Origin of the sequence: Paenibacillus sp. ov031 (genome assembly GCF_900143165.1) — a bacterium.
Taxonomy (GTDB): Bacteria; Bacillota; Bacilli; order Paenibacillales; family Paenibacillaceae; genus Paenibacillus; species Paenibacillus marchantiae.
On the sequence record NZ_FRDO01000001.1, the window covers coordinates 118,023 to 1,040,768 of the forward strand.

Sequence of the window (922,746 nt, forward strand, 5' to 3'; positions counted from 1 at the left end):
TTAAGCCAAATCAGTCATTGACTCGTGCGGAGATGGCCACTCTCGTAGCCCTTCTCGGTCCGGATTCCGAGAATTCAGGCGATGGATTTTCTGATATCAGCAGCCACTGGGCCAAGGAAGCCATTTTGAAAGCGCAAAGCGCAGGCATTCTGAGAGGCTATAAAGATGGAACTTTTCGACCGAATGCTTTACTGACAAGAGCGGAAGCCGTTGTAGCAATCAACAGAGCTTTGGGCAGAGCACCGCTCACGAACGTTTCGCAGCCACAGTGGAAGGATGTTCCTTCCACACACTGGGCCTTTGGCGATGTTGAAGCAGCATCCGCCGATCAGGTTGTAAAAGCCCGATCAGAGGTGGAAGAACCAAAGAAGAAATGATGTAAACTAGGATTGGGGGGCCATCTCGGCCCCTTTTTTCTGAATGATAAGGAGTTATCATCTCAAACCAAAGAACTTCGGAAATGTTAAAAAAAGCAATGATAATCGTCTTTTTATCGTTGCCTTTTATTCATTCCCGAATGAAACACGATTGAAGAATGAGATAAAACAATTGACTAACCCGGAAAATATTATTATCTTTGATAACGCTACCAATACCTCAAGGAGGGGGAGGAGGGTTACCCATTAAATATTCCAATGTTTTTCGTAAATTTTTAATTTCCTACGTGATCATTTTGGTTATACCCAGCATTGGCGGTTATATGTCTTATCTAACTTCCATCTCCGTAACACAGTCCATTTCCATTGAGAATAGTGTTACCCAACTCCAGAAAAGCCAGGAAATATTGGAGGGCCGCATGGCGGAAGTGGAGGGCTTCACCCGACAGCTTGCAGTTAATCAGGAACTGAACGTTCTTATGAATGAAAGGGACAACGAAACCAACGTATATGGAATATGGAGAACGATGGAGAATGTGTTGACCTTTGGACAGACCAATGATTTTCTGCAAAATTATTATATTTATCTTGCGAATTACAATCTAATTTTGACCCCGGGCTCTTCTTACAGACCGAATCACTATTACACTGATTTTCGTTATAACGATCTTTCGTTGGAAGAATGGATGAAGGACGTGTTGGGGAAGACCCACCGGAGTGAGATTAAACCGCTTAGTTCCTATGTCAGTAGGGGGAAGCAGACTTCGGTAATCACATATATGCAGTCATTGCCTCTGGACAGCTTCAATGATTCTTCACCGGCTGTCGCCGTTGTAATCATTGACGAGAAAATGATTCTTAGTCTGTTGTCCAGCCTGAATGACCGATACGGTGGCTGGGTTCATATCAGTGATGCGGAGGGCAATACCATTGCACTGCAAGGGAGCTCCGAGCCCGAGATGGTGAAAATGGCCTCTGACTCTCATTTTGATCCAAGCAGAGTCAGCCAGTTCTATGGGGATGATCTTGTGATTACTACAAGATCTGATAAGAACGGATGGGTATACCAGGCGGGTATTCCCCGTCATGTCCTGATGGAGAATGCAAACAGGATCAAGGGGATGACGATGCTGATTACGGGCGGCACACTGCTCATCGGACTGATTGTTGGACTTGTGCTGGCTTATCGCAACAGCGTTCCAATCAATCGACTGTTAAGTGTAATGAAAGAGCAGTTTGGGAAGGATGAATCGGCTCCCAAAAATGAATTTGACTTTTTGAGTGGAAATATCGCTGCTATGCTCACCAAGAACAAGCTGCTTGAATCCGAATTAAATCGCCAGCTCCCACTGGTCAGGGATGCCTTCCTGAAGCGGCTGATCTCCGGCGAATTCAAATCGCGGGATGAGATTCTTTCCGCTGCCGAACAGGCAGATATTAATTTGTATCAAGGCACGGGATATGCTGGAATTGTCCAGATTAAGGGTTATGCCAGTATGGACAGCGTCGAGATCCTGAATGAACTGAATGCCTCCCGATTACTGTTGAAGCAGGCTTTGGCTGAACTGGACGTGGATGTCCTGATGACCGATATGGGTTCGGATAAAGTGGTCATCCTGTTCTTTTCCAAGGAAACCGACTCCGAATTGGATCGTGAAAAGGAAGATATCACGCATATCATGGAGAATCTGGCACAGTATGTGTTCAATGAATACAGGATCACCATCCAGTCAGGATTCGGAAATCTCTTCACATCGTTGACAGAGGTCAGCCTTTCCTTTGATCAGGCCAATCAGGCGCTGGAGTATGCAGTCTACATGAACAAAAAAGGTATGATGTGGAACAACGAAGCCCAAACCGAAAATACAACGTATTATTACCCGCTGGATTCGGAGCAGCGACTGATTGGCACCATTCGTGCAGGAGAACTTGAAGAGGCCAAACGGATTGTCGATGCAATCATTGTGCAGAACATGGAGCAGCGGGAACTGTCCATGGAAATGAAGCATCAACTTGTTGGAGAAATGAAGGGGACTTTTCTCAAGTTGCTGGATCAAAAGGCGTTTACGGAATATGCCTCCATCGAGAATGTGAAACGGCGGGTCATTGATATTGGTTCCTCGGAGCCGCTCGAAACGATCAAAGCTGAGTTTTATGAGATCATGGAAGAGCTCTGCTCCGTTATTGCAAACAAGAAGAAGGATGCTCATATTCAAATCATCAAACAGATTAAGGAATATACTGCGAAAATGTATTCAGATACAGAGCTGACTCTGTATCGGGTGGCAGAGCATGTGGAGCGGCCTGAGAAATACATTTCTCAATTGTTCAAAGAGTTTACGGGGGTTAATTTCTCCGATCACCTGATCAAAGTCCGAATGGATCAGGCTGTGATTTTGTTGAAAGAGAGCAATTATACTGTTGACGAGATTGCGTCACGGGTAGGTTACAATAGTTCTCACTCCTTTAGGAGGGCCTTCAAACGATTGAATGGCGTTTCGCCCAGTGTGTATAGACAATCGGTTGACGATTAAATGAAAGGAAGACCCATAGACTGTGTTGTCCGTGTTCCGGACAATGCGGTCTTTTTTTGCGAATACGCCTCCGTAATGGAAAAATGGCTGTCGTACTGCGGATGTGTGCCCCCAAAAACAGGATAACTGTACGTGTAACGGCGCAGGTGTACCTGTTTATAGGACATCAAAATCGACTATGATCAGAATCAAGAAAGCGCTATCATAATTTACGCATCGCAGACAGCTAGTAAGGGGGGATTGTTCTGGAGAAGGAAATCGTATTAAATCACAAGACATCAACACAGCCGAAGGCACCTGGTTTTCTGACCAATGCCCGCAAAAGAATGATGAAGCACTGGCAGTTACACCTACTGGTGATTCCGCCCTTGCTATTTTTTCTCATCTTCAAGTATTATCCGATGATCAATGCGGTTCTTGCCTTTAAGGACTATAACGTCATCAAGGGGATATGGGGAAGTGATTGGGTTGGTTTTCAAAACTTTCGTCTGTTCTTTGAGAACCCATTATTTTGGACCCTGGTGAAGAACACCATTTTACTTAGCGGTTATTTAGTGTTGGCCGGATTTCCAATTCCGATTGTGCTCGCACTCATGATTAATGAGGTACGCGGAGCCAAGTTCAAGAAATTCGTCCAACTCGTATCTTTTGCACCCTATTTCATCTCAACAGTCGTGATGGTGTCCATGATTATGCTGTTCCTGGCACCACGGCTTGGATTTGTGAACATCGCCATGAACTTCTTTGGGCTGGATTCCGTGAATTTTCTGGGTGAGCCGGGCATGTTCCGTTCGATCTATGTCTGGTCCGACATTTGGCAGACTGCGGGCTACAGTGCGGTTATTTATTTGGCAGCACTTGCCGGAATCGATCCCACATTGTACGAAGCGGCTAAAGTCGATGGGGCCTCGCGTTTTCAAAAAATCCGTCACGTGGATCTGCCCGGGCTGGTGCCAACCATTGTCATTATTTTGATCCTGAATGTCGGAAATGTCATGGCGATTGGCTTTGAGAAAGTCTACCTGTTACAGAATCCGCTCAATCTGGCTAATTCTGAAATCATTGCAACTTATGTCTACCGAGTCGGCCTGTTGAATGCCAACTATAGCTTCGCAACTGCGGTGGGGCTGTTCAACTCACTGATCAATCTGGTCTTACTGGTTACGGTGAATGGTTTGGCGAAGAGAGTTACTAAGAATAGCATTTGGTAGGAAAGGAGTTCACCTATGGCTGCAAACGTTCAAACCAAGATTAAAGAGTCCGCTGTGGACAAAACGTTTCTGATTACAATTTACATTTTGCTCAGTATCGTGGCGCTGGTGGTCATTTACCCATTGATATTTATCGTCAGCAGCTCAATCAGCAGCCCGGCAGCAGTAACTTCCGGTCGAGTATGGCTGTGGCCCGTAGATATCTCCTTCAACGGTTACAAGGCATTATTTAATACACCTGAGATTCTCATCGGCTACGGTAACTCCATTTTCTATACGGTCGCAGGTACCCTGATCAGTGTAGCGTTGACCATCATGATTGCTTATCCGTTGTCACGCAAAACCTTTTTCGGCAGGAACACCTTGATGATGATCATTACCTTTACCATGATTTTCAGTGGTGGGCTGATTCCAACTTATATGGTTGTGAAGCAGCTTCATCTGATTGATACTCGCTGGGCGTTACTGATCCCAAATGCAATCTGGGTATGGCAGGTTATTATTGCTCGCTCGTTCTTTCAATCTTCTATTCCGGGGGAGCTTCTGGAAGCCAGTGAAATTGACGGCTGTAGTGATATGCGGTTCATCTGGAGTGTTGTACTCCCGTTATCGAAGCCGATCATCGCCGTGCTGGTTCTCATGTATGCTGTGGGGCAGTGGAATGCGTACTTTGATGCCCTGATCTACCTCAAATCGGCAGACCTGTTCCCGCTGCAACTCATCTTGCGAAGTATCATCATTCAAAATAATGGTTCGGGTGCCATGGACGTCGCGAAAATGGTGGAAAGACAGCAGCTTACCGAACTGTTAAAATATTCGTTAATTGTGGTCGCCACTTTGCCTGTACTTGTCATCTATCCATTTGTACAGCGTCATTTTGTACAGGGGATGCTGGTCGGTTCTGTTAAAGGTTGATCCTTAGATTCGGTGTATGGAGAAAGAAGATATAGACAGTTCATACGCAAGGTACCATCGTCTCAACTGGTAAACTACAAAAAGGGAGTGATCAGATTTGAAGAAAAGTATGGTAACGTTATTGATGCTGGTAGTGGCATTCACAGTTGTCATGAGCGGATGTTCCAATGGTAGCTCATCTACAGCACAACCGGGGAGCTCGGAAGAGGGCGGCAAGGTGAATATCAGCGTGTTCGCGGTTCAGGACTCTAGCATTGATATTCCGACCAATAAATTCACTGCATTTGTGGAAGACAAATTCAATATCAAATTCAATTGGGAGATCAACCCATCGGATGGAGCCAAGGAAAAGCGGCAAATCTCGCTGGCAAGCGGCGACTATCCTGATGCCTATCTGCTAACCCACTATATAGACCAATTCTCTCAGGCAGATCTGCTGAAGTATGGCAAGCAGGGGGTGCTCGTTCCTTTGAACGATCTCATTGATCAATACGCTCCCAACATCAAAGCAGCTATGGAGAAGAACCCTAATTTGAAAACGCTTAATACAGCACCTGATGGCAATATCTATGGACTTGTTGCATATACGGAATGTTTCCACTGCTCCTACCCGAGTAAGATGTGGATTAATACCGAGTGGCTGAAAAAGCTGAATCTGGAAATGCCAAAGACGACCGAAGAATTCAAAAACGTGCTGCAAGCTTTCAAGACGCAGGACCCGAACGGAAACGGCAAAGCAGATGAGGTACCTCTGAGTGGTTCCATAGAGGAGTTCGGCGTACGAATTATTCCGTTCCTGATGAATGCATTTGTCTATGATGATGACCGAAACTACCTGCAAATGGAAAATGGAAAAGTTCAATCTGCGGCAATTACACCTGAATGGAAAGAAGGATTGACTTACATTAAGTCCCTCTTTGATGCAGGTCTGATTGACCCTGGCGCATTCACACAAAACGCAGAAGCGTTCAAGAAAATCGGTGAAAATGCTGACGCTGAAATTTTGGGTGCTGGTGCAGCTATGCATCCCGCAATTTTCGTGAACATTGACGAAGGCAATACTCGCTCGGCGCACTATAACCCGCTGGCGCCGATTTCTGGACCACAGGGTGTGTCCTATGCGACGCATGATGCGGGCGGTGTATCTCCAGGAGCGAAATTTGTAATCACAAACAAGGCAAGTGAAGAAGCGCAAATTGCCCTGATCAAAATGGTTGACTACATGTTCACACCAGAAGGTCAAACGAACGGTGCAAGCGGTATGAAGGGGATTGACTGGACTGACCCGGTGGAAGGTGATGTGGCACTGGGTAAAGACGTTAAACCTGTAGTGAAACAAATCCCTATGGCTGAGGGTGAGGCACCACGTAATGCGGGCTGGAGTGGTATGGCTCACTTCTATATGCCAAAAGAATATCGTGATACCTTCGTTCAAGGCACAGATATTTATGCATCCAATGGTTATGAGCGCAGATTATATGACGCATCGCTGTTGTACGAAGGGCATGAGCCGAAAGAGCTGTTCCCGATCTGGTCCGTCTGGATTGATCCAAACGAAATTGACGAAGCCAGTTTGCTGCAAACCAACATCAGAAACTACATTGAGCAAAATGAATTGCAATTCATCACAGGCAACAAGGACTTGAATAAGGACTGGGATGCTTATGTGAAAGGTTTACAGAACCTGAAGCTCGATCGTTATCTAGAAATTTTGCAAAAAGCATATGATACAAGCAAGTAATTAAGAGGGATATCGGAATCAGGTGCCTATGATGTACCGGCACCTGATTTTCCTTGTATTTAGGCAGAAGCGAAGTATGATGATGGAGTATATGTGATGATAGAGAAGAAGCAATGGATGTGTTACATACCAAGAAGGGTGGGATCATCATTTCTGTGACAGAACAAGAAGATATCACGAATTTCACGACGATAAGTTTGACGGATTATGGCGCTGTGCCTGACTCTGAGTTGGACACCCAGCCAGCCATGGCTCGTGCCATTCAGGCGGCGGCCGAAATTTCTGGTCCGGTGGTGCTGGACTGTGCGAGAGGCAGATATCATTTCTACCCGGAGGAGGCGATTCGGGCGCCTTATTATATCTCCAATACGACGAGTGAAGAAGAGAATCCAGACGTAACCAAGACCATTGCCATTTTGCTGAAAGGGATGAACGATGTAACCCTGGAGGGCAACGGCTCCCTGTTTATTTTCCACGGCAAACAGACCCTGTTTTTGCTGGACAAATGCACCAATGTAGAGATTCGCAACCTGCGTACAGACTATTACCAGCCGACGGTGACGGAGATGACGATTATCGCAAGCGGAAAGCATTATTTCGATGCGCGGGTTCACCCCGATTCCCGTTATCAGATTCGGGACAACAAGCTAACCTGGCTCGGTGAAGGCTGGAGTTTTGCGGAAGGTCCCATGCAAACCTATGATCCATTGCGGAATACAACCTGGCGAATCGACAATTGGCTGGAATTGGCCCAATCTGTGGAAGAGCTTGAGCCCATGACCATCCGTTTGCATTTTGATTTTCAACCTGATGTGGTCCCTGGTCATGTGCTACAAAACCGCGATGGCATTCGTGATCAAGTTGGAGCTTTTATGACCGAATGCTCGGATATAACGTGGAGAGACGTGAGTCTGCATTTTCTGCACGGACTCGGGGTCGTCGGACAGTTCAGCACAAATCTGACCTTCTCAAGGATGAACCTGGCGCCCCGTACCGAAACGGAACGTACGGTTGCCGGCTTTGCGGATTTTCTGCACATCTCCAGCTGCAGAGGCAAGGTTGCCGTAAGGGACAGCTATTTTTCCGGTTCGCATGATGATCCTGTCAATGTCCACGGTACCTATTTACGAATTGTAGATCAGCCAGCAGTGGATTGCGTGAAGGTTCAATTTATGCATCCCCAGACGTATGGGTTTCCAGCATTTTATCCTGGTGATGAAATCGAATTTGTCCGTTCCGGTTCGTTGACGACCTACGCCTCCAATAATGTGGTTGCGGTTGAGCGTTTAAGTGCTCGTGAGCTTTTACTGACTCTTGCTCATCCGGTACCGGACGGTATTGGCAGCCATGATGTCATTGAGAATGTAACCTGGACACCAGAAGTGGAAATTACAAATAATCATTTTGCCCGAGTACCAACACGAGGCATCCTCGTAACGACTCGTCGGAAAGTGCTGATTACCGGGAATACGTTTGAACGCATGTCCATGAATGCCATTTTGATTGCGGTGGATGCCGAGTCCTGGTATGAGTCCGGAAGGGTAGAGGATGTGACGATCTCCGATAACCATTTTATTGAATGTGGCGGCAGTGAGCATCCCGTGATATTCATATCCCCGGAGAATGTGGTGGTTGATGAGAGCGCTCCGGTCCACCGACAGGTCGTTATCCTGAATAACCGTTTCGAAACTTGTAGTGATGTCCCGATTCTAAGCGCCAAATCCACTCGTGGGTTGGTTTTCAAGTCGAATAAAATATGTTCCTCCAGCGAGACAGGAAAGTTATCCGGCGTTGAAGAAGCAGTCTATGCAATAGCCTGCAGCGAGGTTGACATTGCGGATAATACGTTCACTAATGTTCCTGAAGGAATTGACTAGCAATTGAGAAATCATGAGGGAGAGTGCACATGAAACTTCAATATGACAAACCTGCACATGTATGGACGGAAGGGCTTCCCATTGGTAATGGCCGTCTGGGCGGTATGATCTTTGGTGGAGTGGAGCAGGAGAAAATCAGCTTAAATGAGGATACTTTATGGTCCGGTTATCCGAAGAACGGCAACAATCCTGGCGCAAAGGACGCTCTGCCAAAGGTCCGCAAGCTGTTACAGGAGGAACGTTATACAGAAGCGGACACGCTGACCAGAGAAATGATGGGACCTTACACTCAATCGTACCTGCCTTTCGGGGATTTACTCCTACGTTTTGAGCACGGGAACATCTATCATTCCTATAAGCGGACGCTGGATGTAGAACATGCAGTGCACAGCCTTGAATATCAGATTGGCCATGTTATATATACCCGTGAAATGTTTGCGTCGCATCCTGATCAGGTACTTGTACTGCGGCTGGCTGCGAGTGTGGAAGGTGCGTTGAATGTACATGCGTCACTGGATAGCCCGCTTCGGCATGTGACTAGTGTTAGGGAAGGCCGCTTTGTTATGGAAGGAACGGCCCCTGAACATGTCGATCCCAGCTATGTTGCAAGCGACGATCCGATCCGATACGGTGACCCCGGAAATAACAAGGGCATGGTCTTTGAAGGACAGCTAGCGGTAAAGACAGAGGATGGACAGGTAACGGTAGATGGCAGTGGAATTCATGTATTGGGTGCGACAACGGCAACCTTTTATTTCAGTGCGGCTACAAGTTTTAATGGTATGGATGCCATTCCGGGAGTCGATGGAAAAGATGCTTCCTTCACTGCAAGTTCATTTCTGAATGAGGCGGTAGCCAAGCCGTATGACAGCCTGCTTGACTCCCATATTGCGGATTACCGTTTACTGTTCGATCGTGTGAAGCTTCAGCTGGGGAATTCACCTGCTCCGGAGCAGATGTCCACTGAACAGCGGATTACGACCTATGGGGCGGAGGATCCGGGGCTTGTGGAGCTTCTCTTTCATTATGGGCGCTACTTGCTGATCGCAAGCTCCCGTCCGGGAACGCAGGCTGCGAATCTTCAGGGCATATGGAATGCAGTAACTCGTCCTCCATGGAGCAGCAATTACACGCTGAATATTAATACTGAAATGAACTATTGGCCGGCTGAAATATGCAATTTGGCTGAATGCCATGAGCCATTGCTGGACTTGATCAGCAATTTGGCGAAGAAGGGCGTTGAGACCGCACAGGTCAACTATGGTACCCGAGGCTGGACCACGCATCATAACACGGATATTTGGGGACAGACGGCACCGGTGGGCAATTATGGTGACGGTGATCCAAGCTGGGCTTTCTGGCCGATGGGAGGTATTTGGCTGACCCAGCATTTATGGGAGCATTATGCCTTCAGCGGAGATGAGACGTATTTGCGGAATTCCGCGTATCCAGTGATGAAGGAAGCTGCGCTGTTCGCACTGGACTGGCTCATTGACGATGGTAGCGGTCACCTTGTGACTTCGCCTTCAACTTCGCCGGAGCATAAATTCCGGACAGCGGAAGGTGTAGCAGCGGTCAGTCCGGGTTCAACCATGGATATCTCATTAATCTGGGAGTTGTTCACCAACTGTATTGAAGCCTCGGAAATACTTGGAACGGACCTGGATTTCAGAAAAGAACTGGTGAGCATTCGCGAACGCCTTCTGCCGCTGCAAGTCGGGAAATATGGCCAATTGCAGGAGTGGGCGAAGGACTATGAGGATGAGGACATTTACCACCGGCATACCTCGCATCTGGTAGGCGTGTATCCGGGTCGACAGCTTTCGGACGAAGAGACACCAGAGTTGTTTGTCGCCGCCAGAACCTCCCTTGAGCGGCGGGGAGACGAAAGCACGGGTTGGAGCCTGGGATGGCGTGTTGCACTTTGGAGCCGTTTCAGGGAAGGAAATCGTTCCCTGCATCTGCTCTCCAACATGCTGCGTCTGGTCAGAGATGGAGCGTCGGAACAATACAACCATGGCGGTGTATATCCGAATCTTCTGGGCGCACATCCTCCGTTTCAGATCGACGGCAACTTCGCGGCCTCTGCCGGGATAGCCGAGATGCTGCTGCAATCTCACCGTCCTTATATGGAACTGCTACCTGCACTGCCGGATGCTTGGCAACAGGGCAACGTTTCCGGCCTGCGTGCCCGAGGTGGATTTGAGGTCAGTATCCGGTGGGACAACGGACAACTCGTAGAAGCGCACATCACTTCACACCTGGGTCGGGAGTGTGTGCTTAGAGGTGAAGGCCCAATTGTGGTAACGCTTGACGGCAGCGTGGTTGAGACGGAGAACACCGATTTAAATATCATAAGTTTCCCTACATCTGCAGGACGTACCTACAAGATTAAGTTGAGTTAAATCGCGTTATGGATCGGAAGATCGTTGCATAGAAAATGCTCTATTCGGTCTTTATAATGAGGGCAGACTTGGGCAGGAGAGACATAATCAGCTCCGCTCAGGGCACAGCATGCAACAATAAGGAGGCATATGATGCTAACTAGCGATACAGCCGTACAAGTGCAGCAACAGAATGTTAATCTTGTAAGCGTTACAAATGGCCACGTGAGCCTGGAGATCAATCTTGAAAATGGTGAAGTGTCCTTCATCGGCAACCATTCTTCCCATGTGAAGGGCATTCGTAGTGCTTTTCGCTGGCAGGGCCGGGAATACAGCACGGATCATTATCAGAACCATGAGCTGACGGCACAGGAAGATATTGTTCGAGAAGGATTTGGAAAAGGCATCCGCTTGGTCGTTCTGCATAAAGCCTCGTTGCTGCCGCAACTGGAGCAGCATTTCTATATGTATGAATCCTCACCGTATGTACTGGTGCAGACCGCTATAGTCGGCGATGAAGAGCTTAAGGCGAATCGCATGGCTGTCATCCAATCCAAAACCATATCACTCGGCGGAGAATCCGGCCAGAATGAACCAAGCATTCTGCGTGTTCCGTTTGACAACGATAAATGGGTCAGATATACGGTGGTTAAGCCGCCGCTTGATATGGAGAGTTATGAGGCGACAGCCTTGTTCGCGCCCGACAGCCGCCGGGGAATTGTGATGGGTTCCCTTACGCATAAGGTATGGAAAACAGGGATTCGTATGCAAAGCGAAAAAAGCGGACAAATTGAGGGACTTGATCTGTACGGCGGTGCGGTGGGTGAACTGACTCGCGATTCCCAGCCTCATGGTTATGTGAAGGGAAAAAGAGTTGAATCTCCATTGGTATTCGTCGGGTTCTATGAAGACTACCGTGAAGGTCTTGAAGCCTACGGTAGGGCTAATAGCTGGATTGAGGCTCAATTACCTTGGGAGGGCGGTGTCCCCATCGGATGGAACAGCTGGTCTGCGGCTATGAGTGATCTGGACTATGATCTATATACAGCGACCAGCGATTTTCTGAAAAATGAAGTGCAGCCGCTTGGATTCGAGAATGAGGATACGTTATATATCAACTTTGATGCTTTCTGGGACAATTTTACGCCGGAAGAGATGAAGAGCGCACTGGACCGAGTACGGCAAAACGGACATAGAGCGGGAACGTACTGGACCCCATTTGCCTTCTGGGGAGGACCTGATCAGTTCGGTCAAGCGGTCGAAGGAACGAACGGCAAGTACACCTATGCAGATATCCTGCTGCGTGACAGTGAGGGCGAAATTCTGCCAGATGTAGACGGTGGTCTGGCGATAGACCCGACACATCCTGGCAACCTGCAAAGAATCGACTGGTTCACGGATAAATTCATCTCGGAAGGTTTCGAATATATCAAACTGGATTTCTTGGCACATGGCTCGTTGGAGGGACAGCACCACAATCCGAATATTACAACAGGGATCGCGGCTTATCATTATGGCATGTCTTATTTGCAGCATAAGCTCTCGCCAGAAGTAATCGGACGGCCATTTTTCATTAACTTGTCCATCGCTCCATTATTTCCATATGCTTTTGCCCACAGCCGCCGTATTTCCTGTGATGTCTTCGGTACACTTGCGGATACGGAATATCTGCTGAACTCGCTGACACACGGTTGGTGGATGAGCAATACGCTCTATCGCTACAATGATCCGGATCATTCGGTGTTATACAAGAGCTTCAACCAGGAAGCTACCGGCTGGTCTGAAGGACGTAGCCGCCTGACTGCTTCAGTCATTGCCGGTACGGTGCTTCTACTCGGGGATGACTTCCGCAAAGAGGATGCTGCCGAACGAGCAAAAGAATGGCTTGGTAACAAGGAGATTTTGAACGTTGCTCGTATGGGCAAAACCTTCCGACCAGTTGAAGGTGATTTTGGGAAGCTGTCTTCTGACGTGTTTGTCCTTGAATCGTCGGAAGAGAAAAGTTTCTATCTCGCCGTCTTCAACTTTGATGCTGCACAGGCCGCGGTGAAATCCGTCTCGCTGGAGCGGGCCGGACTAAACACCAATGCCGTTTACAGTTTGCAAGATCTGTGGGAAGGCTCACAAGGGGAAACGTCTGGAGAGCTTACGGTCTCACTGGAACCGGCGGAATCCAAAATCTTCAGATTGACCGTGAAGGGAAACTGACCTGGGAGAAATGATAACCCAGAGAAGTAAACGGTTTTAGAATATAAAAACAAAGTCAAACGCGCGCTTTTGTATCTCACAGATCGCGCGTTTGTCTGTTTTGGGTCATGAGTTTATCTGTATAGATAATCATTATTGGACTGGAGGACATGATATGAACGATTTTACTTTATGGTATTCAACCCCTGCAGCGGATTGGTCTCAAGGCCTGCCGCTGGGCAATGGAAGAATAGGGGCGGTTGTTATGGCGTCTTCGCATCGAGAAGTATGGAGTATGAGCGAGGTCACCTACTGGTCGGGTCGAATTGATCCGGAGCACCCTTCCGAAGGAGGCAAGGCTGCACTTCAAGAGATGCGAGATCATTTTTTCTCTGGGGATTATGATGGAGGAGACCGTCTTGCCAAGCAGCATTTACAGCCAAAGAAACGTAATTTCGGCACCCATCTTGGATTATGTGATGTTGTTATTGATTTTGGGAAGAAGAATTCGGGTTCTGATGAAACTGGAAGCTTCCAACGCGAGCTGGATCTGACTCATGCGCTGGCCGGGGCGTTCTGGAAAGATGATGACATCACGATTCTTCGTGAAGTTTTCGCTTCTCACGCCGATGATATAGTGGCCTCAAGAATTTGGAGCAATGTTCAGGGTTGCGTATCCTTTACACTTGGCTTACAGGCAGGCACGGACTCATTCAAGGTAGTAGCCTTAGATGACAACACGCTTGAATTCCAAGGGCAGGCAACGGAAAATGTACATAGTGATGGGACTTGCGGCGTATGGGCCAAGGGTTTGGTCAAGTTGGTTGTATCCGGGGGTACCATCGTAAGTAGAGATGGTCGATTGAACGTGACCGGAGCGGATGAGGCATGGATTTATTTTAGTGTAAGCACGGATTATCGCCGTACAGATCAGGATTGGAAAACAGAGAACGAGTATACGCTGATGAAGGCTTTAAACAAGGGGTATGCCTTGCTTAGGGAGGATCATATCCGCGATTACGGCAAGCAATATGACAAGGTTGATATTCAGTTGGGGCTCAAGGGGAAATCCGGTCTGGCTACAGATCAACGTATTCGTTTGTTGGAACAGGGTAATGGGGATGAAGATCCGCAGCTGTACGCATTGTTTTTTCAATATGGACGGTATCTGACCATTGCGGGGTCTCGCGAGAACTCTCCGCTGCCACTCCATCTCCAAGGAATCTGGAATGATGGTGAAGCGTGCCGAATGGGCTGGAGCTGTGATTATCACCTTGATATGAATACCCAGATGAATTATTACCCCACAGAGATTACGAATCTAGGAGAGAGCCATCTTCCGTTATTTAGGTATGTTGAGGATCTGGCACAGGCGGGCAGGGAAACGGCTCGTAATGTATATGGATGCGATGGGTGGGTCGCTCATGTCTTCTCCAATATATGGGGCTTTACGTTGCCTGGATGGGAGACCTCATGGGGGCTGAACGTTACAGGCGGATTATGGCTGGCTACACACCTGATTGAGCATTATGAGTATAGTCAGGATCGTGTTTTCCTAGAGAATGTGGCCTATCCTGTACTTAAGGAATCCGCGGCTTTCTATCTGGACTACATGTGTGAGCATCCTCGGAACGGTTGGCTGGTGACGGGTCCTTCCAATTCGCCGGAAAATCATTTCTATTCTGATAATTCGAGAGAGGGGGCACAGCAGCTGTCCATGGGAACGACAATGGACCAGATGCTGGTGCGCAGGCTCTTCGAATTTTGTCTTAATTCAGTTGAACTTTTGAACAAAGACGAGGAACTTGGACGCAAGCTGGAAGAAGCAATCAGCAAGCTACCACCTCTACAGATCGGGAAGAAAGGTCAGTTACAGGAGTGGCTGGAGGATTATGAGGAGGTGCAGCCGGAGCATCGGCATTTGTCTCATATGTATGCGCTGTATCCGGACAATCAGATTACACCTGACCATACACCGGAACTCAGTACTGCAGCACGAGTAACGCTGGAGAACCGCATGGTCCAGGAAGAGCTGGAGGATGTTGAATTTACAGCTGCTTTGTTTGGACTGGGTTTTGCGAGATTGCACGATGGGGAGACGGCATATAAACACCTCTCACATTTGATCGGCGGCCTGTGCTTCGATAATCTGTTCACCTATTCCAAATCCGGAATTGCTGGAGCAGAGAGCAATATTTTCGTCGTTGATGGAAATTTCGGCGGTACAGCTGTCGTAGCGGAGATGCTGCTGCAAAGTTATGCGGGCGAGATCCACCTTCTCCCAGCGCTTCCACAGGCATGGAGCACCGGCTCGATAACTGGGCTGAGAGCAAAAGGAAATGCCGAGGTTGACATCGTCTGGGAGAATGGAAAGCTGACCTCTACGAACATTCACACTTTCTCGCCGGGAACGTTCACCATTTGTTGGGGCAACCATAGAACGATCCTTCATGCCGAAGCAGGCGAAAGTTACTATTTCAATAGCGAGCTGGAGTTGGTAAAATAACGATCTATACTTGAAAATAACTTTCATTTATATGGACCATGGTCCAACGGGGGGAAAAACATATAATAGAGACAGAAAGAGACAAAGGGAGGGGACGTTGATGTACAGTATTTTTTTGGTAGACGATGAAGAACTGGGACTTGAGATGATGAGGGATTACATTCGTTGGGAAGAGATGGGTATCTATATCATGGGAACGGCGAGTAACGGCAGGGAGGCCTTGGAGAAGATTGAGGCCACCCAGCCTGATATCGTTCTTACCGATGTTCAGATGCCGATAATGAACGGTATTGATCTGGCGAGAAATATACATGAGAGCTACGACTCGATCCAGGTGATGTTTCTGACCGGGCACGATGAATTTCAATATGTAAAATCGGCTATCAACGTAGGGGCCGTGGGATATATGCTAAAACCTTTGGATTTAAACGAAATTGAAAGCGTTATCAGTAAAGTTAAACAGCGTTGTGAAGAAGTTGCAATGAAGAACCGTTCCATGGAGGCAGCCAAAGCCAATATCCTGAAGGAGTTATCTTACGAAAAAAATGAGGATCGTGCTCTTGATCTCGCTTTTAGTTTCAGCCGTCTAACCCGACAACCGGAGACCACCCGATATGCAATGGCCTTGTTCAGTATCGATCCCAAGGAGGCTGAAGAGGAACAGCAAAGTCTGGAGGAATGTACAGGACGGCTGGTGTCTTTTCTCGACCATTTCTTCAAGGCGAAGAACCTGAAAGCGATCTTTGTGGATTACAAGGAAGGAGAGACGGGTGTATTTATGGAAGCGGCCCAGCAGCCGGGACATTATGCGTGGGAAGACTTGGCTGAGGCTATTCGTAGTGCCCTCGATTTTACGGTGACGGCAGCTGTAGGAGGACAAGAGACAGAGTTATCCCATATTCACTGTCTGTACGAACAGACACGCATCGTTTTGAATGAGCGTTTCTATGAAGGTACAGGCACCATTATTCATGCGGAGTCGCTTTCAAACCAGTTTTATACGGAGCATATGCCCCCTTTTGAACAAAAGGAATGGTTTGAGGCCATTAACCGACTGGATTTTGAATGGGCGGCACAGAAGCTGCACGGGTATATTGAGGGATTGGCAACACTGCGAGTTAAGAAGAAATTCATCTGCGACTGGTCGATAGATCTCGTTAATGAGCTGCTGGAGCAGCTTCATAAACCTGTTCCGAAGCGGGCTGAGCTGTATCATTCCATCTATAATGCACTGACTCTGCATGAGATCGAGGATCTGATTCTCGGTACTGCGGAAGATGCCGTGAGTATGCTGGGTGAGCGGTTTATGGACAAAAATGCAAAATTGATTCACAAGGTCCGTACTCTCATCGATCAGAATTACAATCAGCCGATTACCATCAACAGCCTGTCTGATCAGGTCTATTTGTCACCAAACTATTTGAGATCCATTTTTAAGGACAAAACAGGGATGACAATTCACGATTATCTGACACGCATCAGACTGGATAAAGCCAGGGAACTGCTGGCAGATGGCTCGCTCAAGATTCACGATATCGCGCAGAACGTGGGCTATGAAAGTTCATCTTATTTTATATCTCTTTTCCTGAAGACAGAGGGCGTAACACCCAACGAATACAGGAAAAGTATATGAAGATACAGGCTGTCTGGTAACGATCACGATCCTCCCGTTTTCCTTGAACATGATTTGGATAGGCTCCCTCTTACTAACCCATGATATGGCGAATGAAAGAGGCTTTCCTGTATGAATAGTAACATTGTGGTATGGAACATCCCCCTCCTCCTTTTTACAATTAGGCATATAGGAAAGGAAGGAGGAGAGAGGGGATTTAACAGCTCTTTATGAAAGCGATTACAGATGATGGCTGTGAACCGCCGCAGGATAGGCATATGGAGACCTAACTCAATCATAAGAAAATGGAGGCATGTTATGTTGGGACGGATTATGAAAAAAGGATTTGTGTTCTTTATCATTTTTTGCTTGGTAGTTGGCGGGGGCCAGTTCGTCCGAACAGCTCACGCCGATGATATGAATACCTATGAAGCCGAGGCCGAGGGAAATATTTTGCTTGGTAACGCGAAAATCTCTGATAGCCCGACGGCTTCAGGCGGCAAAAAGGTCGGAGGCATGTACCAAGGCAGTTCCTTGCAATTTAACAATGTTACTGTAAGTGAGACAGGAAATTATAAGATTTCCGTTGACTACATTTCAGGTGATTCGCGGCCGTTCAATATTAGTGCGAATGGCGGGGAGAAGCAATTTGAAGAACCGCCCAAGACAGTCGACTGGGATACGGTGGGAACGTATGATGTGACTCTTCCGTTGAACGCGGGTACCAACACAATCCTGATTGATGACAACAACTGGTATTCTCCCGACATCGACAAGATTGTGATCCGCGGTTTGGACAGTGACCACCCGGGAGAAGGTGGCGGAGACGACTGGAAGAAAAATCTGCATGGTGCAATCATTGAGGCAGAAGCAGCCGACAATATTTTGAAAGGCAATGCCAAGGTGGTGGACAGCAGTATCAGTTCAGGCGGAAAAAAAGTAACGGATCTGAACAAAAACAGTTCACTGCAATTTACGAATGTTACTGTACCGGCAGATGGTACATATTTGATCCGAATATCTTATATTTCTGGTGACCAGCGACCTGTCTATATGCAGGTGAACAATGAGACGGATGAGATGATTGATCTGCCCAAAACGGCAAGCTGGAATACGGTAGGCACGTATGATGCAGAAGCTTCCCTCGATAAGGGAGTTAATACCATTACGTTCTCGGATCATGATGGGTACTCCCCCGATTTTGACCGAATCGAAGTAATCCCGTATACGCTTAGCTATGAAGCCGAAGATTCGGGCAATACACTGACTGGTGAAGCGCGTGTAACAGAGAGTCCGAATGCTTCCGGAGGCAAAAAGGTCGGCTACCTGAATGGCGGGAGCTCCTTGACGTTCAATAAAATTATAGCCCCAATGACAGGTGATTACCGCGTTAAGGTAGATTATTTTTCCGGTGATCCGCGGAGTTTCTATGTCCATGCGAATGATGGGGAAGAGCAGTTCCACGACCTGCCTAAAACCCCGGATTGGGATACGGTAGGTACGTATGATCTTACCCTCCCATTAACTGAGGGCGAGAATACGATTACCTTTTCAGATAACAATGGCTATTCTCCCGATCTGGACCGGATTATCGTAGAGCCTGCGATAGAGACAGAACCCGAAAATCCAGGTGAAGGAGATGACGATCTGGGAACACCGGGTGACTCGCAACAATACGGGGATATCACGGTGACTGATTACACGTATGGCCTTCTGGTATCGAACGGACAATACGAAGTGTCTTATAATACCCAGACTGGATTCGTCGGCTATAGCTGGGCAGAAGGGCAGAAGATGCGGGGGATTTTCAGCAGCATTAAACTTGGTGACGGCCTTGTGGAAACCAAAGGTTATGAGAGTCATAAGAGCGGTGGAACACCTGTGGAGATTCAGGATGGATTCGGCAAAGGCATTGAGTTGAACTTTGTTCATACGTCAATTGGCAATCCAACCCTGAAGCAGGTCTATCGGTTTTATAAAGATAAATCGTATTTCCTCAACCGTCTGGATGCCTTCAGTGATACAGAGATCCAAAGTAATTACATGTCACCAATTACCGTAAAAAATTCGGGTGGTGTGGATATCGGCGTAAGCTCGGATAATCGTGTGCTTACAGTACCTTTTGACAATGACGCCTGGATTCGCTATAAATCTCAAACGATGAACCGGGCGGATACCAGTTACGAAATGACAACGGTATTCAATAACTCAACACGTAACGGTCTTGTGATTGGTTCAGTAACCCATGACACCTGGAAGACCGGTATTGACTGGAAAGGCTCAGCTAATCGTCTGAATGAATTTGCTGTGTATGGTGGTGCAGCGAGTGACGTTACTCGCGACACCCAACCACATGGCAGCCTGACCGGTACTGAGCTGTCCTCACCATTGATTATGGTAGGTGGTTTCAGTGATTACCGCACAGGACTTGAAGAATACGGAAAAGCCAATGCGATTATTACACCTCCGCTGGCGTTGAATCCGGAGCTGCCACAAGGTGTTCCAGTAGGTTGGAATAGCTGGGGAGCTTATGATAGCGGGCTTTCGTATCAGAACGTAGTGGATGTGTCCAATTATTTCAAGAATAACCTTAAGAAATTCAACAATAACGGAAATGTATTCATTAATATGGATTCCTACTGGGATAATCTAAGTGATGCAGAGCTTGCCCAAGCCGTATCTGTAATTAAGGACAATGGTCAGCATGCAGGAATCTATTGGGGACCATTTGTATATTGGGGCAACGATATGAGCCAAACGGTAGATGGTACCAACGGGCAATATACGTATGGTGATATTGTGCTCAAGGATGCTCAGGGGAAACCTCTGCCTACGCTGGATGGAGCATATGCACTGGATGTGACACATCCGGGGAGTCAAATGCGTATGAATTATTTTCTGGATAAGTTTAAATCACTTGGATTCACATTCATCAAACTGGATTTCCTGACCCATGGATCACTGGAAGGCCAACACTATGACACTACCGTGACGACAGGAATCCAGGCATACAATGAAGGGATGCGTTATGTCGAAGAGCGATTGGATGGGAAAATGTTTATTAGTGCGTCCATTGCACCGATTTTTCCAAGTCAATACGCGCATAGCAGACGGATCTCTTGTGACACCTATGGCAAAATCAATGAGACGGAGTACATGCTCAATTCATTGACATATGGTTTCTGGCAAAATGGAACGATCTATTCTTATACAGACCCAGATCATTTGGCATTAAGCAGTGCTTCAAGCCTGGAGGAAGCCCGTAGTCGGGTAAATTCCGGTGTGATTGCCGGCACGGTGATGATGGATTCCGATGATGTGAACGATCCCAAGGCACAGGAATACATGACAGCATTGTACAATAACACGGATGTTCTTCAGGTGGCGCTGAAAGGAAAAGCATTCAAGCCGCTTGAAGGGAATACGAATGCAAATGCTGCGGATACGTTTGTTCTGAAAGACGGCAATAATTATTACCTTGCCGTATTTAATTACAGCGCCAATAGTTCAGCGAACAAAACGATTAATTTGGGTCGTGCCGGATTGAATGAATCCAAATCCTACACGTTACAAGATTTGTGGACAGGTGAATCTTCGTCAGCCACGGGTTCATGGTCCATCTCGCTTGGACCGGCTGAATCGAAGTTGGTTAAATTGACCGAAAAACCAGTCAATCCGGAAAATCCAGGCAACCCAGGCAACCCAAGCAACCCAGGGAATCCTGGCAACAATGGAAATAACAACAATACTAGTGGAAACTCCGGCAATAGCACTGTTCAGGAGAAGGATACAGCAAAACTGGTCATCACAGCCGATATGCTGAAAGTGGACAGTGGGGCAGGGAAAGCCGTTGTGGACATCAAGGCTGGTACTCAGGAGCTACAATTGTCATCTGCTGTTTTACACCAGCTCGGCGACCGTGCACTGGAAGTGAAATCAGGCAAATTAACCCTGCAAGTACCTGCGAGTTTGTTCCAGCAGCTGTTGAGCAAGCTACCAGCGGGGCAACAGGAAGATAGTACCATTTCCTTGAAAATGGTTCCGCTTGGCAGCAAGGCCAAGGAGGTCATTGCTGCAGTGGAATCATCTTCCCGGGCAACGGTTTCCCTTAAGGGAGAAATCTATGAATTCAGCCTTTCGGTAACAACTAAATCTGGTACAACCGAAACACTCTCTGCGTTCAATCATCCGGTTACGCTGAGTCTGGAAGCGGCTGAAGGCTTCGACCCTTCACAGGGGGGGATTTATTATATTAACGAAAATGGGAAATTGGAATTTCTCAAATCGGATTACGTGAATGGCGTATTAACGACTAAAGTGAGCCACTTCAGCAAGTATGCCGTTCTGGAACTGAATCGGACGTTTGCCGATGTTCCGGCCAATCATTGGGCTAGCTCTGTAATCAAGGAGTTAGCAGTGAAGGGGTATGTTGAAGGCACAAACGAAGATCAATTTGAGCCAGGTCGGGCAGTCACTCGCGCTGAATTCACCGCCATGCTCGTTCATTCTCTGGGACTGACCGTAGCAGGGGAATTACAATTTACAGATGTAGCGACAGATGCCTGGTACGCGGAACCCATCGCGATTGCGACCCAAGCTGGTATTGTCAACGGCCGAAGCGCAACCAGTTTCCAGCCGGACGCACGGATTACCCGAGAGGAAATCACGGTGATGCTGATGAAAGCATACGAACTGAATGATGGGAAAGTGCCTGTTGGTTCTACAGACATCTTGTTTACAGATATGGCTCAGGTTTCTTCATGGGCAACTGCTTCGGTAAAGGATGCAGCCCAACTAGGACTAGTTCAAGGCCAAAGACAGGGGCAGTTTGTGCCTAAAGGGATAGCTTCCCGTGCAGAGGCGGCTCAGGTCATCTATAACCTGATTTTGAAGTAAGATTTAAGGCTGCGAATTGCATCGCAGCCTTATTTTCATAATTTGAAATGAGAGATGATTTCCCCTATGGATTGTAAGAATGCGATATGGCTAATTTAACTCCTGCTTCCTACAATAATAGGTATGTTCACAACACACAGCACGAGGGAAACAGGAACTCGAAAGGATGATAAACTTGACGATTCAATATAATGAACAACTACGTATATTTGCAATACAGACGCAAAATTCGTCCTACATTTTCGGAATTAATGAGAGGGAACACCTCCAGCATCTGTATTGGGGTAACCCCGTGGACATCGAGGACAGCGCTCCGTTGCTCCTTCTACAATCCCATAGCTCTTTTGACGCGGAAGTGGAAGGAGAGGTGGAGGAGTACAGCTTCTGGGGAGGAGCATCTTATACAGAGCCATCTCTGAAGCTGCGTATGTCTGATGGTGTCCGCGATCTTCAGGTAAAGTATGACCGTCACGAAATCATTGAACAAGATGGCAGACAGACGTTGATTATCACGTTGAAGGATCAGGTCTATACACTTGAAACGCAGCTGATATATCGGGTCATCCCGGAATTCGACCTGGTGGAGCGTTACGCCAATATCGTAAATACGGGACAGGAGGATATCGTGCTGGAAAGTATGCATTCCGCAGCCTGGACATTGCCATATCTCCAGGATTACCGCCTGACGCATGTTACAGGGAAATGGTCGGGTGAATTCCAACTGCGCAATACCGTTTTGACAGAGGGAAAAAAGATACTTGAATCGCGGAGAGGTTTCACGGACGGTCATGCCAACCCATGGTTTGCGATTGATGATGGTCTTTCGACAGAAAGCGGCGGCGGGGTATGGTTTGGTGCTCTGGCCTGGAGCGGCAACTGGAAGATTGTTGCGGAGAAGACCCCATTCACGCATGTGCGGGTAACAGGTGGCATCAATGATTTTGACAATGAATGGTTGCTGGGTGCGGGCGAAACGTTTGAGACGCCTGTCTTTGTCGGCGGATTCAGCCCAGAAGGCTTTGGCGGAATGAGCCACCGCTTGCATAAATATCAATACAATTACATACTGCCTCGCAGTGAAATCGGGAAAGTGCTGTACAACTCCTGGGAAGCTACCTACTTCGATGTTAACGCACAGGACCAAATGGCGCTTGCCGAGCGGGCAGCCAAGATGGGCGTGGAGCTGTTCGTCGTGGATGACGGCTGGTTTGGACAGCGGCATTCCGACCGAGCGGGGTTGGGCGACTGGAACGTGAATATGGAGAAGTTCCCGAACGGACTTGTTGAGCTGATTGACCGGGTTCACGGACTTGGGATGGAGTTCGGCATATGGGTAGAGCCGGAGTCGGTCAACCCAGATAGTGATCTCTATAGAGCACATCCAGACTGGGTATATCATTTTGAGACCCGGGGACGTACGGAGCTTCGCAATCAGCTGCTGCTGAATATTTCCAAGCCGGAGGTTAAGCAATACATTATCGATTTTATGACCGAACTGCTTGGCAACCATGAGATTAAGTTCATTAAATGGGACATGAACCGGACCATCACAGAACCTGGCATGAAGGGGCACCCTATTAACCGCCAGAAAGAAGTATGGGTAAGGCATGTTCAGAGTCTCTATGATATCTGGGCACAGCTGAGAGCCAAGTTCCCGGATGTGGAGTTTGAGACTTGCGCAGGAGGTGGCTCGCGAATTGATTTGGGTATCTTCCGTTATGCCGACCAGTCCTGGCCGAGTGACAATACGGATGCGTTCGACCGTCTGAGCATTCAGGAAGGCTTCTCCTATACGTACGCACCACGTATGATGACCTGTTGGGTAACTGAGTCACCTACAGGAATGAACGGTCGAAACGTCTCCCTGAAGTATCGTTTCCACAGTGCAATGATGGGCACGCTTGGTATTGGCTCCAATCTGAACGAGTGGAGTGATGAATGGATCGAGCAGTCCGGGGAATTCATCGGTCAGTACAAAGCCATTCGCCACCTCGTACAATTCGGCAGACAATTCCGTCTGACTGAGCTTCGCCATAAGGGGGTTACGGCTGTCCAGTACAGCGATGCTGCCGCAAGTGAACATGTTCTGTTCGCTTTTCTTCACTCGCAGAAGCTGGGTGAACCGTTGCCTAGACTCCGTTTGGCAGGACTTCATGCTAACAAGACCTATCTCATTGAAGAGCTGGGATTATCGGTCAGTGGCCGTGCGCTGATGAACATCGGGGTGGAGCTGCCTCTACGTGGCGATTTCGATAGCTTGGTGTATCGTATCCGTGAGCAGGTATAAAAGGATGCTGTAGAATGGTTTAAAAGGAGTGCTTTGCAAGCCAATAGTGGCTGCATTGCACTCCTTTTTTATTGGATCTCTTTTTGTGGCAGACGGATTTGGACCGTGGTTCCCATGCCTAGTTTGCTATACACTTTTACACCGTAATATTCACCAAATTTCAGCTTAATTCTCCGATCCACATTTGAAATGCCATAGCCGCGTCCTTCTTTCTCTTCAAACAAAGACTGAAGCGTCTCACGCCGCATGCCCATTCCATCGTCTATAACAGATAAGATGATACTATTGTTCTCGATGACGCCCTTGATATGGATATTTAGGGGCCGATCCTGGTTCCAAAGTGCATGAATCACTGCATTCTCCACAAAAGGCTGTAACGCAAGCTTTACGGTCGAGTAGGGCAAGATCGATTGATCTATCGTGTAGGTGATATTCAGCTTGCCTTTAAATCGTATAAGCTGAATGGCATTATAGCTCTGCGTCAATTTCAATTCCTCATTGATGGTCAGGATGCTCTTTCCTTTATTCAGGGATATCCGATAAAACTTGGCTAGATGAAGGACCATATCCTGGATCTGCGGATCCTGATGCTTTACGGCCAGAGAGGAGATCGAGCCGAGTGTGTTATACAGAAAGTGAGGATTGATCTGAGCTTGAAGCAGGTCAAGCTCGGCTTCCTTACTCTGTAGCTCCTTCTGGTAGACCTCCGTAACCAGACTTTTCAGCCGGGTTGTCATCTGTTCGAATGCAAAGTGAAGCTGTCCTATCTCATCATTGCCCATTTGTTCCTCATGGGTAGGATTGAAATCCCCCCGTTCAATGCGCCGAATCATCCGAATTAACGTCCTGATACGTTTGCTGAACAGCGATGCAGTAATATAAATGAGCAACAGCGCCACGCCGATGAAGCCCAGTGAAATTTTGATAATAAGCTGAGAGAGAGATTTGGCATCTTTGATAATACTGTCGTAAGGGAAGATGGACACCGTTTTCCAGCCATTTTTAAGCGTGTTATAGACCGCTAGAGCCTTCACGTCTTGATAAGTTGTATCAAATCTGCCTGAAGGCGTCTCGTCAAAATTTTGATGAAGCAATTCGGGCAAGCTTGTATTGATTAACTGTTTGTCCGCTGAAGAAAGAATAATGCCCTTGTCATTTATAATAAAGATATCTTTGCCGCCTGCTTCTTTTTCCATGAGAGAGTAGATGACAGACTCGGAAATTTGAAAGACCAGCATTCCGTAGGGATACTGATTACTGTTGTTGTTCAGCAGCCGGGCAAGCGTAAACATGGCGGGACTATTCTCTGTCTGCGGCGATGAGAGATGAATAATGTTCCCATAGGATTGTTTCAATTTGTGGAACAGTTCCGTGTTCTGAACTTCGGGTGTAATCGGCCGGATATAATAATTGTCTTTGGGCAGAGATGGATTGTCTGAATAAATGAATGCGCTATCAAAATCGGGGTAGGCAGCCATCACGGTGTCGATTCGATTGCCAATATAATTATAGACATCCAAATAAGACGGATCATCCTGATACTCGTTCGTAAGGTAATTGGCAAGGCGGTTATCCAAATAAATGGAGGCGGAAATATGTTCGTAGCTATCCAGTTTATTCTCCAGATTTTTAGTGATCTGAGCTGTGGAGTTCGTCATGTTGATGTAGATCTGCTCGGTAAGTTTCGTTTTGGTAAGTTCATAGGAAAAATAAACCAATAACATCATTGGAATGATGGTGACGAGTACAAATACCATAAATAGTTTGGAACGAAAGCTCAGGTTAACAAAAGGCATGTATATGTATTTTCGATAGAATTGGCGCATTTGGAAGCCCTCTCTTGACTGATTATTCGTTGCACAATTCATCATAGCAGAGTGAATATGGAAAACCAATCCTCTCTTTTTACAAAAACATCTTTAAAAAGCGGTATCTTTCGGAGAATTCGACTATGGCAAGCGATCTGCGTCAAATTTATGATAAATAGGAGGGAAGTTGAATCAAGATATGGCCGGCCATGCTGCTGTATAGAAAAAGGGAGGGTACTTAATGCATAAGGTAAGCGCTATCAAAACAGTCAGGAGCAATAATCTGATAAGCAGACTAAAAGAGCAAAAATGGTTATTCGTGCTTATGCTTCCTGCCTTCATTGCGACATTGCTATTTTCCTATGGTCCGATGTTCGGACTGTATATGGCGTTTACGAATTATCAGCCGGGTGGGGGATCTTTTTTATACCAGTTCTTCCATGCCGAATTTGTAGGTTTCCAGTGGTTTGAGTATTTCTTTACAACAGGGGATTTCTATCGGGTTATGCGTAATACGCTTGCGACAAGCTTGCTGACGCTGTTCTTCGGATTTCCTGCGCCAATCATTCTCGCGCTTGTACTTAATGAAGCGAGACAGGGATTTTTCAAACGTTTTGTACAGACGGTTTCTTATCTGCCGCATTTTATCTCATGGGTTATTGCAGCCAACATTGTAATTACGCTGCTTGCTTCGGATGGAATGCTTAACAATATTCTGGTTCTGCTGGGCATTGTCAAAGAACCAGTCGCATTTTTGCAGAACGGGCCTCTATTCTGGTGGATTATCGCATTGTCGAACATGTGGAAAGAGATGGGGTTCAGCGCCATTATGTATCTCGCCGCAATCGCATCCATTAATCCGGAGCTCTACGAAGCGGCCAGGGTGGACGGAGCCAGCCGATTTAAGCAAATGTGGCATATAACGCTGCCATCCATGCGCCCTACAATTGTCATATTGGCTATTCTCGCGGTTGGAGGCATTTTGAATGCAGGATTTGAACAGCAATACCTGCTGCAAAATAATACCGTGCTTGAATACTCCGAAGTTATTGATATTTATGCTTACAAATACGGACTACAGAACAGCATGTTCTCTTACGGTGCTGCCGTGGGGATGTTCAAATCCGTTGTTGCCTTTATTCTTGTCCTCATCGTGAACCGGATTTCCAGAAAAGTGAACGACCAGGCGTTGTTCTAACTACAAAAGACAGAGGGGAGCGCTTGTGATGATTCTGAACAGATTCGGGGATCGTATTTTCAAAATTATTGTGTATTTCATTCTTATTCTCGTATTACTGGTTACATTTCTTCCGTTTTGGAATATACTCGTTCTTTCATTGAACAGCGCGGAGGATACGGTACGGGGCGGCGTTTACTTGTGGCCCAGGGACTTGACCTTGGACAGCTATCAGCAGATTTTGAAAGATAGTGAGATTTTAAACGGGCTGTGGGTAACCGTCAAACGGACGCTGATTGGCGCACCGCTATCGGTTCTCGTCATTACGATGCTTGCGTATCCGCTAAGTCGGCGGAATCTGGTTGGTCGCAAAGGCTGGAACCTGTACTTTATCTTTACCATGTATTTCAGTGGTGGACTCATTCCTTTCTACATGGTGCTTAAGGCACTGAACATGATCGATACATTTTCGGTGTTCATTTTGCCAAGTTTGATGAATGTCTTCTATATGATTATTGTCCGTACCTTTATGGAGCAGCTGCCCCATGAGATTGAAGAATCGGCCAGGGTAGATGGGGCTAACGATCTGACGATTTTCTTCCGGATTGTGATGCCGCTGACAACACCTGTACTTGCCACAATAGGACTTTTTCAAGCGATTGGGCATTGGAATGCCTGGTTTGATTCCTATGCGTTCACCTACAGCTCGGACCTGAAGACCCTGCAGGCCGTGCTCGTTAAAATCTTGAATCAATTTCAGACTGGCGGCATGATTTCACAATCGCAGATGCTGGCCAACTCTGCTAAACGAAATGCTGTTTCGAGTGATACCATTCGAATGGCTGCTACCATGGTGGCCACCTTACCAATCGTTATGGTGTACCCGTTCCTGCAAAAATACTTTGTTAAAGGCATGACTTTGGGAGCTGTTAAGAGTTAATCTATTCCGTGATCCGGTTGCAGGGAAGGCTTGTCCGGTGGCTTCTCCCTGAAAGGGGGTGGGCAAAGATCGTTTTGGAAATGCTCAATCTAGCACTACAGGAATTTATTCATTGGGAGGAATTAGGGTGTCAATGATAAAGACAAAAAAATGGATGAACATGGGAATTACGGCTGCATTAGTCGTTGGTTTACTTGCGGGCTGCTCCTCCAATGATGGGGAGAATAATACAGCGGGTAAAGATGGGGAACAAGGGCCGATTACGCTGACGTGGTTTGATGGCAATACCAAAGGAGAACCATTTACCGATGCAATTGCCCAGGAAATTACCAAAAAGACGGGCATAGAGATCTCCATCCAACAACCAACAGGTAATCCAACGGAAAAACTAAGCTTGATGCTCGCCAGTGGTGACTATCCGGATGTGGTGGTCATGAGTCGGGGAGACGCTTCACTTGATAAGTACATTTCAAGCGGTGCATTCATTCCACTGGATGAGTTAATTGAAAAGTATGGTTCTGACTTGAAAGAGATGTATGGCGAAACCTTGACCAAAACACGTTATACAGACGGCAAGAACTACTATCTGGCAAACTGGTATGGACTCGACAGTGATCCGGTCTTCGGTATGCTGATGAGACAAAACCTGCTGGAAGAGTTTCTTCCAGACAAAGCAGATGGTTCAAAGCCACTTACAACGGATGAGTTTGAAGCACTCCTGAAAAATTTTAAAGAAAAATACAACACGATTGATGGCAAAGAGTCCATTCCCATGACGATGAACGGTGAGAACATGGGCGCGAATTTGGGAACATTCAAAGGCATGTGGGGCTTAAAAGCCTACTATGACAACAATGGACGTCTGCAATATGATGTTAAAGACCCCAAATATCGCGAGATGCTGTTATATATCAATCGCTTATATAGAGAAGGTCTGATTGAGAAGGAATTTGCGATCAGCAAAACACAGACTTGGATTCAAAAGCTGACGACTGGCGCAGTATTCTCTACACCAGGTGCCTATTGGGACCCAGGTAACGGCAATGGCGCCTTGAAGAAAGATGGCGGGGAAAAAAATCAGTTGTTCGCATACAAGGTTGTTGCTCCAGGTGTAGACCCGGCTCAAACAACATTTGGCCCAAGAAGCTCGCTTGGATGGGATGCCATTGCGATTACCAAAAACAACAAACACCCGGAAGAAACCATAAAGCTGTTTAATTATCTGGCGAGTGATGAAGGACAGCATTTGCTGCTGTGGGGCAAGGAAGGCGAGCAATACACTATGGTGGATGGCAAGCGACAACCGGACCCTGCATTCCTGAAAAGCTTCAAGGATAACTGGGATGATACGGTGAAGAAAAGTGGCGTTCGTAAATGGTTATGGTTTGTCAAAAATGGCCTGGATCCAAATGGACAGCCGTACGACATGGCCGTTAAATTCCAACGCAGTGAAGTGGATGAACTGGCCCTCAAGAGTCTTGGTGATTCCGTATGGGATACAGCACAGTATGATAACCTGAATCCGGATGGGGGAACACCTCAAGCACTGACGGCCCAGAAGGTGAAGGATATTATGGATCAGAGCATCACGAGAGCCATTATTGCTCCAAGTGAAGCTGAAGCCAACTCCGTATTTGACAAGATGCTGGAGGATATGAAGAAGGCTGGCGATGAGAAAGTGGAAGATATCATTAACGAGAAATATGCTCAGCGTATGGAACTGTGGTCTTCCAAGTAATTGAAGAGTAAATTTGGTACTAAGAAGCGTCCCGGGATGGTCAGGGACGCTTCTTATTTATGGTCACATTTTACAAGATACGCTAAAACGTCGCTTTAACAATGGAGATGATATCTCCTGCTACGGTTGAGATCTTGCCAACCTGACCAGAAAACATATATTGTTCACCAGAAGAAACTGTGCACAATGCCCCTTCTGCCCATGAGATATAGAAGGTTAGGGAAGTACCAGCTTCGCTCTCAATCTCGATCCAATCCGTCTCCCCATCCACAAAAGCCGCGCTGACAAGGAAGCCTCCCACAGCACGGAGAGTATGGAACTCTGCTTTTTGTCCATTCGGCCAGTTGGGAAAGAAGCGCAGGGTGCCATTATAACTTTGAAGAAGGCATTCATTGATAACGGCAGGCAGGGAGAAATTTTCGAACCAGATGCCCATGCGTGACATGAAATCGAAGTTCTCCGTGTCAGCATAGCGACCACCGCTCATCAGGACCCGATCTGTACAAGTACCGTTTGATAGCAGACAATACTGGATTTGACGCTTGAAGCGTTCCAGATCCAACACGCCAAGCCGGGCTCCGGCAAGATGAAAGAATACCAGTTCATTCCCGCCTTCGTTGCGGTGGTTAAGGTAGGAGTTTACTGCGGTCTGATATTCCTCCTCTGACGAATGAAGCCCGTGATCTTCACCTGGAAATACAGTCGTAATAGGAATCGGGACGTTATACACCACGTCAGGATCTTCCCCCTCCACCGACACAAAGACTGGACCGTTGCGTGATTCGGCTGTGGGATAAGAAGGGAACTGGTTTAAAATCTCCTCTACATTCTCTAGCAGTTCCTGCTCGGATTCTATCCTTTCAAGAACACCGCAGGCCTGGGTGAACGCATTGAACAGAAATCGTGTCAGAGTCAGGTCGATCAGGCAGTCTTTGTTTTTGGCAAAGCCGGGTGAAATCTCATATAGCTCCGGCACCACCGTCGGAAAAATGTGATAATTACCATCTCCCCAACGTTCACCCTGTGCTTCCGGACGATTCATGTAATCGACCATGAACAGCACGGCTTCTTTCATGGGTTGAAATGCACGATCACGCAGGAACGTCACGTCCATGGAATATAGATAGTGCCACCATAGACTTTGTACGGTCCAAGGCGTCTCACAGATTTCCCATCCCCAGTGCGGGACAGGGTAGGGCATCATGGACATCTCAACAGGATAGGCTGAGTGGGGGAAATAAGCTCCGCTTAGTCCGTAATAATCACGTGCCCATGCTCGGCTGATGGGAAGTACATGATCAACCATATCCACGTAGGGCAGATGTTTGTCCAGATGATTGCTGGAGAATGAGAGCCAAAATGGCTGCTGTGTGTTGTAATTCATGTGGTAATCCCCATGCCAGTCTGCACCGATGGTACGGTAGCTCCAGTTGGCGAATAGGCCTGGACAGGTAACGCCCTCTCTCACGGCACAATTAAAAAAGTAAAGATTGTGGTACCAGATACGCTCCAGAAATTCATCTTCCAGAGAGACGGAGGAGCGGCTCCAATAATCACGCCACATTACATTCGATTCTTCCTTAGCTTGACTAAAGGAAGATAGTTCTGGCGGGTCGGCCTCAATATTGAGTTCACTGTAAAGGCCTTCCCACAGCTCTGCGCAGGCCAAAAAGCCTTGTACAGATTCTCCCAGAGTAGAGCCGTTGACTGCGGGCGTCTGATGATGCAAAGCATGTTCCTTCATTGCTGTTAATCCAGACGAGCTAATAGCGAGCCGGAAAGCTCTATCTTTTTCATGTGTGATATAGGGCGTAGCGGGATGCTCAACATGCGGCAAAATTTGCGTAAATGACTGTCTACCCGTAATTTCGCTGGTTACGACTGCTGCTTGAGGAAATTCAGGCGGTGTTTCGGGATCAGGAATGAGCTTGATCTCCTCGAATAAGGGAACCAGAGCACCCGTCGCGGCATCGCTTACTTTCATCCAGACCCGGTCGTGCGCTCCTTCCACAAAGAGTTCGAATACAGCAGGTTTGCCATCGATCAGGAAATCAATCGTGCAAAGGCCGTTGGCAATGTCCATGGCATGGCCGATGACTTCGGCCTTTCGCCGATCATACCGCAGCAGAAGTGACCCGCAGGGCATGGGCTTGGGATATGCCTTACTGTAATTTTGCCCGGCCATCTCACAATACTGTTTGTACCACGGATGATCCGTTAATTGCGGTAAATCTGCTGGCAGAGCAGCAAATCTTTCATATACCTCTTGGAAAGTCATGAGCTCTTCACCGTGTTCTTCGGCGAGACGAATATCCCATACATTGTTGTGTCCAAAATGGAGCATCACAGCGTCAGGACGGGTTGTTACGACAATACCCAGTCCCCCATTGCCCAGTAGTGCGCCTTCAAAAAAATCCGGCGCAGGACCAGTGAAGGAAATGGGATGCTGCTTGGCCCGTTCATAGCCTCTGTTCTTTTTTATCTCGTTTTTTCTCTTCGTTAGACTATCCTTCTTCTGCACAATTCGTCCTCCTCATGAAGTCATGCGATGTACAGTTATTACTGTATCTGAACAGCAGTTAGCTGTATTTAGCAAGACGTCCATGATTTGCACGATCGTCAGATCAATTGGTGCTCTGCTGATATGTACCTCTAGTCCCCAATTGTACCTTTCGATGATGGAGATGAAAGGTTAACATCGAGAAAAACGGAGTCGGAAAGGAAACTTCCAATGAATTTTGCTTCCTTGCATCCCTATGTATATTTGGCGACCCGATACCCTTTTGCGAAGGGACAGTCGAGTTCTCCACGAATTTGTTATACCAGTTCCATTTACTTGATCAGCGAAGGGTATGGGATATTAAGTATAAATGGTCTGAGCAGCAAGCTCGGTCCTGGTTCGCTGGTCTATATTCCAGCAGGGCAATTACATGAATGGGTGGCTGATGGGGATAACCCTATGGTACATCTGTGTTGTTATTTTGATTGGCACTATGTGGAGCGAAAAGCGGTATTTGATAAGGCCTGTCCGATCTGTTATCCGCCGCAGGTGTTGCAACAAGCTTTTGTTGGCCCAGCCTTTCCATATGAACTTAGGGAGATTTCAAAGGTGGAGTCGCTGCGAATCTGGCAGGATCTGTTCCAAGACTTTTATAAAAGTGGTTCATACACCAATGAGCAGACTTTTATGCGGAGCTTGACGATTCAGCGTCATTTTCAGACGTTTATCGACTATTTTCTGAACTGCTGCATGGAGAAGGGGAATTTAATCCCTGATCGCCGGATAGCCCATATTCTTAAAATTTTGGAGAAGGACTTACTTCACGGAGCACCCAAGCCGCTGGATATCTATCACAAAAGTCTCAAAATGAGCCGTGGTCATTTTTTCGAGCTGTTCAGGAAATCTACAGGATACTCCCCCATCCAGTATATGAATCACTTTCGTATTGGACGGGCGAAGTATGATTTGCTTCACACGACATTAAATATCACTCAAATTGCTGAAAAATATCATTTTAGCTCGGTTCATTACTTCTCTCGCCTTTTTCATCAACTGACAGGTCAGGCTCCTCGCCAATATCGCTTATATCATTCCAACACAGCGGCCTTCAGCGCTCCATTGGAATGAACAGGCTTTTTTTGTCTACATATTCCCCCTTCATTGTTCAAATAATGATGGGACAGAACAAAGGAGGGAACGATGGATGAATAAGGCCGGACGAAAAGGGTGGTCCTGCACCTGGAAATTTAAAATGTCAGTGGTACTCACAGGTACGATATTCATGGTTTATGGTTTTGGCTTTTCTGCCAGCAGTGCGGAATCACAAATTCGTTCAGGGCAGCCAGAGCAAATGTTAATGGAGCAAACCTTAATACAAGTACCTGGTTCAACTTCAGGTCAGATATCACCAACTCCGGCAGACAAATCGCAGCGTAAACGAATGGCGATCATCATTGATGATGCGGGGAATGACATGAAAGGTACTTCTGAAATTTTGGCGACCCCGGTTAAGTTAACGTTGGCCGTGATGCCATTCTTGCCAACGACGAAGAAAGATGCGATTGCCGCACATGAAAAAGGAATGGATGTGATTGTTCACATGCCAATGGAGCCCAAAAAGGGAAGACCAGAATGGCTTGGGCCAGGTGCGATCACATCCAATCTGACGGATGAGGAAGTGCGTGATCGAGTCGAGAAAGCCATAGATGAAGTTCCTTATGCCGTCGGCATGAACAACCATATGGGTTCCAAAATTACGTCTGATAAACGGATCATGTCCATTGTATTGGATGTATGTCAAGAGCGCGGGCTATTTTTTGTGGATAGTCGTACCAATTTTCGATCTGTGGTAGGGGAATTGGCCATCACCAAAAACATGCCACCCGTCGGCAACGATATTTTTCTAGATGACCACAATTCCAAACAACAAATACGCAAGCAAATGGATTTGGCAGCCCAACGTGCTCTCGACAAAGATGTGTGTGTAGTGATCGGTCACGTTGGTCATACCGGATTAAATACCTCTGCTGTCGTCCATGAATCCGTATCTCGGCTCAAAGGTCAGATTGAGTTCGTCGGTATTAGCGATCTGGTCCGAGATGTGTGGCATTGGCAAGCTGAGCCTAAACTGCCGACAGATAATAAATAATGCCATTAGCAATGGACTGTGCAATCCGTTTCTGTTCGCCCGGGTCGCTGATCATTGCGCGATCGTGTGCATTGCTCAGAAATCCGGTTTCAACAATTACAGCGGGTTGCTTCACATGATTTAACAGGTAAAAGGGCTTGCCCCATACCACATCGCGCTCCGTCTTGTACAATTGATTTAGCTGATTCTGAATGGAACTTGCGAGCATGTAGCTTCGTCCTTCGTTCTGATGTAAAACAACTGGGCCACGAGCAGCTGATCTTGGACTCCAGTTGGCATGGATACTGACGACGATGTCGGTGCTGACCTCTTCGCTAAGGCTTTTGCGTTGAGCCAAATCTCTGCGATGGCGTGAGCGACTGTTTAACCAGCGATTCTCGTCACTCAGCGCATAGTCGCCAAGTCGGTTGATGATGACTGCATAACCCTTGCTGCGAAGCAGAAGATACACTTTTTGGCTAATGGCTAGGTTGATGTCTTTTTCCAGTACGCCATGGTCTGTTGTTCCACCGTCAATGCCGCCATGACCAACGTCTAGAAGGATGACAGGTGCTGCAAACGCATGATGAGTGGAGTGATAGGCATCCCCATCGGTTACCGGCAGCATGGATGGGCTTATGGGTGATTGTTGTGAATGCAATGTAGGCAGATCGGTTAAGGCAAATTTTGCCGCGCTGGCATGGGAGGTCAGAGGGATGGAACTGATGCTGATTAGCAATGCCATCGATGCGGCCAGCAGCTTATACATGAGAATACACGCTCCTTCTTGAAATAGGTATCTTATGCCATAAGTGAGTGGATGGATACCTTTGGCATTAGACTGTGCATTCTTCTGTTTTTCATACTCTTGCAGCAAAAAAAATGTTTATTGATGATCGCTTCTGCACACAATAGAGATAACACAAGCCCCGGCTTTGCCGGAGCTAAGGAGGCAGAGGTTATGGCCAAAAGTGATGAGCTGGTGAAATACATTACAGAGCGAGTCGTTCATTATATCGACACTCCGAAGGATGAGCGTAAAGGACGCACCAAAGCCAAAGAGCCGTGGACAATGAAGTGGTTTGGAATGATTCCTTTTGCTGTATCTCTATGGGTTGGAAAAAAGGAAAAAGCAATGAATTCGCAGGGGAAAATGCAGAAACGAAGCTCTTCAGGTAAAGGGTGAATCAAGAACCAACATAGGTAGTAGCTTCTTCCAAAGAAAAAGACGCATTCCTATGAAGAACCAGAGGAAGGCGTCTTATTTGTTGTATAGATCGGTCAAGGTTTCACAGCATAGAAATGCCCGTCCCGCAGCAAAGTCTGAAGAGGTACAAATCGTCTTACCGAAGTATTCCCGCCAATAGCTACATATTGTTTTTGAACGGTTCCACGGTCGTCACGCCAGATTTGATAACCACTGACAGGCAAAGCCCCGCCATAAAAGACATTTTTCTCATCTGCAGAGAAAATGATCTTCTTATGCTCTTTCCATTGCTGATTCAATGTCTTTACGCCATTGATCGAAAGTGCTTTTGAAGTGATCCATAACAGATTGTCCGCGGGATCAAAGAGAGGTTGCAGATCCATGGAGTCAACGGACAACGACAACGAGGAGACTTGTGGCGAATCCTCGGGGGTCATCACGACAGCTTGTACAGATATTGACCTTATGAACTTCATTCGACTCGTAGCCTGCCGTGAGTCCGTATCCAGTGCATCCAAAATACCCGTTGGTAAGGTGTCGCCGTTGGTTGCGTCAATATAGATTGCATCATCGTTAGGTCTCTCCACTTTCCAATAAGCGAGCAGGGGAGGCGCATAACGTAATTGAAGCCCTCCTCCGTCATTAATCATCTTCTTCAAGTCCAGTTGCTGTCGATCCAGAGCTTGATCCAACAAGGAAATGTTGTACGGTCGTTGTTCTCCCTGACCGTACTCGGTAAGTTGAAATTGTCCTTGGTCATTAGCGGAAATGATCATATAACCAACAGGTGACTCTCCAACATTAGCGTATACCAACCAGCTGCGTGTGCCTGGACCGAGGGGATAAAAGTCCAATTGAGCATGATTCCAATGGTTCCCCTCATGTTCAGTACTTAGAATGATGGCTTGCTCGCGAGCAAATTGTTGTACTGCATCAGGAGCCAGTGTGTCGGAATGAAGTTCCGCCGTACTTGTGGCCAATGTAGTGGGTAGTACGGACCTAGTTGCATTTTGGATTCCAGCACCTTCAGCTTGCAGTAAGGGGAGCAGGGTGATTATACATAGAAAACACATTACAATGCCGGTTATACGGCGAATCACGTTCCATCCCTTGTGGAAGGGTCGTTTCATGCTAACACCTACTTTTCTGGGGTACATATCCTGACAAAACGGACTCCATTTTCGCTACGTGCTCGTTTCTAATTCCATTTTAGAGGACAGGTTATGCAAAGGTTGCTGCAACCTGTCGGGCTGCCACTCATGAATAAACACTACTTTTGCCGTCATTTGCGGGAAAAGTAGTGTCTTCGTCGTCTATCTCAAATGAAACATGCCGCTGCTAATCGCGGTCACCTTCACTTTGGGCTCATATTGCCAGATCATTTCGGTACGCCGTGTTTCATATTGCAGCTTCATAGCTTCCCGGTCCATGACCGCTTGGCGGGCTTTCTCCTGTCCCGGGTCCGTTTCTGGTTCTGCCTGAACAGCAGCTTCAGCAGCGAGTTCGACATCTGCTCCAATCATCACGCCAGTTGGTTCGACGGGCTGTAGATGTGCTTTCTGGATACGAGTAGGGCCGGAGCGAGAAGTCTGAATTTGGGTAAATGGCCCGGTCCCTGCATGTTCCTGATCCGTTGAACTACCGTCTGTGCTGGAGGCAGAGGTTGTATCAACGTCGACCTCAGGGGTGTCCTCTCTAAGAACTGCTTCATAGTACGTATCCACAACAGCAAGCTCCAGATCAAGCCGTTCTTTGGCTTTCTCTGCCCAGCTATAGTCGAGTTCCAGCAAGCGATTTGTCAAATGCGATTCCAGAGCTGCCCCGGCATCGGCTAGCGATACTTTGGCGGTCTGTACGTGCATGTTCTCCGCCAGCCTTGGGCTAAGGTCACGCCTGTTCAGTTTCGAGCCGAACTTCTCGACAATTTCCCCTGTTCTGAGGGAAATGCCGATAAAATGAAGTTCCTCTTTTTTCAGATCACAGGCGAATTCCACTTTAAAACACACACCAAGCCATGGCTCATATACTGCTGGCGCGGTAGCTCGCAATTGCCTTTTTGCAGCCTGTTCGAACAGGTTCACGAATGCGCCGCCTTCACGTGCTGCATTGAAGATCTGCTGCAACCTGCGACTGCCATATACAACATCTTCTTTCAAAATCCGTCCGGGTCCCAGCTGAGGCAGAGAAGGGACAATACCGAAGTACCGACCTAGAATGGTATCTTTGGGAGCCTCGGGGGTACCGGTACCTGGTGAGGTTGGAGGAGCTAACTGTGCAGCTTTTGCTTCTTCAGCTTCCAACGCTTGCTGATGGGCATCCGGATCAAAGACGAATGTAAAGGACATCGTCTCCGCAGGTGCACCGGTTCGCTCCACAAATCCCCAATAATACGGACGGTTGGTTAATGCCTTGTCGGCTTCAGGTGAAAGTTTTACCGTAACATGGGCAGGAGAACGCTCCATAATCTGACAATCAAGTGTTTCCAGGTAAGTGAGCACATACGCTTGCACTTCATGGGGTGACATGGTCATGATCAGAGGCCTCCTTTACGAATATCAAGCCCGGATACGGCTGGTGCTTCATCTGCGACTTCGCGCTGAATGGAGTTCAACGATTGTCCAAGCGAGTCCATTTTACGGCGGATATCCTCTTCGTTTTGTGATTCAAGCATGATTTTGTACAAACTCTTTTCGATCGATTCCTTCTTCTCCAGCCGCTCCAGAATGACATCCAATCCACCAATAACCATCTCGAACATATTGATCTTCTCATGAAGCAGATTCAGAATATGCTCCTCGATTGTACCTGTCGTCGAAAGGTTGTAGATGTTCACATCATTCTGCTGTCCCAATCGGTGTACGCGACCGATCCGCTGCTCAACTCGCATGGGATTCCAGGGCAGGTCGAAGTTGATCATGTGATGGCAAAATTGCAGGTTGATACCCTCACCGCCCGCCTCGGTTGCAATCATCGCTTGTACGCGACCACGGAAGAGGTCCATCATCCAGTCTTTTTTACCACGGTTCATGCCGCCCCGGTAGGGAACAGCGGTTAGGCCGTTGTTGCGAAAATAATTGAGCAAATACTCCTGCGTGGCACGGTATTCGGTGAAAATAATAACCTTCTCATTCATGTCACGAACGAGTTCCATCGTTTTTTCGGCTTTCGTATTTTCCTTGATCGCTTTAATATGGGCAACGAGCTCCCAAATCTTATCCCTCAGTGGGGAGTCCAGTGGAAGCTTCTTCGACAGATTGACCAACGTCACAAACACGGCATCCCGACTGCTGCATACTTCTCGCTGCAACGTCACTAGCGAAAGCATGCTGCTCAGATTGCCGCCGGCTTCCTGGTACTGATCCTTCACAAAGGAAGTCACCCCATCGTAAAGGGCTTGTTCTTCAGGCGAAAGCTGCAAATTCACATTGGACACGTTCCGTTTGGTAAATTGAACAGGTCCTTCACCGCGACGGTTACGGATCATGACTTTGGACAACTCATCCTTGAGCTGCTCCTGATTTTTCGGAATACGTTTGTCGACGACAAAGTTGGCTGCAAAATCACCCTGACGGCCAAGCTGTCCCGGCTTGAGCAGATTAATGAGGTTGAACAGCTCGCTCATGTCATTCTGTACCGGTGTAGCCGTAAGCAGCAGGCAATACTTTTTCCGCAATTTCAGCATGAATTGATAGTTCGTTGTTTTTTTATTTTTGAGCTTATGAGCCTCGTCGATAATAATCATGTCGTAATCTGTATTCAGCAGCATATCTTTATGCGGGTCACGCTTTGCTGTATCCATAGAGGCAACCACGATTTCATTTTGCCAGGAATAGGCTTTTTTCTGTGCAATCGCTGGGATGCCAAATTTGGAATTCAGCTCCCGGACCCATTGTAGTACAAGTGACGCAGGCACGAGAATGAGCACTTTGGATACAAGTCCACGGACCATATATTCTTTCAAAATCAGGCCAGCTTCAATCGTTTTGCCAAGTCCAACCTCATCGGCGAGAATGGCACGGCCTGACATTTCAAACAGTACTCTGCGTGCAGTATCCATCTGGTGTGGAAGAGGGGTGAGTCCCTGTAAATGCTTCAGACATTGGATTTCATCAAAGTTGGGAATCAGATTCGTCTCTTCGGCTTGAATGCCAAGTTGAAAGAGTCTGTAATCGCCCCAAGGGCCGCCTTTATCGAGTCTGGACTCCAGTTGGGTGATCCAGCTGCGATCGAATTCAAGCGGAACGGGTAGTTCTGCTGCAGGTTGATTAAGTTGATGCGGGTTTTTCCGGTTCATGGTGCTTCCTCCCCTGCCATTCGTGATGACGTTTTATTCGTAGGTAATAGTATTGACGAATGAGAGGCAGTTCATAACCAACCTTGGAATAAGGGGTGATTTCAATCAGAAAGTTTGGAAGGGTTGTAAAATGATAGGTATTCACGTATGTTGATGAATAGTCACTTTACTTAAGTAGAGTGACTATTATATCTCAAACTATATCCTGAATATGAAGGAGGAGAATCTGTTTATGCTTTCATTGATTTTTGATATGGATGGTACGTTATTTCAGACAGATCGAATATTGGAAACTTCTCTACATGACACTTTTAATCATCTGAGATCAAAGGGATTGTGGGAGCAGAATACGCCAATAGAAAAGTACCGTGAGATTATGGGAGTTCCTCTGCCCGTCGTCTGGGAGAATTTATTGCCCGGATACTCGGACCAGATTAGACAACAAGCAAATGAATGGTTTCATGAAAAGTTAATTGCCAATATCGAGGCAGGCCATGGAGCACTATATCCGTACGTAGAAGAGTTCTTTCAATACTGCAAAGAGAAGAGTATACCGATATACATAGCGAGTAATGGACAAATCGAATACTTGAATGCCATCGTAACCTATTATCATTTGGATGAGTGGGTAACGGAAACCTTCAGCATACAGCAGATTTCATCACAAAATAAATCTGATCTCGTACGCTCCATCGTGGAGAAATATAAGATCACTCATGGGATGGTTATCGGGGATCGATTGTCTGACATTAAGGCGGCGAAGGATAATGATTTAATTTCCATTGGATGTAATTTTGACTTTGCTCAAGCCGATGAACTAGCTCAGGCGGATCGGGTTATTGATAGCATTGAGGGGTTGAAGACTTTAATCGGTGTACTGTAAAATGGATGCAACAAAAAAGCGGCCCATGTGGCCGCTTTATTAATTATTTAAAGAGATTAACTCCAATATTTCTTGATAATTTCATCGCGTCCGGAATAAATCCGGGATTCTTTATAATATTTCGGATCTTTGCGATGGAAATTTTGATGATATTCTTCTGCCGGATAAAATACGGAGGCTTCCTCAATGGCAGTAACGACAGGTTTATCGAATCGGCCTGTGTTGGCAAGTTCCTCTCGGGATTTCAGGGCCAATTGGCGTTGCTCTTCATTGTGATACAGGATGGCAGCCCGATATTGGCTTTTGCGATCATTACCCTGACCCGTGGCATCTGTGGGATCGATCTGCGGCCAGTACAGCTCAAGCAATTTCTCATATGGGAAAATGGCTGGATCAAACGAGATTTGCACAACTTCCAAATGCCCCGTTTCCCCGGTCAATACTTGCTCATATGTAGGGTTTTCTACGGTTCCACCCATGTATCCGGATATAATCCCGTGAATGCCGGGCTGCTCTTCAAAGGGACTTACCATACACCAGAAACATCCCCCGGCAAACGTTGCTTTTTCAATCACTGCTATTCCCCATTTCTCAGTTGTGTTTAATCAAGATTACTATGAATACTAGTCATAACGCAATCCATTTGATAGTTCACCCAGCCTCTTCTTTTCAAAAAGTGATTTGTGATAAGGAAGTAATTCTTTCTCATCCTTTACTTATATTGTATAATAATGGATGAGAAAAACGGCCTAGTGCTGCTTTGGGGCCAATTAAAAACGAAGAGGTGATCAGATGCGGAAACCGATAGATGAACCTATGTTTTATTCATATCCAGGCATGGTGGCGGTAGTGACGTCTCGTCATAAGGACATGCAGAATGTGATGGCCTCAGGCTGGCATACCTATATTGGGTCGTCTCCCGGAATTTACGGGATATCGCTGAGGAAGGAAACGTACTCTTATGAATTGATTGAGCAGAGTGGAGTATTCGGGGTACACTTCCTTCCGGGTCATCATTCGGAGTGGATTCAGGCTGCGGGAACCTTCAGTGGAAGAGACACAGACAAATTCTCGAAATTCGGGATTACATACGAAGAAGGAATTAAAGTGAAAGTACCCATTCTGACTGAATCTTATTTTGCTTACGAGTGCAAGGTAATCGATATCACAACATATGGGGATCATGAATGGATTGCAGGTGAAGTATTACAGCGGTATCAAGACCCGGAATACTTCTTGGAAAATGGAATGGTTAATCTGGACAAATTGCAGATTCCAATGTACGTAGGACGATCCTCTTATCGGATTCTTGATGGGAGTGCGGAGGAGAAGGTTCATCCGTTTTACCTCTAGGGTCCTAGGCACCAAGATGCAATTATGAGCAAAACTTTCAATCCGGCAAGAGATAGGTTTATAATGGTTATTGGCTGCTGAGCAAGTCGGCAGCCTTTTCCTATTGGCATAAGTGTACACTCCAGACCCTCAGAAGGATCTGCTCAGATATGAAATAAAAGGTAAGGTAATATTAGCCATTCTATGAAAAATGCTGTATTTAACAATAAAATTAGAGTATGATTTTACAGCTATATATGCTTGGCAGGAAAGGTTACATCGTTTCACTGGATTGTAACTATTACTGTAATTTGTGAATAATCTTTCGGGCGTATAATGCTAAACGGGACATAACGACAAAGATATAAAGAAATCGTAATCATAAAACATCATGGTTAAGTAACACGTCTTCTTTATGTTGTAAATGAATGATGGAAGGTGCAATACGTATGTTAATGACAACCAGAACCACAAGGAGTTCTCGAACGCCCCAGACATGGATGATGTCGACTCACATTGTCAAGGAGGGGCTCGCATGTCACAATCGTTGAAAAGCAAGCGGCATATGAACGGACTGGATGGTTTGCGAGCCATCGCTGTGCTTGCAGTAATAGGGTATCATCTGAATTTAGGTTTTATTCCGGGCGGTTTGCTCGGTGTAGGCATTTTCTTTGTTCTATCAGGGTATTTGATTACAGATATTCTTTTGACACAATGGCAGGAGCATGGCCGGATTTCGCTCGGTGATTTCTGGGTGCGAAGAGTAAGGCGCTTGTTACCTGGCATGATCACGATGACTGCAGTGGTGATGATTTGGCTGCTTTGCACAGATCCATCTCGACTGGCTGCGTTGCGTGGTGACATTGTCTCGGGAGTATTATACATAAGCAATTGGTGGTATATCTTTCATAACGTTTCCTATTTCGAAAGTTTCGGCCCTCCATCACCCTTTGGACATTTCTGGTCGCTGGCTGTGGAAGAACAGTTTTACATTGTTTGGCCCCTTCTACTGGTCGCAGCAATCGTTTTGTTCAAAAGAAAGGGATGGCTGGTCGTCTTTATTGTCGTGGCAGCTGAATTGTCTGCTGGTGCGATGGCCATTATGTATAATCCGGATCTAGACCCGAGCCGTGTTTATTACGGAACAGACACAAGAGCATTCGCCTTACTGGCTGGTGCTGCACTGGCCGTGGTTTGGCCGAGTCGCAAACTATCGTCATCCCTTGCCCGCATCAATCGCCTTGTCCTGGACGTGTTAGGTTTAGCTGCGCTGGCTTGGTTAATCTACATGATGCTGAATAGCAGTGAGTACGACCCTTCATTGTATCGAGGAGGAATGGTGCTTCAGGCCATTGCGACGACATTGCTCGTAGCTGTACTGGCTCATCCTTCATCCTTCCTGGCACGGCTCATTGGCGCCAAGCCATTGCGCTGGATCGGGGAACGATCCTATGGATTATATTTGTGGCACTATCCTGTCATTATTCTAACGAGTCCAACGGTAGACACGGGTGGAGCACATCCTGTGCGAATGGTTTTGCAGGTTGCAGCAACGGTTGCACTGGCCTCCTTGTCACTTAAATATATTGAAAATCCAATTCGTCATAACGGATTTCGTGATTCCTGGTCCCGGTTATGGGGAAGAGGGCGCAATGCAACAGGTATTCGCAACGTATGGTGGAAGCGCGCTGGATTGCTGATGAGTATTCTGTTGATGTGCTTTACGGTGTCACAGATGATGATTACGTCAGCAGCGAATTCTGATTCCCATTCGGTATCGATGTCGGCCACGCTGAATGGAGATCATTCCGTAACGGAGGAAAAGGGGCAGGACGTTCTTCCAGCAACAGTGAGCACCTCCGGGGCCAACAACCAACCTGCGCCACAGAAAAACGATAAACCAGCGGCGAACGCTGGAGATCCACCAGGCAAAGGAGAACAGCAAACGACGAAGCCAGGTAATGCTCCGAAATCTGAGGAACCAACTTCAGGTGAGCAGAAAGGATCAACTCCTGGCGACTCGAACCATGCTGTTGGTAAACCCAAAGGAAGCACCGACAATCCTGGAAATCCAGAAGACAGCGGTAATGAACAACCCGAGGATCCTGTCAATACATCAGATTCGTCCAAAGAGCAAGAGGAAACAGCCCCTCCAGCCAAAGATGGCAAGATTCATTATACGGTCATTGGAGATTCAGTTATTTTGGACGCCAAGCCTTATCTTGAACAAACCATTTCGGGCGTGCACGTGGACGGTCATATCGGCCGTCAGATGTGGGAGGCTGCCGATGTACTGGATGGCCTGAAGAGAAATAACCAAATGGGCAGTCAGGTCGTACTGGAGCTTGGAACAAACGGTTCCTTCAATTCCAAAAGTCTGAATTCTGTGCTGGATTATTTGAAAGATGAAGAACATGTTTATCTGGTTACTGTGCGAGTCCCTCGCCCATGGGAACGAACCGTGAATAAAGCACTGAACGAAGCGGCGTCCGATTATAGCAATGTATCTCTCATTGACTGGCACACTGCAAGTGAAGGACATGACGAATATTTCGAAAAAGATGGCGTACATCTGACGAAGGAAGGTTCGGAAGCTTTTGCGGCACTTGTGAAAGAGAGTATGAAATAAATCAGAACTTATCTATTCATTTATTTATAAATTCATGAATGTTTACGGACCCAAATTAGAGATATTCAGGTTAACTCCACAAAGAACAAAACAGCCGATGCTTCCCCAACAGGGAGTCATCGGCTGTTTGTTGATTTACGCGGTGCGTGAATAACACGCCCCATTATTGAAAAGATTCGTACCGCTGCTGGAACGAAGACTCCATCTCCAGTTGCCTAGCCAACTGCTGCTTCACTTTTTCTCCACGTCGGGCCTGCAGCTCTTGCAGCCGTTCTGTAGAAGTGAATTGATCGGCTGCCATATCAATGAGCAGCTCAGCGAGCACGTCCGCATCTTCCAATGCGGCATTCAATCCAAAAGCGCCCGTTGGAGTCATTGTGTGAGCAGCATCACCAAGCAAGACCACATTGTCCTGCGCCCACGAATCGACGAAACTGCTCTCAACGGATAACAAAACAAAATCACTCCATGTCTGGATATGTTGAGCTACCGAATCAGCGAGACAGGGGAAGGCCGCCACGAGTTTCTGTACAAAGGGAGCAAAAGGCTGTTCACGCAGCTTGGAGAAGGACCCTTGCGGGATGTTCCATCCGATCTGTACGTATCCTCCAAATTGTGAGAATAGCGCCAACTGCTGACCATCCATACTGGCCATTCGAACAGCAGGTTCCCAGCCTGCTGGAGCAGGAATGCGAGCCCATAACAGATCGTATCCATGTTTGCGGATATCCGGGGTCAGACCAGCGTGTCTGCGTACAGCTGAATATCTGCCATCTGCACCAACAATAACCGCTGCTTCAATGGAAGCAGGCCGTCCTTCTTGCCGAATGTTGATTCCAACCGTGTGGTCAGCCTTATTCCGTAATAATCCAGTCATAACCGTATTATAAAGGACTTGTTCGTTTTCCTGGTTCTGTGATTGTGACACGATGACTTCCAGCAGATGATCCTGAGGCACATGAATGCCCACATGGGATTCTTGCTCTTCAGGGAAAATGGTGTGGATGATCTGACCGTTCTCCCAATATTGAATTTGCTCCAGAGGCAGCACGCCACGCTGGGTGACAGAAGGGTATAACCCATGTTTATTCAATACATGTTCACCATCTGCATTAAGCACTTCGCCACGAAACGACTTAAGAAGGTGCGGCTGGCGCTCGATCAGAATGGTGGATATTCCCTGCCGTTTCAGCAGGAATGAGAGTAGCGCCCCTCCAGGGCCAGCTCCCACAATACAAACGTCAGTTTTTAAATACGTATTTTGATTCATGTGTAAAATTCCCTTGCAATATAATGGATGAATAACCTATTACTTTATAATAACAGATTTATAAAAATCATTAAGTAACTAAAAGTAACTTTAAAGATATACGTTATTATAAACAAATTCAATCCAATAATGCAATAGAATCCTTCTATTTCTCTACAGGAAGGAGGATTCAAGCCTGCGGTACTGCTTTTCAGCTTATGAGCGCAGGCTTGATAAGAACAGCAAATTCTTTTAAGGGAAATACTCTGATATCTATGTGATCAGTCGGTTGGTTATGCGAGCCACGCGTTCTCCCAGAGCTTTACCCAGTGCTATGCCCTGTTCGCTGAGCAGATCATCACTGTCCACCGGACAAGTCACCCCAACACCATAATAGGAGCCATATAATGCATTATCTGCAAAGTTTCCAGGTAGTCCGGTAATGATCATGCCCTGATGTAGCATGGGTGTCAGCAGATGAATCAACGTTGACTCCAGTCCACCATGCTCGGTTGCGATGGTACAGAACACCGCACCTACTTTGTCTACAAGCTTGCCCTCTGCCCAGAGGTAGCCCAGCTTGTCGATCCAATTTTTCAACCCGGAGCTGATGGAGCCAAAATGTCCGGGGCAGCCCCAGATAATGGCGTCCATTTCCACCAGCTTGTAAATGTCGGCTTCTTCTGTGGAATGCAAATGAACGGTTGCACCATGCACGCTGGCTGCGCCAGCAGCAATCGACTCGGCAAGCGCTCGTGTATGACCGCCTTCACTATCGAAAACAATATAAATGTTCATTGCTTGATTCCTCCTTGTGTGGTTATCTGTTCATGCTATAAGGTAGCTTGTCACATGAAACGGCAAAATAAGCATGAACTTTACAGACAAGTAAAGGGTTTTGGGAAACAAGCGCATTTTTCACAAACAAAATAGTACAAATATGTTACAATATAAGGTAGGTTATGATCAAAGGTAGGAGGAACGTTTATGAGCCCGGATACGGAGCGAAACTCTCAATTGGCAAATGTCGATCAATTGTTGGAGGCCTTCTTCAGATATAAAAATAAAGTATTGGATCAGCAGCAAAGAAATGAAACAAACTGCAAATTGAATCCGACGAAAAGTCATATATTGGGCATGATTTTGCGTGAAGAACGCTGTATGGCTGTGGATGTGGCCAGACAACTTAGTCTATCTTCTGGAGCAACCACAATTGTGCTGAATCAACTGGAGAGCGAAGGTCTGATCCAGCGGGTGCGCAGTGAAGAGGACCGAAGAATTGTATGGTTGTCTTTAACTGAAGATGGGAAGCAGCTTGCAAGAACGTTGATTAATAATCGCGGTCGGATGACGTGGGAACTTTTGCAGGCGCTTACGGAAGAGGAACAACTGCAGATGTTTGGCATGCTGAAGAAAATTGAGCTGAAACTGCTGGAAAAAATGAAAACGTTGGAACAAACGCATCGCTAAATATATGGTGTGTAAAACGCCAGCCTTCAAGAATTTGAGCCCGCTTTGGGACTTGAATCTTGAAGGCTGGCGTTTTAATTTTTTCAATTAAAGATGGAAACGTTGAATGTGATCAGTCAGACCTTCCTGGATCAGAATTTCCTTCTGTTTTTTACCGAGCAGGTCAAAATGGGGGAAAGGCTGACGCCGATGGATGTAACGTGGGTCGAGTCCATGCTCTCTACACCAGTCCTCAAGCCGTTTCAGATCCGAACAGCCCACTTTGGTCACACTGGTAATGCCCGGAAAACGGTTGTCGATCCAGAAATGAGTGAGATAGGCAAGGTCGCCACGAGATACACGTTCTTTCCACTCGGCCAGCTCCTGTCGTTTAATTCCAAATGCCATAGACACCAAGTTCCTTTCCAAACGGGTATTGTCCTGAGCATATTGTAACATCTTATAAACAGAACCAATCAGAAATCTGCAATCGGACTGTTGTCCATTCGCTTTGGACGGGTATTAATATGACAACATTTTTATAATAAACTTTGGTTTATGTTAAAATAAGGTACACAAAATGGTTTTCACCACTTCATTATACGGAAAGGGATTGTCATCATGGAACTATTTATCGCCGTGCTTGTTTTGCTGGTACTGATCGGTTTATCGAATATTTTGAACCGATTTGTACCCTTTATCCCCATTCCGTTGATTCAGATTGTTCTCGGTGTAGCCATTGCACTATTACCTGCGGGTGTGCATCTGCCACTGAATCCGGAATTGTTTTTCGTACTCTTTATCGCTCCGTTGCTGTACAACGACGGGAAGCGAACACCGAGGCACGAGCTGTGGAATCTAAGAGCGCCCATCCTTTTGCTGGCCCTGGGCCTTGTATTTGTAACGGTTGTCGTGGCAGGATATGCCATTCACTGGCTCATTCCAACCATTCCGCTTCCTGCGGCTTTTGCACTTGCGGCAATTCTGTCCCCGACAGACGCTGTGGCTGTAGGCGCTATGGCAGGTCGTGTGCATTTACCCAAGAGCATACATAGGCTTCTTGAGGGAGAAGCATTAATGAATGATGCATCCGGTCTGGTTGCATTCAAATTTGCGATTGCCGCCACGGTTACAGGGGTATTTTCCCTGGCTCAGGCGTCATTTAGTTTTATACTTATCGCGATTGGCGGGTTGCTGATTGGTGCCTTATTATCATTCCTGTTGATCCGATTGGGTGTCTGGATTCGGCGTCTGGGGATGGAAGATGTAACGATTCATATGTTATTGCAAATTCTAACGCCCTTCGTCATTTATCTGGTCAGTGAAGAGGTCGGTGTTTCAGGCATTCTTGCGGTCGTCGCTGGCGGGATCATTCATGCTATTGAGCGTGATCGGACCGAGTCTGTACAACTGAAGATGCAGGTGGTATCTGCCAGTACCTGGTCTGTCATTTTATTTATTTTGAACGGATTGGTCTTTGTCATTCTGGGGGTACAGATCCCGGATGTGCTGAGTACCATCTTCGAGAATGTCTCGTTTGATAACCTTCAAGTACTCGGATATGTGGGCCTCATTTCAGTGCTATTGTTGGTACTTCGTTTTGTCTGGATCTATCTGTTCTGGAAAGGAAATGAAAATTCCGGTGAGGCGTTGTCGAGCGGGAAGCCTCGGCTGAAAGAAGTTACGATCATTACTCTTTCGGGTGTGAGAGGGGCTGTAACGCTGGCGGGGGCATTCTCCATTCCTTATGTTCTCCAAGACGGGTCTCCTTTTCCTGAAAGGGATCTGATCATTTTCCTGGCCGCAGGTGTGATACTGTTCACTCTGATTGCTGCAAGTGTGTTCCTTCCTATTCTTGCGAAGAACGAAGATAAAGCAGAAGAAGGTACACCGCAAACGACGGAACGAAAAGCACAGGATATTATGCTTAATGCTGCCATTCGTGCAGTGAAGTCGGAAATGAACGACCAGAATAAAGCTGCTGCGCTTGCGGTTGTTTCCGATCTGTCGAAGTATATCAGGCAGGCGGCTGGCGAGCTTACTGCCGGTAAGCGCAAGGACATTTTAAAACAGGAAACAGCCATTAATCTCATCGGTACACGGGCTGAACGCAAAGAAATTGAGAATATGATGGATGAAAATGTAATTGCTTCGGAAGCCGCCTTTAGATGTAACAGTTGGTTGGATCGAAAGGAAATGATGCTTGCAAACCGCACGAATACACAGATGATGTTCTCACTCAGTGAAATTGGACGATTGTTTGGACATGTGTTTACGAATCGTTCACGGAAGCCGGATCAGCCATTTATGATTGAAAATGCAGATCTGTTCCGTCAAGTGAAGATGCGTACCTCTGAAGCAGCGATCAAGGCGATTCGTGCTCATATGAACGATAGTAACCGGATTGTGGCTCTGTCGGTCATCTCTAGATATGAGCGGGTAATTGCCAAATTACGCACCTGGAATCAGGGCAAAACGGAAGATCCATTTGATCAGGAAAAGCTGGAATTGCAAATGGTGGCGATGCAGGAGCAGCGCAATACCATACAGCAGCTATACGAAAATGGCGAAATTAACCGCGATGTGGCTGCAAAACTCCGCCGTTTCATCAATGATGTGGAAGCTACAGCGCTGAAAAACACCTAATCCGATAAACCCGATATTTTAAATATGCTTAACCCTCTGATATAATATATGTGAGTTACCAACGCTCAGAAAAGGAGATGGATGAGACATGGCAGAACAACGTACTCGCTTGGGCAAAACCGATCTGATTGTTAACCCGATTGGATTGGGGGCTAATGCAGTAGGAGGACATAACATCTATCCGAATATGCTGAATGATGAGACAGGTAAGGATGTCGTTCGTACAGCTTTGAAACAGGGCATTAACTTTTTGGATACTGCTTTCATCTATGGACCTGAGCATTCAGAACGCTTAATTGGTGAAGTGCTGAAAGAAACGGGTCAGCGTCAAGATACTATTATAGCAACAAAAGCTGCACATAAATTCGTGGATGGCAACGTAGTCTTTGATAACTCGCCTGCTTTCCTCAAAACCTCTGTAGATGAGGCATTGAAACGCTTGCAGACAGATTATATTGACTTGTTCTATATTCATTTCCCGGATGAACTTACACCGAAGGATGAGGCTGTAGGTGCGCTGAAACGTTTGAAGGACGAAGGTAAAATCCGTGCCATCGGAGTTTCCAATTTCTCCATTGATCAGCTGCGTGAGGCAAATCGGAATGGAGATGTGGATGTGCTGCAGTCTGAATACAATTTGTTCAAAAGAGAAGCGGAGAAGGAATTGCTGCCCTATACGGCAGAGCATGACATTTCTTTTGTACCTTACTTCCCTCTGGCAGCAGGTCTGCTGGGTGGCAAATATAATCGTGATACAACCTTCCAGGATGGACGGGCAAAGAACCCGTTATTCACAGGGGAAGCCTTTATTCAGAATCTGGACAAGGTGGAACAACTACGCAGCATTGCACAGTCCAAGGATGCTGAGGTCGCCCATCTCGTTCTGGCCTGGTACCTGACTCAGCCGTCCATTGATGCGCTCATTCCTGGTGCCAAGAAACCAGAGCAGGTCATCAACAATCTGAAAACACTGGATGTTGAGCTCACAGCTGAGGAAATTGCAGTCATTGATCAAATATTTCGTTAAATAGTTCTGGTGAATCGGGAAATGCTAACAGGGAGTTTACGTTTGAAGATAAAGAGAGGACATAAACATGAACCTGAAGGCAGCCCGATGCATCGGATTGTGTACGCTGGTTTTTTTGCTTGGCAGCAGTTCTGCCTACGCCAAACCTGTGCAGAAGAACCGACAGTATTATGAGGAACGGGGAGAGATTGTGTGGGAGGTTCCCACACATGACAAACTCATCGCACTGACCTTTGATGATGGGCCAGATCCGGTCCAGACCCCGCAAATTCTGGCTTTACTCGAGCAGTATCAGGCCAAAGGCACTTTTTTTGTGCTTGGCAAATGGGCGGAAAAGTTTCCTGACCTGATCAAACAGGAGCAGCGGGAAGGACATGAAATCGCCAATCATACGTATGCACATACGTACGCGGTCAGGTCAACAAGGGCGGATAAGTACAGCCATGAAATGAACATAGCGGAGAAATCCATTGTTGGAGCAGGGGCGCAGCGTCCGACGTTGTTTAGACCCCCGGGAGGCTATTACAATGACATGGTCATTCAGGTCGCCAAGCAGCAAGGCTATACGATTGTGCTATGGTCCTGGCATCAGGACACACGTGATTGGGCTTCACCAGGCGTATCAGCCATTGTGAACAAAGTGCTGAAGAACGCACGTAACGGGGACATTGTTCTGTTTCATGACAAGGTGGAGGGCAAGTCCCAGACGGTTGCTGCGCTAAAAACGATTCTGCCTAAGCTGCAGGAGCAAGGTTATCGTTTTGTAACCGTATCGGAACTGCTTGCTGTTAAGGCGAGAGAGGCTGCCAAGGATGACAATTCATCCTTACCCCAGCATCCATAGCGCAAGCCAAAAACCGCAGGTCTCTGGATTAAAGAGACTTGCGGTTTTTTATTGTTTCAATTGATCTAAGTGAAGCTTGCGGATCTGATCTGTGATACAGGGTTGTATAGGGGATATAGGGTGGTCCAACGCCATTTTAGCGTTCAGTTTTGACTTTACGAGGACGGGAGCGAGCCCGCCGCAGGAATAACGACAGAAACAGACCAATGATCGAAATCCAGGTCGCTACAATGAAAGCATCATTAATGCCTTCAATGGTTGACGTCTGAACAGCGATACCATAGAGCTGCTGTAATGCTAGACTGGTGCCTTGTTCAGGCGGCATTCCTGCCGCAGTAGCCATTTGCGTGCCAAGCATACCGACTTGTTCTGTCAGTGCTACATTGGTTGTAGTCACGGTGTTGCTGTAATCCGCCAAATGAATACCTGCACGTGTCGCCATCACAGTAATGAGCAGGGCGGTCCCGATTGAACCTGCGACCTGTCTGACCGTATTGGACATGGCCGTACCATGACTGGTGAGATGAGGCGGCAATTGATTTAACCCCTCTGTCTGTACAGACATCATCAGCATGGACATGCCGAAGCTCCGGAACGTGTATAGCATCATGATGTGACCATAAGGCGTCTCCCCCGTCAACTTACTAAACTCAAAGGTGGTGATGGCAGTAATGATCAAACCGACAATGGCTAGGGGGCGAGAGCCAATCCGGTCAAACAGCGCTCCTGAGATGGGAGACATGACGCCCATTAGCAATGCACCAGGCAGTAACAACAACCCGGATTGCAGGGGAGAGAATCCCCTTATATTTTGCAGATAGATCGGTAGCAGCAGCATCCCGCCAAAGAGTGCCATGTTAATCGTTGCACTGACCAGCGTCGAGATGGTGAAGATGTCGTATTTGAATACACGAAATTCCAGCAGGGGGTTCTTCATAGCCGTTTCTCGGAGAACAAAGAAGACGATGAAGAGCACGCCGATAATGAGTGTCAACAGCACTGTCGCGCTGGTCCAGCCTTTATCTCCGGCAGAGCTGAATCCATATAACAGAAAGCCGAAACCGATGGTGGAGAATAATGCGCCAAAACCATCAAATTTCGGCGAAGTAAGCTTGGACACATTTCTCAGCCAAATGAAGGCAAACAAAATATCAAGCAAGGCAAGCGGAATGACCATATAGAACAGAATGCGCCATGTATAATGTTCCACGATCCATCCAGATAATGTCGGGCCAATAGCCGGAGCAAACATCATGGCAATACCCATCGTGCCCATGGCAGTTCCCCGTTTCTCAGGAGGGAAAACAGTCAGAAACACGTTCATAACCAAAGGCATAATAATACCAGCCCCACTGGCTTGTACGATACGACCGATGAGCATGACCGTAAATCCAGGACTGATGGCACAGATCAGCGAACCTAACGTAAACAACAGCATCGCAGTCACGAATAATTTGCGGGTTCCGAACGATTCAATCAAGTAGGCGGTAATCGGAATGAGTACCCCGTTCACCAGCAAATAGGCTGTGGACAGCCACTGCACGGTCGTTGCTGATACGTTAAAGTCATTCATCAGATGGGGGATGGCTACATTGAGCAAAGTCTGGTTCAGAATGGCGATAAAGGCGCCGAGCAGCAGGACAGCGATGGTTTTCCCAAGAGGTACTTGATTATCCATCAGCAGCCTTAGATATGAACGCGCACGGTAGCGCTCATGCCGGGAACCACACCCAGTCCTTTATATCCTTCGATCGTAATGATGATCGGGATGACTTGTGTTACTTTGGTGTAATTCGCATTGGTATTGGACGACGGCAGTAGTGAAAAGGAGGACGCAGTGGCAAGTCCGATCTGGTCTACTTTGCCAGTCAATGTGGTGTCTGGAAAAGCATCGACATATACATCGACGATCTGACCCGCTTTAATTTTATCAATCGCGGTCTCGTCTACATTGGCCGTCACGTACAGGTTATTGAAATCATAGGCCCGTGCGAGGGGCGTACCTGCAGATACTAGTGAATTTTCGACGGCGGTCTGTTGTACAATGGTGCCATCAACAGGCATCGTCACGGATGTTGATTTTCCCGCAGCGGTGACGGTGGCAACGGTATCGCCTGCATTAAATGTTGTACCTACCTTGCCTTTCCAGGATCGAAGCTCACCGCCTACTGCGGAAGCCACGGAGATAGGCTGCCCGGTAACAAGCGCATTATCGGTTTTAACGTAGCTGGTGGATTGGTTGTAATAGTAGATCCCGGCAGCCCCGGCTCCCAAAATCACCAGTATAACAATGATATTGATCAAAATGGCACGTGAATTCATGCTGATCATTCCTCCTCAATTCGGTTTTCTGTAAACCTTCTCTTTGATTGGTGCTGAAAGTCTTCTGCTGACAATCCTGTTTGGAGCATTCCCGCTACTTTGTCGCTCTATACGAAACAAGGTGAAATATTATTCGCAGAATAGGGCACCAATATATTGATTAAGGCTGCCTACAGGCGGATGATAAGGAGGATGCTCATATGTTGATCATTTTGGTGGTAATTGTTGTTATTGGGGTTGTGTTTCTGATGATTTATAACTCCAGATCGTCCCGCAAGGCTGCAGAAGCAAGAGCTTCCAAAATAACAGAGATGGATGAAGGGCCTGTCCTGCTGCATGAAGAAGATCGATCCCGGAAGGAAGACAGAATTTACGAACAGGCAGAGCATAAAGAAGTTTTGGAACATGAGGATCGTAGGCAAACAGAAATTCATCAGATGGATTCTACATCGGAAGTGACCCCTTCACCACAGAAAAGAGAGACGCAGACTACAGATGGTGATCAAGCTTATCGCCAAGCATTGCTTCATTTCCGTAAACCTGCCGAAGTGGAAGACGAAACGGTGCTGACGGAGACAAAAGAACCTGAAAAGAGTGCAGATGAAGTCTATCGATCGGCTCTGAAAGTGATGAAAAGCAAATCTTCTGATCCCTCTTCAAAGCGGAAATAACAGTTCAGTTATGTTTTTGAACATTGGTCATGGCTTTCGTTTTCAATCCAAAACGTCTACAATAGATGAAGCTTTCTAAATTATGGCTACATGACATGGAATACGTTGAAGAGGAGAGGGAAACCCATGAATGGACAACAACGAGTAAATATCAAACCGGGTCTTGAAGTGGATATCGTGCTCAAGCAAGATCAGCCGACAGGCAAACTGACACGCGGTATCGTGAAGGATTTGTTGACCAAATCGCCCACACACCCGCATGGGATCAAAGTGCGTTTGACCAGTGGACAGGTGGGTCGAGTGAAACAAGTCGTTACAGGAGCGTCAGAATGAGCCGCTACCCGAGGGTGTGACATGATTACAACTACGGATGTAATGGCACATTTGGCCTCGGGGAACGAGCGTCAGCAGGATGCGTATAAGGTGTTGCAATCCAGTGGATTGTTAAGCATATTGGCAGCTTATCAGCCTTATCCGGCTGGAACAGTGCCGATTGATATTGATATTCCTGGAAGTGATCTTGATCTATTATGTGAGGCAGCGGATCTCGAGGCGTTCCAAACATTGGTGCACCAACATCTGGGCGGAATGCAGGGTTTTCGATGCGACAGGGGGGATGGCCATGCTGGCCAGCGTCCTTATGTGACCTGTAGTGTGGAAATTGGAAACTGGCCTGTAGAGATTTTCGCTCAGTCCCTATCTGTACGCAGGCAGAATGCTTATATTCACATGCTGGTAGAGTGGGGATTGTTGCAACTCTGGGGTGCAGCAGGACATCGGGAAATTCGCAAACTGAAGCTGGAAGGCTTGAAGACGGAGCCTGCATTCGCTACTGTATTAGGACTTCAGGGAGACCCGTATGAGGAAATGCTTCATCTGGCCGCAATGAGTAAGGATGAGCTTTGGCAATGGGCCCGCTTGCGTACGTCTTTTCAGTTCGAATAGCACGGTTAAGTAATCAGATTAGAAAGATAGCAACGATAGTAGTAACTGTTAATCCCAGCAGTACCGGTTTCAGATTGCGTCGTGCCAGTTCAAATGGACTGACTCCACAGATGGCAGCAGCTGGAATTAAGGCCCATGGAATTAAGGTCCCACCGCCTACCCATATGGCGGCGACCTGACCCAGTGCCGTCAATACAGGTGCGGAATCTGCCGAGCCTGCAAACATGGACGCAATGGAGCCGACCAGGGATATTCCAGAGAACCCCGAACCATCCATTCCCGTGACCGCTCCGGTCACAGTCATCGTTATAGCACCTACCGTATTATTCAATGGCACTAGCCCTGCAAGAGCAACCCCTAAATCATTCACAATCCCGTGTGATCCAGCAGGCAGCGGGTTGTTGAACAGTTCTGTGATCGCAGCATCCCCAAGATAAAAGAAAGCGGCAATCGGGATAACAGGACCAAACACCTTGAATCCGAACTGAAATCCTTCAATTAAATAGTTTGTTGTTTCTTCCGGACCTGTATGACGATGCGCGGCAAGTGATACGGCAATCAGAATGAGCACGGCCGTTCCACCAATTAGTGCTGTGGCATCACCGCCTTGTAATTTAAGTAAAAACATCAGAATGACGTCGACTAAGAATAACAATGGGATGATCAGAGCGAATGCCTTTTGCAAACGTGGGGGCATTGCTTGACGTTGAACGGCTGGCTCCTCGGAAATCGGCGCAGAGTCTGACGAAGGTGGATGAACGGTTACTGCTTCACCAGAGATCGGATCACTGAGTTTAACGGGGGAACCTGACTTCATCTCCTTGCGCAGCATCCAGAATGCCGTTACGGTAGACACCGTCCCCATCACTATGACAAGTGGGATACTTGCAGTCATAACAGCGGTAACGGGAAGGCCAGCTGCATCAGCTGTCAGTTTGGGTGCCCCTTGGATAATGTAATCCCCTGATAAGGCAATGCCGTGACCGAACAGATTCATGGCAATGGCAGCGCCGATGGGAGGAAGTCCGACTCGTACTGCTACCGGAAGAAGTACAGCTCCAACCAGGGCAACGGCAGGAGAGGGCCAGAAAAACAGTGATACGATCATCATAATGAATCCAATTCCCCAATAGGCGACCTGTGGAGAACGGATGAACCGGGTGAGTGGTGTCACCATGACTTCATTGATCCCCGTCCGGATTAATACCCGGCTCATGGCGACAATGATCGAGATGATAAAAATGGTGCTGAGCAGCTCCTTGGCTGCGTAGATAAAACTGCTGAAGATTCCGGAAACCGATCCGCTTAATGTTTCAGTCGCCAGGAGTCCAATGGTCATGATACCTGCGACACAAATGATGGTTGTGTCTCTACGCCGAACCATGACGGCGATAATCAAGACGATAAAAGCCAGATATACATAATGCAATGGGACGAGTTGTATATTCATCGGACATGCCTCCTTACATCCTTGATGTCAATCCAAGGAGTGATATATCGTATGCATGTCATCACCGGGCGTTCGTGGAGTGTGGAGCAGGATTTTTTTTACAGATGGAGAACTAATTAGAGCATGGACCCTCGAACACGTACTGTAAGCCAAGAGCAAGTCACCAGAATTGACACTGACAGGTCACGGAACCACATAGACAGATGCAAGCAAGTATGACTACAATAAACATGCCATTATAAGGAAGAAGATGGAAGAAATACAGTGGTAGAGCATCAAAAAAACAGGAGAAATCGCTTGATCTTGATAGCGGTTACAACAATGTGTAAAAGAACTGAAATCTAGATTAAACAAAAGGGCGGGAATTCATGAATTTCATCCGTTCACTGCGCTTTAAGTTTATTGTGGGTCTGACATTGATCATGCTGCCACTATTCATGCTGCTATATTACAACAACGTATATGCCATGAAAGTTGTACGTGATCAAGTGTCTCTCACCAATATGAATCATCTTGCAAAGAGTGTGGAGCAGAACGAGCGTGTGCTGCAGGAGACCAATCGGTATTTATACAGTCTGGGCGAGCGAGACCCGGACATTATTTCCCTGTTTTTTCTCAAATACGGCAGCGGTGATTATATTATTGCGAAACAGCGCATTATGAACAAATTCATGACCGATATCGGATTTTATAATCTGATCGATTCATTTTTTCTGTACGATGCCGTGAATGACGATCTGTTACTCGCTACCTCGGGCAATTATGATGTCAAAATGTCGATTGTGCAGGAGAGCATGCCGGTCCAGATGCAGCAGCTGGAGGGGGAAATCCAGAAGCCAGAGTGGAGCATCGTTCGGGGAGGCACATGGAATGCCTTGGTCAAAACGGTGCGGATCAATGCCCAGTTCTATGCGGGAGCGCTGGTGGACATGAATGCACTGAATCACCCCGAGCAATTCACGGAGTCCGGTGACCGGGGAGGTGCAGTCATCGTGGGAGCAGATGGCGGGGCGCTGTCCGATTCAGCCCTGAACTCGGCACAAATCAAACTGGCCGCAGCCCATATCACGGGATTGAATAATCCGTACCAGGTGATCTCTGAAGTGACGTCTATAGGCAGTGCACGTCAGTACCTGATGCTTGGCATTCCCTCAGCCATGTCTGAGATGAACTATGTTGTCCTGCTGCCAGAGGAGGATATGATGCGAAACCTGCCATTTTTTCAGCAGATCATTCGCCTGCTTCCGATTGGTGCAGCAGTCATCCTGATAACAGCTATGATTTTTCTCAGGCAGCTCCTGTTCCGTCCAATGAATGTGCTCATACGTGGGATGAGGAGGGTCAGCCGAGGAGAACTTGATGTGAGGCTTGAGACGCCGTCTTCATCTGAACTGGAGTTTGTCACACACAGCTTCAATCAGATGACAAGTGAGATCCAGCATCTGAAGATAGATGTGTATGAGGAACAATTGCGCACAAGAGAAGCAGAGTTTAAACAATTGCAGATGCAGATTAATCCTCACTTTTACCTGAATTCATTGAATATCATTCATAGCCTGGCTTCGTTGCAAAAGCATGAGCTGGTGCAGCAGATGGCGGGGCATCTGGCAGATTATTTCAGGTTCAGCCTGCGTGCAGGCAAACGTGTTATTCGATTGGATGAAGAATTGGAACATATCAGTCATTATTTGGAGATTCAGAAGCTGAGGTTTCCCAACAAGCTGGATTTCGTTCTGGATGTCGGACCGGATCTGGGGCATTATGTGCTGCCGCCTTTAACGATTCAGCCTTTTGTGGAGAACGCCATTATTCATGGCTTCCAGCGGCGCAAAGAGCCTTTTGTTATTTGCATAAGAGCATGGAAGTCGAAAACGTTATCTGATCCTGAACCGTCTTCGGTTCTTCAACTTTCAATTACAGATAACGGTGTTGGATTTGAGCAAGACATACTGGAGCGCCTGCAACAGGGGCAATACGCCGAAGATCCGGGTGGACAGCACATTGGCATCTGGAACGTTATTCATCGGCTGCTTGTAAAGTACGGCGAACATGCCGGATTGCAGTTCAGCAATCAGACTGAAGGAGGGGCAGCAGTCCATATTCATATGCCCGCTCAGACGGAAGAAGAAGAAGGGAGAGCCTATGCGGAACCTGTTGATCGTGGATGATGAAGTATACGCCTTGCAAGCGATGGTGGAAGGGGTGAACTGGAGCCTGGCCGGAATCGACCAGGTATTCAGTGCTGGTGATGCGGAAGAAGCGAGAATGCTGATGAAATCCCATCCCATTGATATTATGATCTGTGATATTGAGATGCCGGGTGAAACGGGACTGGATCTGCAAAGCTGGGTGTTAAAGCATGATCCCGGCATGCAGACGATTTTTCTTACAGGTCATGCCCTGTTCGATTATGCCCAGACGGCAATCAAGCTGAACAGCTTCGATTATGTGCTGAAGCCTGCTCCCGCAGACCAGCTGATCAAGGTTGTGAGCCAGGCAATGGACAAAATCAAGGATGACGAGCAGCGTTCCCGCACCAATGAAGTATATGAGACGGTGTACAAACGCTGGCAAACGCATAAACCACTGTTGACCGAGCGTTTCTGGAAAGACGCCATCTCACAGCGCGTAACCTTAACCCAGCAAAAGCTGCAGGAGCTGGCCGAGGTCTATGGAGCCGAGATTGATCCGCACGTGCGCGTGTTGCCGATTGTCATTTCCGTCGAAGAATGGGTGCGAGACTTCGATCTGCGTGACGAGGAGGTGCTGGAATATGCGCTCCGCAATGCTGCCAAGGAAATGCTGCTTGGTGACAAACCTGGGGAAGTGTTTCAGGATCACAGTGGGCTAAATATTGTGCTTGCATACGAACAGGACGGTATCATACCTACGGCGAGTGAAATGGCACAAGGATGTCAGAGCTATATTCAGGAGTGTGGTACCTATTTTTATTGTCGATTGTCCTGTTACGTCGGAGTCCCGGTTGCTGTTACAGATTTACAGGGGATGCTGAATGAGCTGATGGACATGGAGCGTCGCAATATCAACGAGCTTGAAGGGGTCTTCATCTATGACGAGGTAGGCCGAGATACGGAGGATCGTTTTCTGCCAATACCGTGGTTCTCCGAGCTGTCCATCCTGTTCGAAACGGGAAAGTTTGACGACCTGCGCGAGCGTGTGGACGAAATCTTTGAATTACTGGCTTCACAGGAGCGTTTGTCACCGGAAATTCTGCGCTTGTATTATCATGCGATGCTGCATGTAATCTACCCGTTGCTGCATCAGAAAAATGTATCTGTACGCAGCCTGTATCCCGGAGAACGGGAGCCGGAAGAAAACGTTGTGACACGTTCTTTGCCCCAACTGAAGCAGTGGACATCAGACCTGATCAGTCGTGCCATACCGGTATTGTACCCGGACGATCACAGTCCAATGACGATTGTGGACCAGTTATGCATTTACATTGAAAATCATATTGGTGAAGAGTTGATGCGAGAAGAACTTGCATCCTTTGCCGGATTTAATCCAGCCTATCTATCCCGCCTTTTTCGTAAAGAAAAGGGCATGTCGCTTTCCGAATTCATTCTCCAGCGCAGAGTAGCCAAAGCGAAGACATTATTGTCCCAGTCTACTGTGAAAGTGACGGATATCGCAGGCAAGGTCGGTTACTACAATTACTCTCATTTTACGAAAATGTTCAAAAAGTGCACGGGCATTACCCCACAGGAGTTTCGCAAACAGTCCCGAACGGTACAGATTTGACGCAGCATGCTGCGTCTTTTGTTTTTTTGTGCCCTAAAGTCATAATTTGATCAGTGAACAGGTCACCACAGCAGATAGTGGACCTGAACGCCCCGCCGTATACTTGAACCACAGGAGACACAGCGGTGTTTCATCCTGAGGATGAAATTCAAGAGGAGTGAGGGAGAACAAGTTATGAAGACACAACCCCAGGTGGGTAAGGCAGCACGTCTATCGGATGGAAGGGACATACCGGTTCGAAAACGAAAGTCTGTCCTGTACAATCTAGGTAAATTCAAGGTTTTGTATCTCATGTTTGTGCCAGGCATTCTGTTTCTGCTGGTGAACAACTATATGCCGATGTTCGGCGTTCTGATTGCATTCAAAAATGTAAACTATGCCGACGGTATTTGGGGCAGTCCGTGGAGCGGCTGGGATAATTTCAAGTATTTATTCTCCACCAGCGATGCTTGGGAGATCACACGTAATACGCTCGCATATAACACGGTATTTATTGCTCTGAATTTATTTGTAGGTGTAGGGCTTGCGATTTTGTTGAATGAAGTGAAGAACAAGGCGATGTCCAAATTGTATCAGTCACTCATGCTGCTTCCGTATTTTCTGTCGATGATTGTAGTCAGCTATCTGGTGCTCGCGTTTCTCGGCAAGGATTCGGGTTTCATGAACTCAACGATTCTTCAGCTCTTTGGCGGACAACCAATTGACTGGTATTCGGAGCCCAAGTACTGGCCGTACATTTTGCCACTGGTGAACACATGGAAGAATATCGGTTATTATGCCGTCATTTATCTGGCAGCAGTGGTAGGCATCGATGAGGAATATTATGAAGCAGCCGTGCTGGATGGCGCGAGCAAGTGGCATCAGATTCGCTTCATTACCGTTCCGTTTCTCGTACCGCTGATCGTGATTATGACATTGCTGCAGATCGGTCGTATTTTCTACGCGGATTTCAGTCTGTTCTACCAGGTTCCGCTGGAATCGGGCGCATTGTTCCCGGTTACGAACGTTCTGGATACGTATGTGTACCGAACCTTCCTTATTGGAGGCGATATCGGGATGTCCTCGGCAGCCGGGCTGTATCAGGCTGTTGTCGGATTTGTACTTGTTCTCGTATCCAATACCATCGTTAGGAGAATGGACAAAGATAATGCATTATTTTGAGAGGAGGCAAGCCAGCTGTGAAATCACGTGATCCATTAGCCGTGTCGCGGCGTTCCGCGTCTATCATACACGCTATGTTTATATTCTATGCCATTGCCTGCATCGTGCCGATCCTGCTTGTCTTCGCGATCTCATTCTCGGACGAGACGACGGTCATTGCAAACGGGTATAAGCTGATTCCGGAGAAGTTTAGCCTGACTGCCTATGAGTTTCTGTTCAAGGACATGGATCAGATCATCCATTCCTATGGCATTTCAATTATCGTAACCGTGATAGGTACAATAACGAGTGTTGCACTGACTGCATTGTACGCATATCCGCTTTCCCGAAGAGATTTGCCGTATCGTGGGTGGTTCGCCTTTTTCATCTTTTTCACCATGCTGTTCAATGGCGGTCTGGTCCCTTGGTATCTCGTCTATGTAAACGTACTGGATTTGAAAAACTCGATTCTGGCACTGATCATGCCGCTGCTGTTGTCGCCGTTCTTCGTGCTGGTCATGCGTACGTTCTTCGCTAATTCCATTCCGGTATCGATTCTTGAATCGGCACGGATTGATGGAGCGGGTGAATTGAGAACGTTTACACGTATTGTGCTTCCGCTCTCCCTTCCGGTGATGGCGACCGTTGCACTGTTCAGCACATTGAATTACTGGAACGACTGGTATCTCAGCATGATTTTTATATCTGATAACCGGACGATCAGTCTTCAGTACCTTATGTACCGGACGCTGCTCGATATTCAATATTTAACATCCAACTCCAATGTCTCTTCACAGATTTCGTCACAGGGCGGATTGCTAAATCTGCCGAATAAAACACTGCAGATGGCGATGGCTGTTGTCGGTATTGGTCCAATCGTACTGGCATATCCATTCTTCCAGCGGTATTTCATCAAAGGCCTAACCGTAGGCGCAGTGAAGGGATAACTCCGGCCGGTTAGCGGAGAGGGCAACGGATAATTGAAGATGGACCTGAGAGGGCATATACAAAAAGCAGCGAGTACAGACACGCCGGAGGGCCGGCAAGCGAACGGACTTTTGCAGATTGGGGAACATTGCGAATTGGGGCAATCGGTTGCAGGGTCCAACATATGACGGGAGGGGTTCACTTGGTTAGAACGTTTAAGGTATGGCCGCGTTTCGCGGCAGCAGTTATGGCGCTGAGCCTGGTGCTGGCAGGTTGCTCATCAGACAAAGGCGGAACAACACCGGAAGCACAGGGTGGCGGTGCAGCGGAGACTGGGGGCAAGCCCTATGAAGTGACGTTGTATTATCCAGGGACACCACAGAAAGATGTAGCTCTGGTGGAAGCCGAGATCAACAAAAAGATGGAGCCCAAGATCGGTGCAACACTCAAGATTAATGCGATCGACTGGGGGCAGTGGGATAACAAGCTGAATCTTATGATCTCTTCCGGCGAAAAATCAGACATTATTTTCACAGCTGCTTGGCAAAATTATACGGTCAATGTGGCAAAAGGAGCTTTCTTGCCGCTCAATGATCTGCTTGACAAGTATGGGCAGGATATCAAGAAAAATCTCGATCCAGCCTTTCTGGAAGGTTCTCAGGTGGATGGCGTAAACTATGGCGTTCCTACCAACAAGGAGTTAGCTGCGACGCGTGGTGTACTCGTACGCAAAGATCTGGCTGACAAATACAAGCTCGATCTGACCGCAGTAAAAACATGGGCTGACCTGGAGCCGCTGCTCAAAACAATCAAGGAAAACGAACCAGGCATCACTCCATTCTATATGTCCAATACCAATGGTAACGGGCTGTTAGAAAATCTGGACTGGGATTATCTTGGTGATGCATCCGTTCCAGGCGTCATCTCCAAAACAGCGGGTACAACGACGGTACTGAATGAAGTGGAGACCCCTGAATTCAAGGAAGCGGCTGAGCTTGCACGCAAGTGGTATCAGGCTGGATACATTAACAGTGATGCAGCAACTTCCAATGTATTCCCGAAAGATCAGGCGAAGGCAGGCAAGGCCTTCCTGTGGACCGATGGCATGAAGCCGGGCAAGGATAAGGAAGAAGAAGGGTATGTCGGATATCCATTGACCCAGATCGAGATGACACAGCCTACGATTACAACCGGAGATGCTTCCGGTGCGATGCTGGCGATCTCCCGTTCCTCTGAGCAGCCGGAGAAGGCGATGCAAGTCATTAACCTGCTGCATTCCGACAAAGAAATCAACAACCTGCTCAACTTCGGAATTGAAGGCACACATTATGTGAAGAAAGACGGCCAGGACAACATTATTACCTTGCCGGAAGGTGTAGATGCGAACAGTCGCACATATAATCCTGGTGCACAATGGCAGCTAGGTAACCAGTTCCTGAACTATCTCTGGGATAATGAAGATCCGCAGAAATGGGAAAAGTTCAAGGAGTTTAATGCCAAAGGCGTTAAGTCACCTGCACTGGGCTTTACGTTCAATAGCCAATCCGTCAAAAACGAAATTGCTGCGGTCAACAACGTGAACAAACAGTTCAAACCGGGTATGACCTCGGGTGCAGTAGATCCGAATGAGATGATCCCGAAATATCTGGAGAAGTTGAAAGCCGCAGGTATTGATAAAATCATTGCAGCCAAACAAGAACAGCTCGACGCATTCCTGTCGAAAAAGTAGAATTGAGTTGCAAAACCAAAGACGTTTTCGGTTAAAAACCGGAGCGTCTTTTTTTATTTGGATCGTAAACCATAATAAGGAAATATATGATATAATCAGGTGGTTGATTAGGGGGTGTTCGTGTGTCGAGAACCAGACTTGTGTTCTCTGCGATGTTATTGCTGTTTGGCATCATTTTTACGTTTAAGCATCACCTCGGTTTCTCTGTGGGGGACACGATGTTGTCTGCTATAGGCATGTCGCCTTATACCACATCCTATGTAAGTGGTGTGCATATCACGTTATTTTTTGGAATGGGTATATTAGCGTGCAGCTACTATCTTACACGCAAAGAAATCATGCCATTATATCCGGTTCTGGCCAAACGGCTCTGGCTGATCGTTCTCGCTATTGTTCTCAGTTATTCCTACATGACGGATAAATTGATGTATGTAGCCAAATGGGGGGCATCCGGTATCAATGGTGTTTCCTATGTCCAAAACGATAGCTCCTGTACCTATGATGTACTGGAAAATGGCATTACACGAGTAAACTGTGACCTGACACTCAAAAATTACACCAGAGAGCCTGTAGCAGCTGTGCTTTTGCCTGACTTGGCCCGCAGTTACAAACACCAGGATGATCCGCTCTATGAATCCCTGCAATCTGTCCAGCTGAAGCCTGTGCATATAGAGATTGAGCCGCATGGAACATTTAAAGGTCAACTGGCGTTTTCCGGTTTGGCTGCCTCCCCACTGCGAGTCAAAGGAAAGCTAACCGATATTGTAATGGATGTCGCCGTAGATGGAGAGAACACTGTGTTTGACTACGATATTCCATAATGATTTTGCGTTAGCAAGATAGAATGAATACATAAGAAGAGCATTGCGAATTAGAAGAAATTAATCAATATATAGTGTTTAGAAAGGAGCTGGCGGTTGTCAGCTCTTTTTTTGCGTGGAAGTTGCAATTAGTGCAGAAAAGTTGGTTTTGTCACCTTTATGTATGTATATGGTAACGCTTACGATATATAGACAGTCTCTTTAAAGAGATTAAGTCAGGAATAACAGATGTGCTGTGGAGCGGATTCGCCTAGAAAAAATAGTTTATGTTTAACGCTTTCATCGTTAAAATTAGATTCACTGACTAATGAAGGCAAGGTGAGGTAAGCAGATGTCATACCGGACGAATCTATTTTCCAAAATGGTCATTTTAATTCTAATTATGCTGGTTCCAGTCGTGCTGCTGTACTGGTATTCCAACCATAAAACGACAGCAGTTCTGCGGGATGAACTCAATCGCTCCAACAGTAACCAACTGGAATTTTTTCAAAATCAAGTGAACACACACATCGAGTTGTTATCCTCGTGGCCGAATCTGCTCATCCATGATCCTGATATTGCGAGCTTCCGGCGGATCTACGCCGACAGTAAATATTTCGATCTGGATACGATCAATTTGGTTAAACGTATTCAGAACAAGCTGAGCATCCAGGAGAGTTCATCCAACTGGACAACGAAACTGTACCTCTATTCGCCGACGCTGGGCAGAGTCATCTCTGAAAGAGATGCTGGCTATTATGATCAGCAGACGCTGAGAGGCAACATATCTTCCGGATGGAATGTTCGAAAGACTCAGGAAGGGGAAGATGATAAATTCATCTTCAGCTGGATCACCGTATCTCCGTACGGCATTAGCGATCCCGCAGCCAATGCGCAAACCGTGATTAAGCTAGAATTCGACAGTGACAACATTCGAGATATGTTGGACAAATTCAAGGACGATGGTCGCCATGATCCATTTTATTACCGGGAAGAGACGGGGGTCATCTATAACCGCACCTCGGATCGTGCCCTGACAGGTCAGCTGATGGACAAGCTGGCCATTGATAAGCTTAAGGATGTGGATAACCGGACGGTAGTCATTAACGGCGAGCCTTATATGGTTAATACGGTAAAGTCCAGCACGACCGGCTGGTATCTGGTCGATTACATGCCACTATCGGCTATTCTGAAGCCGATTCATCAATCTAATATACTGTTCTACTCAGCGATGATCTGTCTGCTATTGATGAGCTTTGCCGTAGCCTATCTGTTATATGTACAGGTCCAAGTTCCTGTCAAACAGTTGATTCGTGGATTCCAACGATTGAAGCAGGAGGATTATTCAGTCCGAATTACACCCAAAGGACGCAATGAATTCAGCTTTTTGTCCGAACGATTTAACTCCATGGTGGCGCAGATTCAGCAGTTGTTTGAACACGTGTACCTGGAACAGATTCATGTGCGTGAAGCCCGTCTGAAACAGCTGCAATCGCAGATTAATCCACACTTTTTCTATAATTGTTTCTCATTCATTACGAGCATGGCCAAGCTGAAGCGTGTCGATGCCGTCGTTGCCATGTCGCATAATCTGTCCCGATACTATCGGTATACGACGAGGCAGGAGCGTGATGTGGTACCGCTCACAGAGGAAATTGAGTTCGTCACCTGTTATCTGGAGATTCAGCAGATGCGTATGGACCGAATACGTTTCAAAATTGACTTATCGGAAGACCTCTTAAGGCAAGAGGTGCCTCCTCTAATCGTACAGCCACTGGTGGAAAATGCGGTCATTCATGGAATTGAAGCCGATGCCGAAGCTGGGGAAATACGGGTGTCCGGAGAACAGAGAAATGGCATGATGATTCTTACCGTAGATGACGACGGGCAAGGTATGGATGACTTGGCCCGGCAGATGCTGCTCCACAAACTCACAGGCGGTATGGACCAAGAGATGGGATGTGGGTTGTGGAACGTTAACCAGCGTCTTCAGCTCAGGTATGGGGAGCAGGCGGGAATTAGCGTCACGGAATCACCGCTTGGTGGGCTGCGTGTTACCTTGTCCTGGCCTACTGACGAAAAACATCTTATTGAATAGAAGGATAGAAATAGAGACGCCATATGACCACAGAATTAGAACTATAGAAAGAATGCACTGCATAACGAAGCAGATAGGGAGTGACTGTCTTGATTGATATTTTACTGGTGGATGATGAAACGTATGTAACTGAAAGTCTAGAATTGACCATTCCTTGGGGCGAGCTCGGGGTTACGACGGTTTTGCGTGCAGCATCTGGCAAGGAGGCGCTGCAGATCTTGGAAGAGAATGCAGTGGACCTTGTGGTGACCGATATTCGAATGCCGGGCATGTCCGGGCTGGAACTGGTGGAGGAGGTAAGCAGTCGATGGGCGCATATCCGCTGTATTCTGCTGACCGGGCATAGTGATTTTCAATATGCCAAAAAAGCAATTCAGCTGCAAGCTGCCGATTATATTCTCAAGCCAGTGAACGATGAGGAATTCATGGCTTCGGTCTCCGCTGCCATCACGTCCCTTCGGGATGATTGGGATGAATTTGATAAATACCATCGGTTGTTATATAGCCGGAAGTCAGATTATAAAATTTTGCGGGAGAATCTGATGCACGATTTGTTATTGGGCCGCGAGATTACAGCACGGGCACTGGGTGAACAGCTTGAGAAGTATGAGATTGTGCTTCAGCCGGATCAACCGGCAGTTATGATGCTAATTCGCCTTACAGGCCGGTTCTCGGCAATGGACCAGCAATCACTGGATTTGATGGAGTTTGCGGTTGGCAATATTGCCGAAGAGGTGTTTGGTCCCCAATTCAACGTATGGTTTGGACGAGGTCCTCATGAGAGTTTGGTCATGATGATACAGAATCAGGACTGGACAGAGCCTGCTCAGACCAATGTGGAAGAACTGAAACAGCCAGTTGGAACTTTCCGCGAGCATGTCATTCGATATCTGCAAGGCGATCTATCCATGGTGGTTACTGCACCGTTTCAATTTGCCGATCTGACAACCGCTTATCGTAAAGGTTTGGGATCACTCGTACTATCGGGTCCAGAGGAAAATACAATCATTTACATGGATAAAGAGCTGTCCAAACGACCGGAGAACGATGCGGCTCAAGCGCTTGAAGAGCTCTATAAGCCACCCGTTCTGCCTCAATTGCTTGAAACCAAACAGTGGGAGGCTGCGGCACGTAAACTGAATGCTGTCTTTGATGCAGCGGACCGTGTATGTCTCTCCAGAGAGCATGTATATGAGATGTATTTGTCAGTAACGAATGCTTTTATGTACATTGCGCACAAGCAGGGGCATCTCGTACATGAGATTGATCATGCGGGATTTGATCTGCTATTGGCACATCAGTTGATTCAATCACCTGACAAGCTTCGCCGCTGGGCGACTGAGATGCTTGCCAAGTTGCAGGAGGAGCTGTCGGATCAGGAAGGCGTGCAGAGTCGCAGACACGTCATCAAGCAGGTTCAGGAGATGGTAACCAGAGACGCAGGACAGGATCTATCCGTGAAGATGATCGCAGACAAGGTGTATTTGCATCCCGTTTATTTGTCCAAGATCTACAAAGCCGAGACAGGTGAGGGGCTGGGCGATTATATGATTCGCATGCGGATGGAGCGTGCATTGTATTTGCTCAAAAACACCAACAAAAAGATATACGAGATTACCAGTGAACTTGGGTACCAAAATCCGCAATATTTCAGCAAAATGTTCAAAAAACATTACGGCATGACACCGAATGAATATCGGGATCAGGCATAATTTCAACATCATTCCAATATATAGGTTGCCAAAGGTGCAGAAATCTTGTTTTCGTGACATAGGCTGAAAGACCCGGCAGGCCTATAATGAAAGGGTAACCAAAATGATTGAAGGGGGAACAACATTGAGAGCGAAATCCACGAAAAAGAGATTACTGTCGCTTCTCGCAACGGCGGTGTGTCTGACCGGCGTCCTTGCAGGCTGTACAGGAGGAAATAGCGGAGGAGATAGCGAGGCATCAAGTACGCCAGCTATTGAAAACGAATACAAAGAAAAATATGATCCTGCAGTAACGATTACAACGGCATGGGGAATTGATCCTGAGCTAAAATTCAAAAATGGCGAATCGATGGAAAATAACGTAGCAACCAAGTGGGCCAAAGATCAATTTGGCATCGACATCAAATCCTTGTGGTCTGTAACGGATACGAACAACGCATTTGCGACAAAACTTCGTCTTGCTATGTCATCCGGTCAGGAGATGCCTGAAGTGGTAATGGTAGGGGACAACCTGCTTGCACAGGATCTGATTGATTCTGGCATGTACCAGGAAGCGGGTCCGCTGTTCGACAAATACGCTTCCGACACATGGAAAAAAGCGATGGAGCAGGATCCCAATGTATGGAACCAGTATAGCCGTGACGGCAAAAGAATGGGTATTCCCGTACTGGACTATGCGTACAACAATGATTACCTGCTGTGGATTCGCCAGGACTGGCTGGACAAGCTGAATCTGGAGGCGCCAAAAACAATCGATGAACTGGAAAAAGTCATGGATGCGTTCAAAAATCAAAATCCGGATGGCTTAGCTCCAGATAAGGTCATTCCGCTCAGCATTGGTTTCAAAACATCCATGAACACATGGATGGGAGATCCATCCTGGATCTTTGGTGCATACGGAACATTGCCGTTCCAATGGAATGTAGCTGAAGACGGCAAGCTGGAGTATGGTTCCATCAATCCTGGCATGAAGCAAGGTCTGACCAAATTGAGCGAATGGCTCAAAAAAGGTTACATCCCGCAGGAAGCAGCATTGTGGGATGAAAACAAAACAGCCGAGCCAGCAGTGGCAGGTACAGCCGGTATTATCCCAGGTCCATACTGGATGAGTGGATGGCCGCTTCTGGATACAGTGAAAAATGTGCCAAGTGCCGTTTGGAAACCGATTGAAATCCCGACCGGTCCAGAAGGCAAAGCTATGCGTCATGGTACACAGTTTGTTAACGGCGTCATTCTGATCAAGAAAGACATGGAGCACCCTGAAGCGTTCTTCACGTATGAGAACTACCTGTTCGACAATTATGCAGACCCGGCACCGGGTAGCCAGTATGATAACGGTCTATTTGCAAAGTATGACTATCAATTGGATGCCAATGGCAAACAATTGCCGATTGACCAAATTGAAGGCGGATATGTGAACGTTGTACGTTATTTGCTCGTTCGTGACGGCGCCCGTATTCCCGATGCTCAGATGAAAGCCCTGCTCAATCTGGCAGATGGCAAAGAGCCTGAGACGAAGCTTGAGAAGGATGTTGCTGTCAACTACGGTAAAGAGACCCCTGCCGCAGCGAAAGTGTTGCTCAGTCAGGAAGAAATCTCCTACAAAAACATGTTCACAGGTCCTACAACAGCGACAATGAAATCCAAGCTGGACTACCTGAACAAAATTGAGAATCAAGCCTTCAACGAAATTATTTATGGCAAAAATCCGGTAGATGCGTTCGATACATTTGTACAAACGTGGAAATCGGGTGGCGGCGACCAAATCACACAAGAGGTCAACGAATGGTATGACAGTGTGAAAAAATAAGGATACAGCAGCGTGCAGACCAACCAGGTCTGTGCGCTTTTTTGTCGTTATGAGAGCCTGATTTGCTTCGGGGAGTTGCGGGTCAGCAGTGGATGAATGACTGGAATGACAGCGAGTCCAAACTGGTTGCTTTTGTGCCATTTATATTGCTTTTATGTGCTGTTTGACCTATGCAAACGGTTGATATAATCGCAGTATAAGCCGCTCAGGGAGCACTTGAGTAGGAAGAATTACAGGGGGAGCAATCATGAGAACTTTAAAACGAACTTGGCCATTTCACGTAATGCTGCTGCCAGCCATCATCTTTTTGATCATATTCAGCTATGTGCCTATGGGCGGAATCGTTATGGCATTTCAGAACTACAAACCATGGCTCGGCATCAGCGGCTCGGAGTGGGTCGGGCTAGATAATTTTAGATATTTGTTTGAACGCGAAGACAGCCTGCAAGTCATATGGAATACTCTGATCATTGCTGTACTCAAACTCATTTTTAACTTGTTTGTCCCGTTTGTGTTCGCGATTTTGTTGAATGAAGTTCGCAAGATGGCGATCCAGCGAACGATCCAAACCTTGGTGTATCTGCCTCACTTCTTGTCTTGGGTTATCCTGGGCGGAATTCTGATTGATCTGTTATCCACCGGAGGACTGGTGAACCGGGTACTCGGAACATTCGGACTTGGGCCATATTTCTTCCTTGGAGATAACAGCTGGTTCCGACCGACGATCATTCTAACGGATGTGTGGAAAGAATTCGGCTATAACATGATTGTCTTCTTGGCTGCCCTTGCCGGCATTAACCCAGCGCTGTATGAAGCAGCAGAGATTGACGGAGCGGGTCGCTGGAAACAGACACTGCATATTACCATCCCGTCTCTTGTACCGATGCTGATGGTGGTTGGAACACTGGCACTGGGTAACGTGCTTAACGCTGGGTTCGATCAGATTTTCAATCTGTACAACCCGCTCGTATATCAAACGGGCGACATTATTGATACATTCGTTTATCGCTCGGCGCTGGAAAACGGAGAGATGGGCTTCGCGACCGCAATTGGATTATTTAAATCGGTCATCAGCATGGTCTTGATCCTTGTATCATACAGCTTAGCCAAAAAATACGCCGGATACCGCATATTCTAATCGAATGAACAGAGAAAGAAGGGACCACGATGTATCATAAATCAACGCCTTATCGCGTGTTCAATGTCATCAATATTTGTTTTCTCATTTTGGTTGCCATTATGTGTATTGTACCGATGATTCACGTTCTGGCTGTATCCTTCAGTAACAAGGCTGCCGCAGATGCCAATCTCGTTAACCTCTGGCCGGTAGGGTTCTCACTTGAAGCATACAAAAAAACGATGAATAACCCCATTTTCCTAAACTCTCTCTGGATTTCCTTGCTTCGGACAGTCATTGGTACGGGAATTACGTTGCTGATCACCTTTTTGGCAGCGTACCCGTTGTCGAAAGAAAATAATGAATTTAAAGGAAGAACCGTCTATTCATGGATTTTTGTTTTTAGTATGATCTTCAATGGGGGACTCGTTCCCTTCTATATGGTCATCCAGAAGATCGGCCTGATGGATTCCTTCTGGGTGCTGGTGCTTCCGGGAGCGGTTAACACCTTCCTCGTTATTCTGATGCTAAACTTCTTCCGGGGTATTCCGAAAGAGCTTGAGGAAGCGGCGCTGATGGATGGAGCCAATCACTTCAGAACGTTGTTCAGTATCTTCCTGCCGATTTCCATGCCATCTATCGCAACGATTGCATTGTTCAGCATGGTGTTCCACTGGAACTCATGGTTTGACGGATTGCTCTACATGAACAATGCCAAGGATTATCCGCTGGCCACTTTCATGCAGACCGTAATTATCAAACGTGATATGAGTACGATGGCCATGAACCCGAAAGAGATGGAAACCATTTCTCAAACCACAGTAAGAGCGGCACAAATTTTTATTGGAAGTGCGCCAATCCTCATTGTGTATCCATTCCTGCAGCGCTTCTTTGTCAAAGGTATGACCTTGGGTTCAGTTAAAGGCTAAACCTGCATCTAAATTAAACGGAGGTTGATGAAGTGAGCAATTTAAAGGAAGAGGCATTCGTTCTCGGAATGGATGTGTCATTTATGGATGAAATTGAGCAGCATGGTGGGACCTATCGTGATGAGCATGGGCAGCAGGCGGACTTGCTGACCCTTCTCAAGCTGGGTGATGCCAATGCAATCCGGTTGCGAATCTGGAATGATCCTGTAGGCGGATTCTGTAATCTGGAGCGGACGGTAGCGGTAGCCAAACGGATCAAGGAACAAGGATTACAATTTTTGCTGGATTTTCATTATTCGGATCGCTGGGCTGATCCAGCCAATCAATGGAAGCCGAAGGCATGGGAGAAGCTGTCCTATGAGGAACTACAACGTGAGGTATGTACCTATACGGCGGATGTGCTGAGAACACTCAAGGAGCATGATGCATTGCCGGACATGGTGCAGGTGGGGAACGAAATAACACCTGGCATGTTATGGGATGAAGGACATGTTGGTGGGGAAGAGCATGATACCGATGAACAGTGGGAGCGTTTTGCTGGACTTGTGAAGTATGGCATCGCTGCTGTTAAATCGGTTGATTCGGAAATCAAAATTATGATTCATATAGACCGCGGTGGTGATAATGCGGAGAGTCGCAAGTTTTATGATCGGTTTGAGGCGCTAGGTGTGGAGTTCGATATCATTGGGCTCTCATATTACCCTTGGTGGCATGGAACACTGGATGCACTGCGGGATAATCTGCATGACTTGGCTGAACGCTACGGCAAACCAATCAATGTTGTTGAAACCGCTTATCCTTGGACATTGGAGCAGCCTGAAGGTCACGAGTGGATTCTGAATCAGGAAGAACTGTTACTGCCCGGGTATCCGGCAAGTGTGGAAGGACAGACACGTTATCTGAAGGATTTGCTGCAGATTATTCGTGAGGTTCCCGGCGGTCTAGGAGCGGGATTCTATTACTGGGAGCCTGCCTGGATTCCTAGCAAGGAAGAGTGGTCTGTTGGACATCCGAATAACTGGGGCAACCTGACGATGTTTGACTTCAAGGGTCAGAAGTTGCAATCGTTTTCAGCGCTGAAGGCTGGAGAGGGAAATGACACTACATTGGATGAGCAGCCGAGTGCTGCATTGATCAAATAGATAATTAAAATGAAATGAATAAGGAGTTGTCAGCATGACATACAAATATCCACCTGTGAGTTCCAAAGTACCTCATATGTTACATGGTGCAGATTATAACCCGGAGCAATGGCTACGCTATCCTGAAGTCCTTGAGGAAGATATCCGATTGATGAAGCTTGCCAAATGTAATGTGATGTCCATTGGCATCTTCTCATGGGTATCCCTTGAACCGGAGGAAGGCGTGTACACGTTTGAATGGCTGGATCAAGTGCTGGATCGTTTTGCGGCCAATGGAATTTATGCATTTCTGGCTACCCCAAGCGGTGCAAGACCTGCCTGGATGTCCGCCAAGTATCCAGAAGTGTTGCGTGTTGGGGCCAATCGGGTTCGCAACCTGCATGGCTTCCGTCACAACCACTGTTACACATCTCCGGTATACCGAGAGAAGGTTACTGCAATCAATACAAAACTTGCAGAACGTTACTCGGATCATCCGGCAGTAATTGGCTGGCACATTTCCAATGAATTTGGCGGGGATTGCCACTGTGATTATTGTCAGGATGCTTTTCGCGGCTGGGTGAAAAACAAATACGGCACACTGGACGAGTTGAATCACTCTTGGTGGACGACATTCTGGAGCCATACCGTGACAGACTGGAAACAAGTGGAGTCTCCTGCCCCGCATGGAGAGACACAGGTCCATGCGATGAATCTGGACTGGCGCAGGTTTGTCACCGATCAGACCGCTGATTTTATCGTGCACGAAACGAAACCGCTGAAGGCCAAAAATCCCGATCTGCCGGTAACGACCAACCTGATGGAGTTTTATGAAGGATTGAACTACTGGAAATTCGCTGACATTCTGGATTTTCTGTCATGGGACAGTTATCCGACATGGCATGATGCGGACGAAGAAGATACGCTGGCATCCAGAGTGGCGATGATGCATGATATCGTTCGTTCCATCAAGGGCGGGCAGCCGTTTTTATTGATGGAGAGCACACCAAGCTCAACCAACTGGCAAGAGACCAGCAAATTGAAACGTCCGGGTATGCATTTGCTGGCATCTCTGCAAGCTGTAGCACACGGCTCGGACAGTGTACAGTACTTCCAGTGGAGGAAGAGTCGGGGTTCCAGTGAAAAGCTTCATGGAGCGGTTGTAGATCATGTTGGGCATGAACATACCCGCGTGTTCCAGGATGTAACTGACGTAGGAGCAGCACTAGAAGGAATGCAGGCGGTGGTTGGAACGTCCGTTCCGGCTGAGGTTGCCATCATCTTCGACTGGGAAAACCGCTGGGCAGTAAAGGATTCCCAAGGGCCGCGTAACATCGGAGTGAAGTACGAGCAGACGGTCGAATGGCATTATGATGCATTTTGGAAAAAAGGTGTGCCTGTGGACGTCATCGACATGGATACTGATCTCTCCAAGTACAAACTGCTCATCGCACCTATGCTCTATCTGGTACGTGAAGGAGTGGGCGAACGCATTGAGCGATTCGTGGAAAATGGTGGTACATTTGTAGCCACGTATTGGTCAGGTATCGTAAATGAGAATGATCTGTGCTTCCTGGGAGGATTCCCTGGACCGCTTCGCAAGACGCTGGGGATCTGGTCAGAAGAGATCGACGGCTTGCATGACCGTGATCTGAATGGGATTGTGCCTGTGAAGGACAACGAGCTTCAACTGAATGCCGAATATGATGCTTTCGAATTATGTGACCTGATTCATCTGGAAGGTGCAGAAGCTCTGGCGACATATCGCTCCGACTTCTATGCCGGACGGCCTGCTTTGACCGTTAATCGTCTTGGCTCAGGTAAAGCCTATTATATGGCTACACGTTTCAAAGCTCCATTTTACGATGATTTCTATGGCAGTCTAATCGCTGATCTGGGTATAGAGCGTGCTCTTGAAACTCAGCTTCCTGCTGGAGTTACGGCACACATTCGTACAGATGGCACAGCGGATTATGTATTTGTGCAGAACTACACACCGGAGACGAAGCAAGTACAACTGGACAACCAGTCCTATCGTGATCTGCTGAGTGATGATGCTGTAGAGGGCAGCCTGGATTTGGAACCATATGATATCCGAGTATTGCGCAGAGCGGCTGAGCGTAAATAATATATTTGTTACTCATTTGGCTGGAAAATGTAGGGATAACAGCGATCGAAAGGTTGTTCTATCATCGGAGTGGCAAGTGTAAATATTCTTTAGTTTAACTTATATAGTGTGCAGAAGGGCCACCCTTAACGTCTCGATCAGACGGATAGGGTAGTCCTTTTTGTCGTATTTAGATCACAATGAGTACTTTTTCTGGGCAAGATAAAGGATAAACGTGTCCGCGCAGCGAAGACAAACAGGTAACATTGCAACTCATGACTTTCAGTCTGGGAGGAATTGGAATGAATCAAAGGAATTTAGACGGTAACAGCTTTATTATTCGGCTGGAAATGACAACAAAAGACATCAAGTTTGGTGAAGTGGCCTCGGCCATCTCGGAAGCTGGCGGAGACATTATCGCCATCGACGTAATTTCGACCAATCAGGATGTAAGTGTGCGCGACTTAACTGTCGCTGTAACGGATGCACAAGATAACAGCAAAATTATAGAAGGGGTGCGCCAGCTTAAAGGAGCATCCATCATAAACGTATCGGACCGGACGTTCCTGCTGCACTTGGGCGGCAAGATCGAAGTTACTCCGAAGGTCCCGATTCATAACCGTGAAGACCTGTCACGTGTATATACACCGGATGTGGCCCGGGTATGTTCGGCTATATCAGAAGAGCCCGGAAAGGCATTTTCGCTGACAATCAAGCGGAATACGGTTGCCGTAGTATCCGATGGTAGTGCCGTGCTTGGCCTTGGCAACATTGGACCACGTGCCGCGATGCCAGTCATGGAAGGTAAAGCGATGTTGTTCAAACAGTTTGCAGGAGTGGACGCTTTCCCGATCTGCCTGGATACACAGGATACCGAGGAAATCATTCGAACTGTGAAAGCGATCTCACCAGCGTTTGGCGGGATTAACCTAGAGGATATTTCTTCACCACGTTGCTTCGAAATTGAGCGTCGCCTGAATGAGGAACTGGACATCCCGGTATTTCATGATGACCAGCACGGTACAGCAGTTGTGTTGTATGCAGGTCTGATCAATGCGCTCAAGCTGGTTGGTAAATCCATCACGGATGTGAAAATTGTCGTCTGTGGTATCGGTGCAGCAGGTGTGGCATGCAGTAATATTCTGCTGTCCGCGGGTGCGAGTCGGGTTGTCGGGGTGGATCGTGATGGTGCGCTGGTACGGACGAATACCTATGAAAATGAAGTATGGAGCGACTATGCGGCTCGTACCAATCCGGAACTGGAGACAGGTTCACTTCGTGACGTGATTCGCGGAGCAGATGTCTTCATCGGTCTGTCGCGCGGTAACCTGTTAACCCGTGAAGATGTGCAAACCATGGCCGCTGATCCAATTGTTTTCGCCATGGCGAATCCTGTACCGGAAATTATGCCGTCTGTGGTGGAAGACATCGTGGCTGTCATGGCGACAGGCCGCTCAGATTATCCGAATCAGATCAATAACGTATTGTGTTTCCCAGGTATGTTCAGAGCCGTTCTGGATTGCCGTGCCAGTGAGATTAATGAAGAGATGAAGCTCGCAGCAGCTCAGGCGATTGCTTCAGCCATTTCCGATGAAGAGCGCACCCGCTATTATATTATTCCGAGTGTGTTTAACGATAAAATCGTCAAATCGATGCGCAATCGCGTGATTGAAGCAGCGGTCAAAACGGGTGTGGCAAGACGTATCCCGCGTGAACAAACTCGCGAAGGCGGGGACGTGTAAGATGCAAGAGAATTCCCCTCAACATCTGAACCTACACACGCAACAATTAGGGCATGGGGATCAGGTTGATGGAACGTTAACAGGAGAGGCTATTCTTCGGGCGGCTCGTGCTTTTGTACAGGGAGATGCGGCCGCACATACGGATGGTCATGACTGGCCGCATATCGAGCGGGTGACCGCACTTGCGGTCGAGCTTGCACACCGTATGGGTGCCGATCCCTTTATCTGTGAACTCGCTGCATTGCTTCATGATGTGCCGGATGAGAAGCTTAACGAAAGTCTTGAAGCCGGAATGGCGAAGCTGAATGCATGGCTGGATACCCAGCCGCTTGAAGCGGGTACACGGGAAGCTGTGGTACGCATCATTAGTTCCATTTCCTATGCAGGAGGGCAGCGACCTGCCGTCTCATCCCTGGAAGCCCAGGTGGTGCAGGATGCGGATCGCCTGGATGCGCTGGGCGCTATTGGTATTGCGCGTACGTTTGCTTTTGCCGGCGCGAGAGGTCGTGAGATGTATGATCCCGCCCTTCCGCCACGAGAGCAGATGACGCGGGAGGAATACCGGAATGGACGCAGTACAACGATCAATCACTTTTACGAAAAGCTGTTTAAGCTAAAAGATCTGATGAATACGTCCTATGGCAAGGAACTGGCAGAGCAGCGTCATGACTTTATGGTGCAGTTTGTGGAGCAGTTCAAGCGTGAATGGGAAGGAAGGTTTTCATAACTTTCTCCGTTTGAGTTAAACATACAATACCCCCTACTTCCGAGAGTGGAGTGTGGGGTATTGTTTTGTGTACATAGAAGTAGTAGGGAATGGAATTTAACTCATCAACAGGATACAGGGCATGGTAACCCAAAGGCTTCCATGATACAATAAATCGTTCTCCTGAATTGATTTCGGGCAAAAAAAGAAATATGGGGTAATAATGATAATGATCATCCAACGAATGAAATCAGTTTCGAAAAAGAGGAGGGGTCACCATGTCATTTGGTGCACGTGTACTTAAGACAGGGATTGCGGTCACGCTGGCCCTGTACCTTAGCAGCATGTTCCTGAACCCGCAATCTCCCGTTCCCGCCGCAATTGCGGCCATCTTTGCGATGCAGCCATCCATTTATCGTTCCTGGAAGTATTTCCTGGATCAGCTGCAGACCACCACACTTGGGGCAATTGTGGCCCTGCTGGGAGGCATGGTGCTGTCCAATGAGCCCATCGCCGTCGGGTTAATTATTGTGCTGGTTATTATGATTTGTCTTAAATTGAATATGGGCGAAACGGTTGGCCTGACGCTGGTAACCGTTGTATCAATTATGGAAGCGTCGGGTGACTGGCATTTTGCATTGAACCGTTTCCTGCTGACACTTGTCGGCATTGTATCTGCTTTTCTTATTAATATTACCGTATTTCCACCCAAGCCGAAGATTCAGTTCGTGAAACAGATTCAGAGTGTGTTCAGTGGCATGTCACTGCTGCTGCGGACATCGATCTCGGATGAGATTAAGGAAGTGGTGTTCCGGGATGAGAAAAATAATCTGGGCGGTTCCATTAAATCTTTGTCAGATAAATATAATTTGTTTGAAGAAGAACAGAAGAAGATGAAACGTTCCACATTCAGCGAGACCCGGCAGATGGTCGTATACAAACAGATGCTGCTGAGTCTGCAAAAAGGATTCGATGTGCTGGATTCGGTAGAACGCCATTATTTCCAGGCATCGCGAACACCGGAAATGGATCAGTTCTTTGATACACATCTGGAGCTTGTTATCAAATTCCATGAACATGCGCTGCTCAAATTCGAGGATAAGCTGAAACCGAACGGGGAAGAGGCGGCACAGTTCATTTTGGATAATGATCGCTTCATGGAGCAGGCCATTTCCCAGTTTGATATTGATCAGGAAGGGATGCTGAGACTGTCCATCGTAGCTGCCGCGATCTATGACTATGGCTATCAACTAGAACGATTGAACCGGCTTGCCGAACATGTGCATAGTGCCAGTGAAGACAAGGAGTCACAGGATAAAATTCTGAATTGGCTTAAATGGCCGTAAACATGGTAGTACAGTTTGCGGTGATGTGGTTTCATCATATACAATGGAACCACAACCAGCCCGGACAGCGTGTCCGGGTTGTTTTGTCATACATAGCGCAAACCTTGCGCAACCAACTCAATCGAACCGAGGTAGATACGTATGAATTTAACACAGCTTGACCCTAAATGGACGCAGTGGTTCAATGGACAGGATCTGGAGCAGAAGCAGCACGAAGCGATGCAATTACTGACTGTGTCCGAAGATGGCTGGCCACATCAGGCGATGATCAGTATGGGGGAAGTTATTGCCGTCACGCCCAACCTGCTGAGACTGGCTTTATGGCCGGGAACACAGACAAGTATGAATATGAGTCGAACAGGCAAGGCTACCTTGATTGCTGTTCATCAGAAATGCTTGTTATCTATTCGTCTAGATGTGACTTCACTGCCACAACTCATGGAAGCTGTGCATCCGAGAGATCGTTTCGAGGCTAAGGTGTTAAACGTTCGTGTAGATCATGCACCTTATGCGGAGATTACTTCAGGGATAACATTTCAGTTAAAAGATGAGTCTGGGGCCATCACACGCTGGAGAGAGACCATTGAAGAATTACGACAATAGTATAGGAGCGTTCTATATTCAACCAATTTGAGGGTAATAATAGAATGAAGACAACAAAAAACGCCTCCGCTTGCATCGGGACGTTGTCACTGGTACAATAAAAAATGGTTTTCAGAAAATTAGAACTAATTAACATAAAATAAAAATGTTTACTTTCTAATTAATTATACCATAGCCTTTTCGGGCTTGTCAAATGGGCTTTTGAGGACACAATCCGGGGAAAGAGGGGCGTATTAATATATGAGTACAGACCAGCAATGGAGCGAGGAGCAACAGCGGGTCAACATTGTAACAGAACAGATCGATCGGAAAATCGACATCCTAGAAAAAGAGGTAGGTTCCTTCAGGGACGAAGTTGTGGGGATGAGAAAAGATTTCTGGGACGAAGTCACCATGAACTTCAGCGAAGCGGATGACGTGGGTGAGACCTCCACCAGTATGAGGCAGCAATCACAGGTTCTATCGGATCGGGAGCGCAGTCATCTGAATACGGCAGCAGCGCTGGACAAAATGAAACGGCTGCATCATTCACCGTATTTTGGACGCATTGATTTTAAGGAAAGTGGCTATTCAAATGCAGAGCGAATCTATCTGGGGATCGCATCATTGCTGGATGAGAAGGAGGAGTCCTTCCTTGTCTATGACTGGCGTGCACCCATATCGAACCTGTATTACGATGGTGCGCCAGGTCCGGTCACGTATCATACACCGAGTGGTGAGATCCGTGGCGATATTGAGATGAAGCGGCAGTTTGTTATTCGGGACGGGCGTATCCGTTTTATGTTCGACACCGGAGTTACGATTGGGGACGAACTGTTACAGGCCGTTCTCAGTCGAACCTCGGATGCACAGATGAAAAGCATTGTGGCGACCATCCAGAAGGAGCAGAATCGGATTATCCGTAATGACCGGACTCGCATGCTGATCGTTCAGGGAGCTGCTGGCAGTGGTAAAACATCCGCTGCACTCCAGCGTGTGGCGTATCTTCTCTATAAATACCGCGAGCATCTGCAAGCAGATCAGATGGTCCTTTTTTCGCCAAACCCAATGTTCAACAGTTATGTTTCTACCGTACTACCTGAGCTTGGGGAGGAAAATATGCTGCAAACGACCTTCCAGGAGTATCTGGAACGCCGTCTGGGCCGTGAATATCAGCTGGAAGACCCATTCATTCAGCTTGAATATGTACTGACCGGAACAGAAGATCCTCAGTATGAAGCACGCATGTCCGGCATTCGATTCAAGTCATCCGAATCTTTCCTGAAGGTGATAACACGTTATAAGGACAGCATGATGTCGGAAGGCATGAAGTTCAAGCCGGTTCGTTTCCAGGGACGGGCTGTGGTTACAGCTGAGGCCATGGCGGAGAAATTCTATAGCTTCGAGCCATCCGTCAAACTGGTGAATCGATTGGAAATCCTGCGGGACTGGATGCTGAAAGAGTTATCGGCCTTTGGCAAAGGTGAATTGGAAGCCCCTTGGGTAGATCAACAAATGGATCTGATGGAGCCGGAAGATCTGCAACGGGCCTATCAGCGCCTCAAGCGAAAGCAAAAAGGGAAGTCGGACACGTTCGATGATTTCCAGCAGGAACGGGAGATCCTTGCCCGGATGGTGGTCAGTGATCGGCTCAAGCCTTTACGCAAATGGATCAAATCGCTACGTTTTGTCGATGTCCGTCAACTGTACGCGCACTTATTCAACGACCGGGCCCAGATGGTTCGCCTGTTGGGAGAGGAAGAACTGCCTTCACATTGGGAAGAGATTAGTGAGATGACACTTCGCAGACTGAAAGTACAGGAGCTGGCCTATGAGGATATCACACCTTATTTGTATCTGCGTGAGTTGCTGCTTGGTTTCCATATTAACTCCAATATCCGCCATGTGATCATAGACGAGGCGCAGGATTACTCTGCCTTCCAGCTGGCCTTTATGAAAAGATTGTTCCCGAGATCGAAAATCACCGCACTTGGAGATTTTAATCAAGCTATCTATGCTCACTCTTCGGTATTGAGTGGTACGGGACCGCTGACTAACCTGTATGGACCGGAAAATACGGAAGTGATCGAGCTGACGAGAAGTTATCGTTCAACACAGGAGATCGTGGAGTTTACACGCGGCATGGTTCCCGGTGGAGAAGAGATCGTTCCATTTAACCGAGGCGGGGAGAAGCCGAAAGTGATCGTTTCTTCCAATGAACAGGAGCATCTGGATGTTATTACAGCCGATCTCAAGCATCTGATTCAGGAAGGGTATGAATCAGTTGCGGTCATCTGCAAAACCGCGGAAGAGAGCAAGGACATTCATGAGGCGTTAAGCAAAGTACTGCCTGCGGCACCGAAACTGATCAAGAAAACAACACTTGCCTTTGAACGGGGTGTTCATGTCATCCCAGCGTATCTGGCCAAAGGTGTGGAGTTTGATGCCGTTCTGATCTATGACGGATCTGCATCGCAATATGCGCAGGAACATGAACGTAAGCTGTTCTATACGGCATGTACCCGTGCAATGCATTTACTGCATGTCTATTGCATGGGTAAACCGAGCCCATTTATTACATCCCAGTCCGAGGAATTGTATGATATGGGCAAGGTATCTGCGGCTCAGGCCGATTGACTTCGTCTTTCAGGTTCATGAAGAAGGCTTCCGTTCGATGGGACGGGAGTCTTTCTGTGTATTGCGGAATATGATGTGGGGAATAAGAAGCTCCATGGGGATGGTCTTTGGTGTGAGAAGTATGGAGTAGAACACTGGACATAATTGGACATAGTAATTTCATCTCTTCTGACATGAGATCAGGCGGATTAGGTTTCATGGATAAAAAATGATCCATCCTTTGTGTTCATGTACAATAGGTGTGAATTTTCTTTACACATGACGGCGAGACTCATATAATCGTAACAATCTATTTTTTTTTGGATCGTTTATTTAATGAAGGAGGCAGCAACATGAACACACCATCTTTTGAACGCCCATTAATGGCGGATTGCGTACCGGATCTGGTGGCAACAGCACGGGGAGACTTGCCTGCTACCTTGGTCATTCGGGGCGGAACGCTGGTTAATGTGGTTTCGGGTGAAATTTTGCCGGGCATGTCTGTAGCGGTACAGGGAGCCCGGATTGCATATGTTGGTAAAGATGTAAGCCATACAATTGGAGAGAATACACGCATCATTGAGGCTGAAGGCAAATACATTGCTCCCGGATTGCTGGATGGGCACTGTCACATTGAAAGTACACAAATGAAAGTAACGGAGTTTGCGAGAGCCGTTCTACCTTCCGGTACAACGGGAGGGTTCTTTGACCCGCATGAGATCTCCAATGTGCTTGGACTCAAAGGTCTGCGATTGATGCTGGATGAAGCACGGACGACGCCAATGGCTGCTTATATGCAGGTGGCTTCCTGTGTTCCTTCCACACATCCTGGACTGGAGACAACAGGCGCTTATATTGGACCGGAAGAAGTGGCGGAAGCCCTCTCCTGGGGTCCGGATATGATTGGTCTCGGTGAAGTGATGAACTTCCCTGGGGTCGTGTACGGGGACGAGACGATGATCGGTGAGATTCAGGCGACGCTCCGAGCGGGCAAGGTGGCAGACGGTCACTTCACCTGGGCAGCGGATGACTGGCGTCTGCCAGCCTACGCAGCAAGCGGCGTTACGGGGGATCATGAATGTGTTACGAAGGAAGATGTAGTGGAACGCCTGCGGCTTGGCATGTACGCCAAAATGCGTCAGGGCTCTGCTTGGCATGACGTTGCGGAAACGATCAAAGCCTGTACAGAGCTTGGCCTGGATACACGTCGCATGATGCTGGTGACTGATGACCGGAGTTCGGAATCGCTGCTCAAAGAAGGCCATATGGACTTTGTTGTGCGTTTGGCCATTTCTCAAGGAGTGAAGCCGGTTACCGCTTTCCAGATGGCAACGATTAATACGGCTGAACGTTTCGGTGTAGCACGCGATATTGGTGCGGTTATTCCGGGGAATATCGCCGACATTATTTTGCTGGATGGACGCTTGGCTGATGTCCGTGTAGGCATGACGATTGCCGCAGGGCATATCGTGGCAGAGAACGGCAAAATGACAGCGGTCTGGGACAGCTTCACATATCCGGAAGAGGCGCTGAACACCGTGAAACTGGAAGCCAACATCCGGCCGAAGGATATGGAGCTGTCTGCGCCGATTACCGAAGGTACGATTGGAGCGAAAGTCATTCATGTGACGGAGAATCATGTGGATACCAAGGAGAAGCATGTTAATGTCACGGTAGAACATGGCAATGTCGTCGTTTCAACATCAGGTGAAATCTGCAAAATTGCAGTGCTGGAGCGTCACAAACAAACGGGCAATCGCGCCGTTGCTCTTGTTGGGGGCATAGGCTTCACAGGTCCTGCGGCCATTGCGATGACCGTTGCGCATGACAGCCACAATCTGCTCATTATCGGGAATGATGACGCATTGATGGCTGAAGCGGGCAACCGGGTCATTGGAATGCAGGGCGGCGTAGCTGTCGTGACTGCCTCTGGTGTGACTGAATTCCCGCTGCGCATTGCAGGCTTGATGTCCACGGAATCTTTTGAAGTGGTAGCAGCTCAATCTGCGGCTGTCAGTGAAGCGTTACAGTCTGCGGGCTGTACGTTAAATAATGCGTTTATGACGCTATCTCTGCTGGCACTTGTTGTTATTCCGGAATTGCGCTTGTCTGATAAAGGACTGGTACGCATTTCGGCAGAAGGCATTGAGCTGGTATCCCTGTTTGATGAGATGGTGGAGAATACACCGGCTGCTCCAGCTGGTAATTAATGAATAATAGCGTATCCATTCTTCCTTGAAATGGGAAGAGAAGTGTAGGTCGCCTTTGGGCGGCCTTTTTTTATTTTCAGAGGAAAACGCTTACTAGGTCTTGAGTCGTCTGTTGTACATATGCAAAAATTAACCCATGTTGGGGTGGAATTAGGCTTAAATTAAAAAGTTTTTCATAAATGAGACTTTAGAACTATAAATACAGAAGTGTGAATACCCGAAATAATGTTATATGATTCTTTCGTCGTGAGTCTAAGAGATGATGTTGCATATAAAAGCAATGTAAATAGTCGTACATCGAAATCGTATCCAATGAATGAATATAAAACGACAGAATTTCATCGAGATTTGCACGATAGAGCTGCATAACATCAAAGGGAGTGTACAAATATGAAAAGCAAAAGAAGATACCAATTCATCTTGTTAATCAGTTGTTTCATGCTGTTTGTAGGGAATACTTATGTTTGCAAGGCCACTGCACTTGGCTCAGTCGACAGTTATGAAACCATCCATGGAACGGTACAGGGAACCGTAAGAGCAACCTGGGTATGGGACACGACGCAGATTCAAAGTAACCCTCAGCTAGTGCTGAAGTTTGCCACAACGAACAAAATCAATACGATCTACCTACAAATGAATCGGGATGTAAAGCTTCCGTACTATACGGATTTTATTCGTAGGGCCAGAGAGAAAAATATTGCCGTAGACGTTATGGATGGAAGACCTGCTTGGGGACTGACGGAGAGCCGGGATCAAATTGCAGATTTTCTGGACTGGGTTGAAGCGTATCAAAATCAAGTAGAGCCCAATGAGAAGTTTGCCGGCATCCATTTGGACATTGAACCTCATGTACATCCAGAGTGGAAAACCAATCAAGCCAGTGTGATTACGCAGTGGCAGGGGAACGTTCAATACATTGTCGATCGGGCCGCACGGATGAAGATGCCTGTTGCCGCTGACCTGCCTTTCTGGCTGGATGGTTATAAAATTCCGGGTTCCACGATGAATGTAAGCAGCTGGATGATCCGCAAGTTTGACTCGATTACCATTATGGCTTACCGGGATACCGCTGCGGCCATCTATAATGTAGCGAAGGATGAGCTTGAGGAAGCGTCACTTTTGGGTAAAACGGTATCGATCGCCGTGGAGACCAAGCAAAGCAAGGAAGGCGATTTTATTACCTTTTATGAAGAGGGTACAGCGTATATGGAGGCACAGCTTAAGCTGGTCGAGAAAATGGCAAGTGTGCACTCGTCCTTTAACGGATTCTCTGTGCATGAGTACAGCTCATGGGAGACTTTGAAAAAGTAAAATGGAGTTCCATTCATCAGAATGATAAAGAAGGTGCTTACGACCGAACAGGTTGTAGCACCTTCTTTGCATCTTCTATCTGAAATATAAGTGGAGAGCATTGAACAATCGTCAATTCAATGTGCTGAGTACCGCACCGGATAGGAGTTTAAGCTTAGACCAGTGCAGGTTCCATCGCCACTTTCTCATAAAACATTTTGCGATATTGGGACGGGGTAATATTCTTGTGTTTCTTGAATGTTGTAATGAAGTAGCTCAAATGCTCGAACCCAACGTCCATGGCAATATCCACAATTTTGTGATCGGTATTCTCAAGCTGAACACAGGCCTGCTGGATGCGATAATAGTTGATATAGTCGACCGGACTTTTCTGCACCATCTGTTTGAAAAAGCGGCAAAAATGTCCTTCGCTCATGTTGGCCTCATCTGCCAGTTCTTTTAACTTGAGTGGTTCGGGGTAACGATTGTGAATATAGCTTAGAACTGATTTCAGGCGCTCCACTTTATCGTGGCTGCCTGACGGAACGGTCCCTTTGAGTGCAGCAGGTCTCATATGTTCAAACATTTGTGCAAATATTAAATAGAGGTAAGCTTTGGTTGTCATCTCGCAGGTTGGTGTGCCAGTGGCATGATCGGCGAAAATTCGTTTCAAATGAAAAATGATTTCTTGCCCCCACGCTTCATCGGTTTGGATATGGTAAGGGGGAAGAACTGTTTTATGCACTAGCGGGCCAATGAACTTCTCCTGTACGGCATCAAACGTCCGACTGCCTAACAGCTCCGGATTAAATACAATGGATGAAAAAACACAGGGGACATCGCCTTTAAGGTAGCCTGCGTGAATTTCCCCCCGATTAATAAAGATGGCTTCTCCCGCCTGAACCTCTACCGTATTCATATCAATTTGAAAAACAGCACTGCCCTGAGTCACCATGGTGAACTCCATCTCGTCATGCCAATGGCAATCGAGAATGCTGTCGCCATTCAATTGTTGAATATCCGGGTACACACTGACTGGATACATGGCATTGCCGTGAATCCGGTCTTCCCGTAATCGTTCACGTTCCATATGAGAATCTCCTTTTGCATCATTATTAATGTAAACGTTCCCATAGATTGGTGGTGTTTATAAAGAATCGGATATGAAATATCAGAATCGTGATATATTTGGTCAAAATATGAGAAGAAATTCGTTATTAATGTCAATATTATTATAGTATAACCGAAGGGGGAAAGAAAACATGAAATTTACTGATGGATTCTGGATGACTCGTGAAGGGTACCACGTTCAAAACCCGACTGACATTCGTGATATTGTGCAAAAAGAGGATTCTTTAACCGTACATGCGGCTACTAAATATATTCGTACCAAAGGCGACACGTTGAACGGTACATTACTTAAAGCAACATACAGCTCCCCTATGCCTAACGTTATTCGCGTAACCTTGAATCACCATAAGGGCAGAGTGAAAAAAGGGCCTGAATTTGAGCTTAACCATCAAGATGTGAAAGTAGACATCTCGAAAAATGAACAAGGCGCTGTTTTGAAAAGCGGCAATCTGGAAGTTCAAATCGACAAAACGAACGGTTGGGACGTCAGCTTCCTGTATGGAGGAAAACGGATTACAGGTAGCGGTCAAAGAGCGGCTGGTTATATTACAGGTCCAAGTAAGGAAGCGTACTTCCGCGAGCAGCTTGATCTCGGCATTGGTGAATACGTTTACGGACTTGGTGAGCGCTTTACGCCGTTTGTTAAGAATGGCCAAGTGGTGGACACTTGGAATGAGGACGGCGGTACAAGCAGTGAGCAGTCCTATAAGAATATTCCTTTCTACTTGTCCAACAAAGGATATGGCGTATTTGTAAACCATCCTGAACGCGTATCGTATGAGATTGCATCTGAGAATGTATCTAAAGTGCAGTTCAGCGTAGAAGGCGAGACTTTGGAATACTTCATTATCGGTGGGGACAATCCAAAGGATGTACTTGATAATTATACGAAATTAACAGGTAAACCAGCGCTTCCACCGGCATGGACGTTTGGTCTGTGGCTGACAACATCATTCACAACGGATTATGATGAAGCAACGGTTAACCATTTCGTAGATGGCATGGCTGAACGTGATCTTCCGCTTTCTGTATTCCATTTTGACTGCTTCTGGATGAAGGAATACCAATGGTCTGATTTCGTATGGGATGAAGCGATGTTCCCAGATCCGGAAGGTATGCTTGCACGTCTGAAAGAAAAAGGACTCAAAATCTGCGCGTGGATCAATCCATACATTGCAGAAAAATCCTACTTGTTCGATGAAGGTATGGAGAACGGTTATCTGGTAAAAACAGCGGATGGCAGCGTATGGCAATGGGATTTGTGGCAAGCAGGTATGGCACTGGTTGATTTCACGAACCCAGATGCTGTTAATTGGTATAAGAGCAAGCTGGAAGTCCTGCTTGATCAAGGTGTTGATTCATTCAAAACAGACTTCGGTGAAAGAATTCCGACAGATGTCGTGTACTTCGATGGCTCTGATCCGGTTAAAATGCACAACTATTATACACAGCTCTATAACAAAGCTGTATTTGAATTGCTGGAAGATAAGATTGGCAAAAACGAGGCTGCCCTGTTTGCACGCTCTGCAACAGCAGGTGGTCAACAGTTCCCGGTTCACTGGGGCGGAGATTGCTCTTCTACTTATGAATCCATGGCTGAATCACTTCGAGGCGGCCTCTCACTTGGACTTTCCGGTTTCGGATTCTGGAGCCATGATATTAGCGGCTTTGAAAGTACAGCGACCCCTGACGTATACAAACGCTGGGTACAATTCGGACTTTTATCTTCTCACAGCCGCCTACACGGAAGCACTTCGTATCGTGTGCCTTGGCTGTTTGACGAGGAATCCGTGGACGTTGTTCGTGACTTTACCAAACTCAAAATCAGCCTGATGCCGTATCTTTACAATTCTGCGGTCGAGTCGACTGTAAAAGGTATTCCAATGATGCGCGCTATGCTGCTTGATTTCCCAGAGGATCCAACAACATATAGCCTGGATACACAATACATGTTTGGTGATTCGATTCTGGTGGCTCCAATCTTCAACAAGGAGGGTGATGTTCGTTATTACCTGCCTGAAGGTACATGGACCAACTATCTGACAGGTGCCAAAGTTGAAGGTGGACGTTGGATTAGCGAAAACCATGACTTCAAAACACTGCCAATGATGGTTAAGCCAAACAGCCTGATTGCTGTTGGTGCTGTGGATAGCAAACCGGATTATGACTTTGCGGACAATGTGTCCCTTCACTTGTTCGAACTGGCTGACAGCAACTCCGCTCAAGCGGTGGTTGTAAACCAAAGTGGTGAGCAGGAGCTGGTTGTTAACGTATCACGTAACGGTTCTGTTCTGGAAGTTCGTGCTGAAGGTGCAGGCAAAACATGGAATCTCGTGCTGCGTGGCATTGAGAGTGTATCCGGCGTAGAGGGTGGTTCCCAAATGTCTGGTGCAAATGGTGTTGTCGTTACGGCAGCAGCAGGTGCTAGCTCGCTTACAATTCAACTGTAATGTTTATTGGATGAACAGAAGGACGGTACCGCAAGGTGCCGTCTGTTTGTCTACTGTCGTGCCATGGAAGTATGGTTCTAACAAAGAAATGGTAGTATCATTTAGTTGCTAGCGACAGATAAAGATAGGGGATTATATCAAATGAGTACAACGAATTCAGGTTTACACCAAACCATTACAGCAGAGATGCTGCATCAGTTGGTAGAAAACACTTTTGGAACCGCTACCATTGTGAAGAGTTTTGCACTTTTACAGGGTGGACTTTTTAATACAACGTATCGAATTCAGCTTGAACATGCGTCGTACACGGATGTGATCTTACGTTTGGCTCCAGAGCGTGTAGAATTGCCATTGGGCTCTGCTGGAGATCCGTTATTTTCATTTGAACGGACGATGATGTCTGCTGAACCTGTCGTTTATGAATATTACCGTAAAGCAGGCATTCCCGCTCCAAACATTATTGCCTGTAATGACAGTGGATCGATCATTCCGAGAACCTACATGTTTATGGAGTTTATCCCCAGTAATCAATTGGATCATCCATCGATCTCGGAGTCAGATAAAGAGCGATTATATCATCAGCTCGGCGCTTATACCGCTGTCATGCATCAGATTGAGGGTGCATCGTTTGGTTGGCCGCAAGGGAATGGGACGATTAAAGGCTCGGATCATTGGTCCGAGGTGCTACACTCTTTTGCAGAAGAGACGGCACTCAAAGCTTCACAAGCCGGGTATATGCCAGGTGTGGGAGAAGAAATCGCAGATATGTTCATAACCAATAAGGATTTATTTGATCAGGTGACTGTTCCGGTTCTTGTTCATAATGATCTGTGGGAAGCCAACGTGCTTGTTCATGAGGAGAACGGGCAGCTAAACATAGCCGCCATCATTGATGGGGATCGTTCCATGTTTGCGGACAGGGCGTTTGAGGCGATTTTATCGACAGAATCATCAGCTGGTTTTCATGAAGGTTATGGCCGGCCACAGGATATGTCCGATAAGGGACAGGCACGCCTTCTTGCCTATCGCATACTTTCCTCTTACTTTAACGCATATGTGCATGAACATCAGGTGGATCAGCCGGAGGCAGGAGAGAAGTATCGTGAGCGTACACTGGATCTATTGAAAGAATGGAAGGGACTCAAACTTAACGAATAAGAAGGAGGGTTTAGTATGAAAGAGTATATGCAATATCCGATGTGGGACGCAGCATTACCATTGGAAGAACGATTGAATGACTTGATTGCGCGTCTGACAACGGAGGAGAAAATCCGATTAATTCCTACACGCGAAGCCGCAGTACCCCGATTGGGAATACCCGGTTACAATGTGGGAGGCGAAGCGGCTCACGGGGTTGCCTGGATAGGTGAGGCTACCGTTTTTCCGCAGCCGCTCGGTCTGTCGAGCACCTGGAATACCAAGCTCATGCGCGAAATTGGTTCCGTCATCGGAGATGAAGCCAGAGCATACCACCATCGTGCACCGGAGCGTCACGGCTTGACCTTATGGGCGCCAACTGTCGATCTGGAACGTGATCCCCGTTGGGGGAGAACGGAAGAAGGATATGGTGAGGACCCCGTACTGACAGGTGAAATGTCGGCAGCTCTTGTGAAGGGTATGCAGGGTAATCATTCTTTCTATCTTAAAATGGTAGCGACGTTGAAGCACTTTTTTGCCAACAATAACGAGAAGGATCGGTTGAATTGTTCATCCAGCATCGATCCGCGGAACTTGCGTGAATATTATTTAAAAGCATTCGAGACGCCTTTCGTAGAAGGCGGGGCCTTTTCCATGATGACAGCCTACAATTCGATCAACGGCACACCCGCTATTGAAAGTCCATATGTGAATGATGTGGTCAAGGGTGAGTGGGCTATGCCTGGATTTATCGTGTGTGACGGGGGAGATTTGTCCCAGACGGTCAATTATCACGGTTATCATGCTACGCATGCGGAATCGGCAGCAGGGGCTATAAAGGCAGGTGTGGACTGTCTGACGGACGAGGTTGACTTGGTAGTATCTGCCTTGGAAGAGGCGCTTGAGCGTAACTTGCTGGAGGTCGAGGATCTTGACCGGGCCATTCGTAATATTTTTGGCGTGCGGATGCGGCTTGGACAACTGGATCAGACGGGACTTAACCCGTATGCTTCAATATCGGAATCTGTATTGTGTGCGCCTGAACATGCCAAATTAAGTTATAGAGCAGCAGCCGAGTCTATCGTTTTACTCAAAAATGACGGACTGCTTCCTCTCCAATCGGAAAGATTACAGAAGGTTAGCGTAATCGGTCCCCTCGCGGATGTGGTCTATACCGATTGGTATAGCGGCACACTGCCTTATCGTGTTACCGTTTTGGAAGGACTACGCAAGCAGCTTGCTGGAGCTGAAATATCTTTTGCAGATGGGAATGATCGCATCAGCCTGAAGACAGCCGATGGAAAGGTGATCACGCTCGGTGCTGAAGGAAAGCTTGTAGCCGTGCCGGAAGGTAGTGCGGAGGCCGCTGAGTTCATCCATCAGGACTGGGGCTGGGGAAGTCATACGCTTCGCAGTGTGAAAAATAATCGCTATGTTTCGTTAACCGAACAGGGCATCTATCAGGCGAATGCGCCGGAGATTGGTGGCTGGTTCGTCAAGGAAGTGGTACAGATTGATTCACAAGCGGATGGAACCAGCACGTTGCGTACGTGGAACGGACTGCCACTGAGGCTGGATGAACATCAGGGGCAACTGGTGCTGTCCCCAACGCCGGAACAAAAAGACGAGGACTTGAGTTCATCTGGTAATCCGGATGCCGTAGAAGGGAAGCAGAAACCTCCTGTGTTCAAGCTGGACATTGTTGCTAACGGAATAGAGCAGGCGAAAAAAGCTGCTCAGAATAGTGACGTTTCTATCGTTGTTGTAGGTAATAGTCCATATATTAACGGCAAAGAGGAGATCGATCGCCCAAGTCTGCTGCTTCCGCCTGAGCAGGCCCGACTGGTAAGAGAAGTCTGCCAAGTGAACCCGAATACGGTCGTTGTCATTGTTGGCAGTTATCCATTTGCACTGCAAGAGTTAAAAGACGTGGCTCCGGCAATCGTATACCTGACGCATGCAGGCCAAGAATTGGGGAATGCGGTTACGGATGTTCTGCTCGGTAATTATGCTCCTGCTGGTAGACTGAATATGACATGGTATGAGGATGAATCACAGCTGCCTGACATCATGGATTACGACATTATTCATAACGGTACAACCTATATGTATCATGAAGGTCCAGTCCTGTATCCCTTTGGTCATGGATTAACCTATTCGGAATTTGAGTATAAGGCGATTCGAGTGGAGCGGGCACAGGGATCTTCTGGAGATGATGTGCTGAAGATTGAAGTGCAGGTCGAGAACAAAGGGGCACGTGCCAGCGATGAAGTGGTGCAGGTGTACGGGCACGCCCAAACTTCACGGGTGAAGCGACCACAACGTCAGTTGATCGCTTTCCGACGCATTCATCTTGCTTCTGGCGCCGTGGAAACTCTATCTTTCGAAATTCCTGTTCAAAAACTGGCCTTCTGGGATGTAACTCGAGACAAATATTGTCTTGAATCCGCCGCCTGGTCGATCATGGCTGGACGTTCCTCAGCAGATATTCGTCAGACCGCAGAAATTCTCATCGAGGGTGAAACTATTCCTGCACGCGCGCTGAATCTGCCTACATTTGCGGAAAATTACGATGCATATGCAGGCGTTCTGTTGGATGAGTGTCTGGAAGGGCGTTCAGCCGTCCGAGCCATTGCTTCAGGCGAACCGCTGTATCATGAAGGTCGTTCTTCCTGGATTTCATTCCACGACAATGTTTTCCGGCAAGCTAGTGCGTTTGAGGGTCGGGTGGCAGCCTTCGGAGAGGGTGGCGAATTGGAGATTCGGGCGGAAGGTCCGGAAGGCCCACTGCTCGGCACTTGTGTCGTTCCTGGTCCCGCTGGAACAGTCAACGGGAAGAATCTTCAGTGGAGCACAGTTCGCTGTTCCCTGAAGGGAGAGCGTGAGATTGACCAGCTCTGCATTGTTTTCAGGGGCGGTGCAGCCCTTCAGCAATTTGTGTTGAAATAAGTTGATTTGTTGATCTTCATAATGCATGGCCAAAAGGCTGTCCTGGCACTGAATTTAGTGCGACAGCCTTTTTGCGCTGTTATCCCCAGTGACCTTTTTTACATAGGCCGTATATTCAACTGCAGAACAACCCACAATAACGTTGTTGTTTTCTGATTCTGTAAAGGTGGTTGAGGTATGAAAGATAAAAAGTGGGACCTCGTCGCACTCGCTTCCATCCCGGTTATTATGACACTGGGTAACTCTATGCTGATCCCCATCCTTCCGCAGATTGAGCGTGAATTGAAAGTGTCCTCATTCAAGGTCAGCATGTTAATTACGGTTTATGCGGTCGTCGCAATCCTGCTCATTCCACTTGCAGGATATCTGTCGGATCGATTCGGCAGGAAAGCCGTTATTATCCCCAGTCTCATCATTGCAGCCGCAGGAGGCGCGGTAGCAGGAGGAGCAGCCTGGATGCTAGATGGAAATGTGGCATACTGGAGTATTCTCGGTGGCAGACTTTTGCAAGGGATAGGAGCAGCAGGGGCTTTCCCGATTGTCATTCCATTGGTGGGTGATATGTTCGATGATGAAAACGAGGTAAGTAAAAGCCTTGGCATTATTGAAACCTCGAATACCTTCGGCAAGGTACTAAGTCCGATTTTGGGTGCAGCTTTGGCTGTATGGATTTGGTATTTGCCTTTTATGGCTATTCCGGTACTTTGTGTGCTTTCATTGGTTCTGGTTATTTTTCTGGTGAAAACACCCAAGAGGAAGGAAGAACCAAAGAGCTTTCCCGAATTTGTTGCTTCCATCCGCAGTGTGCTGAAAGAAAAGGGCCGCTGGCTGTATGCGATTTTTGCGATTGGCGGTATTTGCATGTTTGTTCTCTTTGGTGTGCTCTTTTATCTATCGGAGACGTTGGAATCGGAGTTCAAATTAAAGGGTGTACTTAAAGGACTTGTACTTGCTATACCACTGGCAGCCTTGTGTCTGGCGTCTTTCTTTGCTGGAAAATGGATAGGAAAGAACAAGACACGGATGAAATGGCTTGGTTTTATCGGACTTGCTGTTTTAACTGTATCTCTTGGCGTGATCGGGCTTTTTGACAACATTTATGTAGTTGTTGGTTTGTTCACCCTTGGTGGAGCGGGAATAGGCGCTACGCTGCCATGTCTGGATGCTATGGTTACTGAAGGGGTGGACAAGGAACAACGCGGCACCATCACGGCGTTATTCAGCAGCATGCGTTTTATCGGTGTGTCTCTCGGTCCTCCTGTCGTGTCATTGTTGATCTCTTCCCACCATTTCCTTCTGTTTGGTATTCTCGCCGCGTCGGGGGCGGTGGGAGGGCTACTCACGTTATTGGCAGTCAAGCCAGATAAGGGAAATCAGCCCACATCAGGCAGTGGTCAAAATCAACGTGAACGTGATTATGATGAAGTGAAACAGCCCAGTGGTTATCTGCCGGGGCGGAGAAAGAAAAGTCCACTCTGAATTAAAATATAAAAACGCGTTTACTCTGAGGGATGTATCTTTCCTCACAGAGTAAACGCGTTTTAATGAATCGAAGGATAACAGTGTAGTTACATCAATTATCTTTTTGCTGAGTAGTTGTGTTCTTCTCGGTTGCAGTCTCGGTAAGCTCATGCCGATCGGAATCCTGGGCAGCGATATGTGTATGCGTCAATAACGGATGCACAGGCACCGCAAACCCTCCATTTCGTTTCCCTTGAATCAGGTATATCAGGAGGAATAGAATCATGAACACAATGGAATAACGGTACATATCGGTATAACTGGTTATGGAAGCAATAGCGCCCAGCAGAAGTGCTCCCAGAGCAATCCCCAGATCCAGCGTATTCAGAAACATGCCGTTAGCCATACCGCGCTGTGAAGGGGAGACAATCTGAATCATCCAGGTCTGCATGGAAGACTGTATTGAACCATATCCAATTCCATATAAAAATGCAGCGACAAACAAGATGGACATCGACGAAGCGTAAGAGAGCGTGATCAGTCCAGCAGCGATGAATATCGCTCCGGGAATCAGTAAGGCTTTTGGACCTTTACTGTCATAGATCCGACCTGCAAACGGTCTAACCAGCAGTACAGCGAGAGCATTAAACAAAAAGAACAGTGCAGGGTTAGCCAGGTTGGCTTCCTTTCCGTACAAAACGATGAATCCGACCAGTCCGCCATACGTGATGGACAGTAAACAATTCAGTACACTTGGCAGAATCAGTTTGCGATTGAAAGGCGTCTTTACTTTGGTGCCTGATATCGCAGCTGTTCCAACAGGAGGTGTTGGTATCACCTCATCATTGACCCTACGAGCTTTCTTGCGTGTCAGTGAATAGCTGAGCGGATAGATGACCACAATAACACCTGCCGTACATAACATGAGTGTCATGAACCCGGCACCCTGAAGCAACGTGACCCCAATAATGGGACCCATGGACATGGCCAGACTTGTAGACAGGCCGAAATAGCCCATACCTTCACCCATCCGTTTCACAGGCACAATATCCGACGCCATAGTCGGGAAAGCCGTGCTACTCATACCGAATCCGATACCGAACACCATGCGCAGCAATAACAGGACCGCAATCCCAGCAGCAAAATAATATCCAAGTGTAGCGAGTAAGGCAACTGTCAGGCCAATATAGATCATGGCATTACGAAGACCCTTCTCCAATGCTTTGGCTGAATAGAGCCGGGCAGCAATGGCGCTAAGGGCAAAAAGACAGGTGAAGAGGCTGACTTCAAAGGCATTGGCGTGAAAACGGTCCTGCACATAAGAAGGCAGTGGGGATACAATCATGTGGAGTTGTAGAAAGAGTAGAAAGTTACATAACATGAGCAGGATAAAATCGGTGGTCCATAGTTTGACTTGCGATGATTGTGATTTCATTAGTTGTTCATTCCCCCTGGTGTAAAATTCGTTACAGGTTGCTGTTCATGAGGGAAAGAGTATGTCTAAATGCTTCCATCTGGTCTTCGGGTATACCTTCAATCAGATTTTTATTCATTTCTCTTTCGAGCGGAACAAGCTGGTCAAGCAATATCTTTCCTTCATCGGTCAAGTAGAGCAAGTAGGCTCTGCGATCCTGTTCGCTGGTCCGGCGTTCGACCCAGCCTTTCTTTTCCAACAGATCAATAATGCGGGCAGTTGTGGGCTGGTCCTTATAAACGCGATTGGCGACTTCCTTCTGGTTCACGCCTTCGCCTCTGCCGATATTGAACAGAACGGAAAACTGCTCTGTCGTAATATCATAGGGTTTGAATCGTATGGCTAGTACAGCCGACGCCTTGCGATGTGTCATGCCCAGCATGAATCCAATGGATTGATCGAGTGAATAATCGTTCCCCATATAATCCTCTCTTTCTTAAAATAAAAATAGTCTCAATTCATTTACTTGTTATAACAACTATATGCTAAACAATTAATTTTGTCAAAACGGATTTATGAATATCGGCGTCATGATAACACCCTTTCATATGAGATTGGCAGTGGAATAATGTTTTATGTGAACATTGAAATATGCAAACGTTGGTAAATATTGATAAAATAGAAGTGCCGCTGTATCGCGGTAATTGGGCCACATGATGGTGAGGTTACGAAGACGAATCCGCTCCAGCTGATTCTGGAGCTGACTGAGGAGAGCTGAGTATGCTGAAGAACATTCCCGCAATAATACCTCCGGAACTGCTGAAGATCATGTCTGAAATGGGTCATGGAGACGAACTAGTACTGGCTGATGGCAACTTCCCCGCAGCCAGTCATGCCCAGCGGTTGATTCGCTGTGATGCGCTGGGTACCGTGGAGTTACTGGATGCCATTTTAAGTTTGTATCCACTCGATACGTACGCTGAGCGGCCAGCAGCCGTTATGCAGGTCGTCAAGGGGGATCAGGTGGTGCCTATCATCTGGGAAGACTATCGCAGGCTGATCCTTGACCATGAGGGCATCACGGATGCCTTTGATCATGAAGAGCGTTTTGCTTTTTATGAGCGGGCTTCTCGCGCCTATGTCATTGTTGCAACCGGTGAACGTGCGCAGTATGCCAATTTGATTTTGAAAAAAGGTGTCATTTTTCCAGATACAGAGCCTTACCCACAAGCGAAAAAAGTTGAACTGAACTGAATCCAAGCTCAAGGCGACGGGGCGGCAGAAGCCTCGCTCGCCTTTTTGCTTTTCCCAAATCGCAGCCAATAAACAACAACATATAATATAGGCATACTCTCGATAAGCACGGCATATGTAGCAATGGCGTAAGAACGAATGGCTAATTCATAGGAAGCCGCGTCTTTTGCATATTGAAGCACATAAGAAGCCGCAGTTCCGGCTAGCAAGTAAACTACCGTTTTTTCCTGCCGAACTCCGGTAAGTTTAGCAAGACAAACGGAGGCGACGTATAACAGAAACGAGCTGCGAGTAAACATGGTCGTAGACCAGATGGCAATTAGGAAAGGGTCCAGGTTATCCAGAAAATCGCCGTAACGGGCAAAACGTATCATCTCCAGCAAAGGGTAGCGAAGACTGCTGGCTTCGTAAGGTCCAAAATTCATTAACGTAAACATCCAGAACACGATAATGAATAATGCAAGCGTAGAACCTGCAAATAACATACTTCGTAGAAGCGGCCGCCTGAAAGCAATGGCAGGGGCGAGGAACAGGAACATCATCCATTCGGAAAACCAGGGCATGGTTGAAATCGAGCCTGTTAAAATTTCTTTCAGATCATGATGCGTTACCATGGCAAGCAGTACATCAGGATTCCCCCCACCCATTACAGCAGGCATGAGAAAAGTAGAGGTGAAGATTTGCACCAGGAATATCCCTTCTGATAAATAGACAATGGTAATCAAACCTGAGCGCGCTGAAAGGCTGATACATAAAATAGTTACGGTTGCTGTCAGCCATATGGGTGTCTCGGGTAAATACATGGATTGCAGAAAAACGATGAAATTCTCTACGTCAACGGATATCAAATACAGGCACAGTAATACAATGAGGCCGAGGAACAGCTTGTGAACGGCCTTGCCCACAATTTCTTCACCGAAATCAATCCAGGGTCGATCAGGGTAAACCGCTCCCAATCTGTATGTGAAAAAGAGAAGAATCAGACTGATCGCAAACCCGCCAAGGATGGATATCCACCCTTGATAACCGCTCATTTTGAACAAGCGCTGCAGAAGAAAAGCGATGGGTTCGGAATACAGGTAGACAAACATAAAACGGTACGCTTGTCCGGCAGACAATTTGATCATGGCGTGCTCCTTTCTTAGCCAAACAAGCGGTCTGCCCAGCCAAAGACCAGCCTGATGACATCATTGGGATTAGGCCATCCCGGTACAGAGACAGCCAACGTATTCCACAGCAGAAATATCCCCAGCAGAATGAAATAGGCCCGTTTCATTCCTTTTTTGCTGGACTTGATCATGGGCCACTCCAGTATGTACAGTACGGCAAACAAAACAACAGCAATCATTGGTTTACCTCCTAAAGTGGCCTGAAGCTTTCCTCTGTTCCTATCAGTAGCTGGATTCCGAACCTACGAACTGGATGTTGATTTGGGCATGCACGTTAAACTGCAATTCGTTTTTGACATAATCATTCCAAACGGGACGCAACTTTTCCCAGATCTGAGGATATGCCCATTCCAGGCGATAACCGAGCATTAGAATATCGGCGTTCTTGCGTTGGCCACTCCTTATTGCGTCGGTTAGATAGGCACTCACTTTTTCATTGGCCTTTTGCTCGATCTGATTCACGCCCACAATATCTTTGACCTTGAGAATCGGAATCACGGAATTCAGTTCTGCCTGCCCCCGCAAAGTGATGTCGAAGAAAGGCTGTCCGTTGACAAGCCTGACCTTAATTTTGGAATTCATATTATAGATCGTCATGCTCGCTTTTTCTTTATCGGTTTCCACGGAAAGGGCCACGGAATCCAATTTGCGATTGGCCCAGGCTATGGTCCTTGCTTCATTCGCCGAGATTGAATCGACCATCTTCATCTGTTTGAAAAGAGCACCACCTATTTGACTGGTCCATTGCTTTCGTTTATTATCCTCACTTGCCATCGAAGTTCCTTTCGATTCCAGAAAGGGGGCGGCAAAGCCCTGATTCATTTTGTCAGCCATAAGTACACTGAGCATTTGCGTCTTTAACATGTTTTCTTGGGTTGCAAATTCTCTTAACACATCACTAGGTGTTTCCTCGAAAACGGGAGTCAGATCAGCCACGTCTCTGGCTCTGCCCTTCGCAACCATGACGTAACTGCTAAGATGGAACAAAGGTTCACGTGAGATCCATTCCATCGCATCTTGAATGCCCTCTCTGGCGTATGCCTCACCGAATACCACTACCCGTGTGTGCCCCCAGGAAATCTTTCGTGTGAGATCGGTTTGGATTTTCTCTATGGCGTCAGCGATGGTGGATGCGGTAGCCGAAACGAGAGCATATGGATTTTTTCCGGGTCCGCCCGTACCTTCCGGAGAGAGACGGTTGGGAAGTGGCATACTTAATGAAATATCGATTTCACCCGGTTTTTCACCCTTATCCACATACATGGTTGTAATAAACGTACGTTCATTTATTTCAACTTTGGACCAGCAGCCACTGCAAAGTAACACGCATACCAAAACGACACTCAGTTTGGGCATAATCATCCACGTTTTCATGTTTTTTGCCTTTTCTTATTCGCATCTTCGTAAGCTGCTGGTCGCTTCTTCATTAGGAACCAAGGCACACGAACGATAGTATCCTTGATATCACGCAGCACGAGGGGGGCAAATGGCTGCATGTATGGCACGCCAAATGAACGCAGACTAACCATATACCAATAGATCAGATAGATCGAGATCACGATGCCGAACAGACCCAGCGTTCCACCCATAAACAGCACCGGAAATCGAAGCAGCCGGAAGGCCAGTCCGAGCTCGAAATGCGGGATGATAAAGGCGGCAATACCTGTGATAGATACGACAATAACCAGTGGTGCTGAGACAATTCCAGCCTGTACAGCCGCCTGACCAATAACAATCCCACCGATAATAGACACCGTTTGGCCCAGTGGCTTCGGAATACGAATCCCCGCTTCGCGCAAACCTTCAAAGGTCACTTCCATAATGAGCGCTTCAATCAAGGCAGGGAAAGGAATGTTTTCTCTAGCAGAAGCGATCGTAATCAGCAGGTTGGTCGGAATGATTTCCGGGTGAAATGTAGTTACGGCGACATAAAAGGATGGAAGCAGGAAGGCTATAAAGGCAAACAACAGACGAATAAGTCTAATAAAGGAGGCAGAATAAAATCGTTGATAATAGTCTTCCGAAGACTGCATTAAAGAGAAAAAAGTAACCGGAATGAGCAGGGAGAACGGTGTTCCATCCTGCATGACCCCAATCCGTCCTTCAACCAGTGCAGCAGCCACCGTATCCGGTCTTTCCGTATATTGATATTGTGGAAACGGAGAAAGAGGATGGTCCTCCAGAAATTCAGATAGATAACTTACACCCAGGCTGCTATCCATATCGATATTACCAAGACTTTCCAATACATTTTCCAGAATGTCTGGCTTGCATAACCCTTGGATATATACAACGAACACCTCGGTTTTGGTGTATTTTCCAATGGTGAATTTGATCATCTTCAAATCAGGGTGTTTGATTTTGTGCCGAAGCAGAGACATGTTCACATGAATATCTTCAATGAAGGCTTCCTGAGGGCCAACAATTACAACTTCATTGGTTGATTCCGCTACGGAACGCCTTTGATAATTTTGAAGTGCAAAATGAATCATTCCCGAAATACCCTCGATATATAAGGCTGCATTACCTGACACGATATCATCCACAATTGCTTCTGGTGAATTCGAGTGGTGGCTGTTAAGGGTGAAAAATGATCCGGTCAGGACTCGGGTAATGAATTGATGATCTATTTCATTTCTCGAGGCTTCCTCAAGCAGTGGTTTGACGATGGCTTCCCGCATAGTAGGGGTATCTACAATGGACTGAATATAGATGAGTTCACAATGGAAAGGTCCAATTTGAAAAGGCTGATAGATTATGTCGGCAACACCCAACAGATTAGCTCTAACCTGTTCATAGATATTGTCTTTTTCCATTTCAGTTTCGCCTCCCTATGCTGTAATGCCGAGCCTGTAATCTGACTATAGTGTGCGACGCTTCCAATGAAATATACTTTTAAGTTTGGATTATCGAAATATATTACAAACTTTGATGCAGATGATGAATGGGGAGATCGTCAGATCTGCCTTAAAATAAGAGGATGGAATGAAGTAAGTAGACGATTTTTATGAGGAGTTGAGGGAAGATGGCGTATCGGATCAGACTTGCTGAGCTTAGCGATGTTAACGGAGTGGCACAGTTGTTCAATGACTATAGAGTGTTTTACGATCAGCCTACGGATCTGGAGGGAGCAAGTGAATACATAAAAGAACGAATGGAACGGAATGAATCCGTTATTTTGGTTGCCGAATCGGAATTGGAGACAGAAAAGGAAGAGGAGTGCAGTCTGACGAATAAACCCTTAGCGGGTGAGTTTGGTGGGTTTATACAGCTCTATCCTAGCTTTAGTTCAGTGTCCATGAGGCCAATCTGGGTACTAAATGATCTGTACGTACATGCGGATCATCGCCAGAGAGGAATTGCACGTAAGTTGCTGGAAGCTGCACGACTATGGGGAATTGAGAGTGGGGCTGTACGAATAGTGCTCTCTACGGCGATCAGTAACAAGAAGGCTCAGGTATTATATGAGTCGGAAGGCTATACGCTGGACACCAAGTTCATGTATTATGAACTTCATATATAAGATAGACTTTGAGAAACCTGAAGTTGAGGATAAGCAGGAGGGATTAGCACAAGATGATGCAATGGATAGCCATGATTACGATGTTGATCGATCATATAGGAGCCGTCTTTTATCCACAGGTCGGTGAGCTGCGAATCATTGGTCGAATTGCTTTTCCAATCTATGCTTTTGCCGTTTATATCGGTTATAAACATACTCGCAACGTACAAAAATACATATGGCGGTTGTTCTGGATTGCAGTGATTTCTCAATTGCCGTTTATGGTGGCTTTTAATCATTTTTCGCTGAATGTGGTATGGACATTATGGTCTGCTCTGCTTGTATTGCTTGTGCTCGATAAACTTCCGGTCCGTTTGCTGGGAATTCCGATTGTGATCGTGGCTGGTTTGGTCATGGAGATGACCCATATGGATTATGGTATGTATGGCTTACTGCTTGTATTGCTATTCCGTTACTTCCAGGGCCCAGTACTAGTAATGGCTCATTTGCTCTTAAATGTGCTGTATATTTATCTGCACAGCAGCTCTATTCAGATGTACAGCGTGATTGCTACGGCAGGAATTGCAATGGCCCAGTATTATAACGCAGGCTTCCGTCTGAAAGGTCCGCGTTGGATTTGGCGTTATTTTTATCCTGCACATTTGGCTGTCATTGCTTTGATCCGCTTGATTTGAGAATTCTTCACGAAGAAAAGAAGCCACCTTATCCGTCATCACTGACGTTGAGGTGGCTTCTTTATATTCATTAATGGATGCAATATAGGCATTCACTTTCATTCACTTTATTGGAGTTATTCCATTGTTGGCGAAGTACCAAACTGCGGTCGGACGGCCTTAGGGAAATAACCAATCTCGATGGCATGTTCCATCATTTTTGAGATGAAACGATCATCAGTTTTGGCGCATATAATGCCGGCTGGTTCTACATAGGCGGTTGTTACAGGAGAAGCATATACGTATGCAGAATCCTTGGCACCGTCTCCTTCAAGCTGGGCGATAGCCAGTTGAAGTGCCTCAGGGTCCTTGCTGACACTGCCATCGAACAACCAGTTGGTGTATTCTGCAAAAGGCAGAGTCTCTACTTCATAGCCGGCCCGATTCACAGAACGAATCAGATCATCGTAGCTGATAGGTTCCGGATTACAGATATGGAATACACGTCCTGCTGTGTCCTGGCGTAATGCCAGATGCACAATGGCCTGACTTGCATAATCAATAGGTGTAAAATCAACCATCCAGTCGGCTGCCGGTGCCTTGCCCAGCAATAACATCGCTTTAATCATGCGATAAAAGGCGTTGCTATCAATATTAGACTGGAAACGTCCCGTCTCGGAATGACATGTCAGGTTACCTGCACGATAGATGCTAACAGGTACACCTTCTTCAGCAGCAATCATAAGCACTTTCTCGGCTTCAAGCTTGCTGTCCGAGTACAGGTTGTCCACGTGCAGGTCCGCTGGGAAGCGATCATATTGCAATGATGACTCCCACTGTCCACTGAGTGCAAGATCTTCCGGTATCCCCATCGTGGATACATGGTGGAAGGAGGCACCTGGTTTGCTGCGAACGAGTTTGAGCAATGCAGTGGTTCCATCCACATTGGTTTTGGCGAATTGTGCTGCATCCCCGAAATGTCGTACATCCGCGGCGCAGTGTATCACACGGTCAATTCGTTCTTGCACGTAAGTTGTCTGCTCGACTGAAAGACCAAGATTCAGTTGCTCCAGATCGCCTTCAATAATCTCGACGCGGGATGCGAGGAGAGGTAGAAGCTCCGGTCCAAAGTAACCTTTCATGACGCTGCTTAGTCGTTCCATCGCAGAGCTTCCGTCTGCGGGACGGCGCACAAGAGTATAGATGCGTGTATTCGAAGTTAGAATCAACTGTTGCAGCACATGGGATCCAAGATATCCGGTAGCCCCGGTAAGGAGTACATGCTCGGGATTCAGAATTTCAGGATATCCAATCTGGGATCTCAGCTCTACAGGATGTTCTGACAATTGGGTGATCATGCCCTCATTCACTGAGGAATGGGCAGTTTCTTCTGTAGTTTGAGCCAGCTTCTCCACACGTTGTGCCAAGGCACGAACCGTCTTCTCGGCAAAAAAGTCGGCAATTTTCAGCTGCGGATAATGCGGCTTCAGAATAACCAGCACATGGATAACCCGAAGAGAATCACCGCCAATGGCGAAGAAGCTATCCTCCACACCAAAGTCATCGTGCTGAAGAATTTCTTTCCATGCTTCCAGAATAATTACTTCGGTTTCCGTCTCTGGCAGTACCCGATCAGGTCGATCTTCATGACGCTCTACGTGAGGCAGAGCTACCATCGCTTTACGATTGATTTTCCCTGTCGGTGCGATTGGCATTTCATCGAGCTGACAGATCCATTTGGGTACAAAATAGGAAGGAAGCTTCACCGTTAGCTCCGCTTTAATATCCGCAACGGAAAGTGTACTGCCGTCCTTGGATGTAAAGTATCCTACGAGCATGTTTTGACCATCCGATTCCTTCTTGGGAATCACGGCCACATCCTGAACCTGATCCAGACGGGCAAAATGATCCTCGATCTCTCCAATCTCAATCCGGTGACCCCGGATTTTTAACTGGGAGTCGCTGCGTCCGACATATTCCAGCAGTCCGGTATCGAGCATTTTGGCAATATCGCCAGACTTATAGATTTTCTCATCGATGGCAAATGGATTATCAATGAATGCCTGCGCTGTACGCTCTGGCTGGTTCAGATAACCTTTGGCCAGGGCGGGTGTTGCTATATATACCTCGCCGGGAACGCCTACCGGGCATAATTGCTGTTCTTCATTGACGATATACACTTTATAGTTATGAATCGGTCTGCCGATTGGAATGTTAACGACACTTTCCGGAACTTGCTCACTAATTCGGTGAGTCGCTGTCGCTACTGTACATTCCGTAGGTCCGTATACATTGACGATATCAATCTGGTTGCCGAATTTGCGCTGGAAGGCACGAACCTGTTCACCGTACAGTGCTTCTCCAGCCACGGTAATGATTTTGACTTTGGCCAGCTTGTGGAAGCCTTCATCAGACAGGAAGGAAGCAAGCTGGTTGAAAAAGATGGTTGGCAGTATCGTAATAATTGTTGTGCCTGTGCGCTCAATTGCACTCGCAAATTCTTCAACGGATACACGTTCTTCCGCCGACAACAAGTACAGTTCTGCTCCGTAGAACAAGGCGCCAATCGTATCCCACACTGATGCATCGAAGCTGTATGTAGCAAACTGGGTTAATACGTCACCTGGTTGAATATCGCAATCTCGCTGCACCACACTACCAAGATTGGCTACACCCCGATGGGCAATAAGCGCACCTTTGGGCTTGCCGGTAGATCCCGAGGTATAAATGATGTACGCCAGGTCGTCTGGCTCAATATCGAGATTGGGGTTACTTGCAGCGAATCCGGCAAGGCGTCCATCTACGGCCAGGATTTGGCGAACGCTAGTAATTCCTGAGAATAACCGTGAAGCTTCAGGTAAAGAGGACTCTTTGGTCAGGACAAAGGATGAAGCTGTATCTTCGACAATATAACTGTTGCGTTCTTGTGGGTGCTCAGGATCGACAGGAACGTATACTCCGCCAGCTTTGAGAATACCGAGCAAAGAAATAATTGTTTCCAAACTCCGCTCCATAAAGATGCTGACGAATTCTCCTTTTTGCAATCCGTTGGATAACAGCACACGGGCAACCTGATTGGCACGTTCATTCAATTCTCTATAGGTGTAACTGCCAGTTGGTGAAGTAATTGCTGGAGATTCAGGATATTCGGCTGCTGTTGCTTCGAACCAGCCATGAATCGTCTGATGTTCTGGTTCGTGAACGGCGGTATCATTCATTTCTCGGTATAGTAACCGGTCTGAAGCGGATAAAATGTCCACTGTGCCGATGGCCTTGTCTTGGTCACGCAACATAGCCAGTAAAAGAGTCTGATAATACTCTGCATATCTTGTGACCGTAGATTCATTAAGAAGTGAACTGTCATAGAACAGATCCAGCGTGAGCATATCCTGATCATCACGGATATTCCAATTTAACAATTGAGGAGCTTTAGGGAGCTGTACGCTGTTATACATGAACAGCGTTTCCGGATTACCTCCCGCTTGCAGCGTGTAATGCAGCTGGAGTTGATCTGAAATCTGATGAATCAGTTCGATAAAGGTTAACTTTCCTTGAATCTGCAATAACACATGGGAGGCTAGCTGATCGGGAGCCAGCGTGCCGATGGCAAGTTCCTGCTCAGCTGATAAACGGAACAACAAGGCTGCGTAGGCAGACAATAATGCTGGATAAACGCCCTCTGAACCGAATTTTTGTTTCAGTTCCCGACCCAGGGACGATTCCAATGAAATATGAGCAGACTCATAAGTGAATGCTTGTTGACGGCGCCCAAAATCCAGTGGAATCTGAAGAACCGCTAGGCCAGATTCCACTGTTTGGGTAGATGATGATTGATTTTCGACCACTTCAGTTGTTCCTCCTTGGTTCAAACCGTTCAAGTTGTGGGTTGAATTATTGTTTACTTACATTAAAATGCGAAATCAGTTCTTGCAGTTCCTCAGACATGTTGTTCAAACGGGTAGAGGAATCAACAAGTGTAATCAGAGATGCTTTTTGTTCATCTACGGATGAAGAGATCCGTTCACTGTTGTCAGCTGTCTTACTCACACTCGCAGACAAATCATCCGCAGTTGCGGTCATTTCTTCTGTACCTGCAGAGATTTCTTCTGTAGCACTCGATACTTCCTGAATCTGATTCGATACTTTCTTGGCTGCTTCCAGAATCTCTTCGAACAATTGACCGGTTTGATCAGCTACGCTGAGTCCGGTATCCACTTCAGACGTTCCTTGTTCCATCGCACGAACGGCTTGTCTGATTTCAGCCTGGATCTCTTGGATCAGTACAGCAACCTGGCTCGTGGATTGTTCGGACTGCTCAGCAAGCTTACGGACTTCACCTGCTACAACTGCGAATCCTCGACCTTCTTCACCAACACGTGCTGCTTCAATAGATGCGTTGAGTGCAAGCAAGTTCGTCTGGCTGGAAATGCCTGAGATGATATTCAGAATATCGCCAATTTCCTGAGAGCGGCTCTCCAGAACCTGAATGGCCGAAGCGGTGTTTTTAACAGATTCCGTAATCAGATTCATCTGTTCGGATACCTGACGAACCACACTGTTTCCTTGTTGGGATCGACGTTCCATCTCATAGGCCTCGTCAGCTACACTCGCTGAACTGCTGGCAATAGTTTGAATGACGATAGCCATCTCGGACATCGCACGGGCACTATCCCGGGTTGCCTGTTCCTGTGCACGAATGTTGGATGTAATCTGAGTAACGTTGCTATTAATAGAATCAGCATTCTCGCTGTTTCTCTCCGAGACTTCATACAGTTCCTTAGCAGACTCGTTAACTTCTTGCGAAGTGATTTGCACTTTGACGATGGTATCGTTGATCTTGCGAACCATTGTATTGAACTTTTCGTTCACAATGCCCAGATCGTCTTTGCCTGTCGGAATTTTGACATTCAAATTACCCCGGCTTACGTCATCAATCCCTTTGATCAGGTGACGAATAGGGGAAAGCGTGTTTTTGACAACAAGATATTGGATAATCAGGAACAACAGCAGGAACGCTACCAGGATGATAATTCCGTTCTTGAGCAATTTGTTCAGTCCGGCAGGTACTGCTGATGCGTCTGCATCGACTGCAAAGTAAGAGTAAATCTTGCCGTTGCTATCCTTGATCGGGTAAGCAATGGTTGTCCAGGTTCCGAAATCATCGGAATAAAATGTGGTGAACGTTGGGCGATCGGTATTCACCATTTCTTTCAGTGCATTTGCCACAACGACTGGCTGTTCATACATGTCGCCGATATTTACATTTTCACTCTGGAAGGCTTCCTTCAGATTGGTTGGCATGGCAACAAGGGAAGTTAACCGTTGGTTATCTCCACCCAGCTCGACGCCAAAGATGTAGGCTTGTGCAATGTTAGGATAATATTGCTGCATTTCATCGAAATAGGCACGCAATTTGGTTTGGGTTTTTCCATCATAATTGGCTTCTGCAATAGCAGCCTGCACTTCGGTGGAATCAATGCCTTCTGCCCATTTTTTAGTAATTTGTTCTACCTGACCATGTAGTTGGTCTACGAGGATTGTTTTTTGAAAGTAATAGCTGCTGGCAATAAGTGCCACGCCGATGATAATAATGTTAGTAAATGAAAGCAACAGATTTTTGGAGAAAAAAGACATGCTTTTCCAACTTAATGATTTCACTAAAGTCCACTCCTGATCTTCTTTGAATTGATAATATGTTGGTGCCTTCATGTTGCAAATTAAGTCATTCCAGTATCCCCTCCAAAGGCATAATGTGCGACCATGGTCTTGGGTTCCTGGTCGCTATGTAGAGATATTTTTACCTAGATACCCATAGGTGTCTAATTATTAAAACACATCTATACTTAATATGTCGTATAAAATGTCGTCAAATTGAATAGTTTTGTTAAAACTTTTTTAATATTTTACGTACTTATGGACATATGAAAGTAAGAAGTAGGTATTTAGAACTGTTTATTTAAAATAATTCCCATTTTTTAGTTTCATTCTGTATTCTATAACATGGTGGGTTAAAAAACATCCTAAAACATTGAAAAAATAGTGAAAACGACAGAAAACGGACTTTCTTTTGCCACACAAATCAGATATCAGGGAGGAGAATCTAACCAAGAATGTACATAAGCAACATTATTGATACATGTGAAGCAGAGAAACAGGCCAAGTTTCCCAGTTGAACACGTCATGCACAGATATACATCGGAAGCGGTTTTATCTATAATAACTACAGTATGCATTTCTCAAATCATGAGCAGGCGGGGGTTTATAGATGAATCTTAAACAGATAGCAGCTGAGCGCGCGGCAGAGTATGTTCAAGATGGAATGAAGGTTGGATTGGGTACAGGGTCAACGGCGTATTACGCTATTTGTCGAATTGGTGAGCGAGTACGTGAAGGGTTGAACATTCAGGCTGTAGCTACTTCGGAAGCATCGGACAAGCTTGCCAAAGAGTGGGGAATTCCGATCGTTCCATTTGATCAAATTGGACGTCTGGATCTGACCATTGATGGTGCAGATGAAGTAGATCCTGAGTTTAACCTGATCAAAGGTGGCGGCGGTGCGCTTTTACGTGAGAAAATTGTAGCTGCAAACAGCGACAAACTGATTATTGTGGCCGATGGCAGCAAAGCCGTACAAAAGCTGGGAAAATTCCCGTTGCCAGTTGAAGTGGTTCCGTTTGCTTCAGAGTGGACCTTCCAGGCGCTGGAGAAACTCGGGTGTCATCCAGAATGGCGTATGGATGGGGATCAACGTTACCTTACGGATAATGGCAACCTCATTGCAGATTGCCGCATGGAAGCCATAGAGCATGCTGCAGAGCTTAACATTCAGTTAAATATGCTCCCAGGTGTTGTCGATAATGGACTGTTTATTAAAATGGCGGACACCGTCATTCTTGCGAAGGATGATGGCAGCATCGATGAGCGTCATCGTTCATGAACGGAAAGTGAGGTCATTGCATAGATGAGGGAAAACCCGTTAGTGGATGGTGAGATTGTTCTTCGATGTGTGGAGAAAGAGGATCTGACTGAACTCTATGAATTGATCTACAGTGAAGACGTACCGGAATGGAAACAATGGGATGCGCCATATTATGCCCTTGAACATGAGAGCTACGAAGACTTCGAACGGAGCATGTTAAGAAGACTTGGAGCAACTCAGAACAATTCTGATCCGGACTCCATTCGAATTATTGAGCTGAATGGCCGAATCGTCGGTACAATCAGCTATTATTGGGAACATCGTCCATCCATGTGGCTGGAAATGGGAATAGTGTTATATCGATCAGCCCAATGGGGGCGCGGGATCGGCACGCGAGTACTTCAGATGTGGTCCAGTCACTTATTCGAGCAATTGCCCGTGGCCCGGGTTGGATTGACAACCTGGTCAGGCAATGAAAGAATGATGCGTTCAGCTTCGAAGGCGGGACTGCAGGTGGAAGGACGTATGCGCAAATGCCGCATCGTGGATGGCAAACATTATGATTCAATTCGTATGGGAATGCTGCGCGAAGAGTGGGAGCAGATGAAATCTGCAGGCGCAGGTCGAAATGTAAACAACTGATGGAGGATTAAGAAATGCCGAACAACGAGGACAATCGGGAACTGTCTTTACAATTATTTGTGGTTCTCGCTCGCGCATACAATTCCGTTACATCCAGGTCCAACCGGGATATCCAGAGTCATGGACTGAATACAACAGAATTTGGCGTGCTTGATTTGTTATACCATAAAGGGCCGCAGGCGTTGCAAAAGATCGGTGAGAAAGTGTTAATGTCCAGTGGCAATATCACGTATGTTGTGGACAAGCTTCAGAACAAAAATCTGCTGATTCGTCGAGCATCCAAGGAAGATCGGCGTGTCATATACGCTGAATTGACGGAGGAAGGAAGACATTTGTTTACACAAATCTTTCCTCAGCACCACCAGGTGATCATTGATGCGGTGGATGGACTGGAACCTTCGGAAAAGGCAGATGCGATTCGTTTGTTAAAAAAGCTTGGACTCGCTGCAGAGGGGAAAACTGACTTGCGTTAATAACGCAGGTCAGTTTTTTTATATGAATGTATGCCATTCGTCGTTCATGTATAATGAATAGAGGGATTGTATTTGAACGGGGAAGATCGAAGCTGCTGAAGCTTTTGCAAACGATTGGATGAGTGAAGCCTTCGTATAAGCAGTATGGCATAATTCGCGATTAGGAGAGTGATCATGTGATGTCTAATGAACATGGCAAGATGAAATCATCGCACAGAACGATTGAATCGTTATCCAATCAGATGATTCACGGTAAGGAGAACCAGAAGCAGATTCGTACATCCCTTCCGATATCAATCTTGCTAGCAGACGATAACGTCATCAATCGGCAGGTTGTGCAGATGCAGCTCAAAAAGCTGGGCATGACCGAAGTGCATACCGTCTCCAATGGGGAAGAGGCTAGTGAAGCTTTTCTCAGCAATAAATATAGTATGATCCTGATGGATAACATGATGCCTGTAATGGATGGACTGGAGGCGACACGCCATATCAGAGCTTTAGAACAGGATAAGATGTGGCATCCCACTCCGATTATTGCGATGACAGGAAATGTGATGGATGGAGAGAAAGAGAAATGTTTTGAAGCCGGGATGGATGATTTTATTGGTAAACCCTTCACCCTTGAAGCTCTAAACAACGTGATCCAGAAGTGGCAACCATCATCCATGTCTGAAGAAATTACGAAACGATAAATAATATACATACATGTTTCACGTGGAAGATCGACTGAAAGAGAGGGAAATGTTCATGTTATTATACAGCCTTGCCGTTCTGGTCCTAATCGTTCTTGCCTTACTATGGTTAGGTGGACTTTACTTCTTCAAAACCGCCATTCGGCGTGCTCCAAAATCATTTTTGGTTGATAATCCGAATCTGATGCCCGAACCGGATAACGAAATAATCAGCAGTGCTTCTGACTTGACGTGGCTTGATACGCAGCCAACCGAAGATATATATATTGAATCACATGATGGATTAAAGCTGCATGGAACATGGCTTCCTTCCCACTACGGATCGCAGCGACCAACGGTTATCCTGGCCCATGGCTATTCGGGAAAAGGCAGAGAAATGGCGGGTTTTGCCCGCTTTTATGCTGAAAAACGGGGCTACAATGTGTTGATGCCGGATGATCGGGGTCATGGCCAAAGTGAGGGCAATATCATCGGATTCGGCTGGCTGGATCGTAAAGATTATGTTCAATGGGTCCATTGGGTTCTGAGCAAGGTTGGTACGGAGACGGAGATCATTTTGCATGGAATTTCGATGGGAGGCGCTACAGTATTGATGACAGGTGGTGAAGCTCTCCCTGATCAGGTAAAGGCCATCGTATCGGATTGTGCTTATACCTCCGTGAAGGAGGAGCTGACCTTCCAGCTCAAGCAGCTATACAAGCTGCCCGCATTTCCGTTTATTCCCGTTACAAGTTTCATTTCCAAATGGAAGGCGGGCTACTTCTTTGGGGAGGCATCGGCACTAAATCAACTCGCCAAAGTTCAAGTTCCGGTTCTTTTTATTCATGGTGAGGCAGATACGTTTGTACCGACGGAAATGGTCTATAGACTATTTGAAGCATGTCCGACAGAAAAGGAACTGTTGACTATTCCCCGTGCGGGTCATGGAACAGCATTTCAAGTGGATCGTACCCGATACGAGCAGGTACTTGAATCCTTTTTGACAAAGAACCAGCAGCATTCTCCTGATTCCAATTAAGCATCCTGGGTATTAAGTAGAAGATGTACTTAAGGGGAGGTGCGAGATGCCCTATACACCTAGAGTTTGTTCGTATTGTCAGCCTGAACAACCGTACATGATTGAAAATGATGAATTTATATTGGATCGATATTCAATTGTGTTGCTTGTTCTGATGACACTGTTTCTTCCTCCCGTAGCCATGACCATCGGCGGCGTGATGTTATTTAATGACAATACGTATAAGCAGGATACGGGTAAATTGTTCGTCACCGGGGCATTTGTAGTGATGGTTATTCTCATCATTATTCTGTTTGCAGGTTCGGGGACATTGACGATTAACATCTAAGCTATGGAGGTGCTTGTATGGCAAATGAACAATTTGAGGCTGCACGGAAAGCAGAGGCAGGTTACCATTCTAACTTCTATCAGAATAATGAATTATTCGCGTCCGGTACCTGGATGGCGAGACCCATGCCGATGGTTATGGATATGCTTGAGCGTTTGCTTACCCATAAGACAGAGCTGCGTGTTCTCGATTTGGGATGTGGTGTAGGCAGACATACGATACCCATTGCGCAGCGTCTTGGGCAAACAAATAGTGAAGTTATCGGGGTGGATTTGCTGGATGAGGCTGTAGATGGACTTCGTAAATATGCGAAAGAATATCAGGTTGATCATATCGTGCAAGTAGAGAAGGCGGATGTTGAGCATTACGCTGTCAAGCCGGATCATTTTGATTATATTGCTGCTTGCTCTTGCCTGGAACATGTTTCAAATAAACAAGCCTTAGTGGAGGCTATTGAACGTTTGCAAGTGGGAACTCGTACAGGCGGCATTCATTGTATCACGATGAGTACGAGTGTAGAGGAAAAGGAAATCAACACAGGCCGGGAGATTAAGCCGTTGATTGAATTGAATCTGCCCACAGCTGAGGCTATAGCATTGCTGGAGAAGGTTTATGCTAATTGGAACATTCTGCTTCAGGAACATGTAACACAGACGATCGAAGAGGAAAAATATGATGAACCGACACAGTTCCGTTGTGAACTGCTTCGTTTCGCTGCACAGAAGCAATAGTAGCCTGCCGGGATCGCGTAGTAAGGTCCCGGTAGTTCGTATTACTCGGCAGCTTAATAGAACATCACGAGAAGCATCATGGGATAGGGGACATCATCACACCAGAACATGGGGGATCAGAATGAGTACATATGTGATTGGCATGGATGGCGGGGGAAGTCATACACGTGTGGCATTGGCCGATGAGAACGGAAAGGTTTTGTCTTATGTGCAAATAGGCGGTTGCAACCGCTATCATGATGCCAATGCAGAGCAGAACGTATTGGAGGGCATCGCTGAAGCTATTCGCAGAGCTGGGCTAGAAGTGGATCAGATTGCTTCCATTCAGGCGGGGATGGCAGGCCTGGATCAGCCAGAAGATACAGTCTGGGCTGAAGCTTTACTCGCTCAAACCGGGATATTAGGCAGAATCAGCGCAGTAAATGACACGCATATTGCACATACGGCAGCCTTTGGCGGTGAGCCAGGCATCGTAGCTATTGGGGGCACAGGCTCTCTGATTCTCGGTAAAACGGAACAAGGGATCTGGCTCCGCAATGACCAGTTCGGCCACTATGCACCAACAGCAGCTCGTTTTTTGGCTTATGACGCGGTGCATTCCATCCTTGCGGGACGTTATGGTCCGCAGGACCAACCCTGGATCGAACAGATATTAGCCTATTGGAATGTAACTTCAATTCCGGAGCTTGCTGCACTGGGCGTATCAGGTTTTGCTGAAAATAGACAGGCCATCAATCGGATATTTGGTCAAATGGCTCCTTTAGTTACCGAAGCAGCAACCGAAAATATTCCCCTTGCGGTCAGAGTATGTGATTCAGCAGCGGATACGGCCGTTGTGGGTATTCTTATGCTTGCATCGTGTTTTAAAGATCAGCAGGTGCGCATGACGCTTACAGGAAGTTGTCTGAGTACACCTTATATGGTGGAGGCCGTTCGAAAGGGGCTGGATGCAGCCTATAAACCGGGTCGACAACAGATTCATTACATTACCAGCCATGTGCCGGCAGTCGGTGGTGCGCTGCTGGATGCATATCATTTGGTAGGAATTCAGGTGCCTGAAGGTATCACGTCTGATCTCCAATCGGAGCTGAAACGGCATACGACTTGAACTTTTAAAGGCTAACGACTACAATACGATAACGGAATCAAGCAAGTTATAGGAGGAATCAGGGTGTTAATTCAATTGAAATCACGCATACAGGAGCCGGAAGTGCAGGAGCTGTTGTCCTACTCGGTCTTTCCCGACCCGGATCACCTGAATCGTGCGTTACAACAGTATGTTAATAAGGACGAGCTGCATTTGGACGGTTATGAAGACGAAGGCCAGCTGATCGGTCTGATTGGATATGAAAGTACAGGAACGAGTGAGATCACTATTCATCACATCGCTGTCCTGCCTGAGAACCGTTTTAAAAATTATGGTCGTGGCATGATTTCACAGGTGCTGGCCAAATATAACCCCGACAGACTGATCGCTGAGACCGATGTGGAAGCGGTAGAGTTTTATCGAAATACGGGATTCGTAGTGTACAGCCTGGGTGAGCTGTATCCGGGTGTGGAGCGATTCCGCTGTGTATTAGAGAAGGACGAGGAGCAAGACGAAGACTAGTAACTGTCTACTACTGTGTAACGTAAAGAGAGCATAATCATAACAGGATGTTGGATTTGGCGAAGCAGCTGAGTCGGACGTCCTGTTTTTTTGTCGTTTGTTTGAAAAAATAGGAAAAACGTATTGCTTTGCAATATAGTTTCATTATAGAATAGTTTCATTGAAGAATAGTTCTATGAGTGAACTATATTTTTAGGGAAGGAGAATGAAGAATGAACACACCGGATGCTAGAAGTTTGGTTAACCGCTATTTGGATGCTTCTTTCCTGGTAACCAAACGGTTTGATACCCAGATACGTGAACGCCTGGGCCAAACCATTACCACAGATCAGTTCTGTGCACTTCGTATGATTGAGGAGAAACCGTTATGTACGCCTTCTGATCTGGCAGAGCTTTTGTGTGTAGGCAAGAGCAGTATCACTGCTCTGGTCAACAAGCTGGTGGATCGGGATCTGGTCCATCGGGCCGGGGATGAGCGTGACCGCAGAGTTGTTTATTTGACCCTGACGGACAATGGACGTGAAGTATACAGGGAAACGGAACAGGAAATACAGCAGCTTCTGGAGCCGTATTTGGTCCATTTCAAACCGGAAGAGGTTCAGAATTTCATTGAATCTTTTGAGAAGCTCGCAGCTTTGCTAACGCATGAAGGAGGACAGGAGAACGAATGAGAACGATTTTGAAAGCGCGATGGTGGTTGATGGGGCTATGGGTCGTTGTGGCCGCCGTATTAATGTTCACCGCCCCTAACATGAGTGAATTGATTCGGGAAAAGGGACAGTTTTCGGTTCCTGAAGGACACTCTTCCACCCAGGCAGCGGCGATTCTGGAAGAAGCCGCTGCACAAAAGGGTGAGCAGCAGGGCAGCCAGTTGGCTCTTGTATTTTATAATCCGGATGGTTTGGGTGCCGAGGGTAAAGAAGAGGCAGAACAGGCCGTTAAGAAACTGGAGGCCGAAAAAGAGAAACTGGGCATTCTGTCCATACTGGAACCGTTCTCTCAACCAGAATTATCAGACAAAATGATCTCTGCCGATGGCAAGACGATCTTAACGTCGCTTTCTATTGATCAGGGAGATCGTACAGTCAATGAAATGCGCGAAGATCTCAATGAAGCTTTGTCATCGGTCAATGTGGAGCATTACATAACCGGTAAAGGTTTAATTGATGAGGATACGGTGGAAAGCTCCCAAGAAGGACTCAAAAAATCGGAGTACATTACCGTAGTATTTATTTTGCTCATCCTATTCCTTGTATTCCGCTCTTTTGTCGCTCCATTTGTTCCACTGCTTACGGTAGGGATCAGCTACATTGTTTCACAGCAGATTGTCGCGTTCCTTGTGGACGGTCTAGACTTCCCTATTTCGACATTTACGCAGATCTTTATGGTGGCAGTCATGTTCGGGATCGGTACGGACTATTGCATCCTGTTGATTAGCCGGTTCAAGGAAGAATTGGCTCATCATGAAAATACGTGGGATGCCATTATTGCTACGTACCGTACAGCAGGCAAAACGGTATTCTTCTCCGCACTCGCCGTGCTGGTTGGATTCATTGCCATTGGTTTTGCTCAGTTTATGTTGTATCGTTCCGCGGTAGCGGTTGCTGTCGGTATTGCCGTGATGATGCTGGCATTAGTCACGATTGTTCCATTTTTCATGGCAGTGCTGGGCAAAAGACTGTTCTGGCCTTCCAAGGGTTCACTGGAACATGCCGAGAGCAAGATTTATGGTGCAGCCGGTCGTTTCTCCCTAAAACGTCCATGGGCAGCCCTGCTCATCGTTGCAGCGGTATGTGTGCCATTGCTGGCAACTTACGACGGCAAACTGTCGTTTAACAGTCTTGATGAGATTGGTGAGAAATATGATTCGGTCAAAGCATTCAATATCATTTCGGACAGCTTCGGTCCGGGTGAATCCTTGCCGGGTCAGGTCGTTATTCAAAATGATGAAGCTATGGATAACGCCAAGTATATGGCGCTCGCCGAAAAGATTAGCCGGGAAGTGGAGAAGGTGCCAGGGATCTCTGGTGTCCGCAGCATGACACGTCCAACCGGTGATGAGATCAAAGATTTTGAAGTGACACAACAAGTAGGGACATTGTCTGATGGTTTGGGCGAAGGTAAAACGGGTCTGGATAAAATCCGTGATGGTCTGAGCGAAGCCAGCACTCAGTTAAGCAAAAATGAACCCCAACTTAAAGAAGCAGCGGATGGGGCTGGAGAACTGACCAAAGGTACTTCACAGTTGCAGTCTGGTATTACACAGCTGTCGGAAGGACTTCAGCAGATTGAAAAAGGCATTCGTGACGGCTCCTCAGGCGCCGGTGATCTAAAAGCAGGTTTGCAGAAAGCCAAAACGAGTGCAGATCAACTTGCACAGGCCAACAATCAGCTGCTTCAAGCCTATCGTCAGGCAGGAGCAGGTGTCGCAGCGCTGGGTGATGGTGTAGGTGAACTGCAACAACAACTCAAAGGTGTATCTACAGCGTTGACCAGCTTGAATGAATCGTTCACAGCGCTTGAAGAGCGCTATCCTGATTTGCTGCAAGACGCCGATTATCAGCGGGTCAAAGGCACCCTTGGTGAAACAGGTACCGGCACAGCACAGCTCGCTCAAGGTTTGGGTCAAATTCAAACCAAGCTAGGCGAAGCCGCGGCTGGAATCAATCAGGCTAACAAAGGCTATGCCTCCGCAGCTTCCGGACAGAAGGCACTTGCCGATGGTCTGGGTCAGATTGTGACGGGAATCAGTCAGTTACAATCCGGTCTCAAACAGGCCGCTGACGGTCAAGGTAAAGTGATTAGTGAAATTCCTTCCATCCAGAACGGACTTGGTCAGCTTCAGGGTGGTCAGGAGAAAATTCAGCAAGGCTTCTCGGATCTGAGTGGTCAACTGACTCAATTGACAGATGGTCTTAATCAGAGTGTAGATGGAATCGAACAGGTTTCAGGTGGACTCGATTCAGCACAGGACTACCTGACACAATTGCAAAACTCACCTGATTCCGATCTGGCAGGCTGGTATGTTCCTGAAGAAGCACTGAATAGTAAGGACTTCACACAGGTATTCGATACGTATCTGTCCAAAGATCGGAAAACGATGACGATTGACGTTATTTTTGCCGAGAATCCATATGGAACTGAAGCGATTGATCGTGTTCCGGATATCGAAGCTGCTGTACATCGTGCTGTACAGGGAAGTGCGCTTGAAAAAGCAGATATTGCCATTGGCGGGGTAACCAGTACATTTGCAGATCTGCAGGAAGTCTCCAACAATGACTACACACGCACAGTTATGCTGATGCTTGCAGGAACGTTTATCATTCTGGTCCTGCTGCTCCGTTCGGTTATTATGCCGCTGTATCTGATTGTCTCGTTGTTGCTGGCTTATTTCACATCCATGGCCCTGACTGAAGCGATCTTTGTGAATATACTTGGGTTCGCGGGCATCAGTTGGGTTACGCCGTTCTTCGGCTTTGTCATGCTTATTGCACTGGGAGTGGATTACAGCATCTTCCTGATGGACCGGTTCAATGAGAACAAAGGTATGAGAGTACAGGATGCCATGTTGTATGCCATGAAAAACATGGGTACGGTCATCCTGTCTGCAGCCGTCATTCTGAGTGGTACCTTTGCCGCAATGTATCCATCGGGAGTTCTTTCGATGATGCAGATTGCGACGGTTGTACTCAGCGGACTGATCTTGTATTCTCTGTTGTTCCTGCCATTCTTCGTTCCTGTAATGGTGAAAATGTTTGGCCGTGCCAACTGGTGGCCATTCCCGAATAAGGAACAGGCAGATTCCGTTGATTCGGATCGTAACATAGGCATGTAATTAAATGATATATGAACAGCCCCGCTGGATTCCCGGCGGGGCTTTCTGTATGGTTTTGAACAATCCTTTATGAAACGGACAAATAAATGTGTATGCCTACGGACACCATCCCGCGCCTTGTCTCCGTTCCTCTCATACGATATATAGGAATTGTATATGGAGTAGTTTATAACACAGCAGAGAGGGGCGGCGGGATGGTATATCGATATGTGGCTATAGGAGATTCATTAACGGTAGGTACAGGAGCGCTGCTGGGCACCGGCTTTGTTCCTTTATATCGGAGAATGGCAGAAACGAATGTGCGTACGTTTGTATCCATGGATAATTTGGGAGTGAATGGACTTACGTCAGGGGAAATGCTGCAGATGATATCCAACAATCCAAGAGTGCGGCAATCGCTGCGTGAGGCGGATATTATTACGTTGTCGATTGGTGGGAACGATCTGATTCGTACATTCAAAGCGAGCGGCGGGATCCCGAATGCAAGTAAGATGACACAGGTGCTTGGGGATACTCGCAGTAACGTGTCCCAGATTATGAGGCATATCCGGCAGTTGAAAGGAAACAGTGTATATATGGTCCGTACGATTGGGTTGTACAACCCGTATCCGCAAGCGGCTGAAGCTGCATATTGGGTGCGGCAATATAATTCCTTTCTGAATAGTGCAGGATCGGGGAACTATGCCTGTGCTCAGGTCTATGACCGGTTTGAAGGGCGTGAACGTGAACTGTTATTTTGGGACAGGGTTCATCCAAATGCAAAAGGATATCGCGTGATTGCAGAACAGTTGAATCGTACAGGATACTATCCATTTGCCTGATCAGCTGGCAGTGAAGCTTAGAATGACTATTACCTCGAAGCTGACTAGACCGAAAGAAATACTTCCGTTAAGATGAGGACATATAGAGGTTGTATTACGTGAGATAAAGGAGTTATTTTTGGTGCACATCATCGATTCAGGTTCCCTAAACGATTCAGAACAGCAGCTCATATCCACCGTTTTATCCTCATATGGCTTCACGTCCAACTGGAAAGCTCAGCGTGGAAAGGGAGGCATGAACAACTCTACCTTCATGGTAGAGATGGGCCAAGAATGTTACGTGCTGAGGCAGTATGAAACGCATAATGATCGAATGAAAATTGCTTTTGAACACGAGGTGCTGTCTGCCTTGTCACGTTCAGAGTTTGAGCTTGATGTGCCTGCGCCCGTTAACCTTCCTGATGAGAAGCATGCAACATTTCTTGCTGTGCAGGATCATTCCTCGGGCCGGAGCAAAATCGTGACGTTGTTCCATTATCGTGAGGGTCATAATCCCGTGTGGAATACACCCGACCAGCTCAGTGGGCTGGGCAGGGCGGGTGGCATGCTGTCTTCCGTTATGGCGCGCCTTCCCATATCCCTGGCTCCCGTTTATCCGCCCTATTATCAGATTCAGGAGGCTTACCCGCTCTGTTCACCGGAGAAATTGTTACAACTATGCACCTCACCCCCGGATACGCTGATGGCATGTGCGGATGACTTGCAGAAGCTGAAGGTTGTATTGCCAAACTTATTCAATACGCTGCGAGGTATGGAGCTTTTACCACATCAATTGGTCCATGGGGATTTGAATGCATCCAATGTATTGGCAGACTCTCAGGATATCATATGTGCTATTTTGGATTTTGAATTTGCCACATGGGATCTGCGGGTAATGGAGCTTGCTGTGCCCATGTCTGACCTTCTGACGATGGACAAGGAGCAGGCATGGATGTGGGAGGCTTTGGAGGGACTGATCCAGGGGTTCAGGCAACAGGTCAGCCTGGAACCAGAGGAGCTGAGCGTGATTCCGGCGCTTATTTTGCTTCGAAGTCTGGATGTCGTGATGCATTTTATCAGTCGATTGTTCGAAGGTACAGATGAGCCTGATGTGGCTGTGCAGCAAATCAGGAAGCTGAGAGAACGGGTAGACTGGATGAAAGGTAATGAGGAACGACTGCGTGAGCTGCTGACCTAGCTCTGCAACATGGGATGTATGACAAAAGTGCACTGATTTCTGCCTTGAGGCAATTATCAGTGCACTTTTTATTTGGTGAAATTTTTTATCACGAATGAATGGAATGGATGCGTACATTTCAAATTCACGACGTCGAATCCATTGCTCAATCTAACGTAATCAAACAGCTTTACAGTCCACGCTTGCGGAACCAGCTGCGAACAGCCCAGCGACGTTCCTGGCGCTTCTTATATTTTGGCAGGGAGCGATACACGTTCAGTGATTGCTCGTAGGCTTGCTTTGCATCTGCAGTACGTCCAAGGGAGCGGTACACCGAGCCGAGCAGATAATATGCTTCACTGGATGAAGAATGAATCTCCTGGAATTGCTGAACGTATGCCAGCGCTTTGTCCCGGTGAGTATCCTTGAACGCACCTGCAAGTGTTAGATAAGGACGTCCATATTTCACTCTTGGATTAATAGCCAGTGCCTGCAAAATATGACGTTCGCCTTCTTCCGTTTGGCCCAGATGAAGTTCAGTTGTGCCCAACGCCTCCCAATATTCGGCTGATTGCTCGTAAGGACGTTCCAGTTCCAGCAGCAAGGCATGAGCTTCGCTATAACGTTTACGTTCAATCAACAGACGGGCCAGATCCAGCTTGGAAGAGACTTCATTCGGACTCATGGCAAGCTGCTGCCGGAGCCGTGAGATGTTACGCATACGTTTAAGTGGCTTCATGAAGCTTGGCATCACTCCGACATAGCGACGATCCAGGAAATACAGAATGATGAGGAAAATAATAACCGCCAAGAACGGATTGCCTACAATCCGCCACAGCAGGCCAAAGATTAGAAATTTAATCAGCACGACAAAGTCAACTCCAATTATGATGTAATCGCATTTCGAACACTTAAAATATATTTGGATTGGTCCAGCGGGTTAACTCCTCTGCGTTTCCGCGTATGGGTCTGATCCGAAGGACAATCCTGGTACCCGGCAAAAGAAGTCGTGAGCACCCCGCGTCCGCTCGTCTCTGAGCGGAGCTTCACCGGATAATCCATGGAGCTTGCCAGAGGCATACGTCCTTCAACGATGCATCGACCGCCTCCGATGATCGGCGCTTCAAAGGTTGCTCGCATATGTACCAGATCACTGAGCGCTTTACCGCCGTACTCCTCGGGGACCGTTAACCGGAAATTCAGAATGGGTTCCAGCAGGGTCGTGCCTATGCTTGCCAACCCGTCCATAATCCCCATCGGCGTGGCTACCACAAAATCCAGTGGGTGGGTATGCCAGACATGATGCTCACCTTCGATTAGCGTAATGCGCAGGTCGGTAACCTCCCACCCCAATAACCCCTGAGATAGCGCTTCGGGAATGCGGCGCTCCACTTCATTCTGATAACGAAGCAGAAGATGATCCGTCCGGACGGTGGATGAGTAGATCAGACCGCTACCACGTGGCAAAGGCTCAATGCTGAATCGAAGAATGGCCCAGCAAGGCTTGGGCATCGTATACGCGATGAATCCTTCCCCTGAAGAACGAGGAGTCTCCTTATAGATGACGGACGGCGGGTCAAATACGACATCCAGTCCGAAACGACTCATCAGCAGGCTGGACAGAATTTCAAGCTGAATGGTTCCCATGACTTTAAGATGCAGTTCCCGTTCTTCAGGCAACCATTGCAAATCGAGCAGGGGATCTTCATCCGTCAGCTCTTGCAGTGCCGCTACAAGGTCAGGATAACGAGCCGTGTCTTTACCATGTACCTGCACGGTCAACAAGGGAACAGCCAGCTGGGGTACAGGAGGCACACCTTCGGGGCTGCCAATAATATCACCAACATGGGTTTCGCTTAGTCCGTACAGTGTGGCGATCTGTCCAGCATGAACAGCACCCGTATCCGCCCATTTCCGACCATCCATTCGGCGAATCTGTGTCACTTTCTCTTCCAGCCCCCGAGTGGAGTTATAGATCGTATCCCGATTATACACACTGCCACCATACATGCGAACATAGGCTGTACGGCCCATCGTTTTATCCCGTTCAATTTTGAATACAACCCCGGATACTGAAGGTTCTTGAGGCTGCGCAGGTGCAGGAAGAAATTCGATGATGGCATCCAGCAGCTCCGTTATGCCGATTCCTTTGCCCGAAGCACCATAACAAATGGGGAACACTTCGCCCTGATGCACCTTTTTGCAAAATGCTTCATCTAGCTGGTCAGCTGGCAGCGTTTCACCATTAATGTAGGCTTCCATCAGATCTTCGTCGAGTTCGGCCAATAATTCAAAAAGGCCGGGGATAGAAGAAGAACCCTTCACTTGCGCATGGCTCTCATTCCATAAAGGAACACCTCTTCATTCATCCGAAAGGTTTGGATTTCGCATACGAAGGGAGAGAGACTGGAGCGGATCTGATCGATAACCGTCTCAGCAGAAGCGCCAACCCGATCCATTTTGTTAATATAAATCAGGGTAGGAATTCCAAGCGAGCGGAGAGCATGCCAGATGGTCTCGCTTTGGGATTGGACCCCTTCCACGGCGGACACAATCAGTACGGCTCCGTCCATAACGCGCAGGGATCGCTCTACCTCAGAGCTGAAATCGATATGACCCGGCGTATCAATCAGATCAATAATCGTATCTTTCCAGATCAAAGAGGTCATAGCCGCCTGTACGGAAATGCCTCGTTCCTTTTCAATATCCAGAGAGTCTGTGGCTGTTGTTCCATCATCTACGCGACCTGGACTACGTACGACACCGCTTTGAAATAACATATGTTCTGTCGTTGTTGTTTTCCCTGCATCGACGTGTGCGAAGATGCCGATATTTCTGCGATTCAATTCGTTTAACATGGGATGTAAGGCTCCTCTGGCAGCAGAAACGCATCGTTTCCGACATTGTAATTCAGTATTATAACATACCACACGAATAGTATGGAAGAATATGTTACACACAGACAAATCTCTACATTTCAGGATGTTGTGACAATCACGTTTGATGCTGATTCTTCATGGTTTTACGGTAGGCAGCGGGTGTGGTACCCGTCAGTTTCTTGAATTGTCGATAAAAATGGGGCAGGCTCTCAAAGCCGCAGGCATCGGCAACAACGGTCATTGTCTCATCACTTCGAAGCAGGTGCTCTTTCGCCATAATGACCCGGCGGGCCAACGCATAGTCAGTTAGTGTCATACCAGTATACCTTTTGAACGCACGGCTGAAGTGCGCCGGGGATACGGCTGCCTGCCGTGCCAGTTCCGGTAAAGAAAGGCCACTGCGCAGCTCTTCATCCATATGAGTCAGCGTAGAGGAGAGCCAGCTTGGTCCAGGAACACTTCTGGCAGGACTTGCAGGACCAACTGCCTCCAATCGCTCCAGATAAATAAGTAAGAGTTGCAACCGCAGCAGAGCGGCGTGGGCACTCAGGTGATGTTCTAACTGGAATTCTGCATGAATGTCGTCAATTAATGCAGCAACCTGGGCTTGCTCCTTGGCATCCAGATGTCTCTTGTACACCCTGCGTTTGCGGCAGCGTTCAAATAGAGAGAGCATGGCTGACGCATTGCCTCCCGCTGTGGAAGCCAGTAATCCTGGACTGAAGAATAAGGCCGACGAAGTCACCAGATTCCCGGCATCAGGCAATGCGCGATGTACCGTGCTGCCAGGAATGATGAACAAATCACCCTCCTGCATGTCTTCAAGACCGGTATCAATGAAAATGGTGCCTTGACCCCGATATACATAAATAATTTCATGCCAGTCATGAAGATGATCCGGCAACTCGTTCTGGGGGGACTTGGTATCTGCATACACCAGACGAAAGGGAATCCCCGATTCCGCCTGAATGGTTGTACGAACGGGCGAACGTTCCATTCGATCTCCTTTCAAAACAGTGCTTACAAAAAAAAAGTGGTTATTTCTGATCATGAAAGAGTATATTTACCGCAATATAAGCAATTAAATTTCCTTTTATTGATGATACAATGAATTTAAAGCGTTTTCAATGGAAGTTAAGCGGCTGTGTGCCGTGCAGCGGGACATCTGATGTTGACAAATAAAACGATGAGGTGAGTGTTCATGTCGGCGAGCACGAAAAGACCAAGGCTAAAGCTGAATCTGCTTGGAAGTGATAGCCAGCGCAAGTGCAAAGAAGTGATGGAACGTCCCGTAAAGGTACTACAGATTGGGGAAGGCAACTTTCTGCGTGGGTTTGCAGATTGGATGCTTCATGAGAGTGCCAGACAAGGCAAATTCCATGGAAGTGTTGCGGTGACCCAGCCTCGGCCTGGGGGAAAGGCAAAGCTGGAACAAATTCGTGATCAGGACGGATTGTATACGATGATTACCCGGGGGCTGTCACAGGGAAAAGCAGTGGAACGGACGGAAATGATCTCGATTTTTTCACAGTGTATTAATCCATACGAAGAATGGCAGGATTTTCTGAAACTAGCGGAATTGCCCTCCCTGGAGTTTGTCATCTCCAATACAACCGAATCGGGATTGAAATATACGCATTCAGAGTACACGCAGGGTGAACCGATACTATCATTTCCGGGTAAGCTGACGGTCTTCTTGCATCAACGTTATCTGCGGTTTGATGGGGACCCATCCCGAGGGTTGATTCACCTGCCGTGTGAGTTGCTTGAGGGCAACGGGGATGTACTGCGCAGTTGTGTGCTGCAGCATAGTGAAGATTTCGGTTATTCTGAAGGCTTCCGTTCATGGATTGAGAACCATAACTTGTTCCTGAACAATCTGGTTGACCGGATTGTCACGGGTGCACCGACTTCGGAAGAAGCCGATTCCCTGACCAATCGCTGGGGATACGAGGATCAACTGGTCAATACGGCAGAGCCATATTATTTCTGGGCCATTCAGGCAGATGAAGCACTGGATAAGAAACTCCCCCTGAAACAGGCGGGACTCAACGTACATTGGGTGAAGGATTTGAAACCTTTTCAGCTGCGCAAGGTTCGTATTTTGAATGGTGCTCATACCCTCATGTCTTCGCTCGGCATTCTGCAAGGCAAGGAACATGTGAGAGAAACGATGGAAGACCCAGAGTTTGGCTCTTGGGTCAGAGAAGCGGTACATCAGGAGATCGTGCCTGCACTGGATATGCCGGATCATTATCTGGATCAGTACGCAGGGGAAGTGTTTGAACGTTTCCTCAATCCGTATATTAATCACAAGCTGCAGGATATTGCATTAAATACAGTAGGAAAGTTCAAGGTCCGTGTGCTGCCTACACTTTTGGCCTATGAGCAAAATCAGGGAACCTGGCCGGCTCGGCTCGTGAAAGGATTTGCGGGATTATTGTGTCTGTATCGTCCAGTGAACACGCCGGACGGTTATATGGCACAACGATTGAACGGTGAGTCTGTCCTGCTTCGGGATGATGCGGATGTACTGGCTGCACTCGCCATACATTGGGATCGTTATGATCCTCTGAAGAGGGATACGCAGCAATTAGACCAGAGTGTCGCTGCTGTATTATCTGATGTATCGATCTGGGGAGAGAATCTGGATGATCGACAGGGGCTTCGCGAAGCACTCGTTCACGAAATTGGTTTGCTGGAAGGTGAGAGTTAATGAACACAACACGTACAGTCAATGACTGGATTGCGATTCAACCGCAGGATGATGTCATTATAGCTCTTCGGGATTATGTAAAAGGGGAAAGTATTATACTGCCAGACAGCACTACTTTTACATTAAGGGAAGATGTGCCCAAAGGTCATAAAATTGCTGTGCATACCCTCGCACCGGGCGAGGATGTGATGAAATATGGTTTTTCCATTGGGATAGCCAAGGAACAGATCGAACAAGGGAGCTGGATTCACAGTCACAATCTGAAAACAGGACTTCACGGTTTACTTGAATACCAGTATCAGCCGGGACCATCTGTCCAGACGGACATGCCTCCGGAACATCTACGTTCATTTGATGGGTATCTGCGTCCTAACGGTGAAGCAGGTATCCGTAATGAAATCTGGATTGTAAATACGGTCGGCTGCATTAATAAAGTATGTGAGGCATTGGCTCGTATGGGCCTGTCGCAGTTCGGCAGCAGGGTGGATGGTGTATATCATTTCCCACACCCATTCGGATGCTCGCAGCTTGGAGATGACCTGAAATATACGCAGCAGGTATTGGCTTCCCTGGTGGAACACCCGAATGCTGGCGGCGTGCTGGTCATTGGTCTGGGTTGCGAAAATAATCAGGTAGACCAGTTCCGCGAATGTATCGCACCGGAATATCAGGGGAAAGTCCGTTTTCTCAAAGCGCAGGAAACAGATGACGAACTTGAGGAAGGACTGCGTCTGATGGAAGAACTCGTGGAGCTCGTCGAACATGAACAGCGTCAGCCGCTACCTTTGAGCAAGCTCAAAATTGGATTGAAGTGCGGCGGTTCGGACGGTCTGTCCGGGATTACGGCGAACCCGCTCGTTGGCTCCGTTGCGGATATGCTGGTTGCTGCCGGAGGTACGGCTATTTTGACCGAAGTTCCCGAGATGTTTGGTGCAGAGACCATTCTGATGAATCGGGCGGCCAATGAGCAGGTGTTTGATAATTTGGTAGACTTGGTGAACGGCTTCAAGCAATACTTTGTGAACCACGGTCAGAATATATATGAAAATCCTTCACCAGGGAATAAAGCAGGCGGGATTACCACGCTGGAAGAAAAGTCTTTGGGATGTACGCAAAAGGGAGGACGTTCTTCCGTAGTTGATGTACTTCGTTACGGCAAACGTGTCACTCAAACCGGCCTGAACATCGTGGAGGCTCCGGGGAATGATCTCGTGTCTGTTACAGCACTGTCAGCTGCGGGTGCGCACATTGTTCTTTTCACGACAGGTCGCGGAACGCCGTTTGGAGGCCCGGTACCTACTGTCAAGATTGCAACCCAATCTGACCTCGCAAATCGGAAAAAGCACTGGATCGATTTTAACGCAGGTCAACTGCTGGAAGGTAAGACGATGGAAGACGTGAAAGTGCAGCTGTTCAGTCAACTGATCGATATTGCTTCAGGACGTGCGCATACGCTTAGCGAGCAGCATGGATTTCGGGAAATTGCGATATTCAAGGATGGAGTTATCCTGTAATTGTACTCGTTCGTTGCTTTATATCTGTTGCATGTATAGTAAAGGTATATACAGCAAATCCCGGTGGCCCTCTTCGGCTTCCGGGATTTGTCGTTTATAAGTATTTCAATCAATGTATCGCAAAAGATTTTTTGATTTTGGTCAGTGCGGCAGCAGAAGTGTGTTTCTCCAATTGCTGTACCAGGAGTTCGCTCGCATCTGCAACGCTGCCCTCAAACGGTTCAATACCTTGACGCTTCATCCAGCAGCCTGAGGTCTCATAAGCAGAGCTGTTCCAAGCGACCTTGCCTTCAGCGAGGCCTTCTTTTTCTTTGGTGCCGCAGATGACAATGGCGCTAATGCCTTGAAGGTCCAGCAGCCCCTGGTCAAATGCTTTTTTGTCCTCTTTGGCTCCAAAATCTGCTTGTGAACGCAGCGTCCGTCCATCAATCCCCTCATGCTTCTCGATTATCTCATACAGTTTGAATGCTTCTCGAGAGAGCAAACCCGCGTCATATTGTTCCTCCATGACTCTGGAGTCCGCTAGCAGACGGTGTACCCATGGGAAATATTCGCGTGAGACAAGAATGGCTTTCTTTTTGAGAAATTTGCCATAAGCAGCGATCCCTTCCTCAGCCAGACGTGAACGCCACAACCAGGGATCAAGCGCGTTATCTTTGTGCCAGTTTTCTTGAGGCGTTATGGAGGACAGTGAAGGGTATTCAGGAAATAAAGGGGCGAGTGGGAGCAGTCCCACAGCCTCTATTCGCTGCACAGCTTCTTCGTAAGTTACGATCGATTCATGCTCATTCATCATGATTTTGGCAAGCTCCTTTTTAGCGTGTGCTACAACGATTATTGTTGGAGGTAAGATACATCTGGTATACTTCCTCGGCATGTTTGCGAATCTCGCAGCGAAGGTTCTCGGGTTCAAGTACTTCTGCTTCACTTCCAAGTCGATAAAAGAATCGTACGGCCCAAGCCCACTCACCGGGAGGGCAGAGAAAGGACAGTTCCCATACATCCGGAGCAATCTCGGTCATCCGTTCGCCAATATGCTTGTCCTGTTCTGCCTCGATCATTCCGCTGTAACTCAGACGTGCGGTAACACGTGTCGGAGAAGGTTCGGGAGATTTCGGTTTGCTGCGCTGTCGCTTTGCCTGTTCTGCCAGCTGTTGTGATTCAAGCATCTCAACCGGTGTAATGTCCAGAATGCGGTCTGCCCTGAACAGGCGCTGTTCACCGTGCTCCTCTGAATACGCTTCACAATACCAGAAACCGGCTGAAGCATACACTCGAATGGGGCAGATCGTTAGCCAGCGTTGACGGGAAGCAGAGCGGTACAACATACGCAGCCACCCTTGTTCCGGGATACAAGCCATAAGCGGTTCCAGATGATGAAGGATGTAGTTTCGTTCGGGAACATCATGCTTCAGTTGTTTGAGCATGGGATCCATCCTTGCTTTGACATCATCCGGAATAATGCTTTTGATTTTGTCCATTAATGTCCAGCGTTTCTCTTGAAAAGGGGTATCTGCATAATGGCTTAGGCCTTCGAGAGCAAAGATGAGAGTAGCTGCTTCAACCGGGTCTAATTGCAGTGGGGGCAGTACATACCCCTCCATAAGTCTGAAGCCGCCTCCGGGACCGGAGATAGCAATGATCGGGACATTCATCTCTGAGAGAGATTGGATATCCCGCAGGATGGTACGGCGGGAAACTTCAAACTTTTCTGCAAGTGAATGTGCCGTTTCGTGACCGTGCTGCAATGCCATAACGATGGCGGCAAGCCGATTTGTTCTATTCATGTCAGCCACTCCGTTTCGAGGGTTGCGCCGCCGGAAAGGATGCTGGAGTGTTCCTCCCATTGTAGCAGTGTATAAGTGACATCATGATTGTCACCAATATTTCGCAGCATTATATTATTTATTCTATACAGTGCAGCGCCTACTTTCGGAGGGCCGCTTCCTTTTCCCGGCGGGGCGTCGTTAAATTGTGTGTCTCGTCCAATTCGCTTCGCTTCTCGGTATTTCCTTCTAACCGATAGCCTCACAAATAATGACAAAAAACCGTATCCGGTCTAAACGGATACGGGAAGTAGCAGATTGAAACAAGTTCAATCATATAATACTTTAAATTTTAACAATTGACACGCTTTTAAGCCACAAATAACGATCAGTGCGATCTCCATGTAACATGTTGTATCATCGATTTTCGAATATTATTTCATTTCAAGCAGTTGTACACCGCGTCCTTCAATCTCGATCGTACCTGAAAGGGACCGATCTGTGAGCAAATCATGAGCCTCTGCTTTACCCAAATCATAGGATTGAGCGGTAGCATTGTGATTCATGACAAACAGGTACTGTTGTCCATCCTTGGTACGAGCAGTCACTTCGACACCTTCCGGAGTATCCAGAAGAGAAGCAATATTTTTGGTTGCAGCCAGTTGTCCCAGCAAGCCGTCCAGGAATCGATCTTCCGGGTCGGAAGCTACGTACCAGGCTTCACCTTGACCAAATGTGTTACGGGTTACCACAGGCATGCCTTTGTAGAAGTCGTCTCCATACTCGGCAATGATCTCTGCACCTTCACTGTGCAGCAAGTCACACAACATGCCGCAACCATAGTCTCCTTGAAGATCGCCATAAGCCTCTTTCATGACCATACGGTTTCTTTGCTCAGGCAGCAGTGCATCAATTTCTTCAACCCAGATACCGAGCAGTTTGCGAAGTTCACCCGGATAACCCCCGGTTGTTACGATATCACTCTCATTGACGATACCACTGAAGAAGGTTGTCAGGAATGTACCACCTGCTTCAACGAACTTCTCCAGTTTGGACGCAAAGCCTGGTTTAACCATATAGAGCACCGGAGCGAGCACGATGTCGTATTTGCTGATATCGGTATCCACACTAACGATGTCCACCTGAATGTTGCGGCGGAAGAAGGCAGCGTAGTATTTGTGAATTTGATCTACATAGTTCAGTGCAACCGTAGGTCCGCTGGATTTCTCGATTGCCCACCAGTTATCCCAGTCAAACACAATCGCGACTTTGGCATCCACAGTAGCATCCAGCGTTTTGTCTCCCAGCAACTGTAACTCCTTGCCCAGCTCCGCGACTTCACGGAATACACGGGTATGCTCATGTCCTACATGTTCAATGACTGCACCGTGATATTTCTCGCAGGCGCCCACAGAGCGGCGGAGCTGGAAGAACATGATCGTATCCGCACCATGGGCAACGGACTGGTAGCTCCACAGACGCATGACGCCGGGGCGTTTCAATGAGTTATAAGGCTGCCAGTTCTGCTGGCTTGGTGTCTGCTCCATGAGCATGAACGGCTGTCCGTCCTTCAATCCACGCATCAGATCATGAGCCATAGCTGTGAAACTTACCGGAGTCGCAAGACCCGGATAGCTGTCCCAGGAGACGATATCCATATATTTGGCCCATTTGAAATAGTCCAGCTGTTTGAAGAATCCCATCAGATTGGTCGTAACGACCGAATCCGGGATATGTTTTTTGATCGCATCATATTCCAGACGGTAACAATCGAGCATACTGTCGGAGTTGAAGCGGGAGTAATCAAGTGAGATGCCCTGGAAGGTGGAATTGTTGTTTCCCCAGTGCTCGCTCAGGTTACTTGGCAGTACAATCTCATCCCAATCGTAGAATGTATGCCCCCAGAAATTGGAGTTCCATGCTTTGTTGAGCTGCTCCAGGGTCTGATAACGTTCTTTGAGATACACGCGGAACGCTTTCTCGCAGTTATCACAATAACAGTCGCCGCCATATTCGTTGGAGATATGCCATACAAGCACACCAGGGTGATCCTTATAACGTTCCGCCAGCTTGTCTGCAATTTTCTCGGAGTATTTGCGGTAGGTTGGGCTATTCGGACAGGAGTTATGCCGTCCACCGAATTTGCGTTTACGTCCATCTGCATCCACACGCAGTACATCCGGGTATTTCTTCGCCATCCATGCTGGATGAGCAGCAGTGCTTGTCGCTAGGCAAATGTAAACGCCGCTTTCATAGAGACTGTTAATTAACTGGTCGAGTCCTTCAAAATTATAAGTGACTTCATCAGGCTGAATCAGTGCCCATGAAAATACGTTGATGGTCGCAATATCAATACCTGCCAATTGGAACATGCGCAGATCTTCAAGATGAGTCTCATGATCCCATTGTTCAGGGTTATAGTCGCCGCCGTAGAACATTTTGGGTAACTTGCTGCTAATCAAATGTGTTCACCTCTTGTATAAGAATAAATCTATACTATATGATGGATATGACTTTTAAAATATAAGAAAAGTAATGAGACATATAAGAATACGGAACTGTAATTTTGCTTTTTGTTCAAAGGAGAGAATCCCTATGCTCATCACACCCGATCATCGGCGCTATTTTATGACCCCACGGGATCAGCCGCTTCCGCTCTACATCGAGAGTATAGGATATAACGGCAATCAGGAGAATGTGTACAGACCTGCTGGATATCCTTGTTATCACTGGCTCCAGACGGTAAAGGGAGCTGGAGAGTTCAGATTTGCAGGTTCAACTGTACAGCTAGGGGAGACATCCGGCATTTTGCTGCCGCCGAATGAGCCTCACGAGTATGTGCGCTCGCAAGGAGAATGGGAGACCCTCTACATTACATTTGGAGGCTCCCAGTGCCCGGCCATTACAGAGTCGCTTGGTTTGGGGGAGGCAGCCCTTCACCAGTGGGACTCAGAGAGCCCGCTTGAATATTATGGCAGGGAAGTGCTGGGTTCCATCAGCAGTGACCAGGATTTGTCCGGTTTGGAAGCGTCAGCGGACATGTACCGATTTCTGATTTTGCTCAAAAAACATGGCATGACGGGCAGTCGTTCTTCGATCTCCCATGCCGTGGAACGGCTGGCTCCGTTAATTTCATTTATGAATGAACACTATGCCGATCCCGAAATCGGTCTTGAACAGATGGCCGCCATACCAGGCATTACGCCTAGGCATTTGAATACCCTTTTCAAACAATCCTTTGGCATGACCGCCTACAGTTATTTCATTCTCCTTCGTATTCGCAAATCGAAAGAATGGATGACAGGGGACAGCAAACTGACCGTCAAGGAAACGGCAGCGAAGGTTGGTTTTCGGGATGCGAGTCATTTTGTGGCTACGTTTCGGCGGATTGAGGGCGTAACTCCTGAGCAGTATCGAACGTTATATTAATCATTCTGAGGTTTAAATGTGCTATAAAACACTGTTCAAGTATGAGGATTCCGTGTAACCTGTTACAAATTGAACAAAAAGTGATGCCAGGAAGGTATTGATGCGCAAGGGTGCTTCCCGTTATGATGATATCGATTCCTTAGATTGGAAAATGACTATACGGATCAACGTATCCGTTCAACTTAGAGAGGATGATAGAAGTGATAACAACTATACCATTGTGGGACCATGCAGCACCTTATGCGGCCAAGGGTCATGAGGATGAAATGCCCCATCTGATTCCATTTATTCAGCCGGGTTCCGAGAGCGCTGTCATTATATGTCCGGGTGGGGGTTATGGATTTTTGGCCGATCATGAAGGAGCCCCAATCGCTGAATTGCTGAACCGTGCTGGAATTAGCGCATTTGTGCTGAAGTACCGTGTGGCGCCCCACCAGCATCCGGCACCCATGACAGATGGTCAGCGTGCGATTCGTTATGTACGGGCTCATGCCGAGCAATATGGCATTCAACCTTCCAAAATTGCCGTACTTGGTTTCTCGGCGGGCGGTCATCTTACAGCCACGTTGGGAACCTTGTATGACGAGGGTCAACCAGATCACGAGGACCCTATTGAAAGGGAGAGTTCACGCCCGGATCGGGTTATTCTTTGTTATCCGGTAATAACGATGGACTCCTATGGACATGCCGGTTCTCGTGAAAATCTGCTTGGGTCAGATGTGTCTGCTGAACAGATCAAGGCTTTCAGTGCAGAGCAGCAGGTGAAAGCAGATGCTCCTGAAGCATTCATCTGGCATACGAGTGATGATCAAGCGGTCCCTGTAGAAAACAGTTTGCGTTACGCGCTTGCTCTGGGTGCACACGGCATTCCTTATGACTTGCATGTATTCGAAAAAGGTTCACATGGTCTGGGATTGGCAGAGGATGATCATGCCGTTCGGGCTTGGTCTGATCTGTGCCTGACCTGGCTTAAGAATCAAGGGTGGTAACCCGGCACTTGGCTGATCTATGTCTTTCCTGAATATGAAATGTGAATACGAGTGATCTCACATATTTTAACGCTTATGAGAGCGAAGGAGAAAACGACAATGAAATTGCAAAAGAATGATAAGCTGCTTTTTATCGGAGATTCAATCACAGATTGTGGCCGTGAACATCCTGTTGGTGAAGGGAGTTCTGGACTGGGGCACGGCTATGTGGCGCAAGTGTATGCCTTGCTGCGTTCCATCTATCCGGAATTGATGCTGCGGATTCAGAATGTGGGTAATAGTGGGAATACAATCCGGGATTTGAAGCAGCGCTGGGACCGTGATGTGCTTGATCTCAAACCGGATTGGCTAACGATTATGATCGGGATCAATGATGTATGGCGTCAATTTGACAATCCGTTATCCACAGAATCGCAAGTTTTTCTGGAAGAGTATGAATCCACACTACGAGATCTGGTTGCTTCTGTTCGTCCTGGGTTGAAAGGACTTGTTCTGATGTCTCCTTATTATTTGGAAGCCAATCCGGAAGATCCGATGCGGGCTACGATGGATATATACGGTGAGGCTGTTCGTAGAGTAGCCGCTGAAAATGACGCCATTTTCGTGGATACACAGGCTGCATTTACTCCATTCTGGGATCATTTCTATACGTCTGTGCTGACTTACGATCGGGTTCATCCCGATGCAACAGGCCATATGGTGCTTTCCAAAGCGTTCTTGGATGCCATTGGTTTCGAATGGTCAGGCGGCGTCAAATCTTAAAAAGGACGTGATGGCATGAGCGATTTGAACATTGCAGTACATACCCCGGCACTGTTGGGCGAAGGTCCTAGCTGGGATGCTGAACACAATCGATTATTATGGGTGGATATTGAAAGCTACAAGATCCATGTATACGTTCCAGCTACAGGAGAAGATCGGACTTATGATGTTGGCGAGCATGTAGGTGCGGTTGTGCCATACCATGATGATGAGGTTGTCGTTGCTTTGCGCAGTGGCTTCCACAGCTATAACTTGCTCACGGGAGAGTTACAGCCGATTGAAGATCCGGAGAAAGGCAAGGACAACAACCGTTTCAATGACGGGAAGTGTGACGCTCTTGGACGCTTCTGGGCAGGGACGATGAGCATGAACAATGAAAGCAAGGCAGGGGCATTTTATTGCCTGGAGGAAGGACAGCCTGTTCGAACGTTGTTCAGGGATGTATCCACATCCAATGGTTTGGGCTGGAGCCCGGATCAACAGAAGATGTATTACATTGATACGCCGACACGATCCATTGACCGTTTTGATTTTGATCTGGCTGCTGGAGAGATAACGAACCGGACAAGTGTAATTGCTATACCGGAGGAATTTGGCTATCCGGATGGAATGACTGTAGACAGTGAGGGAATGCTGTGGGTTGCCCACTGGGGCGGAGGAAGAGTTACTCGCTGGAATCCGCATACAGCAGAGCTGATGCAACAGATTGAGGTACCTGCAGATCAGGTGACATCCTGCTGTTTCGGAGGGCCGGAGTTGGAGGACTTATATATTACGACTGCCCGAATCGGTATTCGAGAAGAGCGGCTGACGGAGACGCCGAATGCTGGATCTCTATTTGTAATTAAACCGGGTGTGAAAGGGCAGAAAACCTACGCTTTTGGCGGGGGAGCACAGTCGGATACCGAATAAATGAAGGACATAGTGTTACTAGAATTTTGTTCTTCGTCTATAAAATATTTATCAATGGAGAAGGGTGCTGTTTAAACAGCATCCTTTTTTTATGTTTTCAAAAGCGATATGCAGAAAAAAATACAAAAAATAGAATTTGGGCAGAAGGGGTTTTTTAATTGCCATCGAATGTTATTTATTGCAAGGTTAATCCAATGAATGGTAATCAAAATTGATTTATGAAAGCGTTTTATAAAAATAGAGAGGAGGTGGGGCTGGTTGCCTGTTCCAATGCATTAAATGTCTGACACTGCACTCATCAACATGATGACACAGCGGGGTTTACCGGATGCGATGAACATATTGAAGAGGAGGCTAAGTAATTATGAAAACGTTTTTGGGAAAGCTGCGGGTGATGAGTTTGACGATTGCTGTTGCAGCAGTTTCGTTGGGAGTACTCGTTGGAACAACAGATGCGGCACCGAATGATTCATACCAGTGGAAAAATGTCGTGACCGGGGCTGGTGGGGGTTTTGTGCCGGGGATTATTTTCAATGAGTCAGAGAAAGATTTGATCTATGCCCGGACGGATATTGGGGGAGCCTATCGCTGGAATCCTGCGAATGAGAGTTGGATTCCACTCACCGATTTTGTTGGCTGGGATGATTGGAACAAAAACGGTGTCGATGCGCTGGCAACAGACCCGGTTGATCCGAATCGAGTGTATATGGCTGTCGGCACGTACACGAATTCATGGGACAAAAACAACGGCTCCATCCTGCGCTCTACGGACCGCGGTGATACTTGGCAGACCACCACTCTTCCGTTCAAAGTCGGCGGTAACATGCCGGGACGTTCCATGGGGGAACGCCTGACCGTTGATCCGAATAAAAATAGCATTTTGTATTTTGGTGCACGTAGTGGCAACGGACTCTGGAAAAGTACGGATTACGGCGTAACCTGGAACAAAGTAACGAGCTTCCCGAATCCCGGTACGTATGTAGAAGACCCGTCTTATGAATATACCAGTGACATCGTGGGTCTTTCTTGGATCACGTTTGACAAATCAACAGGTTCTGCTGGACAGGCAACACAGACCATCTATGTCGGGGTAGCCGACAAAAATCAAAGCATATACCGCAGTACAAATGGAGGCGCAACGTGGACTGCTGTTGCTGGACAGCCTACAGGGTATTTACCTCATCACGGAGAACTGGATGCCAATGGAAATCTCTATATTTCATACAGCGATGGTGCAGGCCCTTATGATGGGGAAAAGGGAGACCTCTGGAAACTAAATACGACTACAGGGGTATGGACCAACATTAGTCCAGTGCCGAGCAGCAGCTCGGACAATTATTTTGGATACGGCGGACTGGCTGTAGATGCTCAGCATCCTGGTACACTGATGGTGGCGACCCTCAACTCTTGGTGGCCTGACGCGAATCTGTTCCGCAGTACGGACAGTGGAGCTACTTGGACCCGCATTTGGGAATTTGAAGGATATCCAAACCGTAAAATGCGCTATACACAGGATATTTCGGCCGCTCCTTGGTTGACCTTTGGGACGAATCCTGCACCGCCTGAAGTTTCTCCAAAGCTGGGCTGGATGATTGGCGATCTGGAGATTGACCCGTTTGACTCTGACCGCATGATGTATGGAACAGGTGCGACCATCTACGGCACGAAAAATCTGACAGACTGGGATGACGGCAACAAAATCAATATTTCAGTGATGGCCAAAGGGGTCGAGGAGATCGCGGTTCTGGATCTGATCAGCCCGCCAAGCGGTGCACATTTGTTAAGTGGGGTAGGGGATGTCTCGGGATTCCGTCATAACAATCTGGATCAGTCACCAGCTACGATGTTTACCAGCCCCAACTACTCTTCTACGGAAAGTCTGGATTTTGCAGAGTTAAGTCCGAATACCATGGTTCGCGTTGGTAAAGCAGACTATACTGCTGATCCGAATGCAAAATCCATTGGTTTATCCAGCGATGGTGGGACCACGTGGTATAAGGCAAACGCAGAGCCTGCCGGTACAACCGGAGGAGGAACCGTAGCTATCTCGGCAAATGGTAATCGACTTGTATGGAGCACGTCGGACAAGGGTGTGCATTATTCCACTGGCGGCAACTCATGGACAGCGAGTTCAGGTATTCCCGCACAGGCAAAAGTGATCTCCGACCGGGTGAATCCGAACAAATTCTATGGATTTGCTGCCGGTAAAGTCTATGTGAGCACCAATGGTGGTGCCTCCTTCACTGCATCTGCGGCAACTGGGCTTCCGGTAGAAGGTAATGCAGATCTGGATGCTGTTCCAGGAACGGAAGGCGAACTTTGGTTTGCAGGCGGCAGTGAAGAGGAAGGGCCATATGGTCTGTGGCATTCCACCGATTCAGGAGCGACCTTTACCAAGATTGCAAATGTGGAGGAAGCGGACAGCATCGGTTTTGGTAAAGCGGCACCTGGGCAGAACGTGGTCGCGCTGTACACGATTGCTAAGATTGATGGAACACGTGGATTTTTCCGTTCCGATGACGGCGGGGCGAATTGGGTACGGATTAACGATAATCAGCATCAATATGCACGTGTGACCACGATTACAGGTGATCCACGTTTGTATGGAAGAGTGTATCTGGGTACGAATGGACGAGGCATTTTATATGCTGACCGTATTGGTGGGAACAATGGCGGTGGAGAAGGTGGAGGCGAGACTCCGGTGAACAGTTCGGCCATCACACCAGTGAATGCGGAATTTGATAAAAATACAGGCAATCAGGTAGATATTCCTGTAACGTTGACACTGAACGGAAACACTTTTAGTGCAATACGTAATGGCAATACAACGCTGGTTTCAGGTACGGATTACACATTATCGGGCAATCAGGTCGTGTTGAGTAAAACCTATCTGGCTTCTTTGTCCAAGGGAAGCGCGGCGTTAACCTTTCATTTCAATGCAGGCAATGATGCGATCCTAAATCTGACGATCAAAGACACGACGGCTGTACCCGCAGGAGCCATTCGAATTGAGATGTTTAATGGAACGACTTCAGCAACGGGGAACTCCATTAATCCTAAGATCAAATTAACGAATACAGGTACTTCGGCCATTAATCTTTCCGACGTCAAAATTCGTTACTATTATACGATCAATGGCGCTCAAGCCCAAAACTTTTTCTGTGACTGGGCAACAGCTGGAAACGACAATGTTACAGGGGCGTTTAGCGCGCTGTCGACCCCAGTGACCGGAGCAGATTCCGTGCTGGAGATTGGCTTCAAAACTTCTGCGGGTTCATTGGCAGCGGGGCAAAGTACTGAAATTCAGGCACGGTTCTCCAAAACAGACTGGACCAACTACACTCAGACGGATGATTATTCGTTTGCTCCAAGTCAAACAGCCTATACTGACTGGAACAAAGTAACGGGATATATTGCCGGAAGTCTTCAATGGGGTATCGAACCTTAGACCTGAACTTGAAATGAAAGTATGACTTAATTTAAACGTATATCGATAAGAAGTCCTGGCTCGCCGAAAATGATTCATGGCGGGCCGGGGCTTCTTATTTTGTCGAAATATAGTGTACACTAAAGTGAGTTTCCGTTAGCATTTTGCATTATTCGAATCAACTCACTCCCGGGTACAAGATAAAGACGAATAGATGCATTTCGATCTATATCTTGCTGATTAAAAGTCGCTCTATGGATTTATGCAAAATGCCTACCATTGCTTAAACGTTCATTTTGAGATATAAAAAGAAGTACAAAACTTTTAAATTAATGTAACCGCTAACACGGGGAAGCCATTCTATCCGATATATGATGGTATATCTTGAACAGACATAGAAGAAAGATTAGACAAGGGGGTCAAGGGTCATGAACCGGTTGTGTAAGGTGCTGATTGTTGACGATGAGTTTCTTGTAAGGCAAGGCATTAAGCACCATATGAACTGGGAAGCTGAAGGTTTTCAGATTGTAGGTGAAGCTTCCAACGGGGAAGAAGGGCTTGAACAGGTACACTCATTACAGCCGGATATTGTCATTACGGACATCGTAATGCCTGTGATGGATGGGGAAACATTTGTCCGGACGTTAAAAGCCAGTCATCCGCAGATTGAGGTTATCGTACTTAGCAGCTTCAGTGAATTTGAATATGTACGTTCAACGCTCCAAAATGGAGCAGCAGACTATATATTGAAACCGAAACTGGATACTAATGAATTATTACAAGTACTTCAGCGTACGGCTGGCAAAATTCCCGAATTGCAGTTTGAGCCTTCTCATGATGGGTGGAGGCTCGGACAACTGATGGAGAAAATGCTGTCCGGTTTTACGTTGGATGAGGATAATGAGTTGCTTATGATTAGGGAGACGTTTCCTCACCGATGCTTCCGCTTACTCGTATATAAGCCGCAGGATACACAAGTACGTGTGCACAAGCTGGATAACGAGCAATTGGAGTCCAAGTTACGGGATCTGCTCCCCGACGTGGAGTGCGCAATCGTTCCGGCCGAAGGTACCTCGCCAGTGGTGCTCCTTAATGTTGAGTCTGCGAAGGATGAATGGATGGTGCAGCGAATTAAGGAGTTGGCGAGCGAGAATAAGGACGGGCAGGACGGACCTTGCTGGGTGCTGAGCGACAGCTTCTCTTCATTTGAAGAGATGGGGGACGTATATCGAACACGTCTGATCAAGCTAATGGAGTATCGCTTTTATTATGAGGACCGATCTATTCTGGTGTATGGCGAACTTCCGCCTCTTCACCCTGCAGGATATCAGTTCAATGTGAACATGTTTTTGCAGCATGTGAAGCGAAATCGAACAGAAGCCGCAAGAGAATATTTGCAGGAGCATGCCCTTACGTTGGGGCGGGATTATATTGCGGATGTGTTTGAAATTAAGTCCTTTCTGGGCAATCTGATCTTTAACGTGACCATTACCTTGGCTGATATGGATGTGCAGTCCGCTGCACTGGAAGAGAGCAAGTATGCCTATTTCAAACATGTGGATGGCGCCTCTAGTCTAACAGAAGCGATGAATGTGCTGGATCAGTTCATGGCTGAGGTACAGGAGTGCACGACTGGAGAGGGCGCAAGACGAAGTGATCCGAATATGAAAATGCTGCTGGAATATATGCATCAGCACTTTGATCAGCCACTCGGACTTGCCGAAGTAGCCAAGCATTTTCATTTTAATCCATCGTACTTGTCCAGTTATTTCTCTTCACACAAAAAAGAAGGCTTTAACGAATATTTGAATAAAATTCGGATAGAAAAGGCAGAGGAACTGCTCCGCTCAGACGATGTTACCATTTCCGAAATTAGCAGCATGGTAGGGTATTCCGACCACAGTTACTTTTGCAAAGTGTTCAAAAAATTTACCGGACTGTCACCGAGCCGATACCGGCGAAAATTCTGGGCATAACGTCAGAAGGAAGAACTAAATGAAGAAATGGATGAATGCATTCTCAAGGCTTGGACTTTTCCCAAAACTGTTCCTCGTTATGTTCGTTAGCATCATTCTTGTCTCCGTGCTCATTCTATGGACATCGATTCATATGTCGACCAAGCTGTTTACCGAGACGTTCAGTATTACGAACTCCAAGGTACTTAGCCAGATCAAAACGAACTTTGAATCCTTCAACGATGCGATTGCTGCTGTATCCAATAATGTTAGCCAAAGCGGGGCAATTCGTGGTTATCTGTCTGAGGGGGAGGGTGACTCCCTCACGATGGCAAAATCCTACTATAATATGAGAGAAACGATGGACCGGATTCAATCAATTACGGAGTCCTATGAAGTTGGTATAACGATTAGCGGTATTAATGGGCGTACGTATTCCACCGATCGATCTCATCTTCGTTTATCAGCAGATGAATTGAAAGAGCAGCCGATTACGCTGGAAGCAGCGGCCAGTCCGAACCGGATCATTTTTGACGACTATCAGACGAATGATGAGACTGCCCAGCAGATGATCTCAGCGACCAAGGCATTGACGGATCGTGCTGAAAACCGACTCTATGGTACGTTGTATGTCACCATGAGAGAGAACGCATTTCGTCAGTTCTATAGCAGTTTCACGAGCAGGGGCAACGATGTGGTTATCCTGAATGATGCGGGTGAGATTGTATCATCCAATCGTGAAGAGTGGATCGGCACCACTCAACTCGAATTGCTGACCTATGCCAGAGAAATGAATAACGAAAGTGTAAAAGGTGTAAATGCGCGGGTCATGGATCAGGACAGTGTGGTATTGTCCGAGTACTTACCATTTTATCGGTTTTATATCGTAAATGTGGTCGATAAGGATCTCGCGATGGGGCAGCTGATTGACATGAAGACGATTGCTCTGATCTGTGCAGCCATTGTAGCCGGAGCGCTCATACTCGTGTTCCTTATTACGAATCAGATCACCAAGTCGCTGCGCCGACTTGTGAAGCAGATGTCCAATATAACCAAAAGTGATCTGGACAACTATATTCCAGTCAGTGGAAGTTATGAGAGTCGACAGTTAGGTCACGCCTATAACTACATGCTGGACGAACTTCATGACTATGTGGATCAGCTGGTACTTACACAGCGGGAGCAACGAAATGCAGAGCTGGCGGCGCTGCAAAGCCAGATTAATCCTCATTTCCTGTACAATACCCTGGCTTCCGTGAAAGTCCTGGTTCAGCAAGGCAACAAGGATAGGGCTGCCGAAACCATTAATGCGCTGATCTCCTTATTGCAGAATACGATTAGTAACGTGAGTGAGACGATAACGGTGGAGCAAGAAGTCGAAAACCTGAAAAACTATGTATTCATTAATCATGTCCGATACGGAGGGCGCATTAAAGCAGCCTTCTACGTAGCTCCGGATTGTACACATTATCATGTACCCAAACTGGTGATTCAGCCCTTTATCGAGAATGCCTTCTTCCATGGATTCATTTCCAAGGAAACAGGCACCATCCATGTGATGGTCTCCAGAGCCGGAGAGTCATTGATTTGCGAGATTATGGATAACGGGGACGGGATAGAAGGATTCTCCATGGGTGAGTCGCTGCCCAATCCGAAGAATAATCGGCAATTGTTTAGTGGTATTGGTATCCGGAATGTACATGATCGCATAGAGCTATTGTACGGGGCACCTTATGGTGTAACCATAATGAGCAAACCGGGAGAGGGAACAAGGGTTACTGTTACACTTCCGTTGATTACGAGCTAATAATAGCTTTTGAGTGAATACAAGGTCGTTATTTTTATGAAAAGGTGGCTTTATAGAAGGTCTTCCTGGGTTGTCGATGACAACACGGGAGGGCCTTTTTGGTGCTCAGAGCGTAAGGATTCAGCCCAGACTTGTAAAATATTCAGATTAAAAAAGTACAAAATCAAAAGAAATTACAAAAAAACAAATTAAATGCAAGCGGTTTCTGTAAAGGTTTTCATTGAGGCAATAAGATGACAAATCAACACAAAATTATTACTAACGAATGAAGATTTGGGAATGATAAGATGAATTCATCGAGAGCAAACGCTTTCAGAAAACGCAAACAAATTACACACAAAGAGGTCGAAGGGGAGTTGAATCGTTTGAAAAAAATGTGGGTACTGATGCTCGTTACTGTCCTGCTGTTGTCTGCATGTTCTTCCGGTGGTGGAGGGAACAAGGCAAGTGAGGGTGAAAAAACCTCTAATGAAATTACGATCTGGGCTTGGGACAAAGCGTTTAACGTCGCTGCATTAGAAACAGCAAAAGAAGCCTATCAAAAACAAAATCCTGATCTGAAAATCAACATCATTGAATATGCTCAAGCTGACATTATCCAAAAGCTGAATACAGGTTTGAACTCGGGAACAAGCAGCGGCCTTCCGAACATTGTTCTGATTGAAGATTACCGTGCACAAAGTTTCCTGAACGCTTACCCTGATGCATTTAAAGATATGTCCTCTACAATCAAAGCTTCCGATTTCGCAGAGTACAAACTGGGACCAACCGCTTTTGATGGCAAACAGTTTGGTGTTCCGTTTGACTCTGGTGTAACAGGTCTCTACTACAGAACAGATTTGCTGGAGCAAGCAGGCTACAAAGCAGCTGACCTTCAGGACATCACATGGGATGATTACATCAAAATCGGTAAAGATGTGAAAGCCAAAACTGGCAAAGATCTGATCACACTTGATCCTAACGATTTGGGTCTGATCCGTATGATGATTCAATCCGCAGGTTCATGGTATTCCAAAGAAGATGGTAAAACACCTGATCTGGCTGGCAATGCAGCACTGAAAGAAGCATTTGTAACGTACAAAGCAATGATGGATGCAAATATCGTTAAGTTGAACTCCGACTGGAGCCAATTCGTGGCAGCATTCAACAATGGTGATGTTGCTACCATTCCTACAGGAAACTGGATTACACCATCCGTGCGTCAAGAAGCATCGCAATCCGGCAAATGGGCGGTAGCACCACTTCCTAAAATGGCTGGACAATCGAATTCTGTACACGCATCGAACTTGGGTGGCAGCTCTTGGTACGTCATGAATAATGTTGCTGGTGCAGACCAAGCTGCTGACTTCATGGGTAAAACATTCGGTTCTGATAAACAATTGTATCAAGATTTGCTGAACAACATTGGTGCGATCGGCACGTACAAACCGGCGGCAGAAGGCGAAGCATTTGATAAAGCCGACGAGTTCTTCGGTGGACAAAAAGTGTTTGCTGACTTTGCAAAATGGACGCAAGAAATCCCTAGCGTAAACTACGGTATCAACACATATGCCATCGAGGACATTCTGGTTGTTGAAATGCAAAACTTCCTGAACGGCAAAGCGATTGATGACGTTCTGGCTGATGCACAGAAACAAGCTGAAGCACAATTAAACTAAGATGATCCACGGTAACTTATAGAACCCAAGGAAGCATCGGAGCCGTTCCACTGTCTGGCACAAGCAATAGCCGACCCGGACATGGTGGAGGCTCCCTGGGTTCTATCCATGTTACACGGAGAGAGAGGAGCCGCACTGTGAAAGCCAAAGCCATGAATACAGGAGACAGTCTGCAAAAGAAAAATAATTTGACTGGATGGGCTTTTATATCGCTCGCTGTTATCGGGATCGTTGCATTTTACTTTTATCCGATGCTGCAAGCGCTGCTCTTATCGTTCAAGTCGGGTGTAGGAGCCAATCTTGAATTTACGGGCCTAGCTAACTATAAAAGATTATTCATTGATACAACGTTCCGTACTGCCGTATCCAATACATTTCTGTACTTGATTATTCAAGTGCCTGTCATGATTATTCTCGGTTTGTTTATTTCCGTTTTATTGAATGACAGTACGTTGCGCTTCCGTAGCTTCTTCCGTACTGCTATCTTCCTACCTTGCGTAACCTCATTGGTTGCCTACTCTGTCGTATTCAAATATCTGTTCTCTTCTGACGGAATGGTTAACCAATTCCTGATGAATCTGCACGTGATTGCTGAACCGATTCAATGGATCACTGACCCGTTCTGGGCTAAAATTACGATTATAATCGCCGTTACTTGGCGTTGGACCGGATATAACATGATTTTCTATCTGTCATCTCTTCAGAACATTGATCAGTCGATCTATGAAGCTGCACGGATTGATGGCGCGAATGCTTTCACGCAATTTTTCAAAATTACCGTTCCATTGCTCAAACCGATTATCCTGTTCACCTCCATTACATCGACGATTGGTACATTACAAATTTTCGATGAGATTATGAACATCACCAAAGGTGGTCCGGGTAATGCGACGATGTCCATCTCCCAGTACATCTATAACCTTTCGTTTAAATATTCACCGGACTTCGGATATGCGGCAACCGTTTCGTATTCCATCGTGCTGATGATTATCGTATTGTCCATTATCCAGTTCAAAGTGGCAGGTGAGAGAAATGGCTAAAGCAAAACGTATATTCACATATGTCTTCTTGTCCATCGTTGCATTTGTGTCCATCTTCCCATTCTTCTGGATGCTTGTCAGTTCGACCAATGCTTCTGTTGATGTCACCAAAGGCAGACTGCTTCCTGGATCGGCTTTCCTTGATAACTTCAACAAATTGCTGGATTCAACCAATCTGGTACAGGCTCTTGGAAATTCGGCGATTGTTTCCGTTATTTCCACGATTCTTGCTTTGCTGATTGGTTCCTTGGCCGGTTATGGATTCGAAGTATATCGGACGAAATCACGTGATATCGTATTTAACATTCTGTTGCTGTCGATGATGATTCCGTTCGCAGCGCTGATGGTTCCTTTATACCGGATGTTTGCTACGATCTCTGGTTTTGCACCGTTCATCGGTATCAACACCATGGCCGCAGTTATTCTGCCGACCATCACAACGGCGTTCCTAATCTTCTTCTTCCGTCAGAACACCAAAATGTTCCCGAAAGAGATGCTTGAAGCTGGCCGGATTGATGGTTTGAGCGAAATTGGGATCTTCCTGAAGATCTACATGCCAACGATGAAAACAACATATGCAGCCGCTGCGATCATCACATTCATGAGCAGCTGGAATAACTACCTGTGGCCTCTCGTGGTGCTGCAAACGCCAGACCAACAGACGATTCCGTTGTTAATCTCGAACCTCGGTTCCAGCTATTCACCGGATTATGGTGTCATCATGACCGCCATCGTCATCGCGACATTACCGACAGCCATTGTATTCTTCATTATGCAAAAACACTTTGTCGCAGGTATGGTTGGTTCCGTTAAGTAATGCATCATCATTAAACCGTCTGAATGGACGTCAATGTAGAAGAGGAGAGAAGAGGACGCCAGACATGGCGTGCCTCTGTCTTTCTGTTTGTTTATGTTTGTTTCGTAAAAGGAAAATAAGAATCTGTACTGAATAAGTAATAAATATATTTGTTTCAAGAGGGAGAGAGAGCCGAATGAAAGCAACACATGCAGATATTAACTGGCTGGGCGATGTAAGCGTTTTTGAAGTAAACCGCCTTAACGCTTACTCGGATCATCGCTATTACCGTACTATGGAAGAAGCGAAAGCATCCGGTGAAATGGCTATGCGCTACAACCTTAACGGAACGTGGAAATTTAATTATGCAATCCGTCCGGATTGCCGCCCCGAAGCTTTTTATAAGCAGGAGTTCTCCAATGCTGGTTGGGATGATATTGAAGTACCGGGGCATATTCAGCTCCAAGGCTACGGTCAGATCCAATACGTAAATACTCAATACCCTTGGGATGGCTTAAACGATCTGCGTCCACCTGCATTGCCGCAGGACCAAAACCCGGTAGGCAGTTATATTCGCACATTCCATTTGCCAACAGGCTGGCAGAACAGTCCGGTATATATTTCGTTTCAGGGTGTAGAATCTGCATTCTATGTATGGCTTAACGGACAGTTTGTCGGGTATGGGGAAGACAGCTTTACACCATCCGATTTTGATCTGACACCATTCCTCCAGGACGGAGAGAATAAACTGGCTGTGGAAGTGTATCAACGCAGCACAGGCAGTTGGTTGGAGGATCAGGATTTCTGGCGGTTCTCAGGCATTTTCAGAGATGTGTATCTGTATACTGTGCCGGCTGCGCATATTCGCGATGTGCGGGTTGTAACGGATTTGGACAAGTCTTATACCCATGGTACGTTAAACGTGGATCTGAAGCTTGAAGGAAAAGCTGCTGCTGGAGCCAAAGTGAACGCTGAACTAAGGGATGCTGAAGGCAACACGGTGAAAACATTTGGCGGGATTGAAGTTACCAATGGTCTGGTGAGTCTTCGTGAGGAGATTGGCCAAGTAAACCTGTGGAGCGCGGAGATTCCTTACCTGTATCGTCTGTACATTCAAGTATATGATGCAGCGGGCGAACTGGTGGAAGTTCTACCTCAGGCCGTTGGCTTCCGAACATTTGAAATGATCGATAAAGTGATGCACATCAATGGTAAACGTATTGTCTTCAAAGGGGTAAACCGTCACGAATTCAATCCGCGTCGCGGACGCGCTGTAACCAAGGAAGATATGCTGTGGGATGTTCAGACGATCAAACAAAACAATATGAACGCTGTTCGTACATCTCACTATCCAAACCAAAGCCTATGGTATGAACTGTGTGATGAATATGGATTGTATGTGATTGATGAAATGAACCTGGAGACACACGGATCATGGCAAAAACTGGGTGCAGTTGAGCCTTCGTGGGTTATTCCTGGCGACCGTCCAGAGTGGCATGATATCGTTATGGATCGTGCGGTGTCGATGGTAGAGCGGGATAAAAATCATCCGTCCATTCTGATCTGGTCTTGTGGTAACGAGTCTCATGGTGGTGAAGTGATTTATAAAGTTTCGCAATATTTCAAATCGGCTGATCCTACACGTCTTGTTCATTATGAAGGTGTGTTCCACGATCGTCGCTTCAACGACACGAGCGATATGGAATCACGTATGTATGCCAAACCGGCCGACATTGAGGAATTCTTGAACGCGAATCCGGAAAAGCCATATATCAGCTGTGAGTATATGCATGCCATGGGTAACTCCATTGGCGGTATGCATAAGTATACGGAACTCGAAGACAAGTATCCGATGTATCAGGGCGGATTCATTTGGGATTACATTGATCAAGCCATATACAAAAAAGATCGTTACGGCAAAGAGTTCCTTGCTTATGGCGGAGATTTCGGTGATCGTCCTTCGGACTATTCGTTCTGTGGAGACGGCATTGTGTACGCAGACCGCAGAGTGTCTGCCAAGATGCAGGAAGTCAAATTCCTGTACCAGAACATCAAGCTGTTCCCGGATCGGGAAGGCGTGAAAATCGTTAACGATAATTTGTTTGCAGACACATCTGAATTCGAACTGGTATACAGTCTGGATCGGGAAGGTCACGAAGTGCTGCATGGAACGTTTGAGGTAAACGTGGGTCCACAAAGCGAGACCGTTGTGAAACTTCCACTTGATGTGGAATCTCTTGCTGGCGGGGAATACGCAGTGAATACCGCGTTTGTATTAAAAGCAGCAACATTGTGGGCAGAAAAAGGCGAGGAAGTTGCCTTTGGACAGTTTGTATTTGCTCAGGAAAAGTCGGAAATTGTGGAGTCCGATCTGAACCTGACAAATGAAATTCAGGTCGTTGAAGGGGACGTTAATATCGGGGTAAGGGTAGGTCAGACCCATGTCCTGTTCTCCAAGGCTTTCGGAACATTGGTATCCCTGAAGCTGTCAGGTCAAGAGACGATTGCACAGCCTCCAATGCCATTGTTCTGGCGTGCGACCACCGATAATGATAAGGGTACTGCTATGGGCTTCGAGCTTGGGGCTTGGTATGCTGCAAGTCTGCTGCCTAGATGTGTGAACTGGAAAGCGGAACAAAACACGGATCAATATCGGATCGAATTCACGTACAAACTTAATATTTCGGCAGATGTACAAGTGAAAGTGGCTTATACCGTCCGTGCAGATGGTAGTGTGCATGTGCATAATACGTATAAAGGAACGGCAGGTCTGCCAGATCTTCCGATTCATGCGCTCTCCTTCAAAACTTCGCCGGACTTTGAAAATGTGGAATGGCTGGCGATGGGACCTGAAGAAAACTATGCGGACCGTGCATTTGGCGCTCGTCTGGGTATCCATGACAGCAAAGTAGCGGATACCGTTGCTCCATATCTTGTACCGCAGGAGTCGGGCAACCGTACGGGTGTACGTTGGGCTAAATTGACCGACAACGCGGGACGTGGCTTTAAAATTGAATCTGCTGCAGCTCCAGTTGAGCTGAATGTATCTCCTTATACGGCATTTGAGCTGGAGAATGCCCAACATGCGTATGAGCTGCCTCCGGTGCATTATACGGTTGTAACGGTAGCCGGCAAACAAATGGGCGTAGGTGGTGACGATAGCTGGGGAGCACCGGTTCATCCGGAATACCGCATCATCTCGGACGGCGAACTGCAATTTGAATTTGTCATTCGTGCGCTGTAATAGCGCTATATAAGATGTAGCTAAAGGACAGAGGTCTCCAAAACTGGGGGCCTCTGTTTGCTGTTATCAGATGATGAGCTATGAAACCGCTACCGTACCTGTCTCGTACTGTACTGGACATGGATAAAGGAGGGGTTTATTTTGAGCAGAAAAGCAAAGACGGGTGTATGGGTAACGGTACTCGTTATACTAGGCATCATTGTGGGATGCTTCATCTGGTATTTCAATACGGCTTCAGGTGAACGTGCGCTGAAAACGATGCGATCCAACAACTCCGGGGGTCTGGAACGTGTGGTTAACGTATACAGTAATTCGGGAGAATTGATTCATACGTATGAGGGTAAGATTGATTTGCAAGATACGGAGTATGGAAATAAGGTACTTTTTGATCTGGATGGCAAACGGATTGTGATCTATAACGCGACAGTGATTAGTGAAGAGAAGTAAATGAGGGGCGGTGCAAGAGTTCAGGCAGGAGCATTCCGATGACACTCTTTCGCTCATATGGTAAAATTAAGGAAATGAAGTGGAGAGGTGATGAGAGGCATGTTCATGGAGATGTTGTTGGCCCTGATTGCCATACTCGGAATGGTCGCATTCTATTGCTTAATCGCTTATTTCCTAATTCGTCTTATTTCCAGAAAAGCATTCAAGCGTACGTTAACCAAGTATGAAACAATTGAAATATTGGTATGGGCAGCAATGGTGTTTTTTGCTATTGTGATGATTAAGAATCAGTCATGGAATATGTTGCTGCCTGTAGTTCTCCTTATGGTTTCAATGATTAACCTGCACCGTTCAAATCGGAAATACAGAGAGATGAGCAAAGAGATGAACAAAGAGGGACTTTAATATGATACTGGATAAGTCGACAGACACCTCAGGGTTAACACAGGTTGCCGCACTTTCGGATGAATTGCAGCCTGTGTTTGATAAAGCAGAAAGTAAATATCAAGCGTGTGGCATTGAGCTGTTCTTTGTTTTCAGATGTCTGCCTGAAGAATATGAAAGAAAATCGACGGTCAGATATGCAAAGAGAGACAATACGATTTACTTTGATATGACAGTCAGTGAGGATCAGTATAAAACGTTTAGCAAAAGCAGACAGCGATATGAGCTGAGTCATTATTTCTATGCTTTTCTGAACGACAAACTAAAGAAATATAAGATCAAACACTTGGACCATACGGAATTTATCAATGACATGGAAGAATGGCTGAAAGATATTGGATGGTTACAATCGCAATTCGAGGCCAGTATGGATGAATATAGGCAATAGGTTGTCTGAGGGCAACATTTTTATAATTGGTCAATGCGGTTATGGTACATAATATTGGATAACAAAAGAAGCTCTCTTTCGAGAGCTTCTTTTTCGTTAGTCTATTATTTTCGGTGTCTGCTCTCATTTTTTGGTGTTTGTTTCTTGTTAGAAATATTTAAAAAGGTCATATACTAACTATAAAACATAGTTGAAAGAAATTATTACTAATGCTAATCCAAGGAACGGAGCGAAATGAATACTTTTTTATTCTACTCCCTTAGTTCAGTGGCAGATTACCAAAGGAAAGTTTGGAATCGGCGGTTCGATTCCGTCAGGGAGCTTACAACGTGTTAAGTCATAAAATTCAAATAAGGAGTGGTTGAAATGTCAAAGCACGACGCAAGCGCAATAGGGCTGGGCAATCCAATGCTGGTTGAGGTTGTTGGTAGCGATGAACCGGGTGGGGGTAGCGGAGAAACAGTCACCATCCTGGAAGCAGGAGCGGCAGCGGGGAACGAATCCTACCCATCTACAGGAGTCGCGGAGAGAAAGATCGATATCACCATTTACTTTGGTGGATCAGCAGCAGGCACGACAAGCACGTTTTCCACGTTCTTAATCGATATTAATAACCGTCAAACGGTGTTGCCTGGTATCCGCTCCAATGTGAGCATCGCACAAGTGACAACAGCCAATGTGGGCGACGTTGTTGATTACAGTATTCCACAAGGTTGTAGATTGCGGATTGACTACACAGCTCCAACGGGAGGAACATTGTCTATCAAAGGAGTTGTCCTAGTCGTGCCGGACGCTAACAAAGTAGCAAGTGCGGCATTAGGTGAGGCCGGAAACGTCCGTCGAGCAGTGGAAACGATCAACGTTGATCTGACGAACGACACCAGACTTGACCGGACTGGTGTTACTGGCATATCCACAATGCTGCAAGATTACGTTAATCGTTCAATCAAGGATTACACCATGAAAAATGGGAATAACGTCAGTGTTCCGGTAACTATTGAAATCAAAATGCCTCCTGGACGATTCAAGATTGACAATACGATTGTGTTTGATGGCAGCCAGCCGAACAACCCAAACATGAGTGATGTTATTACATTTTCATTGCGTGGTGCTGGTGGTAAAAGCGGAACAAACTTCACCAGTGCGCCGGGGTTGCTTCAAATGTTTGATTTCAAGTATGGACGGATCAATCTCCATGATATGCGATTCTACGGGGATGGCACAGGCAAGGCGACACTATTCGCTGAAACCGGACGCACATCCAGGGATTCAAGTTCCGGCAATACTCAGGGCGATGTGTTCATCCAACAAAGCGTCGTAAGTAACTGTGAGTGGTATTACTTCAATCGGGTGTGGAAAGCCTCTCATTTGATCGATACAGCCTTTTATGATTGCGGAATAATGAACATGGTTGGAACAAACCCAATCGCCTTTGAAATTCCTTTGAGAACAGCGGATAACGTGAACAACCTCATGTTCTACCGTGTTCACTTCGAAGGCTGCAATGGTGGTACGTTCTTCAAGGCTATAGGAGGTGACCCTGGTCTTTCACTTACGCACAGCAACATTTCATTTTTCGGTTGCCATTTCGAGACTCGATTTTACAACACGACCATATTGGAGATAACTCACGCCTACGCAATCGGGTTTTACAACACACAGTTTACACAGAATAACACCCAGGGCACTGAACTGACTGCGGCCGATGTTGTGCCGATGTTTAAACTGCAAGACATCACAGGTCTGGTGTTTGATAACTGTTTGATAGCACGCCAGGTATTTACTCTTCCTGCTAATGCGGCTAATAAAATGTTCGACCTAGGCGGAAGAGTTAAAGGGTTACGCATCCAAGGTGGGTTTATGGATAGCGGCAACAACAACGTAAACCAATCGACTAGCCACCTGATGCAGTCTAATGCAACGAAGCCTTATCGTGATACTGGTGATCCATGGGCGTTGTTCGTCGATGTTCCGTTTGTTGACCCCTCGGTGCCGCCGCTAAACAGCGACAAACACACTTGGGTCAACTCAGCAGCAAGGAATGAGAAGTGGGGTTCGAGATTCAGCACAGGTAAGGACCTGGAATTTGGCTTCACGAACAATACAGCCCTTAACTACGGCTGGACTACAACAGCCCTACAGATCACAGAGCAAGGAGCGTTAAGAGCTACGGCCTACGCTGGTCCTAAAAAGACAATTGCAGCTAATGCTACAGCTAAATTTGCGGTTGCGAACAAATACAACTTGAATCGGCGCGGGTTTTATCTAGTTTACGCCGACCACAACATAGCCACGTACTGTATGTTCTTTTCCGATGGAGCTAATGTATTCCCAGTGACAGGATCAACAAATGTTACCGTAGCCGCTGCTGAATCATCGGACGCGAGCAAGCTTAACGTTTACCTGGATAGCAATAAGGACATTTCAGTCAAGAACCTATTCGCTTATTCAGTAAACGTTGTTGTTACTCATTTAGGTACATAGGTAAATATATGCCCGAAAAGCTGTAAGAGGTGGCGGCGAAGTAGGGCGTATCCTTAAAAAAAATCGTGGTGTAGGCATGAAAAAGAGTATTGTACATTTGTTTGTTTGCCCGGCAGTGATAATACTCGTAGGATGTACCGCCACGTTTTAATAGGTACGCTCTTTATGCGTGTATAGTTTTTTTTCGTCCGTCAATGTCAGACCGGTGGATATGAACCGATTCCCCCAAAGAAAGCAACAATTGGAGGGAAGAGCAAACTGCTGATATAGCAGACTGCTTTGATGAAAAATAAGTAGATTACCAAAGGCAGGGTGTGTTTACTAACCACCCCCTATGCTGAAGGTGTGATTCATAGTATGAATGGCATAATGTTCTGTTTGTAGAGAAGTCTTCAGGTGATTGGTGTGCGGTACTTGACGATTTAACGAAGGCTTTGAACTTGGGTCAAACAGAAGCAATTAGAAATGCTTCCAGATGATCTAATTTCGAATCACGTGGTTCTAACTGGGGAGTACTCTCGAAAAATGCTGATTTTCAATGAATACGTCATTTACGAAACAGTTTTTGAAAGCCGTAAGAAAGAAGCCAAGGAATTTAAACGATGGACAAAAGAACTGTTACGTAATCTTCATAAAGATTCAGGACGGATTCGAAGTCTTCCGGAAGCTTAATTAAGAAGAAATTGCACCCAATACGAATTGCTTCATTATTTTCAATCAAAACACAGTAAAATATTGATATATCAATGTTTTGGATAACAAAAATAGGCCCTCTTTCGAGGGCCTATTTTTCATGGGAGAGGAGTTAATTTGGTTCATGAGTTCACATATATAATCGTGAAACGCTTGGTAGATTAAGCTTTTCATAAAATATGGAGTAGAGTAGAAATGCTGATTTTGGGTACTTTTTGCGAATTTGGCACCCAATTTGCACCCAATATCAGTATGGGGGCAGAAGGGCACTATTGCGACTTTCTAGTGGGCTTGAACATGTCCTCAAATACATCAGCAGCAGCCTTGTCCACTGATTTGAAGATATGTCCTTATATCTCCAGCATCTTGGTGTTTGTGTGGCCTACACGCTTGGCTATGGCCTCTGAGTGAACCTTCTTGAAGATCATCCAAGATACCGATGTATGTCGCAGGTCGTGTAATCTGATCGGTTTCAGATTGTGTTTGCGGTAGAAGTCTATCCAACGTTTAGTCAGGCGCTGAGGATCGGACGGGTGACCACTTAATTGGCAGAACAGAAACTCCATACCTTTTGGGGCCGTCCACTTGTCACCAAGCTTTAATTTCGCTTTCTTCCATTCCGTCCTGTATAGCTTCAATTCTTCAATAGTGGCTGCTGAAAGAGCGATTTTACGATTGGATTGCTTGTTTTTTGGCCCTTTAATAACCGGCACGCCTTTCTTGAGCATGGGAATAGTTTGCTTAATATCAATATATCCTTCATCCAGGTTTATGTTCTTCCACTCAAGCCCGGCAAGCTCCCCGCGCCTCATACCTGTGGTCACTGCCAACATTATTAATATTCGGACCTCTAACGCTTCTTCTTCCAGTGCGATAAACAAGTCTTCTATCTCTTTTTCTTCGTAATACTCCATTTCCTTGACGTCATCTTCCTTAGGCTTCTTAACGCCACTCATGGGGTTATCTTTCAAGACGCGCCATTCTACTGCCTTGGCAAAGATACTGCGCAGAACTCGATAATTATACACGATGGTAGCCGATCCAAGCGGTTTTCCGTTCTTCCTTATGCTGGCCTCCGGGGTTCGAAGGTAATCCAGATAATCAGTAATTTGCAGTGTCTTAATCTTCTCCATGTGTTTCTGACCAAAATAGGGAATGATCCGGCGTTCAACATGAAATTTATAATTGCCCTGGGTCTTTTCTTCAAGCTCGACCTCAACGAATTTCTTAATCCATATTTCAACAAAAGCTTTGAACGTCAATTTTTCTGGCCGGATGTATAGCCCGGCTTCGACTTCCATTTTGAATTTCACAAGTTCTTCATCAAGATGGTTTTGTAATCTGCGTGGAGCACGAAGTAAATCCGGATCTTCAACCCGAATTGTCTTTCTTTCAAAATCACGTTCTCCTTGCCCGTCAGTGCCGAGCTCAACCGTGAGTCGCCAAGAGTTCTTGCCGCGTTTTTCAATGCTACCTTTTGCCATGGATTTAAACCTCCCTATATCCGTTTTAAGGCATTTATTGTGCGAGGGGTGTAATCTATTTCGCTTATGTAGATAGAATAAGTTTTGTGTGTTCCAAGATACGGAATCAAGCTCAAACGATCTGTGAAGCGAAAGCATTAACGATTTCTTAGGTAAATCTTTCGTAAAAGAGGGTGTAACCTTTAATTTGTCGAATATTGCTCTCAGAAGGAGGTGTAACATGAATTGGAATCGATCAGGTTATCAGAACAAGTTCAGTAAACAGCAGATGATGATTATGGACAAAGGAAAACAGGTCCAAAAAATACATGAAAAATCATCTGAAGAAAAAGAGATGTCAAGAGTACAAGAAGCTATCATTCATTTACTTCAAACAGAGGGATCAGCAATGACTCAGGTAGAAATTGCAGCGAAGTTAGATGAAAAAGATCTAACTGTACTTAAAGCGTTGAATAATATCGATAAGAAAGCAGTTAAACTTGTCGTAACACCAATTGATGAATCGGGTAACAGCTCACGATGGGAATATGTTAAAACAAGTCGCCAGTAGGCGGCTTGTTTATTTCAGCGTGCTATGCACAATATACAATGTTATACATAAATCATGAATGCTAGCGGTGGAGAATCATACACCACTAAATAACGCCATGAAAATAACTTAGTGGTGGAGAGTTATACCCCATTAGTGGTGGACGATTATACCCCCAAGAAAGAAAAAAGAAATAAAAGAATAAAAGATATAAAGATATAAAGATATATATAAGAGAATCATCAACTGCATATCCAATCCATGTATAAACACTCGTATAAAAAGCGGGTGTTTTTGTAGTTCACAGATAGAGTAGAAATAGAGGCAACATCACAAAGGAGATAAACAGGAATCAGATGTCGCTTATGTATTGAGCAGAGTGTACAGGTAATATTAAACATGTCCCTCACGATTCTTGTGATTGATATACTTTTCAAGAACCTCATCCAGGTTATGAGCTACAGCACCGTGCCTGTCCAATACCTTTTGTATTACACATTTAGCAATTTGCCTGAGGATACGATCTGATTGTTCTGGCGTACCTTCACAGATGTACTCAATTGAGAATGACTTTTTTCAACGGTAGAGTCCGGAGAGATCCGGAAAGCGGCGGTTTGATTCCGTCAGGGAGCATGACATGTGAAGATAAGAAGTTCGTTTATCTGGAGATGAGGATCGCTAAGAGTGTTAAGATGTGGAATTTGACATATGCTGGGCTATTAAGCTAGCCAGCTTTTGTGGAGTTTAAACTATGAATCCTCTTATATCATTCTAGTTTCGCAGGTTCGTGAATCATTACCTTTCTCCTTTTGTTAATTTTACCCTGTACAAGATCGACAGAAATAGGTACTATATGGAATGTTGATAGGAAAATATAACTACATCAGGGGGATATTCCAATGAAAAATAAGTTAAAAGGCCTAGTTCTTGGCGTGGCTATCGGAACAATGCTTACAGGTGCGACTGCTTATGCTGGGACTAGCGCTAAACTAAACGTGGTTTTAGAAAATGTTAAGCTCATGTTTGACGGGGTTCAGAAGGAAACGACTCGGTCGATTATATATAATGGACAGATGTATGTTCCGGCCAAAACAATGGCTGAGGGTATGGGGGAGCAATTCTCTTACGATGGTAAAACTAAAACAGCTTGGGTTGGTAAGAAACATGGTTCATTTAAGTATTTAAGTGATATGAGCTATGCGAGAGTTGATGCTAGAAATGAATGGTATGTGACTTTTAACAAAGATTACAATGGTGGAGCGATTGCCATAGGAGATGGCGAGCAATTCAAATATAAGAAAGGAATTTCCGGTAAATTACTTAGTAATACCGATTACGCGAATCCGTCTTCTGTAACCTACAATTTAAACGGAAAATTTAAAAAACTTTCTGGATTTGCTGGCATTGATGACGCAACGAGAAATTATAATGGCACAATGGATGTCGTTGTTATAGGTGATGGAACAGAATTGGCAAGATTTGAGGGGATTAAAGGCGGGGACAATCCGAGAAACGTAGACGTTGATATTACTGGTGTAGTTCAGCTGAAGATACTTTTTGAAGCAACTTCCGATTCAACTGAGGAAGTTTGGGGCGTATTAGCAGAAGCAAAAGTAATTCAATAAGTGTATTTTAAGACACTATGACAAAGTCGCTCAAATGAGCGGCTTTTTCTTTTGGTCAGCACAAGAAGGGAGTGATGCCATATTCATTTGACGTAAGAAAGAACAGCACGAATTACTCCAATAAAAAACATTAGTTAGGAGTGAGTAGAAAACATGTACACGCAGCCTCATCCAGAAAGTGATGCCACAAAAGTTTATGTGGTGAATGCGAATGACATTAGTCATGGAGAAGGTGGAGGTAGTGGAGGAACTGCCGACCCTGAGATCATTACAATCCTGGGTGCCGGTGCAGCAGCAAATACAGCTAACTATCCTGCATCAGGGTCCGTTAAGAAGTCTACAGACATTACCGTCACATATGGTAGCTCTACTGCAGCGACAACCGGGACGTTTACGACATTCCTGGTCGACATCAATGATCGGGAAAGTGTGTTGCCTGGAATTCGCAGCAATATCAGTATCGCTCAAGTTACGAGTGCAAATGTTGGGGACGTAGTTGATTACACTATTCCAGCAGGGTGCAAGTTACGGATCAAGTACAGCGCTCCTGCTGGTGGAGGAACACTCTCCATTAAGGGAGTTGTGTAACCGTGGCAGATAAATCTTCAAAAATCGCAGGTGCTGCGCTTGGAACGGCTGAGAGCGCCCTTTCCAGATATAACGGAAATAGCATGGCCTGTATCGGTGATTCGCTCTTTGGGCTTGGTTTTGACGCAGCATCTTCTGGTATTGGCGCCTCGGTCTGGCCTCATCAATTCATGATGATGTCCGGTGGTCGGATTAAATTTGCTTACAATGCTGGAGTATCTGGCGAAAGGACTGATCAGATCCTTGCCAGATTTCAAACGGCTGTCATTGACCGCAAACCTTCCTTTGTTTTCATCTGCGGCGGAACGAATGACTACATCCAGGGTTACGCGGTTGCTGATACGCTCAACAACATTGAGAAGATGGTTAAAATGGGCTTGGAATCTCGAATTACTCCGGTTCTCAGCACGGTACCGCCGAAACAGGACGGCGATCACTTGAAGATCCAACAGCACAACGTTGGACTCAGAAAGATGGCCCAAAAGTATGGGCTTCACCTGATCGACATCTATACCATCTTGGTCGATCCAGCTACAGGCGATATTCGGACACAGTACAAGTCAGATGATCGGCATTACAACATTGCAGGCGCTAAGGCTATAGGCCAAATTGTAGCTAATGAGTTTTTGCCCAAATTGCCTGCATATGTATTGGACTTGCCTGGAATGAATAATGGTCCGCGTAACCTTCTCAAGAATAGTTTATTCGTCACTGCTGGAACAGGTGGACTTGCAGGGAGTTGGTCACTTAATGGCACAGCAGTTGATGTAACATCAAGTCTTGTGGCAGCCACGGATCCAATCAGAGGAAATTGGTTGGTTATGGACAAGACAGCAGCAACCGCGTCAGCAGGTTCGAAGAACTACTATCAGCAGATAACAACAGGTTTCAAGTTTGGTGACCGCATCCTCTTCATGGGTCGATTCAAATCAGAGTTTGAAGCGAGCACATCCAAATTAACTGTTCAACTGCAGTGGACAGGTGCTTCAGGTTTTATTCGGGCACTCAATGCATGGGCTACTGACAATGACGGAGTGTTTAATATTGAGGCTACTGTGCCAGCTGGAACGACTGCATTAACAGTAACTATGGCTTTGAACGACGGTTTGGGTAAGGTGAGTTTTGCTCAGTTGGCTGTGTATAACCTGACAAACGATCCGTATTAATTAGGGTAATCTATTGCCTGAAAAGCCGCAGGAGGTGACGGCGAAGTAGGGCACATTACTCTTTTGTTATGTGCAGGATACATATGGTTCTTGTCGAACTTAAATGGATAACCGGCATTGCTTGGGTATCTGAGTAATTAAACATTTTGCTCTTTAATTGGCATACTCCGAAAGTTCAGGGGACGGCGGTTCGATTCCGTCGGAGAGCTTACATCAAGTTAATACTCCAAGAAAATAAAATAACTAAAAGGAGTTGTTGACATGCCAATTAATAAAGGGAACGTTGGAGACGCGAATGATGAAATCAGTGTAACCGCTGAATCGGTGGACTTGCTATCTGATTTAGATTTTTTCAATGTAAAATTATTTGGGGCTATCGGTGACGGTCAATCACATCCGTTATCAAGCATTTACACATCACTTGAACAGGCCAAAATTAAATATCCTGATGCAAAATCTTTATGTGACGAAATTGATGCTAGTGCCATACAAGCTGCGTTTAATGCGGCATCGGAGCAGACAATTGGACTCAACACAGGCGGTACGGTTTATTTCCCAAAAGGGCGCTACGTTTGCAACATACCTATATACACCCGAGATGCTTCGGTAGATGGTGACCCACAAGCTGCCACCCTAGTATTTTCTGAGCTTGGGGCAGGTGTGGCGGCAATAACAGTAGACCGCACCTCAGGTAAAAGACAGGTATGGAGAAACATATATGTTGTTGGGCCCGGAACTTGGAGCAGTGCTAATCGTGGGGTTCGTACCGCATGGTGTACAGGTATCAAAGTTGTAAACACAGCTATGCCTCTATTTGAGAACATAGCAATACGTCATTTCGGTTGGGGTATGGATTGGGCTAGTGATGCAGGACACATTAAGCTATTCCATACAAACATTGAGTACTGTTGGTATGGAATTTATGTGTCACATAACTCTGGTGACTATTGGGTGGATATGTCCACGGTAAATCAGAACGTCTTCGCTAATTTTGCCACCCATGCCAATTCTGGTATTGAAGCCCTGTCAATGCGAAGTAGTCATTGTGGGTACTCACCTTACAGCTTCTACTGCGAACCTGAACCTGCTACAACTAACAGTGTAAATACTTTCTTGAAGGACTTAGTACTGGATCATGTGCGATTTGAGCAAGTAGGTAATGGCGTCATCTACAGCGACCCTTCCATGAGTTCCAACCCGCGTTGTGAGGGTATACGCATACTGGATATGGGTTTCAGTTGGGATGCTGATAAAGGGAAATGGTTAGAGCTAGAAAACTGGCCTCGCGACTACGCTATCGATATAGGGTTTGCAACTACTTCCCCGATCTATATCCATAATGATAGCTACCCCTTCACGAAAGGGAAAGTGAACATGATGCGTATCAGAGATCAGCACGGCTCTGCCCCTGTTACAATTGTAGGTTCAAAAAACACAGCAGAAGACGTTGAAGTTGTGAGCGGAATAAAACGGGTGACAGTAGGTAGTGACTTCGTAATGCAGCAAGCGGCGAAGTATGCACCCCAACAACACTTACTAACCAGAAGTGACCGTCCTAATGACACGTTTGAACTCAATATGACACAAGACGGGGCAACCGGAGCGGGGTTCCAACTAGCCCATCTTAAAAGTGGTGTGCGTACGGAAATCATGTATGCCACAGACGCTAACACGTTACGGTTCCGCAGACCTATGATACTGGATGAACTGCTAAACCCTGCCCGTTCAGCCACAACCTTACTGAACGCCCGTGAAGGCTCAGTGTATATCGACACGAGTAACGCAGGGTATGAGTGTGTAAGAACTTACCTAGGAGGACGATGGAACAGACGTGGCGTGGGTACAGCAATGCCTACTACAGGAAGCTGGCAGCGTTCAGATTACATCGAAAACGCTGCGGTGGCAATTGCATCCGGGACGGTCATTAAAGGTTGGTTGAGAATTACATCAGGAACGAATAACGTACTTGGTACTGACTGGGTGGAAGACAAGATAACAGTATAATTACAGGGGTGAGCCTATGCCCGAAAAGCTGTATTAGTATGGCGAAGTAGGGCGTACTCTTCATGCATAATATACATCGATATACATAAATCATGAATGCTAGTGGGGGACAATCATACCCCTCTAAATAACACATCAAAAATAACTTTGTGGGGGGAGAGTTGTACCCCTCTAGTGGGGGACGATTGTACCCCCAAGAAAGAAAAAAGAAATAAAAGAATAAAAGATATAAAGATATATATATAAGAGAAATTCAATTGCATATCAAAACCATGCATAAACACTCGTATAAAAGAACGGGTGTAATTTGTTGTTCATTAAAACGAACGGAGGATGAGATATGAACCAATGGTGGAAACGGAAGGATCATAGGAAGAAGCCAATGCCTCAATCGATTTTCTGTATTGATGATGAAACAAATAAAGTATCCATCCTTGAAGATCCATCAGCCAAGCTATATGAAGATCAGAGACTATTCGATAACCGTATTGAATTGCTCGATCTGCTTATGAAAGGCAAAGGAAATGGACTGGCGAGTGAACGTGCTGATTACAACAAGAAGGTCAATGAGTTGATTACAGAGTTAATGCAGCAGGTCAAGGTGTATGAACCACCTGACAACGGCAAGGATATCTTGGAACAACAGGAGACGAACTACAGGGCACCGTAGAGACGTTTAAGTTTTAAGATGAATAAATACACGAATAATATATTTGAACGGGATTAGAGAGGCGCTGAGACGTTCACGGGTCCCTCTGGAGGATAAATTAGGGTACGGGTGCGAATGACCCCGAAATACCTCCAGTTTTATTTTTTAGTTTTCACTTCCGCTTCTGACTCTCTCAGACAGTCTCAGAGGCTTATAGAGTGAGTTTCTACTAATAATGCACCAAATACCTATACCTGACATAAAAACGTCTTAAAACGGAAGCGAGGGGCCGATACTGGCAAAAGGAAAATCAGAACCCGATGAGACTGTCAAAATTCCTGGTATTGTGTTTTGCATAAGGAAGGTCGTTAACCCTGAGGGATCGAAACTAATGTATTGAAGGAGGGAAATACCTTGCTAAGGATAGTAGATTACATAGCTAAAAGAAAAAAAAGAAGATGGCCTTAATGAATTTGATTATCAGGCAAAGGCAGTGAACACGAGCATTTGTGTGAACTATGTATTTGAGTATTTCAACAATTATCTTACTGAGAGCGTAACAGATGAAAAAACATATCTCCAGTCGGAGAAACTTGGGAAGTATCGGAGTCAGTTAGAGATGTTTGATTCTGAAACAGCAGAATGGCTTGTACAAATGTATGATGACCATGGAAAAATGTTGAATCACGCTATTAATAATTTTCTGAAAAAACAGGAGCTGTTTCTGATCTATAATTCTGATGCAGAATTCCGGAGTGTTTCCTACGAATGTTACACTTTTTTGAGTAAAAAGCATCCTTATTTAAGGGATCATACTGAGATGCTGTTCATTTATATCAAAGAGCATCATGGGATTAGAAGTCAGGAAAGAAATGGAGTTAAAATTCCATATATTAATGGAGTTAAAATTCCATATATTAATGAAGAAATAAATAATTGGCTAGAAGAGACATGGAGAAAGCATCAAGTGAACTTGTGGAAGTTTACTTACGATTGGATGATTAAATTTTATGAAGAAGAGAAGTTGTGGCCAGCAACACATCGAAAAAAAGTAATGATTCTTGGAGAAATTATGAGTATGACTACAAGCAGAAGAGTAATCTTTTCAATTTAAATGAGTTGTATAGAAGATTGCCTAAGAAGTCCTTCATTCGAGGCAAAAAGCAGGAGTTGGAGATTTTGATGATGTACAACTGGCTTTTTGATGTTGTTGGAGATGAAGAGTTTTGGGATGAATACATTTCGAAAGTGATTGAGAATTCATAATGTCATTTATAGAAGAGTGATAACTATGAAAGTGAGTCCAGAATTAATAAAGCAACTAAACGAACTATTGAATGCCTACACACAGGACGTGAAGAATGCGGGTTTAAAGCCGTCCGCAGAGAGAACATATCTACTTCACGCCGAGAATTTCGTGCGCTGGTGTAACGGGGATTTTGTTCCTGGGGCCAGATTAAAAGAAGCTCGTAAATGAAATAGAGTAAAACTAAAGCGCCCAGACAGGGCGCTTTTTTAAGTCTATATGTATTATTTTATCATTCTTGCCGCCAAGGGACCCACGAAAAATCGTGGTTCTCTGGAGGTGTGTTAACACCCAGTCAGCAACAGAGATTATTTGTTTTTCTTACGACGCTTTAATGTGAAGAATGGGATGTTGAAAAATTTAATTTCAATTACATCAGAAAAATCATATTTTCTCAAGTTTGCCGACCTCCTCTCCTATTCGATGAGATCGCAGTTACTATTATAATTGAGATACCAGTAATAGGAAAGTGGAATTTAAATGAGAAAGGAATGAGTAAGTCGATGACCGTTAAAAAGTCACCAAAACTGATTAAGTATTTTGAGCATGGAGAACTGACTCAAACAACTGCACACTATGTCAGGCTTTGAATGATCTATCAGCAGAAGGCTGGGAGTTCTTTGTAAAGGTGAGCAAGGTTATATTTTGAGGAAACGAACTGAAAAGCAAGAACCATAACCACTTGAATAGATGAAGTATGGTTATATTAACAAGAGTTAGACATAAAGGGTGCTCACTTAATGAGAGCCCTTATTTCTATCCGAGAAGCTTTTCATTAAAAGTAACCAAAACTCCAACGCTATTGATTTACTTCAGGAATCCTTGGGTTATCTACTTCACATATAAGTGGTAAAAACAAAATACTCACATTATTAGTATGACACAATTTTATATCATCTAGATTGGATGATGGGCATCTTCTTTTTTTCTTTCGATCCCGACCTTACTTGTAGTAACCCCGCCGACTTGCACTCACTTTGATTATGTAAGAATTTCACATCTGTCAGATTGACAGGTATAACCTAATCCTACAAAGAAAATAACAATTATAAGAAAAGCAAAGTGCTGATACAGCATCTTACATTTGATGTGGATAATTAAATTGCCGTGGGATGTGGGTTGAATACACATCCTCTATACTGCTGGTGGGGGCGTTATCGGTCTTAATACATAATCTGTCTGCTGTAAAAGCAGTTTGCATATTCAATGAAGGTAATTAACTACGGACATGAAATTAGATTCGTCGAGAAGCACCCCGGTTATTGGTGGGCGGTGGCTTCAGATATAGCAAATGTACTGAACTACTCACAAGTAACAAACATGCTCCGCAAATTAAAATCGGCACAGAAGGGTCTTCACTTAATGAATACCCTTGGCGGCTACCAAGAAATTTCGGTCATTTCTGAAACAGGGATTTACAAAGTAATAATGCGCTCCCGACGTAAAGAAGCTGAGGAATTTGAGGATTGGGTTCTTGAAACATTACGGACGCTTCGCCAATCAACTGGTCTCGAAGGTTCCCAAGTGTTCCGTATGCTTGATAAGAATAAAACGCACCCAATTCGCACCCAATAACGAATATGGTAATGAAATTCAATCGTTAGGAATGGATAAAAACCTTGATAAATAAGGGTTTAGACAACAAAAAGAAGCCCTCTTTCGAGAGCTTCTTTTTCATGGGAGAGGAGAAACCGGACGAAGAGCTTATGGGGAAACGTAAGTCTTCTCCGCGGTTGTCTACGACACTTGTGATGTCGATAATTACAGGATGGCCGGAAAGTTTCCTTTTTATACATATCCGTCAACAATTGCGTCAACAATTTTCTAGAGAGAAAGCAGACGCACTATTTTTCAAACTGAACCCGATTGTGGTACGATAGCTTTATCAATAAACTTACATAGAGAGAAAAGGTGACTCATCAGTGAGAGTGGTATCTGGGAGTGCGAAAGGCAGACCGCTGAAGGCTGTTCCTGGCACAGGGACGCGGCCGACCACCGACAAGGTGAAGGAAGCGTTGTTTAGTATGATTGGCCCTTATTTTGAGGGCGGTACAGCATTGGATCTGTTTGCAGGCAGTGGAGGTCTCGGTATTGAGGCGCTGAGCCGCGGCATGGACAAGGCTGTTTTTGTTGACTTGGAATCGAAAAGTATTGAAGTGATCCGTGCAAATCTGAAAGCAACCAAGCTGGAAGATCAGGCGGCCATATACCGGAATGATGCCAGTCGTGCATTGAAGGCGCTCGCCAAGCGAAACACACAATTTGATCTCGTATTTCTTGATCCACCCTACCGTATGAAAAATGGGGACGAGTTAATGCTTACGATGCACGAACTGGATCTGCTTGAACCGGAAGCGACCATTGTGCTTGAATATGAATCCAAATATAGTTACCCTGAGCAATTCGGCCCGTTTGAACAAACGCGCAAGGCATTGTATGGGGAGACAGCTGTATCCATCTATTATTATGCACCTACTGCAACAACAGAAGATGGAGAACCTAGCGCAGCAGAAGAGGAGGCTCCTCATGAGTGAAATGATACATCGTCAGGAACGAATTGCCGTATATCCAGGCAGTTTTGATCCCGTAACTATGGGCCATCTGGACATTATTGCCCGGGCGTCGAAGCAGTTCGATCGCGTCATCGTGGCTGTATTGAATAATATGAGCAAAAATCCATTATTTACGGTGGAAGAACGCAAGAGTCTTATTACGGAAGTCACGAGTCATCTGCCTAATGTGGAGGTGGACAGCTTCCGTGATCTGACGGCAAATTATGTACGGCAAAAAGATGCTCAGGTCATTGTCCGTGGTATCCGCTCGGTGACGGATTTTGAATATGAGCTTCAGCTGGCTTCGACGAACAGCAAGTTAAATCCGGATGCGGAAACCATTTTTATGATGACCAATCCGAAATATTCTTATCTGAGCTCCAGCATCGTCAAGGAAATTGCCCACTACCACGGAGATGTCACCGATCTGGTCTCACCTGAAGTGGAAGCTGCGCTGCGTCAGAAAATTAGCGAGAAAACCGGCGGTTAAACCAGAAGGTCAGCCCGGATAGGCAGATCATGACGGTGAGCAGCAATGCCAGACCGATACAGGCAACAGGGAAACCATTCCAGACGGCATCGATGATGTCGGAGGTGTTCATGCCTACCAGGGACTGCTTGGTTAGGAAAGGTGCCAAACCATTGCCCGGATTGTTCTGAAACGTAGCCCAGACTTCGGAACTGTAACGGCTGAATGGCAGCCACAGCAGCAAGCTGATGAAAAATGCAACCAATGCATGAAGCAGGCGGATTCCGGCAAAATACAACATGGACGTTGTGGCAAGTCCCGCAGCTTTCAGCACGGCGGAGACTTGCAGATGAGAGCACAGACCACCCCAGCCGAGAACAGCTGCAAGCAAAGACATTAGCAGAACGGGTGTCAGTGGGCTCTGACTCAGATGATAAGTTCCGAGATGCAGTTCCAGCAGTGAGGGCCAAAAAGCAACTGAAGTACCGGGGGTGATATAGAGAGTGAGCAGCCGAACAAACACGGCAAACACAATCATATATCCTCCGGTCATCATTAAAGTTTGTACAGCTTGGGAGACCGTGTCTCCAAGCAATTTGCCGAACCCGCGTCCGTCACGTTTCTGGGCTTCGCGGGCTGCAAGCATCATTTGTGACCATAGGCTCCGTCGTTTATACGAAGAAGGGTTTGCAGTTGGGAATTCTTCCCCTTTTGATTCCTTGGGTAGGAGTCGTACTCCGATCATGGCTGCAATCCATCCACTAACCCAGTGAACGATCAGAAGGAAATATCCAGAAGCAGGCTGATGAAGAAAAGCTGCACCGATGACAAGTATAATCATCAATGGATTGGCAAAATGAGATGCTGATGCGACAATACCCGCCTGTTTGGCGGTAATTTGTTGATCCTGCACTAGGCGGGAGGCGGTATCTGCTCCTGCCGGAAAGCCGCCACACATGCCGACAACAATGGCCAGTCCGGCTTTGCCCGGCAGACGGAACCACCGCTGCATTAATGGCCCTAATAAGACGCCAAGTGCGTGGGTAAGGCCGAATGCAGTCAGCATTTGGGATAACATCAGAAATGGAAGCATGGCAGGAAAGATGATTTTCCACCAAATGTCTAAACCTTGAATAGAGGCATCGAATGCATCTTTCGGAGATACAACTACTGCAATTACCAGCAATAAAGCGCCTGTACTCATAAGTACCGTTCGTAACGGTCCAGAGACCGTAACTTCGCTCTGCATTGTCATTGTTTCACCTCATATGGATCGTGCCGCATACACTCGGCCAGGATTAGTTGTGGACGGCCGAATGACGTCCGTGGACGCTTCGGCCTTGACCGGATAAGCTACTGTAAACAGCGGCCTATCCGGCCTGTACCATTGTATGCAAAAGCATGAGAGTGTTAGACTTATAATTATTGAAAGATACGCAAAGAACGGGGGCTCATGCAATGAATCGGATTCGGAAATCTGGCGGATTCAGAGCTTCGATCTTTGTGATCGTGGTGGCTCTGGTCGTCTATGTTGCGGTATATATGCCAACGCCATATATCATTTATATGCCTGGCAGTGCCGACGAAGTAAAACCCATGGTTACCGTGAAAGAGGGGGATAAGGAAGAACGCGGTGTGTTTATGATGACGACAGTGTCAGCAACATACGCCAATGTGTTTTTGCTAGGAACCTCCTTGTTTAATCGAAATGCTCAAGTGGATAAAAAAGAAGATCGGCTGCGCGGCAAAAGCGAAGCGGAATATTCTGCCGAACAGGTCTGGTTCATGAGTGATTCACAATCCTCGGCCATGGAGGCGGCTTATGAGCAGGCGGGAGTGAAATACTCCATTGTTCCTGAGCATATTTTTGTATTTGGGCTGTCCGAAGATCCAAAACCTAAGGGAGATATTGAGCCCGGAGATATTATTTTGGGTGTAAACGGAACGGCAACTCCGGACAATACAGTGCTGTCTGAGCAGTTAAAGAACAAAAAGGTCGGAGAAACGGTTGAGATGCAATTGGAGCGAGGCGGAGAGACCATCAGCCGCGACGTTCAACTGATTGAAGTGAAAGACAGCAAAACCGGTGAAGTTCGCCCGGCATTGGGTGTCATGATCGGTGCGGTTCAGAAAGTGAAAGCAGAAGATCCGGATAAACAGATTTCCTTCACGGATACTCAGGTAGGTGGTCCATCTGCCGGACTGATGTTCACCCTGGAGATTTACAATCAGTTGACCCCTGGAGATTTGACGAAAGGTCACCGGATTGCTGGCACTGGAACTATTAACAAAGAAGGTGTGGTTGGCGCAATTGGTGGCGTTGTGCACAAAATTGTTGCGGCAGACCGGAAAGAAGCGGAGTTTTTCTTTGTGCCGAAGGATAATTATAAAGAAGCTGAAACTAAGGCTGAACAAATTGGCACCAAAATGAAACTCATTCCTGTTAGCACAGTGGATGATGCGCTGGCTTATCTGAAAACCTTGTCTGTCAAATCCTAAAACAATTATTCGCAACGAATAATGCTTGAACCAATATGAGAATGATGTGAAATCCCCCTATTGCAACGATGCCGAATCGGTGTGCGATAGGGGGATTTTGTTTGAGTAGTCGATATTAAACAACGCAAAAACTTGTGAGTCGATCCATTGAACTTGGGGCTTCGAAATCGTTTATGTTGAACCAGCTATGGATATGACTGAACGTAGAGTTAAAGTCTCACAGGTGGTTCATAGTAGTCGCTGTACATCATGCGTGTATTGATGTGTTCACAGGCGAGTGAATATGCTGCCTGAGCTTGTACATCCAGTTCCAACTGGTTATGGACAAAGGTTGATGGTTTCAGCAGAACGGGCAGAGAAGCCGTCTTTTTCATCTGTTTCAAAAGGCCCTGTCCTTGTGCATTAAACCCGAGCACTCGAAGATACGCTGGCCCTTCAGCCAGCTTCTCGGGCGAACATTCGGCCTTGGTATGATTCAGCAGGATATGGGTCAGCATGCGCTGTAGCTTTGTGCGTGTGTACCGTTTCGTTTTAAGTGCGTTCAGCAACGCCTCGACTGAAGGCTCCGGGAGCTGAGCAAGTGAACGGCTCAGCCTGTGTTCGAGTCCTTCCGTGACCTCGGCGATCTGCTCCAGCTCGGAGGCACGGCGTGTGGCCGCGATGTGCAGCAGCGGCTGTGCAAAGCGCTCCCAGTGCACGGGAGCGCGCCCTTCCTGCCATTCGCGCCGCAGAATGGCAAGGGTTGCCGCCGGCACGTATGGCGCGGCGGCTTCGGGCCCGTCCGCCATCAGCAGGCGGCGGACGGCGGTTGCACTGGCGATCGCCCCCGGTCCGGGCGTCGCCTCATGATACGCGGCACCGGTACGCGCCGCCGTAAAGGGCTTGATCGCGCTGCCCAGCCGCTGCAGCGCGATCAGGTAATGCAGCCCAAGCGAATTGTTGGGCTGCCCCAGCAGTGCAGCGGCGTCTTCCGCATCGACGCCGCCAGGCGCCAGTGCCGCCGCCGCACCTGCGTATGCGGCGGGATAGCTGGCGCCTTCCCGCAGGCGGCGCGCGATATCCTCGCGCAGCCCTGCGGGCTCCACAGCCAGCACGCGCGCAATGCGCTGCAGGCTGTCCAGGTCGCCGGACTCGCTGCCAAAGCAGAGCGAGTCCACCACGCCTGTGCGGTGCAGAAGTGACACCGCACCAAAGGCGAACCACTCGGCCGGTTGTACAGCATAGGCAACCGGCAGTTCAACCACCAGATCGGCGCCAGCATGCAGCGCCATCTCAGTGCGTGCCCTTTTGCCCACGATGGCGGGTTCGCCGCGCTGGAGGAAAGGGCCGCTCATCACAGCCACAACAACGTCTGCTCCACTGAGCCGCCTTGCTTCACTCAGATGGTAGACATGTCCGTTATGTAAAGGGTTATATTCAACAATGACGCCAACGGCTTTCATATGAGAACGCGCTCCTTTCGGTAAATATTCAAATGGGGATCAATCTTTCTCTTCCTAGCCCGATAATATGTGAGCTCATCTTGTTCCATAATAGGACATGGATATACCTTTGTTCAAATCATATCGCATTGTGTACAACGAAAAAGAAAAGAATCCTTCAGGTCGATATAGCCCCAACCCGCCTTCAAAATGCATGACTTGTAGTTTAACTTACAGTAAGCCTATAATGTATCAGAGATCGAATGCGGATTAGGATCGTCAATTTCAAAAAGGGTGTAAAGTTAAAAGTGTTGACAAACGTCTTGAAAAATCGGTATAATGATTTTTGTTTGTTAAGTCAATTTCATAATACTTTTAACGATGAATCGTCAGATTACATACAGTCAGGAATTTGATGTGTTGCAAGAGTCAGGTTTGACCTGTATAACTGTCGTTAGGCGTTTAACTTTAATTATGAGATTGGTTTCGTTTGGAGTGATGGGAAATGTTAATGCCATTTCGCAAAGTGGCTACCAGTGATGGTCCCCTGCAGTTTAATGAACAGTGGGATATCAAGGAACTGGTTTCTAACCGACAAGATATCACAGCCGTTACCTCGCTGACTGCAGATTTATCTGCAGAGTTCAGAGAGGGAGACGTTGTGGATGTTCATGGCAAGCTGACAGTAGGAGTGGACATGTTGTGCTCCCGGTGTCTTAAGCCGATTAATGAACATTTTCATATTGATTTTCATGAGCAATTCAAGAAAGGAAAGCAGCCAGAGGAATTGCACGAAGACGACGATACTTTCTATGTGGATGGAGATAGCGTTGATCTGAAGGGTTATGCTGAGGAAGCTTTTCTGCTGAATCTTCCGTTTATACCGCTGTGTAGCGATACATGCAAAGGGTTATGCCCCAAGTGTGGCCATGAGCTGAACGAAGGTGACTGCGGTTGTGATAACCAAGTTATCGATCCGCGGCTTGCAGGGCTCAAGGATTTTTTTAAATGAGCATGATTGAAAATCGAACATTGTAACAACTACCTGCAAAGGTTTATTTTGATAAGGAGGTGGGAATAATGGCAGTACCTCAACGGAGAACATCCAAGACGCGTCGCGACAAACGTCGCACTCACTTTAAATTGGCAGTACCGGGTATGGTGAAATGTGAACAATGTGGCGAGCTGAAGCTTAGTCACCACGTATGCAAAGTGTGCGGAACGTACAAAGCAAGAGAGATCATCTCTCAATAATAGCTAGACATCAAGTAGCACTTCATTTCGATGAGGTGCTACTTTTTTTAGACTATAGCATCGCAAAAATAACTACCTTTACCTGTATTCTATCTTCGTGAATATAGTTCAATATACGTTTTTGATATTTTAGTAAGGCTCGTTACTGGTTGTGTTCGGGGCTGTGAAGCCAGGCTACGCAAGGCAGGATTGTTTTTGTTCACCCAGCCTTTCTTTTTGACACGGGATGAGATATACTATAGTTTAGTACCAGGTTCTAAGATTTGACGTTACATAAACATGAACCATGATTCGTGTGAGAACGACCCTGCTGAACAGGGATGCAACTATAGAAGCAACGTGAAAGAGTATTGAACTGACCGGATTGGGCGGTTCCTTAAACGATACAGCGGGGGGTGTCAGGCATCGAACGTGTACCGAAGAGACAGAGGCAGCAGCAGTTAACCAAAATGATCGAAGACAACCCGTTTGTGACGGATCAGGAACTTACACGCCAATTGAAGGTGAGTATTCAGACGATTCGTCTCGACAGACTGGAGCTTGGGATTCCCGAGCTTCGGGAGCGGATGAAACTGATGGCGGAGCGTTCCTATGATCAGGTGCGCTCGTTGCCCCTGCATGAGATTATCGGTGATATTGTGGACTTGCAACTGGACAAGAGTGGGATTTCCTTGTTTGAGATTAAGGAAGAACATGTATTTTCGAGAACGGGCATTGCTCGAGGACACTATGTTTTTGCACAGGCCAACTCGTTGGCTGTAGCCGTTATTAATGACGAGATTGCTTTGACGGCGTCCGCAGACATTCGTTTTGTTCGTTCGGTTCATTTGGCCGAGAAATGTATTGCGAAGGCCTACGTGAGATCGATTCTGGGTCAAAAGGGCAAAGCCAAAGTAGAAGTGTTCACTTATGTGGGTGAAGAAATGGTGTTTCAAGGCAACTTTGTAATCTACCATTCAGGTGGAGAAGACAGCGTAGAAGGAGGTCATTTGGGATGAAAATCGTCATTGATGCCATGGGAGGCGATAACGCACCTGCGTCAACAGTAGAAGGTGCGATCGCCGCGGCTACGGAATGGGCGGATACACAGATCGTCCTGGTCGGCGATGAAGCCAAGCTGGAACCTCTTCTGAGTCAGTCAGGTGCCAAACCTGCTAATCTGACGATTCGGCATGCTTCCGAAGTGATCGGTTCGGATGATGAACCAGTAAAGGCAGTCCGTCGTAAGAAGGATGCCTCCATGGTGGTTGCAGGTCGTATGCTTAAGGAAGGCGAAGCAGACGCCATGATCTCTGCGGGCAATACCGGAGCGCTGATGACAGCCGGCTTGCTTGTGGTAGGTCGTATGGAAGGTATTGAGCGCCCGGCGCTTGCACCCATGATTCCAACGATCGATGATGTGGGTGTACTTGCACTTGATCTTGGTGCGAATATGGATGCCAAACCGGAACACCTCGCACAGTATGGTCTGATGGGGAGCTTGTATCGGCAAAAAGTGCAGGGAATCGCGTCACCAAGAGTGGGCCTGCTCAATGTGGGAACGGAGCCCGGTAAGGGGAATGAGTTGACCAAACAAGCCTATCCTTTGCTGGAGCAACTTCCGATTCGTTTTGTTGGTAACGTAGAGGCCCGTGATGTGCTTACAGGTGCGTGTGATGTGCTTGTATGTGATGGATTTGCCGGAAATATATTGCTGAAATCGCTCGAAGGCACAGCAGGTGCCATTTTCGCTCTGCTTAAGGAACAATTCTCATCATCGCTCAAAAGCAAACTGGCTGCTGCTGTGCTCATGCCTGAGCTGCGCGGTTTGAAACGGAAACTGGATTATACCGAGCATGGTGGTGCACCACTCCTCGGCTTGAGCAGACTTGTGGTGAAAAGTCATGGATCGGCTGATGGCAATGCCATCAAAAATGCTGTGCGCCAAGCACGGATTGCAGTACAGAACCAGCTGGTGGAGAGCATATCTAAGGAAATTAGCGGGAAGTGAGTGAAGACATGAATAATTTGCGCCCGGTAGGGGTTATCGGTACTGGTAAATATGTACCTGAGAAAATTTTGACAAACAGCGATTTGGAGAAAATGGTAGATACGAATGATGAGTGGATCGTCAGTCGTACAGGAATCAAGGAGCGTCACATCGCTGCACCGGATCAGGCGACTTCAGATCTGGCATACGAGGCAGCTATCAAAGCACTTGAGTCTGCTGGCATGACTGGCAGCGATCTTGATCTGATTATTGTGGCAACTATTACACCGGATTCTTCATTCCCTTCTACTGCTTGTATTTTGCAAGATAAGCTTGGTGCCAAGGGCGCTGCGGCATTTGACTTGTCTGCTGCCTGCTCCGGATTTGTATACGGTCTGGCAACAGCAACGAGCTTTATCCAAAGCGGCATGTACAACAATGCACTTGTTATTGGTGCAGATTGCTTGTCTCGCATTACTGACTATACCGACCGTAATACCTGTGTGCTGTTTGGCGATGGCGCCGGTGCGGTTATCGTTGGTGAAGTGCCGGAAGGCCGTGGATTTAAATCATTCGATCTCGGAGCTGAAGGTGCGGGCGGAAGCCTGCTTCAAATGGAGGGCGGAGGTTCCCGTCTGCCTGCATCCGTAGAAACGGTTGAGAACAAAAAACATTATATTTACATGAATGGCCGTGAAGTGTTTAAATTTGCAGTACGGGTGATGGGTACAGCGACGATCGAAGTTCTGCGCAAGGCTGGCCTGGAACGTACGGACGTGGATCTGTTTGTTCCTCACCAAGCCAATATCCGGATTATCCAATCTGCAATGCAGCGACTTGAGCTTCCTGAAGAGAAAGTTGTAGTCAACGTGGATAAATACGCCAACACATCTGCAGCCTCCATTCCGCTTGCTCTGGTAGAAGCTGCTGAAGAAGGCCGCATGAAAGCCGGAGATACTGTGCTCATGGTTGGTTTCGGTGGCGGATTGACGTGGGGCGCATCAGTACTCGTTTGGTAAACTAGACAGCTGGGAGAGATGAATTGGATGGGTAAAATAGCATTTGTATTTCCCGGACAGGGATCGCAGGCTGTGGGCATGGCCAAGGACGCGTATGAGTCTGTGCCTGCGGCAACAGAGATTTTTCGCACAGCCGATGAAACGCTAGGTTTCGCGCTGAGCAATCTTGTTTTTGAGGGACCAGAGACCGAGTTGAAACAGACATCGAATACACAACCGGCTCTGCTGACAGCAAGTATTGCATTGCTTGAGGCTTTTAAAGAAAAAGGAATTCAGCCTGATTATACGGCCGGACACAGTCTGGGTGAATACAGTGCACTGGTCGCGGCGGGCGTTCTTTCGTTCGCGGACGCGGTAAGCATTGTGCGGGCACGCGGTCAATATATGGAACAGGCTGTTCCTGGTGGACAGGGTGCAATGGCTGCGGTATTGGGTGCGGATCGGGAAGCGCTGGGGGTGCTTTGCCGGGACGTATCCGAAAGTGGTCATGTGGTTGAACTTGCCAACATCAACTGTCCGGGACAAATCGTGATTTCCGGTGTGAAGGAAGGGGTATCTGCTGTCGCTGAACGGGTCAAAGAAGCGGGCGGCAAACGTGCCATCACACTTGAAGTAAGCGGTCCGTTCCATTCTTCCTTAATGAAGGATGCAGCAGAGAAGCTGGCTGAGAAACTGAAAACTGTTTCGTTCTCACCTGGGGATGTCCCTGTAGTTGCAAATGTGACTGCAAGACCTGTGGAGGACGGTAAGGTTCAGGATTTATTGACAGCTCAGGTCTATTCTCCGGTTTTATGGGAAGACAGTGTGACATGGCTTATTGAGCAAGGTGTAGATACCTTTATCGAGATTGGTTCTGGCAGTGTGTTAACAGGTTTGATTAAAAAAACAGATAAAACCGTTAAACTGTACAATGTAAACAGTCTTGAGACGCTCGAAGCAACGGCAGCTGCACTAATTTGATTAACCATGATTAGATTTGGGGAAAGGAGGAATGATTATGTCTAAACCATTACAAGGCAAAAATGCGCTCGTTACCGGTGCATCCCGTGGTATTGGGCGCAGTATTGCACTCGCTTTGGCCGAGGCTGGCGCCAACGTGGCCGTGAATTATGCGGGCAGTCAAGCGGCAGCTGAGGAAGTAGCGGAAGCGATTCGTGCCAAAGGTGTCCAGGCAATTACGATTCAAGCGAATGTGGGCCAGATGGACGAAGCCGAACAAATGGTCAAAGCTACCATTGAGGCATGGGGCAACGTTGATATTCTTGTCAACAATGCTGGAATTACCCGTGATAATCTGATCATGCGTATGAAGGAAGAGGAATTTGATCAGGTGATCGAAACCAACCTCAAAGGGGTGTTTAACTGCCTTAAGGCGGTTACACGTCCAATGATGAAGCAACGGTCTGGTAGAATTATCAATATCTCCTCTGTTGTGGGTGTGCTCGGAAATGCTGGACAAGCAAACTATGTTGCTGCCAAGGCAGGGGTCATCGGTTTGACGAAGGCATCTGCTCGTGAGCTTGCCTCCCGCGGCATCACAGTTAACTGCGTTGCACCAGGATTTATTGAGACCGATATGACGAAGGAATTGTCCCAGGAGATCGTGGACAACATGTTGAACGGTATTCCGTTGTCCCGTCTGGGCCAACCGGATGAAATCGCCGGTGTTGTCACGTTCCTGGCTTCAGAAGCTTCATCTTATATGACAGGGCAGACACTGCATGTTGATGGTGGCATGTACATGTAATTCTTCCCGGACTTGAACAATAGTCGGGGAACAGGCGCTGGACGATCCGAAATGCCGGAAAAAGGCCGGGTTCCCCGGCCGGGAGCCGCATATGTCTTCTATGGCATTTTGCCTGCGATTCTCGTATAATACCAAGGAGGAGGTGAACCGGATGTCCGATGTATTGGAGCGTGTAAAACGCATCGTCGTCGACCGCTTGGGCGCAGACGAAGCTGAAGTTACACTTGAAGCATCTTTCAAAGAAGATTTGGGTGCTGATTCTTTGGATGTAGTGGAATTGGTCATGGAATTGGAAGATGAATTCGATTTGGAAATCTCTGATGAAGATGCAGAAAAAATCACGACCGTAGGTGAAGTTGTAAACTACATACAATCTCATACCTAAAGTCAATTCAGTCCCGCACCTGTTTTCGAACAGGCGGGACTTCTCATCATTCATTGGTTTTTCTCATTCCGCAAGCGGCGCTGGTCAAACGGATCTCCGGGTCCTGCTTGGCTAGACGTCTGCTTGCGGATATTCCCACAAAATAATTGCGTAATGCAGTCGATATAGAGGTGAGTCGGTTTGAAACAAAGAGTTGTAATTACCGGAATGGGCGTAATGACATCGCTCGGAAAAGATTTGGAAACGTTCTGGGGCAGTTTAATGGCAGGTAAGTCCGGAATCTCTCAGATTGAGGCGTTTGATGTAAGTGAATATACCACTCAAATTGCAGCCGAGATCAAGGATTTCAACCCGGAAGAATACATGGATCGCAAAGATGCACGTAAAATGGACCGTTTTGTTCAGTTCGCTGTAGCAGCTGGTTTCAAAGCCGTTGAAGACAGTGGTCTGAAAATTGACGAGAACATTGATGCAGAGCGTTTTGGTGTGTCGATCGGATCGGGTATCGGTGGATTGGGTACTTGGGAGGACCAACATAATGCATTGCTGCAAAAAGGTCCTAAACGCGTAAGCCCATTTTTCATTCCGATGATGATCTCCAACATGGCTTCTGGCCAGATGTCGATTTCTCTCGGGGCGAAAGGTCCTAACATCAACGTGGTAACGGCATGTGCTACAGGAACACACTCCATTGGAGATTCCTTCAAGCTGATTGCAAACGGTGATGCGGATGCAATGATTTGTGGCGGTGCGGAAGCAACCATTAGACCAACTGGTCTGGCTGGGTTCTGTGCAATGCGTGCCATGTCTACACGTAATGATGATCCGGCTAAGTCGAGCCGTCCTTTTGATACAGAACGTGACGGGTTTGTTATGGGCGAGGGCGCGGGAGTTCTGATCCTTGAATCCCTTGAACATGCTCAAAAACGTGGTGCTCGTATTTATGGCGAAGTAATTGGTTACGGTCTCACTGGCGATGCACATCACATGACGGAGCCTGATCCGGATGGAGCAGCTCGTTGCATGAAGATGGCTCTGCGTAATGCGGGTATCGAACCAGAAGAAGTGGACTATATCAATGCACACGGTACATCAACACCTGTAGGTGACAGATCCGAAACGCTTGCGATCAAAAAAGCGTTTGGCGATCATGCGTACAAGCTTGCTGTAAGTTCAACCAAATCGATGACAGGTCATATGCTTGGTGCTGCTGGTGGCGTGGAAGCCGTAATCTGCGGATTGTCGCTGACACATCAGACGCTTGCTCCAACAATCAACCTGGAAAATCAGGACCCGGATTGTGATCTGGATTATGTTCCAAACGTTCCACGTCAAACTAAAGTCAACATTGCCATGTCCAATTCATTTGGGTTCGGCGGTCACAATGCCACCATTATTCTCAAAAAATTTGAAGCATAAGGGGCTAGTTCGTTTGAGTGAAGATCTGAAGCAGTTACAACACAAACTTCAAATCAAATTTGACAACAGGCAGCTTTTAAAACAAGCGTTTACCCATGCTTCTTATGTAAACGAACACCGGTTCAGTCAGCATCAGGATAACGAGCGTCTGGAGTTTCTGGGCGATGCGGTACTGGAACTGACTGTGTCGGAATACTTGTATCACTTGTTTCCTAACCGGCCGGAAGGTGAATTAACTAAGCTGCGGGCATCCATTGTCTGCGAGCCTTCCCTCGTCAAATTTGCTGAAGCGTTGGGTTTTGGGCAGTATGTACTTCTTGGTAAAGGTGAGGAACTGACGGGAGGACGAACTAGACCGGCTTTGTTAGCGGATGTGTTTGAATCTTTCATCGGTGCATTATATCTGGATCAGGGATTGGCGCCTGTCCGGACATTTCTGGATCAGCATGTATTTCCGTTGATCGTTCTGGGCAGCAAATTGCAAATGAGCGATTACAAAACGGAATTGCAGGAACTCACTCAGCATCACAATATGGGAGCTCTGGAATACCGTATTGTTGAGGAACGGGGCCCTGCCCATGAACGGGAGTTTGTCTCCGAGGTCCATATGGGTCAAGAACGGCTTGGCAGAGGTACAGGACGTTCCAAAAAGGAAGCCGAACAACAGGCTGCATCCGCAGCACTGGATCGACTGAAGCTTCCGGAAGCCTGAGCTTTACCGTAAGCGCATAGACAAACGAAGAGCAAAGAGCAGCCCGCGGGTCCGCCTGGCGGAATTTATCGGCCGGACTGCTTTTTGCTCTTTTTTTTGTAAGGAGGATCAGGATTTTCTTTTCCTGTTCGATAACTAGGCGCTGAATGCAACATTTGAAATTTGCAAGAGGAGGTGACGGGAAACCCTATGTTTTTGAAACGGATTGAACTGGGTGGATTCAAGTCATTCGCCGACAAAACGGAAATGGAATTCGTTCGTGGCATAACCGCTGTTGTGGGCCCGAACGGAAGTGGAAAAAGTAACATTTCAGACGGCATACGCTGGGTTCTTGGGGAACAAAGCGCCAAATCACTGCGTGGTGGCAAAATGGAAGATATCATTTTTGCCGGCAGTGATGCACGGAAGGCTGTTAACTATGGTGAAGTTTCGTTGACGCTGGATAACGAAGATCACGCGCTTGCTTTGGATTTTGGCGAAGTAACGGTAACGCGTCGTGTACATCGCAGCGGAGACAGTGAATATTTTATCAACAAGCAGTCGTGTCGGTTGAAGGATATTACCGAATTGTTTATGGATACCGGGATCGGAAAGGAAGCTTACTCGATTATTGGACAGGGGCGAATCGAAGAGATTCTGAGTACCCGTTCAGAGGATCGCAGGGGGATCTTTGAAGAGGCATCAGGTATTGTTAAATATAAATCTCGCAAACGGGATGCTACTCGCAAACTGGATGAGACGGAACAGAATTTATTGCGCATTCATGACCTGGTCACCGAGCTAGAAGACCAGATTGGTCCGTTAAAGGAACAATCGGAGAAAGCAATCCATTATAAGGAATTGCGTGGACAGCTGAAATCGCAGGAAATCTCTATGTATGTTTATCAGATTGAACAAATTCACGCTTCCTGGAGCAAAGCAAACCAACGACTAGAATCGTTGAAACAGGAAGAAGTAGGATTGGCGGCTATCGTCTCCACTCATGATGCCAAGCTGGAAAGTGACCGAAATGCACTGCGTACGCTGGAGACGGAGACGGAACAGCTGCAATCGGCCTTATTGCAATTCAGTGAAGCAACGGAGAAGAGCGAAGGGCTAGGAGAACTACTCAAGGAGCGTTCGCGTCATCTGCAGACGAACCAGGAACAGCTTAAAGTGACGCTTGCAGCGAGTGAAGAGAGACATCGGGAGCGTGAAGCCGAGTTACTTGCATTACGCGAAAAGTTTGCCAAGCTTGAACTGGAATTGAGTGACGTAAGAAACCGCCTATCCGAAGAAGAGGCCAAACTTATCGGTGTTACTGGCGGCATTAGCCAACAGCAGGAGGAAAGCCTTAAGGGCAACTTGCTGGAACTGATGAATCAGATGGCTCAGACACGAAATGAAATTCGTTACGCGGACCAACAGAAAGAAACGCTGGAACGGCGAATGAATCGCGCGACTGAGGAATCCGGCAAGTGGGAAGGCCAGAAGGAAACGCTGGAAGCCCGCAAAACGGAGATTGAGAAAAAAGTTGTTCGTTTGGGCAAGGAAATCAGTGATCTGCGCGGTGGATATATTACGGAAAGTGAACGTCTCCAATCGTTGCAGAAGCTGCTCGAAGAAAGTCGGGGAACTGTCCGTAAATGGGAGCAGAAGCGTGAAGCCCAGGTCTCCCGTCGCGATACAATGAAAGAGATGCAGGATGATTTTGACGGTTTCATGTTGGGTGTCAAAGAAGTTCTTAAGGCATCACGCAAAGGTACACTGAACGGGGTTCATGGAGCCGTTGCAGAGCTCGTTAAAGTGCCTGAGAAGATCGAACTTGCGGTTGAGACAGCGATGGGCGCTTCCCTGCAGCATGTCGTCATGGAGAATGAATCGGTTTCCAGACAGGCGATCGCTTTTCTGAAACAACGTCAATTGGGCAGAGCTACGTTCCTCCCGCTGGATGTTATTCGTGCACGTACCATTGGTGCGGGTGAACGTTCGATGATCGAAGGCATGGATGGTTTTGTGGGAATTGGTGCGGATCTCGTACAATACGAAGAACGTTATGCTGCGATCATTGGAAGCTTACTCGGAAATGTCATTATTGCGGAGAAGTTGGAGGATGCCAATAAGATCGCGGCTCGCTGCCAATATCGTTTCCGGGTCGTAACCCTGGAAGGCGATGTGGTTAACGCGGGTGGTTCGATGACTGGTGGTAGCCAGCACAAGAAAAATGTAAGTCTGCTCAGTCGCAAACGGCAGCTGGACCAGCTGGACCAGGATATTTTGGATACCGAAAATCAGATCGTAAAACTTCATCGCAGTGTGGATGATGTAAAAACTCAACTGGAGCAGTGCCAGGACAAGCTGGACGAGCTGCGTCAGTCTGGAGACGACACCCGGAATGCAGAACAGCAGGCTTCAATGGAAATGAAGCAGGTTGAGCATGAGCTGCGTCACGTGCTGGAACAGGTTGCCGTAGCTGGGCAGGAGAAGAGTGGCTTTACCGAAGAAATCAAAGAGATGGATACAGCTCGCGATGTTGCCGTGAAGAAGCTGGAGCAGCTTGAGGAAGAAGAGAAGGCGACCCATAGGGCCATTCATGCCGCAGAATTTGCGCGTAAAGCGAATGAATCGGCGAAGGAGGAATTGCAGACCCAACTCACTGATCTGAAAGTCCGAGAGGGGAAACTGGATCAGGAACGATTCTCCAACGAGGAGCAATTGCGTCGTCTGGAGCGCGAAGTGGATTCACTGGTGAAGGATCTTCGTCAAAATCGTACGTTGCTGGCCTCCATGGAAGCCGATCTGAAGAAAACAGAGACTGAGAGTGTTAAACAGATTGAAGATCTTAACCAATACAAGCTGAAAAAAGCGGAATCTGCACAGGAGCTGGACTTCAAGCGTGCTGCCCGAAGCGAGCTGTCGAAGAAGCTTGAGCTTGCCGAGAGTGAAACGAAGGAACAGCGCACACAGCTGAAAGCTGTGGAGGAACAGATGCGACAAACGGAAATTTCCGTGAACAGACTTGATGTTGAGTTGGAAAATATTCTGCGCAAACTGATGGATGAGTATGAGCTCGGCTATGAACTCGCCAAAGAGCGTTATCCAGTACCAGAAGATGTGGAGAGCACACAAGCTGAGGTTCAGAAACTGAAGCGCAGCATTGCAGCTCTTGGCGACGTCAATCTGGGAGCCATCGAGGAATTCCAGCGGGTTAACGAACGGTATGAGTTCCTCAGCACGCAGAAGAATGACCTGGTTGAAGCCAAAACAACGTTGTATCAGGTTATTCGAGAGATGGAAGACGAGATGGCCAAACGATTCAAGGCAACATTTGATGCGATTCGCCGAGAGTTTGGCGCAGTCTTCACCAAGCTGTTTGGCGGAGGGCGCGCGGATCTTGTATTGATGGACCCTGAGCGTTTGCTCGATACGGGCATTGATATCGTCGCACAGCCGCCAGGCAAAAAGCTGCAAAACCTGCAGCTATTATCCGGTGGGGAACGAGCGTTGACCGCGATGGCACTCTTATTCGCTATTCTGCATGTTAAGCCGGTACCGTTCTGCGTACTGGATGAAGTAGAAGCGGCGCTGGATGAAGCTAACGTGGTGCGTTTTGCCCAGTATTTGCGTGAGTTCTCGGAACAAACACAATTCATCGTTGTTACACACCGCAAAGGCACAATGGAAGAAGCGGATGTACTGTATGGTGTCACGATGGAAGAGGGCGGAGTATCCAAGCTCGTTTCGGTTAAACTGGAAGATGAGGAAGCTGTCATTGCCTAATCTTTGAGTTGGTTGTCACGCATGAACTCATCTAATATCATTTAAACTAAGAAATGTACACGATGGAGGGGCTTTATGAGTTTTTTTAAAAAGCTGAGAGACAGCATTGCAAGCAAAACGGAGTCGGTTACCAAACAGTTCAAGGACGGATTGGAAAAGACGCGTAAAGGCCTTGTAGAGAAAGTATCGGATCTCGTTATCCGTCGCAAAAAAATCGACGAGGAATTCTATGAAGAATTGGAAGAGATTCTGATTGGAGCCGACGTAGGTGTCAATACGGTCATGAAACTGATTGAAGATCTGCGTGATGAGGTCAAAAAACGTAAAATTGAGGATGCGGCTGAACTACAGCCTGTATTGTCCGAAAAACTGACGGGTTTGCTTCGTGGCGAGCAGAATAATGAACTGAAAATGAATCCGGATGGCATTACGGTCATTTTGTTTGTTGGTGTTAATGGTGTTGGTAAAACAACAACGATTGGTAAGCTGGCCCATCGCTTCAAACAGCAGGGTAAAAAGGTCATTATGGCAGCAGGTGATACGTTCCGTGCCGGAGCGATCGAACAACTCGAAGTATGGGGACAACGTGCTGGTGTGGAAGTCATCAAGCAACAATCAGGTTCTGACCCTGCAGCTGTAATGTATGATGCTGTACAGGCTGCAAAGCAGCGGGGTGCTGATGTATTGCTCTGTGATACAGCAGGCCGTCTGCAAAATAAATCCAATCTGATGGACGAACTCAACAAAATCTATCGTGTCATTCAACGTGAAATTCCGGAAGCGCCTCATGAAGTATTAATGGTGCTGGATGCAACTACAGGTCAGAATGCACTGAATCAGGCCAAACTCTTTGGAGAGAAGAGCGGGGTAACTGGACTTGTACTGACGAAGCTGGATGGTACCGCCAAAGGTGGTATTGTTGTTGCAATTCGTCAGGAGTTGGATCTGCCTGTGAAGCTGGTCGGACTGGGTGAGAAAATTGATGATCTGCAGCCATTCGACTCGGAGCAATTCGTACATGCGTTGTTTGCCGGATTGATTCAAGAACAGCCAGCTGAAAGTGCTGAAGAAGAGGAAGCTAATTCCTAGAATCATTAATAAATAGGATAGCGTTAACCGTATTGCCAGTGATATACGTGATAAGTGTCACGTGTAATGTCACTGGCAATACGTGTATAATGGGAATAAAGCAGGCAATGCTAAAGGGTTAGAAAGGACGGTTGAAAATGGCCAATACTCATACCTATTCTCGCCGTGAAGAAGTCGCCAATGCGGTGACACATGGAATCGGCGCTGCACTCAGTGTAGCTGCACTGGTGATATTGATTGTATTTGCAAGTATGAAAGGCACGGCTTGGCATGTGGTCAGTTTCACTATCTACGGGATCACCATGCTGCTGCTATATACGAGCTCTACACTCGTGCATGCATGGAAAGATGGAAAAGTGAAAGACTTATTTGAGATTTTCGACCATTCTTCCATATATTTGTTTATTGCGGGATCGTACACTCCACTTTTGTTTATTGCTGTTCGCGGCACACTTGGATGGACCCTGTTCGGTATAATCTGGGGAGTCGCATTATTCGGCGTAATCTTTAAGGCGTTTTTTACGAAAAGGTTTCTGTTCATGTCCACGATTTTCTATATTGCGATGGGCTGGCTCATCGTTATTGCCTGGCAACCGCTTATGACTGCCATCCCTACAGGGGGAATTGTGCTGCTGGTTGCTGGAGGTCTGATGTATACACTGGGGACGCTTTTTTATGTTTGGCGTGGATTTCCGTACCACCATGCGATTTGGCATCTCTTTGTGCTCGCAGGCAGTATTCTTCATTTCTTTATGGTACTTCTGTACCTGACACCACTTCGGTAGGCCACGGTAGATAGCGTAAAACGAATCGGCTCCATCTGTGGAGACCCATTCGTTTTTTTTTGTTCTATATAATGACACAGCAGGCTGAATTCTACTGTAGATGAATGGCTAAGATCAACCTTGTAGGCACGAAAAATGAGTGTAAAATGAACGTTTTTATTGTGACAAGTATTTTTGCTTGACAACCTGATTTGTTTTAGGTATTATTAGGAACGTTGCAAGAGTGTAAAGTGTTTTTCCTTGACGAAGGGAGTGCCCCGTTATGAGTCAAGAAAACCGGCTTGAGAAGACAAACCGGATTAACTTGCTGTTTGCTTTCTATGAACGGTTGCTTACCGAGAAACAGCAGACTTTTCTAAAGTATTACTTTCATGATGATTTCTCGCTGGGCGAGATTGCAGCCGAGTTCGAGATCAGCCGCCAGGCGGTATACGAGCATATCAAGCGTGCCGAACAAGTGCTGGAAAATTACGAAAGCAAGCTTGGCTTGCTGGAGAAGCACGAACGGCGCAACCGTAATCTTGAAGATTTGCAAAATGCATTGGAGCGCGCAGGCGTTTCCATTGATAACAACAAACAAATAAACGATATTATTCATCAACTCAGAGAGTAGTTCGTAAGAGTTGAATGAAACGTATCGGTCCTGAAAACAGTATTACAGCTTAAGGAGGTGGGATCATGGCATTTGAAGGATTAACGACCCGATTGCAGAATGTGTTCAGCAAGCTGCGTGGCAAAGGCAAGGTGTCTGATGAAGATGTTGCCGAAGCTATGCGCGAGGTACGTCTGGCATTGCTCGAAGCGGATGTAAACTTCAAAGTGGTCAAGGAATTCATCGCCAAGGTGAAAGAGAAGGCTGTTGGCAAAGAAGTGATGGAGAGCTTCACGCCAGGAATGGTCATTATCGACATCGTAAACAAGGAACTGACGGATTTGATGGGTGGAAGCCAATCGAAGCTGGCTAAAGCGAACAAACCGCCTACGGTACTGATGATGGTTGGTTTGCAGGGTGCAGGTAAAACGACCACATCCGGTAAACTGGCTAAAATGCTGCAAAAGCAGAATAGTAGACCGTTGCTTGTTGCAGGAGATATTTATCGTCCAGCAGCGATCAAGCAGTTGCAAGTGCTCGGCGAGCAGATCAAAGCGCCGGTATTCACACTGGGAGATCAGACAAGCCCTGTAGAAATTGCACGTCAGGGTCTGCAGCATGCCAAGGACAACGGCAATGACTATGTCATTATCGATACGGCTGGACGCCTGCATGTTGATGAAGAACTGATGGAAGAGCTTCGTCAGATTCACAGCGTAGTAAATCCCGATGAAGTATTACTTGTCGTAGACAGCATGACAGGTCAGGATGCAGTTAATGTGGCAGAACATTTTAACCAGCAGCTTAATCTGACGGGTGTCGTTTTGACCAAGCTTGACGGAGATACTCGTGGTGGTGCCGCGCTTTCCGTTAAAGCAGTCACCGGTTGCCCAATCAAGTTTGCTTCCCTTGGTGAGAAACTTGATGCACTGGAACCTTTCCATCCGGAGCGCATGGCTTCACGTATTCTTGGTATGGGTGATATGCTCTCTCTGATTGAGAAAGCACAGTCCAACATTGATACCGATAAAGCCAAGGAAATGGAACGGAAGATGCGTAATGCAGAATTCACGTTTGAAGATTTCCTGGAGCAAATGGATCAAGTGAAAAAACTGGGGCCAATCGATCAGATCATGGATATGATTCCTGGTATGGGCAAGATGAAACAAGCCAAGGACCTGAAGGTTGATGATAAACAGATGGGCCGGATCGAAGCGATCGTGTACTCCATGACGACCGAGGAGAAACGTAACCCTGATATGATCAACCATAGCCGCCGGAAGCGGATTGCTACAGGTAGTGGAACATCCCTGGCCGAAGTAAACCGTCTGATCAAGCAGTTTGATGAGATGCGCCGCATGATGAAACAGTTCTCGGATATGATGGGACCTAAAGGCGGCAAGAACAAAGCGATGAAGCAGCTCAAAGGTTTGGGCAAAGGAATGAAGTTTCCTTTCCGTTGATTCTGGGAGCAGCTGAACGATATACAGATTTCATTGAAGGAGGTGAATTTTCAAATGGCAGTTCGTATTCGTCTGAAACGTATGGGTGCTCACAAAGCTCCTTTCTACCGCGTAGTGGTATCGGATTCCCGTTCCCCACGTGACGGTCGTTTTATCGAGGAGATCGGTTACTACAACCCGGTTGAACAACCGGCTGTTGTTAAGATCGATGAAGATAAAGCATTGCAATGGCTTCAAAACGGTGCACAAGCATCTGACACTGTCCGCAACTTGCTGAGCAAAGCGGGCGTGATGAAGAAGTTCCACGAGTCTAAATTGACTAAATAAGGTGCTGATTCGGAGGGTCCTCTATGGAAGAATTAGTAAGCATAATTGCTAAGGCTTTGGTCGATCATCCGGAAGATGTGGCGGTTCGGACGGTTGAGAAAGACCGGCTTGTCGTTTATGAGTTAACCGTTCATCCTGACGATGTTGGGAAAGTGATTGGTAAACAGGGGCGAATCGCAAAGTCTCTTCGTACAGTCGTCACATCAGCAGCAGTTAAGATGGATAAACGGGTAACCGTTGATATCATATCTTAAAGATATACGAAAGGGGGTTAGGATGCATGTCCTAGCCCCTTTTCGTGCATGCTGAAACTTAAATAATAGGATTGAAAAAGCTCGTCAAGTATGATTATCTGCGGAAGTAGTGAAGGGTACGGAATCGATTCTGAAGAAGCGTTAGGATAACAGCGATACGAAGAACGATCCGTAACCAGAACGGCTGCGGGAGATCATCACATATACGTACCAATATGAATGGATTGTAGGAGGAAAGTATGGCAGAGTTTATGAATGTAGGTAAAATCGTCAATACGCATGGAATTCGTGGCGAGGTGAGAATCATGCCTTTAACTGATTTTCCGGAAGTGCGTTTTGCGAAAAATGCAGAGTTGTTTTTCTTTACACCAGATAATCATCCAGTTATGGTTAACGTGGAATCTGCACGTTTGCATAAGAATATGTATATTCTTCGTCTGAAAGAGTATGGCAACATTAATGAAGTAGAGAAGTTTAAAGGCGGCATGGCCAAAGTGTTAAAAGAGAATCTGGCAGAGCTGGAGGAAGGTGAATACTACTTCCATCAAATCGTTGGGTGTTCTGTCATCACCGAAGAGGGCGAAACACTTGGAACCATCTCTGAGATTTTGACTCCTGGAGCGAATGATGTATGGGTTGTCAAAACGCCTGCAGGTAAAGAAATTCTGCTTCCGGTTATTGATGATGTTGTTCTTGATGTGGATGTTACAGAGAAGCAAGTCAAGGTTCACCTGATGGAAGGGCTGCTATAACATGAAAGTGGATGTATTAACCCTATTCCCGGAAATGTTTGACGGTGTATTCGGAACCAGCATTCTGGGCAAAGCCCAAACCAAAGGGCTTGTATCTCTGGGAGCAACAAACTTTCGGAATTTTGCGACCAATAAACATAATACAGTTGACGATGCACCTTACGGCGGTGGTGGAGGTATGGTATTAAAGCCAGATCCGATCTTTGCTGCTGTTGAGGATGTATTAGAACAACGGGGCGAAGCTGCGGCAACGATGAAACCGCCACGTATTATTCTGATGTGTCCGCAAGGTGAGACGTTCACACAGAAAAAAGCAGAGGAACTTGTACAAGAAGATCATCTGATTTTTATTTGCGGACATTATGAAGGCTATGATGAGCGTATCCGTGAGTTTCTCGTGACGGATGAATTGTCGATTGGTGATTACGTGCTGACGGGTGGCGAGCTGCCTGCGATGGTGGCGATTGATAGTATTGTGCGCCTTATTCCGGGTGTACTGGGTAATGAGACAAGTGCTGTAACGGATTCATTCAGTACCGGATTGCTCGAATACCCGCACTACACACGTCCTCCGGAATTTAGAGGTATGAAGGTGCCCGATATGTTGTTATCTGGACATCATCTGAATATTGAGGCATGGCGCAGGGAGCAATCCTTGCTTCGTACGCTGGAACGCAGACCGGATATGTTGGAGACGGCGGACTTGACGGACAAAGAACGAGTTTGGTTAAACAAGCTTCGTTCCGATCGTGAAAAGAATGCAGAGTAATTTGATATTATCTCGTTTGAGCTCGTAAAATAATCTCATTCGAAATCTTGAAAGACCAACCTTGTGATATGAAGGTTGGTCTTTTTCTGTATTGAACACTTTTGCCGCTTTGAACATTTTTGCATGTTCCGAAATAGGGTTGTATAAACTGAAAAATTTCTTTATGGTGATCTCAGCTAGAAGCGTATGAAGACGACATGCTGAGGAGGAAGATTATGAATCATCAGCCTTATGAAGTTGGCAGAGTGGATATTAGCGAAGCTGGAGAGCGTTGCAAGATGCTTCTGGGAGATCTAAATGGAGATGGCAGGCTTGAGATGCTGTTGGTGCAGGCAGATGGGGGCATAGACGACCGTTACGTTCCGCATCAGGTATGCTGTTTGTCGGCATATGATCTGGATGGAACATTAATGTGGCAGGTCGGAACACCGGACCCGGATGCAGGTGGTCCAGGATCAGACTATCCCGCTCAGATTGTAGATTGGGATGGGGACGGAAATAATGAAGTGCTGTGTGTAATGAACAAACAATTTCTTATTCTGGACGGAAGAACCGGAGAGATAAAGAAACGTCATGATTTGCCTGGAGAGCAAGCGCATGACTGTCTTATTCTTGCAAACCTGACTGGTGACCAACACACGATGGATATCCTGCTGAAGGATCGGTATAAGACGTTATGGGCATTAGATCACGATTTCAATTTGTTGTGGAAGCATGAAGGCAATATAGGTCATTTTCCGTGGGTCTACGATATCGATGGGGATGGCAAGGATGAAGTGATGGCCGGGTATGACATGCTGGATCATGATGGAACATTATTATGGTCCTGTCAGAATCTTGATGATCACGCAGACTGTATATGGTTTGGCGATGTGGACGAGGACGGGGAGGTTGAAATTGTTATCGGTGGCAGTGTCACGGTGATGATGGATCGGTACGGTAATGAAAAATGGCGTTATGAGGATTCGATTGAATCACAGCATATTGCATTGGGGAAATTTTATAGAGAAAGACAAGGATTACAGATTGCTGGCCTGGATCGGATTATTCGTGGAGATGAGAATGGCAAGGATGGAATGTTTATGCTGGATAGCGACGGAAAGGAACTTTGGAAAGAAGATCGTAAAACGCGTGGATGGTTAACCATTATTGAGCCTGTACGTAACTGGGATGACAGCGGGCTTGACTATATTATGGCTTATCGCCGAGGTGGGGGTGTCCTGCCATCTTTGATCAATGGTAATATGCAAACGGTTGCAACGTTCGGAAAAGATGGCTATGCCTTACATGCCGACTTGTGTCAGAGCGGAAGGGAGCAGGTCATCATCTATGATGCACATGAAGCCGTAATCTATTCCAGCTCAATGAGGGATGTAACCACTCCAACCTCTTTGGACATAAAAAGAGCCCAGCTTCAGCCGAAAAGGCTGTATAGCTCGACTCTTTATCCAGGCGGGGAAGTTTCAATCTAGCTTAATGACTGATCTCTACGACAGGAAGGATTTCCTGTTGGTCTGATTCAGGATGGAGCAATGCAGCCAAATCGGTTCCTGTCGTAACCGTTAATCGTGGGAGCTTCATAGGATTATCCCCAGGTCGAACAAAGCCTGAACGTACGGAAAAGGCCATACGATACCCATTTTGCTGCAGTTGATAGATCATCTGCGTGCTGGTATAACCGAAAGGGTAGGCAAGATACGGCGTATCAATACCAGTTTCTTTCATTAGCTTGACGTCATTATTCAGCAGTTTTGTGTCGAGTCCGACGGGCACGTTGTCGCCGCAACGCATATATCCCTTGTGATGCAGATTATAGGTATGGCTGTTGAACTCAAAGACGTCTTTAGCGGCCTGCATCTCCTGTTTGGAGATAAACGTTTTTTTGGCTGGATCAAAAGCCGAAGGCTGATCCTGAATTTTGCTGCCGATTACAAACAGGGAAGCATGGAAATTATATTTTTTGAGCACAGGGTAGGCTAAAGTATAATTGTTCTGATACCCATCATCAAAGGTGATGACAATAGATTTTTGGGGCAGGGAGATCTGTCCGTTCACGTATTGTTCAAGCTGCTCCAGTGTAATTGTGTTGTAGCCTTCTTCATGCAAATATTTCATGTTTTCTTCGAAGTCTTCCAGATTAATGATCGATTTGTTGTTTGTTTCATGATTATTAATTTTGGGCTGTATGTAATGATACATCAGTACAGGTACTTCAGTAGCTGAACCTTGTGCGATGTGAAAGGTAGCCAGATCAAGTGCAGGTTTGCTGGAATAATCGGAGTGAGACATTAGAAATGCCTTACGTTTGACCATATCCCAGGACGTGCATGCTTTGTGAGACATTGCATTGGTAGGATGAGTTACCGCATACGCATACATTGTAATGGTACAAGTGAGTAATGCGAGTGCAGCAAGAGCAATTTTTTTGAAGTATTTCATAATTCGTTTGGTTCTCCTTTTGCCATTTCATTTCTGCGTGGAATTACATTTAGATGCATCAGCACGTAATCCAACAAGCTATATCATAGACGATCTTTCTTGACAGAAAGTTACAGTATTTTTTCCGTCTAATGCTTGACTTATTCAAGAATACTAATTATTACAATCCATAGGGCGAAGCTTTGATGTGCATAAAGGAATTGTGTAGAAAAGCGCATGGACAGGTGTATTTTAATGGAATTGTAATGAGACTATAATAAAATTCAGGACGTATTTAAGATGAACGTATAACGGATAACGTCTAATTGGAGTAAAGGAAATTAATAAGGATTAAAGGGCATTGAAGAACCAGAGAGTTCTGTCAGCAATTTGTTTATTTTTCCTTGTGTTTTGTTATGGTGCGTGATACAATAAGTCTGTTATGTGGAATACGGCGGTCCTCTATGGATAATGAAGGAGACAAGGTGTTCTCTGGAAGAAGTATGAACGCCTGTACGGAAGGAGGGAGTCATAGATGAATATCGTTCAAGCGATTACACAAGAACAACTTCGTAAGGATATTCCGAGTTTTCGTCCTGGTGACACTTTGAAAGTGCACGTTAAGGTAATCGAGGGAACTCGTGAGCGTATCCAATTGTTCGAAGGTGTTGTGATTAAACGCCGTGGTGGTGGAATCAGTGAGACTTTTACAGTTCGTAAAATTTCTTACGGTGTAGGTGTGGAAAGAGCTTTCCCGCTTCATTCCCCTAAAATCGATAGAATCGAAGTGGCTCGCCGTGGTAAAGTGCGTCGTGCGAAGCTTTATTATCTTCGTGAACTACGCGGTAAAGCAGCGAGAATTAAAGAAATTCGTTAATATAACGGATACCGGGGAGGGCTTGGAGACAAGCCCTTTTCGTTTTTGTCCGGGAAAAGTTGAACCGGAGGTGCACTTCCGAGTAAAATGGTATGGCGGCACACGCGCGAATAGTCCGGGAGGCTTGTGAAATCAGTTATTGAGGGACATTTGAATTGTGGATTAAATGTACTGGTAATGCTTGCGTGTAAGATTACATAACTGATGATGTGTAAAAACTGCTATAACATGTACTGTGAAGAGAGGAAGATCATTAATGGAACAGGAAGTTCAACAGGACCAGGGCAATACTGCCGAAGAGAAAGGCAGTCGATCCAAAAAAGCCAAAAATGAAATTTTCGAATGGCTCAAAGCCATCGTGATCGCACTAGTACTTGTCATTTTGATTCGGTGGTTACTGTTCAAACCGTTTGTTGTGGACGGGCCTTCCATGCAGCCGAATTTTCATACAGGTGAACGTGTGATCGTCAATGAAATTTTATATGATATCAGAGAACCACAGCGCGGAGAAGTAATCGTATTCCACGTTCCAACCGAAGGCCGTGATTTCATTAAACGTGTCATTGCTGTCGCTGGTGATACCGTTGAGGTTCAGGACGATACAGTTCTCGTCAATGGTAAAAAAGTCGATGAGACTTACATTCAGGGAGCAATTGATGCTGCTGAAGCGAACGGTGGAACCTATAACGTGAAGGACTTCCCTAATGAGCAATTCCCGGATGGGAAAGTACCTGAAGGTCATGTTTTTGTAATGGGGGACAACCGTCCGAACAGTACAGATAGCCGTATGATCGGTTATGTGTCACTGACGGATATTGTAGGTCGTGCAGATGTGATTTTCTGGCCGATCGGCGATATCAAATGGATTAACCATTAATATGAATGCAGGATATATAAGCAAAATATAAAGTGTACACCAAAACGTAGAGGGCAGAACTAATCTGGGGATAATAGAAATCTAAGATTGTTTTGCCAGCGAAATGATGCGGTGTGCATGTCGTAGAAAAAGCTTGTATATCAACAAATAATGAGGTGAAGACAAGGTGACGATTCAATGGTTTCCAGGTCATATGACCCGAGCCAGACGCCAGATTCAGGATAAGTTAAAGCTGATTGACGTGGTCATCGAACTGCTGGATGCCCGTCTGCCTGTCTCCAGCCGCAACCCGATGATTGACGAGATTTTACAGGGCAAACCCCGGATGATTTTGTTGAATAAGTCCGACTTGGCGGATGCGAAAGTGACGCAAGAATGGATTGAATATTTCAAAAAAGAGGGAATCACTGCTTTCCCTGTAGATGCTTCAACAGGTACCAACGTGAAAGACATCCCAACGCAAGCGAAGCTTCTCCTTAAAGAAAAAATTGATCGTCAAATAGCTAAAGGGATTAACCCGAGAGCGGTTCGTGGACTGATTGTTGGTATTCCAAACGTGGGTAAATCCACGCTAATTAACCGACTAGCTGGACGGAACATTGCGGCAACGGGAGATCGTCCTGGTGTGACGAAGGGACAACAGTGGATCAAAGTTGGTAAAGAAATGGAACTGCTGGATACCCCGGGTATTCTTTGGCCGAAATTTGAAGATCAAAACGTGGGTTATCGTCTTGCAGTAACAGGTGCAATTAAGGAAGAGATTCTGAATGCAGAAGACATCGCCTTTTTTGGCATCAGTTATCTAATGCGTTATTACTGGGATTCTCTTGAAGAACGCTATGGACTTCAGGAGTTCTCCAAGGATGCGGATGATTCGGACAGCGTTGTTGCGATTATGGAACAGGTTGGTCGTATACGTGGTTGTGTGGTAAGTGGTGGGCGTATCGATTTGGAAAAGGCATCGCGAGCATTTCTGCGTGAATTGCGTGCGGGCAAAATGGGACGTTTCTCTATGGAAGCTCCTTATTAAATAAGAGACAACTGCCGAAAGAAGCGGCCGTTACCGGATTACCGGGAGCGGTCGCTTTTTGCCATACTGGAATTTAAAATAAAGGAACTTTGATTGATCTGGAAGGTGATTCTAGAAAATTGCACTTTATGGGATTGTATTGAACGTATATCTGGCTCTCTTAAAACATGCTATGATGAGGGATGAAGATTTAGCCTGCTCAATGCTGAATATCTTCAATTTAAGCCATCAGATACCGATAAAATAATAACTCACCATCGTATTATCATATGCTTTACAGAAGCTTATTTCTTATTTAATAGGATCTGATACAACAAAAATCGGGAATCTACGTCTATATAATAAAATGATATAAAAGTGATGTGTTGAAGCAAGAGTGGGCAGAGGAGATGATACCGTAATGAATGAAATGAATGAGTTAATTGAATTGACGCAACTGGATGCCCTGGTTGAACCGAAAAAGAATAAAAAAGAAATGGTGGAGCCCAAAGATCTGCTGATCTATGAGCGTGAATATTGGGAAAGTGGATTTGAACGTATTGCCGGAATTGATGAAGTGGGACGCGGTTGTTTATTTGGAGATGTAGTAGCGGCAGCCGTTATTTTACCTCGTGATCTGATTTTGGAAGGGGTTAATGATTCCAAGAAATTAACGGAGAAAAAGCGCGATGCATTATATGACATTATAATGGAAAAGGCGGTGTCAGTGGGAATCGGTTATGCAGATGCGGAAACGATTGATCAATTGAATATTAAACAGGCTGCAAGGCTTGCCATGAAACGTGCGGTAGAAGCACTTGAGGGCGTGCCTGACTACCTGTTGGTAGATGCCGAAAAGGTAGATGTGAATATACCGCAGTTGTCCATTATAAAAGGCGATGCAAACAGTCAATCCATTGCGGCAGCATCCATTATTGCGAAGGTTACCCGGGATAGGTTTTGCAAGGAGGATTGGGATACGTTATATCCGGAATATGGTTTATCGATACATAAGGGATATGCAACGAAATTTCATCGTGAACAAATTATGGCTCGTGGTGCTACACCCATGCATCGTCGCAGTTTTCTCGGCAATCTGCTCGGAGAACAGCACACTTTATTTTAATTAAACCATTCACGGAGGGAGGGGTAAGGGTATGAATATAAGTTCCGTGATTCGTGGGCTGCTGGGAGATAGTAAACCGGGAAATGCCAAGCCACTGGAGTTAAAGGAAGGTCAGGTTGTAAGGGGTTCTGTGGTTAGTGTATCCGATGATGGAGCAGATGCGGTTCTTCAGATTCAGGGTGTACAGGTGCGTGCAAAATTAGAAACTCCGCTTCGGCCAGGTGAAACAACACTGCTTCAGGTCCAGCCTCCAGGTGAAAATGGCGTAACGGTAATGAAACCGCTGACGGGTACATTGGCAGAACTGCCACAGGCATCTTTGAACAATTTGCTTCAGGAGGTAGGTTTGCCGGATACCAAGGGGAATCGGGAACTGCTGTTAGCTATGCAGCGAAGCGGATTACCTTTGACCAAGGATAATGTAGCCATGGTTCAAAATATGATGACAACCAAACCTGCACAGGTGCCTGTTGAAGAATGGGTGCAGGCAACAGGTATTGCTTTTCAGCGTGGTCTTCCGGTTACAGCGGAAACGGTAAAGGGTCTACATCAAGCTGTTTTTGGCCCGCCACTACATCAGTTGTTGAAGGGCTTGGCTGAACAGCTGGAGTCCATGCTGACACAAACCGCGGGTAAAACGCTGCCGACTGGTGAACAGGCAGCTACGGTTAAGAATAACATTATGGCTGGAGCGCCTGTACCGTTAAACGGAGAGCTGGCGGGAGAAACGGTAGCTGCGTCAGGCAGTAACCGTCAGGTAGGAGGGGCAACCGGATTGTCCGCGCAACTTGTGCCTGGTGCAGTCGCTGGTGATGCTCAAATGGCAGATGGATCTGTGGATACTGCTGGTGGCGCGGTTAAAGGCAATGGACAGACTGGTGCAGGAAATGCAGAGAATGCTGGGCTTAAAGCAGGGGCCAGCCATGTTGGAACTGCTGGCATGGTGGGTACAGGTATTCCGGCAGGAACTGGAATACCTGGTGAGAGCCCGCGTGCAGCTGACGCGGGCGTTGCTGGGAGCCGCCCGGGCGCGACGGGGGCGGCTGTGGAGGTTGCTGCTGGCCGAGTGATAGCGGGCCAGCCTGAGGGTGGCGCGGCCGGGCGAACCGACGGCCGCGCTGAAACGCCTGCTGCTGCGGGGCATACCGCTTCCGCAGCAGGGCAGGCGGCGCCAGCAGCTCCATCGGCAGCGCAGCTGGCGCCCAAGCTGCTGGCGCTGCTGGACGCGCTGCGCAGCGCGTCCACAGCCGCACCGGCACAGCCGGGTGCGGCGACGCAGGCCGCCCCTGCATCGCAGGGCGGCCAGGCGGCTGCGGCTGCCGGAGGCGTGCCGCAGCCTTTGCCAGCCGGCGCGGATGCGCTGCCGGCTGGCGGTAGTGCCGCAGCACCTGCGGGAGCTGCGGCGGCGCCCGTCACCCACGAGGGGGACCCGTGGGTGGGGCGCGTGTTGAAGCTGCTCGGTGCGGAGCACGAGCAGCAGGCAGTGCACGGCGCGGCTGCGCAGGCGCGCGTGGGGGATGTGGCGAGTCCGGGAACCGCGGACACGCTAAAGGGCTTGCTGCTGCAGCTTGCCAGCAGCGAGGGTGCACCTGCGACGCTCAAAGATGCCGCCGGACAGGCTGTGCAATTTCTAACAGGTCAGCAGTTATTGCTAACAACAGATCGCAGTGCTACCTTTGCCCAGATGCACTGGTTTATCCCCATTACCGGTCCTGACGGAGAAGAGACGGCTTCCGTTCAGATTCAATCACGCCGTGGGCAACGCGGTGAATTGGATGCATCCAACTGCCGCCTTTGGTTTGATCTAGACATGAAAAGTCTTGGTCCAACGCTGGTGGATGTGCATGTTGTTAATAATATCGTCAGTTTGCGTGTACTTAATAACGGCGAAGGAATGGGATCGCTCCTTGAAAGTGGACGCGATGAGATCCATAAGGCGCTGGACAAGCTGGGTTATCAGTTGCTGACTTTCAAGGCGGAACCCTGGCCTGTTGGCCAGGAACCGGGTGCCGAACGGAAAATGAATGCCTCGGACTACAGTCCTGAACGATACAAAGGGGTGGACATGCGGGTATGAAAGAGGATTCGCAACCGGACCTGATGTCCAAAAAGGCCGTTGCTTTAAAATATGTACCTGGTGAGAGCGAAGCACCAGTGGTCGTAGCCAAAGGCCGTGGCAAAGTGGCAGAAGCCATTCTGGATAAAGCCAAGGAAAATGGTGTGCCTGTTCAGGAGGATGCTGCACTTGTCGAAGTGCTTTCCAAACTGGATTTGGATGAACAGATCCCGTCGGAACTGTATCAACTGGTGGCCGAAGTGTTGACCTACATTTATCGTGCTGACCGTCTGGCTTCTGGACGAGAGGAAGAGGAATCATGGTAGAGCACAGATCAGAACAGGGTCCAGCTTCAAAACTGACACGTCAGCAAAAAGGGCGATTGGGTGAAGAAGCTGCTTGCGACTGGCTTCGTGAGCATGATTATCGCATTTTGAAGCGCAATTGGCGCTGCCGAAGCGGAGAGATTGATATCGTTGCTTCTCATGAAGGAATGATTATTTTTATTGAAGTCCGCAGTAGAAGTGGAACTGGACTGTATGGAACACCCCAGGAGTCCGTAGATATTCGTAAAATGCAGCAGGTACGTGCAACTGCATCTGTATATTTGCAAATGACGGGAGAGACAAATCATCAAATCCGTTTCGATGTGATCGCTGTCATACTGGATAAAACAGGCGAAACCGTCTCGGTTGAACATATTATTAATGCATTTTGAGTTGCTGCTATATGCACGATTATTTTGATGTGTAACCCACAAGAAAGACACTTGAAAAAGTGATTCTCTTGTGGGTTGTTTTTATTTTGAGCAGGAAACGGTTAAAAGAAATTAAGAACATAACTACTGTATATATCACAATGTTGATACAATTCGTATCAATGTATAAGTAATCGGACCTATCCCCATTGTTATTATTCCAATTTCCGGTCGTTAATGGACTACATCTACTTAATAATTTGCTAAATAAGATTTCAAACGATGTATTTTTAATTCAGTCTACTCTACTGAGTTATCTGTTATAAAGCACTCGGTTCGCTGTGTTTTCTAAGTTGTTGCTAAACGACTAAAAAGATTGGAGTACTTAAAATAAATAGATACAAAATGTATCATTTATAATAAAATGAGAAAAGAAAATATAAAAAAGAGGTGTGAACTATGAAAGAAATTAAATCTGCTGCCGGAAAGAAAGAGAAACAGGTGTGGGAGACCCCACGAATGGAAGTGCTAGATATTAGTGAAACCATGAACGGTGGCGAGGGGATTTGGCAATATGTATGGGGCGGAGAATTTTGGAAGCTCGAAATGCTAGTCAGTTAGATAGATATAAGAATTTCATATTGTCAATCATATTTACTACTATATTTGGATGAGGTGAACGATTGTCATGAGTAGTCAATGGAAATGGATGGTTCGTTTAAGTGTGTTTTTATTATTTTCTGGGGTGCTTGGTCTGCTGCATTCTGAAACGACATATGCAGCTTCCAAAGACGCTTCTGTTAGGGAAATGGGGAATCGTCCCGCTCAAACTGCGTATATTATTGGGAATATTACTGATAACGATGGTTTTCCAGTAAAAGATGTGAACGTACATATTACGCAGGAAACGGGTGGGGCACAAAAACAAATAGTGAAAACCGATTCTAGGGGAGATTTTCGGTTTGAAACAGCGATAAGTGAAAGCACATATTTTTCCATTAAAGCGCTAGCCAAGGGATACTTGGATTCAGGAAAGAATTTTAGTTATATTATCTTGAATCCGGGGGGGACAGAAGTAGTGAATTTAGTAATCTTCGAGCCAGCCACCATTGTAGGCAAAGTTACTGATCAATCAGGAAAACCTGTTGTAGGTGCTGTCATTAAAGCAACAACAGTCAGCCAATCTGTAAAGACAGACAGGGAGGGCAACTATGCGATTTCAGGAATAGATAATTATGCCTACAATGAAATTACGATACAGGTTGATGCAAAAGGCTATGTGTTTTACACAAGATATTTATCTGTAGGTACTGGGAGTACAATGACATTGAACATAGTACTGCAAGATGCGGCGGACGTTAGTGGATTGGTGCAAGATGAACAGGGGAGGCCGGTTGCAGGGGCAACCGTATCTCTTGATAATTTCAAGACGAAAACAGACAAACAAGGCAAGTATTCCATAAATCGACTGCGTCCGGAATCAAGCACAATCTCTGTTGAGGCGGATGGTTATATCAAGCAAACGATTAGGGTAACTTTGGTCAAAGGACCTAACAATACTTTTGATTTTATTCTCAAGAGTAATGTGGACAAAACCCCGCCTGTAACCAAATATGCTTTAGTTCCTTTAACAGAGGTATCCAACGGAAAACAATATATTAATGGATTTAATTTTAAGTTAAAGGCAACGGACGAAGTTGACGGATCTGGCTTGAAAATGACCCAGTACAGAATCAACGGTGGGGAATGGATCACGTTTACCGGACCAATAAAAATCTATGCTCCTGATGTCAAAACAGTGGAGTATTTCAGTACAGATGTCGCCGGCAACCAGGAAAAAATAAACAAAATGGATTTTGTGAATGGGAAATTTGAAGGAGCAGGATCATACTCGTTCTGAAGGAACAGGATCATACCCGTATTGATTAAAAGTTATCTATAATGAAGAAAGGCGACGTTGACTCTAAGAATCCCTCCGCGGGGGAAGAGTCGAAGTCGCCTTTTGCATCCGAAATAACCAGAACGAAATAATGTTATCCGGATTCCTTTGAATCCAATGAACCGATCAGTGTATAATCAAGAGGGTAATCCAGTTTTGCTGCACCGTTTGATTTTTCATAAATGAGTTGATTCGCATCGCAGGCTCGAACTGCGGTCACGGATAATTTTTTATAACCTGGGAGGCATGGTCATGAGTAAATCTACCCAAACGGGTAACGCCGTAAGAGAAGCCATTCAAAATCGTCGTACAGTCAAAAAGTTTAAAAAAGAAGCTGTTCCCACACAGCAGATTATTGATTTGTTGGACACAGCCGTATGGGCACCCAATCATAAATTGCGTGAGCCGTGGCGGTTTTTATTGTTTAGCGGAAATGGACTGAATAAGCTGGCAGAAGCGATTGATGCAGAGATGGGAGAGGATAACAAGTTCTCTGCCAATATCAAGCAGGTCCCTGCCGTCATGCTTGTCGTTATGGAAGAAGATCCGCGCCAGAATATCTGGGATGAAGATTTTGCAGCAGTAAGTGCATTGGTGCAAAACTTCCTACTCGCGGCATGGAGTGAAGACATTGGTACGTTCTGGGTAACCAAGCCTTTCCTCTATGGACCCAAATTCCGTAAGACACTTGGGATTCAGGCTGGGGAAAAAATTATCGGCATGGTTTACATGGGGTATCCAGAGGTTATTCCTTCTGCCAAAGAACGTACACCAGCAAAAGACAAGCTGACTATATTTGAATAATTGATATCTTGTTCGCTATTTATTCAAAAGAAGATGCTTTATGAAAAACCCCTGCACGTATGCCTCTCATACAGAGGAAATATATGCAGGGGTATTTGACTTGTTAATTTATATAACCTTAAGTTTGAAATCTATAGATGTCTGGCTTGAACGTATCATGATGCAAGATAATGAGGGCAATATATTTTTCCTTAAAGCTTCATTTATTACCTGAATGACCCTCGCTCAAAATAAATTCAAATCCAGTTGACGATACTGTATCGCCTCAGCCACATGAGCTGTCAAAATGACGCCTTCATGGTCCAAGTCTGCGATCGTCTGGGCCATCTTAATAATTCGATCATGTGCACGCATGCTCAGGTTCAGTGCTTGCAGTGTTTGCTGGAGCAGTTGGTCTGCTTCTTCAGGCAGACGGATCGTTCGACGCAGAAGGGTTCCTGATAGCTGGCTGTTCCAGCGAACAGAACTATTCGCATATCGTGCGGCCTGAATATGATGAGCATGAATGACTTTGGCCTGCATTTCCGCAGATGAAGGAGACGCGCCAGCCTTACGCCACTCCCCAGGGGGAGGAACTTCGACCTGAAGGTCGATGCGATCTAGTAGTGGTCCCGAGATTTTGGCACGGTAGGCGGCAACACGGGCAGGACTGCATATACATCTTTGATCCTCCGATTGGGCAGAGAGATAACCGCAAGGACAAGGATTCATAGAACAGGCGAGCATAAATTGTGCTGGAAATGTGAACGCGGCTCTCGCCCGACTAATGGTGACTTTACGATCCTCCAATGGTTGTCTTAACACTTCTAGGACTTGCCGCTGAAACTCAGGCAGCTCATCCAGAAACAATATACCCCGGTGGGCAAGACTTACTTCACCCGGTTTGGGGATGCCGCCGCCTCCAATTAGACCTGAAGTGGAGATCGTATGGTGTGGAGAGCGAAAGGGTCTATCTGCGATGAGACCATTCGAGGTATCTTTAAGCTTGCCTGCGGCACTTAGCACTTTGGTTACTTCCAGCGCTTCGTCTTCGGACAATGGTGGGAGAATCGTAGGCAGTCGTTTAATTAACATCGTTTTCCCTGTTCCTGGTGGTCCGACGAGCAAAATATTGTGCATGCCTGCGGCGGCAATCATGAGTGCACGCTTTACGTGATGTTGTCCCAGAACATCACTATAATCATCGTCCAACGATGGAGATCGCATTGGACGCTCATGGCGCTCCATATCACGGACATTGGGATGCAGAGCAGACAGATGAGCGTAATCTTTTAAAACAACAGGTCCGGTATTCTGCAGCAGTCCTTCCTTGTTCTTTGAATTTGTTTCCTGTTCAGGTACGATATCTTGCAAGTGACGAATACCATATATCTGGATACCCCGAATTAGCGAGGCCTCTTCCAGATTATCGGCGGGCAGAAGAACGGAGGTAAAGCCTAGCCGTTTTGCCAAATCTACCATGGACAAAATGCCAGGCACAGATCTCACTGAACCGTCCAATGCCAACTCACCCACCACCAATGTCCGTTCCTGTGCAGGAAGTACTAGCTGACCACTTGTCGTAAGTAAACCAATAGCAATGGCAAGATCAAAAGAAGATCCTTCCTTGCGCAGATCAGCGGGGGCCAGATTAATCGTAATCCGTTGCAACGGATACTGGTAACCACAGTTTTTTATAGCGGCACGAACACGTTCAACCGCTTCACGAATAGCCGAATCCGGCAATCCGATAATAGACGTCTGGGGTAGCCCATTCGACAAATCTGTTTCCACTTCAATTAAAACGCCGTCAATTCCATATAAACAGGCACTATGCAGTTTTCCGTACATAATAAAAGAAACACCTCACTTCGTCCTTGGCGCGCATAATACAGGCCAGTCTACGAATTAAGGTGCTTCCTCAGCTTCTAACAAGCATTTTATATAAAAGAAATCAGGGCGTCAACCCGTCATTGTCATAGCTGCTGTATATCTATCCCTGACTCCTGAATTGTTTACAGTTTCCGCATGAAGTTTCTAGCAGAAGTATAGAATGTTCAGTTCTGAATCAATGTCGCGCTTTAGTGAAAAAGGATGTAGATGCTGGTTGAGCTATATTAACATATCAATAGTTTTTTTGTTACGTTGTCATATGATTTCGATCGTATATGCTCCAAATTATATTTTATACAATTCAATTTAACACTATTAAATTGAAAAGTAAAATCATTTGTGCTCAATTATTCTGTTTTTTTTCTAATTTATGATAAGATAGATGAAGGGCTCCTTATAATTCGCCGAATTATAGCGGATATAACAGTTTTAAGCCTCTATTATTAAGGTATATAGAATGCACAATAGGTAGGTGAGACAGTTATATGCAGAATGAAAGTTTGAAGCTGGATAACCAATTATGCTTTGCCATATACGCTTGTTCACGTGAAATTACGAAGATGTACCAGCCCTACCTTGAGGTGCTTGGTGTAACTTATTCTCAATACTTGGTCTTGATGGTATTGTGGGAACGTGAAGAATGTACGGTTAAGGAAATCGGAGAGGCACTTTACCTCGATTCAGGGACTTTGACGCCTCTTCTGAAACGTTTGCAGTCAGCAGGACTTATTCATCGTGAACGTTCAGCTCAGGACGAACGGAAAGTATTGATTACCCTTACAGACGCTGGGCGGGAACTTCGCCATAAAGCTTTGTCTATACCTGAAGCGATTCAGGAAGATGCATGTCTGAACAGTTCAGAGTTTGAATCTCTACTGGGACAGTTCAAAGGCCTTCTGGAGAAAGTCCATCAGACCAATACCAAAGTAGCCAGAAAATAAAATGCATCATTAGTAATACTATTAAAAAAACCTTGGCTTATTAGCTAAGGTTTTTTCCATTAATATCCAAGCATTCACAATATGGGATCATACCCATATCAAAATACTGTCTATTAACCATTACTTTTTTAAGGAAAGCGTTTTAAAAACATGTTACAATGAATTGGGTTTAAGTGAAAATAGTCAACATTTGTCTTTTGTTAGTCTACCAACCCGCCTTGTTGCAGTCATGTTGATAGGAGGATTCGAGAATGAATATCCATGAATATCAAGGAAAAGAAGTACTGAAACAGTATGGAGTCACCGTTCCAAACGGAAAGGTTGCTTATACAGTCGATGAAGCGGTTTCGGCCGCAGAGGCACTGGGCAGTCCAGTGACTGTAGTCAAAGCGCAAATTCATGCAGGTGGCCGGGGGAAAGCCGGCGGTGTGAAAGTAGCGAAAAGTATCGACGAAGTTCGTGCTTACGCATCCGAAATTTTGGGAAAAGTATTGGTAACACACCAGACTGGACCTGAAGGTAAAGAAGTGAAGCGTCTTCTGATTGAAGAAGGATGCGATATCCGCAAAGAGTATTATGTGGGTGTTGTTGTGGACCGTGCCACAGGCCGCGTCGTAATGATGGCTTCCGAAGAAGGCGGTACAGAGATCGAAGAAGTAGCTGAAGCTACACCTGAGAAAATTTTCAAAGAAATTATTGACCCTGCAATTGGATTGCAAGTGTTCCAAGCACGTAAACTGGCGTACAGCATTCGTATTCCGAATGAGTTGGTGAACAAAGCGGTTAAGTTTATGCTTGCATTGTACAAAGCATTTTTCGAAAAAGATTGCTCCATTGCCGAGATCAATCCACTCGTTGTTACCGGAGATGGAAACGTTATCGCGCTGGATGCAAAATTGAATTTTGATTCCAACGCCTTGTTCCGTCACAAAGACATTTTGGAATTGCGTGATCTGGATGAAGAAGACGAAAAAGAAATCGAAGCTTCCAAATACGACCTGAGCTACATAGCACTTGATGGCAACATCGGCTGTATGGTCAATGGTGCGGGACTTGCGATGGCGACGATGGATATCATCAAATACTATGGCGGCGACCCGGCTAACTTCCTCGATGTTGGGGGCGGTGCTACAACAGAGAAAGTGACCGAAGCTTTCAAAATCATTTTGTCTGACGCCAAAGTGGCGGGTATCTTCGTTAACATTTTTGGCGGAATTATGCGTTGTGATGTCATTGCCAATGGTGTTGTTGAAGCCGCGAAGCAGCTTGGCCTGACTAAACCGCTGGTTGTTCGTCTTGAAGGAACTAACGTGGAGCTTGGTAAACGTATTTTGGGTGAATCCGGCCTGAATATCGTTCCTGCTGATTCCATGGCCGATGGTGCACAGAAAATTGTTGCCCTCGTAAAATAAGTTCATTCCTGGGCAAATTGCTGCCTTAGTTCCGGAGCTGTCCGGCACTTGAAAAATAACCGTAAGGATGTGAAGCAACGTGAGTATTTTGATTGATAAAAATACAAAAGTCATTACGCAAGGCATTACGGGTTCAACGGGAATGTTCCACACGAAGGGCGCATTGGACTACGGAACCCAGATGGTAGGTGGCGTTACACCGGGTAAAGGCGGAACCAATGTTGATATCACGCTGGAAGATGGCAAAGTAGTCAGTCTGCCGGTGTTTAATACAGTACAGGAAGCGAAGGAAGCTACTGGCGCAACAGCGAGCGTCATCTACGTTCCTCCGGCATTTGCAGCGGATTCCATCATGGAAGCTGTTGACGCAGAGCTGGATCTCGTGATCTGTATTACAGAAGGTATCCCGGTACTTGATATGGTCAAGGTTGACCGTTTCATGGAAGGAAAAGATACCGTTCTGATCGGACCAAACTGTCCGGGCGTTATTACACCAGGTGAATGCAAAATCGGCATCATGCCAGGTTATATTCATATGCCTGGTCACGTTGGCGTGGTTTCCCGTAGTGGAACACTCACCTATGAAGCCGTTCATCAATTGTCTGCGCGTGGAATTGGACAATCTTCTGCTGTGGGAATCGGTGGTGACCCGGTTAAAGGCTCCGAGTTCATTGATATCCTGAAACGGTTCAATGAAGATCCGCAGACACGTGCTGTTATTATGATTGGTGAAATCGGTGGTACGGCTGAAGAAGATGCTGCGGAGTGGGTACGCGATAACATGACCAAACCGGTAGTCGGCTTCATCGGTGGTGTTACGGCGCCTCCAGGCAAACGTATGGGTCATGCGGGTGCTATTATCTCTGGCGGTAAAGGTACAGCCAAAGAAAAAATTGCGAAACTGGAATCTTGCGGAATCAAAGTTGCTCCGACGCCAGCTGAAATGGGCTCGACTCTTGTGAGCGTACTTGAAGAACGCGGAATTCTGGATTTGTGCACGACACATTAATTCTTTTTCGTTATAATAGAAGAAACGGTGCAGGGAAATTATTTTTCTGGTGAGCCGACTATTGATAATGCGGAAAAGGTAAGCAACCTTTTGTCCTGAACAGGGCGAAGGGTTGCTTTTTTGCGTTTTTTTACGGGGTATAAAAGGGAGCTGTTGTCTGCCTGTAAGAGTAAACGCTTGCAATCCGTTGTCACTTAACACACAATATGAGGGAAGATTTTCTTCCCGCTATGGGAGGTTTCTGATTATGGAAGAGAGATGGATTTTGGTTGGACTGCATGAAACGGATGGTATTGGTAAGAAAACAATCTCGAAACTGCTATCAGGACAACATCAATTGACGGATTTTCTAGATTATAAAGAAGGAGATTGGATTGCCGCGGGTTTACGCAAGGATCAGGCTGTGCGTCTAACCAAGCAATTCAATATCGACTGGATTGAGCAGAGACAAGAGGGTGTTTATAAACAGGGAATTGAGATCGTTACCTATCTGGATCAAGACTACCCCATATTAATGAAGGAAACCGTTCAGCCACCCTGGGTAATGTACGGTCGAGGAGATATGAATCTGTTGCACGCTCAATCCATTGCAATGGTAGGAACACGTATGCCTACAGTATACGGACGTAAAATTGGTGAAAAACTGGCAGAGCAACTATGCAAGGCAGGGCTGACCATTGTAAGCGGGCTTGCCAGAGGAATAGATAGTGTGTGCCACGATGCAACTCTTCGTGCAAACGGCAAAACCATTGCGGTATTTGGGACAGGCATTGATAACATCTATCCACCGGAAAATACAAGTCTTGCCGAACGAATTGCCGAAACAGGGCTGCTTTTATCAGAATATCCTCCGGGTACACGTGCGCGTCAGGGATTATTCCCGGAACGTAATCGGATCATTGCAGGGTTAACTCTCGGTACGCTAGTCGTTGAGGCTGATATCCGAAGTGGATCACTCATTACAGCTGATGCTGCACTCGAAGCGGGAAGAGACGTGTTTGCAGTCCCAGGTCCCATTACATCTCCCAAAAGCCGAGGCTCGCACAATCTGATTCGTCAGGGGGCAAAATTGGTGACCTGTGCCACAGATTTATTGGAAGAGTTTCGATTGGACTTGCCAAAAGCGGAGCAACTTCCTTACAATAGAGGACGTTCGGCGGAAAGCAGTGAAACTTCCAATCAAGGAATATTCCCTGTCGTAAAACTATCTTCAGATGAACAACGTGTTATTTATCTGCTAGAGCAGGAAGAGCAATCACTGGATCAACTTGTGGAACAGCTCAACTGGGATTTTGGACATTTGCATTCAGTTCTGTTATCTTTAATCATAAAAAAGCAGATTAGCCAATTACCTGGAACCAAATACGCGAGGGTATGACGATGCTGCGATCAAGGCAGCATGTGAAAATAGATTATTAGCGGAAGTTAGTCCTGCTGCTAATGAAGTATGAATCATAAAAACAAGCAGCAGTTTCATGACTGAGAGGAGGATGAACCTATGGCGGATGCACTCGTAATCGTGGAGTCGCCCTCAAAGGCGAAGACGATCGGCAAATATTTAGGCAGCAAGTTCATCGTAAAAGCTTCGATGGGGCATGTACGCGATTTGCCAAAGAGTCAGATCGGCGTTGAGGTAGAGAATGATTTTAATCCGAAATATATTACGATCCGCGGTAAAGGTTCAATTTTGAAAGAACTGAAGGATGCACGAAAGAAAGTGAAAAAAGTGTATCTCGCAGCTGACCCGGATCGCGAAGGTGAGGCTATTGCTTGGCATTTGGCCCATGCACTTGAACTGGATGAAACTGCGGATTGCCGAGTAGTATTTAATGAAATTACGAAACAGGCTGTCAAAGATGCGTTCAAAACGCCGCGTAAGATCAATATGGATCTGGTTAACGCGCAGCAGGCCAGACGTATTCTGGATCGGCTTGTAGGATATAAAATTAGTCCGTTATTATGGAAGAAAGTCAAAAAAGGATTGTCCGCTGGTCGCGTTCAGTCCGTGGCCGTCAAAATCATTTTGGATCGTGAAAATGAAATCAATGATTTTGAACCGGAAGAGTACTGGAGCATTACTGCCAAACTGACTGCGGACGGAAATCCGTTTGAAGCCAAGTTCCATCAGTTGAACGGTACCAAAACCGAACTTGGCAGTGAGGCAGAAGTACAGGCCATTTTAAAACAGATCGAGGGCGCTTCTTTTACAGTCAAAGAAGTTAAAGAGAAGGAACGCAGCCGTAACCCTTCTGCTCCGTTTACAACGAGTTCCTTGCAGCAGGAAGCCGCACGTAAATTGAATTTCAGAGCTTCCAAAACGATGTCTGTCGCCCAACAGCTGTATGAAGGCGTAGACCTCGGAAAAGAAGGCACAGTCGGTCTCATTACGTATATGCGTACGGACTCTACCCGAATTGCAGCATCGGCTCAGGAAGAAGCCAAGGAATACATTATTGGCAAGTATGGTGAGCCATTTGCACCAGAGACGCCTAGAAACTATTCCAAAAAAGCAGCCAATGCTCAAGACGCGCATGAAGCGATTCGTCCAACGTCGATTTTGCGTGATCCGGATTCCATTAAATCGTTTATGAGTCGTGATCAATTCCGGTTGTACAAACTGGTTTGGGAACGTTTTATAGCGAGCCAGATGTCATCTGCCGTTCTGGATACACTCTCCGTGGACATTGCTGCAGGAGATACGATTTTCCGGGCAGCGGGTTCGAAGGTTCGTTTCCAGGGATTCATGAAGGTGTATGTAGAAGGTAACGATGACGGTACAACGGAAGAAGATCGTCTGCTGCCTCCGCTGAAAAATGGAGATGTGCTGGAGAATCGGGAGATCGAGCCGAAACAGCACTTTACACAGCCGCCACCACGTTATACGGAAGCAAGGTTGGTTAAAACACTTGAGGAGCTGGGCATAGGGCGTCCGAGTACATATGCGCCAACGCTGGAGACCATTCAGAAGCGCGGATATGTTGCTATTGAAGAGAAGAAATTCATGCCAACGGAACTGGGCGAACTGGTCATCGAACAGATGGAGGAGTTCTTCCCGGAGATCCTGAATGTGGAGTTTACCGCCAACATGGAAGGTGATCTTGACCATGTGGAAGAAGGGTCGGAGGATTGGGTCAAAGTACTCGCAGAATTCTACGAATCTTTTGAGAAACGGCTTGAGTTTGCAGAAGAAGAAATGAAAGAAATCGAGATTGAAGATGAAGTATCGGATGAAATATGTGAGAAGTGCGGCAAACCGCTCGTTTATAAGCTGGGTCGTTTCGGCAAGTTTCTCGCATGTTCCGGGTTTCCGGATTGCCGGAATACCAAACCGATCATCAAGGATATAGGTGTGACTTGTCCGAAGTGTAAGGAAGGGCATGTTGTTGAGCGCCGCAGTAAAAAGGGACGGATTTTCTATGGTTGCGACAAGTATCCTGAATGTGATTTTGTATCATGGGATAGACCGTCAGCGAAACCATGTCCAAGTTGTGGATCACTAATGATTGAGAAACGGAACAAACAGGGAACACGATTACAGTGTACTTCATGTGATCATCAAGAGCCGGTAGAGGAACCGGAAGAAGATTGAGCGGATTAGCATAATGGGGGTAAATGATTTTGACGAATGAACAACAAGTAACCGTTATCGGTGCCGGGTTGGCAGGAACAGAAGCAGCTTGGCAGATCGCAAGTCGCGGTGTGCGCGTAAAACTATACGAGATGAGACCGGTTGTGAAAACACCGGCTCACCATACAGATAAATTTGCAGAACTGGTATGCAGCAACTCGCTTCGTGCGAATGGGTTGACTAACGCAGTTGGTGTATTGAAGGAAGAAATGAGAATGCTTAATTCTCTGGTATTGGGTGCAGCAGACCGTCATGCTGTTCCAGCAGGTGGAGCACTTGCTGTGGACCGGGACGGATTCTCAGGCGAGATCACATCTACACTTCATCAGCATCCACTCATCGAAGTAGTTAATGAAGAGCTGACTTCTTTGCCGGAAGACGGAATCGTTGTTGTTGCAACGGGGCCTTTGACTTCACCAGCATTGTCAGAGCAAATCAAGGCTCTTATGGGTGGAGAATACTTCTACTTCTATGATGCGGCTGCGCCAATTATCGAAAAAGATTCCATTGATATGAATAAAGTTTATCTGGCTTCACGTTATGACAAAGGCGAAGCAGCGTACTTGAACTGTCCGATGACAGAAGAGGAATTCGATGTATTCTATGAAGCGTTAATCACAGCGGAAGTTGCTCAACTGAAAGAGTTTGAGAAAGAAATTTACTTCGAAGGCTGTATGCCAATTGAAGTCATGATGAAACGTGGTAAACAAACGGCTTTGTTTGGTCCGATGAAACCTGTAGGACTCGTCAATCCGCATACTGGAGAACTGCCTCATGCTGTTGTTCAGCTTAGACAGGACAATGCAGCAGGAACGCTGTACAATCTGGTCGGATTCCAGACGCATCTGAAGTGGGGAGAACAAAAGCGTGTCTTTTCTTTGATCCCTGGACTTGAAAATGCGGAATTCGTCCGTTATGGCGTTATGCATCGTAATACATTTATCAATTCTCCCAAACTGCTTCGTCCAACGTATCAGTTCAAAGAGCGTCCGAACCTGTTCTTTGCAGGTCAAATGACGGGAGTAGAAGGTTATGTAGAATCTGCGGCATCCGGTTTGATCGCGGGTATGAATGCAGCCAAAGCAGCGCTTGGACAGGAACTGGTGGTATTGCCGGTGGAGACCACGCTGGGCAGTATGGCACAATATATTACAACAGCTGATTTCAAACACTTCCAGCCAATGAACGCAAACTTCGGATTGCTGCCGAAGCTGGAAACTAAAATACGCAACAAAAAGGAAAAAAATGAAGCACTTGCGCAGCGTGCACTGGACGGCATTGCCCGTTTTGCAGCAGCAGAAGGTCTAACCGTTCCGGAACGCGTGTAAATTAATCGTGGGAGGAGGCTGATATCATGGATATGTCATTTCATGCTACAACGATCTGTGCAGTTCGTCATAATGGCAAAGCAGCCATTGCCGGTGATGGTCAGGTGACCATGGGGCAAAGTGTTGTGATGAAAAATACAGCCAAAAAGGTTAGACGTTTGTATCGTGGACAGGTTGTCGCCGGTTTTGCCGGTTCCGTGGCGGATGCCATTACCTTGTTTGAGAAATTCGAAGGCAAGCTGGAGGAACATCATGGTAATCTGCAGCGTGCAGCGGTAGAACTTGCCAAGGATTGGCGCCAGGATCGGATTTTGCGCAAACTGGAAGCACTCCTTATTGTTATGGATAAGACAGGTATGCTGCTGATTTCTGGTGGTGGCGAAATAATCGAGCCGGATGATGATGTTATCGCTATTGGCTCGGGAGGAAACTTCGCGTTATCTGCTGCACGTGCGTTAAAACGTCATGCAGTGGATTTGGAAGCAAAAGACATTGCTCGTGAATCACTCCAGATTGCTTCAGAGTTATGCGTATATACCAACAATAATATAATTGTTGAAGAGTTGTAAGAAAAGCAATCTCCCGTGATGGGGCATGATGATTAAATCGGCTCCAGTTACTTCGTGGAGATTCTTTGTCCTTGTAGGTAAAATTTATAACGTTCTATCTCATAAACAAGGTTCACATACTGGTAGGAGGGAAGCTATATGGATACTCAAGCGTTAACGCCAAGACAAATCGTTGCAGAGCTTGATAAGTACATTGTAGGTCAAAAACAGGCTAAAAAATCGGTAGCGGTCGCCCTTCGCAATCGTTATCGCCGTAGCCTTTTGCCCGAAAATACCCAAGATGATATTGTACCTAAAAATATTCTGATGATTGGACCTACTGGTGTTGGTAAAACTGAGATTGCACGCCGACTGGCTAAGTTGGTAGGAGCTCCATTCGTAAAAGTGGAAGCTACGAAGTTCACGGAAGTGGGCTATGTTGGCCGTGATGTGGAATCTATGATTCGTGATTTAATTGAAACATCGCTGCGGATGGTCAAGCTGGAACGTACAGAAAAGGTCAAGGACAAAGCGGAAGAGGCTGCCAATGAGCGGATCGTACATATTTTGGCCCCTTCACAATCCAAATCCAAAAATCAGCGGAATCCGTTCGAAATGATTTTTGGGAATAATGGCAACAACACGCCAGAAACCGATGAGCAGGAACCGGATACGGGAGTAGCTGAACGGCGACGTAAAATCAAATTTGATTTGTTATCTGGCAAGCTGGAAGATGACGTTATCGAGATTGATGTGGAAGATACCACGCCAAACATGATGGACATGTTCGCTGGTCAAGGAAATGATCAGATGGGGATGAACATGCAGGAGATGTTTGGTAGTTTATTGCCACGTCGTACCAAAAAACGTAAACTGGCGATTAAGGAAGCTCGCAAAGTATTGATTCAGGAAGAAGCGGGCAAGTTGATTGATATGGATGATGTTACTCAGGAGTCCATCCGCCGGGCGGAACAGACAGGTATCATATTCATTGACGAAATTGATAAAGTGGCCAGTCAAGGGCGCGGTAGCGGTCCCGATGTATCCCGTGAAGGTGTACAGCGTGACATTCTGCCAATCGTGGAAGGATCTACGGTAATGACGAAGTATGGCCCTGTCAAAACGGATTACATCCTGTTTATGGCAGCCGGTGCATTTCACGTAGCCAAACCCTCGGATCTCATTCCAGAGCTCCAGGGGCGTTTCCCTATCCGTGTAGAACTGAACAGCCTGACGCTTGATGAATTTGTATCAATCCTTACGGAACCTAAAAATGCGTTAACCAAGCAGTATGTGGATTTGCTGCGTACAGAGAATATTGAGATTGAATTCTCGGATGATGCCATTCGTGAGATTGCCAAGCTGGCTGAGAACGTGAATCAGAATACGGAAAATATCGGTGCACGGCGTTTGCATACTATTCTGGAGAAACTTCTTGAGGATCTGTCTTTTGAAGCGCCAGAACTTACGCTGGAGCGTATGGTAATCACTCCGGAATATGTACGTGAGAAATTGAATGACATTGCACTTGATCGTGATTTAAGTCAATATATCTTGTAACACAGGTGTAGAGCTCTGTTCATGGTGTGATTGTAGGTTGGATGACGGTATACAATGGATGAATAAAGATCAAACAACTACACGGAAATAGGATATTTGGTCCTGGTTCTGACTGTAGAAGACTTTATTCGATCCAGATGTATGCCGTTTATTTTTGTTTTATCCTAATATAATGCCGTATCGCAACCGATAAAAAAGATGGAGTTGTATAAGATGAAAGATAATCTAGGACTTGTGCCGCAGAGATAATGTAATTAAACCCTAAAGACGTGCTTACAACACATATTTGATAATTCTATAAATTCCAATAAAAGGATTTTGTTTTTCCAAGTCTGGTTATCGGTTTAATCAGAAGCTTGAGAAATATTTGCATAAATGCGCAAAAAGTGAATGAGATGGTATTGCGGATGTGACAAAATATTCTTGTGAAATTTAAATAAGCTTGCTCTGTTTAAATGTTAAAAAAGTGTTTTAGATATTAAGCTGAAACAAATAATTCGAAACGGATATTTTGTCAATTAGCAATTTCATAGAATAGAAAAGTTTCTAAGGGAAATTATAAAAAAGCTTATTATATCGGTAAATTTTTCTAATAGGAAATCGTTTGAAGCTTTACGATGGATTCCTTGTTTGTATTATTATGATGTACTGAATCGTATAGAAGCATAGTATAAATTTTAAGAATGTTTAAGAGCTCATATCGAGCACTTAAGCTTATTTTTGTTTTGGGCCCCAACATTTACGAAAAAATTCATAATTTGCAGAAAATACACAAAAAGCTCTGTCTTTCAGAAAAGATAGGGCTTTTTTCTTATTGTAATATATCCCAATCTCGAAGAAACTTATGTTATACGACAACATCAGAGTTAATTCTACTTAAGTCCTAGAAAACCGTGTAAAAGCGAATGTTTTTTGTCGAAAAAACATAAGCATCCTGACGGAAAAAGATTGAATCTATTTCCATAATTTCTAAAGAGAGGAGGGCGATTATGAATCTTTTGAATGATATTAGTTTTCAAAGGTTACAAGGTGCACTCGATGCCTCCAACATTAGACAACGAACAATTGCTGACAATATTGCGAATGCGGACACCCCGTATTTCAAGCGTTCGGACGTTGCTTTTGAAGAAATGCTGCAGGAACAAATGAATGGAGACATGCCTGTTCTTAAAGGAAAAGTAACGGATTCAAGGCATTTTGTCATAGGTCCTTCCTCTTCCATACCTACACCAGTAGTTAATATGGACCAGTCAACATCCATGAATAACAACCAGAACAACGTCGATGTAGACAAAGAAATGAGTCTTCTGGCGGAGAACCAGCTGCGTTACAACGCTTATATTCAGCAAGTGAATGAACAGATCAAAATGATGCGTGTTGGAGTCGAAGGGAGATAACTTAGGTGAACATCAGTAACAGTTTCAGTATTAGTGCATCGGCTCTAACGGCTCAGCGTTTGCGGATGGACGTTATATCTTCCAACATTGCCAACGCGGAGACGACGCGCGCGAGTGTAACCAACGGCGAGGCAGTTCCTTACAAGCGCAAGATGGTTGTGCTTGAACCTAACAAAACTTCTTTCAACAGCTTGCTTCAAAATCAGATGAAAAGCGGTGGGTCTGGAGAGGGAGTTAGAGTGTCGGAGATTCGTGAAGATCAGTCCCCTCTGAAACCGGTCTACGACCCTACACATCCGGATGCCAACGCTGAGGGGTATGTGTATATGCCTAATGTGGATATCGCGAAAGAAATGGTGGACATGATTTCGGCTTCACGCTCATATGAAGCAAACGTCACAGCTTTGAACTCAACCAAAGCAATGATATCCAAAGCATTGGAGATTGGAAGAGCCTAGTTAACGGCTTAAAGGTGGAAATATCCATAAAACCAAAGAACAGAAATGAAAGGGAGGGACATTAATGATTCAGAACAACATGTTTAGCACACAGGGGATTCAACCGCTTCAGATGCAAAGTACGGCACAAAGTAAACCATCTACACCAGCCGAAACCATTCAGAGCTTCGGTACATACCTACAGGATGCGCTAGGGTCTGTAGCTGCACAGGAGACCCAAGCACATGAAATGTCAAACCAATTCCTGGTTGGAAAAGTGAACGTTGATCAGGTGATGATCGCTTCTGAACAGGCCCTGTTGAGTCTTCAACTTACGACTCAAGTCCGAAACAAAGTAGTCGAAGCATATCAGGAGATTATGCGTACGCAATTGTAAATTGACTTAAATGCGCTTCGACAACAGCGCTGATTACTACAACAAGCAGCTGCGATGCTGCTCCTGACCGTTAAACTTTAGAACCTATAGAGATTGCGGAGGGACAGACCAAGCAAAGTTTCGGATGGGGTGACAGAGTGAATGAGAGAATTGCCCAATACAGGGATAAGGCATCCCAGTATTGGAATAGTTTTAGCAAAAAGCAAAAAGTATTATTTATTTCCACATTCCTGTTTTTAATTTTGGCTGCAGTTGTACTAACCATGCAATTGTCAAAGACGGAATATGAAGTTGCTTTCACGGATTTGAATGCAAGTGACTCTGCAGGCGTCATTAGTTATCTTGATTCCTCCAGTATTCCATACAAATTAAGTGCAGACGGTAAGACCATATCTGTACCGAGCACGGATGTTGCTATTGCAAAAGTAAATATCGGATCACAAGGAATTATTCAGAATGGTTCATTAGGATATAAGTCTTTTGAGGAGTCATCATCTCCAATTGGGATGACGGATAAAGAGTTCGATGTGAAGTATAACAACGCATTGAACGGAGAAGTGGAGCAGTTGCTTCAACGGATGCAAGGCATACAGGATGCTAAAGTACTGGTCAATATGCCAAAAGATAATATCTTTGCTGGCCTAGAAGAGCAGGATAAAGCATCAGCATCAGTGGCCCTGCAGTTTAAACCGGGTTATCACCCCAATCAGGCTGCGGTAGATGGATATTTTAATTTGGTCAAAACAGCCATTCCCAATCTACCTATTGAAAACATAACGATTACGAACACGGATGAAGCGGAACTGATTCCTACGGCCCGAGGTGGTAGCGGGGGATTATCTTCTGAAGTCCAAGAAAACATGGCGTTACAGAAGAAATTCGAAAATGATGTTCGCAATAATGTGAAACAATTTCTTTCGCAGATTGTGGGTGACGAGAACGTCAATGTTCTGGTTGCTTCCAAGCTTAATTTTGACAAGGAAACGCGGAAAGAAAACCTGGTCACACCGGTCGATGTAGATAATATGAAAGGCATCGAGATTAGTGTGCAAGAGATTCAAAAGAGTTACACTGGGGCAAGCAATCCGACAGGCGGTGTTGCTGGCACAGGTCAAGAGGAAGTTCCGGGTTATCCATCATCGGATGCATCAGGCAACTCAACCTCGGAGGAAACATCCAGCACCAAAAACTACGATGTCAACCGAATTGTTAAAGATATCGTTTCTAGTCCATACACTGTAAAAGATTTAACCATTAACGTTGCGGTTGAACCACCGGCAGGACAAACAGAATTACAAGCTCCGGTTCAGGATGCAATTGAAAATATTTTGGTTAACATTGTTCGTGCATCATTGGCGGACTCAGGCACTGTAATAAGTGACGCAGACTTGGCCAAAAAAGTTTCGGTAATGTCTCAAGGTTTCCAGACTGCTGCGGCAACAAATACAGGCTTCAAGCTTTCCACCGGAATGATGTGGGGCATAGGAGCACTGGTGGCAGCATTGATTGCAACGGTTGTTATTTTGTTAGTGCGCCGTCGTCGCAAACAAAACGAAATAGAAGAAGAGGACATTCCTCTTCCAGTAGCAACAGAGTTTCCGTCCATTACGTTGGACAGTGTAACGAACGAAAGTCAAGTGCGCAAACAATTGGAGAGTTTGGCCAAGAAAAAGCCAGACGAATTCGTCAATCTGCTGCGTACGTGGCTGGCTGACGAATAGAGGTGAACGCATTGGCGAAGGCAAGCAGTCAAGGTCTGACTGGAAGACAAAAAGCAGCAATTTTGTTGATTACATTAGGTCCGGAAGTATCCGCTCAAATCTTCAAACATTTGCGGGACGAGGAAATCGAACAACTGACGTTGGAAATTGCCAATGTTCGCAAAGTGGATGCTTCTGAAAAAGATATGATTATGTCTGAGTTTCACCAGATCTGTTTGGCACAGGAATATATCTCTCAGGGCGGTATTACGTACGCGAGAGAAATTCTGGAGAAAGCACTCGGGTCGCAAAAAGCACTTGAAGTTATTAACCGTTTGACAGCTACGCTGCAGGTTAGACCCTTTGACTTTGCGCGTAAGGCGGATCCGAATCAAATATTGAACTTCATTCAGAACGAAAGCCCGCAAACGATTGCTCTGGTATTATCGTATCTGCAATTTGAGCAGGCAGCAGCAATCTTGTCCTCGTTACCACAAGAGAAGCAGGCCGATGTAGCACGCAGAGTTGCTGTTATGGACAGTACGTCTCCAGAAGTCATTTCTCAAGTGGAACGGGTGCTCGAGCAGAAATTATCTTCTACTGTTACGCAGGATTATACAAATGCGGGTGGTATCGAATCCATCGTTCAGATCTTGAACGGCGTCGACCGTGGTACGGAGCGTACTATTCTCGACTCGTTGGAAATTCAAGATCCGGAACTTGCAGAAGAAATCAAAAAACGCATGTTTGTATTCGAAGATATCGTCAATGTGGACGATCGTTCGATCCAGCGTATTATCCGGGATATCGACAACGCAGATTTGCAGTTGGCACTCAAAGTGGCGAGCGAAGAAGTACGGGATGCTATATTCCGAAATATGTCGAAACGGATGTCCGAGACATTCAAGGAAGAAATGGAATTCATGGGACCCGTTCGGTTGCGTGATGTTGAGGAAGCTCAGACCCGTATCGTAGGAACGATCCGTAGATTGGAAGAAGCTGGTGAGATCATTATCGCTCGCGGTGGAGGAGATGATATCATTGTCTAATTTGATTAAATCTTTCCAGTATGTACCGGTTGATGACCGCAAACGACTCGAAAATCATCATCATTATGGTGGACCGGAGTCTGATGCGGAGTTAGATGGTGAACGAGCTGAAGGTTCTGAAGCTGAGATGCTTCAGGCACGCGTGGACGAAGAAACACAACGTCTTACCGCGGAGATGCTGGAGGATGCCAAGGAGTTTGCAGAAAAGCAGGTACGTGATGCTTCGGAGGAAGCGGAGCGATTGCTTCAAGAAGCCCGTGAACAGATAGATAGCTGGTGGCAGGAGCAGCGTCAGCAGGATGAACATCTGACTGAAGCTCTTCGTTCACAAGGTTTCCAGCAGGGTTTTGAAGAAGGCAAAGTACAGGCTGAACTGGATCTCAAGGTGAAGATCGAAGAGATGATGAAGGAAGCACGCGGGGTGCTTGAAGAAGCTTACGTTGCCAAAGATCAGATTATTCAGGAAGCAGAGCCTTTCCTTGTGGATCTCGCCTGTGGTATCGCTGAGAAGGTGATTGACAAACAACTTTCGGTTGAACCAGAACACACGCTTGAACTAATTCGTCAGAGTTTGTCTCGCAAACGTGAACAGGGAATGATCACCTTATGTGTGGCACCTGATCAATTTGCTTTTGTGCAGGCTGCACGTGAAGAGTTGGCTATGGCAATTGACTCTCAGGCAGAATTGCAGATTTTGCCTGATGCTACGGTAAAAGATAAGGGATGTGTTATACGGTCGTCGTTTGGAAGCGTAGATGCCAGAATTGATACCCAGCTCGCTGAAATTAAAAAAGAACTGATCCGCATAGCACTTGAGGATGAGGGGCGAAAAAATCAACATGAAGATTCTTAGCTCACAGCGATACATGGAACATCTTAAGCAATTTGATCCCGTTCGCATTAACGGTAAGGTCACTCAGGTCATTGGTCTTATGGTTGAGTCGGAAGGTCCGGATGCCAGCATTGGTGATGTATGTTACATCTACCCTGGAAAATCTGCCAAGCCACTTCAGGCAGAGGTTGTCGGGTTTCGGGATAACAAAGTTTTGCTCATGCCACTTGGTGAACTTCAATCCATTGGTCCTGGGTGTGATGTGGTCGGAACGGGTAAACCACTTGGGGTACAGGTTGGATCAGAATTGCTTGGTAAAGTGTTAGATGGATTGGGACAACCTTTGGACGGTTCCTTGTTACCCTCCAGAATGCCGATGTACTCCACATCCAATAGGCCAGTGAATCCGATGGACCGACCACGGGTACTCGAAACGATGAGTGTAGGTGTGAGAGCCATTGACGGTCTGTTGACGGTTGGCAAAGGACAAAGGGTCGGTATTTTTGCCGGATCAGGTGTTGGTAAAAGTACGCTTATGGGTATGATCGCCCGCAATACAGCAGCAGACGTCAATGTAATTGCTTTGGTAGGCGAGCGGGGCCGTGAGGTTCGTGACTTTATTGAACGGGATCTGGGTCCGGAAGGACTGGAACGATCTGTCGTTATTGTCGCTACCTCTGATCAACCTGCTCTGATTCGAATCAAGGGCGCGGTCATCGCAACTACGATTGCGGAGTATTTCAGAGACAGAGGCATGAATGTCATGTTGATGATGGACTCCGTTACACGTTATGCCATGGCACAGAGGGAAGTGGGACTTGCCGTGGGAGAACCTCCTGCAATGAGAGGATACACTCCTTCTGTTTTTGCGAGTTTACCCAAGTTGCTTGAGCGAGCGGGGACTGGACCCACAGGTTCGATTACTGCTTTTTACACCGTCCTTGTCGACGGGGATGATATGAACGAACCGATTGCAGATGCGGTAAGAGGTATTTTGGATGGTCATATTGTACTGAATCGGTCCATCGCAAACAAAGGTCATTTCCCTGCCATTGATGTGCTTGCGAGCATTAGTCGGGTTATGAAGGATATTGCTCCTGAAGAGCAGCTGGAAGCCGTTAATAATATGAAGAGACTGATGGCTGTGTACAAGGAATCAGAGGATTTAATTAACATTGGGGCTTATCAAAGAGGTTCAAATGCTGCCATTGATGAATCGATAGACCAGATTGATAGCATCTGGAATTTTACAAGGCAGAAAGTCGATGAAAAAGTAACGCTGAGTGAAGTGCAGGAACGTTTGATTCTTGAATTTGCAAGGAGATGAATGGGTAAACGATGAAATTTCGATATCATTTCCAGAAGGTTGTTGACCTGAAAAGCAATGAAAAAACGCAAGCGGAGTGGATGTTATCCACAGCGATCGGGAAACTTCAGACTGAGGAAGAGCATCTTTTACAACTATTGAATGATAAAAAGGAATTGATTGATGTCATTCAATCTGCTACGGAAAGTACGGCTTCCGTATCCAGCTTGCAGGAGATGCAGCGGTATGTCCATCACCTTGACGAGTGCATTTCACGCAAAAGTAGTGATGTCAGACATGCTGAGGTCAATGTGCAACGGAATCAAACGTTTCTGAATGGCAAAATGATGGACGAAAAAGTATGGCTTGGGGCGAGAGACAAGGCCAAAATCAAATTTCAGCAGGAGATGCTCCTCCGGGAACAGAACGATCTGGACGAGATGGCTACTGTACGCTTCGCTGCCAAAGCCGGACGCGCGAATTGATGTGGCCGGACGCGAAGTTGTCTCGTGAAGGAGGAAAGAACAATGGCTGTTAAAGACACAGATATGGAAAAAGAGTCGAGCGGCGGTTGGGAAAAGTTTCTGATGATTTCAATCCCAATTGTGTTCACTGTGGTTTTGTTGGGTGTTTTGCTCACTCTATTTAATGTAGATATTCGCAACAACCTGCTTGGAGTAGCTAACAAAATTCCTATCGTAAAGGACTGGGTGCCTGATCCTGTGCTAGATCCGGAGAAAAAGAAACTGGAGAAGAGCGAGCAGCAGGTCGAGAGTGCAGAAGCGACAATAGATAAGCTGAAGGCACAAGTAAGCGAGAAAGAAACAGAGCTTAAAGCAGCGAAGGATGCCACGACCACAGAGGCGAAAAAAGCAAGTGATTTGCAAAAGAAATTGGATGATGCGGAAAAAGCGGTTGAAACCGCTGTACGGAATCCAGAGACCGAGTCTGATTATCAGAAACAAATTAAAGATTTGGCTAAGATGTATGCGGACATGAGTCCCAGTAAGGCCGCGCCGATTTTGCAAAATATGACGAACGAAGAGATGGTGCTGCTTCTGAGTGCGATGCAATCGGCTGCACGAACTAAGGTGCTGGAAAAGATGGACCCAAAAACAGCGGCTGATGTCACGATGATGATGAAGGATGCAAAACCATCCGGTGATCTGGCCCTGGACGCACTGCAATCCCGCTTGAAGAAAGAGACTGCAACTACATCTACGGCATCTACGACTAACTCCAAAAATTTGGATAAAAATCAGCTTAGTCAAACGTTTGCTTCCATGTCGGCCTCTAGCGGAGCCAAGCTGTTACTCGAAACTTATAAGCTGAGTCCGGACAAAACCTTGACCATTTTGAATTCTGTAGATGATGCTACACGGTCTCAATTGCTTGAAAATATGTCGACTGAAAATTCAGTTGAAACTGCAAAAATATTAAATAAATTAATGGGTAACAAGTAAGATTAGTAGCGTCTGTTTTATTAAGGAGAGGAGGTGAAAATAAATGTCGATTGTATATCAAATGACATCCACATCATCCGCCAAGACAATAGGAGCAGCTCAGACAGCTGGAACTGGTTCCAAAGGTGCAACTGCTGGTAGCGGTGATTTTCTACAAACTCTTGCCCAATCATTGAATGGTGGTGCAACGGGGGAGAACAGCTCGGCTGCAGCAGGGAGCTTAACAGCTAATCCGCTTATGTTTACCTTTGCAGCTAGTGAAGATGGAGAACAAACATCTATCACCGATATCTTGAGTTCGTTATTCGCAGATTTGGATTCACTAGATGAAGCTTTGGAAAATGATCCGTCACTACTAGGGGATTTACAAAGTCTGATTCAGCAGATGTATGCTCAATTAGATGCTAATCCTGGTACTCAAGCCGAAGGTTCTGATGAGCCTACAAGTGAAGCGGGTAATGCAGCATCAGCAATTGATCTGGCGGAACATCCAGCAGCAGTGCGCTTTGTATTACAGGATGTGCTTACACAGTTAATTGCGGGTATGAATGAGCCTGATAGTACTGTTGTCAAGAACGCTCCAGAATTCAAGCACCTGCTTCAATCTCTTCAAAGTCAGTTGCAAGATGCTGGCGTTGACACCAGTCTTAACAAAGGGTGGAATGAACTTAAATCCATTCTGGATACATTAGCGGTGACTAAGGACCAGGCTGTGCAAGTGGCTCCAACGCATCCCGTTCAAACATCCAAGCAAGACTCAGTGGTACCACAAGTTCTTGTTGCGGCCGCTTCAAATACTGGACCTAAAGTTTCAGTTGAAACGGATTCAGCACCTACAGCGAATGAAGTAGGAGAAGTGGACCATTCAAGTATCATTACGGCAGGAGAGTTGTCCTTACGTTCATCAGGTACATCAGCGGGTAAACCGGCTGAACCTGTCATGCAAGCATCCCAGTTTGCAAAAGAGATGACACAATTTGTTGTGAACAAGCTGGATATCGTGCAGCAAAAGGGTTTTTCAGAGGCAACTATCTCACTACGTCCGGAGCATCTAGGTAAGCTGGATGTACAAATTACTTTGCAAAACGGACAATTGGTTGCACGGTTTATGACTGAGCATACGATGGCGAAAGACATGCTGGAACAGCAAATGATGCAACTGCGTAGCTCGCTTCAAGCTCAAGGCATTCAAGTGGAACGACTTGAAGTTACTCAGAACAGCTCACTTGGTTCACAAATGTACCAGGATGGGGGACGCCAGCCAGGAAGCAATTCTCAGCAGCAACGTCGCTCACGCGAACGTGAAGAACAATCGGATGATGCTGTAACTACAGCAACTCTCCAGGAAGAATTGCGCAACTGGCGTAGTGAACATGAGGAAGCCAACGACCTGCGGAGAGACACGTTTACAGCAGAAGCTTAAATAGAAATGAGGTGAAAATATGGCTAATGAAGCGATTTCTACCAATAATACCTGGCCTAACTATTCGGCAGCGAATAAAGCTACAACAAGCGCTGCAACAAAAGAGCTGGGCAAGGATCAGTTTCTTAAAATATTGATCACTCAGCTACAAAATCAGGATCCGATGCAGCCAATGGAAGATAAGGAATTTATCGCTCAGATGGCTCAGTTCAGTTCGGTAGAACAACTGGTGAATATCTCGTCTCAGCTCAAGACTTTGAATCAGTCTCTTGGGACAGTGTCTGGCATGATTGGCCGCGAGATCAGTTGGCTTTCTTCTAATAAAGAGGATAACGGAACACTCCGTCAAGGTATTGTGGATTCTATTATCGTACGAGATGGTGTTCAGTACGCAAAAGTGGGCAAAGACGAAATTAAGCTGGATGAAATTATTCAGGTAACCAATCCAACACAGGCTGAGGAAAATGAAAATCCTGTTCAGAACGCTGAAGATTCAGCTGAAACGAACGAAACCAATGAACAAGAACCATCAGCACAGCCTGAAGATAACGGAAACACGTTATGAGTGATCGGATAACAGTAGGCCAACTGTATACAGGTCCAATTACACCGAATTTGCATAATCGCTCCAAAGCAGGAGAAACGTCTAATGTACCTGAACGCCCTTTTGCACAGGTATTGGAAGACAACCTCCTGAAATTGAGTAATCATGCTGCCAAAAGGTTGGAACAGCGGGGTATTGAACTCAAGACTGAGCAGATGCAGCAGATTGGAACTGCCCTGGATAAGGCTGCTGCCAAAGGAGCCAAGGAATCCTTGATTTTGATGAAAGATATGGCTTTTATCGTTAATGTCAAAAATCGTACTGTCGTTACAGCCATGGATAGTGAAAGCATGAAGGATAATGTATTCACCCAGATTGACAGTGCTGTAATCATTTCTTGACCGGCTGGCCCTTCTCGGGAGCCGGAATGCCGCTGACCGACTGACGCGGTAACCAAATTAAGGCTGGGAGGATTTTTAAAAATGTTGAAATCAATGTACTCAGGCGTTTCCGGGATGCGGGGTTTTCAAACGAAACTTGATGTTATCGGTAATAATATTGCGAACGTGAACACGGTTGGTTTTAAAGGTAGCCGTGTTATGTTCAAAGATATTATGAGCCAAACAACGGCGGGGGTAACAGCGCCTGGAGATGATAACGGTGGTGTAAATGCAAAGCAGATTGGTTTGGGTGTATCGGTAGGATCGATTGATACGCTGCATCTTGCGGGCAGCCCAATGACAACTAATAATCCAACCGACCTGCGTCTCAATGGTGATGGTTTCTTCCTGGTGACCCTAGGCGGAGAACAAGAAGTTCCTTTTTTGACCCGTGCAGGAGATTTCCATGTGGATGCTAACCGTAACCTCGTGACATCCGATGGTCTGTTCGTTGTTGATAGTGGTGGAGAACCTATCACATTGGATGAAGCGGTAGTTTCTTTCACTATTGGTCAAGATGGAATTATCAACCAGACGATGGATGATGGAACAACTGAAGCTGGAGCACAACTGGGCATAGGGAAAGTAACAAATCCAGAAGGTCTAGAAAAAATCGGTGGTAACTTGTATCGTATTACTGCAAATGCCAATGCTGACGGGGAATTCGAAATTGTCACTGCCAATAGTACTGAATTTGGTACAGGCTCCGTTATTGCAGGACAACTTGAAATGTCCAACGTGGATCTAACAGGTGAATTCACAGAGATGATCGTGGCTCAACGTGGATTCCAGGCGAACTCACGTATTATTACAACGTCCGATGAAGTACTTCAGGAAGTTGTTAACCTGAAACGTTAATAACTGATTAGCAATTTTTAATGCGTGGGGGAGCTTGCTCCTCCACTCTGATCGAGGGGGCTTAGCATGATTTCGGTTACGCGGTTAAATGGTTCTCCCATGTGGTTAAATGCGCTGATGGTTGAAATTGTCGAAGAGACACCAGACACGTATATTACTCTGGTAACCGGAAAGAGACTTATTGTGCTTGAGAAGGCCGATGAGGTTATTTCCAAAATTAAAGATTACAACCGTGAAATCGGGGTTCAGGCAGCCACTATTAAAGTGCAGCAAACGGAGGAGTCCTGATGAAAAAGATGTTGCCATGGCTTGCAACAAGCTTGCTAGCTATAACACTCATTGTGGTGGTTGTGTTTGTATTTATGCAAGGACAGAACGGGAATAAGAATGATACACATACGGCAGCCGCTGCTGCAGAGAAGAAGATGACTGCGGATGAGATTGTTGCAGTTTCCTCAGAGCTTGGAGAAATTAAAACCAATTTGGCTGATATAGACCATATTGTAGTTGTAAGTTTTTCTTTCAAATTGTCCGACAAAAAGGCTAAAGAAGATTTTGAGAAAATCAAGGAAATCACGGTGAAGCCTATCATCATCCAGACTTTTGCGGATACCAAGTCGGATGAGCTGGCTACAGCAAAAGGTCGCATTCAATTTAATAAAAAATTGACCGAACTTATTAATGAAGCTTTGCCGGAAGGTAAGCTGACCAGTACTAGTTTTTCTTCTTTTTTGACAGCACCAATATAATGAACAGGACACGCTGTAAATCTGTAAGGGGGTGAGAACATGGTGGATGTATTATCACAAAATGAGATTGACGCCCTATTAGCTGCCCTTTCCTCTGGTGAGATGGATGCCGAGGAATTGAAAAAGGAAGAAACTCAAAAGAAAATTAGATCGTACGATTTTAAGCGGGCAGTTCGTTTTTCTAAAGATCATATTCGAAGCTTGACCCGTATTCACGAAAACTTTGCACGCTTTCTCACCACTTATTTTTCAGCCCAACTGCGGACGTTCGTTCAGATCAATGTCGTTCAGGTTGAACAGTTGCCTTATGACGAGTTTATCCGTTCTATTCCGAAGATGACGATATTGAACATATTTGAGGCGGAGCCATTACAGGGACGGATGGTGATGGAGGTTCATCCCAACGTGGGTTATGCAATGCTGGATCGTCTGCTTGGCGGAACAGGAAATGCACCGACAAAGATCGCATCGATGACGGAAATTGAGACGACGATTATGGAGCGGATTTTCAGCCGTGCGTTTGAGAGTTTGCAGGAAGCATGGAAGACGGTGCTGGATATTTCTCCAAGGATGGAAGCGCTGGAGACCAATCCGCAATTTATGCAGATTGTATCTCCCAATGAGACCATTGCTTTGATCTCACTGAGTACCAAAATCGGTGACACCACAGGCATGATCAATTTGTGTATCCCGCATGTCGTTCTTGAACCTATTATGTCCCGGTTGTCGACTCATCAGTGGTTTGTTTCGGAGAAAAAGACGAGAGCTCCGGAAGAATATGATGCTCTCAAAGAGCGTGTGAACAAAGCCAAATTACCCGTTGTTGCGGAGTTGGGAGAATCCAGAATTTCGATTGCTGAATTTTTGGGTCTGTCGGTTGGCGATGTCATTACGTTGAACAAACCAGTTGATGAGGGATTGTCCATTAAAGTTGGAGACAGGCTGAAGTACATGGGTAGCCCGGGAACGATCAAGGATCGTGTGGCTGTGCAAATAGACAAGATTGTCACCGAAGGAGTTGAAGAATTTGACGAGTAAGGATTATTTATCCCAAGAAGAAATCGATGCTTTGCTCAGACAATCGGAATCGATGAACAGTTCGGAACCGGCTGAGAAAACAGTTGATGATTTTTTGACCGAGCTGGAACAGGATGCCTTGGGGGAAATTGGTAACATTACTTTTGGTAGTGCGGCGACAGCTTTGTCCACGCTATTGGGCCTAAAAGTAGATATTACAACACCTAAGGTGTCCATCATCAGTCGGACACAGTTTGATGAAGCCTTTCCTAAACCTCACGTTGCAGTACATGTGAATTATGTGGATGGATTTGAAGGGATTAACTCGCTAGTCATCAAAAAACGGGATGCTCAAGTCATAGCTGATCTGATGCTTGGCGGCGAAGGAAATCCGGTTGATGAAGAACTAAATGAAATCCATATCAGTGCAGTACAGGAAGCGATGAATCAAATGATGGGTTCGTCTGCTACTTCCATGTCCACAATCTTTAACCGTTTCGTGAATATTTCTCCTCCGGGAATTGATATTCTCAATATGGAAAGTGGTGAGGGAGTCAGCAATCTTCCAGAAGATGAGACGTTGATCCAGGTATCATTTCGTCTGTTGATTGGTGACCTAATTGATTCCAATCTTATGCAGCTGCTTCCAGTGCATTTTGCCAAAGAAATGGTAGAGATGTTGATTGGAGGGGCTCAAGAGTCTACTGCTAGTGCACCAGTTGCGTCTACTCCAGAGCCAGTACCAGCAGCAGTACCGGTTGCCCCTGAGCAACCTCCGGTTCAGCAACAGGCACCGTCACAGGCACAACAGCCGCCTGTTCAAGATTATAATGGCTATGGACAGGCTCCAATGGGGATGCCGCAAGGAATGCCGCCACAGCAGCCGTATGGCATGCCTCCGCAGCAACCTTATGGTGTACCGCAGCATTACGGCGGTGTGCCGAATAGGAATGTAAACGTACAACCGGTTCAATTCGCCAATTTGCAAAATGGGGCGTTCGGCCAGGTAGACGAAAACAATTTGAATTTATTGATGGACATTCCCCTTAAAGTCACCGTAGAATTAGGAAGGACCCAGAAGCAAATTAAGGATATTTTAGAACTGTCACAAGGTTCAATTGTCGAGCTGGACAAGCTGGCCGGTGAACCTGTCGATATTTTGGTGAATAACAAGTTAATTGCCAAAGGTGAGGTTGTCGTAATCGACGAAAACTTTGGTGTTCGTGTTATAGATATCGTAAGCCAATGGGACCGAATTCAGAAATTACAATAAGCACAATTTAGGGAGGACTTGAATCAAGATGGCAAACCGAATTTTAGTCGTGGACGACGCTGCATTTATGAGAATGATGATCCGGGACATTTTGTCCAAAAACGGATACGAGGTCGTTGGCGAAGCACAGGATGGATCACAAGCAATTGAGAAGTTTAAGGAGCTTCGTCCTGATCTGATTACAATGGATATTACCATGCCTGAGATGGATGGTATTGCAGCTTTGAAAGAAATCAAAAAAATTGATGCTAACGCAAAAGTGATTATGTGCTCTGCGATGGGTCAACAAGCGATGGTTATTGATGCAATCCAAGCTGGAGCTAAAGATTTCATCGTGAAACCGTTCCAATCTGACCGCGTTATCGAAGCAATCAGCAAAACGCTGGGCGTTTAAGAGACATGATGATGGCTCAGGATAAGATTCCAGATGATGTGGGCACGGGAGTCAATTATTATTTTCAGCTTGTATGGGTGATTGTTGTCCTGGCCGTCATTCTGGTTCTTATAGTCTATCTGATTCGTTTTCTGAACAAACGGAATCAGCGATGGTTCCGGAACGGCACAATTCGTATTTTGGGTGGGGTCGGACTGGGACCAAACAAGTCGCTGCAAATTATAGAAATTGGCGGTAGTGTTTATCTACTCGGTGTGGGTGATGACATACAGCTGGTGGATAAGGTTTCGGATCTTGAAGAGGCACAGCGAATCATTGATTCATTTGAACGGGATGCTTCAGCTCAACAGGGAAGACTTTCGCCTCTCATTGCAAAGCTGGCAGCCCGCTTGCGCAAAGATGAACCGCCACGGGAAATGGAACTCGAGGATACAACCTCTTTTCACGAACTGTTTGAATCTAAACTTCGGCAGATGCCTAACCGTAAAGAGAAGATGGAGAAGGTCCTGGAAGAAGACAATACTACAGATCGGTCGAGGGATTCATGAAGAAAAAGATTTGGTTGGCGTGTTTTTTCATAGGACTCATCAGTCTGGCCTCGGTCACTGCTGCCTTTGCCGAACCGATTCCGAATATTGATATTCAAATTGGTAACGGGGATGGGGGTACACCAAGTACGAGTTCACTGTCCATTATCCTGTTGATCACAGTACTTAGTATTGCACCAGCCTTGCTGGTACTGATGACCAGTTTTACACGGATTGTTATCGTTCTCGGTTTTGTGCGGACATCCTTGGGTACGCAGCAAATGCCACCCAATCAGGTGCTGGTCGGTTTAGCACTTTTTCTGACACTTTTCATCATGTCACCGACGTTGTCGTCCATTAATCAGGTAGCGCTTCAGCCCTATCTCAAGGGAGACATCACACAAACCGAAGCGTTGGAAAAAGCTGCGGATCCCATGAAGAAGTTTATGTTCTCCCACACTAGGGAGAAAGACCTATTGCTGTTTATGAAGTACAATCAAACCGAAAAGCCAAGCACATACCAAGATATTCCGATTACTGTGATGGTACCGGCATATGCAATCAGTGAGTTGAAGACAGCATTCCAGATGGGATTCATGATCTTTATTCCATTCTTGGTTATAGACATTGTAGTTGCGAGTACACTCATGGCTATGGGGATGATGATGCTTCCACCTGTCATGATCTCATTACCTTTCAAAATACTGTTATTTGTACTTGTCGATGGCTGGTATCTGGTCGTGAAGTCACTGTTGCTGAGTTTTAACACTTGAGCCGGCATATTAAAGGAGGACGGTCATGACTTCGGAGTTTATTATCGGTCTGGCCGGGAAAGCGGTCTATACTTCACTGCTGGCCAGCGCACCCATGCTTATTCTAGCTCTGGTTGTAGGACTCATTATCAGTGTGTTTCAGGCAACCACTCAAATTCAGGAGCAAACCCTGGCCTTTGTGCCTAAAATCATTGCTGTACTTCTGGCAGTACTTTTGTTTGGTCCTTGGATATTGAATATACTGGTCGATTTCACGTATAACATTCTCGATAATTTATACAGATACATAGGGTAGGCTGTTGCAGATGGAGACATTGTTGCAAAGTTTTCCTGTCGCTCTGCTTATGTTTTGTCGAATAGCATCATTTTTTGTAACTGCGCCGGTCTTCTCGGCTCGGAATGTGCCGAATTCTCTTAAAATTGGTTTATCGGCATTCGTAACCTTTACGGTGTATATGGTATACGGCATAGACCAGGTTGTACCTACAGATCTGAGTTATATCCTGCTGGTTATCCGAGAGATATTGATTGGCTTGCTCTTAGGCTTTGTTGCTTATCTGTTAATGACGGCTATACAGACCGCAGGAACCTTTATTGATCTTCAGATTGGTTTTGGTATGGCCAACGTATATGATCCAATGACAGGCGCTTCTGCACCACTTACAGGTAACTTCAAATATGCTTTTGCGGTATTGCTCTTTCTGACAATGAACGGACATCATTATCTGCTCGATGCCATTGTATATAGTTATCGCTGGATTCCGTTGTCGAATGTATTCTTTCTACGATTGGCAGATGGAAGTATTGCTGAATTTTTGGTGCGTACCTTAGGTCAATCATTTATGTTGGCTTTTCAGATGTCTGCGCCGATTGTAGTTGCTCTGTTTTTGACAGATGTAGGATTGGGATTCTTGGCGAAGACGGCTCCTCAATTTAACGTATTTGCCGTCGGAATGCCACTGAAAGTACTCGTAGGGCTTGCTATTTTGCTTTTGCTGGTTCCCAGTTTTGCCTTTGTGTTTAGTCAATTGTTCGAAGTAATGTTCAGATCCATGGAAAACTTGCTTGGGACCATTGGACAGAGGCCGGGCTGAGTGAAACGGAGGACAAGATTCGAATGAAATATCAACTCGACCTCCAGATGTTTGCGGGGGAAAAAACAGAGAAGGCTACCCCGAAAAAAAGACAGGATACGCGAAAAAAAGGACAGGTTGTCAAAAGTATGGAGCTGTCCGGCGCATCCATTCTCCTATTCACGTTTTTGATCATGATGATGTTCAGTAACTTTTATAAAGAACGAATAGTTCGACTGTTTACGGACATCTTCATAAATCGACTCAGTATGGAGATCACCGGGGAGAATGTTGTCGCTCTGATGATGCGATATGGTATCGAGATAATGCTGTTGCTTGCTCCTGCTTTGCTAGGTGCGGTACTTGTTGCGTTAATCGTTAATTACATGCAGGTTGGTTTTCTTCTTGTAGGGGAAGGTTTGAAGCCAAAACTTGAGAAGTTGGATCCGATCAAAGGGTTCAAAAATATTTTTTCTCTCCGCTCTTTGGTGGAATTCGCTAAATCGATTCTAAAAATGTCAATTATCGGTTTTCTCGTTTACAGTACAATCACAAGTTACCAATCAGATATTGCTTCACTATCACATTTTTCACTGGATGCTATTCTTCATTTTGCTGCTTCGATTACCTTAAACTTGGGAATTAAAATTGCCGTAGCACTCCTGGTACTTGCAGTATTCGATTACATGTATCAGAAGTATGATTATGAGAAAAACATTCGGATGTCCAAGCAAGACATCAAGGACGAATACAAAAAAATGGAAGGTGACCCACTGATCAAGGGGAAAATCAGGGAGCGTCAGCGTCGTATGGCTGTTCAGCGTATGATGCAGGAAGTTCCCAAAGCGGATGTGATTATCACCAACCCAACTCACTTTGCCGTTGCGCTTAAGTATGAAGGCTCGGAGATGGAAGCGCCGCAGATTATAGCTAAAGGTCAGGATTACGTCGCCTTACGTATTAAGGAAATTGCCAAAGAGCACGGTGTCATTACAATGGAAAACAAGCCGCTGGCACGGGCATTGTTCCAGAGAGCCGAGATTGGTGACGCCATACCGGCTGATTTGTTTCAAGCGGTAGCCGAAGTGCTGGCTTATGTATATAAATTAAAGGGCAGAACGAAATAACAAGGGATCGGAGGCCGTACATTCATTGAAAACAAAAGATATAGCTGTCCTTGCGGGTATCATCGGCATCGTGTTGATGATGATTCTCCCGATCCCAACCTGGTTGTTGGATATGTTGCTTGTCATCAATATCTCAATTGCACTGATGATATTGCTTGTTGCAATGAACAGCAAAGAGGCACTGCAATTTTCCATCTTTCCTGCATTGTTGCTGATCACGACGTTGTTTCGATTAGCACTCAATATATCGACAACGAAACTGATTCTGGGAGAAGGAGACGCAGGTTCGGTAGTCGCTACCTTTGGTAGCTGGATAGCTGGTGGACAGATCGCAATTGGATTCATTGTGTTTCTGATTCTCGTCGTGGTTCAATTTATCGTTATTACGAAGGGATCAGAGCGTGTAGCTGAAGTCGCAGCACGATTCACCCTCGATGCGATGCCTGGTAAACAGATGAGTATTGACGCAGATTTGAATGCTGGTCTGATCAACGAGCAGCAAGCACGTGAACGTCGTTCCAAAATTGAACGCGAAGCTGACTTCTACGGCGCCATGGATGGAGCGAGTAAATTTGTAAAAGGAGACGCTATTGCGAGCATCATTATTCTCCTGATTAATCTCATTGGTGGATTTATCATCGGAATGACGGTTCATGGTCTCGATTTTGCAGAATCACTGTCTACCTACTCTGTGTTAACGATCGGGGATGGACTGGTAAGCCAGATTCCTGCACTCCTGATATCTACAGCAGCAGGTCTTATTGTAACTAGAGCATCATCGGAAGGGAATTTGGCCGATGACATTACGGGACAATTGTTTACATACCCGACGCTCCTTTATATTGTAGCTTTTGTAATAGCAATGCTCGGTTTTTTCACACCGATTCATATTATTACAACGTTGCCGCTTGCAGGTTTGCTGGCTTTTGCTGGATGGAGGATGCAGAATAATCTGAATCAGAAGCAAGAGGCAGAGGAGCAAATGGAAGAGGAGCAGCAGATTGAAGAAGTTAGAAGTCCGGAGAGTGTAATCAACCTTCTTCAGGTTGACCCTATTGAGTTTGAATTTGGTTACGGTTTGATTCCTCTGGCAGACAACCAGCAGGGCGGAGACTTATTGGATCGGATCATTATGATTCGTAGGCAATGTGCTCTTGAACTGGGGTTAGTCGTTCCGGTTATCCGGATTCGGGATAATATCCAATTAAGACCGAATGAATATGTCATCAAAATTAAGGGTAATGTTGTTGGCGGCGGAGAACTGTTGTTGAATCATTATCTGGCCATGAGTCCGGGTTATGAAGAAGAATCTGTTACAGGGATTGAAACGACAGAGCCAGCTTTTGGCCTTCCAGCCTTATGGATAGATGAAGTAACCAAAGACAGAGCTGAACTTGCAGGATATACAGTTGTAGATCCTCCTTCAGTAGTAGCCACACATCTGACTGAATTGATTAAGAAGCATGCGCATGAGTTACTTGGCAGACAAGAAACGAAAGCACTTGTGGATAATCTCAGAGAGAATTATGCTGCGCTGGTGGATGAACTCATCCCATCCGTCCTGTCCATCGGAGATGTACAGAAAGTACTCGCCAAGTTGTTGCGTGAGAAAGTTTCCATTCGTGATATGGTTACAATCTTCGAGACACTGGCGGACTACGGAACGTATACCAAAGACCCGGATGTGCTGACGGAATACGTGAGACAATCCCTATCTCGTCAGATTACCCAGCAATTCTCCCAAAAAGGGGAGACGCTCAGAGTAATAACTGTTGGACCTGGTCTAGAGAAGAAAATTGCTGAGAGTGTACAGCAATCGGATCAAGGCAGTTACCTTGCATTAGATCCAGCTTCAACACAAAGTGTATATCAAAAGTTGACTGAACAAGTTAATCGATTGATCCAGTCGGGCCAGCAGCCTGTTGTATTAACTTCTCCAACCATTCGTATGTATCTGCGTCAGGTGATTGAACGCACCATGCAGGATATACCAGTTCTTTCCTATAGTGAGTTGGAGCCGAATGTTGAAATCCAAAGTGTCGGGGTGGTGAACTTATGAGAGTAAAACAATACGTCGTTGAGACCATGCCCGAAGCTATGCTTCAAATTCGCAAAGACCTGGGAAGTGATGCCGTCATTCTGTCCACCAAGGAAATCAAGGTAGGCGGTGTGCTGGGGATGTTCCGTAAGAAAAGGATTGAAGTTGTAGCAGCAGTGGATAAGGAAGAAAAAAAACAGGCAACAAAGCAAGTGCAAAACCAATTTACACCGGTACCTCGCGCATTTGTACCTGAGGCATATCGACAAACGGCTCGTTCGTTTGTCGTTGCTTCTGACGAAGCGGCTGCCAGTATCGCTGAAAAAAATGTGCAAGAGAAAACTACGGATGCCACAGCTGTGTCTGAATCGAGTAAACTCGGTTCAGACATGAGCAACGGCAGATCTTCTTTGAGTATCGAGCATAAACCGCGACCGCAAGGGGCGGATTTTTCGGGTTTAACATCTGCCAGTGGGCAGCAGGAGCAGGCGAACGATCCGCAGCAGGGCCAACTGATGTCTGAATTGCAGGAGCTCAAACTGATGATGACCAAGTTGTCTAAGCAAGGAGCAACGGCAGATCCGTTACCAGAGGAGTTCCACGCTCTTCGAGAAAGGTTGATGGAGCAAGACATTTGGCCAGAAGTATGGGAATCTTGGTTTGATGTTGTTCAGACGAAGCTCTCTGAAAAAGAATTAGATGAAGCAGAAGCCGTTCAAGCAGTGCAACTGGAAATATCACATTTTTTGGAGAAACGTATCGACGTGGGTATTTTGCCAACTACACGCATTGTATATGTAGCTGGGCCAACTGGAGTTGGTAAAACAACGACCATTGCCAAACTGGCTGCTGAACAGATGTTCAACTATCAGCGAAAGGTAGGGTTCATCACTTCGGATACTTATCGTATCTCAGCGGTAGAACAACTTAGAACGTACGCATCCATTTTAAATGTCCCGCTAGAGGTCGTACAGTCCCCAGGTGATACACAACGTGCAATCTCCCGTCTTGAGGAATGTGATCTAATCTTCATGGATACAGCCGGAAGAAACTACAGAAATGAGTTGCTTGTTTCAGAACTGCAAAGCCTACTCGCGCCTGTGGAAAATAGTGAAACTTTTTTGGTTTTGAGCATGACTTCCAAAAGTGCCGATATGGTTCAAATAACGGAGCATTTCAGCAAATATGGGCTGGATAAGGTCATTTTTACGAAGATGGATGAGACCGGAAGCTGTGGCCCGATGTTTAACCTGCTGCATCGTTTTCCACTTAAACTTGCTTATGTGGCTAACGGACAAAATGTGCCGGATGATCTACTCAAGCCTGATGCGGATTCGCTGACCAAACAATTGTTAGGAGAGCTTGTACGATGAAGGACCAGGCAGCCTCACTCAGAAGTATGGTCTCCATGCCTAACGGAGTGGAGGGAAGAGGACGTGACTCACGCTCCTCCAAAATCATAACCGTTGCCAGTGGAAAGGGAGGGGTTGGTAAATCCAACTTTACACTTAACTTTGCACTGAGCTTACAGGCTATGGGGCAAAAGGTATTGGTGTTTGATGCAGATATAGGGATGGCTAATATCGATGTCCTAATGGGAACCTCTTCTCCTTATAATCTGTACCATCTGTTATACCGACAGAAATCCATACAGGAAATCATACAGCTTGGTGCAAGCGGGTTGCCTTATATCGCCGGAGGTTCGGGGATGAAAGAATTGTTCTCATTGTCAGATCGAGATCTGGAGTTTTTTGCTGGACAAGTTGAAGAGATTGCACAGGAGATGGACTATGTCATTTTTGATACAGGAGCAGGACTTTCCAGAGAAAATATGAAATTCATCGGTGCAGCCGATGAATGTCTGATCATCACCACACCTGAACCGACTTCAATAACCGATGCTTATGCTTTAGTTAAAGTTATGCATGGCCAGGAAAATGCCACACCCTTTCGGATGATCGTTAACCGGGCTGAAGACCAGCAAGAGGCGGAACGGGTGGCGGATAAAATAGCTGGAGTGGCAAAGAGATTTTTACAGATCGATATCCCGCTGCTTGGATATATTTCCGAAGATGCTCAGGTTGTAAAGGCAGTTAAAAGGCAAGTGCCATACAGTCTGGCATATCCGAATGCAAAAGCTTCCAGGGATATAGAGAAACTCGCACATCACTATTTGGCTGTACCTGCTGCTCCGGGATCCGAAACCTTGACAGGAATCAGAGGATTTATGAAAAAGTGGCTAAAGCGGACAACATGATTTCTGAATAAAGGAAACAGGGGTGGAAACAACATGGCGGTGTATCAAGTATTGGTTGTCGATGATTCCGCTTTTATGCGTAAAATTGTTTCGGATTTAATTGAAACAGATTCGGAGTTTAAGGTTACGGCAACAGCATCAAATGGTAAGGAAGCTATTCAAAAAGCAATAGATTTGAAGCCCGATGTCATCACAATGGACGTTGAGATGCCTGAAATGAATGGATTGGACGCATTAAAATCGATCATGAAGCAATCTTTCGTCCCGGTGATTATGCTCTCGGGTATCAATGAACAAGGCATGAAAGAGACCATCATGGCGCTCGAGGCCGGTGCGTTTGACTTCATTCGTAAGCCATCGATTGTGCATGATCAGGATATTGCCCAAGTAGGTAAAGCATTGGTTGAGCGGATGCGAGCAGCTATGGATGAAATCAAGCGAAAAGCCGATCGTGAAGCATCGATGAAGAAACGGGATGAAGCACAGAGCAAACTGCTGCAACAGTCCCAGCGAGTTCACGTTGATCCACCTCCTTTACAAGACCGAAAAGGTTCTTTGAAGAAAAAAATAGAACCTGCCCAGTCAGGAGCACGATTTGGCAGTGGACAAACTGATTCCTTACGAGCAAAACCGAAGCAACCTACTGTTCCACTGACGAAGCAGAATACGGGACATCTGGACAAAAAGTTGGAGCCTTTGCGAGATTCAAATCGAGCTTCGAATGCCAGTACTGACAGAATAGCTAAGGCAAACAAGCCAACGCAATCTCCCAAGGAAAACCGTTTGTCTTCTCGATTGGCAGAACAGGAGACAGCTGCAGCTTCAGCTGAACCATCCAAAGATATTGCCAAGGTAATTCCGTCTCATAAGGGAGCAGGAGTACCGGAAGGATCATTTAACAAACTTGTGGCTATTGGTTGTTCAACTGGGGGACCGAGAGCCCTCAAAACTTTGCTGGAACAACTGCCAGGTGATTTACCTGCTCCAGTCATTATTGTTCAGCATATGCCGCCCAACTTTACCCGATCCCTTGCCCAGCGATTGAATACGTTCAGTGAACTGCATGTGGTTGAAGCTGAGGAAGGCATGGTTCTACGAAAAGGAACGGCCTATATTGCTCCTGGCGGCTTTCATGTCAAAGTCAACAAAACTGCAGATGGAAGGTTCACCATAAAGCTGACAGAGGAAGAACCAGTCAATGGACACAGGCCTTCAGTCGATACAATGTTTGAGTCGCTGCTGCCGTACACGTCATTGCAAAGACATCTGGTTTTACTGACAGGGATGGGCAGTGATGGCGCTCGTATGATGAAAAAATTGTATGAAGCGGGTGTCACTTCAACCTTTGCAGAGAATGAAGAAACTTGTGTTGTGTATGGTATGCCGCGTTCTGCTGTAGAGCTGCAATGCGTGCGTCATCTTCTGCCATTGCAGGAGATTGCGCCTAAACTTGTTCAAGCTGTGAAATAAACAGAGTTAACTCATGGAGGAGGTGCCTCACAATGGACATGAATCAATATTTATCTATGTTTATTGATGAGTCTAATGATCATCTGCAGTCCCTTAACGAAAATATGCTTCAACTCGAAGGCAGTCCGGAGGATCTGGGAATTGTTCAGGTCATATTCCGCTCTGCTCATACGTTGAAGGGTATGGCTGCTACAATGGGTTTTGAGGATTTGGCATCATTGACGCACAAAATGGAAAATGTGCTGGATCTGGTGCGCAACGAAAAGTTGAAAATGCAGGATTTCATTTTTGATACCCTGTTCAAGAGTTTGGATGCTTTGGAAACAATGGTTCAGGATATTACCGAAGGCGGAGAGGGTAAAGCGGATGTTTCCTCCATCGTAGCTTCTCTCCAAGCCATTGAGAGTGGTGAATGGACGGGAGGTACTGCTCCCGTAGCCGCAGTAAACCAATCACCAAGTACAGCAACACCAAGTGCGGTTGAACTGGACGAATTCCAGTACTCCGTATTGGATCAGTCCATAGCCGAAGGCCACCGTGTGCTCTATGTTGAAGTTCTTGTCAGCGAGCAGAGCCAGCTGAAGGGCGTACGTGCTTATATGGTCTTTGATCTATTAGAACGCTCGGGTGAGGTTGTTAAATCGTTCCCAACAGTTCAGGATATTGAGCAAGAGAAGTTTGAGCGCAGTTTCTCGTTGTATTACATAACGACCAAAGAGGCGCAGGAACTTGAAAAAGGCATTATGAGCATCTCAGAAATTGAGAGTGCCAAAGTCATTCAGCTGGATCAAGAGACTCTTCAGCAGATGACCAATCAGGCAGCGGCAACAGCTGAAGTGGAAGCTGCACCTGTTCCTGCTCCAGTAGAAGCATCATCGGAACCGAGTTCTTTATCAAAAGAAGAACCAAAGAAACCAGTAGCCACCAAAACAGTTGCACCAAAACAAGCTGCTACACCTTCACGTACCATCCGTGTGGATATAGAACGTCTGGATGTACTGATGAACTTGTTCAGCGAGTTACTGATCGATCGTTCACGACTGGAGCAGTTGGCCAGCGAGACGGGTAATAATGATTTATCGGATACGGTAGCTCATCTGAGCAGAGTCAGTACAGATTTGCAAAATATTGTACTGAAATTGCGGATGGTTCCTGTGGATACGGTATTCAACCGTTTCCCGCGTATGATTCGTGACCTGGCTAAAACACTCGACAAAAAGATTGATCTGGTCATTACGGGTGCCGAAACGGAACTTGATCGGACGGTAATTGATGAGATCGGCGATCCGCTGGTGCATTTGCTGCGTAATGCAGTTGACCATGGTGTTGAATCGATCGCAGAGCGTGTGGCAGCTGGTAAACCTGAATTGGGAACAGTTAATCTTCGGGCTTTCCACAGCGGAAATCATGTATTTATTGAAATCGAAGATGATGGTAAAGGCATTTACCGCGATAACCTTTTGAGAACAGCGGTCAAACGTGGGGTTGTTACCGAAGAACAAGGTGCCAAGATGAGCGATGATGAAGTGAACCAGTTATTGTTTGCACCAGGCTTCAGTACCGCTGATAAAATCTCGGATATCTCCGGCCGTGGAGTAGGATTGGATGTTGTGAAATCCAAAATCACTTCTCTTGGTGGTAATGTAACCATTCATTCGACACCGGGTAAAGGCACCAACTTCTCTGTTCAGTTACCATTGACCCTGTCCATTATCGCTGCGATGCTTGTTCGACTTGGATCCGAGAAATACGCCGTTCCTTTGTCTTCCATTGTAGAGACAGCCATTGTACAACGCGAACAGGTTCGTAATATTCATGGCAATAAAATGATTACGTTCCGTGAGTCTCTAATTCCGTACCTGTCATTGAGCGAAGTTTTCGGAGTGCCTGATTTCAATGATGCGAACGAACAAGAAACTGAGATCGTGGTCATTCGCAAAGGTGAACGTCTTGCAGCTGTAGCCGTTGAAGAATTTATTGGGCAGAGTGAGATTGTTCTTAAATCGATGGGTACTTATCTTCCTTCCATTGAAGGGATCTCTGGTGCAACGATTCTGGGAGATGGTCAAGTAGCTCTGATTCTTGACCCTAATGCATTTATTAAATAAGCACACAAGATAAGTCTTACATTTAATAGGGAGGTTTTTTCCATGGAAGAAGAGTTGAAAGTCATTGTCTTTAAATTAGGTTCCGAAGAGTACGGTATTGAAGTAGACAAGGTTCAGACGATTGAGCGTATGATGCCTATTACCCGTGTACCTAAGACCTTCTCTTTTGTAAAAGGAGTTATTAACTTACGTGGTGTTGTTATTCCCGTCATTGATCTACGTGGTCGATTCTCTTTGCCAGAAACAGAATACACCGATCAAACTCGTATTGTCATTGTAGGTGTGGACGATATGCAAGTTGGCTTTATCGTTGACTCTGCCAATGATGTTATTGACATCAAGCGTGACGCTATTGATAGTCCGCCTGAAGTGGTTGGTGGAGTTAAAGCAAGATACCTGCGCGGTGTAGCCAAGCTGGAGGATGCGCGCTTGTTGATTATGCTTAACCTAAACGAAGTATTAAATAAAAGCGAGGTTGTACAGCTGGAAAGTATTGAGGGCTAACACCGTGGAACTGTTCAACCGATTTGAGGGATTCCAAATGGATGTGCTCAAAGAGGTCGGTAACATTGGAGCAGGCAACGCCGCAACGGCGTTGTCTCAGCTTCTCAATAGACCGATTGACATGGGTGTGCCTACAGTACAGATGCTTCCTTTTGAAGAAGTTGCTGAAAAAGTGGGCGGAGATGAACGTATAGTTGTTACTGTATTTCTTCGTGTTGAAGGCGAAGCACCAGGCAATCTGTTCTTTATGATGGCACCTGAGGCTGCCAAAATGCTGCTGAACCGGCTTGCTGGTTTTGATTTGAAGGAAGGTCTTGCATTCACGGAAATGGAACAGTCGGCTCTATCCGAAATCGGGAATATATTGGCCGGTTCATACCTTTCTTCTTTGGCAGATTTCACGAAACTATCTATGTATCCGACCGTTCCCGGACTTGCTATTGATATGGCAGGTGCCATTTTGAGTTATGGTCTGTTGCAGTTTGGTGAAATGGGCGACGATGCATTATTGATTGACACTTCTTTCTTTGAAGGTGAAGATCAGGTAGAGGGTCAATTTTTCCTGATTCCCGATCCGCCTTCATTTGCTAAGATATTTGAATCTCTAGGGGTGCCACTGGATCATGATTGAGGACAAAAGCGTCGTTAAAGTCGGTATGGCGGATTTGAACATTGCTCATCTACCCGGCGTAATCCGTACGACTGGCTTGGGCTCTTGTGTGGGATTAACGATGTATGATCCGCATTTGAAGCTTGCCGGAATGGCGCATGTCATGCTCCCCACTTCAGAGATAGCTCGTGAAGGAACGTTGAACAAAGCCAAATATGCGGATACGGCATTGCCGGAATTGTTACAAAGAATGATACAACTCGGTGCATCTCGTTCACGTATTGTGTCCAAAATGGCTGGAGGGTCTCAGATGTTTGCCTTCGCAGGGGCAGGAGATACAATGCGTATCGGACCGAGGAATGCGGATTCTTGTCGGGAATGGTTAGAAAAGCTTGGGATTCCACTTCTTGCCGAAGATACCGGTGGGAATTACGGACGAACGATTGAAATGGACTGTGAAACTGGACTTTTGACTATTCGAAGTGTCCAAATGGGTGTAAAGGAACTATAAGACATGATAGGAAACTACCGTATTAATCTTGGAGCAGGCATAGTCGGATTTATTCTGACCTTTTTTGTAGCATACAGCAGCAATGTGTTGATGACCAGCTTAATACGCGGGTTGATCGGCTTTGTAGCCTGGTTTGTCCTTGCTTATGGTTTACGCTGGGGACTGGGATTGCTGCTGAACCCTTCATCAGAGGGGAATGGGTATGGTTATGATTCACCGGGCGCTCAAGAACTAAGAGGTTCACAGGTGGACATTAAACTCGAAGACGATGGACAAGAGCTGAACGACTTGCTCAAACATGGACAGAACGCCTCCTCTGGGGAGAACCTTCCACCATCTGAGACGAAAGCTCCAACGGGATTTGCCCCTTTGGATCCGCCTAAACTTGTCCGGACCAAAGATCCGGAGGAGTTGGCGCAGGCCGTTCGTCACCTGACAGACAAATAAGGAGGGTGAAAGCAATTGAACGAGCGTAAAGCTTCACATTTGAACCATGCTGACTTGTGGGAAAAGTGGAAAGAACAAGGCGATCTTGAAGCCAAGAAAAGTTTGATCGAAAAATATCTTCATATTGTAAACTATGTATCCGGGCGTTTGGCTGTCGGTCTGCCCAAAAATGTCCCGAAAGATGATCTGGAGAGCAATGGAGTTATGGGATTGATTGATGCGTTGGAGAAATTTGACTATGAACGTGGTCTTCAATTTGAGACGTACGCATCCTGGCGGGTGCGCGGTGCAATCCTTGATGGTTTGCGTCAGGGAGATTGGGTTCCTCGTTCCGTGCGGGAGAAAGCGAAGCGGATTGAAGATGCTTACCAGCAACTAGAGCAGACATATTTGCGCTCTGTTAGTGACGAAGAAATGAGTCAATATCTCGACGTGTCTACGAAAGACTTTCAACATATGCTTCAGGAAGTGGCTGTTATGTCGCTTTGCTCTCTGGAAGACCCGATTCGTGAAGAAGAGTCTGAGACTCGACTTTCATTAATGGTCGATGAAAAAGCCAAAAACCCGGATTATAAAGTAAATGAATTCTACTTAAAAGAAGCTTTAGTGCAAGGGCTTGAAAAATTGACTGTCAAAGAGAGAACGGTTGTTTCACTTTTATATTATGAAGATCTCTCTCTTAGTGAAATTGCTGAGGTTATGTCTCTTTCTCCGTCACGTATCTCGCAGCTGCACTCAAAGGCCATCTTACGGTTACGTGGAACATTGGATAAACAGAAAGACTTGCTTATGCGTAAAGATTAATATAGTAATATATGAATAGAGAGCTTTAACATTGGATATTGGGGAGTGGAAAGTCTAAAGGGGGAAGAAATGCATTGACACAGCAGACTGTTTTGGAACAGTGTTTGAGCATTGTTTTATCAGATGATAAAAGTACGGCCTACCTTGAATTTTCCAAACAGGAAGAAGGTTTTACCTGTACACCGGATGAACTCGAAAAATTTATAGCGAGTCAGGGTATTAAGTATGGTGTGCTGCGCGAAGCGTTGCTTGTTTTTGTGAGTCATCCTGAGACTTATGTGAAGGATCAATACAAGATTGCCGAAGGTATTAAACCAGTACCGGGAACGAATGGCTTTATTAAAGTGCTAGTGGGCATGGACGATTCCAATGAACGGCGACCTTTGGAAGCAGAGAACGGAACAGTCGATTACAAAGAAGTGACTCGCTTAAACAATGTTCGAACAGGTCAAATCATTGCCGAACGAATTCCTCCTGTGGACGGCACGGTGGGAAGGGCTGTAACAGGTGAAGAAATACCTTTTCGTCCAGGGAAAGAAGCACGCTTCAAAGTGGGGAAAAATGTTGTCGTTAACCCTGATGGATCTGCGATGTATGCCGCCCTGGATGGATTGGTTACCAAAACAGACGGCAACAAATTGAATGTGTTTCCGGTATACGAGGTCAATGGCGATGTGGATTATAACACCGGTAACATCGATTTTGTGGGTACAGTTGTCATTCGCGGCAATGTGCTTACCGGATTTAAAGTAAAAGCGGCAGGGGATATACGTGTCGTCGGAGGTGTCGAGGGAGCGGAGCTGGAAGCAGGTGGCTCTGTCGAAATTACCGGCGGTATTATTGGTTATAACAAAGGGCTTATACAAGCAGGACATAATGTGAAATGTACCTTTATTCAAGAAGGCAACGTCGATGCGGCTGAAAATGTCCTGGTATCCCAAAGTATTATGCATTCCACGATTCGTGCAGGTCATGCGGTAATCTGTGAAGGCACCAAAGGACTTATCGTTGGCGGGTCGATCCAGGCTGGAGAAAACGTCTCAGCACGCGTCGTTGGCAACAGTATGTCTACTGTGACTTCCATTGAAGTAGGGGTATTGCCTAAGCTCCGTAATGAGTTGAGTGACTTGCGTAAGGAAGTCAGAGAGCAGATGGATGCTTTGGATAAAACGAAAAAAGCTTTGACATTATTGGATCAGTTAGCTGCTGCAGGCCAACTGAGCCCGGATAGAATGTCCATGCGAATCAAACTGAGTGCTACACAAAAATCTGCCCTTCGTCTTAGCGAGGAAACCAAAACACGTATCTTTGAAATTGAGAAGGTTCTTGAAGATACAAGCAGGGCTCGCGTTGATATTCATAAGATGATTTATGGAGGCTCTAGAATAGTTATCGGCAGATACACCAAATTTATTAAAGATCCGGTAAGTCGAATATCTTTTTATTATCATGATGGGGATATAACGATGGTTCCATTCGTTTAAGTACAGCATTCAAGCACATGAAGAAATCCATTCGATACCGTGAGGTGAGCGTATGAGTTTCAAAGCGGTTGAATTGCAGATTGCCGTACCTAGAACAAGTGAGGCGGGGCGTTATCAGAATGAAGCCCAGCAGAGACCGGTCATTGACCAGACCCTGCTAGCGGAACAAACGGCCAAAGAAGCAAATGAAGCAAGGCAACGAAGCGAGGCGCTGGATGAAACAGCGCACACAGATGTACACGATGGTCAATCTAGAAACAAAGAGCAGCAGAGCGGCTCCAACGAACCTGAAGCTACTTCAGCGCTGGAAACTGTCAAACCTGCCGAGCATCCATACAAAGGAAAACATATTGACCTGTCGTTGTAATGGATGACATGTGACTCACATGTAGTCTTGAGCACCGATGGCTGCATTAAAAGGAGAGAACCCAATTTGTCACCATGGATCATTATTGTCATATTAGGAGCCTGCGCAATTGCATATGCGCTTATCATGCCCAAGAAAAACAAAGTGCAGGAGCCTGGGCATCACCTGGTGCAAGAGATGGAATCTACGCTTGAACATTATATGGCTGAGATAGAAAACGACAATGATGCTCTCATTCAGCGTGTTGCTGAAATGAAGGGTGAGGCGACGGCGGCAGATCAGCGTATGCAATCACAGCTTCAGGAATTACAGCGGAGGCTGGATCAACTGGAAGAAAGTAAAACGACAGAAGCAGACGCATCCTCCAATATAATTCCGGTACATAGCACAAGCGGATTGCAAGCTCAAGCGCTTGTAGACAGTGTGCGAGCAGATTCGGCCCAACAGGTGTCAGAAGCAGAAGAGCAGACCTCTGAACAAGAATCTACGCCTCTACGTGAATCCATTAAGGACCGATATGCAGAGTTGTTTAATTTATATGCCGAAGGAAAGTCAGTGGATGCTATTGCCAAGCAGACGGGCATACAACGTGGAGAAGTACAGCTGATTTTGCAGCTGGCAGAACGGGAGGAGAGCTAGCAGATGGACAAGCGCTCCTTATGGATTGGACTTGGAAGTGGCATGATTGTTGGTGCGGTATTGCTGCAGCTGGCAACGGTTGGACAAAACGCATTGTCTGAGAGTAGTCTCGACCCCGAGCTGGCTACAGCCAACCTGACGAAGGAACAGCTGGAATCGGCCGCCAAGAGCATGGATATGAAGCTTATAGCTTCTGATGATGAGCTGTATACAGAGGCTGAGTGGGTAAATAAGAAGAAACAGGAAAGCAGTGAACTACAGGGAAAAACGGCAACGGCACCTGAAGCCACAGATTCTGCTGTGAAACCGGAGCAACCCGACAATCCAAAGCAACCTGTCAACAATGAAAGCGACAAACAGAACGAAGTCACTCAGCCAGAGACGATCGAGCCGTCAACTCCTAACAGTCCCGAAGTTGCGGCTACCGTATCTTTCAAAGTACGTTCAGGAAACAGTCTGGCCATTGTGGCGGGGAATTTGGAGAAAGCCGGTATTGTAGATAGTGCACAAGCTTTTATTAAGGCTGGCAGAGCAGAGCGAATTAATACCAAAATACAAGTCGGGACCTATGACTTGGAAAAAGGCGAAAGTTTCAAATCTATTATTGCCAAGATTACAAAAGAACCGTCAAACTGAGTGCGCTCAGGCAGGGCGGTTTTTTTGTATAAATAATGACAAGTTTTGTGTCGCCATGAAGGAACGGAAATTTGCTTTGAAAGACTGTTGCATCAGGCAATCAGTTATGCTATATTAGATAACGGTGTTAAAACACACGCATGTGCTAATTTTGTTGAGGGTGCTTTCCTGATGGAGAGTCTTGGCGAAAAATGATGCCGGCGGAGGACACAATAAAAACCATATTAGGAGGTGTGTGAAGATGGCAGTAATCTCCATGAAGCAGCTTCTCGAAGCTGGGGTACACTTCGGTCACCAAACTCGTCGTTGGAACCCAAAAATGGATCGTTATATCTTCACTGAAAGAAACGGAATTTACATCATCGATTTGCAAAAAACGGTGAAAAAAGTCGAAGAGGCTTACAATTTCGTTAAAGGAATCGCAGGAGAGAATGGTAAAATTCTTTTCGTGGGTACTAAGAAACAAGCTCAAGATTCCGTTAAAGAAGAAGCTGAACGTGCTGGTCAATTCTACATTAACCAACGCTGGCTCGGCGGTACCCTGACTAACTTCCAAACTATTCAAAAACGTATTGATCGTTTGAAACAGTTGGAAGCTTGGGAAGAAGACGGTACATTCGCTGTATTGCCTAAAAAAGAAGTAATCTTGCTTCGCAAAGAAAAAGATCGTCTGGAGAAATTCTTGGGCGGTATTAAAAATATGAAAGGCCTGCCAAGCGCCCTGTTCATCATCGATCCACGCAAAGAGCGTATCGCTGTTGCGGAAGCTCGCAAATTGGGTATCCCAATTGTAGGTATCGTTGATACTAACTGCGATCCGGACGAGATCGATTATGTTATCCCAGGTAATGACGACGCGATCCGCGCTGTTAAATTGCTGACAGGTAAAATGGCTGACGCAGTAATCGAAGCTAACCAAGGCGAAGAAACTTCCGCTTAATAGATTCGAACATATGTTATAAACTAAATGAAAAGGGTGGTTGGCAGGTGGATAACCTCTCACTGCCCTTTTTTTAGAGTGTACGTACAATACTTAATGTTGGAGGGAATTTATAATGGCAGTTAATGCGAGTGCAGTAAAAGAACTTCGCGAAAGAACGGGCGCTGGTATGCTCGATTGTAAAAAAGCACTGGAAGAAGCAAACGGTGATGTAACAAAAGCAGCTGAATTGTTGCGTGAGAAAGGTCTTTCTGCAGCAGCAAGCAAAGCAGGCCGTGCAGCAACTGAAGGCGTTGTAGAATCTTACATCCACGCTGGTGGACGCATTGGTGTCTTGGTTGAAGTTAACTGTGAAACTGACTTCGTTGGTAAAACGGATCAATTTAAGGATTTCGTTAAAGATGTAGCTATGCAAATCGCTGCAGCTAATCCTAAATTCGTTAAACGCGAAGAAGTTCCTACAGATGAGCTGGAAAAAGAAAAAGAAATCCTGAAAGCTCAAGCTCTTAATGAAGGCAAACCAGAGAAAATCATTGAAAAAATGGTTGAAGGCCGTATCGGTAAATACTACGAAGAGTACTGCCTGATGGAACAAACTTTCGTTAAAGATCCAGACAAAACGATCTCCCAATTGCTGAACGAAAAAATCAGCCAAATTGGTGAAAATATCTCCATCCGTCGTTTCGTTCGTTACGAACTGGGTGAAGGTCTTGAGAAAAAAGTAGACAACTTCGTAGAAGAAGTAATGTCCCAAGTAAACAAATAAGACGGTTTTACTAAACCGGCAAGCAGGATTGATTTTCGAAGATATAAGAATGATGAAACTTCGAAGCGTAAACTCCCTTATATCTCAGGAAAACAGTGCCTTACCGGTTAAACGTTTTTCCTAAAAGAGCGGAACACAACTGTGTTCCTTTCTTTTTAAGCAGGAGGCCATGCGCGAGGAGTTTTGTTGGTTGAACATCGAGGGTGTTCAATTCAAAGTGGAGGGTGAATAATTGGAACAGCCAGTATTTAAACGTGTTGTCTTAAAGGTCAGCGGAGAGTCTCTTTCCGGTCAAAATGGCTACGGTATTGATGCAGAGACGATCTCGTCGATTGCCCAGCAAGTAAAAGAAGTAGTTGAACTAGGTGTACAGGTTGCTATCGTATGCGGCGGCGGAAACATCTGGCGCGGAATTGCCGGTAGCGAAAACGGCATCGATAGAGCAACTGCCGATTATATGGGGATGCTGGCGACGGTTATGAACTCGCTCGCCCTGCAAGATGCACTGGAACAGATTGAAGTGCCTACACGCGTACAGACATCGATTGCCATGCAACAAATTGCAGAGCCTTATATTCGTCGTAGAGCTATTCGTCATCTGGAGAAAGGCCGGGTTGTTATTTTTGCAGCAGGTACAGGTAACCCGTTCTTTTCCACGGATACAACAGCAGCACTGCGCGCAGCGGAGATTGAAGCAGAAGTTATCTTGATGGCCAAAAATAAAGTCGATGGTGTATACTCAGCAGATCCGTTTAAGGACAGTACAGCTGTGAAATTTGATCAGTTGACTTACATGGATATTCTTAACAAAGACCTTGGTGTAATGGATTCGACGGCATCCTCGCTTTGTAAGGACAACAACATCCCGTTGATCGTATTTGCCATTACGGAACAAGGTAACATCAAGCGTGTTGTTCTGGGTGAACGTATCGGAACAATCGTTAAAGGGAGTGTAGATTAATGCCACAAGCGGTTAAACAACATGCCGAAGAGCGTATGGAAAAAGCAATTCAAGCATTGCGTCGTGACCTGGCTACTTTGCGTGCAGGCCGTGCAACTCCAGCTCTTCTGGACCGAGTTCAGGTAGAGTATTATGGGGCTATGACGCCATTGAATCAACTCGCTAATATCAGTACTCCGGATTCCCGTACACTGATGATTCAACCTTGGGACAAATCTTCCATGGGTGATATCGAGCGTGCCATCATGAAATCGGATCTGGGTCTTACTCCAGCCAATGATGGTAGCATGATCCGTTTGTCTATTCCGGCATTGACGGAAGAACGCAGAGCGGAACTTGTGAAGCTGACGAAGAAGTTCGGTGAAGAAGGTAAAGTAGCGATTCGTAACATTCGCCGTGATGCGAATGATGACATTAAGAAAATGGAGAAGTCAGACATTTCCGAGGATGAATCCCGGAGACATCAGGACGATATCCAAAAATCGACCGACAAGTTTATTGCTGAAGTCGATAAGGTACTCGCTGCCAAAGAAAAAGAAATCATGGAAGTGTAAGACAAGCGCAGCCCCTCCAATACGGTGGGGTTTTGTCTCTTTTTCCAAGCTTCAGGTGAAGAAACTTCAGGGATTTTGGAGGAACAGGAATGATCAAACGGGTTCGGTCGTGGTGGAATGGGGCTGACAAGCAGGAAACGCTGACTATATCCGAGGATAATATCCCGCAGCACGTCGCCATCATTATGGACGGCAATGGACGATGGGCGAAACGTTTGGGTCTCCCACGAATAGCTGGCCACCAGAATGGGATGAAGGCGGTCAAACGTGCGACCATCGCGGCGGATGAACTGGGCATCAAATATCTGACGATGTACGCTTTTTCGACAGAAAACTGGACGCGTCCAAAAGAAGAAGTGGATTTTCTGATGCGGCTTCCGCAAGAATTTTTGGCGATAGAGCTGGATGAGCTTATAGAAAAAAATGTACGGATCCGCATGATGGGCCAGGAGGAGCACTTGCCTTCCCATACTATTAATGCTTTGCGTGAAGCTATTCGTCTTACGGAACATAACACAGGGCTTGTTTTGAATTTTGCAATGAACTACGGAAGTCGTCGCGAAATGACGGACTGTGTCAAACAGATCGCTCTGCAGGTAAAGTCGGGGGAACTATCGGCAGACGACATTACGCCTGAACTCATTGACAGACATATGCTCACTGGAGATATGCCTGATCCGGATTTGCTGATCCGGACGAGCGGAGAGTTGAGATTAAGCAATTTCATGCTTTGGCAGCTTGCATATAGCGAATTATGGTTTACGGATATATACTGGCCCGAATTTGGCAAAAAGCATTTGCTTGAAGCAGTAGCCGAATATCAGCGCAGAACAAGGCGTTACGGCGGTTTGAAATAGATGGAGGATGAAGCCGTTGAAACAGCGATTAACGACAGGAATCATAGCAGGTGTATTGTTTTTGGGTTTTTGCATGCTGGGCGGACCCTGGTACCATGGCTTGGTACTGCTTATGGCTCTCATCGGTTATTATGAATTTGTAAAAATGACCGGGGTACAGCCTTTTTCAGGTGTAGCCCTAATCGGTTATGCAGGTATCTTTGCGATTGTGTTTCCTTGGGAAATGGTTTGGGAAGCCAGACCACTAACGTTATTCCAGATCGGATGGCTTGTGATGCTTGTATTAATGACGGCCTCTGTGGTAACTAAAAACAAGATTCCTGTAAACACTGTTGCCATGCTCTTTCTTGGAGTAATGTATATTGGGATCGGTTTTTATTACATCGCGGAATCGAGACATTTGCATCATGGGTTGTTCTGGACGTTTCTGCTTCTGGGCTCCATATGGGCAAGTGATGCAGGTGCATATTTTGTAGGGAAACTTATCGGGAAGAACAAACTTTGGCCGTCGATCAGTCCTAACAAAACGGTGGAAGGTGCACTGGGTGGTGTTGTGATCGCGGTAGTCACTTCTGTTGTTTTTGCATTGGTGTCAGACGGCTTGTTGTCTTGGCAAAGAGCGGTATGGATTGGAATTGCATGCGCGGTTGTAGGACAAATGGGAGATCTGATTCAATCTGCTTACAAACGTGTGTATAACATCAAAGATTCCGGCACTTTGCTCCCGGGGCATGGCGGTATTCTGGATCGATGCGACAGCTGGATTGTCGTTTTTCCATTCGTACATATACTAATGCTTCTGCCCTATTAAAAATGAGCACAAGCCATATGACGAACTATTCGTCATAGGCATTGGATAAATAAAGATGAGGTGCAGCATGAAAAAAATTGCGATTCTCGGGTCAACCGGTTCCATTGGAACTCAGACACTGGATGTAGTCGATATGCATCCCGAACGCTTTCAAGTAGAGGGACTGGCTGCTGGGAGCAATATAGAGGTGCTGATTGAGCAAGCAAAGCGTTATCGACCCAAAAAGGTATCAGTTGGCTCAAAAGAGTTAGCAGAGACCGTGGCACCGCACTTACCTGTCGAAACACAGCTTTTTTATGGCAAAGAAGGACTGGTTGAAGTTGCTGCCGGAACGGATGCAGATACCGTTGTTACTGCTGTAATGGGGAGTGTTGGGCTTGAGTCGACCCTGGCTGCTATTGATGCAGGCAAACAGATCGGACTGGCTAACAAAGAGACGCTAATTACAGCAGGACATATTGTTACTGCCAGAGCGGCTGCGAAAGGGGTACCGATTCTGCCTGTGGATAGTGAGCACTCGGCTATCTTCCAATGCTTGAATGGTGAACCTCGTGAACGTGTGATGGGAATTACACTTACGGCCTCTGGAGGATCATTCCGTGATTTGACTCGTGAACAGCTAAAGGAAGTTACTGTAGAAGATGCACTCAAACATCCGAATTGGTCCATGGGATCGAAGATCACGATAGACTCTGCAACGATGGTGAATAAAGGTCTGGAAGTTATTGAAGCGCATTGGCTTTTTGGACTAAGTTATGATCAGATTGATGTATTGCTTCACCCGGAGAGCATCATTCATTCCTACGTGGAGTTTAATGATACGAGCATTATTGCGCAGCTTGGCAATCCGGACATGCGCGTTCCCATTCAGTATGCACTGACCTATCCAGACCGCTTACCATCGCCTTCACAACGTCTCTCCCTAACGCAAGTGGGCAAGCTGCATTTCCGTGAGATGGATATGGAACGGTTCCCTTGTTTAAGAATGGCATACGAGTGTGGTAAAATGGGGGGGACCGCAACAACGGCGTTTAATGCAGCCAACGAGGTTGCCGTAGCGCGTTTCTTGCGTAAAGAGATTTCGTTCCTTAAAATAGAGGATATTATTGCTTCTGTGCTGGAAGCACACCGCAATGTGGACGAGCCTGATCTGGAGGAAATCGCAAGATGTGATCAGGAGAGCCGTCAACTTGCGTTCAGTCTGTAATCTCTTTTTTCAAGATAAAATGGAAGAAGTGATTCTCTTGTGCGGCATCAGAGAATAATGATAATCTAAAGGGACAGACTGCGGTTCGTGCCGTGAAGGAGGATGGATAGGGATTGGAAACCATACAAGTGGTATTTCTAACGGTGCTCATGTTCTTTGTCATCGTGACGGTTCATGAATGGGGACATTATTATTTTGCCAAACGCGCCGGTATTCTTGTACGGGAATTTGCGATCGGTTTTGGTCCCAAATTGTTCTCATATAAAAGAAACGAGACCCAGTTCACACTGCGTTTGCTGCCTTTTGGCGGATATGCACGTATGGCTGGGGAAGACCCGGAACTGGTAGAAATTCAAGAAGGTCAGACCATTGCAGTAAGGTCGGCTGATGACCAAGTCAAAATGATCTACCTCGATCAATTGGATAATCGCAAAAATGTAATTCGTGGTGAAGTGATCTCTATTGATATGGAGAATGCATTGAAATTGCAACTCGATGTGGATGGTGAAATTCAGCAGTACCGGATACATCCGCAAGCGATGTTGGTTAGTCGTGGAAAACAAACCCAGATTGCACCGAAAGATCGCCAATTTGGCAGTAAAACGGTGGGTCAGCGGGCAATGGCGATTTTTGCCGGACCACTCATGAATTTCATCCTGGCATTTGTTTTATTTGCAGTCTATGCACAAATGGCTGGGGTTCCAGTTGAGAATCCGAAAAATCTGGAAATTGGTGAAGTGCTTGAAGGTGGAGCTGCCTACCAGGCGAATTTGCAAAAGGGAGATATCATTGAGACGATCAATGGTACTGCTATTGGTACGGATTCGCAAAAAATGGTGACGATGATTGCCGATTCCAAAGACAAACCGATGGAATGGACACTGCGTCGGGGGAATGAAACGTTTAATATAACGATCACACCTCGTGCAGTAGAAGGTCAAGAAGGCGGTAAAGTCGGAATTGTGCCAACACTGCCAACCCGATCTGTTGGATTTGTAGAAACCTTTAAAGTGTCAGGGATAGCGATGGTCGATACAACCAGAGTAATCTTTGAAGGCTTCAAACATTTGATCAATCAGTTTAACATGGATGATATTGGTGGTCCTGTGCGTACTTTTGAAGTAACAGGCCAAATTGCGAAGCAGGGTATTGAACAGTTGACGAGATGGGCAGCTATTCTGAGTCTGTACCTCGGTATTTTCAACCTGTTGCCGATTCCTGCGCTAGACGGAAGCCGTCTTGTATTCCTCGGAATTGAAGGTCTGCGAGGCAGACCTGTTGACCCCAACCGGGAAGGCATGGTTCATTTTGTCGGCTTCGCGATGTTGTTTGTACTGATGCTAGCAGTAACATACAATGATATATTACGATTAATTAACGGATAATTATGGTTTGACTACGCTCTGACTATTCAGAGATAGTCGTTATGGGAGGACGCTGGAGTCTTATGTCAAAGGAAAATGATAAACAGTTCGTGACTGAAATTACACCTCAGGGCGAGGATTTCTCACGCTGGTACATTGATGTTATTAAAAAAGCTGATCTCATGGACTATTCACCCGTACGCGGTTGTATTGTTTTCAAACCAGACGGTTTCGAAATCTGGGAGCATATCAAGGATGAGATGGACCGTCGTTTCCGTGAAACGGGTCATCGTAATGCCTACTTCCCTATGTTCATTCCCGAGAGCTTTTTCCAAAAAGAAAAAGAACATGTTGAAGGCTTCAATCCCGAATTGCCTTGGGTAACGGAAGCCGGAGGAGAAAAGCTGGAAGAGCGTCTGGCGATCCGCCCAACCTCGGAAACCATCATTGGTCACATGTACTCCAAGTGGATTAAGTCGTATCGTGACTTGCCGGTGCTGATCAACCAATGGGCGAACGTGGTTCGCTGGGAGAAGAGAACACTGCCTTTCCTTCGCACAACCGAGTTCTTGTGGCAAGAGGGCCATACGGCGCATGAGACAGAAGAAGAAGCACGTGAAGAGACGATGAAAATGCTTGAAATCTACCGCGAAGTTGTGGAAGAATATCTGGCGATTCCCGTCATTACAGGTCAGAAAACAAAATCCGAGAAATTTGCAGGTGCTGTAGACACCTTCTCCATCGAAGCGATGATGAAGGATGGACGTGCGGTACAAGCCGGAACTTCTCATTATATGGGTACGAATTTTGCAAAAGCATTTGAGATCCAGTATCTTAGCCGCAACAATGTGTTGGAACTGGCTCACACCACTTCATGGGGAACAAGCACACGTCTGATCGGTGCGTTAATCATGGTTCACGGGGATGACCGTGGTCTGGTTCTTCCTCCTAAAGTTGCACCAACACAAGTGGTCATGATTCCAATTGGACCGCCAAAAACACGTGATGCCGTTGTAGGCCGTGCGGACGAGTTGTTCGCTGAACTGAAACACGCGGGAATTCGTGTGAAAATGGATGATCGCAGTGATGTTCGTCCAGGCTGGAAATTCAACGAATATGAGATGCGTGGTGTTCCGATTCGTCTCGAAATTGGTCCACGTGATATGGAGAACGGTGTGTGTGTTCTCGTTTCCCGGATTACGGGAGAGAAGAAAGTCGTTGAACAAGCAAATCTGGTGGAAGAAATCCAGACTATGCTGACTCAAGTGCAAGCCGATATGCTGCAACGTGCTCGCACGTTTATGTCGGACAACTTCTACTCTGTAGATACGCTTGATGAGATGAAGGAACTGATGGAGAACAAACGCGGGTTCACACTGGCTGGATGGTGCGGTTCAGAAGCTTGCGAAGATAAAGTAAGAGAAGTAACAGGTGCAACAAGCCGGAACATTCCGTTCCAGCCTGCGGAAGAAAAGCATACGTGCCTGGCTTGTGGTGAACAAGCGAAACACACGGTAGTGTTTGCAAGAGCGTACTAAGTCAGGAAGACTTGACTAACAGCACTTATTCACCGTAAGACGTAAGGAATGGAGAGCTTCTGTCGGATAAAATGAGTCGGTGCGGGTTCGGATCGGGGACATTTTTGAATGCAGAGGCTTTTCCTGTTTTAAGGGGGTACAAGGAGGAACACGATGAGTGGATTCGAGGAGAAGAGAAAACGATTTGAGTTGTTGATGAAACAGACGGAGCTTCCAGCTGGCCTAATAGAGCCCTACTTTTTGGATGGATGGATTGAACGGGTGGAGACAAGCCGTAGCAACCGCGACTGGACTATTGTGATTGCAAAAGATACCTTGGTTCCTGCTCCAATCTATCGAACATTTTGCCTGCACATTCAGGAGAAAATGAATCACATTTCCAAGATCACGTTTGGTTTCAAATATAGTGATCAGGTCGAGATTGGTGATATTGTCAGTGAGTATTGGAACTTGTTCCTTGAATGGGTTACAAGGGAAATTCCATCCGTTAATGGTTGGATGAACCGCACCAAGTTCGAATGTGAAGCAGATCTGCTGCAATTGACCATGAGTGATGCCATGTCGATGGAGCTTGCGAAGAAGAAACAGATCGATCAAGCTATAACTACTTTTTATGACAAGTATTTTCAACTGCCCTTGCGGGTCAAATTGCTGGTTGGTGAGGTTGAAAGCAACAAAGAGGCGATGGAACAATTCCAGCTCAAGAAGCGGGAAGAAGAGCTTAAAGTTATTGAGCAGATGATGAGTGAAGTGGACTCGGAAATGCCTGAAGAGGAAGAACAGGGCGATGTTCGTTTACAGATGGGATATGAGATCAAGGAACCACCTGTACCTATGCAGGAAATTCAGGATGAAGAGAAAAAGGTTACGTTGCAGGGAACGGTCTTCGGTCTGGATCGCAAGGAGTTGCGGAACGGGAATACGTTGTTTACTTTTTATCTGACGGATTTCACGGATTCCATGCAAATGAAGATGTTTGCCAAAACAAAAGAGGATGTCAAAATCCTGAGCCTACTGGCCAATGGAAAATGGGTGAAAGTGCGTGGCCGTGTAGAATACGACCGGTTTATGCAAATTCCGGAACTTGCCATGATTCCTTCAGACTTGGTAGAAGTAAAGGCACCACCATCCCGTAAGGATAATGCAGCTGAGAAACGGGTTGAGTTCCATTTGCACTCCACAATGAGTACAATGGATGCCGTAACTTCGATCGACAAATACGTAAAAACTGCAGCGGAATGGGGACACAAGGCTATCGCCGTAAGTGATCATGGCGGTGTGCAGGTGTATCCGGAGGCATCCAAAGCGGCCAAGAAAAACGGAATTAAAATGATCTACGGCCTTGAGGCCAATGTGGTGAACGATTCAGTTGCTGTTGTACTGGCACCACAGCCATTGGAACTCAAATCAGCGACATATATCGTCTTTGATATTGAGACCACAGGTCTGTCTGTAACCCAGAACAAGATTATCGAAATTGCGGCTGTGAAGGTAGAGGACGGTAAAGAAATTGACCGCTTTGCTACGTTTGTAAATCCGCATGAGCGCATCCCATATAACATTCAGCAGTTGACTAACATTAACGATGAAATGGTGAAGGATGCACCTGAGCTAGAACCGGTTATCCGTGATTTTGTGAAGTTTGCCGGAGATGGCGTATTGGTTGCGCATAATGCGCGATTCGATATGGGCTTTATTCAGGCTTCGCTGAAACAGCTTGGTATGCCTGAGCTTCTGAACCCTGTCCTCGATACGTTGGAATTGGCACGGTTGTTATATCCAAAAATGAAGAACCACCGTCTGAATACGCTGGCGGATAAATATAAAGTAGCACTGGAAAGTCATCACCGGGCGATTGATGATACGATTGCGCTCGCAGGTATACTGAATGGATTGGTTAATGATGCCGCCCAGATGAAAGGCCTGACCATGCTTGATCGGCTTAACGATTATGTCGGAGTTGATCTCTCTAACACCCGTCCATTCCATTGCGGCATCTATGCTTTGAATGATGTTGGTAAAAAGAATCTTTATAAACTGGTATCACTTTCTCATACGGAGCATTTCAAACGGGTGCCTTGTATTCCAAAGTCAAAGCTGATCAATTTGCGTGAAGGTCTCATTATTTTATCCGGTTGTGAAAAAGGTGAGTTTTTCGAGGCTGTGCTAAACAAATCGCTTGAAGAGGCGGAAGAGATAGCGCATTTCTATGACATTCTGGAAATCCAGCCTCTGACAATGTATATGCATTTGGTGGACAAAGGGCTGGTGGCTACACCAGAGGAATTGAAGCTCGCTGTTCGTAAAGTTGTTGACATTGGTCAAAAATTGGGGAAACCGGTAATAGCCACAGGTAACGTGCATTATCTGGAGCCGCGCGATAAGCTATATCGGGATATCACCATTCACGGAATTACAGGGTTCAGCCCACTCAAAGATCAACGTAAACCCGATGCTCACCTAAGAACGACGGATGAAATGCTGGAAGAGTTCCAGTACCTGGGCCAAGATAAAGCCTACGAAGTCGTTGTTACGAATACGGTTGAATTGGCGGATCGGTTCGAGGAAATCAAGTTGTTCCCGGACAAGCTGTTCACCCCGATTCTGGAAGGTGCGGACGATGAAATCCGTAATACCTGCTATAATACTGCCAAGTCGATTTATGGTGAGGAACTACCGGAAGTCATTGTGGCACGACTGGAGAAAGAATTGAATCCAATCATCAAATACGGTTTTTCTGCCAACTATCTGATCTCAGAACGTTTGGTTAAAAAATCGAATCAGGACGGCTACCTAGTCGGCTCCCGGGGATCGGTTGGTTCGTCTGTAGTTGCTACTTTCCTAGGCATTTCCGAGGTTAATCCGTTGCCAGCACACTATATTTGTGTGAATCCGGAGTGTAAGCACAGTGAGTGGTTCCTCGACGGCAGTGTGCCGAGTGGATTTGACCTTCCTGAGAAAGAATGCCCTGATTGTGGAGGCCGGTTAAAAGGCGAAGGGCAGGATATTCCGTTTGAGACTTTCCTTGGCTTTAAAGGGGACAAGGTTCCCGATATTGACTTGAACTTCTCGGGTGATTATCAACCGCATGCCCACAACTATACGAAGGTGCTTTTCAGCGAAAAGAGTGTGTTCCGTGCGGGCACAATTGGTACGGTAGCTGAGAAAACAGCATTTGGTTTTGCCAAGAAATATGAGGAAGAACATCATAAGAAATGGCGCGGAGCAGAACTTAACCGTTTGGCCTCCGGTTGTACCGGGGTTAAACGTAGTACAGGACAGCATCCCGGTGGTATTGTTGTTGTACCGGATTATATTGAAGTGGAAGATGTAACGCCTGTACAATTCCCGGCGGATGACGTTAATGCGGAGTGGAAAACAACACACTTTGACTATCACGCCTTTGAAGAGAATTTACTAAAACTCGATATTCTGGGGCACGATGATCCAACCATGATGCGGATGCTGCAGGATTTGACAGGTATCGATCCAACGACCATTCCGATGAATGATCCTAAGGTTATGAGCATGTTCAACTCTACCGAGGCACTCGGCGTTACGCCAGAGCAGATTCGTTCACCAGTTGCCACTTTTGGTGTACCAGAGATGGGGACGAAGTTTGTACGTCAGATGCTTATCGAATCCCAGCCTTCGTCTTTTGCCGATCTACTCCAGATCTCTGGATTGTCTCATGGTACGGGGGTATGGCTTGGTAACGCACAAGATCTAATTAAAAATGGAACTTGTAACATCAAAACGGTGATTGGTTGCCGGGATGATATCATGTTGTTCCTGATCTATAAAGCAGGCATGGACGCCAGTCTTGCCTTTAAAATTACGGAGAGTGTGCGTAAGGGACGTGGTTTGCCGCAAGAATGGATTGATGAGATGAAAAATTGCAAAGTGCCGCAATGGTACATTGATTCCTGTCTTAAAATCCAGTACATGTTTCCAAAGGCCCACGCAGCCGCTTACGTTATCTCTGCAGTACGTACAGCTTTCTTTAAGCTGTATCACCCAATTGAATACTACGCGACATACTTCACAGTTCGTGCGGATGAGTTTGATATTGAACTGGTATGTCAGGGCTATGAGCCTATCTATCGGAAGATCGTAGAGATTGAACAATTAGGTTTCCAGGCACCGCCAAAAGAAAAAAATATGCTGCCTGTCCTTGAGATGGCTTTGGAAATGGCAGCACGTGGATTCTCGCTCAAGCCGATTGATCTGTATCGTTCGGAAGCGACGAAGTTTATTGTTGACGGAAATTCACTTATTCCTCCGTTTTCGGCCCTGGGAGGAATCGGGGATAATGCTGCACGCAATATCGCTGCGGCAAGAGAGCATGGAGAATTCCTTTCGATTGAAGATTTCCAGCAGAAGTCCAAAGCAAGTAAAACAATTGTTGAATTGCTGACGAGCATGGGATGCTTCCGCGGTTTGCCGGAAAGCAATCAATTATCCTTGTTCTAAAATGACATTTTGAGTACCCATTTATGGTCTTTGATGTGATTACGTAAATTTTTCTTCATTAGTAGTTAAAATGGCTGAGTGATCGCTTACTTGTCACTATTACCAGACTATGTTATAATTTTTGAAGTGAACGAGATAGTACGAATTTCTAAAGAGTGGGGAAACCCACTCTTTAGTCTTTGGTATACAAGAATCTTGGGTAATGAAGAAATTGCCAGTCATTATTTGCTGGTGTAACCTAAGTTGGAGGTTATCGGTTTTGAGCACAACGAACATTAAATCTACCGTGGAAGAAATGATCCAACCCTACTTGAACGAACAAGGCTTCGAGCTGGTTGACATCGAATACGTCAAAGAAGGCAGCAACTGGTTTTTACGGGTGTATGTCGACAAAGAGGGTGGCATCGACATCGATGATTGTGTCTTGATCAGCGAAAAGCTAAGCGCCAAGCTGGATGAGAACGATCCGATTCCGACCATCTATTTCCTTGAAGTGTCTTCTCCCGGTGCGGAGCGTCCACTGAAAAAACCAGAGGACGTTGCCAAATCCGTAGGTAAAAATGTATTTGTTACAACCTACGAGCCGGTAAATGGAATAAAGGAATTTGAAGGCAAGCTGCTTTCCTTTGATGACGGGGAACTTGTGATCGAAGCAGGCAAGAAACAGCATGCCATTCTTTATGACAAGGTTGCGAGTGCGCGCCTGGCCATTCTGTTTTAAGTGCCTTGTTCACTTATTAATGAAAAAAGACACATCTCACGATAACGGCAAGGTGCTCATGAGTCTAGAGCCTTTCGCCGTTTTACGTATGAGATGCCATGTTTGAAAGGGGGATCAACATTCATGAGTATGGATTTTATTGAAGCAATGAATGAATTGGAGCGGGAAAAAGGGATCAGCAAGGACGTGCTGTTTGAAGCGATCGAGGCAGCACTCATCTCCAGCTACAAGCGTAATTTCAACACCGCCCAGAATGTGCGTGTTGACATGAACCGCAATACGGGTGTTATCCGGGTGTATGCCCGCAAATTGATCGTGGAAGAAGTCCTGGATTCACGTACCGAAATTTCATTGCCTGCTGCACGCGAGATCAACCCACACTTCCAGCTGGAAGATATTGCGGAGATTGAAGTTACGCCGCGTGATTTCGGACGTATCGCCGCACAAACTGCCAAACAGGTAGTGACCCAGCGGATTCGTGAAGCCGAACGCGGCCTGATCTACAACGCTTTCGTTGATAAGGAAGAAGATATCGTTACGGGAGTGGTGCAGCGTCAGGATTTGCGCAATATCTACATCGATCTGGGCAAAATCGAAGCGGCATTGCCGCTGACCGAATTGATGCCGAACGAGAAGTTTGTTCATGGTGACCGTATTAAAGCTTACATCACCAAGGTCGAGAATACGACCAAAGGGCCGCAAATCATTTTGTCCCGTACACATCCGGGCTTGTTGAAACGTCTCTTTGAACTGGAAGTACCTGAAATTTTCGATGGTGTGGTTGAGATTCGCTCCGTCGCACGTGAAGCGGGCTTCCGCTCCAAGATTGCTGTTCATTCCCGCAATGAGGAAGTTGATCCGGTTGGATCATGTGTAGGTCCTAAGGGAATCCGCGTGCAGACCATTGTGGGTGAGCTGCGCGGTGAAAAAATTGACATCGTTCGTTTCTCCGATCAGGTAGACGAATATGTGGCTAATGCACTTAGTCCTTCCAAAGTATTGGAAGTTCAAGTATTCGAGGAAGAAAAGATGGCTCGGGTTATTGTTCCTGACTATCAGCTGTCCCTCGCCATTGGGATTAAAGGCCAAAATGCCCGATTGGCAGCCAAACTGACCGGCTGGAAAATCGACATTAAGAGCGAGAGCCAGGCGGAACAGGAATTCGGCAGAGAGAAAGATTCTTCTTCGGAAATGCACCAAGATTCCGTCTCCGTCGACTAAAGTAAAGCACGGGGGGGCGCTAACGTATGAAAACTAAAAAAGTACCGCTGCGCAAATGTGTGGCGTGTCAGGAAATGATGCCCAAAAAGCAGCTGATCCGTATCGTTAAAACGCCAGAGGATGAAGTGCTGATCGATTTGACTGGCAAAAAGTCCGGACGTGGTGCTTATTTATGCGGCAAAGAGTCCTGTTTTAAGCTTGCACTCAAAAACCGGTCTTTGGATCGGGCGCTAAAGGGCAAAGTCTCACCGGAAATTTATGAGCAATTGGCAGCTGATTTCGTTGCGGTAGAGGACGAATTCATAGCAGCACAGGAGCGTGAACATGATGAATAATAAAACATTGTCTTATCTGGGACTCTCCATGCGTGCAGGCAAACTTGTGACAGGTGAAGAAATTGTACTTAAAGCGATCCGTTCTTCCGAAGCTAAAATGGTTATTGTTGCGGGTGACGCCTCGGCCAATACACAAAAGAAATTTCGCGACAAATGCGGGACATATAAAGTTCCACTGGTGATCGGATTTGACCGGGATAGTCTGGGTTCAAGTATCGGTAAAGAAACGCGGGTTGTTCTTGCAGTAACGGATCGAGGGTTTGCAAAAATGATCTCCAAGCAAGTCGGTATAATGTCGGAGGTGGAGTATATTGAGTAAACAGGAAAACAAGGATAAATTGCGAGTTTATGAATATGCGAAGTCCCTCAATATGAGTAGTAAAGAAATTATAACCATTCTTAAAAAGCTGGATATTCCCGTAAACAATCATATGAGTGTCATGGAGAATGGTTCAGTCGGTAAGGTGGAACAATTTTTTAAAGATATAAAATCCACTGCCGCTTCCAAACAAAGTAACGAAGCAAAATCCGTTGCTACTTCGTCAGTGCGCAGTGACAAAACAGTGGACAGCAACAAGCCGGCCGGCGGAGTGAACACGCCGAATAGCAGTAACCCATCCGGTAGTCCCGTACAAACAAAAATACAACAGGAAAAGCAGGTAGGTATGAACAATAGACCAAATTCCAACAATAACAATGGCTCCCAAAGACCTAGCGGCCAAGACAGCCGCAACAGAACGAACTCTTCCCAAGGCTCAAGCCAAGGAGGACAATCAAGTAATCGTCCAAGACCAGCTCAAGGTGGACAAAGCAGTACAGCATCCCGTCCGCAAAGTACAGGTCAACGTCCATCGAATAGCGGTGGCGGTCAAACAAGAAGCGCAGGACCGACTAGCAGTGGCAACACTGGCACTGGCGGCAACCGTACTGGTGGCCAAGGACAGAGCTCAGGACAAGGCCAACGCAGAGGCGGCCAAGGTAATTCCGGCAACAGCAACAATAATAGCGGCAACCGTTCGAACAGCGGTGGCGGTGGACGTCGTTATGACGATAACCGTGGCGGCAACTTCCGCGGTAATCGTGGCGGTAAGAACAATCGCAACAGAAATCAACAACAGTACCAACAACGTGAGAAAATTGATAACACACCTAAGAAAATCATCGTACGTGGTGACATGACTGTTGGTGAAACAGCGAAGTTGCTCCATAAAGATGCTTCCGAAGTTATCAAAAAACTCATTGCGATGGGTGTAATGGCAACGATTAACCAAGAGCTTGATATCGAAACAATCCTGCTGCTTGCTGGAGAGTTCGGTGTTGAGGTTGAAGTGAAAATTGTCCTTGAAGATGACCGCTTCGAAACACTTGAAGAGAATGATGATCCTGCTGATTTGCAGTCTCGTCCTCCGGTAGTTACGATCATGGGTCACGTTGACCATGGTAAAACAACATTGCTTGATGCGATTCGTTCAACGAATGTAACGGGCGGAGAAGCAGGCGGTATCACGCAGCATATCGGTGCTTATCAAGTTGAAATTAACAACAAAAAAATTACGTTCCTAGATACACCAGGTCACGAAGCGTTTACTGCTATGCGTGCACGTGGAGCACAGGTTACGGATATTACAATTATTGTTGTAGCTGCAGATGATGGTGTTATGCCACAAACCGTTGAGGCGATTAACCATGCCAAAGCTGCTGGGCTGCCAATTATCGTAGCTGTCAACAAAATTGACAAGCCGGGTGCAGATGCGGATAAAGTAAAACAAGAATTGACCAACTATGAACTCGTTCCGGAAGAGTGGGGCGGCGACACCATCTTTGTTAACGTTTCGGCGAAACAAAGAATCGGTCTAGAAGGTCTGCTTGAAATGATCCTGCTCGTTGCAGAAGTGAATGAGTACAAAGCAAACCCGGACAAACGTGCCCGTGGTACAGTGATCGAAGCCGAGCTGGATAAAGGACGTGGCCCAGTTGCCCGTATTCTCGTACAGCACGGTACACTGAAAGTCGGAGATGCTTTTGTTGCAGGTAACTGCTTCGGTCGCGTACGTGCGATGGTAAATGACAAAGGTCGCCGTTTAAAAGAAGCTGGACCTTCAACACCTGTAGAAATTACTGGTCTGACTGAAGTTCCAGGTGCGGGAGATCCGTTTATGGTGTTTGAAGATGAGCGTAAAGCGCGTTCTATCGCCGACAAACGTGCCATTACACAACGTGAATCCGATTTGGGTACAAATACACGTGTGACATTGGATGATCTGTTCCAACACATCAAAGACGGTGAAATCAAAGATCTGAACGTAATCATCAAAGGTGACGTACAAGGTTCGGTTGAAGCATTGAAAGGTTCCCTTGCGAAGATCGAAGTTGAAGGTGTACGCGTGAAAATCATTCATAGCGGCGCTGGTGCAATCACAGAGTCTGACATCATTTTGGCTGCAGCATCCAATGCCATCGTGATTGGTTTCAACGTTCGTCCTGATAATCAGGCGAAAGCGACTGCAGATCAAGAGCAAGTAGACATTCGTCTGCATCGCGTTATCTACAGCGTTATCGAAGAAATTGAACAAGCGATGAAAGGTATGCTTGATCCGATTTACAAAGAAAAAGTAATCGGTCATGCTGAAGTTCGTAGCACGTTCTCCATTAGTAAAGTCGGTACCATTGCTGGATGTATGGTTACCTCCGGTAAAATTACGCGTTCCGCGGAAGCACGTCTGATTCGTGATGGCATCGTCCTTTACGAAGGCAAGCTGGATTCCCTGAAACGTTATAAAGATGATGCCAAAGAAGTAGCCCAAGGTTACGAGTGCGGTATCACGCTGGATAAATACAATGATCTCAAAGAAGGCGACGTTATCGAAGCCTTCATTATGGAGACAGTACAACGATAAGCAAGGAAGCATGAGGTGAACAACAATGGCTAAGATTCGTACAGGTAGAGTGGGCGAGCAGATCAAGAAAGAATTAAGTCTGCTTATCCAGTCTGAACTGAAAGATCCTCGTATCGGCTTTATTACCGTAACGGGAGTCGAAGTGACAGGCGACTTGTCGCAAGCCAAAGTTTATCTGAGTGTCTTCGGTGAACAGGAACAAAAGGATAATTCGCTTAAAGCGCTGGCAAAAGCAAATGGATTTTTGCGTTCAGAACTGGGCAAGCGTATCCGTTTTCGACATGTTCCCGAGTTGATATTCAAGATTGACGAATCTATTGCATATGGCAGCCGAATTGAGAAGCTGCTTGGTGATATCGGTACCGACAAGAACGAATCCCAGTAACAGAATAAAGGAGACGGCAATGCACACTTATGAACAGGCGCTTCAGGACGGAAAGCAATTTCTGCTGGAGCATGATGATTACCTGGTCGTGTCGCATGTACAGCCGGACGGTGACGCAGTCAGCTCGACGGTAACGGTGGGCTGGCTGCTGTCATGTCTGGGCAAGACATTCACGATGATTAATGAAGGTGAAATTCCACAACGCATGAATTTTCTGTGGGAAGCTGGCAAGATCGTGAACATGACCGAACAACCACCGGCGCGGAAATATAAGGCGATTATCTGTGTGGATTGTGCAGACTTTTCCAGGGTAGGCCTGACTCGTCATTATTTCGAAGAAGATGCTGTCATTTTAAATATTGATCATCATCCGACCAATGACGCGTATGGAACAGTAAACATCATTAAGCCAGACGCAGCAGCAACGGCTGAAATTCTGTTTGATTTCCTCAATCTTTTCCCAGTGAAGTGGAATAAAGATGTGGCTACAGCAGTCTATACAGGATTGCTAACAGATACAGGTGGATTCCGCTATGCGAATACGAGTCCTAATGTGATGACCACTGCATCCAAATTGCTTGAACATGGTGTGGATGGACCTTATCTTGCACAGATTTTGCTTGAGCAGGTTACGCTCCCACAAGTCCGTATATTGAACCAGGCACTCTCAAGCCTGCAAATGACTGACGATGGCAAGATTGCCTGGGTGGTCATTACACCTGAAGACATGATTGCTTGTGGTGCAGCTAATGAAGATCTTGAAGGGGTAGTCAATTACCCACGTAACATTCAAGGTGTGGAAGTGGGCATCTTTTTTAAAGTAATCAATGATAATGCGGTGAAAGTATCTCTCCGGTCAGCTGGTAAAGTTGATGTTGCCTCGCTTGCACAGAACTTTGGTGGAGGCGGACATGTACTCGCAGCTGGATGTCGCGTAGAGGGCAAGTTGAAAGATATCGTGGAACTAGTGCTGAAGCAGGTGAATGCTCAATGGTAAAACCATTTGAAGGTGTACTTCCGGTGTATAAACCAGCGGGATTTACTTCTCATGATGTTGTGGCCAAAATGCGTCGCATTCTCAAAATGAAACGTATTGGTCATACAGGCACTTTGGACCCGCAAGTTACTGGCGTACTACCGCTTTGCCTAGGACGTGCAACACGTGTGGTGGAGTACATGCAGGAGCTTCCCAAGGAATACCTGGCAACGCTACGACTGGGTCTGTCTACTGACACGGAGGATATGACAGGTGAAGTTATTGAGCGGTCGGAGACGGCTGTTAAGGTGACACAGGAGCAGGTTGAGCAGGTGCTGGAGCAATTCCTGGGCACCATCTCACAGGTTCCACCTATGTATTCTGCAGTCAAAGTGGATGGGAAACGTCTTTACGAGTTAGCTCGTGAAGGAAAAACGGTAGAGCGCAAGAGTCGGGAAGTTACGATCTATGAGCTGGAATTGACAGGAATTGAGAATCAAGGCGACACTACGGATATATCGTTCCGTGCTTTATGTTCCAAAGGGACATACATTCGAACGTTATGCGTGGATATCGGCAAAAAATTGGGATATCCGTCCACCATGCTACACCTGGAGCGTACGATATCGGCTGGGATTTCTGCTGATCATTGCCTTCATTTTGAAGAAGTGGAACAACGCATGATCGATGGAACGTTAGCCGAGGTGTTGATTCCAGTTGATGAAGCCATCTCTTCCATTCCGGCTCATACGGTGGGTGCGGATCAGACCAAGGGAGCACTTCAGGGCCAGAAATTATCGGCGCGTTTGCTCGAACCGCCTGCAGAACAACCTGGTCTACTGCGGTTATATGATCAGGATGGGACGTTTCTGGGGATATTTGAGCGGGATGAATTGAAAGCAACGGTGAGAGCTGTTAAAGTCTTTTTGCCGGAATAAAGAGGTTCCTGGTTTGAGTGGTGGTACTCAAGCCTGGCCTATCAAGTGAAATGCAGGTGAATGATTGTGAAAACCGTAATGCTAACCTATCCGCAGACGTTACAATCGGCTGTTCAGGGCACACATCCCCAAGTGCTCGCGATCGGTCAATTTGACGGGCTGCATCTCGGACATGCAAGTGTCATTTTGTCAGCTGTCCGCATTGCACGCGAAACGGGCATGCAGGCAGCGGTGATGACCTTTCATCCTCATCCGAAGGAAGTTATGCGCAAAGGGGATTACGAGGGTTATCTAACTCCCTTGAGAGATAAAGAAGACATCCTGGCAGGGATGGGTGTAGACGTGCTCTACGTGGTCGAATTCAATGAGGAGTTCTCAAGGTTGACGCCGCAGCAATTCGCACATGATCTGCTGCTTCCGCTTCAGACTCGAACAGCGGTAGTTGGTTTTGACTTCCGCTTCGGTCACAAGGGAGCAGGGGATGAGCAGCTTCTTCGCACATTGGGAGAAGGCGAAATGACGGTGGAGACTGTGCCTCCATTCCTGTTAAATGGCGAGAAGGTAAGCAGTTCTCTCATTCGTGGCCTGTTGAAGCGTGGAGAAATGGACGAAGCCAGTCAATGGCTCGGACGACCTTACAGCATCAGGGGAATCGTAATTCATGGAGAGAAGCGTGGGCGGACCATTGGTTTCCCTACCGCTAACCTTGAACTTACGGATCATTATGTTACGCCAGCGAAAGGTGTTTACGCTGTTCGTGTGCAGTATGGGGAGCAAGAACTGCGTGGCGTCATGAACCTTGGTGTGAAACCTACCTTTCACGAAAACGGGATGAAACCTACGTTTGAGGTGCACTTGCTTGATTTTGATGGGCAGATATATGACCAGGAATTAAAGGTTGATCTCGTTCACTACATTCGTGCAGAGCGAAAATTTGACTCGATTGATGCTTTGATCAGTCAGATTCGTGAAGATGCATTAACCGCCGCCCGCCTATTATCGTAAGGCTCAGGACAAAATACATGTTTACATTTACTTTGTCTGGGCAACTATGATATAATGTACTACGTTGTCGTTTGAGACAACACATAACCTTGGCTTGGTTACTTGCTCTCACCGGCGGTGACGAGGCTAATGGCGATTATAATGAAGGAGGTGAATAGGATGGCATTGACTCAAGAACGTAAACAACAACTGATCGACGAGCACAAAACTCATGAGTCCGATACTGGATCACCTGAGGTGCAAGTTGCTATCCTTACGGAAAACATCAGAAGTTTGACAGACCACTTGCGTACACACAAGAAAGACCACCACTCACGTCGTGGACTTTTGAAAATGGTAGGTCAACGTCGTAAGCTTTTGGCTTACGTGAAAAACAAAGATGTTAAACGTTACAGCGCACTGATCGAAAAACTCGGATTGCGTCGTTAATTATCGTACATGTTTTCAAAATCAACCTGGCTGTTATCCGTCATTCCTTTGTCTAAAAGGACAAGCGGAGCTTACAGCCGGGTTGTTTTGTAGATGAACATGTTGCCATATATTTGTAGCTGATGGCTCCGCAAGGAGCTTTTGTTTTGCAAGTGAGCATGTTGCTGTGCAGTTAATGAATGCAGGACAAGCAGGAAATACTGTGAAAATGCAGAATCCATTGTGTTAGGAACGAATAAAAGGAGGGATTTCATGGAACAGCGTGTTGAAATGCAGCTTGGTGGAAGAACGCTTACGCTTGAAACAGGGCGTTTGGCCAAGCAGGCTAATGCTGCCGTTAAGGTAACGTACGGGGATACCGTTGTATTGTGTACCGTGACAGCATCAAGTGAGCCTAAAGATCTGGACTTTTTCCCATTAACGGTAAACTATGAAGAAAGATTGTATGCCGTAGGTAAAATCCCAGGTGGATTTATTAAACGTGAAGGCAGACCAAGTGAGAAAGCGATTCTTTCGAGCCGTTTGACAGACCGTCCAATTCGTCCTTTGTTCCCGGAAGGTTTCCGTAATGATGTACAAGTTCTGAATATCGTTATGAGTGTGGATCAGGACTGCGAACCGCAAATTGCTGCCATGATCGGTACATCGGCTGCACTGAGCATTTCGGATGTCCCATTTAGCGGACCGATTGGTGGTGTAAAAGTTGGACGTATTAATGGTGAGTTCATCATCAACCCAACGATTGCACAGCTAGAGGTAAGTGAGATTGAACTCGTTGTAGCAGGAACCAAAGATGCCATCATGATGGTTGAAGCGGAAGCGAACGAAGTTCCGGAAGAAGTAATGCTGGAAGCAATCATGTTCGGACATGACGAGATCAAGAACATTGTTGCAGTCATCGAACAACTCGTACAAGTGGCTGGTAAAGAAAAAATGGCTGTGAAATTGCATGCCGTTAATGCTGAAGTTAACAGCAGTGTACGTGAGTTCGCCAGTGCTCGTCTGGTTGAAGCTGTTAAAATTGCTGAAAAACATGCGCGTCAGGATGCAATCGATCTTGTGAATGACGAAACCGTTGCTCACTTCGAAGAGAAGTATATTGAGACTCCAGAACTGCTCAAAGATGTGAAAGAAGTGCTGCACGATATCGTCAAAGAAGAAGTGCGCCGCCTTATCACACATGATAAAGTTCGTCCGGATGGACGTGGACTCGCTGAGATCCGTCCAATTGAATGTGATACTTCCCTGCTGCCACGTACTCACGGTTCAGGTCTGTTCACTCGTGGTCAAACACAGGCGCTCAGCATTTGTACACTTGGTGCACTGGGTGATGTTCAAATTTTGGACGGAATCAGTCTTGAAGAAACGAAACGTTTCATGCATCACTACAACTTCCCGCCGTTCAGCGTAGGTGAAGCTCGTCCATTGCGTGCTCCAGGCCGTCGCGAAATCGGACATGGTGCTCTGGGTGAACGTGCTCTTTCCAAAGTAATTCCTTCCGAAACAGACTTCCCATATACAATTCGTCTGGTATCCGAAGTATTGGAATCCAACGGTTCAACTTCCCAGGCAAGTATCTGTGCCAGCACATTGGCTATGATGGATGCAGGTGTACCAATCAAAGCTCCAGTAGCGGGTGTAGCTATGGGTCTGATCAAAGACGGAGATCATGTATCTATCCTGAGTGATATTCAAGGTATGGAAGATCACCTTGGTGACATGGACTTCAAAGTAGCAGGAACACCTGATGGTGTGACAGCTATTCAAATGGATATCAAAATTGATGGTATTGATCGTCAAATTTTGTCCGAAGCATTGGCTCAAGCCAAAGAAGGTCGTATGCATATCTTGAGCAAAATGACCGAAGTGATGAAAACTCCACGTGAGCAGTTGTCACAATATGCACCTAAAATTACAACCATGCATATCAATCCGGACAAAATCCGTGATGTTATCGGTGCAGGTGGTAAAATTATCAATAAAATCATCGAGGAAACCGGTGTTAAAATTGATATTGAACAAGATGGACGTGTCTTTATCGCTTCTTCCAACCAAGAGATGAATGATAAAGCCAAATCGATTATCGAAGGCATCGTACGTGAAGTACTTGTCGGCGAGATTTATGTAGGTAAAGTAAAACGTGTTGAGAAGTTTGGTGCATTTGTTGAAGTGCTGCCGAACAAAGAAGGTCTGGTACACATCTCACAATTGTCCACAGAGCGTGTCGCTAAAGTGGAAGATGTTGTTGCCATTGGTGATTCCATTACGGTAAAAGTAACGGAAATTGACCCACAAGGCCGTATCAACTTGTCCCGCAAAGCCGTATTGACTGCCGAAGCTCCAGCTCAATCATAGGCTGCGTGCCATCGTTTTTTTGAAAAGATAGATTGAATGAAGAGACAGAATGTGAATTTCTGGCTCTTTTTTTAACGTTTAAATACCTTTATGAAATCGTTTGTCTACCCATAAGGCCTCTGAATCCAGCTTTGAAGATACTTTACATGAACAGCTTGTTTTATTCATATTCTTGCACTTGTCCTCATATGATGGGGACAAAGACGGCGGGAGGATGGAGCTGTGAGAAACCAATCCAAAAAGCTGGCGGCTGTTCTGGTAGGTATGGCAGCTGTCATACTGGTCGGACAAGTGGGCAGTGTACGTACATACATTACGGAAATCCGTGATGGGCCAGGCACGCAAAATGCATTTGATATGTTCAAAGAGGCAACCGGAGAAGATCAGCTGTTGTCGGCGATCCGGGATAAAGCGGCCGAAACGAAAATCGCTCCGGTAAATGCCAGAGTGGATCGGGTCTGGAAAGCGATACCCGGGTATAACGGAATAGAAATTGATGTGGAAGCCACGTATCGCAAAGCACTTGGTGGGACGCTGAATACTAAGATAGCGTATGTCTATCGGCAGACTGTACCTGAAATCCAGCTTAAAGATTTGGGTGCACACCCGATTTACCGGGGGAATGCCGAGAAACCAATGGTGTCTTTCATGATTAATGTAGCGTGGGGCAATGAATTCATTATCCCGATACTAGATACGCTTGACGCCGAAAAAGTCAAAGCTACTTTTTTTCTGGATGGAAGCTGGTTGAGCAAAAACGAAGAACTGGCTAAAGAGATCCAAAAGCGTGGACATGAGTTATCAAATCATGCATACTCACATCCGAATATGAGTCGGTTGAGTACGGAGCGAGCCAAGCTGGAAATCAGTAAAACCCAGGACCTGCTCAAAGAAAAATTGGGTGTGGAGAACCACTGGTTTGCTCCACCTTCCGGTGATTTTAATCAACAAACAGTCGACATTGCTTCCGGCATGGGACTTCAAACGGTACTTTGGACACTGGATACGGTGGATTGGCGCAAACCAAGTTCTGCTTCTGTTGTAGCCAAGATCGCCAAAAACGTAGAAGCCGGTACATTAATTCTGATGCACCCCACGGCTGCTTCTTCAGGAGCTTTAAAAGGAATGATTGATTCCATACGGGCCAAGGGTTTGACGCTTGGAACCGTTAGCGAAACGTTGTCATCCGAGCGCGTGAAGGGATCAGCGGTTGAGTGAATGATGTTTTTTTGTTACTATCAAACAGTTGGAACCAAATGTCGATTTCAATTTTGCGTTGAAATCCAGGCAATTATAGAGATGTAGGAGGGCCAACCGTGAAAAAAATTCAGCTGGGCAATGGCCTCAGAGTTGTCATGGAACAGATTCCGACCTGTCGTTCCGTGTCATTTGGAATATGGGTCAAGACAGGTTCTCGCAATGAGCAGCCTGCAAGCAACGGAGTGTCACACTTTATTGAGCACATGCTGTTCAAAGGAACGGATCGTTATGATGCCAAAGCGATTGCGGAGCAATTCGATGCCATTGGTGGTAACGTGAATGCGTTCACTTCGAAAGAATACACTTGTTATTACGCCAAAGTATTGGATGAACATCTGCCAATAGCTGTCGATGTGTTATCCGATATGTTCTTCCGCTCTAAAATGGATGATGGTGAACTGCTTAAGGAGAAAAACGTCATTCTGGAAGAAATATCGATGTATGAGGATACGCCGGATGACATGGTGCATGATCTTATGGCTTTGGCCGCCTATGGTGAGCATCCGCTCGCTTACCCAATTCTGGGTACTGAAGAGCGTCTCAAGGCGATGGACTCCAGCCATCTGCGTGCATATATGAAGGAGCACTATACGATTGAGAATACCGTTATTAGTATTGCAGGGAATATTGATGACAGTGTGATCGATTTGATGGAAAAGCATTTTGGTGCTTTTGATGTCAATGGTGTATCTGAACAAGTCACGCTGCCTGCATTCCAGAGCGGACAACTCTTTCACAAAAAGAAAACGGAACAGAATCATATCTGTATCTCGTTCCCGGGATGTAAGATCGGAGATCCGCTTCAGTTCGCGATGGTCGTGCTGAATAATGCGATTGGCGGAGGTATGAGCTCCAGACTGTTCCAGGAAATTCGGGAGAAGCGCGGCCTTGCTTATTCCGTTTATTCGTATCATAGTTCCCATGCGGATAGTGGACTCTTCACCATCTATGCAGGTACAGCGCCGAAACAGACGAAAGAAGTTCTGGATCTGACCAAAGAAGTTCTGAACGATCTGGCTGTAAATGGATTGTCAGAAGATGAGCTGCGCAAAGGAAAAGAACAGCTGAAAGGCAGTTTGATCCTCAGTTTGGAAAGCACGGGCAGCCGCATGAACCGTCTGGGCAAAAACGAGCTGATGCTGGGCAGACACCACACGCTGGACGAAATGATTGCCAAAATTGAAGAAGTAACGATGGACGATGTCGATGCTGTGCTGGACCTGATGTTTGCCGAGCCATTTGCGCTCGCTATGGTCGGTGCTTCGGATCGTACGATCGCTGGATTAAGAAGGGATGATTTTGTTGCATTACGTTCAAATTCAAAAGTTACCGGGCAATGAAGATATTAAGTTGCCTCAAAAAATGTCAGAGCTGGCTTCCGGCTTTGATGTAGTTGCGGCATTACAAGAAGAGGTTGTATTACAGCCGGGACAGCGTACGTTGATTCCTACGGGACTCGCGATGGCTATGCCAGCTGGATTGGAGGCACAGGTTCGCCCTCGTAGCGGTCTGGCTTTCAAACATGGGATTACGTGTCTGAACACACCGGGCACCATTGATGCCGATTATCGCGGGGAAGTTAAGGTCCTTCTGATCAATCTGGGTCAGGAGCCATTCACGATTGTACGTGGGGAGCGTATTGCCCAAATCGTCTTTCAAACTGTTCCAGCAGTTGAATTAACAGAGGTAGCTGAACTGTCGGAAACTGTACGTGGAGAAGGCGGATTCGGTCATACCGGGAAATAAAGGATTCGAAACCAAGCTGTAAATAAGAGCATCTTCTGTAATAAGAGCTTCACAGTTTAATTTACTGAGCATGTTCTCGAAGAGTCGTCCCCGAGGGGGCGGCTCTTTTTTCTTTTTTTGAACGATAGAGATAATTTTTTTCTTTGCATGCTTCAATTTTAATGTTTCACCCCCCTGTGGGCCACTGCATACGATAAGGCATACATGTGGTGAAAGGAGTGACGTCCCGATGCTGACCGGTGTCCGGATTATAGTCCTGGGCGGAGATGCGCGGCAGCTTGAAGTCATTCAAAAATGCGCAGAGCTGGATGCTACGGTAAGTGTGGTGGGCTTCGACAAGCTGGAGCGTTCCATTCCGGGTATCGAACACCAGGAATTGGAGGACGATGTATTTGCTTCGGCAGATGTGCTGGTGCTTCCTGTGGTCGGGTGTGATGATCAGGGGAAAGTGAGCACTTCGTTCAGTGATACACCGATTTTTCTGAAAAAGGAACATGTTGCGGCATTGCCGGAGCATTGTATTGTGTTCACAGGTATGGCGAAGCCTTTTTTACGTGATTTGTGCCGGGAAAATGGTCTACGGCTTGTTGAAGTACTCGATCGTGATGACATCGCGCTCTACAACTCCATTCCGACAGCTGAAGGCGCCATTGCCATGGCGATTCGGGAGACGGACTTCACGATCCACGGCTCGGAATGCATTGTGCTTGGATTGGGTCGAACAGGTTTCACAATGGCCAAAACGCTTCAGGGACTTGGGGCAAATGTACGGGTGGGAATCAGGCGCGAAGAGGATGCTGCTCGAGCAGCCATAATGGGCTGGAAGCCTTTCATGACAACGGATTTGGCCGCTCAAACCGGGGAAGTTGACTTGCTTTTTAATACGATACCGACTATGATAATCACAGCACAAATCCTGTCCAAAATGCCGCAAAAAGCAGTCATTATCGACCTCGCATCCGCTCCTGGCGGCTGTGATTTCAGATATGCTGAAAAACGCGGTATCAAAGCGCTACTTGCGCCTGGCCTCCCCGGCATTGTTGCTCCCAAAACGGCTGGCGGCATTATTGCCGACGTCTTAATCCGTTTGCTTTTGGAAGAACAAAACGCACGGGAGGTTGAACAATGAACTGGCAGGGAAAAACGGTAGGTTACGCAATTACAGGTTCTCATTGTACGTTTGAAGAGGTTATGCCGGTGATTAGCCGCTTCGTAGCCGAAGGTGCCAATGTTGTCCCGATTATTTCCAATTCGGTTCTGACTACGGATACACGCTTTGGGACCGCGCAAAATTGGCAAAAACAGTTGAAAGATATAACGGGGAATGATATCATTTCTACAATTGTTGAGGCAGAGCCGTTAGGTCCTTCCAAGTTGCTCGATGTGCTCGTAATTGCTCCATGCACAGGCAACACGACGAGTAAGCTGGCTAACGCGATGACGGACAGTCCGGTTTTAATGGCAGCCAAAGCTCAGATGCGAAATCAGCGTCCGCTGGTACTCGCCATTTCCACGAATGACGGCCTTGGGTTGAATGCTGCGAACATCGCCAAACTGCTGGTGGCCAAATATTTGTATTTTGTGCCATTTGGGCAGGATGATCCAGTGAAAAAACCGAACTCGTTAGTGGCCAAAATGGAGCTCATTCCGGAGGCATGCTGGAGTGCGCTTGAAGGCAAACAGTTACAGCCAATGATTGTGCAGCGCTCTGCACAGGCTTGATAGTTCTTGGGTCCGCCGTAACATTAGTTTGTTATAGACATGGTTCTGTACAGACTTAGTTACGGGGATAACGGTTATTCGCTTGAAGAAATGAAGATGGTTCGAGAGACAAAGAAAATCATGAGGGACGTTATGCTGGTATAAACAGCTACCTGTGTCCACGTTCCTTTCATTAAAAGGGAATTCCTGCTTGCAACGATAAGGTTAGGCAAGCGGGATCAGTGCACGGGGAACGTGTGCGTCATGATCTCGATAACAACCGCGGCCTTCATATGGGATTGTTTCACTAATCTTTGATGAGGAGCGGCATGAAATGCCGTATAAAATGCTGAAATTATCGCATCGGAACGCTCCCTAGGGTGATCCATTTGTTGATTGACCCGTGTCCAGTCTTCTTGCGTACACAAATGGAGGAATAAAGATGCGCATCATGGTACAGAAATTCGGAGGTACATCTCTCTCTACCGTTCAGGCGAGAGAGCATGTGCTCCGTCATGTTAAACGTGAACTTGAAGCAGGATTGAGTCTGGTCATTGTTGTGTCAGCGATGGGTCGCCGCGGTGAGCCTTATGCGACTGATACGTTACTGGACTGGGCTGCACAGAACGGAAATGCACTCTCCGCACGCGAAAAGGATTTACTGCTGTGCTGTGGTGAAATTATTTCTGCGACGACTTTGAGCAGTCTGCTCGAACATGAAGGCATTCCAACTACAGTGCTGACCGGTGCACAAGCAGGTTTTGTGACGGACGACAATTTCGGGAATGCCCGAATTTTGGATGTCCGTCCTGTTCGTGTGCTGGAGCAGCTACAGAGTGGGCGTGTTGTCATTGTTACAGGGTTCCAGGGGCAGACCGAGAATGGTGACTTTACGACCCTTGGTCGTGGAGGAAGTGATACGTCAGCCACAGCTCTTGGTGCAGCTTTACACGCTGAGATGGTGGACATATACACAGATGTAAATGGGATACTGACAGCAGATCCACGTATCGTGGAGGACGCTCGTCCGTTGACTGTTGTGAGTTATGCCGAGATATGTAATATGGCCCATCAAGGAGCCAAGGTAATTCATCCGCGTGCAGTCGAGATTGCAATGCAATCCCAGATTCCAGTGCGTGTACGGTCTACCTTTGCAGATAGTGAAGGGACGCTGGTAACGCATCCAGAAGGATTCCAGGATGTGCAGACAGGCATTGTGGACCGATATGTAACAGGGATTGCCTATGTAAGTAATGTTACGCAAATAACGGTGGAAGTGCCGGGCGGTGCAGATCGTTTGCAGCTAAAAGTGTTCAAAACGATGGCTGAAAATTCGATTAGCGTAGATTTTATTAATGTTACCCCCCTGGGAGTTGTCTATACCGTTTTCGATAGTGATTCCGAGAAAGCTATACAGGTACTGCAGGAAATTGGTCTTAAACCGCAAAGTCTTTCCGGATGTGCCAAAGTTTCCGTCATCGGCGGAGGGATCAACGGAGTGCCAGGCATTATGGCACGGATCGTGGAATCCTTGACACTGGCGGACATCCAGATCCTGCAATCTGCAGATTCCAATACAACGATTTGGGTACTTGTGAAAAAAGAAGATATGGTTCAAGCTCTGAGGGCGCTTCACGCCTCATTCGAACTTCACTTGTAGTACTTTGAAGTCAGCGGAGCCGGACCTGTTTTGAAGGAGGAATCGAATTGGACTTTGGAAGATTGATTACAGCAATGGTCACTCCGTTCAACGAACAAGGGGGGATCCATTGGGAGGAAACTGCACGTCTGATAGACTATTTGATTGAAGATCAAAAGTCAGAGACGCTTGTTATTTCAGGAACAACTGGAGAATCTCCCACGCTTAGCGACAAAGAAAAAGTAGAACTATTCGAATTCGCAGTAAAACATGCGGCTGGACGGTGCAAAATCATTGCTGGAACGGGTAGCAATAACACCGCTCATTCAATCCATCTGACACAGGACGCTGAACGTGCTGGTGTAGATGGTGTTTTGCTGGTTGTTCCTTATTACAACAAACCAAGTCAAGAGGGAATGTTTAGACACTTTGAAGCGATCGCGAACGCGACGAAACTGCCGATTATGTTGTATAACGTTCCTGGACGTACAGCAGCCAGCCTTTCGGCTGCAACAACGCTTCGTTTGGCACAGATTCCTAACATTGTAGCTACGAAGGAATGTGTATCGTTGGAGCAAGTCACGCAGATTGCTGCGAGTGCACCGGGACATTTCAGGGTGTATTCCGGTGACGATGCTTCTGGCTTGCCAGCCATTGCTGTAGGTGCTTACGGGATCGTTAGTGTTGCTAGCCATGTGGTAGGCGCTGAGATGAAACAAATGATTGATTCATACTTCGGTGGTGCACCTGTACAGGCGGCTCAGATACATCAGAAGCTGTTTCCGGTGTTCAAAGGTCTATTCGAGTGCCCGCAGCCTTTACCGAACCCTGTAGCGGTGAAATACGCTTTGACATTGCGCGGTCTGAACGTCGGATCTGTTCGCCTTCCGCTTATAGCCGCAACAGAGGATGAGCAAGGTTTTATTCGTGCCTTGTTCAACTAGCAATAATACGATATTGAACTGATTTGTTAACTTTTATAAACCCATAGAAATTGCAGAAGAACCGTTCCTCATTTAAGAGGAGGCGGTTCTTTTTTTTGACGATGATTGTTAGGTTTCTTTTCACAACTGGAGGCAAACGTAGAGGTTAACGAGAGAGTGACTTGTTTTTTTTGTTTTTAATCATGTATAATGATGTCAAGTGACTGGGTGCGGTATTTTTTTGAAATTGAAAGCGACATCGTTTCTTGGTGTAGCTTTGTGGTGAAAAAGGAAGGAACGGCTAAGAAGGATCATTTCAAAATCCATCTTGTTGGTGAAGGGGAATAACTTCGAAGAACTTCTTCCAAATATCGTGAATAAAGGTGCTCTTTTGCATTCATCCCTATTTACGGGCATGGGTGTGATGGACTGCTTTTCTTAACTTACAATAAAATAATAAGGTACGACGTCCAACTACCATAGGAGGTTTAGATTCATTTGTCTAAGAAAAATAACAACGATAAACTGATGATTTTTGCTTTGGGCGGCGTAGGCGAGATTGGTAAAAATATGTACGTCATCCAATACGCGAACGACATTGTAGTCGTAGATGCTGGTCTTAAATTCCCGGAAGAAGATATGCTTGGAATCGACATTGTCATTCCTGACATCTCTTATCTAACTGAAAACCGTGACAAAGTAAGAGGGATTATTTTGACTCACGGACATGAGGATCATATCGGTGGTCTGCCATATGTTCTGAAACATTTGAATGTTCCTGTATACGGAACAAAGCTTACTCTCGGACTTGTGGAGAACAAGCTGAAAGAAGCCAATTTGCTGGGTGAAACAAAACGCATCCTGATTGATGCGGATTCCGAGATTCAACTCGGCTCTGTATTGAAAGCAACGTTCTTTGCTACTAACCATAGTATTCCGGATTCCGTCGGCGTATGTGTCGAAACACCGGAAGGCGCTGTTGTTCATACAGGTGACTTCAAATTTGACCACACTCCAGTCAATGGTCAATATGCAGATCTCCAGCGTATGGCACAGATCGGAACCAATGGCGTACTTGCCCTCTTGTCCGATAGTACCAACGCAGAGAAACCTGGATTTACACCTTCGGAGAAAAATGTGGGTATTGTTCTGGAAGATATCTTCCGCAAAGCAAGCCAACGTGTCGTTGTAGCAACATTTGCTTCCAACGTACACCGGATTCAACAGGTTATCAATGCAGCTGAAGTAACTGGACGTAAAGTCGCAGTTATTGGACGCAGTATGGTAAATGTGGTGGGTATTGCTTCTGAACTGGGTTACCTTGAGATTCCAGACGGCATGATCATTGAGCCGGAAGAAGTAGGCAAAATGGCTGCAGACCGTGTAGTAATTCTCTGCACAGGTAGCCAAGGCGAGCCGATGTCAGCATTGACACGTATGGCTCGTTCCACTCATCGTAAAGTAGATATTTTGCCTGGTGATACAGTAATTATTGCTGCAACTCCAGTTCCAGGTAATGAGAAATATGTAGGCCGTACGATTGATGAACTGTTCCGTCTGGGTGCCAACGTGCATTACAGCGGTGCAAACAGTGGCGTTCACGTATCCGGTCACGGTAGCCAGGAAGAGCTGAAACTGATGCTTAACCTGATGAAACCGAAATATTTCCTGCCGATTCACGGTGAATTCCGTATGCAGCGCCGCCACGCGGTACTGGCTGAATCTGTAGGTATTGAACCAGACAACATTTTCATTACGGATATTGGTGAAGTTGTTGAAATTCAAGGTGGAGCAGCACGCAAGGCAGGTAAAGTTACTGCAGGTAACGTGTTGATCGACGGCTTGGGTGTAGGCGATGTAGGTAACATCGTATTGCGTGACCGTAAATTGCTGTCACAGGATGGCATTCTGGTTGTCGTGGTAACACTGAGCAAACAGGATGGCAAAATTGTTTCCGGTCCGGACATCATCTCCCGTGGATTTGTCTATGTACGCGAATCGGAAGGACTGCTTGATGAAGCGAATCGCATCGTCAGCAGCACATTGCAGAAGTTGATGAGTGAGAACGTTAACGAATGGGCTTCACTCAAAACGAATGTTAAAGATGCACTCGGACGCTTCTTGTATGAGCAAACTCGTCGTAGACCGATGATTTTGCCAATCATTATGGAAGTTTAAAATAAATCAAACAAAAACATAAATTCAGGCACACAGTCGCCCCTTCTCTACGAGTAATATTGGACGGTTCCTCGTAGAGAAGGGGCTTTTTTTGTTTTTTTCTGGCCTTACACCAGATTATGGAGAAATTGATGAGTAATCGGGTATAAGTCAGCTGGAACATTCCCCATACTAAGGAAATACATTACATGTTTCTGGAGAAGGGGAGTAATCGAATGAGCGAATATATGAAAAACAAGCAAACACCCAAATCGGAACAACCGGGCACCGAGACACCGGAAGTGCCTGCACAAGAGGAAAAGGCGATGTCACCTGTAACGGAGGCTATTCAGCAATTTGGACAGACGCAGTCACCTGCAGCTGAATCGAACATTTTCTGTATGACCATTATCGGTCAGGTGGAAGGGCATTTAATTTTACCTCCGCAAAACAAAACAACAAAGTATGAACACCTCATTCCTCAGCTGGTTGCAGCAGAGCAGAATCAGCGAATCGAAGGAATTCTGATCATTTTAAACACGGTAGGAGGAGATGTGGAGGCGGGCTTGGCTATTGCTGAAATGATTGCTTCACTCAGCAAACCTACGGTTACTGTCGTCATTGGAGGAGGGCACAGCATCGGGGTTCCAATCGCAGTTGCTTCAACCTATTCCCTGATCGCGGGTAGTGCAACAATGACCATTCATCCGATCCGTATGAACGGACTCGTGATAGGCGTGCCTCAGACGTTTGAGTACATGGAGAAGATGCAGGAACGTGTCGTAAGATTTGTTACGTCGCACTCCAATATCTCTGAAGAAATGTTTAAGGAACTGATGTTTAAGACAGGTGAACTCAACCGCGATATCGGAACAGCTGTGGGTAGCGCAGATGCGGTTAAATATGGATTGATGGATGCCGTAGGCGGGATCGGTCAGGCCATCGCTCAATTGAATCAGCTCATAGGAGACAAAAGACAGACGCTGCAGGCAGGGGGTTATACCCAATGACACTCTACACAGTGATGCCACCTGAACTGTTGTGGTCAGGGATGTGGAATGAGGGAGAAGACACCCGGGAGATCAAGATGAACGGATTATTGATGCAGGTCAGACCTGTTAATGAAAATGAAGCTGTCATTGTACGTTTACTTGAATGCCCCTTGGAAGCTTATCTGAATCCCGCCAATATGCCCGGATCGATCGTTCCACTTTCGGGTAACCCGGGACCAACATAACGTGACCAAATAAGACAAATTGAGCAGAAAAAGAACATATGTACGGATTATATTTGTATGGTATAATATTCTTCTGGGGGTGACCTGATTTTGGCCAGAAGAAAAAAGAGGAAAAAAAAGGCCGCAGCATTTAGCGGCGTTTTAAAATATGAAATTTACGGCATTGTGCTTATTACCCTTGCTGTCATTGCCTTGTCGGGTGAAGCAACCGTAGGGCGCTCGCTTTCCAAGATGTTTGGATTGATGCTTGGCAAGTTCTATTTTGCGATTCCGCTTATAGGGATTTATTATGGCTTAATGGTAATGATTCATCGAAAATGGCCAAGTGGCTGGACAACGCGCAAGACAGGGCTCGTATTGCTGGTGTTTGCTTTAACCCTGATGAGTACCGTCTCTGCTATGCACCAGAAGCTTATACCGGTTGGAGCCCTTGAGCCTGGTGCTGTACTTACACAGATACATAATGATATGCAAACCGAGTTACTCACGCCTGCTGCGCCAGGCGAACGGGATTCGATGCTCAATAAGGACATTAGCGGCGGTTATATAGGAGCGGCGCAGTTTGCCTTGTTCTTGTGGTTGTTTGGCAGCTTGGGAGCACGATTGATTATGATCGTGATGTTCGTTATCAGTTTCATGCTAATTACCAATCTTTCTTATGTCGATCTGATTCGCATTTTCAGAACCAAGATATGGGATGCAGGAAGTGCGATGTACAAAAAGCTGGAAGCTAGACCAGCAGCACGTGCCACTTCAAGCTCGGCGGGCAAGAAAAGCGGGAATGTTCGCAAAGTGGTGCCTGTTCCAGTGGACGACGAGGAAGATGATGACGATGATATGCAGGATCAGCAACTACCGAAACGAAAAGCACCAATATTTTTCCAACTCTTTGGAAAATGGGGTTCTGATCGGGAACGGACGAAGGCTGAGCGTGGAGTGGCCGAGGATGATTCTTTAGATACGGAACATATCGTCTACCGAGCCGAGCAGGAAACGCCTGCAGATTCATGGCATGACGAGCCAATCATCGCATCCGATGTTATGGCTCCCGCAGCAGTTCCTGTGCAATCAAGACCTAATTCGGCTCCAATCATCCGTGACTTCTTTGAGCATGTCAGATCCGAGGATGCGGGTAAAGATGATGATCTGGATGATGCATATCCTTTCCCAGATGATCTAACGGCTAACATGCAGGGAGAAGGGATCCCAATCAAGATCTCAGATGAACTTGTGGATAACAATGAGTGGCCTGGAGCGACGGATGCTGTTGAGGGTAGTTCAGACGTTGGGTCTACGTTGAGCAATGGGGCTCAAGGTTCGGTTGTTTCAGATACGGGGGGGCAGGAAGTGCAGCCAGTTAAGCCACCACCACCACCTCCGAAACCTTATAAACTTCCGTCATTCAGGCTTCTTTCCAAGCCGAACAATGGAGGTAAGGGTGGCGACCAAAAGGATTATATGCAGACTGCACGCAAGCTGGAAGCAACGCTGGAAAGCTTCGGTGTTCGTGCCAAAGTACTTGAAGTAGTCAGAGGACCTGCTGTTACACGGTATGAGATCCAACCGGATATTGGTGTGAAGGTTAGCAGAATTGTAAGTCTGACAGACGATATTGCTTTAGCCCTGGCGGCAAAAGATATCCGAATGGAAGCACCCATTCCTGGTAAATCCGCTATCGGTATTGAAGTACCTAATGGAGAGGTATCCGTAGTAACAATGCGGGAGGTTATGGAAACAGCCACATTCCAGGAAGCTGAATCCAAAGTGACCATTGCATTTGGACGAGATATCTCAGGACAGACGATCATCGGTAATCTGGCTCGTATGCCCCATTTGCTGGTGGCTGGTGCGACGGGTTCAGGTAAATCCGTATGTATCAATGGTATTATTACGAGCATCCTGTACAAAGCGAAGCCGGATGAAGTGAAATTTTTGATGGTCGATCCCAAAATGGTCGAGCTAAACGTATATAACGGAATTCCGCATCTGATGGCGCCAGTCGTAACGGATCCTAAAAGGGCTTCACTTGCTCTCAAAAAGATCGTTGTTGAGATGGAGAAAAGATATGAGTTGTTCTCCAAATCCGGTACACGTAACGTTGAAGGTTATAACAATCTGATGAAAGACAACCCAGCGGCGGTTTTGCCTTACATCGTTGTTATCGTGGACGAGCTGGCTGACCTCATGATGGTTGCCGCCGGTGACGTGGAAGATGCGATTGCTCGATTGGCTCAGATGGCGCGTGCAGCGGGTATCCATCTGATCATTGCCACACAGCGCCCTTCTGTGGATGTTATCACTGGTGTAATCAAAGCCAACATTCCGTCCCGGATTGCCTTTGGTGTATCCTCTCAAGTGGATTCTCGAACCATTCTGGATATGGGTGGGGCCGAGAAGTTGTTGGGTCGGGGAGATATGCTGTTCATGCCAATGGGGGCTTCGAAGCCGGTTCGTGTACAAGGAGCTTTCATGAGTGATGAGGAAGTTGAAAATATCGTGAATTACGTGCGTGGTCAAGGTGAAGCGCAGTATGACGAATCCATTGTGCCAGAGGTGGACGATTCCGTTCAGGCAGCAGATGAAGTGCAGGATGAGTTATACGAACAAGCAGTGCAGATTATTTTGGAGGCGAAGCAAGCTTCCGTTTCTCTACTGCAGCGCCGAATGCGAGTGGGTTATACCCGCGCAGCACGTTTGATTGACTCCATGGAGGCCCGAGGTGTAATTGGTCCTTACGAGGGCAGTAAACCAAGGGAAGTATTGATCTCACTGGAACAGTATCAACAGAATAAAATAAGCTCGTAATACACAGCATGTGTAAACGATCCAAGCCCTTAACCTTATTGGTTGAGGGCTTTTTGCATGCCATTTGACTGAAGATTTGCCATGATGTCCAATGGTCGGAGGATTTGGTGCATAGGAACGAAGTATGCTTGTCATAATAACCTTAGCGATTCTGTTAATCCCACAAGAGAAAGGTAGAGCACAGTCGATGCGAAAAATGAACATATGGCTTTTCACTGCTATTTTGCTGATGTCCGCATTGGGAATTCGTTATTTGCTTCCAGGGAATACAGCAACCGAAAGTCCAAACCCAAGTACCCCGCAAGTCGAAGAGAAGTCGATACCCACCTTTAGCACCAATGCTGTGAAATATGGAAGTTACGGTCAGGATGTATACGAGCTTCAAGGCCGGCTAAAATATTTGGGATTTTACAATGGTAAAATTGACAGTAATTTCGGCAGCACTACATTGAAATCGGTAAAATGGTTTCAATCGGAATTCGGCATGAAGGCAGATGGTGTAGTTGGAGCCAAAACCAAGCTGAAACTTTACAATGCTTCAAAACAATGGTCGCCAACAGAAACACCGTTGCACAAGGATCAAACTTCAGGAGATAGTGGGAAAAATAACAATACTGCGGATAAAGAGCAGGACAATATGGGCTCAGCCAATTCCATGGGATTGTCAGAGAACGAAATCAAAATTATGGCTAACGCCGTATATGGTGAATCTCGCGGAGAGCCATTTGAAGGTCAAGTTGCAGTAGCGGCAGTTATCCTGAATCGCGTGAAATCACCGAGTTTCCCGAACACACCGTCAGGAGTAATTTTCCAGCCGGGTGCGTTTACTGCCGTTGCAGACGGACAGATTTATCTTGAACCGAATGCACAAGCTAAAAAAGCAGTTGAACAGGCGATGAATGGTTGGGACCCATCCGGTGGATGCCTCTATTATTTTAATCCGAAGACAGCTACATCCAAATGGATCTGGACACGTCCTCAGGTAAAAACAATCGGGCAGCATATATTCTGTATGTGATGATCTTGGAAGCAACCAGAAGGCGTGACTTCGGTTGCTTCTTGCCTTTTGAATGGGTTAAAATGGTTGTTACGTTTAAGCTTCACTTCTTGCACGATAAATGACGCCGTAAAGGGGTTTTGACATTTGAATACATCAGGATTTGAACGAGGAAACCGGAAAGAATTCCGCATACATGTTCTTCCTACGAAACGTTTTAAGACATTTGCGATCTCACTTTACGCAGGGGTTCCCCTGCAGGAAGATACGGTTACCAAAGTAGCCTTAACACCTTTCGTACTTCGGCGTGGGACCGAATCCTATCCGGAAACAACGCAATTTCGTGAACAATTGGAACATTTGTATGGAGCGGGTTTTGGTTTTGATGTCTATAAACGTGGCGATTACCAGATCGTACAGTTCCGTATGGACACCATTAATGATTCCTTTGTTGGTGGGGACGAGCAGCTGTTGGATCGTTCTTTTGCTTTTTTGGGAGAGGTGCTTACACGCCCTGCACAGGAGGATGGACATTTCCGAACCTCTTATGTTCAAGCTGAGCGGGAGACTGTTCGCAAAATGCTGGAGTCCATCGTCAATGACAAAATGCGTTATGCTGCGGAACGTAGTATTGAGGAGATGTGTAAAAACGAACCTTACCGCTTGCACCCGCTTGGTGAGCGAAAGGATTTGCCGGGCATTGATCCAGATACATTGACAGCTTCGTATCAGGAATGGTTACAGCAGGCAAGTATGGACTTGTATGTGGTGGGCGACACCACACTGGAAGAGGTAGAGAATCTGGTACAGCGTTATTTCAATGTAGAACGTGCCACCTCTTCCGACTATCATACACAGGAAGCTATTCGTGGAGATAAAGAAGTGGAAACCGTTGTAGAACGGCTTAATGTTAATCAGGGTAAGCTCAATATGGGGCTTCGCACGTCTATCACATATGGTGACCCTCAGTATGCGGCAGCATTGATGTATAACGGCATTCTCGGAGGATATCCTCATTCCAAGCTGTTTGTTAATGTTCGTGAAAAAGAAAGTCTGGCGTACTATGCCTCATCGCGTTATGACGGACATAAGGGTATTGCAACGATCCAATCCGGGATTGAAATCCCCAATTACGAAAAAGCAGTCATGATTATCAAGCAGCAGCTGGATGAAATGAAGAACGGGAATATTACTGACCTGGAGATGTCTCAGACCAAAGCGATGATCCGTAATCTGCTCAAGGAAATGCAGGATTCTGCGTTTGAGCTAATTGCTTATGATTTCAATCGACAGTTATCCGGCAAAGAGCGGACCGCCGAGGAACTGCTGGCCCAGGTAGAACAGATCAGCAAAGAAAATGTTCGTGAGGCGGCAGAGAAATTCCGTCTGGATACGATTTATTTCTTGCGTGATGAGAAGGGGGAATAGTCGGTGGAGAGCATAACATACGATCGTTTGCAGGAAACGCTGTATTACGAAGTGATGGATAACGGGCTGCATGTTTATATTTTGCCTAAACCGGGTTTCCAAAAAACTTATGCCACGTTTGCAACCAAATACGGTTCGGTCGACAATCATTTTAAAGTTGAAGGACAGGAAGAAGTAAAGGTTCCGGACGGAATTGCTCATTTTCTGGAACACAAAATGTTTGAAGAACCGACAGGTGATATTTTTGCCACATTTGCTTCTCATGGAGCTTCTGCCAATGCTTTTACCAGTTTCGATCAGACTGTTTATTTGTTTTCGGCGACGGAATATGTCAATGAAAATATACAAACATTAGTTGATTTTGTGCAAAATCCTTACTTCACCGATCAGAATGTAGAAAAGGAAAAAGGGATCATCGCACAGGAAATTAATATGTATGCGGATAATCCAGATTGGCGCGTTTATTTTGGCCTGATCGAGGCGATGTATCAGAAACATCCCGTGCATATTGATATCGCCGGAACCGTTGAATCCATTGGCACCATAACCAAAGAAACGTTGTACACGTGTTACAACTCTTTTTATCATCCAAGCAACATGCTTCTGTTTGTCGTGGGTGGAGTAGACCCGCAGGAAGTGATTGATATGGTTCGTTCGAACCAGGCAAAGAAAAATTATAAACCTCAAGGAAAAATCGAGCGGATATTTGAACCGGAACCTGAGAAAGTGGGGGAAGCCAGACGTGAATCCAAGTTGGCCGTTTCTCTGCCCAAATGTTTGTTTGGCTTTAAGGAAACCGATGTGGGACTAACTGGAGAAGACCTGCTGCGCCGGGATATGACAACCAAACTAATGATGGATCTGTTATTTGGTTCCAGTACCTCGCTATTTCAAAAATTGTATGATGAAGACCTGATTTCGGACAGCTTTGGACATGAATATAACAGTTCGCCGCAATACGCTTTTTCTGCTATTGGCGGGGACACCAAAGACCCTGATCAACTGCTTGCGCGTATCCGTGAAGAAGTCGATGCTATTGTGGAAAAAGGCTTTGATGCAACCGATTTTGAGCGCGCACGCAAAAAGAAAATAGGTGGATATTTGCGTATGCTCAATTCACCAGAAAACATTGCAAATGAATTCACGCGGCAGCAATTCCGTGGTGGTGATTTTTTCAACATGCTCCCGTTGTATGAATCGCTTACACTGGAAGAGGTAAACCGCAGATTGAAAGAGCATATTCGTTGGGATCAACTGGCGATATCGCTTGTCGTGAGTCCTTAATATGGAGAGGGGAACAGGACAATTGAAGCCAATTGGAGAAATGACGGTACTTGTAACGGGCGCGAGCGGAGGCATTGGAGCGGCCATCGCAGAGCGTTTTGCCAAGGTGGGCATGAATGTAGTGATTCACTATATGAAATCGCATGAAGCAGCTAATGAAGCTGCGAGAAGGTGCATGGAACAAGGCAGTGGTAAAGTCATGACGGTGTCTGCTGATCTTCGCAGTCGGGAGCAAATTGAACGTATGCGTGAGAAGCTGGAATCACATGGGCTGATGCCGGATATTCTGGTGAACAATGCAGGGATATCTCATTATGGAATGCTGGCCGATGTTACGGAAGAAATCTGGGATGAAGTGATGGCGATCAACCTGAAAGGCACGTTCTTGTGTACACAGGAAATGATGCCTCACATGATCTCCCAAAGATACGGTCGAATCATTAACGTTTCGTCTATCTGGGGACTGTCGGGTGCCTCATGTGAGGTGTTGTATTCTACAACCAAAGGTGGTGTAAATGCATTCACCAAAGCTCTCGCCAAAGAGTTGGCTCCATCTGGCGTAACGGTGAATGCTGTAGCTCCAGGCGCGGTTCAAACATCCATGTTGAACCATCTGGATCAGGATGAACTAAAAATGCTGGAAGAGGAAATTCCGGCAGGAAGACTCGCCCAGCCAGATGAAATCTCCTCACTGGTCTACTTCCTTGCACTTCCCGAGTCCGGATATATTAATGGGCAGATTATAAGTCCAAATGGTGGCTGGCTCACGTAATATATGGGTGCGCGAATTCAATTTTGTTTTAACTTCGTGGTATTGCCTTGATGGAAATTAATGATTTGTAGATAATCTTCGATTAATTCAAAAATGCTCGTATATAAAATGTCCGGGAAGCACATATTACAACTGTTGATTTTAAATCTCATGCGTCAAGCAAAGGAGGATTTATCATGTCAACAGAAAAAACGGTGCTCACGAGTTTTGACACTTGGAAGAAGTTTTTGGGTGACCGCGTACAGCAAGCAGAGAAGATGGGAATGAATGAAGAAACCATCAACAAACTTGCGTATGAAATCGGTGACTTCCTGGATGAGAAAGTAGATCCGGCGAACCCTTCCAACCGGGCATTGAAAGAACTATGGGAAGTCGGCGACGAGGATGAACGTCGTACGATTGCGTGCCTGATGGTCAAATTGGCCAAACAAAACGCATAAGATTACAGATGGAGAGCTCCCGCAAGGGGGCTTTTCTCTAATGATTACACATTGATTACAGACCTGTTCTTGTAATTCATTTTCTTTTTATATATCATTAACGTGACCCATTTTTAGAAGATATCTCAGATTGTCGTCCAATGGACGCGTTCTGTTACTGTCGAATAATGTGGAATAATGCTTTACGGGGTGTTTAAATGGAATCTAAACAATGGTATATGGAGTATAAAATACATAAGAACAGACCTGGCCTTTTAGGGGATATTGCCTCTATGCTGGGGATGCTTGAAGTAAATATATTGACCATCAACGGTGTTGAAGGCAAAACCCGGGGGATGCTGCTGGAATCGGACGATGACGAGAAAATCCGTCTGCTGGGTGAAATGCTTGGCAAAGTGAACAGCATAACTGTGTCTGCTTTGCGTCAACCGAAACTGGTAGATATTCTGGCTGTGCGTCATGGTCGTTATATTGATCGTGATTCGGATGATCGCAAAACATTTCGTTTTACGCGGGACGAACTTGGGTTACTTGTGGACTTTTTGGGTGAAGTATTTAAGAGGGAAGGCAATCAAGTCATTGGTTTGCGTGGAATGCCGCGTGTAGGCAAAACGGAATCCATTATTGCGGGCAGCGTATGTGCGATGAAGCGCTGGACGTTTGTTTCCTCCACACTTCTTCGTCAGACCATAAGAAGCCAGATGTCCGAGGACGAATTGAATCCAAACAATGTGTTTATCATTGACGGAATTGTCAGTACGATTCGTTCAAGCGAACGGCATTATAATCTGTTACAGGACATCATGACGATGCCAAGCACCAAAGTTATTGAACATCCGGATATTTTTGTGCAGGAGTCTGAATATGATTTTAATGATTTTGACATTATTATTGAACTGCGCAACAATCCGAATGAAGAAATTATTTATGATACGTTTACGGCCAGCTACACCGACGAACTGTAACGCTCCGTACGGGATCATGAAATAGATAAGCAACAACCATAGAGATAAACATAAGGAGGAGATGGCATGTCTGAACTGGGTCAGCAGTTAAGAGAGGCCCGGCTGCAAAAAGGGATGAGTCTTGACGATGTACAGGAAATGACTAAAATTCGCAAGAGGTATTTGGAGGCAATAGAGGCAGGAGACTACAAAGTGCTGCCTGGTAGCTTCTATGTGCGTGCATTTATCAAAACCTATGCGGAAACGGTGGGACTAAATCCTGATGAGCTGCTGGAGGGACATAAGAAAGATGTACCTGCAGAAGAAACGGAAGCAACCATGGAGCCGGTTATTCAAAAGCGTTCAAGCCGCCCGGTAGAGCGCAGTAACCGCTGGATGTCTGTTGCGCTGATGTGGACTTTTCCGGTATTAATTCTTGTGTTGTTGTACGTGTATGTAGTGATGAACAGGGATGATTCGGATACACAAGGGCTGGATCAGACGAAGATCACAGACAGCCAGCAGCAACCTCAAGATAAACCGGATGAGCCTACAGATAATGGCCAAGCTTCTAATCCTCCAGCGAATGAATCAGGTAGCGGAGAAACGAATGAAGGCGAAGCAGGCGGTAACGGTGGCGGAACAGCAGAGGGGCAGACTGACGGACAGACGGATGGGCAAACGACGGGTGAAAATGAAGAGAACCCAACGGATAATCCGCCAGCTTCTGTATCTGTTGCTGAAGACGGAAAATCAGGCAATATTACGAACTTCAAAGTAAACGGCAGTGCAGGGCAGCCTGTGACCGTTACAATTAAAGCAACGGGGCATAGTTGGCTGGAAGTATACAAGGGCGAGAACTCTAGTGGAGAAAAGTTAGAGTACGGCAACACCGCTGAAGGAGACAGTTATACTTTTGAATTGGACAGTGCAGGAATGTACATTAAGTCCGGTTACGCTGCAGCGACCACAATTGAGGTTGCAGGGCAGGTTGTGACAGACGGGAAAGCGACAAACCGCATTCGGTTAAGACTTGGTGAGGATACGTCCTCCGCAGGTACTGAAGGCACTACGACGAATGAAACAGGAAGCACTACCGAAGGAAGCACCGGCACTAACGGCGAATAACCAAAGTTTCTGCGGGAGACACTAACCTTGTCTTAACTTGCAGTCAACTTTTGGTGAAGTGAGGTGGATGGCTGTGACAGTCAGCTGGATCGTAACAGGTTTGGGGATCATTGTCAGCCTCCTGGGTTATTACTTGACCCCAACTGCTTGGGGTTACGGTATTTTGGGTTTTGGACTTGCACATGTACTTCTGGGTGTGCTTGACATGTTCAGACAGCCTAATCGCAGCCGTTATTAGAATGGCAGCCGCACGGTAAGCATTTTTGGCAACCACCTCAAGTGGCAGCCAAAAATGCTTTTTTATTTTGAAAAACCTCATAAAATTAGACTTTTGCTTGGCGTATCCTCTATAATGTTACAGAACATATGATTAACTGAAAGGGTGACTGGTTTGAGTTCAGAAAATTCATTTGATATCGTGTCCAAAATGGACTTGCAGGAATTGACAAATGCCGTTACACAAACGGAAAAAGAAATTGGCACGCGTTATGACTTCAAGGGCAGCAAGAGCAGTCTGAAACTGGATAAGGATGCGTTAACGATCGTATCTGATGATGAGACCAAACTCAAGGCTGTTATCGATGTACTGCAATCCAAGATGGCTAAGCGGGGTTTACCTTTAAAAAACATTGATTATGCAAAAGTAGAACCAGCTTCTTCAGGTACAGTCCGCCAGCGTTTGAATTTCAAGCAGGGGATTGATCAGGATATCGCTAAAAAAATTAATATTCTGATTCGTGACTCCAAGATGAAAGTGAAGAGTCAGATTCAGGGAGATCAGCTCCGGGTAACAGGTAAAAGTAAGAATGATTTGCAGGCAGTTATGCAGTTATTGAACGGTGCCAATTTGCCTCTGGACCTGCAATATACAAATTTCAAATAATATCTCCTTTTTGTAGCTAGACGTGTTTTTTGACACTGCAATTGGCGTATATTATACTAAGTGTGCATTGCTGGCAGATAAGCATCAAAGCCCAGTCATCATCGTTTGCTGACTTTGTGAAAAGCAGTACATCTTCTGAAAGTCACCGGAACGTTTAAAACGGTTTTGCGTTTGAACGGTTGACTTTATTTTTTGCGTTTTTACATAGTGAGAGCACTTTTAGTGCTGATTGACAGTGAAACTGTAAATTTCATGTTCCGGATGATGAATACGGGATTAAGATGAATGTTTGGAGTAATGGAGGATAAGAGGGAGGGCGTCTTGTGAATTTACCCAACCGGATTACGCTTGCACGAATTTGCTTAATCCCTTTTTTGATGGTGTTCCTGCTCGTAGATTTTCCGTTCTATCCAGAGCCGTTGCAATTGGGAAGCTTATCGCTCCCGTATAATCAGTTGATTGCTGCTGTCATTTTTATCATTGCAGCAAGCACGGATGGAATTGACGGCTATCTGGCGCGGAAAAATAATATGGTCACCAACCTGGGGAAATTGCTTGATCCGCTGGCTGACAAGTTGTTGGTTACTGCGGTGCTAATTTCTCTTGTGGAAATGGGCAAGTTGGATTCCTGGATTGCTGTGGTCATTATTAGTCGTGAGTTTGCGGTTACCGGCTTGCGTCAGATTGCGTTATTGGATGGTTCGGTTGTTGCGGCAAGTGCCTGGGGCAAACTGAAAACCGTCGTGCAAATTGTGGCGATTGTACTGCTGTTGTTGAATAATTTCCCGTTCTCATTCACGGGTATTCACATGGACGTTATTGCCGTTTGGGCTGCAGCGATTATTACGATTTGGTCAGGCATTGATTACTTTATCAAAAACAAAAATTTGCTTCATTTATCGAAAGCGTAACGTTTGAGGTTAAATGGGTAAGTATGAAGAAATCATTTGTACGAAGGGCAATAGGAAATTATCCTATTGCCCTTTGATCACTCACCACGTGTACAGGAGGATGCTGAATGAAGGCAGAAATCATTGCAGTTGGCACAGAATTGTTGCTTGGACAAATTGTGAATACCAATGCTCGATATCTATCCCGTGAATTGGCTGCAATCGGGATTGATGTATATTTCCAAACGGTGGTTGGTGATAATCTAAATCGACTTAGTGACGCTATTCGCATCGCTCAGGGTCGTGCAGACGTCATTTTATTTTCTGGGGGCATCGGTCCTACACAGGATGACCTGACCAAGGATGCGATCGCGGCGGTCTTGAACCGCAAGCTGCATATAGATCGAATGGCCATGGACAAAATCGAGAGCTTCTTCCGAGATCGTAATGTAGACATGACCGAAAACAATCGTCGTCAGGCAATCGTTATAGAAGGCGGGACACCGCTGGCGAACGAAACAGGCCTTGCCGCAGGAAATGCGATTTCTGACAATGGCAAGCATTATGTAGTGATGCCTGGACCACCGAAAGAGCTAATTCCTATGTTTGAACAGGAAGTTAAGCCTTGGTTGTTCCAGCATGTACTGACAGAAGAAATGCCGATCTACTCGAAAATGCTGAAGTTTGCAGGAATTGGCGAATCGGCATTGGAAGACCGACTCCTTGATCTGATTGATACACAGACAGATCCTACCATTGCTCCTTATGCAAGTGAGGGAGAAGTTACGGTACGTGTATCTACAAAGGCTCCAAGTGAGAATGAGGCAAAGCTGAAGCTGGATGCAATGGAAGTTCAGATTCGGGAACGATTGCCAGAGCATCTCTACGCGAACGAGGATGTGCCTATAGAGTACACAATTGTAACGATGATGTCTGATATGGGTCTGACTCTTAGCGCGGCTGAGAGCTGCACAGGAGGGCTCGTCATGCAAAGTCTGACATCAGTTCCTGGCAGTGCGTCGATGCTTAAGGGCGGAATTGTATGTTACTCCAATGAAATTAAAGAGAAGCTGCTCCATGTGCCGCATTCCTATCTGGAAGGTGAAGATGCACCGGGCGCAGTGAGTCCGGAAGTGGCCAAAGTGCTGGCAGAGCAGATTCGAATGATTGGGGATGCCGACTTCGGTCTGTCAGTGACAGGTGTAGCGGGACCTGGTTATTCCGAACGCAAACCGCCAGGTCTTGTCTTCATCGCTCTGGCAGAGCGTGGTAAAGAGACAGAAATTCATGAACTGCGCATTAATGGCAATCGGGAGACGGTTCGGATTCGTTCAGCGAAAGCGATTCTTTACCGTTTGTGGCGCAAGCTTGTGGAGATGGACTAGTTAAGAGCTCGGATTGCATTTGCCAAGGCAAGCAAGTATAATAAAGGAAGACGGAAGAACCGTAAAATCAGGCTTTACAGCCTTGTTTACGGTTCTTTTTTCTGTTTAATGGAAAGTTTCCTTGAGGAAGAGGCGCCTCGGCCTTTACAAAAAAAACGAATGTATGTTCGAAAAAAAGCTTGGCAAACGTGTTAAAACAAGGTATCATTATCTTATAAACAGTAAAGGGTGTGAGCTTATTGTCAGACCGTCGTGCCGCGCTTGATATGGCGCTCCGTCAAATAGAGAAGCAATTTGGTAAAGGATCCATCATGAAACTGGGTGAGTCGACTCACATGAATGTGGAAATTATACCCAGCGGTTCCTTGGCTTTGGATATTGCATTAGGAACAGGCGGCTTGCCTAAAGGCCGTATTGTTGAAATATATGGACCTGAATCTTCTGGTAAAACAACCGTAGCATTGCATGCTATCGCTGAAGTACAAAGAGTGGGTGGACAAGCTGCATTTATCGATGCCGAGCATGCTCTTGACCCACAATACGCCAGCAAACTGGGTGTTAACATTGACGAATTGCTTCTGTCTCAGCCAGATACGGGTGAGCAAGGGCTTGAAATTGCAGAAGCTCTTGTACGTAGTGGTGCTGTGGACATTGTCGTTATTGACTCTGTGGCTGCATTGGTACCGAAAGCAGAAATCGAAGGCGAAATGGGTGATTCCCATGTCGGTTTGCAAGCGCGTCTGATGTCTCAGGCACTGCGTAAACTGTCTGGTGCAATCAGTAAATCCAAAACGATCGCGATCTTTATCAACCAACTTCGTGAAAAAGTCGGGGTTATGTTTGGTAACCCAGAAACAACACCTGGTGGTCGTGCCCTGAAATTTTATTCCACGGTACGTCTGGATGTACGCCGTATTGAGAGTATCAAATCAGGAAATGACATGATTGGTAACCGTACGCGTATTAAAGTGGTGAAAAACAAAGTAGCACCTCCGTTTAAACAAGCGGAAGTGGATATCATGTACGGTGAGGGTATTTCGAGAGAAGGCAGTATCATTGACATTGGTACTGAGCTGGACATCGTCAATAAAAGTGGTGCATGGTACTCATACGAAGGCGAGCGTTTAGGACAAGGCCGTGAGAACGCGAAGCAGTTCATGAAAGAGCATAAAGATATTGCTGAAATCATTGAACAAAAAATTCGTGTAGCCAGTAACTTGACTACTGCAGTTCCTGCGCCAACTAGCGAAGAGCAACAAAAAGAAGCAGCAGAAGAACAAGAACTATTTGAAATTAACGAGTAACCCTCCCTTGTAGGAAGGGCCCTAGAGGGCCTTGCCCTCTGAACTCCCAAAGCTTGTCTGATTGAGCTTGCTCGATCTAGCTTGGGGTATGGTGTGTGCGCTCGCGCTGTCCAACAGCCTCTGTCCGAATGGGCAGAGGCTGTTGGCACGTTTACTATTAGGGAGAGGCCGGATATTGTTTCCGGCCTTTTGTATTAGCGTCTGATGTCTCTGTGAAGTTACGCTAAACGTATTCAGTGTAGCTGTGTTATCTCCGTCGGAGATGTATTCGAGGAAGTCTTTTATTTTGCTATGTACTTGTCAGTTAGGCCGTGCAGTTCAGACACACAAAATGACATGGAAGGGGAGACCGAAATGGATCAACATGAAGATGATTTATATGAAGAAGCCGAGCTGGAGGGAATCTCCCAATTCCCGGATAACGAAGAACTTACCATTACACGAGTTGAACGAACGAAGAGCAGGGAAGCTCGTTACCGAATTACCTTTGGTTTATATTCAATTACGGTGCTTGAAGATGTAATGATTAAATATCGGATGACCCGGGGAAATACGTTTCTGAAAAAAGACTTGGAAGATATCATCGTAGCTGACGAGCGACAGCGGACGTATGTGCAGTCTTTGCGATATCTGGAGCATAAACCTCGGACACGCCACGAATTAAGTCAGAAGCTTCGTCAGAAAGAGTTTGCTGCACCGTTGATTGAAGAGGCCCTGGATCGGCTTGAGCGGGAGAATTTGGTCGATGACGAACTGTTTGCGAAGGAATGGACTCGTCAGCGTATGGAGGGCCAGCGGAAGGGAAAACTGTGGATAAGGCAAGAGCTGCGTCAGAAGGGCATTGCCAATGATCTGATTGCTGAAGCGCTGGAAGGTGTAAGTACAGATGCGGAATTTGAGACGGCTCTAACCGCCGGACGCAAAAAATGGAATCAGGTCAAAGGAGACATCCAGGAGAAGAAACGTAAAACGCTTCCCTTCTTGATGCGACGAGGTTTTTCCATGGATATGGTGCGTCGGGTCGTGAATTGTTTAATTGAAGAAGACGAGGCTCAAGACCCCGAAGAAGACGAAGCGTTGTTATGGGATTAGCAGACTGGACTCACTATACTGCATTCTCTTGACAATTTCTTTCGTCAAATACTAAAATGGACATGAGTCTGTAAGAAATGGACAACCCTTTTTCCTTCCAAAAAAGCGGTTTCTGTTTTTTAAGATTTATACCATTCATGATTATGGGTTCGTCGGAGACGGCGGATAGTGCGTGGAGACATGTACACTTGAAATGAAAATCGGCGGGGGATCGCCGTGAGTATTCGTTATTCCCAAAAATATGTAAGGCTTGAAAACAACAAATTGACCCAAGGAGTGCCTTGGAGGAACCAACGAGGAGGTGAACAGTATGGACATCGTAATCACGATCGTTCTCGTTGTGGCCGCGCTCGTTATTGGGTTCGGAGTAGGGTATTTTATTCGCAAATCTCTTGCAGAGGCTAAAATCTCCAGTGCGGAACAAGCTGCCGTGCAAATCGTGGAGAACGCGAAGAAAGAGGCAGAGGCACTGAAGAAAGAAACGGTGCTGGAAGCGAAGGACGAAATCCATCGCATTCGCGCCGAAGCTGAAAAAGACACTCGTGAACGTCGGAACGAAATTCAACGACAAGAAAGACGATTGTTGCAAAAAGAAGAGTCGCTGGATAAAAAATTGGAATCACTCGAACGTAAAGAAGAGCAAGTGGCTAACAAAGAGAAACGAATTGATGAGACACAGCAGCAGATCGAGATGATCTACAAAAACCAGGTGACGGAGCTGGAGCGCATATCCAACCTCACTATGGAAGACGCACGCAGTATCATACTGTCCAACGTAGAACAGGAAGTTCGTCATGAGACGGCTCAAATGATCAAGGACATTGAACAGCAAGCGAAGGAAGAAGCGGACAAAAAGTCCCGCGAGATTATTACACTCGCCATCCAACGTTGTGCGGCTGATCACGTAGCGGAGACAACGGTATCCGTTGTTACTTTGCCAAATGAAGAAATGAAAGGCCGGATTATCGGTCGTGAAGGACGTAACATCCGTGCGCTTGAAACCCTTACAGGGATTGACCTCATTATCGATGATACGCCAGAAGCTGTTATTCTGTCGGGCTTTGACCCGATTCGCCGTGAAATCGCCCGTACTGCCCTCGAAAAACTGGTGGCTGATGGACGTATTCACCCGGCACGGATTGAAGAGATGGTGGAGAAATCCCGCAAAGAAGTGGATGAGCGTATCCGTGAATACGGTGAGCAAGCTACCTTTGAAGTGGGCGTGCATGGTCTGCATCCGGACTTGATTAAAATTCTGGGCCGGTTGAAGTTCCGTACAAGCTACGGTCAAAACGTCTTAAAACATTCGATGGAAGTCGCTTATCTGGCTGGATTGATGGCTGGCGAACTCGGAGAAGACGTAACCTTAGCAAGACGTGCAGGTCTATTGCATGACATCGGTAAAGCGCTGGATCACGAAGTGGAAGGATCACACGTCGAAATCGGCGTGGAACTAGCGAAGAAATACAAAGAACATCCGGTTGTAATCAACAGTATCGCGTCCCATCACGGGGATTGCGAAGCGACTTCGGTTATTGCCATGTTGGTTGGCGCAGCAGATGCGCTCTCCGCAGCAAGACCAGGCGCACGCCGCGAAACGCTGGAAACGTATATCAAACGACTGGAGAAACTGGAAGAGATTTCGGAATCGTTCGAAGGTGTCGAGAAATCGTATGCCATCCAGGCCGGACGCGAAGTTCGCGTTATGGTACAGCCTGAGAAAATCGACGATGCTGAAGCCTTCCGCCTCGCGCGTGACATCACGAAGATGATCGAGAACGAACTTGATTATCCGGGTCACATCAAAGTCACCGTCATCCGGGAAACCCGTGCGGTTGAATACGCAAAATAGAGCATTACGGAAAAGTGGCCGCAGTAGTGGGCCACTTTTCCTTTTGATAGCTTGTTAAAAGGCGTTTAATAAAAAAATGGTGAGCAAGAGATAGAGGTCCTGCGAAGTTTCGGATGCTTTGAAGTAGGCTGCGCTTGGTAGGGATTAAGGAGGCAGTAAAATGAAAGTTTTGTTTATTGGTGATATTGTGGGGAACGTGGGGCGTAAGGCATTGAAGGAAAACCTTCCCTACCTCAAAACGAAGTATAAGCCACATGTAGTCATAGTAAATGGTGAAAATGCAGCGGCAGGCCGGGGCATTACCGGCGCAATTGCGAATGAATTTTTTAACTGGGGTGTGCATGGTATCACCCTTGGTAACCATACCTGGGACAATAAGGACATATTTGATTTTATAGATGATGAGCCACGTATGATTCGTCCTGCGAACTTCCCGCCGGGAACACCAGGCAGAGGATACACCGTAGTCAAAGGAGAAGGCAAGGAGCTGGCGATTGTCAACCTGCAAGGCCGGACATTCCTGCCTGCTCTGGATTGTCCATTCCGCGTTGCCGATGAAATTGTGGATGAACTGCGTCAAGACCACAAATGCATTCTGGTCGATATGCATGCTGAAGCAACGTCTGAGAAGATTGCTATGGGCTGGCATCTGGATGGACGTGCGTCGCTGGTCGTAGGTACACATACACATGTGCAGAGCAACGATGATCGTATTTTGCCAGGAGGAACAGCTTATTTAACCGATGCGGGTATGGTAGGGCCGCGTGACGGCATATTGGGCATGGAGCGTGAAGCGGTGCTTCGCAAGTTCTACACTCAGCTTCCGGTACGATTTGTTGTGGATGATGGCAAATGGCATTTCCACGGTGTATTTGTGGAGATCGATGAAGCCACAGGTGCTGCAACACGCATTGAGAAAATTCGTCTGATGGAGGACGAGTGGCGTATGGAATAGGGGTATTGTCCCAATTTGCAGGGAAACCCGTCTAAAAAGAAGGAATTTTTTTGCCTCCCGCGAATAACATCTAGTAAGTGGAAACAAACATTCAACATTCCCAGGGAGGTACTTACCATGGAAGTATTAAAAGTTTCAGCAAAGTCCAATCCCAATTCCGTAGCCGGCGCTCTTGCAGGTGTTCTTCGTGAACGTGGAAATGCTGAACTGCAGGCAATTGGAGCGGGAGCACTGAACCAAGCCATTAAAGCGGTAGCGATAGCCCGGGGATTTGTAGCACCAAGCGGAGTTGACTTGATTTGTATTCCAGCTTTTACAGACATTGTGATCGACGGCGAGGACCGAACGGCCATTAAGCTGATTGTGGAGCCCAGATAATACATGCGTTTATGCATTGAACCTGTTTACGAAGTAGACAGGTTTTTTTGCGTTTTATTCCATGACATAACCGTTTAGAAGGAGAGATTGTGATGCACAACTGCCGAGTAGCCGATTTTCATTGTGATGCTTTGAGTAAAATGCTGATGAACCCTAGCCATTCATTTGAAAATGCTTCACAGCTGGATGTGAATCTGGAACGTATGAGAGAAGGTAACATTGGTTTACAGGCCTTTGCAATATATTTGCCCGAAGTGCTTGGCAGAGGAAAGTTTGAACATGTGATGGGCCAGTTGGACACCTACCGCAAGCGAGTGGAGATAACCAAAGAACGAGCTGAAGGTACAAATACATTGTTATGGCGAGAACAGCTTACGCAGATCGGGCAGACGGACAGACCATGGGGACTTCTTACACTTGAAGGTGTCGATGGACTGGAGGGCAATCTCTTTTATCTGGAGTTATGTTATCAAATGGGTGTGCGGATCGTTGGCCTTACCTGGAACTATGCCAATTGGGCAGCTGATGGTGTATTGGAGAAACGTGGGGCGGGACTTACGGAGAAGGGCAGAGAGCTGGTTCAACTGTGTAACCAAATCGGCATGCTGCTGGATGTATCACATCTGACCGAGAAAGGCTTCTGGGAGCTTGCTGACCTTAGTGAACGTCCTTTTATCGCTTCGCATTCCAACAGTTATGCCATATGCCCGCATGTGCGTAATCTGAAGGATGATCAGATACGGGCCATTATTGCCCGGGAAGGGCGTATTGGGCTGACGTTTGTACCGTGGTTTGTGAAGCAGGAAGGCGAAGTATGTATTGAAGATCTATTGCCTCATATTGAGCAGATATGTTCTCTGGGTGGGGAGCATCATCTGATGATGGGGTCTGATTTTGACGGAATTGCTACGTATATCCATGACCTTGAACATACCGGGCAGTATCCGAAGTTGATAAATACGCTGCTCAAGCACTACGACGAATCACTCGTTCACGGTTGGATGTGGGGCAATGCGATGAGTTATTTAGGAGAAAACTTGCCAAGGGAAAATTTGTAGGTGGAACATGGTAAATCATGATACCGATGGTCGCTGAAGAAAACGAGCTGGAAGGAGTATCCGTCCATGTTCAGATGGATTTACCAAATGCAGGGGATTAATGATTGCAAAATAAGTGTATTTCATGAATTTTCAGCAGTTCGTTTTCATTTCACTTCAAAAAGGGGTATAATACCATAGGATTGTTAAGAGCCTGGCTACAGGCCATAGATAAACAAGGAGTGAAATTCACAATGAGCAAAACAGTACCTGTGGGCGTATCTGCCCGTCACATTCATGTATCTCAAGAGCACGTTGAAATTTTGTTTGGTAAAGGCTACGAATTGACCGAGTTTAAACCTCTGTCCCAACCAGGACAATATGCTGCTAACGAAACAGTAGCGGTTATTGGTTCGAAAGGACAGTTTGATAAAGTGCGTATCCTTGGACCTGTTCGTCCGGAAACACAACTGGAAATCTCGATGACAGATTCTTTCGCTATTGGTGTTAAGGCACCTGTTCGTGAATCCGGAAGCATCGAAGGTACTTCAGGTATTACGATTAAAGGACCTGCTGGCGAAGTTACGATCGATAAAGGTGTTATCGTTGCTGCTCGTCACATCCACTTCCATACTTCTGATGCTGCTAAATGGGGCATTGAGGACAAACAATTGCTGAAAGTTCGTCTGGGTGGAGATCGTGGTCTGGTACTGGAAAATGTACTGGCTCGTGTATCGGATTCCTTTGCACTGGACATGCATATTGATACGGATGAAGCTAATGCAGCTGGCGCTCGTAACGGCGATACTGCTGAAATCATCGACTAATCACATGGAACAATCTTCAGCCGTGATCTTGGCGGTTTGAATGAACGTATAAACCTGAGTAAATCCACAGCGTCGCTACATTCGACCTGAGGATAGCTCAGGTTTTTGTGTATTTTCGGGCTGTTTAGCAGACCTGCGCAGATTTCGGGATAGGCGAAGGGGTAGCGGCTTTGGATGTGGAACTACAGCCCAATTCATGTTATAATTTGCTGTAATGCTCTTTTGATGTATAAAGCGTGCAAATCACGTGAAACAAGATGAAATAACGATTTTTTATTAATAGAGGCTGTAAGGAGTGACCGAAGGAAATGGCTAAAGACTCAAAAAAGGATTACTCCCAATATTTTGATTTCTCCGATGCCAAAGTAATTTCGCAAGATGAATTCAGCAAAAAGATAAGAATCCGGGGCCGGGAGATTAACATCAAATCCGAACCTAATCATCGTCAGGAGAAACAACGGGGCAAGGAAGACGTTCAGGTGCTTTACGAAACAGCCGTACCCGATGAACTGAAAAACGTGGGGGAAGGCAAACACTATATCGTATATACGTATGGATGCCAGATGAACGAACATGATTCGGAGACCATCAAAGGATTGCTTGAATCGATGGGCTATCAGGCTACCGAGGATCGCAAAGAGGCAGATATCATTCTGTTAAACACATGTGCGATTCGAGAAAATGCGGAAGATAAAGTGTTTGGTGAGCTGGGCCATCTGAAAACCCTGAAAACCGAACGTCCAGGTTTGTTACTGGGTGTGTGTGGCTGTATGTCGCAGGAAGAAGGCGTCGTGAACCGGATCATGCAGAAGCATGGTTTTGTGGATATGATTTTTGGTACACACAACGTACATCGGCTGCCACACCTGATTCAAGAAGCGCTGTTCAGTAAAGAAATGGTTGTTGAGGTATGGTCCAAGGAAGGCGACATCATTGAGAACCTACCGAAAAAACGTGAGGGCATGCGCGGCTGGGTGAACATTATGTATGGTTGCGACAAGTTCTGTACATATTGCATCGTCCCGTTCACACGGGGGAAAGAGCGCAGTCGACGTCCAGAAGATGTTATTGCCGAAGTTCGTGAACTGGCAAGACAAGGCTTCAAGGAAATCACGCTGCTCGGCCAGAACGTTAATGCTTATGGCAAAGACTTCACGGATCTGAAGTATAGCTTCGGTGACCTGATGGATGATATCCGCAAAATCGATATTCCACGGGTTCGGTTTACAACCAGTCATCCACGTGACTTCGATGATCATCTGATTGAGGTGCTTGCGAAGGGCGGGAACCTGGTGGAACATATCCATCTGCCTGTGCAGTCTGGTAGCACGGAAGTGCTGAAACGTATGAGCCGCAAGTACAGTCGGGAACACTACCTGAAGCTTGCTGACAAAATTAAAACTGCAATTCCAGATGTCGTGTTAACCACTGATATTATCGTTGGTTTCCCGGGGGAGACGGAAGAGCAGTTCGAAGATACGCTGTCACTGGTCAAGGAAGTTGGCTACGATTTTGCCTACACATTCATCTACTCTCCGCGTGAAGGTACACCTGCTGCGGTGATGGAGGATAACGTGCCGATGGACGTGAAGAAGGAACGTTTGAAACGCTTGAACGAGACGATCAACGCATACAGCCATAGCAGCAATGAAAAGCAGCGCGGCAAGGTTGTTGAAGTGCTGGTCGAAGGTGAGAGCAAACGGAATTCCAATGTTCTGGCAGGACGTACACGCAGCAACAAGCTGGTGCACTTTGAAGGACCTAAAGAATTGATCGGTACTTTTGTACATGTAGAAATCACCGATCCAATGACTTTCTATATTCGGGGCAACCTGCTCTCAGAGCCAGTAGCCGCCAATCAGTAATACACAAACCTAATAAGATGAATGTCTTTTTGCACTTGGCGGGTTACGGTCCAGCGTAGCGAAGGTGACGGAATCGATTCTGTAGAAGCGAAGCGTTCGCCTTTGTCTCCAAATTTTATCCACAGACTATTACAATCAGAAAAATTTGGAGACAACAGCGATCGAAAGAACGATCCGTAACCGCAGCGGTCACTCAAGCAGTTAACTAAGCTTAGTGCAACATCGAGTATTTCATCTTATATCATCTCATAGAATGGAGCGATTTCGAGTGGCGCAGGAAGAAGTGCAGTACAACCCTTATGGAATGCCTACCTACGATACGCGCGATCTGGTTATACGCGACGACATTATGGGAAAAGCCAAAGAATTGGCTGATATGCTTGGAACGAGCGAGGAAGTTAAACAGTTCCAACAGGCTGAGTCCAAAATTCGCGATCATGAGCGCATCCAACAATTGATTGCAACGATTAAGAAGAAACAAAAGGAAATCGTTGCTTTTGAAAGCTTCAAAAATGCAGACATGGTCAGCAAAATTGAACAGGAAATTGAGGATCTGCAGGCAGAGTTGGACGGCATTCCACTCGTTACGGAATTCCAGCAAAGTCAAAGCGATATCAATTATTTGCTTCAGCTTGTTATTTCTGTAATTCGGGATACCGTCTCCGAGAAAGTGAACGTGGAGGCAGGTACGGATTCACCTCCGACCAGCTGCGGGTAAGTGAACGGAAGGGTGCGGACGCAGTCCGCGCCTTTTTTGATCATCTCAGACTCCACGTGGTGGGGTTATTTTGTGTGGTGGCCTGATCAAGACAACTTCACTGGATAAGACCTGTTCCGTAAGAGCAGGCTTAATATAATAACGAAGCACTTTAGATCAACTACGAAAAGAACCAATGCTGGTAAAATCATCAACAACATACATCATGGGCTTTATACTTAAAGTGCACTAAAGGGGAAATCAATATGGGTATTTTGGACAAAATGGTTGCAGAAGGAAATGGAAGATTTTGGGGCTTTCTCGGTTGTCGGTTTATTAAAGGTGACGGAGAAGAAGTACAGATCGCACTGACAGCGGGCGAACATCACACCAACTCCATGGGGATTATTCATGGTGGAGTGCTGACGTCCCTGATGGATCAGGCGATGGGCATGGTAGCTACAGCCGCAATGGCAGTAGACAGTTGTGTGACCACCAATCTGAATGTTCATTTCTTGGCACCTATGAAACAAGGGGAATTAGTCGTGACATCAACGATCCTGCATCAAGCGGGGCGTAGTGTAACGGCACAATCTGAGGTCCGGGATGCATCTGGCACGTTGGGGTGTATGGCAACAGCTACATTCCGTATAGCGCGAGTAAAAGCGCAAAACACGGAATCCCAAGGTTGACAAAAGATATTATTATGTCATAATGAAAATATCAAAATGAGAATAGTCGGTGGTGCCCATGAGCGAAAACTACGAACAATTCAATGCTGAAAGCGATGAACAGGCAGCACGTGCCTATAGTTCCAAGAAATATCGTACACCCGATGGTGTTCCCGCGGATATCGTCATGTTCACCTTGACCAAGCGGGAGCGTAAGACGGTAACCAAGACACTTCCCATCCGGGAGTTGAAGGTCATGCTGATCAAACGCAAAGGTTGGCCTTTTGCGGGAAGATGGGCGTTGCCCGGTGGATTTTGTCAGGAAAATGAATCCATCTATGGTGCTGCAAAGCGCGAGTTGATGGAAGAGACAGGTGTGGACGGCGGACATCTGGAGTATTTGAATGTATATAGTCAGCCTGGGCGTGACCCCAGAGGATGGATTATCTCACATGCGTTTTTTGCACTGGTAGAGGAATGGATGTTGGAACACCGTCAGGCTGCAGATGATGCTGAGGATGTTGGATTATTTACGATTCAGGAAGCTTTGCAAGAGCTCGAGCTTGCCTTTGATCACCGGACGATTATAGAAGATGCGTACCGGCGTATTCAACAGCAAATGCTGGAAACGACGATTGCACGACAGTTCCTGCCTCGTGATTTTACACTAAGCGAGTTATACCAAGTGATTCAGAGTGTTGTACCTGACTTTGAAGAACCGAATTTCATTCGGAAGATCACTTCTACACGCAGCCGCAAAGGCATTGTGGAAGAGGTTCGGGATGAGGAGGGCAACCTGCTAAGCTCCAATCAATATTCACAGCGTCCGGCCCAGCTATACCGTTTTACGGAGCTTGTACCTCGTCTTTCCATCTATACTTAATTCGCAAGCGAATCATGATGGATTGAATCAGGATCAACCTATTCTCAAAAAGGGAGTGTGGACGATGAAAGCACTGATTGTAATCGATTTTACACGTGATTTTGTGACAGGTTCGTTGCCTGTAGGCCAGCCTGCTGTGGAGATTGAGGAGACGATTGCAGCAATAACGGAGGCTTATTGCAATAACAAGCATGAGGTTGTTATGGCCGTGGACTTGCATGAAGAGAATGATCCTTACCATCCGGAAACTGCTCTTTTTCCTCCCCATAACATCAGGGGTACGGAGGGAAGACAGCTTTATGGTCGTCTAGCCCAGGTTATGGAAGAACGGGAATCTCAGATTCGATGGATGGATAAAACAAGATACAGCGCATTCTGCGGTACAGATCTGGAGCTGCGCCTGCGTGAACGTGGAATAACAGACATTGCACTGATCGGTGTATGTACGGATATTTGCGTACTGCACACGGCAGTGGATGCTTATAATAAAGGTTTTCACATAACGGTATATGAAGACGCCGTGGCGAGCTTCAATCAAACGGGACATGATTGGGCGCTTGGACATTTTCGTTCCAGTCTTGGGGCCCAGGTGGTCAAAGCGAGCGATAACGTTCTCGCAGGCTTGAACCTGTAACTGAACCTGTGATCATATCCATCATATTCTGTTGGTTGAACAAGTGTTATGTTGCTGGGGAATATGGTGAATAGGAATAAACCGGAGACTTATGCAATGGTACGTAACCAGAATCATGAATCATGAGCAATGAGTCTCCACATGTTGACCCGTGTCTGCAACGCTAGACCTGCCGACACAAGCGGAAGTCAGAGAGGATGAGACAAATGCAGACGACTAGCCTGGCTTTACATACGGATAAATATCAAATCAATATGATGTACGCCCACTGGGTGAATGGAACTCACAAACGGAAAGCGGTGTTTGAAGCCTATTTCCGCAAGCTTCCTTTTGGCAACGGATATGCCGTATTTGCCGGATTGGAACGCATTGTGAATTATATCAGCCAGCTTCGGTTTACGATGGAGGACATCAAATATTTATCCAAACAAGAGGAAAATTACGATCCGGTCTTTCTGGAAGAGTTGCTCCAGTTTTCATTTCAGGGGACGATTCATTCCATGAAGGAAGGGGCGCTCGTTTTCCCTGATGAACCGCTCATTCGGGTAGAAGGCTCCATTATGGAGACACAACTGGTGGAGACGGCGATACTTAACTTCATGAATTATCAGACGTTAATTGCAACGAAGGCTTCCCGGATCAAACAGGTGGCAAGTCAGGACACGTTGCTCGAATTCGGAACACGACGTGCCCAGGAAGCGGATGCGGCCATTTGGGGGGCGCGTGCCTCGTATGTGGCAGGATTCCATGCAACGTCTAATATGCTGGCTGGAGAGCGCTTTGGAATTCCGACAGCAGGGACACATGCCCATTCCTGGGTGCAGAGTTTTATGAGTGAGCAGGAGGCGTTTGACGTCTATGCCAAAGTGCTGCCAGATCAAGTGACACTGCTGGTGGATACTTTTGATACATTGAACAGTGGTGTTCCTCATGCAATCAAGACTGCCAAGAAGCTGGAGAGCCAGGGCAAAAAGATGAACGCTATTCGTCTGGATAGCGGGGACCTTGCGTATCTATCCATTCAAGCTCGGCAGATGCTGGACGATGCCGGACTGGATTACGTCAAGATTGTAGCTTCCAACGATTTGGATGAAAATACAATTTTCAACCTTAAGGCGCAAGGAGCTCGCATCGATACATGGGGAGTGGGCACACAGCTAATTACCGCTTCCGACCAACCTTCTTTGGGTGGCGTGTACAAATTGGTGGAGCGTGAAGTGGATGGTGCCATGCTGCCCACGATCAAAATTTCGGCCAATCCCGAAAAAGTCTCCACACCAGGTAAAAAAGAAGTCTTCCGGATCATTGATCCGAAACATGGCAAGGCGATTGCAGATTATATCTGCTATCCAGGAGAAGAGCAGCCGCTACAGGGCGGGCCGCTCAAGCTGTTCAACCCGCTACACCCTTATCTAAAAAAGACGGTAACCCGCTACGAAGCAGTAAATATGCTGGAACCGATCTTTGTGAATGGGCGAAAAGTGTATGAACTGCCTACCCTGGATGAGATTCGCAGTTATCACCGCGAGCAGATGGATCTCTTCTGGCCGGAATATCTGCGTAAACTCAATCCTGAGATTTACCGCGTAAATATCAGCCCTGCGGCGTGGAATATGAAGCAGAAGCTCATTGCTGAACACGTGCAATCTACCGAAGAATAAATCAAATAAAGGGGCATAACCGGAAGGAAGTAGGCCGGGTTATGCCTTTTTGGTTTCCTCTTTCCTGTTAATCTCGCATGACGAATGGATGGTGTGTGAAACATCATGGACAGACAGTCCATGAACTGCGGTATACTATACCTTCAACGGACGCAGGTTTACAGGGAAATGAAGCCATTATTTCTCGGGAAAGCGCAGGAGACGTCAAATACTGCATCTTTCCGAGCTTGCCTTTCGACAGGATCCGTTTCTGTGGCTGTTTCAACTGTGTATCTGCCGGGGATGAATGAAAGAGGAGGTGCAACCATGAAATGGATTTTGGCACTGACCTGGCTGGCTTTCATTGCGTACGCCTGGATTTGGGTACCTGGGCAGCCTCTTGGGAGTGACCCTGTGTTTAAAGAGCTGGTCACACTGCAAAGCAAAGAACCCTGGCTACTAACGGTATTTTCGTGGCTTGGGATTTATCCGGCTATTTTCGCTTGCCTGCTGTTAAGGAGGTCAGGGGAAGCGAGAGGATCTCGTGTACCGGCGTGGCCTTTTGTGTTGCTGTCTTTTGGTTTGGGAGCCTTTGCGCTGCTGCCTTATTTTGCGTGGTCCTCGCAAACACACAGAGGTTCGGGATACGAACGCCTCTCCTTTGGTAGTCAGCGTGAATCGGGTATTGGACGTGTGGCAGCTCATAAGCTGACCCATGTGGTTCTGCTGCTGCTTACATTGGGCACAGGCTTCTATGCAGTGACTCAAGGCAATCCTGATGTATACATGGAAGCGTTCAGGGAGTCTTCCTTTGTACATATTATGACAATTGATTTCGTCATCCTAACTTTGCTTTCCGTGATCGCATTGTTCAGGGATGCTTTTGACAATCGTCGTTCTCGCGGGTGGGCAGTTGCAGGGGTGATCCCATTGATAGGTCCGCTCATTTATTTGATGACCAGCCGGAGAGATTGAGTTCGACGGATGTCGCCCTTATACTTGTTTAAATTGAATGCGAACAATTCATGATATGAATAGAAAAATAAGTAAATTTATAACTGAGGAGAGGATAACGAATGAAGAATACTTTTCCTGCCTATGTCGTGCGTAAAGAAGAACAGGGTGGCGTGAAGGCTGCTATGGAGCAGCTGACGAAAGAGGACTTGCCTAATGGTGACGTAACCCTACAGGTTCAATACTCAAGCGTCAATTTTAAAGATGGTCTCGCCACAACTGAAAAGGGCGGTGTGGTTCGCGAATATCCGATCGTACCGGGGATCGATCTTGCAGGGATTGTAGAGGAATCCGTGAGCGGCCGGTTTGCACCGGGGGATCGGGTGATCAGCACAGGCTTCGAACCGGGCGTTTCTCATTTTGGAGGGTACAGTCAATATGCGCGTCTGCGCAGCGAATGGCTTGTTCCTCTGCCGCATGGACTCAGTGAGAAGGAAGCGATGGCAATTGGAACGGCAGGGTTCACTGCGGCACTTTCGGTAGATGCTTTGTTGCGGGCTGGAGTGACTCCGGAGATGGGCAATATTCTTGTGACCGGAGCAACCGGAGGAGTAGGGAGTATGGCAGTAGCTATTCTGGCGAAGCTGGGATTTGAAGTGACAGCAAGTACAGGCAAAAAAGATCAACAGGAGCAGCTGCTTCGGAATCTGGGTGCCTCACATGTCATTTCACGCGAAGAAGCGGACGCGCCAGCCAAGGGAGCAATGGGCAAACAGCTCTGGGCAGGTGTTATTGATCCTGCAGCAGGTCCTGCACTGGCCGAACGTCTGAAACAGATTCAATACGGAGGCGCTGTCGCCGTATCAGGCTTAACCGGAGGGGCTACGTTCGAGTCCACCGTATTTCCGTTTATTTTGCGGGGGATTCAATTGATTGGGATTGATTCAGTCTATTGCCCGATGGAACGGCGGGAACGGATATGGAAGCTGCTTGGCGGAGAATGGAAGCCGGATCGGGCGCTGGAGCTAGGGATTCAGGAAATCTCATGGGTACAACTGCCTCAGACACTCGAAACGATCCTCAAGGGCGGTGCTGTAGGTCGTACGGTAGTTAATACGATGTCCGATACGCCTGCCGAATAAGATCCTTTTCTCCTAGACATGCTAACTCTACCTGAGAGCGTCACCGTGCATGTGGCGGGAAAGGAAGGATGAGTATGCGTGTTAACAGAAAAGGATTGCACTATAGATCTGGACGTGTGAAGTCTGTCTTGGTCAGTATGGTCGTGGTGCTATGTACAATATCGGTAGTAGCGTGTTCAGCATCGAATGTGGAGCAGGAACGGAAAATATATACCCGACAAGCGACAGATGAAGGAAATGTTCGGGCAAAGAGTCAGGGTCACGGGTTAAATGGTCCATTAATTCAGGAGCTGGATGAAGCTTTTGCTGCAAAAGGCATAAAGTTAATGAATAATATGTCCGCTGATGATGGTGAGGACGGAATCTCTTATATGTACCTGCTGAATGGAAGTGGAAGACATATTGTAAAGGTCCATATTTTCAGTGATGCCCCTACAAGAGTAGCCCGGATGAACGAAATGTACGGTAATGATGGCGATGAGGCTGTGATGGAAAATGTACTTGGCAAAACAACGATTCGCAGCAAAGACTACGTGTCACTGGTCTATACGGCTTCAGGTGGAGAAAAGGACGATTATGAAGAAGACGTCATGCAGATATTCCAGCATGTGCTTGAGCAACTGAAGTAATCGACTCCACTAAAATAAATCTGATAAACCCGTCTGATTATTCAGACGGGTTTATATATTTCACGCATGACATGCCTCAGTTCAGGCAAAATGAGTTTTTCCATTGCCAGTTTGACAGCTCCCTTGGAGCCTGGCATGGAGAATACGGCTGTACGCCCAATCGTACCGGCTACTGCCCGGCTAAGAATGGCAGCAGAACCGATATCCTCGGTATAGCTGAGGAAGCGGAAGATTTCTCCAAACCCCGGCAGCTCCTTATCGAGTAGTGAAGACACTGCCTCGTATGTTGTATCTCGGGGTGCAATTCCGGTCCCACCGCTGAGCAGCACGGCTTCGATATCGTCACGAACGGCTGCATCCTGCAGGATGCTTCGAATGGTTTCAGTTTCATCCGGTGTAATGATATATTCGACGATCTGGTAGCCTGAATCGGTCAGCAGCTTATGCATAAGTTGTCCGCTTGTATCAGTGTCCTTGGTACGGGTATCTGAAACGGTTACAATCATACAGGATACCGTGTCAGGGGCTTCCTGACGATGTTGTTCCACTGAATTGGTCATAATACATCCTCCTCCAATCAACATGTTCTCATAGCATAGACCATTCAGTAGAATGAGGCAATGGACTTGCAAATAGAAGGCCAGGATTGCGCAAAGATTGCAGGATAGTGTACACTCGCTAGGATAGAGATAGACCAGTACCATTGGATAAATTGAGAGGTGAACAACGATGAGTGAATTAAAAACAAATGAATCATCCATACCAGTATATATATTGTCAGGCTTCTTGGGCAGTGGCAAAACGACACTGCTTGTTCAACTGATTGAACATTGGCAGCAACAAGGTCTCCGGCCCGCCGTTGTCATGAATGAACTGGGTGAAGTGAATCTGGATGGTCAGATTGTTGATGCTTCCGTGCCCATGACGGAAATGTTGGGAGGATGCATTTGCTGTACCGTGCGCGGTGACTTGGGGCTGCAACTTGCTGATCTTGTGCAGGAGGAATCGCCTGATGTCATTATCATCGAAGCAACAGGAGCAGCCAACCCGATGGAGATTCTGGATGCAGTAACGGAAACATCCCTCTATATGCGACTGGAACTGAGAAGCCTGATTACTGTAGTAGATGCCGCGCATCTGTCAGGGCTGTACCAGGAGCAGAAGGGACAAACCTTCAAGCTGATGCAGGAGCAGATTCGCTGTGCGTCTGTACTTCTCCTGAATAAAACGGACCGGGTGAATCAGCAGCAGTTGGCAGATCTGCGGGACCTGTTGGCCCGCTGGAACGGTTTTGCTCCGGTACTGCCTACGGTGAAGTGTGAAGTTGATATGGATGTGCTGCTCCGCAGTGGAGACAATGTGCATGCCTATCAACCTGTTGAGGAAACTAGTAAAAACGCGGAGAAGGAACATCACGTGCATTCCGAGGCTTGCGCAGAGCATGGGTGCAACCACGATGATGGACATGAACATCATGAGCATGTGGATCATGATCACGAAGAACATCAACATTCTCAGGGGAATGACCATGAACCTCCTCATGACCACAACCATAGTCATAATCATGCCCATCCCCATGCTTCGCATGAACATGTCATGGTATATACACACTATTTCACCCAGCCGGTGAACAGTGAGGCTTTTGAGCGCTTGATAGCTGAGTTACCACGCGACGTGTACCGGGCAAAAGGGATTTTATCTTTTAGCGATACGTCCAGCCGGTTCTGGTTCCAATATGCTTACCGGGAATCGGATTATATGAAGATCACACCTCAAGGGGATGTGCCTAACGTCGCTGTGTTTATAGGTGAGCATTTCGATCAGTCGGTTATTCGCAACCAATTGCTGGAATTAGAGGCGGCAAATCAGGTTTAATGATTCAAGGTTCCTCCAGACGGGGTATTAAGAAGCATAGCAAACTTAGTCTGGGAGGTAACTTTAAATGACACAACAACAATATCAACAATGTATCGATGCTTGCCTGGAGTGTATGAATGCTTGCAATGTATGTTACATATCGAGTCTCAAGGAATATGATCTGGCAATGCTGCGTGATTGCATTCGTTTGAATCGGGAATGTGCAGAGATCTGCAATTTTGCTGCTCAATCCATGACACGCGGAAGTGATTTCATCGCCGAAATTTGCGAACTGTGTGTGAAAGCATGTGAAGCTTGTGCTGCTGAGTGTGGCAAACATCAACATGATCATTGCCAGGCTTGCGCAGAAGCTTGCCGCAAATGTGCAGAGGCTTGCCGCATGATGGCCGCAGTAGCGTAAATATAACTCGATTGAATTTAATTTGATTGAAAATAAAAAGCCTGGATAATTTGCAAAGATGCCGGGCTAATCCCCTCACAGAAGACAACGTAATAAGACATCCGATAAGATGTACTTCAACGTTGTCTGCTGGAGGGGATTTTTTATGGATACAGCATAGTAACGTTCTTCTCCACCAGATGGGGTGAACCTCTATCGCCAGCAGGCTCTCCATTGGGGAATGCATGTAACAGGTTGCCAAAGCAGAGCTTGATCTGTATAATGATGGCAATGAATTGAAACGATGAATATCCGTGATCGGGAGAGTAGCCAGAATCCATGCATAACAGCGAGCCGGGGCAGGTGGAAGCCGGTATGACATGACCTGAGTGAAGCGCACCCGTGAGATGGTTGTCCGAAGGCATGTTTGCATCCTTGAGAGGGTGCAGAGCATGGACTAGAGGGCAATCCGGCAGGCGACCGTTAATCGCAACGAGCGGAGCACGTTGTGAATGTACTAAGATGTACATTTGCTGCAGGCTCACCTAGAGTGGTACCGCGGGAACTGTGAAGATCAGCTCTCGTCTCTGATATAGAGACGAGGGCTTTTTTTGTTTTCTATAGCATGGCTAAATACGATAATGACTAGGAGTGTTCGACATGTTGATGAATCAGGCAGCAGCACAACTTGCTCCGTTAACGGGAATGAAGCAAGACGAGGTGTTGAGATTACTGGAGGTTCCACCACAGGCGGAGATGGGTGACGCCGCGTTTCCCTGCTTTATTCTGGCCAAGTCGTTGAAAAAAGCACCCGCGGTTATCGCCGCTGATATCGCAGCCGAATTACAGACCGTTGGGCTGGATGCTTCGCCAGCAGGACCCTATGTAAACATCCGTTTCAATCGGGAAGATCTGGCGCCGAAGCTGCTGCAAGAACTGGGACATAAAACATTTGGCAAGCTGCAGCTGGGGGCAGGTGCACGCGTCGTGATCGACATGTCGTCGCCTAACATTGCCAAGCCGTTCGGAATCGGTCATCTGCGCTCCACCGTGATTGGGGCAGCATTGTATCGGTTATATAACGAGGCAGGCTATACTTCGGTGAGTGTGAATCATCTGGGGGATTGGGGAACGCAATTCGGCAAACAGATTGCAGCCTACAAACGTTGGGGTAATGATGAAGCGCTACAGGCTGCGCCAATTCGTACCTCATTGGAGCTGTATGTGCGTTTTCACGATGAGGCGGAGAATGATCCATCTTTGGAAATCGAGGCACGAGATTGGTTCCGCAAGCTGGAGCAAAGAGATGAAGAGGCGCAGCGGTTATGGACCTTTTTTGTAGAAGTGAGCATGAAAGAATTCAATCGGATGTATGAGCGTCTGAATGTACAGTTTGACCATACGCTGGGTGAGAGCTTTTATAACGACAAGATGGGTGCAATAGTTGAAGAACTGAAAGCAAAAGGATTGCTCGAAGAGAGCGAAGGCGCATTGGTGGTACGTTTGGAGGAGGAGAATATGCCACCTTGCCTGATTATCAAAACCGATGGAACAACCATCTATCCAACACGGGATTTGGCAACAGCCGTTTATCGTCATGATGTGATGAAGGCAGATAAAATGCTGTATGTAGTCGGGGGAGAGCAGAAGCTTCATTTCCGTCAGGTCTTTGCGGTATTATCCCGGATGGGGTATGCATGGTCTGAGATTTGTGAACATATTCCGTTTGGCTTGATGCGTTTCGAAGGACGGAAGATGTCTACCCGCCGGGGAAAAGTCGTCTTTTTGCAGGAGGTATTGGATGAGGCGGTTGCTCGGGCATTACAGATTATTCAGGAGAAAAATCCGAATCTGCCGAACTCGCAGGAGGTTGCGGAAGCGGTTGGTGTAGGTGCGATTGTATTCGGAGATCTGCGCAATAACCGGTTGAACGACGTCGATTTCTCGCTCGAAGATGCGGTGAGCTTTGAAGGCGAGACAGGACCTTATGTGCAATACACACATGCCCGGATTAACAGTGTGCTTGCGAAGGCAGCAGAGGCGGGGCGTGTGGAAAATGAAAATCAATTAGAGAATGTTCCTAGCAGTGTTAGTAACAATGCTGCGGCCAACACTCAGAATAAGCCGGTCATGATCGGTGACACTTCATGGGCATTGCTGAAACTGCTGGCGGATTATCCGCAGTATCTAGAAAAAGCAATTCATCGCAACGAGCCTTCGGTCATTGCCAAGTATGCGATAGATGTTGCCCAAGCGTTCAACCGCTTTTACCATGCGGAACGAATTGCGGATGCGCCGGCTGACGTCAAACCCTTCCGTGTGGCGTTAACAGAGCGTACGGCGGAGCGTCTTGCCTACAGCCTATATTTACTGGGCGTTCAGGCCCCTGAACGGATGTGATTCTATGGGATGGAGGACAAGTAGATTATTCGATAAAGCAGGAAAAGCAACAGCAGACTTAAACGGACGAATCATATCGCTACAGCAGGTGAGCAAACGACTTGGGGATGTGCAGGTATTGAATGATATCAATCTGGAAGTAGGTCAGGGTGAGTGTATCGTCCTGGTGGGCAGGAATGGCTCAGGCAAAAGCACGTTGCTGCGTGTGCTGGCGGGTATGTTACTGCCTGACTCAGGCTCGCTGCGCAAGCCTATGCATGGACGGATTATGTATGCACTGGATGGACTGCCACGCCTGCCCTTCACCCCAAGAGAGTATCTGTGGGAAATGGGACGTATTCGAGGCATGCGCCCTGAAATATTGCGACAACGGATAGGCGAATTGAGTGAGCTGTTATTCGTGGGCACGGCGCTGGATCAGAACCTGCCTCAGTTATCCAAAGGTACTTTGCAGAAGGTGAATTTGATTCAGGCTTTGCTGCCTGGACCTGATGGGTTATTGCTGCTTGATGAACCATTGTCCGGTCTGGACGTTCCGGCACAGGAAGCAATTGTAGCTTTGCTCAGACAGTGGAAACAGGAAGGAAGCCAAATCGTTACAGCTTGCCACGAGCCATTGCTGATTGAACGTCTCGCAGATCAGGTCATCGTGTTACAGAAGGGAACGATGCTGCGTCGCTGGAGTCAGGAAGATTTGCAGCAAGCTGGTGAGCCCGCTGTGAGTATCCAAAGTGTGATGGAAGGGCTGGAACAATCCGTTATCAAATCGCTGCTTGTTGATCAACCGGGAATCATTGCATGCCATCGCGGCATGGTTCGTCAGGATTATGGTCGAGAAGTATGGGATTGGAAGGTGTCACGCAGTTCGGCAGATGGGATTATTGGAATGATTCTGGCAGCTGGCGGTTCCATTGTGTCTGTACAGCCGGAAGAGAGCCGATTAAATATGGAAGGATTGATGGAGGGGCGGCACCCAGGTGAGGCTATAAGCAGGGAAGTTGCTGAGAACCTTTCTTCCTTATCTACGGCAGGAGGCGACCTCCAATGATCTACTTGACTCGTTATTTGTTAAAACATTACATACGTTCACAGAAATATGTTGCGCCGGTGATCTTTTATATCATTACGATGTTACTTATCTATTCCTACAAACCTAATCCGGTTGCGGACAGTTATAGCGTTACGGCAATGCTGCTCTTTTTTGGCGCGGCTTGGCTGGGTTTAACGGTAATGAATACGGAACCTGCGGGGCAGGATCAATTGCTTGTTCTGCATGCAGGTAGCAAACGCAAGGTTGTCTTCGCACAATTAATTTGTGCGTTGATCATGCAGTTTGGTCTGACTACAATTACCGTGTTATATCCGGTTGTTACGGGCATGTTTGGAAGGGTACCGAGTACTGGGGAGTGGATCATGGCTTGGGCCGGACATTTGGCGTTGTCGCTCCTGGGTCTGGGGCTCAGTGTGTTCTTCCAAAAATCATACATTCCCATGCTGAGCCGCAGCATGCCGCCTTTCATTGTGGTGATGTTATTATCGTTTGTCCAAGGTTCATTAAGCGGACGTTTGCCTGAATCCATACAGTGGGTTGTCAAGATTCTGCCACCGTCATTTTATTTAGTGCGTGAGATGATGTTATTTGAAGAATCGAAGTTGGGGGCTGTTGTTCTGACAACAGTGTGGGCTATACTCTATGCCATAGTTCTACTCATCATTCATATATGGTTATCGGGAAGAAGGGATATACGCAGTTAGAGGCTATTATTCCGTTTAACTTGAATGTTGGTCCATGTTTCGTTACCATAGAGGGACGTTAGAATGGAATGTATTGTACGGAGATAAAGGAGGCTCGCTTATGCAAAAGACAGACATGCAGCATGGTGACATGCTGGACAGCGAACACTCCAGAGAATTGTTTGCATACTACGGATTGGCTGTATATTATGGACAGGCGCTTGAACAGCAACTGGTCAATCTGATTTTATTAATGAAAATGTCCCAGGGCAAAGTTGTTTCCGAAGAAGATCTGGAAGATCTGTACGAACGGAAGATGAGCAGTTCACTCGGGCAACTCATTCATGAGGTGCGTCATCATTTTACTTTTTCGGAGGAAGAGACTCGTCAGTTGAATGAACTATGGAAGCAGCGTAATAGCATTGTACATCACTATTTTAAGGAACGAATTCATGAGACATTCAGTCCTGAAGGACGATCACGTATGATCAAGGAGCTGGAAGATTTCAAAGACCGTGCACAGGAACTGGAGATTAGTCTTCAGCAGTACACAGGTGCCTGGATTGCAGAGCTGGGGCTGGATGCTGAATCCGCGGCAGCGCTGCAGACACTCGAACGTATGCATGCAGAGAGCATGCACGCCCGGGCACTGGAAGAGGATGAATCATTGTGATGAAAGGCAAGTCCCGGATACGTAAAATAAAAAGCAGACACTGGCTTGTAATCTCCATTGCATCGCTAGTACTGATAGGAGTCATATGGACAATAACTACAGCATCGCTCATCTGGGCCTACACCGATGAGGAATCATCCAGACAGAGTGATGCAGCCATTATCCTTGGTGCAGCCGTAGAAGGGGACAACCCATCACCCGTATTTCGCGAACGTATTGAGCATGCCATTTTATTATATCGCCAGGGGACGATCAGCCATCTGCTCTTTACTGGTGGTTCTGGCAGTGCAGGAGAGCGTGCAGAAGCCGAAGTAGGACGAGATTATGCTGTTGCACATGGTGTAGATCCGGCAGATATTCAAATGGAGACGGAGTCGAGAATTACGGAGGAGAATCTGGTGAACTCGCTTAGCGTTGGGAAACAGGCAGGGTTTCGCACCTACACCATTGTAAGTGACCCGCTACATATGAAACGGGCGATGAAGCTCGCTAGCGGACTCGGCATGGATGCCGTCCCGTCCCCAACACGAACGACGGCTTACCAGACCTGGCGCAGCCAATTTCCTTTTCTGGCAAGAGAAACAATATTATATATGGGATATATGGTCAAAGGATGGATAGACAATCCGCAGCAGCACGGAAAGTGACTGGTCTGCGCGATTGTCTTTTTTTGCTCATGTTGATGCGGCGTTTCTATGTTCCGGGATAATTAATCGCTGCACTAACCAGTGCAGCCACCCCAAAACCGATGAACCACCAAGGCCAGCGCCGATGATTGTTTTTACGTATACCGATGAACAAACTGATGATCCCCGCAAGTAATACCACGGTAGCCAAGCTGCTGCCAACAATCCAGCCGATGCTCATATGTTTACCTCCTCTATATGGAATGTTAAGAAGAGCTCCCTATGGTGAGCTTCCCACCTCTGACCTCTGCTTGAAATGGATAAATACCGTTACGATACGTATGTTGATTATGATTGGATTGAAGCGGGAGGTCACTGCTGAATCGGCCCCCAGCTTGCTTGAAGTCTAACTTGAATCCATCGTTATCTGCTGGGATTCGCACTTCAACGTTACAACCTGTGGAGCGGCTATCCAGAGATTGAAGCATCGTTGAGGAGTGAATAGTGAGTTGGCTGCCTGCCACTTTGGATTGAATATGGGTGAACTGACCGGATAACTGAACAGGTGAAGAAGTGGATTGCAGTTGCATATGTTCGGCATGGAGGTCTGTTGCTGTCACCCGACTGCCCACGGATCGTAGACGGATATGCTGGGCATGGCCAGTTAAGATGAGCTTGCCGGATGTACAGTCACAATCCCATTGTTCCGAAGAAACGTTATCTACAAGAAAGTGAGAACCAACTCCGTTGATCGATAGCCTTTTCAAGACCGCAGGCGGCAGTACAATGTGGAGCGATGTGCGGCGAAAGTTAATGCCCAGCGGAAAAGCTTGTTTTCGTCCATCGATCAGATGTAATAAACCGTGGCTGACGTTAGCTTCAAAACATCGAGTTCTTGGAAAACGAGCGGAGCCCCATTGAGTAACACGAATAACCGCTTCTGTACCTTGGCTGATATGCACTTCGCCTTGCATCCATTCCAGAGAAAGGGCGAGAAGGGGTTCTTCGGACAACCATTCCTTGCAAATCATATGTCTATTAGGTTTCAAAATGGTTATCCCTCATTTCTGTCATCCTCTTCATCCAGAATAGGATAAGCGCCCATCGCAGCATGTTGGTCTAGAATACGTTCAATTAGCGATTCACTCACAATATCGGCACCAAGCATGTTCATCAACCGCTGTAAAAAATAAAGACGTTGCTTCGTTTCGGTCGAATTGCGGTCAAACAGTGTTGGATTAATCCATATATTGACCAGCATCATGAATACTTCTGCACAAGCTTCGGGATCTTCGGTATGGATAGATCCATCTGTAATGCCTTCACGCAAAATCGCTGCAATCACCGGGGCATCGATTCGCACGGCTTGTTGAATCCCTCGTACAATGAACACTGGATTTTTGATCTGGGCTCGAAGTACGCGATCCAAGGAATGAGCCTGTTGATCAGAGACGACATGCTCCAAAATCTGAACTAACTTGTCTCGTGCTGGGGTGGTCGTTGTATTTGTAACTAAGTGATCCAGCATTTGAGCCGTATAGTTGAACTGTTGCTCCATGACCGCCTCCAGTATTTCCTCTTTGGATCTAAAGTGATGATACACAGCTCCCTTGGACATGCCTAGGGTAACAATGATGTCCTGGATACTCGTCTTTTCAAATCCTTTATCTGTGAACAACTGCGCAGCGACGTTCAGAATCTGCTGTACCGTCTGCTCAGGGTGCTTGTTTCTGGCCATAATAACCTCCTTATATTTTAGATACCGACCGTTGGTATGTATAATACAGAGAGATGTTTCCATTGTCAATAAGAGGAAATCAGAAGGAGTGAATACACGAAGGAAGTTTATATCGATCAAATCTTGAGTTTATTGAGAAAAGGTAAGATCAAGAAAAGATAAATAAGCGCGGAGAAAAGTAAAGTGGGACCAGAGTAAAGTAGATTGAGCAACCAACCTTGTTTCGGATTTTGCGTCATGGACAAAATAAAACCGATCTGCCGCAGACCAAGAGGTCCGCGGGCATATCGGTTGGTTGTTGAAGTGTATTTACATTTATTCCTGTTTTACTTACACGCTGCCTCCAGCAAAGGAAGAAGTGGTTCGAATGGCCTCGCCCAGTGGGTTGTTTCCATTCGTATCCGGTGCTGCTTGAGCACCTTGCTGTAACTGATACATCTGATAATAGCGACCTTTAAGTTCCATCAATTCATCATGAGCACCTTGTTCAACGATCCGTCCGCGATGCAGAACCAGAATCTGGTCTGCTGAACGAATGGTGGACAGACGGTGGGCAATGATGAAAGTGGTCCGTCCTTTTTTGAGGACTTCGAGTGCATTTTGAATCAATGCTTCCGTTTCCGTATCAATGTTCGCTGTAGCTTCATCGAGAATCAGGATGGCTGGATCGAATGCCAGTGCACGAGCGAAGGAGATCAATTGCCGTTGTCCGGCAGATAATGTGCTTCCTTTTTCGATAACCGGCTCGTCGAATCCTTGCGGTAGATGGGCGAGAATTCGCTCAGCACCTACATCGCGCAGCGCCTGTTCAATCTGTGCACGAGTAATCTGCTCATCCCCGAGACTGACATTGGAAGCAACTGTACCCGTGAATAGGTACGGATCTTGCAGTACAATGCCCATATGTTCGCGAATCCACTGTTTAGGCAGATCCTTCACGTTCTGACCATCAATCGTGATCTTGCCCTTCTGTGGATCATAGAACCGGAACAGCAGGTTGATGATCGAGCTTTTACCGGAACCGGTATGGCCCACTAGGGCGACCGTTTGACCTTGTGATGCTTTGAACGAGATGTTATTCAGCACATAATCTTTTTTATAAGCAAAGGATACATCGTCAAACACGACATTTCCTTTGTATCTCGGCATTGAGCCATCGGTTACCGGTTCACCTTTCTCATCCATCAGTTCAAATACACGTCCGGCCGATACCATAGAGGAGTCCAGGTTCGCGAGTTGGTTCACCATACCTGTAATTGGCTGGAACAAACGTCCGAGAACGTCAACGAATGCATACAGCACACCCAGTGAGATGATACTCGTACCGTCCAGCACACTGGAACCGAAGTACCACAGAACAACTGCAAAAGCGATATTCCGCAGGACGTTAACCAGGTTGTGTGAGGTGAAAGCGTTCAGGTTAAGCATTTTATTCTGGTGTTTCATATAATCATCATTCAGATCCTCGAACTCCTGCTTGGTCTGTTTCTGATGACGGAATACCCGGATAATGGACATCCCTTGAATGGACTCGTTAATAATCGCATTAATCTCGCTCAGACGTGAACGAATAATCGTATTGTAACGAGTGGCGATTTTACGATAAAGCACAATCCACAGAACCAGCATCGGCACAACGAACAGCGAGATCAATCCGAGGCGGAAATCCAGCAGGAAAAGCGCAATGTACACTCCAGTAATCGTAATGATGCCTGAGAAAAAGTTCGAAAGAACCGCAACGAACAGATCCTTGACGGCTTCGGTATCGTTGGTAACCCGAGAGACCACTTTACCTGCGGGCAGGTTATCGAAAAAGTGTACCGGCAATCGCTGGATATGTGCATACACATCGTTACGAAGTCTTTGGATGACTTTGTTGGCAGATGATTGCAGCCAGTATGTTTTACCAAACTCCATAATGACTGAGATAACAAGGAAGATCATGTAATACACAATCAGTTGATAGATGCTTGGCATTTCCGGTTTGTAAAAGGCAAAGAGTTCACCAGCGGATAAAGGCACCGCCGCATATTGACCCGTCACTTCGCCTGCGCGTGTAACTGTCAGTGTTCCGTCAGCGTAGGTTCGATCTCCATCGGGGGCACTTACGGATTCATTCACAAAATAAAAACTTCTACCGGCTTGCAGTACGCGTACCTCGGTACCTTTCGTTTCATCCGGTTCAAACCGGCCTTCACGTTTGTAGTTCTTTCCATTGTAGACCGCCGCTTCGCTTGAAGCTGTAGTCTCATAGAAAGGTTGCTCAATAGCGAGCAAATGATTATCGATCATGGACTTGGCGATGAAAGGGCCGGCAAGTTCAGCCGCAACTCCAATCGTAAGCATAATTAAAGCGGCAATAAACGTACCTTTGGCTTTTAGGGCGTATTGAAGCAGCCGTTTGCCTGTATTAGACTTCAAAGCGTTGACCTCCTACGTGGACAAATTAGACTCCACCTGCTGCCGTTCATACTGTTCACGGTACCAGCCGTTCATAGCAAGCAGTTCCTGATGGGTTCCTTCTTCCGTTATTTTCCCTTGCTCCAGTACGATGATTCGGTCAGCGTGTTCAATAGCGGACAGGCGGTGAGTCGAGATCAGCGTTGTTTTGCTCGAGCGTTTATTGCGTATATTTTCAATAATTTTAGCTTCAGTTCGTGCATCGACGGCAGATAGAGCATCGTCCAAAATCAAAATGTCTGGATCGGCGATAAAGGCACGCGCCAGCGATACACGCTGTTTCTGTCCACCGGACAGCGCAATTCCTTTTTCACCAACGAGTGTGTCCAGACCATCGGATAAAGTGCCCAGATCTCCGTCAAAGGCTGCGGTGCGAATCGCTTCCATAATCACATTATCATCAGCACCCGGCTTGCCGAATTGAATGTTCTGACGGACTGATTTGGAGAACAGCACCTGTTCTTGAGGAACATATCCAATCCAGCTGTGCAGGTCATCTTTGGCGATATCCTGAATCGGATGACCGGAGATGCTTAACTTACCAGATCCAGCCGGGTATTCATGAAGCAATTGTTTGAGCAAGGTGGACTTGCCGCTACCTGTACGTCCCACGATCCCCAGTGTCTGCCCACGTCGAAGTGAAAAGCTGACATGACTGAGATTATCGATGGTAGAACTAGGATAACGGAAGGTAACATCCTGCATAGCGATCTCTTCCGGATTAGTAATATGAGCAGGTTGCTCAACATCTTTCACGGCAGGTTCTACAGATAGCGTCTCGTTAACCCGATCGAGTGAGGCACTACCACGCTGCATCAGGTTAATCAATTCGCCAATAGCGAACATTGGCCAGATCATCATCCCCAGGTACATATTGAACGATACGAGATCCCCTAGGGTAATTTCATTATGAAAAACAAGATAAATGCCGTAGGCAAGTGCAATCACATAACTGAGTCCAACACATAACCGGATGGTAGGTTCGAACAGTGCATCCATCTTGGCAACGGCCAGATTTTTGCGGTATACATCTTCGGTGACATCAGCGAACCTTTTCTCATCCAGACGTTCCTGAACATAGGCACGCACGACTCGAATGCCGGCAATAGACTCAAGCACCTGATCGTTCATATCCCCGAATGCATCCTGTGCCAATGTGTATCGTTGATGGACGGCTTTACCATAGATCATCATGGCGATGGCGATAAAAGGCAGAGGCAGAATTGCGGCTAGGGTCAGTTTCCAGCTAACCAGAAAACCCATGGCGAATAATACGGTTGCCAGAAAAGCAGTGGAGTCGGTTAACGTCAGCATACCGAAGCCTGCTGTGGTAGCAATGGAACGAAGATCATTTGTGGCACGCGCCATCAGATCGCCGGTTCTGTTTTTCTCAAAAAAGGGCGGGGTCATTCGCAGCAAATGGTCCATAAAGCGTGACCGCAGCAAGCGTTCAACCAGATTGGCACCGCCAAACAGTTTGTGCATCCATATGTACGTTGTCAGATAAATAATGATGACCGATCCTAGAATAAGTAAAATGTAACGTGTAAGTGAGGCGCCGGTGATGGAACCGCGTACAATCTCGTCAATGGCATTGCCCAGAAGACGAGGTGGCAGCAGTTCGATGATGCCCACCATAATAAGCAAGGTGACACCAATGAGGTATCGTTTGCGCTCCAGCCGGAAAAACCAGGCTAGATTTTTAAGTACAGAGAACAAGTGGTATCCCTTCCTTTCAAGTTCGTGAAATGCATGTTCCGTTCATGTTTAGCCATTTGAGCCCACAAAAAAAGACATACCGCACGCAGGCGGTATGTCTTGGGTATCATTCATACGGCAGCATGGCTCCGAGAGCAGAGCCACCACCGTAGATAAAGTTCGATTGTGAGAGTACAAAACAGCAAACCTGATTAGAGGCTTCTGTGATGCGGTCTTATGAACGGAATAACGATTTCATGGGTGCTCCGGTATTTAGTTGTATGCTGAATTGATGTAGATCGTCATTGTTAAACACCGTAACCACCCTTTCTTTTTTGGTAATAAATTGCATGTAGATCTCGTATGTTTGCATCTTAACACCGACTTTTACAATCTGTCAAACGTTTTTCCAAAACAGAAGATGCTGCGCATTATGATGGAATTATGACAAGTGAATGAACTTTTTTTGCGTATTTGGGGTGGATGAGGTTTGTAATCAGGCCATTGTAGCGATATGATGGAACATATATATAGAGAAGGAGCTGACACCAAATGAGTACCATACATGTATCTGACCGCGCTGCTCGCTGGTATAAGGAAGAACTGAATTTGAACGAAGGAGACAGCATTCGCTTCTTCGCCCGTTATAGCTCCGGCGGAGGTCTTCATCCAGGCTTCTCCCTCGGAATCGCCGTGGAGGAACCGAGACATCCTGCTGATCAAACGAAGGTATCGGGTATCCAATTTTTTATGGAAGATCATGATTACTGGTATCTGAAGGGTCATCAACTACATGTAGATGTCGTTGAAGAAGGACAGGATATCGAATATCGCTACACCGAGATTTAACGTAATATCTCTGCGTATAAAGAATGGCTCATCACCGGTCGCACCGATTTTCGAACAGGAGGAGATACGACATGAATCCGCCAGCCCGAGATTTGGCCCAGTATATCGCGAATCGCTCTCATATTGTTGTTAAGGCGGCGGTTCGGGCCGAGAATGAACAAGGTGAATTATTGCTGATCCAGCATGCTGAACACGGACATTGGCGTATTCCTGCGGGACAGATGCGCCCGGGAGAAGCCATTGAGGACACCGCGCACAGGGAACTGTGGGAAGAGACGGGGTGGACCACCAATCATATGACACTTGAAGGTTTGCATTCCGGTCCGAATCTGAGACATTTGCATGCCAGTGGGGATGAAGAATATTTTGTCATTGCCATGTTCAGGGCACAAATTGTTCAGGATTCGCTCGTAGAATCCCGAGTAAATAGCGAAGCAGGGCTGAAGTTTTTTGATCTCAAATCATTGCCCAGGCTGAATGATCTTAGCCGCTTACTGCTCAGGTTTTCCGAAATAGAATAAACACAACAAAGAAGACGCCTTTCCTGAAGGGAAGGCGTCTTCTTTGTTGTGGCAATCAGTAATCTATGGCCTAATATCCATGATTACGATGATCATTCTTGTGAAACAGCAGGCCCCGGTCCTAACTAGACTTGATCAAGCGGTTCTTCATCATCCATCGCAAAATCAAAGTCGTCAATATCAAAGACCTGCACAAGAGATGCCGATTCAATAATACGTGCGATCAATTCGACCTGATCGGTAAGTATGGGGGTATCCAAACGCTGTGAAGTGAGAAGCAGTTCAGTCTCAATGGGATCAAAATATTCACCATATTGTGCGGTATCAACCGCATTAATGATGGCGATGGAGACCTGATCACCAAACAGAATGGACGGACTCTTAGCCCAGGGAATAGCCAGGGCGCGCTCTATTTTTTTCTTATTCAACGGTTCTTCAAAATAAGAAATCATTTCGTTAATCTTGGATTTCACATGCTGGTCATCCGCCGGATTATCCATCAAAGGGTCAGGGCTGGTCTGAAATTCATATAACTCAAGGATGGTGGTGTAAGGAACAATATATTCAACAGGCGCCGGCGGCGCGAGTAATTGACCGTAAATAGCCACCATCACGGCTTCTGTTACAAACTGACGTGACATGGTTCCTGAATCCTCCTGCGGCCATTAATAGTTGCGAGGTGAATCAATTTTCTTTTTGTATGAAGGATCATCAAATTGATTTCTCTGCTATGGACTTGAGTGCTTGAATTGCATGAATAGAAGTATATCATACAACGATGGGAAAAACAGCCAGTCAGCAGAAGGATGTCAAGTCCCAACTTTTATCATGATTTTCCGAGCAGTAAGGATAAAATTCCTGCTGCAATCAGGGGACCGACCGGTACACCCTTGAACAAGGCAACCCCAAGCACCGTACCAATAAGCAGCCCGGCAACGACGGTAGGCTGTGTACTCATCAGCGTAGCTCCTCGTCCGCCCAGATGAGCGACAAGTAATCCTACACCGATGGCGAGCAGCGACTTCCAGTGCAGAAAAGACTCTCCAATCGTGTGCAAACTGATCTTGCCGCTGGCGAGAGGTGCCATAACACCAATGGTCAGGATGATGATACCGATCGTAAGTCCATACTTTTCCAGCCACGGAAAAGCCTGATTAAGGTTCAGCACCCGCAGCAACAACAGAAATACCATGGCTACGGTTACGGGTGTATTACTGCTGATAATACCTAGCGCGGCAAACACGAGCAACAGCAGTGAGGTCATATCCATCGATTTCATTCCCCTTCGGTCTGCCCGCGATGACGACCTACAATATGTTCTGCAATATATCTTCCATGCCAGCGTCCGGATTCAATAAACACTTCATTGGCATTGCGGCCTGATGCAATTACTCCACCAACGTATATGCCTGGTACGCTGCTCTCCATTGTCTGTGGGTCATATACGGGTTTATCCATATCCTCAGACATCTCCACACCTACGGAAGAAAGCAACTTGCGGTCAGGACGGAATCCGGTCAAGGCCAACACAAAGTCATTGTCGAGTTCACTTGTGGATCCATCAGAATGGAGCAAACGAATGGAATCGTCCAAAATTTCATTTACACGTGAGCCAAGGTGCAGTGAGATTTTTCCTTTTTGCACCATGCTTTCGAACAATGGACGAACCCAGGGTTTAATATGTTCCGAAACACCGCTCCCACGATAAACCATGTCAATATGTGCACCGACACGAACCAGTTCCATCGCAGCATCGACAGCTGAATTACTGCCTCCAATAATGGCGACACGTGTACGTGTGTAAGGATGAGCTTCACGGAAATAATGAGTGACTTTATCTTTGTCTTCTCCGGGAATGCCAAGATAGTTAGGGTGGTCAAAATAACCTGTAGCAACAACGACATTTCGTCCTTCATGAACGATTGTCTGCCCACGCCGATTGACCGTATGTACCTCGAACGTGCCATCGTCTTTGCGTTTGATTTCGTGGGCTTCCTCATAGTTATGAACACGCAGGCCGAAATGTTCGGCTACCTTGCGATAATAGGCGAGTGCCTCGTAACGAAATGGTTTGTCGTTCGGTGTGCTGAACGGAACATTCCCGATCTCAAGCAATTCCGCTGTACTGAAAAACTGCATATGGGTTGGATACAGATAAATAGATTGGACGATATTGTACTTCTCAACAATTACAGCGGATAGTCCCAGCCGCTCGCATTCAATGGCAGCAGATAGACCGCATGGGCCTCCGCCGATAATAATGACATCTTCCATGTTCTTAATCCTCCTTATTTCAAGCACTATAATCCTACCGTAAATATGGGTTTAATGCCAGTTCAAGAAGGATACGGAGGTAAAGAATTGATCTTGATCCTGGGGAATTGACTTAGAAGAGGAAAAAGATTAGTATCAAATTAGATGATTATCTAAACGAAAGCGAGTTGAACGAAATGCAACTGGAGAAGATTGTGGCTTACCATAAAGCCCTGGCTGATCCGACCCGACTTCGGATGCTGCTGCTGTTATCCCAGGGGGAACTGCATGGTCAAGCGCTTGCCGAGAAGCTTAACTTGTCTCAGCCAACCGTTACGCATCATGCATCCAAGCTAAGAGAAGCGGCGCTAATCAAGGAACGCAGAGAGAAAAATACGGTGTTTTTCTCACTCAACCCCTATTTTATCCGGGAGCACGCGCAGGCTTCAGTTGATTTTATTTTTAGACAAGAGGAGGTTGCCGATATGATTGATGTGAATGAGACGCTGAAGGCATCTGTGATGCGGAATTTCTTCTCGAAGGATGGACGATTGCGTCAGATCCCGGCTCAATACAAGAAAAAGCTGATTGTACTGGGTCATTTGGTAGAGCAGCTTGAATTCGGACGGAAATATACGGAGAAAGAGATCAATGCATTCATTCAAAACTATCATGAGGATTTTGCCACTATTCGTCGGGAGTTTATCATGCACCAGTTCATGTACCGGGAAGATGGGATCTATGAACTGAATCCGAAGGAAATGTGGACACGGTGGGATCAAGTAAATTAAGTGAAAAATAATTAGACTTGACAAAAGCGGTTGAAGCTGTGTAACATGATGGATAATTCTACAAGGGAGGCGATGTTAAATGACAAATCTAATGGCAGTATACGTTAATTTGAATATGAACAGCGTCTCCGGAACGGATCAATGCATGTAATTTTACGGCAGTTGGGCAGTATTGTTCGCAATATTGTCCATATGTACGTAACACAGAATACATGCACAGATGAAGCCACGGGTGACGTACCCGTGGCTTTTTTGTATGCCGAAAATGGGTTGTTTCTGGATAACGAGTATCGGATTGTCGTAATGATGCGTCCGATATGAATGCTATACAAACAATCATCCATTCGGCTAACTTCTTATTGCCGCGGGTGCATTGCTGCTCGTGGCTTATTTGGTTTTGATGCCGGAACGGAGCGTTCACTGTTGATTGTTGTCAATGTCAATGAAGGATAACACACCATTTATCGGGAGGAATTTTTATTTTGAATAACACGATGGAGAAATACGGCTGGTCTGCAAAGTGGCAGGAGTTGTGGCAGCAGACGGGTATGGAAGAACAATTAAGAAAACCAGCAAGAATTATTGCGGATCATGGGCAATTGCTTCGCCTGATTACGGCTGAGGGAGAATGCTGGGGACGGGTATCCGGTCGGATGCGTCATGATCATGAGGAGACTGGCATTGTACCAGCCGTTGGGGATTGGGTCGCTGTTACAGGGCAAGCTGGAGAAGAAGCCATCATTCACAGCATTGTGCCACGTCAGAGCAGGGTATCCAGACAAGCCGCTGGTCCAGTGACCAAAGAGCAATTGATTGCGGCGAATGTGGATACATTGCTGATTGTTGCCGCTCTTAATCATGATTTTAATCTGAGACGGCTCGAAAGATACATTATGATGGCCTGGAATGGTGGAGTCAGACCAGTCATCATTCTAAGCAAAAGTGATCTGAGCGAGAATGTGGAAGAACAAATTTCGCTGGTGGAAGGCATTGCTCCGGGGATTGAAGTGTTGGCGATATCGGCTATTCAGGACCAGGGCAAATCTTTACTTGAAAAATTTCTGTCTCCAGGCACAACTGTTGCCTTGACGGGTTCTTCCGGTAGTGGCAAGTCTACTCTGGTCAACTGGATGATGGGCGAGAGTGTACAGCTCACGCAGGCCGTTCGTGAGGACGACAGCCGTGGACGACATACGACCACTCATCGGGAAATATTTGTACTGCCGCAGGGAGCGGTATTGATTGACACGCCGGGAATGCGTGAACTCAATCTGTGGGATGAAGGTCAGGATGGTTTGTCACATGCCTTTGGTGAAATTGAGCAGCTTGCAACGGAATGCAGGTTTCAGGATTGCACGCATACCCGGGAAGCCGGTTGCGCCGTGAAGGAGGCTATTCAGGAAGGTTCATTGGATGAAAAAAGGCTGGGCAACTACTTGAAAATGCAAAAGGAACTGAAGTTTCAGCAGCGCAAGGAAGAGGCCGCATCCAAACGACGGACTGCTTCAAGCAAACCCGTCAGTTCCCGCAAACCGAAACATGTCCGCAGTACAAAAGACTGGGAAGAGGCCTGAGGCCTGGTGGGCATCCCTCTGTATCCTGCATAGGATAGGTAAGGAGGGATGTCATCATGCCAGATTACAGCATCATCGTAGACCTGTCGGATCACATGTTATATCTTTTGGATGGCCCGCAGGTGGTTAAGGGATATCCTGTCGCTATAGGCAAGATACTCACGCAGACGCCTAATGGCGTGTTTACGATTATTAACAAACAAGAGAACCCAGGGGGACCATTTGGCGTTCTTTGGATGGGGTTGTCGGCGCCGCATTATGGGATTCATGGAACCAATGATCCTTCGTCCATTGGTAAGTCCGTTTCTCATGGATGCATACGCATGTATAACTCGGATGTGTTGGATCTGTCTTCCAAAGTGTCAGTGGGCACACAAGTAACGATCCGGCCCTAGGGCCGGATTTATCCAAAGAAGGGATTCTAAAGTCACGGCGTGGCCGAGAGAAAGGGAGTAATAACATGCGAATCAGACCAGCGCGTGAAGGGGATGCGGAAGCCGTAGCCCATGTACATACAGAGAGTTGGAAGACGACATATCGAGGGATCGTGCCGGATGATTTTTTGGACAATCTGACTAGGGAATCAAGGTTGTCCCAATGGGAACGAAATATCCGTTCTGGCGAAAAGGATCAGATTCTGGTGGTAGCTGAACAGGAAGATGGGAAAATTGTCGGATTCGCCTGCGGTGGAAAGGAACGTGAAGGCAAATTGCCTTACGATGCTGAGTTGTATGCTATTTATTTACTGAAAGAAGTGCAACAAACGGGTATAGGTCAGCAACTGGCGAGACACGTCGTTCGTTATCTCCATTCCCTGGACATGAGGAACTTGTTGATCTGGGCACTGGAGCAAAATTCAGCCTGTCGTTTCTATGAAAAAATGGGTGGAATCCCTGTCCAAACACAGTATATCCGGATTGGCGGACAAGATCTGTTAGAGGTTGCTTATGGTTGGGAGGACTTGACTCTTTTTGGAGAAAAGACGGTTCCCGGTAGTTGAATAAATGCAAATTTGGCTGAATGTGTTGGGCATTGAGGAGCATTTTCCCGTCAGAGGATGAAAGGATTCAGCTATTTTTCACGTTTGCGCAATCCTTAACAAGGTTAATGAACTACTACACCGCTTTGAGGTGAGACATTCCATCTTGTTTAGGAGGCGTTATTCAGATGACTTTAATGGAGACAGAACATACAACATGGACGAAACATTTTATTAATGGCGAATGGGTAGAAGGCTCCGGCGAGAAAATAGTGGAAAATAAAAATCCGTACACGGGAGAGGTCATCGCAACCTGGCGATCCTCGAACAAGGAAGATATAGATCAGGCATATGAGGCGGCCCGAAAGAGCTTGGTGGAATGGAAGAAGTCCCTGCCGGCGGTAAAAGAGGGTGTGCTTCGCAAAGTTTCGGCTTTAATGGTAGAGCGCAAAGAGGAAATTATAAAATTGCTGATTACGGAATCCGGGAGCACACGCATCAAAGCCGAGGCGGAGTTTGCTTCTGCGAAACGGATTGTGGATGAAGCTGCTTCGTTCCCTTACCGGATGAAGGGGGAGATTCTACCTTCAAACACACCAGGGAAAGAGAATCGTGTTGTACGGGAGCCCAAGGGAGTTATCGGCGTTATCGGTCCTTGGAATTTTCCTTTGCACCTGTGTCTGCGTTCCGTAGCTCCGGCTATTGCTTTGGGCAATGGAGTCGTTATTAAGCCTGCGTCCGATACGCCGATTACAGCTGGTTGGCTTATTGCTGATCTATTTGAGCAGGCTGGATTGCCTGAAGGTGTACTGAATGTCGTTGCTGGTAGCGGGAGTGAGATTGGGGATTATTTTGTAGCACATCCGGTACCCAAAGTCATTTCCTTTACAGGCTCCACAGAGGTGGGGCAGGGCATCGGCAAACTGGCGGGTGAGCATCTGAAAGAAACTGCGCTTGAACTTGGCGGCAACAATGCGATGGTTGTCCTGGAAGATGCGGATATCGAACGTGCTGCTGAGTCTGCGGTGTTCGGGAAATTCCTGCATCAGGGGCAGATCTGTATGGCACTTAATCGTATTATTGTGCATGCTGATATTTACGATAAGTTTGTGGAGTCCTTTGTTAACAAAACGAAAAAAATTCAGGCTGGTGATCCTGCTGATGCCCAAACGCTGGTAGGTCCGCTCATTCGTGAGAAGGAAGTGGAGCGCCTGCTGAACTTGATTAAGGGAGCCGAGGCAGAAGGTGCAAGATTGCTGCTGGGGGGCACTAGCAACGGCAATGTGCTGGAGCCCACCGTGCTCGCGGATGTGAAACCAGAGCAGCATATTGTGCAACAGGAAATGTTTGGACCTGTCGCGGTATTAATGAAAGCGCAGGATGAGCAGGAGGCCGTGCGTTTGGCGAATGATACGCCTTATGGATTGAGCGGTTCCGTATTCACCGGAAATCTGGAAAGAGGGTATCAAGTTGCCCAGCAGATTGAATCGGGCATGGTGCATGTAAATGATCAATCCGTGAACGATGAGGCTCATGTGATGTTTGGTGGTGAAAAATCATCGGGTATTGGCCGTTTCGGTGGCGATTGGGCTATTGAAAAGTTCACGCGGACACGCTGGATCAGCATTCAGCATCAATATCGGGATTATCCGGGAGTGCAATAGTTCGACAGTGAACATGGATTAGAAAATACTTTATTTTATAATCAGATAGGGTTCGAGAAAGAGTGACAAAGATTGCGCAGAGTCCGCCTTAAGCTTGATGGGGCGGCCTTTTGCATGTTTTTACACATTTGAAAAATAGGTTGGGAAATGGTGTGAAAAAGCTGTTTGGTATACCTGTAATCTGGTTATTTATGGATACACGGGCAGAACAGATCCGTAAATCCAATAGGTAAAGGGGCCTGAACTTCATGTCCATTGACCGTTTCATTCTGAGAAAGCTGAATACTTGTCAGGAAGAAAATACACGTGATAATCTGGTTCGGTTGTTTGTCATTCGAATCCAAAAGGCCGAGATGGAAGAAGAACACGAAAATGCTTATGTCGTCAGCCGATTGCATTAGAAATAGATAAAAGAGATTCTGTACACAAAAAAAGGAAGCTTGTCCTTAGCGGCAAGCTTCCTTTTCCTTATGTTCGCGAATGAATGAATTCGCAGTTTCCATGTTGAATTAAACAACTGACTCATCTTAATAAAGCGATAAGGCGAGGGAGTCATTTTCGCTACGGCTGTGAAGAATGGCTTCACCACCGACAATCTCAATACTAATCAATGATTGCAGACATTTCTGTAAAGCACGTTTACCATTGCTAATTTTGTTCTCAAGTGCACTGCTAAGCAATCGTAGTGTCTTTTGTACAGGTTGTTTGTTTTCTTGATTGAAATATACAGGGATTGATTTGTTTTGAAAAGTTATTAGTGTTCTCACTAGAAATCACCTCACGAGAGTTATTTCTTACTGGTTATATTAAATTCCAATGCTTAAAATTACCTTAAAATCAGCTTATGAAAACATAAAGGTGTGCAATGTTTGAAAAGTGTTCACAATTCAATTGTGGGCGAAGCATTAAAAAGTCCCGAAAAATCAATTTACAGATTCCATTTATATGGAAGAAAGACATGTAGTTTCGCATCCTTGCAATAATTAACGTGACTACTGCCTCGAAAGTTCTGAGTCGAATGGACGATATTTTAATATATACGTGGGTCATATGTAACAAAATTACAGGTTGCACATTGCAAACAGGGTGTTTATGTAAGAAAATAGGGATGGAATAGCGTTTCATCTGCATTTTTTTGATTTAATTTGACACTAGGACAATTTACATATGAGACCATGGGAGGGATTATTTTGATTCTTACCGTGTATTCCGGCCGGGAGGAAGGCGAGTGGTTCGACATTGAGGTCCCGGATGAATGTACTATTGAACATCTGAAGACATTGCTGGGAGTCCGCATCTTCGGGCAGGCACCGGGAGAGGGCATTCAGTACATCCTTGAAGCCAAATTTCCGGAAGGATTGTGGTTCTCGCCACAGAACGCACAACAGTTAATGGAAACAGGGCTGCGTCAAGGAAGCTGTGTGCGAATCCAGCGGGCGTTCTCTACCACTTCTGAAGAAGCACCTGTGTATGGAAGACGTTCATTGTTTCAACAGGACAGCAACGAATGAACAATCTAGACGTATATATTGATTACGGCAATGAAATATAAGGAGGTCTTCTCTTCGTGAATGTGTTATATCAGCGTTCTCCAAGAATGACACCGGTTCTCAAGGAAGAAAGGCTGGAAATTCTGAGGCCTCCGGCAGAACCAAACAAACCTACGTTTTCAATGATTTCTATTATTGTACCGATCATGATGACGATGGTCAGCATCGGTTTCTACGTATATATCAATATGAGCGGCAAAATGAACAATCCCAATTATATGATGTTTCAGATGATGACGGTTATGATGATGCTTACGTCATACACGATTCCGTTTTTTGTGTATCTGAGCAACAAGAAGACCTATCGCAAAAAGCTGGAAGAGCGTACTACTATGTATCGAGCACAACTGGAGAAGCATCGTGAAGAGCTGAAGGAAGCTCAAGCGGAGCAAGTGAAGAGTCTGTACGAAATTCATGGTGATCCGAATGTATGTCTTCAGTTGGTGAAGAATCGCAACAGTTCGTTATGGGAACGTTCTCCTGAAGATGATGATTTCCTGCAGGTACGAATTGGCACAGGCGAGATTCCGTTTCGGATCAAACTTCAGGTTCCTCGTGTGGACGGTTACGAAAAGGATGAGTTAATTGAAGCGGCTCATGAATTGGCAGCTGAATTCGAGACGGTGCCCGAAGCATCGATTACACTGCCTTTATTTCAATCGAAAGTGATGGGTCTGGTCGGCAATCGTGAGGAAGTTCTTTCTTCACTTCGAGTGATTATCTCACAACTGACCGTTCGTCATTCACCGGATGAATTGAAGATTGCTGCCTTTTATGAAGAAAAGGAATCGAAGGAATGGGATTGGCTACGCTGGCTGCCCCACATTTGGGATGAAGATCAAGGACAACGCTATATGGCCGACAGGCACAGCGGTGCGCATCAATTGGCGGACAGCTTGTTTTCCGTGTTGAACCGTAGGCGCAATAATAAGGAAGATCGCTACAAGAAAACCGTGCAAACTCCATGTTATGTGGTGGTTCTCTCGGATACTCAATTAATAGAAGAAGAGCCGCTGCTTCCTCTGCTGCTGGAATCAGCTCAGGAGATCGATGTATGTACCATCATATTGGCAAACCGTAAGGAATCGCTACCCATGCATTGTCAGTTAATTATGGAGGCTTCCAAAGGCAAAGGGCTTTATATCAAAAAAACCGAGGATGCCGACGTGATCAGACAAGCGTATACACCAGATGTGATCTCCAGAGAGTCCGCAGAGGCGCTCTCGCGTTATATGTCACCGATCCGTCTGAAACGATCATCCGCTTCGGATATACCACAGGTGCTTCCGTTGTTCGACATGTTAAGTACATCACGAGTAGAGGATCTGGACGTGGTCGCACGCTGGAGCCAAACACGATACCCGGACACACTCCCAGTACCTATGGGCGTGCGAGCTGGGGGTAAGAAAATTGCGATTAACTTACATGATAAAATCGAACGTCAGGGTCATGGCCCGCATGGTCTGATCGCAGGGACAACGGGTTCAGGCAAAAGTGAAGTTATCCAGTCGATTGTGGCCTCTTTGGCTGCCGAGTTCCATCCGCATGATCTGGCTTTTATGTTAATTGACTATAAGGGCGGCGGGATGTCGAACACATTTGTGGGCTTGCCTCACGTCGTCGGCACGATCACCAATCTGGATGGGAATTTGATTGAACGAGCCAATATCTCACTGCGGGCCGAACTGGTCAGAAGGCAAAAAATATTAAATGATGCAGGAAATCTCCAGCACATTGATGAGTACTACAAAATTCTGCGTTCCAGACATGAACAGCCTCTGCCGCACTTAGTTATCATCATTGACGAGTTTGCGCAATTGAAGCGGGATCAGCCGGAGTTCATGGATGAATTAATCAGCATAGCGGCCATCGGCCGGACACTAGGTGTACATCTTATACTGGCAACTCAGAAGCCTGCAGGTGTGGTCGATGATAAAATCTGGAGCAATTCGCGTTTCCGTATCTGTCTTCGCGTTCAAAGCGAAGGGGATAGTCGGGATATGATCAAAATTCCGAATGCGGCCTGGATCACCAAGCCGGGTCGTGGATACTTCCAGGTAGGCAGTGATGAAGTGTTTGAGGAAATGCAATTCGCCTGGAGCGGTGCGCCATATAATCAGCAGGAAGATACAACGACGGTACTGCCTGTTATGGAAGTTCGTTTGAATGGGAAACGTGAGCCACTATTGACTGGAGAGCGCAGAGCTGTGCTCAAAGGGGAGGATGTGCCCAAGCAGCTTCAGGTATTCATTGATTATGTGGCGGAAGCGGCAGCAGAGGCGGGGATCACCCGATTACCGGGACCCTGGTTGCCACCCTTGCCTGAGACCCTGGAATGGGAAAGTCTCAACGACTGGCAGGAAGAAGAGAATCGTGAGGCATTGCTTGACGGGGGTGCCAGTGGCCTGAAACCTGTAGTTGGTCTGCTGGATGATCTGCCTAATCAACGACAGCAGCCGCTCGCACTTCCGGTGGATCAGGGACATCTGGTTGTATACGGTATGCCTGGTCTGGGGAAAACGACGTTTGTGCAAACCTTGCTGATGTCACTGGCCCGTTCTAAGCGGACTGAACCTTGGCATGGCTATATTATTGATATGGGCCGGATGATGAAGGATTTTGCTAGTTTGCCTCAGATCGGTGGGGTAATGATGTCTGAAGAGGAAGATCGGATCAAGCGGTTATTCCGGTACATCCTGAAACTGTCGGCACAACGCAAGGACATGATCTCGGAAGCCGGGGTTAAGACAATATCAGCCTACCGTCGCACAGCCCATGCAGCTGTGCCGCAAATTGTAGTTGTTATTGATGGTTATCTTTCTTTCCGAAATGCGTATCCCGAGGAGAATGAACTTCTGGAAACGATCCTTCGTGAAGGCGGCAGTCTGGGAATCACATTTATCCTCACGGCCAACCGTGTTACGGATGTATTTGAGAAATTCAGAAGCAATATTCCCAATGCGGTTTCGTTTGAATTATCTGATCCAAGCGACTATTATTACGCAGTGGGTCGGCCGTCCAAGGCACCTAGCCAGCTTCCACCAGGAAGAGGACTGGTCAAAGGACAGGTTCCTCCATTGATGTTCCAGGCGGCGTTGCCGTCATCCGGAGCAGATGAAGGCAAACGTTCTTCCGCTCTGCGCCGCACGATTGCAGAGATCAGAGAAAGCTGGAACGGAGAAGAAGCACCGCAGATTGCGCCGCTCCCGGAAGAGGTTAAGCTCAAAGATGTGCTTATCCGTACAGGAACCTTCGGGCAAGTTGGAGACGTATCATCCTTAACAGTACCCGTAGGTTTGCTAACCGATGATCTGGAACCCTTCCAGTTAAATTTGCGTGAAGGGCCACATTTCATGGTTACGAGTCCGATGGAAGGTGGAAAAACGACATTTTTGCTGACCTGGATGTTATCCCTTGCCTATCATGCGTCTCCTGAAGACGTGCAAATATACACGGTAGATATGCGGTATGGTTTCGGAGGACTGGGGGAAATCAGCAGTTTACCCCATGTCCGTGGACATGTATCCCGTGAAGAACAGCTTGCACCTGTGATCCAACAGTTGTACGATGAAGTTCTAAAAAGAGGCGAGTTAACCGGTGGACCGGAGATCGTTCTCGTTATCGACGATGCGGATACGTTATCCAAGCAATTAAATGATTTTAATGTGAAGGATCAATTGGGAGCGATCGTTCGTCAAGGAAGGGATCGAGGCATACATGTGATTCTGTCAGGAGTTCCGGCAGACTTCCCAACCTTTGGTTCTGACTGGGTGAACGATGTGAAGGCTTCCCAGAGCGGATTGTTGTTCGGGACTTTAGACCCTAATGATCTCTCGTTCTTCCGTATACCTTATTCGGAATCCGGAGGGAGTTCAACTGGGCTGAAGGTACTGCCTCCGGGTCAAGGTTATTATGTTAAACGTAAATATTCCAGGGTTAAAGGTGCAATTCCATGTGATGGCACCTGGAAAATGACCGATTGGATTTCTGAAATTCGTGACCGATGGCATGTTGTAGTTTGAGGGGAGGTGGCTCATAATGTTGACGGTTCATGATTCCAAGCAAAAGGTAGTCACTTTGCAAATAAAAGAGCTTTTTTTCCTGGCCGGTATTCTCGGTTCAGACCGATTGCTTGGCGTGGAAGATCCGTTCCGCGGATATATGGCGGAAGACATTGCTTTGGAGTGGGAGCGTGTAAAAACATCCCTGCTCGACAAAGGATATCTGATTCAGGATCAGGACAGCAATGAGCTGATCATGACACCGACCGTTTTCTCCAGGGTAGCCATTGCGGGACTGTCCGACAGGGCTTGCTGGATTCGCTACACGCACAGCGGCAAGTCGTATGAAAGTTATGTGCACTGCACGGATGAACGGGTCGTTGAAGTATCCCGTGTTGCAGACGAACCGGATTCGTTCCGGCTGAGTGATTTGGGGAATGTTCGTGAAGCGATTGATTTTCTGATTCAAAGAATGAATTGGAGTGGTCATTCTCCGGCGGAAAAGCCGGCTCTGATGTGCTCCAAGAAAAAATTCTATGATGTGATGAATGATCTGAAGAACAAAGAATTACAGGCAGTGGCTGATGAGTTAGTACAAGAGACGAGCGATCCCGAGGGGTCACTTGCGCTTGCGCGCTGTCTGGTGAACAAGGAATCAGAAGGGGAACTACGGTTGCTTGTATGGAACGGAGAAGGATGGAAATCACAGTCTGCGGCTTTCGCTGCAAGTACGGTATCCAACTGGCTGTTTCGCATGAGTACATCGGCTTCGGATGATTGGCTTGTTGCAGCACTGACGACGAGAGAACAGTTTCACGAGATGCTGCTGGACTGGCTTAAACAGCCTGCAGGGGAAGAGGAAAGGTGATGGTAAATGCGCATTCGTGTGGAACCGGATGTGCTTCGGGCACTGAGCAGGCAGATTCAGTATGCGGCGGAGCAAATACAGCAAAAGATGACAGTATTGGATCAGGCCATTCATTCGCTGGAGTGGGATCTTGAAGCCCGCGCCGCGATCATGAATGAATGGAATCACAGTAAGCGACTCTGTGAAGCAGCAGTACGTCGTTTTATGGACTTGAGCGTACAGCTGGGACGCAAGGCCTTGTTATTCCAGCAAGTGGACATGGAGTATCGTACAGTGTTGAGTCATGTGAACACAGCCTATGGCAATGCGGTCAATATGTTGAATGTTCTTCAGACGGAGCGTGCAGGAGAGATTATGCCTGCGCATTCGGCAACTGCTGCTGTTGTATCCGATCCATTTTCCGCGGTAGCGGCAGTGTACCGTGTACAGGATGCCGCACCGCCTGATGGCTCACCGGCGACCCTGATTCAGGCCATGCAGCCTGAACCTGTGGCGTGGAGATTCACAGATCCCTCCTTTCGTGGGAGAAGAGGAACCGAACCTGTGGTTTCCTGAGCTCACGGGTACAAGGCTGAATAAGCAAGACAGCAGAAAGTGAATTTTTTTATAAATAGGCTGTTAGGCGAAGTTTCGAATGCTAAAAATGGGGTAAATAGGATTAGGTCCTTCGGCTTTTGTCCGATCGATCCTTGTATAGTACAATTTGAACAAGTGAATTTAATTGCACAAACCAAGGAGGAATTTACAAATGGCAGGACGTATTTTAGTTACCCCAGAACAGCTTGATCAGGTTTCCAACCAATTTAAACAAAGCGGTGAGCAAAGTCAGCAAATCGTTTCTACATTGACTCAATCCATCACAAGTATGGAAGGACAATGGGAAGGTATGACGAAACAACGCTTCTTCCAGGAATTCCAGGAAGCCAGCAAACAAATGCAATCTTTCGTTCAAACGCTAAATAGCATCAGCGCGGAACTGACGGCTATTGCCAACAAATTCCGTACGGCAGACCAAGCTCGCTAATCTGCGATACATAGTTCGGGCAGGTTCCATATCCGAATTCGCCCAGAATCATATGCAGGAAGCAAGCTGAAGATTTACAACTACAGCAAAAACCGGGCGTTTTCACAACACCCGGTTTTTGTTGCACTATGACAGAATGACAGAGAGAGGGATGAGCATGTCTTTTCAACCAAATCCCGGGGATGAAGTGGTGATTAACGACATTGCCTATATCATTGGGCAGCATCCGGCTGCACCTGGTCTGGCTTACGCCCAAGCTGGAAGGCAGGGTATCGTCTATCAGTTGTTACCCCGTAACGGTTCCGTAAGTGGGGCCAAAGCACTAAAAGTATTTTTCCCTAAATTCCGTATTCCGGCTATGGTGTATCAGTCTGAGCATATGGAGTCTTATAGTGAACTGCCAGGTTTGCAGGTATGCAAGCGTGATGTGCTCACTCCGGAAAGAAACGGAGCGCTCATTGGAGAACATCCTGATCTGTTGTACGCGGTATTGATGCCGTGGGTACATGGTCTGACCTGGTTCGATGTAATCAGCGATCAGAAGCAGCTGACAGCAGAGGAAAGTCTGAAGCTGGCGAGAGCTCTAGCCGGGATCGGCTCGGCCATGGAACAGCGTGGGCTGGCTCATTGTGATTTGTCCGCACCCAATGTGATGATTCCGTTTTTTTCCGAAGTGGAGAACCTGAGAGGGGTTTCAGCAGTTGAACTGGTAGATGTTGAGCAGATGTATGGTTCCAGAATGGATCGTCCGGATGCTTTGCTTGCCGGTTCACCGGGGTATGCGGCCCATCGGACAGTGCACAGCGGTTTGTGGAGTGCGTATGCCGATCGTTTTGCCGGAGCAGTTATCATTGCTGAGATGTTAAGTTGGTCTGATGCAGCGATTGTGGAGAAAGCATGGGGAGAAAGTTATTTTGACCAGCACGAAATGCAGACAGTAAATGAACGTTATTATGCCATGAGAGAGTCGCTGCAGAAGCGCTGGGGCTCGAAGGTGTCCGATCTGTTTATTCGTGCCTGGGAGAGTCATGATCTCAGCAGTTGCCCTACGTTTGGCGAATGGTTTGTGGCGCTGGCTGCTGTGGACATCCATCTGGCAAGTGCAGCATCTGTTGTAGAATCTGAAGTCAAGGCTTCAGACCAGATAAATGCAGTCGAGACGAACCAGATCAAAGGGACAGGAGCAGCAAGCGGTATAGCGGATAAGCAGGGAAATACGGATCAGAACGTGCCCGCTGTGGAACCTTCTCCTGGTCAGGAAGCGGTAGTGAATCGTCTCTTCCTTCAGGCGAGAGCATTGGAGAATGAAGGCAAACCGGCTGCGGCGCTCGAAGTGTATCGTTCACTACATCATTTCATTCCGGATAACAGTGCGATGCAGATGGAAGTTGAGGCTGCGATTCAAGAGCTGGACGCGAAGCTAAATCCCAAGCATGATGATGCAGCTCAGCCAGCCAAGATTCCTTTTTACCGATCCAAAAAGTTTATGATTTCTTCGGCTGTGCTGATTGTTCTGTTAGCTGGAAGCGTGCCAACGGTTAAAATATTGGCTGATCAGGCCGAGGTTAAACAGAAGGAGCAGGAGGCGGCTGCCAAGCAGGCCGAACTAAAGGCTGCGGAAGAGGCCGAAGCTGCGAGGGTGACTGCTCTGAAGCAGCAGGAAGAAGAAAAGAAACAAAAAGAAGCAGATGCGGCGAAACTTGATGCAGAGGAAAAGAAAAAGCTGGCTGAAGCGGAGAAAAAGCAGGCAGAGGCCAAGAAGAAAGAAGAAGAGCGTAAAGCGCTTCAGGCCAAGTATGATAAGCAAGCGAAATATGAGGCTTATCTGGCCAAGCAGAAACAAGAGAAGCTTGAAGCAGCCAAGAAGGCTGAACAGGAAAAGTACGACAAACAGGTAAAATATGAAGCCTATCTAGTCTGGAAAAAAGAAAATGACGCTAAAATTGCGAAGCAGGAAGCCGAGCGTAAGGCAGCAGCCGAGGCTCAACGCAAACAGGAAGTAGCCCAGAAAGCTGCGCTCAAGAAAAAACGTGCCCAGAATGTCGTCACACTGATTGCCCATTACAATAAAACGTATAATGCGCAAAAAGGCAGAAAAATTGAGAATGCGGAATCATACGCGCGTGATTTCAAAAATCTGTACAACACCGACGCGACCTATTTCAAAGGTGTCGGTAAAGTGGCAGCACGAATGAATGCGATCAATAAATTCCTAAGCAATACGGATTATACATTACCCAACTTGTAAAATAATGTGAACGACGGAGGTGACACATCCCAGATGAACTACACAATTCAAGCATCCCAGCGCACACCTGCACTGATTATCTATTTAATTGATATTAGCGCCTCCATGAATATGGTTCTGGACAACCGTCGGCGGATTGATGTCGTCTATGATGCCTTATCTCTGGCTATTCGCCAAATGGTGTTTCGTTCGACCAAGGGAAACCGATTGACACCCCGTTACAGGATCGCGATTCTGGCATACAGCGATGATGTGTACGATCTGTTGAACGGGATTAAGGGCATCGACGAGATTGCTGCTGTGGGTTCGTTGCCGGACTTAACGCCGAAAAGATTCTCGGATTCAGCGAAGGCTTTCCTGCAAGCCGAGAAGATTCTACAGGCTGAAATTCCCAATATGCAAGATTGTCCTGCGCCGCTTGTATGTCATATGACTGATGGGGTAGCTACAGGTGAAGATCCGGAGCCTATTGCCAAAAGAATTATGGGTATGAGTGTGCCTGATGGCAATGTACTCGTCGAGAATATTTTTATATCCGATCATCTGCTGGAAGGCCCTATTCCGGAGCCCCGAAGATGGAAGGGAATATCCCAGGAGACGGTCCTTCAGGATGAACATGGGGAGAAGCTGCGCAATATGTCCTCGGTTCTGCCGGAAAGTTATCGTGAAATGCTGGTTGAGGCAGATTATTTGCTTTCACCTGGTGCACTGATGATGCTTCCTGGTACTTGTGCAGAACTGGTATCCATCGGGTTTCAGATGTCCGCTGCTACGCCTGTGAGATAGGAGGGGGAAATCATGAGAGCGATGCGTTTGGCAACATTGTCTGCTGGAGATAAGGGAAGCCGTGCGGACCATTATCAGAGCAACTTTCGCTATGTGAGTGTCCAGACGGGGGAACAGCCGTTGACCCGTTATCAAGGTACATTCAAGTGCAGGTACGGTTATGGAAGAGCGGCGGAGACCGTTAATCAGGGAGACACCGGACAGGATTTTGCTGCTGTTCGCATGAATGGTAATGTGTGTACTTTCGTATTATGTGATGGGGTAGGCATGAGTTACCTTGGTGATTTTGCTGCACGCTTTCTGGGAAACGCCTTGTTGGAGTGGCTGGAAACGACTCAGCATCCTTCTTTGGATGTTATGGAACGTCTGCTTCATGATTTGACCAGTCCGGCATCCGAACAGCTGGAGAAGTTGCAACCTTTGGAAAATTCGCCTGTACTGCTGCGGGAAGTGCTGATGGAGAAGCGGAGCAAGGGAAGTCAGGCCATGTATGTGTGTGGACGCATCGAGCTCACGGAAGGCAATCGAAAAAGCAAGGTGTGGCTAGCCTGGCAGGGGGACTCCCGCATCCGTCTTTGGCGTAACGGTCAGGAGGAATCGGCAGCATTTCAGGTGAACTGCCTTACGAATGAACGTTGGTCTACACTGGAGGGTCCGGTTGGTGGCAAACCGCATATCTATGAGGCTAAACTGTCTGCCAATGAAGTAGTTCGTCTTCAACTGTACACGGATGGCCTGAATGACCTAGATGCGATTCAGGCTTATATACCGGATGAGCACATCCAGGTACTGCTGGATGCCAGACATACGGGTGGGCTTGAAGATGATGCCGCTTTCATTGAGCTGGAATGGTGAGATCGGGTGAAGCATTACAGGATGATCTAATCATGCTGCTAAAAATGGTGAGCATCACCTACGAAAAAACTTGTCCGTATTGATTTAAAAGACACTCTTTTTGGGTAATCTTGTGAAGAATCTACTTACAGATATTGCATGAACGTACATTCTTACATAATTACTGAGCGAGAAGGAGTGGAATGGATAATGACACAACATAACGGCAAGTCACGGTTCGAAGGCAAAGTCGCCATTATTACTGGTGCTGGTTCGGGAATTGGCAAAGCGGCAGCGCTCAAACTGGCGAGTGAGGGAGCACATGTTGCGCTGCTTGATCTGGTTAATGATCGGATTTCGGAGACGGAAGCCGAAATTAATAAGCTGCGTGCAGGTGCGGCAAGAGCTTTCGATGTAGATATTTCCGATCCTGCACGGGTGGAAAAAGCAGTCCTGGAGACCATCGAATTGTTCGGCGGTCTGGATATCGTTTTTGCCAACGCAGGTATTAATGGCGTATCGGCACCAATTGAGGAAATTCAGGTTGAGGATTGGCAGCAGATTATTACGACGAATCTGAACGGGACTTTTTTTACGATCAAATATGCACTGCCTCATATGAAGAAACGTGGTGGCGGCAGTATCATTATCACGAGCTCCATTAACGGTAATCAGCGCTTCTCCAGCTTCGGCATGTCGGCGTACAGTACATCTAAGGCGGGGCAGGTTGCTTTTGCGAAGATGGCTGCGCTGGAATTGGCGAAGTTCAAGATTCGTGTCAATGTCATCTGTCCTGGAGCGATTGCAACGAATATTGACCAAAGTACGGTCAAAACGGATGAGTTGCAGCAAATTGTCATTCCAATGGAATTCCCGGAAGGCCAGCAACCGCTTGCGGACGGACCGGGTCAGCCAGAGCACGTCGCTGATCTGGTAGCGTTCCTGGCTTCTGCGGAGTCCAGACATATCACAGGTGCGGAAATTGTCATTGACGGTGCAGAGTCGCTGCTGAGCTAAATGAGCATTTTGTATTCATCCATAGAGCTACTTTCAATCAGCGTTGTGAGCGAGTTAAATGGAAGGATGTAAAATGTTGAAATGGATGTATGTATGAAGTCGTTCCTCTGGAACGGCTTTTTTTGTTATAATGCTAACATTCGAATAGACACGTGGAACATTAATTAGGAGAGATGAGATGAAGACGGATTTACCGATACAACAGATTATTCCTGAACTAAGGCAGTTATTTCAGGAGAAGGATACAGGTGTGTTAATTGCGGAGCCGGGTGCGGGTAAAACGACCGTAGTACCGCTGGCACTGCTGGAGGAGCCATGGGTTACTGGACGGAAAATCATTATGCTGGAGCCCCGCAGACTCGCCGCTCGCTCGGCAGCTGCACGAATGGCAGCTTCACTAGGTGAAAAAGCGGGACAGACCGTAGGATATCGGGTGCGGATGGATACGCGTGTAAGTCAGCACACTCGCATAGAAGTGGTGACGGAGGGTGTATTGACCCGGATGCTTCAACAGGACCAGGGCCTGGAAGATACGGCGATGATTATCTTCGATGAATTTCATGAGCGGCATCTGCATGGTGACCTTGGTCTGGCGCTTGCGCTTGAATCCCGGGCCATGCTGCGTCCTGATCTGAAACTGCTGGTGATGTCGGCCACGCTGGACCCTGTTCCTGTCTGTGCGCTGCTTAGCGAGGGAACCAGATGGATTGACTGTCCTGGACGAACGTTTCCGGTGGAAACCCGATATGTAGCCAAACCGGCATCCGAGCAGATCGAGACTTTTACAGCTCAGGCCGTTGTTAAGGCACTGGCAGAACAGGAAGGGGATGTGCTGGTTTTCCTACCGGGTGCAAAAGAAATCCATCGCACAGAGCGAGAGCTGTCAAACCGGATGATTCCTGCTCATGTTGAGGTACATGCTCTATATGGCAGCATGCCTGTAGAACGGCAGGATGAAGCTGTGCGACCCGCAGAAGAAGGTAAACGGAAGGTTGTGCTGTCCACGTCCATTGCCGAATCCAGTCTTACCTTGGCTGGAGTCAAAGTCGTGGTGGATGCGGGACTGAGCCGTGCCTCGGTATTCTCGCCACGAACCGGCATGAGTCGGCTCGTCACCTTGCCGGTGTCCAAGGCGTCAGCCGATCAGCGGCGGGGGCGCGCAGGGCGAATTGCTCCGGGCGTGTGTTACCGGCTATGGAGCGAAGAGGCCCATGGCGTGCTGCCTGATGCAGCAAAGCCTGAGATAGCCTCCGCGGACCTTGCGCCGCTGGCGCTGGAGCTTGCCGCCTGGGGTGTCCAGTCCCCTGCAGAGCTGCAGTGGCTAGACATCCCGCCTGCCGCAGCCTACGGCCAGGCACTGGCGCTGCTGCGCCAGCTGGGCGGCCTGGACGAGGCAGGCCGCATCACGCCCTTCGGGCGGCGGATGAACACGCTTGGCGTGCATCCGCGACTGGCCAGCATGCTGCTCCGCGCGGCGGAGCTTGGGCTGGCCAGCTACGCCAGCATGCTGGCGGCACTGCTGCAGGAGCCTGCCGGCCTCCGCAACAGTGGCAGTGCAGGCGCGGGCACCGATCTGCGCCCGCGCGTGGAAGCGCTGCTGACTGCGGACAGCAGCGGCATGCCGCAAGCGGCAGCGTCTGTCGCAGACGGTGCTGCCGTGCGCCGCATGCTCCAGGAGAGCCGCCAGCTGCGCTCGGCGCTCGGCCCGGCGGCCGATCCGGTACGGCCGGATGAGGACAGCTGCGGATGGCTGCTGTCCTTCGCTTATCCGGACCGGATCGGGCAACGCCGGGAGGACGGCCGCTATCTGCTGAGCAGCGGCCGTGGGGTACGGCTCGCAGCGACAGAATCGCTGAGCCGTTCAGCCTATCTGGTCGCAGCCGAAGCCGACGACCAGGGCGCGGATGCGCGCATCCTGCTGGCTGCGCCAGTGCAGGAGAAGAGATTGCTGGACTTTGGTCCACATCTGCTGCATGAAGAGGTTCAGGTCGCCTGGGACCGAAACACCCGCAGTGTGCGGGCACATAGAAGGCTGCGAATTGGAGCCATTACGTTGAAAGAGAGCGGCATTGCACAGCCACCCGAAGATCAGGTGCTCGAAGCATTACTCTCGGGAATACGTATCGAAGGGCTGGATTGTTTGCCTTGGACAAAATCATCACGACAGCTGGCGGACAGGATGCGCTTTTTACATCATCATTTGCCAGAATGGCCTGATCTCATCGAAGATCATCTGACCGAAGAACTGGCAGAACATCTCAGCCCTTTTCTAACAGGCATGCGATCTGCTGCGGATCTCAAGAGATTGTCGATGCAGGATGTGCTGCTCGGCGGACTGAGCTGGGAACAGCGACAGCAATTGGATCGTGAAGCGCCTACACATATTCAGGTGCCTAGTGGTTCACGTATTCCGGTGGACTACAGCCGACCTGAAGATCCTACGCTCGCGGTGAGACTGCAGGAGATGTTTGGACAGCGGGAGACCCCGCGTATTGGCGGTGGTCGAGTACCACTGACCATACACTTGCTTTCCCCGGCGCAGCGGCCTGTACAGGTCACACGAGATCTGGCGAACTTTTGGCGGGAGACTTATTTTGAGGTGAAGAAAGACTTGAAAGGTCGTTATCCCAAGCATTATTGGCCGGATGATCCCCTCGAAGCGATAGCGACTAACCGGGCTAAACCACGAGTTTAGCTAGAATGTGTTTGCCAGCCTCGGTCTGAAAGTTGGGTCTGAACGTGCTCTGAATGGGCGAGTATGCGATCGGCGGATCAGGCGTTTTGAGCACTAACGAACCACGTGCAGGTCCTAGCGCGGTGACTCGCTGCATATCAATGGTCGGCCATCCTCCTAGGCCTTCAAGGATAAGATATTGTGGTGGAAGCGTTTGAAAGACAACAAGGCGGGTAATAACATAGCGAACCACTCAATTAGATGAGGAGGGATTCACTATGCAGAAGAAAATCGTAGGTGTGTTTAATACAGAACGTGAGGCATCATCCGCAATCGAGGGACTGAAAGCGCAAGGATTTACTTCAGATGAAATCTCGGTAGTTACACAGGATCGGGATGAACTGAAGGCCATTCGCGAAGAGACGGGTACAAAAGCACCCGAAGGTGTAGCTGCAGGTGCGGCAACAGGCGGAGTGCTAGGTGGAGTAGCTGGATTGCTCGCTGGCATTGGAGCATTGGCGATTCCGGGCATCGGTCCTATTCTGGCGGCAGGCCCTATTGCCGCAGCCTTTACGGGTGCAGCTGTAGGTGCAGGAGCAGGCGGACTTGTAGGTGGACTCGTGGGTCTCGGCATTCCGGAAGAGGATGCAAGGCAGTATGAGGAATACGTGCAAAGTGGTAAAATCCTGCTACTCGTGGACTCTACGGATCGGGACACGGATGTTTATGACGTGTTCAGCAATAACAGTTATGTGAACCGGGATAGAATCGATGTCAATCGGGATGATGTTACGGTTGAGCGCACGGATCTCGATATGGAAAATCAAAGATTGGAAGCTCGGGATAAGGCCGCTCGACTTGGCAACAATACTTTTCTATAATAAATCGGTTCAGTAAAGACAGGAATCTTCAACTGGAATGACATAAGTGAGCCACCAGGTGGTCATCAGCCGGTTTCCTTTAGAGGAAGCCGGCTTTTGTCCCTGTTTTAACTTCCTGCTGTAGCAAGGTTCAGGTGTTAAACCTGCCAAGCAGGGAATAACAATACATACAGTAATACGGCCAGGGCCAGTCCAATCACCAGCAACATCAGTGTCAGGAACCGAATTAATTTCGTGGATGCCTGGAATGTTTGTGAATTAATCTGATTGCGTTTTCGGTGGTAAGCGGCTGCAGAACACAGGATGATCAGAATGCCGCTGACTAAGGAAGTAATACCAATGATGATTGCTGCGATATGGGCCATCCGATCATAGGCCGTTGAACTGAAGCCGAAGCCAGCTGCGAGAAAGCCAATGCCAACCATGGCAATGCCTGTACGAACCCAGGCCAGAAAGGTCCGCTCGTTAGCCAGATGCTGTTGTACATATTTGGAGTCAATGGTAGTTATGTCTTGGTCTGTATCTGAGATGTGAATCACCCCGTTCATCAATATATGGCTTCATTGTACGTCGTTTTCATGGCAAAACCAAGAAAGGAGGCTGTCTGTTATGCCTCGTAAAGAACGAATTACAGAAATCGAGAGTCTGAGGGGAATTGCTTTTGCGGCGGTCGTCCTTCAGCATTCCATAGCACATTATTCCCTGGTCCCAGAAGCGGGACTGGAAGATGGCGTATTGCTCGCCATCCTGCTGATGCTGTCCAAATTTGCAGTACCTCTATTTATTTTTATCACAGGCATGGTACTTTTCTATAATACAGGAGACAAGTTGCATTATGGACGTTTCATGCAAAAGCGATTAACCGATGTAATCGTCCCCTATATTATTTGGTCACTGATCTACTTCACACTCGCGCCTCGCGGCTGGAACGGATTTGGTTGGCAGGATATTCCTGACCTTGGTTTAAAATTAATCACGGGTAAGACGACCTCGCATTTTTGGTACATTATTATGCTTATTCAGTTTTATCTGTTGTTTCCCCTGTTTTTGCTGGCAATCCGTTATGTCTATAACCGATATGAGGCGAAGGGGCGCACAATAGCTCTTCTGATTTCCGGTGTGGTGTACCTTGTGCTCGCGGATCAATTGCGAAATATCGCCAGGTTCATGGAATGGTTGAATGTCCCGGTGCTGACCGATGCCTTTACAACCTATGCCGATCGAAATTTTCTGTATTTCTTTTTTTATTTTGTGCTTGGTGCGGCAGCCGGGCTATCGGTTCAACGCTGGAATGAGTGGATTCAACGTTTGCGCTGGGGATATTGGACCGTGTTTATAGTCCTTGGTCTTCGGTTTATATATAAGTTAATGCAAGAGTTCCAGAAGCCGGAGGGCATACAGATTACATTCTATACCGTCAGTCTCATCCGGCCGGATATGATCTTATTCCTCATTGCTTCCATCATGGTGATGTACCAGCTGGCTGGCAAGCTCCACAATATCAGAGTAACACGATTGCTGGCGTGGATTGGCGGGGTTTCGTACGGGGGCTACCTGATGCACATGCTGATGTTGCGCTACAGCTACATTCCGGATGAACAGTTTTATGTGGCATTGGGTTTAAACCCCGTAGTGCGCATGATCATCACCTGGCTGCTGGCGCTTACGTTATCCTGCGTACTCACATGGCTCATCTCTCGCGTAAGCTGGGGCAAGTGGATTGTGGGAACTGTACCGAAGTCCAAACCTGATTAAAAGGTGAATACATCATTATATGAAAAATTCAGAACAACAGTGAGTTGAAGGCCGATAAAGAGGACCGATAAAAATGAAGGCAGTAACCTGAAAAAAAAGTGACGCCAATACCACGACGAACACTTTTGAAATAAATTTTAAAATTTCATTACCTGAAAAATTCATAACAGAAAACTTCAAATCCCGCTCTACCTTACGTTTCTGCCTATCCATCATTTCTCCTTCTTGCCTTCCAACGCCCATGGATTAAAGGGAGAAGGACGGATAAAGATGGCAGAAGGGGAACATAAGTTTTATAATACTAGATATATAGAGCTGACAGGAGGGGAATGAACGTGGCTTTTATGATTGCGCAGCGGGCATTTATTAAGCTGTATCTGATTACGATGGTTGAACAGCATAGGGGATACGGCTATGAAATGCTGGAGGCAATGAAGCAGGAATTCAAAGCCTACGGTTATGTACCACCCCAGAGCGAGATATACCGGGCGCTGCATGAATTGGTTCAACAGGGTGTCTTTTATCGGACAAAGAAGCTGAAGGGCAGTGATCCCAAAGTCGATTTTCAGGAAATCGTTTTATATCACTTCACGGATGATGGTGCGGAGAAAGCTGAATTATATAAAAAACAGGTTAAGGCCGATCTCGATCGTTGTCTCGGCATGTTACACAAGGCAGAAGAGGACAATTACGGAGTGAAAGGAAGATAAGCATGGACAGACACTTACAGTGGGGAGTACTTGGTACATCCACAATCGCGAAAAATGCAGTCATTCCGGCGATTCAACAATCCGAACGTGGTGAGGTCTTGGCGATAGCCAGCCGCAGCAAGGAGAAGGCGGAAGCTCTTGCGAATGAACTCGACATTGCCAGAGCGTATGGCAGCTATGATGAACTCATTGCGGACCCGGATATTGAAGCTGTGTATATTCCTCTGCCGAACCATATGCATAAGGAGTGGACGATTAAGGCTGCTCAGGCTGGAAAACATGTATTATGTGAGAAACCGGCTGCTCTGAATTCAGATGAAGCGGCGGAAATGATTGAGGTATGTCAACAGCACGGCGTACTATTTGCAGAAGCCATTATGTATCGATACCATCCCAAGCATAGACGTGTGCAAGAGATAATAGCCAGTGGGGAGATTGGTACGGTCAGAGCCCTCCATGGCAACTTCACCTGTAATACCGCTGACGACAAAGACAATGTAAGGTTCAAAAGGGAGATGGGCGGAGGATCATTATTTGATCTTGGCGTATATCCAATCTCGGCAGCCCGCATGTATCTGGGGCAGGAGCCGGAAGCGGTAACGGTACACGCTCTATTTTCGGAAGAGCATGATGGCGTCGATATGATGGCTTCAGGTCTTGTGGAGTTTCCCAATTCAGTAGCATTAACGTTTGACTGCGGCATGTGGGCCTCTGGACGAGCCGAGATGGAGATTCTCGGTACCGATGGGCGGATTGAACTTCCTAAGGTGTTCGGCTGGGAGAATAGTGATATTCCACCACAGATTATCGTGCACACCGATTCCGTCAGCCGTGAGGAACGTGTATCGGTATCCAACTCCTATGTTTTGCAGGTGGAGACTTTTGCAGCCGCAGTGCTTGAAGGAAAAGCGCTACCGTTCAGTCCGCAAAATACCATTCAGAATATGCGTGTCATTGATGCATGCCTGGAATCGGCGCGAACCCGTCAACGGGTGCAGTTAGTGGATTAAAGCAGGAGCTAACATGCTAGCATGTTAGATGATAGGAAATGATCGAAATGGCAGACTCCATCCCCCGGGATGTGAGTCTTTTTTTATATTTAAATGTTATATTTATATATTTTTACAAAAATAGCAGTTGAATTTGATCTTTCCTCCAAAATGATGTGATATAAATAGTAAATAGATGGCTTGTTCACTATAATCTAGCAGAACGTACATCCAGGCAGAATTTACTTCTCATATCACTTACATAGTGGCAACGTTCATCCATTTTAGAGTCATTGGGAGGCTGGATTTATGAAAAAGTTTTTGTCTACAGCTCTGCTAGCGGTTATGTTAACGATTGTTTTCTTCACAGGTTCACAGATCGCTCCGGTTGGACAACAGAAGGCTTCAGCTGCAACGTGTACCATTATCAATACGTTTACTGGTGTGGCCAACTATCTCAGCGCCAACGGGCAACTGCCATGTAACTACATTACCAAAGCACAGGCAACGGCACTAGGCTGGGTATCTTCTCAAGGCAACCTCGCTACGGTTGCTCCGGGCAAAAGTATCGGTGGAGACGTGTTTAGCAACCGGGAAGGCTTGCTTCCAGCAGCGAGTGGCCGTACTTGGCGTGAAGCGGATATCAACTACACTTCCGGTTTCCGTAATTCGGACCGCATCCTGTATTCCAGTGACGGCTTGATTTACAAAACGACAGACCACTACGCATCCTTTACTCGCTTGAAATAAGGAAGGACAGACATGAAGAGGGTAGTACTTAACGGTGAGGACTTTTACAGCACAACAGAACTGCATGAGCTATTGAAGCAAAAGCTTGAACTGCCAGACTTTTATGGTGCAAATCTGGACGCCTTGTGGGACTGTCTTACAGGCATGATTGAGCTGCCGCTTGAATTAACCTGGACGAACTACCAGAGCAGCAAGGAACGGCTGGGTAGTGAAGCAGAGAAGGTGTACCAGTTGATGCTGGAGGCAAAAGAAGAGAGTATCGGATTTCAATTCAAGACTGAGGACTAGTACATGAACTGCGAATCATAGCAGCAAATTTTGGTGCAAAGAGAACAGACCATTCGGTCTGTTTTTTTGTGTTTATAGGGATATACACAACGTTAAAAATATTTTCACGAAAGGGTTGATTTTCGCATATCATACGTTAAAATAAAATTAACATTAAAAATATTTTCACGTTGAGAGGCGGAGTAATCATGAGCGAAGGTACAGTCGCACGCAAACAAGGGATCGGGGAATTAATTCGGATTAAACCGTATGTGCAGTTTATGGTGAGCAAGGTAGTATCTAGATTCGGCGATTCGATTGATTCCATTGCCTATAGCTGGATGGTGTACATTTTGACAGGTTCAAAGCTGCTGATGGGAACACTGCTGGCAGTTAACTTTTTGCCAAGTATCTTTCTGGGGCTGTTTGTCGGCGCACTGGTTGATCGCATGTCGCCCAAAAAGGTGATTGTGCTCACGAATACTGGTCGAGGCTTATTTGTTGGCATTACAGCACTATTGTTTGGTCTGGGTGAGCTGCAAGTCTGGCATCTGTTCGTCATCACCATTCTGAATTCCCTTCTGGAATGTTTCGCGTCACCCGCTGAGGTATCCACTGTACCGCGATTACTTCCCAAATCAATGCTGCTGTCTGGTAATGCCATGGCATCATCTGCAACCCGGGTTGCAGAACTCGCAGGACTTGCAGTGGCGGGAACGTTAATTGCAACGGCAGGGATCACGTGGGCGATATTGATCGATGCGGGCTTGTTTGCCTTAAGTGCACTCCTGATGAGCCGTGTGGGGTACCCGAAAACTTCAACATCATCTAACAATGATAATACGTCATTTGATTCATCTGATTCTCCTCCAGCAAGAAAAAGTATATTCTCTGAAATGACAGAAGCCTTTCATTTTATGCGTAAACATGTGTTGTTACTGATCGTCTCCATTCTGTTTGCCTTTGTTAACTTTTGTCTGATGCCATTCAATGTTCTTCGCACGCCATATGTCATTGAAACGTTGCACGCCGGAGCGGGAGGATTAAGTCTACTCAGTGGGCTGATTGTGGCAGGCATGGTACTGAGTGGCTTGTGGCTGTCTCATCGAGGATCGAATTACCGTAAAAGTGTGCTGGTCATTGTAGGTATTGTCATGTTGGGGCTCAGTTATGCCATGACCGCACTCCCGGCTTACATGACGTCCTACCAGCTTCCTGTTGCTGCTGTCTTTTGTCTGATGATGGGTATGGGGATTCCACTTGCTACAACACCCCTTGCGTCCTATCTCATGGAAGTTACGCCTTCCGAGATGCTTGGCAGAGTGTATGCCCTTCAAACTATGCTCGTCGTGAGTGTTGCTCCATTAGGTAGCTTGGTTTCAGGAGCCCTTGCCGATTGGGTGGCATTGCCGATTCTGTTTATCGTGTTTGGTGTTTTGCTTGCCATGTCAGCCGTTTTGGTGCTTCTGAGCAAGACTTTCCGCACCGTTCTATAAAAAGGCTTCCTCAAACGTGTTATCGCTAGCCTGTTTTGACCGTAACCCTGTCCGGACGGTATAATATACACATGATGGGCAACAGGTACCCCGGAAATGAGGATACAGGTATGCAGCGCAAAGTACTTTCAACGATTGAAGAAATCAAGGTCTACTCCGATCCGTATCGGATACAGATCTTGAATATGTTTAATAAACAGGGCAGACCCTCTACGGTTAAAGAGATCGCAGACCAGATGGGCGAAGTGCCAGCCAAGGTACATTATCATGTGAAGAAACTGGAGAAAATCGGTTTGCTTACCATCGTATCCACTCGTGAAATTAATGGAATCATCGCCAAATATTATGAGCCCTTCAAGGGAGAAATCCAGCTCCGTAACGAAGATGAAGAGAACTCACCTTTGAAGGAGGTATTTCGTTCCGAAACCTTCAAATTGTTAAATGAAATGTTTGAGCAGAGCCGTCGGAGATTTATGAATCAGGCGGAAAACGGGGACCGTATGTTTATCTCAGATATGACGTTGTATGCTAGCCGGGAAGAAGTAGAGCAGTTGTACAACAACATTACGAAGATGTGTGAACCCTATTTAACGAAAGACAGGCATGATGCGGACCAAGAGGTCTTTCATTTATTCAGTTCCCTATCCAAAGATACGGTGAATAAGCCCGTTTCGGAAACCGCTGGGAAATTGAAAAAGAAGGCTTCACCCGATAAGGGCAAGTCTGTTGCGAAAACGTCAAGACCTGCTAAAAAGCAGAAGGAATCCTCGTCTGGTGGTCAGGCGGAAGAGTAATCGAAGCATATTCATCGTCATATTGAAGTTTCATCTGTGTAAAGATGATATGCCACCAAGAAAAAAGCCGCCATTGGCGGCTTTTTCATGCGTAATTTGGCATGATGGAAAACATGTACCTATTATTGCGAAAATGACCTTAATTCGTTCATAAACTACATGTTTTCATCATAATCTTTCACGTCACGTTTGGCTGCGGTTGCGGGGGAGTTCGATGTGCCATATTCCTCGACGGCTTCCCAGGCATCAGCGTTATCGAACTTGCCAGCATTGCGCTGTCTTACTTCTCCGGCACCGCTCGGCGGCATCGTCATGACTTGCTCCTCAACGGGCCGTTCGTTGCTTAACTCGCGGTTAGGCGTATCATCGATACAGTAGGCTGTGTAAGGGATCGCTTCGAGTCGTTCAAAAGGAATATCCTTACCACACGTCACACAGGAGCCATACGTTCCCTGTTCGATTCGCTCCAACGCTTCATTCACCTGATTGAACTCGTCGGTCAACGTATCATCTATCGCTAAGTCACGGCTTCGCTCAAACGTCTCCGTGCCAGCATCTGCCGGGTGATTATCGTATGATGACAGCTCACCAGTTGAATCTTTCAGGGACTCGGCTGGAGCACCGTCTTCCATGCTGGATTCAAAATGGCGCTGTAGGTTTTCACGTTGTTCCAAAAGAGCGTTTTTCAGCTCTTGAAGTTGATCTTTGGTTAATGTACTCATAAGGACATGCTCCTTTCCCGCAATGGGGTTGTAGTCAGTCCTTACCCGAATTTCATAAGAAGCAATCAGTTTCGTGTGTAAAGAGGTTCGTTCGATTTTATATCTGACGGATAATGTGTTATAAAAAATATAGAGAGAAAATGCGGCGGTATCGAAGATCTTCTTGTGCTTACCGCGGCGCGTTTGATAATGGAGGGTTGTCAATATGGATGAGCATATGAAACGAAGATTGGACAAACAAAGACAATTGTTCAAGCAATTGGGCGTGCAGCTCGACGCTTTATCGATTCATGAAAAACAATTCAACTATAAACTTCGTGGTTATGATCCGGATGAGGTGGATGCCTATCTTGATTTGGTTATTAAAGATTACGAACGTTTCTATGCCAATATAGCGGATCTGATGGACAAGTGGCAAGAGCAGCAGTTAACGATTCGGGATCTGAAGTCGTCGGCGAAGCCAGTGGAAGATCCAACGAAGATAGATCGCAAACAACTGGATGATATTGTGAAACAATTGGAGTACAGCGTTCGGCAATTAAAAATCCGAGCACGCCCTGAACAGGACCTGTTCTCCGAGTAAGTCTACACATCCGGGATGATATAAAATTAGCATTATAATGCTGAAATAAAAGGTGGTTAATCATGAGTACTCATTTTTCGGTCAGTGTGCATTGTTTGTTGTTGTTGTCTTTCAGCGCGCCTGAACGAATCACTTCGGCACTGATTGCAGGTAGTGTGAATACCAACCCTGTCGTGGTCAGACGTATTCTCGGTGGGTTGAAAAAGGCAGGACTTGTGGACTCCTCACCAGGAACAAGAGGATTTTACCTCGCCAAACCCTCAAGCGAAATCACATTAGCCATGATCTATCAGGCTGCCAAGGATGAAGGGCCATTGTTTCCGATTCATGGTAACTGTAATCCGAATTGTGATGTTGGCCTTCGTATTGACAGCCTTCTGACCAATCTGTATCAGGTAGCCGAAGCAAAGGTGGAACAGTTCTTCGCATCCATTACTCTTGAAGATATGGAGCGTTCCTGTTCCCAGCTTGAAGTTCCATCACATGCCGAATAAAGCGTAATGTAAGGGAAAGGGAAGGTGTGCTGTACTATGAAAATTATTGTCATCTCGGACACTCATTTACCTCGAAGAGCACGTAAGTTACCCGATCCCTTGGTTGAGGCGCTATCAGATGCTGATCTGATTCTCCATGCCGGGGATTGGTCGGACTGGAGTGTACACAAGCTGCTCAGCGCTTACGCCCCCATTGAAGGTGTTGCAGGCAATACGGACCCGCCTGAAATAGGTCAAAAACTCGGGTTCTCCCGCATCGTTGAAGCGGACGGTTTGCGTCTTGGTCTTGTACATGGTCATCTGGGATCGAAGTCTACAGAGCAGAATGCGATTCACACTTTTGCAGGACAGCAGGTGGATGCTGTGATTTTTGGACATTCGCACATTCCAGTGATGCATACGGTCAATGATGTGCTGATATTTAATCCGGGCTCTCCTACGGATCGGCGCTTTCAGCCCCAATATTCTTTTGGTATCATGACTACAAATTTAGGGAAATTGCAGGCGGAACATGTTTTTTATGATGTAAAATAGAAGTTGCAAACCAGGCATCTCGAATCAGAAGGATCTTCTGTTATTCGGGGTGCTTTTTGTTATGTATGCATTCAAAAGGGAACTTGCAAGTTATCTCTGAATGGGGAATATGGTCCGCTGTTTATCTGTCATTCATCTCTTCTCGTTGCCCCCTATGGTGGCCTTCGTATGAATGATACAATGCGTTTACAACAATAAATTGAATACGTTTACATAAGGAGATGAATGTTGATGAAATTGTCTGTATTCACTGTTGCCACACCGGACTTGACCGCAGAAGAATTGGCTTCTACTGCAGCCGCAGCAGGCATTGAAGGGATCGAATGGAGATATCGTGGAATACCGGCGGATGCTTTGTCCGAAGAACCTTCTTATTGGAGACATAATCGTTGCTCGATAGATCCGGATCAATGGGAGGAACAGGTACCGGAATTTCGTGAAGCGGCAAAAAAGCATGGCAGACAGTCGATTGCATTGGTGCCATATCTGAGCTGTGGAGATCTGCTTGCCACGGAGCAAGCATTTCAAACTGCACAAGCCTTAGGAGCATCCATAATGCGTGTTGGGGTTCCCGGTTATGATCGCAAAACCAGCTATCCTGAATTATACAAACAAGCTGTGCATTATCTGAACGAGGTTCAAGAGATGGCCCAACAGTATAAGGTAAAAGCTGTAGTAGAAACCCATCATCAAACGATTGCCCCCACTGCATCACTAGCTTATCGGCTCGTGCAATCGCTGGATTCACAGCATGTAGGGGTGTTGTACGATCCAGGCAACATGGTGCATGAAGGATATGAGAACCATCGTATGGGACTGGAATTACTGGGACCTTATCTGGCACATGTGCATGTGAAGAATGCGGCTTGGTTCAAGGATGAATCAAACAAGAATTCGAATTCCAGTGTGAATGAACAAAATACAGAAATCTTGCTAACATCAAACTGGCATTGTCAGTGGGCCCCCTTGACTGAAGGCGTGGTGAACTGGTTGCAAGTATTCCGTGACCTTAAATCCGTTGGGTATGATGGATATTACGGGATTGAGGATTTTAGCGGGGTCTTGCAATCGAAGGCGATGTTACAGCATTTTGCAGATGTTTTTGCCGAAATTGAACGTCGTGTGGACGAGGAGGTACAGGTATGAGTTTGGTTCGAGTAGCCGTTATTGGAATTGGGAATATGGGTGCAGCCCATGCCAGAACGTTGGTAGCAGGAGAGGTACCTGGTGCAGAACTGGTGGCTGTGTGTGATGTGAGACAAGAAATGGAGAGCTGGGTATCCAGCAATCTTCCGGCTTCAGTCACCTATTGGCAGGATGCGGAGCAGATGATGTCATCAGGGACGATTGATGCGGTAATTATAGCAACCCCGCATTATGACCATCCCGAAAAGGCCATTCAGGCTTTTCAGAATGGTTTGCATGTCATGATTGAGAAACCTGCCGGAGTATACACCAAACAGGTACGCAAGATGAATGAAGCCGCGGCTGCCAGCGGCAAAGTGTTTTCCATGATGTATAACCAGCGAACCAACCCTTTATATATCAAACTAAAAGATCTAATTGCCTCGGGAGAACTGGGTGAGATACGTCGCACCAACTGGATTATTACGAACTGGTATCGCTCTCAGAGCTATTATGATTCAGGCGGCTGGCGGGCAACGTGGGCTGGTGAAGGGGGCGGTGTCCTGATCAACCAGGACCCTCATCAACTGGACCTGTGGCAATGGACCATCGGCATGATGCCGGTGCGTATGCGTGCCTTCTGTTCATTCGGCAAATACCGGAACATTGAAGTGGAAGATGATGTAACGGCATATGTCGAATATGAAAATGGAGCAACAGGTGTATTCGTGACCACAACGGGGGAAGCACCAGGCACCAACCGATTCGAGGTCAATGGGGATCGTGGGAAAATTGTCATTGAAGATGGTCAGTTGACCTTTTGGCGTCTTCGTGAACCCGAGCCTGAATTCAATCAGAGATTTACCGGAGGATTTGGACAGCCGGAATGCTGGAAATGCGAGGTGCCGATTACCGGTGTGGAAACCGGACATCCTGGCCTGATTCGCAACTGGATCGATGCTATCTTGAACGGGACACCGCTCATTGCTCCCGGTGAAGAGGGTATCCATGGTTTAACATTGTCTAATGCTATGCTGCTGTCAACCTGGACGGATAACTGGGTAGATCTGCCGATCGATGAGGATTTGTTCTATGAGCATTTGCAGCAGCGGATTGCCAGTTCAAATACAAAGAAAGACAAGGTAGGCAGCAGCAGTCAACCTGCTGATCTATCAAAGACATTTAAGTAAGTGGAACTTATACACCAGGCTGAACTTAAGGCGTGTACAGGATAACTGAACCGATAAACGGAAAATCCAATTGAATTGGAAAGGTGGAGAAGGTATGGCTAAAGACGGCATGTTTTATGCACCAAAGAGTCTGAAAAAAGAGATCGTATGCGGTCCAGGTGAGTTTACCATTGCTGCTGTAGCGTTGGACCATGGACATATCTACGGTATGGTTGGCGGGCTGGTGGAGGCTGGGGCAACGCTCAAATGGGTATATGATCCTGACCCAGCTAAAGTCGAGGCTTTTCGGAAACAGTTCCCGCAGGCACAGATCGCGGCATCTGAAGCGGAGGTACTTGCTGATGATGAAGTGCAGCTCGTAGCCGGAGCAGCCATTACATCGGAGCGTGCGCCACTCGGCATGAGAGTCATGGCCGCAGGCAAAGATTATTTTACGGACAAAGCTCCTTTTACTACACTGGATCAACTGGCCCTTGCGCGTGAAGAGGTTAAACGCACTGGGAAGAAGTATATGGTCTATTACAGTGAGCGTCTGCACGTGGAAAGTGCGATCTATGCCGGACAACTGATCGAACAGGGAGCGATCGGCAAGGTTGTACAGGTTATGGGGACAGGACCGCATCGATTGAATGCGGGTGGTCGGCCTGAATGGTTCTTCCAGCATGAAAAGTATGGCGGCATCCTCTGTGATATTGGAAGTCATCAGATCGAGCAGTTTCTGACCTTTGCTTCATGTACCGATGCAGAAGTGGCCTTCAGTCGGGTGAACAATTTCAATCATCCACAATTCCCAGAACTAGAGGACTTTGGCGAAGCATCACTTATCGGCAACAACGGGGCTTCCGGTTACTTCCGCGTAGACTGGTTTACACCGGATGGTCTGGGTACATGGGGCGATGGGCGAACGGTTATTTTGGGAACGGACGGATACATTGAGCTGCGTAAGTATATCGACGTGGCCAGAGAGGCTGAGGGCGATCAGGTGTACTTGGTTAACCACGAAGGGGAATACCGTTATAGCGTCAAAGGACAGGTCGGTTATCCATTCTTCGGTGAACTGATCCGGGATTGTCTGGATCGAACAGAGAATGCGATGACACAGGAGCATGCGTTTAAAGCGGCAGAACTCTGCTTAATTGCACAGCATAAGGCAATGAGTGAGAGAGTGGTATGGAGCAGTGGTGGGAAGTAAAGGGTTTTATTTAAGATAGTAATAGAATATGTAGGTGGAGAGCGGCCTGATGTAAAGGCCGCTCTTTTGTTTGTTGTAGTACCTTCGCAAATGGAACAATATGGTTTATTATGTATGTAGTTCAGAAATTGGCTTGATTGTGTGTTGTTTATGAAGTACATAAATTAGATGTTATACGGAACACTTCGAAAGCAGGAAAACATGAAAACAAATAAGGCGATGAGAAATTTATTGAATGAGCTTGCTAAATCAAAGGAATCGATCAGTTCGAATTTATTTAACCCTACTTTTCATGAATGGGACGATTGCATTTTAGTTGATGCTTCAAGTTTAAGAGAGACAGATTCTATTGAAGAAACCATTTATCAAGATCGAACAGATTTAGAAGCCTCAATTAATCATTATCATATAGAGGATTTAAGGACTGGAATAAAACTCATTTCGAATTGGAGAGAGAATATAAAGTTGAACTACCCTGAAAAAGACTTTATTTTAATTTTAAGTTCTACAATCGAAGGAGAAGATGTGGTAATTAGATTCTATCAATTTAGAGATCATGAACCTGAATGGATTAAACTAAACGATCTTGAAGGTTATAAAGAAGAAGCTATTTTAGTCATTGAGATTTTGAATGCAGTTCAATGAAGCGAAGTGCTTCGTATAACATAATATTCATGCTTTGGCTCCGATGGAGCCTTGGTCTGCTAGATGGATTTCGAGGAGGCATTTCGGCAGACAACCCCTTTGGGGTTCATGAATACAGAAACGTTAAGTGAAATTACTGAAGAGAGGGAAAGTACTTGATTTTAGAATATTTAGATAAATATGCTCAGAAGGCTTATCGAGAGGTTACTTCAATAATAACTTGTCCAACTTTTTTATTTTCTAATGACCCTAATCTTACCAGAAATGAAGCAAATTATAATTACGTGTACATCCATGGATTCAATAGACTTATAAAGAATAATAGAATATCATCAGATCAATTGATTGAAGTGTTTTCTTTTCTTGAGAAAGAAATTGAGATATACCTTATGAAGCACTACACAGGTAAAAATTTTATGTATTACCTGAAGGCGGATGCTCTAGTCCCGGCATTTACAATAACAATTGTATCGCATTATGAAGATAAGGAGGTGCAAGAAAGTGTATCTTTATTTGAATTAATTGATTGGTACAAAGAAAATGCATGTTTTGATGGATTGGAGATAATTGCGAGACAGATAAGTGATGAAAGTAAAGAAGCAGAGTCTAAAGGAGCTTTTCCGGATTCAGTAAAAACATATACAAAGACAATTAATACCTAGACAGCAATTCAAAGAGGTTCGTAACTCCACTTAACATAATATTCACACATCGGGCATACGCCCTCGGTGCGGCTGAGGGATTTCAGGGAAGCAGGAGCAGGCGGACACTTCCGACTCCGTCGGACGTCGTGAATACTGGAACGTTATATGTAATAGCTGCAAAGAAATAATAAAAAAAATTTAAATTACTTTGGAGGTAAGTCGAGATGGAAAGCAGAAAAATCGATAGTAATGAATTCCCGATATTGGAATTTGATGAATCGCGAGTTGCAATAATAGGGGCAACTAATTTTATCAAGCCAAAAGAAGAATTTGAATACTGTGTAATAACATTTTTTCGAGATGTAATTGAAAAAATGAAAACGGAGGGAAAGTTGAAAGAAGTTGCATCTCTACATTGCGAGACTGTAGATTTGCCAATATATGAAACATATTATCAAGGAAAAAAAGTACATATTACTTTGGGGTATTTAGGAGCTGCAGGTTCAGCAGGATTCTTAGAAGAACTGATAGCCTATGGTTTTCAGAAATTTATAGTTTGTGGTGGTGCAGGTGTATTACAGAAAGACATTGCTGTTGGACATGTAATAGTACCAGTTTCGGCAGTGAGAGATGAAGGAGTATCATACCATTACATTAAGCCATCAAGAGAAGTTGAATGTAATCTAGAGGTATTAAAATTCATAGAGGACGATTTTAATATACATAATATAAGGTATATTAAGGCCAAAACTTGGACGACAGATTCATTTTATAGAGAGACTAAAGAAAAGGTTGAGTTGCGGAAAGCAGAAGGGTGTGTAACTGTAGAAATGGAAGCAGCAGCATTTATGGCTGTTTCACAATTTAGAAATGTAAAATTAGGTGTTATCTTGTATGGCGGTGATGATTTAAGTGGTGTCGAATGGGATAGTCGAAGTTGGAATAGCAGATCAGAAATAAGAGAAAACCTTGTTCAAATATCAATGCGGATATGCAGTTCTTTATAACTGAAATAGCTATAATCCATTTATTAATGCATTTATTAAAAGGGAAATGCTAAATAGACAACACCGTATTCACGCTGCGGCCCCTGATGGGTCTTTGGTCTGCAAGGCGCATTTCGGAGAAGTGGATTCAGCAGACAACCCTGCGAGGCTAAGTGGCTGAGCCACCCGGTCTTAGCGGACCTTAAGCCTCTCGGGTTCGTGAATACAACAACGTTATGCACCATTACCGGTAAATATTAAAGATAATCTTTAAGGAGATAATTTATGAAAGGTAAGATACTCTTCTTATTTTTTATTACGATAATGTTTTCATCTTGTCAAAATATTAGTCAATCGACTACTTTGAATAGCGAAACTAAATCAATAATGAATTCTGAACTGCCTCCTGATGTAGAGAGTAAAGGTAATGGAACAGAATCGAAAGAAATAACTGAAGGTCGATCAGAGCCTTCTAACAATGAAGTGTTATCCATGAGAATTGGGAATTACGATTTGAAAGGAGAATTTTATGATGAAATGCTTCGAAATCCTATAGATCATGATTATGAATTAGAATTTAATGAATTTCAAAATTCCAAAGAGATTATTACAACAATGGGATGGGGAGCGTTGGAAAGCAAATATACAGAAATTTGGGATGAAGAGTTGAATCAAATATATAAAAAGCTTCTTTCTAAGTTGGATAGAGAACCAAGAGAAGCACTAATCGAATCGCAGAAAGAATGGTTACAGTATCACTTAAGGGAAACAAAATTTGTAGAGAAGACATTTATTAATAATGGTTACCTTGGATCAAAAGGATCGGTAAGCCTAGGCACGGTTATACGGGAGAGAATTAGGGAAAGAACAATGCAATTATTTGAATATCGATATTTGCTAGATAGTGAAGTTGAGTTTTTATACCAAAGTAAAAAATAGAGTTGGAATCTTGATCAAAGGTTTCTAGGTGATGCTTCGAAGACAGTAACGGCGCATAACAATGTATTCATGTTGCGGGGCTACCACCCTTGGTTATCAGATGTATAATCATGGAAGAACACTCAGACAACAAACGACCCAGCTTAAGATAAGAGCTATCTAAGGCTGGGTCGTTTCGTGAATACAAGAGGTTATGTGAAAGATATTCAGATCTAAATCAGAAGGGAAGTCAAACATAATGATCAGAGTCGATGTAGCTTATTCCTTAATTACTGACCCAACCAATTCCAAAATATTAATGGTAAGGAATGTAGATGATTCTAGTGACCGATGGTCACTTCCAGGCGGGGCTGTTGAAAGAGAAGAAGCATTAGAGCAAGCAGCAATAAGGGAAGCTAAAGAAGAAACTGGACTAGATATTAAAGTTCATGGAATAGTGGCAGTAAATGAATGTAAATTTCCGAAAAAAGAAGAACATGTAATATTTATAACATTTAAAGGTGAGGTAATCGGTGGGAATGAAGAAATAGTTAGACCTAATGAAATTTCTCAAATAGCTTGGATTGATATAGAGAGGGCTGAACAATTAATGCCTTATTATAAAGATGGATTAAGAAGACTAATAGATGGACATGAAATAACATATTTTAACGAAGGCAATAAGTAATTTTGTTAGTTGTTCGCGAGGTCCATTTCCCTAAGATAAGAGCTCTCTAAGGGGAATGGACCTCGCGAATACAGAAACGTTATTTGAAACTTTGGAATGGCGGAAAAAAGAAAAAACAATAAAGGAGATTACCTCAATGTGTACTAGTTTCGCTGTTCATTTAGACAAGACATTTATTGGTGTGAACTTCGATATTTCTCGAAGACCAATCAAAATTATTATGATTGGCGAAGATCAACTATTAGTCCTTCAGAATGATGATGGACAATTTTATCCAGCCTTCGGTTTGAATAGTAGTGGTACATTCATGAATTTATTAATGGTCGATCCAATTGAAGAAGGCAAATATAGACGTGGCAAGAATTGCGTACATATCATGAAATTGTTTGATGAAATTCTTTCAGGACGGATCGAATTATCTCAATTAAGTGAATATTTAACCAATAACGTAATTGTTAATGTCCCGAGTCATAGTGTCCACAGTTTGATAGCCGGGAGAAATCAGAAGACATATATTGTTGAACCTGGAAGAAAGAACATTGATATTAACTCTTCCGATAGGGACTTCATGGTACTAACTAATTTTCCTGTATCGGATAATTTCAATAATGAATATAAGAATGTTGAAGGACCAGGAAAGGATAGATATATAAAGGCCTATGAAGTCATTACAAATAACAAAGAAACATTTAATATTGAAACAGGCCTTAACTTGCTTAAGGGTACAGCTCAGGAAAGTGGGGATTATCCAACCCAAATTTCGCTTATATTTGTTCCAGAAGAAAGTAAAGTTCATTTTACTTTGAATGGAGATTTTACAAAGATATTTGAATTCTCATTTATCCATAAGCAAATTCAGAGTATTGAAGGTTTTACAAGCAATAATAGTCTTAAACTCACCAAAAAAGGTATATTACTTTCAGAACTTGAAGATTGGTAATGACTATACAGATATAGGAATAGGAATTCGAGAGAAATTCAAATGAAGTCTTAAGCATCACATCACACTATATTCATGCATAGGGCCCTCGTTCCGACCAGGCGATGAGATGTCGTGGATACGAGAACGTTAAGTGAAAGATCGGTATATACCATAATAGAAATAGGAGAGAATCTTATGGACCGCTTGGTAGTCATGACGGTAGGAAAAACTCATAGTGGCAAAACTACCTTTGCCAAAGAATTAGAATCGGTATTACAACAAGCTATTGTAATTGATCAAGATAATCATGCTGAATTTATTAATGAACACTACAAGAAACTTCGCCCTACAGAAGGCCCGAACACTTTAAAATTCTCTGTCACTGACGCAATTGTTAACTATGCTACGGAGCAAAGCAATTTCCACATTATCTTAAGTAACTCTAATTTGAATAAATCAGGAAGAGCAAAAGTTCTCCGATATTTTCATAATAAAGAATTTAAAAGTATTATTGTTTATTTTGATTTACCCAATGATTTACTGAAAGACCGTGTAATACGTACGCAAAGAAGCAAGGCTATATTTAGAAGTGCATCAAGCTTTTTGGAAGTATTGGAGAGACAAGAAAATTTTTCAGAAATACAACCTAGTAAAGATGAAGCAAATTATGTATTTATCATTAAGGATCCCAATAATACAGCGGAAATTATTCAACAAATAATAGCAATCACGGGTACTAGATGATTCGATGAAGGCTGATCCTTCAGATAACATTATATCCAAGCTGCGGGGTTTACGCCCCATTGTCGTCCCGATTTATAATCATGTTAGATAATCGGACGACACACAAGCCGACCTAAGATAGGAGCTATATAAGGCCGGATCGAGTCGTGAATACAATATCGTTAGGTGAAATTACTGTAAAGCAGGTCAGAGAGGAAAAACAAAGATGGAAGACCTATATCTTTTAATACATGACCCATCTAAAGATATTTCCACAAAAATTGACGAGATAGTAGACGACTTTTGGATATGGTCAGAGAAGCAAAAGCAGTACTAGAATGAGAAACCACAATGAATGTGAAACGATTATAGATAAACTAAGTGAAAGATCATAGGGCCCTTGATCTACCTGAAGTATATTTGAGAAGAGTAATCAGGCTGGTACCCATTCTCCTAAGATAAGAGCTATAAATAGGGAATGGACGTCGCGAATATTTCAATTATCGGAAAGATACGCAAATCTATAATTTAAACATTGAAGGAGAACTAAATGGCGACTATAGCACTGATAAGGCATGGTAGCACGAGTTGGAATAAAGAAGGACGAGCACAGGGTAACTCTGATATTCCGCTGGATCAGGATGGGATTAATCAAGCAGAACTTTTAGCAACGAGATTAAGATCAGAAGACTGGAATCATATTTATTCAAGTACTTTAGCAAGAGCAAAGCAAACTGCTCTTATTGTAGGGAGTGCTATCGGAGTAGATATTCACTTTGATGATCGTCTTCGGGAAAGGTCCGGAGGATTGATTGAAGGTACTACTGAAGAGGAACGAATAGAAAAGTGGGGGAACAGGTTGGATAGAATTAGATCTTGGACTTGAGCCAATTGAGATCGTCCAAAAGAGGGGTGGAGAGTTTTTAGAAGAAATAATGATGAAGCACCAAGGTGAAAAGGTGCTGGTGGTTTCTCATGGTGCCTTAATTCAATTTAACTTTATCAATTTAGTTCCTGATTTTCCTACAAAAGATTTTGGCAATACATCAATAACTATTTTAAAGAAAATAGATAATCAATGGACATGTGAACTGCATAACTGTACAAAACATCTAGAGGGTAATATCAAAGAAGGCTAATCCATCTAATAACACCATATTCAAGCTTCGGGGCATTTGCCCTCGGTCCGGCAGAAGTTAGAGGAATATTCGGGGCTAGATTTTCAGTAGCGAGGAAGTGGAATCAGCCGGACACATCCAATCGATTAAGTGCGTTGATGTGTACCCGGCAGCTTCCTACCTAAAGTCGATAGGACGTCGTGAATACCCGAACGTTATACGAAACACTTCGAAAGCGAGAAAAACATGAAAACAAATAAGGCAATGAAGAATTTATTGGATGAGTTATCTCAATCAAATAAATTCATAAATTCGGATTTATTAAATCCCAATTTTATTGAATAGGATAATTGTATCTTGATTTTAAGTTCTACAATCGAAGGAGAAGATGTGGTAATTAGATTCTATCAATCTAGGGATAATGAACCTGAATGGATTAATCTAAACGATCTTGAAGGATATAAAGAAGAAGCAATTTTAGTAATTGAGATTCTGAATCTAATTCAATGATGAGAAGTGCTTCGTATAACAAAATATTAAAGCTTCGCGCCATTCGGCCTTTGGTCCGGCAGATGCTTTTCGGGGATATGAAAGCAGTCGGACAAATCTTCACCGACTAACTGCATCGCGGCCAGCTCCTGACGGAGACTTAAGTCGGTGACGTCGCGAATACGAAACGTTATACAAAATTGGCATAAAGATAATACCGCATTGGAGGCGATATTATGGTGGTACACAAAATTGAATTATCCCAAGAAATATTAATTGGTTCATTTACTAAAGAAGTAACTCCAATCATTTCAGTGTCATCTGGTGATTCCATATGTTTTGAAACATTAGACGCAGGTTGGGGTACTGGGAGAAGTAATAGTGAGAGAAGGAAACCATTTTCAAGAAAAGAAAAAATTGATGGAGGCCACGCCTTGGTGGGACCTATTTATATTGAAGGTGCTAAGAAAGGCATGACTTTAGAGATTGAGTTTAATGATATTATACCTGGGCAATATGGTTTTACTGCTGCAGGTCAATATCCTAATTGGCAAAACCAGAAGTTACATTTGACCGAATTTAAGGAAATTAGCCTTGATTGGAAACTCGATAATAAATCCATGGTGGGAGTATGTGAAATCAACGGCAACTCCTTCTCGGTTTCATTACGACCTTTCATGGGCGTTATTGGAATGCCTCCAGATGACATAGGAATTCACTCTACTTGGCCGCCACGATATTGTGGTGGAAATATTGATTGTAAAGAGCTTGTGAAAGGCAGCAAATTGTATCTTCCTATTTCTGTCGATGGGGGTTACCTTGCTATTGGAGATGGTCATGCTTTGCAAGGGGATGGAGAAATCAGTTGCCAGGCTATTGAATGTCCGATGGAAGTTGTTGATATAACTGTAAATTTGATTGAAGGCATAGATTTGTTAACCCCCCAAGCTAATACTCCCGCAGGGTGGATTACTTTTGGGTTTCATGAAGATCTTAATGAAGCAACCGTTCAAGCTTTAGATGGAATGCTTACCTTGATGGGTGAGTTGTATGGTTTAAATCGTGTTGAAGCTATTGCTTTAGGGAGTTCTGTTGTTGATCTACGTATAACGCAAATTGTAAATGGGGTTAAAGGGGTACATGCCTGTCTCCCACATGGAATTTTGAAGTGATTCGAATGTAGCTCAGTACCTGAAATAAAGAAAACACATATGAATATCTTTCATGATTTTAATGTTTAGTGGTCTCAACTCATCATTAAGGAGAACCAAGCAAAAATGTACGATTAGTCATACGATTTTCCAATGAATAAGAATACAAAAGAAAGGATGTGGTTCGTTTGTTTGCTGTAGAATTATTCTTCAACAAAGAATTCGATGAGTACGTCAGAAAAGTATGGATGCACTTTGACAAAAAGGGAATCAGTTATTTTATGAATAGATTCGAGAACTTAAGTCCTCATATAACACTTGCCGTATATACGGATATTTCCGATTTGAAAGGATTTAAAGAACAACTGGAAATCTATTTTGATAATGTTTCTCCTCTTCGTTTACGATTTGATATCGTAGCTACCTTTCCAACCTCGGGAACGATATTTTTAGCCCCAACCATGACGGACGAACTTCAACGTGTACACAAGGATTATTATAATAAGTTAGACAAATATAATAATCAAGCGAGTATATATTATAGTCCAAATCAATGGAATCCACATTGTACCCTGGGAACACAATTAAGTAGAGAAGCGATAGCTAAGGGAATTCATGATGTAGTAAAGGAATTTGAACCTATGGATGGGATCATAGAAAGAATGAGTTTAGTGAAGATTGAGCTGTCAGAAGTAGGGAACAGGAATATAACCATATTTGAACAATCTTTTGAAAGTTAATTCAAAGAGGTCAGTTACTGCGTATAATATTATATTCACGCTGCGGGTATTCGCCCTGGTTCCGAAAGGAGTCGGAGCATACGCTGGGTAGTAAAACACAAGGGAATGGACGTCGCGAATATATCAACTTTATGTGAAATCATAGTGTGATATTTAATGAAAGCATCTAAAGGAGGCTTGTATGAAGACAATTATCTATATGGTTAGGCATGGAGAATCACCATACAACGAAGGAAATGAAAGAACAAGAGGGCTTACCCCAAAAGGAAAGATCGATATTGAAAAAGTAACGAAGTTACTTATAGGTGAAGGAATAGACATGATTATATCAAGTCCTTACACTCGAGCAATTCTGAGTGTTGAAGGATTGGCCAAGCACTTAAAGTTAGAAATTAAAGCATTCGAAGATCTTAGAGAACGACATTTTGCATCTTATAATATTGAAAATGCAGAGTTAATGTCTAGTATCAGAGAGAGTTTTAATGATTTTGATTATACCTTGCCGGGTGGAGAGTCCAATGCTGATTGTCAGAAAAGAGCACTCTCAGTTCTAAAACCCTTACTAAAAGAGAACAGAGGGAAGAAAATAGCAATCGGGACTCATGGTCTTGTGATGACTTTGATGATGAATCATTTTGATTCAGCTTTTGGTTTGGAGTTTTTGAATCAATTAAAGAAACCAGATATTTATAAAATGCAATTCGAGGACTTAGAATTAAAGAAAGTAACAAGAATGTGGAATGATTAAATTTCCTAAGGTATAGAAAGAAAACTGTGATCTTACTTGAAAGAGTATTCACGCTGCCTTGGTCTTGCTGGAAGCAATTCGGTGAAGTGTGAGCAGGAAGACAACACTGAGAGGCAAACTGAGCAAGCGCAGCCGGATTTTTTGGTTCTTAGACTTCTCGGCGTCGTGAGTACAGGAACGTTAGATGAAAGCATCCAAATAAAATAAAAACATCTAAGAAGAGTAAAAAGAAAAAATGATAAAATCTATTAGTATTGATGCATGGAATGGGACCACATTTAAGGAAGAAGTCATTGTGAATCCTACATGGATGGACACTTTAAGTTTTTTAAGAAAACTCGATGGAGATAAATTTACATTAGTATTTTTTGAGGTATCAGACACCGATTCAGCATTAGTTGGGGGCGGACCTGAATATTTCATTGTGTCTATTACAATTGATGATACTATATATACTCTTATGAACGATAAACAGGATAACTGTGAAATTCCCCTGGTTGTTGGTGGTCAGTTAGGCAATTATTGTGATAACATTTGTATAGAATTAATTCCCATGCTTGAAGTAATACGGTATTTTTATGAAACCGGAAAACTACTCGAATTACATAAATGGAAACAAGAATAAAATTACTCTGAATGTAACTCGAAGAAATGAGTGACATCATCTAATGGGCAGCAGGGTTCGTGGTCCGGAAGAGCAGATTCACCGGACACTTTCAACCTGCTAATTGGCAAAGCCACCTGTCACTAATTGCCTAAAGCCACTTAAACATTGCGACTTAAAAAAACTGCGAACGCTTACATAAAGGCTATGAAATTATGCGTTACTGCAGGGAATGATGATGCTCCTAATAGCCTTGTTTTTAAAAGTAGGTTGAGGTCTCAATTTTAGAAAAGGATGGTGTTTCTTGTGTCGAACAACAGACAACTTACAAGATCTCAGAACGCAGCGATTGAATATATAAGTAATGACGCAAGATCCCAAAAAAGAGAAGCTCAAGCATCACTCAAAGAAATTTTTCATTTTTCGAATATTCCTTGGAATACCTATGAAGAAGCAGTTCATAAGATTAAATCCCATGCAAGGGTGGCTTTGCATTTTCATCCGGATCGTCCGGTTTTAGATATGAAAAGTGTTGCTCAATCTTTATTAGAGCAGGGAATCTATAAAAGTCAGTTCGAGACATTCATATCCAATGGGAGCGTATCTGCATACGTAGGTGGTGCAAGAGATCTTTGGGAGGAAAAACTATTTGGTGGAGCATATCAGTTAGAAGGTGCAACCAACTTTGAACGGCCAAAGTATGGTGCTCTTCATTTGTTGTTACATCCGGATGGACCGTCTCCACGATTCGGCTCTTGTTATTTTCTTTTAAAACCGAATGCTTCATATCGCTGTACGTTCACTTACGGTGGCTCTCAAGATGCTCCAAAGGAAAAGGGGACATATGAGGAATTAGACGATATTTTATCTGCGCTTTTTACGGATGCTTTCTTTCGGGATTATGCTATTGGAGAAAAAGATCTTACTCCTAAAAAATTGATAGATCAGCTATTGTACAATCTGGAACGTCCGTTAGAGGATCCGTCAAAACTGGCCCCACATCGGAATCTTAACCATTTTATCGAAACTCAAATTCATGGAGATATATATCTTGAAGATGATGTGGAAATTTTAGTGGCTGACCCATCGTTCAAAGGAACGGAAATAGGGAATTATTTAGAGCAAATCTGCATCAAATATTCCATTGAACTATTTTGGCATATGGGATTTGCGATGCGTGTAGAGGAAGTGCCCTCTGATTTTAGGGGTCCAACCATGCCATCATTAGCGAAGCGAATTGCAAGGAATGGTCACATCGACGCAAGTGTGATCGGGAATGCTGTCAACGATTTGAAACGCAATCCTGATCTTTGGTCTGACAGAGGTAATTACGAAGAAGTGCTTCAGGAATTAAAATACATGTGGCATATACTCGTTCGATATGGTAAATCGATTGCTGACCAGAGTAATTAATTTTTACTGGAAATACTGGTTGAATCAGTGAAGGCGGGGTTCGGAAGTACATTTTTAGTGGAGATCATAAGAATCATAGACACTTTAAATATAACTCGTGCAAAGGAAGATGAGAAAATGGATAAAGGGAAAATTATATTTCTGAATGGGGTAACCAGTTCTGGTAAAACTTCAATCGTAGAAGCGATGCAAAATTACGATGAACCCTTTTTTTATGTTGTGGCCAATGATCTTTTTGAAAATACGATTGGTGATAAACATTTGCAAACAGACTACTGGAAGTATTTAAGTGAAGCCATCATTCTAATGTATCATACAGCAAAATTATTTTCCGATCATGGAAAGAATGTTTTAATCGATGGGGTACTTGTTGAAAGACCGGAATTAAAGCCACATTATGATAAAGTCCAAGATATATTTGATGGATATCCTTTGGATATCGTTGAGGTGTACTGCCCGTTAGATCTTTGTCGTAAGCGAAATATAGAACGTGGTGACAGAAGAGAGGATCAATCCGATGAGCAAAATAAAATAATGTCGCAACACATTCGCTATAGCTTTTCAGTCGATACGAGTTTGAATACGCCGGAAGAATGTGCAGAAATGATTATCACATCACTATTCAAGAAATAATGATTTGAAATATCAGTTTAAGGAATCAGAATCAGGTAAACAGACTTCAAACTTTCATTAAGGGGAGGAAGAAGTATAGGTTCAAGAATAATGCATCTGATTGTGGCGAATAGAATTGCAGATTCCTTATCTATTGTAGATAAAACGCCTTTTTTACTTGGAAATATTGCACCGGACGCAGTTATAACAAAAGATTCATCACATTTTTTTGCTGGTGAAATTCAGGATTATTCAAGGAACGTAGACTATAAAGGATTCTTACATAAGTATCGATCACAGGTAGAAGACCTTTATGTTTTGGGTTATTTCACACATTTAATTGCGGATGATATATGGTTAAAAGGTTTTAATTTACCTTGGTTAAGGAACAGAATGGAAGCTAATGAGGAACTATATAATCAGTATCATAACGACTTTAGATTATTGAATGGGAAGTTGCTTGAACATTATGGATATAAAGAGGAATTAAGAAACAGGCTTAATCACATTCCAACAATACCGGATTTAGAGGAAGTTAAATCTACAGATGTCAAAAAGTTTGTGCCATATATATTTGACGATTTGGATTATGACAAAGAAATTTTGATAGAAGCCCTTAATGTTTTTACTTTTGAGCAGATCATTGGTTACTTAGAGACATCAGTCGATATGGGAATATTGAATATGAAGTATATAAAAGTAAAGTACAATTTGTAAATAATTCTATGAAGTCGCATGGTAGCTGCACGGTCTAAAGATATGAGAGCAAGTCAATCCGCAATGTCATGTGGCTCTAACGGACAGATTAATGGTAAATGAAGGAGTGAACTATAATTCGCCGAATACTATTTAGGTATAAATAAGAAAAGGAGGATTATATTATGTGGTTTTGTTGTGTGTATAAAAAACCGATAAGAATCCGTAATCACCCTCAATATTAAAAATTGAGGAAGAATAAAATGAGAATAAATAACAATTATTTAAAAGAACAATTAAAGCATGTGTATTGGTTAAATGGTGGTTGTTGCGCGGGAAAGACAACGATGACAAAGAAATTTGTTGCAGAGTTAGGATTTCAAACATTGAGCGATAATGTCTTGAAGTATAGACCATTCACTAATCCGACTGAATATCCTGCTCTTCAATATCCCCATCCTGGTTTAAACTGGGAAGAGTGGTTTAATAGGCCTACTGATGTGTCTTTTCCATGGCTTTGTGAAATTGTTGTAGAAATGATGGAATTTTTCGTTATTGATTTATTAAAGATGCCAACGGATAAACCAATCATTATCGATTTAGGAATAATGCCTGAACACATTTTACCCTTTATTCCTAAAGAAAAAATGATGTGTCTTTATACATCTGATGATGAAATAGAAAAGCTATATTACTTTAGAGAAGACCATAGTATGATTTTGGATGTTATTAACCTTACATCAGATCCAGCGGAAACGATTAAACATGGCAACAAAACAATGGTGAAATTCTCCAATGAAATTAGAAATGCCTGCGTTAATAACAATATCAAAACACTTGAAAGAACACCTGACTTGGGTATAGAAGAACAATTCAGATTAGTTTGTGAGCATTTTGAATTATGATATGAGCATCCTTTGTTAATTTTATATGTAATACGGGTCAGGCTACCGATATAAGGTAGCCTGTTTAAATAACGGGACATGATAGTTTGGTCATAGTGAATTATATAAATCATGCACCTCCTGACGTCCTGTCTGTAGTCAAGGATATGAGCCGAAATCAGATAACAATATGTTTACGCAGCGGCTCCCTTACGGAACCTTGGTCTGCGGAATGAATTTGAGGGAAGTTGGCTCAGTGAAACATTCGACTTCGTCGAACAACGTTAATACAGGAGCTTTATGTGAAATGCCGGATATATATACAAGGAGCGAAAAATGAAAAAATGTATAGTGTTTATATTATTCATTTCAACCTTATTAATGGGGTGTAACAAGAACGAGCTAATATATAACGCCCCAACCAATGAACAAATCACTGATTATGTAAATAGTCATCGTTTAGATTTACAAGATAGTATATGGATTAAGGACTCAGCAATCATTTTACTCGAAAATTCATTAATTACCCTTTATACAGATCAACATGGGAAGGTATATGACCAAAAACTATCGTGGGGAATAAATTATTCAGATCCTGTGACTGTAGGAAACGGAAATCCATATATAGCAGTCATAATTAATAACAAGATGTTAAGTTCTGGAGCTGCTTGTATTTTTATTACTTATACTGATGGTAAGTCCTATTCAAGAGGGATTACGGAAAAGAAGGGTTATCTGATTCCTAATACTCAAATTAATGAAGTAGAAAACTTAGTAATATTCGACAATGAGGGTAAAGAACTTTACAAGAAGTAAACGGAGTAGCCCCCTTCAGTTACGAATTGATCTTTACCACCGAACTTGGAGAGCAAGAAATATAGTTTATGTAACGTGTATAAGGCGCATTAGTGTTTTATTCTTCACTGGAAAATTTATATTTTATGGGGGATTGAAATGGAGATTGTTTTTAGGGATAGCAACCTATGACCACTATTTTGATGAAGCATTTTTTGCTACTAAACCAGGGTTTGAAGAATTGGAAAAAGATATATTAGAATATACCACTACTACTTTCAGTAATGAAAATGGCCTTGGGATTGTGGTGAATGACAAAGATACTCACACTCTAGATTTATTACGCAGTAAGAAGTTTGTGGAGAATGATCTGACTGAAAACATACTTGAACTTACACTACAGAATGTTAGCCTTGATTATGTAAATCCTAAAGGCGTAATTTTAAAGAATATGGATGTTAATAATGATTTGTTTAAGTATCAGAAATTATTATGGAAAGGTTTTAATCACGAAGGTCCTGTGCCTGAAGATGAAATTACCATTGATAAGAAAAAAATAATGTTGTCAGCAAGAAATATGAATTCATTCCTACATATTGTTGCTGAAAATGAAGACGGGGCATACGTTGCTTATTGTGGCTTATGGTACAGTCAAAAAACGGATTATGTTTATGTTGAACCTGTATGTACAATTCCGGAGTATCGGCAGAAGGGGCTTGGAAAAGCAGTGGTATTAGAAGCCTTGAAAAGAGGTCGGTCCTTAGGTGCTGAAAAAGCATATGTTATTTCGGATAGTTCTTTTTATAAATCATTAGGCTTTCAACAGCATTCTCATTATACTTTCTATTGGCATAACATTTGAAATTTACTCAAGCCTCTCGGGTTCGTAAATGTAGGAAACGCTATTTAAAAGGGGAAGAATTGTGAGAAAGGATGAATGCATGAATATTCAGGACCTCCCAATTGAAATAACAGAACTAATCGGAAAAGTTCAGGGGGCTGCAAGATCAATTACGAAGAGGCATTAAGTAAACGAATGGAGCTGCGAACAAAATTATATTGAGGGGGTTATCATGGTGAATAAACATAGTGTTTATGAAACAAACAGCTCCTATTGGGATACGAAAGGAAATGACTTTTTAAGAGCAATCGTGCTTCCTTTTTATGGAGCATTTGTAACAGAGGAAAAATGCCAACTTTTTGGCGATGTCTCAGGAAAAAAGATGTTAGAGATCGGCTGTGGAGATGGTCAATCTTTGCAATATCAGGGAGAGCGTAAAGCAGCTGAGCTATGGGGGATGGATATATCAGAAAAGCAAATTGAAAAGGCGAAGCAACATCTGACAACGTGTGGTCTTTCAGCAAAATTGATTTGTTCTCCTATGGAAGAAGGATCTAACATCCCTGTGGATTATTTTGATTTTGTTTATTCGATTTACGCCATAGGCTGGACAACCGATCTTGAAGGAACTTTTCGTCGGATCGCTTCTTATTTGAAAAAGGACGGCATATTTATTTTCAGTTGGTCTCATCCAATTCACAAATGTGTTGTTGAAGAGAATAATAGATTGGTTTTTAACAAGTCTTATTTTGATGAATCTTGGTATTCGGTCGCTCCTGATTTTGTTCAAGGCGAGCTAACTTTGTCTGATCGTAAACTATCAACCTATATAAATGCGTTAGCGAGAGCAGGGTTTGGTATTGAACAAATGATTGAAGAAACCGATCAGGAAATAATCCAATTGCATGATGAAAATAATGATCTCGTAAAAAGAGCGAAGATGTTTCCTGTAACCTTCGTTATCAAAGCAAGAAAACTTTGAAATTACTGAATAGATCCAAAAAAATATTATCTATGGGGGTTATTCATGGTAACGTTAAAATTACATACAGAGAAACCGATTCTACAATCTGAACTAATGGGTCTTTATCAAGATGCTGGTTGGTGGCCTAACCGAGATGAGAATGGAATATTACAGCTACTTGTTAGTGGTGTTGCAGTAGGAGCTTGGAAAGATGATATATTAGTTGGTTTCTGTAGGTCTATTTCAGACGGAATATATCGGGCTTATGTAGAAGATGTTGTTGTATTAAGTATGTACAGAAATAAAGGAATAGGAGAACTAATGGTCAAAAGACTTTTAGATGAGTTAAAAGATATTGACGTTATTAGTTTGTTTTGTACAGAGGATTTGGGTGGTTTTTACGAATTGTCAGGTTTTAAACGGACAAAGCAAATTGTAATGCATTATAAGAATCAAGGAATTTAAGGTCGGCTCACGTGGTGTATACGGGAACGTTATGTGAAAGAAATGTAAAATCATAAAAAAGGAGCATTATTGAATATGAGAACGTTGTAAGAATTGTTTGAAATTGAGTAAGAAACTTTAAAACCGAAGGAGATGGTCACTATACTCCTAGTATATTGGCGGTATTTTCTTTATGTTATGGATCATAAATTAAACGTTCTAATCGAATGTTGGCAAGAAGGATTATATCTTCAAGGGGTAATCCATGACATGTCTAAATTCTCTCCTAACGAATTTTTTCCTTATGCACGTAAATTCTATTCAAATCAGAAGGACGAGGATACCGAGCTGAGATGGAAGAATGCGTGGCTGCACCATCAAAATCATAATAAACACCACTGGGAATATTGGATAGTAAATAAAAATACTAGAGAAGCCTTACCAATGCCAAAGAAATATTTGATAGAAATGGTATGTGACTGGCGGGCTTTCTCAAGAAAATGGGGGCGTAAAGTTAAAGAAACTAATTTACCAGAAAGAATGATGACATCTGAAAGTATAATATTACACCCAAAGACGAGGGAAGAACTTGAAAATTTCATGAAGAAAAAACAACAACAATAACACAGTGAAGAAGGTGCACCTTTCATTGCTTAACCTAAAAATATCAAATAATAAAGCATTCATTGAACTGAATGATTATGTCTTACAGGTAAAGAATAAAATATCTGCTACCGCTGCTGCGACATATATTATTCATAATGATCGTATCGTGAATGAATGGTACTCAGGAGTACATGACAATTCTAAACCTAGTCGATTAGTTGATGAGGAATCACAATTTAATGTTGCTTCAGTTCGAAAAACATTTTTAGGATTTGCTATTAGTCTTGCTTTACATGAAGGTAAGGTCAGAAGTATAGATGATCTTGTGGTGGACTACTTGAATGAGTTAGATAGGGAAGCACTAAGGCATATAACAATACGACATTTGTTAACCCATACTCATGGTTTAAGTGATCTGCATAATAGATTGTTTCTTCAGGGAACTGACTGGAAGTACAATAATATTGGTGTTAATCTGCTAATTGAGATTATTCGGAAATTATATAAAATCCCTTTATCACAATTACTCGCAGAGCGTTTATTCTCACCTATGGGCTTTAGCCAAACAGGATGGAGAAAGGGAAATAATGAAAAATTAGTATGGCTTAATGAGCAATATAAGGATGATCAAGGTAACCTGGCCAACTTATTTATGAGCACAAAGGAACTAGCATATTGGGGTTATATGCATTTGAATAAGGGAGCTATAAACGGGAATCAGATACTTCCTAAAGAAATATTTGAGCAGACAACCACTATAATTAGTCCTCCTGATCTGGAACAACAATTGCCGAGAAACGGTTTTTTTTGGTTTGTGCAAGATGAACCGCGGTCTTTTACAGAATTAGGTGATAAACTTCCACACGGTTCTTTCCAGTCTCTGGGCGCCACTGGATGTGCCTGTCTTGTCATTCCTAAGTGTAAAACTGTTGCAGTAAGAATGTATAATCAGACTGGACAAAATCCGTTAGGGTATGACTATCTTAAGGATATCAAAACATTTGGGGATTTGGTCTGTAAGTACATAGAAGATATATAAACCGTGAACTTGGCTTAAATGATAATGATAAATTTTTACTGGATAAGAATATATGTTCTGATATAATTGAACTAAGAATAGTAAATCTCTTCCTCTAAATTTGGTTACAAATAAAAACAGTGAGGTGAGTGAGATGGAACAAAGAAATGCGCCAGAGGTAAGAATTGAACTATGGGACGAAGGAGATTTAGATTTGCTTCGCCAATTAAATTCGCCTGAGATGACAGTACACTTCGGAGGACCAGAGACTGAGGAGAAAATCCTAGCTCGTCATAAGCGCTATTATGAAATCGCACAAAATGGAACAGGGAAAATGTTTAAGATCCTCTTGCTTCCGCATCTTGAAGTCGTGGGTAGTGTAGGGTATTGGGATCAGACCTGGAAAGAAGAATCTATTTACGAGATAGGCTGGAGTGTTTTATCGGAATATCAAGGTAGAGGAATAGCGACAGAAGCAACAGCGAAGGCCATAGCTTCTATCCGTTCTGAAAAGAAGAAACATAAATTCATTCACGCTTTTCCTAAAACCAAGAATCCCGCTTCAAATGCCATTTGTCACAAGCTGGGCTTTTCGTATATTGGCGAGTGTGATTTTGAATACCCTATTGGGACTACCATACGATGTAATGACTGGAGATTGGCAGTCGAGGAAAATTAAGATCAAGAGCATGGAGGGGGATTTTAAATCAGCTGCATGGCTTTCTCCATATTTCAGGGCAGATGAGAGACCATCTGCTTTTTTTTGCTTGATTTACTTCATATATGTAATAATATGGTTAGTACTTAGTGCATATAATTTGCTGATTAAAGGACATGATGGATGCCTAGTTTCTATGGATTATATTTATTTGAATCCTAGAGATGCTGAGTGAACTACTTAAACCATTAAGGAGAACTAAATGTCGCAGTTTCCCAAGTTAGAAACAAAAAGGCTTGTATTAAGAGAACTAACACAGAATGATTCCAGAGATATATTTCAATCTTTTTCATTGGATGAAGTTACGAAGTTTTATGATGTGGAGAGTTTTACAACCATTAAACAAGCAGAAGAATTAATTCAAAGTTGGAATGAAAGATTTGAATCAGGTCAAGCTATTCGTTGGGGAATCACTTTGAAGTCGGAAAACAAAGTAATTGGAACATGTGGCTTTCATGGATGGATGAAAAATCATTATAAAGCTGTCATTGGATATGAACTAACACCAGAATATTGGCATCAAGGTTATATGACTGAGGTGGTTGAAAAGGTAATTGAATATGGCTTCAATAAGCTTGGCTTAAACCGAATTGAAGCATTTGTAGAACCAGAGAATGTGGGATCAAGAAAGGTTCTTGAGAAAATCGGCTTCAAAGAAGAAGGCATATTGAAGGGGAATTATTATTGGAAGAATCGATTTGTTGATAATGCCATTTATGCATTTCTTAAGCAAGATTTTAAAGTTCATTAATTAATATCGAAAGAAGGATAACCAGATGATTACAATTAGATTTGTTTCAAATGAGGATATCCCACACATTCAATCCATAGCTCATGAAACATGGAATTATACTTATAAAGGCATATACTCTGAAGCTTACATTCAAAACTTTCTAAGTAGAGCATATTCAATTGAGAATTTAAGTCGAACAGTCGAGAGAGAGCTTCAAAGTGCCAAACGGAGTTTTTTAATAGCTGAATATAATGGCGAAGTCGTTGGATATGCTCAAACAAGACAAGTGAATGAAGAAGAATACGAATTGCTAAGAATCTATATACGACCTGAATATCACAAAATGGGAATAGGTAAAGAGTTCATTAAGAGATTCATTCAAGTTTTAAACCCAATAAATAAACTGTTTGCCTGGGTAGGAAAAGAGAATCATAGAGGAAGGGCATTTTATGAGAAAAGTGGATTTAAAGAAATAGAAGAAATGATTGAAACCATAGAAGGGCACAGTAAAACGCAAGTTAAATATGAATTGGAAATCTCCAAGGGAAAGGTGGTTTCATAGATGTTTTTTCTTCAAATGTCGGGATTTCCTGGTTCTGGTAAGTCAACTCTTTCAAGACGGATAGCTAAAATAACAGGTGCCATAATTATTGATCATGATATCTCAAAGTCTTCCATATTAAAATCCATTGGGGATAGTAATTTAGAATTAAAAGTTTTAGGTATGACTTCATATAATATTGATTGGGCCCTGATAGAGTTTTATCTCTCCCAAGGCTATGACGTAATATTCGATAGTCCATGCTTTTATTCTGAGATGATTGAAAGAGGTTCGTCATTAAGTAAGAAGTATAATGCTAATTATAAGTACGTTGAATGTTACCTGAATGACTATCAGGAAATAAGTAAAAGATTACAACATCGAGAACGGATGATAAGTCAGATTTCGGGCACATCTGAAGAAGAGTTTAGAAAAAATATTAATGAAAGTAAGAGACCTAATGATATTCAATGTTTGCTTGTTGATTCGTCACAACCTATAGAGATGTATTTAAATAATGTTTTAAATTATATTGATGAAGAATAAGTGATGTGTCGTGAAATCGAAGATCTAATGAGAAAAAATGCAAACGCTTTAAAACATTTTCCGAAAGTCATGATTCTAAGAATAAAGAAAGAAGGCTGAATTTGGTGGTGCATGACATCTTATTACATAAATTTAAATATAGTACACTGACTGAGCTTACCGGAGGTTACACCAACAGCAGTATTTTACTTGAGGGATCAGATCCTCTGGTCGTAGCAAAGATTTTCAATGGTCTTAATCGTGATGCGATAACAGAAATTAACTGTTTAACCCTATTGAATAATTCAGGTGTGTCGCCAAAGATTCATGACTATTTTGAAGACAACGGTTCACAGTACATTATTATGGACTATGTGCACGGAATTAACAGCCAGAGATTTCTTGATGATGGAGACATTCATAGAGCTAAGGAAATCTACGAGTTGCTTGGAAATCATCTTGCAAAAGATATTCACTCATTAAAATGGAGAGATGGTGACCCTGACCTGCCAATCATAGAACTGATAAATATTGATATTGATGATCTTAACTATGTACCGAATAATCAAAAGGGAAAAGTAAAACAGATACTTAATGTATCAGTTATAGGGGAGAAAACCTTAATCCATGGAGATTATGGACCGCATAATGCAATTTTATCTAATAAATTAATATCTATTATTGATTGGGAGTGGGCAGGCTGGGGGAATCCACTGCAAGATGTCGCATGGGTAATATGGTTTGTACATTTACATTATCCAAACTTCTCTCGGGAGTTGTCTGAGATTTTTATTAATGCGTATAGTAAATTTTCAGATCTTAAGATTACCAATGAATTAGTGAAGGTATACTCAGTTTCAAGAGTAATTAATGTTTTAGATCGGATAAAGTACACAAATGAAGAAGTGAAAAATGAATGGCTACGAAGATTGGAATGGACATTGGAAACCAATTTTGTAGGATGATTTGTGGATGAGGCACCCCTTACATAACATTTTAAAACTAATCCCCCCTGAGAGGACTAGATATATCTATGAATCCACCTAAGCATATCGTTTCAGCGGCAGCGATTGTAATGAATGAGAACAATGAAATTTTACTAGTCCGGGGACCTAGAAGAGGATGGGAAATGCCTGGAGGGCAAGTGGAAGAAGGAGAATCCTTACAGGATGCCGCAGTCAGGGAGACAAAAGAAGAATCAGGGATTGATATAGAGATTATTCGATTTTGTGGAATATTCCAGAATGTGAAGGGTTCAATCGTGAATACATTATTTTTAGCAAGACCGATTGGGGGAGAACCCATAGTAACTAGTGAAAGCCTAGAAACAGGCAGGATATTTTCCAATAGAAGAAGCATTAAATAAGTTGACTTGGAAGAACTTTAAACAACGAATTGAATATTGTTTAAGGCCAGATTTACAACCATTTTATATTGATTTCTAAAGGGATTTAATTAATTCATGCTGGGGGCGGCTAGAATTTTAGTTTATGGGATCGCCCGGAGAAAAAATGTGAGGTACTTGGTTCAGTCGCTTTATACTCTGCGATCATAAGTCACGACCGTGTGCTCTCACCTAACTTCTCGGATTCCTTATACAGAATTCTTCAATATATAATTACATAAAGAATAATGGAGAGCTAATGGATAATTATTATGAACAACTAATTGCGGGGATCCCTTGTATATGGATTAAGCCCAACTGTCAATCTAAAGGGATACTCATTTTATATCATGGATGGGTTTCAAACATTAAGGATTACATTTTCTTTGGTTCATTGATTTCTGGTTGGGGATACACGGTTATCATACCTGAAATTCCATATCACGGTACCAGAGGGGAGCTTAACTATTTTGATCCTAAAGAAATACAAAAACATTTTTGGAAGGTCGTTATTCAGACGGTTGAAGAGGCTGGAGATCTTATTTCTGAATTAACCTTACATGACAAGATAGTGGGAGTGGTCGGTAATTCTACTGGCGGTTTTGCAGCTGCAGGTGTTTATGCAAATAACATAAGTATCAAATCTGCAATAATAATGAATGGTTCATGCGCTTGGGAAAGATTTGAAGAACTTATTTGTGAAAGAGATAGAAGAACACCTTGGACTTCAATAGATAAGGATACAATCTTAAAGCTAGATCCGGCTAAATTAAGGAATATGAAGAATAAAGAGATGCTTATTTTACATGGAACAGAAGATACAACTATTCCAATTGATAGTCAGAAGTATTTTATGAAAGTCATTGAACAGAACAATAAACTAAATAATTCAGTGCAATTTTTTGAGTACTCCAAAGTAAATCATCAAATTACTTTAGGCATGTTAGAAGAATCTAAGAGATGGTTAGATGAGCGGACACATAATTAAATCCTGAAGATAGTAGTAGCTACTTATAACAAATAGTCCCATATCAGGGCATTTGCACATCCAGGTCTGGCAGGAGTTCGAGGAGTATTAGAAGAACTAATTGGCAGAGGTTGCAATCGATCTGCGTTTGTTGAACTCAAATAAGTTTCTCGGGTTCGTGAGGACAACAACGTTATAGGAAATCAGAGCAAAGATGCAATAAAAAAAACACCTTTTCGGTTGTTTGGTAGATTAGATCATCAAAATTAAACTACAGACTGGAGTGTGCTCATGGAAATTGAAGTAGAAGTAATTCAGAGTATGTTAGTGAAATTTAAGTCTGAAAGAAAATGGACACTTCAGGCCATCTCACAATTATCAGAAGAAGATATCACCTGGTCGTCAAATCAGGAAAGTAATAGTATCGCAAATCTGGTTGCCCATATTAGGGGGTGTGTCCACTCGAGAATTGAAACGATATTTTATGATATTGCTGATTCAAGAGACAGGAATAAGGAGTTTGAACATGGACTAAAAATGACGATAGAAGAAGCCTATAACATGACCAAGGAATCATTCGATATTATCATTCAATATCTTGAACACCTCAGTTCCAACCCAAATTTGTTGTTATCTCAACCTTTCATTAATCGTCCCCCTCTTACATTCAGTCAAGTAAATAATGAAACAACGGTTTTGAATCTAATGATAGCAATGGTAAGAGAAATTCATTATCACACGGGTCAAATCATATATGCAGCCAAAACAAGGAAAGGAGAGCTAGTTTGGCAATACGATTGATATCAACAGAACGCAATAGAAAACGTCTAACCCAAAAAAGGAGATGGCACCTATCTATTCTTATAGATCTCTAATGAATGAAGACTTAAAAAGTATAAGTTCTTTTCCTCAGTCAAAGGAAGAATTGTTTTATATTAGTCCTCGGTTTAAATATCCTTTAACACCAGATCAGATATTAAAGCTTCTTAAGAATCGATACGAACCAACAGTTATTGTTAATGAGGAGTCAGGTCAAGCTGTAGCTTATGCCAATTTATATGACTATAAAGATGATGTATGTTGGTTAGGCAACGTTATTGTATCGAAGGATTTTAGAGGAAAAGGTGCTGCTAATTATTAGTTGGAAACGATGATAATGAAGGCAAAATCGATTTATAAAGTTAAACACTTATTATTATCATGTCATAGCACGAATTCAAGAGGACTAGCATTTTATCACAAGCAAGGATTTGAACCCATCGATATGCGAATAACGAATTTAGATGAACAAAAAATAATAACTATACAAATGAAGTTAAAGATTTAGAATGCATTCAAGAAGAACGAAACCGCATATTATACGTGTATTGTTGGGAACTAACATAGAAGCAAAACACTAAATTAGCTTTAATAACGGAGGATGATATGAAATGGAAATCTCATTATCCAAAGCAGGTCTTAAAGAAGCTTCAATCATTCACGAAATGCAAATAAAAGCATTCATGCCCCTATTAAATAAATATAAAGACTATGAAACAAGCCCAGCAAATCAAACGGTAGAACAAATAGAAGATCGAATAAATCAAAGCTATACAGATTATTACCTAATAAGAGAAGCAAATATTCCTGTGGGGGCCATTAGAATAGTAAAAAAAGAGAATAAAATCTATCGAGTAAGCCCTATATTTATTTTACCCGACTATCAAGGGAGAGGGATTGCACAAAAAGTATTTTCAATAATTGAAGATAGGTATAGCGATGCGAGAATATGGGAGTTGGCTACAATCTCAGAAGAGCAGAGGAATTGTTACCTTTATGAGAAATTAGGATATAGACAGAAGGGGGATACGAAAAAAATTAACGACAAGATGACAATTGTGATTTATGAAAAACGCTTGACTTAGGTTATCAAAAAAAGGTCAAAACATTGAAACTGATGAGCAGTTGAGATTTATTTATTGAGAATCCATTAGATTTTTCTGATGTTGATTGTGCCGGAATTAAGTATTACTTGAATCATCAAGGATTTTGAGAGGAGCTGGGATTGATGGATTTTATATATGGAGAATATCTTATCAGTGATAACAAAGAACTTATGGACATTCATGCGGTAAAGGGTTTCTTATCTAGAAGCTATTGGGCCAATAAGAGATCCGATGAAAAAATTGAAAAGTCCATCCATTCTTCAATATGTTTTGGAATTTATAAAGAAGAAGTTCAAGTTGGTTTTGCAAGGGTTGTCACAGACGATGCGACAATGTATTGGCTTTGTGATGTATTTATTCATGAGGAATTTAGGGGCCAAGGACTTGGTAAGAAACTAATTGAAGTGATTACACAATCGGATCGCTTTAAAGATTTAATGGGGTTACTCGGAACATTAGATGCACATGAATTATATGAACAATATCAATTTAATAGAAATAGTGAACGCTTCATGATAAGACTTCCTGATTATTTGAGGATGTGATGACTATGAAGAAAGCTATTTATTTTCTTTCTTTGATCATTGGAATCGTTTTTATAGCCCTTGGGGTCCTACCAGCTATTTTTGACCATCCATACAATGATGAACCAAACTCCGGGCCGGCAAGTTTTTGGGAACTGATTCTAATCATTAGTTACGAACAATGGATATTGTTTCTGATTGTTGGTCTGATATTAAGTCTGTTCCCTGCGTTAAAGCTACGGAAGACATGAAGGGAGATTTTATCAATGTACAAACTTAAAACAAAAGAAACAGACAACAGCGTCATTGAATTTATTGAAAGTGTTGATAGTCCCAAAAAACGTGAAGACGCGTATCAGCTATTAGATATTTTCTCTGAAACAACAGGGTATAAAGCAAAGATGTGGGGACCGAGTATTATTGGATTCGGCGCCTATCATTATAAATATGAATCTGGTCATGAAGGTGATGCACCAATGGTGGGCTTTTCTCCTCGAAAAGCAAAAATCAGTTTGTATTTTGCGACAGGTGATGCCGAGCGAGAGAATCTATTAAAAGACTTTGGAAAACATACGACAGGAAAAGCATGTGTATACGTCAATAAAGTTGCAGATATCAATCTAGATGTATTACAAGCATTGATCAACCAATCCATTAGGTTTTTGAAAGAAACCTATCAGGATCATTAATTTCTGTACACTGTTATTATTGGAGGTCACGTGATGAAAGAAGAGAACATTCACATACGATGGGCGAACGAAAATGATGCAGAGGACCTTCTTAAGCTCAATGATGCTTTTAATGGCGTTGGTACAAACATGGAGGAAGTAAAAGAGAGCCTTGCTTTATCTAATGAGTTGATTGCTCTAGCTGTAATTGACGGCCAGGCAGTTGGGTTCGCTTGTGCTCAATATTTTAAATCCTTTTGTTATCGTGGACTCCAGGGAGAGATCACAGAAATGTATATTGCCGAAGTTGCCCGGAGAAGAGGATTGGCTACGTTGTTAATTGCTATTATAGAGGAGGAGCTCAAAGCACGAGGTGTTACCAGTGTAAAGATCCTGACAGGCCCAAGAAATGAAATGGCTATAAAGACATACGAAAAATCAAACTATGCGAGAACGGAAGAAGTATTGCTACAAAAGAAACTATAAGGAGCATAATCCAATGTCTGAATATTATTGGGATAATAAAATTGAATACCTAAGAAATACGAGATGGCTTTATTACAATGACGACTACCTGCAATTTTTAGTGCATTTTGTTTGGAAGATAGATAAACCTGTAAGCGTTATCGATTATGGGTGTGGGTTTGGTTATTTGGGTCTTAAACTGCTGCCTTTGTTACCAAAAGGGTCAACCTACACTGGAGTAGATAAGGGTGAAACATTAATCAATGAAGCTAAGACGATCTTCTCCCAACTTCCCTATGAAACAGAGTTTATTACTTGGGATATAGAAGACGTTGTATTGAAGAGGAAGTATGACATTGCATTGAGTCATGCTTTTTTATTACATATGGATGACTCTGTGAAAATACTCCAAAAGATGATTGAAAGTGTACTGGAGGGTGGAAGAATCATCTGTTTTGAACCTCATTGGATTGGGAGTATGGCGAACTATCATGTGGAGGGCGTTGAACAAAGTGAAATCATTAAACTAGGCGTTTTACAGAGATTATTTGAACAAGATCATATACGTACAGGTAAAGATGGAAATATTGGAATGCGATTACCTATATTAATGAGTCAATTGGGATTAACGAATGTGGAATGTAGAATGAGTGATAAGGTCAACTTTCTAGATCAAAACAGGGACTCTACCCAAAAAAACATTCTCTATCACTCAATTAAAGAAGATGGTATAGGACAGGATCCTGGCGATTCAGTAGAGGTAACCAAACGATTATCAACTCGGGGCTTAACCCAAAATGAAGCAAAGGCGCAGTATGAAGCGGAATTAACATTTTCCAAAGTATTTGTTAATGAATCTTGGTTGACTTATGCAGCCAGCATGAAGATTTCATTTGGAACGGTCCGTAGAGATGGGAGTTAAGAACTGTGGTTCACGGATTGCACTTTATTATTGCTAATCGAATTGCAGAGGACCTTTAGATTAAAGGAGCTTATTACTTTACTCGGAAGCATTGAATCTAGAACATAAAAAGGGGGGCTTTAAATGAAATTTATTGTGTCTGCAAGTGTGATTGTCCTTAATGAGAACGATGAAATCTTACTTATGAAGGGACGGAGAGGCTGGGAAATGCCTCAAGGCTGTGTGGAAGAAGGCGAGACCATCACACAAGCTGCTATTCGAGAGGTGAAGGAAGAGACTGGCATTGATATTGAACTTATTAAGTTTTGTGGCCTATATCAGAATACTACGCGGGGAGTATGTAACAATATATTCACTGGAAAACCAATTGGAGGAACTCTAACTACAAGTATTGAAAGTGATGAGGTTGGTTTCTTTACATTAGAACAAGCCAATGAAATGATAACCTGGGGGAATTTCAAGGAGAGAATTCACAAAGCATTGGATGAGAGCACTCATCCCATTTTAGTTGAGTTCTCTGAATAACATATGGATGAAGGTATCTTGAATCATAGCTAAACAATATGGATTCAAGTAAGTCAATAATCTACTCCAACGAAATATAATTCGGCAAACGAAAGGGATATTTGAATGAACCCAATTACTATAGAACCAATCGATAAAACGAATTGGGAAGAGGCGATCGCAATATCTTTACTTGAAACGCAAGTAAATCTTGTACCGACGGTCATCGAATCTTTAGCATATGCCTACGTGAAGAGGTGAGATGCAGCTTTTGATCCATATCTTTTGCGTGAAGGCGATAAAGCTTTCGGTTCTTTCTATTTATCGTACACACCAGCAAGTACGGATAATTATTGGATTGGAGGATTTCAAATAGATAAGGACTATCAAGGAAAAGGATTAGGAAGTCAATCACTTTATATGATACTGGAAAGTATTCAGGAAAAGCATCCACAATGTCAAATCATCTCACTAACCGTAGAAAAAAGTAATGCACGTGCAAGAGCCTTATATGAGAAGATAGGATTTATTAATCAGGAATTGGAAAATCAGAATGGTGAAGTGATATATAAAATGAAATTGAAATAAACAGAAATCGGTCATTTTGAAGGTGCAATGATCCATTTTCATGTAAAAGGCGGGGATAGTATGGTGTACAACGATCTCACTACAACGATGACCACAGAAAGGCTGCTGTTAAGATTATTTACGAAATCAGATGCTGAAACCGTTACCAGACTATGTAATGACTACAACATTTATAAGAGCACACTCACATTACCCTACCCATATACATTAGATTGTGCAGTGTCTTGGATAGAGCAACATAAAGAAAATTTTAATGCGGATAAATTATATGAATTTGCTATTTGTGATAGGGAAACAGGTGATTTATACGGGGCAATAGCATTATCTAATCAACAACGTTACGATAACGGGGAGTTATCTTATTGGGTAGGTCAGCCGTTTTGGGGAAAAGGTTATGCAACGGAAGCAGCTAAAGCCATGTTAGACTTCGCTTTTGATGTGAAAAAATATCATAAGGTATATGCGCGACACTTTGCTTCTAACCCGGCATCCGGACAAGTTATACAAAAGATTGGCATGATAAAAGAAGGAGTACTGGTGGATCATGTCAAGAAAGAAGACCGGTATGAGGATCTGATTTACTACGGAGTAGTGAGAAATAAAGTGGAAATATAAAATTCAAACCCAACGCGGAGGAATACATAATGATAATTAAACCGGGTAAAAAAGTTTTACTTTCATGGATGGATTGTTATGTACCGGAAAAAGATTTGTTTTTCCTATCAAAAGAACATCTTGATTATGAATTTGACTTTACCGATGTACTATTAATGCCAAAAGAGGAGTTCTATAACCACAGCACTTATAGGCAAGTGAATTATGTGAATGGTTATGAGTACTGGAATATTAAGAACGTTGATTATGTAATCATTGCGGATAAAGAATGGATAGAAACCATTCCTGAAGATAAGAAACGATTTTTATTAAATGCACAAGTGCAAAGTGTAAGAGGGCTTGTTTTCCCTGTTGCATTTGTACATGATTTGGGGGAAATACCTGCAAGCTATGTGATGGATGGACATGTTATCCTTCAGCGCTTTATGTGGGAGAAGCTGAACAAATCATGTAAAGAGCAGATACTTACGACATTGGTTTACGAATGGTGGGATAAAGGGGAATGTGAGAAGCCACCTGAGTCGCTATCTTCTTTTCTAAAACCATATGCCAATTCGTTTGCTAGTTCCCAAGGTGCAAATTGCCTCGCAGCTGTTTTGTTTGCAATCTCCAAAGGGAAAAAGGAATGGTTTATCTATGAATGGGTACATCAAAAAACATTTCTAGAGAAATTAAAACAGTATGATTACGAGGAGTTATTAACTGACGAACTACATCATGGGGACGTTGTCCTATGGACAGATGAGAATGGGATCATTCAACATGCAGCATATCATCTGGGAGAAGAACTATATTTCAATAAAGATGGGCAAACGATATTCAACCCGTGGAAGATACTCTCTAAAGAGCAGCTGTATAGGGAGTGGGAGCATCTAACCATTGTAAAGTATAGGCCATGTAATGAAGTGTTTTGATGGGAATTAAAATGGAGTTCCCGTACTTTTATTTGGAGGTAAAGACATGAATCGACTGATTCCATCCATAGATTTAATTAAAGAAATTGAACTCTCTGAAATCGATTATATGACAGATCGCATGCTTGCTATACAGAGTCGGTACAAAAATCCAGAAAGAATTGATATTCAGCAGTTTGGAAATGCCGTCTGTTTCTACAGTAAGACCATGCCATGGCCCACGTTTAATACGGTGAAGGGCTTAACAAATAATGATCTGGAACACATGGATGCAATCATTGATTTTTATAGACAGCGTGATCGAAAGGTTCAGTTCGAAGTTATTCCATCTGTGGTGGATCAGAACTTCTTGAAACGTTTAACCGACTTAGGCATGTATACATCGGGATTTCATTCATCTCTGATCATCAAACCAGAAGAAAAAAAGAATCACTCAGGTCATATCCAAATTCAAGAACTTGAAGAGGATCAATTCGAGCTATACGCGACCATTCATTGCAGGGGGGCCGGTTTGTCGGATGACGGTATCCCTTACGTCGCCCAGAATAATAAGGTTCTTTATCACCGTCCAGGTTGGAAATTTTACATCGCATATGTCAATGACATCCCTGCAGCGGTAAGTGTTCTGTTTATTAAAAATCAAAAGGCATCCTTAACCTTTGCAGCAACATTACCTGAGTTTAGAAATCAGGGTGTACATCAGCAGCTTTTGAATAGAAGAATAACGGAAGCCTTGAATAAGGAATGTAATCTGGTGGTAGGGCAATGTTCATTTTTATCTCAAAGCCATCGAAATATGGAGCATGTTGGCATGAAATTGGGATATATCCGAACAGCATGGACTGAAAGATAAGAATCAATTTGAATTAGGAGGCAGCTCATGAACAATACAAATAAAATCCTGGGTGCGGTTCTCATGATTAGCAGTATTTTTATTTCAACCTTAGATAGAATTTCCGTGAGAATATCTACAGCCATAGTGGAAGCGGGTTACGCTTCAGGTGGGAAAACACGCGAGATAATCCCAGCAAGTGATAATGGTTTCACGGGTTTTCTCGTATATTTCTTATTTTTCGTCGGATTTGTGTTATTGATTGCTGGATTCCCTGGGAATCCCAGAAAGGATAAAACAAATAGGTACACACAAAACAGATCTTAGGAGGGGTTCATTTTGCCTGAGTACGAAGAAGCCCTAAACGGAGGCAATGTGAATAAGGTTGTAAAAGTAGGTAGCACAGTTCGTCGTGACGCTATACCGAATCCGTATGTATATGAATTGCTTAAGCACCTTGAAAAGGTGGGCTATGCGCATTCCCCTAGATATTTGGGAGTAGATGAGCAGGACAGAGAAATCCTTTCTTACCTGGATGGTGTGGTTTCGGGAAATGACTATCCTGAGATTGAAAGTTATATGTGGTCTGATGAGACCTTAGACAAAGTAGCGAAACTTTTAAAAAGCTATCATGATGCTACAGTGGATTTTGTTACAATTACGGTTTCTTTAAATAATTGCCCATTGATTTCTTCAAAGGAAGAAGTAGTCTGCCATAACGATTTTGCATTGTATAACGTTGTGTTTAAAGATAGGCTTCCTGTAGGAATCATTGATTTTGACATGGCAGGGCCTGGTCCGCGTCTATGGGATATCGTTTACAGCTTGTATACCTCTGTCCCATTAGCAGCTTTTTCACCGGGTAAAGATGAAAGAGAAGTCGTTCCATACAATAAACAGGATCATGCATCTGAGCGGAAAAGACGTATAGCGTTATTTTTTAACGCTTATGGTATGGATGTGCCGACAGATCTGAAGGAATGGGTGATTTCTCGAATTCATTTCATGTGTACCACACTATCTGATCGGGCGGCGTCTGGAGAAACAGCTTTTATCAAAATGATTGAAGAGGGTCATTTGGCTCATTATGAGAAGGAAGTAAGGTTCCTTGAGAAGCATTTCGGTGATTGGAGTTAATTAAAAAAAAACGAAACGGAACGAGTGATATTATTGTGATCAGATTAATACCTACTACAAGAGAGAACTGGAAAGATGCATTAAACTTACAAGTTCAAGCCAATCAAAATCATTATGTTCCATCAGTAGCCGTGTCCCTAGCGAAGGTGCACATTCGTCCAGATGGGGATGAGTACAAGTATCTGCCATTTTGCATATATAACACGGAGGATAGCTTAGTTGGTTTTGTCATGATCACAGTCGATGAAACAACAGCTTGGTCCTATTGGTTAAATGGTTTTATGATCGATGTAAGCTATCAAGGTAAAGGATATGGAAGAGCAGCGATAGATGCAGTAATTAGCTATATAAAAGAGAACTATGTCCATAGCAAGTGTTTGAATTTAACGGTATGTGCAGAGAATGAAGTTGCCAGAAAGCTTTATGATAAAATGGGTTTTTCAGAGACCGGAGACGTATATGATAATGAAATTGTATATCGATTCGTTTTTTAAAAAGCATTTTAACTTACTCCTACTTCTGCTTAACCAGTACAACACCGATGATGATGACCACAAGCCCAATCCACGTTTTCCAAGAAGGAACTTCCTTCATGAACCAGTATCCCATCCATATGGAGATGAGCACTTCTATGCATTTGGCAATGACCAGGACATAGCCCAGTTGACTGACAGCTTTCATTCCAAACTTGACGCCGTATCCTACGCTCAGATTAGCGGCTAGAAATAAAGGCAGCATCCAAAGATGGAATTTAAATGTGGACCAGAACTGAGTGTCAATATGCTTGCTTTGATATGAAAAAATAATGTTGATACAGGCTAAGCCAGCAAACATGAGCACAAAGCTGATAAGGTACAGCATAACATCACTCCCAAGGATAAGTAGTATGATTAATGTTTCCTCGAACCAAAAAATTTATCCATGGGCATGAAATGCTGTTAGCGAAGATGTGGGTTCCAGCTAAACCGATGATAGTGAGGATGTTTCGACGGGTCAATGATTCTGAAAATCAGACTGTAAACAGGCGATATTCGTTATGTTCAGTCAAGTGATCTGGAAAACATTTCAATGATGAATTTTACATAAAAGCAATGTAGAATTCATTAAAATCCACACGTCCTTTTATATACTTAGTTTGTTTGACTCAGCGAACTAAAAGGACTAGGTGGTCGTTTAAATGTTAAAAAAACGAGACTTGCACGAATGCCACTCACTGTATGATTTGATGGTGGACACCGCTGTTTTTCCATACGTTCGTCATAAGTGCCGATCTTATGAGGAATATTTATTTGCAACCAAACAGGTGATTGATGAAGAAGAGCAAAACACATGTATTTCCAGAACGATCCTTAATGAGCTGGGACATCCCATCGGAACCATTGATTTATATCACATGGAACATAAGACAGGTTTTCTTGCGACATGGATTGGAGCCCCTTATTTCGGAAAAGGTTACAATCAACGAGCAAAGGAAGCCTTTTTCGCTGAGTTGTTTCTTCAACGTGAAATTGAAACAGTATTTCTTAAAATTCGAAAACAAAACATTCGATCCAAGAAAGCGGTTGGGAAATTGCCTTATGTCAAATTAGCCACTGATATATACCACGAAGTGTATAAGTTGATAAACAATACGGAACAAATTTATGATTTGTATTACGTGAATTGTTCTGACTTTATGGCAAGTGAAGAGATGAAGCATGTGGTTGCTACGTAATAACAAAAAACTTCTTTCGATATCTATTCAAACGAAATCCCGCCAGGTTTGTCCTGTCGGGATTATTATTATTTTCTTTGACAGTCCATAATTTTGTGGATAGGAAACAATAAGTAAGGATGCAGGAATATGGAAATTAAGGTCGAAAGAAGAGATATAAGCAAGAATTCAATAACCTTATAAACAAGTCGCAAAGTATATTATTTCTGGGGTGAAGTAATGGAGATCAAAAAAATACAGAATCTATCCAATGATGATTGGCTTCAACTTGGAAGCTTTGGATATAAATCAACTCAAAAATATGAGCTTACCAAACAGGAGACACAAGGTTCCTTTAGTATGCTTTTAACGTTAATAAATCTAGATGACATCTACGAAAAAGAAGAATTGAACAGTACAGATGATTTGGAACGATATGAAGAAATCATACAACTGGGATTTTCTTATGGAATATATATAGATGGGAAAATCATAGCGCTCGCAATTTGTGAACCACAAACTTGGAATAATACGCTGATGATATGGCATCTTCAGGTTAATGAAAAATACATAAGAAAAGGATATGGAAGATTGTTGATCAATAAAGTGAATGAGATTGCCCAGGAACAAGGCTTCAGAGCGATCACGTTAGAAACCCAGAATACGAACGTTCCAGCCATTCATTTTTACATGCAATGTGGTTATCAAATTGAAGGAATTGATGTATCACTATATTCAAATAATCATAGCCAAAACGAAGAAATAGCTTTGTATATGAGAAAGAAGATCAAACAGAGTATCTAGGTATTATCTTGAAACCGCTTAAATCTATGATGTTTGGTGAGGAGAGAGTCTGCATGATAACGCTCAGAAAAATAACACTGGATAACCGACGTTCTATATTTAACCTGGAAGTTTCAGAAGAGCAGCGACAATATGTTGCATCAAACCTTTCAAGTGTTGCATCGTGTTATATTCTTGCAACTAATGGCGGCTCACCGTTTCCACTTGCCATTTACGCAGATGAGCAGCCTGTAGGTTTTGTAATGATAACTTACGGAATCACGGGTTATGATCTTCCTGTGATTGCTGACAATAGCTATTGTATTTTGCGACTGATGATTGACAAGCAGCACCAAAGCATGGGCTATGGCCGGGAAGCATTAAAGAAAATATTGGAGTTTATTCGAACTTTCCCAGCTGGACCTGCACGTTATTGTTGGATTCCATATAGTCCTGATAACTTGGCTGCCAAAAAGGTATATGAGAGCTTTGGATTCCATGAAAATGGTGAAGTGTGCCATGACGAGCTCATAACAGTATTGGAACTTTGAATTCTATTTTTAGAGGGAGACTTTATAACAAAGATTCACGCTCAATCTAATAGCTTTTGCTTTCCTATGTCGTAAAATAGAAGTTCAATAGTTGTATTATTTTACCATACATGATAACGTGACATAAAACCAACTATTTTAGTTGGAAATGTATTTTGGAGGTATGATCATGACTAATATCGCAAAGAATCTCACAGATCTGATTGGAAATACACCGCTATTGGAGCTTTCTAATTTTGCGAGAAAGAATCAAGTTGAGGCGAAAATTATTGCTAAATTGGAATACTTTAATCCAACAGGTAGTGTAAAAGATAGAATCGGATATGGAATGATAAAAGACGCTGAACAGAAGGGGCTAATTAACCAAAATTCAGTGATAATAGAACCGACGAGCGGAAATACAGGTGTAGGGCTTGCTTTTGCAGCTGCAGCATTAGGATACAGATTAATCATAACGCTTCCTGAGAGTTTCAGTGTAGAACGTAGGAAGTTGTTGATCGCTTTGGGAGCAGAACTAGTTCTTACACCTGCCACAGAAGGAATGTCTGGAGCCATCAAAAAGGCTGAAGAAATTGCGGCTACAATCCCTAACTCATTTATACCTCAACAGTTTAAAAATCCAGCAAATCCACAAGTACATAAGGTAACAACCGCAGAAGAGATTTGGAGAGATACTGAAGGTAAAGTGGATATTTTTATTGGTGGTGTTGGTACAGGCGGAACCATATCTGGAGTTGGCGAAGCACTTAAACAAAGAAAAGAAAATGTGGAAATTATAGCTGTAGAGCCTTCGGATTCCCCGGTACTTTCTGGAGGAGCTAAAGGAGTGCATACCATTCAAGGAATTGGTGCCGGGTTTGTTCCCGACAATTTTAATAGATCTGTAGTTGATGAGATCGTACAGGTGAGAAATGAAGATGCATTTGAAACAGCTCGTTTTTTAGCTAAATCCGAAGGATTATTAGTCGGTATTTCGTCTGGTGCTGCTGCATATGCAGCAGTGCAAATGGCAAAAAGGCCAGAGAATAAAAATAAAAGTATAGTTGTACTATTCCCGGATACAGGGGAACGATATTTATCAACAGACCTTTATCCAGAAGCATAAGACGGAAATGTTAAGCTGCCCTCACCGCTTAAAAGCATCGTTGCCGTTTCTTTGAAGAATAAACTGGTGAGGGCATGGATTCACAAACGTAATACGCAACCTCGGAAATCGATAAGTTTTGGAGGCAGCGTATATTCAATTCAATCTACATGCGTTGTAGTGACGAAAAAATAGTATAAGGGTGAACGCGATGACTGTTGGAAGAAAGGTTTTTGTTTTAAAGGAAGAATCACGTATTGATCCGATAAGTAAGGAAACCAGAGAAGTGCTCATTAGTATATACTATCCTTCCAATCCAGTGGAGCATGAGTCGAAGTATATTTCGTTATTTGAACCTAATATCTCTTCCGCTGTTGGTATGCTCTCTAGTATGGGAGTGGATAAGGATTATATTTGTAATCTGGATACAAAAATACATAATGATGAGAGTGTTGATATTACGGCTAAAAACTGTCCCATTATTTTTGTAGCCCCGGCTTTTGGTGTAGTTAGAGATATGTATTCCTTTTGTGTAGAACATTTAGTGGGGTGCGGATTTGTTGTCATTACTATAGGAGCCACTCATGAATCTATATTTTCCATTTTTCCTGACAGACGTTTTGTCCAGCAATCCAATGTGATATCTGAAATAGACAGCTTAGATATTCATTCTTGGAAACAATTATTGAAGCTTAGAGTAGAAGATATGAGTTTGGTTATGAAAAACGTAGATAAGGTCTTGGATTCAGATAAGGATCTTAGGGCCATAGTCGATGTGAATGGAATGGGGATCATTGGTCATTCATTAGGTGGGGCTGCTGCTTATGAATTGCTTAAAAGAGAAAAGAGAATTAAGGCTAGCATTCTATTAGATCCTAGTTTCCATTTAATGACCACGAATAAGGAAGAGGGAGTATCTGTGCCGTTATTGGTAGCTCGGCAAGAGAAATGCTCGTTTGAAGAACTGGAAAATGAAATCTCTCCAGACCTATTACCTTTGTTACTGAGTGGGTATGAGTCTTTGTTTAACTCGAGTGATCAGAATAGTTCATTTATTAAATTAAACGGTGCTCATCATATGACTTTTAGCGATATCCCGATACATTACAACGAAGATGGGATAGAACACAAGCATTCCACTATTAATAAGTATATCTCTGCTTTCCTTGAGAAACATTTAAAGAAGGAAGAAAGTAAATTTCATGAGCTGCTGAAAAATAAGATTAATGATGGAATCGATCAAGTAAATAGTAAAGGACATGTTATTTAATGAGGGGGACTAGAAATGTTTAGATAACACACGCCTTAAATATTTTATAGGTAGTTAGCATTGATGAGGAGGAATGACGCATGGAATTAAATAATTGGTCTGAGGAACTTAATTCTTATGATTTATCAAATGAGTATTCCATTCAAAAGGCTGAGCCCGAAGAATGGGGACTGTATTGTTCAGTCTATTATAATATGGCCTATACTGGATTTTTTAGAGAGGAAGGCTACTTCAATGTTTCGCGGAATAACTCTTTTTGGATTTATAAAGGAGAGTCAAAAATCGGTGGGGTAAGGATGGCACCCAATACGTTATATCATCTATTCTTTATGCCCCCATTCAATGATTCATTTGAGGTACTGAAACTTCTTAAAACAATACTCATAAAATGGTCTGATGCAACTCAACGTATCAAGATATATGAAATTCTCCCCGATCAAGTACATTTATTTACGAGGGCTGGATTCTGGCCAGATGAGTTCAGATGTCGCTGGATGCAGCGCCCGACAGATCATTTCAATGTGCATTGGGATCATGATTTTATCGTTAAGAGCCCCGAAATTATCGAGAATGAAACAGGTGCTAAGCAATACATTAATGAAGATGAAATCGCTCAGTGTGACTTTGACAGCTTTGTAGGAGGTTTTGAAGCCTTACGCAGAAAGAAAACATCCCTTGAAGACTTTATCCCGAACGAAGAAATCTATTTTACCAATGAGAACCTAACTCAAGCTTCTACGCTTGTATATGATAAGGTTACTGGACAGCTCATAGCCAACTGTCGCCTATGTTTGCAGGATAATCAAGCAGCAGTATATAGCATCGGAGTCAACTCTGCTTACAGAGGAAAAGGACTAGCTACACGCATGCTGCAAAGAGCACTGACTTCTCTTAAAGACAAGTATTCAGTTCTAAGGTTATATGTCATGGAAGGCAATGATGCCGAATCAGTTTATTTTAATCTTGGATTTGTTCCTGGCGTTCAAGAGATACAAACGATGTATGTTCCAGTACATGAGTAGTCACAGTTAAATTAATCAACTATTAACCCGAGTGGATCTTTTGGAATGGGGCAGCATCGCTGTTTCTAATCTCTCGGGTTTCTGTTGCTTGAGGAAAGGATGGTTATTATTGGGACTATATTAATGTTGGTAGTGTCTTTGTTTTTTGGTATTTTTGTTGTGAAAATCGGAATGGATAATTCCAAGAGTAATCAGTACAACAAAGAAATATTGCAAGAATTAAGAGAAATCAAGGAGATTCTAAGGGAAGAACGATGAAGACAACCTCAAGGAGGCGTTAGGGTGCTTTATGATTTAAAAGGCGAAGCCAATATGTCACCTGTTGTTGGGTTGTTATTTGCTGCGGTTATAGAAAACAGCCAACGACTCCAACGAATCACGGAAGGTATGTCGCAAGAAGAAATAGATTATAAAGGACCTAATAACAACTTCAATAGTACCGCTCAATTAATAAAACATATCACCTACGTCGATCTGAATTGGGCTTATCGAATAAAGGGATTACCACTTCCTCAAAACTTAAAAGAGCAACATGGCCCTATGATTGATGAGAATGGCAGTCTTCCGATGGTTCAAGGAATATCTTTGAGTACACTTATGTCGACATATGAAGGTGTCATAACCATGTTGAAGGACGCGTGTACACAATTAACGGATGATGATCTAGCGAGGATTGTCACTTTTGGGCATGAAAATGAGAAGCAAGCAACCGTATGCTGGGGTATGTGGCATATCGCTGACCACAGTCGTTATCATCAAGCTCACATTAATCAACTTCGAAGATGGTATCAAGAAGCTTACTAAAGAATGATGAGAAAGCGGTATTCGTATTGCATTTGCCTTTGAACAGCTAACAGCTCATAGAAAAAGCCGAACTTATAACATTGGAAGAGCGTCTAATATATAGCATCGTTAAAATTTCGGTTATTAGGAGCTATTCAATAATGAAGAAAATAAGTACTTATATTATAGTTTTATTAACATTGAGTTTAATCATTCTTGGTTCTAAATTTGTTGAATCTCAAAATCAAAGAAAAGAGCTTCAGAATTCTATTGATAATTCATTCAGATATGAAATAAGTAATGTCCAGCACAGCTTTAGTATGGTTGTTAATGATTACACGTATAGATCAATCATATCAAGTGTGTCTAATGCAGCTGCGATATCGGAACTAACTTCTTTCGGGAAACTGAATGATGATTTAGATATTAGTTTGTACCAATTATATATCTCACTTAGAGAGGAAAGATCCAAAGACAAAGTCTTATCACGAATAGAAGAACTTAGAGAAATATTTAGTATGTTGGTCAGGGATCCGATAAACCATGAGGCAATAGACAGAATAATTCAGATCAACAATGATACATTTTTTAATACAAAAGAAGAATGAGCACCCGGTGAGATGAGGAACATTCAGTTCATGTGAAAAACAAAGGAGGTGATTCCATTGGTAAACAAATAAAATGAGAAAATCTAAATGTTGATTTAAATAAGCATGCAGATTTTCTCTCTTATGGATCAAGAATTTATCATAGAGGAGAATGAACATGCTAAATCAATTAAGTGAAACGATCTATTATCTATCTAACCAAAATGATAAAGAAAGACCAACATTGGGGTTAGTTTGCGGTGATAATTACAGCCTTGTCGTTGACGCTGGAAATTCGGTTCAACATGCCAGGGATTTCTTACATGAGATAGAGAAGTTAAATGTTCCGCCTGTTAAATATGTGGTCATTACTCATGCCCATTGGGATCATTTTTTAGGAATGAATTAATACGGAGCTACGATTATTATGAATAGTCTAACTAGCCAAAAGATGAATGATTGGCGGAACTATTCTTATAATGATCGCTCTCTACAGGAGTATGTGGATTCCAAGAAGATGACTTCACATTGTATGGAGACGATACAAAATGAAATACCGGAGAGAGACACATTTCAGTTATGTCCTCCGGATATTATTTTTGAAAAGTCACTCCATTTGGACTTGGGCAATAAAGTTTGTGTGCTTGAAACCATTCGTAGCACCCATACCGATGATTCAACCATTGTATATATTCCGGATGAAAAGGTCATTTTTCTGGGCGATAGTGCTTACAATACAACTACCAATTCGCTATATCATATTAAGCAAGACAAGTTATTGCCTATGATTGAGGACATTCAGCAATATGATGCCGTTCATTTCTTGCTTGGTCATGAGTCGATCTGTGACGTGGAGGAGATGGATACGTTTTGGAGAGAGCTCATCTCAGCCAATGATGCTGTGAAATCGACGTCATTAGAAGCAGCTATCGAGCGTTTTGAAGCAGCCAATAATCGAACAGCCAATGACAATGAGCTTTTTTTCTTACAAGGATTCGTGAATGATCAGATATTACAATCAAAAGCAACGGAATAAAAGAACATCCATGAAAACCCATTTCAATTGATCCATGTGAAGTTCTCTGATATACTTTTCGCATGATATTTGATTGGGGGTTACTCAGATGGCAATGCTGAATTGCTCGTTAGCTAGAAATAACTCATGCAAAGCCTGATCGGGGGCGATACTTTGCGTGGGGCGCGATAGCTTAGATTCTTTCGCCCATACTTAATTTTATCGTTTCTAATAACAGGCTTTGCCCTTATTGATTTTTTTCTATGAAAAATAAGGAGCTGAAAGCTATGAGTACACCATTTATTAGAAACCACCAATATAATTTGATTAAAAAACAAGCGGAATTTGTTCGCAAAACCGTGCAATCCGCCGCGGATCGCAGGGTCCTGGAGACTGTTAGATACAGTGCTGCAACAAACATCGTTGAAGCATTTACGGATCTGACAGAGAACCAGCAGCAAATGCTGGAGCAAATCTCGTCGCTGGAGACAACAGACGATTTTCAACGGTATATGAAAGCATTGGAACCATATCTGGAGTTGTATCCATCGATTACGTTGAAACAAATTCAGAAGTTATTTCCGAAGAACAAAAAGATGAAAATGCCTGATCTACCATCCATTGATTTTCGATATGTAACGTACCTGAGCTGGGTAGATATTGCGACGAACAAATTATTCGTTGTATATCCGTTCGATGGACAGTTTATCGGTATTGAGGGAAGAATAACGCCGACACACAAGAAGGGGTACTACCTATTCTGTAATCGGCATCAAGAGCTTGCATTCTTCACGGTCAAGACCAAGAACGCTTTACCGGATAATTATTCTGCGATTGGTCAATACGTATGCATGGAGAACCAAGGATGTAATCACAGCATTACCAATACAGAATCGCTGGAGAAGTTCATTCTCTCCGTTCGTAAATAAGGTTATATTAAGTAAAGGCTGCCTGCAAAGGCGGCCTTTTTTGCTTATGCTTTCATTCCTCAAGGATACTCAGAAATCATTGGAAAAAGAGGTTGATAATTGTTAACATGTAATCATACGGTGTGTAAATGGAGAAGAGGTAGGAAATTGGAAATCAAAGATCGTCCGAAGATAACAATCCCAAAAACGTTACTGGAAAAAACTTTAGATATCACAACCATCATTTTATTTATTATTGGCATTATATACTGCTTGCAACAATGGATGACCTTACCGGATCAGATACCGATTCATTTTAATATGAAGGGGGAGCCTGATGGCTGGGGAGGAAAGTGGGGAGTATGGCTGCCCTTAGTCATTGGGCTTATTTTATGGATTGGACTTTCGCAACTGGAGAAGTATCCTCATACGTATAATTACCTCAATTTGAATATGGAGAATGCGGAGAGACAATATAAAAATGCACGGCTCATGATTAATCTGATGAAGACGGAGATATCCATATTTTTTATTTATATCAGTTGGATGATTATTGAGTTTTCAAGTGCGGATAAAGTCACTCATCATAATTGGTTGCCCGTTGTCATATTCATTATCGTTTTATTTAGTTCCATAGGTTTCTTTATATACAGATCATTTAAACTCAAATAACGTTGGAGCTAGGGTCTTATTGAAGAAGTGAAGACAAATACTATGAAATCGTGAGGATCTGAAAAATGAATAACCCTGCTGTTAACGATGAATTGAAAATTGTATTTGAAGATCATGAACAGGATTACCATGCTGTATGTAGCAATCTGTATCAATACAATCTAAGAGAAACAAAGGGTTTGTTAAAAAAACCTGGAAAAAGCATCAATTTGTTTCTAAGGGATAAGACTGGCAAAGCAGTAGGTGGGATCTTCTGTGCTACGTACTGCTATACTTTATATATTGATAACTTTTGGATTGATGAAGAATACAGAGAAAATGGGTATGGGAAATCATTAATCATGCAAGCAGAAAGCATTGCTGTTAGTGAGGGTTGCAAACTTTCACATACAAGTACATTTTCTTATCAGTCTCCTGAATTTTACAAGAAGATGGGTTATGAAGTGTTTGGAATGATAGATGAATACCCGGAAGGAATTATTCAGTACTTCCTGAAGAAAAGATTATAGACTTACATAGGAATCTCAAAAATATCATATAACATATATAAAGGAGAAATGATATGACGGTCGTTGGAATATTGGGGACAATTCATAATCAAGAATTAAGAGAAAAATATAATAGTTCTCTTACCTTGTATGAGGATCTGATTACAGAATTCAACCCGGATATTATCTGTGGTGAAGTGCATCCCCAGAGTTGGATGAAGTATATCAAGGATAAACAGGATAAGGGATATTGGGGTGAGCCAGCCAGTGAGTATTGGGAGCTTATCTTTCCATTATGTGAAGAACGGAATATAGAGTTTGTGCCTATTGACTGGTTTGAGTTAGATGTCTGGAATGATTTTGATCCATTGAACAGCTTCTCAGAAGAGGAGCGTAAAGCGTTGGAGAAGATCGATGATGAATGGTTTGCTAAACAAATGAATACACATGACGTTGGAACGATTCCCTTTAATTCGGTTGCGTTTGATACTATGACCAAACAAAAATATGAATGGTTGGATCAGATTAATCCAAAAGCAAATAACTTTAGATGGATCGTACGAAATCAGATCATGATTCAACGTGTGAAGAACACGTATCATTCGAATCCGGGTAAGAAAATTTTATGTGTTGTGGGAGCAGATCATAATTATATTTTCAAAGAGGAATTGATTAATGAACCTATTGAGTTGGTATATCCATTACGGTAGTTCAATTAATAGACTATAACTTTCAGGAGGCTTATGCCATGATCAGATTGTGCAACAGTATGGACGCAGATGCAATGGTTGAGATCATTAATGATGCAGCAAAGGCATACCAGGGTGTAATTCCTGAGGATCGTTATCATGAACCCTATATGCCATTGCAAGAATTGAATCAGGAAATCCGTGATGGCGTCGTATTCTGGGGCTTTGAAGAAAATAATAGATTATGGGGCGTTATGGGAATTCAGGATAAAGGTGATGTTGCTTTAATCAGGCACGCATATGTAAGAACTCACCAACGGGGGAGCGGAATAGGCACAAAGCTGTTGGCTCATCTGGTGGCATCAACCGATAAACCGATATTAATAGGAACCTGGGATTCCGCAGAATGGGCTATAAAATTCTATTTGAAAAATGGTTTTACCCTAGTTTCATCGGATGAGAAGAAGCAGTTATTAACTAGATACTGGAACGTCCCCGAAAGACAAATCGAGACCTCTGTTGTTTTATGTGACGGGAAGTGGAATGCTTTTTGAAATGAAATAGCATTTTTCGAGGACATAAGTGTAACTAAATGATGAGAGGTGCTTGTATGCTTTATCATTTTAGCGAGTTCTCAGATATCCAAGTTTTTATTCCAAGAGAGAAACAAAACAGAGCTGAATTTCCAGCAGTGGTGTGGGCCATTGATGAAGAGCATGAATATTCATATTACTTTCCAAGAGATTGTCCAAGAATCATTTGTAAAAAGACTGACACGATAAGTGATGAGAATATTGAGAAGTTTTTCAAACATTCTAATGCGGATATCATCATTACGGTTGAAAGTTCATGGTATCCGAGGATTATGAATCAGATCATGTACAGGTACCATTTCGATGACACCAACTTTGAACGCTTTGATCCAATGGCGGGATACTACATTTCTTATCAGGTTACTAAGCCTCTACATATAGACCGCATGGAGGGTTTAATAGAGAGATTATTTGAAAAAGGAATCGAACTCAGATTTACTCCAAATCTGTATCCACTGAGAGAGGCGATACTGACATCGGATTTTAAAGAATTTGGAATACATAGATTCAATAAAGCAACGAAAGTTTAGAGCGAACTTGAGTGGCATAGGGGGGATTTCTATACAGTATCCAATAGTAGTATTAGATTTGGATGGAACATTACTCAACACAGATAAACAAATTTCGAAACGGAATTATGAGGCAATGGTGACATGCTCTAAACAAGGGATCAGATTCATCTATGCTACAGCACGTCCACCAAGAGCAGTAAGGTTGCTTTTACCTGAGGAATTGCTCCATAGCGGTTCTTTTATATATTACAATGGAGCCTATATCCACTGCAATTACACTGGTATCTAGATTAAATGTTTTGGTTACAGACGGTGGTAATCTTGTTCAAATCTCATCAATCAAAGCCTCCAAAGAAAATGCATTGAAAATTTTGTGTAAGGCAATGAAAATAAAAGTTGAAGATGTAATGGTTTTTGGTGATGATTTTAATGATATCGGGCTTTTTGAAATATGTGGCTGGTCGGTAGCCATGGGTAATGCAATTGAAGAGTTGAAGATTCTCTCGAAAGAGATCACTGATACGAATGATTCTGACGGAGTTGCGAGAGTGTTGGAACGGATGTTGAGATGAATGATTTTAAAATTTGTGATGAACGATATCAATTCGAAAAGGAGATGGATGTACTTGTAGCGCTATGGTAGTTATAGGCTTTTTTACGATACAGAATCTGCTATTTCGTATATAATAGAAATTCATATGAGTCTGTATAACTACATAACATCGCGAGGTGCACCAATCTTATGCCAACCATCTATGACTTTAGCGTAACCAAAACGAGTGGAGAACGTTTCCCACTCTATCAATACGAAGGAAAACATGTACTGATCGTAAATACAGCGAGCAAGTGCAAGTACACACATCAGTTCGACGACATGCAGAAGCTTTATGACCGATATAAAGAGCAAGGGCTTCAGATCATTGGTTTCCCGTGTAATCAGTTTGCGGAGCAAGAACCGGGAAGCAGCGAAGAGGCGGAGACCTTTTGTCAGATTAACTATGGTGTGAAATTCCCTATGTTCTCCAAGATGGATGTCAATGGAGAAGCGGCGCATCCGCTGTATGACTTTTTGAAAAAGTCGGGACCTTTTGCAGGCTTTGATGAGTCAGATGTGCAAGCGAAACTGCTAAAGCTGATGGTGGCGGACAAAGCACCGGAATGGTTGCATGGTGATGCGATCAAGTGGAACTTTACCAAGTTTCTGATTGATGCCGAAGGGCATGTGGTTAAACGTTTTGAACCTGTTGATTCGATTGACGAGATCCAGGCGAGTATTGAACAGCTACTGTAATTTATCTTTCACATTCCTAAAGGGCCATGACACGTACCGTGCAAACAAACGGATATGTGCATGGCCTTCTATATTTCAAAAGTCTATCCAGTACTATCCGACATGATGTGAAACGGGTAAAATGGTAAGAAACCTCTCCAGAACAGGAGGTACTTGAACGTGCCAAGTGTAATGCAATTTAGTGGTCCATTGGAATATAGCTATCGCTCCACCAGCACGTACGACCCTGGAGCATCGGACGGATTTCATTCGCATCCACAATATGAGGTGTACTATTTTCATGATGGCGAATGTACCTATCTGATTGGAGATCGAGTCTACAACCTTGAACCGGGTGACCTGGTCCTGATGCATGGCATGACCCTTCATCGGCCACATCCCATGCCTGGCAGACCTTATGTGCGAACGACGCTGCACTTTGATCCCTCGGCCATCCGCAGCAGTCTGCATCCGGACCGAGTGAGCGAGGTGTTAAAGCCGTTCGAAGAACTGAGAAACTGCCGGATCAATCTGACAGGCAATATCCGCTCCGAATTCGAAGCCTTGCTGTTGAGTCTGCATCAGCTTACCGTGAATCCGAGGGATTTCAAAGAGGAACGCATGAACGTTCGTTTATGTGACCTGCTGTATGTTATAGCTGGAATCTGCCGAGGCAGAGTGGAGGACCACCTTCCTTCTTCCGAGAAGGAGCGGCATGTACAGCATATCATTGGTTATGTCGAAACCCATTATATGGAGGACATTGGTCTGGATGATCTGGCAAGTGAGCTTCATCTGTCCAAGCCTTATCTGGCCGGATTGTTTAAAGAAATGACGGGTAGTACCATATTTAAATATGTGTATGACCGCCGCATTAATCAGGCCAAGCTGTTATTCCAATTCCAGCCGGATATTAGTGTGACAGAGGCCAGCAGGTTAGCCGGGTTCAAACGTTTATCCCATTTCAGTCGAATGTTCAAACAAAGTGTAGGGTGTGCACCAGATTTGTATCGTAGTCGATTACATCGTTCGTTTGATTAATGTAGCGTTACGGATCAAAAATTTTACATGCTGCACAGCCTGAGGAGGTTACTGAATGCAATCAGAACAACCATTCAAGCTTGATTACCGAATTGGATCAGCCGATGCCGATTACAAATCACAATGTCGTGCATCTGCTTTACTGGAGCATATGCAGTTGGCAGCAGACCGTGATTTAGCAGGTATGGGAGTTACCGTATCGCAGATACTGAATCAGGGATTGGGCTGGATGCTATTAACGACAGATGTCACAATCATGCGCCCAGCCCGATTGGAAGAAGAAGTATCCTTGCAGACGTGGCATAAAGAAAATAAAGGTGTGACATGGTTAAGGGATTATATCCTTACAGATCGAGAGGGAACACATCTGGCTGAGGCTCGTACAGCTTGGGCGTTGGTCGATCTGAAGAGACGCAGAGTCGTCAGACCATCAGCTTTACCTTTTGAAGTGAAATCGCATCCTGATTTATCCTTAGGTGAAGCCCCTGCTAAAGTGACGGTCCCTTTTGAACTCAGCTTGCAGGAACAATATCGTTTAACTGTACAATACAGCAGCACAGACAGTAATGGGCATATGAACAACGCCCGGTATGCAGACGTATGTTGTGATGCATTAACACTGGATGAACTGGCTGCAGGTATGATCCGTCTGCAAATTTCATATCATCGTGAGATTCGTATGCAGGAGTTAATGATTGTTGAGCGTTCAGAGGTTACAGAGGGAGCTGTGTGGGTTCGAGGAAGATTGGCTGAAGAGAATGAGAGTATTATTTTTGAAGCCAAATTAAGTCTCGCAGACTCAACCGTTTCGCCCAGCAATCAATAAAATGGAACTGAATACAAGTAGATGAAGTCAACCAGTCCGTTCTGGTTGGCTTTTTTCTATTTTTACCTCCTGATGCAGATATAGATGCACCTGTTACGTTCATCGCATATTTCGCGCCGTGTTTAGAAGGCAGGCAGAAAAGGTAAAAGAAGGGTAAATGAAAACTGAGGAGGAATCACGAATGAAAGAGCGCACACCGGATCAAAATAACAAGGATGCACATAAGGATCGTTCCCATGATAATCCGGAGCAGTATCCGACAGAGCAGGAAAGTTTGCTTGACCAGCATGAAGAAGAGCAGACCGTGGACCCCATTCCGATGGAAGATCTGAATATGGAGAAGCAGGAAGAGAAGAATAAGGATCAGACCAAAAGCAATTCGTCAACGGAAGAGAAATATCGAGCAGATTATCGTGAGTCGCAGTGATCAGAATCAATTCAATTGCTGTTAAAAATGATACTTAAATCCCCCTATTCAAAAGGAAATGACTAGATGTACCTTTAGTGAAAATAAAATAGTTTGTTGACTAATGTATGTTACTATATTATAGTTACTATGTTGGCAATTTAGGAAATACCATTTTGGGAGGCGAATATTTATGTCTAAATCTTTCTTTGAAGCGTTGAAAAACAGAAGATCTTATTATGGAATCAGCAAGGAATCCACAATCTCGGATGCTAAAATCCAGGAAATCGTGGAAGAAGCGGTAAAATACACTCCGACTTCATTCAACTCACAAACATCTCGTGCCGTAGTATTGCTCGGTGAACAACACGATAAACTGTGGAATCACACGGAAGAAATTTTGCGTGAAGTGGTTGGCAATGCAGAAGCTTTCCAATCTACAGCTGAAAAAATGGCTGGATTCCGCAGCGGATATGGTACAGTACTCTTTTTCGAAGACAACAATGTGATTGCGCAGCTACAACAAAATTTTGCAGCTTATGCGGATAACTTCCCGATCTGGGCGAACCAATCTAACGGTATGTTGCAACTGGTGATCTGGACTGCTTTGGAACAAGAAGGTCTGGGCGCCTCCCTGCAGCACTATAACCCGCTGATTGATGAGAAAGTCAAACAGGAATGGAACATTCCGGAGAACTGGAGACTGATCGCTCAAATGCCATTCGGCAAACCAACAGCAACACCAGGCGAGAAAGAATTCCAACCGATTGAACAACGTGTAAAAGTACACAAGTAAGACTTTTACCTGGATCGAACGTCGACCTTAATTGAAAAGATTGAGGTGCCTCGTTTCAGCGAATTTCCCATTATTTAACCACATACGGCCTCGCTTCAATTTGATACGATGATGTAGATCGTACTCCAATGAAGCGAGGCTTTTTGATGTGAATAATAGAATATACAAACGTACCCGCCGAAAGCTATGGAATGCTATTTTGTGCGGCGTACTGGCGATAGGATCAATCACCATCGGTGAATCCACAGCTCAGGCAGCAGCGGCTCAGCAGGTGTTCAAGGATACAACCTCCAGTTATGCCAAGGATGCCATTGCACATCTGGTAAAGGCGGGAATTGCTGCCGGAACCTCCGAGAATACGTTTGAACCCAAAAAGGCAGTCACTCGTGCTGAATTTGCAACATTTGCCGTGAGACTGCTAGGTTTGAAGCCCGTTAAAAACAATATTAATCCCTATAACGATGTCAGCATGAACGCTTGGTATTACGGCAACGTTGCAGCCATGACCAATCTTTCCATTCTTGAGGGCAAGAGTCAGGGCGTGTTCCAGCCAAACGCCTCCATTACTCGGGAAGAAGCGGCTGCACTGCTGGTGAGGATGCTGAAACAATCTTCCAAATCAACGAACCTTCTTTCATCCACATATGACGATGCAGCTGAGATATCTGAATGGGCACGTCCTTATGTGCAGACCGTATATCAGCTTGGATTGATGCGCGGCAGTGATGGCAAGTTTCGCCCGCATGACCAAGTGACTAGAGAAGAGGCAGCAGTGATGCTGGATGCCATTTTGCAAAAGAAAACCTGGTCAGACCAGCTGAAAGGTGAGGATCAGCTCGGTATTCAGCTGGGATGGCAATATAACGCCTCTACAGCTGAGTTCAAGAAACAGATCGAACAATCGGAAGCCAACACACTGGTTCCCCGTTGGTTCTTCCTGAATAGCAGCATGAAAGTCACGGATCTCACGGACACATCGTTATTATCATGGGCATCTGCTACGGACAGACAGGTATGGCCGTTGCTTGGCAATCGTTCGAACCCGGACCTTACCCACCAGATGTTATCGAGTACAGCCAACCGGGCGTCGGTGATCTCACAGGTCACCTCTTTGGTGAAAACATATAAACTGGATGGTATTAACGTGGATTTTGAGAACGTACTGCCAGCTGATCGTGAAGGAATGACCGCATTTATTACTTCCCTGGCAACGGCTCTGCATGCGCTAGGCGCTGTTGTGTCTGTAGATGTATCACCCGATCTGGGGACAGATTGGACCGATGCATTTGATTATGCGCAATTAGGCGCTGTATCGGATTACATGGTACTGATGGGATATGAGGAACATTGGAACGGCGATCCGCAAGCAGGGTCTGTGGCATCTCTTCCTTGGGTTGAAAGGGCTTTGGATACGATGCTCGCTGAGGTAGTTCGCGCCAAAACAATTCTGGCTCTACCCTTATATACACGGGATTGGTCTTCCGCTAATCCGGCAGCCAGTTCATGGGATATCACCCTGGCAGAACAGGGAACTCGTGCACGAGCTTCAGGTTCCGTGAGACGATGGGATGCAGATCTGGTCCAATATGTCATTGGCTATAACAGTAACGGTACGCCGAGATATATATGGGCAGAGGACAGTCGTTCATTGTCCGCGAAAGTAATGATGAGCGGAGAGCGTAATATTGCCGGATTGGCCTACTGGTATATGGGCGGAGAGACGGCAGATGTATGGAATGCCATTTCGAACGCTTCACGATTTGAATCATACATTTTCTAAATTCCGAAATTATAATTCTTTCTTAAACCGACCCAAACACACCGTTATTCAGACGGATGGTTTGGGTTATTTTATTTTGGTAAAAGCTAAGTTGTAACGGATTACGTTTGATTTTGGTTGAACGGTGTAAATGGATAGAAGGATAGTGAACTGTCCAATAACATATAAGAGATAGAAGCATAGGAGGGAGATGGAGCATGCGAGAGTATGATTGCATTATAGTAGGTGGAGGACTCGCAGGACTTCAGGCAGCTATTCAGATGGGGCGTTACTCTTCTCATCGGGTGTTGGTAGTGGACGCAGGAGAAGGCAGATCAACGTTATGCCGAACCTATCATAATATTCTTGGTTTCCCCGATGGAGTATCCGGTGAAGAGCTGCGCTCCAAAGGCAGAATGCAGGCTGAGCAGACTGGAGTAAATTTTGAGAAAGACCGTATCATTAAGGCAGGACGCCGGGGAGAACAGATTCAATTGTTCGGTTCTTCCGGCTCTGAATATATGGCGAAAACAGTCTTACTGGCAACTGGACTAACGGACAGGATACCGGCGATTCCGGGATTAAGGCCTACGTTGGGAAGAACAGTATATGTGTGCCCGGATTGCGATGGATATGAGATTCAGGATCAGCGCACCATATTGCTGGGTGCAGGCGAAGCCGGTGCAAACATGGCTATGGTTTTGATTCAACGTACCAATGAGTTGTTGTACATCAACCATGAGCAGTCGCCAATCTCTGCTGAGCTTCATCGAAGCATGAAAGAGGCAGGAGTTCGTTACCTTGAGGCCGCCGTTCAAGAAGTGCAACAGATGGAAGATGGCCATATTACGGGTGTGCTGACGGAAGATGGACAGATTTTTGAGTCAGAGCGTGGATTTGTTGCGTTTGGAGGCAATCGTGTACATTATGAACTGGCAGAGCAGCTTGGAGCCGTCATCGCGGATAATAAACACGTCGAAGCCAACGTGCGAAGCATGCAGGCCGCGCCTAATGTATGGATTGCCGGAGATCTGGGCTTGCACGCGGAACAAGCTACGGTTGCCATGGGCGAAGGTTCGATTGCCGCGATCTGGATTCACAAGGCATTGCAACAGATGAAAAAGGAAAACAAAGTGAAGCAGATCTAAACGCAAATTAAAATGCAGATGGTGAACAGCCCCATTCATAGAAAAAACAATTTTAAAGTCCCCCGACCGTTGTGACTAAGGTTGGAGGACTTTTTGCGTTGTACGCAAGCTGTTTACAAAAGTATGGTCTGAAATTATTTGCTGTTTGTATTGCGGGTCTCTGTTGTTTTGGCTTTGTGAGGGTGGGTGATGTTGTCTACGATTTCTCCTACGGCTTCTTCAATCATGTCCGTTGGGCCGGGGTTGTTCGGGTCGGGTTGAATAATTGTATTCACACCAGGTTGCAGATCTTTGTTTTTTCGTTCTTTTTTATGTTCATTCATGGAAAATTCCTCCTTATTCGGGTATGTTTAAGGTGTTCCTTAACATATCCAATCCTTGTGATGTATATGTAAACGATTAACCAATCAAATCAAATTGAAACGCTAGGTGTTAGGGGAGGAGGAGTTCATCTGTTCAAAAAAACGAGCATGCTCCTGTTACTTCTGATTTTATGTGTGTGGACATATTGGAGAACGGATAGCGATGATCAGAATCCGTATTTGATTACCGACTACAGCCGCCTTCATCCGGTTAAGGTTGAACGTGTGGTCGAAGGTCATGAAGAGCAGCAGCTCGTTGAACTGCTTCAAGATGCCCGAGAGCGGAACCTAACGATATCGATTGCCGGGCAGCGCCATAGTCAGGGAGGACACACCTATTATAAAGACGGCATTGTCATAGACATGACCTCGTATAACAAAGTGCTGGAAGTCAATACCGATGCCAAAAAGGTACGTGTGCAGGCTGGGGCGACCTGGGCTGACGTACAGCGAGCCATTAACCCATATGGACTGGCCGTCAAAAATATGCAGTCCCAGAATATTTTCACCGTAGGCGGATCTATCAGTGTAAATGCACATGGTCGGGAGCTTCATCAGGGTTCCTTGATTGAAAGTGTCGATTCCTTTCATCTCTTGACGGCAGATGGTCAGATTCGGCAAGTGAGTCGCACGGAGAATGCAGAGCTTTTCCCGCTTGTACTTGGGGGTTACGGACTGTTTGGCGTGATTTTGGACGTTACGTTGACGTTAACGGATGACGAAGTCTATCGTCTCACAACTGAGCAGGTGCAGGTTGAGGACTACCCGACTTATTTTCAAAAGAATGTCCTGGGAGGCGCGATGATGCGTATGCATCTGGCCCGAATTTCAGTTCAGCCCGGTGAAGGCTATTTTCGCGAGATGTACGCATTGAATTATGCCTCTGATCCAATGGCTTCACTGGATAATTATGATCGTCTGGATGAACGTGAAAGAGGCGTGCTTACCAGCAAACTTCTGTTCAACCTGAACCGTGAATTCCTATGGGGGCGGGCCTGGTTTTGGCCGCTGCAACAGCGGTATTTCGAGTCACAGGATGGCAAGAGGCTCAGCCGCAACAATGCGATGGCTTCTGCGTCTGCCTTCATGGAGTATCATCAGCCGGGTGAAAATGATCTGCTGCAGGAATATTTTATTCCGGTGGATGTCTTCCCCGCATTTGTTCAGGAGATGGGAGAGATTGTATCCCAGGAGCAATTGGATTTGCTCAACATTACAGTCAGGTTTGTGAAACATGATGAAGAAGCTGTGCTTTCCTATGCGACGCAGGATATGTTCGGCCTTGTCTGTTTATTTCACGCTTCATTGTCTGAGGTAGAACAAGAGAAGTTCAAGGGCAGTATGCAGCAGCTGATAGAAGCCGTCCTTCGATATAACGGAACATATTATCTGCCCTATGCAGGTTATGCAACTTCAGAGCAATTCGAACAGGCCTATCCACGAAAGAATGAGTTTTTTGCAGCCAAAGAAAAGGTGGATCCGAATCATTTATTTATGAACTATTTTATGGAGCAGTATGGAGGAAATCATCCATGAATATCAAGTGGCTTGTTCGATCTCAAAGTATCGTTACGCTCGCTTCGGGCATGATTTATCCGTATTATCTTTTGTTTCTCAAAAATCTGGGTAACAGCTTCTCCAAATATGGGCTTGCCTTTGCCGTATTTACAATCAGTTCGGCTGCTGCTTCGCAATGGCTCGCTCCCCGGATGGATCGACACGCCAAGCAGTGGCTCATTGTAAGTTCGGTGGGGATGGCCGCAGCCATGATTGCATTTCCGTGGGTCATTTCCTACATCTGGGTGCTGCTGCTGCAAATGATGATGGGGACATGCAATGCGATGCAGCGAATGAGTGAACGGGTGCTGCTCGCCGATTATACGGTGGCTGGGCAACGGGGCCCAGCTGTAGGTAACTATCATTTCTGGACATCTGCTGCTTCAGGATTTGCGGTTATTGTTGGCGGTGTGCTGATTGATTGGCTGACGATCGATGTATTATTTTATCTGAGTGCCATGCTGTATATGTGGGGAGCTCTGGCAGTATGGCGATTACGTAGCATTTCTGAGGAAGCAGCTGATGGCTAAAGGATAGAAATGGTCTGATTAATCTCCAGCGAGAAGTTTATATTATAGATAACCTGGTATGATTAAGAATTTTGCTTACATTCCACAAAGCGAGTATTCTCAAGGAGGTTTTTCAGATGAATGAACAAAATCATGTTATCCATAAAGATGGACAAGTTTCAACCGACAAGGTAGACAATGCGATTGATAAGATTGCGCCGGAGGAACGGGAACAGATTTTACAGAACTTTGATGCCTTTAAAGGATATCTGGGCAAACGAATTGCAATGGGAGAATCGATTGGACTGGGTGAGGAGCAGATGGCCAAAATCGCTGAGAAAGTAGCCGACTATTTGGCAGCCCGGGAAGAGCCGCGTAACCGTGAAGAGAAGTTGCTGCAAGAACTGTGGAATGTCGGGAAAGAGGAAGAGCGCCATATGCTGGCTCATATGCTAGTGCGTCTGGCACAAGGTTCAACCCCGAATCATTAAGATTGAGCTGAAATTAAAAGCTAAGCCAATAGAGACTCTGGATGCCATGGCATTCAGGGTTTCTTTTTGATGACACCTATTGTAACTATTTTTCATCTGGCTGATACTTTTGCAGTGTGTACACCCAGTATGATAGGGAGAGTAAAAGAAAGATTAAATATTCATATGAGCGTTTGAAGAGAAAGCCTTCCGGTTAAGGAATAGTAACGTTCATAATAAGGAGAGATGCTGCCTATGAAGAACGCGGCGAAACAATGGAAATTACGAATGCTGGGTGCGGCTGTTGCATTGCTTGGCATGATTGTGCTTGCTACATATTTACTTACACCAGCGAACGCTGAGGAGAGCACGGACTCTGTACAGGCTTCTGCCAAAGCGCAGGCTGCAAACTCCGAGATGTTTACAGCGTATGTGGAAGACATACAGCATGAGAATGGTAAATTGTACTTGATTGTAGACAAGATTGGCTGGTACCAAGGTGCAGAGGCTGATAAAGTTTTTGAACAACGCAATCCGGGCTCTGGTATAGATGGTGCTCCTGATGGTTATTATATTGTCAATGACAGCAAAGAGCAGGAAAAGGTAGAAGTAAGTGCTAATGCTGAAGTGTTGATGCAGTTATATGATCGCGATGGTACAGTGTCGGGCACCACTATTCAATGGAATGAGTCCGTGGCGCTCAGCAAATTCGAATCTTTGTATGACAATACCAATATTCTTGATCTGTCCGTATTCCCGTATCACCTCACTGTACAGGACGGAAAAGTGATCAAAATTGTACAGCAATACATTCCATAAAATTAGATCAAAATGCAACGGTTAAGCATTCCTCCGGTTCCATTGAACCGGCAGGGATGCTTTTTGGTTATGACAAATTCATGAAGGAGATTGTAATTCATGGTATGTACATGTATCATTATAGGAATGGTGTTTTTACATAGTTCAGGAGGCTTCTCATGCTTAAAGACATGATTGCATTAACGAAACCCGGACTTTTGCGGCTGAATGTGTTTGCGGTAGCGGTAGGGTTCTGGGTCGCTTCAAAATGGGATATCTCGTGGATATCTCTGCTCATGGTGTTGATTGGATCAACCTTGGTCATCGCTTCGGCATGTGTTATTAACAACTACTGGGATCGTGAGTTGGATCAGAAGATGGAGCGCACCAAAAAACGGATTGATTACATCAATCATCTTAAACCCAAGTTTGTATTGGGGTATGGAATTGTTCTTGGTGTGGTTGGTTTTGTGCTGCTGTACTTCCTGGTCAATCCGTTATCCGGTTGGATGGCACTGCTCGGATGGTTTGCTTATATCGTGATCTACACGATGTGGCTCAAACGCAGCTCGACCTGGAGTACATCATTGGGTGGAATTGCGGGGGCGATGCCGCCTGTAATCGGTTATTGTGCGGTAACCAATCAGATTGATGCAGGTGCCTGGTTGCTGTTTGCGCTGTTATTTCTGTGGCAGCCACCTCACTTCTGGTCACTCGGGATTCGCAGAGTGGAAGAATATCGTGCAGCCGGTTTCCCACTGTTGCCGGTAGTCAAAGGTGTGAAGCGCACAAAGGTGCAGATGATTCCTTATGTATTTCTGTTGCTTCCTGCTGTATTTCTGTTGTATTACTACAACTACGTTGGGCTTGTGTTTCTGCTTGTATCCGTCATTGGTGGTCTGATCTGGTTTGTCCATACACTAAGCGGATTGAAAACTCAGGATGATGAGAAATGGGCCAAAGTTAACTTTCTGATCTCCGTCAATTATCTCATGGTTGTATTCATTGTCATGGTAGCAAACACAACCTGGTCCTGAGCGAAACATCACTTTTGTAAAATATTCGAATATGAAGATGCCAAGTTAGCTGGCACCTTACGAAAAAGCACGCTGTAGAATAGACTTGGACAACCTGTGGTTGTTCCGGCATACTTCTCGGGGTGTTTTTTTGCTATAATTATACTTTGGAAAATGATTTTGGAAGAATGGGAAGTGGAGTAGATGAAGGATTTACAGCAGGCTATCCTCTTGAGAACGGAGGGGAAAATGCAGGAGGCGATAGAGCTGCTGCAGGAACTGGCGTTACAGGAACCAGACAATGCACAGGTTTGGTACCAGCTGGCTTGGGCTCATGATTCACTTGGACTGGAGCGGGCAGCGGTACCGCATTATGAGAAGGCTCTAAGTCTAGGGCTTTCGGTTGAGGACAGGACAGGTGCCATACTCGGACTTGGCAGCACATATCGGACTCTGGGGCAGTACGAGCAGGCGAAGGTCTGGTTTGAAAAGGGATTAAGTGAATTCCCGGAAAACCGGGAATTTGAAGTTTTTCTTGCCATGGTGCTCTACAATTTGGGCGAGCATGCGGAGGCAATGAAGCGGTTGCTGGTACAACTGGCTGATACATCAAAGGATAAGGGAATAACCGACTACAGCAGAGCCATCCGTTTCTATGCAGACCAGCTGGATCGGGTATGGGATTAGGTTGAGTCAACGGAGGACCGATTATAACGATGGAGTTATCCATTCCTGTACCGCTTCAATAAAACGACGTGAAGCGGGGGACAGATTGGTGAGAGACGGGCAAGCGATGCCAATGGTACGATAAGGATCTCCAGTGAGTGGAACAAGAGCGAGCTCGTTCGTATGGTGTTGAAGAACCATTTCAGGTAAAAGACTGATGCCAAGACCGTTTCGAACCATCGCCATGATGGCCTGATCTTCGGCGACCTCATAGACCACATTCAGCTTGGCCGCATGCTGTCGGATCAACCGTTCAATCTCGTTATCACCACCCCATTTAGGTAAAATAAAGGGCTGTTCCAGCAATACATCAAATGAGACAGACTTCTCCGTAGAGAGTGGATGTTCCAGAGGCAGGATGCACATCATCCTGTCTTTTTGTAATGGAATTGTCTCAAAAGGCGAAGAATCGCCAAGGGACAGAAAGCCAAGATCGATGGCACCTCCAGCCAGCCAGCCTTCAATTTCTGCGTAGTCGCCCTCCCACAGCTTAATCTCGATTCCGGGATGACCGAGGCGAAATTGCTTCAGGATGCCAGGCAGCCACTGCGTGGATACACTAGCGAATGTGCCAATACGAACGGTTCCAATCTCGGCGCCACGAATCAACGAAATTTCCTGGTTCATCAGTTCCGTCCAACGCAGAATTTCACGAGTATAGCCCAGAATCCGTTCCCCTTCGGCAGTTAGTCGTACACCAGAGCGGCCTCGATTCAGCAGCGAAAAACCACACTCGGTCTCCAGACTGGCGATCGCATGACTGACCGCTGATTGGGTAATATTCAATGCTTCTGCTGCTTTGGTGAGGCTGCCGTATTCCACTACGGCATTCAAAATTTCGTATTTGACCAATGACATGAAAGATTCCGTTCCTCTCTTCATTTAATACATGAATTTATTTCATATTAACTATTATAAATATTCATTTTTATAATGCAAAGAGATCGTTTATACTTGCCAAGGCGAGTTAGTTCGATAGAGCCTCGGTTAGATTACAATACATAGAATGAAGGTAGAAGCAAGATGAACGGAGTACGTGCACCACAAGGTCAGGCATCAAGAAGAGCAGATTTGCAGATGCTGCTCGCAACGGTAATATGGGGATCATCCTATCTGTTTATGAAATCAGGACTGGAATCCATGCAGGAATTGAATCTGGTCGCTTTCCGGTTTGGAATTGCCTTTATCGCGGCAGCTGTCCTTTTCCATCGGCGACTGTTCAGAATGGATCGAGGAACGCTTGCAGCAGGGGCTATTATGGGAACAGCGTTATTTGCGGCCTTTGTATTTATCACTTATGGAGTACAGCGCACTACGGCTTCCCAGGCAGGATTTTTGATCAGTTTGGCAGTGATCTTTGTGCCCATCCTGACGACAATTCTGCATCGCAGAATGCCAGACTTGCGGTTAACGATAAGTATTCTCGTGGCGGTAATTGGGCTCGCATTGTTGACACTTCAACATGAGCTTAGCCTGCACATGGGGGATATCCTATGCATTCTCGCAGCATTAATGTACGCGATCTACATTATGATTGCTGGCAAGTATACGCCGAAGCATGATCCACTAACGCTGGGAACGGTTCAACTGGGCGTTGCAGCCCTGTGGGGGCTGGCAGGTACATTTGTGCTGGAGACACCACGTTTACCTGACACACCTCAATCTTGGGCGGCCATTCTGGGTCTGGGAGTACTGTGCAGCGGCATTGGCTACATTTTGCAGACTCTTGCCCAGCGGCATGCTTCACCAACAAGAACGAGTCTGATCTTTTCGCTTGAACCACTGTTTGCAACAGCATTTGCGTTTACCTTTCAAGGGGAGTCCCTTACTCTGCAAGGGTATGCGGGTGCAGCACTTATGCTCATTGGTGTTCTGATTACAGAGATCAGAGTCCCTTATCCGTTATTCTGGCGCAGAAAGCGGACGGCATTACAGACCGAACTGGGAGATCAGGGAGCGCCGGGTGTATGATTTTGAAATAAAGCAAGAGTTCTTCCATCATCTTCATTGTGAAGGTGTTGGAGGAACTTTTTTGTTATTTATCCAGCAGAGATTCAGAATCCCTAGCAAATTATCAACCTAACAAAATGAATTTTTTCATAACTTGTTTTGTTGAATCTCTTTTTTTATGCTACACTAAATGAAAAATAAAGGAAAAACGGGTGAGAAGGATGGCCAAAAGAGTAACCATGCAGCAAATTGCCGATGCTGCGGGGGTGTCCAAATTCGCAGTCTCTCGTGCGTTAACCGGTAAACCTGGTGTCAGTGAACATACCCGGGAGATGATTGTCAGAACGGCAGGACAGCTCGGATATTTCAAAGCTGAACCGAAACGTTTCCTAGTGGAAACCCCTGCTGAACAGGAGATGAAGATAGACAGACAGGGGACTATTCTGATCTTGTTTCCTAACATTCGTTCGCAGAATCGATCCTCCCTGTACTGGGGTCCCATCTTTGAGGGAATATCTGCACGCCTGAATGAGAAGGGCATGGATATCCTGACCTTGACGGAACCTTCCTCAGATCGCATGTTTTCGGTGCTGAATCCTGAAGCCATCAGCGGTATTATAACTGTCGGTTCCATTTCCACATCCGTATTGCTCGAGATTTATCGACTGCATATTCCACTTGTGATGGTTGATCATGAAGACCCGGCAATTCATGGAGATACGGTGTTTACAGATAACATGAAATGTATGCAGGAACTGGTGTTGATGCTCGTTGGAAAGGGCTACAGACGGCTACAGTTTGCTGGCGAATTGCCTGATGCAGCCAGTTTCAGAGAACGATGGCTCGGCTATCGTTCAGTACTGGAAGAGATGCAGCTGCAGGTCTCGCAGCAAGCAGATTTGCTGGGACCTGATCTGGATCACATTCGGGAATCGATTATCGCCATGAAGATGGAGGATATCCCCGAAGTGATGGTATGTGCCAACGACCACATGGCCGCTGTTGTGATTGGTGCACTCCAAAGCAGGGGCATCGAGGTGCCGGAGCGCTGTGCAGTAACCGGGTTTGATAATACCCGTGCAGATGAGCCTATTCTTGCTACGGTGCATATCGATAAGGAGAATCTGGGCAGACGTGCGGTGGACCAGTTATTATGGCGGTTGGAGCATCCGGACGGGCCTTTTGAAAGAAAGCTGATCTATTCGGAACTAATCATTCGTGATGAGTACAATGCTAGTTTAACGTGAAGCTAACGAACGTAAATTTAGAAATGTAATATTAACACACGCCAGGACCCTATAAACTTGGGGTGAAAAGACATGGAGAGATTGGGCTTCATGTCTTTTTTTTGTTATCGGATATGTTTTTTTGAAATAATCCACAAAACAGATTGACTGAATTGAGCATATCATGTTAATTTTGTTTTGTAAGTTATTTGTTTTTATAATAACAAAACCTAACAAAATGTTTTTTTAAAAAAATAATTCAATGATAACGGAGGCTGTCATGAGCAAAATACAATCGCAGACTTTTCAGAATTGGACGTTCAAGGCTTGTAAGGATCAGGAATGGATGCCGGCTCACGTACCTGGCTGTGTGCATACGGATTTGCTGAAACTGGGTAAAATACCGGACCCTTTCTATGGAACTAACGAAAAAGAAATTCAATGGGTCGATAAGAAAGACTGGGAATATCGCACGGAATTTGATGTGAATGAGGCACTATTGTCGTCGCAGCATCTGGAGCTGGTCTTTGATGGTCTGGATACATATGCAGATGTGTATGTGAATGAACAACATCTGTTGTCGGCAGACAATATGTTCCGGGTGTGGACAGTCGACGTGAAATCTGTTGTAAAGGCAAGTGGCAACGTACTCCGAATACGTTTTCGTTCTCCGATCAATGAAGATCTGCCGAAGCTGGAGAAACTAGGATATGCCCTTCCTGCATCGAATGATCAATCTGACGTGGGGGGATTAGGCGATAAAAGAGTGAGTATTTTTGCACGGAAAGCCCCGTACCACTATGGTTGGGACTGGGGTCCACGTTTTGTAACCAGCGGAATCTGGCGCGAAGCACGCCTTGAAGGCTGGACGGACGTACGAATTAATGATGTATTCATTCAACAAAATGAAGTAACCGCTGCTTCCGCTTCGCTCACTGCGGTCGTGGAAGTGGAATCTACGCAATCGATAGAAACAGTTATTCGAGTAGGAACGGATGAACAGAGTTGGGAGCAGGCTGTAACCCTGAAACCGGGCGTCCAAACTGTGGAGGTTCCAATCTCTATTGTTGAGCCGAAGTTGTGGTGGAGCCGCGGATTGGGTGACGCGCATATGTATTCTTTCCATACGGAAGTGATTCAGGGCGAACAGGCTGTGGCTGAGTCTACAGTCAAAACGGGTATTCGGTCCATTCGTCTGGTTCGTGACAAAGATAAAGCGGGAGCATCCTTTTATTTTGAGTTAAACGGAGTTGCTGTGTTTGCCAAAGGTGCGAACCACATTCCTAATGACAGCTTCATAACAGAAGTGACACGTGAGCGCTATCTGCATGAGATTGTATCTGCTGCCGAGTCGAACATGAATATGCTCCGTGTATGGGGTGGTGGCTTCTATGAAGAAAACGTATTCTACGAGTTGTGTGACGAATATGGTTTGCTCGTATGGCAGGACTTTATGTTTGCATGCAGCATGTATCCTGGAGACGAGGCTTTCCTAAATAGTGTGAAGCATGAGGCGATTGATAATGTGAAACGTCTGCGTAATCACCCAAGCATCGTGCTGTGGTGTGGTAATAACGAGATTGATTCAGCGTGGGCACATTACATTGAGGATGGCGGCTGGGGTTGGAAAAAAGATTACAACGCGGAGCAAAGAGAACGCATTTGGGCGGATTACGAAGCTATTTTCCATGATCTTTTGCCTGAAGTGGTGGAAGCCTATGCTCCTGGTGTGGATTATTGGCCTTCTTCACCACTGGTATCACTGTCGGGAGACGAGAAACAGCATGCTCACCCATCCACATCTGAAGGGGATATCCACTATTGGGGTGTGTGGCATAATGTGGAGCCCTTTGAGAACTACAACGTTCATGTTGGTCGCTTCATGAGTGAGTATGGCTTCCAGTCCTTCCCTGAGTATGATTCGGTTCGCAAGTATGCGGAGGAAGAGGATCTGGCATTGGAGTCTGAAGTCATGCTGGCGCATCAGAAGAACGGGGCAGGTAATCGTCTGATTAAACAATACATGGATATGTACATGCATGAGCCGAAGGATTTCCCATCCTTTCTCTATATGAGCCAAGTGCTTCAGGCTGAGGCGATGAAAACAGCTATTGAGGCTCACCGTCGTCGCAAACCGTTCTGTATGGGAACGCTCTACTGGCAGATGAACGATTGCTGGCCGGTGGCTTCATGGGCGGGGATGGATTACTTTGGACGCTGGAAAGCGTTGCAATATTACGCCAAACGCAGCTTCAGCGATATCTTGGTATCGGTAGATGGTACGAAGGATGACGTGACAGACATTTATTTGGTCTCGGATCAGCTTGAACCTGTGAAAGGCAAACTCCAGGTACGCCTGATTGGCTTTGATGGCACAATATATCGTGAGGAAGAGCATGAAGTTGCTCTGGCATCCAACTCTGGTCAACAGGTGCTGTCATTGAGCCAGTCGGAATGGCTGGAAGGTCGCGATGCTGCAACAACATTGCTGCGTATTGATCTGAAGCAGGATGGGGCATCCGACATCACACAGGAACATTATTTTGCACCTTCAAAGGATATTGCATTGCAACCAGCGCAAATTAAGGTAACCGAAGTTACCGAGAATGATGGCGTGCATCTGGTCCTGGAAAGCGATGTACTTGCAAAACAAGTATGGATTTCTACTGAGGCAGAAGGGGTGTTCTCGGACAATTTCTTCGACCTCATTCCGGGTATTCCTGTGAAGGTCAAGTTCACCGCCAGAGGGGAATTGCAAGGATCTGATGGTGCTGTCTCCAAGGCGGGGGCCATCCAGGTTCGTTCCATGGCTGACTTTATCAAATTGTAATCAAGTAAGATTGGTTTATGTTGTTAACGCCCAATTCTTTAAGGCCCGGATGCACTTGATGTGCATACCCGGGCCTTTTCATGGTTCATTTTGTTTTAAGCGCAGAGATGTTACATATTATTGAATCTCCAAGATTTCGATATCATACGGCTCCAGTTCCAATCGAGGTCCTTTCATAGTTCCATCCAATGCACTTTTGTATGATGCTTGCAACGGAATGGAGACAGATTCAGGACTTAAATTCAGGATGAAACGAAACGTTCCATTCGGTCCTGAGCGGGTTGTCACCTGGACACCGTCTGGAAGAGTTTGAATCCCGGACAGGCCACATTGTTCAGCGATGTTTTGCAGTAACTGGCTCAGATAAGCTTCATCCGGCTGGGTCGCTACATAATAGACAGCACCTTTACCCCAGTTGTTTTGGGTGACAGCCGCACTTTCGGCATAAAATTGATCCGCATAAACCGCAATCGCCTGTGCCGTGTCCAGTTCCAACACATCAGCCCATTGTGAAGCAGCATATGTATTGCCCTTCTCATCCCGAATCTGAATTTGGTCACCACCGACGGGATCATATTCGGTAACACGCACGCCCGAGCAAGAAGATAACATACCTGGAAGTGGCTCCATGACACAGACGTTGTTATCGTTTTTGACACCGGTGCGATGCGTTAAGACCAATATGCCACCATCCGCTGCAAAAGCTTGCAGACGTTCCGCGGTGTTCTCATCCAGCAAATACAAGTGCGGAGCGATGATGATTTTGTAGCAATCCAGCGCTTCCGAGGAATGGATGACATCTGTACTGATTCCCCATTTGGTCAGGGCACGATGCCATACTTTTATATTTTCGTAGTACTCCAGTCCATCCGCCTGTGGCTGAATTCGTAGAGCGTTTAACTGATCATGCGAATGCAGGATGGCGACTTCGTTCTGCAATGTAGAGCCTTGCAGGCGTTCACCCAGACTGTTCACTTCGGTACACAGTTGCTGAAACTCCTTGAACCGTCGCCCTGGAACATTGCTGTGATCAATCAGTCCGTGCCAGAACTGTTCTGCTCCTATAGTGGCACTGCGCCAGCGGAAATGCACGACCGCATCCGCTCCACGGGCAATAGTCTGCCATGAGTAAGCACGCAAGAAGCCGGGCTGAGGTGTACGCCACATCGGAAACCAGCATCCTGGAGGTCCGCTAAGCTGCTCCATAATCCAGAAATTGCGGCGTTTGATGCCACGTGTCAGATCTAGCGACAAAGCGCCACTGTAAGGTGCGGTGTCCGTTTTGTTAGGTGAAGGGTTGGGATAGTAATCAAAAGAAGCGAAATCCAGATCCTGACCGATTTTATATTGATCTGCCTTTTGCGGATAGCTATGAAAATTATGAGTGACAAAATGATCGGGACAGTTATGCCGAATGATCTCGATTTGGATGCTTTGAAAAGCCACAATGGAATCCGACTGAAAACGGGAGTAGTCCAGCAGGAACGAAGGATTCTGAAACGGAGAGCCGCCATATGGTGGCGTCACCTGTTCCCAATCGCTGTATTCTCCACTCCAGACAACAGTACCCCAAGCCTGGTTGAGCTGCCCTAGTGAAATGTAACGGGCTCGAACCCACTCGCGAAAAGCCTCTGAACAAGCAGTACACTGACAATCCGTGAAACTGAATTCATTATCAGTCTGCCAGCCAATCAAAGCCGGATGTGCTGCATATCGCTCGCTCAGCTTCTGGACAATTCGTGCACTGTACGTCCGCATACTCGGACTGTTATAACAGCGGTGGCCGCGCACTCCTTCATGGTACAACTGTCCACTTGGCAGCACCGGCAGAATATCGGGACACTTTTCGGTGAGCCAGCGTGGTGGTGTCATCGTTGGTGTACCGATCACCACCTGAAGCCCATTGCGATGAAGGGTATCGAGCGCCTCATCAAGCCATGTCCAATCGAATTGTCCATCGGCAGGCTCCATTCGGCTCCAGGCAAATTCACCCACACGTACAATACGTACACCACTATCGGCCATTAATCGGGCATCCTGCTCCCACAGATTAGGGTCCCAATGTTCAGGATAATAATCAACACCCATTTGAATAGGTCGGTTTTGGTTCATGTATGCTAATCTCCTTTGGTCTGGAACATAATGATTTTCATGCACGCTCAAGCCAGTGCTTAATGACTCCACTATCATCATCTTGTGGAAGAGTGTCGAGTCTATTTCATTTTATAATGGATAATGAGAGGGGAATATAATAACATGTTGCGATAGGGTATCATGATCTTGCTATTTTTGGGGGAAGAACATATGCGAAACCATTGGTTTATGCCGGAGCCCGGGCATGCAGGGTATGCATGTTATCCAGTAGCCTACGGAAGATATCTCGATCCAGAGCACAAGGAACATCGTCCGCACGGAATACGAGAGTATAATTTGCATCTGGTTTTCAACGGACAGGGTGAAGTGAGAACCGAGCAGGGCAGCGTTCGATTAACGGCTGGACAAGGTTTTCTATATGCGCCGGGACAGGCGCAACAGTATTATGCCGATCCATCTGATCCCTGGGATATCAGATGGATTCATCTGCAAGCCCACGATCTGGAGCGGCTGCTAGGCTTGCGGAATCCGGATAAAGTGTGGCTCTTTTCATTCTCTGGCGAGGAACGTTTCGAGGAGTTGCATGAACAATTATGCCAGCTCGGTGAAGGTTATGAGAGTGTGCATGAACCGAAGTTGTCGGCGGTACTGTATGAGTTGCTAGTTGAATTGGCACGAAATTCGGAGTCAATCGAAGGGACGTCATTACTGAACCATCAGGATACAATCCGCTCAACAGCCGATTATATTCGTCGTCACTGCACACAACCGCTAAGTCTTGCTGAAATGGCGGATATAGCGGGATACAGCGTGTATTATTTTAATCGCATGTTCAAGAGTATCATGGGTGTTCCGCCCGGCAGGTATCTGCTGGACTGCCGCATTCTGGCCGCGAAGAAAATGCTCGTAGACTCGGAACTATCCGTGAAACAAATTGCTTCTCAGTGTGGATTTACATACAGCAGTTATTTTATTCGCATGTTTCGGACCTATATCGGGATGACCCCGCAGCAATTCAGGCTTCTCTATAGCTCAGGCACTGGGAAATAGGAAGATTTCACACGATTACTAATGCTTTCTATATAAGCATGCATAATTTCCCTGCTATTACAAACAATACAATCAAATTCAATTCAAGCAGGGAAAGGAAGTGCCTGAGCATGTGTAACCGTTTTTCGTTGGCAGCCGATTTGGATGAGGTCAGGGATCATTTTAAGATTCAACGGGTGATGTATTATTACAAAAACCGTTACAATATCAGCCCAACCCAGCATACACCGATTATTTTGCATCAGGATGGTGAGCGGGTATTGGACGAGTTCCGATGGGGATTCATTCCGTTCTGGGGACGCGATGCAGTCAACGCCAATCTCATGACAGTCCATGAGAATCCAGCCTACTACAAGCTGGTAGAGACGAAGCGTTGTGTTATCCCATGCAATGGTTTGTATTACTGGCGTCAAGAAGGCAAGAAAAGCTATGCAGTGCGAGTGGTTATGCCGGATCGCGGATTGTTTGGCATAGCGGGATTATACGAGGTATGGAAAGATACGCGCAAACAGCCACTGCGTACCTGCACGATGCTGATGGCGGGGGCGAACATGGTTACACGGGAGTTTGGCAGCAAAATGCCGGCGATTTTGTCTGAAGAAGAGATCAATACCTGGCTGGATCCGGCGAATACACGCGTGACACAGCTGCTACCGTTGTTGAAATCCTACAACAGTACAGAGATGAATCTGTATCCGGTAACTCCTATGGTAGCCAATGATGAGCATGACTGCTATGAATGTGTGGAAGAAATGGACCAGAAGCTGGCATACGTACGCAGTTTCTAAGCTAAGCAAGCAGTTTTATGAGGCGGAGAGTTGTAAGACACTCCGTCTTTTTGGGTTGAGAAAGAAGAAAAAAGTGTAATGGACAAAAGGCGGAGAGTGAATGGAGCAGTGAGCTTTAAGCATCGAATGGATAAGGGGTGAAAATGAAAAGTTGCAATGTGAGTGAAACGTAACTATAATCATTACAGTAAGCGAACGCATATATTCATATATCTATTAAAAGAGATATTAAATCAGGAGGGAACCACGAATGAATCCAAAGTATAGCCCAATGTTTGAACAAGTTTCACTGCCAAGCGGCATTACGCTGAAAAACCGGATCGTGCTCGCTCCAATGACTCATATGTCCTCAAATCCCGATGGTACTGTATCAGACGCTGAACTTGCTTATTATGCACGTCGTACTGGCGGTGCTGGTATGTCTGTTACAGCGGTAACCCATGTAACTGCGAATGGAATTGGTTTTCCGGCTCAATTTGGAAGTTATGACGATAGCTTTATTCCCGGTCTGAAACGTCTGGCCGATACGATTAAGCAGCAAGGTTCCAAAGCCGTACTGCAAATTTTCCATGCAGGTCGTCTCACGCCAGAACAAGCGGTGCCAGCGGGTCAAGTCGCTGCTCCAAGCGCTGTTGCCAGTGAGCGTCCGGGATCTCCTGTACCAAGAGAGTTGTCTGATGACGAAATTACGTCCATCATCAAGGACTTTGGAGAAGCAACCCGCCGCGCCATTGAAGCTGGCTTCGACGGTGTTGAGATTCATGGTGCGAACGGTTATCTGATTCAGCAGTTCTTCTCTCCGCATTCCAACCGACGTGAAGATCGTTGGGGTGGAAGCATCGAGAAACGTCTCACATTCCCACTGGCTGTGGTGGATGAGGTCCAGAAGGCTGTAGCTACACATACGAAACTGCCGTTTATCGTTGGATACCGTTTCTCCCCAGAAGAGCCGGAAACACCGGGACTGACCATGGAAGAGACGTATGCATTGGTTGATGCGCTGAAAGATAAAAATCTGGATTACCTGCATGTATCCGTCAACGAGTTCTGGTCCAAGCCAAGACGTGGTGAAGCAGATACTCGCTCCAGAATTGAATTTATCCTTGATCGCGTGGATGGTAAACTGCCTGTCATTGGCGTAGGTGCCATCCATACGGCAGATGAGGCAGCCGAAGCTCTTCAGAGTGGTGTGCCATTGCTTGCGATTGGCCGTGAGCTGATTATCGAACCTGATTGGGTTGAGAAAATCGAAAGTGGACTTGAGGATGATATCGAGACGATTCTCACCAAATCGGATCAGGAACGTCTGGTTATCCCTGACGGTCTGTGGAATGCAATTATTCACACACCGGGCTGGTTCCCTATGGCTGACGATAAATAAGACACAATTTCATTCGAAATGGAGGGAGCGTAAGCTCCCTCTTTTTTGCACCCTGTGCGCCCTCGATGAAATTCTCCTTCCGTGGGCACTGTGGTATGATGGGATGAACAGGATTCATCTTGGATAATCAACGGTTTGGAGTGAATGAAGATGCTCGTGGCTGAACGTTATGAGAAAATTGTGGAATGGGTAGATTCCCATGGAAGTATGCGCGTAACCGAGCTGAGTGAGCGCTGCGGTGTGACGGAAGAGACGATCCGTCGTGATCTGGACAAGCTGGAGCAGGCGGGAAGGCTCAGACGTTCCCACGGCGGGGCTGTCAGCGTAAAATATAAAGAAGAGGGGCAGTCGGAGATCCCTTATCCGGAGCGGGCTGTAACTCATGCAGAAGAGAAACGCAGAATTGCGGACGAAGCGTTGAAAATGGTAGAGCCTGGTGACCGGATAGCGCTGGATGCCAGTACAACTGCGTGGTATATGGCAGCAGGACTGCCAAACATACCACTCACCGTGTTGACCAACTCCATTAAGGTCGCAGCGGAGCTGAGTAACAAGGAACAGATCCGTGTAATCGCGACAGGCGGGCAGCTTGCTTCGAAGTCCCTATCGTTTGTAGGGCCGCTAGCTGAACGGTCGCTTGATGCGTATCATGTGGATAAAGTTTTCTTATCCTGCAAAGGTGTACATTTGACCAAGGGCATCAGTGAGTCGAATGAATTGCAGGCGCTGGTGAAGCAGAAGATGATCAGCATAGCTGATGAAGTTATATTGCTGGCGGATTCGAGCAAGTTTGGCGTGCAGGCTTTTACAAGAGTGGCTGAACTCAGCAGTGTGGCAAAAGTAATAACTGATCTGGGCTTAGAGGAAGAGCAGGTTGGCGCACTGAATGAACAATCTATAGCATGTGTCCGTGTCTAATTAGAAAGGAATGAATATAATGAAACATCCTTTTCACCTGAAAGCTACTTGGAATGGTGGACGTAATAGTGAAGGGCATATTGATGCAGGCGGGTTAAAAACAGTCATTTCGATTCCACAGGAGATGGGTGGTCCGGGTACTGGAACCAATCCGGATGAAATGCTGCTGGGTGCAGCGTCCACCTGTTATTTGATTACACTTGCAGCAATGCTGGAGCGATCGGATATTACACCAGATGAACTGACACTGGAGTCTGAAGCGACGGTGGATGTTACCAATAACGTATTTACGTACGAACGGATCACACACAGACCTCGCATTGTGCTCAAAGCGGATGCATCTGATGCTGATGTAACGAAGGCGGAGCGCTTGGCACATAAAGCAGAAGATTCCTGCATGATCTCCAGAGCGGTAGCAGGTAACGTCGCCATTGAGACACAGCCAGTGATTATAACAGCAGGCGTTAACGCGGTGTGATATACTGAAGAGTAGGCGGCTTGAGCCGTCATTTGTGTAAGATAAGGGGAAGTTCGGTATGAACCTACAGAAAAGCAAAAACTCACGTTTTGCGCGTTTAACACGTGCTTTGAAGCTTAATTTTCTCAAATTGTTACGTGCTCCCGGCGGGGCACATAAAGTATCTACCGGATTTGCTTTGGGTTTTGGTCTGGAATTGATCGTCATTTCCACAGCATCACTGGTATATCTCGTGTTCTATCCGATTGTACGTTTGTCCGGTGGTTCACTGCCAGCGGCTATTGTGGGCAATGTGGTCGGCAAGCTAACTTTCCTGCCCATCATATTGATGCCGCTTGCCAAGCAAATTGGTTCCTGGATATTGCCGGCGCACAGCATGGGGCAGGGGCTTGTTCATGAGAGTGCCTTTATGGAGCTGTTTCGCGGTAACTGGTCCGCGCTAAGTGAACTATTGCGGGGTGGTCTGGATATTCTGGCAGGCATGTCCGTCTTTGGGGTCATCCTGGGTGTGATTTCTTACTTTGTCGTCAAGTTCTTCTATGTCAGAGCACTCAAACGTCGCTTTGAACGTCGGTTGGAGAAACGCAAGCAGGCAGCGATGTCTCCAACTTCAGCTTCCGTGCTGATCAGGAAGACATCACAATCATGATCGGCAGAATGACCATGGACGCAGCAGTTGTCCACAGAATACAGCGGGACACAAACTGCGGAGACGCATTGAATTGCTCGGCCAAAATTACGGCGTTCACTGCGGTCGGCATGGACGCTAGGATCAGCAGCACACTGAATAACGTTCCTTCAATTTGAAGTGCAGTCAGGATTAGATATGAGAGTACTGGTGCTGCAGCAAGCCGTACTATAAGTCCAGTCCAGAACGCTTTGCGCACGTTAGGTTTCCAAGGTTCGACGGAACCACGTGGTCTGAGCATCTGTGCACCGAGAATGGCCAGTACGACAGGAGAGTAACCGGCTGCGAGCATGGAGATGCCTCCATCCAGTGCCACTGCTAAGCTCAGATTGGATGCACGTAGGATGATGGCTATCGCAGCAGCATAGATGGAAGGCATACGGAAGACGGATAGAATCGCATTTTTGACCGTGAATTCAGATCTGGCGGCAAAAAAGATACCTACTGTGTTTACAATGATCATCTGTCCGATGACATATACCGAAGCCTTATCCAATCCAAGCTGTCCAAAGGCAAGCAACACAAGCGGGAGCCCATAATTCACGCAGTTCGTAAACGTGGAGACAAGGGTAAGTCCCGCTTTTTCGCTTGCCCCAAGATGGAATATTCGGCTCAGCAGTTCAGCAAGTGCCCACAGGGCGATCAGATTGATGATGGAGAACCAGAATGTGCCGGTTACGTCTGTCCATGTAATATCAGCATGCAGCAGTGTATCAAAGATAAGCGCAGGGCTCAAAATATAGAGGGAAAAGGTCGACAGCGGCCGAGTATCCCAATTTTTGAACCGTTTTAACAATATGCCTCCGATTACGGGAAGCGATATGGGCAGAAATACATGATATAACGTGAGCAGAAATGAATTAAACAATCGAAATTCAGTCCTTTCTGGATGAAAAACCTATTTTATCATAGCAGAAGTTGACCTTTGTCGGAATGGATATTGGTATTGTCTTACGTCATGAGCGATGTGAATGCCACTTCTTTGATGGGATGCGCAGGGGCGGTGGATTGCTATTTTGATATGGCAGATTTATTATAGAAGAGGTGCAACCAGATTACATACACATAGAGGAGGAAACTGTAATGAGTGAATCAAAACGCTTGCTCGTATTGGTCGGCTCTTATGCCGAAGCGGAAAATGAGGGCATTTACGCATATGAATTGAATGAGGATACAGGTAACCTCTCCAAGCTTGACGGCATCGCGGGCGTGAAAAATCCAACGTTTGTAAACGTGGATGCTGAAGGTAATAAACTGTATGCGATCGGTGAGACGGCGTCTGCCGAAGGTAATAAAATGTCTGAAGCTGTAGCTCTGAGCATTGATCCTTCAACAGGAAAATTGTCATTGCTGAATCGTCATGACTCCATTTCGGCTCCACCATGTCATATCCAACGTGATCCTTCCGGACGTTACTTGATCCTTTCCAGCTACCACGGTGGTCTGGTGGGTCTGCAAGCCCTGACGGATAACGGTGAAGTTGGCGTGCTTCTGGATGAAAAGAAACATGAAGGCAAAGGTGCGCATCCTGAACGTCAGGACAAGCCGCATGTGCATTCTGCATTCTTCAGCCCGGATGGAAAATACATGATGGTACAGGATCTGGGTGCGGACAAAATCGCAATCTACTCCATTGATGCAGGCAAGAATGAACTCGTACTGCACAGTGAAACCAAAACACATCCGGGTGCAGGACCTCGTCACTTGGCATTTCATCCGAACGGTCAATTCGCCTATGTTATTAACGAAGTGGATTCTTCCATTACGACTTTCCGTTATGATGCAGCAGCAGGCACGTTGACAGAGGTTTCCACCGTGTCCACATTGCCTGACGGCTATGACGGCAGTGAAAACACAACAGCTGAAATCGCCGTATCAAACGATGGTCGTTTCGTATACGGTTCGAACCGCGGGCATGACAGCATCGTGGTATTTGCAGTAGACGCTGAAACAGGACATTTGAAACTGGTTGAGCATGTATCTGCTGAGGGTGAACACCCACGTCACTTTGCTTTGACTCCGAATGGCAAACTGCTGATCGCAGCTAACCGCGATACCAACAATATCGTTTCCTTTACAGTGGATCAGGAGAGCGGGCGTCTGAAATACACAGGCCACAGCACAGGTGTATCCAAGCCGGTATGCGTGAAACCTGTTTATTTGTAAATCCAAGATTTGAATGATTAACCGAGAGGTTTAAATACGTTTTCAGGATCAATTTGTATAATCTTGTTGACTTGATACTTTGGAAAGACCCTGTCCTTGTGGCGGGGTCTTTTTTGATGAGAAGAGGAGCACATGAATTCGCAGATAACCACATATGTGGATTGTGAACGATAACTTATTTTCAAATTTAAGTTCATATAACAATGTAATTCAATCAATAGTATCGTGAAAGTAACTACCTGACTTCAAAGTGCGTACTTCCTTAACGGATAGTCGGGTTCTACAATGAATGAGTAGCCATGACAAACATTGCATGCATCTGAACTGGCTGAACGGTGCAGGCTAAATATTTTAACATCCTTTACAGGATATACTCATACTCGAACAACAAAAGGAGAAATGAATCGTGAAATTGCAATTGGCATTGGACTTGGTAAACATCCCTGAAGGTATTGCACTTGTTAAAGAAGTTGAACAATATATCGATATCGTTGAGATTGGTACGCCAATCGTTATTAATGAAGGTTTGCACGCGGTAAAAGCGATGAAAGAAGCATTCCCTAATCTGCAAGTTCTTGCAGACCTTAAAATTATGGACGCTGGTGGTTATGAAATCATGAAAGCAGCTGAAGCTGGTGCGGATCTGATCACTGTGCTTGGGGCAACCAATGATAGTACGATCAAAGGTGCAGTAGCAGAAGCGAAGAAACAAAACAAACAAGTTCTTGTGGACATGATCAACGTGCCTAATCTTGAACAGCGTGCTCGAGAAGTTGATTCGCTTGGCGTAGATTACATCTGTGTACACACAGGTTATGACCTGCAAGCTGAAGGACAAAGCCCGTTCGAAGATCTGCAAACGATCAAACAAGCCGTGAAAAATGCAAAAACAGCTGTAGCTGGTGGCATCAAGCTGGAAACATTGCCTGAAGTGATCAAAGCACAACCGGATCTGGTGATTGTGGGTGGCGGTATCACTGGACAAGCAGACAAAGCTAAAGTTGCAGCTGAGATGCAACGTTTGGTTCAACAAGGGTAAGACAGATGAGCAGCCGACAATACGCAGTGGACATCTTGAAGGAGCTGGAACGTACGCTAAGCCAGATCGACGACTCGGAGATGCAGGCCATGGCGGAACATATTCTGGCTGCCGAACAGGTTTTTGTGGCAGGCGCAGGCCGATCCGGTCTGATGGGAAAGGCTTTTGCGATGAGATTGATGCAGATGGGTCTGCGGGTATATGTAGTTGGGGAGACCGTTACGCCAGGGATCTCTCCGAAAGACTTCCTCTTGTTATGCTCAGGCTCAGGGGAGACAGGCAGTCTGGCAGCGATGGCTCAGAAGGCCAGTAAAGCAGGTGCTCCTGTGGGTCTGATCACAATTAAACCAGAGTCCACCATTGGACAGCTGTCCGATACCGTGGTTCGTCTTACTGCCTCTGCCAAAGAGGATACGGCGACCGCCGGAACCGAAGTGACCATTCAGCCGATGGGCTCTCTGTTTGAACAGGGGCTGCTAATGAGCATGGATGCACTGGTGCTCACCATGATGGAAATGAAGAGTATGACTGGAGCAGACATGTTTGGGCGTCATGCCAACCTGGAATAGACCATATGTCATAAACTTGATGAAGTAGAATAGATGGAAGACCGGAATACCTCTTAAACAAGAGGGAGTTCCGGTCTTTTCTGCTATCGTTGTTTGTGGTCTGATTCGGGGTTTGCTTAACATCAGAGTCTTGCTGTAGTAGAATGTATACAAGCTGTATCGAACCAATGAACCCGTTATATGATACAAGGGAGCGGCAAGTTCTCCTGTTGCGGAGTGTTCTTGTGATATGCGAAATGCATTTTAGCGATATAATATTGAGTGGAAGAAAAGGGGGCTCGAGCCATGGCAACCGAAGTCAAGGAACGCATCAACTTGAAAGAGATCAACTGTGAGAAAGAATTGACCCTTGCTGTTATTGGCGGCAAATGGAAACTGATTATTTTATGGCATCTGGGTCTTGAAGGCACCAAACGTTTCAGTGAATTGAAGCGATTGATTCCTCATATTACCCAAAAGATGCTGACCAACCAGTTGCGTGAGCTGGAGGAAGACAAGCTAATTGAGCGCAAGGTGTATGCAGAAGTACCTCCTCGTGTGGAATATACGATGACGGATCACGGACAGAGCCTGATGCCCGTGCTGCATGCGATGTATAACTGGGGTAAAAACTATGGTGAAAATGTAATTTGGAAATCAGAATAAGTTATAGTCAGACGAACCGCCTGGTAAATGGACACTTCCATTACCTGGCGGTTTTTCTTTCCCTCTAATTCACTGACAGTTTTAAAAAAGTTTTCTTGAAACGTAGAAGGCAGAAATAGCCTGAAGAAGCGAAGCGTTCGCCTAAAAGCTTTCTGAAAGAAGGCTGCATCGGAAGCATATGCTTATCCCCGGATTTCCCCTTTAAAATAGGGATCAAAAAATCTGGGGATAACAGCGATCGGAAGGTTGTTCTGTCATCGGAGTGGTATGTGTAAATATTCTTTAGTTCAAACTATAATCCCTTGTACCAAAAGGCTCATTTTAGGATATGTAAGGCATAAATGCTCCGAATATGATACGATGAGAGATATTGGAAATGCAAGGAGGAGGACATTTAACGATGGAAAAAATACGTACACGCGATGAAGTAAACCAAGAGACTACCTGGGACTTGCGAGACTTGTTTGGGACTGACGCAGAGTGGGAGCGGGAGCTTAGATCACTGCCTGATGCTGCTGCCCATATCGAAACATTCAAAGGACATCTGGGCGAAGGAGCAGAGCAGCTGCTGGCCTGTTTGGATGCCCGTGAAGCTTTGCAGGAACGCATTAGCAAAACGGCTTCATATGCCCGGCTGAAACAGTCGGAGGACAGTACCAATCCCGTGAATATTGAGAATTCAGCCAAGGCGGGTGACATCTTATCGAATTTGTCGTCGTCCTTGTCTTTTGTGAATTCCGAGATCGTGGATCTTCCGGATGGAACGGTTAAACGTTATATTGAAGAACTTCCGGGTTTGCAGCCGTATGCCCGCAGTTTGGATCGTCTAATTCAGGAAAAGGCACATCGTCTTTCGCCCGAAACGGAGAAGGTACTCGCTTCCCTCGGGGAAGTGCTGGACTCGCCATACCGGATCTATCTGCGTGGTAAATTAGCAGACATGACGTTTGACGATGCACTTGATGGCGATGACAATAACCGCCCGCTGTCCTGGTCATTCTATGAGAATAATTATGAAATGTCATCGGATACAAAGCTGCGCCGCTCTGCGTATGCTGCATTCAGCTCCAAGCTGAATGATTACAAAAATACGTTTGCTGAAGGTTACGCAACCGAAGTGAAGAAACAGGTCGTCATGTCCAGGCTGCGTGGATATGATGATGTTACGGATATGCTGCTCAGCCCGCAGCAGGTAAGCAAAGAGATGTATAACAATGTACTGGACATCATCCAGCAGGAACTCGCACCTCACATGCGCAGACTGGCAGCTCTCAAGAAACGTGAGTTAGGTCTGGACAAGCTGATGTTCTGTGATCTGAAAGCACCACTGGACCCTGAATTCAGCCCTGCCATTACATATGAGGAAGCCTGCACGCTCATTCGTGAAGCTCTTGCCGTGATGGGACCGGAATATGGCGACATTGTGGAGCGTGCATTTAGTGAGCGCTGGGTAGATTACGCAGATAATGCGGGCAAATCGACAGGAGCTTTTTGTTCGTCCATATATGGTTCTCATTCCTATATCCTGATCTCATGGGCAAACAATATGCGCGGAGCATTTACACTTGCCCATGAAGTGGGACATGCTGGACATTTCATGCTTGCCGGGCATTACCAACGTCTTACGAATACACGACCGTCCCTCTATTTCATAGAGGCGCCTTCGACAATGAATGAAATGCTGCTGGCAGATCATTTGTTGAAACGTTCTGATAATCCGAGAATGCGTCGTTGGGTCATTTTGCAATTGCTCAATACGTATTACCATAACTTTGTTACGCATCTTCTTGAAGGTGAGTTGCAGCGTCAGGTGTACGCACTCGCAACCAAGGATGAACCTATCACAGCGAAGACATTAAGTCAGCTGAAAGGCAACATCCTCTCCGAGTTCTGGGGGCCTGATTTGGTGATTGACGAAGGGGCCAAACTGACCTGGATGAGACAGCCTCATTATTATATGGGATTGTATCCATATACCTATGCAGCAGGTCTGACGGCATCTACCGCTGCTGCACAGCTGATTCGGGAAGAGGGGCAGCCTGCCGTTGATCGGTGGCTTGATGCATTGAAAGCGGGAGGAAGCCTTGATCCGCAAGAGCTGATGAAGCTTGCGGGTGTGGACATGTCTGGACCTGAGCCGATTCGTGCTGCTGTTGCCTATGTTGGCAGTCTGGTCGATGAACTTGAACGTCTGTATTCGTAATCAGGTTCATATAGTATACGGACAAGGCTTGTAGGGTTGTCTGCGTGCACCGTCTCCTTGGCAGGGGGCGGTGCATCTTAATTTGCAGGGAGAAGGGAACGATGATGAATGACGTCATTGAGCATATCTTCATCACTGGGCTGGTTAAGCATGGATGGCTTCGGTATTTTTGATGACATGAATGATGTTCCGGGATTTGAGGGCAATCAGAGTGGTTTTTTTGCTGGATTCAATGAGTTTGGAGCAATGAGTGCGTTTGGATCCATTTTTATCGGTGGCGTTTTTCTCATCATTGCCGGTGTCATTGTTTATGCCATTATTTCAGGGGTACGCACTTGGTCATCGAATAATGCATCAGCGCTGTTAACCTTGCATTCAACGATTGTGGCAAAGCGAACTAGAGTTAGCGGGGGAACAGGGGACAGCAGGGCTTCCACTTACTATTACATTACATTTGAGCTCGACAACGGTGAACGGGTAGAACTGAACGTAGGTGGGAGTGACTACGGTATGCTTGTGGAACATGACCGAGGCATGCTGACATATCAGGGGACAAGGTTTAAGCATTTTGAAAGAGATGTGCAGCCCCAGTCCGGTGTTAGTAAAAACAGCTTTTATACGTAAAATAACAGGAAGGCGGCTCCTCCCGAGTGGAGAGAGTCGTTTTTGGTATGGGTAAAAGAAACTAATCACAGGGTATTCAAACGCTTACAATGATGATATACTCGTAAAATAAAGCAAAACAGTATAAAACAAAAATAAACAAACAACAAAATAAAGAATAAAGTGCAGAGCAGCTATGATTGAAATCAAGAAATATTCAAGAGCGAAAATATAGTATGGGATGAAGGGCTGGTGAAGAGCGGTGAGTGTGCTGGCGTATGATTTGGGTGCTGGAAGCGGGAGAGCACTGCTGGGTCATCTGAATGATCGGGGAATGGAAACGTTGGAGATCCATCGGTTCAAGAATGAGCCGGTAAAAGCGGGGGAGCGGCTGCACTGGGATATATTGAGGCTGCACCATGAATTGCTGGAAGGGCTGAACCTTGTTAAACAAAAGGGGGAGCAGCCTGAAAGTCTGGGGATTGATTCCTGGGCGGTTGATTTTGGACTGCTTGGAAGTCATGGTGAATTGTTGGGCAATCCATATCATTACCGTGATGCACAGTTTAACGGCATGATGGATCAGGTGCGTAAGGAATTGACCTCTCAGCGAATTTTCGAACGCACAGGCATCCAGTTTCTTAGCTTTAACACACTGTACCAGTTGGCTACGCTTAAGCGAAGTGGCTCCCCACTGCTTAACGAAGCGGAGCGATTCCTCATGATCCCCGATCTGCTTCGTTACTTTCTGACCGGTGAAGCGGTGAATGAGTTTACCAACGCCACCACAACACAGCTATACAATCCAACCACAGGGCATTGGGACGGTGAACTGCTTGCACATATCGGTATTTCGGAGACACTATTCGGAGAAGTAGTCATGCCAGGTACTCGAGTGGGGCAGCTGCGCAGCAGCATTTGCAGTGATCTTGGCTTATCTGCCATTCCGGTTATTGCGGTTGCAGAGCATGACACAGGTTCGGCGGTTGTGGCTGTTCCGGCAACAGAGCGTTCATTTGCTTACCTAAGCTGCGGAACCTGGTCACTTATGGGCACGGAGATTGATCACCCCGCCATCAGTTCCGAGAGTTTGGCGCTCAACTTTACGAATGAGGGCGGGGCAGGTGGTACGTTCCGTTTGCTTAAGAACATCATGGGCCTGTGGATTTTGCAAGAATGCATGCGTGAATGGGAACGGAAAGGACAGGGAATCAGCTATGCGGAGTTACTGAGCAGGGCGGAACTTGCTCCTCCATTTGCGAGTCTGTTTGATCCCGATGATGAGCGGTTTATGCCAGCAGGGGATATGACCTCTCGTATACAACAATATTGCCGTGATACAGGGCAGACTGAGCCGCAAGATCAGGGGGCTATTGCCCGTTCTATTCTGGAGAGCCTTGCACTGAAGTATCGGAGGGTGCTGGAATGGACAGAACAACTGTCCAGACAGTCTTTTAATGGATTGCATATGGTCGGTGGTGGCATTCAGAATCGCTTGTTATGTCAGTGGACAGCCAATTCCATTGGCAAACCGGTATGGGCGGGGCCAGCAGAAGGTAGTGCGATCGGGAACATGGCTGTACAGTGGATGGCAAGCGGAGCCTTTAAGGATATATGGGAAGCCCGCAAGGTCATACGTGATTCATTCCCAGTTACCGATTATGAGCCAAAGGACAGACCCATCTGGGAAGAGGCCTACGGTAGATTCCTAAGGTTGACGGCTTCGCCCAAATCACAGGCTGGAAGCGAGGTGTAACATGCTGGCAGCAGAGCGCTATGACCGAATTGTGGAGATGGTTAATGTTAAGGGCAGCATGCGTGTATCCGAGCTTAGTGAGCACTGCCGGGTAACAGAAGAGACCATTCGGCGTGATCTGGACCGGCTGGAGCAAGCAGGGCGACTGCGCCGTTCCCATGGCGGCGCTGTCAGCGTGAAGGAAGAGCAGCCGGAGATCCCTTACCGGGTAAGGGAAACAACACATGCAGAGGAAAAGAAAAGAATTGCCCAGTCGGCTCTATCCATGATTCGTCCGGGTGATCGAATTCTACTTGATGCCAGCACGACAGCAGGGTATATGGCGGCCAATATGCCAGATATGCCATTGACCGTATTGACCAACTCCATACAGGTAGCCACCGAACTGAGCAGCAGGGACAAGATTGAAGTCATCTCGACTGGTGGCCAGTTGGCCCAACGATCTCTGTCTTTTGTTGGTCCGCTCGCCGAACGTTCCCTGGAGACATATCATGTCGATAAATTGTTCCTCTCTTGTAAAGGTGTGCATCTGGAAGGTGGCGGAATCAGTGAATCCAATGAGCTTCAGGCACGGTTGAAGCAGAAAATGGTCGGCATATCCGACCAGGTCATTTTGCTTGCAGATACGAGCAAGTTTGGAGTTCGTGCATTTGCCCGGGTAACCGGGTTAAATGCGGTTCATGCGGTGATCACAGATCAGTCGCTTGATGATGATTTGATAGAACGACTGAACAGCTATGATATCTCAATCACAAGGGTATAAAACAATACGGTATTTGATACTTATATGCGTTATAACAACAATTCATCAGTTATAGGAGCGTGTAATCATGAAGGTCTCCTTATTCATTACCTGCCTCAGCGATGCCATATATCCCCGCGTGGGGGAGGCGATGGTGAGATTGCTCGCCGCTCATGGCGTTCGGTTGGATTTCCCGCCCGTGCAGACCTGCTGCGGTCAGCCTTCCTACAACAGCGGGTATTGGGATGAGACACGGGTAGCCGCCAAAACGATTCTGGAAGCCTTTGATGATAGTGATTTTGTCGTCTGTCCCTCGGGCTCCTGTACGTACATGATTCATCATTATCCCGAGCTGTTTGTCGATGAACCTGTATGGCTGGATAAGGCTAAACGTTTGGAAGCCAAAGCCTACGAATTCACGCAGTTTCTCGTTCAGGTGCTTGGCATCACGGATTTGGGTGCACATTTTCCACATAAGGTTACATATCATCCCTCCTGTCATGGCAGCCGTTTGTTAGGCGTAAAGGATGAGCCTATGGCATTACTTTCGGCAGTAAAAGGTTTGGAATTTGTTCCCCTTCCTTACGGAGAGGATTGCTGCGGCTTTGGTGGTACCTTTGCCATCAAAATGCCGGATATATCTGGTGCCATGGTCACAGAAAAGGTAGATCACATCAAAGAAACGGAAGCTGAAGTATTGGTAGGACTGGATATGGCCTGTCTAATGAATATCGCAGGTAACCTGCGGTATAGGAATGAACCAGTGCGAGTGATGCATTTGGCCGAACTGCTGTATGAGGGGGTGCAAACAGGATGAGTCAACCCGGTGTAATGGATGTTACCGTCAAAGAACGTGCAGAACTGGCTTTGAATGATGACTTCCTGCGGAAAGCCGTCAAGTTTACGACAGAGCGATTGCGTAATGGCAAGAAGTCCGCATCCGAAGAACATGGCAACTGGGAAGAATGGCGCGAACGTGGACGTCAGATTCGTCTGCATACGATCGCACATCTGGATTATTACCTGAATGAATTCGTCAATAATGCACGTGCCAATGGGGTTCATATTCATTTTGCGGATACTTCGGTAGAGGCAGCCGCAATAGCACTTGATATTGCGGCTCGCAAGCAGGCTTCCACCGTGGTGAAATCCAAGTCCATGGTGTCCGAGGAAGTACATCTCAACCATGTATTGGAATCCGCAGGCATTGAAGCGATAGAGACCGATCTGGGCGAATACATCATTCAATTGGCAGGTGAAGCCCCATCTCATATCGTCATTCCGGCTATTCACAAAAATCGATACCAGATTGCGGACCTGTTATCCAAGGAAGCGGGTGAAACTCTGGAACCGGACACCACCGTACTTGCTGGATTTGTACGCAAAAAGCTGCGTGAGAAGTTTCTTGAAGCAGATATTGGCATGACCGGCTGCAATTTTGCCATTGCTGAGACGGGTTCCATGGTCCTATTTGAAAATGAAGGCAATGCCCGCATGGTATCCACCGTGCCAAAAACACAGATTACCTTAATGGGCATGGAGCGTATCATTCCATCCTGGACGGATCTCGAGGTGATGGCAACCCTGCTGCCACGCTCCGCGACAGGTCAAAAATTGACGATGTATATGTCAGGCATAACCGGCCCTCGTCGAACAGAAGACGGGGACGGACCAGATGAAATGCACATTATTATCGTGGATAATGGACGTTCACTTCAGTTGGGTGATCCCGAATTTCAGGAGCTGTTGAACTGTATTCGCTGCGGAGCCTGTCTGAACGCTTGTCCAGTGTATCGTCATATCGGCGGGCATGCCTATGGTGGAACCTACAGTGGACCGATTGGAGCGGTACTTACACCTGCACTCAATGGCAACATCGATGAATGGAACGACATCGCGGGTGCTTCCAGTCTGTGCGGAGCCTGTTATGAAGCCTGTCCTGTCAAAATTCCGCTGCATGATATGCTCGTATATTTACGCAGACGCAAGGTGGAAAAGGGCCATGGCAATAAGCTTGAGAGCGCTGGTATGAAAGGTTTTGCAGCGGTTGTATCCAATTCTAAACGATTCGGAGCGGCTATACGTCTCGGACAGATTGGTCAGAAAGCCATTGTTCGGAATAACGGAATTTCACTTAAACTTGGGCCCCTCAAAGGCTGGAACAGCTATCGGGTTGCGCCAAGCCTCGCGAAGCGTTCCTTCCGGCAGCAATGGAACAAGTTGGATCAGGAGCTGAATCAGGAGAAGAAAGAAATGGATTCTTCCGTTCGGGATCGAATGGAACAGATTCTGCGTGAGCGCGAGGGGGGTGGTGGTCAACATGAACACTGAACATCAGGAATGGCTGGAGCAATTGGAGAAAAAATCTCGTGCGAAGCAGGAACACTTTATGAATGACATTGCGTCCAAATTGAGAAGACCACGGCAGACACATGCTCCGACCCAACCTTTTCGAGGTGCACCCGCATTCTGGACGGATCTGGACTGGGACATAGATAAACGCATACAGGCATTTACCGATAATTTTGTGAGTGTAGGTGCTCATATTGCACGGGTAAGAGACATTGGCGAAGCTTCGGACTTTATCGCTAATAAATCTCATGAATTGAGTGCGAAATATATCATACGTCAGAATGAACAGGCGCTGACGGATCTTGGATTGGAAGAGCAACTTCCCGATGTGCAGATTTCTGTATGGAACAGCAAAGCAGAGGAGAACTGGAAGGCACGGGCAGCCGAGGCAGATATCGGTGTAGTAATGGCGGATTATGCCACAGCATATACGGGTTCTGTCACGGTGCTTTCTTCGCCAGAAAAGGGACGCTCAGTGAGTCTATTGCCAACCGTACTCATCATTATTATTCCAGTTGAACGGCTCTACACCAGACTTGGTGAAACGCTTGATCGATTCGATGAAGCGGGAAGAGAGAATCTTCCGGCAGGCATACATTTTATTTCCGGTCCTAGTCGTTCTTCTGATATTGAAAATGATTTGACGATTGGTGTTCATGGGCCGGGGATTGTATATGGTCTTATTATGGGTTAGCTACATTTCGAAATGCACAACCTTAACGAATGACTGTCCAAAAGCAGCTTTTTGTCTGCGAAGGGCAGTTTTTTCTATGTCTAGTATGTCCATTATGAAAGGGATCATGAGCCATTCAATCATATGGCAGTAGATAAAAATATTCTATAGATAAAAATTATTAATATTATAATTATTATATATTTAACCTATCAAGAGAAGCGGCGTATAATCCATTTCAAGATAGGTTCATGTGAGAACCGACCAAGGAGGCGTTATGAATGAGTATATTTTCTTATCAGGTTCCATTCATGGATGGACACGTGGGCGATTTATCTGTTTTTGAGGGGAAAGTGCTACTTATCGTGAATACAGCCAGCAAGTGCAGTTACTCTCGACAATTTACGGAGCTTCAACACCTGTATGAGCAGTATCGTGATCAAGGGCTGGAGATCCTGGCGTTTCCCTGTGATCAGTTTAATCAGAAGGAGCCGGGCAACAATGATGAGATAGCTCAGTATTGTAGGAATCATTTTCATATATCCTTTCCGATTTTTGAGAAGATCGAGGTTACCGGACAGTCCATACATCCTTTGTTTCGCTATCTGGTCGATACAGCCCCATTTGAGGGTTATGACGTGGAATCGGAAGAAGGTCGGTGGATGGATCAATTCCTAGAGGAGAAACATCCCGAATTATACCGGGGAGACGGAATCAAATGGAATTTCACCAAATTTTTGATTAATCGAACCGGGGAAGTGAGTGGTCGCTATGAGACTACGGTTGCACCGATAGAGATGGAGTCAGCGATTCGGAACCTGCTGAGACAGGCCTAGTTTGAGTTTAATGAACTGTGTATCTTCGAAATTCTAGTTTTCGTTCAGAGCAAAATAATCTCTATATGGAGGGACCAAAGGGGAAATTTACTCATGCCAATTCGGATGGATACCCATTGGTCCTACGACTTTGAGACTCTTGAAGATTAGGACTGGAAATGTTAGGGTAAAAGAAAGATAACGAAGGAACCCATTTTTTTTAATCTAAACTGACCAATATACCATTTTGGTCAGTTGGTTCCGGTATGAATTTCAGGTTATCTGGATGAAATATGAAAATTTGCAGAAAATGTAGTCATGTCTGTTGATCTGAAGTCGTAGTTGAACGCAGGTATTATTTTTTAGTCGAACGTAACACTTGGAAGAGGAGTGAGTATTATGGCGCAAATTTCAGTTCCCCAACCCAAAACTTTTGGGCCTTTAGGAAACTTACCACAGTTAAATACCGATGAGCCTGTACAATCCCTGGTGAAACTCGCTGAAGAGTATGGCCCCATTTTTCGAATGGATTATCCTGGCCGAAGTGAATTGTATATTTCAGGTCACGAACTGGTAGCCGAGGTAACCGACGAATCCAAATTCGATAAACGGGTATGGGCACCGCTGGAGAAGGTACGTGCATTTGCCGGAGATGGCCTGTTTACGAGTTGGACTCAAGAACCGAATTGGAAAAAAGCTCACAATGTGTTGCTGCCCAGCTTCAGCCAGCGTGCGATGCAGGGATATCACAACAAAATGATTGATCTCGCTGTACAACTCGTGCAGAAGTGGTCCAGATTGAATCCGGATGAGACGGTTAACGTACCTGATGATATGACTCGTCTCACCCTGGATACGATTGGATTGTGTGGATTCAACTACCGATTTAACAGCTTTTACCGGGAAGAACCGCATCCCTTCATTACCAGTATGGTTCGAGCACTGGACGAATCGATGAGTTCGTTGCAGCGTTTGCGTCTGCAAGACAAGCTGATGATCACGAAAAAGAAACAGTTTGAGCAGGATATCCGTTCGATGTACTCTCTGGTGGATCATATTATTGCGGAGCGCAAGGAGCAGCCCCAGGAAGGGGCGGACGATCTGTTGTCCCATATGCTTAGTGGCAAGGACCCGGAAACCGGGGAAACGCTGGACGATGAAAATATCCGTTACCAGATCATCACCTTCCTGATTGCTGGACATGAGACGACGAGTGGCCTGTTGTCCTTTGCCATCTATTATTTAATGAAAAACCCGGATACCCTTGCCAAGGCTCAAGCTGAAGCAGATCAGATTCTGAAAGATCCGGTTCCGACATACAATCAGGTCCGCAATCTGAAATATGTTCGCATGGTTCTGAACGAAGCATTGCGGTTGTGGCCTACGGCTCCGGCATTCTCCTTATACGCGAAGAAAGACCTTATTCTGGACGGGAAATATCCTTTGCAAAAAGGGGATAGTGTCAGTGTACTCATTCCCAAGCTGCATCGGGACCGCGACGCGTGGGGTGACGATGTGGAGGAATTCCGACCGGAACGGTTCGAAGATCCGAGCAAGGTACCACATGACGCCTATAAACCATTTGGTAATGGCCAGCGGGCCTGCATCGGTCAGCAGTTCGCCCTTCAGGAAGCAACACTTGTGCTAGGAATGGTCCTGAAGCATTTTGAATTCATCGATCATGCGGACTATCAGTTGAAAGTGAAAGAAACGTTGACGCTCAAACCCGATAACTTCACGATTCGTGTTCGTGCACGCGGGGGTCAACCGGTCATGGCTGTGCCGGGTGTTGCCGTGGAGGAACCGACTCCGGTTGCCAAAAGACAAGAGCCGGATACAGCAAATGCCCATCACACCCCGATGCTTGTCCTGTATGGATCCAATCTCGGGACAGCGGAAGGCATTGCGCGTGAAATCGCAGATACCGCAAGATACCAGGGCTTCCGTAGCGAGGTGGCTACCCTGGATGATCGTGTAGGCAAACTTCCGAAGGAAGGCGTCGTCATCATTGTGAGCGCATCCTACAATGGTCAGCCACCAAGCAATGCCAAGGATTTCGTCGATTGGATTGAACATGCGGATGCAGGGGAATTCCAAGGCGTTCGATTCTCCGTTCTCGGATGTGGGGATCACAACTGGGCCAGCACGTACCAGCGTATCCCGCGTTTGATTGATGAGCAGTTATCTTCCAAAGGAGCAGAACGGTTATCACCGATCGGAGAAAGTGATGCCAGCGGGGACTTTGAGAAACAGGTTGGAGACTGGACCGAGCAACTATGGCCGGATTTGGCACGAACTCTGGGCCTCAAGTTGAACACAAGCTCAGGTAGTGAGCGCAGTTCCTTGTCAGTACAGTTTGTCAGCGGACTGGCGGTAACGCCGCTCGCGGATACGTATGATGCACATGTTGCTGAAGTGCTTGAGAATCGGGAACTTCATGATGCGGGCAGTGAACGAAGCACACGTCATCTGGAGATTAAACTGCCTGAAGGCGCAACGTATAAAGAAGGCGATCACCTGGGCATTTTGCCGCAAAACCCGTCTGAGCTCGTAGAACGAGTACTGAAACGATATGGATTCACAGGTACGGAACATCTGGTTCTGGATGCCTCTGGTCGCAGCGCAGCTCATCTGCCATTGCACCAACCGGTTAGTCTGGTCGATCTGCTCAGTCACAGTGTGGAGCTTCAGGAAGCGGCAACTCGGGCCCAACTGAGGGAGCTGGCGGCGTACACGGTGTGCCCACCGCATAAGAAGGAGCTCGAAGCGCTTCTTGATGAGTCTGTTTACATGGAAGAAGTGCGTAAGAAACGCATATCCATGCTGGATTATTTGGTGAAATACGAAGCATGTGAGCTGCCTTTCGAACGGTTTTTGGAACTGCTGCCTTCCCTGAAAGCCCGATATTATTCAATCTCCAGTTCACCGCGAGTGCAGCCTGAGCAGGCCAGCATAACCGTCAGCGTAGTGCGTGCTCCGGCGTGGAGTGGTCAGGGAGAATATAAAGGTATAGCGTCCAACTATCTGGCGAACTTGAAGCCGGGTGAAGAGGTTGTCATGTTCATACGCACGCCTGAGTCCGGGTTCGAACTGCCAGAAACTGCAGAGGCTCCGATCATTATGGTTGGTCCGGGGACGGGCGTAGCTCCATTCCGTGGTTTCCTGCAGGCAAGACGTGTACTGAAGGAACAGGGTGAGAAGGTTGGCGAGGCCCATCTGTATTTTGGATGTCGCAACCCTGAACATGATTATTTATATAAAAATGAACTCGAAACTGCGGAGCAAGAGGGCCTTGTCCAGCTTCATACCGCCTTCTCCCGCGTGGACGGGGAAGAGAAATGTTACGTGCAGCATCTAATGAGAGATGATGCCCACAAACTGATTCCTCTGCTCGAACAGGGTGGACATCTGTATGTTTGCGGCGATGGCAGCAAGATGGCACCTGATGTTGAAGCAACACTCAAGAAAGCGTACGCTGATGTCAGCGGCAACTCCACAGAGGAAGCCGATGCGTGGTTAGAACGTTTGCAGCAGGAAGGTCGTTATGCCAAGGATGTGTGGACAGGCATCTGAGTGATACGTTCCTGATTCCAATGATTATTGATAGGCATCTGCACGGTGAGACACAGAAAGGTTCTGTGCTCACCGCTTTTTGCTATGGCACAATATCCGAGCAGACCAATGCAGGTATGAGTTATACTAGGGAGGAGAAATATGCATATCATGACATGGGGTTGACCCAGGGCATGGATTGTTTCTCTCATTGGGCGATTACTGGCACAGATATGAATTCAGCGATGTCTGGTCTCATTATTTCTTCTTTTTATTCGTTGGACGATAGATCGATTCGACCTGAGTTAGCGGAAAGAGAATACGTGAGGAGAATTTACCTTTACCCTGCAGCTCAATGTAATCCAGTCCAACACCAACAAGTCGGATATTGTTAAATGCGTTTCCGGATGGGAATACCGTGCGGATGCCTACCCGTATGCCTCGCCGTGCTCGTGGTACATCAAATACACGAATGGAAAACAAACTGAGTGGAATAAATAACTGCCGATTGACTTTGATGAAATTGCGCGGAAATACTTTTCTAATTATTCCAGGTTCCAGACCAGACAATGGAGCATTCAATTCTGCCAGATGTCCCTGGAACTCGGCCAGACGCTGTTGAAGTGTTTTTCCTGTATGAAGTTGGTGCCAATTCATAAGCAATCCTCCGTTCGCCATTTATACCTACTATATGAATGGACGAGGGCAAGAGGTGAGCGAAATGGCGCCCATGTTACTCATGATAAGGTACAACTTAAGATATAGGGAGTGATTCAGATGGACGTGGAAATGTATAAAGACCTCATTCGGGATGAACGTGGCAACTATTATATCGCGGTACAGATAGAGGGTAATGAGCTTACGCTTGTCAACGCATTTGTTGAAGCATCGTTTACACCGGAACTGATCTATAATGAAGAATTTCGTAATAAACATAAAGAGATGGAAGGCGGCTTTGTAGGCAAAATTGCAATGGACCTTCTCCGGCATGATGTGGTCATGGGTTTGAAACAAATGGACAGAAAGCTGCTGGAGCTGTCGGAAGTTGAACAGAAGTACACGGTGAACTATATAGATACGATTGAGTTCTATCGCCACCCTGCGTGGGAGCGGAAAGCATAAGCGAAGGCTCATTTTCGTGGACAGTCCATTAGGATAGTAAAATCGTAAAAGCGCAAGTACAGGGGAGCTACCCTTGCCACTTGCGCTTTTGGCGTTGCAACTATTCATCGGGAAACGCACTAGCGATAGGAAGGATAGATGATGCCGATATCCCGTTCTGTTTTCAAGCTTCCCTCAATATACCGCTGGAGTTCATTTCCTTTGATTCGAATCGGAATGGATGTTCCTCGATAGATCAGTTCACCCTCAATCGTGCGCACGCTCATTCCGATGACGCCTTCCAAATGTCCACCCTGATCCGTAATTAACCGAATTCCTGCTGGCCCCTCCATAAGAATCTTACCATCCTGATATACCGTTACCCGTTCTGGCGTGTTCACCAATTCAAAATGCAGCCCATTCACCGTACGGCTGTACGCCGTATGACCAGCGATTTCTTCGCCATGATCCATGTCGATGGGGAGAAGACCGGTAAACCACAGTTGATCCGATCCAACCGGCATGATGCCGCATAACCGTTCCACATAATCAAGCAGGCAAAGAATGGAGGGGGAATAGGTTTCCGTAAAACCCTCCTCCCCGGTCCATGGGCTTAAAGCCTGCGCAAAGCGCGTTGCTTTGGAAAGGGACGACAAGATGGGTTGCAGTACCCAGGTCAATTCCACATAGCGATGGTGATATTCAAAAGCATGTGGTGCACGGATCAGACTCAGGAAGTTGGATGCTCCACCCCAGCTGTTATAAGAGGAGAACGGATCGAACCGTGGATCATCCATCGACATGGAGGTAAACGGGTATTTGGCAAAAAACTTACTTGTATTCAGCAAATACCGGCGCAGCATGTTATCAAACAATTCACGGTCGCCCACCTCGCAGGCCATCACGCGCAGCAGCACATCGGACTGTACCCTGACGAATTCGTCATTGCGATTCCTGTCGTAGAAGAACATATCCTCTTCGTCATAACAGTAGCGGAAGAGACTTTCCAGACTGGCTTCAGCTTTTGCTTTCCAATCAACACCAGACTCCCCAAGTTCCTCAGCCATTCGGGATAAATACATGCGCTGGCAATATATATTGGCGGTTAAGTCTGGTGCCAAAAAAGGCAGGACCGGAGAGTCTGGATGGAAGGACGCAGCATCATTCATATATGGTGTATCCGGGACATGCCAGAACCGTGGGGACAGATCATGCCCGGTATCAAAGGTGCTAAATGCCTCCACACAGCCGGTCCCTCGGGTATTGCGATACGTTGCAATCCATTCGTCGTATTGTACCATGGCCTTGTACATAGTCTTCAGGAAAGAACGGTTCTTTCCATGAAGTTGGTAGTGGTTCCATACGCTTCGTGCCAATGGTGTAACGAGCTGAATCTGGCGAAAGGATGGACCGTTCTCCGTTAGCTTATAAGGTAGCAATCCATCTTCTCTTTGGTGTCGGGCAAAAGCAAGATAGGTCGTTTCCGATACGGAAGGAATCAGACGTGACAGCAGCTCCGCATTAATGGTGCCCGTACTCTCCAGCCAGCAACCCAGATAGATACCACCTTCCTGAAGAATGGGCTCACTGCCGTTCAGGGGCACAATGCAAGTCAGTAACTTCTCCATTGCGGAATAATAAGTCGCTTCCAGTCTTCCGCCGGATGCCGCGAATCGAACACCCGACGCCTGCCATTCCTGTATTAACTTTTGATCTTCCGGTTTTCCTGGCTGCACATGATCGTGGATCGAGATCTGCCGCAGCTTGTTCAGCAGGGCTTCTGTCATGTTGACCTCCTTGAAGCGGTTAATTATTGATTGGATTCAAAAATTCGTACGGTGCCATTATAGAAGTCAGTCACGGCTTGCTCCACACTTTTTCGGCCAAAGCCGATTTCCTGGTTGGTTGTCTGGGCCAGCTTGGAGAATTCAGCGAATCCCGGTGGATTATAGCTCACGTCAAAAGGCTCCGTTTTTGTAGCTTCAGATACAAAGCTGGTGTAATTATATACAATCTCCTCAACAGGTCCCGCTTCTTGCTGAAGCAGATTGCGGTTGGCTTCCGTAACGGGCACGCCGCGGTCGTTGCCGAGAATTTTGGCTGCGTCCGGATCATTAATCCAGAAATCCATCAGGATCGCGACTTCTTTTGCATGTTTGGTATTCGCATAACCGGACAACCCCTGACTGGATTCAAATACAACCCCAGTTCCTTTTGGACCCCGTGGTACAGGCAAAAGAATTAACTTATCTTCCGTGAGACTCTGGAAAGCAGCCAGTTGATTCGAAGGAAGCAGGCTCATAGCCGCCTTGCCCGTAATAAGCAAGGATTTACTCGTATCATCCGGTGGGTTGGAAACCTGCAATTCAGGCGTGACCACACCTCCGGATTTGGAAGCCTGCTCCCAGTAAGTGAACCATTCCAAAATGTCTTCTTTTGCAAATCCGAGCGTGCCATTCTTCATATCATATAGCTGTTTGCCGCGTTGTTTCAAAAAGATGTCCATACCGTCAACTGTGAAATTATAGGTTCCATAAAAGCCCTTACCGAGCTTGTCGGACAGCTCTTTGCTGATTGCAGCATAATCTTCCCAAGTCCAATCCGAAGCTGGCAAAGGGATTCCCGCTTGATCGAATAGCGCTTGATTAACGACAATACCCCGTGCATTCGCACCTGCGGAAATATGCTGCAGCTTCCCATCAAGACGCCCATATTCAACCATGGTGGCATCCATGCCATCCAGATTCAGTTCACTACCGACATAAGGGTCCAGGTTCAAAAGCACATCCTTTTTGGCGTAGTCAACCACATTACCCCCAAGGAAGAAAATATCCGGTGCTGTGCCTGACGCCAGCTGTGTATTCAACTTGTCGAAATATCCGGAGGAAGGGGCAAATTCACCTACAATTTTAATATTCGGATGTTTCTCCTGAAAAACCTTCAGGGCTTCGTTCGTAATATCTGCCCGTTTTTGATCGCCCCACCACATCATGCGTAGTTCGACTTGCCCGTCTTCAGCGGTCTTTGTTCCTTTCTGCTCATCAGCGCCGGTATGATCCGTTCCAGAGCAGGCAGTCACCAATAACAGGAGTGAAGCTATAACAGTGATCATTAATCGTTTGAACATGAGAAATCCCCCTGACAATGGATAATGAAAAAAATAATATCTGTTGTACACGTATTGCGTCTGGACAGGTATTTTCGTAATTTCGTAATCACTTCAGCCCAGTCGTTGCGATTCCCTCTAGAAAATAACGCTGAAATACCAGAAAGATGATGGTCACAGGCAGCAGAGACAGCGTGGACATGGCGAGCAGTGCGCCCCAATCCGATTGTCCCGATGGATCAAACAATGACCGAATCCCCAGCTGTACGGTAAACAGATCAATTTTGCTCAGGTAGATCATCTGGCTAAAGAAGTCATCCCAGCTCCAGATGAAGGTGAAGATCGCTGTTGTGATCAGTGCAGGAACGAGAAGAGGCACCACGATTCTGAAAAAAATCTGAGATTGCCCGCAACCGTCAATGGTTGCACTCTCGTCCAGCTCCCGTGGAATACCACGGATGAATTGAACCATGAGCAGAATGAAGAAGGAATCCTGTGCCAGCCACTTGGGCAGAATGAGCGGGAAATACGTATTAATCCAATGCAGCTCGTTATACAGAATGTACTGAGGTACCAGGGTTACATGGTAAGGAAGCATGATGGTGACCAGCATAATGCTGAACCACAGGCCTTTGAACTTGAACTTTAATCTGGAAAAGGCGTAGGCTGCAAGGGAACAAGAAATCACATTTCCCAACACACTCATGACTGAGATCAGTGCCGAGTTGCCGAAGAAGCGGCCAAACGACACCCCTTGCAATCCTTTCCAGCCATTCACAAAATGATCGAGGGTGAAGCTGGTTGGAATCAGGCTGCTATTGGTGAAGATGAGATGATTCGGTTTAAATGAACTGAGAATTAACCATAACACCGGATACAACATCAACAGACCGAAGAGGATAATGGCGACATGCCTCCCGGCTTGAACCAAACGTCGCTTTAGTGGCATGTGTACTATCTCCCTTCCTGATTGTCGCCGTAGAACACCCAGAATTTCGAGGTGAGGAAGACGATTGCGGTGAATACCCCGATAATGACCAGCATGATCCACGCCAGGGCAGAAGCATAACCCATATCAAAGAACGAGAAGCCTTTCAGATACAGATACAAGGTATAGAACATTGTTGCGTCGAGCGGGCCTCCGCGTCCATCCCCGATCACATAAGCGGGTGTAAAGGCTTGAAACGAATTGATCATGCTCATGATCAGGTTAAAAAAAATAACAGGCGAGAGCATCGGGAGTGTGATGCCGAAGAATTGGCGTACCTTTCCGGCCCCGTCAACGTCCGAAGCTTCATATAAATCGGCTGGAATTTGCTTTAGGCCAGCCAGGAAGATAACCATGGCCGAACCAAACTGCCATACAGAGAGTGTGACGATCGTATAGACCACATAATCGGGATGGGCAATCCAGGCGGGTCCGGTAATTCCGAACCAGCTCAGAAACTGATTGACCAAACCACTTCCCTCAAAAATCTGACGCCAGACGATCGCAATAGCGACGCTGCCTCCCAATAGGGAAGGGATGTAATACACGGTCCGGTATAAGCCAAGTCCCCGAATCCCTTTGTTCAGCGCCATCGCTACAAGCAGGGCGAAGGCAAGCCTTAGCGGAACGGATAGAAATACATAATAAAACGTTAGCCCCAAAGATCTGCGAAAGGTATCGTCTTCGGTAAAAATCTGGACATAGTTGCTGAGCCCCGTCCACGTTGGTGATGTTAACAAATTAAATTTCGTCAAGGACAGGTAGAGCGACGCAACCATCGGTCCGAGTGTCAGACAGAAAAGTCCGATGAGCCAGGGCAGCAGAAACAAATAGGCAGTCATATTCTGCTGGCCGTATAACGGCTTGGACAGCTTTCTCATCATAGGCCTCCCTTCAGGGTTGGATGTGAATTCGTGATCACCGCAGAATTGAATCCGCTTACAATACTTGCGGTGATTCTCTTGGTAAATTCATCATACCGGGGAGAGGGAGAAGCCGGAATCTCATTTCTTCGGATCATGATTATCAATTTTTTCGGAATGCAGCAAACGATAATCCGAAGGACTTATGTTGAACATTTTTTTGAATTTTGAACTGAAATAGCTTGGGGAACGGAAGCCTGTCAGCTCTGTAACATCCCAAACGGTTAGTTGGGTTTCCTTCAGTAAACGTATGGCATGTTTCATTCGCACCTCGGTTACAAATTGAATAAAAGAGATGCCGGCAGCTTCTTTGAATATCTCTGAAAAATAGGTAGAGTTGTAGTTATATTGCTCAGCTAACGAAGTTAATGTCAGTTCCAGCATGTAATTTTCCTCGATATATCGTTTGGCCGATTCAATGACCGTATCTTCTCCAACCTCGGATGGCTGCTGTTGATTCACAAAATCTTCCGCCCAATGCATCAGCAGCAGTTCTGCCTGGTCTGGAGTCTTTAGCCAAAGCACCCATTCCGGGGAAATCCACGAGGATTCCTGTTCAAACAATAATGAAATTTGAAAAAGGCTTCGGATCATATGGGAAGTGGATATCCGAAATGAGTAAGCAAGCTCCTTTCGAATCACGCTGCGGAAGGTATCCAGCTCTCCACGAATGAGGCAACGATGCAGCATGCGACTGGTTTCCTCAGGCAGTAATGGACTATGATCTACTTCGGGTACACGGTCCTGTGCACCTTTGCGTCCAGCAGAGTTCCATGCCAATAGGGAATGAATATAGCCTTCTTTCCAGCGCTCAAACCCAGACACGGACAATCCCAATCCAACTTGTACATCTATCGTTAAGATAGAGCGGGTCTGTGCTGTGATCTGCTGAGCAAATTCGTGCTGAATACCTTCCAATGTTATGAAATGCATGATTCCAGGGTGGGCTCCGTCATGGAACACTTGCACGTTATCTGGATAGGATTGAGCCATTTCGTGACAAAGCAGCTCAAAGGGTAGGTGGAGCTTTTCGGGAATACGTTCCACTGAGGCAGTCTGTATACCGGAGTTTCGCATGCCAGCGGTGATGAAACAGACGCTGTGATCCTGCCAGGATTCCAGATGAAACAGCCGCATTCGTTCTGGCAGTGAAGAAGGTGGGAGGCGATGTCCCCTAACAAGATCAAGCAGGAAACGTTGCTTCATTTCTTTGTAATACTGGGAGAGACGCCATTGCATCATTTCGGAATCGCCGTGCAGCTGTTTCTTTTTATCCAACTCATCTTTGATTTTATTTAAAGTGGTTTTCAGTTCATCCCGGGTTACAGGCTTCAGCAAATAGTCCATGGCCTGGCTGCGCACACCTGCTCTGGCATAGTGGAAATCTTCATATCCAGTGATGATCATAATTTGAATGGAAGGATTAAGGCTTCGGCAAACGTCCAGTAATTGGACGCCATCCATGACCGGCATGTTCATGTCTGTAATTAACAAGTCAAAATGTTCAGTTTTCAGAAGCTCTTCCGCTTCGATGCCGTTTGCTGCTTCACCTGAAATGATAAAGCCCATGTCTTGCCAGTTCACTTTCAATTTTAGTCCTTCGCGAACCTCGATCTCGTCATCTGCGATCAATACGTTGTACATCATATTCCTCCTGTGCGGGTAGAATCAGTTCAATAGACGTGCCGTTATGCTCTCCGTTCTCGATCTGAATGTTAAACAGACTTCCGTAATGCAAGCGGCAGCGTGCAACTACATTACCGAGCCCAATGTGCCAGCTTTGGCTTCGCAATAGGGGTTCCAGCTGAGATGCTTCAACAGGATCATGAATTTTCTGGATGATTTCGGCTGGAATCCCGGGCCCATTGTCTGAAATGTTGAAATGAAGGTGGTTATTCCGTCTGGAGATCCGGATGTGTACCTCTGCCGTCGTCTGATGCTGGAAGCTGTATTTGACGGCATTCTCGATAAGCGGCTGAAGAATAAATTTAATGATGACCAGAGAATTCAGCTTGCCTTCCTGTGTCAGAGTAATGTCCAGCTTATGACCGAAACGGGTTTGCAGAATGGAGATATAGTGGCGGATATAAGCCAGTTCCTCTGCAAGCTGTACCCTGTCGTCACTTGTATTCATGGAGAATCGCATCATTTTGCCCAGATTCTCAATGACCTGAACTGTATCATCTGTTCGGCGCTGCATGGCGAGACTGCTCACCAGTTCCAGCGTGTTAAACATAAAATGGGGATTAATCTGCATGAGCAGCGCTTTATACTCAGCTTGCTGGCGGAGTAGCTTCAGCTCGAATTCGTTCTGGATGTGCTGTCGCAATCGGCTGATCATGTAGCGGAAAGTGGAGATGACATAACTGACTTCGCTTTTTACATTTTTGTCCGGAGGCAGAAGGGACTCTGCTTGATCGAATGCGCCGCGCTGTACCTGTCTCATGGCCAATACCAGTCGTGTTAAAGGTTTGGTGACGCCATAAGAGAGCCAGGCAGCGGCAAACAAAGAGACGAGAATGAGAACAATGGTGACCACCAGAATGGTACTCTGAAGTTTGTGAAGAGAAGAATATAGCTCTTTTTCCGGTGCCAGACCAGCCAGCATCCAGCCCGTACGCCCCAGCTTTTTGTATACCAGAATATCACGCTGTCCTTCATCATTGTTCAGGTACACCACACCCGATTTGAGCGAGTTGTTCCGGATCTGATCGATTTCTGCTAAAGCTTCGGCACCAAGCTGATTGGCCTGTTGGGAAAGAATAGGACTTCCTTGTTCGCCCAGTAGAAAAATAGTGCTGCTCTCAGCCAGATGGATTCGGTTAAGCGGTTCCAGAAAGTAAGATTCGCTGACGTTAATTTTCATCACATTTTGGGCTGTAGCATGGTGAAATGTCCCAATGGGCATTAGCAGACTAACTACCGGGTTGCCATGATCCCTTATATTTTCATGTTGATCGGTATGTGCAGGCAGCCAGTGATTCCCTGAGATAAAGAAATTTTTGTACCATGATTCTTGCAAGAAGAGAGCGTCGGTCGTTACTTGATTTTCACTGCCAATCCTCAGTCCATTTCGTCGATAGATGGATACATCGGAGATACTGGTGTAGCTGTTCGTAGCCTGGGTCAGAAAACGGCTCATCGCCAGATTGACAAGCATCTTTTCCCCTTCAGGAAGGTTGGAGTCACTTATCGCGTTATCCCAGTTCTTGGCGGTATCGCTGTTGAAAACAAGAGAGGCTACATCATAGATCTGCATTTGAACCATATCGACATAGGAACCGTATTCCTCCATCTTCTCAAGAGCAGAAGATTCAATGTAGGAACGAATTACAGTGCGTGATTCCTTAAAGAGTAGGAAGGAGAGTGTGCCAAAACAAAGAACGAAGAGCACAATGATAAAGGCGATCAGGCGGCTTTTTAATGAGAAAAACATGGATTCCTCCTTAAGCGAATAGATTTCAAGACCGTCGTCAAAATGGGAAAAAGACTGCGTATTATACGCAGTCTTTGAATTAAATGTGGTTGGAGCGGCCTTGCGTTCCTAGAAACGAACCAGATTGTTGATGCGAACAGGTAAGCCGGTTGCGATGGCGCGGTTGGCTGCAATTCCGGTGAGGATGGATCTTGCTCCGTCGAATTGGTTGGCAGCGCGGTGGTATAGATCTTCCGCTGGCTCTCCAAACAGATCATTCAGAAGTACAGGATCACCTCCGCCATGACCGCCTTCTTTTTCCTCGACCTGAACCTCGTATGGGGCATCGAACATGGGAAGGACACGCAGTGTTTTGCCAATCAATGCACCTTCAAGATTTTTGTCACCCAGCGAGTTAACATAGGATTGTTCTACAATGTTCATTTCGATCCGGCCTTTGGTGCCATTAATGGCGATGCGATAGCCTTCCCACGGCTGGTATGCAACCAGTGAATAGGTCAAAATAGCTTTGTTCTGATACTGGACAAGAACGCCCATCGTATCCTCGATGTTGATGCCATCTCCGAATACGCTTTGATCCCGCTGGTAGCCGTCTTCCGGTTCAGCATCCAGATACATGGCTTTGAGATGTGCATCCGAATCCAGATGCAGGGCAAAAGGATCTTCTTGCGCAATCGGGTTGCCTGTTGCACGAGTGTAAAACTGGGTCACGCCTCGTTCCTCTGCGTTCTCTCTACCATAATACATGAGATAGCCGAATGCGAAGACGGTCTCAGGCTGCGAACCGATCCAGAAATTGACCAAGTCGAAGTGATGCGTGGATTTGTGCACGAGCAGTCCGCCACTATTACGCTTGTCCCGGTGCCAGCGGCGGAAGTAATCTGCGCCATGGCGCGTATTCAGCAGCCATTCGAAGTGGACCGAAGTCACTTTTCCGATTGTGTCATTCTGAATCAGTTCACGTATTTTGGTATGGTGCGGCGCATAACGGTAGTTAAAGGTGACGCGTATATTTTGTCCAGTCCGCTTGACGGCATCAAGAATATCCTGACATTTGTGTTCATCGATGGTCATGGGCTTCTCAGTCACAACATCACAGCCAAGCTCCATTGCGCGAATGATATATTTGTGGTGGGTGCGGTCGATGCTGGTTACAATGACGAAGTCCGGTTTCTCGTTCTCAATCATCTGATCAAACTGATCTGCAGGATAGGTTGGCACCTCATTGTATTTATATTTTTCCCTCAGCAGCTGATTGGCGTAATTCATGCGTGTCTGGTTAATATCACAAAAAGCTGCAAGTTCGGATGTTTCCCTGAAATTTTGGGCTAATGCTCCATAGAAAAATTCAGCACGGCCGCCTGTTCCGACCAATACGTAGCGTTTTTTGTTACTCATGTCTATCGCCTCCTTGAATATAGCTTTAGACTATAACAAGGAAGCACTTCATTCGCCGCTTTTTGTGCGTAATCGCTTTCAAATGCCGCTTATTTTGCTATAATTCAACTAAAGGGGGCAGCTGCATGATACAGACATTTCAAGCGGATTACCATGATCCCACCGGATATTTGAATATCGAATATGATCGCCGCCTTGGATATTTTTCCATGACCGATGACCATCTGCATGACCATTATGAGCTGTACTACCTGCTATCAGGTGAGCGCATTTACTTCATTAAGGATCGAACTTATCGAATCAAAGCCGGAGACTTCGTATTCATTAACCGGAATACCGTTCATAAAACAATGGAGAGTGGAAGACCAGACCATGATCGAATTGTTCTGTATATCAAGCCAGAGCTGTTCAACGAATTGGCTATTTTACCCGAGCTGGCTGAGGGACTGAAGGAGCCATTCGGCTGGAATATTCCCATTCTGAGGCTTCCTTCACAAGCAAGTGAAACAGCGGAGCGAATGGTCAGTGAAATGATTGATGAGATGGTCCATACCAGAGCTGGAAGCAGTCTGCTGCTGCGTCACCGATCCGTTGAACTGCTGTTGTTTGCTTACCGTAACCAACATTTGAGCACCGTGCACTCGGCCGACAGTGAGCCGGTTCTGCATCCCAAGGCACAGGCAGTGGTGCGTTATCTCAACGATAACTATCAGCAGGATTTAGCGCTGCCGGAGGTTGCTGCATTATTTCGAATTAGTCCCCATTATCTAAGCCGTTTGTTCAAACAGACTACAGGTTTCACGTTCAGCGATTATCTCAATCTGCTTCGGGTGAAGGAGGCGCAGCGTTTGCTGCGTGAAAGCGAGGATTCAATAACCGAGATCGCTCTGAGAGCGGGATTCAGCAATTTTTCACATTTCGGGAAGATGTTCAAGCGTACGGTTCAGGTGTCACCGAGGACATATCGACAGGAGTTTAGAGAAGTAGGTTCGACGAGAGTGCTGAGATAGGGTGGGTTTATTTCAAACGTTGGAGTCCCTTAATAATGATGTTTGTTTTATCACTTACCTTTTGTAATTCTTTCAATGAAAGCTTCGCATAGGCTGGAGGGACCACATGCCAGTACTGATGGAAAAGGTCACTTCGTTCAGTATATAACCTTTGGGCAGTTCCATCGACCATATTAGTAATGAGCCCATAATATTCGAAAGCGTTCTTAATATTGTTCGTATAGATGCTCAGGTTTGTTTCATCTGTTGTTTTGTTGCTTTTGATGTATCGATCCAGCTCTTTTTTATAATGTATACTTTCCAGAATAACACTGCGGTAAGCTGAGTCGGCAGAAGACTCGATACGATGTTTGAGTTCACGATACTTATGAAAAAAGATGGATGCAATAATCAGAATGATAGTAAATAAAATCAGAATAATATGTCGTGTTTTTGTACTCATAAATACGTCCTTGTTTATGTATTTAGTATGTTCCCCATTTTGAAAATAGAGTTCTACATAATAACATGTAACGACACTTAAACCTATAGGTAAATACAGGAAGGAAATTCTTGAAGACACGCGATCCAAAGTCGAACATGTAAAAAAAAAAAAAGAACCTGAGCAATCCTGCGTGCGCAGACATTGGTTCAGGTCCTTTATTATGACGTTGTAAAACAGTGTTTAAATCTCACTTTAGGAACAACGCAGCTCAAACCGAAATATTACTTGTATCGTTCTCAGGTCGCAACTTCATCTGTAACTCTTCATTCCGTGGACAGACCAACACACCATCAATGACATCGAGACGTGCGGCCTGAATGGAGGAACGACGTGCGGGTTCGCTGGCATGATCGATACCTTCGAACCGATCCGGGTGGGTAAAATAAAAGATATAGGCTTCATCATCCTGTACGACGACATCTGCATGCAAACCGATTACACCATCATCCTCACGATTTCCTGGCTGATCGAGAATCAGACTGTTCCATTCCCAATTCTCCAGGTCATCCGATTTGTAAACGGCCTGTCCTCTCCATTCGTCAACAATCATCCAATACGAATCACCGAAACGAAATACGTTCGGCCCTTCATGCGCACGTCCTGCAATAACCGGTCCAATCACATCCCATTGATAGAGATCCGGGCTATCTGCTGCATACGTATGGGACGAATTAGCTTCATCCTTGTACCACATCCGGAATTTTCCGTTCGGCAGCGGGTAAATACACGCATCAATCACACGATCCGAGCTAAGCTCCAGTTTGCCGTGAAAAGTCCAACATATCAGATCCGTACTGGTGTAATGCAAAATGTGCCGATCATGGCCCGCCCAGTCATGGGGAACCCCTTGAATGTAACTGACATACATGTGATACGTGCCTTCATGCCAGAAAATTTCTGGAGCCCAGAACGTATTATGTCCCCATTCATGCTCCAACCCGGTTAACGTACCGCGATAAGTCCAAGACTGTCCACCGTCAGCTGAAGAAGCTACGCCCAAATCCGTGCCATGCACCCAGGCGAACTTTGGCCCTCCGGCTGTGGCTCTGCGATTGGTATAGATCATCCACCAGGTTTGCTCGGAATGATTCCACACAACGACCGGATCAGCAGCTCCATCAAAGATGGGATCACGAAACAATGGTGCACTCATGATGATTCCTCCTTATATTCAATCCCATTGATTTTGAGAGTTATTGCTTCTATCGTAAAAGAAATGATTTGAAATTACAATATAACGTTTTCAATAGTTAAGGAATTATATATTTGTTAATTCATTTAAATCTTTCAATTAAAAATCTAGCATAGTAACCTGTAACCTGTGTTCTAGTTTGGAGCTTTTATGCTGATCGACAATTGAAATGTAATTAATTACTTATATAGAAGGGAAATATTCCTTCAACCCATTTTACATCTTGCGGTTCAGGAGCAACCGGCGTATATTGAGATTTAACTAAATTAGGAATAATTTGAAAGATTGATAGCTTGTAAAGACATTTTTGTACATAAAGGAGAAGCCGATGATACAGACCAGATTGGACGAATTGGGCATTGTATTGCCCCAAGCAAGTACGCCGGCAGCAAAGTATACCAATGCGGTGATTGTAAATGGAATCATGTATGTGTCCGGTAAAGGGCCGGATACGCGAGAGCGTGGTAAACTCGGGGAGCAGTTTACGACGGAGCAGGGATATGAATTTGCCCGAAATGCTGCCATCGAGGTGTTGGCTGTCGTTCAGGAAGTGCTTGGTTCGCTGGATCGGGTGAAACGGGTGGTTAAAGTGCAGGGGTTCATCAATGCCACTGCCTCGTACGAGGAGCACCATAAAGTGTTAAACGGGTTCTCGGATCTCATGCTGGATGTGTTCGGAGAACAGGGAGTACACGCCCGTTCCGTTTTTGGTGCTGTATCCGTAAGGGATAACTTGCCGCTGATCATTGACTCGATATTCCAGGTGGAAGAGTAGAGTTCATGACCAATCCCGCTTCGATTAATCCGTTAATGCTGTCTTTTCCAGAAAGTTTCGAAACACCACGTTTGACTATTCGTGCCCCGAAGTGGGGAGATGGAGCGGCAGTGAATGAGGCAATTCGTGAAAGTGTGGAGCAATTACGTTTGTGGCTACCTTTTGCCGAGAACATACCTTCACTGGAGGAATCGGAAGCGAATGCTCGCAAAGCCAGACTGCAATTTCTGGAGCGTACCGACATGATGCTTCATTTACGTGACCGATTTACGGATGAATTCGTGGGCAGCAGTGGACTGCATCGAATCGACTGGAATGCCCGTTGTTCCGAGATCGGTTACTGGATTAGAACTTCTCGTGCCGGTGAGGGTCTCATGACGGAAGCAGTCAGAGGTATAGAGCGGTTCGCAATATCTTATCTGGAGGCGAATCGGCTGGAAATCCGCTGTGATGCCCGCAATGTGCGAAGTGCCAAAGTGGCTGAGCGCGCAGGCTATACGCTTGAAGGTGTATTGCGCAAGATACGGTGTGACAGTACAGGTGTGCTAGTAGATATGATGGTGTATGGCAAAGTAAGAGGCGATGAGTTCGAATAGAATGTTTGAATTGAGATAAGAAATGAATCGGAAAATGATTTGAAAGAAAGAAAGAAAGAAAGAAACGGCTCCTGGAAGAACACGTTGTGTTGTTCTCCAGGGCCGTTTTTTGGTGTGCAAATATTGGAGGCTGGGAGGTACTTAATAGACTGCTGAATGAATTGGAGCAGATAAAAGGAACCTCCTTACCTCATTGGATTGGGAATGTTGACGTATAGCGGCGTCTCACCACGCTGATGGAACCGGCTGAGCAGATTGGCTTTGGCCGGTAAGGTCTCGGTGGTCAACAGATCACGAATGACGTCGTTGATGTGCGAGGACTCGGCTGTCTTTTTCCGAAGCTCCTCTAACGTATTTCTCACCACCCTCCAGTATGGCTGCTCCTGTTGACCAGTATAGTATGCCAGACGCTGCACCACATGACTGAGGTGATTGACAAAGAAATAATATTTCAATCGATGCCGTGATTCTTCCTCCGTATACAGGACAGGACTGTTGGCGTTGACTACCTGATAGATCCAACCGTGCTGTTCCGCTAAAGCTCGATTGACACTGATGCCCTCCAGATCCCTAACCATAAATGTGGCAGGCATGCCGTCTTCAAGACGCAGCATGGAATTCTGTACATGAGCTTCCAGACTAATGCCTGTCTCGGCATACAGTTCCACAAGTGGAACCATGGACAACTCCAGATATTGACGAAGCCATTCATACCAGTCTGTCTGCACCCTCGTATCATTTACACGATCCGGCGACGAAGATGATTGGAGACTTTCCCGGACAGCCCGGAACAACAGCGGTTCAGTTTCTCCGGGAAGCACCTCCATGAGAGAGGCCACAACATAAGGCGCCCCTGAAGCAGAGCGGCAAGACTCTGGTGCTTCACGCAGGATCATGGAGAATCCCGAGATCAGCGCATCCTGAGTAGACGAAGGTATCTCTGGAACCTTCAAGCTACGGTAGCCTTTTTCCAGCAAAATTTGAAATTTCTCTGACGTCCAGCGATCCTGAATCTGCTGTACTATTCTGGATGCATCCAGTGTGCGCAGCAACTGCTCTTCATTGTTCTCGCGAATAAAGTTTGTAATTCGAATATGAAGAGACAGCTTGTAGAAACAACCTTCCTTCGGATTCCAGACCGTGCGCACCGATGAGGTAGGATACACCGAAGGCCCGGTAGTGCCCAGATCAATCAAAGTGCCTTGTCGTAATAAGGACTTTACAGGTTCAAGTGTCCGCAAATAGGCGGCCTGCCAAGGATGACAAGGGAGCAGGACATAATGTTTGCTTTCCAGAGAGAGGTGCTTCCAAGCGGCCTCGGCCATTTCCGCAGGAACCCAGGGTGCTTCACTGCCATAGTCCACGGTATTCAGCCAATCCTCGAACACAAGTTCAGGTGCTGCGGCAAAACAACTGAGAGGAAAGCTAACGCCAAATTCTGGCGAATAGGCATGCGAATCCGAAGAACTGAAGCCCTCCAGACTTTTCGGAGTTGGATGAAATGGATGACCACATAGCAGTGCCTGTTCCAGATAGCGAAAATCCAATGTTACAGGAGAGGTTGTGTTCAGCGCGTGCTCCAAATAGGAGGTCATATGCTCCAAACTGTTGTAAACCATCTGCTCCAGCTCTACTCTTTTCAACATTCGGGCTTCTAGATTGGGTTCTACAGATGATATTTCATCGAGCAACAGCGTCGTTATTTGTTCAAAAGAAACTTCTCTCCAACCATCGGGCTGTGCCCCGCCTGATTCTGCAATGTGAAACTTGTCGCCATAGACATGATGTCCAGCGGCGGAACGATGAAGCAGATTTCCATATATCCTCTGACCAGTACGCGGAAGCTCAATAACAAGCGAAAGGTCTGGCCGCGTGGCAATTCGAACATAAGGATCATGCTGTTCGGTTTCTCGAAGATAGGCGTTCAATATACGGCTTAGCATCTCCTGACGGGCAATTCCGCTCGGCGATACTAAAGTGGGATGAACAGTCTGCTGGAATGGATCGATGGTGACGTTATCCTTGGTCATGATTGATTATCATCCTTTCACAAATTATTGGAGTGGCAGTTGTACGGGAGCTTTTGGCTCATGAACCGCTGGGCGGCGTACAGCAAGCGAAGCGGCGAGCATGACTGTCCCCATGACAAGAAATACAGCTGGAATTCCCCAGATACCTCCGATTAGAACCCCAATGGACGGACCGGCAATCTGACCAGCCATTAACATGCTGTTGGTAGCTCCGATGCGCACGCCCCGATCCTGATCGGTGGAGGATTTGAGTACGTTGAGCATGACCGTCTGCAATAGGGCACTGTAGAAGAATCCTTGCAGAAAACGTACAACCAGCAGCCAGGCCACCCCGAGTGGAAGTGTATGTGCAAGCAGGCACAAGCCGCATAACAAACCAGCCAGCCGGAGATTGCGTTCGGGTAAGTAACGATCATTTCGCTTACCCCACCACGATGCGCCAACCAATTCACCAACCGAAGACATCGCGAGCAGAACCCCGACGGTAAGCGCAGCTGCACCTGAGGAAGGGACGATTTCACGAATAAACGGAGTAAACATCGTAAATGTTGCAAAATCTGCGAGCTTGAAAATGATGCCTGCGATAACGAGTCTTCGGGCAATCGGATGTGTAATCAGCGAAACGAAGGCATGGATAATTCCGCTCTTGTTTTTGCTATGGTTGTTCAACATAGCGACCGAAGGCTGGTGCTGTTCCACAGGAGATACTTGAGTATTGTTCTTGGCCGTACGAGTCCGATGCGTCGTCGCCCCCGTTAATACGATTGCGGCAAGCACAGCAAAGCTCAATGTCAACGAGGCCGTAATGAACAATAGCGGACGACTTCCCCATGTGTTTACACATATGCTTCCTAGCAGTGGTCCCACGAGAAGACCTGCTGCCGATGCCCGCTCCAACTGTCCGAGCGCAGAACCCTGCTTTTGGCCAGGGGCATGGGTTCCCACAAACGCACTGCTCGCATCAGATATGCCACCGAAAGCCCCCTGGCAGAGACGGAACAAAAAGAATTGAAAGGGCGTCTGGGCAATGCCCATCAGAAACATGCTAAGGGCCAGTCCGATCAGCGCTCTGACAACCATCCATTTTCGACTCCAACGATCTCCGATCTTACCCCAAAAAGGGGTTAGAAGTGCGTAGGACAAAGCAGGCGCAGATATGGACAGACCTGTCCACATCAGCACTTCTTCCGGCGTTCCCGCGTTCAGATGCTCCATGTAGTACGGTATAAAAGGGCTGATTCCAGTCAGCCCGGCACTGGAAAGAAAGCGTCCACCCCACAAAATACGGACGCTCTGTTTCCATGCCATTTGCGACATCATGTGTCTACTTCACCACCTTGATTTTGGCAATTTGAGACCAATTGCTGATCAGATTATCAAGAATGATTCTCAATGTCAATCTTAATTTTTTTTCAAAAACTTTCCAAAAATTTTAGTGTTGACAGGAAAAAAAAGGATATGCATAATAGGCCCTGTGTCCAAATTTGAAAATGATAATCATTATCAATAAAGCGATTTTGGACAACAATATGCCCAGAAAGCTGGTGTAAATACATGGAACAAAGTACCCTGCAAATCAAGGATCGCTCGCTTAAAGTTGCGGATTCCATTATCGATTGTATCGGTCAAACACCACTGGTTCGCTTGAATTCCCTGTTCGGATCTACAGGAGCATCGGTGTATGCCAAGCTGGAAATGATGAACCCCGGCGGCAGCATGAAAGACCGACCTGCAAGATACATTATCGAGCAGGGTCTGCTAGACGGAACGATCAAACCGGATACGCATCTCATCGAGAGCACTTCAGGAAACTTGGGAATCGGTCTCGCATTAACCGCCAAACGTTATGGCCTGAAATTCACCTGTGTGGTTGATCCAAAAATCACATCAACGAATCTGAGAATGATAACCTACCTCGGGGCACAGGTTGACATGGTGACTGAACCGGACGAACACGGAAGTTATTTGCAATCCCGCATTCGCAGGGTCAAGGAGTTAGCCAGTCAGGACCCGGCAGGTTACTGGATCAACCAGTATGCCAACCCTTTGAACTGGCAAGCTCACTATCATGGTGCAGGTCAGGAGATTGTGGAGCAAATGGATGGACAGATAGACGTACTAGTGTGTGCAGTGAGTACGACTGGAAGTATTCTGGGCATATCCCGCCGTGTGAAAGAGGCAAATCCGCTTGCGCGAATCGTAGCCGTTGATGCAGTTGGCTCGATCATTTTTGGCACACCATCACGTCAGCGTGAATTGCCGGGTATCGGCGCCAACCGTGTCCCTGAGTTATTCAGCCCGAACGAGATTGACCAAGTTATTCATGTGGATGATCGGGAATCTGTGCTGGGCTGCCAGAAGCTGCTGGAACGGGAAGGCATTTTTGCAGGAGGTTCGTCCGGATCACTGGTTGCTGCACTGGAAAAACTGGTTCCAACCTTGCGGCCTTCAGCCAAGGTGGTTACTGTCTTCGCAGATCGTGGAGAACGTTATCTGGACAGTGTGTATGACGAGCAATGGGTTAATCAATTGCCGCCAAGCCAAACGATCAAGAGTATATAAAAAATTATCTCGGAGGAGAGATCAGATATGAGTACCGTTCAGGATCATAGCCTTTTGTATATGAGTAAACGGGATATTATAGATCTGGGAGGGCTGTATTCAGAGCCATATGTCAAAGCAGTAACCCGTGCACTGGAGCTTCATGCCAAGCGGGATATCGTGCAACCGTTGAAGCCTTATCTGCGGGTTAACGAGGAGAGCGGTCATATTGCCGATCGCATTATTGCGATGCCTGCGTATGTGGGTGGCGATGTAGCGATCAGTGGTCTCAAGTGGATTGGGAGCAAACATGATAATCCGACCAAGCGTCATAAGGAACGTGCAAGCGCTCTTATTATCCTCAATGATCCGGAAAGCAACTATCCGGTGGCGGTGATGGAAGGCAGCGTGATCAGCGGGATGCGTACGGCGGCAGTTACAGCTATCGGGGCAAGGTATTTAGCCAGAGAAGGTTTCCGCACAGTGAGCGTGATTGGCTGCGGGGTGATCGCCAGAATGCAGATCACCTCGCTGCTTGAACAATTTGACTCCATTCGGACCATCCATTTGTATGACCTGAATGCCGATACGGCCCGCCAGCTTGCCGATGAAATTGGTTCGCGTTTTGATCAGGTTGAAGTACGGGTGGAAGATTCGTCAGAACAAGCGGTACGACAAGCGGAAGTACTCGTAACAGCTACGGTAGCCTCATCGCCGCATATTCCGTATGAATGGATTGCCAAAGGTACATTTGTCAGCAACATCTCGATTATGGATTTGCACAAGGATGTATTTACGCAGGCAGACAAAGTAGTCGTGGACGATTGGGATCAATCCAACCGGGAGAAAAAGATTATTAATCAGCTGGTGCTGGAGGGCAAATTCTCCCGTGAGCAGCTTCACGCTGAACTCGGCGAGATCCTGATAGGGGAAAAGCCAGGACGCGAACATGAGGATGAGATCATTGTGCTGAACCCGATGGGGATGGCGATTGAGGATATTTCCAGTGCGGCAGAGATGTATGCAAGAGCCGTTGAACAAGGAAAGGGTACACGTTTATGGCTATAGAGCTGAATACAGGGTGTATGCCTCAGGTTGCAAGAGTCCGCGAGCATTTATTGGCACTGAAAGAACAACAGACCGAACCGGTATGTGCCTACATCCGGGATGTAACAGCACTCGTCGCTCATGTGCATCAGCGTGTACAATCCATGCCGGAATCTAGTCAGCTGTTCTATGCCATCAAAGCCAACTCGGAAGAAGAGGTGCTTCGAGCGCTGGCCCCTGTAGTTCATGGCTTTGAAGTGGCATCTTTGGGCGAGATCGTGAAGGTGAGACAAGTCTCAGCGGATATTCCGATTCTGTTTGGTGGACCAGGTAAGACAGAAGCAGAGCTTCGGGGAGCGATAGAGCATAAAGTGCAGCTTATTCATGTGGAAAGTATGCATGAGATAAACAAGCTGAACGAGATTGCGAGTCAAAATGACGTTCGGGTATCCGTATTGCTGCGGATTAACCTGAAAGGTCCACTGCCTCAGGCGACACTGGCGATGGGCGGTCGTCCGACCCAGTTCGGAATCGACGAGGTCATGCTGCCACAAGTCATGAATCAGCTCCGACACTTGCCAAATATTCAGGTGGAAGGGTTTCATTTTCACTCCCTTTCGAACAATCTAGATGCGGAGCAGCATGTGAAACTGATTGAGTATTACTGCACCATCGCGCGGGATTGGGCGAAGCAATATGGTTTCACGCTTCGGTATTTGAATGCCGGGGGTGGAATTGGTGTGAACTATGCGCATCTGGAGCAACAGTTCGACTGGAACACATTTGTGAATGGTATTGCACCGGTATTGCAAAAGGAACTGCCTTCGGAAACGACTTTGTTGTTCGAATGTGGGCGTTATCTTACGGCATCGAGCGGGTATTATGCAACCGAGGTGCTGGACGTTAAAGTCAACCACGGCAAAACATATGTCATCGTACGTGGCGGTACACATCATTTTCGCCTACCCGTTTCTTGGCAGCACAGTCATCCGTTCGAGGTGATTGAGGTGGAGAACTGGACGCATCCGTATGACAGACCCGAGGTGAAGGAAACCGCTTTTACAGTGGCAGGCCAGCTATGTACTCCGAAAGATATTTTGGCAAGTGATATTACGTCAGGCAGGGTTCGGGCAGGAGACATTTTGCTGTTCCAATATGCGGGTGCTTATGGATGGGCGATCTCGCATCATGATTTTTTGAGTCATCCACATCCGCAGCACATTTATTTGCAGTAGCACATGAAACGGGTTGAGGCAGTGCAATCAATGGGAGGTGTCATATGAACGGTCTAACAGCAGCATTGGTCAGGTCCGAAGAGTGGATAATGGTGCGGCGACGTATCTTCAGGCAATTGGTGGAGTCGTTTCTGTATGAGCAAATCTTGAGTGAACCGGTGATCGGGCCTTATTCGGAGGCAGAGTATACACTGCGAGGGGAGACGGAGACAGGAGAGAAGGTGGAATACACCTTTTGGGCTGTACGAAAAGAGAGCTTTGACCGCATTCGGTTGTCAGATAAACCAATTATGCGGGTAACATCGAAAGATCGAGCGGAAGCAGATTCCATTCCTCATTTTTTACTGGAGATGGCTGCGCATATTCCCACATCCGAAGCTCAGCTGGGGCAATTCATGGATGAGCTTCAGCAAACCCATCTGAAGGACACGCTGTCTGTGCGATGGCGTGCTGGTCAGCCCGAACCTCGGGTATCGGAATATGACGAGTGGGAATCTGCCCTGATTGAAGGGCATCCGTATCATCCTTGTTACAAATCCAGAGTTGGATTCACGCTCTCTGACAATGAAGCCTATGGACCGGAGTTCGGACCGGAATTCAAGCTGGTCTGGATTGCGATTAAACAGGATTCAACCCAAATATCCATTTCGTCTTCACTGGACACGTATGCTGAGTTTATCCATAACGAGCTGGGGCAGGAGCTACAGACATTCAAGTTGATTTTGCAGGAAGTTATATCGTCTGCGAACTTGAAATTGAACTCGGCTGCCAATGCCGAGGTGAAGTTGAATACGGATGGGGATGCACGTGTGGACGAATATGTATTTGTTCCTGTGCATCCCTGGCAGTGGGAGCGAATCATATCGGTGGCGTGTGGGGAGCAACTCCGAACAGGGGAGATTGTCTATCTGGGTCAAGCAGGTGACACCTACCGTCCTCAACAATCCATTCGCACATTGACGAATGTGAGTCATCGCGATAAACCGTATGTCAAACTGCCGCTGAATATGGTGAATACATCATCCGGACGAATTCTGGCACAGCACACAATCATGAATGCGGCCCGTATCTCTGATTGGCTTGGTCGTGTGGTGGCAGAAGATTCTTTTTTACAGGGTGAGCTTGGTCTGATTGTGCTGAAGGAGATTGCGGGGGTATCGTACCATCACCAGAAACTGCCCAATATGCTGGAGCAAAAAATATACGGATCACTCGGGTCTATCTGGCGGGAAAGTCTGCATCCGCGCTTAATGGCAGGAGAAGAGGCTTTGCCATTCAATGCTCTGTGTCATCTCGATCAGCAGGGCACTCCGGTCATTAAACCGTGGATAAACGAATATGGCCTGGATCGCTGGGCCCGGCAATTGCTAAATGTTGCGGTGGTACCGCTGATACATCTGCTGTACGCACATGGGGCGGCGCTGGAATCACATGCGCAAAATATGATCATCGTGCTGAAAGAAGGATGGCCCAGCCGGATTGCTCTTAAGGATTTTCATGACGGTATCCGTTACTGCCCATCCATTCCTCACCCGTTTGGCTACCCGGAAATTGAATATCCACCTGCCAACCATCAGCGGGTGAATCGCAATTCGTTTGTGGAGAAAGAAGACCCTTCCGAGGTGAAAGACTTTATATTGGACGCGTTACTTTTTATCAATCTGACCGAAGTGGCATTTTTTCTGGAGAAGCACTTTGACCTGAGCGAAAAGCAATGGTGGCGCATGACTGCCGAAGTGATTTTGAATTACCAGGAGCGGTTCCCGGAGTTACTGGCGCGATTTGAACAGTTTGACGTTTTTGCACCCGAGATCGAAGTGGAACAGCTGACCAGACGGCGAATTCATGAAGGGCCGGGGGATTGTGTGCATCGGGTAAGTAATCCACTGCATGTCTACAGGCCAGTTCGGCAGAATTAATCAGGGGGGAGGAGAGCATGCGCATGGAAAGTACGAGAATATCTGAATATCAGAGCCATGATGAGGATCAGGAGAGGCAACCGTTTTGCAAAGAGGACTCCTTTAGCCATCCAGAAAATGTTGTTGCAAGTTCTAGACTTGGAGTGGAGAAGGAGCATTGGCAAAATCAACAAAGAAAACTGTACACCGCAGCGCTGTCTTCATACCACTATACCGATGCACGCAGACGCATATTCAGACAGTTGGTTGAATCCTTGATGTACGAAGGTGTTATGGAATATACCTCAAGGGAGGAGCAGGGGTTCAACGTTTGGGAAATGGAGGGTACAGGGCTGAATGGTGAACGGGTCATCTACGCATGCAAGGGAACAGGGCATCTTACCTTTGGTCGTTTGCGGTTGAACCATGAACCGATTACAAGACGTGTCTATGTGGATGAGACTCCGGCTTCGAAAAGTAACAGCATTCAAAAGAGAGAACCTATTCTGCCTGGAACTACAGCCGGCCAAGAAGCGGAGTCGATTTCTCTATTTTTGCTGGAAGTTGGACCAGCGATAGGCGCCGATGAAGGGAAGCTGCTGCATTTTGTTAAAGAACTGGAGCAGACGCTGATCAATGACACACTGGCGCGATATGTACGGGCTGAGCGGCAGACTGATCTACATGCTCTTCCCGATGAAGACTGGGAAAGTGGAATCATCGAGGGTCATCCATATCATCCAAGTTATAAATCCCGTATCGGCTTCCGAATCGAAGATCAGCTTGAATATGGACCCGAGTTCGGTGGATGCATTAAACCGATATGGGTGGGAATTCATAAGCAAAACGCACGGATAAGTCATGGCACGAATGAACATGGACCGGCTACAAGGGAATGGCTTCAGGATCAACTTGGCGAACAAGTGTTGGAACGCTTCCTCGCGGCACTACAGGAAATGGGTGCTGATCCGGCAGAATATGTGCTGATGCCAGTCCATCCGTGGCAATGGCGAACAACGATCAGTTCTGTACTTGCAGAAGATATTCGTAACGGAAGCATCGTACCGCTTGGCAGCAGCGAAGACCGATATACTGCTCAACAGTCGATTCGCACGCTAGCTAACCGATCACGTCCCAATTCACCGTACTTGAAGCTTTCGCTGAGTATGATCAACACATCAACTGGTAGGGTGATCGCCCCACATACGGTTGAGAATGGACCTCGCATTACCGACTGGCTGCAGGGAATTAGCAAGCAAGATCCCTACTTGAGGGATGAACTGCGTGTCATTCTTTTGGGAGAGATTGCTGGCGTTGCATACGACAATCATCAGATACCGGATGTTTTGAAGCCACTCTCGTATGGTGTGTTGTCCTGCATTTGGAGAGAAAGTGTACATTCCCGGCTGGAACCGGGTGAATCAGCGATTCCGTTTAATGCATTGTCTACACTGGACTATGCGGGGCGCCCGGTGATTGATCCTTGGGTGAAAAAGTTGGGTGCTGATGAATGGCTGTCCGAGCTGTTGCTAACTGCGGTACGACCGCTCATTCACTGGTTATTCGCTCATGGGATTGCGCTAGAGTCTCATGCACAGAATATGCTGCTAATTCACCGGGAAGGCAGACCCTCACGCGTTGCGCTGAAGGATTTTCACGATGGAATTCGATTTACAAGAGAGGCACTTGCCGATCCAAAGCTCTGTCCAGCGCTTGTCGAGGTGCCGGAATATCATCGTCGTGTGAACCGTAATTCATTCCTGGAGACGGAAGAACCGACAGAAGTTCGGGATTTCATACATGATGCCTTTTTCTTTATCAATCTTGGAGAGCTGGCTTTGTTCATGCAGGAGCATTACCAGATCAGAGAGCAGACCTTCTGGAACAGTGTTCGTAAGATCATTACCGACTATCAACAGCGTTTCCCTGAATTTCATGAACGGTACGAATTGTATTCCTTGTTTGATCCTGAGATCGGAGTAGAGCAATTGACGAAGCGGCGCTTGTTTCCAGATCATGAATTGCGTATTCATCAAGTTCCGAATCCACTGGAGCACACGATTATGGATAAATATGGGTCTAATGAGGATGAATTAAAAAATAGTATATGAGATCAAAAGAATATTGCATGGACAGAAACTGGAATTGTGGGATATTGTTTTAATAATGATAATCATTATTGATTAGGTTATTAAATAGGATCAGGGGGTTGGATGGGATGCAAGTAGAGAGAAAGAGGATTGGAATGAAATCATGGGTACATTTTGCTATGCTGGCGGTACTGATGCTGGTGCTAGCGGGTTGTGGAAATTCGGGATCGGGTGCAGCCAATGGTTCAGCAGCGGAAACCGCTCCAACCGAACCAAAGCAAGAAGAAACCGTAGCCAATACTGGCGATACACGTACCGTCAAAGATGCATATGGTGAGGTACAGGTTCCAACCAATGCAAGTCGAATTGTGGTACTGGACATTGGGGCCTTGGATAATTTGCTCGAGTTGGGCATTAAACCTATAGGCGCACCTTCCATCCTGGCAGCAGGCGATCCGTATCCGGCTTATCTAAAAGGCACAGAAGGCATTGAGAATATCGGATCGGTGAATGAACCAAGCCTGGAGGCTATCGATGCACTGAAGCCGGACTTGATCATTGGTAATAAAGATACACATGATGCTATCCATGATCAGTTAAAACAAATCGCGCCTACGGTGTTTGTAGAAACACTTGGGGTTACCTGGAAAGAAAATCTGCAGCTTCATGCCGATGCTGTAAACAAGCTGGAAGATGGCAAGAAGCTGTTGGATACATATCAGCAGCGCATTGAGGAATTGAAATCTACGCTTGCAGGCAAAGATGCCAAGGAAGTATCGCTGTTCCGTCCCCGTGAAGACAAAATTCAGGTCTATCTGAAAGAAACATTTGCAGGTACGATTATGGAAGATTCCGGAATTGTTCGTCCCGCAGCACAGCAGGATGCAGGCTTCTCCAAGGATATTACGGAAGAACAGATTGCTGATCTCGATGGTGACGTAGTCTTCTGGTTTAACCGTGAGCCGGATGCATTCGCCAAACTGGAGAAAAGTAAATTGTGGGCAACGTTGAAAGGAGTCCAAAACGAAGCTGTGCACCCGGTTGACTGGGAGTACTGGATGAGTGGCCTGGGCATTCAGGCTGTAAACAAGGTCGTGGATGACCTGAACACCTATGTAGCCAACTAAACGCAAAACATGCAGGACCTTTTCTAGCGGCAATGGATTGATATTCAGCACTTATCAATTGCAATTATGCTTCCAAGTGGTCATAGCTTAACTGTAAAATTGGGTCGTCGAATGTGACGATCCAATTTTTCTGATTTTTCTGCATAGGTCTCGTTCCATGTTATATTCGTGCTCTATATTTGTTCTTATATAATAGAAGGAAAAATTTTGACAGTTCGTTTTTTCAAGTGATTTATACAACATATTGAAGTACATAAATCAAGCAGCATGCAGGTTGGAGGCGTAGAAAAATGAACACAAACACCAGGTTTAAAATCACTGGTTTAGCAACCATCATCGTGTTGACACTTCTCGCGTTTCTATTCAGCATCATGTATGGCATCGTACAGATTCCATTGCGTTCAGTTGTGGATACGTTCTATGCCTTTGACGGATCGCGTGAACACCTGATTATTCAAACCGTCAGGCTGCCAAGAGCGGTTATTGCCGCAGTGGTTGGCAGCTCACTGGCTGTGGCCGGGTGCCTAATGCAGGCGATTAGCCGCAATGCTCTGGCAGGCCCTGAACTGTTCGGTATTAATTATGGCGCGGCACTTACCGCGGTGCTTGCTTCCTTTTGGCTGGGAACGACGTCTCTGCAATTATTTGCATGGTCTGCGCTGTTGGGGGCCGCGGTTGCAGGCGTGCTGGTTTTCTTTCTCAGTTCCACAGGCAGACAACCCTTATCTTCAGTCAAGCTAGTTCTGGCAGGGGCTACATTAAATTTGTTATTTGCTTCATTGACACAAGGCATTCTTATCCTGAATGAGCAGTCCCTGGATACGATGCGTTTCTGGTTGGCGGGTTCATTAACAGGCAGAGATCTTGATCTGTTTATTCAAATTCTGCCTTATCTGATCATTGGCATCATCTGTGCGTTTGCATTAAGCAGTCAATTGAACATTTTTGGCTTAGGAGATGAAGTGGCTCAAGGATTAGGACAGCGAATGAAGATGATTAGGATCATCTGTATTATCACCATTGTTCTGCTGGCTGGCAGTGCCGTCGCACTTGCCGGACCCATCGGGTTTATCGGGTTGGCCGTTCCGCATATTGCAAGATCGATAACAGGCAGTGATTATCGCTGGGTAGTTCCTTACTCTGCTGTTCTCGGAGCACTACTGCTGCTCACAGCAGATATTGGGGCGAGATTTGTGTTGCCGGGGCAGGAAATTCCTGTTGGGGTGGTTACAGCCTTCTTCGGTGCTCCTTTCCTCATCTATCTGGCCCAAAGAAAGGAGAGATCGATATGATTTCTTCTATTATAAAGAGACGTGCATTCACCATTATTCTGATCCTCTTGATGTTGAATGTGGGAGCGCTTGTGCTTAATGTGATGTTGGGAGATCGCTCCATCCCTTCGGGAGAAGTATTGCGTAGCTTGATAGGCAGGGGAGATCAGGAATATCACTTCACCATTCATCAGTTAAGGCTGCCCCGGGTACTGACCGGTTTTCTGGTTGGATGCGGTCTGGCATTGGCGGGTACAATCCTACAGGTCATTACGAGGAATCCTCTGGCATCACCTGGCGTGATTGGGCTGAATTCGGGTGCGGCTGCGGCGGTGGTTGCCGTCATGGTGCTGGTTCCTACTTTTCCAATGCGTCATATGCCGTGGATTGCATTCATTGGAGCCTTTCTCGCGGCCGCGGTAATCTATGGATTGTCATGGAGAAAAGGAGAGGCGAGTTCCACGGTTCGCATGCTGCTGATTGGTGTGGGCATCTCTTCAATGGCAGGTGCGTTAATCACGTATTTGCTAACGGTGGGCAAAATATTCCGGGTCTCCCAGGCTTCCGTGTGGATGGCAGGTAGTCTATACGGACGAACGTGGGAACACTTTTGGCCTTTAATGCCGTGGCTGCTGATCCTGTTTCTTCTATTAATATGGATGTCCAGATGGCTGGATATGTTTCTGCTGGATGTCCAGTCGGCTGCTGGACTCGGTCTGCGGGTGGAGACGATGCGGGTGTTGTTTCTTCTGATGAGCGTAGGGCTCGCCGGGTCTGCGGTGTCGATGGCAGGAACGATTGGATTTGTCGGCTTAATGGCCCCTCACATGGCAAAACATCTGGCAGGCAGCCGGAGTCTGGTTCGCTTGCCGATTGCGGCGTTGCTTGGAGGACTGATCGTCATGCTCGCAGATCTCGCCGGACGGACATGGTTCGCTCCGTATGAGATTCCAGCCGGATTAATTACGGCGATTATCGGGGCTCCGTATATGATGTATTTGCTGTTACGACGCAGAGGGATATAATGAAGAAAAGGATTCAGAATGCAAGAAAGGCTGGTGCATTTTTTCATGCCATCATATGTGAACGAAGCCAATCTAATCTATCTTTTATCTTCAGTACGTAAACGAAAGTTTCCCATGACCCGACAAGCCAAACATGTTCGGGTTCCTGTATACATATTATGCTTTATTACAGAGGGCGAAGGGGTTGTTGTACTGGATGGTGCGCTACAGAAGGTTCGTCCTCTCCAGTTATATTTGCTTGTACCCGGCATGATTGTGGAATTCCCGGAACAAGGTAGTAGTTTCGAATATTATGGTGTATGGTTTGAACCGATTCGGCTAACCAAGACCAGAGGTAGATATGAAACATTGCCTTCCCTATCCTTATCCGGTGCACTCTCACCAGGGCATATTCCCGTGCATCATCCACAACAGATCCTCCAACAGATCGTGCAGTTGTATCATCACAGTCGGCAAGAACGAAATCGGGATTCATTGAATTTGAGAATTCAGTTAGAGCAATTGATCCAGAATATTATGAAGAATGAACGAGAACAGCCGGATACCGTAATGGATGAACGGGTTGAACGGAGCATCCTTTATATGGAGCAGCACTATACGGACAAAGTAAGCATTGAACAGCTGGCTGAAGCAGCAGGTGGCATGCCGCCGGTTGCTTTTTCACGTTTGTTCCGAAGTGAAACAGGTCTGCCACCAGTCGAGTACCTGAGCAATGTGCGCATGACCCATGCGAAACAGATGCTGAATACAAAGAACAGTCGGGTGAAGGAAGTGGCAGCTGCAGTCGGGTTTCGAAGTGAATTTTACTTTAGTCGCATGTTTCAGCGCATGGTGGGTGTATCCCCTACATTATATATGAAGCGAGGCAAGTTAAAGGTGGCTGTAGCATCCTCACTCGGATTCGAAGACCATCTGAAATCAGTTGGAATCGAGCCGGTCTGTGTGGTGGATTTATTCCAATATCCAGGACAGAGCAATGAACAGTATGCGGAACAATTGCACAGCCAACTGCTGGAATTGGAGCAGTCCAATCCAGATATGATCATCGCCGATCATTATCATACAGAGTTCAGAGAGCAGTTTAAACAAACGGCTGCGCCTGTATTTCTGGATTTCTCTGTGTGGGACTGGAAAGGAAACTTTGAGAAAATTGCCGAGTTGGTGAACCGGGAACGTGAGGCTGCGGAGATGCTGACTCGTCTGGATGTGCAAACTGAGACAACAGGCCAGACATTGCGCCGTATACTGGGCCAGGAACGGATGACCATCATGCAAGTGAGCCACCGGACGATTGGCATTCAGGGCAGGGTGAATCATCCGCTCAATGAATTGGTATACGGCGAGCTTGGTCTGCGCCCGGGTAATCAGGCTCCAGCAGAACTGTGGCGTATGGAGCTGCAACCGGAGGCCATGCCTGTATTGGAGACGGAACATTTGTTAATTCATCATCATCATATTCTCGCCGGTAGTGACAAAATGTATGACCAGTTGACCAGAACGGCAGCATGGCCCCAGATTCCGGCGGTGAAGGATGGAAAAGTTAAGCGCATTCCCAATTGGTTTGTGATGAGCTGGACTCCACTGGGGAGACAACGAATCATGAATGAATTGATGGCAGCCGTGGGTGAACATCAACAGCGATAAACAGCACTGAACTGGTAGTGTTACAACAGGGATCGTACTGCAATAGGTAGTCTACTCATGTTAGGGAGAGTGAAGAATGAGACGTATTGGGCAAGGACGAACGGCTGAGATCTATGAGTACCCATCAAATCAGATTATGAAATTATACCATGCGGATTTTCCAGCCGAAGCCGTCCAGAATGAGTTTCGAATTACCGAGGCAGTATTCCAAAAGGGCTTACCTGTTCCACAAGCAATGTTGTATATGGATGATGTAATGCGCAAAGGGATTATATTTGAACGGATTGAAGGCAACACGATGTTATCCCTTATGATTCAGGAACCCTCGCTGATCGAAGAACTATCGCATCAAATGGCAGACTCTCATCATAGCCTTCACGCCCAGCAGGATGATGAAGGAGCACTCCCCACACAAAAGCAGATTCTTACTGGGGCCATTCAAAATACCTCTCTATTGTCGGAAGAAGATAAGGTGCAGGTTATCAATTATATGTCGTCTCTTCCAGAGCGAAAGCAAATTTGTCATGGCGATTTTCATCCCGATAATGTCATGTTAAATGAAACGAGAGATCAATATTGGGTTATAGATTGGATGACAGGCATGTCGGGTGATCCAGCGGGTGATGTGGCACGAAGCTGGGTAATATTAATGAGCGGTACGTTGCCGGAGGATACAGACCCGGCTGTTCATAAGGGATTTGAATTGGCTCGCAATGAAATGCTGGATCATTATATCCAACATTACATCCAGATTTCCGGGATATCTCGCCAGGAGCTGGATGCCTGGATTTTGCCTGTCGCGGCTGCACGTCTAGACGAGAGGTTACCTGCAGTGGAAGCGGATCAGTTAATCAAGCTTGTGCAGGATCGTATTCGTCTGCTGAAATGACATATCTAGCTTAACTAACAAGGATAACGAGGTGAAGAAAGCCATGCTGAACGGATTAAAGGTCATACAATCTTACAAGTCAGGCCATCTCCCGGAGGGGGAGCAGCCACTGTGGCTGCAGCTGCTGGCAGCGGCAGAGCAGCCGAATATTAACCTGGAACGCATTCATTCTATAGCTGAGCTGGAAGGCACGAATCCGGTACTGGATTACGTAGAACGCACACTCCAGGTGCTGGAGCAGCTTCAAGTTTCTTTTTGGATGCGAGAAATTCTGGAGGATGTGCTGGTCTGGTCGGAAACGGCAAAGGCAGGATCACCGAAACAGCGGCGAAAATGGCAGAAACAGGGGGTTAACCTGTTCGTGCACAATGTGGGTTCAGCACAGGTATATGACATGTACGGAAGTATTGGACATTTGCATGGCAAGCAAGGACATCGTGAGGAGAAACATTCATCTCGATTGGAATCCCCGAGTGATTTATCAAATGATGATCCAAGTGGTAGTACACAAATTGTGCAAACAACATATGGTTCACTCCCACCTCGGTATGAGATCATTCGTACCCTTATTGCCACACACGGACTTATTGGTCAGTACATAAGAGGAGAAATCCCCTTTGCCGAAAATGCCCCACTGCACTCGTTCATAACGCAAGGGTGGCTGACGGCAGATGAATTGCAGGCCATCCTGATCGCATTAAATGAATGCATCATTGCTGGCGTTGATCCATCGCTTTGGAATCAAGTTCAGGCTGAAGTGCAGCGTATCGTAGGCTGGATCATTACAGAGCCGGATCATACGGACTGGAATGTGAAGGAGCGGTTGTCACGCTTACGGAGCTCCTCTATACGTCAAGGAGAAGCGATAGATGAAGCATATGCCAAACTTCAAGCCCAGCTTGAGATAGAGAAACTTCTCGCTCCTCTGGCTCATCGGACCTTATGGTATGTGGAGTCAGCGATGCATGATTTTTCGTTGCAGGAGATGGTTAAGATCTTCCTTTTGACGCTGCACAGTGAAGCTATGGTGGTATCTGGAGATGACTCGATGAATAACAGCACAGGTATTGGCATAGAAGCCGAAGAAGAAGCAGTGGGCTTGAACTCGACTTCGCAGGAGCAACAAGGGGATATGGTAAGGCATATCAGCTTCGAACCATTAATGAACACGATGTATTACGATTATAAAGGTGTCAAGAAACTGAATGTTTACAAGAAACGAATGATTGAAAAGTATTTGGAGCAATATTCGTGGGAGCAGATTGAAGCAGGTGAGACGATTACTTACCCCCATCTGACACATCGGATTGAGCGGCACCCGGATTTGAGGGATACGGTATTTGTGACATTTGAATTTTCCCCGGCGGCCGAGAAGCTAATTGCATTTTGTATTGAAGCAGAAAAGTCTCCGTTATACGAAAAGGCTGTGCTGTTGTTATTTGACCTGTTTGGATTGCGTCGGGATGCGTATGATCGGTTCCATAATGAAGAGACGTATCTGGCCGACATGAACAGCTCAGGTGATTACAAGAAAGTACTGCTGGATTATATGGTTGGCAAACGTGTGCTCGATATCGGTCCAGGCGGCGGAATATTGCTCGATCTGATTGAACAGGAACGACCTGAGATGGAACCAATCGGCATTGATATTTCAGCGAATGTCATTGAGGCGTTGGAGCGCAAAAAGCAGCGGGAGGCACATCGCTGGCAAGTATTGAAGGGGGATGCTCTCCAACTGGATCAATACGTGCAGCCAGACACGGTGGATACGGTTATTTTTTCATCCATTCTGCATGAACTGTATTCGTATATTGAACGTGACGGACGCAGATTTAATAGGGATACGGTCGTTGCTGCGCTAAGAAGTTCATTTAACGTGTTGTCCCCCGGAGGCCGGATTCTGATCAGGGATGGCATCATGACTGAACCCGAAGCACAGAAGCGTCGAATTCGTTTCCTTGAACCGGATGGGATGCGATGGCTGGAGCGGTATGCGCAGGATTTCCAGGGACGCAGCATTGAATTTGAGCAGATGTCTGAGGACGAGGCGGTGCTGGATATTAACGATGCTATGGAATTTCTGTACACCTATACATGGGGCGAAGAAGCATATGTCCATGAGATCCAGGAGCAATTTGGCATATTTACCCCATCGGCATATGAGCACTGTATTCGCGAAGCGCTGGGTGAGCAAGCCGAGATTATTACATTCAGGCACTTCCTTCAGGAAGGATATACGGAGGCGCTTGGAGAACGAATTATATTTATGGATGAACAGGGTCAACCTGCACCTTTGCCAGACAGCACTTGCCTAATTGTGATTGAAAAGAAGAAAGGAATGGCGGACAGATGACGAATGAAGCCAACACGGCTTTATATTTTGTAAGGCACGCGCAGTCTGAATATATGGAAGGGCAGGAACGCGAGCGAGGTCTGACGGAACAAGGAAAAAGGGATGCGGCGACCGTCGCGGGTCTGCTCCACCGGGAGCAGATACAATCGTTTTATTCCAGCCCGTATAGACGGGCCGTGGATACGATTCAGGGGTTGGCTGAAGTGTCAGGTGGCATTGTGGTCACCGAAGAGGATTTGCGTGAGCGTGAGCTGTCAGGTCCTGAAGTGAAGCATGAACATTTTCGTGAAGCCAAACAAAGGCTCTATGATGATCCTGCATTTGCTTATTCAGGTGGAGAATCCGGCGAAGTCGCTGGGGCGCGGGCAATCGCTGTTATACAGCGTATCCTGGATAGGCATCCGGGACAAAAAATAGTGATTGGCACCCATGGGGACATCATGACCCTGATTTTCAATTATTATGATCCGTCCTATGGTTATGACTTCTGGGCAAACACAACGATGCCGGACATCTACAAACTGGAGTTTGATCGTGATGGTAGGTTGGTTCAGGTAACACGATTGTGGGAAGAACAGGTGTAGTTCTTTGAGATATGCGTTCTATAGGTGAAAGGGGGAAAAGCGCCAAATGAAGATTACGTTTATGCCGGATACGTACAGTGTTGAAGAGCTAAAAGTCCCTCACTTGCAAGATAGGATGTACTGCATATTTGATCTAGAGGGCACAGGGATTAGTCCGGGAGAGGAGAGTGTGACCCAATTTGGTGCGATGAACTACAAAAAAGGAGAATCATTAGATTTATCGTTCACTTCACTTGCATGTGCCTCTAAACCGATTCCGGAAGCGGTCGCGAAGTTAACGGGTATTTCAAATGAGGATATGATCCAGGCTCCCTCATTTGCAGAAGCATACCAGGCTTTTCTGGAATTCATCGGGGATAAGGTATTAGTAACGCAGGCGGGTTATGAGTATGATTTGCCCATATTGAAACGACATTGTGATATGAATGGGCTGATGATGTTTTCCAATCCGGTGTTGGATACAAAAGCGATGTTTACATATATTCATCCTGAAATCTCCGAGGTCATCTCTACCGATTTCCTGATCCGGTATTATGAACTGAATACAGACGGAATTCACAGGCACAATGCCTTGGCCGATTGTGGTGTGATTGCTCGTATTTTCGAACATGTCCTGAATGAATATCAGGCTCTTGAATTGGATCATTTTACTGCGGATGGGAAACATGTGATGAAGCGTTTTGTGATTCCTGAGATTTGACAGCGTCGAATGGAGGAGGGAAGCCAGATGAGTAGAGTGGATGCAGATAAATTGCTGGCTGATTTGAATGAGGGGCTGATTATTAATCATCAGACATTCGAAGGACTGGAAGTGGAAGCCTATCTGGATCAACGGGATGCTTCCGAATTTGCCGATGAGTGGATGCAGGCATTTGAACGGTTTGCTCAGAATTCTGATGTCGTGGAAGAAGAAGTGCTTCGTGTTTGCAGGGAACTGGCTTTCAAACGAACGATTGCTCTTGCGGGCGATCCGGAACTAGCGGGATATGTCAGTGATGATATTGGTTTGATTGGTGCTGCTCTATTACAGGATGAAATGCAGAATTTATTTGTTAAGCAATTACTTGAACGTTATCAACAAGGTACATTACCCCTGCGTTAAGCGGGGGTGACGGTTGTATATTCTTTTCGTTTGTATAAAAAAATAGCTTCGAATGTGTATTGTGAGTTTTGCACAGCATAAGGTACAATTCATCTAAGCATTGAGTGAGAATGATAATCATTATTTATAAAACATGTTCTCACCGATACAACAACAGATTACATAGGGGTGAAGGGTATCATGGTAAGGTTCAGTAAAGGCTTCAAAGGGTGGACGATCATTCTGCTACTCATGGTTGTAGTAATATCGGGCTGTAGTGCAAATTCTGAGTCAAAAGCAGAACAGGCTCCTGCATCTGAGACAACGGTTTCGGATGGCAGTACATCTGAAACAACAGAAAAAGAAGCAGAGACACGTGTCGTTCAGGATGAATTCGGTGATGTGACGATCCCGGTGCATCCGCAGCGGATTGCTGGTATCTATGTGGAAGATTATCTGAAAGCACTGGATATTACACCGGTAGTTCAATGGTATCACCCGTTGTGGGGAGTGCAGGAATATCTGGATCTGGATGTGCCTCAATTTGATACTACAGGAAGCATTGAGGCTTTGTTGCAATATGATCCGGATCTCATCATTGTGGATGGCGGAGTGGACATGGAGAAATATGAGATGTATTCAAAGGTGGCACCGACGTATCGCCTGCCTGAAGATATTCTACAGGATTCCAATAAAATTTTAACGACCATTGCGGATGTTGTTGGTAAACCGGACAAGGGTAAAGAAGTTGTTGCGGCATTTGAAGCCAAGATTGCAGACGCTAAGGCGAAGCTTCAGGAAGCCGTTGGGGATGAGACCGTAGCGGTTGTCCGATTGAATATCAGCAATAATACATTGGCATTGTTCGGTGTGAAAAATCGATTTACCGGATTTATTTATTCGGAGCTTGGTCTAACACCTCATCCATTGGTCGGCAACATGGAAGAATATCAGGAAATACTGTCCGAAGAGGCTTTTCCAGAGCTTGATGCGGATCACATTATTGTATTTCCATCCAATGGAGAGTGGTCATCTCCAGAGAACAAGGAAGCTTTGAAGGTGCTGGATAGCAAGTTGTGGAAATCTCTCCCGGCAGTCAAAAACAACCATGTGTACATGATGGAAAGATCGTATTGGCAATCAGGTGCGATTACGGCAAACACATTGAAGATTGATGATCTCTTGCAAAAAATGACACCATAAGCCTTTTCCATAAGAAAGTTCTTCCCTCAGGGTTGAAGAGCTTTCTTTTTTCGTTTACACTGTTGTAAATGATAACAATTCTCAATTAAGGAAGATGAATATGTGTCCCACGATTGTACAACTGATTCCCAAGCCCTGGTTATGCATGCTTCAACATATGAAATACATGGATTATAGCCAAGTCGATATCGCCAATAGGCAGACATATAACATGACATCATCACACGCCCTTTTCGTAGTGACGGGTGGGCATGGCTCAATAGATTCTTTGGATAATAGGGACACTCGCCTGGAAAAAGGGATGATTCTGTTTGTTCCGGCAGGACGTACCATTGTGATTGAAGGCTCCAGTGAGTTGCAATATTACAGACTTGAACTGATGGTAGCTGAGGTAAAAGAAGATACGTCCAGTAGGTTGAGTATAAGAGACGAAACGGCGCAACAAGGGCTTCCAGTCTTGATTTCAGATCCAGATCGGTTGCCTCTTATTGAGCTGAATTATAGTCCATGGAGTTCCTGTCTGAAATCGGTAGAACAGATATCGCGTGGGCAGACTGCTCATGATTGGCTGGATCAATGGGAGATGCAACTGCGTTTCCAGGAGTGGTTCCGAGTGCTGCTTCGGCAAAATGATCCCGAGATTGAATCGCCGGATGACCGTGCCCGGCTTCAAAGCTCGATTCGTTATATTCGCGAACACTACGATCAGCCCATAACAGTTGATGATCTGGCAGCAGAGATCCGGCTTACCAGATCCAGTTATACCCGACGATTCAAGGAGATCACAGGCAAGCTTCCGCTTGATTATGTAAATGCTGTACGATTGGAGCATTCCAAACTGCTGTTACAGATGACCGATGATCGCTTGCATGATATTGCACAGAATGTGGGATTTAATAACGAGTATTATTTCGGCCGCCGATTCAAGCAATATGCAGGTGTTTCACCAGGGGTATATCGGCGCCATTACCGTCAAGAAGTACGTGTGTTTGCACCGTATCTAGAGGATTTTGTACTGGCTCTTGGAATAAAACCCGTGTTGCAGTGCTCCCATCGCTCATGGGGCAGGCAGCATTATTTGGGAATGGAAGATATCCCTGAATTCGATGTTACTCGGATAGATGCAGGTTTTAATGAAACGAATGTGCCTGAATTTATTATGTTGAACGACGGGTATAAACGCTGGAATCTGGATCGGTTTGAGCAAGTAGCACCGACGTTTTATATGGAGCACGAGGGTGAGGACTGGCGTTCCATTTTGAAATCCACAGCGGATGTGCTGGGAAAGGTAAGTCGGGTGCAGGATGTAATAGGTGATTATGAGGAAAAGGCGCAGGAAGCCAAGAAACGTTTGACACGTCATATGCGTGGCCAAACCGTCGCTTTTTTGCGTATTTCTGCATCGGAAATTACACTCTATGGAAATCAATACGGTTATGTAGGACCTGTGCTGTATCATGATCTCGGATTAACCCCGCATGTTCGTGTTCAGCAATGGGCGAGTCAAAGTAGAAGAATCGGTATTGGGCTTGAGCAGCTATGTCAGCTTGAGGCAGATCATCTCTTTATCACATTTGATAATATGGATTCTGCCTACCCCGGAGAGGAACGGAAGCTCCTGGAGAGAGAGGAGTGGAAACGGCTGCCTGCCGTAAAAAGTGGTCACGTATATGAGGTGGATTTTATGACCTGGATGAATTATGGTGTTATATCCCATGGGAAGAAGATCGATGATATATTGCGATTTATGGCCTGAATTAGACTTGAGTAATGTAAAATCTCCTGAACCACTATACTTCCAAGGTAGTTGCATTCCCAATCCTTTTATTTCATTTTTTTCTTTTTCTTGCTCTTAACAGCATTTAGCGAATTGACGAAGGCAGTTGTCTTGTTTTCGATCGCACATAATCGCTGACATGGCTGAGAATAAATCAAAGGCGTGGTCGCCTGACAACCAGAATAAGATTATGGAAGCATTAGAGCTTAATGATATATCTCAATTAATTCATTATGAAAAGGAGCAGAGGGATAATCTCGCTGCTTCTTTTTATTCTTAACTGACCTCATTGATCAATTCCTCGTTATTATTTCTCACATTACCTACTGCAGAATCCACCTTGTATGCTATCATTTCATCGGCATCATGCGGGCTGAGAAGCCTCAGAACGCTTTCCTTGTCTGATTCCTTGTTTAGCCAATCCGCTTCATCTTGCGGCCGGAGAATGACTGGCATACGATCGTGGATGTCCGCCATAAGACTGTTAGGTTCCGTAGTAATGATAGTGCAAGTTGAAAGCTTGTTATCTTCTGGATCAATCCAAGTATCGTATAGGCCAGCAAGCGAGAAGATGGAGTCATCTTTCATTAAAATCCGCATTGGTTGCTTTACGGATCCATCCTTTTTCCATTCATAAAATCCCGAGCATGGGATAATACACCGCTTGGAACTGATCAGGCGTTTAAAGGCTGGTTTCTCTGTGAGTGTCTCTGCACGGGCGTTAATCATCTTATTGCCTATTTTTTCATCCTTGGCCCAATTAGGAACTAGACCCCATCGGAGCGCCCCCAATCGATTACCGTCTTTGCTACCGATAATTGTCGGGATGAATTGCATAGGCGCAGCGTTGTAATTAGGTTTGTACTCAAATCCTTCAGCAATAGAAGCATAGTACCTCTCCATAATTTCTTCAATTGGATCTGTAATCGTGAATCTTCCGCACATATCGAAGCCTCCTTTAAAACGCTATAGTATGTAATTTAACTCAAATCTTTAACGTTAGAAACGGGTAATATGTGGAGTTTATGCGAAACAACATGGGAAAACAGCAACGTATGCAGGCAGGTTTGCATATGAGCAAAATATATAGAAAAAAGCCTGTTCACTACTGAACGGGCTTTTTGGTGTGGTATTACTCAGGTGATCCAGGAGATTTAGTTTTTCTCCATAACAGCAAAGTAATTGTTTTCATCATCTGCAAAGTTGAATACTCTTCCACCAGGCATCGTTACAATCTCGCCAACCGTAACTTGTTTATTGGATAAGTGAGTGTAAAGTTGATCCAGGTTATCTGTGAAAAGCATAAGAGATGGTGTGCCAAGGTTTAAATCAGGGGACATTTTGGCAACGAATTCTTTGTCGTGCAGGATAATGGTGGTTTGAGCATCCTTCACAGGAGCAATCTCGATCCAGCGCATTCCATTCCCATTGACTTCGTTAACGATATGGAAACCTGCTTTTTCTGTCCAAAATTGAAGAGCCTTATCCTGATCATTTACATACAACATAATTTGTCCGACTTGAGTAAACATTGATTTACACTCCTTATATACGTAGTTGATCATGGTTGAAGCAGGTATGCCTTGGGATGTATCTTTTTAGATAGAGTCAAGCTTTATATTACCATATATGAGCACCTGTCATACAACTTCAATTCAAGCACAAAAAGAGGAAGCATATGTCCTTGACTGCCGCATTGCGACATACCATTAGATAAAGGACAATTCGAGCGAACGAATTGCCTTTTAAGCACAGCCATGTAATGGCAGATGGGAGCGCTGTAATGACGAAACGGGTAGTTCTATTGGAAGAAGGTACGGCAGAGATGAAAGGGCTAATGGGTATTAAAGGGGCTGAACTTGCGGAGTTGCTCCAGGCAGGTTGGCCCGTTCCGGCCGGATTCATTGTAACAAAGGAAGGCTGTCGCGCATTCTGTACCCGTCTTGCACATCTTTCAGCTGAAGGAACCCAAGAGATTGGCAGCGCAATTCAGCATCTTGAGCAGCAATCTGGCAAATTCTTCGGCGATTCCTTAACACCGCTGCTGCTTTCCGTCCGGTCAAGTGAATCGAGTTCCCGTAATACGGCATCCCATGCTTTGCTTCATGTAGGACTGAATGATGTGACGGTGGAGGGGCTCGCTAAGCAAACGAATGATCGTCAGTATGCCCTTAATTGTTATCGAATTTTATTACAAGATTATGGTCAACTGGTGTACGACATTCCGTATGATCTATTTGAAGAAAAATTGGAAGACATCTCGATACTCGATGAAGCGAATCTAGAATTCACCATCGCGGAATATAAACGTTTAATAGAAGAGAGAGGACGTCATCCGTTCCCTCAGGATGTGCAGTTACAGTTAAAACAAGTGATGCGTGCAGTTTCTGATTCACAACGTGTTATAAGGCCCAACTCCCAACAAGAACTTCTTCGTAATCCTTCTCATTTCTCCGATGAAACTCAAGGAGCAGCTGTTCTTATACAGGTGATGGTCAATGGCGAGCGTGGTGACCGCAGCGGGTTCGGAACGGTATATTCTCGTCATCCAGGTACCGGGGAACGAGGTATGACAGGGGATTACATTTCAACTGATGCTTCTCGGCGTTCGAATGAAGGACTGGATCAACTGCGGAATGAAGAGTCTGAACTGTATGGTCTTTTGCAGGATGCTTGCGGTTATCTGGAGTCTCACACGAGAGAAGTACAGGAGATTCAATTTGTTGTGGATTCTGGGATCTTGTATCTTGTGGAAATTAGCGAAGCAAGGTTAACCTCACAGGCGACGCTGAGGAGTACTGTAGATCTTGTGGATGAAGAGGTAATCACCAAAGAGGATGCCATATTACGTATCCAGCCTTGGCATGTGACGGAATTGCTGAAAGCATCTTCAAATTTATCATCCGAGTTACAGCTCCTACTTGAATGGGCAGATGAAATGAAGGGGCTTACAATACTTTCGAATGTGGATCATCCAAAGGACGCCGTGAAGGCCCGCTCGTTAGGGGCTGAGGGCATTGGATTGTGTCGGACAGAACAACTGTTGTTGTCTGCTTCGAGATTTCCTTTTGTACAGAAAATGATTCTGGCAGACAGCGAAGCAGAGCGCAAACGTGGACTGGAACGTCTGTTGCCGATGCAACAGGCTGATTTTGAACAACTCTTCGAAGCGATGGATGGTTATCCGGTAACCATTCGATTGCTTGATCCGCCGCTGCATGAGCTGCTGCCTGATATTGAAAGGTTAAAAGAACGACGTGAGCAGTTGGCTCTCAGGAAATTAGAGGAAAATAACACCGAAGTGCAGGAGCTTGAGCGTGTCATTCACAGGGTGCTGGAATTGCATGAACAATATCCGTTGCTAGGACAGCAGGACTGTCGACTGGGAACTGTGTTCCCGGAAATCTACGATATGCAGCTTGAAGCCATTTTTCGTGCAGCGGTGAAGGGCATCCGCCAAGGGTTATGGGTGCGGCCTGAGATTATGATTCCTTTGGTGGGCAATGCCAATGAACTTCAAGTCATGAGAGATCTGGTGGATCATGTAGCGGACCAGGTGCTTGGAGAGGAGAAGCGTCACTGTCTTTACAGAGTGGGAGCACGAATTGAAGTTCCTCGAGCGGCATTGACTGCAGCTCCTATCGCGCGTCATGCGGACTTCTTCTCGTTTGGCACCGATGAGCTGACACAGATGACGTTTGGTTACAGTCGTCATAATACGGAGAAGCCTTTCCTTCATTTTATTGAGTCACAACGCTCACTGCCCAGCAATCCATTTCAGGTACTGGATATTGACGGAGTGGGGCAGTTGGTGGAGATGGCTCTCGTTCAGGGCCGAATTCGGAAACCTCATCTAAAAGCAGGCATCTGTGGCGAGAATGCAGCCGATCCGGCATCCATTGCTTTTTGTCACCGGATTGGTCTGGATTATGTAAGCTGTCTGCCAGAACAGGTACCGCTTGCTCGTATTGCTGCCGCTCAGGCGTCACTCCTTGCCCAGAAGCAGGACCCAAACGAAAACAGGCAGGATGGCGATATATCGACAATTGCGTAATGTTTCTGGTAAGCGATTAATGAGGTAATTGGATCGGCAGATGGTATAATACGGAAATGATAGAGAGACAAAAGCTTTTGTGCACATAACTTGTTTATGTTGTTCACTTGTCTGCTGTCAACGTATGACTACCACCTCGCGGATTCGTTACCTCTTTTTAATTTGAAATAAAAAAACGGAATCCAGTTCGTCCACAATGAGTACAAGGAGAGACATCCAATATGACTACTTATGATTATCCCCCTATACAGGCTATCTTTATCGACCGGGATGGCACCATTGGAGGAACAGATGAAATACGATACCCTGGTGAACTGGAGCTATATCATGGAGTTGAAGAATCCATCCGGAAACTATCTGGACAGGGTATCCAATTGTTTGGATTCACGAATCAACCGGGCATTACAAACGGTAAGTCAACGATCAAAGCTTTTCAGCAGGAGATGAGGCTTTTTGGCATTGAGCACACTTATGTTTGTCCTCACCCTGCTGAGGCTCAGTGTGAATGCCGTAAACCACGACCAACGATGCTCAAACAGGCAGCACTAGAACATGATTTGAATCTTGAACAATGCATTGTTATTGGAGATCGGTGGTCTGACATGACTGCTGCGCGTGCAGCAGGCTGTTTATGCATATTGGTGTTGACCGGAGCAGGCATAGAGTCGCTTGAGGAGAACCGTACCCGATGGGAAGCGCTGGAAGCAGACTTTTTGGCTACTGATTTTAACGCTGCGGTACAGTGGATTTTACAAATTAGAGAGAAGCCAATCGAGGATATTATTATTCGCCAAACCTGTGCCGAAGATGCGCCTCGTCTGCTGGAACTACATCGGGCACTGGATCGTGAAAGTACTTATATGCTCTATAATCCGGGAGAGCGCAAGACCACGTTGGGCGGGCAGGCTCGTTTTATAGATCAGTTGAACGCTACTTCGAATAGTTCAATCTGGATCGCGGAGCATCGGGGCAAGATCATTGGCCATCTTACGGTCATTGGGGGCACAGCAGAACGTATCCGATATCGGGCGAGTATTGTTATTGGAATAAGACAGGCTCATACCGGCCAAGGCATTGGCAAAAAGCTAATGTCAGCAATGGAAGAATGGAGATCTACTGCGGACATTACTCGCCTTGAGCTGACTGTTATGAGCCATAATTTTAATGCGATAGCTTTATATCATAAGGTTGGTTTTAAACAGGAAGGAATCAAGCCTAAGTCTTTATTGGTAAATGGTACATATGTGGATGAATTTATTATGGGTAAGCTTTATGAGGACAATAACAAGAGTAGCTTAACTCTTTAGAAAAGAGAGGTTTTCAAAAAAACGTAGTTTGCTTAAACTTTTTCTAGTCTGCTGCATCCCCTCATGGAATACCAACCCTAAAACTGTTATACTGAAATATGCGTTTTGTAAAAGGAACGTAAAAATTTCAGATAAGGGTTGAAAGCGACCATGTTTAATTCCAAAAATGAGCGGACCTCATCACGGACTTTATTTGCCGTGTTATTTATTCTTATGCTGCTGAAGCTGTCGCTTTTGCGGTATTTCTTTTTCCAGGGTCTGTCTGGCATCGGTTTCGTTACTGACGCATTGGGGGCCCTGACAGTGGTATGCATCCTCGATCTGATCGTGCCAAAAGGCTGGAAGCGTTCAGTGTACGCAGGTTTCAATGTGTTGTTCTCGCTGATATTGTTCGCGGCGACACTCTATAACGTACATTTCAGTTCGGTTCCCACATATACGGCACTCAGCGAACTGGGCCAAGTCGCCCAAGTGAGGGGCAGTATCGGGCCTTTGGTGCGACCTGAGCACTTCCTGTTTTTTGTGGATATCGTACTCGCTCTGCCCGTATGGTTTATCTTGCGCAGTCGTCGTGCCTCAGCTCGTAACAGCAGCTATCGCGACAGTGGACTCCATTTCGGCAGAAGCCGGAGAAGGTATTGGGGCAAGTTGGGTGTAGCCCTTACTGCTGCATTTTGCATCGTGCTGTCCGGCAGCTTCATTGTCAAAGGGGAAACCATTGATAATGAATTGGTTCGTGCCGAAAATCTGGGCTTTCTGAATTACCAGGTGTCATCGGCGATTCTGACGAGCAAAGAGAATGAAGCCATTGCGAATGGCAACATTAACGAAACCATCGACAAGATTAATCAACTGGTTAGCAAGTATCCGTATCAGGATAAGCTCAGTCAGGGCACAGCTATCAAAACCAAATATTTTGGTCAGGCCAAAGGAAGCAACCTGATTGTCCTCCAACTGGAGTCATTTCAAAACTTCCCGATTAATGCTTCTCTCGACGGTCAAGTACTAACCCCGATTCTGAATGATTTGGCCAAAGAAAGCTATTATTTCTCTCATTTTTTCCAACAGATCGGACAGGGAAATACATCGGATGCTGAGTTCATGTCGAACACATCCATCTATCCAACCGGAGTTGTACCTATGTCAGCAGGGTATAGTGACCGTGATCTGCCAAGTCTTCCGAAACTGCTTGGGAAAGAAGGATATGAATCTGAAACGTTCCACGTTAATGACGTCACCTTCTGGAACCGGAACAAAATGTATCCGGCGCTTGGATTCAATCGGTACTTCGACAAACCCAGCTTCAAGAATGATAAGTTTAATGATTTTGGACCATCGGATGAGGAGCTATATCGTGTAGGTGTGGAAAAAATGGCTGCGCATCAGGCTGCTAATCAGCCGTTCTATGCTCAGTTCATTACAGCATCCAGCCACTCGCCGTTTACGGTTCCGGCGGACCGGGCGAGAATTACCATCCCGGCCACTATCACCAATACGTTACTGCGTGATTACCTGCAGGCGATCAATTATACGGATTATGCAGTAGGTCAGTTGATCGATGAACTCAAGGCAAATGGGTTGTGGGATAACACAACACTCGTTATATATGGTGACCATTTTGGCCTGCCGGCAAACGATGAGATTACTCAGCAGATTCAGACCAATCTGGGCGTGCCCTATGACGGTAAAGTTAGTCGTTTCAACATCCCGCTCTTGATCCACACACCGAAACAGGCGAAAGGTCAAGTCATAGAACAGCCTGGTGGTCAGTTGGATATTTTGCCAACGGTGATGAACTTGATGGGTGTCTCTTTGAAGGAAGAGAAATTCACAGCCTTTGGACACGATTTGCTTAACATGGACCATAATGCGTTCGGTATCCGGTATTACTTGCCGACAGGTTCATTTGTGAACAATGACATTATGTTTATTCCGGGTGCGGGCTTTGATGATGGAACAGCCTACTCGTTAAAAACGTATGAACCCGTCACGGATCTCGAGCCGTACCGTTCTGACTATGAGCACGTGCTCAGCTTGATGAAGCTGTCTGACGAGTATGTGAAGCTGTTACCCAAACGTGCACCGTAATTGAATTTTTAAATGTATGAAATACTATAACGTCACTGGCTCACGAGCTAGTGGCGTTATTTGTTTATTCATCGTAAATCGAAACGTGTAATGAACGTGTAACTGAGAAGCAGATATCCTTTGAAACTGTAATCAATAATGTTACAATGGAAGATGCAACCACTAACGCAGATGACGAAAGGAATGAATATAGATGAAACTTAGTGTACTTGAACATGGGCATATTAATGAAGGACGGACGGTACAGGATACCCTTCGGGAGACGGTAACTCTTGCCAAACATGCGGATGAACTGGGCTTCTCCCGCTTCTGGATGTCGGAGCATCATGGCAGCGGGGCACTGTCATTTTCCAGTCCGGAAGTTATGATTGCACACGTTGCAGCACATACCGATCGAATTCGCGTAGGTTCAGGAGGCATTATGCTGCCCCATTACAGTGCATATAAAGTTGCCGAGAACTTTCGTTTGCTGGAAGCACTACACCCTGGCCGAATCGATCTTGGCATTGGTAGAGCACCGGGCGGCATGCCGATTGCCAGCAGGGCTCTGAATGAAGGAAAGTCATCGAATGTGCAATTCTTCCCGCAGCAGATTGCCGATCTGGGTGGATACTTTCATGAACAGCTGCCGGAAGATCATCGTTTTGCATCCTTAGTAGCCGGACCATCCGTACCAACTGTTCCCGAAGTATGGCTTCTCGGCTCCAGTTCCGAAGGTGCACGAATTGCTGCAGCACAAGGGACCGCTTACGCGTTTGCCCAATTTTTCGGAACGCCGGGTGGAGAGGAAGCGATGAAGCATTATCGCAGACATTTCAAGCCTTCTATCCTGAATGACAAACCACACTCCATGATTGCGGTGTCGGCATTCTGTGCAGATACTGAAGAAGCGGCCGCTGAACTGGCTCGCAGCAATGAATTATTCTTCCTGCGGCTTGGCCGGGGTCTGGAGCAGAACTCATTCCCATCCCTGGAAACGGTGAACAACTATCCATTTACGGCCATGGAGATGGAACAGATCCGTCAACGCCGTTCTTTTTCTATTGTAGGTACACCGGATCAGGTAAAAGACAAAATTACGGCAATGGCTGAACGTTATGAAGCGGATGAAGTTATTATTGCATCAGCGATTCACTCATTCGAGGATCGTTTGCGTTCATTCAGCCTGATAGCGGAAGCCTTTGGTATAAAGCAGGATTAATCGGTACTGAACGGGAATTAGTATTCTGAAATGGCTGGAGCCTTGCTTAGCAAGGTTCCGGTTATACTCTTGCGTGATCAGGGAGAGGAGAGATTCACATTCGCAGATGTGTCATTAGTGATATTCATGGCTGTTACGACGAATTCAATGCTCTGCTTGAGCAGGCAGCATACGATCCGGAGCAGGACGAGCTGATTTTGTTAGGTGATTATGTCGACCGGGGACCGAAGAGTAAAGAGGTCGTGGAACAGATTATGCAGATGCACGAGCAGTACAATATTATTGTGATCAAAGGAAATCATGATGCGATGATGGTCAAGGCGCTGAACCATGATGTCGAGGACTATGACAAACACTGGATTCGTAATGGAGGTTTACAGACGCTGGCCAGCTATGTCGAGGTTTCTTTGGATGATGAGCAGTTGGACTGGGATGTTTATACTGAAGCCAAACAGCGGCTCCGTACACACTATGAGCATCATCTTCGTTTTTTGGAACAGCTTCCCCTTGTATACGAAATTCCTGGTTATATCTTTGTACATGCCGGGATTAATCCGGATGTGGAGGATTGGCGGACTCAGTCAGAGCGTGACTTCATTTGGATTCGGGAGCCGTTCTATTCAAGACCAACATCGCTCAAGGAGACCGTGGTATTCGGTCATACTCCAGTCAAAAATTTGCATAACGAGCCAGGTGTCTGGTTTGACCCCAGTGGAGACAAGATTGGCATTGATGGCGGATGTGCTTATGGTGCTCGATTGAACTTGTTGGAGATCAGCGAAGACGGAAGTCTACAGACTCTTTTTGTGAAAAGAGGAGAGACCCGTCAGGGTCCCGAGGTTTAATCCACGCGGCGAATTTCCAATAAATCTCTTTAAACAAAAGTATAAATTAAATCCCGTTGAAGCCCTAACCTTTTACTTTCTTGAGAATGTGGATTGGTATACATACCGACAATGGATCGAAGCTGGCGGAACGGCAGAGTTGTGCATTCGTTTACGGAGTATAAAGGCAAGACCTGACATGATTTTGTAATTAATTCGCTGTAAAGGGATTGGAATTAAGCCTTATTAACGCTATAATCAGTAAGGGTATGCTTGAATTATTACATTTTATTAATCTAAATCAGAATTGACGGAGGGCTATTAATATGGAAAAAGCATTAATCTTCGGTCACAAAAATCCCGATACGGATACGATCTGCTCGGCCATTGCCTATGCAGACTTGAAAACAAAATTGGGTCAGGACGTTGAAGCTGTTCGTCTCGGCGAAGTAAACGGCGAAACTCAATTTGCACTGGACCAATTCAAAGTGGCTGCGCCACGTCTGATCAAAACAGCAGCTAACGAAGTGAACAAGGTCATCCTGGTCGACCACAATGAGCGTCAACAAAGTGTCAGCGATATTGAGGAAGTGACTGTTGTTGAAGTTATCGATCATCACCGGATCGCAAACTTTGAGACAAGCCAGCCTCTGTATTTCCGTGCAGAACCTGTAGGTTGTACAGCAACCATTTTGAATAAATTGTACAAAGAAAACGGCGTGGAAATCAGCGCACCGATTGCTGGTCTGATGCTGTCCGCGATCATTTCCGACTCCCTGTTGTTCAAATCCCCAACATGCACAGAGCAAGATGTAGCAGCAGCACGTGAACTGGCTGCCATTGCTGGTGTGGATGCAGATAGCTATGGTCTGGAGATGCTGAAAGCGGGCGCGGACCTGAGTCAGAAAACAATTGCTGAACTGATTTCCCTGGATGCGAAAGAATTCGCTATGGGCCAAGCAAAAGTGGAAATTGCACAAGTGAACGCGATTGACGTGAATGATGTGCTTGTGAAACAACCTGAGCTTGAAGCAGCGATTGAAGCAATTATTTCCAGCAAAGGTCTCGACCTGTTCGTATTTGTCGTAACCGACATCCTGAACAACGATTCCGTTGCATTGGCTTATGGTGCTTCCACCAAAGCTGTAGAAAAAGCGTACAATGTAACATTGTCGGATAGCAGAGCGTTGCTCAAAGGCGTAGTATCCCGCAAATCGCAAATTGTTCCAGTTCTGACCGAAGCGTTCAACTCGTTGTAAGATGCACAAAACCGACGTATAACCATTACGTCCAGATATATGATGAATATTCAGTTACAACATCCAAGCCTGCTCTTGATCTGTCATAGGTCAGGACAGGCTTTTGTTGTAGAGGAGGATGTACCATGATCAAAAATGAAAAAATTAAAGCGACTGAAGTCCAGCTGACCGGCCTGAACGGTGAAGATCTCGGCATCATGTCTACTCGTGACGCACTTGCACTTGCGAAGCAGCATAAGGTGGATCTGATTTGTATGTCTCTAATGACCAGCCCGCCGCCATGCAAACTGATGGGCGCTGGAGCAGCGAGACAGGAAAAGCAGCAAGAGAAGAAGAAGGCGGTAAAATCCCCGGATAAACGTAAAGTGAAAGAGATTAGACTGAACCTGCAGATGGAAGACCACGATCGGGAGACCAAGCAATCTCAGGCAGAGCGTATCCTGACGAAGGGGGACTCGGTGAAGCTCGTCATCCAGGTGCATGGAGCCAAGGAAGGAACAGCAGGCAAGGAATGGGCAGAACAGCTGTGCAAATCTCTGGCTGAGTATGGCAGTAAAACGACAGGTATTCAGGTGAGCGGCAAACAGGTCGTTGTACAGTTAGACCCCATTGGATAACAAAGATGAACGAATTCAGCTGAATAACAAGGAACTGTGAGACAATACGGTCGTTATTGGGCTGGCTTTCCCTAATGTTCTAATAACCCCGTGAAGCAACAGTTGACCTGCTGCTCTACGGGGTTTTCAGCATGAAATATCGGTATAGCAATTCTGTACTCCTAATGATAATCACGCTTTAAGCTGTTTAGACTCGCAAGTAACGGCTGCCGCCGATGCGTACATACAACTGTCCCGGCAAGACCGGAGTAGATGAGGCTGTTTGTGAATTCGAGTTACTGTTCTTGGCGTAGCGGGATAGATATAGAAAGTCCGGATAAATTACCGTATCCATCAAATAGGCTGACACTGTACTTCCAGGAATGCGGTTTTGATTCAGTGAACGAATGATTTCTTCCCCGCTTGCAATCCCGATTCCATGACCATAATATACGTCTTCACGAAGCATAATGGTATTCTCTCCCTGCCACTCTGGTGTTTCAGGGGAAACGTCCGGATTTTTGAAGTACAATACGTCTCCAGGAAGCGCAGAGTCGCTGCCGTTCTTCTCCGTTAATCGCAGATCACTGTCATAGTGCCAGTCGTAGAGCAGCAGGTTGCGGAACAGTGAATTGAAATCATCTTCCCGAATACTGTTCAATACTCCGCCATAAAGGACAATTACAGTCGCTGTTGCACATTCAAAGGCATACAAATGACCATTCTTCCAAATGTCCCGGATTCCTTCCGCAGGCGTTACCTCAGATCTTAGCTCAAAGCCACCTTCAGCATTTCGGTTCCAATAGGCAGGATTACATCTGGATTTCTCGAACGAGGCAAAGCTGACCCCGCTTCGATCGAGCGCTTCTGCTGCATCCACCAGAGACTCGCGCAACGTCCATTCAAAGTGAAGATGATCCATGGATTGATATGTGTATACTGTTGGACTGTTCTGTAGTTGCTGTAACCAATGCCATGCAAAAGCAGACCAATCCGAACGTACCAGCTCAATCGGTTGATTCGCAACAATGATCATAATCATAACCTCCAGTATCATTTGGATGTTCAGCCTTGTACAAACCGGTATGCACGCGTATTCTGTAGTATATGACGACACTTATGCGATTTTGTATGTCTACAAGTACAGACAGCATGAACACACGATAAGAATGTCGATTATTGCCTGGAATTTTTGTTGATCTCGTTTATAAATCATGATATTTGGGGTACTACTCTTATAGATGAAGTTATGTTCAGGTCGATCTGTTCATACGGAATATATTCAGATTCCCCATAAAGGAGGATATGTGGTGTCGAATCCAATTGCAGAGAATCGCTCTCTGTTCGAGCAGTTATATACACATGCACCGATCGGCATTGCTGTTGCTTCGCATGTGAACGGACGTTGGCTTCAGCTTAATCCGGCATTTTGTGAAATGCTGGGATGCAGTGAAGATGAATTGATTGACTCACCAATTGTACATATGATCTATGAGGAAGACTTAGAGATGGAGGAGTTCAGATCCCATTTCTGGGATATGACCAATGGATTAAGTCTGATGTATGAAACTGAGTTACGGCTTAAGCGTAAGGATGATTCTCTTCTCTGGGCGACAGTAAGAGCCTGCATCGTCAGGGATGAAGTGAGCGGCGAGCCGCTTTATTTGCTTGTTCAGGCAGCGGATATTTCGAAGCAGAAGGACGCGGAGAATCGATTGATTATACAGCGCAAGCAGTTGGAGGAGAGCAGTCGAATCTCAAGATTGCTGGCCGAGTCCTCGCTTGACCTGATTGCCATACACCATGCCGATCCGGAGCGGACGTTCAAGTACGTATCTCCAGCCAGCAAAAGTATGTTGGGATATGATCCAGAAGAAGTTGTTGGTCAACCTGGCCTGTTCTGCATTCACCCCGACGACGTGCGTCTAGTTGAAGCTTTCGTGGCTGGTCAAATCCAGGGCCTTGCACCTGATCGAATTAGCTATCGGCTCCAGCATAAGGATGGTTCTGTTATATGGGCGGATACCATCACTCATTATGTATATGACATACAGGGAAATCTGCAGGAAATGATTGGAGTGACCCGTGATATTACAGCGAGCAAGCAGCAGCAATTAAGTCTTCAGGAGTACCAATCATTGTTCGACAGTAACCCTCTTGGAGTTGCTTCATTAGATTTGGACGGAAACCTGCTTAAGGCCAATGCAGGTCAAGAGCAATTGACAGGTCATACCAAGGAGGAACTTCTTAGTTCATCCTTTGATCATCTCATTGACCCGGTGGACCTGGATAAGACGAGGTATCATTTTGAAGAAACCGTAAAAGGAACCGCACAGAGCTATGAAGTGGGGTTGATTCACAAAGACGGACAGCGCATTGAAACAAGTGTGATTAATGTTCCGATTTTGCTCGAGGATCGTGTCGTGGGCGTCTATGGAATAACTAGTGATATTACGGAGTCTAAAAGGTATGTAGAGGAAATTGAAAATCTCAGTTACGAAAGAGCATTGATTCTCAATGCCATGTCTGAGGGAGTCATTGGCCTCGATCAGAATGGTAACCTGATATTTGCCAATCCGATTGCAACGGAGATGATGGATTTCTGTCCGTCTGAGATGAATGGCAAGCCACTTGAAGAGATCATGTTACAAATGCAAAGTGAGGGTATACCTTATCCGTCCAATAGCACTCCTATTCTTCAAGCTGTACGTGAAGGGCGAAGCCTGCCGCGATCTGAGTCTGTATTTTGGAAGCAGGATGGCTCCAGCTTCCTGGCGGAGTTCCAACTGAAACCGATAATGGAGCAGGGGGAGAATCGTGGAGCTGTACTGGTTTTCCGCGATATGACATCGGTGAAGGACATCATTCGTGCCAAGGAAGTGGCAGAACATGCGGACCGAGCCAAGTCCGAGTTCCTGGCGATTATGAGTCATGAGCTTCGTACACCTCTGAATGGAATTATGGGCATGGCCCATCTGTTAAAAGAAACAGAGTTGGATGAGGAGCAGAACGGCTTCGCCGATATCATCATCGACAGTGGTGAATCACTGCTGCACATTCTGAATGAGATCTTGGATTTCAGTAAGATTGAAGCAGGAAAAATGGATCTTGAACGCCAGCCAGTGGATATTAAATCTGTTCTTGGCGGGGTCATGGAACTATTTGCGCTTAGAGCTTCCGAAAAGAATATTGAACTATACTGTGAAATGTCAGAGCAGATTCCCGAACGCGTACGAGGCGATGAAACTCGCATTCGTCAGATTCTGATTAATCTAGTAGGCAATGCCATCAAATTCACGGAGAAGGGAAGCATTCAGGTTCACGTGAACGTTAAGCCAGCGGAATTTTACAATGAGAATCATCTGATCTTGTCCGTTTCGGTCAAAGATACGGGGATTGGCATTCCGTTCAATAAGCAGCATCAACTGTTCCAGTCTTTCTCACAGCTCGATCCGGCTATCAATCGCAAATATGGAGGCACAGGTCTGGGGCTGGCCATCAGCAAGAAGCTGGTGGAACTGATGGGCGGCGCCATTGGTGTACAGAGTGAGACAGGTGAGGGGGCGGATTTCCACTTCACCCTGTTACTTGAACGATGGCAAGATGAGTCCACGGATCAGATTGAAGAGGTGGCTGATCACAACCTGAAGCTGGATCGAACAAGTCTGGCAGCGGGGATCAAAATTCTTATAGCTGAGGATCAGTCATTGAACAGCCATTTGCTGGAGGAAATGCTTCGTAAGCACGGCGGTCTATGTGATATCGTGGAGAACGGTGCAGAAGCGGTGAAAGCATTGGAAAGGGAAACATACGACCTTCTCTTTATGGATATCCAAATGCCTGTTATGGATGGGATTGAAGCGACCTGCCGGATTAGGCAAACCCACCCTGAAATTCCGGTCATTGCTGCCATCACGGCATTTGCAGGAGCGAACGACCGTGAAGCTTGTCTGAAATGTGGTATGCAGGACTTTATCAGCAAACCGTTCAGCTCTACGGAAATAAGTCGTGTGCTAAACACATGGGTTCCGTACATACGCTCCCAGCACGAGCGCTGATGGGCTGCTTGTGTCAAGTTATCGAAAAAAATAACCTGCCTCTGAAATTCAAGGGCAGGTTATTTTGGTCTTCCGTGGATGTTGGTAGTAGCCTGACAGATGTCAGGACCATCCTCCAATTAATCCCGAAAGGGTTACGCACTCGTCATCTTCCAGTTCTGCAATTAGGGTAAGTTCTTCGTTGTCATTGGGGTCCACCGAGAATAATTCACGGCGTCCGTCTTCGTGGACAATAATGACCAACTTATTACCGCTTTTTGTATCAAACTGGTACTTCACTCCGATACCAGGCAATGGGCATTCCCGGATATTCATGAAACCTGTCACCTCTTTAGCTTTTCCATAGTTAAGTTAACCGTTCACACAGTACGGATGTATTCTACTATCCATAACATCATTTGGCAAGTCAGAAATGAAATAGTAGTCATCTCCTCCAAGCTTATTGCGCTGTGGTTAGTTATACATTCCGACTCTGTCGGGTTCGTCTGCGACGGACCATGAACCAGATAAGTAATGCAATGATCAGCACCAAGGCAATGCCCCCCGTAATTATAATGTTCCGAATATTCGGGACCTGTACGGTCAAATCTAGCTTATTCGTATTCAGTGGTGAGACGTGCCAAATTAGGGTTTTTCCGTGATCTTCAACCAGATCTGCATTGGAATCCTGCGCTTTGATTGGCAGCGTTAGCTTGAAATCAAAATTGACATCTTTCAGCAGCAGGTTTTTGAGAAATCCGGGGACCTTATTAATTTGGTCTTTGACCTCACCATCGGGTATGGTCTGCATCAGGTCTGCTTCCGCAGCAATATGCAATTTGGAAGTGAAAAATCCAGGTGTAGTGGATTGCTCCATTTTGATTCCATCAGGCAGATCCGACGTGCTGAAGGTAGAGACGGTATTGCTTTTCTCATAATGGGTCGTCGCTTTGAGTTGTGTCCGATCTCCTTGGTCCGAAACTTCGGCCTGGAAATTATTCTGCTTCAACGTATTTGCGAGCATTGTCATGAGATTGTCTTGTCCCATCATTCCCAGGGCTGAGTCGGTTACGCTGAGATTCAGGGCCAGATCGGATGAACCGTCCATATTAACCGTGACATGTGCTTCACCATCAGCGCAGGCGGATAGTATAAACAGCATAAGAGTTAGTAAAAAAGCGAGTAATAGCTGACGATAATAGGGTATGCGAGTCGACATTCAGTTCAAACCTTTCTGCGTATAATCCAATTCCAATTCATAGAAGTATAGTATACACCGTAAGGATGGCGGATGAAACTTTGTTCACTATAAGAGCAAGGTAGATCGTACGCTATGATATGATATATCTATAAAATTAGAGTGAAAAAGTAGGCTCCGAAGCATTAAAGGAGAGATTGGATAATGACAGCAAGTGAACATTTGGATGCAGATCCGGTGATGTGGAATAATCGAATGAATGACATACCGGTTGGAATTACAATGAAAAAGGACACGATATATGGAGTGGAAATGAAGATTTCGTATTTTTGTCAATGTTCAGTCAATTCAAAATGGGTTTCACCGTGTAAACTGATAGTAGTGTGAAGAAATACGGAGCAGGGGGGTTACATTCATGACATATATCATTATTATGGGTATCATTATGGTTGTGGGAATGGTCGGAATGGGCTGGTTCTACAAGATTATGGACAACGATCAACACTAGGGTATATTGAAAAGAAATGTGAAAAGACAAGCCTATAAGCTGGCTTCGCAATGGATGCGAGGCGGGCTTATTTGTATATAATGCCAAAAAGTCTAAATATAGCATGAAATATTGTCGGATTTAAGTGGTATGCTTGTACATGGAAATGTTTTACACTTACATTTGTAAGCGTTTACATTAAAATTCACGGGAGGCTAACATTATGGGTTTGAAGATGAAAAAAAGATCAGGCAAGAAAGCATGGATGCTGCTGGTCATGTCATTACTGATTGCGGCTGTTCCAATTACAGCCAGCGCAGCATCGGATTCCACAGCGTATGCCAAACTTAATTTCAGCAACAACAAGTATTATATATTCAACAATAGCTGGGGTAGCTCAAGTGTCAGTGGCTGGTCCCAGTCCGTGTATGTGAACAGTAATACTGATCTGGGTTACGTTTGGAACTGGCCAACGACTGCCGGTGGAGTCAAAGCTTATCCTTCTCTTGTCAGCGGCTGGCACTGGACTGAGGGTTTCACGCCAGGAAGTGGGCTGCCAACGCGATTGTCTGCGAACAAAAGTATCAATACCGGAGTAAGTTATTCTAAGGCGTCCAACACTACAGGGGAATATAATAATGCGTATGATATCTGGCTGCATGACATCGGCAATGCGACCTGGTCAAGCACACCCACCGAGGAGATTATGATCTGGAACGATTGGACTTCCGGTGTAGGTCCTATTGGTTCCAAAGTGTTCTCGGATGTATCCATTGGTGGACAAACCTATGATCTGTATCGCGGCGAGATTACCGACAACGGAGTGCATCAATGGTGGGTATACTCGTTCCTGAAAAAGTCAAAATCCCCTAACAACTTTAGCATCAACGTCAAAAACTTCACTGATTATCTGATCTCCAAAAGTTATTTTACTAACAGCAAATATGTAAGCAGTGTTGAATATGGAACCGAAATTACGAAAGGCAGCGGCCAGATCAATTACTCTAACTGGTATGTGAACGTGCAGTAACGGCTCTGTTTATACGCTTATTCCTGATTTAATGAGATGCTGCTCGGAGGAAAACCCATTTCCTGCTGACGCAGCATCTTTTACTTGTGTATTGGACCTAACATTCATGCGTAACATATGTAACGAGTGATGTAGCTGCATTTGACCGATGGACAAATATTTTTCGTAAAGTTGGGATTTTTAGGCTGCTCTTTTGTATAATAGGGTTTAGTTCAACTCGGGGAATCCCGAAATATGCCTAACAGGAAAGGGTGTACATAAATGAAATTTAGTGAGTATACGTATACACGTCCCGATCTGGAACAAATCAAAACGTCATTCCGTGAGCTTCTGAGTGGTTTTGAAGCCGCGACTACGGTTGAAGAGCAGAGTGGATATATGGACAAGATTAACGCTTTGCGAAGTGACTTTGAGACTCAGGCACAATTGGTCTACATCCGTCATTCGATTGATACCAATGATACATTTTACAAAGAAGAAAATGAATTTCTGGATGAAAGCTCTCCAATCATTCAAGAATACATCACCGATTATTATCGGGCATTGGTAAACTCCAAATTTCGTGCTGAACTGGAACAAAAATGGGGTTCACAGCTGTTCCAGCTGGCGGATCTGTCCCTGAAAACATTCAGCCCTGAAATTATCGAGGACCTTCAGAAAGAGAACAAACTTTCCACGGAATACAACCAGCTGATTGCTTCGGCCAAAATTCCGTTTGAAGGTGAAGAACGCACATTGCCGCAGCTGCATCCGTTTGAGTTGTCCACGGATCGCTCCATGCGGGAACGTGCATCCGAAGCAAGATATACGTTCATGGCTGAACATGAGGCTGAATTCGATCGCATTTACGACGATTTGGTGAAAGTGCGTACACAGATCGCGAAGAAGCTGGGATATCCAACGTATGTGGAACTCGGTTATGACCGTATGAACCGTACGGATTACAACGCGGAGATGGTGTCCAATTTCAGAGCACAAGTCCGTGATTATATCGTGCCTGTAGCGACGAAGCTCAGAGAGCGTCAGCGCAGCCGGATTGATGTGGATACCCTCTATTTTTATGATCAGGGCTTCAGCTTTAAGACAGGCAACCCGACACCTAAAGGCGATGCAGACTGGATCATTGACAATGGTAAGAAAATGTACGCTGAATTGTCACCGGAAACGGATACGTTTTTCCAGATGATGACCGACAATGAATTGATGGATTTGGTGAGCAAAAAAGGCAAGCAGGGCGGGGGCTATTGCACCTTCCTGAACGATTACAAAGTGCCGTTTATTTTCTCCAACTTTAACGGTACATCAGGCGATATCGACGTATTGACACACGAAGCAGGTCACGCGTTCCAGGTATATGAGAGTCGTCACTTCGAAGTACCTGAGTACAACTGGCCGACGTATGAATCCGCAGAGATCCATTCCATGAGCATGGAATTCTTTACATGGCCGTGGATGGAATTGTTCTTCAAGGAAGATACGGACAAATACAAATTTGATCACCTGTCTTCCGGACTGCTCTTCATTCCTTATGGCGTAGCAGTCGATGAATTCCAGCATTTTGTCTATGCAAATCCGGATGCAACACCAGCGGAGCGCAAGCAGGCTTGGCGCAATATTGAGAAGACCTATCTGCCGCACATCAATTACAAAGATAACGCCTATTTGGAACAAGGCGGATTCTGGCACAAACAGGGTCATATCTTCTCGTCGCCGTTCTATTACATTGACTACACACTGGCACAAATCTGTGCATTCCAGTTCTGGAAACGCAGTAACCAGGATATGAAGTCCGCATGGGCTGACTATCTGACATTATGTAAAGCCGGAGGAAGCCTGTCCTTCACAGGATTGGTAGAGCTGGCAGGTTTGAATTCTCCGTTTGAAGACGGCTGCGTATCCTCCGTCATCGGCGATATCGAAGCCTGGTTGGATGCAGTAGACGATAAAGCGTTGTAAGCGAAAAATAAAAATAAAGGTCGAAGAGGTGAAAGGGAACGAGGAAAAAACCTGACGTTACAGCATTCTGAGGCAGGGCAGATTTGAATGTTATTCATTTCCTACTCTATACAAAGAATGCGAGGTTATACCATGTTGGTTTTACTGGATCAACCGTCCCAAAGGAAGCAATTAGCGCCCTTCATCTCGGGAACGAACGGGCATGTGGTTATGGGTGGAGTGCTTGCGAGACTTCAACGGGGGCGTGTCTATGCAGACCAGCTTCATGCGCCGAAAAGCGCCCTGATTTGGGCCGAAAACGAAATGTTTTACCTGATCGGAAGATCGGATAATGAACAATTCAATAGCCTTGTTAGGGAGGTACTTGTTCAGGAGCTATTACCTGAAGCGTTAGATGCTGGCGAAGACATGCTGAATCTTGAAGTTTACCCCGAGCCCGGCTCAGATTGGTCTCCCGTCCTGGATCACATGTTCAATGGGCGTTTGCGAGAAGGATTGCGAGTTCCTTTTCAATTCAATCTTGCGAAGTATGAACAGTGGCTGGAACGCAGTTCCAGCTCCTTGTTCGTTCCTCCGGGATATAAGCTTCAAATTATCGATCGAGCTGTAATGCTGGAGGACAAAAGCTGTATCATTGAACAGGAAATTTTGAAATTCTGGCATTCGGTTGAGGACTTCTTCCGATACGGAGCAGGCACATGCACGGTATATGAAGGGCAGGTTGTAGGTACATGTATCTCTGTGTTTGTCAGTGACATTCACCATGAAACAGGCATCAACACCTACGATCCGATACACCGTGGCAAGGGCCTGGCTACGGCCATGGCAAGCGCTTATGTGCAATCCGTTCTGGAACGGAATTGTGTTCCACACTGGACGACAGAGGATTTCCGTCATGATTCCATCGCGATAGCGGGTAAGCTTGGTTTCGATCAAGGCAGAGCTTATCCCGTCTATTACATGCCGATTCAGGAGCTTCTAAATTACTGAATATCTGTAGGGGCTGTCCCGAAGTCATGAAAATGACCAGGGATAGCCCCTGTTTTTTGATTCGAGCGGTGAAACTTGTGAATCCAAGATCAAGTTACCCTTTTTAATTCAAGCACAGATAAGCAAGTTACTGAAGAGCATTCATGATTATTGGATAATTCTTAGATAATTCCGTGCAAATGAAACATTTATCAACTTGTTTGTGATTTATTTCACTATATCTGAAAACGGATTCAGTTACAATAAAGACAGTAAATCAGGGGTAACAGGAGGCTGGTTCAGATGGCAACACACGCTTATTATGTTCCGCCCGTGAACTTGATGGGCAGAGGATGTTTACACGAAGCAGGCAAGATGATTGAGAATATGGGTATTCACAAAGCGCTTGTCGTAACTGATCGTCGATTGATTTCTTCCGGCGTTGCTGAACAAGTGCTGTCTATACTAAGAAAATCAGGGTTAGACTATGTGGTATATGATGAGGTTCAGCCCAATCCCACCTGTCAGAATGTACATGACGGACTTCAGGTATTTCAGGATCATGGCTGTGACGCCATTATATCGATAGGCGGAGGTTCACCTCAGGATGCTGCCAAAGGAATTGGCATTGTAGCAACCAACGGTGGACATATCCGTGATTATGAAGGTTTGCATCAATCGAAACACAAGTCCGTGCCGCTTGTTGCCATTAACACAACGGCTGGCACGTCGAGTGAGGTGACCATGAACTACGTGATTACAGATGAGGAACGTAAGGTGAAAATGGTGATGGTGGATCGAAACAGTCTCGTTGACTTGTCGGTGAATGACCCGGAACTGATGCTGAGCAAGCCAGCCAGTCTTACAGCGGCCACGGGCATGGATGCATTGACCCATGCGGTGGAAGCCATGGTGACGCCTGGCGGGTTCACGGTGACGAGTGCTACAGCGGCTGCTGCCGTTGAGCTGATCTTTGAATATTTGCCCAGAGCGGTCAGGGATGGTAGTGATCTGGAAGCAAGAGAGCATATGACGTATGCGTGTTTTCTTGGCGGGATTGCTTTTAACAATGCAGGCTTGGGCTATGTACATGCGATGGCCCATCAACTTGGTGGAGTCTATGACCTTCCGCATGGGGTATGTAACGCGATGTTGCTCCCTTATGTAGAGGAATTGAATGCAAAGCATGTGCCAGGTAAATTCCGTCATATTGCCAAAGCAATCGGTATGGATGTAAAAGGAAAACGGGATGAGGAGTGCTCGGAGTACGTGATCGAAGCCATTCGTCAGCTCTCCAAGGAGGTAGGCATTCCTGAGAAACTGTCAGAATTGGGTGTGAAAGATCCTGATGTTGAATTGCTGGCGGATAATGCCATGAAAGATGCCTGTGCACCGGGCAATCCGTATCAACCTTCCAGGGATGAAGTGATGGAGCTATTCCGCAAAATCATATAAAGTTAAGAACAAAGAGAGAGCCAGAATATATTCTGGCTTTTTTGGTGTGACACGTGCTTCTGAGCCTTATAAATACGGATTCATTTCCTTCATTGGATAAAATAGTTTTATCTCGCAATAGTCATTATTTTTTGTTTGACAGAGGGGGTGCTTTAATCCATAATCAATCCATACTAAACACATAAGCTTTATTGGAAGGGGAGAGTCAGTCATGTCACAGTTTAAATCATCAACGAGAAAGTCATTATGGGTAGGAGCGTTAGCCGTTCTATTATTGGTAATCGTTAGCGGTTGCTCCGGATCGACCAATGATCCTGCTCCCAATGCAGCAGCCCAGCCAGGCACGAGCCAAGGTACGGATGAAAATTCAAAGACGGACGAGACTGCAACGGGGGGGACTTTTGTATATGGTCGGCCGGCTTCCGTAACCTCGTTTGATTTGCATAATCAGATTACATCGAACAATGCTTTTGCCATTGATAAAGTATTTGAACCTTTGGTTGCTTTTGACAACAAAGGCGAGATTGTGGACTGGCTTGCCAAGTCGCATAACATCAGTGATGACGGTTTGACGTATACGTTTGTGTTGCGTGATGGCTTGAAGTTCTCCAACGGCACAGATGTTACGGCAGAGGATGCCGTATTCTCGCTGGAGCGGCACTTGAAGGTTGGTGGCCCATTGGCAATATCGGCCAAGGTAGACACTGTCAAAGCAACGGATAGCCATACATTGGTGATTACGCTTAAAGAGCCGTATACGCCATTTATCTCTGAGCTTTCCAACTTCTCGAACGGTATTATTCCGAACAATTTTGGCGGAGTTACCGAGGAAGAATTTTTCAAGAAGCCGGTAGGTACAGGACCGTTCGTGGTTGAACAGTGGGACCCTGCAGGCGATGTGACCTTTACGAAGAACACTCACTACTGGCAAGAAGGAAAGCCATCGGTTGATAAGCTGGTTTACAAGCTGATAGAAGATGACAGCCAAGCAATCAACCAGTTGAAGGCGGGAGAAGTAGATGCGATTGAGTCGCTGGCTCTGCAAAATGCTGATGAAATCAAAAATGGCGCGGATACAACCGTTGTAACCAACGGCAGCTGGGTGACAGAGCAATTGTTCTTTAATACGTTGGATAAGCATTTTTCCGATGTGCATGTTCGCCGGGCATTGGCTCTGGCACTTGATCGTGACGGTCTGACTAAGGCGCTTACCTTTGGTTACGCACAGACTGCTAATTCATTGCTGCCTACAACGATTCCTTACAATTCGAATGATACTCTCAAGGCATTAAATTTTGATGTAAATGCAGCCAAAGCGGAACTGGCCAAATCGGCCTTCCCTGATGGATTCACTACAAAACTGCTTGTAGCTTCCGGCAACAGCACCAGAGCGCAAGAAGCGCAAATCATTCAGGCAGCGGGAAAACAAATTGGCATTAATATCGAGATTGAATCGATTGAACTGGCTACCTTCCGTGAACGATTCTTTGCTTATGATTTCGCAGCGATGCTGAACAGTGGGCAAGCCGATTCTCCGGAAGCGAACTCAATCGTTGCGTTCCAGACTGACCCTGATGGCTTCAGCAAATCTTACTGGACGCATTACACCAATGATGAAGTAACCAAGCTTCTGTATAAAGGTCAACAAACACCGGACGGCGATGGCCGTGCCGAAATATACTCCAAATTGCTTCAAACGCTTGCCGATGAAGTGCCTTACATTCCGCTTTATTATCCGGATATTCTGATTGGCGTTCGTTCTTCAGTAGATGGCATTGTTGTTTTGCCTAATGGCAGTGTGCGTTTTGAAGACGTTCGTATTCAGAAATGAATAAGTTCTGGTTGATCAGTACTGTGGGAAGAGCGTTGGCAGTGATCCTTTGTGTGATGACAGCAGTCTTTTTTCTCATCAGAATGGTACCAGGAGATCCTGCTAAAATGATTCTTGGCGAGTACAGCACCCCCGAGGCCGTGGAGAGCATGCACCATGCTCTCGGGTTGGATCTGCCGCTGGGGGAACAATTTATACGGTTTGTGAAGACACTGTTCACTCAGGGGGATACCGGCAATTCCATTATTAACGGAACCTCGACTAGAGAGTTGATTGCTGATCGGGCACCCGTTACCTTGCTGCTCATTGGCATGGCATGTGCATTGTCAATTGTCATTGCACTCGTGCTTGCTACATTGGCCGCTACACACAAGGATAAGCTGCTGGATCATTTGATACGTATTTTTCCTACGGTAACGCTAGGTATGCCAATCTTCTGGGTTGGCATCCTTTTGATTCTGCTGCTGAGTGTTCATCTTCACTGGTTTCCCGTTGGTGGAGTTGGGGAAGGGTGGTGGGGCACCTTATACAGTTTGACACTTCCCGCCATTACCGTGGCTTTTTCACAGATTCCGACATTGGTTCGTTCATTGAGAGCCCAGATGCTTGAAGTACTGGAATCTGATTTTGTAGTTACATTGAAGGCTGCGAGATTACCGAGCCGGGTCATTCTATTCAAACATGTCCTGCGCAATGCGGCGCTACCGACGCTGATCCTTCTTGGTGTTAATATTTCTTATCTCATTGGTGGCACATTGGTCGTTGAACAGGTATTTGGTATCAAAGGAATTGGCAGTCTTTTGTTTAGTTCCATTTCCAAACGGGATTTCCCGGTCATTCAAGGCATAGCCCTTTACTGTGCTGTATCTGTCGTGATCATCAGTCTCCTGGTAGAGCTTCTTTCCAGGTGGCTTGATCCCAGAACGAAAGGAAAACCATGAAAACGATACAAATAGAACCTCAGTTATATGAAGACAGCCAAAACACCAGTCTCATGAATCGTATATTGAAAACTCCTTCCCTGCTTGTGGGAAGTGTGATGTTTGCCGTGCTGATCATCTTGACTGTAATCATACCGTGGATTAGTCCTTATGACCCTTCGGAGCAAAATTTGAGTGCCTTTTTGCAACCTCCGTCTGCTGAACATTGGTTGGGCACAGACCAACTGGGACGTGATTTGTTCACTAGACTGATTTATGCCGCGCGAACCGATTTGAGCATTATGGTGCTGGCGGAAATTGTACCTTTTTGCATGGGCGTATTTCTAGGGATGCTCGCAGGGTATTACGGAAAATGGACTGATAAGATCATATCGTTGGTCACCGATACATTTATCGCTTTCCCTTTTTATCTCATCGTCATTATCGTGGCTTTTGCCAGTGGAGCAGGTGAGCGGGGGATTTATATTACGTTTATGCTCGTTGGCTGGATTGTCTTTGCACGTGTCGTCAGGGGGCTGAGTGCATCGTACCGCAAGCAGGAATGGATCGCATCCGCACAGACGTTGGGCTTGCCGGGAATACGGATTATCCTTCGTCATCTCCTGCCCAATGTATTACCTCAGGCGATCGTTGTCCTCATGACGGATATGGTGGGGCTGCTGGTGGCGATTGTTACACTTGGATACCTGGGCATTGGCATCGCACCACCGACCCCGGATTGGGGCACGATGATCTCGGATGGACAATCCTTTATCACGACAGCCTGGTGGCTCTCGGCAGTTCCGGGATTTGCAGTCGTTTACACGGGAATTGCTTTGTCGCTTGTCGGTGATGGATTGGCCGATGTATGGAGGAAAAAATAATGTCCACTGAACCGATTCTTGAAGTCAAGGCACTATCTCTGTCAACCAAGTCAAATCAAAAATTAGTTCAAGATGTACATTTCTCGCTTGGGCGAGGGGAGAGCCTGGGATTAGTAGGTGAATCCGGCTCCGGTAAATCACTAACTCTTCGTTCCATTTTGGGACTGTTACCAAGCGGTGTGGAGCAGACGGGTGGAACCATTCGGAGTGATGTGAACAGCGCCATGGTGTTTCAAGACCCGAGAGGTGCGCTCGATCCGCTCTGTCCCGTTGTTAAACAGCTGGCGGAAGTTGTCTATTACAGGCAAAAGTTAAGCAGGAAGGCCTCCAGGGTAGCAGCGCTGGAATTACTTGAACTGTTGGGGCTTCCCGACTCATTGAAGCGTGAGGATCGATACCCTAGCCAGCTGTCAGGTGGGCAGTGTCAGCGGGTAGTCATTGCATTGGCTCTGGCGTGCAAGCCAGGCATTCTGCTCTGTGATGAGCCAACAACGGCACTGGACGTTACTGTGCAGCGTCAAATTATAGAAACGATCCAACGTTTGCAGCGTGAACTGGGATTCGCCATGGTGTTTGTAACACATAATCTGGCGATTGCAGCGACGCTGTGCTCGAAGCTGTGCGTGATGAAGCAAGGGCGGATCGTGGAGCACGGGGATTCGCTTGGCCTTTTGCAAAACCCGCAAGATCCTTACACCGAGATGCTTATTAACTCGGTGCTTCCTTTACCGAAGCTAGAAGGGAGCGAATAACTATGGAACTAGCTTTGCAGGTTCAGAATGTTACGGTTCAATATGGTGACTTTACTGCGCTGGATAACATCACACTAAATCTTCAGAGGCATACCACGCTTGGTCTTGTTGGTGAGTCCGGTTCGGGCAAATCTACCCTTGCGAGAGTCATTGCCGGGTTAATTACGCCAGATGAGGGGCAGATTTTGCTGGGAGATCAGCAATTAAAGAAGAAGAGAAGTCGTGAGCAGTATAAAAGCATACAGATGATCTTCCAAAATCCGGATGCTTCACTGAATCCCAAACATTCCATTCGGCAGATTCTTGCTGAAGCGCTGTTGTTTCATCGCATTGTAGACCGTTCACAGGTGGAGAAAAGATCGAGAGATCTCTTGGCCCGTGTTCAGTTGGAAAGCAGGGCACTGGACAAGTATCCGCATGAATTCTCCGGCGGTCAGCGCCAACGGATCGCCATTGCACGTGCATTAAGCGTAGAGCCGAGTCTGCTAATTGCGGATGAGCCGACAAGTGCACTGGATGTTTCTGTGCAGCGGAGTGTGCTCGATCTGTTCAATTCACTTAAGAGGGAACTTAATCTTACGTTACTGTTCATTTCTCATGATCTTGGAGTTATCCATGCCATTAGCGATACGGTAGCAGTCATGCGGCAGGGTCAGCTTGTGGAGATTAGTCCCAAAGATCAATTCTTCACACGACCTGAAACGGCATACAGCCGAGAGCTGCTGTCCGCAGTTCCAAAGATGCCGAAATCAAGTTCTTTAGGAGGTTTATATGAGCCAACAATATAAAGGAAACATACCCCTTACCCTGTCGGAATACGATACGCTTACACAATTGCTCTCCAGGCTCTTGTCTACGAAGTATCCTCCTGTGATCATCCCGGGTGAGGCCATCTTGGGCATAGAGGCCGTGGCAGCTGGAATATCTGCACCGGGTCGTACGATAGTTAATGTCGTAACAGGGCCTTATGGCAGTTTGTTTGGTCAGTGGCTTGAACGTGGAGGGGCAACGGTTATTGAAGTCAAAGTTCCTTTTGATGAAGTTGTACCTGTGGAGAAGGTAGCTGCTGCGATTGAAAAGTATCAACCGTCCGCACTATCCTTTGTTCAAGCAGAGGTGGTTACAGGCGGGTCGAATCCCGCAGAAAAAATTATAAAGATTGCGCGTGCCCATAACCTGATTACGGTGAGTGACTCTGTATCAGCGATTGGGGGAGAGCCTCTGCTGGTAGATGAATGGGGCGTTGATTTTGTAGCTGTGGGTGCACAAAAAGCCCTGGCCGGGCCTAACGGCATCAGCGCAGTAAGCATTTCACCGCGTGGATGGGAATTTCTCGAATCCAATGCACATGCACCGCGCAACTCCATCCTGTCTTTGCTTGATCTGAAGCCACCCGGCGATGGGGCTGCACCCGTCCGCGTTCCTCCCAACATTCCAACGCTGGAAGCCAGAGCACTGATTTTGGCTTTGACAGCTATTGAGTCTGAAGGCTTGGAGCAGGTGATCAAGCGTCATGAACAGGCTGCGTTATCTGCTATAGCGGGAATTCAGGCCCTGGGTCTAGAGCCTTGGCAAAAAGATAACAGAACATATTCGACACTGACTACGACGGTTCGAATTTCCGGGGAGAAGAAGTTGCATATCGATCAGCCGATTGGCATCGTTGCACCGGGGGATGGAGAACTTTTTGGTCAGCTTCTGCGAATTAATCATTTTGGAGTTAATGCGTCCTTGGCAGGTGTGGAGGAAGCTGTTGCGACTATTGCGGCATTATTAAATGAGGACCATGAGCAAGCAGTCCAGGCTGTTCGCCTCGTTTGGGGGAAATGAATATGACCCAGGTAAAATCGGAAGAGCAAAGCTTCAAACATATCTTTATAGCAGGCATTAAAGGCAAACGGTTCGATATCTCGATTCAGAATGGCCGGTTTGCATCTGTTACAGAATCCGTGCCGCAGAATGATAACGCATCGCTTCCGGGTACAGATATATGGATAAGTCCCGGAGTTATTGATCTTCATACACATCTGGCCTGGACAGACTTTGACCATGCGGATCAATTGAAACGTGACAGCCACGAGGTTGAGGTGATGCAGGCGCAAGCTTTTGCAGCCACCCTCCGGACGGGAGTAACCACGGCGCGAGATGCAGGCGGATTGTTACCAAGCACCGCTCGACATCTCGCTCAGCACTATCAACACCCCTTAAGAGTTGAAACCAGCAGCGAAATGCTGGGAGCGGCAGATGCCCGTGGTGTGAAGCATCTGGAACAACGGTTGAACGGAATTTTTGATACAGGCGCGGGATGGGTTAAAATTATGGCTACAGGTGGGCTGGGAGCCCCTACGGAACAAGTGCTCGATCCTGTATTCTCGGAGGAAGAGTTTGCGTTCATCGTTCGCCATGCCCATGCTCACCATAAAAAGGTGCTGGTTCATACCTGGGGTGGAGTGACGATAGACTGGTCTATTCAGGCCGGGGCGGAATCCGTGGAACATGGAATGTTCTTATCGGAGGATCAGGCGGGCAGACTTGCGCAGTCCCGAACAGCCTTTGTGCCTACCACATCGATTTATCGTATTGCCGCAGATCCAAAAGGCGTGCTGGCGTTGCCTACTGTTATCAGTGATCGTGCAGCGCGCGCTGCAGAAGCTCATTCTACTGCCATCGGATATGCCAAAAGAGCTGGAGTCCGTTTCGGCTTCGGTACCGATTACGCCACACCTTCACTGCATGGCTATAATCTGCAAGAACTGGATACGCTGATCGATTATGGCCTGACCCGGGCAGAGGCGTGGCAATCTGCGACGTCAAACGCTGCTGATATTCTGGGTCGTGGCAACGAATTGGGACAGATTGCAGAAGGCTATATTGCGGACGCCATTATTTTCAATGCCGATCCGTATCAAACGGAAAATGCAGATCAGCTGCAGGAGAGCATCGTGTCCGTAATTATTGGGGCGCAGAAACCATAACTTGGTTTCTGCGTTTTTTCTTTTTGCAAGAAAATCATTAACCAGTCTATAGCACTTTGGACATCTTCACAAATAAGCTCGCATGCGTAATAATGTAGGTCGAGCCATGCGACATATTATATCTACATCAGGAGGCACTATGAAACTCGGCAATCATGATTTGAATACATACATCAAGCAATATGAAATCTATTTAAGTGTAGAACGAAACCTGTCCCGAAAATCGATAAAAGCTTATCTGTCTGACCTCAACAGACTCGTTGATTGGTTTAATGACAATCAAATATATGATGTAAACAGAGATAATTTAAGAAAGTATCTAGAACAATTAACAAGTGAGCAAACGCTTAAAGACTCTACAATTAAAAGAAAGTACATATGCTTTAAAGCATTTTTTAATTATTTGGTACAGGAAGGGGATATTGCTGAATCCCCTATTTTTGGTTTCGGAAGAAATTTCAAAACAGCAAAACGTATTCCGAAGACTCTCTCTGTGAATGAGGTTGAAAGGTTGTTAAACGCTCCACAAGAAGATATGAAGCAATTACGTACAGAGTTTAGGAAACGAATTAACCTGCGCAATGATGCTATTATCGAGTTGCTTTACGTGATCGGAATTCGTATCGGCGAATTAGTGGGTATCGATATTGAACATATAGATCTGGAGGAAAAAACGGTATTGATCTTTGGGAAAGGTCGTAAAGAGCGTTTATTGTATATTTCCAGTAATGAGGTGATCCTCAAGATTAAAGCCTGGTTGCATCAACGTGAGCATTTCGATCCCAATTCCAATGCGCTGTTTATTAACAAATATGGCGATCGCCTTTCGATTTATTCCATAGAAGATATTTACTCGAAATACAGGGACTTATCTAAAGTCAGTAAAAAATCAACACCGCACTATCTCAGGCACAGTTTCGCAACGCATCTTCTCAACAATGGTGCTGATTTGCGTTCAGTACAGGAGATTCTTGGGCATACGAACGTTAGTACAACTCAAATTTATACAGAGGTGTCTGTTGAGCGGAAGAAGGATGTGCTGTCGAGGTTCAACCCAAGAAATAACTTAAAAGTGTAGAATATAACCTCCTAATAACTATAAATTATTTGGAGGTTTCAATATGGAAAGTCATTCACGATTGTACGAAGAGCTAAACGATTTAATTTCATTTTCTGAATCTTATAATGGAAAATATACCGTAGTTTTTATCAATGGAAATAAATCATATACTAAAGCTAATTCTGGATACTTGGAAGAAATTGAAGCTTTAGAAATTAATAAGGGATTTGAGAATTCATCTGAAAATTATACTTTTTATAATAATCCGTCAACCTTCGTAGGAGATATTATTTTAAATAACCTACCTACATCTAATTCCCATAAAATATTACTTTATTCAACGGCACAAATAGGAATTGATATTAATAGACGGTCTTTTATACCGAATTTTTCAAGTCTTCACAATATACATAACTTAACTTGCGATGGTTATACATTAGCTTTATTACAAAATAAAATGCATTACTATGATATAGCTAAAAACTATGTGAATGTTCCCCAAACTTTTGTATATACAAATCAAAATTTCGAAATCTTTGAAAGTATGAAAAATAATAATTATATAGTTAAACCTTCATATGAATGTTCCGCTAAAGGCGTGAATCTAGTTAAAGATAGAAAAAATCTTAAAGAAGTTGTGATAAATCTTTATTATGAATTCCAGCAACCGATACTAATACAGGAGTTTATAACGGGAACCGAAATCGAAGTACCGGTAATTATAAAAAACATGCGTCCCGTTCCGTTACTGCCAGTAGAGATAAAAAAAGACAAAAGCTTTTTATCCGTGGAAGAAGTAGACAGCAACAAATATGGATTCGAACTAATTAAAGATGCGAAGCAAATAAATAAGCTCCAAACATCAGTGAAAAAACTAATGTCAGCTTTACAGGCTGATGGCCTGTGTAGAGTTGATTTTATTGTTGATGAGAAAGGCGAGCCGTGGCTTTTTGATATTGCTGCTTTACCCTTAATTTCCAGTCATAGTTCATGTTACACAGTATTCCGTGAACTGTACCCAAATGACCCATACGCATTATACAAAGCTTTAATTGGTATAAAGTTAATTAATCAGTCAGCCCAATACTCAATGTTAGAGAAAAGCCCAAGCCTAAAGTAATTAGAAGTATAATCATTTTTATCATTCAGAATTTTGAGAACATGGCTCTTACTTTTATTATTTTGATAATAATATAAAAGAGCCTCATGTCTTTTGTTCAGTAAAGCATTATCAAAGTATGCAATACCTCTTGCTAATATTTGATCACATCGTTTTTCAATAGTTATAGCTTGTTCTGTATCGCCACTTAAGTATTTTGCAACACCTAAATTTGTTGTTATTAGAAATAGATCGTATGAATCTGTGAACTCATTAGTATATTTTAAGGTTTCTTCTAGATATTGTGTAGCATCTTGGGTTTTATAAGGATCATCAAGTGATAGTAGCAATAATGCGTAATTTGAGATACAAATAAATTCTTCATGCAGGTTACTTCTAGCCACTTCATCTTCCCATATCAGTTGGTTGTATGAATCAAATGCATCTTTGTCACCTTTATTCAAAATAGTTTTAATAACACAATTTAACTGGTAGACGACTCCCCATAAATTCTTCATTATTCCCTTTTGTTCGATAAAAGATATAGCCTCTTCGGTTATGTGTGAAGCCATTTTATAATCTCCTTGCATGAAGAGACTTCCCGCATAATTGCAAGCTAGTTTTAGATAATATTTATGATACTTATCTTTGTACTGCTTTAAAAGTTGAAAGGAACGCTGTAGCACTGAAGAATTGTTCGTAACATGGTCTGCTTTCAAAAGGTTTATTTTAGATAGAAGAACAGCTTGGCGTATCTGCCAAAAACTCACATACTTTGGAGGAGTAACGAATATTTGTGTTTGATATATTTTATATAAGATATCGAAGACTTGAGACTCATTTATGTTTTCTGCATTACTTTCCATATTATCATTACTTAATAACATAAGAGTCTCTTTAAGACGTGATGAGAGATCAATATTGATATCTCCCAAAGCATCTAATATTCGTTTAATAAAAAGGAGATCCTCGTTTTCAATGTGCCGAGTATTTGAAGTTTTTCTGTTTATAGATCTCAGTAACGACAGCGCTCTCACATAACTAATTTCACCTATTATTTCAATAGAATAACCATAATAATTCCCTTGCATTTTTTCTAAGAATGAATCTGCACGGTGAAAAGCGACACTATATTTGTTAGAACAGTAGCTTGTATACAAGTCTTTTAATGTTAATTGTAAACTCTCATTTTGTCCTATAAATTTCAATAGTTCATCAGTGATTCGCGAAGCGCCTTCCTCTCTCATAAGTTGAGAATAAGCCAGTACAGCATTTTTTACTGATAATTCGTTATTACCGATAAAATTATAGTGTTGATACTTTTCATAATATAAAAAAGGAGCATTTTTCTCTAAATAGTCCAAATAAATATAAGACCTGTTCTCGGCGTTACCATTAGAGAAATGCTTGACGAGTAACGGGTAATATTTTTCATGTAAACTAATAAATTTATTATCGTTAGAAAACTCCATTAATCCAATATTCAACAATTCTCGTATATGTTCACTTGTCTCAAAAATACCATTGTGCCAAAGAAAATTGTTAATATTCTGATAATCACACCATTTTTCATGAGAAATTGAGCGGTAAAATAATAGTGTGCTGATTACTGCCTTCTTTTCTTTTTCATTATTTATTTGTTTTACTTTGTGCATATAATCGTTATATATATATTCTTTAATCGATTGTTCTTTTTGACTCTGGGCATATTCCATTAGCGTTGAAAGAGGGATATCCTCATACAGCTGATTTCTTTCTATTCCCAGTGTTTGGTAGTCTTTCTTCGTAATATTACAAACTTGAACATAGTCAGTCTCTTTCTCAAACGTTATAAAACCTTCATCAGTTTCATCTTCAACTATAATGATTTTTAAATTGGGGTAATTTTCGCAATGATTCACAATATCATTGATAAAAAAAATGGATGTGTTGTCCATTAAACTAATGTTATCGATAATTAATAATCGTTTATTCTTATTAATCTGTGTTAATAATTGGGAATAGTCCGATGCAACATAATTATTTATAAAATCCTTTACCCCATTATATACTCCCTCTACTTGGAATATAGATGCTACTATCTCCATAACAGAGCCAAGAGGAGTAATAATTCTATTATTTATTGTGTATAACGGCGAGTCCTTGAATGCTCCCAGTTCCTCGGATTTTTTTTCAATACTCCCAGAAACAATGCACTTTTTATATCCTTCAAGTTCAAAGTGATTTATTATTGTTGTTTTTCCACTTTGTGGCTTTCCCTTTAGTTTAATTTTGAACTTATTTTGTATGATATCTTCAATTTTTTTAATAGTCTTTTCTTGAAACTCATATAGTGAACTAAGATCGTTTGCTCGCAAAATCAATAACCTCCAAATAATTTATAGTTATTAGTATGTAACTTTTCGATAGACTACTTATTGCAATTCTAAGTACTACTTTTATACCATCTCTATTATTCGACACATTTCTATGTATTCCTCTAAAAATTTACAAAAATCATTATAATTTCTGATACAAACGCCCTTTTTGTACAATTTTCTAGGTATATAGATCCATGAACCATGGATTTTTACCATTAATTTTCCAAAAGGAGTTTGATTCCCTTTTATCGAATACAATATGAATAACAGCGGCACGAGAAAGGGTAATCTCACCCTAACTTTTGTCGAAGTTTTCCAGCAAGATTCCTCAGCCCGTTTCGTGTTTAATGTTATATAGGAGTAGTGTATTGCATTTTACACGGGGTACACCTTGATTTTTACATCCACCTATCACCTCTACACAACAAGTACAGGCAATTCTGCATGTATCATCTACTTTCAGACATTACAAAGAATAACGTTTGGCTGGAATTTCCGAGCAACATAGTCTGTACAGCATGCTACTAATCATGACAAAAGTGTCCACACAACAGCATATCGGATTATGGGCTCTGAAATGATTTAGAACGAATGCACATGGAGGAGGCTGTAATGATGGCAAAAAAAGAAGTTGTAGCGATGCTGCTCGCTGGAGGGCAAGGCAAAAGATTAAAGGGATTGACCAAATCACTGGCCAAGCCTGCTGTTTATTTTGGCGGAACCTACCGCATCATTGATTTTCCTCTAAGTAATTGCTCCAATTCTGGCATCGACACAGTCGGTGTATTAACCCAATACGAACCCCTGGTGCTGCACTCCTATATCGGCATTGGCAGTGATTGGGATCTGGACCGCAAAAATGGCGGGGTATATGTACTTCCTCCTCATGAACGTGAAGACGGCAGTAACTGGTACCGTGGTACGGCGGATGCCATCTACCGTAACCTGAATTTTATCGAACAATTTGATCCTGAGCATGTGCTCATCTTGTCAGGGGATCATATCTATAAAATGGATTACGAGAAAATGCTTCAATACCATAAAGAAAAGGATGCAGATTGCACCATATCGGTCATTGACGTTCCGTTGGAAGAAGCCAGCCGGTTCGGGTTGCTCAACACCCACGATGATTATCGCATCTATGAATTCGAAGAAAAACCTCCTGAACCCAAGAGCACGCTTGCTTCCATGGGTATCTATCTCTTCAAGTGGGATGTACTGAAACGCTTCCTGATCCAGGACGAACAGCAGGCATCCACCTCCTATGATTTTGGCAAAGATATCATTCCCTTGCTGCTTGAAAATGAAAAATCACTATACGCTTATCCATTTGAAGGGTATTGGAAGGACGTCGGTACAATCCACAGTCTGTGGGAATCCAATATGGACCTGCTGGATGAGGAAACGCCGTTTAATCTGAACGACCCGGACTGGCGTATCTATACTCGTAATCCGAATCAGCCTGCGCAATATATTTCACCATCGGCGAAGGTACGGAATTGCATCATCAGTGAAGGTAGTGTGGTACATGGTGAGGTTAAACACTCGGTGTTGTTCTACGGTATTGAGGTGGGAGAGAACAGTTCCGTAACCGATTCAGTGATCATGCCAAAAGTGAAGATCGGTCAAAATGTACGCATTCACAAAGCTATTATCGCCGAAGGATTGGTGATCCCGGATGGATTACATCTGTCACCCGCCCCTGAGGATGAGAGTGATATATTGCTGGTCGATCAGGAAGAATTGGAACGTCAGCTTCTCGAGGGAATGACAAGTAAAGCCTAATCTAAACCCCAAAGGACGGTGCATGCGATGAAACCATTGATCGGAGTTATTAACCTTGACCATGAGCTTGAGGAATTGAAGGAATTGACGTACTTTCGCTGCGGAGCCGCGGTGCCTTATGCCGGGCGTTACCGTCTGATTGATTTTGTATTATCCAATATGATGAATGCTGGCATTGAGAGTATCGGTGTATTTGTGCGTCGCAAGTACCGTTCACTCATGGATCATCTGGGAGACGGTAAGCCGTGGGATTTGGATCGCAAGCATGGCGGCATGTTTATTTTGCCACCGGACTGGAACGATCCGACCGATACGTCACAAGGGGATTTGCAGCATTTTCACAATAATCTCGATTTTTTCCGCCGGGGTTCAGGGCAATATGTTGTCCATGCAGGTAGTCGGCACGTAACCAAAGCAGATCTGCAGGATGTGTACAGGTACCATATAAGCAAGGGCGCGGATGTAACGCTGGTCTGCAAAAAAGTGGATAAACTGCTGCCTGAACATGACGCCTGTGTCAAAGTTGAAGATGACGGGAACGGTAATGTGGTGGACATTCACCAAAGCGCCGATCACCCGAATATATATACAGAAATTTTCATTATGGAAAAAGAACTGTTCCTGCGCCAGGTGCAGCGCTGCATCGCTCATGGCGAAAGCCATTTCTTCCGTGATGTGATTCAGAAAAATCCGGATGGCTTGAACATTGCTGCATATGCCTATGATGGCTATCATGCCGTGATCAATTCGATTGATAGCTATTACCGCAACAGTCTGGAATTGTTGAATAGCGGATTGTATGAGCAGCTGTTCAAGGAACAGCCTGTTCAAACCAAGATTAAATACGAGGCACCTGCCAAATACCTGGACTCTGCTGAGGTCAAACATTCCTTGCTCGCGAACGGCTGTATTGTGGGTGGGGAAGTGGAGGACAGCATCCTGTTCCGTGGGGTGCATGTGGCGAAAGGTGCCAAAATTAAAGGCTCCATTATTATGCAAAAATGCTACATCGGAGAAGGCGCCGTTCTGGAGAACGTCATTCTCGACAAAGATGTGAAGCTAAGCGGCGGCCAGACGCTGATCGGCGACCCGTCGAACCCTTATATTCTGGCGAAGAGTACTATTATCTAATATCAACACTTAACCGATATCATCTATAAATATATATAAAATAAAAATCCTGTAGGATGGATTTAAGGTTCATGAGCGAAAGTTGAAATGCAACTTCGATTGTGCTTGCCAACGTGCAAACGTAGTGGAGGGAACGAAATCGATTCTGAAGAAGCGTAGCGTTCGCCTTTATCACTGTATTTTCACATCTGAATAATAGAATCAAGAAAATACAGGGATAACAGCGATCGAAAGAACGATTCGTACCCGTAACGGCCACTTTGTAGAACATTGAGCACTTGAGTGTATGAACCGCCACCACCCTACAGGATTTCACCGGGAGGAACCTTCTTTTGTTTGACAACAAGGAAACGTTCAAGAGTATTTTTAGACGCAATCTGGTCAGCAAATTGGGCAAACCACTAGCAGAAGCAACGCAGGAGGATGTCTATCACGTACTTGGAAGCATGATCCGCGAATATGCGGGTCAAGATTGGGCGGCGTCGAATCAGGGGTTTAAGCAGCGCCAGGATAAACAGGTCTATTACTTCTCGCTGGAATTCCTGATTGGACGTCTGCTCGGCAACAACCTGTTAAATGTGAATGAATTGGAACTCGTTCGTGACAGTCTGGCTGAATTGGGTTTCTCTTTGGAAGAAGTGGAAGAACAGGAAGCGGACGCAGGGCTCGGCAACGGAGGTCTGGGAAGACTCGCGGCCTGTTTTCTGGATTCACTGGCTTCCCTTGGCTATGCAGGACATGGATGCGGAATCCGATATAAATATGGCTTGTTTGAGCAAAAAATTATTAACGGCAATCAGGTGGAATTACCCGATAATTGGCTTGAGAAGGGCAATGAATGGGAAGTGCGTCGTCCGGACAAAAAGGTGGAAGTGCAGTTCTGGGGCCGTGTGGAGGCTTATGAACAGGATGGGCATTATCAATTTGTCACGAAGGATGCCGAATCAGTGGTAGCTGTACCATATGATGTGCCTGTGATTGGTTATGGCCAGCCCCATGTAAACACCTTGCGATTGTGGAGTGCGGAGCCCAAGCGGGAGACTTCACTCGATACCCCTTCGAACTATTACGGATATCTGGATTACAGCCGTTCGGTAGAATCGATCTCGGAGTTCTTGTACCCGGATGATTCCCAATACGAGGGCAAGCTGCTCCGTCTGAAACAGCAATATTTCATGTGCTCGGCAGGCGTACAGAGTGCTTTGCGTACATTTAATAAGCTGGAGCTTTCGTATGATCGATTGCCGGATAAAGTGGCGTTCCATATCAACGATACGCATCCAACACTCGTGATTCCCGAACTGATGCGCATTCTGATTGATGTCAAAGGCTATGGATGGGATGAAGCGTGGGATATTACGACCCGCACCGTATCGTATACCAACCATACAACGCTAAGTGAGGCGCTTGAAAAGTGGCCTGTAGCCATGATCAGCAAGCTGCTGCCGCGCATCTACATGATTATTGAAGAGATTAACAAACGTTTCTGCGGGATGCTGCTCGAACGTTATCCCGGAGACCAAGATCGTATTCAGCATATCGCGATTGTTGCGAATGATCAGGTGCGAATGGCTCATCTGGCGATTGTGGGCAGTCATAGCGTCAACGGTGTCGCGGCATTGCATACCGAAATATTGAAGGAACGGGAGATGGCTCCGTTCTATGCTCTATATCCCGAGCGCTTCAATAACAAAACCAATGGCATTACCCATCGCCGCTGGCTGATGCATGCCAATCCGAAGCTGTCGAATCTGATCACAGATACGATTGGAAGTGAGTGGATTAGGGAGCCGGGCAGACTGAATGAGCTGGTAGGCGTTGCAGACGATGCTTCATTCCAGCAGCAGTTCCATTCCATTAAACGTAATAATAAGGAGCGACTGGCCGCGTACATCCTGGATCATACCGGAAAGGCGGTCAATCCGGATTCCATCTTTGACGTACAGGTGAAAAGGCTGCATGGATACAAACGGCAGCTGCTGAACATTCTGCATGTTATGCATTTGTATAACCGTCTCAAGAGCGATGCTTCGTTTGATATCGTGCCACGTACATTTATTTTTGGAGCTAAGGCAGCGCCGAGTTATTATTTTGCCAAGAAAATTATCAAGTTGATTAACACGGTGGCAGATACGGTCAATCGTGATGCTGCTGTGAAAGATCGTCTACAGGTATTTTTCCTGGAAAACTACTCGGTCTCTCTTGCCGAGAAAATCATTCCTGCCGCGGATGTCAGCGAACAGATTTCAACCGCAGGTAAGGAAGCCTCCGGTACGGGGAACATGAAGTTTATGATGAACGGAGCGTTAACCATTGGTACCATGGACGGCGCAAATGTCGAGATGGCAGAGCAGGTCGGTCAAGACAATATGTTTATCTTTGGTCTGAGTGCAGACGAAGTTCTTGAATATTACCGATCCGGCAGTTATCGGCCGAATGAGATTGTACAGCAAGATGAGCGAATTCGTGAGGTCGTGGAGCAGCTGGTACACCCGGGAGTGTTCTGTGAGCGTGATGGTGAATTCTGGGATATCTATGATTCCTTGCTGGCCCATGGTGACGAGTACTTTGTGTTACGTGACTTTGCTGCCTATGCCGATGCGCATGCTGCCATTGATTCGGCGTACCGCGATGTATCGGGCTGGACACGCAAGGCAGTGCTGAATACGGCTCATTCCGGCATTTTCTCCAGTGATCGCACCATCAGTGAGTATGCGACTGATATCTGGGGCATTCATCCGGTGTCCGGACACTGGAAAGGTTAAATAAGTAGTATTTAACAATGAAATCCCCTTGTACATTAGGTTGATCTCTGTTGGGTTCATATACCTTCATCAGAGATCACTCCTGGTTGCACAAGGGGATTTTTGTATGAATCAGCCGACTGGTCGTGACACACTTTGTGCGTTATCGCGCCGCTTTTCACGACGAAGGATGATCGGAACCGTGATCACTGCAGCGATCACCAACAACGGAGCTAGTAAACCAGCGATGGGTAGTGCCGATGCGCCATTCGCTGAGAAGACGCTCAAGTCCCAGAACCCGTGCAGGAAAATGGAGGCCACGAGTGATCCGGTAGACCGCCGAGCAAGATAGAAGATCGAACCAAGGCCAAAAGCGATCACTACCTGGAACAAGGCACCCGCTCCGATACCCCAGAACATGTTCGGCAGGTGGAAGACTGCGAACATCGCTGTTGAGAGCAGCCAGACCCCGGTTTCGCCGAATCGGCTGCGCAGTGCAACAATTAACTGACCTCGGTTGATCATCTCCTCATTGAAGCCAACCATGATACTGCCGAAAATGAGATACAGCCACATGAGGGGGGTGACCCGGCTGAAATCGCCGGTCAGCATGTTCACGATCGCGATGACCATCATGATGATCGGAAGAGTCATTGTCCATCGAGAAAGACGCCGCCTTTCAACCAGGCTAGGACGCCACCATCCGTAGATCGTGACCATTGTGATGGTCAGCACCGCACCGCTGGACAGCGGTGCTATATACCAGAGAAGAAGGGTCCGCTCACTCTCACCCACTCGCGTGTAGTCGATGCCGTTGAGCAAAAAGATCGCGTAGAAAACTGCGCTGTAGAGGAAGTATGTGAGAACTGCCCATCCTACGCGGGGACGAACCCGAAGGGCAGGGTCCAAAGTTTCTTGCAGCTTGTCCCTATTAATTGACATGATAAACACTCCCACTATACATTAATATTTTTTCATTTGCTCTTGTTTTTTTAAGATTTTAACTTCGATTGAGTCAAGATATAGTCCCGCTAAGTCTTTGGAAACAGTGGCGACAATATTGCGGAGTTTAATACAAAGGTTGCGAACGTCCAGCCGTTCATCCCCCCTACCTTCAACGAGCGCTTTTATGGTTAGGATCATGCGTCCTCCTTCTCGTAAATTTTATTTTCTCTGTGTTAATTCTTCGAATGATCCAGAAATCCAACGGAAGCTACGGTTACGAGGAACATATTTTCAATGCTGCCTCATTTACAATTCTAATTGCCCAAGTTAAATAGAAGCTAACGAAATGGATAAAAACCAGCTAAATTTTCAATGCTGTAGTTTAGGTTCTGTTTAGGTAACGATGTAGTATAAAGGATGGGCAGACAGTTGAAGAGCTTGCTCTAGTAAAAAAACATATTATATTTCCTCTCTTGATGAACAGCATGGAAAATGACAAAAAAAGTACTGAAGCCTAGCTATTTTCCCATTGAAATTCCTGGCGGTTTATATCCCGGGTTCACGGTGGATGTATGGAACTCCACGCCTGGACAGCTGGACATGAAGATCTATATCCCTTTAAAATAGACCATACCGCTCCGCGGGAAAAAAGGTTGGAGGAATTCAGACAATGAACGAACGTTCGTGGCTCCACTCCAGGTGGATGCTCACAATCGTCGCATGTATGGCATTGTTATATATGTTGATTATGGGTAACTTGCTTTTTGTGAGCGGGAGAACGCCTGGCGTGAATTATCAATATAATCTGGTACCATTAGAGACAATCAAGCCCCTACTTTTCGAAAAGAACAGATACCATACGGAAGCTTGGATGAAGAATCTGTTCGGGAACATTGTTTTGTTCATCCCGCTTGGGATATGGATTCCCTGGTTATTCCGCAGGTGCCGAAAGTTTTTACCATTTACAGGTATTGTCGTCTTGCTTTTGTTAGCTGTTGAGATTACGCAATTGATTACCCGTGTTGGTTCGTTTGATGTCGATGACATTATTTTGAATACAGTGGGTGCCTGGATTGGATACATAGGGTTTGTCTTATTCCTCTTCTCACAGAGAAGGACTCGAAAATGATCTGCGAATAGCAGTTAATGATTGGGTCTTTTTGTGTTCATGGATCTTTTCTGTTTATAAGAGGGACATTTCGGATAAAACATACTAACGGGTTATATAGTAAAGAGTGATGAAAGCGAGGTGGTCTATATCGTTTGGTGGAAAGAGAGTGTGGTGTACCAGATCTATCCCAACAGCTTCAAAGATTCAGATGGGGACGGTCAGGGTGACTTGCAGGGGATATATGACAAGCTCGATTATTTGACTGATCTGGGCGTGGATGTGATTTGGATCTGTCCTATTTACGATTCACCTGGTCATGATAATGGATACGATATCCGTGATTATTACTCCATTTTACGTAAGTATGGCACGATGGAGGATTTTGACCGTTTGCTGGCTGAGGCGCACAAACGCGGTCTCAAGATCATGATGGATCTGGTGCTGAATCATACGTCGGATGAACATGCGTGGTTTGCCGAGTCACGTTCATCGAAAGTGAACCCGAAACGGGACTATTATATTTGGCGTTCAGGCAAAAATGGTCAAGTTCCAAACAACTGGGAGTCCTACTTTGGGGGTTCTGTGTGGAAGCTTGATCCGGAGACGAATGAATATTATTTGCATCTCTATACAGAACACCAGCCTGACCTGAATTGGAACAATCCACAGATGGCAGAAGAGATGTATGAGATGGTGCATTGGTGGTTGCAAAAGGGTGTGGATGGTTTCCGTTTCGATGCGGTGGCGCATATCGGCAAGGCGGAGGGGTTACCCAGCGCACATAATCCGGATAATCTGCCGGTCGTTCCTGCGTACCAGCTTTTTTCCAACCTCGAGCAGGTGCATTCGATCCTGAATAAACTTAACGACATGATCCTGAAGCCGTATGGTCCAATGACTGTTGGAGAGACTTCCGGGCTTGGACCGGAACAGGCGCTGGCCTATGTTGGGACAGATCGGAATGAGCTCAATATGGTGTTCCAGTTTGAGCATATGTTTGTGGACGCTCAATCATCTGGAATCGGCAAATGGAACTATCGAGAGTGGAAGCTGCCCGAGCTGAAAGAAATTATGAGCCGCTGGCAAACCGTGCTGCATGGCAGAGGCTGGAATGCCAATTATATGGGCAATCATGACCAGCCGCGTCCGGTATCCCGTTTCGGTGATGATGGAAAGTACAGGGTGCGCTCTGCCCAGATGCTGGCTACTTGGATGCTCACCCTTGAGGGTACGCCTTACATTTATCAAGGGGAAGAAATCGGCATGACCAATGTTGCTTTCCCTAATATTGAGGATTATCGGGATATTGAAACGATGAATTATTATCGGCAGCATATTGGACAAGGGCGAGCGAAACATGAAGTCATGCAAGCGATCTGGCGCAAGAGTCGTGATAATGCCCGTACACCGATGCAGTGGGATGATACGAAACATGCCGGATTTACCGATGGTGAGCCATGGATTCAGGTGAATGCGAATTATCCTGAGATTAATGTGGAGGATGCCGAACGTGATCCCCAGTCCATTTTGCATTATTACCGTAAACTAATCGCTCTTCGCAAACAACATAAAGTACTTATCTATGGGGAATACGAGCTGCTTTTGCCCAATGATCCCGATATTTATGCCTATACCCGGACGCTGGATGATGAGCAGATGCTTGTTATTCTGAATTTCCGTGAACATGAGCCTGAGATGCAATGGCCTGAGGGTTGGAACGATGAAAATGCCAAGACGGTCATTAGCAATGTCAGCAGACGATATTCCACCGATAAGGGTGCGATACTTCTTCAGCCATATGAAGCACGGGTTTATCGAATGCAGAGATGAGACATCATTTTGCTTTGGCGAAGAGTTTTGAATTATAATATGGGTTGAAAATCAAACCAAACGAACGCATATGTCAGGAGGATACCAAGTTGTTGAATATTACTTACCACGGACACTCCAGTGTACAACTGGGCACAGAAGAGAAGTCGTTGATCATTGATCCTTTCCTGCGTGGCAATGAACTTGCTGTCACCAAACCGGAAGACATCAAGACCGATGCCGTTTTACTGACACATGCACATATGGATCACATTTTGGATGCTGAACCCATCGCCAAGGCTAACAATGCTAAGGTGGTTGCGATTGTGGAACTGGCTACATATATGTCATGGAAAGGCCTGGACACCCTTGGCATGAACATGGGTGGAACGGTGGATCTTGGCTTTGCGCAAGCCAAAATGATTCAGGCTTTCCATACGTCCGGTATCGTACTGGAAGAGGAACAACGGATCATGTACGCAGGATTGCCTGCAGGATATATTATTAACATTGGTGGCAAAACCATTTTGCATGCCGGAGATACTAGTCTGTTCGGTGATATGAAAATGATTGGTGACCGCCATGATATCGACGTAGCACTATTGCCTATTGGTGGACATTTCACCATGGGACCGGAAGATGCTCTGCAGGCCGCTGAATGGTTCAATGCCAAGCTGACAATTCCAGTGCATTATGATACGTTCCCGGTGATTCGTCAGGATGCCGAGAAGTTTGTGGAGCAGCTTGCTTCCAAAGGTCTGGAAGGCCGTGTGCTGGCACCGGGGCAATCCCTTACCCTGTAATGCTCTTTTAATCACTGTTCAGTCATAAAAGGTATACAAAGCTAAAGACGAATATCACGTCAAGATAACTGACGTGATATTCGTCTTTTTCGGTTTCAAGTTCAATTTAGTACTCCATAGTTGGTCTGAATGACAAAAACCGTGAAATTCCATTGTTGAAGTTCATGCTCAAATGTTATAAAAAATTACACGGAAACCAAATGGAAATCCGAATTGACCTAAAAACAGGGGGAGCGTTCATGTCATTCGTGAAATCATTGTTTTTTCAAATTATTGTAGCGGTTATCATCGGGATTGGTGTAGGCATTCTGTGGCCTGATCTGGGTAGTCTGCTGCAGCCGCTCGGAACAGGTTTTATCAAGTTGATCAAAATGATCATTGCTCCATTAATCTTTATGGTTATCGTGACAGGCATTGCTAAAATCGGTGATCTGAAATCGGTTGGACGCATTGGATTCAAAGCCATTCTGTGGTTTGAAATCGCAACGACGGTTGCCCTCGTCCTTGGACTTGGCACAGCCAATCTGCTTCGTCCGGGTGCAAGCATGAATGTGGACCCCTCGACCCTTGATGCAAGTGGCATCGAAGCCAAAACCAATGGCTCTGAACTGCCGCATGTGGTCGACTTTATTATGAATATTATTCCAACAAGTGTTGTAGATGCTTTTGCACAAAATGCATTGTTACAAGTGCTGCTCGTTGCCTGTTTGTTTGGGGTAGCCTTGGCAGCAACGGAAAGTAAGGCGAAGGAGAATGTGCTGACGTTGATTGAAAATGTATTGGGTATCTTGTTCCGCATTATTGGATACATTATGAAACTGGCACCAATCGGAGCATTCGGCGCCATGGCATACACTGTTGGAGCATATGGAGCATCCACGCTGTCCTCTTTTGGTTTGCTGATTATTGCCTGTTACGGAGCAGCGTTACTGTTTCTGGTGATGCTTGCGCTGGCTGCCTGGTGGATTACAGGACTGAACTTTCTGCAATTTGTAAAATATACACGTTCCGAAGTGATGCTGGCGATTGGCACAGGTTCCTCGGAAGTCGTTATGCCTCGCATGATGGACAAGCTGACCAAAGCAGGCTGTGATCGTGCTGTCGTCGGCCTTGTGGTTCCAACAGGGTACTCATTCAATCTGGACGGAGCCTCGATCTACCTGTCGCTGGCAACCGTTTTTCTGGCTCAGGCGGTTGGCATTGATCTGACACTGGGACAAGAGATTACGATTTTACTGGTGTTAATGCTTAGCTCCAAAGGTATGGCGGGTGTACCTGGCTCCGCATTCCTTGCTCTGTCTGCTACAGCTGCAGCCCTGAATGCATTCCCAGTAGCGGCTGTTGCCTTACTGCTAGGTGCAGACCGCTTCATGGATACCATGAGAGTATTCACGAATTTGATGGGCAACTGTGTTGCGGCATTTGTCGTGGCGAAATGGGAAGGGCTGTTGGACCAAAAACGTATGCGGGCGGTGCTTTCCGGGGAGATTAGTGCAGAAGAGCTGGAGAGAGAAGAACAAGCATCCTTGTCCTCGGTGAAGTTGAACAAAAGGGAACAGGGAAAAGGAATGGTTTCAACGGACATACTGTAAGAAACAGGAATTAAACGAGATCCGTATGAATTTTTAACACATCATATCTTTGAATATGAACCGTCTGTTTACCCGCATGAAATCATGGGATAATAGACGGTTTTTTCGTTTCAGATACAGATATCATGGAGTTCTCGAACGCATGCAGCAAAATAATTGTTACAGAGGAATCATTAATGGGGAATGTGTAGAAGAGGAAAAAGATAGCATATTGAAGTTTCAACTTGTATATACATGTTTAGTTATGTAATATATAAATGGAGTTAGGCCAAGAGAACCACATAAGCAATACAATTTATTGGAGGCGTTAACATGAGTTCAACCAACACAACTTCATCATCGTGGTGGAAGACTTCCACGGTGTATCAGGTATATCCCAAGAGTTTCAACGATACAACTGGATCGGGCACCGGAGACATTCGGGGATTGACCGAAAAGCTGGATTACTTGCAACATCTCGGTATTGATATCGTGTGGCTGCAGCCCGTATATGTCTCTCCACAGCATGATAACGGTTATGACGTAGCGGACTATTATCGGATTAATCCTGATTTTGGTACGATGGAAGATTTTGACGAACTGCTTAAAGGTCTGAAGGCACGTGACATGAAGCTGATGATTGATATCGTGGTGAATCACTCTTCTACGGATCATGAGTGGTTCCAGCAATCACGTTCTTCCAAGGATAGCCCATATCGCGATTATTATATTTGGAAAGACCCTGCTCCGGACGGCGGTGTGCCGAATAACTGGCAATCCAAGTTCGGCGGACCTGCTTGGCAGTATGATGAGCAGACAGGACAATATTTCCTGACGTTGTTTGACAAAACACAGGCTGATTTGAATTGGGAGAACGAGCAAGTACGCAAGGCAGTACGGGACATGATCAAGTTCTGGGCGGAGAAGGGTGTAGATGGTTTCCGTATGGACGTCATCAATCTGATCTCCAAGGACCAGCGTTTCCCCGACGATGATGGTAGCGTTTCCCCAGGCGACGGACGTAAGTTCTACACCGATGGACCACGTGTGCATGAGTACATTACAGAGATGTATGAAGAGGTGTTTGGACCACACAATATGGTAACGGTTGGGGAGATGTCCTCCACTACGCTGGAGCATTGCATCAAATATTCAAACCCTGCTTCCCGGGAATTCTCCATGACGTTTAACTTCCACCATCTGAAAGTGGATTATCCGAATGGACAGAAGTGGGAACTGATGCCTTACGATTTTGAAGCGATGAAACAGTTATTTAGTGAGTGGCAGACAGGTATGCAGGCAGGTGGGGGATGGAATGCGTTGTTCTTGAACAACCATGATCAACCGCGGGCGTTGTCTCGTTTCGCTGATGATGTAAATTATCGTGCTGAGAGTGCCAAAATGCTCGCTACGACAATACATGGCATGCAGGGAACACCTTACGTATACCAAGGTGAAGAGATCGGGATGCCGAATCCGGTCTGGAATGACGTTAGCGAGTTCCGTGATATTGAATCAACCAATATGTACCGACTGCTTCAGGAAGAACGGGGCAAATCCGCTGAGGAGGCATTCCAAATTGTGAAAGAGCGTTCCCGGGACAATTCCCGGACACCGATGCAATGGGATGGAAGCGACAATGCCGGATTTACAACGGGTACACCGTGGATCAAAGTGGACGAACGATATCCGTCGATTCATGTGGCCCAGCAGATGGCTGACCCGAATTCGATCTATTATCATTATCGCAAGCTGATTGCTCTGCGCAAACAGGTTGGTGTGCTGACCGACGGTCTGTATGAACGTTTGGACGATGCACACCCAGACGTATTCGCATATGCGCGGACCAATGGAAGCGAGACGCTGCTTGTGGTATCCAACTTCAGCAAGCGGGACGTAAAATTTGCTTTCTCTGAAGCCGTCTGGAATGACCACATTGCGGGTAAATCCGCAGAGCTGCTGATTGGCAATACGGAAGTATCGCCTGCACTTGAGCAAGAAATCTCCCTGAGCCCGTATTCATCCTATATGTGGCTTGTACCGCAACAGGACTAATTCACATTATATAAATGGGAAGTGACAATATGGCAATTGATAAAAAACAGGTTGAGGAGATCGTTCGCGCGGTCGGCGGCAAAGATAATATTGAAGCTGCAACGCATTGTGTCACACGCCTCCGGTTCGCCCTATACGACGAAAGTAAAGTAGATACGGAAAGTCTGGAACAGAACGATCTGGTCAAAGGCCAGTTCTCCTCACAAGGACAATTCCAGGTGGTCATCGGACCTGGGCTTGTGGATAAAGTGTATGATGAAATGATTCAGATTACCGGGGGCGAACGCGCTTCCAAGGATGACGTGAAGGCTGTTGCGGGTAAAAAGCAAAACCCGATTCAGCGTGCGATCAAAACGCTATCGGACATTTTCATCCCGATCCTGCCAGCCATCATCACGGCCGGTCTCTTGCTCGGTATTAATAACATTCTGACAGGACCAGGCATATTCTTTGATGGAAAATCACTGGTGGATGTATATCCGGCATGGAAGGATCTCGCATCTATTATTAACACCATTGCGAGCACAGCCTTTACCTTCCTGCCTGCGTTAATTGGTTGGTCCGCTGTAACAAGGTTCGGCGGCAGTCCGTTGCTCGGGATTGTACTTGGTCTGATCCTGGTACATCCCGATCTGCTGAGTGCTTATGGCTACGCCAATGCAGTCAACGAAGGCACCGTGCCTACGTGGAATCTGTTCGGCTGGCATATTGAGAAGATCGGTTATCAGGGGCAGGTTCTGCCGGTATTGGTATCCGCCTATCTGCTTGCCAAGCTGGAGATTTTCCTGAACAAAAGGGTGCATGATTCGATCAAACTGCTTGTAGTTGCACCTGTCACTTTATTGATTACGGGATTCCTGGCATTTACAATCATTGGTCCAGTTACATTTGCCATTGCGAATGGAATTACATCCGGCTTGATCTATATTTACGATTCATATGCGGCTCTTGGTGGTCTGATCTACGGTGGACTATACGCATTGCTCGTTATTACAGGAATGCACCATACGTTCCTAGCGGTAGACGTACAGCTGATTGGTAGCCAAGGCGGAACGTTCCTGTGGCCGATGCTGGCACTGTCCAATATCGCGCAAGGTTCTGCCGCACTTGCTATGATGCTCGTGCTTCGTGAGAAGAAAATGAGAGGACTTGCGGCAACTTCATCCGTTTCAGCCTTCCTCGGGGTAACCGAGCCGGCGATCTTCGGGGTGAATATCCGTTATCGTTATCCGTTTATCTTCGGTATGGTCGGTTCTGCGATCGGCGGTGTACTGCTTACGATGAATAATGTTCAGGCAACCTCTATCGGTGTAGGTGGCGTACCTGGATTCTTGTCCATTTTCCCGAACAAATGGGGAGTATTCTTCATCGGTATGGCGATTGTACTGGTTGTTCCGTTCGTATTGACTGTTATTTTCGGAAGAGCGAAGTTGAGAAAAGAAGACCGCAACGCAGATCAAGCTACTGTAGCTGGTGGTCAAACACCTACAGCGAAATCAGCTTCTAGCACAACTACAACAAATGCAGTTGCAGAGCCACGCACACGCAGTGCTGCTCAGGTGGCGGATGAGCCTGTGAATACACTGGAAATCATGGCACCATTAACTGGTATAGCTGTTCCGCTTGAACAAGTACCTGATCCGGCGTTTGCGGAAAAACAAATGGGTGAAGGGGTTGCCATTGAACCTTCTGGCAATCAGGTTGTTGCCCCGTTTGATGCTCAGGTTGCCCATGTCATCAAGAGCAAACATGCTGTCATTCTTGAGCACGCGAGTGGCTTGCAGATTCTGATTCATGTCGGAATTAATACGGTATCGCTCAAAGGCGAAGGTTTTAACATGCATGTTGAAACTGGAGAGAAGGTAAGAGCCGGGCAAACGTTGCTTGAATTCGACCGTAAAGTGATTGAAGCTGCGGGATATCCGCTCATTACGCCAATCATTATTCCGGACGGTCAGGACATGGTTGATCGGGTGGAGGTCACTACAGGTGATGTTACATCCAATCAGAACGGTGTGCTTAAGGTACATCTGAAAGGTTAAGTACACGAACAAATGGGGAGCTGCGATATTCGCAGCTTCTTTTTTCATCTCGATACCGAGACCAAGCTGATCACATACCAATTTGTATGGGTTTACTCTTTATGGATTTCGTTTTTTTTATTGGTTACGTGGTAAACTGTATCTAGGATACATGTGGCAAAATCTCATGTTTGCAACGATCGGAAAGCTTGTTTATTAGGACTATGCATGTTCAGGTTGAGAAGTTCATATGGTTCAAAGAGAGTGGCTAGTCAATGGACGGAGGAGGAGAGCCATGACTCGTGTTGCGGTAATGGTCATTCATGGTCTGGGTATGCAAAAGGAAAATTATGCGGATACACTGATTTCGCGATTGCATAAGGAATTGGATCAGGTTATGGTGTTGCCGGGAGCAGCCAAACAGATGCTGGATATTGAGCCCGTATTTTGGGCTGACGTATTTGAGGATCGGGAAGAGGCGCTGTTTCAGCAGCTTGTCAGCTCTCAGGGATTGAACTATCAAGTGTTGCGTCGATTTGTTATACATTATCTGGCTGATGCCGTCGCGTATCAACCTGTGGAAAATCAAGGGCATAATTATGATGCGGTACATTATACGCTGAATCGGGCGATGCACGCACTTGCACAACGAAATGGGCCAGAAGCTCCACTCTGTATCATTGCACATAGTTTGGGAGCTGTGATTGCAAGTAATTTCTTCTATGATCTGCAATATCCGTCTAGTCGCACGCCCTCCATCGTGGATGTTACTTCCGCCTTGGAACGGGGAGATACCTTAACGAGCTTTTATTCCTTTGGAACGACATTGCCATTATGGAGCTTACGGTATCATGATTTTAGCCGGCCGATTCAGGTACCTTCACCGTTGGCAGGGCAGTACTTTCCTGGGCTTGAAGGGGAATGGATTAACTTTTATGATCGGGATGATATTCTGGGTTACCCACTGCGACCTATTGATCCGGCCTATGAGGCAGCGGTCAACGAAGACGTGGAAATTAACTCTGGCGGTGTAATTGGGAGCTGGAATCCGTTGAGTCATGGTGGATATTTCTCGAATGGAACCATGAATCGGAGAATTGCACAGGGTTTGGCTCGAACGTGGACGTGGGTGAATCGTGGATCACGTTAAATGTCAGATATGGAGGGAGGACAATAATTATGGAATGCAGGACAGGCTGTGCCGCATGCTGTATCGCGATTTCCATCTCATCGCCGATACCCGGGATGGCTGACGGCAAGCCCGCAGGTGTGCGCTGTGTACAACTGACGGAGGACAATCGCTGCGGAATCTTTGGTCAGAAAGAGCGCCCCGCTGTATGCAGCGGATTGCAGGCTTCGGAAGAGATGTGTGGCAGCACGGACCAGGAGGCGTTTGAGCGATTGAGCTGGCTGGAGCAGGAAACTGCCCCGAGTTCAGCGTGACAGAGTTGTTTTGATGGAAAAGGATAATTATACTTAATATGGAAGGGGTTTGAGAAAAGAAAGGGGTATGGGATGAATGGGACTTGCCAAACGGTTTATAATGGTCGTTGTGAATATGATTGGAGAACTGTGGATGGGATTCTACAGGCGAAACTCAGACTTCTATGACAAGCAGACTTCAGAGTCAAAAAGCAAACTTGGCTATTATGCATTTATTATTGGGGCGGCCGCTGTAACTGTGGGCATTGTGAGTTGGATGTATAGTCGGGTTTATTCATAAAATGAGCAAACAAATAAAAGAGAGTATCCGCAGTCTGGAAATCAGTCGGATACTCTCTTTGGTGTGTCCACTTCCTATTTACTTGACCGAAGAATGGTGCTCGCCCCTTTTTTCCTCAACATATGCATGAGAATCATCTTAAGGAGCGAAGAGACGATAAAGAATATAAATAAGATGCGAAACAACTGATATCCGGACACCACCGATAGGTTGGCATTGACTTCATGGGCCATGATGCTCATCTGATCCATTCCGCCAGGTGCCATGCTCAACAATGACGTAGCGGCCGAGAGAGAGAACATCCTCATTAATATATAGCTCAAGCCAAGCGAACCTGCAATGAGGAGAACACTGCTTGATCCTTGGACGGGGATTGGCTCATTACGAAGCAGGACAGGGAGCTGATTCATCCACTGTCCTGCCGAATGGTTATCATTTATCTGTTCGCCGCGAGAACACGGGCAGATGGCTTCGGTTCTTTAAACATCATATAGTACATCAGCGATGAAATCACGTATAAACTGCCTGTAATGCTGAACGTGATCGCGTAACCCCAGTACGTGCCATAAGTGGTTACCAGGTAGGATTGAACGGGTCCCATCGTAGCCCATCCGATCATAAAGGCAGTCTGCATCAGTGAATTGGCGATTCCACGGCGTTTGTCTGATACTCTGTCTACCAGAATGGCGGATTGAATCGGATTAGCTGCATTCATCAGCGCTTGTCTGAATAAGAAACTCACTGAAGCGATGAGCAGTAGATTCGTAAAGCCAGTCAGCAGCAGGAAGGGCAGTGACATAACCTGGAAGATGACGACAGCTCGAACACTTCCCACCTTGGCCGCAAGTGTAGGTCCAATCAGCATCGATACAATGGTCATGATCTGACCCAATGAAATGAGCAGACTCATAGCACTTAAGGATACCGAAAAACGGTTGGTGAAATACAGATTCAAATAAGGCACAACCAGTCCAGAACCAAACCCGATTAATAATTGGGTTATGACAAATTGACCGATCAAACGGGAATCTTTCTTTTGGCTAAGAGTAACGTTCTTGCTGCCTTGTACTGCGGAATGAACGACATCCTGTTTGCCATCCGTTGCAGATGTTGCAGATTCAATGACAGGTTGCGCCGGAGTATCCGCTTGTGGTGCCTTCTTATCCTCGGATACAAACAACATCGGAATAAACGCAACCAGTGTAGCTGCCCCACCTACGAACAATACCGTTTGCAAACCAGTGACTTTGGCAAGGCCAGCCGTATGAAGCAGGTCTGCAAATATGCCACCACCCAAGCTGCCGAGTACCTGAGAAGCGAGTACGAGGCAGGAGTAATAGCTGAACATCTTCAGTCGTTGACTTTTTTTCACATTCTCAGCGAGGAAGGGAATGGCCAGTACCTGAAATACGCCAGCGAAAAGTCCTGAAAATACAGCAAACCAGATCAGTCCGCTGGCAGAATAATCGAAGGAACGGCCAATCAGAAATATTCCGCTGAACAAGGCGCCGGTAATCAGCAACCGCTTACGGCTGAAGAAATCGCCGCATAGTCCGATGGGAACAAACATAATCGCTGTCGCAAGTGATTGAATACTTACAATCTGGCCGTTCATTGTATCATTGTAGCCGAGACCCTGAATGTACAGATTGTACAAGACAGAGAACATGCCATTTCCGATCTGATACAAGATGCTTGCCAGAAAAAACAATTGAATATTGCGGGACCAGCCCCGAATTTCAGCATGAATCTGTTGTAGAAGTCTCAAGTGGTTTCCCCCAGTCTGCCTGTGCAGTGATTTTAGTTTAACAGGAATGGGGGATTTGCGGAAGAATTGACCACTGTTTATTTTGCAGTAGGGGATTCCAGCACTCGGGCAATCACGAATCCATCGTAGCCTTTAGTGCCTACAGTCTGCAGTGCGGTAGCTTCAAGACGTGGATTATCTGCAATTAATTTCAGGAATGACTGAACGCCCTGAACTCTGTTGTCCGTACTGTTTGCATTGATAACTTCACCGTCCCTGACGATGTTGTCACCAATAATCAGACTTCCCGGACGAGCCAGACGCAGCGCCCATCGCAAATAGTCGGGATTACTCGGTTTGTCAGCATCGATGAAGATGAAATCAAAGGGTTCTCTGTACTCTTCCTGAACGTCGGGAAGAGTAGTCAGGGCAGGACCTACTCGAAGATCAACCTTGTGCATAAGTCCTGCACGCGTGATGTTGGTTCGTGCCATCTCTGCATGGCGTGGATCTGCTTCCAGTGTGACGATACGTCCGTTTTCGGGAAGCGCTCTAGCCATCCAGATCGTACTGTATCCGCCAAGCGTCCCGATTTCCAGCACACGAGTTGCGCCTTGTATTTGAAGCAGGAGCTGAAGCAATTTCCCTTGATTAGGTGCTACATCATGAGCGGGCAAGCCGGCTTCCGCATTGGTAAGTAGTGCCTGCTCCAGCAGGGGATCCGAGGGGATTAATAAGGTGTTCAAATAGTCGTCGACTTGACTCCAGGTTTGCTGTTGAGTAGAACCATTCACATTGTTCATCGTTACATGTTCCTTTCCGATTGCATGTATTGGATTTCATACTTCAACTATAAAGGGAACAAATACATAAATAAAATATATATTATGTATGTTAATATAACTTTAGATTATATACTTCAAGTGAAGAAGGTGTTGCGGTTGAATTTGCACGGATTACGATTGTTTCATGCCATCGTGAGATATGGAGGAGTCACGCGTGCGGCGGAAGAACTCAACATTAGCCAGCCAGCGGTATCCTCTCAGGTGAAGAAGTTTGAGCGGGAATTGGGCATTCAACTATTTGCTTCGGAGGGGAGAAGACTGGTTCTTACCGATGCTGGAATGCAATTAACAGGCTACGCGGAACGTCTGTTCATGCTGGAGCAGGATGTCGAGAACTTTGTGCAGGATTTTCGTGCAGGCAAGAAAGGGATGATTCGTCTTACCGCAACCTATTTGCCCTCGAATTTTCTGCTTCCGGGCTGGATTGCCCGTTTCAAGCAAATGCACGAGGATGTGGAGCTGGTTGTGAGCACAACCAATACTCGGATGGCTTTTGACCAACTGCTGCGTTATGAGGCCGAGATTGCGGTTTATGGTGGAAGTGGCATTACACATTCAGGTGTTCATTGGGACGAATTGTTTGAAGATGAAATGTGGTTTGTGGTACATCCCGATCATCCCTATGCGGGAAAGGAAATTGAGCTTCGGGAGATGGTGGCAGAGCCTTTCATTATGCGTGAAGAAGGCAGCGCTACACGGGAGCGTCTGGTCTCTCTTTGCACAACAAATAACCTGGCCGCTCCCCGCATTGCGCTTCAGTTCAATGGGTTGAACGAAACGATTAGTGCGGTGAAGGCAGGTTATGGAGCCAACTTTATTTCTTCTCTGGTCGTAAAGGAAGATGTACAACAGGGCAGGTTGGCACGTGTATTCGTTCGAGGTGTACAGTTGAAAAACACCGTAGCCGTCTGTACACGAGCAGGGGAAGTGTTATCTCCTGCCGCACAGCATCTGGTTGAACTCATCAGACAGGAAGCATCATTAATGAAATGAATCGTTCAATAATGGCATGAGAGCTAACGTTAAATGTCATCCGTCGACGTTGCTTTGGTCGTTCCTCTGGAGTATAACCGTGCGTACAGGGTGACTCCTCCAACGATCAGAACAGGTATCCAGACTGCCATCATGGGTACGTGGTGGAACAACATCGCAGCTAGAATAACGCCGCCCAAATAGATCACAACGGCACCTGCGCGAAGGTATGCATCTGCTGATAGCGCTTTGACCAGCGAGCGGATATTGGCGTGTCGAAGTCGCTGAAGGATGCTTACCGCATCCTCAACCACGGCGGCCAGATTATTGGTAAGTACGGTCGTTGAGATACCGGCAATCCCAATGCGGCGTGCCGCAGTCGTTTGCATCCCCATGGCGGTGGCCAGCATAGCAATCAGCAAATAGGATACTTGTTCCGAATAAGGACTGATCATAGCGATGGCAAAGAGCAGAAGCAATATACTTTCTACAGTGAACACAGCTGTGACCCTGGAAGACCAGCCATTTTTCGTCTGCACATGTCCGATCATGTATGCCGCAATGGCATTACCAGCAATAAAACCAATGAGGGCAAGGAGTGCACGCAGCACAACCAATTCCTGAGCACGGGCAATCGCGATCCCCAGCAGCACAATATTACCCGTCATATTGGCTGTAAGCACATGCCCTAGTCCCAGGTATCCGATCACATCAACCATTCCAGCAGACATGCATAACAGCAGCATTGCGTACTTTTGGAGGGTATTTTGATTCATAATCATCCGTCCTTTCAAAAAAACGTAACCCCTCCAGTATACATCCACAACGCATGATCCTTCAAAATGAAGTTTATGATGAAGCCCAATTTCCCATAGCAGCAAACTTGTTTAAATCATGCCTACTCTGCAGCTAAGGTGCTGCAAGCCAGTCAAACATATTGTTCACTGCCGCCTCATGCATCCTCTCCTGAAAACGATGATCCTGTCCCCCATAAGCATGAAATGTAACGTTGGCACCTCTACGTTTCAGCCAATGATACATCCGGGTTCCATGACTGTAATTCACCTGCGTATCAGACGTGCCATGCATGATCAGCACAGGACAATGGAGTTTGTGTGCCTTCGACAAGGGAGAACGGGCGAGATAAGCTTCCGGAACTGAACGTGGCGAACCGCCAAGCACCCTTTTCAAAGTACGTCTCAAGTCGGTTCGTTCATGATAGGTACGTTCCACATCGGCGACACCGCTCCAAAGCACCAGTTTATGTACCTGCTGAGGTCCTTCATTGTAGGTTGTTGCTGTATGTACGGCATTAATGGCTCCACGCGAAAATCCCATCATTGAAATTCGCTTCGTATCGGCAAAGGGCCACTCTTGCACAAGTCGGTAAGCGGCGTGTACATCTTCGGCATCTCGTCCGCCATACTCGTCACGTCCTTCGCCACCTTCGTTACCACGGTATGATGGAGCGAACACGATATAACCTTTATGGACAAATTGCTCCAGCCAAGCGGTATTTACCCCACCATAGTTGCCCAACCCACCGCGGCAATAGATCAGAACCGGCCAACGTGCATCAATACCGTCCATGGTGTGTTGTTCTACAGGAGGGTAGCGGCTTGCGAGCTGTTGCATTTGCATGGATTCTTGCGTTACGGTGAAGCCTTGGAAGGCAGGGCTGCTATGAGTGTTTTCTAACGGCGAGAAGGCGGGTAAGAAGCAGCCGTCAGGCAGGCATAAATAGCCTTTTACCCGAAGCGCATCGGACGAATACGTCACATGATAGAGCAGGGGGATCGACCTCTTTCATCGGAAATGGTGTGCCAATTGACCATGATTCTTCTTTAGGATGCGCCTAAACGAGGTTCCCATACCTTTCCTCCAGCAACAGCCGTTCGGTGCGAGAAATTCGTTTATTGGCTCCATATGATTTATAATGGTTCAGGAGACATGTGAATTGACCTCTGTCCTCGTATTTATAAAACTAACTTTAGTGTGCACGAAGAAAGGAAGAAAACCATGATGAACGCTCCACATCCGATTGATCAATTCAAGAAATTTAAATATGAAATTACGAGATTTATGATGATTTATAAATTTGCTTTGGATCAAATGGAGACCAAAATCGAGGTGCTGAAGGAAGAATTTCAGTCCCTGCATGATTACAGCCCGATCGAACATACGAAATCCAGATTAAAGTCACCTGAGAGCATTATGAACAAGATGTTCCGCAAAAATCACGAGTTAACCTTTGAAAGCATCAAGGAAAATATTAAGGATATCGCGGGTGTGCGAATTACCTGCTCCTTTATCTCCGATATCTACCGGATTAAGGATATGCTGTGCAATCAAAGTGACCTGCGTGTGCTAGAAGTGAAAGATTATATCCAGAATCCGAAGCCAAACGGTTACCAGAGCCTTCATCTTCTGGTTGAAGTGCCTGTTTACATGTCTAATGGACAAGAGCGGGCGTGTGTGGAAATCCAGATTCGTACGATTGCGATGGATTTCTGGGCGAGCCTGGAGCATAAAATCTTTTATAAATACAATAAGGATGTTCCCGAGCGTTTAACGAAAGAACTGAAAAGTGCAGCAGACTCTGCCAACGCACTGGATCAACAAATGGAGAGACTGCACCGGGAGATTCAGGAGATCAAGGACGCCGAGAATGAGCGGGATGAAGAAGAACTACGCCGTATTATCATTAACAATCAACAGTTCACGCTACCTTCCAACCTGCTCAAGCTGTTAGGAAACGGGGAACAATAAGGAAACGTGAACTACCGCAGGGAAAGGAATATGTTATTCATATGAAAAGTACACCAGCTTCATTAAGCACCAATTCTACATCCCGTGTACGTATGGCATTGATTCTGGGGACACTGTCGGCCTTTGGGCCGCTGTCCCTGGATATGTATTTGCCAGCACTGCCTACACTGGCCGATGAATTCCAGTCATCCACTTCTTATGCCCAGCTCAGTCTAACGGCATGTATGGTCGGACTGGCCGCAGGGCAGCTGCTGGCTGGACCTCTAAGTGATGTACGTGGTCGTCGTGCGCCGCTTATTGCAGGTCTTATTCTCTATACGATCGCCTCCATACTCTGTCTGGTCAGCCCAACGATGGGCTCTTTTGTTGTGCTGCGTTTCATTCAGGGTGCAGCGGGAGCTGCGGGAATTGTCATCTCGCGTGCAGTGGTGAGGGATGTGTATTCCGGGCCGGAGCTAACACGTTTCTTCTCACTCTTAATGCTGATTAATGGGGTCGCACCCATTGCTGCACCAATTATCGGCGGGCAATTGCTTGCGTATACGTCGTGGCGTGGCGTATTTATTTTGCTGAGTATCATCGGGATTTTGACTTTAGTTGCTGTCGTGGTTGGTCTTGGAGAGACACTGCCTGCAGAGCGACGATCTAGCGGAGGACTGAAGCAGACGCTGATTACATTCCGCAAAATTGCAGGGGATCGCCTGTTCATGGGATATGCTTTAACCCAAGGGTTTGTATCTGCTGGTATGTTTGCCTACATATCGGGTTCGCCGTTCGTGCTTCAAAAAATATATGGCATTTCCCCGCAAATGTTCAGTATCTGCTTCGCCATTAACGGTCTGGGCATCATATTGGCAAGTCAGATTGCCGGAAGACTTGCAGGTAAAGTATCAGAAACTCGTCTGTTGATCGCAGGACTGATAACTGCTGCTCTGGGAGGAACATCGCTGCTCATCGCCATTCTAGCAGGAGGTAATCTGATTTCGGTCCTGATCCCGTTATTTCTCGTGGTATCCAGTGTGGGGCTGGTTAATACGGCTTCCTTCTCACTGGCGATGGCTAATCAAGAGAAATCAGCAGGCAGTGCATCAGCACTTATTGGGGTTATGACGTTCCTATTTGGTGGTATTGTCGCTCCGCTTGTAGGTCTTGGAGGAGAAGGCACAGCTGTGCCAATGGGCATTGTAATCGCTTGTGCGGATCTTGGTGCTTTGCTGATTTACTTTGTTATGGTAGGCAAGAACGGTAAACGTCAGGGTGAAAAACGCCTGGCGTGAAATGTATTGCATTGTTGCTGTGATTAGATAAATGCTTGCTGATAATAAGAAATAATGTAGCCATAAAAAAGCGCTCCAATTGGAAGGTTTTGTCCTCCAACTGGGGCGCTTGTTCTATGTGTGAACGTGATCTAGCAGAGAGCAAACAAAATCTGTGTATTGAGCAGGATACCTGGAGTCAGGAACGGATAGAAGTAACCAATGACAAAACCGAACAGATTGGTGGATGGCCACATTAAGTAAACGTCATTGTATGTGAATACGAGAGACCAGCGGTTATAACAGAAATTTTGCAGTACACGTTGCTCAGGATCACGAGGTGTTGCTACTCCAGATTGAGCAAATTGCACAGCCTGGGTCAGATTCTGTGGTTGTTGCTGGATAAATAGCGGTAGAAGACCAGGGCTGCTTTTGATCAGGTTATACAGAAAAACCATCTCAGCCGGGGGCTGACCTACCGGGCGTGGATAAGCGCTTAGAAGGGTAGGCAGATTGCCTTGTGATAGCTGAGCGGGCACACCCGGTGCCGTACCGGGTACGCCTCCAGGAAAGTAAGGAGGTTGACCGCCACTACCTCCGCCGGGAATGAATGGGGGATAGGAACCTGGTGATCCCGGAAAACCTGGCACAGGCTGACCTCCTGGAGCGCCTCCTGGGAATAGTGGGGGCAATTGAAACGAACGATCCTCATCATATCCTGAATAGGTGTTATAAACGTAATCCATGTACGAACATCCTTCCTGTCATCGTATTCTTGAATTAGCTTATGGCGGCATCCGCCTAAATGTGAATTGTTCGAATGAAGGGCTTTCGATCTTAAAAGGCAAAAGCTGCATTGACAACTTCGTTGATAACAATTATCATTGTCAATGGAATTGGACAAAAGTACATATCAGTATTATATGCATGAATAATGCATAAACGTCTAAGTCTGTCATAACAACTCATTCCATTGAGGTGTTCATATTGAAAGGGGATAGTCACTTGTTTAAGAAAAATAAAAAAATGGTCATGCTTCTGATCACTGTAATGGTCATGTCCATCTGGCTGGCAGCATGCGGATCGAAGCCAGCAGACAACGGTACAGCAGCAGGAGAGAACAATACAGCAACGGAGACAGAGACACAGACAGAAGCTCCGACAGAACGTACATTGACAGATGCAATGGGTCACGAAGTGAAAATCCCTGCAAATCCGGAGCGTATCATCGCTTCGTATCTGGAAGATAATCTGGTTACACTTGGCGTTAAGCCAGTTGCCCAATGGTCCGTAGCCAACGGAATCCAGGAGTATCTGCAAAAAGATCTGGACGGCATTCCAACGATTGCCTTCGATCTTCCTTTCGAAGCGGTAACAAGCTTCAACCCGGATCTGATTATCATCGGTTCCGAAAGTGTGGTTGAAGGCGAGAAATACGCACAATACAGCAAGATCGCGCCTACTTATGTACTTGGCGACGAAGTCAACAGCGACTGGCGCAAAGCGCTGCTGAAAATCGGCGAAATTCTGAATAAAGGCGATGAAGCACAAAAAGCGCTGGATGATTACGAAGTGAAAGCCACAGAAATCAAGGAAAAAATCAATACCGTTACAGGTGGAACGAAATCGGCAGCGGCCATTTGGTTGGTTAGCGGCAAATTCTTCATCGTAAGTGACAATGTATCCAGTGGTGAAGTGATGTACAAGGAACTGGGTCTTGCTGAGCCTGAAGTTGTGAAAGAAATCTCTGCTAATGCGACAGGTAACTGGTCTTCCATCTCGCTGGAAAAATTGGCGGAAATGGATGTAGACTACTTGTTCTTTGTGAATAGTGATGAAGGTACTGGTTCAGAAGCACTGAAAGATCCGGTATGGCAAAGCATCCCGGCAGTGAAAAATGGTAACTTATTCGAATTTACCCGTTCGAGCAGCTGGTTGTATAGTGGAGTTCAAGCGAACCTTCAAATTATGGAAGACATTCAGAACAGTATTGTAAAATAATAGATATCAAATACGAATCCGAATGTGTATACTCCTTGGTGCGATGAGCACCAGGGAGTTTTTTGTGATTTCAACATTTTACGATATATAATTACTAATGAAGTGAAGCTCGTCAGTATCGTTTTACAATTACGGAAGGGGATAGCTAATGATGTATACTTTGGATCCGCGAGAATTGACGGGCAGAGATAACTATAAACTGATGAGTGGTTCGGTGGTACCGCGCCCAATCGCATTTGTGACAACACTTTCTCATGATGGTAGCGTCATTAATGCAGCGCCCTTTAGTTTTTTTAATATAGTCAGCTCTGACCCGCCGATATTATCCATATCCATCGGTCGCAAGGATGGCGTTATGAAAGATACGGCTCGCAATGTGCTTTCCTTGCAAGAACTGGTAGTACATATCTGTGATGAATCGATTGCTCTTGACATGAACGAGACTGCTGCCATGCTGGAGCCCCACGAAAGTGAGCTGGAACGGACAAATCTAACGACTGTACCAAGTACGGTGGTCTCCGTACCAGCAATACAGGAAGCACTCATTCGGATGGAGTGTAAGTTGTATCAGCATATACTGATATCGAACGATGAGGGAAAACCTGTGAGTGATTTGCTTCTGGTTCGCATTGTACAATACCATTTCAGTGAGAACGTGTATGATCCTGCCACCAAATATATATTGATGGATCAGCTGAAACCGATTAGCAGACTGGCTGGAAATGACTATGCCAAACTTGGCGAGAGATTTACGGTGGTAAGGCCGGAGTAGCAGCGGAGCAGGCTGAACGATCTATTGAAGAATGGGTCCGGATAAGATAATAATAATCGTCGTTTAATAAGGCGGACAACATGTGCGGAATTCGCATATGTTGTCCGCCTTTGCTTGTTTCGTGAACATAAAGGGGGCAAGCCCTGAATAGACTTGTACTATATCCTGCACATGTGACAAGAACCCATTTATATATAAGGAGGTTGGAGCCGATGAACCAACTTGATGGAACCGTAGCCGCAAGTATCATAGGAATTGGAACGGCATTGCCTGTTCACCGCATTGAGCAAAAGGATGTGTCTGCTCGGCTCGCACAAGCGCTGGAGCATGAACCGGATTCCAGACGATGGGCCAAGCGAATATTCAACCAGTGCGGTGTCGAGACGCGTTATTCATGTGAGCCGAACCTGCTGGAGCCAGTAGAGTCTTGCCGTTATCTGCCCTTTACCCAGGCGGAGAACGTTCCGACCACAGCCGAACGTATGGCCAAATATAAGGAAGCAGCCGTTCCGCTTGGAATCCAGGCAGCGCGTCAGGCACTCGAGGATGCCATCGTTTCGACTTCAGAGATTACACATCTCATTACCGTCAGTTGCACAGGGCAATTCCTGCCCGGTCTCGATGTTCGGCTGATTCAGCAGCTTGAACTATCGCCACGTATTAACCGGATTCCGCTTGTGTTCCAGGGATGCGCCGCTGGTCTGAAAGCTGTACAGTTAGCAAATTCAATTGTGACGAGTGAGAAAGACGCTACAGTTCTTATCGTATGTGTGGAGCTGTGCACCCTTCATTTTCAGCCTTCCGCTAAGCGGGATGACCTGTTCGCAGCCTCCTTCTTCGGTGATGGCGCATCTGCCTGTGTTGTGGGCCTGTCCGGAACAGGACGCAAAGAACTGTTCAGATTGGGTAGCGGGCATTCCGTGTTGCTGCCAGACTGTTCTGAAGAGATGATCTGGGAAGTGGGCAATACCGGCTTCGATCTGTATCTCTCGCCACAGATTCCGAAGCTGCTGGGTTTACATCTTGGTCCAGAGGTTGAACGATTACTGAACGGCAGCGATCTACCAGAAATCTGGGCGATCCACCCCGGAGGCAGAGGTATTGTGGATGCGGTGCAGAAGCTGTACCAGCTGTCAGATGAACAGGTCGCTTACAGCCGAAACATTTTACGGGATTATGGAAATCTATCCTCTGTGACGATTTTGTTTGTTTTACAAGCCATCCGCGATGATTATCGTAAAAATGAAGAAGCTTCCAGCGGAATTGCACTTGCATTTGGACCGGGTTTAACAGCCGAATTGCTTCCTTTTACTTATGTTCCTGCATCCGTTGAAGAAAGAGAAACAGTGAATCAAGGCGCAATTTAAAAGAATCGGAATTACCAATCTGATAGCAGAGGAGCTTGGGTATGGGTTATCGCAGCCTTGCTGTCCTCATTAGCCGATATCCGCGGTTCATCATTCTCTGCTGGGTGTTTGTCATCGGGATGTCAGCCATCTGGGCATGGAAATTGCCTGGTATTGTTCAGGATCATGGATTGAACTTGAACCAGGGAGATGCTCATGCTGTAGAGCTTATTCTGGAGAAAGAGTTCCATGTTCCTGCTGATCCGGTTATTCTTCTATTTGAAAAAAAGACAGGCACTACCCCCGTCGAATTCCGGGGCTGGATTAAAAATCGTCTGCAACAGGTGAGTACACTGTCAAGTGTAACGTCCATAATCTCTCCGCTTGAATCACGTGGAAGCCGGATGCTGCGGGGGGATGTGGCCTATGCTTTGCTGGCGTTTGATGTACCGCCTCACAAGATGGGTCCGCCGCTTGAACAGCTGCGTTCCGTGCTTACAACAGACGGTACGGGAACGATCCAAATAACAGGGAAATCCGTTGTACAGCAGGATGTAAATCGTCTCAGTTTTCGCGATTTGGAACGGGCAGAGATTGTGGGATTGCCGCTTGCCTTCGTCATTTTGTGTTTTGCATTCAGAGGTCTTTATGCAGCGCTAATTGCAGTCATTATGGGAGTGTCCGGCGTCATAACGGCAATGGGAGTTACATCCCTAATGGGTTACCATCTGGCGCTCTCCAACTTTGTGATCAATGTTATTCCGATGGTGGGAATGGCGCTCAGCATAGACTTTGCTCTGATAATTCTCAGCAGATACCGTGAGGAACTCCAGCGAGGTCAGAATAGCGAAGAAACAGGTTCGAGGGCCGAGGAAGTTCTCCAGAGAATGCTGCGAACAGCAGGCAGAGCCGTATTCTTTTCTGCTGCTTGTGTGCTGTTAGGGCTGCTCGGTCTGCTCTGGATTAGACTGCCGATGTTTCTGAGTGTATCCCTGGGAGCCATTGTCGTGCTCGTCATATCGGTCCTGCTGAATATAACACTGCTGCCAGCCATTCTATCCCTCTATTCTGTGCGAATCTTTAGACAACATTCCGGGCATTCCATCTCTTCAAAGCAGGGCCAGCATCAACAATCATTGCCTTCACGTTCGATCTGGTCATTCTGGTCAGGCATCATTATGAAACGGCCGGTTCGGATGGCCTTGCTTGGAACGGGTGCGCTGCTTCTCTTTGTTCTACCGGTTGCCCGGTTAGAGATCGCCATTCCGGATGCTTCTTCCTTGCCTGGCAGAATGGAGTCTCGTCAAGCGACTGAGCAGATCCAGAGTATTTTTGGACAAAAGAATGTATCTGCTGTAGAGATTGTAATTGGTGGAACGGGAGAGCCGTTGACCACATTTCATTGGCGAATGGCGTTGAGTAAAATGCAAGAGCTTCAGCAGGATTCGAATGTGGTGGCTGTTGAGTCCGCGTGGGGGATCATGCTGCCGGACAAGCTCTCAGGCCAATCTCAATCTTATATTCAATCTCAAATGAACATCTTATCATCATCTTTGCGTGAGGCACTGAAAGAAACCACATCTCAGCCGCCTGCATGGCTGCGTTCATATGTGTCCGACTACTCTATTCGTATTGTGGCTACCATTCACGGAGCACCGGGTTCCGATGAGGCTGCATCCTGGCTCGAACAGATGAGGGCCAAGGACAGCGCTAACTCCATTCCCTTCATACCTCTGCGTTATGGGGGAGAAGCAGTCATGCAACATGAAATCATGCAAGAAGTTTCAGGTCAACTGCCCAAAGTGCTGGTGTTTGTTGTGGTATCGAATTATCTCGTATTACTCGCAGCATTCCGGTCACTGCTCATTCCAATCAAAGCCATTCTGATGAATCTGCTCAGCTTGGCTGCTTCATTCGGCGTGCTCGTACTGGTCTTTAATCAGGGCCATTTTGGCATGGAGCCATCTGCCATTGCCATTATGATTCCCGTGTTCATTGCTGGGCTTGTCTTTGGTATTTCGATGGACTATGGCGTATTTATGCTGACCCGCATCCAGGAGGTATACAGACGAACAGGGGATAGTGATCTGGCCGTACAGCAAGGACTGGCTTCAACCGGACGTCTGATTACATCGGCGGCGGCGATTCTACTGGCAGTGACTGTGCCTTTTGCGTTTGCTGACGTGGCGGGTGTCAAACAGCTGGGAATCGGAATTACAGCGGCGGTGTTCATTGATGTAACCATTATCCGCCTGGTGCTGGTACCTGCACTTATGAAATTGATGGGCAGATGGAACTGGTGGCTACCAGGGCACAGGGAATAAAAGGCCGGATTAAGAAGGATGTTCTCGGAGCCTGAAGATCAGGTATGCGAGGATATCCTTTTTTTCATCAAAATAGTGTGAATTCAGCCCAAAACAGGCAATAATGTTCAATTCACCGACTGTACCGTGATTTATAATAGACTGGACAAGTCCAACATATATTTTCTTACATACGTCTATCATTTGAATCCACAGGAGGGATGAACGGTAATGTCGGATATTGAATCTTATCTGCAAAAACAAACAAGCCCGCGTGGACGCTCCGCGTACCAGACGGGTCAATCTCTTGAGCAATGGCGCAGCCAGTTGCGAGCACGGATTATAGATCGGCTGGGCGGCTTCCCATCCGTGGTGGCGGAGCTGAATCCCGTACTGCTCGAACGCACCTCATGTGATGGCTACATTCGTGAGCGGGTTGAGATTACGACCTACGCAGGGTTGCGCATGCCTATCTATATGCTGATACCGAATTTAGTAAGCGTTACCAAAGAATCACGCCCCGCCATTATAGCCTGCCATGGACACGGGTATGGTAGCCGGGAGATCTCCGGCTTGGAACCCGACGGTTCACCGCGTAAAGGAGAGCCTGGCTTGCATAAAGACTTCGCCGTCGCCCTTGTACAGCGTGGATATGTGGTTGCCGCTCCTGAATTGCTTGGATTTGGTGACCGAAGGCTGGAGGAGGATCGGGATGCACCACCCGGCGCTAGCTCCTGTACCAAAATTGCCGCCCATCTGCTCATGACTGGGCAGACCCTGGCCGGGCACCGAATCTATGAAACGATGCGTGTGATGGATTACGTAACCACCCGCCCTGAAGCTGATCCAGTGCGGATCGGCAGCATGGGCATCTCGGGTGGTGGACTCGTGACAGCATTCACTGCTGCATTGGATGAACGGTGCCGTGCGGCTGTGGTGAGCGGTTACGCTAGTACTTTCCAGGGCAGCATATTGGACAGAAATCATTGCCTCGACAATTATATTCCAGGAATTCTGCGGGAAGCAGAGCTGCCGGATATCATAGGTCTGATCGCACCCAGGCCGCTATTTATTGAAGCTGGAAGTGAAGATCAGGTATTTCCGCTGCCAACAGCAAAAGAAGCCTATGCACGTTTGACAGAGATCTATGAACAGGCGGGAGCACAGAAATGGCTCGATGCAGACTTTTTTACAGGAGGCCATGAGATCAGCGGAGCGAAAGCCTATGACTGGCTTGATAACGTTCTGTAAGGCAATCATACAAATGAACCTTTGAGAGGAGAGTTTAGTTATGAAATGGTCAAAATCCGTGCGGTATTTGCTCTGTCTTACCCTGATTACTAGTCTGATTGGAGGTGCTCTGGCAGCTAATGGCGGACAGATCGCCCAAGCTGCGGCGAATGAGTACAAATTTGATTTTGGTGCTGGTGCAGTTGAGAATGGTTACACTGGTGTATCAGCAACGGAGGCCTACAATTCAGCAAAAGGTTATGGATTCAATACACCTGCTAATATGCGTAATGTATCTGCATCTGGAACGGGCGTTGCAAGTGATGCCGTTCAGTTTGTCACCTTTGGCACGAAGAGTACGAATACGTTTAATGTGGATCTGTCCAATGGTCTCTATGAGGTCAAAGTGGTCCTGGGCAATACAGCAAGATCGAGTGTGGCCGCAGAAGGCGTTTACCAGATCATTAATATGACGGGGAATGGGGCGACCGATCAATTTCAAATTCCGGTGACGGATGGACAGTTAAATCTACTGGTAACAGAAGGCAAGGAAGGCACGGCATATACACTCAGCGCACTTGAAATCCGGAAAATATCGAATCAGACGGTGACGAACCGTACGATCTATATTGGTGGCGATTCGACGGTCTGCAATTACTATCCACTCAGCAGCAGTATACAGGGTGGCTGGGGACAGCTTTTTCCTTCCTACGTGAATACCAGTACATTTCAAGTTCGCAATATGGCCTCTAGTGGTCAATTTGCAAGAGGTTTCCGCGATGATGGACAGATGGAAGCAATTTTGAAGTATATTAAGCCAGGAGACTACTTTATTTTGCAATTAGGGATTAACGATACCAATGCCAAGAACAATACAACCGAAGCAGAATTCAAGGAGATCATGCGTGACATGGTCCGTCAGGTCAAAAATAAAGGAGCCACCGTCATTCTATCGACACCTCAGGGTCGGGCAACTGATTTCAATTCAGCCAATGTGCATACTGCGGAGAATCGCTGGTACAATGCATCTACACGTGCACTGGCTCAGGAAGAGGGCGTGACGCTTGTAGAACTGAACAAACTCAGTTCGGCTTATTTCACTTCCATTGGACCGGCTGCAACACTGGCCTTGTATATGACAGGAGACACGCTGCATCCGAATCGTGATGGTGCTGCTCAGCTTGCACGAATCGTTGCTGCTGATCTGAGAAGACAGGGACTGAATGGATTTTGATCCGGTTAAAATATAGCTTCGTCCCGCTACTCCACGAACATAGATTGGACTAAGCTGAATCGTATAGCCAAAAATACCCCCGGGACGGCCACGTAATGTGAGGCATGTCCCGGGGGTATTTGCTTGTTAACCAAGTGACTATTCCATCATATCCTTGGCCTCGTGGTTGACCTTTTTACCTTTCAAAAGTGGCTCAAGTTCATCCTGTACACTTTGTTCCCATAGAGGTACGTCTGTGCGATAGGCAGCCCGTCCGTTCAGATGTCCGGCTACCGGTGCTGTGATAAATACAAACACAATGCCAAGCAATACCCGAGCACTGATATAGTTATCGAAATACCAGAAGAAGAGAAACGTTCCGCTCAGTACACAAAGTACACCGAGTGTAGTACTTTTGGTGGCGGCATGTGCCCGTAAATAGACATCTGGCAGTCGGATCAGTCCGAATGCACTAAATGCGCTCAGTAATGCTCCCAGCAAGACAATGAGCCCAATGACAATTCCGGCGGTTCCATCAACGATCTCCTTCATTTTTGAATACCGCCCCCCGTTCAATGTATCGTGCAAATGCAACTGTGCTTAGAAAAGCGAGAATGCCAATCAACAGAATGATATCCAGATAAGCTTGGGTATGAAGCATCATGGATAGAACTGCAACGATGGCAATGACGTTAATACCGATCGTATCCAGTGCCGTAATCCGGTCGGCCATGGAGGGTCCCCGCAGCACCCGGTACAGACAACCCAGGATCGCTAGGGAGAGAATAAGCAAGGAAATGAATAACAGTGAGGATAACATTATCGTGTCACCTCCATAATGGCTTTTTCAAACGTGTTTTTGATATCATCACTCATTTTCTGTTCGTCTTTGATATCCAATGCATGAATAAATAATTTGCGTTGATTCCCCGAAATTTCAAGTGGAAGGGAACCTGGCGTCAGTGAGATGAGCAGGCACAGGAGTGTAACTTCCCAGTCGGAGGACAGCTGTGTCTGATAGGTAAATATGCCGGGCCGAATATCAAGCTTCGGCTTCACAATTTGGCGAATAACTTCAATACTGGCCCGTACCAGTTCCTTGAACAGCAAGGCAATCAGCTTGATGATTGCCCAGACACGAACGATATAGAAGCGTTGTGGAAAGAATCGCCGCATGCTCCCAATCAATAGCAGACCCAGCAGATAACCCGTGAGAAAGCCAACCCCATTCCACTCATTATTTAGAAACATCCATACAAAGGCAATGATCAGATTCAGTACAATCTGAAAGGCCATACGCATCTACTCCTTCAACACTGCATCAATATAAACATTGGGATGCAGCAGAATGTCGCCTGCGCGGGAGGTCAGTTGGAACATACCCTCAGCCCCCACACCCATCGCGATGATGAACACAAACAGAATTCCGGCAGGGATGAGCAGGCCGTTCACGGCGTAAGGTCTTCTCACTGCGCCTGCCGGCGGTTCACCCCAGAACGCCTGGATGAAGATGCGAAGAACCGAATACAACATCAGCAGGCTGGAAAGGACGGCAATGCCTGTCAGTCCGTACAGACCTGCCTGCAACCCGCCTTCGAACAGCAACAATTTCCCAGGAAATCCACTGAACGGAGGAATACCTGCCAGCGCAAGTGCACTGATGAAGAACATCCAGCCAAGCAGTGGGTAGCGGTGGATCAGCCCGCCCATATTGTCGAGTTTGGAGGTGCCTGCGACCGCGATCAGAGCGCCTCCGAGCAGGAATAGCAGTGTTTTGATGAGCATATCATGCAGCATGTAGAAGAGTAGACCTTCCAGTGCAGGACGGCTGGCAGCAGCCATCCCGAAGGCTACAAATCCCACCCCTGCGATCACGTTGTAGATCAGTATTTTATTGACGTCACGATAGGAAATTGCGCCGATTACTCCGAGTACCATGGTCGCTCCAGCCATCCAGCCGATAAGGGCATGGAAGAAATCCGGGTCATGATAGAAAATCAGTGTGAATGTTCGCACAATGGCGTACAGGCCAACTTTGGTCAGCAAACCGGCGAATAGGGCGGTGACCACTGCCGGAGGGGCTGCGTAAGAGCCGGATAACCAGAAGAACAGGAACAGTCCGGCTTTGATACTGAATACGATCAGGAACAAGACAGCGATCAGGGTGATGACTCCACTCTGTCCAACTTCGGCGATCCGATTGGACAAGTCGGCCATGTTTAATGTGCCTGTAATAGAGTAGAGAAAGCCGATAGAGGCAACAAATAGTGCAGAAGAGACAATGTTAATCAACACATACTTGATCGTTTCTCGTAATTGTCTTTCCGTACCTCCCAATACAATTAGTGCATAAGAAGAGATGAGCATCAGTTCAAAGCAGACAAACAGGTTAAACAGGTCTCCGGTAAGAAACGAACCGTTCACGCCCGCAATCAGGAAATGAAAGAACGGGTAAAAATGATGTTCTTCCCGTTCCTTATTTACACTGCGGAAGGCATAGAGCAGACACGCCAGTGCAATAATCGAAGCGGCCACGACAAGCAAGGCCGATACCATATCTGCAACAAGTACAATACCGTAGGGTGGTTCCCAGCCTCCCATATTGAGCGTCTGTATGCCGGACTGTGTCACTTGGGTAATCAGGACAGTTGAAGCGGCTGCGGTCAGCAAAAGGCCAATAACACTCACAACCCGCTGGATGTTTACCCGCCGGAAGAATAGAAGGGCTATAACCCCTGTAATCAGTGGCAGTAGAATGGGCAGAACAACGAGATTATTCATAAGGACGCCCCCTTACTTCTTCCATATCGTCTGTTTTCAGCTTCAGATAGGAACGATAGGAAAGTACAAAGAAAAAGGCGGTAAGTCCGAAATTAATAACAATGGATGTCAATATCAGCGCCTGGGGAAGTGGATCAACGTAGCGTTCAGCCTGCTCCCCAAGCAGCGGTGGTGCTCCAGTTTTGAGACGGGACATCGTAATCAGCAGTAGATGCACCCCGTGAGTGAGTATGGACATGCCAAGCACGATCCGGAGCAGGCTCCGCGATAAGATTAAAAAGACGGCGACTGCAAACAAAATGCCAACGGCCACACACATCAATATTTCCATATCAGCGATCCTCCCCGATCTGTAGAATGATATTCATGGTGACTCCCAGGACGGCGAGATATACGCCGAGGTCAAACAGCATCGCGGTTGCAAGTTCTGTTTCTCCGAGTATTGGAAGATCGAAATAACCAAAGGTCTGACTCAGGAAGGGTACGCCGAACAAAAACGAGCCTGCTCCAGTCAATAAGGCAATGCCCAGCCCGATGGCTGTCAAGGTGCGAAAATCGATAGGTAACGCTTTACGTACAGTATCTGTACTGAACGCCAGCGCAATTAACACGAGACCAGCGGCGGTCACCAGACCGCCAATGAACCCGCCACCCGGGTTATGATGTCCTGCGAAGAACAGATGCAGCGCGAAGGTCAGAATGATAAAGACAACAACCTTGGTCGTTGTTTGCAACAACACATCGTTGCTTTGCAGTGGTACGGTATCCCAGGTTGATGAGCTACGTTCACGGTTGCCATACTTTTTCGTATTGTCCGCTTTGTCATCCGTATCTTCATCGGTTTCTTCAGTCTGTTCTTTCTTGCGGAATTTCAGTCTTGCGCCAAGGTCCCTCGCTTCAAGATTCAGATTAATCATGGAGTAGATGGACAACGAAGCTACCCCAAGTACCATAATCTCCAGTAAGGTATCAAAACCACGGAAGTCCACCAGCAACACGTTGACGACATTTTTGCCGCCAGCCAGATTGTAACTTTCCTGAATGAAAAAGTCCGAAATGCTCTCGAGTGACGCGGTTCCGCTCGCAGCTAATGCAACAAAGGTCATGACCACGCCTACGGCAATGGCAACAATCATATTTACACTAAGATAGCTGCGGCTTGATTTGCCTCGTTGCAGTTCAGGCAGATGATAGAAGCAGAGCAGAAACAGTGCAACGGATACCGTTTCGACAATCATCTGGGTCAATGCCAGATCCGGCGCTCGGAACAGCACGAACAGTAATGTGACGAGGTAACCCACTGCGCCTGTCATAATGACTGCGGATAGTCTGTTCTTGGCAAAAGGGATCGAAACCGCTGATGCAATCAGTGCGAGGAGCAGTACTGCTTCATAGAAAGAAAAAGGGGCGTTGCCCTTGAAATTCCAGGTGATATTTTCCCCCGAGCGGAAAAAAGCATAAACCAGCAATGCAACGGTGAACGAGAAAATGTATACCAGGTAGTTACGAACCGAGCCATTCATATAGGCTTCCGTCCATTTGCGTGCATAATGCTGAAGGTTATCGAGTACGACATGGTACATATTGTTTATCGTTAACCCTTGTGGGTAATGCTCATAAATCGTTCTCCAGCGCGGCAGCAGTTTGTACAATGTAATACCGAGGGCGATTACACCAATGGTCATGATTAATTCTGGTGTGATGCCATGCCATAGAGAGAAATGAACATCAAAGTGTTCATTTCCGTTCAACAGTGATGGAAGTACAGCAGCCATCGCTGGTTCAATTAATGATCCAGCCAGCAGATTCGGGAATAGACCGAATATGATCACGAGTATCCCGAGAATAACCGGAGGAATTAACATGCCAACGGGAGCTTCATGCAGCTTCTCGGCAGGAATCTCGCTGCGGGTGCGACCAAGGAACGTTTTGAACACAATAATAAGCGCATAGATCAGAGTGAACACACTTGCGAGCCAGGCGAACACAGGCATGAGTATACTCCATGATCCGAGTCCAAAGATGCGGAGGTGTGTTACTTCCACCATAGCCTGGAAGAACAGCTCCTTGCTCAGAAATCCGTTAAACGGCGGAATTCCGGCCATGGCGAGTGCTCCGACGAGCGCTACCGTAAAGGTCACTGGCATAAATGAAGCAAGTCCGCCGAGTTTCCTTATATCCCGCGTGCCTGTCTCATGATCCACAATGCCAACGACCATGAACAGTGCCGCTTTGAAGGTAGCGTGATTGAACAGATGAAGCAGTGCTGCCGTAATGGCAACCGTGTACATCGCGGAGGATTCGCCATATCCGAAATAGATGGCCGCCGAGCCAACGCCGAGCAGGGACATGATTAAACCAAGCTGTGAGATGGTAGAGTAGGCCAGGATCGCCTTAAGGTCATTTTTTTTCACGGCAAGGAATGATCCATAACACAGGGTGAGCAGTCCAACCCCGGTGACAAGCCAGAACCATAATCCCTGTCCACCAAAGATGGGTGTAAACCGGGCGACGACATACAGTCCCGCCTTGACCATGGTCGCCGAATGCAGATAGGCGCTAACCGGTGTTGGAGCTTCCATGGCGTCAGGCAGCCATATGTGGAACGGGAACTGCGCCGATTTCGTAAAAGCACCGATCAGAATCAGCACAAGAGCGGGCAAGAATAGTGCACTATCCTGAATCTGTCCCCATTCCGTAATGGTTGCACGGATGCTGAACGTGCCTGTCATGAGATACATCAGCATGAATCCGGCAAGCATGGCGAATCCGCCAAATACGGTAATGAGGAACGATTTCTGTGCGCCTGAGGTGGATTCTTTACGTTTGTAGTGAAAAGCGATCAGGAGAAAGGACGTAATACTGGTCAACTCCCAGAATCCATACAACACAATCATATTGTCTGACAGCACCACGCCAAGCATGGCTCCCATAAACATCAGTAGATACAAATAAAAGCGGTTTAAGGCTTCTTTGGTATCCATGTAGAAAATGGAGTAGAGCACCACCAGTGTTCCTACACCGGTGATTAACAATGTCAGCAGCAAACTTAGACCATCAAGATATAGATTAAATCCAATGTCCAGTGACGGAATCCAGGGGATATACCCAGATACCGTATTGCGCTGAGACACGGCGGGTACGAGGCTCGCAAAATAAACAAATAATAGGGCCGGGACAAGTAAAACCAGCCATCCCATATGTATTTTACGGAAGAAACGATGCAGCATGGCAAGTACAATACCAGCGGCAAAAGGCAGAATCACAGCAACATGAAGCAGGCTCAACATTACACCCCCAATGACTGAATTTCTAATGCTCTTTGTTGTGGCAAACCGTGCTCATATGGCTCTGTGAGCATGCTTGCTCTCTATATTCATAACCCAAGTATGTATATACAGAATCGTGACTATTCTTTGAATGGAAGAAACAAGGTGCGAATAGCGTTCCCATATTGTATGGAAATGTATAATGAAAAAAGACATTATTTCCGATAAAGATGAAAACGAATAGGTGACATCCCGTAGTTCTTAACAGCATGAATGATGTTGAAAAAAGCAAGCTGGTTTCACCGTTTATTGGAGGAAGTTATGTCATTCAAGCTTAAAACTGTTCTCACCATGACCTTCGCTGTGTTATCCCTGTTGGTTACACTCACGATTGGTTATATTCTAAGTCAAAAATCATCCATAGCTGTCGAAACGGAGATTGGTCATGCCCTCATCAGCACGGCTTCTCAGACTTCAGACAAGCTGGATCGCTTCATGTGGTCGCGTTCAGGAGAATTGGATCTTCTGGGCCGAATGATTGCTCTAGAGGACCGCTTCGAGCCTGCCGAAATGCAGATGCTGCTGAATCAGCTTCAAGATAGCTTTCCCACATTCTCATGGGTTGGATTCATGAATCCCGAAGGAAAAGTGCTGGCTTCCACAGAAGGCATATTGCGTGGTGAAAATTTATCGGAACGACCTGTGTATCAGGAGGGAATCAAGGGTAAATTTATCGGAGATGTCCATGATGCAGTCCTTCTGGCGAAGCTGCTTCCGAACCCAACCGGCGAACCACTGCAATTTGTTGATATCAGCTTTCCGGTGAAATACAAGAACGGAGAGATTGCTGGCGTGCTTGCCGCACATTTGAGCTGGGCCTGGGCGAAGGAAATGGAGGAAAGTGTCCTGGAGCCGCTGAAACATGAGGAAAAGGACATCGAGATGTTTATTGTCAGTCAAAAGGAAAATACGGTGCTGCTTGGTCCAAAAGAATGGATTGGTCGTCCTTTAAAGCTATCGGGCATTGAATGGGCAAGACTGAACAAAAGCAGCTGGTCCATAGAAGAATGGCCGGATGGAAAAGAATATGTAACAGGATTTGCTACTAGCCAAGGGCATTTGGACTATCCGGGTCTGGGGTGGACGGTGGTTATTCGTCAGCTCAAGTCAGCAGCGTTTGCTTCCGTGACCGACATGCTTTGGTTCAATGTGTGGGCAGGGCTCTCGGTTACGGTGCTATTTGCACTGATTGGCTGGCTGATCTCCCGCCAGATCTCGGCCCCGATTGCACGGCTAACTCAAGTGGCGAATCGGCTTGGTGCTGGAGAGCAAGTACAGATTCCAGAAAATCGAGGCTTTAGGGAAATCGAAGTACTGTCACGTTCACTGGGAGATATGTTGACTTCGCTAACGAATAAAGATTCGGAACTGGTTGTTATGCAGAATCTGGCCCATTACGACCAATTGACCGGACTACCGAACCGAACAGCGCTCGAGCTCTATCTGGAAGAATCCTTGGAGATGGAAAGTGAAAATCACACATTAACATTCCTTTACCTTGATCTGGATGGATTCAAAAGTGTGAATGATACGCTTGGGCATCAGACCGGAGATGTTCTGCTGAAGAAAGTGGCTCAGCGTTTGACCAGTCTCAGTCATGATATGGGCATCACGGTAAGGCTTGGTGGAGATGAGTTCCTCATTGTGCTTCGCTCTGTGGGAAGCAATCCAAGAGAAGAAGCTCGTACCTATGCAGAAGATATCATCCAGAGCCTGAATAAGCCGTTTATTATTGAATATGAGCGAATTCATATCGGCTGCAGCATTGGAGGAGCTGAGTATCCTACGAACAGTGGCAATCCGAGTGAAATTATCCGCATGGCAGATGAGGCGTTGTATGAATCGAAACGTGCGGGCAAAAATAGAATGACATTCTATCCAGAATTGAAGAACACAGTTAGAGAATAATATAATATAAAGTAAGAGTTAACTGATCCGCATACAGGCAAGGAGCGATGAGATGTCTGGAAAATATACCAATGTACCCTATGGTTATGAACCGCCCCCGGCTACCCGGAAAGGCACGCTGATTTTCTATGATTCATTTGAACACGTAACGGATCAACAGCTTGAACGCGCCGCTGCTATTGCGGACACACGTTCTTTTGTGCAACTTGTGCTCTATCCGCTGCATGAGAATACAGTGAAGAGAATGAGCAAGGATGGTGTGCAGCCTTTTTACAAAAGGGAAGACCGTCTTCATGACTGGAGAAGGGAGTATGCATCCTCCCGCATACGGGTGGAAGGCTGGGAAGGCAAGAGAAAGAAGTATACGCCGATCGAAGCAGCCCTGCGTCATATAGCAGAAGAGTATCCCGCTCCCCATTTCCTGTACCTCACTGTAGAGATGGCGAATCAGTTCGCATCATTTGATTCGTTCAAAGATTGGATTAAGGAAGTACGTCTGATTATTGATGGAGATGCCGTTAAGCTCCACCCGAAGCTGGAGCAAAATGCACATCGCTGGGAATGGGCAGAGTGAACCAATATATTCTGAGTGACGATTAGCGTTAAAAAAAGTAGTGCTGTACAGCCGGATTCCCGGTGAACAGCACTACTTTTTTGCGTTTTTTTGGAGGATTAAACCAGATCAAGGGACGTCATCGTTTTATTTTTCCCCGTTCGTTTGGCGGCATAGAGACATGCATCCACTTCCTCAAACAGCTTGTCCTTGGACAGATGAGCGCTGTAGCTTTTAAGTCCGACACTTACCGTAATATATTGCCCTTCAAGCTCCAGATGAACGAGACGAGCAATTTTCTTGCGGATCTGCTCCACTAAGGCATAAGCTTGCTCGAAGGGTTGCTCAAACATTAAGAGTGCAAATTCTTCTCCACCATAACGCGCCGCGATATCGCTTGATGTGATGTTCTCCTGAATGATCAGAGAGACTCTCTCCAGAATGGTGTCTCCCACCCGATGCCCATATGTATCATTAATTGACTTGAAGTTGTCAATATCAATCAGAGCTAAATGTAGACTCATGCCATTATTGGCATACTCAAACGCTTTTTCATAGTAGTCCTTAAAGGAGCTTTGATTATACAGATTGGTTAACCCGTCTGTCTTGGACTGCTTGCTCATAATGGCGTTTCGCACAATCAGATCCTGCTTGGCAAGCATACTGGCCTGAAGATCATCCAGTACCTCGACGCCGCTCGTAACAATCAATTGTGCAACATATGTACCTACAATGAGAAAAGCCGGAATGGAAACCATATCAAACGAAGATAAGTACAGCCGATAGGCTGGGTCGCAGAGTACGATGACATAGCCAATCATCTGCATGAGGCATACCGTCCATACCCGTTTCTTGTTGAAAAACAGTACCGAAGCAAAGATCGGCAACAGACATATGGCCAGTATAATGCGAATGTCGTAATTGACACGTATGATGGTCCAGGCAATCACTGTGCTGGCCACGGACATGGAATAGAAGGAGAACGAACTGAAACGGCGTTCCACCCAACTGGCGATCAGAATAGCGAAAGCGCTGGCTAACGTAGGCCAAAATAAAACGTAGATCATGAAATCTTCTGGAGTGCGATCATAATCAAGAAACAGAAAGCAGCCTATTTGAATGACAACATGCGTTAATACGACGACCCAGTAAGCGCGAAGCATTTTTTTGATCCATTTGGAATGCTTGAATTCGTACTCGGTTGGGATATGGTTGCTATGTAAGTTGGGACTCTTCAATATATCACCGCTGACTGCATCATAATGATACGACAGGCATTGCTCTCGTATGTTTTAATTATAAAACACATTGCACGAAACGCAAATCATTTAATTTTAATATGAAAACAAAGCTTACATAAAAGCGCATAAAGTTCTTATAGAGGACAAACAAAAATCTGAAATAGGCTCATAGACTGTGTAAGAAGGCTCCAATTCATATGATTCCAATTAAGATGAAGGGGAGGTGAGATCAATTCCTCTTGTCGTTCGTTCAACCGTTAATGCTACGGGAGCAATTACATTTACAGGTAACACGCTTGGACTGAGTCGTTCGGACACAGCCGGAGTACCTGGAACACAGGACAGTATTGGAGCTTTTACGACAACCAACGCTTCCGTCCAGTACGGAACCTATCCGCTAGGAACCACGAGCCTGTATCAGAGCAACAGTTCAGCGGCAATACTCGTTCTTCCTGCTGGCAGCACTGTCTTGTATGCAGAATTGATCTGGGGTGGAAGTTACATCAATGGGACAGTCAATCTGAGTGCTGCAATCAATAATCCGGTTACGTTTACTACACCAGCAGGTACATCCAGTGTTACTCCTGATCCAGCTACTTATAATCAATTTGATCTGGGGAACGGCGCTGCCGGCTATGTGCGTTCAGCCAATGTTACTTCGCTTGTACAAAATGGGGGAGCGGGTACATATACCACCGGAGCAGTTGTAGGAACGATTGTCATCACTAATGATGCTACAGCCAATCATGCAGGCTGGACACTTGGAGTCATTTATCAGAACCCCAGCCTGCCCTTTCGCAACATGTCCTTACGTGCAGGTGGAGTACTCGTCCAGTCTACATCGGCGCCAGTTGTTACCACACTGACTGGATTTGCTACTCCGCTTTCGGGTGCATTGGGAGGCAGAGCCCTGTTCAGTGCACAGGAAGGGGACGCGAACCGGACCGGGGATCAGGCATTATTCGGGCCAACCTCGGCAACTTCGGTTGCCTTGTCCGGACCAAACAATCTGGCTGCAAACTTTTTTGCTTCTCAAATCAACGGCGATACAGGAACCCTTAATACAACAGGGACTTTCGGAACGCGGAACCAGACGAACGGGGCTCCGGGCACCAATATTATTGGCGGACGTCAAGGCTGGGATATTACTAATGTGGATGTGTCATCGAGACTAATCAATAACCAGTCTTCTGCGGTGTTGACGTTAACGACCTCCGGGGATGCATACATTGTCAATGCCAATGCGATTCAGGTTGATATCAATGCACCCAAAATTACAGTGGCCAAAGCATCCGTTGCCTCTGGTGCGGTAGCGGGGGATAGCATTCTTTATACCGTTACTGTCAGCAATGCAGGTACAGCCAGTGCGGCCAGCGTTGTTCTATCCGATTCATTGCCTGTAGGGCTCACCTTCATTCCAGGGAGTGTAACGGTCGCTGGTGTGTCCCGCCCAACACTCGATGTGACCGCCGGCATTCCACTTGGTTCATTAAATCTATCCAACAGTATCGTTGTAACCTATCGTGCGCTCATTGGCCAGGATGCAAGCATACTGCAATTGGTGAATTCAGCGAATGCCGCCTTTACGTTCCAAAGTGTGGCAGGGGGCTCAGTGATTACGGGAGTCATTCCGTCCAATAACTCTACACTTCCTGTCTATTCACCAAACCTGTCCATTGTGAAGTCGGCGAGCACAACCAACGCCACAGTAGGTGACCAGGTCACGTATACGCTTCAGGTGAACAATGGGGGGAATGTTTCTGCCAACGTTACATTAATGGATAACATCCCGAGCGGCAGCTCGTACGTAGCGGGCAGCTTCCGGCTAAATGGAAATGTGATTGCTGCTGCTAATCCTGCGACTGGCGTTAATCTGGGGAGCCTCGCGGCAGGAAGTACAAATACCGTAACCTTCCAGGTACTCGTAACAAGCTTGCCTACGCCTCCAACCCTTATGGATCAAGCCACGGCCACCTATTCCTTTAACTCTCCTGATGGTCGGACTATTAACGGCACAGTAGCTTCGAACACCTTGACGATTCCCGTTACATTGCCCAATGTAACCACGGTAAAATCGGCATCGGTCACGGATGTTGCAGTTGGGGAGACGTTTACGTACACCATCGTTACTACCAACAGTGGTATCCAAGTGATTAACAATGTGGTGCTCACGGATGCTATCCCTGTTGGAACCACATTTGTAGCGGGCAGTGTGATCGTCAGAGGAACTGTCGTACCATCAGCCAATCCGAGCAGTGGAATTTCGCTAGGAACGTTGGCAGCAGGAAGTTCCGCGTCGGTGACGTTTCAGGTTAATGTGCAGTCCCTGCCTGCTTCAAGTTCGTTAGTTAACCGTGCCGTAGTGTCTTATAGCTCGGGTTCGTTCACGGGGATTTCCAACTCCAATTCCATTACAACCCCTGTATACCAGGCGGCAATCGGCATTAACAAGTTGGCGAGCGAAACCAATGCGACACTAGGGGATCAGATTTCATACACACTTGTGGTAACGAACAACGGAACCATAGCGACTCAAGTAAATGTAACCGATACGATACCATCAGGCCTGACATTTAACCCGGATTCGGTAACCGTGAATGGTACTGCGCGTCCTGGGACCAATCCATTAACCGGAATAACGTTGGGGGGTCTGCTGCCAGGAGCAACATCAACGATTGTGTTCCGAACTTCACTCACTACACTCCCATCACCGCCAACACTAGAGAATCAGGGGGCCGCTAGTTACACGTACCAGCTTCCGAGTGGACGAAATCTTTCAGGAAGCAGTTTGTCCAATGTCGTTCGTATACCTGCATCAAGCCCCAATATATTGATTAGCAAAACAGTAAGTACGCCGGACGCTACCGTAGGGGATGTACTTACCTATACGGTTGTTGCAACAAATGCTGGGAGCAGTGCGGTACAAAATCTGGTGATCTCGGATACGCCAACCGGTTCGGAATTCGTCTCCGGCAGTGTCACTATTAATGGAGCTGCTGCAAGGAATGCAAGTCCGCTTTCGGGCATTGCTGTCGGTGCATTGAACAGTTCAAGCAGCGTTACGGTGACCTATCAAACAAGAGTGACATCCGTTCCGTCCACAGGTTCAGTCAGCAACCGGGCAAGTGCAGCATTTACGTCAGGCAGTTTTAATGGCGTTTCTTCGTCTGTCACGGTGAATACACCCATATATCAACCAGTCATCCAAGTAGCTAAAACAGCTAGCACCTCGAATTTGACAGTAGGGGATTCCTTTAATTACTCCATTCAGGTCAACAATTCAGGCAATATTGCCGCAACGGTTACCTTGACGGATCCGATTCCTGCGGGAGCTGTATTCAGTACGAATAGTGTCATTATTAATGGCGTACCAACACCAGGTGTTAGCCCGGTAACAGGAATTAATTTGGGGCCGATCGCTGCAGGCTCGAACGTAACGGTCACTTTTGTTGCCATGGTCACAAGTTTGCCTGATTCAAGGCAGTTGACTAACCAAGCAGTTGCATCATTTGCCTACACTCTTCCAAGTGGGAGAACGGTTGCCGGTTCTTCGTTATCGAACATCATTAACATTCCCGTATCCTTGCCCAATGTAACGATAGTAAACAGTGACAATGTAGAGTATGGCGTGGTCGGGGATATCATTCGATACACATCTGTTATTCGTAACAACGGAACAGTAGCCGTTAACAATGTGGTATATGTCAACCCTCTTCCTCCGAATACCCCATTTGTACCCGGAAGCGTCATTGTGAACGGGACTTCGTTCCCGCTCTCCAATCCGACCGCCGGCATTCCAATCGGTACGTTGGCTCCAGGAGCCGAGGTTACCGTAACTTTTGAGGTGACGATTACTATGCCGATCCCTTCACAGATTAACAATCAGTCGACGGTCAGCTTCACATCCGGTTCATTTTCGGGGTCATCATCATCCAATACAACACAGACTCCGGTCATACAACCGCAAATTTCACTCATCAAAACAGCAAATACAGTTAATGCGACCGTAGGCGACACGGTTATATATACAGTAACTGTCAGTAACACAGGCAATCTGGAGGCAAACGTTACAGTGACAGATACGATTCCTACTGTCACAACTTTTGTACCCAATAGTCTCGTGGTATCTGGTGTACCACAGCCTGGAGCAACACCAGGAACGGGTATTCCTGTAGGCATTGTGGCAGCGGGAGCGACAGCTGTTGTTACATTTGCCGTTGTTGTGGATTCACTTCCATTTCCGCAGCAACTTAGCAATTTTGCGACGTCATCTTTTACTTTCACACCTCCTGACGGGCGAACGTTAACAGGGACAGCCACCTCAAATACACTGACGTTTCCAGTCTCGTCGCCAAACGTTGCCGTAGTTAAAAGTACAGTTTCTACTGCGGCTGCCGTAGGGGATACTGTTACTTACTCCATTTTGGTAACGAACAGCGGAATAGCACCGGTAAATAATATTCAGTTTTCGGATCCAATTCCTACGGGGGCCTCTTTTGTTGCAGGAAGTGTCACTATAAATGGGGTAGTGCAGACCGCTTCCAATCCGGCAGGGGGGATATCACTAGGTACGCTCGCTCCCGGAACGTCTGCAACTGTGACTTTCAGTATCAATGTCAATGCGATCCCACCAAGTGGACAATTAAGCAATCGATCCACAGTGAGTTTTACCTCGGGGACATTCTCAAGCACAACGTTCTCCAATACTGTGGTTACACCGGTATTTCAGCCCATTCTATCAGCACAAAAAACGGCGAGTACACGAAATGCTACCGTTGGGGATACCGTCAGTTACACGATTACCGTCAACAATCAGGGTAACTATGGTGCCCAGATTAACCTAACGGACAATATTCCTACAGGAACCATACTTGTTCCGAACAGTGTGATTGTAAATGGTCAGCCATTACCTGCAGCCAATCCTGCAACAGGCATTCCGGCAGGCACTGTTGCTGCTGGGGCAACAACAACGGTTACCTTTTCCGTAGTTATTGATACTTTGCCGACCCCGCAACAGCTGGTGAATCAGGCTTCGGTTGCTCTTTCCTTTACGCTGCCTGACGGACGCAACATCACGGGTTCTGTTTTGTCTAATATACTTACCATTTCAGTGTCGGCTCCCGATGTCGATGTGGTGAAATCTACGACATCTACGTCTGTATCTGTGGGTGATGTCGTGACGTACAGCATTGCAGTAACTAATAACGGAATAGCGACTGTCAGCAATGTGGTCTTTACGGATGCATTGCCGGCAAGTACTGTTCTTACAGCAAACAGCGTGTTTATTGATGGAGTTCCTCGACCGGGTGTCAATCCTTCAACCGGAATAACGCTTGGTTCCATCGCGCCTGGAGTTACCGTGACCGTTGTGTTTAGTGTGCAGGTTACAGCACTCCCATCCAGTGCAGTATTAAACAATCAGTCTACAGTGAGCTTTACATCAGGTGTTTTTTCAGCTACCACATTTTCTAATACGGTCACTACCCCGGTATACCAACCGATTCTGTCGGCAGTCAAAACGGGAGACCAGGCTATAGCAACGGTAGGGGATACGGTCGTTTACAGCATCGCGATTACCAATGCAGGGAACTTTGGGGCATCTGTCACGTTAACGGATACCATTCCGGCAGGAACAGAACTTGTGCCAAATAGCGTCATTATTAATGGAGCTTCAGCACCAGGAGCCGATCCGGCTTCAGGGATTCCACTGGGTGTAGTCTCCACAACAACTGTAATCATGTTCTCGGTCGTGATCATCACCCTACCTTTAAGCCAGGCCATAACCAATCAGGCCTCAGCAACCTATTCCTACACGCTGCCGGATGGAAGAACACTGGGAGGCAGCCTTTCGTCCAATTCTCTCAATATTCAGGTGTCTGCTCCGAATGTCAGTGTCGTCAAGACGACACCAGTAATTGATGCTGTAGTGGGTGATACGATTGTATATGAGATGGTCGTAACCAATAATGGGATTGATCCTGTCAACAATGTCGTGTTAACCGATCCAATCAGTTCGGCTGTTACTTTTGTCACGGGCAGTGTCCTGGTTGACGGCGTTCCACGTCTCTCGGCTAACCCGACACTGGGTATAGCGCTTGGTTCTTTGGCACCTGGAGCATCTGTATCCGTTTCGTATGCGGTTCGGGTCAACACGCTGCCTGCACCACCGCAAGTGAGTAGTCAGTCATCGGTAAGTTTCACATCGGGTGTATTCTCGGGAGCGGCCTATTCAAATACCGTGGTAACACCAATTTATCAGCCGATTATTGCTGTAACCAAAACAGCGAGTACGTCCAATGCCACCATCGGAGACATCATTACCTATTCTTTTACCATTTCCAACAGTGGAAATTTAGCAGCCAATTTGACACTTACGGATAACATTCCGAATGGAGCAGTACTGCTTCCCAACAGCGTCCTGATTGATGGTGTTCCACAGCCAGGTGCAAATCCGGAATCAGGGATTGTTGTTGGGACGATACCTCCAGGAGGGTCCGTTAATGTAACGGTTACTCTGGAAGTTACCGTGGATTCATTGCCGCAGAATCAGCAGCTGGTCAATCAGGCGGTAGCCAATTATACATTTAGTCCGCCGGATGGACGTCAGTTGACGGGTACAGTATCCTCCAACGTTCTGGTGATTCCTGTATCTGCACCAAATGTCGTTGTGATCAAAAGCACAAGTGCAGTTGATGCTGTTGTCGGCGATGTGATCACCTATACAGTTGTGGTAACCAATAGTGGCATCGAGGTAGTCAATAGCGTGGTTATGGTAGACCCTGTACCAACAGGCACCGTATTTGTAGCGGGAAGTGTTACGGTGGATGGCGTGGCAAGGCCTACGGGGAATCCGAATACAGGGATAACACTCGGTTCAATTGCCGCCGGTGCTTCAGTTACCGTTACATTCAGAGTGGAGGTTGTGGTGATATGAGCCAATCTTCCGGTCCGTTGTCCCACACGCTACAGAATCAGTCACTGGTTCGATTCAGCTCGGGTACGACTGAACTGGAACAGGTGGCCTATTCTAATACGGTAGTTACACCATGGATCGGCCCCAGGCTGGAGGTTTACAAGTTTTGCAACGTTGCTGAGGCTGCTCTGGGGCAGACACTGACCTATCTGATTGAAATTGTGAATTCGGGTAATTGTGCTGCCATGGTCCATGTATTGGATTCGCTCTCGTCGGAAACTTCACTTCTCCCCAATAGTGTACTCCTGGATGGAACTCCGCTGCCAGGAGTATCACCGGAGAGAGGGATTCCTGCGCAGGAAATCGTACCTGGAGCGACGTTGCGTATTCATTTTCAGGTGATCATCGTCGGTCTTCCTCAGGACTTGAAACTGGTGAATCAAGCGAAGATACGTTATACATTTGTGACGCCGGAAGGACGAATGGTTGAGGGAGAAGAGCAATCCAACGTGGTAGAAGTAAATCTGGTCTCGTCAAGTCTGTCGTTGGTTTTGAATGCAGATCGTGTGCAAACCTTTGTCGGAGATATCGTCACTTACAACCTTTTGGTGAGTAACCCGGGTTTTATAATAGGAAACGATGCCAGGGTAACGATCCCATTACCCAAAGGGATTGAATTTCTTCCGGGAAGTGTCATTGTGAATGAGATTTTTGTTCCCGAGACGACGCCTGACTCCGGGATTATGATAGGCGAGGTACTACCCGAAGAATCTGTTCCAATTCAATTTCGAGTACAGGTCACGGGAGGAAGCATAGCTGAGAATTTAACAATTCAGGCAGTACTAGAGTACGTTTCAGGTGACACATTGGAGAATGTATACTCGAACGTAGCAACTTTACAAATCATTCAACCTCGGATTTCGATTGCGAAAAGTGTGAATCCACCCATCGCTACTCCTGGGGATACCGTTCAATACCAAATAACGGTACACAATGAAGGTTCTTTTGCAGTAGATGCTATCGTGACGGATTTTCTTCCGCCAGGTATGCGCTATGTTGAGGGGAGCCTGGGGTGGAACGGTGTGAAACGGCTTGGAACAAATCCAGTCAAAGGCATCAATCTGGGAACGTTGACTGCACGTTCCGTGGTTAATATCCAATTTGAAGTGCATCTCACAGAGCAGGAGCGGGGTGTACCTGCAGTCTTCGAACTGATGAATCAGGCTCGCCTGATCTATACATTTCGCTTGCCAGATTCGCGTTCTGTGCAACGAATAATTTCCTCCAATACGGCTGTCATTCAGTTGAAGTTTCCTATCATCTCGGTTCATGTGGAAGTGAAGCCAGACTTGATCGAAAGGGGAGGAAATGTAACCTTTCATGTACATGTGACCAACACAGGGGCCTGGCCCGCGCGGGTGCAGTTGGCTGATGTGCTCCCTCCAGGTGCCAAATGGATTGGGGAAGCAGAAGTACGGGATCGAGCGATCATTTCAGAGTATTCATCACCAAGATTTTTACATTTGGGTGAGATGGAACCTGGAGCGGAGAAATGGGTCACTTACATTGCACAAATATCCTCCGCTGAACAAATGGGAATCCAGCAGGGTACCGTAACTGCAATGTATACCTACGAGTGGAACGGTCAGAGGCATTCAGGACAGTCCATTTCGAATGTATACACCATTATTGTTGAAGATGGCGACGAATGAAGGGGGATACTAGCTTTTTCCTGTAAATGTAAGGGATTTTTTGCTTCTTTATGGAGTCATGACATTACACGAACGTGAATGAATGGTATACTAATTAAATATGACCTCGGCAAATAACCCGTGGATTCGGGTGTCGGATTAGCTATAGAGGAGGCCGCTACATTGGCAAAAGCAAAAGTTGCAAAAAGACCTACCCGGGATGAGTTTGAACTGGAAGAGCTGGGGAACCAACTGGTTGAGGCGTATCAAGAACGTTCGGAAGTGTTGCTGACCGTATGGGGCAAGGAAGATCAGGTTCATGGGGTGATTGTGAAGTTGGACTCACGTACCCGGCTAGTGCATGTGGAGTATACAGAGGAAGAATTTACGGCCAAAGTGCCGTTCCTGGATATTATGCGCATTGATTCTCCACGGTTTTGAAAAAGATGATAAACAGGATCTGAATCAGGGCATCCGCCCTGTCAAATCCATTCTCCCTGCATAAGATAACCCATACCTGTTGCAGAGGAGGTACGGTCAATGAGCGAAGTATTAGGTGGAGAAGCAAGAGGAGGCTACGGATACGGAGGTTTTACTTCTGTAGGTGCCATTCTGGTTTTGTTTATCCTGTTGGTTATCATCTCCAAAGCATTCCTGGTATAATTATTATTCCAGATGAATAAAGGAAGCTCTGCCATCGCGGCAGAGCTTTTTTTGTTTATATTTTGTGTTGTCGTTTGCGGCTGAGAAGTCCGTACAGAACGACGATCACCACAGGGTAGAGAACGGCCCACCCGGCAAAAGGGAACACAATGGCTGTCGCCACAAAGGAAATCCAACTGATGGTTACCCCAGTACGACTTCCCTTGAGTAAGCGTATTCCGGCTGCGCATCCACCAAGATAGGTGAGAATGAACGTTGCATTAGGCAACTGAATAAGTGTGGTGAGTGACACCAGACCTGATCCGTATATGCCTAACACGAGAGTGAAGCAGATGGCCAGAAAGCCGATTGCAGCAATTGGTGTATGGTACCGACTGGATAAGCGAGACATCCATTGCGGGGCGGATCCTTGTCTTGCCAGTGCATAGGCGACACGGGATGCGGCACCAGCATACGCAATGACCGTAGCGGTGCAAATGAATATGCCAGTTAGCCCAGCAAGTAATCCACCCCAGGAACCGAGAGCCTGACTAATGATCCATACGAGAGAGACATCAGCTCCGCCATGAAGATAGCTTTGGGTTCCGACTGTCGCCAGTGCAGTCAGGAAATAGAGCACACCTACAATGATGGCTGCAATGGTTACGCCTTTGATAGCTGCCTTGCGTGGATCAGTAAATTCTTCAGACAGGTGAGATACAGCTTCCCAACCGATAAAACACCAGAACAGAATGGCCCCAGCCTGACCCACGCTGACCCAACCACTTGGCATAAATGGTGTGAAATGTATGGATTGCATATTCGGAATAGCAAATACAAATGCCATGACTAGCACGATAATAATCGCTAGCACAACGCCAATCTGTACCTTTCCGGCAACCTGCATGCCTACGATGTTAATGATCAGTCCAGCCGCCAGCATGAGGGCGGCAATCGCTGTTCTATATCCTTCCCCGAGTCCCAGCGCAGCCGTCATGTAGCCTGCACCTGTAAGGGCAGCCACGGGAGCACCGATGGGAACGGACATTAGAAAGAACCAGCCAACCACGGCTCCTGCCCGTTGTCCGAAAGCGAGGGTGACGAAATGGGATACACCGCCTGCGTCCGGGTATCGGGCTGAGAGTAATCCCATGGATAGGGCGAGTGGGAGAATCAGCAGCACCATGCCTCCCCAGGCGAGAAGTGAAGCTGGTCCTGCAAGTTCGGCAGCAAGTCCGGGTACAATCAGGACACCTGAACCGAGAACTGCACTTATATAAAGCGCAACAGCTTGCGGCATACCTATCGTTTTTTTGAGCTGCGAAGAAGATGTGTTCATGAAATAAAATGGCCTGCCTTCCAGAATAAAATGATTTTAGAGCAAGAACTATGTAATTATATAGGAAGAGAGGCAATCAGTCATTGGCGAATTTTGTAGAAATTTCGATATCGGTCGTGCGGACGTTATGATAAAATAAAACTATCCCTAGAGAAAGATTGAGGTGTATCCCTAATGAGTAAAGAGTTGACAGAAGCTTTGAACGAACAGATGAACTTCGAATTTTATTCGGCTCACGTATATCAGGCGATGGCCGCATACTGTTCCAGCGAAAGCTTGGACGGATTTGCCAACTTCTTCATCGTACAAGCAGAGGAAGAGCGGTTCCACGCCATGAAAATATACAAATTCCTGAATGACCGCGGACAACGCGCTACTCTTGCTGCATTGCCAGAGCCGAAGAATGAATATTCTTCAATGCTGGATGTGTTTGAACACGGATATGCACACGAGCAGCAAAACACGAAGAAATTCTACAATCTGGCTGACATTGCCCTGAATGAGCGTGAACATGCCACGATGTATTTCCTGAAGTGGTTCATCGATGAGCAAGTCGAAGAGGAAGCTCTGTTTGATAATATCATCCAGAAGTTGCGCCGTATCGAAAAAGATAGCAATGCTTTCTACATGCTGGACGCCGAATTTGGTAAACGTTCATTCACAGCTCCTGCGGAGTAAGAGGGGACTAAGCAAAGCAACAGGATTGATCCGAACGACAAGTAAATCGATCTACATATGAAAAGTCTGCTCTCGGGCAGGCTTTTTTGTTATACCATTTTAAGATTCTTTGCTCCCTTCATATAAATTCCAGAAATGAATCTATCAGAAACCACAATTTGGGTTAATAGAATATATGTCAACATTGATCTATCCCGACGGATGTTCTTTTTCGAGCAAATCTATCAAATTCGTTTTATTTTTTTGGGTAATCTGACAAAAGTGTAACTCGAACGTAGCATTTGAAGCGAGAATGGGACGCACTCTTTTTGATAGTATTAGGATTATCGCCAAGGGCTGCACTGAGAGAAACATAGACACCCGGGGAAATACAAGACATAAGGGAGACTTTTATTATGCTACATATTCGTAAAACATTCATCACCGCACTTGCTATTCTATTGATCATTCCATTGCTATTGCCGCAGTCGGCTTCAGCTACATCATCCGCATCCAAGAATGCTGGAAATAAAGCGAGCTCCAAAATCATATATCTAACTTTCGATGATGGGCCGACCGCCCATACGGGACAATTACTGGATATTCTGGATCAGTACAATGCCAAGGCGACATTCTTCATGCTTGGACCTCAGATGGAGAAGTTTCAGAAGGCCACCAAGCGTATTGTTGCAGATGGACATGGACTGGGCTTGCATGGCGTAACGCATGTTCCCAGTAAATTTTATAAATCTGCATACAGCGGCTTGAAAGAAATGCAGCAGGCCAATGAAAGCTTGAATAAAGTGGCAGGTGTCAAAACCAGTCTCGTTCGTACTCCATACGGCAGCAAACCGTATCTCAAACCGGCATATCGCAATGTTCTACTAGGTCAGGGTGGATTCCATCTGTGGGATTGGAATGTCGACTCCGAAGATTGGAAATACAAGAAGGATCATCAGAAAGTTTACAACAGCGTGATGAAGCAGATCCATAATGTTCAAAAGAGCGGAACCACCCCTGTGGTCCTGATGCATGACCAGGAAGCGACATTGAAAGTACTTCCGCAAGTGTTAAAAACACTGAAAGCAGAAGGCTACCAGTTTGAAGTGCTGACCAAGAAAGTGCAGCCCGTGAATTTCTGGAATGACAAACGTTAAAATTCAGGCGAGACAACAATGTAAGCTGATTCTAATAACGGCTTCAAGGAGGACAACAACATGAGCAAACCTAAATTATGGATGACGATTCCTGTGACAACAGCAGTGCTGCTTGCTCTTGCGGGGTGTGGTGGTCAGGATACCAAACCATCATCAGTGGACAACATGTCCCCCGCGGCTGGCGAACAGGCTCAGTCAGGCAGTGGAGGAGCCGATTTCTCCAATGGAACGAAAGATAGCGGAACAGATACAACGGAAACAACGGGGACGGAAGGTTCTGCGGGAAGCGGGACATCAAATTCGGAAACGGGCAGTAACGATCAAACCCAGCAAAGTGCGAACGATGTCATTAAGGACATTCGCAGTCAGCTGAAGATGAAGAACGCTTCGTTACCTACTTCATTTCCCTTGGAAAAGGGAAAACATCTGACTGCAGCGATCACATCGAATACTTCAGATGCGTTCCACATTAACTTTTATTCCACTGACCAGTCTGTTGCGGTTAACGATGCTTCGTTGACGGCCTCTGGCAGCAAGGTACCTGTTCTGGCATCCTATGAAGTGAAGACGTATAAAGACCCGAACAGTACGGATATTTTCCCTGAGACAGATTTGAAAGACATTCCTGAGGACATGACGGTGGATCTGGGACATGACATCAAGGGTGTGGCTGAAGGCGCGGCGGGCAGTCAGTATCTGACATGGACAGAAGGTAGATGGACGCTTCAAATTCGATCCGTTTCCCAAGATAACATGAATAATCCGGGGATTGCGAAGAGAATGGTGGAATACTTGGAATCCCATACACTGCCTGCACCAAAGGATAAAGGATTCGTGAACGTGCAGTACCCAAGCGGTGGTAAAAGCGTTAATGTAACGATCTCCTGGCAAGATGGCAAGCAGATTCATCAGCTCCAGACCGAGCAGGTGCCACTGGAAGCTTTGGGCATGGTTGTTTCTGTGAAATAGTATAGTATGGAACTAAAATAGGTTCCAAAAGGAAATAGGCTGGACCGGAGTGAGTACTCCAGGCCAGCCTATCCTTGTATAAGCAAGGTGCACCGATGGGAAGGTGTACCTTGCTTATTTATGTTTCATTGGGTTAAAGCGGTACTTTCATTTAAACCACCCTTTTTCTTTGGAACGAGTGATGGCTTCAATGCGGTTACTTGCATTTAACTTGTTGAGGATAATAGAGATGTAATTTCGCACCGTACCGGTAGTAATAAATAAATGTCCGGCTATTTCCTTTGTATTTTTACCGTCTGCCATCAGGCCGAGAACGGCATTTTCACGTTCGGTCAGCGGGTTCTCCTGTACATAAGCCTCGTCCACCAGATCGGGTGCAAAAATACGTCTCCCATTCATGACCTGACGGATTGATTCGGCCAGTTCCTCGATCGGGCTATCCTTTAACAGATAACCGCGTACACCGCCTTTCAAAGCACGTTCAAAATATCCGGTCCGGGCAAAGGTTGTCAAAATAATGACTTTACAGCTCATACCTTTCAGTTCCTCAGCGGCCTCCAGGCCACTTTTGACGGGCATTTCAATGTCCATCAGACAGATGTCTGGTGTAAGCTCCCTAACGAGAGAAAGAGCTTCCTGTCCATTGCTTGCACGACCTACCACTTCCATATCCTCTTCCAGATTGAGTAGGGAAGACAAGGCCCCCAGCATCATACGCTGGTCTTCGGCGATTACGATCCTGATCATTGTTCAACCTCCTTTATCGGTTTGCGGACCAGCTTGGGAACATGGATGACAATGCCTGTACCTTCCATGTTTGCTCCGGAACGAATATCCAGACAACCGTTCACAAATTCAAGTCGTTCTTTCATTCCCAAGATTCCGGTACCGCGCCGTTCTTGCTTGCGGGTACGTTCGATTCCAACTCCGTTATCCTGAACCGTTACTATATTATCGGACAGTGTTTCCTCGATTCGGATGGTGCATACCGTTGCCTGACTGTGTTTTACGACATTCGTAACGGCTTCTTTCAGACACATGCCGAGTACATTTTCATTTAGTTGTGACGTATCCTGCAACTTCGGATTGCCTTCCAGTACAAATTCAATGGAAGCGGCCTTCAAAATCTGTTCGGCACGGAACAGTTCATCCACCAGCTGTGTGCCACGCATGGTCGTTACCATTTCCCGGACTTCCTTCAGGGCCGTACTTGCCGTCTGTCTCAGATCGTTCAGTTCAATCTCGGCTTGATCAGGATTCATGCGAAGCAGACGCTTCGCCAGATCGGTTTTCAGACCAATGAGAGAGAGTTTTTGTCCAAGTGTATCGTGCAGATCGCGTGCGATACGTTGCCGCTCTTCCATTTTCACCAGATCATCCAGCCGTTTGTTGGCATTCTCCAGCTGGCCTTCCAACTGTTCACGCTTATTTTTGTTATACGTACTGATCGGAAGCAGGATGGATGCCATGAGACTAATGAATACAAACGGAAACTGACTGAGCAGTAGGGTGCTCTGCTTGATGAAGCTATAATTAATGGTTAGAAAACTGGCTGCCAGGTTCACCGAATAGAGGGTGAAAAAGCCGGCTTTATTTTTAATATTCCCAATAAAAAAAGCAAGAAACAATGAGAAATAGGCATAATCATAAGCGATGGTCATCGTAATTGATATGGCGATCAGCAGCCCAATCCACATATACACCTGCCAGCCCTTTGTGATGAAGGCAAGCAGATAACAAACAAAGAAGAACAGAATGATGAAGATTCCCGCAACCATGGGCCACAATTTGGAATATTGTGAAATATAATAGAAGGGCAGGATGAAAAAGACGAGCCATACATATGGATTTAAACCTGTATTTTTATAAAAGAGCTGCATCCACTTTTGAATGAAAATTCTCCTCCTCGGACTTGCATTGTACTCAAACTTAGCCTGACTGTAGCATGACTTTAGCCTGAATACAAGAAAACGAATCCGACAGAGTTAAGGCTTCTCTGTCAGACCCGCTTGGTTGTTTACTCGAATAGGCGGTTGAACGTAAGGCTTGCGGGATAACGTTTTGATCTCGCCGAAGCTAATAAAACGCTTGGATTCTTCGTCCCATAGACGGAAGCGCAGGGCAGCCAGACTGGAACGTAGCGTAATCGTTGTTGCATTCTGCAAAGGTGGTGTTGCATTATGTGCTTCTTCCAAGTAATAGTTAGGTACACGTGGGCTCAAGTGATGCACATGGTGGAACCCGATATTGCCACTGATCCATTGCAGCAGTTTAGGCAATTTGTAATATGAACTACCTTCTACAGCAGCCTTCACATAACTCCATTCATCTTCATTCTCAAAGTACGTATCTTCAAATTGATGCTGTACGTAGAACAGCCAGATGCCGAAGAAGCCGGAGAAGAAAAAGACGGGTGCCTGCACCAGAACAAAAGCCTGCCAGCCGACCAGCCAGCACATAAAAGCGTACAGGATAACGATCAAAACTGTTGATAGATGCGTATTGATGCGTTCTTTGCGTCGTGCACCTTTACGGTTAAAACGGTAGGCGAACAGGAATACATAAATGGGTCCAATACCGAACATGACAAACGGATTACGATAAATACGGTAGAAGAGACGGCCCCAAGGGGAAGCGGCTTTATATTCCTCAACCGTCATCACCCAGATATCGCCAACTCCACGTTTATCCAGATTGCCGCTGGTGGCGTGATGAATGGAATGCTCATTTTTCCATTGCAGGTAAGGCGTCAGGGTTAATACACCTGTAATCGTACCGAGAATGTCGTTGGCACGTTTGCTTTTGAAGAATGAACCATGACAGCAGTCGTGGAAGATGATAAACGTTCTAAGTACAAACCCCGAGGCTACGAGGGCAATCGGAAATGTCAGCCAGTAGGACACGGACAGGCTATAGTACGCTGCGGCCCATAATAATAATAGTGGTAGTATGGAATTCACTAATTGTTGGATACTCAGGCGAAGATTATTTTTCTCATAAGGGGTCACTTCTTTTTTAAGGGCCATTTCTTTGGTTCTGCTCATAGACTTACGTCCTCCTTCAATGGTCAATAACTGTAATCAGTTCTAACCTAACGCTTCCTGGGAAGATGTCTCCAAGTGAGGCGTTTTTATCATTGTATAAGAATGCGTCCAGTGCAGTAAGTCATAAACGTCAGTACACTGTAATGATGAATATCAATGATGACCCATGACATTTGTCATGGGTGGATGAAGCAAACCTGCTTTGTAGAGCCTGAAAAACAGTATTTTTAGATTCCTTTGTACAATTTGCGCAACAATTTGTATTATGTATACAAATTTTGTGCCGGGCATGGTAGAATCTATCATTGAGTGGTTATGACAACTTATGAAATTGGTTGATAGGTTGATTTTCTGATGGATTGGATGGAGTGCATGATGAAGAAAAGAATAACGGATATTCTATTTATTATGGCGGGTGCATTTCTGTTTGCACTTGCAGTAAACCTGTTCGTCATCCCGAATGATCTGGCTGAAGGCGGCGTTACAGGGATTACAATTATTTTGTATTACCTCTTTGAATGGTCTCCTGGACTGATGAACTTGCTCCTGAATGGTATTTTGCTACTTGTGGGGTACAAATTTCTGGACAGAACGACAACGGTGTATACCATTATTGCGGTGGTATTTAACTCGCTGTTCCTGCACCTAACCGAGAGCTGGACGATCGCATCAGACGAGCTCTGGATCAATACTATTTTTGGTGGATTATTTGCCGGTCTGGGTATCGGCATGATTGTTAGAGTAGGCGGCACAACGGCGGGCACCGTTATTCTGGCCCGGCTTGCCAATAAATATCTGGATTGGAACATCAGTTATGGACTGTTATTCTTCGATCTGATCGTGGCGTTCTCGTCTTTCTTCATTATAGGGCCGCAAGGTTTGATGTGTACGATTGTCATGTTGTTCGTCGGAACCAAAACGATGGAGTTTATTATTGAAGGGCTCAATCCGAAAAAAGCAGTTACGATTATATCTACCAAACAGGATGCCATTGCTCAACAGGTCATTGAGAAGATGGATCGGGGAGTTACCGTCTTGTCTGGTCATGGCTACTATACGAAAAACCCGAAAGAGATCTTATATATTGTCATTAGCAAACAAGAAGTTCCGATGCTGAAGAAGATTGTGCGAGCGGAGGACGAAATTGCTTTCATAACGATCCATGATGTGCGTGACGTATTTGGTGAAGGATTCATTGAATTGTCCAAATCGTAATAAAGCGTATATATAAGGAAGTAAGGAGCTGCGGTGTTTATCACTGCGGCTTTTTTTGATTTATGTGGTGTAAAGTCGAAATTGAATGATTACGATGAGATCAGGCCTTGATTTTGAAATCATATCATCCGATACAGACAAAAAGCTGTACACGTTTTAAAGCCGATGATATATTAAATTTAATTCGTTAAGAAACTTAACTAACTATAAAAGGAGGCGATAAAATGGCTGGCACACCGCAGTATATCCGCAATCTGAACGAGAATTTGATTATGGATGCGCTGATCGCAACTGGTGCGATGTCCAGGGCAGATATCAGTCGTCAGACCGGACTCAGCAAACCTACGGTGTCGTCGGCGATTGAACATCTGATTGAACGAAATCTGGTGCTGGAAACCGGCAGAGCCGACAATGCCCAGGGTCGCAAAGCAACACTCATTCGATTCAATGAAACAGCTTACTATGTCTGTGGTATTGATATTGGGGCAACCCGAATTCGGATCGCACTCTCTTATCTGAATGGTGAGATTGTGGATTACAGAACGTATCCAACATTATCGGTCCAAAGCGGTGATCGAGCAGGGACGGCAATCCTTGATGTGCTTCGAAGCCATATGGATGAATTACTGACGGAAAATCAATTGAATTGGGATCAAATCCAATGTATTGGTTTTGGCATTCCAGGTGTTGTACTGCCGGACTCTGGTGATATTGATCGAATCGTTGCCCCGTTAGAGGGATTGGAAAAGTTGCTCTCGCTTGAATCATTGTCGGGAGCCTTCCCGTGTGAAGTGATCCTGGAGAACGATGTGAACCTGGCTGCACTGGGGGAGTACAGGGGTGGAGCAGCAGCAGATTCCAATCTATTTGTGTTTTTCTCCATCGGTACTGGAACGGGTGCAGGCATCATGGTGAACGGGCAATTGCTACGAGGCATGGGCGGTTTGACAGGCGAGCTCGCGGAGATGTTGTTGGAAGAGGGGCGTCGATTGGAGGATGTTTTGTCAGCGGAAGGTCTGATGGAACTGGCCAAGCGTCAGTTGGATGCCAGTCTTCTTGAGGGTCCTGATTCTGGTATAGAATACCTTCGTGAACACCTGACTCCTGAGAAACTGTTTGAAGCTACCCGAGGTGGAGAATCGCAGGCTGTGAAGATTCTGAAACAATACAGCCAAAAGATTGCTTCGGCTCTGCGGAATATCTGTGTCGTGCTTGCTCCCCATCTCATTGTACTTGGCGGAGGTATCGGGGGAAATGGGGATGTGTTATTGCCGTTTCTCAGACAGATCGTATCTGATCAATTCCCGGCGAAGCCTGAACTGATCTGTTCAGAGCTGGGCGAGCGGGCTGTAGTGACTGGAGCAGTGCAGGTAGCCTTGCAACAGACGATGTTGAATCTTCAGCATGAGGCATTGGAATAAAAGCGTCAAAATGAGATTTGAATTAAACATCAGCTAGGCTGATTTAAAAATAGAGAAGATTCATCAGACATTGAACGGGTTGAACATCGCATATAGGAGGACAAAGCTATGTTTACCGACAAAAAGGAATATTCATTTTCAACTTGCTGGAACATCAAACGTCACACTACGGGTCAGGGCATGATTGAGGAGATCAAATCCCTAGGCTTCAGACAGGTGGAGCTAAACTATAACGTGACGGACGAATTGCTTCAAACGATTGAACCAATGATTGAACGGGGAGAAATCGGCATATCCAGTGTGCACAATACATTTCCACATGTAGCTGATCCAGATTATGGAACCGACTCGGTTCTGCTCGGTTTCGACGATGAGCCTCGTCGAAAGCGCGCCATTAAACTGCTGCTCCGTTCAGCTGAATATGCACACCGGTATGGTGCGAAGGCAGTCGTCGTGCATCCAGGCGAGGTGCCGTTTGAATATAATATTGATGAAGCATTGAAAAAGATATATCACGATCAAGGGCCGGACTCCTCGGACTATCAATCGTTGTGGCAAGAAATGTTGGAGAAGCGTGAGGCGAGTAGCGCACATTACCTGATGCGGATTCAGGAGAGTCTGGAAGAAGTGTGTGATTTGTCAGAGCAGCGCGGATACGGGGTGAATTTCGGCATTGAGACTCGATCACGCTGTTACCAAATGCCGACGCTGCAGGAGGCGGGCGCACTTATCCGTGGAATGAAAGGGGCACCACTCGGCTTATGGTACGACATCGGTCACGGCATGATGATGGACCGAATGGGGCTTTATGATAATGTACGCGAAGCAAATGAATTGATCGACCATGTCGTCGGGGTCCATATTCATGAGACGGTAGGCTTATCGGATCATTGGTGTCCTTATATCCATAGTAAGGACATGGCATTTTTTGATTCATTCCTGGATATCATTGATCGTTCTCCGGTCAAAGTATATGAGTTGAAAGCAGCCTGCACACCGGAAGAGATTGATGAGAGTCACCAGTTAATTACAGCTCGTATCGCCGGACGTCAAGCGGCACGGCAGCACGGATAATCTGGCAAGAGAACAGCGGTGAAAAATAAACGTAAAGAGAGCGGTCAGAATAATCTTACCTTTTGGGTTAAGTGGTATTCTGCCGCTCTCTTTCCGATGTGATATTTTCTAATCTGTAATTATAAGATATAATATGCATTAATCAGGCTATGGTATCCCTTCCTTCTGAACTCTTACAATGGTATTAGGGGTGCCGCTTCCCTGATTTTTTTAGTTTTTTGGACTGTGTTATACATATGAAGAACCGCCACGAGCTAGGCCAAGTATACCAATGCTGAATATATTATCGTCATATGGGAGAGTACAAGTGATGGACTTATTCTCAATCTATTTCAGCAGGAATTTGAAAGTGATCATTGCAGAGCGCGAGGGCAAGCTGCCTGTGCGTATATTGGCGACTGCACTGAGAAATTTGGAATCGCTGGGATATACGTTTTCGACGAAACTGATAGATGTGCTGGATACCTGGGAACGTGACAGATTCGTTTTCTGGTTTGAGCAATTGATAGATGAGCTTCGAAAGATGAAAGGAATCAATTTAAAGGAAATCCTCGTGTATCCGAAATTTCCTAAGCGGAAAATGAATATTCAGGAAAGTAAATTTTATTTAAATGCTTTGATGCATTCCTGGAGACAGCAGTCTTTTGAACAGGAGCAGCGCATATTACTGCTGAACAAGCTGCGACTGCGTGTGATTCATCTCGGCAGTGAAGCAGATTTTTACCAAGTAGGAATGGACCTGCTTACAGCAAAATCTTCGTTAATGCCAGTTGCAAGAGAGCAGTTGACCTGGTTTGCAACAAAGTACGAAGGCTGGTCCACATTTGAGCCTGAGGCAGGGCAAATACCTGTGAGGGAAAATGCAGCCGTTTATTGCGCGGCTTTATTAAAGGCGGAGCGTGCTTCGGTGAAGCAACTCCAGCGACATTTGCGCACGGCAACAGATATATTGCGGCTGGCGGTAGCGTGTTCCGATGGAGATGTCAGTCTGAAGGAGAACACCCGCTTCCGTTCATTTACTCGATCTGAACGTCGGGTAATACTTGCTTTATTGGAGGGTGCTTCGAACCCGCTGGAAGATTTGTTTCGATATAAAGGGCGCTGGCAGAGATTGGCCGAGCGACTGCATCCAGGTGAATATCGTCACCGTTATCCAGGGGCAATAGTGGCGCTGGACCAGTTGCGACGTGGGGAACGACCGCTTACCTTTCATGGCCGAGTGGAGCGGGCATTTGAACAGAAGGATAACAAGCTTATTGTGGAGACGCTTGCGGAACGTCCGGGAGAGATGATGGGTCAGCTGGACCGAATGATACGTTCCGGTGTTCCGGTACAGCAAGTGATCGGCAAAATGGAAACTGTGGAAGAGAAGGTATCGACAAGGGCGCTGCTTCGAGTGTTGGCCCACTTCAGCACACGGACGGAGTTTCAGGTCAGGAGGAGCTTTTTCCGCCAAGGCAACACGGCAAATCTGTATGTCTCCACTCAACCGCTACCGTCCCTCAACGTTGAGGATGTTCATGCGGTGATATCGGCGGTAGAGCATACACTGTTGAAACGGTTTGCCGTGCTTCCACCACTCGGTAATGTCTACATTGATGAAAGACTTCAAGAGTTTTCAGTTCCATGGGGAAAACGCCGGGCAAGCGAATCTCTTCGAGCTCTATCGCGTGCGTCATGGATATCGTTACCCACAGGAGATACCGTTCGTTTTTTTCTGTCGTGGAGAGAAGGCCTGGGCGGTGATGAGCGAATCGAACGTGTGGATACCGATCTGTCGGGTGTACTGTATGATGAGGATTGGCGTTATATGGACCAAACATCCCGGACCCCTCTGAAATCGAATGAATATATAGCTGCAAATAGTGGGTTTATGGTGACTGCACCGGATGGAGCGGCGAAGTATATGGATCTGCATTTGCCGTCCGTTTCTAGGTTAGGGGCACGTTATATTGTAATCATGGTTAACGCATTCAGGGATAATGCTATCAAGGATTTGCCGGAGTGTTATGCTGGCTGGATGATGCGTCAGGTTCCACAGTCGGATGAAATGTTCGAACCTTCAACGGTGCAGGAGCGAATCGATCTGACGGCAGATTCCCGTAATTGTATTCCAGCCATTATTGATGTACAGGAGCGGTGCATTTTGTGGTGCGATCTTGGCTTAAAGAGACAGCCTAAAGCGCATCATCCGATGGGAGACAACAAAGCCGAATTGGCTTTGATCGCCCGGGCAATGACGGAGTTGAAACGACCAGATTTATATACCTTATTCATGCTTCACGCTAAAGCGCGGGGAACATTGGTTGAGACATTAGGAATGGCCAATCTCGTATTTACAGCAGAACTGGAATCCAATCGTGTGGCTGAAGTGGCAGAGTATCTGACAGAAGGCCCACCCGTGGAGCGCACTGTGATTACACCTCTGGAGCAGGAGTATATTATGAAGCAGTTTTTGTAACGATGTAGGTTCGAATGTTTGGTCATAGATCATTGTAAAAGGGGTATTTGTCACGTTCGACCTGCGCGGGTCACCATGACAAATACCCCTTTTGGTGTGGATTATATATTTCTGAGCCTATAGGTAGCATGAAAGAGAATGGAGAAGTTAAAGGTCGTTCCATTCCATTTCACATTTTATTCGTACATTCGTTGTTCGACTTCAGCAAAAGCGATATCAGGGTTCTCATCGGAATTATCGATATAAGCCACGGCTGAGGCGGGCAAGGGCCAGGCTACTTGTTTACGGGCAAGTGAAGCTGTGAAGGCATCCCAGTTCTCCAGCTTCCACTTATCCAGCTGTGATTGTCTGGCTGTAATCCGCTCTCGATACAAAGCTTCATTTGCAAGATAAATATAGGCCACACGTACATCTGTATCATCCAGGGAACGTCCAATCTGTGCGAGTTCCTGCTCGATCCAGTCCGGAGTTCCGATTTCTTTGGTAAAGGGTCCTACAACAACCGTATCGATACCCAATTGCACATTGTCTAGTGCTGCATCTATCGTAATACGGTATCCCAAATCACGACACAGCCGTTTGTATTCCGGTGAATCTCGATCGGATGGATCGAGTCCCTGCAGGGTCATTATTGCTTCAGCAGCAGGACGCAGCAGGATATCCATATCCAAAAAAGCTGCTTTATGTTTACGCGAGAGGGCTTTAGCAAGGGTTGTTTTGCCGCTCCCGGCCCCGCCAAGAAAGAAAATCAGTTTGCTCATGGTTTGAATTGCCTCCTCATAATGAATAGAAAGAATATGTAATGTGTGAGTACGAATAAGAGATTCATAATGGCACCTCAGGTGTGAAATGACTTGTTTATTTTATCATAAACGCCTTCAATTGATAGCTAGACAGAAAAGGAAGAATCAGGTAATATTATACCTAGTTTTACTATGCATAGATTTCCGATGTATATAGCTAAGTGGTTTTATTAGGTTCATTTGAAGTTCTATGAACTGTAGTAAAAGTGGTAGTTTTTATTGTACGTTGAAGCATGAACAAAGGGAGTGACAGCATTGCAGGTAAACAAACAAATGATTAAAGGCAGCACGGAGACATTGATTCTTACGTTATTGAAGGAACAGCCGCTTTACGGTTATGAATTGATCAAGGAACTCCATCGTCAATCCGAGGGTGTGTTTAATTTAAAGGAGGGTACGTTATATCCCATTCTGCACGCGATGGAGCTTGAGGGATGGGTGGAGTCTTACTGGATGGAGGTTGAAGGTAGGAAACGTAAATATTATTCCATCTGTGACAAGGGTGTGGAGGCGTTACAGCATAAAAAAGCCGAGTGGCTTTTATTCCGCGGTGCCGTGGATCGGGTGCTTGGGGAAGGAGGCTTAACATGACGGATCGACATGAGAAGATTAAACATTATCTTGATCAACTGTGTAGTCAGGTTAAGGCACGTGAAGTACATACTGATCTGCGTGATGAGCTTGGCAACCACATGGAAGAAATGATGTTGGACAAGGAGCAAGAGGGACTGAGCCAGGAAGAGGCAGCTGCATACGCCATTGATCAGATGGGTGATCCCGCAGTGGTGGGCAAAAGTATGCACAGATTGCATCGTCATCGTATGCATTGGGGGCTGTTAGTTGGATTAATTGGTTTGTCTATAACTAGCCTGTTACTGATATGGATTTTTACGACGAATGTCGCAGATGAAAAGTATCAGTCCTTATATCGGGGGCATGTGGTGTATACCGTTATAGGTGTAATGTTGATGTTGTTCTTTATTTACTTTGATTATCGTAAGTTGAAAAAAGCTGCTTGGTGGATATATATTCTACTTAATGCCCTTTTGTGGATTAATCCAATGATATCTACGGATTTTTATGGTATGAGCAGATTCCTGATTGCACCACTTGGATTTGTAATAGACCTTACCACTGCTTCAGTGTGGATTTTGCCACTTGCCATAGGGGCAATTGTGCAGGACAAGCTTCGTTCAAACTGCAATATGCAATCCATATTGACCTATATTGCTCTGGTAGCGTTACCTGTAGTGCTATTGTTTCAAATGTCGGACTGGGTTCGCATGTTTCTGTTTGGCACAATGTCCATTATTTTATTTGGTTGGCTCACGCGAAAATGGCTTTATACAGCCTTAGGTGCTGTTGTAACAGGAAGTATTTTTGTATTGTTATTGTTTTTTGCAGATCAATACGGACGCCTGAAGAGGCTTTCTGTCGTTTTGAATCTTCAGGATGACCCTTACGGTGGCTATAGCAACAATTCCATTATTGAAATTATTCAATCAGCCGGCTGGTGGGGGAATGGAATTGATACAACGTTCGACAAGTTTAAAACGAGTTATTTAGATTACCCAGGTGTGCTGCTCATTGATGTGTTTGGCTGGTCAGCCGGAATACTGTTATTGGTGGGTATCATCTGGTTTGTTGCCAGTATGGTGAAGATCCTTCCTCACATTCGGGAAGATTTCGGTCGAATGATAATTATCAGTATCACATCTATGTTTGCGTTGCAAATCATCTATTCGTTGGCGATGACTACCGGGAAGGCTCCAATTCTTAGCATTGTTTTTCCTTTAATAGGATATGGAAATCACCTGCTTTTCGAATATGCTATGCTCGGTTTACTTCTCGGTGTGTACCGTCGGAAGGATACCATTTCCAAGAAAAATGAAAAAATACGGCAGAAGGTGGATGCCGACCCAATGACCAGTTCATAAGCATGCAACATCATTACCGCATCTAGAAACGAATGGATTGTTATGCTCATTTAACGAGCATTCATGGGAACCAGATATGTCTGAGGTTTACCCATCCCTGGCTGTTAAAGGAGAGGCCACGAACGGAAGGCAGGTAGGCAGTCTCCACATGTTTTTCAGTTAAATGGAATAATAAACTCTGCTGCACCAGAAATTGTTCGATCCGATCCAGTTCGGCAGTTCGGTCTGCTACTATTTGCGAAGCAACAACAGTTTGCAGCATCTCTTGAACACTCTTCTTGGAAGATTCCTCCAGATGTTCGGATAAAGTGAGATAGAGATCGTACCTGCGTAATTCTTCGTCCCGGTCCCGAATCAGGGAGAAGAGAATCAGATCGGATTCCAGTCTCAGGTTCCCTTTGAATTGCTCCATCGTGCCTATTCGGACAGTACATGTGAAGCCGTACATTTCCAATGACGATGCCAAACGTCTAGCATCCATCCGATACTGAGGAATGGTTGTGATGTGTAAGGGGATAGGTAGATCAAAAGTAGAGTGCTGAGACAAATAAGTCAATTCTTCTGCATTCATCAACACTTTATCAGCATCTCCTGGATCACCTTCATTACTTTCATTCATGCCATTCCCATACAATTTAGTAATACACGCCTGAACATGTGCTCTTACATCCGGATCGCTTAGCGGTCCGGTTTTTTGTGTATTACAAGTGAGTAATTTGCGTACCATCACGCCTGCACTAATCTGTGTCCAGTCTCTACCCTCAGACGAGGATGGATTATGAACAAGGTGGAAGAAAGGAGATTCGATATCTTGTTTTTCATCCAAATGTGCAGGAGCACTCCACGGGATTTGTAGAATATCTACACGGTCCAGATGGGCTCTGCCTTGAAAATACATCGGAAAAGCTTCAAGTCTGCACAAGTGATCATCCCAGGTTGTAACCTTGAAAGGCCCGGTTCCTATAGGCTTTTGCATGGTATTCGATACATCTGGTTCCTTGTCTCCATCTTTATGTTGCCCGTAAGTGGCTTGTGAAACAATCGCTGCACGGCTCGTAGAAAGAAAGGGCAAAAACAATTCGTGAGAGGCTTTGAGCTTGAAACAAACGGTCAAGGGATCTGTTGCTTCAAGCGATAGAATTTGTTTGCTCACATCGCGGTATAATGTCCGCCGTTCTGTGGATTGCAGTCGTTCAAATGTATACACCACATCCGCGGCTGTCAGCAGGTGTCCATTGTGAAAAGTAATCCCTTTACGCAAATAAAAAAACCATGTTTTCCGATCTGAACTGACATCCCAGGTATGAGACAGACAGGGAATAATCTCTCCGTGTTCATTACGTTGAACCAGCCCGTCGAACACATGACTAGTGACAAAAGATTCTGCCAGCAAATTGATAAAAAGGGGATCAAGGGCGTGCAGTTGTTGGCGGATCGGTAACCTGAGCGTATCAATTCGCTCATTATGGCTACCAGCTTCCGTATGGTGTCCAGAATAACCAAGCAGCCACTGGTTTAGGTGATCCTGCATTGTCGTAGAACTAGAGAAAGCACCAACCTGTTCGGCGGCTTGCTGCAACTCGCGGCGATTCATGGCCTGCATCATGTATTCTGCTGCAATTTGATCAGCCGGAACAAGTAGGGTCAGCGTAGAACGCCGTCCACGTCCGCGCTGGGACACCCACCGAATCCAGTCTTGGGCAACCATTTTTTTGACGATGGTTAATGTGTTACGGTGTGTACACTCGAGCAGTTCCGCAAGGTCAGAGAGCGTTACTTCATGTTCTAATAGTTGACCAAACCGGCTATGAAGCAGCAAATATTGCTGATGTAATTTCAAGGTTTTGATTCCTCCTGGAGGTTGTAGCTGATGCAATATAATAAAATAAGAAGTTTTATCGTTTTTAATTTCTATTTATATTCTTATTTTATCATCTAGAATGAAACCTAGAAAGTTTAATGGAGGTTTTTCCCATGATTGATAAAATAATGGCTTCACCCAACCGCGCTTTAATTACGCTACTATCCGCATTAATGTTAGCTATCATTCATCAGTATTTGTTCTATGGCAAGGATATTGGTGTTTCTTATCCCATCTTTGTTATCCTCTTTAATGGCTTTATGTTCTTGTTTGCCAGGGACCGCATGCGGCGATTGACCATGATTGATGCTTTTATGGCTGGGGTGGTGCTGATGCTGGCGCTAACGTTTCTGTTATACGACAATGAACCGCTGCGTATCCTTAATTTCCTGATCGTACCGGGGCTTATTATCTTACATATGACTTATCTGGTCGGCAGAAAACAGAGACAATGGTGGGACATTGGATTGATCGGTACCGCGATGGACCATTTGCTGCCACAATCCATCCGTCATTGGGGAACGGTCGCAAGCATTGTTGTGAAAACAGGAGGACGTGGGCTAGGTAAAACGCAGAAAACGGCTGCTTTCAAAGTATTCATTGGCCTTATAGCATCCGTTCCCATCCTCATCGTGGTTGTAGCACTGCTGACCTCAGCAGATGGGATTTTTAATGAGTATTTATCCGGTTTTCCGGAATGGTTAAATAAAATGACACTGACACCAGGATTTCCGAGAGTGATCTGGATTCTCATCGCGGGCGTTTTATTGTTCAGTTATGTATGGGGTTTCGTGCAGCCGATGCAATATGAAGCAGATAAGAGAGAAAATGCACATTGGAAAAATGGAAAAGCAATTACGGTTACTTCAGAAATCGAAAAGCGAGAAGATGTTTCCGTGAATTCCATACAGGAGAGTCCTTCCTTGAACTCAATCATAGAGGATCAGCCAGCAAATAAGCCCGCACCTGAGGCAATTTCTACTCAAGCTCATCGTGAACCTTTAAGATTGGACCCCATCATTGTGGGCACGATGCTGTTGGTCATCAACTGTGTGTATGTTCTGTTTGTACTTGTACAATTTTCTTATCTTTTTGGGGCGGGTGAGGGACATCTTCCGTCAGAATTGTCCTACGCAGAGTATGCAAGAAGTGGATTTGTGGAGCTGATACTGGTAACAGGCATTAATTTTTTCATCCTGATTATCGCTCTTCAGTTCACGCGTTCAAGCGGCAAAATAGGTTCTGTTGTGCATCAGGTGCTGCTCTTTGTCCTGGTGGGTTGTTCCGCAATCATGCTGTACTCGGCGTTTATACGTCTCAACCTGTATGAACAGGCTTATGGATATACCTACATTCGATTTCTCGTACATGCATTCATGATTTTTCTGGCGCTACTGCTGCTTATTGCAGCTCTTCGAATCCGTTATACCTCCATACCGTTGATCCGCTGGTATATTGTATTGTCCCTAGCAGCCTATGTGGCAGTCAACTATGTGGGCATGGATAATCGGATTGCAGAGCTTAATATTGCACGATATCATCAGACAGGCATTATTGATGCATCCTACTTGACGAGTTTATCTGCAGATGCCGTTCCGATACTGCGAGAGTTTGCCCAGAGGGAGTACCCGGATTTGAAAGGGGAAATGCTGGAGCATCAAGCTAACTTTGACCTGGATGAAACAGACAGTTCCTGGACTTCTTTTAATATGGCAAGATATAGAGCTAAGCTAGAATTGTCCAAATTGAGAATAGAATGATTTCATCTATCTGTTTTCTAGCAATGAATTTATGCAAAATCCATATGTAAGTGTTATACTATAAAAACTAACCTATAAAGGGGGTGAATCCCTTGTTTGAACTTCAGGAATTGATACCGTATATATTTTCACTCGGACTCATTTTCACAGTCAGTTACGCTTATATTGCCCATCTGCATTGCGGCATTACAGAGTACTGGATGGAAGGTGGGGCCGGAGGTGGTCTGGAACCTGGATTGCCAACCTTGTCCTTGGACGGACAACACAGACCTGAAGCTTTAAGTCGAATCGTCAGACGAAGAGAATCCCCGGATGAAGATGAACCAGATTGCCATTCCTCGTTGTATGTACTTTCTACAAAACAACGAGGAGGATATATATGGAACATAAGACAAGCAAGGGGTTCACTTTTACATCTGGCAAGGGACGGATCTATGGCCTGATTGCAATTCTTTTTGCAGTGATGCTACTGGCTGGATGCAGTAACAACGTCTCAGAGATTAATTCATCAACACCAGGGTTCTTTAACCATTATGTTGTATTTCCACTGTCGTATCTCATTCAGCACATCGCAACGATATTTAATGGAAGTTATGGGGTAGCCATTATTGTGATTACCCTCGTTATCCGTCTTGCGTTGTTGCCATTGATGATGCGACAAGCAAAATCTCAGCAAGGTACCCGAGTGATCATGAATGCTATGAAGCCGGAGATGGATGCGCTCAAGAAAAAGTATGAGGGCAAAAACGACCCAGCCGATAAGCAGAAGCTTTCGCAGGAAACGATGGAGCTGTATAAGAAGCACAAGTTCAATCCGCTGAATATCGGATGCTTGCCACTGCTGATTCAGTTGCCCATTCTGTCAGGTATCTACACGGCTATTCGGCTTACGCCGGAACTATCTTCTCACTCCTTTCTGTGGTTCAAATTAGGAGCGCCTGACTATGTGCTTGCAGTCGTGGTAGCTATTATTTATCTGATCCAAGCCAAGGTTTCGCAAGCCAATATGGCGCCAGAACAACGAAAACAATTCGCAATCATGGGATACATCTCTCCTTTGATGATGGCCTTTTTCTCGCTGTCGGCACCTGCAGCGATGCCGCTGTATTGGACGATCGGCGGTTCATTCCTGGTCTTGCAGACGTTATTGTTCCGCAAATTGTATCCGGTTGAACACCCGAAAGAGCCCGTGGCTGTGCAGGTGAAGAACAAAAACATCAAACCTGCGAAGCCCGCTAAGTCCTAAGTTTTCACTCATGAGATTGGTGCACTAGAATCATATAAATTTAACGTATGTGTTGATATAACGGATGTTCTGCACCATCATGCAGTGCAAAGATGCCTTGTCCCATGGGACAAGGCATCTTTTTTTGTATGTCCAGTTATAACATTCAAATAGCTGGTTCATCAGACAACTGGAAACGGGATACGAAATACCAGATTAACTCACGGCGGGAGGATACGTCTGTTTTGGCAAAAATGGATTTTAAATGATCCTGTACCGTGTAAGCTGATATATGCATTGCTTCGGCAATTTCTTTGGAAGAATAGCTGCGCAGCACGTAACCCAATAGTTCTCGTTCCCGAATGGACAACCCATGACTCTCTGCGAGTAACGGCAGTAAGTCCTGCGGCATAGCCTGTTCAAGCCTGATCGCAATCTGATCCGGACCTGAAAACTGTTGCATGCGGCTGGCATGAAGCACAAGGTAACGGCCATCCAGGAGTTGAATGCAAACTTTGGAAGGCGAATGAAGGATAGGTTCTTGCGCAACCATCAAATCGGAATCTGTACGAATCTGACGCTGTAAATGCGAACTGACTGCACGGACTGGGCGCGGCAATACATCTGGTCCCACATGCTCTAGTAAACGTAATTGTGATAGCCAATATTGAGCGGGAGCGTTCACGGATAACAGCTCGAAAGAGTCCGATGTGATCATAATACCAGGGTCCGAGGGACTTCCGCTCTTAATCTCGTCCATAAGAGTCAGACTTGTGGATCGTAACATCAATGCAATAGAAGGTGTCCAGGTCTGAATGCTTAGTCGCTCCTCTTCCGTGAATACGGGTTGTTCCGTCTTGCGATATAGGGTTAGATACCCCCAACAGGCTCCGCCACTGACCAGTACAGCCCGAAGTTCATCACTGAAACCTGCGGGTTGAAGGATGTTATGATACCGAGCGCTTGCAATAGGGTTTTCGCTTATCGATGCATGAAGGATCGCTGTATAGTCGCCGCTGTGAATCAAATCAGCATACTTATGTATGTCTTCTTCCATGTATTCATTAACGAACAGCCGGTCATGAATGGCTTCAATGCCGTCTTCCGTCACGGCACCTGTTGAGAGAAGAGTCTGTGGATCAACCGTTGTGAAGCAATACGCGTCATAGGGAACGATGTTCTGAATTTGTTTCAGGACAGCTTCCCGGTAGGTGCGCGAGGTCCAGGTTCCTTTTTCGAGAGAAGTAATGAGTCGCTGGTTCGGTTCCATGCGTGATGTCATAAAGCTTTCTCCTCTCCACATGCAGATATCCCATTGTTCTGGGATTGTACGCTCTGCGTATCATTCTATAATGAAATTAGACGAACGAAGAGTCAAGTCTAACTTGAATCCATGAGGAGTGTAGTATCGATGGACCACAATCAACCATCTTTGAACTGGGATACGGCGGATGAAAACCGTTACGAACAATCGATAGCCCTGAAAATTCCGGGTTATTCTCATATGCATGATCTGATGGAGCAACTGCTTGCCGCTTCTATCACGGATAACAACGAAGCTGAGATACTAATTGTCGGAGCAGGTGGAGGTAAGGAATTAGCTCTGCTTGGTTCTCGCCATGCGGGATGGACGTTTACTGGAGTAGATCCTTCCCAGCCGATGCTTCAGTTAGCAGAGAGAAGAGTCCGGGAGGCGGGGATCGAAGCCAGAGTGCAACTTAAATCCATGACGCTTGAAGCGTTACCGGAAGGTGAGGTCTACGACGGGGCAACAAGTATGCTAATGCTGCATTTTATTCAGGGGATCGAGTCCAAAAGACGGTTTCTGTCCAATCTAGCGGCCAGACTCAAGCCTGGGGCGCCACTCATTATTGCAGCAGTGAATGCCGATCTTCATTCGCCTGTATATCCAACCATGATGCAAGCCTGGCAGGATCACATGTTAAGTAATCGTATTCAGCTTGAAGAATGGGAGCGGTTTGCAGCTTCCCTTGGCCGAGAATCTGACCCCATCTCATCTGAACAAATGATAGAGCTGATGAGAGAATGTGGATTCTCGCACATTACACGTTATTTCGGAGCATTTTGGGTGGAGGGATATTATGCGAAACGAGACTAAAACAGATTCTGTGAAAGACCAGATTTGGGTTGTTGGCGGATACGGTCAGGTGGGGCAAATGATATGTACGCAACTGGGACGATTGTTTCCCGGCAAGGTATGGGCGGCAGGTACGCGGATGAATCGGGCTGAGAAATTCAGCCGATCTACGGGTGGTATAGTCCAGCCGCTTCAATTGGATGTACGAAAAGCGATTGACCCTGTTGTGCTTCAATCGGTCAAGTTGGTGATCATGTGTGTGGACCAAACGGATACACGATTTGTCGAGGCTTGTGCGAAAGCAGAGACAGATTATATTGATATTTCAGCCAATTATGACTTTCTGGGTCAGGTCGAACAGCTGCATTCCAAAATGCAGCGTTCCAAAGCAACAGCCATGCTTAGTGTGGGACTGTCGCCTGGTGTGACCAATCTGCTTGTGCGTGAAGCAGGTGCCCATATGGAGCAAGTAGACGAAGCGGACATTACTGTCATGCTGGGGCTGGGTGAAAAACACGGAAAAGCCGCGGTGGAGTGGACTGTGGATCAGATGAATGCTACCTATCAGGTCATGAAAAAAGGTAAGCCAGCCGAAGTGCAAAGTTTTCACGATGGTAAATGGATTGATTTTGGCGCAGACTTGGGCCGCAGGAAAGCATATCGGTTTAACTTTTCGGATCAACACGTCGTTGCTCGTACACTTGATATTCCAACGGTTTCCACTCGGTTATGTCTCGATTCCCGTTGGATGACCAGATCCATGGCAATCTCGAAACGTATGGGGCTGTTCACGCTACTGCGTATTCCCTCCCTTCGTAATGGTACGGTCAAGGCTTTCGGGGTTATTCCCGGAGGGGAGCCGATGTTTGCAGTTAAGGTAGATGCAGTGGGATGGAAAAAGGGCAAACAAGTCCATTTCGAGCAGCTGCTGGTTGGCGAGCGTGAAGCAGATGCAACAGCAGCAGTTGCGGCGGCGGTAGCGGAGAGAATGTATCGGACGGAACTACCGCATGGCGTTTTTCACATTGAACAATGCCTTTCCTTGCAGCATATTCAGGAAGCACTTCGTTTTCCATTGAAAGTAACAACGAAGATTACGTAAATCATATATGTTGTTGGATCATTTTTTTGCTCAGGCTCTCCGATCTGCTATGATGGAACAAATAATCATGGTAGAACGGAGGGAGATCATGAACTGCATTGCTGTATTGCCTTATTACAAAGTACAGAGAGAAGTGACGGGGCTCGCACAGGAAGTACTGCATAGTGATCGGTCCATGATCCTGTACTCGGACAAGATTGTAACGAAATACCGCGAGTTTAATATTACGGAAGTGTTCGACATGTCCTTTCGGAGAATGGGGAATGAAGGTGGTTTTTTCTATCTACATACCAGCACCGGAGTCTATCCTTATATGGTCAACATAGATCCCAAACCTTTTATCCAAACTTTCAGAACGATGACGACTCAAAAATTAACTTAGTCTTGACCTTGCCGTTACGTGAAGGCTTATCCTCGGATTTGGAAGTAAGACAATCCAAACCTAGAGGAGTTGTGAAACGAATGAGTATTTTAATCCAGCAAGCCACAATCTTAACGATGAAAGACACCGATTCCCCCTTCAAGGGGGATATTCGCATTGTTGGCGACCGTATCGTAGAGATTGCTCCCCACATTCAGGCTCAACCGGGTGATGACATTATGGATGGTCAACATAAAGTGGCAATGCCTGGCCTGATCAATGCTCACCAGCATACACCGATGAGTCTGTTACGAGCATTCTCGGATGATCTGAAGCTGATGGACTGGCTTGACCGTAAGATGCTGCCTGCAGAAGCCCGGATGACACCCGAAGATATATACTGGGGAGCACAATTATCCATCGCCGAGATGATCCGTTCAGGAACTACAGCTTACGCTGATATGTACATTCACATGAATGAAATTGCAGAAGCGGTAACGATAACCGGTATTCGGGCATCGCTCACACGCGGCATGGTATTCGTGGAGGATGACGGGGGGCGCAGATTACAGGAAGCTGTCGATTTGGTGCAGCGTTGGTCGGGTAAGGCAGAGGGGCGAATTACGACGATGTATGGCCCACATTCTCCCTATACTTGCCCAGTAGAACCTTTGCGGGAAGTCATCGCGATGGCGGAACGGGAGAACGTACCTATCCACATTCATCTGGCTGAGACGAAAGAGGAAGTTGTGAAGATTCGTGAACGCTATGGCATGACGCCAACGGAGTACTTGGAAGAGGCAGGTATGTTCGAAAAGGCACATGTACTGCTTGCCCATGGTGTACACCTGAATCGCAGAGATATTGGCAGATTGAAAGGCATGCGTGGTGGAGTAGCGCATAATCCGGTCAGCAATCTGAAGCTTGGCTGCGGAATTGCCCCAATTACCGAGATGATTGCACAGGGAATTAACGTGGGTCTTGGAACTGACGGGGCAGGCAGTGCGACAACCATCGATATGTTTGAAGAGATCAAGGCTGCGACCTGGCTGCAAAAGCTGGATTATGCTGACCCTACCCGGTTGTCGGCAAGAGAGGTACTACACATGTCTACACGGGGAAGTGCAGGTCTGTTGAACCTTCAGGATGAAGTAGGTGTGCTGGAAGTTGGGCGCAAGGCCGACCTGATTCTGATTGATCTGAAGAAACCGCATTTGCAGCCGGTTCATGAGCTGGAATCATTGCTTGCATACAGCGTGAATGGCGCCGATGTAGATACCACCATTGTGAATGGTCGTGTGTTGATGAGAGGCAGGCAGCTGCTAACGATAGATGAGGAAGAACTTTTCCGTCAGGTAGAGGTTCGTTCGAAGCGTATTGTGGAAGGGATTTAATGTGCCAAGCGGAACTAAGCAAACGGAGTCCTAATGAATGTAGGGCTCCGTTTGCTTTTCCTTACATATTGATTTTTGACAGCTACAATTCTTTTGCCAGGCAGACGCAAATTGTCCAGTTCATTATCAGTTCACACAAATTTGTTAGAATGTGAAATGGCCAATATAGATAGGGTGTATGACTTGGAGAGGAAGAGATCAAGATGACTATATTAGAAGTAAAACATGTGAAGAAATCATACACGCTGTATGGTAAGGAAAAGGTTCCTGTGCTCCATGATGTGAATTTGAGCTTTGAGACAGGAGAATTCGTCTCGATCCTTGGTGAATCGGGTTGTGGAAAGTCAACCCTTATGAATATTATTGGTGGAATGGACTCCGATTTTGAAGGGGAGATCCTTGTTCGTGGAAAGAACTTAAGTGCTATGACTGAAAAGGAAATGGATGATTATCGGAAGAATAATATCGGCTTTGTGTTTCAAAATTTCAATCTGATCCCGCATCTGTCTGTGCTGGAGAACGTTACGATTGCCATGCAAATGACGGACACAAGTGAAAAGGAACGCAATAAGCGCGCTATAGATATTTTGACCGAGGTCGGGCTGAAGAGTCATCTGAACAAACGGCCTAACCAGCTGTCGGGTGGGCAGAAGCAAAGGGTTTCCATTGCTCGTGCACTATCGAACAATCCAGACATTATTTTGGCGGATGAACCAACAGGTGCTTTGGATAAGGAAAACGGGGATCAAATCTTGGCTCTGCTGGACAGTATTGCGCAAAAAGGGATGCTGGTCATTGCGGTAACTCACTCGCAGAAAGTAGCTGATTCCGGTACGCGTATTGTGAAGGTTGAGGAGGGACGGATTAAGGATGATATCCATCTAAAAGATCGTTCCTTGACCACTTATGAAGGCAGTCGTGGTGCTTCCAGAAACTTGGGCTTACTGGCTTCTTTCAAAATGGCTCTCAAAAATATGAAACTCAACGGCAAGCGTAATGTACTGGTTGCATTGGGTGGGTCGATCGGGATTTTAAGCGTACTCCTGATGCTCTCCTTGGGTAATGGAATAACGACATATATGAACGACGAAATCAATTCAAGTATGGACCCGTTGCTTGTGGATATAACGAAGCCCAGTGCAGATGCCAAAGATATGCAAGGCCCGCAAGCCTTGATGGCAGCAGGCGAACCTTTTACAACAGCCGACATTGAGACTATTCGCAAATTCCCTAATGTGGATCATGTAGAGACCATCACTACCATTACAGGCAAATCGACTATGGTTAATTCAAAGCAAAGTGTGGCACTTACGCAGTTAACGACGTTAACGGATGCTTTTGATCCAGCAACGCTAACAACGGGTAAGCTTCCGGTAGAAAATGAGATGTTGTTACCCCTCGATACGGCGAATAAATTAAGTGGAAATGACCAAGCTGAATCCATGATCGGCAAGTCTGTGTTTCTATATATCAATGAGATGGATGGCAATAATAAACCCGTAACTTTGGAGAAAGAAATAACCATATCTGGTATTTATGAAGCGTCAGATCAAAGATCACCAATGCAGCAATCACCGGGTTACATTTCATCACAGACGTTGGAGCAAATGTATGCGGACAAAGGAATAACGATTGGGCCAATTCAGGTTAACGCTTATGCAACCGATATGAAATATGTCAATGATATTAATGCAGCAGCTGTTGATGCGGGCTTCTCAGGCTCCCAGACGGCAAAAATCATGGAAAATATCACGACATACGTGAACATGGCCACGATCGTTCTGTCTGGTATTGCAGGCATTTCGTTAATCGTATCCGGTATTATGATATTGGTTGTGCTTTACATTAGTGTCGTGGAACGAACGAAGGAAATCGGAATCCTTCGTGCGATTGGAGCAAGAAAGAAGGACATCAAGCGAATTTTCTTTTCTGAATCTGCTCTATTGGGGGTATTCAGTGGTATCATTGCGGTAGTATTTGCGATAATTATTAGTTATGTGTTGAATATTCTCTTGGACAACGCTTTTGGAGCTAAGCTAATAAATCTATCGGGATACTACATTGTGTTCGGAATCGTTGTAAGTACAGTGATTAGTATCATCGCTGGTTTGATGCCATCATCGAAGGCTGCCAAGCTGGACCCGATGGAATCCTTACGATACGAATAAATTTAAGTTGTGAATAATGAAAATTGCGGAAAGGATAATGGATACATGAACACGATTCTTGTGGTGGATGATGATTCCCATATCCGCAAATTAATCCGAATTTATCTCGAAAAAAATCAGTTTTCCGTCGTGGAAGCGCCGGATGGCCAAGAAGCACTGAACATTTTGTCTCATACCAAAATTGATTTAGCTATTGTAGATGTGATGATGCCAAGAGTAGATGGTATTGAACTGACCGAAGACATTCGATCTTATATGGATATTCCGATTCTGATGGTGACTGCCAAGGGAGAATCCAAGGATAAAGTCAGAGGATTCAATGCAGGGTCAGACGATTATTTAGTAAAACCTTTTGATCCTGTGGAGTTAATTTTGCGTGTAAAATCTTTAATGAAGAGATACAACAAGATTTCATCGAATGTTATTCATATAGGCGGTGCAACGATTGATCTGAGCAATTTGACAGTGGAGGCAGGAGCTCAAACGGTTGAATTGAAAAAGAAGGAATGTGAATTGTTGTTTGCTCTGGCGAGTTTGCCAGGGCAAATATTCACACGTACACAGCTTATAGAAGATATATGGGGAATCGATTATGAAGGTGATGAGCGTACCGTTGATGTGCATATCAAAAGGTTACGAGAACGGCTTGAACCGATCCCTAAGTTGATCATTTCGACGATAAGAGGACTTGGATATCGTTTGGAGAGTGTATGAAAATCGTGAGGAAAAGCCTGCGTCTACGAATCGTAGTTACCTTTTTTGGTATTGTGATCGTCAGTTTAATTCTCTCCTTTATATTAAATATGCGATCTCAGGAAAACACACCAAATCATTCTATGGTTACGATTGCCGAAGACATAGCTACGATGATAAATCTGATTGATGATCCGGAAAAAGTGAAAACAAGCTTGGATATCTTTGCACGATACGGCTTGGACATAAACTCCGTGAATGAACAAAGTGAAGTGCTTGCTTCACTACCAGATGATAAAGTTCATGAATTATTCGATGAAAATACCACGGAAGCGTTTATTCTATCCAATAAAGATGAGACAGCGATTGTTGGTGTTCCCAGGATGAATGAAGAAAAAGATGCGCTCCTGATCAAAATTAATTTTTCATCGATTTTTCATAATGTGAAACGTACATTATTTATATCGCTATTAACTGTCTTAGTCATAGGAAGCTTATTAATCATGTTCATGTCTGGGTACATTGTGAAACCGATCAAAAGGCTAACTGCTGCAGCTAAGAAAATGGCTTCAGGCGATCTGTCTGTCCGGTTGAAACATAATAATCCAGATGAGTTTGGTGAGCTGATGGAGAGCTTTAATCATATGGCCCGTGAGTTGCAAAAAATAGACTCAGTGCGTGATGATTTTGTCAGTAATGTCTCTCATGAAATGCAGTCCCCACTAACATCGATTAGAGGATTCACAAGAGCGCTGCAAGATGGTGTCATCCCTTTGGAAGAGCAGAAAGAGCATCTGGATATCATATACGAGGAAACATTACGCCTTTCCAGGCTTAGTGATAATTTACTTCGGTTAGCCTCGCTGGACTCGGAGCACCATCCGTTTAATCTCAGTACGTTCCAATTAGATGAGCAATTAAGAAGAACGATCGTATTAGCAGAACCCCAGTGGGCGCACAAAAATATCAGGATTGAATTGGATTTATTGCCTTGCGAGATCACGGTCGATAAAGATTTGTTTGAGCAGGTCTGGCAGAATTTAATCAACAATGCGATAAAATATACGGGTACCGCTGGGTCCATTCACATCGAAATCGAGATGTCCACGTCATTCGTGAAGGTATCGATTAGAGACTCAGGACAAGGAATACCCGAGGAGGCCCTTCCGTATATTTTCGATCGATTTTATATGGTGGACAAAGCACGGAGCAGTGCTCTTAGAGGCAATGGATTAGGGCTTTCCATCGTGATTAAAATTTTGAAATTGCATGATTGTACAATTGATGTGGAGAGCAGGGTTGGAGAAGGAACGCAGTTTACGGTTACGATCCCCAGACCTTCGACTACATCTTAAGTAAGCTCAATTAGCAATATTGAAGCAATCTTGGTCCTTAGAATACAAGACCCTGTTGCTTAAATATTGCTTTTTGGTGAGCACTGCGTGAAAGATCTGATATATTGTTTTGTTTAGTGGCAGATGATTTGATAAGATAGAAGAGATGTGAGTATCAATCCATTTATATGGTGACGAGAGTGAATTAGATTCAACGTTTTATTCTATCCGCTACCCCTGCACATCTATGTGAATATATGAACATAACAATTTATTATATACAGAATGGAGCCATCCAATGAAATATCGCAATATGGAAGATTGCATTAATGATCTGGAGCAGCATGGACATTTGATTCGAGTGAAGGAAGAAGTGGACCCTCATTTGGAGATGGCAGCGATACATATGAAAGTGCATGAGGCGAAAGGCCCAGCTCTGCTTTTCGAAAATGTGAAAGGCTCCAAGTTCCAGGCTGTTTCGAACCTGTTCGGTACACTGGAACGAAGCAAATTCATGTTCCGTGGAACGCTTGAAGGTGTACAACGTGTCATGGCTGTCCGGGATGATCCAATGAAGGCACTCAAGACGCCTTTTCAGCATATCAGCACCGGTCTTGCCGCGTGGCAGGCTCTACCTAAGCAGAAGTCCATCAGTTTGCCTGTAACCGCGCAAGAGATTCAAATCTCGGATCTGCCGTTGATCAAGCATTGGCCTATGGATGGTGGAGCATTCGTTACGCTGCCTCAAGTTTATTCGGAAGACCCAGACAAGCCAGGCATCATGAACTCCAATCTGGGCATGTATCGGGTACAGCTAAGTGGTAATGATTATGAACTGAATAAGGAAATTGGACTTCATTATCAGATCCATCGCGGAATTGGTATTCATCAGGCCAAAGCAGTCAAAAAGGGAGAACCCCTGAAAGTGAGTGTATTCATTGGGGGTCCGCCGGCACATACACTTTCTGCAGTGATGCCTTTGCCTGAAGGACTCAGTGAGATGACTTTCGCGGGGCTACTTGCCGGCCGGCGTTTCCGTTACAGCTATAAGGATGGGTATTGCATCAGCAATGACGCCGATTTTGTCATCACGGGTGATATTTACCCGGACGAGACGAAGCCTGAAGGACCGTTTGGTGATCATCTTGGATATTACAGTCTGACCCATCCGTTCCCACTAATGAGAGTGCATAAAGTGTACGCCAAGCCGAATGCGATCTGGCCATTTACCGTGGTGGGTCGTCCTCCGCAAGAGGATACTGCATTTGGGGATCTGATTCACGAAATTACGGGTGATGCCATTAAACAGGAAGTTCCCGGTGTGAAAGAAGTCCATGCTGTCGATGCAGCAGGAGTGCATCCGCTTCTGTTCGCGATCGGAAGTGAGCGGTATACGCCCTATCAGACGGTAAAACAGCCAACAGAGCTGCTGACGATTGCGAGTCGTATTCTGGGTACAGGCCAGCTCAGTCTGGCGAAGTATTTGTTTATCACAGCAGAAGATCAGCAACCGCTGGATACGCACCGAGAAGTGGAGTTCCTGACGTATATCCTGGAACGAATGGATCTGCAACGGGACATTCATTTTCATACCAACACAACGATCGATACGCTGGATTACTCGGGAACCGGGTTGAATAGCGGCAGTAAGGTTGTATTTGCAGCCTATGGGGACAAGAAACGGGAATTGTGCCGTGAAGTACCGGAGACATTGAAGGATATCCGGGGTTATAGTAATCCGCAGCTCGTGATGCCAGGAATTGTAGCTATTCAGGGTGCGCCATTCAATAGTTATGCGGATACAGAACAAGAAATGAAGGCATTTACGGACATGCTGAAGGAAAAAGGAAACCTGTCTTCTTGTCCAATGATTGTATTATGTGACGATAGTTCTTTCCTGAGTGCGAATCTCAGCAACTTCTTGTGGGCGACATTTACCCGCAGTAATCCGTCCCATGATATGTACGGTGTGAACAGCAGTTACAACTATAAACATTGGGGCTGTGACCAGATCATTATCGATGCCAGAGTGAAGCCGCATCAGGCACCACCATTAATTCCGGACCCATCTGTTGAGAAAGGGATTGAACGCTTTTTCGTACAGGGAGCGAGCCTGAGTTCAATCAAAATTTAGTTGAATTCAATAAAAGCCCAAAGATTTTTTTGGGCTTTTTGGTTATATATGTGTAAAGCGATATGCCAGATATCTAAATACAAATTCAAACCGGGACTTTTTTGAAAATGGGACTGAGAATAAAGTCTTATACGTTCGTATTTCCTTTTACGATTAAGGTCGTTTGGACTATGGAGAAAAAGAATGTATTTATCGATATAAAGTAGTATAGGGATTTTTGGGACCCGATCTAACGGGTACTGTTGACTATAAATGATTGTTCAGGGGGAATACCGATTTGAGAATCCATATTATGAACCTGCAAGATGGAGACCGTCTAACTGCGGATACATTCAGCGAAGCGGGATTACACGTTCTGGGTCAGGGTACTGTGATCAAAAGTGAAGATATCACCTTGCTGATGCAGCACCGCGTAGACTATGTGGATATTGAACCACGCGAGGAAGAGATCACGGAAGCGGAATTCTTTGCTGCTGCAGCAAAATTTGCATCTGGAGCAAGCACAAGCACCAAGGAAGAACCGCCTGAAGAAGAAATGAAATCCCAATTTATACAAACTGTACATAATTATCAATCCGCGTTTCTCGAAGCGCTGACTGTGGGCAAGTTCAACGCAACAATGGTGGACGATGCGCTTCAACCGATGGTGGAGGGATTGGACGAGCAAAAGGATGTCGTGCATCTCCTGATGATGCTGGAACGGGATGATGTCAATAACTACACACATTCCATTCAGGTTGGACTGTTGTCATTTTACCTAGCTAACTGGCTTGGTTATTCCCAAAAAGAAAGTTATCAGATCAGTCGTGGGGGCTATCTTCACGATATCGGCAAATGCAAGGTATCTCATCGGATACGCAACAAGGTGGAACCGTTAACCGCAGATGAACAGCTCGAATTGCAGCGTCACACGATCTATGGACATGATATTATCAAAAGCTCCATGACCGATGAGGCTACAGCGCTTGTAGCTCTTCAGCATCATGAACTGGAGGATGGTACCGGATATCCGATGCAACTGAAGAAAGACGAAATTCATCCATATACACAGATCGTATCAGTCGCTGACATATACATCGGGATGAGATCCGGCAGTCACGGAAGCAGCAATCCGAACCTGATCAATAACTTGCGCGATATTTATGCGATGGGATTCGGCAAACTGAATGAGAAGCCGGTTCAAGCCTTGATGCAGCATCTGCTTCCTAATTTTATTGGTAAACAAGTACTGCTGAGCAACGGCGAGCGGGGTGTTATTGTCATGAACAATACATCCGATATTTTTAAACCACTGATCAAGGTGGAATCGGAACAATATCGTGATCTGTCCAAAGAACGCACTCTTGCCATTAATGAATTAATTATCTAAGTTTGAATAACAAATGAATTCATACAGAAAACGGGCCTCCTATAAGATAACAGGGGACCCGTTTTTCATTTAGATCATGAACTGCGTTGTTCTTCATGGTGACCAGGACTATACTTTGCAAAGACCTTAATCTTCCTTTTTAGGCAAGAGTATGTTAAACTTTGTTGTTGATATTTGAAAAATACGAACAAGTGTTCTTTAATAAGGGCAATATAACTGTTCGGAGATGATTTGCCCATGGATTTAAACGAACTGAAAAAGCTTGCTGATACGTTGGACGATAATGGTAAGCGAGAACTTATCTACTTTTTGCAGTCCCGAACCAACAGCTACCACAGCCGCTTGAAGGAATGGATGGATCGCATCAATGGTGTTGCAACAAAGTATTTGCAGAATTACTTGGCGTGGTTTCGTTACTTAGACAGCAAGTATGAGAATACCGCGTCGAATAAGAAAAATATGTTGGTCAAATTGTGTCTGTTTACTGTGACCGACTCGGCTTTCTACTTATTCTTGTTAAGCTAACGGGCAGTTATGCGTAAATTCCAGGGAATGTAAACATCTAAATAACGTAAGGAACGAGGAGGCAGACAATTCATGGGAGGAACGAATGTATGGGATGCGGAGTGGGAGGTTAACGAAGAGCAGGCGCGGACGCTGATCGGCAGACAATTCCCTCAGCTGTCATCGAAGCAAGTAAAGCGATTGGGCTGGGGCTGGGACAATACGGTTTTTCTCATCGGTGACGAGTATGTGTTCCGGTTTCCAAGAAGAAAGATTGCAGTTGGCTCTATTCGTATGGAAGGGAAGCTGCTGCCGAAGCTGGAGGCATATATGACCATCCCCTATCCGAAACCGTTGTTTTATGGCGAAGCAAGTGGCGAATACCCGGCACCATTTCTTGGCTATGCCTACGTGTCAGGAGATTTCCCAATCGGTTTGACGGAAGAACGCCGGGCTTTATCGGCAGAGACGTTGGCGAAATTTTTGCGGAAATTGCATGAGTTTCCGGTGCAGGCGGCGCTGAAGTGCGGAGTTCAGCAAGATCATCGAAACTTGACGGACATAGCATCGCGCAAAGTGAAATTGGAGGGCTTTCTATCGAAGGTGGTTGAACACTTGTCGCCGGAGGAGTCCGGTGTGATCGAAGCGTATATTAGCAGGCTGCAAAAGGACCGTGTCGAGGCGGTGAATGCACTGCTACATGGCGATCTTCATTTCAAAAATATGCTTGTAAATGAGAACGGGATCGTTTCCGGCATCATTGATTGGGGCGATCTGAGCGTAGGCCATCCGGCTTGCGATTTGAGCGTTGCTTATAGCTTTTTACCACCTTACGCTCGCGGCGTGTTTTTTGAAACGTACGGAGGAGCGGACGAGGAAACGAAGCTGCTGGCACGGCTGATCGCGGTATACATCCCCATACTGGTCTTAATGCAAGCGGTCGATGATGGGAATGAAGCGATTGCGGTAGAGGCGAAATCCAACATCATGCGGGCACTGTCGGATTAGACTCATTATTTCGTTTCGGCTGTGGGGCTAGGCTATCGGCACCATTTTGTCGTTTAAAGGCCGCGATAAGGTACGATCCGCCTTCTCTGATGCCGCTTTATGTTGAGGAACACGAAATTCAACAGAGTAAGTCCTTGCGCTAACGGGACACGATAGCAATAAACCGCCTTTTCAACGAATGCGGTTTTCTTATGGTCAAATATCAACATTAGAATTTAACATAGCCTTAGGCAAAGGAAACAGAAAGGGAGTGATCGTCCTTGATTGAAGTGGTAACCGAGATTACAATACATGCGCCCATTGAGCGATGCTTTGACTATGCGCGGGACATTGATATTCATACCCGGACCGTCTGGAAACATACCCGTGAGCAGGCTGTAGCGGGTGTTACAACGGGCAGAATTGGTGAAGGCGATACGGTAACTTTCGAAGCGAGCCATTTCGGGATAAGGCAAAAGCTGACTTCCCGGATCGCCGCGTACAATCGGCCGTATCTCTTTGTGGATCAGATGGAGAAAGGTGCTTTCAAGAGCATGAGACATGAACACAGTTTTAGCAAGCTTGGAGAGCAGACCACTTGTATGAGGGACACACTGAGATTCGAAGCTCCCCTTGGCGTTCTGGGTTGGGTTGCAGAGCGGATTGTACTCAAGAGGTATATGCAGGCTTTCCTGGAGAGCCGTAATTTGAAGCTAAAGGCGTTACTAGAGAATAGATAGAGCCGATCTGTAAGGAGGAAATGATAGTTGATGGAAAACGAATATTTTGTAGGTTGGGGCACACTTGCCCTTATTAATGCCGGACTTGCTCAGGGAAAAAACAGAAGTGGTCGTAACTGGTTTCTGATTTCCCTGTTATTTGGTCCGTTAGCCACGCTGTTTATTGTGGTATGGAATAAGCTGGATTAAGTTCTTTTATTGATCCGAATTCCGATGGATATATCGATCAATGGTCCAGAACAGAAGCGCAGCGGCACTCACGCCTGCACCCAGCCAGCAAACGCCAGTCCAACCTGCCCATGCGTATACTTGAGTAGACGCAATGGAGCCGGTAGCACTTCCTATTGAATAAAAGATCATGTAGGCGCCCGTCAAACGGCTCTGCGCCTCAGGTCGAACTTCATAGATCAGACTCTGGTTGGTGACATGTACGGCCTGAACGGCAAGGTCCAGCATAATTACCCCAGCTACAAGCAGCCATAAAGAGTGGTGAACATAGCCAATGGGCAGCCAGGATAGAAGCAATATGACCAGAGCGACGCCCGTCGTCTTTTGTCCCAATCGCCGATCAGCCAGTTTTCCAGCACGTGCAGCAGCCAAGGCACCAGCAGCTCCCGCGAGACCAAAGGCTCCAATAGCAGTATGTGACAGGGAAAGTGGTGGAGCGCTAAGTGGCAACACCATGGAAGTCCATAACGTGCTAAAGGCTGTGAAAATTAACATGGCGAGAACGCCGCGTGTTCGCAGAATAGGCAACTCACGGTACAGTTGCATGACTGAAACAATTAATTGGGTGTAGTTGAGTTTCTCTCGCTTGGGTTCGTGTTTTGGGAGTACAAGAAACAGTGCGATAATCCCGAGTAATGTCAGACTGGCAGAGAAGAGATAGACTGATCTCCAGCCGATCCAATCGTTTAAGGTGCCTGCTATGGTTCGCGCCAGTAATATGCCTATGACGATTCCGCTTGTGACCAGACCGACGATACGCCCTCGTTCTGAAGGTACAGCCAGGGAGGCGGCAAAGGCAACGAGTGTTTGTGTAATCACGGCAAGCAGCCCGATGGCGGCCATTCCAATGAATAGAACCTGGCTGGATGATGAGGTGCCGACAGTAACCAGGGCGATTACGGATAAAAGCATCTGGATCATGATCAGCTTGCGCCGGTTCAATAGATCACCAAGTGGGACCAGTAATAACAATCCGAGGGCGTAACAAATCTGGGTTACGGTAATAACGATTCCAATAGAGGAATGAGAGATTCTAAACTCGTCAGCAATGGAGTCGAGCAAAGGCTGGGCATAATAAATGTTGGCTACCGCCAGTCCGCTGCACAGGGCAAATAACAGCGCGACAAGTCGGGACATGCCTGGACGTCCTTCGCTGAAGGGATGTGCTTGATGAGATGGATTTTGCATGGATGATTCACCTTTCTGTATTCGAATGTGGTAAGTTAGGGGGAGCGGTAAGAACACGGTTGAATTTAAATATACCGATCAGTACATTATGATTCCGAATAAACATACTTCACGCTTTGACACGATGTCAAGAAATAAAATGGAATGGTTGATTTTTCTTTTATAAATAAAGATAGGTTTGACATGGAAATTGGATCTAGATTAAAATAGATGTATACTGATCGATACATAAAGAGGGTGAATACATGGTTAGACAACGGGAATTTGATACGGATCAGGCACTGGAAGCAGCGATGCAGATTTTTTGGGATAAGGGATTTGAGGCGACGTCCCTAAGTGATTTGACAACAGCCATGGGAATTCAACGTCCCAGTCTTTATGCGGCTTTTGGTGACAAAAAGGAATTGTTTGAAACGGCACTTCGCAGATATACAACTTTGCATGCCGCGCAGGTCAGATCCAGGCTTCAACATACATCCTCTGTAAAAGAAGCCTTCCGTGCCTTATTTGAACATATTGGAGCAGAAGGGGATGTGACAGATACTCGTCATGGCTGTTTTTGCATCAATACGATGGTTGAACTGGCTCCACATGACCGCAAATTCGCTGTTCTGACACGCGAGCACCAGATGTATCTCGGGGCGATTTTCAAGGAGACGATTGAACGGGGGCAGGAAACAGGGGAATTGTCTAATGATCTCGACGCAAGTGCGTTGTCCAAGTCTCTGGTTGTATCGATGATTGGATTGACCGTGATGATGAAATCGGAGCCGGATCGCTCATTTGTGCAGCAGAGTATTAAGGTTACGTTATCGTTCCTGGAGGAATGAGGGAAGGATTTCATTTTTAGAAAGGGTGTTCATATGGAGCGTTATTTTCATAGGATCTACCTTGTCGTTTTATACATTATAGGTGTGCTGCTGACGACATACGGCGGGATGGGGATCATCGAGTTCAGTTTGATTGTGATTGGCATGCTTGCTTTTATTGCTATTGTGGGTTCGCTAACAGAGAATGATCAATCGAAATTAGATACGATTTTTTGGAAAATACGGTCCTTGCTTCAAGTGGCGATGGCCATACTGATGACGGCGCTGCTTTTCAAGCTGTTCTGAAGTGAGAGCGAGAAGCGGGAATCTGTTCCTGCTCTTTTTGTGTCTGAGGACATTGGGCAGATGAGGGCTTGAGTTGATACAATACAGATAGGGTATAGATTAAATTAGAGTGTATACTATGATTTACATATTCGGGTAACATGTTCAAAGAATGTTTGATGATGCACATATATGAGGAGGAGATTCAACCATGCAGACGAAGTTGCGTTGTGCCATATTGGATGATTATCAGAATGTAGCCCTTTCTTCAGCGGATTGGACTCCTATCCTGGATCGAGTTGAGGTTCAGACGTTCAATAACTATTTGGGATCAGAAGAGAAGGTCGTTCAGGAACTGCAGGATTTTGAAATTATTGTCTTGATGCGTGAGCGTACACCATTTCCTGAATCCGTGATTACACAATTGCCCAAACTCAAGCTTCTGATTACAAGCGGCATGCGCAATGCCTCCATTGATCTCCGGGCCGCGGAAGAAAGTGGAGTAATCGTCTGTGGCACGGAAGGCAGCTCGAACCCGCCGACGGAACTGACATGGGCGCTGATACTGGGTCTGTCCAGACAGCTGGTAACTGAAAATAACGCACTGCGTTCCAATCGGAATTGGCAGAGTACAGTTGGCATGGATTTGTACGGAAAGACACTGGGACTGCTCGGTTTAGGCAAGATTGGCAACCGGATGGCAGAGATTGCACAAGCCTTTGGCATGAACGTGATCGCCTGGAGTAAGAATTTGACACAGACAAGAGCAGAGGAGCAGGGAGTCCAGTGGGCAGAGACGAAGGAACAGCTGCTGGAACAAAGCGATATTGTTTCCATTCATCTGGTGCTCAGTGATCGCACTCGTAATCTGATCGGACGAGCCGAGCTGCAACGGATGAAAAATACTGCTTTATTGATCAATACGTCCCGTGCAGGCATTGTGGATCAAGAGGCGATGGTCGAAGCTTTACAGAATGAGTGGATTGCCGGGGCCGGTCTAGACGTATATGAACAGGAACCTCTTCCTGTGAATCATATGTTGCGTACACTGCCCAATCTGCTGGCAACACCGCATCTGGGTTATGTGACTCAAGGCAACTATGCCATTTATTTTAACCATACCGTAGAGGATATTGAGATGTTTATGAAAGGAACACCGATTAGACAATTGCTTACGAAGAAGTAATTGCTCGGAGGTGGGTTTGAGATAAAAGGGTGTGAATGAAGATAAAAAAAGGTGTTTCTCAGGACGAAATTCATTCCTGGTGAACACCTTTTTGTGTTTATCGAAGGTTTGGACAGTCCATTAAATCCGGTGTCTTCACAATCATTCTTATGCGCGTGGTCCTTGTGAAGATGAGCGGATCATGGCAACGCTGGACTCGCGCACAATTAACCGTGGCTCAAATTGAATATGCTCGTAATCCGTGGTGCTCATCTCTCGAATCCGTTTTAACAGCAATTCCGTAGCAAGTCGGGCCACTTCTTCGCCCATAATCGAGACTGAACTGATCTGCGGAGACGTAACGGTAGTCCATTGGTTATTATCAACGCCCACAACTGCGATATCTTCAGGGACACGAACGCCGAGTTCTTTAAACCGATTTACCAGTCCGATGGCGACCATATCGTTAATCGCGTATACGGCATCTGGCATGTGAGTCAGTCCATAGAAATAATCCGCTGCATTAGCTCCTGTATTCAATGAAAAATCTTCTCCGAAGTAAACAAGCGAGATATCTACATGTCCGAGTGCTTGCTCATAAGCCCGATAACGCTCTTCAATAATGTCTTTGGGAGCACCGGCATATGCAATGCGGGTCCGTCCAATCTTAATCAGATGTTCCATCACCAATTTCCCTTCAGGCTGTGAAAGAGAAACGACATCAGCTTTCATACCAGGGTCCAGCTTTTTACCGTAATTGATCATGGAAATGGGAAGGGGAGCTTTATCAATTAAACCAGGCAATGTTTTGGGATATGCCAAAGGCATGAAAATAAGCCCGTCCACGTGCAATTTTTTAATCGTACGAATGGTTTCCAGTTCCGTTCGTGCATTACCCGCCGTATTGATTTGAACCACATGATACCCATGCTGCTTAGCCGTTTGTTCAACAGACCAAGAGATCTCGGGAATGATAGCATTGCGTATGTCGGGAACAACCAGTGCGATCTGATGTGTCTGGCGTATTTTCAAACTCTGGGCAGAGGTATTGGGGACAAATCCAAGCTCCTCAATGGCCTGCAAGACTTTATCCCGTGTTTTGTTGCTGATGCCATCGGAATTGTTAATGGCTCGGGAGACGGTAGCGATACCTACACCTGCAAGTTCTGCAACGTCCTTGATCGTAATCTTCTGATCTTTACTCACGTTTAGTTAACCTCACTTCATCGGAAACGATTCCGAATTTTGAAAATATGTACGAATGGAAAGACAATCCTATACCTTGATTATAACATTTGAGCCAATAACTATCCCGTGAATACGATTGAAAGGACAGAGATGTCTGTTGGTTTTCCAAAAGAACCGAACGGATAAATAGAGATAAATCGCGCATTCTATATCCATTGAATTAAACATATACACGAGAACGGACAGAAAGCCACAGAGCAAAAAATGATCGATATATTGAAAACGCTGTTATTACACCAGAATTATCGACGTAAAATTCATAAGATAGACATATGTGTGACAAATTATGTTTGACAGCCTATTTAAAATGTGACATATTTAACTTACGGAAACGTTTCCGATTATATCAAAACTTATGATCTGGGAGATGAAACAAATGAAAGCATTGCGTTGGCATGGAGTAAAAGATTTGCGTCTCGAAAATATTGATGAACCCCGCCCTGAACAGGGAAAGGTTAAAATAAAAGTGGAGTGGTGTGGTATCTGTGGCAGTGACTTGCACGAGTACACTGCTGGCCCGATCTTCATTCCGGCTCAAGCACCGCATCCGCTAACAGGGGAACAAGCACCTGTTGTGATGGGGCATGAATTTTCAGGACAAGTCGTTGAAGTAGGAGAAGGCGTGACACGTTATAAGGCAGGTGACCGCGTTGTGGTGGAACCGATCTATGCATGTGGTCATTGTGAAGCCTGTAAACAAGGGAAATATAATTTGTGCGATCAGATGGGTTTCTTGGGTCTGGCTGGGGGAGGCGGAGGTTTCTCGGAGTATGTAACGGCTGAGGAATATATGGTTCATGCCATTCCTGATTCCATCTCGTACGAGCAAGGAGCGTTGGTGGAGCCTTCCGCAGTAGCTCTTCATGCTGTTCGTCAAAGCAAACTGAAAGTTGGCGACACTGCGGCTGTTTTTGGTGCAGGTCCAATCGGGTTGCTGGTTATTGAAGCGTTGAAAGCTTCTGGTGCATCGGATATTTATGTTGTGGAATTATCCGAAGAACGTAAAGCCAAAGCGGAAGAACTTGGCGCTATTGTTATTGATCCTACACAATACAAAGTAGTGGAAGAAATTCATGCACGCACCCAAGGTGGCGTGAATGTAGCTTATGAAGTAACCGGTGTTCCACGGGTGCTGCAACAAGCGATTGATTCAACACGTATTGGCGGTGAATTGATGATCGTCAGCATTTTTGAACAGGAAGCACCGATCCTGCCAAACTCCATTGTCATGAAGGAGCGTACGGTCAATGGCATTATCGGTTACCGTGACGTATTCCCGGCTGTGATTAGCTTGATGGCTAAAGGTTTCTTCCCGGCAGACAAGCTGGTAACCAAACGAATCAGCCTGGATGAAGTGGTAGAGCATGGATTTGAAGCACTGCTGAAAGAGAAAAACCAGGTTAAAATTCTGGTGAAAGCTGAGTAAATTTACCAAGCGAATCACAAGCCAAGTAATAGAGTGGAAGTCAGCGGATGGCAACACGTGCCCGGTTGGAACTCAACTGGAACTGATGTGCAAGCGGTAGGCAACCACAATGAATGAATGACAAATAGACAACGCATCTTCGGATGCGATTGTCTATTTTTTTTGCACAGAACGGGCGGAATTTGTTGCAAGTACGTTTCGTTTTACATAATATGAAAAGATACAATTTGTATCATTTTGATGTAAAGGTGTTATTTCATAAAAATGAAGGAGGAAGCGGACATGCAGAGCAATACAAAATGGGCAGCCGTGATTTTGACGATTGTTGCAGGCATGGGCTGGCTGCTTATGGGTAATTCGAAACCCAAAAACAATGTTTCAACCGATCATCAGCCAACTGCCGAACGGGCACTTGCCAAGGTGTCCAGTGCGCCTATCACATCCGCTGATGTGACGTCCAAGATTGAGTTGCTTGGAAAACCTTTTAAGAAAGCACCGTATGCCAATAATGTTTGGGACTTGCAGCTGTACAGAGGGAAAATATATATGGGTCATGGGAACAGCAGTAATTTAGGTGTTTCACCTAATGCGGGTCCTATTCCAGTCATTTATTACGATACAGCAAATCCCAGATTTATAACGCAGTCCGTCACCAATAGCAATCCGAGCATCGTTCCTTCGACCAAATTATTCGTAGATGAGGAACAGATTGATATTTATAAAGTGCTGAACGACAAATTGTATATTCCCGGAAATGATTCGGATGGTGAACAGTGGGATATGGGAAACTTCTACCGGTTAGATGGAGATGTATGGACAAAGTATCGCAATCTGCCGCTAGGTGTACACGTATACGATTTGGCGTCCTATCAGGGCAAACTGTTTGCAGCGCTGGGTACCGAGCAGAAACCGACCGTATTAATCTCTCATGATCAAGGCGAAAGTTGGCAAAAATTCGCCACCATCAATACGTTTGGCTTCAGGGCATATACGTTATTTGAGATCAAGGGCAAATTATATGCATCAGGCATGATGTATCCTGCCAATAAAATTTGGGGCGATAAAACCAATGTATTAGAGATTAATGAGAAGCTTGAAAAGAAAGACGTGGTCATTTATGGTAGCAAAATGCTCCCAGGATTATCCTATCAAACGGGCACAGTTCCGTATAATAAAATAGGGAAAAATATTAATTTTAACAATAAGCTGCTTTATATTGCCGGAGGGGTATTCAATGATGGGCAACTGTTACCCAAATCCTTGAATGTGATGACCGACATTAATCAGGCAGCGCGCGTCATTTTGCCAGATACTCAAGCGCTTCCTACGGATCTACTGCTTCGAGAAGGGAAAGTCTATGTGCTTACCTACACTCGCAAAAGTGCAAATCTCTATATAAACCGGGTGTATCAATCGACAGATCTGAACACATGGAATGAAATCCTCCGTTTTAACCAGGACACGTACGCCAAGTCTTTTGAAGAACACGAAGGTGATTTCTACTTTGGGCTGGGCACAGACCCCGACGTTCTATCGACTTCATCAGGCAAATTACTCAGAGTTAATCGCAATGATATCCCTGTTAATTCTAATTAAATGTAAGGAAGATTATGGATTATATACTATGCTTCATCCACATTTTTGGTTACAGAGAGAGCCGTTTAGGTTAATTGTACAGAGCAGGCCAAGATCGTAGAACTTCTTAGATGAAGCTACATCGAGCTTGCTCTATTTTTATGTTCAAGAGATTAATAATCCTTTTAAATCGAAAATTTGAAAATAAAAATCAGAAACTATAAAATAGAAAGGTGATATATCTTAACCAACTCACTGATTAACTTCTGTTGTAGTTATACAAGAGCATGTGCAAGAAAGTGTACATCTTTTCTTCCAATCTAATCGTAAAGGAGCATTACACAATGAATGTACCGTCAGCTTTGTTTAAATCATTTACCTCGGACAAGCTTACCCTGTCCAACCGGATCGTCATGGCACCCATGACTCGTGGATTTTCACCCGAAGGAGTACCCGGACCAGAGGTCGTGGAATATTATCGTCGCAGAGCAGCCGGAGGTGTAGGGCTGATTGTTACGGAAGGAACGGGGATTAACCACCCTTCATCCATTAGTGGCGCGAGCATTCCGCTGTTCCATGGCGAAGAATCATTGCAGGGTTGGGCGAATGTAGTCAAAGCAGTCCATGAGGCAGGTGGCAAAATCATGCCGCAATTGTGGCATGTGGGTACAGCCCGCCGTTCAGGGGACCTGCCTAATGCAGAAGCTGAGCCGGTAGGCCCATCGGGAATAAGCATGGCAGGTGAACCTGAGAGAGAACCATTGTCAGAGGACGAGATCAAGGGTCTTATCCAGGCGTTTGCCCAAGCAGCAGCAGATGCGCAGCGCATCGGTTTTGATGGTATTGAGCTTCACGGGGCTCATGGCTACCTGATTGATCAATTCTTCTGGGAGCACACCAATCGTCGTACAGATAAATATGGAGGCGATCTGACACAGCGCACGCGTTTTGCTGTTGAGGTTATTGAAGCATGTCGCGCTGCAGTAAGTCCTGACTTCCCGATCGTACTTCGTTTCTCCCAATGGAAAATGGGGAACTACGACGCACGGCTGGTGGAAACACCAGAACAACTGGAGCAATTCCTTGCACCCCTCACGGCTGCAGGTGTAGATATTTTCCACTGCTCTACCCGTCGATTCTGGCTGCCGGAATTTGATGGCTCAGAGCTGAATCTTGCAGGCTGGACACAGAAAATAAGTGGCAAGCCGGCGATCTCCGTTGGATCGGTAGGTCTCGAAGCGGAATTCGTGGACAGAGCGAACGAAAACCAGGGAACAGGTGACGCTCATCTGGATCAGTTGAACGAGAAAATGGAAAATAATGAATTTGACTTGATCGCGTTGGGGCGTGTACTGCTGAGTGATCCGGAATGGCCAAACAAAGTTCGCGAAGGGCGCCTGTCCGAAATTGTTCCTTTTACAGCAGAAGCATTGAAAACACTCTAAACTGAAAACAAACCTGATGCCGCCGAAAGGCGGCTTTTTCACCTCCCTATAATAATAATTTCAACATATGAAAAATTCACAATAGAAAACCCTTTTTCCCACCGCTGACACCTTTGCTCATCCCCTCCAATCACACACGCCCTAAGGAACAACACCATGAAGTACCACACTTTAAGCCCAAAAAGGGAAATTTTTTTGCGTTTTTAGGCTGCATCATAAGAATATATACTGGAGCCGTCTAATTTTGAAAATGAACCACCTTATGATAAGGTTATGCCTGAACCGCATTCAGCCTGAATGACAACAACGTTTAAGGAGGATGACCATCCTTGCATATCCATAGTCGCAAGTTAAAAAACAAACACATAAACACGCTTCAAATGTTGTGCCTGCTATTCGGAATAATGCTGCTCTTATCCGCATGTGGGCAGTCACAGAAGCCTTCCTCGTCAGAGCAAAATAACAATAATGCCGGAACGGAGACCAATGCGAATTCAAACACAGGTGCAAACAATCAGAATGATCAGGATGATCAACAGAATACAGTGCCTCCACAGGAAGAGAAGGATCCGGTAGAAGAGCAGCTCGACCAATTGTCTTTGGATGAGAAGATCGGACAAATGATTCTGGCGGGTGTTCAGGGAACCACTTTGGATGCTCAAGCGAAACAGATGATCACGAATCAGAAGGTGGGAGGGATTATTTTCTATGCAAATAATGTCTCGACCGTGCCAGGAACAGCAAAGTTCGTACAATCCATTAAGGATGCCAATCGTTCCAATCCGGTTCCTATCTTCATGAGTGTGGATCAGGAGGGTGGCAAAGTTAGTCGAATGCCAGAAACGGTAGAGTCTATACCTTCCAATGGGAAAGTGGGCAAGACGAAGGATGCTGATTTGGCTCAAACGATGGGCAAATTGTTAGCAAGACAAATTCAGCTGTTAGGTTTTAACGTCGATTTTGCTCCAGTACTGGATGTAAACAGTAATCCGAATAACCCGGTAATTGGGGATCGTTCATTTGGGAGTTCAGCCAGTCTGGTCTCCCAAATGGGTATAGCCGAGATGAAGGGATTGCGCAACGAAGGGATTATTCCGGTGGTGAAGCATTTTCCCGGTCATGGAGACACGTCAGTGGACTCCCACTTGGATCTGCCTGTCGTGAACAAAACAGAAAAGCAACTTGCCCAGCTGGAGTGGATTCCGTTTGAGGCAGCGGTGAAGGAACAAGTGGAAGCGGTTATGGTAGCCCATATTTTGTTTCCAAAGCTTGATCCCGACCATCCCGCCTCCTTGTCGGACGTCATTATTGGTCAGCAGTTGCGTGGCAAATTCAAGTATGACGGTGTGGTCATCACAGATGATCTGAGCATGGGCGCGATCGCGAAAAATTATAAGTTGAACGATGCCGCAGTAGCGACGGTTCAAGCAGGGAGCGATATTCTGCTAGTAGCTCACAGTTATGAGAGTGCCAAGACTATTTTTGATACGCTGAAGAGTGCGGTGAAGTCAGGGAAGATTTCAGAATCCCGAATTAATGAAAGTGTATATCGAATTCTGGCTTTGAAACAGAAGTATAACTTGTCCGATGAGGAGCAGCCGTCAGGAGATTTGAAGCAGCTGAACGCTGACATTGTGGATTGGCGCAAGCAGGTCGATGCCCGATAGTACCAACCTGTGTTATGATTTTGGAAAGAGAATTGCATATTCCATTACGACAGGTTAGAGGTGAGACCTTTTTATGTATACGATAATGATTATTGAAGATGATCCGAAGATTGCGGGTCTTCTTCAATCCCATATCGAGCGATATGGTGATAGGGCCGTTGCGGTTGAGGATTTTGAGCAAGTCGTTCAGCAGTTTGAACAAGTTAAGCCGCATGTCGTGCTGCTGGATATCAACTTGCCGAGTTACGATGGGTTCTATTGGTGTCGCCAAATTCGTTCCATTTCCACATGTCCGATTATTTTCATCTCGGCCCGAAGTGGCAAGATGGATCAGGTCATGGCGCTTGAGAACGGTGCGGACGATTATATTACGAAGCCGTTTGAGCATGAGATTGTCATGGCCAAAATTCGAAGTCAGCTGCGCCGGGTGTATGGCGATTACGCTACGCGTCATGAAGAGCGCAAGGTGGAACTGGATGGACTAACTGTTTATCTGGAAAGATTGGAGATGGAGCTCGGTGACCGCAAGATACAACTGACCAAGAAAGAAACCATTTTGCTGGAGACGTTGCTGCGTCGCAGTCCCAAACTGGTTAGTCGTGAAACCATCTTGGAAAAGCTGTGGGACGATTCGTTTGTGGATGATAATACACTTAGCGTGAATGTGACCCGCGTTCGTAAACGATTGACTGAGCTGGGAATTACAGATGCGTTGGAGACGGTAAGAGGTTCAGGTTATCGACTCAACAGTAATTGGAAGGCATCGTCGCCTTCATGAAGTTGTTTATCAAAGAACATATTGTACTGACTTGTTGGGTAATCGTTGTGCTGCTCACCGTGGTTGCGGTCTTCTGGTACGACGGCTACGACCACTGGTTAACGGCCACGTATGCGGTATCTCTGGGGTTAGTCCTATACGCAGCCTATCTCATTTATCGGTATCTGTCCCATCGCATGTTTTATTCCCGGATGTCCCATCGAATGAATGATCTAAAAGAATTTGTTCCATTGAATGAGCCTGCTCCCTTGCCACAGGCATTGTCAGAACTGCTGGACTCACAGTACGGTCATTATTATGCACATCTGCATCGTCTGGAACAGCGTCAACAGGAATATCTGACTTTTATGAATCAATGGGTTCATCAGATGAAGACACCTTTGTCCGTCATTGAACTGACGGTTGAGGATCAGGAGGATGAGGACCCCCGTTTCATCAGCATTCGAGAGGAAGCAGACCAGATGAGACGAGGACTGGAAACCGTGCTATACATGGCGCGGCTAGAGACATTTGAACAGGATTTCAGTGTGGAGCCCGTATCCCTCAAGGCGGCCGGAGAAGAAGCCATCCATGAACTGAAACGATTCTTCATTCGCAATCACGTATATCCCGAGATGAAAATTGATTCTGCGTTAGTGGTTCAGTCGGATGCAAAGTGGATTCGGTTTGTCCTCGTACAGCTGTTATCCAATGCCATCAAGTACTCTTCCGGGGGGAACGGGCAAAAGGTAACCATCCAGGCTTATGAAGCCACACGGTCCATCATTCTTGAAGTGAAGGATCAAGGAGTGGGTATTCCCAAGTCGGATCTCAACCGAGTGTACCAGCCTTTTTTCACCGGAGAGAATGGGCGACATTTTAAAGAATCCACGGGGATGGGACTGTATATTGTTAAGGATGTCCTGACACGAATGAACCATCGGATTGATCTTACATCCATTCAGGGAGAAGGGACAACGGTAACCATTACATTTGAAATTTAAATATAAAGCGCATAATGTGGAACGAATTGAGAAGACGTCTGGTACCCTGACAGGGATCGGCGTCTTTCTCATTTTCTACATAGAAGAAACACGCCAAAGGGCGACGAGACATATAACCTTACAATAATGTCATGAAGATGAAAGGTTAATCCATAGGAGAATGGTCGAAACTTCGATAGACTGAAGTCAGAAAGTAGAGAACGACCTCGAATTGCGATGAAGTTCAGCCCAACTTGGTTTAATTCAAATTCGAAATCTAAAAGGAGCCATTAACCTATGGAGATATGTTCAGTGAAACAGATTAGCAAAATTTATAAAGGGATCGTGTCATACGAAGCCTTGTCAGGAATTGATCTCAGTATTCAGGAGGGTGAATTCGTTGGCATCATGGGTCCATCCGGTAGCGGCAAAACAACGTTGCTAAACATGATTTCAACCATTGACCACCCTACTTCAGGGGAACTGAAAATCGCGGGTAAGAACCCGTTTGAACTGAATCACGATGAACTGGCTCTGTTCAGACGCCGAGAGCTGGGGTTCGTATTTCAGTCGTTTAACCTGCTCAACACACTCACGGTTAAAGAAAATATTGTCCTGCCGCTTACGCTGGATGGAGTACCGGTTGAGGAGATGAATGAACGTGTTGATCGACTTGCAGAGAAGCTGGGCATCGCATCTCTTCTGAACAAACGCACGTATGAAATTTCCGGAGGTCAAGCCCAGCGGACAGCAATCGCACGAGCCCTGATCCATTCTCCCAAGCTGGTGCTGGCCGATGAGCCTACAGGAAATCTCGATTCGAAGGCAGCGCGTGATGTAATGGAGATGCTGGAACGTCGCAACCAGGAAGATCGAGCCACCATGCTGCTGGTCACGCATGACGCTGTTGCGGCAAGTTATTGCAGCCGGGTTGTATTTATTAAGGATGGACGTCTTTACAACGAGATTCATTACGGAGATAACCGATCGACGTTCTATCAACGAATTATCAACGTATTATCCCTGATGGGAGGCTCAGGACATGAATTTTCGCCAGTTCGCCATTAATAATGTTGTTCGGAACAAACGAATTTACCTGGCCCATTTTCTGAGCAGTACGTTTTCCGTCATGATCTTTTTTACGTATGCACTTCTTTTGTTTCACCCGGATCTGAAGGATGGACTGAAGGGTTCAAGTGGGACAGTGACCATGCTTGCGAATCAGGGGTTTTTGATTGCTGAGATCATTATTTTCATCTTTTCGTTTCTGTTTCTGCTCTATTCCGTAGGTTCATTTCTCAAGACGCGTAAAAAAGAATTCGGCATATTTCAAATCATTGGCATGACACGTAAACAGATGAACCGACTGTTATTTATGGAAAACTTGTGCATTGGACTTGCCGCCATTGTGGCAGGCGTTGGATTAGGAATGATCTTTGCCAAGCTGATCCTGTTGATCTGCGGTTCGATGCTGGCGGTGGAAGAAAGTCTCCGATTCTATTTTCCATTAAAAGCAATCGCACTTACTGTCGGAGCATTTCTGCTGCTGTTTGTTGTGATTGCGCTGAGCTCATCGCTGCTGATGCGAAAAGGGTCATTGATTGACCTTGTAAAATCAGAGGAAAAACCCAAACCCGAGCCAAAGGCTTCTCGTCTTTTAGCACTTCTCTCCGTCATACTCATTGGGGGTGGATATGTGGGTGTATTTGCCTTTGTATGGATCACATACTCTTTCCCTTTGCTGCTTGGTAGTGTTGTTTTGGTTATTGCAGGCACGTATTTGTTATTCACCCAACTTAGTGTGTATGCCATTCGGGCGCTCAAAGGCAATAAGCGTTTGTTTTTCCGCAAAACGAATTTGCTATTTCTGTCCGAACTTACCTATCGAATGAAAGATAATGCGGTCATGTTTTTTATGGTGAGTGTGATCTCGGCTTCCGCCTTTACAGGCATTGGTACGATGCTGGCGATCGCTGATCCGGGATTGTCATCGATGTCAAATCCATATGCGTTTACCTACCAAAATTCATGGGATACACCTGGCGCAGAACGGCACATCAGGAAGATCGAAGAGACTTTAATTGATAATGAAGTTCCGTATCAGAAAGGAAGTTATATTCCGCTATTTGATGACGAGGGCAACTATATTATCAAACTCAGTGAATATAATCATCTTGCCAAGGCACTTGGTTACAAAGAGCGAACTCTCGAGAATGTTAACGATTCCTTTATGACTCCGGGCAATCTTACGAGTCGTAAGACATTACGAGCAGAAGCTGGGCAGGGTTCAACTCAGAAAAATATCAGTATGTGGGAAGTTCAGGAAAAGGTCAGATTAACAACACCTGCAACCGATATCGTCATCCCTGTTGAATTCAAAAGGGAAGTTTATGTGGTATCTAATGAGCTGTACGACAAGATGAATAAGGAATTTAATATTCAAATCGAGGCTGATGAAAATTATTATCCCGATAAAAAAACTCAATTTGTTGTGACAGATTGGATGGGAACGCGGAAGTTTGCTCCTGATCTGGTCGAATCCATTCAAAATGACTCAGATGGTCAGGGGTACTTCGAGATCAGCGCTCTCGTGCTGGATTGGCTTAATTCCAAACAAACTAATGGTATTATCCTTATTCTGAGCGGATTGATTGGCATTGTCTTTTTCACCTTTGCTGCAAGCTTTACCTACTTCCGGTTATATGCAGATCTGGAACGGGATGAAGAACAGTACCGCATGATTGGTAAGATGGGACTGAGTCGCCCGGAGCTTCGCAACATCGTAACCAGACAGCTGGTGTTAATGTTTTTCCTACCAATAGTGTTGGCCATTATCCACAGTTCCGTTGCATTTGTTGCATTACAGCAGTTGGTTGATTTCTCTGTTATGGGTTATACTTTGCGCATTTTCCTCGTATTTGCATCCATGCAGATTCTGTTCTTCCTTCTGGTACGCTGGCGCTATCTGCGTCATATGTATGCCAAATTGATCTAATATAAATCTAATAGAACAGACACCGAACCTTAGGTTTGGTGTCTGTTGACTTTTTCCTCCAAAGCAAAGTACTATTTCAATAGATACAATATGTATCATTTTAGTTAACTTGAGTCTCGAAATGATTAAAAACATTATCACCATTGAGTTTCCTAGCCTTTCTAACTGAGAAGGAGGATTACATTGAGCATAACGATGTCCCGTGGACAAGCTTATCTGCAACGGTTGAACGATGAACGGAATGTATGGCTGGATGGAGAACGTATTCGAGTAACAGAGCATTCTGCCTTCCGGGGAACCTTACAAACGATTGAAAGTCTGTTCAATCTGGTGGATGATGCGGACACGAGAGAAACAGTGGCTTATTGGGATGAGCAGACGAACGGATATGTACATCAGGCTTTTCGAGTACCCTGCAATGCTCAGGAGATCAGCAGCAGGGCGGCAGCCTTTCGATTGTGGTCTGATCGCACCTACGGGGTAATGAGCCGTCTCTCGGATTACGCCCGATCCCGCCTGACCGGATGGTACGCCACACGGGATGCGATGGCTGCATATGACCCAGCATATGGAGGTAAAATCGCTGCCTATTATGATGAGGCAAAACGGAAGGATGCCTTCCTGACCATTGTGCAGCGGGACCCGCAGATTAATCGTGCTCTGCCTGTAGGGGAAGATGAAGATGCAATGTTTCAAATCATTCGTACCAATACAGAGGGCGTTGTCCTCCGTGGTGCCAAGATGGTGGCAACTGCTGCTCCATATGCGGACGATATCATTGCATATCCGATTCAGCGCATTCCTGGACATCGTCCGGAATTGGCGCATATGGTTATAGTGGCAGCAGGAAGTCCAGGATTACATATGGTATGTAGAGAATCTTTTGCAACATTAGATTCAGATACTGCTCATCCGCTCAGTAGTCAGTATGATGAGATGGATGCTATATTATTTTTTGACGACGTATTTGTACCTTGGGAGCGTGTACTGCTGCACAACAATCCGGAAGCGGTATGGCAGATTCGCTGCAACGTGGCATCCTCCAGTCTGGCTTATCATCAGAGCATTATTCGGCTGCATTCGAAGCTGGAATTCATTACAGCCATCACGTCTTCCATTGCCAAGGAGATTGGAGTGGATGCCTTCCTGAATGTACAGGAACAGCTTGGGGAGATGATCAGCCAGATGCATACGATTGAAGGACTCATCATCGCATCTGAGGCACAGGCTGCCCCGGATGTTCATGGGAACTGGCTACCATCATTCAAATATATCGAAACAGCCCGTAATCTGGGGAACCATTATTACCCGCGTGCTGTTGAGATTTTGAAGACTATAGCTGCAGGTGGCCTTATTCAGATTCCTTCCGGGAAGCTGGAGCTGGAAGGAAGTATCAGCCCTATGATGAACAAGTATCTTGGAGGCGTAACGATGCAGGCACCAGAGAAGATTCGATTATTTCAGCTTGCCTGGGAGCTGACAGGAAGTCCGCTGGGAGCCAGACATGATCTGTATGAACGTTTCTATGCCGGTGACCCGGTACGCAATCGGGCGAGTCAGTATGTGCAATATGATAAGGACCGATTATATGCCCGGGTTGAACCCTGGTTACGTAGCAAGTGATGAATGGTACTGAATCTTTACTTATTTTAGCTTTATATTTGAAGCTCTGGCCTGATGCCTGGGCTTTTTATTTAGGTTATCTTTAGAAATGGTTTAGATTGATTTAAGAGACGTAGTATATAGTAGTAACGTATAGACATATGAACAATAACAAATGGAATGTACGGATACGAATTCGAATGAAAACTGAATTTATTGAAATAGGAATGAGAGGATTCGCATGAGATACACACTATTAATTGCAGATGACGAACCCGAAATTGTGGAACTGCTTCAGCTGTACCTTGAGAAGGACTACAACATTGTGACAGCCGTTAATGGAGTAGAGGCGCTAGAGTGTATTCGTTCAACTCAGATTGATCTGGTCATACTGGATATTATGATGCCTGTAATGGATGGACTCCAGCTGATCAAACAAATCAGGTCCACACATCATATGCCCGTTCTGTTCCTGTCGGCCAAAAGCCAGGACCATGACAAAATCCTTGGACTCGGATTGGGTGCTGACGACTACATCTCCAAACCTTTCAATCCTTTGGAGATTGTCGCCAGAGTGGAAGCTTTGCTCAGAAGAGTCAATCAATTTGATGCACCTGACGTGCCTGCTGCTAAGGAGTTAAATCTTGAGCTGGGTGAGCTTAGGCTTGATCGATCCCAATGTATCCTTTTTCGCTCGGGTAAACCTGTGACATTGACCTCAACAGAGTACAAAATCGTGGAGCTTCTGCTTGAGCAGCCAGGCCGTGTCTTCACCCGTAAAAAAATATACGAAGCCGTCTGGGGAGATTATTACGCTCACGAGGACAGCACGATAATGGTACATATCAGTAACATTCGGGAAAAGATCGAGCGCGACTCCAGGCAACCGGAATATTTAAAAACGATAAGGGGACTGGGATACAAAATTGAAGCGCCCATGGAAAGCTAGAGAAAAGAGACTATTGCAAACGTCCCTGACACTGGACTTTTTGCTGTTCAACTTCTTTTTGTTGTTACTGGTAGCCATCGTGTACATTATCATTAATCTGGATGTGGTTGATTTCCGCATTTCGGATCAGGTGGTGGATCCTGATCTGAATGTGGAGGCACATGTGTACGTGACAGAACTGGAGAACGAATGGCTGTCCGGTAGTTCCGATGAGACCAATAATACCGAAATTCAGCGTCTGAAGGACAGTGGGGGATGGATTGAAGTGCTGGATGCGGATCGCAGGGTCATTCGTTATATCGGGGACAAGCAGGATACGTTCACTCAGTACAGTGAAGCTGAGCTATATGCAGGACTCGAAAACCGAAATGAACAGCCGTACTATTACTCCATTAGTCCACTTTCAACAGAGGGAGCTGCAAAGTACGTTTTGCTGAAGATTCCGCGTGACTTGGTCAGTGTGCGAATTAATGATAATCAGCTGATTACCAATTTGAAGCATCCGTTATCGTTCTACATTATGATCGGGATCGGATTGGTCTTGCTGCTGATATTTGTATACAGCTATTGGGTCGCCCGGCGAATCAAAAAGCCGCTAAGTATTCTCTCTCTAGGTCTTACCCAGATGATCCAGGGAAATTATAGTACACGCATGTCCATCTCGGCAGAGAGGGAATTTGTCCAGATTGGAGAAACCTTCAATTATATGGCGGACGTCATTGAGAATACATCTGCGGAGAAACGTTATGCTGAAGAGAGCAAACAGCGCTTAATTGTGGATCTGTCACATGATCTCAAGACCCCGATCACGAGTATTCAAGGATACGCCCAGGCTTTGGTGGAAGGGCGGGGGGAAGATAAGGACAGGCAGCAGCGATATCTGGGTTATATCTACAACAAGTCCGTTCAGGTTGCGCGCATGATTCAGAACATGCTGGAATTGCTCAAAGTGGATTCACCTGACTTCCGTATGCACATTCAGCAGCGGGAAATCGGCGAATTTGTACGTGAAATTATGGCCGACACATATGGTGAGATTGAGCAGAACCATTTTGGCCTGCATGTGCTCGTTCCTGATGAAGAGATCTATGCAAGGTATGATCCGGAACTGTTGTCCAGAGTGATTCAGAACCTGATTACAAACGCCTTGTCCTACAACCCTCGGGGGACGGAGCTGCGTGTGGAGTTAATCCCACTGGACAACCATGTGGTTATCGAGGTTGCTGATACCGGTGTGGGTATCCCTCAAGAGTTGTGGGCAACCATCTTTGATCCATTTGTGCGAGGGGATGAGGCTCGTACGGGAACCGGGGGTACCGGGCTTGGACTAGCAATTGCGCGGCGGAACACCGAGAAAATGGGTGGACGATTAACACTTTCCCAGCGTGGACGAGAGACGACGGTGTTCACTATACAGATTCCGAAATAAAGAACCGACATAAAGGATAAGGTTGACATAAACATTTGTCATTCTGATCACCATTTGCAAAATGCTCATATAGAAAAGGTTAAGTGGAGGGGAAACTTTTTGTTCAAAGTAAATTCGTTTGTACGTTTCAGTATTGCACTGGCACTGATACTGATCAATATCTATCTGTTATCACGTGTCAGCTTTATTTTCCAACCGCTTGTTACCATGATTACGGTGATTACCGTGCCGATGATGTTGTCCGTATTCTTTTATTATCTGCTGCGGCCGCTCGTCAATTACATGGAAAAAAAGAAGCTGAATCGCACACTTAGCATTTTGTTGATCTATCTGGTGTTTGGTATACTGTTCGCCCTGTTTATTATAGGGTTATGGCCTTCACTACGCGAGCAGTTGATCAACCTGGTAGAAAACGCACCAAATTTAATCAATTCACTGAGTTTGCAGCTTAAAGAGCTCGAGCAGAACGGTGCCATTACGGCTTTGTTCCCGGAAGGGTCGACCCCGTTTTCGCAGATTACGGATTACATTAACAAAGGCTTCACCTTTGTAACGAACTATGTGAGTGGATTCTTCTCACTCATCTCAAGCTTTGCGATTGTTCTGTTTACCTTCCCGATCATCTTGTTCTACATGTTGAAGCAGGGAGAGAAATTCGGTCGTAAGCTGGTGCACATTGCACCTAAACGTTTCCAAAAAGACAGTCGTGATGTGGTACTTGAGATCGATCAGGCGTTAAGCGGCTTTATCGTGGGACGAGTTCTCGTGAATCTGGCTTTGGGCGTGCTGATGTATATCGGTTTCCTGATCATCGGTCTCCCGTATGCACTGCTGTTAACCGTGATTGCGGTCATTATGAACTTTGTTCCGTTTATCGGGGCGATTCTGTCCTCCGTTCCTATTGTCATTATGGGACTGGTGGTATCCCCTTCGGTTGCGATCTGGTCACTCATTATTATTCTGGTTGCACAGCAAATTCAGGATAATCTGGTTGCACCGTATGTATTCGGCAAAAAACTCGATATTCACCCGCTTACCACCATTATATTGGTGCTGGGTGCAGGGGATCTGGGCGGCATTATTGCCATTCTGATTATCATCCCTGTCTACATGATCGTTAAGATTATTTTGGTACGAATCTATCAGCTATTCTTCAAGGACAAATGGCAGAATGCTTAAACATTTATAAATGATATAGAAGGAGTGGAAATCATGTCTGAAATCATCCCACAACCATACACTGAACCTGAGTATATTGAGCCACAAACTGTTCCAATGGGCGCCATTCATATTTCCAACGATGTAGTATCCAAAATTGTTGGCATGGCCGCTCAAACTACAGAGGGAATATCCTCCATGTCTGTTGGTCTTACCGAAGGAATCGCCAAGAGTATCAGCGGAAAGAGCTTGCAGAAAGGAATTGACGTTGCAATCAAAGATGATCAGGCATCTATCCAACTGCGAATCAATGTTCAATTTGGCAGAAAGATGCATGAAGTCTGTCAGGAACTTCAACATAATGTGCAGCAAGCTGTCGAGCAATTAACAGGCATTATGGTCAATGAAATTAAAGTTCAAGTGGTAGGCGTGACCATGCAGGAGCAAGTTTAAAGCAGAACGATTAGAACGAACGAATGGAATTCAGTCATAAGCAGGTAGTGATATCCTGTGTAAAAATACAAAACAGCACTTTCCCATTAGCTGCATAAATGGGAAGGTGCTGTTTTGTGTTTGCGATAATACGTAGGGGCTTCGCCCATAACTTTTTTGAACATTTTCGAGAAAAGCAGCTGGTCGGCATATCCAACGGAACGGGAGATATCCCCAATGGTCAAAGCCGGATCCAGCGTCAGCTCAGCCGCCCTGCGCATGCGGTAATTGACCAGATAAGACTGAATGCTGGTGCCCATCTTGTCTTTGAAGAGAGAGCACAAGTAACTGCGCTGTAAGCCAACATGAGACGCAATGGACTGTACGGTTATGGTATTAGCATAATTAATCTCAATGAAATCCATCACCTGAGTGACATAAGTTTCTTTCGTATAGTCCTGGAGCGGAATAGGTCTGTCCTCACCGGCTCGATCAATCAAAATGGAGAAAAACTGAAAGAGCAATCCCGTCATGCTGATCTCCCATCCCTTATGGGTGTTGCGAGAGCTAATCATGCGGTGCAGACAGGAGCGCATCTCGTCATCGTCATTACCCATCTCAAAGATCGGATGGTGCTCAGACAGGCAGGCCTGCTGTAATAACGAAGGGCAGGTGCTTCCTTGGAAAGCAACCCAGCTATACTCCCACGGATCATCCTGATCTGCTTCATAATGAACGACAGAATGGGGCACGATGAGGAACCCCTGACCTTTGCGCAGCGTAACCTTTTTGCCTCCAACTTCGAAGGTACCTTTGCCGTCCAATATGTAATGGATTTTGTAATAATCCCGCATGGCCGGGCCGAAGTGGTGACCGGGTGCGCAAGCTTCTGTGCCGTAATGAAGGAGCTGCAGCTCCTGAAAGTGATTGTTTTTGCACATATACGTAATCAAGGCTATTCACTCCTGTTATGAGGTCGTTATACCTTGCATTTTAACATATAAAAGGTGAAAAGGAATCGTTTTATAAATGTCATTTGATGAAGATACCAATCATTTTTCCATATCGTTGTAGTGAAATGCCATATCGTTTTACATGGAAAGTGTCTAAGATGAAAGGGTATTCAATAACTTTTACAGGAAAAGAGAGATTAACGATGCCTTATACTGCGAGTGAACAACGATACAGTGAAATGAAGTATGCCCGCTCTGGCAAAACCGGAATTAAGCTGCCGCAAATAGCACTAGGCTTATGGCAAAACTTCGGTGGAAACCGCACCCTGGATATTCAGGAAGAGATGATTCTGCGCGCATTCGATCTGGGGATTAACCATTTCGACTTGGCCAACAACTATGGACCACCTCCAGGATCAGCCGAAGAGAATTTTGGTGTCATTCTCAAAAAACATCTGCGTCCTTACCGCGACGAACTGCTCATCTCCACCAAGGCAGGTTATCATATGTGGAACGGTCCATACGGCGAATGGGGTTCCCGCAAAAACCTCATTGCCAGTCTGGACCAAAGTCTGAGCCGGATGGGACTGGATTACGTAGATATTTTCTATCATCACCGTCCAGATCCGGAAACACCGCTCGAAGAAACGATGACTGCGCTGGATCATATCGTTAGACAGGGTAAAGCTCTGTATGTAGGCTTGTCCAACTATGATGCTGAACAGACAAAAGAAGCAGTTACTATTTTGCGTCGTCTCGGAACACCTTGTCTGGTTCACCAGCCAAATTATTCGATGCTGAATCGCTGGATTGAGGATGGATTGCAGGATGTGTTGGATGAGCACGGCGTAGGATCGATCGCATTCTGTCCGCTTGGCCGGGGACAGTTGACGAATAAATATGTGGACAAGATCAAGGAAGAGCGCGCTAATCCAACAGGCAATCTGAGAAAAGAAGCCTATACGGACGAACGGATCGCCAAGTTCGAAGCACTTCAGGCGGTTGCTGAACGTAGAGGTCAAACGATCTCCCAGTTGGCGCTGAATTGGATTTTGCGTGGTAACCGAGTTACTTCCGCTCTGATCGGCGCAAGCCGTGTGTCCCAGATTGAAGAAAACGTAGCGGCCCTTCAGGCACCAGATCTGACGACAGAAGAGCTGAATGAAATCGAAAGCATCTTGGATGGCATCGGAAACTACGCTTGGTAAACTTGTAACGGAGAGATACGACTTTGGAGATTCAGAGTCATGTCTACAATGATTAATTTGATCCCCATGATATAGATATGTTGGGATAACGAAGGTGTCTTCCTGTAGTCGGGAGGACACTTTTTTTGTCTTACTTATCGTTCTTTATATGTAGAGATAGACCTTTTAGAGCGTCGGCTTAATTGACCTATGTTTATTTTTTTCTTAAACTATTTCATATCATAGCACCAGGTCCTAGGATTTAGGGTATAATATATAGATGCTATACATTTGAAATATGAAGGAGAGGCTCCATTTGAATTTTCAACAGTGGATTTCGCCTGAAACCTATAACCTGACATCCGAGATGGAGAATCACCCGTCGGATCGGGTTGCACTTAGATGGCTGAGCGATCATAAAGAATTGGAAGAGATCACTTATGGTGAGTTATTGAAGCAGGCAAATCGTCTTGCTGGAGGCTTGCGTGATCTTGGTTTGGAGAAGGGCGACCGGGTGCTGGTCATGGTACCACGCCGAATTATTGCCTATGTTATATACATTGCCTGCCTGAAACTGGGGATTGCTGTTATTCCTTCTTCCGAGATGCTGCGTGCGAAAGATCTGGAGTATCGTCTTCGGCATTCCGAGGCCCGGGCTGTCATTGTCTGGTCCGAGACGACTGCTGAAGTTGAAAAAATAGATGCAGATCTGCCGGCATTGGCACACCGCATCGTTGCATCACCAAATGGTGATGATAGCGTACCTGGAGAAGGCTGGGTCAATGTACACCAGTTAATGCAAGGCCAATCCGATACGATGGCTGCGGTGGAAACACATCGTGACGATATGGCTATTCTCGCTTATACCTCCGGTACGACTGGTAATCCAAAAGGCGTAGTACATAGTCATGGTTGGGGGTATGCCCATTTACGGATCGCTTCATCGTTATGGCTGGATATTCAGCCTTCGGATACGGTATGGGCAACGGCAGCACCGGGATGGCAAAAATGGATCTGGAGTCCGTTCCTGTCTGTACTCGGAAGAGGGGCTACCGGACTGGTCTACAATGGATCATTCCAACCCAAACGTTATCTGGAACTGTTGCAGGAGCATCAGATCAACGTCTTGTGCTGTACGCCGACGGAATATCGGTTAATGGCCAAAGCAGACGATCTGGGTCACCATGATCTGTCCGCACTGCGCAGCGCCGTGTCTGCTGGTGAGCCGTTGAATCAGGAAGTAATTGAAATTTTCCAGCGTCACTTTGACCTGACGATCCGGGACGGATATGGACAAACCGAGAGCACGCTGCTGATCGGCAGCTTAAAAGATGCTCCCGTACGAATTGGTTCTATGGGGCAGTCCATTACACCAGGCCTTATTGAGATCGTCAATGAAGAGGGACAACTTGTACCTGCTGGTGAAGTAGGAGATATCGCAGTGCATAAGGATATGCCAGCCTTGTTCCGTGCCTATTACCAGGATGAGGGACGGAAGGAAGCGAATCAGCGTGGGGATTATTTTGTAACAGGTGACCGCGCACGCAAAGACGAAGAAGGCTACTTCTGGTTTGAAGGTCGAAGTGATGATATCATTATCAGTTCGGGATACACGATTGGACCGTTCGAGGTGGAAGAAGCGCTGATGAAACACGCCAGCGTGAAGGAATGTGCGGTCGTAGCGAGTCCTGATGAGATCCGTGGTAACGTAGTGAAAGCATTTGTAGTGCTGAGAGACGAGTCTCTCGCATCACCAGAACTGGCGCGTGAACTGCAAAACCATGTGAAGGAATGGACAGCACCCTACAAATATCCACGTAAAATCGAGTTTGTAGCCGATCTGCCGAAAACAAACTCAGGAAAAATCCGCCGGATAGAGCTGCGTGAGCAGGAGAAACGCAAGGCTTAAATGATTGTGCAGCAATAGTATTCAAATATGAAACAGGAGTGAACACAACCATGAGTAATTTTGAACAAACCTTTGAAAAATCGTTGGAACAATACGCAGAGCTGGTTGTCAAAGTTGGCGTAAATATTCAGAAAGGACAGGATCTGCTCGTAACGGCACCCATCGAAACATTGGAATTCACACGTCTTATCGTGCAAAAAGCGTATGCGGCTGGCGCCAAGTATGTACAGGTTGATTTTGATGATGACGATATTACACGCAGCCGTTTTGAACATGGCTCTGATGACAGCTTCGATTATTACCCGGCCTGGAAGGCGGAAATGATGGAGAAGTTTGCAGAAGCAGGCGGCGCTACGCTCACGATCAAAGTACCTGACCCTGAATTATACAAAGGCATCAATTCCGACAATGTTTCGCGTGCAACCAAAGCGGCGGCTCATGCACGTCGCGGATTTTCGAAATATACACGTAACCACGAAATTAGCTGGTGTCTGATCAAAGCGCCAACCAAGGCGTGGGCGAACAAAGTATTTGCCGACATTCCAGAGGAAGATCGCATTAACGTGATGTGGGAAACCATCTTCAAAATGAACCGTGTCGATGGCGGAGATGCTATTCAGAACTGGAAAAAACATCTGGACACCCTGAATGCTATGAGTGATTTGCTGAACAAGAAAAATTATAAAAGCCTGCACTACCGCGCACCCGGAACGGATTTGAAAATTGAGCTGGTGAACAACCATATCTGGGGTGGCGGCGGTAGCGAAAACAAGCAAGGTGTGTATACCGTTGCGAACATGCCGACAGAAGAAGTATTTACAATGCCGAAGCGCAGTGGAGTCAACGGATTCGTCAGCAGCACGATGCCGCTGAACCTGAATGGTCAACTAGTGGACCAGATGAGAATTACGTTTAAGGATGGACAGGTCGTTGCTTTTACAGCAGCTTCGGGTGAAGAGCATCTGAAAAACCTGTTTGCCACCGATGAAGGTGCACGTTATCTTGGCGAAGTTGCCCTCGTGCCGCATGATTCGCCAATCTCCAACTTGAATCGTATTTTCTATAATACCGGTATTGATGAGAATGCATCTTGCCATCTGGCTGTAGGAAGTGCATACCCGTTCAACATGAAAGATGGTACGACGATGTCTAACGAGGAATTGCTGAAACATGAATGCAACGTTAGTCTGACCCATGTGGACTTTATGATCGGCTCCGCAGAGCTCGACATTGATGGTGAGTTGCAGGATGGAACGGTGGAACCTGTATTCCGCAAAGGGAACTGGGCATTTTAATTGGTGAAAACAAGGCAATAAGTTAGAAACAAAGGCGACTTCAACGTTGAAGTCGCTTTTGTTGTTTTTGGCATCCACAACTTTAAATGATTTATAGCGGCTTAACGGGTACACATATTTCGCAAAAATCCAGAAGAAGCAGATCACCGGCATACCTTTCCAAAATGGGTTTGTTGTCCATAATACAACCATTGCTCTGCAAATACGGGAAAATCTCGGTCCAGGCTTGCTGCACATCTTCTGCTGTGTGTTTGACTTTGCAAACCAGATATTGCCCGCCAAGAAGTTCAGTTTCTTCAAGTTGGGGAGTCGACTCATCCGGGCAGTAACCCTCTGATATGACAATACATGCATCATACCTGCATTGAGAGGGGAGGGTGGTTTTCGGGTTATCCTGCGGAATGCCGAACAAGATGGTCGACCTTGTAAGCAGGCCTTTGGATCTTGCCCAGGTCTTTAATGTTTCCATCGCGTGGCTGTTAGCAGGACCATACGGACCCACTTGTCGTACATAAGCAATTCGGGAGGTTGGCAGGTTTTCGATGTGGAATTCCATTGGAGTTCATTCCTTTCGTTACGATTATGGGTTACATCTCGAATGCTATCATGGTATAAAAAAATATTCATATGTATTTTTGGGGAAAGAGAGATTGGTTTGACGTGCGATTTGTTTATTCTGGGGAAATAGGAAAGAGGCCGATGATCTGATCATCGACCTCTCTTTTGTAATGGAATCAGTGAAAAGTTACGGATGTCACATTCCCAAGTTATTCGGCATGCATTTTGTTGAAGCTTACATATTCGTTAATCGGTTTGCGGTATCCGCGCGGACGTTGTTTGGCTTCGGACTTTTTGCCGATTGTAATTAGCATGGCAGGTACATAATGGTCGGGAATATCCAAACTGCGTTGCAACTCTTCCGCGTCGAAGCCAATCATGGGGCAGGTGTCCCAACCACGATCCTGAGCGATAAGCATCAATTGCATCGCTGACAGGCTGGCATTACGAATTGCATCTTCCCTCTGGAAGAACCTTCCCCGCGTTTCGTAAAATTCGATGACACTCTGTGATTCTTGCTCGTATTGAAACGGAGTCATCGCACCAAGGTTCAGCAGGCCCTCATTGATTGTGCGGATGTGATGGTGTGCGTTGACATCGCCGAGGACAACAATGACCGCAGAGGCCGTTTTTACTTTATATTGCTGGGAAGCTTCATAGACTTTTTCTTTCTGAGCCGGGTCCGTCAGCACAAGATAGTGCGTATGCTGGAGGTTAAAGGCGGAAGGTGCGAATTTGTTCAAGGCAAACATCTCTTGCAATTCTGACTCTGGAATCTCAATTCCTTCTTCAAAAATAACGGCCGATCTACGGTTTTTGACCAGATTCTCCAATTCACTCATGGTAGTTTCCCTCGCTTATGTATGGTTTATAAACTGACTATAACACACTAAGTTACTTTATGTAAGTATTATTTTTGAATAAGACAAGATCTGCCTGCCATACGATAAAATAAAACAGAAGAGGTGATTCATGAAAACATTCATCACAAGGCACAAGGCTGGAAAGTCGCGAAATGAATTTCAGGTGTACGTCATCGAATCTTCCACGCTAAAACGTTTTTTGGTGGTGGAGATGGTACTGGGAACCATCGCGTATAATGTTGCACTTTTTTGGTTTCATAATGCACTTCTTGCAGGCGTTGGTTCCTGGGCCGGGACGGAGAGTGTGAAGAGGCTGCCAGTCGTTTTCAGAAAAATAGCAGGTCGGCAGGAAGGTTCAGGCATCATGAGCATGTTCTTTACTTAAGGAATAGACGGCTTATGGGCCCCTGGCTCTCTTTTTCAATTGCAAGGGACACCGGACACGTTATTTCCTAAAATGCTCCAAAAACGTTACATATGGCCTAAACCCCGTTATAACGTGTCTGAGGTTCCTTAGCATTTTGCAGGCGCTTCTTCAACCTCTCATACACGTCTCATCTTTTTTTTACACTCCATGTCTTATGCTCCAACCCCGAACGAGGAGAGAGGAACGCCATTTTTATATAAGTCTGGAGGCCAGTCATCTCACCATTGTACCTCGCAAAAAAATTCCGACAATCTCCTTACCTAAATTTAAAGTGTAATCATATTCTCTTAATGTATCTACCTTATTGCCGATGACCATCATTGTTGAGAAAGTTTGCGCGAGAAGCATGGAATTGTTGCTTCGAAGCAGGTTATTATCCATCGCATCTTTAAAATAATCAGCCAGCTCTACGTAAATTTTATTTTCCGCTGCTCTGATTTCCTCAATCTGTTTCTCACTCAAATATCTCTCCGCATCTTTGAGCAGAGTCTCAATCTCCGCATGAGGATTAGCTAACCTTGCTTCTGCCACATGGAGCAGTCCTGTTTCCAGATTGTCTGCTTCTCTTAATAATCGTGACGTAGCTTGGTGCACATGTTTAAACATGGTCGTAACCGCGATCTTAAAAAGTTCCGGTTTACTGGTGAAGTGATAATAAATGGATGGTTTAGACACATTGCAAGCTTTAGCGATTTGTTGGAGTGAAACAGGTTCGTACCCATGCTCCATAAAGAGTTTGGCGGCCGTTTGAAGAATTATTTCTTGTACGGGTAAATCATCTTCTGCTTGTTTGGGTCTTCCTGGTAAGCGTTGTGAATCTGTATTCATTTTCATCATTACCTCCGTGAATATTTTATGACAACTTATCCATTGAATAAGATTAGACTTGTAATTTTACTTACCGGTAAATATAATTTACTGGAACTGAAGCAGCAATTCAATGATAACCTAATCCAAAATAATATTGAAAGAGGTTTTAACTTTGGCAAAAACAGAGAAAAAAAACAAATGGACTAAAATATTGATATGGGGAGTTTCCCTCATTGTAATTGTAATCATTGGCTTATTGGTATACCTCAATTCGATAACCTACAGTCCTTCCAATCAAGCAGAACTCGCATTTCAGAATGATAATCAGGTCATAGTAACAGAGATCAAAGACGGTTATAAATTTGAGCCACAAACCGGGAAAGTAATTGAACCGAATATTATTTTTTATCCTGGAGGTTTAGTAGAACCGGAAAGCTACTCACCATTTGCCAGAGAACTGGCTCAACGGGGACATCGCGTATATATTGCGGAAATGCCACTGAATCTAGCCATTTTCGGTCAAAATAAAGCGGACTCCTTTCTTGAAGAACACCCAGACGAATCATTTGTTATTGGGGGTCACTCTTTAGGAGGTTCATTTGCAGCGAGATATGCTTCGGAACACAGTGAGAAGCTTAAGGGTGTATTTTTCTTGGCTTCTTATGCGGATGAGGGCGGATCCATAAAAGACACTGATTTATCTGTTTTGCAAATTACAGGTACAGCAGATGGAGTTCTCAATAAAGAAGCTTGGGAAAGTGCCAAAACCAATCTACCTGCTGACACTTTGTATGTCAGTGTAGAAGGAGGGAACCATGGCCAATTTGGCTCTTATGGGAAGCAAAAAGGGGACAATGATCCAGCGATTGAGGAAGAGCAGCAATTAAAACAGGTCGTTGATGCTGTAGAGGAATGGAGCACAGAACTGAATAGTAAACCTTAAATCTGCAATGAATCGAACTTAACATCAATGTGGTTGAGCTGATCCTTATCTTTTCGATTTGGAGAACGATTAAAATGTTGTAGATATAATGCAACAGGACGGCGCCCGAAATCGAGCCCCGTCCTGTTAGTTGTATCTGTAATTTACATACGATAGTCATATGAGAGTGGAATGAATACCTTTTGTCATCAGATTTCTACTGTTTTATTTGGCGCGCTCCAGGTACTGTTCAAGTGTAAGGTTCTGACTCGTAATTTCACCCGCAATATACACGCCAACATAACGCACATGCCATGGCTCATAAGAATAGCCTGTCAGTTTCTCCTGATCTTTGCCATAACGAATGATAAATCCGTATTTATGTGCATTGGCTTTCAGCCATTTGCCTTCCTTGGTGTTTCCAAAGCTTTGTTGCAAATCATATCCCGCTGATGCACTGGAGATATCCATCGCAAGACCCGTCTGATGTTCACTTTGTCCAGGACGAGCACTGGTTTTATTCGCAACGGCTTCGCCTTTGATACTTGCATTACGGTCAAAAATGGATTTTTGGGTAGCATAAGAGCGATAACCGGACACGGCTTTGATATCAATGCCGTCTTTTTTTGCTGCTGCGAACAAGTTCTCAATTGCGGTAGCGGCTACTTTACGCATTTGCATTTTCGGACTGGACCCGGAGAAGCTAAATGGGATGTTAGGAACAACCAGATCCTGAGGGGCATAGGTTGAAGGCAAGTTTCTCTTTTTATTCACTAGCACAACCGTGCTTGATAGATTCGTTACCGTTGCCAGGCCACTGCTGCTCGTTTTAATTGTGCGTCCAGGTGCATTATCGTGCAGGAATTGAGTGAAGCTGGAGCTGGCAGCAGATGCGACCGGATTCAGTTCCTTGGTGAAGGGCAGCGTTGTGAATGCTGAGCCTGCTACGACAGAACCTATAAGTATCGTGGATACGATGGATTTACGTGTAAAAGATTTCATGATGGGTGTTCCTCCTCGGGTTATATCAATCTCGTTCTTTGGTATATACCGAGTATACTAGAGGATTATATCCATAGGTTCTCCAATTGTTTCCGAGTTGTAAACAAAGTTTGCGAGATTCATAGCTTTTAATTGTCTGACGAGAAAAAGAGCACAAAAAAAGACTCTGCACCTTTTGTGCAAAGTCTTTTTGTATACATAGATAGGCGAATCAAATGCTCATTATTTCAGCCACAAACTTTTGAATTACAGCTCGCATGAAACAGAATTGCCGGAGCTTCCAGCAGCCACAGCGCGAGCATCCCGAACACGGACATTGCTGCTGAGTACACCGGAATCACTGCTTAGTTTGAAGGAAGGATAGTTGAGTTCCGTGTCCAGCTTCATGTGCTGCTCCAGGTTTAACTGTTGTTTCGGATCGACATAGAATGGCACCAGATTGGTTTCAATTTGTACATCTAGAGCTTCGGGTTCATCCACGATAAGTATGGCGATAATTCCGTTACAGCCACAACCTTCCATGTCATAGATCACTTTGAAATAACCGGGCTGATCATTCAGGCTTTCAGTTAATCGCGCAGCAGCCAAATCTGTAATTTGAATATGCATATCGCTACACTCCTTTATATGTTGGCACGATTGTAATGGTAAATGGATTAATTCAACTTCTACTGTCATTATACCACTTTGGCAAAAATCAAAGCATGTATTTTCTTGACTGATCAGTCTGGAAGCCATAATGATTCCGTTCATCAAGGAAGCGTTATGGAACGGCGTTAAACGATTCGTCTTACTTGGCAGTGCTTCCGTTGATGAAGACGGACCTATATTTGGCAAAGTACATCAAAGCTTGAAGGAGCTTGCTCCTGAGTGGACTGTACTACAGCCTTCCTATTTTATGGAGAACTTTACAGAGGGACCGCATCGGGAGCCGATGAAGCAGTTGGGTAAAATCTACAGTGCTACTGGTGAAGGTAAAATTGGTTTTGTCAGCGCAGATGATATCGCAGCAGTTGCCTTCTTTGCTCTGACAGATGTTGTCCCCCATAATACAGCTCATATCATTACGGGGCCAGAGACATTGTCTTATGGGCAAGTTGCGGACATCATTAGTCGTTTATTGGATCAGCGTATTCAGCATGAATCATTGTCGGATGCAGAACTGAGAAATAGCCTGATTCAGGCGGGAATGTCAGAAGATTACGCCACGGCTCTGGCAGGGCTGGATGTATTCATCCGGGAGGAAGGAAGAGAAGATCAAACGACGGAGACGGTATTGAAAGTCACAGGGCAAAGCCCGGTTTCTCTGGAGCAATTTATTAGGCAGCATATGCATTAAGGGAAATGATATAAGAATTATTATAAAAATATTGGAAGCAAATTCTGCTGAATAACAAGAAGACGGTGCCGGAACGCCCGTCTTTTTTGCTGATTGTTCAACCTTTAACAATACCCCAATCCAGCATGGTGATTATACGTGTACGCTTTTGGGGAAATAGATGAGAATGAATGTTTGATAAAAAGGAGAGAAGAGAACGGATGATTCAGTTCGAAAATGTATCCAAGCAATACCCTGATGGAACCCATGCTCTGCGTCAGGTTAATCTCAACATTAACAAGGGAGAGCTGTTCGTCATGATTGGTCCGAGCGGTTGCGGCAAAACCACAATGCTCAAAATGATCAATCGTCTGATCGAGCGGACAGATGGGACCGTACGAATTAATGAACGACCTATCGATGAATATAACATTCATGAATTGCGGTGGAATATCGGATATGTGCTACAACAGATTGCGTTGTTCCCACATATGACGATTGCCGAAAATATTGCGGTTGTTCCTGAACTCCGAAAGTGGAAGTCAGAGCAAATCAAGGATCGCGTACATACTTTGCTGGACATGGTCGGACTGAAAGGTACCACATACAGTGATCGCAAGCCTGCTGAGCTATCTGGTGGACAACAACAGAGAATCGGTGTATTGCGCGCACTCGCTGCCGATCCCGAAATTGTACTGATGGATGAACCGTTCAGTGCACTTGACCCGATGAGCCGCGAGAAATTGCAAGACGATATTCTGGATATTCAGCGTCAGATGAAGAAGACGATTGTATTTGTTACCCATGATATTCAGGAAGCGATGAAGCTGGGTGATCGTATCTGCATCATGAAGGATGGGCAAGTGTTACAGGTAGGCACCCCGGAAGAACTAATCCAGCAGCCAGCGAATGAATTTGTACGTGACTTTGTTGGCGGTTCTGGTTCGGATAGGAGTTCACAGCCTGTATCTGATGGGGACGATCCAATGTATGAATTAAGAGCGGGCTCCGGCGAACAAGAACGACTGACTTCAATATTTGATCTTGAATCGATCATGTCCCCGCTCTCACCCGGACATGTGCCGAAGTCAGCCAAAACGGCTGTTCCCGTATCGATTACGCTGCCGGATTTTGTGGAAATCATGGCTTCTCATGATCATTTACTGGTCGAGAAAGACCACCAGATTATAGGACAGGTCAGTCGAGCCGATCTGATCCGGTACTGGTCCGGACAGTTGCAGGAACGGGGTGAAGCACATGAGTAGATTTACGGAAGTGTTCAGCGAGCGGAAAGGACAGTTGTTGTCTGCCCTCCTTGAGCATATTCAGATCTCATTTATCGCATTGTTCTTTGCCGTTCTGATCGCTATCCCGCTTGGCATTTATCTGACACGCAAGCCAAGAGTGGCTGAGCCGATAATTGGGGTAACAGCCGTACTGCAAACGATCCCGTCTCTGGCCCTACTCGGATTGCTCATTCCTTTATTCGGCATCGGTACATTTCCTGCGATTGTTGCGCTTGTAGTGTATGCCCTGCTTCCGGTACTCCGCAACACGTATACGGGCATATCGGAAGTCGATCCTTCCATGGTCGAGGCAGCGAATGCGATGGGCATGAACAGTCGTCAACGTCTCACCAAAGTAGAGCTGCCACTCGCGATGCTTGTCATTATGGCAGGCATTCGTACCGCAATGGTTCTGATTGTAGGTACAGCAACGCTTGCAGCCCTGATTGGCGCAGGAGGTCTGGGTGAACTCATTTTGCTAGGTATTGATCGAAATGATACGGCATTGATTATTCTGGGAGCCATCCCAGCCGCATTGCTTGCCATTTTGTTTGATGTGCTGCTCCGCCAGTTCCAACGTTTATCATTCAAGAAAACGCTGGTCACTCTCGGAACACTCGCTCTGGTGGCCGTTCTGGTAATCACAATTCCTTGGCTCTCCCGTGGAGGGCAAAAAGATCTGGTTATTGCTGGCAAGCTGGGTGCCGAACCAGAGATTCTGATTAATATGTACAAATTGCTCATTGAAAAAGATACCGATCTCAAGGTTGAATTGAAACCAGGATTGGGGAAAACCACATTTCTGTTCAATGCACTGAAATCAGGTGATATTGATATTTATCCAGAATTTACGGGTACCGCCATATCGGAGTTTATGAAGGAAACCGCAGTTAGCACTGATCGCACAGAAGTGTATGAACAGGCAAGAGACGGGATGTTGAGCCAATTCAATATGGTTCTTCTGAACCCGATGGATTACAACAATACGTATACGTTGGCTGTGCCTCAGAAGGTTGCGGATCGATATAATCTGAAGACCATATCGGATCTTAAGTCGGTACAGCAACAGATCAAGGCAGGATTCACACTGGAATTCTCTGATCGGGAAGACGGATATGTTGGTATTCAGAAGAAGTATGGCATCAAATTCCCGAACGTAGCCACAATGGAGCCGAAACTGCGTTATTCAGCCGTTCAGCGTGGAGACATTAATTTGCTAGATGCCTATTCCACAGACAGTGAACTGAGACAGTATAAACTTGTTGTGCTGGAGGATGATCAGGAATTGTTCCCGCCATATCAGGGGGCGCCGATGCTCCGCAAAGAAACGGCAGACCAATATCCGCAGCTTGTGGAGGTACTGAATCAACTTGCAGGCCGGATCACGGACGATGAGATGCGTCAAATGAATTACGAAGTGAACGTTAATGGAGCGATTCCAGAGCAAGTGGCAACGGATTATCTGCAAAAAGCAGGGTTACTGTAGCTTGATATTTACGGTTATACATGAAGAGGAGGAACTAACATGACACAACCTTATGATCTGATCGCGATTGGAACCGGGAGCGCTGCAAGCTCTGTTATATCCCGCTGCGCCGAAGCCGGATGGAAAATTGCCGTGATTGATGAACGAGAGTTTGGCGGAACCTGTGCGTTACGGGGCTGTGATCCCAAGAAAGTACTTGCAGGAGCGGCTGAACTGATCGACTGGAATGAACGAATGAAGGGCAAAGGAGTGGAAGGTAACGCCTCTATTCAGTGGTCGGAACTTATGGCGTTCAAGCGAACATTTACGGAGAGTATTCCGAGAGCAAGCGAGGATAAGTTCAAGCAGGCCGGGATGCATACGTTCCATGGCAAGGCTTCTTTTGTTGACGAAGATCATATTCGTGTAGGGGACGAAGTTCTACACGGGAAACATATTCTCATCGCAACAGGAGCGCGTCCAGCACCACTTTCTATTGATGGTGTAGAGCATCTGAAATACAGCGATGATTTTCTTGATCTGGAACAGCTGCCGGATAAATTGGTTCTGGTAGGTGGAGGTTACATTGCTTTTGAATTTGCACATATTGCGGCCAGAGCTGGTACGGAAGTCCATATTATTCATCGAGGTGAACAGCCGCTGGAACAGTTTGATTCGGAACTGGTGGACATGCTGCTGCAAAAATCCGAAGAAGTAGGCATTCATGTACACTTGAATGCGGAAGTGAAGGCAATTCGTCAGCAGGGAAACACATATGTGGTCAGTGGAACCCGCAATGGGGCTGATCATCAATGGCAATGTGGACTTGTCGTTCACGGAGCAGGGCGTATTCCGAATGTAGAGGGGCTTGAACTGGAGAAGGGAAATGTCAGCTATACGAAAAAAGGCATCTCCGTTAATGAGTACTTGCAGAGCGAAAGCAATCCAAGAGTCTACGCGGCAGGCGATGTTACCGCAACGGAAGGACTTCCGTTGACTCCGCTCGCAGGCCAGGAATCACGCGCAGTATCCTTGAATCTGCTTGAAGGCAATCATAACAAACCTAATTATAAAGTAATGCCCTCCATTGTATTTACCGTGCCATCCCTGGGTTCTGTTGGCCTTGATGTGGAGCAGGCCAAGAAAGAGGGCTATGAGGTGAAGGTAAATGACATGTCGAAATGGTATACTTATAAACGTACGAATGAAAAATATGCCATGGCCAAAGTTGTAATCGACAAGTCAACAGGACGTATCTTGGGTGCCCATGTATTGGGTGGCAAAACAGAAGAACTGATTAACCTGTTCGCCATGGCAATTCAGTTCGATTTGACGACCGATCAGCTAAACACCATGAATTTTGCATATCCTACAGCCGCATCGGATATAGGCTCTTTATTTTAATGTGATGGTGTGGAAGGAAGGGAAGAATTATGTCAGTTCATTTTCATCGGATTCATGAAGCCGAGTGGACAACCGAACCGGTTCAGGCGCGAACGGAAGGTGACCGTCTAATTGTGGAGGCACAGGAGGGCAGTGACTTTTGGGAGAAGACCTTCTATGGTTTCTGCCATCAGAATGGACATGCCATGCTTGCTCCATGGGATGGAACCAAGGCAATCGAAGTATCATTTGATCTGAGTTCATTCACGGAATTATATGATCAGGCAGGGTTAATGCTCTGGCATGGACAGGATCAATGGATCAAGGCGGGGGTTGAAGTAAATGACGGCGTGGCTCATGTAGGAGCGGTCGTAACGGATCGTTTTTCCGATTGGTCGCTCTCACCTGTACCGGAGTGGGGTGGACGCATCGTTACCATTCGGGCTTCATACCATGACGAAGCCGTAGTTATTCGTGCCCGCACGGATGAGCATCCTTGGCGTACCATTCGGGTCGCGAGGTTTGCCTATCCGACGAACAAGCAAGCAGGCCCGTTTCTCTGTTCTCCGAAGCGTGCCGGGTTCGAGGTTGCGTTTACCAAATGGAAATTGACTGAACCGGATCAGGATCTGCACACTGACCCTCCCATTGCCGATTAATATGGGGTTGGTTGGGAAATGTGACTTTATTGCAACAAACGAAAACAAGCAAGTCTTCCTTGGTGGAGGACTTGCTTGTTTTCGTTTGAATTAGGCAGTGGCATAGGTTGAAGTTTTGTCCACATGAAGTTGCAATACTGTTGTCGTTTATCCTCAAGGTCTTATTTGCTTGAGTCCGTATCCTTGGAGTCAGATTCGATGCCATCAGCATCCTCTGCACCATCACTTACTTCGTTCAACTCACGCATACGTTCTTCGTAATCATCCAGAAACCATAATGGGTCCATGTTATCTTCCTCGCCATTATAATTAATCAATACTTCTTCGCCGGCTTTGATATCTGTATAAGCATAGAAGTCAAAAGTGTGGTTTTCAAAGTTGATATCATAGGTGGCGTTAGGCTCGTAGGAATGGTTGATCAAACTGCCATAGCCCAGCAGGATAGCCGTATGATTGGCTCCGTATTCGAATACGTAATCTTCGAGAATTGTTTTCTCAACATGTTCGTGGTCTTCATTTGGATAAGGGACAACTGGAGCCTGATGGATCAGCTGGCCTTTTGGAATGTCTACGGTTGCAAATACGCCGCGGTTAAATTCGCCATTACCCAATTTGGATTGTTTCACTTCAATCATGATTTTCACCTGATGCTCTCCAAGAGAGCTCCATTCTTATAGTAGTAAGTCGTTTAAGGAAAAATTTTAACTCATCCATACCTATAAGGCAAATGTCATTGATATCAGTTTGAGTGGATCCGGGGTCAAAACGAAGGACATTTCATCGAAAAATGGTGCTAAATTTACAATAGGGCGTTGAGTTGTGCATGATATAACGCTTATAATATACAAAGAATTAAGTCTATATAGAAAAGGTGTCATGAATGAGCATATTAAATGTCGAAAAATTAAGTCACGGTTTTGGTGACCGTGCTATCTTTAACAACGTTTCTTTCCGCCTCCTGAAAGGCGAACATATTGGTCTGATCGGGGCCAATGGTGAGGGGAAATCTACCTTCATGAACATTATTACTGGCAAACTCCAGCCAGATGAAGGTAAAGTGGAGTGGTCCAAACGTATGCGTGTCGGATATTTGGATCAGCACGCTGTGCTCAGCAAGGGACAATCCATTCGTGATGTCCTTCGTGGAGCATTCCAGTATTTGTTTGACATGGAACAAGAAATGAATGATATGTATGGCAAGATGGGCGATGTAACTCCGGAGGAATTGGAACAGCTGCTGGAGGATGTAGGTACGATTCAGGATACGCTGACTAACCAGGATTTCTACATGATCGATGCCAAAGTCGACGAGACAGCACGCGGTCTGGGTCTAACCGATATCGGTCTGGATAAGGACGTTAACGACCTTAGTGGTGGACAACGTACGAAGGTATTGCTCGCCAAGCTGCTGCTTGAAAAACCGGATATTCTGCTCCTGGATGAGCCTACGAACTATCTGGATGAATTGCATATCGAATGGCTGAAACGCTATTTGCAGGAATATGAGAATGCTTTTATTCTGATCTCGCATGATATCCCGTTCCTGAACAGTGTAATTAACTTGATCTATCACATGGAAAATCAGGATCTCACCCGTTATGTGGGCGATTATAGTCATTTCCAGGAAGTCCATGAGATGAAAAAACAGCAACTGGAGTCGGCGTATAAGCGTCAACAACAGGAAATTGCTGATCTCAAGGATTTTGTGGCCCGTAATAAGGCAAGTGTGGCTACACGCAACATGGCGATGTCCAGACAGAAGAAATTGGACAAGATGGATGTCATCGAAATCGCCAAGGAAAAACCGAAACCACAGTTTAACTTCCGTGATGCAAGAACGTCCGGTAAGCTCATTTTCGAAACAAAAGGCCTTGTCATTGGATACAATGAGCCGTTGTCGAGACCACTGGACCTGCGTATGGAGCGTGGTCAGAAGATCGCTCTCGTTGGTGCGAATGGTATCGGTAAAACAACCCTGATGCGCAGCATTCTGGGTGAGATTCCAGCTTTGGAAGGAACCGTTCAGCGCGGTGAACATCTGGAGATTGGATATTTCCAACAAGAGATGAAGGATGCCAACTACAATACCTGTATCGAAGAGATCTGGCAGGAGTTCCCTTCCTATACCCAATTTGAAGTGCGTGCTGCACTCGCAAAATGCGGACTGACTACCAAGCATATTGAGAGCAAGGTTGCGGTACTGAGCGGTGGCGAGAAAGCCAAAGTTCGTCTCTGCAAACTGATCAATAACGAAACAAATCTGCTCGTACTCGATGAGCCGACGAACCATTTGGACGTTGATGCGAAGGAAGAGTTGAAACGCGCACTCAAAGCATACAAAGGCAGCATTCTACTGATCTCTCACGAACCTGAATTCTATCGTGATGTGGTTACGGAGACATGGAATTGTGAGTCGTGGACAACGAAGGTATTTTAATTTTAGTGCCTGCACTAGAAGAAACATGAACAAGCATACAGAAGACAGCGCCAAGGTTAAATGGACGCTGTCTTTTTGCGTTGCAGAGGTTACTTGTAATGTCTGCCAATTTGATACGCTTGCTCCAGCAAGCCTTCAATATGCGTTTTGGATTCGGATATGGTTTCATAGAGAAACTCGACTCGGGATTCCTGCAATCCTGCATAACCAGCGATCCCATTATTCAGATAATTCGAAATCATGTTGAAATATTCGTATTTATGGAATGAAGCCTCCGTTCCTCCAGCTAGTGCAATCCAGAGTGCCTTTTTGGAGTTTGCTTTGTTCAGCAGCCCCATGTTCCATACCTTGTCCAGATAAGCTTTGAGCATGGAAGGAACGTTGTACCACCATACCGGGAAAATAAATACAATGGCATCAGCCGCGAGCACGCGATCCAGCTCTTTGCGAATCACAGGGGCATGCTGCTTATCGGGATTTTGCCAATCTTGCTCATCTTCTACGCTATATAACGGATCGAATCCATCATGATACAGATCAAGGATATCAATTTCATGGTGATTCTCCTTCAGACCTTCTATAAAACGATTCATCACGGCAAATGTTAGAGAATCCTGTCTTGGGTGAGTAACGACCAGTTTAATTTTCATGTATGAGTGACCATCCTTTTTCCTTCATTTTTTGGTTTGACGTTCTGACCAATGTTATTATAAGTTTCATGACATCTTATTGAGAAGTACGCACCTTCGAGTGCTGTAGATACCTTGAGGTTCTTCGGTTACTTTTAATAATGGATATACATTTATGTGATTTAAGGGGGATTACCAGTGGAACAGGAACTGAAAAGATATGAGAGTGGTGTGCAGGCGATGCTGGAACTGGTCGGAGGAAAATGGAGGATTCTTATTCTGCATCAACTGATAACAGGTAAAAAACGAACAAGTGAACTTCGCAGAGCCATCCCTGGCATTACTCAGAAGGTCCTTACCCAGCAGCTGCGTGATCTTGAAAAGAATGAAATCATCCATCGAATTATTCATCCCCAGATTCCACCCAAAGTAGAGTATGAGCTGACCGAGTATGGCTTGACACTGCAGGCAATCATCGACCGCATCTGTATGTGGGGAGAGAATCATCTGGACAGAGTATATGGAGATAAAAACAAAGTGCTGGAGAATCATTTTAGCGAATATATTCCGCTTTCGACTTTGAACTAAACTGCTCCCAAATCAAAAAAACGACAAAAACCTTCCTGAATCGAGGAGGAGGGTATTGTTGTTTTTTTGTCCTTTATCAGTGAAACTGATAAATACCATAAAATCATCGAAATTGACCCCTACCATTGGGTATGGTAGGTTCAAGAGAGTAGAAATTAATATGATCATTTTAGTAGGAATTAAAATTGACGTAATGCGCGAGGTGGCAAATGGTGGAACTTCAAGTGACAAACAGCCCTTTTAATCAGGAACAGGTTGAGCTGCTCAATCGCCTTATTCCTACATTGAACGATGGACAGAAAACGTGGCTTAGCGGATATCTGACAGCCATTCAGGGATTTGCGGCTGTAGCTGCACCTGCTGGTGTGGAACAACAGCCTGCATCTTCAGCAGGTATTACTCCTGAAAGTGCACCTGTTGCGGTGTCCAGGGAAGTTACGGTACTCTTTGGATCACAAACCGGGAACTCCAGTGGACTATCCAAGAAACTGGCGAAAAAGCTGGAAGAGCAGGGGCTTCAGGTGACCCTGTCGTCAATGGGAGATTTCAAACCGAACGGACTGAAAAAAGTAGAGAATCTTCTCATTATTGTCAGCACACATGGAGAAGGCGAACCGCCGGATAATGCGATTCCGTTGCATGAATTCCTACATAGCAAACGGGCTCCGAAGCTTGATGGATTACGGTACTCCGTATTGGCTTTGGGAGATACTTCGTATGAGTACTTCTGTAAGACAGGAAAGGATTTTGACATTCGTTTGCAGGAGCTTGGCGGAACAGCGCTTGTACCACGTGTGGACTGTGATGTTGATTTTGATGAAGCGGCTGCAGAGTGGATGAATGATGTGCTTGCTTCACTTAGCAGCACACCGGCTGCTACGGGAGTGGTAACCAGTGAAGCGGTTGGAGCCGCAGTAAGTAGCGGTGAATCTGAGTTCAACCGGACGAATCCATACAAGGCGGAAGTGCTGGAAAATCTTAACCTGAACGGCAGAGGATCGGACCGTGAGACACGTCATATTGAATTGTCTCTGGAGGGCTCCAATCTGGACTACGAACCGGGCGACAGCCTCGGTGTATTCCCTGAGAATCATCCACGCCTGGTCGATGAGCTGATTGCAGCCATGGAATGGAATGCAGATGAGCGCGTCACGGTTAATAAAAGTGGAGACCAGGTTTCTGTACGTGAAGCGTTATTGCGTTACTTCGAAATTACTGCTGTCACAAGACCCGTTGTGGAGCAGCTGGCAAAGCTGAGCCCGGGTAGCGGGTTGCCCGCTCTGCTCGCAGATGATTCGGAATTCAGGAAAGTCATGAACAGTTGTGATTTGCTGGATCTGGTACAGGATTATGGGCTTAAAGGTATTCCGGCTGCATCGTTCGTAGCTGTGCTTCGCAAAATCCCGGCACGTCTATATTCGATCGCAAGCAGTTCGAAATCTTTCCCGGATGAAGTTCATCTTACCGTTCGAACAGTACGTTATGAATCACGTGGTAGAGAGCGCTATGGTGTATGCTCTGTTCATCTGGCTGAACGAGTCGAATTAGGTGATACATTACCTGTATTCATTCAGCAAAATCCAAACTTCAAACTGCCGGAGAACCCAGATGCTCCAATCATCATGATTGGACCAGGTACAGGTGTAGCTCCGTTCAGATCTTTCCTTGGAGAGCGTGAAGAGACGGGTGCAGAAGGCAAGACGTGGCTGTTCTACGGCGATCAGCATTTCTCCACCGATTTCCTCTATCAGACCGAATGGCAGCGCTGGCTCAAGGACGGCGTTCTTACGAAGATGGATGTCGCTTTTTCCCGTGATGCAGAAGAGAAAGTATATGTGCAGCATCGGATGCTGGAACATAGCAAAGAGCTGTATCAATGGTTACAGGAAGGTGCAGTTATATATATCTGTGGTGACGAGAAACGAATGGCACATGATGTTCATGCTGCACTCGCGACCATTCTTGAACAAGAGGGTGGCCTAACCCCTGAACAGGCAGCGGAATATCTGACACGGTTGCAACAGGAAAAACGTTATCAGCGGGATGTGTATTAATTACAGATCATATGCCGGATAAGGCATCCCGGAGATACGAGAGGAGATAGCAGCATGACTTATAATAACTTACTTAACCCGCAGCGCACGAACAGTGATGTGGAAGATATAAAGATCAAAAGTGACTACTTGCGTGGAAGTCTGACTGAAACGCTGGCGGATCGGATCAGTGGTGCGATTCCTGAGGACGATAACCGTCTGATGAAACATCACGGCAGTTATATGCAAGACGACCGTGACCTGCGTAATGAGCGGAATAAATCCAAGCTGGAGCCTGCCTATCAATTCATGTTGCGTGTGCGTGCTTCCGGAGGAATTGTTACACCCGAACAGTGGTTGATGATGGATCGTGTAGCGCATAAATATGCGAATGAGACCATTCGTCTGACGACGCGCCAATCATTTCAACTGCATGGTGTGCTCAAATGGGACCTCAAAAATACCATCCGTGAAGTAAACGACTCGTTGCTCAGCACTCTTGCTGCGTGTGGTGACGTCAATCGGAACGTCATGTGTAATCCGAATCCGGACCAATCAGATATTCATGCTGAAGTATATGAATGGGCATGCCAGGTGAGTAATCACCTGGATCCACGGACTCGTGCGTATCATGAGTTGTGGCTGGATGGAGAGAAAATTATCGATTCACAAGACACAGATGAAGAGGTAGAACCGATTTATGGCAAAGTGTATTTGCCGCGTAAGTTCAAAATTGGGATTGCCGTTCCACCATCCAATGATGTAGATGTGTTTTCGCAGGATCTCGGGTTTATCGCTATTGTAGAGAACGGCAAGCTGCAAGGCTTTAACGTTTCTGTCGGCGGTGGTATGGGCATGTCTCATGGTGATCCGAAGACTTATCCGCAGGTGTCCAAAGTCATTGGTTTCTGTACACCAGAGCAAATGATTGATGTTGCGGAGAAGACGGTTATGATTCAACGTGATTATGGGGATCGTGCAGTACGTAAGCATGCCCGTTTCAAATATACAATCGATGACCGCGGCCTCGCCTGGTTTGTGGAAGAACTGACGAGTCGTCTCGGCTGGAAGCTGGATGCGGCGCGCGAGTTTCATTTTGAACATAATGGAGATCGTTACGGTTGGGTGAAAGGCAGCAACGGCAGATGGCACTACACCTTGTTCATTCAAAATGGACGTGTGAAGGATGTGGACGGTTATCCGCTCATGACAGGTCTGCGTGAAATTGCCAAAATCCATACTGGAGATTTCCGTCTCACAGCCAATCAGAATCTCATGATCGGGAACATCAGCAGCCAGAAGAAGAAAAAGATTGAGGCACTGATTGAGCAATACAATCTGACCGATGGTGCTCATTACTCGGCGCTTCGCAGAAGTTCTATGGCTTGCGTGGCGCTTCCGACTTGTGGTCTTGCCATGGCGGAATCCGAACGTTATCTTCCATCACTGATCGACAAGCTGGAGCCTGTACTGGACGAAGCGGGGCTGAGAGACGAAGAGATTGTCATTCGTATGACGGGTTGCCCGAACGGCTGCGCGAGACCGATGCTGGCTGAGATCTCGTTTATCGGCAAAGCTCCGGGAAAATACAATATGTATCTCGGTGGAAGTTTTACCGGGCATCGCTTGAACAAGTTGTACAAAGAAAATATTGGCGAAACCGAAATTTTGGATACATTGACTCCAATGGTGAATCAATATGCCAAAGAGCGCAATGATGGTGAGCATTTTGGAGATTTCGTCATTCGTGCCGGTTATGTGCCTGAAGTGCTGGACGGTCAACAGTTTCATGCCTAATTAGATGAATTCGTGAAGAGAAGCATTCCCTAGGGAATTGCTTCTTTGGCGTTTTTGGATCGTTTCTCTTTGGGATTTCTGAACGTGGTAAGGTGAAATCAACTTGTCTTTTACCATTTTTTCGTGAGTCTAAACTTGTTGAAGTACGCCCAACAAGATATAATGACAAAGTAGAAAGCAGATTATATGTTGAAAGTGAGCGGAAACGATATGGGTCGTAAGTGGAATAATATTAAAGAAAAAAAAGCTTCAAAAGATGCAAATACTAGCCGGGTCTATGCTAAATTCGGCGTTGAGATTTATGTAGCTGCCAAGAAGGGCGAACCGGACCCGGAAGCGAACCGCGCACTGAAAGTCGTGCTGGAACGTGCCAAAACGTATAACGTACCCAAAGCAATTATTGACCGTGCCATGGAAAAGGCAAAAGGCAGCGGGGACGAAAATTATGAAGAACTGCGTTATGAAGGATTCGGGCCCAATGGTGCCATGGTTATCGTGGATGCCCTCACCAATAATGTGAACCGTACTGCACCGGAAGTGCGCTCGGCATTTAACAAAAACGCGGGCAATATGGGTGTGAGTGGTTCAGTTGCTTATATGTTTGATCCTACAGCGGTAATCGGGGTAGAAGGCAAAAACTCCGAGGAAGTACTGGAACTTCTGCTTGAAGCAGATGTGGATGTACGTGATATCGTGGACGAAGACGATGCTGTGATCGTATATGCAGAACCGGATCAATTCCACGCTGTACAGGAAGCATTTAAAGCTGCCGGTGTTACTGAGTTTACCGTAGCCGAGCTGACGATGCTTGCGCAAAACCATATTGAACTTCCAGAGGATGCACAAGCTCAGTTCGAGAAACTGATTGATGCGCTTGAAGACCTTGAAGATGTTCAGCAAGTGTATCACAACGTAGAGTTCGTTTAAGCGAATTACACGAATTAAGCGAAACGTGATTCGATTGCCAAAAAGAGTGTCTAGCCAATCAACGGATTGGACAGACACTCTTTTTATTGTTCTCCTATGAATCGGATTGCAATGCACCAGGAGATTTTTTCGATTTTGCCGATTTGCTACCGCCAAACTTGAACAACACGATACCGCCCACGATGACAAGAACGCCAAGAAGCTGGTTCCACGAGAATGGGATCTGCTCCAGTCCAAGCCATCCCATGGAATCAAACAGCAAGGCGAAACTTAACTGGGATGTAAGTACGATGGAGATCGCAAATGTGGGACCGAGCAGCTTCATCCCTTGAACGAGACAGAAGACCACCCCAACACCGATGGCTCCGCTAAGCCAATACCAGGGCTGCATATGTTGGAAGCTGAACGTATTTTTGCCCTCCACCACTAGAGAAATCAGAAACGATGCAATAAACCCGGTGAAAAGCACCATCGTTGTCGTGGACCACGAGCCGGTACGTTCATTTACCTTACTATTAAAGATGGTCTGCAGACTGACAAGAGAACCTGCCAGTAACGCTAGTAAAATACCTGTAATGATCATAGGATAGAGATCTCCTTATTCATAGATGTTGTGACCCGCCACTTCTGCCAGACCTGCCCGATCTTTGACCATAATAAAGCCCTGATCCCGCATGATTAATCCATCTGCACACAGCTTCTGAATCACCCGATTCAAATGCCGATAACTCGTACCGATCAGATTCGCGATATCTGTCAAATTAAAGGCGTCCAGTTCTTCGTGGACAACAGTCCCCGCTTCTTCGGTAGAGATGGAGAGCAGATAGCTGGCTAATCGAACCTCGACCGGATACATCAGGTTGAAGTTGGAGAAGTTCGAATCAATGTAAAACTTGTGGGAAATAATTTTGAGTAAAAATTTCAACAGGGGTGCGTAATCGCTAGCGAGTTCAACTAACCATTGATAATGAATGCGTAGCATCACGACAGGTGAGACCGCTTGTACGGTGTTCACGATGTTACTCTCCCGAACGTACTCAATATCACCAACCACTTCAAGCGGTGTTTTAAAACAAAGAACGAGTGTTTTATCCTGTGGTGAGGTCGTGAAGATTTTGACTTTCCCCTCGACCAGCACATATAAATATTCGGATGTTTCGCCTTCACGGCAGATTAATTCGCACTTCTCGAAGTGGCATAACGTCATATGCGGACGCAGGGGCTGGTGAAATACCGATTCGAGTTGATATTGTTTTAAATAGTGCAATAATTGATGCTCATTCTGAAACTCTTCCATAACGTCTTTCACCCCCGACTATATACTCGACCAGCTACAGCTTCATAATAATGACGCCCGTAACCATTAATGCTATACCCAGAAATTGCGGTAGTTTCATTTTCTGCTTCACAACACCAAACCATCCGTTACTGTCGACCAGAAAGGTCAGGAAAAGCTGTGCAATCAACAGGGCGGAGATCGTAAAAGTTACCCCAATTTGCTGGATTGCTGTGACTTCACTGAAAATAATCACTGCACCAAACGCGCCTCCCGCCAGGTACATGGGCTTCACTTGCTTCAATCCTTGCAGGTTGATGTCCCGCACGAATACAAGGATCAGAGCCGCCAGAATGAACCCGGTGAGTTGGGTAATGGTTGCGGCTTGCCAGGTGCCCATGTCCGTACTGATTCGGGTATTGGCAACCCCTTGCAGGGTAATGCATGCACCGCCTAATAGTGCAAAAATAATTCCTCTCATGGTTGTACTCTCCTTGTCGCGTCATTACTTCTTCGATTTCTATTAAATGATATATCCACTCGAAAAGCCAAGGACAAATGTCCTCAGCTCAGAAGTTATAGCATTTAGAGTACATTAAACCCTCTACAAAATCCAGACAGGACTCAGGATGGCTCGTCATTCTGAAGATCACAATACTTGAAACACCGGTTGCTCACCAATAAAATGAACAGGCAATTCCGGGAAAGCTGTAGCCAATCTTTCAGACAAAAGCTTCATTCCGGAAGCCTCACTCTCGGCATGGCCGATCATAAGAAGAGCCTTTTGTTTTCCTTGCTGCACAGCATCTCGTATGTACTCCGGTGTCTCCCATTCGAATCCTTCACCTGCGATAATCAGATCCAGCTCTTCCTGTTGAAGCAGAGGAATGGTCAGATTGCCGTTGCCTCGAAAACCTACAAGCACTGCTGCTTGTCTGCATACCAACCTTGGATCACCAGCCAGGCGTATATATTCGATTCCAAGCGAACGTTTAATATGTTCTGCAATAAGCTGAACTGTCATTCCTTCCGGAAAGGATAGAATGTCAGCTTCCGGTTTACGCTGTACCACATAAGGGGACCATCCTAATGCCTGAACCAATCCTTCCGTAATGCCATCCGGTTGAAAGCGGTGAATTGCATCATGGCAACGATAGATCGCAATTCCACCATTATCGATTAGCGTTCTCTTGGTTTCATAGACCGGATCATCAGCCAGCCAATCGGTATGGCTATGATGGTTATAGAAGGGAGGTTCATGAGCGATAATTAGATTAGCTCCACGCTTTATGGCGTGCTCAATCACATGTTGTGTAGGCATAAAAGTTACAAAAACGCCTGTGACCGTTTGGTTGGGTGAACCCGTAATCAGTTGATCCACGGTGTGTTCAGGTAACTCAACATTTTCCGTGAGATGTTGTATAATGTCTTGAATCGTTATGTTCATAGGTATAATTCCTCCAGTGACAGGATATAGGATTAGTTTACCATTTTGAAGTAAGAACGGCACTTTAGATTAGACTTGCTAGATGGGGGAAAAGAGGTTATACTAACCAAAATAAACGGAATGAACGTTCATTCCTGAAATAAGGAGGGATAGATTCATGGCTAAAGGCAGCAAAAAAGATGATATTTATGCAGCTGCTTTAACGCTTTTTGCCCAACGGGGGTTCGATGCAACAACCATGCCGATGATTGCGGATTCGGCTCAGGTAGGAGCGGGAACTATATATCGATATTTTACGAACAAAGAAGTATTGTTGAATGAACTCTTTCAGAAAAGTATCAGGGAGTTCCTTGATGCCTTGAGGCAAGGCTTTCCGGATAAACCCATTTCCGTACGTGAGCAGTTTCATCATATATTCCGTGGATTGTTTAAGTTCGCTGAGTCCAACCCGGATCGGCTAAAGTTTATTAACTCTACTGGTAATGCACTGCATTTTCACGATGAAAGCAAGGAAAGCGTCAATGAATTTATGGGGTTTCTGAATGAATGCATCCATAAGGGGCAGCAGCAGGGAGCTATTCTTATGTTGCCGACAGAAGCGTTAATGAACATTGTCTACGGTGCTTCTATGCATTTGTTTGAACACTTTAACAAAGGTCTTTTGGAAGCAACGCCGGAGTTAATGAACCAGCTTGAGGAGTGCCTGTGGAATGCCATTAGAGTCCATTGATTCTATTGGCCTTTTTTACAACACAAACGGAATGAACGTTCATTCCTAAACTAGACATAAGGTGTGTGAGGATAAAGTATGAGTAAACTTAGAAACCCCAGAACGCTTTCCTTGATTTTATGGATACTTATTACCGTAGTTTCTGTAATGACGATGCCTGATTTTGGTCAGCTGGTCAAAGAAAAAGGAGAAATTTCAATTCCTGAAACGGCTCAGAGCCAAATTGCAGCTACGATGATGAAAGACATGGATAAGGATAGTGGGAATACCTATTCAATCATCGCTGTATTTAACAGTGGAGAAGGTGCACAGGCATTAACCAAGCAGCAGAAGACGGAAATCGAATCTGTTTTGTCCAACCTGAAAAATCAGGAAAAACAACTGAATATAGAGACGCTCACAACCCATCTGGATGGTGAAGAGCAAGCTGATCGACTTATATCCGAGGACGAAACCACGATTTTAACCCAAATCACAGTCACTAAGGATGAGGATATTCCCCTTTCGGAAGTGGTGAGTCAGTTAAATGAGGCGACAGCCATCTCAGATGTGAATACATATCTGACAGGAGCAGATCTGATTGGTGATGACTTTGGCAAATCGATTGAGGATGGGGTACAGAAAACAGAAATTATCGCGGTTATTTTTATCCTCGTTATTTTGATTATTATTTTCAGATCACCGATCATTCCCGTTATCTCACTGCTTACGGTGGGTATATCATATGTTGTTTCATTAGCGATTGTGGGTCATCTTGTAGACATGTTTAACTTTCCGTTCTCTAACTTTACCCAAGTGTTTATGGTTGTGATTTTGTTTGGGATCGGTACGGATTACAATATTTTGTTATACACCAGATTTAAGGAAGAGTTAAGCAGACAGGGCGGGGATGTACTTCTCGCAACCAAAACGACGTTTAGAACGGCAGGACGTACTGTGTTATATAGTGGTATTGCTGTATTCATCGGATTCCTTGCTCTGATGCTCGCCAAGTTTCAGTTGTACCAGGCAACCTCTTCAGTGGCATTTGCAGTAGCGGTTCTCATTGTCGTCCTCAATACGTTGAATCCATTCTTCATGGTTGTATTAGGCAAAAAGATGTTCTGGCCATCGAGGAAATTTGAAGGTCACGCAGATAGCCGCTTATGGGGATTCTTGTCTCGAAACGCGGCAAGTAGACCTGTTCTTGCAATCATTTTTGTTGCCGTAATCAGCATTCCGTTTTTGTTCAGCTACAGTAACCGGCTTAGTTATAATGATCTGTTTGAGGTCAATAACAATTATACATCCAAACAGGGAATTAATCTGATCATGGATCATTACCCACCAGGTTTCTCTGCCCCAACCACACTGGTTGTACAATCCAAGCAGTCGATGGATAACCAAACGTTTTTAAAAGCACTGGATGATCTGACGGATAAAGTATTCAAAATGGATGGTGTGTCCGTAGTTTATAGCGTTACCCGACCAACCGGAACAAAAATTAAGGAATTGTATATCAATGATCAGGCGGATGAGCTTAATCAAGGTATTGGGAAAGCGAACAATGGATTAGGCACCATCAACGAAGGATTATCTTCTGCTGCAGGCCAATTGCAATCTTCCAATGATCTGAGTGATGTGCAGCAGCTGATTGATGGTACAAGCCAGTTGCAAGAAGGAGTGTCAGCTCTGGGGAAAGCCATGAATCAGGTGACAGTCGGGTTGAACGATGGGAGGAAAGGCGCAGATACATTGAAAAATGGCCTGGCTACCCTCAGAGAAAAAGTAGATATACTATCTAAAGGTACAACTGAGTTGCATCAAGGATATGCTGATCTTGAACAGGGACTAGGCTCGTTCAGAGATACTTTTAATAGTATGAAAACAGCAATTCAGGGTGCACTAGATGCCTACGCTCAAATCGAAAGTAGTATGACAAGACTCATTACGAATCATCCTGAGTTACAGCAGGAAGAAGATGCGGTACAAATCATCGGCATTACCCAGGCGGCTCAAAGCGATCTGAACAAGTTATACACACAGATGGACCCGCTGATGGTGCAGTACAATGGTGCTCTGGGTTCATTCAAGGAAGCGAACAAAGCCCTGGCTCAGGTTAACCAAGGTTTAACTCGGGTGACTTCGGGTGTGGGTCAACTTGAAGGTGGAGCCGGAGAGTTATCTGCAGGTCTGGTTAATGGTGCAAGTGGCAGCAAGCAGATCGCTGGGAAAACGTCTGAAGTTGGAAAAGGACTAGTACAAATTAATCAAGGACAAAATCAGTTATTGACCGGTCTGAACGATTTGCAAGCGAAGATGGGTGAATTGAAATCGGGACTCACCGCAAGTACAGAAGGGCTTACAGATGTTTCCAAAGGTCTTGGGGATGCAGAGGAGTATTTGGGCAGTCTGGGACAGTCCGATGCAGCCAAAAGTTTCTATATTCCTGAAGAGGTATTAACAGGAGAGGAGTTCCAAGCATCGTTAGATACTTATATGTCTGATGACCGGAAGACTGCGGAAATATCCATCATTTTAACAGACAATCCTTACTCTAAAGAGGCGATGGATGTTGTCCAAAATCTGAGCAACCAACTGAACACAGCCCTTGTTGGTACGGATTTGAGCGAAGCCAAAGTGGCGCTTGGTGGGGTGCCTTCACAAAATCTTGATCTACAAAAATTAGCTGGAGGTGACCTGAGCAGAACTTCCATGATTATGTTGATTGGGATTGGGCTCATTCTTCTGGTAATCATTCGTTCATTCTGGCAGTCCGTAATCATTGTTGGCTCGTTGTTCCTGACGTATTACGTTGCGCTTGGTCTGAATGAATTGTTAGTAGTGGGGCCGCTTAACGTGGATTATCTGAGTTGGAACGTTCCTTTCTTCAGTCTGATTATGATCGTTACACTTGGCGTGGACTACAGCATTTTCCTCATGATGAGATATCGCGAGATTGAAGGTGATCCGGTTCATAAAATCACGGAGGCTTCCCGCAATATCGGAGGAGTCGTCATCTCTGCCGCTGTTATTTTGGGAGGTACCTTTGCTGCCCTGATTCCTTCCGGTGTAGTTACATTGATTGAAGTTGCTATATCTGTCATCATTGGATTGGTATTACTCAGTTTTGTGATGCTCCCAATCTTGTTACCCGCTTTGATCAGTCTATTGCATAAGTTAGCGAAGTGGGGATCTAAATCAGATGAAAATAAATAATTAATATTAATCTATGCTTAGCTAACGACTCCTGATCAATATATGTCAGGGGTCGTCTTTACTATTTCCTATAAAATAGAATTAAAGAGTTCAAGCTGGTTAGTATAATCGAACAAACGTAATAAAGATGTAACGATGCTGGATTCATATAGTTTTCTCGTACAAGAAAAAGTATACTTACATAGAGTCTTTATCTAGATGAAATGGAGTATCCATTCTAACCTACACTGAACATTCAGTTAAGTATAAGTCTTAATTCTGATGAAGAGATCCGACTTAGAAGGGCGATGATTACATGACAGCCAGTACCATTATGGAACGTCTGAAGAGTGAGACAGCTCATTATCACAGACAAGTGGAACAGAACGAGTATGCCAAGGCTATTATGAATCAAACCGTTAGCTTGGGAGAGTATAAGAAATATCTGGAGAAATTTTACGGGTTCCTGAAACCATTGGAAGAACAAGCTGTACAGCAGCCTTTCTGGGAAAGCACGGGACTGGATATCGGGATTAGAGGAAAAGCAAATTTGCTTGAAAATGACCTGCGGAATCTGGGCGCCAGTGAAGAGGAAATCAGACAGGTTCCTTTATGTAAGGATCTTCCTGATATATCGACACCAGCAAGGTTGTTCGGTTATTTATATGTCATTGAAGGATCTACGAACGGAGGTCAGATCATGACCAAACGTTTGTCGCAGTTCCTGCCGATTGAAGCAGATCGGGGGTTGGAATATTTTAATGCCTACGGTACGGAAACCAGAACGAGATGGGCAGAGTTCACGGAACTACTGCGTCAATCCATCACGGGGGAAGAAGATCACGACATCATGGTGCACACGGCTTCGGAAACATTCCGATTACTTGATCAATGGATCAATACAAATACGGATAATCTGTAAGTTGAAAATAGAGTTATCACATCATGAGAGGGGATTTTTCAGGCTATGCCCGAATCGAAGTCCAAGAAAGAAAATAATTTGCTTAACCGTACATTGCTCAATCAAGGTACGTACACCAATGATCCAATTGATCTAAACAATTGCGACAAAGAACCCATTCATATCCCCGGCTTCATTCAACCTCATGGTGTGCTCTTGGCTGTGAGCACCAACAATATACCGACTATTGTACAATGCAGCCAAAATACGGAGGAACATCTCGGTCTTACTACGCAAGAGGTGCTGGGCCTTCCACTCGAACATCTGATTGGCAAGGATAATATAAGGCAGGTACTGGCACGCACCTTCAGTGCATCTGTAACATCAGACCTGCAATATATGGATCTCACGATTAACGTATCTGGAAATGAGCAGGTCTTCACTTCTGTCATTCATGAGAGTGAAGGCCTGTTAATTTTGGAAATGGAGCCTTCCTATGAAAAAGGAAATATGGAAGGGAATGATTTTGAGTGGATTTCCAGCTTCTTCAGCCGACTTAAAAGTACTGATAATCGGGTGGAAGCGAGTCAAGTAGCAGCCGAACAAGTGAAGGAAATGCTCGGGTATGACCGGGTTATGATCTATGAATTTGACGAACAATGGAATGGAAAGGTCGTCGCAGAAGCACGTGAGGAAGAGCTCGAACCGTTTCTCGGGCACCATTATCCAGCGTCAGATATTCCCAAACAGGCACGCGAGTTATACCTGCGTAATTGGTTGCGCACCATCGTGAACGTGAATTATACACCTGTGGAGATCGTTCCCCTGCTTCAACCTTTGACGGGCAAACCGCTTAATCTGAGCTTGTCGGTTCTGCGGAGTGTATCCCCGTTGCATATTGAGTATTTGCAGAACATGGGTGTCGGAGCAACCGTAACCATCTCTCTGATTCATGACAACCAACTATGGGGCCTGATTACATGTCATCATTATTCAGCCAGATATATCCCCCATCGTGTTCGTAACTTGTGTAACTTCTTGGGTTCATTCTTCTCAAGTGAACTGTTTCAACGTCAGCAGCTGGATGAATATCAGGCTGAGATCAGGTCACGTGAAGCGGCTACCCAAATTTCCAATATTTTCATTGGGAATACAAGTCCAGTGAGGATTATTGAGGAATTGCAGGGCGAAGAGCAGACCTTATTGAGTTTGATGGATGCTTCGGGAGCTGCGATCTGTTATCAGGACAAGCTGCTGTTATATGGCGATACACCGGCACGAGAGCAAGTACGTGAATTGGCAGCATGGCTAGCGGGCAAGTCGGAAGATTACAGTTATCACACCTCCAAGCTGAGTTTGGAGTATGATCCTGCTAAAGCTTACAAGGAAAAAGCATCGGGTATTGTTTATGTGGCCATATCCCCTGGGCAGCATCATTATATCATCTGGTTCCGGCCTGAAGTGGTTCAGCTTGTGGATTGGGCAGGTGATCCAGCCAAAGCCGTGATCAAAACCGATGATGGCATGCGTCTGTCCCCCCGGAAATCCTTCGAGAAATGGAGAGAGATTGTCCAATCGACCTCCTACCTGTGGACAACGAAGGAGCTGAATGTGCTTCCATTGCTCAAAAGCATCGTACGCCGTCAAACGGAGAACCAGCTTGTTCAGGCAGAGGAGCAGGCGTTGCAGAATGCACGTATTTTGCGACAAAATGAGCAGCGCTACTTACAGTTGATGGAGTTTTCCCCGGTGGCGTTTTTTACGTTGACGGACGGGTTCGTTATTTATTGCAATAACAAGGCAGCTGAATTGCTTGGCTATGAAAACTCCAAACATCTCATCGGCAAGGATTTCAGGGAATTTGTGCCTGATAAGACGAAAACGATTTTGCAGCAAAACCTGGAGGAACTGAAGCTCAATAATACGCGTCTGTTTATTAACCAGGCGTACTTCACCACAGCAACGGGCACGTCCCTGCTGCTTGAGATTACACTGGCTTCTGTTACACATGCAGGCAACCCCTCAGTGATGGTCCTTCTGAACGGTGGCGCATCGAATCATGATCAGGATCATTATACGGAGACAACCAGTCAGCTCCAGAACTATCTCAATACAGATCCGTTAACAGACATGCCGCTTCAAACCATATTCCAATCTCAACTTCAGGATGATTGGAATGAATGTTTGCAGGAGAAATGCAGTTTGGGACTGTTTATTATAGATATCGATGATTTCCGTTCATATAATGCATCTTATGGACTTCAAGGTGGTGATCTGTGCCTGCAGTGGATTGGAGAAGTGCTGGCGGTGGTCAGTGAGCAGAATGATGCCATCATCTCCCGTCTTCGGGGAGGAACCTTCATGTTGAAACTGAAGAATGCAACATCAGAACGTTCAGCGGAGCTTGCCGAAGAAATCAGACAACATGTGCTTGCACTTCAAATTCAGAGAGATCTGTCCAGCCCGAGTGACGTGGTCACTGTTAGCGTTGGCGGTGCGGTAATGGTTCCTGAAGAAAAGCTGATGATGTCGAATCTGATTGAAAAAGCCAGTCAGGCCCTTGCTCAAGCCAAGAGTGACGGGAAAAATCGGGCTATCATGGTTTGATACGAGGTTTTACTAGCCTTACTGTAAAGGGTGCAGCAAAATGGTATAGAGGGAAGGCATTTAAACTGGATATCAGTTTGAATGTCTTTCTTTTTTCTGCTAATTAGGAAAGTATTATTTTCATCACCGCAGGCACAGGACAAGTGTTATAATGATGAATATGGATACACTTGTTCGTATTCACACGCAGAGGACGGTGAAACGGAATTCAATGAAAGAGGATTCAAGACAACTGGAATTTATGGAGATAGATCTGAGCGAAGAGCCTATCACAGCGGCAGTCCCGGTTCCTGATCGTTCAACGATTGTCCGTGCTGATTTTGATATAAGATTACCTGGCGACATATTGTCTTCTGAGAAAAGGTTTGTAGAGGAAGCAAGGCAACTCATTGAAGTGGAAGGGGAGCAGGCTCCCTTTGTTCCTTTTATGAGTTATTGGCCGACTTATGGTGTAATGAACGAACCCCAGCGCAAGTGGTATATGTATTGGAGGACGGAAGTCCGGCAAGGACGTTTCCCTGATACGGATCTGTCCTATCTGTTTGTTCATATTTATGAACTGATAAACGGAATTGGTTGGCAGGAACCTGAGGAAGGTTACGACCAATTAAAAGAACTATGGATCAACTATCGTGAACGGCTTCCGCAGTTGGATGTGTACATGCAGGATTGGATTATTGATTATGATCTAGTCCATGAGTTGAACATGTCATTATCCGAGATGGTGGAGCTTTCGAGTGGTTATCTTCCACCGGAGATTCTGGATATGGAATTGCAACGGCTATTGAGCAGCAATATATCGGATATCTCGCTGAAGTTGTTACAAAGATATTATGACTACGACATTACGCTCAGTAAATTTTACAGAGATGGCGGTATGAAGGTTCTGGAACAGTACATTCCCCGAGTTATGGTTTTGGTGGATTCTTATCTACTGCGTACACGCAAGGCAGGCATATTGGATCAGTTTGAGTTAAATCATGAAAGGACTATCGAACGTACGCTGTTTCGAAAAGCTGTATATGACGAATCCATTTATGGAAAATCGGTTCAAATGACATATGTTCCGATTGGAGAGCATGCAGATTTTGTCCAGTTTGTAACCCGAGTTTTTCGATGCACGGAAAATAAATGCCGTGAACTGCTCGGTTTCAGAGGGCGACTTCGTGGAAAGACGCTTGAACCTGAGCTTGCAAAAGTGATTGAACGTTACCTGGACAAGGCATTTGCAGTCGAGCAAATGCCAGTTGTAGAGCAACCGATAGTCCGGATTGATGCAGAGAAACTTGCTTCGCTGCAAAAGGAAAGCGAATATGTGCGCAGAGCACTCATGATCGAAGAAAATCATACCTCCGAAGATGAGGATGCAAACAATGTGAGCAGCCTACCCACTACCGTGATCCAGAATTCAACGGAAGAAGCTGAAAGTGCTAAGCAGTCTAACCAACAGGAGGTTGACGTTGAGGGAGCGCTTAATACTGATGGAGGACAAGAAAACGGGATTAACGAGCCATTATCATTACAATGGGAGGCGGATTTTTCTGCTGATCTGGATGAAGAGTGGATACAGTTTTCTGAAATGCTATCTCAGCAGCATGTACAGGCAATTCACGCCTTGCTTGGCGTCAACCCGGATACGGAGCTGATGCGGGTGGCTGAGCAATACGGCACGATGCCTACACTCCTGTTGGATGAAATTAATGATATGGCCATGGAAACGATTGGTGACCTTTTGATTGAAGGTGATCGGATGGTTTCGGATTATATAAATGTGTTTGAACATGTGAAGAGGTGATTGGGCAGTGGCAGAACTTAAAATACCGAAGCGGCTGACTACCGCACTAGTGAATTCGTTGACAGCGGGCGTTGTGCCACGAATCGGACTGGAGCAGATTGCTGTTGGTCGGAAGTCTGAAGTGGACGCGATCTTACGGGATATGGACAACATTGCGGAAGGCGGGGCAGCTTTTAAGCTGATTACAGGAAGGTATGGAAGCGGAAAAAGTTTTCTGTTACAGATGATTCGTAACTATGCGATGGATCGGGAATTTGTTGTGGCGGACGCCGACTTGTCACCTGAGCGCAGACTGGTGGGAACCAAAGGTCAGGGGCTTGCAACATACCGTGAGCTGATGACTCGTCTGTCTACTCGTACACGTCCGGATGGCGGGGCACTGGAACCGATTTTGCAAAAATGGATCGCTGGTCTTCAGCAGCAAGCGATGCAAAGTCAGGGCTTGCGCCCGGATGATCCTGCTCTTCCTGCTGAAGTCGAGAAGCAGATCTATGCGGTGACAAACGAAATGCAGAATTTGGTGCATGGATTCGATTTTGCCAAGGTGCTAGCTTCGTACTGGAACGGCTATAAATTGTCGGATGATGACCGCAAACAAGCGGCGCTGCGCTGGTTGAGAGGGGAATTTGCAACCAAGACGGAAGCCAAGAAAGAGCTGGCTGTCGGCGTCATCATTGATGATGATAACTGGTATGACTACTTCAAATTATGGTCCGAATTTACGGCACGGATCGGTTACAAAGGACTGCTGTTGTTCATAGATGAAGCGGTGAATCTGTACAAAATTACAAACAGCATATCCCGGCAAAGCAACTACGAGAAGCTGCTTACCATGTTCAATGATACGATGCAGGGTAAAGCAGAACACCTTGGTATCTTTGTAGGCGGCACACCACAATTTGTGGAAGATGAAAGACGCGGACTCTTCAGTTATGAAGCACTTCGTTCGAGACTCATTGATGGCCGCTATGCGGCAAGAGAATATGCGAATTACACCGGACCGATCCTGAAACTTTCGATGTTGTCCCATGAAGAGATTTTGATTCTGTTGCAGAAGCTACGTCAGATACATGCCCTGCATTTTGGATATAGTGCTAGTCTAACAGACGAGGATTTAGTTGATTTTATGCAAACAGCGGTCAACCGGCTCGGCGCGGATGAGTTACTGACCACACGTGAAGTGGTACGGGACTTCATGGATGTGCTGCACACGCTCCATCAGAATCCTGAAGTGGCCTATGTTCAATTACTTGGTGAGCGAGCAGTCAAACCGCAGGAAGCAGGAAAAGGAACGGATTCTTCATCATCTGCTGATGATTTGGATGATTTTCTGGCGGAGTTTGAATTATGAGTGAGAACCCTTTCTATCGACTGGCCCCTTTTGTACAGGAATTTATTTATAAAAAAAGATGGGAATCACTTCGGTCTGCCCAGATTGAAGCTTGTAATATTTGCTTTCATACCCCGCATCATATGCTGATTGCGGCAGGTACAGCCTCCGGCAAGACGGAGGCGGCTTTTTTTCCTGCACTGACGGAGCTGCATGAACGGCCCTCCAAATCCGTGGGCATCTTGTACATCGGGCCGCTTAAGGCACTGATTAATGACCAATTCGAGCGACTAAAGGACCTACTGTCCGAGGGTAATATTCCGGTATGGCACTGGCATGGAGATGTGCCTCAGGCAGAGAAAACACGTCTCATGCGAAGTCCATCCGGTGTGCTTCAGATTACGCCTGAATCGCTCGAAGGTTTGCTGATGAATCGTCCCAATGCCATTCCGGCGCTATTTCATGATCTGCGATATGTCATCATTGACGAGGTTCATGCATTCATGGGAGCGGATCGAGGCATTCAGGTACTGAGTGAGCTGGCGCGAATTGAACGTATGGCTGGATGTAAACCGAGAAGAGTGGGATTATCTGCGACACTAAGTGATTATGATGCTGCTACAGCCTGGCTCGCTGCTGGAACTAATCAGGGGGTGGATGTGGTTTCTTCCCCCGGTGGTCGCAAGCTGCGTTTGCGGGTGGAGCATTTTTCGTTTCCAGATGCACGGGATGAAGAACAGGCGGAACATCTGCATAACGCACGTAAAGTCTATTACGACTTCATATATGAGAGTACACATCGCAAAAAAGCTTTGATATTCACCAATAGTCGAACGGATGCCGAAGTCACTATACTTGAGATGCGGCGTGTCGCCGCACGGAGACAGGAGCGGGACGTATTCCATGTTCATCATGGGAGCATTTCCGCCATGTTGAGAGAAGAGACCGAAGCCGCCTTACGAACCGGATCAGGGCCAGCAGTAGCTGCGGCTACCGTAACGTTGGAACTGGGGATTGACCTGGGTGAACTGGAGCGAGTTGTGCAGCTTGGAGCACCTTATAGTGCATCGAGCTTTGTTCAGCGCCTTGGACGGTCAGGCAGGCGTGAGGATATGGCTTCCGAGATGCTATTTGTATGTCCGGAAGAAGAGGATGAGGAAGCTCAATTGCCTGCTCGGATGCCATGGACACTCATGCGGGCTATTGCTGTTATTGAATTGTATGTAAAGACCAAGTGGGTTGAACCACTTGAGGCCCGGAAGATGCCGATGGGTGTGCTCTATCATCAGACGATGAGCATACTGAAAAGCATGGGGGAGGCTGAACCCAAAGAATTGGCTGAGGCCATGCTTTCGCTCGCACCATTCAAGGAGATTCGTGCAGATCAATATCAGATTTTTCTAAATTATCTGATTGAGACTGATCATCTGCAATGGACAGAAGATCGGACTTTAATCATCGGGCTTACGGGTGAGAAAACCGTCAATAACTATCGCTTTTATGCGGTGTTCAAAGATGATGAAGAGCACAAAGTGCTGAACGGTTCCGAGGAGATCGGGTCGATTACAACCGTGCCGCCTCCTGGATACTGTTTCTCTCTTGCCGGGAAACTGTGGAAAGTGGAAGAGGTCGATCACAAGCATAAATCTGTGTATGTGAAGGCGGCCAAAGGCAAAGTGGATACGTTATGGCTGGGTGCGGGTGGGGACATTCATACGACGGTCGTCCAGAAAATGCGTGAAGTACTGTCCGACACGGTGATATATCCGTATCTGTCTCCGCAAGCGGTAAATCGATTGGAACGCGCCCGTCGACTTGCACGTGAAAGTGGGTTGCTGAAACAGGTTGTCATTCCAGCTGGAGGAGATTCCTTGTATGTATTACCTTGGGTGGGAAGCAAGTCTTTCCGCACACTGGAACGTTTAATGAAGCACAATTTGTCTGACAAACTTGCCTTGCGATCTGTTGTACCTATGGAGCCTTATTATTTTGTCGTGTCAGGCAAAGTGGATGGTCGCACACTTTTGGCCGAGATCATGAGTGAATGTCGAACAGCGGAAGACGCATCTACGTTACTTTCAGAAGATGAAGCACCGTATCTTGGTAAATACGATGAATTTGTGGCTCCTCCTTTGATCCGAGAGGCCTTTGCAGTGGATGGATTGGATTTAAATGGTCTCAAAGAAGGATTGCAGCAAACGTTAACATGGGATTCTTCATCTATAAAATGACGTAATAACGTATGTTTTTTGTTTTTAATTTGAATTTAAAAAATTTAAATTGTGAATCAGGGTTGACACCACCTCACCTGCCATGTAATATATGAAAAGTCGTCACACACGAATCGCAAACAACAAATGCATATTTCATTTCGTATAACCTCGCAGGCCGAAAGTGTACACAGGGCGAGGGTCTCTACGGGAAGCCTATACTTCCTAACTACGATGCCAGGAATCATTGTATTCCTTGCTCGTAGTTAGGATTTTTGCATTTGGATGGTGTCTGTGACCTTGGCATGGATCAAACATGCGGACGCATTTTTCGATCATCAGGAGGTTTATCTACAATGAAATATTATCTGTCCGTTCTCGCAGGAGCGATGAGCTATGGCATATTATCCACAATTGTGGTTCTGGCTTACGGCGAAGGGTACAAACTTGGAGAGGTCGTGGGCACACAGCTGATCACGGGCTTCATCCTGTCCTGGATGCTGGCATTATACTCGAAGTTTAGAATGAAACGGAAATCACAGGCAGATGGAAAAACATCAGCTGCCGTGGCAAAAGCATTTCAGAAATTAACGTGGAAGCAACGTTTGATATTGATGGCTGCAGGGACGCCGACGGTGATTACCGGTCTTGTCTATTATCAGTCTTTACGATACATTCCCGCGTCACTTGCCATTATTCTTTTGTTCCAATTTACGTGGATTAGCGTATTGATTCAGGCCGTGAGCAAACGTCAGCGTCCTGACAAAGTAACGTTCCTGACTTTGATTATCCTGTTTGGCGGAACATTGCTGGCAGCAGGTTTCCTGGAACAGGGACTCGGAGAGTTTAACGGCTTGGGCATAGCGCTTGGCTTAATGGCGGCTGTAAGTTACTCCCTGTTTGTAATGTTCAGTGGTAAAGCGGTTCCATCAGCACATCCGGCTTTTCGCAGTGCATGGATGGTGACCGGAGGTCTGGTCTTGCTGTGCATCCTGTTCCCGCCGACGTTCCTGTTTAACGGATTGATTTGGAGCCAGCTGCTTGTCTTCGGATTGTTGCTTGGCTTCTTCGGAGCTTTTATCCCACCAGTACTGTTCGCAGTAGGTGTGCCTCATATTGGGGGCGACATGGCCGGAATTCTTGGTGCAGTTGAGCTCCCAATCGCGGTGCTGCTCTCAGCCATTGTGCTTCACGAGCATGTGAGCCCATTGCAATGGATCGGGGTTATTGTGGTACTAATTGGTGTAGCGCTGCCAGAGATTTATAAGTTGCGGATGAGACGAAGTCGAAATACACCTCTATATTCCTGAGTGGGATTAGATAGAATGATAAAGACAATAGCTATAACTGAAAGAGCCTGAGTGATTCAGGCTCTTTTTTTGATGAATATATTTATTGGGCTAAGTGACGTCCCATCGATATGGCCCATTCGAGTCATTTTCAATTTTAACCGGATGGGGTATGCTGAAGAAGAGTTGCAATAGAATGGGAACATAGACAGAGGAGCGTTGAGATGAAAAGCTGGATTAGCAAAACCTGGCCTTGGCTTACGCTAGGAATTACTGTAGTTGTGCTGCTTGGATCTTTTATGGTGTATTTTATGGGCAAGGACATGTCCCCAGGTTCAGGAAGTGCCGTAACGGCCAAAGCCGAGACGCCGGAGGACTTGAAGGGATATGAAGTTGTTAATGTTAACGTAAGCAATGACGGTTTTGAACCTGATGTTATTGAAGTTAAATCCGGAGTCCCTACCAAAATCAACTTTATTCTTACTCGGCAGGTCACACACGTTAAATCGGTGGCATCAAGTAAGCTTGGCATGGATATGTACATGCAAAAGGGTGATAATTACTACACCTTGGACAAAGATCTCCAGCCTGGGGAATATGAAATTCACTGTGGCATGTACATGATTTACGGAACGGTTAAGGTCATATAGTGGACAGGAGCAAAGATTCTTCAATTGAATCTTTGCTCCTCTTTTGTGTGCGTGATATCATGGACTAGTGATCAATTTCATCTGGAGGTGGCCAAATATGAAAGCGCTATTTATTGGAGGAACAGGTACCATCAGTACAGCAATTACCGATCAGCTTGCGAAGCAAGGCTGTGAACTTTATTTGATCAACCGGGGTAATCAAAATGATAATTTGCCTGCGCAAATCAAAGTGCTGCAAGCCGATATTAACGATGAAGCGCGGGTTGCGGAGCTGATTGCCGACCTGGAGTTCGATGTTGTCGCAGACTTTATCGCGTTTGTACCTTCCCAGCTGGAGAGAGATTACCGTTTGTTCAAAGACAAAACGAAGCAATTTATATTTATCAGTTCGGCATCTGCCTACCAGACACCACTTGCTGATTATCGGATCACGGAAGGTACGCCTTTATCCAATCCGTATTGGGAATATTCGCGCAACAAAATTGCATGTGAAGACTATTTGATGAAACAGTATCGTGAAGAAGGATTTCCGGTAACCATTGTGCGTCCAAGCCATACGTATAGTGAACGTTCTGTACCTCTCGGTGTACACGGGGCAGAGGGAAGCTGGCAGGTCCTCAAGCGCATACGTGAAAATAAACCCGTACTCATTCATGGAGATGGTACATCTCTCTGGACCATAACGCATAACAGTGATTTTGCCAAAGGATTTATTGGCCTTATGGGCAATATTCACGCCATTGGTGAATCGGTACATATTACCTCGGACGAGTCAGTAACCTGGAATCAGATCTATGAGATTATTGCAGGAGTGCTTGGTGTCAAGCTTCATGCGGTTCATGTATCTTCCGAGTTTTTGGCGGCGTGCAGTGATCAGGATCTTCGAGGCGGTCTGCTGGGAGACAAGGCGAATACGGTTGTATTTGATAACAGTAAGCTAAAAAGGCTTGTTCCAGAATTTGTGGCAACGATCAGGGCCGATCAAGGAATCCGGAGCACCATAGAATATATTCTTGCACATCCTGAATTGCAGACCGAAGATCCCGAATTTGATGCATGGTGTGACAAGGTGGTTGGAGTATTGGATGAAGCGTTGCTGAAAATTAGAGATGAGAAGTGAGGCGAGCATATGTCCCAAACCGGGCATCGACTGGTAAAGGAAATCACCAAAACCGTCACTTTGGACTATTTACTGCACATTCCCGAGACGGAGGAACCGCTTGCTGCGGACCAGAAATGGCCTGTCATTTTGTTTCTTCATGGTTCTGGAGAACGTGGAAATGATCTGGAAAAGCTTAAAGCACACGGGGTTCCGCTTATTGCCGATCAGGACAAAAGTTTCCCGTTTATCGTGATTTCACCGCAATGTCCTGTGGACGAATTTTGGGGTATGCATCGCGAAGCTGTTATGGCTCTTCTGGAACATGTTTTGGAAAACGAAGCTGCTGACCCGAACCGGGTGTATCTTACAGGTCTGAGTATGGGCGGGTATGGTGCTTGGGATCTGCCACTGTTTTACCCCAATACATTTGCTGCATTGGCTCCTGTATGTGGGGGAGCAGACCCTTCCAAAGCGGAAGAACTGCATAATATACCGATCTGGGCATTCCATGGTGCCAAGGATGACATCGTTTATGTTACGGAATCCGAGAAAATTGTTCATGCGCTTGAAGCGTTGAACGCGGATGTGAAGCTGACGATATATCCTGAAGGTAATCATGATGCTTGGACCGAAACGTATGACAACCCGGAATTGTACAAGTGGTTTCTCAGCCATACGTTATAATCAATCAATCGTTCGTAATTGACAATATTCAGCATTATTAAGTATTTACTTTCGTTATTCGAATCGTTATAATCAAGAAAAAATGACACTTGTTAGGGGAGGCACCCCAACAGAGGACTTTGTTCCTTTGTTGGGGTGCCTCCTTTTTTTGTGTGCAGAAAAGGAGAGCAGACGTTGAAGAAATCTGAGAAGCGTATTAAAAAACAGGCCGAGCAGCTTACCAAAGTGGTACTTGCATTTGCTCTGCTGTCACCCCAAGCCTTGCTGGTCGAATGGGGTTCAACGGCCATTATGGCTGAAGCTGTGGAAACCATCAGTATTGTATCCGATACTTCCAGCATGAAGGCTGTTCAATCCTCCAAGGTGAAAGTGGAGATGAATAGTGATGGCAAATATAGAATTGTGTTGCTTCCTAATACAAACGTATTCTACGGTGGCGATACCGGGAATGTATCCACCATTATTGATCATAACGGAACACCCGTTAATTTTAAGTCGCTGCCCCTTAATTATTATCGAATCAATAATAATGTAATCGAAATGTCCAGGCAGAAAGACAACGTAGAGTATATTTTGCGCGTGTCCATCGTTAATGCCACATCTCAGGGCGGTTATATGAAGGTGGAGCTGGAGGCTGTTAACCGCAGCGGCTCTACGCTGAATCTGGGAGGTACGTTCTATTGGGATACGATGGTGAATGGCAACGATGCTTCTCCGTTTGAAGTGATTGAGAACGGCTGGCGCAATTACAGTGGAGGTGTTCAGGTAACTGCTTTTTATGCCAACACGTATAACGTTGTGGACGCAGATCGCATTTTCATGGGGCAGTACAATAGCCCGGACAATGCGCAGCTGACAGGTGGTTCTTCTCCATCTTCCTTTACGCCAGGGCAGACCGTTACCGCAACGGATACTGCTGCGCAGTTTTGGTGGAACGGCAAAGCAACCGCGAACCAGGCTTCACGCAAATTTTCGACGATTGTGGGGATTGGTCCCAAAAATGCACCGCCTTCATTTGCACTATCGGCACCGTCTTCTGGCCAGACCTATTACAAAGGAGAACAGCTTCAAATATCCGGTACAACCCGGGATACGGATGTGGGAGATCTTCTGACTGTCAAATGGTCAATCGACGGAGGCTCCGAAAACATGTTGACACAGATGACGGCTACAGGTTCCAATCAGTCGTTTAACACGAATTACACATTGCCAGACACGCTAGCAGATGGCGCACATACGTTGCAGGTGTGGGTAATGGATGACAAGGGAGGGGTCTCCTCTGCGAGCACTGTCAACTTCACGGTGAAAAGTTTCGTTGTTCCGGGAACAACGTCATTTACATCTGTTAACAATAATAATCTGACGGTCAACTGGGACAAAAAGGCGAATGATGCTTCCGTGACGTATGAACTGAAAAATGTAACGACGAATCAAACCTTTGATACGGGGACAACAAATAGTCGGCAGGTGACCGGGCTTACACCGAATACTCAATATTCTTTTGCTGTGCGCGCTAAAAATACAGTGGGTTCGTATACGGGGTATTCAAGTCCAGCTAGCAAATTTACACTAGCCAATGCACCAAGCGATGCAGCTGTGAGCCAGTCAAGTAACTCCGTTACGGCTAGTTGGAACAACAATGGCAATCCTGCGGGAACGAGTTACAAAAAGGAAATACGTAACTCCGTCGGACAAGTGCTTGCATCGGGTACAACTTCATCAACTCGGACTGAACTTGCGTTAACTGGACTTGCAGACGGATTATATAACGTATATGTAGCAGCACTGAATGGAGAAGGCATACAGACTGCATTTACCTCTGCAGGTCAGATCACAAAGGACACAACCGGTCCCACTGCTCCCTCGATAGCAGTAAATCCTTCTTCTTGGACCAAGGAAGATGTTCTGGTTACGATTACAGCAGGCTCGGATGCCTTAAGTGGTGTACAGAAGACTGAGTACAAGCTGGGGATTGGGGGAGAATGGAAGGAATACACTGCTCCCATTACGGTTGCTTCTGAAGGAAATACACTCATTATTGCACGCAGCATAGATGCATTTGGCAATACAGGACAGGAGGCTTCTGTTACAGCACGAGTGGACCGTACAGCTCCGACACCTCCCGTCATCTCGTTAAATCCGACGGAGTGGACCCATTCGGCAGTAACGGTGACGTTAACGGCAGGTACGGATGAAGCAAGTGGAGTGGGTCTTACGCAATATAGACTTGGAGTTGAAGGAACTTGGGTCGATTATCGAGAGCCATTTACCATCAATACGGAAGGAATCACCGAGATTCAGGCGCGAAGTGTGGATCGGGCCTCTAATGTCAGTGCGTCAACTTCAGCCAATGCCCGGATCGACAAGACAGGGCCTGATGAGCCAAAGATTACACTCAGTGCTGATGAATGGACGAATCAGGATGTATCCTTTGAAATAACCAGCGGTGAAGATACAGGCAGTGGACTTGCCAAAAGCCAATATCGTCTAAACGAACAAGGCCCCTGGATCGATTACACTGGAGAAGTGAAGGTTACCGAAGAAGGACAAACCATAGTATATGCGCGCTCGCTTGACAGGGTAGGGAATGTAAGTACTGTTACAAAAGCACTCATTCGATTGGATAAGACCGCTCCAACAGAACCGGTTATTACATTAAGTCAGTCCGGCTGGAGCAAGGAAGCTGTACAATTTACGATTGCTGGCAGCGTAGACGAAAATGCCATTTTGTATGAATATAGTTTGAATGGGGCCCCGTATATTGTAGGAAACTCAGGTACAGTGAGTTCAAACGGTCTTACCATAATTCGAGCCAGAGCCAGAGACACTGTCGGGAATGTTAGCAAGGAGATCAGTCGTACGGCTTATGTCGATCAGGTTGCTCCAACGATTACATTTACACCGAATGGACAAGGCTGGATTGACACTAATATATCTGCTACCGTTCAATATGAAGATTCTGATTCGGGTATCAATGAGAATTCGCGATTGTACAGTGTGACCAACAGTACCGCATCGCCAGACAACTGGAATGAAGCCCGCTCGAATGAGCCTGTAATTTCAATTGAATCCGAAGGCATTTGGTATATCCATGCGAAAACAATAGATATGGCAGGGAATACATATGAGACCGTATCAGCACCTTATCAGATCCAGCGCAAGCCACAGCAGCCGGGAAATGCGAGCGTTACACAGATCAGTGAGACTTCGGCAGAACTTACGTGGGATCTGCCCACAGGAGAATGGTATACCGACGGGTATCAGTATGAAATCATAAACCATACGACAGGCCAGTCCTGGACACTGGATTATCCTAAACATACGCTCATTGATCACTCCCTAAGTGGTGGGCAAGTCTATGATTACGAAGTGAGAGTTCGAAACCATACTGGCATAAGTGATGCAGTATCTGTCCGTGCACTGACAATCCCCGCGGCACCGGGATCATTACAAGTTCGAAAAGTCGATTCCCAGCCTGAGCTGGCAGAAGTACATTTCGATTCGGTTCAAGGTGCTACTACGTACCGAATCACGGCTGCAACTTCGGATGGAAGTATTGTATTTGATCAGACGATCTCCGATTCTTCCAATATTCCGTACATGACCAATCTGGTCCCGGGGAGCATTCATACGATTTCGGTCACAGCACTGAATGAGAGTGGTACGGGAGAAAGCAGCAGGGTGGGATTCCTGACATTGCCTGCAGCACCTGGTGAATTTGCGGCAGTGCAGATTCGGGAGCATGAGATCTCTCTGGGATGGGAGACGGTAACTTCAGCTACGTATTACAGCCTTTCACGCAGTGGAGCTGGAGTCTACGAAGGATTGGAAACGGAGTATGTGGACGCAGGTCTGGATAGTGGAACAGAGTATAGCTATGAATTGCTGGCCGCAAACGAGACAGGAGAAGGTCCAGTAACAAGTTTGCAGAAGCTGCTGACATTGCCGGGGGCCATTGAAAGCTTGAGTATAGATAATGCTACAACAACGAGCATGCATCTCAGTTGGGATCCTGTAAGAGGCGCGGAGCGATACGAAGTCTTTGTGAATGGGGAGAAGCGGGAGACGCTGCTTGCTGGAACCCATGAATATCTGCTAACGGGATTGACTGCGGGAACGTTGGTTCAGGTGGACGTTCAGGCAGGCAATGGAAGTGGACAAGGTCAATCCAATCGAGTATCTGGAACGACGCTTCCCGAGAGTCCTTCAGGTCTTCACTTTGTTCAACCGACTGAAACAGGAGCAACACTCAGATGGGATGCAGTCCCCGGCGCGACGAAGTACCGGGTCGTTCTTGAGGGGCAGAGTTATGAGATTTCAGATACACAGATTGAAGTCCATCAGTTATCAGGCAGCCGCCACTATACGTATCAGGTGGAGGCCGGGAATGCTGCTGGTTATGGTGCACCCACAAGCGGTGAACTACTTACTTTGCCAACCAGACCTAAAGGGCTCAAAGTAACACGTACGGATGAAACGAGTATTGGGGTGGAATGGGAATCTGTAAATACAGCCGAATCCTATATTGTTAGTATCAATGGGACGGAAGTGGGGCGAACTTCGGGACTTACCTATACGGCTAAAGAATTGTTGCCAGGTATGGAGTATTTAGTGGAAGTACAGGCCGTGAACACGTCTGGAGTCGGTCAGTCCGCCAGCTTGATTCGATTATCCAAACCGACCGCCCCTTCAGAAATCGTTGTTGAACCAGGAGTACATAAAGCCACCTTGTCATGGGATTCGGTAGCAGGTGCCTCGGAGTATGTAATTCAGCAGGGGAACAAAGAGATTTACCGTGGAACAGAGCTGATGACCTTTATTTCAGGACTTGAGGATGGAACGATGCATCATTACATACTTGTTGCAGTGAACAGACAAGGGACCCCATCCGAAGCGACGGGTATATCCATACTTACATTGCCTGAGAAGCCAGTTGAGATTAAGGCAACGGAAGTGTCGGAAAACAGTCTTAGTCTGGATTTTACCAAAACAGGGGTAAAGGGTGCAGACGAATACATCATTGAACGCAATGGGCGAGAGATTGCTCGCATGGATGCGAGTGAAACCCGATTCGTAGATGAGGATTTGTCGCCCGGCACGAAATATACGTACAAGATCCGGGCGGTTAATGCAAGTGGTTCGGGTGCTTCCCTTGTCTATGGAATAACAACTCAAACTCTGCCACTATCACCAGATGGAATTACAGTGATCAAGGGAACGCACACGTTTGATCTGGCGTGGGAAGCAGTAAAGGGAGCAGCCGCATATGAAATTCGCAATCAGACAACGGGGGAAGTTCAGACTGTGTCCGAACCATTGGACCATCTCGCCAGTTTATTGGATGGCACAACGTATACGTTTGAACTTACAGTTATGAATGAGGATGGTCACCGCTCTTCTCCTATTCAGGTTCTTTTGTTGACCAAACCCATATCCCCACAAACAGCAAGTATTGCTGCGGTAACCGATCAATCGGCAACGCTGGATCTGAGTGGCAGCGCCACACGAGGCACAGAACAATTGATCATTTTGCGAGATGGTATTGAAATTGACCATATTCCGGCTGACAGTATCTCTTATGAAGACAAGGACTTGACGCCGGGAGAGAGATACACTTATACGGTTAAGACTTCGAATGCTTCCGGCGATAGCGATACGGGATTTGATGTTCAATTGCGTACGCTGCCTGCAACAATTACGGAAACGCTGCATCCAGACGTGATTGAAGAGACGGAGGCAGTGATTAAGTGGACAAAGGTTCAAGGTGCAGAGGGTTACATTGTAATGATAGCGGATGACGAATTTACAACAATTACAGAGAGTGATTTGACTGAAGTTACCCTTAAGGGGCTAGTCAGTGCAGCCCAATATGATCAAGTACAGATCGTTCCTTATAATACAGCGGGTAATGGAATTCCAATGGTCGTTGCTTCATTTTTCACGTTGCCTCATGTCGATTCTATTGAGATGAAGCTATATCCGGAGACGGATCATGCCAGACTGGAGTGGGATTTTCCTTACCTCAACGAAACGTTTGTGGTTCTAATGGATGGTATTGAGCTGTATAGAGGCAAACAAAAAGAGTATATCGTAAATGAGCTGCAGGGCGGAACGAACTACTACATCGAACTGTATACCGAGAACGGGCGGGGAGATACATCTCATAAGCTAGAATATACACTCTTGACCAAACCGGAAGCTCCCAAGGAAGTGGAATATCGTTCGACACAGGAGAGCATACAACTTCAGTTCGAAAAGAGCCATGTCAAGGGGGTTGAGCAATTCATCATTGAACGTGACGGTGCGGAGATCGGCCGAGTGTCGGTTGAAGAGCCTTATTACAAAGACCATGGGCTTGAGCCAGGTGTAAATTATGTGTATACCATCAAAACCGTAAATGCTTCCGGTAAGAGCGAGGGCGGTTTCAATATAACAGCAGTAACGCTGCCTGGCAAAATTCCTTCTCCACCTCAAGTGGAAGAACGCGCTCAGCACGGTGCAGATATTATATGGGATATGATTCCTGGTGCAGCAGGCTATCGCATCTATCAGGAAGACGAGCTGATTGCAACAACAATGGAAACATCGATACATATAACTGAATTGAAAAGTGCCCAGGTCTATTCCGACTTTTCTATTGTGCCTTTCAATGAGGCGGGAGACGGAAAGACAGTCGATGTACCCGAGTTCGAGACATTGCCTTCAGAAGAATTCACCGTTTCAGCGAACTCCCAGAGCACAAGCAGCATTGCATTGAGCTGGAAATTGGAATCTTTTAATGAAACGATCGTGCTTTCTAGTAGTGGGCGGGAGATCTATCGTGGAAAAGATCGAAGCTACATCTGGACAGGACTAACGGGCGGACAGCGCTATGATGTCATATTGTGGACTGAAAATTCAACCGGGGAAAAAAGTGAAAGCCAGCAGGCCACTGCCGTGACTCTGCCATATCCACTTCCAAGCGGAAGTGGAGCTGGTTCACCTGCACCTTCCTCTAAACCGGAGGATGTTCAGTCGTCCGGAGTGTCTCAACCTGAGCAAAATGACAAAGCGGAAACAACAGCCAAGAAAGAGGTTAAGTTCATTGATATTGGTCAAACATTCAATAAAGATCAGATTATATGGCTGGCAGAGCAAAACATCATTCAAGGTGTGAGTGAAACCCGCTTCGAACCCCGTCGTCCCATTACAAGAGCTGAGTTCACAGCACTTATTGTGCGATTAATGGGTCTGGATACATCTGCCGATTATCAGCATGCTTTTCGGGATGTGAACGATCAGGATTGGTTTGCTCCTGAGATCGAAGCAGCCGTAAGTCTTGGTATGGTACATGGCATGGGTAATGGTAAATTTGCTCCATATGCGCTGGTAACCCGGGAACAGGCATCGAAGATCATTGCGAATGTTATTCGCAAAATTAAGTCGGAATCCGCAACTTCACGTCGTGCTTTTACGGATCAGATGGATGTGTCCGAATGGGCCAAAGAAGAGGTTGAAGAGCTTGCTGGAATGTACATGCTTACCGGGTACGAAGACGGCAGTTTCCGACCCATGCAGCATCTGAGCAGATCTGAAGCCGCAGCCCTGATCTTCCGACTGAACAAACTGATCCGTATTATAGAAGAAGGTCAAACTATGGAGGAAGAGAACCGAACTATGGATGATAAAGGAACGAGTATTGATATAGAAGGTAAGGCTAACATGTCAAAATTGGAGTAAAAAAACTAGGATTGAATCACATGGAAATTTATCATTTCATCATCCTCAGTAGCTACATTATCCGTTATTCGACTTTTAATGTTATAATAGGTTGCCAATATGATATAAAAAAGGGTAATGGACAGTGGTGATGAATGATGAATAATAAATTTATCCGAATCTATGAAGATATTGCAGCTCGTATTCGGACTGGAGAAATTGAAGCAGGTACGCTGCTTCCCTCGGAACTTGATTTATCGGAAAGTTATCAAACGTCTAGAGAGACAATTCGCAAAGCGCTTAAAATGCTGTCTGAAGAAGGTTATATTCAGAAAATTCAAGGTAAGGGCTCCATTGTATTGGATATACGTAAAATTGATTTTCCTATTTCGGGCCTCGTCAGCTTCAAGGAACTGGCTAAAAAAATGGGACATCGGGCCAAAACGTACGTTAAGGTTTTTGAAGAAAAAAAGGTTGATCAGGCCTTGTTCAAGAAAATCAATTTTGGCCTGAATGAAAAGGTCTGGGAGATCAGACGTGTACGGCAAGTGGATGGCGAACATGTCATTCTCGACAAGGACCATATAAGCCAGAGGCTTATTCCCGGTTTGAGCAAGGAAATATGTAATGACTCCATCTTCGAGTACATTGAGGAAGAGCTCGGGCTGACCATCTCTTTTGCCAAAAAGGAAATATTGGTGGAGGAGCCCACTGCTGAGGATAGGGAATTGCTTGATCTCGAAGGATTCCACAATGTAGTTGTGGTTAGAAGTCAGGTTTACCTGGAGGATGCAAGTCAATTCCAGTTCACAGAGGCAAGGCATCGCCCGGACAAGTTCAGATTTGTGGACTTTGCCCGGCGTAGATGATATCCATTGACCATGGATATGAAACAGAGAGTACCTATTCACTTCTTTTAGGGGTGAACGAGGTGCTCTCTTTGTTTTGAAAACGATTTGAAGTGTTTAGGGGGTCGATAGCCAAATAGGGAGTGTTGATGGGGGAGGTAGCGAGTACAAAATAAATTCCTTATCATGGTAAAAATAACTTGACCGGTAAGCGTTTTCATTTTATTATATGTCCATAACCTTAACGATTAAGTAAATAAAATTAAATTATGTATCTTACATAAAGTTATTTATTTATAAATAATAACTTTATAAAATTATGGGATACTCTTGATTTTAGTTAACTTATTGCCTTGAGCAGGGTTAATTGAAATAAATAAAAAAATGTAGGAGGTTCTAGCGAATGGTCAAGTTGCAAAAGTGTACAGTCTTTACCGTAATAGCTGCACTTATGTTGGTGATTCTGGGGAGTGCTGCACCCAAAGCGTCTGCTGCTACAGGATTTTATGTAAGCGGAGGCAAATTGTACGATTCCACTGGCAAGGCATTTGTCATGAGAGGTGTCAATCATGGACATTCATGGTTTAAGAACGACCTGAACACGGCTATTCCTGCAATTGCCAAAACAGGTGCCAACACCGTACGGATTGTGCTCTCCAATGGCGTGCAGTACACCAAAGACGATCTGAACTCCGTTAAAAACATCATTAATGTTGTGAGCGCAAACAAAATGATTGCGGTGCTTGAAGTACATGATGCAACAGGTAAGGATGACTATAATTCGTTGGATGCAGCAGTGAATTACTGGATTAGCATCAAGGAAGCACTCATTGGCAAAGAAGACAGAGTTATCGTAAATATCGCGAACGAATGGTATGGAACATGGAACGGTAGTGCTTGGGCTGATGGATACAAAAAAGCAATTCCGAAGCTGAGAAATGCCGGGATTAACAATACGTTGATCGTGGATGCAGCGGGCTGGGGGCAGTACCCGCAATCCATCGTGGATTATGGACAAAGTGTATTTGCAGCAGATACACAGAAAAATACTGTGTTTTCTATTCACATGTATGAATATGCCGGTAAAGACGCGGCAACCGTAAAAGCCAACATGGAAAGCGTATTAAACAAAGGTCTGGCCCTGATCATCGGTGAATTCGGTGGATATCACACGAACGGAGATGTCGATGAATATGCGATCATGAAATATGGTCAGGAAAAAGGGGTAGGCTGGCTCGCATGGTCCTGGTATGGCAACAGCTCTGATTTGAACTATTTGGACTTAGCTACGGGTCCTAACGGAAGTTTGACATCCTTTGGAAACACGGTCGTCAACGACACTTACGGAATCAAAAATACTTCAAAAAAAGCAGGGATCTACTAGGGTCTATAGGGTCTAGCTTTTCTAAAAAGATTCATCTACTCAACGAGAAGCATTGAGCATGTTCTGTGCAAGAAAATCTCTTCCAAACACTCTGACCAACACGTCAGGGTGTTTTTTATTGAAAAAAAAATCATCAAAACAGAAACTCTTTTGAATCTTTCCGTTTATATTTAAAATCTTTTGTTTTCAAAACAAAACAAAGATGATAAACTCTGATTAGGAATAAAACAAACATTATCGGAGGGGAACAAATGGTACAGAGTTTATGGAATTCATCACAGGCTTCGGAGAAAACAACCGGACTGGAGCAGCTGGTCTACCGATCCAATCTGATTGGGTCAGATCGCCGTGTATGTAACATTTTCGGAGGCAACACGTCTACCAAAACGACGGTGAAAGATTTTCGCGGCCGTGATATAGAAGTGATGTATGTAAAAGGCAGTGGATCTGACCTGGCTTCCATGCAGGCGAAGCATTTTACAGGCCTTGGACTTGAAGACATTCGTCCATTAATCGAACGGGAATCCATGTCGGATGAAGAGATGGTCGAATACTTGGGTCATTGCATGATCGATTCCAAACACCCGCGTGCATCCATTGAGACGTTGCTGCATGCATTCCTTCCATATAAACATGTGGACCATACCCATCCAGATGCGATTATTAGTCTGTGTTGTGCAGATAACGGAAAAGAACTGGCGAAAGAGATTTACGGGGATCGATTTGTATGGGTTCCTTATGTGCGTCCAGGATTCACACTATCCAAGATGATTGCTGAAAGCGTATTCTCGAATCCCAATGCCGAACTGGTTCTGATGGAGAAGCATGGACTTGTGACTTGGGGAGAAACATCGGGAGAATGTTACGCCCAGACGATCAAAATTATTAATGAAGCGGAAGCCTTCATTGAAGCACGTGTTGACGAAGGAAGCCTGTTTGGCGGAGAGAAGCATCCTGCGTTTGAGGCAGAAGTGCGTCGCCAGATCGTATCCAAAGTAATGCCGACCATTCGGGGAGCGGTATCGGATAGTAAAAAAATGATTTTGTCCTTTGACGATCAGGAGGATGTGCTCGCCTTCGTTGGAGGAGTGGATTCGCCGAAGCTGTCACAGGTAGGCGCGGCGTGCCCGGATCATTTGGTGCACACCAAAGTGGTACCTCTATTCATCGATTGGACACCGGACGCGGAGGATATTGAAGGGCTGAAATCCAAACTGGTGGAAGGCGTAGCCGCTTACAAAGAACAATATCAACAATATTTTGAGAGCAACAAAAATGATGGTGACGTGATGTTCGAAGCTGCACCTCGCGTCATTCTTATCCCAGGTGTGGGCATGATCAACACAGGCAAGAGCTGGGCACTGTCCCAGGTGAGCGGGGCATTGTATCATAGAGCCATTGCCGTGATGCGGGGTGCGACAAGTCTGGGCCAATTCGTATCCCTCAGCGCCAATGAATCCTACAATGTGGAGTACTGGCCGCTTGAGCTTTACAAATTATCGCTGGCTCCGGCGGAGACTGAGTTTTCCCGCAAAGTTGCGTTTATTACCGGGGGGGCCGGTGGAATTGGAAGTGAAACCGCACGCAGATTGGTATCTGAGGGGGCACATGTCGTTCTCGCGGACCTCAACCTTGAAGGAGCACAGAAAGTAGCTCAGGAAATTAACGACCAATATGGTGCCAATCGTGCATATGCATTGAAGATGGATGTAACGGATGAGGAAGCCGTGCGATCTGCGTATGCCGAAGTTGCTGTACAATATGGCGGCGTGGATATTATCGTGAACAATGCAGGCCTGGCCACCTCTAGTCCGTTTGACGAAACATCGTTAAAAGAATGGAACTTGAACATGAATGTGCTGGGTACTGGGTACTTCCTCGTGGCACGTGAAGCTTTCAAGTTGATGAAACAACAGGGGATTGGCGGCAGTATGGTATTTATCGGGTCCAAAAACTCAGTCTATGCGGGTAAAAGCGCCTCAGCTTACAGCTCGGCCAAAGCACTTGAGGCTCATTTGGCCCGCTGCATCGCGGCGGAAGGTGGGGAATACGGTATTCGTGTAAATACGATTCTCCCGGATGCCATCCTGCAAGGTTCAGCGATCTGGAACGGTTCATGGAGAAATGAACGTGCAGCAGCCTATGGTATCGAATCGGATCAACTGGAAGAGTACTATCGCAAACGTACAACTTTGCTCGTCAATATTTATCCGAGAGATATTGCGGAAGGCATCGCCTTTTTTGCCTCTTCCAAATCAGAAAAAACAACCGGTTGCATGATGACGATTGATGGCGGTGTGCCAGCAGCATTTACACGATAATAAGGAGGGTTCTCGCACATGGAAAATCAAGTCAAGCAAGCATATGAAGCAGCCAAATTATTATATGCTCAGCATGGAATTGATACGGATGAAGTGCTGAAGAAGCTCGCGGAAATCAAAGTGTCTGTTCACTGTTGGCAAGGGGACGATGTAAAAGGTTTTCTGAATAAAGATGGGGAACTTACGGGTGGAATATCCGTTACAGGTCAATATCCGGGGGCTGCAACGACACCCGCAGAGCTTCGGGCAGACCTGGAGCAAGCCTTCTCCATGATTCCCGGCAAACATAAGGTCAATTTGCACGCGATCTATGCGGATACGGACGAACAAGTAGAGCTGGATCGGATTGAGCCGAAGCATTATGAGAACTGGGTAAAATGGGCCAAAGAACAAGGGCTCGGTCTGGATTTCAATCCAACCTGTTTTTCACATGAAAAATCAAGTGACGGTTTCACGCTAAGTCATTCCGATCCGGCGATTCGCAAGTTCTGGATTGATCACTGCAAAGCATCCCGCCGCATTGGCGCTTACTTTGGCGAGCAGCTGGGCCAGACTTGTGTAACCAATGTATGGGTGCCGGACGGGTTCAAGGATAATCCGGTCGATCGCATGACACCGCGGAAGCGGCTGAAGGATTCACTAGATGAGGTATTTGCCGAGAAGCTTGATCCCAAGTATCATCTGGATGCGGTCGAGAGTAAGCTGTTTGGCCTCGGTTCAGAAGCGTATGTCGTTGGTTCTCATGAATTCTATATGGGCTATGGACTGCAAAATGATACGTTAATCTGCCTTGATGCCGGACATTTTCATCCAACGGAAGTTATTTCTAACAAACTATCTTCACTGGCCTTGTTTACCAACGGCATTCTGCTGCATGTCAGCCGTCCAATGCGTTGGGACAGTGACCATGTTGTCATTATGGATGATGAGCTGCTGGAAATTGCTCGCGAATTGGTACGTCATGATCTGCTTCCAACGACACATATCGGACTCGATTTCTTTGATGGAAGCATCAATCGAGTTGCTGCGTGGGTAGTTGGCACACGCAACACGATTAAAGCGTTGCTACGTGCGATGTTGGAACCTGTGGATGCTCTGAAATCAGCGGAGCTGGAAGGGGATTACACCCTTCGTCTTGCTTTGACAGAAGAGTTTAAGTCCTATCCTTTCGGCGCGATCTGGGATTATTATTGCGCTCAGCAGCAAGTACCTGTACGTGAACAGTGGATTGCTGAGATCAAAACCTATGAGCAGGAAGTTTTACTTCAACGAGATAAATCTTTCGTATAGGATGATGCAGGCCACGGTGGAGAAGTTTTCCACTGTGGCTTTTTTGCATGGAAACAGCTGCGAAATGCATAACTGCGGTCAGAATTTCCATACTAAAAATACATAGAAAAATGCAAAGCTTCAATGCTAGTACTGCAACGTAGAGGAGGACGCATCCGATTTGAATCTCGCCCACAACAAATTGTATATCGCGGCACTTGGCGGCTTGAATGAAATAGGTAAGAACATGTATCTGATCCAATATAATCAGGACATCATTGTCATCGACTGTGGTTCCAAATTCCCGGATGAAACCCTGCCGGGCATTGATCTCATCATTCCGGATGTGACGTATCTGCTGGAAAATCAGGACAAGGTAAGGGCGCTTGTGGTTACCCATGGACATGAAGACCACATTGGCGGCATTCCCTATTTGTTAAAACAAATCAATATCCCGGTGTATGCGTCCAGACTGACACGAGGATTAATTGAACTGAAACTGAGAGAGCATGGGCTGCTGCGCAAAGCAGATCTGCATACGGTTGATTCCAAATCCAGCATTACGCTGGGTGGAATTCACGTTTCTTTTTTTGCGACCAGTCACAGCATACCGGATTGCCTGGGTATTTTCTTTCAAACACCTGGAGGAAATGTAGTCCATACCGGGGATTTCAAGTTTGATATGTCACCTGTAAATGGGCCGTATCCCGATCTGCACCGTATGGCCGAGATTGGCAAACAAGGTGTACACGTGCTGTTGTCCGAGAGCACCAATGCAGAGAGACCCGGGTTCACCCCTTCCGAGCGTGTCGTAGGTGACCACATATTGGACGCGTTTATTCGTGCCAAACAAAAAGTGTTTATTTCTACCTTTGCGTCCAACGTAAGCAGGGTTCAACAGATTGTAAATGCAGCGTTCGAGACGGGGCGCAAGCTGGCTCTGCTGGGTAGAAGCATGCTTAATGTAGTGTCCGTAGCTAGTGAACTGGGATACCTGGATGTACCAGAGGGGCTGCTCATTGAGGCCATTGATTCGGACCAGTTTCCACCTGATGAGGTCGTTGTGCTCTGTACGGGAAGTCAGGGTGAAACGATGGCTGCTTTATCCCGTTTGGCGGCCTCCAAACATCCTCATGTGAAGATTGCACCTGGAGATACCGTCATTATTGCCGCTGGGGCGATCCCGGGGAACGAACGCAATCTTGCGCATGTCATTGATAATCTGTATGTGCTCGGAGCACGCGTCATTTACGGTTCAAGCGGAGCAGCAGGCATGCATGTATCAGGACACGGCAGCCAGGAAGAACTCAAACTGATGCTGACCCTGATGAAGCCTGATTATCTAGTTCCAGTTCACGGTGAGTTCCGCATGCTGTATCAGCATAGACAACTGGCGGAGTCCGTGGGGATCGAACGGGATCATGTATTCATCGTGAACAATGGGGATATGATTCAGTACAAAGATGGCGTGGCATCTCCTGGTCCCAAAATTGCTTCAGGCAACAGTCTGGTCGACGGTCTGATCATGGGCGACGTCGGGAATATCGTGCTGCGTGATCGCCGGCAACTGTCATCCGATGGAATGCTGGTGATTGTGACTACGCTGAGCAAAACGGAGAAACATATGGTGACAGCGCCTGAGATTATTTCCAGAGGTTTTGTGTTTGTGAAGGATTCTGAGGAGTTCATGAAAGAGATTCATGAGCTGGTTCAGAACAAGATGGATGAGTTAACCGGAAGCGGAGCGAATCAGTGGAATGTGATCAAAAGAAAGCTGAAAGACGAGATCGGTCATTACATCTACGCCCAGACAAAACGAAGACCAATGATTCTGCCCATTATTATTGAGGTTTGAGAAAGTGGAGCAGAGCCGATGTATAGAGATTAAGATGTGGATTAAAATTAAGATTAAGATAGTCAAAAGCCTGAGAAATGTAGGATCATACCGTTTTTCGTATGAACCACACATTTCAGTCAGGCTTTTATTGTTAACTAACCTATTGATCCTTCAGCAATCCAGATTGTCTCACAGAGGAGAGGAATTGGTGGAACTGCTCGATATTTAATTGCTGTGCGCTATCCGAGAGGGCTACGGCCGGATTCGGATGAACCTCAACCATAACGCCATCTGCACCCGCAGCAAGTGCTGCCTTGGCACAAGGGGCAAGGATATCTTTGCGCCCTGTAGAGTGGGTGACGTCCACAAGCACAGGCAGATGGGTTTCCTGTTTCAGAATCGGCACGGCAGAGATGTCTAGTGTGTTTCGTGTTGCTTTTTCATAGGTGCGAATGCCGCGTTCAATCAGCATAACTTGTTTGTTCCCGCGGGAGACAACGTACTCCGCAGCATGAACGAATTCATCAATGGTTGCCGCCAAACCACGTTTCAGCAGAATAGGAATCTTAACATCCCCGGCAGCCTTGAGCAGTTCAAAGTTTTGCATGTTACGGGCACCGATCTGGATGACATCAATATACTGTCCAGCCAATTCAATATGACTTGGATGCACAATCTCACTAATTGTCTTCAGTCCGAACTCGTCGGCAACTTCCTTCAGAATTTTCAATCCTTCGATTCCGAGTCCCTGGAAGTCATATGGAGAAGTACGAGGTTTAAATGCACCTCCGCGCATTACGGTAATGCCGGCCGCTTTCAGCGCTGCTGCGACCTCGCGTACCTGCTCATAACTTTCAACCGAGCATGGGCCAGCGATCATAATGGGTTTGCCTGCGCCAACCTTGACGTTTCCGATGGAGACGACAGTATCTTCCTGCTGATTTTTGCGGCTAACGAGCAGTTGTTTCTTATGTTCGTCGACCTGAAGGCTCAGGGAAGCCTGGAAAATCTGTTTGAACAGAAGTTTGATGGCATCGTCTTGGAAAGGCCCCGGATTGGCAGCAGTCAGTTCCTCCAGCATTTCTTTTTCGCGAACCGGATCAAATTTGGGTACACCCTGTTTTTCCTTGATTTGACCAATTTCCTGTGTAATTTGGGCCCGTTCTGACAACAAGTGCAGAAGGTTATGATTAATCTCACTCAATCGGCCTCTTAATTGTTCCAAGTTCATGCTTTGATCCATGCTGATCCACTCCTTCAATTTAAATTTATGAAAAAACACAAAAAGGCCCTTCATCCGTAAGGGACGAAGAAGCCGTGGTACCACCCTAATTAGAAACGGTCCTGCTGATTGAATACAGCCGATCTGTTTCTCACTTTGACCTTTTAACGCAAGGAACGGATTGTCCTAGAAGCTATATCCATGAGGAGCAGCTCTTCAGCAATCGGCTCGGGAGTGAACTTCGGCGGCATGTTCCTTTCGGGTGCTCTCAGTCTTCGGCACCGCGTCCCTGTAATGAACGATAACTCCGCGTACTCTTTCCGTCATAGCCTGTATGAATAATGATATTCGGTTCTGTATTTCATGATGCACGTTATGAATTGAAGTTATACTAGCATCTCATGTTCCTTGTCTGCAAGAAGCTGAATTAATGCCATGCATCAATAACGCTTTACCGTGATGCATTGCACATGCACGTTCAGAGTTGCGTGAGATTTACTAATATCTCCATGGGAATAGTATTCGCAAGGGTTTGCCATTCGAAGTATAATATAAGGTAATATAAGTGAATTCAAGCGAATGAGAATAAGAGGAGAAGTTATGAATAAAACGATTTCGGATATCGCCCAAATGGCAGGCGTGGCGAAGAGCACCGTCTCTCGTTTCCTGAATGGTGGTTCTGTTAGTGACGATACACGGCAGAAAATTGAGCGCATTATTAAACAATACAATTACGTACCCAATACGTTCGCACAGAGTCTTAAAGCCAAAAAAACCAGTATTATTGGAACGGTTGTTCCTCGTCTGGATTCCTTTGCAACCTCTCAGACATTGATCGGCATCGATGAAGAATTAAGAAATAATCAGTATCAGATGCTAATCGCGAATACGAGCCAGGATATGCAGCGCGAGATTGATGCCATATATGACTTTGCCAGACAGAAGGTATCCGGCATTATTCTGCTTGCCGCAGAAGTGACCGATGCACATCTCAAAGCTGTTGAAGACATCGGAATTCCGGTGCTATTGGTAGGGCAGCAGCATGAACAGTTACACAGTCTGGTTCATAATGATGATCAGGCGGGGTATGAGATGGGTAAACATGTTGTGGAAAAGGGCCATCGGAAAATCGTCTATATTGGCGTTACCGAGAGAGATCAGGCGGTAGGTATCCATCGCAAACAGGGGTTCAAGCGTGCGATCGACGAATGCGGTGGATGTGATGTGACATATTACGAGACAAGCTTTAAAATGTCCGAGGCGATCATTACCGCAGAAGCGATTTTGAAAAAAAGCAAACCTACGATTATTGTGGGCGCAACAGATAACATCGCACTGGGTGTGATGAAGATTGCTTTTTCCAATAAGATACAAATCCCGCAGGATTTATCAGTTACCGGATTTGGTGGTTATGAAATTACCGAGATGATTCATCCTACACTAACGACAGTAAAATATCATTATTTTGAGGCAGGTCAAGTGGCGGCCCAGCACATTATTCGTCTGGTACAAGGCGATCCGGTGGAGCAGTGCACGATTCTTGATGTGGAGATTATTCCACGAGAAAGCGTTGACAAGATATAAATGAATCCTTTATGATAATTCCATCGAACCGGTTCCACTCCGAATATCCATTAAGGATATGGGAACACGGTGGCAGGCGAAAAAGCCATATGGAATTATTTTTTTGAGCGTGTTGGAACCGGTTCCTCTAATTTAGGTTTTACTTTTCGCTAGGATGGAGAACACTTTTTATGAAAATGACTAGAGAGCAACGCTACAGACGTATCGAGCAGGCAGAGCCTGGAGAAATAGGCAAGCTGGAAGCTTTGATCTCTGCTTGTCCGTGGAGACAGCATTACCATATCCAGCCGATAACCGGACTGCTTAACGATCCTAACGGATTCTCCTATTACCAAGGATATTATCATCTGTTCTATCAGTGGTTCCCACTCGGGACCGAGCATGGAATGAAGTATTGGTATCATACCCGTTCAACGGATCTGGTGCATTGGGAAGAAGTCGGAATCGGAATCCAGCCGGGCGACACATATGATTCACACGGGGCATATTCGGGCAGTGCTATTGAAAAAGATGGCCAGCTCAATCTGCTATACACAGGCAATACAAGAGATGAGGACTGGATCAGGCATCCGTATCAGTGTCTGGCGATTATGCATGAAAGCGGTTCAATAACCAAAGTGCAGCAACCTGTGATCTCTGAAGTACCTTCTGGTTACACGGAACATTTCAGAGACCCCAAGGTTTGGCAGCAAGGTGACACGTATTATTGTGTGATTGGAGCCCAGCGTGTAGATGAAACGGGATGCACCGTATTATATCGCTCGTCAGATCTCAGAAACTGGACGTTTCTAGGAGAGATTCATACTGGGCTACCTAACTTTGGCTACATGTGGGAGTGCCCCGATTATATGGAGATGCAGGGTAAGGGTGTACTGATCTTTTCGCCGCAGGGAATAGAGAGTCAGGGAGATGAGTATCACAACATTTTTCAGTCGGGTTATCTGATTGGCGAACCACTGGATCTTCAGACAAGGCACTTCGAACATGGTCCGTTTCAGGAGCTGGATCGTGGATTTGACTTTTATGCCCCGCAGACGATGCAGGCGCCGGATGGAAGACGAATTTTGGTGGGGTGGATGGGACTTCCCGATTTGGAGTATCCGACAGATAAGAGTGGATGGGCACATTGCCTAACAATTCCGCGGCAGTTGTCACTCCGGGAGGGGAAATTAATTCAGCAGCCAGTCTCTGAAATGGTGAAGCTGCGTGGGGATTCTGAAGGGACTCACATGGAATTCACAATGGATCATGAGACTCGATCTTTCGCAGACTTTGCTGGAATGGCTTATGAATTGGAATGTGAAATCCGTGATTTTGACGCAGAGGTAGTAGGCATTGAATTGCGGGCGAGTGCAGAAGAGAAGACCGTGTTGCAATACGATCGGTTGACTCAGAAAGTAACCCTGAATCGTTCGCAGTCAGGCGCCACGCTCGCGGATCAGAACGGGAATATTCGGCGCTGCGCATTGAATGCAGACGTGCTGAAGTTCCATATCTTTGTGGATTCTTCTTCTGTTGAGATCTTTGTCAATGATGGAGAAGAGGTATTCACAAGCCGTATCTTCCCAAGCAAGGAAAGTGTGGAGATTCGCTTCTTTGCACATGAAGGCAAGGCAGGATTTCAGGCATCAAAATGGGATTATTAGATATAACGTGAGAGGAATGAAGAACCATGTCGGATAATCAGCAGATTGCCCAGGACGTTATTCGTGCCATCGGGGGCAAAGAAAATATCGCATCATTTGCACACTGTGCAACACGTCTTCGGATCATGGTGAATGACAAGGACAAGATTGATCAGAAGCAGGTCGAGAACATTGACAAAGTGAAAGGGGCCTTTTTCAACTCGGGCCAGTATCAGATCATTTTTGGAACAGGAACAGTGAACCGGATATTTGAAGAGGTTGAGAAGCTGGGCATCGAAGGGTCTTCCAAGGAAGACGTGAAGAGTCAGGGCAAAAAGGAAGGCAATGCTTTTCAACGGGCCATTCGCACGTTTGGTGACGTTTTTGTACCGATTATTCCTGTGCTGGTCGCAACGGGGCTCTTCATGGGTCTGCGCGGGCTGCTCACTCAAAATGAAATTCTATCGCTATTTGGTGCAACACCGGACGACATTTCGCCCAATTTCTTATTATTTACTCAAATCCTGACGGACACGGCATTTGCATTTCTGCCTGCACTGGTAGCCTGGTCTGCGTTCCGCGTGTTTGGCGGGAGTCCGGTTCTCGGCATCGTTTTGGGTCTGATGCTTGTGAATCCGGCGCTGCCGAACGCATACGCTGTGGCAGATGGATCAGCACAACCGCTGCATATGTTCGGATTCATACCGGTGGTCGGGTATCAGGGTTCCGTACTGCCTGCGTTCTTCGTCGGATTGATCGGAGCGAAGTTTGAGAAGGTTCTGAGAAGACGCGTGCCAGAGGCGCTTGATTTAATTCTTACCCCTTTTATTACACTGACGGTCATGATTACACTTGGTCTCTTCGCGATTGGTCCGGTTTTCCATTCCCTGGAGGAGTGGGTTCTGCATGGAACAACAGCCGTATTGGGACTGCCATTTGGTATTGCGGGCATTATTATTGGTTTCTTCCATCAAATTATTGTTGTTACCGGTGTACATCACATCTTTAACTTTCTGGAGATTCAATTGCTGGAGAAAACGGGCTTTAATCCGTTCAACGCGATTATTACATGCGCTATGGCTGCGCAAGGAGCAGCTTGTCTGGCGGTGGGGTTGAAGACCAAAAATACAAAGCTGAAAGCACTCGCACTGCCTTCGTCATTCTCTGCATTTCTAGGGATTACCGAACCTGCTATCTTCGGGGTTAACTTGCGGTATATGAAACCGTTTATCATGGGCCTTGTCGGAGGCGCTGTCGGTGGATTTATCGCGTCATTGTTCCATTTGCAAGGTACAGGTATGGCGGTGACGGTTATTCCGGGCACCCTGCTGTATTTGAATAGTCAATTGCCTTTGTACATTTTGTCCAACGTGGTGGCCATGGGAATTGCATTTGCACTTACCTGGTTCTTCGGATATAAGGATCAGCCGGTTGCGGAGGAAGTTCCGAGCAATGCTGGAGATGAGAGCAAGACGGAAGTTCTGTCGCAAAAGTCAAACTCCTCTGCCAGCCAGGCCGCTAACCATCGCACCAAGGTAGATTTGTTGGAAATTGCATCACCGATCACAGGCACAGCTGTTGCTTTGGAGCAGGTTCCTGATCCTGCATTCTCGGAAAAGCATATGGGAGAAGGGATCGCTATCGAGCCTTCTGAGGGCAAAGTATTTGCACCTTTTGACGGCGTCATCGCTCATGTGATGAATAAAAGCAAACATGCCGTAATCCTGGAACATGAAACCGGTGTTCAGATGCTTGTGCATATTGGAATTAATACCGTTGGACTGAAGGGTGAAGGTTTTACCGCATATGTGAATAGCGGAGACACCGTAACCGCAGGTCAACTGTTGATTGAATTTGACATGGAAGCGATCCAGGCTGCCGGGCTGCCATTGATTACACCTGTGCTCATCCCGAATGGGAACGAAAAGATCGAACAGGTGATGCCAACTACGACCGGCCCTGTTCAAGCTAATGGAGAAGCACTAATCGTTGTGAAATTTACTGAACCGCAATAAGCGTAAACTTTTGAAAAAGACAGGTCGAAAAATGCAAAAAGACCCGGTGTATATCACCAGGGTTTCTTTGCATTTTTATGTATCTTTTCTTCTAAACGGAAGGTGTCAAAAAGAATAATACGTCAGTGCGTATTGCATCATAAAGGCACGAATTTCTTCCCGGTTTAACATCACATCAGATGTGCTGGCTTGCTCCAGGTTAAGAAGCAAATTGCTGACGGCTTCATGCAGGAAAAGCATGCGTTCATTTCCCCATAGCTCTTGATGCTTCTGGATATAATGCATGACCTGTGACAGCTCCATACCTTTTAAGGCCCTGAACACCGAAGCCCATTTTACCAGATCAGAGGGATGGGAGCCCACAGGCAATTCAAATTCGGCAAAACCATGAACATTCCCGCATGAGATTTTGAACAATCCACAGTAGCAGGATGAACGTTCCTGCGCTATGAAGGGTAATTTTCGCATATCGTACCGAATAATCTCCATGGAACTAATTCGGGTATCAACACAAATCTCCGTTCGAATTTCCACATCACAATCTGCGATCACACGCTCCAACCTCCATAGGCAAAATCATCTTATTGTTTTCTATTGTTTTTGTTATCCTGCCGATTATATTACGACTGAACACAGCTCAAGTAAAATCAACCGGAATGGATATACGCCTGATTTTCCGATTTTTGGTATAGAATTCACACATGTAAGCGATTAACAAGTGATATATCTTCGTTTTGGACACGAATAACTCGATTTTTTCTTCCGCTTATGACAGACAGAGCAACATGCCGCATGACTGCGAAAAGAGGAGATTAGGCAAGAATTCCTCACCTGGATTGTCTGGAATCGATCAGAACGGTGCAGAAATCGGATGCAGTTGAATTGCAGAGATGCAGACAGAGGACTATGATTCGCACATAACGTACTCCAGATGGCATTTGCAGGATCTGATGTGAAGGCGAGGTTGGCGGCAATGGATGAAGCAATGATGGTGGTATCGACAGGACACGGTGAGGCGGGAAAGAATTTTGTGGATGTATTACTGAAGAGGGGATTTGCAGTTGTCGTGCTTGTACACAGCGAAGAAGAGGGGGAACAACTCCAGTCGCTTGGTGCAGTCACCGTGCGTTACATTCAGGAAATGGCATTCCGTAATCAGCTTCCGCCAGAATTTGTAGTGAAAAACGCCTTTGTATTCGAAAATAGCTTGCCGCAGTGCTGCCAGGACATTGAGCTGTGTCGCAGCTTGTGTCCGCAACAACTCTATGTCGTTTCTACCAACAGGGCACCTGTTGAGCTTGTTTATAAAGGTCTGGGAGCAACATATGTCATTCACAGCCGGAGTGGAGATGTTTCATTTTTATTGTAAAGGCACTGATAGTGGCTCCTCGTCGCCAGTCAGATTAACCAAGTATAATAATGAAAAACGTTCTGCCCAGAGCCTCTTGCCCTGGACAGAACGTTTCGTGAATTCCAATATGCTGTAGATTGAGTTGTAAAATCCAATTAGGAAGAGATTCCGACAACACTGGAACCATTCTTTGTAATTTTGTACGTAATTACGTCTCCGCTCCAGAAGTGGAACTTGAGAATGACTTCTCCATTATTCGTTTCGTTGAAGAAGTTTTGTTTCAGTTCAATGACGTTGCTACTATAATTCGGACTGAAAGCGTAGGAAAATTCTTTGAATGAAGTCCAGTTTTGCGGACCCGCGTTTCCGCCACTTGTATAAGTTGCTTCCATTGTGGCCAACTGATTGCCATTAAAGGTAGTCGGAATCGCAAACGAGCTCGTTGTGCCCGTTACATTGCTCAGTTTAGGCGTGTCATACTTGATGATATTCAGGTTCCAGTTTGCACCTTTGTTGAATTTGACGGTCAACTTGGCATTAACCCCAAGATTGCCTGAGGTGGTCAGTCTGGTTAACAGGCTTGATTTCAATGTCAGCACATCACCACTGATCGTGTAATCTGTACCTTGAACAAGGGTAGTGCTGCCATTAGCAAGAGAGCTAAATGTATTGCCATTGAGATTCAGTTTTACTGTTTTATCCTGAATTGCAGCCCCTTTTTTCAGATAAACCAGATCAGATTCAGCTGTGGAGGAACGACCTGTCCAGCTTGCTTTCATTGTGTTATACAGATCCTGGTCAGACCAGGTGAAGCTGGTACGGCCAAAATGCTGTCCATTATCCCATAACATGGTGGTCATCTGTTTCTGACGCAGGTATTGGCCGATAAATTCGAAGAATTTTAGCTTCTCACCTTGCTCGATGACACCTGTGTGCTGATCAAAGCCGAGTAAGCCATACTCACCGACGATAACCGGAATACCTTTTGCTGTGAATGCATTGTAGACTCGGTCAAATGTAGTCGTAATATCCTGTTGCACTTCAGCATTATATTTGGTGTAACCTGCGATATTCACACTGAATGGCCAGAAACCATAGTAGTGAACGGTAGCTATAATGTTAGGGTCATTTAATTTCGCAATTGTCTGAGATAATGCATCGAGATCTGGTTGAGCGGAAGAAGTATGCATCGTTGGCAGGACCAATGGACGTGTTGCATTGTTGCCGCCGGATGCTCTCACGATGTTATGAAAAGATACATTCAACTCATCGAGCAAAGCATATGCTGTAGCGGTATTCGTTGTACCACCTTCCGTGAAGCGAGGTTCATTTACACTTTCGAACATCAGCTTAGTGGATGAGTTTTTGAATTTGTTTGCAATTTGAGTCCAGGCAGAGTTGTAACGTGCAAGGACATTGTCATGGTCATTCTCCATATAGCTGATCCACTGCCATGAATCATGATGGATATTGATCATGACATACAGATTGGCATCAAGCGCCCAGTTTACGACCTGTTGTACACGGTTAATGTAAGCGGTATCAATAGTGTAGTTAGGAGCTCCACCTATATGAGCTTGCCAGGTCACTGGAATACGAATGCTCTTGTAGCCTTGATTGGCGATATTTTGAATCAGTTGCTGAGTAATCAGCGGGTTACCCCAGGCCGTCTCATCTGCTCCAACGGCGTCCAGCGAGTTACCCAGATTCCAGCCCGGCTCCATCGCAGTGACATAAGACTGAATATTGGTTGGAGCAGCGGCTGCACTTGCCTGAATCGAGTTATCAGTAGCAGCAGAAGCGATGGTGGATGAGAAGAGGGACAGGATCATCGCAGTCACGAGCGTGAGTGAGAGAGCCGATTTGCGGTTGTTTTTCATTAACATATTCTCCTTTGAGTTATAATCGTTGAACTAAAATAGAATGCTTGCAGAGATTGGCAATAAAGCTCAACAAAAACAAGCCGTAAGCTTGTTAAAAACGCGGATCACCTCCAAATCAAAATTACTGAAAGCGTTTTCTGAATTGAAATATATCATGCTTTAATAGAAGATAATACCAGTATAATTGGTTAATATTTCATGTGAAAATTAGTGGTTATGACAATTTTGGAATATTATATGTGGTACACGAAACAGGTTTTTTTGCATGAAAAACCTTCGTGGACAATAGCATGAACTCTACTTGAGATCGATTACTGATCCTTCTAGTCTTCGCTTAGTATTCGATGCGTCTTCGAATGTTGCAGGGACAACGTTCCATGCAGATGCAGAATATATATCACGCTTATTAAATTGACAATGGCCCTAATTCTTGCTAAAGTTTTATCCAATCCGCATAATTGTGATCTGGGAATGTTACCGATATGGGCATAACCTGAGCTGGCTTGTATACACTGCAACGTGTATCCGGGCTGGTTCGGGTTTTTTCTATTTTGTTTTTTTAATGTTTCTTGCGATTTGAGCGGATAACAGAATTACATATTTGGAAGGAGAATAAGGATGACTAATTTTAAGTTTCCCAAAGACTTTTTGTGGGGTGGAGCCATTGCTGCCAATCAGGCAGAGGGTGCATATCTGGAAGATGGCAAAGGGCTGAGCATTGTTGACTTGCTGCCGACAGGAGAGAATCGCAGAAGCATAATGAAGGGTAATGTTCCTGCATTAACCCCGCTAGAAACCGAGTTTTATCCTTCGCATGAAGCAATTGATTTCTACCATCGTTATCCCGAGGATATCGCGCTGTTTGCCGAGATGGGCTTCAAAGCGCTGCGTGTATCCATTGCCTGGGCGCGGATTTTCCCAACTGGAGAAGATGCACAGCCGAATGAAGCGGGTTTGCAGTTTTATGATCGATTATTCGATGAACTGTTGAAGCAGGGTATCGAGCCTGTAGTAACACTTGCTCACTTCGATGTACCCGTTAATCTAATTGAGAAATATGGCAGTTGGAGAAGCCGTGAGTTGGTGACTCTGTTCGAAACCTACGCGAAAACCGTATTCAGCCGTTACAAGGACAAGGTGAAATATTGGATGACGTTCAACGAAATTAACATGCTGCTGCATCTGCCATTCCTTGGTGCGGGTCTGGTCTTCAAGGATGGTGATCATGTGAAAGAGATTCAGTATCAGGCAGCGCACCATCAATTGGTGGCAAGTGCACTGGCGGTTAAAGCCTGTCACGAGATCATCCCGGGCGCAATGATCGGCTGTATGCTTGCGGCAGGAAGCTTTTATCCTTATACCTGTAATCCGGATGATGTGTTCCAGGGAATGGAGAAAGACAGGGAGTCCTATTTCTTCATTGATGTTCAGTCGCGTGGAGAGTACCCAGGTTATGCCAAACGTTTCTTCAAGGATCATGGATTGAATATTGCCATGCAGCCAGGCGATGCGGAAATTCTGAAAAACCATACGGTTGATTATATCGGATTTAGTTATTATTCAAGTCGTACAACCTCCACAGACCCGGAAGTCGTCAAAAACATGACGAGCGGCAATGTATTTGGTTCTGTAGCGAATCCATATTTGGCAAAATCGGAATGGGGCTGGACGATTGATCCCAAAGGCATCCGTATTACAGCCAATCAACTGCACGACCGATATCAAAAACCGCTGTTTGTTGTAGAGAATGGATTTGGAGCCAATGACGTGGTTACCCCTGAAGGTGAGGTTGATGATGCGTACCGGATTGATTATCTGAAACGCCATGTTGCCGAGATGGGTGAAGCTATTCAGGATGGTGTAGAGATCATTGGTTATACAAGCTGGGGGCCAATTGATATTGTCAGCGCTTCTTCAGGAGAGATGAGAAAACGCTATGGTTACATCTATGTGGACCGTGACAATGAAGGTAAGGGTGACTTGAAGCGGATCAAGAAAAAGAGCTTCCATTGGTACAAAAATGTGATTGAATCAGATGGCAGCAATTTAGAACAGGAATAAGCAGGGAAAAAACAGGGACATTCTCCATGATCATATCGGAAGGACCACTTTTCATGGAACTTCCGATTGTTCCCTCGTTGAAAGCGTTGACATATGTGTCTCTACGCGCTATACTTGACGCAATTATATCGTTTTGGGATTGTTACTACTTGAAGTAGGCAAAACCTAAGCACCAAAAAAACAGACGTACATGTCTTGTTTATTTTGTGATGCTTCAGGTTTTTTTTGTATGCCCAAAAGGCGATATATGACTGCCAAGAGAGTGGATCGTGACGGGGGGATTGAAGTGAAAATAGCAAAGGTTATCAACAATAACGTCATTAGCATCTATCAGGCGGATGGAGCAGAGCTTGTAGTGATGGGGCGTGGGATTGCCTTTAAGAAAAAGCCCGGGGATAAAGTAGACGAGACCCGCATCCAGAAAGTATTTGCGCTTAAAAACAAGCAGACATCCGACAATTTCAAAATGCTGCTGCGCGAAGTCCCAATGGAACTGATCGAAATTGTGGAAGAAATTATTACCTACGCCAAAGAGAATCTGGGCCGTAATCTGAATGAAAATATCTACGTTTCCCTAACAGATCATATTAACTTTGCGATTGAACGATATCGTGAAGGGATAGAAATCAAAAATGCACTGATGTGGGAAATCAAACAGCTGTACAAGGCTGAGTTCGGACTGGGTCTGAAAACGCTGGAGCAGATTAAGTCCAGACTTAATATCGAGCTTCCACCGGATGAAGCAGCGTATATTGCCCTGCATATTGTAAATGCGGAGATGAATGAAGAAGTCATTACAACGATGAACATCACCAAGTTTATTCAGCAAATTATTAATATAGCCAAATATCACTTCAAGATGGAATTCGATGAAGAGTCTCTCAGCTATTTTCGCTTCATTACGCATCTGAAATTCTTCTCCCAGAGGGTATTAAGCGGCACGCATTATGACAATAATTATGACCACTTTTACGACATGATCAAAGAGAAGCACCCGGAAGCGGCGAAATGTACGGAGAAAATCGAAATGTTCGTCAACAAGGAATATAACCATCAGCTTACCAACGAAGAGAAATTGTATCTGACCGTCCACATTGAACGGGTCGTTAATCGATAATAATTAAAATGTTGACAAATTTGGTTAAATCATAATAATATGAGATTAACAGGAATTGAATACGATTTAACTGGGATTGTTACTGGTTATGCAGGCAAAACCTAAGTCATGAGAAAGCAGGACCAATGTGTCCAAACCTTACTCAAGGCTTAGGTTTTTTGCGTGCAAAAAAAATCGGTAAGGTGCCTGTTTTAGTAAATATGGGGGTGCACATCATGAGTCAGGAAAAACTCGCAAAAGAGATCGTCGAGCTGGTCGGCGGCGAAAAAAATGTGGTATCACTGGTACATTGCGCAACACGTTTGCGGTTTGTATTGAAGGATGACGCGAAGGCAGACAAAGCCAAGCTAGAAAAGACAGAAGGAATCATCGCAGTCAAGGAAAATGGGGGTCAGTTTCAGGTGGTCGTGGGCAATAAGGTGCCTGAGGTATATAGCGCCATTGGTCAGATCAGCAACATTTTGGATGACTCTTCCGAAAAGGAAAAGCCTAAGAAGTCCGCGAAAGGTTTAGGCGGCATTATCGATGTGATTTCCAGTATTTTTGCACCGCTGCTAGGCGTTATGGCGGGAGCCGGTATCTTGAAAGGGCTGCTGCTCATTGCAAGCAATGTCGGCTGGCTGGAAACAACGGAAACCACGTATAAGATCTTATTTGCAGCAGCAGACAGCCTGTTTTATTTCTTGCCTTTGCTGTTAGCGGTTACAACCGCTCGCAAATTCCAGGGTAACATGTTTGTAGCAATGACCATTGCTGGCGCATTAATCTATCCTTCCATCGTCACGCTCAAGGCGGAGGGAACGCCAACCGATTTCTTCGGTATTCCTGTCATTTTGATGAATTATTCATCTACCGTTATCCCTATTATTCTGGCAGTCATCGTTATGAGCAAATTGGAGAAATTCTTCAATAAAGTTCTTCACGAAAGTGTGAAAAATTTTGTCACTCCATTATTTTTGCTTGTTATTATGGTACCTCTTACCTTACTCGTATTCGGTCCATTTGGAGTATATGTAGGTAATGCCATTGCATCAGGACTTGTGGCCGCCTTTGGATTCAGTCCTCTATTAGCAGGAGCAGTTATGGGTGCAAGCTGGCAGCTGCTCGTTATTTTCGGAATTCATTGGGGACTCATTCCCGTATTTATTAACAACGTTGCTGTATATGGACGCGATGGTGTCAAACCGGCTGCGACGGCTTCCATCTTCGCACAGACCGGAGCTGCATTCGGCGTTATGTTGAAAACCAAAAATAAGAAGCTGAAAACGCTGGCGGGTTCATCGACATTGACGGCCTTGTTCGGGATTACCGAGCCTGCCATCTATGGTGTCACTCTGCCACTCAAACGTCCATTCATCGCAGGAGTGATCGGGGGTGCTGTTGGTGGGGCCATCATTGGTCAGGCAGGTACTCAGGCATTTGCTTCGGGCGCTCCAGGATTACTGACTTTGCCGATCTTCTATGGACCAGGTGGAGAGGGCTTCCCTGGACTGATTCTTGGGATCTGTGTATCCTTTGTTGTTTCGGCTGCATTGACGTACATTATGGGATTCAAAGATCCGGTGGAAGAGGAAGAACAAGAAAAAAGCACGGAATCCACCAATGCATCAGTAAGAACAGCGGATTCCTTGGATCAAGAAGTTCTTAGCCCGATTGAGGGAACCATTGTTGAACTGACTGAGGTGCCAGATCCGGCATTTTCATCCGGCGCGATGGGCAAAGGCATTGCGATTGAGCCGGCAGTTGGCCGAGTCGTTGCTCCTTTTGACGGTACTATTACCGTGGCTTTCAAAAAGAAACATGCCCTAGCTGTTGTTTCGGATACAGGTGCGGAGATTTTGGTTCATGTTGGGGTGGATACCGTCAAGCTGGATGGTCAGCACTTTACATCACATATTCAGGAAGGTGATCGGGTTAAAGCAGGAGATTTGCTGCTGGAATTCGATATCGCTGCAATCAAGGCCGCTGGTTATCATACGGTAACCCCTATAATTGTAACGAATTCTGCGAATTATGAGGAAGTGGTTCCTTTGACTACGGGACAAGTTCGGGTTCAAGAGCCTTTACTTACCCTGTATGGAGGAAAGGGACAGGAACAAGAGTAAAAATAACAAAAGCCGTGTCCGACGTGGAACAGAATGTTTTCTGTTTACGTGGACACGGCTTTTTTTGCTGTTACCCAATCAAATTCATCAGATCCTGAACCTGTCCCATCATGGAGATTGGATCTTCCCGAAGCCAGTCCTCCGTCATACGGTAAACCTGACCGTTCTGCACTGCCGGAAGCTGCTGCCAATACTTGCTGCGTTCAAGCTGTTCAAACTGTCGGATGGCTTCCGGGTCGCCCGACACAACGATAAAGAGATGATCACCCGCATACTTATGCAATTGATCCAAAGGAATATCTTCTTTGAACGGATGAGATTTATTTTGCTGGGCTGCCAGCACCGGAGCAGGTGGTTTTAATTGCAAATCACGATATAACACACCTACGTCGTAGTAGACCTGGAAGGTAGCGGGAAGTCCTCTCATCCAGAAAAATGAAACCGTTTGGTCACCATCTTGAAGAGGAGACAAGACTTTTTGGGTTTCCTTGATCTTGTTCATATAGCTTTCCATCCAATCTTCTGCCACAGAAGTCCTTCCAGTCAAATCCGCAATAAGACGAAAGCGTTCAAAGAAGGGCAGGGACCAGGGAACATCCAGTGTAGGAGCAATTTTGGAGTATTCGGCATAATGATGCCCGTTAAAAGTCACGATGAGATCGGGTTTCAGCTCCGATATCTTATCCATATATGGCGTTACCACGGAATTTCCAATCGAAGGAACACCTCGCACATGACCCTGGTAATAACGGCAGTCTAGCAATTGGTAAGGTGCACCAATCGGTGTTATGCCGAGCGCCAGCAGCTCACCCAGGAACTGAAAGGAGGCGACACGCATTGTATGCTTTCTTAAATGAATGTATAAACGCGGGGATACACCGGTATATTGCTTGAAGCTGCGACTGAAATGAAAAGGATCGCGGAATCCGATGTGTCCTGCAATTTCCTGAATCGAATCGTTTGATTCCAGCAGACGTTTTTTGGCACGATTCATTCGCAAGGCATTCAAATATTGGATAGGGCTCTGTCCGGTGTGCTCACGAAAAAGACGTGAAAAATGGCGTGTGGATAGCCCAGTCTCTGCGGCAAGTTGATCCAAAGTATAGTCAAGTGTAACGGATTGTTCCAACCGTTGAAGGAGTGTATCCACGGCCTGTATGCTGCGATGCTCTTTATCCATCGTGTCGGCTTTCATGGCTAGTAAAATCAATTCCTGAAACAGCACATGTTTGCTGTAGTTTTCCTTTTCATCGCAAAGATCCTCCACGGGATGCAGCAAGTGTACCAATTGAATCATGCGAGTAACATGTTCAGGGTATACTTGTCCTTGCGCTAATGCAGCCATTCGGGGCGTACCCTGAACAGTCACGGGCAGAGGTTCGAATTCAATGCTATATACTTGCAGAGGAAGATCTGACAGACTCTCAAGCTGCACTTCCATACCGGGATGAAATAGAAAGCAGTTTCCTGGCATAACCTCAGTCTGTCTATCCATGGAATGGACTTTACCACGCCCTTCGGTGATGATCATCAATGTATGACGGTGTATTGATTTTGTACACGGACCGGATATCGCATCGCAGTATGTCCCTGTAAGTATATAGACCAGCGAAATCATGGTATCCCTCCTCAAAAGCTGAAAAGAAGCTCTTCAGGCAGGATCGCTGAAGAACTTCTCCTCTATTGCATATGATGTGATTAATATCTTTTATTTGGTGAGCAATTGAACGGCATCATCCAATTGAGCACTGAGAGACATCACGTCGTAAGAGAACCATAGGCTCTCATCAACCACGTAAACTTTATTATTTTTGACGGCAGGCAGTGAGTGCCACAACTGGCTATCATCCACCTCTTTCAGGAAATCAGGATCATTATCGAATCTTACCACAAACAGTCGATCTGCTGAAGCATAATCCGGCAGTTTCTCAAGAGAGATGTTGATGCCGAGTTCATGATTCCCTTTTGCCCATTCCTCTTTGACGGTATCCGTCATGTTGAACTTCAGAGCATCATATAAGGTATAACCGACATTAGCGTTCCCGTACACTCTGAGTTGACCTTTTTCAAATCCGCCAATAACCACAACGCCGAATGTCTCATCTGGTGAAACGAAGGAAGAAAGCTTGGTCCGTGCCTCTTCGGATTTCTGATTAAATGCTTGAATCCATTCCTCTGCCTGTTCGCTTCTGCCAATAACGTCAGCCACTGACTTGAAATGTTGGAATGCATCGGCACCTTCCCATTGAACAACAACCGTAGGGGCAATCTTGGACAGCTGCTCCAATTGATCCTCATTCCACTCTGCAGCAATGATGAGGTCCGGCTGCAGTTCGAGTGCCTTTTCCAAATTCAGCTTATTGGAGACCCCGATATCTTCGATCCCTTCCAATTGATCTTGAATCGAGACATAGTTGTTAAGCAGATGAGATGCTGCCCCAGCAGGCTTAAGTCCTGCTGCCAGCATTTCCGGTAAATATTGTGTAGTGAGAACACGTTGGGGATGGGCTGGAATCGTTACCTCACGGCCCAGAGCATCCTTATATACGCGAGTTGCCGATTCTAAGGCAGTATCGGTTGACGTTTCTGTCTGCTGTGCAGAATTACCTTCAGTAGAAGGTGATGATGTTTGTTTCCCTTGACCGCAAGCGGAGAGAAGCAAGGTTAGCACAAGGATAATGCACGAAAGCTGGAGTTTATTTGGATGACGCAACATAATAATGAAATCCCCTTTTTCTTTTATAATGATAATCATTATCAATTATTATAGTCAAGACTTCTTTTGAAGAACATGTTGAATATGGACTTGAAGCATGGAAAATATGGACATGACGTTCTGGCACAAAAGAAAATACCTCCAAAAATTAATTTTGGAGGCATTTGTTTCGTTTTATTCACGATTCAATGATGTCCTAAGAATCTGCTCGCACAACCGTTGAGTTCATATTGCCTGTCAGTCGTTGCGGAGGGAAGACCATGCGCACAGGTGCGATGATGATCGCAGCGAACAAGGCTTTGATCAGATCACCGATGATGTAAGGATAGAATCCTTGAATCATCGCTTCGGGTAAAGACATTTTGTAAGCATAGGCCAACCAAGGAACGCCCGAGACATAGATCAACATTGAACCAAACACCTCAAATACGATAAAGGCCAGGAAATAACCAACGAATCCGTTCAGTTTGATTCTGCTGAGCAATAGTCCAATGAGCAATGCGGAGAAGGGCCACATCATAACATATCCCCCGGTAGGCCCAAGGAGTACTGCAAGTCCGCCTGCGCCATGCAAAAGCGGGAAGCCAATTGCAGTCAGGACCACGACCAAAGCGACACTTAGAAAACCATATAATGGGCCAAGCAGTCCGCCTGCCAGCATAACCGCAAGAGTTTGCAGCGTAATCGGCACAGGAGAGAAACCAATGGGAATACTTATGTAACCAAAAAGAACAAGTATGGCTGCCATCAGTGCGCTGAATACAATACCTCGCAAAGATAATTTCATGTTTGAACATTCCTTTCAATTTTGGTAATCTTATTGTTAACCGATTAAACGGATGTGGTTAACGATTTGGATCGTACCACAAAAGATTCAAAAGGGAAAGGACCAATTTGCGATGCAAGACGTTACACCTATGATAAAACTAGAGAATGTCCGTGTTCATTATGCGTCGGAGTCAGGACGTGTTCGTAAGGCAGTGGATGGAGTTTCGCTGGAATTAGCTCCGGGAGAATGGATAAGTATTGTGGGAGCCAATGGTAGCGGCAAAAGTACGCTGGCAGGGCTGCTAATCGGATTCACTCCGCTATCCGGTGGAGAAAGGAAGGCTTCTTCGGAACTGGTTGTTCGTGGAGTCCTCCAGCAGCCTGATGCGCAGGTACTTGGAGACACCATTGAGGAGGAATTTCATTTTTCCTTATCCTCGCTACTGGAATCTCCTGATGAACAATTACGACGGAGAGAGCACGCATTACATACGGTAGGACTTGGGCACTCGCCGGAGGCGGCAATATCGATGCTGTCTGGAGGACAGAAGCAGTTGCTTAATATCGCGGTAGCGCTGGCGGCCAAACCGGATGTACTCATTCTGGACGAACCTACGGCCATGCTTGATCCGGGAGCCAGAGAACGAATGGAGGCGGTAGTTCAAGCCATTGTCCAGCAAGGGACGGCGGTAATCTGGATTACGCATCATTTGGAGGAAGCGACGCTGTGCGATCGAATTATTGCCATGGAACAGGGACGCTCTGTTTACGATGGAGTGCCTGCGGCTTTCTTTTATGGAAAAGATAAGGAAGAGACGACGGCTGACGCTGGAAAAGAAGCACAACAACCATCACCCTGCGAACAGCTTGGGCTTGCTCCACCTTTTACAGTGCAGACGGCTCTACTCCTAAAACGGAAAGGTCTACTGCAACATGCGACACCTCTGCGACCAGAGCAGTTGGTTAAGGAGGTAGCCCTTTGGCAATCGAATTAGAACATGTAGGTATAGCTTCGTCACAGGCTGACAAAAGAGCGCTGCTTCAAGATATCACTGTCCGACTGAACCGTGGCGAAATCACTTTATTGTTAGGCTGCACAGGATCAGGCAAAACCACACTGCTGCAAACGATCGCTGGCCTAAAACCTCCAGATGAGGGTAGTCTCAAGCTGGACGGAGAGCCTTTCTGGCAGAACGGGAAAGTGCCACATTCCATTTTGTTGCAAATGGGCTTGGTCTTTCAATTCCCAGAGCAACAGCTGTTCGCCCGAAGCATTGGCCGTGAATTTGCTTATTCCCTGCGTCCATATCGTCTACCAGATGAACAAAAGAAAAAGCAGATTTCCGAAGCGCTGGAGCGCTGGGACTCCCCAGCGGGTCAGGGAGGGGAAGAACGATTCCATTCGGACAGATCACCCTTTGCACTAAGCGGGGGAGAACGGAGAAGATTGGGGCTTGCCCTGGGAACTGCTACGCAGCCTTCATGGCTATTGCTCGATGAACCCAGCGCCGGATTGGAAGCACAAAGTGTGCTCATGCTGCTAGATGCTTTGAATCAGCATCGAACTGCAGGTGATGGAGCCATTGTGGCTACACACGACCTGGACACATTTTTACCACATGCAGATCGGGTTCTTTTGTTGCAGGAGGGGCGTCTGGTTGCTGATCTCACACCAAGGGAACTTCATACAAGGCCAGATCTGCTGGAGCTTGCCGGAATTGGTCTGCCACCCTCCATGCAGCTGGCACAACAATTTGCGGCGGCGGGCATTCATTTTCCTTCTACTGCGTTGACCCCGGAGGAAATGGCTGAAGGTATTGTTCAGTCCGTCAATGAGCCTTTAGAGCAGAAGGTTGATGTTATTGGTAATGAGGATCAATTCACAGATGAAGCGAAGCTTGCCTTTTCAAGCTCCGACACTTTGGGAGGAGAAGGCACACAGGGGGTCATACACACCCACGCAGAATCAGGATCCAACAGAGGATTGTATGGTGCCATGGACCCGCGTCTGAAATGGGTTTTATACATTTTGCTCGTGACCGCTGCGATGCTTCAACACGACTGGTTAGGTCTATCTCTTACGTTGGTGCCAGTCATCTTGGCGCTCGTTATGCTGCCACGTCAGGCTCTGATGGGATGCTTGAAATTAATGAAACCGCTCGTACTGTTCTTTCTCGTATCAACTGCGTTGTCGGGCACAACTCTTTCTACAGAAGGTGGCGGCCTACAGTTCGGATTTTCCCTGATACAGGCGGAGGGGACGTTAATGAATGTCTACCGTTTGTTTATCGTTACGTTAGCAAGTCTTTGGTTTTCACTGACTACGCCTTATGGCCGTATGGTCGAGGGACTGAATTGGGTACTTGGTATCGGCGAAAAAATCAAGCTGCCCGTGTCGTCGTTTGCACTCGCTGTGTCTTTAATCTTTCGTTTTATCCCGATGATCTGGAGTGAATGGCAGCGATTCTCGCTGATCGTCCGGGCACGCGGCAAAGCTGCATTACGACCGAATACGGTACGGGTACGTGATCTTGGCCCAATGGTCATTCCCTTGCTCATGGCGTTGTTTCAGCGTGCAGAAGATATGACGATTGCGATGGAAATGCGGAAAGTTAGAGAGAATTCCCTGCTTGGAGCACGTTCCTCCTTATTGGTATGGTCCAAACGAGATACATGGACTTGCATAATCGGACTTATTGTTTTTGTATTTTATATCTGGATCAGAGACTGAAACGCAGTGTTTGCCATTGATCATGCATAAATCCTTTCATTTCCGCTCAAAATAAACATGCTTTGATCACCACGAAGCAGATATGGAGGGACGAACGATGAAGGATAAATTTTTGCAAGAAGAAAGACAAGAATATACCGATGTGTCCACGGTGGAGTCGCAGCGAAATGATATCACACTCGAAGAGTTCCCTGAAGGTCCTTACGGCTCATCTCTAATGTCTGAATCTCTTGGCAAAAGCTCGCCGTGGCGAGTGGATCAAAGGACCGCGCATCGTTTCGATTATGAAAATCATGAGCTGCACGAAGGGGAAGTTCGGGATTATCCAGGTCAGGATGTCTACGATGAAACGGTTCCCGATAATGTAACCAAGCCTCAGTACCCGGAAGAAGAAGAATTGTAATGACGTATTATATAAAATAGATGATAGCCTTCGGCAGGATTTTCCTGACCGGGGGCTATTTTTAGTTGTACCGTTTATGAAAACAAATCTCCTCAAATTCCACAATATGGGTTATCATAGGCGTAGTTCGTATTAAAAAAGTTTCTGATATATCATTTTTCTAACAATATAAGGAGATAACCATGGATCAGGACTATATTCAGTATATGCGGTCATTTGTGGGGAACGCCAAAGTTATCATGGTGGTTTCAGGGGCTATCGTAATCGATGAGACTGGCAAAGTTCTATTACAAAAACGATCGGATAATGGATTCTGGGGGTTTCCAGGTGGATTTATGGAGATAGGAGAAACCGTTCAGGAGACAGCACAAAGAGAAGTATATGAAGAAACAGGTTTAACACTGAATTCAATAGAATTATTCTCGATATACTCAGGTCCTGAATACGAGGTCGTTTATAGTAATGGAGATGAAGTTGCATTGGTGCAAGTAATGTTCAAAAGCAACGACTTTTGTGGAACGATAAAAGAGAGTGAAGAGTCCATAGAAACACGATTTTTTGATATACATTCCATACCAGAACATTTCTTACCCACACACAAGCAAATTATTGAAGATCTAAGGAACAAATAAGATGTATTTGTAGAGCTAGAAAATTAAAATAATGGGGGTTATCAGAATGAGAGAGATTAACTATAGCGATTATTTTTGGCAGGATGATAAGGTCAGATTACGTGCTTTGCGTGAGGAAGATTGGGAGGATCATTATTATAACCGGTTTGATTCACCCGCTCGTCGTTTACTGGAATGTGCAGTAGAGCTGCCACCTACGAATGCTGAGGCAAAGAAATTTACGGAAGCCTTTTCCGATTTCTCTCTAGACAGAGGACGGATCATGTTCACGATTGAAAATATGGATGGTGAGAATGTTGGGGGCGTGAACCTGAACAGCATCGATGAGCGGAATGGAACCTTCAGTATTGGGATTCAAATTGACAGGGATCATCGCGGAAAAGGATACGGGACGAGAGCCATTCGAATATTGTTGAAATATGCCTTTTTCGAGCGCAGGCTTAATAAATTCAATGATTATGTTCTGGAAGGAAATGAACCTTCTGCAGCGATGATGAGAAAGCTTGGATGTGTGCAGGAGGGCGTGCGTCGTCAGGTGATTTATACCGATGGGAAATACCAGGATATGATCCTGTTCGGATTAACCAAAGACGAGTTCATGAAAAAGGAGGAACTTGCGTGAGTCCCATTTTAAATCAAAGTGGTACGGTGTTTATGGTCTGCCAATGTTAGTTGGGTAACTGGCAATGTGCAAGGGGGGGAATATGAGGAAGCTGTTATGGATAAGTTCGTGCTTTGTTGTATGTGTACTGGTTAGTATTTGTGTATTCTTCTGGAATGATATTTTTGGATATAAAACGTTAGAGAAGGCTGTTCAGTCTACATGGAAATACCCCCTTCAAGTGGTTAATGTAGATCAACAAAATGAACTGGTTTTGTCACTGGACCAAACACAATATGTTTTCGCTGCTTATGAACTGAAGAATGGGAGATATCACTATGATACCGATAGTGAATCAGGTTGGACAGCGAGTTCAGATGTGGGGCCTGCCTTTTTGGTACAAGCGGAACCGAAGAACAACAAAGGGAATTTTATATGGGGCGCTTTATATTCGGATATGCCTGTACACAAGTTTAAGATTGAATATACAAACGGTGAAACTCAGGAGGTTGAGTCAAACAATAATACGTTTATCATGAGAATGCCGGAAGCTTACCAGAGTGAAGACAAAATGATGTTAATGACAACGTTCACGAATGTGTATGCTCTTGATGAAGAGAACAACGTAATACGAGCTTATAATTTGAATTGATTTTTTGTTATCGAGCTTTAAAGTGAGACGCAAAAGGGTAGATAAGATGTACACCAGGAGGCATTATGAAACAAACCAACCAAAGTGATGAATTAATCATTGATTGCAAAGATATTTATTTGCGCGAGTATCGACCTGAGGATTTGGAGAAATTGCAGGAAATCACCTGGCAACCTGAGGTTTACGAATTTTTGCCGGGATGGAATGCTACAGTTGAAGAGAGAGCACTTTGGCTCACTCAATACGAAATCCCTGAGAATCAGAATTTTAAACAAGCTGTTTTGGCGGAAGGGGACATTGGAGACCTCTGTTTACGTATGGCTATCGTGCTCAAAGAAAATGATGAGTTTATTGGATGGTGCTGTTCGGGGATCAAGGATGAACTGCCAGCGCCCAATCGGGAGATTATGTACGGCATTTCGAAACACTTCCGGAACCGTGGCTATACAACGCAGGCAGTACAAGGCATAACGCAGTATTTATTTGAAAATACAAACGTTGAAGTATTGAATGCCATTGCTTTATTAACGAATCAGGCATCGAATAAGGTAATACAGAAATGCAATTTCGAATGGCTGAATTTGATCGAAATCGAGAATGAACCGTACAACCATTATCAACTGTTGAAGCACCAACGATAACCCTACTGTAATTGGGTCAAGATGACTGTACAGGAGTGATCCCATGGATTCCAAACCGCAGCTTGTTTTAGATCTGGCGGGTGTGTTGATCACCAATCTTTCCTCTTCATTCTGGCAGGAGCTTGCTAGGTATGCAGGTACGCCTTTTCCTGTTTTAATCGAGCAATTAAGCGGTATACGCAAGGACTTGTGGACAGGGAGGCTGACGGAGGAACAGTTCTGGATCTGGATGCAAACACAATATCCCAATATTGAAAAGATGTATGCTTATGAATTGCTTGAACAAACAACAGAGTTGCTACCTGCCATGCATTGTCTTGAACGATGGAGCGAGCAGGCAGAACTTCATCTCTTGAGCAATCATTGTCATGAATGGATTCAATCTATTTTGCCGTTGATCCAACCGTACTGCAAGAGCATAACCATTTCCAATCAGGTCGGATATTGCAAGCCCAATATAGAGATATATGAACTTGTACAATCTCATCTAGACAGGGATGTACGTATTATATACGTGGATGATCAGGCTAAAAATTTGAAGTCTGCTGCTGAGCTGGGATGGGAAACATTACTTGCGGATGAGCAGCATCAATGGATTGCTGAAATTGACGAATGGCTCGCAGACCAACGATAACTTCCGATACAGATTGACCTTGTACAAATAAACCAATTCGATACCAAACAAATAGCCCCCTTCATTTCTCCGCAGAAATGAAAGGGGCATTTGTCATGTGATAAGAGCCGCAATAAAACGAAAGGCTGCATCTTACAAGCCTCGTTCAGCTTAGGATTCACTCTTGACCAATGGCAGCAAAATCGTAAATTCCGTTCCTGCTCCTAGTTGGCTGCGCACTGTTATTTTCCCCCCATACGATTCCACAATCGAACGGGTAATGGCAAGGCCGAGACCCGCGCCCCCTTGTTTTCTGGAACGGGAAGAGCTTGTCCGATAGAAGCGTTCAAAAATATGAGGGAGATGTTCCGGTTCAATCCCAGAGCCGTTATCTTTGACGGTTAACTCGGCTTTATGCTGAGCGGCATACAACGAAATACTGATGGTTCCCCGATCTGAATCGGTGTGCTGTACTGCATTGTGGAACAGATTGAGTACAACCTGTTTCAGTTTGTGAGCATCAGCCATTACATGAACTTCAGCGGTCAGGTCGAGATGAACCTGTCTTTCCTGAGCCATCATGATCAACTGTGGCTGCATTTCGAGCAGCAGACTGTCAAGTTGGATGACTTCCTGCTCCTGCTGAGGCGCCTGATCCAGCTTGGTCAGCATCAGCAGATCCTCTACAAGTTTGTTAATCCGCACCGATTCACCATACATGCTGTTCAAAGCGCTATATAATTGCTCGCTGTTGGAAGCTGCGCCGCGCTTGAGCACCTCAATAAATCCGTGAATGGAGGTAAGAGGGGTACGCAGTTCATGGGAAGCATCAGACAGAAAACGCTGCATCTGTTCTTTCGACTCCCGCTCTGCTTCAAACGAGTCTTCAAGCCTCTCGAGCATGCCGTTAAATGAAAGTGCCAGCTGATCCACTTCCTGTTGTCCCTGGACAGAAGGAAGGCGTTCGGCCAGGCTGCCTGCATCGATTCGTTGCACCGTATCTACCATACTGGACAAGGGAATCAGTGTCCGGCGAAGTGCTTTGGCGTATAGAACGAGTCCAGCCACCATAGCCAGCAGGGATAACATCAAGAAGATCAGAAGCTGTTTCACAATCAAATCTTTTAGCGGTTTCGTAGCAGTGCCCATCTGCACCATGGGTAAGCCGCGATTACGCGGTCCAGGCGAGGAGAAGACGATTAGCTGCTCATTGCCCTGGTTATCCGTTACAATCCGGTACGGAACATGTTGTTTATCGTTGATCCGATCTGTAATGTTCTGATATTCAACTGATGTCAAGCGAGGAGCGATCAGACCGTCTTCACCAAAAATGTCCTCGAAGCCACTTTGATTATCAAATAAGGCGAGTGAACGATCAGGAATGTATAAGAAACGATTGCCTGATCCTCTTGGATCTGATCCAGATTGCCCACCAAAAGGATTGTTCGTCGCACCACCTCGTGAAGACGATCCGAGCCACACAGGAGGCATGGACATGAGCTGCTCTTCCATGGTTTTCGCCTGGTTGCGATACAGAAAGCTTTCCATAATCCAGAATTGAAGAATGCCAATTAACAATAACAGAGCAGCCATAATAAACAGGGATCGCGCGAGTAATTGAGAGCGGAGCGAATGTGGCGATATCCATTGATGAAGCCATGTCCAAAAATGTTTATCTTTCTTTAATAAAGAGGTCATTAGAGATCCACCCTGTATCCGACACCTCGAAGTGTACGAATGAGCTTATGTTCTTTATCCCCCAGTTTGTCACGCAAGGAGCGGACGTACACCTCCACAATATTCTCTTCTCCACCAAAATCGTATCCCCACACGCGGTTCAGAATGGTCGCTTTACTCAGGACAATGCCATGATTAAGCACGATGAATTTTAATAGTTCATATTCGGTTGGAGATAACTCCAGAATCTGATCGTGATAGGTAATCTCTTTGCGTTGATCATCAATTCGGAATGGACCATGAGTCACTGCCCCTATTAATAAAGGAAACTGATTACGCAGCCTTGCCTGAATCCGTGCAAGCAGTTCATCGAACGCAAAAGGCTTAATCATATAATCGTCAGCACCAAGCCATAGGCCTTTTACCCGATTCTCGACTTCATCTTTGGCTGTCAGCATGATCACCCCGACCTGAGCCCCGCTCTTGCGCAGACGCTCAACAACCTCAAACCCATCCATCTCGGGCATCATGACATCCAGAATGGCCATATGTGGACGAAAGTCTAGTGCCAATTCAAGCGCAGCGGCTCCATCCGGGGCCGTACGTACGTCAAATCCTTCGTTGCTTAGCCCAAGCTCCAGAAATTGCAAAATATGTGGTTCATCATCTGCCAATAGTATTTTAATGCCAGTACTTAGCTTCATAAGCAGGCGTTCCCTCCCGTTAAATCCATCGATTACATACCCTCAAATCTAGAGGTCTATATGCTGTATTATCGCTCGCCAAACTGAAAATTAGCTGAATAGTTTGCAAGTTATCCTCAGGCAACATTCAGCGGGCACTCATCCCAGTTTTACTTTGGCATGTCACAATAGTAGACATGAAGAACTTGAAGGAGTGATTGAGATTGAATAACGCCAAACGAAGGATTGACCTTGTCCTTCTGCCGATTGTTTTACTGGCGGCATTTCTGAACGGGTATGGCATCTGGAACGACCAATATGCCAATTCCTATTATACGACCGCCGTCGGGAGCATGCTGAGAAATTTCCATAACTTTTTCTACGCATCGCTTGACTCGGCTGGTTCGGTAACCGTAGACAAACCACCGGTTGTCTTCTGGATTCAAACCGCTTTTGCTTACGTATTTGGATTACATGGATGGAGTGTTATTTTACCGCAAGCGTTAGCGGGGATCGGTTCGGTGCTGCTGATATATTTCATGGTCAAGCCTACATTTGGTCTTGCCGCGGCGCGAATCTCGGCACTTGCGATGGCGACTGTTCCTGTTGTGGCAGCGGTCAGCCGTACCAACAATATTGACAGCATGTTGGTATTCACGTTGCTGCTGGGTTCATGGTTTTTGTTCAAGGGAAGCAAGCAAGGTAGTACGTGGCGCATCCTGGTTGCCTTTGCACTCATTGGACTTGCTTTTAATATGAAAATGCTGCAAGCCTACATGATTCTTCCGGCTTTCTACTTGTTCTATCTGCTTGCATTCAATGCAAAGTGGAGAAGAAAAATCATCCTGCTGATCGGAAGTACGGCAGTGCTGGCAGTTGTTTCCTTATCCTGGGCAGTTACCGTGGATTCTATACCGACAGATGAACGGCCTTATATCGGCAGCAGTGAAACCAATTCGGTGCTGGAGCTGGCTTTTGGATATAACGGCTTATCCCGTCTCACGGGACAACAGAACAGATCAGCGAATGCAGGCATGCCAAACGCCTCTGATGAAGGCAAGGTCCGTGGCAACGCAACTTCCCAGACATCAGCATCCGATCAGTCGGGCAGCGGCTCGGCTCCAACAGTCAATGCACCGGGAAATGGTGAAATGGGTGGCATGAACGGAATGACTTTCCCGGGCGGTCAGATGCCAAACGGTGGCGAGATGCCTAATGGAAGGAATTTCGGAGGCGGTAATGGCGGCGGTGGAGGCATGGGTGGCATGTTTGGTACAGGGGAAAAAGGTCCTCTGCGCTTATTCCAGACCGAACTGTCCGGCCAGGCCAGTTGGCTTTTGCCGATGGTATTACTTGGCTGCATCGCGATTTTTGCAGGATTAAGACGGAGAAATATAACAGATAAGCACAAGGAAGCTTTGTTCTGGCTGGTCTGGCTGCTTCCGGTAGCTGCTTTCTTTAGTGTAGCTGGTTTTTTCCATCAATATTATCTGATTATGCTCGCACCTCCTGTAGCGGCATTAACCGGAGCAGGATTTGCAGCCATGTGGACGGCGTATCGTGAACGCAATGGCTGGCAAGCCCGGCTGCTTCCGATATCCGTACTGCTTACGACCATCTTCGGCTGGTACATCATGCAGGTGTATAACGAAACGATCGGGGCAGCTTGGTCCATAAGTGAATTGATCGCAGGCATTCTGATCACGGTTATTCTGATTGTGATGCTTAATCGTTCACACCCCTGGAAACAGGGTTTGATTATCGCAGGCTTCATGGTCATGCTGATCGGTCCAACCTATTGGGCATTCACCCCAATCACATATGGAGGCAACAGCATGATTCCGGCGGCTGGACCGACAGGTTCCAATGGGATGTTCGGTGGAATGGGCATGGCGATGGGAGATAGACAAGGTGGTCGCAATGGTGGCGGTATGGTTCCGCCGAATGCATCAAATGACACCGACACCGATCAGGCTTTCCCATCATCCGATGAAACTGACCCGAACGATGCGGGCATGGGAACACCTCCGAATTCAGGCGGAAACATGAATGGCGGAGCAGGCATGCCTACGACAGGTGGGCGAGGTGGAGCGGGAAACCGCAACGAAGAAGTGGACACCACTATACTGAGTTATCTGAGAGAGCATAACACAGGTGAAACCTATCTCTTCGCAACGACGGACTATAACCAGGCAGCTCCATATATCATCGATGAGAATGAAGCAGTCATTACGCTTGGGGGGTTCTCGGGCTCAGATCCGGTGTATACCACGGAAAAACTGGAACAACTTGTGAAGAGTGGACAAGTGAAATACTTCATGGTAGGTGGCATGGGCGGCCGAGGTGGAAGTTCTGATATCGGTGACTGGATCAAGGAGCATGGTACCGAAATTCCAACTTCAGAGTGGAAGACAGGTACGGACAGCGGTTCCGGTTTCGGTGGTCAAACCACTTTATATGAAGTGAAATTATAAGCGTGATCGATTGGTATAAGGGAGGGAACGAACATGGCTCAAAAGTGCCGTTACAGCATTATCATTCCGATGTATAACGAAGAAGCGGTGATTGATGAGACTTATCGGCGTCTGAAAAAAGTGATGGGCAGTACAGGAGAGAGCTACGAGCTGCTGTTTGTCAATGACGGTAGCGTGGACCAAAGTGCACAGATGATTCGTGACTACGCCCGTTGGGACGAGAGTGTGAAGCTGATTGATTTTGCACGCAACTTCGGTCACCAGATCGCGATTACAGCAGGGATGGATTATGCAGCAGGCGATGCGGTCGTCATTATTGATGCGGATCTTCAGGACCCTCCCGAGCTGATATTGGACATGATCGCCAAGTGGAAAGAGGGCTATGAGGTTGTCTATGCCCGTCGGACCAGACGAAGCGGGGAGACCCGCTTCAAGAAATGGTCGGCAAGCCTGTTCTACCGCGTACTGCGTGCGTCGACGGATACGGATATTCCAGTGGATACCGGCGATTTTCGTCTGATTGATCGCAAGGTATGTGATGAGATGAAACGTCTTCCGGAAAAAAATCGATTTGTTCGCGGACTGGTCAGTTGGGTGGGGTTCCGTCAGACGGCCATTGAGTACGAACGGGATGAACGTTTAGCAGGGGAGACCAAATACCCACTGAAACGCATGTTGAAGCTGAGTCTGGACGGCATTACCTCATTCTCACACAAACCGCTCAAGCTGGCAGGTTACGTAGGAGCTGTTCTATCCATCGGCGGTTTCATCTATATGCTAAGTGTCATCGCTTCAGCGATATTTACAGATTCAACGATCAAAGGATGGCCTTCAATGGTCAGCATCATGCTGATCTTTAACGGCTTCATTCTGATCATGCTGGGCATTCTTGGCGAGTATGTTGGCCGAATCTATGATGAAACGAAGGCGCGCCCGCTATATATCGTAAGAGATGTGTATCAGGTGGAAAGTCAGTCGAGTCAGTCACGGTTAACGGGCAGAGTTGCTCATCATGACTAATCGTTTGGTCACTATATTAAAGTTTGGAATTGTGGGTGTCCTGAATACGGCGGTGGATGCAATGGTATTCACGTTGCTCGCTGCCGCAGGCGCACCTGCTCTAATTGCTCAGGTGATCTCGTATAGCTGTGGGGTAGTGAACAGTTACTGGTGGAACGGCAGGTGGACCTTCCAGGATGCGGGAAGACAGGGCAAAAAAAACGAAATCATGCGTTTTGTAATCACCAATCTGGTGGTACTGTCTTTATCCTCCCTGATTTTGTATATCTGCAATAGCACATTAGGTTGGAGTGTTGTAATGAGTAAAATACTGGCGACTCTCTCAGGCATGGTTATAAACTATATTGCCAGTCGGTATTGGGTGTTCCGGGCAGAGCCCGTTCAAGGATCTGATCCTTCATCTGATGCTAATGAAAGGAGTGTTTCATGATATGAGAATTAAAAAAGCAGTCATTCCGGCAGCGGGGCTTGGCACCCGATTTTTGCCAGCAACCAAGGCTCAACCCAAAGAAATGCTGCCGATAGTGGACAAACCAGCCATCCAATACATTGTGGAAGAAGCGGTACAATCGGGCATTGAAAATATCATTATCGTAACCGGACGCAATAAAAAATCAATCGAGGATCATTTTGACAAATCGGTTGAATTGGAGCATTCCCTGTATGCCAAAGGCAAGCAAGCTCTATTGGAAGAAGTGCAAGCGATCAGCGAAATGGCGAGTATTCATTTTATCCGTCAAAAAGAACCGCTTGGATTGGGCCATGCGATTGGGTGTGCTCGTCAGTTTGTGGGAGATGATCCGTTCGCCGTACTGCTTGGAGATGATATTATGGTGTCTGATCCTCCGGCGCTCGCACAGATGATTCATTTATATGAAAAGACAGGCAGCCAGATTGTCGGCGTACGGCAAGTGCAGGATGCTGACGTGAGTAAATACGGAATTATCGATTCACAGGGCGCAGAGGATCGGGTTCACCGAATTACCAATCTGGTAGAAAAACCTTCAATGGCAGAAGCACCCTCCCGAACAGCCGTGATGGGACGATACATTCTGAAACCTTCCATCTTTCCAATTCTCGATCAAATCGAGAGAGGGGCTGGAGGGGAATATCAGCTAACGGATGCGCTGAAAGAAGTAAGCCAGGTGGAAGAGCTGCTGGCCCTTGAGCTGGAGGGGCGTCGCTACGATATTGGTGATCAGTTTGGATATATTCAGGCGATCTTGGAGATCGGACTGATGCGTAAGGAATTACAGCCCATGCTGACACCATATCTTCAGAAGCTTGCAACGCAGTGGGGATAGGGATTGATATGTAGCAGAAGTTTAGATCTGCTGTAGGACGGAGTCTCCTCTGTGTCATGGTTCTGGCATAGACTCCAGCATTGTACAATGGTGACTGTCACGATACAATGAGCAAGAAGTTCAAGTTGCTCTTTGAGGAGTGAGGAATCATGAGTGAGGCTATCATCAGTGACCTTATTAAGTATATGGACGTGGAGGACAATGCCGCCATTCAATACATTCAGACCGAGCATCGGATGAAACTGGGACTCTTTTGGGGGATCCGGGAAGGCAGCCGCGTTCTGGAAATCGGTTGTGGTCAGGGAGATACAACGGCCGTGCTTGCACATCTGGTGGGGGAGCACGGGTATGTTCATGGTGTAGACATTGCACCAGAGGATTATGGTGCACCACTGACCGTAGGTGAAGCGGCAGCCAAACTGCGGAAATCTCCGCTGGGTGACCGAATTCGAATGGATTATGATTTTGACATTCTAAGTGATCAGGCCCAATTCGGCGAAAATGAGTTTGATGTGATTGTACTTTCCCATTGTTCGTGGTACTTGAAATCATTTGACGAACTCGCCCAGATTCTTAGCAAGGTTAGAAAGTGGGGGCATCAGTTATGTTTCGCCGAATGGGATGCACGAGTTACAGATGTGAGCCAGCTCTCACATTGGTTATCCGTTCTGATTCAGTCCCAGGTCGAATGTTACAAGGAGAACAGCTTCTCCAATGTGCGCACGCTTTTTACACCGGAGGATATTCAAGAGCTTGTCTCTGCGGCGGGCTGGACGATTAAGGAAGAGATTTCGATCCATTCTCCCGAGCTGCAGGACGGTCGCTGGGAAACCGAAATGACACTGGCAGAAGCGCCTATGGAACTGCAGATGCTTCCGATTCCGAATAAGGTAAAAACACTTCTTCTTTCCGAACTGAAATTACTTAGGACACATCATGCCTCGGGGCCTGAGAGCCCACTGGGAACGTATGCGATTGTTGCCAAAAAGCAGTAAAGAAATAGCCATTTGCAGTAATTTATAAGAAAAACGTCTATCGACGTACTTTCACAGAAGACAGACCGCGTTTTGCTGAAGTTTTTCTTGCGATAATTGAATTGTTCAGCTCCGCTGAAAACGTATAAATTCCATTATCTAAAAAAATGTGTTTACTTCACGATGGTAATTTTGATATTATAATCGCAATATCAAATGCGACGAAGAGATGAGTAGATAAAAGGTTTCTTTTACAGAGAGCTCCGGCAGCTGAAAAGGGGTAAAGAATTTTTTATTGAATAAAGACTCAGAGCAGCACATCGGAACTTTAAGGCTTGAGGGATGGTGTGACAGGAGCTCCTGTTACAGAGCGAGAGTATATGCGGATGCGGCATAATTGAATGCAGTTATCCTTAACTCGAAGAGGCTGGTATGGCGACATATTGGCGAATCTGGGTGGTACCACGAGTGTAACAATCTCGTCCCTGAGACTTTTGTCTTGGGGATGGGATTTTTTGGTTTTTTCCGGGATGTTAGCTACACGCTTTGGAAATGCCTGAATAGTGTTTAATAAGGGGAAACTCACACCGAAAGGAAATGATGATTTTATGTCAGCAAAATTGAAAGTCGGTATCGTCGGAGGAACGGGGATGGTAGGTCAGCGTTTTGTGGATCTGCTCAATGAACACCCATGGTTTGAAGTAACGGCTATTTCAGCAAGTGCTAACTCGGCAGGCAAAACATACGAAGAATCCGTACAAGGCAGATGGAAGCTCGCTGCTGCGATCCCGGAAGCAGTGAAAAACATCGTTGTGCAGGATGCTTCCCAAGTGGAAGCTTTTGCAAGCCAGGTTGATTTTATATTCTGTGCTGTAGATATGAAAAAGAATGAAATTCAAGCGCTCGAAGAGGCTTATGCCAAAACGGGAACTCCGGTTGTTTCCAACAACTCGGCTCACCGCTGGACAGCGGATGTACCCATGGTTATTCCGGAAATTAACCCAGGACATCTGGACGTGATTGAAACTCAACGCAAACGTCTCGGAACCAAAACCGGATTCATCGCAGTTAAACCAAACTGCTCGATTCAGAGCTATGTACCTGCACTTCACGCGTTGCGCGAGTTCAATCCAACTCAAGTGGTGGCTTCCACATACCAAGCGATCTCAGGCGCAGGTAAAAACTTTACCGACTGGCCGGAAATGCTGGATAACGTGATTCCATACATCGGTGGCGAGGAAGAGAAAAGTGAACAGGAGCCGCTGCGCATCTGGGGAAGCATTCAAAATAATGAGATTGTAAAAGCGTCCTCACCATTAATTACAACACAATGTATCCGTGTACCGGTAACAGATGGTCACCTGGCGACAGTATTTGTATCCTTTGAGAAAAAACCATCCAAAGAAGAAATTCTGGACCGTTGGCTGCAATTCAAAGGTCGTCCGCAAGAACTGGGTCTGCCAAGCGCACCGAAACAGTTCATTACGTATTTTGAAGAAGAGAACAGACCACAAACGAAGCTGGATCGTGACATCGAGCGCGGTATGGGCGTTTCAACGGGCAGACTGCGCGAAGACTCCCTATATGATTACAAGTTTGTAGGACTGTCTCACAACACGCTGCGCGGAGCAGCAGGCGGTGCTGTTCTGATCGCTGAATTGCTCAAAGCTGAAGGATATATTCAGCCGAAATAAACAGGCATTGTGGAAATAGGAATAAAAGTAATAGAATATTACTGACAGGCTACCCCTTTTAGTAGACAAGAGTATGAGCATCTGGGAAGATGAATTTATTTTTGTTGAACAGAGGGGTATTTTCATATCAATACATATAAAGCAGGAACACGTGAATCCAATATTCCAGAACAGGAAGGGGATTGTGATGGACGGTCAGCTGGTATTGCGTCGAGTCCGTCTTACAAGTGGTGAAGAGGTGGATGTGGTTATCAATGAAGGCAGGATTGTGAAATTCGCTCCTGGTGGAACGGCAACCGGAGATCGGATATGGGAATCGCCTGGAGCTTACATATCCAGCGGATGGATCGACATGCATGTGCATGCTTTTCCAGAGTTTGATCCTTACGGGGACGACATTGATGAAATCGGTGTAAAACAGGGCGTTACTACGATTGTGGACGCAGGCAGCTGCGGTGCTGATCGAATTGGCGATCTGGCGATAAGCACTCATAAGGCGGCTACACGGGTGTTTGCCTTTTTGAACATATCTTGCCTCGGCTTACTGCGTACTGACGAATTGTCGAATCTGGACTGGATTGATCGGGACAAGCTGTTACAGGCTACCCGGGCATATTCTGAATTCATCGTGGGATTAAAAGCAAGAATCAGTGGGAGTGTGGTTGGCAAAAGCGGACTGCGGCCGCTGTATTTGGCAAGAGAGTTTTCGCAGGAAACAGGCCTGCCGCTTATGGTTCACATTGGATCAGCCCCACCTGATATTCGTGAGGTCATGCTGCTCTTACAGGGTGGTGATGTGGTCACTCACTATTTGAATGGAAAAAACAATAATTTGTTCGATGATAGAGGCGCGCCGCTGGATGTATTGAACGATGCCATCAAGCGCGGTGTGCATTTGGATGTGGGACATGGGACTGCGAGTTTTTCATTTCAGGTTGCAGAAGCTGCCAAGAAGCATGGCATTGACCCGGATACGATCAGTACGGATATTTACAGGGGCAATCGTCTGAACGGTCCGGTCTACAGCATGGCTAATCTGTTAAGTAAGTTTCTGGCCCTTGGCTACTCGTTGAACGAGACGATAGATCGGGTGACCGTACGGGCAGCAGAGTGGCTGGGCAGACCGCAGCTGGGGAGGATTCAAGCAGGTGATGAAGCCAATTTGACTCTTTTCCAAGTAGTAGACAAGCCTGTAACGCTTGTGGACTCCGAGGGAGTAAATAAGATAGGCAGCCGTCAAATTGAAGTAAAAGGAGTGATTGTGGGTGACCAATTCATTGAATGTTAAATATGGACTGAAACGTGTTATCAACGCCAGCGGGCGGATGAGTATCCTCGGCGTATCTGCACCGACGGACACAGTCATGGATGCCATGAAGCAAGGCGGGCAGAGTTATGTGGAGATCGCAGATCTTGTAGACAAATCAGGGGACTATGTATCCCGTCTAATCGGTGCCGAAGCGGCCGTTGTTGTCAATTCCGCTTCTAGTGGCATCGCGCTCGCCGTAGCTGCCATGGTAACAAAGGGCAACCGCCACGCAAGTTTGAAGCTACATCAGGAAGTCATTTCGAACAATGAAATTGTTATGCTGAAAGGCCACAATGTTCAATACGGAGCACCCGTGGAGACGATGGTTTACCTTGGTGGTGGGAAGCTGATCGAAGCCGGATATGCCAATGAAGGTCGGGCGGAGCATATCGCGGATGCGGTTTCAGACAAAACGGCTGCGATCCTATACGTCAAATCCCATCATGCGGTACAGAAAAACATGATTTCCATAGAGGAAGCCTGGCAGGTTGCCCAGAAGTGTGAGGTACCCCTCATTGTCGATGCGGCTGCGGAAGAGGACCTGCACAAATATGTGAAGTATTCGGATTTAGCCATATACAGCGGCTCCAAGGCCATTGAAGGCCCAACTTCCGGCATTGTGGCAGGTAAACGAACCTATATCGAATGGTTGAAGGTTCAGCTTCACGGGATCGGGCGCAGCATGAAAGTAGGTAAAGAAACGACGTTTGGCCTGCTTCAGGCTTTGGATGAATATGCAGTCAAAGCTGACCATAGTGAGCAGGAAAGGGCTTCCTTGCAGGAGTTAATGTCACTCAATCAGATAGCCGGGATTCAGGTATCGATTGTCCAGGACGAAGCGGGCCGAGCGATTTACAGGGGGCGCATCCAGGTCGACGAAGCGAAGGTGGGGATCAGTGCCAAACAGCTTAATGAGGAGCTGAAAGGCGGTCCTATCGCCATTTATACTCGTGATTATGGCGTAAGGCAAGGTTATTTCGATATCGATCCCCGTCCGTTGATGGGGGATGACATGCGGGTCATTGAAGATCGAATTCGACAATTGACAGGAGGAGAAGGAAATGTCTGAGATTGCAAAACGATTTTATAACAATCGGGTGGCTTTGAATGTGCTCGCCAAGGACATTACGAATGCAAAAGAGGTTTTTGATGCGGCTGAGGGCCATGTTCTGGTTGGCGTTCTTTCCAAGGATTATGCCACTGTGGCTGAAGCGGTGGAAGCGATGGAAGCCTATGGGCGGGAAATTGACAATGCCGTTTCAATTGGACTAGGTGCCGGAGACAATCGACAGGCTGCTGTCGTCGCCGAAATCGTAAAGCATTTTCCGGGCAGTCATATCAATCAGGTATTTCCGGCAGTCGGCGCAACCCGAGCGAATCTCGGAGACCGGGACAGCTGGATTAACAGCCTCGTCTCCCCGACTGGTCAGCCGGGCTTTGTCAATATTTCGACGGGTCCAGTGAGTGCTGCCCAATCCAAGCTTGCCGTGGTGCCTGTACACGCGGCCATTGCATTGGTACGGGATATGGGTGGCAATGCACTGAAGTACTTCCCGATGCAGGGGCTAAAAAGGGAAGATGAACTGCGAGCGGTAGCGAAAGCGTGTGCAGAAGCGGACTTTGCGTTGGAGCCTACCGGTGGCATCGATATGGATAATTTTGAAGCCATTCTCGAAATCGCACTGGAGGCGGGGGTTCCGCAGGTTATTCCACATGTGTATTCCTCCATTATTGATCAGGAGGGTCTGACCATTGTAAGTGATGTGCAGTCGTTATATGCATCAATGAAGTCGCTGGCGAAGAAGTATGGTTAAACGCGTAGGGGCTTTTGGCGAAGTCATGATGCGACTTGAAGTTCCGGGACATGATCTGTTGATTCAGAGTAATCGGCTGAAATACTCCTTTTCGGGCAGTGGGGTCAATGTAGTATCGGCGATGACACGTTACGGATATGCAGGCCTGCTGGTGTCGAGGCTTCCGGTCAATCCGTTGGGTGATGCCGCCGAATCCTATTTGCGCGGACTGGGCCTGAGCACCGAATATGTGCGTCGCGGAGGGCAGTATATCGGGATGTACTTTCTGGAGAATGGTTATGGGGCCAGACCTGGACGGGTGACTTACTCTAACCGGATGGAGAGCAGCTTTAATATTGCGCCTGAAGGCACGTATCCCTTTGCGACAGTTGCATCAGGCATGGACGCTATTCATTTCTGCGGAATCACGCTGGCGATGAATGATTCGGTGAGACTGGCGATGAAACAATTGGCACAGGCGGTCAAAGAACAAGGCGGCACAGTTGTTTTTGATTGTAATTATCGTCCTGCTTTATGGGGGGATCAGGGTTATGCCATGGCGAAGCCGCATTATGAGGAAATGTTGCATTTGTCAGATATCGTCCTGATGAATGAGCGGGATGCTCTTCATATTCTGGGGTTAAATACGGACAAAGTACAAAGGGAAGAGCAACTGACTGAGCTCATTCCCCTGGTTGCCGAACGGTATGGCGTGCGTACCCTTGCTGGAACGCATCGTACCATATACAGCGATAACCGACACTGCCTACAGGGCTATATGTTCAAGGAAGGGGTGTTCGCTTATTCCGAGCCGCTGACCTTTTCTGTTTATGACCGGATCGGCGCGGGCGATGCGTTTGCGAGCGGCATCATGTATGGTGAACTGGAGGGGTGGATGCCAGCGGAGACAATCTCTTTTGCTGCGACAGCCGGAATGCTGGCGCATACCGTAGCAGGTGATACACCAATGGCTTCCACTGGAGACATCATCCAGGCGAGGAACAGCACCGTGCGTGATGTAACAAGGTAATATTTTAGTGGAGAATGCCTGGAACGTAGAGCGATAGATGCTGATCTTCTTCTCTATTAAGATTGTCTCGGTATCGTGTGGCACGAAAACTTTTGTTACAATAGTGTAGCGAACGATGAAAGGCTGGAAAGGCCGTTTTGCTTCGGTATTTGGATGACATCGTTACTATACATATCTGTTACAAGGGAAGAAGGGATCTGCTCATGTCGTCACAATCATCATCCTATGAAGGGCAAAAGGCTGTTTTTCTGGGAGACAGCATAACTTTCGGATATGGACTTCAGGAAGGGGAACATCCGTATCCGGAGCTGGTTTGCAGCGCATTGGGATTTCAATCCTATGAGAATCATGGCATTTCCGGAAGCAGTGTGGCGGACGGAGGGTTTGAACCGATGTGTAATCGCATTGGGCAGATGCACGCGGAAGCGGATGTTATCTTTTTCATGGGCGGAAGAAATGACTTCTCCAGTGGTATGACGGCATTTGGCGATATCAGTACTTCGCTCAATTCAAAGGATACCTTTTATGGGGCGCTTAAACATATAGCAGAAGAGTTGATCCAGCGCTATCCAACCAAGCTGATCGTGTTTCTTACTCCGCCCCATGGATCAAGTGAAGCTGTCCCAGAAGACCTGCCTAATACGGTAACCAGACGGATATACAGTGACTATGTCGCTGCGATTAGAGAGGTCGCGTCGTTATACTCCATCCCGGTCTGCGATCTGTGGAACATTGCTGGAATCCAGCCATTGCTGCCTGTGCACAAAGATTTATACTTTACAGGTGATAACGGTGTACCGGATGGGCTCCATCCCAACCAGGCCGGACATGAAAGAATTGCCTCCAGAATCGTGGGCTTTTTGAAATCGTTATGATACCTTGTGAATTAGTGTGAGGAAAAGAGAAATAGAGTGAATGGGGATCTGCAGGGTAGGCACTTTAATCATAAGTGTCACTTATTGCAGGTCCTTTGTGTTATACAGAATCAGGATATATTATAAAAAATTTATGTTGAAACTAATATGGTAAATATTACATTGTAAATTCATGAGATTTCCGGTATTTTTATTAACGGCAAACTTTTATTTATAAAGTAGAAGTAGATTGTCTTAGCAGGTAGCAATTGAAATGAAGGAGAAAGGAGGAAGAAATATTATGTCAGAAGTGTCTAGTCAAAGAGTACATAAGCCAGGACCACAGCCAGTAAGTTTCGGTAGTTGGATGCTCACGTTGTTCCTTATGATGATTCCGCTTGTAAACATTATTATGTTGTTTGTATGGGCATTTGGAGATTCCAATCCTTCGAAAGCCAATTATGCCAAAGCATCGTTGCTGTGGGCAGCGATCGGAATTGTTGTGTATATTCTAGTGTTCGTACTTATCATTGGAACTGGAATTTCGCTCTCGGATTACTAGGTTTATGAATACGTAGCTTGATAAAGTTTAATCAAAAAAACGCCGACAATACTGTCGGCGTTTTTGATTTGTTTATTTTGTACTAGGCTGCGGACGTCTTATCAGCATTGTGAAGAGTCTGCGAGCGGCGGCCAAGCAGATATCCTGCAAGCGAGGCCAACATCTGCTGGAATACCATGCCGAGTACAACCGGGACGGCAACCGGTGGAGGGAAATACGATACGGCAAGCACCGCTCCCGCACTAATATTGCGCATGCCTCCGTTGAATACAAGTGCGACTTGATCGGCTTCATTCCAACCGAGTAATCGGGCAACGAAGTAACTTAGAGCATAGCCAAATGAGGCCAGAAAAATAATGATTGCTGCTAGACCAGCGAGCTGCCAGTTAAAGTCAGCTAAATAGGGCGCAACAACAGAGCCATTAATCGCGACAACCGCTGCCATGAACAATTTGGAGAACGGATTCAGTCTAGGCCCCCAGACTGGAACAATGGCCCCTTTGGTCCATTCATTCAAAAGCATCCCGAGCAAGGAGGGAACAACGATCATCCAGAACAGACTGCTCATCATGGCTGCTATATCCAACGATACGCTAGTGCCAATCAGCAAGGATAATACGCCGGGTACCACGAAAGGAGCAAGCATGGTGTCAATCAGGATAATCGACAGCGTCAGAGCGATATTGCCCCGATAGATACTGACCCAGATAAAGCTGCTCACACCTGTCGGAATAACGGCAGCCAGAACAAGGCCCGTTATCGTGTAGGCATCCGTTGGGAAGACCAGGTGACCCATGCCAAGAGCAATCAGAGGCATCGCCAGGTGCAGAATAAACAGACAAACGAACAGTGGAAAAGGCTTCTTCAGCACGTTCACAAAATCCCGTATCCCGAGACTGATGCTTCCCGCAAACGTCATGAATGCAAAAAGCCATGGCGACAAAAAGGTATAAGAAGAAAGAAGACTCCCGCAAAGAACGCCAATAATAATGCTGATTGGAGTAATCAGTGGCATGATGCGGTTCAAGCGTACATTTAAGGCCTGAAGCATATTCATGACATCCCTTTACCGTATGATTCCTTTATTATACATGTTAATAACGCTGAATGTAGACCCATTTGCAATGAAGCATACGGAGCAGTTATCATAAATCTGGAAGAAACACTTCAATATGAAGAAGGGGAGATGGTCATGATTAAACGGAAAAGAAAGCATACATTGATGATGGCAGGCCTCATTGCGTCAAGTATTCTTGTGATATCGGCCTGTTCCGTTGTAGAACAAGCGAATCAAAGTTTGAATTACGTTAGTGGGGCTACTGATTATATAGAGCAAGTATCGAACGCCGGAGCCGATCTGCAAGAACTCGCATCAGGAGCGGTGAGTAACCCTGAAATAACAACTCAGGTCCAGGAGAAAATAGATCAAATTCAGGCAGAAGCCAGCGAATTCTCTCAGCTGACAGCACCAGCGATAGGGGAAAGCATTCATGAAAATCTGGTCAGTTACAACAATCAATTAACCGAAGTTGTGGGTCAATTTGAGAACACGCTTGCAGAGCAGGGTTTTACGGCAGAAAACTGGGAGAAGACAGGTATTCCTGAATTGATCACCAATATTAATGGTTTAAAAGATCCGTTAAGCGGTCTTGGAATCGAGGCCAATTAAGATTTAAACCAGGAAATGCCTTGAGTATAAAGCGGCTTCATCCCCAAAAAGGACGATATACCGGAGTGATTTTGATCACTTGCGGATATCGTCCTTTTTGTTTTTCTAATATAACTCACATTTTTTACAAAATATAAACATGGATCACGATGATGATTTGCCACGGATTTTGGAGCTTAGATCTTCAATCTGTCCATCCAGAACATTTCCTGCTTTACTTAGGAACCCTGTAATAAGCTCCAGCTCTTCCTCTGTGTATGTGGAAGCCAGATTAACCATAGCTGCATGAAGGGTGAGGTAGGTGCTGCTGACCTCTTCCTTGTTTTCGTACAAAGGCACAATGATGACTTTACGGCGGTCATTGGGGTCATTTTCTCGACGGACAAAGCCGTTCTTCTCAAGCCTGTCAATTAATGTCGTAACACTTCCGGTGGCCAGACCGGTAAGTTTTGACAGTTCACCTGCAGTGATTGGCCCCTTCTCGCGCAGGATATCCACGGATATGAAATCGTTATTGTACAAGCCCAAAGAGGCAGCCACATGCTGCTGATATAAAACGGTTCGGGTACCCAGGCTCCGCATTCGCAACGTAAAATTCTCCTGTAATTCGGTAGGTTGTTGTTGATGTTCTCTTGACAAAAGATAACCCTCCTCTTAAGATGACATATATCTTGATTATCAAGATATTAGATTAACAAGATAATAAATTTTGGAGATACTAGATTAACGTATGATTAATTTCAACTTATTTTAACGAACTCTGTACTTATTTGCAAAGGGGACGATCGATTTTGAGAGAAACAATGATGATTAAAGGAGCACGGGAGAACAACCTAAAGAATATTTCACTTTCGATTCCGAAGTATAAGTTGGTGGTTCTAACGGGACCGTCCGGCTCCGGCAAATCCACGCTGGCAATGGATACCCTTCAGCGAGAATGCCAGAGACAATACATGGAATCGATGGGATTAACATCGGATTCGATCAGCAAACCGAAAGTGGAGTCCATCACAGGTCTTTCTCCATCCATCAGCGTAGGACAGCACATTACTAATCGGAATCCACGCTCAACAGTAGGAACAGTGACAGACATTTACACTTACGTTCGTTTCATTTTTTCCAGACTTGGGGAGCGTATATGTCCATCCTGTAATGGCACCATATCACCATCGTGGGAAGCGGCTGGTCATTTAACCGAGGAAGACGAATACATGGGTCATCAGACTATACATTGTCCACATTGCAATGCCGTGCTTGAGAAGTTGGGCATGTCACACTTTTCGTTCAACAAACCGGAGGGTGCTTGTGATGTATGTAGTGGGCTTGGTCATGTGGCATCAATCAACGAAGCGGCTGTATTCAATCCTGAGCTTAGTGTGCGGGATGGAGGTGTTGCTTCGTTAAATGGTGTGCATCGGGATATCCAGATCCGAATTCTGGTTGCAGCTGGACAGCATTTTGGATTCGGATTCGATCCGGATCGTCCATTGAAGGACCTTGGTGAAATCGAGCGCGATTTGCTGTACTACGGCGTCGAGAGCGAAGCGTTTAAGCAGCATTACCCTAATATCAAGCCCATTCAGGGAACCAAGTTCGAAGGTGTGATCCCCGGATTGTGGAGACGATATAAAGAAAAGGAAGGAGAAGGTGGCGGAACGGAAAAAGACGGACGTTTTTTTCATCAACAGCAGTGTCCTGAATGTCAGGGTGCTCGTTTGAGAAAAGAAATTCTTTTGGTAAGCGTAGCTGGCGCATCCATCTCCGACGTAACCAACTGGTCATTCAGTAAAGTGCTGGAATGGACGGTAGGCCTACAAGAAGTGATCTCACCCGAGGCACATCACCTGCTTGATCCAATCCTTCATGATCTGCCCACCAAGTTGAAACGCATTATGGATGTTGGACTTGGCTATCTCTCCATGGATCGTCAGACCGTAACTTTATCTGGTGGTGAAGCTCAGCGATTACGACTTGCATCGCTTCTAGGCTCTGGTTTAACGGGCGTATTGTATATTCTGGACGAACCGACGACAGGGCTTCATCCGAAAGATACCATTGGCCTGATTCGCGTACTTCAGGAGCTTCGTGATCTGGGCAATACGATCCTCGTCATTGAACACGATATTGAGATGATGCGTGCTGCTGATCATGTGATCGACATTGGACCTGGTGCTGGAGTCAATGGAGGGATGGTTGTTGGTGAAGGGAGCCTGGAGGATTTAATGGCAAGTGAGCTTTCGGTTACGGGAGCTTATCTGAGAAATGAATCTGTGGCTAGTCCTTCTTATAACCGAAGAACAGGTACGGGGCAGCATCTTGCCATTCGGGGAGCGCATTTGCGCAACATTGATATTCCGGTTGTATCTTTTCCATTAGGCACGCTGATCTCCGTAACGGGTGTTTCAGGGTCCGGCAAATCTACGCTTGTATTTGATATCCTCGCACAGGGAATGGAATCACTTCAGAAACCATCAGGTTGTGAAGAGATAACAGGGTTGGAGAACGTAGGTGATATCGTTATTTTTGACCAAACGCCAATGGGCAGAATGCAACGGTCGAATGTTGCCACCTACACAGATGTATTTACGCACCTGCGCCAACTGTTCGCTGGTTTGCCAGATGCCAAGGCACGAAAGCTTACTGCGAAGCATTTCTCGTTCAATACACCCGGAGGGCGCTGTGAAACCTGTCAAGGCCTGGGAGTGTTGTCTGTGGACATGAACTTCCTGCCTGATCTGGAGGTAACTTGTCATGACTGTAAGGGCAGACGATTCATGGATGAGGTGTTACAGGTTCAATACGAAGGATTCTCGATATCCGATGTACTGAATATGTCAGTAGCCGAAAGTCTGCCTGTCCTGAAAAGTCAGACCAAAATCGCCGATCTCGTCGAGATGTTGTGTGAAGTTGGACTTGGTTATCTCCAATGGGGGCAATCCGTCAAAACATTGTCAGGCGGTGAGGGTCAACGGATCAGGCTGGCAAAAGAGCTGAGTAAAAAGACCAAAAAACACACGCTCTATCTATTGGATGAGCCAACAACCGGCCTTCATCCGTCAGACATCAAGCAACTCCATATTTTGCTGGATAAGCTGGTTGAGTCGGGGAATACCGTTGTCGTTGTAGAGCACAGTCTGGAATTGATTCGGGAATCCGATTGGGTTATTGACATTGGCCCAGAAGGTGGCGCAGCGGGTGGTGAGCTAGTAGCCGAAGGCACGCCGGAGCAGGTGGCGGAGGTCAGAGCCTCCCATACAGGACAATTTTTGAAGCGTATATTAGCCGAGGGGCTTTAATCAGAATGGATAAGGGGAAAAATAATCATGGTAAAAAGCAATAAATTAGGCGTTATTCTTGCAGGCTTGCTGCTTGCCATTCTCATGGCTTCGATGGATAACACCATCGTAGCCACTGCAATTGGTACCATTGTGGGTGATCTTGGCGGATTTGATAAATTAATGTGGGTCACCTCTGCCTATATGGTTGCGGAGATGGCGGGTATGCCGATCTTCGGTAAACTATCGGATATGTATGGCCGCAAGCGATTTTTCATTTTTGGAATCATTGTATTTATGATTGGTTCTGCATTGTGCGGGACAGCGGATTCTATCATTCAGCTCAGCATTTATCGTGCGATTCAAGGAATCGGCGGCGGAGCGTTGATGCCGATCGCATTTACCATTATGTTCGATGTCGTTCCCGCAGACAAACGGGGTAAAGTGGGGGGACTATTTGGTGCAGTCTTTGGTTTATCCAGTATTTTCGGACCACTTCTCGGAGCCTATCTCACTGATTACATTCATTGGTCCTGGATTTTCTATATCAACCTGCCACTTGGTCTGATCGCCTTTGTCATGATTGCATTCTTCTATAAAGAATCCGTAGAGCATTCCAAACAGAAAATTGACTATTTTGGCGCATTCACACTGGTAGCTTCCATCGTGTGTCTCATGTTTGCACTTGAACTTGGAGGCAAGGAATATGCCTGGAATTCCAGTATGATCGTGGGTTTGTTTGCCTCGTTCGCCGTGCTGATAACTGCATTTGTGTTCATAGAGCGGCGTGTGGCAGAACCAATTATTACATTCAGCATGTTCAAAAACCGGCTGTACTCCACCAGCAATCTAATGGCTATATTTAGCGGTGCAGCCTTTATTACAGCTTCCATCTATATCCCCATTTATATTCAGGGCGTACTTGGTGGATCAGCTACCAACTCCGGTCTGGTTCTGCTGCCGATGATGCTTGGATCAGTTGTAACAGCTGCGGGTGGAGGAGCCATGCTTACCAAGCTCAGATACCGCTCCATCATGTTACCCACACTTGCGCTGCTGGTCATTGGTATCGCCTTGCTGACAACGTTAACGACGGATTCCTCCCGATTTATGGTGACCATTTTCATGATTCTGGTTGGTCTGGGCATTGGGTCTTCGTTCTCTGTATTGAGCAATGCAGCCATTCACGGTTTCTCAGCAAGACAGCGCGGTTCTGCCAGCTCAACCCTTAACTTCAATAGGGAACTCGGTATGACGTTGGGAATTACGGTATTTGGTATCGTACAGAGTCACGTATTTGCAAGTAAATTGGTTTCCTTCTTTGGAAATAGTAATGGTAGTGAGCAGGGTGGTGGCGTGAATCTGAGTGATCCTAGCTTAGTCCTAAAACCGGACACTCGTGCTGATATTCCTGCGCCAATGTTGGATAAGATTACAGAAGCATTGTCCTCATCCATCGTTCATACGTTTGCCTGGGCCATCATTCCGGCCGTTATTGCTCTATTGGCTGCTTGGTTTATGAGTAAGGAAAAATTTGACCCTGCATCCGAGTCAGATGAATATTTAGCTTCACACTAGCAAGACTATGTAATGGATTTGTGTGCACGATATGACAATATGTTCTTATCAAAGGAGACCTACGTTATGTCTGAACAAAATGGAAAAGTAATCATTATCACCGGCGGAGCGAGTGGTATTGGTAAAGAAACAGCGCTTCAGCTTTCGGATCTGGGTGCAACGATTGTTGTAGCAGACTATAACGAAGAGGGTGCCAAAAAGCTTGCATCTGAGATTGAAGCAGGTGGTGGCACAGCCGGAGCATACAAAGTGGACGTGTCTAAAGGAGACGAGATCAAAGCCCTGATCGACTGGACCGTAGAGAAATACGGAACATTGAGCGGTATTTTCAACAACGCGGGCATTGGACTTGTGAAGCCATTTCTGGAGATGGACCCGGAATCCTATCACAGAGTAATCGATGTTGACCAACACAGTGTGTATTACGGCATGTATTATGGCGCCAAAAAAATGGTTGAACTGAATGTACAAGGCACCATCGTAAATACAGCTTCGATCTATGGAAGTATTGCTGCGGTGGGAAGCTTTAACTACAATGCAGCCAAGGCAGCTGTCGTGATGATGTCCAAATCCGGTGCTTTGGAACTTGCCGAGCATGGCATTCGTGTGGTTGGTGTAGCGCCAGGCTTTATTGAGACACCGATTTTGGGTGATGACAGAGCGATGAAAGATGCGCTTGCCACCCAACATATGCGCGGAGAGCTCATTCAACCGGAGAAAGTTGCGAGTGTTGTAGCCTTCCTGTTCAGTGACGCTGCCAGTGCAGTGAATGGTACAACGGTTGCGGTAGATGATGGATTCCTCAGCTTCAAAACAAAATAAGATTTGAGCAGTAAGGTAGTGCAGTCCGTCTCTGAAAAATAAAAGAAAAAACGGTGCAGAACGAATAAATCGTTCTGCACCGTTTTTTTTGCAATCAATATAAGAAGAGTATTTATTATGAAAATAATTCTATATAGTCATCCCGGGAGTTCAGAGATCATGATACAATAAGCAGGCATGCGTCTTTTATCATTTTGTGGTGTCATAGACAATACGCACACCGAGAGAGCCATAGCTCTCTTCTTTGTAGTGACATTGGGAGCATGTTTTTGTAGCGCATAACGCATCACTGTGAACTTGTAATTTTTCGTTGCACTGCGGGCATTTATTTTCAAAAAGAGTCTTCAACACGTTAAACATGCTTAATCACTCATTTCGGATTAATTTACTTGGTTTTTATTATAGCCGATTATTTTAACTGCGTATACTGTTTTTTGCATCATTTTTTACACCGCAAGAAAGGAAGAAAAACCGATGGATACTCTGCTTTTTGTCATCATGTTTATACTGGGTCTGGTCGGTTCCTTCTTCTCCGGTTTGTTGGGTATAGGTGGAGCCATAATTAATTACCCGCTGTTGTTGTATGTACCTTCTCTCATGGGGCTGGAACCATTCTCGGCACATGAGGTGTCGTCGATCAGCATGTTTCAGGTGTTTTTTGCCTCGCTCGCTGGTGTGATTGCCTACATTAGAAGAACAGGGAACGGGAAAAAGAGCGAAGTTCTCATTCATAAAGGTCTGGTGGCTTACATGGGCTCCAGTATTCTGGTCGGCAGCCTGATTGGCGGCTTCATATCCGGTCACCTGAATGGAGAAGTCATCAATCTGATCTATGGCATTCTGGCCATTATCGCGATTGTACTTATGCTGATTCCGGGTAAGGGAACAGAAGGCTCGGCTGAACAGGTGACATTTAACACATATGTTGCGGCAGGAGCAGCTCTTGCCGTAGGGATCGTCTCGGGAATTGTTGGTGCGGGTGGTGCTTTTATATTGATTCCGATCATGCTCACCGTGCTTAAGATCCCTACCCGGACTACCATTGCTTCTTCGCTTGCGATTGTATTCATCTCCGCCATTGGTGGGGTGGTGGGAAAAATTCTGGGTGGGGACATTCCGTTGGAGCCCATCATTTATACGGTTATCGGGAGTCTGCTTGGTGCTTCACTTGGTTCCAAAGTGAGTTCAATGATTAATGTGAGACTTCTTAGGTACGGACTGATGGTTCTTATCGCCATTACAGCAGTGAAGGTATGGTCTTCGATTTTGTAAAACCACATAGGATTGAAGCGTCCATGACGATTTCGTAACCAAACGGATGGAATGCCGTATAAAGGTTATGAACATGAGCTGGCGAATTTGTTGTTGCATGAATTCACATCAGTTTTCGTCCATGGAGCACCCTCAAACTCCTTTCATGGATACATGTTTAACATTATGAGAAGTTGAGGTATCCATCCTATGAATAACGTACTCACAGATCAGGCTGATGCAGGATATCGGTTGGCTGAGCAGAAGGCAGCTCAGTATTTTACTTCTCTTCATGAACAACTTCTGAATAACACGTATACCACTGCACTTACGCAAGATATTCACTTGTGGCAAAAAAAACATATTCAACCTTTTTCCTGGTTATCTTTTTTATCACCAAGTCAAAGAAAACCGGATTCCCGGGATGCTCATAGATATATCCATTGGCTTAATGTTACAGGCAAACTGGATGATTACTTGGATCGCAGTATTTCTTACATTTATATGCGAGATCTGGGCAAAGCCCTGGACTCCTTGGATACCCAAGCACGCATTCAGCGTGTCGCTCAGGATACCAAAGCGTATTTTATGCGTTCAAATACAACCCACCGCAAGGGAAGCCCGGATTATATCAGTCTGGCCGCTTTGTATCGCTGGGCCCAGAAGGAGAACGTGGAAACAGCTGTTATCTGGGTCATCAGCAAATTGAAAAATGTTGCTTCCAATATTCCCAAAGAACTGGATGCAGAACAGGCACAGCGCAAGCTGCTCAAGATCATTCTTGGTGTTGTTCTGCATGTGAACGATGATATGAATGATGAGACTCCCCAGGTAGAACGTTCCGAGAGGCTGGACGCTGCGATTAGGCTCGGTTATTCTTACGGATTGACCTATCCATTTATTGATGACCTACTTGATTCGCAGGTGTTGACTGCGCAAGAGAAGGAACAGTATTCTCTCTTAATTCGCAATGCGCTTCTCACCGGGATTGTGCCGGATATCGGCGAATGGAAGGGAGACAATCTCAAAGTCATTCAATATGTTCATGCCGAGCTGCGTGATGCGTTCGAGTATATCAAGAACTACCAGCGCCCTGAGACGCAGCGCACATTCTTCGAGCAATCCTATGTATTCTTTCAATCTCAGGAAATAGACCGTGCCAAGAAACTATCGAACGCGAATTATTCTAATGAAGAACTTTATATTCCAATCATTATTAAATCCTCATCCTCCAGACTCATTGTTCGTTCCGTGCTCAGTGCATCTGCGGATGAAGGTTTTGATCTGCGGACATTCTACTATGGCATTTATAATCAGCTCGCGGACGATTTCGCTGATATGTTTGACGATATGGAGGAGGAGGCAGTAACTCCTTATACTTACTATCTGAAGTATCGTGACCTGCGGCCCGATCTGATCAATCCGTATGAACTATACTGGGCGGTTATCTCTTATCTGATTCATGAGGTGTACCATTCAGATGCGAAGACCCGGGAGGTCATACTGGATCGGGCTATTAATGGTCTTAAGCGTTGTAGAGAGCGTTTGGGTCAAGAACAATACAACGAAGTGATGAACATCTTTGCCTCCGGACAACCTGAATTCAATCGCCTCATTCAGCAAATGGTGCGAAAAGCCGATGATGTGGATTTCCTGGATAAATTGCTGCGGGATCAGGTCATCCTTCAATTGCAGAATGACAAGCAGGAAAAACAGGATTTTCTGGATACGATTCGCACGGTTCGTGAACAGATCAATATTGAATTGCAGATATCCAAGCCGGGTGGACTTCCGGAGATGAAAGGCACACTTATTGATGCAGCGAATTACAGTTTACAAGGAGATGGAAAACGGCTAAGGCCGATCCTGACCTGGGTGATGGGTGTGCGTGAATATGGTCTGCATGAATCATCTATCATTCCTCTTCTAAGATCACTGGAATACATGCATACGGCTTCACTGATCTTTGATGATCTGCCTACCCAGGATAATGCTTCGACCAGGCGGGGGCGCTCTACCTTACATCAGGTGCATAACAGCGCAACAGCAGAATTGACAGGTTTATTTCTCATTCAAAAAGCCATTGGCGAGCAATCTTCCCTCAATCAGTTTGATGCCGCAACCGTGCTTACCCTGATTCAATATTCCGCTGAAAAAGCAGAAGATATGTGTATGGGACAGGCGATGGATCTGAATGCCAAAGGCAAAGCATTGACCCTGGAACAATTGAACATGATCTGTTTCTACAAAACAGGTATTGCTTTCGAGGCTGCACTTGTGATGCCAGCCATTCTGGCTCAGGTGAAGGAAATGGAGATTGCCTCCTTAAAGAAGTTTGCGTATCATGCGGGTATCGCCTTTCAAATTAAGGATGACCTGCTGGACCTGGAAGGGGATCATCGGGTACTCGGTAAGCCGGCAGGTCAGGATGTACGGAACAACAGCTCAACCTTTGTATCCATTCTGGGTGAAGATGGCGCGAAGAAAGAGATGTGGGAGCACTATTGTCTCGCAACCGATGCGCTGAACGAAATGCCGAAGCCGATTTCTTTTCTAAGACATCTGTTGGATTACATCATTGGACGGGAGCGGTAAAATCGTTTCTGACTAAAACCCATTCCCATGTTCAACATGGTTTATATGAAATGAAACAAAGTTGCCTGGATTCCATGCGAATAGAATCCAGGTCTATTCTGCTTTAATGACACAAACGTTTAGAAAATGAGATGTTTCAACAATTAAAAATTCGGGTATTAAGCAAATATTGTGTTTATACACCAAAAGGAGAGCTTAAGATGCAGGTTCAAAAGGTCGATCATCACGAATTGTTTGAGCAGATTTATAATCAAGCACCTATTGGGATTGCACTTGTTGCTCCAACAGGACAGTGGATGAAAGTGAATCCTGCTTTTTGCAGTATGCTGGGTTATACAGCTCAAGAATTAATCCATCTTCATTACCAGGAGATCACCCATCCCGATGATTTAGCACAGGATCTGATGTACGAGCGCGAACTGTGTGAAGGTAAATTGAGTGAGTACAAATACGAAAAGCGTTATATTCAGAAAAATGGAGATATTTTATGGATATCGCTGCATATATCATTGGCTCGAAACGAGGTCAGCGGTGAACCGTTGTATTTTATTTGCCACGTTGTAGATATTACGGATCATAAAACAACCGAACTAAAACTGCTTCAAACGGAAGAAATGTTCAAACTTATTTCTGATAATGCACAAGAAATCATCTATATTGCGACCATTGACGGGATTTGTCGCTATTGTTCTCCTTCCATTTATAATCTGCTTGGTTATTCACCAGAAGAGGTGGTGGGCAAGAACAATACCGCTGTTTTCCACTCGCAGGACCTGGAACGTGTCTCGCAAATCGATTTGAGCACAGGTCATATGTTGAATCTGCAGGCTCGCCATAAAGATGGGCATTCTCTTTGGTTTGAGACCACCTATAAGGTTATCGGGGAGCCTGGACAAGAACAACAAATCCTTGCCATTGGTCGCGATATATCGGAGAGAAAGAAACATGAGGAAATTAGTGCAGAGGCTGAACGGATAGCCATGATCGGCAGTTGGGAGTGGAACATGCTGAGTGGCCATGTTTCCATGTCCGATCAGATATACGAGATGTTTGAAATTGATAACAACAAGCAGTATATGGCTAGCGATATCTTTGCATTCATGGAACAGGCGGAGGAGCAGCGGTTGAAGGACTGTATTGAATGGGTGAAAACAGGCCAACCGCTTGATTTTGAATATCGGCATTTGGGCTCGGCTGGTAAAGAAAAGTATATTCATCTGCGAGGGTTAGTTACTTTTAATGAGCATCAACAACCGATTCAGCTGAACGGAACTTTGCAGGATATTACGGAGCGTAAACTCGTCGAATTCAAACTTCAGGAATCGGTGGAACGTTATACTTCACTCAAAAAATATAATCATGATGCCATCATTTCTTTTGATATGGACGGCAATATCATAAATGCCAACCCGGTAGCTATGAAAATGACTGGATGCCCGGTTGTGGAGATGATTGGAACAAGTATCTGTCGGTTTATCGGACCTTACCATCTAGGGTTGATTCTCAATAGCCAGTATGAGATGGCTGAAAAAGAAATCAATGCCGTTCAGCACGTAAATGGTTCAGAGACAGAAGTTTTGGCAACGCTTGCGCCAATCATTATTAATGAGAAAAACGTAGGGTTCTACCTCATTGCCAAAGATATAACAGAACAGAAAAAGCTTCTTGTAGCCAAAGAGACTGCCGAACGAATGAATAAGGCCAAAAGTGAGTTTTTGGCGATGATGAGCCATGAGATCCGTACACCTATGAACGGCGTGATTGGGATGACGGATTTGCTTCTGGATACGCCTGGTCTTAGCGGAGAACAAAAGGAATACATTGAAATCATCCAAAAAAGTGGGGATTCGTTGCTTGCGATTATCAATGATATTCTGGACTTTTCCAAAATAGAGTCGGGTAAAACCGATCTGGTGGATGAGCCCTTTGATCTTAAGGAAATTGTGACAGAAACGGTTAATATCGTAACGCCAATGATTCGGGAGAAACAGTTGGATCTTCGTTTAAGCCTGGATGACGCCATTCCTGTTCCTTTGTTCGGAGATGCTTACCGTCTAAAACAGGTCCTAACCAACATTATTGGTAATGCAGTAAAGTTCACCCCGGAAGGCAGTATTGAGATCGAGGTGAAGGTTACCGGACAAGAATACAATGACGTTCAATTTCAGTTCAAGGTGAAGGATACAGGGATTGGAATTCCAGTGGAGAAAAGAAAGCATTTATTCGAAGCCTTCTACCAATTGGAGAATTTCATGACGCGCAAGCCTCAAGGTACTGGACTTGGACTGGCCATCAGCAAGAAGCTTGTAGAGCTTATGCACGGTGATATTTGGATTGAAGAGTCCGACGATCCGGGGACTACATTTATGTTTACGGTGTCGTTTAAAGCCAGCAACATGGAGGAATTCAACAGATACGATTTACAACAGAAAAAGAATAAAACAGATCAACTTCGAATTCTAATTGCCGAGGACAATGAGGTGAACCAGCTTGTTCTGCGTCGGATGATTGAGAAGAAGGGACATCTTGTCGATTATGTAGTGAATGGAATAGAGGCAGTGGAAGCTGTCAAAAGAAGTGCGTACGATATTGTGTTTATGGATGTGCACATGCCTCGACTGAATGGATTCGAAGCGACCAAAGCCATTAAGGAATTAATGCGGCCAGAGGCATGCCCTTATATTGTTGCGGTTACTGCGAACGCAGTTCGTGGGGATATGGACAAATGTCTGAAGGCTGGAATGGATGCGTATGTAAGCAAACCAATTAAAAGTGAATCCATTATGCAAGTGATGGAGGAATTCTACAAAATAAAGAAATATCCCACTACTTACAATTGAATTCAACATTCCGTAGGAACGGATTCTTGATTGGCAATGGAGCCGCTAACTTATCCATGGATAAGTTAACGGCCTTTTTGCTATTGTCCCATTCCGGGAATGACTAAATTACTGATTTTTGATCCATAGTTTGGAGATATCCATAAACCCAAACTCAGCGGTATGAAGGCCAAAGAGACTTTGATTAAGCAGGGCTTTTTTATTCATGTGGCAGCCGTACAATATCCAGCAGTTATCGCGAAGCAAATCCTCGGCTTCATTGAGCATCACAGACCTTTGCTCTTCATTCTGCTGAAGGAAATTCTCCATCTTTCGATAAAATATGGACTGTAAATCGGGTGATAAACAAATATGAAAATAGTTACGTTTGTTGATGAAAAAATTAATCATGCCAAATTGCCAGTCATCTTCCAAAACTTCTTCTGCGATAATCAAGTCGGCTTCGCTTGTTTCTCTCACATTGGGAAATTCAACGAAGGGTTGCAACTCAATACATAAACCGATGCTGGCTCCGCGTTGTTTAAGCCATTCTGCTTCTTTTTGATCTTTAGCTACAGTATAAGCAAGTATGATCTTTTCTCCCTGGTATCCGCTGCTGTACAGGAGCTCACGGGCATCCTCAAGTGAAGACTCGCGCCAAGCATGCTCTGCGCTTTTCCAGGGAAGAAAGCTGTTTGCCGGTGTAATTCGATTGCTGCCAAGTTCCCTCACCAAAGCGACTGGATCGAAAACAATGCGCATGGCTTGCCGAAATTCCAGTTGATGGTGAATACCGGCTTTACGAAAATTAATCAGCATATATCGGCATCCTGTTGCTGGATAATCAACACTGTTGCTCCCCGTATCGTCTGTAGCCAATTTAAGTCGGTCTGTTCCTGGTAACTCATAATGACGTTCATAAGGACCCAGATTGGGCACAAACCAGATATCTACTCGATCCAGATGAGGACGGATTCCATAATAGGCATCGAATGCGCTTATGATCAACACCGTTTCATTTATTTCATTGATCCGAAAAGGTCCGGTACCGATTAATTGTTGGGTTACATCGACATCATAGGGGAGAATCGTCATGGAGACACAACTAAGCAAGTGCAGAAAGAAGCGATTAGGCCGACTTAGATAAAAACGAATGCAGTAATCCCCGACAACTTCGGTACACTCAATATCCCGGTACAGCCAAATGAATGGACTGTCTACAGTACGCAAGCGCTCTAATGTAGCTTGCACATCCCGGGATGTCATTACCCGACCATGGTGGAATCGCACACCTTTGCGCAGATAGAAAATCCAAACTCTTTGATCCTCGTTGTACTCCCACATATGCGCCAGATCCGGCAGGAAGGTTCCTGTTTTGGCGTCATAGGTGATTAGCGTGCTGCATACCTGCCCAAGCAGATAGGTTTCAAAAGCAGTATACACAAAAGCAGGGTCCAGCTCTGCCAACCTTCGTGACCTCACCATGCGAAGCACGTCCTGACCGGAAGAGCTCTCGGCATGACTGTGGAATCCCATCTGCTTGTTCAACGAATTCAGCAGTCGCTCCCGGAGAGCATCATTCTTCTCTGTGCTGCCGATCAACTCGATCGCTTCCTTCATTTTGCCTCTGCCCATGAGCTCCAAAAAACTCTCCTCGAGCGCCTCATTCACACTGCGCAGCAATGTCATCTCAGAATGATGACCCCGGCCACGCCCGGGCTGCCAGTGTATAAAGCCTTGTTCCTCCAGCTTGCGCAGAATAAACTTCACGTTGCGTGGAGTACAGCATAGGGCAGCAGAAAGGCTCTCAATCGTTACCGGAACCGCTTCATGAAATTTAAGAGAAAGTTCTTTTGCTGTGGTAAGCCGCAGATAATGGGTTGTTGCTGTATCCATATGAAGTGCTCCTTCTTAAAGGGTGAAATGTGCTCACGTTTTCTTACACTTTTATTTCCCCCTTTTATCCATACAATTATACATAAAGGGATAGGACAAAGGTAGCCCATCTGAGACAAAAACATCTAGAACAGGAGAACCATACGCATGAAGCAACATTTACGTCAAATTCACCCTTTAGCTTGGACCATCATTGTTGGAACGATGTTTGGACGTCTTGTTACGTCCATGAGCATCCCGTTTTTATCCATTTATCTAACTCAGGTACTGGGAGCTACACCCACACAGACTGGAATTACCGTCGCGGTCAGTTCTCTGGCGGGGGTCATGGTCAGCTTTTATGGAGGTTATATTTCCGATCGAATCGGCCGCAAAGTGGTCATGATGGTCTCCGTATTTGGCTGGGCCTGTGTTTTCTTCATCTTTTCAGCAGCTGAGCATCTGTGGGTATTTTTTGTAGCCAATACGTTAAACGGTTTATGCCGCGCCGTGTTTGAGCCCACGTCACGTGCACTTCTCTCGGATATTACTCCACCGCAAAATAAACTGCTTGTCTTCAACCTCAGATATGCGGCCATTAATCTGGGGGTTGTGTTTGGACCAATTATTGGTCTTCAGCTTGGATCAGCGGAGTCTACGTTTCCGTTTATGATCTCCGGGTTGGTATATATCGTTTACGGCCTCGTTTTGTTCCTGCAATTTCGATTGCAACGCGCAAATCTGCCGGAACATGTTCAGGTCAGTGCACCTCGTTTACGAGATGCACTCGCTACTACGGGACGCGACCGTGTATTTTTGCCAGTACTTATCGGGACTACGTTTTGCGTGCTCGGGTATGGGCATTTTAGCTCAACCCTGGCTCAGTATGTGGCCCAGAATCCTCTTTTTGAACATGGAAGTCAAGTGTTTTCCTATATGCTTTCACTCAATGCGTTGACTGTGCTTGTAATCCAATTCCCGATTGTGCGGGTAGCCAGCAAATTCCCGCCGGTTGTGCCCCTCATTCTTGGAAACGTGCTGGTCGCAACAAGCTTGTTCCTGTTTGGCATAGCTGAAGGCGTTATGCTGCTGATGATTAGTGTCATTCTGTTCACCATTGGGGAAGTGCTCATGTTCACCATGATGGATGTGCTGATTGACCGTATTGCCAAACCTGAATGGAAAGGGACCTACTTTGGCACAATTGGATTCAACAACTTGGGAAGCGTCATGGCACCGATTCTTGGAGGGCTCCTATTAACTCAATATGGGACGGGGAATGGCCTGTTCGTTTTTGTACCGCTGGCACTGACCACTGCACTTGGACTGCCTTTTCTTATCGTAGCGCATAAGCGCCTTGTCGTCAGGGAGAGGGAAACACCACCCATACAAGTGAGTGCCTAGCTCGAGTGATGACAGTTGCATGGCATATAGGCTTTAGCTATTTTAACTTTTTTTGGAGAAAGGTAACTTTCATTGAGAAATCAGCGTTAATTAGTTAAACATTTCCTCATGGGGGTTCCAAATGATATTAAAAAAGTTTACTTTAGCATTACTGGCGTGTATTATGTTTGCCGCGTTTTCAACGCCGAGTTCAGCTGAGGAAGCGACGCTAGAGATTGGGACTGGCGTATTGTCCAATAACCGGGTGTTAATTCCTTTGAGGGTTGTGTCCAGCAACTTGGGAGCAGAAGTAACGTGGTATAAGGAAGGGAAGAGCATTCGAATTCAAACGGATGAAAAAGAAATTTGGCTTGTGGTTAACTTTAAAAATGCGAAAGTGAATGAACAGATCATTAGAATGGATTCTCCTGTTGAAATAATTGGAAATACAGCATATGTTCCGCTGCGATTTGTTAGCCAAACGTTAGGAGCCAAGCTAGAGTGGAATCCACAAACTAAACAGGCAACCATCCATTTGAATAAACAAAACATGATTGTAAGTATGCAAGAGGAGACCATCCAAATACCTGATTCTGTGAAAATAACAAAGGGACGAATAAATGTTTTGTCAGAGAAATTGAATGAAATTTCAGGCTTGTCTCAGATTAATCAGGTCAGTACGTATTTCAAGCCTTATTTCACTGAAGATTTAATCCAATTTATTCTCAAAAGGCAGGATCTAGTAAGTGATTGGATGGTATATGATGCTCCAGAGACTTCCGTTTATTATACAAGCAGTACAACAGCGACGTTATCCCAATCGTTCGTAATCGGAAATACATTAACGGGTGATTCTCATTATGTAAATGATCGAAATATTGAACTAGTATACAGTCATGGTGTATGGAAAGTGAATCAGTTAATGTTTAATCTCAGAGAAATTCCCTATTTGGGTTATGATCGTTGAAATCACAGCATATGATGTTCAGTGATATGAAGAAAATAACAACTGAGTTAATATTATCTTGACGGATTACGGTGGAGCGAATACAATAAACAACAAATATGTGTGACGGGTGGTTAAGATGAACATGTTCCAGACAGGGCGAATTCTAAATCGATAACTGAATACGCATGAGCAAGTGACTTAACCAATGTTTTTTTGTGTTGGCGTTTAGACAGTCATGTTTGTGCACCCCTGTCGTGGACGCTCATCATTATTGCGTGCAGAGGAGAAATCCGGAAACGCTTCTTATTTCATATGATTCTCTTATTGTTACAAGCTGTAGATGAACATTAGTTCATCTATGGCTTTTTTGCATGCATTCCACCCAATTTGTTGCACATGGAAGGGAGATTTTGCAGTGCTTTTTGGTATGAAACTACCCCTAAGGGGAGAAAGAGAGGCAGCGATATGAAACAACCTACTCAAAGTTATACCATTTGGTTTTCCCAACGAACCGGCAGTACTCTGCTGGGTGAAGCATTAAGTTCTACGGGGGTGGCAGGATATCCGAGGGAGTGGCTGCATTATCAGCATAAGAGCCCAGACACATTAAAGCGTGAAGATCTGGAGCAGATCTGGGATCAGGGAACAACGTCGAACGGAGTATTCGGAATCAAAATTAATTTTGAACAACGATGGATTGACGCATTCCGCAGTCTCTATAGTCTGCCAACAGCGTTATCGCGGGCGGAGGTATGGAGTACGGGTTTCCCTAATTGCAGCAAGCATATTTACATGACGCGTCGCAACAAAGTCAGATTGGCTGTGTCTTGGTGGAGAGCCATCGTCTCGGGTGAATGGCACCGCAAGCATGGGGACAGTCCTCAGTTACAAGATATTGCAGATCAATATAACTTTGATGCGATTAAACATCTGCTTGTGGAGAGTAACATGTGCGAAGCAGCAATTGAAGATTTCTTGTCCGAGTCAGACATTGTGCCGCTGACGATTGTTTATGAGGATTTTATAGCAGATTACGAAGGGACCGTCCTGAAAGTGCTAGAGTTTTTGGATGTTGAATCTGCCGGTGTTGCCGTATCGCCCCCGTCCTTTGACCCGATCGCAGACGAGATTTCTGAACAATGGGTGCAAAGATTTCGGGAAGAATGCCAGAGGGATTGGGAGAATGTTAAATGGTAAACACACTTGGTAAGATTCATCCACGGGTTGGAAATGTTGCATTTATTGTTATTATGTATGATTCATCTTAGTGAGGAACCAAAATGCTTTGAATCACAAAAATGAAATAGAAATGTTATACGAAGGGGTGAGGGGCTATGCCCAAAACAGAGAAACGCTCCATGTCCTGGCTGCTGCAATATCTAAAACCAGTCAAAGGACGATTGGCCTTGCTTATGGTGATGTTGCTGACGTCAACGGGACTGCAGCTCCTGAATCCACAAATTATCAAACGATTCATTGATACGGCCGCAAGTGGGGGAGTCCTTTCTAACCTGTTCCAGCTTGCCGGATTGTTTCTGGTTGTTGCCGTTGTAAATCAACTGATTACAGTAGCCGTAAGTTATCTGGGTAACGATGTGGCCTGGCGGGCAACGAACCGATTACGGGGAGATCTCCTGAAGCATTGTCTGCGTCTGGATATGCGGTTTCATAATGTGAAGACACCGGGAGAGATGATTGAACGGGTGGATGGTGATGTGACGAGTATCTCCAACTTCTTCGCGATGTTCATTGTGCAAGTGGTTGGGAGCTTTGTCTTGCTTGCCGGAATCCTCGGATTTATGTTCAGCGTAAACGTACCGATTGCGATCGTCATGACGGTGTTTACATTATTATCGATTCTGTTTATGGTGATCATTCGGAATCTGGGAGTAAATTCTTCCAAAAATGAGCGGGAAGCGAGTGCAACCTTGTTCGGATTAATTGAAGAGCGTATTGCGGGAATTGAAGATGTTCAAGCGAACGGGCATGTCCCGTATGTAATGAATCGTTTTTATCGCACGATGCGTGTTGTATTTCAAAAAGGAAGGAAAGCCTGGCTGCTTCGGGTTATTCCTTGGAATACGACGGTCATTCTGTTCGCCCTTGCAGTCACGGCAGTACTTCTGCTCGGTGTTCATTACTACATGCAAGGCATCATCAGCATCGGAACGCTGTTTCTGATATATCAATACACACAGATGCTTAATGATCCGATTGAGATGTTGGGCGATCAGGTTCAAGAGTTTCAGAAGGCGAAATCAGGTATGCTTCGGTCAAGAGAACTGTTGTCTTTGCGCAGTGAGATCGAAAACGGACAAGAGGATCAGCTGCCAGAAGGGCCGCTTGGTCTGGAATTCAAGCAGGTGAACTTCAGTTATAACGAGGATAAACCTGTATTGCAGAATATTAACTTTGCCATTAAACCTGGCGAACGGCTGGGCATCATCGGTCGTACAGGTAGCGGCAAGTCAAGTCTCAGTCGGGTACTTCTGCGCTTGTACAATCTGGATAGCGGAACAATTCGTGTGGGTGGCAAAGATATTACAGAGCTTACCTTGCCTGCACTTTACCGTAGGGTTGGTATGGTTACGCAGGATGTACAGCTGTTCGACGGTACGTTGCGAGATAATTTAACGCTGTTCAACCAGGATGTCTCGGATCAAATTATTAAGGAGACAACGGATCGACTTGGATTAAGTCATTGGATTGAATCACAACCGGCAGGGTTGGATACACATCTGAAGGCAGGTGGTTCTTCATTGTCCGCTGGGGAAGCTCAATTGTTTGCCTTGACGCGAGTATTTCTGACTGAACCTAGCCTGGTTATTCTTGATGAGCCTTCCTCACGGCTGGATGCCGCTACAGAGAGCATGCTTCAGTCTGCCATCGATCAGTTGATGAAGCAATGTACGGGAATTATTATTGCGCATCGCCTGGCTACTTTGGAGAAGGTCGATCAGATTATGGTACTGGGTGATGGCAAGGTACTGGAATTCGGAGCCAGAAAAGCACTCGCCAGCGATCCGGCTTCACATTATGCCAGATTGCTGATTACAGGGCGAGAGGAGGAATTGGCGTGAATGTAACAGGATTTATAGGCCGTTTGTTTCGATTCAGGCCTTTTCTATTTTTGATTAACGGATTGTCATGGTGCATCTTTCATTCTTTGCCGCTGGCAATAGGGATCGGCATGCAGTGGTTCTTTGACCGGGCAACGGCGGGTTCCAGTGATTATATGTGGCTGGCTGCTCCGCTGATCTTCATTGCTTTGATCAGAGCGGTAAGAGTAGGCACGTTTTTTGCCGCATTCTATGCATGGATCACGTATATCTACCATATTCAGGCCATTCTGCGTACCAACATGCTCGCTGGGATTATGCGCTGGCCAGGACGTAATCTGCCAGCTTCACCGGGGGAGGCGATGAGTCGCTTTCGGGATGATGTAGATGAAGTGGTTGAGTACGTAGAATCCTGGGTGGATTTTTGGGGAAGGCTTGTGTTCGCTATCGTATCCATCGTCATCATGGCGAACATTAACTGGAAAATCACTCTAGTTGCAGTATTGCCCCTAGTAGTCGTGACGTTGCTGAATAACTTGTCAGGTAATCGGGCTCGTCGATATGCTCAGGTCAATCGTGAGTCGACAGGGAGAATTACCAGTTTCATTGCCGAAACCTTTGGAGCGGTGCAGGCACTGAAACTTGGGCAGGCAGAAGAGCATGTCTCTACTCGTTTTAACAAACTCAATGAAGAACGTCGTCAAGCCGCACTCCGGGATAATCTGTTCAAGCAGTGGATGAGATCACTTAATCAGCATGTGCTCAGTATCTGTACAGGTCTCATTCTCCTGATGTGTGCAGCTGAGATGAAATCTGGCAATTTCACCGTAGGTAATTTTGCCTTGTTCACCAGTTATCTAGCGAATATTGGCTTTAGTATCTCATTGTTTGGCTATATGGTATTTCAGCATAAACGGCTCAAAGTATCATTTGACCGGATGAGAACCCTGTTTCGTCCTGGTGAGGAAGACCGGATCATGGATTTCAGAGAGACTTATCTGAATGAAGATCCGCCTGAGCTTCCTAATGAACAGAGAGATCCCAAAGAGAAGCTAAGAGAGCTGGAGATCAGCAATCTGGCGTACCAATATCCACATTCTGCAAATGGAATACAGGATATCAGCTTCCGTGTGAAGCGGGGACAATTTCTGGTCATCACTGGACGGATCGGTTCTGGCAAATCGACTCTGGTCCGCACACTTCTGGGACTGCTGCCCAAACAAGAGGGCACGATTCGCTGGAATGGTAAAGATGTAGATCCCGCTACCTTCCTGATGCCGCCCAGAGCAGCATATACGCCGCAAGTACCTCGACTGTTCAGTGATACGCTGAAAGAGAATATTGTTCAGGGCAAACAGGGCCGTACGGAAGTCGCACTTGCAAAAGCCATACGATTGGCTGTAATGGATAAGGATATTCAAAACCTGGATCAAGGACTCGAAACATCCGTAGGTCCAAGAGGTGTCATGTTGTCTGGTGGTCAGATCCAGCGCGCAGCAACTGGGCGCATGCTGATGACGGAAGCGGACTTGTTCATCTTCGATGATCTGTCCAGTGCACTGGATGTGGAAACCGAGCAACAGGTCTGGGAAGGTTTGTTCCAGGAGCCGGATGTTACATGTATTGCGGTGTCTCACCGCAGAGCAGCACTTGCGAAGGCAGATCATATCATCGTCATGAAGGATGGACGAATTGAGGCCGAGGGCAGCTTATCAGATTTGCTTGCTACAAATGAAGAGATGCAATTACTATGGCAAGGTGAGCAAACACCGGTTAAAGTGGGATAAGATAAGATATACGATATATAAAAATGAAAAAAGTCGTACAGACAACTCTTTTTGAAAGAGTTAAGATCTGTACGGCTTTATTATTCCTAATTGGGTCAATCTTTATTTGATCAGCTGTGCAATCAATGAATACGCAATGATAACCAGGAAGATAATCGTGATGTGGTTAATGGAGAAAATAAACATTTTATGTGACCATTTCTTGGTTTCTTTCTTATCGAAAGTTGCCACACTAAGAATAAGCCATGCCAAACTTACCAGAAACGCAACAATGGCAATGAACGGGCTCAGCGGCCAGAACAAGAAGCTGGAGAATAACAACAATACCAGATAAACATTTGTCTGGATGTATGTCCGTCTGATTCCTTTTACAACAGGAAGCATGGGAACGCCAGCCGCTTTGTATTCGTCAAATCTCCGGATGGCAATGCCATAGAAGTGAGGCATCTGCCACAACAGCATGGTAACAACCAAAGCCCAAATTTCATAATGACCCAGTTCTGGCGAAATGGCTGCCCAACCAATGAGTGGAGGAACAGCGCCTGAAAGACTTCCTACTTCCGTATTGTATACCGTTGTCCGCTTGGTCCACATCGTATAAGGGAACACGTACAACAACAGTCCCAATATGCCGAATACGGCAGCCGAAGGGGAAGCGATATACAACATGATGCCCCCGATAATCGTAATGGCAATACCGAGGATCAAACCTGTTTTGGTATCTACACGACCAGTTACCGTCGGACGTGTTTTGGTGCGTTCCATGATCGCATCGATATCCCGATCATACAAATTGTTAAACACCCCTGCCGCTCCGATAATCAGGGAAGACCCGATGACAGAGAGGATAATGGGTACAATATTAGCTAAAATGGATGCATCAAATACATACAAAGCCAAACTTAAACCGGCAAACATGGCGATCAGATTGGATTTGATAATTCCGATCTTGATCGTATCAAAGAATACTTTCGGAATCGAGCTAGTATACTCCAGGCTGATTTCGGGCCGTGACCCTTTATTCAATGTTTTCAAGAACTCACTTCCTATATCTATTCTTATATATCTCGTGGTCTTATTATAGCATCCAATACACTATGTGAATTAATTAACGATTTAGGTTTTAAAATAATGTCATTTGATTGTGAACAATTTAAAAACACGGTTTTTTTTAATTGTTAAAAATGATTTTCTGTGATACAGGTCATTGAAACCAAATAGCAGCGATAACAAGAAAAGAATATTTTCTTGCATGTTGAGTTTGTTTTGTTTATTGTAGACATAAGAGATCTTTAAAGGATTAGAGTGATCTCCTCTTACGTTTTTTGCTATTAGAGAATAGCTGCAAGCGACAAGGTATAATCAGTATAGGCTTTTTTTTGTAACAATAAAGGACATTGAATATCTGGAAAGGGTGTTAAATATGGATCAAAAGATGGATGTATTAATTATAGGCGGAGGACCAGCGGGTCTTAATGCTGCACTTGTACTAGGACGAGCTCGCAAACATGTTGTGGTCATAGATGATGAACGCCCGCGCAATTGGGTTACGCGTGAAACGCACGGTTTTCTGACGAGAGATGGAGCAAGTCCACGTGAATTTCGGAAGGTTGCGAAAGAACAGATTAGCGCTTACCCGTCTGTTCATTTTGTAGGGGACACAGCGACTTCAGTGACAGGAACAGATGGTGATTTTCAAGTTACAACGGCCCAAGGAGTCGTCTATCGCACGAAGAAAATTTTGTTTGCAGTGGGGAAAAAAGACCTCCCACTGGATATTAACGGGTTGAAAGAGGTATATGGCAAGAGTGCTTTTGTCTGCCCTTATTGCGATGGATGGGAATTAAGAGATCAACGGCTTGTCATCATTGTGAATGGAGCCAAGGCATTTCATATGGCCAAGACGATCTCGGGCTGGACAAGCGAGTTTACCATTTGCACGAATGGACCTGATGAATTAACGGATGAGCAGAGGGAGGAATTGAAGCAGCATGGTGTCCCGGTATGGGACTCTCCAATTCAATCTATTGAATCAAGCGATGGTATGGTGCAGCAAGTGGTGTTAGAAGATGGTACCGAAATCTCGTGCACAGGGATTTTCTTTGGACCGAAACTAACGGCTGGATCAGAACTTCCGCAGACGATAGGCTGTGAGGTTACGGATGCGGGTACGGTCGTTGTAGATGATTTCGGCAAAACGACCGTAACGGGTGTGTTCAGCGCTGGAGATGCAGCATCGGAGTTGTACCAGGCCATTACTGCGGCATCCCTTGGTGCATTAACCGCTGTAACGATTAACAGTGAGCTTAATATGGAAGCTTGGGATGAGCGCGGTAAACATTTAAACCCGTAGAATAACGATGTACGGTTTCTTGTCCAGTACTTTGCACAAACGATAAGTCAACAAAATAGATCAGATCAAAAAGGGGATTGCAAACGCGATTCCTTTTTTGTGTTTAGTAGATCTTTTACTAGGTCTTCTCTGTCACTAAGTTGGACTAGTTCCGTCCGTTATTGGCATAAGCCCAATATTTGATTTTCATCCGTTAACGGTTTATTATTGTATCAAATGATAGATAATACTATCATTTTAAACTCTGGGAGAGGGTGTTTAAAATGAGCATTGCAACTAACGTTCCACAGCCCAAAATGTACGGACCGCTCGGGAATCTGCCCTTGATTGATAAAGAGAAACCAACATTGTCCCTTGGACAGCTTGCTGAGGAATATGGACCGATATATCGACTGACCGTTCCTGGTTATTCCGGATTGATTGTATCTGGCCCAGATTTGGTGGCTGAGTTATGTGACGTGTCTCGTTTTGATAAATTTGTATACAATGAACTCGAAAATGTACGTGCCTTTGGAGGTGATGGTTTATTTACAAGCAGAACATCCGAGCCGAACTGGAAAAAGGCACATAATATTTTGCTTCCCACCTTTAGTAAACAGGCGATGAAGGGTTATCATCCGATGATGGTCGACATAGCCGAACAATTGATAAACAAATGGGCACGTTTGAATTCCAACGACACCATTGATGTAGCAGACGACATGACACGACTTACGTTGGATACTATTGGACTATGCGGTTTCAATTATCGATTTAACAGCTTTTACAGACAGGACCACAGTCCTTTTATCGAAAGTATGGTCCGTGCATTAAATGAAGCTATGCAGAAAAGCTCGCGTTTGAAAATCCAAAATCTGCTGATGGTGAAAACCAAACGACAGTTCGAGGAAGACATCCAAACGATGTTCTCATTAGTTGATCAGATTATTGAGGAACGTAAAGCAAGTGCTGCTCCTGAAGAGGTTGACTTGCTCGCTCGTATGCTGAATGGCAAAGATCCGGCAACCGGAGAAGCGCTGGACGATGAGAACATTCGGTATCAGATTATTACGTTCCTCATTGCCGGACATGAAACGACGAGTGGTTTGTTATCATTTGCCCTTTATTTTTTGCTGAACAATCCAGAAGCACTTCAAAAGGCCTATGATGAGGTAGACCGGGTATTGGTGAGTGACTCACCACAGTACGAAGAAATCCTTCAGCTTCCTTATATCCGCATGATTCTTAGCGAATCGCTACGTCTATGGCCAACCGCCCCGGGATTTGACGTCTATGCCAAAGAAGACACCGTCATAGGTGGCAAATATCCACTGAAAAAAGGGGAGAGCTGCAGTATTCTTCTGCCTCAGCTTCACCGTGACAAAGGCGCCTGGGGAGAGGATGCAGAGCTATTCCGCCCGGAACGTTTTGAAGATACGACTCAAGTGCCTCACCATGCGTATAAACCGTTTGGCAATGGAGAGAGAGCGTGTATCGGCATGCAGTTTGCTTTATATGAAGCAACCCTTGTACTCGGTATGGTACTTAAACATTTTGAACTGGTAGACTATAGCAACTATCAGTTGGATGTGAAACAAACGTTAACGTTAAAACCAGGCGATTTTCGAATACAGGTGAGAGCACGGACCGTTTCACCGAAACTGAGTACATCTGTTGCTCGCTCGGATGAAAAGCCGAATCAGGATCAGGGTATGCATACAAATGTAGCTGGTCATAGTGCTATGAAGGAATCGATGACGACTTCCGTAAATGCCAATCCAACCATACTGGTTCTATACGGCTCCAACCTGGGGACGGCAGAAGGCATTGCCAGAGCTTTTGCAGATAAAGCTCGTTCCTATGGAATTCCAAGCGAAGCCGCAACATTGAATGAATGGATTGGCCGTCTGCCCAAAGAGGGGATAGTTCTCATCGTGACAGCTTCGTATAATGGTAAACCTCCGCAAAATGCAGTGGCATTTATCGAGTGGTTAAAGGAAGCCGAGTCAGAGAAGGTGCAAGGTGTGACCTATGCAGTTCTGGGCTGCGGGGATCGGAGCTGGTCCAGTACCTACCAGAGCATTCCTCGATTGGTCGATGAGAAGCTTGCGAGCTTGGGAGGCAACAGGCTGTTACCTCGGGGAGAAGCCGATGCAGGCGGGGATATGGAGAAACAAGTGGAAGAGTGGCAGCGGATGTTGTGGCCCCAAATGTTAAAAGCGTTGGGGATTAGCGAGGAATCTATGGAGCACTCCTCACGAAGTACAATTCAAATGGAATTTGTTCGCGAGAAAGCCGATCTGCCACTTGCACAAACCTACAATGCCAGCTATGCCACTATAGTGGTAAATGAAGAGCTTCAGGCCATGGATAGTGGGCGGAGTACACGTCATATTGAGATGCTGCTGCCTAAAGGCATGACCTATAAAGAAGGCGATCATCTTGGCGTATTGCCCCTAAATGCAGATGAAATCGTGAATCGCATCCTGCATCGTTTCGGATTAAAATGGGACGTTCAGATCCAATTAACTTCGAACGAGACACAGTTGACACATCTTCCTCTGAACCGTCCTGTCAAAGTGAATGAATTGCTCCGTTCCTGCGTTGAGCTGCAAGCACCTGTTACAAGAACGCAGCTGCGGGAGTTAGCTAACAATACGGTGTGCCCACCTCATAAGCGTGAGCTGGAGGCGATGCTCGAAGAGAACAACTACAGGGAACATATACTTGAAAACAGAACTACCATGCTGGAACTGCTGGAAAAGTATGAGGCCTGTAAACTGCCGTTCGAAAGATTTCTTGAACTGCTGTCTCCACTCAAACCCAGGTATTACTCTATATCCAGCTCTCCACACTTTAATGCCAAGCAGGCGAGCATCACAGTGTCCGTTTTGAAAGAGCCTGCTTGGAGCGGCAACGGTGAATTCCGTGGTGTGGCTTCATCCTATCTGGCAGACTGCCAGACGGGAGAGAGTATTTCGATGTTTGTACGTACGCCAGAACCCGGATTTGAGCTGTCAGAAGAGCCGGATGTTCCAATTATTATGGTGGGTCCAGGGACGGGTGTTGCACCGTTCAGAGGTTTCCTCCAGGCCAGATCTGTGCTAAAAGAGAGAGGATTGCTACTGAGCGAAGCACATTTGTTCTTTGGTTGCAGGAATGATTCGGATTTCATATATCGTCAAGAACTTGAACAATACGAACAGGCAGGCATCGTCAAGCTGCACACAGCTTTTTCACGTGTGGAGGATAAGCCCAAAACGTATGTGCAGCATCTGATGAATCAGGAGTGGGGGCAGTTGCTCCATTTGCTTGATGAAAAAGGGAGAATCTACGTATGTGGTGACGGAAGCCAAATGGCTCCCGCCGTCGAAGAGACTTTGAGGCAAGCATACCAGAAGGCGAAAGGTGCAACCCTTCAGGAGGCAAAAGATTGGCTCAATCAGCTCCAGGCGGAGTGCCGTTACGTTCAGGACGTGTGGGCAGGTAAAAGACCCGTTGAATCGGCTAAAGCTCCTGTAATTTGAGACACGTTAAGATGGAGGCGGCGATAAGCCGCCTTTTTCTTATGTTGTAGGATGATGTGAGAAGAGAAAAGATCAGTATGTGTTCACATCAACTAAGTTATATACTTAAAAATCAAATAATAGTTCACACATTTTACATCAAATATTTTCACTATATGACAAATATTACATTTTAATAGAAGCCTGTCTTATATGATAGAACTGTACTCCAAAACGAAAGGATGATGAAGATGAAAAAGAAACTTATGGTCGGTCTTTTAACTGTCGTTGCATGTTTCACGCTAGGCTCTACATCTTTTGCAGCTAGTGTACCTTCAACTTCAACAAGTAGTTTACCAGAAAGTACACAAGTAGTTCCTTACGCACAAAAGTATATAACCTGGCAGACCATTCTACCCAAATCTCAATTCCCAACGCTTGGTGATATCCCGGTGACAGCAAGTTATAATGTTGATCCGTACAGGGGAATACTTACATTAAAATCAGTCGATGGTCAGACAGGCTATACGTGGACTGTTACCTATGAGGGCTATGTCACCTATTAATCAATTAATCATTGAATAATGCTACCTATCCGAAAAACAGCCGCTGATCTGGAGTTTCTCATCCAGATCGGCGGCTGTTTTAATTTGGCTGATACGATCTATTGACAAAGAAAAATTTTTGACGCAATATAATAAATGAACTTTATAAAGTATATAAATAAAGAAGTTTAATCAGCATTATTGTGTTTCTTTTACTTTTAATTTATATGCAGGGAAGGGATCTACTTATGGCAACTTGGTTTCTTATCATTATCTACCTTGCGTTTATCAGTCTGGGGATTCCGGACTCCCTACTAGGTTCAGCCTGGCCCGTCATGTGGCCTGAACTTGGCGCTTCGTTTGGGTCAGCAGGAATTCTGTCAATGGTTGTTGCAGCGGGAACCATCGTTTCAAGCTTGGCCAGTGGCACGGTTATTCAAAAATGGGGAACAGGCAAGGTTACGTTAATTAGCTGTTGTCTGACTGCCGGAGCACTCCTTGGATTTTCCTTCGCACCTTCATTGGTATGGCTCGTCATTCTTGCCATTCCTCTGGGTCTTGGAGCTGGAGCCGTTGATGCTGCGCTGAATAATTATGTAGCAGAGCACTACAAGGCACACCATATGAACTGGCTGCACTGTTTCTGGGGTGTGGGCGCGACGACAGGGCCTATCATTATGTCGTATTACATTGCGGAACATCATTCCTGGAGAAGCGGGTATACAGCTGTAGCCGTCGTCCAGTGCTGTCTCGTCCTGATTTTGTTTGCCACGTTGCCGTTGTGGAAGCGTGTTGCTGCAAGTCGGGAGAGTGCAAGTATGAACAACGAATCAGATCTTGTGCAAGCGGACAACACGTTAGTACAGAGTGAGAACAGACCCGAACGGAATGTATTGAAGATTAAGGGAGTCAAAAACTCACTGATTGCATTTCTGTTTTATTGTGGCGTGGAGACGACGGTCGGTTTATGGGGAGCCAGCTATCTGGTAGGAGCAAGAAACATCTCGGCGGAAACGGCTGCAGGATGGATCTCCTTATACTACGGTGGTATTACGATAGGCAGATTGATAACAGGCTTTATCACGTTAAAAATAAAAAATCGAGTGTTAATTCTGGCGGGTCAAGTGACCGCCATTGTGGGTGGAATCATTTTATTGCTTCCATTATCGATTTCGTTTGCACTGGCTGGATTTATGCTAATTGGATTGGGGCTTGCACCCATCTATCCCGGACTTCTGCATGAAACTCCAACTCGATTCGGCAAAGCGAATTCTGCCCGATTGATGGGATACCAAATGGCACTGGCGTACACAGGAACGACTTTGCTTCCTCCGCTTTTTGGCGTTCTCGCTGCGAAAACCAATATCGGATTTTTCCCGATGGTTGTACTTGTTTTCCTTATCCTGATGCTGGCCAGCTCGGAGCAAGTGAATCGTATTTTGAAGAAAAGGATTTTGAATGGGTAGAGCTGGTAGGAGGTAACAATCCATACAACATTCCATTTAAAAAATGATACACAAAAAAAGCGAGGAACTTCTCTCGCTTTTTTTGTTGTGCAGAATCACACAATCATTACAGTTCATAGAGCTGCTCGTATTTATCTGTTAAGTAATGAATCAATGGAGCGGTATCAATTCTTTTACCGGTGATGGACTTGATTAGCTCGTCCGCCGATCTTGATTTACCAAATTGATGAATATGAGTAGTTAGCCATCCGGTAATCGTCTCAATATGATCTGATTCAATCAAATGATCATAATCGGGAAGTTCGCGGCGGATGACTTTGTGTATTTGTGCTGCATAGACAAACCCGAGTGTATAGGAAGGGAATAATCCAAATCCTGCGCTCCAGTGTCCATCCTGTAAAATGCCTTCCAGATGAGTCGGGGGACGAATCCCCAGATATTCCTCATATTTATCATTCCATGCTTCAGGCAATCCTTCGTAATCCACTTCTCCAGCAATAATGGCTTGCTCCAACTCATATCGAATAATGAGATGCAGGTTGTAGGTAAGTTCATCGGCCTCAAAACGGTTAAACGTTGGTTTTACTGCGTTTAAAGCAAAATAAAAGTCATCCAAACTCACATGGCCAAACGTTTCAGGTTTGATTTTTTGTAAAATAAAATAGTTGTTTTCCCAGAAGCCTTTATGTCTGCCAATGAATTTCTCGAAAAAGATCGATTGGGATTCATGAATGCCGTACGAAGTGAAGATCCCAAGTCCAGTATGTATCAGGTTGGGGTCAATATTCTGTGTATAGAGCGAGTGGCCTCCTTCATGTAAAGCACTCCACAAGGAAACGCGAACGTCATTTTCAACAAATTTGGCTGCGAGACGTGCATCGTAAGGATTGATGGCAGAACTGAACGGGTGCACGGTTGCACCGAATTGCCCGGCATCAAAGTCGTAGCGAATGGCTTGTAACAGCTCGATCCCAAGCTGCCGCTGCTGTTCAAGTGGGAAAGGATGGTTGAATATGGATGTGTCCGGTTGTTTAGCGGAAGAGGTGACACGACGGATCAGCGGTATTAGAGCGGATTTCAGCTCACTGAAAATGCGATCCAACGTTACCGTATCCAGGTCAGGATCAAACTGCTGCACGAGTGGGTCATATGCATGCTGCTCGTATCCCCAGTATCCGGCAAACTTCAAGCTTGCATTGAAGATCTGTTTCAAATGCGGAGCGAAAATGGAAAAATCATTGGCAGCTCTGGCTTCCAGCCAAGCGGCGTTTGCAAGACCTTGCTGCTGTACAAATGCCTGATATTCCTCTATCGGAATGGCACTCCAGCGTTTATACGTTTTCCAATGCTCTGCAATAATTCGCTTGGATAGCTCATCAAGTTCCTCTTGTTGTGCTGCTTCCTCTAATCGCAAACCGAATTCAGCATCGGTCTGTAACTTGAATAGTTCTCCGGCCAATGTTGCTTTGGCTCGTGCGGCGTAGGATGCGCCCTTTCGAGGTGCCCCTGTGCGAGCATCCCAGGCAAGCAGGGTTTGTACCTGTTTATAATGTTCAACCTTCTCGATATGTGCCGCAAGTGCAGCATCCAAGCGTTGTATCGTTGTCATGTTCGTGACTCCTTCCAGATAAAGGATGAAATTTAAGTTGTATATTACCATCGGAATAGTTGGAAGTACAGAGAATCACGCTTTTTCGTAGATTACAAAAAATGAATCAACACATTACGATTGCTTATTTTACAAAAGTCATCTGTTCCCTTAGCCTGAAAATACCAATTTTCACTAATCCGACATGAACACTTGTATATCATTCAGGACAGTGAAATTGGATTTAACATTATGCATGAGAGCGAGAGGGGTTACATGATGAGAAAACATACCAAGCCTGCTTTAATGATGATTCTGGCATTCCTGCTTCTGGCAGGTTGCGCTTCAGGTGGAGAAGGCCAGCAGAATACACAGGCCTCTTCAACAACCGGTGAAACTCCGGTGCAGCAGACATCGGCTGAAGGAAAGACAGGCGGCACGCTGAACATTGGCTATCCAACACAACCGGTCACACTGGATGCACATGTGTCTTCCAATACAGCGGTTAAGGATATTTCACGCGAGATCTACGAGCAGCTGGTAACGTTGGATAAAGATGCACAGGTTATTCCGCTGCTGGCTGAATCCTATGAGATCAGCGACGACAAGTTATCCTATACATTTCATCTGCGCCAAGGTGTGAAGTTTCATAATGGCAAGGAACTGCAAGCGGAGGACGTTGTCGCTTCCCTGAATCGCTGGATCAAACTGTCGAGTCATGGTAAAGCGAACTTTGTGGGTGCCGAGGCCAAAGAAACGGACCCGTATACTGTCGTACTTCAATTGAAAACACCTTTTCTGCTAACACTGCAACTTCTAGCTGATCCGATTCCCGCAGCGGCGATCTATCCGAAAGAAGTGGTTGATGAAGCAGATGATAAAGGTATCAAATCATTCATCGGTACAGGTCCGTTTCAATTGGAGGAGTGGAAGCAGGATCAATATATTCATTTGAAAAAATATGACGATTACTCCGCCCGGACCGAGCCGAGTGATGGAGCAGGCGGCAAAAAGGAAGCGTTGGTCGATGACCTGTACTTCCGCTTCGTAACAGACGAGTCAACCCGCCTTGCCGGGATTACTTCCGGGGAATACGACATTGCGCTGAATATCTCTGTGGATAATGAACAGCAGATTGCGGACAATCCCGACTTGCAAACCTTTCTCAGTCCGGGAGGCATGATTGGATATTTCTATAACAGTAATGACGGCTTGTTCAAGAACGTCAAACTTCGGCAGGCTGTCAATGCCGTTCAGAATGTGGATGACATACTGACATCGGCATTCCGTGATCCACAATTTTATGTGAAGACATCCTCTCTGGTTCTACCCGAATATCCGAATTGGTATTCAGAAGCAGGTAAGGAATCGTACAGCCAGGCTAACGCGGATAAAGCAAAGCAATTGCTTCAAGAAGCAGGCTATAACGGCGAAGAAATCAAAATTTTCACGACGAGAGATTATGTGGATCAATATAACGTAGCCGTTGTTTTGCAGCAGGAGCTGGAGTCGATTGGCGTCAAGGTTAAGCTGGATGTCTATGATTGGCCTACGTTGCAAGAAAAACTCGGGACAGGCACAGGGTGGGATATCTACCCGATGAGTTATGCATTCCGGCCTACGTTCTACCAGTATGCGTTTTGGGGAGGCGGTGCAGGGCTGCTAAAAAGCGAGAAACTGAGCGAGCTACTTCAAGGAATCCGGACGTCCGATTCAGTAGAGGCCGCAAGGCCGCTCATTGACGAATTGCAGCAATTTGTATGGACCGAAGTTCCATTCTCTCAGATCGGGCATACCAAACAGGTTACAGCGCTATCGAAAAATATCAGTGGTTTCCAGAACATTTTGGGCCCGATCTTCTGGAATACAACCAATAACAAGTAGTTATAAGGAAGGCAACGGATGAAAAGGCGTAGAATCGCTTCCACAGGAATACGCCTTTCCGTTTGCCATTGGAAAGTGAGGTGGCCCTCATATGGGTGGATATATTGTTCGTCGGTTATTGTCCTTGATACCTGTCCTTTTTGTGGTGGCAATCGTTGTGTTCTCTATCATTCATGTCACACCTGGTGATCCCGCTGCGATTCTACTGGGTGAAGAGGCGAGCAAAGCCGATATCGATGAGCTAAGAAGCAAGCTGGGGTTGGACAGACCAATCTATGAGCAATTCGGCATTTGGTTGCTGGGGCTGTTATCCGGCAATTTGGGGGAGTCCATCTTTCTGGACAAGCCTGTGACAGAGGCTTTTTTTGAACGACTGGCGCCTACATTGTCCCTTGCGATCATTGCCCAGGTGATTGGTGTGTTTCTTGCCTTGTTCCTCGGCATTACAGCGGTCAAGCGAAGAGGGACCATCGTGGACCAATCGGTGATGGGTTTCTCCATGCTGGGCATCTCCATTCCGAGTTTTCTGTTGGGTTCACTGCTGGTCATGTTCTTTAGCGTGAAGCTGCGCTGGCTTCCCGTTGCAGGGTATCAACCGTTAAGTGAGGGGCTATGGCAGCATATCAAATACCTGTTGCTCCCTGGCATCGTGCTCGGCATCATTCAGGCAGCGCTCATTACCCGAATGACAAGATCCTCCGTCCTGGATGTGATGTCCGGCAATTTTATCAAAACCGCCAAAGCCAAGGGTGTCAGAGAAAAAACGATCGTATATACACATGCGTTACGCGTTGCATTCATCCCTATTCTCACAGTTATTGGTGAATCGTTCGGTGGGCTCGTTACTGGTGCTGCGGTTATAGAAACGCTATTCAATATCCCGGGAGTGGGGCAGCTCATCGTCAATTCGATTAGTCGAAGAGATTACTCGGTTATTCAGGGCTCTGTGCTGCTAGTCACGGTAGCTTATGTGTTTGTAAATCTAATCGTTGATTTGTTGTATGGTTTGGTCGATCCACGAGTTCGATTAAGCAAGAAATGAAGGGGGTGGAGACAACTTGATAACCAATCCGGATACCACCATCGCTACGTCAGGACTTCACAAAAGGAAGAACAGGCGCATCGTATTCAGACGCTTTATGCATAATCAGTTGTTAACCACAGGGGCGGGAATTCTGCTTGTTGTTGTGCTTCTGGTAATCATGGGGCCGATACTTACACCATACGGGCCGTTACAGATTGATCCGGTGAATCGACTCAAAGGCCCCAACGGGCAGCACATATTTGGCACAGATAACTTTGGACGTGATGTATTCACTCGCGCCGTATACGGTTTGCGTATTTCAGTTGCGGTTGGTTTTGCTGTTACGGTTGTATCTTCATTGATCGGCATGATTGTTGGGCTGTTATCTGCAAGTTATTCGGTACTGGATCATATCTTTATGCGCATCTGTGATGGTTTGTTTGCTTTTCCGTCCATTTTGCTTGCCATCTCCATTATGGCGGCTCTTGGCCCGAATCCAGGCAATGTCATTATCGCTCTAAGTATTATCTTCATTCCATCGATGGCCCGAATTATTCGTTCCAAGGCGCTGGTCATTCGGGAATTAACTTATATCGAAGCATTACATGCACAGGGAGCAGGCAGCTGGCGCATCATCTGGATTCATATGGCGCCCAATACGCTGTCTCCGCTCATAATCCAATCCAGCTTTATTTTTGCCGTATCGATCTTGACGGAAGCTTCTCTAAGTTTTCTTGGAGCAGGTATTCCTTCCCCGTCCCCAAGTCTCGGGAATATGCTTTTTGACGGGAAAACGGTGATTTACAACGCTTGGTGGATGACTGTTTTCCCGGGCATTTTCCTGGTGCTCGTTGTACTGGGTCTGAACCTGTTCGGCGATGGCCTTAGAGATCTGCTCGACCCACATGCGAATAAGGTGAAAAGGGGGAGACGTCGTGGGAAAACAACCGCTGCTTGAGGTGAAGGACCTGAAAGTGTCCATTTCAACCGAAAAAGGAACCATTCACCCGGTGGAAGGTGTTTCCTTCCACGTCCTTGCCGGGGAGACGTTGGGCATCGTAGGTGAGTCCGGCTGCGGGAAAAGCGTAACCGCCGAATCCATTCTTAGACTGTTTGATGAAGATTACGTGGATTACTCGGGTGAAGTCCTCTACGAAGGTACCGATCTCTTAAGCTTGTCCAAAAGACAAATGGAACGCATACGTGGCAATGAACTCTCCATGATCTTTCAAGACCCCATGTCTTCCCTGAATCCGGTTCAGACGATTGGCAAACAAATTGCCGAGAGCTTGAAGTTGCATCAAGGCATGAATGGCAGACAGGCGCGTTTGGCTGCCGTGGACCTGCTGCGTATGACAGGTATTCCCTCACCGGAGAAGAGGGTGGATGAACATCCGCATGAAATCTCCGGAGGGATGCGACAGAGGGTCATGATTGCCATGGCGCTTGCCTGTAATCCGAAACTGCTTATTGCAGATGAACCGACGACGGCACTGGATGTGACGATTCAGGCGCAAATCCTGGAGCTGATTGAAAGTCTGCAAGCGAAGACGGGACTTGGTGTCATCCTGATTACACATGACCTGGGTGTAGTCGCGGAGACGTGTACAAGAGTGGCTGTCATGTATCTTGGACAGGTCGTGGAGGAGGCAAGCGTGGACGATTTATTTTTCAATCCCCAGCATCCGTATACGTCAGGTTTAATGAAATCCATTCCTCGTATTGATGGCGAACAGCACAGCAAGCTTCACGTCATTGAGGGAACGGTACCCGCGCTGCATCAGGTTCCAACAGGCTGTCGATTTGCTCCAAGATGCGCTTATGCGGATGAACAATGCTTACGGGCAGCGCCTTCCTTGAAACAGGTGGACGAGAACCATTCGGTACGCTGCTGGTATCCCGGAATAGCAACGATTCAGGAGGAGACACATGAACTCGAAATCATTGGTTGAGTCGAAGCCGCTGCTACAGGTTAGCAATCTGAACAAACATTTCCCTGTGCGATCTTCTTTTGGCAGAACCAAGGGGCAAGTCAAGGCCGTCAACGGGGTATCCTTTGACATCCACACAGGACAAACCTTTGGCCTGGTGGGCGAATCCGGCTGCGGTAAAAGCACACTCGGTCGGTCGATTCTCAGACTTGTTGAGCCAACATCAGGGGAAGCATTTTATGAGGGCACGGATATTCTGGGGTTAAGCAAAAAAGAACTGCGAAGCTATAGGCAGCATATGCAGATGGTATTTCAGGATCCATACACCTCGCTGGACCCTCGTAAACGCATTGGCTACTCCATTGAAGAGCCGCTATTAATCCACAAGAAGGGCAACAAACGGGACAGAATGGAAACAGCCATGTCGTTGCTGCGCAAAGTTGGATTCAGTGAAGAACATTACGAGCGGTTCCCCCATGAATTCTCAGGTGGTCAGCGTCAAAGGCTGGGCATCGCCAAAGCGTTGGCCCTTGGACCGAAGCTCATTATATGTGATGAACCCGTATCAGCGCTGGACGTATCGATTCAATCCCAAGTCATTAATTTGCTGGAAGAGGTCCAAGAAGAGCTCGGCATTTCTTATTTATTCATTGCACATGACCTTAGCGTTGTACGCCATATTGCCGACCGTATTGGTGTGATGTATTTGGGCGAGATGGTGGAGCAGGGGCCCGCGGAAGCCTTGTTCGCCGATCCTCTGCATCCTTATACCAAATCATTATTGTCTGCGGTACCGATCCCGAATCCCCGTGCCAAAAGGGAAAGAGTTGTATTAAGCGGTGAGATTCCATCGCCACTTCATCCACCTGCGGGCTGTGTTTTTCATACCCGATGCCCATACGTTATGGAGACATGCCGACAGGTCGTTCCACAGAAAAGATTCGTCGCTCCAGACCGTGAAGTGCAGTGTCATTTATACGATGAATAGAGGAGGAATGAAACAATGAGTTTTCGTAGTTCAGCCGAAAAGTGGAAGGACGAGGCTATACGGCTTCGCCGCCATATTCACCAGAATCCTGAGCTTGGTCACCAGGAGTTTGAAACAGCCAAGCTGGTTGCTCAATTTTTGGAGGATGCTGGTCTCGAAGTAGAGACGGGTGTAGGCGGCACAGGGGTTGTTGGGCTTTTGAAAGGTGGACGCGAGGGAAGAACCATTGGAATTCGTGCCGATATGGATGCACTGCCTATCGTAGAGCAGACAGGATTGCCGTTTGCCAGCGTTCGCGAAGGGGTGATGCATGCTTGTGGGCACGATGTGCATACTGCCATTCTTCTTGGAACAGCAGCGGCATTAAGTGAGCACAGGGATGAGCTTCAGGGAACAGTGAAGTTTATATTCCAGCCTGCTGAGGAAGTTCAGGGAGGCGCAACGGATCTGATTGCTGCAGGTGTTTTGCAAAATCCGGAAGTGAATGCGATCATTGCGCTCCACGTGTGGCCGGATTTGCCTGCTGGCAAGATTGGTTTGAGAAAAGGGGCCATGCTGGCAGCGGCAGATGCTTTTGATATTCGAGTGACGGGAAAAGGTGGACATGCTGCCTATCCGCATCGAACCATCGATCCGGTCATCATTGCTGCCCAGATTATAACTGCGTTGCAAACGGTAGTATCCCGAAACTTGTCTCCACTTGATTCTTCCGTCATCTCGATTACGAAACTGCAAAGCAATAGCAATGCGTATAACGTTATCGCTGGGGAGGTTCAACTCAGAGGTACCATTCGTACGCACAATCCTGAGACGCGTGAAGCTGTGCCAGTATATATGAAGCGCCTCATTGAGGCCATTGCCGAAGGGTTCGGTGGTAAAGCGGAATTTGATTACTACCGCGGCGGTTCTCCTGTAATAAACGATGATCATATCGTCGATGTGATTGAACAGGCAGCGGAAGATACTATTGGCCGGGAGGCCGTGGTGTATCTGAAGGAGCCATCCATGGGCGCCGAAGATTTTGGTGCGTATCTCGAATTTGTGCCGGGTGCCATATTCCGACTCGGCACAATAACAGAAGAAGATGCCCGTTCAGAGCTTCCCCTTCACAGTGATTCCATTATTTTTGATGAGCAAGCGATTGTTACAGGAATATCGGTTCTTGGAGAAACAGCCATCCGTTATTTGAACCAGAGCAGTGATAATGAATCAAGGGTTGCCCTGGGTGTTGCAACAGGCAATGAGGAGAGAGGGAATCGACATGACTGAGTTGAAGCAACAGTCGGAGGTGCACTCCATACTGCATGAGATCGACCGTGATCTCCTGCTTGAATATAACAGACAGATTGCGAAGGAGATTCGTTTGTCGGGTTCCGAAGAGGAACTACGGGCTTTCCATTATATTAAGGAACAGCTTGAGGATTTTGGGTTGACCACCGAGCTTACGTTTAACAAAGCCTACATCAGTATCCCTGTCAGAGCAGAACTTAAGGTCGGCGGCATTTCTTTTGCAGCTATTACACACTCCATGTCAGCCCAGACGGAACAGTTGAGCACGCTTTTGAGATTCATTGAGCTAAAGGATTCAGACCAGACCGACTGGGCCAATCAAGTGACAGGTCATGCGGTGGTCGTTCACGGACTTGCGAATGGGCCCACGATTTATCGTTTGCAACAGTTGGGTGCAGTAGCGGTCATATTTATCAATAGTGGTGCGTATACGCATGAAATGATCGTTTCCTCCGTGTGGGGAAATCCGACACGGGAGGATGATGGCTATCCGTCCATTCCTGTTCTGTCGGTCAACCATTCGGATGGGGAGCAGATCAAGTCGTTAATAGTCGCGAAAGAAAGAGAGACTCTAGAGATTACGTTGACCGCGGAAGTGCGCACAGACTGGGTGAACGTTCCGACCTTGATTGCTGAGATAAAGGGGACGGAAGAACCAGAATCCTTTGTATTGTTTAGCGGACATGTGGATTCATGGCATTATGGGGCGATGGATAACGGCTCCGCCAATGCCGTCATGGTGGAGACGGCACGGGTATTATCATTGCATCGTAACTCGCTGCGGCGCTCCGTTCGGTTCGCATTTTGGTCAGGCCATTCCCACGGCAGATATGCCGGCTCTGCATTATACAGCGATCTTCATTGGGAAGATTTGCACGAAAACGGGGTGCTTCATATCAATATTGATTCCGTGGGCGCCAAGGGAGCGAGTCACCTCGGTGCAGCCAATACAATGTCAGAGACACGGACACTATGTGCTGATGCCATACGCACCGTAACGGATGAACCTTTTCGCGGTTCTCCGTTTGGAAGGTCGGGAGATCAGTCTTTCTGGGGTGCTGGACTTCCGTCTGCTTTTATGGGGCTGTCCTATCAGCCTGAGGGCTGGTTTGGCTGGTGGTGGCATACGACAGAGGATACGCTGGACAAAATTGACGGAGATTATCTGGCCCGTGATTGCAAAGTGTACGTAGCTGCCGTCTATAATGCTGCCTCTGCTCCCATTATTCCAATTGATCAGAGACAGGCAATCCGAACCCTTTCCGAACGAATGGGCTATTATAGAGAGCTTATCGGAGACAAGCTTGATCTTTCGCGCTTAACAAGCAGGGTCCAGCAGCTACAGAAAGCCACGGATCATTTCTATAACCGGATAGGTTCCTCGTCCCTCCCGGATGCTTCTGTTACAGAAGCGAACCGAACGATATTGTCACTTAGCAGATGGCTGGTTCCCATTAATTATGTTCGAGGCAGCCGGTATGATCATGACGCCGCAGGCAGTCATTCACTTGTGCCTGCGCTGTCAGACATCGAGCTTCTGGCGGTAGCCGAAGAAGGCAGTGAAGCCTTTTTCAGACTCCAAACATCACTTATACGTCAGGTGAATCGAATTGGTTATGAGATAAAGCAGGCAGTGCGACTTGTCGTGGAGGCCGAAAAGAATCTCGTTTGGAATTAATCTAAGGTGAAGCAGCCTGTTTACAGCAAGAACATCATGGTATAGAGGAGCGACTGTCATGCCGGAACGAACATTTGCAGGGAAAAGGGTAGTCATTACCGGAGCGGCAGGTGTATTTGGCCAATGGATTGCACAAGCATACGCCGCCGAAGGCGCGAGCCTTTATCTGTCCGATATCCGGGAGGATGCCCTAAGGAATACAGTAGATAAGCTGAAGCAGGAGGGAGTGGATGTTCACTGGCATGTAACGAATCTTGTGGATGAAAAGTCCATTAATGAATTGGTTCAAGTGGTCGAACAGCAATGGAAAGCGCCGGATATCGTCATCAATAATGCGGGAATATATCCATACTGCACACTCATGAACATGACGCTTCAACATTGGAATGAGACGATGGATCTAAATCTGGCAGCACCATTCTTGCTTACTCAGCATTTTGCCAAACAGATGATTGCGAGCGAGGTCGAAGGTTCCTTCATTAATATAAGTTCTGGGGCAGCTTCCACCGCAGGTGTCGGCATGGGGAATTATTCGGTTTCGAAAGTAGGAATCGAGATGATGACCAAAACCTTTGCCCTGGAGTTGTCCCCCTATCGCATTCGGGTAAATGCGGTTGTGCCGGGTTATGCACCCGGCAGCGAGGTTAGTGTGATGACGAAGGAGCATACAGAACATATGATCAACATTACACCGCTAGGCCGGACATCAGGTCCGGATGACGCTCCTCAAGCGATATTGTATCTGACCTCTGAGCAGGCTTCATTTATTACAGGCAGCATATTAACGGTAGATGGTGGACGCACGGCAGGCAGACTCAAGTAATAGTTTGCGCCCTAAAAAAGAAAATAGAATGGCAGCTGGTGAGTCAATTTTATGGCATAGCCAGCTGGGAAGGGAGTTCAAATTCAGGAACATATAAATTGCTCTGAAGCAGCGCAGCTCGAATGTCGAGCATCAGCTTTTCGCTCGCGGAACCAAGCGGTATATTTCGCTTACGCAAAATGCCTGCAATGGGCCCAACCTTGAGATCGGCAATTTTTTGGATAACAGTACCGGTAATGGCTGGGCAGATTGTTGCAATCGGAGCAATGGTTATGCCTAATTTGGCTTGTACATAATACTTGTGAGACCGGATATTACTTATTTCGATTCCCTGATAATCGCTGTCGATTTTCTCGGCCAATAACTGCTCAATGCGGATGCGAATCGGGCAATTGGGGGGTGTGAATAGGAATTGTTGTCCTTTCAGATCTGCCAAATGGATTTCATCATCCTGAGCAAATGGATGTGAATCATACAACAGCAATGCCATCGGTTCAAAAAGCAGCGGTTGAAACTCGGTTTCCATACTCGTCTCAGGAGAAGGGCAGACGGCAAAGTCAAGCTGCTCATCAATTAGCAGTTCATTAAGAAGCTTGCTATCCCCGATGCGCACGCTGAGCTTAATCTTCGGATTCTGTTTTACAAAAGAAGACAGAATAGCAGGAAGCCGATGGCTGGCTGTTGGCTCGGATACTCCAATTCGTACAAACCCCGCTTGTCCCTGTTGAATGTCGGTGATCGTATTTGTCAAATACTCGTATTCCTTCAGAAGCTGATCGGCTCTGGCGTAAAATATTTTCCCCGCTTCCGTCAATTTAATCTTTTTGCCTCTATCCAGTAATTTCATACCCAGATCAGCCTCAAGTTTCTGCATATGCAGCGTAATGGCGGGTTGTGAATACTGCAAAGCTTCTGCTGCCTGTTGAAAGCTCCCGAGCTTTACAATCGTTTGAAAGGTCTTGATCATTCGCATTTCCATGGCAAACACCTTTCTATTCATTATTGTAATGATCAGTATATCATGGTTAATGCATACTATCCCAATAGGATATTATGTTTTTGAAATGTTATCAAGGATAATTTGCTCCTGTTCTTTCCGTGCACTGAATTGATAGCGCTATCACGAAAATTGGCCGAAATATAAGGGTTGACAGTGTTTTTCGAAACGGTTTTAATTATATAGACCGATTGTTATAATTCATTTAAGGATGTGGCTTTATTGAGTGAAAAGTCTAATGCTAGAGAACTAATCGTCAGCACAGCAGCCAGACTGTTTTTTTCACAAGGATATCATGCGACCGGTCTAAATCAGATTATTAAGGAGAGCAGTACGCCAAAAGGCTCGTTATATCATTATTTCCCACATGGCAAAGAAGAGCTCGCTCATGAGTGCATTCAAAAAGCCAATGAAAACATTCTGCAGAAGTTTGAAGAAGTGTTTGCTGCTCATGATAATACGGGGGATGCCATTCAGCAATTTATTCATGATCTAGCCATTGAAACGGAGGCGGCAGGTTTTACGGGTTTTCTTCCATTTAGTTTCTGGGCGGCCGTGGAGACCTCGTGCATCAGTCAACAATTGCGAATTGCCTGTCAGGACGTGTTTGCAGGATGGCAGCAAATCATTACGAAACATCTGATTTTGGATGGCATAGGTGAAAAGAAAGCACAAGAGATGGGACTACTCGTCATTTCCTTAATGGAGGGCGCATTAATTATCAGCCTGACCAACCAGGACAAACAGCCTTTGCTGACGGCTGCTGATTATTTGTCCGTTGTGGCGAAGAATGCAAAAGAGAAGCAATAAGCTTCGTAAAGAGAAATAGAAATCGTCAGATTGTTTGAGGAGGATGGGATCGTGGAGGCTTCCATGAAGGCTGGTTCTGTACAGGATCAACAAGAAACAAAACAATATAAAGTATTTCCGATTTTATTCGCCATGTTACTTAGCGGCTTTATTGGTCTGTTCGGTGAAACGGCACTAAATGTGGCATTGACACCGCTTATGGGCTTGCTCGAAGTTGGACCTACTACCATTCAGTGGTTAACTACAGGTTATTTGCTCGTTTTGGGTATTTTGGTGCCGGTTTCCGGTATGCTGTTACAATGGTTTTCGACGAGACAGTTGTTCACGACTTCTCTGATTTTTTCGATTGCAGGAACGATAGTTGCTGCTATTGCACCGAGCTTTGAAATTCTGTTGGTGGCGCGGGTATTGCAAGCTATAGGTACAGCTCTGTTACTGCCACTAATGTTCAACACTATATTGGTTATCTTCCCGATTGAAAAGCGTGGCGCTGCCATGGGATTGATCGGTTTGGTTATCATGTTTGCACCAGCAAGTGGACCGAGTATCTCGGGTCTGATTCTGGCCAATCTGAGCTGGCACTGGATTTTCTGGATCTCCTTGCCGTTCTTCATTATTTCATTGGTATGCGGCTTGCTGTTCTTACCGAATATCTCGAAGCTGACCAAGCCCAAAATTGATGTTCTTTCCATTGTGCTTTCCACACTTGGTTTTGGTGGTATCGTGTACGGATTCAGTAGTGCAGGAGGACATGGGGAAAGTGGCGGTGGCTGGACCAGTCCTATCGTTGTAGCCACACTGGTTATTGGAGTATTATCTTTGCTGCTGTTCAGCATCCGTCAATTGAGAATGAAACAGCCGATGATGGATCTGCGGGCATTTAAATATCCAATGTTTACAGTCGGCTTGATTCTGATCTTCCTTTGTATGATGATGATGTTGTCATCCATGCTGATCCTGCCGATGTACCTGCAACAAGGTATGGCGGTCACGGCTCTGACTGCCGGTCTGGTTCTGCTGCCGGGCAGCTTGCTGAATGGATTCTTGTCCCCGGTTATGGGGCGTCTGTTTGACAAATTCGGTCCGAAGTGGCTTGTGATTATCGGTCTTGCGATCGTAACTGTTGTACTCTTCTTGTACACTGGAATCACTCCGACAACGACTCTGGGCAAGATTATTACGCTGCATATCTTCATGATGATCGGGATTTCAATGATCATGATGCCTGCACAAACCAACGGCTTGAATCAATTGCCACCTGATTTCTATCCTCACGGAACGGCGATTATGAATACATTGCAGCAGGTATCCGGAGCTATTGGTACAGCTGTTGCGGTAAGTATACTGAGCGCAGGTCAGACCCGCTTCTTGAGCGGTGTGACGGATCCTGAGAGCCCAGAGAATCAGTTGGCAGGTTTCACATCCGGTGTACAAAATGCATTTATTTTCGCACTGGTTCTTGCTGTGATTGGACTGATCACTTCACTCTTCGTAAAACGAGTTAAGGTCGGTGCTCAGCAGGGCCAACAAGGTCCTATGCATTAATTAAAAGTCATATAAGAAATGAAACGATGCTCTCTCTTCAATAGAGGGCATCGTTTTTTTGTACCTTGACATGAAACGGGTTCCATCCATTAGAGTGAAAATAAACCTGCCAGTCGAAAAGAATAAATCTCGATGTTGAAAGCAAATAGTTCATGTTCTGGTGAAATTGTATATGTTCATATGGAATTTTAAAGATAATATAAAGAGTGGATTAATGAATGATAACGGATAGAGGAAAACGTTTTAGAGTGTATTTTATAATCGAGGAGACGTCTTTATGAGAATCGTTAAATCAATTCCTGCGAATATTGAACAATTGCTAGATCGTTATGAGAAAAATGGTCATCTGACCATGCAAGCTTCACTAATGGGAAAGCAGTCGGTTGTTTATCGTTTACAAGAGTACTACCTTAAGGTATATACTCCTCGTGGAAAAGTGGATGGAGAATTGGAATGTGAGGCGCTCTTGTCATTGCAAAACAACCTTCATGTTCCCGAACTGTATGCGTACGCTCCTGGGAATTTTGTGCTGACAGAATGGATCGAAGGATTCAATCTGAGACAATATCGGGCAACGTATGGACACATACCGCACAATCTAATATATGATATGTTTTCAACAGAACTTCAGCAGATTCAGGCAGGTTATCGTGATTGGGATGTCATTCGATATGAGAATTTGCTATGGACTGACATAGGGGAGGTCAAACGAACTGATTTTTGGCTATGTGAACCTGTTAGTTGCCTGCGGATTCGAGAGCGATTACAACAAGAGATTATTCGAAAGATTGAGCGGATATACAGCGGTGATGGAGCTGACCTGGGGGAGATCGTGCATTATTTTGATCGACACGGTCTCACGACCACGGAGTTTCAAGAGGCATTAGCACATTTCAGATCGCTAACACCGAGGATGGCACTGGCACAGTAACGGCACTAACGAAATAAAAACCCTGACGATTACCAGAATCGTTAGGGTTTTATTTTGAAACGAATTGTATTGTTTGTTTAGCGTTTGTTCAGGCAATCTACTTCTTGACCAGTTCCAATATTTCATTGGCAACAAGATCCGGGTGATATTGATGAATATAATGCTCGGTATCCTTAACGGTCACATGTTTGGAATGTTCCGACCAGGACGTAAATTCAGCTTGGGTTTTATCCCATATCGGCTCACTGGCTCCGAAGTAATCTGCTGTCAGTATGGTAAGCGGAAACGGGAAGGGCTTTTTGTTGTCGACGACAACCTTGGCATTGGCTGTCATTTCACGCAACTCATCCACGGTGTTGGCATTCCCATAGTTAAGCAATAGAGCCGTGGTATCTATTTTCTTCAGATCATCTGGTACAAACTTCAGGCCGTTGCGATTGGCATTGGAAGCTTCCACAACAGCGTCAGACTGTAAAGTCAACCGAAATAAACCGGTTTTGATCCGAAATTGGTTCATGAAGCCGCCAATCACACTTGCTATATCGTCAGTGTCATTGGCGTAATATTCCGGACTTCCCCCATCCAACATGACAATACCTTGAACTTCATCCGGATATTTTTGCGCAAACCGGAGTGTTTCCAGCGAACCGAGGGAGTGGCCCACCAGAACGTATGGTGGCTTTTGCCCAGATACCTCTAATAACTCGTGCAATTCATCTGCCACGGTATCGACATCGCGTTTCTTATCGGTCATATCGCTATAACCATAACCAAAGCGATCGTAAACCGCGAATTTCGTATAGGGTGCAAGCTTTTCGTAGAGCGGATAAAAGTCTACATAAGGATCAGCTGTGCCCCACCCGGATGCAAGGACAACTGTTGCATCTCCTTGACCACCCGTGTATAAATGCATATTGTCACCATGTATGCTGTAGAGCTTGCCAGGCGGAATAAATGTTTTCTGATCCTGACGGGTACTCACTTGTTGATAGATCAAGCCCGTAACCAGAAGGAGAAGTAAAGCCACTGCTCCGAATATAAACGTCTTAAATAATCTTCTGCGAAATTTTTTCATCATCTCTCACATACTCTCTCTGTATTTTCTCTATCATATATGCCCAATCTTATTGGAGAGAAAACAGAGTCTTAATTCCACCTTAATTTTCGAATTGGTCCATTGGCTCCATTGAAATGAAGTTAATTGAAATATTACATTCAGATAACCGAAGGCGAATTGATTATAAACGAGCAATGATTTAATATAAAGACTAATATTGCTCCTGTTTTACTCAAGATTGAATGATCGCTCGAATGATTGATTATAGAGAACAGAAGGTATGAATAATGACAAAATACGAAAATCAGGTTCCGACATCCGCAGGTATGAGCTTCAGCTCCCTCGTGAGCATGTTGAAAGATTCCATGCGGAAAAGTATAGAGCGAAGACCTGCGGGTAACATTCCCGTAGAAAAATATGAACCAGCGGAATCGTTAAATGTATCCGATCATCCGCAGGTAACATGGTTCGGTCATTCGGCTTTTTTGCTTGAGATCGAAGGACACAGATTGCTCTTTGATCCAATGCTGGGCAACCGTCCATCTCCTGTATCTTGGGCGGGTACGAAACGATACAGCACTAACCTGCCAATTCAACCCGAGGACTTTCCAGCCTTGGATGCGATCATTATATCGCATGACCATTATGATCATCTGGACTATTCCTCTATCCGCAGATTGAAAAATAAAACACAGCGGTTTATCGTCCCACTCGGCGTGCGTCGAAGACTAATTCAACTGGGTGTGCCCTCGGAACAGATTACCGAACATAACTGGTGGGATGAGCTATCCTTCAAAGGTCTGACATTAGCCTGCACGCCGGCGCGGCATTTCTCGGGCAGAGGGTTGTTGGACCGCAATTCGACACTGTGGTGTTCGTGGGTTATTGCTGGACAAGAAACGAAGGTTTTCTTTAGCGGCGACAGCGGATACGGTCCTCATTTTAAGGAAATCGGCAGTAAGTATGGACCCTTTGACCTGACCCTGATGGAATGCGGACAATATGATGAGCGTTGGTCCAACATTCATATGATGCCGGAAGAAACGGTACAGGCTCATTTGGATGTAAGGGGAGGGCTGCTCATCCCGATTCATTGGGCAGCATTTACGTTGGCCTATCATGCCTGGAACGAGCCGATTGAACGGATCACCAAGGCTGCACATGCCCTGAATGTCACCATTGCAACACCCAAAATCGGTGAGAAGGTTGTGCTGCATACGGGAGCTTACCCAAGCCAACCGTGGTGGAGATCAAACTGAGGTAATTTGAAATAAACATAAAAGCGTCCAGCCATTCGATGGGAGGACGCTTTTTCTCTTGCATTTATTTTAAAATCGATAGGGCGCTATAGATGAGCAAAACACCCATTAGAATATTAAAAGGACGTTCATATTTCAATAAAAAGCTCTGAAATAACATACCGCATAACCCCCAAGTCATATTGGCACTAATGCCAATGATGGTTAGAAGTAACGAAAATACGATCATATGAACATGAGAGTCTCCGAGAGGCATAACAAATACCGAGATGGCCGTAAGACCATACAGAATGACTTTGGGGTTGATGAATTGCAGGGTGAAGCCAAAGAGAAACGTAAAACGATTGAACTTTGGATCTTTGGCATTTGCAGGTTTACTTCGCATGATTTTGATCGCCAAATAGATCATGTATACACACCCCAATATGTTCAGGGCCGGTTTGATCCTAGGGATGTATTGATGCAGAATAAGGTTGAAATAACTGGATAGAAACATAATAAGCAGGCAGCCAGCTGCTACGCCGGCAATAAACGGAATAATTTTTTTGAATCCCTCGTTTCTTGCGTGAGTCATGGCGATGATGTTATTGGGACCCGGTGTGAATGAAGCAACGATTGCGTAAGTCAGTAACGGAATGATATTCATAAGTCCTCCACATTTCATTCTTGTTGTATGCTATATTTAACTAAAATGTGCGATATAACGTATGTTCTTTATAATTGTACAACATGTGCGCTATATAGCACAATATAATCTTTTAAATAAGGGGTGACTGTATATTGAAAAACATTAATGTTGTTCTGGCTCAGAATTTGAAGCAGCTCAGGGAACAAAGAAAGCTTAGTCTGGACAAGGTTGCCGAGATGTCTGGAATCAGCAAGACGATGCTGGGTCAGATAGAACGTGGTGAATCCAACCCTACAATAGCGACGGTATGGAAAATTGCGAACGGCCTGAAAATTTCGTTCACTGCCTTAATCCACGAGCCAAAGTCGGACACTACAGTTGTAACGGGCAGTGATATTCAAGCATTGATGGAGGATGAGGGAAAGATTCGGATATATCCCCATTTTCCCTTCGAAGAGGGGCGCCGTTTTGAAATGTACATGATGGAAATGGATGAAGAGTCTTCTTTGAATGCTGAACCACATATAGAAGGAGCAGAGGAATTTATTACAGTTTTTGAAGGGGAAGTTACGATTCGGGTTGGTGCAGAGGATTATACGGTAAAACAAGGGGAGTCGATCCGTTTTCGCGCGGACAAACCCCATGGCTATAAAAATTCGGGTGCCTCTGCGAATAAATTAAGCATGGTCATCCATTATTCAAAATGAGATGGTCATACGAATAGATTCTACGCTATTTATATTTTGTTTAAATTCGTGTCGTACGATCTTCCTGAATGAGTGAAAGGGGGTCCGGTAATGAATCAAATTCTAATTGTCGATGATGATGTTTATATCCGCGAACTTGTAAGTACGATCCTGAAACAGGAGGGATTTCTTACAATTGAAGCGGTTGATGGACATGATGCGCTGCAAAAAGTAGCAGAAGTGAATCCAAGCCTTTGCATTATAGATATTATGATGCCAAATATGGACGGTTTTGAATTGTGTCGCGAGCTTCGGCGCTATCATGAGGATATTCCGATTTTAATGCTAACTGCGAAGGAGGATATCACTCAAAAAGTCAAAGGATTTGAAATGGGTACGGATGATTACCTCACCAAACCGTTTGAACCTGCTGAACTGATAGCCCGTACGAAGGCATTGCTGAAGCGTTATAAAATAAATGCTTCTCAATCGGTTACCGTTGGACGAATCACGCTGGACAGAAGCAGTTATGCCGTCATTATGGAGGGGAATACTCATACGATTCCTATGAAAGAGTTTGAATTGTTATTTAAGCTTGCGGGTAATGCCAATAAAACACTCTCCCGTAATCAGTTGATTGAGGATTTATGGGGGTACGATTTTGAAGGAAATGAACGCACACTGGATGTACATATCAATCGGTTGAGAGAACGTTATCAACCGGAGACGGCAGGTTTCAAGATTACAACCATTCGAGGATTGGGTTATCGATTGGAGGAGACACCTTGAAGAAAGAAGGGGCTTTCAATCGAGCGGAGATGGATATGTTTATAAGGCGAACGATTTTCTTCCTGGTGCTCTTCTGTGTATCTCTATGTGTTGGATATGTGCTAATGCAGTGGATCTATAAGGTGACTGGGAATCCCCCGGAACTGATTGCCCATCTTCTTACTGCGATTGTTGGCTTGGCTCTTATGCCGTTGGTAGGTTACGTGTGGGCATGGATCCGTGGTGAAGAACGGAAGGATCGCAGATTCATTTTCAATAAACAACGTACAGAATTGCTTGAAGCGATGAGCAGGATTGCCAAGGGAGATTTCAATGTATCTGTGAAGATGGAGGTCGAACAGGGCCCGTATCAGGAGGTGGTGGACAGCGTAAATACCATGGCTAGAGAACTTGGCTCGGTGGAAAAGATGCGCCAGGATTTTATATCCAATGTATCTCACGAGATCCAGTCCCCGCTCGCTTCCATCAGTGGGTATGCCTCGTTGCTGAAAAATAAAAGTGTGAATCCGGAGCAAATCGTATTATATGCAGATATTATTGAAACGGAGAGTAAGCGATTATCCAAGCTGAGTGGTAATTTGTTGCGTCTTTCCGCATTGGAGTCCGATTATACTTCCATGGAGAAGAAAGCTTATCGTTTGGACAGACAACTTGAGAACATCCTTCTTATGCTGGAACCCCAATGGGCTGAAAAACAAATTCAATTGGATGTATCTATGCCTGTGACCACGATTATAGGGAACGAGGATTTGCTAAGTCAGGTGTGGATCAATCTGCTGCACAATGCAATCAAATTCACACCTGAAGAGGGGACCATTGGGGTAACGCTTGTTTGTCATCAAGATGAGGTTGTATGTACGATTACGGACAATGGCGTGGGCATCTCACCAGAAGATCAGCTGCACATTTTTGAACGGTTTTTCAAGGCGGATAAAGCTCGAACCCGTTCCCTGGGAGGCAATGGACTTGGGCTGTCTCTTGTCCAAAAAATTGTGAAGATGCACGGCGGACAAGTTACTGCCCAAAGTGAGCTGGGACAGGGATCGGAATTTGTTGTAAGTTTACCCCTGATCACTGAAAAATCTTGAAATTAGATTGAATGTGTGGAATATGGAATTGAATTACCGGAGCATCAGTCGTTTAACGACTGATGCTTTTTTGGTTTTTCGTCAGATCGTCAGATTTGAAACATCCTTACGAGAATATGAATCTGCTGATTTCTTTATCCATTTAAATTCAGTTTAACTTCAAGCGCTAAGATGAGTTTGTGAACAGGAAAACAACATGAAATTAACCAATAAATCTAGGAGTGATTGCTATGAGTAATCAACATAAACGTATCGCTATTATTGGAGCGGGTCCTGGTGGACTCACGCTGGCAAGGATCTTGCAGCAGGCAGGGCACAGTCCTGTCGTGTATGAAAGTGACCCGTATCCGGCGTATCGCGAACAGGGAGGTACACTTGATCTGGATCAGGAGAGCGGCCAAAAAGCATTACAGATGGCCGGACTACTCGATCAGTTCCATGCCATTTGCCGCTTTGAAGGACAGGCGTTAAAACTTTCAAATAAAAAAGGAAACATTCTGCTTGATGCCCAGGGAGCCCTTGATCACACAGAACATGACCGTCCAGAAATCGACCGTTCCGTGCTGCGGACGATGCTGCTTGACTCGCTGCAGCCGAATTCCATTCAATGGGGGTGTAAATTGTTGAAGGCTGTACCGCTTGGTCAGGGACAACATGAACTGCAGTTTGACAATGGGTTTACCGAAACCGTTGATCTGGTCATTGCAGCAGATGGTGCTTTTTCCAAAGTTCGTCCATTGGTCAGTGATGCAACCGCAGAATATTCGGGTGTGAGCATGATTGAACTTAACATCCTGAATGCCGCAGCCCAGTTTCCCGAACTTGCAGCATTTAATGGGATGGGAAGTATGTTTGCCCTGGGTGATCACAAAGGAATTATGGCACAGCTGAATGGGGACAAACGGATTCGGGTTTACCTGGGTTTCAAGGTGGAACGAGATTGGCTGGAACAGAGCAATATTCCTTTTGAGAACTTGGAAGAAGCGAAGAAAAAGATATTGCCGTTATTTGAAGATTGGGACGAACAACTGAAGAGTTATATCCGATGTGCTAACGGGGCGATCACACCCAGACGAATATATATGCTGCCTGTCCCTCACCAGTGGGAACATAAATCTGGCGTTACACTGATAGGCGATGCCGCCCACCTGATGTCTCCCTTTGCGGGAGCAGGGGCCAATCTGGCGATGCTGGATGCTGCCGAGCTTGCCAATTCCATTATAAATCATGCTGATCTTGACAAAGCCGTGCAGGAATATGAAACCAAGATGTTTGAGTACGCGGCGGAAACGGCAACCGTTACCCAGTCCAACATGGAATTGTTTTTCTCGGACAATGCCATTGAAGCATTATGTGAACTAATGAATGAACTCACAATCCAAGCGTAAAAGGAGATCATAAAAATGAAAAAATCAGGTGTAATTTCTCTCGAACTCGGTATTGAGCTTCCGCAAGGCATGTGGACATTCACGCCTTCGCTGTTATATTCGGAAGATGAATTAATTCTTGTGGACACAGGCGTGGCGGGAATGGTGCAAGAAGTATCCTCCAAGTTGAAGGAAGCTGGATATTCCATTGAACAGTTAACAGGTATTCTGCTCACGCATCAGGACCCGGATCATATTGGCAATCTAACCGAAATCATCAAGACCTATCCGGGTAAAAAGGTGTATGCACATGCTGCTGATCGTCCTTATATCGATGGAGAGCTTCCCCTTCTAAAACAAATGCCTCCAACAGTGCAGCTCAAAACGGCCCATTTCCCTTTAGTGTCTGGAGCTGTCGTTACAGATACTGTTGAAGATGGCGACGAATTGGCATTCGGTGGCGGAGTCATTGTTATTGAGACGCCAGGACATACACCTGGGCATATCAGTTTGTACCAACCTGCTTCCAAAACATTAATTGCTGGTGATGCCATGTTAATTCGCGGGGGACAACTGCAAGGACCTAACCCCGTGCAGACACCGGATTTGAAGCAAGCTTACGAATCGCTAAGCAAATTTGCTGCATATGACATCGAAAAAATCCTCTGTTATCACGGTGGTTGGTATGAAGGGAATGTAAACGAACGAATTGCGGAAATTGCAGCAGCCGGACCACAGGAATAAATACAGAAGATTTAAATGATAATACCAATAAAACAGCCTGAGAAATCGGCTGCTTTATTGGTATTTGTTTTATAGATCCAACACCTCCGGCAGGTATCCTGATTAAGGCTTTTCTTTTGCCTGACGCTGAATTTCTGTAGAGGTTAACGCTTTATCATATACTTTTACGTTATCCATTGAGCCTTTATAGAAAGGATCAGCTGTATAGCGGCTTTTGCCCAAATAAGCTTCCGTCACTTGCAGATCCTTCGGGTTAAACGTGATTTCCGTGCTGCTTGCTACAGCTTTTCCATTCACGTACAACGTGCCGGTATTTTCCTGAAGGGTAACAGCGACATGCACCCATTGATTGGAGGGCAGCGGTTCAGCAGCAATCAGGCTCTGATCCCGTCCCTGATCATGAATGGTGAATTGCATAGCTCCGTTATGCTGGGCGGGAGTAAGGAACATATGTCGGGTCAGGCCATTTCCAAAGTCGAAAATTCGCTGCCAGGCTCCGCCGCCACTCCAGTTGACCCATGCACTAAAGGTAAAATCATTCGTATCGGTAATGATTCCGGGCAGCTGGATGTAGCTGTCGGTTCCATTAAAAGCAGCAGCCTGATTCTTGCTGCTAATAGCAGAAGTCACCACATTAAAGGCTTGTCCATGATATTTATTTTTGCTGAAATCCTGTGCGATTTTGGCAAGTTTCTTTTGTTCAAAAGTATATTCTCCAAGCAAAGGACTAACCGCTTGCTGTGGAATGATAACGTTAAATGTTTTGGAGCTTACCGCACTACCTTTGCGAATCGTTGCCGTTAATGCCACCTTGGCATCTCCCTTACCCGTGCGAGGACGATTCACTACTCCGGTAGCGGACAGCGCAGAGGTGTTGGAAGATTTCCACGTAATCTCAGTATCACGAGTTCCCTTGATCGGGAGGGACAGGTTGAAGAATACGTTCCCTGTGTCGCCGATACTCAGATCCTTTTTCACCGCATTAACAATATCCTGATCCTTCATTGCAGCCATCTGACTTCCCCAGATTGCCACGCCAGACGAGGAGAGAGCGCTAAAGGTCAGAACCGTCTTTTGGGAATATGGCTCCCATTCATGAGTGAAGACTCCTTTATACAGAACATTATTCGATGTGATTTGCACCTGATTGTCTTCTTTAAGACTCCAAGTTCCCGTCACCGCACCACTAATCTGCCCATCTGCTGTGAACTGAACGGTCTGTGAAGATTTGATCTCGGCCGTGATTTCCTTCCCGTGATTCACCCATTTGTACTGACCAGCAATATCCTGGGTTTTCAATGCGGCAGTATCCTCTTCTAAGCCCGCATAGCGATAGGGAGAAACAACAGGCCATCCTTCCGAGTTCATATGCATCTCATGGACGCGGACTTCATGCTCTTCGCCGCGTCCTGGAAAGCGGGAATGGAAGATCAGAAATTGTTTTCCCGTTTCAGCGTCAACATAAGCGGAGTTATGTCCTGGTGATACATAGCCGATACCTTGACCTGTGCCGGGGTCACCGATCTGTCTTTGAAACAGGAAGTTTCCTAGTAATTTGACGCCAAAAGGCTCGATCGAACGGTCGTCAAACAAGGGTTTGTCCTTGTCCGCCTTGACGTTGATCATATCGTTTCCTTCAGCATCGAGGAAAGGGCCGTCCGGTGTTTTGGAGCGAGCTACGCGAATGTTATATCCCCCGTCAGCACCCAATCCGCCATAGGACAGATACAGATAATAATAGTCGGTTTCGGGATTATAGAGCATATAAGGTGCTTCAATTCGGCTGTGATTGCCTCCGGTCAGTTTTTTGCCATAACCCTGATTAGGGAGAGGTTTCCCCGTCGTTTCGTCCATCTCCAGAATGAAAATCCCCCCGGAATAGGAACCGTATACCATCCAGAGCTTTCCGTTTTTGTCGAAAAATACATCAGGGTCGACCACATTCGGATGTATGGTTGCATCGTATATGGTGCCATCCTCACTAATCTCATCCCACATGCCGGATTTGAGCAGAATACCCTGATCCTTATAAGGGCCCTCAATGTTATCTGCCACAGCAACACCTAACGCAGAGCGGGGAGAGTCCCCTTTGCACGCATTGTAGTACATATAAAATTTTCCATCCGCCAACTGGATGACGTCTGCTGCCCATAATGTATCGGTCTGCGCCCATTGTAGGGCTTCAGCGAATTCCTTGGTTACATTAGGGACAACAGGGTTGTCATCCGTAACCCCGGAGGCGACCGAATCCCAATTCATCAAATCTTTGGACTTTGCCACTTGAAGATGTGAACCAAAAATATAAAAGGTATCACCCACCTTAATAACGGAAGGGTCATGAACGGAAACATTCCTGAATGCTGGAACCGCATTCTCAATGGATGTGGAAACTTGCGGGTTGGAACGGATTGCCCCCGGACTATCCGCGAATACGGAGACGGGAGCCAAAGCTGTTGTCGTAAGTAATGCAGAGCTCAGTAAAGAAATGTTAAGTACGCTTACCCAATAACGTTTCATACGTTTCCCCTTTCCCAATACCTGAAATGAAAAATCACCCTATTCATTGCCGCAAACGTTATTTGCTCTGACAGCCCTCCTTTTGGTTCTCATAAATTATCAAGCGCTTTCATTTGCTATATTATCAATCAATTTATATATTTGTAAACCATAAATATCAGGGTTAGGGTGACTTTAGGATGGAGAGGGAGATAAGCAAAAGGTCGATGTATTCGGAAGAATTCCTATGATATAACGGATTTTTTGTAATTTTGGGATTGAAATCTTTACTCGGAATAAGATACTATACGATTAGATCATGTGTTTATATATTTATCAATCAATTTATATTTATACGAATTAAAGGAAGCTTATCTACGATAATTTACGCTACATAGGAGGAATGAACATGAATACATTTCATAATCAACTAATTGCACACTACAAGTTTGAAGATGCAGCCGACATTGGCAAGGATAGTTCAGGAAATGGGCACGTTGGAGGCGCCGCAGGAGAGAAAATACCCGACATTTCCGAAGTGAATGGCAGATGGGCGGTTACTTTTACTGGAGGATCGAACGGAACATCCTATATGGAATTGCCTTCGAATTTGCTGCAAAATGTAAGCGACAACACTGGAGTAACTGTTGCAGCATGGGTCCATTTAGGCAAGGGATCGAACGTGTGGGAGCGGATTTTCGACTTCGGCAAAGGAGAAAAGGGCCCCTATTTATTTCTGACTCGTCAGATGCGGGGCACGTTATATGCAGGTGATGATCTGGTTGTAGACCCGGGACGTGGATTTGCCAGTGGTGAATGGATGCATATTGCTTTGTCAGTAGCAGGCAGTCAGGGCGGCACACGCAGCAGCGCGGGTCCGGTTGTATATGTGAATGGAGAGAAAGTAGCGGATGGCTCCATCAGTCAGACGTCTAGTGGCAACTATGCCAAGCTGCGCAGATGGTTTGATTCGTTCGTAGATCCTGCGAATTATAGCCGCAATTATATTGGACGTTCTCAGTACGCGGCAGATGTGGATTTTGCAGGCTCACTGTCTGATTTTCGGATTTATCAGGCGGCTCTGTCCATGGATGAAGTGATCGAAGTCATGTGCGAGTCCCTGACGGATGAAGAGATTGTGAAGCTGGCAGGAGATAAATATTTGTCTGCTCCAGCCCGGATTATTACCAAAGACGTGTCATTGCCTGTAGATTTGCTGGGGGGCAAGGTAAACGTTCAATGGAAATCAAGTCAGCCAGAAGTTCTGTCAGCGAATGGACAAGTTCAACCCCTGAGCTCAGCACAGGAGATTCGTTTGAACGCACTTTTAACCAAAGGTGGAAATACGCTGAACAAAAGTTTTGATGTGTCCGTTGTGCCAGAACATCTTCCGCCTTATACCGTTACAATCCATGGGGACCAGCATGTGGCGGATATTAGTGAAGTGATGTACGGCCTGTTCTACGAGGATATCAACAATGCAGCAGATGGGGGAATCTATGCGGAGTTAGTTCAGAACCGTTCGTTCGAATCCTTTGCATTCGATACGTACTCGCATGACTCTGGCGAATGTGGTTGTTCGACAGGCCGGAACCGTGATCCTTTGTTTGCCTGGTCAGGGGATACCGAGAAAATGATCGTACAGCATACCGATGGAATAAACACTCATCTTAACGTAGAAGCCCCGGAAGTGAACGCTTATTATGTAACGGTTCAGACGGGTGCGACCATTCGAAATCGCGGATTCTCGGATTCCAATGAGCATTGTGCCATGTCCATCAAGAAAGGAGAGGCATATGATTTTACCGTCTGGGCCAAGGCAGTATCCGCAGGAACGATTACGGTTCAATTGCAGGACGGGAACGGTGATGCCATCAGTGATTCAGTTACGCTGCAAGTTGAAGGCGGTAACACATGGAAGAAGTACGGGATCGCCTATTCCGATACCCGTGTCCTTGTGGCCAATGGCGAGATCAGCGGTCATGCAAGTGGCAGCCATGTATTGACTCACTCCAGCTCTCCCCATATCACCCATTCAAACGTGACCCAGACCGGAACGGAGACCGCGCTGGGGCAATTGGCACTTACCTTTGAAGGAGACATTTCCATCGACATGGTGTCGTTGACTCCGCAGGATGTATGGGGAGCCGATCCGAAAGAGCAGGGAGTATCCGCTTCAGCACATGCCAACTACACCGGGAATCCGAACTATCGGCTTAGGAAAGATCTGGTTCAAGCCCTTGTTGATCTGCATCCGAAGTTTCTGCGTTTTCCGGGGGGATGCATTTCCGAAGGTTCGTTTATTTGGGACAATGTGTATGACTGGAAGGATTCGGTGGGAGCGGTGGAGCTTCGCAAAGAGAACTATAACGTCTGGGGTTACATGATGACGATGGGTCTCGGCTATATGGAGTATTTCCAACTGGCAGAAGATTTGAATGCTGCTCCGGTGCCGGTCATGGCCTGTGGCGTTCTGTGTCAGGCTCGTTCGGATTACGCACACCCGGCGGGTGGCGCTTTGAGGGATTACTATATCCGAAACTTTACAGACCTGATCGATTTCGCGCTCAGCACGGATATTGAACATAATGAATGGGCTGCCATTCGAAGCAGCATGGGGCATCCTGAACCATTCGATCTGCGTTATCTTGGCGTAGGTAATGAGAACTGGGGAACCGAATTTTTTGCCAACTTTGAAGTATTCAAGACGTCAATTGATGAGTATATGAAACGTAATTATCCTGATCATGAGCTTCATATCATTTCGACAGTTGGGGCCCAGGCAGACGATGATGCGTACCAGCAGGGCTGGAAATTCCTGAGCGGCAATCTGACCGGATCAGCTCAGGTGGCTTTTGCAGATGGCAAAGAGGTCATCGAGGAGACGGTCACTTGGTATGAGAATCAGGGCAACTATATGGATACCATTGCGGATGAGCACTACTATCGCTCCAATGACTATTTGCTGAACAACGTGGACCGGTACAACTATTATGAGCGGGCTTATCATGAAGACGGCAGTATGGATTGGAAAGAGACATCCAAGGTATTTGTGGGAGAATATGCATCCACGGACAAAAATACACTGGCAGGTGCGATCGCAGAAGCGGCGGTCATGACCGGTTTTGAAAATAATGCGGACGTTGTTCGCCTGGCTGCCTATGCGCCATTGTTCAACAAAGTACTGACGGACGGCACCTATCGCTGGACGCCAGACTGCATCTGGTTTGATGATGAAACGGTGTGGTATACACCGAATTATTATGTGCAGCAGCTTTTTGCCAAGTATGTGGGTGAACAGGTGCTGGGCACTTCATTTACAACGTACAGCAAGGGGCAACCGATGGAACTCATTCCACGAGGCGGTATCGAGATTGCGACAGGCAATGCCGATATTGTGGTGAAACGGATTACGGTCACATCGAACCAGGATGGCAGCGTGCTGTTTACAGAAGATTTCAGGGAGCGGACAGCTCTGAATGAGGCATGGAATTCGATTCCGGGATCGGCAGGATACACGCTGGAGAAGGAAAAAGGACTGATTTTGAAAGCCCAGTCAAGCGGACTGAATGGATTATTCCTTCTGAACGATGAATGGTCGAATTATAAAGTGGAAGTCGAGGCTCAGCGTATAGCGGGTGAGGATGGCTTCACCATCGGTGTTGGATTGACGGATAGTTCACCTGAGAAAAAGGATGTCATCGAATACGCAATCGGATATGGCGGCAATGCAACGGGAGTCAAAGTATATAAACAAGGTGTAGAAGGCTACACTCTGGGTGATTATTCTTCCAGTTCAGCGGCGGGGAATCTCCGGGCAGCCAACTATGAACCGCTGGCGAACGATACGAATTATACGATTACTGTCAATTATGGTGGCGATACAGGGAAGAATCTGATCTGCTCTTATACCGATGGTCACACGACCAGCAGAATTCTGGATTACAAGCTGGAAGCGTACAACCGGGATGTATTCCATTCTGTTACGAGAGATGCGCAGCAAGTGTATGTGAAGCTGGTGAACGCAGATGGGGTGGACAAAGCAACCCAAATTCACCTTCAAAATCTAAACGTTACCTCTGTTGCGAAATGGATAACACTTGGCGGAGATGAAGAATTGCTACATGTTCCTAATGTGAACCAGAAAAATGATGAGAAAATTGTTCCACAAGAACAAGTGATTCATCTGCAGGAGGATTCGGTTGTTTTGCAGCTTCCTGCTCATTCGGTCAATGTATTGGTTATGGATGTCCAGAAATAATAATTTTTAATATTTCAATAGTAACCTGATGCAGCCTTAGAACCGCGACACTCGCGGTTTTTTGGCGTTCAACGAAGAGGGTCAACAAAAGATACCTAAAGTAAATAGCCTACACTATTGCCGATTCCTGACGGATTCTATAATGAATTTGAAGGAGGAGACAGCTCATGCGTTCCAACTACAAACAATTTATACGAAACGTTCCGCTTCATCTCATGATATTGCCTGGACTGATCATCATTATTGTATTCGGTTACATTCCGATGGCGGGACTCTCCATTGCCTTTCAGAATTTCTCTCCCATTGCCGGATTCAAAAATATGAACTGGGTCGGCCTGGACAATTTCAGGTATCTGTTCGATCTGCCGGGGTTCGGTCAGGTCGTATGGAATACGGTATTTATTTCCGCGATGAAAATTGTGTCCGGTTTGGTCATTCCGGTACTTGTGGCCCTGCTGCTGAACGAGGTGCGCAAAACAGGTTTTAAACGAACGATTCAGACGGTCATCTATATGCCGCATTTCTTTTCCTGGGTCATTTTGGCCGGAATCATTGTGGATGTATTATCTCCCAGTACCGGGATCGTAAATATGCTGCTTAAAGCAGTAGGTGTAGAGCCGGTTCAATTCCTGGCCAGTAACGAATGGTTTCCTTACATACTCGTCATTACGGACCAATGGAAAGAATTCGGATTTGGCACGATTATATATTTGGCCGCACTGACAAACATTGATAAATCCCTGTACGAAGCATCTGTCATGGATGGAGCAGGAAGATGGAAGCAGACCTGGCATATTACGCTGCCTGGCATTCGTCCCATCGTGATTCTAATGGTTACACTGAGTCTGGGTAACGTGCTTAACGGTGGTTTTGACCAAGTGTTCAACCTCTACAATCCACTGGTCTATGAATCCGGAGACATTCTGGATACGATGATCTATCGGATCGGTCTGCAAGATGCGCAGTATTCGGTATCAACCGCATTGGGTCTCATTAAGTCAGTCGTTTCGTTTATCTTTATCGGGCTTGGTTATTTCCTAGCCTATCGATTAGCCAATTATCGGATTTTCTAGAAAGGAGGCAAGAACATGCATCACGCTTCAAGAGCCTACCGTTGGTTTCTGGGAATCAATTATGTCATCCTGACCCTTCTTGCCTTGCTATGTCTGTTTCCTATTGTGAATATTCTGGCAATTTCGTTTAGTTCAAGTGATGCAGTCAAGGCGGGGAGTGTCACATTCTGGCCGGTGGACTTCACCTTCTCCTCGTATAAATACATTCTCGAAAATCAGCAGTTTCTAAATTCATTCGGTACAAGTCTTCTCCGTGTGGTACTCGGAGTTGCGACCAACCTGATTTTCACGATTCTCGTAGCCTATCCGCTCTCCAAAGAGGCAGCAAAGTTTCGTTCCAGAACGTTCTATGCGTGGGTTTTTGTCTTTACCATGCTATTCAGTGGAGGATTAATCCCGGGTTATCTGATCGTCAAGGAAGCAGGCCTTTTGGATTCCATCTGGGCTCTGATATTACCGGGAGCGGTTCCGATCTTTAATGTATTGCTTATGCTGAATTTCTTCCGGGGTTTGCCGAAGGAGCTGGAAGAGGCGGCTTGGATGGATGGCGCAGGCCATTTCCGTACGCTATGGAGCATTTACCTTCCCATTTCATTGCCCAGTATCGCAACCATTACATTGTTTGCCATGGTGGGACACTGGAACGCCTGGTTTGACGGCATGATCTATATGAAAAGTCCGGAAGGTTATCCGCTAGCCACGTATTTGCAATCGATGCTCCAGCAAGTGACGATGATTCAGAGTGAAATGATGACCCTGGAGGATGCAACTCTGTTAAGTCAGGTGTCGGATAGAACGACCCAGGCATCCCAAATCTTTTTGTCCGTTATCCCCATTTTGCTGGTGTATCCGTTCCTGCAAAGGTATTTCGTTCATGGACTTGTTGTCGGTAGTGTAAAGGGATAAGATCGATGGAGGAAAACCAATGGGAGGAGCCGATTTCCGGCTCCTTTTTGCCGTTGAGGAGAGGAGTGAAAGGGAAATGAGATTCGCGGTGGGCACCTGGAAAAATGCATCCATCGTCGTCAAACTGATGATTGCTTTTGTGCTCGTCATCCTGCCCCTATATGGGATCAGCATTATGATCACGCATACCAGCTCCAAGCAAATGCAGACGGAAGTGGAGAAGGCGCATGAATCAAAGCTTTATTTTTACCACAATCATCTGCAATTCGAACTGGAGAGAATGAGTGGGCTTGTTACCGAATTTTCGTTCGATGAAACGATGTCCACCCTAAGTACACGAGCTGCGATTATGAGTAGATATGAGGTGACTTCCAGTCTCAATAATATCCACAACAAGCTGGGGCAGATCATGGTGACGAGTCCCTATATCAGCGATGTTGTGTATTACGTTCCGGCTCTGCATAAACGAGTAAGCGCGGTGGACGGAATTCGCAATGTAGAGGATACAGAATGGAAGGATCTGCTGGAAACTATGGGGAATCTGAATGGTGAGTTGTCTTATTCGGATAACAATCTTTATTTTCTCAAAAGCAATCCGTATAACATGAATCATGAAGAACCACCCAATTTTATATTAGGCATACGCTTGTCTGCAGAAGAACTGAAGCACAGATTACAGCAGCTCGCGGAAACAGGAGGCAGTGATATTACGCTGAGCTTCGGAGAGAAGCACAATGTCGCCATTTCCTCTTCAGACGAACCTACATCGGCGGCATTATTGCAACGGGTATCACCGGTATCACCTGTATCCATGCAAGTGACGAGATTTCAATCCGATCCATATCTGTATTATTCGCTTTATGATCCCGATCACTCGTTCACGCTGACAGCCAGTATCCCTAATGATGTGCTCCAAGCTCCGCTGGAACAATACAACCTATGGCTGTGGACGTTGACGCTTATTTCAATTGTTATCATTATGATCTTCTCCTTTTCGATCTACAGGTCAATTCACAAGCCGTTATCTGTGCTCATTCGCGGGTTCAGAATGGCGGAGCAGGGCCAGACAAATATTCATATTCCGCAATCCAGACGCGATGAATTCGGTTATTTATACTCTCGCTTCAACCACATGATAGAGCGCTTACATATTTTGATTGATGAAAATTATGTTGCCCGGATTCGAACCAGCGAGGCAGAACTCAAACATTTGCAGTCCCAGATTCAGCCTCACTTTCTATATAACAGTCTGTTCAGCATCAAGCAAATGGCCGAGGTCGAGAATGTTGAATTAATTCAGGAATTCACCGACTATTTGGGTCAATATTTCAGGTATATGTCCAGGGATTCTCATTCCGAGGTTTCGCTAGGTGAAGAGGTGGACCATGCCTTGGTCTATGCTTCTATTCAGAAAATCCGATTTGGCTCAAGAGTCCAACTGCAACTGGAGGAACTAAGTAGGGAGTATCGAGACATCGCCATTCCCCGAGTCATTATTCAGCCAATTGTCGAGAACGTATTCGAACATGTCCTTGCCAAACGCAGTCAGGGAGGAATTCTGAAATTATCCTATCAAGTGGAACACGACAAGTTGTCCATTCGGATAGAAGATGATGGCGATCAATTAACAGATGAAATCCTGAGCAGCCTGCAAGCATCCTTTCAGGAATCTGCAAACCCGAGACATGGGGATGAAGAGATTACGGGACTAATGAATGTGAATCAACGTTTACGGATCAAGTTCGGGACGGGCTATGGTCTTTGTGCGCAGCGTAGTGAGTTGGGCGGTTTATGCATGATTTTAAATATTCCATGGAGACGGGAGTAATCGTATGCAGCGCATGTTAATTGTCGATGATGAACCGGTTATTTTGGATGGTCTTTATGCATTCTTTCAAAAAGCGGATTTTCAGGATATGGAGATCATTAAGGCATACTCTGCCTTTGAAGCAATCGAGTGGTTGAATTCTGTCAAAATTGATATCGTGCTCAGCGACATCTGTATGCCAGGCATGGATGGCATGGAACTGATCGAGAAGATTATGGATCGCTGGCCACGATGCAAAGTGCTATTGCTGACAGGTCATAACGAATTTGATTATGCACACCAAGCAATACGTAACCCTTGTGTTGTGGATTACCTGTTAAAGACAGAGGGCATGAGTCATATTCGCGCAGCGGTAGAGCGGGCGTTAACACAAATATCGGAGGAAAATGATTTCCGTTACCAGCATGCCTGGTTCCGCAGCAAGCTGCCCAGAGCGCTGCCGCAGCTACAGAGACAGTTACTGCTGGATCTCCTAAAACGAACGGAAAGACATGATACCGCCTCGCTTCAGGAAGAGTTGGATGCGGTCCAGTTACCTTTCATGTCCAACGAGCCTGTAATTCCGGTCATTATACGGGTTGAGGAGTGGAACAACTATCAATCCCAGGCGGACCGAAGTTTAATTCGCTATGCGGTTGCCAACGTTGCGGAGGAGCTGCTTCAGGATAAGGCCAAGGTCAAGGCTATTGATCTGGATTATCAGGTGATCGCCTGCTTTGTTCAGCCAAAGGTGGAGCCATCGAGCTTCCATACAGGACAGCAGGAGAAGTGGGAACAGACACTGCGTTTCGTCTATGGAACGCTGGAGTCTGTGCAGCAATCCTGTGCGAATTGTCTGAATCTGTCCGTCTCCATTATGGTGAGCGAACAGGCGGTGGAGTGGATGGAGTTAAGTCAGGCGATTGCACAGCTGCGCCTGTCGATCCATGAGGGCCCTGGACTTGGGATGGAGAAGCTTCTTCGGGTCAAAGTGCAGCATGATTCGCCATACACCCCCAATATTTTGAATCAGCAGAGTGTTGCAGCTCTTCATCTGGATCAGATCAGGCAGCGAGTTACAACAGGAGACAGGGAGTGGATGGAGTCGTTTCACAAATGGACAGAGGCTTCAAAAGAAGGACTTCAGGACCCCTTCTTTCGAATGAAGATCTATTCAGGAGCAGGTAATGGACTGATCGAGCTTCTTCATGAACTGGGCTTGTACGAATCAGCGATGGAGGAAATTGCGTTATCTCGTATGCTTTATTTTGACATCCATACGCCTTGGTCTGATCTGGTGGTTTTCTATCAATCGGCATATCAATGGATTATCTCCAAAAGAAGTGTTACACGTATCCATGATCAGTCGCAGATTCTAATTGCGATTCATCATTATATCAAGCACCATCTGGAGGATGACCTATCGCTAACCCGAATTGCACAGGAGGTTTCCCTTAATCCGTCATATCTGTCCCGTTGGTACAAGCGCATAACAGGCAAAGGCATATCCGACTATATCCATGACCGGCGCATTGAGCGCAGCAAGGAATTACTTCTCGGCTCCACCTGCAAAATGCATGAAATATCCGCTAAGGTCGGATTTAGTGATCAGCATTATTTTTATCGTTTCTTCAAAAAGGCCACCGGCTGCACGCCGCAGGAATATCGGGATCAAAAAAGTTAGATCAAGTCTGAAATGGTAAATCAAAGATACCAGATGTCAACGGGGTACACTCGAAGTGATAGCGCTTTCTTTATACAATAAAATTATACCTCACGGGGGAATAAAAAGGGGGATTCGCATGAACATGTCATTAAAGAAATTCTCATTGTTAACGTTAACCATGGTTCTGGCAACCACGCTTGCAGCCTGTTCATCGGGTACGGGTAGTGCTGAGAATGAAGCGCAACCGAACAAACAGCAGGATGCGGGAGGCCCGCTTACGAAATATGATCCACCCATCAAATTAACATCAACTATGAATGAAACAGGGAAAGAAACGCTCGCCGAAGGCGATACACACGCCAATAACATATGGACCAGAGGATACAAGGACGAGCTTGGGATCGATGTCACCTATGACTGGATTGTCCCGGATGCCAATTACAACGACAAAATGAACGTCACCCTGGCGAGTGGCGATTTGCCAGATGTTTTGAAAGTAAGTGCTGTGCAGTTTGAGCAGCTGCATGAAGCTGGGATGCTGGAAGATTTGACTGAGGTCTATGATAAGTATGCATCCGATCTGGTCAAGGAATTTATGTCTGCTGAGGATGGAGCAGGCTTGAAACCGGTAACCAAGGATGGGAAAATTTACGCGATGGTGAGTTTCCCAGGCTCACTTGATTCCTCAGATATGGTCTGGATTCGTCAGGACTGGCTGAAGAAAGTGGGACTGGAAGCGCCAAAGTCTATGCAGGATATCATTAAGATTGCGGAAGCCTTTACCTTTGAAGATCCTGACGGAAATGGTAAAGATGATACCTACGGTATTGCATTAAACAAGGATTTGCCAATCAACAGCTTCCTGCTCGGTTATCATGGTTATCTTGAAACCTGGATCAAGGACGCATCGGGTCAGGTCGTGAATGGTACCGTTCAGCCTGAAGTGAAGGAAGGATTGCGAGAACTGCAAAATCTGTACCAGAAGGGCGTTATTGATCCTGAGTTTGGAGTGAAGGACTTTGCAAAAATGATGGAGGATGTCAACGGGGGTAAGTCAGGCATATTCTTCCTGCCACAATGGGCACCATTTCAAGTCAGCAGCATGATCAAGAAGGATAAGAACGTGGACTGGCTGCCTTATCCGGTTCAATCTATTGATGATCAGCCTGCCAAAACGCAGAACCACCTTAGCTTGGGCGGCATATTCGCCGTTCGTAAAGGATACGAGCACCCGGAAGCCTTAATCAAGCTGCTGAATTTCCAAGCAGAGAAAATGTTCGGTGAGTCAGCCAAGGAAGAGCGTGCTGCATATTTGAACGGGGTAACCGGACTCGGTTTTCAGAATGCGACCGTATCCAATCTGCCTGCCAACAAAAACGTAAAAGCACAAGATGAAGTCGAGCAGGCGCTCAAAACGGGAGATACTTCCGGATTAGAGCTCGAAGCAAAGCTATTCTACGATGATATTATGGATTACCGCAATGGAAATCTGGATAAGTGGCATATGGAACGTATTTTTGGACCGGAAAGCTCGCAGGGTGTCATTAAATATTATCGGGATAACGACCTCATTGTCATGAATGAATTTATCTACGCCCCGACGAGAACCATGAACACCAAACAGGCAACCTTGGATAAATTGCGCGCTGAGACGTTTCTGAAAATCATCTATGGCAACCTGTCTATTGACGAGTTCGATAAATTTGTTGCAAATTGGAAAAAGCTTGGCGGAGACCAGATCACTCAGGAAGTGAATGAAGTCATTAATGCGAATAAATAAGGCATAGCAAAACAGCAAATGCCACTCTGCGTGCGATACGCAGGGTGGCATTTTGTATTACAAGCGAGAAAGGTCATCCTGTTTCATGAGAGTTCTCTTTCTGCTTCTTGCGATATTCATTGGGGCTGCAGCCCATCTCTTGCTTAAACAGTTTGGTGAAGTGAGAGTAGTTGGTATAACCGACATTTCCAGCAATGGTATGCACCGATTGTGCGGTGGTCTCCAGCAAATGTCGGGCCGCCACAAGACGGGTATGGATGACATAATGGCCCAGTGAAATGCCCATTTCTTTCTTGAACAGTCTTGCTAGATAATCTGGATTCAGATAGACCATCTCCCCCAGGTTATTCCTCGTTAGATCTTCTCCATAGTGAGTGCGTATATAATGGGTAATCTCATGTACAACCGACTTGGGCTGCTCGGCAACATTCAGATATTCCGCAGCCGTATTGACCAGGTAGGCAATATAGGATTGCATGTCTTCAATAGAATGCAGAGATTGCATGAACAACTGATCATTCGTTTTGCCCATATACAGCTTGTGCACTTCGATCTCCTTACTCTTCAATTGGGCATACACAAGTTGCACCAGATCAAGACGCAACAGACTTAGAACAGCGGTGCCTACCACCTCTTCACGGACAAGTTGATGCATATAACGCCCTGTTTCATCCAGAAACGCCTGGAAGCGATTTTCATTCAACAATTTCTCCAGCAATCCCAGATCAGGCGGTGTGTAATTCAATTCAGGTCTATTATAGTTTTCCAGTAAAAAGGTTTGGTTGCGGTGTTTGATTCGTTCTTCATTCATAAGCAACAACTCGTTGATGGTATGACGAATCTGACCCAGTGGCAGAGAGAACCCGATACTACAGCAGACATCCGACTTCAGGTAATTATTAACCTCCGGGATAAACGAACCGCACATGGATTCGATCAGCTGTGCATCCGGCGCTCTGTTCCATTTTAGAATAATCATCCAGTTATGATCCTTGATCTCGGTAATGGCTTCAATGGAGAAGAGAGTGTCCTGAAACCGTTCAACCATCACATTCAAACAAGCGTAATCGAACAGGTTCTTGTCGGTCTTGCCCAGCGTATGATCATACGGAAACAGGTTAACCAGAATAGGCAGAAACAGATCTGTTGTGTCATAAGGCAGGTTTTGTTCTGTCAAAAAGGCAGAGACGTCGGCAGGGCCGGAAGGAAAGGCTTTACCGGAGATCAGCCTGCGCCAGCTATCCTCAATTAGTTTGCTCCGATTTTTCTGCCACAGTTCACCCTCATGAATGGCTTTCTCAATGAACTGCTGGTCTCGGGCTTTGGCAACCGCCTTTTGAATAATAAGCGTTAACTTGTCAAACTCAATAGGCTTCAGAAAATAATCAAAGCTTTGCAGCTCAATTGCTTTCTGGGCATAATTGAAATCGGCGTAGTTGGTCAGAAATATCGTCTGTACATTATGCGATTCGTCCCGGACCCATGCGAGTAATTCCAGCCCGCTGCCCTGGGGCATCTCAATATCACATATGAGAATTTGAACGGGATGATTTTGCAAAACCTCCTTGGCCTGCGCAATATTATAGGCTGTGAATATCGTATGAATCCCCAAGGCCTTCCAATCGATTTTCTTTTCCAAAGCCATAACTACAAAATAATCATCATCAACCAGCAATGCATTCATGGTTTGTCACCTCTCCCGAAGTATCTGAATTCAGTATCATTTTAGGCAAGGAAAGCGTGATCCGAGCGCCACTTGCATCGTTTGCAAAGGTAATATTCGCTTCATCCCGATATAACAACTCCAAACGTTGGATGGTATTCATAATGCCAATCCGGTTACCACCGGTTTGTTCCAGCGCTTCTCCACGCATCAGTGCGTCAAGAACATCCGGGCTGAATCCTGGACCTGTATCCGAAATCCGGATCAGCACATGATCGCCATTTTCCTGTCGTTGTTCCGTTACGGATAAAGTAATGCATAATTCCCGATCTCGGGAGACCCCATATTTGACGGCATTCTCGATGAATGTCTGAATGACGAGTGGTGGCACAGCGATGCCCGTGATCACATCTGGATGTTCAATGCGGTAGGAAAAAGCATCGCGGTAACGCGACTTCTGGATATCCAGAAATGTTCTCACATGTTCAATCTCATCCTTCAGAAGAACGAAATTCTCCCCACTTTGAAAGATATATCGGAAATATCGGGACGTAGCCAGGGCCATACTCTCAATTTCCTCGTACATCTGCATCTGTGCCATACTGTACATGCTCGTCAGACAGTTCAGGAAGAAATGGGGCTTAATCTGCAATTTCATATAATCCAATCGTATTTTCTGTTTCTCTAATTCCTGCTCGTAGCGATCGATCTTGAACCGTTTAATCTGGGCTACCAGTTCTTTAAACTGTGCATTGACCTGCTCCAGTTCCATAATCCGACTGCTCTTGAAGTCTGTCGCTTCGTCCCCTTCGTTAATACGCGCCAAATTTTTGGAGAATCGCTGAATGGGAACAAGCAGATTTCTCCTGAAAAACATGATGATTGCACTTAATGTGGAGGTAACAATCAGAAAAAGCAGCATAATGAGCAGCTGAGCTACCATAATTTTCTCGAATGCACCAAACTTGATGGCCATGCGCACGCTGAATGCCGCATTGGAGAAGTCGCTGCTGACAATATTATGAGACTGGAACAGATCGAGAAATGAATGTCTCACTTCTGGTATGTGATCCCCGCCGGCAGGTCCAGAAAGTTGCACTCCATTCTCGTCTACCAGAGAGGCGTATCCGTTGGCCCCCAGATTAATCTGCTGGAGAGGGGCGATCAGTTCATCTGCCGATATCAAGGCAATAAGATAACGGTTGTAGTACGGCACAATATTGATAAGATAAGAAGTGCCGTTCACGTGAATTGGTGTCCAATGGGAATAGAACTTCTCATACACACCTTTATCACGGGTTAGCGTAATGATCTGCTTCTTCACTTCTGAATAATCCGAATAGGAGATACTTATTGGAGCGCAGTTGAGGAAATATTCACTATTCTCCAAGTAATAAAAGAAATTGTACGACTGCCCGTAGTTTCGCTGTAGTTCGGCAAAGAGCAAATGTAATTTCTCGTTGGCCTTTAGGAACGGAATACTGTTCACGCCATATGTATTCATGTTGTCGAGATTCTCGTCATTGGCCAGTGTCCACCCCATGAAATGATTAATGTACGCAAAATCGTGATTAATGCGATTGATATACAGATCGGCTGCATCCTGCAAGTATTGGGTGGATTGCTGTTTGACCATGGAGATGGAAGCAATGCTGATTACGAGATCCAAGATGAGCACGACAAAGGAAATGACGAACATCATGCGGATATAATGCCGAATGGGGTAGGGTTTGATGGTGTTCAGGTTTGCCATGGAACAATGCACCACTTTCTTGATTGCTTGGTTATGAATACGCTTTAATATCTCAGGAATAGTATAAAACCTTTATTTGAAAAAAACATAAAGATTTGCATCTTTTGATTCAGAAGTCCGGATTACACACACGAAAGTCTGGATAACGATATGATTTTTGCTTGTAAGCATCTTGGTTACTTGTAAAGTTCAAGGATGGAACCATAGAAGTCCGAATAACGTCCTTAGCGGTCCGGTAAACCCAATGTGAAGTAGTTTATACTGAAGCTATTCCAGAGATGACAGGTCCTACGGGAGAGCAGCATCAGTATATTTACAGGAGGGAAGGAAGAACCATGAGGACCAATCCACTTTATATTGGAAGAACGTTGGAGAGAATCAGGCGAAACTGGGGCCTTTACGTTTTGCTTTTTCCAGCGGTTCTGTTGACACTTTTATTTGCCTACAAGCCGATGTACGGCGTATTAATCGCTTTTAAGGACTACAGTCCGGCGTTGGGAATCGGAGACAGCCCTTGGGCTGGATTCAAATACTTTGAGAAATTCTTTCATTCCTATCAATTTACCAATACGATACGTAACACACTTGTGATCAGTCTGTACAGCTTGGCTACTTTTCCGATCCCAATTATGCTTGCACTACTGGTGAACCAGATGAGAGCCGGAAGATTCAAGAGGCTTTTTCAGACAGTCTCCTATATGCCTCACTTTATTTCAACGGTAGTTATGGTTGGGTTGATGCTGATCCTGTTCTCGCCAAGTACAGGGCTCGTTGGCAATATGTATCAGCTGTTTGGAGCACAAGCACCGGACTTAATGGGTTCATCAGCTCTGTTCAGCAGTGTGTATGTATGGTCTGACGTGTGGCAGCATGTCGGTTGGGATAGCATTATCTATATTGCCGCGCTGTCTGCCGTAGACCCAAGCCTCTATGAAGCGGCCACGGTTGATGGGGCAAGTCGATGGCACAAGGTTCGTTATATTGATATTCCGATGCTGCTGCCGACTGCCATCACGCTGCTTATTCTGCGGGTAGGCGGATTACTGGGCGTAGGATTTGAGAAGGTGTATCTGATGCAAAATGACCTGAACATTCTCTCAAGTGAGATTCTGTCTACTTATGTATACAAAATCGGGTTACTGAGCAGCCAATACAGCTTCTCCTCAGCGATAAACCTGTTTAATACCGTCATTAATTTTATTTTGCTTATTCTGGTCAACCAGTTGTCCAAGAAATACAGTGAAAACAGTCTATGGTAGGGGGGAGACAAACAAGATGAGCGTTATGGAACCGGCAGCAATGACCAGAACTCCCCGTACAAAACGTCGACCACGTGTTACGGTTGCAGAAGTTGTACTGTATGCCTTTGCTGTTCTTTTTCTGATTGCTATCATTTATCCGATCTATTTTATTGTCATCGCCTCGTTCAGTGATCCTTCATCTGTGGCTAACGGACAGGTGTGGGTTTTCCCCAAAGGTTTCACGCTTGAAGGGTATAGGGAACTGCTGCGACACGAAAATATCTGGATCGGATATCGAAATACCATTCTGTATACGGTGGTGGGAACACTCTTCGGGCTTGTCGTTAATATTTCGGCGGCTTATGCATTATCGAGAAAAGATCTGGTCGGGCGCAAATTTTTCTCGCTGTTCTTTATCTTTACGATGTTCTTCAGCGGCGGCTTGATTCCAACCTTCCTGACGATCCGCGACTTCCATCTCTATAACACGTTCCTGGTGATGGTGCTTCCGTTCTCCGTCGTGGTTTTCGACATGATCGTCGCCCGGACATTTTTCCAGACCAGTATTCCGGGAGATTTATGGGAAGCTGCCCAGATCGATGGCTGTGGTAACCTGAGGTATTTTGTACTGATCGTATTGCCGCTGTCCAAAGCAATCATCGCAGTCCTCGGACTATGGATTGCTGTAGGGTATTGGAATTCATATTTTAATGCCCTGATTTATCTAAAAGATCCGAATCTGTATCCGCTGCAACTAATTTTACGTAATATCCTCATCACGAATCAGATGCAGTCTGGCATGGGTACAGGAGAAGCAGCACAAGTTGCCCTGCGTCTTGCCAATTTGATGAGGTATTCCGTTATTATCATCGCTACAATTCCGATCATGTGTGTGTATCCGTTCATCCAAAAGTATTTCAATCAGGGGGTGATGATCGGCGCAGTGAAGGAATAAGGCGGGTTGAAATTCATTACGAATCAAGGGGGTTCCCAAATGGGGAAAAAGATAGGCAAGAAGTTATTCACCAAAATGAACAGCCTGCTTCTCGTGTCGGCCATGTTGGTCAGCGTTGTTGGCTGTAGTAGTGGAAATAGTAGTGAACCTGCGGAGACTACGATTTCAAGTGATTTTAATCAGGAAGGTCTGCCGATTGTCAATAAACCGGTCACACTCAAGGTACTGACGGTTCGTTGGGGGAATATGGGCGACACCTTTACACAGAACCAATGGCTCAAGGATTTGGAGAAGGATTCCAATGTGAAAATTGAGTGGCAGGTCATGTCCTCTAATGACTGGGGGGAGCAGAAATCCATTATGCTTGCCAGTGGTACACTCCCGGACATTATCTTGGGTGACCAGGTGTTCAGCGATTCGGACATTGTAAACAACCTGAGCTATTTCCGTCCACTGGATGAGTATATTGACTCGTATATGCCCAACTTGAAGGCGGCTATGCAAGAGACGCCAGACATGAAGAAAATCAGTACGTTTCCTGATGGCAAAATCTATTCCATGCCAACAAGACTGCCTGCCCGTCCGAAGAGCCGGAATCAGCCTGTAATTAATAAGGCTTGGCTTGATAAGCTGGGGCTGAAAGCACCAACGACAACAGAAGAACTGTATCAGGTGTTGAAAGCGTTTAAGGAAAAAGATCCGAACGGAAATGGAAAACAGGACGAAATTCCGTACACGGAAACGGGTCTGAATGTGGATTTCCTCAATCCATTCGGAATCACTGACATTAATGCCAGCAGTATGATTGTGCAGGACGGTAAACCGGTCTTCTTCCCAACGACTGACGCCTATAAAGAAGCTCTTATTTATACACATAAGCTGTATTCAGAAGGGTTGATTGATCAGGAACTGTTCACACAAGACAATACAATGACATCAGCCAAATGGCAAAATGCAGACATTCCAATCGTTGGCTTCAGCAACCAATGGACGCCCGATGCGGTATTTGGCAAGTGGAGCGACGAATATGAAGCGATTGCGCCAATTGCCGGACCTGATGGCAAACGTTATCAACCAGGTGATCCGGGCGGTATGAATCTGGCCCGTAATGAACTGCTCATTACAAGTTCATGTACTGTTCCAGAAGTAGCGGCACGCTGGGCTGATCAGTTCTATTCCAACGAAGCCAGCATTCAGAATTTCTGGGGTGCGATTGGAACTGTAATCAAGAAAAATGATGATGGCACATATACGCTGATGGACCCGCCAGCAGGCACTAGCGCCGATGCTTGGTACTGGGATCAATCCCTGCGTGATTTCGGACCCAAATATGTAAGCCCTTCCTTTGAAGAAAAAATTAAGCTTAATCCGAAGGCTGGTGACGGACTCAAGCTGCAAATTGATCAGTTGGGCAGTGCAGATGTAACGACACCTTATCCGAAGGTTATGTACAATGCTGAAGAGTTCCAGGAGCTGCCAACGCTGACAACGGATATTGACGGTTATGTAGCGACGATGCGAGCTCAGTGGGTAACCAAAGGCGGCATCGAAGACGGCTGGGATGCTTATATCAAAAAGTTGAATGATATGGGACTTGAACAGTTACTGACCATCCGTAATGATGCCTTCGAACGTTATATGAACGTCAAATAGAGTGGAGTTCAGTCACATCATTCATTGATTAAATAACAAACAGGTGCACTTCCTTATTGAAGGAGGGCACCTGTTTGTTCGTTTAAGATCTGCGTTTCAACAATAAAACGCCACTGATGCTCGATGTTTTTTTGCTATACACCACTTTAAAACCAATATCATTGTCCAGCAAACAGTTTAAGGCATTAATCAGCAATGCACCACGCACCAGTGTGAAGGTACAAGGGGATGTGTTCCCAATCACACGCACACTTCTGATTCGGCGTGCAGAACCGGGAACGAGCGGATTTCTGGACCAGTAGATCAATACCAAATCCGGTTGTGGAACAGCTTTTACACTAGCCATCCTCATCATCTCTTTTCTATTAGATTCTTTATAGTAAATGAAAAGGAAATGAGGAAGGTGCTAGACAAAGGACGCGATATTTCATAAATGGGACAATCCCCAGTTATACCCATTGATAAGTTCATGCAATTCATATTTGTAATTCACACACATGATTCGGACCAAAGTATGGTGTATCAGTCAATCATAAGTGTACTTCCAGTCCCATACATATAATGCTGGAGGTGATTGGAATGAGCAAGGAACCCATGGATGAGAACAAAAAGATAGAACAGCGAAATGCCTTTCTTCGGGATAATAACGGAAAAGAGATGTCTTCCAACGAAGGGGTTAAAATATCGGATGATAGCAACTCGCTAAAAGCGGGGGATCGCGGACCCACGCTGCTTGAAGATTTTCTGATGCGTGAGAAATTGTCTCACTTTGACCGGGAACGCATTCCGGAGAGAGTTGTGCATGCCCGGGGATATGGAGCCTACGGTGAATTTGAGTTATATGAGTCACTTGAAGAGTTAACGATGGCACATTTTCTTCAGGATCCCGGTGTGAAGACACCGCTATTTGTTCGTTTTTCCGAGGTTGCAGGCTCCAAAGGAGTGAACGAAACGAATCGGGATGTGCGTGGGTTTTCAGTGAAGTTTTATACCGAAGAAGGCAACTTTGATCTGGTCGGCAATAATATTCCGATCTTCTTCATTCAGGATGGGATCAAGTTCCCGGATTTGATTCATGCACTGAAGCCGGAACCCAATAATGAAATTCCACAAGGCTCCACTGCGCACGATACCTTCTGGGACTTCATCGCCAATAATCAGGAGTCGGCAGCGATGGTCATGTGGATTATGTCGGATCGCACGATACCGCGAAGCTTTCGAATGATGCAGGGATTTGGAGTACATACCTTCCGGCTGGTGAACAAAGAAGGCAAATCCAGATTCGTGAAATTTCATTGGCGGCCTGTACTTGGCATGCATTCTTTTGTGTGGGATGAGGCGCAGAAGCTGGGCGGTGCGGACCCGGATTTTCATCGCAGGGACCTGTGGGAGAATATCAATGCAGGTAACTTTGCTGAGTTCGAACTTGGAATACAGGTGCTGGAGGAAGCGGATGAATTCAAGTTTGATTTTGATATTTTGGATGCAACGAAATTATGGCCAGAAGAAGACATTCCGGTACGCATCATTGGCAAAATGACGATTAACCAAAATGTCGAGAATGTATTTGCGGAAACGGAACAGTCGGCTTTCCATCCTGGCAACATTGTACGTGGCATTGATTTCAGCAATGATCCACTGCTTCAAGGCCGGCTATTCTCGTATACGGATACACAATTGGCAAGGGTGGGCACGAATTATCAGGAATTGCCGATCAATCGTCCCGTGTGCCCTGTACATAACAACCAGAGAGACGGTGCTTCCCGCTACACCATTGATCGAGGAAGAGTCGCCTATCACGAAAACTCTCTTGCCAATAATTCTCCCTATACTGTGCCCGGTACAAAAGGTGGGTTTGTAACGTATCCTTCCACGGTGCAAGGTCTCAAGGAACGAAAAACGGCAGCTAGTTTCCTGGATCATTTCTCACAGGCACGTTTATTCTGGAACAGCATGACAGGTGTGGAGAAGGGTCATATCATTCAGGCACTCACGTTTGAGCTTGGGAAAGTAAAAGATGTTTCGATTCGCCAACAGGTCGTCGATATGTTAGGGAATATCAGCACAGAGCTGGCAACCATTCTGGCTCGCGAGCTTGGAGTCGCTGTACCTAAGGTTTCCGAATCTACGGTGACAAAATTTTCCCCTGCGCTAAGCATGGCCAATACCGTATTTTCTCCCAAGACACTGCGCGTCGGGGTGATTGTCGGTGAAGGATTTGATGGTCCCAGCACACAATACATTTTAGATGAGTTTAAGAGCGCGGGACTTCGTCCAGTCATTGTTCATGAAAGACAAGGTGTGGTCCATGGAACGAGCGGTGTGGAGTTGAAAGTGGATGACAGCTTTTTGACCGGATCACCTTTGGTATATGATGGACTGTTCATTGTTGGAGGACAGAAGGAAGATAATTATTTTCAAAAATACACCCGATCCTATGCCATTGAAACGTACAATCATTTTAAACCGGTAGGAGCTACACCGACGGGGGAGGCACTGATCCAGCCAGTCGGTATTATCGGCAAACCTGGCGTCATTGTGGAACAACAACCAGCGGCGTTTGCAGAGCAATTCATTCAAGCCATGACCCAACAACGCTTTTGGAATCGAACGTAATTAGGTGGGATAAACTGGACATGGGAAGTTCAGGCGTCTAAACTGTATAGAACGATACAACCAAGAAGGGATGCTCCGATCCAAACCATGTTGCAGAAATTCGGTTTTACACAATATGAAAGTCAGGTATATGAGGCCATATTTGCGCAGGATGCACCGCTCGATGCCACATCCATTGTTAATTACTCCAATGTACCCAAGGCTAAGATATACGAAGTGCTTAATCGGCTTATTGATAAGGGAATCGTCCTAACAACTATGCATGGGAAGAAAAAATTGTACATGGCGGTTGATCTTCAGTCCATTATCCTCAAAATTAGGGCTGACTTTGAGAAGGATATTGAGGAATTAAAGACGTATAAAATCAAACGTACATTCACTGATGAACATATCTGGACATTGAAGGATGCATCATCTATTGCATCGAATATTGAACAGCTTATTGAGGAAGCGGATTCATCTATCCTTTTTCTGGCCTGGAACGAGCAAATGGAGAAATACCGGGAGCTTCTGGAGAGAAAAGAGGCCGAAGGGGTACATGTAGAGGTCTTGGCTGTAGGAGGACTGCAAACGTCTCTAACCCATAAATATTCGTTAATTCCGATGCTTGAGGACAGTAATCTTGAGCCCTCGCAGCTAATCATTGTTGACCATGGCTATCTCTTGTTTGCAGGAATCGAACATGATTCATGGAAGGCTATCAAGACAACGTCCAAACCGATTGTTAAAGCCATGACGGATTATTTCTATCATGACGTCGCTCTTACTCAAATTACCAAAAAATATGGTGACCAGCTGCTTCAGGACGAAGAAATCGCACGTCTGTTGGCGCGATTAATTTATTAAAACGATGGTTCCAAAGCTATTCTTTCGGAGAATAGCTTTTTTGTATTGAAATCCTCTCTTAATTAAGTTACTATCGTAGTTGTAACTTTTGAGGAGGATTCAAAAATGAATAAAAAAGTATATGTCCTGGCAATCGCGGCATTTGTGGTTGGTACCGTTGAACTCATTTTAGGCGGGATTCTGGACTTGATTGCAACAGATCTTCATCTGACCTTGGCCAAAGCCGGGTATTTAATTTCCATCTTCTCCCTTGTCTATGCGTTATCTGCGCCTATTTTGTTAAATATGACGGCTAGATTCGAACGTAAAAAAGTATATATGTGCACTTTATTCGTTTTTCTAATCAGCAATCTCATCTCTGCGTTCAGTGCTAATTTCTATATTCTTTTGGCAGGCAGAGCATTGGGGGCTGCAACGGGCTCGCTGATTTTTGTCCTGTCTTTGACGCTCGCAGCTCGTATTGTGGAGCCCCAATATAAAGGGCGTGCTGTGGGAATAATCACGATGGGAGGAAGTGCATCACTGATTCTGGGGGTACCTCTCGGAATCTTTGTGGGTAATATCGCAGGATGGCGTGAAGTGTTTATGTTGATCGCGATTTTGACTGCAGTAGTCATGGTTGCCATTGGCATTGCCATGGATCGTGTGCAGCCGATTCCGGCAGTATCCCTGAAGAAGCAGCTTACTGCTCTATGGAATCCGAAAATGCTGGCAATCCATGTTACAACATTGCTTGTGCTCGCAGGACACTTAACGTTATATGCTTATTTCACACCATTTCTCCAGGAAGCGCTGGGAGCCAGCTCAACAATGGTCACCTTTATCTATATGATGTTTGGTATCGCTGCTGTGGCAGGGGGAGGAATCGGCGGCATATTATCAGATCGCTTGCACCCAGCCAAAGCCATTATTATCGTGCTGATACCCTTTATCATAAGCATGGCGGTTATTCCATTTAGTACCGGGTTGCCTTTAATTGCCTTCTTGATTCTGCTAAGTATCTGGAGTGCATTAAGCTGGACCGTTACCCCGGTACAGAATAGTCTGATTATCAAAACCTCACCGGCAACGGCTGAAACGTTAATTAGCACCAATTCAGGCATTGCACATGCTGGTATAGCTCTCGGAACCTATATTGGCGGGGTGGTTATCGATCATTCATCCATTATGTATACAGGATGGGTGGGATCAGTTTTAATCCTGATGGGTCTGGTGTCAGCCGTTTATGCAATCAGTCGCAAAGAGCAAACGGTTCAGGCGGCTGGATAATGTGTTGATTTAAAAGTTGTCTTTGCAAACTGCTATATATTTTTTTACTTCAGCAAACCTCTGCGATCCAATAATTATTGGATCGCAGAGGTTTTTTTAATAACATTAGGCATAATATTTCTATATTCAATTTGCAAAGGAACTTGATTTATTTAACTTATCCCATATAATTATTATAGCTTTATAAAGTATCTTAATTTATGGTTTCGAATATTAATATAGACGTAAAGGGGAAACAATCATGAGCAATATCACAACAAAATCGGAAAAACAAAAAATGATCGATGGTGAGCTGTACTTGGCTTCCGATCCCCAATTGTCTCAAGACCGGGAATATGCAAGAAAAATGACACGCATGTACAATCAGACCACAGAAACAGATGGTGCGCTCCGTACAAAGCTATTAAAAGAGCTATTAGGATCAACGGGTGATCACCTGAGCATGGAACCGAATATTCATTTTGACTATGGTTACAACATTCATGTTGGAGAGCATTTCTATACCAACTTTAACTGTACGATACTTGACGTATGTGAAGTGCGCATTGGGGATAACTGTTTAATGGGACCTGATGTTCACATATATACCGCTACTCATCCCTTGAATCCATTTGAACGGATAACAGGTGCAGAATATGGCAAGCCAGTAACCATAGGGAATAATGTATGGATCGGAGGCAGGGCAGTCATTAATCCAGGGGTCACCATTGGTAACAATGTCGTTATTGCTTCCGGTGCGGTAGTCACAAAAGATGTCCCGGATAACATGATTGTTGGTGGAAATCCTGCTAGAATCATTAGAGAGATAGAGCTTTAATCTATTCATTTTGGACAGAAGAGTTGGAGGCATAAGAATTCATGACAGAAAAAGAGAAATCACAACTGGGACTACTGTATAATGCGAATTACGACAAAGAATTAATTGATGAGCGGTTGTACGCGAAGGGACTTTGTTACGAGTATAATCAACTTCACCCAGGTAAGATCACTGAGAGAGAAGTATTGATCAAAAAGTTGCTTGGAAAAACGACGGATCGTTTCCTCATCGAGCAGCCATTTGTATGTGATTACGGCTATAACATTGAAATTGGCGAGAACTTCTATAGCAATCATAATATAGTTATGCTGGATGGAGCTAAAATCCGGTTTGGTGACAACGTTTTTGTTGCTCCGAACTGTGGATTCTACACTGCTGGTCATCCTTATGATGTGGAACAACGTAACGAAGGGCTTGAAATTGTAGGTCCGATCACAGTGGGCAATAATGTATGGATTGGTGGCGGCGTGACTGTGCTTGCGGGTGTGACCATTGGAGATAACACAATCATCGGTGCAGGAAGTGTAGTTACCAGAGACATTCCTTCGGATGTAATTGCTGCGGGTAATCCATGCAGAGTGATTCGCAAAATAACGGAAGCAGACAAAACGAAGTATAGAAGAAGCTAACACAAATGTATACGAACCCTCAGAATGCCCGATGTTTTTTCATCGGGTGTTTTTAAACCCTTTGGAGATATTGTATAGTTACTACATTGGAGAAGAAACTATGGAGTAGGGGTGCTTATGAAAATAGCGAACGCGTATTTGATGAAAGAAATTAATATAAACCATGTACGCCAGGTCATGAAACGGGTAGAAACAGCAACCAAGCCACAACTGGCCTCCTTGACCAAGCTCAGTGTGGTAACCGTCAATTCACTGGTCAAAGAGTTGTGTGAACTGGGTGAACTGTTTGAGGACGAGACAGTACCTTCCAACGGGGGGAGACCTGCATTAACCTACAGATATAATTACGATTTTAGCTTGGCTTTGGTCATGTATATCAACGAAAAGCAGGGGCAGGATCTGATCACAGCCACTGTCATTAACTTAGAGGATAACATGGTGTTCAGAGAAGAATATACGATGCCCGCCTTTGACCAGACACACTTCTATGAAATCATTGGGAACGTACTGGCTCAACATGCTTCCATTAAAGTCATCGGTATCGGTATTCCGGGGCAAACCGTGAATGGAGAAATTACGGTGAGCAGTCACCGGCAGTTAGAAGGTGTCCGCATGATTGAAGATCTTGAAGCACAGTTCGGATTACCAGTCATGGTGGAAAATGATGTGAACGCTGCAATTAGCGGATATTGCGCAAAAAAAGAGTTAGACGAGGATCAGTGTGTCATCGGAATTTATTTTCCAACCAAATATCCTCCAGGCATGGGCATTTATGTGGACGGTAAAGTGATCAAAGGAAAACGTGGCATGGCCGGGGAAGTCAAATACCTTCCTATGGGAATTGATTGGTATGATACAGTGGAAAAGGAAGCGTTTATTGCAACGGTATGCAAAATGATTCAAATGGTAAATGCGATTCTTGCTCCAGACCAGGTTGTGATTTACCAGAAGATGGTTGAAGAAGATGCAGTGGTTCAAGCATGGCAAATGTATCAAGCCGATCTGTCGATGCCATCTTATCCTGACATCATTCTGATCGATTCCTTCCAGGAAGACTTTGAAGCAGGGATGAGATGGTTAACGTTGAAATCGTTGGAACCGGACCTGGTCCAATTCAACTGAAGACGGGACTCCCATATTAATAAAAATCCCTCAGCAGAAAACAATACATCATCACATCGTATACCAATGCATGTCCTTGTTTTCTGCTGGGGGAGAGCAGGAATGTACCTGCTCCAGGTGTATCCATTCTTAGCGTTTCAGGCTTTTGCCATTACTGCCGATGACATCTTTGTACCAGTGGAACGACTTTTTGCGATACCGTTCGAGTGTACCTGAACCATCGTCATGGCGATCAACATAGATATAACCATAACGCTTTTTCAATTGTGCTGACGAAGCACTGACCACATCAATACATCCCCAGGACGTATATCCCATAACTTCAACGCCGTCTTCAATGGCTTCCCCGACCTGCACAAGATGATCATTCAAGTACTGAATGCGATAGTCATCTTCAACTGTCTTTTCACCATCAGATCCGGTAATAAGCTCGTCCACAGCGCCCAACCCATTTTCCACAATAAAGAGTGGTTTCTGATAACGGTCATAGAACATATTCAAAACATAACGCAGTCCTTGCGGATCGATCTGCCATCCCCATTCACTTGCAGGCAAGTAAGGGTTAGGTATACCTCCAAGCAGGTTACCTTCACCTGCAACTTGTTTATCCGGATCAGCCGTTTGGCAGATACTCATGTAATAGCTGAAAGAAATGAAGTCGACGGTATGGAGCAACATGTCTTCGTCGCCATCTTCCATCTGAATCTGGATTCCATTTTCACGGAAGTAACGTTTCATGTATCCAGGATAGCGGCCTCTCACATGTACATCTCCGAAGAAATAATTGCTGTGTTCGAATTCCATCACTTTAATCATGTCATCGGGATTCGGTGTTAGTGGATAGGTCGGCATACTGAGCATCATACAACCAATCTGTGCAGTTGGAATGATCTCATGACAGAGTTTCACAGCAGAAGCGCTGGCTACAAACTCATGGTGTATTGCCTGATAAAGATCCTGCTTGCTCAATTTCTCTTTTGGTGTGTAGATCCCACCGCTCATGAATGGTGCTTCCAGAATCGAATTGATTTCGTTGAACGTGAGCCAATATTTCACTTTATTTTGATAACGTTTAAATACAGCAGTCACATAACGCTCGTAGAAGCCGACCATCTTCCGATTAACCCAGCCATCATATTCCTTGGAGAGATGGAGAGGTGTCTCGTAGTGGGAAAGGGTGACCAGTGGTTCGATTCCGTATTTAAGACACTCGTCAAAGAGATCATCATAGAATTGAAGGCCTTCTTCATTGGGTTCCAGCTCATCGCCTTTAGGGAAAATACGGGACCAGGCGATGGAAGTACGGAATACCTTGAATCCCATCTCAGCGAACAGCTTCACGTCTTCTTTATAACGGTGATAGAGGTCAATCCCGATCAGTTTCATGTTATCTTCAGTCGGTTCTTCAGTAATGGGACCCATGATACCTTTGGGAGCCACATCCTGAGTGGACAAACCTTTGCCACCTAGATTATATGCACCTTCAGCCTGGTTGGCGGCAATCGCACCACCCCACAGAAAGTTTTCAGGGAAATGAAATGATGGATGTTGAGAATGAGTCATGTGTATCGCTCCAATCGTTATGAATTCATTGTGAATATTACATACAGCAGCACTGCATAAAAAAAGCTTAATCGTTGGAACGGGTTACACGTCAAGTTTTACTTTTTATTTATTTTGAGGCAAACTGTAAATCATCATAGAAAGTCAGCAAGAAAGGAGACTTCATGTGTCCAAGTTCGATGAAATTATGAAGCTGTCCGGCTACTCGAAGGCCACGGTGTCCAGAGTAATTAATCATTCACCACATGTGAGTGACGAGGCCCGGCAGAAAATAACGCAAATCATGAAACAGCTCAACTATATCCCGAACCGAAATGCCGTTTCGTTATCTACCGGACAGACCAAGCAAATTGGAATTGTCACATCCGCAACCAACGAAATTATTATTACGTTCATGAATCAATTCATTGATACAGCGATGGATTATGGATTCCAGACCCTGATCTATACTTCGCGTGGAGATAAAGAGATTGAATTGCAGGCGTTCGAGGATCTGCGGAGTAAACGAGTAGATGGACTGGTGATTATGACCTGTGTCAATCATCCAGACAAACTGAAAGCCTATTGCGAGTATGGTCCGATTGTATCTTGGCAGCGGATGGAAGATGACGAAATTCCGTCAGTGGCTATGGATCAGGCGCAAGGCTACAAGCTGGCTCTTGAACATCTGGTGTCCAAAGGATATACCCGCATTGCCAATGCCTTTGGCAGAGCAGAAAGTCTGAATACTCAGAGTCGGCGTGAAGCCTATGAATCATTTATGGCAGATAAGGGTCTGCCTGTATTACGTGAAGCTTATCAATATTCCGTGTTCAGTTCGTCTGACGGAGAAGAGGCGATGCGAAGAATGGCAAGTGGGCCAGAACTTCCTCAAGCGGTGTTATGTTCGAATGATTATGCAGCAATCGGAATCTGGTCCGAAGCACGCAAACAGAATATACAAGTTCCCGAACAACTTGCTATTGTTGGTTTCGATGACATTGAGTTGTCGCGTGTGCTTGGAATAACAACCATACATAATCCAATTGCAGAACAAGCTACGCAGGCCTTTCATCAATTATGGGCCGTCCTTGGCAAGCAGGAGCTACAGCCTCAGCAATTGGAATTTCAACTGATAGAACGTGCAACCACCTAAATTTTTTTGGGGAAAAGCACATCATTGCATACGAATTCTTACACCATTTAGAGAACGTAGCATAGCAAAGGAGGGATCGTTATGGCACGTGTTTTATTTATTAACGGTGGATCAGAGGGTCATGTCAATCCAACAATTGGCGTCGTGCAAGAGCTTATTTCACGCGGGGAAGAGGTCGTGTACTTCACTATAGAAGCTTATCGGGAACGTATGGAAAAGACGGGGGCTATAGTCCGAACCTTTGACGGTCAAAAATTCATTAAAGCCTTTGTCTCAGGTGGCAGAGATTATGTGCTCGAGCGAGTCAACGGTCTTTTACTTACGGCAGATATCGTCATTCCGAGCGTGCTTGAACAGATTAAGGGTGAACATTTTGACTACATCATCCATGATTCCATGTTTGGCTGCGGACGTTTGCTTGCGCAAATTCTGAAGCTGCCTGCAATTAATTCATACACTTCTTTTGCGCAGAATGAAGAATCTTTCGATCATTTGATGCAACACTTTTTCTTAAATGTTCCTACCGAAATCGCCCAACCTATAAACGATACATTCCATAGCCTGACGATCAGGTTACAGGAAAAATATGATGTGGAGATTGCTACTCCCTACGAAGTGTTTTGCAATCCCGCGCCGCTTACCATCGTATATACAACAAGGGAATTCCAGCCTTATGGAGATGCATTCGACCACACGTATCATTTTGTAGGTCCGTCCATCTTCTCGCGATTAACGCATGAAGACTTCGACCTGACAGCAATTAAAGGGAAAAGACCTATTTACATTTCACTGGGTACAATTTTTAACCAAGCTCTTGATTTCTATAAGCTTTGCTTGGAAGCATTGGGGAATACCGATCATACAATCGTCATGTCTGTAGGGGATAGAACACAAATTACGGATCTGGGAGAAATTCCGGGGAATTTTATGGTTAAACGTTATGTTCCACAAATGGATGTATTGCAGTCCGCTAAATTATTTATTACACATGGCGGGATGAACAGTACCAATGAAGGTTTATATTATGGGGTTCCCCTCATTATACTCCCTCAAAGCGCGGATCAGCCGATCATCGCTGAGCAGGTTGTTAGTAGAGGAGCAGGTATCAGCTTACAAATGCAAACCTTGACTGCCAGTCAGCTGCGTGAAGCTGTGGATCATGTGTTGAGCGTTCCTTCTTTTGAGAAAGCTGCTGCGAATTTGAGGGAATCCTTTCGAAAATCAGGCGGATATCATTATGCTGTTGATGCGATTTTTGAATTTAAAAATCAACATTTCATTCACGGATAGTTCAGTCATTAATTATTCAAAATTGAAGCATTTCCGGACCTGAACCATGCGGTATACTGAACAAGACGTTTCAAGAGAAGCTGCATTATTATAGATGATGTGGCTTCAAGTTGAAACATGTTTTAACAAGTTACACATTTCACAAACTAGCCGCTGGAAAGGTGAGATTGAACAGGATGAAGACAGTGACGGGTCGATTCAGAATTGCAGGCATTTGGGAAGGTGTATCATTGCTGCTGTTGATTTTTATAGCCATGCCGCTAAAATATTTAGCCGATATGTCTTCCCCAGTAATGATTATGGGTATGATTCACGGTATTCTTTTTCCGCTATATCTGATTACACTTGTGCATTTGGCAGTTGTGAAGAAGTGGAAAGCTTCACGCTGGTTCATGGGATTGGTAGCAGGCTTATTGCCTTTCGGAACATTTGTATTCGAATCCTATCTTCGCAAGAGGGATTGGAAGTAAAGATTGCTGAAAAGAACAATGACAATGACAGCAGGCGACCAACCCGGATGTTATCCGAACTGGCCGCCTGCTGATTTTCTGTACAAATTCTTTCTTGGAAAGAGTGCGAACGTTTATTTTACGGTGCCTTGCTGACGATCTGATAGCAGGCTAACTCCAATATCGCCAGAGGCATCAGATACAGGTGTATACGCGGAGAAGGAGATAACAGCAATCAGGGCAGTAAGCAGAAAAACAAATGATTTTTTCATACAAAAACCTCTTTTCATTTGGGATGATCTTCCAACTTCATTTTAATGCAGATAGGCTGTGTTTGAAAAGAAAATGTTTAGGTGAGTGCGAGATTTGTACAGTCAATCATTCGTGATAAACTATAGTTTAACTATAGTTGCCAACTGACCGAAAGGGATGACCCCTATGAAAGAGCTCCATACTTTAACATCCATAGAAATGATCGAAGAAATGATTAAGCAACATGAATTGGTTTTTTTGTACGTATCACGGCCAGAGTGCAGTGTATGTCACGCCTTACTCCCTAAGATTAGGGAGTTACTTGAACCGTATCCAATGGTGCACTTGGCCCACATCAATGCTAACCAAGTGGAAGAGGTGGCGTCCAGGTTTCTTATTTTCACAGTTCCCGCGATGATTATGTTGGTGGAGCAGAAGGAGTATATTCGAGCCGATCGTTTTGTTCGCTTTGATCGATTGGAAGAGCAGGTACAACAAATTTATCGTATGTACACCCAGAACGGGGAATTAGAAGCATGATTATCGGCAGCTCATATATGAGCTGCTTTTTTTGCATAATATGCCATGAACATAGGGTGAACGCTTATACACGTAGTCCCACTTTGGAATAAAATACAGTATTAAATTGTATGAGGAAGAAGTGAGCGGATTGAGAATCGATTTGGGTAGCGGAAAAAATAAACACCAAAATTGTACGGGAATTGATCGAATAGCATATCCCACGACCAACATTGTTCACGATATCAATTCGCCCCTCCCGATTGATGATAACTGTGCCACATTTGTGATGTGTTCACACAGCTTGCAATATGTTGATCATTTGCAGCAGGTGATGGAGGAAATATACAGGATTAGTACACACAAAGCGATTGTCTGTATCGTAGCCCCCTATGCACATGTAACTTCACATATGGTTAATCCCCATTTCAAGCAGTTGTTTAATGAATACATGCCCCAATTCTGGACCTCTCAGGTCAATGAAATACATGATGACAAGTCACCTTTGTATAGTTCAGATCGCCTGCAGCTTCAGGAGGAGACAGTAGAATCCCCTATCGATTTCAGGTTGCTCAACATGGAGTTTTTCTATTTCCCTTCCTATCACGGTTTATACAATGAAACGGAACTGGAACTGTTACGACACTCCCAACTGAATGTAGCTTATCAGATTATGTATCATCTCCTTGTTGTAAAGCAGCCGATTTCAGATGCCGAAGTTGCTGGATACCAATCAAGCGAACTGCTGGAGGAGCCGGATTACATCAAAGAGCAAAGAATTCAATATCAGGATCAGGAAGGACTGGAGAAGCCCTTTTATCTGGAACACTTGTCTCCCACATTAGGGCAAGAGAAGCGTGAAATACCAGAGAAAAAACTCCCCTTACCGCAACGCAGTAAGAGGAGTGTAGGCACGACAGGTAACCGTCGTTTAAAGTCCGGACGCAAAAGCAATATGCGATCACCAAAGCGGAAAAAGAAAAGAGATTGAATTTTACTCTTCGGCCTCAACAACAGTGACGATAACCTTGTTGGAAGCCAGCGTAATGGGAATTAAACTGCCGTCTGGAAGAACAAAGGAAAGGGAGACTGTAGCCTGATTCATGACCTTTCCGTTGGATGGCTGATGTTTGATTATGGCTGTGTATCCAACCTCCACCGATGTTCCTGGCAGCAGATCACCCAAGGAGATTCCACTCGCCAAACTACAATTATGTTGAGCAATACCCTGTATTGTGACACTACCAGAAACCAAATTAACGCCAGATTGCAGTTGATCCGTGAGAACCAGATTTTTGGCTGCAAATGCACTCGTATTCTGAATGAGGACCACATAATCAACGCTTTCTCCTACCTCAACAATGCTTTTGCTTGCCGTCTTCTGGACAGGAATCACAGGTGCTGAGATTGGTATGGAAGGAACGGATGGGGTGGACGGTTGTGAAGAACCAGGCGTTGTTGGTGTAGTCGGATTAACAGGTGGTAACGGCGGCGTTGGATGCTCAGGAGGCCCGGGTGGTACTGGCGGAACTGGGAAAATCACCTGCATGAGAACGACATTGGACAGAACGTTAAATGAAACCTCGCCCAATGTATAGGAAACACTGGCCTGATTGGTGATCTGAGCCAATGTAATTCCTTGATTCACAATGACTTGGAAGGTGATAGGAATCGCGGATAAGGGTGCGATATTATCTACCTCAAATCCATTAATCGGATTGACTCCGGGTACACTCACATCTCTGATCGTAACACTGTTATTAACAAAAGTAGTTGCTTCAGGGATTCGATCCGTAAATATAATGGCACTAAACGGGACATTGTTACCATTCGTCAGCAGGAAGGAGAACGTAATCGTTTCTCCCGGGACGACCTGACTCGGCAAAGCAGATTTGACAATTTCCAGAAGAGGATCGCTGATAAAAGTAGTGACTGAATCGGACTCCACAGAATTGGAAATGACATTGCCATCAGGAAGAGTGAAATTATAATTGACTATCGCTGTGTTCACAACCTGATTATTCGATGGGAATGACAGAATATTTACCTGAAAGTTAATCGTGAATGTTTCACCTGGTGCCACTTCCCCCAATGGAATACCACTAACCGGATTATCGCTTATTTCCATTCCGTTTACGGTTAAAGATCCAGGGATAAAGAATGATTCAGGTGGAATTGGATCAATAACGGTTACATCGGCTGCAATATTGCCTGTATTTTGAACAACAAGCTGATAGAACACGGTATTTCCAAGATCTACGGCATCGGGGGTACCGGATTTAAGAATGGTAATGACAGGATTATAGACAGGAATGGAAACGACATTGGACGGCGAACTTCCACTTACTCCGTTTATGGCAAAGGTAACGGTGCCCTGATTGGTTAACGTCTGGGTCACAGGCTGCGGTGTAAGTGCATTGACGTTGACCTGGAACGTCACTGTCGTGGAGCTGCCTGCACCTATAGTGCCGATACTTACGCCTGTGGAGGGATTAACCCCAGGTTGAGCTACACCATTCAGGGTGAGGCTGTCAGGCACAAAACTTGACCCAGCCGGAATCGGGTCCGTAAGAAAGACGGATGTTGCCAGCAATTCTGTAGGATTCTGAACGAGCAGCGTATACGTAATAATATCTCCTGGGGCCGCGGCGGTAACGTCAGCTGATTTGGCAAGGGACAGAACCCCCGGTTCGGACACGGGAACCGTCACCGTATTGGACAAGGATGAACCCGGAATGATCCGCCCGTCAGGAAGAGTATAGGTGTAATCTCCAGTAGCCTGATTGACAAGCTCGGGTGGAGTTGGCACGGATGTCACTGTGGCTAGAAAAGTAACCGTCACCGGAAAATTGGGCTGGATCGTTCCCAAGTTAATTCCGGTTATTGGGTTGGCACTGCTCCAACGGTTACCACTGATCAGCACACTATTCGGTACAAAAGCCTCTCCTGCCGGTAATGGGTCAACCAGGATAACGTCAGCGTTATAGTTACCTTCATTGGACACCAAAACGGTATACGCAATAATATCACCCACAACAGCAGTCGATGGGACAGCTGATTTTACCAGCGCAATGACGGGTTCAAACACCCGGACATTGACGATATTGGATAAGGCCGTTCCAGTGAATTCTCCGGTTGTAAACGTAACGGTGGCCTGGTCAACCAGAAACAGGGGAAAAGGAACCGGCGGAGCTGTTCCGACCACACTGACCTGGAACGTGACAGTTGCAGAGCCGTTGGCTGGAATTGTTCCGATAGGGACCCCTGTGCTAGGATCGACTCCTGGGAGAGATGCACCGTTCACCGTTACGCTGTCCGGAACCAGAACAGAAGCAACAGGAATAGGGTCTGTGAGACTGACATTGGTTGCGTCAACCGGATCATTATTCTGAACAACTAGCGTGTATGTGACAATATCCCCAATAACGGCTTGGAGCTCACTTGCTGTTTTGACTACGGTCAGATTGTCTGCCGAAATGGGAATAACGACTAGATTGGAACTGCTGCTGCCAGGTATAATGCGGCCGTCCGGTGGAGTGAAGGTGAAGCTGGCATTACCTTGGTTAACAATCTGAAACGAAGCCGGTAATGATGTAATTACGACTTGAAAACTGACCAGGGTCGAGCTACCTGTCGGTACGAGGCCTAGAGAAATGCCGGCATTCGGATCGGCAAGAGGGACCGGAAGGCTATTTACGAGTACACTTCCGGCAACAAAGGTGGCATCTGGCGGAATGATGTCCGTTAATGTGGTTGTTGCGCCAATATTTCCTGAATTGGTCACGGTAAACTGAAAGGTCACGGCTTCCCCGACTACAGCAAACGTAGGTGTAGCAGCCTTAGCAACGGCTATAATGGCCTGGAACACAGGAATGATGACCATATTGGAAAAGGAAACTCCGCTAAAGGTACCGCTGTCGAAGCTCACCTGGGCCTGATCTGTTAGTTGAGGTGGTGAGGGCAGGGTATTTACCTGAACACTGAAAGTGACTGTGGCTGATGCACCAGGCAAGAGAGTACCGACAGAGATACCAGAAACAGGATCTGCTGTAGGCTGGGGTACACCATTTAACGTGACACTTCCAGTTAGAAACGAGGAACCCGTTGGAATGTTATCGGTCAGTACAGCGTTGGTAATGCTGCTGGCATCCTGATTGGTAACTGTAAAGGAATAGGTAACGGTATCACCAACCACTGCATCTGTAGCAGCAGTTGATTTCACAACACTCAACATAGGTAGCGAGACAGGGATGACAACCGTGTTAGATGTAACAGATCCGGGAATTACACGGCCATCTGGTGGCTGAAAGGTATAGGAGGCTGTTCCCTGATTGACCAATTGCAATCCAGCTGGCTGACTAACAACACTTACCTGGAAAGTGACTGTAGAGGTTGCGTTGGGTGCAACCGGACCAATAGGTATTCCTGCAACAGGGTCAGAAGCTGGTTGAGAAACACCATTGACGGTTACGCTGCCCGGTACAAAGACGGAACCGTCTGGTATATTGTCTAGGACGGTTGTTGTGGCATCAATATTTCCCGTATTGGTTACGACCAACGTGTAGGTAACTGTATCTCCGACAAGAGCATTGGTTGTGTCTGCGCTTTTGACAATAGCCACATTGGGTTCATAGATGGGAACCACCACTGCATTGGAGGTAACCGCAGTATTAATAATCGGACCATCGGGTACGGTAGGGGCAGTATAACCGACTCTGGCTTGGTTAAACAACTGAGCCGGTACAGGTACGGATGTGACCAATACCTGGAAGGTCACGGTAGCGGAGGTTCCCGAGTTGAGATCTCCAATCGGAAATCCGGTTACCGGATCTGTACCCGGCAGTGAAACCCCATTGAGTGTGATGCTATTCGTTACGAAGGAGCTTCCTGCAGGAATGTTGTCAAAGAACATAACGTTCGTTGCATTAACCAATGAAGTATTAGAGATGATAATGGTATATGTTACCGTATCTCCGACGACAGCATCAGTTACGTTGGCACTTTTGACGGCATTAAGGGCAGGGAGGTTGATATCGATCTGTAATCCGTTGCCGTCAACAAGATAGCCGTCTCCATTCGTTGTAAGCTGGAAGGCAGCTTGAGTCTGTGTATTGAGCAATGTAAATCCGACGTCCACGTTCGTAATATCCCAGCCTTGACGACCACCAACGATGTTTGTACCAGGGGTTCCATTGATCTGATTCCTTGTCCCGAACGTACCAGAGGTATCGAGGTTTCCGGCATCATCATTGATCTGTGAAGCGAAGAAGTTGTCGGAGAAGTTGTTCGGACCTGACAGATTCGTCACAGTGGCAATGGTCGGTCCAAAACGAGCCTGATCCCCGGTCTTGTTCGCATCACCCTCCTGTGTACTGAATTGTGCCCGACCTGCCAGTGGACCCATGAATGGTGTGGCAAATCCATCAATAATCATGTTGACAGGACCCGAAGTGGAAAGAATGACATCGGCATTCACTCGAATGGACATGTTTCTCAAAGGCAAGGCAGCATTTTGGTACACTACCGCAAGTGTCCAGCCCGCATGGTTGGAGGTCGGATCGGGTATGGACAGTGTTCCAACTACTCCACTGGTCGTATAGGTTCCTGCTCCTCCAGCAGAGATTAGACTTGTAACGTTTGCAGAACGAACATAGGCATAGGTTGTGGGGAATCCGGAAGCGGTGGACAAGATGACTTCAAAACTGGTTGCCGGGTCCGGAAAAACACTGGTCTGACTTGCTGGAGTTGTAAACTGTACAGCATCATTGATAAAGGCGGAATTGTTCTCCGTATTGTCAATGTATGTACCCCCCCAGATTAATTCGGCATACAGGATGCTGCTGCCTGCGGGGATTTGTAGTACAGCAGAGGAGCTGTTGTTCTGAAAAAGATTCGTTGTTCCTGGTGGATATGTTCCAAACTGCTGTGTGGTATCCGTCGTAATATAAGCCCCGATGCTGTCAACTGTCCCGGGAACACCAACAGTTTCAGAGCGGCTAAGTCCAAGCGTATTGCCTGTGAAAGTCACTGCACCATTTTCATTTATCGCATACCTTTCAATAAAGGCCATTATCATCTTCCTTCCGCATAGTTAGTCTCTACACGTATACTTTCGTAGTATCTTGTACCATGCCAAAAATCGTAAATAAATGAGTAGCAAAAAAAATCAGTGAATAAGTGTTGTATTGAAAACGGTTTTATGCTAATTTAAAATATATAAAAACGTTTTTATAGCAAAGGACCAAAAAATTATGGGAAAGATTACAATTAAAGATGTTGCAAGGGAAGCCGGGGTATCCATTTCTACGGTTTCCAACGCCTTGAACGGCGTGGATGTCTTAAACCCAGAGACCAAATCACATGTCCTGAAGGTGGCAGAGCGTTTAAACTACGTTCCCAACTTGAACGGCAAGCTGCTAAAATCCGGGCAAACCAAAATGCTGGGCTTTTTCACCACAAGTGTGTCGGGTCCATACTTTTATAAGCTGGTTGAATCCATGTCTCGCGAATGCGATCGTCTGGGCTACGGGCTGAATGTGTTTGTGACCAAGGATAAGCAGGTCATTATGAGTAATATTCTGGGACGGCGTGTGGATGGCGTTATCATCTACGAAGAACTGCGGATTGATGAGCAGGATATTGTCGCTATGGAGAAAGACAAGATTAAGGCTGTGTTTCTGGATCGGGTCTATCAGAGCGATACTATGGGAAGCGTCATATTTGACTCTTATGTAGCGGGTTACGAAGCAACCAAGTATTTAATTGGACTGGGGCACAAGAAAATTGCTTACATATCCGGCGTGGACACCATGTTTGACAGTAATCAGCGTAGAGATGGATATTTGGCCGCTTTGCGTGAGTACCAGCTTCCGTTGGATGATGATTACATCTTACAGGGATATTTTGAGGAAGAGGGCACCTACAGTGCTGTAAAATCTTTTCTTCATCTGCATCCTGCCAAGCTGCCTGATGCTTTTCTTGCAGGAAATGATGTGAGTGCAATCGGCTGCATCCATGCGTTGAAGTCTCATGGCTTCGAGGTTCCTCAAGATGTAAGTGTAGTAGGCTTCGATGATATTGATATTGCCCAATATTTTTCCCCGCCATTAAGTACCGTACGAAACCAGATTGCAAGGCAGGGTATCCTGGCGATCAATCACCTGGTTCGCATGATCAAGAAGAAGGAACATGGGGTTTCACAAAAACTGGCGGGTGAACTTATCATACGGGGCTCAAGTCATGTGAAGATGGACCGGAGTGATTTTTTAACATAACTGATTCAATCACTTCCGGTCTTTTTTAATTATAGATTTGATAATAGGGGGTTTTTTTGTCATAAAATAAAAACGTTTTTATGAGGAAATGCTTAAGTTGGAGGGGAGAAAAAGAGCGTGAGTAAATTAGCCGTAGAGACGTCGTCAACCGGTAAAAAGCCTGTAAGACCGGGGGGAAGGAAGCCAATCGGACAAAGAATGAAAGAGTTCGTCATCGATTATCGAAGACAATGGGAAATTCAATCGATGATTATACCCGGCATCATTTTTATGATTATTTTTTGTTACATTCCGATATACGGATTGACGATTGCATTCAAAAATTACACCGTTATTGATACGCTGTCTAGCGCACCATGGGTCGGTTTGGAAAATTTCAGAATCATTATGTCAGACAAATACTTCTGGGATGCCGTAGTGAATACGCTGGGGATCAGCTTTTTGAAATTGGGTATCGGGTTTGTCATTCCCATTATCCTGGCGATCATGATCTATGAATTAAACAGCGGACGTTTCAAAAAGTTCGTGCAAACGATTTCATATCTACCTCACTTTCTGTCCTGGATTGTATTGGGCGGCATGCTGATCACCTGGTTTTCAACAACGGGATTGTTTAATCAGCTGCTACTCAGCTTGGGAGTGATCTCGCAACCGCAGAACATTTTGCTGGATGCAGGCAAGTATTGGTGGATTGCAGTTTTATCCGATATTTGGAAAGAGGCCGGCTGGGGAACGATTCTGTATTTGGCGATTATGTCCAAGATTGATCCTACGTATTACGAGGCAGCCAAAATTGATGGTGCAAGCCGTCTCAGACAAATTTGGAATATCACATTGCCTAACATGAAGTCAATCATTAGCCTTAATCTGATTCTTACTGTAAGCGGTTTACTTGGTTCCAATCTGGACCAGACGCTCGTTCTGATGAACTCGCAAAACCGTGACAAGGCAGAAGTTATCAATTCGTATGTATATCGTATGGGGATGTCACAGGGTGACTTTTCGTATGCTACCGCGGTTGGTCTGGGCGTCTCGATCGTGTCCGTTATTCTGTTGGTCACCGCGAACAAAATTACAAGCAAATTAAACGATAATCAATCTGTGCTGTAGAAGGAGGCATCCCGTGTGAATGGAAAGGTGGCTAAAGAAGATCTCGATAGTCGGATCTTTGATACCTTAAATATTATTTTACTCGCTATTTGTACTGTCGTTATTGTGGTTCCGCTCTGGAATGTCATTATCTCTTCTTTTAGCTCGGGCAAGGCTTTGGCGGAAGGCGGGTTCATCTTCTGGTCACCGGAGTTCTCGCTGGAGAATTATAGAGCCGTATTCAACGATTCGAACATCTGGCAAGCGTTCTTCATCTCCGTTTCCAAAACAACAATCGGAGTCGTTACACACGTATTCTTCTGTGCCATGGTCGGTTACGGTCTGAGCAAAAAGCACATACGTGGCCGTAAACTGTACGTAGCCATGGGAGTTATCACGATGTTCTTCTCTGGCGGAATGATCCCAACGTACTTATTGATCAAATCACTTGGCCTGCTCAACAGCTTCTGGGTGTACATTATTCCGGCATTGTTCAGCTTCTATGATGTCGTCATTCTGATGAATTTCTTCCGGAATGTACCGGATTCCCTGGAGGAGTCAGCCAAAATCGATGGTGCAGGAGACTGGCATATTTTCCTCAAAATCTTCATCCCGCTGTCCATGCCAGCGATGGCAACTATTGCATTGTTCAATGGAGTAGGGCAATGGAATGACTTTATGACAACTAAGTTGTACATTACCGATCAGTCGCTGTATCCGCTGCAGATGATGCTGTACGAGATTATTGTTCAGTCCCAAACGCAATCCATGCAAAATGTGGGCGGCTCGGCAGTCATTGAAACAACGACTAAAGGGGTGCAACTGGCTACCATTGTTATTACTACTCTGCCGATCATACTGATCTATCCTATCCTTCAAAGATACTTTATCTCGGGTATGATGCTGGGAGCAGTCAAGGAGTAAGAGGAATCTAAGCTTGTTCGAAAGTTCGCTCTATTCAATATTTCTCACCTAACTTTAAGGAGGAAACAATATGTTCAAGATGAATAAGGCAGCAGGCAAAAAAGGAGTTAAACTGTGCGCGGCTTTGCTGACAGCGGTGATCATGATTACAGGCTGCAGTAGTGGATCAGGGGGTTCGAGCGAAGGGAACTGGGTTTCCATTGAAGATCGCTATACAGTCGATCCGGAAAAACCAGCTTGGCAGCTGGATAAAAAGGAAGAAGCTACAGACCTAACTTGGTACGTTAATGCCGACTGGTGGAACACGGATTTCGGCAAAGACATTGTAACCAAAAAGATCAAGGAAGATCTGAACATCAATATCAAATTCATTACAGGTGATGACACGAAGTTAAATACGTTCTTTGCCGGTGGAGATATGCCTGACCTGCTGACAGTATTTGACTCTAACTCTCCTGTGGTGCAAAAAGCCGCAACCTGGGCTATGCCGCTGAATGATCTTGCGGAGAAATATGATCCATACTTCAACAAAGTCGCAGCTGCCGATACCCTGAACTGGTTCCAGCAGGCTGATGGCAAGACGTATGGCTATCCAAACTACTCCAATACGCAAGCCGATTATGATAGCGGCAACATCCCAGCCAAAACGGCATTTATCATCCGTAAAGATGTATACGAAGCTTTGGGAAGTCCTGTCATGGGAACACCAGAGGAATTCGAAAGTGTGATGAAACAGATCAAGGAAAAGTTCCCAACGCTGATTCCATTTGGTTTTAACTCTATCGGTGAAGGAACAGGTTCACTCGGAGACGTGTTGCAAGACTTCATTGGCGTGCCGCTTGAAACTGCAAATGGAGAATTCTATGATCGCAATCAGGATGAAGATTATCTTACATGGCTGAAGACTTTAAATAAGGTATACAGAGACGGAAATATCAGTGATGACAGCTTTGCTGATGATGGTACGGCCTTTGAGGAAAAAGTGAAATCCGGAAAATATGCAACGATGCTGCTGGATGGTACACCTCAACAGGGAGGAAATCTGCAAATTTATCTGAGTGCCAATGAAGGCAAAGAGTATGTTGCCGTTGATGGACCACAAAGCACCAAAGGTAATGCACCGACACTTAATCAATCCGGTATTACAGGCTGGATGATCAACTTCATCTCCAAGGACGCCAAAGATCCAGCCAAAGCGATTCAAATCTTTACGTACCTGCTAAGTGAAGAAGGTCAGCTTCTGATGAACTATGGTATTGAAGGCGAGACGTATAAAAAGAATGCAGATGGTACGGTTGAGTTGATGCCAGCTGTGAAAGACCTGCAACTTCATAATGCGGACAAATTCAAGAAGGAATACCGGATGGGCGAATTCATGTTCTTTGGCCATGACCGTTACAAAGCACTGAGTGCAGATGCTTTCCCGGAAGCGATTAAACAAATGCAAGAGTGGGGCAAAGGCAAACTGAAACCACACTTCATTCTGGAGAATATTAGTCCGAATCAAGGAACACCTGAAGCACGTGCGTTGTCGGCGATCAACGCCAAGTGGAATTCAACCCTGGTAAGCATGGTACGTGCCAAAGATGATGCCTCTTTTGACAATGCGCTCGCCGCTTACAAGTCATTTTTAGGTGAAAACCGTTGGGATGATATCCTGAAGGTCCGTAGTGAGAAAATGAAACAGAATAAAGAGAAATTGGGTATCCAATAAGAGGAATGTGGAGGGAAAGCATATGACGAAATTCAAAATGTACAAATCCACGGGAGAAGATGCATTGTTTGTATCTGTGTCCCAGGATCAATTGAAATCGCAGGACTCCGCCAAGGAAACAACGACTATCCTTCTGGATGATCAGCAAACGTATCAGGAAATGGATGGTTTTGGGGCTTCTTTTACCGACTCATCTGCCTATCTGATTAACCAGGTATTAAGCGATGAGCAGAGAGCGGAAGTCATGACTCGGTTGTTCCATCCCGAGGAAGGCATTGGATTGTCGGTCATCCGCAATCCGATGGGCGCTTCAGACTATGCCAGAACGGTATACAGCTATAATGATCTGCCAGAAAATCAAACGGACCCGGAATTATCCGGGTTCAGCATTGCACATGATGAAGCGGATGTTATTCCTTTGACTCAAAAGGCTTTGGAGCTCAATCCTGAGCTGAAGCTATTCGCTTCACCTTGGAGCGCTCCGGGCTGGATGAAAACAAGCGGCTCGATGATTACAGGTCAACTGAAAAATGAGTGGTATCCGGCGTATGCAGAATACTTTGTGAAATATATCCGAGCCTACACATCACATGGATTGCCTATCCATGCAGTAACACCACAGAATGAAGCACTTTATGAACCAGGTCATTATCCAGGCATGTTGATGCCAGCTGAAGCGCAAGCAGACTTTATCAAAAATCATCTCAAGCCGGCTTTGGTCAGAAATGACATTCAGTCCAAAATCCTCTGTTATGATCACAACTGGGATCGTCCGGATTACCCGCTGACAGTACTTGATGAGGCGGCAGAAGAGGTAGATGGAGTCGCTTGGCACTGGTATGGGGGCGAAGCCTCGGCACAAACAAAGGTGTATGAAGCTGTTGCCGGTAAAGAGGTACACTTCACCGAAGGATCAGGAGGAGAATGGATCCCTCCATTCGAACAAGCTTTCTCCAATGTGATCAGAACGGGTATTGAGATTCTTCGCAATTACAGCAAATCTTTTGTGCTCTGGAATATGGCACTGGATGAGAACAACGGTCCTACCGTTCCTGGCTTCGGGAAAAGTACGTGCCGCGGCATTGTGAAGGTTAACCAGCAAACGAAAGAGCTTACCTATACACTGGATTATTATGCTCTGGCTCATTTCAGTGCATTGATTCGTCCCAAAGCCGTACGCATTGACTCGTCCTCCAATGAGGCATCCATTCGTTCCGTAGCCTTCAAAAATACGGATGGTTCGATTGCTCTCGTGCTTTTCAATGACGGAGAAGAAACAGGAAATGTGCAGGTTCAGCTAAGAGAAGAAGAATTGTTAAGTTTCCAACTCGAATCCAAAAGTGCTTTGTCCATTTTGATTAACCAAGGGTAATAATGTTGTAATGAAAGAAAAGGCGATACTCAGAGAATTAACTCTGAGTATCGCCTTTTTATATTGCATCCAGTGAGTCTATACTCTTTGGATCGCTAGATTTGGTGTTCCTCCGCTCTCATCAATAAACAGAACATATTTATTCCCACTAGTGCCTGTTAACACTAAACCCGGCTGATTCAGTATACCGGGATTATAATATAACAGTTGCTGGATGAGTGGCAAGGTAACTGGAAGAGAGGGCTGATTCATGGCCATTAGCTGCGTCGTTGCTTTTACACTGTCTCCCGCCTCGATAACCCCACCGACACCCAGATTATTTGTAATAGAGGAGCTATCATTAATCTGCAAGCTGCCAGCAACCGTCTGGTCTCCGTTCACCTGCAGGTCCAATCCAATCGTTTCATTACCATTTACCTGCAAATCCTGATTAATGGTCTGATTTCCCGTGACAAGAATGCTATCGAACGTTGGCAATCATATCAACTCCTATCTGGTTTGATATATTTTATGAGGACAAGAACGGGATGGACACGGGGTTGTGGCACATTTAAAGACACGGGTGAAGCCCATCTTTGAGTAGTTAAACACCTAAAAATGAGGCGATAGAAACCTAGCCAAAGGCAGATGCATATTGTAGGCAATGAGAGTTAATCCGTTTCGTGATTGGAGGGTATGGTCATCAAAAAAAGGAGGCGTATGCCAGCCAAGTCCCAAAAGAATCGAAGTCCTGTCCAGCATCCCAATCAGGTATACCTCAGACAAATGAACGCTACATTGAACCGAAAACTCAAATCAATCCGGCATCATCTGGTTGTACAGCAATCGGATTTGCAGCAGTATCTTATGAAAATGATTCAGGACGGCAAGGAACAGAGAATGGAAAGTAAAGACAGTGGGAAAGTTTTGGATTCTCCCCGTGTTCATTATAAACAGCTGAAGGTCCTACTGATTACTCCTGCTATGGAACGAGCAGGCTCTGCGAACTCTATTTTGATTGAACAGAGCTTGAGGCATTTGGTTCAACATGTCAATGAAATCAAAACGATTCAGTCCGTTGCAGATCATACGACAGGGCAGGATTTGGATTTGATTCTGGTACTGGATGGAGAAGATGCTTTGTCGAATCAGAATTTGGAAGCGTTGAGGATTTCCTCTGCCAAAAAGGCGATATGGTTGTCGGACCAGTCGGATGTAAAACAGATGGAATCGATCATCCCTTTTTTTGATTATGTGTTTACACAGCATTCGACCCACATTCCCTCCGATCGGCATATGGGGAATATCTCATGTCATGAAATACCTTTTCCACCGAACCCCACACTGTTCTGTCCACAGGTGGTGGGAAGAGAATATGAATCCGATGTTTATATCATTGGGGATGCACACCCTGATAGCTGCCTATTTGATCTTGCCACTCACGCGTGGTTATCGGATAAAAGAGTGCGAGTTGAAGGACAGGGGTGGGAGAGGTTCGGTGCATTTGTGCCCGTGCAACATCAGGAGATTCGGGAAAAGTTATACAACGGCGCCAAACTTGTTGTTCAGGACAACTCATCCGCTAGACGTATCATGGAAGTAGCTGCGTGCGGTACATTTCAACTTATTTTGGCTTCCTCAAGCGGTCCCGCGAACACGGATGATTTCCAACGCTATGCAACATTTGAAGAACTCATACAGAAGCTTGAACATTATTGGGACCATGTGGATCAACGAAGACTGGCTGCCTCCCAGGCACTTTCTTATATAAAGTACAATCAATCCTATCTTCATAAAAGTTTGCAACTTATGGATATTATTTTCCAATGAATATGTCTGTTAATTGGAGGAGTCCTGCTTGAAGCTTATTGCTTTACACTTACCTCAATTTCATCGAATTGCGGAGAATGACAAATGGTGGGGAGACGGATTTACAGAATGGACCAATGTAAAAAAAACAACTCCCCTTTATCCAGGCCATTTACAACCCAAGAAGCCATTGCATCAGAACTACTATGATTTAACGGACCCCAAGGTACGCAAATGGCAGGCCGAAACGGCCAAAAATCACGGGATATACGGATTCTGTTATTATCACTACTGGTTTAAAGGAAAACGATTGCTTGAAAAGCCGTTTGATGAGATTTTGCACAGCGGGGAACCGGATTTTCCTTTTTGTTTGTCATGGGCCAATGAAACCTGGACACGCAAATGGGACGGGCGCGAAGAGGATATTCTTATTTCGCAAGACTACGGGGACGAGAGCGATTGGAAAGAACATTTCGATTATCTGGTCAGAGCGTTTAAGGATAAACGATACATCTGTGTAGAGGGAAAACCACTATTTCTGATTTATAGGCCTGCAAGCATACCTCGATGCCAGGAAATGATTCATTATTGGCGTAGGCTTGCGATAGAACATGGGCTGGAAGGTATTCATTTTGTGCAGACGATCGGTGGATTTCCTACCTTTAATCGTCCCGTCTTTGACGCAAGCATGGAATTTGAGCCCCACTATACGTTTGCGCATGGTCATATGAATGGAAGAATATGGATTGAACTGGATATCAAGGGGCAGAAGCACATTGTGGTGAACTACGATAAAGTATGGTCATCCATTCTCGAAAGAACACCTCATCGAAACGGGGAAGTTGTATATCCTGGTGCATTTGTGAATTGGGACAATACGCCGCGCCGGTCGGTTGATGGACAGAGTACTGTAGGCGCAACACCTGAAAAATTCGGATTGTATTTATCTCGACAGATGACGAGAGCCCGGGAATTGAACGGGAGTGGCTTCCTGTTTGTTAACGCATGGAATGAGTGGGCGGAAGGAGCGTACCTTGAACCGGATGACGATTATGGGTACGCCTATTTGAGAGAGGTCAAAAGAGTGGTAGAGCAAGGAGAGAGAAAACGCAGCAAGTTATGACAATGGAGTTCCCTTTGTGGGGCTCCATTTGTTTTTGGGTGAGTGCAATCATGCCAGCTTATCGAAATTCATACCATGATTTGTTTGCGATACTCCGTTGGATTCAGACCTGTATGCTTTTTAAATTGCCTTGAGAGTTAATATAAGTCACTAAACCCAAGGTTCTCGGCAATGGCAGTGACTGTTTTTGGCGTACAGGTCAGAAGTTCTTTTGCCTTGTCCATTTTTTTGCTGGCAATGTAGTGCATGGGTGGAACGCCGATGTGCTGTTTGAAGAAACGAATGAAATAATTGGGATGCATGTAGGCAATCTGAGCCAGATCCCGGACAGAAATATTTTCCTCAATGTTGGAATCAATATAGGTCAGTATTGCAGATATTTTCTCCATAACAGGCACATTGATATAACTAATCTGTTCCTGATCCACATGCATAATGTAGTGCGACAACAATTCTATTAATTTGCTTTTTGCCATCATATGCGCATAGACTTCATCGGATCGGGCGTAATCAAGAATGCTGTTGAATATTTCCTGTATCAGCTCCGGCCGATCCGATGAACAGAAGTGGGGGAAATTCAGAATTTGAAATAGGTTGATCCCTCCAACCTTCGCGCTGAAATGACACCAGTATTTGAGAAAAGGACGATCACTGATGGCTGAATAAGACTGCGTGACCCCCTCCGGCATCAAAAAAAGCTGTCCCGGTGCAGGATAATACTCCTGATCGCCGATCTTGAGCCAACCCTCGCCTTCACAGATCAAATAAAATTTGCTGTAATCGGGTGTGTAATCGAGGTCTCGCCAATCCGTATCGCAGCGATTGAAGTTGACCATGAACAAATCAACCTGCAGATTGGATAAGTGGTTTGTGAGCAACGTCTTATGGTTCATTATCCTCAACTCCCTACAAAGGTTATTATTGTCCATCCTAAAGTTAACGTTCTGCATGTCTATCTGCTCAACCAGCTACTACAATACAAGTGCAGCCGATAACGGAAGGGATGAAAACCGAATGAGAACAATGCTGGATAAAAATGAATATTTGCAACAGATCGAAAAGACCATTGCCGAAGGAAAGTATAAGGACAGCTGGAATTCACTTAGCGCATTCGAGGTTCCCGAGTGGTACAAGAACGCCAAGTTCGGTATTTTCATTCATTGGGGTCTGTACTCGATCCCGGCTTATGACAGTGAATGGTATTCACGAAATATGTATATTGAGGGCTCCAAAGCTTATGAACATCACCTTAGCGTTTATGGTCATCCAAAGGATTTTGGCTATAAAGATTTTATTCCGATGTTTCTTGCAGAGAAGTTTGACGCAGATGAGTGGGCCGTGCTTTTTAAAAAGGCAGGAGCCCGTTATGTGATGCCTGTAGCTGAGCACCATGATGGCTTTCAAATGTACAAAAGCTCCATCTCTCACTATAACACAGTTGAAATGGGACCCAAACGGGATCTGTTGGGTGAGATGAAGGTCGCGTATGAGAAGCAGGGACTTACTTTGTGTGTCTCGTCACACCGTGCTGAGCATTGGTTTTTCATGTCCCATGGAAAAAGCTTCGATTCAGATGTCAAGGAGCCGCTCAGACGCAGTGATTTCTACTGGCCCGCCATGCCTGAACCGGATCATCAGGATTTATACGGCTCACCTCCAACGGATGAATATCTGGAAGATTGGCTGCTTCGTTGCTGTGAACTGGTGGATCAATACCAGCCGAGCATTTTTTATTTTGACTGGTGGATCCAGACGGCAGCGTTCAAACCTTACTTGAAAAAGTTCAGCGCTTACTACTATAACAAAGGTGATGAGTGGGGCATTCCGGTAGCGATTAACTACAAACACGATGCCTTTATGCTCGGTTGTGCCGTTCCGGATGTGGAGCGTGGGCAATTCGCCGATTTGAAACCGTATTTCTGGCAAACAGATACCGCTGTAGCAAAGAATTCATGGTGTTATACAGAAAACAACAACTATAAAACAGCGGATGAGATCATCAGGGACCTCGTCGATATTGTGAGTAAAAATGGCAGCCTGCTGCTGAATGTTGGACCAAAGGCAGATGGAAGTATCCCGAATGAAGACAGGGATATTTTGCTTGCCATAGGTCAATGGCTGGACGTGAATGGGGAGGCGATTTATGACACGACATTCTGGCGGACGTATGGGGAAGGGCCGACCGAGGTGAAGGAAGGACAATTTACAGATGGAGAGACCAAGATCTTTACAAGTGAGGACATTCGTTTCACTGTAAAAGAAAGCTGCCTTTATGCCACGGTTATGGCTTACCCGGAGAACGGAATCGTTCATATTCGTTGGCTGAAAGAGAATTCTCATCATTTCCATGGACTGATCAGGGACATTCAGGTATTGGGCTTTGACGAAGAACCGGAATGGAGCAGGACGGAAGAGTCCTTGACGATAACGACAAGGAACGTGCATAGCTTCTCACCCGTCGTATTTAAATTAGAACTGGATTAAGAGATGAGATCGAAGGGCTATAACCAACAGTAATATGTACTGGTTATAGTCCTATTCTTTGTGCGATTCTGTAATGGATTACACTCGTTTACGGGTTGAAGAAGATCGACGGAGTGTTCTTCGTTTTTTGGACAAGCGATGTACTTTCGCCAAACGCTGTCGCTTCAACAAGCGCTGCCGCACATGACGAGGTCGTCTTTTTTCTACTGGTTTGAAAGGTGATGTCATTTGTATTGGTGGCAGTTCGCATGGTTCTTCCATGGTATCCATCACGGCTCTGTAGCTTATCGGCACAATACCCAGCGTCTGTATCGTTCGGGGGATTTCCTGATCGACAAATACTGCAAGCTCATGCTCGCGGATGTCCAGCCAGTTGGAAATTTCACGCAGAGCATCATCGACATATCCGGGATGACATACAATCTCGGTAATGCCATCTGGGAGCTTAGATAAATGTTGTAGCAATCGCTGTAAACCCTCATGATCTCCGTAAGTATCCAGCAGAATCGTATCCGTCATCCGAGGCACTGGCATTTCAGGGCTTGCATGCCGGACCTGAGATCGCCGAAGCGGGATGTTTTCCCGGACAGCTTTCTCCGCCATGATTTGGAATATGATGGGATCGTTTTGATGAAGCAGCTGATGGGAATCGAGATGTGTAGGGGAAAGTGACGCTTGAGCCAAAACGTTCCATTGAGCATCGAGTTCTTTGGCAATATCAGTGAAATCTCGTATTAATCCACACTGGCCTTGATGAAAAGCACCGTCAGGATTCACCAAAGAAGGCACGATGGCCGGATCGGATACGGGTCTCCCGTAAGTCAGGTTAAAATGCAATCCGATTCCGAGGTCCGGCAGCGATCGGGCTAAACTCAGTGCATGATCAAAGCCCGGCATATTCACCATCATCGAAGTACTCGTAATTCCACCAGTCTGATATGCTTGAATAATCCCCTGATTAACGCCGGGCGACAGCCCGAAATCATCCGCATTAATGATTACTTGCCTGCTCATACCGCTTACTCCTTCCTCACGTTGAGAACAAACCACTTGCCATGTCCCTAATATATTAAAGGTCACAAGGTATGGACCGTTCATTCGCACAGGCCTGATAAAATACTTCAAATGCCGTCTTGTCCATGGAATATCCTGTTCGCTGTTAGAAATAATCCAGTTGCAGACAGAATACATTTAATGTAAACGTTGTTACGGATTGAGAAAAATGGGGTATCCCCGTTCAGAATCAGTCCGTTAATATGGGGAGGGAAAAGATTGTTGAGAAAAAGAAAAATCGTAAGTACGCTGGTGCTGTTCAGTTTCCTAATCGCTTTACTGCCTGGCACGACGACAAACGCAGCGACCAATTGGAATCTGGTGTGGAGTGACGAATTCAATGGAAGTTCTCTGAATACGTCGAATTGGTCTGCAGAGATTGGTACCGGCAGCGGCGGATGGGGAAATAATGAATTGCAGTATTATACGAATCGCACCGAGAACCTGCAAGTTACAGGTGGCAATCTGGTCATCACTGCACGCAAAGAAAATTACAATGGCAGCAGCTATACCTCCGCACGAATCAAAACCCAAGGCTTGAAGGATTTTACTTACGGGAAAGTTGAAGCACGCATCAAGCTGCCGTCCGGTCAGGGGCTGTGGCCTGCTTTTTGGATGTTGGGAAGCAACATTAATTCCGTTGGCTGGCCTAAGAGCGGAGAGATCGACATTATGGAGCGGGTCAACAACAATGCTTTTGTAAACGGTACCGTACACTGGGATGCTAACGGGCATGCCGATTATGGAAAGATATCGGAGAATCTTGATTTTTCCCAATTTCATGTATACAGCATCGAATGGGATTCCAAATATATAAGATGGTTTGTGGATGGCAAACAGTTCAATGAGTTTTACATCGAAAATGGAACAGGCAACACGGAGGAGTTCCAACGTCCGTTTTTCCTCCTCTTGAATATGGCTGTGGGTGGGAATTGGCCTGGCAGCCCTAATAATGCGACACCTTTCCCATCACAAATGCTTGTGGATTATGTGCGGGTATATCAAGCAGCGAGTACACCGAACATTGTCAGCGGGGGTCTCTATACGATCGGTTCCAAAGCAAGCGGTAAAGTGTTGGATATTGTGGATGTATCCACGGCAAGCGGAGCCAAAGTACAACAATGGACCAACTACAGTGCGAGCAACCAAACGTTCAGGGTCGACAGCACAGGGGATGGTTTCTATAAACTCACGGCGGTTCACAGTGGAAAAGTTCTGGATGTGCCTAACTCAACAGCATCACCCGGCGTACAGCTCCAGCAATGGGATGATAATGGCTCTAACGCCCAAAGGTGGAGCATCCAGGATGCGGGTAACGGTTTCTATAAAATCATTTCCAAGGTGAATGGATTGGCGGTAGATGTTTCGAGCTCTTCAACGGCGGATGGGGCTGCAATCCAGCAATGGAATGATAACGGTACGGATGCACAAAGATGGTCGTTTAACAAATTGAATTAATTAAATTGCAATAATTTTAGGTGAATTCATCACAAAATTTGATGTTGGTAATATATTGTTGACATCAAGCAAGTGATGTTCGCCCGACCTGCGGACATTAACAGGGCTCCCAAGGAGGAGATTATGGAAGATGAAGTACAAGAAACGCAGTGTGCACGGCGGAAGCGGCTTTAGAAAAGTTGGAGGAGAATCACATCTCACAGGTATTGGGGAAGAAGCCCATTTACTCCTCAAATTGATTGGCGAACTGAAAGCTGCCATAGTACAGGTATTTGCTAATCCAACTCAGGTTAATGTTTCTGTTTTGATTGAAATTCTGCGCAAGTTGCTGGCTTTGGTTCATCATTTGAAATTAAAGAAAGGAAACAAGGCCAACTTGGAAGCTGCCTTGGAACTATCCATTGCTTCAGCGGAGGTCATCCCATTCTCTCCAATAAGCGTAGGCACCAACTTGCAGCAGTTGCTTGATACGCTGTTGTCTGTTGTTTTACAGGAATGCATCCATTCTGCGGACAAAGATCAATTGGTCATTGCCATCAGAGCAGTAGAGGTAGCTCTTGCCAACGCACTTAGAAACTCAGGAATTCCGGGTCCTGCTGGACCCGCTGGACCAGCAGGACCTGCCGGTCCAGCCGGATCTCAAGGTGTTGCTGGTCCTCAAGGAACGGTAGGTCCAGCGGGATCGCAGGGTAACCCTGGGCCTGCGGGACCCATTGGTCCGATCGGTCCGGCGGGTAGCCAAGGTCCAGCAGGTGCAGCTGGTCTGAACGGAGTTACGGGTGCAACCGGAGCCACGGGTGCAGCAGGTCCAGCAGGTGGTGCAACTGGAGCCACCGGAGTGACTGGAGCGACAGGAACTGCAGGAGCGGCAGGCGTAACGGGTGCGACCGGAGCTGTCGGTGCAGCGGGCGTTACGGGAGCCACAGGTGATCCAGGCGTAACCGGAGCTACGGGTGATCCTGGAGTGGCGGGTGCGACGGGAGTAACGGGTGCTACGGGAGCCGCAGGATTGGCTGGAGCCACTGGTGTGACTGGAGCGACAGGAACAGCCGGGGTCACTGGTGTTACCGGTGCTACGGGAGCCGCAGGATTGGCCGGAGCTACTGGTGTGACTGGAGCGACAGGAGTAGCTGGAGTCACCGGTGTGACTGGTGATACGGGAGCCGCAGGATTGGCCGGAGCCACCGGTGTGACTGGAGCGACAGGAATAGCTGGAGTCACCGGTGTGACCGGTGATACAGGAGCGACAGGAATAGCTGGGGTTACTGGTATAACAGGAGCTACGGGATTGGCCGGAGTAACTGGTGTTACTGGCGTAACGGGAGCTACAGGTTCGGGAGCCATCATTCCGTTTGCTTCTGGTGGTCCAGCCATTTTGACAACACTCGTTGGTGGATTGGTTGGTACTACAAGCCTGATTGGTTTCGGTAGCTCGGCAACGGGAATAAGCTTGGTCGGGGGCACCATTGATTTAACAGGATCAGTAGTTGGCCCACTCATTAACTTTGCATTTTCAGCTCCAAGGGATGGCGTTATAACTTCCATTGCTGCGTACTTTAGCACAACCGCAGCCTTGTCATTAGTCGGTTCAACGGTAACCATCACAGCACAACTGTTCAGCTCGCCTACGCCAGACAATGCATTTACGGCTGTTCCTGGAGCTGTCGTGACGCTGGCACCTCCACTTACAGGTATTATCGCATTGGGCACCATCTCCAATGGTATAACAACCGGATTGGCTATCCCGGTGACTGCACAGACACGTCTTTTACTGGTGTTCTCGGCGACAGCTGCCGGACTCACACTTGTGAATACCGTTGTCGGCTATGCAAGTGGTGGCTTGAATATTACTTGATTTACTAACACGCAATGAGAATAAATAAGTCAGGAAACAAGCTGAGCTCCATTTGTATTGGAGACAGCTTGTTTTTTTGTTCTTTTAGGTTTATCTTCGTCACAAACAGGATTGAATGAATCAACTGAAAAACCATCCTCAGCAGAAATCCCTGTATACTAAACATGCCACTCTTTGGAAATCCTGAACAGGTGAACCGGAAGAGCGAATGAGACAGCAAGAACGATATGTGCGTGGAGGGAACCATGAATATAGAACAGCTTTTTTTTCATATTTTATACTGCAACTCAAGGAAGCCGAATGAACTTCGGACATTTTCCAATAAAGGGGTGCGAACGCTTCAGCATCATGAACTCATTTTTATTACAGGCGGCAAAGCGGAGATTACCATTGAGAGTAAAAGACATACCATTCAGGAAGGCGTCCTGATCTACCTTCAACCGGATGTGCCTCACTTGATAGAGATTGACTTTAAGAATCCCATAAGTTTTTTTTCGGTTCACTTCAGTTATGTCCGCATCGAGCAGAATGACAATACATGGACTGTAAACGAGGACGTCGAGATGTTTCCCTTACCAGCTGTCCAGCAATTACAGGATTATTATCAATTGGAAGAAGTATTTAAACATATGGTAGACACCTGGCATACGAAACTACCGGGTTATGAGTTTAGCACCAAGTCCTTACTACAGCAATTGCTTATCGCGATCGGCCAAAATATAAAAAAGCGGCATCGTAATTATGCGACATCCTTGAAAGTGGAAAAGATTATCAACTATATGAATCAACATTTGCATCGTAAAGTCACCTTGACCGAACTATCTGAGCTCGTGCAGTTATCAGCCCCGTATTTATCAAGAGCTTTCAAAGAGATTACAGGATACTCCATAATAGAATTTTTTAACAAACTGAAGATGGATAAAGCAAAAGAGATCATTTTGGAAGGAAACAACAAAGTTAAAGAGGTGGCGCAGGTACTCGGTTACACGGATGAATTCTATTTTAGTAGGCTATTTAAACAATTGGAAGGCATGAGTCCAACGGAATTTTACAGCAAAAATGTCCATGGAGTTTAACATAATGCATGGTGCATAGCCGTTCTGATCGCTAAGATGAGGATATGATTCTGAAGCGGGAGGAAGGCTTGTTGATATGCCGCTGTGGAAAAGAAATTTGATTGTATGCTGGTTCGGAATGTTTGTGACCGGAGTAGGCATGAGTCAGATCGCACCGATTTTGCCGCTGTACATCAAGCAGCTTGGTGTGAATGACTCAGCAGCGATTGCCCAATTCTCCGGAATTGCCTTTGGCATCACGTTTATACTTTCCGCCATTTTCTCCCCCATATGGGGAGCGGCTGCCGACCGATGGGGGAGAAAACCAATGCTGCTTCGAGCCAGTTTGGGGATGGCTGTAGTGGTAGGTTGTATGGGGTTCTCAACAAATGTGTATATGCTCATTGGACTTCGGCTGCTACAGGGTGTCATCACAGGATATAGCACCGCCTGTACAACGCTGATAGCGACCCAAACCGATTCCAAACATGCGGGCTATGCTTTGGGAACACTTTCAACCGCCAACATCGCAGGTTCCTTGATCGGTCCGACAATTGGTGGATTCATAGGGGTAAATTGGGGGCTCCAAAATTCGTTTTTTATAACGGGTGGGCTGATGATGATTGCCTTTATTACGACCGCTTTGTTTGTGAAGGAATCGTTCACGCGAGAGGACAAGGTGGTGCTTGGTCTTAGGGAAGTATGGCGAAAAGTGCCCGAGAAAAGTCTGACGATTAACTTGTTTGTTACTTTTTTTGTACTCACTGTGGCCTTATATTCGGTGGAGCCTATCATTACCGTATATATTACGCAGCTTTCCGGTAACACTTCGCATGTTGCTCTATTGGCTGGAATCGTGTTCTCGGCATCAGGATTGGCTAATCTCATTGCTGCGCCAAGACTGGGTAAGCTTTCGGACCAAATAGGCGCACAGAAGGTCATTTTGGTTGCTCTTTTAGCTGCCGGAATTCTCTTCATAGCACAGGCGTTTGTAACGAGTCCGTGGCAGTTGATGGGCCTGCGTTTCTTATTGGGATTGGCGGCAGCTGGGCTAATTCCTTCGGTGAATACTCTGATCAAAAAAATTACACCAGCTTCCCTGACTGGTAGAATGTTCGGTTTTAACATGTCCGCAGGGTATCTGGGTGTATTCGGCGGTGCTGTTTTAGGCGGACAAGTGGCTGCCTGGATGGGAATACGATATGTGTTCTTGATTACCAGTGCATTGATATTGATTAATGCTGGCTGGGTGTATTTTAAGGTATACAAAAAACTTGAAACGATTGGGAGAGAAGATCATGGAAAACTTGAAAAAAGCAGAAGCTGAACAGCTTACAGCTGAAAAAACAGCGCTGGTCGTGATTGATTTGCAAAAGGGGATTGTGAATAGCCCGCTACAGTCTCCACATACAGGTGAGCAGGTGGTGCAGAATGCGGCCAAGTTAGCACAGGCTTTCACGGAAAAGGGAGCTTTTGTGGTGCTTGTAAAAGTCTCTTCAGTCGATGGAAAAGACATGTTGAAACCAAAGACGGATCTGGAACGGGGAGCGATTCAGTTTAGCGCAGACTGGGATCAATTCGTGCCTGAAATGACTGCCCATACTCCTTATCATACGGTTGCCAAACGTCAATGGGGTGCTTTTTTCGGTACGGATCTGGACCTCCAGTTGCGACGTCGGGGAATAGATACCATTGTATTATGTGGCGTTTCTACGTCAATCGGAGTGGATACTACAGCCAGAGAAGCTTATCAGCACGGTTATCAACAGATTTTTGTAGAAGATGCAATGACAGCTGCTACCAAGGAAGAGCATGACTACGTTTGTAAAACCATTTTCCCTAGATTGGGTCGGATTCGCTCCAGTGAAGAAGTGGTTACGGCACTGAAATAAGACGGGTAAATAACCCAGGATTCTGACAAGACAATAATCCGTTAACAAAAGGTTTAACATGCTCAAAAAGGAGACATCTGATCAGATGTCTCCTTTTTGGAATTTGCATACATGATCAGAACAAATTATTGGCTGCAATCAGCAATAAGAGAACCCCGCTGACAAGCGTTCCGAATTGTCCCAATGTGAATGAACCAATACGAACGTTTGCCGCTTTGGACCCCATCCACACGCCAAACCATACGGTAACAAAACTGCCGATCGCTGCGGTAAGGGAAATATACAAGGGGGATAAGCCCATCAGCCCTGCGCTTAAGCCATTCGTCAGTGCGTTTGTCGAAAGGGCAACACCCAGAATCAATGCTTCCAGAACTCCAATATGATTCGATTTGTCCAAATCTACCCGTTCCGGATTTTGTAAAATAGACCCGATCCCAAGGGTTTGGGAATCGGTCTCTTCGTGATCTTTCTTCTTACGGGGAACGGATAACAAGATGATACGAAAACCGATAACGAGTAGGATAAATGTCCCCAGTAGTATAGGGAAAACGCCAGGTAGCACGATCGAAATCCATTTTCCGAACAAAATGCCTGAATAACTGAACAATAAACAAACAACGGCAATCAAAAAATTCGAAAATAGGCTGATTCTGATTTTTCTGATCCCGTACGATAGTCCGACACCCAGATTGTCAAGACTCGAAGAGACGGCCAAAGCAAGAATGAGCATCCACGCCATAAAATCACCTCATGATCTGTATTCTGCTCTTAATGTATGTCGTGTTGAGATTCATGTGCCCGTCCTTGAGAAAAATGCAACAAAACGCTGCTGATGAAGAAAGAATAAAGTAAACTTTCACCACATTGTCCCATATACTAGACTATCGATCATATCTCTGGAGGGATGCTGGTGAGAGCAAATGATCAAACAAAGGATTGCCATATCGGAGATTTGATCAAGCCTCTGCTTGCCAGACGCTCTCTCTCGATGCGCAAATTCAGTACGTTGTGCGGAATGGACACGGCCACCATTTCTCGGATTCTGAACGGAAAGCAGCAACCGAAGCTCACGCATTTACAGATCTTTTCCGAACATTTGGATGTATCTCTGGATCATCTCATTGAGGCTGCAGGCTACAAAATCGATAACGCAAAAAGAGTGGCCGAGCGGGGGATTCTGGATTCGCTTGAATCGATCAAGAAGGTCCTGCAACATACGAAATTATTTGACCTCGATGTGACAACAGAGCGGATAGAACAGGAAATGGTTAAGTACGAACAATATGCACGTACAGATGAAGGGCATCGAATAATATGTAAGGAGTTTGATCTAAAAATCAATCAGATAAACGGTGCAGGACCGTTCATTGAACATTTGAAGGAAATGCATATTCAATACTGTGATGAGATTACACCCGAGAACGATCGTTCTCTGATCGGTAGTGCATTGTTATATTTTATTTCGTCTGCGGATCTGATCCCGGACTATCTCTTTCCGATTGGTTATCTGGATGATGCCATCGTTGTGTATCTGGTGTTGGATCGTCTGAAACAACGAACATGACAAGATTGGTTTGGGAGAACCCCAAAAGAACGGCGCGAAGTTTCTCGCGTCGTTCTTTTTACTATCTTAGTGAATCAGTCATAGTTATAAAGAACTGTTTGGATCAATTAAAAAGCCGTGGTATTCACATTTGCGAAAAACATATGATTAACGGAGAGTCATTAGACTTATGAAAGCATTAAAAAGGCTTATTTTCTATTATTTTCTATAAAATTGCTTGTATATCTCTTTTTATGACTCTATAATATACCATAAATATACAATTAGATTCTAAATTTTATATTATATGTAATTTTAAAAGTGTTTGTACATATTCAAGAAATCTCCTGATCTATCCAGATCAATCATACTCCCATGTAAAGTAAGCGTTCTTGCTAACGCCGGTGATTACCCTCCTTAATGAATGCGAATAAACTTCCACCCACAAGATTAATTGATCTGAAATTCACCTCTTCCATATACGCTAAATTTGGCTATCTATAATCTTTCACATGCGATGTAATTTAATAACCTGTCCTGTAAAGGAGGTGAGGCTTGATGTAAATGAACGCAACACGTCTGCCCATGTTGAGGCCGTTTCATCGTTTTCATTTTTAGAAATGGATACAGTAAATCACTGTATTACAAAAACCGGGTAAAAGGAGTGGAAAAGTTTGATAAAGATGAATCGTTTACGCAAGCCGCTGTCCATGGGCCTGTCGCTTCTCCTTGCATTATCTATCATACAACCGGTTTCAGCTGAAAACGCCGCATCGCAGAAGATTGACATGAAATCCAGTTCGGACAAAATCACTACTTCCAAAGTCAACGCCAAATTAAGCAAGGAATTTGAGAGTAATGATTATGTAACTTATCTGGTGAAAATGAAAGAACAGGTAGATACTGCCTCTGTCTCCAAACAAGCCATGCAAAAGGCAACAATCGAAAAGCAAACGGCTTCGGCAACGAAACTGTCGGTACGAAGCACCGTTGTCAGTTCTCTGCGGGAAACGGCCTCGCGATCTCAGTACACACTTGAAAGTTTTCTTGAAAAGGAACTTGACCTTGGCAAGGTCAAAGAATATAAAAGCTATTTTATCGTTAATGCACTCGCAGTAACGAGCACCAAAGAAGTCATGGAACAGATTGCACTTCTGCCTGAGGTAGATAAAATATTGCCAAATGAGGAGCGTTTTCTGCAAAAAACCGAGGTCAGCAATGAAAAAGCAACCGCAGCCCCTGCGGCAGACACTACAACGATCCCGGCAAAAGAGTCGCCAGCGAAAGAAAGCGCAGCGGCTAACGATAAGAGCCTGCAGACAGAGAACGTAGAATGGAATATCGATTCTATCAACGCGCCAGCAGTCTGGGATAGAGGAATCGACGGTACAGGAATCGTTGTTGCCAACCTGGACAGCGGGGTTGATTATACCCATCCGGCTCTCCGCAGCAAATGGAGAGGGCTTGATGCTTCGGGAAATATCGTTGATCCCGAACTAAGCTGGTACGATCCCCATAGCAATGCTTCGCTTCCTGCGGATGGAGACGGTCATGGTACACATACCATGGGTACGATGGTAGGCTCCGAAGCGAACGGCACCAACAAGATTGGGGTTGCTCCAGGGGCAAAATGGATTGCCGTTCGGATTTTCAATCCGAGTACCACGGATGCCATTATACTGGATGGCGGTCAATGGCTGATTGCTCCAGTGGATGCTGAAGGAAACTTGCATCCTGAGCTTGCCCCGGATGTGGTTAACAATTCCTGGGGTGGTGGTCCAGGATTGGACGAGTGGTTCCGTCCAATGGTACAGGCTTGGCGTGATGCACAGATCTTTCCGGAATTTTCAGCCGGGAATGTGACACTGACGAATCCGGGAGGTCCAGGTTCGGTGGCGAACCCTGCGAATTATCCAGAGAGCTTCGCTACGGGAGCAACGGATATCAACGGGAATCTGGCTTCTTTTTCCCTTCTTGGTCCTTCCCCTTATGAGGAAATTAAGCCGGAAGTTTCGGCTCCAGGTGTTAACATCCGTTCCTCTGTTCCGGGCGGAGTATATGAGGGTGGCTGGAACGGCACGTCCATGGCAGGCCCGCATACCACTGCACTGGCCGCACTCCTGCTTCAAGCTAATCATTCCCTTACGGTTGATCAGTTAGAGCAGATCATTATGGATACAGCGACACCGAGAACAGACAGCCGGTATCCAAATTCGCCAAATAACGGTTACGGTCACGGCATTATCAATGCACTGGATGCTGTGGGCTCTGTCCTCGAAGGCATAGGCACGGTATCTGGCAGGGTTGTCACAGCAGGTGACGATCTGGAAGCGCCGGTCCTGGAACATACGCCTGTCAATTCTGCCTTTACGGGGCTTGATATTCCACTGACTGCACGTGTTACCGATAATGTCGGTGTAACCACAGTGGAGGCATTTGCCAAAACAACGGGCACGAGCCAATACGTATATCTGCCGATGAATCGAGTAGCTGGGGATGCCAAAGATGGAACTTATACAGCGACAATTCCGGCATTTCTAATCGAGTCACAGGGTTTGGAGTACTATATCCGGGTCAATGATTATGGCAACAACGGATTCGAGAGTGAAGTTTACAAGGTTGCTGTCTCCAATGGAGTCCAGCCTGGGTATCTGCAAGATTTTGAGGAAGACAATCTGGGCTTTACTTCGGGTGGAGTTGGCAACACTTGGGCATGGGGAGCACCAACAAGTGGACCGGGAAGTGCCTACTCTGGTGACAAAGTGATTGCAACTAATCTGACTGGGACTTATGCAGCCAACAGTAATGCTTACTTACTTGCACCACCAATTGATCTTACCCAGAGCCCTGAGGGAGCATTGTTATCCTTCAAGCACTGGTATGATTTGGAGAGCAATATCGATTTTGGCAAAGTGTACATTGCAACAGAGGATAGTGACTTCGTATTTGAAGAGGCATTGAGCTTTACAGGTGCCGGTGGAGGCTGGAAAACGCAATATATTGACTTGCGTGAATACGCCGGTCAACAGGTATTTATCAAGTTTAATCTGACCAGTGACAATTCCGTTCAGAAGGCTGGTTGGTATATCGATGACTTTTCAGTACAAGCTCCAGATGATATTGCACCGGGAGCACCAAGCGGATTGTCCGCTTCTGCCGACATACTGGGGAATGTAAACTTGTCCTGGACGGGATCGGACGATGAGGATCTGAAATCCTACAACGTATATCGTTCAACGAATTCAGGCACAGGTTATGAATTGCTCGGAAATACATCTGCAACGACATTTACGGATACGGCTACAGTAACAGATTCGACTTATTTTTATACGGTAGCCGCTCTTGATTATAGTGGCAATGAGAGTGACAAGTCGAATGAGGTATCCGTGACCGTGGAGGTCCCTGAAGATATCTTCATCGATCACTTTGATGGCAACAGTGACAATGAGTGGACTCATTCCGGCACCAAGGACGAGTGGGAACGCGGAGTACCTGTCGTTGGACCTGCCAGTGCGGTTTCTCCGCCGAATGTTTGGGCAACCGATCTGGACAGTACCTATGAGAACGGTTCTAACTATTCTCTGGTATCGCCAGTCGTGGATCTAACTCAGGTGGATCAAGCTACGCTGACGTTCAATCATTGGTATGAAATCGAAAGTGGATACGATTACGGTTATGTTGAAGCCACGAAAGACGGTGGCAACACATGGTCGGAGCTCGGTAAATTCTCTCATTCTTCAAATGGAAAACAATGGACTCCGGTATTTTACGATCTGGCAGCTTTGAAGGGGAATGAAGTTCAATTCCGGTTCAGATTGACTTCAGACAGCAGTGTCGTCAAGCAAGGCTGGTACATCGATGACTTCCGCATTCTGGGTATCGCCGCTGAGACGGTTACAAAAGATACGGCAGTTGTTCTGAACAGCGACAAGCCTAAGCCGGAATATGATACTTCTTGGTACAAAATTTCAAGTACGGACAAGGCCGAATTTAATAAAACCAAACAGGAACAGCCCGAAGTACAGAAACCTGGAACAGGTTCTGTAACGCCGCAAAGTTTGCCTGCAAGTGCAACGGTCACTGTTCTGGAAACAGGACGTTCAGTGAAGACGGACCCGACGACAGGCAAATACAGCTTCACTCACGTGGCGGGTGATTACACGTTGAAGGCTGAGGCCTATGGCTATTATCCTCAAACGAAGGCGGTAACCATCACGGATGGAAGTGGAGCAACAGCCAACTTCAATCTGGAAACCATTCCTCAAGGAAAGATTGAAGGTATTGTGAGCGATGAACGGACAGGGAAACCTATCGCTGGAGCATCCGTCCTCGTGTTGGAAGATGCTCAAGTAGGTGCTGTACGCACAGGAGCAGACGGTAAATTTGCTCTGGATGTTCTGGAAGGAAGCTATACGTTATCGATCATCAAGACGGACTACTATAGCAAAACGGTAAATGTAACAGTACCTGGAAACGGTACAGTCGAAGCGAAAGTTGCCTTAAAACCATTTATCGGATTTCCTGGTGAAATCGCTTATGACGATGGAACGGCTGAAAATGCAAGAGCCTTTGTGGCCGCAGATAACGCATGGGCTGTACGTATGACGCCAGAACTAGAGACAGCACAGCTTACAGGTGCATCACTTCGATTCTGGAATACACAATGGCCTGTACCAGGTGGAACAGCATTCAAATATGCCGTCTATGATGCCTCCGGATCGGGTGGAGCGCCAGGCCGATTGCTGGCAGGACCTTTCGACGGTACGGCATTGCGCAATGATCAGTGGACAACCGTTGAATTTCCTGAGCCAGTAGTGGTACAAGGCGATTTCTATATCGTGTATGTACAGACTGCTGTTGGAACGAGCGCACCTGGACTCGCAACCGATGAAAACGGTGTGAATGCAGGGCGGAGCTGGCAGCGTGTAGGTGGCGTATGGAGTACTGCACCAGCAGAAGAGGGTAACTATATGATTCGTGCAGTCGTGAAATATCCAGTGAATGCACCTGTACTCACACAACCGACGAGCACCTATACCAATCAGTCGACATTTGCTGTGTCTGGAACTTCTCCAGCTTCAGGAGCCCAGATCAAGGTATATAATGGAAAAGAAGTAGCGGGAACAACGACAGTGGAGAATGGAAAATTTAAGCTGAATGTTAAACTTCGTGCAGGGGTTAATGCCATTACTGCCGAGGCGGTAGTTAACGGGAAAACGACCGATCGCTCCCTTCCGGTTGTGATCATCTTGGATCAGACAGCACCTGTGTTAACTGTCCTTACACCTGAAGAAGGAAGTCGAACTAACACAGAAGTGGTTCATGTGACGGGCGATGTACAGGACCAATTCCTCGACAAAGTGACCATTAACGGACAGAAGGTGAAATTGGAGCAAGACAGAAGTTTTAATCACCGCGTACTTGTGAATGAGGGCAAGAACACGATTACAATCATTGCGACAGATATTGCAGGCAATAAAACAACCGTGACACGGACTGTTTATGTGGAAACGTCTTTGCCTGAACTGACCAATATCTCTCCGGCTGAGGATGTACGGATTGTGGCAGGAGAAACCGTAACGGTTTCGTTTGACAGTATCCCCAAATTACAGGCCTCTTTCCGGATTGAACTGCCATCCAATTTGAGCCCACAGGCTGGCGCAGAGATTCCATTGGTGGAAACGGAACCTGGTCATTATACAGGTACCTATACCACCGCTTCTTCGCTGGTGCTTGAGGGTGGAGTGATCGTGATCCGTGCTCAGGATGCAGCAGGAAACAAAGTCGAAGTGGAAGCGCCAGGACGGTTATTCGTATCTGCAGCAGAAGCTCCCGACACGAATGTGCCAGTTGACGAAAATCTGTTACCTTAATCGAAGCATCACGGAGATGCTTATAATCCAGCTTCAAATTGAAACAGAAACGATGATTTGAAAATGTAAAGTCAAAAGCCGACAAGCCCAAAGAAGAGGGGCTTGTCGGCTTTTTGTATGTAAATTCAAGAAGTATTGCCTAAGATTCGTTCAATGATATTGCATATGATGCATGAACTTAATGAAACAGCGATATGTGTTCAATATGAAGACTGGAGGAACGATCTGTGGGTATTGAGAAATCACAACCGTTAAGAAGCAAATGGCTAAAAACAAAGCAGCTTATCAATAATGATTCAATAAAACCGTTCATACCTGATACACAAAAGTTTAACAAGGTGAATCTAAAATCCATGATAGCCAGATATGGAATGTTATATATCAAGCCTGAAATAGGAACTCATGGAGTGGGCGTCATTAAGGCTGAGATGGAAAATCAACATGATTTTGCGTATCAGATGAATCAAAAACGTCTGACGTTTAATAGCTTTGATTCGTTCTATAAAAGTCTTGCACACGTTGTGAAACAGCGAAGCTATCTCATTCAAAGAGGAATACATTTGCTAAAACACAACAACAGGCGCTTTGACATCCGGGTCATGGTACAGTTAAGCCCAGAACAGCAGTGGGAAGCAACGGGGGTTATCGGTCGACTTGGACATTCCAAAAAAATAGTAACCAATTATCATAACGGCGGTCAGCCAATGGATATTCATAAGCTTCTGGAATCTCGTGTGTCCGCAAAGCGCAGAAATGAACTGATTCAGGAGATGAATAAGCTGGGTGTTGGGATAGCTCGTCATATGAACAAGAAATACAAGCGATTGAAGGCAATTGGCGTGGATATTGGACTGGATCAAAGTCTGACACCCTGGGTCATTGAAGTGAATGCCAAGCCGGACCCTTATATTTTTAAACAATTAAAAGACAAGACGATGTATCGCAAGGTAATTCGGTATTTCCGCCATACAGATCATAAGCCATAAAATATCTTCAGCTTAACTTTGGACATCCTTGATTCCGAATTGTTACATGCAGAGAAAGCTTCCTATTATCACGACTTGGTGAGCAGGAAGCTTTTTTTGCTTGTTTTCTTAAGAAGGTCATTCTAATTGATGTCGTAATTTTATATAGTTATTGTCGTAAGTTCCTATTAAAATTAGATCAGGTCTGTGTTAATTTATAGTTAGATGTCAGAATATCATATAGTATGGAGGTTAATCATAGTGACCATTCGAATAGGTAAAATAAGCTTATGGCACGTACATGCCTGGGATTATATTAAACAGGCTCAGGAGCACGAAGATACGGTGATGGCTGCTGTATGGGATGAAGATGCCGAGCGCGGACAGGAAGCTGCTGAACGTCTGAACGTGCCATTCTATGCTTCGCTTGAAGATATGCTGGCACAGGATAACATCGATGCCGTCATTGTGGATGCACCGACACGTCTTCACGAAGATGTGATCACTGCTGCTGCGAAAGCGGGCAAACACATTTTCACAGAAAAAGTTATCGCTTCAACGATTAAAGAAGTAAATACGATCATTTCGGATGTACAGGATAACGGAGTGAAAATGACGGTATCTTTACCGCGTTTAAACGATGGATATACATTAACGATTCAAGATGTGCTGAACCAAGGACTACTTGGTAAGGTGACTTATGTTCGTGTGCGTTTATCGCATAACGGTGCGATTGGCAATTGGCTGCCTGAGCATTTTTATCATCTGGAAGATTGTCAGGGCGGGGCATTAATTGACCTCGGTTGTCATCCGATGTATCTGACGAATCTGTTCCTGGGTCAAGAAGTGACTGGGGTTAATGCTAATTTCGGATATGTTACTGGAAAAGAAGTGGAAGATAACGCGGTTGCTACGTTATTTACGGATTCCGGAGCAATCGGTGTAGTCGAGGCTGGGTTTGTGAACAGTCATTCGCCGTTTGCGATAGAGGTTCATGGTACGGAAGGCACACTTTTATACGGAACACCAGAGGATAAGCTGCTAATCCGCACGAATGTTGGTTCAGATCAACAGAAGGAATGGACAGAGATTCCTTTGCTGGACAGAAGAGAAAGCGCATTCAGCCAGTGGGTATCCCATATTCAGAATGATACGATTGCTACCGAGAATTTGCAGACGGCTACTCAATTGACTCGCCTGATGGAGGCTGCCAACCTTTCTGCGAAGGAAGGGCGCAAAATCTCCTTGAAAGAGTTACAGGGATAGGGTTTGGGAGGTACCGCATTGAGCCGATATCCTTTTGAGAAGATGCTTGAACGACAGGATATCCTGGAAAGACTGGATGTCTCGATCCTGTGGGGACACTACGAGATACGAGTTCTGCGATTTCATCTGACTTCTTTTCCGGCAGGCAGAATCGTTGATTTTCATAACCATGCGGAATTCGAGTTACATTTCATCCCGAGAGGGAAAGGAAAAGTCATTCTGGGGGATGAGATGCATCCGCTCTCTGAAGGCATGCTGTATTTAACGGGTCCGGGTCTTGTTCATTATCAGGAGGCGGATTCCCAAGAGGCCATGGATGAACTATGCCTGCATGTGGATATCATTGAACATCCCAGAGAGGGTGTAGATCCGTGGGAGGCAGCAGAGTCAGAGGAAACGATCGAAAAGCTTAGAACACTTCCTCTTGCTCCGGTACATGATTATCATCGCGCCATGAACTGTTTCCTGGAAGCTTATGAGGCTTGTGACCGTAAACTGATTGGATATTACACGTCCATTAAGCAGCAGGTGATCAGTATTCTGCTGAAAACCGTCCGAGCCTACGATATCGGGGGGAATCGGGCGGAGGCTCCTGTGCGAGACATGTCTGTGTACAGGTACGATTATGCCATTCAGTATATGGAGGCAAATCATCCCTCAGCAGTAACGCTGGAGAATGTAGCGGAGAAGCTGCATATTAGCAGCAGACAACTGCAACGAATCTTTTATCAGGTTCAGCCGGAAATGCCTTTCAGCCGTGTGTTGGAGGATATCCGCCTGCGCGCGGTGTGCCGCAATCTGGAAGAAAGTCATGTTTCCATCGAACAAATTGCCCTGGCTTCAGGGTTTACCAATGCTAATTATTTACATGCTGTTTTTCGCAAGCGTCTGGGGATGACCCCATCGGCTTTCCGTAAAATGAAACAACCAAACCAAAAGTGAGGGTGATTAGATATGAGTAAAACGTATCGTGTAGGGATTATTGGCTGTGGCGGGATTGCAAACGGCAAACATCTGCCAAGTTTGAGCAAGCTTGATAATGTAGAACTGGTTGCTTTCTGTGATATCGTTCAGGAACGTGCAGAAGAAGCCAAAGAAAAGTATGGTAGTTCCGAAGCACAGGTATACACGGATTATCAAGAATTACTTCAGGATGAAACGATTGATATTGTTCATGTTCTTACGCCAAATATCTCTCACGCAGAGATTTCTATCGCCGCACTGGAATCCGGAAAACATGTGATGTGTGAAAAACCAATGGCCAAGACATCTGCTGAAGCGCAAAAAATGCTTGAAGCAGCCGAACGTACGGGTAAAAAACTGACCATCGGATACAATAACCGTTTCAGAGAAGACAGCTTGTACCTGAAGCAGCTGTGTGAAGCTGGTGAACTGGGTTCGATTTACTTTGCCAAAGCACATGCGATCAGAAGAAGAGCAGTACCAACTTGGGGTGTTTTCCTTGATGAGGAAAAACAAGGCGGCGGACCGTTGATTGACATCGGTACACATGCACTTGACCTGACGCTGTGGATGATGGATAACTATCAACCGAAGGTTGTTCTGGGCACAACGTATCACGAGCTTTCACAAAGAGAAAATGCAGCGAATGCATGGGGCCCATGGGACCCGGAAAAATTCTCGGTTGAAGATTCCGCTTTCGGTATGATCGTAATGGAGAATGGCGCGACAATTATGCTGGAATCTAGCTGGGCGCTCAATTCACTGGACGTGGATGAAGCGAAATGCAGCTTGAGCGGAAGCGAAGCGGGTGCAGATATGAAGAATGGCCTGCGCATCAATGGCGAGAAATTCAGCCGTTTGTACACCAACGAAATTGAACTGAGTGCAGGCGGGGTCGCTTTCTACGATGGAAAGAGTGAAAGTGCACCGGATGTAGAGATGAGAAAATGGATTGAAGCGATCGATAAAGATCTGGAGCCGGTTGTAACTCCTAAACAGGCTTTGGTGGTTTCACAGATCCTGGAGGCACTCTATGAGTCCGCTCGTACAGGTAAAGCCGTTTACATGAACGAATCCAATCAAGCCTAAAATACATTCCAAAAACCTTTATCCTCATCAGGAGGATAAAGGTTTTTGTTCTTTTATACGCTATCCATTTGTCTATACCGTGCCTTACTTCTGTACGTATATAGAGAGAATAATCCAAATTAAAAAGATGTTTCTGTCTAATGCAGATGCATCTTTTTTTATTTGGAAAACGGGTCGAGTTGAAAACTATTTTTAAATATATTCAAAAAAAAGTATTGCATATCTGTTTAGTCGGAATTATATTAATGGTATAAGGTCTAGACCATTTACAGATCGGAGTGTTTGCATGTCCAGTACGTTTTCATTTCGTTTTGAAAAAGTATCTACCAAAAAGGTCAGTGAATTTATTAGAGAACAACTGGAAGAAGCCATCATACTCAAAGAATTAATGAGTGAAGAACAGCTTCCTTCGGAACGAGAACTGGCCGAGATTTTTAATGCAAGTCGCATTACGGTACGTGAGGCGTTATCTACGTTGGAAGACAAAGGTCTGATAGAGAAGCGCGTGGGGGCTAAGGGTGGAACGTTTGTCTTGCCTCTGACAGCCAATTCTCATAAACGCACAAGAGAAGAAATTAAACGGGATTGGGAACAGATGCTGAAAGTGTTTGAATACCGGACCATTATTGAGCCGGAAGCGGCTTTTCTGGCTGCTGAGCGGATTACCGCAGGCGAGCTGGAGCTGCTGGAAGCTTATATGGAGCAAAGCATTGAACCTCATTGTACAAGGGAATGGTTTCGGGCTCTGGATGTGAAGTTCCATCTAACCATTGCCAAGGCATCCGGGAATCCATACTGCGAGGCGGCCGTGAGACAGATCCGAACAAAAATTAATCCGGCATTGGACCTAATGCCATATGATGACCGAATCCGCTCCGTCAATCATGGGATACATATGGAGATTCTTGCAGCACTGAAAGCACATGACAGCATCAAGTCCCGGGAGACCATGAAAAGACACATCGAATTCTCGGCTGATGCGATCTATGCCCGACTGGTATCAGAATCGGATGACAAAGAAGGGAATGAGAACTAATGGACCAATCACAACTATATCAACGTGCACAAGCATTGCAGCCCCAACTCATTGCCTGGCGGAGAGATTTCCATCGCCATCCGGAAATCGGCTATGAAGAATTCAGAACGTCAGAGATCGTAGCCAAACACTTGGAAAGTCTGGGTCTTGAAGTGACGCGTAATGTCGGAAAAACCGGAGTTGTAGGCTTGTTGAGAGGAGAGACAGAGGGCCCCACTTTTGCACTTCGGGCAGATATGGACGCATTGCCTATACAAGATCAGAAGTCGGCTGAGTACAGTTCGCAAGTAGAAGGCAAGGCGCATCTGTGCGGGCATGATGCACATACAACCATTCTGATGGGAGCGGCGGAGCTGCTAACGAGCCTCGGCCGACCGAAAGCGGGTAACATCAAATTTGTGTTTCAGCCTGCGGAGGAAGGATTGGCAGGTGCACGTGCCATGATTCAGGATGGAGTACTTGAGAATCCGAAAGTGGACGCGATTGCAGGATTGCATATGACTCCGGGACAAGATACGGGTACCGTCGGGGTAAGCAAAGGTGTGGCGTTTGCCTCGGCAGACCGTCTGGTGATTCGGGTACTTGGCAAGGGTGGACATGCTGCGAGGCCGCATGAAGGTATCGATGCCATTGCCGTATCTGCTCAGGTCATCACTGCACTACAGAACCTGGCTAGTCGTATGGTAGACCCGCTGGAGCCGGTTGTGGTAACGATCGGTAAAATAACTGGAGGCTACATGGGAACCGCCATTGCACCGGAGGTTGAGATGATCGGCACGGTTCGTACACTCTCCCCAGCCATTCGTGAACGCATGCCAGCCTTGATTGAACAGGTCGTAAGTGGTGTGTGCAGTTCGTTCGGGGCGGGTCACGAGGTCATCTATGGTGATGGCTACCCCGTTGTGGTTAACGATCTGGGTATGGTTGACCTGCTTGCGGAGACCGTTGATGGACTCGAATGGGCGAAGGGATGGAGTAGTATTCCGCCATCTACGGGTGGCGAAGATTTCGCATTCTATTGTGAACAGATTCCGGGTGTTTTCTTCCGATTGGGTTCAGGGAACGAGGAAGAGCGAACCCGTTACCCGCTTCACCATCCGATGTTCGATCTGGATGAGACGGTCATGCCTTATGGTGTAGGCATGCTGTCCGCCGTAGCGCTTGAATATTTGGCAAGACACACAACTTCTTAGGGGGAGCATGGGAAATGAAAAAAAGACAATGGACTAGCATGTGGATCACTTTATTGGCTGTAGTACTGGTACTGAGCGCTTGCGGTGGTAAGAGTACGGATAGCAATTCGGCATCCAGTGAATCTGGCAGCGGTACTGCTGCCAGCACTACACTTACAATCGCAGCTGCTACGGATATTGAGAGCTTTGACCCGCACAACAACAATAATACATCCAGTGAAGCGGTACTGGTCAACGTATTTGATTATCTGATCAAAAATGATAGTGAACAGAAGAAGGTTCCAGGTCTCGCGACTTCATGGGAGCAAGTGAATGACACCACATGGCGCTTTAAGCTCCGTGAAGGCGTGACCTTCCATAACGGTGATCCATTCACATCAGCAGATGTGAAGTATACACTGGAGCGCGTAGCTAAAGACAGCACACTGAAACAAAACAGCTACTTCAAAAACATTGTTGAAGTGAAAGCGGTCGATGAACATACGGTAGATATTATTACAGACGGACCAGATCCGTTGCTGCTTAACCGTCTGTCCAAAATGGGGGCAGGCATCTTGCCAGCAAAATATATTAAGGACAATGGGTTCGATAAATTCCTGAAACAACCGGTTGGCACAGGTCCATACAAATTCAGCAAATGGACAAAAGATGATCGCGTTGAACTGGTGAAAAATGAAAATTACTTCGATGCTGAACCGAAATGGAATGAGGTTGTATTCCGTGTCATCCCGGAAGCTTCCACACGTGTATCGGAACTGCTGGCTGGTGGTGTTGATATCGCAGCATCCATACCGTCGACAGATATTGCTCGCATTGAAGGCGAAGCAGACAAAAAGATCGTCAAAGCACCGATTCAGCGTGTACTTCAGTTGATTTTCCGCCAAACAGAGGGCAGCGTCACAGCTGATCCGAAGGTTCGGGAGGCCATTGATCTGGCGATTGACAAGCAGGGCATTGTAGACAGCATTGCCGGAGGTGCAGGTATTGTGACTCGCACATCCGTAACGCCTGGCAACTTTGGGGCAGATCCTTCGTTGTACAAAACATCGCTTTATGATCAAGAGAAGGCGAAGCAACTGTTGCAGGAAGCAGGTTATGCAGAAGGTGAAGCGGAGATGACCATCTCGGTATCCTCTCAATACAAAGAGCCTGCCGAAGTCGTGGCAGCGATGCTGGAGCAAGTGGGCTTCAAAATTAACCTGGACGTGCTGGAACCAAGTGCTTTCAGTGAACGTTACAGTTCCAAGTCATTCAAGGAAATCTTCATGATCGGAATTGGTAATTCCCTCTTTGATGCTTCAAATAACTACAATCGTTACATGTTGGAAGAGGCCAAAGGTGAGTCGGACTATAACAATCCGGAAGTGGAGAAATTGCTCCAGTCTGCGCTTATCAACATGGACCCGGCTACCAGGGAGAAAGAGTACCAGCAAGTACAGCAAATTCTTGCTGAAGATCGCCCAGCTGTGTATCTGTACCAGATGGAAGGGGTTTATGGTACCGATAGCCGTGTGAACTTCAAGCCGCGTAGTGATGAAATGTTCTATGCTGACGAGATTACACCTGCACAGTAACTTCAGACAGAACAACCTGTTATGACAACGATAAGCCGAGAACGGCAGGGACTGCACCACGTTCCTGTCGTTCTTTTTTAAAAGGAGGTGGACAGAGAAATGGGCAAATATGTACTGAAGTCACTACTGCAGGTTATACCGGTTCTGTTCATTGTTTCGTTAATCGTATTTATATTGGTCCGCGTCACGGGTGATCCGGTAGCTCTGATGCTGCCCGAAACAGCTACTGCAGAAGACCGCGCTGTATTAACGCAGGCACTCGGACTGGACCAGCCGTTATACACGCAGTATATGAAGTTCCTTGGCAGCGCCTTGCAGGGAGACTTTGGTCAATCCTTCCGTTATGGAGAACCGGCTTTACAGCTTGTACTGGAACGATTGCCGGCCAGCTTTGAACTGGCTGTTGCAGCGATGTTTTTTGCCATTGTTATGGCTGTACCGCTTGGAGTTGCCTCAGCAGTCAAACGTAATACATTTACCGATCTGATCATCTCCGGGATATCGGTCATTGGTAAAGCTATGCCAAACTTTTGGATGGGTATCATGCTCATTTTGTTATTTTCCGTGATGTGGGGAGTTTTACCTGTATCCGGCCGCGGCGGAGTATCACATCTGATATTGCCAGCCTTTACGCTAGGGGTAGGGCTTGCTGCACAAATGACTCGTCTGATTCGCTCCAGCATGCTGGAAATTCTGAGTCAGGATTACATCCGTACAGCACGGAGCAAAGGGCTTGGCCGGATGGTCGTGATTGGCAAACATGCGTTTCGCAACGGATTGATTCCGGTCGTGACGATTATGAGTTTGCAGTTCACAAGCTTAATTGGTGGAACATTGATTACGGAGACGGTATTCTCCTGGCCCGGGCTAGGTCAGTTGCTGGTTGTTGCAGTCAACACCCATGACATGGCGATTGTACAGGCCGCCGTTTTTGTCATTGCGTTTATCGTCGTTGTAACCAATATTTTGACAGATGTGGCCTACCGGCTGCTTGATCCACGCATTAAATACGATTAGAAGGAGGTGCAATCGATGACAGGCAGCAATGAAATGCCAATGCCGGGTGCAGAACAGGAACAAGAGAATGTACGTACACCAACAGGACTTCGCTATATCTGGAGACAACTGATCATCAGCAAGACCGGAATATTTGGCGCTGTGCTCGTATTGTTGGTTGTGTTAATCGCCATATGTGCACCTCTGTTAACGAGTCATGATCCTGGTGCAGTGAATCCTCTCAATCGTCTTAAACCGCCAGCTTGGCTTGATGGGGGAACGGCTGAATACTGGCTGGGTACGGATAATCTGGGCAGGGACATGTGGAGCCGAATCGTATATGGTGCGCGGGTTTCATTAATTGTAGGTATGGGAGCAGTCATCGTGTCCGGAATCATTGGTGCTATTCTTGGTCTCTTGTCCGGATTTTACGGAAAATGGCTGGATGCGGTTATTATGCGTGTGGGTGATGCATTCATGGCTATCCCTACGATTCTGTTTATGCTCGTTGTGATGGCTATTGTAGGGCCAGGGATTACGACGCTGATTTTGGTTATCGGTGTGACGAACTGGGTGCCTTTCACCCGTGTGGTCCGCAGTGAAGTGTTGAGTATCAAGGAACGGGACTTTGTACACGCTGCCAGATCAATCGGTGCCAAGAATGGGAGATTGATTCTAAAACACATTCTGCCGAATATTTTATCTTCCTTTATCGTGATCTGCGGTATGAATGTTGGGACCACGATTATTATGGAAGCTTCGCTCAGTTTCCTGGGCCTGGGCATTAAACCACCTGACATTTCCTGGGGAGGCATGCTCAGTGATGGAAGACAATATGTTGCAACAAGCTGGTGGGTGGCAACTTTCCCTGGACTAGCAATTACGCTGACGGTTCTTGGTGTCATTTTCCTGGGAGATTGGCTGCGCGATGTACTTGATCCACGTACGGATACAAACAAGAAATAAGAGGAACGGAGAAGGGAGCCATGGACATGAATAAAAAACCGATCTTGCCAGAGGACTTAGTTCATTACCGCTGGGTTAGCCAGCCTGTAATCAATCAAGATGGTCAGGTGGCATACGTTGAACAGACGATTGATCAGCAGAAAAATGAATATATTACGCAAATTCGTGGCGTTTCACTTGATGGTAGTGGGGACAAGCCGCTTACAGACGGCGTAAAGGATTCATCTCCTTCTTGGTCACCAGATGGAACACAGCTCGCTTTTTTACGATTGGAAAGTGGGGGTAAAGGGTTATGGACCCTTGCGTCAGGTGATACAAAGGCTATAAATCTCATCTCGCCTGAGCGCAAGCTTTTACAATTTGTCTGGTCCCCGGATGGGCAATATATTGCATTTACAAGCAAAGTTGTGGAAGGCAAAGATGAAGCGATAACTGACAAAACATCAAAGACAGAAAAACCATCAAAGACAAACGAATCACCTAAAGTTAAAGTAACTCCCCTGAGAGGCAAGGTCTTTGAGCGCACGACACCCAAGGCAGAAGGCTCCGGCTGGTGGGATGGTCTGTATAGCCATCTGTTTGTATATGAGATCGGAAATGGAACCATTACACAGGTAACAACCGGATCATGGAATGTTGCTGCTCCGGTATGGTCGCCAGACGGTCAGGCTATTTCCTTTATTTCCAAGCAGGTACAGGATGAGGGGCTGGATGCCGATCTGTTGTACTTTGCGGATGTACATACCGTGAATCTGGCAAGCGGTGAGCAGCGCAGAGTAACGGATTCCAGTCTTCAGGTGAGCCAGTTCGCATATTCACCCGATGGAGAGCAACTGATTCTGATCGCCAGCGACCGAGAGTACGGAAGTGGCAGTCACAACAGACTATATGAAGTGTCGAGTAGTGGAGGTATTCCAAAGCAGCTGGCACCTGATGTTGATATGCAGTTGGGGAACGCAGCACTTGGAGACATGAAATCGGCAAGCCCATCTCCGTCGCCACTGATGGATGACCATCATGCGCAACGTAAGGCATATGTACTGGGTACACAGGGTGGAAATGTGGACGTGTATCAAATCACCGAGGATGGGTATTGCCAAGCCGTGACAGGAAGCGGGGAGAAGGATGTATACCAATATACCCTGTCACCTGATGGTAAGACGCTGGTCATTGGCGTATTAACTGAGGATCACCCTGGAGAATTGTACCGTGTGGATGTTAACAGTGGTGATATGTTCAGACTCACCCGGCGAAACGATGAATTTTTGGCAGGTTTGGAAGTCAATGTACCTGAGCGTGTCGAGTTTACATCGTCGGACGGATGGCCCATTCAAGGTTGGTTGATGAAGCCGGTTATGCAGAAATCGGACACGAAAGTGCCGATGATATTACAGATTCATGGTGGACCGCACGCCATGTATACAGGCATCTTCAGCCACGAAATGCAGACACTTGCTGCACAGGGATATGCCGTTCTATGGGTAAATCCCCGGGGAAGTATGGGATACGGGCAGGAATTCGCCAGAGCTTGCCGAGGAGATTTTGCCGGGGGAGACTGTCGTGATCTGCTTGAGGCGGTGGACTATGCACTGGCAACATATGATTTTCTGGATGAAACACGTCTTGGTATTGGTGGAGGCAGTTACGGAGGCGTCATGACTAACTGGATCGTAGCTCATACCCATCGATTTAAGGCAGCAGTAACGCAGCGTTGTATATCCAATTGGTTGTCCCTGTATGGAACCAGTGATATTGGAATCTCCTATGTGGAGGGGGTAATTGGCGGCAATCCGACAGAACATGCAGACATGTTATGGGCCCGTTCTCCCCTTGCTCATGCGCACAAGATTGAAACGCCACTTCTGATTATGCATGGAGAGCAGGATTATCGTACACCGATCGCACAGGCGGAGGAGTTATATTCTACGTTAAAACGATATGGAAAAACGACCAAACTGATTCGATATCCAGGCTCCAATCACACTTTGCTCAAAAGCGGAAAACCCTGGCTTCGCGTGGATAGCTTTGAACAGGTCAATGCCTGGTTTAATCAATATCTCAAAGATGGAGAGGGCGGAGCATGACCGTGTTCAGTTATCCATTCCTGTAGCTCTGCTAGTCGAAAATGTTCTGACGAGCGGTGAACCGAGCGAATTAATCATTGATCGTTTACAGAGAAAAGAGTTCTCTTCGTTGTTATCCAAGATCAAGGAACCAACGATGGATCTCAAGGCAGATCAGGATTATATCCAGGAAGATCTGACACTGAAAGATATTCATTTGACCTTGCAAGAGACCGAGTTGCTGCAATTGTTAGTTGGCAGACAGTGGATTGTGCAAGAAGAACAAGGTAAAGACCAGAGAGACAAGGACAGAGACACATCGTTAAGTATCCCTGTTCATATCCGATTAAAGTACTAGCTAAACACATTTATGGAGCCAAAAGCCGCGATTTTCGCGGTTTTTTTATTTGAAGCAGCTCCGTTTTCTATAAAAAAGTGACTTGACTTTTGCAGACGTTTAAGCAGGTACTTGACATCCGTATGGTATATTATAAAAAGCTCTTTTAATGGTGAACACATGATAATCATACAAGATGGGGTGTACGTGATGTATCAATATAAGGATCAGGAATATGAAGCTGTACATTTTGAAGGACGCGACTTGCGTTATGGAGAACTAATCAGCTGTGTTTTCAAACAGTGTACCTTTATGAACGCTTCGATGGAAGAAATCGAGACAAGCAACTGCCGTTTTATCGAATGTGACTTTAAAGGTGCTTCCATGAATGGCTCCATCCATAGAGAATCGGCGTTTGAAAACTGCTTATTTGGTGGTGCTAATCTATTTGCTTCCAAATTCACCTCCTGCAAGATGACGGGATCGGACTTTTCCGGTGCACAAATGGATGGTATTACACTAAGTCAGGGTGATTGGTCTTATACGAATCTGAGACATACCCGGTTGGGCAAACAGGATTTGCGAGGAATTCGTTTCTTTGAAGCCGACTTTACGGACACGGATTTTACCAAGGCGGATCTGAGAGACTGTGATCTCACAAGAGCAGTTTTAAGCAGAGCCAAGCTGCAAGGGGCCGATCTTAGAGGCGCTAATCTGGAAGGAATCGATCTGAAATCATTGGATATTAAAGGCGTACGTTTGGATCGCGAACAAGCCGTTCTGTTTGTACGATCTTATGGTGCGAAAGTAGATTAATTTGAACATATACTGCTACAGTTCCTGCTAGTAATATAGAAAATTCAAAACTTTAAAAACGTCATAAACTGTATGAAGCCACCAAAAAGGTGGCTTTTTTGGCATGAATGATTTCCATTTAAAACAAATTTTGAAGGAATAAGAGATATAACCAAGGAATAGTAAACATAAGTTTCAAATAAAAGGAGGCCATTATGACGACTGCATTAATTACTATTGTTGCTGTTATTGGTTTTGGGATTATAACAGGCACAATCACTATGGTTATGATATTTAAACTGCTTCGTAACAATAAACACAAACAGCATTTTCGAAAAAGCATTTTAACGGAGGGAATACCCGCAGAGGCGGTTATTCATGATATTACACAAACTTCATCCAGTATGGATGGAAGGCCGGGAGTGCGACTGGATTTGACCGTAACCCAAGTTGACGGCCGTACCTTTCCCACGATTGTAGAGACATATATCCCGGTTACACATATTCCCCAATTTCAGAAAGGAAATGTCATTCACGTAAGATACATTGTAAACGGAAATGAACGAAAGGTTGAGGTAGAGGATGCCTATGTTCCGTGAATTTGACTGTTGAACGCAGCAAGGGGGGACATATTACATAAAATGGTTCAGGTTCTACATTGACTAGAGATATGAATTGATTTAGAATCAATTTATCTTGATAATCTAGATACTTTATTTTCGAGATAAATTGATAGAAGAATCGAGGCAGTTCATATGAAAATTAATCACTTAAACTTAACGGTAACTGACGTTATTGAGGTTCAACATTTTCTCGAAACATATTTTGGATTAACCTGTTACGTCAATGCAGGTAAATCATTTGCGGCTATGACCGACGACGATGGATTTTTATTAAACTTAATGTATGGCAAGGATATCAAATATCCAGAAACTTTCCATGTAGGGTTCCCACAAGACAGTAAGGAAGAGGTGGATAACTTGAACCAACGTCTCAAGAACGATGGAATTCAGGTAGAAAGCCCGGCTATTGTTCATGGTTCCTACACCTTTTATCTTCAGGCGCCAGGTGGAATCACACTTGAAGCATACTGTCTCATCGAAGGGGAAGATCCAACCAAAGGACCTCGTCCATCATTTGGAAAACTATAAAAATGAATTCCATTGAAGCCACGAAATTTCGTGGCTTTTTTTTGTATTCTACGATAATCTGATTATAAAATGAATTTGTTGAAAAATGACAAAGTGATAAATTTTATTTATCGAAATGAAATTGAATTTCATTCATGAAAGTTTCATGAGTTCGTTTACATACCATAGAAAATATTTTATAATTGTCATCGGAAGAACCATAACTAACCAAAAGTTATTAAGTGTTAAAAATACATTAAAAAGACGTAACGTCAAGAGACATCATGAAAGAAGGCAATTAGTAAATGAACTCATTTTTTGTGGATTCCAATGGAAACTTAAAAACCTCTTTGAAAGGTAAGGATGTTCTGTCCAATCCCATGTTGAACAAGGGTACTGCCTTTAACGAAGAAGAAAGAAGAGAGCTCAACCTGAATGGCATCTTGCCACCGATGGTTTTAAATATTGAAGAACAAGTGAGTCGAGTATATCAGCAATTGCAGAATGAATCGGATAATTTGCGAAAAAGCATCATGCTTAGTGATTTGTTCAACCGAAATATTGTACTATTCTACCGTCTAATGAAGGATCACCTTAGTGAAATGCTGCCGATTGTGTATACACCTACGGTCGGACAAGCTATCCAGGAATACAGCCATCAGTACCACAGACCGGGTGGTCTATATTTATCCATTAATGATATGGACGGGCTGGAGGAAGCTTTCCGCAACAGTGGATTACAAGCTGGAGATGTGGATTTGATTGTGGTGACCGACTCGGAAAGTATTCTGGGCATCGGAGACTGGGGCGTTGGCGGCATTAAAATTGCCATTGGTAAACTCGCGGTATACACAGCAGCCGTAGGCGTTGACCCAAGCCGCGTATTGCCTGTTGTGCTGGACGTTGGAACCAATAATCCCAAATTACTGAATGATCCATTGTATGTGGGTAACCGTCATGAACGTATTCGCGGGGAAAAATATGATCAATTTATCGAAGCTTTTGTGAAAGAAACAACAAAGTGGTTCCCGGATATCCTGCTTCACTGGGAAGACTTGGGCAGCGTGAATGCCAGAAATATTATACAGAAATACGGGGAAGAACTGCTTACGTTTAATGATGATATTCAGGGAACGGGTGCGGTTACACTTGCGGCGATTATGTCCGGAGTTCAAGTGACGGGTGTGCCTCTTCGTGAGCATCGTATCCTTGTATTTGGACCAGGGGCCGCTGGTATTGGTAACGCGGATCAGATTCTTGACGCCATGATGGAAGAAGGGCTTGAGAGGGAGGAAGCGGAGAACCGGTTCTGGGCTTTCGATTACCGTGGAATCCTTACCGATGAGACGGAAGGTCTATTTGAATTCCAGAAACCATATGTGCGTAAAGCTGCGGAAGTGAAAGATTGGGCATTGAATGAGCAGGGACAGGTCAGTTTGCTGGAAGCTGTGAAACAGATCAAACCAACGATTCTGATCGGCACTTCTGGTGTGACAGGTGCCTTTAATGAACAAGTTATTAAAGAAATGGCGAAGCATGTGGAACGTCCAATCATTATGCCAATGTCCAACCCGACCTCACTTGCCGAAGCAGCACCAAGAAGTCTGATTGAGTGGACGGATGGCAAAGCATTGATTGCAACAGGCAGTCCATTTGAATCTGTCATGTTTAATGACACTTTATATGAAATTGGTCAATCGAATAATGCTTTTGTGTTCCCTGGTTTGGGTCTGGGAGCGATTGTTGCAAAAGCATCTAAATTCACTAAAAATATGTTCACCGCAGCTGCAGTGGCCGTAGCTAATTCGGTAGATTCCTCTGCACCAGGTGCTCCACTTCTGCCAAGAGTGAAAGAACTACATGCTGTTTCGTACAAAGTTGCAGTGGCGGTCGCTAAGGCGGCAGTGGAAGATGGCGTTGCGCGTGTAGAGCTGAAAGACGTTGAAGAGGCGGTAAAAGCTGCCATGTGGCATCCGGTGTACAAACCGCTGTATGCGGCCGTTTAATAATTGAAATAAATTGAATACAGCGCATGGTGACTATAAATCCATGAGGGTCGGGTGTAAGGTGGAGTTTAAAAGGGATCGACATGATTTCTCGCCTTGACCCGTGGTTGTATTCCATGTTAAGTTTCTGGTATTAAATTATTGAGCTTTTAAAGGGGGATAGAGCGATGACTGAATTAGAGGTTGTAGATGTTTATGTGAACCTGTCAACGAACATGAACACTGACATGGTTCACAACATAACTAATCAGAATCCGGCACTTTATCCTCCTATGCATAGATTATCTTGGCGTTAAATTTTTGAACGCCAAGTCTCTTTAACGTATAGTCAGGTTGATGTAACGCAAAAAAGCACCGGTGAATGGGGCTTTTTTGCGTTTTTTCATTTGATGATATTCTAATCATTCTGACACGAGGGATATGTCATTCATTCAAGGGCGGACTGAAATTCTGATTATGTTCAAATATAAAGTGAGGGACCATGTCGTGGTAAATACCCCGTCGGTTAACTTTTATATTTCACATAAAAAGGATGATCTTTATGTCTTTAATCAACGTTACCAACCTAACCTTTGCCTATGATGGCAGTTACGATAATATATTTGAAAATGTGAGTTTTCAGCTGGACTCGGATTGGAAATTGGGCTTTACCGGAAGGAACGGCAGAGGTAAAACGACATTCCTCCAACTGCTGCTTGGTAAATATGAATACAGCGGAACTATTTCTGCGAATGTCAGCTTTGAGTACTTTCCTTTTCAGGTTGAGAATAAAGGAGCTATGACCCTCGATATCATTGAAGATGTCTATCCTGAATATTTACAATGGCAGCTTGTGCGTGAGCTTAACCAGTTAAAAGTTTCGGAAGATATCCTGTATCGGCCTTTCGATTCCTTGTCTAACGGAGAACAAACGAAGGTGATGCTGGCTGCCTTGTTTCTGAAGGATAATCGATTTTTGCTCATTGATGAACCTACCAATCATCTCGATATTCATGCCAGAAAACTCGTTAGTAATTATCTTCGCAGCAAAAGTGGATTTATTCTGGTGTCACATGATCGATCCTTTTTGGATAACAGCGTAGACCACATCCTGTCCATTAATAAAAATAACATCGAGATTCAGAAAGGGAACTTCTCCGCTTGGTGGGAAAATAAACAAAGGCAAGATCAGTTTGAACTTGCAAATAATGAAAAATTAATAAAGGACATCAAGCGTTTATCCGATTCTGCCAAACGGACGGGTGGATGGTCGCATGAAGTGGAAAGAACCAAAAATGGTACGAGAAATTCCGGTTCTAAGGTGGATAAAGGCTATATTGGACACAAGGCTGCCAAAATGATGAAACGTTCCAAAAATATTGAGCAGAGACAGCAATCCGCCATTCATGAGAAGTCCAAACTTCTGAAAAATATTGAGAGTGCAGAACGTCTACAGATTCATCAACTGGATTTTCACAAAAAAGAACTTGTCGAATTGGAACATGTGTCGATTGCATACGGCTCCAATATGGTATGTAAGGACGTGAATTTCACAGTTGAACAAGGGGATCGTATTGCGCTTTATGGTAAAAACGGATCGGGGAAATCAAGCATCCTTAAACTGATTTGTGATGAGAATATCCCTTATACAGGTTATTTTCGAAAGGATCACCAGCTTAAAATCTCGTATGTGTCGCAGGACACGTCGAATCTCGGCGGCCATTTATCTGACTATGCTGTCACGCAGAGAATCGATGAAAGCCTGTTTAAATCCATCCTAAGAAAGCTGGATTTTTCTAGGTTGCAATTGGAGAAGAATATCTCAACGTATAGCGCTGGCCAAAAAAAGAAAGTGCTGATTGCTAAAAGTCTCAGTGAGCAAGCTCATTTGCACATTTGGGATGAACCTCTCAATTTTGTAGATGTCATCTCTCGCATGCAAATTGAAGACTTGCTGCTGGAGTACTCCCCAACCCTTCTGTTTGTAGAGCATGACAGTGATTTTTGCGCAAATATTGCAACAAGAATTATCGAGCTATAAGCAACAGGGAAAGAAAAAAGATATAAATTCTAAGAGCCGCCGCTTGGCGGCTTTTAATCATCACATCTATCTTTGCAATACATAACCAATCATAGGTGATGCTTGTTACGTGTTCAGACATCGGAATTATGAGCAACTATGCTATAATTTTAAAGTCACATTCCAATCAAATGATGGTTCATTGAATCAATTTATAGAATAAACTCCCCAAGAGGTGTAAACCCGTTGAAAAAAGAAATGACATCGATGAAGCAAACGAGACTTAATTCCATCCTGGACGAAGCAACCAAACTGCTGATTGAAAAGCCCAATGCATCCATGAATGATATCGCAGACTCTGCAAAAATCGGCATTGCGACCCTTCATCGTTACGTGGAGAGTCGCGAACAATTAATGGTTTATCTGGGCTTGCGTGCGATTGAGGTGGTCAGTGAGGCCATGCAAAACATTCAGCTGGATGAGGAAAACTGTGAAACATATATTCCACAGCTGATTGAAGTGCTTATTCCGTTAGGAGATAAAATATTTTTCCTTACCCATGATGCAGCTATACACTATAATCCTGAGATTGAGGGAGCAGATTTGAAGCTGAGAGAGCCTATACTGCATGCGGTCAGCTTGTTGCAGCAAAAGAATTATTTTCGCCAGGATGTCAATAAAAACTGGATTGTAGATGTGCTGTATTCTATCCTGTTTCTGACGTGGCAGCAGGTTGTAAGTGGTGATATTGCGCGTAAATCAGCAGCTTCTCTGGTTGTGGATACGTTCTATCATGGCTTTAGGGCCAAATAAGTAGTCTCTACCTTATAACCACATACAATAATGCAATATAACACCCCATTGTGGAGTCAGTCGTGTCATTGGATACGAGACTCACTGTGGAGGTGTTTTTTTGCGTGGAGAGCTAGCTATGGGCGCTAATTGAAAGGTGCATATTTTCTTTTCGGTACATATTCATATTTTAACAGAGTTCAGAATTTAAGATTTCAAACTTACAAAAAATGATATAAATTTCTAGTAGATTCAAATCATTACCAAATTAAGACAGTGAATTTGCGACAAGGAGGTCGATAATCTGCGCTGAACTCGATAACGTTTCAACTCGCTTTAGCACTCATTCCATCATATCCAACAGGAGGGATTCCATGCTTTACACCATTATTGTGCCAGTTAACCAGGACTATAACATTTTGAACCTTTTCACGGACTCATTGCTACGGACAGTAAGCCCGTCCACTCAAATCATTTTTATCAACGATGGTTCCGGTTCTGCTGTCTTACAGCATTTGGAGAAACTGAAACAAGAGGTTAAAGAAGGTGTAACGATTGAAATTCTTCAACATGATTTTCCACTCGGTTGCGCTGTATCAATCAATAGCGCACTTCGGCGAGCAGAGGGAGATTATATTTTCTTCCTGGATTCCGATACAATTCTTCAACCGAACTGGCAATCAATGATGAAAGAGACGATGGACAGCGACATTACGATCGGTATGATTGGCGGTGTTCTGCTCTATCCGCAAACGGGAGGTGTGCAGCATTGTGGTATTGCATTTGCCGATACAATTGGTCGCCACTTATTTCTGAACGCTTCGCCTGAAGACATTCCGAAGGAAACATTTTCAGTTCAGCTTGTTGTATTCGCCATGTTCGGCATGAAGAGAGAAGTGTATGAAACGGTAGGCGAGCTGGATGAGAAGTTCTTTAACGGATATGAGGATTTTGATTATCAGATGCGAGCACGGGCAGCCGGATATGATACGGTCATTAATCCGAATATTCTCGCCTATCACTGGGAACGGAGCAGTGGCATTCATCGCAACTTTAACCGGAAAAACAATCTGGCACGTTTCTGGAAAAAGTGGGGTGGGGAAATTGAGGCCGATGTTTGGCCATTCGTATTCGGTCATCTGAAAGAACAGCTGGATAGCCAGAGTGAATATCAACATCTGCCGATCGTTGGCATTGATCTTGCAGAAGTTCGCAGTGACGCGGATACGTTCTGGACCAAGCTGGAGGAAGCTGACATTGCACCTGTTGCTGAGGTACGTGACTATTCGAATCGTTTTAACTCTAATGGAGCGATCTGGCTGCCGCAGGTTCTGGGTAAGGAGCTGATTCATAGCGAGAACCGATTATTGTTTCTGGTGGACAATTTCGCCCGGTTGCTGGAAAACCGTTACTGGATCGAGATGAGACATGCTCATCGGGCTAAAGATCTGATTATTGATCTGTATGGCAATGTCATCACCATGGATCGCATATATGATGGCTGCTGGCCAGGCTCCAAAGTTCGCTAACTCATAAACCAAGTAAACAGGGAGGAACCAAAGGTGAAATCAAAAGAGAGCACGCTTGATCGTGCCGTAAGGTTTACACGGAATCTGGAGTGGTTGGAACATGTCGAGAAGGTTATTCCGAGCGGATGCAGTACGTTAGCCAAAGCACCAGAACGATTATTTCCGGGATATACACCCGTATGCTGCGCAGAGGCACGCAATTCCCGTTTTATAGATATCGATGGAAATGAATGGTTGGATTGTGAGATGGCCATGGGTACGGCGCCATGGGGGCATGCACGGCATGAAGTTCAACTGACTGTCATCCATCAGCTGAAAAAAGGGACAAGTTATTCTATTCCTGCTGACATTGAACTTGAATGCGCTGAATTGATTTTGGAACGGTTTGAAGGTCGCTACCCCTCATTGCGATTTACCAAAAGCGGCGCCGATGCCGTCAGTGGAGCCGTACGTCTGGCTCGTGCGGGAAGTGGAAAAAGCAGGGTCATCGCGACGGCCTATCATGGCTGGCATGACTGGTCTGCGTATGGATACTATGGCCGCGAAACGAAAGAACGAGGTATCCCTGTGGATATCGAGCGCACAACAATCTGGATAGATAAGCCCTCACCAGAGCGTATCGAGGCCCAAATCCAATCCTCTCCCGAGGATATCGCCTGCATTGTCCTTTGTCCAAATGAATGGAAACGTGAGCCGTTGGCGCAAGTTGTATCCCTATGTAGGTCCTTAGATATCATTGTCATATTTGATGAAGTCACCTCCGGCATTCGAATGGGCAAGCAAGCTACAGCTGGGGAGTATGACATCTGGCCGGATCTGCTTTGTATTTCCAAAGGTATGGCGAATGGACTGCCACTCGCAGCCGTAATGGGACCAGAACATCTGATGTCATTATCAGGACAGGTCAGATTCAGCAACGCGCATTCCAGTGAGACCACTGCGCTTGCGGCAGCGATTGCATGTGAGCGATTGATGAAAAGCGCTAAAGTATGGCCTAGCTGGCGCGAGGCCACCATTCGAATTATGGATCTGATTGAAGCTGAACTCGTACTTCTTGGATTAACCGATCAATTGGTGTTGAAGGGTACCTATGCTAGCTTCTCCATTAGCTCTATTTCGGAGGAAAACTTTCACACCGATCCGTTCCGTGAGTTTATGGTCAAAAGAATGGCCCACTTCGGAATTTTTACCAAAGGGTACTTTATTTTCTCAGATGCTCATACCCGGGATGAATTATTGTGGGTGGAGGAAGCTCTCTTGCAGACACTTTCCGACTGGAAAGAAATGCTGAAACAGGAACACCTTTCGAATTGAGATTTACGAAAACGTTTAAAATTTTATTCAAATAAGAACATCGACTAGGAGGAATATTCAATGAAAGCACTCGTATATCAGGATCTTAAACAGGTGACTTACCAGGATATTGATGAGCCAACCATACAAAAGTCAAACCAGGTAAAAATTAAAATCTATGGTTCAGGCATCTGCGGTACAGACCTGAATATTGTCAAAGGCAAAGTGCCGGCGAATAAAGGAACGATTATTGGTCATGAAGGTGTAGGTACAGTGGTTGAGGTGGGCGACGAAGTTCGTGGTTTCAAGATAGGTGATCGGGTATTGGTTGATCCCACGCAATCTTGCGGTACCTGCTCCTATTGCCGTGAAGGTCTTTTCATCTATTGCGAGAATTTTGATGACTATCAAGTAGGGATGACGACGCACGGTACATTTGCAGAATATTACGTAGGGGATGAGAAGTATATCTATGCCATCCCGGATTCCATGAGCTGGGAAACCGCTATGATGATCGAACCACTGGGATGTGTACTTCAGACGTTCATGAAAGCAGGGACTAAGCCAAGTGATTCTGTACTGGTCCTCGGTTCTGGTGCAATCGGTTCTCTGTGTCAGCTTGTGAGCAAACGATTGGCAAGGCTTACTGTAGGCACGGAAGTTGATCCATTCCGCAAAGAGTTCGCTTCAGAGATCGCGGATCATGTGTTCTATCCTCAGGATCTGACACTGGATAAAGTATACGAGATCAATAATAACAAGAAGTTTGATATTGTAGTGGACGCGGTTGGTAACCAGCTTCATGTGGGATTTGAGATGATTGCCAAAGGCGGCAAGATCATTCCTATGGGTTATGACGACAGCTATGAGGTGACGTTCAAATCAACTGCCGTAATTAATGATGGTATTAGTATCATTGGTGCGGTAGCTAATCACTCGATGATCAGTACAGCATTGAAATTTGCACAAAGTATTCCGGAACTGGAGCAAATGGTTACCTCCAAGGAACTGCTGAGTGATTATGAACAGGCATTCAATGGGACAATTGGGTATCATCTGCGTAGCGGAGAGAAATTGCCCATGAATTCGGTTAAAACAGCTCTGATCTTGTAAGCATGTAGACATTGTCGGGTTTGCCGCTGCGAAAAGAAGGAGTTCGCAGCGGTGAAAACCACCGCAGAAAAGGGGGAGATATCGATTGAAGCTGCTACAGGATTTGCCGAGAAATCCGCGGTACTCCATCTTACTTGAACCGGTATGGGCCATTCCGGGCACGATTGTTCTTTTTTATGCTCCCTTATATATGAAGGAAGCCGGACTTTCGGATATTGAAATTGGTTTGATCAATTCGGTGAATCTTTATTTTGCCTTTATATTTCAGTTATTTGCGGGTTCAATCACGAATAAGCTTGGCCGCAAGCGAACAACACTGATTTTTGATCTGATTGCTTGGAGTGTTCCCATGTTCATCTGGGCTTTCTCCCAGAATTTTTGGTTGTTTCTGATCGCTTACCTGCTGAATGCAACCTCCAAATTTGTGACGGTTTCCTTCAACTGTCTAATTATTGAGGATGTTGAGGAACATAAACGATCCAAGGTATTCGCCATTCTCAACATGATCATTACTGGTGCTGGAGTACTGACACCGATCGCCGGGGTAGTGATTGCTGATGTTGGCATTGTGCCAACACTAGCCAGTATTTATTTTGTCGGTGGCATCCTCATGACCGTCATGTTCTTCATTCGCAACCGATATACGGATGAGACCGCAGTAGGGAAGGAACTTATGGGAATGCATAGCCAGACCCGGGTGATCCAGAGTCTGGCTTCCAGTATGCGACTTTTCGGCAAATCATTCTACAAACGGAGACTTTTACCGATTATTCTCATCACGGTGCTTTCCAATCTGATCCTGCAGCTGAACTTTTTTCAGGTGATTTTTTTCAAGGAACAATTAAAATTCAATGATCAGATTATTTCATTTATCCCGGTCGTCACCGCTGTAACCGTCATGCTCTTGTATTTGGTCATTATCCCGCGTCTGAAACGGCGTTCAGAAGAGAAGTATGTCAGTTTCTCGATCATTTTGAGTACAGTGGGGGCAATACTTTTTCTGTTGATCCCAGCGGGAAATATAGCCATGTTATTTCTGACTCTAATTGTACTGGCGGCAGGCAATTTCATCTTACAAACGTACCGGGACTCACTGCTAATGAACCGATTGGGTACACATGAAAAAGCGGATATGTTCTCGGCAGTGCAGACCGTCATGACGTTAACCGCGATTCCATCAGGTTACCTGACAGGGCTACTGTATCACTATAATCCTGTGCTGTTATTCAGTGTCATTCTTATATTTTACATCGTACTCATGGTCATTATGTTATTCCTCCCTGATCCCCAGAAACACTCCCAAGTGATCAGTTCTTACAAAAATATGTAGGAGAAGGGGTTTTCTGTATAACGAACGAATATATAATACAGAAAATGAACCTGGGAGGCATAGAAATGACAAACGTATTTGCAACAGAAACAAGAAACCAAATGAACTGGATTAATGAGCCGAAGACCTGGTCTTATACCGATCAAGGCGTTCTAATTGTAGAAGCTCAGGCTGATACAGACTTTTTCCAGGACCCAGCGGGTAAACACATCCGTGCAACCGCGCCATTTCTGTCGATGCCGGTGCCTAACGATTTTGAAATGACGACCCAGCTAACCGTGGACATGCAACATCAGTATGATTCCGGATGTTTAATGGTGATGGCGGATGAACGAAACTGGTGCAAGCTTTGTTTTGAGTATGATGGAAAAGCAGCTACCATTGTGTCGGTAGTAACGAAGGAAGGTTCATCCGACGATTGCAATTCGGTTGAAGTTCCCGTAACGAATCCTTATCTGCGCATACGCAAAGTGGAGGACTGCATTTCATTTTTTTATTCACCCGATGGGGTGGAGTGGAAATTAATTCGATATTTCGGCATGCCGATAGAGGGGGAGATCCGGGCTGGAATTGTTGGACAGTCACCAGCCGGAACGGGATGCACCTGTCACTTTTTATCGATGAATGTTACCCGTCCGGACGTGACTGCACGCTTCTAAGCCCATTTTCCCGCCAATCGGCTGATCATTGGAGGGAGAAAAGCGGAATGGTAAAAGCTTTTATTTTGGATTTTGATGGACTTATTTTGGACACGGAGACTCCCTGGTTCTATGCTTTTCGCGATATTTATAAAGAGCATGGACTTGAACTTGGACTGGAGCTTTGGTCGAAAAACGTAGGAACATCGTTTGAAGAATTTCACCCTTTTCTATACCTGGAGCAAGCGCTGCAAAAACCGATCGATCACGATCATATCAAGTTGCTCTCTGAACAGAAATACGAAGCATACCTGGGGCAGGCAGCAATTCTTCCAGGGGTTCATGAGTTGCTCCAGTCTGCCCGTAAAAAGGGAATTAAACTTGCCGTTGCTTCCAGCTCTACCCGGGATTGGGTTCATGGTTATTTGCGTACACTCGGCATTTTCGAACTATTCGATGTCATTCATACAGCCGAGGACGTCAAGCGGGTCAAACCGGACCCGGAATTGTATCTGCTCGCCTTGGAGAGTCTCGGGATCGGGGCATCCGAAGCGGTTGTGTTCGAAGACTCGCCGAATGGACTGAAGGCAGCCAAAGCCGCGGGGATTCGCTGTGTCATTGTGCCTAACGAGGTAACGCGTAATCTGGAATTCTCGAAGTATGATCTGCGGTTAACCTCGCTGGCAGAGATCACGATGGAAATCCTTTAACTCTGGTATTGCTTGCGTAACTCGATAGGGGAGATTCCTTCATATTTTTTGAATACGGATCCAAAATAACTGGCGCTGTTGAAACCAACAGCCCGGGCAATCTCGTGGGCCGTTATTCCGGCGTCATGGACGAGCATTTCTTTGGCTTTCAATAACCGATACCGTGTCAGATAATCAAGCGGAGTCATTTGGAATTCCTTTTTGAATATCCGATTCAAATGCTGTTCGGTGACGTCCATTTGCTGAGCCAGCATGGAGAGCGAGATATCCTGATCATAATTTTGCTTGATAAAAGTAACCAGTCCACCCAGCTTTAATCGGGCATCCGAGCGTTCATAAGCACCATAACGATCTCCATCAATGGTTAACCTGACCAGTAGCATGTATAGCAATGCGGATACGTGCCAGATCTGATCCTTGTGCCGGGACTGTAGCGCCAACGTTATTTCATGCAACAGGATATGAAGCATCCCATCCGGCTTGAAGGCGCGCAGCTCCCCGATCTGCAAGGTATGCAGAAACCGGGGCAATAAATAGCCATTAAAGGACAAACAATCGAACAACAATGAATCACTCAGATTGTCGTAACGGTATGTGACCTCCGGGAACATAATAAGAGCTGTTCCTTTCCGAATCGAAAACTCATGATTTTGGGCTGCAATTTTCCCTGTTCCCCCGATGCACTGCACAATACTGTAATCCCGTGAATGGCCGTTCCAATTCATTAATTCATCTACGGTCAGCTGGTTTTGACCTGTAATCATAAGCGGCATATCGGTATCCAGTGAATTCCCCGTACTAGGTTTCGGCATCGTTGTGTTATTCCTCATTTCGTTAAAGGTCGTGTGCGTAAATGGCGCGGATACAGAGTTAAAAGAAACCTGATTTGAATTATATTACATAAATAACATTAATTTAAACGAACTATTTACTTCGATGAACGACTTATCGAAAACCTTTTAGGAATATGTATCATCATGTCGATGCCTTGCCATTATCAGACCAAACAGTATACGCTATAATGGATACAGTGATTTAGGAAAGGGATGCAGTCATGAAGAAAGTCATCGTCGTAGGATCAGGTATTCTTGGGGCTTCCACAGCATATCAATTGGCAAAACGGGGTGCGGAAGTTCTTATTATAGACCGGAAAGATCGAGGGCAGGCTACGGATGCTGCTGCCGGGATCATCTGTCCCTGGTTATCTCAGCGCCGTAATCAGGATTGGTATCAGCTTGCCAAGGCGGGTGCACGTTTTTATCCCGGTTTAATTGAAGAACTCAAGAGTGAAGGGGAAACGGAAACGGGTTACGCTCAAGTGGGTGCTCTTAGTATTCATACGGAAGTAGAGAAAATCAACAAGATGCAGGAGCGAGCACACCTTCGTAAAGAAGAAGCACCGGAGATTGCCGATATTACCCGTCTGGATGCAAAAGAAACCCATGAGCGTTTTCCACTCCTGGAGGAGAACTTTCAGTCCGTCTACATCAGTGGTGCTGCGCGTATCGATGGACGTGCACTGCGTGATGCCTTAATCCGATCGGCACAGCGAAATGGAGCGGTCCTGATTAATGGGGATGCGACACTTCAATATGAATCGGACCGAGTAACTGGAGTGGTTGTTGACGGTAAAGTCATATCGGCTGACGAGGTTATTGTGTGTGCCGGCGCTTGGGCTAGTGAACTGTTGAAGCCCTTGGGCATTGATTTTAAGGTTCGTTATCAGAAGGCGCAAATTATGCATTTGCAGGTTCATGATCGAGAAGACACTGGGAAATGGCCTGTGGTCATGCCTCCTTCGGATCAATATCTGTTAGCCTTTGATCAACAGAAGATTGTGATCGGGGCGACTCACGAAAATGATATTGAAGGCTATGATATAAGAGTAACCGCAGGCGGAATGCAGGAAATTTTGAATAAAGGATTGGAACTGGCTCCCGGTTTAGCCGATAGCACGTTTCAGGAAGTAAGAGTAGGTTTCCGTCCGTTTACACCTGGTTTTCTTCCGGTAATGGGTGCTGTTCCTGGTTGGGAGGGCTTGATCACAGCCAATGGACTTGGAGCGTCCGGTCTCACGATGGCGCCTTTTATTGGAAGTCAACTGGCCAAGTTGGCTATGGGTTTGGATTTGGATATCGATATTCAGCCATATGACCTTGGAAAAGCAATGGATGATCAGAAATGAGGTGAACGATGACGTATTCACAGCGCTTAACTCACGGTAACTCATCAGACATTATTTATCTGGAGCACCAGATTGGCATCACCGAGGAGGAATTAGCAAAAGCCGAGGAAGAGTGGAGGGGTTACGAATCGGATTTAAACAAGTTAAGGACGTCTCCGGCGTATAATGCAACTTCAGCGACGAACGTCTCTAATGAGCAAAAATGGGTAGATGAGTTAAACAAATTGCAAAGTATGATTAAGGATATCCGCACCCGACTTAAGAAGTTGCAAGAAGATTTAGGGGAACTTGAAGATTAATAGGAATGGATTGACATTTGGGAAAACACATGTTGTAATAAGCCTGAGCTATTTGCAGGGGGACTGTTCGCAGTTGAGAAGGTTAAAACCTGACCCTTTGAACCTGTTAGTTAATACTGACGTAGGGAGCAAATGACATGTACTCATGTTATTTTGCCCTTGCCGAAAATAGGACAAGGGCTTTTTGGTCTGCATTTTGGATGACAGAACGCGATAGCTGGATGTGAAGCGGGGACATTATAATTTTAATACAAGGAGAAATGATCATGTCATTTTCAAGAACGTTAAAAGATAAGTCCAGAAACGTATGGGAAGATGGATACAACCATCCTTTTTTACATGAAATGGGGAAAGGCACACTGGATCAGGAAGCGTTTAAGTTTTATCTTCTTCAGGACTATACATATCTGATTGAATATGCGAAGATTTTTGCCATGGGTGCGGTGAAGGCGACAGATGAAAAACTGATGACGAACTTTACGGTGATTCAACACGCTATTCTGTACGAAGAAATGGATTTGCATCGAAATTATATGAAGGAATTTGGGATTACGCTGGATGAAAATCATGCTGTCAAACCCTCTCTTTACAACAAGGCGTATACGTCGAATATGATGAGTGTTGCACAAACAGGTGGGGTTGCTGAAATCATCGCCGTCATTTTCCCTTGTGCGTGGACGTATTACGACTATGCCACAAGATTAAAAGAACAATATCGAGATTCATTAGAGGGCAATTTCTATCAGACTTGGATCGAAAATTATGCAAGTGATGAATTCCGCGACTCATTCGAATGGTTCTATGATACACTGGATGCATTATGCGAACATAAAACCGAGCAGGAACTGGAGGCCATTGAAGACATATTCAGAAGAAGTGTTGAATTTGAATATCTATTCTGGGATATGGCTTATAAACGGCAACTCTCGTACTTCTGATGAATGCAATCTACTACAACCAGAGATAAGGATGAACATACAGATGGACAATCGTGGAGAACTCATCTATTTACGATTTTTGAACGTGGAAGACGCTGCTGGGCTACTGGATTTGCAGTTCCGTAACCGGGCTATTTTCGAAGAAATATCGGCAAGCGAACGATCGGATACATTCTATACATTGGAGGGCCAAGTAGCCCTTCTCGAAGGTTGGAACAAGGCGAGGGAAGAGGGGAAACGGTACTCTTTCGGGATCTTTCTGAACCATACGCATGAGCTTATTGGGGAGATCTCTCTGTTCGAGCTTGAACTGGATTCCACCACCAAATGGATTGTTGGTTATGTGCTCGATCAGGTGCAGAATGGCAAGGGATATATGAGTGAAGCCCTTCAGCTAGCACTGGATTTTGCTATGAATGAAGCGGGTATAAAACGAGTGGAGGCAGGTGCGCTGCCTGACAATGCCGGATCGATTCGAGTGCTTCGCAAGGCGGGCTTTCAGGAGACGGACCGGCAGAATATTAAAATCAAGGGGATTTGGAAGGAACATATGATGTTTGCAGTGGATTTGCAATAGGTTACTAGATATCGTAACGTGAACCACCTAAATCATCCAGGGGGAACTTATGAATAAGCGGAAACAAATGTTATTGGACTCAGCGCTTGTACTCTTTGGGAAACATGGAGTGACCAACACCTCCATACAAATGATCCTAGACGAGTCAGGTGTGTCCAAAGGAACATTTTATAAATTCTTTGGCTCGAAGGATGATTGTATTCTTGCCATTCTGGAGCAACGTGTACAGGAAGATATGATGATTCGCAAAGATTTGGAGAGCCAAAGCTATGCTTCCGATTTTGATTTACTGGTGGATCAGATTATGGTGCCGATGATTTTGCCAGAAAAAAAGCTTGTTGTGGAGCTATTCTGGACAGGCTTCTACTCTGGAGAATGCGATCTGAAAAACTTGACTCGCATACAGTTAAATTGGTTATCTGAACGACTGGTACAGGTATTTGGTAAAGAATTAAAACCTTTTGCTTATGAAGGGGCTATTTTTGGTTTTGGCATGATCCATCAAATCTCGAACATGTGGAGAAACTTCCATCTTGACCAACCGGATTGGAACCATCTTGTGCCCAAAATCCTGAACTACATTGAAATCTTGCTTCGCTCCATGCTGGAAAGACAAGAGCATATTATAGATTTTCCAAGTCTTTTGATGATCGCTCCTGATTCCAAAGAAATTGTGTTGGATAAAAATAACCTGATTGCAGGTCTTCAGAAATTCAGTCATTCTATTCTCCAATTGGAAGTACCTATTAAAGCGAAAGAACTGACCAAAGGGCTGCTTGTTTTAGTTGAGCAGAAAGAGATCAATATCTCCATGTTGGAAGTAACGCTACAGGCGTTTCAAACGGAATTTGAATCGTCTTCTCTTCAGTGTGAGGCAAACAGGATTGTCAAAGACTGCAGATCGTATCTCGAACAATTCAGGCAGATCCTCATGGAGAGAACGAGTTAACGCAGCTGTTCTTACTTACGTGTGCAGGCAAATTGTTCATTTATATTATGTAATACACCACAAAAAAGCGGCAGATTGGACGTAAAGCTTAGTGTCCTGATCTGCCGCTTTTTATATAAGATACAATAGGCTCTACATGATGTAATTCATGTAAATATTGCTCTTAATTTGTATTCATCGAGACTTTTTGTCTTACAGGCTGTTTGGAGTCTTCCTCCGTCGCTTGTTTGGTACGTTTGATGAAGAAGGAAAGGAGCAATCCAAGAACGGCAATGCCGATAATGACAACGTAAGCATCATTAATTCCCTGGATCATGGATTCCATTCCCAATTGCTGCTGGGTTAAACCTTTGGCTGCGCCCGTTGCCACCATATCCTGTACATGTGCCGTTGTGCGACTGGTCATTACACTTACGAGCAATGAAGTACCCACAGCGCCAGCCACTTGTCTCACGGTGTTGGATATCGCTGTACCGTGTGGCCCAAGTCTTGGAGGCAGTTGATTCAACCCTGCCGTTTGGATAGGCATCATGAGCAAGGCCATACCAATTCTGCGACCTGTTGACATTAACACCAGGTAAGTATAACTGGTAGAATCGGTTAGATCGATGAACCCGATAGTCGTTACAATCGTAATGACCATCCCAATAATCGCCAGCCATTTTGCGCCAAACCGGTCAAACAATCTACCCGTAATCGGCATCAGGAAGCCCATGACAAGCGCCCCCGGAAGCAATAATAATCCGGACTCCAATGCAGTGTAACCCCGTGCATTTTGGAGGTATAAAGGAAGCAACATCATATCAGCATACATGATCATCGTGATCGCGATATTAATGATTGTGGTCAGTGAGAACATATTATACTTGAAAGCCCGCAGATCGAGCAGCGGATTTGCAGACGCGAGTTGTCTCCATGTGAACAGTCCAAGAGCAATGACTCCTGCTGCAATGCATATGATTACTTCTGCGCTTGACCATCCCAGAGTTCCTGCCCGGCTGAAGCCATACAGCAATGCGCCGAATCCAATCGTGGACAGCAACACGCTGAGTGTGTCGAACTTGAGATTGATTCGTTCCGATACATTTTTGAGATATACAAACGCAAAACCAATAACAATAACGGTTAGTGGGATCATCCCGTAAAACATCGTTTGCCATGTGTAGTTCTCAAGAATATATCCAGCAAGGGTTGGCCCAATCGCTGGAGCGAAAATGATGGCAAAGCCGACCATCCCCATCGCGGCGCCCCTTTTCTCAGGAGTGAACAAGGTAAGAATGACATGCATTAACAATGGCATGATAATACCAGCACCGGCTGCTTGAACCATACGTCCTGTCAACAGTGTACCAAAATTACTCGCAAGGGCAGATATAATCGTACCGATGAGGAAAATAAACATCGAAGCTTGAAATAATTGCCGTGTCGAAAAGCGTTGCATGAAATAGGCCGTGATAGGAATGAGTACACCATTCACCAGCATGTAGCCTGTTGTAAACCATTGGGCTGTTGCTGCTGAGATATTAAAATCCCCCATCAGCTCCGGAGTTGCCACGCTCATAACGGTTTGGTTCAATGTGGCAAGAAATGCACCCAAAATCATAACAAACAGTATGGGGCCCTTTTTTACGTCATCTCTTTCTTTTAATCTAGCCTGACTCAATCCATTCCATCCTTTCAATCCACACGTGACTAAATTTACAACGTGTTGTATAGTTTACATTGTATTTATTGAATTATATACATATTCCCGTAGATTACAATTTACGATTTTGGGTATTTTCGTTGCTTATTTTACGAAATAATAAAATATGTCGTCTAATTCGGAAATAAACGACTGATCATTTAAAATTGTAATTTTTAAAATTTGAGGAGTGATATTGCATGAAAAATGAAAAGAAGTCTGCTACAGATCCTCGTATACTTCGTACAAGACAGTTGATTCGTGATGCTTTTGTAGATCTGTTGCAGGAAATGGACATCGAGAAACTATCCGTCAATCGAATTGCAGAACGTGCGACGATCAACCGCGTGACTTTCTATCTGCATTATCGTGACATCACAGACATGATGGAGAAAATGGCGGACGAGATGATCGAGCACATTGAACGAATTGTGGACGAATATGCTCCTCAATTTGAAGATGCTGCCAAAGACGATGGTTGGCCAGTGCTTGTAAAATTGCTTGAACACTTTGCTGATCATTCCAAATTCTATCGCGTCGTTCTCGCTTCCAGACGAACCCCCATTTTTACGGAGAGGCTCATGAAATTACTAACGACACTCGTTTCGGCCAAGATTGAAAGCTTGGAGCTGGGAAGCTCTCTTTCACAAGCGGGTATTCATAAGGAGATCGCAATCTGGTACAGTTCCTCAGCTCTGATTGGTACCATTGTATCCTGGCTTCGTAATGACATGCCCTATGCACCGCATTTCCTTGCCAAACAGTTCTCTTTAATTCGTGCTTATTCTTACAATGACTTGATATAACAAAAAAAACATCCAGCTATAGTTAGACTCAACTATACGCAGATGTCTTTTCAACAGACTATAAATGGGCTAATCTCCTGTCGGAGTTCGTAAAATCATATACAGCCCGATGAGTGCTGCCAGAGCACCAAAAATGATGCCGGACAGTCCATTGTAAAAGGTGGGATCTCCTTTGTATGAAAATGACATGATCGCAGTTTGTGTTAATGAAAGTGAGATCAATGATGAAGAGAAGTTCGTCAGTTTGATGGCTTCAATGACCGGTTCATTATTCCGTCTCGCCATAATGGCGCCCCCAAGAGATACTGCGATTTCGGTAAAAGTAACGGCAGCAATGATGAAGGCGGCATAGTGAGGATAATGCGTTCTGCTGCCTGTAACAAATAATAACTTACTGCAATAAATGATGTACACCGCACTTGAAGCGAGCACAATATTACCTATAAATCGGTATGCCGCGTATTGTTTTTTTAGGATTTCCTCCGGGCTGGAATCATCAAGATTCGAGTCCTCATGTGCTTTGGCTGCGTAATACTTAGCAACAGCGATGCCAATATTATAAAAGGCGTTAATACATAAAAAGAAGGAGAGCGTAAAGATTCCTAAAAGTATTTTCCCAACTGCGATAAGGGCATTAAGTGGAATAGATAATTTTGCAAAGTAGATAATTCGATTATTTTTAACTTTAAAAACAGATTCTCCTCTATTCACTGGACGTATCCAATTCACTGTATCCCTCCCGAACGAAACCTCGATGTGCAAAAAATGAGTCTAGTGTTCAAGCATACCATAGTAAACCATATGGTCCACGTATGAGGTTTAGACATGTTCATCCCTACCTATCTGTAATCCCAGATTAATGATGTTTTCATTTCTTGAGCTTGTTTATTTTGCCCAAAAATACATAACCCTTAAGAACTTAATTCTCGTCATTAAATATACGAACGGTATAAAAATATGCCTTGAATTTTCCATAAAATGAATATAGTTCGAAAGTTTCATTCCAAATAATATACGATTAGTATAAAATTGGTTGTGCGCTGAACTGTCAATTCATGTGCAACAAAGGAGGAATCAAAGGGAGCCGAAGAACTGAAGTGGCGCTGGGGATGATTATCAGAGGCATGGAAGAAATTCCTCTTTCCATTGGATAAAAATAGTTCGAGAGGCGGTGTCAGGATGTACAAAGAAGTGATTAGAGTTCACGATATTACCAATTTCCAGTCCAGATCGGAAGAGTTTTTTCCTCTTCACTGGTTTCGGAAAATGTTGTCAGAGAAACCTGTCTACTATCATGAGGATACGGACACATGGAATGTGTTCAGATATGACGATGTCAAGCAGGTACTAAGCAATCATGAATATTTTTCATCCGAAGGCTCAAGAACTACCATTTCAGTCGGAGCTAAAAACAAGGAAGGCACACCGCCGGACAAAATGAATATTTCGAGCATAGATCCTCCACGTCATCAAAAAAGCCGTTCGTTGCTCTCAGCTGCTTTTACACCCCGCAGTCTGAAAAACTGGGAGCCACGGATTCGGAACATTGCGAAGCAACTGGTGGAGGATATCGAGCTGAATACAACAATCGACATTGTGCAAGCACTGGCAGCACCATTGCCTTCCATGGTTATGTCTGATTTGTTGGGCATACCGCTGACGGACAGCCACCGCTTCAAAAGTTGGGTAGATATTCTGTTTCAACCCGCCAATAGAGAAAATGCAGAGGCAATGGAAAAGAAAAAGCAGGTCGCAGCGCAGGAGTATTACCAATTCCTGTACCCTATTGTCGTTCAGAAACGGACTCAGCCTGGCGATGATATCATTACAGATCTGTTGAAAGTGGATGTAGACGGCGAGAAGTTTTCCGATGATGAGATTGTTCGAACCACAATGCTTTTGCTCGGGGCCGGTATCGAAACAACCAGTCACATGGTATCTAATACATTTTATTCTTTTCTCTATGATGACCCCAACCTGTATGTGCAATTACGAGAGAACCCTGAGCTGATCCCACTTGCTGTGGAAGAGATGCTTCGTTATCGCTTCCATAACGCCAAGCGACACCGGACCGTTAAGAAGGATAATAATCTGTTGGGTGTAGAATTGAAAAAAGGGGATGTCGTCATTTCCTGGATGAGTGCGGCGAATATGGATGAAACTATATTTGAAAATCCGTTCGACTTGAACATTCACCGTCCCAATAACAAAAAACACCTTACCTTTGGAAATGGTCCACATTTCTGTCTGGGTGCTCCGCTGGCGAGAATGGAGTTGATTGTTGCTTTGACAGCATTCGTAGAAAGGGTACCTTTCATCGAATCGGTTGAATCATTTGATTTGGAAAACAACCTTACCGTCTCGGCTCCAGGTCAGTCGCTGACGTACTTGCCTATGAAGGTTGTGCATTAGGATATAGATTAAAATCATACAGTCAAAATAACAAAAGCCGTAGATTGGATGTTTAACAACATCTGATCAACGGCTTTTATAACGTTCAAGGCTTTTTTCTGTCAGGAAAGAATGGGAAAATAAAACAAGACTGATCAGAACGATGTAGTCGACTCTTACGGTGAGTGAGTAAGCCTTTGATTTAAAAGAGGGGAAGGGTCATCTCACACATAAGACAAATGAGAAGATCACATTAGAGGAGGTTGCGATGAAGACTCGAAGTGGTCTTCTTTGTGAATCATGTCTCTGTTTCCGTTGGGAACGGAGAACTGCTGAGCTAGAAGCTGCTGTTCCTTGATGAGCAGATCGACTTTATGGTGCAAATGGTCCAATTGTTTGTTGTAATGTTTGTAGGTGTAGAATCCGATTACAGCCTTAATCGCGAAGAAAATAACAGCTGCCGTAATAATCAATATATAGTTAGAAGCAATATGCCTGATCCAGCTATTGAGTTCACTTATCACGTATAACTCTTCCTTTCACAAGAAATGCAGATTACTTCTATTCATTGCCTTCGTTATAGGAAAGATTACGTGGAAAATGTTCTCAGATGGATTCCTCCGAAAGCAAGATGGAGCATAGCAACATTGTGTTTATTCCTGTTATTCAGTAGAATTATTTTAATTAATATTTTCCAAAGGAGAGCAAATACGTGCTGGAACTCAGCTTTAACGACCCGGAAAAACTGGTAACTGTAACCCACGCCTTGTCGACTCGTTCCCGGATTGACATTCTCCAGCTTCTTAATGCCAATAAATTAAACATTATTGAAATTGCCGAAGCACTTAACCTGCCCGTGTCAACGGTAGCCAACCATATTAAAGTGCTGGAGGCAGCCCATTTAATACATACGGAGATGCTCCCAGCCTCTCGTGGGGCCATGAAGGTTTGCAGCCGCAATTATGATGATATTCATATCGCCCTGGATCGAGTGACTTCCTTTCCCACACGGGATACGAATGTTTATGAAGTACAGATGCCGATAGGGCATTACAGCGACTGTGAAGTTGAGCCAACATGCGGCATGGCGAGCACGGAGGAGATGATTCTGAAGGAAGACGACCCGGCAAGCTTCTATCATCCTAAGCATATTGATGCTCAGATCATTTGGCTGGCAAAAGGTTATCTGGAATATTTGCTTCCAATGGATATTCCGCAAGGTGCAACGATTAAATCTTTGGAATTGTCCATGGAAATCTGTTCTGAAGTAGCAACTTATAACAATGATTGGCCCTCGGATATTTCCATTTGGGTGAATGGCACTGAGATCGGGATGTGGACTAGTCCCGGAGATTTGGGCGACCGCCGAGGTAAACTGAATCCGGCATGGTGGTCTGATGGTTCCACACAATACGGCATTCTCAAAAAATGGCGTGTGGACGACAACATGACCATGCTGGACAAGGAGAAAATTTCGGATGTGTCCCTGTCAGATCTTCATCTTGAGGATAAACACAAGTTAAGATTACGCATTGGAATTCATCCGGATGCTAGGCATCAGGGAGGCATGAACCTGTTTGGCAATGATTTCGGAGATCATGAACAGAACATTATTATGCAGGTAAGGTATACGATGAATGCGGGTGATCAGGATGCGAGATATGCCAAATAACGGTACCTCATGTATCGTGAGTATCGAGCGTTTTAAACCGAACTTGTTTCATCTGGAGCAGGGTGAAGGTTTATTCAAATCCCATTCACATGCTGCACTGCTACTGTTTCAGCGGAATTGCTCAGTCGAAGCTCCTCATGCTGTCAACGATCCAACGGTTCAATGCATCGTTCAGGAAGTCCTGAAAGAGATCCATTCGTCTTACTACACGCCGATTACGGTTAGTGAATTGGCCTCTCGACATTTCCTGTCAGAAAGCAATCTGCGAAAGAAATTCACGGAATCGGTGGGGGGTTCTCCGAAGCAATGCATTATCAATCTTCATCTAATGGAAGCCAAGCGGATGTTACAACAAACCAACAAGGCAGTCGAAATGATATCTTCGGAAGTAGGGTTTACTTCGTCCAGCCGATTTTATGATTATTTTGTCAGATCTGTCGGGGTTACCCCACTGGAATGGCGGATGCAAAGCATTCAGTAAAGCTTCAACAGGAAAAAACCGTCTCCAGGACGGTTTTTTTCGACCGACGAAATCGCTTGAAGGTTGTCTTTTTTTACAACTTAATAAAAGCGTTTTCGCAATTGTCTGCAAACAAATTCTGCCAGATAATAGAAAATAGCACGATATGAAGGGAGAGAAAAGAGATGACAACCAGTACATTTTGTAATCCGGTGGCATTGCAATCCGCAGACCCTTGGGTCTACAGGCACTCCGATGGTTATTATTATTTTTTGCGTTTACGGGCAACGCGCATTCAAAAATTTGAATGGAACAGGGATGGAACTCCTGATTTTGGTGTGCCTTTCAGCGATGATCATGCGCTCCAAGTTCCATCGGAAGAGTAAAACAGAAGACTTGAGAATAGGGGCTGGGTATGCGTATAATTACAACTATTTTGTAATTAATGGCGGAGTAGATAAATGATTTGGTGAAAACGAATGCTCTCATTAGACGAAGAAAGTAATAATTATTTTGGCTTGAACTGGATTTTTCCGCATTGGAACAGTATTTTAATGGTGTTATTCGGTGGGTAATTAACTTTCCCATGCTGTTTGAAGGAAATCTAAGCAATAATACCAGACAAATTTTATTACAAGAAAATAGATTGAAAACGTTGACATCTAATTATTGTGTAATTATACTTTGATTCAAATACAGAACAAATATTGCCCCATTGTTGTGTCCACCGTTCCAATACTGATGGTATACCCTTTCCTGCAAAAGTACTTTGTAAAAGGAGTATATACCGGTTCAATCAAAGGCTAATAGGAGTGATTTTCGTATGAATAAAGACAAGATGACATTAACACCACGCCCGGAATACCCTCGCCCTCAGTGGGTGCGTAACCATTGGATCAATCTGAACGGAACTTGGCAGTTCGAAATGGATCATGGCAAAAGTGGAAAAGAACGAGGTTATGAACAGTCCGAACATCATCTCTCTGGGACAATCACTGTTCCGTTCTGTCCAGAGAGTAAACTGTCCGGGGTGGCCTATACCGATTTTATGGCTGCGGTATGGTACAAACGGGAATTCTCTATCCCGGATGCCTGGATGAATGGACGCATTTTGCTTCATTTTGGCGCTGTTGATTACGAAGCCGAGATCTGGGTCAATGGAAAAGCGGTTGGTAAACATCGGGGAGGCTATTCGCCATTCCATTTTGATATCACATCCCATGTTTCGTCAGGAACGAATGTAGTCACGGTTTATGCAGAAGACGATGTGCGTTCTGGACTTCAGCCGCGAGGAAAACAGAGCGAACGATTCCACTCACATGGCTGCGATTACACGCGGACTACTGGCATTTGGCAAACGGTGTGGCTGGAGCAAGTGCCAGAGGTGTATCTCTCCGACATGAAAGTCGCGGCTGATCCGGATAATGCATGTGTGCACCTTGAAGTGAAAATATGCGGTAACGCTGCTGGAGGAGAGCTGGCTGCAACTGCCCGCTTTGGCGGCAAGGATGTTGGATCGGCAACGGCGGTTGTTCATGGACCTGCTGTGAAGCTTACCGTCCCATTATCCGAAATCCATTTATGGGAGCTGGGGAATGCCAAATTGTATGATCTGGAGTTGAAGCTGCATGGGCAGGATCAGACCATTGATACGGTAGACTCGTATTTCGGACTGCGGACGGTAAGGCTGGATGGCATGGCATTTCGTATCAATGAGAAGTCCGTTTTTCAGCGGCTTGTACTAGATCAGGGCTTTTACCCGGATGGCATCTACACGGCACCTAGCGACGAAGATCTGCGCAAGGACATCGAGATCTCCATGGGGCTTGGCTTTAATGGAGCGAGATTGCACGAAAAGATGTTTGAGCCACGTTTCCTATATTGGGCTGACCAGCTTGGTTACCTGGTATGGGGAGAACATGCCAACTGGGGACAGGATATTACAACGACCGAAAGCCTTGCCCGGTTCCTACCGGAATGGATGGAAGGTATGGAACGTGACTTTAATCATCCCTCGCTTATCGGCTGGTGTCCGTTCAACGAAACGTGGGATCGCGATGGAACCCGGCAGGATAACGACGTGCTGCGCATTGTCTATGAGATGACTAAACGTATGGACCCGACACGTCCTGTCATTGATACCAGCGGTAACTTTCATGTGGTGACGGATATCTTCGATTTGCATGACTATGATCAGAACCCGGATACGTTCCGGGCCAGATATGAACCGATGAAAAGCGGTGGGGAAGTATTTAATACCTTTCCAGAGCGGCAGACGTATGAAGGGCAGCCATATTTTATCAGTGAGTATGGCGGTATCTGGTGGAATCCGGATCAGCAAGATGAGAAAGCTTGGGGTTACGGGGACAGACCACAATCCGAAGAAGCTTTCATTGCACGTTATGAGGGACTAACCAATGTCCTGCTGGACCATCCGAAGATGTTCGGGTTTTGTTATACCCAGCTATATGATGTGGAACAGGAAGTGAATGGACTGTACACGTATGACCGCCGTCCGAAATTCGACCCGGAAACGATTCGTCGCATTAATTCCCGCAAGGCTGCCATCGAAGATTGAACGTTGCAGGTCAGGTACGCGCATGTTCATAATCCTATAGGGAGCGTGACTGTAGATGAAAATAATGAATTACAGGAACAAATTGTTGCTGGCCTTATGTGCATTTCTTATTTTCCCGATGGGACAGACGACGCATGCAGCGACCGTTCAGAATAATTTCTATAATGTCGTAATGCAGGATGGAGCTGATCCATGGGTCTACAAACACACTGACGGATTCTATTATTTCACCAAAACAACAGGTGGTAACGTTACCATCTGGAAGTCAGCTCAATTAACAACCATTGATGCGGCTCCAACCACTGTGGTGAATACCGGCTGCTGCGGCATCTGGGCTCCAGAGCTTCATTACATCAACGGTGCATGGTACATCTATTATGCGAAGGATGATGGAGACAACGTCAATCACCGCATGTATGTCATGGAAAATACGTCAGCTGACCCGACACAGGGAACCTGGCAATACAAAGGGCAGATTACGGATCCCACCAACAAGTGGGCTATCGACGGGACGGTATTACAGGTAAACGGACAGCTCTACTTCATCTGGTCGGGCTGGGAAGCAGATACGAATGTAAAGCAGAATCTGTACATTGCCCATATGAGTAATCCCTGGACGATCGATTCAAATCGCGTGGAAATTGCACGACCAACCTACGCCTGGGAAACCAATCATTCCCCGAATGTAAATGAGGGACCGCAGGTGATCGTTCGAAACGGAGTTATCAGTCTAGTCTACTCGGCAAGTGGTAGTTGGACCAACGACTATTGTCTGGGGCTTATTACCGCTAACGCCTCAAGCAACTTGCTGAATCCGGCATCCTGGAGCAAGCGCAGTCAGCCTATCTTCCAATCGGGGAACGGCTTGTATGGTCCGGGTCATCATTCTTTTACGAAATCGCCTGACGGGACTGAGGACTGGATCATGTACCACACAGCGAAATTCAATAATTCCGGATGGAATCGTGAGATCCGCTTACAGAAGTTCACCTGGAATGCCGACAATACCCCGAATTTGGGTACACCGGTGAATCCCAACGTACCTATTGCTCTACCTTCGGGAGAAAAGTCAATCGTTCGATATGAAGGAGAAGAGGGAACCTTTGGTGGGATCGCTTATGCATCCCAGAGTCCTTCTGGTTCAGGCGGCATGAAAGCTGGTCATATCGATACGGCGGACAGCTATGTAGAATTTAACGTCAATGCAGCAACTGCGGGCACATATATTCTCCTGGCGAGGACAGCGAATGGCACAGCAGGTGGCAACTGGTCCAACCTGCTGCTGAGTGTGAATGGAGGCACAGCCAGTCCTTTCTACATTACGAACAAGGGATGGGAGAACTGGGGACTGTCCACAGCGAGAGTTCAGCTAAAGGCTGGTCTGAACAAAATTCGTTTCTCCAAAGGTGAAGGATATGGAGAACTGGACTTCTTTGATATCAAACCTGCAAATTAGAGTATTATAATCGCATCCAAACCCTGCCGGTGTCCATTTGGACCTTGGCGGGGTTTTGTGATTTGAAATTGAAAACTTTCCGATTCCATTCATATTCAGTTCATAAAAGTACGATATTCTTCCCCTATAAACGATATGGGAGGAACCACAATTGACAAACATACAGCAAAGAGCAACAGGTAATGAACTTGGAGATTGGGCCATTGAGGCTGAGGGGCTTGTGAAAATTTTTGGAGATAAACGTGCAGTGGATGGTGTGAATCTGAACGTGAAGGCAGGTACGATCTATGGCGTACTGGGCCCGAATGGAGCAGGGAAAACAACAACCATTCGGATGCTGGGCACGCTGCTTCGGCCCGATGGAGGATCAGCCAAAATATTTGGACATGATGTGGTGAAGGAGTCACATATCGTACGCCAGCTAATTGGACTTACAGGACAATACGCATCCGTTGACGAGTCACTGAGTGCCAACGAAAATTTGATGATATTTTCACGGCTGCTGGGTCTTGGCCGCGCAGAAGCGAAACGCAAAACAGCCGATTTGCTCGAAGAGTTCGGCTTGACGGAGGCGGCGAAACGTCCAATCAAAGGGTTCTCCGGAGGCATGCGCCGCCGTCTCGATCTCGCAGCAAGCCTTATTGCTCAGCCGCCGCTGATCTTTTTGGACGAACCGACAACTGGACTTGACCCACGGACACGTGCACAGATGTGGAATACGATTCGCCAGTTGGTCAAGACTGGTTCAACCGTGCTTCTTACAACACAATATCTTGATGAAGCGGATCAACTGGCCGACCGTGTTGCCGTAATTGATCAGGGCCATGTTGTGGCCGAAGGTACGGTGGATGATTTGAAAGCCTCCGTTGGCACTGCATCACTTCAACTGCGCATCCAGGAACCGACACGGATTGAACACGCCCGTCAGATTGTAGAGCAGATCCTTCGAACAGAATCCAGCGTATCAGCGGAAGCGGGGAAGATTACTGCACCGATGGCAAATGCTAATATTGCAGCAGATCTACTGATTGCCTTTCGTTCCGCAGGCATTGATCTGGCAGAGATGAGTGTCCAGAAACCTACACTTGATGAAGTATTTCTCACCATTACGGGCCAAGATGCGAGTGGCAATGCGTCTCATACGTCTCAAGAATCAAAAGCAGTGGAGGAGTTGCAAGTATGAACAGTACAATAGCGAAACAAAATCCAAGCCGTAAGCTGAGAAAATACACAAGCTTTGGGCAAACCGTCCGGAATTCCTTAACGATGGCTTATCGCGGGATATTGAAGGTTAGACGAACACCAGAGCAATTATTCGATGTTACCCTACAACCGATCATTTTCACATTGATGTTTACCTACATTTTTGGTGGTGCGATCTCGGGAAATATTCAAGCTTATTTGTTGGTCATTATTCCGGGTATACTTGTGCAGACGGTAATTACAAGCTCCGTCGTTACTGGTGTGCAATTGCGTGAGGATATGGATAAAGGGGTATTCGACCGATTCAAATCATTGCCTATAGCACGTATTGCGCCACTGGCCGGAGCATTGCTGGCAGACACGATACGCTATACCATTGCAACGTTCCTTACCTTTACGATTGGATATTTATTGGGATATAGCCCTGCAGGTGGATTGGGTCATGTTGCCTTGGCAGGATTGCTAGTTATTATTTGCGCTTGGGCCATCAGTTGGATTTTTGCTTTTCTTGGTGTTATTGCACGTACAGCGTCCAGTGTACAAGGGATTTCCATGCTCGTATTGTTTCCGCTCACCTTTGCTTCAAACGCTTTCGTTCCGGTAGATACGATGCCGAATTGGCTTCAGTGGGTAGTTAATGTCAATCCGATATCCCATTTGGTTTCAGCTGTACGCGAATTGGCGAATCAAGGGACAATGGGCACAGATCTGGTGACCAGCCTTGCCGGAGCAGCGGTTATTGTAGCCATTTTTGCACCATTGACAGTGCGAGCATATATGCGCAGAACGTAATTGGAAATCATCAAATATTGTTAAACAAGTGTAGCGTGTCAGGAAAGAGATGTTATGCCTTCATGGTATAAGGTCTTTTTCTTGACAGAATGTGGAGTATAAGGCAAGGTTGAAAAAATGGAGGTGGTCACTTTGACAAGCGTATTGGTCGTTGATGACGACCCGCATATCCGAGAGCTGGTAGGACATTTTTTACAGCAGGAGGGTTTGCACGTAATCGAGGCTGTTGACGGTTTGGATGCACTGCGATTACTCGCTGACCATAAGGTAGATCTGGTCGTTCTCGATATTATGATGCCAGGCATGGACGGATGGGAACTATGCCGCCAGTTGCGGCAGCAGACGGATCTGCCGCTCCTGATGTTAACGGCCAAAGGGGAAACCTCGCAGATCATCAAAGGATTTACCCTGGGGACGGATGATTATCTGGTGAAGCCTTTTGATCCGCTGGTGCTGGTTGCTCGGGTGAAGGCTTTATTGAAACGATATCGGATTATGACTTCACAAGTGATCCTGCTTGGTGAACTGGTCCTGCGGGGTGATACGTTTGAGTGCAAGAAAGGTGATCAGGATATTGTGTTGCCACGCAAGGAATTTGAACTGCTATTCACCCTTGCGAGTTACCCTGGCAAAACCTTTACCCGTGATCAGTTAATCGAAAAGATCTGGGGGTATGATTACGAAGGGGACGAGAGAACGATTGATGTGCATATCAAGCGACTTCGTGAACGGTTTCCGGAGGAAGAGCATGCTTTCGTCATTCGTACTATGCGGGGTTTGGGCTATCGCCTAGAGGTAAGGCAATGAAGCAGGAGGGTGGATTTCTTCATGTTTCCAGAAACGTCATTCTGGTATCTCTGGCCCTGTTTGCCTGCTGGACAGCAGCTTTCTACCTTACGAGATATGTGTATTCCTTTGTCCCATGGGAACCGCATGAATTGCTTGCTTTTCTGATTAATGCCATGCTGGGGTTCATTTTTTTTGGATTATGCATTACAATGATCGGTCCGCTGGTTAAAGGCAGGCAATATGAATTTTTTAATGAGATGATTCAGGCTTTGAAAAGCATTTCCCGGGGGGATTTTCGTGTGAATCTGGATGCGGAATTTGCCAATAGAAACGGGAGACAGAGAAATCCCCATCCGTTTGTGCAGTTGGTTGAAAGCATCAATGACATGGCGGCAAATCTCAAAGCGATGGAAGATTTGCGTCAGGAATTCATCTCCAATGTATCACATGAGATTGGATCGCCGCTCACGTCAATCAGCGGTTTCGCCAGGGCGCTGAAAAATAAAGATATGGACCAGGAAAAACGGGAAAAGTATCTGACGATCATTGAGACGGAATGTGTTCGTTTGTCCAGACTGAGTGATAATTTAATGAAGCTCGCCGTTCTGGATTCATCCGAGCATGCATCACATAAAACATCTTACCGCTTGGATCGGCAGCTGGTAACTCTGGTTCTAGCCTGTGAACCCCAATGGGATGACAAAAAAATTGATATGAACGTAGAGCTGGAAGAAGTTGAAATCTTTGCTGATGAGGACTTGATGATTCAGTTGTGGATCAACCTTATTCATAATGCAATCAAGTTCACGCCAGAAGGCGGAAAAATTGATGTTTTCCTTACACAAAGTGATGGCAAGATCAGTGTACGTATTTCTGACAGTGGACCCGGCATCACCAAGCAGGATCAGCTTCGCATATTCGAACGTTTTTACAAAGCGGATCAATCCCGCACACGTGCCTTGGGTGGCAGTGGACTGGGCCTTTCCATCGTGCATAAAATTGTGGAGATGCATGAGGGTACTGTCTCCGTGTTCAGTGAACCAGGAGCAGGTGCGACATTTATTGTACAGCTACCTGTCCATTTATAATAATAAAAAGGGTAATCGATGGATGTTGTCCGTCAATTACCCTTTTTATTTCAATTAATTCGGCTGTTATTGTACAAAATAAGGTATATAAGCGATAATCTGCAGGGTAGCCAATACATAAAGGCCCGTAAGGAGTGAGCAATCTGCTGATATCTCCCACTCAACAACAGTGTCTGATTGACGTGGTGAAATCATTCCCGATACAACCCAAGTACTCCAAAGCACAGCTGCTGATTAATGAGCTGAAATTAAGCTCTTCAGGAGAGGTGGAGATGTTCTATTCCCCACATAATGAATATATCAATGCAGCCGCAAAAGTCATGCTTGTGGGCATCACACCAGGTTGGCAGCAAATGGAGATTGCTTATAGAACGGCTATCCAAGCTTTGAAAGTACACAAATCATATGAGCAAGCCTGTAAAGAAGCCAAAATAGCGGCAAGAATGGCCGGCTCTATGCGTACCAATTTGATTTTAATGCTCCAGGAAATAGGCTTGCATGAATATATAAGAGTGCCCCATGTACAAAGGTTATTTGAAGCAGACTGTACATTGTTACATACAACTTCTCTGATTCGATATCCAGTCTTGGTGAATAAGCAAAATTACAATGGACATCAGCCTTCCATTCCTCAAAGTGAATTTTTGTATCAAGCTGTACTTGAGTCATTTCTGCCTGAATTGGAACAGTTAAAGCATCCTCTTATTATTCCATTAGGAAAGTCGGTGGAGGCTGTACTACATCAATTGCTTGATGAACATCGGGTAGATGAAGAGAAGATTTTATGGGGATTTCCTCATCCATCTGGTGCCAATGGCTCTCGTGTGAAACAGTTTCTTCATACCAAGTCGGGGATGCAGAACATTCTGAGGGAATGGCGAGATTAAACTTCTTACTTGCTTTTTACAAATTCAATAATAGTATAATGATTACGACTACATGACATGGAAACAGGAAAAGAGGAAACAAATGCCTACAATACTGGTTGCTGACGATGATCCGAATATTCGTGAACTCGTCTGTTTATTTTTGAGAAATGACGGATTTGAAACGGCTGAAGCTGCGGATGGCAAGGAGGCACTGACCGTTTACGGCTCAACACATGTCGATCTTGTTGTGCTTGATATCATGATGCCTGTCATGGATGGCTGGACGTTATGTAAGGAGCTGCGAAGAGCCAATCCTGATCTTCCGCTGCTCATGCTGACGGCGAGAGGTGAGACCTGGGAAAAGGTGAAAGGATTCGAACTGGGGACCGATGATTATCTAACGAAACCGTTTGATCCGTTGGAGCTCACGGCTCGCGTCCGAGCATTACTCAAACGATACAAAATCGGCTCCACACAGACGATCCATTTCGGCAACGTCATCCTGGATCGACAAACCTACAAGGTGACGAGCGGAACAGAGTCGCTTACGTTGCCGCTGAAGGAGTTCGAATTGCTCTATAAACTCGCTGGAACACCCGGACAAGTCTATACACGTGAGCAATTGATCGATCAAATCTGGGGTATTGATTACGCCGGTGATGATCGAACGATAGACGTACATATTAAACGCCTGCGTGAACGGTTCGCATCAACACCCGATTTTCGGATCGAAACGGTGCGAGGCCTGGGGTACCGGCTTGAGGTTTACGAATGATTAGATCGTTATATATTCGTGTGGTCCTGACATTTCTGGTTTCCGTCATCGCCGGCACGGTCATTTCTTTTTTCATGTCCACGATGATATTCGAAGATCAATTGAATGAAAATGCTCAAATTAACATACGTAACTTCGGCCAAGATGTCGTGCAGATTTACAAGACCCTTCCATTAAGTGAAGCAGAATCGTTTGTTAGTGAAATGAAGCTACTGAATTCATATCATATTCGAATTTACGATGCAACGGGTCAGTTCCAGTCGTATGGAAAGCTTAACGGACATAAATCGGCCGCGGTGACGAAAGAGCAACTAAAGAAAGTGTTAGATGGAGGCGTAGTCCAGGACAATCCGAACGGTATTGCTACAGTTCTTTTAGGGTTGCCGGTGAAAACGGAAGTGGGAACGAAAGCAATGTTTTTGGAGACGCTCGCTCCACCTTCTTCCTCGTTTGTCGTCAAATGGGCTTCGATCTTTGCAACCTGTTCATTGGTTGCAGGAAGTATTATCATTCTGATTGCTTCCATATTCTTGGTTAGACCGATTAAAAAACTGACAAAAGCAACGAAGCGGATCGCTGCTGGAGATTTTAACGTCAAGCTGAATATCAAGCAAACCGGAGAACTGGGCACACTGGCGCGCAGCTTCGAAGAAATGATGCATGATTTGCAGCAGTTGGAACAGATGCGCAGGGAATTTGTAACGAATGTGTCGCACGAGGTTCAATCTCCGCTGACTTCGATATCCGGTTATGCTCAAGCACTGAAACAAGTAAACCTCTCAGAGCAAGAACGAAGCCGATATCTTGAGATTATTATCGCCGAGGCGAAGCGGATGTCCAAAATGAGTGATAATCTGCTCAAGTTGAGTATGCTTGAATCACAGTCACAGCAACCGCGACTTAGCACACTCAGCCTGGATGAACAGATCAGGCGGGTTATTGTAACTCTCCAGCCACAATGGTCTGCTCGCAACATTCACTTTGAGCTTGATCTCCAAGGCGTTAAAGTCTTGGCTGATCACGATCAGTTGAACCAGGTATGGACGAATATTCTCAGCAACGGTATCAAATTTTCCAAGGATGGCGGCGTAATTCACGTCAGCACCAAGCAGGATATCAAGAACGTGACTATTCGAATCTCCGACACAGGTATCGGTATCCCTCTTGAAGACCAGAAGCGTATATTCGAACGATTTTTCAAGTCGGATCGTTCTCACAGTCGCAAGTATGACGGCAGTGGTATGGGGCTTGCTATTGTTAAACAGATTGTATCGCTTCATCAAGGGGATATTAGAGTAGAAAGTGAACCTGGTCAGGGAACAACCTTTATTGTCACGTTGCCAATCACTCCACCAACGGAGTAGTTAGGCTTACAGGATAAGGTGGACGTATAGAATATTCATCCGATTGTCTAAATCGTATGTTCAGGCCACGTTTCACATGCAAGCTTCTTTGCATGTGAAACGTGGCTTTTTTTGTTAGTTCATAATTCGTTCATATTGTCGTCATGATGAGGACATCTTGGTTGGTTAGGCTTGATTTAACGGCTTGTTACGGCCATTAAACAGATGAGAACAGGAGCAGATGAGTGTGACACATGAAACAGAGAAGAAACAGTGGGGCGTTCCCTGTGAATCTCCTCTTCTTTTCTTTATTCAAAAGAATCATCCGGCAACAGACAGGTGGATCCCTGAGCACGAGAAGTTAATAAAGGATTCTGTACATGGTGAAGTGGTACTGCTGGAGGCAAATCATTATTTGTATCGTTCCCATGCCAAAGAAATTGCTGAAAAATTCAGAGGATTTATGACGTCCCAGTAAATATTAATTTATTTAGTTGTTCATATTCAGTTCATATTGACGTCACGGGGAGTACATTTTCATTGGTTAAGATTACATCAGTAGCACAGAAGAAAGCCGAACAAACAGTTCAAGACAGGAGAAGATGAGAGTGACACAACCAGAGGAAAAGAAAGCGAAGAATGGCTCGAGGGCCAAAAAGGTAAGAAACAATATACTTAAAGTACTAGGAGCAATCGTAATCGTCATTGTTCTGTTTCTAGGTATTGTTTATATCACGAATGTGATCAGTACCAATTCAGAGGCGAAAAAGATAGAGACTTACGGCCAGCACGTATCTGTAGACGGGAAAAATATGAATGTGTTAATTCAAGGCGAAGGCAAGGAAACGATCGTGCTTCTGCCAGGTTATGGAACAGCTGCGCCAGCGCTTGATTTTAAGCTGCTCATCGATGAGCTATCTCCATATTACAAAGTTGTGGCGGTTGAACCTTTCGGTTATGGATTAAGTGATGGAACTGAAAAAGAACGAACCGCAGAAAATATCGTAACTGAAGTTCATGAAGCTTTACAACAGCTTAACATTAACCAGTATATCCTCATGGGCCACTCCATTGCAGGCATTTACGGCATTGAGTATGTGAACAAATATCCAAACGAGGTGACTGCATTTGTCGGAATCGACAGCAGTGTTTCAACACAACCGGGTATGGATGCCAAATTACCTACAAAAATGTTCGGATTCCTTAAAAAATCAGGTCTCCAAAGATTAGTAGTCAAATTTGGTGGTGACCCTTATGCTGGACTCGCATTTGATGAGCACACCGTAGAGCAGATGAAAATGCTGTCGAATAAAAACTCGAATAGTTCCACGATGTTAAATGAGATGGACCATATTGCTTCCAATTTTAAAGATGCTCAAGGTTTAACCTTCCCCAAAGACCTTCCACTTCTTCTCTTTATTCAAGCGAATAATGAAGGTGTAAAAGGTTGGATACCTTTGCATGAAGGTCAGATCAAAGATTCGGTACACGGAAAAGTAATCACAATGGATGGCGAACATTATTTACACCATACGTTATTTAAAGAAATAGCTGAGGACTTTAGAGCATTCATGAACGAAGCAAAGTAAATATCCTGTATAAGTCTACTCGAGATTTTACAGATGTGTATAAATGAATATGAAAAAACCGTCCTGAGGGGCGGTTTTTCCATAGTATATCCAATTCGGCCGATGTCCGTGATGAAAGAGAGGAATTCAAATGAGATTATTTGAAATACTTTTAGTTTTATCCTGTTTCGCTTTACTGGTAGATCTATTGTTTATTAAAAGAAGTGTAAAGAAAATAGGCTTGGGTTTGGGTATAGGAAGTAGCGTTATATTATTAGTTCAATTATTTGTTGAGGGATACAGATGGCAGCTGCTTTTGGTATATATCATGACGGCGCTATTCATACTCATCGTTTTATTCAGACATTCCGAAAAGATGGTGAATCTAAAAATAGGGAAGTTCTTGAAATATAGTTTATCTTCCCTAATCGTCATTCTGCTGGTTGTTTCTACTGCCTTGTCTGTATACCTACCTGTTTTTAATTTGCCGAAGCCGGATGGTCCAGAGAAAGTGGGTACTCAAACATTTCATTTTACAGACCAGAATAGAGCTGAAGTCTTAACTGAAGATCAAAGCGACAAGAGGGAGTTAATGGTCCAATTCTGGTATCCTACTGAGAACATGAATAACAACAAGCGTGACACGCTGTTTCCAAATGATAAAGAAATGTTCAAAACGTATATTCAGAGCTTCTCTGCTTCTTTAAAACTGCCCGAATTTTTGCTCGACTACTTGAAGTATAGTCAAACCAACTCTTATGAAAATGTAGAAATATTACCTTCCACAAGTCCTTATCCCGTGGTACTGCTATCTCATGGTATGGGAACCAGTAGAGTTCTACAAGCATCACAGGCCGAGAATCTTGCCAGTCATGGTTTTATCGTGGTCACAATCGATCATACGTACAGCACCTTTGCTACCCTTTTTCCGGATGGCCGTGTAACGGGCTATACAACAAAAATGACAACCATAGATGACCGCAGTGAAGTTGGGGATATATGGACAAAAGACGTTGAGTTTGTTATCGATCAAATCGAAAAGCTAAATTCAGGTGTAATTGAAAGTCAATTTAAAGGGAAGATCGATTTAAATAACATAGGCGCGATGGGACATTCTTTTGGGGGAGCAACGGCGTTTAATGCAACGTATTTAGATCAACGAATCAAGGCCGGGGTTAATATGGATGGGTCACTGAATGAAGTAGAAGATAGAGATGATATAAACAAGCCGTTTATGTTTATCAGATCGGGAAATTTTGAAGACTGGTTAGCCAATTTTGAAAGTGATAGAAATTCGGATGACGAAGTAACTAAGTTTCTTTCAGATGAGCTGCACATTATGAAAACGGTTATCAATCAGGGGGGGGATGTGATTTATATAGAAGGAACCCAGCACTTCAATTTCACGGATCTTCAATTCTATTCGGAGCTGATTAAACTGTCCGGAATTACAGGAGACATCAATGGTAAAAGAGGGTCAAACATCGTAAATCAATATGTACTTGATTTCTTTAATAAGCAATTGAAAGGATCGGGCGGAACTCTAATTCAGGGGCCGAGCGACTTGTATCCAGAGGTGAAATTTATAGATCCAAAAGAACTCTAATCAACCAAAACATTTAAATCAGGAGATGATGTGAATGGGACGACAAAAGGGAAAAAGAACTTCAATCACCGCCTTAACTCTGGCGTTAATGATGTTATCTCCAATGTCAGTACTGGCCGCACCAGCTACGAGTAACAACAGCGATCTGACGTATGAACCAACCAAGAAAACAGTAGCGGAGAAAGCCAAGATCCTTACCGAGACGTACGGTACGACCAGTGTACAATATGCATTAATCGATGGTGGAGAGATTGTGGTGTCCGGTCAAACGGGCAAAAACGATATCAATAACAAGGTGCCTCTTACTTCGAACACGATCTATGGCATTGGTTCAACCAGTAAAATGGTACTTACCACTGCTGTAATGAAACTGGTTGACGATGGCAAGATGGATTTGGATGTGCCTGTTGTGAACTATATCCCTGACTTTAAAATGAAAGATAATCGCTACAAACAAATCACACCACGCATGCTATTAAATCATTCTTCCGGTCTGCTGGGCAGCACTGGCAGCAATGCTACATTGTACGGAGATAATGATACGAATTCACATGATACGTTTCTAGATCAATTGGCGAATCAAAACCTGAAAGCCGATCCAGGAGAATACTCCGTATATTGTAACGATGGTTTTACATTAGCGGAGATTCTAGTCGAAAGAGTTAGTGGCATGGGCTTTACTGCTTTTATACACAAGTATATTACAGAGCCTCTGGACATGAATCATACCAAAACACCACAGGATGTGGTTGGGCCAGCAGAAATGGCGGGAATCTATTCTCCTTTATATGAAGGCCAGCTTCCACAAGAGAATTATAATATCATCGCTACTGGAGGTATTTATTCTACCGCTGAAGATCTTGTGAAATTTTCACAAATCTTCACGGGAGAGGTCGAAGGTATTCTTTCCAGTAAGTCGGTAGAAGCCATGGCGCAAGAAGAATACAAAAGAGGCATGTGGCCAGAGGACAGCGATTCATCTATTTCGTACGGGTTAGGTTGGGATAGTGTGAACTTATACCCATTCAGTGAATACGGCATCAAGGCCGTTACGAAAGGTGGAGATACCATATCGTATCACTCATCATTAATCGTACTGCCGGAATACAATCTAGCTGCAGCCGTTACCTCATCCGGTGGGACGAGTGCCAAAGATCAGTTTATTGCAAGTGAATTATTACTCAGCGCACTTGAGGAAAAGGGTATTATTACAGAACGGAAGCCAGAAAAGTCATTTGGGGTGCCAGTAAAAGCAGATATACCTAAAGAAATATCCGCGTATGCAGGTATGTATGGCGCCAATAATTCGGTTAAGAAGATCGAAATGAATCATGCTGGACAAATGACTGTATCCACACTCGCAGCTCCGAGTGATTCGGCTCAAAAATACACATATACAGCTGATGGTACTTTTGTTAACGATAAAGGCACAGAAAAGTTGAAATTCGTTACGGAGAAGAATGGAAGTACTTATCTGTGGTCTCGATCTTATATATCCTTGCCAGGACTTGGGCAGTTGGCTTTCTCAGAATACACAGCGGAGAAGCTGGAAGCCAATGAATTATCCCAGGATGTTACCGCCTCGTGGGAAAAGCGTGAAGGTAAAAGATATTACGTGGTGAATCAGAAATATACATCAACGGTTTATCTCCATTCATCACCAATCATTCCTATTCATTCGAATAAAGAGACACCAGGGTATATGTCTAATAATAAGATTATTGGAGCAAACGAAGCAGTCACTGAGCTGCAAATCCCTGGCATGGCTGGACGTGATACAAAGGAAATTTATTTCTCCAAAAAGAACGGAGTGGAGTACATTACAGCTGTAGGTAGCGTATTCGCAAGTGAGGAAATTGTACAACCACTCTATTCCGGTAAACAATCCGCTACAACCATTCAAGCAGATGGATATGCAAAATGGTTTTCGGTACCCGCATCTGTGAAAGGAAAAGTTATGACGGTTAAGATGCCTGCAAATGGAGCCTTTGCCGTATATGACCAGACGGGTATTTGTATTAATCACACCGTGGTCAGCGGTAAGAATGAGGTTGTCTTACCCAAAAACGGCCGTATTGTATTTGCAGGTGAGGTCGGTTCCACATTTGAAATTTCATTGAAATAGACAAAGTCTTTATCCCCTTTAAGTGTCTACTTAAAGGGGATATTTTTATGACGTAAAAAGGAAGGATCAAGGATCGTGAATCATCATGTACTCAAATTATTTTGCCTATTCATACTCGGTTCATATAGACGTCACGAAGAGTACATTTCTATTGGTTAAGCTTATTTTAGTACCAAAGCTAGGATACTCTAATAAAGAGATACTGACAGGAGAAGATGCAAATGATACAACAAGAGAAAATGAAAGTGCTCAAGAGAACAGTCAAAAAACGAACTTCAATTGCAGCTTTAACGCTAGCGTTAACCATGTTAGCCCCATTATCTGCAATGGCCACACCGGCTGCCATGAACAACAGCAACCTTACGTATGGGGCAACGAAGAAAACCGTGATGGAAAAAGCCAAATTACTGACTGAGACGTATGGTACGACGAGTCTGCAATATGCGCTCATCGATGGTGGAGAGATTGTGGTGTCCGGTCAAACGGGCAAGAACGATATAAACGACAAGGTACGTCTTACTTCGAACACGATCTATGGTATTGGTTCAACCAGCAAAATGATGCTTGCAGCCGCTGTAATGAAGCTGGTTGACGAAGGCAAGATCGATTTGGATGTGCCGGTTGTGAACTATATGCCCGATTTTAAAATGAAAGATAACCGATACAAACAGATCACACCCCGTATGTTGCTGAATCATTCTTCCGGTCTACTGGGCAGCTCATTCAGCAATGCCACCTTGTACGGAGATAATGACACGTATTCACATGATACGTTTCTGGAGCAATTGGCAGGTCAAAACCTGAAAGCAGAACCCGGCGCATACTCAGTCTACAGCAACGATGGTTTTACGTTAGCCGAGATTCTGGTCGAAAGAGTTAGCGGCTTCGATTATACCGCATTCATACACAAGTTTTTCACGGAGCCTTTGGATATGAAACATACGAAAACACCACAGGATGTGGTTAACCCGGCAGAAATGGCGGCAATCTATTCCCCATTTTATGAGGGACAACTTCCAAAAGAGAATTATAATATCATTGCTACTGGAGGTCTGTATTCCACCGCTGAAGATCTGGTCAAATTTTCACAAATCTTCACGAGACAGGTCGAAGGCATTCTTTCCAGTAAGTCTGTAGAAGCTATGGCGCAAGAAGAGTATAAAAGAGGCATGTGGCCAGAGGATAGCGATACGCTTATGTCTTACGGGTTAGGGTGGGATAGTGTGAACTTGTTCCCATTCAATGAATACGGCATTAAGGCCGTTATGAAAGGAGGGGATACGTTATCTTATCAGTCTTCATTAACGGTACTCCCAGAACACAACATGGCTGCAGCCGTTATCTCTTCAGGCGGGGCGAGCTTGACCAATCAATTCATTGCGAATGAATTATTACTCAGCGCACTTGAGGAAAAGGGCGTTATTACAGAACGGAAGCCGGAAAAATCATTTGGCGTACCCGTGAAGGCCGATATGCCTAAGGGAATATCCAAGTTTGCAGGTATATATGGTGGCAATAATTCAGTTACGAAGATCAACATCAATACGACTGGACAAATGACTGTATCTTCACTTACAGCTCCGAGTAATCCGGTTCAAGAATACACCTATACAGCAGATGGTACTTTTGTTAACAACGAAGGTACAGACAAGTTGAAATTTGTTGTGGATAAAAATGGGAAAACCTACTTGTGGTCACGATCTTATATATCTGTTCCAGGACTCGGACAGCTGGCTTTCTCAGAATATAATGCGGAGAAGCTTGAAGCCAATAAATTATCCAAAGAGATTAACGCCGCATGGGCAAAGCGCGATGGTAAAAAATATTATCTAGTGAATGAGAAATACACATCAATGGTCTATCTGAATGCTTCATCGATCCTGCCTATTCATTTGAGTAAAGAGAACCCAGGGTATATGTCTAATCATAAGATTATTGGAGCAAACGAAGCAGCCAATCTATTGCAAATTCCTGGTACAGCCGGACGTGATACGATGGACATTCATTTCTCTAAAAAGAACGAAGGAGAGTATCTTACAGCCTTAGGGTATGTATACGCCAGTGAGGAACTGGTGAAACCAATCTATTCGGGTAAACAATCCGCAACAACCATTCAAGCAGATGGATATGCCAAATGGTTTTCGGTACCAGCGACTGCGAAAGGAAAAGTCATGACAGTCAAGTTGCCTTCAAATGGAGCCTTTGCTGTATATGACCAGACTGGAATTTGTATTAATCACACCGTGGTCAGCGGTAAGAATAAAGTTGTCTTACCAGAGAATGGCCGTATTGTATTTGCAGGTGAGGCTGGATCCAAATTTGAAATTTCAATAAAAAAGTAAATTAATGGATTTCCAAACGGTTGTACGACAAACAAACTCAACAGGAGAAAACCATCATGATGAAAAAAATATTAATCATTTTACTCAAAATATTCGGAGCCATAGTTATCGCTTTTGCATTATTTATTGCCACTGTCTATTTTGTAAATGTATTTAGCAACAAGTCGGAGGCAGGGAAAATAAAACCCTATGGTCAGTCCGTAGCGGTTGACGGGAAAAACATGAATGTGTTGATCCAAGGAAAAGGTGAAGAAACCGTGGTATTGCTTCCGGGATACGGAACACCTGCCCCAGCCCTCGATTTTAAACCGTTAATTGATGAGCTATCTCCGTTTTACAAAGTCGTCGTCATTGAACCTTTCGGTTATGGATTAAGTGACATAACTGAAAAAGAGCGTACCACGGAAAATATGGTCAGTGAAATTCATGAAGCTCTACAGCAGCTTAATATTACTCATTACACGCTGATGGGTCATTCCATTTCAGGAATCTACGGACTAGATTATGTAAACAAATATCCAAACGAAGTAAATGCTTTTGTTGGGATTGATAGCAGCGTTCCAACGCAGGGAGGCAACGATGATCCATTCCCAACAGATGTGTACAAACTGCTCAAAAAATCAGGGTTCTACCGATTGTTAATGAAACTGGCCCCTGATCAACTGATTGCACCAGCTGTTGATGATGAAACCAGAGAACAAATTAGAATGCTTTCACTCAAAAATACGTTTAATCCGAACAACTTAAGTGAAGGCGAAAATTTTGGTCCCAATTTCAAAGCTGCTGAAGGCTTGACCTTCCCCAAAGATCTGCCTGTCATTTTCTTTTTACAAGCGAATGATACCGAAACGGAAGGATGGATACCTATGCATGAAGAGCAAGTTAAAAATTCAGTACATGGTAAAGTGATGACATTCGAAGGTGGACATTATTTACACCATACCCGATCCAAAGAAATAGCCGAAAACTTCAGGAAGTTTATGAATGAAGTAAAATAAACTTAGAACAAACGTAGTATCTTTCAGAATGGATTTCAGAAAGAATGAAACGCCCGTTCCCCAGTAGAACACAGGGGAACGGGCGTATTTTCCATACTCATTATTATTGATTTGTTAACGAAATTTCGAACCTTGAACCAGCTTCACCAGCAAATACAATCGTACCGTTTTCAGGCAATGTAACTTCATTTTCACCACTAACCACAGTATGATTCGTACTGATACCCGTCTGGTCATATACAGTGAAAGCACCTTTCGAAGGCATCTTCACTGTCATCACTTTACCTGCGGCTGCTGCCGGTACCGAATACCATGTCGCATAACCATTCGTTTGAATCGTTGTCTTCGATTGTTTCCCCGAATAGAGCGGTCTCACTAGTTCTTGACTGACGTAGACCTTTCCTCCTGCTGAAACGTATTCTACGCCGTTTTTCTCGAAGAACTTATACTCCATCGTATCCCGGCCAGCCAAGCCTGGAATTTGCAGTTGATTCACGGCCGAATTTGCATCAATAATTTTATTAGTATACACATAACCTGGTGCTTCATCGAACATATGAATGGGGATGATCGGCGTTGCACTGTCATATACCGTTGAGGTGTATTTTTCATTCACCAGGTAATAAATGTTGCCTTCACGCTTCTGCCAAGCGGCTGTTACATCTTCGGATAATGAATTGGTTTCGAGCTTTTCTGCCTTGTATTCCGAGGAGGCGATCTGTCCAAGCCCTGGCACCGACTGGTACGAACGGGACCACAAGTATGTATTCCCGTTATCCTCTTGAGTGAATTTCAACTTTTCTGTACCTTGCTCGTTCACGAAAGAGCCATCTTCAGTATACGTATACTTTTGTTCGGTACTGTTCGGCGACAATAGCTGGGACATCGTCAACTGTCCTTCATCATTCACTTCCAACTTCAATAACGAGCTGCCAACCGCCCCATAAATGCCAGCATACTGCGTTAGCTCTTTCGGCATGGTTGTTTTTACAGGGGCGCCAAATGATTTTTCCGGCTTCCGTCCTTCAATAACATCCTTTTCCTCAAGTGCGCTAAGCAACAGCTCGCTCGCAATCAATTGGTCGGTTGTGCTTGACCCACCTGAGGAAGTAACGGCTGCAGCCATATTGTATTCCGGAAGCACAATTAATGACGAATGATAGGCAATCGTATTCCCGCCTTTGGTAACTGCCTTGATGCCGTATTCGCTAAATGGGAACAAGTTCACACTATCCCAACCTAACCCGTACGAAATAGATGAATCGCTGTCCTCTGGCCACACACCTTTTTTGTACTCTTCTTGCGTCATTGCTTTTGCCGACTCACTGGAAAGAATACCTTTGACCTCTCCCGTAAAGATTTGCGAAAATTTGACCAGGTCTTCTGCGGTAGAGTAAATGCCTCCAGAGCCAATCATATTCGTGTTCTCTAGTGGAAGTTGTTCCTTATTCAGCTGCGAATAAGTTACCGCCATTTGGTCAGGATCAATCAGATCCTGCGGCGTTTTGGTATGGCTCATACCCAAGGGTTCGGTGAAATTCTGTTGGATGAAATGGCTAAAGCTCATGCCACTAACCTTTTCGACCAGAATTTCAGCTAACGTAAAGCTATCGTTACTATACACCGAGTAGGCTCCCGGATCTGCCTTCAAATTTTGCTCGGCCAATTGATCCAAAAATGTATCATGTGCATAGGTATCATTGTCCCCATACAGTATGGCACTACCGCTTGAGGTTCCAAGAATCCCGGATGAATGATTCAGCAACATACGAGGTGTGATCTGTTTGTAACGGTTATCTTTCATTTTAAAGTCAGGGATATAGTTCACAACCGGCACATCCAGATCGATCTTGTCTTCGTCAACCAGCTTCATCACAGCGGCTGTGAGCACCATTTTACTGGTTGAACCGATGCCATACATTGTATTAGAAGAAAGGGGGATACGGCCCTCCGGGTCGTTTTTGCCTACTTGTCCGGAGATCACGATCTCTCCCTCATCCATGAGTGCGTACTGCACACTTGTTGTACCGTATGTTTCGGTAAGGAGCTTGGCCTTCTCCATCACCGCTTTTTGGGTCATATTATACGTGAGGTTACTGGTGTTACTGTTTGCCGGTGCGGCGAGAGCATTCATTGGGGCTAACATGGTTAACACCAGGGTTACAGCGGCGAATGAAGTTCGTTTTTTCAGTGTCAATCTCATCTTCTCCTGTCTTATCTGTAGATTAGGTATCTCTGTGGTGGTACGTAAGTTAGTGTACTCTAGGACGGTGAACTGAATATGAATTGGGCCAGAATAAAATGGAAAAATACGGGTTGACAGAAAAATCCCTTACGTATACAATCGTATACATAAACAATTTGTATACAAATGTATACGAAGATGGAGGTGCTTCAAAAATGAGAGAAAGACATATAAATGTGAACGAACAACCTGATCGCCATGGAGAGCGGTCCAGACGGGGTCGTGGGGAAGAAGAGCGACAAGGTGAAGGTTCAAGACGTGGGAGAGGGCATGGAGAGCATCACGGAAAACGGGGCAATGGGGCACAAACGTTTCGCCGTGGAAGAATTTTAGTCTTTTTGGAACAAATGCAGAATCGAAGAGCTACGTTGGCCAGACAGCTTGGTCAGGAGGAGTTCCGGAATATTCATCAGATGATAAGTGGTGAACTGAAAGCCATTGATCAGGTCATTGATGAATACATCCAACTTTTTGAATTACAAAATGAAGAAGAAAGCCCTAATCAGGATCTGGAGAGTGAATAAGAATGGTTCGTCGTTTTTTCTCGTATTATCGTCCTTACAAAAAACTATTTTTAATTGATTTTGGTTGTGCAGTACTAGCTGGTTTACTAGAGCTGGCATTTCCACTTGCTGTAAGCAAGTTCATTAATGAGTTGCTGCCAGGTCAAGATTGGCCACTCATTATCCTCGCATGTATTGTCTTGCTGTCGATCTATGCGCTGAATACCGTCTTGAATTATGTCGTGACCTACTGGGGACATATGCTTGGCATTAACATTGAAACCAACATGCGTTCGAAGATGTTTGCTCATTTACAAAAGTTATCCTTCCGGTTTTTCGATAATCGCAAGACGGGTCATCTGATCGGTCACCTTACCAATGATCTCAACGATATTGGAGAGGTTGCTCACCATGGACCTGAGGATGTATTCATCGCGATTATGACTCTAATTGGATCTTTCTGGCTTATGGCGAACATTAATTTAGAGCTTGCACTGATCACCTTTGTCATTATTCCTATCATGGCCTGGGTCATTATCGTGTTTGGTGGTCGCATGACGAAGACCTATCGGCGCCTCTTCGGAGATGTGGGGAATTTCAATTCCCGTATCGAAGACAACGTAGGCGGAATTCGTGTCGTTCAATCGTTCGCTAACGAAGAGCATGAGAAAAAACTATTTTCCGTAGATAACGAGAACTTCCGTAAAACAAAGCTGCTTGCTTACAAAACGATGGCGAAGAGTATATCGGTCAGCTACATGATGATGCGTCTGGTTACTGTGTTCGTTATGATTAGCGGTGCCTGGTTCTTTATCGATGGCAGAATTGATATGGGTGATTTCATGGCATTCCTGCTGTTATCCAACATCTTCTTCCGTCCGATTGAGAAAATTAACGCCGTAATCGAAAGTTATCCTAAGGGTATTGCAGGATTCAAGCGTTATCTGGAAATCATTGATACCGAGCCGGAAATCGCTGATGCGAAAAATGCCGTTGAGCTAAAAAGCGTCCGTGGAGATATTCGTTTCGAAAATGTCTCGTTCGGTTATGAGGAAAATCGACGTATTCTGAATAATATCAGTTTGTCCATCAATCCAGGCGAAACCGTTGCTTTTGTGGGTCCTTCCGGTGCAGGTAAAACGACCATTTGCAGTCTGCTTCCACGGTTCTATGAAGTAGAGGAAGGTCGGATTACCGTTGATGGAGTTGATATTCGTGAGGTTCAGCTGGAATCTTTGCGCAAACATATCGGTATTGTTCAACAGGATGTATTTCTCTTCTCAGGCACAATTAAGGAAAATATCGCTTATGGCGATTTAACGGCAACAGACGAGCAAATCTGGGATGCAGCCCGTCGTGCATCTTTGGAAGAGTTGCTTCTTACTTTGCCAGAAGGGATTGATACGATCATTGGTGAGCGTGGTGTCAAACTTTCCGGAGGTCAGAAACAGCGCCTGTCCATTGCTCGGATGTTCCTGAAAAATCCACCGATTCTCATTCTGGACGAAGCAACGTCCGCTCTGGATACCGAAACCGAAGCATTAATCCAGAAGTCCTTGGCGGAACTGTCAGTGGGCAGAACAACCCTTGTTATTGCACACCGACTGACAACGATCAAGAATGCAGATCGCATCCTTGTAGTCAATGCGGATGGCATCGCAGAGCAGGGTAACCATGAAGAACTGGTCGCTGCCGGAGGCATATACAGCAGACTTCACCAGGTGCAATACAGCCATTCTTAATAGCCAAAAAACAAACCGTGCATTTGCGCGGTTTGTTTTTTTGTTTTTTTTGTTTTTCAATAAAGTGACATTCATTTGAACTATAAAGTTCATCAATATTATATATTGTTGACAACGTCCACTAAACTGATTATTATAATGTTGACAATGTCCACTAAAAGGGAGGGTTTCACATCGACTCTCAGCAAATAAATGCAGATATGTTGACTGAAATGCGGCGTTTTAACCGTTTTTATACCAATATACTCGGTGTACTCGATAAACATATCCTGGGAACGGGATACTCCTTCGCTGAAGCAAGGGTCATTATTGAAATTGGCATTCAAGGGGAGAGCATTGCGAACAATCTGGTGGATACACTGACCATTGATCGCAGCTACATGAGCCGAATTGTAAGTAAACTGACCCGAGAAGGGCTGCTGATGAAAGTGGATTCAGCTGCTGACAGCCGCGTTAGTTTGATTCGCCTGACTGAAAAAGGGCAGGAGCTTTACGGTGAGTTGAATGAACGTTCAGATCAGCAGATTGTGAAGTTAATGCAAGGTTTGGATGAGGAAGAGATCAGAGAAGTTTACGCTTCAATGATGAATATTCAGGATAAGTTGAACAAAAGAGCAGGAGAGACAAGACGATGATACGATTCGAATGTGATTACAACGAAGGCGCGCATGAGCGCATTTTGCAAAGACTAATTTCAACGAACATGGAACAAACGAGCGGTTACGGTAAAGATGCCCATTGTGATCGGGCGAGAAGCCTTATTCGACAAGCTTGTGAAAATGAACAGGCGGATGTGCATTTTTTGGTTGGTGGTACACAGACCAATACAACGGTTATTGCCTCCATTTTGCGTCCATACCAAGGCGTGATTGCAGCGACTTCGGGCCACATCGCGGTCCATGAGACGGGAGCGATCGAAGCCACAGGTCACAAAGTGATCACGGTACCAAGCGAGGATGGGAAGATCACGTCAGATCAGGTCAAAGCGGTCTATGATGCCCATTGGAATGATGCAGCACCTGAACATTGTGTCCAGCCCGGAATGGTTTACATATCCCAGCCTACTGAGAACGGTACGATGTACAGCAAGGCAGAGCTGCAAGCATTATTTAATGTGAGCCAACAGTGTGGTCTCCCGTTCTTTATTGATGGGGCGCGTCTTGGGTATGCTCTTGCTTCCCGGAATTGTGATACGACTCTCGCTGATCTCGCACGCCTATGTGATGTATTCTATATTGGCGGAACCAAGATCGGAGCATTGATGGGAGAAGCGGTAGTCATCCTGAACGACAAGCTTAAGCCAGATTTTCGTTATATGATCAAACAAAAAGGCGGCCTGCTTGCCAAAGGCAGATTGCTGGGCATTCAGTTTGAAACGCTGTTTGAAGATGGTCTGTATCTTGAAATTTCCCAGCATGCGGTGGACATGGCCATGTTGATTCATGATTCACTTGTGGAGCAAGGTATTACTTTCCTATATGATTCACCAACCAATCAGCAATTTCCGATTCTGCCAGATGATCTGCTTCAGGATTTACGCAGCCGTTACTCGTTCACATTCTGGGAAAAGGTGTCCGATACACACAGCGTCGTTCGTTTTTGTACCAGTTGGGCCACCCAGCGGGAAAATGTGGACTCACTGATTCGTGATATTTCCCATGCTCTGAACAAATTGAAAGCTTGTGTGTAATCATTAATCCCTAAAGATAGTACATCGGCGGATTAAAACGCCAAAGAAGAAGTCGCCATGTTAATGGCGACTTCTTTTTTTGTTTACTGCTAAATGTTCCATGAATGTACTTCTAAAATTGAATCACGACCATTTGATGACAGGACCACTCCGGTATCGTGTAGGTCACAAGGCCGTTCACCTGACTGAATGGGAGACTAAGGTTCTGTGGCGCCAGATACACATCTTGTACTTGTTCGGCAGCCGCAACCGTCACCTCTGTATTGATAAGTGGAGGGATATCCTCGATAACTTCCACACCTTGTCCTCTACGTACTGGAGAGGCATACAGTAGATGATTCACCCAACGGTTCGAGTTCTTCTGAATCTGCAGCGTGGTAACCCCTTGGGCAGGTAGGTTGGTTATCAGCGACTTGTTGTTACTCAGTAAACGGTCCAATGCGTAACAGATGATTTCCTTGACAGCCAAGCTCCCCTTCGTCGCATAATCTTCAAAAACATTCCACGCGATATAGATTCCATCCTGACCTTCAGCCATGCCAGTTCCCGATTCCTGCAGATCAGAAGGGGTATGCTGGTGAGAGCAGAACGTGAACAAGTCACGGTTAAAATATGAATTTTCCTTACTGCCAAGTACGATGCCGTCTGTCGTGGGCACTGTGTTCTGTCCTTCGGTGTACATGACGAAAGAGGCTGTACGCAGCGAAGGAAGCTCGAAATTCGGACGGAAATAGGAGGGACGGAATGGGGAAACATCCTGATATTCTACACCCAAATCGAATTCAAAGCCCGTACCATCCGGTGAGAGTCCGGAACGGCCAGTGGCGAGAATTTTGCCGCCCCCGGCAAGAAAGGCTGTCAGTTTGGTTTTGATTGACTCTGTAATGCTAATGGCATCCGGCAAAATAACAACTTTATATTTGGATAGATCAGCCTGCAGATCTACTACATCGAAGAGATAGTGGCCTTCCAGCAAAACTCTTACAGCACCGGTATCGTGGTGTTTGTGCTGGTTATGAGGATCGCCTCCGGATTCCCATAAGGCTGCTTCCACTGACAGCAACGCGATATCGGCCATAGCGGTAGTATCTCGGCACCATTCTTCCTTTGCTTCTACCTCGCGGTAAGCTTCCCCGATCAACGAATACGTGGCAAGGTCCATCTGACCACCTGGATGCAGCTGATCTCCAATGGAGCAGCGTGCCCCGTTCGCAAGGCTCAGTGCAGTTTCATAACGCAGCGCGTTGGGGTGCTTGTATCCACCGAATTCGCCCCAAGAGGTATGGAATTTTCCGGTCATGCCGAGGAAATCCATGCCCAGTGTTTGCGCATAACGTGCAGAGAGTGGGAAGTGGTCGTACCCCCAGCCGCCCGTAGGTAGCGATTCCAACTCTAAATGGGTATTTACATGGGCGAGATCCCGCCGCCCTCGGTCGACGTGACTGCTGTTGTGGAACACTGGTAATCCGGGTTTCACTGCATGCACAGTCTCATTCATTCGATTAGCATAACGAGCATACGTCTGTTCCCACAGTTTTTTCATATCTTGAATGTTTCGTGGATCGGAGCCCTGTGAGCGAATCTCGGCAACACAATATTGACAATAACATTCCCTAACACCAACGATATCGAGGAAGATGCCGTCCGCATCATAATTCTTTACGACTTCCTCGACCTGTAGAGTGAGCACGTCAAGATAAGGGGTGTTCATGCAAAATTGATGATATCCCGGTGTCATGAAGTCGGCTGTCCAACTGATTTGCTCCTGCTGATTGCGGATGAGCCACTGAGGATGCTTGCGGGCGAGTCGCTCATCCAGGCCAGCAGAGAGATAGACCGGTGTCTTCACGCCTATCTCATGAGCAGCTTCAATCTGGGCACCCAGAAGATCGAAATTCAGATGTGGATGCATTTGATTGGCGGTTGTCGGGTGATAGGCCCAGCCATGATGGCACTTGGAGAAAATGGTGATGGAATCGACGTATCCAGTCTTAAGCATCTCCTGAAATTGCTGCTTCGAAAAATCACGGCCAATGCCTTCAATGGCTTCTGACGTATGAAAATCGAGATGAACTTGACGAAATTTCATGCTTGCATCCCCCTGGTCATTAAATGATAGAATCATATTATATCTACCACTCTAATCGATCATCAGCTCCGATACAGCTGACAATCACGACTATATATAGCACATTATCTACATTTTAAACAAAGGAGGGATCTCATGCTTGTACTTGAACTTCAAGTTCCGCCGTTTCCGCTATTAGCAGCCATTGGGCACACCGAATGGCAGCCGGGCATGCAGCATGCCCAGCGTAGCTTTGATGTGTTTGATCTTATTATTTGCGCCAAAGGAGAGCTGTACATGGAGGAAGATGGCCTCCGTTACGAGATTGCGGAAGGTATGATGCTGGTTCTTGAACCTGGCAAAGACCACCGTGGCTATAGACCAACGGATGTGCAGACGGAAGTATACTGGATTCATTTCCAGCTTCCCTCTGTGCAAAAGATGATTTTGAAAGAAAAGACGACTTGGGAGCAGCCTTTACTTCAACAAACAGACCAGGATATTGAGGCACCCCCAGGAGTCATTGAAATTCCCAAATTCGCCGGGGTGGATTTACGTAACCTGGAGCCGATAATGAAAGAAATGCTTGATCTGCACCATGTACTCACCCGTCAGCGCTCCTTCGAGCTGCATGTTCTGTTGGGCCAATTCCTGCTGCAGTTACAGAAGGGAATGAGACAGAACAGCCCGCAGGCTCGTTCCTATTTTCTAAGCGAGAAGGTGGCGACTTATCTTGGTCAACGTCTAGATCAGCCGTTTGATTCCGGACAGATGGTGCGTGATCTGCTTTATCATTTTGATTACCTGGCCCGCTGTCTGAAGCAGTATACGGGGATGAGCCCGCTGCAATACAGGCATCACCTGCAAATGGAGAAGGCCAAGCGGTTATTGGCACATTCGGAGCTTCCACTGAAGCGTATCGGTGAATTATGTGGACTGCAGGACCATAACTATTTTACACGGTTATTCAAGCGTCAAACTTCCCTCACGCCTGGAGAGTACCGCAAGAAGCATCAGTTGTATTTCATGGAATAGATATGATCAAACGAAAAACCGCCCGAAAGGGCGGTGGATGATGACTTATTCAATGTCCTGGAATTTCAAATGATCAAGCTTTAAAGTCCTCGCTTCGTACAGGACTAGCATTCGATAAGGCCTGCCGAAGACTATCCGCTCCATGCTCCTGGTAACTAGGAGTCCCCGGTTGTTGGCGCCACGATTCGTCCAAACCGCCAGCGTCTATGGCGTCAAATCCCAACTCTTCGACAAGTTGAAGTACAATTTTCTTTGTATCAGGATCATCACCAGCTACCGGGAGAGCAAGTCGATCAGGTGAGCCGGCAGGCAGTCCACGTTCAAGCAGATTAACAGCGGAAATCCCATTAAAGGCTTTGTTGACAGGATGTTTCAAGAATTGCTCGACCCAGCGGCTTTCAGGTAAGCCACCCTCGATCTCGGCAATCAAGCCGTCACGCTGACGGGGGTAATAGTTCCCGGTGTCAATAATGGCAGCACCAGGTGCAGTTTGGTCTAAGATACCATCAGGGAGATCCGGAATATTCTTTTGTGGAATCGTTACAATGACCAGCTCGGCTCCATGGGCGACGTCCGTTACTTCAAGCGGTTTTGCGCCTGTCTCTTCAGCTAGATCCGTCAAGGTATGAGGACCGCGCGAGTTAGCAATCGAGACATCATGACCAAGTTTGGTGAGACGACGGGTGAGATTACCACCGATATTTCCCGTTCCAATAATTGCGATTTTCATTTATTCCGACTTCCTTTCCCGATTTAATATGGTATGACATCTTCACTGTAACAGAGAACAATAGAGCTGTAAACAACTTCTTGACTGAACGTTACAAATTACCTATACTAAGATTTATTATTTCGTTGAGAAGGGAGGAAATGAAGTGACCAGAGGTGGAAGACCACGAGAATTTAAGGATACGGCTGTGATTGACGCAGCCATGGATGCCTTTTGGTTGAACGGATACGAAGGGTGCTCTACTGAGGATCTATGTAAACAGACCGGTCTCGGGAAGGGCAGTTTATATAATGCGTTTGGTAGCAAACATGATTTATATGAAAAGGTACTCCAGCGTTACCATGAGGAAGGAATACGGGAGCAAAGCGAGATTTTACAGAGCCCCTTACCGTTGAAAGAAAGATTACGCGGCCTGCTGGAGTGGGGTGTACAGGAAGATTTCTCGGAATCAGGGCGAAGAGGCTGTCTCCTAATTAATGCAGCAATGGAACGGGCACGGGTTGATCCTATGGTTGAAGAAGTGGTGACACGGCATATCGGATTGTTGGAGGATGCACTTTATAATCTGATGGAGCAGGGTGTCCAGACAGGAGAGATTACTTCAGGGAGACCAGCCAAAGAACTGGCAAGCCTGTTCCTAAGCAGCTATTACGGACTTCGCGTGCTTAACAGTTCTTCACAGAACCGTGATCTGGCAAAAAGTATTGTAGAAGGTACATTGGCAGCTATTTACTAGCCGGGTAATCCGGCACTTTTTTTTGCATTAGTTTTGTACCGATCATTACAATAGTGTGGTTTTATAACTCATATGAAAAGGGGAATTGAAGATGCCATTGGCAATCTATGTGCTTAGCTTAGCTATTTTTTGTATGACTACCTCAGAATTTATGGTAGCTGGAATGATGAATACACTTGCGGGGGAGTTTGGAGTATCTGT

795 protein-coding genes, 1 tRNA gene, 7 pseudogenes, 1 riboswitch and 1 other annotated feature (2 of these 805 running past the window's edge) are annotated in these 922,746 nt (G+C 45.7%); of the genes and pseudogenes, 662 read left to right on the plus strand and 141 right to left on the minus strand.

Annotated features, from left to right (window positions below):
• The 12 genes from BUA17_RS00580 to BUA17_RS00635 form a co-directional block, all read left to right on the plus strand.
• On the plus strand, positions 1-377 hold the 3' end of the coding sequence (locus BUA17_RS00580; RefSeq protein ID WP_244552047.1) for a X2-like carbohydrate binding domain-containing protein. It extends 3,478 nt beyond the left edge of the window; 377 of the gene's 3,855 nt are visible here — the last part of the coding sequence; its start codon lies off the left edge, out of view; its stop codon occupies positions 375-377.
• 419 nt (positions 378-796) lie between these two features.
• Positions 797-2,911, plus strand: a complete 2,115-nt coding sequence (locus BUA17_RS00585) for a helix-turn-helix domain-containing protein (protein WP_240321374.1) — start codon at positions 797-799, stop codon at positions 2,909-2,911.
• A 356-nt stretch (positions 2,912-3,267) separates the two neighbouring features.
• Positions 3,268-4,122 carry an ABC transporter permease gene (locus BUA17_RS00590; RefSeq protein ID WP_024629272.1) on the plus strand — a complete coding sequence of 285 codons (855 nt, stop codon included), beginning with the start codon at positions 3,268-3,270 and terminating at the stop codon, positions 4,120-4,122.
• Between the two features lie 15 nt (positions 4,123-4,137).
• The gene (locus BUA17_RS00595) at positions 4,138-5,037 is read left to right on the plus strand and encodes a carbohydrate ABC transporter permease (protein WP_063564773.1); all 900 of its coding nucleotides are present in this window, start codon (positions 4,138-4,140) and stop codon (positions 5,035-5,037) included.
• 97 nt (positions 5,038-5,134) lie between these two features.
• On the plus strand, positions 5,135-6,778 hold the full coding sequence (locus BUA17_RS00600) for an extracellular solute-binding protein (RefSeq protein ID WP_063564772.1): 1,644 nt from the start codon (positions 5,135-5,137) through the stop codon (positions 6,776-6,778).
• Positions 6,779-6,891: 113 nt separating this feature from the next.
• Positions 6,892-8,655 carry a right-handed parallel beta-helix repeat-containing protein gene (locus BUA17_RS00605; protein ID WP_083584532.1) on the plus strand — a complete coding sequence of 588 codons (1,764 nt, stop codon included), beginning with the start codon at positions 6,892-6,894 and terminating at the stop codon, positions 8,653-8,655.
• A 29-nt stretch (positions 8,656-8,684) separates the two neighbouring features.
• Complete coding sequence (locus tag BUA17_RS00610) at positions 8,685-11,060, plus strand: glycoside hydrolase family 95 protein (protein ID WP_072732313.1); 2,376 nt, start codon at positions 8,685-8,687, stop codon at positions 11,058-11,060.
• 129 nt (positions 11,061-11,189) lie between these two features.
• Positions 11,190-13,247: an alpha-galactosidase gene (locus tag BUA17_RS00615; RefSeq protein ID WP_072732314.1), complete on the plus strand. Its 2,058-nt coding sequence runs from the start codon at positions 11,190-11,192 to the stop codon at positions 13,245-13,247.
• A 154-nt stretch (positions 13,248-13,401) separates the two neighbouring features.
• Complete coding sequence (locus BUA17_RS00620) at positions 13,402-15,732, plus strand: glycoside hydrolase family 95 protein (RefSeq protein ID WP_072732315.1); 2,331 nt, start codon at positions 13,402-13,404, stop codon at positions 15,730-15,732.
• 100 nt (positions 15,733-15,832) lie between these two features.
• Positions 15,833-17,365, plus strand: coding sequence for a response regulator (locus BUA17_RS00625; protein ID WP_072732316.1), 1,533 nt, complete (start codon positions 15,833-15,835; stop codon positions 17,363-17,365).
• A 297-nt stretch (positions 17,366-17,662) separates the two neighbouring features.
• Positions 17,663-22,240 (plus strand): S-layer homology domain-containing protein, encoded by a 4,578-nt coding sequence (locus tag BUA17_RS00630; RefSeq protein WP_072732317.1) that lies wholly within the window; start codon positions 17,663-17,665, stop codon positions 22,238-22,240.
• A 166-nt stretch (positions 22,241-22,406) separates the two neighbouring features.
• A complete protein-coding gene (locus BUA17_RS00635; protein WP_083584534.1) occupies positions 22,407-24,527 on the plus strand; it encodes an alpha-galactosidase in 2,121 nt (706 codons plus the stop codon).
• A gap of 68 nt (positions 24,528-24,595) precedes the next feature.
• Here BUA17_RS00635 and BUA17_RS00640 read toward each other — a convergent pair whose 3' ends face one another.
• Complete coding sequence (locus BUA17_RS00640; protein WP_161490576.1) at positions 24,596-26,353, minus strand: cache domain-containing sensor histidine kinase; 1,758 nt, start codon at positions 26,351-26,353, stop codon at positions 24,596-24,598.
• Positions 26,354-26,576: 223 nt separating this feature from the next.
• Here BUA17_RS00640 and BUA17_RS00645 point away from each other — a divergent pair, with 223 nt between their 5' ends.
• From BUA17_RS00645 to BUA17_RS00655, 3 genes are all read left to right on the plus strand, one after another.
• A complete protein-coding gene (locus BUA17_RS00645; protein ID WP_063564765.1) occupies positions 26,577-27,533 on the plus strand; it encodes an ABC transporter permease in 957 nt (318 codons plus the stop codon).
• 28 nt (positions 27,534-27,561) lie between these two features.
• Positions 27,562-28,452, plus strand: coding sequence for a carbohydrate ABC transporter permease (locus BUA17_RS00650; protein ID WP_063564764.1), 891 nt, complete (start codon positions 27,562-27,564; stop codon positions 28,450-28,452).
• A 133-nt stretch (positions 28,453-28,585) separates the two neighbouring features.
• On the plus strand, positions 28,586-30,190 hold the full coding sequence (locus BUA17_RS00655) for an extracellular solute-binding protein (protein WP_072732319.1): 1,605 nt from the start codon (positions 28,586-28,588) through the stop codon (positions 30,188-30,190).
• Between the two features lie 82 nt (positions 30,191-30,272).
• Here the strand turns inward: BUA17_RS00655 and BUA17_RS00660 are convergent, their stop codons facing one another.
• Positions 30,273-32,711, minus strand: a complete 2,439-nt coding sequence (locus BUA17_RS00660; protein ID WP_072732320.1) for a glycosyl hydrolase family 95 catalytic domain-containing protein — start codon at positions 32,709-32,711, stop codon at positions 30,273-30,275.
• Positions 32,712-32,921: 210 nt separating this feature from the next.
• Here BUA17_RS00660 and BUA17_RS00665 point away from each other — a divergent pair, with 210 nt between their 5' ends.
• Complete coding sequence (locus tag BUA17_RS00665; RefSeq protein WP_072732321.1) at positions 32,922-33,818, plus strand: AraC family transcriptional regulator; 897 nt, start codon at positions 32,922-32,924, stop codon at positions 33,816-33,818.
• A gap of 76 nt (positions 33,819-33,894) precedes the next feature.
• A complete protein-coding gene (locus tag BUA17_RS00670; protein ID WP_244552048.1) occupies positions 33,895-34,839 on the plus strand; it encodes a divergent polysaccharide deacetylase family protein in 945 nt (314 codons plus the stop codon).
• Here BUA17_RS00670 and BUA17_RS00675 read toward each other — a convergent pair.
• Positions 34,814-35,587 carry an N-acetylmuramoyl-L-alanine amidase family protein gene (locus tag BUA17_RS00675; protein WP_072732322.1) on the minus strand — a complete coding sequence of 258 codons (774 nt, stop codon included), beginning with the start codon at positions 35,585-35,587 and terminating at the stop codon, positions 34,814-34,816. The genes BUA17_RS00670 and BUA17_RS00675 overlap by 26 nt on opposite strands.
• Before the next feature lie 192 nt (positions 35,588-35,779).
• Here BUA17_RS00675 and BUA17_RS00680 point away from each other — a divergent pair, with 192 nt between their 5' ends.
• Positions 35,780-36,004 carry a YqzE family protein gene (locus BUA17_RS00680; protein WP_064639170.1) on the plus strand — a complete coding sequence of 75 codons (225 nt, stop codon included), beginning with the start codon at positions 35,780-35,782 and terminating at the stop codon, positions 36,002-36,004.
• Positions 36,005-36,099: 95 nt separating this feature from the next.
• On the opposite strand, the gene BUA17_RS00685 is transcribed toward BUA17_RS00680, so the two are convergent.
• The 3 genes from BUA17_RS00685 to BUA17_RS00695 all read right to left on the minus strand — a co-directional run bounded on the left by BUA17_RS00685 (position 36,100) and on the right by BUA17_RS00695 (position 40,319).
• Positions 36,100-37,125 (minus strand): hypothetical protein, encoded by a 1,026-nt coding sequence (locus BUA17_RS00685; RefSeq protein WP_211754033.1) that lies wholly within the window; start codon positions 37,123-37,125, stop codon positions 36,100-36,102.
• A gap of 213 nt (positions 37,126-37,338) precedes the next feature.
• Positions 37,339-38,556, minus strand: a complete 1,218-nt coding sequence (locus BUA17_RS00690) for a YqhG family protein (RefSeq protein ID WP_072732324.1) — start codon at positions 38,554-38,556, stop codon at positions 37,339-37,341.
• A gap of 2 nt (positions 38,557-38,558) precedes the next feature.
• The gene (locus tag BUA17_RS00695; RefSeq protein WP_072732325.1) at positions 38,559-40,319 is read right to left on the minus strand and encodes a DEAD/DEAH box helicase; all 1,761 of its coding nucleotides are present in this window, start codon (positions 40,317-40,319) and stop codon (positions 38,559-38,561) included.
• Between the two features lie 190 nt (positions 40,320-40,509).
• Here BUA17_RS00695 and BUA17_RS00700 point away from each other — a divergent pair.
• Positions 40,510-41,202 (plus strand): annotated as a pseudogene (locus BUA17_RS00700) (HAD family hydrolase); the annotation flags it as partial.
• Positions 41,203-41,258: 56 nt separating this feature from the next.
• Here BUA17_RS00700 and msrA read toward each other — a convergent pair.
• Positions 41,259-41,774, minus strand: a complete 516-nt coding sequence (msrA, locus tag BUA17_RS00705) for a peptide-methionine (S)-S-oxide reductase MsrA (protein WP_072733433.1) — start codon at positions 41,772-41,774, stop codon at positions 41,259-41,261.
• A 220-nt stretch (positions 41,775-41,994) separates the two neighbouring features.
• Here msrA and BUA17_RS00710 point away from each other — a divergent pair, with 220 nt between their 5' ends.
• Both BUA17_RS00710 and BUA17_RS00715 read left to right on the plus strand, forming a co-directional pair.
• The gene (locus tag BUA17_RS00710; protein WP_072732327.1) at positions 41,995-42,555 is read left to right on the plus strand and encodes a flavin reductase family protein; all 561 of its coding nucleotides are present in this window, start codon (positions 41,995-41,997) and stop codon (positions 42,553-42,555) included.
• 514 nt (positions 42,556-43,069) lie between these two features.
• Positions 43,070-45,163, plus strand: coding sequence for an acyltransferase family protein (locus BUA17_RS00715; protein ID WP_072732328.1), 2,094 nt, complete (start codon positions 43,070-43,072; stop codon positions 45,161-45,163).
• 163 nt (positions 45,164-45,326) lie between these two features.
• Here BUA17_RS00715 and BUA17_RS00720 read toward each other — a convergent pair whose 3' ends face one another.
• Both BUA17_RS00720 and BUA17_RS00725 read right to left on the minus strand, forming a co-directional pair.
• Entirely contained in the window at positions 45,327-46,433 is a 1,107-nt protein-coding gene (locus tag BUA17_RS00720) for an FAD-dependent monooxygenase (RefSeq protein WP_072732329.1), read from the minus strand.
• A 252-nt stretch (positions 46,434-46,685) separates the two neighbouring features.
• Positions 46,686-47,210, minus strand: a complete 525-nt coding sequence (locus BUA17_RS00725; protein ID WP_063564746.1) for an NAD(P)H-dependent oxidoreductase — start codon at positions 47,208-47,210, stop codon at positions 46,686-46,688.
• A gap of 189 nt (positions 47,211-47,399) precedes the next feature.
• On the opposite strand from BUA17_RS00725, the gene BUA17_RS00730 reads away from it, so the two are divergent.
• A complete protein-coding gene (locus tag BUA17_RS00730) occupies positions 47,400-47,882 on the plus strand; it encodes a MarR family winged helix-turn-helix transcriptional regulator (protein ID WP_063564745.1) in 483 nt (160 codons plus the stop codon).
• Positions 47,883-47,969: 87 nt separating this feature from the next.
• Here BUA17_RS00730 and BUA17_RS00735 read toward each other — a convergent pair whose 3' ends face one another.
• Positions 47,970-48,269, minus strand: a complete 300-nt coding sequence (locus BUA17_RS00735; RefSeq protein WP_072732330.1) for a hypothetical protein — start codon at positions 48,267-48,269, stop codon at positions 47,970-47,972.
• Between the two features lie 213 nt (positions 48,270-48,482).
• Between BUA17_RS00735 and BUA17_RS00740 the strand changes: the two genes are divergently transcribed.
• The 3 genes from BUA17_RS00740 (at position 48,483) to BUA17_RS00750 (ending at position 52,378) form a co-directional block, all read left to right on the plus strand.
• Positions 48,483-50,507 (plus strand): Na+/H+ antiporter, encoded by a 2,025-nt coding sequence (locus BUA17_RS00740; RefSeq protein ID WP_063564743.1) that lies wholly within the window; start codon positions 48,483-48,485, stop codon positions 50,505-50,507.
• A gap of 88 nt (positions 50,508-50,595) precedes the next feature.
• Complete coding sequence (locus BUA17_RS00745; RefSeq protein ID WP_072732331.1) at positions 50,596-51,534, plus strand: aldo/keto reductase; 939 nt, start codon at positions 50,596-50,598, stop codon at positions 51,532-51,534.
• Between the two features lie 67 nt (positions 51,535-51,601).
• Positions 51,602-52,378 (plus strand): polysaccharide deacetylase family protein, encoded by a 777-nt coding sequence (locus BUA17_RS00750; protein WP_063564741.1) that lies wholly within the window; start codon positions 51,602-51,604, stop codon positions 52,376-52,378.
• Between the two features lie 136 nt (positions 52,379-52,514).
• Here BUA17_RS00750 and BUA17_RS00755 read toward each other — a convergent pair whose 3' ends face one another.
• A complete protein-coding gene (locus BUA17_RS00755) occupies positions 52,515-54,056 on the minus strand; it encodes a DHA2 family efflux MFS transporter permease subunit (protein ID WP_072732332.1) in 1,542 nt (513 codons plus the stop codon).
• Between the two features lie 8 nt (positions 54,057-54,064).
• A complete protein-coding gene (locus BUA17_RS00760) occupies positions 54,065-54,700 on the minus strand; it encodes a biotin/lipoyl-containing protein (protein WP_053783698.1) in 636 nt (211 codons plus the stop codon).
• Positions 54,701-54,900: 200 nt separating this feature from the next.
• On the opposite strand from BUA17_RS00760, the gene BUA17_RS00765 reads away from it, so the two are divergent.
• From BUA17_RS00765 to BUA17_RS00775, 3 genes are all read left to right on the plus strand, one after another.
• Positions 54,901-55,371: a hypothetical protein gene (locus BUA17_RS00765; RefSeq protein ID WP_072732333.1), complete on the plus strand. Its 471-nt coding sequence runs from the start codon at positions 54,901-54,903 to the stop codon at positions 55,369-55,371.
• Between the two features lie 126 nt (positions 55,372-55,497).
• On the plus strand, positions 55,498-55,704 hold the full coding sequence (locus tag BUA17_RS00770) for a YwbE family protein (protein ID WP_063564738.1): 207 nt from the start codon (positions 55,498-55,500) through the stop codon (positions 55,702-55,704).
• Between the two features lie 21 nt (positions 55,705-55,725).
• Complete coding sequence (locus BUA17_RS00775) at positions 55,726-56,316, plus strand: DUF4269 domain-containing protein (protein WP_072732334.1); 591 nt, start codon at positions 55,726-55,728, stop codon at positions 56,314-56,316.
• Between the two features lie 13 nt (positions 56,317-56,329).
• Here the strand turns inward: BUA17_RS00775 and BUA17_RS00780 are convergent, their stop codons facing one another.
• Positions 56,330-57,766 carry a hypothetical protein gene (locus BUA17_RS00780; RefSeq protein ID WP_064639155.1) on the minus strand — a complete coding sequence of 479 codons (1,437 nt, stop codon included), beginning with the start codon at positions 57,764-57,766 and terminating at the stop codon, positions 56,330-56,332.
• A gap of 368 nt (positions 57,767-58,134) precedes the next feature.
• Between BUA17_RS00780 and BUA17_RS00785 the strand changes: the two genes are divergently transcribed.
• From BUA17_RS00785 to BUA17_RS00880, 20 genes are all read left to right on the plus strand, one after another.
• Entirely contained in the window at positions 58,135-59,934 is a 1,800-nt protein-coding gene (locus tag BUA17_RS00785) for a sensor histidine kinase (RefSeq protein ID WP_072732335.1), read from the plus strand.
• Complete coding sequence (locus BUA17_RS00790; protein ID WP_063564734.1) at positions 59,909-61,528, plus strand: response regulator transcription factor; 1,620 nt, start codon at positions 59,909-59,911, stop codon at positions 61,526-61,528. The genes BUA17_RS00785 and BUA17_RS00790 overlap by 26 nt, the downstream gene beginning before the upstream one ends.
• 174 nt (positions 61,529-61,702) lie before the next feature.
• Positions 61,703-62,689 carry an ABC transporter permease gene (locus BUA17_RS00795; RefSeq protein WP_072732336.1) on the plus strand — a complete coding sequence of 329 codons (987 nt, stop codon included), beginning with the start codon at positions 61,703-61,705 and terminating at the stop codon, positions 62,687-62,689.
• A 17-nt stretch (positions 62,690-62,706) separates the two neighbouring features.
• Complete coding sequence (locus BUA17_RS00800; protein ID WP_053783705.1) at positions 62,707-63,615, plus strand: carbohydrate ABC transporter permease; 909 nt, start codon at positions 62,707-62,709, stop codon at positions 63,613-63,615.
• Positions 63,616-63,797: 182 nt separating this feature from the next.
• Entirely contained in the window at positions 63,798-65,324 is a 1,527-nt protein-coding gene (locus BUA17_RS00805) for an ABC transporter substrate-binding protein (RefSeq protein ID WP_072732337.1), read from the plus strand.
• Positions 65,325-65,446: 122 nt separating this feature from the next.
• Complete coding sequence (locus BUA17_RS00810) at positions 65,447-66,145, plus strand: hypothetical protein (protein WP_072732338.1); 699 nt, start codon at positions 65,447-65,449, stop codon at positions 66,143-66,145.
• A gap of 331 nt (positions 66,146-66,476) precedes the next feature.
• On the plus strand, positions 66,477-68,222 hold the full coding sequence (locus tag BUA17_RS00815; protein ID WP_072732339.1) for a sensor histidine kinase: 1,746 nt from the start codon (positions 66,477-66,479) through the stop codon (positions 68,220-68,222).
• Between the two features lie 89 nt (positions 68,223-68,311).
• Complete coding sequence (locus BUA17_RS00820) at positions 68,312-69,934, plus strand: response regulator (protein WP_072732340.1); 1,623 nt, start codon at positions 68,312-68,314, stop codon at positions 69,932-69,934.
• A 124-nt stretch (positions 69,935-70,058) separates the two neighbouring features.
• Entirely contained in the window at positions 70,059-71,744 is a 1,686-nt protein-coding gene (locus tag BUA17_RS00825) for a type 2 periplasmic-binding domain-containing protein (protein WP_063564727.1), read from the plus strand.
• Positions 71,745-71,991: 247 nt separating this feature from the next.
• Complete coding sequence (locus BUA17_RS00830; RefSeq protein WP_062321959.1) at positions 71,992-72,882, plus strand: ABC transporter permease; 891 nt, start codon at positions 71,992-71,994, stop codon at positions 72,880-72,882.
• 29 nt (positions 72,883-72,911) lie between these two features.
• A complete protein-coding gene (locus tag BUA17_RS00835) occupies positions 72,912-73,790 on the plus strand; it encodes a carbohydrate ABC transporter permease (RefSeq protein ID WP_064639146.1) in 879 nt (292 codons plus the stop codon).
• A gap of 32 nt (positions 73,791-73,822) precedes the next feature.
• The gene (locus BUA17_RS00840) at positions 73,823-74,932 is read left to right on the plus strand and encodes a glycoside hydrolase family 53 protein (protein WP_083584537.1); all 1,110 of its coding nucleotides are present in this window, start codon (positions 73,823-73,825) and stop codon (positions 74,930-74,932) included.
• Between the two features lie 34 nt (positions 74,933-74,966).
• Positions 74,967-77,039: a beta-galactosidase gene (locus tag BUA17_RS00845; RefSeq protein ID WP_072732341.1), complete on the plus strand. Its 2,073-nt coding sequence runs from the start codon at positions 74,967-74,969 to the stop codon at positions 77,037-77,039.
• A gap of 281 nt (positions 77,040-77,320) precedes the next feature.
• Positions 77,321-78,760 carry an NAD-dependent malic enzyme gene (locus tag BUA17_RS00850; protein ID WP_063564724.1) on the plus strand — a complete coding sequence of 480 codons (1,440 nt, stop codon included), beginning with the start codon at positions 77,321-77,323 and terminating at the stop codon, positions 78,758-78,760.
• A 1-nt stretch (position 78,761) separates the two neighbouring features.
• A complete protein-coding gene (locus tag BUA17_RS00855) occupies positions 78,762-79,487 on the plus strand; it encodes an HD domain-containing protein (protein WP_072732342.1) in 726 nt (241 codons plus the stop codon).
• Between the two features lie 257 nt (positions 79,488-79,744).
• The gene (locus BUA17_RS00860) at positions 79,745-80,812 is read left to right on the plus strand and encodes an FUSC family protein (RefSeq protein WP_063564722.1); all 1,068 of its coding nucleotides are present in this window, start codon (positions 79,745-79,747) and stop codon (positions 80,810-80,812) included.
• Between the two features lie 141 nt (positions 80,813-80,953).
• Positions 80,954-81,415 (plus strand): hypothetical protein, encoded by a 462-nt coding sequence (locus tag BUA17_RS00865; protein WP_072732343.1) that lies wholly within the window; start codon positions 80,954-80,956, stop codon positions 81,413-81,415.
• Positions 81,416-81,655: 240 nt separating this feature from the next.
• The gene (helD, locus tag BUA17_RS00870) at positions 81,656-84,031 is read left to right on the plus strand and encodes an RNA polymerase recycling motor HelD (protein WP_072732344.1); all 2,376 of its coding nucleotides are present in this window, start codon (positions 81,656-81,658) and stop codon (positions 84,029-84,031) included.
• Positions 84,032-84,363: 332 nt separating this feature from the next.
• Entirely contained in the window at positions 84,364-86,220 is a 1,857-nt protein-coding gene (locus BUA17_RS00875; RefSeq protein ID WP_072732345.1) for an adenine deaminase, read from the plus strand.
• 390 nt (positions 86,221-86,610) lie between these two features.
• Positions 86,611-87,531 carry a hypothetical protein gene (locus BUA17_RS00880; RefSeq protein ID WP_072732346.1) on the plus strand — a complete coding sequence of 307 codons (921 nt, stop codon included), beginning with the start codon at positions 86,611-86,613 and terminating at the stop codon, positions 87,529-87,531.
• Between the two features lie 154 nt (positions 87,532-87,685).
• Here the strand turns inward: BUA17_RS00880 and BUA17_RS00885 are convergent, their stop codons facing one another.
• Positions 87,686-88,600 carry an AraC family transcriptional regulator gene (locus BUA17_RS00885; protein WP_072732347.1) on the minus strand — a complete coding sequence of 305 codons (915 nt, stop codon included), beginning with the start codon at positions 88,598-88,600 and terminating at the stop codon, positions 87,686-87,688.
• A gap of 172 nt (positions 88,601-88,772) precedes the next feature.
• Here BUA17_RS00885 and yicI point away from each other — a divergent pair, with 172 nt between their 5' ends.
• From yicI to BUA17_RS00905, 4 genes are all read left to right on the plus strand, one after another.
• On the plus strand, positions 88,773-91,091 hold the full coding sequence (yicI, locus tag BUA17_RS00890; RefSeq protein WP_072732348.1) for an alpha-xylosidase: 2,319 nt from the start codon (positions 88,773-88,775) through the stop codon (positions 91,089-91,091).
• A 141-nt stretch (positions 91,092-91,232) separates the two neighbouring features.
• Entirely contained in the window at positions 91,233-92,249 is a 1,017-nt protein-coding gene (locus BUA17_RS00895; RefSeq protein WP_072732349.1) for a phosphotransferase family protein, read from the plus strand.
• 15 nt (positions 92,250-92,264) lie between these two features.
• Complete coding sequence (locus tag BUA17_RS00900; RefSeq protein ID WP_072732350.1) at positions 92,265-95,177, plus strand: glycoside hydrolase family 3 C-terminal domain-containing protein; 2,913 nt, start codon at positions 92,265-92,267, stop codon at positions 95,175-95,177.
• A 177-nt stretch (positions 95,178-95,354) separates the two neighbouring features.
• Positions 95,355-96,656, plus strand: coding sequence for a bacillibactin exporter BcbE (locus BUA17_RS00905; protein WP_072732351.1), 1,302 nt, complete (start codon positions 95,355-95,357; stop codon positions 96,654-96,656).
• Between the two features lie 94 nt (positions 96,657-96,750).
• Here BUA17_RS00905 and BUA17_RS00910 read toward each other — a convergent pair whose 3' ends face one another.
• A complete protein-coding gene (locus BUA17_RS00910) occupies positions 96,751-98,073 on the minus strand; it encodes an MFS transporter (protein WP_072732352.1) in 1,323 nt (440 codons plus the stop codon).
• Positions 98,074-98,104: 31 nt separating this feature from the next.
• Positions 98,105-98,533: a MarR family winged helix-turn-helix transcriptional regulator gene (locus tag BUA17_RS00915; RefSeq protein ID WP_063564711.1), complete on the minus strand. Its 429-nt coding sequence runs from the start codon at positions 98,531-98,533 to the stop codon at positions 98,105-98,107.
• A gap of 299 nt (positions 98,534-98,832) precedes the next feature.
• Between BUA17_RS00915 and BUA17_RS00920 the strand changes: the two genes are divergently transcribed.
• Complete coding sequence (locus BUA17_RS00920; protein WP_063564710.1) at positions 98,833-99,306, plus strand: RbsD/FucU family protein; 474 nt, start codon at positions 98,833-98,835, stop codon at positions 99,304-99,306.
• Positions 99,307-99,314: 8 nt separating this feature from the next.
• Here the strand turns inward: BUA17_RS00920 and BUA17_RS00925 are convergent, their stop codons facing one another.
• From BUA17_RS00925 to BUA17_RS00940, 4 genes are read right to left on the minus strand one after another with little or no spacing between them, the layout of a single operon-like run.
• Positions 99,315-100,433, minus strand: a complete 1,119-nt coding sequence (locus BUA17_RS00925) for a GerAB/ArcD/ProY family transporter (protein ID WP_063564709.1) — start codon at positions 100,431-100,433, stop codon at positions 99,315-99,317.
• A 14-nt stretch (positions 100,434-100,447) separates the two neighbouring features.
• Complete coding sequence (locus BUA17_RS00930; RefSeq protein WP_063564708.1) at positions 100,448-100,654, minus strand: hypothetical protein; 207 nt, start codon at positions 100,652-100,654, stop codon at positions 100,448-100,450.
• Positions 100,655-100,697: 43 nt separating this feature from the next.
• Entirely contained in the window at positions 100,698-101,849 is a 1,152-nt protein-coding gene (locus BUA17_RS00935; RefSeq protein ID WP_072732353.1) for a Ger(x)C family spore germination protein, read from the minus strand.
• Positions 101,846-103,291: a spore germination protein gene (locus tag BUA17_RS00940; protein ID WP_063564706.1), complete on the minus strand. Its 1,446-nt coding sequence runs from the start codon at positions 103,289-103,291 to the stop codon at positions 101,846-101,848. The genes BUA17_RS00935 and BUA17_RS00940 overlap by 4 nt, the downstream gene beginning before the upstream one ends.
• 209 nt (positions 103,292-103,500) lie before the next feature.
• On the opposite strand from BUA17_RS00940, the gene BUA17_RS00945 reads away from it, so the two are divergent.
• Both BUA17_RS00945 and BUA17_RS00950 read left to right on the plus strand, forming a co-directional pair.
• The gene (locus tag BUA17_RS00945) at positions 103,501-103,998 is read left to right on the plus strand and encodes a GNAT family N-acetyltransferase (protein WP_072732354.1); all 498 of its coding nucleotides are present in this window, start codon (positions 103,501-103,503) and stop codon (positions 103,996-103,998) included.
• Positions 103,999-104,051: 53 nt separating this feature from the next.
• Positions 104,052-104,672 carry a TraX family protein gene (locus tag BUA17_RS00950; RefSeq protein WP_240321372.1) on the plus strand — a complete coding sequence of 207 codons (621 nt, stop codon included), beginning with the start codon at positions 104,052-104,054 and terminating at the stop codon, positions 104,670-104,672.
• 116 nt (positions 104,673-104,788) lie between these two features.
• On the opposite strand, the gene BUA17_RS00955 is transcribed toward BUA17_RS00950, so the two are convergent.
• Positions 104,789-108,496 carry a non-ribosomal peptide synthetase family protein gene (locus BUA17_RS00955; protein WP_072732355.1) on the minus strand — a complete coding sequence of 1,236 codons (3,708 nt, stop codon included), beginning with the start codon at positions 108,494-108,496 and terminating at the stop codon, positions 104,789-104,791.
• 46 nt (positions 108,497-108,542) lie between these two features.
• Positions 108,543-110,285, minus strand: coding sequence for a methyl-accepting chemotaxis protein (locus BUA17_RS00960; protein WP_063564933.1), 1,743 nt, complete (start codon positions 110,283-110,285; stop codon positions 108,543-108,545).
• A 631-nt stretch (positions 110,286-110,916) separates the two neighbouring features.
• Here BUA17_RS00960 and rpiA point away from each other — a divergent pair.
• The 13 genes from rpiA to BUA17_RS01025 all read left to right on the plus strand — a co-directional run bounded on the left by rpiA (position 110,917) and on the right by BUA17_RS01025 (position 122,896).
• Positions 110,917-111,588, plus strand: a complete 672-nt coding sequence (gene rpiA, locus BUA17_RS00965) for a ribose-5-phosphate isomerase RpiA (RefSeq protein ID WP_064639125.1) — start codon at positions 110,917-110,919, stop codon at positions 111,586-111,588.
• A gap of 24 nt (positions 111,589-111,612) precedes the next feature.
• Entirely contained in the window at positions 111,613-112,212 is a 600-nt protein-coding gene (locus tag BUA17_RS00970) for a GNAT family N-acetyltransferase (RefSeq protein WP_064639124.1), read from the plus strand.
• Positions 112,213-112,226: 14 nt separating this feature from the next.
• Entirely contained in the window at positions 112,227-112,685 is a 459-nt protein-coding gene (locus BUA17_RS00975; RefSeq protein ID WP_024630132.1) for a MarR family winged helix-turn-helix transcriptional regulator, read from the plus strand.
• A gap of 179 nt (positions 112,686-112,864) precedes the next feature.
• Positions 112,865-113,377 (plus strand): response regulator, encoded by a 513-nt coding sequence (locus BUA17_RS00980; protein ID WP_072732356.1) that lies wholly within the window; start codon positions 112,865-112,867, stop codon positions 113,375-113,377.
• A gap of 55 nt (positions 113,378-113,432) precedes the next feature.
• Positions 113,433-114,395 carry an alpha/beta hydrolase gene (locus BUA17_RS00985; RefSeq protein WP_083584538.1) on the plus strand — a complete coding sequence of 321 codons (963 nt, stop codon included), beginning with the start codon at positions 113,433-113,435 and terminating at the stop codon, positions 114,393-114,395.
• Between the two features lie 46 nt (positions 114,396-114,441).
• Entirely contained in the window at positions 114,442-114,723 is a 282-nt protein-coding gene (locus BUA17_RS00990; protein WP_072732357.1) for a hypothetical protein, read from the plus strand.
• A 17-nt stretch (positions 114,724-114,740) separates the two neighbouring features.
• Positions 114,741-115,454: a class I SAM-dependent methyltransferase gene (locus BUA17_RS00995; protein WP_072732358.1), complete on the plus strand. Its 714-nt coding sequence runs from the start codon at positions 114,741-114,743 to the stop codon at positions 115,452-115,454.
• 121 nt (positions 115,455-115,575) lie between these two features.
• Complete coding sequence (locus BUA17_RS01000; RefSeq protein ID WP_072732359.1) at positions 115,576-116,562, plus strand: N-acetylglucosamine kinase; 987 nt, start codon at positions 115,576-115,578, stop codon at positions 116,560-116,562.
• 63 nt (positions 116,563-116,625) lie between these two features.
• Positions 116,626-117,063, plus strand: a complete 438-nt coding sequence (locus tag BUA17_RS01005) for a GNAT family N-acetyltransferase (RefSeq protein ID WP_063564697.1) — start codon at positions 116,626-116,628, stop codon at positions 117,061-117,063.
• 212 nt (positions 117,064-117,275) lie between these two features.
• The gene (locus BUA17_RS01010) at positions 117,276-117,734 is read left to right on the plus strand and encodes a MarR family winged helix-turn-helix transcriptional regulator (RefSeq protein WP_063564696.1); all 459 of its coding nucleotides are present in this window, start codon (positions 117,276-117,278) and stop codon (positions 117,732-117,734) included.
• Positions 117,731-120,898: an MMPL family transporter gene (locus tag BUA17_RS01015; protein WP_072732360.1), complete on the plus strand. Its 3,168-nt coding sequence runs from the start codon at positions 117,731-117,733 to the stop codon at positions 120,896-120,898. Before BUA17_RS01010 ends, BUA17_RS01015 begins: the two co-directional genes overlap by 4 nt.
• A 194-nt stretch (positions 120,899-121,092) precedes the next feature.
• On the plus strand, positions 121,093-121,719 hold the full coding sequence (locus tag BUA17_RS01020) for a GDSL-type esterase/lipase family protein (RefSeq protein WP_063564694.1): 627 nt from the start codon (positions 121,093-121,095) through the stop codon (positions 121,717-121,719).
• Positions 121,720-121,840: 121 nt separating this feature from the next.
• The gene (locus tag BUA17_RS01025) at positions 121,841-122,896 is read left to right on the plus strand and encodes a phosphotransferase (RefSeq protein WP_083584540.1); all 1,056 of its coding nucleotides are present in this window, start codon (positions 121,841-121,843) and stop codon (positions 122,894-122,896) included.
• A gap of 169 nt (positions 122,897-123,065) precedes the next feature.
• Here BUA17_RS01025 and BUA17_RS01030 read toward each other — a convergent pair whose 3' ends face one another.
• From BUA17_RS01030 to BUA17_RS01040, 4 genes are all read right to left on the minus strand, one after another.
• On the minus strand, positions 123,066-123,743 hold the full coding sequence (locus tag BUA17_RS01030; RefSeq protein WP_072732361.1) for a tetratricopeptide repeat protein: 678 nt from the start codon (positions 123,741-123,743) through the stop codon (positions 123,066-123,068).
• A gap of 17 nt (positions 123,744-123,760) precedes the next feature.
• Complete coding sequence (locus tag BUA17_RS01035) at positions 123,761-125,200, minus strand: elongation factor G (RefSeq protein WP_244552049.1); 1,440 nt, start codon at positions 125,198-125,200, stop codon at positions 123,761-123,763.
• Positions 125,197-125,733, minus strand: a complete 537-nt coding sequence (locus BUA17_RS31500) for a GTP-binding protein (RefSeq protein ID WP_244552050.1) — start codon at positions 125,731-125,733, stop codon at positions 125,197-125,199. Before BUA17_RS31500 ends, BUA17_RS01035 begins: the two co-directional genes overlap by 4 nt.
• 136 nt (positions 125,734-125,869) lie before the next feature.
• Complete coding sequence (locus BUA17_RS01040; RefSeq protein WP_072732362.1) at positions 125,870-126,751, minus strand: AraC family transcriptional regulator; 882 nt, start codon at positions 126,749-126,751, stop codon at positions 125,870-125,872.
• Positions 126,752-126,955: 204 nt separating this feature from the next.
• On the opposite strand from BUA17_RS01040, the gene BUA17_RS01045 reads away from it, so the two are divergent.
• Together BUA17_RS01045 and BUA17_RS01050 are read left to right on the plus strand one after the other, a co-directional pair.
• Positions 126,956-128,470: a tagaturonate reductase gene (locus BUA17_RS01045; protein ID WP_072732363.1), complete on the plus strand. Its 1,515-nt coding sequence runs from the start codon at positions 126,956-126,958 to the stop codon at positions 128,468-128,470.
• Positions 128,470-129,984 carry a UxaA family hydrolase gene (locus BUA17_RS01050; RefSeq protein WP_072732364.1) on the plus strand — a complete coding sequence of 505 codons (1,515 nt, stop codon included), beginning with the start codon at positions 128,470-128,472 and terminating at the stop codon, positions 129,982-129,984. The genes BUA17_RS01045 and BUA17_RS01050 overlap by 1 nt, the downstream gene beginning before the upstream one ends.
• A 109-nt stretch (positions 129,985-130,093) precedes the next feature.
• On the opposite strand, the gene BUA17_RS01055 is transcribed toward BUA17_RS01050, so the two are convergent.
• The 3 genes from BUA17_RS01055 to BUA17_RS01065 form a co-directional block, all read right to left on the minus strand.
• Complete coding sequence (locus BUA17_RS01055) at positions 130,094-130,780, minus strand: AlkZ-related protein (protein ID WP_072732365.1); 687 nt, start codon at positions 130,778-130,780, stop codon at positions 130,094-130,096.
• A 19-nt stretch (positions 130,781-130,799) separates the two neighbouring features.
• A complete protein-coding gene (locus BUA17_RS01060) occupies positions 130,800-131,771 on the minus strand; it encodes a helix-turn-helix transcriptional regulator (RefSeq protein ID WP_072732366.1) in 972 nt (323 codons plus the stop codon).
• A 413-nt stretch (positions 131,772-132,184) separates the two neighbouring features.
• The gene (locus BUA17_RS01065) at positions 132,185-134,212 is read right to left on the minus strand and encodes a beta-galactosidase (protein WP_072732367.1); all 2,028 of its coding nucleotides are present in this window, start codon (positions 134,210-134,212) and stop codon (positions 132,185-132,187) included.
• 133 nt (positions 134,213-134,345) lie between these two features.
• On the opposite strand from BUA17_RS01065, the gene BUA17_RS01070 reads away from it, so the two are divergent.
• From BUA17_RS01070 to BUA17_RS01145, 16 genes are all read left to right on the plus strand, one after another.
• Positions 134,346-135,179, plus strand: a complete 834-nt coding sequence (locus BUA17_RS01070) for an AraC family transcriptional regulator (RefSeq protein ID WP_063564685.1) — start codon at positions 134,346-134,348, stop codon at positions 135,177-135,179.
• Positions 135,180-135,379: 200 nt separating this feature from the next.
• Positions 135,380-136,168 (plus strand): alpha/beta hydrolase, encoded by a 789-nt coding sequence (locus BUA17_RS01075; RefSeq protein ID WP_083584542.1) that lies wholly within the window; start codon positions 135,380-135,382, stop codon positions 136,166-136,168.
• A 99-nt stretch (positions 136,169-136,267) separates the two neighbouring features.
• Positions 136,268-136,930: an SGNH/GDSL hydrolase family protein gene (locus tag BUA17_RS01080; RefSeq protein ID WP_063564684.1), complete on the plus strand. Its 663-nt coding sequence runs from the start codon at positions 136,268-136,270 to the stop codon at positions 136,928-136,930.
• 15 nt (positions 136,931-136,945) lie between these two features.
• A complete protein-coding gene (locus BUA17_RS01085; RefSeq protein WP_063564683.1) occupies positions 136,946-137,842 on the plus strand; it encodes an SMP-30/gluconolactonase/LRE family protein in 897 nt (298 codons plus the stop codon).
• A gap of 394 nt (positions 137,843-138,236) precedes the next feature.
• Positions 138,237-141,290 (plus strand): X2-like carbohydrate binding domain-containing protein, encoded by a 3,054-nt coding sequence (locus BUA17_RS01090; protein WP_280174352.1) that lies wholly within the window; start codon positions 138,237-138,239, stop codon positions 141,288-141,290.
• 407 nt (positions 141,291-141,697) lie between these two features.
• A complete protein-coding gene (locus BUA17_RS01095) occupies positions 141,698-143,245 on the plus strand; it encodes a response regulator transcription factor (RefSeq protein ID WP_072732369.1) in 1,548 nt (515 codons plus the stop codon).
• A gap of 19 nt (positions 143,246-143,264) precedes the next feature.
• The gene (locus tag BUA17_RS01100; RefSeq protein WP_064639102.1) at positions 143,265-145,031 is read left to right on the plus strand and encodes a cache domain-containing sensor histidine kinase; all 1,767 of its coding nucleotides are present in this window, start codon (positions 143,265-143,267) and stop codon (positions 145,029-145,031) included.
• Between the two features lie 365 nt (positions 145,032-145,396).
• Entirely contained in the window at positions 145,397-146,689 is a 1,293-nt protein-coding gene (locus tag BUA17_RS01105; RefSeq protein ID WP_072733437.1) for an ABC transporter substrate-binding protein, read from the plus strand.
• Between the two features lie 152 nt (positions 146,690-146,841).
• On the plus strand, positions 146,842-147,729 hold the full coding sequence (locus BUA17_RS01110; protein ID WP_072733438.1) for a carbohydrate ABC transporter permease: 888 nt from the start codon (positions 146,842-146,844) through the stop codon (positions 147,727-147,729).
• Positions 147,722-148,546 carry a carbohydrate ABC transporter permease gene (locus BUA17_RS01115; RefSeq protein ID WP_072732370.1) on the plus strand — a complete coding sequence of 275 codons (825 nt, stop codon included), beginning with the start codon at positions 147,722-147,724 and terminating at the stop codon, positions 148,544-148,546. The genes BUA17_RS01110 and BUA17_RS01115 overlap by 8 nt, the downstream gene beginning before the upstream one ends.
• Before the next feature lie 175 nt (positions 148,547-148,721).
• Positions 148,722-151,769 carry a beta-galactosidase, LacZ type gene (locus BUA17_RS01120; RefSeq protein ID WP_072732371.1) on the plus strand — a complete coding sequence of 1,016 codons (3,048 nt, stop codon included), beginning with the start codon at positions 148,722-148,724 and terminating at the stop codon, positions 151,767-151,769.
• Positions 151,770-151,910: 141 nt separating this feature from the next.
• A complete protein-coding gene (locus BUA17_RS01125; RefSeq protein WP_063564677.1) occupies positions 151,911-152,216 on the plus strand; it encodes a hypothetical protein in 306 nt (101 codons plus the stop codon).
• Between the two features lie 105 nt (positions 152,217-152,321).
• On the plus strand, positions 152,322-152,621 hold the full coding sequence (locus BUA17_RS01130; protein WP_139209279.1) for a hypothetical protein: 300 nt from the start codon (positions 152,322-152,324) through the stop codon (positions 152,619-152,621).
• Position 152,622: 1 nt separating this feature from the next.
• Positions 152,623-153,048 (plus strand): hypothetical protein, encoded by a 426-nt coding sequence (locus tag BUA17_RS01135; protein ID WP_072732372.1) that lies wholly within the window; start codon positions 152,623-152,625, stop codon positions 153,046-153,048.
• Between the two features lie 254 nt (positions 153,049-153,302).
• Positions 153,303-153,371 (plus strand) — tRNA-Phe (locus BUA17_RS01140).
• Positions 153,372-153,414: 43 nt separating this feature from the next.
• Positions 153,415-155,532 (plus strand): hypothetical protein, encoded by a 2,118-nt coding sequence (locus tag BUA17_RS01145; RefSeq protein WP_072732373.1) that lies wholly within the window; start codon positions 153,415-153,417, stop codon positions 155,530-155,532.
• 1,043 nt (positions 155,533-156,575) lie between these two features.
• Here BUA17_RS01145 and BUA17_RS01155 read toward each other — a convergent pair.
• Complete coding sequence (locus BUA17_RS01155) at positions 156,576-157,709, minus strand: site-specific integrase (RefSeq protein WP_072732374.1); 1,134 nt, start codon at positions 157,707-157,709, stop codon at positions 156,576-156,578.
• Between the two features lie 220 nt (positions 157,710-157,929).
• Here BUA17_RS01155 and BUA17_RS01160 point away from each other — a divergent pair, with 220 nt between their 5' ends.
• From BUA17_RS01160 to coaD, 11 genes are all read left to right on the plus strand, one after another.
• Positions 157,930-158,259: a hypothetical protein gene (locus BUA17_RS01160; RefSeq protein ID WP_072732375.1), complete on the plus strand. Its 330-nt coding sequence runs from the start codon at positions 157,930-157,932 to the stop codon at positions 158,257-158,259.
• An 878-nt stretch (positions 158,260-159,137) separates the two neighbouring features.
• Positions 159,138-159,863: an NPCBM/NEW2 domain-containing protein gene (locus tag BUA17_RS01165; RefSeq protein ID WP_072732376.1), complete on the plus strand. Its 726-nt coding sequence runs from the start codon at positions 159,138-159,140 to the stop codon at positions 159,861-159,863.
• Between the two features lie 153 nt (positions 159,864-160,016).
• A complete protein-coding gene (locus tag BUA17_RS01170) occupies positions 160,017-160,451 on the plus strand; it encodes a hypothetical protein (RefSeq protein ID WP_072732377.1) in 435 nt (144 codons plus the stop codon).
• A 2-nt stretch (positions 160,452-160,453) separates the two neighbouring features.
• Positions 160,454-161,617, plus strand: a complete 1,164-nt coding sequence (locus BUA17_RS01175) for an SGNH/GDSL hydrolase family protein (RefSeq protein ID WP_072732378.1) — start codon at positions 160,454-160,456, stop codon at positions 161,615-161,617.
• A gap of 261 nt (positions 161,618-161,878) precedes the next feature.
• Positions 161,879-163,621, plus strand: a complete 1,743-nt coding sequence (locus BUA17_RS01180; protein ID WP_072732379.1) for a hypothetical protein — start codon at positions 161,879-161,881, stop codon at positions 163,619-163,621.
• A 340-nt stretch (positions 163,622-163,961) separates the two neighbouring features.
• Positions 163,962-164,291, plus strand: coding sequence for a hypothetical protein (locus BUA17_RS01185; protein WP_072732380.1), 330 nt, complete (start codon positions 163,962-163,964; stop codon positions 164,289-164,291).
• A gap of 598 nt (positions 164,292-164,889) precedes the next feature.
• Positions 164,890-165,384: a hypothetical protein gene (locus tag BUA17_RS31925; RefSeq protein ID WP_348537051.1), complete on the plus strand. Its 495-nt coding sequence runs from the start codon at positions 164,890-164,892 to the stop codon at positions 165,382-165,384.
• Between the two features lie 1,398 nt (positions 165,385-166,782).
• Complete coding sequence (locus BUA17_RS01200) at positions 166,783-167,151, plus strand: BRO-N domain-containing protein (protein WP_072732382.1); 369 nt, start codon at positions 166,783-166,785, stop codon at positions 167,149-167,151.
• Between the two features lie 101 nt (positions 167,152-167,252).
• Positions 167,253-167,456, plus strand: coding sequence for a hypothetical protein (locus BUA17_RS01205; protein WP_072733440.1), 204 nt, complete (start codon positions 167,253-167,255; stop codon positions 167,454-167,456).
• Positions 167,457-167,498: 42 nt separating this feature from the next.
• A complete protein-coding gene (rsmD, locus tag BUA17_RS01210) occupies positions 167,499-168,110 on the plus strand; it encodes a 16S rRNA (guanine(966)-N(2))-methyltransferase RsmD (protein ID WP_064639098.1) in 612 nt (203 codons plus the stop codon).
• A 1-nt stretch (position 168,111) separates the two neighbouring features.
• Positions 168,112-168,618 (plus strand): pantetheine-phosphate adenylyltransferase, encoded by a 507-nt coding sequence (coaD, locus tag BUA17_RS01215; protein WP_090807427.1) that lies wholly within the window; start codon positions 168,112-168,114, stop codon positions 168,616-168,618.
• Here the strand turns inward: coaD and BUA17_RS01220 are convergent.
• The gene (locus tag BUA17_RS01220; protein WP_083584546.1) at positions 168,596-169,852 is read right to left on the minus strand and encodes a nucleoside recognition domain-containing protein; all 1,257 of its coding nucleotides are present in this window, start codon (positions 169,850-169,852) and stop codon (positions 168,596-168,598) included. The two genes, coaD and BUA17_RS01220, sit on opposite strands and share 23 nt — an antisense overlap.
• Before the next feature lie 203 nt (positions 169,853-170,055).
• Here BUA17_RS01220 and BUA17_RS01225 point away from each other — a divergent pair, with 203 nt between their 5' ends.
• Positions 170,056-171,096, plus strand: coding sequence for a SepM family pheromone-processing serine protease (locus BUA17_RS01225; protein ID WP_064639097.1), 1,041 nt, complete (start codon positions 170,056-170,058; stop codon positions 171,094-171,096).
• 209 nt (positions 171,097-171,305) lie between these two features.
• On the opposite strand, the gene BUA17_RS01230 is transcribed toward BUA17_RS01225, so the two are convergent.
• Entirely contained in the window at positions 171,306-172,538 is a 1,233-nt protein-coding gene (locus tag BUA17_RS01230; protein WP_072732383.1) for a nucleotidyltransferase, read from the minus strand.
• A gap of 484 nt (positions 172,539-173,022) precedes the next feature.
• On the opposite strand from BUA17_RS01230, the gene BUA17_RS01235 reads away from it, so the two are divergent.
• The 20 genes from BUA17_RS01235 (at position 173,023) to BUA17_RS01330 (ending at position 192,284) form a co-directional block, all read left to right on the plus strand.
• Complete coding sequence (locus BUA17_RS01235) at positions 173,023-173,529, plus strand: YceD family protein (protein ID WP_072732384.1); 507 nt, start codon at positions 173,023-173,025, stop codon at positions 173,527-173,529.
• Positions 173,530-173,597: 68 nt separating this feature from the next.
• Entirely contained in the window at positions 173,598-173,771 is a 174-nt protein-coding gene (gene rpmF, locus BUA17_RS01240; protein ID WP_017689233.1) for a 50S ribosomal protein L32, read from the plus strand.
• A 449-nt stretch (positions 173,772-174,220) separates the two neighbouring features.
• Positions 174,221-174,769, plus strand: coding sequence for a transcription factor FapR (gene fapR / locus BUA17_RS01245; RefSeq protein ID WP_244552109.1), 549 nt, complete (start codon positions 174,221-174,223; stop codon positions 174,767-174,769).
• Positions 174,766-175,761, plus strand: a complete 996-nt coding sequence (gene plsX / locus BUA17_RS01250) for a phosphate acyltransferase PlsX (protein WP_072732385.1) — start codon at positions 174,766-174,768, stop codon at positions 175,759-175,761. Before fapR ends, plsX begins: the two co-directional genes overlap by 4 nt.
• Before the next feature lie 8 nt (positions 175,762-175,769).
• Positions 175,770-176,759: a beta-ketoacyl-ACP synthase III gene (locus BUA17_RS01255; RefSeq protein ID WP_063564927.1), complete on the plus strand. Its 990-nt coding sequence runs from the start codon at positions 175,770-175,772 to the stop codon at positions 176,757-176,759.
• A 27-nt stretch (positions 176,760-176,786) separates the two neighbouring features.
• Positions 176,787-177,719 (plus strand): ACP S-malonyltransferase, encoded by a 933-nt coding sequence (fabD, locus tag BUA17_RS01260; RefSeq protein ID WP_063564668.1) that lies wholly within the window; start codon positions 176,787-176,789, stop codon positions 177,717-177,719.
• 37 nt (positions 177,720-177,756) lie between these two features.
• Positions 177,757-178,506 carry a 3-oxoacyl-[acyl-carrier-protein] reductase gene (gene fabG, locus BUA17_RS01265; RefSeq protein ID WP_063564667.1) on the plus strand — a complete coding sequence of 250 codons (750 nt, stop codon included), beginning with the start codon at positions 177,757-177,759 and terminating at the stop codon, positions 178,504-178,506.
• A gap of 151 nt (positions 178,507-178,657) precedes the next feature.
• On the plus strand, positions 178,658-178,891 hold the full coding sequence (acpP, locus tag BUA17_RS01270; protein ID WP_024630176.1) for an acyl carrier protein: 234 nt from the start codon (positions 178,658-178,660) through the stop codon (positions 178,889-178,891).
• Positions 178,892-179,071: 180 nt separating this feature from the next.
• A complete protein-coding gene (gene fabF, locus BUA17_RS01275) occupies positions 179,072-180,310 on the plus strand; it encodes a beta-ketoacyl-ACP synthase II (RefSeq protein WP_072732386.1) in 1,239 nt (412 codons plus the stop codon).
• A gap of 13 nt (positions 180,311-180,323) precedes the next feature.
• Positions 180,324-181,022: a ribonuclease III gene (gene rnc / locus BUA17_RS01280; protein ID WP_024630178.1), complete on the plus strand. Its 699-nt coding sequence runs from the start codon at positions 180,324-180,326 to the stop codon at positions 181,020-181,022.
• Positions 181,023-181,211: 189 nt separating this feature from the next.
• Positions 181,212-184,781, plus strand: coding sequence for a chromosome segregation protein SMC (gene smc, locus BUA17_RS01285; protein ID WP_072732387.1), 3,570 nt, complete (start codon positions 181,212-181,214; stop codon positions 184,779-184,781).
• A gap of 75 nt (positions 184,782-184,856) precedes the next feature.
• Positions 184,857-185,870 carry a signal recognition particle-docking protein FtsY gene (gene ftsY / locus BUA17_RS01290; RefSeq protein WP_063564665.1) on the plus strand — a complete coding sequence of 338 codons (1,014 nt, stop codon included), beginning with the start codon at positions 184,857-184,859 and terminating at the stop codon, positions 185,868-185,870.
• Between the two features lie 137 nt (positions 185,871-186,007).
• Positions 186,008-186,655, plus strand: coding sequence for a PAQR family membrane homeostasis protein TrhA (locus tag BUA17_RS01295; protein WP_063564664.1), 648 nt, complete (start codon positions 186,008-186,010; stop codon positions 186,653-186,655).
• A 262-nt stretch (positions 186,656-186,917) separates the two neighbouring features.
• Entirely contained in the window at positions 186,918-187,268 is a 351-nt protein-coding gene (locus tag BUA17_RS01300) for a putative DNA-binding protein (RefSeq protein WP_072732388.1), read from the plus strand.
• Positions 187,269-187,333: 65 nt separating this feature from the next.
• On the plus strand, positions 187,334-188,710 hold the full coding sequence (gene ffh, locus BUA17_RS01305; protein ID WP_063564662.1) for a signal recognition particle protein: 1,377 nt from the start codon (positions 187,334-187,336) through the stop codon (positions 188,708-188,710).
• A 54-nt stretch (positions 188,711-188,764) separates the two neighbouring features.
• Positions 188,765-189,037, plus strand: coding sequence for a 30S ribosomal protein S16 (gene rpsP / locus BUA17_RS01310; RefSeq protein ID WP_024630184.1), 273 nt, complete (start codon positions 188,765-188,767; stop codon positions 189,035-189,037).
• A gap of 23 nt (positions 189,038-189,060) precedes the next feature.
• Complete coding sequence (locus tag BUA17_RS01315) at positions 189,061-189,291, plus strand: KH domain-containing protein (protein WP_024630185.1); 231 nt, start codon at positions 189,061-189,063, stop codon at positions 189,289-189,291.
• Between the two features lie 239 nt (positions 189,292-189,530).
• The gene (gene rimM / locus BUA17_RS01320) at positions 189,531-190,043 is read left to right on the plus strand and encodes a ribosome maturation factor RimM (protein ID WP_063564660.1); all 513 of its coding nucleotides are present in this window, start codon (positions 189,531-189,533) and stop codon (positions 190,041-190,043) included.
• 1 nt (position 190,044) lies between these two features.
• Positions 190,045-190,812 carry a tRNA (guanosine(37)-N1)-methyltransferase TrmD gene (gene trmD, locus BUA17_RS01325; protein WP_072732389.1) on the plus strand — a complete coding sequence of 256 codons (768 nt, stop codon included), beginning with the start codon at positions 190,045-190,047 and terminating at the stop codon, positions 190,810-190,812.
• 215 nt (positions 190,813-191,027) lie between these two features.
• Positions 191,028-192,284 (plus strand): hypothetical protein, encoded by a 1,257-nt coding sequence (locus BUA17_RS01330; RefSeq protein WP_063564658.1) that lies wholly within the window; start codon positions 191,028-191,030, stop codon positions 192,282-192,284.
• Position 192,285: 1 nt separating this feature from the next.
• Here BUA17_RS01330 and BUA17_RS01335 read toward each other — a convergent pair whose 3' ends face one another.
• On the minus strand, positions 192,286-193,251 hold the full coding sequence (locus tag BUA17_RS01335; protein WP_063564657.1) for a polysaccharide deacetylase family protein: 966 nt from the start codon (positions 193,249-193,251) through the stop codon (positions 192,286-192,288).
• A 514-nt stretch (positions 193,252-193,765) separates the two neighbouring features.
• Here BUA17_RS01335 and rplS point away from each other — a divergent pair.
• The 10 genes from rplS to BUA17_RS01380 all read left to right on the plus strand — a co-directional run bounded on the left by rplS (position 193,766) and on the right by BUA17_RS01380 (position 202,615).
• A complete protein-coding gene (rplS, locus tag BUA17_RS01340; protein ID WP_024630190.1) occupies positions 193,766-194,107 on the plus strand; it encodes a 50S ribosomal protein L19 in 342 nt (113 codons plus the stop codon).
• Between the two features lie 256 nt (positions 194,108-194,363).
• Complete coding sequence (gene lepB, locus BUA17_RS01345; RefSeq protein ID WP_063564656.1) at positions 194,364-194,984, plus strand: signal peptidase I; 621 nt, start codon at positions 194,364-194,366, stop codon at positions 194,982-194,984.
• A gap of 166 nt (positions 194,985-195,150) precedes the next feature.
• Positions 195,151-196,014 carry a ribosome biogenesis GTPase YlqF gene (ylqF, locus tag BUA17_RS01350; protein WP_063564655.1) on the plus strand — a complete coding sequence of 288 codons (864 nt, stop codon included), beginning with the start codon at positions 195,151-195,153 and terminating at the stop codon, positions 196,012-196,014.
• A gap of 409 nt (positions 196,015-196,423) precedes the next feature.
• The gene (locus BUA17_RS01355) at positions 196,424-197,119 is read left to right on the plus strand and encodes a ribonuclease HII (protein WP_072733442.1); all 696 of its coding nucleotides are present in this window, start codon (positions 196,424-196,426) and stop codon (positions 197,117-197,119) included.
• Between the two features lie 31 nt (positions 197,120-197,150).
• Positions 197,151-199,196 (plus strand): TrbL/VirB6 family protein, encoded by a 2,046-nt coding sequence (locus BUA17_RS01360; RefSeq protein WP_072732390.1) that lies wholly within the window; start codon positions 197,151-197,153, stop codon positions 199,194-199,196.
• Positions 199,193-199,501, plus strand: coding sequence for an EscU/YscU/HrcU family type III secretion system export apparatus switch protein (locus BUA17_RS01365; RefSeq protein ID WP_063566425.1), 309 nt, complete (start codon positions 199,193-199,195; stop codon positions 199,499-199,501). Before BUA17_RS01360 ends, BUA17_RS01365 begins: the two co-directional genes overlap by 4 nt.
• A complete protein-coding gene (locus BUA17_RS01370; RefSeq protein WP_063566424.1) occupies positions 199,495-199,893 on the plus strand; it encodes a YraN family protein in 399 nt (132 codons plus the stop codon). Before BUA17_RS01365 ends, BUA17_RS01370 begins: the two co-directional genes overlap by 7 nt.
• A 438-nt stretch (positions 199,894-200,331) precedes the next feature.
• Positions 200,332-200,493: a paeninodin family lasso peptide gene (locus BUA17_RS30735; RefSeq protein ID WP_139295598.1), complete on the plus strand. Its 162-nt coding sequence runs from the start codon at positions 200,332-200,334 to the stop codon at positions 200,491-200,493.
• Between the two features lie 67 nt (positions 200,494-200,560).
• Entirely contained in the window at positions 200,561-201,772 is a 1,212-nt protein-coding gene (locus BUA17_RS01375; RefSeq protein WP_072732391.1) for a carboxypeptidase-like regulatory domain-containing protein, read from the plus strand.
• A gap of 291 nt (positions 201,773-202,063) precedes the next feature.
• Entirely contained in the window at positions 202,064-202,615 is a 552-nt protein-coding gene (locus BUA17_RS01380; RefSeq protein ID WP_063566422.1) for a nitroreductase family protein, read from the plus strand.
• 225 nt (positions 202,616-202,840) lie between these two features.
• Here the strand turns inward: BUA17_RS01380 and BUA17_RS01385 are convergent, their stop codons facing one another.
• Positions 202,841-204,445: a YifB family Mg chelatase-like AAA ATPase gene (locus BUA17_RS01385; protein ID WP_072732392.1), complete on the minus strand. Its 1,605-nt coding sequence runs from the start codon at positions 204,443-204,445 to the stop codon at positions 202,841-202,843.
• Between the two features lie 527 nt (positions 204,446-204,972).
• Between BUA17_RS01385 and BUA17_RS01390 the strand changes: the two genes are divergently transcribed.
• The 104 genes from BUA17_RS01390 (at position 204,973) to BUA17_RS01900 (ending at position 312,479) form a co-directional block, all read left to right on the plus strand.
• Complete coding sequence (locus BUA17_RS01390) at positions 204,973-205,428, plus strand: MarR family winged helix-turn-helix transcriptional regulator (RefSeq protein WP_063566420.1); 456 nt, start codon at positions 204,973-204,975, stop codon at positions 205,426-205,428.
• A gap of 251 nt (positions 205,429-205,679) precedes the next feature.
• The gene (gene sucC / locus BUA17_RS01395; RefSeq protein WP_072732393.1) at positions 205,680-206,840 is read left to right on the plus strand and encodes an ADP-forming succinate--CoA ligase subunit beta; all 1,161 of its coding nucleotides are present in this window, start codon (positions 205,680-205,682) and stop codon (positions 206,838-206,840) included.
• 79 nt (positions 206,841-206,919) lie between these two features.
• A complete protein-coding gene (sucD, locus tag BUA17_RS01400; protein WP_063566419.1) occupies positions 206,920-207,849 on the plus strand; it encodes a succinate--CoA ligase subunit alpha in 930 nt (309 codons plus the stop codon).
• Positions 207,850-208,096: 247 nt separating this feature from the next.
• Positions 208,097-209,227 carry a DNA-processing protein DprA gene (gene dprA, locus BUA17_RS01405; RefSeq protein ID WP_063566418.1) on the plus strand — a complete coding sequence of 377 codons (1,131 nt, stop codon included), beginning with the start codon at positions 208,097-208,099 and terminating at the stop codon, positions 209,225-209,227.
• A 120-nt stretch (positions 209,228-209,347) separates the two neighbouring features.
• Positions 209,348-211,438 carry a type I DNA topoisomerase gene (topA, locus tag BUA17_RS01410; protein ID WP_064639074.1) on the plus strand — a complete coding sequence of 697 codons (2,091 nt, stop codon included), beginning with the start codon at positions 209,348-209,350 and terminating at the stop codon, positions 211,436-211,438.
• Positions 211,439-211,467: 29 nt separating this feature from the next.
• Entirely contained in the window at positions 211,468-212,805 is a 1,338-nt protein-coding gene (gene trmFO / locus BUA17_RS01415; RefSeq protein WP_072732394.1) for an FADH(2)-oxidizing methylenetetrahydrofolate--tRNA-(uracil(54)-C(5))-methyltransferase TrmFO, read from the plus strand.
• Positions 212,806-212,831: 26 nt separating this feature from the next.
• Complete coding sequence (gene hslV, locus BUA17_RS01420) at positions 212,832-213,374, plus strand: ATP-dependent protease subunit HslV (protein WP_024630205.1); 543 nt, start codon at positions 212,832-212,834, stop codon at positions 213,372-213,374.
• Positions 213,375-213,512: 138 nt separating this feature from the next.
• The gene (gene hslU, locus BUA17_RS01425; protein ID WP_063566415.1) at positions 213,513-214,913 is read left to right on the plus strand and encodes an ATP-dependent protease ATPase subunit HslU; all 1,401 of its coding nucleotides are present in this window, start codon (positions 213,513-213,515) and stop codon (positions 214,911-214,913) included.
• A 989-nt stretch (positions 214,914-215,902) separates the two neighbouring features.
• Positions 215,903-216,310, plus strand: a complete 408-nt coding sequence (gene flgB, locus BUA17_RS01430) for a flagellar basal body rod protein FlgB (RefSeq protein ID WP_053783790.1) — start codon at positions 215,903-215,905, stop codon at positions 216,308-216,310.
• Between the two features lie 5 nt (positions 216,311-216,315).
• Positions 216,316-216,768, plus strand: a complete 453-nt coding sequence (gene flgC, locus BUA17_RS01435) for a flagellar basal body rod protein FlgC (protein WP_072732395.1) — start codon at positions 216,316-216,318, stop codon at positions 216,766-216,768.
• A 64-nt stretch (positions 216,769-216,832) separates the two neighbouring features.
• The gene (fliE, locus tag BUA17_RS01440; protein WP_024630209.1) at positions 216,833-217,144 is read left to right on the plus strand and encodes a flagellar hook-basal body complex protein FliE; all 312 of its coding nucleotides are present in this window, start codon (positions 216,833-216,835) and stop codon (positions 217,142-217,144) included.
• 137 nt (positions 217,145-217,281) lie between these two features.
• Positions 217,282-218,865, plus strand: coding sequence for a flagellar basal-body MS-ring/collar protein FliF (gene fliF, locus BUA17_RS01445; RefSeq protein WP_064639070.1), 1,584 nt, complete (start codon positions 217,282-217,284; stop codon positions 218,863-218,865).
• A gap of 11 nt (positions 218,866-218,876) precedes the next feature.
• Complete coding sequence (fliG, locus tag BUA17_RS01450) at positions 218,877-219,893, plus strand: flagellar motor switch protein FliG (protein ID WP_063566412.1); 1,017 nt, start codon at positions 218,877-218,879, stop codon at positions 219,891-219,893.
• On the plus strand, positions 219,886-220,746 hold the full coding sequence (locus BUA17_RS01455) for a FliH/SctL family protein (protein WP_072732396.1): 861 nt from the start codon (positions 219,886-219,888) through the stop codon (positions 220,744-220,746). Before fliG ends, BUA17_RS01455 begins: the two co-directional genes overlap by 8 nt.
• Positions 220,733-222,052 carry a flagellar protein export ATPase FliI gene (gene fliI, locus BUA17_RS01460; RefSeq protein WP_072732397.1) on the plus strand — a complete coding sequence of 440 codons (1,320 nt, stop codon included), beginning with the start codon at positions 220,733-220,735 and terminating at the stop codon, positions 222,050-222,052. The genes BUA17_RS01455 and fliI overlap by 14 nt, the downstream gene beginning before the upstream one ends.
• 11 nt (positions 222,053-222,063) lie before the next feature.
• Positions 222,064-222,516: a flagellar export protein FliJ gene (gene fliJ / locus BUA17_RS01465; RefSeq protein WP_072732398.1), complete on the plus strand. Its 453-nt coding sequence runs from the start codon at positions 222,064-222,066 to the stop codon at positions 222,514-222,516.
• A gap of 42 nt (positions 222,517-222,558) precedes the next feature.
• Complete coding sequence (locus BUA17_RS01470) at positions 222,559-223,494, plus strand: MotE family protein (protein ID WP_072732399.1); 936 nt, start codon at positions 222,559-222,561, stop codon at positions 223,492-223,494.
• A 43-nt stretch (positions 223,495-223,537) separates the two neighbouring features.
• Positions 223,538-224,917: a flagellar hook-length control protein FliK gene (locus BUA17_RS01475; RefSeq protein ID WP_072732400.1), complete on the plus strand. Its 1,380-nt coding sequence runs from the start codon at positions 223,538-223,540 to the stop codon at positions 224,915-224,917.
• A 19-nt stretch (positions 224,918-224,936) separates the two neighbouring features.
• Complete coding sequence (locus BUA17_RS01480) at positions 224,937-225,482, plus strand: flagellar hook capping FlgD N-terminal domain-containing protein (protein WP_063566406.1); 546 nt, start codon at positions 224,937-224,939, stop codon at positions 225,480-225,482.
• Positions 225,479-225,862 (plus strand): TIGR02530 family flagellar biosynthesis protein, encoded by a 384-nt coding sequence (locus BUA17_RS01485; protein ID WP_063566405.1) that lies wholly within the window; start codon positions 225,479-225,481, stop codon positions 225,860-225,862. The genes BUA17_RS01480 and BUA17_RS01485 overlap by 4 nt, the downstream gene beginning before the upstream one ends.
• A gap of 81 nt (positions 225,863-225,943) precedes the next feature.
• A complete protein-coding gene (gene flgG / locus BUA17_RS01490) occupies positions 225,944-226,759 on the plus strand; it encodes a flagellar basal body rod protein FlgG (RefSeq protein WP_072732401.1) in 816 nt (271 codons plus the stop codon).
• Positions 226,760-226,825: 66 nt separating this feature from the next.
• On the plus strand, positions 226,826-227,047 hold the full coding sequence (locus BUA17_RS01495) for a flagellar FlbD family protein (protein ID WP_024630220.1): 222 nt from the start codon (positions 226,826-226,828) through the stop codon (positions 227,045-227,047).
• A complete protein-coding gene (locus BUA17_RS01500; protein ID WP_072732402.1) occupies positions 227,047-227,508 on the plus strand; it encodes a flagellar basal body-associated FliL family protein in 462 nt (153 codons plus the stop codon). Before BUA17_RS01495 ends, BUA17_RS01500 begins: the two co-directional genes overlap by 1 nt.
• Positions 227,509-227,547: 39 nt before the next feature.
• On the plus strand, positions 227,548-228,546 hold the full coding sequence (gene fliM, locus BUA17_RS01505; protein WP_024630222.1) for a flagellar motor switch protein FliM: 999 nt from the start codon (positions 227,548-227,550) through the stop codon (positions 228,544-228,546).
• Positions 228,536-229,798 (plus strand): flagellar motor switch phosphatase FliY, encoded by a 1,263-nt coding sequence (gene fliY, locus BUA17_RS01510; RefSeq protein WP_072732403.1) that lies wholly within the window; start codon positions 228,536-228,538, stop codon positions 229,796-229,798. Before fliM ends, fliY begins: the two co-directional genes overlap by 11 nt.
• Positions 229,799-229,826: 28 nt before the next feature.
• Positions 229,827-230,192, plus strand: a complete 366-nt coding sequence (locus BUA17_RS01515) for a response regulator (protein ID WP_017689175.1) — start codon at positions 229,827-229,829, stop codon at positions 230,190-230,192.
• A gap of 11 nt (positions 230,193-230,203) precedes the next feature.
• On the plus strand, positions 230,204-230,740 hold the full coding sequence (locus tag BUA17_RS01520; protein WP_072732404.1) for a flagellar biosynthetic protein FliO: 537 nt from the start codon (positions 230,204-230,206) through the stop codon (positions 230,738-230,740).
• Entirely contained in the window at positions 230,737-231,492 is a 756-nt protein-coding gene (gene fliP, locus BUA17_RS01525) for a flagellar type III secretion system pore protein FliP (protein WP_072732405.1), read from the plus strand. Before BUA17_RS01520 ends, fliP begins: the two co-directional genes overlap by 4 nt.
• A gap of 25 nt (positions 231,493-231,517) precedes the next feature.
• Positions 231,518-231,787, plus strand: coding sequence for a flagellar biosynthesis protein FliQ (gene fliQ / locus BUA17_RS01530; RefSeq protein ID WP_024630226.1), 270 nt, complete (start codon positions 231,518-231,520; stop codon positions 231,785-231,787).
• Between the two features lie 10 nt (positions 231,788-231,797).
• Positions 231,798-232,586 carry a flagellar biosynthetic protein FliR gene (gene fliR / locus BUA17_RS01535; protein ID WP_063566399.1) on the plus strand — a complete coding sequence of 263 codons (789 nt, stop codon included), beginning with the start codon at positions 231,798-231,800 and terminating at the stop codon, positions 232,584-232,586.
• A gap of 23 nt (positions 232,587-232,609) precedes the next feature.
• Complete coding sequence (gene flhB / locus BUA17_RS01540) at positions 232,610-233,692, plus strand: flagellar biosynthesis protein FlhB (RefSeq protein WP_063566398.1); 1,083 nt, start codon at positions 232,610-232,612, stop codon at positions 233,690-233,692.
• Positions 233,693-233,717: 25 nt separating this feature from the next.
• The gene (gene flhA / locus BUA17_RS01545; protein WP_063566397.1) at positions 233,718-235,751 is read left to right on the plus strand and encodes a flagellar biosynthesis protein FlhA; all 2,034 of its coding nucleotides are present in this window, start codon (positions 233,718-233,720) and stop codon (positions 235,749-235,751) included.
• On the plus strand, positions 235,748-237,103 hold the full coding sequence (flhF, locus tag BUA17_RS01550; RefSeq protein WP_072732406.1) for a flagellar biosynthesis GTPase FlhF: 1,356 nt from the start codon (positions 235,748-235,750) through the stop codon (positions 237,101-237,103). Before flhA ends, flhF begins: the two co-directional genes overlap by 4 nt.
• Positions 237,100-237,987, plus strand: coding sequence for a MinD/ParA family protein (locus BUA17_RS01555; protein WP_063566395.1), 888 nt, complete (start codon positions 237,100-237,102; stop codon positions 237,985-237,987). The genes flhF and BUA17_RS01555 overlap by 4 nt, the downstream gene beginning before the upstream one ends.
• A 33-nt stretch (positions 237,988-238,020) precedes the next feature.
• A complete protein-coding gene (locus BUA17_RS01560; protein WP_072732407.1) occupies positions 238,021-239,457 on the plus strand; it encodes a protein-glutamate methylesterase/protein-glutamine glutaminase in 1,437 nt (478 codons plus the stop codon).
• A gap of 32 nt (positions 239,458-239,489) precedes the next feature.
• A complete protein-coding gene (locus tag BUA17_RS01565; protein ID WP_072732408.1) occupies positions 239,490-241,565 on the plus strand; it encodes a chemotaxis protein CheA in 2,076 nt (691 codons plus the stop codon).
• A 42-nt stretch (positions 241,566-241,607) separates the two neighbouring features.
• Positions 241,608-242,069, plus strand: a complete 462-nt coding sequence (locus tag BUA17_RS01570) for a chemotaxis protein CheW (protein WP_063566392.1) — start codon at positions 241,608-241,610, stop codon at positions 242,067-242,069.
• Between the two features lie 37 nt (positions 242,070-242,106).
• Positions 242,107-242,700 carry a chemotaxis protein CheC gene (locus tag BUA17_RS01575; protein ID WP_090807429.1) on the plus strand — a complete coding sequence of 198 codons (594 nt, stop codon included), beginning with the start codon at positions 242,107-242,109 and terminating at the stop codon, positions 242,698-242,700.
• Positions 242,693-243,190 (plus strand): chemotaxis protein CheD, encoded by a 498-nt coding sequence (locus BUA17_RS01580; protein WP_063566391.1) that lies wholly within the window; start codon positions 242,693-242,695, stop codon positions 243,188-243,190. The genes BUA17_RS01575 and BUA17_RS01580 overlap by 8 nt, the downstream gene beginning before the upstream one ends.
• 3 nt (positions 243,191-243,193) lie before the next feature.
• Entirely contained in the window at positions 243,194-243,637 is a 444-nt protein-coding gene (locus BUA17_RS01585) for a hypothetical protein (RefSeq protein WP_064639054.1), read from the plus strand.
• Positions 243,638-243,652: 15 nt separating this feature from the next.
• Positions 243,653-244,441 carry a FliA/WhiG family RNA polymerase sigma factor gene (locus BUA17_RS01590; protein WP_072732409.1) on the plus strand — a complete coding sequence of 263 codons (789 nt, stop codon included), beginning with the start codon at positions 243,653-243,655 and terminating at the stop codon, positions 244,439-244,441.
• Positions 244,442-244,515: 74 nt separating this feature from the next.
• Positions 244,516-245,925, plus strand: a complete 1,410-nt coding sequence (locus tag BUA17_RS01595) for a DUF342 domain-containing protein (protein WP_064639052.1) — start codon at positions 244,516-244,518, stop codon at positions 245,923-245,925.
• A gap of 52 nt (positions 245,926-245,977) precedes the next feature.
• On the plus strand, positions 245,978-246,292 hold the full coding sequence (locus tag BUA17_RS01600) for a hypothetical protein (RefSeq protein ID WP_072732410.1): 315 nt from the start codon (positions 245,978-245,980) through the stop codon (positions 246,290-246,292).
• A gap of 66 nt (positions 246,293-246,358) precedes the next feature.
• Entirely contained in the window at positions 246,359-246,931 is a 573-nt protein-coding gene (locus tag BUA17_RS01605) for a DUF6115 domain-containing protein (RefSeq protein ID WP_063566387.1), read from the plus strand.
• 3 nt (positions 246,932-246,934) lie between these two features.
• A complete protein-coding gene (locus BUA17_RS01610) occupies positions 246,935-247,567 on the plus strand; it encodes an endolytic transglycosylase MltG (RefSeq protein WP_072732411.1) in 633 nt (210 codons plus the stop codon).
• A gap of 241 nt (positions 247,568-247,808) precedes the next feature.
• On the plus strand, positions 247,809-248,507 hold the full coding sequence (gene rpsB / locus BUA17_RS01615; protein WP_017689155.1) for a 30S ribosomal protein S2: 699 nt from the start codon (positions 247,809-247,811) through the stop codon (positions 248,505-248,507).
• 115 nt (positions 248,508-248,622) lie between these two features.
• On the plus strand, positions 248,623-249,273 hold the full coding sequence (gene tsf, locus BUA17_RS01620) for a translation elongation factor Ts (RefSeq protein WP_017689154.1): 651 nt from the start codon (positions 248,623-248,625) through the stop codon (positions 249,271-249,273).
• Positions 249,274-249,505: 232 nt separating this feature from the next.
• Entirely contained in the window at positions 249,506-250,234 is a 729-nt protein-coding gene (gene pyrH / locus BUA17_RS01625) for a UMP kinase (RefSeq protein WP_024630245.1), read from the plus strand.
• Positions 250,234-250,788 carry a ribosome recycling factor gene (gene frr / locus BUA17_RS01630; protein WP_063566385.1) on the plus strand — a complete coding sequence of 185 codons (555 nt, stop codon included), beginning with the start codon at positions 250,234-250,236 and terminating at the stop codon, positions 250,786-250,788. Before pyrH ends, frr begins: the two co-directional genes overlap by 1 nt.
• An 89-nt stretch (positions 250,789-250,877) precedes the next feature.
• Positions 250,878-251,645, plus strand: coding sequence for an isoprenyl transferase (locus tag BUA17_RS01635; protein WP_063566384.1), 768 nt, complete (start codon positions 250,878-250,880; stop codon positions 251,643-251,645).
• 16 nt (positions 251,646-251,661) lie between these two features.
• Positions 251,662-252,456, plus strand: a complete 795-nt coding sequence (locus BUA17_RS01640) for a phosphatidate cytidylyltransferase (protein ID WP_063566383.1) — start codon at positions 251,662-251,664, stop codon at positions 252,454-252,456.
• A gap of 67 nt (positions 252,457-252,523) precedes the next feature.
• The gene (locus BUA17_RS01645; RefSeq protein WP_063566382.1) at positions 252,524-253,663 is read left to right on the plus strand and encodes a 1-deoxy-D-xylulose-5-phosphate reductoisomerase; all 1,140 of its coding nucleotides are present in this window, start codon (positions 252,524-252,526) and stop codon (positions 253,661-253,663) included.
• Positions 253,664-253,776: 113 nt separating this feature from the next.
• Entirely contained in the window at positions 253,777-255,048 is a 1,272-nt protein-coding gene (gene rseP / locus BUA17_RS01650) for an RIP metalloprotease RseP (protein WP_063566381.1), read from the plus strand.
• Between the two features lie 62 nt (positions 255,049-255,110).
• A complete protein-coding gene (proS, locus tag BUA17_RS01655) occupies positions 255,111-256,565 on the plus strand; it encodes a proline--tRNA ligase (RefSeq protein WP_072732412.1) in 1,455 nt (484 codons plus the stop codon).
• Positions 256,566-256,718: 153 nt separating this feature from the next.
• Positions 256,719-261,038 (plus strand): PolC-type DNA polymerase III, encoded by a 4,320-nt coding sequence (locus tag BUA17_RS01660; RefSeq protein WP_072732413.1) that lies wholly within the window; start codon positions 256,719-256,721, stop codon positions 261,036-261,038.
• A 259-nt stretch (positions 261,039-261,297) separates the two neighbouring features.
• Positions 261,298-261,759, plus strand: coding sequence for a ribosome maturation factor RimP (rimP, locus tag BUA17_RS01665; protein WP_062326086.1), 462 nt, complete (start codon positions 261,298-261,300; stop codon positions 261,757-261,759).
• Positions 261,760-261,882: 123 nt separating this feature from the next.
• The gene (gene nusA / locus BUA17_RS01670) at positions 261,883-262,980 is read left to right on the plus strand and encodes a transcription termination factor NusA (protein WP_063566378.1); all 1,098 of its coding nucleotides are present in this window, start codon (positions 261,883-261,885) and stop codon (positions 262,978-262,980) included.
• A 26-nt stretch (positions 262,981-263,006) separates the two neighbouring features.
• Positions 263,007-263,315, plus strand: coding sequence for an RNase P modulator RnpM (locus tag BUA17_RS01675; RefSeq protein ID WP_053783828.1), 309 nt, complete (start codon positions 263,007-263,009; stop codon positions 263,313-263,315).
• Positions 263,305-263,634, plus strand: coding sequence for a YlxQ family RNA-binding protein (locus BUA17_RS01680; RefSeq protein WP_029880929.1), 330 nt, complete (start codon positions 263,305-263,307; stop codon positions 263,632-263,634). Before BUA17_RS01675 ends, BUA17_RS01680 begins: the two co-directional genes overlap by 11 nt.
• Entirely contained in the window at positions 263,627-266,212 is a 2,586-nt protein-coding gene (gene infB / locus BUA17_RS01685) for a translation initiation factor IF-2 (protein ID WP_063566377.1), read from the plus strand. Before BUA17_RS01680 ends, infB begins: the two co-directional genes overlap by 8 nt.
• Before the next feature lie 25 nt (positions 266,213-266,237).
• Entirely contained in the window at positions 266,238-266,597 is a 360-nt protein-coding gene (gene rbfA / locus BUA17_RS01690) for a 30S ribosome-binding factor RbfA (RefSeq protein ID WP_063566376.1), read from the plus strand.
• Positions 266,598-266,616: 19 nt separating this feature from the next.
• Entirely contained in the window at positions 266,617-267,594 is a 978-nt protein-coding gene (locus BUA17_RS01695) for a DHH family phosphoesterase (protein WP_064639046.1), read from the plus strand.
• On the plus strand, positions 267,588-268,511 hold the full coding sequence (gene truB / locus BUA17_RS01700) for a tRNA pseudouridine(55) synthase TruB (RefSeq protein WP_063566374.1): 924 nt from the start codon (positions 267,588-267,590) through the stop codon (positions 268,509-268,511). The genes BUA17_RS01695 and truB overlap by 7 nt, the downstream gene beginning before the upstream one ends.
• Before the next feature lie 78 nt (positions 268,512-268,589).
• On the plus strand, positions 268,590-269,516 hold the full coding sequence (locus tag BUA17_RS01705; RefSeq protein ID WP_240321501.1) for a bifunctional riboflavin kinase/FAD synthetase: 927 nt from the start codon (positions 268,590-268,592) through the stop codon (positions 269,514-269,516).
• A gap of 159 nt (positions 269,517-269,675) precedes the next feature.
• Complete coding sequence (gene rpsO / locus BUA17_RS01710) at positions 269,676-269,945, plus strand: 30S ribosomal protein S15 (RefSeq protein ID WP_056700672.1); 270 nt, start codon at positions 269,676-269,678, stop codon at positions 269,943-269,945.
• Between the two features lie 252 nt (positions 269,946-270,197).
• Positions 270,198-272,300 carry a polyribonucleotide nucleotidyltransferase gene (pnp, locus tag BUA17_RS01715; protein WP_063566373.1) on the plus strand — a complete coding sequence of 701 codons (2,103 nt, stop codon included), beginning with the start codon at positions 270,198-270,200 and terminating at the stop codon, positions 272,298-272,300.
• 222 nt (positions 272,301-272,522) lie between these two features.
• Positions 272,523-273,518: a polysaccharide deacetylase family protein gene (locus tag BUA17_RS01720; RefSeq protein ID WP_072732414.1), complete on the plus strand. Its 996-nt coding sequence runs from the start codon at positions 272,523-272,525 to the stop codon at positions 273,516-273,518.
• 98 nt (positions 273,519-273,616) lie between these two features.
• Positions 273,617-274,900 (plus strand): M16 family metallopeptidase, encoded by a 1,284-nt coding sequence (locus BUA17_RS01725; protein WP_072732415.1) that lies wholly within the window; start codon positions 273,617-273,619, stop codon positions 274,898-274,900.
• Positions 274,860-275,306 carry a dUTP diphosphatase gene (dut, locus tag BUA17_RS01730; protein WP_170867769.1) on the plus strand — a complete coding sequence of 149 codons (447 nt, stop codon included), beginning with the start codon at positions 274,860-274,862 and terminating at the stop codon, positions 275,304-275,306. Before BUA17_RS01725 ends, dut begins: the two co-directional genes overlap by 41 nt.
• Positions 275,307-275,535: 229 nt before the next feature.
• Positions 275,536-276,435, plus strand: coding sequence for a dipicolinate synthase subunit DpsA (gene dpsA / locus BUA17_RS01735; RefSeq protein WP_063566370.1), 900 nt, complete (start codon positions 275,536-275,538; stop codon positions 276,433-276,435).
• Positions 276,432-277,028 carry a dipicolinate synthase subunit B gene (locus BUA17_RS01740; protein WP_024630269.1) on the plus strand — a complete coding sequence of 199 codons (597 nt, stop codon included), beginning with the start codon at positions 276,432-276,434 and terminating at the stop codon, positions 277,026-277,028. Before dpsA ends, BUA17_RS01740 begins: the two co-directional genes overlap by 4 nt.
• A 421-nt stretch (positions 277,029-277,449) precedes the next feature.
• A complete protein-coding gene (gene dapG, locus BUA17_RS01745; protein WP_063566369.1) occupies positions 277,450-278,667 on the plus strand; it encodes an aspartate kinase in 1,218 nt (405 codons plus the stop codon).
• Between the two features lie 47 nt (positions 278,668-278,714).
• Positions 278,715-279,590 (plus strand): 4-hydroxy-tetrahydrodipicolinate synthase, encoded by an 876-nt coding sequence (dapA, locus tag BUA17_RS01750; protein WP_072732416.1) that lies wholly within the window; start codon positions 278,715-278,717, stop codon positions 279,588-279,590.
• 477 nt (positions 279,591-280,067) lie between these two features.
• Positions 280,068-281,747, plus strand: a complete 1,680-nt coding sequence (locus BUA17_RS01755) for a ribonuclease J (RefSeq protein WP_063566368.1) — start codon at positions 280,068-280,070, stop codon at positions 281,745-281,747.
• Between the two features lie 227 nt (positions 281,748-281,974).
• Positions 281,975-282,736, plus strand: coding sequence for a ClpP family protease (locus BUA17_RS01760; protein ID WP_063566429.1), 762 nt, complete (start codon positions 281,975-281,977; stop codon positions 282,734-282,736).
• Positions 282,733-282,963, plus strand: a complete 231-nt coding sequence (locus BUA17_RS01765) for a YlzJ-like family protein (protein WP_063566367.1) — start codon at positions 282,733-282,735, stop codon at positions 282,961-282,963. The genes BUA17_RS01760 and BUA17_RS01765 overlap by 4 nt, the downstream gene beginning before the upstream one ends.
• 90 nt (positions 282,964-283,053) lie before the next feature.
• Entirely contained in the window at positions 283,054-285,768 is a 2,715-nt protein-coding gene (locus BUA17_RS01770) for an FtsK/SpoIIIE family DNA translocase (RefSeq protein ID WP_072732417.1), read from the plus strand.
• A 187-nt stretch (positions 285,769-285,955) separates the two neighbouring features.
• Positions 285,956-286,786, plus strand: a complete 831-nt coding sequence (sleB, locus tag BUA17_RS01775; protein ID WP_063566365.1) for a spore cortex-lytic enzyme — start codon at positions 285,956-285,958, stop codon at positions 286,784-286,786.
• A 126-nt stretch (positions 286,787-286,912) separates the two neighbouring features.
• Positions 286,913-288,193, plus strand: coding sequence for an EF-P 5-aminopentanol modification-associated protein YfmF (locus BUA17_RS01780; RefSeq protein ID WP_063566364.1), 1,281 nt, complete (start codon positions 286,913-286,915; stop codon positions 288,191-288,193).
• Positions 288,194-288,196: 3 nt separating this feature from the next.
• A complete protein-coding gene (locus tag BUA17_RS01785; RefSeq protein ID WP_063566363.1) occupies positions 288,197-289,477 on the plus strand; it encodes an EF-P 5-aminopentanol modification-associated protein YfmH in 1,281 nt (426 codons plus the stop codon).
• Between the two features lies 1 nt (position 289,478).
• Positions 289,479-290,249 carry an elongation factor P 5-aminopentanone reductase gene (locus BUA17_RS01790; RefSeq protein ID WP_063566362.1) on the plus strand — a complete coding sequence of 257 codons (771 nt, stop codon included), beginning with the start codon at positions 289,479-289,481 and terminating at the stop codon, positions 290,247-290,249.
• Between the two features lie 176 nt (positions 290,250-290,425).
• Positions 290,426-290,689, plus strand: a complete 264-nt coding sequence (locus BUA17_RS01795; RefSeq protein ID WP_063566361.1) for a DUF3243 domain-containing protein — start codon at positions 290,426-290,428, stop codon at positions 290,687-290,689.
• Positions 290,690-290,886: 197 nt separating this feature from the next.
• Positions 290,887-291,654 (plus strand): DUF3388 domain-containing protein, encoded by a 768-nt coding sequence (locus BUA17_RS01800; protein ID WP_024630282.1) that lies wholly within the window; start codon positions 290,887-290,889, stop codon positions 291,652-291,654.
• 66 nt (positions 291,655-291,720) lie between these two features.
• Positions 291,721-292,761, plus strand: a complete 1,041-nt coding sequence (locus BUA17_RS01805; RefSeq protein ID WP_063566360.1) for a helix-turn-helix domain-containing protein — start codon at positions 291,721-291,723, stop codon at positions 292,759-292,761.
• Between the two features lie 67 nt (positions 292,762-292,828).
• Positions 292,829-292,999, plus strand: a complete 171-nt coding sequence (locus BUA17_RS31055) for a hypothetical protein (RefSeq protein ID WP_157258470.1) — start codon at positions 292,829-292,831, stop codon at positions 292,997-292,999.
• 153 nt (positions 293,000-293,152) lie between these two features.
• Positions 293,153-293,644: a YajQ family cyclic di-GMP-binding protein gene (locus BUA17_RS01810; RefSeq protein ID WP_017689115.1), complete on the plus strand. Its 492-nt coding sequence runs from the start codon at positions 293,153-293,155 to the stop codon at positions 293,642-293,644.
• 323 nt (positions 293,645-293,967) lie between these two features.
• The gene (gene pgsA / locus BUA17_RS01815; protein WP_063566359.1) at positions 293,968-294,555 is read left to right on the plus strand and encodes a CDP-diacylglycerol--glycerol-3-phosphate 3-phosphatidyltransferase; all 588 of its coding nucleotides are present in this window, start codon (positions 293,968-293,970) and stop codon (positions 294,553-294,555) included.
• 107 nt (positions 294,556-294,662) lie between these two features.
• Positions 294,663-295,919 carry a competence/damage-inducible protein A gene (locus BUA17_RS01820; RefSeq protein WP_063566358.1) on the plus strand — a complete coding sequence of 419 codons (1,257 nt, stop codon included), beginning with the start codon at positions 294,663-294,665 and terminating at the stop codon, positions 295,917-295,919.
• A 239-nt stretch (positions 295,920-296,158) separates the two neighbouring features.
• Positions 296,159-297,223, plus strand: a complete 1,065-nt coding sequence (gene recA, locus BUA17_RS01825; RefSeq protein WP_053783851.1) for a recombinase RecA — start codon at positions 296,159-296,161, stop codon at positions 297,221-297,223.
• 354 nt (positions 297,224-297,577) lie between these two features.
• Positions 297,578-298,315 carry a regulatory protein RecX gene (locus tag BUA17_RS01830; protein WP_072732418.1) on the plus strand — a complete coding sequence of 246 codons (738 nt, stop codon included), beginning with the start codon at positions 297,578-297,580 and terminating at the stop codon, positions 298,313-298,315.
• A 310-nt stretch (positions 298,316-298,625) separates the two neighbouring features.
• The gene (rny, locus tag BUA17_RS01835; protein WP_062326115.1) at positions 298,626-300,167 is read left to right on the plus strand and encodes a ribonuclease Y; all 1,542 of its coding nucleotides are present in this window, start codon (positions 298,626-298,628) and stop codon (positions 300,165-300,167) included.
• Between the two features lie 160 nt (positions 300,168-300,327).
• Entirely contained in the window at positions 300,328-301,122 is a 795-nt protein-coding gene (locus BUA17_RS01840) for a TIGR00282 family metallophosphoesterase (RefSeq protein ID WP_024630289.1), read from the plus strand.
• A 117-nt stretch (positions 301,123-301,239) separates the two neighbouring features.
• Positions 301,240-301,500 carry a stage V sporulation protein S gene (locus BUA17_RS01845; protein ID WP_019005392.1) on the plus strand — a complete coding sequence of 87 codons (261 nt, stop codon included), beginning with the start codon at positions 301,240-301,242 and terminating at the stop codon, positions 301,498-301,500.
• A gap of 92 nt (positions 301,501-301,592) precedes the next feature.
• Positions 301,593-302,558, plus strand: a complete 966-nt coding sequence (locus tag BUA17_RS01850) for a dipeptidase (RefSeq protein ID WP_072732419.1) — start codon at positions 301,593-301,595, stop codon at positions 302,556-302,558.
• A 233-nt stretch (positions 302,559-302,791) separates the two neighbouring features.
• A complete protein-coding gene (locus tag BUA17_RS01855; RefSeq protein ID WP_072732420.1) occupies positions 302,792-303,364 on the plus strand; it encodes a phosphate propanoyltransferase in 573 nt (190 codons plus the stop codon).
• Between the two features lie 308 nt (positions 303,365-303,672).
• A complete protein-coding gene (miaB, locus tag BUA17_RS01860; protein WP_072732421.1) occupies positions 303,673-305,229 on the plus strand; it encodes a tRNA (N6-isopentenyl adenosine(37)-C2)-methylthiotransferase MiaB in 1,557 nt (518 codons plus the stop codon).
• A 268-nt stretch (positions 305,230-305,497) separates the two neighbouring features.
• Complete coding sequence (locus BUA17_RS01865) at positions 305,498-305,947, plus strand: YlbF/YmcA family competence regulator (protein ID WP_063566354.1); 450 nt, start codon at positions 305,498-305,500, stop codon at positions 305,945-305,947.
• A gap of 245 nt (positions 305,948-306,192) precedes the next feature.
• Positions 306,193-306,618: a PaaI family thioesterase gene (locus tag BUA17_RS01870; RefSeq protein WP_072732422.1), complete on the plus strand. Its 426-nt coding sequence runs from the start codon at positions 306,193-306,195 to the stop codon at positions 306,616-306,618.
• 58 nt (positions 306,619-306,676) lie between these two features.
• On the plus strand, positions 306,677-307,480 hold the full coding sequence (locus BUA17_RS01875; protein ID WP_062326181.1) for an NUDIX hydrolase: 804 nt from the start codon (positions 306,677-306,679) through the stop codon (positions 307,478-307,480).
• Positions 307,481-307,544: 64 nt separating this feature from the next.
• Entirely contained in the window at positions 307,545-308,114 is a 570-nt protein-coding gene (locus BUA17_RS01880; RefSeq protein ID WP_072732423.1) for a cysteine hydrolase family protein, read from the plus strand.
• A 206-nt stretch (positions 308,115-308,320) separates the two neighbouring features.
• Entirely contained in the window at positions 308,321-309,775 is a 1,455-nt protein-coding gene (locus tag BUA17_RS01885) for a nicotinate phosphoribosyltransferase (RefSeq protein WP_063566350.1), read from the plus strand.
• Between the two features lie 306 nt (positions 309,776-310,081).
• Positions 310,082-310,729 (plus strand): hypothetical protein, encoded by a 648-nt coding sequence (locus BUA17_RS01890; RefSeq protein WP_072732424.1) that lies wholly within the window; start codon positions 310,082-310,084, stop codon positions 310,727-310,729.
• Between the two features lie 101 nt (positions 310,730-310,830).
• A complete protein-coding gene (locus BUA17_RS01895; RefSeq protein WP_072732425.1) occupies positions 310,831-311,850 on the plus strand; it encodes an oxidoreductase in 1,020 nt (339 codons plus the stop codon).
• A 74-nt stretch (positions 311,851-311,924) separates the two neighbouring features.
• Positions 311,925-312,479, plus strand: coding sequence for a hypothetical protein (locus tag BUA17_RS01900; protein WP_063566347.1), 555 nt, complete (start codon positions 311,925-311,927; stop codon positions 312,477-312,479).
• Positions 312,480-312,520: 41 nt separating this feature from the next.
• Here BUA17_RS01900 and BUA17_RS01905 read toward each other — a convergent pair whose 3' ends face one another.
• Positions 312,521-313,042 carry a MogA/MoaB family molybdenum cofactor biosynthesis protein gene (locus BUA17_RS01905; RefSeq protein WP_099853702.1) on the minus strand — a complete coding sequence of 174 codons (522 nt, stop codon included), beginning with the start codon at positions 313,040-313,042 and terminating at the stop codon, positions 312,521-312,523.
• Positions 313,043-313,208: 166 nt separating this feature from the next.
• Between BUA17_RS01905 and BUA17_RS01910 the strand changes: the two genes are divergently transcribed.
• Entirely contained in the window at positions 313,209-314,354 is a 1,146-nt protein-coding gene (locus BUA17_RS01910; protein WP_072732427.1) for a CobW family GTP-binding protein, read from the plus strand.
• Positions 314,355-314,421: 67 nt separating this feature from the next.
• Positions 314,422-314,757 carry a four-helix bundle copper-binding protein gene (locus tag BUA17_RS01915; protein ID WP_072732428.1) on the plus strand — a complete coding sequence of 112 codons (336 nt, stop codon included), beginning with the start codon at positions 314,422-314,424 and terminating at the stop codon, positions 314,755-314,757.
• A gap of 143 nt (positions 314,758-314,900) precedes the next feature.
• Here BUA17_RS01915 and BUA17_RS01920 read toward each other — a convergent pair whose 3' ends face one another.
• The gene (locus BUA17_RS01920) at positions 314,901-315,266 is read right to left on the minus strand and encodes a hypothetical protein (protein WP_139295599.1); all 366 of its coding nucleotides are present in this window, start codon (positions 315,264-315,266) and stop codon (positions 314,901-314,903) included.
• Positions 315,267-315,396: 130 nt separating this feature from the next.
• On the opposite strand from BUA17_RS01920, the gene argS reads away from it, so the two are divergent.
• The 5 genes from argS to BUA17_RS01945 all read left to right on the plus strand — a co-directional run bounded on the left by argS (position 315,397) and on the right by BUA17_RS01945 (position 320,190).
• Positions 315,397-317,136: an arginine--tRNA ligase gene (argS, locus tag BUA17_RS01925; protein WP_063566343.1), complete on the plus strand. Its 1,740-nt coding sequence runs from the start codon at positions 315,397-315,399 to the stop codon at positions 317,134-317,136.
• Positions 317,137-317,140: 4 nt separating this feature from the next.
• Positions 317,141-318,184 carry an ATP-binding cassette domain-containing protein gene (locus BUA17_RS01930; protein WP_063566342.1) on the plus strand — a complete coding sequence of 348 codons (1,044 nt, stop codon included), beginning with the start codon at positions 317,141-317,143 and terminating at the stop codon, positions 318,182-318,184.
• A complete protein-coding gene (locus tag BUA17_RS01935) occupies positions 318,181-318,891 on the plus strand; it encodes a hypothetical protein (RefSeq protein WP_072732429.1) in 711 nt (236 codons plus the stop codon). Before BUA17_RS01930 ends, BUA17_RS01935 begins: the two co-directional genes overlap by 4 nt.
• 100 nt (positions 318,892-318,991) lie before the next feature.
• The gene (locus BUA17_RS01940; RefSeq protein ID WP_063566340.1) at positions 318,992-319,543 is read left to right on the plus strand and encodes a hypothetical protein; all 552 of its coding nucleotides are present in this window, start codon (positions 318,992-318,994) and stop codon (positions 319,541-319,543) included.
• The gene (locus BUA17_RS01945) at positions 319,543-320,190 is read left to right on the plus strand and encodes a YdcF family protein (RefSeq protein WP_072732430.1); all 648 of its coding nucleotides are present in this window, start codon (positions 319,543-319,545) and stop codon (positions 320,188-320,190) included. The genes BUA17_RS01940 and BUA17_RS01945 overlap by 1 nt, the downstream gene beginning before the upstream one ends.
• A 46-nt stretch (positions 320,191-320,236) precedes the next feature.
• Here the strand turns inward: BUA17_RS01945 and BUA17_RS31060 are convergent, their stop codons facing one another.
• The 5 genes from BUA17_RS31060 to BUA17_RS01965 form a co-directional block, all read right to left on the minus strand.
• Positions 320,237-320,410, minus strand: coding sequence for a hypothetical protein (locus BUA17_RS31060; protein ID WP_162842452.1), 174 nt, complete (start codon positions 320,408-320,410; stop codon positions 320,237-320,239).
• 25 nt (positions 320,411-320,435) lie between these two features.
• Positions 320,436-321,218, minus strand: a complete 783-nt coding sequence (locus BUA17_RS01950; RefSeq protein ID WP_139295600.1) for a DUF4097 family beta strand repeat-containing protein — start codon at positions 321,216-321,218, stop codon at positions 320,436-320,438.
• A gap of 5 nt (positions 321,219-321,223) precedes the next feature.
• The gene (locus BUA17_RS01955) at positions 321,224-321,907 is read right to left on the minus strand and encodes a TetR/AcrR family transcriptional regulator (RefSeq protein WP_063566337.1); all 684 of its coding nucleotides are present in this window, start codon (positions 321,905-321,907) and stop codon (positions 321,224-321,226) included.
• A 330-nt stretch (positions 321,908-322,237) separates the two neighbouring features.
• Positions 322,238-324,328, minus strand: coding sequence for an ABC transporter ATP-binding protein (locus BUA17_RS01960; protein WP_072732432.1), 2,091 nt, complete (start codon positions 324,326-324,328; stop codon positions 322,238-322,240).
• Positions 324,329-324,340: 12 nt separating this feature from the next.
• On the minus strand, positions 324,341-326,086 hold the full coding sequence (locus BUA17_RS01965) for an ABC transporter ATP-binding protein (protein WP_072732433.1): 1,746 nt from the start codon (positions 326,084-326,086) through the stop codon (positions 324,341-324,343).
• Positions 326,087-326,617: 531 nt separating this feature from the next.
• Between BUA17_RS01965 and BUA17_RS01970 the strand changes: the two genes are divergently transcribed.
• Together BUA17_RS01970 and BUA17_RS01975 are read left to right on the plus strand one after the other, a co-directional pair.
• On the plus strand, positions 326,618-326,914 hold the full coding sequence (locus BUA17_RS01970) for a HesB/YadR/YfhF family protein (protein WP_024630313.1): 297 nt from the start codon (positions 326,618-326,620) through the stop codon (positions 326,912-326,914).
• A gap of 71 nt (positions 326,915-326,985) precedes the next feature.
• Positions 326,986-327,435, plus strand: a complete 450-nt coding sequence (locus tag BUA17_RS01975; protein ID WP_063566334.1) for an NUDIX domain-containing protein — start codon at positions 326,986-326,988, stop codon at positions 327,433-327,435.
• Between the two features lie 125 nt (positions 327,436-327,560).
• Here the strand turns inward: BUA17_RS01975 and BUA17_RS01980 are convergent, their stop codons facing one another.
• From BUA17_RS01980 to BUA17_RS01990, 3 genes are all read right to left on the minus strand, one after another.
• Positions 327,561-328,076 carry an ADP-heptose synthase gene (locus tag BUA17_RS01980; RefSeq protein WP_072732434.1) on the minus strand — a complete coding sequence of 172 codons (516 nt, stop codon included), beginning with the start codon at positions 328,074-328,076 and terminating at the stop codon, positions 327,561-327,563.
• A gap of 185 nt (positions 328,077-328,261) precedes the next feature.
• Entirely contained in the window at positions 328,262-328,705 is a 444-nt protein-coding gene (locus tag BUA17_RS01985; protein ID WP_072732435.1) for a DUF441 domain-containing protein, read from the minus strand.
• A gap of 5 nt (positions 328,706-328,710) precedes the next feature.
• Entirely contained in the window at positions 328,711-329,709 is a 999-nt protein-coding gene (locus tag BUA17_RS01990; protein WP_072732436.1) for a YpdA family putative bacillithiol disulfide reductase, read from the minus strand.
• Positions 329,710-329,885: 176 nt separating this feature from the next.
• Here BUA17_RS01990 and BUA17_RS01995 point away from each other — a divergent pair, with 176 nt between their 5' ends.
• The 6 genes from BUA17_RS01995 to BUA17_RS31070 all read left to right on the plus strand — a co-directional run bounded on the left by BUA17_RS01995 (position 329,886) and on the right by BUA17_RS31070 (position 335,097).
• Positions 329,886-330,479: a DUF2087 domain-containing protein gene (locus BUA17_RS01995; protein WP_072732437.1), complete on the plus strand. Its 594-nt coding sequence runs from the start codon at positions 329,886-329,888 to the stop codon at positions 330,477-330,479.
• A gap of 482 nt (positions 330,480-330,961) precedes the next feature.
• Positions 330,962-332,053, plus strand: coding sequence for a ribosome small subunit-dependent GTPase A (gene rsgA, locus BUA17_RS02005; RefSeq protein WP_244552051.1), 1,092 nt, complete (start codon positions 330,962-330,964; stop codon positions 332,051-332,053).
• Positions 332,054-332,109: 56 nt separating this feature from the next.
• Positions 332,110-332,448, plus strand: a complete 339-nt coding sequence (locus tag BUA17_RS02010; protein ID WP_063566329.1) for a L,D-transpeptidase — start codon at positions 332,110-332,112, stop codon at positions 332,446-332,448.
• A gap of 65 nt (positions 332,449-332,513) precedes the next feature.
• Complete coding sequence (locus BUA17_RS02015) at positions 332,514-333,053, plus strand: GNAT family N-acetyltransferase (RefSeq protein WP_072732439.1); 540 nt, start codon at positions 332,514-332,516, stop codon at positions 333,051-333,053.
• A 167-nt stretch (positions 333,054-333,220) separates the two neighbouring features.
• Positions 333,221-334,696, plus strand: coding sequence for an aldehyde dehydrogenase family protein (locus BUA17_RS02020; RefSeq protein WP_072732440.1), 1,476 nt, complete (start codon positions 333,221-333,223; stop codon positions 334,694-334,696).
• Positions 334,697-334,944: 248 nt separating this feature from the next.
• Positions 334,945-335,097, plus strand: coding sequence for a hypothetical protein (locus tag BUA17_RS31070; protein WP_170867771.1), 153 nt, complete (start codon positions 334,945-334,947; stop codon positions 335,095-335,097).
• Positions 335,098-335,223: 126 nt separating this feature from the next.
• Here the strand turns inward: BUA17_RS31070 and BUA17_RS02025 are convergent, their stop codons facing one another.
• Positions 335,224-335,463 carry a hypothetical protein gene (locus BUA17_RS02025; protein WP_063566326.1) on the minus strand — a complete coding sequence of 80 codons (240 nt, stop codon included), beginning with the start codon at positions 335,461-335,463 and terminating at the stop codon, positions 335,224-335,226.
• 423 nt (positions 335,464-335,886) lie between these two features.
• Here BUA17_RS02025 and BUA17_RS02030 point away from each other — a divergent pair, with 423 nt between their 5' ends.
• The 10 genes from BUA17_RS02030 (at position 335,887) to hrpB (ending at position 349,719) form a co-directional block, all read left to right on the plus strand.
• On the plus strand, positions 335,887-336,207 hold the full coding sequence (locus BUA17_RS02030) for a hypothetical protein (RefSeq protein ID WP_063566325.1): 321 nt from the start codon (positions 335,887-335,889) through the stop codon (positions 336,205-336,207).
• A gap of 56 nt (positions 336,208-336,263) precedes the next feature.
• Complete coding sequence (gene essC, locus BUA17_RS02035) at positions 336,264-340,268, plus strand: type VII secretion protein EssC (protein ID WP_072732441.1); 4,005 nt, start codon at positions 336,264-336,266, stop codon at positions 340,266-340,268.
• A gap of 16 nt (positions 340,269-340,284) precedes the next feature.
• Positions 340,285-341,115 carry a hypothetical protein gene (locus BUA17_RS02040; RefSeq protein WP_063566323.1) on the plus strand — a complete coding sequence of 277 codons (831 nt, stop codon included), beginning with the start codon at positions 340,285-340,287 and terminating at the stop codon, positions 341,113-341,115.
• Between the two features lie 6 nt (positions 341,116-341,121).
• Positions 341,122-341,670 (plus strand): WXG100 family type VII secretion target, encoded by a 549-nt coding sequence (locus BUA17_RS02045; RefSeq protein WP_063566322.1) that lies wholly within the window; start codon positions 341,122-341,124, stop codon positions 341,668-341,670.
• A 193-nt stretch (positions 341,671-341,863) separates the two neighbouring features.
• Entirely contained in the window at positions 341,864-342,139 is a 276-nt protein-coding gene (locus BUA17_RS02050) for a WXG100 family type VII secretion target (RefSeq protein WP_017689071.1), read from the plus strand.
• Positions 342,140-342,296: 157 nt separating this feature from the next.
• Entirely contained in the window at positions 342,297-344,387 is a 2,091-nt protein-coding gene (locus tag BUA17_RS02055; RefSeq protein ID WP_072732442.1) for a serine/threonine-protein kinase, read from the plus strand.
• 33 nt (positions 344,388-344,420) lie between these two features.
• Positions 344,421-345,173 carry a vWA domain-containing protein gene (locus tag BUA17_RS02060; protein WP_064639011.1) on the plus strand — a complete coding sequence of 251 codons (753 nt, stop codon included), beginning with the start codon at positions 344,421-344,423 and terminating at the stop codon, positions 345,171-345,173.
• A 12-nt stretch (positions 345,174-345,185) separates the two neighbouring features.
• Complete coding sequence (locus tag BUA17_RS02065; RefSeq protein ID WP_083584548.1) at positions 345,186-346,028, plus strand: hypothetical protein; 843 nt, start codon at positions 345,186-345,188, stop codon at positions 346,026-346,028.
• A gap of 189 nt (positions 346,029-346,217) precedes the next feature.
• Entirely contained in the window at positions 346,218-347,024 is an 807-nt protein-coding gene (locus BUA17_RS02070; RefSeq protein ID WP_063566319.1) for an SDR family oxidoreductase, read from the plus strand.
• A 178-nt stretch (positions 347,025-347,202) separates the two neighbouring features.
• Positions 347,203-349,719, plus strand: a complete 2,517-nt coding sequence (gene hrpB, locus BUA17_RS02075) for an ATP-dependent helicase HrpB (protein WP_072732443.1) — start codon at positions 347,203-347,205, stop codon at positions 349,717-349,719.
• Here the strand turns inward: hrpB and BUA17_RS31075 are convergent.
• Complete coding sequence (locus BUA17_RS31075) at positions 349,703-349,855, minus strand: hypothetical protein (protein WP_170867772.1); 153 nt, start codon at positions 349,853-349,855, stop codon at positions 349,703-349,705. The two genes, hrpB and BUA17_RS31075, sit on opposite strands and share 17 nt — an antisense overlap.
• Positions 349,856-349,976: 121 nt before the next feature.
• Here BUA17_RS31075 and BUA17_RS02080 point away from each other — a divergent pair, with 121 nt between their 5' ends.
• The gene (locus BUA17_RS02080) at positions 349,977-350,579 is read left to right on the plus strand and encodes a general stress protein (protein WP_072732444.1); all 603 of its coding nucleotides are present in this window, start codon (positions 349,977-349,979) and stop codon (positions 350,577-350,579) included.
• A 137-nt stretch (positions 350,580-350,716) separates the two neighbouring features.
• On the opposite strand, the gene BUA17_RS02085 is transcribed toward BUA17_RS02080, so the two are convergent.
• Complete coding sequence (locus BUA17_RS02085; protein WP_063563228.1) at positions 350,717-351,127, minus strand: YidH family protein; 411 nt, start codon at positions 351,125-351,127, stop codon at positions 350,717-350,719.
• A gap of 61 nt (positions 351,128-351,188) precedes the next feature.
• Here BUA17_RS02085 and BUA17_RS02090 point away from each other — a divergent pair, with 61 nt between their 5' ends.
• From BUA17_RS02090 to BUA17_RS02125, 7 genes and pseudogenes are all read left to right on the plus strand, one after another.
• On the plus strand, positions 351,189-352,334 hold the full coding sequence (locus BUA17_RS02090; protein WP_072732445.1) for an acyltransferase: 1,146 nt from the start codon (positions 351,189-351,191) through the stop codon (positions 352,332-352,334).
• Between the two features lie 335 nt (positions 352,335-352,669).
• The gene (locus BUA17_RS02100) at positions 352,670-353,044 is read left to right on the plus strand and encodes a replication termination protein (RefSeq protein WP_063563231.1); all 375 of its coding nucleotides are present in this window, start codon (positions 352,670-352,672) and stop codon (positions 353,042-353,044) included.
• Positions 353,045-353,046: 2 nt separating this feature from the next.
• Positions 353,047-354,054, plus strand: a complete 1,008-nt coding sequence (locus BUA17_RS02105; protein WP_072732446.1) for a Gfo/Idh/MocA family protein — start codon at positions 353,047-353,049, stop codon at positions 354,052-354,054.
• Positions 354,055-354,456: 402 nt separating this feature from the next.
• A pseudogene (locus tag BUA17_RS02110) lies at positions 354,457-354,783 on the plus strand (ribonuclease); the annotation flags it as partial.
• A 12-nt stretch (positions 354,784-354,795) separates the two neighbouring features.
• The gene (locus BUA17_RS02115) at positions 354,796-355,071 is read left to right on the plus strand and encodes a barstar family protein (protein ID WP_072732447.1); all 276 of its coding nucleotides are present in this window, start codon (positions 354,796-354,798) and stop codon (positions 355,069-355,071) included.
• A 188-nt stretch (positions 355,072-355,259) separates the two neighbouring features.
• Positions 355,260-356,546: an MFS transporter gene (locus tag BUA17_RS02120; protein ID WP_072732448.1), complete on the plus strand. Its 1,287-nt coding sequence runs from the start codon at positions 355,260-355,262 to the stop codon at positions 356,544-356,546.
• Positions 356,547-356,656: 110 nt separating this feature from the next.
• Positions 356,657-357,340, plus strand: coding sequence for an ArsR/SmtB family transcription factor (locus BUA17_RS02125; protein ID WP_063563236.1), 684 nt, complete (start codon positions 356,657-356,659; stop codon positions 357,338-357,340).
• Between the two features lie 155 nt (positions 357,341-357,495).
• Here the strand turns inward: BUA17_RS02125 and BUA17_RS02130 are convergent, their stop codons facing one another.
• The gene (locus BUA17_RS02130; protein WP_063563237.1) at positions 357,496-358,062 is read right to left on the minus strand and encodes a TraR/DksA C4-type zinc finger protein; all 567 of its coding nucleotides are present in this window, start codon (positions 358,060-358,062) and stop codon (positions 357,496-357,498) included.
• Positions 358,063-358,267: 205 nt separating this feature from the next.
• On the opposite strand from BUA17_RS02130, the gene BUA17_RS02135 reads away from it, so the two are divergent.
• From BUA17_RS02135 to BUA17_RS02385, 51 genes and pseudogenes are all read left to right on the plus strand, one after another.
• A complete protein-coding gene (locus BUA17_RS02135; RefSeq protein WP_024630343.1) occupies positions 358,268-358,645 on the plus strand; it encodes a DivIVA domain-containing protein in 378 nt (125 codons plus the stop codon).
• Positions 358,646-358,707: 62 nt separating this feature from the next.
• Positions 358,708-359,139: an Rrf2 family transcriptional regulator gene (locus BUA17_RS02140; RefSeq protein ID WP_063563238.1), complete on the plus strand. Its 432-nt coding sequence runs from the start codon at positions 358,708-358,710 to the stop codon at positions 359,137-359,139.
• A 36-nt stretch (positions 359,140-359,175) separates the two neighbouring features.
• Complete coding sequence (locus BUA17_RS02145) at positions 359,176-359,673, plus strand: metallophosphoesterase family protein (RefSeq protein WP_063563239.1); 498 nt, start codon at positions 359,176-359,178, stop codon at positions 359,671-359,673.
• A gap of 231 nt (positions 359,674-359,904) precedes the next feature.
• Positions 359,905-360,819 carry a sugar phosphate isomerase/epimerase family protein gene (locus tag BUA17_RS02150; RefSeq protein WP_072732449.1) on the plus strand — a complete coding sequence of 305 codons (915 nt, stop codon included), beginning with the start codon at positions 359,905-359,907 and terminating at the stop codon, positions 360,817-360,819.
• Positions 360,816-361,988, plus strand: a complete 1,173-nt coding sequence (locus tag BUA17_RS02155; RefSeq protein ID WP_072732450.1) for a Gfo/Idh/MocA family protein — start codon at positions 360,816-360,818, stop codon at positions 361,986-361,988. Before BUA17_RS02150 ends, BUA17_RS02155 begins: the two co-directional genes overlap by 4 nt.
• A 94-nt stretch (positions 361,989-362,082) precedes the next feature.
• Positions 362,083-363,180: a Gfo/Idh/MocA family protein gene (locus tag BUA17_RS02160; protein WP_072732451.1), complete on the plus strand. Its 1,098-nt coding sequence runs from the start codon at positions 362,083-362,085 to the stop codon at positions 363,178-363,180.
• Positions 363,181-363,381: 201 nt separating this feature from the next.
• Positions 363,382-363,825: a hypothetical protein gene (locus BUA17_RS02165; RefSeq protein ID WP_072732452.1), complete on the plus strand. Its 444-nt coding sequence runs from the start codon at positions 363,382-363,384 to the stop codon at positions 363,823-363,825.
• A 155-nt stretch (positions 363,826-363,980) separates the two neighbouring features.
• Positions 363,981-364,487 carry a hypothetical protein gene (locus BUA17_RS02170; RefSeq protein ID WP_072732453.1) on the plus strand — a complete coding sequence of 169 codons (507 nt, stop codon included), beginning with the start codon at positions 363,981-363,983 and terminating at the stop codon, positions 364,485-364,487.
• A 206-nt stretch (positions 364,488-364,693) separates the two neighbouring features.
• Positions 364,694-365,476, plus strand: a complete 783-nt coding sequence (locus tag BUA17_RS02175; RefSeq protein ID WP_072732454.1) for a nucleoside phosphorylase — start codon at positions 364,694-364,696, stop codon at positions 365,474-365,476.
• A gap of 264 nt (positions 365,477-365,740) precedes the next feature.
• Positions 365,741-366,394: a lysozyme inhibitor LprI family protein gene (locus BUA17_RS02180; protein WP_072732455.1), complete on the plus strand. Its 654-nt coding sequence runs from the start codon at positions 365,741-365,743 to the stop codon at positions 366,392-366,394.
• Positions 366,395-366,632: 238 nt separating this feature from the next.
• Positions 366,633-367,061: an NUDIX hydrolase gene (locus BUA17_RS02185; RefSeq protein WP_072732456.1), complete on the plus strand. Its 429-nt coding sequence runs from the start codon at positions 366,633-366,635 to the stop codon at positions 367,059-367,061.
• A gap of 136 nt (positions 367,062-367,197) precedes the next feature.
• Positions 367,198-368,001, plus strand: coding sequence for a hypothetical protein (locus BUA17_RS02190; RefSeq protein ID WP_072732457.1), 804 nt, complete (start codon positions 367,198-367,200; stop codon positions 367,999-368,001).
• A 177-nt stretch (positions 368,002-368,178) separates the two neighbouring features.
• Positions 368,179-368,727 carry an ATP-binding protein gene (locus tag BUA17_RS02195; protein WP_072732458.1) on the plus strand — a complete coding sequence of 183 codons (549 nt, stop codon included), beginning with the start codon at positions 368,179-368,181 and terminating at the stop codon, positions 368,725-368,727.
• 529 nt (positions 368,728-369,256) lie between these two features.
• A pseudogene (locus tag BUA17_RS02200) lies at positions 369,257-369,845 on the plus strand (histidine phosphatase family protein).
• Between the two features lie 704 nt (positions 369,846-370,549).
• Positions 370,550-371,485, plus strand: coding sequence for an acetamidase/formamidase family protein (locus BUA17_RS02205; RefSeq protein ID WP_090949203.1), 936 nt, complete (start codon positions 370,550-370,552; stop codon positions 371,483-371,485).
• A 167-nt stretch (positions 371,486-371,652) separates the two neighbouring features.
• Positions 371,653-372,204: a 2'-5' RNA ligase family protein gene (locus BUA17_RS02210; protein ID WP_072732459.1), complete on the plus strand. Its 552-nt coding sequence runs from the start codon at positions 371,653-371,655 to the stop codon at positions 372,202-372,204.
• Positions 372,205-372,385: 181 nt separating this feature from the next.
• Complete coding sequence (locus BUA17_RS02215; RefSeq protein WP_072732460.1) at positions 372,386-372,952, plus strand: histidine phosphatase family protein; 567 nt, start codon at positions 372,386-372,388, stop codon at positions 372,950-372,952.
• 295 nt (positions 372,953-373,247) lie between these two features.
• Positions 373,248-373,577: a hypothetical protein gene (locus BUA17_RS02220; protein WP_139295601.1), complete on the plus strand. Its 330-nt coding sequence runs from the start codon at positions 373,248-373,250 to the stop codon at positions 373,575-373,577.
• A 285-nt stretch (positions 373,578-373,862) separates the two neighbouring features.
• Positions 373,863-374,969 (plus strand): DUF3626 domain-containing protein, encoded by a 1,107-nt coding sequence (locus tag BUA17_RS02225; protein WP_240321295.1) that lies wholly within the window; start codon positions 373,863-373,865, stop codon positions 374,967-374,969.
• A 117-nt stretch (positions 374,970-375,086) separates the two neighbouring features.
• A complete protein-coding gene (locus BUA17_RS02230; protein ID WP_072732462.1) occupies positions 375,087-375,602 on the plus strand; it encodes a phosphotransferase-like protein in 516 nt (171 codons plus the stop codon).
• 75 nt (positions 375,603-375,677) lie between these two features.
• Positions 375,678-376,298, plus strand: coding sequence for a zinc dependent phospholipase C family protein (locus tag BUA17_RS02235; RefSeq protein WP_072732463.1), 621 nt, complete (start codon positions 375,678-375,680; stop codon positions 376,296-376,298).
• A gap of 242 nt (positions 376,299-376,540) precedes the next feature.
• On the plus strand, positions 376,541-377,182 hold the full coding sequence (locus BUA17_RS02240) for a DEAD/DEAH box helicase family protein (RefSeq protein WP_072732464.1): 642 nt from the start codon (positions 376,541-376,543) through the stop codon (positions 377,180-377,182).
• A 315-nt stretch (positions 377,183-377,497) separates the two neighbouring features.
• Positions 377,498-377,977: a hypothetical protein gene (locus BUA17_RS02245; protein WP_072732465.1), complete on the plus strand. Its 480-nt coding sequence runs from the start codon at positions 377,498-377,500 to the stop codon at positions 377,975-377,977.
• Positions 377,978-378,110: 133 nt separating this feature from the next.
• The gene (locus BUA17_RS02250; protein WP_244552052.1) at positions 378,111-378,818 is read left to right on the plus strand and encodes a GNAT family N-acetyltransferase; all 708 of its coding nucleotides are present in this window, start codon (positions 378,111-378,113) and stop codon (positions 378,816-378,818) included.
• A gap of 211 nt (positions 378,819-379,029) precedes the next feature.
• Positions 379,030-379,779, plus strand: coding sequence for a class I SAM-dependent methyltransferase (locus BUA17_RS02255; protein ID WP_083584550.1), 750 nt, complete (start codon positions 379,030-379,032; stop codon positions 379,777-379,779).
• A 45-nt stretch (positions 379,780-379,824) separates the two neighbouring features.
• The gene (locus BUA17_RS02260) at positions 379,825-380,226 is read left to right on the plus strand and encodes a GNAT family N-acetyltransferase (RefSeq protein ID WP_063563262.1); all 402 of its coding nucleotides are present in this window, start codon (positions 379,825-379,827) and stop codon (positions 380,224-380,226) included.
• 132 nt (positions 380,227-380,358) lie between these two features.
• Complete coding sequence (locus BUA17_RS02265) at positions 380,359-380,829, plus strand: DUF5662 family protein (RefSeq protein ID WP_083584551.1); 471 nt, start codon at positions 380,359-380,361, stop codon at positions 380,827-380,829.
• A gap of 25 nt (positions 380,830-380,854) precedes the next feature.
• Positions 380,855-381,850 carry a serine hydrolase domain-containing protein gene (locus tag BUA17_RS02270; protein ID WP_072732467.1) on the plus strand — a complete coding sequence of 332 codons (996 nt, stop codon included), beginning with the start codon at positions 380,855-380,857 and terminating at the stop codon, positions 381,848-381,850.
• Positions 381,851-381,983: 133 nt separating this feature from the next.
• Positions 381,984-382,508, plus strand: a complete 525-nt coding sequence (locus BUA17_RS02275; RefSeq protein ID WP_063563265.1) for a GNAT family N-acetyltransferase — start codon at positions 381,984-381,986, stop codon at positions 382,506-382,508.
• 241 nt (positions 382,509-382,749) lie between these two features.
• On the plus strand, positions 382,750-383,298 hold the full coding sequence (locus BUA17_RS02280) for a GNAT family N-acetyltransferase (protein WP_063563266.1): 549 nt from the start codon (positions 382,750-382,752) through the stop codon (positions 383,296-383,298).
• 25 nt (positions 383,299-383,323) lie between these two features.
• Positions 383,324-383,842, plus strand: a complete 519-nt coding sequence (locus BUA17_RS02285; protein WP_063563267.1) for a GNAT family N-acetyltransferase — start codon at positions 383,324-383,326, stop codon at positions 383,840-383,842.
• On the plus strand, positions 383,843-384,367 hold the full coding sequence (locus BUA17_RS02290; protein WP_063563268.1) for a P-loop nucleotide/nucleoside kinase family protein: 525 nt from the start codon (positions 383,843-383,845) through the stop codon (positions 384,365-384,367).
• A gap of 104 nt (positions 384,368-384,471) precedes the next feature.
• Positions 384,472-385,311: an aminoglycoside phosphotransferase family protein gene (locus tag BUA17_RS02295; RefSeq protein ID WP_063563269.1), complete on the plus strand. Its 840-nt coding sequence runs from the start codon at positions 384,472-384,474 to the stop codon at positions 385,309-385,311.
• Between the two features lie 68 nt (positions 385,312-385,379).
• A pseudogene (locus BUA17_RS02300) lies at positions 385,380-385,791 on the plus strand (NUDIX hydrolase).
• A gap of 198 nt (positions 385,792-385,989) precedes the next feature.
• Positions 385,990-386,718 (plus strand): alpha/beta hydrolase family protein, encoded by a 729-nt coding sequence (locus BUA17_RS02305; protein WP_063563270.1) that lies wholly within the window; start codon positions 385,990-385,992, stop codon positions 386,716-386,718.
• Between the two features lie 270 nt (positions 386,719-386,988).
• Positions 386,989-387,498: a DinB family protein gene (locus BUA17_RS02310; RefSeq protein ID WP_072732468.1), complete on the plus strand. Its 510-nt coding sequence runs from the start codon at positions 386,989-386,991 to the stop codon at positions 387,496-387,498.
• Positions 387,499-387,571: 73 nt separating this feature from the next.
• The gene (locus BUA17_RS31930) at positions 387,572-387,838 is read left to right on the plus strand and encodes a GNAT family N-acetyltransferase (protein WP_348537064.1); all 267 of its coding nucleotides are present in this window, start codon (positions 387,572-387,574) and stop codon (positions 387,836-387,838) included.
• A 289-nt stretch (positions 387,839-388,127) separates the two neighbouring features.
• A complete protein-coding gene (locus tag BUA17_RS02320) occupies positions 388,128-388,601 on the plus strand; it encodes a GNAT family N-acetyltransferase (protein WP_072732469.1) in 474 nt (157 codons plus the stop codon).
• Between the two features lie 143 nt (positions 388,602-388,744).
• Positions 388,745-389,167 carry a GNAT family N-acetyltransferase gene (locus BUA17_RS02325; RefSeq protein WP_063563274.1) on the plus strand — a complete coding sequence of 141 codons (423 nt, stop codon included), beginning with the start codon at positions 388,745-388,747 and terminating at the stop codon, positions 389,165-389,167.
• A gap of 5 nt (positions 389,168-389,172) precedes the next feature.
• Entirely contained in the window at positions 389,173-389,397 is a 225-nt protein-coding gene (locus tag BUA17_RS02330) for a hypothetical protein (protein ID WP_063563275.1), read from the plus strand.
• A gap of 15 nt (positions 389,398-389,412) precedes the next feature.
• On the plus strand, positions 389,413-389,835 hold the full coding sequence (locus BUA17_RS02335; protein WP_072732470.1) for a DUF1801 domain-containing protein: 423 nt from the start codon (positions 389,413-389,415) through the stop codon (positions 389,833-389,835).
• Between the two features lie 33 nt (positions 389,836-389,868).
• Entirely contained in the window at positions 389,869-390,300 is a 432-nt protein-coding gene (locus tag BUA17_RS02340; protein ID WP_063563277.1) for a GNAT family N-acetyltransferase, read from the plus strand.
• A 13-nt stretch (positions 390,301-390,313) separates the two neighbouring features.
• The gene (locus BUA17_RS02345) at positions 390,314-391,201 is read left to right on the plus strand and encodes a class I SAM-dependent methyltransferase (protein ID WP_072732471.1); all 888 of its coding nucleotides are present in this window, start codon (positions 390,314-390,316) and stop codon (positions 391,199-391,201) included.
• 123 nt (positions 391,202-391,324) lie between these two features.
• Positions 391,325-391,726, plus strand: coding sequence for an NUDIX hydrolase (locus tag BUA17_RS02350; RefSeq protein WP_062324469.1), 402 nt, complete (start codon positions 391,325-391,327; stop codon positions 391,724-391,726).
• Between the two features lie 264 nt (positions 391,727-391,990).
• On the plus strand, positions 391,991-392,293 hold the full coding sequence (locus BUA17_RS02355; RefSeq protein ID WP_244552053.1) for a GNAT family N-acetyltransferase: 303 nt from the start codon (positions 391,991-391,993) through the stop codon (positions 392,291-392,293).
• Between the two features lie 60 nt (positions 392,294-392,353).
• On the plus strand, positions 392,354-392,908 hold the full coding sequence (locus BUA17_RS02360) for a GNAT family N-acetyltransferase (protein WP_072732472.1): 555 nt from the start codon (positions 392,354-392,356) through the stop codon (positions 392,906-392,908).
• Between the two features lie 29 nt (positions 392,909-392,937).
• Positions 392,938-393,822, plus strand: a complete 885-nt coding sequence (locus BUA17_RS02365; protein ID WP_072732473.1) for a hypothetical protein — start codon at positions 392,938-392,940, stop codon at positions 393,820-393,822.
• A 46-nt stretch (positions 393,823-393,868) separates the two neighbouring features.
• Entirely contained in the window at positions 393,869-394,675 is an 807-nt protein-coding gene (locus BUA17_RS02370) for an N-acetyltransferase (RefSeq protein ID WP_072732474.1), read from the plus strand.
• A gap of 27 nt (positions 394,676-394,702) precedes the next feature.
• Entirely contained in the window at positions 394,703-394,981 is a 279-nt protein-coding gene (locus BUA17_RS02375; protein WP_063563283.1) for a hypothetical protein, read from the plus strand.
• A gap of 12 nt (positions 394,982-394,993) precedes the next feature.
• Complete coding sequence (locus BUA17_RS02380; RefSeq protein ID WP_072732475.1) at positions 394,994-395,791, plus strand: aminoglycoside phosphotransferase family protein; 798 nt, start codon at positions 394,994-394,996, stop codon at positions 395,789-395,791.
• A 32-nt stretch (positions 395,792-395,823) separates the two neighbouring features.
• The gene (locus tag BUA17_RS02385) at positions 395,824-396,285 is read left to right on the plus strand and encodes a GNAT family N-acetyltransferase (protein WP_072733447.1); all 462 of its coding nucleotides are present in this window, start codon (positions 395,824-395,826) and stop codon (positions 396,283-396,285) included.
• Positions 396,286-396,304: 19 nt separating this feature from the next.
• Here the strand turns inward: BUA17_RS02385 and BUA17_RS02390 are convergent, their stop codons facing one another.
• The gene (locus tag BUA17_RS02390) at positions 396,305-396,652 is read right to left on the minus strand and encodes a hypothetical protein (protein ID WP_063563286.1); all 348 of its coding nucleotides are present in this window, start codon (positions 396,650-396,652) and stop codon (positions 396,305-396,307) included.
• 316 nt (positions 396,653-396,968) lie between these two features.
• On the opposite strand from BUA17_RS02390, the gene BUA17_RS02395 reads away from it, so the two are divergent.
• From BUA17_RS02395 to BUA17_RS02510, 25 genes are all read left to right on the plus strand, one after another.
• Positions 396,969-397,505 carry a GNAT family N-acetyltransferase gene (locus BUA17_RS02395; RefSeq protein WP_072732476.1) on the plus strand — a complete coding sequence of 179 codons (537 nt, stop codon included), beginning with the start codon at positions 396,969-396,971 and terminating at the stop codon, positions 397,503-397,505.
• Between the two features lie 219 nt (positions 397,506-397,724).
• Entirely contained in the window at positions 397,725-398,288 is a 564-nt protein-coding gene (locus BUA17_RS02400) for a GNAT family N-acetyltransferase (RefSeq protein ID WP_072732477.1), read from the plus strand.
• A gap of 53 nt (positions 398,289-398,341) precedes the next feature.
• Entirely contained in the window at positions 398,342-398,818 is a 477-nt protein-coding gene (locus tag BUA17_RS02405) for a GNAT family N-acetyltransferase (protein WP_064638954.1), read from the plus strand.
• A gap of 169 nt (positions 398,819-398,987) precedes the next feature.
• Positions 398,988-399,923, plus strand: coding sequence for a cysteine synthase A (gene cysK, locus BUA17_RS02410; RefSeq protein ID WP_072732478.1), 936 nt, complete (start codon positions 398,988-398,990; stop codon positions 399,921-399,923).
• 190 nt (positions 399,924-400,113) lie between these two features.
• Positions 400,114-401,172, plus strand: a complete 1,059-nt coding sequence (locus BUA17_RS02415) for an alpha/beta hydrolase (protein WP_072732479.1) — start codon at positions 400,114-400,116, stop codon at positions 401,170-401,172.
• Between the two features lie 80 nt (positions 401,173-401,252).
• Positions 401,253-402,194: a GNAT family N-acetyltransferase gene (locus BUA17_RS02420; RefSeq protein WP_072732480.1), complete on the plus strand. Its 942-nt coding sequence runs from the start codon at positions 401,253-401,255 to the stop codon at positions 402,192-402,194.
• A gap of 282 nt (positions 402,195-402,476) precedes the next feature.
• Positions 402,477-402,998, plus strand: coding sequence for a DinB family protein (locus BUA17_RS02425; RefSeq protein ID WP_072732481.1), 522 nt, complete (start codon positions 402,477-402,479; stop codon positions 402,996-402,998).
• Positions 402,999-403,138: 140 nt separating this feature from the next.
• Positions 403,139-403,585, plus strand: a complete 447-nt coding sequence (locus BUA17_RS02430) for a hypothetical protein (protein WP_072732482.1) — start codon at positions 403,139-403,141, stop codon at positions 403,583-403,585.
• Positions 403,586-403,742: 157 nt separating this feature from the next.
• Positions 403,743-403,973, plus strand: a complete 231-nt coding sequence (locus BUA17_RS31505) for an MBL fold metallo-hydrolase (RefSeq protein ID WP_244552054.1) — start codon at positions 403,743-403,745, stop codon at positions 403,971-403,973.
• Between the two features lie 18 nt (positions 403,974-403,991).
• On the plus strand, positions 403,992-404,600 hold the full coding sequence (locus BUA17_RS02435) for an MBL fold metallo-hydrolase (protein ID WP_244552055.1): 609 nt from the start codon (positions 403,992-403,994) through the stop codon (positions 404,598-404,600).
• A 266-nt stretch (positions 404,601-404,866) separates the two neighbouring features.
• Positions 404,867-405,508, plus strand: coding sequence for a FusB/FusC family EF-G-binding protein (locus BUA17_RS02440; RefSeq protein WP_072732483.1), 642 nt, complete (start codon positions 404,867-404,869; stop codon positions 405,506-405,508).
• A 147-nt stretch (positions 405,509-405,655) separates the two neighbouring features.
• Positions 405,656-406,159, plus strand: coding sequence for a DUF1648 domain-containing protein (locus BUA17_RS02445; RefSeq protein WP_063563296.1), 504 nt, complete (start codon positions 405,656-405,658; stop codon positions 406,157-406,159).
• 65 nt (positions 406,160-406,224) lie between these two features.
• Positions 406,225-406,668 carry a GNAT family N-acetyltransferase gene (locus BUA17_RS02450; protein WP_072732484.1) on the plus strand — a complete coding sequence of 148 codons (444 nt, stop codon included), beginning with the start codon at positions 406,225-406,227 and terminating at the stop codon, positions 406,666-406,668.
• A gap of 53 nt (positions 406,669-406,721) precedes the next feature.
• Positions 406,722-407,357, plus strand: a complete 636-nt coding sequence (locus tag BUA17_RS02455) for a hypothetical protein (protein ID WP_063563298.1) — start codon at positions 406,722-406,724, stop codon at positions 407,355-407,357.
• Positions 407,358-407,395: 38 nt separating this feature from the next.
• Entirely contained in the window at positions 407,396-407,890 is a 495-nt protein-coding gene (locus BUA17_RS02460; RefSeq protein WP_063563299.1) for a GNAT family N-acetyltransferase, read from the plus strand.
• A 56-nt stretch (positions 407,891-407,946) separates the two neighbouring features.
• Positions 407,947-408,459: a DUF6886 family protein gene (locus tag BUA17_RS02465; RefSeq protein ID WP_072732485.1), complete on the plus strand. Its 513-nt coding sequence runs from the start codon at positions 407,947-407,949 to the stop codon at positions 408,457-408,459.
• A gap of 58 nt (positions 408,460-408,517) precedes the next feature.
• Positions 408,518-408,730, plus strand: a complete 213-nt coding sequence (locus tag BUA17_RS31510; RefSeq protein WP_072732486.1) for an HAD family hydrolase — start codon at positions 408,518-408,520, stop codon at positions 408,728-408,730.
• A gap of 10 nt (positions 408,731-408,740) precedes the next feature.
• A complete protein-coding gene (locus BUA17_RS31515; protein ID WP_072732487.1) occupies positions 408,741-409,013 on the plus strand; it encodes an HAD family hydrolase in 273 nt (90 codons plus the stop codon).
• A 170-nt stretch (positions 409,014-409,183) separates the two neighbouring features.
• Positions 409,184-409,732: a glutathione peroxidase gene (locus BUA17_RS02480; RefSeq protein ID WP_072732488.1), complete on the plus strand. Its 549-nt coding sequence runs from the start codon at positions 409,184-409,186 to the stop codon at positions 409,730-409,732.
• A 159-nt stretch (positions 409,733-409,891) separates the two neighbouring features.
• The gene (locus BUA17_RS02485; protein ID WP_083584553.1) at positions 409,892-410,752 is read left to right on the plus strand and encodes an AraC family transcriptional regulator; all 861 of its coding nucleotides are present in this window, start codon (positions 409,892-409,894) and stop codon (positions 410,750-410,752) included.
• Positions 410,753-410,807: 55 nt separating this feature from the next.
• On the plus strand, positions 410,808-411,578 hold the full coding sequence (locus tag BUA17_RS02490) for an acyl-[acyl-carrier-protein] thioesterase (protein WP_072732489.1): 771 nt from the start codon (positions 410,808-410,810) through the stop codon (positions 411,576-411,578).
• Positions 411,579-411,759: 181 nt separating this feature from the next.
• Entirely contained in the window at positions 411,760-412,005 is a 246-nt protein-coding gene (locus tag BUA17_RS02495) for a hypothetical protein (RefSeq protein ID WP_072732490.1), read from the plus strand.
• A gap of 172 nt (positions 412,006-412,177) precedes the next feature.
• Positions 412,178-412,780: a nitroreductase family protein gene (locus BUA17_RS02500; protein ID WP_063563305.1), complete on the plus strand. Its 603-nt coding sequence runs from the start codon at positions 412,178-412,180 to the stop codon at positions 412,778-412,780.
• A 148-nt stretch (positions 412,781-412,928) separates the two neighbouring features.
• Positions 412,929-414,560 (plus strand): S-layer homology domain-containing protein, encoded by a 1,632-nt coding sequence (locus tag BUA17_RS02505; protein ID WP_244552056.1) that lies wholly within the window; start codon positions 412,929-412,931, stop codon positions 414,558-414,560.
• 197 nt (positions 414,561-414,757) lie between these two features.
• Positions 414,758-415,687, plus strand: coding sequence for an NAD(P)/FAD-dependent oxidoreductase (locus BUA17_RS02510; RefSeq protein WP_072732491.1), 930 nt, complete (start codon positions 414,758-414,760; stop codon positions 415,685-415,687).
• A 134-nt stretch (positions 415,688-415,821) separates the two neighbouring features.
• On the opposite strand, the gene BUA17_RS02515 is transcribed toward BUA17_RS02510, so the two are convergent.
• Positions 415,822-416,010: a hypothetical protein gene (locus BUA17_RS02515; RefSeq protein ID WP_063563307.1), complete on the minus strand. Its 189-nt coding sequence runs from the start codon at positions 416,008-416,010 to the stop codon at positions 415,822-415,824.
• A gap of 174 nt (positions 416,011-416,184) precedes the next feature.
• On the opposite strand from BUA17_RS02515, the gene BUA17_RS02520 reads away from it, so the two are divergent.
• The 6 genes from BUA17_RS02520 to BUA17_RS02545 all read left to right on the plus strand — a co-directional run bounded on the left by BUA17_RS02520 (position 416,185) and on the right by BUA17_RS02545 (position 421,086).
• Positions 416,185-417,585 (plus strand): FAD-binding oxidoreductase, encoded by a 1,401-nt coding sequence (locus BUA17_RS02520; RefSeq protein ID WP_244552057.1) that lies wholly within the window; start codon positions 416,185-416,187, stop codon positions 417,583-417,585.
• Positions 417,582-418,136, plus strand: coding sequence for an MFS transporter (locus BUA17_RS02525; RefSeq protein WP_064638937.1), 555 nt, complete (start codon positions 417,582-417,584; stop codon positions 418,134-418,136). The genes BUA17_RS02520 and BUA17_RS02525 overlap by 4 nt, the downstream gene beginning before the upstream one ends.
• A gap of 116 nt (positions 418,137-418,252) precedes the next feature.
• Positions 418,253-418,606 (plus strand): DUF3243 domain-containing protein, encoded by a 354-nt coding sequence (locus BUA17_RS02530; protein ID WP_072732493.1) that lies wholly within the window; start codon positions 418,253-418,255, stop codon positions 418,604-418,606.
• A gap of 234 nt (positions 418,607-418,840) precedes the next feature.
• A complete protein-coding gene (locus BUA17_RS02535) occupies positions 418,841-419,404 on the plus strand; it encodes a hypothetical protein (RefSeq protein WP_063563311.1) in 564 nt (187 codons plus the stop codon).
• A 158-nt stretch (positions 419,405-419,562) separates the two neighbouring features.
• On the plus strand, positions 419,563-420,420 hold the full coding sequence (cyoE, locus tag BUA17_RS02540) for a heme o synthase (protein ID WP_063563312.1): 858 nt from the start codon (positions 419,563-419,565) through the stop codon (positions 420,418-420,420).
• Between the two features lie 183 nt (positions 420,421-420,603).
• Complete coding sequence (locus BUA17_RS02545) at positions 420,604-421,086, plus strand: tetratricopeptide repeat protein (RefSeq protein ID WP_072732494.1); 483 nt, start codon at positions 420,604-420,606, stop codon at positions 421,084-421,086.
• Between the two features lie 21 nt (positions 421,087-421,107).
• Here the strand turns inward: BUA17_RS02545 and BUA17_RS02550 are convergent, their stop codons facing one another.
• On the minus strand, positions 421,108-421,983 hold the full coding sequence (locus tag BUA17_RS02550) for a LysR family transcriptional regulator (RefSeq protein WP_072732495.1): 876 nt from the start codon (positions 421,981-421,983) through the stop codon (positions 421,108-421,110).
• 165 nt (positions 421,984-422,148) lie between these two features.
• On the opposite strand from BUA17_RS02550, the gene BUA17_RS02555 reads away from it, so the two are divergent.
• From BUA17_RS02555 to BUA17_RS02565, 3 genes are all read left to right on the plus strand, one after another.
• The gene (locus tag BUA17_RS02555) at positions 422,149-423,096 is read left to right on the plus strand and encodes a DMT family transporter (protein ID WP_072732496.1); all 948 of its coding nucleotides are present in this window, start codon (positions 422,149-422,151) and stop codon (positions 423,094-423,096) included.
• 200 nt (positions 423,097-423,296) lie between these two features.
• A complete protein-coding gene (locus BUA17_RS02560; protein ID WP_072732497.1) occupies positions 423,297-424,322 on the plus strand; it encodes a LacI family DNA-binding transcriptional regulator in 1,026 nt (341 codons plus the stop codon).
• Positions 424,323-424,581: 259 nt separating this feature from the next.
• Entirely contained in the window at positions 424,582-427,131 is a 2,550-nt protein-coding gene (locus BUA17_RS02565) for a beta-mannosidase (protein ID WP_072732498.1), read from the plus strand.
• A gap of 117 nt (positions 427,132-427,248) precedes the next feature.
• Here the strand turns inward: BUA17_RS02565 and BUA17_RS02570 are convergent, their stop codons facing one another.
• The gene (locus BUA17_RS02570; RefSeq protein WP_139295603.1) at positions 427,249-429,243 is read right to left on the minus strand and encodes a beta-galactosidase; all 1,995 of its coding nucleotides are present in this window, start codon (positions 429,241-429,243) and stop codon (positions 427,249-427,251) included.
• A 192-nt stretch (positions 429,244-429,435) separates the two neighbouring features.
• Here BUA17_RS02570 and BUA17_RS02575 point away from each other — a divergent pair, with 192 nt between their 5' ends.
• From BUA17_RS02575 to BUA17_RS02600, 6 genes are all read left to right on the plus strand, one after another.
• Positions 429,436-430,275: a helix-turn-helix transcriptional regulator gene (locus BUA17_RS02575; RefSeq protein WP_072732499.1), complete on the plus strand. Its 840-nt coding sequence runs from the start codon at positions 429,436-429,438 to the stop codon at positions 430,273-430,275.
• A 110-nt stretch (positions 430,276-430,385) separates the two neighbouring features.
• A complete protein-coding gene (locus BUA17_RS02580) occupies positions 430,386-431,063 on the plus strand; it encodes an SOS response-associated peptidase (protein ID WP_063563320.1) in 678 nt (225 codons plus the stop codon).
• Positions 431,064-431,313: 250 nt separating this feature from the next.
• Positions 431,314-432,444 carry an NADH-dependent flavin oxidoreductase gene (locus BUA17_RS02585; RefSeq protein WP_072732500.1) on the plus strand — a complete coding sequence of 377 codons (1,131 nt, stop codon included), beginning with the start codon at positions 431,314-431,316 and terminating at the stop codon, positions 432,442-432,444.
• Between the two features lie 150 nt (positions 432,445-432,594).
• On the plus strand, positions 432,595-433,362 hold the full coding sequence (locus BUA17_RS02590; RefSeq protein WP_072732501.1) for a DeoR/GlpR family DNA-binding transcription regulator: 768 nt from the start codon (positions 432,595-432,597) through the stop codon (positions 433,360-433,362).
• 19 nt (positions 433,363-433,381) lie between these two features.
• Positions 433,382-433,840, plus strand: coding sequence for an OsmC family protein (locus BUA17_RS02595; protein ID WP_063563323.1), 459 nt, complete (start codon positions 433,382-433,384; stop codon positions 433,838-433,840).
• A gap of 58 nt (positions 433,841-433,898) precedes the next feature.
• Positions 433,899-434,489: a DUF2062 domain-containing protein gene (locus BUA17_RS02600; protein ID WP_063563324.1), complete on the plus strand. Its 591-nt coding sequence runs from the start codon at positions 433,899-433,901 to the stop codon at positions 434,487-434,489.
• On the opposite strand, the gene BUA17_RS02605 is transcribed toward BUA17_RS02600, so the two are convergent.
• Positions 434,467-435,396: an AEC family transporter gene (locus BUA17_RS02605; protein WP_072732502.1), complete on the minus strand. Its 930-nt coding sequence runs from the start codon at positions 435,394-435,396 to the stop codon at positions 434,467-434,469. The genes BUA17_RS02600 and BUA17_RS02605 overlap by 23 nt on opposite strands.
• A 215-nt stretch (positions 435,397-435,611) precedes the next feature.
• Between BUA17_RS02605 and BUA17_RS02610 the strand changes: the two genes are divergently transcribed.
• The 13 genes from BUA17_RS02610 to BUA17_RS02670 all read left to right on the plus strand — a co-directional run bounded on the left by BUA17_RS02610 (position 435,612) and on the right by BUA17_RS02670 (position 451,664).
• Positions 435,612-436,694: a lactonase family protein gene (locus BUA17_RS02610; protein WP_072732503.1), complete on the plus strand. Its 1,083-nt coding sequence runs from the start codon at positions 435,612-435,614 to the stop codon at positions 436,692-436,694.
• A 406-nt stretch (positions 436,695-437,100) separates the two neighbouring features.
• Positions 437,101-437,733 carry a 3-hexulose-6-phosphate synthase gene (gene hxlA, locus BUA17_RS02615; protein ID WP_063563327.1) on the plus strand — a complete coding sequence of 211 codons (633 nt, stop codon included), beginning with the start codon at positions 437,101-437,103 and terminating at the stop codon, positions 437,731-437,733.
• Between the two features lie 5 nt (positions 437,734-437,738).
• Positions 437,739-438,302 (plus strand): 6-phospho-3-hexuloisomerase, encoded by a 564-nt coding sequence (gene hxlB, locus BUA17_RS02620; RefSeq protein ID WP_063563328.1) that lies wholly within the window; start codon positions 437,739-437,741, stop codon positions 438,300-438,302.
• A gap of 285 nt (positions 438,303-438,587) precedes the next feature.
• A complete protein-coding gene (locus BUA17_RS02625; RefSeq protein ID WP_063563329.1) occupies positions 438,588-438,947 on the plus strand; it encodes a winged helix-turn-helix transcriptional regulator in 360 nt (119 codons plus the stop codon).
• Between the two features lie 400 nt (positions 438,948-439,347).
• The gene (gene pepF / locus BUA17_RS02630) at positions 439,348-441,150 is read left to right on the plus strand and encodes an oligoendopeptidase F (RefSeq protein ID WP_072732504.1); all 1,803 of its coding nucleotides are present in this window, start codon (positions 439,348-439,350) and stop codon (positions 441,148-441,150) included.
• A 108-nt stretch (positions 441,151-441,258) separates the two neighbouring features.
• On the plus strand, positions 441,259-441,774 hold the full coding sequence (locus tag BUA17_RS02635) for a DUF2500 domain-containing protein (protein WP_240321300.1): 516 nt from the start codon (positions 441,259-441,261) through the stop codon (positions 441,772-441,774).
• Between the two features lie 241 nt (positions 441,775-442,015).
• Entirely contained in the window at positions 442,016-443,509 is a 1,494-nt protein-coding gene (locus BUA17_RS02640; protein WP_072732505.1) for a rhamnulokinase, read from the plus strand.
• Position 443,510: 1 nt separating this feature from the next.
• Positions 443,511-444,272, plus strand: coding sequence for a DeoR/GlpR family DNA-binding transcription regulator (locus BUA17_RS02645; RefSeq protein WP_072732506.1), 762 nt, complete (start codon positions 443,511-443,513; stop codon positions 444,270-444,272).
• Between the two features lie 67 nt (positions 444,273-444,339).
• Complete coding sequence (locus BUA17_RS02650; RefSeq protein ID WP_072732507.1) at positions 444,340-445,068, plus strand: (Fe-S)-binding protein; 729 nt, start codon at positions 444,340-444,342, stop codon at positions 445,066-445,068.
• Positions 445,065-446,582, plus strand: coding sequence for a LutB/LldF family L-lactate oxidation iron-sulfur protein (locus tag BUA17_RS02655; RefSeq protein WP_072732508.1), 1,518 nt, complete (start codon positions 445,065-445,067; stop codon positions 446,580-446,582). The genes BUA17_RS02650 and BUA17_RS02655 overlap by 4 nt, the downstream gene beginning before the upstream one ends.
• Entirely contained in the window at positions 446,572-447,297 is a 726-nt protein-coding gene (locus BUA17_RS02660) for a LutC/YkgG family protein (protein WP_072732509.1), read from the plus strand. The genes BUA17_RS02655 and BUA17_RS02660 overlap by 11 nt, the downstream gene beginning before the upstream one ends.
• A 260-nt stretch (positions 447,298-447,557) precedes the next feature.
• Complete coding sequence (locus BUA17_RS02665; protein ID WP_072732510.1) at positions 447,558-448,112, plus strand: glutathione peroxidase; 555 nt, start codon at positions 447,558-447,560, stop codon at positions 448,110-448,112.
• Positions 448,113-448,490: 378 nt separating this feature from the next.
• On the plus strand, positions 448,491-451,664 hold the full coding sequence (locus tag BUA17_RS02670; protein ID WP_072732511.1) for a bifunctional cytochrome P450/NADPH--P450 reductase: 3,174 nt from the start codon (positions 448,491-448,493) through the stop codon (positions 451,662-451,664).
• Between the two features lie 237 nt (positions 451,665-451,901).
• Here BUA17_RS02670 and BUA17_RS02675 read toward each other — a convergent pair whose 3' ends face one another.
• Positions 451,902-452,300, minus strand: coding sequence for a hypothetical protein (locus tag BUA17_RS02675; protein ID WP_064638911.1), 399 nt, complete (start codon positions 452,298-452,300; stop codon positions 451,902-451,904).
• Positions 452,301-452,420: 120 nt separating this feature from the next.
• Between BUA17_RS02675 and BUA17_RS02680 the strand changes: the two genes are divergently transcribed.
• Positions 452,421-452,765: a hypothetical protein gene (locus tag BUA17_RS02680; protein ID WP_063563339.1), complete on the plus strand. Its 345-nt coding sequence runs from the start codon at positions 452,421-452,423 to the stop codon at positions 452,763-452,765.
• 119 nt (positions 452,766-452,884) lie between these two features.
• Here the strand turns inward: BUA17_RS02680 and BUA17_RS02685 are convergent, their stop codons facing one another.
• From BUA17_RS02685 to BUA17_RS02715, 7 genes are all read right to left on the minus strand, one after another.
• Positions 452,885-454,531 carry an MGH1-like glycoside hydrolase domain-containing protein gene (locus tag BUA17_RS02685; protein WP_072732512.1) on the minus strand — a complete coding sequence of 549 codons (1,647 nt, stop codon included), beginning with the start codon at positions 454,529-454,531 and terminating at the stop codon, positions 452,885-452,887.
• Between the two features lie 23 nt (positions 454,532-454,554).
• On the minus strand, positions 454,555-455,871 hold the full coding sequence (locus BUA17_RS02690; protein WP_072732513.1) for an ABC transporter substrate-binding protein: 1,317 nt from the start codon (positions 455,869-455,871) through the stop codon (positions 454,555-454,557).
• 88 nt (positions 455,872-455,959) lie between these two features.
• The gene (locus BUA17_RS02695) at positions 455,960-456,799 is read right to left on the minus strand and encodes a carbohydrate ABC transporter permease (protein ID WP_072732514.1); all 840 of its coding nucleotides are present in this window, start codon (positions 456,797-456,799) and stop codon (positions 455,960-455,962) included.
• A 5-nt stretch (positions 456,800-456,804) separates the two neighbouring features.
• Positions 456,805-457,719: a carbohydrate ABC transporter permease gene (locus tag BUA17_RS02700; protein ID WP_063563343.1), complete on the minus strand. Its 915-nt coding sequence runs from the start codon at positions 457,717-457,719 to the stop codon at positions 456,805-456,807.
• Positions 457,720-457,842: 123 nt separating this feature from the next.
• Complete coding sequence (locus BUA17_RS02705; RefSeq protein ID WP_072732515.1) at positions 457,843-459,408, minus strand: response regulator; 1,566 nt, start codon at positions 459,406-459,408, stop codon at positions 457,843-457,845.
• Positions 459,380-461,197, minus strand: coding sequence for a cache domain-containing sensor histidine kinase (locus tag BUA17_RS02710; RefSeq protein WP_072732516.1), 1,818 nt, complete (start codon positions 461,195-461,197; stop codon positions 459,380-459,382). The genes BUA17_RS02705 and BUA17_RS02710 overlap by 29 nt, the downstream gene beginning before the upstream one ends.
• A gap of 108 nt (positions 461,198-461,305) precedes the next feature.
• Complete coding sequence (locus BUA17_RS02715; protein ID WP_072732517.1) at positions 461,306-462,595, minus strand: Gfo/Idh/MocA family protein; 1,290 nt, start codon at positions 462,593-462,595, stop codon at positions 461,306-461,308.
• A gap of 125 nt (positions 462,596-462,720) precedes the next feature.
• On the opposite strand from BUA17_RS02715, the gene BUA17_RS02720 reads away from it, so the two are divergent.
• Positions 462,721-463,605, plus strand: a complete 885-nt coding sequence (locus BUA17_RS02720; protein WP_072732518.1) for an AraC family transcriptional regulator — start codon at positions 462,721-462,723, stop codon at positions 463,603-463,605.
• 7 nt (positions 463,606-463,612) lie between these two features.
• Here BUA17_RS02720 and BUA17_RS02725 read toward each other — a convergent pair whose 3' ends face one another.
• Both BUA17_RS02725 and BUA17_RS02730 read right to left on the minus strand, forming a co-directional pair.
• Positions 463,613-464,047, minus strand: a complete 435-nt coding sequence (locus tag BUA17_RS02725) for a hypothetical protein (RefSeq protein ID WP_063563348.1) — start codon at positions 464,045-464,047, stop codon at positions 463,613-463,615.
• A 250-nt stretch (positions 464,048-464,297) separates the two neighbouring features.
• Positions 464,298-465,242 carry a glycoside hydrolase family protein gene (locus BUA17_RS02730; RefSeq protein ID WP_072732519.1) on the minus strand — a complete coding sequence of 315 codons (945 nt, stop codon included), beginning with the start codon at positions 465,240-465,242 and terminating at the stop codon, positions 464,298-464,300.
• A gap of 367 nt (positions 465,243-465,609) precedes the next feature.
• On the opposite strand from BUA17_RS02730, the gene BUA17_RS02735 reads away from it, so the two are divergent.
• Together BUA17_RS02735 and BUA17_RS02740 are read left to right on the plus strand one after the other, a co-directional pair.
• Complete coding sequence (locus BUA17_RS02735) at positions 465,610-466,056, plus strand: RidA family protein (protein ID WP_072732520.1); 447 nt, start codon at positions 465,610-465,612, stop codon at positions 466,054-466,056.
• A gap of 5 nt (positions 466,057-466,061) precedes the next feature.
• Positions 466,062-466,652 carry a GNAT family N-acetyltransferase gene (locus tag BUA17_RS02740; protein ID WP_170867774.1) on the plus strand — a complete coding sequence of 197 codons (591 nt, stop codon included), beginning with the start codon at positions 466,062-466,064 and terminating at the stop codon, positions 466,650-466,652.
• A 185-nt stretch (positions 466,653-466,837) separates the two neighbouring features.
• On the opposite strand, the gene BUA17_RS02745 is transcribed toward BUA17_RS02740, so the two are convergent.
• Together BUA17_RS02745 and BUA17_RS02750 are read right to left on the minus strand one after the other, a co-directional pair.
• A complete protein-coding gene (locus BUA17_RS02745) occupies positions 466,838-468,682 on the minus strand; it encodes an IucA/IucC family protein (protein WP_072732521.1) in 1,845 nt (614 codons plus the stop codon).
• A gap of 24 nt (positions 468,683-468,706) precedes the next feature.
• Positions 468,707-470,002 (minus strand): MFS transporter, encoded by a 1,296-nt coding sequence (locus BUA17_RS02750; protein WP_072732522.1) that lies wholly within the window; start codon positions 470,000-470,002, stop codon positions 468,707-468,709.
• 234 nt (positions 470,003-470,236) lie between these two features.
• Here BUA17_RS02750 and sbnA point away from each other — a divergent pair, with 234 nt between their 5' ends.
• From sbnA to BUA17_RS02830, 16 genes are all read left to right on the plus strand, one after another.
• On the plus strand, positions 470,237-471,244 hold the full coding sequence (sbnA, locus tag BUA17_RS02755; RefSeq protein ID WP_139295604.1) for a 2,3-diaminopropionate biosynthesis protein SbnA: 1,008 nt from the start codon (positions 470,237-470,239) through the stop codon (positions 471,242-471,244).
• 27 nt (positions 471,245-471,271) lie between these two features.
• A complete protein-coding gene (gene sbnB, locus BUA17_RS02760) occupies positions 471,272-472,291 on the plus strand; it encodes a 2,3-diaminopropionate biosynthesis protein SbnB (RefSeq protein WP_072732523.1) in 1,020 nt (339 codons plus the stop codon).
• Complete coding sequence (locus BUA17_RS02765) at positions 472,282-473,505, plus strand: type III PLP-dependent enzyme (RefSeq protein ID WP_072732524.1); 1,224 nt, start codon at positions 472,282-472,284, stop codon at positions 473,503-473,505. The genes sbnB and BUA17_RS02765 overlap by 10 nt, the downstream gene beginning before the upstream one ends.
• Before the next feature lie 44 nt (positions 473,506-473,549).
• Positions 473,550-475,424, plus strand: a complete 1,875-nt coding sequence (locus BUA17_RS02770; RefSeq protein ID WP_072732525.1) for an IucA/IucC family protein — start codon at positions 473,550-473,552, stop codon at positions 475,422-475,424.
• Positions 475,425-475,447: 23 nt separating this feature from the next.
• Positions 475,448-477,514, plus strand: a complete 2,067-nt coding sequence (locus BUA17_RS02775; protein WP_083584644.1) for an IucA/IucC family protein — start codon at positions 475,448-475,450, stop codon at positions 477,512-477,514.
• A gap of 134 nt (positions 477,515-477,648) precedes the next feature.
• Positions 477,649-478,620: an ABC transporter substrate-binding protein gene (locus tag BUA17_RS02780; protein ID WP_072733454.1), complete on the plus strand. Its 972-nt coding sequence runs from the start codon at positions 477,649-477,651 to the stop codon at positions 478,618-478,620.
• A 290-nt stretch (positions 478,621-478,910) separates the two neighbouring features.
• Positions 478,911-479,912 (plus strand): FecCD family ABC transporter permease, encoded by a 1,002-nt coding sequence (locus tag BUA17_RS02785; RefSeq protein WP_072732526.1) that lies wholly within the window; start codon positions 478,911-478,913, stop codon positions 479,910-479,912.
• A complete protein-coding gene (locus BUA17_RS02790) occupies positions 479,909-480,916 on the plus strand; it encodes a FecCD family ABC transporter permease (protein WP_072732527.1) in 1,008 nt (335 codons plus the stop codon). The genes BUA17_RS02785 and BUA17_RS02790 overlap by 4 nt, the downstream gene beginning before the upstream one ends.
• A 45-nt stretch (positions 480,917-480,961) precedes the next feature.
• Positions 480,962-482,560, plus strand: coding sequence for a helix-turn-helix domain-containing protein (locus BUA17_RS02795; RefSeq protein ID WP_170867776.1), 1,599 nt, complete (start codon positions 480,962-480,964; stop codon positions 482,558-482,560).
• Between the two features lie 76 nt (positions 482,561-482,636).
• A complete protein-coding gene (locus tag BUA17_RS02800) occupies positions 482,637-483,449 on the plus strand; it encodes a phosphotransferase family protein (RefSeq protein WP_072732529.1) in 813 nt (270 codons plus the stop codon).
• Positions 483,450-483,492: 43 nt separating this feature from the next.
• The gene (locus BUA17_RS02805; protein WP_072732530.1) at positions 483,493-485,802 is read left to right on the plus strand and encodes a class I SAM-dependent methyltransferase; all 2,310 of its coding nucleotides are present in this window, start codon (positions 483,493-483,495) and stop codon (positions 485,800-485,802) included.
• Complete coding sequence (locus BUA17_RS02810) at positions 485,799-486,386, plus strand: histidine phosphatase family protein (protein WP_072732531.1); 588 nt, start codon at positions 485,799-485,801, stop codon at positions 486,384-486,386. The genes BUA17_RS02805 and BUA17_RS02810 overlap by 4 nt, the downstream gene beginning before the upstream one ends.
• A gap of 46 nt (positions 486,387-486,432) precedes the next feature.
• Positions 486,433-487,086, plus strand: coding sequence for a 3'-5' exonuclease (locus tag BUA17_RS02815; RefSeq protein WP_072732532.1), 654 nt, complete (start codon positions 486,433-486,435; stop codon positions 487,084-487,086).
• Positions 487,087-487,113: 27 nt separating this feature from the next.
• Positions 487,114-487,488, plus strand: coding sequence for a hypothetical protein (locus tag BUA17_RS02820; RefSeq protein WP_072732533.1), 375 nt, complete (start codon positions 487,114-487,116; stop codon positions 487,486-487,488).
• 180 nt (positions 487,489-487,668) lie between these two features.
• On the plus strand, positions 487,669-488,670 hold the full coding sequence (locus tag BUA17_RS02825) for an ABC transporter substrate-binding protein (protein ID WP_072732534.1): 1,002 nt from the start codon (positions 487,669-487,671) through the stop codon (positions 488,668-488,670).
• 100 nt (positions 488,671-488,770) lie between these two features.
• Positions 488,771-490,426 (plus strand): AraC family transcriptional regulator, encoded by a 1,656-nt coding sequence (locus BUA17_RS02830; RefSeq protein ID WP_244552058.1) that lies wholly within the window; start codon positions 488,771-488,773, stop codon positions 490,424-490,426.
• 297 nt (positions 490,427-490,723) lie between these two features.
• On the opposite strand, the gene BUA17_RS02835 is transcribed toward BUA17_RS02830, so the two are convergent.
• Both BUA17_RS02835 and BUA17_RS02840 read right to left on the minus strand, forming a co-directional pair.
• The gene (locus tag BUA17_RS02835) at positions 490,724-491,392 is read right to left on the minus strand and encodes an SOS response-associated peptidase (RefSeq protein WP_072732535.1); all 669 of its coding nucleotides are present in this window, start codon (positions 491,390-491,392) and stop codon (positions 490,724-490,726) included.
• 209 nt (positions 491,393-491,601) lie between these two features.
• On the minus strand, positions 491,602-491,979 hold the full coding sequence (locus tag BUA17_RS02840; protein WP_072732536.1) for a VOC family protein: 378 nt from the start codon (positions 491,977-491,979) through the stop codon (positions 491,602-491,604).
• Positions 491,980-492,230: 251 nt separating this feature from the next.
• On the opposite strand from BUA17_RS02840, the gene BUA17_RS02845 reads away from it, so the two are divergent.
• From BUA17_RS02845 to infC, 7 genes are all read left to right on the plus strand, one after another.
• On the plus strand, positions 492,231-494,501 hold the full coding sequence (locus BUA17_RS02845) for a putative PEP-binding protein (RefSeq protein ID WP_072732537.1): 2,271 nt from the start codon (positions 492,231-492,233) through the stop codon (positions 494,499-494,501).
• Between the two features lie 221 nt (positions 494,502-494,722).
• Positions 494,723-495,808: an HAD-IIIA family hydrolase gene (locus BUA17_RS31935; RefSeq protein ID WP_072732538.1), complete on the plus strand. Its 1,086-nt coding sequence runs from the start codon at positions 494,723-494,725 to the stop codon at positions 495,806-495,808.
• Between the two features lie 150 nt (positions 495,809-495,958).
• On the plus strand, positions 495,959-497,896 hold the full coding sequence (locus tag BUA17_RS02855) for an LTA synthase family protein (protein WP_072732539.1): 1,938 nt from the start codon (positions 495,959-495,961) through the stop codon (positions 497,894-497,896).
• 193 nt (positions 497,897-498,089) lie between these two features.
• Positions 498,090-499,097 (plus strand): LLM class flavin-dependent oxidoreductase, encoded by a 1,008-nt coding sequence (locus tag BUA17_RS02860; RefSeq protein WP_072732540.1) that lies wholly within the window; start codon positions 498,090-498,092, stop codon positions 499,095-499,097.
• A gap of 113 nt (positions 499,098-499,210) precedes the next feature.
• Positions 499,211-499,942 (plus strand): metallophosphoesterase family protein, encoded by a 732-nt coding sequence (locus BUA17_RS02865; protein WP_348537065.1) that lies wholly within the window; start codon positions 499,211-499,213, stop codon positions 499,940-499,942.
• A 305-nt stretch (positions 499,943-500,247) separates the two neighbouring features.
• On the plus strand, positions 500,248-501,180 hold the full coding sequence (locus tag BUA17_RS02870; protein ID WP_063563370.1) for a manganese-dependent inorganic pyrophosphatase: 933 nt from the start codon (positions 500,248-500,250) through the stop codon (positions 501,178-501,180).
• A gap of 125 nt (positions 501,181-501,305) precedes the next feature.
• Positions 501,306-501,797 carry a translation initiation factor IF-3 gene (gene infC / locus BUA17_RS02875; protein ID WP_063563371.1) on the plus strand — a complete coding sequence of 164 codons (492 nt, stop codon included), beginning with the start codon at positions 501,306-501,308 and terminating at the stop codon, positions 501,795-501,797.
• A 187-nt stretch (positions 501,798-501,984) separates the two neighbouring features.
• On the opposite strand, the gene BUA17_RS02880 is transcribed toward infC, so the two are convergent.
• A complete protein-coding gene (locus BUA17_RS02880; protein WP_072732542.1) occupies positions 501,985-502,812 on the minus strand; it encodes a protein-glutamine gamma-glutamyltransferase in 828 nt (275 codons plus the stop codon).
• Between the two features lie 274 nt (positions 502,813-503,086).
• On the opposite strand from BUA17_RS02880, the gene BUA17_RS02885 reads away from it, so the two are divergent.
• Complete coding sequence (locus BUA17_RS02885; RefSeq protein ID WP_170867777.1) at positions 503,087-505,834, plus strand: hybrid sensor histidine kinase/response regulator; 2,748 nt, start codon at positions 503,087-503,089, stop codon at positions 505,832-505,834.
• Positions 505,835-505,936: 102 nt separating this feature from the next.
• Here BUA17_RS02885 and BUA17_RS02890 read toward each other — a convergent pair whose 3' ends face one another.
• Positions 505,937-506,149 carry a cation:proton antiporter regulatory subunit gene (locus tag BUA17_RS02890; protein WP_053779896.1) on the minus strand — a complete coding sequence of 71 codons (213 nt, stop codon included), beginning with the start codon at positions 506,147-506,149 and terminating at the stop codon, positions 505,937-505,939.
• A gap of 142 nt (positions 506,150-506,291) precedes the next feature.
• On the minus strand, positions 506,292-507,032 hold the full coding sequence (locus BUA17_RS02895) for a hypothetical protein (protein ID WP_072732543.1): 741 nt from the start codon (positions 507,030-507,032) through the stop codon (positions 506,292-506,294).
• Between the two features lie 689 nt (positions 507,033-507,721).
• On the opposite strand from BUA17_RS02895, the gene BUA17_RS02905 reads away from it, so the two are divergent.
• The 13 genes from BUA17_RS02905 to BUA17_RS02965 all read left to right on the plus strand — a co-directional run bounded on the left by BUA17_RS02905 (position 507,722) and on the right by BUA17_RS02965 (position 522,450).
• Complete coding sequence (locus BUA17_RS02905; RefSeq protein WP_231952556.1) at positions 507,722-508,528, plus strand: glycoside hydrolase family 12 protein; 807 nt, start codon at positions 507,722-507,724, stop codon at positions 508,526-508,528.
• Between the two features lie 261 nt (positions 508,529-508,789).
• Positions 508,790-510,484, plus strand: a complete 1,695-nt coding sequence (locus BUA17_RS02910; RefSeq protein WP_063563374.1) for a M3 family oligoendopeptidase — start codon at positions 508,790-508,792, stop codon at positions 510,482-510,484.
• Positions 510,485-510,616: 132 nt separating this feature from the next.
• A complete protein-coding gene (locus tag BUA17_RS02915; protein ID WP_072732544.1) occupies positions 510,617-511,474 on the plus strand; it encodes a GNAT family N-acetyltransferase in 858 nt (285 codons plus the stop codon).
• 282 nt (positions 511,475-511,756) lie between these two features.
• Positions 511,757-512,908, plus strand: coding sequence for an iron-containing alcohol dehydrogenase (locus BUA17_RS02920; RefSeq protein ID WP_072732545.1), 1,152 nt, complete (start codon positions 511,757-511,759; stop codon positions 512,906-512,908).
• A gap of 211 nt (positions 512,909-513,119) precedes the next feature.
• Positions 513,120-514,739, plus strand: a complete 1,620-nt coding sequence (locus BUA17_RS02925) for an ABC transporter substrate-binding protein (RefSeq protein WP_072732546.1) — start codon at positions 513,120-513,122, stop codon at positions 514,737-514,739.
• Complete coding sequence (locus BUA17_RS02930) at positions 514,736-515,680, plus strand: ABC transporter permease (RefSeq protein ID WP_244552059.1); 945 nt, start codon at positions 514,736-514,738, stop codon at positions 515,678-515,680. Before BUA17_RS02925 ends, BUA17_RS02930 begins: the two co-directional genes overlap by 4 nt.
• Entirely contained in the window at positions 515,677-516,543 is an 867-nt protein-coding gene (locus BUA17_RS02935; protein WP_090805739.1) for an ABC transporter permease, read from the plus strand. Before BUA17_RS02930 ends, BUA17_RS02935 begins: the two co-directional genes overlap by 4 nt.
• Positions 516,543-517,295 carry an ABC transporter ATP-binding protein gene (locus tag BUA17_RS02940; protein WP_072732548.1) on the plus strand — a complete coding sequence of 251 codons (753 nt, stop codon included), beginning with the start codon at positions 516,543-516,545 and terminating at the stop codon, positions 517,293-517,295. The genes BUA17_RS02935 and BUA17_RS02940 overlap by 1 nt, the downstream gene beginning before the upstream one ends.
• A gap of 2 nt (positions 517,296-517,297) precedes the next feature.
• On the plus strand, positions 517,298-518,083 hold the full coding sequence (locus BUA17_RS02945; RefSeq protein ID WP_072732549.1) for an ABC transporter ATP-binding protein: 786 nt from the start codon (positions 517,298-517,300) through the stop codon (positions 518,081-518,083).
• Positions 518,067-519,125, plus strand: coding sequence for a pyridoxal-phosphate-dependent aminotransferase family protein (locus BUA17_RS02950; protein WP_072732550.1), 1,059 nt, complete (start codon positions 518,067-518,069; stop codon positions 519,123-519,125). The genes BUA17_RS02945 and BUA17_RS02950 overlap by 17 nt, the downstream gene beginning before the upstream one ends.
• Before the next feature lie 2 nt (positions 519,126-519,127).
• Positions 519,128-520,270, plus strand: a complete 1,143-nt coding sequence (locus BUA17_RS02955; protein WP_072732551.1) for an amidohydrolase family protein — start codon at positions 519,128-519,130, stop codon at positions 520,268-520,270.
• A gap of 139 nt (positions 520,271-520,409) precedes the next feature.
• A complete protein-coding gene (locus BUA17_RS02960) occupies positions 520,410-521,348 on the plus strand; it encodes a tyrosine-type recombinase/integrase (protein ID WP_072732552.1) in 939 nt (312 codons plus the stop codon).
• Between the two features lie 43 nt (positions 521,349-521,391).
• Positions 521,392-522,450 (plus strand): ATP-grasp domain-containing protein, encoded by a 1,059-nt coding sequence (locus BUA17_RS02965; RefSeq protein ID WP_072732553.1) that lies wholly within the window; start codon positions 521,392-521,394, stop codon positions 522,448-522,450.
• On the opposite strand, the gene BUA17_RS02970 is transcribed toward BUA17_RS02965, so the two are convergent.
• Complete coding sequence (locus BUA17_RS02970; protein ID WP_072732554.1) at positions 522,402-524,786, minus strand: hypothetical protein; 2,385 nt, start codon at positions 524,784-524,786, stop codon at positions 522,402-522,404. The genes BUA17_RS02965 and BUA17_RS02970 overlap by 49 nt on opposite strands.
• A gap of 618 nt (positions 524,787-525,404) precedes the next feature.
• Between BUA17_RS02970 and BUA17_RS02975 the strand changes: the two genes are divergently transcribed.
• The 3 genes from BUA17_RS02975 (at position 525,405) to BUA17_RS02985 (ending at position 530,470) form a co-directional block, all read left to right on the plus strand.
• A complete protein-coding gene (locus BUA17_RS02975; RefSeq protein WP_063563383.1) occupies positions 525,405-526,574 on the plus strand; it encodes a glucose-1-phosphate adenylyltransferase in 1,170 nt (389 codons plus the stop codon).
• A 27-nt stretch (positions 526,575-526,601) separates the two neighbouring features.
• Positions 526,602-527,705: a glucose-1-phosphate adenylyltransferase subunit GlgD gene (gene glgD, locus BUA17_RS02980; RefSeq protein WP_063563384.1), complete on the plus strand. Its 1,104-nt coding sequence runs from the start codon at positions 526,602-526,604 to the stop codon at positions 527,703-527,705.
• Positions 527,706-528,037: 332 nt separating this feature from the next.
• Positions 528,038-530,470: a glycogen/starch/alpha-glucan phosphorylase gene (locus BUA17_RS02985; RefSeq protein WP_072732555.1), complete on the plus strand. Its 2,433-nt coding sequence runs from the start codon at positions 528,038-528,040 to the stop codon at positions 530,468-530,470.
• Between the two features lie 111 nt (positions 530,471-530,581).
• Here the strand turns inward: BUA17_RS02985 and BUA17_RS02990 are convergent, their stop codons facing one another.
• Positions 530,582-531,391 (minus strand): CPBP family intramembrane glutamic endopeptidase, encoded by an 810-nt coding sequence (locus BUA17_RS02990; protein ID WP_072732556.1) that lies wholly within the window; start codon positions 531,389-531,391, stop codon positions 530,582-530,584.
• Positions 531,392-531,412: 21 nt separating this feature from the next.
• Positions 531,413-531,592, minus strand: a complete 180-nt coding sequence (locus BUA17_RS02995) for a hypothetical protein (protein WP_072732557.1) — start codon at positions 531,590-531,592, stop codon at positions 531,413-531,415.
• 472 nt (positions 531,593-532,064) lie between these two features.
• Here BUA17_RS02995 and BUA17_RS03000 point away from each other — a divergent pair, with 472 nt between their 5' ends.
• From BUA17_RS03000 to BUA17_RS03040, 9 genes are all read left to right on the plus strand, one after another.
• On the plus strand, positions 532,065-532,523 hold the full coding sequence (locus tag BUA17_RS03000) for a VanZ family protein (protein WP_083584559.1): 459 nt from the start codon (positions 532,065-532,067) through the stop codon (positions 532,521-532,523).
• A gap of 120 nt (positions 532,524-532,643) precedes the next feature.
• Positions 532,644-534,335, plus strand: coding sequence for a glycoside hydrolase family 13 protein (locus tag BUA17_RS03005; protein ID WP_072732558.1), 1,692 nt, complete (start codon positions 532,644-532,646; stop codon positions 534,333-534,335).
• An 89-nt stretch (positions 534,336-534,424) separates the two neighbouring features.
• The gene (locus tag BUA17_RS03010; protein ID WP_063563389.1) at positions 534,425-535,117 is read left to right on the plus strand and encodes a metal-dependent hydrolase; all 693 of its coding nucleotides are present in this window, start codon (positions 534,425-534,427) and stop codon (positions 535,115-535,117) included.
• A 239-nt stretch (positions 535,118-535,356) separates the two neighbouring features.
• Positions 535,357-536,709, plus strand: coding sequence for a C4-dicarboxylate transporter DctA (gene dctA, locus BUA17_RS03015; RefSeq protein WP_072732559.1), 1,353 nt, complete (start codon positions 535,357-535,359; stop codon positions 536,707-536,709).
• 312 nt (positions 536,710-537,021) lie between these two features.
• The gene (treC, locus tag BUA17_RS03020) at positions 537,022-538,743 is read left to right on the plus strand and encodes an alpha,alpha-phosphotrehalase (RefSeq protein ID WP_072732560.1); all 1,722 of its coding nucleotides are present in this window, start codon (positions 537,022-537,024) and stop codon (positions 538,741-538,743) included.
• Between the two features lie 29 nt (positions 538,744-538,772).
• Positions 538,773-540,785: a PTS system trehalose-specific EIIBC component gene (gene treP, locus BUA17_RS03025; RefSeq protein ID WP_072732561.1), complete on the plus strand. Its 2,013-nt coding sequence runs from the start codon at positions 538,773-538,775 to the stop codon at positions 540,783-540,785.
• A gap of 274 nt (positions 540,786-541,059) precedes the next feature.
• Positions 541,060-541,914: a chemotaxis protein gene (locus tag BUA17_RS03030; RefSeq protein WP_072732562.1), complete on the plus strand. Its 855-nt coding sequence runs from the start codon at positions 541,060-541,062 to the stop codon at positions 541,912-541,914.
• A 29-nt stretch (positions 541,915-541,943) separates the two neighbouring features.
• Positions 541,944-542,207 (plus strand): YkgJ family cysteine cluster protein, encoded by a 264-nt coding sequence (locus BUA17_RS03035; RefSeq protein ID WP_024631858.1) that lies wholly within the window; start codon positions 541,944-541,946, stop codon positions 542,205-542,207.
• 76 nt (positions 542,208-542,283) lie between these two features.
• On the plus strand, positions 542,284-542,487 hold the full coding sequence (locus BUA17_RS03040) for a hypothetical protein (RefSeq protein ID WP_063563394.1): 204 nt from the start codon (positions 542,284-542,286) through the stop codon (positions 542,485-542,487).
• 74 nt (positions 542,488-542,561) lie between these two features.
• Here the strand turns inward: BUA17_RS03040 and BUA17_RS03045 are convergent, their stop codons facing one another.
• The 3 genes from BUA17_RS03045 to BUA17_RS03055 form a co-directional block, all read right to left on the minus strand.
• Positions 542,562-542,897, minus strand: coding sequence for an AbrB family transcriptional regulator (locus BUA17_RS03045; RefSeq protein WP_072732563.1), 336 nt, complete (start codon positions 542,895-542,897; stop codon positions 542,562-542,564).
• A gap of 26 nt (positions 542,898-542,923) precedes the next feature.
• Entirely contained in the window at positions 542,924-544,255 is a 1,332-nt protein-coding gene (locus BUA17_RS03050) for an MFS transporter (RefSeq protein ID WP_063563396.1), read from the minus strand.
• Positions 544,256-544,332: 77 nt separating this feature from the next.
• Entirely contained in the window at positions 544,333-545,037 is a 705-nt protein-coding gene (locus tag BUA17_RS03055; RefSeq protein WP_072732564.1) for an O-methyltransferase, read from the minus strand.
• Between the two features lie 138 nt (positions 545,038-545,175).
• Here BUA17_RS03055 and BUA17_RS03060 point away from each other — a divergent pair, with 138 nt between their 5' ends.
• Positions 545,176-546,072 (plus strand): LysR family transcriptional regulator, encoded by an 897-nt coding sequence (locus BUA17_RS03060; protein ID WP_072732565.1) that lies wholly within the window; start codon positions 545,176-545,178, stop codon positions 546,070-546,072.
• A 29-nt stretch (positions 546,073-546,101) separates the two neighbouring features.
• Here the strand turns inward: BUA17_RS03060 and BUA17_RS03065 are convergent, their stop codons facing one another.
• Both BUA17_RS03065 and BUA17_RS03070 read right to left on the minus strand, forming a co-directional pair.
• Positions 546,102-546,827: a YoaK family protein gene (locus BUA17_RS03065; protein ID WP_072733459.1), complete on the minus strand. Its 726-nt coding sequence runs from the start codon at positions 546,825-546,827 to the stop codon at positions 546,102-546,104.
• Positions 546,828-546,960: 133 nt separating this feature from the next.
• The gene (locus tag BUA17_RS03070) at positions 546,961-547,686 is read right to left on the minus strand and encodes an alpha/beta hydrolase family protein (protein WP_244552060.1); all 726 of its coding nucleotides are present in this window, start codon (positions 547,684-547,686) and stop codon (positions 546,961-546,963) included.
• Between the two features lie 387 nt (positions 547,687-548,073).
• On the opposite strand from BUA17_RS03070, the gene BUA17_RS03075 reads away from it, so the two are divergent.
• Together BUA17_RS03075 and BUA17_RS03080 are read left to right on the plus strand one after the other, a co-directional pair.
• Positions 548,074-548,820 carry a GTP pyrophosphokinase gene (locus BUA17_RS03075; protein WP_063563616.1) on the plus strand — a complete coding sequence of 249 codons (747 nt, stop codon included), beginning with the start codon at positions 548,074-548,076 and terminating at the stop codon, positions 548,818-548,820.
• 41 nt (positions 548,821-548,861) lie between these two features.
• Entirely contained in the window at positions 548,862-550,097 is a 1,236-nt protein-coding gene (locus BUA17_RS03080; protein ID WP_072732567.1) for a multidrug effflux MFS transporter, read from the plus strand.
• 131 nt (positions 550,098-550,228) lie between these two features.
• Here the strand turns inward: BUA17_RS03080 and BUA17_RS03085 are convergent, their stop codons facing one another.
• Positions 550,229-550,822: a hypothetical protein gene (locus BUA17_RS03085; protein ID WP_063563402.1), complete on the minus strand. Its 594-nt coding sequence runs from the start codon at positions 550,820-550,822 to the stop codon at positions 550,229-550,231.
• Positions 550,823-551,081: 259 nt separating this feature from the next.
• Here BUA17_RS03085 and BUA17_RS03090 point away from each other — a divergent pair, with 259 nt between their 5' ends.
• From BUA17_RS03090 to BUA17_RS03115, 6 genes are all read left to right on the plus strand, one after another.
• Positions 551,082-552,077, plus strand: a complete 996-nt coding sequence (locus tag BUA17_RS03090; protein WP_244552061.1) for an iron-hydroxamate ABC transporter substrate-binding protein — start codon at positions 551,082-551,084, stop codon at positions 552,075-552,077.
• A 151-nt stretch (positions 552,078-552,228) separates the two neighbouring features.
• Positions 552,229-552,849, plus strand: a complete 621-nt coding sequence (locus BUA17_RS03095; protein WP_063563403.1) for a flavin reductase family protein — start codon at positions 552,229-552,231, stop codon at positions 552,847-552,849.
• Between the two features lie 212 nt (positions 552,850-553,061).
• Entirely contained in the window at positions 553,062-554,216 is a 1,155-nt protein-coding gene (locus BUA17_RS03100; protein ID WP_063563404.1) for a type III polyketide synthase, read from the plus strand.
• Between the two features lie 41 nt (positions 554,217-554,257).
• The gene (locus BUA17_RS03105) at positions 554,258-556,519 is read left to right on the plus strand and encodes an MMPL family transporter (RefSeq protein WP_063563405.1); all 2,262 of its coding nucleotides are present in this window, start codon (positions 554,258-554,260) and stop codon (positions 556,517-556,519) included.
• Positions 556,520-556,729: 210 nt separating this feature from the next.
• Positions 556,730-557,749, plus strand: coding sequence for an alpha/beta hydrolase family protein (locus BUA17_RS03110; RefSeq protein ID WP_072732568.1), 1,020 nt, complete (start codon positions 556,730-556,732; stop codon positions 557,747-557,749).
• Positions 557,750-557,789: 40 nt separating this feature from the next.
• Complete coding sequence (locus BUA17_RS03115) at positions 557,790-558,962, plus strand: rhamnogalacturonan acetylesterase (protein ID WP_072732569.1); 1,173 nt, start codon at positions 557,790-557,792, stop codon at positions 558,960-558,962.
• A gap of 138 nt (positions 558,963-559,100) precedes the next feature.
• On the opposite strand, the gene mnhG is transcribed toward BUA17_RS03115, so the two are convergent.
• From mnhG to BUA17_RS03145, 6 genes are read right to left on the minus strand one after another with little or no spacing between them, the layout of a single operon-like run.
• Positions 559,101-559,493: a monovalent cation/H(+) antiporter subunit G gene (gene mnhG, locus BUA17_RS03120; protein WP_062324636.1), complete on the minus strand. Its 393-nt coding sequence runs from the start codon at positions 559,491-559,493 to the stop codon at positions 559,101-559,103.
• Entirely contained in the window at positions 559,477-559,761 is a 285-nt protein-coding gene (locus tag BUA17_RS03125) for a Na(+)/H(+) antiporter subunit F1 (RefSeq protein ID WP_053782045.1), read from the minus strand. Before BUA17_RS03125 ends, mnhG begins: the two co-directional genes overlap by 17 nt.
• Positions 559,761-560,237, minus strand: a complete 477-nt coding sequence (locus tag BUA17_RS03130) for a Na+/H+ antiporter subunit E (RefSeq protein ID WP_072732570.1) — start codon at positions 560,235-560,237, stop codon at positions 559,761-559,763. The genes BUA17_RS03125 and BUA17_RS03130 overlap by 1 nt, the downstream gene beginning before the upstream one ends.
• A gap of 6 nt (positions 560,238-560,243) precedes the next feature.
• Complete coding sequence (locus tag BUA17_RS03135) at positions 560,244-561,722, minus strand: Na+/H+ antiporter subunit D (protein WP_063563410.1); 1,479 nt, start codon at positions 561,720-561,722, stop codon at positions 560,244-560,246.
• Positions 561,715-562,053 (minus strand): Na(+)/H(+) antiporter subunit C, encoded by a 339-nt coding sequence (locus BUA17_RS03140; RefSeq protein WP_024631879.1) that lies wholly within the window; start codon positions 562,051-562,053, stop codon positions 561,715-561,717. The genes BUA17_RS03135 and BUA17_RS03140 overlap by 8 nt, the downstream gene beginning before the upstream one ends.
• A gap of 1 nt (position 562,054) precedes the next feature.
• Entirely contained in the window at positions 562,055-565,009 is a 2,955-nt protein-coding gene (locus tag BUA17_RS03145; RefSeq protein WP_072732571.1) for a Na+/H+ antiporter subunit A, read from the minus strand.
• Positions 565,010-565,312: 303 nt separating this feature from the next.
• On the opposite strand from BUA17_RS03145, the gene BUA17_RS03150 reads away from it, so the two are divergent.
• Both BUA17_RS03150 and BUA17_RS03155 read left to right on the plus strand, forming a co-directional pair.
• Positions 565,313-566,959, plus strand: coding sequence for a sensor domain-containing diguanylate cyclase (locus BUA17_RS03150; protein ID WP_072733461.1), 1,647 nt, complete (start codon positions 565,313-565,315; stop codon positions 566,957-566,959).
• 52 nt (positions 566,960-567,011) lie between these two features.
• On the plus strand, positions 567,012-567,533 hold the full coding sequence (locus BUA17_RS03155; protein ID WP_072732572.1) for a hypothetical protein: 522 nt from the start codon (positions 567,012-567,014) through the stop codon (positions 567,531-567,533).
• A 98-nt stretch (positions 567,534-567,631) separates the two neighbouring features.
• Here the strand turns inward: BUA17_RS03155 and BUA17_RS03160 are convergent, their stop codons facing one another.
• The gene (locus BUA17_RS03160; RefSeq protein WP_072732573.1) at positions 567,632-568,750 is read right to left on the minus strand and encodes a GGDEF domain-containing protein; all 1,119 of its coding nucleotides are present in this window, start codon (positions 568,748-568,750) and stop codon (positions 567,632-567,634) included.
• 226 nt (positions 568,751-568,976) lie between these two features.
• On the opposite strand from BUA17_RS03160, the gene BUA17_RS03165 reads away from it, so the two are divergent.
• The 4 genes from BUA17_RS03165 (at position 568,977) to BUA17_RS03180 (ending at position 578,020) form a co-directional block, all read left to right on the plus strand.
• Positions 568,977-575,687, plus strand: a complete 6,711-nt coding sequence (locus BUA17_RS03165; protein ID WP_072732574.1) for a DUF7507 domain-containing protein — start codon at positions 568,977-568,979, stop codon at positions 575,685-575,687.
• The gene (locus tag BUA17_RS03170) at positions 575,684-577,378 is read left to right on the plus strand and encodes a COG1361 family protein (RefSeq protein ID WP_072732575.1); all 1,695 of its coding nucleotides are present in this window, start codon (positions 575,684-575,686) and stop codon (positions 577,376-577,378) included. Before BUA17_RS03165 ends, BUA17_RS03170 begins: the two co-directional genes overlap by 4 nt.
• Positions 577,379-577,540: 162 nt before the next feature.
• Entirely contained in the window at positions 577,541-577,798 is a 258-nt protein-coding gene (locus tag BUA17_RS03175; RefSeq protein ID WP_063563416.1) for a YolD-like family protein, read from the plus strand.
• Positions 577,799-577,897: 99 nt separating this feature from the next.
• Positions 577,898-578,020 (plus strand): dihydroorotate dehydrogenase, encoded by a 123-nt coding sequence (locus BUA17_RS03180; protein ID WP_090805800.1) that lies wholly within the window; start codon positions 577,898-577,900, stop codon positions 578,018-578,020.
• A 55-nt stretch (positions 578,021-578,075) separates the two neighbouring features.
• On the opposite strand, the gene BUA17_RS03185 is transcribed toward BUA17_RS03180, so the two are convergent.
• Positions 578,076-579,338 (minus strand): amino acid permease, encoded by a 1,263-nt coding sequence (locus BUA17_RS03185; protein WP_063563418.1) that lies wholly within the window; start codon positions 579,336-579,338, stop codon positions 578,076-578,078.
• A 174-nt stretch (positions 579,339-579,512) separates the two neighbouring features.
• Between BUA17_RS03185 and BUA17_RS03190 the strand changes: the two genes are divergently transcribed.
• The 3 genes from BUA17_RS03190 to BUA17_RS03200 all read left to right on the plus strand — a co-directional run bounded on the left by BUA17_RS03190 (position 579,513) and on the right by BUA17_RS03200 (position 582,121).
• Entirely contained in the window at positions 579,513-580,016 is a 504-nt protein-coding gene (locus BUA17_RS03190) for a ferritin (RefSeq protein ID WP_063563419.1), read from the plus strand.
• Positions 580,017-580,411: 395 nt separating this feature from the next.
• Positions 580,412-581,152, plus strand: coding sequence for a polysaccharide deacetylase family protein (locus BUA17_RS03195; RefSeq protein ID WP_072732576.1), 741 nt, complete (start codon positions 580,412-580,414; stop codon positions 581,150-581,152).
• Positions 581,153-581,212: 60 nt separating this feature from the next.
• The gene (locus BUA17_RS03200; protein WP_072732577.1) at positions 581,213-582,121 is read left to right on the plus strand and encodes a hypothetical protein; all 909 of its coding nucleotides are present in this window, start codon (positions 581,213-581,215) and stop codon (positions 582,119-582,121) included.
• 147 nt (positions 582,122-582,268) lie between these two features.
• Here the strand turns inward: BUA17_RS03200 and BUA17_RS03205 are convergent, their stop codons facing one another.
• From BUA17_RS03205 to BUA17_RS03215, 3 genes are all read right to left on the minus strand, one after another.
• Positions 582,269-582,868 (minus strand): response regulator transcription factor, encoded by a 600-nt coding sequence (locus BUA17_RS03205; protein ID WP_063563422.1) that lies wholly within the window; start codon positions 582,866-582,868, stop codon positions 582,269-582,271.
• Positions 582,865-584,001, minus strand: a complete 1,137-nt coding sequence (locus tag BUA17_RS03210) for a sensor histidine kinase (protein WP_170867778.1) — start codon at positions 583,999-584,001, stop codon at positions 582,865-582,867. The genes BUA17_RS03205 and BUA17_RS03210 overlap by 4 nt, the downstream gene beginning before the upstream one ends.
• Before the next feature lie 105 nt (positions 584,002-584,106).
• Positions 584,107-585,165, minus strand: a complete 1,059-nt coding sequence (locus tag BUA17_RS03215) for a Delta(5) desaturase DesA (RefSeq protein WP_063563424.1) — start codon at positions 585,163-585,165, stop codon at positions 584,107-584,109.
• Positions 585,166-585,540: 375 nt separating this feature from the next.
• On the opposite strand from BUA17_RS03215, the gene BUA17_RS03220 reads away from it, so the two are divergent.
• The 4 genes from BUA17_RS03220 (at position 585,541) to BUA17_RS03235 (ending at position 591,336) form a co-directional block, all read left to right on the plus strand.
• Entirely contained in the window at positions 585,541-586,380 is an 840-nt protein-coding gene (locus tag BUA17_RS03220; protein WP_064640909.1) for a YitT family protein, read from the plus strand.
• 224 nt (positions 586,381-586,604) lie between these two features.
• Complete coding sequence (locus BUA17_RS03225) at positions 586,605-587,801, plus strand: ROK family transcriptional regulator (RefSeq protein WP_072732578.1); 1,197 nt, start codon at positions 586,605-586,607, stop codon at positions 587,799-587,801.
• Positions 587,802-587,909: 108 nt separating this feature from the next.
• Positions 587,910-588,875 carry a sugar phosphate isomerase/epimerase family protein gene (locus tag BUA17_RS03230; RefSeq protein ID WP_072732579.1) on the plus strand — a complete coding sequence of 322 codons (966 nt, stop codon included), beginning with the start codon at positions 587,910-587,912 and terminating at the stop codon, positions 588,873-588,875.
• A 310-nt stretch (positions 588,876-589,185) separates the two neighbouring features.
• Positions 589,186-591,336 (plus strand): hypothetical protein, encoded by a 2,151-nt coding sequence (locus BUA17_RS03235; RefSeq protein ID WP_072732580.1) that lies wholly within the window; start codon positions 589,186-589,188, stop codon positions 591,334-591,336.
• Positions 591,337-591,512: 176 nt separating this feature from the next.
• Here BUA17_RS03235 and BUA17_RS03240 read toward each other — a convergent pair whose 3' ends face one another.
• Positions 591,513-592,097, minus strand: coding sequence for a P-loop nucleotide/nucleoside kinase family protein (locus BUA17_RS03240; RefSeq protein WP_072732581.1), 585 nt, complete (start codon positions 592,095-592,097; stop codon positions 591,513-591,515).
• A gap of 297 nt (positions 592,098-592,394) precedes the next feature.
• Between BUA17_RS03240 and BUA17_RS03245 the strand changes: the two genes are divergently transcribed.
• Positions 592,395-592,730: a PadR family transcriptional regulator gene (locus tag BUA17_RS03245; protein WP_024631897.1), complete on the plus strand. Its 336-nt coding sequence runs from the start codon at positions 592,395-592,397 to the stop codon at positions 592,728-592,730.
• A complete protein-coding gene (locus tag BUA17_RS03250; RefSeq protein WP_072732582.1) occupies positions 592,727-594,076 on the plus strand; it encodes an FtsW/RodA/SpoVE family cell cycle protein in 1,350 nt (449 codons plus the stop codon). Before BUA17_RS03245 ends, BUA17_RS03250 begins: the two co-directional genes overlap by 4 nt.
• A gap of 61 nt (positions 594,077-594,137) precedes the next feature.
• On the opposite strand, the gene BUA17_RS03255 is transcribed toward BUA17_RS03250, so the two are convergent.
• Positions 594,138-595,916 (minus strand): ABC transporter substrate-binding protein, encoded by a 1,779-nt coding sequence (locus BUA17_RS03255; RefSeq protein ID WP_072732583.1) that lies wholly within the window; start codon positions 595,914-595,916, stop codon positions 594,138-594,140.
• Between the two features lie 134 nt (positions 595,917-596,050).
• On the opposite strand from BUA17_RS03255, the gene BUA17_RS03260 reads away from it, so the two are divergent.
• The 3 genes from BUA17_RS03260 (at position 596,051) to yidC (ending at position 598,943) form a co-directional block, all read left to right on the plus strand.
• Positions 596,051-597,697 (plus strand): DUF4153 domain-containing protein, encoded by a 1,647-nt coding sequence (locus BUA17_RS03260; protein WP_072732584.1) that lies wholly within the window; start codon positions 596,051-596,053, stop codon positions 597,695-597,697.
• 92 nt (positions 597,698-597,789) lie between these two features.
• Entirely contained in the window at positions 597,790-598,140 is a 351-nt protein-coding gene (locus BUA17_RS30555) for a hypothetical protein (protein WP_176854315.1), read from the plus strand.
• Positions 598,077-598,943, plus strand: coding sequence for a membrane protein insertase YidC (yidC, locus tag BUA17_RS03265; RefSeq protein ID WP_063563432.1), 867 nt, complete (start codon positions 598,077-598,079; stop codon positions 598,941-598,943). The genes BUA17_RS30555 and yidC overlap by 64 nt, the downstream gene beginning before the upstream one ends.
• 145 nt (positions 598,944-599,088) lie before the next feature.
• Here the strand turns inward: yidC and BUA17_RS03270 are convergent, their stop codons facing one another.
• Positions 599,089-600,204, minus strand: a complete 1,116-nt coding sequence (locus BUA17_RS03270; protein ID WP_072732585.1) for a helix-turn-helix transcriptional regulator — start codon at positions 600,202-600,204, stop codon at positions 599,089-599,091.
• A 129-nt stretch (positions 600,205-600,333) separates the two neighbouring features.
• Here BUA17_RS03270 and BUA17_RS03275 point away from each other — a divergent pair, with 129 nt between their 5' ends.
• The 13 genes and pseudogenes from BUA17_RS03275 to BUA17_RS31085 all read left to right on the plus strand — a co-directional run bounded on the left by BUA17_RS03275 (position 600,334) and on the right by BUA17_RS31085 (position 613,995).
• Complete coding sequence (locus tag BUA17_RS03275) at positions 600,334-601,041, plus strand: class I SAM-dependent methyltransferase (protein ID WP_083584562.1); 708 nt, start codon at positions 600,334-600,336, stop codon at positions 601,039-601,041.
• On the plus strand, positions 601,025-602,122 hold the full coding sequence (locus tag BUA17_RS03280) for a saccharopine dehydrogenase family protein (protein WP_072732587.1): 1,098 nt from the start codon (positions 601,025-601,027) through the stop codon (positions 602,120-602,122). The genes BUA17_RS03275 and BUA17_RS03280 overlap by 17 nt, the downstream gene beginning before the upstream one ends.
• 88 nt (positions 602,123-602,210) lie before the next feature.
• On the plus strand, positions 602,211-602,504 hold the full coding sequence (locus BUA17_RS03285; protein ID WP_064638826.1) for a hypothetical protein: 294 nt from the start codon (positions 602,211-602,213) through the stop codon (positions 602,502-602,504).
• Positions 602,505-602,584: 80 nt separating this feature from the next.
• Positions 602,585-603,877: an amidohydrolase gene (locus BUA17_RS03290; protein WP_072732588.1), complete on the plus strand. Its 1,293-nt coding sequence runs from the start codon at positions 602,585-602,587 to the stop codon at positions 603,875-603,877.
• Positions 603,878-604,080: 203 nt separating this feature from the next.
• Complete coding sequence (locus BUA17_RS03295) at positions 604,081-606,045, plus strand: ABC transporter ATP-binding protein/permease (protein WP_072732589.1); 1,965 nt, start codon at positions 604,081-604,083, stop codon at positions 606,043-606,045.
• A 45-nt stretch (positions 606,046-606,090) separates the two neighbouring features.
• Positions 606,091-606,759: a response regulator transcription factor gene (locus BUA17_RS03300; RefSeq protein ID WP_072732590.1), complete on the plus strand. Its 669-nt coding sequence runs from the start codon at positions 606,091-606,093 to the stop codon at positions 606,757-606,759.
• Positions 606,756-608,093, plus strand: a complete 1,338-nt coding sequence (locus BUA17_RS03305) for a sensor histidine kinase (RefSeq protein WP_083584563.1) — start codon at positions 606,756-606,758, stop codon at positions 608,091-608,093. Before BUA17_RS03300 ends, BUA17_RS03305 begins: the two co-directional genes overlap by 4 nt.
• A gap of 277 nt (positions 608,094-608,370) precedes the next feature.
• Complete coding sequence (locus BUA17_RS03310) at positions 608,371-610,206, plus strand: UbiD family decarboxylase (RefSeq protein WP_072732591.1); 1,836 nt, start codon at positions 608,371-608,373, stop codon at positions 610,204-610,206.
• Positions 610,207-610,483: 277 nt separating this feature from the next.
• Entirely contained in the window at positions 610,484-611,575 is a 1,092-nt protein-coding gene (locus BUA17_RS03315; RefSeq protein ID WP_063563441.1) for an HD-GYP domain-containing protein, read from the plus strand.
• A gap of 285 nt (positions 611,576-611,860) precedes the next feature.
• Positions 611,861-611,998: pseudogene (locus tag BUA17_RS31530) on the plus strand (IS1595 family transposase); the annotation flags it as partial.
• A 174-nt stretch (positions 611,999-612,172) separates the two neighbouring features.
• Positions 612,173-613,087, plus strand: a complete 915-nt coding sequence (locus tag BUA17_RS03325; RefSeq protein WP_072732593.1) for a phosphotransferase — start codon at positions 612,173-612,175, stop codon at positions 613,085-613,087.
• Between the two features lie 269 nt (positions 613,088-613,356).
• Positions 613,357-613,806 (plus strand): SRPBCC family protein, encoded by a 450-nt coding sequence (locus BUA17_RS03330; RefSeq protein ID WP_342671810.1) that lies wholly within the window; start codon positions 613,357-613,359, stop codon positions 613,804-613,806.
• A 27-nt stretch (positions 613,807-613,833) separates the two neighbouring features.
• Positions 613,834-613,995 carry a hypothetical protein gene (locus tag BUA17_RS31085; RefSeq protein ID WP_157258459.1) on the plus strand — a complete coding sequence of 54 codons (162 nt, stop codon included), beginning with the start codon at positions 613,834-613,836 and terminating at the stop codon, positions 613,993-613,995.
• 6 nt (positions 613,996-614,001) lie between these two features.
• Here the strand turns inward: BUA17_RS31085 and BUA17_RS03335 are convergent, their stop codons facing one another.
• On the minus strand, positions 614,002-615,222 hold the full coding sequence (locus BUA17_RS03335) for an MFS transporter (protein ID WP_072732594.1): 1,221 nt from the start codon (positions 615,220-615,222) through the stop codon (positions 614,002-614,004).
• A gap of 245 nt (positions 615,223-615,467) precedes the next feature.
• On the opposite strand from BUA17_RS03335, the gene BUA17_RS03340 reads away from it, so the two are divergent.
• The 3 genes from BUA17_RS03340 to BUA17_RS03350 all read left to right on the plus strand — a co-directional run bounded on the left by BUA17_RS03340 (position 615,468) and on the right by BUA17_RS03350 (position 617,502).
• Positions 615,468-616,052, plus strand: coding sequence for a TetR/AcrR family transcriptional regulator (locus tag BUA17_RS03340; protein ID WP_072732595.1), 585 nt, complete (start codon positions 615,468-615,470; stop codon positions 616,050-616,052).
• Between the two features lie 33 nt (positions 616,053-616,085).
• A complete protein-coding gene (locus tag BUA17_RS03345; protein WP_072732596.1) occupies positions 616,086-616,337 on the plus strand; it encodes a hypothetical protein in 252 nt (83 codons plus the stop codon).
• A gap of 190 nt (positions 616,338-616,527) precedes the next feature.
• The gene (locus BUA17_RS03350; protein WP_072732597.1) at positions 616,528-617,502 is read left to right on the plus strand and encodes a D-2-hydroxyacid dehydrogenase family protein; all 975 of its coding nucleotides are present in this window, start codon (positions 616,528-616,530) and stop codon (positions 617,500-617,502) included.
• Between the two features lie 147 nt (positions 617,503-617,649).
• On the opposite strand, the gene BUA17_RS03355 is transcribed toward BUA17_RS03350, so the two are convergent.
• The gene (locus BUA17_RS03355; protein ID WP_063563449.1) at positions 617,650-618,687 is read right to left on the minus strand and encodes a LacI family DNA-binding transcriptional regulator; all 1,038 of its coding nucleotides are present in this window, start codon (positions 618,685-618,687) and stop codon (positions 617,650-617,652) included.
• A 418-nt stretch (positions 618,688-619,105) separates the two neighbouring features.
• Between BUA17_RS03355 and BUA17_RS03360 the strand changes: the two genes are divergently transcribed.
• The 13 genes from BUA17_RS03360 (at position 619,106) to BUA17_RS03420 (ending at position 635,168) form a co-directional block, all read left to right on the plus strand.
• Positions 619,106-620,155: a 2,3-butanediol dehydrogenase gene (locus BUA17_RS03360; RefSeq protein WP_063563450.1), complete on the plus strand. Its 1,050-nt coding sequence runs from the start codon at positions 619,106-619,108 to the stop codon at positions 620,153-620,155.
• A gap of 282 nt (positions 620,156-620,437) precedes the next feature.
• Positions 620,438-621,751 carry a hypothetical protein gene (locus tag BUA17_RS03365; RefSeq protein WP_072732598.1) on the plus strand — a complete coding sequence of 438 codons (1,314 nt, stop codon included), beginning with the start codon at positions 620,438-620,440 and terminating at the stop codon, positions 621,749-621,751.
• A 323-nt stretch (positions 621,752-622,074) separates the two neighbouring features.
• Positions 622,075-623,175: an NADH:flavin oxidoreductase gene (locus BUA17_RS03370; RefSeq protein WP_072732599.1), complete on the plus strand. Its 1,101-nt coding sequence runs from the start codon at positions 622,075-622,077 to the stop codon at positions 623,173-623,175.
• A gap of 329 nt (positions 623,176-623,504) precedes the next feature.
• On the plus strand, positions 623,505-624,842 hold the full coding sequence (gene nagZ, locus BUA17_RS03375) for a beta-N-acetylhexosaminidase (protein WP_244552062.1): 1,338 nt from the start codon (positions 623,505-623,507) through the stop codon (positions 624,840-624,842).
• A 73-nt stretch (positions 624,843-624,915) separates the two neighbouring features.
• Positions 624,916-625,620: a response regulator transcription factor gene (locus BUA17_RS03380; RefSeq protein ID WP_072732600.1), complete on the plus strand. Its 705-nt coding sequence runs from the start codon at positions 624,916-624,918 to the stop codon at positions 625,618-625,620.
• Positions 625,617-626,603 (plus strand): sensor histidine kinase, encoded by a 987-nt coding sequence (locus BUA17_RS03385; protein WP_072732601.1) that lies wholly within the window; start codon positions 625,617-625,619, stop codon positions 626,601-626,603. Before BUA17_RS03380 ends, BUA17_RS03385 begins: the two co-directional genes overlap by 4 nt.
• A gap of 276 nt (positions 626,604-626,879) precedes the next feature.
• Positions 626,880-627,650 carry an ABC transporter ATP-binding protein gene (locus tag BUA17_RS03390; protein ID WP_072732602.1) on the plus strand — a complete coding sequence of 257 codons (771 nt, stop codon included), beginning with the start codon at positions 626,880-626,882 and terminating at the stop codon, positions 627,648-627,650.
• Positions 627,625-629,577, plus strand: coding sequence for an ABC transporter permease (locus BUA17_RS03395; protein WP_072732603.1), 1,953 nt, complete (start codon positions 627,625-627,627; stop codon positions 629,575-629,577). The genes BUA17_RS03390 and BUA17_RS03395 overlap by 26 nt, the downstream gene beginning before the upstream one ends.
• Before the next feature lie 195 nt (positions 629,578-629,772).
• The gene (locus BUA17_RS03400; RefSeq protein ID WP_072733464.1) at positions 629,773-631,200 is read left to right on the plus strand and encodes a 4-hydroxyphenylacetate 3-hydroxylase family protein; all 1,428 of its coding nucleotides are present in this window, start codon (positions 629,773-629,775) and stop codon (positions 631,198-631,200) included.
• A 220-nt stretch (positions 631,201-631,420) separates the two neighbouring features.
• Positions 631,421-632,128 carry a response regulator transcription factor gene (locus tag BUA17_RS03405; protein WP_064638805.1) on the plus strand — a complete coding sequence of 236 codons (708 nt, stop codon included), beginning with the start codon at positions 631,421-631,423 and terminating at the stop codon, positions 632,126-632,128.
• Entirely contained in the window at positions 632,106-633,557 is a 1,452-nt protein-coding gene (locus BUA17_RS03410) for a sensor histidine kinase (RefSeq protein ID WP_072732604.1), read from the plus strand. Before BUA17_RS03405 ends, BUA17_RS03410 begins: the two co-directional genes overlap by 23 nt.
• 99 nt (positions 633,558-633,656) lie before the next feature.
• Positions 633,657-634,736 carry an AI-2E family transporter gene (locus BUA17_RS03415; protein ID WP_063563459.1) on the plus strand — a complete coding sequence of 360 codons (1,080 nt, stop codon included), beginning with the start codon at positions 633,657-633,659 and terminating at the stop codon, positions 634,734-634,736.
• Positions 634,737-634,769: 33 nt separating this feature from the next.
• On the plus strand, positions 634,770-635,168 hold the full coding sequence (locus tag BUA17_RS03420) for an Asp23/Gls24 family envelope stress response protein (protein WP_072732605.1): 399 nt from the start codon (positions 634,770-634,772) through the stop codon (positions 635,166-635,168).
• A gap of 86 nt (positions 635,169-635,254) precedes the next feature.
• On the opposite strand, the gene BUA17_RS03425 is transcribed toward BUA17_RS03420, so the two are convergent.
• On the minus strand, positions 635,255-636,100 hold the full coding sequence (locus BUA17_RS03425) for an AraC family transcriptional regulator (RefSeq protein ID WP_063563461.1): 846 nt from the start codon (positions 636,098-636,100) through the stop codon (positions 635,255-635,257).
• A gap of 203 nt (positions 636,101-636,303) precedes the next feature.
• Between BUA17_RS03425 and BUA17_RS03430 the strand changes: the two genes are divergently transcribed.
• The 3 genes from BUA17_RS03430 (at position 636,304) to BUA17_RS03440 (ending at position 640,491) form a co-directional block, all read left to right on the plus strand.
• Positions 636,304-637,308: an aldo/keto reductase gene (locus BUA17_RS03430; protein WP_072732606.1), complete on the plus strand. Its 1,005-nt coding sequence runs from the start codon at positions 636,304-636,306 to the stop codon at positions 637,306-637,308.
• Between the two features lie 346 nt (positions 637,309-637,654).
• Entirely contained in the window at positions 637,655-639,196 is a 1,542-nt protein-coding gene (locus BUA17_RS03435; protein WP_244552112.1) for an acetate--CoA ligase, read from the plus strand.
• Between the two features lie 50 nt (positions 639,197-639,246).
• The gene (locus BUA17_RS03440) at positions 639,247-640,491 is read left to right on the plus strand and encodes an aminopeptidase (RefSeq protein ID WP_064638801.1); all 1,245 of its coding nucleotides are present in this window, start codon (positions 639,247-639,249) and stop codon (positions 640,489-640,491) included.
• A 91-nt stretch (positions 640,492-640,582) separates the two neighbouring features.
• Here BUA17_RS03440 and BUA17_RS03445 read toward each other — a convergent pair whose 3' ends face one another.
• On the minus strand, positions 640,583-641,047 hold the full coding sequence (locus BUA17_RS03445) for an AraC family transcriptional regulator (RefSeq protein WP_072732608.1): 465 nt from the start codon (positions 641,045-641,047) through the stop codon (positions 640,583-640,585).
• Positions 641,048-641,258: 211 nt separating this feature from the next.
• Positions 641,259-641,891 (minus strand): nitroreductase family protein, encoded by a 633-nt coding sequence (locus tag BUA17_RS03450; RefSeq protein WP_063563466.1) that lies wholly within the window; start codon positions 641,889-641,891, stop codon positions 641,259-641,261.
• Between the two features lie 130 nt (positions 641,892-642,021).
• Here BUA17_RS03450 and BUA17_RS03455 point away from each other — a divergent pair, with 130 nt between their 5' ends.
• Complete coding sequence (locus BUA17_RS03455) at positions 642,022-642,297, plus strand: hypothetical protein (RefSeq protein WP_072732609.1); 276 nt, start codon at positions 642,022-642,024, stop codon at positions 642,295-642,297.
• Positions 642,298-642,552: 255 nt separating this feature from the next.
• Here BUA17_RS03455 and BUA17_RS03460 read toward each other — a convergent pair whose 3' ends face one another.
• Entirely contained in the window at positions 642,553-643,167 is a 615-nt protein-coding gene (locus BUA17_RS03460; RefSeq protein WP_244552063.1) for a TetR/AcrR family transcriptional regulator, read from the minus strand.
• 154 nt (positions 643,168-643,321) lie between these two features.
• On the opposite strand from BUA17_RS03460, the gene BUA17_RS03465 reads away from it, so the two are divergent.
• Positions 643,322-644,092 (plus strand): alpha/beta fold hydrolase, encoded by a 771-nt coding sequence (locus BUA17_RS03465; protein WP_063563469.1) that lies wholly within the window; start codon positions 643,322-643,324, stop codon positions 644,090-644,092.
• 204 nt (positions 644,093-644,296) lie between these two features.
• Here the strand turns inward: BUA17_RS03465 and BUA17_RS03470 are convergent, their stop codons facing one another.
• On the minus strand, positions 644,297-645,073 hold the full coding sequence (locus BUA17_RS03470) for a M15 family metallopeptidase (protein ID WP_072732611.1): 777 nt from the start codon (positions 645,071-645,073) through the stop codon (positions 644,297-644,299).
• 246 nt (positions 645,074-645,319) lie between these two features.
• On the minus strand, positions 645,320-645,682 hold the full coding sequence (locus BUA17_RS03475) for an iron-sulfur cluster biosynthesis family protein (protein WP_072732612.1): 363 nt from the start codon (positions 645,680-645,682) through the stop codon (positions 645,320-645,322).
• Between the two features lie 130 nt (positions 645,683-645,812).
• Between BUA17_RS03475 and BUA17_RS03480 the strand changes: the two genes are divergently transcribed.
• The 5 genes from BUA17_RS03480 (at position 645,813) to BUA17_RS03500 (ending at position 651,184) form a co-directional block, all read left to right on the plus strand.
• The gene (locus BUA17_RS03480; protein WP_211754034.1) at positions 645,813-646,412 is read left to right on the plus strand and encodes a Rossmann-fold NAD(P)-binding domain-containing protein; all 600 of its coding nucleotides are present in this window, start codon (positions 645,813-645,815) and stop codon (positions 646,410-646,412) included.
• A gap of 200 nt (positions 646,413-646,612) precedes the next feature.
• Positions 646,613-647,656, plus strand: a complete 1,044-nt coding sequence (locus tag BUA17_RS03485; protein ID WP_063563472.1) for an ABC transporter ATP-binding protein — start codon at positions 646,613-646,615, stop codon at positions 647,654-647,656.
• Positions 647,649-649,163: an osmoprotectant update ABC transporter permease/substrate-binding subunit OpuFB gene (opuFB, locus tag BUA17_RS03490; RefSeq protein ID WP_072732613.1), complete on the plus strand. Its 1,515-nt coding sequence runs from the start codon at positions 647,649-647,651 to the stop codon at positions 649,161-649,163. The genes BUA17_RS03485 and opuFB overlap by 8 nt, the downstream gene beginning before the upstream one ends.
• Before the next feature lie 39 nt (positions 649,164-649,202).
• Positions 649,203-650,546: a dihydrolipoyl dehydrogenase family protein gene (locus BUA17_RS03495; RefSeq protein WP_072732614.1), complete on the plus strand. Its 1,344-nt coding sequence runs from the start codon at positions 649,203-649,205 to the stop codon at positions 650,544-650,546.
• Positions 650,547-650,575: 29 nt separating this feature from the next.
• Complete coding sequence (locus tag BUA17_RS03500; protein ID WP_064638788.1) at positions 650,576-651,184, plus strand: DUF1349 domain-containing protein; 609 nt, start codon at positions 650,576-650,578, stop codon at positions 651,182-651,184.
• Between the two features lie 161 nt (positions 651,185-651,345).
• Here the strand turns inward: BUA17_RS03500 and BUA17_RS03505 are convergent, their stop codons facing one another.
• Positions 651,346-651,819 (minus strand): SET domain-containing protein, encoded by a 474-nt coding sequence (locus tag BUA17_RS03505; RefSeq protein WP_063563624.1) that lies wholly within the window; start codon positions 651,817-651,819, stop codon positions 651,346-651,348.
• 245 nt (positions 651,820-652,064) lie between these two features.
• Between BUA17_RS03505 and BUA17_RS03510 the strand changes: the two genes are divergently transcribed.
• Positions 652,065-653,621: an ABC-F family ATP-binding cassette domain-containing protein gene (locus BUA17_RS03510; protein WP_063563476.1), complete on the plus strand. Its 1,557-nt coding sequence runs from the start codon at positions 652,065-652,067 to the stop codon at positions 653,619-653,621.
• A gap of 89 nt (positions 653,622-653,710) precedes the next feature.
• On the opposite strand, the gene BUA17_RS03515 is transcribed toward BUA17_RS03510, so the two are convergent.
• Positions 653,711-654,271: an NAD(P)H oxidoreductase gene (locus BUA17_RS03515; RefSeq protein WP_072732615.1), complete on the minus strand. Its 561-nt coding sequence runs from the start codon at positions 654,269-654,271 to the stop codon at positions 653,711-653,713.
• A 177-nt stretch (positions 654,272-654,448) separates the two neighbouring features.
• Here BUA17_RS03515 and BUA17_RS03520 point away from each other — a divergent pair, with 177 nt between their 5' ends.
• The 4 genes from BUA17_RS03520 (at position 654,449) to BUA17_RS03540 (ending at position 659,595) form a co-directional block, all read left to right on the plus strand.
• Positions 654,449-654,838 (plus strand): winged helix-turn-helix transcriptional regulator, encoded by a 390-nt coding sequence (locus tag BUA17_RS03520; protein ID WP_072732616.1) that lies wholly within the window; start codon positions 654,449-654,451, stop codon positions 654,836-654,838.
• Positions 654,839-655,050: 212 nt separating this feature from the next.
• Positions 655,051-656,892 carry an assimilatory sulfite reductase (NADPH) flavoprotein subunit gene (locus BUA17_RS03530; RefSeq protein WP_072732618.1) on the plus strand — a complete coding sequence of 614 codons (1,842 nt, stop codon included), beginning with the start codon at positions 655,051-655,053 and terminating at the stop codon, positions 656,890-656,892.
• A gap of 54 nt (positions 656,893-656,946) precedes the next feature.
• Positions 656,947-658,668: an assimilatory sulfite reductase (NADPH) hemoprotein subunit gene (gene cysI / locus BUA17_RS03535; RefSeq protein ID WP_063563481.1), complete on the plus strand. Its 1,722-nt coding sequence runs from the start codon at positions 656,947-656,949 to the stop codon at positions 658,666-658,668.
• Between the two features lie 210 nt (positions 658,669-658,878).
• Positions 658,879-659,595 carry a YebC/PmpR family DNA-binding transcriptional regulator gene (locus tag BUA17_RS03540; RefSeq protein WP_064640900.1) on the plus strand — a complete coding sequence of 239 codons (717 nt, stop codon included), beginning with the start codon at positions 658,879-658,881 and terminating at the stop codon, positions 659,593-659,595.
• Between the two features lie 94 nt (positions 659,596-659,689).
• On the opposite strand, the gene BUA17_RS03545 is transcribed toward BUA17_RS03540, so the two are convergent.
• The 4 genes from BUA17_RS03545 to BUA17_RS03560 all read right to left on the minus strand — a co-directional run bounded on the left by BUA17_RS03545 (position 659,690) and on the right by BUA17_RS03560 (position 662,318).
• Positions 659,690-660,175 carry a DMT family transporter gene (locus BUA17_RS03545; protein WP_063563626.1) on the minus strand — a complete coding sequence of 162 codons (486 nt, stop codon included), beginning with the start codon at positions 660,173-660,175 and terminating at the stop codon, positions 659,690-659,692.
• Between the two features lie 18 nt (positions 660,176-660,193).
• A complete protein-coding gene (locus BUA17_RS03550) occupies positions 660,194-660,892 on the minus strand; it encodes a Crp/Fnr family transcriptional regulator (protein WP_063563482.1) in 699 nt (232 codons plus the stop codon).
• Between the two features lie 34 nt (positions 660,893-660,926).
• Positions 660,927-661,352: a DMT family transporter gene (locus tag BUA17_RS03555; RefSeq protein ID WP_024633836.1), complete on the minus strand. Its 426-nt coding sequence runs from the start codon at positions 661,350-661,352 to the stop codon at positions 660,927-660,929.
• Between the two features lie 168 nt (positions 661,353-661,520).
• On the minus strand, positions 661,521-662,318 hold the full coding sequence (locus BUA17_RS03560) for a Nif3-like dinuclear metal center hexameric protein (RefSeq protein ID WP_072732619.1): 798 nt from the start codon (positions 662,316-662,318) through the stop codon (positions 661,521-661,523).
• A gap of 157 nt (positions 662,319-662,475) precedes the next feature.
• Here BUA17_RS03560 and BUA17_RS03565 point away from each other — a divergent pair, with 157 nt between their 5' ends.
• From BUA17_RS03565 to BUA17_RS03645, 17 genes are all read left to right on the plus strand, one after another.
• Complete coding sequence (locus BUA17_RS03565) at positions 662,476-663,048, plus strand: TetR/AcrR family transcriptional regulator (protein ID WP_063563484.1); 573 nt, start codon at positions 662,476-662,478, stop codon at positions 663,046-663,048.
• A 78-nt stretch (positions 663,049-663,126) separates the two neighbouring features.
• Entirely contained in the window at positions 663,127-666,246 is a 3,120-nt protein-coding gene (locus tag BUA17_RS03570; protein WP_072732620.1) for an MMPL family transporter, read from the plus strand.
• Between the two features lie 295 nt (positions 666,247-666,541).
• Entirely contained in the window at positions 666,542-667,147 is a 606-nt protein-coding gene (locus tag BUA17_RS03575) for a biliverdin-producing heme oxygenase (protein ID WP_063563486.1), read from the plus strand.
• 45 nt (positions 667,148-667,192) lie between these two features.
• Entirely contained in the window at positions 667,193-669,733 is a 2,541-nt protein-coding gene (locus BUA17_RS03580) for a diguanylate cyclase domain-containing protein (RefSeq protein WP_072732621.1), read from the plus strand.
• A gap of 151 nt (positions 669,734-669,884) precedes the next feature.
• Positions 669,885-671,528 carry a TerB N-terminal domain-containing protein gene (locus tag BUA17_RS03585; protein ID WP_072732622.1) on the plus strand — a complete coding sequence of 548 codons (1,644 nt, stop codon included), beginning with the start codon at positions 669,885-669,887 and terminating at the stop codon, positions 671,526-671,528.
• A 7-nt stretch (positions 671,529-671,535) separates the two neighbouring features.
• Positions 671,536-672,879 carry an ATP-binding protein gene (locus tag BUA17_RS03590; RefSeq protein WP_072732623.1) on the plus strand — a complete coding sequence of 448 codons (1,344 nt, stop codon included), beginning with the start codon at positions 671,536-671,538 and terminating at the stop codon, positions 672,877-672,879.
• Positions 672,876-675,089: a DEAD/DEAH box helicase gene (locus BUA17_RS03595; protein ID WP_072732624.1), complete on the plus strand. Its 2,214-nt coding sequence runs from the start codon at positions 672,876-672,878 to the stop codon at positions 675,087-675,089. The genes BUA17_RS03590 and BUA17_RS03595 overlap by 4 nt, the downstream gene beginning before the upstream one ends.
• Positions 675,090-675,424: 335 nt before the next feature.
• Complete coding sequence (locus BUA17_RS03600) at positions 675,425-676,378, plus strand: EamA family transporter (RefSeq protein WP_064638771.1); 954 nt, start codon at positions 675,425-675,427, stop codon at positions 676,376-676,378.
• A 203-nt stretch (positions 676,379-676,581) separates the two neighbouring features.
• Positions 676,582-677,007: a cupredoxin domain-containing protein gene (locus BUA17_RS03605; protein ID WP_063563492.1), complete on the plus strand. Its 426-nt coding sequence runs from the start codon at positions 676,582-676,584 to the stop codon at positions 677,005-677,007.
• Between the two features lie 97 nt (positions 677,008-677,104).
• A complete protein-coding gene (locus tag BUA17_RS03610; RefSeq protein ID WP_063563493.1) occupies positions 677,105-678,127 on the plus strand; it encodes an SDR family oxidoreductase in 1,023 nt (340 codons plus the stop codon).
• A 9-nt stretch (positions 678,128-678,136) separates the two neighbouring features.
• Entirely contained in the window at positions 678,137-678,793 is a 657-nt protein-coding gene (locus tag BUA17_RS03615; protein WP_063563494.1) for a carboxylesterase family protein, read from the plus strand.
• A 174-nt stretch (positions 678,794-678,967) separates the two neighbouring features.
• Positions 678,968-686,512: a fibronectin type III domain-containing protein gene (locus BUA17_RS03620; protein ID WP_072732625.1), complete on the plus strand. Its 7,545-nt coding sequence runs from the start codon at positions 678,968-678,970 to the stop codon at positions 686,510-686,512.
• A gap of 137 nt (positions 686,513-686,649) precedes the next feature.
• A complete protein-coding gene (gene treR, locus BUA17_RS03625) occupies positions 686,650-687,360 on the plus strand; it encodes a trehalose operon repressor (protein WP_079694432.1) in 711 nt (236 codons plus the stop codon).
• 382 nt (positions 687,361-687,742) lie between these two features.
• Positions 687,743-688,723, plus strand: coding sequence for a glycoside hydrolase family 5 protein (locus BUA17_RS03630; RefSeq protein ID WP_072732626.1), 981 nt, complete (start codon positions 687,743-687,745; stop codon positions 688,721-688,723).
• Between the two features lie 251 nt (positions 688,724-688,974).
• Positions 688,975-691,044 carry a bifunctional aldolase/short-chain dehydrogenase gene (locus tag BUA17_RS03635; RefSeq protein ID WP_072732627.1) on the plus strand — a complete coding sequence of 690 codons (2,070 nt, stop codon included), beginning with the start codon at positions 688,975-688,977 and terminating at the stop codon, positions 691,042-691,044.
• A gap of 18 nt (positions 691,045-691,062) precedes the next feature.
• The gene (gene rhaA / locus BUA17_RS03640) at positions 691,063-692,334 is read left to right on the plus strand and encodes an L-rhamnose isomerase (protein ID WP_072732628.1); all 1,272 of its coding nucleotides are present in this window, start codon (positions 691,063-691,065) and stop codon (positions 692,332-692,334) included.
• A gap of 160 nt (positions 692,335-692,494) precedes the next feature.
• Positions 692,495-694,168: a ribonuclease J gene (locus BUA17_RS03645; protein WP_072732629.1), complete on the plus strand. Its 1,674-nt coding sequence runs from the start codon at positions 692,495-692,497 to the stop codon at positions 694,166-694,168.
• 142 nt (positions 694,169-694,310) lie between these two features.
• Here BUA17_RS03645 and BUA17_RS03650 read toward each other — a convergent pair whose 3' ends face one another.
• Positions 694,311-695,393, minus strand: a complete 1,083-nt coding sequence (locus BUA17_RS03650) for a bifunctional 3-deoxy-7-phosphoheptulonate synthase/chorismate mutase (RefSeq protein WP_072732630.1) — start codon at positions 695,391-695,393, stop codon at positions 694,311-694,313.
• Between the two features lie 579 nt (positions 695,394-695,972).
• Between BUA17_RS03650 and BUA17_RS03655 the strand changes: the two genes are divergently transcribed.
• The 4 genes and pseudogenes from BUA17_RS03655 to BUA17_RS31940 all read left to right on the plus strand — a co-directional run bounded on the left by BUA17_RS03655 (position 695,973) and on the right by BUA17_RS31940 (position 700,596).
• Positions 695,973-696,956 carry a LacI family DNA-binding transcriptional regulator gene (locus BUA17_RS03655; protein ID WP_063563502.1) on the plus strand — a complete coding sequence of 328 codons (984 nt, stop codon included), beginning with the start codon at positions 695,973-695,975 and terminating at the stop codon, positions 696,954-696,956.
• Positions 696,957-697,126: 170 nt separating this feature from the next.
• Positions 697,127-698,602, plus strand: a complete 1,476-nt coding sequence (locus BUA17_RS03660) for a glycoside hydrolase family 32 protein (RefSeq protein ID WP_072732631.1) — start codon at positions 697,127-697,129, stop codon at positions 698,600-698,602.
• A 26-nt stretch (positions 698,603-698,628) separates the two neighbouring features.
• Positions 698,629-700,026: pseudogene (locus BUA17_RS03665) on the plus strand (sucrose-specific PTS transporter subunit IIBC); the annotation flags it as partial.
• A gap of 99 nt (positions 700,027-700,125) precedes the next feature.
• Positions 700,126-700,596 carry a PTS sugar transporter subunit IIA gene (locus tag BUA17_RS31940; protein ID WP_348537066.1) on the plus strand — a complete coding sequence of 157 codons (471 nt, stop codon included), beginning with the start codon at positions 700,126-700,128 and terminating at the stop codon, positions 700,594-700,596.
• Positions 700,597-700,701: 105 nt separating this feature from the next.
• Here BUA17_RS31940 and BUA17_RS03670 read toward each other — a convergent pair whose 3' ends face one another.
• Entirely contained in the window at positions 700,702-701,148 is a 447-nt protein-coding gene (locus BUA17_RS03670) for a hypothetical protein (protein WP_083584564.1), read from the minus strand.
• Positions 701,149-701,569: 421 nt separating this feature from the next.
• Between BUA17_RS03670 and BUA17_RS03675 the strand changes: the two genes are divergently transcribed.
• A complete protein-coding gene (locus tag BUA17_RS03675; RefSeq protein ID WP_139295606.1) occupies positions 701,570-701,965 on the plus strand; it encodes a Rossmann-fold NAD(P)-binding domain-containing protein in 396 nt (131 codons plus the stop codon).
• Positions 701,966-702,102: 137 nt separating this feature from the next.
• Here BUA17_RS03675 and BUA17_RS03680 read toward each other — a convergent pair whose 3' ends face one another.
• Entirely contained in the window at positions 702,103-703,827 is a 1,725-nt protein-coding gene (locus BUA17_RS03680) for a cellulase family glycosylhydrolase (protein ID WP_083584565.1), read from the minus strand.
• Positions 703,828-704,448: 621 nt separating this feature from the next.
• Between BUA17_RS03680 and BUA17_RS03685 the strand changes: the two genes are divergently transcribed.
• From BUA17_RS03685 to BUA17_RS03695, 3 genes are all read left to right on the plus strand, one after another.
• Positions 704,449-705,891, plus strand: coding sequence for a 6-phospho-beta-glucosidase (locus tag BUA17_RS03685; RefSeq protein WP_072732636.1), 1,443 nt, complete (start codon positions 704,449-704,451; stop codon positions 705,889-705,891).
• Between the two features lie 286 nt (positions 705,892-706,177).
• Positions 706,178-707,008 (plus strand): BglG family transcription antiterminator LicT, encoded by an 831-nt coding sequence (locus BUA17_RS03690; protein WP_072733465.1) that lies wholly within the window; start codon positions 706,178-706,180, stop codon positions 707,006-707,008.
• Positions 707,009-707,223: 215 nt separating this feature from the next.
• A complete protein-coding gene (locus BUA17_RS03695; protein WP_072732637.1) occupies positions 707,224-709,113 on the plus strand; it encodes a beta-glucoside-specific PTS transporter subunit IIABC in 1,890 nt (629 codons plus the stop codon).
• A 70-nt stretch (positions 709,114-709,183) separates the two neighbouring features.
• Here the strand turns inward: BUA17_RS03695 and BUA17_RS03700 are convergent, their stop codons facing one another.
• The 3 genes from BUA17_RS03700 to BUA17_RS03710 form a co-directional block, all read right to left on the minus strand.
• A complete protein-coding gene (locus tag BUA17_RS03700; protein WP_072732638.1) occupies positions 709,184-710,731 on the minus strand; it encodes a helix-turn-helix domain-containing protein in 1,548 nt (515 codons plus the stop codon).
• Positions 710,732-710,821: 90 nt separating this feature from the next.
• Positions 710,822-711,829, minus strand: coding sequence for an ABC transporter substrate-binding protein (locus tag BUA17_RS03705; protein WP_170867780.1), 1,008 nt, complete (start codon positions 711,827-711,829; stop codon positions 710,822-710,824).
• 196 nt (positions 711,830-712,025) lie between these two features.
• On the minus strand, positions 712,026-712,616 hold the full coding sequence (locus BUA17_RS03710) for a biotin transporter BioY (RefSeq protein WP_072732639.1): 591 nt from the start codon (positions 712,614-712,616) through the stop codon (positions 712,026-712,028).
• A gap of 130 nt (positions 712,617-712,746) precedes the next feature.
• On the opposite strand from BUA17_RS03710, the gene BUA17_RS03715 reads away from it, so the two are divergent.
• The 8 genes from BUA17_RS03715 (at position 712,747) to BUA17_RS03750 (ending at position 718,891) form a co-directional block, all read left to right on the plus strand.
• On the plus strand, positions 712,747-713,592 hold the full coding sequence (locus BUA17_RS03715) for an ATP-binding cassette domain-containing protein (protein WP_170867781.1): 846 nt from the start codon (positions 712,747-712,749) through the stop codon (positions 713,590-713,592).
• Positions 713,577-715,328: an ATP-binding cassette domain-containing protein gene (locus BUA17_RS03720; protein WP_072732641.1), complete on the plus strand. Its 1,752-nt coding sequence runs from the start codon at positions 713,577-713,579 to the stop codon at positions 715,326-715,328. The genes BUA17_RS03715 and BUA17_RS03720 overlap by 16 nt, the downstream gene beginning before the upstream one ends.
• Before the next feature lie 97 nt (positions 715,329-715,425).
• Positions 715,426-715,731, plus strand: coding sequence for a hypothetical protein (locus tag BUA17_RS03725; protein ID WP_063563514.1), 306 nt, complete (start codon positions 715,426-715,428; stop codon positions 715,729-715,731).
• A 182-nt stretch (positions 715,732-715,913) separates the two neighbouring features.
• Complete coding sequence (locus BUA17_RS03730) at positions 715,914-716,363, plus strand: NUDIX hydrolase (protein WP_063563515.1); 450 nt, start codon at positions 715,914-715,916, stop codon at positions 716,361-716,363.
• Between the two features lie 46 nt (positions 716,364-716,409).
• Complete coding sequence (locus BUA17_RS03735; protein ID WP_072732642.1) at positions 716,410-716,985, plus strand: GNAT family N-acetyltransferase; 576 nt, start codon at positions 716,410-716,412, stop codon at positions 716,983-716,985.
• A gap of 82 nt (positions 716,986-717,067) precedes the next feature.
• Positions 717,068-717,616 (plus strand): hypothetical protein, encoded by a 549-nt coding sequence (locus BUA17_RS03740; protein WP_063563517.1) that lies wholly within the window; start codon positions 717,068-717,070, stop codon positions 717,614-717,616.
• Positions 717,617-717,681: 65 nt separating this feature from the next.
• On the plus strand, positions 717,682-718,257 hold the full coding sequence (locus BUA17_RS03745) for a GNAT family N-acetyltransferase (RefSeq protein WP_072732643.1): 576 nt from the start codon (positions 717,682-717,684) through the stop codon (positions 718,255-718,257).
• A gap of 43 nt (positions 718,258-718,300) precedes the next feature.
• Positions 718,301-718,891: an HAD-IA family hydrolase gene (locus BUA17_RS03750; protein WP_072732644.1), complete on the plus strand. Its 591-nt coding sequence runs from the start codon at positions 718,301-718,303 to the stop codon at positions 718,889-718,891.
• A 150-nt stretch (positions 718,892-719,041) separates the two neighbouring features.
• Here BUA17_RS03750 and BUA17_RS03755 read toward each other — a convergent pair whose 3' ends face one another.
• Both BUA17_RS03755 and BUA17_RS03760 read right to left on the minus strand, forming a co-directional pair.
• Entirely contained in the window at positions 719,042-720,568 is a 1,527-nt protein-coding gene (locus BUA17_RS03755; RefSeq protein ID WP_083584568.1) for a sensor histidine kinase, read from the minus strand.
• Positions 720,568-721,251: a response regulator transcription factor gene (locus BUA17_RS03760; protein WP_063563521.1), complete on the minus strand. Its 684-nt coding sequence runs from the start codon at positions 721,249-721,251 to the stop codon at positions 720,568-720,570. Before BUA17_RS03760 ends, BUA17_RS03755 begins: the two co-directional genes overlap by 1 nt.
• A 203-nt stretch (positions 721,252-721,454) precedes the next feature.
• On the opposite strand from BUA17_RS03760, the gene BUA17_RS03765 reads away from it, so the two are divergent.
• From BUA17_RS03765 to BUA17_RS03820, 12 genes are all read left to right on the plus strand, one after another.
• Positions 721,455-723,704 carry an ArnT family glycosyltransferase gene (locus BUA17_RS03765; protein ID WP_072732645.1) on the plus strand — a complete coding sequence of 750 codons (2,250 nt, stop codon included), beginning with the start codon at positions 721,455-721,457 and terminating at the stop codon, positions 723,702-723,704.
• Between the two features lie 33 nt (positions 723,705-723,737).
• The gene (locus BUA17_RS03770; protein WP_072732646.1) at positions 723,738-724,724 is read left to right on the plus strand and encodes a glycosyltransferase family 2 protein; all 987 of its coding nucleotides are present in this window, start codon (positions 723,738-723,740) and stop codon (positions 724,722-724,724) included.
• Positions 724,717-725,154, plus strand: coding sequence for a GtrA family protein (locus BUA17_RS03775; protein WP_072732647.1), 438 nt, complete (start codon positions 724,717-724,719; stop codon positions 725,152-725,154). Before BUA17_RS03770 ends, BUA17_RS03775 begins: the two co-directional genes overlap by 8 nt.
• 1 nt (position 725,155) lies before the next feature.
• A complete protein-coding gene (gene galU, locus BUA17_RS03780; protein ID WP_072732648.1) occupies positions 725,156-726,028 on the plus strand; it encodes a UTP--glucose-1-phosphate uridylyltransferase GalU in 873 nt (290 codons plus the stop codon).
• A gap of 149 nt (positions 726,029-726,177) precedes the next feature.
• Positions 726,178-727,023 carry a class I SAM-dependent methyltransferase gene (locus tag BUA17_RS03785; RefSeq protein ID WP_063563526.1) on the plus strand — a complete coding sequence of 282 codons (846 nt, stop codon included), beginning with the start codon at positions 726,178-726,180 and terminating at the stop codon, positions 727,021-727,023.
• A 191-nt stretch (positions 727,024-727,214) separates the two neighbouring features.
• Positions 727,215-727,492, plus strand: a binding site (T-box leader).
• A 118-nt stretch (positions 727,493-727,610) separates the two neighbouring features.
• On the plus strand, positions 727,611-728,696 hold the full coding sequence (gene asd, locus BUA17_RS03790) for an aspartate-semialdehyde dehydrogenase (protein WP_072732649.1): 1,086 nt from the start codon (positions 727,611-727,613) through the stop codon (positions 728,694-728,696).
• A 187-nt stretch (positions 728,697-728,883) separates the two neighbouring features.
• The gene (locus tag BUA17_RS03795) at positions 728,884-729,984 is read left to right on the plus strand and encodes an amidohydrolase/deacetylase family metallohydrolase (RefSeq protein WP_072732650.1); all 1,101 of its coding nucleotides are present in this window, start codon (positions 728,884-728,886) and stop codon (positions 729,982-729,984) included.
• Positions 729,962-731,074, plus strand: coding sequence for a DgaE family pyridoxal phosphate-dependent ammonia lyase (locus BUA17_RS03800; RefSeq protein WP_072732651.1), 1,113 nt, complete (start codon positions 729,962-729,964; stop codon positions 731,072-731,074). Before BUA17_RS03795 ends, BUA17_RS03800 begins: the two co-directional genes overlap by 23 nt.
• The gene (locus BUA17_RS03805; RefSeq protein WP_072732652.1) at positions 731,067-731,819 is read left to right on the plus strand and encodes a 2-dehydro-3-deoxy-phosphogluconate aldolase; all 753 of its coding nucleotides are present in this window, start codon (positions 731,067-731,069) and stop codon (positions 731,817-731,819) included. Before BUA17_RS03800 ends, BUA17_RS03805 begins: the two co-directional genes overlap by 8 nt.
• Positions 731,812-732,828, plus strand: a complete 1,017-nt coding sequence (locus BUA17_RS03810) for a sugar kinase (protein WP_072732653.1) — start codon at positions 731,812-731,814, stop codon at positions 732,826-732,828. The genes BUA17_RS03805 and BUA17_RS03810 overlap by 8 nt, the downstream gene beginning before the upstream one ends.
• Before the next feature lie 203 nt (positions 732,829-733,031).
• Complete coding sequence (locus BUA17_RS03815) at positions 733,032-733,703, plus strand: SGNH/GDSL hydrolase family protein (RefSeq protein ID WP_072732654.1); 672 nt, start codon at positions 733,032-733,034, stop codon at positions 733,701-733,703.
• Positions 733,704-733,983: 280 nt separating this feature from the next.
• Positions 733,984-734,244, plus strand: a complete 261-nt coding sequence (locus BUA17_RS03820; protein WP_244552064.1) for a hypothetical protein — start codon at positions 733,984-733,986, stop codon at positions 734,242-734,244.
• Positions 734,245-734,326: 82 nt separating this feature from the next.
• Here BUA17_RS03820 and BUA17_RS03825 read toward each other — a convergent pair whose 3' ends face one another.
• Positions 734,327-735,295 (minus strand): bile acid:sodium symporter family protein, encoded by a 969-nt coding sequence (locus BUA17_RS03825; RefSeq protein ID WP_063563531.1) that lies wholly within the window; start codon positions 735,293-735,295, stop codon positions 734,327-734,329.
• Positions 735,296-735,436: 141 nt separating this feature from the next.
• Here BUA17_RS03825 and BUA17_RS03830 point away from each other — a divergent pair, with 141 nt between their 5' ends.
• Positions 735,437-735,913, plus strand: a complete 477-nt coding sequence (locus BUA17_RS03830) for a DUF6376 family protein (RefSeq protein WP_072732655.1) — start codon at positions 735,437-735,439, stop codon at positions 735,911-735,913.
• A 144-nt stretch (positions 735,914-736,057) separates the two neighbouring features.
• Here BUA17_RS03830 and BUA17_RS03835 read toward each other — a convergent pair whose 3' ends face one another.
• On the minus strand, positions 736,058-736,495 hold the full coding sequence (locus BUA17_RS03835) for a MarR family winged helix-turn-helix transcriptional regulator (protein ID WP_170867822.1): 438 nt from the start codon (positions 736,493-736,495) through the stop codon (positions 736,058-736,060).
• 209 nt (positions 736,496-736,704) lie between these two features.
• Here BUA17_RS03835 and uvrA point away from each other — a divergent pair, with 209 nt between their 5' ends.
• The 6 genes from uvrA (at position 736,705) to BUA17_RS03865 (ending at position 748,274) form a co-directional block, all read left to right on the plus strand.
• Positions 736,705-739,209: an excinuclease ABC subunit UvrA gene (gene uvrA / locus BUA17_RS03840; RefSeq protein ID WP_072732656.1), complete on the plus strand. Its 2,505-nt coding sequence runs from the start codon at positions 736,705-736,707 to the stop codon at positions 739,207-739,209.
• Positions 739,210-739,236: 27 nt separating this feature from the next.
• Positions 739,237-740,766 (plus strand): MDR family MFS transporter, encoded by a 1,530-nt coding sequence (locus BUA17_RS03845; RefSeq protein ID WP_063563535.1) that lies wholly within the window; start codon positions 739,237-739,239, stop codon positions 740,764-740,766.
• 66 nt (positions 740,767-740,832) lie between these two features.
• The gene (locus tag BUA17_RS03850) at positions 740,833-741,588 is read left to right on the plus strand and encodes an SDR family NAD(P)-dependent oxidoreductase (protein WP_063563536.1); all 756 of its coding nucleotides are present in this window, start codon (positions 740,833-740,835) and stop codon (positions 741,586-741,588) included.
• A gap of 474 nt (positions 741,589-742,062) precedes the next feature.
• Positions 742,063-742,860, plus strand: coding sequence for a sulfite exporter TauE/SafE family protein (locus BUA17_RS03855; protein ID WP_072732657.1), 798 nt, complete (start codon positions 742,063-742,065; stop codon positions 742,858-742,860).
• 189 nt (positions 742,861-743,049) lie between these two features.
• The gene (locus BUA17_RS03860) at positions 743,050-745,434 is read left to right on the plus strand and encodes a polyprenyl synthetase family protein (protein WP_072732658.1); all 2,385 of its coding nucleotides are present in this window, start codon (positions 743,050-743,052) and stop codon (positions 745,432-745,434) included.
• 200 nt (positions 745,435-745,634) lie between these two features.
• On the plus strand, positions 745,635-748,274 hold the full coding sequence (locus tag BUA17_RS03865; protein ID WP_072732659.1) for a PAS domain S-box protein: 2,640 nt from the start codon (positions 745,635-745,637) through the stop codon (positions 748,272-748,274).
• Between the two features lie 108 nt (positions 748,275-748,382).
• Here the strand turns inward: BUA17_RS03865 and BUA17_RS03870 are convergent, their stop codons facing one another.
• Complete coding sequence (locus BUA17_RS03870) at positions 748,383-750,149, minus strand: ABC transporter substrate-binding protein (protein ID WP_072732660.1); 1,767 nt, start codon at positions 750,147-750,149, stop codon at positions 748,383-748,385.
• Between the two features lie 147 nt (positions 750,150-750,296).
• On the opposite strand from BUA17_RS03870, the gene BUA17_RS03875 reads away from it, so the two are divergent.
• The 5 genes from BUA17_RS03875 to BUA17_RS03895 all read left to right on the plus strand — a co-directional run bounded on the left by BUA17_RS03875 (position 750,297) and on the right by BUA17_RS03895 (position 757,306).
• On the plus strand, positions 750,297-751,532 hold the full coding sequence (locus BUA17_RS03875; RefSeq protein ID WP_072732661.1) for an MDR family MFS transporter: 1,236 nt from the start codon (positions 750,297-750,299) through the stop codon (positions 751,530-751,532).
• Positions 751,533-751,653: 121 nt separating this feature from the next.
• Entirely contained in the window at positions 751,654-752,478 is an 825-nt protein-coding gene (locus tag BUA17_RS03880) for a stalk domain-containing protein (protein ID WP_072732662.1), read from the plus strand.
• Between the two features lie 447 nt (positions 752,479-752,925).
• Positions 752,926-753,657: a Stf0 family sulfotransferase gene (locus BUA17_RS03885; RefSeq protein ID WP_072732663.1), complete on the plus strand. Its 732-nt coding sequence runs from the start codon at positions 752,926-752,928 to the stop codon at positions 753,655-753,657.
• Between the two features lie 137 nt (positions 753,658-753,794).
• On the plus strand, positions 753,795-755,540 hold the full coding sequence (locus BUA17_RS03890) for an ABC transporter ATP-binding protein (protein WP_072732664.1): 1,746 nt from the start codon (positions 753,795-753,797) through the stop codon (positions 755,538-755,540).
• Positions 755,537-757,306 (plus strand): ABC transporter ATP-binding protein, encoded by a 1,770-nt coding sequence (locus BUA17_RS03895; protein WP_063563544.1) that lies wholly within the window; start codon positions 755,537-755,539, stop codon positions 757,304-757,306. The genes BUA17_RS03890 and BUA17_RS03895 overlap by 4 nt, the downstream gene beginning before the upstream one ends.
• A gap of 102 nt (positions 757,307-757,408) precedes the next feature.
• On the opposite strand, the gene cyoE (BUA17_RS03900) is transcribed toward BUA17_RS03895, so the two are convergent.
• Entirely contained in the window at positions 757,409-758,341 is a 933-nt protein-coding gene (gene cyoE / locus BUA17_RS03900) for a heme o synthase (protein WP_063563545.1), read from the minus strand.
• Between the two features lie 388 nt (positions 758,342-758,729).
• On the opposite strand from cyoE (BUA17_RS03900), the gene BUA17_RS03905 reads away from it, so the two are divergent.
• The 4 genes from BUA17_RS03905 (at position 758,730) to BUA17_RS03920 (ending at position 765,155) form a co-directional block, all read left to right on the plus strand.
• Positions 758,730-759,659 (plus strand): NAD(P)/FAD-dependent oxidoreductase, encoded by a 930-nt coding sequence (locus BUA17_RS03905; RefSeq protein WP_072732665.1) that lies wholly within the window; start codon positions 758,730-758,732, stop codon positions 759,657-759,659.
• A 263-nt stretch (positions 759,660-759,922) separates the two neighbouring features.
• Complete coding sequence (locus BUA17_RS03910; protein ID WP_072732666.1) at positions 759,923-763,165, plus strand: bifunctional cytochrome P450/NADPH--P450 reductase; 3,243 nt, start codon at positions 759,923-759,925, stop codon at positions 763,163-763,165.
• Positions 763,166-763,395: 230 nt separating this feature from the next.
• Complete coding sequence (locus BUA17_RS03915) at positions 763,396-763,710, plus strand: hypothetical protein (protein WP_063563548.1); 315 nt, start codon at positions 763,396-763,398, stop codon at positions 763,708-763,710.
• Positions 763,711-763,937: 227 nt separating this feature from the next.
• Positions 763,938-765,155, plus strand: a complete 1,218-nt coding sequence (locus BUA17_RS03920) for an MFS transporter (RefSeq protein WP_072732667.1) — start codon at positions 763,938-763,940, stop codon at positions 765,153-765,155.
• Between the two features lie 106 nt (positions 765,156-765,261).
• On the opposite strand, the gene BUA17_RS03925 is transcribed toward BUA17_RS03920, so the two are convergent.
• The gene (locus tag BUA17_RS03925; protein ID WP_072732668.1) at positions 765,262-766,764 is read right to left on the minus strand and encodes a carboxypeptidase M32; all 1,503 of its coding nucleotides are present in this window, start codon (positions 766,762-766,764) and stop codon (positions 765,262-765,264) included.
• A gap of 255 nt (positions 766,765-767,019) precedes the next feature.
• On the opposite strand from BUA17_RS03925, the gene BUA17_RS03930 reads away from it, so the two are divergent.
• From BUA17_RS03930 to BUA17_RS03965, 8 genes are all read left to right on the plus strand, one after another.
• A complete protein-coding gene (locus BUA17_RS03930) occupies positions 767,020-768,627 on the plus strand; it encodes an ABC transporter substrate-binding protein (RefSeq protein ID WP_072732669.1) in 1,608 nt (535 codons plus the stop codon).
• Positions 768,628-768,718: 91 nt separating this feature from the next.
• Positions 768,719-769,669 (plus strand): ABC transporter permease, encoded by a 951-nt coding sequence (locus tag BUA17_RS03935; RefSeq protein WP_072732670.1) that lies wholly within the window; start codon positions 768,719-768,721, stop codon positions 769,667-769,669.
• 19 nt (positions 769,670-769,688) lie between these two features.
• Entirely contained in the window at positions 769,689-770,609 is a 921-nt protein-coding gene (locus BUA17_RS03940) for an ABC transporter permease (protein WP_063563632.1), read from the plus strand.
• Positions 770,587-771,603, plus strand: coding sequence for an ABC transporter ATP-binding protein (locus BUA17_RS03945; protein WP_072732671.1), 1,017 nt, complete (start codon positions 770,587-770,589; stop codon positions 771,601-771,603). Before BUA17_RS03940 ends, BUA17_RS03945 begins: the two co-directional genes overlap by 23 nt.
• Positions 771,581-772,570, plus strand: a complete 990-nt coding sequence (locus BUA17_RS03950; RefSeq protein ID WP_063563553.1) for an ABC transporter ATP-binding protein — start codon at positions 771,581-771,583, stop codon at positions 772,568-772,570. The genes BUA17_RS03945 and BUA17_RS03950 overlap by 23 nt, the downstream gene beginning before the upstream one ends.
• 15 nt (positions 772,571-772,585) lie before the next feature.
• Positions 772,586-773,839, plus strand: a complete 1,254-nt coding sequence (locus BUA17_RS03955) for a M20 metallopeptidase family protein (RefSeq protein WP_072732672.1) — start codon at positions 772,586-772,588, stop codon at positions 773,837-773,839.
• The gene (locus BUA17_RS03960; RefSeq protein WP_072732673.1) at positions 773,832-775,538 is read left to right on the plus strand and encodes a M28 family peptidase; all 1,707 of its coding nucleotides are present in this window, start codon (positions 773,832-773,834) and stop codon (positions 775,536-775,538) included. The genes BUA17_RS03955 and BUA17_RS03960 overlap by 8 nt, the downstream gene beginning before the upstream one ends.
• A 58-nt stretch (positions 775,539-775,596) precedes the next feature.
• A complete protein-coding gene (locus tag BUA17_RS03965) occupies positions 775,597-776,361 on the plus strand; it encodes an SDR family NAD(P)-dependent oxidoreductase (protein WP_072732674.1) in 765 nt (254 codons plus the stop codon).
• Positions 776,362-776,410: 49 nt separating this feature from the next.
• Here BUA17_RS03965 and BUA17_RS03970 read toward each other — a convergent pair whose 3' ends face one another.
• The gene (locus tag BUA17_RS03970) at positions 776,411-777,340 is read right to left on the minus strand and encodes a LysR family transcriptional regulator (RefSeq protein ID WP_072732675.1); all 930 of its coding nucleotides are present in this window, start codon (positions 777,338-777,340) and stop codon (positions 776,411-776,413) included.
• A gap of 240 nt (positions 777,341-777,580) precedes the next feature.
• Between BUA17_RS03970 and BUA17_RS03975 the strand changes: the two genes are divergently transcribed.
• From BUA17_RS03975 to BUA17_RS03985, 3 genes are all read left to right on the plus strand, one after another.
• Positions 777,581-778,168, plus strand: coding sequence for a TetR/AcrR family transcriptional regulator (locus BUA17_RS03975; protein WP_063563558.1), 588 nt, complete (start codon positions 777,581-777,583; stop codon positions 778,166-778,168).
• 63 nt (positions 778,169-778,231) lie between these two features.
• Positions 778,232-779,713, plus strand: a complete 1,482-nt coding sequence (locus BUA17_RS03980) for a DHA2 family efflux MFS transporter permease subunit (RefSeq protein WP_064640890.1) — start codon at positions 778,232-778,234, stop codon at positions 779,711-779,713.
• A gap of 277 nt (positions 779,714-779,990) precedes the next feature.
• On the plus strand, positions 779,991-780,644 hold the full coding sequence (locus tag BUA17_RS03985) for a protein kinase family protein (protein WP_072732676.1): 654 nt from the start codon (positions 779,991-779,993) through the stop codon (positions 780,642-780,644).
• A gap of 97 nt (positions 780,645-780,741) precedes the next feature.
• On the opposite strand, the gene BUA17_RS03990 is transcribed toward BUA17_RS03985, so the two are convergent.
• Positions 780,742-781,722 carry an alpha/beta fold hydrolase gene (locus BUA17_RS03990; protein WP_240321308.1) on the minus strand — a complete coding sequence of 327 codons (981 nt, stop codon included), beginning with the start codon at positions 781,720-781,722 and terminating at the stop codon, positions 780,742-780,744.
• A gap of 266 nt (positions 781,723-781,988) precedes the next feature.
• On the opposite strand from BUA17_RS03990, the gene BUA17_RS03995 reads away from it, so the two are divergent.
• On the plus strand, positions 781,989-782,960 hold the full coding sequence (locus BUA17_RS03995) for an MBL fold metallo-hydrolase (RefSeq protein WP_063563561.1): 972 nt from the start codon (positions 781,989-781,991) through the stop codon (positions 782,958-782,960).
• 64 nt (positions 782,961-783,024) lie between these two features.
• Here BUA17_RS03995 and BUA17_RS04000 read toward each other — a convergent pair whose 3' ends face one another.
• A complete protein-coding gene (locus BUA17_RS04000) occupies positions 783,025-783,606 on the minus strand; it encodes a LysE family transporter (protein WP_072732677.1) in 582 nt (193 codons plus the stop codon).
• A gap of 134 nt (positions 783,607-783,740) precedes the next feature.
• On the opposite strand from BUA17_RS04000, the gene BUA17_RS04005 reads away from it, so the two are divergent.
• From BUA17_RS04005 to BUA17_RS04025, 5 genes are all read left to right on the plus strand, one after another.
• Positions 783,741-784,295, plus strand: coding sequence for a helix-turn-helix domain-containing protein (locus BUA17_RS04005; RefSeq protein ID WP_063563563.1), 555 nt, complete (start codon positions 783,741-783,743; stop codon positions 784,293-784,295).
• 90 nt (positions 784,296-784,385) lie between these two features.
• Positions 784,386-785,063 (plus strand): response regulator transcription factor, encoded by a 678-nt coding sequence (locus tag BUA17_RS04010; protein ID WP_063563564.1) that lies wholly within the window; start codon positions 784,386-784,388, stop codon positions 785,061-785,063.
• Positions 785,060-786,151: a sensor histidine kinase gene (locus BUA17_RS04015; RefSeq protein WP_211754035.1), complete on the plus strand. Its 1,092-nt coding sequence runs from the start codon at positions 785,060-785,062 to the stop codon at positions 786,149-786,151. Before BUA17_RS04010 ends, BUA17_RS04015 begins: the two co-directional genes overlap by 4 nt.
• 230 nt (positions 786,152-786,381) lie before the next feature.
• A complete protein-coding gene (locus BUA17_RS04020) occupies positions 786,382-787,539 on the plus strand; it encodes an FAD-dependent oxidoreductase (RefSeq protein WP_072732678.1) in 1,158 nt (385 codons plus the stop codon).
• 15 nt (positions 787,540-787,554) lie between these two features.
• The gene (locus BUA17_RS04025) at positions 787,555-788,262 is read left to right on the plus strand and encodes an MBL fold metallo-hydrolase (RefSeq protein ID WP_072732679.1); all 708 of its coding nucleotides are present in this window, start codon (positions 787,555-787,557) and stop codon (positions 788,260-788,262) included.
• A gap of 102 nt (positions 788,263-788,364) precedes the next feature.
• Here BUA17_RS04025 and BUA17_RS04030 read toward each other — a convergent pair whose 3' ends face one another.
• A complete protein-coding gene (locus BUA17_RS04030; RefSeq protein ID WP_072732680.1) occupies positions 788,365-790,779 on the minus strand; it encodes an arabinan endo-1,5-alpha-L-arabinosidase AbnB in 2,415 nt (804 codons plus the stop codon).
• Positions 790,780-791,167: 388 nt separating this feature from the next.
• Here BUA17_RS04030 and BUA17_RS04035 point away from each other — a divergent pair, with 388 nt between their 5' ends.
• From BUA17_RS04035 to BUA17_RS04060, 6 genes are all read left to right on the plus strand, one after another.
• On the plus strand, positions 791,168-795,019 hold the full coding sequence (locus BUA17_RS04035) for an alpha-L-arabinofuranosidase C-terminal domain-containing protein (protein ID WP_072732681.1): 3,852 nt from the start codon (positions 791,168-791,170) through the stop codon (positions 795,017-795,019).
• 167 nt (positions 795,020-795,186) lie between these two features.
• The gene (locus BUA17_RS04040) at positions 795,187-796,092 is read left to right on the plus strand and encodes an ABC transporter permease (protein WP_063563569.1); all 906 of its coding nucleotides are present in this window, start codon (positions 795,187-795,189) and stop codon (positions 796,090-796,092) included.
• 15 nt (positions 796,093-796,107) lie between these two features.
• Positions 796,108-796,998 carry a carbohydrate ABC transporter permease gene (locus BUA17_RS04045; protein ID WP_063563570.1) on the plus strand — a complete coding sequence of 297 codons (891 nt, stop codon included), beginning with the start codon at positions 796,108-796,110 and terminating at the stop codon, positions 796,996-796,998.
• A 76-nt stretch (positions 796,999-797,074) separates the two neighbouring features.
• On the plus strand, positions 797,075-798,826 hold the full coding sequence (locus BUA17_RS04050) for a sensor histidine kinase (RefSeq protein ID WP_139295607.1): 1,752 nt from the start codon (positions 797,075-797,077) through the stop codon (positions 798,824-798,826).
• Positions 798,827-798,830: 4 nt separating this feature from the next.
• Positions 798,831-800,489 (plus strand): response regulator transcription factor, encoded by a 1,659-nt coding sequence (locus tag BUA17_RS04055; RefSeq protein WP_072732683.1) that lies wholly within the window; start codon positions 798,831-798,833, stop codon positions 800,487-800,489.
• A gap of 118 nt (positions 800,490-800,607) precedes the next feature.
• Positions 800,608-802,251, plus strand: coding sequence for an extracellular solute-binding protein (locus tag BUA17_RS04060; RefSeq protein WP_072732684.1), 1,644 nt, complete (start codon positions 800,608-800,610; stop codon positions 802,249-802,251).
• Positions 802,252-802,324: 73 nt separating this feature from the next.
• Here the strand turns inward: BUA17_RS04060 and BUA17_RS04065 are convergent, their stop codons facing one another.
• Together BUA17_RS04065 and BUA17_RS04070 are read right to left on the minus strand one after the other, a co-directional pair.
• Positions 802,325-803,935 carry a response regulator gene (locus BUA17_RS04065; RefSeq protein WP_072732685.1) on the minus strand — a complete coding sequence of 537 codons (1,611 nt, stop codon included), beginning with the start codon at positions 803,933-803,935 and terminating at the stop codon, positions 802,325-802,327.
• A complete protein-coding gene (locus BUA17_RS04070) occupies positions 803,916-805,667 on the minus strand; it encodes a sensor histidine kinase (RefSeq protein WP_072732686.1) in 1,752 nt (583 codons plus the stop codon). The genes BUA17_RS04065 and BUA17_RS04070 overlap by 20 nt, the downstream gene beginning before the upstream one ends.
• A 335-nt stretch (positions 805,668-806,002) precedes the next feature.
• Between BUA17_RS04070 and BUA17_RS04075 the strand changes: the two genes are divergently transcribed.
• The 3 genes from BUA17_RS04075 to BUA17_RS04085 are packed head-to-tail and all read left to right on the plus strand — an operon-like array spanning position 806,003 to position 809,516.
• Entirely contained in the window at positions 806,003-806,926 is a 924-nt protein-coding gene (locus BUA17_RS04075) for an ABC transporter permease (RefSeq protein WP_063563576.1), read from the plus strand.
• 40 nt (positions 806,927-806,966) lie between these two features.
• Complete coding sequence (locus BUA17_RS04080) at positions 806,967-807,863, plus strand: carbohydrate ABC transporter permease (RefSeq protein WP_063563637.1); 897 nt, start codon at positions 806,967-806,969, stop codon at positions 807,861-807,863.
• A gap of 39 nt (positions 807,864-807,902) precedes the next feature.
• Positions 807,903-809,516, plus strand: coding sequence for a type 2 periplasmic-binding domain-containing protein (locus tag BUA17_RS04085; RefSeq protein WP_072732687.1), 1,614 nt, complete (start codon positions 807,903-807,905; stop codon positions 809,514-809,516).
• 82 nt (positions 809,517-809,598) lie between these two features.
• Here BUA17_RS04085 and BUA17_RS04090 read toward each other — a convergent pair whose 3' ends face one another.
• A complete protein-coding gene (locus BUA17_RS04090; protein WP_063563578.1) occupies positions 809,599-809,862 on the minus strand; it encodes a hypothetical protein in 264 nt (87 codons plus the stop codon).
• Positions 809,863-810,110: 248 nt separating this feature from the next.
• Between BUA17_RS04090 and BUA17_RS04095 the strand changes: the two genes are divergently transcribed.
• From BUA17_RS04095 to BUA17_RS04120, 6 genes are all read left to right on the plus strand, one after another.
• Positions 810,111-812,132 carry a catalase gene (locus BUA17_RS04095; protein WP_072733469.1) on the plus strand — a complete coding sequence of 674 codons (2,022 nt, stop codon included), beginning with the start codon at positions 810,111-810,113 and terminating at the stop codon, positions 812,130-812,132.
• A gap of 87 nt (positions 812,133-812,219) precedes the next feature.
• Positions 812,220-812,978, plus strand: coding sequence for a TrmB family transcriptional regulator (locus BUA17_RS04100; protein WP_072732688.1), 759 nt, complete (start codon positions 812,220-812,222; stop codon positions 812,976-812,978).
• 105 nt (positions 812,979-813,083) lie between these two features.
• Positions 813,084-814,247 carry an MFS transporter gene (locus tag BUA17_RS04105; RefSeq protein WP_072732689.1) on the plus strand — a complete coding sequence of 388 codons (1,164 nt, stop codon included), beginning with the start codon at positions 813,084-813,086 and terminating at the stop codon, positions 814,245-814,247.
• A gap of 241 nt (positions 814,248-814,488) precedes the next feature.
• Positions 814,489-815,064: a sugar O-acetyltransferase gene (locus tag BUA17_RS04110; protein ID WP_170867784.1), complete on the plus strand. Its 576-nt coding sequence runs from the start codon at positions 814,489-814,491 to the stop codon at positions 815,062-815,064.
• Positions 815,065-815,105: 41 nt separating this feature from the next.
• Entirely contained in the window at positions 815,106-815,693 is a 588-nt protein-coding gene (locus tag BUA17_RS04115; protein WP_072732690.1) for a sugar O-acetyltransferase, read from the plus strand.
• A 117-nt stretch (positions 815,694-815,810) separates the two neighbouring features.
• Positions 815,811-816,815 carry an ROK family protein gene (locus BUA17_RS04120; RefSeq protein ID WP_072732691.1) on the plus strand — a complete coding sequence of 335 codons (1,005 nt, stop codon included), beginning with the start codon at positions 815,811-815,813 and terminating at the stop codon, positions 816,813-816,815.
• 129 nt (positions 816,816-816,944) lie between these two features.
• Here BUA17_RS04120 and BUA17_RS04125 read toward each other — a convergent pair whose 3' ends face one another.
• Positions 816,945-818,378: a glycoside hydrolase family 1 protein gene (locus BUA17_RS04125; protein WP_072732692.1), complete on the minus strand. Its 1,434-nt coding sequence runs from the start codon at positions 818,376-818,378 to the stop codon at positions 816,945-816,947.
• 166 nt (positions 818,379-818,544) lie between these two features.
• On the opposite strand from BUA17_RS04125, the gene BUA17_RS04130 reads away from it, so the two are divergent.
• The 3 genes from BUA17_RS04130 to BUA17_RS04140 all read left to right on the plus strand — a co-directional run bounded on the left by BUA17_RS04130 (position 818,545) and on the right by BUA17_RS04140 (position 821,273).
• A complete protein-coding gene (locus BUA17_RS04130) occupies positions 818,545-819,513 on the plus strand; it encodes a LacI family DNA-binding transcriptional regulator (protein WP_064638679.1) in 969 nt (322 codons plus the stop codon).
• Between the two features lie 81 nt (positions 819,514-819,594).
• Entirely contained in the window at positions 819,595-820,803 is a 1,209-nt protein-coding gene (locus BUA17_RS04135; protein ID WP_072732693.1) for a macrolide family glycosyltransferase, read from the plus strand.
• A gap of 176 nt (positions 820,804-820,979) precedes the next feature.
• Positions 820,980-821,273 (plus strand): DUF3817 domain-containing protein, encoded by a 294-nt coding sequence (locus BUA17_RS04140; protein WP_064638677.1) that lies wholly within the window; start codon positions 820,980-820,982, stop codon positions 821,271-821,273.
• Between the two features lie 113 nt (positions 821,274-821,386).
• On the opposite strand, the gene BUA17_RS31090 is transcribed toward BUA17_RS04140, so the two are convergent.
• Complete coding sequence (locus BUA17_RS31090) at positions 821,387-821,524, minus strand: hypothetical protein (RefSeq protein ID WP_163752989.1); 138 nt, start codon at positions 821,522-821,524, stop codon at positions 821,387-821,389.
• 166 nt (positions 821,525-821,690) lie between these two features.
• Between BUA17_RS31090 and BUA17_RS04145 the strand changes: the two genes are divergently transcribed.
• Together BUA17_RS04145 and BUA17_RS04150 are read left to right on the plus strand one after the other, a co-directional pair.
• The gene (locus BUA17_RS04145; protein WP_072732694.1) at positions 821,691-822,044 is read left to right on the plus strand and encodes a thioredoxin family protein; all 354 of its coding nucleotides are present in this window, start codon (positions 821,691-821,693) and stop codon (positions 822,042-822,044) included.
• Between the two features lie 121 nt (positions 822,045-822,165).
• Entirely contained in the window at positions 822,166-823,014 is an 849-nt protein-coding gene (locus BUA17_RS04150; RefSeq protein ID WP_170867785.1) for a methyltransferase domain-containing protein, read from the plus strand.
• A 3-nt stretch (positions 823,015-823,017) separates the two neighbouring features.
• Here BUA17_RS04150 and BUA17_RS04155 read toward each other — a convergent pair whose 3' ends face one another.
• The gene (locus BUA17_RS04155; RefSeq protein ID WP_072732696.1) at positions 823,018-828,093 is read right to left on the minus strand and encodes a DUF11 domain-containing protein; all 5,076 of its coding nucleotides are present in this window, start codon (positions 828,091-828,093) and stop codon (positions 823,018-823,020) included.
• 181 nt (positions 828,094-828,274) lie between these two features.
• On the opposite strand from BUA17_RS04155, the gene BUA17_RS04160 reads away from it, so the two are divergent.
• The 5 genes from BUA17_RS04160 (at position 828,275) to BUA17_RS04180 (ending at position 834,396) form a co-directional block, all read left to right on the plus strand.
• Entirely contained in the window at positions 828,275-829,297 is a 1,023-nt protein-coding gene (locus BUA17_RS04160; RefSeq protein ID WP_063563590.1) for a LacI family DNA-binding transcriptional regulator, read from the plus strand.
• 198 nt (positions 829,298-829,495) lie between these two features.
• Positions 829,496-830,407, plus strand: coding sequence for an ABC transporter permease (locus BUA17_RS04165; RefSeq protein WP_052016450.1), 912 nt, complete (start codon positions 829,496-829,498; stop codon positions 830,405-830,407).
• 15 nt (positions 830,408-830,422) lie between these two features.
• Positions 830,423-831,310: a carbohydrate ABC transporter permease gene (locus tag BUA17_RS04170; protein WP_063563591.1), complete on the plus strand. Its 888-nt coding sequence runs from the start codon at positions 830,423-830,425 to the stop codon at positions 831,308-831,310.
• Positions 831,311-831,380: 70 nt separating this feature from the next.
• Positions 831,381-833,024 carry a type 2 periplasmic-binding domain-containing protein gene (locus tag BUA17_RS04175; RefSeq protein ID WP_072732697.1) on the plus strand — a complete coding sequence of 548 codons (1,644 nt, stop codon included), beginning with the start codon at positions 831,381-831,383 and terminating at the stop codon, positions 833,022-833,024.
• Positions 833,025-833,046: 22 nt separating this feature from the next.
• Positions 833,047-834,396 (plus strand): glycoside hydrolase family 30 protein, encoded by a 1,350-nt coding sequence (locus tag BUA17_RS04180; RefSeq protein WP_072732698.1) that lies wholly within the window; start codon positions 833,047-833,049, stop codon positions 834,394-834,396.
• 78 nt (positions 834,397-834,474) lie between these two features.
• Here BUA17_RS04180 and BUA17_RS04185 read toward each other — a convergent pair whose 3' ends face one another.
• On the minus strand, positions 834,475-834,873 hold the full coding sequence (locus BUA17_RS04185) for a hypothetical protein (RefSeq protein ID WP_063563594.1): 399 nt from the start codon (positions 834,871-834,873) through the stop codon (positions 834,475-834,477).
• A gap of 222 nt (positions 834,874-835,095) precedes the next feature.
• Between BUA17_RS04185 and BUA17_RS04190 the strand changes: the two genes are divergently transcribed.
• Together BUA17_RS04190 and BUA17_RS04195 are read left to right on the plus strand one after the other, a co-directional pair.
• On the plus strand, positions 835,096-836,205 hold the full coding sequence (locus tag BUA17_RS04190; RefSeq protein ID WP_072732699.1) for a glycosyltransferase family protein: 1,110 nt from the start codon (positions 835,096-835,098) through the stop codon (positions 836,203-836,205).
• A gap of 28 nt (positions 836,206-836,233) precedes the next feature.
• Positions 836,234-837,307 carry a glycosyltransferase WbsX family protein gene (locus BUA17_RS04195; RefSeq protein ID WP_072732700.1) on the plus strand — a complete coding sequence of 358 codons (1,074 nt, stop codon included), beginning with the start codon at positions 836,234-836,236 and terminating at the stop codon, positions 837,305-837,307.
• Between the two features lie 137 nt (positions 837,308-837,444).
• On the opposite strand, the gene BUA17_RS04200 is transcribed toward BUA17_RS04195, so the two are convergent.
• On the minus strand, positions 837,445-838,200 hold the full coding sequence (locus BUA17_RS04200) for an AraC family transcriptional regulator (RefSeq protein ID WP_083584572.1): 756 nt from the start codon (positions 838,198-838,200) through the stop codon (positions 837,445-837,447).
• Between the two features lie 121 nt (positions 838,201-838,321).
• Here BUA17_RS04200 and BUA17_RS04205 point away from each other — a divergent pair, with 121 nt between their 5' ends.
• Positions 838,322-839,791: an alpha-L-fucosidase gene (locus BUA17_RS04205; protein ID WP_244552065.1), complete on the plus strand. Its 1,470-nt coding sequence runs from the start codon at positions 838,322-838,324 to the stop codon at positions 839,789-839,791.
• 78 nt (positions 839,792-839,869) lie between these two features.
• Here BUA17_RS04205 and BUA17_RS04210 read toward each other — a convergent pair whose 3' ends face one another.
• The gene (locus BUA17_RS04210) at positions 839,870-840,805 is read right to left on the minus strand and encodes a carbohydrate deacetylase (RefSeq protein WP_072732701.1); all 936 of its coding nucleotides are present in this window, start codon (positions 840,803-840,805) and stop codon (positions 839,870-839,872) included.
• Between the two features lie 258 nt (positions 840,806-841,063).
• Here BUA17_RS04210 and BUA17_RS04215 point away from each other — a divergent pair, with 258 nt between their 5' ends.
• The 5 genes from BUA17_RS04215 to BUA17_RS04235 all read left to right on the plus strand — a co-directional run bounded on the left by BUA17_RS04215 (position 841,064) and on the right by BUA17_RS04235 (position 847,104).
• A complete protein-coding gene (locus BUA17_RS04215; RefSeq protein ID WP_063563599.1) occupies positions 841,064-842,302 on the plus strand; it encodes an RICIN domain-containing protein in 1,239 nt (412 codons plus the stop codon).
• Between the two features lie 130 nt (positions 842,303-842,432).
• Positions 842,433-844,157, plus strand: coding sequence for an exosporium glycoprotein BclB-related protein (locus BUA17_RS04220; RefSeq protein WP_083584574.1), 1,725 nt, complete (start codon positions 842,433-842,435; stop codon positions 844,155-844,157).
• A 245-nt stretch (positions 844,158-844,402) separates the two neighbouring features.
• The gene (locus BUA17_RS04225) at positions 844,403-845,233 is read left to right on the plus strand and encodes an AraC family transcriptional regulator (RefSeq protein WP_072732702.1); all 831 of its coding nucleotides are present in this window, start codon (positions 844,403-844,405) and stop codon (positions 845,231-845,233) included.
• 76 nt (positions 845,234-845,309) lie between these two features.
• Positions 845,310-846,539, plus strand: a complete 1,230-nt coding sequence (locus BUA17_RS04230; RefSeq protein WP_072732703.1) for a multidrug efflux MFS transporter — start codon at positions 845,310-845,312, stop codon at positions 846,537-846,539.
• Positions 846,511-847,104: a hydrolase gene (locus tag BUA17_RS04235; RefSeq protein WP_072732704.1), complete on the plus strand. Its 594-nt coding sequence runs from the start codon at positions 846,511-846,513 to the stop codon at positions 847,102-847,104. Before BUA17_RS04230 ends, BUA17_RS04235 begins: the two co-directional genes overlap by 29 nt.
• A gap of 115 nt (positions 847,105-847,219) precedes the next feature.
• Here BUA17_RS04235 and ytaF read toward each other — a convergent pair whose 3' ends face one another.
• Positions 847,220-847,843 carry a sporulation membrane protein YtaF gene (gene ytaF / locus BUA17_RS04240; protein WP_063565214.1) on the minus strand — a complete coding sequence of 208 codons (624 nt, stop codon included), beginning with the start codon at positions 847,841-847,843 and terminating at the stop codon, positions 847,220-847,222.
• A gap of 171 nt (positions 847,844-848,014) precedes the next feature.
• Here ytaF and BUA17_RS04245 point away from each other — a divergent pair, with 171 nt between their 5' ends.
• The 25 genes from BUA17_RS04245 (at position 848,015) to BUA17_RS04365 (ending at position 880,303) form a co-directional block, all read left to right on the plus strand.
• A complete protein-coding gene (locus tag BUA17_RS04245) occupies positions 848,015-848,668 on the plus strand; it encodes a DUF1232 domain-containing protein (protein ID WP_083584575.1) in 654 nt (217 codons plus the stop codon).
• 653 nt (positions 848,669-849,321) lie between these two features.
• Positions 849,322-854,520: a S8 family peptidase gene (locus tag BUA17_RS04250; protein WP_083584576.1), complete on the plus strand. Its 5,199-nt coding sequence runs from the start codon at positions 849,322-849,324 to the stop codon at positions 854,518-854,520.
• A 227-nt stretch (positions 854,521-854,747) separates the two neighbouring features.
• Positions 854,748-855,506 carry a YheC/YheD family protein gene (locus BUA17_RS04255; protein WP_072732706.1) on the plus strand — a complete coding sequence of 253 codons (759 nt, stop codon included), beginning with the start codon at positions 854,748-854,750 and terminating at the stop codon, positions 855,504-855,506.
• Positions 855,507-855,746: 240 nt separating this feature from the next.
• Positions 855,747-856,751, plus strand: coding sequence for a Gfo/Idh/MocA family protein (locus tag BUA17_RS04260; protein WP_231952525.1), 1,005 nt, complete (start codon positions 855,747-855,749; stop codon positions 856,749-856,751).
• A gap of 18 nt (positions 856,752-856,769) precedes the next feature.
• Positions 856,770-857,693, plus strand: coding sequence for an AraC family transcriptional regulator (locus BUA17_RS04265; protein ID WP_024634223.1), 924 nt, complete (start codon positions 856,770-856,772; stop codon positions 857,691-857,693).
• Positions 857,694-857,705: 12 nt separating this feature from the next.
• On the plus strand, positions 857,706-858,803 hold the full coding sequence (locus BUA17_RS04270; RefSeq protein WP_072732707.1) for a Gfo/Idh/MocA family protein: 1,098 nt from the start codon (positions 857,706-857,708) through the stop codon (positions 858,801-858,803).
• A 286-nt stretch (positions 858,804-859,089) separates the two neighbouring features.
• Positions 859,090-859,839 (plus strand): FadR/GntR family transcriptional regulator, encoded by a 750-nt coding sequence (locus BUA17_RS04275; RefSeq protein ID WP_063565209.1) that lies wholly within the window; start codon positions 859,090-859,092, stop codon positions 859,837-859,839.
• On the plus strand, positions 859,839-861,032 hold the full coding sequence (locus tag BUA17_RS04280; protein WP_063565208.1) for a M20 metallopeptidase family protein: 1,194 nt from the start codon (positions 859,839-859,841) through the stop codon (positions 861,030-861,032). The genes BUA17_RS04275 and BUA17_RS04280 overlap by 1 nt, the downstream gene beginning before the upstream one ends.
• 14 nt (positions 861,033-861,046) lie before the next feature.
• On the plus strand, positions 861,047-862,606 hold the full coding sequence (locus BUA17_RS04285; RefSeq protein ID WP_072732708.1) for an ABC transporter substrate-binding protein: 1,560 nt from the start codon (positions 861,047-861,049) through the stop codon (positions 862,604-862,606).
• A 99-nt stretch (positions 862,607-862,705) separates the two neighbouring features.
• Positions 862,706-863,623 carry an ABC transporter permease gene (locus BUA17_RS04290; RefSeq protein ID WP_063565206.1) on the plus strand — a complete coding sequence of 306 codons (918 nt, stop codon included), beginning with the start codon at positions 862,706-862,708 and terminating at the stop codon, positions 863,621-863,623.
• 15 nt (positions 863,624-863,638) lie between these two features.
• Positions 863,639-864,568, plus strand: a complete 930-nt coding sequence (locus tag BUA17_RS04295) for an ABC transporter permease (protein ID WP_063565205.1) — start codon at positions 863,639-863,641, stop codon at positions 864,566-864,568.
• A 26-nt stretch (positions 864,569-864,594) separates the two neighbouring features.
• Complete coding sequence (locus BUA17_RS04300) at positions 864,595-866,652, plus strand: alpha/beta hydrolase family protein (RefSeq protein WP_072733474.1); 2,058 nt, start codon at positions 864,595-864,597, stop codon at positions 866,650-866,652.
• Complete coding sequence (locus BUA17_RS04305) at positions 866,633-866,989, plus strand: hypothetical protein (protein ID WP_072732709.1); 357 nt, start codon at positions 866,633-866,635, stop codon at positions 866,987-866,989. The genes BUA17_RS04300 and BUA17_RS04305 overlap by 20 nt, the downstream gene beginning before the upstream one ends.
• Before the next feature lie 189 nt (positions 866,990-867,178).
• The gene (locus BUA17_RS04310; protein WP_063565203.1) at positions 867,179-867,784 is read left to right on the plus strand and encodes a pentapeptide repeat-containing protein; all 606 of its coding nucleotides are present in this window, start codon (positions 867,179-867,181) and stop codon (positions 867,782-867,784) included.
• A 194-nt stretch (positions 867,785-867,978) separates the two neighbouring features.
• On the plus strand, positions 867,979-868,362 hold the full coding sequence (locus BUA17_RS04315; protein ID WP_072732710.1) for a hypothetical protein: 384 nt from the start codon (positions 867,979-867,981) through the stop codon (positions 868,360-868,362).
• 156 nt (positions 868,363-868,518) lie between these two features.
• Positions 868,519-868,914, plus strand: coding sequence for a VOC family protein (locus tag BUA17_RS04320; protein WP_072732711.1), 396 nt, complete (start codon positions 868,519-868,521; stop codon positions 868,912-868,914).
• Positions 868,915-869,198: 284 nt separating this feature from the next.
• Positions 869,199-870,899 carry an NAD-dependent malic enzyme gene (locus BUA17_RS04325; protein ID WP_072732712.1) on the plus strand — a complete coding sequence of 567 codons (1,701 nt, stop codon included), beginning with the start codon at positions 869,199-869,201 and terminating at the stop codon, positions 870,897-870,899.
• A gap of 541 nt (positions 870,900-871,440) precedes the next feature.
• On the plus strand, positions 871,441-872,919 hold the full coding sequence (locus BUA17_RS04330; protein WP_072732713.1) for an Lsa family ABC-F type ribosomal protection protein: 1,479 nt from the start codon (positions 871,441-871,443) through the stop codon (positions 872,917-872,919).
• Between the two features lie 225 nt (positions 872,920-873,144).
• Positions 873,145-873,711 carry a TetR/AcrR family transcriptional regulator gene (locus BUA17_RS04335; RefSeq protein ID WP_072732714.1) on the plus strand — a complete coding sequence of 189 codons (567 nt, stop codon included), beginning with the start codon at positions 873,145-873,147 and terminating at the stop codon, positions 873,709-873,711.
• 353 nt (positions 873,712-874,064) lie between these two features.
• Positions 874,065-875,219, plus strand: a complete 1,155-nt coding sequence (locus BUA17_RS04340; RefSeq protein WP_072732715.1) for a glycosyltransferase family 2 protein — start codon at positions 874,065-874,067, stop codon at positions 875,217-875,219.
• 33 nt (positions 875,220-875,252) lie between these two features.
• On the plus strand, positions 875,253-876,533 hold the full coding sequence (locus BUA17_RS04345) for an aminotransferase class III-fold pyridoxal phosphate-dependent enzyme (RefSeq protein ID WP_072732716.1): 1,281 nt from the start codon (positions 875,253-875,255) through the stop codon (positions 876,531-876,533).
• A 60-nt stretch (positions 876,534-876,593) separates the two neighbouring features.
• Positions 876,594-877,625: a zinc-dependent alcohol dehydrogenase gene (locus BUA17_RS04350; protein WP_072732717.1), complete on the plus strand. Its 1,032-nt coding sequence runs from the start codon at positions 876,594-876,596 to the stop codon at positions 877,623-877,625.
• An 85-nt stretch (positions 877,626-877,710) separates the two neighbouring features.
• Entirely contained in the window at positions 877,711-878,955 is a 1,245-nt protein-coding gene (locus BUA17_RS04355) for an MFS transporter (protein ID WP_072732718.1), read from the plus strand.
• A 65-nt stretch (positions 878,956-879,020) separates the two neighbouring features.
• Positions 879,021-879,614, plus strand: coding sequence for a DUF1349 domain-containing protein (locus BUA17_RS04360; protein WP_072732719.1), 594 nt, complete (start codon positions 879,021-879,023; stop codon positions 879,612-879,614).
• Between the two features lie 47 nt (positions 879,615-879,661).
• A complete protein-coding gene (locus BUA17_RS04365) occupies positions 879,662-880,303 on the plus strand; it encodes an HAD family hydrolase (protein WP_072732720.1) in 642 nt (213 codons plus the stop codon).
• Here the strand turns inward: BUA17_RS04365 and BUA17_RS04370 are convergent.
• Positions 880,300-881,115 (minus strand): AraC family transcriptional regulator, encoded by an 816-nt coding sequence (locus BUA17_RS04370; protein WP_063565192.1) that lies wholly within the window; start codon positions 881,113-881,115, stop codon positions 880,300-880,302. The two genes, BUA17_RS04365 and BUA17_RS04370, sit on opposite strands and share 4 nt — an antisense overlap.
• A 242-nt stretch (positions 881,116-881,357) precedes the next feature.
• Between BUA17_RS04370 and BUA17_RS04375 the strand changes: the two genes are divergently transcribed.
• The 5 genes from BUA17_RS04375 to BUA17_RS04395 all read left to right on the plus strand — a co-directional run bounded on the left by BUA17_RS04375 (position 881,358) and on the right by BUA17_RS04395 (position 885,251).
• On the plus strand, positions 881,358-882,488 hold the full coding sequence (locus BUA17_RS04375) for an NAD(P)/FAD-dependent oxidoreductase (protein WP_072732721.1): 1,131 nt from the start codon (positions 881,358-881,360) through the stop codon (positions 882,486-882,488).
• An 8-nt stretch (positions 882,489-882,496) separates the two neighbouring features.
• Positions 882,497-882,787, plus strand: coding sequence for a hypothetical protein (locus tag BUA17_RS04380; RefSeq protein ID WP_072732722.1), 291 nt, complete (start codon positions 882,497-882,499; stop codon positions 882,785-882,787).
• A 46-nt stretch (positions 882,788-882,833) separates the two neighbouring features.
• A riboswitch (TPP riboswitch) is annotated at positions 882,834-882,932 on the plus strand.
• 121 nt (positions 882,933-883,053) lie between these two features.
• Positions 883,054-883,725: a thiaminase II gene (gene tenA / locus BUA17_RS04385; protein ID WP_072732723.1), complete on the plus strand. Its 672-nt coding sequence runs from the start codon at positions 883,054-883,056 to the stop codon at positions 883,723-883,725.
• 43 nt (positions 883,726-883,768) lie between these two features.
• On the plus strand, positions 883,769-884,302 hold the full coding sequence (locus BUA17_RS04390) for a GNAT family N-acetyltransferase (protein ID WP_072732724.1): 534 nt from the start codon (positions 883,769-883,771) through the stop codon (positions 884,300-884,302).
• Between the two features lie 49 nt (positions 884,303-884,351).
• Entirely contained in the window at positions 884,352-885,251 is a 900-nt protein-coding gene (locus BUA17_RS04395) for a TetR/AcrR family transcriptional regulator (RefSeq protein ID WP_072732725.1), read from the plus strand.
• A 163-nt stretch (positions 885,252-885,414) separates the two neighbouring features.
• On the opposite strand, the gene BUA17_RS04400 is transcribed toward BUA17_RS04395, so the two are convergent.
• Complete coding sequence (locus tag BUA17_RS04400) at positions 885,415-886,854, minus strand: DHA2 family efflux MFS transporter permease subunit (RefSeq protein WP_063565244.1); 1,440 nt, start codon at positions 886,852-886,854, stop codon at positions 885,415-885,417.
• A 281-nt stretch (positions 886,855-887,135) separates the two neighbouring features.
• Here BUA17_RS04400 and BUA17_RS04405 point away from each other — a divergent pair, with 281 nt between their 5' ends.
• Positions 887,136-887,741, plus strand: coding sequence for a TetR/AcrR family transcriptional regulator (locus BUA17_RS04405; protein WP_064638644.1), 606 nt, complete (start codon positions 887,136-887,138; stop codon positions 887,739-887,741).
• Positions 887,742-887,810: 69 nt separating this feature from the next.
• On the opposite strand, the gene BUA17_RS04410 is transcribed toward BUA17_RS04405, so the two are convergent.
• On the minus strand, positions 887,811-888,470 hold the full coding sequence (locus BUA17_RS04410) for a hypothetical protein (protein ID WP_063565185.1): 660 nt from the start codon (positions 888,468-888,470) through the stop codon (positions 887,811-887,813).
• Between the two features lie 450 nt (positions 888,471-888,920).
• On the opposite strand from BUA17_RS04410, the gene BUA17_RS04415 reads away from it, so the two are divergent.
• Complete coding sequence (locus BUA17_RS04415; RefSeq protein WP_064638642.1) at positions 888,921-890,153, plus strand: cytochrome P450; 1,233 nt, start codon at positions 888,921-888,923, stop codon at positions 890,151-890,153.
• Between the two features lie 227 nt (positions 890,154-890,380).
• Here the strand turns inward: BUA17_RS04415 and BUA17_RS04420 are convergent, their stop codons facing one another.
• Positions 890,381-890,656 (minus strand): hypothetical protein, encoded by a 276-nt coding sequence (locus tag BUA17_RS04420; RefSeq protein WP_072732726.1) that lies wholly within the window; start codon positions 890,654-890,656, stop codon positions 890,381-890,383.
• A gap of 188 nt (positions 890,657-890,844) precedes the next feature.
• On the opposite strand from BUA17_RS04420, the gene BUA17_RS04425 reads away from it, so the two are divergent.
• The 19 genes and pseudogenes from BUA17_RS04425 (at position 890,845) to BUA17_RS04510 (ending at position 911,796) form a co-directional block, all read left to right on the plus strand.
• Entirely contained in the window at positions 890,845-891,804 is a 960-nt protein-coding gene (locus tag BUA17_RS04425) for an ArsR/SmtB family transcription factor (RefSeq protein WP_072732727.1), read from the plus strand.
• Complete coding sequence (locus BUA17_RS04430; RefSeq protein WP_072732728.1) at positions 891,794-892,285, plus strand: helix-turn-helix transcriptional regulator; 492 nt, start codon at positions 891,794-891,796, stop codon at positions 892,283-892,285. The genes BUA17_RS04425 and BUA17_RS04430 overlap by 11 nt, the downstream gene beginning before the upstream one ends.
• A gap of 164 nt (positions 892,286-892,449) precedes the next feature.
• Entirely contained in the window at positions 892,450-892,650 is a 201-nt protein-coding gene (locus BUA17_RS31425; RefSeq protein ID WP_072732729.1) for a hypothetical protein, read from the plus strand.
• Between the two features lie 316 nt (positions 892,651-892,966).
• A pseudogene (locus BUA17_RS31535) lies at positions 892,967-893,071 on the plus strand (carbohydrate ABC transporter permease); the annotation flags it as partial.
• Between the two features lie 16 nt (positions 893,072-893,087).
• Positions 893,088-894,842: a glycoside hydrolase family 2 protein gene (locus BUA17_RS04440; protein ID WP_072732730.1), complete on the plus strand. Its 1,755-nt coding sequence runs from the start codon at positions 893,088-893,090 to the stop codon at positions 894,840-894,842.
• Positions 894,843-894,897: 55 nt separating this feature from the next.
• Positions 894,898-896,298, plus strand: coding sequence for a family 43 glycosylhydrolase (locus tag BUA17_RS04445; protein WP_072732731.1), 1,401 nt, complete (start codon positions 894,898-894,900; stop codon positions 896,296-896,298).
• 160 nt (positions 896,299-896,458) lie between these two features.
• Positions 896,459-897,481, plus strand: coding sequence for an ATP-binding cassette domain-containing protein (locus BUA17_RS04450; protein ID WP_063565243.1), 1,023 nt, complete (start codon positions 896,459-896,461; stop codon positions 897,479-897,481).
• Complete coding sequence (locus tag BUA17_RS04455; protein WP_063565177.1) at positions 897,478-898,293, plus strand: ABC transporter permease; 816 nt, start codon at positions 897,478-897,480, stop codon at positions 898,291-898,293. The genes BUA17_RS04450 and BUA17_RS04455 overlap by 4 nt, the downstream gene beginning before the upstream one ends.
• Before the next feature lie 132 nt (positions 898,294-898,425).
• Positions 898,426-899,100 (plus strand): response regulator transcription factor, encoded by a 675-nt coding sequence (locus tag BUA17_RS04460; RefSeq protein ID WP_090806109.1) that lies wholly within the window; start codon positions 898,426-898,428, stop codon positions 899,098-899,100.
• Positions 899,097-900,170 carry a sensor histidine kinase gene (locus BUA17_RS04465; protein WP_072732732.1) on the plus strand — a complete coding sequence of 358 codons (1,074 nt, stop codon included), beginning with the start codon at positions 899,097-899,099 and terminating at the stop codon, positions 900,168-900,170. The genes BUA17_RS04460 and BUA17_RS04465 overlap by 4 nt, the downstream gene beginning before the upstream one ends.
• A gap of 272 nt (positions 900,171-900,442) precedes the next feature.
• Positions 900,443-901,057 carry a hypothetical protein gene (locus tag BUA17_RS04470; protein WP_072733475.1) on the plus strand — a complete coding sequence of 205 codons (615 nt, stop codon included), beginning with the start codon at positions 900,443-900,445 and terminating at the stop codon, positions 901,055-901,057.
• A gap of 82 nt (positions 901,058-901,139) precedes the next feature.
• Complete coding sequence (locus BUA17_RS04475) at positions 901,140-901,814, plus strand: response regulator transcription factor (RefSeq protein WP_063565174.1); 675 nt, start codon at positions 901,140-901,142, stop codon at positions 901,812-901,814.
• Positions 901,811-903,178: a sensor histidine kinase gene (locus BUA17_RS04480; RefSeq protein WP_063565173.1), complete on the plus strand. Its 1,368-nt coding sequence runs from the start codon at positions 901,811-901,813 to the stop codon at positions 903,176-903,178. The genes BUA17_RS04475 and BUA17_RS04480 overlap by 4 nt, the downstream gene beginning before the upstream one ends.
• 226 nt (positions 903,179-903,404) lie before the next feature.
• Positions 903,405-903,635, plus strand: a complete 231-nt coding sequence (locus BUA17_RS04485) for a hypothetical protein (RefSeq protein ID WP_063565172.1) — start codon at positions 903,405-903,407, stop codon at positions 903,633-903,635.
• A 130-nt stretch (positions 903,636-903,765) separates the two neighbouring features.
• Positions 903,766-904,746, plus strand: coding sequence for an alpha/beta fold hydrolase (locus tag BUA17_RS04490; RefSeq protein WP_063565171.1), 981 nt, complete (start codon positions 903,766-903,768; stop codon positions 904,744-904,746).
• Positions 904,747-904,876: 130 nt separating this feature from the next.
• A complete protein-coding gene (locus BUA17_RS04495) occupies positions 904,877-906,331 on the plus strand; it encodes an alpha/beta hydrolase family protein (RefSeq protein ID WP_072732733.1) in 1,455 nt (484 codons plus the stop codon).
• A 34-nt stretch (positions 906,332-906,365) separates the two neighbouring features.
• The gene (locus tag BUA17_RS04500; protein ID WP_063565169.1) at positions 906,366-908,456 is read left to right on the plus strand and encodes a serine hydrolase domain-containing protein; all 2,091 of its coding nucleotides are present in this window, start codon (positions 906,366-906,368) and stop codon (positions 908,454-908,456) included.
• Between the two features lie 221 nt (positions 908,457-908,677).
• Complete coding sequence (locus tag BUA17_RS04505) at positions 908,678-910,798, plus strand: serine hydrolase domain-containing protein (RefSeq protein ID WP_072732734.1); 2,121 nt, start codon at positions 908,678-908,680, stop codon at positions 910,796-910,798.
• A 56-nt stretch (positions 910,799-910,854) separates the two neighbouring features.
• On the plus strand, positions 910,855-911,796 hold the full coding sequence (locus tag BUA17_RS04510; protein WP_072732735.1) for an alpha/beta hydrolase: 942 nt from the start codon (positions 910,855-910,857) through the stop codon (positions 911,794-911,796).
• Positions 911,797-911,899: 103 nt separating this feature from the next.
• Here BUA17_RS04510 and BUA17_RS04515 read toward each other — a convergent pair whose 3' ends face one another.
• Complete coding sequence (locus BUA17_RS04515) at positions 911,900-913,999, minus strand: serine hydrolase domain-containing protein (RefSeq protein ID WP_072732736.1); 2,100 nt, start codon at positions 913,997-913,999, stop codon at positions 911,900-911,902.
• Positions 914,000-914,196: 197 nt separating this feature from the next.
• Here BUA17_RS04515 and BUA17_RS04520 point away from each other — a divergent pair, with 197 nt between their 5' ends.
• The 4 genes from BUA17_RS04520 (at position 914,197) to BUA17_RS04535 (ending at position 917,976) form a co-directional block, all read left to right on the plus strand.
• The gene (locus tag BUA17_RS04520; RefSeq protein WP_090806120.1) at positions 914,197-914,565 is read left to right on the plus strand and encodes a hypothetical protein; all 369 of its coding nucleotides are present in this window, start codon (positions 914,197-914,199) and stop codon (positions 914,563-914,565) included.
• Positions 914,566-914,567: 2 nt separating this feature from the next.
• Positions 914,568-916,286: an ABC transporter ATP-binding protein gene (locus BUA17_RS04525; protein WP_063565166.1), complete on the plus strand. Its 1,719-nt coding sequence runs from the start codon at positions 914,568-914,570 to the stop codon at positions 916,284-916,286.
• Positions 916,287-916,486: 200 nt separating this feature from the next.
• Entirely contained in the window at positions 916,487-916,921 is a 435-nt protein-coding gene (locus BUA17_RS04530) for a MarR family winged helix-turn-helix transcriptional regulator (RefSeq protein ID WP_231952523.1), read from the plus strand.
• The gene (locus tag BUA17_RS04535) at positions 916,918-917,976 is read left to right on the plus strand and encodes a threonine aldolase family protein (RefSeq protein WP_072732737.1); all 1,059 of its coding nucleotides are present in this window, start codon (positions 916,918-916,920) and stop codon (positions 917,974-917,976) included. The genes BUA17_RS04530 and BUA17_RS04535 overlap by 4 nt, the downstream gene beginning before the upstream one ends.
• 112 nt (positions 917,977-918,088) lie before the next feature.
• Here the strand turns inward: BUA17_RS04535 and BUA17_RS04540 are convergent, their stop codons facing one another.
• Positions 918,089-920,065: an alpha-amylase family protein gene (locus BUA17_RS04540; RefSeq protein WP_063565164.1), complete on the minus strand. Its 1,977-nt coding sequence runs from the start codon at positions 920,063-920,065 to the stop codon at positions 918,089-918,091.
• A gap of 135 nt (positions 920,066-920,200) precedes the next feature.
• Between BUA17_RS04540 and BUA17_RS04545 the strand changes: the two genes are divergently transcribed.
• A complete protein-coding gene (locus BUA17_RS04545; RefSeq protein WP_072732738.1) occupies positions 920,201-921,079 on the plus strand; it encodes an AraC family transcriptional regulator in 879 nt (292 codons plus the stop codon).
• A gap of 73 nt (positions 921,080-921,152) precedes the next feature.
• Here the strand turns inward: BUA17_RS04545 and BUA17_RS04550 are convergent, their stop codons facing one another.
• On the minus strand, positions 921,153-921,809 hold the full coding sequence (locus tag BUA17_RS04550) for an NADPH-dependent F420 reductase (RefSeq protein ID WP_072732739.1): 657 nt from the start codon (positions 921,807-921,809) through the stop codon (positions 921,153-921,155).
• Positions 921,810-921,954: 145 nt separating this feature from the next.
• Between BUA17_RS04550 and BUA17_RS04555 the strand changes: the two genes are divergently transcribed.
• Together BUA17_RS04555 and BUA17_RS04560 are read left to right on the plus strand one after the other, a co-directional pair.
• Positions 921,955-922,545, plus strand: coding sequence for a TetR/AcrR family transcriptional regulator (locus tag BUA17_RS04555; protein WP_072732740.1), 591 nt, complete (start codon positions 921,955-921,957; stop codon positions 922,543-922,545).
• Between the two features lie 91 nt (positions 922,546-922,636).
• On the plus strand, positions 922,637-922,746 hold the beginning of the coding sequence (locus tag BUA17_RS04560) for an MFS transporter (protein ID WP_063565160.1). It continues 1,060 nt past the right edge of the window; only the first 110 of its 1,170 coding nucleotides appear in the window; the start codon lies at positions 922,637-922,639; its stop codon lies beyond the right edge, outside the window.

Coding starts and splice junctions, on each gene's coding strand:
- BUA17_RS00585 (WP_240321374.1), top strand. CDS start 797: ATGGCGGAAGTGGAGGGCTTCACCCGACAGCTTGCAGTTAATCAGGAA.
- BUA17_RS00595 (WP_063564773.1), top strand. CDS start 4,138: ATGGCTGCAAACGTTCAAACCAAGATTAAAGAGTCCGCTGTGGACAAA.
- BUA17_RS00605 (WP_083584532.1), top strand. CDS start 6,892: ATGGATGTGTTACATACCAAGAAGGGTGGGATCATCATTTCTGTGACA.
- BUA17_RS00610 (WP_072732313.1), top strand. CDS start 8,685: ATGAAACTTCAATATGACAAACCTGCACATGTATGGACGGAAGGGCTT.
- BUA17_RS00615 (WP_072732314.1), top strand. CDS start 11,190: ATGATGCTAACTAGCGATACAGCCGTACAAGTGCAGCAACAGAATGTT.
- BUA17_RS00620 (WP_072732315.1), top strand. CDS start 13,402: ATGAACGATTTTACTTTATGGTATTCAACCCCTGCAGCGGATTGGTCT.
- BUA17_RS00625 (WP_072732316.1), top strand. CDS start 15,833: ATGTACAGTATTTTTTTGGTAGACGATGAAGAACTGGGACTTGAGATG.
- BUA17_RS00630 (WP_072732317.1), top strand. CDS start 17,663: ATGTTGGGACGGATTATGAAAAAAGGATTTGTGTTCTTTATCATTTTT.
- BUA17_RS00635 (WP_083584534.1), top strand. CDS start 22,407: ATGATAAACTTGACGATTCAATATAATGAACAACTACGTATATTTGCA.
- BUA17_RS00640 (WP_161490576.1), bottom strand. CDS start 26,353: ATGCGCCAATTCTATCGAAAATACATATACATGCCTTTTGTTAACCTG.
- BUA17_RS00645 (WP_063564765.1), top strand. CDS start 26,577: ATGCATAAGGTAAGCGCTATCAAAACAGTCAGGAGCAATAATCTGATA.
- BUA17_RS00650 (WP_063564764.1), top strand. CDS start 27,562: ATGATTCTGAACAGATTCGGGGATCGTATTTTCAAAATTATTGTGTAT.
- BUA17_RS00655 (WP_072732319.1), top strand. CDS start 28,586: ATGATAAAGACAAAAAAATGGATGAACATGGGAATTACGGCTGCATTA.
- BUA17_RS00665 (WP_072732321.1), top strand. CDS start 32,922: ATGAATTTTGCTTCCTTGCATCCCTATGTATATTTGGCGACCCGATAC.
- BUA17_RS00670 (WP_244552048.1), top strand. CDS start 33,895: ATGAATAAGGCCGGACGAAAAGGGTGGTCCTGCACCTGGAAATTTAAA.
- BUA17_RS00675 (WP_072732322.1), bottom strand. CDS start 35,587: ATGTATAAGCTGCTGGCCGCATCGATGGCATTGCTAATCAGCATCAGT.
- BUA17_RS00680 (WP_064639170.1), top strand. CDS start 35,780: ATGGCCAAAAGTGATGAGCTGGTGAAATACATTACAGAGCGAGTCGTT.
- BUA17_RS00690 (WP_072732324.1), bottom strand. CDS start 38,556: ATGACCATGTCACCCCATGAAGTGCAAGCGTATGTGCTCACTTACCTG.
- BUA17_RS00695 (WP_072732325.1), bottom strand. CDS start 40,319: ATGAACCGGAAAAACCCGCATCAACTTAATCAACCTGCAGCAGAACTA.
- BUA17_RS00710 (WP_072732327.1), top strand. CDS start 41,995: ATGCGGAAACCGATAGATGAACCTATGTTTTATTCATATCCAGGCATG.
- BUA17_RS00715 (WP_072732328.1), top strand. CDS start 43,070: ATGTCACAATCGTTGAAAAGCAAGCGGCATATGAACGGACTGGATGGT.
- BUA17_RS00720 (WP_072732329.1), bottom strand. CDS start 46,433: ATGAATCAAAATACGTATTTAAAAACTGACGTTTGTATTGTGGGAGCT.
- BUA17_RS00725 (WP_063564746.1), bottom strand. CDS start 47,210: ATGAACATTTATATTGTTTTCGATAGTGAAGGCGGTCATACACGAGCG.
- BUA17_RS00730 (WP_063564745.1), top strand. CDS start 47,400: ATGAGCCCGGATACGGAGCGAAACTCTCAATTGGCAAATGTCGATCAA.
- BUA17_RS00735 (WP_072732330.1), bottom strand. CDS start 48,269: ATGGCATTTGGAATTAAACGACAGGAGCTGGCCGAGTGGAAAGAACGT.
- BUA17_RS00740 (WP_063564743.1), top strand. CDS start 48,483: ATGGAACTATTTATCGCCGTGCTTGTTTTGCTGGTACTGATCGGTTTA.
- BUA17_RS00745 (WP_072732331.1), top strand. CDS start 50,596: ATGGCAGAACAACGTACTCGCTTGGGCAAAACCGATCTGATTGTTAAC.
- BUA17_RS00750 (WP_063564741.1), top strand. CDS start 51,602: ATGAACCTGAAGGCAGCCCGATGCATCGGATTGTGTACGCTGGTTTTT.
- BUA17_RS00755 (WP_072732332.1), bottom strand. CDS start 54,056: ATGGATAATCAAGTACCTCTTGGGAAAACCATCGCTGTCCTGCTGCTC.
- BUA17_RS00760 (WP_053783698.1), bottom strand. CDS start 54,700: ATGAATTCACGTGCCATTTTGATCAATATCATTGTTATACTGGTGATT.
- BUA17_RS00765 (WP_072732333.1), top strand. CDS start 54,901: ATGTTGATCATTTTGGTGGTAATTGTTGTTATTGGGGTTGTGTTTCTG.
- BUA17_RS00770 (WP_063564738.1), top strand. CDS start 55,498: ATGAATGGACAACAACGAGTAAATATCAAACCGGGTCTTGAAGTGGAT.
- BUA17_RS00775 (WP_072732334.1), top strand. CDS start 55,726: ATGATTACAACTACGGATGTAATGGCACATTTGGCCTCGGGGAACGAG.
- BUA17_RS00780 (WP_064639155.1), bottom strand. CDS start 57,766: ATGAATATACAACTCGTCCCATTGCATTATGTATATCTGGCTTTTATC.
- BUA17_RS00785 (WP_072732335.1), top strand. CDS start 58,135: ATGAATTTCATCCGTTCACTGCGCTTTAAGTTTATTGTGGGTCTGACA.
- BUA17_RS00790 (WP_063564734.1), top strand. CDS start 59,909: ATGCGGAACCTGTTGATCGTGGATGATGAAGTATACGCCTTGCAAGCG.
- BUA17_RS00795 (WP_072732336.1), top strand. CDS start 61,703: ATGAAGACACAACCCCAGGTGGGTAAGGCAGCACGTCTATCGGATGGA.
- BUA17_RS00815 (WP_072732339.1), top strand. CDS start 66,477: ATGTCATACCGGACGAATCTATTTTCCAAAATGGTCATTTTAATTCTA.
- BUA17_RS00830 (WP_062321959.1), top strand. CDS start 71,992: ATGAGAACTTTAAAACGAACTTGGCCATTTCACGTAATGCTGCTGCCA.
- BUA17_RS00835 (WP_064639146.1), top strand. CDS start 72,912: ATGTATCATAAATCAACGCCTTATCGCGTGTTCAATGTCATCAATATT.
- BUA17_RS00845 (WP_072732341.1), top strand. CDS start 74,967: ATGACATACAAATATCCACCTGTGAGTTCCAAAGTACCTCATATGTTA.
- BUA17_RS00850 (WP_063564724.1), top strand. CDS start 77,321: ATGAATCAAAGGAATTTAGACGGTAACAGCTTTATTATTCGGCTGGAA.
- BUA17_RS00855 (WP_072732342.1), top strand. CDS start 78,762: ATGCAAGAGAATTCCCCTCAACATCTGAACCTACACACGCAACAATTA.
- BUA17_RS00860 (WP_063564722.1), top strand. CDS start 79,745: ATGTCATTTGGTGCACGTGTACTTAAGACAGGGATTGCGGTCACGCTG.
- BUA17_RS00865 (WP_072732343.1), top strand. CDS start 80,954: ATGAATTTAACACAGCTTGACCCTAAATGGACGCAGTGGTTCAATGGA.
- helD (WP_072732344.1), top strand. CDS start 81,656: ATGAGTACAGACCAGCAATGGAGCGAGGAGCAACAGCGGGTCAACATT.
- BUA17_RS00875 (WP_072732345.1), top strand. CDS start 84,364: ATGAACACACCATCTTTTGAACGCCCATTAATGGCGGATTGCGTACCG.
- BUA17_RS00880 (WP_072732346.1), top strand. CDS start 86,611: ATGAAAAGCAAAAGAAGATACCAATTCATCTTGTTAATCAGTTGTTTC.
- BUA17_RS00885 (WP_072732347.1), bottom strand. CDS start 88,600: ATGGAACGTGAACGATTACGGGAAGACCGGATTCACGGCAATGCCATG.
- yicI (WP_072732348.1), top strand. CDS start 88,773: ATGAAATTTACTGATGGATTCTGGATGACTCGTGAAGGGTACCACGTT.
- BUA17_RS00895 (WP_072732349.1), top strand. CDS start 91,233: ATGAGTACAACGAATTCAGGTTTACACCAAACCATTACAGCAGAGATG.
- BUA17_RS00900 (WP_072732350.1), top strand. CDS start 92,265: ATGAAAGAGTATATGCAATATCCGATGTGGGACGCAGCATTACCATTG.
- BUA17_RS00905 (WP_072732351.1), top strand. CDS start 95,355: ATGAAAGATAAAAAGTGGGACCTCGTCGCACTCGCTTCCATCCCGGTT.
- BUA17_RS00910 (WP_072732352.1), bottom strand. CDS start 98,073: ATGAAATCACAATCATCGCAAGTCAAACTATGGACCACCGATTTTATC.
- BUA17_RS00915 (WP_063564711.1), bottom strand. CDS start 98,533: ATGGGGAACGATTATTCACTCGATCAATCCATTGGATTCATGCTGGGC.
- BUA17_RS00920 (WP_063564710.1), top strand. CDS start 98,833: ATGCTGAAGAACATTCCCGCAATAATACCTCCGGAACTGCTGAAGATC.
- BUA17_RS00925 (WP_063564709.1), bottom strand. CDS start 100,433: ATGATCAAATTGTCTGCCGGACAAGCGTACCGTTTTATGTTTGTCTAC.
- BUA17_RS00930 (WP_063564708.1), bottom strand. CDS start 100,654: ATGATTGCTGTTGTTTTGTTTGCCGTACTGTACATACTGGAGTGGCCC.
- BUA17_RS00935 (WP_072732353.1), bottom strand. CDS start 101,849: ATGAAAACGTGGATGATTATGCCCAAACTGAGTGTCGTTTTGGTATGC.
- BUA17_RS00940 (WP_063564706.1), bottom strand. CDS start 103,291: ATGGAAAAAGACAATATCTATGAACAGGTTAGAGCTAATCTGTTGGGT.
- BUA17_RS00945 (WP_072732354.1), top strand. CDS start 103,501: ATGGCGTATCGGATCAGACTTGCTGAGCTTAGCGATGTTAACGGAGTG.
- BUA17_RS00950 (WP_240321372.1), top strand. CDS start 104,052: ATGATGCAATGGATAGCCATGATTACGATGTTGATCGATCATATAGGA.
- BUA17_RS00960 (WP_063564933.1), bottom strand. CDS start 110,285: ATGTCTTTTTTCTCCAAAAATCTGTTGCTTTCATTTACTAACATTATT.
- rpiA (WP_064639125.1), top strand. CDS start 110,917: ATGAATCTTAAACAGATAGCAGCTGAGCGCGCGGCAGAGTATGTTCAA.
- BUA17_RS00970 (WP_064639124.1), top strand. CDS start 111,613: ATGAGGGAAAACCCGTTAGTGGATGGTGAGATTGTTCTTCGATGTGTG.
- BUA17_RS00975 (WP_024630132.1), top strand. CDS start 112,227: ATGCCGAACAACGAGGACAATCGGGAACTGTCTTTACAATTATTTGTG.
- BUA17_RS00980 (WP_072732356.1), top strand. CDS start 112,865: ATGTCTAATGAACATGGCAAGATGAAATCATCGCACAGAACGATTGAA.
- BUA17_RS00985 (WP_083584538.1), top strand. CDS start 113,433: ATGTTATTATACAGCCTTGCCGTTCTGGTCCTAATCGTTCTTGCCTTA.
- BUA17_RS00990 (WP_072732357.1), top strand. CDS start 114,442: ATGCCCTATACACCTAGAGTTTGTTCGTATTGTCAGCCTGAACAACCG.
- BUA17_RS00995 (WP_072732358.1), top strand. CDS start 114,741: ATGGCAAATGAACAATTTGAGGCTGCACGGAAAGCAGAGGCAGGTTAC.
- BUA17_RS01000 (WP_072732359.1), top strand. CDS start 115,576: ATGAGTACATATGTGATTGGCATGGATGGCGGGGGAAGTCATACACGT.
- BUA17_RS01010 (WP_063564696.1), top strand. CDS start 117,276: ATGAACACACCGGATGCTAGAAGTTTGGTTAACCGCTATTTGGATGCT.
- BUA17_RS01015 (WP_072732360.1), top strand. CDS start 117,731: ATGAGAACGATTTTGAAAGCGCGATGGTGGTTGATGGGGCTATGGGTC.
- BUA17_RS01020 (WP_063564694.1), top strand. CDS start 121,093: ATGGTATATCGATATGTGGCTATAGGAGATTCATTAACGGTAGGTACA.
- BUA17_RS31500 (WP_244552050.1), bottom strand. CDS start 125,733: ATGTTAAACGAATTGAATCGCAGAAATATCGGCATCTTCGCACACGTC.
- BUA17_RS01040 (WP_072732362.1), bottom strand. CDS start 126,751: ATGGAACGTTCGCCCGTTCGTACAACCATTCAGGCGGAATCGGGGATT.
- BUA17_RS01045 (WP_072732363.1), top strand. CDS start 126,956: ATGTCGGCGAGCACGAAAAGACCAAGGCTAAAGCTGAATCTGCTTGGA.
- BUA17_RS01050 (WP_072732364.1), top strand. CDS start 128,470: ATGAACACAACACGTACAGTCAATGACTGGATTGCGATTCAACCGCAG.
- BUA17_RS01055 (WP_072732365.1), bottom strand. CDS start 130,780: ATGATGAATGAGCATGAATCGATCGTAACTTACGAAGAAGCTGTGCAG.
- BUA17_RS01060 (WP_072732366.1), bottom strand. CDS start 131,771: ATGAATAGAACAAATCGGCTTGCCGCCATCGTTATGGCATTGCAGCAC.
- BUA17_RS01070 (WP_063564685.1), top strand. CDS start 134,346: ATGCTCATCACACCCGATCATCGGCGCTATTTTATGACCCCACGGGAT.
- BUA17_RS01080 (WP_063564684.1), top strand. CDS start 136,268: ATGAAATTGCAAAAGAATGATAAGCTGCTTTTTATCGGAGATTCAATC.
- BUA17_RS01085 (WP_063564683.1), top strand. CDS start 136,946: ATGAGCGATTTGAACATTGCAGTACATACCCCGGCACTGTTGGGCGAA.
- BUA17_RS01090 (WP_280174352.1), top strand. CDS start 138,237: ATGAGTTTGACGATTGCTGTTGCAGCAGTTTCGTTGGGAGTACTCGTT.
- BUA17_RS01095 (WP_072732369.1), top strand. CDS start 141,698: ATGAACCGGTTGTGTAAGGTGCTGATTGTTGACGATGAGTTTCTTGTA.
- BUA17_RS01100 (WP_064639102.1), top strand. CDS start 143,265: ATGAAGAAATGGATGAATGCATTCTCAAGGCTTGGACTTTTCCCAAAA.
- BUA17_RS01110 (WP_072733438.1), top strand. CDS start 146,842: ATGAATACAGGAGACAGTCTGCAAAAGAAAAATAATTTGACTGGATGG.
- BUA17_RS01115 (WP_072732370.1), top strand. CDS start 147,722: ATGGCTAAAGCAAAACGTATATTCACATATGTCTTCTTGTCCATCGTT.
- BUA17_RS01120 (WP_072732371.1), top strand. CDS start 148,722: ATGAAAGCAACACATGCAGATATTAACTGGCTGGGCGATGTAAGCGTT.
- BUA17_RS01130 (WP_139209279.1), top strand. CDS start 152,322: ATGGAGATGTTGTTGGCCCTGATTGCCATACTCGGAATGGTCGCATTC.
- BUA17_RS01135 (WP_072732372.1), top strand. CDS start 152,623: ATGATACTGGATAAGTCGACAGACACCTCAGGGTTAACACAGGTTGCC.
- BUA17_RS01145 (WP_072732373.1), top strand. CDS start 153,415: ATGTCAAAGCACGACGCAAGCGCAATAGGGCTGGGCAATCCAATGCTG.
- BUA17_RS01155 (WP_072732374.1), bottom strand. CDS start 157,709: ATGGCAAAAGGTAGCATTGAAAAACGCGGCAAGAACTCTTGGCGACTC.
- BUA17_RS01160 (WP_072732375.1), top strand. CDS start 157,930: ATGAATTGGAATCGATCAGGTTATCAGAACAAGTTCAGTAAACAGCAG.
- BUA17_RS01165 (WP_072732376.1), top strand. CDS start 159,138: ATGAAAAATAAGTTAAAAGGCCTAGTTCTTGGCGTGGCTATCGGAACA.
- BUA17_RS01170 (WP_072732377.1), top strand. CDS start 160,017: ATGTACACGCAGCCTCATCCAGAAAGTGATGCCACAAAAGTTTATGTG.
- BUA17_RS01180 (WP_072732379.1), top strand. CDS start 161,879: ATGCCAATTAATAAAGGGAACGTTGGAGACGCGAATGATGAAATCAGT.
- BUA17_RS01185 (WP_072732380.1), top strand. CDS start 163,962: ATGAACCAATGGTGGAAACGGAAGGATCATAGGAAGAAGCCAATGCCT.
- BUA17_RS31925 (WP_348537051.1), top strand. CDS start 164,890: ATGTTTGATTCTGAAACAGCAGAATGGCTTGTACAAATGTATGATGAC.
- BUA17_RS01200 (WP_072732382.1), top strand. CDS start 166,783: ATGAAGGTAATTAACTACGGACATGAAATTAGATTCGTCGAGAAGCAC.
- BUA17_RS01205 (WP_072733440.1), top strand. CDS start 167,253: ATGGGAGAGGAGAAACCGGACGAAGAGCTTATGGGGAAACGTAAGTCT.
- coaD (WP_090807427.1), top strand. CDS start 168,112: ATGATACATCGTCAGGAACGAATTGCCGTATATCCAGGCAGTTTTGAT.
- BUA17_RS01220 (WP_083584546.1), bottom strand. CDS start 169,852: ATGACAATGCAGAGCGAAGTTACGGTCTCTGGACCGTTACGAACGGTA.
- BUA17_RS01225 (WP_064639097.1), top strand. CDS start 170,056: ATGAATCGGATTCGGAAATCTGGCGGATTCAGAGCTTCGATCTTTGTG.
- BUA17_RS01230 (WP_072732383.1), bottom strand. CDS start 172,538: ATGAAAGCCGTTGGCGTCATTGTTGAATATAACCCTTTACATAACGGA.
- BUA17_RS01235 (WP_072732384.1), top strand. CDS start 173,023: ATGTTAATGCCATTTCGCAAAGTGGCTACCAGTGATGGTCCCCTGCAG.
- rpmF (WP_017689233.1), top strand. CDS start 173,598: ATGGCAGTACCTCAACGGAGAACATCCAAGACGCGTCGCGACAAACGT.
- fapR (WP_244552109.1), top strand. CDS start 174,221: ATGATCGAAGACAACCCGTTTGTGACGGATCAGGAACTTACACGCCAA.
- plsX (WP_072732385.1), top strand. CDS start 174,766: ATGAAAATCGTCATTGATGCCATGGGAGGCGATAACGCACCTGCGTCA.
- BUA17_RS01255 (WP_063564927.1), top strand. CDS start 175,770: ATGAATAATTTGCGCCCGGTAGGGGTTATCGGTACTGGTAAATATGTA.
- fabD (WP_063564668.1), top strand. CDS start 176,787: ATGGGTAAAATAGCATTTGTATTTCCCGGACAGGGATCGCAGGCTGTG.
- fabG (WP_063564667.1), top strand. CDS start 177,757: ATGTCTAAACCATTACAAGGCAAAAATGCGCTCGTTACCGGTGCATCC.
- acpP (WP_024630176.1), top strand. CDS start 178,658: ATGTCCGATGTATTGGAGCGTGTAAAACGCATCGTCGTCGACCGCTTG.
- smc (WP_072732387.1), top strand. CDS start 181,212: ATGTTTTTGAAACGGATTGAACTGGGTGGATTCAAGTCATTCGCCGAC.
- ftsY (WP_063564665.1), top strand. CDS start 184,857: ATGAGTTTTTTTAAAAAGCTGAGAGACAGCATTGCAAGCAAAACGGAG.
- BUA17_RS01295 (WP_063564664.1), top strand. CDS start 186,008: ATGGCCAATACTCATACCTATTCTCGCCGTGAAGAAGTCGCCAATGCG.
- BUA17_RS01300 (WP_072732388.1), top strand. CDS start 186,918: ATGAGTCAAGAAAACCGGCTTGAGAAGACAAACCGGATTAACTTGCTG.
- ffh (WP_063564662.1), top strand. CDS start 187,334: ATGGCATTTGAAGGATTAACGACCCGATTGCAGAATGTGTTCAGCAAG.
- rpsP (WP_024630184.1), top strand. CDS start 188,765: ATGGCAGTTCGTATTCGTCTGAAACGTATGGGTGCTCACAAAGCTCCT.
- BUA17_RS01315 (WP_024630185.1), top strand. CDS start 189,061: ATGGAAGAATTAGTAAGCATAATTGCTAAGGCTTTGGTCGATCATCCG.
- rimM (WP_063564660.1), top strand. CDS start 189,531: ATGGCAGAGTTTATGAATGTAGGTAAAATCGTCAATACGCATGGAATT.
- trmD (WP_072732389.1), top strand. CDS start 190,045: ATGAAAGTGGATGTATTAACCCTATTCCCGGAAATGTTTGACGGTGTA.
- BUA17_RS01330 (WP_063564658.1), top strand. CDS start 191,028: ATGAATCATCAGCCTTATGAAGTTGGCAGAGTGGATATTAGCGAAGCT.
- BUA17_RS01335 (WP_063564657.1), bottom strand. CDS start 193,251: ATGAAATACTTCAAAAAAATTGCTCTTGCTGCACTCGCATTACTCACT.
- rplS (WP_024630190.1), top strand. CDS start 193,766: ATGAATATCGTTCAAGCGATTACACAAGAACAACTTCGTAAGGATATT.
- lepB (WP_063564656.1), top strand. CDS start 194,364: ATGGAACAGGAAGTTCAACAGGACCAGGGCAATACTGCCGAAGAGAAA.
- BUA17_RS01355 (WP_072733442.1), top strand. CDS start 196,424: ATGAATGAGTTAATTGAATTGACGCAACTGGATGCCCTGGTTGAACCG.
- BUA17_RS01360 (WP_072732390.1), top strand. CDS start 197,151: ATGAATATAAGTTCCGTGATTCGTGGGCTGCTGGGAGATAGTAAACCG.
- BUA17_RS01365 (WP_063566425.1), top strand. CDS start 199,193: ATGAAAGAGGATTCGCAACCGGACCTGATGTCCAAAAAGGCCGTTGCT.
- BUA17_RS01370 (WP_063566424.1), top strand. CDS start 199,495: ATGGTAGAGCACAGATCAGAACAGGGTCCAGCTTCAAAACTGACACGT.
- BUA17_RS30735 (WP_139295598.1), top strand. CDS start 200,332: ATGAAAGAAATTAAATCTGCTGCCGGAAAGAAAGAGAAACAGGTGTGG.
- BUA17_RS01375 (WP_072732391.1), top strand. CDS start 200,561: ATGAGTAGTCAATGGAAATGGATGGTTCGTTTAAGTGTGTTTTTATTA.
- BUA17_RS01380 (WP_063566422.1), top strand. CDS start 202,064: ATGAGTAAATCTACCCAAACGGGTAACGCCGTAAGAGAAGCCATTCAA.
- BUA17_RS01385 (WP_072732392.1), bottom strand. CDS start 204,445: ATGTACGGAAAACTGCATAGTGCCTGTTTATATGGAATTGACGGCGTT.
- BUA17_RS01390 (WP_063566420.1), top strand. CDS start 204,973: ATGCAGAATGAAAGTTTGAAGCTGGATAACCAATTATGCTTTGCCATA.
- sucC (WP_072732393.1), top strand. CDS start 205,680: ATGAATATCCATGAATATCAAGGAAAAGAAGTACTGAAACAGTATGGA.
- dprA (WP_063566418.1), top strand. CDS start 208,097: ATGGAAGAGAGATGGATTTTGGTTGGACTGCATGAAACGGATGGTATT.
- topA (WP_064639074.1), top strand. CDS start 209,348: ATGGCGGATGCACTCGTAATCGTGGAGTCGCCCTCAAAGGCGAAGACG.
- hslV (WP_024630205.1), top strand. CDS start 212,832: ATGGATATGTCATTTCATGCTACAACGATCTGTGCAGTTCGTCATAAT.
- hslU (WP_063566415.1), top strand. CDS start 213,513: ATGGATACTCAAGCGTTAACGCCAAGACAAATCGTTGCAGAGCTTGAT.
- flgB (WP_053783790.1), top strand. CDS start 215,903: ATGAATCTTTTGAATGATATTAGTTTTCAAAGGTTACAAGGTGCACTC.
- fliE (WP_024630209.1), top strand. CDS start 216,833: ATGATTCAGAACAACATGTTTAGCACACAGGGGATTCAACCGCTTCAG.
- fliI (WP_072732397.1), top strand. CDS start 220,733: ATGAAGATTCTTAGCTCACAGCGATACATGGAACATCTTAAGCAATTT.
- fliJ (WP_072732398.1), top strand. CDS start 222,064: ATGAAATTTCGATATCATTTCCAGAAGGTTGTTGACCTGAAAAGCAAT.
- BUA17_RS01470 (WP_072732399.1), top strand. CDS start 222,559: ATGGCTGTTAAAGACACAGATATGGAAAAAGAGTCGAGCGGCGGTTGG.
- BUA17_RS01475 (WP_072732400.1), top strand. CDS start 223,538: ATGTCGATTGTATATCAAATGACATCCACATCATCCGCCAAGACAATA.
- BUA17_RS01480 (WP_063566406.1), top strand. CDS start 224,937: ATGGCTAATGAAGCGATTTCTACCAATAATACCTGGCCTAACTATTCG.
- BUA17_RS01485 (WP_063566405.1), top strand. CDS start 225,479: ATGAGTGATCGGATAACAGTAGGCCAACTGTATACAGGTCCAATTACA.
- flgG (WP_072732401.1), top strand. CDS start 225,944: ATGTTGAAATCAATGTACTCAGGCGTTTCCGGGATGCGGGGTTTTCAA.
- BUA17_RS01495 (WP_024630220.1), top strand. CDS start 226,826: ATGATTTCGGTTACGCGGTTAAATGGTTCTCCCATGTGGTTAAATGCG.
- BUA17_RS01500 (WP_072732402.1), top strand. CDS start 227,047: ATGAAAAAGATGTTGCCATGGCTTGCAACAAGCTTGCTAGCTATAACA.
- fliM (WP_024630222.1), top strand. CDS start 227,548: ATGGTGGATGTATTATCACAAAATGAGATTGACGCCCTATTAGCTGCC.
- BUA17_RS01515 (WP_017689175.1), top strand. CDS start 229,827: ATGGCAAACCGAATTTTAGTCGTGGACGACGCTGCATTTATGAGAATG.
- BUA17_RS01520 (WP_072732404.1), top strand. CDS start 230,204: ATGGCTCAGGATAAGATTCCAGATGATGTGGGCACGGGAGTCAATTAT.
- fliP (WP_072732405.1), top strand. CDS start 230,737: ATGAAGAAAAAGATTTGGTTGGCGTGTTTTTTCATAGGACTCATCAGT.
- fliQ (WP_024630226.1), top strand. CDS start 231,518: ATGACTTCGGAGTTTATTATCGGTCTGGCCGGGAAAGCGGTCTATACT.
- fliR (WP_063566399.1), top strand. CDS start 231,798: ATGGAGACATTGTTGCAAAGTTTTCCTGTCGCTCTGCTTATGTTTTGT.
- flhB (WP_063566398.1), top strand. CDS start 232,610: ATGAAATATCAACTCGACCTCCAGATGTTTGCGGGGGAAAAAACAGAG.
- flhF (WP_072732406.1), top strand. CDS start 235,748: ATGAGAGTAAAACAATACGTCGTTGAGACCATGCCCGAAGCTATGCTT.
- BUA17_RS01555 (WP_063566395.1), top strand. CDS start 237,100: ATGAAGGACCAGGCAGCCTCACTCAGAAGTATGGTCTCCATGCCTAAC.
- BUA17_RS01560 (WP_072732407.1), top strand. CDS start 238,021: ATGGCGGTGTATCAAGTATTGGTTGTCGATGATTCCGCTTTTATGCGT.
- BUA17_RS01565 (WP_072732408.1), top strand. CDS start 239,490: ATGGACATGAATCAATATTTATCTATGTTTATTGATGAGTCTAATGAT.
- BUA17_RS01570 (WP_063566392.1), top strand. CDS start 241,608: ATGGAAGAAGAGTTGAAAGTCATTGTCTTTAAATTAGGTTCCGAAGAG.
- BUA17_RS01575 (WP_090807429.1), top strand. CDS start 242,107: ATGGATGTGCTCAAAGAGGTCGGTAACATTGGAGCAGGCAACGCCGCA.
- BUA17_RS01580 (WP_063566391.1), top strand. CDS start 242,693: ATGATTGAGGACAAAAGCGTCGTTAAAGTCGGTATGGCGGATTTGAAC.
- BUA17_RS01585 (WP_064639054.1), top strand. CDS start 243,194: ATGATAGGAAACTACCGTATTAATCTTGGAGCAGGCATAGTCGGATTT.
- BUA17_RS01600 (WP_072732410.1), top strand. CDS start 245,978: ATGAGTTTCAAAGCGGTTGAATTGCAGATTGCCGTACCTAGAACAAGT.
- BUA17_RS01610 (WP_072732411.1), top strand. CDS start 246,935: ATGGACAAGCGCTCCTTATGGATTGGACTTGGAAGTGGCATGATTGTT.
- rpsB (WP_017689155.1), top strand. CDS start 247,809: ATGGCAGTAATCTCCATGAAGCAGCTTCTCGAAGCTGGGGTACACTTC.
- tsf (WP_017689154.1), top strand. CDS start 248,623: ATGGCAGTTAATGCGAGTGCAGTAAAAGAACTTCGCGAAAGAACGGGC.
- frr (WP_063566385.1), top strand. CDS start 250,234: ATGCCACAAGCGGTTAAACAACATGCCGAAGAGCGTATGGAAAAAGCA.
- BUA17_RS01635 (WP_063566384.1), top strand. CDS start 250,878: ATGATCAAACGGGTTCGGTCGTGGTGGAATGGGGCTGACAAGCAGGAA.
- BUA17_RS01645 (WP_063566382.1), top strand. CDS start 252,524: ATGAAAAAAATTGCGATTCTCGGGTCAACCGGTTCCATTGGAACTCAG.
- proS (WP_072732412.1), top strand. CDS start 255,111: ATGTCAAAGGAAAATGATAAACAGTTCGTGACTGAAATTACACCTCAG.
- BUA17_RS01660 (WP_072732413.1), top strand. CDS start 256,719: ATGAGTGGATTCGAGGAGAAGAGAAAACGATTTGAGTTGTTGATGAAA.
- nusA (WP_063566378.1), top strand. CDS start 261,883: ATGAGTATGGATTTTATTGAAGCAATGAATGAATTGGAGCGGGAAAAA.
- BUA17_RS01675 (WP_053783828.1), top strand. CDS start 263,007: ATGAAAACTAAAAAAGTACCGCTGCGCAAATGTGTGGCGTGTCAGGAA.
- BUA17_RS01680 (WP_029880929.1), top strand. CDS start 263,305: ATGATGAATAATAAAACATTGTCTTATCTGGGACTCTCCATGCGTGCA.
- rbfA (WP_063566376.1), top strand. CDS start 266,238: ATGGCTAAGATTCGTACAGGTAGAGTGGGCGAGCAGATCAAGAAAGAA.
- BUA17_RS01695 (WP_064639046.1), top strand. CDS start 266,617: ATGCACACTTATGAACAGGCGCTTCAGGACGGAAAGCAATTTCTGCTG.
- truB (WP_063566374.1), top strand. CDS start 267,588: ATGGTAAAACCATTTGAAGGTGTACTTCCGGTGTATAAACCAGCGGGA.
- BUA17_RS01705 (WP_240321501.1), top strand. CDS start 268,590: ATGCTAACCTATCCGCAGACGTTACAATCGGCTGTTCAGGGCACACAT.
- rpsO (WP_056700672.1), top strand. CDS start 269,676: ATGGCATTGACTCAAGAACGTAAACAACAACTGATCGACGAGCACAAA.
- pnp (WP_063566373.1), top strand. CDS start 270,198: ATGGAACAGCGTGTTGAAATGCAGCTTGGTGGAAGAACGCTTACGCTT.
- dpsA (WP_063566370.1), top strand. CDS start 275,536: ATGCTGACCGGTGTCCGGATTATAGTCCTGGGCGGAGATGCGCGGCAG.
- BUA17_RS01740 (WP_024630269.1), top strand. CDS start 276,432: ATGAACTGGCAGGGAAAAACGGTAGGTTACGCAATTACAGGTTCTCAT.
- dapG (WP_063566369.1), top strand. CDS start 277,450: ATGCGCATCATGGTACAGAAATTCGGAGGTACATCTCTCTCTACCGTT.
- BUA17_RS01760 (WP_063566429.1), top strand. CDS start 281,975: ATGAAAAACAAGCAAACACCCAAATCGGAACAACCGGGCACCGAGACA.
- BUA17_RS01765 (WP_063566367.1), top strand. CDS start 282,733: ATGACACTCTACACAGTGATGCCACCTGAACTGTTGTGGTCAGGGATG.
- sleB (WP_063566365.1), top strand. CDS start 285,956: ATGCGAAAAATGAACATATGGCTTTTCACTGCTATTTTGCTGATGTCC.
- BUA17_RS01790 (WP_063566362.1), top strand. CDS start 289,479: ATGGAGAGGGGAACAGGACAATTGAAGCCAATTGGAGAAATGACGGTA.
- BUA17_RS01795 (WP_063566361.1), top strand. CDS start 290,426: ATGTCAACAGAAAAAACGGTGCTCACGAGTTTTGACACTTGGAAGAAG.
- BUA17_RS01800 (WP_024630282.1), top strand. CDS start 290,887: ATGGAATCTAAACAATGGTATATGGAGTATAAAATACATAAGAACAGA.
- BUA17_RS01805 (WP_063566360.1), top strand. CDS start 291,721: ATGTCTGAACTGGGTCAGCAGTTAAGAGAGGCCCGGCTGCAAAAAGGG.
- BUA17_RS31055 (WP_157258470.1), top strand. CDS start 292,829: ATGGCTGTGACAGTCAGCTGGATCGTAACAGGTTTGGGGATCATTGTC.
- BUA17_RS01820 (WP_063566358.1), top strand. CDS start 294,663: ATGAAGGCAGAAATCATTGCAGTTGGCACAGAATTGTTGCTTGGACAA.
- BUA17_RS01830 (WP_072732418.1), top strand. CDS start 297,578: ATGGATCAACATGAAGATGATTTATATGAAGAAGCCGAGCTGGAGGGA.
- rny (WP_062326115.1), top strand. CDS start 298,626: ATGGACATCGTAATCACGATCGTTCTCGTTGTGGCCGCGCTCGTTATT.
- BUA17_RS01840 (WP_024630289.1), top strand. CDS start 300,328: ATGAAAGTTTTGTTTATTGGTGATATTGTGGGGAACGTGGGGCGTAAG.
- BUA17_RS01845 (WP_019005392.1), top strand. CDS start 301,240: ATGGAAGTATTAAAAGTTTCAGCAAAGTCCAATCCCAATTCCGTAGCC.
- BUA17_RS01850 (WP_072732419.1), top strand. CDS start 301,593: ATGCACAACTGCCGAGTAGCCGATTTTCATTGTGATGCTTTGAGTAAA.
- BUA17_RS01855 (WP_072732420.1), top strand. CDS start 302,792: ATGAGCAAAACAGTACCTGTGGGCGTATCTGCCCGTCACATTCATGTA.
- miaB (WP_072732421.1), top strand. CDS start 303,673: ATGGCTAAAGACTCAAAAAAGGATTACTCCCAATATTTTGATTTCTCC.
- BUA17_RS01870 (WP_072732422.1), top strand. CDS start 306,193: ATGGGTATTTTGGACAAAATGGTTGCAGAAGGAAATGGAAGATTTTGG.
- BUA17_RS01875 (WP_062326181.1), top strand. CDS start 306,677: ATGAGCGAAAACTACGAACAATTCAATGCTGAAAGCGATGAACAGGCA.
- BUA17_RS01880 (WP_072732423.1), top strand. CDS start 307,545: ATGAAAGCACTGATTGTAATCGATTTTACACGTGATTTTGTGACAGGT.
- BUA17_RS01885 (WP_063566350.1), top strand. CDS start 308,321: ATGCAGACGACTAGCCTGGCTTTACATACGGATAAATATCAAATCAAT.
- BUA17_RS01890 (WP_072732424.1), top strand. CDS start 310,082: ATGAAATGGATTTTGGCACTGACCTGGCTGGCTTTCATTGCGTACGCC.
- BUA17_RS01895 (WP_072732425.1), top strand. CDS start 310,831: ATGAAGAATACTTTTCCTGCCTATGTCGTGCGTAAAGAAGAACAGGGT.
- BUA17_RS01900 (WP_063566347.1), top strand. CDS start 311,925: ATGCGTGTTAACAGAAAAGGATTGCACTATAGATCTGGACGTGTGAAG.
- BUA17_RS01910 (WP_072732427.1), top strand. CDS start 313,209: ATGAGTGAATTAAAAACAAATGAATCATCCATACCAGTATATATATTG.
- BUA17_RS01915 (WP_072732428.1), top strand. CDS start 314,422: ATGACACAACAACAATATCAACAATGTATCGATGCTTGCCTGGAGTGT.
- BUA17_RS01920 (WP_139295599.1), bottom strand. CDS start 315,266: ATGTACATCTTAGTACATTCACAACGTGCTCCGCTCGTTGCGATTAAC.
- argS (WP_063566343.1), top strand. CDS start 315,397: ATGTTGATGAATCAGGCAGCAGCACAACTTGCTCCGTTAACGGGAATG.
- BUA17_RS01930 (WP_063566342.1), top strand. CDS start 317,141: ATGGGATGGAGGACAAGTAGATTATTCGATAAAGCAGGAAAAGCAACA.
- BUA17_RS01935 (WP_072732429.1), top strand. CDS start 318,181: ATGATCTACTTGACTCGTTATTTGTTAAAACATTACATACGTTCACAG.
- BUA17_RS01940 (WP_063566340.1), top strand. CDS start 318,992: ATGCAAAAGACAGACATGCAGCATGGTGACATGCTGGACAGCGAACAC.
- BUA17_RS01945 (WP_072732430.1), top strand. CDS start 319,543: ATGAAAGGCAAGTCCCGGATACGTAAAATAAAAAGCAGACACTGGCTT.
- BUA17_RS31060 (WP_162842452.1), bottom strand. CDS start 320,410: ATGAGCATCGGCTGGATTGTTGGCAGCAGCTTGGCTACCGTGGTATTA.
- BUA17_RS01955 (WP_063566337.1), bottom strand. CDS start 321,907: ATGGCCAGAAACAAGCACCCTGAGCAGACGGTACAGCAGATTCTGAAC.
- BUA17_RS01970 (WP_024630313.1), top strand. CDS start 326,618: ATGAGTACCATACATGTATCTGACCGCGCTGCTCGCTGGTATAAGGAA.
- BUA17_RS01975 (WP_063566334.1), top strand. CDS start 326,986: ATGAATCCGCCAGCCCGAGATTTGGCCCAGTATATCGCGAATCGCTCT.
- BUA17_RS01980 (WP_072732434.1), bottom strand. CDS start 328,076: ATGTCACGTCAGTTTGTAACAGAAGCCGTGATGGTGGCTATTTACGGT.
- BUA17_RS01985 (WP_072732435.1), bottom strand. CDS start 328,705: ATGGATATGACCTCACTGCTGTTGCTCGTGTTTGCCGCGCTAGGTATT.
- BUA17_RS01990 (WP_072732436.1), bottom strand. CDS start 329,709: ATGGAAGATGTCATTATTATCGGCGGAGGCCCATGCGGTCTATCTGCT.
- BUA17_RS01995 (WP_072732437.1), top strand. CDS start 329,886: ATGCAACTGGAGAAGATTGTGGCTTACCATAAAGCCCTGGCTGATCCG.
- BUA17_RS02010 (WP_063566329.1), top strand. CDS start 332,110: ATGCCAGATTACAGCATCATCGTAGACCTGTCGGATCACATGTTATAT.
- BUA17_RS02015 (WP_072732439.1), top strand. CDS start 332,514: ATGCGAATCAGACCAGCGCGTGAAGGGGATGCGGAAGCCGTAGCCCAT.
- BUA17_RS02020 (WP_072732440.1), top strand. CDS start 333,221: ATGACTTTAATGGAGACAGAACATACAACATGGACGAAACATTTTATT.
- BUA17_RS31070 (WP_170867771.1), top strand. CDS start 334,945: ATGTCCATTGACCGTTTCATTCTGAGAAAGCTGAATACTTGTCAGGAA.
- BUA17_RS02040 (WP_063566323.1), top strand. CDS start 340,285: ATGTTGACGGTTCATGATTCCAAGCAAAAGGTAGTCACTTTGCAAATA.
- BUA17_RS02045 (WP_063566322.1), top strand. CDS start 341,122: ATGCGCATTCGTGTGGAACCGGATGTGCTTCGGGCACTGAGCAGGCAG.
- BUA17_RS02050 (WP_017689071.1), top strand. CDS start 341,864: ATGGCAGGACGTATTTTAGTTACCCCAGAACAGCTTGATCAGGTTTCC.
- BUA17_RS02055 (WP_072732442.1), top strand. CDS start 342,297: ATGTCTTTTCAACCAAATCCCGGGGATGAAGTGGTGATTAACGACATT.
- BUA17_RS02060 (WP_064639011.1), top strand. CDS start 344,421: ATGAACTACACAATTCAAGCATCCCAGCGCACACCTGCACTGATTATC.
- BUA17_RS02065 (WP_083584548.1), top strand. CDS start 345,186: ATGAGAGCGATGCGTTTGGCAACATTGTCTGCTGGAGATAAGGGAAGC.
- BUA17_RS02070 (WP_063566319.1), top strand. CDS start 346,218: ATGACACAACATAACGGCAAGTCACGGTTCGAAGGCAAAGTCGCCATT.
- hrpB (WP_072732443.1), top strand. CDS start 347,203: ATGAAGACGGATTTACCGATACAACAGATTATTCCTGAACTAAGGCAG.
- BUA17_RS31075 (WP_170867772.1), bottom strand. CDS start 349,855: ATGCAGCGAGTCACCGCGCTAGGACCTGCACGTGGTTCGTTAGTGCTC.
- BUA17_RS02080 (WP_072732444.1), top strand. CDS start 349,977: ATGCAGAAGAAAATCGTAGGTGTGTTTAATACAGAACGTGAGGCATCA.
- BUA17_RS02085 (WP_063563228.1), bottom strand. CDS start 351,127: ATGAACGGGGTGATTCACATCTCAGATACAGACCAAGACATAACTACC.
- BUA17_RS02090 (WP_072732445.1), top strand. CDS start 351,189: ATGCCTCGTAAAGAACGAATTACAGAAATCGAGAGTCTGAGGGGAATT.
- BUA17_RS02105 (WP_072732446.1), top strand. CDS start 353,047: ATGGACAGACACTTACAGTGGGGAGTACTTGGTACATCCACAATCGCG.
- BUA17_RS02115 (WP_072732447.1), top strand. CDS start 354,796: ATGAAGAGGGTAGTACTTAACGGTGAGGACTTTTACAGCACAACAGAA.
- BUA17_RS02120 (WP_072732448.1), top strand. CDS start 355,260: ATGAGCGAAGGTACAGTCGCACGCAAACAAGGGATCGGGGAATTAATT.
- BUA17_RS02125 (WP_063563236.1), top strand. CDS start 356,657: ATGCAGCGCAAAGTACTTTCAACGATTGAAGAAATCAAGGTCTACTCC.
- BUA17_RS02130 (WP_063563237.1), bottom strand. CDS start 358,062: ATGAGTACATTAACCAAAGATCAACTTCAAGAGCTGAAAAACGCTCTT.
- BUA17_RS02135 (WP_024630343.1), top strand. CDS start 358,268: ATGGATGAGCATATGAAACGAAGATTGGACAAACAAAGACAATTGTTC.
- BUA17_RS02140 (WP_063563238.1), top strand. CDS start 358,708: ATGAGTACTCATTTTTCGGTCAGTGTGCATTGTTTGTTGTTGTTGTCT.
- BUA17_RS02145 (WP_063563239.1), top strand. CDS start 359,176: ATGAAAATTATTGTCATCTCGGACACTCATTTACCTCGAAGAGCACGT.
- BUA17_RS02150 (WP_072732449.1), top strand. CDS start 359,905: ATGAAATTGTCTGTATTCACTGTTGCCACACCGGACTTGACCGCAGAA.
- BUA17_RS02155 (WP_072732450.1), top strand. CDS start 360,816: ATGAGTTTGGTTCGAGTAGCCGTTATTGGAATTGGGAATATGGGTGCA.
- BUA17_RS02160 (WP_072732451.1), top strand. CDS start 362,083: ATGGCTAAAGACGGCATGTTTTATGCACCAAAGAGTCTGAAAAAAGAG.
- BUA17_RS02165 (WP_072732452.1), top strand. CDS start 363,382: ATGAAAACAAATAAGGCGATGAGAAATTTATTGAATGAGCTTGCTAAA.
- BUA17_RS02175 (WP_072732454.1), top strand. CDS start 364,694: ATGGAAAGCAGAAAAATCGATAGTAATGAATTCCCGATATTGGAATTT.
- BUA17_RS02180 (WP_072732455.1), top strand. CDS start 365,741: ATGAAAGGTAAGATACTCTTCTTATTTTTTATTACGATAATGTTTTCA.
- BUA17_RS02185 (WP_072732456.1), top strand. CDS start 366,633: ATGATCAGAGTCGATGTAGCTTATTCCTTAATTACTGACCCAACCAAT.
- BUA17_RS02190 (WP_072732457.1), top strand. CDS start 367,198: ATGTGTACTAGTTTCGCTGTTCATTTAGACAAGACATTTATTGGTGTG.
- BUA17_RS02195 (WP_072732458.1), top strand. CDS start 368,179: ATGGACCGCTTGGTAGTCATGACGGTAGGAAAAACTCATAGTGGCAAA.
- BUA17_RS02205 (WP_090949203.1), top strand. CDS start 370,550: ATGGTGGTACACAAAATTGAATTATCCCAAGAAATATTAATTGGTTCA.
- BUA17_RS02215 (WP_072732460.1), top strand. CDS start 372,386: ATGAAGACAATTATCTATATGGTTAGGCATGGAGAATCACCATACAAC.
- BUA17_RS02230 (WP_072732462.1), top strand. CDS start 375,087: ATGGATAAAGGGAAAATTATATTTCTGAATGGGGTAACCAGTTCTGGT.
- BUA17_RS02240 (WP_072732464.1), top strand. CDS start 376,541: ATGAGAATAAATAACAATTATTTAAAAGAACAATTAAAGCATGTGTAT.
- BUA17_RS02245 (WP_072732465.1), top strand. CDS start 377,498: ATGAAAAAATGTATAGTGTTTATATTATTCATTTCAACCTTATTAATG.
- BUA17_RS02255 (WP_083584550.1), top strand. CDS start 379,030: ATGGTGAATAAACATAGTGTTTATGAAACAAACAGCTCCTATTGGGAT.
- BUA17_RS02260 (WP_063563262.1), top strand. CDS start 379,825: ATGGTAACGTTAAAATTACATACAGAGAAACCGATTCTACAATCTGAA.
- BUA17_RS02265 (WP_083584551.1), top strand. CDS start 380,359: ATGGTCACTATACTCCTAGTATATTGGCGGTATTTTCTTTATGTTATG.
- BUA17_RS02275 (WP_063563265.1), top strand. CDS start 381,984: ATGGAACAAAGAAATGCGCCAGAGGTAAGAATTGAACTATGGGACGAA.
- BUA17_RS02280 (WP_063563266.1), top strand. CDS start 382,750: ATGTCGCAGTTTCCCAAGTTAGAAACAAAAAGGCTTGTATTAAGAGAA.
- BUA17_RS02285 (WP_063563267.1), top strand. CDS start 383,324: ATGATTACAATTAGATTTGTTTCAAATGAGGATATCCCACACATTCAA.
- BUA17_RS02290 (WP_063563268.1), top strand. CDS start 383,843: ATGTTTTTTCTTCAAATGTCGGGATTTCCTGGTTCTGGTAAGTCAACT.
- BUA17_RS02305 (WP_063563270.1), top strand. CDS start 385,990: ATGGATAATTATTATGAACAACTAATTGCGGGGATCCCTTGTATATGG.
- BUA17_RS02310 (WP_072732468.1), top strand. CDS start 386,989: ATGGAAATTGAAGTAGAAGTAATTCAGAGTATGTTAGTGAAATTTAAG.
- BUA17_RS31930 (WP_348537064.1), top strand. CDS start 387,572: ATGAATGAAGACTTAAAAAGTATAAGTTCTTTTCCTCAGTCAAAGGAA.
- BUA17_RS02320 (WP_072732469.1), top strand. CDS start 388,128: ATGGAAATCTCATTATCCAAAGCAGGTCTTAAAGAAGCTTCAATCATT.
- BUA17_RS02325 (WP_063563274.1), top strand. CDS start 388,745: ATGGATTTTATATATGGAGAATATCTTATCAGTGATAACAAAGAACTT.
- BUA17_RS02330 (WP_063563275.1), top strand. CDS start 389,173: ATGAAGAAAGCTATTTATTTTCTTTCTTTGATCATTGGAATCGTTTTT.
- BUA17_RS02335 (WP_072732470.1), top strand. CDS start 389,413: ATGTACAAACTTAAAACAAAAGAAACAGACAACAGCGTCATTGAATTT.
- BUA17_RS02340 (WP_063563277.1), top strand. CDS start 389,869: ATGAAAGAAGAGAACATTCACATACGATGGGCGAACGAAAATGATGCA.
- BUA17_RS02345 (WP_072732471.1), top strand. CDS start 390,314: ATGTCTGAATATTATTGGGATAATAAAATTGAATACCTAAGAAATACG.
- BUA17_RS02350 (WP_062324469.1), top strand. CDS start 391,325: ATGAAATTTATTGTGTCTGCAAGTGTGATTGTCCTTAATGAGAACGAT.
- BUA17_RS02360 (WP_072732472.1), top strand. CDS start 392,354: ATGGTGTACAACGATCTCACTACAACGATGACCACAGAAAGGCTGCTG.
- BUA17_RS02365 (WP_072732473.1), top strand. CDS start 392,938: ATGATAATTAAACCGGGTAAAAAAGTTTTACTTTCATGGATGGATTGT.
- BUA17_RS02370 (WP_072732474.1), top strand. CDS start 393,869: ATGAATCGACTGATTCCATCCATAGATTTAATTAAAGAAATTGAACTC.
- BUA17_RS02375 (WP_063563283.1), top strand. CDS start 394,703: ATGAACAATACAAATAAAATCCTGGGTGCGGTTCTCATGATTAGCAGT.
- BUA17_RS02390 (WP_063563286.1), bottom strand. CDS start 396,652: ATGCTGTACCTTATCAGCTTTGTGCTCATGTTTGCTGGCTTAGCCTGT.
- BUA17_RS02395 (WP_072732476.1), top strand. CDS start 396,969: ATGTTAAAAAAACGAGACTTGCACGAATGCCACTCACTGTATGATTTG.
- BUA17_RS02400 (WP_072732477.1), top strand. CDS start 397,725: ATGGAGATCAAAAAAATACAGAATCTATCCAATGATGATTGGCTTCAA.
- BUA17_RS02405 (WP_064638954.1), top strand. CDS start 398,342: ATGATAACGCTCAGAAAAATAACACTGGATAACCGACGTTCTATATTT.
- cysK (WP_072732478.1), top strand. CDS start 398,988: ATGACTAATATCGCAAAGAATCTCACAGATCTGATTGGAAATACACCG.
- BUA17_RS02415 (WP_072732479.1), top strand. CDS start 400,114: ATGACTGTTGGAAGAAAGGTTTTTGTTTTAAAGGAAGAATCACGTATT.
- BUA17_RS02420 (WP_072732480.1), top strand. CDS start 401,253: ATGGAATTAAATAATTGGTCTGAGGAACTTAATTCTTATGATTTATCA.
- BUA17_RS02430 (WP_072732482.1), top strand. CDS start 403,139: ATGAAGAAAATAAGTACTTATATTATAGTTTTATTAACATTGAGTTTA.
- BUA17_RS31505 (WP_244552054.1), top strand. CDS start 403,743: ATGCTAAATCAATTAAGTGAAACGATCTATTATCTATCTAACCAAAAT.
- BUA17_RS02435 (WP_244552055.1), top strand. CDS start 403,992: ATGAATAGTCTAACTAGCCAAAAGATGAATGATTGGCGGAACTATTCT.
- BUA17_RS02440 (WP_072732483.1), top strand. CDS start 404,867: ATGAGTACACCATTTATTAGAAACCACCAATATAATTTGATTAAAAAA.
- BUA17_RS02450 (WP_072732484.1), top strand. CDS start 406,225: ATGAATAACCCTGCTGTTAACGATGAATTGAAAATTGTATTTGAAGAT.
- BUA17_RS02455 (WP_063563298.1), top strand. CDS start 406,722: ATGACGGTCGTTGGAATATTGGGGACAATTCATAATCAAGAATTAAGA.
- BUA17_RS02460 (WP_063563299.1), top strand. CDS start 407,396: ATGATCAGATTGTGCAACAGTATGGACGCAGATGCAATGGTTGAGATC.
- BUA17_RS02465 (WP_072732485.1), top strand. CDS start 407,947: ATGCTTTATCATTTTAGCGAGTTCTCAGATATCCAAGTTTTTATTCCA.
- BUA17_RS02480 (WP_072732488.1), top strand. CDS start 409,184: ATGCCAACCATCTATGACTTTAGCGTAACCAAAACGAGTGGAGAACGT.
- BUA17_RS02490 (WP_072732489.1), top strand. CDS start 410,808: ATGCAATCAGAACAACCATTCAAGCTTGATTACCGAATTGGATCAGCC.
- BUA17_RS02495 (WP_072732490.1), top strand. CDS start 411,760: ATGAAAGAGCGCACACCGGATCAAAATAACAAGGATGCACATAAGGAT.
- BUA17_RS02500 (WP_063563305.1), top strand. CDS start 412,178: ATGTCTAAATCTTTCTTTGAAGCGTTGAAAAACAGAAGATCTTATTAT.
- BUA17_RS02510 (WP_072732491.1), top strand. CDS start 414,758: ATGCGAGAGTATGATTGCATTATAGTAGGTGGAGGACTCGCAGGACTT.
- BUA17_RS02515 (WP_063563307.1), bottom strand. CDS start 416,010: ATGAATGAACATAAAAAAGAACGAAAAAACAAAGATCTGCAACCTGGT.
- BUA17_RS02525 (WP_064638937.1), top strand. CDS start 417,582: ATGAATATCAAGTGGCTTGTTCGATCTCAAAGTATCGTTACGCTCGCT.
- BUA17_RS02530 (WP_072732493.1), top strand. CDS start 418,253: ATGAATGAACAAAATCATGTTATCCATAAAGATGGACAAGTTTCAACC.
- BUA17_RS02535 (WP_063563311.1), top strand. CDS start 418,841: ATGAAGAACGCGGCGAAACAATGGAAATTACGAATGCTGGGTGCGGCT.
- cyoE (WP_063563312.1), top strand. CDS start 419,563: ATGCTTAAAGACATGATTGCATTAACGAAACCCGGACTTTTGCGGCTG.
- BUA17_RS02545 (WP_072732494.1), top strand. CDS start 420,604: ATGAAGGATTTACAGCAGGCTATCCTCTTGAGAACGGAGGGGAAAATG.
- BUA17_RS02550 (WP_072732495.1), bottom strand. CDS start 421,983: ATGTCATTGGTCAAATACGAAATTTTGAATGCCGTAGTGGAATACGGC.
- BUA17_RS02555 (WP_072732496.1), top strand. CDS start 422,149: ATGAACGGAGTACGTGCACCACAAGGTCAGGCATCAAGAAGAGCAGAT.
- BUA17_RS02560 (WP_072732497.1), top strand. CDS start 423,297: ATGGCCAAAAGAGTAACCATGCAGCAAATTGCCGATGCTGCGGGGGTG.
- BUA17_RS02565 (WP_072732498.1), top strand. CDS start 424,582: ATGAGCAAAATACAATCGCAGACTTTTCAGAATTGGACGTTCAAGGCT.
- BUA17_RS02570 (WP_139295603.1), bottom strand. CDS start 429,243: ATGAACCAAAACCGACCTATTCAAATGGGTGTTGATTATTATCCTGAA.
- BUA17_RS02575 (WP_072732499.1), top strand. CDS start 429,436: ATGCGAAACCATTGGTTTATGCCGGAGCCCGGGCATGCAGGGTATGCA.
- BUA17_RS02580 (WP_063563320.1), top strand. CDS start 430,386: ATGTGTAACCGTTTTTCGTTGGCAGCCGATTTGGATGAGGTCAGGGAT.
- BUA17_RS02585 (WP_072732500.1), top strand. CDS start 431,314: ATGAATCCAAAGTATAGCCCAATGTTTGAACAAGTTTCACTGCCAAGC.
- BUA17_RS02590 (WP_072732501.1), top strand. CDS start 432,595: ATGCTCGTGGCTGAACGTTATGAGAAAATTGTGGAATGGGTAGATTCC.
- BUA17_RS02595 (WP_063563323.1), top strand. CDS start 433,382: ATGAAACATCCTTTTCACCTGAAAGCTACTTGGAATGGTGGACGTAAT.
- BUA17_RS02600 (WP_063563324.1), top strand. CDS start 433,899: ATGAACCTACAGAAAAGCAAAAACTCACGTTTTGCGCGTTTAACACGT.
- BUA17_RS02610 (WP_072732503.1), top strand. CDS start 435,612: ATGAGTGAATCAAAACGCTTGCTCGTATTGGTCGGCTCTTATGCCGAA.
- hxlB (WP_063563328.1), top strand. CDS start 437,739: ATGAGCAGCCGACAATACGCAGTGGACATCTTGAAGGAGCTGGAACGT.
- BUA17_RS02625 (WP_063563329.1), top strand. CDS start 438,588: ATGGCAACCGAAGTCAAGGAACGCATCAACTTGAAAGAGATCAACTGT.
- pepF (WP_072732504.1), top strand. CDS start 439,348: ATGGAAAAAATACGTACACGCGATGAAGTAAACCAAGAGACTACCTGG.
- BUA17_RS02635 (WP_240321300.1), top strand. CDS start 441,259: ATGACGTCATTGAGCATATCTTCATCACTGGGCTGGTTAAGCATGGAT.
- BUA17_RS02645 (WP_072732506.1), top strand. CDS start 443,511: ATGCTGGCAGCAGAGCGCTATGACCGAATTGTGGAGATGGTTAATGTT.
- BUA17_RS02650 (WP_072732507.1), top strand. CDS start 444,340: ATGAAGGTCTCCTTATTCATTACCTGCCTCAGCGATGCCATATATCCC.
- BUA17_RS02655 (WP_072732508.1), top strand. CDS start 445,065: ATGAGTCAACCCGGTGTAATGGATGTTACCGTCAAAGAACGTGCAGAA.
- BUA17_RS02660 (WP_072732509.1), top strand. CDS start 446,572: ATGAACACTGAACATCAGGAATGGCTGGAGCAATTGGAGAAAAAATCT.
- BUA17_RS02665 (WP_072732510.1), top strand. CDS start 447,558: ATGAGTATATTTTCTTATCAGGTTCCATTCATGGATGGACACGTGGGC.
- BUA17_RS02670 (WP_072732511.1), top strand. CDS start 448,491: ATGGCGCAAATTTCAGTTCCCCAACCCAAAACTTTTGGGCCTTTAGGA.
- BUA17_RS02675 (WP_064638911.1), bottom strand. CDS start 452,300: ATGAATTGGCACCAACTTCATACAGGAAAAACACTTCAACAGCGTCTG.
- BUA17_RS02680 (WP_063563339.1), top strand. CDS start 452,421: ATGGACGTGGAAATGTATAAAGACCTCATTCGGGATGAACGTGGCAAC.
- BUA17_RS02685 (WP_072732512.1), bottom strand. CDS start 454,531: ATGACAGAAGCCCTGCTGAACAAGCTGCGGCAGATCTCGATCCACGAT.
- BUA17_RS02690 (WP_072732513.1), bottom strand. CDS start 455,871: ATGTTCAAACGATTAATGATCACTGTTATAGCTTCACTCCTGTTATTG.
- BUA17_RS02695 (WP_072732514.1), bottom strand. CDS start 456,799: ATGCCACTAAAGCGACGTTTGGTTCAAGCCGGGAGGCATGTCGCCATT.
- BUA17_RS02700 (WP_063563343.1), bottom strand. CDS start 457,719: ATGAGAAAGCTGTCCAAGCCGTTATACGGCCAGCAGAATATGACTGCC.
- BUA17_RS02705 (WP_072732515.1), bottom strand. CDS start 459,408: ATGATGTACAACGTATTGATCGCAGATGACGAGATCGAGGTTCGCGAA.
- BUA17_RS02710 (WP_072732516.1), bottom strand. CDS start 461,197: ATGTTTTTCTCATTAAAAAGCCGCCTGATCGCCTTTATCATTGTGCTC.
- BUA17_RS02715 (WP_072732517.1), bottom strand. CDS start 462,595: ATGAGTAACAAAAAACGCTACGTATTGGTCGGAACAGGCGGCCGTGCT.
- BUA17_RS02720 (WP_072732518.1), top strand. CDS start 462,721: ATGATACAGACATTTCAAGCGGATTACCATGATCCCACCGGATATTTG.
- BUA17_RS02725 (WP_063563348.1), bottom strand. CDS start 464,047: ATGAGTACAAAAACACGACATATTATTCTGATTTTATTTACTATCATT.
- BUA17_RS02730 (WP_072732519.1), bottom strand. CDS start 465,242: ATGAGTGCACCATTGTTTCGTGATCCCATCTTTGATGGAGCTGCTGAT.
- BUA17_RS02735 (WP_072732520.1), top strand. CDS start 465,610: ATGATACAGACCAGATTGGACGAATTGGGCATTGTATTGCCCCAAGCA.
- BUA17_RS02740 (WP_170867774.1), top strand. CDS start 466,062: ATGACCAATCCCGCTTCGATTAATCCGTTAATGCTGTCTTTTCCAGAA.
- BUA17_RS02745 (WP_072732521.1), bottom strand. CDS start 468,682: ATGACCAAGGATAACGTCACCATCGATCCATTCCAGCAGACTGTTCAT.
- BUA17_RS02750 (WP_072732522.1), bottom strand. CDS start 470,002: ATGATGTCGCAAATGGCATGGAAACAGAGCGTCCGTATTTTGTGGGGT.
- sbnA (WP_139295604.1), top strand. CDS start 470,237: ATGGAACAAAGTACCCTGCAAATCAAGGATCGCTCGCTTAAAGTTGCG.
- sbnB (WP_072732523.1), top strand. CDS start 471,272: ATGAGTACCGTTCAGGATCATAGCCTTTTGTATATGAGTAAACGGGAT.
- BUA17_RS02765 (WP_072732524.1), top strand. CDS start 472,282: ATGGCTATAGAGCTGAATACAGGGTGTATGCCTCAGGTTGCAAGAGTC.
- BUA17_RS02770 (WP_072732525.1), top strand. CDS start 473,550: ATGAACGGTCTAACAGCAGCATTGGTCAGGTCCGAAGAGTGGATAATG.
- BUA17_RS02775 (WP_083584644.1), top strand. CDS start 475,448: ATGGAAAGTACGAGAATATCTGAATATCAGAGCCATGATGAGGATCAG.
- BUA17_RS02780 (WP_072733454.1), top strand. CDS start 477,649: ATGAAATCATGGGTACATTTTGCTATGCTGGCGGTACTGATGCTGGTG.
- BUA17_RS02785 (WP_072732526.1), top strand. CDS start 478,911: ATGAACACAAACACCAGGTTTAAAATCACTGGTTTAGCAACCATCATC.
- BUA17_RS02790 (WP_072732527.1), top strand. CDS start 479,909: ATGATTTCTTCTATTATAAAGAGACGTGCATTCACCATTATTCTGATC.
- BUA17_RS02795 (WP_170867776.1), top strand. CDS start 480,962: ATGCCATCATATGTGAACGAAGCCAATCTAATCTATCTTTTATCTTCA.
- BUA17_RS02800 (WP_072732529.1), top strand. CDS start 482,637: ATGAGACGTATTGGGCAAGGACGAACGGCTGAGATCTATGAGTACCCA.
- BUA17_RS02805 (WP_072732530.1), top strand. CDS start 483,493: ATGCTGAACGGATTAAAGGTCATACAATCTTACAAGTCAGGCCATCTC.
- BUA17_RS02810 (WP_072732531.1), top strand. CDS start 485,799: ATGACGAATGAAGCCAACACGGCTTTATATTTTGTAAGGCACGCGCAG.
- BUA17_RS02815 (WP_072732532.1), top strand. CDS start 486,433: ATGAAGATTACGTTTATGCCGGATACGTACAGTGTTGAAGAGCTAAAA.
- BUA17_RS02820 (WP_072732533.1), top strand. CDS start 487,114: ATGAGTAGAGTGGATGCAGATAAATTGCTGGCTGATTTGAATGAGGGG.
- BUA17_RS02825 (WP_072732534.1), top strand. CDS start 487,669: ATGGTAAGGTTCAGTAAAGGCTTCAAAGGGTGGACGATCATTCTGCTA.
- BUA17_RS02830 (WP_244552058.1), top strand. CDS start 488,771: ATGTGTCCCACGATTGTACAACTGATTCCCAAGCCCTGGTTATGCATG.
- BUA17_RS02835 (WP_072732535.1), bottom strand. CDS start 491,392: ATGTGCGGAAGATTCACGATTACAGATCCAATTGAAGAAATTATGGAG.
- BUA17_RS02840 (WP_072732536.1), bottom strand. CDS start 491,979: ATGTTTACTCAAGTCGGACAAATTATGTTGTATGTAAATGATCAGGAT.
- BUA17_RS02845 (WP_072732537.1), top strand. CDS start 492,231: ATGACGAAACGGGTAGTTCTATTGGAAGAAGGTACGGCAGAGATGAAA.
- BUA17_RS31935 (WP_072732538.1), top strand. CDS start 494,723: ATGACTACTTATGATTATCCCCCTATACAGGCTATCTTTATCGACCGG.
- BUA17_RS02855 (WP_072732539.1), top strand. CDS start 495,959: ATGTTTAATTCCAAAAATGAGCGGACCTCATCACGGACTTTATTTGCC.
- BUA17_RS02860 (WP_072732540.1), top strand. CDS start 498,090: ATGAAACTTAGTGTACTTGAACATGGGCATATTAATGAAGGACGGACG.
- BUA17_RS02870 (WP_063563370.1), top strand. CDS start 500,248: ATGGAAAAAGCATTAATCTTCGGTCACAAAAATCCCGATACGGATACG.
- infC (WP_063563371.1), top strand. CDS start 501,306: ATGATCAAAAATGAAAAAATTAAAGCGACTGAAGTCCAGCTGACCGGC.
- BUA17_RS02880 (WP_072732542.1), bottom strand. CDS start 502,812: ATGATCATTGTTGCGAATCAACCGATTGAGCTGGTACGTTCGGATTGG.
- BUA17_RS02890 (WP_053779896.1), bottom strand. CDS start 506,149: ATGAATATCCGGGAATGCCCATTGCCTGGTATCGGAGTGAAGTACCAG.
- BUA17_RS02895 (WP_072732543.1), bottom strand. CDS start 507,032: ATGTCGACTCGCATACCCTATTATCGTCAGCTATTACTCGCTTTTTTA.
- BUA17_RS02905 (WP_231952556.1), top strand. CDS start 507,722: ATGGGTTTGAAGATGAAAAAAAGATCAGGCAAGAAAGCATGGATGCTG.
- BUA17_RS02910 (WP_063563374.1), top strand. CDS start 508,790: ATGAAATTTAGTGAGTATACGTATACACGTCCCGATCTGGAACAAATC.
- BUA17_RS02915 (WP_072732544.1), top strand. CDS start 510,617: ATGTTGGTTTTACTGGATCAACCGTCCCAAAGGAAGCAATTAGCGCCC.
- BUA17_RS02920 (WP_072732545.1), top strand. CDS start 511,757: ATGGCAACACACGCTTATTATGTTCCGCCCGTGAACTTGATGGGCAGA.
- BUA17_RS02925 (WP_072732546.1), top strand. CDS start 513,120: ATGTCACAGTTTAAATCATCAACGAGAAAGTCATTATGGGTAGGAGCG.
- BUA17_RS02930 (WP_244552059.1), top strand. CDS start 514,736: ATGAATAAGTTCTGGTTGATCAGTACTGTGGGAAGAGCGTTGGCAGTG.
- BUA17_RS02935 (WP_090805739.1), top strand. CDS start 515,677: ATGAAAACGATACAAATAGAACCTCAGTTATATGAAGACAGCCAAAAC.
- BUA17_RS02940 (WP_072732548.1), top strand. CDS start 516,543: ATGTCCACTGAACCGATTCTTGAAGTCAAGGCACTATCTCTGTCAACC.
- BUA17_RS02945 (WP_072732549.1), top strand. CDS start 517,298: ATGGAACTAGCTTTGCAGGTTCAGAATGTTACGGTTCAATATGGTGAC.
- BUA17_RS02950 (WP_072732550.1), top strand. CDS start 518,067: ATGAGCCAACAATATAAAGGAAACATACCCCTTACCCTGTCGGAATAC.
- BUA17_RS02955 (WP_072732551.1), top strand. CDS start 519,128: ATGACCCAGGTAAAATCGGAAGAGCAAAGCTTCAAACATATCTTTATA.
- BUA17_RS02960 (WP_072732552.1), top strand. CDS start 520,410: ATGAAACTCGGCAATCATGATTTGAATACATACATCAAGCAATATGAA.
- BUA17_RS02965 (WP_072732553.1), top strand. CDS start 521,392: ATGGAAAGTCATTCACGATTGTACGAAGAGCTAAACGATTTAATTTCA.
- BUA17_RS02975 (WP_063563383.1), top strand. CDS start 525,405: ATGGCAAAAAAAGAAGTTGTAGCGATGCTGCTCGCTGGAGGGCAAGGC.
- glgD (WP_063563384.1), top strand. CDS start 526,602: ATGAAACCATTGATCGGAGTTATTAACCTTGACCATGAGCTTGAGGAA.
- BUA17_RS02990 (WP_072732556.1), bottom strand. CDS start 531,391: ATGTCAATTAATAGGGACAAGCTGCAAGAAACTTTGGACCCTGCCCTT.
- BUA17_RS02995 (WP_072732557.1), bottom strand. CDS start 531,592: ATGATCCTAACCATAAAAGCGCTCGTTGAAGGTAGGGGGGATGAACGG.
- BUA17_RS03000 (WP_083584559.1), top strand. CDS start 532,065: ATGAACGAACGTTCGTGGCTCCACTCCAGGTGGATGCTCACAATCGTC.
- dctA (WP_072732559.1), top strand. CDS start 535,357: ATGTCATTCGTGAAATCATTGTTTTTTCAAATTATTGTAGCGGTTATC.
- treC (WP_072732560.1), top strand. CDS start 537,022: ATGAGTTCAACCAACACAACTTCATCATCGTGGTGGAAGACTTCCACG.
- treP (WP_072732561.1), top strand. CDS start 538,773: ATGGCAATTGATAAAAAACAGGTTGAGGAGATCGTTCGCGCGGTCGGC.
- BUA17_RS03030 (WP_072732562.1), top strand. CDS start 541,060: ATGACTCGTGTTGCGGTAATGGTCATTCATGGTCTGGGTATGCAAAAG.
- BUA17_RS03035 (WP_024631858.1), top strand. CDS start 541,944: ATGGAATGCAGGACAGGCTGTGCCGCATGCTGTATCGCGATTTCCATC.
- BUA17_RS03040 (WP_063563394.1), top strand. CDS start 542,284: ATGGGACTTGCCAAACGGTTTATAATGGTCGTTGTGAATATGATTGGA.
- BUA17_RS03045 (WP_072732563.1), bottom strand. CDS start 542,897: ATGAATCAGCTCCCTGTCCTGCTTCGTAATGAGCCAATCCCCGTCCAA.
- BUA17_RS03055 (WP_072732564.1), bottom strand. CDS start 545,037: ATGAACAATGTGAATGGTTCTACTCAACAGCAAACCTGGAGTCAAGTC.
- BUA17_RS03065 (WP_072733459.1), bottom strand. CDS start 546,827: ATGAATCAAAATACCCTCCAAAAGTACGCAATGCTGCTGTTATGCATG.
- BUA17_RS03070 (WP_244552060.1), bottom strand. CDS start 547,686: ATGCAACAGCTCGCAAGCCGCTACCCTCCTGTAGAACAACACACCATG.
- BUA17_RS03075 (WP_063563616.1), top strand. CDS start 548,074: ATGAACGCTCCACATCCGATTGATCAATTCAAGAAATTTAAATATGAA.
- BUA17_RS03080 (WP_072732567.1), top strand. CDS start 548,862: ATGAAAAGTACACCAGCTTCATTAAGCACCAATTCTACATCCCGTGTA.
- BUA17_RS03085 (WP_063563402.1), bottom strand. CDS start 550,822: ATGGATTACGTTTATAACACCTATTCAGGATATGATGAGGATCGTTCG.
- BUA17_RS03095 (WP_063563403.1), top strand. CDS start 552,229: ATGTATACTTTGGATCCGCGAGAATTGACGGGCAGAGATAACTATAAA.
- BUA17_RS03100 (WP_063563404.1), top strand. CDS start 553,062: ATGAACCAACTTGATGGAACCGTAGCCGCAAGTATCATAGGAATTGGA.
- BUA17_RS03105 (WP_063563405.1), top strand. CDS start 554,258: ATGGGTTATCGCAGCCTTGCTGTCCTCATTAGCCGATATCCGCGGTTC.
- BUA17_RS03110 (WP_072732568.1), top strand. CDS start 556,730: ATGTCGGATATTGAATCTTATCTGCAAAAACAAACAAGCCCGCGTGGA.
- BUA17_RS03115 (WP_072732569.1), top strand. CDS start 557,790: ATGAAATGGTCAAAATCCGTGCGGTATTTGCTCTGTCTTACCCTGATT.
- mnhG (WP_062324636.1), bottom strand. CDS start 559,493: ATGAAGGAGATCGTTGATGGAACCGCCGGAATTGTCATTGGGCTCATT.
- BUA17_RS03125 (WP_053782045.1), bottom strand. CDS start 559,761: ATGTTATCCTCACTGTTATTCATTTCCTTGCTTATTCTCTCCCTAGCG.
- BUA17_RS03130 (WP_072732570.1), bottom strand. CDS start 560,237: ATGGCCTTTCAGATTGTACTGAATCTGATCATTGCCTTTGTATGGATG.
- BUA17_RS03135 (WP_063563410.1), bottom strand. CDS start 561,722: ATGAATAATCTCGTTGTTCTGCCCATTCTACTGCCACTGATTACAGGG.
- BUA17_RS03140 (WP_024631879.1), bottom strand. CDS start 562,053: ATGGAAATATTGATGTGTGTGGCCGTTGGCATTTTGTTTGCAGTCGCC.
- BUA17_RS03150 (WP_072733461.1), top strand. CDS start 565,313: ATGTCATTCAAGCTTAAAACTGTTCTCACCATGACCTTCGCTGTGTTA.
- BUA17_RS03155 (WP_072732572.1), top strand. CDS start 567,012: ATGTCTGGAAAATATACCAATGTACCCTATGGTTATGAACCGCCCCCG.
- BUA17_RS03170 (WP_072732575.1), top strand. CDS start 575,684: ATGAGCCAATCTTCCGGTCCGTTGTCCCACACGCTACAGAATCAGTCA.
- BUA17_RS03180 (WP_090805800.1), top strand. CDS start 577,898: ATGAGCGAAGTATTAGGTGGAGAAGCAAGAGGAGGCTACGGATACGGA.
- BUA17_RS03185 (WP_063563418.1), bottom strand. CDS start 579,338: ATGAACACATCTTCTTCGCAGCTCAAAAAAACGATAGGTATGCCGCAA.
- BUA17_RS03190 (WP_063563419.1), top strand. CDS start 579,513: ATGAGTAAAGAGTTGACAGAAGCTTTGAACGAACAGATGAACTTCGAA.
- BUA17_RS03195 (WP_072732576.1), top strand. CDS start 580,412: ATGCTACATATTCGTAAAACATTCATCACCGCACTTGCTATTCTATTG.
- BUA17_RS03200 (WP_072732577.1), top strand. CDS start 581,213: ATGAGCAAACCTAAATTATGGATGACGATTCCTGTGACAACAGCAGTG.
- BUA17_RS03205 (WP_063563422.1), bottom strand. CDS start 582,868: ATGATCAGGATCGTAATCGCCGAAGACCAGCGTATGATGCTGGGGGCC.
- BUA17_RS03210 (WP_170867778.1), bottom strand. CDS start 584,001: ATGCAGCTCTTTTATAAAAATACAGGTTTAAATCCATATGTATGGCTC.
- BUA17_RS03215 (WP_063563424.1), bottom strand. CDS start 585,165: ATGAGCAGAACCAAAGAAATGGCCCTTAAAAAAGAAGTGACCCCTTAT.
- BUA17_RS03220 (WP_064640909.1), top strand. CDS start 585,541: ATGAAGAAAAGAATAACGGATATTCTATTTATTATGGCGGGTGCATTT.
- BUA17_RS03225 (WP_072732578.1), top strand. CDS start 586,605: ATGGCTGGCACACCGCAGTATATCCGCAATCTGAACGAGAATTTGATT.
- BUA17_RS03230 (WP_072732579.1), top strand. CDS start 587,910: ATGTTTACCGACAAAAAGGAATATTCATTTTCAACTTGCTGGAACATC.
- BUA17_RS03235 (WP_072732580.1), top strand. CDS start 589,186: ATGGACTTATTCTCAATCTATTTCAGCAGGAATTTGAAAGTGATCATT.
- BUA17_RS03240 (WP_072732581.1), bottom strand. CDS start 592,097: ATGAGCAAACTGATTTTCTTTCTTGGCGGGGCCGGGAGCGGCAAAACA.
- BUA17_RS03250 (WP_072732582.1), top strand. CDS start 592,727: ATGACGGATCGACATGAGAAGATTAAACATTATCTTGATCAACTGTGT.
- BUA17_RS03260 (WP_072732584.1), top strand. CDS start 596,051: ATGATTGATAAAATAATGGCTTCACCCAACCGCGCTTTAATTACGCTA.
- yidC (WP_063563432.1), top strand. CDS start 598,077: ATGGAACATAAGACAAGCAAGGGGTTCACTTTTACATCTGGCAAGGGA.
- BUA17_RS03270 (WP_072732585.1), bottom strand. CDS start 600,204: ATGACATCACGCATGGAACCGAACCAGCGACTCATTACTTCTCTCGAA.
- BUA17_RS03275 (WP_083584562.1), top strand. CDS start 600,334: ATGGACCACAATCAACCATCTTTGAACTGGGATACGGCGGATGAAAAC.
- BUA17_RS03280 (WP_072732587.1), top strand. CDS start 601,025: ATGCGAAACGAGACTAAAACAGATTCTGTGAAAGACCAGATTTGGGTT.
- BUA17_RS03285 (WP_064638826.1), top strand. CDS start 602,211: ATGAACTGCATTGCTGTATTGCCTTATTACAAAGTACAGAGAGAAGTG.
- BUA17_RS03290 (WP_072732588.1), top strand. CDS start 602,585: ATGAGTATTTTAATCCAGCAAGCCACAATCTTAACGATGAAAGACACC.
- BUA17_RS03295 (WP_072732589.1), top strand. CDS start 604,081: ATGACTATATTAGAAGTAAAACATGTGAAGAAATCATACACGCTGTAT.
- BUA17_RS03300 (WP_072732590.1), top strand. CDS start 606,091: ATGAACACGATTCTTGTGGTGGATGATGATTCCCATATCCGCAAATTA.
- BUA17_RS03305 (WP_083584563.1), top strand. CDS start 606,756: ATGAAAATCGTGAGGAAAAGCCTGCGTCTACGAATCGTAGTTACCTTT.
- BUA17_RS03310 (WP_072732591.1), top strand. CDS start 608,371: ATGAAATATCGCAATATGGAAGATTGCATTAATGATCTGGAGCAGCAT.
- BUA17_RS03325 (WP_072732593.1), top strand. CDS start 612,173: ATGGGAGGAACGAATGTATGGGATGCGGAGTGGGAGGTTAACGAAGAG.
- BUA17_RS03335 (WP_072732594.1), bottom strand. CDS start 615,222: ATGCAAAATCCATCTCATCAAGCACATCCCTTCAGCGAAGGACGTCCA.
- BUA17_RS03340 (WP_072732595.1), top strand. CDS start 615,468: ATGGTTAGACAACGGGAATTTGATACGGATCAGGCACTGGAAGCAGCG.
- BUA17_RS03345 (WP_072732596.1), top strand. CDS start 616,086: ATGGAGCGTTATTTTCATAGGATCTACCTTGTCGTTTTATACATTATA.
- BUA17_RS03350 (WP_072732597.1), top strand. CDS start 616,528: ATGCAGACGAAGTTGCGTTGTGCCATATTGGATGATTATCAGAATGTA.
- BUA17_RS03360 (WP_063563450.1), top strand. CDS start 619,106: ATGAAAGCATTGCGTTGGCATGGAGTAAAAGATTTGCGTCTCGAAAAT.
- BUA17_RS03365 (WP_072732598.1), top strand. CDS start 620,438: ATGCAGAGCAATACAAAATGGGCAGCCGTGATTTTGACGATTGTTGCA.
- BUA17_RS03370 (WP_072732599.1), top strand. CDS start 622,075: ATGAATGTACCGTCAGCTTTGTTTAAATCATTTACCTCGGACAAGCTT.
- BUA17_RS03380 (WP_072732600.1), top strand. CDS start 624,916: ATGTATACGATAATGATTATTGAAGATGATCCGAAGATTGCGGGTCTT.
- BUA17_RS03385 (WP_072732601.1), top strand. CDS start 625,617: ATGAAGTTGTTTATCAAAGAACATATTGTACTGACTTGTTGGGTAATC.
- BUA17_RS03390 (WP_072732602.1), top strand. CDS start 626,880: ATGGAGATATGTTCAGTGAAACAGATTAGCAAAATTTATAAAGGGATC.
- BUA17_RS03395 (WP_072732603.1), top strand. CDS start 627,625: ATGAATTTTCGCCAGTTCGCCATTAATAATGTTGTTCGGAACAAACGA.
- BUA17_RS03400 (WP_072733464.1), top strand. CDS start 629,773: ATGTCCCGTGGACAAGCTTATCTGCAACGGTTGAACGATGAACGGAAT.
- BUA17_RS03405 (WP_064638805.1), top strand. CDS start 631,421: ATGAGATACACACTATTAATTGCAGATGACGAACCCGAAATTGTGGAA.
- BUA17_RS03420 (WP_072732605.1), top strand. CDS start 634,770: ATGTCTGAAATCATCCCACAACCATACACTGAACCTGAGTATATTGAG.
- BUA17_RS03430 (WP_072732606.1), top strand. CDS start 636,304: ATGCCTTATACTGCGAGTGAACAACGATACAGTGAAATGAAGTATGCC.
- BUA17_RS03435 (WP_244552112.1), top strand. CDS start 637,655: ATGGAGAATCACCCGTCGGATCGGGTTGCACTTAGATGGCTGAGCGAT.
- BUA17_RS03440 (WP_064638801.1), top strand. CDS start 639,247: ATGAGTAATTTTGAACAAACCTTTGAAAAATCGTTGGAACAATACGCA.
- BUA17_RS03445 (WP_072732608.1), bottom strand. CDS start 641,047: ATGGAATTCCACATCGAAAACCTGCCAACCTCCCGAATTGCTTATGTA.
- BUA17_RS03450 (WP_063563466.1), bottom strand. CDS start 641,891: ATGAGTGAATTGGAGAATCTGGTCAAAAACCGTAGATCGGCCGTTATT.
- BUA17_RS03455 (WP_072732609.1), top strand. CDS start 642,022: ATGAAAACATTCATCACAAGGCACAAGGCTGGAAAGTCGCGAAATGAA.
- BUA17_RS03460 (WP_244552063.1), bottom strand. CDS start 643,167: ATGAATACAGATTCACAACGCTTACCAGGAAGACCCAAACAAGCAGAA.
- BUA17_RS03470 (WP_072732611.1), bottom strand. CDS start 645,073: ATGAAATCTTTTACACGTAAATCCATCGTATCCACGATACTTATAGGT.
- BUA17_RS03475 (WP_072732612.1), bottom strand. CDS start 645,682: ATGCATATTCAAATTACAGATTTGGCTGCTGCGCGATTAACTGAAAGC.
- BUA17_RS03480 (WP_211754034.1), top strand. CDS start 645,813: ATGATTCCGTTCATCAAGGAAGCGTTATGGAACGGCGTTAAACGATTC.
- BUA17_RS03485 (WP_063563472.1), top strand. CDS start 646,613: ATGATTCAGTTCGAAAATGTATCCAAGCAATACCCTGATGGAACCCAT.
- opuFB (WP_072732613.1), top strand. CDS start 647,649: ATGAGTAGATTTACGGAAGTGTTCAGCGAGCGGAAAGGACAGTTGTTG.
- BUA17_RS03495 (WP_072732614.1), top strand. CDS start 649,203: ATGACACAACCTTATGATCTGATCGCGATTGGAACCGGGAGCGCTGCA.
- BUA17_RS03500 (WP_064638788.1), top strand. CDS start 650,576: ATGTCAGTTCATTTTCATCGGATTCATGAAGCCGAGTGGACAACCGAA.
- BUA17_RS03505 (WP_063563624.1), bottom strand. CDS start 651,819: ATGATTGAAGTGAAACAATCCAAATTGGGTAATGGCGAATTTAACCGC.
- BUA17_RS03510 (WP_063563476.1), top strand. CDS start 652,065: ATGAGCATATTAAATGTCGAAAAATTAAGTCACGGTTTTGGTGACCGT.
- BUA17_RS03515 (WP_072732615.1), bottom strand. CDS start 654,271: ATGAAAATTAAACTGGTCGTTACTCACCCAAGACAGGATTCTCTAACA.
- cysI (WP_063563481.1), top strand. CDS start 656,947: ATGACTTATAATAACTTACTTAACCCGCAGCGCACGAACAGTGATGTG.
- BUA17_RS03540 (WP_064640900.1), top strand. CDS start 658,879: ATGGGTCGTAAGTGGAATAATATTAAAGAAAAAAAAGCTTCAAAAGAT.
- BUA17_RS03550 (WP_063563482.1), bottom strand. CDS start 660,892: ATGGAAGAGTTTCAGAATGAGCATCAATTATTGCACTATTTAAAACAA.
- BUA17_RS03555 (WP_024633836.1), bottom strand. CDS start 661,352: ATGAGAGGAATTATTTTTGCACTATTAGGCGGTGCATGCATTACCCTG.
- BUA17_RS03560 (WP_072732619.1), bottom strand. CDS start 662,318: ATGAACATAACGATTCAAGACATTATACAACATCTCACGGAAAATGTT.
- BUA17_RS03565 (WP_063563484.1), top strand. CDS start 662,476: ATGGCTAAAGGCAGCAAAAAAGATGATATTTATGCAGCTGCTTTAACG.
- BUA17_RS03570 (WP_072732620.1), top strand. CDS start 663,127: ATGAGTAAACTTAGAAACCCCAGAACGCTTTCCTTGATTTTATGGATA.
- BUA17_RS03575 (WP_063563486.1), top strand. CDS start 666,542: ATGACAGCCAGTACCATTATGGAACGTCTGAAGAGTGAGACAGCTCAT.
- BUA17_RS03580 (WP_072732621.1), top strand. CDS start 667,193: ATGCCCGAATCGAAGTCCAAGAAAGAAAATAATTTGCTTAACCGTACA.
- BUA17_RS03585 (WP_072732622.1), top strand. CDS start 669,885: ATGATGAATATGGATACACTTGTTCGTATTCACACGCAGAGGACGGTG.
- BUA17_RS03595 (WP_072732624.1), top strand. CDS start 672,876: ATGAGTGAGAACCCTTTCTATCGACTGGCCCCTTTTGTACAGGAATTT.
- BUA17_RS03600 (WP_064638771.1), top strand. CDS start 675,425: ATGAAATATTATCTGTCCGTTCTCGCAGGAGCGATGAGCTATGGCATA.
- BUA17_RS03605 (WP_063563492.1), top strand. CDS start 676,582: ATGAAAAGCTGGATTAGCAAAACCTGGCCTTGGCTTACGCTAGGAATT.
- BUA17_RS03610 (WP_063563493.1), top strand. CDS start 677,105: ATGAAAGCGCTATTTATTGGAGGAACAGGTACCATCAGTACAGCAATT.
- BUA17_RS03615 (WP_063563494.1), top strand. CDS start 678,137: ATGTCCCAAACCGGGCATCGACTGGTAAAGGAAATCACCAAAACCGTC.
- treR (WP_079694432.1), top strand. CDS start 686,650: ATGAATAATAAATTTATCCGAATCTATGAAGATATTGCAGCTCGTATT.
- BUA17_RS03630 (WP_072732626.1), top strand. CDS start 687,743: ATGGTCAAGTTGCAAAAGTGTACAGTCTTTACCGTAATAGCTGCACTT.
- BUA17_RS03635 (WP_072732627.1), top strand. CDS start 688,975: ATGGTACAGAGTTTATGGAATTCATCACAGGCTTCGGAGAAAACAACC.
- rhaA (WP_072732628.1), top strand. CDS start 691,063: ATGGAAAATCAAGTCAAGCAAGCATATGAAGCAGCCAAATTATTATAT.
- BUA17_RS03650 (WP_072732630.1), bottom strand. CDS start 695,393: ATGGATCAAAGCATGAACTTGGAACAATTAAGAGGCCGATTGAGTGAG.
- BUA17_RS03655 (WP_063563502.1), top strand. CDS start 695,973: ATGAATAAAACGATTTCGGATATCGCCCAAATGGCAGGCGTGGCGAAG.
- BUA17_RS03660 (WP_072732631.1), top strand. CDS start 697,127: ATGAAAATGACTAGAGAGCAACGCTACAGACGTATCGAGCAGGCAGAG.
- BUA17_RS03675 (WP_139295606.1), top strand. CDS start 701,570: ATGGATGAAGCAATGATGGTGGTATCGACAGGACACGGTGAGGCGGGA.
- BUA17_RS03680 (WP_083584565.1), bottom strand. CDS start 703,827: ATGAAAAACAACCGCAAATCGGCTCTCTCACTCACGCTCGTGACTGCG.
- BUA17_RS03685 (WP_072732636.1), top strand. CDS start 704,449: ATGACTAATTTTAAGTTTCCCAAAGACTTTTTGTGGGGTGGAGCCATT.
- BUA17_RS03695 (WP_072732637.1), top strand. CDS start 707,224: ATGAGTCAGGAAAAACTCGCAAAAGAGATCGTCGAGCTGGTCGGCGGC.
- BUA17_RS03700 (WP_072732638.1), bottom strand. CDS start 710,731: ATGATTTCGCTGGTCTATATACTTACAGGGACATACTGCGATGCGATA.
- BUA17_RS03705 (WP_170867780.1), bottom strand. CDS start 711,829: ATGTTGCGTCATCCAAATAAACTCCAGCTTTCGTGCATTATCCTTGTG.
- BUA17_RS03710 (WP_072732639.1), bottom strand. CDS start 712,616: ATGAAATTATCTTTGCGAGGTATTGTATTCAGCGCACTGATGGCAGCC.
- BUA17_RS03715 (WP_170867781.1), top strand. CDS start 712,747: ATGATAAAACTAGAGAATGTCCGTGTTCATTATGCGTCGGAGTCAGGA.
- BUA17_RS03725 (WP_063563514.1), top strand. CDS start 715,426: ATGAAGGATAAATTTTTGCAAGAAGAAAGACAAGAATATACCGATGTG.
- BUA17_RS03730 (WP_063563515.1), top strand. CDS start 715,914: ATGGATCAGGACTATATTCAGTATATGCGGTCATTTGTGGGGAACGCC.
- BUA17_RS03735 (WP_072732642.1), top strand. CDS start 716,410: ATGAGAGAGATTAACTATAGCGATTATTTTTGGCAGGATGATAAGGTC.
- BUA17_RS03740 (WP_063563517.1), top strand. CDS start 717,068: ATGAGGAAGCTGTTATGGATAAGTTCGTGCTTTGTTGTATGTGTACTG.
- BUA17_RS03745 (WP_072732643.1), top strand. CDS start 717,682: ATGAAACAAACCAACCAAAGTGATGAATTAATCATTGATTGCAAAGAT.
- BUA17_RS03750 (WP_072732644.1), top strand. CDS start 718,301: ATGGATTCCAAACCGCAGCTTGTTTTAGATCTGGCGGGTGTGTTGATC.
- BUA17_RS03755 (WP_083584568.1), bottom strand. CDS start 720,568: ATGACCTCTTTATTAAAGAAAGATAAACATTTTTGGACATGGCTTCAT.
- BUA17_RS03760 (WP_063563521.1), bottom strand. CDS start 721,251: ATGAAGCTAAGTACTGGCATTAAAATACTATTGGCAGATGATGAACCA.
- BUA17_RS03770 (WP_072732646.1), top strand. CDS start 723,738: ATGGCTCAAAAGTGCCGTTACAGCATTATCATTCCGATGTATAACGAA.
- BUA17_RS03775 (WP_072732647.1), top strand. CDS start 724,717: ATGACTAATCGTTTGGTCACTATATTAAAGTTTGGAATTGTGGGTGTC.
- galU (WP_072732648.1), top strand. CDS start 725,156: ATGAGAATTAAAAAAGCAGTCATTCCGGCAGCGGGGCTTGGCACCCGA.
- BUA17_RS03785 (WP_063563526.1), top strand. CDS start 726,178: ATGAGTGAGGCTATCATCAGTGACCTTATTAAGTATATGGACGTGGAG.
- asd (WP_072732649.1), top strand. CDS start 727,611: ATGTCAGCAAAATTGAAAGTCGGTATCGTCGGAGGAACGGGGATGGTA.
- BUA17_RS03795 (WP_072732650.1), top strand. CDS start 728,884: ATGGACGGTCAGCTGGTATTGCGTCGAGTCCGTCTTACAAGTGGTGAA.
- BUA17_RS03805 (WP_072732652.1), top strand. CDS start 731,067: ATGTCTGAGATTGCAAAACGATTTTATAACAATCGGGTGGCTTTGAAT.
- BUA17_RS03810 (WP_072732653.1), top strand. CDS start 731,812: ATGGTTAAACGCGTAGGGGCTTTTGGCGAAGTCATGATGCGACTTGAA.
- BUA17_RS03815 (WP_072732654.1), top strand. CDS start 733,032: ATGTCGTCACAATCATCATCCTATGAAGGGCAAAAGGCTGTTTTTCTG.
- BUA17_RS03820 (WP_244552064.1), top strand. CDS start 733,984: ATGTCAGAAGTGTCTAGTCAAAGAGTACATAAGCCAGGACCACAGCCA.
- BUA17_RS03825 (WP_063563531.1), bottom strand. CDS start 735,295: ATGCTTCAGGCCTTAAATGTACGCTTGAACCGCATCATGCCACTGATT.
- BUA17_RS03830 (WP_072732655.1), top strand. CDS start 735,437: ATGATTAAACGGAAAAGAAAGCATACATTGATGATGGCAGGCCTCATT.
- BUA17_RS03835 (WP_170867822.1), bottom strand. CDS start 736,495: ATGCGGAGCCTGGGTACCCGAACCGTTTTATATCAGCAGCATGTGGCT.
- BUA17_RS03845 (WP_063563535.1), top strand. CDS start 739,237: ATGGTAAAAAGCAATAAATTAGGCGTTATTCTTGCAGGCTTGCTGCTT.
- BUA17_RS03850 (WP_063563536.1), top strand. CDS start 740,833: ATGTCTGAACAAAATGGAAAAGTAATCATTATCACCGGCGGAGCGAGT.
- BUA17_RS03855 (WP_072732657.1), top strand. CDS start 742,063: ATGGATACTCTGCTTTTTGTCATCATGTTTATACTGGGTCTGGTCGGT.
- BUA17_RS03860 (WP_072732658.1), top strand. CDS start 743,050: ATGAATAACGTACTCACAGATCAGGCTGATGCAGGATATCGGTTGGCT.
- BUA17_RS03865 (WP_072732659.1), top strand. CDS start 745,635: ATGCAGGTTCAAAAGGTCGATCATCACGAATTGTTTGAGCAGATTTAT.
- BUA17_RS03870 (WP_072732660.1), bottom strand. CDS start 750,149: ATGGATACAGCAACAACCCATTATCTGCGGCTTACCACAGCAAAAGAA.
- BUA17_RS03875 (WP_072732661.1), top strand. CDS start 750,297: ATGAAGCAACATTTACGTCAAATTCACCCTTTAGCTTGGACCATCATT.
- BUA17_RS03880 (WP_072732662.1), top strand. CDS start 751,654: ATGATATTAAAAAAGTTTACTTTAGCATTACTGGCGTGTATTATGTTT.
- BUA17_RS03885 (WP_072732663.1), top strand. CDS start 752,926: ATGAAACAACCTACTCAAAGTTATACCATTTGGTTTTCCCAACGAACC.
- BUA17_RS03890 (WP_072732664.1), top strand. CDS start 753,795: ATGCCCAAAACAGAGAAACGCTCCATGTCCTGGCTGCTGCAATATCTA.
- BUA17_RS03905 (WP_072732665.1), top strand. CDS start 758,730: ATGGATCAAAAGATGGATGTATTAATTATAGGCGGAGGACCAGCGGGT.
- BUA17_RS03910 (WP_072732666.1), top strand. CDS start 759,923: ATGAGCATTGCAACTAACGTTCCACAGCCCAAAATGTACGGACCGCTC.
- BUA17_RS03915 (WP_063563548.1), top strand. CDS start 763,396: ATGAAAAAGAAACTTATGGTCGGTCTTTTAACTGTCGTTGCATGTTTC.
- BUA17_RS03920 (WP_072732667.1), top strand. CDS start 763,938: ATGGCAACTTGGTTTCTTATCATTATCTACCTTGCGTTTATCAGTCTG.
- BUA17_RS03925 (WP_072732668.1), bottom strand. CDS start 766,764: ATGACAACGATACAACGCTTGGATGCTGCACTTGCGGCACATATCGAG.
- BUA17_RS03930 (WP_072732669.1), top strand. CDS start 767,020: ATGATGAGAAAACATACCAAGCCTGCTTTAATGATGATTCTGGCATTC.
- BUA17_RS03935 (WP_072732670.1), top strand. CDS start 768,719: ATGGGTGGATATATTGTTCGTCGGTTATTGTCCTTGATACCTGTCCTT.
- BUA17_RS03950 (WP_063563553.1), top strand. CDS start 771,581: ATGAACTCGAAATCATTGGTTGAGTCGAAGCCGCTGCTACAGGTTAGC.
- BUA17_RS03955 (WP_072732672.1), top strand. CDS start 772,586: ATGAGTTTTCGTAGTTCAGCCGAAAAGTGGAAGGACGAGGCTATACGG.
- BUA17_RS03960 (WP_072732673.1), top strand. CDS start 773,832: ATGACTGAGTTGAAGCAACAGTCGGAGGTGCACTCCATACTGCATGAG.
- BUA17_RS03965 (WP_072732674.1), top strand. CDS start 775,597: ATGCCGGAACGAACATTTGCAGGGAAAAGGGTAGTCATTACCGGAGCG.
- BUA17_RS03970 (WP_072732675.1), bottom strand. CDS start 777,340: ATGGAAATGCGAATGATCAAGACCTTTCAAACGATTGTAAAGCTCGGG.
- BUA17_RS03980 (WP_064640890.1), top strand. CDS start 778,232: ATGAAGGCTGGTTCTGTACAGGATCAACAAGAAACAAAACAATATAAA.
- BUA17_RS03985 (WP_072732676.1), top strand. CDS start 779,991: ATGAGAATCGTTAAATCAATTCCTGCGAATATTGAACAATTGCTAGAT.
- BUA17_RS03990 (WP_240321308.1), bottom strand. CDS start 781,722: ATGATGAAAAAATTTCGCAGAAGATTATTTAAGACGTTTATATTCGGA.
- BUA17_RS03995 (WP_063563561.1), top strand. CDS start 781,989: ATGACAAAATACGAAAATCAGGTTCCGACATCCGCAGGTATGAGCTTC.
- BUA17_RS04000 (WP_072732677.1), bottom strand. CDS start 783,606: ATGAATATCATTCCGTTACTGACTTACGCAATCGTTGCTTCATTCACA.
- BUA17_RS04010 (WP_063563564.1), top strand. CDS start 784,386: ATGAATCAAATTCTAATTGTCGATGATGATGTTTATATCCGCGAACTT.
- BUA17_RS04020 (WP_072732678.1), top strand. CDS start 786,382: ATGAGTAATCAACATAAACGTATCGCTATTATTGGAGCGGGTCCTGGT.
- BUA17_RS04025 (WP_072732679.1), top strand. CDS start 787,555: ATGAAAAAATCAGGTGTAATTTCTCTCGAACTCGGTATTGAGCTTCCG.
- BUA17_RS04030 (WP_072732680.1), bottom strand. CDS start 790,779: ATGAAACGTTATTGGGTAAGCGTACTTAACATTTCTTTACTGAGCTCT.
- BUA17_RS04035 (WP_072732681.1), top strand. CDS start 791,168: ATGAATACATTTCATAATCAACTAATTGCACACTACAAGTTTGAAGAT.
- BUA17_RS04040 (WP_063563569.1), top strand. CDS start 795,187: ATGCGTTCCAACTACAAACAATTTATACGAAACGTTCCGCTTCATCTC.
- BUA17_RS04045 (WP_063563570.1), top strand. CDS start 796,108: ATGCATCACGCTTCAAGAGCCTACCGTTGGTTTCTGGGAATCAATTAT.
- BUA17_RS04050 (WP_139295607.1), top strand. CDS start 797,075: ATGAGATTCGCGGTGGGCACCTGGAAAAATGCATCCATCGTCGTCAAA.
- BUA17_RS04055 (WP_072732683.1), top strand. CDS start 798,831: ATGCAGCGCATGTTAATTGTCGATGATGAACCGGTTATTTTGGATGGT.
- BUA17_RS04060 (WP_072732684.1), top strand. CDS start 800,608: ATGAACATGTCATTAAAGAAATTCTCATTGTTAACGTTAACCATGGTT.
- BUA17_RS04065 (WP_072732685.1), bottom strand. CDS start 803,935: ATGAATGCATTGCTGGTTGATGATGATTATTTTGTAGTTATGGCTTTG.
- BUA17_RS04070 (WP_072732686.1), bottom strand. CDS start 805,667: ATGGCAAACCTGAACACCATCAAACCCTACCCCATTCGGCATTATATC.
- BUA17_RS04075 (WP_063563576.1), top strand. CDS start 806,003: ATGAGGACCAATCCACTTTATATTGGAAGAACGTTGGAGAGAATCAGG.
- BUA17_RS04080 (WP_063563637.1), top strand. CDS start 806,967: ATGACCAGAACTCCCCGTACAAAACGTCGACCACGTGTTACGGTTGCA.
- BUA17_RS04085 (WP_072732687.1), top strand. CDS start 807,903: ATGGGGAAAAAGATAGGCAAGAAGTTATTCACCAAAATGAACAGCCTG.
- BUA17_RS04090 (WP_063563578.1), bottom strand. CDS start 809,862: ATGGCTAGTGTAAAAGCTGTTCCACAACCGGATTTGGTATTGATCTAC.
- BUA17_RS04095 (WP_072733469.1), top strand. CDS start 810,111: ATGGATGAGAACAAAAAGATAGAACAGCGAAATGCCTTTCTTCGGGAT.
- BUA17_RS04100 (WP_072732688.1), top strand. CDS start 812,220: ATGTTGCAGAAATTCGGTTTTACACAATATGAAAGTCAGGTATATGAG.
- BUA17_RS04105 (WP_072732689.1), top strand. CDS start 813,084: ATGAATAAAAAAGTATATGTCCTGGCAATCGCGGCATTTGTGGTTGGT.
- BUA17_RS04110 (WP_170867784.1), top strand. CDS start 814,489: ATGAGCAATATCACAACAAAATCGGAAAAACAAAAAATGATCGATGGT.
- BUA17_RS04115 (WP_072732690.1), top strand. CDS start 815,106: ATGACAGAAAAAGAGAAATCACAACTGGGACTACTGTATAATGCGAAT.
- BUA17_RS04120 (WP_072732691.1), top strand. CDS start 815,811: ATGAAAATAGCGAACGCGTATTTGATGAAAGAAATTAATATAAACCAT.
- BUA17_RS04125 (WP_072732692.1), bottom strand. CDS start 818,378: ATGACTCATTCTCAACATCCATCATTTCATTTCCCTGAAAACTTTCTG.
- BUA17_RS04135 (WP_072732693.1), top strand. CDS start 819,595: ATGGCACGTGTTTTATTTATTAACGGTGGATCAGAGGGTCATGTCAAT.
- BUA17_RS04140 (WP_064638677.1), top strand. CDS start 820,980: ATGAAGACAGTGACGGGTCGATTCAGAATTGCAGGCATTTGGGAAGGT.
- BUA17_RS31090 (WP_163752989.1), bottom strand. CDS start 821,524: ATGAAAAAATCATTTGTTTTTCTGCTTACTGCCCTGATTGCTGTTATC.
- BUA17_RS04145 (WP_072732694.1), top strand. CDS start 821,691: ATGAAAGAGCTCCATACTTTAACATCCATAGAAATGATCGAAGAAATG.
- BUA17_RS04155 (WP_072732696.1), bottom strand. CDS start 828,093: ATGGCCTTTATTGAAAGGTATGCGATAAATGAAAATGGTGCAGTGACT.
- BUA17_RS04160 (WP_063563590.1), top strand. CDS start 828,275: ATGGGAAAGATTACAATTAAAGATGTTGCAAGGGAAGCCGGGGTATCC.
- BUA17_RS04165 (WP_052016450.1), top strand. CDS start 829,496: ATGAAAGAGTTCGTCATCGATTATCGAAGACAATGGGAAATTCAATCG.
- BUA17_RS04175 (WP_072732697.1), top strand. CDS start 831,381: ATGTTCAAGATGAATAAGGCAGCAGGCAAAAAAGGAGTTAAACTGTGC.
- BUA17_RS04180 (WP_072732698.1), top strand. CDS start 833,047: ATGACGAAATTCAAAATGTACAAATCCACGGGAGAAGATGCATTGTTT.
- BUA17_RS04190 (WP_072732699.1), top strand. CDS start 835,096: ATGCCAGCCAAGTCCCAAAAGAATCGAAGTCCTGTCCAGCATCCCAAT.
- BUA17_RS04200 (WP_083584572.1), bottom strand. CDS start 838,200: ATGAACCATAAGACGTTGCTCACAAACCACTTATCCAATCTGCAGGTT.
- BUA17_RS04205 (WP_244552065.1), top strand. CDS start 838,322: ATGAGAACAATGCTGGATAAAAATGAATATTTGCAACAGATCGAAAAG.
- BUA17_RS04210 (WP_072732701.1), bottom strand. CDS start 840,805: ATGAGCAGGCAAGTAATCATTAATGCGGATGATTTCGGGCTGTCGCCC.
- BUA17_RS04220 (WP_083584574.1), top strand. CDS start 842,433: ATGAAGTACAAGAAACGCAGTGTGCACGGCGGAAGCGGCTTTAGAAAA.
- BUA17_RS04225 (WP_072732702.1), top strand. CDS start 844,403: ATGAATATAGAACAGCTTTTTTTTCATATTTTATACTGCAACTCAAGG.
- BUA17_RS04230 (WP_072732703.1), top strand. CDS start 845,310: ATGCCGCTGTGGAAAAGAAATTTGATTGTATGCTGGTTCGGAATGTTT.
- BUA17_RS04235 (WP_072732704.1), top strand. CDS start 846,511: ATGGAAAACTTGAAAAAAGCAGAAGCTGAACAGCTTACAGCTGAAAAA.
- ytaF (WP_063565214.1), bottom strand. CDS start 847,843: ATGGCGTGGATGCTCATTCTTGCTTTGGCCGTCTCTTCGAGTCTTGAC.
- BUA17_RS04270 (WP_072732707.1), top strand. CDS start 857,706: ATGAGTAAAACGTATCGTGTAGGGATTATTGGCTGTGGCGGGATTGCA.
- BUA17_RS04275 (WP_063565209.1), top strand. CDS start 859,090: ATGTCCAGTACGTTTTCATTTCGTTTTGAAAAAGTATCTACCAAAAAG.
- BUA17_RS04280 (WP_063565208.1), top strand. CDS start 859,839: ATGGACCAATCACAACTATATCAACGTGCACAAGCATTGCAGCCCCAA.
- BUA17_RS04285 (WP_072732708.1), top strand. CDS start 861,047: ATGAAAAAAAGACAATGGACTAGCATGTGGATCACTTTATTGGCTGTA.
- BUA17_RS04290 (WP_063565206.1), top strand. CDS start 862,706: ATGGGCAAATATGTACTGAAGTCACTACTGCAGGTTATACCGGTTCTG.
- BUA17_RS04295 (WP_063565205.1), top strand. CDS start 863,639: ATGACAGGCAGCAATGAAATGCCAATGCCGGGTGCAGAACAGGAACAA.
- BUA17_RS04300 (WP_072733474.1), top strand. CDS start 864,595: ATGAATAAAAAACCGATCTTGCCAGAGGACTTAGTTCATTACCGCTGG.
- BUA17_RS04305 (WP_072732709.1), top strand. CDS start 866,633: ATGGAGAGGGCGGAGCATGACCGTGTTCAGTTATCCATTCCTGTAGCT.
- BUA17_RS04310 (WP_063565203.1), top strand. CDS start 867,179: ATGTATCAATATAAGGATCAGGAATATGAAGCTGTACATTTTGAAGGA.
- BUA17_RS04315 (WP_072732710.1), top strand. CDS start 867,979: ATGACGACTGCATTAATTACTATTGTTGCTGTTATTGGTTTTGGGATT.
- BUA17_RS04320 (WP_072732711.1), top strand. CDS start 868,519: ATGAAAATTAATCACTTAAACTTAACGGTAACTGACGTTATTGAGGTT.
- BUA17_RS04325 (WP_072732712.1), top strand. CDS start 869,199: ATGAACTCATTTTTTGTGGATTCCAATGGAAACTTAAAAACCTCTTTG.
- BUA17_RS04330 (WP_072732713.1), top strand. CDS start 871,441: ATGTCTTTAATCAACGTTACCAACCTAACCTTTGCCTATGATGGCAGT.
- BUA17_RS04340 (WP_072732715.1), top strand. CDS start 874,065: ATGCTTTACACCATTATTGTGCCAGTTAACCAGGACTATAACATTTTG.
- BUA17_RS04350 (WP_072732717.1), top strand. CDS start 876,594: ATGAAAGCACTCGTATATCAGGATCTTAAACAGGTGACTTACCAGGAT.
- BUA17_RS04360 (WP_072732719.1), top strand. CDS start 879,021: ATGACAAACGTATTTGCAACAGAAACAAGAAACCAAATGAACTGGATT.
- BUA17_RS04365 (WP_072732720.1), top strand. CDS start 879,662: ATGGTAAAAGCTTTTATTTTGGATTTTGATGGACTTATTTTGGACACG.
- BUA17_RS04370 (WP_063565192.1), bottom strand. CDS start 881,115: ATGCCGAAACCTAGTACGGGGAATTCACTGGATACCGATATGCCGCTT.
- BUA17_RS04375 (WP_072732721.1), top strand. CDS start 881,358: ATGAAGAAAGTCATCGTCGTAGGATCAGGTATTCTTGGGGCTTCCACA.
- BUA17_RS04380 (WP_072732722.1), top strand. CDS start 882,497: ATGACGTATTCACAGCGCTTAACTCACGGTAACTCATCAGACATTATT.
- tenA (WP_072732723.1), top strand. CDS start 883,054: ATGTCATTTTCAAGAACGTTAAAAGATAAGTCCAGAAACGTATGGGAA.
- BUA17_RS04390 (WP_072732724.1), top strand. CDS start 883,769: ATGGACAATCGTGGAGAACTCATCTATTTACGATTTTTGAACGTGGAA.
- BUA17_RS04395 (WP_072732725.1), top strand. CDS start 884,352: ATGAATAAGCGGAAACAAATGTTATTGGACTCAGCGCTTGTACTCTTT.
- BUA17_RS04400 (WP_063565244.1), bottom strand. CDS start 886,854: ATGATTTTGGGTGCATTTCTTGCCACATTGAACCAAACCGTTATGAGC.
- BUA17_RS04405 (WP_064638644.1), top strand. CDS start 887,136: ATGAAAAATGAAAAGAAGTCTGCTACAGATCCTCGTATACTTCGTACA.
- BUA17_RS04415 (WP_064638642.1), top strand. CDS start 888,921: ATGTACAAAGAAGTGATTAGAGTTCACGATATTACCAATTTCCAGTCC.
- BUA17_RS04430 (WP_072732728.1), top strand. CDS start 891,794: ATGCCAAATAACGGTACCTCATGTATCGTGAGTATCGAGCGTTTTAAA.
- BUA17_RS31425 (WP_072732729.1), top strand. CDS start 892,450: ATGACAACCAGTACATTTTGTAATCCGGTGGCATTGCAATCCGCAGAC.
- BUA17_RS04440 (WP_072732730.1), top strand. CDS start 893,088: ATGAATAAAGACAAGATGACATTAACACCACGCCCGGAATACCCTCGC.
- BUA17_RS04445 (WP_072732731.1), top strand. CDS start 894,898: ATGAAAATAATGAATTACAGGAACAAATTGTTGCTGGCCTTATGTGCA.
- BUA17_RS04455 (WP_063565177.1), top strand. CDS start 897,478: ATGAACAGTACAATAGCGAAACAAAATCCAAGCCGTAAGCTGAGAAAA.
- BUA17_RS04465 (WP_072732732.1), top strand. CDS start 899,097: ATGAAGCAGGAGGGTGGATTTCTTCATGTTTCCAGAAACGTCATTCTG.
- BUA17_RS04470 (WP_072733475.1), top strand. CDS start 900,443: ATGTTCTATTCCCCACATAATGAATATATCAATGCAGCCGCAAAAGTC.
- BUA17_RS04475 (WP_063565174.1), top strand. CDS start 901,140: ATGCCTACAATACTGGTTGCTGACGATGATCCGAATATTCGTGAACTC.
- BUA17_RS04480 (WP_063565173.1), top strand. CDS start 901,811: ATGATTAGATCGTTATATATTCGTGTGGTCCTGACATTTCTGGTTTCC.
- BUA17_RS04495 (WP_072732733.1), top strand. CDS start 904,877: ATGAGATTATTTGAAATACTTTTAGTTTTATCCTGTTTCGCTTTACTG.
- BUA17_RS04500 (WP_063565169.1), top strand. CDS start 906,366: ATGGGACGACAAAAGGGAAAAAGAACTTCAATCACCGCCTTAACTCTG.
- BUA17_RS04505 (WP_072732734.1), top strand. CDS start 908,678: ATGATACAACAAGAGAAAATGAAAGTGCTCAAGAGAACAGTCAAAAAA.
- BUA17_RS04510 (WP_072732735.1), top strand. CDS start 910,855: ATGATGAAAAAAATATTAATCATTTTACTCAAAATATTCGGAGCCATA.
- BUA17_RS04515 (WP_072732736.1), bottom strand. CDS start 913,999: ATGAGATTGACACTGAAAAAACGAACTTCATTCGCCGCTGTAACCCTG.
- BUA17_RS04520 (WP_090806120.1), top strand. CDS start 914,197: ATGAGAGAAAGACATATAAATGTGAACGAACAACCTGATCGCCATGGA.
- BUA17_RS04525 (WP_063565166.1), top strand. CDS start 914,568: ATGGTTCGTCGTTTTTTCTCGTATTATCGTCCTTACAAAAAACTATTT.
- BUA17_RS04530 (WP_231952523.1), top strand. CDS start 916,487: ATGTTGACTGAAATGCGGCGTTTTAACCGTTTTTATACCAATATACTC.
- BUA17_RS04535 (WP_072732737.1), top strand. CDS start 916,918: ATGATACGATTCGAATGTGATTACAACGAAGGCGCGCATGAGCGCATT.
- BUA17_RS04540 (WP_063565164.1), bottom strand. CDS start 920,065: ATGAAATTTCGTCAAGTTCATCTCGATTTTCATACGTCAGAAGCCATT.
- BUA17_RS04545 (WP_072732738.1), top strand. CDS start 920,201: ATGCTTGTACTTGAACTTCAAGTTCCGCCGTTTCCGCTATTAGCAGCC.
- BUA17_RS04550 (WP_072732739.1), bottom strand. CDS start 921,809: ATGAAAATCGCAATTATTGGAACGGGAAATATCGGTGGTAATCTCACC.